Source organism: Paraburkholderia sp. ZP32-5 (genome assembly GCF_021390495.1).
Taxonomy (GTDB): Bacteria; Pseudomonadota; Gammaproteobacteria; order Burkholderiales; family Burkholderiaceae; genus Paraburkholderia.
Genome location: NZ_JAJEJP010000001.1, coordinates 2,479,173 through 3,401,918, shown reverse-complemented (window position 1 = coordinate 3,401,918; position 922,746 = coordinate 2,479,173). Strand labels below are relative to the sequence as shown.

Annotated in this window: 803 protein-coding genes, 24 tRNA genes, 1 other RNA gene, 6 pseudogenes and 2 riboswitches (2 of these 836 running past the window's edge); of the genes and pseudogenes, 493 read left to right on the top strand and 341 right to left on the bottom strand. The window is 63.6% G+C overall.

Annotated features, from left to right (window positions below; genetic code table 11):
- The 4 genes from L0U82_RS14670 to L0U82_RS14655 all read right to left on the bottom strand — a co-directional run.
- A protein-coding gene (locus tag L0U82_RS14670; RefSeq protein WP_233831894.1) for a DUF72 domain-containing protein crosses the window boundary here: on the bottom strand, positions 1-1,176 show its 5' portion. The gene continues 324 nt to the left of window position 1, outside the view; 1,176 of the gene's 1,500 nt are visible here — the first part of the coding sequence; it begins with the start codon at positions 1,174-1,176; its stop codon lies off the left edge, out of view.
- Positions 1,177-1,246: 70 nt separating this feature from the next.
- A complete protein-coding gene (locus L0U82_RS14665; RefSeq protein WP_233831892.1) occupies positions 1,247-2,461 on the bottom strand; it encodes an SAM-dependent methyltransferase in 1,215 nt (404 codons plus the stop codon).
- Between the two features lie 138 nt (positions 2,462-2,599).
- Positions 2,600-3,241 carry a pyridoxamine 5'-phosphate oxidase gene (pdxH, locus tag L0U82_RS14660; RefSeq protein ID WP_233831891.1) on the bottom strand — a complete coding sequence of 214 codons (642 nt, stop codon included), beginning with the start codon at positions 3,239-3,241 and terminating at the stop codon, positions 2,600-2,602.
- Positions 3,242-3,257: 16 nt separating this feature from the next.
- A complete protein-coding gene (locus L0U82_RS14655; RefSeq protein WP_233831890.1) occupies positions 3,258-3,575 on the bottom strand; it encodes a hypothetical protein in 318 nt (105 codons plus the stop codon).
- On the opposite strand from L0U82_RS14655, the gene tcdA reads away from it, so the two are divergent.
- On the top strand, positions 3,574-4,431 hold the full coding sequence (gene tcdA, locus L0U82_RS14650) for a tRNA cyclic N6-threonylcarbamoyladenosine(37) synthase TcdA (protein WP_233831889.1): 858 nt from the start codon (positions 3,574-3,576) through the stop codon (positions 4,429-4,431). The genes L0U82_RS14655 and tcdA overlap by 2 nt on opposite strands.
- 177 nt (positions 4,432-4,608) lie before the next feature.
- Here tcdA and trxA read toward each other — a convergent pair whose 3' ends face one another.
- A complete protein-coding gene (trxA, locus tag L0U82_RS14645; RefSeq protein WP_233831888.1) occupies positions 4,609-5,457 on the bottom strand; it encodes a thioredoxin in 849 nt (282 codons plus the stop codon).
- A gap of 200 nt (positions 5,458-5,657) precedes the next feature.
- Positions 5,658-6,533: a pirin family protein gene (locus L0U82_RS14640; RefSeq protein WP_233831887.1), complete on the bottom strand. Its 876-nt coding sequence runs from the start codon at positions 6,531-6,533 to the stop codon at positions 5,658-5,660.
- Positions 6,534-6,641: 108 nt separating this feature from the next.
- Between L0U82_RS14640 and L0U82_RS14635 the strand changes: the two genes are divergently transcribed.
- Positions 6,642-7,523: an EamA family transporter gene (locus tag L0U82_RS14635; RefSeq protein WP_233831886.1), complete on the top strand. Its 882-nt coding sequence runs from the start codon at positions 6,642-6,644 to the stop codon at positions 7,521-7,523.
- A 129-nt stretch (positions 7,524-7,652) separates the two neighbouring features.
- On the opposite strand, the gene L0U82_RS14630 is transcribed toward L0U82_RS14635, so the two are convergent.
- Positions 7,653-9,263 (bottom strand): N-acetylmuramoyl-L-alanine amidase, encoded by a 1,611-nt coding sequence (locus L0U82_RS14630; protein ID WP_233831885.1) that lies wholly within the window; start codon positions 9,261-9,263, stop codon positions 7,653-7,655.
- Positions 9,245-9,877: a tRNA (adenosine(37)-N6)-threonylcarbamoyltransferase complex ATPase subunit type 1 TsaE gene (tsaE, locus tag L0U82_RS14625; RefSeq protein ID WP_233831882.1), complete on the bottom strand. Its 633-nt coding sequence runs from the start codon at positions 9,875-9,877 to the stop codon at positions 9,245-9,247. Before tsaE ends, L0U82_RS14630 begins: the two co-directional genes overlap by 19 nt.
- Before the next feature lie 17 nt (positions 9,878-9,894).
- Between tsaE and queG the strand changes: the two genes are divergently transcribed.
- From queG to xerD, 3 genes are all read left to right on the top strand, one after another.
- Positions 9,895-11,208 (top strand): tRNA epoxyqueuosine(34) reductase QueG, encoded by a 1,314-nt coding sequence (queG, locus tag L0U82_RS14620; RefSeq protein WP_233831881.1) that lies wholly within the window; start codon positions 9,895-9,897, stop codon positions 11,206-11,208.
- Between the two features lie 149 nt (positions 11,209-11,357).
- Positions 11,358-11,828: a methylated-DNA--[protein]-cysteine S-methyltransferase gene (locus tag L0U82_RS14615; RefSeq protein WP_233831880.1), complete on the top strand. Its 471-nt coding sequence runs from the start codon at positions 11,358-11,360 to the stop codon at positions 11,826-11,828.
- Positions 11,825-12,796 carry a site-specific tyrosine recombinase XerD gene (gene xerD, locus L0U82_RS14610; protein WP_233831879.1) on the top strand — a complete coding sequence of 324 codons (972 nt, stop codon included), beginning with the start codon at positions 11,825-11,827 and terminating at the stop codon, positions 12,794-12,796. The genes L0U82_RS14615 and xerD overlap by 4 nt, the downstream gene beginning before the upstream one ends.
- A gap of 37 nt (positions 12,797-12,833) precedes the next feature.
- Here xerD and L0U82_RS14605 read toward each other — a convergent pair whose 3' ends face one another.
- Positions 12,834-14,435, bottom strand: coding sequence for a class I adenylate-forming enzyme family protein (locus L0U82_RS14605; protein WP_442793620.1), 1,602 nt, complete (start codon positions 14,433-14,435; stop codon positions 12,834-12,836).
- 116 nt (positions 14,436-14,551) lie between these two features.
- On the opposite strand from L0U82_RS14605, the gene ybaK reads away from it, so the two are divergent.
- Entirely contained in the window at positions 14,552-15,043 is a 492-nt protein-coding gene (gene ybaK, locus L0U82_RS14600) for a Cys-tRNA(Pro) deacylase (RefSeq protein ID WP_233831877.1), read from the top strand.
- 182 nt (positions 15,044-15,225) lie between these two features.
- Entirely contained in the window at positions 15,226-15,861 is a 636-nt protein-coding gene (gene plsY, locus L0U82_RS14595; protein ID WP_233831876.1) for a glycerol-3-phosphate 1-O-acyltransferase PlsY, read from the top strand.
- 81 nt (positions 15,862-15,942) lie between these two features.
- On the opposite strand, the gene L0U82_RS14590 is transcribed toward plsY, so the two are convergent.
- Entirely contained in the window at positions 15,943-16,428 is a 486-nt protein-coding gene (locus tag L0U82_RS14590; protein ID WP_169495568.1) for a YajQ family cyclic di-GMP-binding protein, read from the bottom strand.
- Positions 16,429-16,653: 225 nt separating this feature from the next.
- On the opposite strand from L0U82_RS14590, the gene murB reads away from it, so the two are divergent.
- Positions 16,654-17,784, top strand: coding sequence for a UDP-N-acetylmuramate dehydrogenase (gene murB, locus L0U82_RS14585; protein ID WP_233831875.1), 1,131 nt, complete (start codon positions 16,654-16,656; stop codon positions 17,782-17,784).
- A 186-nt stretch (positions 17,785-17,970) separates the two neighbouring features.
- Here murB and argF read toward each other — a convergent pair whose 3' ends face one another.
- Positions 17,971-18,900: an ornithine carbamoyltransferase gene (argF, locus tag L0U82_RS14580; RefSeq protein ID WP_233831874.1), complete on the bottom strand. Its 930-nt coding sequence runs from the start codon at positions 18,898-18,900 to the stop codon at positions 17,971-17,973.
- A 489-nt stretch (positions 18,901-19,389) separates the two neighbouring features.
- On the opposite strand from argF, the gene L0U82_RS14575 reads away from it, so the two are divergent.
- Positions 19,390-19,737 carry a DUF3579 domain-containing protein gene (locus tag L0U82_RS14575; protein ID WP_233831873.1) on the top strand — a complete coding sequence of 116 codons (348 nt, stop codon included), beginning with the start codon at positions 19,390-19,392 and terminating at the stop codon, positions 19,735-19,737.
- 168 nt (positions 19,738-19,905) lie between these two features.
- Here the strand turns inward: L0U82_RS14575 and rpsT are convergent, their stop codons facing one another.
- Entirely contained in the window at positions 19,906-20,184 is a 279-nt protein-coding gene (rpsT, locus tag L0U82_RS14570; protein WP_167041022.1) for a 30S ribosomal protein S20, read from the bottom strand.
- A 606-nt stretch (positions 20,185-20,790) separates the two neighbouring features.
- Between rpsT and murJ the strand changes: the two genes are divergently transcribed.
- Both murJ and L0U82_RS14560 read left to right on the top strand, forming a co-directional pair.
- Positions 20,791-22,341, top strand: a complete 1,551-nt coding sequence (gene murJ, locus L0U82_RS14565) for a murein biosynthesis integral membrane protein MurJ (protein WP_233831872.1) — start codon at positions 20,791-20,793, stop codon at positions 22,339-22,341.
- 5 nt (positions 22,342-22,346) lie between these two features.
- Positions 22,347-23,189 carry a SirB1 family protein gene (locus L0U82_RS14560; RefSeq protein ID WP_233833290.1) on the top strand — a complete coding sequence of 281 codons (843 nt, stop codon included), beginning with the start codon at positions 22,347-22,349 and terminating at the stop codon, positions 23,187-23,189.
- Between the two features lie 127 nt (positions 23,190-23,316).
- On the opposite strand, the gene L0U82_RS14555 is transcribed toward L0U82_RS14560, so the two are convergent.
- The 5 genes from L0U82_RS14555 to lpxK all read right to left on the bottom strand — a co-directional run bounded on the left by L0U82_RS14555 (position 23,317) and on the right by lpxK (position 27,388).
- Positions 23,317-24,075, bottom strand: a complete 759-nt coding sequence (locus tag L0U82_RS14555) for a 3-hydroxyacyl-CoA dehydrogenase (protein WP_233831871.1) — start codon at positions 24,073-24,075, stop codon at positions 23,317-23,319.
- Positions 24,076-24,341: 266 nt separating this feature from the next.
- Complete coding sequence (gene adk / locus L0U82_RS14550; RefSeq protein WP_233831870.1) at positions 24,342-25,007, bottom strand: adenylate kinase; 666 nt, start codon at positions 25,005-25,007, stop codon at positions 24,342-24,344.
- Between the two features lie 215 nt (positions 25,008-25,222).
- On the bottom strand, positions 25,223-26,017 hold the full coding sequence (gene kdsB / locus L0U82_RS14545; protein ID WP_233831869.1) for a 3-deoxy-manno-octulosonate cytidylyltransferase: 795 nt from the start codon (positions 26,015-26,017) through the stop codon (positions 25,223-25,225).
- 170 nt (positions 26,018-26,187) lie between these two features.
- Entirely contained in the window at positions 26,188-26,391 is a 204-nt protein-coding gene (locus L0U82_RS14540; protein WP_007180583.1) for a Trm112 family protein, read from the bottom strand.
- Positions 26,372-27,388, bottom strand: coding sequence for a tetraacyldisaccharide 4'-kinase (lpxK, locus tag L0U82_RS14535; RefSeq protein WP_233831868.1), 1,017 nt, complete (start codon positions 27,386-27,388; stop codon positions 26,372-26,374). Before lpxK ends, L0U82_RS14540 begins: the two co-directional genes overlap by 20 nt.
- A gap of 602 nt (positions 27,389-27,990) precedes the next feature.
- Here lpxK and xseA point away from each other — a divergent pair.
- Both xseA and sodB read left to right on the top strand, forming a co-directional pair.
- Positions 27,991-29,370: an exodeoxyribonuclease VII large subunit gene (xseA, locus tag L0U82_RS14530; RefSeq protein WP_233831867.1), complete on the top strand. Its 1,380-nt coding sequence runs from the start codon at positions 27,991-27,993 to the stop codon at positions 29,368-29,370.
- A 232-nt stretch (positions 29,371-29,602) separates the two neighbouring features.
- Positions 29,603-30,181 carry a superoxide dismutase gene (sodB, locus tag L0U82_RS14525; protein ID WP_233831865.1) on the top strand — a complete coding sequence of 193 codons (579 nt, stop codon included), beginning with the start codon at positions 29,603-29,605 and terminating at the stop codon, positions 30,179-30,181.
- 305 nt (positions 30,182-30,486) lie between these two features.
- Here sodB and L0U82_RS14520 read toward each other — a convergent pair whose 3' ends face one another.
- Entirely contained in the window at positions 30,487-30,945 is a 459-nt protein-coding gene (locus L0U82_RS14520) for a hypothetical protein (RefSeq protein ID WP_233831864.1), read from the bottom strand.
- Positions 30,946-31,062: 117 nt separating this feature from the next.
- Here L0U82_RS14520 and L0U82_RS14515 point away from each other — a divergent pair, with 117 nt between their 5' ends.
- Positions 31,063-31,614 carry a glycine zipper family protein gene (locus L0U82_RS14515; RefSeq protein ID WP_233831863.1) on the top strand — a complete coding sequence of 184 codons (552 nt, stop codon included), beginning with the start codon at positions 31,063-31,065 and terminating at the stop codon, positions 31,612-31,614.
- A gap of 176 nt (positions 31,615-31,790) precedes the next feature.
- Here the strand turns inward: L0U82_RS14515 and L0U82_RS14510 are convergent, their stop codons facing one another.
- Both L0U82_RS14510 and clpP read right to left on the bottom strand, forming a co-directional pair.
- Positions 31,791-33,305, bottom strand: coding sequence for an NYN domain-containing protein (locus L0U82_RS14510; RefSeq protein ID WP_233831862.1), 1,515 nt, complete (start codon positions 33,303-33,305; stop codon positions 31,791-31,793).
- Between the two features lie 164 nt (positions 33,306-33,469).
- Positions 33,470-34,123 (bottom strand): ATP-dependent Clp endopeptidase proteolytic subunit ClpP, encoded by a 654-nt coding sequence (gene clpP / locus L0U82_RS14505; protein ID WP_233831861.1) that lies wholly within the window; start codon positions 34,121-34,123, stop codon positions 33,470-33,472.
- On the opposite strand from clpP, the gene L0U82_RS14500 reads away from it, so the two are divergent.
- Complete coding sequence (locus L0U82_RS14500) at positions 34,113-34,397, top strand: hypothetical protein (RefSeq protein ID WP_233831860.1); 285 nt, start codon at positions 34,113-34,115, stop codon at positions 34,395-34,397. The genes clpP and L0U82_RS14500 overlap by 11 nt on opposite strands.
- Positions 34,394-35,464, top strand: coding sequence for a sigma-70 family RNA polymerase sigma factor (locus tag L0U82_RS14495; protein ID WP_233831859.1), 1,071 nt, complete (start codon positions 34,394-34,396; stop codon positions 35,462-35,464). The genes L0U82_RS14500 and L0U82_RS14495 overlap by 4 nt, the downstream gene beginning before the upstream one ends.
- Here L0U82_RS14495 and L0U82_RS14490 read toward each other — a convergent pair.
- From L0U82_RS14490 to L0U82_RS14480, 3 genes are all read right to left on the bottom strand, one after another.
- The gene (locus tag L0U82_RS14490; RefSeq protein ID WP_233833288.1) at positions 35,420-36,694 is read right to left on the bottom strand and encodes an EAL domain-containing protein; all 1,275 of its coding nucleotides are present in this window, start codon (positions 36,692-36,694) and stop codon (positions 35,420-35,422) included. The genes L0U82_RS14495 and L0U82_RS14490 overlap by 45 nt on opposite strands.
- Positions 36,695-37,007: 313 nt before the next feature.
- Positions 37,008-38,468 (bottom strand): multidrug transporter subunit MdtD, encoded by a 1,461-nt coding sequence (gene mdtD / locus L0U82_RS14485; protein WP_233831858.1) that lies wholly within the window; start codon positions 38,466-38,468, stop codon positions 37,008-37,010.
- Positions 38,469-38,597: 129 nt separating this feature from the next.
- Positions 38,598-40,016 (bottom strand): aminotransferase-like domain-containing protein, encoded by a 1,419-nt coding sequence (locus tag L0U82_RS14480; RefSeq protein ID WP_233831856.1) that lies wholly within the window; start codon positions 40,014-40,016, stop codon positions 38,598-38,600.
- 185 nt (positions 40,017-40,201) lie between these two features.
- Between L0U82_RS14480 and L0U82_RS14475 the strand changes: the two genes are divergently transcribed.
- Positions 40,202-40,507 (top strand): DUF2917 domain-containing protein, encoded by a 306-nt coding sequence (locus tag L0U82_RS14475; RefSeq protein ID WP_233831855.1) that lies wholly within the window; start codon positions 40,202-40,204, stop codon positions 40,505-40,507.
- Positions 40,508-40,517: 10 nt separating this feature from the next.
- Here the strand turns inward: L0U82_RS14475 and L0U82_RS14470 are convergent, their stop codons facing one another.
- Positions 40,518-41,765 carry a citrate synthase gene (locus L0U82_RS14470; RefSeq protein ID WP_233831853.1) on the bottom strand — a complete coding sequence of 416 codons (1,248 nt, stop codon included), beginning with the start codon at positions 41,763-41,765 and terminating at the stop codon, positions 40,518-40,520.
- Between the two features lie 126 nt (positions 41,766-41,891).
- Between L0U82_RS14470 and L0U82_RS14465 the strand changes: the two genes are divergently transcribed.
- Entirely contained in the window at positions 41,892-43,298 is a 1,407-nt protein-coding gene (locus tag L0U82_RS14465) for a CoA transferase (protein ID WP_233833286.1), read from the top strand.
- A gap of 49 nt (positions 43,299-43,347) precedes the next feature.
- Here the strand turns inward: L0U82_RS14465 and L0U82_RS14460 are convergent, their stop codons facing one another.
- Positions 43,348-44,094 (bottom strand): GntR family transcriptional regulator, encoded by a 747-nt coding sequence (locus L0U82_RS14460; RefSeq protein ID WP_233831851.1) that lies wholly within the window; start codon positions 44,092-44,094, stop codon positions 43,348-43,350.
- A gap of 208 nt (positions 44,095-44,302) precedes the next feature.
- Here L0U82_RS14460 and L0U82_RS14455 point away from each other — a divergent pair, with 208 nt between their 5' ends.
- Positions 44,303-45,148 carry an aldo/keto reductase gene (locus L0U82_RS14455; protein ID WP_233831850.1) on the top strand — a complete coding sequence of 282 codons (846 nt, stop codon included), beginning with the start codon at positions 44,303-44,305 and terminating at the stop codon, positions 45,146-45,148.
- Positions 45,149-45,424: 276 nt separating this feature from the next.
- Here L0U82_RS14455 and L0U82_RS14450 read toward each other — a convergent pair whose 3' ends face one another.
- The 11 genes from L0U82_RS14450 to L0U82_RS14400 form a co-directional block, all read right to left on the bottom strand.
- Complete coding sequence (locus L0U82_RS14450; protein ID WP_233831849.1) at positions 45,425-45,886, bottom strand: Rap1a/Tai family immunity protein; 462 nt, start codon at positions 45,884-45,886, stop codon at positions 45,425-45,427.
- A 328-nt stretch (positions 45,887-46,214) separates the two neighbouring features.
- The gene (locus L0U82_RS14445; RefSeq protein ID WP_233831848.1) at positions 46,215-47,111 is read right to left on the bottom strand and encodes a hypothetical protein; all 897 of its coding nucleotides are present in this window, start codon (positions 47,109-47,111) and stop codon (positions 46,215-46,217) included.
- 447 nt (positions 47,112-47,558) lie between these two features.
- Positions 47,559-49,820, bottom strand: a complete 2,262-nt coding sequence (locus L0U82_RS14440) for an ABC transporter ATP-binding protein (protein ID WP_233831847.1) — start codon at positions 49,818-49,820, stop codon at positions 47,559-47,561.
- The gene (locus tag L0U82_RS14435) at positions 49,817-50,713 is read right to left on the bottom strand and encodes an ABC transporter permease (RefSeq protein WP_233831846.1); all 897 of its coding nucleotides are present in this window, start codon (positions 50,711-50,713) and stop codon (positions 49,817-49,819) included. Before L0U82_RS14435 ends, L0U82_RS14440 begins: the two co-directional genes overlap by 4 nt.
- Positions 50,710-51,738: an ABC transporter permease gene (locus L0U82_RS14430; protein ID WP_233831845.1), complete on the bottom strand. Its 1,029-nt coding sequence runs from the start codon at positions 51,736-51,738 to the stop codon at positions 50,710-50,712. The genes L0U82_RS14435 and L0U82_RS14430 overlap by 4 nt, the downstream gene beginning before the upstream one ends.
- A gap of 68 nt (positions 51,739-51,806) precedes the next feature.
- Positions 51,807-53,492, bottom strand: coding sequence for an ABC transporter substrate-binding protein (locus L0U82_RS14425; RefSeq protein WP_233831844.1), 1,686 nt, complete (start codon positions 53,490-53,492; stop codon positions 51,807-51,809).
- A gap of 441 nt (positions 53,493-53,933) precedes the next feature.
- A complete protein-coding gene (locus L0U82_RS14420) occupies positions 53,934-54,461 on the bottom strand; it encodes a cupin domain-containing protein (RefSeq protein ID WP_233831842.1) in 528 nt (175 codons plus the stop codon).
- A gap of 254 nt (positions 54,462-54,715) precedes the next feature.
- Complete coding sequence (gene fusA / locus L0U82_RS14415) at positions 54,716-56,821, bottom strand: elongation factor G (RefSeq protein WP_233831840.1); 2,106 nt, start codon at positions 56,819-56,821, stop codon at positions 54,716-54,718.
- A 306-nt stretch (positions 56,822-57,127) separates the two neighbouring features.
- Positions 57,128-57,643, bottom strand: a complete 516-nt coding sequence (locus tag L0U82_RS14410; RefSeq protein ID WP_233831839.1) for a DUF192 domain-containing protein — start codon at positions 57,641-57,643, stop codon at positions 57,128-57,130.
- A gap of 144 nt (positions 57,644-57,787) precedes the next feature.
- Positions 57,788-57,979 (bottom strand): hypothetical protein, encoded by a 192-nt coding sequence (locus tag L0U82_RS14405; protein ID WP_233831838.1) that lies wholly within the window; start codon positions 57,977-57,979, stop codon positions 57,788-57,790.
- Positions 57,980-58,430: 451 nt separating this feature from the next.
- Positions 58,431-59,000: a pseudouridine synthase gene (locus L0U82_RS14400; RefSeq protein ID WP_233831837.1), complete on the bottom strand. Its 570-nt coding sequence runs from the start codon at positions 58,998-59,000 to the stop codon at positions 58,431-58,433.
- A 386-nt stretch (positions 59,001-59,386) separates the two neighbouring features.
- On the opposite strand from L0U82_RS14400, the gene icd reads away from it, so the two are divergent.
- Together icd and L0U82_RS14390 are read left to right on the top strand one after the other, a co-directional pair.
- Positions 59,387-60,643: an NADP-dependent isocitrate dehydrogenase gene (icd, locus tag L0U82_RS14395; protein ID WP_233831836.1), complete on the top strand. Its 1,257-nt coding sequence runs from the start codon at positions 59,387-59,389 to the stop codon at positions 60,641-60,643.
- Between the two features lie 85 nt (positions 60,644-60,728).
- Positions 60,729-61,457: an immunity 52 family protein gene (locus L0U82_RS14390; RefSeq protein ID WP_233833284.1), complete on the top strand. Its 729-nt coding sequence runs from the start codon at positions 60,729-60,731 to the stop codon at positions 61,455-61,457.
- A gap of 251 nt (positions 61,458-61,708) precedes the next feature.
- Here the strand turns inward: L0U82_RS14390 and L0U82_RS14385 are convergent, their stop codons facing one another.
- Entirely contained in the window at positions 61,709-61,915 is a 207-nt protein-coding gene (locus tag L0U82_RS14385) for a cold-shock protein (protein WP_007180614.1), read from the bottom strand.
- Between the two features lie 562 nt (positions 61,916-62,477).
- Here L0U82_RS14385 and clpS point away from each other — a divergent pair.
- Positions 62,478-62,792, top strand: a complete 315-nt coding sequence (clpS, locus tag L0U82_RS14380; protein ID WP_233831835.1) for an ATP-dependent Clp protease adapter ClpS — start codon at positions 62,478-62,480, stop codon at positions 62,790-62,792.
- The gene (gene clpA / locus L0U82_RS14375) at positions 62,789-65,086 is read left to right on the top strand and encodes an ATP-dependent Clp protease ATP-binding subunit ClpA (RefSeq protein ID WP_233831834.1); all 2,298 of its coding nucleotides are present in this window, start codon (positions 62,789-62,791) and stop codon (positions 65,084-65,086) included. Before clpS ends, clpA begins: the two co-directional genes overlap by 4 nt.
- A 166-nt stretch (positions 65,087-65,252) precedes the next feature.
- Here clpA and dut read toward each other — a convergent pair whose 3' ends face one another.
- The 6 genes from dut to L0U82_RS14345 form a co-directional block, all read right to left on the bottom strand.
- Positions 65,253-65,699, bottom strand: coding sequence for a dUTP diphosphatase (gene dut / locus L0U82_RS14370; RefSeq protein WP_233831833.1), 447 nt, complete (start codon positions 65,697-65,699; stop codon positions 65,253-65,255).
- 62 nt (positions 65,700-65,761) lie between these two features.
- The gene (locus tag L0U82_RS14365; protein ID WP_233831831.1) at positions 65,762-66,778 is read right to left on the bottom strand and encodes an LLM class flavin-dependent oxidoreductase; all 1,017 of its coding nucleotides are present in this window, start codon (positions 66,776-66,778) and stop codon (positions 65,762-65,764) included.
- A 66-nt stretch (positions 66,779-66,844) separates the two neighbouring features.
- Positions 66,845-68,059 carry a bifunctional phosphopantothenoylcysteine decarboxylase/phosphopantothenate--cysteine ligase CoaBC gene (gene coaBC, locus L0U82_RS14360; protein ID WP_233831829.1) on the bottom strand — a complete coding sequence of 405 codons (1,215 nt, stop codon included), beginning with the start codon at positions 68,057-68,059 and terminating at the stop codon, positions 66,845-66,847.
- Positions 68,060-68,177: 118 nt separating this feature from the next.
- A complete protein-coding gene (gene lspA / locus L0U82_RS14355; RefSeq protein ID WP_442793619.1) occupies positions 68,178-68,684 on the bottom strand; it encodes a signal peptidase II in 507 nt (168 codons plus the stop codon).
- Complete coding sequence (gene ileS, locus L0U82_RS14350; RefSeq protein ID WP_233831827.1) at positions 68,684-71,521, bottom strand: isoleucine--tRNA ligase; 2,838 nt, start codon at positions 71,519-71,521, stop codon at positions 68,684-68,686. Before ileS ends, lspA begins: the two co-directional genes overlap by 1 nt.
- A 169-nt stretch (positions 71,522-71,690) precedes the next feature.
- Positions 71,691-72,686, bottom strand: a complete 996-nt coding sequence (locus L0U82_RS14345) for a bifunctional riboflavin kinase/FAD synthetase (RefSeq protein ID WP_233831826.1) — start codon at positions 72,684-72,686, stop codon at positions 71,691-71,693.
- 150 nt (positions 72,687-72,836) lie between these two features.
- Between L0U82_RS14345 and purN the strand changes: the two genes are divergently transcribed.
- From purN to nadC, 6 genes are all read left to right on the top strand, one after another.
- Positions 72,837-73,490: a phosphoribosylglycinamide formyltransferase gene (gene purN / locus L0U82_RS14340; RefSeq protein WP_233831825.1), complete on the top strand. Its 654-nt coding sequence runs from the start codon at positions 72,837-72,839 to the stop codon at positions 73,488-73,490.
- The gene (locus L0U82_RS14335) at positions 73,487-74,746 is read left to right on the top strand and encodes an RsmB/NOP family class I SAM-dependent RNA methyltransferase (protein ID WP_233831824.1); all 1,260 of its coding nucleotides are present in this window, start codon (positions 73,487-73,489) and stop codon (positions 74,744-74,746) included. Before purN ends, L0U82_RS14335 begins: the two co-directional genes overlap by 4 nt.
- A 72-nt stretch (positions 74,747-74,818) precedes the next feature.
- Entirely contained in the window at positions 74,819-76,213 is a 1,395-nt protein-coding gene (locus L0U82_RS14330; RefSeq protein WP_267929422.1) for a mechanosensitive ion channel domain-containing protein, read from the top strand.
- 200 nt (positions 76,214-76,413) lie between these two features.
- Positions 76,414-77,610: a DesA family fatty acid desaturase gene (locus L0U82_RS14325; protein WP_233831822.1), complete on the top strand. Its 1,197-nt coding sequence runs from the start codon at positions 76,414-76,416 to the stop codon at positions 77,608-77,610.
- A gap of 112 nt (positions 77,611-77,722) precedes the next feature.
- Positions 77,723-78,862, top strand: coding sequence for a quinolinate synthase NadA (nadA, locus tag L0U82_RS14320; RefSeq protein ID WP_233833280.1), 1,140 nt, complete (start codon positions 77,723-77,725; stop codon positions 78,860-78,862).
- Entirely contained in the window at positions 78,862-79,785 is a 924-nt protein-coding gene (gene nadC, locus L0U82_RS14315) for a carboxylating nicotinate-nucleotide diphosphorylase (protein WP_233831820.1), read from the top strand. Before nadA ends, nadC begins: the two co-directional genes overlap by 1 nt.
- A 127-nt stretch (positions 79,786-79,912) precedes the next feature.
- Here nadC and nadB read toward each other — a convergent pair whose 3' ends face one another.
- From nadB to radC, 4 genes are all read right to left on the bottom strand, one after another.
- Positions 79,913-81,520 (bottom strand): L-aspartate oxidase, encoded by a 1,608-nt coding sequence (nadB, locus tag L0U82_RS14310; protein ID WP_233831819.1) that lies wholly within the window; start codon positions 81,518-81,520, stop codon positions 79,913-79,915.
- Positions 81,521-81,800: 280 nt separating this feature from the next.
- Positions 81,801-81,968 carry a 50S ribosomal protein L33 gene (gene rpmG, locus L0U82_RS14305; protein WP_008919555.1) on the bottom strand — a complete coding sequence of 56 codons (168 nt, stop codon included), beginning with the start codon at positions 81,966-81,968 and terminating at the stop codon, positions 81,801-81,803.
- A 10-nt stretch (positions 81,969-81,978) separates the two neighbouring features.
- Positions 81,979-82,212 carry a 50S ribosomal protein L28 gene (gene rpmB, locus L0U82_RS14300; RefSeq protein ID WP_007180631.1) on the bottom strand — a complete coding sequence of 78 codons (234 nt, stop codon included), beginning with the start codon at positions 82,210-82,212 and terminating at the stop codon, positions 81,979-81,981.
- Positions 82,213-82,407: 195 nt separating this feature from the next.
- On the bottom strand, positions 82,408-83,418 hold the full coding sequence (gene radC / locus L0U82_RS14295) for a RadC family protein (RefSeq protein ID WP_442793618.1): 1,011 nt from the start codon (positions 83,416-83,418) through the stop codon (positions 82,408-82,410).
- 191 nt (positions 83,419-83,609) lie between these two features.
- Between radC and L0U82_RS14290 the strand changes: the two genes are divergently transcribed.
- The 8 genes from L0U82_RS14290 (at position 83,610) to L0U82_RS14255 (ending at position 92,096) form a co-directional block, all read left to right on the top strand.
- Positions 83,610-84,065 (top strand): FKBP-type peptidyl-prolyl cis-trans isomerase, encoded by a 456-nt coding sequence (locus tag L0U82_RS14290; RefSeq protein ID WP_233831818.1) that lies wholly within the window; start codon positions 83,610-83,612, stop codon positions 84,063-84,065.
- A gap of 2 nt (positions 84,066-84,067) precedes the next feature.
- Complete coding sequence (gene ispH / locus L0U82_RS14285; RefSeq protein ID WP_233831817.1) at positions 84,068-85,027, top strand: 4-hydroxy-3-methylbut-2-enyl diphosphate reductase; 960 nt, start codon at positions 84,068-84,070, stop codon at positions 85,025-85,027.
- Positions 85,028-85,571: 544 nt separating this feature from the next.
- A complete protein-coding gene (locus tag L0U82_RS14280) occupies positions 85,572-86,774 on the top strand; it encodes a branched-chain amino acid ABC transporter substrate-binding protein (protein WP_233831816.1) in 1,203 nt (400 codons plus the stop codon).
- A 227-nt stretch (positions 86,775-87,001) separates the two neighbouring features.
- Complete coding sequence (locus L0U82_RS14275; RefSeq protein WP_233831815.1) at positions 87,002-87,952, top strand: branched-chain amino acid ABC transporter permease; 951 nt, start codon at positions 87,002-87,004, stop codon at positions 87,950-87,952.
- Between the two features lie 17 nt (positions 87,953-87,969).
- Positions 87,970-89,139, top strand: coding sequence for an ABC transporter permease subunit (locus L0U82_RS14270; protein ID WP_233831814.1), 1,170 nt, complete (start codon positions 87,970-87,972; stop codon positions 89,137-89,139).
- Between the two features lie 20 nt (positions 89,140-89,159).
- Positions 89,160-89,960: an ABC transporter ATP-binding protein gene (locus tag L0U82_RS14265; protein ID WP_233831812.1), complete on the top strand. Its 801-nt coding sequence runs from the start codon at positions 89,160-89,162 to the stop codon at positions 89,958-89,960.
- 17 nt (positions 89,961-89,977) lie between these two features.
- The gene (locus L0U82_RS14260) at positions 89,978-90,682 is read left to right on the top strand and encodes an ABC transporter ATP-binding protein (protein ID WP_442793640.1); all 705 of its coding nucleotides are present in this window, start codon (positions 89,978-89,980) and stop codon (positions 90,680-90,682) included.
- A 349-nt stretch (positions 90,683-91,031) separates the two neighbouring features.
- Complete coding sequence (locus tag L0U82_RS14255; protein ID WP_233831810.1) at positions 91,032-92,096, top strand: hypothetical protein; 1,065 nt, start codon at positions 91,032-91,034, stop codon at positions 92,094-92,096.
- Positions 92,097-92,245: 149 nt separating this feature from the next.
- Here L0U82_RS14255 and L0U82_RS14250 read toward each other — a convergent pair whose 3' ends face one another.
- The 3 genes from L0U82_RS14250 to L0U82_RS14240 form a co-directional block, all read right to left on the bottom strand.
- Complete coding sequence (locus tag L0U82_RS14250; protein ID WP_233831809.1) at positions 92,246-92,716, bottom strand: GNAT family acetyltransferase; 471 nt, start codon at positions 92,714-92,716, stop codon at positions 92,246-92,248.
- Between the two features lie 17 nt (positions 92,717-92,733).
- Positions 92,734-93,918 (bottom strand): acetylornithine transaminase, encoded by a 1,185-nt coding sequence (locus tag L0U82_RS14245; RefSeq protein ID WP_233831808.1) that lies wholly within the window; start codon positions 93,916-93,918, stop codon positions 92,734-92,736.
- 368 nt (positions 93,919-94,286) lie between these two features.
- Complete coding sequence (locus L0U82_RS14240) at positions 94,287-95,318, bottom strand: CDP-6-deoxy-delta-3,4-glucoseen reductase (RefSeq protein ID WP_233831807.1); 1,032 nt, start codon at positions 95,316-95,318, stop codon at positions 94,287-94,289.
- Positions 95,319-95,412: 94 nt separating this feature from the next.
- Between L0U82_RS14240 and L0U82_RS14235 the strand changes: the two genes are divergently transcribed.
- Positions 95,413-96,513, top strand: a complete 1,101-nt coding sequence (locus L0U82_RS14235) for a sugar nucleotide-binding protein (RefSeq protein ID WP_233831806.1) — start codon at positions 95,413-95,415, stop codon at positions 96,511-96,513.
- Positions 96,514-96,713: 200 nt separating this feature from the next.
- Here the strand turns inward: L0U82_RS14235 and L0U82_RS14230 are convergent, their stop codons facing one another.
- On the bottom strand, positions 96,714-96,902 hold the full coding sequence (locus L0U82_RS14230; RefSeq protein ID WP_233833362.1) for a hypothetical protein: 189 nt from the start codon (positions 96,900-96,902) through the stop codon (positions 96,714-96,716).
- A 169-nt stretch (positions 96,903-97,071) separates the two neighbouring features.
- A complete protein-coding gene (locus tag L0U82_RS14225; RefSeq protein WP_233831804.1) occupies positions 97,072-97,782 on the bottom strand; it encodes a pseudouridine synthase in 711 nt (236 codons plus the stop codon).
- 94 nt (positions 97,783-97,876) lie between these two features.
- On the opposite strand from L0U82_RS14225, the gene L0U82_RS14220 reads away from it, so the two are divergent.
- The 9 genes from L0U82_RS14220 (at position 97,877) to L0U82_RS14180 (ending at position 109,081) form a co-directional block, all read left to right on the top strand.
- Positions 97,877-99,160, top strand: coding sequence for an MFS transporter (locus L0U82_RS14220; RefSeq protein ID WP_233831803.1), 1,284 nt, complete (start codon positions 97,877-97,879; stop codon positions 99,158-99,160).
- A 204-nt stretch (positions 99,161-99,364) separates the two neighbouring features.
- A complete protein-coding gene (locus tag L0U82_RS14215) occupies positions 99,365-100,537 on the top strand; it encodes a MurR/RpiR family transcriptional regulator (RefSeq protein ID WP_326489726.1) in 1,173 nt (390 codons plus the stop codon).
- A complete protein-coding gene (locus tag L0U82_RS14210) occupies positions 100,534-101,529 on the top strand; it encodes an isoaspartyl peptidase/L-asparaginase family protein (RefSeq protein ID WP_233831802.1) in 996 nt (331 codons plus the stop codon). Before L0U82_RS14215 ends, L0U82_RS14210 begins: the two co-directional genes overlap by 4 nt.
- Positions 101,530-101,586: 57 nt before the next feature.
- Positions 101,587-103,509: a dipeptide ABC transporter ATP-binding protein gene (locus L0U82_RS14205; RefSeq protein WP_233831801.1), complete on the top strand. Its 1,923-nt coding sequence runs from the start codon at positions 101,587-101,589 to the stop codon at positions 103,507-103,509.
- A 103-nt stretch (positions 103,510-103,612) separates the two neighbouring features.
- Positions 103,613-105,175: a glutathione ABC transporter substrate-binding protein GsiB gene (gene gsiB / locus L0U82_RS14200; RefSeq protein WP_233831800.1), complete on the top strand. Its 1,563-nt coding sequence runs from the start codon at positions 103,613-103,615 to the stop codon at positions 105,173-105,175.
- 125 nt (positions 105,176-105,300) lie between these two features.
- A complete protein-coding gene (gene gsiC, locus L0U82_RS14195; RefSeq protein ID WP_233831799.1) occupies positions 105,301-106,221 on the top strand; it encodes a glutathione ABC transporter permease GsiC in 921 nt (306 codons plus the stop codon).
- 7 nt (positions 106,222-106,228) lie between these two features.
- A complete protein-coding gene (gsiD, locus tag L0U82_RS14190) occupies positions 106,229-107,134 on the top strand; it encodes a glutathione ABC transporter permease GsiD (protein WP_233831798.1) in 906 nt (301 codons plus the stop codon).
- On the top strand, positions 107,131-108,237 hold the full coding sequence (locus L0U82_RS14185; RefSeq protein ID WP_233831796.1) for a DmpA family aminopeptidase: 1,107 nt from the start codon (positions 107,131-107,133) through the stop codon (positions 108,235-108,237). Before gsiD ends, L0U82_RS14185 begins: the two co-directional genes overlap by 4 nt.
- A gap of 10 nt (positions 108,238-108,247) precedes the next feature.
- Complete coding sequence (locus tag L0U82_RS14180) at positions 108,248-109,081, top strand: M55 family metallopeptidase (RefSeq protein WP_233831794.1); 834 nt, start codon at positions 108,248-108,250, stop codon at positions 109,079-109,081.
- A gap of 168 nt (positions 109,082-109,249) precedes the next feature.
- On the opposite strand, the gene L0U82_RS14175 is transcribed toward L0U82_RS14180, so the two are convergent.
- Positions 109,250-110,095 carry an alpha/beta fold hydrolase gene (locus L0U82_RS14175; RefSeq protein WP_233831792.1) on the bottom strand — a complete coding sequence of 282 codons (846 nt, stop codon included), beginning with the start codon at positions 110,093-110,095 and terminating at the stop codon, positions 109,250-109,252.
- A 208-nt stretch (positions 110,096-110,303) separates the two neighbouring features.
- Between L0U82_RS14175 and L0U82_RS14170 the strand changes: the two genes are divergently transcribed.
- Positions 110,304-111,689 (top strand): amino acid permease, encoded by a 1,386-nt coding sequence (locus L0U82_RS14170; RefSeq protein WP_233831790.1) that lies wholly within the window; start codon positions 110,304-110,306, stop codon positions 111,687-111,689.
- Positions 111,690-111,782: 93 nt separating this feature from the next.
- Here the strand turns inward: L0U82_RS14170 and L0U82_RS14165 are convergent, their stop codons facing one another.
- Positions 111,783-112,709 carry a hypothetical protein gene (locus L0U82_RS14165; protein ID WP_233831788.1) on the bottom strand — a complete coding sequence of 309 codons (927 nt, stop codon included), beginning with the start codon at positions 112,707-112,709 and terminating at the stop codon, positions 111,783-111,785.
- A gap of 1,037 nt (positions 112,710-113,746) precedes the next feature.
- Between L0U82_RS14165 and L0U82_RS14160 the strand changes: the two genes are divergently transcribed.
- The 18 genes from L0U82_RS14160 to L0U82_RS14080 all read left to right on the top strand — a co-directional run bounded on the left by L0U82_RS14160 (position 113,747) and on the right by L0U82_RS14080 (position 124,851).
- Positions 113,747-114,364 carry a hypothetical protein gene (locus tag L0U82_RS14160; protein WP_233831786.1) on the top strand — a complete coding sequence of 206 codons (618 nt, stop codon included), beginning with the start codon at positions 113,747-113,749 and terminating at the stop codon, positions 114,362-114,364.
- A gap of 146 nt (positions 114,365-114,510) precedes the next feature.
- Complete coding sequence (locus L0U82_RS14155) at positions 114,511-114,720, top strand: helix-turn-helix transcriptional regulator (RefSeq protein WP_233831785.1); 210 nt, start codon at positions 114,511-114,513, stop codon at positions 114,718-114,720.
- The gene (locus tag L0U82_RS14150) at positions 114,717-114,893 is read left to right on the top strand and encodes a hypothetical protein (protein WP_233831784.1); all 177 of its coding nucleotides are present in this window, start codon (positions 114,717-114,719) and stop codon (positions 114,891-114,893) included. The genes L0U82_RS14155 and L0U82_RS14150 overlap by 4 nt, the downstream gene beginning before the upstream one ends.
- 284 nt (positions 114,894-115,177) lie before the next feature.
- A complete protein-coding gene (locus L0U82_RS14145; protein WP_233831783.1) occupies positions 115,178-115,354 on the top strand; it encodes a hypothetical protein in 177 nt (58 codons plus the stop codon).
- Positions 115,347-115,586 (top strand): hypothetical protein, encoded by a 240-nt coding sequence (locus L0U82_RS14140; protein ID WP_233831782.1) that lies wholly within the window; start codon positions 115,347-115,349, stop codon positions 115,584-115,586. The genes L0U82_RS14145 and L0U82_RS14140 overlap by 8 nt, the downstream gene beginning before the upstream one ends.
- Positions 115,579-116,097, top strand: a complete 519-nt coding sequence (locus L0U82_RS14135; RefSeq protein ID WP_233831781.1) for a hypothetical protein — start codon at positions 115,579-115,581, stop codon at positions 116,095-116,097. Before L0U82_RS14140 ends, L0U82_RS14135 begins: the two co-directional genes overlap by 8 nt.
- A complete protein-coding gene (locus tag L0U82_RS14130; protein ID WP_233831780.1) occupies positions 116,094-116,273 on the top strand; it encodes a hypothetical protein in 180 nt (59 codons plus the stop codon). The genes L0U82_RS14135 and L0U82_RS14130 overlap by 4 nt, the downstream gene beginning before the upstream one ends.
- A complete protein-coding gene (locus tag L0U82_RS14125) occupies positions 116,270-117,628 on the top strand; it encodes an AAA family ATPase (RefSeq protein ID WP_233831779.1) in 1,359 nt (452 codons plus the stop codon). Before L0U82_RS14130 ends, L0U82_RS14125 begins: the two co-directional genes overlap by 4 nt.
- A complete protein-coding gene (locus L0U82_RS14120) occupies positions 117,625-118,056 on the top strand; it encodes a hypothetical protein (RefSeq protein ID WP_233831777.1) in 432 nt (143 codons plus the stop codon). The genes L0U82_RS14125 and L0U82_RS14120 overlap by 4 nt, the downstream gene beginning before the upstream one ends.
- A 125-nt stretch (positions 118,057-118,181) precedes the next feature.
- Positions 118,182-118,799, top strand: a complete 618-nt coding sequence (locus tag L0U82_RS14115) for a recombinase family protein (RefSeq protein ID WP_233831776.1) — start codon at positions 118,182-118,184, stop codon at positions 118,797-118,799.
- Positions 118,796-119,254: a hypothetical protein gene (locus L0U82_RS14110; RefSeq protein WP_233831775.1), complete on the top strand. Its 459-nt coding sequence runs from the start codon at positions 118,796-118,798 to the stop codon at positions 119,252-119,254. The genes L0U82_RS14115 and L0U82_RS14110 overlap by 4 nt, the downstream gene beginning before the upstream one ends.
- 62 nt (positions 119,255-119,316) lie before the next feature.
- On the top strand, positions 119,317-119,538 hold the full coding sequence (locus L0U82_RS14105; protein ID WP_233831774.1) for a hypothetical protein: 222 nt from the start codon (positions 119,317-119,319) through the stop codon (positions 119,536-119,538).
- Complete coding sequence (locus L0U82_RS14100) at positions 119,538-120,425, top strand: hypothetical protein (protein ID WP_233831773.1); 888 nt, start codon at positions 119,538-119,540, stop codon at positions 120,423-120,425. Before L0U82_RS14105 ends, L0U82_RS14100 begins: the two co-directional genes overlap by 1 nt.
- The gene (locus tag L0U82_RS14095; RefSeq protein WP_233831772.1) at positions 120,422-120,595 is read left to right on the top strand and encodes a hypothetical protein; all 174 of its coding nucleotides are present in this window, start codon (positions 120,422-120,424) and stop codon (positions 120,593-120,595) included. The genes L0U82_RS14100 and L0U82_RS14095 overlap by 4 nt, the downstream gene beginning before the upstream one ends.
- Before the next feature lie 210 nt (positions 120,596-120,805).
- Complete coding sequence (locus tag L0U82_RS39715) at positions 120,806-120,940, top strand: hypothetical protein (protein WP_267929417.1); 135 nt, start codon at positions 120,806-120,808, stop codon at positions 120,938-120,940.
- Complete coding sequence (locus L0U82_RS14090) at positions 120,930-123,098, top strand: gp53-like domain-containing protein (protein ID WP_233831771.1); 2,169 nt, start codon at positions 120,930-120,932, stop codon at positions 123,096-123,098. Before L0U82_RS39715 ends, L0U82_RS14090 begins: the two co-directional genes overlap by 11 nt.
- 3 nt (positions 123,099-123,101) lie before the next feature.
- A complete protein-coding gene (locus tag L0U82_RS14085; protein ID WP_233831769.1) occupies positions 123,102-123,638 on the top strand; it encodes a hypothetical protein in 537 nt (178 codons plus the stop codon).
- A 70-nt stretch (positions 123,639-123,708) separates the two neighbouring features.
- Positions 123,709-124,851 (top strand): hypothetical protein, encoded by a 1,143-nt coding sequence (locus L0U82_RS14080; RefSeq protein WP_233831767.1) that lies wholly within the window; start codon positions 123,709-123,711, stop codon positions 124,849-124,851.
- Here L0U82_RS14080 and L0U82_RS39710 read toward each other — a convergent pair whose 3' ends face one another.
- From L0U82_RS39710 to L0U82_RS14070, 3 genes are all read right to left on the bottom strand, one after another.
- A complete protein-coding gene (locus L0U82_RS39710) occupies positions 124,852-124,983 on the bottom strand; it encodes a hypothetical protein (protein ID WP_267929416.1) in 132 nt (43 codons plus the stop codon).
- 652 nt (positions 124,984-125,635) lie between these two features.
- Positions 125,636-126,841, bottom strand: coding sequence for a tyrosine-type recombinase/integrase (locus L0U82_RS14075; RefSeq protein ID WP_233831765.1), 1,206 nt, complete (start codon positions 126,839-126,841; stop codon positions 125,636-125,638).
- Positions 126,842-127,015: 174 nt separating this feature from the next.
- Positions 127,016-127,100, bottom strand: a tRNA-Leu gene (locus L0U82_RS14070).
- Positions 127,101-127,145: 45 nt separating this feature from the next.
- Here L0U82_RS14070 and L0U82_RS39860 point away from each other — a divergent pair.
- A pseudogene (locus L0U82_RS39860) lies at positions 127,146-127,249 on the top strand (YkgJ family cysteine cluster protein); the annotation flags it as partial.
- Between the two features lie 110 nt (positions 127,250-127,359).
- Here the strand turns inward: L0U82_RS39860 and L0U82_RS14065 are convergent.
- Positions 127,360-128,016 carry a TolB family protein gene (locus tag L0U82_RS14065; protein WP_233831763.1) on the bottom strand — a complete coding sequence of 219 codons (657 nt, stop codon included), beginning with the start codon at positions 128,014-128,016 and terminating at the stop codon, positions 127,360-127,362.
- 63 nt (positions 128,017-128,079) lie between these two features.
- On the opposite strand from L0U82_RS14065, the gene L0U82_RS14060 reads away from it, so the two are divergent.
- From L0U82_RS14060 to L0U82_RS14050, 3 genes are all read left to right on the top strand, one after another.
- Positions 128,080-128,352: a YkgJ family cysteine cluster protein gene (locus tag L0U82_RS14060; protein WP_233831762.1), complete on the top strand. Its 273-nt coding sequence runs from the start codon at positions 128,080-128,082 to the stop codon at positions 128,350-128,352.
- 109 nt (positions 128,353-128,461) lie between these two features.
- The gene (locus L0U82_RS14055; RefSeq protein WP_233831761.1) at positions 128,462-129,055 is read left to right on the top strand and encodes a DUF1439 domain-containing protein; all 594 of its coding nucleotides are present in this window, start codon (positions 128,462-128,464) and stop codon (positions 129,053-129,055) included.
- An 85-nt stretch (positions 129,056-129,140) separates the two neighbouring features.
- Positions 129,141-129,977, top strand: a complete 837-nt coding sequence (locus L0U82_RS14050; protein ID WP_233831760.1) for an undecaprenyl-diphosphate phosphatase — start codon at positions 129,141-129,143, stop codon at positions 129,975-129,977.
- A gap of 88 nt (positions 129,978-130,065) precedes the next feature.
- On the opposite strand, the gene trmB is transcribed toward L0U82_RS14050, so the two are convergent.
- The 3 genes from trmB to L0U82_RS14035 form a co-directional block, all read right to left on the bottom strand.
- Complete coding sequence (trmB, locus tag L0U82_RS14045; RefSeq protein ID WP_233831759.1) at positions 130,066-130,842, bottom strand: tRNA (guanosine(46)-N7)-methyltransferase TrmB; 777 nt, start codon at positions 130,840-130,842, stop codon at positions 130,066-130,068.
- Positions 130,843-131,090: 248 nt separating this feature from the next.
- A tRNA-Gly gene (locus tag L0U82_RS14040) sits at positions 131,091-131,164 on the bottom strand.
- Between the two features lie 199 nt (positions 131,165-131,363).
- Positions 131,364-131,678 (bottom strand): hypothetical protein, encoded by a 315-nt coding sequence (locus tag L0U82_RS14035; RefSeq protein ID WP_233831758.1) that lies wholly within the window; start codon positions 131,676-131,678, stop codon positions 131,364-131,366.
- A gap of 79 nt (positions 131,679-131,757) precedes the next feature.
- Here L0U82_RS14035 and L0U82_RS14030 point away from each other — a divergent pair, with 79 nt between their 5' ends.
- The 3 genes from L0U82_RS14030 to L0U82_RS14020 are packed head-to-tail and all read left to right on the top strand — an operon-like array spanning position 131,758 to position 135,538.
- A complete protein-coding gene (locus L0U82_RS14030) occupies positions 131,758-132,618 on the top strand; it encodes a HamA C-terminal domain-containing protein (RefSeq protein WP_233831757.1) in 861 nt (286 codons plus the stop codon).
- Positions 132,615-135,215, top strand: coding sequence for a DEAD/DEAH box helicase (locus L0U82_RS14025; protein WP_233831755.1), 2,601 nt, complete (start codon positions 132,615-132,617; stop codon positions 135,213-135,215). The genes L0U82_RS14030 and L0U82_RS14025 overlap by 4 nt, the downstream gene beginning before the upstream one ends.
- A 26-nt stretch (positions 135,216-135,241) precedes the next feature.
- Positions 135,242-135,538, top strand: coding sequence for a DCL family protein (locus L0U82_RS14020; RefSeq protein WP_233831754.1), 297 nt, complete (start codon positions 135,242-135,244; stop codon positions 135,536-135,538).
- 194 nt (positions 135,539-135,732) lie between these two features.
- Here the strand turns inward: L0U82_RS14020 and L0U82_RS14015 are convergent, their stop codons facing one another.
- The 4 genes from L0U82_RS14015 to L0U82_RS14000 form a co-directional block, all read right to left on the bottom strand.
- Entirely contained in the window at positions 135,733-136,644 is a 912-nt protein-coding gene (locus L0U82_RS14015; RefSeq protein ID WP_233831753.1) for a hypothetical protein, read from the bottom strand.
- A 47-nt stretch (positions 136,645-136,691) separates the two neighbouring features.
- Entirely contained in the window at positions 136,692-137,210 is a 519-nt protein-coding gene (locus L0U82_RS14010) for a hypothetical protein (RefSeq protein ID WP_233831752.1), read from the bottom strand.
- 37 nt (positions 137,211-137,247) lie between these two features.
- On the bottom strand, positions 137,248-138,099 hold the full coding sequence (locus tag L0U82_RS14005; protein WP_233831751.1) for a hypothetical protein: 852 nt from the start codon (positions 138,097-138,099) through the stop codon (positions 137,248-137,250).
- A 186-nt stretch (positions 138,100-138,285) separates the two neighbouring features.
- On the bottom strand, positions 138,286-138,933 hold the full coding sequence (locus L0U82_RS14000; protein ID WP_233831750.1) for a hypothetical protein: 648 nt from the start codon (positions 138,931-138,933) through the stop codon (positions 138,286-138,288).
- Positions 138,934-139,011: 78 nt separating this feature from the next.
- On the opposite strand from L0U82_RS14000, the gene L0U82_RS13995 reads away from it, so the two are divergent.
- Positions 139,012-139,248: a hypothetical protein gene (locus L0U82_RS13995; protein WP_233831749.1), complete on the top strand. Its 237-nt coding sequence runs from the start codon at positions 139,012-139,014 to the stop codon at positions 139,246-139,248.
- On the opposite strand, the gene L0U82_RS13990 is transcribed toward L0U82_RS13995, so the two are convergent.
- Positions 139,242-139,598, bottom strand: coding sequence for a helix-turn-helix domain-containing protein (locus tag L0U82_RS13990; RefSeq protein ID WP_233831748.1), 357 nt, complete (start codon positions 139,596-139,598; stop codon positions 139,242-139,244). The genes L0U82_RS13995 and L0U82_RS13990 overlap by 7 nt on opposite strands.
- A gap of 206 nt (positions 139,599-139,804) precedes the next feature.
- Between L0U82_RS13990 and L0U82_RS13985 the strand changes: the two genes are divergently transcribed.
- The 3 genes from L0U82_RS13985 (at position 139,805) to L0U82_RS13975 (ending at position 142,363) form a co-directional block, all read left to right on the top strand.
- A complete protein-coding gene (locus tag L0U82_RS13985; protein ID WP_233831746.1) occupies positions 139,805-140,287 on the top strand; it encodes a hypothetical protein in 483 nt (160 codons plus the stop codon).
- Between the two features lie 1,038 nt (positions 140,288-141,325).
- Positions 141,326-141,904, top strand: coding sequence for a CatB-related O-acetyltransferase (locus L0U82_RS13980; RefSeq protein WP_233831745.1), 579 nt, complete (start codon positions 141,326-141,328; stop codon positions 141,902-141,904).
- 87 nt (positions 141,905-141,991) lie between these two features.
- Positions 141,992-142,363 carry a hypothetical protein gene (locus L0U82_RS13975; protein WP_233831744.1) on the top strand — a complete coding sequence of 124 codons (372 nt, stop codon included), beginning with the start codon at positions 141,992-141,994 and terminating at the stop codon, positions 142,361-142,363.
- A gap of 107 nt (positions 142,364-142,470) precedes the next feature.
- Here L0U82_RS13975 and L0U82_RS13970 read toward each other — a convergent pair whose 3' ends face one another.
- From L0U82_RS13970 to L0U82_RS13960, 3 genes are all read right to left on the bottom strand, one after another.
- On the bottom strand, positions 142,471-143,619 hold the full coding sequence (locus tag L0U82_RS13970) for a tyrosine-type recombinase/integrase (protein WP_233831743.1): 1,149 nt from the start codon (positions 143,617-143,619) through the stop codon (positions 142,471-142,473).
- Positions 143,620-143,765: 146 nt separating this feature from the next.
- Positions 143,766-146,030 carry a phage/plasmid primase, P4 family gene (locus tag L0U82_RS13965; RefSeq protein WP_233831742.1) on the bottom strand — a complete coding sequence of 755 codons (2,265 nt, stop codon included), beginning with the start codon at positions 146,028-146,030 and terminating at the stop codon, positions 143,766-143,768.
- A 133-nt stretch (positions 146,031-146,163) separates the two neighbouring features.
- Positions 146,164-146,523, bottom strand: coding sequence for a hypothetical protein (locus L0U82_RS13960; protein WP_233831741.1), 360 nt, complete (start codon positions 146,521-146,523; stop codon positions 146,164-146,166).
- A 1,049-nt stretch (positions 146,524-147,572) separates the two neighbouring features.
- Between L0U82_RS13960 and L0U82_RS13955 the strand changes: the two genes are divergently transcribed.
- The 4 genes from L0U82_RS13955 to L0U82_RS13940 all read left to right on the top strand — a co-directional run bounded on the left by L0U82_RS13955 (position 147,573) and on the right by L0U82_RS13940 (position 149,933).
- The gene (locus L0U82_RS13955) at positions 147,573-147,872 is read left to right on the top strand and encodes a hypothetical protein (protein WP_233833277.1); all 300 of its coding nucleotides are present in this window, start codon (positions 147,573-147,575) and stop codon (positions 147,870-147,872) included.
- A gap of 464 nt (positions 147,873-148,336) precedes the next feature.
- Positions 148,337-148,579: a hypothetical protein gene (locus L0U82_RS13950; protein WP_233831740.1), complete on the top strand. Its 243-nt coding sequence runs from the start codon at positions 148,337-148,339 to the stop codon at positions 148,577-148,579.
- A 33-nt stretch (positions 148,580-148,612) separates the two neighbouring features.
- Complete coding sequence (locus L0U82_RS13945) at positions 148,613-148,924, top strand: helix-turn-helix domain-containing protein (RefSeq protein ID WP_326489725.1); 312 nt, start codon at positions 148,613-148,615, stop codon at positions 148,922-148,924.
- On the top strand, positions 148,902-149,933 hold the full coding sequence (locus tag L0U82_RS13940; protein ID WP_233831739.1) for a reverse transcriptase family protein: 1,032 nt from the start codon (positions 148,902-148,904) through the stop codon (positions 149,931-149,933). Before L0U82_RS13945 ends, L0U82_RS13940 begins: the two co-directional genes overlap by 23 nt.
- A 106-nt stretch (positions 149,934-150,039) precedes the next feature.
- Here the strand turns inward: L0U82_RS13940 and L0U82_RS13935 are convergent, their stop codons facing one another.
- Positions 150,040-150,600: a hypothetical protein gene (locus L0U82_RS13935; protein WP_233831737.1), complete on the bottom strand. Its 561-nt coding sequence runs from the start codon at positions 150,598-150,600 to the stop codon at positions 150,040-150,042.
- Between the two features lie 860 nt (positions 150,601-151,460).
- On the opposite strand from L0U82_RS13935, the gene L0U82_RS13930 reads away from it, so the two are divergent.
- Positions 151,461-153,065 carry a methyl-accepting chemotaxis protein gene (locus L0U82_RS13930; RefSeq protein ID WP_233831736.1) on the top strand — a complete coding sequence of 535 codons (1,605 nt, stop codon included), beginning with the start codon at positions 151,461-151,463 and terminating at the stop codon, positions 153,063-153,065.
- Here L0U82_RS13930 and L0U82_RS13925 read toward each other — a convergent pair.
- From L0U82_RS13925 to L0U82_RS13915, 3 genes are all read right to left on the bottom strand, one after another.
- Positions 153,050-153,613 carry a YggT family protein gene (locus tag L0U82_RS13925; protein WP_233831735.1) on the bottom strand — a complete coding sequence of 188 codons (564 nt, stop codon included), beginning with the start codon at positions 153,611-153,613 and terminating at the stop codon, positions 153,050-153,052. The genes L0U82_RS13930 and L0U82_RS13925 overlap by 16 nt on opposite strands.
- A 173-nt stretch (positions 153,614-153,786) precedes the next feature.
- A complete protein-coding gene (locus tag L0U82_RS13920) occupies positions 153,787-154,107 on the bottom strand; it encodes an EthD family reductase (RefSeq protein WP_233831734.1) in 321 nt (106 codons plus the stop codon).
- A 96-nt stretch (positions 154,108-154,203) separates the two neighbouring features.
- Complete coding sequence (locus tag L0U82_RS13915; RefSeq protein ID WP_233831733.1) at positions 154,204-155,133, bottom strand: Rossmann-like and DUF2520 domain-containing protein; 930 nt, start codon at positions 155,131-155,133, stop codon at positions 154,204-154,206.
- A gap of 304 nt (positions 155,134-155,437) precedes the next feature.
- Between L0U82_RS13915 and L0U82_RS13910 the strand changes: the two genes are divergently transcribed.
- The 3 genes from L0U82_RS13910 (at position 155,438) to L0U82_RS13900 (ending at position 157,479) form a co-directional block, all read left to right on the top strand.
- Positions 155,438-155,599 (top strand): hypothetical protein, encoded by a 162-nt coding sequence (locus L0U82_RS13910; RefSeq protein WP_233831732.1) that lies wholly within the window; start codon positions 155,438-155,440, stop codon positions 155,597-155,599.
- Positions 155,600-156,006: 407 nt separating this feature from the next.
- Positions 156,007-156,300 carry a hypothetical protein gene (locus L0U82_RS13905; RefSeq protein ID WP_233831731.1) on the top strand — a complete coding sequence of 98 codons (294 nt, stop codon included), beginning with the start codon at positions 156,007-156,009 and terminating at the stop codon, positions 156,298-156,300.
- 213 nt (positions 156,301-156,513) lie between these two features.
- Positions 156,514-157,479, top strand: coding sequence for a threo-3-hydroxy-L-aspartate ammonia-lyase (locus L0U82_RS13900; RefSeq protein ID WP_233831729.1), 966 nt, complete (start codon positions 156,514-156,516; stop codon positions 157,477-157,479).
- Positions 157,480-157,555: 76 nt separating this feature from the next.
- Here the strand turns inward: L0U82_RS13900 and L0U82_RS13895 are convergent, their stop codons facing one another.
- Together L0U82_RS13895 and L0U82_RS13890 are read right to left on the bottom strand one after the other, a co-directional pair.
- Positions 157,556-158,236, bottom strand: coding sequence for a LysE family translocator (locus L0U82_RS13895; protein ID WP_233831728.1), 681 nt, complete (start codon positions 158,234-158,236; stop codon positions 157,556-157,558).
- Positions 158,237-158,287: 51 nt separating this feature from the next.
- On the bottom strand, positions 158,288-159,865 hold the full coding sequence (locus L0U82_RS13890; RefSeq protein WP_233831727.1) for a UbiD family decarboxylase: 1,578 nt from the start codon (positions 159,863-159,865) through the stop codon (positions 158,288-158,290).
- Positions 159,866-160,522: 657 nt separating this feature from the next.
- On the opposite strand from L0U82_RS13890, the gene L0U82_RS13885 reads away from it, so the two are divergent.
- Positions 160,523-161,734 carry a lytic transglycosylase domain-containing protein gene (locus L0U82_RS13885; protein WP_233831726.1) on the top strand — a complete coding sequence of 404 codons (1,212 nt, stop codon included), beginning with the start codon at positions 160,523-160,525 and terminating at the stop codon, positions 161,732-161,734.
- 192 nt (positions 161,735-161,926) lie between these two features.
- Here L0U82_RS13885 and L0U82_RS13880 read toward each other — a convergent pair whose 3' ends face one another.
- The 4 genes from L0U82_RS13880 to ribBA form a co-directional block, all read right to left on the bottom strand.
- Positions 161,927-163,123: a pyridoxal phosphate-dependent aminotransferase gene (locus tag L0U82_RS13880; RefSeq protein ID WP_233831725.1), complete on the bottom strand. Its 1,197-nt coding sequence runs from the start codon at positions 163,121-163,123 to the stop codon at positions 161,927-161,929.
- 193 nt (positions 163,124-163,316) lie between these two features.
- Positions 163,317-163,751, bottom strand: coding sequence for a transcription antitermination factor NusB (gene nusB, locus L0U82_RS13875; RefSeq protein WP_233831724.1), 435 nt, complete (start codon positions 163,749-163,751; stop codon positions 163,317-163,319).
- Positions 163,748-164,260: a 6,7-dimethyl-8-ribityllumazine synthase gene (ribH, locus tag L0U82_RS13870; protein WP_233831722.1), complete on the bottom strand. Its 513-nt coding sequence runs from the start codon at positions 164,258-164,260 to the stop codon at positions 163,748-163,750. The genes nusB and ribH overlap by 4 nt, the downstream gene beginning before the upstream one ends.
- A 77-nt stretch (positions 164,261-164,337) precedes the next feature.
- The gene (gene ribBA / locus L0U82_RS13865; RefSeq protein WP_233831721.1) at positions 164,338-165,471 is read right to left on the bottom strand and encodes a bifunctional 3,4-dihydroxy-2-butanone-4-phosphate synthase/GTP cyclohydrolase II; all 1,134 of its coding nucleotides are present in this window, start codon (positions 165,469-165,471) and stop codon (positions 164,338-164,340) included.
- Between the two features lie 341 nt (positions 165,472-165,812).
- Between ribBA and L0U82_RS13860 the strand changes: the two genes are divergently transcribed.
- The 8 genes from L0U82_RS13860 to L0U82_RS13825 all read left to right on the top strand — a co-directional run bounded on the left by L0U82_RS13860 (position 165,813) and on the right by L0U82_RS13825 (position 173,999).
- Positions 165,813-166,202, top strand: a complete 390-nt coding sequence (locus L0U82_RS13860; protein WP_233831720.1) for a VOC family protein — start codon at positions 165,813-165,815, stop codon at positions 166,200-166,202.
- A 200-nt stretch (positions 166,203-166,402) separates the two neighbouring features.
- A complete protein-coding gene (locus L0U82_RS13855) occupies positions 166,403-167,539 on the top strand; it encodes a muconate/chloromuconate family cycloisomerase (protein ID WP_233831719.1) in 1,137 nt (378 codons plus the stop codon).
- Between the two features lie 48 nt (positions 167,540-167,587).
- Positions 167,588-167,878, top strand: coding sequence for a muconolactone Delta-isomerase (gene catC / locus L0U82_RS13850; RefSeq protein WP_233831718.1), 291 nt, complete (start codon positions 167,588-167,590; stop codon positions 167,876-167,878).
- A gap of 74 nt (positions 167,879-167,952) precedes the next feature.
- Positions 167,953-168,888: a catechol 1,2-dioxygenase gene (gene catA, locus L0U82_RS13845; protein WP_233831717.1), complete on the top strand. Its 936-nt coding sequence runs from the start codon at positions 167,953-167,955 to the stop codon at positions 168,886-168,888.
- A gap of 206 nt (positions 168,889-169,094) precedes the next feature.
- Complete coding sequence (locus L0U82_RS13840; protein ID WP_233831716.1) at positions 169,095-170,357, top strand: GTPase; 1,263 nt, start codon at positions 169,095-169,097, stop codon at positions 170,355-170,357.
- A complete protein-coding gene (locus L0U82_RS13835; protein WP_233831714.1) occupies positions 170,354-171,892 on the top strand; it encodes a dynamin family protein in 1,539 nt (512 codons plus the stop codon). The genes L0U82_RS13840 and L0U82_RS13835 overlap by 4 nt, the downstream gene beginning before the upstream one ends.
- A 213-nt stretch (positions 171,893-172,105) precedes the next feature.
- Entirely contained in the window at positions 172,106-173,164 is a 1,059-nt protein-coding gene (locus tag L0U82_RS13830) for an alpha/beta fold hydrolase (protein ID WP_233831712.1), read from the top strand.
- Positions 173,165-173,189: 25 nt separating this feature from the next.
- Positions 173,190-173,999 (top strand): alpha/beta hydrolase, encoded by an 810-nt coding sequence (locus L0U82_RS13825; protein WP_233831710.1) that lies wholly within the window; start codon positions 173,190-173,192, stop codon positions 173,997-173,999.
- A gap of 90 nt (positions 174,000-174,089) precedes the next feature.
- On the opposite strand, the gene L0U82_RS13820 is transcribed toward L0U82_RS13825, so the two are convergent.
- Complete coding sequence (locus tag L0U82_RS13820; protein ID WP_233831708.1) at positions 174,090-175,616, bottom strand: methyl-accepting chemotaxis protein; 1,527 nt, start codon at positions 175,614-175,616, stop codon at positions 174,090-174,092.
- A gap of 327 nt (positions 175,617-175,943) precedes the next feature.
- Between L0U82_RS13820 and L0U82_RS13815 the strand changes: the two genes are divergently transcribed.
- From L0U82_RS13815 to L0U82_RS13805, 3 genes are all read left to right on the top strand, one after another.
- Positions 175,944-176,996: an NAD(P)-dependent oxidoreductase gene (locus L0U82_RS13815; RefSeq protein WP_233831707.1), complete on the top strand. Its 1,053-nt coding sequence runs from the start codon at positions 175,944-175,946 to the stop codon at positions 176,994-176,996.
- 93 nt (positions 176,997-177,089) lie between these two features.
- A complete protein-coding gene (locus L0U82_RS13810; protein WP_233831706.1) occupies positions 177,090-177,989 on the top strand; it encodes an amidohydrolase family protein in 900 nt (299 codons plus the stop codon).
- Between the two features lie 60 nt (positions 177,990-178,049).
- On the top strand, positions 178,050-179,351 hold the full coding sequence (locus L0U82_RS13805) for an MFS transporter (protein WP_233831705.1): 1,302 nt from the start codon (positions 178,050-178,052) through the stop codon (positions 179,349-179,351).
- An 8-nt stretch (positions 179,352-179,359) separates the two neighbouring features.
- Here the strand turns inward: L0U82_RS13805 and L0U82_RS13800 are convergent, their stop codons facing one another.
- The 5 genes from L0U82_RS13800 to L0U82_RS13780 all read right to left on the bottom strand — a co-directional run bounded on the left by L0U82_RS13800 (position 179,360) and on the right by L0U82_RS13780 (position 184,254).
- The gene (locus tag L0U82_RS13800; protein ID WP_233831704.1) at positions 179,360-180,688 is read right to left on the bottom strand and encodes an MFS transporter; all 1,329 of its coding nucleotides are present in this window, start codon (positions 180,686-180,688) and stop codon (positions 179,360-179,362) included.
- Positions 180,689-180,718: 30 nt separating this feature from the next.
- Complete coding sequence (locus tag L0U82_RS13795; protein WP_233831703.1) at positions 180,719-181,870, bottom strand: alpha-hydroxy acid oxidase; 1,152 nt, start codon at positions 181,868-181,870, stop codon at positions 180,719-180,721.
- Complete coding sequence (locus tag L0U82_RS13790) at positions 181,867-182,793, bottom strand: fumarylacetoacetate hydrolase family protein (RefSeq protein ID WP_233831701.1); 927 nt, start codon at positions 182,791-182,793, stop codon at positions 181,867-181,869. Before L0U82_RS13790 ends, L0U82_RS13795 begins: the two co-directional genes overlap by 4 nt.
- The gene (locus tag L0U82_RS13785; protein WP_233831699.1) at positions 182,790-183,665 is read right to left on the bottom strand and encodes a TauD/TfdA dioxygenase family protein; all 876 of its coding nucleotides are present in this window, start codon (positions 183,663-183,665) and stop codon (positions 182,790-182,792) included. The genes L0U82_RS13790 and L0U82_RS13785 overlap by 4 nt, the downstream gene beginning before the upstream one ends.
- A 67-nt stretch (positions 183,666-183,732) precedes the next feature.
- On the bottom strand, positions 183,733-184,254 hold the full coding sequence (locus L0U82_RS13780; protein ID WP_233831697.1) for a hypothetical protein: 522 nt from the start codon (positions 184,252-184,254) through the stop codon (positions 183,733-183,735).
- Positions 184,255-184,635: 381 nt separating this feature from the next.
- On the opposite strand from L0U82_RS13780, the gene L0U82_RS13775 reads away from it, so the two are divergent.
- The 3 genes from L0U82_RS13775 (at position 184,636) to L0U82_RS13765 (ending at position 187,844) form a co-directional block, all read left to right on the top strand.
- The gene (locus L0U82_RS13775; RefSeq protein WP_233831695.1) at positions 184,636-185,397 is read left to right on the top strand and encodes an SDR family NAD(P)-dependent oxidoreductase; all 762 of its coding nucleotides are present in this window, start codon (positions 184,636-184,638) and stop codon (positions 185,395-185,397) included.
- A gap of 63 nt (positions 185,398-185,460) precedes the next feature.
- Positions 185,461-186,747, top strand: a complete 1,287-nt coding sequence (locus L0U82_RS13770; RefSeq protein ID WP_233831693.1) for an MFS transporter — start codon at positions 185,461-185,463, stop codon at positions 186,745-186,747.
- Between the two features lie 41 nt (positions 186,748-186,788).
- Positions 186,789-187,844, top strand: coding sequence for a LysR family transcriptional regulator (locus L0U82_RS13765; protein WP_233831691.1), 1,056 nt, complete (start codon positions 186,789-186,791; stop codon positions 187,842-187,844).
- Between the two features lies 1 nt (position 187,845).
- Here L0U82_RS13765 and L0U82_RS13760 read toward each other — a convergent pair whose 3' ends face one another.
- The gene (locus L0U82_RS13760; RefSeq protein ID WP_233831689.1) at positions 187,846-188,832 is read right to left on the bottom strand and encodes a LysR family transcriptional regulator; all 987 of its coding nucleotides are present in this window, start codon (positions 188,830-188,832) and stop codon (positions 187,846-187,848) included.
- Between the two features lie 290 nt (positions 188,833-189,122).
- On the opposite strand from L0U82_RS13760, the gene L0U82_RS13755 reads away from it, so the two are divergent.
- From L0U82_RS13755 to L0U82_RS13725, 7 genes are all read left to right on the top strand, one after another.
- A complete protein-coding gene (locus L0U82_RS13755; protein WP_233831687.1) occupies positions 189,123-190,283 on the top strand; it encodes an alpha-hydroxy acid oxidase in 1,161 nt (386 codons plus the stop codon).
- 90 nt (positions 190,284-190,373) lie between these two features.
- On the top strand, positions 190,374-192,059 hold the full coding sequence (locus L0U82_RS13750; protein WP_442793639.1) for an MFS transporter: 1,686 nt from the start codon (positions 190,374-190,376) through the stop codon (positions 192,057-192,059).
- 5 nt (positions 192,060-192,064) lie between these two features.
- Positions 192,065-192,976 (top strand): SMP-30/gluconolactonase/LRE family protein, encoded by a 912-nt coding sequence (locus tag L0U82_RS13745; protein ID WP_233831685.1) that lies wholly within the window; start codon positions 192,065-192,067, stop codon positions 192,974-192,976.
- Positions 192,977-193,042: 66 nt separating this feature from the next.
- Positions 193,043-194,290, top strand: a complete 1,248-nt coding sequence (locus tag L0U82_RS13740) for a porin (protein ID WP_233831684.1) — start codon at positions 193,043-193,045, stop codon at positions 194,288-194,290.
- 55 nt (positions 194,291-194,345) lie between these two features.
- Complete coding sequence (locus L0U82_RS13735) at positions 194,346-195,122, top strand: class II aldolase/adducin family protein (RefSeq protein ID WP_233831683.1); 777 nt, start codon at positions 194,346-194,348, stop codon at positions 195,120-195,122.
- Positions 195,119-196,099 (top strand): 2-hydroxyacid dehydrogenase, encoded by a 981-nt coding sequence (locus L0U82_RS13730; RefSeq protein WP_233831682.1) that lies wholly within the window; start codon positions 195,119-195,121, stop codon positions 196,097-196,099. The genes L0U82_RS13735 and L0U82_RS13730 overlap by 4 nt, the downstream gene beginning before the upstream one ends.
- 264 nt (positions 196,100-196,363) lie before the next feature.
- Positions 196,364-197,491 (top strand): aminotransferase class V-fold PLP-dependent enzyme, encoded by a 1,128-nt coding sequence (locus tag L0U82_RS13725; RefSeq protein ID WP_233831681.1) that lies wholly within the window; start codon positions 196,364-196,366, stop codon positions 197,489-197,491.
- A 36-nt stretch (positions 197,492-197,527) separates the two neighbouring features.
- On the opposite strand, the gene L0U82_RS13720 is transcribed toward L0U82_RS13725, so the two are convergent.
- Complete coding sequence (locus L0U82_RS13720) at positions 197,528-198,472, bottom strand: LysR family transcriptional regulator (protein WP_233831679.1); 945 nt, start codon at positions 198,470-198,472, stop codon at positions 197,528-197,530.
- Between the two features lie 126 nt (positions 198,473-198,598).
- On the opposite strand from L0U82_RS13720, the gene L0U82_RS13715 reads away from it, so the two are divergent.
- The 7 genes from L0U82_RS13715 to L0U82_RS13685 all read left to right on the top strand — a co-directional run bounded on the left by L0U82_RS13715 (position 198,599) and on the right by L0U82_RS13685 (position 208,315).
- Positions 198,599-199,372: an SDR family NAD(P)-dependent oxidoreductase gene (locus L0U82_RS13715; protein WP_233831678.1), complete on the top strand. Its 774-nt coding sequence runs from the start codon at positions 198,599-198,601 to the stop codon at positions 199,370-199,372.
- A gap of 13 nt (positions 199,373-199,385) precedes the next feature.
- Complete coding sequence (locus L0U82_RS13710; RefSeq protein ID WP_233831677.1) at positions 199,386-200,372, top strand: aldo/keto reductase; 987 nt, start codon at positions 199,386-199,388, stop codon at positions 200,370-200,372.
- A 427-nt stretch (positions 200,373-200,799) separates the two neighbouring features.
- Positions 200,800-201,414, top strand: a complete 615-nt coding sequence (locus L0U82_RS13705; protein WP_233831676.1) for a methylamine utilization protein — start codon at positions 200,800-200,802, stop codon at positions 201,412-201,414.
- 28 nt (positions 201,415-201,442) lie between these two features.
- Entirely contained in the window at positions 201,443-203,809 is a 2,367-nt protein-coding gene (locus L0U82_RS13700) for a bifunctional diguanylate cyclase/phosphodiesterase (RefSeq protein ID WP_233831675.1), read from the top strand.
- 40 nt (positions 203,810-203,849) lie between these two features.
- Positions 203,850-205,415 carry a methyl-accepting chemotaxis protein gene (locus L0U82_RS13695; RefSeq protein WP_233831674.1) on the top strand — a complete coding sequence of 522 codons (1,566 nt, stop codon included), beginning with the start codon at positions 203,850-203,852 and terminating at the stop codon, positions 205,413-205,415.
- A 568-nt stretch (positions 205,416-205,983) separates the two neighbouring features.
- A complete protein-coding gene (locus tag L0U82_RS13690; RefSeq protein ID WP_233831673.1) occupies positions 205,984-207,942 on the top strand; it encodes a thiamine pyrophosphate-binding protein in 1,959 nt (652 codons plus the stop codon).
- A complete protein-coding gene (locus L0U82_RS13685; protein WP_233831672.1) occupies positions 207,920-208,315 on the top strand; it encodes a c-type cytochrome in 396 nt (131 codons plus the stop codon). Before L0U82_RS13690 ends, L0U82_RS13685 begins: the two co-directional genes overlap by 23 nt.
- 104 nt (positions 208,316-208,419) lie before the next feature.
- Here L0U82_RS13685 and L0U82_RS13680 read toward each other — a convergent pair whose 3' ends face one another.
- Together L0U82_RS13680 and L0U82_RS13675 are read right to left on the bottom strand one after the other, a co-directional pair.
- Complete coding sequence (locus L0U82_RS13680; RefSeq protein WP_233831670.1) at positions 208,420-210,069, bottom strand: serine hydrolase domain-containing protein; 1,650 nt, start codon at positions 210,067-210,069, stop codon at positions 208,420-208,422.
- Between the two features lie 322 nt (positions 210,070-210,391).
- Entirely contained in the window at positions 210,392-211,333 is a 942-nt protein-coding gene (locus L0U82_RS13675; protein ID WP_233831668.1) for a LysR family transcriptional regulator, read from the bottom strand.
- A 282-nt stretch (positions 211,334-211,615) separates the two neighbouring features.
- On the opposite strand from L0U82_RS13675, the gene L0U82_RS13670 reads away from it, so the two are divergent.
- Genes L0U82_RS13670 through L0U82_RS13645 form a run of 5 tightly spaced genes read left to right on the top strand, consistent with a single transcriptional unit; the run spans position 211,616 to position 217,580 of the window.
- Entirely contained in the window at positions 211,616-213,193 is a 1,578-nt protein-coding gene (locus L0U82_RS13670) for an ABC transporter substrate-binding protein (protein WP_233831667.1), read from the top strand.
- An 8-nt stretch (positions 213,194-213,201) separates the two neighbouring features.
- Complete coding sequence (locus L0U82_RS13665) at positions 213,202-214,143, top strand: ABC transporter permease (RefSeq protein ID WP_233831666.1); 942 nt, start codon at positions 213,202-213,204, stop codon at positions 214,141-214,143.
- A 6-nt stretch (positions 214,144-214,149) separates the two neighbouring features.
- Positions 214,150-214,980 (top strand): ABC transporter permease, encoded by an 831-nt coding sequence (locus L0U82_RS13660; protein ID WP_233831665.1) that lies wholly within the window; start codon positions 214,150-214,152, stop codon positions 214,978-214,980.
- The gene (locus tag L0U82_RS39855; RefSeq protein ID WP_326489724.1) at positions 214,980-216,671 is read left to right on the top strand and encodes an ABC transporter ATP-binding protein; all 1,692 of its coding nucleotides are present in this window, start codon (positions 214,980-214,982) and stop codon (positions 216,669-216,671) included. Before L0U82_RS13660 ends, L0U82_RS39855 begins: the two co-directional genes overlap by 1 nt.
- Positions 216,672-216,695: 24 nt before the next feature.
- Complete coding sequence (locus L0U82_RS13645) at positions 216,696-217,580, top strand: esterase family protein (RefSeq protein ID WP_233831664.1); 885 nt, start codon at positions 216,696-216,698, stop codon at positions 217,578-217,580.
- Positions 217,581-217,664: 84 nt separating this feature from the next.
- On the opposite strand, the gene L0U82_RS13640 is transcribed toward L0U82_RS13645, so the two are convergent.
- The 8 genes and pseudogenes from L0U82_RS13640 to L0U82_RS13605 all read right to left on the bottom strand — a co-directional run.
- A complete protein-coding gene (locus L0U82_RS13640) occupies positions 217,665-218,594 on the bottom strand; it encodes a LysR family transcriptional regulator (protein WP_233831663.1) in 930 nt (309 codons plus the stop codon).
- Positions 218,595-218,930: 336 nt separating this feature from the next.
- On the bottom strand, positions 218,931-220,088 hold the full coding sequence (locus L0U82_RS13635; RefSeq protein WP_233831662.1) for an SGNH/GDSL hydrolase family protein: 1,158 nt from the start codon (positions 220,086-220,088) through the stop codon (positions 218,931-218,933).
- 198 nt (positions 220,089-220,286) lie between these two features.
- Positions 220,287-220,817 carry a cytochrome b gene (locus L0U82_RS13630; protein WP_233831661.1) on the bottom strand — a complete coding sequence of 177 codons (531 nt, stop codon included), beginning with the start codon at positions 220,815-220,817 and terminating at the stop codon, positions 220,287-220,289.
- 58 nt (positions 220,818-220,875) lie between these two features.
- Complete coding sequence (locus tag L0U82_RS13625) at positions 220,876-223,074, bottom strand: TonB-dependent siderophore receptor (RefSeq protein WP_233831660.1); 2,199 nt, start codon at positions 223,072-223,074, stop codon at positions 220,876-220,878.
- Between the two features lie 1,845 nt (positions 223,075-224,919).
- Entirely contained in the window at positions 224,920-225,555 is a 636-nt protein-coding gene (locus tag L0U82_RS13620; RefSeq protein ID WP_233831658.1) for a riboflavin synthase, read from the bottom strand.
- Positions 225,556-225,570: 15 nt separating this feature from the next.
- A complete protein-coding gene (ribD, locus tag L0U82_RS13615) occupies positions 225,571-226,722 on the bottom strand; it encodes a bifunctional diaminohydroxyphosphoribosylaminopyrimidine deaminase/5-amino-6-(5-phosphoribosylamino)uracil reductase RibD (RefSeq protein ID WP_233831656.1) in 1,152 nt (383 codons plus the stop codon).
- Between the two features lie 63 nt (positions 226,723-226,785).
- Positions 226,786-228,069, bottom strand: coding sequence for a glutamate-1-semialdehyde 2,1-aminomutase (gene hemL, locus L0U82_RS13610; RefSeq protein WP_233831654.1), 1,284 nt, complete (start codon positions 228,067-228,069; stop codon positions 226,786-226,788).
- A gap of 315 nt (positions 228,070-228,384) precedes the next feature.
- Positions 228,385-228,960 (bottom strand): annotated as a pseudogene (locus L0U82_RS13605) (hypothetical protein); the annotation flags it as partial.
- Positions 228,961-229,371: 411 nt separating this feature from the next.
- Between L0U82_RS13605 and L0U82_RS13600 the strand changes: the two are divergent.
- The 3 genes from L0U82_RS13600 to L0U82_RS13590 all read left to right on the top strand — a co-directional run bounded on the left by L0U82_RS13600 (position 229,372) and on the right by L0U82_RS13590 (position 231,628).
- Complete coding sequence (locus L0U82_RS13600; RefSeq protein ID WP_233831651.1) at positions 229,372-230,592, top strand: Bcr/CflA family multidrug efflux MFS transporter; 1,221 nt, start codon at positions 229,372-229,374, stop codon at positions 230,590-230,592.
- A gap of 123 nt (positions 230,593-230,715) precedes the next feature.
- The gene (locus tag L0U82_RS13595; protein ID WP_233831650.1) at positions 230,716-230,946 is read left to right on the top strand and encodes a hypothetical protein; all 231 of its coding nucleotides are present in this window, start codon (positions 230,716-230,718) and stop codon (positions 230,944-230,946) included.
- Between the two features lie 277 nt (positions 230,947-231,223).
- Positions 231,224-231,628, top strand: a complete 405-nt coding sequence (locus tag L0U82_RS13590) for a RidA family protein (protein WP_233831649.1) — start codon at positions 231,224-231,226, stop codon at positions 231,626-231,628.
- Between the two features lie 51 nt (positions 231,629-231,679).
- On the opposite strand, the gene L0U82_RS13585 is transcribed toward L0U82_RS13590, so the two are convergent.
- The 5 genes from L0U82_RS13585 to L0U82_RS13565 form a co-directional block, all read right to left on the bottom strand.
- A complete protein-coding gene (locus L0U82_RS13585; protein WP_233831648.1) occupies positions 231,680-232,096 on the bottom strand; it encodes a DUF1493 family protein in 417 nt (138 codons plus the stop codon).
- Entirely contained in the window at positions 232,068-232,562 is a 495-nt protein-coding gene (locus L0U82_RS13580; protein ID WP_233831647.1) for an STM2901 family protein, read from the bottom strand. The genes L0U82_RS13585 and L0U82_RS13580 overlap by 29 nt, the downstream gene beginning before the upstream one ends.
- 16 nt (positions 232,563-232,578) lie before the next feature.
- Positions 232,579-233,052, bottom strand: a complete 474-nt coding sequence (locus L0U82_RS13575) for an Hcp family type VI secretion system effector (protein ID WP_233831646.1) — start codon at positions 233,050-233,052, stop codon at positions 232,579-232,581.
- Positions 233,053-233,408: 356 nt separating this feature from the next.
- Positions 233,409-233,675 (bottom strand): hypothetical protein, encoded by a 267-nt coding sequence (locus tag L0U82_RS13570; RefSeq protein ID WP_233831644.1) that lies wholly within the window; start codon positions 233,673-233,675, stop codon positions 233,409-233,411.
- Between the two features lie 395 nt (positions 233,676-234,070).
- A tRNA-Ser gene (locus L0U82_RS13565) sits at positions 234,071-234,160 on the bottom strand.
- 256 nt (positions 234,161-234,416) lie between these two features.
- Between L0U82_RS13565 and L0U82_RS13560 the strand changes: the two genes are divergently transcribed.
- Entirely contained in the window at positions 234,417-234,620 is a 204-nt protein-coding gene (locus L0U82_RS13560; protein WP_233831642.1) for a DUF2970 domain-containing protein, read from the top strand.
- A gap of 86 nt (positions 234,621-234,706) precedes the next feature.
- Here the strand turns inward: L0U82_RS13560 and L0U82_RS13555 are convergent, their stop codons facing one another.
- Entirely contained in the window at positions 234,707-236,125 is a 1,419-nt protein-coding gene (locus L0U82_RS13555) for an aminotransferase-like domain-containing protein (RefSeq protein ID WP_233831640.1), read from the bottom strand.
- Between the two features lie 130 nt (positions 236,126-236,255).
- Between L0U82_RS13555 and L0U82_RS13550 the strand changes: the two genes are divergently transcribed.
- Together L0U82_RS13550 and L0U82_RS13545 are read left to right on the top strand one after the other, a co-directional pair.
- Positions 236,256-238,037: a nitrite/sulfite reductase gene (locus L0U82_RS13550; RefSeq protein ID WP_233831639.1), complete on the top strand. Its 1,782-nt coding sequence runs from the start codon at positions 236,256-236,258 to the stop codon at positions 238,035-238,037.
- On the top strand, positions 238,034-238,429 hold the full coding sequence (locus tag L0U82_RS13545; RefSeq protein WP_233831638.1) for a DUF934 domain-containing protein: 396 nt from the start codon (positions 238,034-238,036) through the stop codon (positions 238,427-238,429). The genes L0U82_RS13550 and L0U82_RS13545 overlap by 4 nt, the downstream gene beginning before the upstream one ends.
- 41 nt (positions 238,430-238,470) lie before the next feature.
- Here the strand turns inward: L0U82_RS13545 and hemW are convergent, their stop codons facing one another.
- Genes hemW through rph form a run of 3 tightly spaced genes read right to left on the bottom strand, consistent with a single transcriptional unit; the run spans position 238,471 to position 241,060 of the window.
- Positions 238,471-239,700 (bottom strand): radical SAM family heme chaperone HemW, encoded by a 1,230-nt coding sequence (hemW, locus tag L0U82_RS13540; protein WP_233831637.1) that lies wholly within the window; start codon positions 239,698-239,700, stop codon positions 238,471-238,473.
- On the bottom strand, positions 239,697-240,302 hold the full coding sequence (gene rdgB / locus L0U82_RS13535) for an RdgB/HAM1 family non-canonical purine NTP pyrophosphatase (RefSeq protein ID WP_233833273.1): 606 nt from the start codon (positions 240,300-240,302) through the stop codon (positions 239,697-239,699). The genes hemW and rdgB overlap by 4 nt, the downstream gene beginning before the upstream one ends.
- 20 nt (positions 240,303-240,322) lie before the next feature.
- Positions 240,323-241,060, bottom strand: coding sequence for a ribonuclease PH (gene rph / locus L0U82_RS13530; RefSeq protein WP_233831636.1), 738 nt, complete (start codon positions 241,058-241,060; stop codon positions 240,323-240,325).
- A 407-nt stretch (positions 241,061-241,467) separates the two neighbouring features.
- On the opposite strand from rph, the gene L0U82_RS13525 reads away from it, so the two are divergent.
- The 5 genes from L0U82_RS13525 (at position 241,468) to L0U82_RS13505 (ending at position 246,514) form a co-directional block, all read left to right on the top strand.
- Positions 241,468-242,391, top strand: a complete 924-nt coding sequence (locus tag L0U82_RS13525) for a YicC/YloC family endoribonuclease (protein ID WP_233831635.1) — start codon at positions 241,468-241,470, stop codon at positions 242,389-242,391.
- A 17-nt stretch (positions 242,392-242,408) separates the two neighbouring features.
- Complete coding sequence (gene gmk / locus L0U82_RS13520) at positions 242,409-243,092, top strand: guanylate kinase (protein WP_233831634.1); 684 nt, start codon at positions 242,409-242,411, stop codon at positions 243,090-243,092.
- A 60-nt stretch (positions 243,093-243,152) separates the two neighbouring features.
- Complete coding sequence (rpoZ, locus tag L0U82_RS13515; protein WP_044848533.1) at positions 243,153-243,356, top strand: DNA-directed RNA polymerase subunit omega; 204 nt, start codon at positions 243,153-243,155, stop codon at positions 243,354-243,356.
- 98 nt (positions 243,357-243,454) lie between these two features.
- The gene (locus L0U82_RS13510; RefSeq protein ID WP_233831633.1) at positions 243,455-245,815 is read left to right on the top strand and encodes a RelA/SpoT family protein; all 2,361 of its coding nucleotides are present in this window, start codon (positions 243,455-243,457) and stop codon (positions 245,813-245,815) included.
- Between the two features lie 213 nt (positions 245,816-246,028).
- Positions 246,029-246,514, top strand: a complete 486-nt coding sequence (locus L0U82_RS13505) for a phage protein NinX family protein (protein WP_233831632.1) — start codon at positions 246,029-246,031, stop codon at positions 246,512-246,514.
- 136 nt (positions 246,515-246,650) lie between these two features.
- On the opposite strand, the gene L0U82_RS13500 is transcribed toward L0U82_RS13505, so the two are convergent.
- Positions 246,651-246,727: transfer RNA gene (locus L0U82_RS13500), tRNA-Arg, on the bottom strand.
- Between the two features lie 77 nt (positions 246,728-246,804).
- A tRNA-Arg gene (locus tag L0U82_RS13495) sits at positions 246,805-246,881 on the bottom strand.
- Positions 246,882-247,004: 123 nt separating this feature from the next.
- On the opposite strand from L0U82_RS13495, the gene greB reads away from it, so the two are divergent.
- Positions 247,005-247,574, top strand: a complete 570-nt coding sequence (gene greB / locus L0U82_RS13490; protein WP_233831631.1) for a transcription elongation factor GreB — start codon at positions 247,005-247,007, stop codon at positions 247,572-247,574.
- 108 nt (positions 247,575-247,682) lie between these two features.
- Here greB and L0U82_RS13485 read toward each other — a convergent pair whose 3' ends face one another.
- Both L0U82_RS13485 and L0U82_RS13480 read right to left on the bottom strand, forming a co-directional pair.
- Positions 247,683-248,831, bottom strand: a complete 1,149-nt coding sequence (locus tag L0U82_RS13485; RefSeq protein ID WP_233831630.1) for a porin — start codon at positions 248,829-248,831, stop codon at positions 247,683-247,685.
- A 530-nt stretch (positions 248,832-249,361) separates the two neighbouring features.
- Positions 249,362-249,610 carry a hypothetical protein gene (locus L0U82_RS13480; protein ID WP_233831629.1) on the bottom strand — a complete coding sequence of 83 codons (249 nt, stop codon included), beginning with the start codon at positions 249,608-249,610 and terminating at the stop codon, positions 249,362-249,364.
- Between the two features lie 400 nt (positions 249,611-250,010).
- Between L0U82_RS13480 and L0U82_RS13475 the strand changes: the two genes are divergently transcribed.
- Together L0U82_RS13475 and L0U82_RS13470 are read left to right on the top strand one after the other, a co-directional pair.
- Positions 250,011-250,214 carry a cold-shock protein gene (locus tag L0U82_RS13475; RefSeq protein WP_233831628.1) on the top strand — a complete coding sequence of 68 codons (204 nt, stop codon included), beginning with the start codon at positions 250,011-250,013 and terminating at the stop codon, positions 250,212-250,214.
- Between the two features lie 297 nt (positions 250,215-250,511).
- Positions 250,512-251,657 carry an exonuclease domain-containing protein gene (locus L0U82_RS13470; RefSeq protein ID WP_233831626.1) on the top strand — a complete coding sequence of 382 codons (1,146 nt, stop codon included), beginning with the start codon at positions 250,512-250,514 and terminating at the stop codon, positions 251,655-251,657.
- Between the two features lie 35 nt (positions 251,658-251,692).
- On the opposite strand, the gene L0U82_RS13465 is transcribed toward L0U82_RS13470, so the two are convergent.
- On the bottom strand, positions 251,693-252,292 hold the full coding sequence (locus L0U82_RS13465) for a chorismate mutase (RefSeq protein WP_233831624.1): 600 nt from the start codon (positions 252,290-252,292) through the stop codon (positions 251,693-251,695).
- 304 nt (positions 252,293-252,596) lie between these two features.
- Positions 252,597-252,746: a hypothetical protein gene (locus L0U82_RS13460; RefSeq protein ID WP_008921206.1), complete on the bottom strand. Its 150-nt coding sequence runs from the start codon at positions 252,744-252,746 to the stop codon at positions 252,597-252,599.
- Between the two features lie 662 nt (positions 252,747-253,408).
- On the opposite strand from L0U82_RS13460, the gene L0U82_RS13455 reads away from it, so the two are divergent.
- Positions 253,409-253,609, top strand: coding sequence for a hypothetical protein (locus tag L0U82_RS13455; protein ID WP_233831623.1), 201 nt, complete (start codon positions 253,409-253,411; stop codon positions 253,607-253,609).
- A gap of 165 nt (positions 253,610-253,774) precedes the next feature.
- Here L0U82_RS13455 and L0U82_RS13450 read toward each other — a convergent pair.
- From L0U82_RS13450 to pepN, 3 genes are all read right to left on the bottom strand, one after another.
- Positions 253,775-253,850 (bottom strand) — tRNA-Thr (locus L0U82_RS13450).
- 73 nt (positions 253,851-253,923) lie between these two features.
- A complete protein-coding gene (locus L0U82_RS13445; protein ID WP_233831622.1) occupies positions 253,924-254,940 on the bottom strand; it encodes a class 1 fructose-bisphosphatase in 1,017 nt (338 codons plus the stop codon).
- A 227-nt stretch (positions 254,941-255,167) separates the two neighbouring features.
- On the bottom strand, positions 255,168-257,876 hold the full coding sequence (gene pepN, locus L0U82_RS13440) for an aminopeptidase N (RefSeq protein ID WP_233831621.1): 2,709 nt from the start codon (positions 257,874-257,876) through the stop codon (positions 255,168-255,170).
- A 366-nt stretch (positions 257,877-258,242) separates the two neighbouring features.
- Between pepN and L0U82_RS13435 the strand changes: the two genes are divergently transcribed.
- Positions 258,243-258,956 (top strand): DUF4136 domain-containing protein, encoded by a 714-nt coding sequence (locus L0U82_RS13435; RefSeq protein WP_233831620.1) that lies wholly within the window; start codon positions 258,243-258,245, stop codon positions 258,954-258,956.
- Between the two features lie 24 nt (positions 258,957-258,980).
- On the opposite strand, the gene L0U82_RS13430 is transcribed toward L0U82_RS13435, so the two are convergent.
- The 8 genes and pseudogenes from L0U82_RS13430 to L0U82_RS13390 all read right to left on the bottom strand — a co-directional run.
- On the bottom strand, positions 258,981-259,571 hold the full coding sequence (locus L0U82_RS13430) for a TMEM165/GDT1 family protein (protein WP_233831619.1): 591 nt from the start codon (positions 259,569-259,571) through the stop codon (positions 258,981-258,983).
- A 20-nt stretch (positions 259,572-259,591) separates the two neighbouring features.
- Positions 259,592-259,766, bottom strand: a riboswitch (yybP-ykoY riboswitch).
- A gap of 50 nt (positions 259,767-259,816) precedes the next feature.
- Entirely contained in the window at positions 259,817-260,839 is a 1,023-nt protein-coding gene (locus L0U82_RS13425) for an alpha/beta fold hydrolase (protein WP_233831618.1), read from the bottom strand.
- Positions 260,840-260,852: 13 nt separating this feature from the next.
- A complete protein-coding gene (locus L0U82_RS39850; protein ID WP_326489723.1) occupies positions 260,853-262,598 on the bottom strand; it encodes an amino acid ABC transporter permease/ATP-binding protein in 1,746 nt (581 codons plus the stop codon).
- Between the two features lie 42 nt (positions 262,599-262,640).
- Positions 262,641-263,492, bottom strand: coding sequence for an ABC transporter substrate-binding protein (locus L0U82_RS13410; protein ID WP_233831617.1), 852 nt, complete (start codon positions 263,490-263,492; stop codon positions 262,641-262,643).
- A 76-nt stretch (positions 263,493-263,568) separates the two neighbouring features.
- Positions 263,569-264,471, bottom strand: a complete 903-nt coding sequence (locus L0U82_RS13405) for a polysaccharide deacetylase family protein (protein WP_233831615.1) — start codon at positions 264,469-264,471, stop codon at positions 263,569-263,571.
- A 151-nt stretch (positions 264,472-264,622) separates the two neighbouring features.
- Entirely contained in the window at positions 264,623-267,016 is a 2,394-nt protein-coding gene (locus tag L0U82_RS13400) for an acetamidase/formamidase family protein (protein WP_233831614.1), read from the bottom strand.
- Positions 267,017-267,154: 138 nt separating this feature from the next.
- Positions 267,155-268,186: an acetamidase/formamidase family protein gene (locus L0U82_RS13395; RefSeq protein WP_233831613.1), complete on the bottom strand. Its 1,032-nt coding sequence runs from the start codon at positions 268,184-268,186 to the stop codon at positions 267,155-267,157.
- A 192-nt stretch (positions 268,187-268,378) separates the two neighbouring features.
- A pseudogene (locus L0U82_RS13390) lies at positions 268,379-268,537 on the bottom strand (IS3 family transposase); the annotation flags it as partial.
- Positions 268,538-269,152: 615 nt separating this feature from the next.
- Here L0U82_RS13390 and L0U82_RS13385 point away from each other — a divergent pair.
- The 17 genes from L0U82_RS13385 (at position 269,153) to L0U82_RS13305 (ending at position 286,047) form a co-directional block, all read left to right on the top strand.
- Complete coding sequence (locus tag L0U82_RS13385; RefSeq protein ID WP_233831612.1) at positions 269,153-269,848, top strand: beta-ketoacyl synthase chain length factor; 696 nt, start codon at positions 269,153-269,155, stop codon at positions 269,846-269,848.
- On the top strand, positions 269,832-270,626 hold the full coding sequence (locus L0U82_RS13380) for a lysophospholipid acyltransferase family protein (protein ID WP_233831611.1): 795 nt from the start codon (positions 269,832-269,834) through the stop codon (positions 270,624-270,626). Before L0U82_RS13385 ends, L0U82_RS13380 begins: the two co-directional genes overlap by 17 nt.
- Positions 270,601-270,900 carry a phosphopantetheine-binding protein gene (locus L0U82_RS13375; protein ID WP_233831610.1) on the top strand — a complete coding sequence of 100 codons (300 nt, stop codon included), beginning with the start codon at positions 270,601-270,603 and terminating at the stop codon, positions 270,898-270,900. Before L0U82_RS13380 ends, L0U82_RS13375 begins: the two co-directional genes overlap by 26 nt.
- Before the next feature lie 3 nt (positions 270,901-270,903).
- The gene (locus L0U82_RS13370) at positions 270,904-271,155 is read left to right on the top strand and encodes an acyl carrier protein (protein WP_233831609.1); all 252 of its coding nucleotides are present in this window, start codon (positions 270,904-270,906) and stop codon (positions 271,153-271,155) included.
- Entirely contained in the window at positions 271,155-271,823 is a 669-nt protein-coding gene (locus L0U82_RS13365; protein WP_233831607.1) for a hypothetical protein, read from the top strand. The genes L0U82_RS13370 and L0U82_RS13365 overlap by 1 nt, the downstream gene beginning before the upstream one ends.
- The gene (locus L0U82_RS13360; protein WP_233831605.1) at positions 271,820-273,511 is read left to right on the top strand and encodes an AMP-binding protein; all 1,692 of its coding nucleotides are present in this window, start codon (positions 271,820-271,822) and stop codon (positions 273,509-273,511) included. The genes L0U82_RS13365 and L0U82_RS13360 overlap by 4 nt, the downstream gene beginning before the upstream one ends.
- The gene (locus L0U82_RS13355) at positions 273,511-275,253 is read left to right on the top strand and encodes a glycosyltransferase family 2 protein (RefSeq protein WP_233831603.1); all 1,743 of its coding nucleotides are present in this window, start codon (positions 273,511-273,513) and stop codon (positions 275,251-275,253) included. Before L0U82_RS13360 ends, L0U82_RS13355 begins: the two co-directional genes overlap by 1 nt.
- Positions 275,240-276,865: an HAL/PAL/TAL family ammonia-lyase gene (locus L0U82_RS13350; RefSeq protein ID WP_233831602.1), complete on the top strand. Its 1,626-nt coding sequence runs from the start codon at positions 275,240-275,242 to the stop codon at positions 276,863-276,865. Before L0U82_RS13355 ends, L0U82_RS13350 begins: the two co-directional genes overlap by 14 nt.
- Entirely contained in the window at positions 276,862-277,320 is a 459-nt protein-coding gene (locus tag L0U82_RS13345; RefSeq protein ID WP_233831601.1) for an acyl-CoA thioesterase, read from the top strand. The genes L0U82_RS13350 and L0U82_RS13345 overlap by 4 nt, the downstream gene beginning before the upstream one ends.
- Positions 277,308-278,081 (top strand): LolA family protein, encoded by a 774-nt coding sequence (locus tag L0U82_RS13340; protein ID WP_233831600.1) that lies wholly within the window; start codon positions 277,308-277,310, stop codon positions 278,079-278,081. The genes L0U82_RS13345 and L0U82_RS13340 overlap by 13 nt, the downstream gene beginning before the upstream one ends.
- Complete coding sequence (locus L0U82_RS13335; protein ID WP_233831599.1) at positions 278,081-280,582, top strand: MMPL family transporter; 2,502 nt, start codon at positions 278,081-278,083, stop codon at positions 280,580-280,582. The genes L0U82_RS13340 and L0U82_RS13335 overlap by 1 nt, the downstream gene beginning before the upstream one ends.
- Positions 280,579-281,763 carry a beta-ketoacyl-[acyl-carrier-protein] synthase family protein gene (locus tag L0U82_RS13330; RefSeq protein WP_233831598.1) on the top strand — a complete coding sequence of 395 codons (1,185 nt, stop codon included), beginning with the start codon at positions 280,579-280,581 and terminating at the stop codon, positions 281,761-281,763. The genes L0U82_RS13335 and L0U82_RS13330 overlap by 4 nt, the downstream gene beginning before the upstream one ends.
- A gap of 5 nt (positions 281,764-281,768) precedes the next feature.
- Positions 281,769-282,287, top strand: a complete 519-nt coding sequence (locus L0U82_RS13325) for a hotdog family protein (protein WP_233831596.1) — start codon at positions 281,769-281,771, stop codon at positions 282,285-282,287.
- Positions 282,284-283,009, top strand: a complete 726-nt coding sequence (locus tag L0U82_RS13320; RefSeq protein WP_233831594.1) for a 3-ketoacyl-ACP reductase FabG2 — start codon at positions 282,284-282,286, stop codon at positions 283,007-283,009. Before L0U82_RS13325 ends, L0U82_RS13320 begins: the two co-directional genes overlap by 4 nt.
- Positions 283,009-284,235 carry a beta-ketoacyl-ACP synthase gene (locus L0U82_RS13315; protein WP_233831593.1) on the top strand — a complete coding sequence of 409 codons (1,227 nt, stop codon included), beginning with the start codon at positions 283,009-283,011 and terminating at the stop codon, positions 284,233-284,235. Before L0U82_RS13320 ends, L0U82_RS13315 begins: the two co-directional genes overlap by 1 nt.
- Positions 284,232-285,470, top strand: a complete 1,239-nt coding sequence (locus L0U82_RS13310) for a beta-ketoacyl-[acyl-carrier-protein] synthase family protein (protein ID WP_233831592.1) — start codon at positions 284,232-284,234, stop codon at positions 285,468-285,470. The genes L0U82_RS13315 and L0U82_RS13310 overlap by 4 nt, the downstream gene beginning before the upstream one ends.
- A gap of 94 nt (positions 285,471-285,564) precedes the next feature.
- Complete coding sequence (locus tag L0U82_RS13305; RefSeq protein ID WP_233831591.1) at positions 285,565-286,047, top strand: signal peptidase; 483 nt, start codon at positions 285,565-285,567, stop codon at positions 286,045-286,047.
- A 125-nt stretch (positions 286,048-286,172) separates the two neighbouring features.
- Here the strand turns inward: L0U82_RS13305 and L0U82_RS13300 are convergent, their stop codons facing one another.
- Complete coding sequence (locus L0U82_RS13300) at positions 286,173-286,889, bottom strand: class I SAM-dependent methyltransferase (protein ID WP_233833269.1); 717 nt, start codon at positions 286,887-286,889, stop codon at positions 286,173-286,175.
- 150 nt (positions 286,890-287,039) lie between these two features.
- Between L0U82_RS13300 and L0U82_RS13295 the strand changes: the two genes are divergently transcribed.
- Entirely contained in the window at positions 287,040-288,284 is a 1,245-nt protein-coding gene (locus tag L0U82_RS13295) for an NAD(P)/FAD-dependent oxidoreductase (protein ID WP_233831590.1), read from the top strand.
- Between the two features lie 153 nt (positions 288,285-288,437).
- Here the strand turns inward: L0U82_RS13295 and guaD are convergent, their stop codons facing one another.
- The 10 genes from guaD to L0U82_RS13245 form a co-directional block, all read right to left on the bottom strand.
- Positions 288,438-289,820, bottom strand: a complete 1,383-nt coding sequence (guaD, locus tag L0U82_RS13290) for a guanine deaminase (protein WP_233831589.1) — start codon at positions 289,818-289,820, stop codon at positions 288,438-288,440.
- Between the two features lie 146 nt (positions 289,821-289,966).
- Positions 289,967-291,019, bottom strand: a complete 1,053-nt coding sequence (locus L0U82_RS13285) for an adenosine deaminase (RefSeq protein ID WP_233831588.1) — start codon at positions 291,017-291,019, stop codon at positions 289,967-289,969.
- A 69-nt stretch (positions 291,020-291,088) separates the two neighbouring features.
- Positions 291,089-292,105 (bottom strand): xanthine dehydrogenase accessory protein XdhC, encoded by a 1,017-nt coding sequence (xdhC, locus tag L0U82_RS13280; protein ID WP_233831587.1) that lies wholly within the window; start codon positions 292,103-292,105, stop codon positions 291,089-291,091.
- 50 nt (positions 292,106-292,155) lie between these two features.
- Complete coding sequence (gene xdhB / locus L0U82_RS13275) at positions 292,156-294,588, bottom strand: xanthine dehydrogenase molybdopterin binding subunit (protein WP_233831585.1); 2,433 nt, start codon at positions 294,586-294,588, stop codon at positions 292,156-292,158.
- A complete protein-coding gene (gene xdhA, locus L0U82_RS13270; protein WP_233831583.1) occupies positions 294,588-296,126 on the bottom strand; it encodes a xanthine dehydrogenase small subunit in 1,539 nt (512 codons plus the stop codon). Before xdhA ends, xdhB begins: the two co-directional genes overlap by 1 nt.
- Before the next feature lie 407 nt (positions 296,127-296,533).
- Entirely contained in the window at positions 296,534-297,043 is a 510-nt protein-coding gene (locus L0U82_RS13265; protein ID WP_233831581.1) for a disulfide bond formation protein B, read from the bottom strand.
- Positions 297,044-297,164: 121 nt separating this feature from the next.
- Positions 297,165-298,544, bottom strand: coding sequence for an amidase (locus L0U82_RS13260; RefSeq protein ID WP_233831579.1), 1,380 nt, complete (start codon positions 298,542-298,544; stop codon positions 297,165-297,167).
- Positions 298,545-298,636: 92 nt separating this feature from the next.
- Positions 298,637-299,317, bottom strand: a complete 681-nt coding sequence (locus L0U82_RS13255) for a GntR family transcriptional regulator (protein WP_233831578.1) — start codon at positions 299,315-299,317, stop codon at positions 298,637-298,639.
- A 91-nt stretch (positions 299,318-299,408) separates the two neighbouring features.
- Positions 299,409-300,740, bottom strand: a complete 1,332-nt coding sequence (locus L0U82_RS13250; protein ID WP_233831577.1) for an MFS transporter — start codon at positions 300,738-300,740, stop codon at positions 299,409-299,411.
- A gap of 44 nt (positions 300,741-300,784) precedes the next feature.
- The gene (locus tag L0U82_RS13245) at positions 300,785-301,471 is read right to left on the bottom strand and encodes a DUF2848 domain-containing protein (protein WP_233831576.1); all 687 of its coding nucleotides are present in this window, start codon (positions 301,469-301,471) and stop codon (positions 300,785-300,787) included.
- 201 nt (positions 301,472-301,672) lie between these two features.
- Between L0U82_RS13245 and L0U82_RS13240 the strand changes: the two genes are divergently transcribed.
- Both L0U82_RS13240 and L0U82_RS13235 read left to right on the top strand, forming a co-directional pair.
- Positions 301,673-303,430: a cation:proton antiporter gene (locus L0U82_RS13240; RefSeq protein WP_233831575.1), complete on the top strand. Its 1,758-nt coding sequence runs from the start codon at positions 301,673-301,675 to the stop codon at positions 303,428-303,430.
- Between the two features lie 150 nt (positions 303,431-303,580).
- The gene (locus tag L0U82_RS13235) at positions 303,581-305,110 is read left to right on the top strand and encodes a type 1 glutamine amidotransferase (RefSeq protein WP_233831574.1); all 1,530 of its coding nucleotides are present in this window, start codon (positions 303,581-303,583) and stop codon (positions 305,108-305,110) included.
- A 335-nt stretch (positions 305,111-305,445) separates the two neighbouring features.
- Here the strand turns inward: L0U82_RS13235 and L0U82_RS13230 are convergent, their stop codons facing one another.
- From L0U82_RS13230 to L0U82_RS13220, 3 genes are all read right to left on the bottom strand, one after another.
- Positions 305,446-306,471 carry an IS110 family transposase gene (locus tag L0U82_RS13230; protein WP_233831573.1) on the bottom strand — a complete coding sequence of 342 codons (1,026 nt, stop codon included), beginning with the start codon at positions 306,469-306,471 and terminating at the stop codon, positions 305,446-305,448.
- Between the two features lie 135 nt (positions 306,472-306,606).
- Positions 306,607-307,809 (bottom strand): hypothetical protein, encoded by a 1,203-nt coding sequence (locus L0U82_RS13225; protein ID WP_233831571.1) that lies wholly within the window; start codon positions 307,807-307,809, stop codon positions 306,607-306,609.
- Positions 307,810-308,040: 231 nt separating this feature from the next.
- On the bottom strand, positions 308,041-308,565 hold the full coding sequence (locus L0U82_RS13220) for a GNAT family N-acetyltransferase (RefSeq protein WP_233831570.1): 525 nt from the start codon (positions 308,563-308,565) through the stop codon (positions 308,041-308,043).
- Between the two features lie 323 nt (positions 308,566-308,888).
- Between L0U82_RS13220 and L0U82_RS13215 the strand changes: the two genes are divergently transcribed.
- Positions 308,889-310,190: an MFS transporter gene (locus L0U82_RS13215; protein ID WP_233831569.1), complete on the top strand. Its 1,302-nt coding sequence runs from the start codon at positions 308,889-308,891 to the stop codon at positions 310,188-310,190.
- Between the two features lie 139 nt (positions 310,191-310,329).
- Here L0U82_RS13215 and L0U82_RS13210 read toward each other — a convergent pair whose 3' ends face one another.
- Positions 310,330-312,183, bottom strand: coding sequence for a tetratricopeptide repeat protein (locus tag L0U82_RS13210; protein WP_233831568.1), 1,854 nt, complete (start codon positions 312,181-312,183; stop codon positions 310,330-310,332).
- Positions 312,184-312,481: 298 nt separating this feature from the next.
- On the opposite strand from L0U82_RS13210, the gene L0U82_RS13205 reads away from it, so the two are divergent.
- Positions 312,482-314,200 carry an FAD-dependent monooxygenase gene (locus L0U82_RS13205; protein ID WP_233831567.1) on the top strand — a complete coding sequence of 573 codons (1,719 nt, stop codon included), beginning with the start codon at positions 312,482-312,484 and terminating at the stop codon, positions 314,198-314,200.
- A 56-nt stretch (positions 314,201-314,256) separates the two neighbouring features.
- On the opposite strand, the gene L0U82_RS13200 is transcribed toward L0U82_RS13205, so the two are convergent.
- Genes L0U82_RS13200 through L0U82_RS13185 form a run of 4 tightly spaced genes read right to left on the bottom strand, consistent with a single transcriptional unit; the run spans position 314,257 to position 319,521 of the window.
- Positions 314,257-314,511, bottom strand: a complete 255-nt coding sequence (locus L0U82_RS13200; RefSeq protein ID WP_233831566.1) for a formate dehydrogenase subunit delta — start codon at positions 314,509-314,511, stop codon at positions 314,257-314,259.
- Between the two features lie 8 nt (positions 314,512-314,519).
- Positions 314,520-317,474: a formate dehydrogenase subunit alpha gene (gene fdhF, locus L0U82_RS13195; RefSeq protein WP_233831565.1), complete on the bottom strand. Its 2,955-nt coding sequence runs from the start codon at positions 317,472-317,474 to the stop codon at positions 314,520-314,522.
- 14 nt (positions 317,475-317,488) lie between these two features.
- Positions 317,489-319,057, bottom strand: coding sequence for a formate dehydrogenase beta subunit (locus L0U82_RS13190; protein WP_233831564.1), 1,569 nt, complete (start codon positions 319,055-319,057; stop codon positions 317,489-317,491).
- Complete coding sequence (locus L0U82_RS13185; protein ID WP_442793638.1) at positions 319,054-319,521, bottom strand: NAD(P)H-dependent oxidoreductase subunit E; 468 nt, start codon at positions 319,519-319,521, stop codon at positions 319,054-319,056. Before L0U82_RS13185 ends, L0U82_RS13190 begins: the two co-directional genes overlap by 4 nt.
- A gap of 152 nt (positions 319,522-319,673) precedes the next feature.
- On the opposite strand from L0U82_RS13185, the gene L0U82_RS13180 reads away from it, so the two are divergent.
- Both L0U82_RS13180 and L0U82_RS13175 read left to right on the top strand, forming a co-directional pair.
- Complete coding sequence (locus tag L0U82_RS13180; RefSeq protein WP_233831561.1) at positions 319,674-320,753, top strand: substrate-binding domain-containing protein; 1,080 nt, start codon at positions 319,674-319,676, stop codon at positions 320,751-320,753.
- 174 nt (positions 320,754-320,927) lie between these two features.
- Entirely contained in the window at positions 320,928-321,194 is a 267-nt protein-coding gene (locus L0U82_RS13175) for a hypothetical protein (RefSeq protein WP_233831559.1), read from the top strand.
- A 173-nt stretch (positions 321,195-321,367) separates the two neighbouring features.
- Here the strand turns inward: L0U82_RS13175 and L0U82_RS13170 are convergent, their stop codons facing one another.
- The 5 genes from L0U82_RS13170 to ompA form a co-directional block, all read right to left on the bottom strand.
- Entirely contained in the window at positions 321,368-321,736 is a 369-nt protein-coding gene (locus L0U82_RS13170; protein ID WP_233831558.1) for a COG4315 family predicted lipoprotein, read from the bottom strand.
- Positions 321,737-322,015: 279 nt separating this feature from the next.
- Positions 322,016-322,385, bottom strand: a transfer-messenger RNA (tmRNA) gene (ssrA, locus tag L0U82_RS13165).
- Between the two features lie 124 nt (positions 322,386-322,509).
- Positions 322,510-323,223 (bottom strand): phosphoglycolate phosphatase, encoded by a 714-nt coding sequence (gph, locus tag L0U82_RS13160; protein ID WP_233831557.1) that lies wholly within the window; start codon positions 323,221-323,223, stop codon positions 322,510-322,512.
- 40 nt (positions 323,224-323,263) lie between these two features.
- On the bottom strand, positions 323,264-323,962 hold the full coding sequence (gene ubiG, locus L0U82_RS13155) for a bifunctional 2-polyprenyl-6-hydroxyphenol methylase/3-demethylubiquinol 3-O-methyltransferase UbiG (RefSeq protein ID WP_233831556.1): 699 nt from the start codon (positions 323,960-323,962) through the stop codon (positions 323,264-323,266).
- Between the two features lie 244 nt (positions 323,963-324,206).
- Complete coding sequence (ompA, locus tag L0U82_RS13150) at positions 324,207-324,854, bottom strand: outer membrane protein OmpA (protein WP_233831555.1); 648 nt, start codon at positions 324,852-324,854, stop codon at positions 324,207-324,209.
- 476 nt (positions 324,855-325,330) lie between these two features.
- Between ompA and gyrA the strand changes: the two genes are divergently transcribed.
- The 17 genes from gyrA to cysM all read left to right on the top strand — a co-directional run bounded on the left by gyrA (position 325,331) and on the right by cysM (position 344,865).
- Positions 325,331-327,961, top strand: a complete 2,631-nt coding sequence (gyrA, locus tag L0U82_RS13145) for a DNA gyrase subunit A (RefSeq protein ID WP_233831554.1) — start codon at positions 325,331-325,333, stop codon at positions 327,959-327,961.
- A 125-nt stretch (positions 327,962-328,086) separates the two neighbouring features.
- The gene (locus tag L0U82_RS13140; RefSeq protein WP_233831553.1) at positions 328,087-328,695 is read left to right on the top strand and encodes a DUF2059 domain-containing protein; all 609 of its coding nucleotides are present in this window, start codon (positions 328,087-328,089) and stop codon (positions 328,693-328,695) included.
- 226 nt (positions 328,696-328,921) lie between these two features.
- A complete protein-coding gene (gene serC / locus L0U82_RS13135) occupies positions 328,922-330,004 on the top strand; it encodes a 3-phosphoserine/phosphohydroxythreonine transaminase (RefSeq protein ID WP_233831552.1) in 1,083 nt (360 codons plus the stop codon).
- 63 nt (positions 330,005-330,067) lie between these two features.
- Positions 330,068-331,147 carry a prephenate dehydratase gene (gene pheA / locus L0U82_RS13130; protein ID WP_233831551.1) on the top strand — a complete coding sequence of 360 codons (1,080 nt, stop codon included), beginning with the start codon at positions 330,068-330,070 and terminating at the stop codon, positions 331,145-331,147.
- A 95-nt stretch (positions 331,148-331,242) separates the two neighbouring features.
- The gene (gene hisC, locus L0U82_RS13125; protein WP_233831550.1) at positions 331,243-332,364 is read left to right on the top strand and encodes a histidinol-phosphate transaminase; all 1,122 of its coding nucleotides are present in this window, start codon (positions 331,243-331,245) and stop codon (positions 332,362-332,364) included.
- A 53-nt stretch (positions 332,365-332,417) separates the two neighbouring features.
- On the top strand, positions 332,418-333,359 hold the full coding sequence (locus tag L0U82_RS13120) for a prephenate dehydrogenase (RefSeq protein ID WP_233833267.1): 942 nt from the start codon (positions 332,418-332,420) through the stop codon (positions 333,357-333,359).
- Between the two features lie 18 nt (positions 333,360-333,377).
- Complete coding sequence (gene aroA / locus L0U82_RS13115) at positions 333,378-334,682, top strand: 3-phosphoshikimate 1-carboxyvinyltransferase (RefSeq protein ID WP_233831549.1); 1,305 nt, start codon at positions 333,378-333,380, stop codon at positions 334,680-334,682.
- A 35-nt stretch (positions 334,683-334,717) separates the two neighbouring features.
- Positions 334,718-335,404, top strand: a complete 687-nt coding sequence (cmk, locus tag L0U82_RS13110) for a (d)CMP kinase (RefSeq protein ID WP_233831548.1) — start codon at positions 334,718-334,720, stop codon at positions 335,402-335,404.
- A gap of 160 nt (positions 335,405-335,564) precedes the next feature.
- On the top strand, positions 335,565-337,298 hold the full coding sequence (gene rpsA / locus L0U82_RS13105; protein WP_075302026.1) for a 30S ribosomal protein S1: 1,734 nt from the start codon (positions 335,565-335,567) through the stop codon (positions 337,296-337,298).
- 21 nt (positions 337,299-337,319) lie between these two features.
- Positions 337,320-337,643, top strand: a complete 324-nt coding sequence (locus L0U82_RS13100) for an integration host factor subunit beta (protein WP_006050255.1) — start codon at positions 337,320-337,322, stop codon at positions 337,641-337,643.
- 384 nt (positions 337,644-338,027) lie between these two features.
- A complete protein-coding gene (locus L0U82_RS13095) occupies positions 338,028-338,321 on the top strand; it encodes a LapA family protein (RefSeq protein ID WP_233831547.1) in 294 nt (97 codons plus the stop codon).
- Positions 338,322-338,388: 67 nt separating this feature from the next.
- Entirely contained in the window at positions 338,389-339,564 is a 1,176-nt protein-coding gene (lapB, locus tag L0U82_RS13090; RefSeq protein ID WP_233831546.1) for a lipopolysaccharide assembly protein LapB, read from the top strand.
- A 147-nt stretch (positions 339,565-339,711) separates the two neighbouring features.
- Positions 339,712-341,115, top strand: a complete 1,404-nt coding sequence (locus L0U82_RS13085) for a UDP-glucose dehydrogenase family protein (protein ID WP_233831544.1) — start codon at positions 339,712-339,714, stop codon at positions 341,113-341,115.
- The gene (rfaE1, locus tag L0U82_RS13080) at positions 341,081-342,088 is read left to right on the top strand and encodes a D-glycero-beta-D-manno-heptose-7-phosphate kinase (protein WP_326489722.1); all 1,008 of its coding nucleotides are present in this window, start codon (positions 341,081-341,083) and stop codon (positions 342,086-342,088) included. The genes L0U82_RS13085 and rfaE1 overlap by 35 nt, the downstream gene beginning before the upstream one ends.
- A 134-nt stretch (positions 342,089-342,222) precedes the next feature.
- Positions 342,223-343,215 carry an ADP-glyceromanno-heptose 6-epimerase gene (gene rfaD / locus L0U82_RS13075; RefSeq protein WP_233831542.1) on the top strand — a complete coding sequence of 331 codons (993 nt, stop codon included), beginning with the start codon at positions 342,223-342,225 and terminating at the stop codon, positions 343,213-343,215.
- A 78-nt stretch (positions 343,216-343,293) separates the two neighbouring features.
- Positions 343,294-343,659, top strand: coding sequence for a ComEA family DNA-binding protein (locus L0U82_RS13070; RefSeq protein ID WP_233831540.1), 366 nt, complete (start codon positions 343,294-343,296; stop codon positions 343,657-343,659).
- A gap of 303 nt (positions 343,660-343,962) precedes the next feature.
- Positions 343,963-344,865, top strand: coding sequence for a cysteine synthase CysM (cysM, locus tag L0U82_RS13065; protein ID WP_233831538.1), 903 nt, complete (start codon positions 343,963-343,965; stop codon positions 344,863-344,865).
- 125 nt (positions 344,866-344,990) lie between these two features.
- Here the strand turns inward: cysM and mltB are convergent, their stop codons facing one another.
- Entirely contained in the window at positions 344,991-346,172 is a 1,182-nt protein-coding gene (mltB, locus tag L0U82_RS13060) for a lytic murein transglycosylase B (RefSeq protein ID WP_233831536.1), read from the bottom strand.
- 337 nt (positions 346,173-346,509) lie between these two features.
- Here mltB and L0U82_RS13055 point away from each other — a divergent pair, with 337 nt between their 5' ends.
- Both L0U82_RS13055 and L0U82_RS13050 read left to right on the top strand, forming a co-directional pair.
- On the top strand, positions 346,510-347,433 hold the full coding sequence (locus L0U82_RS13055) for a histone deacetylase family protein (RefSeq protein ID WP_233833263.1): 924 nt from the start codon (positions 346,510-346,512) through the stop codon (positions 347,431-347,433).
- A 129-nt stretch (positions 347,434-347,562) separates the two neighbouring features.
- Positions 347,563-348,372 (top strand): enoyl-CoA hydratase, encoded by an 810-nt coding sequence (locus L0U82_RS13050; protein ID WP_233831535.1) that lies wholly within the window; start codon positions 347,563-347,565, stop codon positions 348,370-348,372.
- 189 nt (positions 348,373-348,561) lie between these two features.
- Here L0U82_RS13050 and L0U82_RS13045 read toward each other — a convergent pair whose 3' ends face one another.
- Positions 348,562-349,470: an alpha/beta hydrolase gene (locus L0U82_RS13045; RefSeq protein ID WP_233831534.1), complete on the bottom strand. Its 909-nt coding sequence runs from the start codon at positions 349,468-349,470 to the stop codon at positions 348,562-348,564.
- A gap of 237 nt (positions 349,471-349,707) precedes the next feature.
- On the opposite strand from L0U82_RS13045, the gene L0U82_RS13040 reads away from it, so the two are divergent.
- The 6 genes from L0U82_RS13040 to L0U82_RS13015 all read left to right on the top strand — a co-directional run bounded on the left by L0U82_RS13040 (position 349,708) and on the right by L0U82_RS13015 (position 356,087).
- Positions 349,708-350,742, top strand: a complete 1,035-nt coding sequence (locus L0U82_RS13040; RefSeq protein WP_233831533.1) for a methionine ABC transporter ATP-binding protein — start codon at positions 349,708-349,710, stop codon at positions 350,740-350,742.
- Positions 350,732-351,385: a methionine ABC transporter permease gene (locus tag L0U82_RS13035; RefSeq protein ID WP_233831532.1), complete on the top strand. Its 654-nt coding sequence runs from the start codon at positions 350,732-350,734 to the stop codon at positions 351,383-351,385. The genes L0U82_RS13040 and L0U82_RS13035 overlap by 11 nt, the downstream gene beginning before the upstream one ends.
- Positions 351,386-351,434: 49 nt before the next feature.
- Positions 351,435-352,232, top strand: a complete 798-nt coding sequence (locus L0U82_RS13030; protein ID WP_233831531.1) for a MetQ/NlpA family ABC transporter substrate-binding protein — start codon at positions 351,435-351,437, stop codon at positions 352,230-352,232.
- A 242-nt stretch (positions 352,233-352,474) separates the two neighbouring features.
- The gene (locus L0U82_RS13025; protein ID WP_233831530.1) at positions 352,475-353,224 is read left to right on the top strand and encodes an electron transfer flavoprotein subunit beta/FixA family protein; all 750 of its coding nucleotides are present in this window, start codon (positions 352,475-352,477) and stop codon (positions 353,222-353,224) included.
- Positions 353,225-353,245: 21 nt separating this feature from the next.
- Entirely contained in the window at positions 353,246-354,181 is a 936-nt protein-coding gene (locus L0U82_RS13020; protein WP_233831528.1) for an electron transfer flavoprotein subunit alpha/FixB family protein, read from the top strand.
- A 115-nt stretch (positions 354,182-354,296) separates the two neighbouring features.
- Positions 354,297-356,087 (top strand): acyl-CoA dehydrogenase, encoded by a 1,791-nt coding sequence (locus L0U82_RS13015; RefSeq protein ID WP_233831526.1) that lies wholly within the window; start codon positions 354,297-354,299, stop codon positions 356,085-356,087.
- Between the two features lie 125 nt (positions 356,088-356,212).
- Here the strand turns inward: L0U82_RS13015 and L0U82_RS13010 are convergent, their stop codons facing one another.
- A complete protein-coding gene (locus tag L0U82_RS13010) occupies positions 356,213-357,499 on the bottom strand; it encodes a D-amino acid dehydrogenase (RefSeq protein WP_233831524.1) in 1,287 nt (428 codons plus the stop codon).
- A 192-nt stretch (positions 357,500-357,691) separates the two neighbouring features.
- Between L0U82_RS13010 and L0U82_RS13005 the strand changes: the two genes are divergently transcribed.
- Both L0U82_RS13005 and L0U82_RS13000 read left to right on the top strand, forming a co-directional pair.
- On the top strand, positions 357,692-358,180 hold the full coding sequence (locus L0U82_RS13005; protein WP_233831523.1) for an Lrp/AsnC ligand binding domain-containing protein: 489 nt from the start codon (positions 357,692-357,694) through the stop codon (positions 358,178-358,180).
- Between the two features lie 95 nt (positions 358,181-358,275).
- Positions 358,276-359,430: a PA0069 family radical SAM protein gene (locus tag L0U82_RS13000; RefSeq protein ID WP_233831522.1), complete on the top strand. Its 1,155-nt coding sequence runs from the start codon at positions 358,276-358,278 to the stop codon at positions 359,428-359,430.
- A gap of 33 nt (positions 359,431-359,463) precedes the next feature.
- On the opposite strand, the gene L0U82_RS12995 is transcribed toward L0U82_RS13000, so the two are convergent.
- A complete protein-coding gene (locus L0U82_RS12995) occupies positions 359,464-359,931 on the bottom strand; it encodes an NINE protein (protein WP_233831521.1) in 468 nt (155 codons plus the stop codon).
- 262 nt (positions 359,932-360,193) lie between these two features.
- A complete protein-coding gene (locus L0U82_RS12990) occupies positions 360,194-361,276 on the bottom strand; it encodes a PQQ-dependent sugar dehydrogenase (protein WP_267929389.1) in 1,083 nt (360 codons plus the stop codon).
- Positions 361,277-361,561: 285 nt separating this feature from the next.
- Between L0U82_RS12990 and rpsP the strand changes: the two genes are divergently transcribed.
- The 6 genes from rpsP to L0U82_RS12960 all read left to right on the top strand — a co-directional run bounded on the left by rpsP (position 361,562) and on the right by L0U82_RS12960 (position 365,950).
- Positions 361,562-361,816 (top strand): 30S ribosomal protein S16, encoded by a 255-nt coding sequence (rpsP, locus tag L0U82_RS12985; RefSeq protein ID WP_013090118.1) that lies wholly within the window; start codon positions 361,562-361,564, stop codon positions 361,814-361,816.
- A gap of 123 nt (positions 361,817-361,939) precedes the next feature.
- Positions 361,940-362,665: a ribosome maturation factor RimM gene (gene rimM, locus L0U82_RS12980; protein ID WP_233831519.1), complete on the top strand. Its 726-nt coding sequence runs from the start codon at positions 361,940-361,942 to the stop codon at positions 362,663-362,665.
- Between the two features lie 25 nt (positions 362,666-362,690).
- Positions 362,691-363,458 carry a tRNA (guanosine(37)-N1)-methyltransferase TrmD gene (trmD, locus tag L0U82_RS12975; RefSeq protein WP_233831518.1) on the top strand — a complete coding sequence of 256 codons (768 nt, stop codon included), beginning with the start codon at positions 362,691-362,693 and terminating at the stop codon, positions 363,456-363,458.
- Positions 363,459-363,625: 167 nt separating this feature from the next.
- Positions 363,626-364,012 carry a 50S ribosomal protein L19 gene (gene rplS / locus L0U82_RS12970; protein WP_008923493.1) on the top strand — a complete coding sequence of 129 codons (387 nt, stop codon included), beginning with the start codon at positions 363,626-363,628 and terminating at the stop codon, positions 364,010-364,012.
- 87 nt (positions 364,013-364,099) lie between these two features.
- The gene (locus L0U82_RS12965; protein WP_233831517.1) at positions 364,100-364,870 is read left to right on the top strand and encodes a CoA pyrophosphatase; all 771 of its coding nucleotides are present in this window, start codon (positions 364,100-364,102) and stop codon (positions 364,868-364,870) included.
- 141 nt (positions 364,871-365,011) lie between these two features.
- Positions 365,012-365,950 (top strand): CobD/CbiB family protein, encoded by a 939-nt coding sequence (locus L0U82_RS12960; RefSeq protein WP_233831516.1) that lies wholly within the window; start codon positions 365,012-365,014, stop codon positions 365,948-365,950.
- A gap of 183 nt (positions 365,951-366,133) precedes the next feature.
- Here L0U82_RS12960 and L0U82_RS12955 read toward each other — a convergent pair whose 3' ends face one another.
- Genes L0U82_RS12955 through L0U82_RS12945 form a run of 3 tightly spaced genes read right to left on the bottom strand, consistent with a single transcriptional unit; the run spans position 366,134 to position 368,698 of the window.
- Positions 366,134-366,454, bottom strand: a complete 321-nt coding sequence (locus L0U82_RS12955; RefSeq protein ID WP_233833261.1) for a putative signal transducing protein — start codon at positions 366,452-366,454, stop codon at positions 366,134-366,136.
- A 1-nt stretch (position 366,455) separates the two neighbouring features.
- Positions 366,456-367,442: a ribosome small subunit-dependent GTPase A gene (gene rsgA / locus L0U82_RS12950; protein ID WP_233831514.1), complete on the bottom strand. Its 987-nt coding sequence runs from the start codon at positions 367,440-367,442 to the stop codon at positions 366,456-366,458.
- A complete protein-coding gene (locus L0U82_RS12945) occupies positions 367,439-368,698 on the bottom strand; it encodes a M48 family metallopeptidase (RefSeq protein ID WP_233831513.1) in 1,260 nt (419 codons plus the stop codon). Before L0U82_RS12945 ends, rsgA begins: the two co-directional genes overlap by 4 nt.
- 252 nt (positions 368,699-368,950) lie before the next feature.
- On the opposite strand from L0U82_RS12945, the gene orn reads away from it, so the two are divergent.
- On the top strand, positions 368,951-369,568 hold the full coding sequence (gene orn / locus L0U82_RS12940) for an oligoribonuclease (protein WP_233831512.1): 618 nt from the start codon (positions 368,951-368,953) through the stop codon (positions 369,566-369,568).
- A gap of 43 nt (positions 369,569-369,611) precedes the next feature.
- On the opposite strand, the gene mog is transcribed toward orn, so the two are convergent.
- Together mog and yjgA are read right to left on the bottom strand one after the other, a co-directional pair.
- A complete protein-coding gene (gene mog, locus L0U82_RS12935) occupies positions 369,612-370,262 on the bottom strand; it encodes a molybdopterin adenylyltransferase (protein WP_233831511.1) in 651 nt (216 codons plus the stop codon).
- Positions 370,243-370,866, bottom strand: a complete 624-nt coding sequence (gene yjgA / locus L0U82_RS12930; protein ID WP_233831510.1) for a ribosome biogenesis factor YjgA — start codon at positions 370,864-370,866, stop codon at positions 370,243-370,245. Before yjgA ends, mog begins: the two co-directional genes overlap by 20 nt.
- A 318-nt stretch (positions 370,867-371,184) precedes the next feature.
- Here yjgA and pmbA point away from each other — a divergent pair, with 318 nt between their 5' ends.
- A complete protein-coding gene (gene pmbA / locus L0U82_RS12925) occupies positions 371,185-372,555 on the top strand; it encodes a metalloprotease PmbA (protein WP_233831509.1) in 1,371 nt (456 codons plus the stop codon).
- A gap of 161 nt (positions 372,556-372,716) precedes the next feature.
- Here the strand turns inward: pmbA and L0U82_RS12920 are convergent, their stop codons facing one another.
- The 9 genes from L0U82_RS12920 to L0U82_RS12880 form a co-directional block, all read right to left on the bottom strand.
- A complete protein-coding gene (locus tag L0U82_RS12920; protein ID WP_233831508.1) occupies positions 372,717-373,217 on the bottom strand; it encodes a dihydrofolate reductase in 501 nt (166 codons plus the stop codon).
- An 84-nt stretch (positions 373,218-373,301) separates the two neighbouring features.
- Positions 373,302-374,933, bottom strand: a complete 1,632-nt coding sequence (locus L0U82_RS12915) for a sigma 54-interacting transcriptional regulator (RefSeq protein ID WP_442793617.1) — start codon at positions 374,931-374,933, stop codon at positions 373,302-373,304.
- 25 nt (positions 374,934-374,958) lie between these two features.
- Positions 374,959-376,419 (bottom strand): hypothetical protein, encoded by a 1,461-nt coding sequence (locus tag L0U82_RS12910; RefSeq protein WP_233831507.1) that lies wholly within the window; start codon positions 376,417-376,419, stop codon positions 374,959-374,961.
- A 99-nt stretch (positions 376,420-376,518) separates the two neighbouring features.
- Complete coding sequence (locus L0U82_RS12905) at positions 376,519-377,355, bottom strand: peptidase C39 (protein WP_233831505.1); 837 nt, start codon at positions 377,353-377,355, stop codon at positions 376,519-376,521.
- Between the two features lie 7 nt (positions 377,356-377,362).
- Complete coding sequence (locus tag L0U82_RS12900) at positions 377,363-378,076, bottom strand: C39 family peptidase (protein WP_233831504.1); 714 nt, start codon at positions 378,074-378,076, stop codon at positions 377,363-377,365.
- Positions 378,077-378,181: 105 nt separating this feature from the next.
- Positions 378,182-379,573 (bottom strand): hypothetical protein, encoded by a 1,392-nt coding sequence (locus L0U82_RS12895; RefSeq protein WP_233831503.1) that lies wholly within the window; start codon positions 379,571-379,573, stop codon positions 378,182-378,184.
- A gap of 25 nt (positions 379,574-379,598) precedes the next feature.
- Positions 379,599-380,282 carry a hypothetical protein gene (locus L0U82_RS12890; RefSeq protein ID WP_233831502.1) on the bottom strand — a complete coding sequence of 228 codons (684 nt, stop codon included), beginning with the start codon at positions 380,280-380,282 and terminating at the stop codon, positions 379,599-379,601.
- On the bottom strand, positions 380,279-380,827 hold the full coding sequence (locus L0U82_RS12885) for a hypothetical protein (RefSeq protein ID WP_233831501.1): 549 nt from the start codon (positions 380,825-380,827) through the stop codon (positions 380,279-380,281). The genes L0U82_RS12890 and L0U82_RS12885 overlap by 4 nt, the downstream gene beginning before the upstream one ends.
- A 122-nt stretch (positions 380,828-380,949) precedes the next feature.
- Complete coding sequence (locus L0U82_RS12880; protein WP_233831500.1) at positions 380,950-381,423, bottom strand: hypothetical protein; 474 nt, start codon at positions 381,421-381,423, stop codon at positions 380,950-380,952.
- Between the two features lie 544 nt (positions 381,424-381,967).
- Between L0U82_RS12880 and L0U82_RS12875 the strand changes: the two genes are divergently transcribed.
- Positions 381,968-383,362: a sigma-54 dependent transcriptional regulator gene (locus tag L0U82_RS12875; protein WP_233831499.1), complete on the top strand. Its 1,395-nt coding sequence runs from the start codon at positions 381,968-381,970 to the stop codon at positions 383,360-383,362.
- A 379-nt stretch (positions 383,363-383,741) separates the two neighbouring features.
- Positions 383,742-384,713 carry a thymidylate synthase gene (locus L0U82_RS12870; RefSeq protein WP_233831498.1) on the top strand — a complete coding sequence of 324 codons (972 nt, stop codon included), beginning with the start codon at positions 383,742-383,744 and terminating at the stop codon, positions 384,711-384,713.
- A 145-nt stretch (positions 384,714-384,858) separates the two neighbouring features.
- On the opposite strand, the gene L0U82_RS12865 is transcribed toward L0U82_RS12870, so the two are convergent.
- Entirely contained in the window at positions 384,859-387,423 is a 2,565-nt protein-coding gene (locus L0U82_RS12865; protein WP_233831496.1) for a DUF6600 domain-containing protein, read from the bottom strand.
- Between the two features lie 286 nt (positions 387,424-387,709).
- Positions 387,710-388,423, bottom strand: coding sequence for an ArsR/SmtB family transcription factor (locus L0U82_RS12860; protein ID WP_233831495.1), 714 nt, complete (start codon positions 388,421-388,423; stop codon positions 387,710-387,712).
- Positions 388,424-388,665: 242 nt separating this feature from the next.
- Between L0U82_RS12860 and L0U82_RS12855 the strand changes: the two genes are divergently transcribed.
- Positions 388,666-388,806 carry a hypothetical protein gene (locus L0U82_RS12855; RefSeq protein WP_233831494.1) on the top strand — a complete coding sequence of 47 codons (141 nt, stop codon included), beginning with the start codon at positions 388,666-388,668 and terminating at the stop codon, positions 388,804-388,806.
- Positions 388,807-389,109: 303 nt separating this feature from the next.
- A complete protein-coding gene (locus L0U82_RS12850; RefSeq protein WP_233831493.1) occupies positions 389,110-389,616 on the top strand; it encodes an acyl-CoA thioesterase in 507 nt (168 codons plus the stop codon).
- A gap of 288 nt (positions 389,617-389,904) precedes the next feature.
- Here L0U82_RS12850 and fumC read toward each other — a convergent pair whose 3' ends face one another.
- The 6 genes from fumC to L0U82_RS12820 form a co-directional block, all read right to left on the bottom strand.
- Positions 389,905-391,305, bottom strand: a complete 1,401-nt coding sequence (fumC, locus tag L0U82_RS12845) for a class II fumarate hydratase (protein ID WP_233831492.1) — start codon at positions 391,303-391,305, stop codon at positions 389,905-389,907.
- 15 nt (positions 391,306-391,320) lie between these two features.
- Positions 391,321-392,967: a phospholipase D family protein gene (locus L0U82_RS12840; RefSeq protein WP_233831491.1), complete on the bottom strand. Its 1,647-nt coding sequence runs from the start codon at positions 392,965-392,967 to the stop codon at positions 391,321-391,323.
- 253 nt (positions 392,968-393,220) lie between these two features.
- Positions 393,221-394,183, bottom strand: a complete 963-nt coding sequence (panS, locus tag L0U82_RS12835; protein WP_233831490.1) for a ketopantoate/pantoate/pantothenate transporter PanS — start codon at positions 394,181-394,183, stop codon at positions 393,221-393,223.
- Positions 394,184-394,411: 228 nt separating this feature from the next.
- Positions 394,412-395,572 carry an IS30 family transposase gene (locus L0U82_RS12830; protein WP_233828879.1) on the bottom strand — a complete coding sequence of 387 codons (1,161 nt, stop codon included), beginning with the start codon at positions 395,570-395,572 and terminating at the stop codon, positions 394,412-394,414.
- Positions 395,573-395,657: 85 nt separating this feature from the next.
- The gene (locus L0U82_RS12825) at positions 395,658-397,070 is read right to left on the bottom strand and encodes an MATE family efflux transporter (RefSeq protein ID WP_233831489.1); all 1,413 of its coding nucleotides are present in this window, start codon (positions 397,068-397,070) and stop codon (positions 395,658-395,660) included.
- A 363-nt stretch (positions 397,071-397,433) separates the two neighbouring features.
- A complete protein-coding gene (locus L0U82_RS12820) occupies positions 397,434-397,652 on the bottom strand; it encodes an RNA-binding S4 domain-containing protein (protein WP_233831487.1) in 219 nt (72 codons plus the stop codon).
- 404 nt (positions 397,653-398,056) lie between these two features.
- On the opposite strand from L0U82_RS12820, the gene L0U82_RS12815 reads away from it, so the two are divergent.
- From L0U82_RS12815 to L0U82_RS12805, 3 genes are all read left to right on the top strand, one after another.
- Positions 398,057-398,563, top strand: a complete 507-nt coding sequence (locus L0U82_RS12815) for a hypothetical protein (protein WP_233831486.1) — start codon at positions 398,057-398,059, stop codon at positions 398,561-398,563.
- A gap of 199 nt (positions 398,564-398,762) precedes the next feature.
- Positions 398,763-399,026 carry a hypothetical protein gene (locus tag L0U82_RS12810; RefSeq protein ID WP_233831485.1) on the top strand — a complete coding sequence of 88 codons (264 nt, stop codon included), beginning with the start codon at positions 398,763-398,765 and terminating at the stop codon, positions 399,024-399,026.
- A gap of 199 nt (positions 399,027-399,225) precedes the next feature.
- Entirely contained in the window at positions 399,226-401,373 is a 2,148-nt protein-coding gene (locus tag L0U82_RS12805; protein WP_233831484.1) for an ATP-dependent helicase, read from the top strand.
- A 175-nt stretch (positions 401,374-401,548) separates the two neighbouring features.
- Here L0U82_RS12805 and L0U82_RS12800 read toward each other — a convergent pair whose 3' ends face one another.
- The 8 genes from L0U82_RS12800 to fdxA form a co-directional block, all read right to left on the bottom strand.
- Positions 401,549-402,316, bottom strand: coding sequence for a DUF4088 family protein (locus tag L0U82_RS12800; protein WP_233831483.1), 768 nt, complete (start codon positions 402,314-402,316; stop codon positions 401,549-401,551).
- A gap of 246 nt (positions 402,317-402,562) precedes the next feature.
- Positions 402,563-402,886 carry an AzlD domain-containing protein gene (locus L0U82_RS12795; protein ID WP_233831482.1) on the bottom strand — a complete coding sequence of 108 codons (324 nt, stop codon included), beginning with the start codon at positions 402,884-402,886 and terminating at the stop codon, positions 402,563-402,565.
- Complete coding sequence (locus L0U82_RS12790; RefSeq protein ID WP_233831481.1) at positions 402,883-403,644, bottom strand: AzlC family ABC transporter permease; 762 nt, start codon at positions 403,642-403,644, stop codon at positions 402,883-402,885. Before L0U82_RS12790 ends, L0U82_RS12795 begins: the two co-directional genes overlap by 4 nt.
- A 145-nt stretch (positions 403,645-403,789) precedes the next feature.
- Positions 403,790-404,626 (bottom strand): helix-turn-helix transcriptional regulator, encoded by an 837-nt coding sequence (locus L0U82_RS12785; protein ID WP_233831480.1) that lies wholly within the window; start codon positions 404,624-404,626, stop codon positions 403,790-403,792.
- 92 nt (positions 404,627-404,718) lie between these two features.
- Positions 404,719-405,195 (bottom strand): CreA family protein, encoded by a 477-nt coding sequence (locus L0U82_RS12780; protein ID WP_233831478.1) that lies wholly within the window; start codon positions 405,193-405,195, stop codon positions 404,719-404,721.
- A gap of 278 nt (positions 405,196-405,473) precedes the next feature.
- Positions 405,474-405,549 (bottom strand) — tRNA-Asn (locus L0U82_RS12775).
- Between the two features lie 62 nt (positions 405,550-405,611).
- Positions 405,612-405,687, bottom strand: a tRNA-Asn gene (locus L0U82_RS12770).
- 115 nt (positions 405,688-405,802) lie between these two features.
- Positions 405,803-406,126 carry a ferredoxin FdxA gene (fdxA, locus tag L0U82_RS12765; protein ID WP_090684436.1) on the bottom strand — a complete coding sequence of 108 codons (324 nt, stop codon included), beginning with the start codon at positions 406,124-406,126 and terminating at the stop codon, positions 405,803-405,805.
- A 274-nt stretch (positions 406,127-406,400) separates the two neighbouring features.
- Between fdxA and pncB the strand changes: the two genes are divergently transcribed.
- The 5 genes from pncB (at position 406,401) to rmuC (ending at position 412,490) form a co-directional block, all read left to right on the top strand.
- Positions 406,401-407,597 (top strand): nicotinate phosphoribosyltransferase, encoded by a 1,197-nt coding sequence (pncB, locus tag L0U82_RS12760; protein WP_233831476.1) that lies wholly within the window; start codon positions 406,401-406,403, stop codon positions 407,595-407,597.
- A gap of 198 nt (positions 407,598-407,795) precedes the next feature.
- On the top strand, positions 407,796-408,458 hold the full coding sequence (locus L0U82_RS12755; RefSeq protein WP_233831474.1) for a LutC/YkgG family protein: 663 nt from the start codon (positions 407,796-407,798) through the stop codon (positions 408,456-408,458).
- A gap of 160 nt (positions 408,459-408,618) precedes the next feature.
- The gene (locus tag L0U82_RS12750; protein ID WP_233831472.1) at positions 408,619-410,007 is read left to right on the top strand and encodes a sodium:proton antiporter; all 1,389 of its coding nucleotides are present in this window, start codon (positions 408,619-408,621) and stop codon (positions 410,005-410,007) included.
- A 48-nt stretch (positions 410,008-410,055) separates the two neighbouring features.
- Complete coding sequence (locus tag L0U82_RS12745; protein ID WP_233831470.1) at positions 410,056-411,045, top strand: 2-hydroxyacid dehydrogenase; 990 nt, start codon at positions 410,056-410,058, stop codon at positions 411,043-411,045.
- On the top strand, positions 411,042-412,490 hold the full coding sequence (rmuC, locus tag L0U82_RS12740; RefSeq protein WP_233831468.1) for a DNA recombination protein RmuC: 1,449 nt from the start codon (positions 411,042-411,044) through the stop codon (positions 412,488-412,490). Before L0U82_RS12745 ends, rmuC begins: the two co-directional genes overlap by 4 nt.
- 47 nt (positions 412,491-412,537) lie before the next feature.
- On the opposite strand, the gene L0U82_RS12735 is transcribed toward rmuC, so the two are convergent.
- The 5 genes from L0U82_RS12735 to L0U82_RS12715 all read right to left on the bottom strand — a co-directional run bounded on the left by L0U82_RS12735 (position 412,538) and on the right by L0U82_RS12715 (position 419,514).
- Positions 412,538-412,813 (bottom strand): hypothetical protein, encoded by a 276-nt coding sequence (locus L0U82_RS12735; protein WP_085480927.1) that lies wholly within the window; start codon positions 412,811-412,813, stop codon positions 412,538-412,540.
- A 94-nt stretch (positions 412,814-412,907) separates the two neighbouring features.
- The gene (moeA, locus tag L0U82_RS12730; protein ID WP_233831466.1) at positions 412,908-414,221 is read right to left on the bottom strand and encodes a molybdopterin molybdotransferase MoeA; all 1,314 of its coding nucleotides are present in this window, start codon (positions 414,219-414,221) and stop codon (positions 412,908-412,910) included.
- A 61-nt stretch (positions 414,222-414,282) separates the two neighbouring features.
- Positions 414,283-414,909, bottom strand: a complete 627-nt coding sequence (mobA, locus tag L0U82_RS12725) for a molybdenum cofactor guanylyltransferase MobA (RefSeq protein ID WP_233831465.1) — start codon at positions 414,907-414,909, stop codon at positions 414,283-414,285.
- Positions 414,910-414,920: 11 nt separating this feature from the next.
- Positions 414,921-416,030 (bottom strand): GTP 3',8-cyclase MoaA, encoded by a 1,110-nt coding sequence (gene moaA / locus L0U82_RS12720; RefSeq protein ID WP_233831464.1) that lies wholly within the window; start codon positions 416,028-416,030, stop codon positions 414,921-414,923.
- A 205-nt stretch (positions 416,031-416,235) separates the two neighbouring features.
- On the bottom strand, positions 416,236-419,514 hold the full coding sequence (locus L0U82_RS12715) for an Rne/Rng family ribonuclease (protein ID WP_233831463.1): 3,279 nt from the start codon (positions 419,512-419,514) through the stop codon (positions 416,236-416,238).
- Positions 419,515-420,256: 742 nt separating this feature from the next.
- Here L0U82_RS12715 and L0U82_RS12710 point away from each other — a divergent pair.
- The 4 genes from L0U82_RS12710 to L0U82_RS12695 are packed head-to-tail and all read left to right on the top strand — an operon-like array spanning position 420,257 to position 423,391.
- Positions 420,257-421,294: an RluA family pseudouridine synthase gene (locus L0U82_RS12710; protein ID WP_233831462.1), complete on the top strand. Its 1,038-nt coding sequence runs from the start codon at positions 420,257-420,259 to the stop codon at positions 421,292-421,294.
- Complete coding sequence (locus tag L0U82_RS12705; protein WP_233831461.1) at positions 421,287-421,946, top strand: HAD-IA family hydrolase; 660 nt, start codon at positions 421,287-421,289, stop codon at positions 421,944-421,946. The genes L0U82_RS12710 and L0U82_RS12705 overlap by 8 nt, the downstream gene beginning before the upstream one ends.
- Positions 421,943-422,359: a Rieske (2Fe-2S) protein gene (locus L0U82_RS12700; protein ID WP_233831460.1), complete on the top strand. Its 417-nt coding sequence runs from the start codon at positions 421,943-421,945 to the stop codon at positions 422,357-422,359. Before L0U82_RS12705 ends, L0U82_RS12700 begins: the two co-directional genes overlap by 4 nt.
- Positions 422,360-422,389: 30 nt before the next feature.
- Positions 422,390-423,391 (top strand): S49 family peptidase, encoded by a 1,002-nt coding sequence (locus L0U82_RS12695; protein ID WP_233831458.1) that lies wholly within the window; start codon positions 422,390-422,392, stop codon positions 423,389-423,391.
- A gap of 113 nt (positions 423,392-423,504) precedes the next feature.
- Here the strand turns inward: L0U82_RS12695 and L0U82_RS12690 are convergent, their stop codons facing one another.
- Positions 423,505-424,224 (bottom strand): SAM-dependent methyltransferase, encoded by a 720-nt coding sequence (locus L0U82_RS12690; protein WP_233831457.1) that lies wholly within the window; start codon positions 424,222-424,224, stop codon positions 423,505-423,507.
- A complete protein-coding gene (locus L0U82_RS12685; RefSeq protein WP_233831456.1) occupies positions 424,221-424,838 on the bottom strand; it encodes a Maf-like protein in 618 nt (205 codons plus the stop codon). Before L0U82_RS12685 ends, L0U82_RS12690 begins: the two co-directional genes overlap by 4 nt.
- 285 nt (positions 424,839-425,123) lie before the next feature.
- Here L0U82_RS12685 and L0U82_RS12680 point away from each other — a divergent pair, with 285 nt between their 5' ends.
- From L0U82_RS12680 to nagZ, 22 genes are all read left to right on the top strand, one after another.
- Positions 425,124-425,768 (top strand): DUF177 domain-containing protein, encoded by a 645-nt coding sequence (locus L0U82_RS12680; protein WP_233831455.1) that lies wholly within the window; start codon positions 425,124-425,126, stop codon positions 425,766-425,768.
- A gap of 101 nt (positions 425,769-425,869) precedes the next feature.
- Entirely contained in the window at positions 425,870-426,049 is a 180-nt protein-coding gene (gene rpmF, locus L0U82_RS12675; protein ID WP_006401275.1) for a 50S ribosomal protein L32, read from the top strand.
- Between the two features lie 123 nt (positions 426,050-426,172).
- Complete coding sequence (gene plsX, locus L0U82_RS12670; protein WP_233831454.1) at positions 426,173-427,279, top strand: phosphate acyltransferase PlsX; 1,107 nt, start codon at positions 426,173-426,175, stop codon at positions 427,277-427,279.
- Entirely contained in the window at positions 427,279-428,268 is a 990-nt protein-coding gene (locus L0U82_RS12665) for a beta-ketoacyl-ACP synthase III (protein ID WP_233831453.1), read from the top strand. The genes plsX and L0U82_RS12665 overlap by 1 nt, the downstream gene beginning before the upstream one ends.
- A gap of 107 nt (positions 428,269-428,375) precedes the next feature.
- On the top strand, positions 428,376-429,311 hold the full coding sequence (fabD, locus tag L0U82_RS12660; protein ID WP_233831452.1) for an ACP S-malonyltransferase: 936 nt from the start codon (positions 428,376-428,378) through the stop codon (positions 429,309-429,311).
- A 116-nt stretch (positions 429,312-429,427) separates the two neighbouring features.
- The gene (fabG, locus tag L0U82_RS12655; RefSeq protein WP_233831451.1) at positions 429,428-430,177 is read left to right on the top strand and encodes a 3-oxoacyl-ACP reductase FabG; all 750 of its coding nucleotides are present in this window, start codon (positions 429,428-429,430) and stop codon (positions 430,175-430,177) included.
- A 152-nt stretch (positions 430,178-430,329) separates the two neighbouring features.
- Positions 430,330-430,569 carry an acyl carrier protein gene (acpP, locus tag L0U82_RS12650; protein ID WP_004197638.1) on the top strand — a complete coding sequence of 80 codons (240 nt, stop codon included), beginning with the start codon at positions 430,330-430,332 and terminating at the stop codon, positions 430,567-430,569.
- Positions 430,570-430,801: 232 nt separating this feature from the next.
- Positions 430,802-432,040, top strand: a complete 1,239-nt coding sequence (fabF, locus tag L0U82_RS12645) for a beta-ketoacyl-ACP synthase II (protein ID WP_233831450.1) — start codon at positions 430,802-430,804, stop codon at positions 432,038-432,040.
- 41 nt (positions 432,041-432,081) lie between these two features.
- The gene (locus L0U82_RS12640) at positions 432,082-432,573 is read left to right on the top strand and encodes a hypothetical protein (protein ID WP_442793616.1); all 492 of its coding nucleotides are present in this window, start codon (positions 432,082-432,084) and stop codon (positions 432,571-432,573) included.
- Positions 432,574-432,674: 101 nt separating this feature from the next.
- Positions 432,675-433,274 (top strand): RNA polymerase sigma factor RpoE, encoded by a 600-nt coding sequence (gene rpoE / locus L0U82_RS12635; protein ID WP_006051939.1) that lies wholly within the window; start codon positions 432,675-432,677, stop codon positions 433,272-433,274.
- Between the two features lie 92 nt (positions 433,275-433,366).
- Positions 433,367-433,984 carry a sigma-E factor negative regulatory protein gene (locus L0U82_RS12630; RefSeq protein WP_233831449.1) on the top strand — a complete coding sequence of 206 codons (618 nt, stop codon included), beginning with the start codon at positions 433,367-433,369 and terminating at the stop codon, positions 433,982-433,984.
- A gap of 4 nt (positions 433,985-433,988) precedes the next feature.
- Entirely contained in the window at positions 433,989-435,032 is a 1,044-nt protein-coding gene (locus L0U82_RS12625) for a MucB/RseB C-terminal domain-containing protein (RefSeq protein WP_233831448.1), read from the top strand.
- A gap of 37 nt (positions 435,033-435,069) precedes the next feature.
- The gene (locus L0U82_RS12620) at positions 435,070-436,596 is read left to right on the top strand and encodes a DegQ family serine endoprotease (RefSeq protein ID WP_233831447.1); all 1,527 of its coding nucleotides are present in this window, start codon (positions 435,070-435,072) and stop codon (positions 436,594-436,596) included.
- The gene (locus tag L0U82_RS12615) at positions 436,593-436,865 is read left to right on the top strand and encodes a glutaredoxin family protein (RefSeq protein WP_233831446.1); all 273 of its coding nucleotides are present in this window, start codon (positions 436,593-436,595) and stop codon (positions 436,863-436,865) included. Before L0U82_RS12620 ends, L0U82_RS12615 begins: the two co-directional genes overlap by 4 nt.
- A gap of 174 nt (positions 436,866-437,039) precedes the next feature.
- The gene (gene lepA / locus L0U82_RS12610) at positions 437,040-438,833 is read left to right on the top strand and encodes a translation elongation factor 4 (protein ID WP_233831445.1); all 1,794 of its coding nucleotides are present in this window, start codon (positions 437,040-437,042) and stop codon (positions 438,831-438,833) included.
- A gap of 18 nt (positions 438,834-438,851) precedes the next feature.
- The gene (gene lepB / locus L0U82_RS12605) at positions 438,852-439,745 is read left to right on the top strand and encodes a signal peptidase I (RefSeq protein WP_233831444.1); all 894 of its coding nucleotides are present in this window, start codon (positions 438,852-438,854) and stop codon (positions 439,743-439,745) included.
- Between the two features lie 189 nt (positions 439,746-439,934).
- Entirely contained in the window at positions 439,935-441,236 is a 1,302-nt protein-coding gene (gene rnc / locus L0U82_RS12600) for a ribonuclease III (RefSeq protein ID WP_233831442.1), read from the top strand.
- Positions 441,237-441,289: 53 nt separating this feature from the next.
- Positions 441,290-442,189 (top strand): GTPase Era, encoded by a 900-nt coding sequence (gene era / locus L0U82_RS12595; RefSeq protein ID WP_233831440.1) that lies wholly within the window; start codon positions 441,290-441,292, stop codon positions 442,187-442,189.
- Positions 442,176-443,087, top strand: coding sequence for a DNA repair protein RecO (gene recO, locus L0U82_RS12590; protein WP_233831438.1), 912 nt, complete (start codon positions 442,176-442,178; stop codon positions 443,085-443,087). Before era ends, recO begins: the two co-directional genes overlap by 14 nt.
- The gene (gene pdxJ / locus L0U82_RS12585) at positions 443,084-443,848 is read left to right on the top strand and encodes a pyridoxine 5'-phosphate synthase (RefSeq protein ID WP_233831436.1); all 765 of its coding nucleotides are present in this window, start codon (positions 443,084-443,086) and stop codon (positions 443,846-443,848) included. The genes recO and pdxJ overlap by 4 nt, the downstream gene beginning before the upstream one ends.
- Positions 443,849-443,869: 21 nt before the next feature.
- Positions 443,870-444,364 carry a holo-ACP synthase gene (gene acpS, locus L0U82_RS12580; protein WP_233831434.1) on the top strand — a complete coding sequence of 165 codons (495 nt, stop codon included), beginning with the start codon at positions 443,870-443,872 and terminating at the stop codon, positions 444,362-444,364.
- Between the two features lie 67 nt (positions 444,365-444,431).
- Positions 444,432-445,460 carry a beta-N-acetylhexosaminidase gene (gene nagZ / locus L0U82_RS12575; RefSeq protein WP_233831432.1) on the top strand — a complete coding sequence of 343 codons (1,029 nt, stop codon included), beginning with the start codon at positions 444,432-444,434 and terminating at the stop codon, positions 445,458-445,460.
- A 133-nt stretch (positions 445,461-445,593) separates the two neighbouring features.
- Here nagZ and L0U82_RS12570 read toward each other — a convergent pair whose 3' ends face one another.
- From L0U82_RS12570 to earP, 4 genes are all read right to left on the bottom strand, one after another.
- A complete protein-coding gene (locus L0U82_RS12570; protein ID WP_233831430.1) occupies positions 445,594-446,976 on the bottom strand; it encodes a sigma-54-dependent transcriptional regulator in 1,383 nt (460 codons plus the stop codon).
- A gap of 189 nt (positions 446,977-447,165) precedes the next feature.
- Positions 447,166-447,372, bottom strand: coding sequence for a CsbD family protein (locus L0U82_RS12565; RefSeq protein WP_233831428.1), 207 nt, complete (start codon positions 447,370-447,372; stop codon positions 447,166-447,168).
- 274 nt (positions 447,373-447,646) lie between these two features.
- Positions 447,647-448,204, bottom strand: coding sequence for an elongation factor P (gene efp, locus L0U82_RS12560; RefSeq protein ID WP_233831427.1), 558 nt, complete (start codon positions 448,202-448,204; stop codon positions 447,647-447,649).
- Between the two features lie 410 nt (positions 448,205-448,614).
- Positions 448,615-449,799 (bottom strand): elongation factor P maturation arginine rhamnosyltransferase EarP, encoded by a 1,185-nt coding sequence (gene earP / locus L0U82_RS12555; RefSeq protein WP_233831426.1) that lies wholly within the window; start codon positions 449,797-449,799, stop codon positions 448,615-448,617.
- 293 nt (positions 449,800-450,092) lie between these two features.
- Here earP and uvrC point away from each other — a divergent pair, with 293 nt between their 5' ends.
- The 5 genes from uvrC (at position 450,093) to L0U82_RS12530 (ending at position 453,687) form a co-directional block, all read left to right on the top strand.
- Positions 450,093-452,336 carry an excinuclease ABC subunit UvrC gene (uvrC, locus tag L0U82_RS12550; RefSeq protein WP_233831425.1) on the top strand — a complete coding sequence of 748 codons (2,244 nt, stop codon included), beginning with the start codon at positions 450,093-450,095 and terminating at the stop codon, positions 452,334-452,336.
- Between the two features lie 141 nt (positions 452,337-452,477).
- On the top strand, positions 452,478-453,071 hold the full coding sequence (gene pgsA, locus L0U82_RS12545; protein WP_233831424.1) for a CDP-diacylglycerol--glycerol-3-phosphate 3-phosphatidyltransferase: 594 nt from the start codon (positions 452,478-452,480) through the stop codon (positions 453,069-453,071).
- Positions 453,072-453,269: 198 nt separating this feature from the next.
- A tRNA-Gly gene (locus L0U82_RS12540) sits at positions 453,270-453,345 on the top strand.
- A 63-nt stretch (positions 453,346-453,408) separates the two neighbouring features.
- A tRNA-Gly gene (locus L0U82_RS12535) sits at positions 453,409-453,484 on the top strand.
- Between the two features lie 129 nt (positions 453,485-453,613).
- A tRNA-Cys gene (locus L0U82_RS12530) sits at positions 453,614-453,687 on the top strand.
- 67 nt (positions 453,688-453,754) lie between these two features.
- Here the strand turns inward: L0U82_RS12530 and L0U82_RS12525 are convergent.
- Complete coding sequence (locus tag L0U82_RS12525) at positions 453,755-454,819, bottom strand: hypothetical protein (RefSeq protein WP_233831423.1); 1,065 nt, start codon at positions 454,817-454,819, stop codon at positions 453,755-453,757.
- Between the two features lie 185 nt (positions 454,820-455,004).
- On the opposite strand from L0U82_RS12525, the gene L0U82_RS12520 reads away from it, so the two are divergent.
- From L0U82_RS12520 to L0U82_RS12505, 4 genes are all read left to right on the top strand, one after another.
- Positions 455,005-455,739: a hypothetical protein gene (locus tag L0U82_RS12520; RefSeq protein WP_233831422.1), complete on the top strand. Its 735-nt coding sequence runs from the start codon at positions 455,005-455,007 to the stop codon at positions 455,737-455,739.
- Between the two features lie 216 nt (positions 455,740-455,955).
- Entirely contained in the window at positions 455,956-456,705 is a 750-nt protein-coding gene (locus L0U82_RS12515; protein ID WP_233831421.1) for a TraB/GumN family protein, read from the top strand.
- A 168-nt stretch (positions 456,706-456,873) separates the two neighbouring features.
- Positions 456,874-457,854, top strand: a complete 981-nt coding sequence (locus L0U82_RS12510) for a sensor domain-containing diguanylate cyclase (protein ID WP_233831420.1) — start codon at positions 456,874-456,876, stop codon at positions 457,852-457,854.
- Positions 457,855-458,015: 161 nt separating this feature from the next.
- Positions 458,016-458,516 (top strand): GNAT family N-acetyltransferase, encoded by a 501-nt coding sequence (locus L0U82_RS12505; RefSeq protein ID WP_233831418.1) that lies wholly within the window; start codon positions 458,016-458,018, stop codon positions 458,514-458,516.
- 66 nt (positions 458,517-458,582) lie between these two features.
- Here the strand turns inward: L0U82_RS12505 and L0U82_RS12500 are convergent, their stop codons facing one another.
- From L0U82_RS12500 to L0U82_RS12490, 3 genes are read right to left on the bottom strand one after another with little or no spacing between them, the layout of a single operon-like run.
- Positions 458,583-459,467: a cytochrome c oxidase assembly protein gene (locus L0U82_RS12500; protein WP_233831417.1), complete on the bottom strand. Its 885-nt coding sequence runs from the start codon at positions 459,465-459,467 to the stop codon at positions 458,583-458,585.
- 35 nt (positions 459,468-459,502) lie between these two features.
- Entirely contained in the window at positions 459,503-459,964 is a 462-nt protein-coding gene (locus L0U82_RS12495; RefSeq protein WP_233831416.1) for a copper chaperone PCu(A)C, read from the bottom strand.
- Between the two features lie 18 nt (positions 459,965-459,982).
- The gene (locus tag L0U82_RS12490; protein WP_442793637.1) at positions 459,983-460,717 is read right to left on the bottom strand and encodes an SCO family protein; all 735 of its coding nucleotides are present in this window, start codon (positions 460,715-460,717) and stop codon (positions 459,983-459,985) included.
- A gap of 374 nt (positions 460,718-461,091) precedes the next feature.
- On the opposite strand from L0U82_RS12490, the gene otsB reads away from it, so the two are divergent.
- Both otsB and otsA read left to right on the top strand, forming a co-directional pair.
- Positions 461,092-461,841: a trehalose-phosphatase gene (gene otsB / locus L0U82_RS12485; RefSeq protein ID WP_233833253.1), complete on the top strand. Its 750-nt coding sequence runs from the start codon at positions 461,092-461,094 to the stop codon at positions 461,839-461,841.
- A gap of 55 nt (positions 461,842-461,896) precedes the next feature.
- Positions 461,897-463,363, top strand: coding sequence for an alpha,alpha-trehalose-phosphate synthase (UDP-forming) (otsA, locus tag L0U82_RS12480; RefSeq protein ID WP_233831415.1), 1,467 nt, complete (start codon positions 461,897-461,899; stop codon positions 463,361-463,363).
- A gap of 74 nt (positions 463,364-463,437) precedes the next feature.
- Here the strand turns inward: otsA and L0U82_RS12475 are convergent, their stop codons facing one another.
- The gene (locus L0U82_RS12475; RefSeq protein WP_233831414.1) at positions 463,438-465,273 is read right to left on the bottom strand and encodes an ABC transporter ATP-binding protein; all 1,836 of its coding nucleotides are present in this window, start codon (positions 465,271-465,273) and stop codon (positions 463,438-463,440) included.
- Positions 465,274-465,967: 694 nt separating this feature from the next.
- Here L0U82_RS12475 and L0U82_RS12470 point away from each other — a divergent pair.
- The 3 genes from L0U82_RS12470 to L0U82_RS12460 all read left to right on the top strand — a co-directional run bounded on the left by L0U82_RS12470 (position 465,968) and on the right by L0U82_RS12460 (position 468,769).
- A complete protein-coding gene (locus tag L0U82_RS12470) occupies positions 465,968-467,032 on the top strand; it encodes a glycosyltransferase family 4 protein (protein WP_233831413.1) in 1,065 nt (354 codons plus the stop codon).
- 265 nt (positions 467,033-467,297) lie between these two features.
- Positions 467,298-468,152, top strand: a complete 855-nt coding sequence (locus L0U82_RS12465; protein ID WP_233831412.1) for a hypothetical protein — start codon at positions 467,298-467,300, stop codon at positions 468,150-468,152.
- A 152-nt stretch (positions 468,153-468,304) separates the two neighbouring features.
- A complete protein-coding gene (locus L0U82_RS12460) occupies positions 468,305-468,769 on the top strand; it encodes a DUF2214 family protein (protein ID WP_233831411.1) in 465 nt (154 codons plus the stop codon).
- Between the two features lie 103 nt (positions 468,770-468,872).
- Here the strand turns inward: L0U82_RS12460 and L0U82_RS12455 are convergent, their stop codons facing one another.
- The 5 genes from L0U82_RS12455 to L0U82_RS12435 form a co-directional block, all read right to left on the bottom strand.
- Positions 468,873-470,750, bottom strand: coding sequence for an ABC transporter ATP-binding protein (locus tag L0U82_RS12455; protein WP_233831409.1), 1,878 nt, complete (start codon positions 470,748-470,750; stop codon positions 468,873-468,875).
- A 511-nt stretch (positions 470,751-471,261) separates the two neighbouring features.
- Positions 471,262-471,336: transfer RNA gene (locus L0U82_RS12450), tRNA-Val, on the bottom strand.
- A 48-nt stretch (positions 471,337-471,384) separates the two neighbouring features.
- Complete coding sequence (gene dnaQ, locus L0U82_RS12445; protein WP_233831407.1) at positions 471,385-472,119, bottom strand: DNA polymerase III subunit epsilon; 735 nt, start codon at positions 472,117-472,119, stop codon at positions 471,385-471,387.
- 87 nt (positions 472,120-472,206) lie between these two features.
- Positions 472,207-472,653 carry a ribonuclease HI gene (gene rnhA, locus L0U82_RS12440; RefSeq protein ID WP_233831405.1) on the bottom strand — a complete coding sequence of 149 codons (447 nt, stop codon included), beginning with the start codon at positions 472,651-472,653 and terminating at the stop codon, positions 472,207-472,209.
- Entirely contained in the window at positions 472,650-473,489 is an 840-nt protein-coding gene (locus tag L0U82_RS12435; RefSeq protein WP_233831403.1) for a class I SAM-dependent methyltransferase, read from the bottom strand. The genes rnhA and L0U82_RS12435 overlap by 4 nt, the downstream gene beginning before the upstream one ends.
- A gap of 18 nt (positions 473,490-473,507) precedes the next feature.
- Here L0U82_RS12435 and gloB point away from each other — a divergent pair, with 18 nt between their 5' ends.
- From gloB to L0U82_RS12400, 7 genes are all read left to right on the top strand, one after another.
- Positions 473,508-474,299 (top strand): hydroxyacylglutathione hydrolase, encoded by a 792-nt coding sequence (gene gloB / locus L0U82_RS12430; protein ID WP_233831402.1) that lies wholly within the window; start codon positions 473,508-473,510, stop codon positions 474,297-474,299.
- 155 nt (positions 474,300-474,454) lie between these two features.
- Positions 474,455-476,149 carry a transglycosylase SLT domain-containing protein gene (locus L0U82_RS12425; protein WP_233831400.1) on the top strand — a complete coding sequence of 565 codons (1,695 nt, stop codon included), beginning with the start codon at positions 474,455-474,457 and terminating at the stop codon, positions 476,147-476,149.
- A gap of 237 nt (positions 476,150-476,386) precedes the next feature.
- A complete protein-coding gene (locus tag L0U82_RS12420) occupies positions 476,387-477,628 on the top strand; it encodes an MFS transporter (RefSeq protein WP_233831398.1) in 1,242 nt (413 codons plus the stop codon).
- 361 nt (positions 477,629-477,989) lie between these two features.
- A complete protein-coding gene (gene carA, locus L0U82_RS12415) occupies positions 477,990-479,144 on the top strand; it encodes a glutamine-hydrolyzing carbamoyl-phosphate synthase small subunit (protein ID WP_233831396.1) in 1,155 nt (384 codons plus the stop codon).
- 105 nt (positions 479,145-479,249) lie between these two features.
- Positions 479,250-482,504 carry a carbamoyl-phosphate synthase large subunit gene (carB, locus tag L0U82_RS12410; RefSeq protein ID WP_233831393.1) on the top strand — a complete coding sequence of 1,085 codons (3,255 nt, stop codon included), beginning with the start codon at positions 479,250-479,252 and terminating at the stop codon, positions 482,502-482,504.
- Positions 482,505-482,657: 153 nt separating this feature from the next.
- Complete coding sequence (gene greA, locus L0U82_RS12405) at positions 482,658-483,134, top strand: transcription elongation factor GreA (RefSeq protein ID WP_233831390.1); 477 nt, start codon at positions 482,658-482,660, stop codon at positions 483,132-483,134.
- Between the two features lie 20 nt (positions 483,135-483,154).
- Positions 483,155-483,661, top strand: a complete 507-nt coding sequence (locus tag L0U82_RS12400) for a DUF4149 domain-containing protein (protein ID WP_233831388.1) — start codon at positions 483,155-483,157, stop codon at positions 483,659-483,661.
- A 237-nt stretch (positions 483,662-483,898) separates the two neighbouring features.
- Here L0U82_RS12400 and L0U82_RS12395 read toward each other — a convergent pair whose 3' ends face one another.
- Positions 483,899-484,426 (bottom strand): YhbY family RNA-binding protein, encoded by a 528-nt coding sequence (locus tag L0U82_RS12395; protein WP_233831386.1) that lies wholly within the window; start codon positions 484,424-484,426, stop codon positions 483,899-483,901.
- Between the two features lie 200 nt (positions 484,427-484,626).
- On the opposite strand from L0U82_RS12395, the gene L0U82_RS12390 reads away from it, so the two are divergent.
- From L0U82_RS12390 to phoR, 11 genes are all read left to right on the top strand, one after another.
- Positions 484,627-485,289: an RlmE family RNA methyltransferase gene (locus L0U82_RS12390; RefSeq protein WP_233833251.1), complete on the top strand. Its 663-nt coding sequence runs from the start codon at positions 484,627-484,629 to the stop codon at positions 485,287-485,289.
- 185 nt (positions 485,290-485,474) lie between these two features.
- Positions 485,475-487,364, top strand: a complete 1,890-nt coding sequence (ftsH, locus tag L0U82_RS12385) for an ATP-dependent zinc metalloprotease FtsH (protein WP_008919304.1) — start codon at positions 485,475-485,477, stop codon at positions 487,362-487,364.
- Between the two features lie 83 nt (positions 487,365-487,447).
- A complete protein-coding gene (gene folP, locus L0U82_RS12380) occupies positions 487,448-488,347 on the top strand; it encodes a dihydropteroate synthase (RefSeq protein WP_442793615.1) in 900 nt (299 codons plus the stop codon).
- Between the two features lie 29 nt (positions 488,348-488,376).
- The gene (glmM, locus tag L0U82_RS12375; RefSeq protein WP_233831384.1) at positions 488,377-489,735 is read left to right on the top strand and encodes a phosphoglucosamine mutase; all 1,359 of its coding nucleotides are present in this window, start codon (positions 488,377-488,379) and stop codon (positions 489,733-489,735) included.
- A gap of 441 nt (positions 489,736-490,176) precedes the next feature.
- Complete coding sequence (gene pstS / locus L0U82_RS12370) at positions 490,177-491,208, top strand: phosphate ABC transporter substrate-binding protein PstS (RefSeq protein WP_233831382.1); 1,032 nt, start codon at positions 490,177-490,179, stop codon at positions 491,206-491,208.
- A 168-nt stretch (positions 491,209-491,376) separates the two neighbouring features.
- Complete coding sequence (pstC, locus tag L0U82_RS12365) at positions 491,377-492,378, top strand: phosphate ABC transporter permease PstC (RefSeq protein WP_233831379.1); 1,002 nt, start codon at positions 491,377-491,379, stop codon at positions 492,376-492,378.
- Positions 492,375-493,271 (top strand): phosphate ABC transporter permease PstA, encoded by an 897-nt coding sequence (gene pstA / locus L0U82_RS12360; RefSeq protein WP_233831377.1) that lies wholly within the window; start codon positions 492,375-492,377, stop codon positions 493,269-493,271. The genes pstC and pstA overlap by 4 nt, the downstream gene beginning before the upstream one ends.
- A gap of 56 nt (positions 493,272-493,327) precedes the next feature.
- Positions 493,328-494,137 (top strand): phosphate ABC transporter ATP-binding protein PstB, encoded by an 810-nt coding sequence (gene pstB, locus L0U82_RS12355; RefSeq protein WP_442793636.1) that lies wholly within the window; start codon positions 493,328-493,330, stop codon positions 494,135-494,137.
- 29 nt (positions 494,138-494,166) lie between these two features.
- A complete protein-coding gene (phoU, locus tag L0U82_RS12350; RefSeq protein WP_233831373.1) occupies positions 494,167-494,871 on the top strand; it encodes a phosphate signaling complex protein PhoU in 705 nt (234 codons plus the stop codon).
- A gap of 26 nt (positions 494,872-494,897) precedes the next feature.
- The gene (phoB, locus tag L0U82_RS12345; protein WP_008922879.1) at positions 494,898-495,599 is read left to right on the top strand and encodes a phosphate regulon transcriptional regulator PhoB; all 702 of its coding nucleotides are present in this window, start codon (positions 494,898-494,900) and stop codon (positions 495,597-495,599) included.
- Between the two features lie 69 nt (positions 495,600-495,668).
- Positions 495,669-496,982 carry a phosphate regulon sensor histidine kinase PhoR gene (gene phoR, locus L0U82_RS12340; protein WP_233831371.1) on the top strand — a complete coding sequence of 438 codons (1,314 nt, stop codon included), beginning with the start codon at positions 495,669-495,671 and terminating at the stop codon, positions 496,980-496,982.
- A gap of 172 nt (positions 496,983-497,154) precedes the next feature.
- Here phoR and ppk1 read toward each other — a convergent pair whose 3' ends face one another.
- On the bottom strand, positions 497,155-499,218 hold the full coding sequence (ppk1, locus tag L0U82_RS12335; protein ID WP_233831369.1) for a polyphosphate kinase 1: 2,064 nt from the start codon (positions 499,216-499,218) through the stop codon (positions 497,155-497,157).
- A 205-nt stretch (positions 499,219-499,423) separates the two neighbouring features.
- Here ppk1 and ppx point away from each other — a divergent pair, with 205 nt between their 5' ends.
- Entirely contained in the window at positions 499,424-501,115 is a 1,692-nt protein-coding gene (gene ppx / locus L0U82_RS12330) for an exopolyphosphatase (protein ID WP_233831367.1), read from the top strand.
- A gap of 155 nt (positions 501,116-501,270) precedes the next feature.
- Here the strand turns inward: ppx and L0U82_RS12325 are convergent, their stop codons facing one another.
- The 4 genes from L0U82_RS12325 to L0U82_RS12310 form a co-directional block, all read right to left on the bottom strand.
- Entirely contained in the window at positions 501,271-502,083 is an 813-nt protein-coding gene (locus tag L0U82_RS12325; RefSeq protein WP_233831365.1) for a GNAT family N-acetyltransferase, read from the bottom strand.
- A 154-nt stretch (positions 502,084-502,237) separates the two neighbouring features.
- Complete coding sequence (locus L0U82_RS12320; protein ID WP_233831362.1) at positions 502,238-502,696, bottom strand: SixA phosphatase family protein; 459 nt, start codon at positions 502,694-502,696, stop codon at positions 502,238-502,240.
- 176 nt (positions 502,697-502,872) lie between these two features.
- Positions 502,873-503,859 carry an Ldh family oxidoreductase gene (locus tag L0U82_RS12315; RefSeq protein ID WP_233831358.1) on the bottom strand — a complete coding sequence of 329 codons (987 nt, stop codon included), beginning with the start codon at positions 503,857-503,859 and terminating at the stop codon, positions 502,873-502,875.
- A 163-nt stretch (positions 503,860-504,022) separates the two neighbouring features.
- Complete coding sequence (locus L0U82_RS12310; protein ID WP_233831355.1) at positions 504,023-504,823, bottom strand: N-acyl homoserine lactonase family protein; 801 nt, start codon at positions 504,821-504,823, stop codon at positions 504,023-504,025.
- Between the two features lie 284 nt (positions 504,824-505,107).
- Between L0U82_RS12310 and L0U82_RS12305 the strand changes: the two genes are divergently transcribed.
- The 13 genes from L0U82_RS12305 (at position 505,108) to L0U82_RS12245 (ending at position 518,686) form a co-directional block, all read left to right on the top strand.
- Entirely contained in the window at positions 505,108-506,214 is a 1,107-nt protein-coding gene (locus tag L0U82_RS12305) for a LacI family DNA-binding transcriptional regulator (protein ID WP_233831352.1), read from the top strand.
- Positions 506,215-506,579: 365 nt separating this feature from the next.
- Positions 506,580-507,359, top strand: coding sequence for an SDR family NAD(P)-dependent oxidoreductase (locus L0U82_RS12300; protein WP_233831349.1), 780 nt, complete (start codon positions 506,580-506,582; stop codon positions 507,357-507,359).
- Positions 507,360-507,561: 202 nt separating this feature from the next.
- Complete coding sequence (locus tag L0U82_RS12295) at positions 507,562-508,977, top strand: MFS transporter (protein WP_233831347.1); 1,416 nt, start codon at positions 507,562-507,564, stop codon at positions 508,975-508,977.
- 67 nt (positions 508,978-509,044) lie between these two features.
- A complete protein-coding gene (locus L0U82_RS12290) occupies positions 509,045-510,451 on the top strand; it encodes an MmgE/PrpD family protein (protein WP_233831345.1) in 1,407 nt (468 codons plus the stop codon).
- 39 nt (positions 510,452-510,490) lie between these two features.
- A complete protein-coding gene (locus L0U82_RS12285) occupies positions 510,491-511,414 on the top strand; it encodes an NAD(P)-dependent oxidoreductase (RefSeq protein WP_233831343.1) in 924 nt (307 codons plus the stop codon).
- 116 nt (positions 511,415-511,530) lie between these two features.
- Positions 511,531-511,857 (top strand): NIPSNAP family protein, encoded by a 327-nt coding sequence (locus tag L0U82_RS12280; protein WP_233831341.1) that lies wholly within the window; start codon positions 511,531-511,533, stop codon positions 511,855-511,857.
- 111 nt (positions 511,858-511,968) lie between these two features.
- Positions 511,969-513,399 carry an aldehyde dehydrogenase family protein gene (locus L0U82_RS12275; RefSeq protein WP_233831339.1) on the top strand — a complete coding sequence of 477 codons (1,431 nt, stop codon included), beginning with the start codon at positions 511,969-511,971 and terminating at the stop codon, positions 513,397-513,399.
- Positions 513,400-513,615: 216 nt separating this feature from the next.
- Positions 513,616-514,011 carry a carboxymuconolactone decarboxylase family protein gene (locus tag L0U82_RS12270; protein ID WP_233831337.1) on the top strand — a complete coding sequence of 132 codons (396 nt, stop codon included), beginning with the start codon at positions 513,616-513,618 and terminating at the stop codon, positions 514,009-514,011.
- A gap of 145 nt (positions 514,012-514,156) precedes the next feature.
- The gene (locus tag L0U82_RS12265) at positions 514,157-515,506 is read left to right on the top strand and encodes an MFS transporter (protein ID WP_233831335.1); all 1,350 of its coding nucleotides are present in this window, start codon (positions 514,157-514,159) and stop codon (positions 515,504-515,506) included.
- A 24-nt stretch (positions 515,507-515,530) separates the two neighbouring features.
- On the top strand, positions 515,531-516,445 hold the full coding sequence (locus tag L0U82_RS12260) for an NAD(P)-dependent oxidoreductase (protein WP_233831332.1): 915 nt from the start codon (positions 515,531-515,533) through the stop codon (positions 516,443-516,445).
- Entirely contained in the window at positions 516,442-516,834 is a 393-nt protein-coding gene (locus L0U82_RS12255; RefSeq protein WP_233831329.1) for a cupin domain-containing protein, read from the top strand. Before L0U82_RS12260 ends, L0U82_RS12255 begins: the two co-directional genes overlap by 4 nt.
- 274 nt (positions 516,835-517,108) lie before the next feature.
- Entirely contained in the window at positions 517,109-517,897 is a 789-nt protein-coding gene (locus L0U82_RS12250) for a carboxymuconolactone decarboxylase family protein (protein WP_233831327.1), read from the top strand.
- A gap of 66 nt (positions 517,898-517,963) precedes the next feature.
- Positions 517,964-518,686, top strand: a complete 723-nt coding sequence (locus tag L0U82_RS12245) for a 2,3-bisphosphoglycerate-dependent phosphoglycerate mutase (RefSeq protein WP_233831325.1) — start codon at positions 517,964-517,966, stop codon at positions 518,684-518,686.
- A gap of 204 nt (positions 518,687-518,890) precedes the next feature.
- Here the strand turns inward: L0U82_RS12245 and L0U82_RS12240 are convergent, their stop codons facing one another.
- From L0U82_RS12240 to L0U82_RS12220, 5 genes are all read right to left on the bottom strand, one after another.
- On the bottom strand, positions 518,891-520,255 hold the full coding sequence (locus L0U82_RS12240) for an OmpA family protein (protein ID WP_233831323.1): 1,365 nt from the start codon (positions 520,253-520,255) through the stop codon (positions 518,891-518,893).
- A 182-nt stretch (positions 520,256-520,437) separates the two neighbouring features.
- On the bottom strand, positions 520,438-521,031 hold the full coding sequence (locus L0U82_RS12235; RefSeq protein WP_233831321.1) for a hypothetical protein: 594 nt from the start codon (positions 521,029-521,031) through the stop codon (positions 520,438-520,440).
- A 37-nt stretch (positions 521,032-521,068) separates the two neighbouring features.
- Positions 521,069-521,145 (bottom strand) — tRNA-Pro (locus L0U82_RS12230).
- Between the two features lie 50 nt (positions 521,146-521,195).
- Positions 521,196-521,354, bottom strand: a complete 159-nt coding sequence (locus L0U82_RS12225; RefSeq protein WP_233831319.1) for a DUF3309 family protein — start codon at positions 521,352-521,354, stop codon at positions 521,196-521,198.
- Positions 521,355-521,857: 503 nt separating this feature from the next.
- Entirely contained in the window at positions 521,858-522,037 is a 180-nt protein-coding gene (locus L0U82_RS12220) for a hypothetical protein (protein ID WP_233831317.1), read from the bottom strand.
- Between the two features lie 191 nt (positions 522,038-522,228).
- Between L0U82_RS12220 and L0U82_RS12215 the strand changes: the two genes are divergently transcribed.
- Positions 522,229-522,396: a hypothetical protein gene (locus tag L0U82_RS12215; RefSeq protein WP_233831315.1), complete on the top strand. Its 168-nt coding sequence runs from the start codon at positions 522,229-522,231 to the stop codon at positions 522,394-522,396.
- Positions 522,397-522,936: 540 nt separating this feature from the next.
- Here L0U82_RS12215 and L0U82_RS12210 read toward each other — a convergent pair.
- The 5 genes from L0U82_RS12210 to L0U82_RS12190 all read right to left on the bottom strand — a co-directional run bounded on the left by L0U82_RS12210 (position 522,937) and on the right by L0U82_RS12190 (position 528,054).
- The gene (locus tag L0U82_RS12210; RefSeq protein WP_233833247.1) at positions 522,937-524,250 is read right to left on the bottom strand and encodes an MATE family efflux transporter; all 1,314 of its coding nucleotides are present in this window, start codon (positions 524,248-524,250) and stop codon (positions 522,937-522,939) included.
- Positions 524,251-524,369: 119 nt separating this feature from the next.
- Entirely contained in the window at positions 524,370-524,678 is a 309-nt protein-coding gene (locus L0U82_RS12205) for a DUF2288 domain-containing protein (RefSeq protein WP_233831313.1), read from the bottom strand.
- Between the two features lie 998 nt (positions 524,679-525,676).
- Positions 525,677-526,003, bottom strand: a complete 327-nt coding sequence (locus L0U82_RS12200; RefSeq protein WP_233831311.1) for a hypothetical protein — start codon at positions 526,001-526,003, stop codon at positions 525,677-525,679.
- A 243-nt stretch (positions 526,004-526,246) separates the two neighbouring features.
- A complete protein-coding gene (locus tag L0U82_RS12195; protein ID WP_233831309.1) occupies positions 526,247-526,969 on the bottom strand; it encodes a peptidoglycan DD-metalloendopeptidase family protein in 723 nt (240 codons plus the stop codon).
- A gap of 176 nt (positions 526,970-527,145) precedes the next feature.
- Positions 527,146-528,054, bottom strand: a complete 909-nt coding sequence (locus L0U82_RS12190; protein WP_233831307.1) for an aldose epimerase family protein — start codon at positions 528,052-528,054, stop codon at positions 527,146-527,148.
- Positions 528,055-528,741: 687 nt separating this feature from the next.
- On the opposite strand from L0U82_RS12190, the gene L0U82_RS12185 reads away from it, so the two are divergent.
- The 5 genes from L0U82_RS12185 to L0U82_RS12165 all read left to right on the top strand — a co-directional run bounded on the left by L0U82_RS12185 (position 528,742) and on the right by L0U82_RS12165 (position 532,903).
- Positions 528,742-529,572 (top strand): undecaprenyl-diphosphate phosphatase, encoded by an 831-nt coding sequence (locus L0U82_RS12185; protein ID WP_233831306.1) that lies wholly within the window; start codon positions 528,742-528,744, stop codon positions 529,570-529,572.
- A 219-nt stretch (positions 529,573-529,791) separates the two neighbouring features.
- Positions 529,792-529,868: transfer RNA gene (locus L0U82_RS12180), tRNA-Arg, on the top strand.
- A 384-nt stretch (positions 529,869-530,252) separates the two neighbouring features.
- Positions 530,253-531,809: a methyl-accepting chemotaxis protein gene (locus tag L0U82_RS12175; protein ID WP_326489721.1), complete on the top strand. Its 1,557-nt coding sequence runs from the start codon at positions 530,253-530,255 to the stop codon at positions 531,807-531,809.
- Between the two features lie 172 nt (positions 531,810-531,981).
- Positions 531,982-532,368, top strand: a complete 387-nt coding sequence (locus tag L0U82_RS12170) for an RT0821/Lpp0805 family surface protein (protein WP_233831301.1) — start codon at positions 531,982-531,984, stop codon at positions 532,366-532,368.
- 85 nt (positions 532,369-532,453) lie between these two features.
- The gene (locus L0U82_RS12165; RefSeq protein WP_233831298.1) at positions 532,454-532,903 is read left to right on the top strand and encodes an NUDIX hydrolase; all 450 of its coding nucleotides are present in this window, start codon (positions 532,454-532,456) and stop codon (positions 532,901-532,903) included.
- Positions 532,904-532,991: 88 nt separating this feature from the next.
- On the opposite strand, the gene L0U82_RS12160 is transcribed toward L0U82_RS12165, so the two are convergent.
- Together L0U82_RS12160 and L0U82_RS12155 are read right to left on the bottom strand one after the other, a co-directional pair.
- On the bottom strand, positions 532,992-533,930 hold the full coding sequence (locus L0U82_RS12160; protein ID WP_233831295.1) for a transporter substrate-binding domain-containing protein: 939 nt from the start codon (positions 533,928-533,930) through the stop codon (positions 532,992-532,994).
- A gap of 191 nt (positions 533,931-534,121) precedes the next feature.
- Positions 534,122-535,831, bottom strand: a complete 1,710-nt coding sequence (locus L0U82_RS12155) for a glutamine--tRNA ligase/YqeY domain fusion protein (protein ID WP_233831293.1) — start codon at positions 535,829-535,831, stop codon at positions 534,122-534,124.
- Between the two features lie 589 nt (positions 535,832-536,420).
- Between L0U82_RS12155 and ggt the strand changes: the two genes are divergently transcribed.
- The gene (gene ggt, locus L0U82_RS12150) at positions 536,421-538,211 is read left to right on the top strand and encodes a gamma-glutamyltransferase (protein ID WP_233831291.1); all 1,791 of its coding nucleotides are present in this window, start codon (positions 536,421-536,423) and stop codon (positions 538,209-538,211) included.
- Between the two features lie 66 nt (positions 538,212-538,277).
- Entirely contained in the window at positions 538,278-538,838 is a 561-nt protein-coding gene (locus tag L0U82_RS12145) for an RBBP9/YdeN family alpha/beta hydrolase (protein ID WP_233831289.1), read from the top strand.
- An 81-nt stretch (positions 538,839-538,919) separates the two neighbouring features.
- Here the strand turns inward: L0U82_RS12145 and L0U82_RS12140 are convergent, their stop codons facing one another.
- Positions 538,920-540,140 (bottom strand): CaiB/BaiF CoA transferase family protein, encoded by a 1,221-nt coding sequence (locus L0U82_RS12140; RefSeq protein WP_233831287.1) that lies wholly within the window; start codon positions 540,138-540,140, stop codon positions 538,920-538,922.
- A gap of 334 nt (positions 540,141-540,474) precedes the next feature.
- Here L0U82_RS12140 and alaS point away from each other — a divergent pair, with 334 nt between their 5' ends.
- A complete protein-coding gene (gene alaS / locus L0U82_RS12135; protein WP_233831285.1) occupies positions 540,475-543,099 on the top strand; it encodes an alanine--tRNA ligase in 2,625 nt (874 codons plus the stop codon).
- A 290-nt stretch (positions 543,100-543,389) separates the two neighbouring features.
- Here alaS and L0U82_RS12130 read toward each other — a convergent pair whose 3' ends face one another.
- A complete protein-coding gene (locus L0U82_RS12130) occupies positions 543,390-544,334 on the bottom strand; it encodes a LysR family transcriptional regulator (RefSeq protein WP_233831283.1) in 945 nt (314 codons plus the stop codon).
- Positions 544,335-544,433: 99 nt separating this feature from the next.
- Here L0U82_RS12130 and L0U82_RS12125 point away from each other — a divergent pair, with 99 nt between their 5' ends.
- The 9 genes and pseudogenes from L0U82_RS12125 to L0U82_RS12085 all read left to right on the top strand — a co-directional run bounded on the left by L0U82_RS12125 (position 544,434) and on the right by L0U82_RS12085 (position 554,320).
- Positions 544,434-546,092 (top strand): YbfB/YjiJ family MFS transporter, encoded by a 1,659-nt coding sequence (locus L0U82_RS12125; protein WP_233831281.1) that lies wholly within the window; start codon positions 544,434-544,436, stop codon positions 546,090-546,092.
- A gap of 290 nt (positions 546,093-546,382) precedes the next feature.
- Positions 546,383-547,414, top strand: coding sequence for a threonine aldolase family protein (locus L0U82_RS12120; RefSeq protein ID WP_233831278.1), 1,032 nt, complete (start codon positions 546,383-546,385; stop codon positions 547,412-547,414).
- A 171-nt stretch (positions 547,415-547,585) separates the two neighbouring features.
- The gene (locus tag L0U82_RS12115; RefSeq protein ID WP_233831274.1) at positions 547,586-548,116 is read left to right on the top strand and encodes an NUDIX domain-containing protein; all 531 of its coding nucleotides are present in this window, start codon (positions 547,586-547,588) and stop codon (positions 548,114-548,116) included.
- Between the two features lie 358 nt (positions 548,117-548,474).
- Complete coding sequence (locus L0U82_RS12110) at positions 548,475-549,623, top strand: iron-containing alcohol dehydrogenase (RefSeq protein ID WP_233831271.1); 1,149 nt, start codon at positions 548,475-548,477, stop codon at positions 549,621-549,623.
- Between the two features lie 43 nt (positions 549,624-549,666).
- Positions 549,667-550,116 carry an acyl-CoA thioesterase gene (locus L0U82_RS12105; RefSeq protein WP_233831267.1) on the top strand — a complete coding sequence of 150 codons (450 nt, stop codon included), beginning with the start codon at positions 549,667-549,669 and terminating at the stop codon, positions 550,114-550,116.
- A gap of 57 nt (positions 550,117-550,173) precedes the next feature.
- Entirely contained in the window at positions 550,174-551,112 is a 939-nt protein-coding gene (locus L0U82_RS12100) for a branched-chain amino acid ABC transporter permease (RefSeq protein ID WP_233831264.1), read from the top strand.
- On the top strand, positions 551,105-552,436 hold the full coding sequence (locus L0U82_RS12095; RefSeq protein WP_233831261.1) for a branched-chain amino acid ABC transporter permease: 1,332 nt from the start codon (positions 551,105-551,107) through the stop codon (positions 552,434-552,436). Before L0U82_RS12100 ends, L0U82_RS12095 begins: the two co-directional genes overlap by 8 nt.
- A 121-nt stretch (positions 552,437-552,557) precedes the next feature.
- Positions 552,558-553,304 (top strand): annotated as a pseudogene (locus L0U82_RS12090) (ABC transporter ATP-binding protein); the annotation flags it as partial.
- A gap of 302 nt (positions 553,305-553,606) precedes the next feature.
- Complete coding sequence (locus L0U82_RS12085; protein ID WP_233831259.1) at positions 553,607-554,320, top strand: ABC transporter ATP-binding protein; 714 nt, start codon at positions 553,607-553,609, stop codon at positions 554,318-554,320.
- Between the two features lie 33 nt (positions 554,321-554,353).
- On the opposite strand, the gene iolB is transcribed toward L0U82_RS12085, so the two are convergent.
- The 7 genes from iolB to L0U82_RS12050 form a co-directional block, all read right to left on the bottom strand.
- Entirely contained in the window at positions 554,354-555,154 is an 801-nt protein-coding gene (iolB, locus tag L0U82_RS12080) for a 5-deoxy-glucuronate isomerase (RefSeq protein WP_233831258.1), read from the bottom strand.
- The gene (gene iolE / locus L0U82_RS12075) at positions 555,151-556,068 is read right to left on the bottom strand and encodes a myo-inosose-2 dehydratase (RefSeq protein ID WP_233831256.1); all 918 of its coding nucleotides are present in this window, start codon (positions 556,066-556,068) and stop codon (positions 555,151-555,153) included. The genes iolB and iolE overlap by 4 nt, the downstream gene beginning before the upstream one ends.
- A gap of 10 nt (positions 556,069-556,078) precedes the next feature.
- Complete coding sequence (gene iolD, locus L0U82_RS12070) at positions 556,079-558,061, bottom strand: 3D-(3,5/4)-trihydroxycyclohexane-1,2-dione acylhydrolase (decyclizing) (protein WP_233831254.1); 1,983 nt, start codon at positions 558,059-558,061, stop codon at positions 556,079-556,081.
- Complete coding sequence (locus L0U82_RS12065) at positions 558,058-560,127, bottom strand: bifunctional 5-dehydro-2-deoxygluconokinase/5-dehydro-2-deoxyphosphogluconate aldolase (protein ID WP_233831252.1); 2,070 nt, start codon at positions 560,125-560,127, stop codon at positions 558,058-558,060. The genes iolD and L0U82_RS12065 overlap by 4 nt, the downstream gene beginning before the upstream one ends.
- Before the next feature lie 66 nt (positions 560,128-560,193).
- Complete coding sequence (locus L0U82_RS12060; RefSeq protein WP_233831250.1) at positions 560,194-561,000, bottom strand: ATP-binding cassette domain-containing protein; 807 nt, start codon at positions 560,998-561,000, stop codon at positions 560,194-560,196.
- A 10-nt stretch (positions 561,001-561,010) separates the two neighbouring features.
- Positions 561,011-562,198 carry an ABC transporter permease gene (locus tag L0U82_RS12055; RefSeq protein WP_233831248.1) on the bottom strand — a complete coding sequence of 396 codons (1,188 nt, stop codon included), beginning with the start codon at positions 562,196-562,198 and terminating at the stop codon, positions 561,011-561,013.
- A gap of 248 nt (positions 562,199-562,446) precedes the next feature.
- A complete protein-coding gene (locus tag L0U82_RS12050) occupies positions 562,447-563,493 on the bottom strand; it encodes a sugar ABC transporter substrate-binding protein (protein ID WP_233831245.1) in 1,047 nt (348 codons plus the stop codon).
- A 269-nt stretch (positions 563,494-563,762) separates the two neighbouring features.
- Between L0U82_RS12050 and L0U82_RS12045 the strand changes: the two genes are divergently transcribed.
- The 4 genes from L0U82_RS12045 to L0U82_RS12030 all read left to right on the top strand — a co-directional run bounded on the left by L0U82_RS12045 (position 563,763) and on the right by L0U82_RS12030 (position 567,028).
- A complete protein-coding gene (locus tag L0U82_RS12045) occupies positions 563,763-564,647 on the top strand; it encodes a MurR/RpiR family transcriptional regulator (RefSeq protein ID WP_233831243.1) in 885 nt (294 codons plus the stop codon).
- The gene (gene iolG, locus L0U82_RS12040) at positions 564,640-565,656 is read left to right on the top strand and encodes an inositol 2-dehydrogenase (protein ID WP_233831241.1); all 1,017 of its coding nucleotides are present in this window, start codon (positions 564,640-564,642) and stop codon (positions 565,654-565,656) included. The genes L0U82_RS12045 and iolG overlap by 8 nt, the downstream gene beginning before the upstream one ends.
- On the top strand, positions 565,656-566,687 hold the full coding sequence (locus tag L0U82_RS12035) for a Gfo/Idh/MocA family oxidoreductase (RefSeq protein ID WP_233831239.1): 1,032 nt from the start codon (positions 565,656-565,658) through the stop codon (positions 566,685-566,687). The genes iolG and L0U82_RS12035 overlap by 1 nt, the downstream gene beginning before the upstream one ends.
- Before the next feature lie 113 nt (positions 566,688-566,800).
- Complete coding sequence (locus L0U82_RS12030) at positions 566,801-567,028, top strand: sulfurtransferase TusA family protein (RefSeq protein WP_075301700.1); 228 nt, start codon at positions 566,801-566,803, stop codon at positions 567,026-567,028.
- 157 nt (positions 567,029-567,185) lie between these two features.
- Here the strand turns inward: L0U82_RS12030 and galU are convergent, their stop codons facing one another.
- Complete coding sequence (gene galU / locus L0U82_RS12025; RefSeq protein ID WP_233831236.1) at positions 567,186-568,067, bottom strand: UTP--glucose-1-phosphate uridylyltransferase GalU; 882 nt, start codon at positions 568,065-568,067, stop codon at positions 567,186-567,188.
- A gap of 67 nt (positions 568,068-568,134) precedes the next feature.
- Positions 568,135-571,014, bottom strand: coding sequence for a valine--tRNA ligase (locus tag L0U82_RS12020; protein WP_233831234.1), 2,880 nt, complete (start codon positions 571,012-571,014; stop codon positions 568,135-568,137).
- 270 nt (positions 571,015-571,284) lie between these two features.
- On the opposite strand from L0U82_RS12020, the gene L0U82_RS12015 reads away from it, so the two are divergent.
- Entirely contained in the window at positions 571,285-572,298 is a 1,014-nt protein-coding gene (locus L0U82_RS12015; protein ID WP_233831231.1) for an alpha/beta hydrolase, read from the top strand.
- Between the two features lie 111 nt (positions 572,299-572,409).
- Here the strand turns inward: L0U82_RS12015 and L0U82_RS12010 are convergent, their stop codons facing one another.
- The gene (locus L0U82_RS12010; RefSeq protein WP_233831228.1) at positions 572,410-573,720 is read right to left on the bottom strand and encodes an MFS transporter; all 1,311 of its coding nucleotides are present in this window, start codon (positions 573,718-573,720) and stop codon (positions 572,410-572,412) included.
- Positions 573,721-574,084: 364 nt separating this feature from the next.
- The gene (locus L0U82_RS12005) at positions 574,085-575,146 is read right to left on the bottom strand and encodes a lactonase family protein (protein WP_233831225.1); all 1,062 of its coding nucleotides are present in this window, start codon (positions 575,144-575,146) and stop codon (positions 574,085-574,087) included.
- A 248-nt stretch (positions 575,147-575,394) separates the two neighbouring features.
- Here L0U82_RS12005 and L0U82_RS12000 point away from each other — a divergent pair, with 248 nt between their 5' ends.
- Together L0U82_RS12000 and L0U82_RS11995 are read left to right on the top strand one after the other, a co-directional pair.
- Entirely contained in the window at positions 575,395-576,303 is a 909-nt protein-coding gene (locus L0U82_RS12000; protein WP_233831222.1) for a GntR family transcriptional regulator, read from the top strand.
- Between the two features lie 272 nt (positions 576,304-576,575).
- The gene (locus L0U82_RS11995) at positions 576,576-577,631 is read left to right on the top strand and encodes an Ldh family oxidoreductase (RefSeq protein WP_233831219.1); all 1,056 of its coding nucleotides are present in this window, start codon (positions 576,576-576,578) and stop codon (positions 577,629-577,631) included.
- Positions 577,632-577,741: 110 nt separating this feature from the next.
- On the opposite strand, the gene L0U82_RS11990 is transcribed toward L0U82_RS11995, so the two are convergent.
- Both L0U82_RS11990 and L0U82_RS11985 read right to left on the bottom strand, forming a co-directional pair.
- The gene (locus tag L0U82_RS11990; protein ID WP_233831216.1) at positions 577,742-577,951 is read right to left on the bottom strand and encodes a helix-turn-helix domain-containing protein; all 210 of its coding nucleotides are present in this window, start codon (positions 577,949-577,951) and stop codon (positions 577,742-577,744) included.
- Positions 577,952-578,047: 96 nt separating this feature from the next.
- Entirely contained in the window at positions 578,048-579,310 is a 1,263-nt protein-coding gene (locus tag L0U82_RS11985) for a type II toxin-antitoxin system HipA family toxin (protein ID WP_233831212.1), read from the bottom strand.
- A gap of 299 nt (positions 579,311-579,609) precedes the next feature.
- Here L0U82_RS11985 and L0U82_RS11980 point away from each other — a divergent pair, with 299 nt between their 5' ends.
- Both L0U82_RS11980 and L0U82_RS11975 read left to right on the top strand, forming a co-directional pair.
- Positions 579,610-581,973: a UvrD-helicase domain-containing protein gene (locus L0U82_RS11980; RefSeq protein WP_233831210.1), complete on the top strand. Its 2,364-nt coding sequence runs from the start codon at positions 579,610-579,612 to the stop codon at positions 581,971-581,973.
- Positions 581,970-582,764, top strand: coding sequence for a 5'-methylthioadenosine/adenosylhomocysteine nucleosidase (locus L0U82_RS11975; protein WP_233831208.1), 795 nt, complete (start codon positions 581,970-581,972; stop codon positions 582,762-582,764). The genes L0U82_RS11980 and L0U82_RS11975 overlap by 4 nt, the downstream gene beginning before the upstream one ends.
- Before the next feature lie 43 nt (positions 582,765-582,807).
- Here L0U82_RS11975 and L0U82_RS11970 read toward each other — a convergent pair whose 3' ends face one another.
- On the bottom strand, positions 582,808-584,712 hold the full coding sequence (locus tag L0U82_RS11970) for a propionate--CoA ligase (protein WP_233831206.1): 1,905 nt from the start codon (positions 584,710-584,712) through the stop codon (positions 582,808-582,810).
- A gap of 802 nt (positions 584,713-585,514) precedes the next feature.
- The gene (locus tag L0U82_RS11965) at positions 585,515-586,783 is read right to left on the bottom strand and encodes an MFS transporter (RefSeq protein ID WP_233831204.1); all 1,269 of its coding nucleotides are present in this window, start codon (positions 586,781-586,783) and stop codon (positions 585,515-585,517) included.
- 453 nt (positions 586,784-587,236) lie between these two features.
- On the opposite strand from L0U82_RS11965, the gene L0U82_RS11960 reads away from it, so the two are divergent.
- A complete protein-coding gene (locus tag L0U82_RS11960; RefSeq protein WP_442793614.1) occupies positions 587,237-588,937 on the top strand; it encodes a methyl-accepting chemotaxis protein in 1,701 nt (566 codons plus the stop codon).
- Here L0U82_RS11960 and L0U82_RS11955 read toward each other — a convergent pair.
- The 4 genes and pseudogenes from L0U82_RS11955 to L0U82_RS11940 all read right to left on the bottom strand — a co-directional run bounded on the left by L0U82_RS11955 (position 588,921) and on the right by L0U82_RS11940 (position 594,069).
- Complete coding sequence (locus L0U82_RS11955; protein WP_233831199.1) at positions 588,921-589,799, bottom strand: efflux RND transporter periplasmic adaptor subunit; 879 nt, start codon at positions 589,797-589,799, stop codon at positions 588,921-588,923. The genes L0U82_RS11960 and L0U82_RS11955 overlap by 17 nt on opposite strands.
- Before the next feature lie 13 nt (positions 589,800-589,812).
- Positions 589,813-590,013, bottom strand: coding sequence for a DUF1656 domain-containing protein (locus L0U82_RS11950; protein WP_233831197.1), 201 nt, complete (start codon positions 590,011-590,013; stop codon positions 589,813-589,815).
- Positions 590,003-592,288, bottom strand: a pseudogene (locus L0U82_RS11945) (FUSC family protein); the annotation flags it as partial. The pseudogene L0U82_RS11945 and the gene L0U82_RS11950, both read right to left, overlap by 11 nt.
- 14 nt (positions 592,289-592,302) lie before the next feature.
- Positions 592,303-594,069 carry an efflux transporter outer membrane subunit gene (locus L0U82_RS11940; RefSeq protein ID WP_233831194.1) on the bottom strand — a complete coding sequence of 589 codons (1,767 nt, stop codon included), beginning with the start codon at positions 594,067-594,069 and terminating at the stop codon, positions 592,303-592,305.
- Between the two features lie 200 nt (positions 594,070-594,269).
- On the opposite strand from L0U82_RS11940, the gene L0U82_RS11935 reads away from it, so the two are divergent.
- Together L0U82_RS11935 and L0U82_RS11930 are read left to right on the top strand one after the other, a co-directional pair.
- Positions 594,270-595,208, top strand: coding sequence for a LysR family transcriptional regulator (locus tag L0U82_RS11935; protein ID WP_233831192.1), 939 nt, complete (start codon positions 594,270-594,272; stop codon positions 595,206-595,208).
- Positions 595,209-595,465: 257 nt separating this feature from the next.
- Entirely contained in the window at positions 595,466-595,615 is a 150-nt protein-coding gene (locus L0U82_RS11930; RefSeq protein WP_233831190.1) for a hypothetical protein, read from the top strand.
- A gap of 220 nt (positions 595,616-595,835) precedes the next feature.
- On the opposite strand, the gene L0U82_RS11925 is transcribed toward L0U82_RS11930, so the two are convergent.
- The 4 genes from L0U82_RS11925 to wrbA form a co-directional block, all read right to left on the bottom strand.
- Positions 595,836-596,642: a metallophosphoesterase gene (locus tag L0U82_RS11925; protein ID WP_233831188.1), complete on the bottom strand. Its 807-nt coding sequence runs from the start codon at positions 596,640-596,642 to the stop codon at positions 595,836-595,838.
- Positions 596,643-596,694: 52 nt separating this feature from the next.
- On the bottom strand, positions 596,695-598,113 hold the full coding sequence (locus tag L0U82_RS11920; protein ID WP_233831185.1) for an FAD-binding oxidoreductase: 1,419 nt from the start codon (positions 598,111-598,113) through the stop codon (positions 596,695-596,697).
- A gap of 76 nt (positions 598,114-598,189) precedes the next feature.
- A complete protein-coding gene (locus tag L0U82_RS11915; RefSeq protein ID WP_233831183.1) occupies positions 598,190-598,594 on the bottom strand; it encodes a DUF2069 domain-containing protein in 405 nt (134 codons plus the stop codon).
- Positions 598,595-598,824: 230 nt separating this feature from the next.
- Positions 598,825-599,427, bottom strand: coding sequence for an NAD(P)H:quinone oxidoreductase (gene wrbA / locus L0U82_RS11910; RefSeq protein WP_233831182.1), 603 nt, complete (start codon positions 599,425-599,427; stop codon positions 598,825-598,827).
- A 154-nt stretch (positions 599,428-599,581) separates the two neighbouring features.
- Here wrbA and L0U82_RS11905 point away from each other — a divergent pair, with 154 nt between their 5' ends.
- Positions 599,582-600,883, top strand: a complete 1,302-nt coding sequence (locus L0U82_RS11905) for a YihY family inner membrane protein (protein ID WP_233833245.1) — start codon at positions 599,582-599,584, stop codon at positions 600,881-600,883.
- A 29-nt stretch (positions 600,884-600,912) separates the two neighbouring features.
- Here the strand turns inward: L0U82_RS11905 and L0U82_RS11900 are convergent, their stop codons facing one another.
- From L0U82_RS11900 to L0U82_RS11890, 3 genes are all read right to left on the bottom strand, one after another.
- Positions 600,913-601,233, bottom strand: a complete 321-nt coding sequence (locus tag L0U82_RS11900) for an Mpo1-like protein (RefSeq protein WP_233831180.1) — start codon at positions 601,231-601,233, stop codon at positions 600,913-600,915.
- 351 nt (positions 601,234-601,584) lie between these two features.
- Positions 601,585-602,418: an alpha/beta fold hydrolase gene (locus tag L0U82_RS11895; RefSeq protein ID WP_233831178.1), complete on the bottom strand. Its 834-nt coding sequence runs from the start codon at positions 602,416-602,418 to the stop codon at positions 601,585-601,587.
- Positions 602,415-603,821 (bottom strand): O-acetylhomoserine aminocarboxypropyltransferase, encoded by a 1,407-nt coding sequence (locus tag L0U82_RS11890; protein ID WP_233831176.1) that lies wholly within the window; start codon positions 603,819-603,821, stop codon positions 602,415-602,417. The genes L0U82_RS11895 and L0U82_RS11890 overlap by 4 nt, the downstream gene beginning before the upstream one ends.
- Before the next feature lie 259 nt (positions 603,822-604,080).
- Between L0U82_RS11890 and L0U82_RS11885 the strand changes: the two genes are divergently transcribed.
- The 3 genes from L0U82_RS11885 (at position 604,081) to aroC (ending at position 608,006) form a co-directional block, all read left to right on the top strand.
- A complete protein-coding gene (locus L0U82_RS11885) occupies positions 604,081-604,545 on the top strand; it encodes a CBS domain-containing protein (RefSeq protein ID WP_233831174.1) in 465 nt (154 codons plus the stop codon).
- A 201-nt stretch (positions 604,546-604,746) separates the two neighbouring features.
- Positions 604,747-606,684, top strand: a complete 1,938-nt coding sequence (locus L0U82_RS11880; RefSeq protein WP_233831171.1) for an MFS transporter — start codon at positions 604,747-604,749, stop codon at positions 606,682-606,684.
- Between the two features lie 221 nt (positions 606,685-606,905).
- A complete protein-coding gene (aroC, locus tag L0U82_RS11875; RefSeq protein ID WP_233831168.1) occupies positions 606,906-608,006 on the top strand; it encodes a chorismate synthase in 1,101 nt (366 codons plus the stop codon).
- 314 nt (positions 608,007-608,320) lie between these two features.
- Here aroC and L0U82_RS11870 read toward each other — a convergent pair whose 3' ends face one another.
- On the bottom strand, positions 608,321-609,994 hold the full coding sequence (locus tag L0U82_RS11870; protein WP_233831165.1) for an electron transfer flavoprotein-ubiquinone oxidoreductase: 1,674 nt from the start codon (positions 609,992-609,994) through the stop codon (positions 608,321-608,323).
- Between the two features lie 188 nt (positions 609,995-610,182).
- Here L0U82_RS11870 and L0U82_RS11865 point away from each other — a divergent pair, with 188 nt between their 5' ends.
- The gene (locus L0U82_RS11865; protein ID WP_233831163.1) at positions 610,183-610,959 is read left to right on the top strand and encodes an SDR family oxidoreductase; all 777 of its coding nucleotides are present in this window, start codon (positions 610,183-610,185) and stop codon (positions 610,957-610,959) included.
- A gap of 32 nt (positions 610,960-610,991) precedes the next feature.
- Positions 610,992-611,423, top strand: coding sequence for an acyl-CoA thioesterase (locus L0U82_RS11860; RefSeq protein WP_233831161.1), 432 nt, complete (start codon positions 610,992-610,994; stop codon positions 611,421-611,423).
- A 54-nt stretch (positions 611,424-611,477) separates the two neighbouring features.
- On the opposite strand, the gene L0U82_RS11855 is transcribed toward L0U82_RS11860, so the two are convergent.
- Entirely contained in the window at positions 611,478-612,023 is a 546-nt protein-coding gene (locus L0U82_RS11855; protein ID WP_233831158.1) for a LuxR C-terminal-related transcriptional regulator, read from the bottom strand.
- A gap of 255 nt (positions 612,024-612,278) precedes the next feature.
- Between L0U82_RS11855 and L0U82_RS11850 the strand changes: the two genes are divergently transcribed.
- The 15 genes from L0U82_RS11850 to L0U82_RS11780 all read left to right on the top strand — a co-directional run bounded on the left by L0U82_RS11850 (position 612,279) and on the right by L0U82_RS11780 (position 626,281).
- A complete protein-coding gene (locus L0U82_RS11850; protein WP_233831156.1) occupies positions 612,279-612,983 on the top strand; it encodes a CoA transferase subunit A in 705 nt (234 codons plus the stop codon).
- A gap of 2 nt (positions 612,984-612,985) precedes the next feature.
- A complete protein-coding gene (locus tag L0U82_RS11845; RefSeq protein WP_233831155.1) occupies positions 612,986-613,627 on the top strand; it encodes a CoA transferase subunit B in 642 nt (213 codons plus the stop codon).
- 326 nt (positions 613,628-613,953) lie between these two features.
- Positions 613,954-614,868, top strand: coding sequence for an alpha/beta fold hydrolase (locus tag L0U82_RS11840; RefSeq protein WP_233831152.1), 915 nt, complete (start codon positions 613,954-613,956; stop codon positions 614,866-614,868).
- Positions 614,869-614,958: 90 nt separating this feature from the next.
- Positions 614,959-615,312, top strand: coding sequence for a RidA family protein (locus L0U82_RS11835; RefSeq protein ID WP_233831149.1), 354 nt, complete (start codon positions 614,959-614,961; stop codon positions 615,310-615,312).
- 76 nt (positions 615,313-615,388) lie between these two features.
- Complete coding sequence (locus tag L0U82_RS11830; protein WP_233831146.1) at positions 615,389-617,632, top strand: RelA/SpoT family protein; 2,244 nt, start codon at positions 615,389-615,391, stop codon at positions 617,630-617,632.
- A 142-nt stretch (positions 617,633-617,774) separates the two neighbouring features.
- Positions 617,775-617,851: transfer RNA gene (locus L0U82_RS11825), tRNA-Val, on the top strand.
- Positions 617,852-618,100: 249 nt separating this feature from the next.
- On the top strand, positions 618,101-620,008 hold the full coding sequence (gene thrS, locus L0U82_RS11820) for a threonine--tRNA ligase (RefSeq protein ID WP_233831143.1): 1,908 nt from the start codon (positions 618,101-618,103) through the stop codon (positions 620,006-620,008).
- A 50-nt stretch (positions 620,009-620,058) separates the two neighbouring features.
- On the top strand, positions 620,059-620,583 hold the full coding sequence (gene infC / locus L0U82_RS11815; RefSeq protein WP_075643713.1) for a translation initiation factor IF-3: 525 nt from the start codon (positions 620,059-620,061) through the stop codon (positions 620,581-620,583).
- Positions 620,584-620,840: 257 nt separating this feature from the next.
- The gene (gene rpmI / locus L0U82_RS11810; RefSeq protein WP_027198217.1) at positions 620,841-621,038 is read left to right on the top strand and encodes a 50S ribosomal protein L35; all 198 of its coding nucleotides are present in this window, start codon (positions 620,841-620,843) and stop codon (positions 621,036-621,038) included.
- A 29-nt stretch (positions 621,039-621,067) separates the two neighbouring features.
- Positions 621,068-621,427, top strand: a complete 360-nt coding sequence (gene rplT / locus L0U82_RS11805; protein WP_006052502.1) for a 50S ribosomal protein L20 — start codon at positions 621,068-621,070, stop codon at positions 621,425-621,427.
- 157 nt (positions 621,428-621,584) lie between these two features.
- Complete coding sequence (gene pheS / locus L0U82_RS11800; RefSeq protein ID WP_233831140.1) at positions 621,585-622,598, top strand: phenylalanine--tRNA ligase subunit alpha; 1,014 nt, start codon at positions 621,585-621,587, stop codon at positions 622,596-622,598.
- Between the two features lie 156 nt (positions 622,599-622,754).
- A complete protein-coding gene (gene pheT, locus L0U82_RS11795; RefSeq protein ID WP_233831137.1) occupies positions 622,755-625,190 on the top strand; it encodes a phenylalanine--tRNA ligase subunit beta in 2,436 nt (811 codons plus the stop codon).
- A gap of 69 nt (positions 625,191-625,259) precedes the next feature.
- A complete protein-coding gene (locus L0U82_RS11790) occupies positions 625,260-625,670 on the top strand; it encodes an integration host factor subunit alpha (protein WP_063496729.1) in 411 nt (136 codons plus the stop codon).
- Between the two features lie 43 nt (positions 625,671-625,713).
- Positions 625,714-626,139 carry a MerR family transcriptional regulator gene (locus L0U82_RS11785; protein ID WP_233831134.1) on the top strand — a complete coding sequence of 142 codons (426 nt, stop codon included), beginning with the start codon at positions 625,714-625,716 and terminating at the stop codon, positions 626,137-626,139.
- Positions 626,140-626,204: 65 nt separating this feature from the next.
- Positions 626,205-626,281, top strand: a tRNA-Pro gene (locus L0U82_RS11780).
- A 90-nt stretch (positions 626,282-626,371) separates the two neighbouring features.
- On the opposite strand, the gene L0U82_RS11775 is transcribed toward L0U82_RS11780, so the two are convergent.
- Positions 626,372-627,313: an AraC family transcriptional regulator gene (locus L0U82_RS11775; protein ID WP_233831131.1), complete on the bottom strand. Its 942-nt coding sequence runs from the start codon at positions 627,311-627,313 to the stop codon at positions 626,372-626,374.
- An 86-nt stretch (positions 627,314-627,399) separates the two neighbouring features.
- Here L0U82_RS11775 and L0U82_RS11770 point away from each other — a divergent pair, with 86 nt between their 5' ends.
- Complete coding sequence (locus tag L0U82_RS11770; protein WP_233831128.1) at positions 627,400-628,386, top strand: oxidoreductase; 987 nt, start codon at positions 627,400-627,402, stop codon at positions 628,384-628,386.
- 80 nt (positions 628,387-628,466) lie between these two features.
- Here the strand turns inward: L0U82_RS11770 and L0U82_RS11765 are convergent, their stop codons facing one another.
- Positions 628,467-629,354: a LysR family transcriptional regulator gene (locus L0U82_RS11765; protein WP_233831125.1), complete on the bottom strand. Its 888-nt coding sequence runs from the start codon at positions 629,352-629,354 to the stop codon at positions 628,467-628,469.
- Between the two features lie 175 nt (positions 629,355-629,529).
- On the opposite strand from L0U82_RS11765, the gene L0U82_RS11760 reads away from it, so the two are divergent.
- From L0U82_RS11760 to L0U82_RS11750, 3 genes are all read left to right on the top strand, one after another.
- The gene (locus L0U82_RS11760; RefSeq protein WP_233831122.1) at positions 629,530-630,240 is read left to right on the top strand and encodes an SDR family NAD(P)-dependent oxidoreductase; all 711 of its coding nucleotides are present in this window, start codon (positions 629,530-629,532) and stop codon (positions 630,238-630,240) included.
- A 32-nt stretch (positions 630,241-630,272) separates the two neighbouring features.
- On the top strand, positions 630,273-630,524 hold the full coding sequence (locus L0U82_RS11755; protein ID WP_233831119.1) for a tautomerase family protein: 252 nt from the start codon (positions 630,273-630,275) through the stop codon (positions 630,522-630,524).
- Positions 630,525-630,745: 221 nt separating this feature from the next.
- Positions 630,746-631,123 (top strand): DUF488 domain-containing protein, encoded by a 378-nt coding sequence (locus L0U82_RS11750; protein ID WP_233831116.1) that lies wholly within the window; start codon positions 630,746-630,748, stop codon positions 631,121-631,123.
- 89 nt (positions 631,124-631,212) lie between these two features.
- Here the strand turns inward: L0U82_RS11750 and L0U82_RS11745 are convergent, their stop codons facing one another.
- Together L0U82_RS11745 and L0U82_RS11740 are read right to left on the bottom strand one after the other, a co-directional pair.
- Positions 631,213-631,905, bottom strand: coding sequence for a type 1 glutamine amidotransferase domain-containing protein (locus tag L0U82_RS11745; protein WP_233831113.1), 693 nt, complete (start codon positions 631,903-631,905; stop codon positions 631,213-631,215).
- A 182-nt stretch (positions 631,906-632,087) separates the two neighbouring features.
- Positions 632,088-632,504: an ester cyclase gene (locus L0U82_RS11740; protein ID WP_233831110.1), complete on the bottom strand. Its 417-nt coding sequence runs from the start codon at positions 632,502-632,504 to the stop codon at positions 632,088-632,090.
- A gap of 132 nt (positions 632,505-632,636) precedes the next feature.
- On the opposite strand from L0U82_RS11740, the gene L0U82_RS11735 reads away from it, so the two are divergent.
- A complete protein-coding gene (locus tag L0U82_RS11735) occupies positions 632,637-633,539 on the top strand; it encodes a LysR family transcriptional regulator (RefSeq protein ID WP_233831107.1) in 903 nt (300 codons plus the stop codon).
- 14 nt (positions 633,540-633,553) lie between these two features.
- On the opposite strand, the gene L0U82_RS11730 is transcribed toward L0U82_RS11735, so the two are convergent.
- From L0U82_RS11730 to L0U82_RS11715, 4 genes are read right to left on the bottom strand one after another with little or no spacing between them, the layout of a single operon-like run.
- Positions 633,554-633,970 carry a lysozyme inhibitor LprI family protein gene (locus L0U82_RS11730; protein WP_233831105.1) on the bottom strand — a complete coding sequence of 139 codons (417 nt, stop codon included), beginning with the start codon at positions 633,968-633,970 and terminating at the stop codon, positions 633,554-633,556.
- Positions 633,967-635,118 (bottom strand): acyl-CoA dehydrogenase family protein, encoded by a 1,152-nt coding sequence (locus tag L0U82_RS11725; RefSeq protein WP_233831102.1) that lies wholly within the window; start codon positions 635,116-635,118, stop codon positions 633,967-633,969. The genes L0U82_RS11730 and L0U82_RS11725 overlap by 4 nt, the downstream gene beginning before the upstream one ends.
- Before the next feature lie 16 nt (positions 635,119-635,134).
- A complete protein-coding gene (locus L0U82_RS11720; RefSeq protein WP_233831099.1) occupies positions 635,135-636,343 on the bottom strand; it encodes an acyl-CoA dehydrogenase family protein in 1,209 nt (402 codons plus the stop codon).
- A 20-nt stretch (positions 636,344-636,363) separates the two neighbouring features.
- Positions 636,364-638,484, bottom strand: a complete 2,121-nt coding sequence (locus L0U82_RS11715; RefSeq protein ID WP_233831098.1) for a 3-hydroxyacyl-CoA dehydrogenase NAD-binding domain-containing protein — start codon at positions 638,482-638,484, stop codon at positions 636,364-636,366.
- A gap of 155 nt (positions 638,485-638,639) precedes the next feature.
- On the opposite strand from L0U82_RS11715, the gene L0U82_RS11710 reads away from it, so the two are divergent.
- A complete protein-coding gene (locus tag L0U82_RS11710; RefSeq protein ID WP_233831096.1) occupies positions 638,640-639,548 on the top strand; it encodes a LysR family transcriptional regulator in 909 nt (302 codons plus the stop codon).
- A gap of 62 nt (positions 639,549-639,610) precedes the next feature.
- Here L0U82_RS11710 and L0U82_RS11705 read toward each other — a convergent pair whose 3' ends face one another.
- Positions 639,611-640,477: a hypothetical protein gene (locus L0U82_RS11705; protein ID WP_233831094.1), complete on the bottom strand. Its 867-nt coding sequence runs from the start codon at positions 640,475-640,477 to the stop codon at positions 639,611-639,613.
- 262 nt (positions 640,478-640,739) lie between these two features.
- Here L0U82_RS11705 and L0U82_RS11700 point away from each other — a divergent pair, with 262 nt between their 5' ends.
- From L0U82_RS11700 to L0U82_RS11680, 5 genes are all read left to right on the top strand, one after another.
- On the top strand, positions 640,740-642,425 hold the full coding sequence (locus tag L0U82_RS11700; protein WP_233831092.1) for an acyl-CoA synthetase: 1,686 nt from the start codon (positions 640,740-640,742) through the stop codon (positions 642,423-642,425).
- A 204-nt stretch (positions 642,426-642,629) separates the two neighbouring features.
- A complete protein-coding gene (locus L0U82_RS11695; RefSeq protein ID WP_233831091.1) occupies positions 642,630-643,028 on the top strand; it encodes a VOC family protein in 399 nt (132 codons plus the stop codon).
- 56 nt (positions 643,029-643,084) lie between these two features.
- On the top strand, positions 643,085-643,771 hold the full coding sequence (locus L0U82_RS11690; protein WP_233831089.1) for a twin-arginine translocation signal domain-containing protein: 687 nt from the start codon (positions 643,085-643,087) through the stop codon (positions 643,769-643,771).
- A gap of 23 nt (positions 643,772-643,794) precedes the next feature.
- Positions 643,795-645,381 (top strand): GMC family oxidoreductase, encoded by a 1,587-nt coding sequence (locus L0U82_RS11685; protein WP_233831086.1) that lies wholly within the window; start codon positions 643,795-643,797, stop codon positions 645,379-645,381.
- A 48-nt stretch (positions 645,382-645,429) separates the two neighbouring features.
- Positions 645,430-645,819, top strand: coding sequence for a ribbon-helix-helix domain-containing protein (locus tag L0U82_RS11680; protein ID WP_233831083.1), 390 nt, complete (start codon positions 645,430-645,432; stop codon positions 645,817-645,819).
- 75 nt (positions 645,820-645,894) lie between these two features.
- Here L0U82_RS11680 and L0U82_RS11675 read toward each other — a convergent pair whose 3' ends face one another.
- From L0U82_RS11675 to L0U82_RS11650, 6 genes are all read right to left on the bottom strand, one after another.
- Positions 645,895-648,012 (bottom strand): phosphocholine-specific phospholipase C, encoded by a 2,118-nt coding sequence (locus L0U82_RS11675; RefSeq protein ID WP_233831080.1) that lies wholly within the window; start codon positions 648,010-648,012, stop codon positions 645,895-645,897.
- Positions 648,013-648,135: 123 nt separating this feature from the next.
- Complete coding sequence (locus tag L0U82_RS11670; RefSeq protein WP_233831078.1) at positions 648,136-648,498, bottom strand: hypothetical protein; 363 nt, start codon at positions 648,496-648,498, stop codon at positions 648,136-648,138.
- A gap of 157 nt (positions 648,499-648,655) precedes the next feature.
- On the bottom strand, positions 648,656-649,519 hold the full coding sequence (locus L0U82_RS11665) for an alpha/beta fold hydrolase (RefSeq protein WP_233831076.1): 864 nt from the start codon (positions 649,517-649,519) through the stop codon (positions 648,656-648,658).
- A gap of 9 nt (positions 649,520-649,528) precedes the next feature.
- Positions 649,529-651,145 (bottom strand): benzoate-CoA ligase family protein, encoded by a 1,617-nt coding sequence (locus L0U82_RS11660; protein ID WP_233831074.1) that lies wholly within the window; start codon positions 651,143-651,145, stop codon positions 649,529-649,531.
- An 84-nt stretch (positions 651,146-651,229) separates the two neighbouring features.
- A complete protein-coding gene (locus L0U82_RS11655) occupies positions 651,230-652,825 on the bottom strand; it encodes a 3,4-dehydroadipyl-CoA semialdehyde dehydrogenase (RefSeq protein WP_233831072.1) in 1,596 nt (531 codons plus the stop codon).
- Positions 652,826-652,894: 69 nt separating this feature from the next.
- Positions 652,895-653,362, bottom strand: coding sequence for a DUF4863 family protein (locus tag L0U82_RS11650; protein WP_233831070.1), 468 nt, complete (start codon positions 653,360-653,362; stop codon positions 652,895-652,897).
- Positions 653,363-653,591: 229 nt separating this feature from the next.
- On the opposite strand from L0U82_RS11650, the gene L0U82_RS11645 reads away from it, so the two are divergent.
- The 5 genes from L0U82_RS11645 (at position 653,592) to L0U82_RS11625 (ending at position 660,297) form a co-directional block, all read left to right on the top strand.
- The gene (locus L0U82_RS11645) at positions 653,592-654,590 is read left to right on the top strand and encodes a helix-turn-helix transcriptional regulator (RefSeq protein ID WP_233831068.1); all 999 of its coding nucleotides are present in this window, start codon (positions 653,592-653,594) and stop codon (positions 654,588-654,590) included.
- A gap of 117 nt (positions 654,591-654,707) precedes the next feature.
- Positions 654,708-656,387, top strand: coding sequence for a 2,3-epoxybenzoyl-CoA dihydrolase (boxC, locus tag L0U82_RS11640; protein ID WP_233831067.1), 1,680 nt, complete (start codon positions 654,708-654,710; stop codon positions 656,385-656,387).
- A gap of 122 nt (positions 656,388-656,509) precedes the next feature.
- Positions 656,510-657,937 carry a benzoyl-CoA 2,3-epoxidase subunit BoxB gene (gene boxB / locus L0U82_RS11635; protein ID WP_233831064.1) on the top strand — a complete coding sequence of 476 codons (1,428 nt, stop codon included), beginning with the start codon at positions 656,510-656,512 and terminating at the stop codon, positions 657,935-657,937.
- A 73-nt stretch (positions 657,938-658,010) separates the two neighbouring features.
- Positions 658,011-659,246: a benzoyl-CoA 2,3-epoxidase subunit BoxA gene (gene boxA, locus L0U82_RS11630; protein ID WP_233831062.1), complete on the top strand. Its 1,236-nt coding sequence runs from the start codon at positions 658,011-658,013 to the stop codon at positions 659,244-659,246.
- Positions 659,247-659,517: 271 nt separating this feature from the next.
- Positions 659,518-660,297, top strand: a complete 780-nt coding sequence (locus L0U82_RS11625) for an amino acid ABC transporter substrate-binding protein (RefSeq protein ID WP_233831060.1) — start codon at positions 659,518-659,520, stop codon at positions 660,295-660,297.
- A 175-nt stretch (positions 660,298-660,472) separates the two neighbouring features.
- Here L0U82_RS11625 and leuA read toward each other — a convergent pair whose 3' ends face one another.
- On the bottom strand, positions 660,473-662,179 hold the full coding sequence (gene leuA / locus L0U82_RS11620; RefSeq protein ID WP_233831058.1) for a 2-isopropylmalate synthase: 1,707 nt from the start codon (positions 662,177-662,179) through the stop codon (positions 660,473-660,475).
- Between the two features lie 324 nt (positions 662,180-662,503).
- Here leuA and L0U82_RS11615 point away from each other — a divergent pair, with 324 nt between their 5' ends.
- Positions 662,504-662,986: a hypothetical protein gene (locus tag L0U82_RS11615; RefSeq protein WP_233831056.1), complete on the top strand. Its 483-nt coding sequence runs from the start codon at positions 662,504-662,506 to the stop codon at positions 662,984-662,986.
- Positions 662,987-663,055: 69 nt separating this feature from the next.
- Here the strand turns inward: L0U82_RS11615 and L0U82_RS11610 are convergent, their stop codons facing one another.
- Positions 663,056-664,345, bottom strand: a complete 1,290-nt coding sequence (locus L0U82_RS11610; protein ID WP_233831054.1) for a DUF3443 domain-containing protein — start codon at positions 664,343-664,345, stop codon at positions 663,056-663,058.
- Positions 664,346-664,433: 88 nt separating this feature from the next.
- The gene (locus L0U82_RS11605) at positions 664,434-664,892 is read right to left on the bottom strand and encodes a DUF2844 domain-containing protein (protein ID WP_233831052.1); all 459 of its coding nucleotides are present in this window, start codon (positions 664,890-664,892) and stop codon (positions 664,434-664,436) included.
- Between the two features lie 468 nt (positions 664,893-665,360).
- Here L0U82_RS11605 and bamC (L0U82_RS11600) point away from each other — a divergent pair, with 468 nt between their 5' ends.
- Positions 665,361-666,590, top strand: coding sequence for an outer membrane protein assembly factor BamC (gene bamC, locus L0U82_RS11600; protein ID WP_233831050.1), 1,230 nt, complete (start codon positions 665,361-665,363; stop codon positions 666,588-666,590).
- Positions 666,591-666,845: 255 nt separating this feature from the next.
- Here the strand turns inward: bamC (L0U82_RS11600) and L0U82_RS11595 are convergent, their stop codons facing one another.
- The 6 genes from L0U82_RS11595 to L0U82_RS11570 form a co-directional block, all read right to left on the bottom strand.
- Positions 666,846-667,775 (bottom strand): DMT family transporter, encoded by a 930-nt coding sequence (locus L0U82_RS11595; protein WP_233831048.1) that lies wholly within the window; start codon positions 667,773-667,775, stop codon positions 666,846-666,848.
- A 364-nt stretch (positions 667,776-668,139) separates the two neighbouring features.
- Positions 668,140-669,738 carry an L-lactate permease gene (locus L0U82_RS11590; RefSeq protein ID WP_233831045.1) on the bottom strand — a complete coding sequence of 533 codons (1,599 nt, stop codon included), beginning with the start codon at positions 669,736-669,738 and terminating at the stop codon, positions 668,140-668,142.
- Between the two features lie 223 nt (positions 669,739-669,961).
- Positions 669,962-670,462: a hypothetical protein gene (locus tag L0U82_RS11585; RefSeq protein ID WP_233831043.1), complete on the bottom strand. Its 501-nt coding sequence runs from the start codon at positions 670,460-670,462 to the stop codon at positions 669,962-669,964.
- Between the two features lie 247 nt (positions 670,463-670,709).
- Positions 670,710-670,922 carry a glycine zipper 2TM domain-containing protein gene (locus tag L0U82_RS11580; RefSeq protein WP_233831042.1) on the bottom strand — a complete coding sequence of 71 codons (213 nt, stop codon included), beginning with the start codon at positions 670,920-670,922 and terminating at the stop codon, positions 670,710-670,712.
- Between the two features lie 291 nt (positions 670,923-671,213).
- A complete protein-coding gene (gene thiC, locus L0U82_RS11575) occupies positions 671,214-673,145 on the bottom strand; it encodes a phosphomethylpyrimidine synthase ThiC (protein ID WP_233831040.1) in 1,932 nt (643 codons plus the stop codon).
- A 161-nt stretch (positions 673,146-673,306) separates the two neighbouring features.
- Positions 673,307-673,424: riboswitch (TPP riboswitch) on the bottom strand.
- Positions 673,425-673,563: 139 nt separating this feature from the next.
- Positions 673,564-673,965, bottom strand: coding sequence for a GreA/GreB family elongation factor (locus tag L0U82_RS11570; protein ID WP_233831038.1), 402 nt, complete (start codon positions 673,963-673,965; stop codon positions 673,564-673,566).
- A 732-nt stretch (positions 673,966-674,697) separates the two neighbouring features.
- On the opposite strand from L0U82_RS11570, the gene L0U82_RS11565 reads away from it, so the two are divergent.
- From L0U82_RS11565 to L0U82_RS11540, 6 genes are all read left to right on the top strand, one after another.
- Entirely contained in the window at positions 674,698-675,162 is a 465-nt protein-coding gene (locus L0U82_RS11565; RefSeq protein WP_233831037.1) for a hypothetical protein, read from the top strand.
- A 169-nt stretch (positions 675,163-675,331) separates the two neighbouring features.
- The gene (locus L0U82_RS11560) at positions 675,332-676,264 is read left to right on the top strand and encodes a DUF1223 domain-containing protein (protein ID WP_442793613.1); all 933 of its coding nucleotides are present in this window, start codon (positions 675,332-675,334) and stop codon (positions 676,262-676,264) included.
- A gap of 60 nt (positions 676,265-676,324) precedes the next feature.
- The gene (locus L0U82_RS11555) at positions 676,325-676,963 is read left to right on the top strand and encodes a cytochrome b/b6 domain-containing protein (protein WP_233831035.1); all 639 of its coding nucleotides are present in this window, start codon (positions 676,325-676,327) and stop codon (positions 676,961-676,963) included.
- Positions 676,964-677,035: 72 nt separating this feature from the next.
- Positions 677,036-677,851: a molybdopterin-dependent oxidoreductase gene (locus L0U82_RS11550; RefSeq protein ID WP_233831032.1), complete on the top strand. Its 816-nt coding sequence runs from the start codon at positions 677,036-677,038 to the stop codon at positions 677,849-677,851.
- A 130-nt stretch (positions 677,852-677,981) separates the two neighbouring features.
- Positions 677,982-678,230, top strand: coding sequence for a pentapeptide MXKDX repeat protein (locus tag L0U82_RS11545; protein ID WP_233831029.1), 249 nt, complete (start codon positions 677,982-677,984; stop codon positions 678,228-678,230).
- A 367-nt stretch (positions 678,231-678,597) separates the two neighbouring features.
- Positions 678,598-679,527 (top strand): EamA family transporter, encoded by a 930-nt coding sequence (locus L0U82_RS11540; RefSeq protein ID WP_233831028.1) that lies wholly within the window; start codon positions 678,598-678,600, stop codon positions 679,525-679,527.
- Positions 679,528-679,567: 40 nt separating this feature from the next.
- On the opposite strand, the gene L0U82_RS11535 is transcribed toward L0U82_RS11540, so the two are convergent.
- Positions 679,568-681,616, bottom strand: a complete 2,049-nt coding sequence (locus L0U82_RS11535) for an NADPH-dependent 2,4-dienoyl-CoA reductase (RefSeq protein WP_233831027.1) — start codon at positions 681,614-681,616, stop codon at positions 679,568-679,570.
- A 311-nt stretch (positions 681,617-681,927) separates the two neighbouring features.
- On the opposite strand from L0U82_RS11535, the gene L0U82_RS11530 reads away from it, so the two are divergent.
- Positions 681,928-682,722, top strand: coding sequence for a DUF4397 domain-containing protein (locus tag L0U82_RS11530; RefSeq protein ID WP_233831025.1), 795 nt, complete (start codon positions 681,928-681,930; stop codon positions 682,720-682,722).
- A 275-nt stretch (positions 682,723-682,997) separates the two neighbouring features.
- Here the strand turns inward: L0U82_RS11530 and L0U82_RS11525 are convergent, their stop codons facing one another.
- Together L0U82_RS11525 and L0U82_RS11520 are read right to left on the bottom strand one after the other, a co-directional pair.
- Positions 682,998-683,135, bottom strand: a complete 138-nt coding sequence (locus tag L0U82_RS11525) for an entericidin A/B family lipoprotein (protein ID WP_233831023.1) — start codon at positions 683,133-683,135, stop codon at positions 682,998-683,000.
- A 225-nt stretch (positions 683,136-683,360) separates the two neighbouring features.
- The gene (locus tag L0U82_RS11520; protein WP_233833241.1) at positions 683,361-684,815 is read right to left on the bottom strand and encodes a sensor histidine kinase; all 1,455 of its coding nucleotides are present in this window, start codon (positions 684,813-684,815) and stop codon (positions 683,361-683,363) included.
- Positions 684,816-685,051: 236 nt separating this feature from the next.
- Here L0U82_RS11520 and L0U82_RS11515 point away from each other — a divergent pair, with 236 nt between their 5' ends.
- From L0U82_RS11515 to L0U82_RS11495, 5 genes are all read left to right on the top strand, one after another.
- Entirely contained in the window at positions 685,052-685,228 is a 177-nt protein-coding gene (locus L0U82_RS11515; RefSeq protein ID WP_233831021.1) for a DUF1328 family protein, read from the top strand.
- A gap of 108 nt (positions 685,229-685,336) precedes the next feature.
- The gene (locus L0U82_RS11510) at positions 685,337-685,498 is read left to right on the top strand and encodes a DUF1328 domain-containing protein (protein ID WP_006052455.1); all 162 of its coding nucleotides are present in this window, start codon (positions 685,337-685,339) and stop codon (positions 685,496-685,498) included.
- A 257-nt stretch (positions 685,499-685,755) separates the two neighbouring features.
- The gene (locus L0U82_RS11505) at positions 685,756-686,301 is read left to right on the top strand and encodes a ferritin-like domain-containing protein (protein ID WP_233831019.1); all 546 of its coding nucleotides are present in this window, start codon (positions 685,756-685,758) and stop codon (positions 686,299-686,301) included.
- A gap of 221 nt (positions 686,302-686,522) precedes the next feature.
- Positions 686,523-687,155: a response regulator gene (locus tag L0U82_RS11500; RefSeq protein WP_233831017.1), complete on the top strand. Its 633-nt coding sequence runs from the start codon at positions 686,523-686,525 to the stop codon at positions 687,153-687,155.
- A gap of 20 nt (positions 687,156-687,175) precedes the next feature.
- Entirely contained in the window at positions 687,176-687,607 is a 432-nt protein-coding gene (locus L0U82_RS11495) for a response regulator (protein WP_233831015.1), read from the top strand.
- A 41-nt stretch (positions 687,608-687,648) separates the two neighbouring features.
- Here the strand turns inward: L0U82_RS11495 and L0U82_RS11490 are convergent, their stop codons facing one another.
- From L0U82_RS11490 to L0U82_RS11460, 7 genes are all read right to left on the bottom strand, one after another.
- Complete coding sequence (locus L0U82_RS11490) at positions 687,649-688,848, bottom strand: MFS transporter (protein ID WP_233831012.1); 1,200 nt, start codon at positions 688,846-688,848, stop codon at positions 687,649-687,651.
- A gap of 147 nt (positions 688,849-688,995) precedes the next feature.
- Entirely contained in the window at positions 688,996-689,820 is an 825-nt protein-coding gene (locus L0U82_RS11485; RefSeq protein ID WP_233831009.1) for a phosphodiesterase, read from the bottom strand.
- Between the two features lie 53 nt (positions 689,821-689,873).
- Positions 689,874-690,953, bottom strand: coding sequence for an ABC transporter ATP-binding protein (locus L0U82_RS11480; protein ID WP_233831007.1), 1,080 nt, complete (start codon positions 690,951-690,953; stop codon positions 689,874-689,876).
- On the bottom strand, positions 690,950-691,876 hold the full coding sequence (locus tag L0U82_RS11475; protein WP_233831005.1) for an ABC transporter permease: 927 nt from the start codon (positions 691,874-691,876) through the stop codon (positions 690,950-690,952). Before L0U82_RS11475 ends, L0U82_RS11480 begins: the two co-directional genes overlap by 4 nt.
- Positions 691,877-691,926: 50 nt before the next feature.
- Positions 691,927-692,751: an ABC transporter permease gene (locus L0U82_RS11470; protein ID WP_233831003.1), complete on the bottom strand. Its 825-nt coding sequence runs from the start codon at positions 692,749-692,751 to the stop codon at positions 691,927-691,929.
- The gene (locus L0U82_RS11465; RefSeq protein ID WP_233831001.1) at positions 692,748-693,830 is read right to left on the bottom strand and encodes an ABC transporter substrate-binding protein; all 1,083 of its coding nucleotides are present in this window, start codon (positions 693,828-693,830) and stop codon (positions 692,748-692,750) included. The genes L0U82_RS11470 and L0U82_RS11465 overlap by 4 nt, the downstream gene beginning before the upstream one ends.
- Before the next feature lie 291 nt (positions 693,831-694,121).
- A complete protein-coding gene (locus tag L0U82_RS11460) occupies positions 694,122-695,195 on the bottom strand; it encodes a LacI family DNA-binding transcriptional regulator (protein ID WP_233830999.1) in 1,074 nt (357 codons plus the stop codon).
- Positions 695,196-695,389: 194 nt separating this feature from the next.
- Here L0U82_RS11460 and L0U82_RS11455 point away from each other — a divergent pair.
- The 3 genes from L0U82_RS11455 (at position 695,390) to L0U82_RS11445 (ending at position 697,529) form a co-directional block, all read left to right on the top strand.
- Positions 695,390-695,474: transfer RNA gene (locus tag L0U82_RS11455), tRNA-Leu, on the top strand.
- A 267-nt stretch (positions 695,475-695,741) separates the two neighbouring features.
- Positions 695,742-696,953: a transglycosylase SLT domain-containing protein gene (locus L0U82_RS11450; protein WP_442793612.1), complete on the top strand. Its 1,212-nt coding sequence runs from the start codon at positions 695,742-695,744 to the stop codon at positions 696,951-696,953.
- Positions 696,954-697,025: 72 nt separating this feature from the next.
- The gene (locus L0U82_RS11445; RefSeq protein WP_233830997.1) at positions 697,026-697,529 is read left to right on the top strand and encodes a M48 metallopeptidase family protein; all 504 of its coding nucleotides are present in this window, start codon (positions 697,026-697,028) and stop codon (positions 697,527-697,529) included.
- 70 nt (positions 697,530-697,599) lie between these two features.
- On the opposite strand, the gene L0U82_RS11440 is transcribed toward L0U82_RS11445, so the two are convergent.
- A complete protein-coding gene (locus tag L0U82_RS11440) occupies positions 697,600-699,936 on the bottom strand; it encodes an FdhF/YdeP family oxidoreductase (protein ID WP_233830995.1) in 2,337 nt (778 codons plus the stop codon).
- A gap of 154 nt (positions 699,937-700,090) precedes the next feature.
- Between L0U82_RS11440 and L0U82_RS11435 the strand changes: the two genes are divergently transcribed.
- Positions 700,091-701,533 (top strand): aminotransferase-like domain-containing protein, encoded by a 1,443-nt coding sequence (locus tag L0U82_RS11435; protein ID WP_233830993.1) that lies wholly within the window; start codon positions 700,091-700,093, stop codon positions 701,531-701,533.
- Between the two features lie 93 nt (positions 701,534-701,626).
- Positions 701,627-701,986, top strand: a complete 360-nt coding sequence (locus tag L0U82_RS11430) for an ArsR family transcriptional regulator (protein WP_233830991.1) — start codon at positions 701,627-701,629, stop codon at positions 701,984-701,986.
- Positions 701,987-701,998: 12 nt separating this feature from the next.
- Here the strand turns inward: L0U82_RS11430 and L0U82_RS11425 are convergent, their stop codons facing one another.
- Entirely contained in the window at positions 701,999-702,748 is a 750-nt protein-coding gene (locus L0U82_RS11425) for an SDR family oxidoreductase (protein ID WP_233830989.1), read from the bottom strand.
- A gap of 332 nt (positions 702,749-703,080) precedes the next feature.
- Here L0U82_RS11425 and L0U82_RS11420 point away from each other — a divergent pair, with 332 nt between their 5' ends.
- The 8 genes from L0U82_RS11420 (at position 703,081) to L0U82_RS11385 (ending at position 710,896) form a co-directional block, all read left to right on the top strand.
- Positions 703,081-703,902 carry an SH3 domain-containing protein gene (locus L0U82_RS11420; RefSeq protein WP_233830987.1) on the top strand — a complete coding sequence of 274 codons (822 nt, stop codon included), beginning with the start codon at positions 703,081-703,083 and terminating at the stop codon, positions 703,900-703,902.
- Between the two features lie 245 nt (positions 703,903-704,147).
- Entirely contained in the window at positions 704,148-706,463 is a 2,316-nt protein-coding gene (locus tag L0U82_RS11415) for a putative bifunctional diguanylate cyclase/phosphodiesterase (RefSeq protein ID WP_233830985.1), read from the top strand.
- Positions 706,464-706,648: 185 nt separating this feature from the next.
- Positions 706,649-706,837 (top strand): hypothetical protein, encoded by a 189-nt coding sequence (locus L0U82_RS11410; protein ID WP_233830983.1) that lies wholly within the window; start codon positions 706,649-706,651, stop codon positions 706,835-706,837.
- A gap of 149 nt (positions 706,838-706,986) precedes the next feature.
- On the top strand, positions 706,987-708,384 hold the full coding sequence (locus L0U82_RS11405) for an FAD-containing oxidoreductase (protein ID WP_233830980.1): 1,398 nt from the start codon (positions 706,987-706,989) through the stop codon (positions 708,382-708,384).
- 19 nt (positions 708,385-708,403) lie between these two features.
- Positions 708,404-708,781, top strand: a complete 378-nt coding sequence (locus L0U82_RS11400; protein ID WP_233830978.1) for a cupin domain-containing protein — start codon at positions 708,404-708,406, stop codon at positions 708,779-708,781.
- Positions 708,782-708,991: 210 nt separating this feature from the next.
- Entirely contained in the window at positions 708,992-709,567 is a 576-nt protein-coding gene (locus L0U82_RS11395) for a TMEM175 family protein (RefSeq protein ID WP_233830975.1), read from the top strand.
- A 2-nt stretch (positions 709,568-709,569) separates the two neighbouring features.
- Positions 709,570-710,376, top strand: coding sequence for a hypothetical protein (locus L0U82_RS11390; protein WP_233830972.1), 807 nt, complete (start codon positions 709,570-709,572; stop codon positions 710,374-710,376).
- Between the two features lie 31 nt (positions 710,377-710,407).
- Positions 710,408-710,896 (top strand): metallophosphoesterase family protein, encoded by a 489-nt coding sequence (locus L0U82_RS11385; RefSeq protein WP_233830969.1) that lies wholly within the window; start codon positions 710,408-710,410, stop codon positions 710,894-710,896.
- Between the two features lie 427 nt (positions 710,897-711,323).
- Here L0U82_RS11385 and proP read toward each other — a convergent pair whose 3' ends face one another.
- The 3 genes from proP to argA form a co-directional block, all read right to left on the bottom strand.
- Positions 711,324-712,793 carry a glycine betaine/L-proline transporter ProP gene (proP, locus tag L0U82_RS11380; RefSeq protein ID WP_233830966.1) on the bottom strand — a complete coding sequence of 490 codons (1,470 nt, stop codon included), beginning with the start codon at positions 712,791-712,793 and terminating at the stop codon, positions 711,324-711,326.
- 919 nt (positions 712,794-713,712) lie between these two features.
- Positions 713,713-713,985, bottom strand: a complete 273-nt coding sequence (locus tag L0U82_RS11375) for an oxidative damage protection protein (RefSeq protein WP_026225286.1) — start codon at positions 713,983-713,985, stop codon at positions 713,713-713,715.
- 69 nt (positions 713,986-714,054) lie between these two features.
- Positions 714,055-715,443 (bottom strand): amino-acid N-acetyltransferase, encoded by a 1,389-nt coding sequence (gene argA, locus L0U82_RS11370; protein ID WP_233830963.1) that lies wholly within the window; start codon positions 715,441-715,443, stop codon positions 714,055-714,057.
- Positions 715,444-715,466: 23 nt separating this feature from the next.
- On the opposite strand from argA, the gene hrpA reads away from it, so the two are divergent.
- On the top strand, positions 715,467-719,858 hold the full coding sequence (hrpA, locus tag L0U82_RS11365) for an ATP-dependent RNA helicase HrpA (protein WP_233830960.1): 4,392 nt from the start codon (positions 715,467-715,469) through the stop codon (positions 719,856-719,858).
- A 218-nt stretch (positions 719,859-720,076) separates the two neighbouring features.
- Here the strand turns inward: hrpA and L0U82_RS11360 are convergent, their stop codons facing one another.
- Positions 720,077-722,470, bottom strand: a complete 2,394-nt coding sequence (locus L0U82_RS11360) for a YadA family autotransporter adhesin (RefSeq protein ID WP_233830957.1) — start codon at positions 722,468-722,470, stop codon at positions 720,077-720,079.
- A 679-nt stretch (positions 722,471-723,149) separates the two neighbouring features.
- On the opposite strand from L0U82_RS11360, the gene L0U82_RS11355 reads away from it, so the two are divergent.
- From L0U82_RS11355 to L0U82_RS11340, 4 genes are all read left to right on the top strand, one after another.
- A complete protein-coding gene (locus tag L0U82_RS11355) occupies positions 723,150-724,169 on the top strand; it encodes a YVTN family beta-propeller repeat protein (RefSeq protein ID WP_233830954.1) in 1,020 nt (339 codons plus the stop codon).
- Positions 724,170-724,265: 96 nt separating this feature from the next.
- Complete coding sequence (locus tag L0U82_RS11350) at positions 724,266-725,264, top strand: sterol desaturase family protein (RefSeq protein WP_233830951.1); 999 nt, start codon at positions 724,266-724,268, stop codon at positions 725,262-725,264.
- A 153-nt stretch (positions 725,265-725,417) separates the two neighbouring features.
- Entirely contained in the window at positions 725,418-726,251 is an 834-nt protein-coding gene (locus L0U82_RS11345) for an EI24 domain-containing protein (protein WP_233830949.1), read from the top strand.
- A 19-nt stretch (positions 726,252-726,270) separates the two neighbouring features.
- Positions 726,271-727,110: a competence/damage-inducible protein A gene (locus L0U82_RS11340; protein ID WP_233830946.1), complete on the top strand. Its 840-nt coding sequence runs from the start codon at positions 726,271-726,273 to the stop codon at positions 727,108-727,110.
- Positions 727,111-727,471: 361 nt separating this feature from the next.
- Here L0U82_RS11340 and L0U82_RS11335 read toward each other — a convergent pair whose 3' ends face one another.
- Entirely contained in the window at positions 727,472-727,936 is a 465-nt protein-coding gene (locus L0U82_RS11335; protein ID WP_233830943.1) for a rhodanese-like domain-containing protein, read from the bottom strand.
- Positions 727,937-728,397: 461 nt separating this feature from the next.
- Here L0U82_RS11335 and glnA point away from each other — a divergent pair, with 461 nt between their 5' ends.
- The 4 genes from glnA (at position 728,398) to L0U82_RS11315 (ending at position 735,143) form a co-directional block, all read left to right on the top strand.
- Positions 728,398-729,813 carry a type I glutamate--ammonia ligase gene (gene glnA / locus L0U82_RS11330; RefSeq protein WP_233830940.1) on the top strand — a complete coding sequence of 472 codons (1,416 nt, stop codon included), beginning with the start codon at positions 728,398-728,400 and terminating at the stop codon, positions 729,811-729,813.
- A gap of 246 nt (positions 729,814-730,059) precedes the next feature.
- Entirely contained in the window at positions 730,060-731,202 is a 1,143-nt protein-coding gene (gene glnL / locus L0U82_RS11325; RefSeq protein ID WP_233830938.1) for a nitrogen regulation protein NR(II), read from the top strand.
- Between the two features lie 35 nt (positions 731,203-731,237).
- A complete protein-coding gene (ntrC, locus tag L0U82_RS11320) occupies positions 731,238-732,785 on the top strand; it encodes a nitrogen regulation protein NR(I) (protein WP_233830937.1) in 1,548 nt (515 codons plus the stop codon).
- Positions 732,786-732,974: 189 nt separating this feature from the next.
- Complete coding sequence (locus L0U82_RS11315) at positions 732,975-735,143, top strand: prolyl oligopeptidase family serine peptidase (protein WP_233830936.1); 2,169 nt, start codon at positions 732,975-732,977, stop codon at positions 735,141-735,143.
- A 77-nt stretch (positions 735,144-735,220) separates the two neighbouring features.
- Here L0U82_RS11315 and xth read toward each other — a convergent pair whose 3' ends face one another.
- Positions 735,221-735,997 carry an exodeoxyribonuclease III gene (xth, locus tag L0U82_RS11310; RefSeq protein ID WP_233830934.1) on the bottom strand — a complete coding sequence of 259 codons (777 nt, stop codon included), beginning with the start codon at positions 735,995-735,997 and terminating at the stop codon, positions 735,221-735,223.
- A gap of 307 nt (positions 735,998-736,304) precedes the next feature.
- Between xth and L0U82_RS11305 the strand changes: the two genes are divergently transcribed.
- Positions 736,305-736,381 (top strand) — tRNA-Met (locus L0U82_RS11305).
- Positions 736,382-736,535: 154 nt separating this feature from the next.
- Here L0U82_RS11305 and L0U82_RS11300 read toward each other — a convergent pair.
- A complete protein-coding gene (locus L0U82_RS11300) occupies positions 736,536-737,234 on the bottom strand; it encodes an aspartate/glutamate racemase family protein (RefSeq protein ID WP_233830932.1) in 699 nt (232 codons plus the stop codon).
- 222 nt (positions 737,235-737,456) lie between these two features.
- Here L0U82_RS11300 and L0U82_RS11295 point away from each other — a divergent pair, with 222 nt between their 5' ends.
- Positions 737,457-738,764 carry an amidohydrolase family protein gene (locus L0U82_RS11295; RefSeq protein WP_233830930.1) on the top strand — a complete coding sequence of 436 codons (1,308 nt, stop codon included), beginning with the start codon at positions 737,457-737,459 and terminating at the stop codon, positions 738,762-738,764.
- Positions 738,765-738,892: 128 nt separating this feature from the next.
- Here the strand turns inward: L0U82_RS11295 and L0U82_RS11290 are convergent, their stop codons facing one another.
- The 4 genes from L0U82_RS11290 to fixL form a co-directional block, all read right to left on the bottom strand.
- Positions 738,893-740,998 carry a M3 family metallopeptidase gene (locus tag L0U82_RS11290; RefSeq protein ID WP_233830928.1) on the bottom strand — a complete coding sequence of 702 codons (2,106 nt, stop codon included), beginning with the start codon at positions 740,996-740,998 and terminating at the stop codon, positions 738,893-738,895.
- A gap of 428 nt (positions 740,999-741,426) precedes the next feature.
- Positions 741,427-742,296 (bottom strand): bifunctional methylenetetrahydrofolate dehydrogenase/methenyltetrahydrofolate cyclohydrolase FolD, encoded by an 870-nt coding sequence (folD, locus tag L0U82_RS11285; RefSeq protein ID WP_233830924.1) that lies wholly within the window; start codon positions 742,294-742,296, stop codon positions 741,427-741,429.
- 498 nt (positions 742,297-742,794) lie between these two features.
- Entirely contained in the window at positions 742,795-743,439 is a 645-nt protein-coding gene (fixJ, locus tag L0U82_RS11280) for an oxygen response regulator transcription factor FixJ (protein WP_233830921.1), read from the bottom strand.
- The gene (gene fixL / locus L0U82_RS11275; RefSeq protein ID WP_233830919.1) at positions 743,436-745,952 is read right to left on the bottom strand and encodes an oxygen sensor histidine kinase FixL; all 2,517 of its coding nucleotides are present in this window, start codon (positions 745,950-745,952) and stop codon (positions 743,436-743,438) included. Before fixL ends, fixJ begins: the two co-directional genes overlap by 4 nt.
- Before the next feature lie 274 nt (positions 745,953-746,226).
- Between fixL and aceE the strand changes: the two genes are divergently transcribed.
- The 3 genes from aceE to lpdA all read left to right on the top strand — a co-directional run bounded on the left by aceE (position 746,227) and on the right by lpdA (position 752,691).
- Positions 746,227-748,932 carry a pyruvate dehydrogenase (acetyl-transferring), homodimeric type gene (aceE, locus tag L0U82_RS11270; protein WP_233830915.1) on the top strand — a complete coding sequence of 902 codons (2,706 nt, stop codon included), beginning with the start codon at positions 746,227-746,229 and terminating at the stop codon, positions 748,930-748,932.
- A gap of 81 nt (positions 748,933-749,013) precedes the next feature.
- A complete protein-coding gene (gene aceF, locus L0U82_RS11265; RefSeq protein WP_233830912.1) occupies positions 749,014-750,669 on the top strand; it encodes a dihydrolipoyllysine-residue acetyltransferase in 1,656 nt (551 codons plus the stop codon).
- Between the two features lie 258 nt (positions 750,670-750,927).
- Positions 750,928-752,691 (top strand): dihydrolipoyl dehydrogenase, encoded by a 1,764-nt coding sequence (gene lpdA, locus L0U82_RS11250; RefSeq protein WP_267929341.1) that lies wholly within the window; start codon positions 750,928-750,930, stop codon positions 752,689-752,691.
- Between the two features lie 448 nt (positions 752,692-753,139).
- Here lpdA and L0U82_RS11245 read toward each other — a convergent pair whose 3' ends face one another.
- Complete coding sequence (locus L0U82_RS11245) at positions 753,140-753,712, bottom strand: phasin family protein (protein ID WP_233830909.1); 573 nt, start codon at positions 753,710-753,712, stop codon at positions 753,140-753,142.
- Positions 753,713-754,498: 786 nt separating this feature from the next.
- On the opposite strand from L0U82_RS11245, the gene pbpG reads away from it, so the two are divergent.
- A complete protein-coding gene (pbpG, locus tag L0U82_RS11240) occupies positions 754,499-755,692 on the top strand; it encodes a D-alanyl-D-alanine endopeptidase (protein WP_233830906.1) in 1,194 nt (397 codons plus the stop codon).
- A gap of 129 nt (positions 755,693-755,821) precedes the next feature.
- Here pbpG and L0U82_RS11235 read toward each other — a convergent pair whose 3' ends face one another.
- Positions 755,822-756,634, bottom strand: coding sequence for an IclR family transcriptional regulator (locus L0U82_RS11235; RefSeq protein WP_233830903.1), 813 nt, complete (start codon positions 756,632-756,634; stop codon positions 755,822-755,824).
- A 178-nt stretch (positions 756,635-756,812) separates the two neighbouring features.
- On the opposite strand from L0U82_RS11235, the gene L0U82_RS11230 reads away from it, so the two are divergent.
- Positions 756,813-757,535: a (Fe-S)-binding protein gene (locus L0U82_RS11230; protein WP_233830901.1), complete on the top strand. Its 723-nt coding sequence runs from the start codon at positions 756,813-756,815 to the stop codon at positions 757,533-757,535.
- Between the two features lie 150 nt (positions 757,536-757,685).
- Positions 757,686-759,101: a lactate utilization protein B gene (locus L0U82_RS11225; protein WP_233830898.1), complete on the top strand. Its 1,416-nt coding sequence runs from the start codon at positions 757,686-757,688 to the stop codon at positions 759,099-759,101.
- Positions 759,102-759,231: 130 nt separating this feature from the next.
- On the opposite strand, the gene L0U82_RS11220 is transcribed toward L0U82_RS11225, so the two are convergent.
- Positions 759,232-759,741 (bottom strand): hypothetical protein, encoded by a 510-nt coding sequence (locus L0U82_RS11220; protein WP_233830895.1) that lies wholly within the window; start codon positions 759,739-759,741, stop codon positions 759,232-759,234.
- Positions 759,742-760,012: 271 nt separating this feature from the next.
- On the opposite strand from L0U82_RS11220, the gene L0U82_RS11215 reads away from it, so the two are divergent.
- The 10 genes from L0U82_RS11215 (at position 760,013) to iscX (ending at position 767,303) form a co-directional block, all read left to right on the top strand.
- Positions 760,013-760,252 carry a hypothetical protein gene (locus tag L0U82_RS11215; RefSeq protein ID WP_233830892.1) on the top strand — a complete coding sequence of 80 codons (240 nt, stop codon included), beginning with the start codon at positions 760,013-760,015 and terminating at the stop codon, positions 760,250-760,252.
- Positions 760,253-760,413: 161 nt separating this feature from the next.
- Complete coding sequence (locus tag L0U82_RS11210) at positions 760,414-760,911, top strand: low molecular weight protein-tyrosine-phosphatase (protein WP_233830890.1); 498 nt, start codon at positions 760,414-760,416, stop codon at positions 760,909-760,911.
- 158 nt (positions 760,912-761,069) lie between these two features.
- Positions 761,070-761,600 (top strand): Fe-S cluster assembly transcriptional regulator IscR, encoded by a 531-nt coding sequence (iscR, locus tag L0U82_RS11205; protein WP_233830888.1) that lies wholly within the window; start codon positions 761,070-761,072, stop codon positions 761,598-761,600.
- Positions 761,601-761,681: 81 nt separating this feature from the next.
- On the top strand, positions 761,682-762,905 hold the full coding sequence (locus tag L0U82_RS11200) for an IscS subfamily cysteine desulfurase (RefSeq protein WP_233830886.1): 1,224 nt from the start codon (positions 761,682-761,684) through the stop codon (positions 762,903-762,905).
- A gap of 73 nt (positions 762,906-762,978) precedes the next feature.
- Positions 762,979-763,392, top strand: a complete 414-nt coding sequence (gene iscU, locus L0U82_RS11195; protein WP_129959360.1) for a Fe-S cluster assembly scaffold IscU — start codon at positions 762,979-762,981, stop codon at positions 763,390-763,392.
- A gap of 85 nt (positions 763,393-763,477) precedes the next feature.
- A complete protein-coding gene (gene iscA / locus L0U82_RS11190; protein WP_062129612.1) occupies positions 763,478-763,801 on the top strand; it encodes an iron-sulfur cluster assembly protein IscA in 324 nt (107 codons plus the stop codon).
- A gap of 180 nt (positions 763,802-763,981) precedes the next feature.
- Entirely contained in the window at positions 763,982-764,509 is a 528-nt protein-coding gene (gene hscB, locus L0U82_RS11185; protein WP_233830883.1) for a Fe-S protein assembly co-chaperone HscB, read from the top strand.
- A 228-nt stretch (positions 764,510-764,737) separates the two neighbouring features.
- On the top strand, positions 764,738-766,609 hold the full coding sequence (gene hscA, locus L0U82_RS11180; protein WP_233830880.1) for a Fe-S protein assembly chaperone HscA: 1,872 nt from the start codon (positions 764,738-764,740) through the stop codon (positions 766,607-766,609).
- A 139-nt stretch (positions 766,610-766,748) separates the two neighbouring features.
- On the top strand, positions 766,749-767,090 hold the full coding sequence (gene fdx, locus L0U82_RS11175) for an ISC system 2Fe-2S type ferredoxin (protein ID WP_062129615.1): 342 nt from the start codon (positions 766,749-766,751) through the stop codon (positions 767,088-767,090).
- A gap of 15 nt (positions 767,091-767,105) precedes the next feature.
- Positions 767,106-767,303: a Fe-S cluster assembly protein IscX gene (gene iscX, locus L0U82_RS11170; protein WP_013588918.1), complete on the top strand. Its 198-nt coding sequence runs from the start codon at positions 767,106-767,108 to the stop codon at positions 767,301-767,303.
- A 125-nt stretch (positions 767,304-767,428) separates the two neighbouring features.
- Here the strand turns inward: iscX and L0U82_RS11165 are convergent, their stop codons facing one another.
- The 5 genes from L0U82_RS11165 to L0U82_RS11145 all read right to left on the bottom strand — a co-directional run bounded on the left by L0U82_RS11165 (position 767,429) and on the right by L0U82_RS11145 (position 774,364).
- Positions 767,429-768,178, bottom strand: coding sequence for a glycine zipper 2TM domain-containing protein (locus L0U82_RS11165; RefSeq protein ID WP_233830878.1), 750 nt, complete (start codon positions 768,176-768,178; stop codon positions 767,429-767,431).
- Between the two features lie 384 nt (positions 768,179-768,562).
- The gene (lysS, locus tag L0U82_RS11160) at positions 768,563-770,098 is read right to left on the bottom strand and encodes a lysine--tRNA ligase (RefSeq protein ID WP_233830876.1); all 1,536 of its coding nucleotides are present in this window, start codon (positions 770,096-770,098) and stop codon (positions 768,563-768,565) included.
- A gap of 166 nt (positions 770,099-770,264) precedes the next feature.
- A protein-coding gene (gene prfB / locus L0U82_RS11155; RefSeq protein ID WP_233830875.1) for a peptide chain release factor 2 occupies positions 770,265-771,369 on the bottom strand; the annotation gives its coding sequence in 2 pieces (ribosomal slippage) (positions 770,265-771,287 and positions 771,289-771,369; 1,104 coding nt in all).
- Between the two features lie 138 nt (positions 771,370-771,507).
- Positions 771,508-773,214, bottom strand: coding sequence for a single-stranded-DNA-specific exonuclease RecJ (gene recJ / locus L0U82_RS11150; protein WP_233830873.1), 1,707 nt, complete (start codon positions 773,212-773,214; stop codon positions 771,508-771,510).
- Between the two features lie 16 nt (positions 773,215-773,230).
- On the bottom strand, positions 773,231-774,364 hold the full coding sequence (locus tag L0U82_RS11145; protein WP_233830871.1) for a regulator: 1,134 nt from the start codon (positions 774,362-774,364) through the stop codon (positions 773,231-773,233).
- A gap of 366 nt (positions 774,365-774,730) precedes the next feature.
- Between L0U82_RS11145 and L0U82_RS11140 the strand changes: the two genes are divergently transcribed.
- The 9 genes from L0U82_RS11140 to ftsB all read left to right on the top strand — a co-directional run bounded on the left by L0U82_RS11140 (position 774,731) and on the right by ftsB (position 786,265).
- Entirely contained in the window at positions 774,731-775,984 is a 1,254-nt protein-coding gene (locus tag L0U82_RS11140; RefSeq protein ID WP_233830869.1) for a lipoprotein-releasing ABC transporter permease subunit, read from the top strand.
- Positions 775,977-776,732, top strand: coding sequence for a lipoprotein-releasing ABC transporter ATP-binding protein LolD (gene lolD / locus L0U82_RS11135; RefSeq protein ID WP_233830867.1), 756 nt, complete (start codon positions 775,977-775,979; stop codon positions 776,730-776,732). The genes L0U82_RS11140 and lolD overlap by 8 nt, the downstream gene beginning before the upstream one ends.
- Before the next feature lie 157 nt (positions 776,733-776,889).
- Positions 776,890-777,678 (top strand): TatD family hydrolase, encoded by a 789-nt coding sequence (locus tag L0U82_RS11130; protein ID WP_233830865.1) that lies wholly within the window; start codon positions 776,890-776,892, stop codon positions 777,676-777,678.
- Between the two features lie 110 nt (positions 777,679-777,788).
- Entirely contained in the window at positions 777,789-780,479 is a 2,691-nt protein-coding gene (locus tag L0U82_RS11125) for a ComEC/Rec2 family competence protein (protein ID WP_233830862.1), read from the top strand.
- 156 nt (positions 780,480-780,635) lie between these two features.
- Complete coding sequence (locus L0U82_RS11120; protein WP_233830860.1) at positions 780,636-781,439, top strand: alpha/beta fold hydrolase; 804 nt, start codon at positions 780,636-780,638, stop codon at positions 781,437-781,439.
- Between the two features lie 303 nt (positions 781,440-781,742).
- On the top strand, positions 781,743-783,404 hold the full coding sequence (locus L0U82_RS11115) for a CTP synthase (protein ID WP_233830859.1): 1,662 nt from the start codon (positions 781,743-781,745) through the stop codon (positions 783,402-783,404).
- A complete protein-coding gene (kdsA, locus tag L0U82_RS11110) occupies positions 783,401-784,255 on the top strand; it encodes a 3-deoxy-8-phosphooctulonate synthase (RefSeq protein ID WP_233830857.1) in 855 nt (284 codons plus the stop codon). The genes L0U82_RS11115 and kdsA overlap by 4 nt, the downstream gene beginning before the upstream one ends.
- 175 nt (positions 784,256-784,430) lie before the next feature.
- Positions 784,431-785,714: a phosphopyruvate hydratase gene (eno, locus tag L0U82_RS11105; protein ID WP_233830855.1), complete on the top strand. Its 1,284-nt coding sequence runs from the start codon at positions 784,431-784,433 to the stop codon at positions 785,712-785,714.
- A 110-nt stretch (positions 785,715-785,824) separates the two neighbouring features.
- Positions 785,825-786,265 (top strand): cell division protein FtsB, encoded by a 441-nt coding sequence (gene ftsB, locus L0U82_RS11100; protein WP_233830853.1) that lies wholly within the window; start codon positions 785,825-785,827, stop codon positions 786,263-786,265.
- Positions 786,266-786,424: 159 nt separating this feature from the next.
- Here the strand turns inward: ftsB and L0U82_RS11095 are convergent, their stop codons facing one another.
- The 3 genes from L0U82_RS11095 to L0U82_RS11085 form a co-directional block, all read right to left on the bottom strand.
- Positions 786,425-786,811 carry a hypothetical protein gene (locus L0U82_RS11095; protein ID WP_233830852.1) on the bottom strand — a complete coding sequence of 129 codons (387 nt, stop codon included), beginning with the start codon at positions 786,809-786,811 and terminating at the stop codon, positions 786,425-786,427.
- Positions 786,812-787,063: 252 nt separating this feature from the next.
- The gene (gene hslO / locus L0U82_RS11090; protein WP_233830850.1) at positions 787,064-788,014 is read right to left on the bottom strand and encodes an Hsp33 family molecular chaperone HslO; all 951 of its coding nucleotides are present in this window, start codon (positions 788,012-788,014) and stop codon (positions 787,064-787,066) included.
- Positions 788,015-788,078: 64 nt separating this feature from the next.
- Complete coding sequence (locus tag L0U82_RS11085; RefSeq protein ID WP_233830847.1) at positions 788,079-788,603, bottom strand: gamma carbonic anhydrase family protein; 525 nt, start codon at positions 788,601-788,603, stop codon at positions 788,079-788,081.
- A 431-nt stretch (positions 788,604-789,034) separates the two neighbouring features.
- Between L0U82_RS11085 and L0U82_RS11080 the strand changes: the two genes are divergently transcribed.
- From L0U82_RS11080 to L0U82_RS11035, 10 genes are all read left to right on the top strand, one after another.
- Positions 789,035-789,949 (top strand): ferritin-like domain-containing protein, encoded by a 915-nt coding sequence (locus tag L0U82_RS11080; protein ID WP_233830845.1) that lies wholly within the window; start codon positions 789,035-789,037, stop codon positions 789,947-789,949.
- Between the two features lie 69 nt (positions 789,950-790,018).
- A complete protein-coding gene (locus L0U82_RS11075; protein WP_233830842.1) occupies positions 790,019-790,903 on the top strand; it encodes an alpha/beta fold hydrolase in 885 nt (294 codons plus the stop codon).
- Between the two features lie 155 nt (positions 790,904-791,058).
- Positions 791,059-791,889: a 3',5'-nucleoside bisphosphate phosphatase gene (locus tag L0U82_RS11070; protein WP_233830839.1), complete on the top strand. Its 831-nt coding sequence runs from the start codon at positions 791,059-791,061 to the stop codon at positions 791,887-791,889.
- A gap of 233 nt (positions 791,890-792,122) precedes the next feature.
- Positions 792,123-792,758, top strand: coding sequence for an L-threonylcarbamoyladenylate synthase (locus tag L0U82_RS11065; RefSeq protein WP_233830837.1), 636 nt, complete (start codon positions 792,123-792,125; stop codon positions 792,756-792,758).
- A 56-nt stretch (positions 792,759-792,814) separates the two neighbouring features.
- Positions 792,815-793,477 carry a site-2 protease family protein gene (locus L0U82_RS11060; protein ID WP_233830835.1) on the top strand — a complete coding sequence of 221 codons (663 nt, stop codon included), beginning with the start codon at positions 792,815-792,817 and terminating at the stop codon, positions 793,475-793,477.
- Between the two features lie 7 nt (positions 793,478-793,484).
- Complete coding sequence (locus L0U82_RS11055) at positions 793,485-794,687, top strand: tryptophan--tRNA ligase (protein WP_233830833.1); 1,203 nt, start codon at positions 793,485-793,487, stop codon at positions 794,685-794,687.
- A gap of 72 nt (positions 794,688-794,759) precedes the next feature.
- Positions 794,760-795,356: a class I SAM-dependent methyltransferase gene (locus tag L0U82_RS11050; RefSeq protein ID WP_233830831.1), complete on the top strand. Its 597-nt coding sequence runs from the start codon at positions 794,760-794,762 to the stop codon at positions 795,354-795,356.
- A 43-nt stretch (positions 795,357-795,399) separates the two neighbouring features.
- Positions 795,400-796,305, top strand: coding sequence for a 4-hydroxy-tetrahydrodipicolinate synthase (gene dapA, locus L0U82_RS11045; protein WP_233830829.1), 906 nt, complete (start codon positions 795,400-795,402; stop codon positions 796,303-796,305).
- Positions 796,306-796,434: 129 nt separating this feature from the next.
- Positions 796,435-797,574 (top strand): outer membrane protein assembly factor BamC, encoded by a 1,140-nt coding sequence (bamC, locus tag L0U82_RS11040; protein WP_233830827.1) that lies wholly within the window; start codon positions 796,435-796,437, stop codon positions 797,572-797,574.
- Positions 797,575-797,583: 9 nt separating this feature from the next.
- Entirely contained in the window at positions 797,584-798,357 is a 774-nt protein-coding gene (locus L0U82_RS11035; RefSeq protein ID WP_233830824.1) for an MBL fold metallo-hydrolase, read from the top strand.
- Positions 798,358-798,486: 129 nt separating this feature from the next.
- Here L0U82_RS11035 and L0U82_RS11030 read toward each other — a convergent pair whose 3' ends face one another.
- Positions 798,487-799,185 carry a Bax inhibitor-1/YccA family protein gene (locus tag L0U82_RS11030; RefSeq protein ID WP_233830821.1) on the bottom strand — a complete coding sequence of 233 codons (699 nt, stop codon included), beginning with the start codon at positions 799,183-799,185 and terminating at the stop codon, positions 798,487-798,489.
- A 268-nt stretch (positions 799,186-799,453) separates the two neighbouring features.
- Here L0U82_RS11030 and ndk point away from each other — a divergent pair, with 268 nt between their 5' ends.
- The 17 genes from ndk to L0U82_RS10945 all read left to right on the top strand — a co-directional run bounded on the left by ndk (position 799,454) and on the right by L0U82_RS10945 (position 819,227).
- On the top strand, positions 799,454-799,879 hold the full coding sequence (gene ndk / locus L0U82_RS11025) for a nucleoside-diphosphate kinase (RefSeq protein ID WP_134455646.1): 426 nt from the start codon (positions 799,454-799,456) through the stop codon (positions 799,877-799,879).
- A 214-nt stretch (positions 799,880-800,093) separates the two neighbouring features.
- Positions 800,094-801,245, top strand: coding sequence for a 23S rRNA (adenine(2503)-C(2))-methyltransferase RlmN (gene rlmN, locus L0U82_RS11020; RefSeq protein WP_233830818.1), 1,152 nt, complete (start codon positions 800,094-800,096; stop codon positions 801,243-801,245).
- 213 nt (positions 801,246-801,458) lie between these two features.
- Positions 801,459-802,592, top strand: a complete 1,134-nt coding sequence (locus L0U82_RS11015) for a helix-turn-helix domain-containing protein (RefSeq protein ID WP_233830816.1) — start codon at positions 801,459-801,461, stop codon at positions 802,590-802,592.
- An 86-nt stretch (positions 802,593-802,678) separates the two neighbouring features.
- Positions 802,679-803,995, top strand: coding sequence for a flavodoxin-dependent (E)-4-hydroxy-3-methylbut-2-enyl-diphosphate synthase (gene ispG, locus L0U82_RS11010; RefSeq protein ID WP_233830814.1), 1,317 nt, complete (start codon positions 802,679-802,681; stop codon positions 803,993-803,995).
- A 21-nt stretch (positions 803,996-804,016) separates the two neighbouring features.
- Positions 804,017-805,357 carry a histidine--tRNA ligase gene (gene hisS, locus L0U82_RS11005; RefSeq protein WP_233830812.1) on the top strand — a complete coding sequence of 447 codons (1,341 nt, stop codon included), beginning with the start codon at positions 804,017-804,019 and terminating at the stop codon, positions 805,355-805,357.
- Positions 805,358-805,423: 66 nt separating this feature from the next.
- Positions 805,424-806,050, top strand: a complete 627-nt coding sequence (locus L0U82_RS11000; RefSeq protein WP_233830810.1) for a YfgM family protein — start codon at positions 805,424-805,426, stop codon at positions 806,048-806,050.
- A 78-nt stretch (positions 806,051-806,128) separates the two neighbouring features.
- Entirely contained in the window at positions 806,129-807,274 is a 1,146-nt protein-coding gene (gene bamB / locus L0U82_RS10995; protein WP_233830808.1) for an outer membrane protein assembly factor BamB, read from the top strand.
- Between the two features lie 479 nt (positions 807,275-807,753).
- Positions 807,754-809,091 (top strand): ribosome biogenesis GTPase Der, encoded by a 1,338-nt coding sequence (gene der, locus L0U82_RS10990; RefSeq protein ID WP_233830806.1) that lies wholly within the window; start codon positions 807,754-807,756, stop codon positions 809,089-809,091.
- Positions 809,092-809,256: 165 nt separating this feature from the next.
- Complete coding sequence (gene hfq / locus L0U82_RS10985) at positions 809,257-809,493, top strand: RNA chaperone Hfq (RefSeq protein ID WP_006051315.1); 237 nt, start codon at positions 809,257-809,259, stop codon at positions 809,491-809,493.
- A 57-nt stretch (positions 809,494-809,550) separates the two neighbouring features.
- Complete coding sequence (gene hflX / locus L0U82_RS10980) at positions 809,551-810,738, top strand: GTPase HflX (RefSeq protein ID WP_233830803.1); 1,188 nt, start codon at positions 809,551-809,553, stop codon at positions 810,736-810,738.
- Between the two features lie 49 nt (positions 810,739-810,787).
- A complete protein-coding gene (gene hflK / locus L0U82_RS10975) occupies positions 810,788-812,185 on the top strand; it encodes an FtsH protease activity modulator HflK (RefSeq protein WP_233830800.1) in 1,398 nt (465 codons plus the stop codon).
- Between the two features lie 13 nt (positions 812,186-812,198).
- Positions 812,199-813,104, top strand: a complete 906-nt coding sequence (hflC, locus tag L0U82_RS10970; RefSeq protein ID WP_233830796.1) for a protease modulator HflC — start codon at positions 812,199-812,201, stop codon at positions 813,102-813,104.
- Positions 813,105-813,147: 43 nt separating this feature from the next.
- Positions 813,148-813,339, top strand: coding sequence for a DUF2065 domain-containing protein (locus L0U82_RS10965; protein ID WP_169496144.1), 192 nt, complete (start codon positions 813,148-813,150; stop codon positions 813,337-813,339).
- Between the two features lie 302 nt (positions 813,340-813,641).
- Positions 813,642-814,793: an ATP phosphoribosyltransferase regulatory subunit gene (locus tag L0U82_RS10960; RefSeq protein WP_233830793.1), complete on the top strand. Its 1,152-nt coding sequence runs from the start codon at positions 813,642-813,644 to the stop codon at positions 814,791-814,793.
- A 221-nt stretch (positions 814,794-815,014) separates the two neighbouring features.
- Positions 815,015-816,361, top strand: coding sequence for an adenylosuccinate synthase (locus tag L0U82_RS10955; protein ID WP_233830790.1), 1,347 nt, complete (start codon positions 815,015-815,017; stop codon positions 816,359-816,361).
- 18 nt (positions 816,362-816,379) lie between these two features.
- The gene (locus L0U82_RS10950; protein WP_233830787.1) at positions 816,380-816,952 is read left to right on the top strand and encodes a phosphoribosyltransferase; all 573 of its coding nucleotides are present in this window, start codon (positions 816,380-816,382) and stop codon (positions 816,950-816,952) included.
- Between the two features lie 388 nt (positions 816,953-817,340).
- The gene (locus tag L0U82_RS10945) at positions 817,341-819,227 is read left to right on the top strand and encodes a potassium transporter Kup (protein ID WP_233830784.1); all 1,887 of its coding nucleotides are present in this window, start codon (positions 817,341-817,343) and stop codon (positions 819,225-819,227) included.
- 252 nt (positions 819,228-819,479) lie between these two features.
- On the opposite strand, the gene L0U82_RS10940 is transcribed toward L0U82_RS10945, so the two are convergent.
- Entirely contained in the window at positions 819,480-821,825 is a 2,346-nt protein-coding gene (locus L0U82_RS10940; RefSeq protein WP_233830781.1) for a Tex family protein, read from the bottom strand.
- A 280-nt stretch (positions 821,826-822,105) separates the two neighbouring features.
- Between L0U82_RS10940 and L0U82_RS10935 the strand changes: the two genes are divergently transcribed.
- The 3 genes from L0U82_RS10935 to L0U82_RS10925 all read left to right on the top strand — a co-directional run bounded on the left by L0U82_RS10935 (position 822,106) and on the right by L0U82_RS10925 (position 825,926).
- Positions 822,106-823,185: a hypothetical protein gene (locus L0U82_RS10935; protein WP_442793635.1), complete on the top strand. Its 1,080-nt coding sequence runs from the start codon at positions 822,106-822,108 to the stop codon at positions 823,183-823,185.
- A 161-nt stretch (positions 823,186-823,346) separates the two neighbouring features.
- The gene (locus L0U82_RS10930) at positions 823,347-823,565 is read left to right on the top strand and encodes a DUF465 domain-containing protein (protein WP_233830779.1); all 219 of its coding nucleotides are present in this window, start codon (positions 823,347-823,349) and stop codon (positions 823,563-823,565) included.
- A 63-nt stretch (positions 823,566-823,628) separates the two neighbouring features.
- A complete protein-coding gene (locus L0U82_RS10925) occupies positions 823,629-825,926 on the top strand; it encodes an ATP-dependent DNA helicase (RefSeq protein ID WP_233830776.1) in 2,298 nt (765 codons plus the stop codon).
- A gap of 227 nt (positions 825,927-826,153) precedes the next feature.
- Here the strand turns inward: L0U82_RS10925 and L0U82_RS10920 are convergent, their stop codons facing one another.
- Positions 826,154-826,429 (bottom strand): hypothetical protein, encoded by a 276-nt coding sequence (locus L0U82_RS10920; RefSeq protein WP_230412894.1) that lies wholly within the window; start codon positions 826,427-826,429, stop codon positions 826,154-826,156.
- 232 nt (positions 826,430-826,661) lie between these two features.
- The gene (locus tag L0U82_RS10915; RefSeq protein ID WP_233830773.1) at positions 826,662-827,915 is read right to left on the bottom strand and encodes a cupin domain-containing protein; all 1,254 of its coding nucleotides are present in this window, start codon (positions 827,913-827,915) and stop codon (positions 826,662-826,664) included.
- A gap of 32 nt (positions 827,916-827,947) precedes the next feature.
- Between L0U82_RS10915 and L0U82_RS10910 the strand changes: the two genes are divergently transcribed.
- Positions 827,948-828,490, top strand: a complete 543-nt coding sequence (locus L0U82_RS10910) for an FKBP-type peptidyl-prolyl cis-trans isomerase (RefSeq protein WP_233830770.1) — start codon at positions 827,948-827,950, stop codon at positions 828,488-828,490.
- On the opposite strand, the gene L0U82_RS10905 is transcribed toward L0U82_RS10910, so the two are convergent.
- The 4 genes from L0U82_RS10905 to L0U82_RS10890 all read right to left on the bottom strand — a co-directional run bounded on the left by L0U82_RS10905 (position 828,470) and on the right by L0U82_RS10890 (position 835,161).
- Positions 828,470-829,915 (bottom strand): hypothetical protein, encoded by a 1,446-nt coding sequence (locus L0U82_RS10905; protein WP_442793611.1) that lies wholly within the window; start codon positions 829,913-829,915, stop codon positions 828,470-828,472. The two genes, L0U82_RS10910 and L0U82_RS10905, sit on opposite strands and share 21 nt — an antisense overlap.
- The gene (gene mutS, locus L0U82_RS10900; RefSeq protein WP_233830765.1) at positions 829,881-832,571 is read right to left on the bottom strand and encodes a DNA mismatch repair protein MutS; all 2,691 of its coding nucleotides are present in this window, start codon (positions 832,569-832,571) and stop codon (positions 829,881-829,883) included. Before mutS ends, L0U82_RS10905 begins: the two co-directional genes overlap by 35 nt.
- Before the next feature lie 241 nt (positions 832,572-832,812).
- Positions 832,813-834,111, bottom strand: a complete 1,299-nt coding sequence (lplT, locus tag L0U82_RS10895) for a lysophospholipid transporter LplT (RefSeq protein WP_233830762.1) — start codon at positions 834,109-834,111, stop codon at positions 832,813-832,815.
- A gap of 246 nt (positions 834,112-834,357) precedes the next feature.
- Complete coding sequence (locus L0U82_RS10890; RefSeq protein WP_233830759.1) at positions 834,358-835,161, bottom strand: inositol monophosphatase family protein; 804 nt, start codon at positions 835,159-835,161, stop codon at positions 834,358-834,360.
- A 388-nt stretch (positions 835,162-835,549) separates the two neighbouring features.
- Between L0U82_RS10890 and L0U82_RS10885 the strand changes: the two genes are divergently transcribed.
- Together L0U82_RS10885 and cysE are read left to right on the top strand one after the other, a co-directional pair.
- The gene (locus tag L0U82_RS10885) at positions 835,550-836,383 is read left to right on the top strand and encodes an RNA methyltransferase (RefSeq protein WP_233830756.1); all 834 of its coding nucleotides are present in this window, start codon (positions 835,550-835,552) and stop codon (positions 836,381-836,383) included.
- Between the two features lie 294 nt (positions 836,384-836,677).
- Positions 836,678-837,508, top strand: a complete 831-nt coding sequence (cysE, locus tag L0U82_RS10880; RefSeq protein WP_233830753.1) for a serine O-acetyltransferase — start codon at positions 836,678-836,680, stop codon at positions 837,506-837,508.
- Positions 837,509-837,757: 249 nt separating this feature from the next.
- On the opposite strand, the gene L0U82_RS10875 is transcribed toward cysE, so the two are convergent.
- The 4 genes from L0U82_RS10875 to L0U82_RS10860 form a co-directional block, all read right to left on the bottom strand.
- Positions 837,758-838,555: a UDP-2,3-diacylglucosamine diphosphatase gene (locus L0U82_RS10875; protein ID WP_233830750.1), complete on the bottom strand. Its 798-nt coding sequence runs from the start codon at positions 838,553-838,555 to the stop codon at positions 837,758-837,760.
- Positions 838,556-838,603: 48 nt separating this feature from the next.
- Positions 838,604-839,095 (bottom strand): peptidylprolyl isomerase, encoded by a 492-nt coding sequence (locus L0U82_RS10870; protein WP_233830747.1) that lies wholly within the window; start codon positions 839,093-839,095, stop codon positions 838,604-838,606.
- A 153-nt stretch (positions 839,096-839,248) separates the two neighbouring features.
- A complete protein-coding gene (locus tag L0U82_RS10865) occupies positions 839,249-839,827 on the bottom strand; it encodes a peptidylprolyl isomerase (protein WP_233830744.1) in 579 nt (192 codons plus the stop codon).
- A 42-nt stretch (positions 839,828-839,869) separates the two neighbouring features.
- On the bottom strand, positions 839,870-840,667 hold the full coding sequence (locus tag L0U82_RS10860; RefSeq protein WP_233830741.1) for a tetratricopeptide repeat protein: 798 nt from the start codon (positions 840,665-840,667) through the stop codon (positions 839,870-839,872).
- A 250-nt stretch (positions 840,668-840,917) separates the two neighbouring features.
- On the opposite strand from L0U82_RS10860, the gene cysS reads away from it, so the two are divergent.
- From cysS to L0U82_RS10800, 12 genes are all read left to right on the top strand, one after another.
- On the top strand, positions 840,918-842,315 hold the full coding sequence (gene cysS, locus L0U82_RS10855) for a cysteine--tRNA ligase (protein ID WP_233830738.1): 1,398 nt from the start codon (positions 840,918-840,920) through the stop codon (positions 842,313-842,315).
- 47 nt (positions 842,316-842,362) lie between these two features.
- Complete coding sequence (locus tag L0U82_RS10850; RefSeq protein WP_233830735.1) at positions 842,363-843,502, top strand: DNA-3-methyladenine glycosylase family protein; 1,140 nt, start codon at positions 842,363-842,365, stop codon at positions 843,500-843,502.
- A gap of 129 nt (positions 843,503-843,631) precedes the next feature.
- Entirely contained in the window at positions 843,632-844,603 is a 972-nt protein-coding gene (locus L0U82_RS10845; protein WP_233830732.1) for an acetyl-CoA carboxylase carboxyltransferase subunit alpha, read from the top strand.
- 61 nt (positions 844,604-844,664) lie between these two features.
- Positions 844,665-846,146 carry a tRNA lysidine(34) synthetase TilS gene (gene tilS, locus L0U82_RS10840; protein ID WP_233830730.1) on the top strand — a complete coding sequence of 494 codons (1,482 nt, stop codon included), beginning with the start codon at positions 844,665-844,667 and terminating at the stop codon, positions 846,144-846,146.
- 414 nt (positions 846,147-846,560) lie between these two features.
- The gene (locus L0U82_RS10835) at positions 846,561-847,811 is read left to right on the top strand and encodes an aspartate kinase (RefSeq protein ID WP_233830727.1); all 1,251 of its coding nucleotides are present in this window, start codon (positions 846,561-846,563) and stop codon (positions 847,809-847,811) included.
- A 179-nt stretch (positions 847,812-847,990) separates the two neighbouring features.
- Positions 847,991-848,084, top strand: a tRNA-Ser gene (locus L0U82_RS10830).
- A gap of 391 nt (positions 848,085-848,475) precedes the next feature.
- Positions 848,476-848,808: a hypothetical protein gene (locus tag L0U82_RS10825; protein WP_233830724.1), complete on the top strand. Its 333-nt coding sequence runs from the start codon at positions 848,476-848,478 to the stop codon at positions 848,806-848,808.
- 161 nt (positions 848,809-848,969) lie between these two features.
- Positions 848,970-850,904 carry an extracellular solute-binding protein gene (locus tag L0U82_RS10820; RefSeq protein ID WP_233830721.1) on the top strand — a complete coding sequence of 645 codons (1,935 nt, stop codon included), beginning with the start codon at positions 848,970-848,972 and terminating at the stop codon, positions 850,902-850,904.
- A gap of 97 nt (positions 850,905-851,001) precedes the next feature.
- A complete protein-coding gene (locus L0U82_RS10815; protein WP_233830719.1) occupies positions 851,002-852,039 on the top strand; it encodes a microcin C ABC transporter permease YejB in 1,038 nt (345 codons plus the stop codon).
- Complete coding sequence (locus L0U82_RS10810) at positions 852,039-853,145, top strand: ABC transporter permease (protein WP_233830717.1); 1,107 nt, start codon at positions 852,039-852,041, stop codon at positions 853,143-853,145. The genes L0U82_RS10815 and L0U82_RS10810 overlap by 1 nt, the downstream gene beginning before the upstream one ends.
- Positions 853,142-854,773, top strand: a complete 1,632-nt coding sequence (locus tag L0U82_RS10805) for an ABC transporter ATP-binding protein (protein ID WP_233830715.1) — start codon at positions 853,142-853,144, stop codon at positions 854,771-854,773. The genes L0U82_RS10810 and L0U82_RS10805 overlap by 4 nt, the downstream gene beginning before the upstream one ends.
- 137 nt (positions 854,774-854,910) lie before the next feature.
- Positions 854,911-855,579 carry a C40 family peptidase gene (locus L0U82_RS10800; RefSeq protein ID WP_233830713.1) on the top strand — a complete coding sequence of 223 codons (669 nt, stop codon included), beginning with the start codon at positions 854,911-854,913 and terminating at the stop codon, positions 855,577-855,579.
- Between the two features lie 161 nt (positions 855,580-855,740).
- On the opposite strand, the gene L0U82_RS10795 is transcribed toward L0U82_RS10800, so the two are convergent.
- Positions 855,741-856,700, bottom strand: coding sequence for a patatin-like phospholipase family protein (locus L0U82_RS10795; protein ID WP_233830711.1), 960 nt, complete (start codon positions 856,698-856,700; stop codon positions 855,741-855,743).
- Between the two features lie 619 nt (positions 856,701-857,319).
- Between L0U82_RS10795 and gltX the strand changes: the two genes are divergently transcribed.
- The 7 genes from gltX (at position 857,320) to L0U82_RS10760 (ending at position 860,260) form a co-directional block, all read left to right on the top strand.
- Complete coding sequence (gltX, locus tag L0U82_RS10790; RefSeq protein WP_233830709.1) at positions 857,320-858,729, top strand: glutamate--tRNA ligase; 1,410 nt, start codon at positions 857,320-857,322, stop codon at positions 858,727-858,729.
- Positions 858,730-858,852: 123 nt separating this feature from the next.
- Positions 858,853-858,928 (top strand) — tRNA-Ala (locus L0U82_RS10785).
- Between the two features lie 167 nt (positions 858,929-859,095).
- Positions 859,096-859,171, top strand: a tRNA-Glu gene (locus tag L0U82_RS10780).
- A gap of 92 nt (positions 859,172-859,263) precedes the next feature.
- Positions 859,264-859,340, top strand: a tRNA-Asp gene (locus L0U82_RS10775).
- A gap of 60 nt (positions 859,341-859,400) precedes the next feature.
- A tRNA-Glu gene (locus L0U82_RS10770) sits at positions 859,401-859,476 on the top strand.
- 81 nt (positions 859,477-859,557) lie between these two features.
- Positions 859,558-859,634: transfer RNA gene (locus tag L0U82_RS10765), tRNA-Asp, on the top strand.
- 161 nt (positions 859,635-859,795) lie between these two features.
- Positions 859,796-860,260 carry a GNAT family N-acetyltransferase gene (locus L0U82_RS10760; RefSeq protein WP_233830707.1) on the top strand — a complete coding sequence of 155 codons (465 nt, stop codon included), beginning with the start codon at positions 859,796-859,798 and terminating at the stop codon, positions 860,258-860,260.
- 137 nt (positions 860,261-860,397) lie between these two features.
- Here the strand turns inward: L0U82_RS10760 and L0U82_RS10755 are convergent, their stop codons facing one another.
- Positions 860,398-861,297: an AraC family transcriptional regulator gene (locus L0U82_RS10755; protein WP_233830705.1), complete on the bottom strand. Its 900-nt coding sequence runs from the start codon at positions 861,295-861,297 to the stop codon at positions 860,398-860,400.
- A gap of 202 nt (positions 861,298-861,499) precedes the next feature.
- Between L0U82_RS10755 and rraA the strand changes: the two genes are divergently transcribed.
- Both rraA and L0U82_RS10745 read left to right on the top strand, forming a co-directional pair.
- Complete coding sequence (gene rraA, locus L0U82_RS10750; RefSeq protein ID WP_233830702.1) at positions 861,500-862,003, top strand: ribonuclease E activity regulator RraA; 504 nt, start codon at positions 861,500-861,502, stop codon at positions 862,001-862,003.
- 165 nt (positions 862,004-862,168) lie between these two features.
- Positions 862,169-862,570 carry a gamma-glutamylcyclotransferase family protein gene (locus tag L0U82_RS10745; protein WP_233830699.1) on the top strand — a complete coding sequence of 134 codons (402 nt, stop codon included), beginning with the start codon at positions 862,169-862,171 and terminating at the stop codon, positions 862,568-862,570.
- A 143-nt stretch (positions 862,571-862,713) separates the two neighbouring features.
- Here L0U82_RS10745 and aceB read toward each other — a convergent pair whose 3' ends face one another.
- On the bottom strand, positions 862,714-864,306 hold the full coding sequence (aceB, locus tag L0U82_RS10740; protein WP_233830696.1) for a malate synthase A: 1,593 nt from the start codon (positions 864,304-864,306) through the stop codon (positions 862,714-862,716).
- A gap of 82 nt (positions 864,307-864,388) precedes the next feature.
- Positions 864,389-865,195 (bottom strand): haloacid dehalogenase type II, encoded by an 807-nt coding sequence (locus L0U82_RS10735; protein WP_233830694.1) that lies wholly within the window; start codon positions 865,193-865,195, stop codon positions 864,389-864,391.
- Between the two features lie 150 nt (positions 865,196-865,345).
- On the opposite strand from L0U82_RS10735, the gene L0U82_RS10730 reads away from it, so the two are divergent.
- Together L0U82_RS10730 and L0U82_RS10725 are read left to right on the top strand one after the other, a co-directional pair.
- The gene (locus L0U82_RS10730) at positions 865,346-866,248 is read left to right on the top strand and encodes a LysR family transcriptional regulator (RefSeq protein WP_233830692.1); all 903 of its coding nucleotides are present in this window, start codon (positions 865,346-865,348) and stop codon (positions 866,246-866,248) included.
- Positions 866,249-866,429: 181 nt separating this feature from the next.
- Positions 866,430-866,864 (top strand): universal stress protein, encoded by a 435-nt coding sequence (locus tag L0U82_RS10725; RefSeq protein WP_233830690.1) that lies wholly within the window; start codon positions 866,430-866,432, stop codon positions 866,862-866,864.
- A 305-nt stretch (positions 866,865-867,169) separates the two neighbouring features.
- On the opposite strand, the gene aceA is transcribed toward L0U82_RS10725, so the two are convergent.
- The 3 genes from aceA to L0U82_RS10710 form a co-directional block, all read right to left on the bottom strand.
- On the bottom strand, positions 867,170-868,474 hold the full coding sequence (gene aceA, locus L0U82_RS10720; RefSeq protein WP_233833234.1) for an isocitrate lyase: 1,305 nt from the start codon (positions 868,472-868,474) through the stop codon (positions 867,170-867,172).
- A gap of 470 nt (positions 868,475-868,944) precedes the next feature.
- Complete coding sequence (locus L0U82_RS10715) at positions 868,945-870,573, bottom strand: DEAD/DEAH box helicase (RefSeq protein ID WP_233830688.1); 1,629 nt, start codon at positions 870,571-870,573, stop codon at positions 868,945-868,947.
- A gap of 514 nt (positions 870,574-871,087) precedes the next feature.
- Positions 871,088-871,357 (bottom strand): acyl-CoA-binding protein, encoded by a 270-nt coding sequence (locus L0U82_RS10710; protein WP_233830686.1) that lies wholly within the window; start codon positions 871,355-871,357, stop codon positions 871,088-871,090.
- A 178-nt stretch (positions 871,358-871,535) separates the two neighbouring features.
- Between L0U82_RS10710 and tsaB the strand changes: the two genes are divergently transcribed.
- The 4 genes from tsaB (at position 871,536) to L0U82_RS10690 (ending at position 875,026) form a co-directional block, all read left to right on the top strand.
- On the top strand, positions 871,536-872,351 hold the full coding sequence (tsaB, locus tag L0U82_RS10705; RefSeq protein WP_233830683.1) for a tRNA (adenosine(37)-N6)-threonylcarbamoyltransferase complex dimerization subunit type 1 TsaB: 816 nt from the start codon (positions 871,536-871,538) through the stop codon (positions 872,349-872,351).
- The gene (gene rimI / locus L0U82_RS10700; RefSeq protein WP_233830682.1) at positions 872,348-872,842 is read left to right on the top strand and encodes a ribosomal protein S18-alanine N-acetyltransferase; all 495 of its coding nucleotides are present in this window, start codon (positions 872,348-872,350) and stop codon (positions 872,840-872,842) included. Before tsaB ends, rimI begins: the two co-directional genes overlap by 4 nt.
- Entirely contained in the window at positions 872,829-873,902 is a 1,074-nt protein-coding gene (locus L0U82_RS10695; RefSeq protein WP_233830680.1) for a uracil-DNA glycosylase, read from the top strand. The genes rimI and L0U82_RS10695 overlap by 14 nt, the downstream gene beginning before the upstream one ends.
- A gap of 113 nt (positions 873,903-874,015) precedes the next feature.
- Positions 874,016-875,026 carry a DUF1853 family protein gene (locus L0U82_RS10690; protein ID WP_233833233.1) on the top strand — a complete coding sequence of 337 codons (1,011 nt, stop codon included), beginning with the start codon at positions 874,016-874,018 and terminating at the stop codon, positions 875,024-875,026.
- Between the two features lie 75 nt (positions 875,027-875,101).
- Here L0U82_RS10690 and thiD read toward each other — a convergent pair whose 3' ends face one another.
- The gene (gene thiD / locus L0U82_RS10685) at positions 875,102-875,908 is read right to left on the bottom strand and encodes a bifunctional hydroxymethylpyrimidine kinase/phosphomethylpyrimidine kinase (protein ID WP_233830678.1); all 807 of its coding nucleotides are present in this window, start codon (positions 875,906-875,908) and stop codon (positions 875,102-875,104) included.
- A gap of 82 nt (positions 875,909-875,990) precedes the next feature.
- Positions 875,991-877,298, bottom strand: coding sequence for a lysophospholipid transporter LplT (lplT, locus tag L0U82_RS10680; RefSeq protein WP_233830676.1), 1,308 nt, complete (start codon positions 877,296-877,298; stop codon positions 875,991-875,993).
- Between the two features lie 218 nt (positions 877,299-877,516).
- Between lplT (L0U82_RS10680) and alr the strand changes: the two genes are divergently transcribed.
- The 3 genes from alr (at position 877,517) to L0U82_RS10665 (ending at position 880,405) form a co-directional block, all read left to right on the top strand.
- Complete coding sequence (gene alr / locus L0U82_RS10675) at positions 877,517-878,587, top strand: alanine racemase (RefSeq protein WP_233830674.1); 1,071 nt, start codon at positions 877,517-877,519, stop codon at positions 878,585-878,587.
- A gap of 3 nt (positions 878,588-878,590) precedes the next feature.
- Positions 878,591-879,967, top strand: coding sequence for a DNA repair protein RadA (gene radA, locus L0U82_RS10670; protein WP_233830672.1), 1,377 nt, complete (start codon positions 878,591-878,593; stop codon positions 879,965-879,967).
- A 159-nt stretch (positions 879,968-880,126) separates the two neighbouring features.
- Positions 880,127-880,405 (top strand): DUF2866 domain-containing protein, encoded by a 279-nt coding sequence (locus tag L0U82_RS10665; RefSeq protein ID WP_233830670.1) that lies wholly within the window; start codon positions 880,127-880,129, stop codon positions 880,403-880,405.
- 319 nt (positions 880,406-880,724) lie between these two features.
- Here the strand turns inward: L0U82_RS10665 and L0U82_RS10660 are convergent, their stop codons facing one another.
- Both L0U82_RS10660 and L0U82_RS10655 read right to left on the bottom strand, forming a co-directional pair.
- Positions 880,725-881,732 carry a CaiB/BaiF CoA transferase family protein gene (locus L0U82_RS10660; RefSeq protein ID WP_233833231.1) on the bottom strand — a complete coding sequence of 336 codons (1,008 nt, stop codon included), beginning with the start codon at positions 881,730-881,732 and terminating at the stop codon, positions 880,725-880,727.
- A 128-nt stretch (positions 881,733-881,860) separates the two neighbouring features.
- Positions 881,861-883,810, bottom strand: a complete 1,950-nt coding sequence (locus L0U82_RS10655) for an ATP-binding cassette domain-containing protein (RefSeq protein ID WP_233830667.1) — start codon at positions 883,808-883,810, stop codon at positions 881,861-881,863.
- A 168-nt stretch (positions 883,811-883,978) separates the two neighbouring features.
- On the opposite strand from L0U82_RS10655, the gene L0U82_RS10650 reads away from it, so the two are divergent.
- Positions 883,979-884,458, top strand: coding sequence for a glutathione peroxidase (locus tag L0U82_RS10650; protein ID WP_233830664.1), 480 nt, complete (start codon positions 883,979-883,981; stop codon positions 884,456-884,458).
- A 128-nt stretch (positions 884,459-884,586) separates the two neighbouring features.
- On the opposite strand, the gene cls is transcribed toward L0U82_RS10650, so the two are convergent.
- From cls to dapC, 6 genes are all read right to left on the bottom strand, one after another.
- The gene (gene cls, locus L0U82_RS10645) at positions 884,587-886,104 is read right to left on the bottom strand and encodes a cardiolipin synthase (protein ID WP_233830661.1); all 1,518 of its coding nucleotides are present in this window, start codon (positions 886,102-886,104) and stop codon (positions 884,587-884,589) included.
- 175 nt (positions 886,105-886,279) lie between these two features.
- Positions 886,280-887,164, bottom strand: coding sequence for a 50S ribosomal protein L3 N(5)-glutamine methyltransferase (gene prmB / locus L0U82_RS10640; RefSeq protein ID WP_233830658.1), 885 nt, complete (start codon positions 887,162-887,164; stop codon positions 886,280-886,282).
- A 16-nt stretch (positions 887,165-887,180) separates the two neighbouring features.
- The gene (dapE, locus tag L0U82_RS10635) at positions 887,181-888,320 is read right to left on the bottom strand and encodes a succinyl-diaminopimelate desuccinylase (protein WP_233830656.1); all 1,140 of its coding nucleotides are present in this window, start codon (positions 888,318-888,320) and stop codon (positions 887,181-887,183) included.
- A gap of 107 nt (positions 888,321-888,427) precedes the next feature.
- Positions 888,428-888,793: an ArsC family reductase gene (locus tag L0U82_RS10630; protein ID WP_176124961.1), complete on the bottom strand. Its 366-nt coding sequence runs from the start codon at positions 888,791-888,793 to the stop codon at positions 888,428-888,430.
- On the bottom strand, positions 888,793-889,620 hold the full coding sequence (dapD, locus tag L0U82_RS10625) for a 2,3,4,5-tetrahydropyridine-2,6-dicarboxylate N-succinyltransferase (RefSeq protein ID WP_233830654.1): 828 nt from the start codon (positions 889,618-889,620) through the stop codon (positions 888,793-888,795). Before dapD ends, L0U82_RS10630 begins: the two co-directional genes overlap by 1 nt.
- 65 nt (positions 889,621-889,685) lie before the next feature.
- The gene (gene dapC, locus L0U82_RS10620) at positions 889,686-890,927 is read right to left on the bottom strand and encodes a succinyldiaminopimelate transaminase (RefSeq protein WP_233830652.1); all 1,242 of its coding nucleotides are present in this window, start codon (positions 890,925-890,927) and stop codon (positions 889,686-889,688) included.
- A 494-nt stretch (positions 890,928-891,421) separates the two neighbouring features.
- Here dapC and L0U82_RS10615 point away from each other — a divergent pair, with 494 nt between their 5' ends.
- The 5 genes from L0U82_RS10615 (at position 891,422) to def (ending at position 900,588) form a co-directional block, all read left to right on the top strand.
- A complete protein-coding gene (locus L0U82_RS10615) occupies positions 891,422-892,447 on the top strand; it encodes a DMT family transporter (RefSeq protein WP_233830650.1) in 1,026 nt (341 codons plus the stop codon).
- A gap of 237 nt (positions 892,448-892,684) precedes the next feature.
- Positions 892,685-896,206 carry a chromosome segregation protein SMC gene (gene smc / locus L0U82_RS10610; RefSeq protein WP_233830648.1) on the top strand — a complete coding sequence of 1,174 codons (3,522 nt, stop codon included), beginning with the start codon at positions 892,685-892,687 and terminating at the stop codon, positions 896,204-896,206.
- A gap of 113 nt (positions 896,207-896,319) precedes the next feature.
- Positions 896,320-897,666, top strand: coding sequence for a cell division protein ZipA C-terminal FtsZ-binding domain-containing protein (locus tag L0U82_RS10605; protein ID WP_233830646.1), 1,347 nt, complete (start codon positions 896,320-896,322; stop codon positions 897,664-897,666).
- Between the two features lie 325 nt (positions 897,667-897,991).
- The gene (gene ligA / locus L0U82_RS10600; protein ID WP_233830643.1) at positions 897,992-900,058 is read left to right on the top strand and encodes an NAD-dependent DNA ligase LigA; all 2,067 of its coding nucleotides are present in this window, start codon (positions 897,992-897,994) and stop codon (positions 900,056-900,058) included.
- Entirely contained in the window at positions 900,055-900,588 is a 534-nt protein-coding gene (gene def / locus L0U82_RS10595; RefSeq protein WP_233830641.1) for a peptide deformylase, read from the top strand. The genes ligA and def overlap by 4 nt, the downstream gene beginning before the upstream one ends.
- 128 nt (positions 900,589-900,716) lie before the next feature.
- Here the strand turns inward: def and L0U82_RS10590 are convergent.
- From L0U82_RS10590 to map, 3 genes and pseudogenes are all read right to left on the bottom strand, one after another.
- Positions 900,717-902,780 (bottom strand): annotated as a pseudogene (locus L0U82_RS10590) (pseudouridine synthase); the annotation flags it as partial.
- 222 nt (positions 902,781-903,002) lie between these two features.
- The gene (locus L0U82_RS10585) at positions 903,003-905,582 is read right to left on the bottom strand and encodes a [protein-PII] uridylyltransferase (protein WP_233830635.1); all 2,580 of its coding nucleotides are present in this window, start codon (positions 905,580-905,582) and stop codon (positions 903,003-903,005) included.
- Between the two features lie 32 nt (positions 905,583-905,614).
- On the bottom strand, positions 905,615-906,424 hold the full coding sequence (gene map, locus L0U82_RS10580; RefSeq protein WP_233830633.1) for a type I methionyl aminopeptidase: 810 nt from the start codon (positions 906,422-906,424) through the stop codon (positions 905,615-905,617).
- Positions 906,425-906,976: 552 nt separating this feature from the next.
- On the opposite strand from map, the gene rpsB reads away from it, so the two are divergent.
- The 16 genes from rpsB to L0U82_RS10500 all read left to right on the top strand — a co-directional run.
- Positions 906,977-907,729, top strand: a complete 753-nt coding sequence (gene rpsB / locus L0U82_RS10575; protein WP_018417646.1) for a 30S ribosomal protein S2 — start codon at positions 906,977-906,979, stop codon at positions 907,727-907,729.
- 217 nt (positions 907,730-907,946) lie between these two features.
- Positions 907,947-908,828 (top strand): translation elongation factor Ts, encoded by an 882-nt coding sequence (tsf, locus tag L0U82_RS10570; protein WP_233830630.1) that lies wholly within the window; start codon positions 907,947-907,949, stop codon positions 908,826-908,828.
- Positions 908,829-909,049: 221 nt separating this feature from the next.
- The gene (gene pyrH / locus L0U82_RS10565; RefSeq protein ID WP_233830628.1) at positions 909,050-909,763 is read left to right on the top strand and encodes a UMP kinase; all 714 of its coding nucleotides are present in this window, start codon (positions 909,050-909,052) and stop codon (positions 909,761-909,763) included.
- Between the two features lie 98 nt (positions 909,764-909,861).
- On the top strand, positions 909,862-910,422 hold the full coding sequence (gene frr, locus L0U82_RS10560; RefSeq protein ID WP_233830626.1) for a ribosome recycling factor: 561 nt from the start codon (positions 909,862-909,864) through the stop codon (positions 910,420-910,422).
- Between the two features lie 62 nt (positions 910,423-910,484).
- On the top strand, positions 910,485-911,267 hold the full coding sequence (gene uppS, locus L0U82_RS10555) for a polyprenyl diphosphate synthase (RefSeq protein ID WP_233830624.1): 783 nt from the start codon (positions 910,485-910,487) through the stop codon (positions 911,265-911,267).
- Complete coding sequence (locus L0U82_RS10550; RefSeq protein WP_233830622.1) at positions 911,261-912,082, top strand: phosphatidate cytidylyltransferase; 822 nt, start codon at positions 911,261-911,263, stop codon at positions 912,080-912,082. The genes uppS and L0U82_RS10550 overlap by 7 nt, the downstream gene beginning before the upstream one ends.
- A 10-nt stretch (positions 912,083-912,092) precedes the next feature.
- The gene (locus tag L0U82_RS10545; protein WP_233830620.1) at positions 912,093-913,298 is read left to right on the top strand and encodes a 1-deoxy-D-xylulose-5-phosphate reductoisomerase; all 1,206 of its coding nucleotides are present in this window, start codon (positions 912,093-912,095) and stop codon (positions 913,296-913,298) included.
- 7 nt (positions 913,299-913,305) lie between these two features.
- Positions 913,306-914,700 carry an RIP metalloprotease RseP gene (gene rseP / locus L0U82_RS10540; protein ID WP_233830618.1) on the top strand — a complete coding sequence of 465 codons (1,395 nt, stop codon included), beginning with the start codon at positions 913,306-913,308 and terminating at the stop codon, positions 914,698-914,700.
- 67 nt (positions 914,701-914,767) lie between these two features.
- Positions 914,768-917,089 (top strand): outer membrane protein assembly factor BamA, encoded by a 2,322-nt coding sequence (gene bamA / locus L0U82_RS10535; protein WP_233830615.1) that lies wholly within the window; start codon positions 914,768-914,770, stop codon positions 917,087-917,089.
- 76 nt (positions 917,090-917,165) lie between these two features.
- Entirely contained in the window at positions 917,166-917,687 is a 522-nt protein-coding gene (locus L0U82_RS10530; RefSeq protein WP_233833229.1) for an OmpH family outer membrane protein, read from the top strand.
- Positions 917,688-917,823: 136 nt separating this feature from the next.
- Positions 917,824-918,930: a UDP-3-O-(3-hydroxymyristoyl)glucosamine N-acyltransferase gene (lpxD, locus tag L0U82_RS10525; protein ID WP_233830612.1), complete on the top strand. Its 1,107-nt coding sequence runs from the start codon at positions 917,824-917,826 to the stop codon at positions 918,928-918,930.
- A 184-nt stretch (positions 918,931-919,114) separates the two neighbouring features.
- Entirely contained in the window at positions 919,115-919,579 is a 465-nt protein-coding gene (gene fabZ / locus L0U82_RS10520; RefSeq protein WP_011488858.1) for a 3-hydroxyacyl-ACP dehydratase FabZ, read from the top strand.
- Positions 919,580-919,675: 96 nt separating this feature from the next.
- Positions 919,676-920,464: an acyl-ACP--UDP-N-acetylglucosamine O-acyltransferase gene (gene lpxA / locus L0U82_RS10515; RefSeq protein ID WP_233830609.1), complete on the top strand. Its 789-nt coding sequence runs from the start codon at positions 919,676-919,678 to the stop codon at positions 920,462-920,464.
- Between the two features lie 3 nt (positions 920,465-920,467).
- Positions 920,468-921,637, top strand: coding sequence for a lipid-A-disaccharide synthase (gene lpxB / locus L0U82_RS10510; protein WP_233830608.1), 1,170 nt, complete (start codon positions 920,468-920,470; stop codon positions 921,635-921,637).
- Entirely contained in the window at positions 921,634-922,380 is a 747-nt protein-coding gene (gene rnhB / locus L0U82_RS10505; protein ID WP_233830606.1) for a ribonuclease HII, read from the top strand. The genes lpxB and rnhB overlap by 4 nt, the downstream gene beginning before the upstream one ends.
- A 150-nt stretch (positions 922,381-922,530) precedes the next feature.
- Positions 922,531-922,746: the 5' portion of a TrmH family RNA methyltransferase gene (locus tag L0U82_RS10500; RefSeq protein WP_233830604.1), read on the top strand. The gene runs 570 nt beyond the window's last position; 216 of the gene's 786 nt are visible here — the first part of the coding sequence; the start codon lies at positions 922,531-922,533; its stop codon lies beyond the right edge, outside the window.

Genomic DNA, 922,746 nt, shown 5'->3' with positions numbered 1-922,746 from the left:
CCCGGCCGGCTCGCCATCGAGCAGCGCAAGCGCCGCCGCCTGGCGCAGCGGATCTGGCATCCGCGCATGAATTCCGACGCAATAACGCACGCCCGCCGTTTTCAGCATACGGATGAAGCGCGGCGTGAGCAGACTCGCGTCGCGAATCTCCACCGCGTAGCAACTGCCGTCGGGCAGCGCCGGCAGCGCCGCGAAAAACTCTCCGAGACGTTCGATAAAAACCGCCGGCTGCGCGAGCATCTGGTCCGGCAGCGGCGAGAACTGGAACACCAGCGCGCCGGCTTTTGCACCGAGTCCTTCGATGCAGGGCGTGACGAAGTCGTCGATTGCCATCTGCGCGTTCAGGAAGCACGGGTTCAGCGACACCGGCTCGCCGCGTTCGGCGCGCACGGTGGCATCGGTGATCGTCATCGGTGCCTTGACGATAAAGCGGAAATGCTCGGGCACCTGTTGCGCGTAGCGCAGGTACTCGGTGACGGTGAGCGCCTGGTAGAACGAGCGGTCGATGCTGACCGTCTTCAACAGCGGATGCGCGCCGTAAGCGCTCAGGCCTTCGCGCGACAGCTTGCTGTTGCTGTAGTCGTCGCCGTAGACGATGCCGTTCCAGCCCGGGAATGACCACGTCGATGTGCCGAGGTGAATCTGCGGCGGCAACTGGGCCGCGAGCGCGAGCAGTTCGGGTGACGGCGGCGCGGCGAGCACGTTGCGGCCGCGGCGCTTTTTCGGAGTGTCGGGGGAGATGGGGGTGTCAGGGGTATCAGCGGCGGTAGCGGGGCTGCCGGGTGAGGCGGCTTGTTCAGGCTCTTCGTGCCCGGCTGACTCTTCTTCCTGCCACAACGATGCGGCGGCGGTTCCCTTTGCAGCTTTTGCCTGGCGCCGACGTTCTGGCCGGGCGGCCGCGACGCTTGCAGGCGAGGAACCAGCGTCGGACGACGCAGCGTCGGCTTCCATGCCGGCAGCCGATCCCGTTTCCGCTTCCGCCGTAACACGCGATGACGACGCACCATCCCGCGCGCCATCGCCTTTTGCCGGTGCCTTCAGCGTTGCTTCCGCCTGCGCTTGCACCGGCATACCGAACAGATCGAACTGGCCGGCGTGGTCCACCGCGTCATCGACGCTGCCGCTACCACCACCGTTCACCGGCTCTTCAACTTCATTCGTCCCGCTCTGATCCATCGATGTACGGCCTGCTGTTCAGATTGCGCCGTGGCGTTCGCTTGCTGCACGCCGCCGCGGCGCACATACGTCACAGCGGTTTTTCGTACATATAGCGGCGCGACCACGGCAGGGTTTTCGCGCTTCGGCCGGCTCTGCGGCACACCACCTGGAAGATCGATACGTCGTCGTTCTCGAACGCATACGCGCAGCCGGCGAGATACACGCGCCAGATGCGGAATTTTTCGTCGTCGACCAGCTTGCGCGCTTCGTCCGCGTGGGCTTCGAAATTTTCCGCCCAGATATCGAGCGTGTGCGCATAGTGACGGCGCAGGCTTTCGACGTCAACCGGTTCGAGACCGCCGCGCTGCATCGCTTCGAGCGCGAGGCTGATATGCGGCAGCTCGCCGTCCGGGAACACGAAGCGGTCGATGAACTCGCCGCCGCCGAGCGCGGTCTCGCCGCTCTCGGCGTCGCTCGACGTAATGCCGTGGTTCATCGCAATGCCGTCTTCGGCGAGCAGATCGTGCATCTTCTGGAAATAGCCGGGCAGGTTCTTGCGGCCGACGTGTTCGAACATGCCGACGCTCGTGATGCGATCGAACTGCCCGTCGAGGTCGCGATAATCCTGCAGCCGGATCTCGATCTGGTTTTCGAGCCCCGCCGCTTTTACGCGCGCGGTGGCGAGATCGAACTGGTTCTGCGACAGCGTGACGCCCACGCATTTCGCGCCGAACTTCTGCGCGGCGCGCAGCACCAGCGCGCCCCAGCCGCAACCGATGTCGAGCAGACGCTGGCCGGGCTGCAACTGGATTTTGGTGAGAATGTGATCGATCTTCTTCAGTTGCGCGGTCGCGAGATCTTCTGTGCCGGTCTCGAAGTACGCGCACGAGTAGACCATGTTCTCGTCGAGCCACAGCTTGTAGAACTCGTTCGATACGTCGTAGTGATACTGGATCGCTTTTTTGTCCGACGTTTTCGAATGATTGAAGTAGCGCCGCACGCGCGCGAGCTTGCCCGCGCTGGTCACGGTGTTGCGCGCCAGCGCGTAACCGATATTGATGATGTCCGACAGCTTGCCTTCGATGTCGATCTTGCCCTTCACGTACGCCTCGCCGAGATTGTCGAGGCTCGGTTCGAGCAGATAGGGCAGCGCGGTTGCGCTCTTTACGTGTAGCGTGACCTGAGGCGCGGCGAACTGCCCGAAGTCATGCTGTTGACCGTCCCACAGCACGAGGCGTGCGGGAATATTCGCTTTGGTTTTGACGTCTTCCACCCACTGCGCCAGCTTTTTCTCCCAGAACATGCGATCTCTCCGTGTTCGTTGATTTAAAGCAAAGCTTATGTGGATCGCGACAGCGCGCAGCGCATCTCGCGGGACGCACAACGCGATCCCGCCGGCCCGCGTCTGCTTTGATCGCGCGCGCCGGCAATATCTTTCGGGTCAGGGCGACAGGCGCGCGATCTGCCAGGGGCCGCTTTCGTCCGCGCGCGTGAACAGCAGACGATCGTGCAGACGCGACGGGCGCCCCTGCCAGAATTCGATCGCATCGGGCACGAGACGATACCCGCCCCAGTACGGCGGCCGCGGAGGATGGTCGCCGTATTGCAGGCTGATTTCGCGCTCTCGTACTTCGAGCTGCGAGCGGCTTTCAATTACCTGACTCTGATTCGATGCCCACGCGCCGATGCGCGAGCCGAGCGGACGCGACGCGAAATACGCATCGCTTTGTTCCGCATCGGTTTTGACGATGCGGCCTTCGATGCGCACCTGGCGTTCGAGTTCGATCCAGTGGAACAGCAGACTCGCGTGCGGGTTCGCGCTCAGTTCGCGGCCCTTGCGACTCTCGTAATTGGTATAGAACACGAAGCCGCTTTCGTCGATGCCCTTGATGAGCACGATGCGTGCCGACGGCCGGCCGCGCGAATCGACCGTGGCCAGCGTCATCGCATTGGGTTCGGGAAGTTTGGCGTCAATCGCCTGCTGGAACCACTTGTCGAACTGACGGAACGGATCGTGATCGACGTCGGCCACGTCGAGGGAGCCCAGTGAATAATTTTTTCGAAGCTCGGTGAGTGAGATCATTTTCTTATTCGAACTCTTATGCGAACGCTACAGTCAGCCAAGTATAGCTAAGCAGCCAATTTTTTGCCGGCGAGCAAACCGGCAGGTCGCGCGGGGCAGCAGGCGCATGTAGTGCTCGTGCAAGCAGCCACGCCTGGACCGCTACTTGTGGCTCGTCGCGCCCGGCACGCTTGCCGCAATCGATGCGTTCACTCGTGCCGTTACAGCGGCGATGCGGTTGCAGGCGCCGCCGCCTCGGCCAGGCAATCAGGCAAAATACCGGCTGCGCGCGGTTGCGTTCAGCCACGCGCGCCTGCTTTTCCGTTCCGCCTGTGTTTTCGAGCCCTGCCATCATGTCCAGTACCACTGTGCAATCCGATCTTACTACCAGCCTCGATGCGAATGAAACCGCCGACCGCGCGCGGCGCTTCGGCGGCATCGCGCGTCTGTATGGCGCCGGCGCGCTCGCCGCGTTCGAAGGCGCGCACGTCGCGGTGATCGGCATCGGCGGGGTGGGCTCGTGGGTCGCGGAGGCGCTGGCGCGCAGCGCGCTCGGCACACTGACGCTGATCGATCTGGACAACGTCGCCGAAAGCAATACGAACCGGCAGATTCATGCGCTCGACGGCAACTACGGAAAACCGAAGGTCGAGGCGATGGCCGAGCGCATCGCGGCGATCAATCCGTACTGCGACGTGCGGCTGATCGAAGACTTCGTCGAGCCGGACAATTTCGCCGCGACGCTCGGCGGCGGCTTCGACTATGTGATCGACGCGATCGACAGCGTGCGTACGAAGACCGCGCTGATCGCGTGGTGCGTCGAGCGCAAGCAGCCGCTGATCACGGTGGGCGGCGCGGGCGGTCAGCTCGATCCGACGCGCATCCGCATCGACGATCTCGCGCTGACGATCCAGGACCCGCTGCTGTCGAAGGTGCGCGGCCAGCTGCGCAAACAGCATGGGTTTCCGCGCGGGCCGAAGGCGAAGTTCAAGGTGAGCGCGGTGTATTCGGACGAGCCGCTGATCTATCCGGAAGCGGCCGTGTGCGATATCGATGAAGAGGCCGAGCACGTCAGCACGTCGCCGGGACATACCGGGCCGGTTGGATTGAATTGCGCGGGGTTCGGGTCGAGCGTGTGCGTGACCGCGAGCTTCGGTTTCGCCGCGGCCGCGCATGTGCTGCGCGATCTGGCGAAACGGGCGGTGGGGTGAAGGGCGGGGTCTTTACCCGACCCGCGGCGCTTTTGTCGCGATAAGGGCTGGCGCCACGTAGTGCGCCGATACCGCGTCCTTCGTCAGACGAGGCGCGGCGGGTTCAGACGCGGCGCGGACCCTCGTCGCTCAATCCGCGCTACACCACCCCCACCGCTTGCGCAGCAGCCGCAACGATCAATACAGCGACGCGCTCAGCTTGCGCCGCCACTGCGCGACCAGTTCCGGCTGATGCGCGGCCAGATCGAATACCGACAACATCGTCTTGCGGCCGATATCGTCACGGAACGCGCGGTCGCGTTGCACGATCGCCAGCAGATGCTCGAGCGCGCCCGCGTACTTGCGGTGCGCGATCAGCGCATTGGCCAGATCGAAGCGCGCTTCCAGATCGTCGGGGTTGTTGGCGACGCTTGCTTCGAGCGCATCGGTGGGCGGCAGGTCCGCGGCGGCATCCACCGCGTCGAGCCGCGTCTTGATCGCGTTGAAGCGGGCGTCGATGCCCTGCGTCGTTTTCGGCGACAGCAGATCGACTTCGTTGCGCGCTTCGTCGATACGGTTGTCTTCGAGCAGCAGTTCGATGCGGTCCATGCGCGCTTCGTCGAAACCCGGATCGTACGCAAGCGCTGCCTGCAGCAGGTCGTAGGCGTCGTCGCGGCGGCCCTCGGCGAGCGCGGTTTGCGCTTCGACGCGCGCGGCCGGCGCGCCTTGCGGTACCAGCCGTTCGATAAATTCGCGCAACTGTCCTTCCGGCAGCACGCCGACGAACTGATCGACCGCCTGCCCATCCGCGAAAGCGATCACATGCGGAATGCTGCGCACCTGGAAGTGCGCGGCCAGTTCGTGGTTCTCATCCACGTTGACCTTCACCAGCTTCCATTTGCCGGCGCCCTCGGCTTCGAGCTTTTCGAGCATCGGGCCGAGGCTCTTGCACGGGCCGCACCACGGCGCCCAGAAATCGACCAGCACGGGGGCCAGGGTCGACGCCGCGAGAACGTCCTGTTCGAAAGTGGCCAGAGTAGTGTCCATTGCGTCCTCGTCGATAAAAACGGTTTGTTGCGAGTTGGGGCCGAATCGGGTGAATTCAATGCACGGCAGCGCGGGGTGCGCGCGCCGCGCTGCCGGCTTGTTCGGTGATCGGCGGGCTGCTTCGTTGGCGTTTGCGTGGCCGCTCGCCGGTTTGCATCATCGGCTCACGCTAGCCACTCATGTCAGCCGGCCATCCGCATTTACTTGTGCACCGGCAGCGGAATCCATTCGGTTTCGCCGGGCACCTTGCCCATTTCCTGATTCGTCCATGCGAGCTTCGCGGCGTCGATCTTCTCGCGCGAGCTGGCGACGAAATTCCATTCGATAACGCGTTCGCCGTCGAGCTTCTCACCGCCGAGCAGCATCACGCGCGCGCCATGCGTGCTCGCGAGCGTAACCGTTTCGTCGAGCGCGAGCACTGCCATCTGGCCGACTTCGAGCGGCACGCCGTCGATTTCGAGATCGCCGTCCACCAGATACACGCCGCGTTCCTCATGCTCCGGCTCGAGCGCGAACGCGCTGCCCGGCGTGAAATCGGCGGCCACGTACAGCGTGCCGGAGAACGTCGCGACCGGCGAGACCGCGCCGAACGCGGTGCCCGCGATCACGCGCAGCGTCACGCCATTGCGCTCGACGACCGGCAACGTCGCGGCCGCATGATGCGCGAACGACGGCTCGGCTTCTTCGTCGGCGAGTGGCAGCGCGACCCACGTCTGGATGCCGTGAATCGTCTGGCCGCGCGCGCGGTCCTCGGGCGGTGTGCGCTCCGAATGGACGATGCCGCGCCCGGCCGTCATCCAGTTGACGTCGCCAGGGACGATTTTCTGCTCGGAGCCGAGGCTGTCGCGATGCATGATCGCGCCGTCGAACAGATAGGTGACGGTCGCGAGGCCGATATGCGGATGCGGACGCACGTCGAGGCCGCTGCCGGGTTCGAGGGTCGCGGGACCCATGTGGTCGAAGAAGATGAACGGGCCGACGAGGCGCGCCGCCATCGCAGGCAGTACCCGCCTGACGGTCAGATTGCCGATGTCGCGCAAATGCGGTTTGAGGACGGCTTTGATCGAGGAAGTCATGGGGAAGGCTCGACTCGAGAGTGGGAAGGGGTGTGCAATGGTCGATTCTACTGCGCGCCGACTGCTCCGCTACACTGGCGGATCGAACCTCATATCGGAGTACCCGGGATGTCGCCCAGGGATCTGCTGCTCGCGCTGATCGTCGTGATCGCGTGGGGCGTCAATTTTGTCGTGATCAAGGTCGGTTTGCATGGCGTGCCGCCGATGCTGCTCGGCGCGCTGCGCTTCACGCTCGCCGCGGTGCCGGCGGTGTTTTTCGTCAAGCGGCCGCAGATGCCGTGGCGCTGGCTGTTCGCGTACGGCGCGACGATCTCGTTCGGGCAGTTCGCGTTCCTGTTCTCGGCGATGTACGTCGGTATGCCGGCGGGCCTTGCGTCGCTGGTGCTGCAGGCGCAGGCGTTTTTCACGCTGATTTTCGCGGCGCTGTTCCTGCACGAGCGCTTCCGTTTGCCGAACGTCGCGGGTCTGCTGATCGCCGCGGCCGGGCTCGGCGTGATTGGCTTGCAAGGTGGTCACTCGATGTCGGCCGCGGGCTTCGTGCTGACGCTGTGCGCGGCGTGCATGTGGGCGCTCGGCAATATCGTCACGAAGAAAGTCGGCAAGGTGGATCTGGTCGGGCTCGTCGTGTGGGGCAGCCTGATTCCGCCGCTGCCGTTTTTCGCCGCGTCGTTCGTGTTCGAAGGGCCGCATCAGATTGCCGCCGCGTTGAGCGGCATCAGCGCGATGTCGATTTTCGCGGTCGTTTATCTCGCCTTTATCGCGACACTGGTCGGCTATGGCTTGTGGAGCGGCTTGCTGTCGCGCTATCCGGCGAGCCAGGTTGCGCCGTTTTCGCTGCTGGTGCCGATCGTCGGACTCGCGTCGGCGTCGCTGCTGCTCGGTGAAGAACTGTCGGTGGTGCAGGTTGTCGGCGCGTTGCTCGTGATGGCGGGGCTCGCAGTGAACGTATTCGGTGGCTGGCTTGTGCAGCGCCTGATGCCGGCGCGGTGAATCCCAGTGGCGACAAGACGCGGTCGCGCGCGGACATCGTGATGCGCGTGTGAATGAAAAAACGGCCGGAAGGCCGTTTTTTCATTGCACCGCTGCCGCATTACATCCGTTGCGTCACATCTCGCTGCATCACGTCATGCGGCTCTTCGCGAGCGGCGGATTCGCCGCGAAATAACGCTTGATGCCGGTCATGATCGCGCCCGCCATCCGGTCGCGATACGCGTCGTCGTTCAGACGCCGCTCCTCGTCCGGGTTGCTGATGAACGCGGTCTCGACGAGGATCGACGGAATGTCCGGCGCCTTCAGCACCGCGAAGCCGGCCTGCTCGACCGAGCCCTTGTGCAGCTTGTTGATGTCGCCGATTTCCTTCAGCACGAAGTTGCCGTAACGCATCGAGTCGCGAATCTGCGCGGTGGTCGACATGTCGAACAGCGCGCGGTTGACGGCCGCATCGGCGGATTTGACGTTGATGCCGCCAATCTCGTCCGACGAGTTTTCCTTGTTCGCCATCCAGCGCGCGGCCGCACTCGATGCGCCATGCTCGGACAGCGCGAACACCGACGAGCCCTTTGCCTCGGGCGTCGTGAACGCGTCCGCGTGGATCGACACGAACAGGTCGGCTCCGACGCGGCGCGCCTTCTGCACCCGTACGTTCAGCGGCACGAAGAAGTCGGCGTCGCGCGTCATCATCGCGCGCATGTTCGGCTGCGCATCGATTTTCGCGCGCAGCTTCTTCGCTACATCGAGGGCGATGTGCTTCTCGTAGGTGCCCGCGCTGCCGATCGCGCCGGGGTCTTCGCCGCCGTGACCCGGATCGATCGCGACGGTCAACAGGCGCACGGTGTTGCTGCGGCTCGACTTCGGCGTGGCGAATGCGTAGGTGTCGTCGTCGCCGCCAAGTGAATCGCCGCCCGTGCCGCGCGTGGTGTTGCCGCTGCCTTTGTTGCGCGCGATCGCGGTGGGCGGCGCGGCGGGCGTGGCCGGTGTGGCTGGTGTCGCCGGCTTGCTTGCGATGATCGGCGGCACGCCCGGCGCGGCCGTGCCATGCGCGGGCGGATGCGGCACGCCGGGTGTGGCGCCGCTGCCGGCATTGCCGGCGCCGTTCTGCGCATAACGCTCGAAGAACGCCTCGCTGTTGTCGGCGGGCGGCGTCGTGCCGGGGCCGGCGAGCGCGGCCGGCGGCGCACTGTTTTCCTCGTTCAGCGCCTCCTGCTTGCGCTCGCTCTGCGCGAGCAGTTCCATCAGCGGATCGGGCGCGACGGCCGGGTACAGGTCGAACACGAGCCGGTACTTGTACGAGCCGACCGGCGACAGCGTGAACACCTGCGGCTTCACCGAGCCCTTCAGATCGAACACCATGCGTACCACGTGCGGCTGATATTGCCCGACCCGTACCGACGAGATCTGCGGATCGTTCGGCTCGATTTTCGACACGAGGTCCTTGAGCGCCTGATCGAGATCGAGCCCGCTCAGATCGACGACGAGCCGGTCCGGTCCCTGCAATAGTTGCTGGGTGTTTTGCAGCGGCTGATCGGATTCGATCGTGACGCGCGTGTAATCGCGCGCGGGCCACACGCGCACGCCGAGCACCGAACTGGCGAACGCGAGACGCGGCGCGACGAGGCCGAGCACGAGCGTCGACGCGCCCGCGCGCAGGATCTGCCGGCGCCGCCAGTTATGCGTGGCGCCCGCCGCCGATTCGATCGAGTGGAACGGTTTGATCAACATCTTTCGAGACATGCCTTTCCTGATTCGCTATAAGCCCGTGCGACGAGCTTGCGTGCGTCCGCGTTTGCGTCGGCGTTTGCGTCGGCGTTTGCGTCCGTACCGCCGTCGAGCCCGAGCGAGAAAACGAGATCCGGTATGCCGAGCAGCGGGCCCGCGCGCTGCGGCCATTCGACGAGGCAGACCGCGCCGCTATCGAAATATTCGCGAAAGCCCGCGTCGGCCCATTCGGCCGGATCGGTGAATCTGTACAGATCGAAGTGATAGAGCGCGAGTTCCCCAGCGGGACGCGCGAGCACGTAAGGCTCGACGAGCGTATAGGTGGGACTGCGCACGCGGCCGGTGTGGCCGAGGCCGCGCAAGGTCGCGCGCACGAGTGTGGTTTTGCCCGCGCCGAGATCGCCGATGAGCTGAACCTGCAGGCCGTGGAAGGTGTGATCGCCGGCGAGGCCCGACGGTGCCGTGCGTGTTTGCGTGTCGCGCTGTCGCGACGCTTCGCGCACGCTTTCGATTGCCTGTGCGAAGCGCGCGCCGAACGCCTGGGTCGCGGCTTCGTCCGCGAGCGCGAAGCTGCGTTCGAGCAGGACGGGAGCGGCGGGCGGCTGCGCGTGATCGGGATTGACAGGCATTCTCGTAAAATGGCGTGATGAACCGAAGTCCGACGTCCCCTGTTTCCTGCACGCCAACATCGACTGATGCCGCGCATCGTTTCGACGAAGCGGCGCTGCATGCGCTCGCGCTCGACATCAAGACGTGGGGCCGTGAACTCGGTTTCGGGGCGATCGGCATTAGCGATACCGATCTCTCCGCCGCTGAAGCGCCGCTTGCAGCTTGGCTCGAAGCGGGTTGCCACGGCGAGATGGATTATATGGCCAAACACGGGATGAAACGCGCGAGGCCGGCCGAGCTTGTGGCCGGCACGCGACGCGTGATCACCGCGCGCATCGCTTATTTGCCCGCGCGGACGCTGGCCGGCGAGGTGTCTGGGCGTGCGTCGGAGAGTGCGTCTGGGCGTGCGTCGGAGAGTGCGTCTGCGAGCGCGTTTGCAAGCACGCCTGAAAGCGCACAGCAAGGCGCGAGCGAAGGCGCACCGCGCGAGCGCGACTGGCGCGCGGTCGCGCACGCGCGGCTTGCCGACCCGTCGACGGCGGTAGTGTCGATCTATGCGCGCGGCCGCGATTATCACAAGGTGATGCGCAATCGTCTGCAACATCTGGCCGACAGAATCGAAGCGGCGATCGGGCCGTTCGGCTATCGCGTATTTACCGATTCGGCGCCCGTGCTCGAAGTCGAACTCGCGCAGAAGGCGGGCATCGGCTGGCGCGGCAAGCACACGCTGCTGCTGCAGCGCGATGCCGGTTCGCTGTTTTTTCTCGGCGAAATCTATGTCGACATTCCGTTGCCGACCGACGCCGCCACGTCGCCCGACGCCGCGCCGGAAACGCCGGGCTCGCACTGCGGCAGTTGCAAGCGCTGTCTCGACGCGTGTCCGACCGGCGCGATCGTCGAGCCTTACAAAGTCGACGCGCGCCGCTGCATCTCGTATCTGACGATCGAATTGAAGGGCAGTATTCCCCAGGACATGCGGCCGCTGATCGGCAATCGTGTGTATGGCTGCGACGACTGCCAGCTCGTGTGTCCGTGGAACAAGTTCGCGCAGGCCGCGCCGGTCGACGATTTCGACGTGCGGCACGGGCTCGATCGCGCGTCGCTGGTCGAACTGTTCGGATGGAGCGCGGACGAATTCGATACGCGCATGCAGGGCAGCGCGATTCGCCGCATCGGCTACGAGAGCTGGCTGCGTAATCTCGCGGTCGGCATGGGCAATGCGTTGCGCGCCGCGCCGACGAGTCTCGCCGCCGACGCGCGCGCGGCGATCGTGCAGGCGCTCAGGCAACGCGCCGACGACCCTTCGGCGCTCGTGCGCGAGCATGTGGAGTGGGCGCTGGAAGCGGCGTAAAGTAGCGGCAATTCGCGCTGGGTGGGGCTGCTTGGACCATCGTCATAGCGCGCCTGCACCCCATGCAGGTACGCTACCCAACACAATGCGCCGTGTAGAACCACGTACAGCGTCAGTTTCTGGGCCGCGCGACTGAGGAGCACGCCAACATGTTCAACGCAGTGATCGATGCGCCTTTCGGCAAGGTCGGGATTCGTCTCGAAGGCGACGCCGTGCGCGAGATCGTCTATCTGCCCGAATCGAGCCGCAACGTCGAGCCCGATACGCCGCTCGCGCGGCAGGCGGTCGAGCAGATCGAGCAGTATTTCGCACGCGCGGCGACGAAATTCGAATTGCCGCTCGCCGATGTCGGCACCGTGTTTCAGCGGCGTGTCTGGCAGGCGATCAGCGAGATTCCGCCCGGCGTCGTGCTGACCTACGGGCAGCTGGCAAAGCAACTAGGCAGCGCGCCGCGCGCGGTCGGTCAGGCGTGCGGTTCGAATTTCTTTCCGATCGTGATTCCGTGCCATCGTGTGGTGAGTTCAAGCGGTATCGGCGGCTTCGCGCATCATGGCGGCGATGGCTTCTTTCGCAACGTGAAGCGCTGGCTGCTTGCGCATGAGGGTGTGCCGTACGCATGAGCACGACCGCTATTACCGATACCGCCGATATTCCCGCGCAGGCCAAGGCCGATGGCGCCGCCGTCGCGTCACCGCTGCTGCTGACCAGCTCGGCCTCGATCGACGCCTTCTGCGACGCGCTGTGGCTCGAACACGGACTGTCGCGCAACACGCTCGATGCCTATCGCCGCGACCTGCGGCTCTTCTGCGAATGGCTCGCGCACACGCGCAACGCATCGCTCGATACCGCGAGCGAAGCCGATCTCACGGCCTACAGCGCGGCCCGTCAAAAAGACAAGGCGACCTCGGCGAACCGGCGGCTGTCGGTGTTTCGCCGCTACTACGCGTGGGCGGTGCGCGAGCATCGCGCGGCGACCGATCCGACGTTGCGCATCCGCTCGGCAAAGCAGCCGCCGCGTTTTCCGTCGACGCTCAGCGAGGCGCAGGTCGAAGCGCTGCTGGGCGCGCCCGATATCGACACGCCGCTCGGCCTGCGCGATCGCACGATGCTCGAGCTGATGTACGCCAGCGGTCTGCGCGTGACCGAACTGGTCACGCTGAAATCCGTCGAGGTCGGACTCAACGAGGGGGTGGTGCGCGTCACCGGCAAGGGCTCGAAAGAGCGGCTGATTCCGTTCGGCGAGGAGGCGCACGCGTGGATCGAGCGCTATCTGCGCGACGCGCGCCCGGCGCTGCTCGGCGCGCGCGCGGCCGATGCGCTGTTCGTGACCTCGCGCGCGGAAGGTATGACGCGCCAGCAGTTCTGGAACATCATCAAGCGGCACGCGGCGGCGGCCGGCGTGCATGCGCCGTTGTCGCCGCATACGCTGCGGCACGCGTTTGCGACGCATCTGCTCAATCACGGCGCGGACCTGCGCGTCGTGCAACTGCTGCTCGGCCATACCGATATTTCGACCACGCAGATTTACACGCACGTTGCGCGCGAGCGGTTGAAGTCGCTGCATGCGCAGCATCATCCGCGCGGGTGAGGGCGGATGCGCGCGCGGATGACGCGCGCACCGCGTTCTACACCAGTTCGCGCAGACGATGCTTCAGAATCTTTCCGGTCGACGCCGCCGGCAACGCCTCCAGCACGTTCAATCCGGTCGGCCGCTTGTACGGCGCGAGCCGTTCGCCGCACCACGCGATCAGCTCGGCCGGCGTGACCGTCGCGCCCGAGATCAACTCGACGAACGCGACGACCTCCTCGTTGCCCTCGACCGCGTGCCCGATCACCGCCGACTGCACGACCTGCGGATGCGCATTCAGCACATGCTCGACTTCGGCCGGGTACACGTTGAAGCCCGAGCGGATGATCAGCTCCTTGCTGCGCCCGACGATATGCAGTGCGCCATTGGCGTCCTGTCGCGCGAGGTCGCCGGTCCTGAGCCAGCCGTCATCGGTCACGGCCGCGCGCGTCTGTTCGGGGCTGCGGTAGTAGCCGAGCATCACGTTCGGCCCGCGCACCCACAGTTCGCCGATCTCGCCACGCGCTACCTCGATGCCGTCGAGCCCGACGAATTTCGCCTCGACACCCGGAATGATTTCGCCCACCGAGCAGTCGCCGCGTGGCGCGTCGAGCATCGTATGCGACACGGTCGGGCTGCTTTCGGTCATCCCGTAGCCGTTGTGCAGCGGCACTCCGTAGATGGCTTCGACCTGTGCCTTGAGCGCGGCGTCGAGCGGCGAGCCGCCTGAATACGCGAAACGCAGCCGCGGCGCCGACCATGCGTGGCCGTGCGTGTGCAGATGTTCGAGCAGCTTCGCGTGCATCGCCGGCACGCCCTGGAAGATCGATACGCGTTCTTCCGCGAGCGCGCGCCGCACCGCTTCCGGCACGAAGCGCGGCGCGAGCCGCAGCGTCGCGCCCGCATGCAGGCTGCCGAGGCACACCGACGCGAAGCCGTAGACATGCGAGACCGGCAGCACTGCATACACGACGTCGTCAGGCCCGACTTTGCGCAGACTGCTCGACACGGCCGCGATGTACAGCAGATTGCGATGCGACAGCATCACGCCCTTCGGCGCGCCGGTGGTGCCCGTCGTGTAGATCAGCGCCGCGCATTGGCGCTCGCTCGCGGCTTCGAGCGGCTCGGCGCGGGCCGTCTCGTCGACGGTGTACGACCACGCACCGATGGCCGGCACGAACGCGGGAGCCTCGGTGGCTCGATGGCGTTGCGCATGCTGGTGCGCATCCGGCGAACTCTCCACCACGTACGCGACGACGCGCGGCTGCGCGTGCGCGCGAATCGAATCGAGCTCGGCCGCCGACAGCCGCGCGTTCGACACCAGCGCCCACGCGTCGAGCTTCGCGGCGGCGAACAGCAGCACGATCTGCGCGATGGTGTTTTCCGCGACGATCATCACGCGATCGCCGCCGCGCACGCCCCATTCGCACAGCAACGCGGCGGCGGCATCGACGGCTTGCAGCAGTTGCGCGTTGGTCAGGCTGCGCGTGTCCTCGATCAGCGCGACATGCCGTGGAGCGCGCGCGGCGGCGAGCGCTGGAATATCGCTGATGCGCGCGGGCAGCGCGGCCAGCAGCGCCGGAATGTCGATCGTGGAACGGATGGATGAAGCCGGGTTCAACGTGGTCTCCACTGCAAGATGATGGCTTAAGCGCGCCATGGTCCGACGCACGGCATGCCCGGGTATTTCCGAACGATCGTGTCACAATCTCCGGACCCGCACAATCGGCCGTTCGGCAAATAGCGGCCATGCGAACTCGCCATTACAATGCGCCGATGAGCAAATCCAGACACGTGTCCGAAACGCCCGCTACCCAGCTGTTACGCCGCCATGGCGTCGCGTTCGGCGAGCATCCTTACGACTACGTCGAGCATGGCGGTACCACGGAATCGGCGCGCCAGCTCGGCGTGGATGAGCATCATGTCGTGAAGACGCTGGTGATGGAAGATGAGCACGCGAAGCCGCTGATCGTGCTGATGCACGGCGACCGCACCGTCAGCACCAAGAACCTCGCGCGACAGATCGGCGCGAAGCGGGTCGAACCGTGCAAGCCCGAGGTCGCGAACCGGCATTCGGGCTATCTGATCGGCGGCACGTCGCCGTTCGGTACGCGCAAACAGATGCCGGTGTACGTCGAGTCCAGCATTCTGGAGATGGAGCGGATCTGGTTGAACGGCGGGCGACGCGGCTTTCTCGTCAGCATCGAGCCGAAGGTGTTGACCGAACTGCTTGCGGCGAAGCCGGTGCAGTGCGCGAGCGTTGATTGACGCCAGGTTCGACGCTTGTACCGAGCCTTGCGTCGAAGCGTGGTGCAGTACGCGTAGACGTTTGCCCCGGTGTTTTCCGCGCGCGGGCGTTCGGTAGAATGTGCGCCGCCCTGTTTCGAGTGGCATGCCCTGATGCGGTTGGGGTGTTGAATGTCAGACCGCGATTCTTATAAGAGTCCCAGATGCAAAACCTGATCGTCGCTATCGTTGCCTATCTGATCGGTTCGTTGTCGTTTGCCGTGATCGTGAGCGCCGCGATGGGGCTCGACGACCCGCGCTCATACGGCTCCGGTAACCCGGGCGCTACCAATGTGCTGCGCAGCGGGAGCAAGAAGGCGGCGATTCTCACGCTGATTGGCGATGCGTTCAAGGGCTGGCTGCCGGTGTGGCTGGTCGTGCATGTCGGCGCGCGCTACGGGCTCGACGACCGGTCGATTGCGATTGCGTCGATTGCCGTGTTTCTCGGCCACCTGTATCCGGTGTTCTTTCGCTTCAAGGGCGGCAAGGGCGTCGCGACCGCCGCGGGCGTGCTGCTCGCGATCAACCCGACGCTGGGTGTCGCGACGTTGCTGACCTGGCTGATCGTGGCGTTCTTCACGCGTTATTCGTCGCTCGCGGCGCTGTGCTCGGCGCTGTTCGCGCCGCTCTTCTATGTGTTCCTGTTCGGGCCGCGCATCATTGCGCTGTCGATTCTGGTGATGAGCCTGCTGCTCGTGTGGCGTCATCGCGGCAATATCGCGAAGCTGATGCGCGGGCAGGAAAGCCGTATCGGCGACAAGAAGAAGGCCGCGAGTCCGGCGGCGGGTGGCGATCTTTGACTGTGAAGGGGCTCTAGCCGTAGCCGCGGCTGGAGCTTTGGTGCGAGGCTGCGTCGATAACCTCGCACCCGCCGCGAGGGCTTAGTCGCGGAAGTTGTTGAAGTCGAGCGGTGTGTCGGTCACGTCCTTGCGCAGCATCGCGATCACGCTTTGCAGATCGTCGCGCTTGGCGCCGGTGATGCGCACCGCGTCGCCCTGGATGCTCGCCTGAACCTTGATCTTGCTGTCCTTCACGAGGCGCACGATCTTCTTCGACAGATCGCCGGACACGCCCTTCTTGATCTTGATCACCTGCTTGACCTTATCGCCGCCGATCTTCTCGATCTTGCCGTAGTCGAGGAAGCGCACGTCGACATTGCGCTTGGCCATTTTCGACAGCAGCACGTCCTTCACCTGACCGAGCTTGAACTCGTCGTCGGCGTAGGCAGTGATTTCGTTTTCCTTGTGCTCGACGCGCGCGTCCGACCCCTTGAAGTCGAAGCGCGTGGAAATCTCCTTGTTGGACTGTTCGATCGCGTTCTTGACTTCGATCATGTCTGCTTCGCAGACGACGTCAAACGATGGCATTGCATTCTCCCAATAGTGCGGCGGCGCGCGACGCAACCGGCCGGCTGCTTGCGGGGCACTCGCTATAATCACGGACCGGACGTCATTTTACCGACGCGGCTTCCTTTTGCCCAAGGCCGCCGCGCAGTGTCGCGATGGCGGGCGATTTGGCGCGGGGCGGCGCCGTGCTGTCGTCATTCGTCGCGCTCGTTGTTTTCCTGTTCCCTTCCGATATCCCAATCCGCGATGTCCCAACCTGATTTTCCGGCCGGCTCCGAGAACCACGCGTCCAGCTTCGCTGCGCCGCTGATTGCCGGCTATCCGCTGAAAACCCACAACACGTTTGGCTTCGACGTGCGCGCGCAGTTTGCGTGCCTGATCGAACATGAAGCGCAGTTGCTGGCGGCAGTGCGCGATCCGCGTGTCGCCGGCCTGCCGCGCCTCGTGCTCGGCGGCGGCAGCAATGTCGTGTTGAGCGGCGATTTCGCCGGACTGGTGCTGCTGGTGGCACTGCGGGGCCGTCGTGTCATACGCGAGGATCGGGACGCGTGGTACGTCGAGGCGGGCGGCGGTGAACCGTGGCATGACTTCGTCGCATGGACGTTGGCGCAAGGCCTGCCCGGTCTCGAAAATCTCGCGCTGATTCCGGGCACGGTCGGCGCCGCGCCGATTCAGAACATCGGCGCGTACGGGCTCGAGATGTGCGAGCGCTTCGCGTCGCTGCGGGCGATCGAGCTCGCGACTGGCGAAGTCGTCGAACTGGATGCGCAGGCATGCCGGTTCGGTTATCGCGATAGCTTTTTCAAGCGGGAAGGGCGCGAGCGTTTCGTGATCACGTCGGTGACGTTTCGTCTGCCGAAGGCGTGGCAAGCGCGTGCCGGCTATGCGGATCTCGCGCGCGAGCTGGCCGCGCGGGGTTATGCGGCGGGTACGGGGCAAACCGAGGGCGTCGATGGCGCTGGCGTCGTGAGCGGTGAGGCGAAGCAGCCGACTGCCCAGGCGATCTTCGACGCAGTCGTGGCCGTACGGCGCGCGAAGCTACCCGATCCGCTCAAGCTCGGCAATGCGGGGAGCTTCTTCAAGAATCCGGTGATCGATGCGGAACAGTTCGACGCGCTGAAGCACCGCGAGCCGGACGTCGTGTCGTATCCGCAGCCGGACGGGCGCGTGAAGCTTGCCGCGGGCTGGTTGATAGATCGATGCGGCTGGAAAGGCCGGGCAATCGGCGCGGCGGCTGTGCATGAGCGGCAGGCGCTGGTGCTGGTGAATCGCGGCGGCGCAAGCGGTGCGGAGGTGCTGGCGCTTGCGAAGGCGATTCAGTGTGACGTGCAGGAAAGATTTGGCGTAGAGCTGGAGGCGGAGCCGGTTTGCCTATGAGGGGCGGGCTTTTCCTGTGCCGCGGAATGAAAAAAGGCGCTGGGAGTTTTCTCCCAGCGCTTTTTTTGTAGCCGTGGTCTGGCTTCGAAAAACGCCACGTGATCTCACCACGAATGCCTTGCCCGGTATTCAGGGCCCAGCCGTGCTTCACGCTGATACTGTCGGGTTACTTGCCCGATGGCCCGCTCAGTGATTCAGCTTGCCGAGCAGCAAAAATTCCATCAATGCCTTCTGCACGTGCAGACGGTTTTCGGCTTCATCCCACACCACGCTTTGCGGCCCGTCGATCACTTCCGCGCTGACTTCTTCGCCGCGGTGCGCGGGCAGGCAATGCATGAAGAGCGCGTCTGGATTGGCGCGCGCCATCATTTCGGCATCGACGCACCAGTCGGCGAACGCCTTCTTGCGCGCTTCGTTCTCGGCCTCGAAGCCCATGCTGGTCCAGACGTCGGTCGTGACGAGGTCGGCGCCCGCGCAGGCCTCGTTCGGGTCATCGAATTCCTCGTAGAACGGCGCGCTTTCCGCTGAGACGAGCGCGCGGTCGAGCTTGTAGCCGGGCGGCGTCGACAGGCGCAGCTTGAAGCCGATGATCTGCGCGGCTTCGATCCACGTGTACAGCATGTTGTTGGCGTCGCCGACCCACGCGACCGTCTTGCCGCGAATCGGGCCGCGATGCTCGAAGTACGTGAAGATATCTGCGAGCACCTGGCACGGGTGGTATTCGTTGGTGAGCCCGTTGATCACCGGCACGCGCGAATTTTCGGCAAAGCGTTCGATGATGTCCTGGCCGAACGTGCGGATCATGATGATGTCGACCATCCGCGAGATCACCTGCGCGGCATCTTCGATCGGCTCGCCACGGCCGAGCTGCGTGTCGCGCGTGCTCATGAACACCGCGTGGCCGCCAAGCTGGAAGATGCCGGCTTCGAACGACAGACGCGTGCGCGTCGAATTCTTCTCGAAGATCATCGCCAGCGTGCGGTCGTGCAGCGGGTGATAGGTCTCGTAGTTCTTGAATTTGCGTTTCAGGATGCGCGCGCGTTCCAGCACGTACTCGTAGTCTTCCAGCGAGAAATCCTTGAACTGCAGGTAGTGGCGAATTTTCTTGGCGGTCATGAAACAAATACGGCGGTCTCACCCGGCAGGATTGCCGGACGGCGCCGCCGTCGTTTGTGGTAACTCAATGCAGCATAAAGGATTTCGCCCCGTTTGACGAGTCGACGAAGCCGCGCGGCAAGCTGGTTGAAAGCATCGTGAGGGCTCGCGGAGTGCTTGTGTGCGGTGCGGAAAAAGGCTCCGTGCTGCGCTATAATCTACGGGTTATCCCAAAGCCCAGCAGGCCTGCGTTTCGCATTCGAAAGCGCGGCTCGCGCGGTGCGGAAAGCCTCTGCGGCGTGGCCGTCGTGGCGGGCTCGACGGCGGTTCAGCCGGTATCTCGCAGCGGTTCCCGTGGTGTGGTTGGTCATTGTTGCGTCGGCGCCAGCGTTGCAGGCCGCCGGCGGGTCGCAAGCGCTTGCCCATGCCGTGCGCGGCGAGTTCCTGCGCCAGGTCGGTGCGTTGCCGGTTTGCCGTCATTCCGCTGGGCAGTCACACAGGTATTCCTACATGGCCGAAGCAGCTCCAATCGAATATTTCATTCAGGGCATCACGTCGACCGGAAAAAGATTTCGGCCGAGCGACTGGTCCGAGCGGCTCGCAGGTGTGATGTCGTGCTTTGGGCCCGGTGTGAGGAAGGGGCCGAACGCCTATATGCAGTACTCGGTGTATGTGCGGCCGACCATGATCGGTGATCTCAAATGCGTGATTCTCGATTCGCGTCTGCGTGACATCGAGCCGATGGCTTTCGATTTCGTGCTCAACTTCGCGAAAGACAACGACCTCGTCGTGACCGAGGCATGCGAGTTGGAACTCGAACATGCGCCGCCGCCGCAAGCCAAAAGGCACGTGATCTAACCTGGGCCGACCGACCGGCAAAAAACAGAAACCCGCGAGCAGCGGGTTTTTTTATGACTTGGGCGGTGACGCAAAGCATCGGCGAAGCACAAAACAAAAAAGCCCGCGAGAGCGGGCTTCTTGTGCAGCGGAAACAGGAGGTAGCCCACCGAAGCGGGCTGACCGGAATTACTGCGCTGCGGGCGCTTGCAGACCCTTGACGGCTGCAGCGAGGCGGCTCTTGTGGCGAGCTGCCTTGTTCTTGTGGATGATGTTCTTGTCGGCGATGATGTCGATGGTCTTCGACGATGCCTTGAAGATTTCTGCTGCCTTAGCCTGATCGCCTGCGTCGATTGCCTTGCGAACGGCCTTGATAGCCGTGCGGAACTTCGAGCGCAGTGCCGAGTTGTGCGAGTTTGCCTTCGCGGCCTGACGGGCGCGCTTGCGTGCTTGTGCGGAGTTAGCCATGACGGTTCCTTATCCTGTTCCTGTTTCCAGTACCCGACCTTCGAAATGACTTCGTGAGGCGAGGCGCTGCTTCTCGATCCGAACCCCTGGAAGCGATTGTCCAGGAGCGCAAAAGTGTCGAAAAAATCGATCGAACTACGCGAAGGCAGCCCAATATTCCTGGTTCTTCGAGCGGATTGCCAAGTGACCTTTGGCTTACCTGAGAATCCTGTTCGACAACCGTTCGAAAACTGAGCGAGCTTCGAAACCGGCGATTATAGCAACAAAATCAGGCACGTGGCAACGACAAAGCTGTGACTGCGCAGTGGCAGGTACGCGACGCCACATGGGCAACTGCGGGGCGACCGCGTGGGGTGACCGCACTCTGCTTCGCCTCCCGCGATGTCGGCAGTAGTGAAGGCGTGCCGCAATGAAGGCGCCAATAAGAAGAGGCCCCTTCGCAAAAATCCCGCCGCAAACTCCAGCCACCGTAGCCAAAAAACTACAGAAAAAAACATTAAAACCACGCTTTGGGGCCAATCGGAGCGAACGTCCGCGCGGCAAATCGGTCCGAATCGCTCTCCGGCTCGTCGCCCGCATTGGCGGGACCCGTATAATAAGCGCCCCATGAATCTATTCCGAGCCCTGCTGACGGTCAGCGGCTTCACGCTGCTGTCGCGCGTGACCGGACTGGCCCGTGAAACGCTGATCGCCCGTGCGTTCGGCGCCAGTCAATACACCGACGCTTTCTACGTCGCCTTCCGCATTCCCAATCTGCTGCGCCGCATTTCCGCCGAGGGAGCGTTCTCGCAAGCCTTCGTGCCGATCCTCGCCGAGTTCAAGAACCAGCAAGGTCATGACGCGACCAAGGCGCTCGTCGACGCGACCTCGACCGTGCTCGCGTGGGCGCTCGCCGTACTGTCGGTGATCGGCGTGGTCGGCGCATCGGGCGTCGTGTTCGTCGTCGCGTCGGGTCTCGCGCACGAGGGCCACGCGTATCAGCTCGCGGTCGCGATGACGCGCATCATGTTCCCGTACATCATTTTCATCTCGCTGACGTCGCTCGCGTCCGGCGTGCTGAATACGTACAAGAACTTCTCGCTGCCCGCGTTCGCGCCGGTGCTGCTGAACGTCGCGTTCATCGTCGCGGCGGTGTTCGTCGCTCCGCGCCTGCAAACTCCGGTCTACGCGCTCGCGTGGGCGGTGATCGTCGGCGGCGTGCTGCAGTTCATCGTGCAGTTGCCGGGTCTGAAGAAAATCGACATGGTGCCGCGCATCGGCCTGAATCCGCTGCGCGCGCTCGCGCATCGCGGTGTGAAGCGGGTGCTCGCGAAGATGGTGCCGGCGATGTTCGCGGTCTCGGTCGCGCAGATCAGTCTGATCATCAATACGAACATCGCGTCGCGCATCGGGCCCGGCGCGGTGTCGTGGATCAATTACGCGGATCGGCTGATGGAGTTCCCGACCGCGCTGCTCGGCGTCGCGCTTGGCACGATCCTGCTGCCGAGCCTGTCGAAAGCACACGTCGACGCCGATCCGCACGAGTATTCGTCGCTGCTCGACTGGGGCCTGCGCGTGACGTTCCTGCTCGCCGCGCCGAGCGCGGTCGCGCTGTTCTTCTTCGCGCAACCGCTGACCGCGGTGCTGTTCAACTACGGCAAGTTCGACGGCAACTCGGTCGTGATGGTGAGCCGCGCGCTTTCCGCTTACGGCGTCGGGCTGATCGGCCTGATCCTGATCAAGATTCTCGCGCCCGGCTTCTACGCGAAGCAGGACATCAAGACGCCGGTAAAAATCGGCGTCGGCGTGCTGATCGTCACGCAGCTGAGCAACTATGTGTTCGTGCCGGTGTTCTCGCATGCAGGCTTGACGCTGAGCGTCGGGCTCGGCGCTTGTGTGAACGCGCTGCTACTGTTCCTCGGTCTGCGCAAGCGCGGCATCTATATGCCGTCGCGCGGTTGGCTCAAATTCTTCGTGCAACTGCTCGGTGCCTGCCTCGTGCTCGCCGGGGCGATGCGCTGGCTCGCGATCAGCTTCGACTGGATCGGCATGCATAGTCAGCCGGTCGACCGTATGGTGCTGCTCGGCGCGTGTCTCGTGCTGTTCGCCGCGCTATATTTCGGTATGCTCTGGCTGATGGGCTTCAAGTACGCGTATTTCAAAAGGCGGGTGAAGTGATCACGATGACGCGGGTTCTCGACTATTTCAGCACGCTCGTTGCCGACGACGAAAGTTTGCCGTTGACGGAGACGGCGTTGTCGCTCGCGCAGGATGCTTATCCCGACCTCGATCTGCAAGGCGCGCTCGCCGAGATCGATGAACTGGTGCTGCGCTTGCGGCGCCGCATGCCGGAAGACGCCGACATCCGTCAGAAGGTCGGCATTCTGAATCGCTTTTTCTTCCGTGAGCTCGGCTTCGCGAGCAATCTGAACGATTACTACGACCCCGACAACAGTCATCTGAACGTCGTGCTGAAGCGCCGCCGTGGTATTCCGATTTCGCTCGCGGTGCTGTATCTGGAGATGGCCGAGCAAATCGGCATTCCGGTGCGCGGCGTGTCGTTTCCGGGCCACTTCCTGCTGCGCGTGACGACCCCCGACGGCGACGTGATGCTCGATCCGACCACCGGCCATTCGCTGTCTGAGTCGCAGATGGTCGAAATGCTGGAGCCGTATGTGGCATCGGCCGGCGATTCGATCGGCCGCGCGCTGCGCATGCTGCTGCAGCCGGCCACGCGCCGCGAGATCGTCGCGCGGATGCTGCGCAATCTGAAGGCGACCTATCTGCAGACCGAGCGCTGGCAGCGTCTGCTCGCGGTGCAGCAGCGACTCGTGATCCTGCTGCCGGAGAATATCGAGGAAGTGCGCGATCGCGGCTTTGCGTACGCGCGGCTCGACTACCTGCGTCCGGCGCTCGAAGATCTCGAAAGTTATCTGGGCGACCGCCCCGATGCGGAAGATGCGACGGTGGTCGAGTCGCAGTTGCATGAGCTGCGGCAGCGCACGCGGCAGGACGGTGGCGCATAGCGGCACGCCTGCTGGTCTGCACAAAGTACAAAACGACAACGCCTGCACATGAGTCACACATGTGCAGGCGTTTTTTCGTATACCAGCAGCCGCGCGTGGCGGTACGCGCGGAAGGTGTCGGACTTACTTACTTCGGCTGCATGCGGATCGCGCCGTCCAGACGGATCACTTCGCCGTTGAGCATCGGATTGTCGAAGATCTGCTTCGCGAGCATCGCGTATTCCGCCGGTTTGCCGAGGCGCGGCGGGAACGGCACCATCGCGCCAAGCGCGTCCTGCACTTCCTGCGGCATGCCGAGCAGCATCGGCGTTTCGAAGATGCCGGGGGCGATCGTCATCACGCGGATCGCGTTGCGCGACAGATCGCGTGCGATCGGCAGCGTCATGCCGACCACGCCGCCCTTCGACGCGGCGTACGCGGCCTGACCGATCTGGCCGTCGTACGCGGCTACCGATGCCGTGTTGATGATCACGCCGCGCTCGCCATAGGCGTTCGGCTCGTTCTTCGACATCTGCGCCGCGGCCAGCCGGATCATGTTGAACGTGCCGATCAGATTGATCGAGATCGTGCGCGCAAACAGTTCGAGCGGATGCGGGCCATCCTTGCCGACCGTTTTCGAAGCCGGCGCGACGCCCGCGCAATTGACCAGACCGCGCAGCGTACCAAGCTTCGTCGCGGCTTCGACGGCCTTGAGCGCATCCTCTTCTCGGCTCACATCGCATTTGACGAACACGCCGCCGAGTTCCTTCGCGAGCGCCTCGCCCGCGTCCAGATTCAGATCGGCGAGCACGACCTTGCCGCTGTTCTCGACGATGAGGCGCGCGGTGGCGGCGCCCAGTCCCGATGCACCGCCGGTGATCAGGAACACGTTGTCACGAATCTCCATGTCTTCTCCTTTGCTTCGGTTGTCCCGTCTCGATTGAATCCTTTTCGACGATCGATTGTAGCGGCTGTGTTGCAATGCGGAAAGTGAAGCGGCGGGGGAGTTCGCGTGCGGGAGACGGCGGTTTGTGATCGCTGATTCACCTGATAAATCGGCATCGGGCGTGCGCAAGTCAGGGGACTTGCATGACTCTCGATCGTCGTCGGTCAAATAAAAAACCCGCCGATATAGGCGGGTTTTTCAACAAACGCTAACAGCGGCGACAGCGCTTACTTCAGCGCATCGAACGCGCGTGTACGGATTTCATCGACACTGCCGAGGCCCGAAATACGGCGGTATTGCGGCGCCTTCAGCGAACTCGACGCATCGCCGTTCTTCGCCCAGTTGTTGTAGTACTCGATCAGCGGCTTGGTTTGCGATTCATAAACTTCCAGACGCTTCTTGACGGTCTCTTCCTTGTCGTCGTCGCGCTGGATCAGCGGCTCGCCGGTCACGTCGTCAACGCCTTCGACCTTCGGCGGATTGAACTTGACGTGATAGGTGCGGCCCGAAGCAGGGTGCGAGCGGCGGCCGCTCATGCGCACGATGATCTCGTCGAACGGCACGTCGATTTCGAGCACGTAGTCGATCGCGACGCCGGCCTGCTTCATCGCTTCGGCTTGCGGAATCGTGCGCGGGAAGCCGTCGAACAGATAGCCGTTCGCGCAGTCCGGCTGCTGCAGACGCTCCTTCACCAGATTGATGATCAGTTCGTCGGTAACCAGTTCGCCTGCGTCCATGAAGCGCTTCGCTTCGAGACCGAGCGGCGTGCCCGCCTTGACGGCCGCGCGCAGCATGTCGCCGGTCGAGATTTGCGGGATGCCGAACTTTTCCTTGATGAAGTTTGCTTGAGTGCCCTTGCCAGCGCCCGGTGCACCCAACAGGATCAAACGCATGTGATATCTCCAGATCTATGTGAATTCTTGCCGGGCGCGGTGGTTCTCCGGGACGGCACTCCAAGGGGCCCGCATCGGCCGTTGTGTCATGTTTCGCGCTGCACGTCGCAATGCGACGGCGCTGCAAAACATCAACGGTGTGACCGGGGCAACCCGAATGCCGCGTGTCATCGGAGACGCGCACAAGCGTCCGATTATGCCATGGCTTCCGGCGCTCAAGACCCGAATAAAGCCCGTACGCGCGCCAGATCGGCGGGGGTGTCGACGCCGGGCAGAGGCACGTCATGCGTGACGAGCACCGCGATGCGTTCGCCATGCCACATGGCGCGCAATTGTTCGAGCGCTTCGACCTGCTCGATCGGCGAGATCGCGAGGCTCGGGTACGTGCGCAGAAATTTCGCGCGATACGCGTACAGGCCGATGTGCCGATAGACGACCGCGGGCGCCGGCGGCGCGGGCATCGACGCGACGTTCGGCCAGTGCGGCTGCCACGCGTCGCGCGCCCACGGGATCGGCGCTCGCGAGAAATACAGTGCGACGCCGCGCGCGTCGGGCACGACCTTGACGACGTTCGGATTGAAAATTTCGGCGGGATCGGTGATCGGATGCGCGGCGGTGGCGATCGCGCAGCCGCCGGTTGCCGCGAGATGCGCGGCAACGCCGCGCACCAGCGCCGGGTCGATCAGCGGCTCGTCGCCTTGCACGTTGACGACGATCGTGTCGTCGCTCCAGCCGAAGCGCGTCGCGACTTCCGCGAGACGATCGGTGCCCGACGGATGGTCGGCGCGCGTCAGCACGGCGTCGAAGCCATGGTCGTGCGCGGCGTCGAGCACCGCCTGCTCGTCCGATGCGATCAGCACCTGTTGCGCGCCCGAGTCGCGTGCGCGCTCCGCGACCCGCACGACCATCGGCTTACCGCCGATATCGGCGAGCGGCTTGTTGGGCAGACGCGTCGACGCGAGGCGAGCCGGCACGACGGCGATAAACGGGTGGGGGGCAGTGTGGGTCATCGGATCAGCGGCGACGAGAGGATCGGGGCAGGCGCCGCGCACGTTGCGTGCGCGGGTTCGGACATGGACAGGCAAGCGAAGGCGCAGGCTCGATTATGCGGTGGCTTGCGCGGCGATCCGCATTTGCGCGAGGCCGCTTATGTCAGCGTATCTCGCATCTCGGACCGCAGTCAGGCAACCGAGCCGGGATTCAGATCGACCGGCGTGCCTTCGACGGTCTGCCGCGCTTCGTCGACCAGCATCACCGGGATGCCGTCGCGGATCGGGTACGCGAGCTTGTCCGCGTTGCAGATCAGTTCCTGCGCGGCGCGGTCGTAGCTGAGCGGGCCCTTGCAGATCGGGCAGACGAGAATTTCAAGCAGGCGAGCGTCCACGGACTTTCTCCACAACTAATGCAGTGAGGCGATGATCGAGCGCGGCTTCGACCGGGACTACCCAGATGCGCGCATCGTGCCAGGACCCTAATTTTACCGCATCCTTTTCGGTGATCAGGATCGCGTCGGCGTCGACATCGGTGAATGGATTGCGCTCGAACGCGTAGTGATCGGGCAGCGCGCGGGTCACGGGCGCGAGGCCGGCCGCGCGCAGCGTAGCGAAAAAACGCTCGGGCGCGCCGATGCCGGCGGCGGCCAGCACGCGCTGACCGGTGAATTGCGCGAGCGGGCGCCGCAGCGAGGGCGTGTCGAGATGCCACGCGTCGGCGGGCGCGAGTTGCAGCGCGAACGTATTCGGCCATGAGGGCAGCGTGCGCGCGTACGGATCGTTGATCAGCGTCGCGTCACGACGGCGCGACAGCGGCTCGCGCAGCGGCCCGGCCGGCAGCAGGAAACCATTGCCGCCGAGCCGGTGATCGAACACGACGAGTTCGACATCGCGCGCGAGGCGGTAGTGCTGCAGGCCGTCGTCGCTGACGATTACGTCGACGTCGCGATGCGCGGCGCACAGCGCCTGGGCAGCGGCGACGCGGTCCGGACAGACCCACACCGGCGCGCCGGTGCGGCGTGCGATCAGCAACGGTTCGTCGCCGCCGACGCGTGCCGCCGAAGCCGGCGTGACCGGCGTTGGCGTGGTCACGCGCGCGCCGTAGCCGCGCGACACGACACCGGGCGTGAAGCCGGCGCCGCGCAATGCCTCGACCAGTGCGATGACGGTCGGCGTTTTGCCGGTCCCGCCTACGGTAACGTTGCCGACCACGACCACCGGCACGCCGATATGCACCGCTTTCAGCCAGCCGAGCGAGAACGCGGCGCGGCGCGCGGCCGCGATCGCGCCGAATACGCAGGCGAACGGCGCGAGCGCCCAGGCGAGCGGTCCGCGCTGCTGCCATTCGCGCGCGAGGCGCGCTTCGAGACGGTCATTGAGCGTGCTCATGAGCAGGTGGCAAGTCCGTGTTGAACTGAGCTCGCCGGGTCGAAGCGGCGCGGCGACGTGAACGCGTCGTGCGCGATACGGGGGAGCAGCATCAACGCGATTCTCCGGGCAATCGAAACAGCAATTGAAAATGACGCGTAGGCGGTGGGTCGGGACGACTCGCGCCCGTCGGCCGGATGGTCGACCGGGCTTCGGCCGACACGCCGCGATGACGCGTTTCGCAGTGTGTTCGCCACGCCGTCGAACCCGCCACTCTAGCGCGCGATCGTCCCGCCCGGCAAGTCGTGCGGCGCGTGCCGCACGCTCGCGCGAGCACTTTCGCAATCCGCGCAGCCTGTGGATAACTTTGTGGAGAACCTGCAGTGTGATTGGTCGAAAGGGCCATCCCGTGCGCTTTCGATCGATACTCTGGGATCTTCGCGAGATGTAAAAACCATATAAATCAATGGCATGTTTGAAATTCATTGGCTTTGGCGGGCGTTCTGGCCGAATTCGTCAGGCGGTTCCCGCCATGTGGACACTTTTAACAATTCTGCGGTGACGCTGGACGCCGATGGCCGCTCGGTCTATCGTCTGTCCGGCCAGTTCCACTTACTCCTCGCATGAATCCCGAAAGTCCTTTTGCTACGCCGGCGATGCCCGGCGGTGAGACCGTCGTCCCCGTGTCCGCGCTCAACCGCGCGATCGGGAAGATGCTCGAACGTTCGTTTCCGCTCGTGTGGGTAGCGGGCGAAGTGTCGAATTTCACGCGCGCCGCGAGCGGCCACTGGTATTTCTCGATCAAGGACGCGCAGGCGCAGATGCGCTGCGTGATGTTCCGCGGACGCGCGCAGTACGCCGAATTCACGCCGCGCGAGGGCGACCGCATCGAAGTGCGCGCGCTGGTTACGATGTACGAGCCGCGCGGCGAGCTGCAACTGAACGTCGAAGCGGTGCGCCGTACCGGCCAGGGACGCCTCTACGAAGCGTTTCTTCGCCTGAAGGCGCAGCTCGAAGCCGAGGGCCTGTTTGCCGCCGAACGCAAACGCGCGCTGCCCGCGCATCCGCGGGCGATCGGCATCGTCACGTCGTTGCAGGCCGCTGCGTTGCGCGACGTGTTGACCACGCTGTCGCGCCGCGCGCCGCATGTGCCGGTGATCGTTTATCCGGCGCCGGTGCAGGGCGCGGGCGTCAGCGCGAAACTCGCGGCGATGGTCGAGACGGCCGGCGCGCGCGGCGAGGTCGACGTGCTGATCGTGTGTCGTGGCGGCGGTTCGATCGAAGACCTGTGGGCGTTCAACGAAGAAGTGCTCGCGCGCGCGATCGCCGCGAGCGTGATCCCGGTCGTGAGTGGCGTCGGTCACGAAACCGATTTCACGATTGCCGACTTCGCCGCCGATGTGCGCGCGCCGACGCCGACCGGCGCCGCCGAACTCGTGAGCCCGCAACGCGTGCTGCTGTTGCGCGAACTCGATCATCGGCACGCGACGCTCGCTCGCGCGTTCGGCCGCATGATGGAGCGGCGCGCGCAGCAGCTCGACTGGCTTGCGCGCCGGTTGGTGTCACCGGCCGAGCGGCTCGCGCGGCAGCGCACGCATCTGCAACAGTTGCGCGTGCGGCTCGCGTCGGCGGGCGCGCGCCCGGTGCGTGATGCGCGCTCGCGCTTTGCGCTGCTGCAGATGCGCTGGCAGCGCTGGCGCCCGGATCTCGCGGCCGAGCGCAAGAGCATCGACAATCTCGCGCAGCGTCTTAACTCGGCGTTACTGCGTCAGCACGAACGTCAGACCGCACGTATCGATACGCTTGCCGCGCGGCTCGAAGTGCTCAGTCCGCAGCGCACGCTCGAGCGCGGTTACGCGGCTGTGCTCGATGCGCAGAGCGGTCGCGCGGTGCGCGCGCCGTCGTCGCTGAAACCGGGGCGGCGTCTGACGATGCATCTCGCCGAAGGTTCGGCCGACGTCGCGCTTGCTGATGTGCAGGCGCGTCTGGCTGACGGACTCTGAGGTTTTTCCTGACGTTTCACCGACAGTGCATTGCGGGCTGGTCGCGTTTTGCAAACGAGCCAGGCATGCGCCGTGCGCAGCTGTTTCGATGGCTTTATCTGCCTCATGTTTGTCATACCCGGCATAAAGTCCGTTGGTTTGCGGGGTTATTCCAACTCGCCTACAATCGAGTGCTCGATAGCGTCATCCCTCGCAGACTCCCCACAACAGATACAGACAGAAGGAAAGCACCATGGAACATACGCTCCCGCCGCTGCCGTTCGCGAAAAACGCGCTCGCTCCGCACATGTCGGAAGAGACGCTCGAGTTTCACTACGGCAAGCACCACCAGACCTATGTGACCAACCTGAACAATCTGATCAAGGGCACGGAGTACGAAAACCTGTCGCTGGAAGAGATCGTCAAGAAGTCGTCGGGCGGCGTGTTCAACAACTCGGCTCAGATCTGGAACCACACGTTCTTCTGGAACAGCCTGTCGCCGCAAGGTGGCGGCGCACCGACCGGCGCGCTAGGCGACGCAATCAACGCGAAGTGGGGTTCGTTCGACAAGTTCAAGGAAGAATTCACGAAGACCGCAATCGGCACGTTCGGTTCGGGCTGGGCATGGCTCGTGAAGAAGGCTGACGGTTCGCTCGACCTCGTGTCGACGAGCAACGCCGCAACGCCGCTTACCACCGACGCCAAGCCGCTGCTGACGATCGACGTGTGGGAGCACGCGTATTACATCGACTACCGCAACGCGCGTCCGAAGTTCGTCGAAGCGTTCTGGAACATCGCCAATTGGGAATTCGCAGCGAAGAACTTCGCTTGAGTTTGCCGGTTGCTGTCTGCCGTTTGGTCTCTCGTTTGGTCTCGTTTATGACGTGAGATCTGGATAAGTCGAACTGACTCTCGCGGTTGGGATTGACTACGGTAGCGAAAGGAAAGATGAAAGCCCTCCTGTGCGAGGGCTTTTTTTTGCGGATTGTTTCGGTACGTGCGAGCCTGAGGGTCGCGGGCTTCTGTTTTCGAAACGTCCGTTGTCTGTTCTGTGCGGATCTTTGCTGGTGATTTCGGACAGAAGATTGTCACAGTTGGTAACTGTGGTGTCGTGTGTGTGAAGTGCGGTTGAGGCGCCTAAGAGGGCTGCTTGCCGGGCAGTTGGGTGCCGCGTGCTAGTCTCTCCTGAAGCGGAGTTTGTCGATATCCGCCGGTGCTGATGATCGTGTCCGCTGTCCGCTGTCCGTTGGCCTTGCTGAACTGACTGCGGTTGCCGGTGTTGGCGGCCGGTTGATCTAGGGGAAGCTCTGTGCGCTCGCCATGCCTGCTGGAAGCTTGTTGCCCGATGCTGGAGCGCGTCTTCCATGGCTGGGCAGGATTCGATTGGAAAACAGGTGCGGCGCAGTTAGAACAAGCCGCGCTCGTACCGAGAATGAGTGGATTCATCGAATCCGGATTTCGTGATTGGGACGGCTGTGCTGTGCGGGCGGCGCGCGCGGCGGGAAGGTTCGACGCGAGTTCGGTGTGGTTGCAGCGGAGCGCGATTGCCGGTTCACTTACAAGCGTTTCCCGATACAACGCAAACGATGCTTTCATGATCCGCTCGACCGGGGCACGGACGGGGCGGCGAAAAACTTTCTGTAACGATCAAGTAACCACGGAGTCCAACGATTAGCCTAACGTTTGGATTCCAATGTCAAGAAACGCACTGCCATGAGTTCTCGCAATAAGACGATCAGCCTGGCTATCCCCGCCGCTTTCATAGCCCTCGCGCTCGGCGGTTGCGCGGTAGCACCCCCGACCGGTCCGAGCATTGTCGCACTGCCGCATAGCGGCCAGCCGCTCGAACAGTTCCAGCAAGACGACTATGCGTGCCGCGACTACGCGAATCGTTCGACCAATCCGTCCGGCGCGGCGCAGGCGGCCACTACGAATAGCGTGAACAGTGCGGCGCTCGGCACGCTCGGCGGCGCGGCGATCGGCGCGCTGCTCGGCGCGGCGGCGGGCAATGCCGGCGCGGGCGCGGCCATCGGCGCAGGCAGCGGGCTGCTGATCGGAGGTGCGAACGGTGCAAATGGCGCCCAGTATTCAGCGGCCGGCATGCAGGCGCGCTACGACACCGCTTACGCTCAATGCATGACTTCGAAGGGCGATACGATTGCGCAACCGCAGTCTTACTATGCGCCGCAACCGGTGTATGTCCAGCCTCGTCCTTATTACGCGCCACCGCCGCCGGTCATGTACACGCCTTATCCGTACTATTGAGCGGACTGCCGAGCTGAGCCTCGATTAATCGGGAATTGGCTCTCGCGTCTTAATGTTCGTATGACGACTCGTTCCTTGGCGATGGCTTCAACGCTGAGCCGCCGCCAAGGTTCCGTCTAGCAGCGACGAACAGAATCGCGGTGTTTAAGCTGCGCTGGACAGTTGTCGCGGCGTGCTTACTCCGCGTTGTCCGCTGACGTTGCTGCTTTGCGCGTCCGGCGCCCACGCGACGCAGTTTTTCGCGCTGCGTTGCCGGTCGCCTTAGCAGCCTCGTCGTCGCTGCTGATTGCCGAAGCGGACGGCTCGGCCGGTGCGGCGATCTCGGGGACTTCATCGATCGTTCGCGGCGTGGCTTTCTTCACCTTCTTCGCGGCCGTTTTGCGCGATGCGCGCTTTTTGACGCTTTGAGGCTGCTCGGCTTGGGCGTGGCTGGCTTCTGGCGTGCTTTCGTTGCCCACAGCCGTGGGCTCAACCGCGACGTTTTGCGCCGTCGTTATCGAAGCAGCGTCGGACTGATCGAGCGCGAACTCGCTTGCGGGCGACGTTGCCTCGGGTGTTTCTTCCCGCGGATGTGGCTCGACATGTCGCGTGTACCCGGTCTGTTCGTCGGCAACCGTCTCGATGGCTGCCGGCTCGTCGCGAGAAGCTTCGTCACGAGAAAATTCGTCATGAACAGCTTCGTGCTGGCCACGGCTCGCTTTGCGATTAGCCCGTTCTTTGCGGCGTGATTTGTGCTTGCTACCTGACTCCGCCGTGGCCACTTGCGCGGCTTGCGCCTCGTAGGCGCGTTCGACGGTCTGTTCCGCCAACTCGGCTTCACCGGGTTCATTCACGGTTTCGCTCGCGACGTTCACTGCTCCACTTCGATACACATACGCGCCGGATTTTTCATCCCGGCCGAATTCGAGTAAGCCGCGCGCCTGTGCCTCTTCCAGCAGATTGCCGAAGGCGCGAAAACCGTAGTACGTCTCGTTGAAATCCGGCTTGCGCCGTTTGATTGCGTTCTTCAGTACGGACGCCCAGATCTTGCCGCTGTCGCCGCGTTCGGAAGCGAGCGCATCGAATGTTTGCACCGCGATTTCCACGGCTTTGCTACGGCGTTTTTCGAGATCTTCCTTGGGCCGGGCCTTCTCTTCATCTGACGAACGTTTGGCCGGCTGCTGCACGTTTTGTTGCTGACGCGACGACTCTCGCCTCGTGACCGAGCGCTGGCTTTCGCGCACGAGGTCGTCATAGAAAAAGAATTCGTCGCAATTTGCGATCAGCAGATCGGAAGTGGACTGTTGCACACCGACGCCGATGACCTGCTTCGCGTTCTCGCGCAGTTTGGACACCAGCGGCGAAAAATCCGAATCACCGCTGATAATCACGAACGTATTGACGTGCGATTTCGTGTAGCACAGATCGAGTGCATCGACGACGAGCCGGATGTCGGCGGAATTCTTGCCCGATTGACGCACGTGCGGGATTTCGATCAATTCGAAATTGGCCTCGTGCATCGCCCCTTTGAAGCTCTTGTAGCGATCCCAGTCGCAGTACGCTTTCTTGACGACGATGCTGCCCTTGAGCAGCAGGCGTTCGAGCACCAACTTGATGTCGAACTTGTCGTACTTCGCATCGCGCACGCCAAGCGCGACATTTTCGAAGTCGCAGAATAGCGCCATGCTGACGTTTTCGTTGGATGACGCCATATGTATCTCCATTGGAGCGGTCGTCGAACTCGACGAATCGCGACATGATAGCGATTCCAGCGAAGGTGAGCAGCATTTGTGGTCCAGTCGCACAGCCTTGATAAAAAGTTGCGTTGAGATGTCGCGGCGTGAAGCCGCGAAGAGGAGGCCGCGAGGCGCCCCCGCTACATGTTCTCGTGGCGATTCGGGCCTGTGCCGCCCAGTGCTGCGCGAGTTTCCAGCACTTCGTCGATCAATCCGTACTCACTAGCTTCCAGCGCCGACATGAAGTTGTCACGGTCGGTGTCGTGCTCTATTTCTTCGACGCTGCGACCAGTGCGCTCGGCCATGATCGCGTTCAGACGTGCACGTGAATACAGGACCTCTTTCGCCTGGATTTCGATGTCCGCCGCGGTGCCTTGACCGCCGCCGGACGGCTGGTGAATCATGATGCGCGCATTCGGTAGCGCATAGCGTTTGCCGCGCTGGCCGGCGGTGAGCAGGAATGTGCCCATGCTCGCCGCAAATCCGGTGCACAACGTCGAGACCTCCGGCTTGATGAACTGCATGGTGTCGTAAATCGCGAGGCCGTCGTACACGGAGCCTCCCGGCGAGTTGATGTAAAACGAAATATCCTTGTCCGGATTCTCCGATTCAAGAAACAGCAGTTGCGCGACAATCAGACTGGCCGACTGTTCATTGACCGGCCCGACCAGAAAGACGATGCGTTCGCGCAACAGGCGCGAGTAAATGTCATACGCGCGCTCGCCGCGGCCGGATTGCTCGATCACCGTGGGCACGAGGCCCAGACCGGACACGGAGGGAAGGGTGGAATTCATGGGCGCCTCGTTTAGGATGATTGCTGAAGCGCGGGGCTGGTTCGAAAAACGTCGCGCGCCGTGCAGCGGTTGTTACTCATTTGACGCGGCGGCAAGACGCCGTGTGACAGGAAAATTTTTTCGCTTCGCTGTCACATCGGCTGTAGCCCGAGCGTCAAGCAGAAAGAACACCGGCGACGGCACGCGCATCAACCATGGCACGCACTGCCGTGCGATGTTGCAGTCGCCCTGGTGCGTCTTTTTCGCCACGCAATATCTGGAGGTCTACGCATGACGGAACAGGGAATCGAGAAGGCATCCAGTTTCGAGGCCGCGCGCGCCCGGTTGGTCGCGCTTGCATACCGGATGCTCGGTAGCCGCGCGGAGGCGGAAGACGTGGTGCAGGACGTGTGGCTCAAATGGCATCTGGCCGACACCGGCACAGTGCAAACGCCGGCCGCGTGGCTCACCACGATCACCACGCGCACGGCGATCGATCGGCTGCGGCACGCGCAGCGCGAGCGCGCGTCGCAAGCCACCGGCTGGCTGCCCGAGCCGTGGCTCGACGAAGTTGCGCCATCGGCGGAGGAACTGGCGCTGCGCGCCGCGGACATGTCGTATGGCGTGATGTTGCTGCTCGAACATCTGAAACCCGACGAGCGCGCCGCATTTGTACTGCACGAAGCGTTCGATTGCGACTATGCGGAGATTGCGGCGATTCTCGAACGCACGCCTGCCACTTGCAGACAGATCGTCCATCGAGCCAAAACCCGTCTACAGCGTGCGGGCGCGCCGCTGAAGCGGCCCGATCCCGCAGTGCATGGGCGGCTCGTCGAACGCCTGCGCATGGCGCTGGAAGCGCAAGACCGCGCGGGTCTGCTGCGGCTCTTCAGCAACGCGCCCGAGCTGGTTTGTGACGCGCCGCTATGCGCATCCCCGAATGAGAAGCCAACTGCGCCGCACAGCGCGCCGTCGAGCATCCCCGTCAGTGCGCGGGTCGCGGCGTCCGCATCCGAACCGCTGCGCGCAGGCGAGCCGGCAGCGGTGGGTTGGATGGACACGATTACGTCGCTTGCGCTGCAGGCTAGCAATGCGGAGGTCGTGTCGATGGAAGGCGCGGTGTGTATCGCGTTGCTTTGCGAAGGCGAGGTCGTCGGCGTGATCGACGTGCTGACGGATGGCGCAACGGATGCTTCGGCGAAGATCACCGCGTTGCGCATCGTCACCGGGGCCGAACGTTTGCAGGCTGCCAACCGCTTGCTGGGCCGCGCGGCCGTCAGGCAGCTACTCGCGCGTATCCAGCAGCGTCCGGATTTTTCAACTGCGATGAGCTGCGACTTCCCAGTTGATGTCTACGCATAGCACCTGCGTGCCCTGCGGCGTATGCGCAGCAATCGAAGCAGTGACGCACAGGTGTGCCTCATTGATCGACAGATACGGCGGCGTCAGATGCACCTGATCGGGGTGGCGCATTGCCTGAATAAAGTACGGGCGGCGTTCCCAGCTTGCGCCCTCGGAATGCAGCAGCGGACGGAACCGCTTGGCGCGTTGCGACGTGCGGCCAGGCGGCAGCACGTTGTCGCCGATTTGCCGGCCCGAGCCATCCAGCACGAAGCAGCGCGCTGTCTCGCCCAGCGCCAGCAATGGTGCGGTGGCCTGAGCGATCGTCTCCCCGGCAATCAGCTGGGTGGCGGCTGTCTCGAGTGCCGCGACATAAGGGGCAAGCCGGGCGGATTGCGCCTTCTCGCGGGCGGCAACGCGTTCGCGCAGCGCCGCGGAGAGCGAGTCCATCAGGCCAGCGGCCACTTGCGGCTTGACCGGCTCGACGCTCGGGCCCGCGAAAAACGCGCCCTGGACGAAGTCCACGTTGCATTCGAGCGCGATCAGCGCGTCGCGTTCGGTGCTCAGGCCGCCCATCAGCACGAGCTGCCCGGACTCGTGCAGCAACGAGACGAGGCCCGGCAGCACGCGCTCGATGTGCGAATGCTCGCTTGCCTGCGCGAGGATGCAGCGGTCGAGTGTGACGATATCCGGCCGCAGATTCCACACGCGGTCGATATTCGAATGTTTTGCGCCGAAGCCGTCGAGCGCGATCAGAAAGCCGGACTTGCGCAGCGCGTCGATGATTTCGGCAAACCGTGTCGTCTCGCCGCCCGCTTGCTCCGACACTTCGAGCACGACACGTTGCGGTGGCAGGCCGAGCGCCTTCAGGCTGGCAAGCAGTGCGTCGCCGTAACTGGTGTCCATCAGCGCGGCGGGATGCAGGCTCAGGAAAAGCCATTCGTCGTGGCTGTCGAACGCGTTGAAATTGCCGAGGTGCAGCGATTCGGCCAGCCGTCCGAGTTCCAGCAGGTCACCGCGTCGCGCGGCCTGCGTGAAAACCTCGTGCGACGGGACCTGGCGCGCATGCTCGTCGTGCGCGCGCAACGATGCGTGATACCCGATCGCCCGCCGGTGAGACACCGAGAAAACTGGCTGGAATACGCTGAAGACGGTGTAGCCGCCATAGAGGACAGTGCGCCGCGCGCCCTCGTCGCCTGCCATTGGCCGGGGCGGCTGAAAACCGGGAGGATCGAGTTCGATCATGCTCATCATGTCAGTCGAGTGGAGGTGGCGCTTGCGCGGCTGGGCACGAGCTCGCGCGCGCTGATCAAGAGTTTACAGGATAGGCGAGCAAGAACTATGCGCGTGCGCAAACCTGGCCCACGTGTCCGGCAACCCGGCTATCAGGCGCCCATTTCGCGCGGGCTACGATGCGAAGGCGATCAGTCGTCGCACTTCGCTGGTGCGGCGCGCGCCCTGTTGCGGGTCGGCGATGCCTGTCGACGGCGCTCCGAGCCGCACGCGCAAGCCATGCAGGAAAGCGCAGAAATCCGCTATAGCGATCGATCCAGCGTTCAGGCGTTCAGGTCCGTTCGGAAGGATCGGTTTTCTTCGCGGGCCTGCGGATGTCCGGCGACAATTGCGCGAAGATCCACGCCGAGCACGCGGTGATAATGCCTACGCACAGGAACGTCGCATGAAATGCCGGCAGCGAATTGGCGGCGGTCACGCGCTGCATGATGCCGGTAAAGGTCGTCAGCAACGCGCCGGCCACGGTGACGCCGAGACTCATCGACAGCATCTGCACCAGCGAGAACAGGCTGTTGCCGCTGCTCGCGCCACCGGTGCCGAGGTCCTTGAGCGTCAGCGTGTTCATCGCGGTGAACTGCATCGAGTTCACTCCGCCGAAGATCGCCAGTTGCACGAGCCGCAGCCACAGCGGCTGATTTGCGCTGGTCAGCGCAAAGCTTGCCATCATCAGGCCGACCAGAATCGTGTTCGTCATCAGCACGCTTCGGTAGTTGTAGCGGAGGATCAGCTTCGTCACCAGGTGCTTGGTGACCATCCCCGCGGCCGCGACCGGCAGCATCATCAGGCCGGCTTCGAACGCGCTATAGCCCAGACTCACTTGCAACAGCAGCGGAATCAGATAGGGCATCGACCCGCTGCCGATCCGCGCGAACAGATTGCCGAGCAGACCGACGCTAAAGGTGTGGATCTTGAAAAGATCGAGCGGAAAGATCGGCGAGGGCTCGCGCACCGCGTGCAAACCATAGGCGACGAAGCAGGCGAGACTCAGAATCAGCAACACCAGCACGGTTGCATGCTGGATACCGAACTCGGTGCGGCCGTCGAGCGCAAACGAAATCGCCACCATGCCGACAACCAGAAACAGGTAGCCCTGCACGTCGAACTTGCCGGTGTCTTCGTTGCGGCTATCCGGCATGAAGATGAACGTCGCGATGCAGCCCACCACGCCAACCGGCACGTTGATCAGAAAGATCCAGTGCCACGACGCGATCTTGACGAGCCAGCCGCCGAGCGTCGGGCCGATCAGCGGCCCGATCAGGCCAGGAATCGCCACGAACGACAACGCCGGCAGGTAGCGTTCCGCCGGAAAGGTGCGCAGCACCGCGAGTCGACCCACCGGCAGCAACATGGCACCGCCCACGCCTTGCAGCACCCGGAAGAACACCAGTTGATTGAGCGTATGCGCGTTTGCACACAGCAGCGAGCCGATCGCGAATACGAGAATCGCGCTGAAGAACACGCGCCGCGTGCCAAGCTTGTCGGCCAGCCAGCCGGACACGGGAATCATCACCGCCATCGTCAGCGAATAGGCAATCACCACCGATTGCATGCGTAGCGGCAACTCGCCGAGGCTCGTCGCCATCGCGGGCAGCGCGGTGTTGACGATGGTGGAGTCCAGCGTCTGCATGAAGAAGCCGGTGGCAACGAGCCACAGCATCACGGTAAGCGAGCGGGGCGAGGGGCTGGAAGGAGTGCTGGTGGCGAGAGCGGGGGGAGTCGGCGTCGTGGGCATGGCAGGCGGCTGGGCGCGCGAGGGCGGGCTGGGAGCCGCTATTTTAGGGAAAAGCTCGGCTCGGCGCAGCGTCGGGTGGCCAATGGCGTGCCGCGCGGCGCCACGAGGCGGCGGAACTTTGCATTGCCCTTACGCGTCCGGCGTCAACTCGGCCGCCGCGTGAAAAAACGCCTGGGCCCGCGGTTCGTTGGCGAATGCCACATGAATTCTGATCCACGCACTCGCTTCCCGATTCGGTCTGAAGTGCTGGCCGGGCAACACCGTTACGCCCAGCGGCACACCGCATGTCACCAGCCGCTCGGCATCCGCGACATGCGGCACGCGCGCCCACACGAACTTGCCGCCCGCGGGCTCCTCGAAAATCTCCCATCCGGCATCTTCGAGTGTCTGGACAGTCGAACCGAGCGCGGCGCGCATCTGCCGGCGCAGGCGCTCCAGATATTTGCGATACGCGCCGCGCTCCAGCATCGACACCGCCACCGCTTCGGCAAAGCGCGAGCCGCCGATGCTCGTCAGCATCTTGATATCGACCAGATCCTTGATGATCGCGTGGTTTGCTACCACGCAACCGATCCTTAGCGATGACGACAGCGTCTTCGATAGACCGCCCACGTAGATCACCTGTTCGAGCTGATCGAGGGTTGCGAGGCGATCGGTGATCTCGGTCTGGAAATCGGCGTAGATATCGTCCTCGATAATCTGGAAGCCGTGCTCGCGCGCCAGTTGCAAGAGCCGGAACGCGACCTGCGGCGCGACTGTGGTGCCGGTCGGATTGTGGAACACGGTATTGATGAGCAGCAGCCGCGGCCGGTGCAGCTTGAGTTGCGCCTGCATCACATCGAGATCCAGACCGGTGCTGGTGCGCGGAATGCCGACCAGCCGCATGCCGTGCAGTCTGAGCAGGCCGTACAGGTTGTAGTAGCCCGGGTCTTCGACAAAGATCGTATCGCCGGGCTTGAGCATGTAGCGCAGCAGCAGATCGAAGGCCTGGCTCGCGCCATTGGTGATCAGAATTTGCGAAGCGTCGGCCTGGATGCCCAACTGGGCGATGCGGCTTCGCAGGTGCTCGCGCAGCAGCGGATTGCCGAGCGGCGTCGCGTAATCGACCATGCTCGACGGATCTGTGCGCGTCACATGGCGGATGGCTTGCGCGATGCTGTCCATGTCGCGCCAGCTTTCGGGAATGAAGCCGCTGCTGAGCTTCAGCGTTTCGCCTGGATAGTTGAACTGCTGGAGTAGATGATCTGACTCGACATCGGCGAGGCGAGGGTCCGAGCTACCTTGGCAGCGCATGTCGGCCGGCTGGCGATCGGCGACATAGAAGCCGGAGCCGTGGCGCGACGCGACATAGCCGAGCGACACGAGGCGATCGTACGCCTCGATAACCGGAAAGCGGCTCACGCCGAAGTCAGCCGAGAACTGGCGGATCGATGGCAGCTTCGAGCCGGGGTGCGCGTTGCGCGAGCGGATCCACGCGGTGAGTTCCGCCACGATCTGTTCGGTGAGCGGCACGCCGTTGTCCCGATCGAGCTGGATATCGAGCTTCATACGTCTGCTTTCCTCGCTGGGCCGGCAAGCTGAAGGTGGCCTGTTCGTGTCGAGCGTTGTCGCGCCAACTGTTCGGTTTTTCAACTGAACAGTTCCGATGAAAGTGTTCGGAACTGTGCATGGGTCTTCGATCATCGCACGTCAATAATCGATGCAACAGGAAATGTTCTTCAAGGAGAACGGCGATGCGCGAAGTCCGTATTTTCGAGTTGGAGCAGGGTGAGCCCGCGGCGGCCTGGCGTGTCGCGCGCCCAACGATTTTCAAAGTGATCTCGGGCGAAATCTGGTTGACCGTCGAGGGTCGGCACGACGATCACTGGCTTGCGACTGGCGAATCGATCGAGCTGGCGAAGGGATCGGTCGCGTGGATCAGTGCCGGGTCGTCCAGCGCGCGGTTTGCGCTGGCGAGCGGGTCGCAGCGCAAGTCGAGCAAGCCGTTGTCCGGATGGCCGATGCCGGGTTGGCTGGCGCGCCGGCCGGGCGTGGTTTGACACCACTCCGCTAGCTGGCTCCCTGCGGTTCATACTCGCCGATATAGCGTGCCCGCGGCCGGATCAACCGGCCGTCTTGTGTCTGCTCCATCGCGTGAGCGATCCAGCCGACGACCCGTCCCGCCGCGAACAGCGTGAATGCCGCCCCGGCAGGCAGGCTCAGCGTGCGCTCGATCGCCGCCAGCGCGAAATCGACAGTCGGTTCCGCGCCGGTCGTGTCGCGCACCGCGCGCGCGAGTTTCAGCACGTCGTTCAGCGGCGAGCGGGCCGGCGCACAATCGGCGAGCATCGTCAGCAGCAGCCGCGCGCGCGGATCGCCATCGGGATAAAGCGGATGGCCGAAGCCCGACAGCACCGGCCCTTGCATGCCGTGTTCGTGGCGCGCGAGACGGTTCGCCAGATAGCGGTCCAGATCGGGCGCGCGTGATGCCTCGTCGAGCAACGCCGCGATGCGCACGGTCTCGCCGCCGTGGCGCGGGCCGGCCAGCGCCGCGAGTCCGCCCGCGACCGCACCGAACAGATGTGTACCCGTCGACGTGATGCAACGCACCGTGAACGTCGATGCGTTCAGTTCGTGATCCGCGCAGGCGACCAGAGCCGCGCGCAGCAGTCCGCTTTGCTGCCGATTGCGCACGCGCCAGGCGGTGGCGATCTGCCGGTGCAGCGGTTCGTTCGATGCCGCCGCCGGCAGCATCGCGGCGGCGAGCAGCCGCATTACCGTGCAGGCAGTGTCGAGCTGCGCGTCGCGGCCGAGCGCCCACACGCGCGGCATCTGCGCGGCGGCGGCCGGCAGCAGCACCAGCGCGCGATCGAGCGGCGTGCTGTCGCTCCACAGCTTCAGCCACGCGGCCCACTGCGCCGGGGCGAGCGGGGCGGCGGGCGCATCGGCGATGCGTCGCGCGCCGCACTCCCACAACAGCGCGGCGACTTCTTCGAGCGACGCGCTGCGCGCGAGCTCGATCGCATCATGCCCGCGATACAGCAGCCGGCCATCCGCGACCAGCGTGATCGACGATTCCAGCACCGGCACGCCCCAATCGAGCACCTTTTGCGCGACCTTGCCCGCGCGCTTGCCGTCCGCCTTGCGGCGCGCGAGGCGGCGCACCTCGGCGGCATCGTAGAGGCGGTGCCGGCCGTGCGCATCGGGTGAGGAACCGAGCATGCCGCGACTCACGTACGCATACAGCGTGGGCAGGCTCACGCCGAGCGTCGCGGCTGCTTCGGCGGCGGTCAGAAAGGTCGGGGCTGGGCTTGGCATGGAAATGCGCGGAAACAGAAGAAATCAATATATATTGATTATCATAATCAAGATTGATTGCAGGGTGGCGGAATTCTAGACTCGGTGCACCTTCTTTGTGTCTCTGCCCGAACCGCGATGAATGCCATGACACCCGAACTCGCACTCAAACATCTGTGGACCGTCGCCGGATGCGACCCGGTCGCGCTGCACGCCGTGTCGCTGAGCGGCGCGGACCCCGCTCTGCCGTCGGTCCACCGGATCGGCGCGCTTGCTAGCGCGACCATCGCCGCAACCGGTCTCGCGGCCGCCGAACTCCGGCGTCTGCGCGGCGGCGCCCGGCAGCACGTATCGGTGCAGATGCGGCGCGCGCTCGCGGCGTTTCGCAGCGAGCGTTATCTGCGTATCGACGATGGGCCGCCGCCGCTGTTGCGCGATCCGATCATGGGTTTCTACGAGACCGGCGACGGACGCTGGATCCAGTTGCACACCAATTTCCCGCATCATCTGCAAGGCGTGCTGAGGGTGCTCGATTGCGCCAACGATCGCGCGGCAGTGGCCGCCGCGATTCGCGGCTGGGAAGGCGCGACGCTCGACAGCACGCTTGCTAACGAGGGGCTATGCGCCGCGCTGATTCGCTCGCCCGACGAGTGGGCCGCGCTCGACCAGGCCAAGGCGATTGCGCGTTTGCCGCTGTTCGAGATCGAGCGTATCGGCGATGCGCCTCCCGAGCGGCCCGGCCGGACCGACGTTGGCGTGGGCCCCGACAGCGACCGGCCGCTCGTGGGCGTGCGCGTGCTGGACCTGTCGCGGATCATCGCGGGACCGGTGGGTGGCCGCGCGCTCGCGCATCACGGCGCGGACGTGTTGATGATCAACGGGCCGCATCTGCCGAATATCGCGCCGCTCGTGATCGACAACGGCCGCGGCAAGCGGTCCGCGCTGATCGATCTGCGCGAGGCGGTCGGTGGCGACACGCTGCGCACACTCGCGCGCGACACGGACATATTTTTGCAGGCCTATCGTCCGGGCGCGCTCGCGGCGCACGGCTTCGGTCCGGACGAACTCGCGCGGCTGCGGCCGGGCATCGTGTATGTGTCGGTGTGCGCGTATGGGCACACGGGGCCGTGGGCGCAGCGGCGCGGCTTCGATAGCCTCGTGCAGTCCGCGAGCGGCATCGCGTGGGCCGAGCGCGCGGCGGCTGGTGGTTCGGAGCCGCGACATCTGCCGTGTCAGGCGCTCGATCATGCGACCGGCTATCTGGCCGCGTTCGGCGCGATGGTCGCGCTGGCGCGCCGCGCGACCGAAGGCGGCAGCTGGCATGTGAAGGTGTCGCTCGCGCAGACGGGGCGCTGGCTTCAGTCGTTCGGGCTGTTGCCTGAAGGGCAGCGAGCGCCCGATCTCAAGCTCGATGACGTGCGCGATTGCATGTCGACCGTGTCGTCGGAATTCGGCAATGTGCTCGCAGTGCAGCCGGCGGAGCAGATGGAACAGACGCCCGCGTTTTATGCGCTGCCGCCGTCGCGCATCGGCGCACATGAAGCGAAGTGGTGATCGTGGCGCGCCGATGAACACACCGTAGCGCGACGCAAGGGCAACGGCCTTACTTTCTTAGTTCCGCGACGAAATCGTAGTAATCGTTGCGACAGTAGGTATCGGTCAACTCGATCGCCCGCTGATCCGCCGTATAGCCGACACGCGTGATCAGCAACAGCGCTTCGTTGGGCGCAATGCTCATCTGTTGCGCGATCTCGTCGCTCGCGTTGACCGCGCGGAAATGCTGCAACGCGCGCACGATCGTCAGGCCGCGCGTTTCCAGATACGAATAAAGCGAATCGCCGATGGCTTGCGGATCCGGAATCACCGCGGCCGGGAATGTCGAATTCTCGACCGCCATCACGATGCCGTCGGCCAGACGCAAGCGGCGCAGCCGCGTCACCGCCGCGGCCGGCGACAGACCGAGCTGGATCACCTCGTCGCGATTGGCCGGCGAAATCTCGCGCGACAGCCATTTCGAACTCGGCGTGAAGCCGCGCCGCCGCAGCATTTCGCTGAAGCTCGACAGACGCGACAGCGGATCTTCATAGCGCGGCGTGATAAAGCTGCCCGCGCCCTGGGTGCGGCGGATCAAACCCTGCTCGACCAGCAGCGCGATCGCCTTGCGCGAAGTAATGCGCGATACGCCGAGCGCCTCCGACAGCACCCGCTCCGACGGCAACGCCTCGCCGGCGTTCCAGCGGTTTTCGTGGATCGCGCTGCCAAGCTTGCGGGCAAGTTGCAGATAGAGCGGCGTGTCGTTTTCCGGGTCCGGGCGCAGATCGCGCCAGCGGTCTTCCGAGGCAGAGGTCATGGGGCTCACGCAAGATAGGCAAGCGGCAATTCTAGAACATCGGCGCGCCGCGTTATAGCGGGCTTTTGCCTGGCATACCGTTGCGTGGCCGCCGAGCCGCTAAACTCGTCGCTATGTTTTTGTAGCGTGCGTTGCGTGCCGCAAGCTTCGGTGTCATTCGACAAGCGAGCGCGCCGCGCATTGGATCGAGCCACTTCGAGGAGTCAGCATGAGCAGCGATATCGCAAGCGTGAGCCTGCCTGGCGGCGAGCGCATTCCGGCATTGGGGCAGGGCACGTGGGAGATGGGCGAACAACCGTCGCGGCGCGCGGCGGAAATCGACGCGCTGCGCTGCGGCGTCGAACTCGGCATGACGCTGATCGATACCGCCGAAATGTACGGCGACGGCGCGACCGAATCGCTGCTCGCCGAAGCGCTCGCCGGGTTACGCGACAAGGTGTTCCTCGTCAGCAAGGTGTATCCGCATAACGCCAGCCGGCGCGGCGTGATCGCCGCGTGCGAGCAGAGCCTGAAGCGGCTGAAAACGGATCGGCTCGATCTGTATCTGCTGCACTGGCGCGGCTCGGTGCCGCTCGCGGAAACCGTCGATGCTTTCGACGCGCTGCGTCGCGCGGGCAAGATCCGTCACTGGGGTGTGAGCAACTTCGATACCGACGACATGGAAGAACTGGTCGCGGCAGCGGGCGGCGACGCGTGCGCGACCAATCAGATTCTGTACAACGTCGCGCGTCGCGGGCCGGAGTTCGATCTGCTGCCGTGGCTCGCTGAGCGCGGCATGCCGGCGATGGCCTACAGCCCGGTCGATCACGCGCGCCTGCCGAAGCGCTCGCCGCTCGACGATATCGCCGATGCGCGTGGCGTGTCGGTGTTTCAGGTGGCGCTGGCATGGGTGCTCGGCAAGCCCGGCGTGTGCGCGATTCCGAAGGCGGCGCGGGTCGAGCATGTGCGCGACAACCATCTCGCCGCGCAGTTGCGACTGGAAGCCGGCGAACTCGCGGCGCTCGATGGGTATTTCAAACCGCCGCGGGGCAAGCGTCCGCTGGAGATGCTGTGAGGGCAGGGGCGGGAATGAAGCGCTGGAAATGAGCTCGGGCAATGAAGCTCGGGCAATGAAGCGCCGAAAGCACACGTGCCGGACGCGAACGCGCCCGCAGTTAACGCAACCGAAGCTTAAGCGATGAAAGCTGAAGCGGCGGCGCCTAAGGCATCGAACGTCAACGCGCTGTAAGCGAAAGCGTCGAAAGTAGCCGCCGCGGATTGCGGCGCGGCGGCATGCGAAACCGGCTACGTGGATCGCGTCAACGATGCGCGATCGACGCGACCGATACCGTCAGGTGCACGGATGGTGCTGGTGCACGGAGCCGAGCACCGCGACTTCGGCGGGCGTGTGCTGGAGTGCATCGACCGGAACCTGGGCGGCGTCGTTGATGAAGTCGTCGACGATCGACGCCACCGTCACGTCACGCAGACACAGCGACACGCGTTGCGTTTCGTTGGCCGGCAACGTGCCGCGCTGACCGAGGAACAGCACGCCGTACTGGTAACCGTGGATGATGCCGCGTACCGCGCCGACGCATTGGCCTTGCGCGACGTTGTCGGTGCGCTGTTTGCACATCTGCAGCAGCGAGTAGGCGGAGAACGACGGGTCGACCGCCGGCGCGCCCTGCGACAGGGTTGGCGACATCGGCTGTGCCGGTGTCTGTGCATTGGCGAGCGATGCGAGGCCCAACGCGGCGGCCATCAGCACGGCGGCGGCCGCACGCGTCGCGGAGGGGGGGACATTTCGTTGCATGTTGTGGGCCCTCATATCGAACGTTGAATCTGCTATGAGGCGGTCGTCTCGGATTGGTTCCATAACACTCGCACGCAATGGGGATTGTGTTCCCGCCGCGCTGTGGCGCGCTTCGCGTGACGGCGCGGCGAACCTCTGATGCGTTTTCATCGCGTGTCCGTCAGCGCGCGCCGAAGGCGGGCGGGCCGCTCCGACCGGCCGCGGGCGGTGACGCTCGACCGGGGGATCGAGACGCCACCGCCGTTGCCAGCGGATAGCGGACAGTATGCCGGTACATGCCGTCGACGGGTAGGGCGCGGGGGCGCCCTACCGAAAGAACGGGCGACGCCTAGTGCCCGTTCCCACCGCCGTTGCCACCACCACCGCTGCCGCCACCCTTGCCTCCGTGGCCGCCGCCGAAGCCTCCGCCAAAGCCCCCGCCGAACCCACCACCGAAGCCGCCACCAAACCCGCCACCGAAGCCACCAGAGCCACCACTTTTTCCACTGCCGGAGCCACTGCTAGAGCCGCTGCCGGAGCCACTGCCAGAGCTGCCACCAGAGCCCCCGCCGAACCCGCCACCGGAACCACCGCCCGCGCCGCCGTTCGAGCCTCCGCAACCGCAGCCCCCGCTTGCACTGCCGCCGCTACCCCCACCTCCGCCGTTTCCGCCGCCGCTATTTCCACCACCGCCGCTTCCGCCCCCACCGCCACCGCCACCGCCACCGCTACCCCCACCGCCGTTACCCGCACCCCCACTACCGCCGCCATTGCCGCCGCCCCCACCACCGCTATTTCCTTTTCCGCTCGCGCCCGAACCCCCGCTACCGCCGCTGCCGCCCCCTGAACCTGCCGCCGCACCCCCGGCGCCGTTGCCGCTTGCCCCCGAGCCACCATTGCCCGAACCCGCCGCACCCCCATTTCCACTGCCGCCGCCGTATCGTCCGCAGCCGGCTATCCCACCGCCGCAGCCAGCCGGCGCGAATATCGAGGCGGCATCGTCGGCGGCGGTCGGCGTGCCACCGTCGGGTCCGATTGCCGCGCCGTCGTTCTGCGCGAGTTGCAGCGGCGCGCTCTGGGCCGTTCCCGCTCCTGCTTGCGATGTCGCATCGAGCACCATCCATCGCGGCACCACGTCGTCCGATGCTGCGCGCGCGACCCCGCTCGCCAGTCCCGCCACGCCCGCAACGATCACCGCGCAGCGCATCACCCCGTTGTAGTACCGCCTGATTGTTCCGGTCTTCATCGCGCTTCTCCCGAGCGAACGACGGTATCTCGCAGCCACCTGGTCGCATGCAGCTTCGGCAGCGGGACTGGTCTGAACGCGGGCCTTGTCGCTCCCCGAGTCTGTTGTATCGAAGCCGTCCGTCGTGCTGTGCCGAACGAGCCGGAACTTGCCCATCGTGCCGATCACGCGAACCATCAGGCAGGCCGCGCGCCTTCGTATGTGTCCAATGCGGCTTCGAATCTCTGCGCGCTGATTAGCGATATCCATGCCACGAGTCGCGGAAGCTTGAGGCGACACAGGCAGGATTGGGATGTGCGATGCGCACGAGGAAAAAGCGCGAGAAAACGTTTCGACGATGAAACGCGCGGCCTGAAAAACGCGTTGCGACGCGCGATTCGTTAAGGCCGGCGCTGTCGCGCGAGATGCGCTGAATGGGCAACCCGGCACGCGAAACGCGATGCGCCGCTATGGCGCGTGATGGGTCGAGTCGTCGGAGGTGCCGTCGTCGGTTGGCTGGTTCGCGGTGCTATCGCGTGAAGCCGCTTGCAGTTCGCGCAGCGTCTCGACAGGAATATGACAGCGGATTCGATGCGCACGCGGCTCGTCGACATTGCTGTCCGCATCGAGAAACGGCGGGTCCTGCTGCTCGCAGATCGCGCCGAGCTTGCGCGGACAGCGCGTATGAAATACGCAGCCCGACGGCATCGCGCTCGCGCCGGGCGGCTCGCCGTCGAGACGAATACGCGTACGCACTGCTGGCTGACGATCGCCTTGCTCGCCGCGCGAGTCCACGAGCATGTCATGGCCGTTCAACGTCGGCACCGCCGACAGCAACGCCTCGGTATAAGGATGCTGGGGTCCGTCGAACACTGCGGCGGCGGGTCCGATCTCCAGCAAGCGGCCGAGATAGAGCACCGCGATCCGATCGGACACATAGCGCACCACGTGCAGATCGTGCGAGATGAACACATAGCTGACATCACGCTCGCGTTGCAGATCGGCGAGCAGGTTCAGGATCGCGGCCTGCACCGATACGTCGAGCGATGACGTCGGTTCGTCGCAGACCACCACGCGCGGTTCGCCGGCAAACGCGCGGGCAATCGCGACGCGCTGCTTGAGGCCGCCCGACAACTGCCGCGACCGCGCGTCGAGATAGCGTTGCGGCAGCCGCACCGCGTCGCTCAGCGTGGCGACCCGCGCGTCGGCCGTTTCGCCGCGCAACGCGGTGAAACGCGTGAGCGCGCGGCCGATCAGCCGCTTGATCGAGTGCGCGCGGTTGAGCGCCGAGTCCGGGTTCTGGAACACGATCTGCATCGACTTCAACTGCTCGTCGCTGCGGCGCGTGACGCGCGCGGCGAGCGGCGCGCCATTGAGTTCGAGCACGCTGCCCGCATCGGGCGTGAGCAGGCCGAGCATCAGCCGCGCGAGCGTTGTCTTGCCGCTGCCCGATTCGCCGACGAGGCCAAGTGTCTCGCCGCTGGCGAGATCGAGCGATACGTCGTCGACCGCGCGCAGCGGTACGCCGGAAGCGTGGAACGTTTTCGACAGATTGCGCGCGCGCAGTACGGGTCTGGAATGCGGGGATTCGCGCGAGGCGTCCAGAGTCGTGGAAGCCGTCGAAGCCGAAGCCACCGAAGTTGCGGAACCCGCCGAAGCCGCCGGCGCGTGCATCACCACCGCACGCGGCAACTCCACCGCCCGTTCGTGGTAATGGCAACGCGCCATCTGATCCCCATGCGCGGCCGTCAGCCGATAAGGCGGCGGCGCATCGCGGCGGCAACGATCATCCGCGAGACGGCAGCGCTCCGCGTAAATGCAGCCCTGCGTGACCGAGCCCGGCGGCGGCAGGCTGCCCGCGATCGTATCGAGCCGCTCGGTGTCCTTGCTGCGTCCGGCCGTCGGCAGGCAGCGCAGCAGTCCGACCGTATAGGGATGGCGCGGCCGCGCGAACACGTCGCGCGTCGCGCCTTCCTCGACCAGCTTGCCCGCGTACAGCACGCCGATGCGCTCGCACATGCGGCCGATCACCGCGAGGTTATGGCTGATGAACAGCACCGCGGTGCCGAGTTCCTCGCGCAGTTGCGCGATCAGATCGAGCACTTCCGCTTCGACGGTCGCGTCGAGTCCGGTGGTCGGCTCATCGAGAATCAGCAGCGCGGGGTTCGACGCGAGCGCCATCGCGATCACGACGCGCTGCTGCATGCCGCCCGACAGTTGATGCGGATAGCTATCCATCACGCGCTCGGGCTCGCCGATGCGCACGCGCTTCAACATATCGAGCGTGCGTTGCAGCGCTTCGTCGCGCGCGACACCTGCTGCTTCAAATGCTTCGGAGACCTGTCGCGCGATCGTCAGTGACGGATTCAGTGCGCGCGCCGGATCCTGGTAGACCATCGAGATCGTCGTCGCGCGCATGCGGCGCAGCGCATCGGCGCCGAGCTTCTGCACATCCTCGCCGGCGATCACGATCTTGCCCGCCTTCACCTTGCCGTTGCGAGGCAGATAGCGCAGCGTCGCCATCGCGACCGTCGACTTGCCGCAGCCCGACTCGCCGACGAGTCCGTACGCTTCTCCACGCCGCACGCGAAACGACACGTCCTGCAGCACTTCGCGATCGCGTCCGCGGATCTGGTACGTGACAGTCAGACCGACGATGGTCAACGCATCGGCGCGGTCGCTCTTCGACACGTCGAACATTGCAAACGAGCCGGGCGGCGCTGCACTCATTGGTCGAGCACTCCCTGCACGCCGTCGGCGACGAGGTTCACGCCGACCACCAGCGATGCGATCGCGCCCGCCGCGAATACGACGGTCCACCACGCGCCGCCCGCCATCAACGTGTACGACTCGGACAGCGCGAGCCCCCAATCGGCCGATGGCGGCTGGATACCGAAGCCGAGAAACGACAGCGTCGCGACCGCGAAGATCGCATAGCCGAGCCGCACGGTCGCCTCGACGATGATCGGCGGCAACACGTTCGGCAGGATCTCCACGAACATGATGTAGGGCGCGCGTTCGCCGCGCAGCTGCGCGGCCGCGACGTAGTCGAGATGGCGTTCGGTGAACACGGCGGCGCGCACGGTGCGCGCGGTGATCGGCGTGAACGTGATGCCGATCACGAGAATTACCGTCAGGTTCGACGCGCCGACCGCGGCCAGCGCGAGCAGCGCGACGATCACGAGCGGCAGCGCGAGCACCGCGTCGATCATGCGGCCCACCACGTTGTCGACCCAGCCTTCGAAGTAGCCGACCAGCAGACCGAGCGCGGTGCCCGCGATCGTCCCGAGCAGCGTCGCGAGCGGCGCGATCGTCAGGATGTCGCGCGCGCCGACGATCACGCGCGAGAACACGTCGCGGCCGAGCTGATCGGTGCCGAACCAGTGCGTGCGGTCGGGTGGCGTCAGCGAGTTCAACGGATCGGAGGCGTAGGGATCGAGATGCACGAGCCACGGTCCGGCGATCGCGCAGCCGATCCACCACACGACGATCAGTGTGCCCACGATGAAGGTCGGCGAGCGCAGCAACAGACCGAGGCGAGGGAAGCGCGGCTCGGCGGGGGCGTCTCGCATCGAAGAAGAGGTCGGCGGTGGCGGCATGCTGGGCGGCGCGGTTGTGCTCATTCGGCGCTCCTGACCCGCAGCCGCGGATTGAGCAGCACGTGCAACGCATCGGCCACCAGATTCGCGAGCGTATAGACGACGCCGATCGTCAGCACGCCGGCTTCGAGCATCGGAAAGTCTTTCGCCTTGGCCGCGTTGTAGATCAGCGAGCCGATGCCCTGGTAGTGGAACAGAGTCTCGACCACCACCAGCCCGCCGATCATATAGCCGAGTTGTGTCGCGGCCACCGTGATGGTCGGCAGCAGCGCGTTGCGCAGCACGTGCCGCCAGATCACCAGATGGCGCGGCAGGCCCTTCAGGATCGCGGTGCGCGTGTAGTCGGCATCGAGCGCTTCGACGGTGCCGGCGCGCGCCATCCGCGCGATATAGCCGAAGAACACCAGCACCAGCGGCAGGACCGGCAGCACCAGATGCCGCAACTGTTCGAGCACGCCCGCATCGGGCGGATACGACGCCTCGATCGGCAGCCAGCGCAGCCACACGCCGAACACCAGAATCAGCACGATCGACGACACGAACTCCGGCACCACGGTCGCCGACAAACCGGCGATGCTGATCGTGCGATCGAGCCAGCGTCCCGCGTGCATCGCCGACCACACGCCGCCCGCGATACCGAGCGGCACGACCACGCAGAACGCGAGCAGACCGAGCTTCGCCGAATGCGCAAGCGCGTCGGCGATAAACGGTCCGACCGGTTCGCGGTACGCATACGACAGCCCCATGTTGCCGCGCACGAAATGCGTGATCCAGTCGACGTACTGCGTCAGAAGCGGCCGGTCCGCGCCGAGCTGATGATTGAGCGCGGCGACCGCGCGCGCGTCGGCGAGCGGTCCGAGCACCGCGCGGCCGATATCGCCGGGCAGCAACTGGCCGCCCGCGAACACGATCAGCGACAGCAGCCACAGCGTGATCAGCGACAGTCCGACGCGCGTCGCGACAAAACTCGCGACACGGCCGGCGTTGCCGTTTGCCGCGCGCGGTGTGCGGGATGTTGCGGATGCGGGGGAGGGCGCCGGGGCCGACATCGTTGATTCTCCTGGCGAGTCCTGTCGAAACTGGGCGAAGCGCGAACGCTGATGCAACGCGGCGCGCGTTACGCGCTCAGCGTCGCGCGATCGAAATACAACTGCGCGAGCGCGGTGAAGCGCACGCCGTTCACGCCCTTGCGCATCGCGATCAGCTGATCGTAGAAGAACGGAATGATCACCGGTGTTTCATCGAGCAGCAGCCGTTGAATGTCGCCGGCGATTTTGCGTTGCGACGTGAGGTCGATGGCCGCGACGAATTGCGCGACCAGTTGATCGTATTGCGGGTTCTTGAAGTGCGCGGCATTCCACGTGCCGTTGCTCGTCAGCGGCGCATTCAGGAACACGTTCGGCACGCCGCGATGACCGTAGTCGGTGATGCCGAGCGGCGAGTCGAGCCAGTCGGATTTGCCCGGTGTGCCCGAGCCGTAATAGAGCGACTGGCTTTCGATCTTCAGATTGATGCGCACGCCGATCGCCTTCGCGGCGTTCTGCACGACCACCGCGAGGTCGGGAATCTCCATGTACTTTTCGGTGGTCAGCGTGACGTCGAAGCCGTTCGGCACGCCGGCCTGCGCGAGCAACTGCTTCGCCTTCGCGATGTCGATCTTGCGTTGCGGCACGCCTGCATCCGAGGACGGAAACACCGGCGCGAACGGACTGTCGTTGCCCAACTGCGCGCGGCCCTTGAAGAGACCGCGCACGATCACGTCGCGATCGAGCGACAGCGCAAGCGCCTGACGCACCCGCTTGTCTTTAAACAACGGACTGTCGTTGCGCATGTGAATCTGCCGATGCGCGCTCGACTTCACGCCAACCGCCTTGTAGTCCGGATTGTTCAGGATGCCTATGCCGCCCTGCACGGTGAAGGTGCCCATCACGTCGGCCTGGTGGCCTTGCAGTGCGAGCAGTTGCGCCTGCTCGTCCGCATAGAAGGTGAACTGTACGCGTTGCGGTAACGCTTTCTCACCCCAGTAATCCGGGTTGCGCACGAACGACGCGCCGACCTTCGGCTGATACTTCTCGAAGCGGAACGGACCGGTGCCGATAAAGCTCTTTTCGTAATTGCCCGCGTAATTGGCGGGCAGGATCACCGCGTTGTAATTGTCCGAGGAAACGTAGTATGGAAAGTTGCCGTTCGGCGCGTCCAGATGAAATTCGACCGTGTGTTCGTCGACGAGCTTCGCGCCGCCTTTCGACAGCACGCCCTTCAGCACCGACAGCGCGGCCGAGCCGCTGGCCGGATCGGCGAGACGGTCGAAGGTGGCCACTACGTCTTTCGCGCCGAAGCTCTGGCCGTCGTGAAACTTGACGTTCTGGCGCAGCTTGAAGGTCCACACGTCGCCCTTGTCGTTCGGCTTCCACGACAGCGCGAGCGCCGGTTTCAACTGCAGCTTTTCGCCGTCGTCGTCGATCAGGAATTCGCCGGTCTGGTTCAGCAGCGCGAGGCTCGCGGCGTCGGTCACCGTGAGCGGGTCGACCGCGCCGGCCGGCGTCAGATGCGCGACGCGGATCGTCTGGTTCGATGCGGCCGAGGTCCCCGCGGCGCCTTGCGCCTGCGCTCGCGAGACGCCGAACAGCCCGCTGCCCGCGAACGACAGGCCGATTACGCTCGCATAGCGCAGCAGTTCGCGGCGCGTCAGGCGGCCGGCGGCGAATTCGTCGAGGGCGTGATTGCCATAGGCATCGGCGGTGAGGCGGGTTGCGTTGAGTGCGGCTTGGGAGGCGAGAAGTCGGTCCGCGGGTGTTTTCATCGATCGAGTGTCCAGTCCGTTCTGTTGCTTCTATTGCCGGTTCAGTGGTGTCGCGCAGCAGGGCACAAGCGGTGCAATCTGTGCGAGCCGCGGACGATGCAACGCGCAGTGCGCTATGCACGTAGCGCTAGCAGATCGCGGGCCACCGCGACGCAAATGCAATGCAAACGCAACGCCGCGCGAAAGCCGCCCCAGTGTAAGCGATTGCTCAAGGCTCTGGCGCGCTTGCGGCGCCGTGAGCTTGCCGATCGGCCGATAAAGGAGGCGGGTGTATCGCCATCACAACGGTTGCCGCCACGCGCTTCAGGCGGCCTCGACGCCGTGGTGGACGAATTGCCGGTATCGCGCTTGAATCCTTACCGGTCGGTGCGGCAGCGGGCCGCGAGATTCACCGCCAGCCCCGTGCCTGTGCCGTAGCCGTCGTCGTGACGCGCGAGCGCCTTAGTGATCGTGCGGATGCTTGTGAATCGGATCGACCCAGTAGACCGTTTCGGGCTGCTCGACCGCGTCGATGTTCAGATTGACCACGACCGCTTCATTGTCGCTGCGCACCAGCACGCATTCGAGCGGCTCGTCGGTGCTCGCGTTGATCTCCTGATGCGGCACATACGGCGGCACGAAGATGAAGTCGCCCGGCCCGGCTTCGGCGGTGAATTCGAGCTGCTCGCCCCAGCGCATGCGCGCCTGGCCGCGCACCACGTAGATCACGCTTTCGAGCGCGCCATGATGATGCGCGCCGGTCTTCGCATTCGGATGGATCGTCACGGTGCCGGCCCAGATCTTCTGCGCGCCGACCCGCGCCGCGTTGATCGCCGCCGCACGGTTCATGCCCGGCGTCTGCGCGGTGTTGGTGTCGAGCTGATCGCCGCGGATGACCTTCACGCCGTGCTCGCGCCAGTCGATGTGAGCGGTGCCGTCGGTGGCCTCGTGCTCGGCCCGGTAATGCGGGTGTTCGTGATCCTGGCTCATGGTGTCTCCTCCCTGGCCTCGCGGCCGTGCTTCGCGTGAGTACGTGAGCAATGCCGACTGTCCGGCATTCTTGCACGTTTAAAAAAGCCGCGGTGCGGACGTGCGATGCGGCGCATCGCGTCGCGGCGTTGCGATAGGCGTGGCGATAAAAAAAGCCCGTTCGCAAGGAACGGGCTTCGGGTTGCACGCGCGGACGAGGGGCTTCAGCTTGCCGCCCGCCGCCGTTGCTCAACGCGACGCGAGGTTCGCGACGCTTACTGCTTCTTCGCGTTGATCACGGCCTCGGCCACGTTGCTCGGCGTTTCGGCGTAGTGCTTGAACTCCATCGTGTAGGTCGCGCGGCCCTGGGTGGCCGAGCGCAGCGACGTCGAATAGCCGAACATCTCGGCGAGCGGCACTTCGGCGCGCACGAGCTTGCCACCGCCGCCGGCGATGTCTTCCATGCCCTGCACCATGCCGCGACGGCTCGACAGATCGCCCATCACGTTGCCCATGAAGTCTTCGGGTGTTTCCACTTCGACGGCCATCATCGGCTCGAGCAGCACCGGTTTCGCCTTGCGCATCGCTTCCTTGAACGCCATCGAGCCGGCCATCCGGAATGCGTTTTCGTTCGAGTCGACGTCGTGATACGAACCGAACGTCAGCGTCACCTTCACGTCGACGACCGGATAGCCCGCCAGCACGCCGGCCTTCAGCGTTTCCGTGATGCCCTTGTCGACCGCCGGGATGAATTCGCGCGGAATTACGCCGCCCTTGATCGCGTCGACGAATTCGTAGCCCTTGCCCTGTTCGGACGGCTCCAGCGTGATCACCGCGTGGCCGTACTGGCCGCGCCCGCCCGACTGCTTGACGAACTTGCCTTCCACATCTTCGACCTTGTTGCGCACCGTTTCGCGATACGCGACCTGCGGCTTGCCGACGGTGGCCTCGACGCCGAACTCACGCTTCATCCGGTCGACCAGAATTTCGAGGTGCAGCTCGCCCATGCCGGAGATGATCGTCTGGCCGGACTCTTCATCCGTTTGCACGCGGAACGACGGGTCTTCCTGCGCGAGACGGTTCAGCGCGATGCCCATCTTTTCCTGGTCGGCCTTGGTTTTCGGCTCGACTGCCTGCGAGATCACCGGCTCGGGGAAGATCATCTTTTCGAGGATGATCACGTGATTCGGATCGCACAGCGTGTCGCCGGTGGTCGCTTCCTTCAGGCCGACCGCCGCGGCGATGTCGCCCGCGTAGACCTCCTTGATTTCCTTGCGCTCGTTCGCGTGCATCTGCAGGATACGGCCGAGGCGTTCCTTCTTTTCCTTGATCGCGTTGTAGACCGTGTCGCCCGAATTGACGACGCCCGAATACACGCGGAAGAAGATCAACTGGCCGACGAACGGGTCGGTCATGATCTTGAACGCGAGCGCGGAGAACGGATCTTCGTCGTTCGGATGACGCTCGATCTCCTTGTCGTGTTCGTCGTGACCGGTGATCGCCGGAATGTCGACCGGCGACGGCAGATAGTCGATCACCGCGTCGAGCATCGCCTGCACGCCCTTGTTCTTGAACGCGCTGCCGCACAGCATCGGCACGATTTCGTTGGCGATCGTACGCGCGCGCAGCGCCTGCTTGATTTCGTCTTCGGTGAGCGTTTCACCGCCGAGGTATTTTTCAAGCAACTCTTCGTTCGCTTCGGCGGCGGACTCGATCATCTTGTCGTGCCATTCCTTCGCGGTGGCGGCCAGCTCCGCCGGAATGTCGCGGTATTCGAACTTGATGCCCTGGCTCGCGTCGTCCCAGAAGATCGCCTTCATCTTCACGAGGTCGACCACGCCCTGGAAGTTATCTTCCGCGCCGATCGGAATCTGGATCGGCACCGCGACGCCCTTCAGACGATCGCCGATCTGCCGCTGCACGCGGAAGAAATCGGCACCGACGCGGTCCATCTTGTTGACGAACGCGATACGCGGCACCTTGTACTTGTTCGCCTGGCGCCACACGGTTTCCGATTGCGGCTGCACGCCGCCGACCGAGTCGTACACCATGCACGCGCCGTCGAGCACGCGCATCGAGCGTTCGACTTCGATCGTGAAGTCGACGTGTCCCGGGGTGTCGATGATGTTGATCCGGTGCTCCGGATAGTTGCCGGCCATGCCTTTCCAGAACGCCGTGGTGGCCGCCGATGTGATCGTGATGCCGCGCTCCTGCTCCTGTTCCATCCAGTCCATCGTCGCCGCACCGTCGTGAACCTCGCCGATCTTGTGGGTCACGCCGGTGTAGAACAGGATGCGTTCAGTGGTGGTGGTTTTGCCGGCATCGATGTGAGCGCTGATGCCGATATTCCGGTAGCGCTCGATGGGAGTCTTGCGGGGCACGTGAATCTCCTTGGAATGGTGCGCCTGAAACGCATGCCGGGCGGTCATGCGGGCCGCCCGGTGAGCCTGCCCGGATGCTGCCGGACAGAGATTACAAGGATAGCGCGTCGGTCGGTCTTTTGCATGAATGCCGCCAGCCGGCGCGGAGCCTGCCCGCGCGGGCCTTTGCGGACGAAAAAAAACCGGCGCCTGGAGCGGCGCCGGCTTTTTATGGAAAAGCTGGAAAGCGGTGGTGGGAGCGGGTTTGACTTACTTGAGGCGGCCCGCATTCGGCAGCCTGCATGGCTGCGCGCGTCGCTGGGTGATTTACTGCGTCAGCCCCGGCACCGGCGGCAAGCCCTGGACCTGCATGCCCGGCTTGATGCCCTTCGACGAGAACCAGCCCTTGCTCATTTCGAGCGCGAAGACGCCGTTGTGCGTCGGGCAATGGTTATTGGTGGTCTCGGCCTGCATCTCGTCGATATCGGTGATCGTGCCGTCCGCGCGCATGAAGGCGATCGACAGCGGGATCAGCGTGTTCTTCATCCAGAAGCAGTGGCCGGCGTTTTCGTTGAACACGAACAGCATGCCTTCGTTCGGCGCGAGATTGGTGCGGTACATCAAACCCTGTTCGCGGTCCGCGTCGTTGGCGGCGACGGCCGCGTCGATCACGAACATGCCAGCGGTTAGCTTGACGCGCGGAAATTCGCTGGGCTGCTTCGCGCCCGGTGGCATCTGCTGCGCGTGAGCGGGGGCGGTGGTGGCCGCAAACGAAATCGCCGCGAGCGGCAGTGCAACGGTGAGAGCAAAGCGCGCCATCAACGAGCGCATGGGAAATCGCACGGCAAGACTCCTTGCTGAAATTAACTCGCGCATGTTACGCGAGCGCGTCAAAAACAAAAAGGCAGATCGCCTTGCGGTGATCTGCCTTTCAACGCCGTAAGAACGGCAATGAAGCGTGTTCTTGACTGCGTTTTTACAAGCAACTTATTCCGAAGCTGCCGAAGCTGCAGCAGCTGCTGCTGCCTTCTTGTGCGACTTCTTGGCGTGCGTCTTCTTCGTTGCCTTCTTTGCCGGTGCCGAAGCTGCTGCCGGTGCCGAAGCTGCCGGAGCCGAAGCTTGTGCGAATGCTGCCGTTGCGAAGAGGCCAGCGACCAGAGCGGCGATCAGTTTGTTCATTTTGTAAATCCTCAGCTTGAGTTGATTAACCAGATGACCCGGCTTTTATAGAGTCATGTCGGTAAACGTGCCATCCACCTTTCGGTTGACAGCCGCATCGAACAAATTGCTTCGACGCGTCTGTTAGCGTTCGGACTTCCGTGCTCGCCGCGAAAACGGCTTGCGCAAAGGTCTTTAAGGCTCAATGCCGGATAGCTTCAGCGGCATCTGGGTCGAATAACGCGTGGGGTTCAACGGCGGTTGACGCGAATTTCGTCGAAAATTTTTATCGAGATAAAACGCGATGAAAATGCCTTGCGAAGGCACGCGTCGGCGTATTTGTTTCACGCTTTCCGCGCCGCGTTTCACGCATCAGTTTGTTTGCCGATACAACGGGTTAGAAGCGATTATCACGACCGTGAAACATTATTCGAGTGGCACCTGTGAGTCGTTTCACGCGTTCGTCATGGATTCAGGTAATGCCGTCCCACGGCGCGTTCGATCGCAATTCGACGCTCTGTCCGGGCTCGAGTCCCAGCGAAAAAATGTCGAGCGCGCCGACACCGACCCGCACCAGACGCAGCGTCGGAAAGCCGACCGCGGCCGTCATGCGGCGCACCTGGCGGTTCTTGCCTTCGCTGATCGACAGCTCGACCCACGTGGTTGGTATCGCGGCGCGATAGCGGATCGGCGGCGTGCGGGCCCATAGCGCATCGCTCGGCTCGACGTAGCTCGCGCGGCACGGACGCGTGACGTAGTCGCCGAGATCGACGCCGCCGGCGAGTTTCTTCAACGCGGCGTCGTCGATCGCGCCTTCGACTTGCGCCCAATAGCGTTTGACAAGCTTGTGACGCGGCTCGGCGATGCGCGCCTGCAATGCGCCGTCGTCGGTCAGCAGCAGCAGGCCTTCGCTATCGGAATCGAGCCGTCCGGCCGGATAGACGCCAGGCACCTTGACCCAGTCGGCGAGCGACTCGCGTGTCTCATGCGGCGAAAACTGGCAGATGGTGCCGAATGGCTTGTTCAGGGCGAGAAGGCGCATAGGGGAAACGGCAGAGGGTTGCGAGGTCGCGCGGATCGAAGCGACGGCGCGGCTCACGAGATTGTCACAGAATACGTCGCGACACTCGCGCGCGGATCGTCGAGAGCCTGCCGCGCGCACGTCGGTCCGGTCATGAATCGCGCGATGATAATCGATAAACCGGGTTCGGAATTCCTCTGTCTTATAGACGAACGCGGAGATGAACGTCGGCTGCCGCGGGCGTCGTGGAGGTCGCGAAATCGGCCGTCGCGACGCGCCGCGACCCGCGTGGGGCGTGGGCTAGAATAGCGCCCAGGCCGCTCGCGGGTGTCCGGCATCGCGCGGCGAATGGCACCTCTTTCGCAGTCTCCCATCAGCTTTTGCACAGCTTTCACTGGAGTCCGATCATGCCGTATCAGCACATCAAGGTTCCGACCGGTGGCGACAGGATTACCGTCAACGCCGATTTCTCGCTCAATGTTTCCGACCAGCCGATCATCCCGTTTATCGAAGGCGACGGCACCGGTGTCGATATCACGCCGGTCATGATCAAGGTCGTGGATGCGGCAGTCGAGAAAGCGTACGCGGGCAACAGGAAAATCCACTGGATGGAAATCTACGCGGGCGAGAAGGCGACCAGGGTGTACGGCCAGGACGTATGGCTGCCGGAAGAAACGCTGCACGCGGTCAGAGAATACGGGGTGGCGATCAAGGGGCCGCTGTCGACGCCGATCAGCGGCGACATCCGCTCGGTCAGCGTCGCGCTGCGCCAGGAACTCGATCTGTATGTGTGCCTGCGTCCGGTGCAGTACTTCAAGGGCGTGCCGTCGCCGGTACGCGAGCCCGAGAAGACCAACATGGTGATCTTTCGCGAAAACTCCGAAGACATCTACGCGGGCATCGAATGGCCGGCCGAGTCGGAGCAGGCGAAGAAGCTGATCCACTTCCTGCGCGATGAAATGGGCGTGAAGACGATCCGCTTTCCGGAGTCGTCCGGCGTCGGTGTGAAGCCGGTGTCGCGCGAAGGCACCGAGCGTCTGGTACGCAAGGCGATCCAGTACGCGCTCGACAACGAGCGCCGCTCGGTCACGCTGGTGCACAAAGGCAACATCATGAAGTACACCGAAGGCGCGTTTCGCGACTACGGTTATGCGCTCGCGCAAAAGGAGTTCAACGCGGAACTGATCGACGGCGGTCCGTGGATGAAGGTGAAGAATCCGAAGACGGGCGGCGACGTCGTCGTGAAGGACGTGATCGCCGATGCGTTCCTGCAGCAGATCCTGCTGCGCCCGGCCGAATACGACGTGATCGCGACGCTGAATCTGAACGGTGATTACATCTCGGATGCACTGGCCGCGCAGGTCGGCGGCATGGGTATCGCGCCGGGTGCCAACATGTCGGATTCGGTCGCGATGTTCGAAGCGACGCACGGCACCGCACCGAAGTACGCGGGCAAGGACTACGTGAATCCGGGCTCGGAAATCCTTTCGGCGGAAATGATGCTGCGTCATCTCGGCTGGTTCGAGGCCGCGGATCTGATTATCAGCTCGATGGAAAAATCGATTCAGCAAAAGCGCGTGACTTTCGACTTTGCGCGTCTGATGGAAGGGGCGACTCAGGTGTCGTGCTCAGGATTTGGGCAGGTGATGATCGAGAATATGTAAGCGTTGGTTCGGGGACGTTCGGTAACGTCCCGCGAAGTGAGAAAAATCCAATTGAATCACGAGATTAGCGCGGGACATGTCCAGCATCGAAATCCATGTTCAATTCCGCGATGGAACACTCGCGGTGACCGACTTCGAAGTGGCATTGGCGCGTCTAGGCCGGCTCGCGGATGCCATCGGGCAACGCGGAGGGATCGCAAAAAACGAATGGCACTTGAAAGGAGATACGCTGGCAGAAGCGAAGCTGTACTCGGCTTTTGATGGCGATGCACCTGCCGCGGCGGCGCTTGCAGTCATCAGGGAAGAATTTCGACACGTCACTGATGTGACTTCCGTGGGCATCTGGGCGCACCCGGAAGGCACGCAAATCGGCGGCAGCATGGTCTGCCAATTACTGCCGCCCGGTGAGCCGAATTCCCTTGGATTGTCGCTGACGAATCGAACGGAGCCGGCAAACGGTGAGTTGGTTAACTACGATGATTTCGTGCGGTACGTCAGCCTGATCGCGACCGAATTCAACCCTAACGTCATCCAGGTGTGGCCGCTGGAATACTTCGAAAAGAGGGTGTTCGATGACAAGCCGGGCGTCGGCTGGATGCTGTACCTGCCGAAAGTAATCACCGTACAACAGGTGCCTGAAGCTCGCGCCTTGATTCCGATAAGGGACGCGGGCAAAAAGCAGATCGGGACGATTATCGCGAGCGTCGCCGATGGCGTTTTTTCAGTGGACAACCCGGAGCACGTAGAGACCGCCAATCGCATCGAAATTCGGCTAGTCGATCAGGATTTGTTGCCCGCTTACGCTGATATCTGAAAGCCTGACGGCAGCGCCGGCGCAATCTCGATGCTTATCTGTGATACACCGATTCTGATCGAAAATATGTAATTGATGCACCGCTATTATCTAGCGCGCATAAATGCCTCGATGCCGACAACGGTCCGGGGCATTTTTTTGCCCGGAATATCTGGCCGGTTTTCAGCCGGTAAATCGGCGGCGAGAAAATCGGCGCTGCAAAAAGAAACCCGGCACGAAGCCGGGTCTCAAAGGACGGGTATCGAATTGCTTCAGGCGGGTGCCTGAATGTTCGATGCCTGTTTGCCTTTCGGGCCTTGCACGACCTCGAAGGTGACCTTCTGACCTTCCTTGAGGGTCTTGAACCCATTCATCTGGATGGCCGAGAAGTGTGCAAACAGATCCTCACCACCCTCGTCAGGCGTGATGAATCCGAAACCTTTTGCGTCGTTAAACCATTTGACCGTACCAGTTGCCATTTCCAACTTCCCCTGTAACTCATGTCACTACCACGAGCCCTCGAAAAGCCACGACCACGCGAAGCAGCCGCTCCCTCCTCACAAGCTCACCATCGGCATTTTTTCGAAAATTATGGCGCAGTGAAAAAAGTGCCAGCTTGATTGTTGGGGCTCTTTATTCGAGTGTCAAGAAAATTTTGAGACGACGTTGTCGCGTTGCAAACACGCGGCTTTTCCAGGGTTTTTACCGCTTCCGTTATGTGCGGTCCCGCAAGCGGCGTGACTTGAAAAGTCGCATAATCGACTCACATGCTGACTGTGCCCGACGCGCCGAAGCCGGCCGCGCGAGCGCTCCCAGCCAGCTCCGGCAGGTTGTGCGATACTCGACCCGACCGCGGTGCAGCACACGCCGCGAAGCATGACAGGAGAGGGGCCGGCACCGCAATCGGCCCGTCGAAAACGCGCATGCCCGGGAGTTCATGACAGGTTTGTGACCGGCCGGGCGGCAGCGAACGGGCGCATCGGCCGGCTGGCCGGGTTTTGACAGGATTGCGGGCCTGTCCTAGTTGTTTAGAATGGGTGTATGGCGATTATCCCGGACAAGCAGGACGGCACCGTACTGGAGCGGCAGGAGCAGCAACTCAAGCCGCCGTCCATGTACAAGGTGGTGCTGCTGAATGACGACTTCACGCCGATGGAATTCGTCGTGATGGTCGTGCAGGAATATTTCAATAAAGATCGTGAAACCGCAACGCAGGTCATGTTGAAGGTGCATCGCGAGGGCAGGGGAGTTTGTGGGGTCTATACGCGGGACATCGCGTCGACCAAAGTCGAGCAAGTCGTTACCCACGCACGGCAGGCCGGGCATCCGCTGCAGTGTGTGATGGAGGAAGCATGATTGCCCAGGAACTGGAAGTCAGCCTGCATATGGCGTTCATGGAAGCGCGCCAGGCAAGGCACGAGTTCATAACGGTCGAACATCTTTTGCTCGCGCTGTTGGACAACCCGACAGCGGCGGAAGTGTTGCGTGCATGCGCGGCCAATATCGAGGATCTGCGCCAGAACCTGCGCAACTTCATTCATGACAACACGCCGACCGTGCCGGGCACGGACGACGTCGACACGCAGCCCACGCTCGGTTTCCAGCGTGTGATCCAGCGCGCGATCATGCATGTTCAGTCCACCTCGAATGGCAAGAAGGAAGTGACCGGCGCGAACGTGCTGGTCGCGATCTTCGGCGAGAAGGACTCGCATGCGGTGTACTACCTGCAGCAGCAGGGCGTCACGCGCCTTGATGTGGTCAATTTCATCTCGCACGGCATCGCCAAGACGAGCAGCACCGACGCCGCCAAGGCGAGCGACGCGAATGCCGAGTCCGACGAAGCCGCCGCGCAGAAGGAAACGCCGCTCGCCCAGTTCACGCAGAACCTGAACCAGATGGCGAAAGACGGCCGCATCGATCCGCTGATCGGACGCGAGTCGGAAGTCGAGCGCGTGGTGCAGGTATTGTGCCGCCGGCGCAAGAACAATCCGCTGCTGGTCGGTGAGGCCGGCGTCGGCAAGACCGCGATCGCCGAAGGGCTCGCATGGCGCATCACGCGCGGCGAAGTGCCCGACATCCTCGCGGATGCGCAGGTGTACTCGCTCGACATGGGCGCGCTGCTCGCGGGCACCAAGTATCGCGGCGACTTCGAACAGCGCCTGAAGACCGTGCTGAAGGAACTGAAAGAGCGTCCGCACGCGATTCTGTTCATCGACGAAATCCATACGCTGATCGGCGCGGGTGCTGCGTCGGGCGGCACGCTCGATGCGTCGAATCTGCTGAAGCCGGCGTTGTCGTCGGGCACGCTCAAGTGCATCGGCGCGACCACGTTCACCGAATATCGCGGCATCTTCGAAAAAGACGCGGCGCTGTCGCGTCGTTTCCAGAAGGTCGACGTGACGGAGCCGACCGTCGAGCAGACGGTTGCGATTCTGCGCGGCCTGAAGTCGCGTTTCGAAGAGCACCACGGCGTCAAGTATTCGTCGGGCGCGTTGTCGGCGGCGGCTGAACTGTCGGCGCGCTTCATCACTGATCGCCACCTGCCGGACAAGGCAATCGACGTGATCGACGAAGCGGGCGCGGCGCAGCGCATTCTGCCGAAGTCAAAGCAGAAGAAGACGATCGGCAAGAACGAGATCGAGGAAATCATCTCGAAGATCGCGCGCGTGCCGGCGCAAAGCGTGTCGCAGGACGACCGCAGCAAGCTGCAGACGCTCGACCGCGATCTGAAGAGCGTGGTGTTCGGGCAGGACCCGGCCATCGACGCACTGTCGGCCGCGATCAAGATGGCGCGCGCGGGCCTCGGCAAGCTCGACAAACCGATCGGCGCGTTCCTGTTCTCGGGCCCGACCGGCGTCGGCAAGACCGAAGTTGCGAAGCAGCTCGCGTTCACGCTCGGTATCGAGCTGATCCGCTTCGACATGTCCGAATACATGGAGCGTCACGCGGTGAGCCGGCTGATCGGCGCGCCGCCGGGCTACGTCGGTTTCGACCAGGGCGGCCTGCTGACCGAAGCGATCACGAAGAAGCCGCACTGCGTGCTGCTGCTCGACGAAATCGAGAAGGCGCATCCGGACATCTTCAACGTGCTGCTGCAGGTGATGGACCACGGCACGCTGACGGACAACAACGGCCGCAAGGCGGACTTCCGCAACGTCATCATCATCATGACGACGAATGCGGGTGCCGAGGCGATGGGCAAGTCGGTGATCGGCTTCACGAACCGCCGCGAGGCGGGCGACGAGATGGTCGACATCAAGCGCATGTTCACGCCGGAGTTCCGTAACCGTCTGGACGCGACGATCAGCTTCCGTGCGCTCGATGAGGAAATCATCATGCGCGTGGTCGACAAGTTCCTGATGCAGCTGGAAGATCAACTGCACGAGAAGAAGGTCGATGCGCTGTTCACCGACGCGCTGCGGCAGCATCTCGCGAAGCACGGTTTCGATCCGCTGATGGGCGCGCGGCCGATGCAGCGTCTGATCCAGGACACGATCCGTCGCGCGCTCGCCGACGAATTGCTGTTCGGCAAGCTGATGAGCGGCGGCCGCGTGACGGTGGACGTCGATGCGGAAGACAAGGTGCAGTTGACGTTCGACGAGCATCCGGCGCCGCGTAATCCGAATCCGGAAGCGGTCGAAGTCGAGTAAGGCATGCAACCGGCGCTACGCTAAGTCAGGTAGGCCGCTTAAGCTGAAAGCAGAACGGCGCGGGATAAAACCCGCGCCGTTTTTTTGTGCTTCAGTTTTTCTCTTCAAGCGCTGCGCTCGAAACGCAACAGCGCGCAACAGCGCGCAACAGCGCAGCAGCGGCCAATCAATGCTTGCCGGTACTGCCAAACCCGCCAGCGCCGCGATCGCTTTCCACGAAGTCATCGACGATATTGAACTCGGCCTGCACGACCGGCACGATCACCAGCTGTGCAAGGCGTTCCATCGGATTCAGCACGAACGTCGTTTGACCGCGATTCCACGTCGAAATCATCAGTTGGCCCTGGTAGTCGGAATCGATCAGACCGACCAGATTGCCGAGCACGATGCCGTGCTTATGGCCGAGGCCCGAGCGCGGCAGGATCAATGCCGCATAACCCGGATCGCCGACGTGAATCGCGAGACCGGTCGGCACCAGCGCGGTTTCGCCGGGTGCGAGCGTCAACGGTTCGTCGAGGCAGGCGCGCAGGTCGAGGCCGGCGCTGCCGGTCGTCGCGTACGCGGGGAGCTGTTCGCGCATGCGCTCATCGAGAATCTTCAGGTCGAGTTTCATTCAGGTTCGATCGTGGCTGTTGGGTGGAATGTTGGAAGGGGGCGCGGCCTGCAAACGCGTCGTCAAGCCGCGGGGTTCGAGCCGAGCTGAAACGCGTCGGCGAGAAGTTCGTACGAGCGCAATCGTGCGCGATAGCTGCCGGCGACGGTGAGTACCATCAGTTCGTCGGCCTGGAACTGTTCCTGCAACACAGTCAGCCGTTCGGTCACGGTCTCCGGTGTGCCGATGATGCTGCGCGGCTTCTCCCGGTCGATCACCAGTTGTTCACGCTCGCCGTATTCCTGCGCGATGCCCTGTTCGATATTCGGAATCGGCTCGTTCAGGCCATATGCCATCTGCACGCGGCGCAAATCGACGGCCTTTTCGAGGGCCGCGGCTTCCTGCTCGGTATCCGCGCAGATCACGAACACGGCGGCCGCGAGATACGGCTGCGACGCTTCGTCGCCCGGCTGAAAACGCTCGCGGTAGGCAAGCGCGACCTGTCGGCCGAAATGCGCGTTGATGAAGTGCGCGAACGAAAAGCGAATGCCCAGTTGCGCGGCAAGCAAACCGCCGAATTCGCTCGAGCCGAGCATCCATAGTTGCGGACGCGTATCGATTTGCGGCTGCAGCAGCACGCCTTGCGCGAGGTGATCAGCGGGGAGCGTGCCGTGCATCAGCCCGAGCAGCTCGGTGACCTGTTGCGGGAACACCTCGCCGCGGTTGTAGGTGCCGGCGGCGACCGCCTGCGCGGTACGCATGTCGCCGCCAGGTGCGCGCCCGACACCGAGATCGACGCGGTTCGGAAACAGCGCCTCCAGCATCATGAACTGCTCGGCGACCTTGAACGGACTGTAGTACGGCAGCATCACGCCGCCCGAGCCAATGCGAATGCGCCGGGTCACGCTGCCGAGGCGCGCCAACATTACCTCGGGGCACGGGTTCGATACGCCGCGCAGGCCGTGGTGTTCAGCGCACCAGTAGCGGGTGTAGCCGAGGTCGTCGGCGAGTTGCGCGAGTTCGATGGTGGCGGCGATCGCGTCGGCGACCGAGTGTCCGGAGATCACCGGCGTTTGGTCGAGCACGGAAAGTAGCGTCATGTCAGTAATGCTCCAGATGGCTCCGTTCGGGACAACAAGCGGCGGCGCGTACGAGCCGTCGCTTGCTCAGCGAACCGGACTGGTGTCAGGCAGGCGCTTGGCGATTTCCGTGATGAGCGCGCGCGCGAGCGTCTGCTTGTCGGCGCGCGGCAGCTTCGTGGCGCTGCCTGCTTCGAACAGGATCACTTCGTTGTCGTCGAGCCCGAACGTCTGCGGGCCCAGATTGCCGATCAGCAGCGGCACGTTCTTGCGAGCGCGCTTTTCCTCGCCGTGGATTTCAAGATTGTCGCTCTCGGCCGCGAAGCCGACCGCGAACGGCGGCTTCGGTAGCTTCGCGACCGCGGCCAGGATGTCGGGATTCTCGACGAACGTGAAGCTCGGCAGCGTGCGCTCCGCGGTCTTCTTGATCTTCTGTTCGCTGACGTGATCGATACGCCAGTCGGCCACCGCCGCCACGCCGATGAAGATGTCCGCGGCGCCGACCGCGCGCATCACCGCGTCGTGCATCTGCTGCGCGGTTTGTACGTCCTCGCGGATCACGCCCCACGGTGTGTCGAGCGCGACCGGGCCGGCTATCAGATGCACGTCCGCGCCGGCCTGCTGGGCGGCACGCGCGAGCGCGAAGCCCATTTTGCCGCTCGAACGATTCGTGATGCCGCGCACCGGGTCGAGCGGTTCGAAGGTCGGTCCGGCGGTCAGCAGCACGCGCCGGCCGGCCAGAATCTTCGGCGCGAAAAACGACGCGATCGCTTCGAACGTTGCCGCCGCTTCGAGCATTCGCCCGTCGCCGACTTCACCGCACGCCTGCGGGCCGGAATCGGGGCCGAGCACTTCGATACCATCCGCGCGCAGTTGCGCGACGTTGCGCTGCGTGGCCGGGTTCTGCCACATCTGCCGGTTCATCGCCGGCACGACGAGCAGCGGGCAGTCGCGCGCGATGCACAGCGTCGACAGCAGGTCGTCGGCCATGCCGTGCGCGAGTTTGGCGAGGAAGTCGGTGGAGGCCGGCGCGATCACGATCGCGTCGGCTTCGCGCGACAGATCGATATGCGCCATGTTGTTCGGCACGCGCGTGTCCCACTGGCTCGTGTAGACCGGCCGGCCGGACAGCGCCTGCATCGTCACGGGCGTGATGAACTGGGTGGCCGCTTCGGTCATGACGACCTGCACGGTCGCGCCAGCCTTGGTCAACAGACGCGTAAGTTCGGCGATCTTGTAGCAGGCGATACCGCCCGACATGCCGAGGACGAGGTGTTTGCCTGCGAGTTCTGCGGTTGCCAACGAAAGCCTCCGACAAAGCGTGATCGCGCGGTGGCGCAAGGGCGTTGCCCGCCGTTGCCGCCGCGCGTTTCAAACGGACGCGGGCGCTGCAAGCGCAGCAGCACCCGCGCTGGCGACGTTAGCGTGAACCGCGTACGCGCCGCAACTCGTCGAGCACCAGCAGGATCGCGCCGATCGTGATCGCGCTGTCGGCGAGATTGAACGCCGGCCAGTGCCAGCCGCCGACGTGAAAGTCGAGGAAGTCGACCACGTGGCCGTACATCAGGCGGTCGATCACATTGCCGAGCGCGCCGCCAAGAATCAGCGCGAGCGCCGTGCAGAACATCTTCTGGCCGCTATGGCGCTTGAGCAGATAGCAGATCACCAGCGCGGCGACCACGCCGAGCGCGGTGAACGCCCAGCGCTGCCAGCCGCCCGCCATCGCGAGGAAGCTGAACGCGGCGCCGCGGTTGTACACGAGGATCAGGTTGAAGAACGACGTGATCTCATGCGGCACACCGTACTCGAACACCTTGCGGACCGCGATTTTCGTCAGCTGGTCGAACAGGATCACGATCAGCGCGATCCCGAGCCAGGGTGCCAGCGAACTGCTTCGGGCCGATGTTTTCGACATGCTTCCCGCCATTATGCCGCGCTCCTCGTTTCGCCATTGCCGAACAGATTGCTGAAGCAGCGGCCGCACAGCGACGGATGTTCGGCGTGCGCGCCGACGTCCGCGCGATAGTGCCAGCAGCGCTCGCACTTCAGGTACTTCGACGCGATCACTTCGACGCCTTCGTCCGCTTCGCTATCGACCTTCACGACATTCGCCGCCGAGGTGATCAGCACGAACTTCAGGTCGTCGCCGAGGCTCGCGAGCGCGTCGTACCGCGCGCCGCTCGCGCGGATTTCGACTTCCGCCTGCAGCGACGAGCCGATCAGGTTCGCGACGCGGGCTTCTTCGAGCGCCTTGGTCACGTCGCCGCGCGCCGCGCGCAGCAGCGTCCATTTATCGAGCAGCGCGCCCGCTTCCGGCACCGCCGGGTACGCGTGATAAGTCTCGGTGAAGATCGTTTCGCTGTTCGGCTGGAATACCTTCCACGCTTCTTCCGCGGTGAACGACAGGAACGGCGCCATCACGCGCAGCAGGCCGTGCGCGATGTGATAGAGCGCGGTCTGCGCGGAGCGGCGCGCGACCGAATCGGCCGCGGTCGTGTACAGACGATCCTTCAGCACGTCGAGATAGAAGCCGCCGAGGTCTTCCGAGCAGAACGTCTGCAGCTTCGCGACGACCGGATGGAACTCGTACTTGTCGTAGTGCGACAGGATGTCGTTCTGCAGGTTCGCGGCGAGCGCCACCGCGTAGCGATCGATCTCGAGCCAGTCTTCGAGCGGACGTGCGTGCTGCGCGAAGTCGAAGTCCGACAGGTTCGCGAGCAGGAAGCGCAGCGTGTTGCGGATACGGCGATAGCTTTCCGTCACGCGCTTCAGGATTTCCTCGGAGATCGCCAGCTCGCCCGAGTAGTCGGTCGACGCGATCCACAGACGGATGATTTCCGCGCCGAGGCGGTTCGCCACTTCGTGCGGGTCGATACCGTTGCCGAGCGACTTGCTCATCTTGCGGCCTTCGCCGTCGACGGTGAAGCCGTGCGTGAGCAGCGCGTTGTAGGGCGGGCGGCCATCGAGCATCGACGCGGTCAGCAGCGACGAATGGAACCAGCCGCGGTGCTGGTCCGAGCCTTCCAGATACAGGTCGGCCGGGAATTGCAGCTCGTCCTTGTGCGAGCCGCGCAGCACGTGCCAGTGCGTGGTGCCCGAGTCGAACCACACGTCGAGTGTGTCGCGGTTCTTTTCGTACATATTGGCGTCGTCGCCGATCAGCTCGCGCGGATCGAGCGTTTGCCACGCCTCGATACCTTCCTTCTCGACGCGCTGCGCGACCTGTTCGAGCAGTTCGAGCGTGCGCGGATGCAGCTCGCCGGTTTCCTTGTGCACGAAGAACGCCATCGGCACACCCCACTGGCGCTGACGCGACAGCGTCCAGTCCGGGCGGTTGGCGATCATGCTGAACAGGCGCTGCTTGCCCCACGACGGATAGAACGCGGTGTTCTCGATGCCTTCCAGAGCGGTTTCGCGCAGCGTCTTGTCGTTGTCGTTCGGCTTGATGTCCATACCGGCGAACCACTGCGACGTGGCGCGGTAGATGATCGGCGTTTTGTGGCGCCAGCAGTGCATGTAGCTGTGCGTGTACTTCTCGGTGCGCATCAGCGAACCGGCGCCTTGCAACGCTTCGACGATCTGCGGATTGGCGGCCCAGATCGACAGGCCGCCGAACAGCGCGAGCGATTCGATATAGCGGCCGTCGCCCATCACCGGGTTGATGATGTCCGAGTCCGACATGCCGTGCGCCTTGCACGACACGAAGTCTTCGACGCCGTAGGCGGGCGACGAGTGCACGACACCAGTGCCGGTTTCGGTCGTCACGTACTCGCCGAGGTAGACCGGCGCGGTGCGCTTGTAGGCCGGATGCGCGGACGCGAGCGGATGGTTGAAGCGCAGGTTCACGAGCTTCGCGCCCGGCGTTGTCGCGATGATGTTGCCTTCGAGATCGTACTGCTTCAGGCACGCTTCGACGCGTTCCTCGGCGAGGATCAGCAGGCCGCGCGGCGTATCGACCAACGCGTAGACGATTTCCGGATGCAGGTTCAGCGCCTGGTTGGCGGGGATGGTCCACGGCGTGGTGGTCCAGATCACGATGCCGCCTTCGTTGCGCGGCAGCGCGGCGAGGCCGAACGCCTGCGCGGTTTTCTCCGGCTCGGCGAAGCTGAACAGCACGTCGATGGTCGGGTCGGTCTTGTCCTTGTACTCGACTTCCGCCTCAGCGAGCGCCGAGCCGCAGTCAAAACACCAGTTGACCGGCTTCAGGCCGCGGAACACGTAGCCCTTTTCCATGATCTTCGCGAGCGCGCGGATTTCGCCAGCTTCGTTCGCGAAGTTCATCGTCTTGTACGGGTTGTCCCATTCGCCGAGTACGCCCAGACGGCGGAAGCCGACCTTCTGCTTTTCGATCTGCTCGGTCGCGTACGCGCGCGCCTTCTGCATCACCTCGGCGGCCGGCAGCGATTTGCCGAACTGCTTTTCGATCTGGATTTCGATCGGCATGCCGTGGCAGTCCCAGCCCGGCACGTAGACCGCGTCGAAGCCCGCCAGATTGCGCGCCTTGACGATCATGTCCTTCAGGATCTTGTTCACCGCGTGGCCGAGGTGGATATCGCCGTTCGCATACGGCGGGCCGTCGTGCAGGATGAACTTCTTGCGGCCCCTGGAGGCGGCGCGGATCGTTTCGTAGATCTTGCGCTCCTGCCAGTCCTTGACCCATTGCGGCTCGCGCTTGGGCAGGTCGCCGCGCATCGGGAACGGCGTATCGAGCAGGTTGACCGGGTAGCGGGACTGCGGTTTCGAATCGGCTTTCTTGTTGCTCATGATGTGGTGGCGGGTGAATTCGTTTGTATGCGTAGCGGCGCGAGCGTTGCGTGTGCTCTCGCGAGGGCGTGGGACGCGCCCGGCAGGCGGCTTGCGTGAAGCCCTGACGCCCTTCGATGCGCGCGGCGGCGGTCCGTGCGGCGTGCTGCGCCAACCCGGACCGGGGCGGCTATCTAATTCGATCGGTGGCCGAGGTGGCGAAACCGGTGGAACGGCTGCCCGGCGTGCCGGCGCCGACGGCCGCGAACCACGCGCGGGCATTGGCGACGTCGCGCGCGATGGCGGCGGTCAGCGTTTCGAGGTCGGCGAACTTCTCCTCGTTGCGCAGCTTCTTCAGAAATTCGACGCGCACGAGTTTGCCATACGCATCGCCGTGCCAGTCGAGCAGATGCACTTCGAGCAGCACGCGGCCGGAATCGTCGACGGTGGGGCGCAGCCCGAGGCTCGCGACGCCGGGCAGCGGATGCTCGGCGATGCCGTGCACCTGCACGACGAAGATGCCGGCGAGCGCCGGGCGCTTGTGCGCGATCGGCAGATTGAGCGTAGGAAAGCCGAGGTCACGACCGAGCTTCATGCCGTGCGTGACGTGGCCGCTAATCAGGTAATCGCGGCCGAGCGCGGCACGCGCCGCGTCGAGGTCACCGGCGACCAGCGAAGCACGCACGCCCGAGCTGGAAATGCGCGCGCCCGATGGGTCGGCGACCGTCGCCATCTGCTCGACTTCGAAGCCGTATTGCTGGCCGGCGGTTTTCAGCGACGCGAAATCGCCGGCACGCTTCGCGCCGTAGCGGAAGTCGTCGCCAATCATGATCCAGCGCGCGTGCAATCCGTTGACGATGATCCGCTCGACGAACGCATCCGGCGACTGGCTCGCGAACGTGTGATTGAAATGCTCGACGACGACCCGGTCGACCCCGTTGGTGCGCAGCGCTTCGAGCTTGTCGCGCAGCATCGCGATGCGCGGCGGCGCGCCGGTCGGGTTGAAGAATTCGCGGGGATGCGGCTCGAAGGTCATCACGCAGACGGGCAGGCCGCGTGCATCGGCGGCCGCGCGCACATGGGCGAGCAGAGCCTGATGGCCGCGGTGGACACCGTCGAAATTGCCAATGGTCAGCGCGCAGGGCGCACGGCTCTCGGCATTGGGAAGACCGCGGAAGACTCTCACGATAGCGGGTTGCGGCGGTTGGGTTTGCGTTTGCAGCGGTTGGGTTGCAGATGCGGCCAAGGTGCCGCAAAACAATCGATTATAAACGCTTGGCGCGGCAGGCGGCTGCGCGGGCACGGTCCGGCGGTTGCCGAATGATAAAATCCGCGCATGAAAAAACTCGTCATCCTGATTTCCGGACGGGGCAGCAATATGGAAGCCATCGTGCGCGCCTGCGCGAGCGAGGGCTGGCCGGCGCGGATCGCCGCCGTGATTGCCAGCCGTCCCGATGCCGCGGGCCTCGCGTTCGCGGCGTCGCATGGTATCGCCACGGCGGTGGTCGATCACCGCCAGTTTGCCGATCGCGACAGCTTCGATGCGGCGCTCGCCGCGCGGATCGATGCGTTCGCACCGGACCTCGTGGTGCTCGCCGGCTTCATGCGGGTGCTCACCGCGGGCTTCGTCGACCATTACGCCGGGCGCATGCTGAACGTGCATCCGTCGCTGCTGCCCAGCTTTCCCGGCCTCAAGACCCATCAACAGGCACTCGACGCCGGCGTGCGGCTGCACGGCGCGTCGGTGCATTTCGTTACGTCGCAGCTCGATCATGGGCCGATCGTCGTACAGTCGGCCGTGCCGGTCGTCGCGGGTGACACCGCCGCCATGCTCGCCGAGCGCGTGCTGGCCACCGAACACATCATTTATCCACGCGCGGTGCGCTGGTTCGTCGAAGGGCGTCTCGCGCTCGACGGCCTACGTGTCACGCTTACGCCGCCGGAGCCGCAATGGCTCTTTGCCGGTCACACCGCCGGAGAGGGCGCATGAGATTGCATGGTTTCCTGATTGGACAAACTGAAACGCTGCTGGCCGAAGTGCTGCGGCTCAACGGCCCGGCCGACGCCACCACCAGCCGCTTTTTCCGCGCCCATCCGAAGCTCGGGCACGGCGAGCGCGGCGTGATCGCCGAAGCGGTGTTCGCGGTGCTGCGGCGCCGGATGGAGTTCGCCCACCTCGCCGAAAGCGGCTCCGGCAGCCCGGCGCGCCGCATGGCCCTGCTCGGTCTGATGCAGACGGCCGGGCGCAGCGCGCTGAAGCCGTTCGTCACCGAGGCGGAGGCGACGTGGCTCGAACACGTCGCGAAGATCGACCCGGAAAGCCTGCCGCTGCGAATTCGCCTGAATCTACCCGACTGGATCTGTCAGGCGCTGTCCACGCGCTTCGAGGCCGCCGAGCTTGCGCAACTGGCCGCCGCGCTGAACTACCCGGCGCCGCTCGATCTGCGCGCGAACCCTGTGAAGGCGAGTCGCGACGACGTGCTGGGCGCGCTGTCGAAGGCCGGCATCGAGGCCGGCGCGACGCCGTTCGCGCCGTTCGGCGTGCGCGTGGTCGGCAAGCCGCCGCTCACGAAGCTCGACGCATTCCAGCAGGGCTGGCTCGAAGTGCAGGACGAGGGCAGCCAGCTGTTGTGCTCGCTGGTCGCGCCACGGCGCGGCGAGATGATCGTCGATTTCTGCGCGGGCGCGGGCGGCAAGACGCTGGCGCTCGGCGCGGCGATGCGCTCGACCGGCCGTCTGTACGCATTCGATATCTCCGAGCGGCGGCTCGCCAAGCTCAAGCCGCGCCTCGCGCGCAGCGGGCTGTCGAACGTGAACCCGGTGCTGATCGACAGCGAGCACGACGCGAAGATCAAGCGGCTGGCCGGCAAGATCGACCGCGTGCTGGTCGATGCGCCGTGCAGCGGCCTCGGCACGCTGCGTCGTAATCCGGATCTGAAGTGGCGCCAGTCGCCGGGGTCGGTTGGTGAACTGGCGCCGAAGCAGGCGTCGATTCTCGCGAGCGCGGCGCGTCTGGTGAAGAAGGGCGGCCGTCTGGTCTATGCGACCTGCTCGATTCTCGAGGCGGAAAACGAGGCGGTCGTGCAGCAGTTTCTCGCCGATCATCCGGACTTCGCGCTCGTGCCCGTGCGCGAAGTGCTTGCCGAACAGCGCATCGAGCTCGAAATGGGCGACTACCTGTCGCTGTGGCCGCACCGTCACGCGACGGACGGCTTTTTCGCCGCCGTGCTCGAGCGCCAAAGCTAAGCGCGAGCGGGCATTCGGCCGGCGCGCGTGGCTTGGCTTGCAGGCCGCCGGGCCGGCCATTTCGGCGACATCATGCATACGACATTCCCCCATATGTTCGAGGACATCGCGCGCGACTTCGGTCGGCCCGTGATGTTGTGGCAGCTCGGCATCCTGGCCGCGACGCTGCTGCTCGCGTGGTTCGTCGCGCGCACGTTGCGGCGCCGGCTGACGGCGCCTCAGGCGCCCCGTTACCAGACCCTGCGCTTCGGCATGGAGAGCCTGAACCGCGCGGCCTTTCCGCTGATCGGCGCGGCGCTCGTGTGGCTCGCGCGGGCGATCGCCGGCCAGTTCATGCATACCGCGCTGCTCGATCTGGCGCTGGTGCCGCTGGTCGGCATCGGCCTGATCTACATCGTGTTCTTCTTCGCGCGGCGGGTGTTCAACCGCGACGGCGGCGTGCATCCGTGGCTGTTCCTCGTCGAGAAGACCGTGTCGGTCATCGTGTGGATCGGCATGGTGCTCACGCTGATGGGGATTCAGGACGACGTGATCGCGTGGATGGGCAGCGTGCACTTTCGCGTCGCCAATGCGCATATGACGCTGCTGTCACTCGTCACCGGCCTGTTGTGGGTCGGCGTCACGATGATCGTCGCGATGTGGCTGGGCTCGACATTCGAAGACCGTCTGATGCGCTCGAAAACGCTCGACGCGAATCTCAAGGTGGTGGTTGCGCGCGTCGGCCGAGCGGCCTTCGTGCTGGCAGCGGTGTTGGTCAGTCTGTCGATCGTCGGTATCGACATCACGGTGCTCGGCGTGTTCGGCGGCGCGCTTGGCGTCGGCCTCGGCTTCGGCATGCAGAAGATCGCGAGCAACTACGTGTCGGGCTTCATCATCCTGCTCGACAGGTCGTTGCGCATCGGCGACACGATCAACGTGAGCGGTCTGCAGGGCAAGGTGACGCAGATCCGCACGCGCTACACCGTCGTACGCGGACTCGACGGCATCGAGACGCTGATCCCGAACGAAAAACTGATCACCGACGTGGTGCAGAACCAGTCGTCGTATCTGACGCGCGGCTATGCGAAGGCGGCGGTGCAGATCGCCTATACGTCCGACGTCGAGGGGGCCATGGCACTGCTCGTCGAGGCCGCCGTCGATGTGCCTCGCGTGCTGCGCGAGCCCGCGCCGACGCCTTATCTGGTGGGCTTTGGCCCGGATGGCATCAATCTCGAACTGGGCTTCTGGATTGAGGACGCGGCGACCGGTACGTCGGGAGTGCGTTCGACGGTCAACCGCAATATCTGGCGGTTGTTCTCCGAGCACGGCGTGAGCATTCCGCTTGCGCAACGCGAAGTGCGGATCGTCGGCGCCGCGGGCGGCGCAATGTCGCACCCGGTATCCATGACTGGCACTGGCTCATTGGCCGAGTCCACCGCCAATGCCGCACCCGGGCCGCTGGACGGCGCCGCCAACGACGGCCGCTGAGGCCGTTTCATTGCGTCGCGAGCGCCGCGTCGCTACCGTGGCGGGGAGCTATCGCGTTGATAACGCACAAAAAATCCCTATTTGTTACAAACACTTGGAACGCTTCAAGTAGAATGTCGTCCTATCTCGCTGTATGCTTTCACTTTCATGACACACGCACTGCGTGTGCTCCGTATCTCTCGTTCTACAGGTAACTTACCTTGTTGAATTCCTTGCTCGATTTTCTTGCCCACGGTTTGCTGCAACTGTCGTGGTGGCAACTCATCGTCTACACGCTGATCGTGACGCACATCACGATCATCGGCGTGACCGTTTATCTGCATCGCTGCCAGGCGCATCGCGCGCTGGACCTGCATCCGATCGCAAGTCATTTTTTCCGTTTCTGGCTGTGGATGACCACCGGTATGTTGACCGGCCAGTGGGCCGCGATTCACCGTAAGCACCACGCGAAGTGCGAGACCGAGGAAGATCCGCACAGCCCGCAAACCCGCGGTATCTGGAAGGTGCTGCTGGAAGGCGCCGAACTCTATCGCGTTGAAGCGAAAAACGAAGAAACGATGCGCAAGTTCAGCCACGGCACGCCGAACGACTGGATGGAACGCAACGTCTACACGAAGTACCCGATTCTCGGCGTGAGCCTGATGATGGTGATCAACGTTGCGCTGTTCGGTATCGTCGGTCTGACGATCTGGGCCGTGCAGATGATCTGGATTCCGTTCTGGGCGGCTGGCGTGGTCAACGGTCTCGCGCACTTCTGGGGCTACCGCAATTTCAATTCGTCGGATGCGAGCACCAACATTTTCCCGTGGGGCATCATCATCGGCGGCGAAGAACTGCATAACAATCATCACACGTATGCGACTTCGGCCAAGCTGTCGAACAAGTGGTACGAGTTCGACATCGGCTGGATGTACATCCGCATCATGCAGGCGTTCCGTCTGGCCAAGGTGAAGAAGGTCGCGCCGACGCCGCGTCTGACCACCGGCAAGCTCGTGCTCGATCAGGACACGCTGCAGGCCGTGCTCGCGAACCGCTATGAAGTGATGGCGCGTTACGCGAAAGCGATCAAGCGCGCATACCGTCAGGAGCTTGCGCATCTGAAGGAAGTTGGTGCACGCGAGAAGTATCAGGTGATGCGCGGCGCGCGCAGCTGGTTCCACAAGGAAGAGGCGGGCCTGAACGAGCCGCAGAAGCTTCAGTTGCCGCAGATTTTCGCGAACAGTCAGAAGCTGAAAACCTACATCGATATGCGCAACGAACTCGCGTCGATCTGGGAGCGCTCCAACGCGTCGCGCGAGCAACTGCTGGCGCAATTGCAGGACTGGTGTCATCGAGCCGAGCAAAGCGGTATCAAGGCTCTGCAAGACTTCGCGATGCGGCTGCGTCGCTACGCCTGAAATCCATTAAAATTTCAGAACGTCACAAAACCCCGCGTTGGCGGGGTTTTGCATTTTTGGGCCACGAAAATCGTTGCGATTTCGCGGCAGCCGAGTGAGGGCAGAGGAGATGATGGAGCAGCAGGCGATCAGGACTGTCGAATACGACCGGCCTGAGCAGCAGGGCATGATCTGCGGAGTCGGGCAGGCGTGGGCGAAGGTGCCCGAGACACCGTCGGCGGAAGAAAAGCTGGCGCTGAAGGCGCGCATTCGTGCGTTACTGAAGCGCGAGAAGGCGGTGCTCGTCGCGCACTATTATGTCGACGCCGAATTGCAGGAGCTGGCCGACGAAACTGGCGGCTGCGTGGCTGATTCGCTGGAAATGGCGCGCTTCGGACGAGATCACGACGCGCAGACACTGGTGGTCGCCGGCGTCCGTTTCATGGGCGAGACCGCGAAAATCCTCAGTCCGGACAAGCGCATTCTGATGCCGGATCTGGATGCGACCTGTTCACTCGACCTCGGTTGTCCAGTCGACGAGTTTTCTGCATTCTGCGACGCGCATCCGGACCGCACGGTGGTCGTCTACGCGAACACGAGCGCCGCCGTGAAGGCCCGGGCGGACTGGATGGTGACGTCGTCGATCGGATTGAAGATCGTCGCCGATTTGCACGCGCGCGGCGAAAAGATTATCTGGGCGCCGGACCGCCATCTCGGCAGTTATATCCAGGGCAAGACCGGCGCGGACATGCTGATGTGGCAGGGCTCCTGTCTCGTGCACGACGAATTCAAAGGCATCGAACTCGATCTGCTGCGCGCGGAGTATCCGCATGCGAAGGTGCTCGTGCATCCGGAGTCGCCCCCTGGCGTGGTCGCGCTCGCCGACGTCGTCGGCTCGACCACGCAGTTGATCGACGCCGCGCAAAAGCTTGACGCGAGCCATTTCATCGTCGCGACCGACCTCGGCATCCTGCACAAGATGCAACTCGCCGCCCCTGGCAAGACGCTGATTGCCGCGCCCACGGCCGGCAATAGCGCGACCTGCAAGAGTTGCGCGCATTGTCCGTGGATGGCGATGAACGGACTCGCCAATCTGGCTGACGTACTCGAGCGTGGCCATAACGAAATTTTCGTCGATCGCGCGATCGGCGAGCGCGCGCGCGTGCCGATCGACCGCATGCTCGATTTCGCCGCGCGTCAAAAGAAGCGCGTGCAGGCAAGCGGCGATCTCGCGCGCGACGTGCAACTGTATTCGAACGTGGGGGCAGCGTAATGACGGTGGTTGAGAAGGCGCCTGTGCAGGCGGCGGGGTACCAGGGATCTGGCGCGGTGTCGCCGCTCTTCGCGGAGATTCATGCGGAATACGGCGCGGCGTTCGATGCGGCGCTCGCGCGCAACGTCGCCGACGCGCTCGCCGAAGATGTCGGCACGGGTGACGAGACCGGCCGGCTCGTGCCCGCCGACGACATCCGCAGCGCACGCATCACCGTACGCGAAGAGGCTGTGCTGTGCGGCGTGTTGTGGTTCGATGCGGTGATGCGCGCGATCGATCCGCGCATTGAGGTTCAGTGGTGTTATCGCGAAGGCGATCGCATGAGCGCGAATACGCCGGTTTGCGAGTTGCGTGGACCGGTGCGCGCTCTGCTGACCGGGGAGCGCAACGCGATGAATTTCCTGCAACTGCTATCGGGCGTGGCGAGCATAACGCGCCGCTACGCGGACGCGATCGCTCACACGAGTACGCGCGTTCTGGATACGCGCAAGACGTTGCCGGGTTTGCGGCTCGCGCAGAAGTACGCGGTGCGGGTCGGCGGTGGCGCGAATCAGCGTCTCGCGCTGTACGACGGCATTCTGATCAAGGAGAACCACATTGCCGCAGCGGGAGGCATCGGCGCGGCAATGGAGGCGGCGCTGGCATTGAATACGGGCGTGCCGATCCAGATCGAAGTCGAAACGCTCGATGAATTGCAAACCGCGCTCGCACATCGGGCACAGAGCATTCTGCTCGACAACTTTTCGCTCGATATGATGCGCGACGCGGTTCGTATCACGGCGGGGCGGGCGGTACTCGAAGTGTCCGGCGGCGTGAACTTCGAAACTGTGCGCACGATTGCTGAGACCGGCGTCGATCGCGTATCGATTGGTGCGCTGACCAAAGACGTGCGCGCGACTGACTACTCGATGCGGATCGTTTGATCCCCGCGGGCGGGCGCGAGGCGCTCGCGAGTGCTGAACAAGGCCATTGCCGGGGAATTCCGGCGATGGCCTTGTCGTTTTTGCGCTACCGTTTCGTTTCAGCCTGAGGTAGGCGAGCGCGTGTCGATCAGACCACTCGGGTATCAGGCCGGCGCACGTATTCGGGCGACAGTACGGTCGGCAGGGCTTTCGGCAAAGGCGCGGGCCAGTCGCGGCTGAAATGCAGGCCCCGGCTTTCGCGCCGCGAGCGTGCTCCCTCGACGATCAGCGATGCCACGTCGACCAGATTGCGCAGCTCCAGCAGATCGCGGCTCACCTTGAAGTTCGCGTAGTACTCGTGGATTTCGTCGCGTAGCAATGCAAGGCGATGCTTTGCGCGCTCGAGCCGCTTGTCCGTGCGCACGATGCCGACGTAATTCCACATCAGGCGGCGCAACTCGTCCCAGTTGTGCGCGACCACGACTTCCTCGTCAGGATCGGACACGCGGCTTTCGTCCCAGGCCGGCAGCGGTGCATGGATCGCGGAACTGAAGCCTTCTGACTCGATTGCCTGCGCGGCGGAGCGGCCGATCACCAGACACTCCAGCAGTGAGTTGCTGGCGAGACGGTTTGCGCCGTGCAAGCCGGTGCAAGACGTTTCGCCGACTGCGTAAAGGCCCGCGAGATCAGTGCGGCCCGCGAGATCGGTGACGACGCCGCCGCACGTATAGTGCGCGGCCGGCACGACCGGAATCGGCTCTTTGGTGATGTCGATGCCGAATTCGAGGCAGCGGGCCAGAATGGTCGGGAAATGCTCGTGCAGGAATTCGGGCGGTTGATGACTGATGTCGAGATACACGCAATCGATGCCGCGTTTCTTGATCTCGAAGTCGATCGCGCGCGCAACGATGTCACGTGGAGCAAGTTCGGCGCGTTCGTCGTGATTCGGCATGAAGCGCGTGCCGTCGGGCAGCTTGAGAATGCCGCCTTCACCGCGCACCGCTTCCGAAATCAGAAACGACTTCGCGTAGGGATGAAACAGGCAGGTCGGATGGAACTGGATGAATTCCATGTTCGACACGCGGCAGCCGGCGCGCCATGCCATCGCGATGCCGTCGCCGGTCGCCGTGTCGGGGTTGGTCGTGTACAGATAGACTTTTCCGGCGCCACCGGTCGCGAGTACTGTATGCGGTGCCTCGATCGTCACGGTGCGCCCGTTTTGCAGATCAAGTGCATACAGACCGTGGCAACGACGGTCTGGCAGACCAAGGCGTTCGGAGGTGATCAGGTCGATCGCGTGGTGATCTTCGAACAGAGTGATATTCGGATGGCGGCGCACCTGTTCGCTGAGCGTGGCGACAACCGCGTGGCCGGTTGCATCGGCCGCGTGAATGATCCGGCGATGGCTATGGCCGCCTTCGCGTGTCAGATGGAAACCGAGTTCTGCTGCGTCGTCCTTCGTAAACGGCACACCCTGCTCGATCAGCCATTCGATCGCGGCGCGCCCGTGTTCGACAATGAAGCGCGTCGCCGTCTCATCGCACAGACCGCCACCCGCGATCAGCGTGTCGCGCACGTGATTGTCGATGCTGTCCGCTGAGTCGAGTACCGCGGCGATGCCGCCTTGCGCCCAGTCGCTCGCGCCTTCGGTCAAGGACCGCTTGGCTATCACCGCAACTCGCCGGGTTTGAGCGAGGTTGAGCGCGACGCTCAAACCAGCAAGCCCGCTACCGACAATCGCTACATCGAATTCCATTGCCTACATCTCCGTCTTTCGTTTTGCGATGACGACGCACGCGTCGCGCGCCGCTAAAACGACAAAGGATACGCGTGGCAGCGAGCGAACGAAAGTCGGCCGGACGGAATAGGACGGTTTAGTTCTGCAAGAGTAAGCCGTGAACGGATTGCGGAGAGGGGGCGGCGACAAACGGGCGATGGGGCGATACGGTCAATGCGTGGCCAAAAACAAAAAAGCCTCGCATGAATGCGAGGCTTTTTGCTTGTCTTCTGTCTTCGTCAGGCTCAAGGATCCAAGATTACTTGATCTTGGTTTCCTTGTAGTCAACGTGCTTGCGGATGACCGGATCAAATTTCTTGATCAGCATCTTTTCCGGCATGTTGCGTTTGTTCTTCGTCGTCGTGTAGAAGTGACCCGTACCAGCGGTCGATTCCAGCTTGATCTTGTCGCGTGCGCCTTTCGCCATGATTTACTCCTTAGGCTTCACCGCGTGCGCGCAGGTCTGCGAGCACAGCGTCGATACCGTTCTTGTCGATCAGGCGCAGGCCGGCGTTCGAAACGCGCAGACGCACCCAACGGTTTTCGCTTTCCACCCAGATGCGGCGGTTTTGCAGGTTCGGCAGGAACCGGCGCTTGGTCTTGTTGTTCGCGTGGGAAACGTTGTTGCCGCTCATCGGCGCTTTCCCAGTTACTTGGCATACGCGTGCCATGAGAGCACTCCTAATACGCTAATTCTGAGTTCGAACGCCGTGAAAGTTTCCCGAAAAGAGCCGCGCTGAAGTGGAGTGACAAGACTCGCTACTGCAGCCGCCTGACCTTTGCGGAACGCCTTAATGGCTTCGGAACAGGGGGTTGGAAATAGGCAAACCGGAATTCTAGCAGAAAAAAAGCCGCAAAATCAAACCTTATTTGCTGCCACGGACCTGCCTATCATGCGGCGGGCGCTTTGTCTCCAGCAGCGCCTCCGGCTTGGGCGTCAGCCCCGGCCAGCCGGCACGGGCGAACGAGTATACGCTGTCCGCGCCGACGATCAGGTGATCGCTCAGTTGCACATCGACGAGCGCGAGCGCATCGCGCAACGTCTGTGTCAGGCGGCAGTCGCTCGCGCTCGGCTGCACCACGCCGGACGGGTGGTTGTGCGCGACGATGAGGCTGGCGGCATTCGCGGTGAGGGCACGGCGCACGATCTCGCGCGGATAGACCGCCATGCGCGTGAGCGAGCCGCGCGCGCTTTCCTCGCAACGGATCAGTCGATGCCGCGCGTCGAGAAACAGCGACACGAACACCTCCTGCGGCTGTCCGCCGATTTGCAGACGCAAATAGTTTTCGACGACTTCAGGCGAATTCATCAGCTCGCGCGTGCGCATCTTGTCGACGAGCGAGCGGCGCGCCATTTCCATGATCGCGAGCAGCTGGGTCTTTTTCGCCGGGCCGATGCCGCGGATGCCGTCGAAATCGGCGTAGGTCGCATCGAGCATCGCGCGCAGCGAGCCGAAGCGTTCGAGCAGCACGCGTGCGACGCTGAATACATCATGACCTTGCAGGCCGGAGCCGAGCACGAGTGCGATCATGTCGGTATCCGACAGCACATGGGCGCCCTGATTGATCAGCCGCTCGCGCGGCATGTCGCGCTTGAGCCACTTGCCGCGCAGGAGCCGCGGCCGGGCGCGTGCTTTAGGGGCGCGTGAAGTCGCGCTGGCGGCTCGGGTTGGCCCAGCGGGCTGCCCGGCTATTTCGGCGGGCACGGAGAGTTTTTCTTTTCCGATAGGGCCGGGCGGGCCGGCAATTGCCGCAGTCCCAGCACCTTCGGTAATCCCGGCTGCCATGGTCGCCGTATCTGCCAGAGGACGGGGCTTGCGCTTATTGCGCGGCGCAATCTCAGGTGCCGCGTCGATGGTGCTGGCGAAATCAGCCATATATCTAGAATCCTCCGCTGGGGGTTGGCGGCGCGGTGTAATGCGCGGCCGCCGCGCGCGACGGACTCGAACCGTCGCGCGCTAGGTGGCTTACAATAGACGCTTTGCGCACGGCATCCGACGGTTTGCCACACGCGTCGCCTGCGCCCGCGGCGCCCGCGTGCAGCGCGCTTCGACTGAGCGAGCATTGCATGAGCATCATCGATATTTCCGAGGTGAAACCCGGTTCACACGTCACGCTGCATTACCGGCTTTCCCTTGCCGATGGCGCTGAGGTGATCAACACCTTTAACGACAAGCCGGCCACGCTGCTGCTCGGCGCCGGTCAACTGGCGCCGTCGCTGGAAGATATTTTGCTGGGTTTGAAGGTGGGCCACCATTCGACCTTTCGGCTAACCCCCGAGCAGGCATTCGGTCCGCGCAATCCGGAGCTGATCCAGCGTGTGTCGCTTGCCACGCTGCGGGAAAACAGCATGATCGGCGAGGATTTTTCCCCGGGCGACCTGGTCGAATTCAACGCGCCGGGCGGCGGGCGCTATGCCGGCGTGTTGAAGGAAGTCGGCGAAACGTCGGCCCTGTTCGATTTCAATCACCCACTTGCCGGCCAGCCGCTGGCGTTTGAAGTGAAAATCATCGGGATTCTGTAAACATGAGCATCACGGATACGACTCTCGCCGAAGCGGAGATCCTGCTGGCTCAGCCACGCGGTTTCTGCGCCGGCGTCGACCGGGCGATCGAGATCGTCGAGCGGGCCATCATGCTGCACGGCTCGCCGATCTACGTGCGCCACGAAATCGTCCATAACGCCTATGTGGTCGAAGACCTGCGCAAGAAGGGCGCGATCTTTATCGAAAGCCTCGAGGAAGTGCCGGCCGGCAATACGGTGATCTTCAGCGCGCACGGCGTGCCGAAGGCCGTGCGGTCGGAAGCGGAGTCGCGCGGGCTGCGAGTGTATGACGCCACCTGCCCGCTTGTGACCAAGGTGCATATCGAAGTCGCGAAAATGCGCCAGGACGGCTTTGACATCGTGATGATCGGTCACAAGGGTCACCCCGAGGTCGAGGGCACGATGGGGCAAACGGCCGAAGGCATGTATCTCGTCGAAGACATCGAAGACGTGCAGGCGCTGCAGCTTGCCGATCCCGAGCGCATTGCGTTCGTCACGCAAACCACGCTGTCGGTCGACGACGCCGCGGAAATCATCCGCGCGCTGAAAGCCAAGTACCCGTCAATCCGTGAGCCGAAAAAGCAGGACATCTGCTACGCGACGCAGAATCGTCAAGACGCGGTGAAGTTCATGGCGCCGCAATGCGACGTCGTGATCGTCGTGGGCAGCCCCAACAGTTCGAACTCCAACCGCCTGCGCGAACTGGCCGAAAAGCTCGGCGTGCCGGCGTATATGGTCGATTCTCCGGACCAGATCGACCCGGTCTGGGTCGAAGGCAAGCGCCGCATCGGCGTGACGGCCGGCGCGTCGGCGCCGGAAGTGCTGGCCCAGGCGGTGATCGCGCGTTTGCGCGAGCTGGGCGTACGCAACGTGCGCGCGCTCGACGGCATCGAGGAAAACATCGCGTTTCCGCTGCCACGTGGCCTAGGCTTGCCCGCCTGACACCCGTTAGCCGCACTAAGAGAAAAGCGCACCCTTGGGTGCGCTTTTTTTATGCCGTCGCGTGCCGCGCCACATGTCAACAATAAGTACCCGATCAACAGAGATTAGTAATTTGAGTGGCCTTGCGCACAAATCAATTCGAATTGTGATCCGGTGTTTTATTGATTTTGCGCCGATGCATCCCCGTTTTAAGCTGTTCGAAACGGACGTCACCAATTAACCATGCACTGAATTAGTGCGCTTTATCTAATACGCGCTAAAAGCACAGATCGACGCAAAGCCCCGCGCGTCCAGCATTTAGCCGAAACCGCCCGCAACACTTGATGCTATCGGGCTGCACGACGGTGCAACTGGCGCGCGAAAAAGAGTCGCAACCGGGTTGCGCTTTTTGGCGGATTTCGCTTCCAAAATATGGTTGCAATGCAGGAAAACCCTGCCGGTTCAACAATATTGCCCACCGCATAATTGGAGTTACAATGCGCGCGTTCTCAAGGCCTTGAGGTCCTGAACAGTGGATTTTGCAAGGCGCAGGAGACCTTACTTGATGCGAGTCAAATTTGCTTACGCCGTGTCCATCGCGGCCGCGGTTGCGATGCTGACCGCGTGCGGCAAGAAACAGGATGGCGAAGCGGGAGCGGGCGCATCGGCGGCTTCGGCTGCCGCGGTGGCCTCCGCGAGCGAAGCGACTATCGTAAAGATCGGTCATGCGGCGCCGTTGACGGGCGGAATCGCCCATCTGGGCAAAGACAACGAAAATGGGGCGCGCCTCGCGGTCGAGGAAATCAATGCGCAGGGTCTGACGATCGACGGTCGCAAGATCCAACTGCAACTCGACGCGCAGGATGACGCGGCGGACCCGAAAACGGGTACCGCCGTCGCGCAGAAGCTGGTGGACGATCACGTGGTCGCGGTGATCGGGCATCTGAACTCCGGGGTATCGATTCCCGCGTCGAAGATCTATAGCGACGCGAGCATCGTGCAGATCTCGCCGTCGTCGACGAATCCGGCGTACACGCAGCAGGGGTTCAAGACGACCTATCGCGTGGTCGCCACCGACGCGCAGCAGGGTCCGGCGCTCGCCAATTACGCGACCAAGGCGCTGGGCGCCAAACGCATCGCGGTAGTGGACGATGCGACCGCCTACGGCAAGGGTCTCGCGGACGAATTCGCGAAGACCGCCGAGGCGAGCGGAGCGAAGATCGTCGCGCGGGAAGCGACGAACGACAAGGCCACGGATTTCCGGGCCATCCTCACGAAGATCAAGAGTGTTCAGCCGGACGCAATCATGTTCGGCGGTATGGACGCGACGGGCGGGCCGTTTACGAAGCAGGCGGCGGCGCTCGGTATCAGGGCAAAAATCCTTGGCGGCGACGGTGTGTGTACCGACAAGGTAGGGGAGCTGGCGGGAACCGCCGTGCAAAACCTGGTCTGTTCGGAGGCGGGTCTCGCGCTTTCGAAAATGGACCGCGGAGCGGACTTCGAAAAGAAGTACGAGGACCGCTTCCACACGCCGGTGCAGATTTACGCGCCGTTTACGTATGACGCTGTGTACGTGATCGTCGATGCAATGAAGCGCGCTAATTCGATCGACGCGCCCAAGGTGCTGGCTGCGATGCCTTCGACCGATTACAACGGTGTAATCGGCCACATCGCGTTCGACGACAAGGGTGATTTGAAAGAGGGCGCCATTACACTTTACGACTTCAAGGACGGCAAGAAAGCAGTACTCGACGTCGTCAAGATGTGATGACGGGAAGTTGAGCCTGACGGCACCGACACCATCCAACGGTGCCGTTTTTGCATCCGCCCATGGCGAGCCCGCGACCGCATCACGGTCGTTGGGGTAAACCGGCAGCGGATAACCCTTACCGGTCTTTTATATCAGTACCCGCAGTGCCGTTGAGATTCCGTGGTACATCCGCCTACCGGCCGATGAAAAGCGTGAATCCAGTCGCACGGGCTAAGGAGCATTAAATGGATATCTTCATCCAGCAGATCCTGAATGGATTGGTGCTTGGCAGTGTCTACGCCATCATCGCACTGGGCTATACGATGGTTTACGGCATTCTGGGCATCATCAACTTCGCTCACGGCGACGTGTTGATGGTGGGCGCGATGGTCGCGCTCTCCGCCATAGGTGTGCTGCAGAACCACTTCCCCGGGCTCGGCAACGTGCCGACGCTCATCATCGCGTTGATCATCGCGGCGGCGGTTTGCTCGGTGGTCGGCTACACGATCGAGCGGGTGGCCTACCGGCCGTTGCGCCGGGCGCCGCGTCTCGCGCCGCTGATCACCGCCATCGGTGTGTCGATCCTGCTGCAGACGCTCGCGATGATGATCTGGTCGCGCAACCCGCTGCCGTTCCCGCAGCTGCTGCCTACCGATCCGATCAACGTGATCAAGGCCACCGACACGACGCCGGGCGCCGTGATCTCGATGACTGAAATCGTCATCATCGTGGTCGCGTTCCTCGTGATGGGCGGTCTGCTGCTGCTCGTGCACAAAACCAAGCTCGGCCGCGCGATGCGCGCGATCGCCGAGAACCCGAACGTCGCGAGCCTGATGGGCGTGAGCCCGAACTTCGTGATTTCGGCGACCTTCATGATCGGCTCGGCGCTGGCCGCTCTCGCCGGCGTGATGATCGCGTCCGAATACGGCAACGCGCACTTCTACATGGGCTTCATCCCCGGCCTGAAGGCCTTTACCGCGGCGGTGCTCGGCGGTATCGGCAACCTCGGCGGCGCGATGGTGGGCGGGGTGCTGCTCGGCCTCATTGAACAGTTGGGCGCCGGCTATATCGGCAATCTCACTGGCGGTGTGTTCGGCAGTAACTATCAGGACGTGTTTGCGTTCATCGTGCTGATCGTCGTGCTGGTGTTCCGTCCGTCGGGCCTGCTCGGCGAACGTGTTGCGGATCGCGCCTGATCCCGGGAGAAAAAGACATGACCTCAATTCAACCGATCGAGCCGTCCACGACGCTCATCCCCGAAAAGAACCTGGCGAAGACGCTGACTGTCGGCATCATCACGGCCATCCTCGTGATCGCCGCGCCGATCATCATCGGCTCCGCGGGCGGTAACTACTGGGTCCGCGTGCTCGACTTCGCGATGCTGTACGTGATGCTCGCGCTGGGCCTGAACGTGGTGGTCGGCTTCGCCGGCCTGCTCGATTTGGGCTACATCGCGTTCTACGCAATCGGCGCGTACGTCGCCGCGCTGCTCAGCTCGCCGCACCTCACGACGCAGTTCGAGTGGATCGCGCATCTCGCGCCGAATGGACTGCACTTCCCGATCTGGATCATCGTGCCGATCGCGATGGCGCTCGCCGCGATCTTCGGGATTCTGCTCGGCGCGCCGACGTTGCGTCTGCGTGGCGACTATCTCGCGATCGTGACCCTCGGCTTCGGGGAAATCGTGCGGATCTTCATGAACAACCTCGACCGTCCGGTGAACATCACCAACGGCCCGAAGGGGATCACCGGTATCGACCCGGTGCAGGTGGGCGGCTTCAGCCTCGCGCAGTCGCACTCGCTGTTCGGCTTCCAGTTCCCGTCGGTGTACTCGTACTACTACCTGTTCGTGCTGTGCGCGCTGTTCGTGATCTGGGTCTGTACGCGTCTGCAGCATTCGCGTATCGGCCGCGCATGGGCGGCGATCCGCGAAGACGAAATCGCCGCGAAGGCGATGGGCATCAACACCCGTAACGTGAAGCTGCTCGCGTTCGCGATGGGCGCGTCGTTCGGCGGTCTGTCGGGCGCGATGTTCGGCGCGTTCCAGGGCTTCGTGTCGCCGGAATCGTTCACGTTCTGGGAATCGGTCGTGGTGCTCGCGTGCGTGGTGCTCGGCGGCATGGGCCACATCCCCGGCGTGATCCTCGGCGCGGTGCTGCTCGCGGTGTTCCCGGAATTCCTGCGTTCGACGATGGGTCCGTTGCAGAACATGATCTTCGGTCATGAAATCGTCGATACCGAAGTGATCCGTCAGCTGCTGTACGGTCTCGCGATGGTCGTGATCATGCTGTATCGCTCGGAAGGCCTGTGGCCCGCGCCGAAGCACGAGGACAAGATCGCGAAGCTGGCCAAACGCAACGGCAAGAAGCCGGTGCGCGCCTGACGCACGCAGGGAGATAAGACATGAGCGATAACGTAAACAACAACGCAGGCAACGGCCAGATCCGTCTGTCGGTGAAAGGCGTGAACAAGCGCTTCGGCGGCCTGCAGGCCCTGTCGGATGTCGGTCTGCAGATCGAGAAAGGCACGATCTACGGTCTGATCGGCCCGAACGGCGCCGGCAAGACGACCTTCTTCAACGTGATCACGGGGCTGTACACGCCGGATTCGGGCGAATTCAAGCTCGACGGCGAGAACTACACGCCGACCGCGGTGTATCAGGTCGCGAAGGCGGGCATCGCCCGCACGTTCCAGAACATCCGTCTGTTCGGCGGCATGACCGCGCTGGAAAACGTGATGGTCGGCCGTCACGTGCGCACCAAGCACGGCCTGATCGGCGCAGTGCTGCAGACACCGTCCGAACGCAAGGAAGAGCGTGAGATCAAGGAGCGCGCGATCGAACTGCTCGACTACGTCGGCATCGCGCAATACGCGGACTACACGTCGCGCAACCTGTCGTACGGTCACCAGCGCCGTCTGGAAATCGCCCGTGCGCTGGCGACCGATCCGAAGCTGCTCGCGCTCGACGAACCGGCGGCCGGCATGAACGCAACGGAAAAGGTCGAGCTGACCAAACTGCTCGACAAGATTCGCGCTGACGGCAAGACGATCCTGCTGATCGAGCACGACGTGAAGCTGGTGATGGGTCTGTGCAACCAGATGACGGTGCTCGACTACGGCAAGGTAATCGCACAGGGTCTGCCGCAGGACGTGCAGAAGGATGCGAAGGTGATCGAAGCTTATCTGGGTGCGGGAGTCCACTGATGTCCACAACGCAAGCAATGTTGAAAATCAAGGGCCTGCAGGTCAACTACGGTGGCATCCAGGCGGTCAAGGGCATCGACCTCGAAGTCGGGCAGGGCGAACTGGTCACGCTGATCGGCGCGAACGGCGCGGGCAAGACCACGACGATGAAGGCGATCACCGGCCTGAAGGCGTACGCGGCGGGCGACATCGAGTACATGGGCCAGTCGATCAAGGGGCTGCCCGCGCACGAGCTTCTGAAGCGCGGTCTCGCGATGGTGCCGGAAGGACGCGGCATCTTCGCGCGCATGTCGATCGTCGAGAACATGCAGATGGGCGCGTATCTGCGCAACGATAAGGACGAAATCGAGAAGGACGTCGACCGTATGTTCGGCTTCTTCCCGCGTCTGAAAGAGCGTGCGTCGCAGTACGCGGGCACGCTGTCGGGCGGCGAGCAGCAAATGCTGGCGATGGCGCGCGCGATCATCTCGCGGCCGAAGCTGTTGTTGCTCGATGAACCGTCGATGGGTCTGTCGCCGATCATGGTCGAGAAGATCTTCGAAGTGGTCCGGCTGATTTCGTCCGAAGGGATGACCGTGCTGCTGGTCGAGCAGAACGCGCGTCTCGCGCTGCAGGCAGCGAATCGCGGCTATGTGATGGACTCGGGTCTCGTCACGATGTCGGGTGACGCGAAGCAGATGCTCGATGATCCGAAGGTCCGGGCGGCTTATCTGGGTGAATAAGTGGGTGAATGAGTAAGTGAATAAGCCGGCCGAATAAATTCGCCAGACAGGCAGGTTGAGCAGGTCGGCCTGATTCAGCGGCTCGACGGCATTGATAGAAAAGGCTGCATGCGTATTCCGCATGCAGCCTTTTTTTTATTGGGTTTAACCGGCCAGCAGGTATTTTTACGGTTGATCGCCAGCCCTATCTGCAGCCGGTGTGCGCGCTCGCCACCCGGCGCGCCAGTACGGAAATCGCAAAACATCCTCAAGCCCGGCCGTGATCCGCCGATATCATCAGACAAGAAGCCGTGTTTCGCCCACTGTGGCGGCACCCGGTATCCCGCTACCAACCTCGCGGTCACCAGACATGTCGACTCCTATCAGCGGCAACAACGTCCTCGGGTTGCTGAGCGTACCCAATTCTCAAGACCCGTCCGTCAGCCAGGGACAGAGCCAGTCCAGTCAGGTGGGCGCGACGCCGGACGCCAGCCTGAGCCTGAGCTCGATGCAAGTCGTCGCGTCACGCGCCGAAGTCAATGTGGGCCTGCTTGCGCAGGAGTTCGCGCAGGCGGCCAATGGCGCAACGACGGTCGATCCGTCGACTGGGATGAGCGAAGTATCGGCAACCGCGCGCACGCAGTTGAGTTCGACGCTCAACACATTGCTGGTGCAAAGCGGCTTCAGTCAGTCGCAGGCCGACGCGGCCACCAAAAGCTTCGCCGATGAACTGTCTCAAGGCGGCGCTGTCGATCTGAACGCGAGTTTCGACGAATCCACGACGGTCGCGTCGTCGATGTCGACCAGCTACGGTACCGGCTATGGTTCGCGGACGATGTCCATATCGACGGTTGCGGTCAATGAGCGCTCCGGCTCGGTCGCGATCGACTTCGATCCATCGAGCGGAAAACTGTCGATTTCGCTTGCGCAAGGGCAGGTTCAAACTGTGACGTCGACGACGGAGATATTGCGCCCAGCCGCGGCTGTTCCATCAACGTCCGGGGGCGGTCTGCCGGCCAGCGGAGATCAGGCTGGCGACAGCAACGATGCGAAAAAGCAGCAAAACTCCGCCGGATCACTCGATGGGTCCAGCGGCGCAAACAGCCTGTTGAGCGAACTGATCGCGGGACTGGGGCAGCCGAAGCTGCACGGCTCGCAGGAAGCGCTCGAACTGCTGAAGGGCGTGACCAAGGGCGCGCAAGCGGGTAACGCGAACGCGACGACCGGCGCCGGTGACGCGACTTCCGCCGCTACGACAAACACAACAGGCACGACAAGCCCGTCTGCCGATGCGCCGGTCTCCGTGACGATTGGTTTCACGCAAGCGCTGTCGATCTCGCTGCTCGATCTGAACGGTCACGGCACGACCTTGTTCAAGCGGCCCGACGGCGATACCGCCGCGATGTCGTTCGAGCCTACGCATATCGAAGCGTGAGCGTGTGACAGCGGGCGCGAGATGACGGCGCCGCGCCTGCGTGATCTTCCGGATACGCATACGCGTCCAGACTCGAAAAGAAAAAGGCTGCATGCGTATCTGAACCGACCCCGCATGCAGCCTTTTTTTGCCTGAGCACGGCGGACGCTTCAACCAGCCGGTGCCGCCTCCGCGAATTCGCCGAGCCGCTTGCCGAGACTGATCACCGCATCGGCGCGATAACCGAGCGCCTCATAGAACGCCTGAAGATCGGCCTTCGCGGACAGCACCTGCAGATTCAGCTTCGGACAGCCCAGCACGGTCAGCGCGCTTTCGACGTGCGCAACGAGCCGCGTGCCAATGCCATGACGTCGCACCGCTTGATCGACCGCCAGCGAATACATCCAGCCGCGATGCCCATCGTAGCCGCCCATCACGGTGCCGACGATGCGTTCGTCGAGCACCGCGACGAAGAACAGCTCAGGCTGCGTCGCGAGCTTGTTGGCGATCGACAGATGCGGATTGCGCTGCGGCCTCGTCATGTCCCGGTACTCGGGAAAAGCCTGCTGCCACAGTGCGACCACGGCATCGGTGTCAGCCGCGTCGAAGCGGCGGATCGATAGCGTCGTGTTGGTCGTCATCGGCGCGCTCCGTGTGATTACAGCGAGTCGAGCACCGAACGCAGCATCGCCAGCATCTGGTCGATCTCTTCGGTGGTCACATTCAGCGCCGGCATGAAGCGCAGCAGGTTCGGGCGCGCCGCGTTCAGCAACAGACCGTCCGGTTGCATCTCGCGAGCCTTTTCGACGATCTGGTTGCCGATGTCCTTGCCGAGCAGCAACGCGCGCAGCAGACCTTCGCCGCGCTCGCCCTCGAAGCCGCGCTCTTCCGACAGTTCGAGCAGCTTCGTGCGCAGATATTCGCCGCGCGCCTGCACGCCTTCGAGGAAGCCCGGCGCGACCAGTTGCGAGATCACCGAATAGCCGACCGCGGTCATCAGCGGATTGCCGTTGTAGGTGCCGCCCTGGTCGCCGGCTTCGAACACTTCGACGGCTGCCTTGCACAGCAGCGCGCCGAGCGGCACGCCGCCGCCGATGCCCTTGGCGAGCGTCATGATGTCCGGCTCGACGCCCGACAGCTCATACGCGAACAACGTGCCCGCGCGGCCGCAACCGCTTTGCACTTCATCGACGATCAGCAGCAGGTTGTGCTTCTTCGTCAGCTCGCGCAGTTGCTGCATGAATTCGCGCGACGCCGGGATCACACCGCCTTCGCCCTGAATCGGTTCGAGCATCACCGCGACGGTCTTCGCGTTGATCAGCTTTTCGACCGACGCGATGTCGTTCAGGTCCGCCTTCGGGAAGCCCGGCACTTGCGGCGCGTAGATCGTGTCCCAGCCCGGCTTGCCGCTCGCCGACATCGTCGCGAGCGTGCGGCCGTGGAAGCTGTGATCGAACGTGATGATCTCGAACGCGCCGTCCTTGAATTTCTTGCCCCACTTGCGCGCGAGCTTGATCGCGCCTTCGTTCGCCTCGGCGCCGCTGTTCGTGAAGAACACCTTGTCGAAGCAGCTGTGCTGCGTGAGCAGGCCCGCGAGCCTTGCCATCGGCTCGTTGTAGAACGCCGGCGACGGGTTGAACAGCAGCTTTGCCTGCGTGTTCAGCGCCTCGATCATGCCGTCGTTGCAATGGCCGAGACTGTTGACCGCCCAGCCCTGAATGAAATCCAGATAGCGCTTGCCGTTATTGTCGTAAATCCACGAGCCCTTGCCGTGCGTGAAAACGACTTCGGGCCGGTTCGTGATGTACATCAGCGACTCGATCGGATATTCATTGAAATTCATGACGGCAGGCTCCAGGCAAAAGGTAAAGGCAGAGTGAAGGATCAATCACGTTGGCCCGTAAAAAGGCGGCCGGAAAAACAGAAAAGCCACGGCATGCCGTGGCTTTCATGATTCGAACAGCTTGCGCCTTGTATAGCGCGAATCCGTGACGAAGCCAGCGGCGCCCCTAGGGGAGCGGCAAGCGGCGACGTCGGAGTTCGGACTGGATGCGGTTCATGCGCGAAAGAATACGACAAGGAAAGCGCCGATGTAAACTATGAATTTGCATCGGCGCTGCATCGACGCGCATTTTTTCGCGCTGTCTCGATGCTGACACGTTCAGGCGGCACAGCCCGCGTGTTTTGCGCGGGCCGTTCGATCGGCGACGATCAGACCGCGTTCGCGAGGTCGGCGGCGCTCGTGAACGAGTCCGCGTAAAACTCGTCTTCGGGCAGACCGTGATGCTGCGTGAAATCGCGCACCGCCGACTCGACCATCACCGGCGCACCGCATGCATAGACCTGATAGCCCGACAGATCGGGCAGATCTTCGATCACCGCGCGATGCACGAAGCCCGTGCGGCCTGTCCATGCGTCGCTAGCATCCGGCTCGGAGAGCACCGGCACGAATTTGAAGTTCGGAATCTCGCGCGCCCACTGCTCGGCGAGTTCGAGCAGATACAGGTCTTTCTTGCGGCGCGCGCCCCAATAGAGCGTGATCGGCCGCGTGATGTTCTTGAACACCGTGTGCTCGACGATCGCCTTCAGCGGCGCGAAGCCGGTGCCCGACGCGAGCAGCACGATCGGCTTGTCCGAGTCTTCGCGCAGGAAGAACGTGCCGAGCGGCGCTTCGAAACGCAGGATGTCGCGCTCCTTCATCGTCGAAAACACGTGGTCGGTGAAGGCGCCGCCGGGCATATGGCGGATATGCAATTCGATCGGGCCTTCGACGTGCGGCGCGTTCGCCATCGAATAGCTGCGGCGCTTGCCGTCCTTCAGGATAAATTCGAGGTACTGGCCGGCCAGATATTGCAGACGTTCGTTGGCGGGCAGTTGCAGCTTGACGACGATCACGTCGTCGGCCTTGCGCTCGATCGCGTTGACGCGGCACGGCAGCTTCTTCACTTGCACGTCGCCGACACCGGCCACTTCGCGGATGTCCACTTCGAGATCGGAACAGGCGGTCGCGCAGCACAGCAGCGCCATGCCGCGGGTCTTTTCGTCGTTCGACAACGCCGACGACGAATGCGCGCGTTGCTCGACTTCGCCGCTCACGACGGTGCCCTTGCACGAACCGCACGCGCCGTTCTTGCAGCCGTACGGCAGGCCGATGCCTTGACGCAGGGCGGCGGAGAGCACCGGTTCGTCCTGTTCTACCTGAAACTGCCGGCCGCTTTGCCGGAGCGTGACGTTAAATGCCATAGAGTGTTCGGAATCGAAAAAACAGAATCGTTAGCGGATCCGCCGGGTCGACCGCGCGGTACCTGTTGCGTGTGACGGCTACAATGCGTCCACCATGAAAGCGACACGAAACTTCCGCCGGCCGCGCGTACTGATCGTTGGATGCGGCGACGTCGGCATGCGCTGTGTGCCTCTGTTGCGGCCGCGCGCACATGTCTTCGCATTGACGAGCCATGCCGCGCGTTGCGCGGAGCTGCGCGCCGCGGGCGTGACGCCGCTCGTCGGCGATCTCGACGACCGGCGCAGCCTCAAACGGCTCGCGGGTCTCGCGCCGACGGTGCTGCATCTCGCTCCGCCGCAGAAGTCCGGTGACGGCGACCAGCGCACGCGCGCGCTGCTTGCGACACTCGCGAGGCCGGGCTTCGCGCGGGCTTGCGCGGCGGGCCTCGCACCTCGTGCCGGCGCTCGCCTCGGCGCCTCTGCCGCACGCCGAACGGCCGGTTTCGCAGCGCTGCCGGCGGTGACGCCGATCGGGCGAATACGCCGCAAGTGTGCTTCATATCGGGACGCTGAAACACCCGGTATTGTACCCGACGGGGTGTGGCGGACCGCCGCCGCGCGCGTGCCCACGCGGATCGTCTACGCCAGTACGACGGGCGTCTACGGCGACTGCGGCGGCGCGTGGATCGACGAAACGCGCACGACGCGGCCGGCCAACGCGCGCGCGAAACGGCGCGTATCGGCGGAGTCGCAATTGCGGCGCGCGACCGCGCGCGGCAGCGTAAGCGCGAGCATCGCGCGGATTCCGGGCATCTATGCGCGCAGCCGTCTGCCGCTCGCGCGGCTCGAACGACGCACGCCCGCGCTCGTCGATGTCGATGACGTCTACACCAATCACATCCACGCCGACGACCTCGCCGCGATTCTCGTGCGCCTCGCGACACATGGACGACCCGCGCGCACGATCCACGCATCCGACGATTCGTCGCTGAAAATGGCCGCGTACTTCGATGCGGTCGCCGATACGTTCGGCCTTGCGCGCGCGCCGCGCATCACGCGCGCGCAAGCGGAAACCCAGATCGAGCCGATGCTGCTGTCGTTCATGCGCGAATCGCGACGGCTCGTGAACCGGCGTCTGAAACAGGAATTGCGCGTGCGTTTGCGCTATCCGGACGTCGAGGATTTTCTGAGCGAAGTGGCGAAGGCGAGCGGCTAGCGCTCGCTTGTAGACAAGGTAACAGACGAGGCAACGAAAGCCGCGAGCGCGGCAGCGGAGCAGTTACGCAAGAGCGCAGAACAAAGCGGCAAAAAAATCCGCCTCCCGAGACATCGCTGCCTCGCAAAAACGCGCATCCGCCGCGCTGCATCGTCGGACCGCGCGCTTGCCGCATCGCGCGATCCGCTCGTGCTGCCGTGTCAGGTCAGTGACGGCAGCATTTCCAGCAGCAGGAAGCACAGCATCCCGCCGATCAAAGCGCCGATCAGGTTCGGATGGTACTTGTGCCGCAGCCGCATGATCACCAGCGAGCCGCCGACCAGCAGCAGCGCAAAACAGATAAACGCAATCATCGCCTGCGGGATCGTAATCGTGCCGTCGATATGCATGGCGCCCCTCCTTGAAACCTTTGTAGTCGTTTGTTTAAACGAGTATAGGGCGACAGGTCGGGAACGGCATGCTGCGACGCAACGCACTCTGTGCGATGCCCCGCAATGCGCGCGGCCTTTTTGCCGGCGCATCAAAGGCTTATGGTGTGACTAATGGCGCGCTAGATGTTTACCCGCTGCGCAGCGCGTCGAGACCGGCGGCGTCGAGCCATTGCCATGCGCCGGGCGCGAGCGTCGCGGGCATGACGAGGCCGCCGATCCGCTCGCGATGCAGTGCCTCGCAGCGGTTGCCGGCCGCCGCGATCATCCGCTTGACCTGATGGTATTTGCCTTCGAGCACGCTCATCGCAAGCGTGTGGGTATCGCGCGCCTCGGCATCGAGCGCGGCGCTCGGTTTGCTCTCGCCATGCAATAGCACGCCGTCACGCAGCGCGATCAGTTGCGCGTCGTCGAGCGGATGGCGCGTGGTCGCGACGTACAGCTTGGGGACCTTGCGTTTGGGCGATGTGAACTGATGCACGAACTTGCCGTCGTCGGAGAGCAGCAGTAGGCCGGTGGTGTCCTGATCGAGGCGGCCGACGCACTGCACGCCACGCTCGGCGAATTGCGGCGGCAGCAGACTGAACACACTCAGATGATGCTGCGGATCGCGCGAGCATTCGTAGCCAACGGGCTTGTTCAATAGCAGATACGCGTGCTCGCGATACGGCCATTCGACGCCGTCGACAGTGAAGCGAAACGTGTCGCCGGTGATGGCGAAATCGGCGTCGGCATCGGCGCAGACGGCGCCGTCGATGGTGACGCGCGCGTCACCGATCAACGCGCGGCATTGCCGGCGCGAACCGAAACCCTGGGTAAAGAGGATGCTTTCGAGATTCATGGCGAGCGAAGAATAACACCGCAAGAAGCGGGGCGCCTCGCGACGCCCAGTCGACGACGATGAACACCTGACGTTCAATCCCGGGAGTTCATCGATGTCCGCCACGCCATCATCGTCTTCTTCATCTTCGGCTACCGCTGCGCCCCGGTTGTCCGGCGCATTCCGGCGCCTCGCCTGGTCGAACCTGTGCGCGCAATCGGCCGAGCAGATCAGCCTCGCCGCCGCGCCGCTGGTCGCGGTGTTCGCTCTCGGCGCGAGCGCGCGCGATACCGGTCTGCTGCAAACCGCGCAGACGCTGCCGTTTTTGCTGCTGTCGATTCCGCTCGGCGTGTGGGCCGACCGCCGCTCGCGACGCGTGTTGATGACGCTCGCCGAAAGCGTGCGCGTGTGCGCGATGCTCGGTGTGCTGCTGCTGGTGCTCACGCATACGCTGAATCTGCCGCTGCTGGCCGCGCTCGGCTTCGTCGCCGCGACCGGCACGGTGGCCTACAACGTTGCGGCGCCATCGCTGGTGCCGTCGATCGTGCCGCGCGAGGCCTACGCGATTGCCAACGGCCGGCTCGAACTCGCGCGCAGCGTCGCGTATTCGGCCGGACCGGCGCTTGGTGGTTTGCTGGTCGGTTGGATCGGCGCGGGCTGGGCGTATGGCGGCGCGGCGGCCTTGTCCGCGCTCGCCGTCGCCTTGCTCGCGGGCTTGCGCGAGCCGCCGCGCGCGGCCACGCCAGCGCGCCATTTCATGCTGGAGTTGCGCGACGGCACGCGCTTCGTGCTGCGCGATCCGTTGCTGCTGCCGATGCTCGCGACCGCCGTGTTCTTCAACCTCGGCTTCTTCATCCTGCAGGCGGTGTATGTGCCGTACGCGGTGCATCGCCTCGGGCTCGGCGCGTCGGCGGTCGGCGTGACGCTCGGCGCGTACGGCGTCGGCATGGTGTGCGGCGCGCTTGCCGCGCCCGCGATCGCGCGGCGTCTCGCCTTCGGCCGCATGCTGATCATCGGGCCATGCTGCGGTCTGCTCGCGTCGCTGGTGATGGTGGCGACGCTCGTCGCGCCGTCGTTCTGGCTCGCGTTGGCGAGTTTCTTTCTGCTCGGCGCCGGGCCGATCCTGTGGGTCGTCGGCTCGACGACGCTGCGTCAGGCGATCACCCCCGAACGGATGATGGGCCGCGTGTCCGCGCTGATCAGCACCGCCACCTATGGCGCGCGTCCGGTGGGCGCGCTGCTCGGCGCGGCGCTCAGCGCGCGATGGAACGTCGATGCGTGTCTGGTCGCGGCGGCGCTTGCGTTTGTCGTGCAGGCGCTGATCATCGTGATGTCGCCGGCCGCGCGGCTGATGCGGATCCCGGAGCCGGGTGTCGAAGCAAGTGCAGCGGCGTGCTGACCACGTCGCGACATGCGGGCGCGGTGCCATGATGAAAATCCATTTTCATCGTGCCAGCGGCGGCGCGCGAATGTAAAGCCCCTTGCCTGACGGGGTTTTATCGGTAGAAACCCTCGAAAATGAAAATGAATTTTTTCTCGGAGAAGTTCTATGTAAATATACTTTCATCCATTCCGAATAGAGCGATCGCGCCTGTCCGACTGCATGATTCATCACCCGTCCGCTGTTTCGAATCCCGCCGAGCAGGCGATTGCCGCGCGCATCGTCGCGGCGCTGCCGACGCTCACACCGATTCACCGGCGCATGGGCGACTACGTGCTCGCCAATCTGTTTCGCGCGGCGACGATGCGGATCGACGAACTGGCGAGCGCCGTCGGCGCGTCGGTCGCGAGCGCGAACCGCTTTGCGCGCGCGCTCGGCTTCGACGGCTACCCGCAGTTTCGTGAAGCGCTGGTGCGCGGCTTCGAGGCGACGCTCGCGCCGGTCGAGCGGCTGCGCAGCGCGCAGGAATCGCTCGCGGCCGGCGACGATCTGGTCGATGCATCGCTCGAGCAGGCCGCCAACAATCTGCACGCGACCCGCACGTCGATCGACCGCGCAACGGCCGACGCCGCCGTCGACGCGATCATCGCCGCGCGCCGCGTGTTCATCGTCGGTTTCGGCGCGAGCGCGTTTCTCGCGGGGCTGATGGAGCACGGCTTGCTGCCGTATCACGACTACGTGCGCTCGCTCGCGGTCAGCGGCGGCCCGTCGCATGCGGCGCGGCATCTGGTGCGCTCGAACGACGGCGATCTGCTGATCGGCATCGCGTTTCCCCGTTACGTCGAAGACACGATCGAACTCGCGCGCCGCGCGGCCGGCCGCGGTGCGCGCGTGCTCGCGCTGACCGACGGCCCACGCTCGCCGCTCGCGCAATTCGCCGACCTCGCGTTGTATGTCCGCGCCGACCGGCGGCTCGCATCGAATGCCGATTCGGCCGTGCTGGCCGTGATCGAAGCGCTGTGCGACGCGGTCGCGTATCGCGCGCAACGCTCGGTGAAGGCGGCCGCCGACGTCAGCGAATTCGTGCTGCCGTGGCTGTTCGATCCGCAAAGCGGGGTGGCCAGTAGCGCGGATGAGCCGGCGCGATCGCCGGGCAAAAGCGCACGGCCGAAGGACGGCAAGGCCGTGGGCAGCAAAGCGAAGAGCACGGAAACGAAAAGCACGGAAACAAAGCGGACGGAAACGAAAAGCCTCGAAGCGAAAGCTCAACGCGTCGAGCCCAAACGCACCGAGGCCCAACGCGCGAAACTCAGCCGCGCCGAACCCGAGGCCGCGACGGCCGCCGCACATTCCCGCAATCCCCGAACAACCCGCACTCCACACTCCAAACGATGAACTCCAACGCAGTCATTGCCATTCACGGCGGGGCAGGCACGATCCTGCGCGCATCGATGTCGGCCAGCGCCGAAGCCGACTATCACGCGGCGCTCAACGCGGTGCTCGCCGCCGGTCAGCGCGTGCTCGCCGATGGCGGCAGCGCGCTCGACGCGGTCAGCGAAGCGGTGCGTCTGCTGGAAGACTGCCCGCTCTTCAACGCGGGTCACGGCGCGGTCTATACGTCGGCCGGCACGCACGAGCTCGACGCCGCGATCATGGACGGCCGTACGCTCGACGCCGGCGCGATCTGCTGCGTGACGCACGTGCGCAATCCGATTCTGGCCGCGCGCCGCGTGCTGGAGCACAGCGACCATGTGCTCTTCACCGGCGAAGGCGCGGAGGCATTCGCGGCCGCGCAGGGTCTCGAGTTCGTCGATAACAGCTACTTCGACACCGATGCGCGCTATCGCCAGTGGCAGATCGCGCGCGAGCAGCAACGCCCGATGCTCGATCACGACGGCGCGACGCTCGCGGCCGCGGCCGCAACGTCGGGCAGCAGCGAGCCCACGCCGCACGAACCGATCGATCCGAACCGCAAGTTCGGCACCGTCGGCGCGGTCGCGCTCGACCGGCACGGTCACGTGGCCGCGGCGACCTCGACGGGCGGCGTCACCAACAAGCAGGTTGGGCGCGTCGGCGACACGCCGCTGATCGGCGCGGGCTGCTACGCGGACGACGCGACCTGCGCAGTGTCGACCACCGGCTCCGGCGAAATGTTCATGCGGATGGTCGCCGCCTATGACGTCGCCGCGCAGATGGCCTATCGCGAGATCTCGCTCGAAGAAGCCGCGCACGACGTCGTGATGAATCGCCTACCGAAGATCGACGGACGCGGCGGCCTGATCGCCGTCGACGTGCGCGGCAACGTGACGTTGCCGTTCAATACCGAGGGTATGTACCGCGGCTTCGCGCGGTTGGGCGTTGCGCCGGTGACGGCGATCTATCGCTAATTGCGCGCACGCCCTGCCTGACCCCTGTTAGCCGCGTTCGAATTCAAAGGAATCACCGTGCCGACTTCATCGCACACCGCCCGCCCGCTTATCGAAACCTTGCCGCCGCAGCGCGTGCTCGCGGTCGACGATCTGACGGTCGCGTTCCGCCGTAGCGGCTCGACGTTCAACGCGGTGCGCAACCTGTCGTTCACGGTCGAGCGCGGCGAGACGCTGGCGATCGTCGGCGAATCGGGCTCGGGCAAATCGGTCACGTCGCTCGCGTTGATGCGGCTGATCGAGCACGGCGGCGGACGCGTAGCAGGCGGCGCCATCGCGTTCCGGCGCCGCGACGGCAGCGTGCTCGATCTGGCGAAAGCGTCGTCCGGCACGACGCGCACGATTCGCGGCGCCGACATCGCGATGATCTTCCAGGAGCCGATGACGTCGCTGAATCCGGTCTTCACGGTCGGTGATCAGATCAGCGAGGCGATCGCATTGCATCAGGGCAAGAGCCACGATGCCGCGCGCGCTGAAACCGTGCGCCTGCTCGAACTCGTGCGGATTCCCGAGGCGAAACGGGTGGCCGCGCGCTTTCCGCATCAACTGTCGGGCGGCATGCGTCAGCGCGTGATGATCGCGATGGCGCTGTCGTGCAAACCCGCGCTGCTGATTGCCGACGAGCCGACCACCGCGCTCGACGTGACGATCCAGGCGCAGATCCTGCAACTGATCCGCGGCTTGCAGGATGAGATGAACATGGGCGTGATCTTCATCACGCACGACATGGGCGTGGTCGCCGAAGTGGCCGACCGCGTGCTCGTGATGTATCGCGGCGAGAAAGTGGAGGAGGGCGCCGCGGATGCGCTGTTCGCCGCGCCGTCGCATCCTTATACGAAGGCGCTGCTCGCCGCGGTGCCGCGTCTCGGTTCGATGCAGGGCACCGATCAGCCGGCGCGCTTTCCGATTCTGAGCGTCGAGCAGGCCGGCGCGAACGGGGCCGATGCCGCGGTGCAACCGGCTGCCGCGGTCGCCGCAGAAACGCAGCCGCTGGTGCGCGACGACACGCCGCCGATTCTGCGCGTGCGCGATCTGGTCACGCGCTTTCCGGTGCGAAGCGGACTGTTCGGCCGCATGACAGGTCGCGTGCATGCGGTCGAGAAAGTCAGCTTCGATTTGCGGCCCGGCGAAACGCTGGCGCTGGTCGGCGAATCCGGCTGCGGCAAGTCGACCACCGGCCGCTCGCTGCTGCGCCTTGTGGAAAGCCAGAGCGGCTCGATCGAGTTCGGCGGCAAGGACATCAGCTCGCTGACCGGCCCCGCATTGCAGGCGCTGCGACGCGACATCCAGTTTATTTTTCAGGACCCGTTCGCATCGCTGAATCCGCGCTTGACCGTGGGTTTTTCGATCATGGAGCCGTTGCTCGTGCATGGTGTCGCGCAAGGCGCCGAGGCGCAGGCGCGCGTCGCATGGCTGCTCGAAAAAGTCGGCTTGCCGGCCGATGCCGCGCGCCGCTATCCGCATGAATTTTCCGGCGGCCAGCGTCAGCGTATCGCGATTGCGCGCGCGCTCGCGTTGAATCCGAAGGTGGTGATCGCTGACGAATCGGTGTCCGCGCTCGATGTGTCGGTGCAGGCGCAGATCGTCAATCTGATGCTCGATTTGCAGCGCGAACTCGGCGTCGCGTATCTGTTCATTTCGCACGACATGGCGGTGGTCGAGCGCATCAGTCATCGCGTCGCGGTGATGTATCTCGGCCAGATCGTCGAAATCGGGCCGCGCCGCGCGGTGTTCGAGGCGCCGCAGCATCCGTACACGAAGAAGCTGATGAGCGCGGTGCCGGTCGCCGATCCCGCGCGCCGGCACGCGAAGCGCATGCTCGCCGCCGATGAGATTCCAAGCCCGATCCGCGCGCTCGACGACGAGCCGGCGGTCGCGCCGCTCGTCGCGGTCGGGCCGGACCATTTCGTCGCGCGGCATCGCGTGGGTGGCGCGTATTGAGCCGCACAGAGCAGAGACCAAAGTAGCCGCACCGAAGCAAAGCCAATCACAACGACGCTGTCACATCCTTAACCCGTTTCATCTCGCAGCCTGGAGCAACCTCATGAACCTGCTGGTCCCGTCTTCTCCGTTTCGTTTGCGCGCGCTGGTCAGCGGCGGCGCGGTGGTGTTCGCGATGCTCGCGGGCAATCTGGCGCATGCCGAGACCACGGCTGTGATGGCCGTCGCATCGACCTTCACGACGCTCGACCCGTACGACGCGAACGACACGCTGTCGCAAGCGGTTTCGAAGTCGTTCTACCAGGGGCTGTTCGGCTTCGACAAGGACATGAAGCTCGTCAACGTGCTCGCCGACAGCTATGAGGCGAGCGCCGACGCGCGCGTGTACACGATCAAGCTGCGCCACGGAGTGAAGTTCCAGGACGGCACCGATTTCAATGCGGCGGCGGTGAAGGCGAACTTCGACCGCGTGACCGATCCGGCCAACAAGCTGAAGCGCTACAACATGTTCAACCGCATCGACAAGACCGAGGTGGTCGATCCGTACACGGTGCGCATCACGTTGAAGGCGCCGTTCTCGGCCTTCATCAACGTGCTGGCACACCCGTCGGCGGTGATGATCTCGCCGGACGCGCTGAAGAAGTACGGCAAGGACATCGCGTTCCATCCGGTCGGTACCGGCCCGTTCGAACTCGTCAAGTGGGATCCGGCGGGCGACCTGACGGTGAAGAAGTTCGCCGGCTACTGGAAGAAGGGCTACCCGAAGATCGATTCGATCGACTGGAAGCCGGTGGTCGACAACAACACGCGTGCCGCGCTGATGCGCACCGGCGAAGCGGACTTCGCGTTCCAGGTGCCGTTCGAGCAGGCCGCGCAATTGCAGTCGAGCCCGAAGGTCGACCTGATCGCGGCGCCGTCGATCATCGAGCGCTATATCAGCCTGAACATGAACCAGAAGCCCTTCGATAACCCGAAGGTGCGCGAGGCGCTGAACTATGCGGTCAACAAGGACGCACTGACGAAGGTCGCGTTCGCCGGCTACGCGACGCCGGCCGAAGGTGTGGTGCCGCAGGGCGTCGATTACGCGGCGAAGCTCGGCCCCTGGCCGTACGATCCGGCGAAGGCGCGCGAACTGCTGAAGGAAGCCGGCTATCCGAACGGCTTCGAAACCACGCTGTGGTCCGCGTATAACTACTCGACCGCACAGAAGGTGATCCAGTTCGTGCAGCAGCAGCTCGCTCAGGTCGGCATCAAGGCCAGCGTCGAAGCGCTCGAAGCGGGTCAGCGCGTCGCCAAGGTCGAAAGCGCGCAGGACGCGGCGACCGCGCCGGTGCGGATGTACTACGCGGGCTGGTCGTCGTCGACCGGTGAAGCGGACTGGGCGATCAGCCCGCTGCTGGCCGGCAATTCGTTCCCGCCGAAGATGGTCAACACGTCGTACTACAAGAACGACACCGTCGACAGCGATCTGAAGCAGGCGCTCGAAACCACCGACCGCACGCAGAAGGCCGCGCTCTACACGGATGCGCAAAAGCGTATCTGGGCCGACGCGCCGTGGATCTTCCTCGTCAAGGAGAAGGTCGTGTACGCGCGCAGCAAGCGTCTGTCGGGTGCTTATGTCGCGCCGGACGGCTCGTTCAATTTCGACGAGATCGCGATCAAGTGATGAGCTGAAACGTGCGGCTCGCGTAAGCGCGGGCCGTACGAGCGAAGCCGGCAGTTGTGGCCCACATCGCTTCGTTGCCGCCGCATCCGATTCTCCGTTGCCCGCATCCTTGCCGGACTGGTTTCATGCTGAACTTTCTCGTCAAACGTCTGTTGGGCCTGCTGCCGACGCTCTTCATCGTCGCCGTGCTGGTGTTCCTGTTCGTGCATCTGTTGCCGGGCGATCCGGCGCGGCTTGCCGCCGGTCCGGAAGCGGACGAGGCGACCGTCGCGCTGGTGCGCTCCGACCTCGGTCTCGACAAACCGCTGCCGCAGCAGTTCGTCCGCTTCTTCTGGCGGATGGCGCATGGCGACTTCGGCACCTCGACGCGCAGCAAGCGGCCGGTCAGCGAGGAAATCGCCGAGCGCTTCATGCCGACGCTGTGGCTGACGATCGCGAGCATGGTGTGGGCGGTCGTGTTCGGCATGGCGCTCGGCATCGTGTCGGCGGTGTGGCGCAACCGCTGGCCCGACCGGTTGGGGATGACGCTCGCGGTATCGGGCATTTCGTTTCCGGCCTTCGCGCTCGGCATGCTGCTGATGGAAATCTTCTCGGTGCAGCTCGGCTGGCTGCCGATCGTCGGCGATGGCTCGTGGCGCAGCTATGTGCTGCCGTCGCTGACGCTTGGCGCGGCGGTCGCGGCGGTGATGGCGCGTTTCACGCGCGCGTCGTTCGTCGAAGTGATGCACGAGGACTTCGTGCGCACCGCGCGCGCGAAGGGCGTGCCCGAGCGGCTCGTGATCATCAAGCATTGCCTGCGCAATGCGTTGATTCCAGTCGTCACGATGATGGGCCTGCAGTTCGGCTTTCTGCTGGGCGGCTCGATCGTCGTCGAGGTGGTGTTCAACTGGCCGGGTCTCGGGCGCCTGCTCGTCGATGCGGTGTCGATGCGCGACTACCCGATCATTCAGGCCGAGGTGCTGTTGTTCTCGCTCGAATTCATCATCATCAATCTGATCGTCGACGTGCTGTACGCCGTGATCAACCCGACTATCCGTTTCAAGTGAGGCCCGCATGAGCACCACTGCCACCGAGCCGAATGCGGCCAATGCCGCGCCCGCCGAACGCGCGATCCGCACCCCGTGGAGCGAGTTCTGGCGCAAATTCCGCAAGCAGCACGTCGCGATGGCAGCCGGCGTGTTCGTGCTGCTGCTGATCGTGGTCGCGATCATCGCGCCGCATATCGTGCCGTACGACCCGGAGAACTTCTTCGACTACGACGCGCTGAACGCGGGGCCGTCGGCCGCGCACTGGTTCGGTGTCGATTCGCTGGGCCGCGATATTTTCAGCCGCATTCTGGTCGGTTCGCGCATCTCGCTCGAAGCCGGCTTTCTGTCGGTTGCGATCGGCGCGGTGATCGGCACGTTCTTTGGTCTCTTGGCCGGCTATTACGAAGGCTGGTGGGATCGCATCACGATGCGCATCGCCGACGTGCTGTTCGCGTTCCCCGGCATTCTGCTCGCGATCGGCGTGGTCGCGATTCTCGGCAACGGCATGATCAACGTGATCTGCGCGGTCGCGATCTTCAGCATTCCGGCGTTCGCGCGGCTGGTGCGCGGCAATACGCTGATGCTCAAGCAGCTCACCTATATCGAGGCGGCGCGCAGCATCGGCGCGTCGGACTGGACGATCATCATGCGGCACATTCTGCCGGGCACGATTTCGTCGGTCGTCGTGTATCTGACGATGCGCATCGGCACGTCGATCATCACCGCGGCGAGCCTGTCGTTTCTCGGACTCGGCGCACAGCCGCCGACCCCGGAGTGGGGCGCGATGCTCAACGAAGCGCGCGCCGATATGGTGACGGCGCCGCATATCGCGCTGTTTCCGAGTCTCGCGATCTTTCTGACGGTGCTCGCGTTTAACCTGCTCGGCGATGGTCTGCGCGACGCGCTCGATCCGAAGCTGGATCGTCCATGAGCATGTTTGATTCTGCTTCGTTGCGTGCGCCGCATATTGGGCTGTTGCCGGCCGGTGCGTTGGGGACTATTGCGGACGTGGCGGGTGTCAGCGTCGGCCATTGCATGCTCGCCGACGGTGCGTTGCAAACCGGCGTGACCGTGATTCGTCCGCATCGGGGCGACCCGTTCGTCGACAAGGTGCCCGCGGCGGCGTCGGTGATCAACGGCTTCGGCAAGAGCATCGGGCTCGTGCAGGTCGACGAACTCGGCACGCTGGAGACGCCGATTGCGCTGACCAACACGTTCGGTGTCGGCGCCGTCGCGCAGGCGCAGATCGGCGCGGCGATCCGCGCGAATCCGCGCATCGGACGCGAATGGTCGACGGTCAATCCGCTCGTGTTCGAATGCAACGACGGGTATCTGAACGATATCCAGGCGATGGCCGTCGGCGCGCAACATTTCGATCAGGCATTCGATGCCGCGAGCAGTGATGTCGCGAGCGGCGCGGTCGGTGCCGGGCGGGGGATGTCGTGCTTCGATCTGAAGGGTGGGATCGGCAGTGCGTCGCGTGTGGTCGGCGCGGCGGGGCGCGATTACACCGTGGGCGCGCTGGTGCTTGCGAACTTCGGCCGTCTGCCGATGCTGACGATCGACGGTACGCCGCTTGGGCGTGTGCTCGCCGAACGCGCGGTGGCCGCCAGGGCCGCTGCGAGCACTACGAACGCCACGGCCGCGAAGCCCGAGCAAGGCTCGATCATCATGATCGTCGCGACCGATGCGCCGCTCGACGCGCGCCAACTGAAGCGGCTGTCGCTGCGCGCGGCCGCCGGTCTCGCGCGTACCGGCTCCGTGTACGGTCACGGCAGCGGCGATATCGCGCTGGCGTTCTCGACTGCCTACACGGTGCCGCACGGCGTCGATCACGTGACGCTGCCGCCGCTCGTCGCCGATCACTGCATGGACCCGCTGTTTCGCGCGTGCGCGGACAGCGTCGAACAGGCGATCGTCGATGCGTTGTGGAGCGCCGAGTCCGTCACCGGCCGCGACGGTCACACGCGCCTGTCGTTGCGCGACAGCGTGCCGGATCTTGCCCAACTGCTTACTGCTACTTCTACCTGCTGATCGATACGCGATGAAAGTCCTCGTTTCCACCGACATCGAAGGCGTGGCCGGCGTCTTCCATCCCGAGCAGACCCGTGCGGGCAACGGCGAATACGAAGCCGCGCGCCGCTGGATGACGCTCGAAGCCAACGCGGCGATCGAAGGCGCGTTCGCGGGCGGCGCGACCAATGTGTGGGTCAACGATTCGCATGGCGGCTTTCGCAACCTGCTGCCCGATCTGCTCGATCCGCGCGCGCGGGTCGTGCTCGGCAAACCGCGCACGCTCGGCATGATGGCCGGGCTCGAATACGGCGCGGCGCTCGTCTTCATGATCGGCTATCACGCGAAGGCGCAAACGCACGGCATCCTCGCGCATACGATCAACAGCTTCGCGTTCGCGCGCGTGGCGTTCAATGGCGTCGAACTCGGTGAGGCGGGGTTGTACGGCGCGCTCGCTGAAGAATACGGCGCACGTGTCGCGCTTTTATCCGGCGATGACGTGTTCGCCGAAGAAACCGCGCCGCGTTTTCCGGGTGCACGCTTCGTCGTCACGAAGGATGCGGGCGGGCATGCGAGTGGCGTCACGCAATCGCTCGCGAATGTGCGCGTGGCGCTTCACGAGGCCGCGCGCGACGTCGTGCGCGAGCATCTCGACGCGGGCCATTCGGCTACGGCGACGCGCGCGCGGGCGCAAGCGGTCGAGTGTGAGTTGCGGGTGCAGACGAGCGGGCTCGCCGATCTGTTTTGCCAATGGCCGACGCTGACACGCGTGGATGGCGTGACGCTGCGTTTTAGCGCGGCGTCGGCCGAGCATGCGGTGCGGATGCTGAACTGTTTGTCGGCGATGTCGTTTATGTTGCGGTGAGTGGCGGGAGGCGCTTGCCTTGCTTCGTGGGCTGACTGTGCGGCGGTTGATGTTGGCAATTGCGGTCGGCGACTGCCGGTTGGTAACTGTGGCTGGCAACTGTGATTGGCCACTGCGGCTGCTGACTAGCAGTCGCAGCCGACAACCGCACCCGCCAACGTATCTCCGCTACTGCTGCCGGCTCAACTCACGCGCCGCGCGGTCGATCGCATCGGCGACCGCGCCCGCATGCGACACCGGCGCGAGATGGCTCGACGCAACCGGCACGACCTTCGCGCCGATCCTGTCGGCGATCGCTTTCTGCAGCGCGGGCGATACCGCGCGATCTTTCGTGGTCAGCACGTACCACGACGGTTTGTCTTTCCAGCCCACCTGATCGACCGGTTCGTTGAACGCCTTCGCCGCGATCGGCACCTGCGCGGCGGCCAGCACGCGCGTGACGTTTTCGGGCACATCGGCCGCGAGGTCCGCGTGGTAGCGCGCGCGGTCGAGCCACAGAAAGCCGTTTGCGTCCGCGATGACGCTTTGGGCAGACGGCATCGACTCCCCCTGCTTCATCACGTCGACCGCCGATTGATGCAGATCGGGCGCGAGCGCGGCAACGTACACGAGCCCGGCGACGTTCGGCGCATCCGCCGCCACTTCGGTAATGACCACGCCACCCCACGAATGCCCGACCAGCAGCACCGGTCCGCTCTCGCGCGCGAGCACGCGACGGGTCGCGGCGACATCGTCGGCGAGCGACGTGAGCGGGTTCTGCACCGAGCTCACGTGATAACCCTTCTGCTGCAGTTTCGCGACCACGCCATTCCAGCTCGACCCGTCGACGAACGCGCCATGCACCAGCACGATATTGCGCACGGGGCCCGATAGTGGCGCGGCGGGTGGGCTCGCCGATTCATTCATCGCCGGCTGGGCGGACGGCGCGGCACCGGAGCCGGTTTGTGCGAGTGCCGTCGCGCCCGCGAAACAGAGGCACAAAACGGCGCCGCAAAGCAGACGTTTACGCAGCATGTTGAGCCTCCGCGGGCTGACGGTTCGACTACGGCAACATACCGAAGCGCTATTCCCCTGACAATCACAATCCGCGCGCTTAAGTGCGGAGCAGAACCAAAGCGGGTCGCTCCGAATGTCTGACGAATATCGGCCCGGGTAAAATTATCGGTTTTGCCGGGCCTCCTAAGTGTGCGGACCGGCGGTCGATTTCATCCAGCAGGGCGCAATGAATAGTACACAGCAGCAAGAAGGCCTGAAGCGCGGGCTCAAGAATCGCCATATCCAGCTGATCGCGCTGGGCGGCGCGATCGGCACCGGTCTCTTTCTCGGCTCCGCGAGCGTGTTGCAGGCGGCCGGCCCGTCGATGATCCTCGGTTACGCGATCGGCGGCGTGGTCGCCTTCATGATCATGCGGCAACTCGGTGAAATGGTCGCTCAGGAACCGGTCGCCGGCTCGTTCAGCCACTTCGCGTACAAATACTGGGGCGACTTTGCGGGTTTCCTATCGGGCTGGAATTACTGGGTGCTGTACGTGCTCGTGAGCATGGCCGAGCTGACCGCGGTCGGCACCTATGTGCATTACTGGTGGCCGGGGGTGCCGACATGGATATCGGCGCTGGCGTGCTTCGCGCTCATCAACGCGATCAATCTCACCAACGTGAAGGCTTACGGCGAAACCGAGTTCTGGTTCGCGATCATCAAGGTGGTGGCGGTGATCGGCATGATTCTGTTCGGCGGCTATCTGCTGATTAGCGGGCACGGCGGCCCGCAGGCATCGATCGCGAACCTGTGGAGTCACGGCGGCTTTTTCCCGCACGGCTTTCATGGGCTCTTCATGATGCTCGCGGTGATCATGTTCTCGTTCGGCGGGCTCGAGCTGATCGGCATTACGGCCGCTGAAGCCGCCGAGCCGCAAAAGAGCATTCCGAAAGCGGTGAATCAGGTGATCCTGCGAATCCTGATTTTCTATATCTGCTCACTCGCGGTGTTGCTGTCGCTGTATCCGTGGAACGAGGTGGCCGCTGGCGGCAGTCCGTTCGTGATGATCTTTTCGCAGATCGGCTCGACGCTGACCGCGAACGTGCTGAACGTGGTGGTGCTGACCGCGGCGCTGTCGGTATACAACAGCGGCGTGTATGCGAATAGCCGCATGCTGTACGGTCTCGCGGAGCAGGGCAATGCGCCGCGCGCGCTGCTGAAGGTCGACCGGCGCGGCGTGCCGTATATGGCGATCGGTCTGTCCGCGCTCGCGACGTTCGCGTGCGTGATCATCAACTACGTGATTCCGGCAGAGGCGCTCGGCCTGTTGATGTCGCTCGTGGTCGCCGCGCTGGTGCTGAACTGGGCGTTGATCAGCCTCACGCATCTGAAGTCGCGCAAGGCGATGGTGGCCGCCGGCGAAACGCTGGTGTTCCGCTCGTTCTGGTTCCCGCTCAGCAACTGGATCTGCCTTGCGTTCATGGCGCTGATCCTCGTGATTCTCGCGATGACACCGGGGTTGTCGGTGTCGGTATGGCTGGTGCCCGTGTGGCTCGTGCTGATGTGGGCCGGGTATGTGATCAAGCGGCGGCGTGAAAGCGCGCGGCGTGGCGTGGAGATGGCGGGGCGTTAAAGCGTCGCGACCACAAATGACGAACCCGTCGGGCGATGCGCACCGACGGGTTCGAGCAGAGACGTGAATTCGTTTGCTGGCGGACGATGCGATTTAACGCGGAACGTCGATCGACCAGCCGGGCGGAACGGTCAGGTGATAGGACGTAGCGCTCGATTGAATTGACCACGGCTGCTGAATGTCCGCCGCGAATCGTTCACCGGATGCGAGCAGAATCAGGACAATCAGAATGCCCGCCAGTGGCCTGACCAGCGCGTTCCTCGCGTAGGAAATCGACAGCGTCAGCGCCCACAGCATGAAAATGCCCCACGGGTACAGATAACGCGCGCCATAGCCGTACCAGATGATCGGCATCACCGGTGCCGTTCGCGTGACACCGAGACCCCACAGCAGCACGCTGAAGCAGAACAGGCTCAGAAACACGAGCCGCGCGCGCGATAGAACACATACGACAATCACCAGCGCCGCGAACAGATAGCCGGCCGTGGTCGTGGTGATCGCTGTCGGCAGGAAGTCCGCGAACATCGCGCGAATCATCCAGTTGAGCCAGGGGAGATCGTGTACACCTTTGGGCGTCTGCGGATGGCGTAGCATGACGATCGTCTGCACGGCAACGGCAATGAAATACGTTGCCACGACCGGCCAGTTTATTTGCGCGGCTCTTGATCGCAATCGACGCAGCGCGATGGCTATTGCGACGGCCGGCACGAGCAGAACGCCGAACGGTCCGGTCAGCGCCAGCAATCCAACTGCAATCGCGCGCGGCAGCGAGCGACGATTCTCGCCTTCAAATACCGCTTCCCACAACAGCACGAACAGCGCCGGCAGCAGCACCCATTGCAGATTGGTAATCGACAGCAGCACTTCGCCGTTCTGAGGTGCGAGGACCGGTGCAAGACCCATGAAGATGGCTGTGAGCGGCGCGACCTGGCGCAGAGCGAAGGCAACGTACGCACATGCGGCCGACATCAGGGCCGCGCAGCACCACACGAAAAAGTAGGGCGTTGCGCCGAATGGCAAGACGGCGCGTTGTGTCTCGGCAATCAGCCGGGGTATTAAATGCAGATAACCCGCGTAGTTTGCGATGATGGCGCGAATGCCCAACTGATGCGCCTGTTGAATAAAGATCGGAGCGTCTTCGGCCCACAGGAATCCATGTTCAAGTCTGATAGCGGCACGGCACCAGATAACGAAAAAAGCGAGCAGAAAGACTAATGCGGCCCGTGCGCGAGGGTTGGTCGTATTCATGGCAGCGACGATAGCAAAGTGCCTTTGGGGCGTCTAGTGACGTTGCGTCGGTGGTTTGCTCGTGTTGCCGTGGGTGTGCGATGTCAGCCGGGATTGCCTTGGGGCGAGGTTACGGCGAGGTGAGGGAGTTGGTTTGAAGCTGATTTGTAGCCTCATTGCGGCCACGGGGATTGTTAAAGCGCGTAGCCCGTCAGCTTCATCTGGCAACTGTCGACGCCGATTTCAAAAGACCGTGGCAGAAATTGTTGCGCGCGAAAGGCTGCGCATTTTCAATGAACCGGCACTGCGTTGAGGAAATGAAAGCTATCGTCTTCGTTGATTGACCGATGCGCAAGGATGCCGATGTGCGCGCGTTCAACAAAAAGAGGAGAGGCTGAGCAAGCCGTTGTGGGACGCGACGATGGACTGCCGTAACCGCGAGCGCTTGTCGGCGCGTTTCGCAACGAGCGCGGCTTGAGGCATTAGCGGGGAATGCGACGACTGACTGCGGCGGGAATGTGCTGACAAGCTAACAAAGATTCTTTCGTGCGAGGCTTTGCTAGAGAAAACTTGGTGCCAGGGCCGGAATGAAATAATCCTTGCTATCTCAATACTGGTGGTGGTTCGCCTGTTTTTCGTTGAAAACATACCCCCAGAAATACCCCCGTGCGTGGGCTGCTACCCGTACTTGTTCAGGGCTATCGCATCCCTTCGATCTGTACAAAACCACCGTAAAATGATCCGCGGTCGCGCCCGATCGACGGATCGATAGCCGGGTTCCCTCACCCGGCCGGCGCGGCCTTCTGCTCGAGGGCTTTGCGTGAGGGCGCATGGACGAGTTCGAAAAACGATTCGCGAGTCGCGCTGACGACTTGCTTTGTGACCTTCTCGATTTGGCAGAAGGAGTCGATCTTGATCGCCTTTTCAGCATTGGAAAATTCGGTTGGTTGGAGATCGTATCCCGACACTATTACGATGACGGATTTTTAGACGAAGCCGACGTTCCTGTCCTCCATGAGATCGAGGGAGCGTACAAGGCGCTGGCGCAGCCGTCGCATCTGCTAGCTGAGACGTCACCCTTCGTTCGTGCATGGGTAAATGCAACTAGGATAGAGCGAGATCTCGCCACGGGAATTCATTGCTGTTTGAAGCTCATATCTGACTGCCGTAGCGACGACGAGGCTATGGTTTTGTTTAGAGTGGCTTGCGAGCGATACGCCTTTGCGATTGCTGCGTGTGGTACCAACAGGAATCCGGCCGCTGAAATGGCGAAGCTGCGACATGCCGAAAGCCGCGAACTAATCAAGGATGCGGTAGCGCACTGGAGGGCGAATATCGACCCGACGCTATCAGCGCAGAAAGCCGCAACAGAGCTCACCAAGGTTGTTCCCCTGTCGCACAAAAAACTCGCCGAGATAATTTCGGCTGCAAAGAAGTCAACGTCTTGACAGATCCCCTTCTGCGCAGAACGGAATGTCTGCGCTCGCCGAACTGCCAGCGTATGCGGGTAGCAACTTCCGACTTGATGTAAATAATAAGAAGCCATGTGTTCCCGGAAGGGCCGGGGACACTCACTATCCTCCAGTGAGAAAACATGGCCGAGCCAATCAAAACCGCACTTGCCATCCTGCGCCGCAAACAGGTGGAATCCGCAACGGGGCTCTCGCGCTCCACCATCTACCAACGCATCAAGAACAAGACGTTTCCGGCTGCTATCCAGCTCGGCCCCCGCTCGGTAGGCTGGCGCGCCGCCGACATCGAAGCGTTTCTCGCAAACCCCGCCGGTTACCGGGCGGTGGTATGACCGCCCTCTACGCCCACATCGAGCCCGCGGACGATCCGGCGTTCGTCTGGTTGCGCACGTCAGCCAATCCCGGCCCCGAACGCAAACCGGCGATGCTGGTGCAGCGTGACGAACTGAACGACGTGTTGCTGGTGCTGCTCGATGCCGCGCGGACCGGGGCCGGAACATGCTGAACGTTATTAGCACTTGTAAACCTTCCGGAATGTCGTATACTTTGGTTGTGGCTGAGACAACAGCTACCGGGTTTGGCGACCCGATCATGATGGCGGACGACCGCCGCAGTGCGGTTTTTTTACGTCCGTACGCCTTTGCGCGCCTTTTCAATGGGTGGGCCTGGGCGGGGAGACCTCCGGGTCTGCCGGTGCCATCGTGCCGGTTCGCCAACCCTGTTCAGTGCCCGCCCACCCCGTTTGGCGACGGGAAGCGGGCCTTCCTCAATCACGATGGAGTCCGCACCATGCTGCGCCATATCCCCGCTCGTCCCGAGCAAACACAATCCCTTATCGATCGGATCATTCGTGACGCATTGCGCAAAGCCGCACTCGCGCCGACCTACATGCAGGCACTCGACATCACCGGCGCCGCGCTGATCGCCGTTGCCATGCTTGTTCGGATGGAGGCGAATCATGGCTAATCACCTTCGCGACCCGATCCAATTTGCTTTGTCAAATCTCACTGATTCGTCGCATGTGCTGCTGAACGTGAGCACTCTGCTGCACTGTGCGTCAGACCTGCTGGATGACGTGGACAACGACGCCGCTTGCAAGGCGCAAGCACTCCTTCTCGTCGCCGCTGATCTCTCGGGCATAAAGTCCGAATGGATGTGTAAAGCTGTAACTATGTTGAGGGAGGTTGACCATGACTGACCTTCACTGCAAGGTCGGCGACCTCGTCGAATTCGATTGCCCGCACAATCCTGAGAGCCATGGTCGTTCGGCGCGCGTCGTAGGCCCTGCAGGTATCAATGGCCCTGACTGGTGGGAACTCGAACTCCGCGACGAGTTCTTCGTGATCCCTGATATCGACAATCCGGGCTGCTACGTCAAGACGAGCCAAAGCTTCGCGCCCGACCACATTCTCAAGCCCTACGAAGTCACGCAGATTGACCGTGCCCGGCTGCCGCGACGTTTGCCCATCGGTGATCTGTTTTATGTCGTCGGCTCGCACGGAATCATCTATGGACCGCCGATGCTCATGGACGCCGCCAAGCGCAAAGCCGCGGGCCTCAAGCGGGCCGAGATCGTCCCCGCATGGTTGTTAGCCGAGCAGGTTGGCAGCGCGCGCGAACTGTCCGGATCGACACAGGAGGCTCTTTCCGAAGCTAGGTATTCGCGTACAGACGCCGATCAGGAGTCCTATGTAGGAGTTGAACCATGAGCGCGGTTAAGACAGTTAAGGCGCGCGCGAACGAGATGATCGAGAAAGAATTGCAACGCTGCAGAAAACAAATGGGTGAACCTGCGTGGGAAAAGCACAAACAGTGGGTAACGGAAAACGTCGTAACGGCGGCAAAGATATGGCTCAAGCAGCAAGCGTCGGAGGGGAATCTGTGAACGACTATCTTGCCGACCTCGATGTCGATGGACTGAGCCAGGAAAACGCTGTCGCTGCCGCGAGGAAGGCGTTCTTTCGGCGCGAGAGCAAAGGGAGCGCCGCCGAGACCACGGCGCCGACGCGGCCCACCGTCGTGCTGCTACAGGCGTCCAATGTGGTCCCGGAGGCGATTCGCTGGCTTTGGCCAGGCTGGCTACCTGCGGCCAAGCTGACGATTCTGGCCGGCTCTCCGGGGACCGGCAAGACGACACTTGCGCTTGCGCTTGCTGCCGTCGTGACGCAAGGCTCCAACTGGCCGGACGGTCTACCGGGAGGCTCCGCGGCGAACGTCCTGATGTGGAGTAGCGAGGACAACCCCGCCGACACGTTGGTCCCACGCCTGATTGCTGCCGGCGCTGACCTGAACCGGGTTCATTTCGTCTGCAACGTTACGACCAGCGAGGGCGAGATTGTGCCGTTCGATCCGGCGCGTGATATCCCCCTTTTGGGCGAGCGCATCGAACGCATGGGGGGCGCCCGCCTGCTGATCGTCGACCCGATCGTTTCAGCCGTGTCAGGTGATGCGCACCGCGTCAACGATGTCCGGCGGGATCTTCAATCGCTCGTTGATATGGCCGGTCGCCACGGATGCGCCGTACTGGGAATCTCGCACTTCGCCAAGGGTACGCGGGGAAGTTCGCCGGCTGAGCGCGTGATCGGCTCACAGGCGTTCGTGGCACTCGCGCGCATGGTGCTGGTGGCCGCCAAGGACGAAGCCGCTGAGCGGCGGATTCTGGCCCGCGCAAAGTCGAATATCGCGCCGGACGACGGCGGCATCAGTTACACGCTGGAGCAGACTGAGGCAGTAACCGGGATTTCGGCCAGCCGGGTCGTGTGGGGCGAGCTTATCCATGGTTCCGCTCGTGACATTCTGGGCGATGTCGAGCGTATCGAAGAAGAGGATTCGGAGAGGTCAGAGAGGGACGAGGCGGCAGATTTCCTGCGCGACCTGCTTGCGGGTGGTCCGGTTCCGGTCAAGGCGATCAAGGCCGATGCCGGCGGTGCAGGTTACGCGTGGCGAACTATCGAGCGAGCCAAGCGAGATATCGGCGCTGAGGCTCAAAAAGGCGGAATGAAGGAAGGATGGGTTTGGCAACTGTCGGCCGAAGTCCGCCAAGACCGCCACGAAGAAACCGAAGTCCGTCACTCTCCTGGCGTTGGCGGTCTTCGTGTTGCGTGGCGGTCTTCGGTAGATACGGGGGTTTCAGGGGAGTCTACTAAGCCCGAAGACCGCCAATCTTCCGAAGACCGCCACTCAGGGGAGAGTGACGGACTTCGCGAAATTCCCCCGGGCGAGACGGAGGACGATGTATGAGCGCCGTCGAAATTGTCAGCAAGGCGAAAGCCATGGGCGTCCGGCTACTCCTGAACGGTGACGGCATCAAAATGCGCGGCCCGGCCGATGCCATTGCAACTATCAAGCCGGTGCTTGCCGCCCACAAGCCGGAAGTCATCGCGTACCTGCGCACCGTCGAGCACGAAGCAGCGCCCGCCGATTGCTCGGGGGCGTTGCTCGCTCCGGACGGCGGCCTATATCTGCCGTGGGGGCCGTACCTCTCGCCTGACGACGTGCGCCGGATGCGCGCCGAGCTGGCCGAACTGATTGAGGATCTGGCCGACAGCGAGGGCTGGCCGGCAGACCACCGGAACGATGTTCTGTCCCGGGCGATGCGCGGCCCGCTAGCCGATCTGCTGCCGAATCTGGCGTACTTCCGCGAACGGTCGAGGGGGCCAACTCCATAGGTGTACGGAATCGTTCTGTTTCGTTCAGCGTCTTCAGGCATGAACGAAACTAAGGGTTGACTGATTTCGTTCACCCACTACAATACGTACACTACTTTCGTACACATTCCGATGAGGGCCAAACAATGCCGCGCACGTTCATCTATGCCCGCGTCTCCACCGTCGATCAGGAGCCGGAGAATCAGATATGTGAGATCGAGGCGGCCGGATTCGCGATCGATCAGGACAAGCGTAAGCAGCGCGTCGTTAGGGAGCACATTAGCGGCAGCGTTGCGGCCCGTGAGCGACCGGGTTTCGCGAAGCTGCTGGATCGCCTCGAGGCTGGCGACGTGCTGGTAGTGACGAAACTGGATCGACTCGGGCGCAATGCGATGGATGTGCGGGCGACGGTCGAGTACCTGACGGAGATTGGAGTGCGCGTCCACTGCCTCGCGCTCGGGGGTGTCGATCTGACATCGGCGGCCGGCAAGATGACGATGGGCGTGCTTTGCGCGGTCGCCGAGCTTGAGCGCGACCTGCTCATCGAGCGGACGCAGGCAGGTATCGCTCGAGCGCGCGGCGAGGGCAAGGCCTTTGGTCGGCCATCTGCCCTTACGTCAGAACAGCAGGCCGAGGCGCACCAAAAGCTAACCGCAGGTGTATCGGTCAGCCAGATTGCCCGAGATTACCAAACGAGCCGCACGACAATCCTGCGGCTCCGAGAAAAGGTGCGCGCCGGACACATTTCGATCGACGCCGCATGAAGCACGACAGCACGTCCTACCGTGCCTTCTGGAAGAAACGTTCAGACATCTTTCTGAAGGCGTCACGAAATCCCGCAATCGTGAGTCGAGCGGTGCAGGCCGTAAGCCGCAGCACGGTCGATGCCCGACTTAACGGCGGCACACCGCTGGATTTCACGCAAGCATTGATCGAAGCGTATCTACGCGACTTCCATGAGAGGTTCGCTGGTGGTCGCTCGGCTGAAGCGGTGGGCCCGATCCGCAAGGCAATCCGCCGTATGTTGGCGCGCGTTCCAGGGCTGTCGACAGAGGCACTGTGGGACGTTCTCAAAGAGAACCCACCGCGGGGATGGAGATTCCTCGAAAACCGCGCTGGCAAATACATAGAAGGCCCGAAGCCCGGTCAGAACACGGACTACCGCTCCTTCGCCAATGCCTGTACCAAAGAACGAAAACGACTAAAAATCACAGGTTAGCGGCCATGTGATTGGCCTTTGCGAGACTCCAATCGTGCTGAAGACGAATGGAGTTTCACCAGATGGCCAATCCGAATATCCCCTCAGACCACTTTCTGCCGGGCCTGCGCGTCGATCCGTGCAGAGCCGAGTTGCACCAGATCATCGCCCCCGATGGCCGCGTGGTCGTTAATTTCCTGCCGCATAACGAGGTGTGGCACATCCTGCAGTACCTGAAACACCAACATCCGGCCGCACTGTTCACATTCCAGACGGTACCCGCAGACCAACTGGGAATCGCCTAATGGCCGCCCCTGGTGGAATCTCGAATGGCTGGCAGGTAGTCGACACGGACGGCTTGTCTGTGTCGAAAGGGCTAACACGGACGGGCGCGGATGCGTTGGTCAGTTCGTGGCTGGATATCGACGTCGAATTTGGTTGCCAGTTGCGTGTCGTGCCATGGGAACCGACCGAATCAGGGGAGCTGTCCATCACCCCTGCAAACTTCGACCTGCATCCAACGATCCCGATCAACCATGCGCTGAACCTGCCGAACATCGAGCGAGGCGTTGAGCGCGACTATTTGCGCAAGTGCATCGCGCATCACGACGAAGCCCAGGCGGCGTATGGATCGGCCAAGGAAGCCGCTGCGCGTGCCAAAAAGCATCGCGTGAAGTGTGACGGCGAGGTAGCGCGTTTGCAGGCAGCCGATGAGACAGAGATCGCCGCGGCGGGCGCGACGCTAGCTGATCGCATCAAGGCTGGCGAAGCTGCTCCGCTGGAGCCGAACCTGAAGACCGGCCGCGCCGCGCTGCTTGACGCCGAGGCCCGTCGGGACGCTGCACTCGAAGCGTGCGCCCTGCTCGACAGCGAACTCGCTGGCGCAAAACAGCACCTCGATACTGCGGCGTCAAACGTCCAGAAGGCTGCTGACGTCGTCATTCGCGCCGAGCTGATGCAGGCAGTAGAGAAACTTGAGGCGCTTTGGGTTCAGACCGTTCCTCTTCGGCAGCTTCTCGAAAGTGCGCGGTACTCCGGCTTTCCGCCCGATCAACGAACCCTCAAGGCCCTGCAACCGCCCGAGTTCCCGGGGCGTCCCTTGCTGCATGGGTGCATCGCCAACTACCGCAAAGCTCTGACGCGCGAAGCGGAAGCCAGCCTTGCCGACCAACCGCCGAAGGTGACCTCATGACGAAACAACTCGTGCGATGCCGGACGATCGACAAGGGCGCATTTATGGGATCACACAAGCGGGATCCCGCGCGGACGACATTCGATCACCTCACAGAAGTGAGGCCGATCAAGCCGGCCGAGGATATCAACGCACTCCACGAGGCGTTCTGGGCAAAGCTCAGGCGTTGACCGATTCCATGCTGGAGTGATTACCGGACGCCTGTACGGCGCGGATTGGTCGGTGAGTGCCGCGGCTCCAGAAAACCCCGACTGCCGGCGGTCTGTGGAAATTGAAACTCGCCCAGACGTGGCCGGCCGGTAAGGAAGGGGGCGAACAAACTGACGCCCCCTTCCGAATCGAGAAAAAGCAACTTTCATGATTATTTATAGGAGTGCTAAATGCAGCACACGGAACCCGAACAAAAAGAGCCGTCGCCGTTTTCTCTCGACGTGCCCGGAGCCGGTATAGACGAAGGTCAGTTCCGTCGCGAAGTCGACGACGCTCCGGCCGAAGGAGATGAACATGGCGACTGAAAACGACTTCCTGCCTTTTGCCGCCGGCGCGGGTGCGAATGTTCTTTCGCAAGCCGCATACGCCGCGCTGTCCGCTGTCTCGACGGGATATCAGTCCGGTGTTGCGCAGTCAGCAGCAGTCAACAAGACCTTGCGTCAGAGCAGCATCATGGCGGCCGTCCTCGCGCAGTTCATCGTCGCGGAGACGGGGCAGGCGGCGATCGACGACGGCACGACGGCGACACTTCTCGCCAACTTCACGAAAGCCGTTGCCAGCGCCGCAGGACAACTCGCCGTCCTGATCGATACCGGAGCCGCAAACGCATATGCGGCCGCCAACCCGGTCCCGCTCGCAGCTCTTCCGACTACCACGGGCCTCGTGCAGATGGTTCGCATCACGCACGCAAACACCGGTGCGTCGACCTATGCGCCTGACGGACTTGCGTCCAAGCCGATCTATGGCCTGGGTGGTCAGCCTCTCCAAGGCGGCGAGTTGCCGGCGAACGGCGTTGCAACGCTCGTCTCCTTTGTCGGTTCTCTGCTCAATGGCGGAAATCTTTGCTGGGTTCTGTACGAGTGCGTAGGTGGTGCACAGCAGGTCGGTGTAGCCACTGCATCGAATCACGCTGTGCCGCTGGGACAGATGCAGGACGGTCAAAGCGGATTCAGCAGCGTTGTCACGCCCGCGAATGGCGCGACGCTCGACGTGACGATGCTTGGCGAACTGATTCAGGTAGGCGGAGGCAATACCTATACGTTGGCCGCGCTTTCTACGTTCGCTACTGGCAACGGGCTTGCTTGTATTAACAGTTCGTCGGCACAGGTAGCGACGATAAATGTCACTGGTTCGGATGAATTTAATCTGGGTAGTGCGACTAACGTTACGACGTTCCTGGTTCAACCGGGTCAACTCGTTCAGTTCCTTAAGGTTAGTGGTGCGGCATGGCGTCCGGTCGGCGTTAGCGTCAATGCTGTCATTCCTTTGGTCATCGCCGCAGCCACGGGGGCAACGCATGCGGTACCGCTCGCTCAGATGCAGGCGGCGCAAGGTAGTTATGCAGGCGCGTTGACACAAACACCGGCTACGCCTATGGGGGTGAGCGACCTAGGGCAGTTTGTAAATCTAAGCGCAGGCAACACCTATACGCTTGATGCTATTTCGACATTTCAAACCGGGCAAGCGATCAATGTTGTATATGCCAGCTCAACCGGCGTTGCAACAATTTTGCCTAGTGGCTCGGACATCATTTCGTCTGCAGGTTTTAACGTCGCTTCGGTTGTGGTCGGCCCCGGCCAATCGCTGCGGTTCGTAAAGATCAGCTCCACCACGTGGCGCCCGGAGGGTACGGGCATTGCAGCGAATACGCCGGTCACACTGGCGGCTGCTACAGCGCCCGGTCAGGCAGCACAGCTTGCGCAGGTACAGGTCGCACAGGGCAGCTATGCAGGGGTGCAAACACCCGCTAACGGCGCCACGTTCACTTCGTCAAATTTGGGATTTCTTCAGCTTATTAGCGCGCTTGGCACATACAATCTCGACGCCGCAGCGAATTTCGCGGCGGGCAATTCGATATGGGTTGTCAACACGTCGCAAGTGAGTGTCATAACGATTGCTGCGAACGGAACTGACACTATCTTAGTTGGTAGCGCCGCCGCAAGTACGTACACGGTGCAACCCGGTCATTTCGCCAAATTCACGCGGGCCACGACCGGTGTATGGCGCGCCGATAGTTTGTCGAATGCCGCGGTACTGCCGCTTCCTGTTGCCGCAGCAACCGCAAGCAATCACGCGATGCAGTTGGGGCAAGTGACCAATACGACTTCACCGCTGGCGCTCGCGACCGCCGCAGCAGCCAGTGTGAATCAGGCAGTGAACCTCGGGCAGTTTGGATCGACGCTAAATGCCAATGGTTATCAGAAGCTTCCAAGCGGATTGATTATTCAGTGGGGAACGACAAGCGCAAATTCGAGCGGCATCGCTACACTCACGCTACCGATTACATTCCCGAACGGCCTCTATATGGCGTTGGCAAATTACATTCTATCCGGCACACCGGTAATTTCAGCGTCGGCAAGCATATCCAGCAATTCGACGACGTCTCAACTTGTCGCCGTAGCGCAAAACAATGGCGCGCCGATCAATGCTGGTGGAGTTTATTTCTTTGCAATCGGGCATTAAAACATGAGCCAGAAACTAGCAGCCTACAAGACCGACCCTGGTCCTATTGTTGCCTTCTACGACGACATCGACAGTCCCGTCCCCGAAGGCGTGACGGCCATCGAGATCACGAATGATCAGTGGCAGATATGCCTTGCAAATCCGGGCTGGACAATAGCCGATGGAGAACTCGTCGCGCCGACGCCGCCAACGGCGGAACAGCTTGCCTCTGCCGCGCTGATTCACTTGGCCTATGCTGCACTGAATGCGGGCCTCGCGGTTTCCAGCACCGGAACGCCAGCACTCAACGGCACCTATGCGGTCGACTCGCTGAGTCAGGCGGACGTCATTGCGATCGAGACCAGCCTGAATGCCGGGAAAGGCTTTCCGGGTGGAGCATCAACGTTCAGCTATCCCGATGCTAACGGCGCATTGCACAGCTTCAATGAAGCGAATTTCACCGATTTCGCGCAAACCGTGCGTGATTATGTGTACGGTTGCCGCGCGGTCATTGCTGGGCAATCAAGCGTATTGCCGCCGACTTCAGTAACCATCGCGTAGAGCAAAGAGGCTGGCCGACCTCATTGGAATTTCATGGACGGCGCCCTATGGGTTTGTTATCTTCGCCGCCATGAATATAACTAACCCTCGCGTCCGGGCCGCGACCGTTTTTCTGCTCGCCATCCTCATCATCTGGTTCCGTGCGCCTGATCGGCTAGCCCATGGATTCCTTTGGGCAGAAGACGCGAGCGTATTCATCGCACAGGCGCATCAACTAGGACGGCATTCCATCCTGTTCGACTATGCAGGCTACCTGCATCTGTTGCCGCGGCTGATCGCCTACGGTCAGTTCACGCTCACGCCGATCGGCTATGCGCCGTATGTGTTCGTGATAGCCAGCCTGTTGGTGACGGCTGCGGCATGCGCCTATATCGCGGCGGCTGTCCGAGCGCCGCTCGTCGCGATGCTCCTGGGACTTGCGTTAGTCCTTTCTCCGCAACAGGGCGAAGTGCTGTTGTCGATCACCAACCTGCAATGGATGATGTTCCCGGTCCTACTGGCGCTGCTGTGGGAATGTCTGTTTGATCCACCGACATCGTGGATCTGGCCGCGCGCACTTGTGACCGCAATGCTTGGTTTGACTGGACCTTTCGGAGTATTGGTCTCGCCAGCGGTCGCGATCGCAGCATTCTGGAAGCGCAAACTACTGAGTCGAAAGCAGATTGCATGGCTCGCCTGTTATGCGCTCGCCGTCCTCGGTCAAGCCTGGATCATGCACACCCATCCGGCCTATACACCGCCGCCCGGAAAGGTGGATTGGCTGCACCGCGCGCCGAAGGAGTTGTTTGTCGATCTGCTGCCTGGTCAAGCCCCGTTGTGGCTCGGCTGGGCGATGGCCGCCTGGCTGATGGTTACCATTGCTGGTAGTGATTCAGCACTGATTGGCGGTTTCATTTGCGCCGTTGGCATCGCGATCTGGGGCCTAGGCGCTTACCGGGTGAATGGGTATGCTCACGCGTTCGTCTGGTACGGAGCCGGAAGCCGCTATCTGTACATTCCCCTTCTGATGTTCGGATGGGCTTCGATATTGGCTGCCACGACTGCGCGTAGCCGCGCGATCTGCTGTGCAGCTGGCCTGTTCGCTGGAATAGTTCTGCTGGCAAGTGCAACGCGCTTTGAGGCCGGCGCATGGAAGACATGGACGATCGTCGATACGCCGACCGGTTATGAATTGACTGTTCCGCCGGATTGGACGGTAACAGTTCCGCGATGACTATCTTTTGCGGCGACCGTTGATGAGGCGTTCGGCCGTCGTGTACACAATCGCAGTGACGACGCCGATGCCTAAAATAACCAGCATCGGCAGCCCCGCCATGTCGTAAAACGCACTCCAATTGATGCCCATGGTCGTTTGGTGATAGTCAGCCTTGATAGGCGAAATATAACAGATGGGTTACCAGCGATAGCCGGCGTCGCCATATGCACGGCGCGGAAAGTGAAACTTCAAGTCCGACTTTGCCGAATCAGATTTCAAATCTGGTTTCGCGGACCAGCGTCTCAAACGCAATCGGGTACGGCCGACCGTTTAAATAAGGTACCTCCCGCTGCCAGGGCGGGCTAGTTTGAACCTCCGGTGGCCGCACGGAGATATTTTAACTCCGCAGTTTCGAAACGCGCCGATCGGCTGGAAACCATTGTTGGCCGCAGGTATGCCCTGAATCCGGGCACCCTTTTCCGAACGAATAAATCCGAACCGGAAAATCCGCGAACGTAGATTGTTGCGGAATCAACAACAGCGCCGCAGCATGGTTGCCAGCCAGGTTGCCACGGAAACAGCCTGTCTCGCATCGGTTACCAGTCGCATGGTTACCACGTTGGTTACCACGGTTTTGGTGGGTTTCTGGCCTCGGCAATACCCACGATCCGGGGATTTACCTTGATGGAGCATTGAAGGTTTTGTTTGACGTAGCCTGGACGGATTGGGGCAGCGGTAGCACTTGCAATCGTTGCTGGACGGGCGTCTCGGAGAAAATGCGGAGACTCACCGTCAAACTAAATCAATCGGTGGCATCAACCTCCGACCCGTCTTTCAGGCGGCCCAGATAGTCGGCCCATTCCTGCATCATGCTTCGCCGCGCGCGGATGAACTTCGTCCGGTTGTAAGCCGATCCGAGGTTATCGGGAACGGCGTGCGCGAGCTGGTGCTCGATCACTTCCGGTTTGTGCTCGAGTTCCTCGTGCAGGATGGTACGCGCCATCGCCCTGAAGCCGTGACCGGTAATCTCCGTGCGGGTGTCGTAGCCGAGGCGGCGCAGCGCGGCATTGATCGTCGCTTCGCTCATCGGGCGGTTGCGATCGCGCGCGCCCGGGAACACGTAGCGGCCGGCGCCGGTGAGCGCGTGCAACTCGCGCAGGATCGCCACGGCTTGGGCGGCGAGCGGCACCAGATGCTCTGTCTTTGTCTTGCTGACGTGATAACGCCACTCACCCTTGTCCAGATCGAATTCTGACCACTCCGCTTGCCGCAACTCACCTGGCCGGACGAACAGCATAGGGGCCAACTTGAGCGCGCACAGCACCGGAAATGTGCCGGCAAAGCCGTCGAAGGCGCGCAGCATCTCGCCGACCTTGGCCGGCTCGGTGATCGAGGCGAAGTGTTCGGTCTGAGCTGGCGGAATGGCGCCGACGAGATCGCGCGCCGGATCGGACTTGCAGAAGCCTTCCTTGATACCGTAGCGGAACACACGGCTGATTTCGCCGCGCAGCCGATGAGCAGTGAAGCGCGCGCCGCGGCCGTCCACGCGCTTTAGCACGTCGAGGATCTCCGGCGCCTCGATCTCCGAGATGGGACGTTTGCCGAGCCACGGAAAGGCGTCGTTCTGAAAGCGAGCCAGCGTCTTGTCGTACTGCGCCTGTTCGACGTACGGACGGCGCTCGTCCATCCATGCCAAAGCAACCGCTTCAAACGAGTTGGCCGCGGCGATTCGCACGGCACGTTTGTCGGCCTTCTTTGCTTCGCCTGGATCGACGCCGGCCGCCAGCTTCTCGCGCGCCTCGTCACGCTTCTTGCGCGCTGCCGCTAGTGACACGTCTGGATAGACGCCGAGCGCAAGTAGCTTCTCCTTTCCGGCTATCCGGTACTTGAGTCGCCAGTAACGGCGGCCGGCCGGTGTTACGAGCAGGAACAGGCCGCCGCCGTCGAATAGCTTCTGGGCCTTGTCCGTTGGCTTCGTGTTCCTGATGGCGGCATCGGTGAGCGGCATGGGGGTATCTGAGCGTTGAAGCAGCCTGAGCGAGACTACATACCCCGAAAAATACCCCCTCATACCCCCGGCTGTCTATGGGTCAATCTGGAACACTCAGGAAAGAAAAAACCCGCTAGAGCGGTTGCCGTAGCGGGTTTTGATGTTCCTTGGTGTTCCGTAGAAATCCAGCTTTGGTGCCCAGGGCCGGAATCGAACCGGCACGCCTTGCGGCGGGGGATTTTGAGTCCCCTGCGTCTACCAATTTCACCACCTGGGCAGATCTGCGTAAATTGCAGAAGGCGCAGATTATGGCTGAAAATCGATCGGCGGGCAAGCTGCTCGCTTTCACTCATCACCCAGATGCGGCGCTTGCTGTATCGCGCCGTCGATTTCGAGTCGATTCCCGGCATGCCGGATGGCAAGCCGTATGTCATGTAATTTCACTCGCGGCGAACACTCGACTCACACAGCCAGCGGAGTAGTAGCCACCTGATTCCTGGTAGGCGAGAAGTCAGGTCATGCCAGCCGCGCAAAAGCTACCTGGCAAACAGAGACTTGAAATTCTCAACGTTGCTGTCCTCCGGGCCAATTGGTCCTCTATCCTGGCCAGTGGGTGAAACGAGCCAGAACCAGTCGTACGACCCGCCCGCAAGCCAATACCGATGTTGGTTGACGATAAGGTTGCCTGCATACTGGCCTGTAGGAACGACCTCCAGGCTGTTCCCCGCTGTGACGAACCGCTCCTTGGCGTTCGCCAGGTTGACAGCGTGCACGGCACCGGAAGTGACCCAGGCTGAGCTCAAAAAGTAGACAATCTGTCCGTCGGGCGAAAAAGTGGGCGAATGCAGTGCGGCGAGAGCCTGCTTCGGGTCTTTATCGCTGTGCGCCTCGACGAGTAGACGTTGCGCTGTGCCATCGATACTCATCACCCAAATTTCGTTGGCGCTTTCCGAACCGAGCGCGGTGTCAACCTTTCGGTGCGGTGTTTGACGAACAAAGGCGATACGCTGATTGTCAGGGGAAACAACGGGCGCAAAGTCCAAACCGCTTTTGGTAAGTTGCCTTGTGACGCCAGCATCATCGACCGTGGTAATGTTCCCTTCATCGGAGCGGACGGTCGTGGCATGCGCTTCGATAGCCAAAATCGCCGTCAGCGACAGAGATGCCGCCAACAGCTTCACGATATTTTTCACCGGCACTCTCCATGTTCTCAGTGAAACTGCGTCGACCTTCTTGTGGAACCCTGAACGCCAATTATGCATTGCCGAGCTAATTGCGGCGCTTGCTGTATTGCGCCATCCATTTCGAGCCCGATTCCCGGCATGCCGCTCGGCAAGCCGGCGGGCGTGCGCTGCGTGCAACTCGGCGACGATCTGCGTTGCGCAATCTTCGGCCGGCCGGAGCGCCCGGCGTGTTGCTCGGGTCTGCAACCGCAACTCGACATGTGCGGCGCGAACCGCGGCGAGGCGCTTGCGTGGCTCACGCAACTCGAAGCGCAAACGCAGCCGCAATCACTATCTCGTCGCTAACCGTCTGTTGCGCATAGCGCGCTGTGATCAACGCGGCTGCGCAAGCAACAAGCCATATCAGGCAAACGTACGCAAAGATGCCCACAACGGCATCCACAGGAGATTTCGCATGACTCGATTCGCAGCGCCCGCCCGGCGCCGCTTTCTACGTATCGCGCTCGCCAGTTGCAGCGCGCTCGGCATCACCGTGTCGCTCGCGGCCTGCGCGAGTTCGACGTTTCCGTTCATTCCGTCGCACTACACGTTTTCGAAGCAGCAGGTGCAGGAAGCGGTGCAGCGCAAATTCCCGTATCAGCGCACGGTATCGCAGGTGTTCGATGTCGCGCTGGCCAACCCGGTGGTGGACCTGCTGCCCGACGCGAATCGCGTGTCGGTGAAGCTCGATGTGCGCTTCGCGAGCCCGTTTTTGCAGCAGCCGGTCGATGGCGTGTTCACGCTGTCGAGCGCACTCGCGTACGACGAAGCGAGCCGCTCGGTGATCCTCAAGTCGCCGAGTGTCGACAACGTCAGCGTCAGCGGTCAGGCGCAGGCCTATACGCAACAGATCAATGCCGCGGCGGCGCTGCTCGCCACGCAGTTGCTGACCAACTATCCGATTCACACGTTCAAACCTGAGCAGCTGCAATTTGCCGGCGTGAATTACGAACCCGGTACAATCACCATCCTTACAAACGGCATACGCGTGCAGATCGTCGAAAAATGACGCGCGCGGCCGGCAGGGCCGCGCATATCCGGATCGTTCCCGCGCGGGCCCTCGTTGCAACAACCTACCGCGATAAGAGGCACGGATGGACTGGCTACTGGCTTGCAAAGCGTTGATTCTTGGCGTCGTCGAGGGCTTGACGGAGTTCCTGCCGGTGTCGAGCACCGGGCATCTGATCGTCGTCGGCAGCCTGCTGGATTTCTCCGACGAGCATGCGAAAACCTTCGACGTCGTGATTCAGCTCGGCGCGATTTTCGCGGTGTGCTGGGAGTTTCGCCGCCGCATCGGCGACGTGGTGATGGGTTTGCCGAGCCGTCCCGACGCGCGCCGCTTCACGCTGAACGTGATCATCGCGACGATTCCGGCGATCGTGCTCGGCCTGCTGTTCGAGAAGTCGATCAAGGCGGCGCTGTTTTCGCCGGTGCCGGTCGCGTTCGCGCTGGTGGTGGGCGGCGTCGTGATCCTGTGGGCCGAGGCGCGCCAGCGCGCGCGCGGCGACGCGGCGATGCGGGTGCGCAGCGTCGACGATCTGACCGCGCTTGATGCGCTGAAGGTCGGCCTTGCCCAGTGCTTCGCGCTGATTCCGGGCACCTCGCGCTCGGGCGCGACGATTATCGGCGGCATGCTGTTCGGACTCGAGCGCCGCGTCGCCACGGAGTTTTCATTCTTTCTCGCGATTCCGATCATCTTCGGCGCGACCGCCTACGAGTTGTACAAGGACTGGCATCTGCTTACTGTCGATGCGCTCGGCAGCTTCGCGCTCGGTTTCGTGGCGGCGTTCGTCAGCGCGTTTATCTGCGTGCGCTGGTTGTTGCGCTACGTCGCATCGCATGACTTCACCGTGTTCGCGTGGTACCGGATCGGTTTCGGTTTGCTGATTCTATTGATCGGGTATAGCGGCGGGTTGAGTTGGGCGGATTAAGATTCACCACTGGTTGGTTCTTCGCACGATGAACAATGAAAAAAGGTCTGCAATTGCAGACCTTTTTCGTTGGTTCGGCGCGTTCGCGTCAGGCGCCGCCGCGCTTGCGAAATACCAGATCCCACACACCATGGCCGAGCCGCAGCCCGCGACGCTCGAACTTCGTCACCGGACGATAGTCGGGGCGAGGCGCGTAGTTGTCCGCGGTATTTTCGAGCAGCGGATCGGCGCTGAGTACTTCGAGCATCTGCTCCGCGTAGTTCTGCCAGTCGGTCGCGCAATGCAGATACGCGCCGGGCTTCAGACGCGCGACGAGCTGTGCAACGAACTTCGGCTGTATCAGCCGGCGCTTGTGATGGCGTGCCTTGTGCCACGGGTCCGGAAAGAAGATATGCACGCCGTCGAGGCCGTCCGGCGCGATCATCTGTTCGAGTACTTCGACGGCGTCGTGCTGGATGATGCGGATATTCGTCAGCGACTGTTCGCTGATCAGCTTCAGCAGCGCACCGACGCCGGGCTCGTGAACTTCGACGCCGAGGAAATCATCCCCGGGACGCTGTGCGGCGATTTCCGCGGTAGTCGCGCCCATGCCGAAACCGATCTCCAGCACGCGCGGCGCCTCGCGACCAAACACCGCGCTCCAGTCCGGCTGGTGCGGCGCGAACGGCAGCACGAAACGCGGTCCGAGTTCGTCGAGCGCGCGGCGCTGGCCGGTCGACACGCGTCCCGCGCGCGTGACGAAGCTGCGAATGCGGCGGTGGTGCAGCGTGTCATCGGCGGCGCCGTGCGTGTCGTCGGCGCTGTCGGAGTCGGAGTGAGTCGGGAGTTCGTCCGGCAGGCCGGAGTCGTTGGGATCGTGGATCATCGTCGATGCTGCTAAGGGTGAGGGCTTCGCGGCCGGCTTGCGTACCCGGGTACGGTTTGCCGTTGACGCGATGTATGTCTCGCGGTCCGGAGCCGCGTAATGACGTACGGTATGTCGCGTGACCTTTGGACCGCGCGCCGCGTGTACAGCGTGTTATTCGCGCGCTTTGTCAGGCCGTTGCTACTACAAAAAAGCCGCCTTCAGGGAGGCGGCTCTTGCTGGATTCCGCTGAACGCTCAGCCGGAAAGTGGAGCGGGCGATGGGAATCGAACCCACGGCTCTAGCTTGGGAAGCTAGGGTATTACCATTATACGACGCCCGCAGAACCCATGATTTTACAGGGGTTTGAGCGATTTGGGGAGCCCGGTTCGTGTGAAGTGGGGTGAAAAGTGTATCCACTTCGGAAATTCTTGCTGGCTTCACTATATGCGTTTGTTACTGCGCAACGCACCCCGGAGTAATCGGTCGAAATTTCAGGTTTTGGTTAGACGATTGTGCAATACTTGCCGTGCAGCTTTCGCTCAATAGGTGATCCAACCGGGATAAACCATGAAGAGTAAGGTTACGGGGCCAAAAGCGGCCCACAATGCGTCGCAGGTTCTGGCGAGCGGTTCGACCGGCAAAAATTCAAAGGCTGCCGCCGGGAGCGCACTATCGCAGGTCGCCGCGCCCAAAAGAGTTACTTCGTCAGGCGCAGCATCGAGCGCGTCGAAGGTGCTCCGCGATGGCCGGACAGGCGTCGCGTCAAAAAGTGCAGCTGGGTCCGCATTATCACAGCGGCAGACCAGCCGGAAAAAGTAAACCACGAAAGAGTTTGCGTCCAGTTTGTCGACCATTACCGCTACCGATCTTGAGTCTGCTCTAACCGGGGACCCAGAAGCGCTTGAGGTTCACCTTACGCTCGTAGAGCGAGACGTGATCATCGACGGACATTTAGTCAAGATTCACTGTCACTGTCTTTCGGTAGACGGAAATGGCCGTGTGCAACCACATCGGCTCGCGGAGTTTATGCGGAATGCCGTCGTTGACTATGCGATTCCGCGCTCGAAGCTCGCCGATGCGAAGGCGCGCGATAAAAGGTTCAACAGCACCGAGGCAGTCGCCGAACTCGTGGAGCGCGCCAAGCGCTCGTTTACCGATTTGGGGAACACCGGTGAGGGCGGCGAGATGTTGCTGTTTCTGCTGGCGGAGCGCTTCCTCAAGCTGCCACAGATTCTTTGCAAGATGGATCTCAAGACGGACACACGTATGCACTATCACGGCGCGGATGGGGTGTATGCAGGCGTGACACCGAAAGGCACATTAAAGCTCTACTGGGGGGAATCAAAAATCTACGGCGATGCGAGTGCTGCGATTCGCGCCTGTCTCAATTCCCTCGCCCCCTTTCTGATTGAACCCGAACACGAGGAGGCAGAGCGGGAGCGCGACCTGATGCTTCTGAGTGACAAAGCCGACCTTAGCAATCCGGCAATCACCGATGCGCTCAAAAAATATTTCGATAAGTCGTCTGTCATGTCTAAACGGGTCCAATACTGCGGCGCGGCCCTTGTAGGTTTCGACGCACCGTTCTATCCGAAAGACGATGCGAAGGCAGTCGCAGAGGAGATCGCCAAGGCGTCCCGCACGGCACTTACTGGGTGGTGCAAGAGTATCGGAGAGCGGCTCAAATTGGAGAAGCTCGATCAGATGGAAATTGAGATGTTCTGCGTACCTCTGCCGTCGGCAGAAGGTTTCCGTGCAGCATTCCTCAAGGCAATGGGGATTACGGAGCAATGAGCCTCGCCGATCTCCAATCGTGGCTTCTCCGCGAAGGCGTTCGGGACGATCTCGATGCGATCACACGACTTACAGTCCGCAACGAACTCGACAATCTTGGCCCTGAGCGTTCCGCGCCGCCCGCTGCGGCGATTGACTGGCCCAGACTGTTGCTCGCCGGCAGCATTCTGGCGCGATCCAATCAACGGGAAGATCAAGAAGCCGCGCTCCGAATCGCAACCGCCGCAATTTCGTTGACGGGCGATCAAGCGTTAAAAGACGCGGGTGCTGTACTCTTAGGTAAGCTTTCCAACTTTCGGGCCATAGAGTTAGCCATCGATCGAGGCTTGCTGGCAGCAGACCTCGACGGGCGGCTAGGCGTCGCGTTGCGCCTCGAAGCTCAGCGTCGCGAAATGGACCGCTCCATCTTGGTGCAATCGAGCGGGGCCTGGCTACAGGTGAACGATTTTCAGCAACGCTTCTGGACCAATGCGGCTGGGGAGCGTTGGCTCTCGGCATCCGCACCTACCGCCTCTGGCAAAACGTTTCTCGTACTTCAGTGGTTGATCGACCAAATGATCGCGGGCGAGACGCAGGTGGCAGTCTACCTCGCCCCGACTCGCGCGCTGGTCTCCGAGATAGAGACTAATCTTAAGGGGCTCCTAGGTAATGCCGAGCTGATTGAAGTGTCGTCCCTTCCGCTTCCCGATAAGTACAAAGCTGCTCGCGCTGGCGGCGCACGAGTGATTCTAGTATTCACTCAGGAGCGGTTGCATCTCCTCGCCAATGTGCTCGGTGCTGTGTTCTCGATCGATCTGCTCATTGTGGACGAGGCGCATAAGATCGGTGACAACCAGCGCGGCGTGATCTTGCAGGATGCAATAGAGCGGACCACCCGCGCTAACCCAAAGCTGAAGGTTGTGTTCATCAGTCCGGCGACTCAGAACCCAGAAGAGTTACTCACGGACGCGCCCGATGGGGTGCAGACCGTCGCTGTCGATAGCGACGCCACCACGGTTCTCCAAAATCTCATAACCGCGACCCAGGTGCCGAGAAGAGCGAAGCTCTGGAAGCTCACTCTTCGACAGCAGGGTTCGATATTTCCGTTAGGGATTCTTCAACTCGCCAGCACGCCGGATGGACTCAAGAAGCGCCTCGCGTTCATCGCCGCAGCTGTTGGCGAGAGAGGCGGAACGCTCGTTTACACAAACGGTGCTGGAGAGGCGGAGGAGGTTGCTGATCTGGTCAGTCAGCTATTGCCCAAGCTTGGGTCCATCGATTCAGAACTCTTACAGCTTGCCGAGCTTGCTCGAAAGGGCGTGCACCAGGACTTTCGACTTGCGCCGTTAGTAGAGCGAGGGGTGGCGTTCCACTACGGCAACATGCCATCGCTACTCAGGCTAGAGATAGAACGGCTGTTCCGGTCAGGGAAGATTCGCTTCCTGGTATGCACTTCAACGCTGATCGAAGGCGTGAATCTGTCGTGCCGAACAATCGTGGTTCGTGGGCCGCGCAAAGGGAAGGGCCACCCGATGGAGCCGCACGATTTCTGGAACTTGGCCGGCCGTGCAGGCCGATGGGGCGACGAGTTCCAAGGTAACATTATCTGTATTGACCCGGAGGACGCGCGGGCTTGGCCCAGTGGCGTTCCTAGCCGCGCCCGCTATCCCATTAAGCGTGAAAGCGACGCAGTTCTCGAGCTTGGTGACGGAATGGTGGACTATATCTACGAACGCGGGTTATCGGACCTTTCCAGCATCGAGGACACAGATCAATTCGAGCAGGTCGGTGCCTATCTCCTCACCACCTTTATGCGTCTCGGTTCTATATCAGCGGCCAGCCTCGCGAAGCGCCACGAGGCGGCGCTGATCGTAAAGCTCGATCAGGCGCTCGCCGCCCTAGTAGCGCAAATCGAAATCGACGTTGACCTGGCTGCTCGACACCCAGGGGTAAGTGCGATTGGCCTTCAGCGCCTTCTTGACGCTTTCCGTTCGTATGCTGGCGATGTCGAGAATCTGCTCCCGGCCGAGGTGGCAAGTAACGATAGCTACGACCGGTTCATTACGATCATGGGGAGGATCAACAAGCATTTGTTCCTCGCCTTCGCCCCCGAGAGCCGAGTCAGGCTATACGCGTTGATCGTCGTCAAATGGCTAAAGGGATACTCGCTGGCAAGGATCATCCGCGATAGCATCGATTGGCACCGAGACGCTGGTAGGTCTTTTAAGCTCCCGGAGCTCATCCGCGGCACGATGGAACTAGTGGAGCAGATTGCTCGTTTCAAAGCACCGAAGTACCTTTCGGCCTATATGGATGTACTGCACCTACATCTTCGCGAGATTGGCCGCGAAGACCTGATTGACGATGGTTTGGATATCGGCACCCAACTTGAATTCGGCGTTTCGTCGACGACACTTCTCTCGCTCATGGAACTTGGCCTGTCTCGCATGAGCGCAGTCGCTTTGTACGAGAAGATTGCTCGCGACGACCTCGACAGAGAGGAGTGCGTAGGGTGGATCGCCGAGCGCGTGGGCCAATTTCAATCAATGGATATTCCCGCCATTATTATTCGCGAGGTGCGCGAGCGTATCAGGCTGCCTGGCGACGTAGCCACGTAATGTCATTACTGAAGTGGAGCTTACACATGCCTGCGAAGCCCATCACCCTCGGCCCCTTACAGTTCGGCAAGAAGGGGGACGCCGTTACATATTTGAAGGCGATACTCAACCGGTACGACGTGGGCGATCGAGTCAACGCCGACGACGCAGTGATCCTAAAAGCCGCGTTGGAGCATCATCCAAAGGCCGCTGCAAAAATTGGTTGTGGTGTCACCGACTTCAGCGTTCGAACTGCGGACTTCGGTACCAAATGCTTCTGGGTGAATCGTCCTGACGGAACGACTGAAAAGTTCTCCATCACCGGTTCTATCTACGGCAGCTAGGCGAAATTGCGTTGCCGGTGTACGGCCGGCACACTTTGCTGGTCATTCGGATCGAAAGGCCAAACAGCCAAAACGGGTCGCTTCGAGGTAGTCAAACACCTCGTCGTGCGTGGACGAAGATTGTGGTCGCCATGTAAGTCGATTTGTCGAATGCCCGCGACTTTTGGCACGAAGTGCTGAGCCAACAACTATCTTCACGCCCAACCTATCTCACGATAGATTTTCCCAAGCAACGCCAGCGCGCATTCCGCATCGCTTTCTGAGGGAGCGTTGTTGCCCCGTTGCACTCGTTCCGCTGCTTTTCCTTGTGAATGCAAGCGTGCGATGATCCTCGCGGCATTGCCCAATACAAGTCGCCGCTCTTCGCGCGGTTTATGTGGTGGGTCAACGGCATCGGCGAGGACTGCGAGGTCTTTCCCGAGCGAACTGTTACCTGATTTCGTGTTGGCTAAGTGTGCAGTGATAGCGGCAGTTGCAGCTTCGCGGCAGCGGTCGATCACGCTCTCCGCGCTATCGCGAAAAGCGGAGCTCGCAGCCTTCTCGTACTGCTCCATTGCGAGCGCGACGTGTTGGTCCTTGGCGTGAATCGGTTCAATGTCGGGTAGGACTCCGAGACTGGCTCTTGTGCGCGCGGTAATAAGGTCCTCTCCCGTAGCCAGACGCTCTATGTCCAGTACAGTATAGGCGGCAACGCGCGACCCTGAGCCGAGGATCAGAACTGCTTCTCGGCGCTTGGCTAGTAGAAGTTCGGGTGCCGACCAGGGTTGGAACGAGTAAAGCTGTTTAACAAGAAATCCGCGAGCGTCCGTAGCGGCTGGTGCTGAAGCATACGCGGGATGTCGCTGCACGTGCCAAGTTGCGGGTTGCACGTCGGCCCAGCGTTTGTATAAGCGACCTCGGCGAATTCGTGCGACTGGATCAAACGAATCTTCGCGAAAGAGCATGGTCGCCGATGTCAACGTGTCGCTGTGCGGCGAATCGTTCCAGTCGATGTGTGGCCCGATGTACGACGCAATGGAAATGAACGGTGACGGCCATATCGCGTGTCCCCACAGCGAATATGATCCTTCGTAAATCAAGTGCGAATCGGATTCGATGCCCAGCATATGGAAGTCCTCGGTCGTGAGTCTAAGCGTCGTCAACGCGGGCAGAGCTACCGCCGTTGCAGCGCTTGAAGAGCCAGTCCTGTGATTTTGAGCACGACATCAACTAGCCACTGGAAGTTGCGTTTCCACCATGTTTGATCTTCACCAGGATCAAGGTCGATCGCATCCCCTGATGTGTGCATGACGTATTCCAAGCATTGGGAAAAATGGCCTGTTTCCAGTACTTTATATGGCTGTTCCCAGTACTTGTCGTACTCTCCTGCGATGGCTGGAGTATTGGACAGACCCGGGATCGCCCGCGATGGCTCAAACAACTGGACCTCAGGGCAAAGGCCTTGCGCGAAGAAGTTGTTCCGGCCGCCTGCGCTGCTTGGGCCTTCGCCGACAACATGAACTACTGGTTGTCGAAGGTCAGCGAGGCTAATCGAATCTCCGAACGGCCAATTGTTAGCGATTGCCAGCGTATGCGCGCGCCGTTCGCACCGATCGAAAATTGGACAGCGAGCGGGAAGACCCTGAGTTCGCGAGAATTCGAAGTAGTCTGATTTATTTGTTGGTTGGGGCATGACTGGATCGATGGTGCTAGGGTTACACTCGCAAATTTCAATCACCCGACACGCGTTGTACCACCTCGTTCATCGAGTAGTGCACGAACTGTTTGCCGAGCTCGGTCAGGACGTATTGCTTACTGCCGTCGAACGCTGATTCGACTGTGGCGTTGGCAGGCCCGGGCGGCCTCCGTGCTGTCTGCTTGCGCAGGAACTGACCATCGGCATTTGTATCACGTGCTTGACGGATGACGCCGCCGGTACTCAGGTCTCTAATCAATAACTTGTATAGGTCCGCTTCCGCCGAGTCCTCGCGAACGAGGCTGCCGTAAATCGCGGTCCAGATATCAAACCGCGTCGAGCCGGGATTGCTATAGATCTCGCGGATTACCGCGAGGTGGGACTCGTGATAGCTGTCTAACCAGTCGATGAAAAGACGAACAACATCATCCGAACACAGACGCGTCCCAGCAGCGTTCGTCACGAGGTTTGCGACGTAGCGGCGTTTTTCTTCGGTGTCAGCCTTGTCCCAGGCGCGAAAGGCTTTCCGCACGATGTCCAGGTATTCGTTGCTCGCGAGTCGCTCATCGATCTCATCGCCAATTGCCTCGAATCGCCGACCGATATCTTGCATGGTCGCACTCAGGGTTTCCATCTTGGCTTGATGTTCTTCGAGCCATTGCGTCTGGAGCGACGACGCATGCAGACCGGCCTCTTCGGTCTTCATGCTCGCGAGCGCGCTGATGAATCCTCCGACCCATGGGATGCTCCCGAGCGCCGCCAAAGCAAACTTTTCAAGGATGCGGCGTTTAGTGCTCGGGTTAAGTTTTTCGAGCTGAGTTCTAATCTGAGCGACGGCCGAATCCGTTGGAACGATCGGGCTAGTATGGCTGTCATCCGAATTCATCTGGCCTCCACGCGTTGCGCTTTAGGGCACGGACAATTCTACAGCACATGTTCTCGGACTTTTGCATGGGCGGCGATAAAGCGGGCGCCAATCGCCCGTTGTCGGCGTGTTGATGGGGCCCGACAGTGCGCAAAGCCTTCGCGCGGCAACAAAAGAAACACGTAACGCACGGCAGAAGTAGAGCGTTTATTCACCGCCTGCAATCGTCGCAAAGACTTCAGGGAATTCCTTTCCACATAGACCAAGAAGGGCGTTATAGATATCGCTATCTTGCTCTGGGCTGTCCGAATGAGTACACAGGGCAAGATAGACGTTCCTTTGCTCCTGCACTCCGAAGATTAACCATTCTCCCGTCAGTCTTTGCTTGGCGGCGCGCCGCTTGTAGCCTTCGACCACGAACTCGTGAGCCAGCCTTCCTTGCCAGCCAACGCCGGATGGATTTTCGTCTTCCTCAGCCGCGACGCGTGCACACAACTTGTCGAACTTGTCGCTCTTCGGGCTAAACAGACCCCACTCGTTATAGATGTTCCTCATAAGAAATCGCGGATCGAAGAAATGAACCTTCCATAGTCCGCGCAGCGAATCGCCTTTGAATGGGCGTGGCTTCGCCGTGCTGCCGCGATTCGGGCCACGACCTTCAAGTTGTTGGATTACATCGGTGATAGCAAACGTGTTTATGGTCCGATGCTTCCGTGCGCTGGCTAATTGTACGAGCAAGAATTTGCTCAATCGCGAGGTGTCGATTCCAGCGAGTCCAGCGTTCGATTCTGTGAACGACTGGACCTCGTGATCGGATATGTCGAAGCCTGACAAGATGGTCGGATCAAGACCCACGATGCGTTCTCACTGCTAGCAGGTATGACGGGCAACATCCTGTTGCCCAAAGCGGGGCGTCGCCCGGATAGTCTTCGCATGAAAGACATCAATTTCCAGAAAGATTTCCCGTCGCTGACCATTGACCAGATTCGCGATCTCGCCGCTGCGGCTCGCGAAATTTTCGGGAGCAACCTCTCTCGGGCGCAATTTGCCGACAGGCTGCTGATGTTTCTTGAGGATGTGCCGGGATGTGAGTCTGGTAAGGCGTCGTCATCGTTGATCGAGTCAGCATGGGTCAAGTATACCGACCTTTGCCGTGACGGCATTTATTGACTTCGACCGTGATGGGCAACATAACCGCGAACAAAATCTAGTACGAATTCGCGGTCACGACCAGAGAGGTCGGCAAGCAAATCGTCAAGGGTCTGTCCGTTTGCATTGGGCACGACTGATCCATCCGAAAACAACTGCCACGCCTTGACACTGAGCGCCGTGCATAGTTTTTCCAACTGCGGAAATGACGGTGCTACGGCTCCTCGCTCGTAGCGCGAGATGGTTTCAATTTCAACTCCCAAGGCTTGGGCCAATGCATTTTGGGTCAAACCCAGCTCGGCACGTCTTGCCTTGATATTGCTCCCGACAACTGCCGATAGGGGGGCAGTGATTTTCGCTTTCTTAGGCATCGCTCAGACCATAGTTGTGCCGCATGGTCTCTAGCGCCGGCCAATCCAAACAGGGCGTTAATAGTCAAATTTGACGTTTTACGTCTATCTGTGTCAAGATTTCCGCTGACAGTAGGGAAAATGCGGGCCGGCGATGCCCGCCACTGCTGTCGCCTTAGCACAGGCGGCTGCTGGGAGATGAGGTAAGAGCGAACGGGGAAAATCAGATGATCAAGCTGGAAATCAGTCTCTCACGGGCATGGCGAGTCATCGCCGCAGGCATTGTTGTAACCATGCTGAACGCGAGCTCGTGTTGGGCCGACGAGTTAGGCCCAAGCTGCAAGCAGTATCTGGAATTAAAAAAGCAGTGCCTCGCCGCAATGGCGAATCGGATTGAGTCGAACGGAAATACGCAGAGGGCTCGTGAAATCCGGCGCGAGATTCCATTCGAAATACATCAGGTGATCGGTATTCTGGCGAAAAGTAGAGAATTTTCGAGTGCCGATGTTGTAGAGCATAGCTGTGCGGAGGATGCCTGGTATATCCAGAATGCCGAAAGTTCGAAAAATTATCGGCCACAAAGAAGCGTGCAGTTATGCAGCTTAACGACAAGTTGGCCTGAAACTTACAAAATCACACCGGATAGTGATCCAAAAGTCGAGGCACGTATTCAGAAAATGGAAGCCGAGATTGGCTCCTCAAGACCATAAGCGAAATCCAGTTCTTCGGGGGTAGGGTGAATAAAAAGAGAAAGGCTTCTTGCAGGCTCGGCTTGGGAATTCTGGCGATGGCGATCTCTTGTGTAGCTGTGGCAAAGACTCCAGTTGATCAGACGCTTGATTTTCTGGTAGGGACAAGTATGGGCGGCTGGCGGAGCTTCAAGTGCCGGGAAGCGATCAATGAGAAGGTCTCAGACGAACATGCCTATTATGAATTTCACGATGATGGATCTTACTCCCGACTGAATTCATATTCAGATCCACGGACCCGGTTCCTAAAGCCGATGGATGTGAGGGGAATATTCAGAGTGAAGATTTCGGATCGGATGTTGAAGATTTCCTTTACAGACGAGTTCGTGGGGGAGGTACATCAGAACGATCCCAAACCTTATGACGCGATCCTGATCGGAACCGCCAACAACGAAAACGATGGCATTGATGATGAATCGCCCAGTTCCAGGCAGCCCCGACATCCGGGACCATCTGCGTCTTGTGTGCATTGGAGGCGAACCATCAGGTAAGGGGCCGCAGAGAAGCTATTAGGCAGTTGGATTGAGAGATGTGCGCAACGCACAGTGCAAGGAGGATGGGTATGGCCGAGAAGGTAAGTTGCGATTGTCCCTATTGTCTTGGGCCGATTACGGAGTGGACCGATGTATGTCCTCATTGTACGAGAGATATCCCAAATCCATCGGGTGTCGTTGTCGGTGATCCAATGGACGATTTCGCGGAAATATTGATTAAGCTTGGCATGTGGACTGTTGGATTCTCCATTGCTATATGCTTCGCTATCAGTAAGCTAGACTTGACGATGCCTACTGGGGATTGGGTTTTGGCGGTAATACTTCTTATAAGCTTCATAATTTCATGCCTTCTTTATAACAAGCTGCCGCCGAAGTACTGAAAATTTCTCGGATATCGGAAACAGCAGCCTTGGACTTCATTTAGCTCAGAGCGAGATGTTCAATTAATCGCAGTGATGGTGTCTCGGGATAGGGGCGAAATTCGAAAGCCTTCCACGACAAGGATATGTCACACACCGTTGAACGAGTCGGATCCGTCGGCAGGAGCCAAATCAGAGTCGGTCGATTCACCTACGGCTTTGAGAACATCTCTATCAAACAGTGGGGAGAGGGCGCAGCTCTAACGATTGGTTCATTCTGCTCGATTGCCTCATCAATCACTATTTTCCTCGGTGGGAATCATCGAGCGGACTGGATGACCACCTTCCCATTCGGGCATATCTTTCAGGAAGAACTTGATGGAGTGGGAATTCAGGGCCATCCGGCAACAAACGGTGATGTGACAATCGGACATGATGTGTGGATCGGGCATGGCGTGACTATCATGTCCGGAGTGTCGATTGGCAGTGGTGCCGTCATCGCTGCAAATTCAAATGTCGTGAAAGACGTGATGCCATATGAGGTTGTCGGCGGCAATCCCGCAAGGGTGATAAAGAGCCGATTTTGCAGCGAAATCGTCGACTTGCTCCTAGCACTGGGATGGTGGAATCTGCCGGTTGAAGTCATCAGGCAGATAAGCGCGGACCTGTCAGCGAAGCCCACTATCGATTCGCTCGTGAATCTCATCAGGCGCTGCAAAACCTAGGTGGGGTGCAAGCAGCGGCGGGCCGTACAAGGCTCGCACCTTGCAGATTGACGGCCCGAATTTACGATACGTCAAGGCGATCTGGATATGCAGTTCGAGCAGTGGTTTGAAGGAAAACTGTGGCCGGTTATGGCGGAGCGGGTCGGCGTCATGTCGGTCGATACACTTAATCGCCTTTGGCTACCCGTTCGTACAGAGGATGGGTATCTCGTCGCTATCGCGAAGGACGGCAAGGATGCCTTGGTCGGTCGCATGGGCAAGCGTGATGATGGGAAATTCTGCGTTGAACGTGTTGTGAAAGCGAGAATCGACAACGACACGATTTGTGATTTCGAATTCTGGTACGTTGATGTTGCCGACAGACAACGTCAAGCGCAGTGGCTTGATGGTGTGATCCGAAGTCATCTCGGGCAACACGGACCAGAGGGAGACACTCCCTCGATCCGGTGCGAAACCTGAATATCCATAGCACTGGTCGCGGTGCTCGATCCCGGTTTTGTACGCCTTTTATAAAAGCTGAAAGTGCCCTGAATTCAGGCGTACTTGGCTCGTGGAATTCCCCGACCTCATGCGGGGTTGAGCAGCAGCGAATCGATGACTTTTACAGCCTTGCGACTCGCGTCGTTCGGACTCAGGTGAGCATAGCGCTGAGTCATTTTCGGATCGCTGTGACCGAGCAATACCGACACCTCGTAGAGACTGACGCCCGCCCTGACGAGCTTGCTCGCGAAGGTGTGTCGAAACGTGTGCAGAGTGACCCGCCCTCCACGCTCCTTGACCACCGCCGCGTCATTGAGCCCCGCGCGCTCGATCGCCTTCTTGATTGCTTTCGTGCTGTAGCCCCGTTCACTACCAGTGCGGTCTTCGAATACGTATCGTTGTCCGGGGCGGCGTTCCTCCCACCGGCGACGAAGGACCGTTTCGAGTCGGGATGTCATGTGCAATACATCCTCGTTTCGCACCTTGCTCCGGTAGAGACTGATCGTGCATGCGTCAACATCGATCGCCGACCAAGGAATGTTTGCGACCTCGGAGTATCGACACCCCGTATCTAGCAGAAAAACCGTGATGTCGTAGTTGTCCTGGACATTCCGCGTCATCTCGGGTGTTCGCGTTTCTAACGGCTTTAAACCGTTTCTACGCCGTTCCGGATCGAGTTCGAGCAATAACGCCGACTCTTCGTTGGAATCGAGATATCGAAGCCTATAGGAAGTCTTAAGCGCGGGAAACACGATTTCGCGATTCACCTTGAAGCCGAGCTTCGTCATCTCGTTGATGGTTGCTCGCAGCAAACCGATCTCGTGTTTGATCGTCGCGGGCTTGTCGCCTTCGGCCTTGCGTTTTGCAACAAGAACTTCGAAATCGCGGGTTGTCAGTTCGTGCAGTAGCGTGTCGGGATGGAATCCATAACAGGGAAGTTTCGCCTTCGTCTTCGAATGAAGCTTGTACCCCATCGCTTTCCGGATGCCCGACCACATACCGCTGTAGTAGGCGGTGCCCTTACGGGACTCGACATACTGTTCCAGTGCATCTTTCACTGTGATCTCGGGCGAATCACCAAGATATCGCTCACTGTGTGCTCGGTTGCGCATTTCGCGTTCGACTTGCGCGGCCTTCGTCTTGTTTGGCGTTCCGGTCGAACCGAAGAACTTCTTGCCCTGAATCTGGAACTGGTAATACCAGTTCTTGCTGTTGTTTCGACGGATGAGTGTCATGCGTGTTGCTCCTTACGGAATGTAATTAATGAACAACACCATCCGGTCAGATACACGGGTAGGACAACAGCTTTCGCCCACGTCAGGAACAAAAAAACGGACCGTACGCGAATACGGTCCGTTCCGAAGGAGCCACTTACGAAGGCTTACACTGCGGGCGTGCCATCCCCATCGCCGTCCGCGTCGAAATCCTCGTCGGTCATATTGGAGAGCAACTTCTTCTGCCAGCTTTTCTTCCGCTGATAGACTTCCGTCTCATTGAATTCATGTCCGACGTAGGCTCCTGTGTTTTCGTTAAACTCAAGATCAACGAGCAATGTCAAGCCTTTGTAAACGCGGTGGGGCTTTGATGCGGGCTTGTATCCCTTTTCTTTCAGGATCATGCCGAACCGCTTCCCCGAGTATGCGAAGTTATATTGTGCCTCGCTCCAAGCCTTGAAGAACTTGTAGGTATTCCCGAAATGGATTTCGCCGTCCGGATCGTCACGAGTAAATTCCGAGAGCCAACTACTCACGATGTCCATTTCGCCGCGGTACTCTGCGACTTCGTTTGTGATGATCTCGGGTTCATTGAGCTTGTACCCGTTTTCACGCCAGTGCTGGCAGCCGAGTAAAGCCCAATTCAGAATGCCAGGAAGCTCTTCGCAGAGCTTGCGTTCAAGGTCAGGATCACGTTCCTCGGGCGGAATCGTGACGGTGAACGGGATCAGCTTCATACGACGCCAGATGCCGTGATCAGAACCCTTGACGGTAGGCTTGTAGTTGCCAGCGAGCCAGAGCTTGAACCGAGGCTTGAATTCGAATGCATTCTGATAGAGCATCCGCGCTGTGATGATCTCACCACCGGTATACCACTTCACCGTCTTTTCGCTGAAATGGCGTCCGTCCTCCACCTCACTCATGGCAACAAGACGTTTGCCCATCAGGCGTGCAACTTCGCTACTCGCGGCGTTTTGCGACATACCGAAAGCACCATTCTTTTCAAGCAACATGTCGCCGTTGGCCTGAGCACCGAGGTCGCCAAACAGGGTGCGCAATACATTGAGAAAAGTTGATTTGCCGTTAGCACCGCTGCCGAACAGGAAGAACAATACGTGTTCTGAGGTCTGACAAGTCAACGTGTATCCGACGGCACGGCGTACATATTCGACCAGTGCAACGTTACCGTTCATGATCCGCAACAAGAACCTTTCCCAGTTAGGACAGATCGCGTTCGGATCGTAGTCCACCCCGGCGGTATACGTAATGTGCAGATTCGGCCGCATGGGCGTGAACTCGTTGGTCCGCAAATCGATCAGCCCGTTCCTTACGGGCAGTGTCCACTCACCCTGATCGAGACTATTGGCAGACAGGGCGACTCCTGGTTCGGACCTGAACAGGTCAACGGCGTTTTTCAGGCCAGTATTGCTTTCCGTATATTGTGCGTGCTCGAACATGTCCTGACGACTACCGGGATTCAGGCTATACATTTCTTCGTAGATAAGCGAAAGGATACGACGCGCGAGAAAGAGCACGTACAGTTCGTCCACGCGTTTCCACACGCCCGATTCTTGCTTTTCGAGCCACTGCTTTGTCTCGGAGACGTACCGAAGCTTGCTACCGAACAGCTCGTACATCCGCTGCGCGTTGCCGAGGTCGGTTGTGTGCAACGAATTTCCAATGTTCTCTTGGTGAGATTTGATCACGTTTGCTGCGATTTGCGACACCTCCGATTCGGGAAGCGGCGGATTGCAGCAAGTATTGTTGTAATCGAGAAGTTGATCTTCCAGACGGTCGTAATCCAGTCCGTTGTTGAGCATAGAGAACGCGTACAGCATGACTGCATGGTTACGACCACCAAGTGAGACGATTTCGCTTTTGCGCGATTTACGTTTGCGGCGCGTCGTTCCTTGCTTGGCAAGTTCTTCAAGCAACCATTCAGGAGCGGGTGCGATAGGCACGGTCGGATCGACCCATTCATACTTGTTGCCATCGATCGTGGATGGGGGAGCGACGCAGTAGCCACCGTCGGCCCGAATGTCGATGCCGTCACGGAAGCCGACCTTGCACTGAATTTTCATACCTTCAGGGTGCGTATACAGGTAATGGGCACCCCCAGATTGCGTCAAGGCGGTAAGAGTTTCAGGGAAAGGGCCGTGCTTCTTCTCCAGTGCAACGAGGGACTTTGCACCTGAGTTCTTGTTTTTCACATCCATGTCGAGCACGATCAAACGGCCGGATGGAGTGCCAGTCGCGTAGGCGATGTTCGAGTTAGGGAATTGCTCCGCCCACGCCCGATGCTGTTCCGTGTCGAGGCTGGCGTCTTTGAATCCGTGCGGAGTAAGGGGACTTTTCTCGTTCTGGCGAATCGGGAAGCAGGAGAAACCTTTCGCAGCGAGATCGGCGTATTTTCTAATTGGATCGATATTCATAATTTAGGAATACAAAATAGATAGCCGGGAAATAGTGCGAGCACCATCTTCCGGCTACGAGTCAGCGGCGGTCGAGAATTATTTGCCCAAGACCGGGCAGGTCAAATCCGTCGTTGTTGGGAGGTCTCAGGCGTTAGGCATCCACCATTGCTTCTCCATCGACAGGCAAGTCATAAGGCATACCAAGGTCGGTTGTGGTGCAAATGGCGTCGCATTCGTTGCAGACGAAGCCATACGGTTTCCCGTTCATTCCGATGATAGGAATTGCGCTACGCGTAGTCGGGTACCTGGGGCAGTGGATGTAATCCCCGATCTTAAGGCTGGAGAGGGGGCGCCGCACATCGCGTGAGTTAATCGGCCAAACGGAGTACTCGGGAGACAAATCGCATACCCAATCCTCGGGGCCAGTCAATTTCAGGAGGCCTTCTTGCAAAAACAAGCTGATGATTTGCATAGGATCACTAAAATAAATATCGTTAAGCTCTTCGTTCATGAAATTTCCTTTTCAAGATGGTTGCCAAGCCGTTCATATTGAACGTTGCTGGATCGAATTCAGAATGCGAGGGAACGCCTCGTCGCACGTTGGTCCGTTGCCGGAGTGTCTGTGCGGAAATTCGATGGACTTGACTTTACGGAGACGAGGGGCGTTGCACAAGATGAGTAATCTTTGCCTGTTTCCACTCGGAGTATGGGGCGGGGAGGTCTGGAAAATCGAATGCGCGAGCTAGAAGGTAGCTACAAATCGGCAAGGTAGGGGGAGAGGGGGCGCAATATTTGTAACAGGCCTTGCCGGCTCGTTTGGCGCGTCGGGGATGCACGTTTTCGGTCAAGATACCCCTCTGAACTCGATCGAGATGTTCTCATTGCAGGATATAAGGGTAAACACCTACTTTAAGAGTTGGCATCGTTGTCTTTTTACGTCCATCTAGTAGAAACCCCTATTTTTTAGGACTTGGGTATTCTCGGATCGGCTGAAGCTGTCGCAGAAAGCTTTTTTCGACGGGGCTTGTCGTGCAGGTCATGTATGTGACACGCGGCGGCTCTACGGATTACCTCTCCGACTATGGCTTTCGTTAGCGATGGGTCCGTGTCCTCGACCGTTGCTCGTGCGTGCGAGCGCAACACATCTTAAACAATTCAACGATTTCATCGATTTTCAGAAAGTTCTCTCTATCTCCTCCTCTATATAAAAACTTTCTAAAAACAAGAAAAATTGTTTAATCGTTTAAAAAAGCCGTTCCATTCAGTTGGATGGAAGAAATTTCATCCCCACATGTTGGGGCGGTCGGCGACAGCCAGACTGCGGGCTGGGCGGGGATGATCCTGCGGCAGAATCCTAATAAGCTGATGATCTGACTCGAAAATTCCCGTTAGATCAAGGGTATAGAACGCCGGTGCGTAATGGTGACGTGAAAAGTGTCATTGTTGCTCGTCGGATTTTGCGCTGGTCGCCGTCGTGTCGGTCGTAGTCGCTCGCTTGCCGTTGCCTTGAAGGTCGATCTGCTGGACCCTGGACGCACTTTCAACGAATGGAGTGCGATCATGGTCGATCAGAAGCAAGGTGTGGCGAGCAAAGACGATAAAGCGGGCAAGCTTGTCGCCGATGTGAAGGCAAATGCCGGTACCGCAACGGCGAACGATACCGCAGCGAAGGTGGCACCAGCTACGCCGACGAAGATGGAACTGGCGACGGAAATCTACAAGCGGATGCGTTCCGTCAAGGACGTGACGCGGAAAGACATCATCGAGAAGTTCATCTCGGAAGTGAAGCTGACGAAGGCGGGAGCGAGCACTTACTACCAAATGATCAAGGACAAGCACGAGCCGATGGGTAAGAAGTGACGACCGGATTGCGGGAACAGAGGGCTCCTTCGGGAGCTTTTTTTTCGGTTCGACGAAAGGGGCGGTCCGTGACTTCGGCCAAATATTCACACATAGTGAATATTTGGCTTGCGCATGTCATTTTTTCGTGGTCCAATGCTTCTCGCAGGCTAGGCGTATCGCCTAGGTGAGCAATGGCATTTTCCTACCACGGCGAAGGATCAGTTGTGCATTAGTCCGTTTTGCGGAACGGGCAGCTCTAGCGTCCAGGGTTAGAGAGGTATCGGTGCGCGGGTCGGGTACGGCCGCGTCGAGGAAGCCAGCCGGTTACGTCGTTGGGCGGACCGAGGGACTTCCTCTCAGCCGAAGGGACTGGGTTGGGCTTGCGCATCGGGTTGGCTCCTTTCGATCATTTGCTAAGTGGGGACGTTTGGCATCGCCTTGTTGAGGGACTTCGGCGACGTGCCGCGTTCAAGGAGCTGCAAATGCAGAAAGATGCTTTAACAGTAGCAATCGCGACGCTGCAAAAGCTGCGCGAAACCTATCACAGCCAACTCGATGCTGGTGTACTGGCAGAACTCGATGATGTCATCGGATTGCTGAAACAGCAGTCCGACCGCCGGGAAGCTGTTCGGCGGGAAGAACTCGAAGGCCGAGTTCTCCGCATCATCGCAATGATCCTGCGACTTGTGACGAACATTACGAGTCTCATGGACCACTGGCGTTAGGCCAAGTCACAGCAAGCCCCACAGTTGATTTGGATGAGCGTTATGAATATGGGTCAGGCTATCAAGATGTGTCGGACTCGTAGGTCGTTATCACAGGCTGAACTAGCTGGACTTGCGGGTTGTTCGATTTCTTACCTTTCCATGCTGGAAAGCAATCAGAGGGATCCGTCGCTATCCACTTTGAAAAGTATTGCCGGAGCGTTACGCATCCCGACGGAGATTCTATTCTTTCTGGGATCAGACCGAGAGGAGCTTGCCGGTATGGACAAAGAGCTCTCCGGTCAGCTCGCCCGCGCGGCGTTGGAGATACTGAGTGATACACATGAACCGGTTAGAGGTTCCTAGGTACACGGCTGCTCCCATAGAAAGTATGGCGGCATTGTCGCGAGCGTTGGGTGTAACGGTCGAGCATCTCGCTGCAGTCGCCGCCAAAGCTTCCTCTCTCTACCGAGTCGCGGACAAGATCGAAAAAGCGGACGGTACGCTTCGCGAAACGTTTGATGCGAAGCCGGTGTTGAAGGATATTCATCGGCGGATCAAACTGGCCATTCTCGATCGAGTAAGTTTTCCAAACTATCTGACTGGCAGTGTGAAGGGGCAGGACTATCGTACGAACGCGCTGCTGCATCGCAATTCAAAGATCCTGATTAGCGAAGACATCCAAGGATTCTTTCCCTCGACCACGCAGCATCTCGTGCAGGAAGTCTGGTCGCAGTTCTTCCGTTTTTCGGCCGATGTGGCGCAGTGCCTAACGGCTCTTTGCACCAAAGATGGCGCTCTCCCGCAGGGAGCCATCACAAGTCCGCATATCGCGAATCTCGTTTTCTGGCGCGTGGAGCCGGCGATACATACGGAGATGGCGTCTCGTGGATTACGATACTCGCGATATGTCGATGATGTATGTGTTTCGTCCAGCACTGGTATTGCTCATGCCGATAAGCAGTCAGTGATCGCGGTCATATATGCAATGCTGGCGCGACACGGCTATTCTGCCAAACGATCGAAACACAAAATCCAGACGGGGAGCGGCCGCATCACGGCGACGAAGCTCGGTGTCAATGGTGATCCCAGCCTTTCAGGTCAGCAGCGAGGACAGATTCGCGCTGCCGTACACAAGCTCGAACTGACATTCGCGACTGGAGCTTTCTCGGAGGCGCGAGCGCTCTTACCCTCCGTCACAGGTCGGGTCAGTATGCTCGCACGTTTTCACTCTGCGGAAGGGCTGGCACTGAAGCAACGTATCGCGTCCGTACGTGAGCAATTGCAGCTCGTCCCAATGGTGGCGAAAAGAGATTCCTCGACTGACATGGGAGTGTCTGTCGGGTTTGAGGGCAATTCAACCGTTCCATGGTGATCTGTTCAGCCGCGACGCCCGGCCGATTGGATTTTATTGAACACGGAGCAGACGCTCGATGCTCAGAATGAATCTGTTCGGGCGAGACGCTATCGTCAGGTTACGCCTATAAGAGATCGGGTATGTCTTGAGCTGTGAGAGTCGTGACGAGCCCCTTGAGAATTTGCTGCATTAGCGCTTCCTTAATTTCCGTGAAGCAATTTTCCGGCTTCCCAATGTCCTCACGTCTGTATAGGAAAATTGCCCCCTCCCATGCTCCCGCCATCATCTTCGAACCCAGCAGGCGACCTGCCTCATTTCGCGAGTTCGGCATAGCCAACCGATGGGTATAAAAAGAGTCAACGCGGAACGGCTCGTTGTTCCCTACCGCGAAGTCTGGAAGCAAGAACGGAACGAGATCAGGGACGAGGCCTGACCGGTTAGCTGATAAGGTCGCTCGTACGTAATATTCGTCGAGTTCCAATGCTCCGCGGCCATATGGCGGACCTAGCTCGATTTCGACGGAGAACGCGCCTGCTGTCAAAGCATGCCTTCTGACTGTCTCAAGGACGAAATTCCGAAGCATCTCGCTCGGCGTTGTTCCCTCGGCAGCGCAAATGATTGTGAAGGCGTCAGCGGTAGGTGCGTCAACGCGGGTTTTGAGAATGTAGGGTTTGCTTTCTTTCATCACAATTTCCACAAGGGTCGGCAATATTGTGACACAAAGAGATGGTTGTGCCCTATACTTGTGTCCCAAGTGCGATTTTGTGCCCCACGGAAGGTAGGCAACAGGTGGGCAAAGAAGAGGTATCGGTTCGCACCGCAGTAGGACCGGTGGGATCTCGAAAAATAAAAGCCCCCGCGACGCGCCAACGTCGCGGGGGCTTCTGGCAAGGTGGTGAAGGCACCCCTCTGCCACCTACAGCTTCGTCTCGGAAGACGGCCTAGAGCTTATACGCTCAAGGGGTTGTGGGCAACTATTGCCTTCGATTCTCTGTGAGGATGGATATGCTACGTGCATCCAACCCTAAGAGCGTGTTGGTGCGACAGTACGTTCGGTTCAGATTTGGTCGCACTGAGCATGTGCGCATGCACTGGCGCTCGTATCCCAATTAGTTTTTCTCGCGCTGGTTAAAGGTCAGCAGCCGCACTGTGAAAACAGTGCGGCTTTTTTCCATGAGGCCATAGAGCAGCTTATCCGAAGCGTTGCTGGTGTGAGAACTGGCATCGCCGTGAAGCCCGCATGAACAGTGGGGCTACGTGGACTCGAGAGAAAACCCGACGTGAGAACGCGCGTGGATAGTGGTGTTACTTAACGCGCTGGGGCTTGGGAAGCTAGGGTATTACCATTATACGACGCCCGCAGAAGCCGCGATTTTACAGGGTTTTCGATGTTCACGGCAATCCCGGGGCATGGGCGCTTCCGTCAGTCTTCAGAACCCACCTGGCCTGCCGTTAACTCTGGCTTGCGCCAACCCCGCGATTTCTCGCCGGAGAAATCAACACACCCGCGGCGCGTCCTATTCCGATCGAGAGACTTTCCCCAAGATGCAGTGGTTTTCCAATCTCAAGCTCAGTCACAAGCTTGTTGGCTCGTTAATGCTGTGCGCGTTCGTTACGGCTATCGTTGGCACGGTGGGCGTGCTCAAGGTGCGCGAAGTCGCGACGATGCAAACCGAAATGTACGACCGCGAATTCGTGCCCGTGCGCAACGACGGCACGGCCGCGTGGCAAGCGGCATCGCACTTCCGGCGTCTCTATTCGTACATCCTGAATCCCGAGCCGGCCGGCCGCGCCGATACCGTGCGGCTCAACCACGGCGGCGAGGCGGTGATTCTGTCCGCGTTCGACTACGAGCGCAAACACGCGACCAACGACGCGCAGGCGCAACTGCTGAGCGACTTCGATGCGACCTGGCCTGCCTATATGAGCTCGGTCGCCAAGGTCATGGCGCTGGCCGACCAGGGAGATCAGACCGGCGCGCTCGCCGAACTGAAATCGACCACCGATCCGCTGCACGTCAAACTGCGCACACTGATGATCAAGCTGTCGGACGTGCGCGACGAACTGGCGAAACAGCGCGTCGAAAGCGGTATCGACGCGGTCCGTTCGGTGACGTGGTGGATCGCGAGTTGCGCGCTCGCCGGCGTTGCGATTGCGCTCGGCCTTGGCTTGCTCGTCACGCGCGCGGTCGTGCGGCAGATCGGCGGCGAACCGGCCGAGGTCGCGAAGGTCGTCGAGCAGATCGCCGGCGGCGATCTGAGCCAGCGCCTGCATACGGGCGAGGTCGACGAACGCAGCATTCTGTCTGCGATCGCGCATATGCAGCAGCGTCTCGCGACGGCGATCGGCTCGATCCGCGAAAGCGCCGAGTCGGTCAGCATCGCGTCGCAACAGATTGCGAGCGGCAACGTCGATCTGTCCGCGCGCACCGAAGGGCAGGCCGCGTCGCTCGAACAGACGGCGGCAAGCATGTCGGAGCTGACGCAGACCGTCAGCCGCAACAGCGACAATGCGCACAACGCGAGCGCGCTCGCGACTCAGGCCGCGCAGATCGCGAGTACCGGCAACACCGCTGTCGAGGGGATGGTGCGGACCATCGGCGACATCAGCGGCAGCTCGACGAAGATCTCGGACATCACCGGTGTGATCGAAGGCATCGCGTTCCAGACCAATATCCTCGCGCTTAACGCGGCGGTCGAGGCCGCGCGCGCCGGTGAGCAGGGACGTGGTTTCGCGGTGGTCGCGAGCGAAGTGCGCAATCTCGCGCAGCGCTCGGCAAGCGCGGCCAAGGAGATGATCACGACGTCGGCCGCGATCATTCAGGGCGGCACGCAGCAGGCTGCCGACGTCAGCGCGACGATGGCCGATATCAAGGACGCGATCCATCGCGTATCGGATATCGTCGGCGAGATCGCGACGGCCTCCGAGGAGCAGAACCGCAGCATCCATCAGGTCGGGCAGGCCGTCACGCAGATGGACGAGACGACCCAGCAGAATGCCGCGCTCGTCGAAGAGGCCGCGGCGGCCGCGCAATCGCTCGAAGCGCAGGCGCGCAAGATGAAGGAGACCGTGTCGGTGTTCCGCACCGGCGACAGCCGCAATGCGGCGGCGACGGCCCCGCTCAGATCACAAACTCAGATCACAAAATAAGTCAGCTGAACCGCCGCGCGCGTGACCACCATCTGCAGCACCTGCACGATCACGAACAGCAGGATCGGCGACAGATCGATGCCGCCGAACTGCGGCAGCACGCGCCGCAACGGATTCAGAAACGGCGCGGTCAGCTGATACAGAATCGGCATCGCCGGCGAGCGCGGATTGAGCCACGACAGCAGCGCCATCAGGATCGTCATCCAGATGATCAGATTCAGCGCCCACTTGATCGCGGTCAGCACCGCGACGATCAGCAGCGTCGGCACCAGCGTCAGCGGATCGGCGCCGGTGAGTACGACCATCAGCACCACGTAGATGATCGCCGCGATCAGCGTCGCGGCGATGCTGGCCCAGTCGATGTTGCGCGTGCTCGGCAGAATGCGCCGCAGCGGCAGCACGATCCAGTTGGTCGCCTGCATCACGGCATTCGACACCGGGTTGTACGGCGGCAGGCGCACGACCTGCAGCCATGCGCGCAGCAGCAGCGCCGCGCCGAACAGCGTGAAGATGGTATTGAGCAGAAAACGGGCGATATCGCCAAACATCTCGTGTCCTTATGCTTCTGATGGCGGCCGCTTGCGGCCGCGGGCTACCGGCTTCGCCCGATGGGTACGCGCCGGCGTTGGGTTGGGAATCGCGTTACGTCGCGGCGACCGGATCGTTCAACTGACGGCTCGACGTCATTGCGCGCCGCGGCTCGTCTGCTGTCTGTCCGGCATCACACGGAAACCCGGACCTCGCTGATCAGGATCGTGCCGTTGCCGCCGTCGGTATAGTTGGGGATGTCCGCCAACAGTTGTTCGGATGCCGGCTTGAATACTTTATAGAAGTCATCCGCGCTGTCGAACAGGAAGTGACCGGCGGCCACGTACGGCGGTGGCGTGCCGGGCGGCCCGGCATTGATGCCCGCATCGACAGACCAGCCCTTGAGCACCGCCCCGAACAGCTTTGCCGCGAGCGGCATGTGCGTGGCGCAGTAGTAGTCCATGTCGAAGCGGCCGTTTTCCCGGTACGGATAGAGGATGCTGACCTTGATCATTGTGCGTTCTCGTCTGTTGATCCCGAAGCGCGGAGCGGCGCAGCGGTGGAACCGTTCGCGATTCGCCTGCCGCGCCGGACGTCACATTATCACGGCTTACTTCACGCTTGCACCTGCCGACGCCTGATTCAGCGAGCGCTCCAGCGATTCTTCCACGGCTTCGGAAATGGCCTCGATCGTGGCGGGCGGGTTCGCGCGGCGTTGCGCCAGATTGACCGCGCGGCGCGTCATCAATCCGTACAGCGCGGCGTGGTCGCCGCCGAGTCCTTCGAGCAATGCCAACTGCTTCTGCACGACACCAGTGTCGCCGCGCGACACGGGGCCCGCGAGCGCATTCGGCAGACCCTTGTCGCGAGCGGTTTCGATCGTGCCGGCGAGCATCGGCAGCAGCGCGCGCAGCGCGTCGTCTTCGGCAAATCCGAGCGTGCGCCACAGCGCGACACATTCGGCGAGGCTGCACAGCGCGAAGCTCGCCGCATAGTGCGCGGCGCCGTGATACAGCATGCGGCCGCCCGGCGGAATCGACAGCGGATGGCAGCGCAGCGCGACGGCGAGCGCGGTCAGCGTGTCTTTCAGCGCGCCGTCGGCCTCGATCGTCACCGAGCAGCCGGCGATCCGTTCGAGATCGGCAAGTTCGCCGCCGAACAGATACAGCGGATGAAAGCCGCCGATCACCGCGCCCTGGTTGCGCGCCGGCGACAGCAACTCGACCGGCGACGCGCCGCTGCAATGCACGAGCGCCTTGCCGCTCGCGACCGGCGCGGCGAATCGGAGTGTGTGCGCTGTCGTACCGATACTGTCGTCGGGAACGGCTAAAAAAACGATATCGGCGGCATCGACGACCTGCTGCGAATCGTCGCCGGCCACACAGTTTTCGATCTGCGCGGCGAGCCGGCGCGCGGATTCGGCCGAGCGGCTCGCTATCGCCGTGACCGGATAGCCGGCGCGCGCAAAGCCCAGCGCGAGACAGCGCGCGAGCCGCCCCGCGCCGATGAAGCCGATGCGCGGCAAGGAAGACTGGGACATGTCGGCTGCTCCAGACGGTTCGTTCGAACGGAAAGCAGCAGTATCGCGCATCCGGGGAGCCGCATGCGTGATCCGGCCCCGATGGTTTCCGTGGCCGCCCAAACAACTGTCGTCGGATCAGTTTGCCGGCGATATGGCGAGAGCGGTCGGTCATCGGGCAGCGCGACGCCCGCGGGCCCGAAAACTGCTCACAATCGTCGGATAGCCACCGTCGATCCAGTTCGACGAGCCGGTTTTGCAGTTGCTGTTCCGTACATCTGCTGTTTCGTACTTCTTTCGCAGTCAGAGATTCGGGAGGGTCGAGATGAGTATTTTTTCTTACCGGAAGCACTTGCGGTTCCTCACGCCTGCACAGCGCCGTCGCTGGTGGGATCAGAAAAAGCGGCTGACGCCGCGCGTGCGGATCAGCGGCGCCTATGTGCCGCCGAACGTGTCCCGCGAGTTCACGTATGTGAAGGTCGGCTAGCTCGCGCCTTTCGCAGGTTATCCAGCAGGTGAGAAAATGCCCGGCGTCGCAAGTCGCTGGGCATTTTTTATGCGGTAACTCCTTCCCGCTGTCAGGATTGAAGCGAATTTGTAATCAAACATTACTGAAATGCGAACCGCCTAGCGCCCGCGCGATCTCACCTCTCAAGCGCGGCTGGTTGAACTCCGCCTCGTCCTCCCCAACTTGTTGATTGCAGGCTTGTTTTGCTTTTGTGGCGACGGCCTTCGCAATGGGGCTGGCGACACATGGGCGGAGCTGCCGCGCGGTCAATTGCAATTTGCAACAAATGTGAACAGCCTCGCCGGGGCTTTTTCGATACATTGATTTCACAGCATGCGAGGCATGCGCAGTCGGCGACCTTGGCAGGCCGCGCTAGGAGAATAGAAGTGAAAAAGATCGTTCCGTTTGTCGTTGCAGGCGCACTCGGCTTGGGGCTTGCCGGTGCCGCCGAGGCGCACGTTTCTGTCGGTATCGGCATTGGCGTCCCAGTCGCGCCGGCGTATCCGGTGTATGCGGCGCCGCCGCCCGTCTATTACGCACCGCCTCCGCCGCCGGTTTATGCGCCGGTCGTGGTGGCGCCGCCTCCGGTGGTTGTGGGTGGCTATTACGGATATGGGCGTCCTTACTATCGTCACGGGTACTACAGGGGCTACTACGGCCACGGGTACTACCGCCGCTAATCGTCAGCGCGCGTAAGGCAGGAATACAGCTTGAATGTCGACGGCGTAATGCCGGCCTGAGTGCCGGGTTACGCCGTTTTCTATTTGCGCGACTGCTTTGCTGCTGATTTTCACCGCGGCGCGGACGCGAGTTGCGCCGCCCAAGCGAGATTCCAAAGCATCGGCGAAGCTGGGAGAATGGCTGTTTCGCCACCGCTCCGGAGAGTTTCGCCAATGCAAGCGCTTGCCGCTCCCACTTTCGATGACGTCCTCGACGCCGCCGCGCGTCTCGAGGGCGTCGCGCACCGCACCCCCGTCCTGACGTCGAGTACGTTCAACGAGCGCACCGGCGCGTCCGTGTTCTTCAAGTGCGAAAACTTCCAGCGCATGGGCGCATTCAAGTTTCGCGGCGCGTACAACGCGATTTCGCACTTCGACGCGGAGCAGCGCAAAGCGGGCGTGCTGACCTATTCGTCGGGCAATCATGCGCAGGCGATCGCGTTGTCGGCACGCCTGGCCGGCATCCACGCGACGATCGTGATGCCGCACGACGCGCCCGAAGCCAAGGTCGCCGCGACGAAGGGCTACGGCGGCGAAGTGATCACCTATGACCGCTACAAGGAAAATCGCGAGGAGATCGGCCAGCGGCTCGCGCAGGAGCGTGGCATGACGCTGATTCCGCCGTACGATCATCCGCATGTGATCGCCGGGCAGGGTACCGCGGTGAAGGAACTGATCGACGAAACCGGGCCGCTCGACATGCTGTTCGTGTGCCTCGGCGGCGGCGGGCTGATCGGCGGCAGCGCGTTGTCGGCGGCGGCGCTGAGCCCGGACTGCACGGTGATCGGTATCGAGCCGGAGGCGGGCAACGATGGCCAGCAATCTCTCGCGCGCGGCGAGATCGTGCATATCGACGCGCCGCGTACGATCGCCGATGGCGCCGCCTCGACGCATCTCGGTGACTACACGTTCGCGATCATCCGCAAGCTGGTCGCGCGGATCGAAACGGTCAGCGATGCGCAGCTGATCGACACGATGCGCTTTTTCGCGCAGCGCATGAAGATCGTCGTCGAGCCGACCGGTTGCCTCGCGGCGGCGGCGGTGCTGAACGGCATCGTGCCGGTAGAGGGCAAGCGAGTCGGCGTGGTGGTGAGCGGCGGCAACGTCGATCTGGTGAAGCTCGCGCAGTATCTCGCGTAAGCGTAGCGCCCGAAATCACCCGCCTGAATGGAAAACGGCTCGCCGATGCGAGCCGTTTTGCTGTCCGCGTGCAGCTTCAACTGGCCAGCGGGGTCGCGCTTTGTACGATCAGATCGTGATACCCGTTGACGATCACGCTGTACGAGAAATACGCGAACAACAGCGCGGATAGTACGTGACAGACGCGCAGCATGCCGGCGCCGGCGCGCTTGCGGCCATGGCTGCCGAGTCCGCAGATAAAGAGCGTCCAACACAGGCCGCCGAGAAAGAAGCCGCCGAGGAAGATCAGCGCGGTCTTCGGGCTCGTCGCGCCGGCTTTCGCGATCAGTGCGCCGCCGACGGCCGCGAACCACAGAATCGCCGATGGCGACGACACCGCGAGCAGCACGCCGCGCAGAAACCCGCGCCACGCGGACAGATGCGGTGCGTTGGCGTCGCCGTCGCCGGCCACCGCGGGCGCGGTAGCCGGGAACATCGCTTCGCGCGCCATCTTCCATGTGAGAAACAGCAGGATCGCCGCACCGCCGATCCACACGACCCAGCGTACCGATTCGAACTGCAGCAGCGCAGCCATGCCCGCGAGCGCGAGCGCCGCGTAAATCAGGTCGCCGACGCAGGAGCCGAGGCCGAGCCAGAAGCCAGGCCGGAAGCCGTGTGACAGCGTCAGCGAAATCATCGCGACATTGACGAGACCGATGTCGAGGCACAGCGACAGCGACAGAAAAAATCCATCCGACATCATTGAAAACGCGTGCATCCGGGCAGCCGCTCCATCTATTCCGTGGTTCGTTGTTGTGACAGGCGCGGCTCAGCGCTTACCGAGGTCCAGTTCGTCCCACAAGCCGTCGATGCGCTTCTTCACCGCATCGTCCATCGCGATCGGGCGGCCCCACTCACGGTCGGTTTCGCCGGGCCACTTGTTGGTCGCGTCCAGCCCCATCTTCGAACCGAGCCCGGCCACCGGCGACGCGAAATCGAGATAGTCGATCGGCGTGCGATCGACGAGCACCGTGTCGCGCGTCGGGTCGACGCGGGTCGTGATCGCCCAGATCACTTCCTTCCAGTCGCGGATATTGACGTCCTCGTCGACGATCACGATGAACTTCGTATACATGAACTGACGCAGGAAGCTCCACACGCCGAACATCACGCGTTTCGCGTGGCCGGGGTAGCTCTTCTTCATCTGGACGATCGCCATGCGGTAGCTGCAGCCCTCGGGCGGCAGATAGAAGTCGGTGATCTCGGCGAACTGCTTCTGCAGCAACGGCACGAACACTTCGTTCAACGCGACGCCGAGCACGGCGGGTTCATCGGGCGGCTTGCCGGTGTACGTGGAGTGGTAGATGGCGTCGCGCCGCATCGTGATGCGCTCGACCGTGAAGACCGGAAACCATTCCTGTTCGTTGTAGTAGCCAGTGTGGTCGCCGTACGGGCCTTCGAGCGCGTGTTCGTAACCTGCCGTCGCACCCTTCGACGGGCGCGGCGGCGCGCCCGCGGGAGCCGGGTCCGGCTCGCCGTCCTCCGGGTAGATAAAGCCTTCGAGCACGATCTCGGCGCGCGCGGGCACCTGCAGCGCGTCGACACCCGGCGTCAGGCACTTCGCGAGTTCGGTGCGCCCGCCGCGCAGCAGTCCGGCAAACTGGTATTCAGACAGCGTGTCGGGCACCGGCGTAACCGCGCCGAGGACCGTGGCCGGGTCCGCGCCGAGCACCACGGCCACCGGATACGGTTGGCCCGGATTGCGCAGCGCGAACTCGCGAAAATCGAGCGCGCCGCCGCGATGCGCAAGCCAGCGCATGATCAGCTTGTTGCGGCCGATCAATTGCTGGCGGTAAATGCCGAGGTTTTGCCGGCTTTTGTTCGGGCCTTTCGTGACGGTCAGGCCCCAGGTGATCAGCGGGCCGGCGTCGCCGGGCCAGCAGGTCTGGATCGGCAGCCGCGTGAGATCGACGTCGGCCGGATCCCAGACGATTTCCTGGCAGGGCGGCGCGCTGACCGTCTTCGGAGCCATGTCCCACACCGCCTTGGCGAGCGAGAGCAGCTTGCCGGCGTCCTTGAGTCCCTTCGGCGGCTCGGGCTCCTTGAGCGCGGAGAGCAGACGGCCGACGTCGCGCAGCGACTCGAGTGCCGCGTGGTCGCCAGCGCCAGCCTCCGAGTCGATTCCCATGCCGAGCGCGACACGGCGCGGCGTGCCGAACAGGTTGCCGAGTACCGGAAACACGTAGTCCTCGGTGTTCTCGAACAGCAAGGCCGGGCCGCCCGCGCGCAACACGCGGTCGCATAGTTCGGTCATTTCGAGATTCGGCGACACCTTTTGCGGGATGCGGCGCAACTCACCGATCGTTTCGAGGCGGCCGACGAAATCGCGCAGGTCTTTGTATTTCATCTGTGATGGTTCGCAGCCGCATGGCGGCAGGTAAGGACTGAAAGTCGTCCGGGCATCGGGACGAACAACGGGCAGGGCAAAACAATCGGTTACAAAAAGAGCGGCCTGTGCCTGCCCGCGCAAAAAACGATTGTCGATTTTACCTGCGTTGGCTAGCGCACGTAGATTAGCCGGATGGTCTAGCCGAAACGTCGAGGGCCAGATTGCTCAAAACGCGCATCGCGCGCGGTTCTCGGGCGACTGAACAGTGTTCATAATTACAAATAGTTATAAATTGTGATTTCTATAGTGTTGACGATCTATAAAACCGTGCATAGAATCCGTCCACATTGGTTGAAGGGCGCTAACCTTTTTACCGCCGCCCCCGGTCCTAAGACGCACCGCGTCACCGTTTCCGCTCCCAAGCTGGGTACGGAACGGCCTATTGAAGTCCTCGCCAGCGTCCACAAACGCTGGTTTTTCGCGTGGGAGCCCGAGCCCCGCATGCCTGGAGCATGTACGGCTGGTTTCGAGATGGCTCCCCAACGGTATTTGCCGTTTTCCCGACGTCGCTGCTGCCCGACCAGACAGCACACGCGGCGTCTTGACTCTGCGAACACTCTGTACCGCCTGATCACTCGGGTGGGGTTCGCGGATCATGCAAGATGGGAGATCTGAATGAACGCCTGGTTATCGTGGCGTCCCGATGAGCGTATTGCGCAGGTTGTGCGCGGCGCGCTACGTCGCGGGACGCGACTGAGTCATCACCTGTTCAGCATCGTCGGCGGGATCGCCGTGGTGCTGGCGCTCGCACTGTGGATGATGCCGACATGGCGCGGCGCGCTCGCCGCGCGGCTGATGCCGGTCATTTCCGCCGCCGTGCAAGCGGGCCCGGCCCGTCTGCTGCAAGGTAATCCGCTGCCGGCCATCGGCCCGGCTGGCACCTCCGGCGCGTCGTCCGACGAGTCGCTTTCGGCCAATTCGCCGAACAGCGCCGACAGCGCGAACGACGGCAGCCCCGTCCTCACTGTAAGCAACACCAGCTTCGATGGCGCTTTCGACGGCAGCGGCTCCGCCGGCAACATGGGCGTCGCAACGCTGAACGGCCTCGATCCGCGCACGATGCAAAGCGTGAGCGCGCTCGCGCGCCTGATTCCTTCGCAGCGCGTGTCCGCCGATGCGCGCGATGATCGCGTCCTCGTGTCGAGCCGCGAGCAGGATCTGGTTGCCTCGTACCTGGCTCGCCGCTATCGGGTCGCTCAGGAACCTGTCAGCGAGCTCGTCAAGGCTGCGTTCGACACCGGCCGCGAAGTCGGTCTCGATCCGCTGCTGCTGCTTTCCGTGATGGCGATCGAGTCGGGCTTCAATCCGTACGCCGAGAGCGGCGTCGGCGCGCAGGGACTGATGCAGGTGATGTCGAAGGTCCATTCGGACAAGTTCCAGTACTTCGGCGGCCAGAGCGCGGCGCTCGAACCGCTCGCGAACATCAAGGTCGGCGCACTCGTGCTGAAGGATTGCATCGCGCGTGGTGGTTCGTTGCCGGGCGGCTTGCGCCTGTACGTCGGTTCGAGCACGTCGGACGACGGCGGCTACGGCGCCAAGGTGATGGCCGAGCGCGGCCGTCTGCGCGACGTCGCACGTGGCCGTAAGGTGCCGATCAACGCACCGCAGGCGCCGGTTCTGACCGCGTCGGCGAATCCGGCTGCGGCTGCCGCTGCCAGCAACGGCGGCAATGGCGGTAACGGCAAGCGCGTTCAGGTGACGCTGCAGACCGGCCATGCGGCGAGCCCGGCCGCGACGCCGGCGGCGCATACGCAGCCGTCGGAGCAGGATGATGCGAGCACCAGCGCGACGCGCCATGTGGCGTCGGCTTCGGAGTTGGGGGCCTGAATCACGCGGTTCTGAGTTCCGCAGTGATGTGCACGTAAAAAGGACACCCGAGGGTGTCCTTTTTTGCGTTTGGCCGGTCGGCGGCAGGAAGCGGAGCGTCGTGCGGCTTGCGTCGCTGACCGCAGAGGCGAAAACGCGTCAATGGCAATAAATCACCAGGCGCCTCGCCGCCTCACGTACCTCCGTCCTCGCTTAATGCCGTCCGAATAGCTTCGCCAGCCGCTCGACAGCTTCCTCGAGCTTCGGATACGCGGTTGCATACGACAGCCGGATGTAGTCCTTCGGCGCGTGCGTGCCAAAGTCCATCCCGGGCACAAGCACGACGCCGGCATCGTGCAGCATCGCCTTCGTGAGCGCGGCGCTGTCACCGGCCGCCGGATGCGCGACGCCGCGGCAGTCGGCATACACGTAGAACGCGCCGTCCGGCATCACGGGCACGCTGAAGCCCAGCGACTCGAGCGCTGGCGCAATGAAGTCGCGCCGGCGCTTGAATTCGAGGCGCCGCGCGTCGTAAATCGCGATCGTCTGCGGCTCGAAGCAGGCGAGCGCCGCGTGCTGCGCAAGCGCCGACGCGCAGATGAACAGATTCTGCGCGAGTTTTTCGAACGCGCCGACCATCGCGGGCGGCACGACGAGCCAGCCGAGCCGCCAGCCGGTCATGTTGAAGTACTTCGAGAAACTATTGACGGTGATCACATCGTCGCCGTACGACAGCGCCGACACGGGCTTCGCGTCGTAGCTCAGACCCTGATAGATCTCGTCGACGATCGTAAAGCCGCCGCGCGCCCTGACGGCCTTCACGATGCGCTCGAGTTCGGCCGGTTCGATCGACGTGCCGGTCGGATTCGACGGCGACGCGAGCAGCACGCCACGCGTGTGTTCGCCCCACAGGCGTTCGACGTCGGCGGCAGTCAGCTGGAAACGCTCGGCCGGGCCGCTCGGCACCATCACCGGCTTGCCTTCGGCGGCGATCACAAAGTGGCGGTTGCAGGGGTAGCACGGATCGGGCACCAGCACTTCGTCGTCGCGATCGACGAGCGCCGCGCACGCGAGCAGCAGCGCGGCGGACGCGCCGGCGGTGACGATGATCCGCGCCGGGTCGACGTTGATACCGTAGAACGACGCGTAATGCGCGGAAATCGCGTCGCGCAATGCGTGGATGCCGAGCGCATTCGTGTATTGCGTGACGCCGCGGCGCAACGCGTTCGCGGCGGCCTCGATGACCGGCTCGGGCGCCGTGAAATCGGGCTCGCCGATGCCCATATGGATGATGTCACGCCCTTCGCGCTCGAGGAGCGCGGCCTCCTTGGCCAGTTCCATCACGTAGAAAGGCTGGATGGCGTCGACGCGGGCGGCAAGCCGCGCGAGCGGTTCGGTCACGGAGTTCATACAGTCAGATCCAGTTCATCAGAAGCACAAGCGGTACGTCGTTCCGCGCGTCGGGCAAAGCGCCGATGTGCGTGCACGGTCACACGCTTTGCGCGGCGTCGTTGCGGGCCGGCCGATGCGATTCGGCCGATGCGGTTCGACGGTGCAGCGGCGCATCGCCGCCGCGCTGCCCGCGCGACGGTACGCGCCGCGCTCAGCCCTTGCGGGCCGCTTGCGTCTCGGCCGCGCGCAGCTGCGCCGAGAGCTTGTCGAGTACGCCGTTCACGTACTTGTAGCCGTCCGAGCCGCCGAACGTCTTCGTGAGTTCGACCGCTTCGTTGATAACCACGCGGTACGGGATATCGACGTGATTCTTCAGTTCGAACGCGGCGACCAGCAGCACCGCGCGCTCGACCGGCGACAACTGGTCGATCGGACGATCGAGACACGGCGCGATATCGGCGGACAGCGCCTCCGAATCGCGCATCACGCCGTGCAGGATTGCTTCCAGATGCTCGTGATCGGCCTTGTCGTAACCTTGCGCGCCGCGCAGTTGCGCGTCGATCTCACCCGCGGGCGAACCCGACAGCAGCCACTGGTAAAGCCCCTGCGTGGCCAGCTCGCGGGAGCGTCGGCGTGCGCTCTTCATGCCTCTTCCTCGTCTTCGTCTTCTTCCTCGTCGTCGTCATCGCCGCCGAGCTGTTCGAGCGCAACCGCGAGGTTCGCCATTTCGACAGCCACGCGCGCGGCGTCGCGACCCTTCTCGGTCATGCGCGCAACAGCCTGCTCGTCGTTCTCGGTGGTCAGCACCGCGTTCGCGACGGGGATGCCGAAGTCGAGGCCGATGCGCGTGATGCCCGCGCCGCTTTCGTTCGAGACCAGTTCGAAGTGATAGGTCTCGCCGCGAATCACCGCGCCGAGCGCGATCAGCGCGTCGAATTGCGCGCTTTCCGCGAGCTTTTGCAGTGCCAGCGGGATTTCCAGCGCGCCGGGGACCGTGACGAGCAGCACGTCTTCGCCGGTCACGCCGAGGCGTTCGAGTTCTTCGATGCAGGCGTCCGCGAGGCCGTTGCAGACCGGTTCGTTAAAGCGTGCCTGGACGATGCCGATGCGCAGACCGTCGCCGTCGAGGTTCGGTTGGTATTGTCCGATTTCCATGTCTGTCGATTCCGTAGTGTTTAAGTGGGCGCAATAAGTGAGCGCAAGTAGCGGGCGTGATGCGCGCGGTGACCGGATCAGCCTTGCGGGGCTTGGGCAGTGCCGCCGGGCATCGGCACAAAGCCCGTGACTTCGAGACCGTAACCCGACATGCTGCCGAGCTTGCGCGGGTTCGACAGCACCTGCATCTTGCCGACGCCGAGTTCGCGCAGAATCTGCGCGCCGATCCCGTAGGTCTTGAAGTCGACCGGCCGGCGCTTGAGTGCGTTAGCTTTTTCCTTCGAGTCGAACGCCTTGAAGACGTCGACCAGATGTTCCTTCGAGTCGCCGCAGTTCAGCAGCACGACCACGCCAAGGTCGCGTTCGGCGATCTCTTTCATCGCGGCGTCGAGTGTCCACGAGTGGGTGGATTCGCCGACTTCGAGCAGATCCAGTACCGACAGCGGCTCATGCACGCGCACCGGCGTGTCCTGATCCGGCGATGGCGTGCCGCGCACCAGCGCGAGATGCGGCTGCCCGCTCGGCTGGTCCAGATACATGACCGCGCGGAACGCGCCGTGCGCGGTCTGCATTGTGCGTTCGCAGATGCGCTCGACGATCGATTCGGTGCGGCTGCGATAGTGGATCAGATCGGCGATCGTGCCGATTTTGAGCCCGTGTTCCCGCGCAAATTCGATCAGGTCGGGCAGACGCGCCATCGTGCCGTCGTCCTTGATCACTTCGCAGATCACCGAAGCCGGCGTGAGGCCCGCGAGCGCGGTGAAGTCGCAGCCGGCCTCGGTGTGGCCGGCGCGCACCAGCACGCCGCCCGGCTGCGCCATGATCGGGAACACGTGGCCCGGCTGCACGATGTGCTCGGCGCGCGCGTCCGGTGCGACCGCGGCGGCGACCGTGCGGGCGCGGTCCGCCGCCGAAATGCCGGTGGTCACGCCTTCGGCCGCTTCGATGCTGATCGTAAACGCGGTGCCGTATTGCGTGCCGTTGCGGTAGGTCATCAGCGGCAGGTTCAGCTGCTTGCAGCGTTCCTGGGTGAGCGTCAGGCAGATCAGGCCGCGGCCGTAGCGAGCCATGAAATTGATCGCTTCCGGGGTGACAAACTCGGCGGCGATGACGAGGTCGCCCTCGTTTTCGCGGTCTTCTTCGTCGACGAGGATCACCATCCGCCCGGCTTTCAGTTCGGCGATGATCTCTTGGGTGGAGGCGAGCGTCATGTTGGCGTTGGCGACTTTTTCGGGAAAGCGCGTATTTTACGCCACGCGCGAGTCCAAGTCGCCTCCGCCGGACGACATAGGCCGTTCGGCTGACTGGCGCGCGCATCACGAAGCCGTCAGCATGGCTTGTCGCGGCGCCGGCACCGGTCGAAACGTCCGGCAACCCGCCGCGAGGCCGCACGGCCGACCGTATTGCCGCGCTGGTGGCGCGCGGCGAACTGTAGCCGTAGCGCCGGGGATTCACCCCACTCGCGCTTGCGTTGCGCGGCGACATTGCCTATATCGTTCGCTGAATGCCTGCGCGCGAATTCCCGCGCGCCTGACAGCAGGAGGATTTCTCGATGAAACGCATCTGGACGATCATCGGCGTAGCCGACGTGGCAACGAGCTTCGGCTGGTATCAGTCGCTGTTTGGCCAGCCGCGCACTGCGCCCGCACACGACGACTTCGGGCAGATCGTCGATGCCGACGGCACGGTGCTGCTGTGTCTTCACGAGTGGGGCGCGCACGAACATCCGCCATTGGCGAGCCCCGCTAACGGCCAGCCCGGCAACGGCCTGCTGCTGTTTTTCCGCGTCGACGATTTCGCTTCGTGTCTGGCCAGAGCGCGCACGCTCGCCGGTCGACTCGAAGAGGAGCCGCATCGGAACCCGAACACTGAAACGATGGAATTCTCGTTACGCGATCTGGACGGCTACTACGTGATGGTCAATGCGCTTCCCGAGGCCTGAAAGCTTGTCTAGGCTCAAGAACTTTCAATGCGCGACATGCATGGTGTGACGTGCAAGCCCCCGGTTATACGCTGAAAATCCGGGGGTTTCGGCTATACGATACCTTGAGGGTATGAAAGCGGATAGGAAAAGTATTGGACGCCCCGAACACGCGAAGGGTATAAAAACGTCCAATGAACTCTCCTTTCGCAGTATCCGCCATGACCCTAGCGACCATCGAACGCATCGAAACCTGCCTCGTCGATTTGCCGACGATCCGTCCTCACAAGCTGTCGGTTGCCACGATGTACGGGCAGACCTTGATGCTCGTCAAGGTGTACTGCAGCGACGGCGTCGTCGGCATCGGCGAGGGCACCACGATCGCCGGCATGGCCTACGGCCCGGAAAGCCCCGAAGCGATGAAACTCGCGATCGACGCGTATCTCGCGCCGGCGATGATCGGCAAGGACGCCACCCGCATCCAGGCGTTGATGGCGCACCTCGGCAAGCTGGTCAAGGTCAATCATTTCTCGAAGAGCGCGCTCGAAACCGCGCTGCTCGATGCGCAGGGCAAGCGCCTCGGCGTTCCGGTCAGCGAACTGCTCGGCGGCCGTCGCCGTGAGCGTCTGCCGGTTGCGTGGACGCTCGCATCGGGCGACACGACGAAAGACATCGCCGAAGCCGAACACATGCTCGAAGTGCGCCGTCACAAGGTCTTCAAGCTGAAGATCGGCGCGAAGGAACTGAAGACCGATATCCGCCACGTCGCCGAAATCAAGAAGGCAGTGGGCGACCGCGCCGCGGTGCGCGTCGACGTCAACATGGCATGGAGCGAGACCGAAGCGGCTTGGGCGATTCCGGCGCTGGCCGACGCCGGCTGCGATCTGGTCGAGCAGCCGGTCGCGTCCGCCGCGGCGCTCGCGCGCCTGATGCGCCGTTTCCCGGTCGCGTTGATGGCCGACGAAGTGCTGCAAGGCCCGGAAAGCGCATTCGAAATCGCCAGGAACGGCGGCGCCGATGTGTTCGCGATCAAGATCGAACAAAGCGGCGGTCTGTTTGCCGCGCAGCGCGTCGCGGCGATCGCCGATGCCGCCGGTATCGAACTGTACGGCGGCACGATGCTGGAGGGCGCGTTCAGCACGGTGGCCTCCGCGCATCTGTTCGCGAGCTTCGCGAACCTGCAATGGGGCACCGAGCTGTTCGGCCCGCTGCTGATCACCGAAGAAATTCTGACGAAGCCGCTCGACTACAGCGACTTCGAGCTGACCGTGCCGAACGGCCCCGGTCTCGGCATCGAACTGGACGAAGCGAAGGTCAAGCGCTTCACTCGAGATGGGCTGATGAAAGTCACCCAGTAAACGGACACAAACCCGACACGAACGGACACCGATCAAGAGGATTCAACGATGCTTTTCCATGTACGAATGGACGTGCACCTGCCGGTCGACATGCCGGCCGACGTGGCGAACGAAATCAAGACCCGCGAAAAGGCTTATTCGCAGGAACTCCAGCGTAGCGGCAAGTGGCGTCATATCTGGCGATTGGTTGGCGAGTACGCGAACTACAGCATCTTCGACGTCGAGAGCAATGCCGAACTGCACGACATTCTGTCCGGCCTGCCTCTGTTCCCCTACATGAAGATTTCGGTGACGCCTCTATGTCGTCACCCGTCGTCGATCCGGGACGACGACATCTGAGCCCAGGCCGCGTTCTTCGAAGGCGAGCGCGGTCAACGCCATTTTTCCCCCAATACCAACTGGAGACAGTCATCGTGAGCGCCAAAGTATTTGAATCCAAGGAAGTCCAGGACCTGCTGAAAGCAGCCTCCAACATCGACGCCGGCAACGGCGACGCCCGTTTCCAGCAGATCGTGTTCCGTCTGCTCGGCGACCTGTTCAAGGCGATCGACGACCTCGACATCACGCCGGACGAAGTGTGGGCCGGCATCAACTACCTGAACAAGCTCGGCCAGGACGGCGAAGCGGCGCTGCTCGCGGCAGGCCTCGGTCTCGAGAAGTACCTCGACATCCGCATGGACGCCGAAGACAAGGCGATCGGTCTGGAGGGCGGCACGCCGCGCACGATCGAAGGCCCGCTGTACGTGGCCGGCGCGAAGCTCAACGATGGCGTCGCGAAGATCGACATCAACGAGGACGCGGACGCGGGCCCGCTCGTGATCCACGGCACGGTCAAGGACATGGACGGCAAGCCGGTTGCCGGCGCAACGGTCGAATGCTGGCACGCGAACTCGAAGGGCTTCTACTCGCACTTCGACCCGACCGGCGCGCAAAGCGAATTCAACCTGCGCGGCGCGGTGAAGACGGGCGCTGACGGCAAGTACGAATTCCGCACGCTGATGCCGGTCGGTTACGGCTGCCCGCCGCACGGCTCGACGCAGAAGCTGCTGAACGTGCTGGGCCGTCACGGCAACCGTCCGGCGCACGTGCATTTCTTCGTCACCAGCGATTCGCACCGCAAGCTGACCACGCAGTTCAACATCGAAGGCGACCCGCTGATTTGGGACGACTTCGCGTATGCGACGCGCGAAGAGCTGATCCCGCCGGTCACGGAAAAGAACGGTGGCGCGGCGTTGGGTCTGAAGGCTGATGCGTACAAGGACATCGAATTCAACTTCACGGTGACGCCGATGGTGCAGGGTAAGGACAACCAGCTGGTCTATCGCCTGCGCGCTTCGGCCGAGGCGTAATAGCCGACGGCGGGTGACCGGCGACGGGCGGCAGCGTGGCGACACGGTCGCCGCCCGATTCACGGCAAACCACGGCAAACATCGATCGATACCGATACGAGTCCTCGTGCATGGCGTTGACCATGCATGAGGATTTCTTGCTTATCGGTAAGCGTTGCGATGGCCGGCAAAGATGCCGGCCGGATCTTTGAAGCGTTGAGGAGCGGATGGAGTCGAGCAAAACTCGCGAGCAGGCGGCACACGATATCGCGTCCGTGTTGCCGGGCCGGACCCACGATCTGGCGCGGCTGCGCATTCTGATCGATGACAGCGAACCCGTGGTGACCGTCGTCGGCAAATACAACCATGGCAAGAGCAGCCTGCTCAACGAACTGCTGGGCCGCGATGCGTTTGCCGTTTCCGACTGGCGCGAAACGGTGCGTCTGTCCGACAGCGTGCATCAGGGCGTGCGCTGGCTCGATGCGCCGGGGCTCGATGCGGACGTCGGCACCGCGGACGATCGCGAGGCACTGCGGGCCGCATGGCTGAAGTCCGACATCCGGCTCTTCGTGCACGCGGCGAAAGAAGGCGAACTCGACGCGAAAGAACTGAAGCTGTTGACCGAACTCGACGCGGATCGCGCGAGAACCGGGCGGCAAACGCTATTCGTGCTGTCGCAGGTGGATCAAGTGGCCGACGATGCCGCGCTGCGAAGCGTCGGCGACGCGATCGACCGACAGATGCCGGGGCTCACGCTGAATGCGGTGTCGTCGGTGCGTCATCGCAAGGGGCTCGAAGGCGGCAAGCCGCTACTGCTGGAAAAGAGCGGCATTCCGGCGCTGCATGCGGCGCTGCACGCTGAACTCGCGCGCGTGCCGCACGCGCGAGCGCATGAAACCGCGCTGCTGATCCGCGAAATCGACGCGGAACTGCAACTGCTTCGCGCCGCGCAGCAAACCTCGCTGGATCTTCTGCGCTGCACGCAGCGTCAGCAGCGGCTCGACTTCGATCGAGGGCTTGCAACCGTCATCGAAAAGGTCGCCGGCGATATCGACGCGATGTTGAACGCGCTCGCCACCGATCACGCAATCGTGCTGGACTCCGCGAAAGACGCGTACATGATCACCGCGGGCAAGCTGGAACGCGCGCATGTCCAGATCGCCTACTCGCGCGCATGCATCGAAATCGATGCGGTGCTGACCGCGCATGGCGTGATGGGCTTACCGACGCAACAGCAGGTCGCGGCATCGTCGAGCTTCAATTCGGTGATGATCGCGGTGATGGGCGTGTCGGTGAAATTCCGCAAGGATCTGCGCAGGATGTTCTGCGAAGCATCCGGACGCGAGCGCATGCAGCGCGAGTTCACGCACTATTACGAACTGTCCGCCGACCGCAAGGCACTGGCCGCGCAGATTGCCGACACGCAAGCCGCGATCGCCGCGTCGGAACAGGCAGCGGCTGCAATGCGGCTATTCGAGGCGCGCGCATGAAAGCCGATGTGAGCCATGAGCAACGCTTCATCGCCGAAGTCGACGCGCTCGATTTCGTCGCTGAAGATATCGACGCGCATCTGCGCGCGCTGAACGCGTGGCTCGCGAAGCTGAGCGCCGAACTGCGGGCCGGTGGTTTGTCGTCGGACGGCTTGCAGGCGCACAACGCACTGGCTCGTCAGGCCGATACGATCAACACGCTGCTGCGCGATAGCGCGCACGCGTGGACGCAGCAGTGGGCCGATCTGCAAGCCACGCGGGATCTGGCCGATCAATTCGACGATCAGGCGTTGCTGCTGGTGTTCGGCAAGTTCAACGCCGGCAAGAGTTCGTTCTGCAATTTCCTCGCCGAGCGCTTCGCCGCCCACCACAGGCCGGTGCGCTATTTCCACGTCGAAGCGGGGCGCGTCGTGGAAACTTCGGAGCCGTTCACGGAAGGCGCGACCGAAACGACGTCGCGGCTGCAAGGCGTGCGTCTCGGCGACAAGCTGGTGCTGCTCGATACACCCGGCTTGCATTCGGTCACGCCTGAAAATGCCGCGTTGACGCAGCGTTTCACCGATAGCGCGGATGGCGTGTTGTGGCTGACCAGTTCCACGTCGCCTGGGCAGGTGCAGGAACTCGACGAACTCGGCCGCGAGTTGCACCGGAACAAGCCGCTGCTGCCGGTCGTGACCCGCAGCGACGAGTACGACGAAGACGAAGTCGATGGCGAAATCGTCAAGCGTCTGTGCAACAAGGGCGCGCAGCGTCGCGCGTTGCAGGAGCACGACATCCGCGTGCGTGCGCAGGACAAGCTCGTTGCGATGAGCGTCGATGTCGCGCTGCTGAAGCCGCCCGTGTCGATTTCCGCGTATGTGGCGCGCGAGCAGGGACAGACGCCGGAGGCGATGACCGACGCGGGGTTCGAAAAGCTGTATGCGGCCTTGCTGGCGATCACCGAACCGGCGCTCGCGTACAAGCGGCGCAAGCGCGCGGAGATACTGCTGCATCATCTGGAAGAGAGCGTAGTGGGTTGCTTGCGCGGCGGCGTGTCGCCGTTGCTCGCCGAACTGCGGACATCGTCGCAAGCAGCGCTTGCGACGATGGAGATCACGCAGGAGCAGCTTGCCAATGCAGTGTGGCGCGCTATCGTGCCGACGTTGCCCGCGCTGGTGGATGCGTATGTGGCAACGCGTGATAGGAAGGCGCTGTGCGGTGCAGTGTCTGAATCGATCGTGGGGATGTTCGGTCGCGAAGCGGAGCGGTTGTTGGGCGATTACGTTGTTGCGTCCGACGTTTCGCTGGCGCGGATCGAACTCGACGATGACGACGGCGCCGTCGAGCATTCTGGTGTCGACTTTGCGCGAGTCCACGCGGCGCTAAGCAACGCGATTCGCGATTGCCTGTTGCGTCTTTGCGGCGATGTCGCGCGCCGCTGCCGTGCATCGATCAATCGATTACTCGAACTCACGCAAAGCCTCGAAGAATCGTTGAAGCTTCATGAAGAACAGTTGCTCGAACTGAGAGACAAGGTGCGCTCGGAATCCGTCTGACGTGCGTGTGAAATAGCGAATAAGGCCGGACATTACGCCATTAACGCGGCGGTGTCCGGCCTTCTGTTTTATGGTCGCGCGGTTGTGTAACGCACCCTGGCATGCGGTTATGATTGTGCGCAGCCGCTTTGCGACATCTGAAACAGCGCAGGCAATCCAGCCGCCCGGCGTGCGACATAACAAGACCTTCGCATAAAAACCAACGGGGTAAGCGTGAACAAAACACCAGCACATTACGGTGCCCTTGCACTGGCTGTCGCGCTACTGACGGGCTGCGCATCGACCGTCAGGAACTACGGAGCAGGCGACTATTTCTCCGGCTCGGAAGCCCTCTCGGGATCGACGTCGACGCCGCAGCAATGCGCCGGAACGATCAACGCCGTGTGGGTCGAGGGTCCGTCGTTTCATGAATGCATTCGCTATTTCCCATCCAGTGATTTCAGCACGGGGCACGTCGAGCGTGCCGTGGTGTTTATGGAAGGCGACGTCCTTTCAACCAGCGGAGCGTCCGCCGGCTACGAAAAATGGACACCGAGGCGCGAACTCGAAGCGTCGCAGCTCGAGCAGCAGCGCGGCGGTACGCCGTATCTGACGCTCGCCCGCCCGGGCGTCGATGGCAGCAGCGGTAATCAGAACCGTCGCCGCACGCAATACGAGACGCTCGTGATGAACGCGGCGCTCGATCAGATCAAGGCGCACTACGGCATCCGGGAATTCGGCCTCGTCGGACAGTCGGGCGGCGGAGGGCTGGTCGGCGCGTTGATCGCCGAGCGTCAGGATGTGGTGTGCGCGGTGTCGTCATCAGGTGTGACCTCGGTGGTCTACCGGGCTCGCGAGAAGGGCCGCCGCGACGATCTGACAGGCGTGCCGTTGTCCGACGTATGGGACCCGATTGCGCAATTGTCGCGTGTTCATCCGATGCCGGGCTTTCGTTTCTTCGTGACCAGCGACGCGACAGATACCGACGTCAGCTTCACCTCACAGAACGATTACGTGCAGGCGGCGAAAAGCGCGGGGCTGCCCGTCTATCAGATCATGGTTCACGGCGGCGGCAGCCGTCATCACCAGACCTATCGCATCGGCAACCGCGTGGTCGAGGACTGCATGCTGGCTTTGCCGACCGATACGATCATGCGCACCTACAACGACATGGACAACCGGTATAACCACATGACGGAACTCGCCGCGCGCGAGCGGGCGCTGGCCGCGGGCGCATCGCTGCCGGCAGGTCACGACGCGTCCGATGATCGCGATGCAACCGTCGGCCGCTAAGCCGTTTTCTTTCGGAGTGTCGTGTATGAAACTGAAACGTTTCTGCTGTGCATTGGCTGGTTCTCTGCTCGTAGCTCATAGCTACGCCAACCCGCTCGACCACGGCGATCTCGTCACATTCCCGACGCGCGACGGCGTCGCGCAAAGCGTTTTCATCGAATCGCCATCGGCGAATCCGCTGTGGGTGGTCGTGCTGTTCGGCGGCACGGTGGGCGCGTTGCATCTCGATGCGAGCGGCGCGACGACGCTAAGAGGCAATTTCCTGATCCGCTCCGCGAGTCACTGGATCGATGCGGGCGATGCGGTGGTGCTGGTCGATACGCCGTCGGATCGCAGCGGCGGCGTCGATGGCCTGTTTCGCCGCGGTAAGGAGTCGTTCGCGGACACCCAGGCCATCGTGGCGAAGGTGCGCGAGCGTTTTCCGGGGGCGAAGATCGCGCTGGTCGGCACGAGTGCGGGCACGATGTCGGTCGGTAACGCATTGCAGCGCGACCCCGGACTCGTCGATGCGTTCGTGCTGACGTCGCCCGTGACGGTCGCGCGTGGTGCGGGCGGCAGCGGCGCCATCTCCGATATCGATGTGGACGGCACCAAATATCGCGTGCTGGTCGTGTCGAACGAACACGACGCGTGTCTGGTGTCGCCGGCCTATGCGGGCAAACGTCTCGCCGAGCACAACCACTTCGATTTCATCTCGGTCGATTCGACCGCGGGCGGCGGCGACCGGGTGGCGGACTGCGGCGGGCATTCGCCGCATGGGTATCTTGGGATCGAGACGGATGTGTTGGCGCAGATCAATCGGTGGTTGAGGGGAGAGGGGGCGGCAGGCAAATAGGCTTTGCGAAATCGCCTGGATGGATGAGCATCGCGCGCGCATCCACCCAGATTGTCATTCGCGAGGACTTGAACTCAGCCCACTACCGCATCACGCCACCCGAAACACCGCAACAGTCTCACTCAACGAGCGTGCCTGCTCCGCCATCGACTGCGCGGCCGCCGACGCCTGCTCGACCAGCGCCGCGTTCTGCTGCGTCGCTTCATCCATTTGCGCGACGGCCACGCCGATCTGGTCGATACCCGTGCTCTGCTCGGACGACGCGGCCGAAATTTCCGCGACGACCGTCGTCATCTGCCGCACCGACTGCACGATCTCGGTGATGATGTCGCCCGCGCCCTGCACGAGTTGATGGCCGGCTTCGACGCGCCCCGCTGATTGCTCGATCAGCGTTTTGATCTCCTTCGCGGCCGCGCCGCTGCGCTGCGCGAGCGTGCGCACCTCGCTCGCAACGACGGCAAAGCCGCGGCCCTGTTCGCCCGCGCGGGCCGCCTCGACCGCGGCATTGAGCGCGAGGATATTGGTCTGGAACGCGATACCTTCGATCACGCCGATGATCTCGCCGACCTTCGACGAGCTTTCGGAAATCTCCGCCATCGTTTCGACCACGCGCGCCATCACGTCGCCGCCGCGCGCGGCCGTGTCGGACGCGGCCACGGCGAGCGTCGACGCATGCCGCGCGTTGTCCGCATTGCGGCGCACGGTGCCGGTCAGCTCTTCCATGCTGGCGGCCGTCTGTTCGAGCGATGCCGCCTGCTCTTCGGTGCGGGCCGACAGGCTCAGATTGCCGGCGGCGATCTGCGAGCTGCTGGCCGCTACACCTTCCGCATTGCGCCGCACGTTGCTGACGACACGCGACAGCTTCGTCTGCATGTTCTTCAGCGCGCCCAGCAGTTCGGCGACTTCGTCGCTGCCGGTGGCGTGCCATTCGCTCGTCAGATTGCCGTCGGCGACCGTGTGCGCGACGTCGATCGCCCGATTCAGCGGCCGGGTGATCGAGCGGCTGAACACGAACGCACCGCCGAGACCCGCGCCGAGCGTCACCAGCATCAGCGCGACACTGACGACGAGCGCGCGTCGCGCGCCGGCCGCCGCGCTGGCCGACACGGCTTCGCTGTGCGCGGCGATTTCCTGTTGCGATTCCGCGAGCAGCCGCGCCGGTTCGCGATCGACACCCGCTACCGCATGATCGCCGGCGGTCGGATCGAAGTTGGCGCTTTTGAAGGCTTCGAGACCTTGACGATAACCGCTGCCCATCGCCGTGTGCGCGGCGGCGAACTGCGCGACCAGCTCGCGGCTTTTGCCCTCAGGCAGCGTGTCGAGCAGCGCGCGAGCCTGCTCGTCGACCGCATGCTCCTGCTGTTCGAATGCCGCCCATCCGTGTTCGAGTTTCGACGGGTCCTTGCCGCGCAGCAGGATGTCCTTCCATTCCTGCACCTGCAGCTTGAACGTCGCGAGCATGATCAGCACCGCGCGTTCATTCGCGACCTGATTGCGCACGTCGGTGTTGTAGGTCTTGACGGATTGATTCAACGAAAAGAGCCCGTAGATGGCGGCCGAGAACATCAGCAGCAGGGCGGCGGCAAACGCGAGAGACAGCTTGGTGGTCAGTTTCATGAAAGGCGGAGGACAGCGTGCCGGAGGACGCGCGCGAGCGCACGGCTTGATGGCACCGCAGTCGTCAAAAGCCGCTTTTACGGCCTGCCGGAGGCGAAATGAATCCCTACCCAAATATTGAGATGCGAAATCTCGGGGGGGAGGGGGCTCCCTTCCGTGTGCGGATCGCTGGCCGGTCGCTGGAACGCCACGTACCGATCGAGAACAGGCAGTTTCCGGATTGGAAACGATAACGCTCCCGACGCGGTGCTAGAGTCGTTCGACGCAATTGGCCGAGCCGCCCCGCTTGCCGGGCGGTCGAGCGCAGCGACCACGGAGGATCACAGCATGACCCAACCGACGTTCCGGATCGCCTATCTGGACCGCCCGATGTACCCGAGCTTCGACGAAACGCTGGCTCGCGCACCGGGTGTGGAGTTGATCCGTATCGCGCCCACACAAGCGGATGAGGACATCCTCGCGACGCTCGCCACCTGTCACGGCTATTACGTGATGGCTTCGCGCGACGAATTGCCGAAACAGTGGCACGTGACGAGCAGCCTGCTCGCCACGCTGCCGTCGCTGGTGCTGGCGGTGAGCTATGGGGCAGGCTACGACACGATCGACGTCGACGCCTGCACGCACGCGGGCGTCGCCGTCGTCAATCAGGCCGGCGGCAACGCGCAGGGCGTGGCCGAGCACGCGATCGGCATGATGATGGTGCTGTTCAAGCGGATTCCGGAAGCGCAGTACGCGATCATCGCAGGCACCGCCGCGCAACGCGACGCGTTGATGGGCCGCGAACTGTCGGGCAAGACGGTCGGCGTGATCGGCCTCGGCAATACCGGCTCGCGTACCGCGGCGCTCGCACGCGCGTTGGGCTGCCCGGTGCTCACCTACGATCCGTATCTCGATGCATCGACGTGTGAGGCGCGCGGCGCGCGCAAGGTCGAACTCGACGCGTTGCTCGCCGACGCGGATGCGGTCAGCGTGCATTGCCCGCTCACCGCCGAAACGCGCGGCCTGCTCGGCGCGGCGCAATTCGCGGCGATGAAGCGCGGCGCGATCTTCGTCAACACCGCGCGCGGCAGTACTTACGACGAGGCGGCGCTGCATGCGGCGCTCGTGCGCGGCCAACTCGGCGGCGCGGGCATCGACGTGTGGGAGCAGGAGCCGCCCGCGCGCGATCATCCGTTGCTCGCGCATCCGGCCGTCATCGCCAGTTCTCATATGGGCGGCGTCACGCACGAGAGCCGCGACCGCGTCGCGCGCATGGCGGCCGAAGCATTTATCGACGCCGCCGCAGGCCGCGTGCCGCAACGTCTGGTCAACCCCGGCGTGACCGCGCAATTCCTCGTGCGGCTCGGAGCAACCCTCGGCGAGCCCGCGGCGGCGAGCTAACGGCCGGTTCGTCTGGCCTATATGCCGGCGCGGCCAGCGCGCCGAGCCTTGAAAGCGCCGGCCACGACCGGCGCGCAGCAGGAGACGCATCGTATGACCGACAACGCTCCGTACCCGGTGCGCGCGCCGACCATCGCCGCCGCGGCCACGCCGACTCACGCGCCGCGCACCGCGCTGCCGCCGCTTTCCTGCGACTGTCACGCGCACGTGTTCGGCCCGCAGTCGCGTTATCCGTATCTGCCGAACGCGTCGTACATCCCGCCCGACGCGACGCTCGACGACTACGTGCGAATGCTCACGGCCATCGGCTGCGAGCGCGCGGTGCTGGTGCAGCCGAGCGTCTATGGCACCGACAACCGCTGCATGCTCGATGCGCTGCGCTCGGGTGCATTCGCGCTACGCGGCGTTGCGGTGGTCGAGCCCGACGTGAGCGACGCCGAACTCGACGACATGCATCGCGCGGGCGTACGAGGGATTCGCATCAATGTCGCATCGGTCACCGCCGGTCTGCGCTTCGATGACGCGCCGCGGCTGGCCGCGCGAATTCGCGAGCTTGGCTGGCATCTGCAGTTTTTCGTCGATGTGGGCGCGACGCCCGATCTGGTCGAACGGCTCGCGGCTTTGCCGGTGCGTTGCGTGATCGACCATTTCGGGCATCTGAACGCCGAGGATGGCATCGGCTCGCCGGCCGCGCAAACGCTGCTGCGACTCGCGTCGCTCGATCATGTGTGGTTCAAGCTGAGCGGCGGCTATCGCGTATCGCGCGAGCGGCCGCCGTATCCGTCGGTGGCGCCGTTCGCGCGGGCGCTCGTCGAACGCGCGGCGGACCGCTGCGTGTGGGGCACGGACTGGCCGCATCCGGTGGTCGAGCAGATGGATAACGACGGCGACATCGCCGATGCGCTGGCCGCCTGGATCGACGACGAATCGATACGCGCCCGCGTGCTGGTGGACAATCCGGCGCGCCTCTACGACTTTCCCGCGTCGCGTTAGCACGGCCCTGCATCACGCACGGCCCCCGAGAGGCCGGCCGCCGCATTCAAAGGAGGAGACATGGCAGACAAACGACGCTGGATCATCATCTGGGTGCTGTTCGTCGCGAATGCGCTCAACTACGTGGATCGCGTGAACATCTCGGTCGCCGGACCGGCCATCGCCAAGGCGTTCAACCTCGGACCGGCCGCGATGGGCGTGGTGTTTTCGTGCTTCTTCTACAGCTACGTGCTGCTGATTCTGCCGATGGGCATGCTCGCGGACCGCTACGGTTCGCGCGCGGTATCGAGCCTCGGCATGGCGGTCTGGTCGGTCGGCGCGATGCTGACCGGCGCGGTCGACGGCTTCGGTGCACTGATTGCCGCGCGCCTGCTGCTCGGTGCCGGCGAGTCGTCCAGCTATCCGACCGGCAACCGGATCGTGCGCGAATGGAGTCTGCGTCACGAGCGCGGCGTCGCCACATCGATTTTCAACATGGGATCGACGCTCGGGCCGGCAATCGGCATCGTCGCGGCGTCCGCGCTGATCGCATCGGCGGGCTGGCGGATGTCCTTTTTCGTGCTGGGCGGACTGACGCTGGTCTGGACCGTCGCGTGGGCGACGATCTATCGGTCCCCCGAGCGTGCCGCGTGGCTGAGCGACACGGAGCGCGCGCGGATCGTCGCCGAACGCGAACCGGTCACCGCCGCGCCGGTGACGCCGATGTCCGTCAAAACGCTGCTGAAGAAAAAGACCATGTGGGGTTTGCTGCTCACGCACGGCTGTCAGACCTATTCGATCTACCTGTTTCTGACCTGGCTGCCGTCCTATCTCGTCAACGTGCGCGGCCTGAAAATGATCAGCGCCGGCTGGCTCGGCATGTTGCCGTACGTGGCGGGCAGCGTCGGCGCGGTGCTGGTCGGGCTGGCGAGCGACCGGATGTTGCGCGGCAAGGACCTGTCGAGCGGCGCGCGCCGCAAGCTGATGATCGTGCTGATGCTGCTCGCGCTGTGTGTCGCGGCGATTCCGTTTTCACGCAGTCTCGTCGCGCTGGAAGCGTTGCTGATTCTGTCGGTGCTGTTTATCTCCGGCGCCAACACGCTCAATTTCGCGTTGACCGGCGATATGATTTTCGACCGCCGTTCGGCGGGCGCAGTGTACGGACTGCTGGTGCTCGGCGGCAACTTCTTCGGCTTTCTCGCGCCGCTTCTGACCGGCTACATCATCGCCGCGACGCATGAGTACACGCTGAGCTTCGCGCTGGCCGGCGCGTTGCTGCTGGTCGGCGCGGGACTGTCGATGGTGTTGGTCACCGAGCCGCTGCAACCGCGCGAGACTCGCGATGCAGCGGCGGAGCTGGAAAGATCGGCGGCGGCGTCTTGAGTTCTCCGTCAACCCGCGCGCTCGTCGGCCGCGCCAACCGGTGACGCTGACGGCACCGCCGCCGTCGCGACAGCGCGCAACGGCATCGTCCACACGATCAGCGCGCCCACCGCGAGACAGGCCGCGAGGATCGCGAGGCCGGCCGAAAAACTGCCGGCCGCTTCACGCGCAAGCCCGATCACATACGGTCCCGCGAAGCCGCCGAGATTGCCGAGACTGTTGACGAGCGCAATCGCCGCGGCGGCCTGCGCGCCGCTCACGAGCGAGGCCGGAATCGAGAAGAACATCGAAATCGCACTGAGGATGCCGGAGGCAGCCACGGTGACGCCGATCAGCGCGACCGCGGTATTCGTCGCATAGGCACTGATCGCGAGCGCCGCCGCGCCGATCAACGCCGGCACCGCGACATGCAGATGGCGCTTGCCGCTACGCGCCGCGTAGCGCGCGTTGACGATCATCGACAGCGTGGTCACCGCATACGGCACCGCCGCGACGAGGCTCGCGCGCGCGGGATCGAAGCCGCCCGCCTGGCGCACGATCTGCGGCAGCCACAGACTCAGGCCGAGATTGCCCATCATCATCAGAAATAGTGCGAACGCGAGCCGCAGAATCCGCACGTCGGTGAGCACCAGCGCGATGCGCGGATGCAGGGTTTGCGCCGACGCTTCGGCGGCCAGTTGTGCGCGCAGTGCATCGCGTTGCGGTGCGCTAAGCCAGCTCACGTGATCCGGACCGTCCGGCAGGCGCCGGAACACATAGGCGGCCAGCACGATCGCGGGCACGCCTTCGACGATAAACATCCATTGCCAGCCATGCAGTCCGAGCACACCGTCCAGCGACAGCAGCGCGCTCGCGAGCACGCCGCCCGCCACCAGCGCAACCGGCAAGCCGGTGGTGAACCACACCATTGCACGGGCCCGTTCACGCTGCGGAAACCACAAGGTCAGATAGAACAGGATGCCGGGGTAGAAGCCGGCCTCGGCGGCGCCGAGCAGCATCCGCATCGTGTAGAACGACCACGGCCCGCTAACCGCCGCCATCAACAGCGCGACCACGCCCCAGCTCAGCATGATCCGCGCGATCCAGCGGCGCGCGCCGTAGCGATGCAGCAGCAGATTGCTCGGCACTTCGAGCGCCGTATAGACGATGAAGTACAAGCCCGCGCCGAGCCCGAACGCGGCCGGCGACAGATGCAGATCGTCGTTCATGCGCAACGCCGCGTAGCTGATATTGGCCTTGTCGATGCATGCGACCACGTACATCAGGATCAACAGCGGCATCAAGCGTCGGAAGGCAATGCGAGTCGAGCTATCGAGCAACGCGGCGTGATCTTCCATGCGAGTCTCCAGGTCGTGAGCTTCCAGATTTCAGGCGAGCAGGTCGGGACCGATGTCGGCGATGCGCGCGATGCCGCACAGTTGCAGCGTGCGGCGCAATTCGTCGGCGAGGATATCGAGCGCGCGCTGCGCGCCGGCCTCGCCACCCGCGCAGGCGCCGTATAGCGTGGCGCGTCCGACCAGCACCGCTTTCGCGCCCAGCGCCAGCGCGATCGCGATGTCGGAGCCGCGCCGGATGCCGCCGTCGACCAGCACCTCGACCTGCGCGCCAGCGGCCTTAACGACGCCGGGCAGCGCATCGAGCGTCGCCGGTCCCACGTCGAGCTGACGGCCGCCGTGATTCGACACGACGATTGCGTCGACGCCGAGATCGGCGGCGCGGCGCGCATCGTCCGGATGCACGATGCCTTTGACGATCAGCTTGCCGCGCCACAGATCGCGAATTCCGGCGAGACCCTGCCAGTCGAACGACGGATCGTAGCTGCGTCCCACCGACGACGCGAGCGACGCCGCGCCGCCTTGCTTCGCGGCGATGCCCGGCAGGTTGGGCATCGCCGGCACGCCGTGCGCGAGCATCGGCAGCGACCAGCCAGGCCGCGACGCAAAGTCGGCCAGATTGCGCGCGGTGTAGCGGAACGGGATCGAGAAGTGGTTGCGCAGATCGCGCTCGCGCTTGCCGCCGACCGGCAGATCGACCGTGATCATCAGCGCTTCGTAGCCGCTCGCGGCGGCGCGTTCGATCAGCGCGAGCGTCGCATCGCGGTCTTTCAGCACGTAGGCCTGGAACCAGCGGCGCTTCGCCGCTTGCGCGATCTCTTCGATCGACGCGGTCGCGGAGGTCGACAGCGCATACGGAATGTCGTGGCGCGCGGCCGCGCGCGCGATCGCGACGTCGCCGCCGCGCCAGCCGAAGCCGACCGCGCCGGTCGGCGCGATCGCAACCGGCAGCGCCGACGGCGCGCCGAGTATCGACGTCTCGAGCGACGGCTCGCTAACGTCGCGCAGCACGCGCGGCATCAGTGTGTGCTTGCCGAACGCGGCGCGGTTCGCGCGCAACGTGCGTTCGTCTTCGGCGCCGCCGTCGAAGAAGTCGAATACCGCGCGCGGCAGACGGCGCCGCGCCAGCGCGCGCAGTGCGTCGATCGACGGCGCGCGCGCGCAGCGCGAGGCGTGCCGCGTCATACGATCGTGTGTTCGAGCACGCCGACCTGAGCCACCTCCAGCCGCAGCGCGTCGCCGGGCTGCAGGAAACGCGGCGGCTGCCGGAATGCGCCGATGCCGGATGGCGTGCCGGTCGCGAGCACGTCGCCGGCTTCGAGTACGCAGTATTGCGATACGTATTCGATCAGCACGTCGACCGGGAACAGCAGGTCGCGGGTATTGCCGTGCTGCATCGGCTCGCCGTTCAGACGCAGCGTCACGTCGAGCGCGCGCGGATCGTCGATTTCATCGGGCGTGACGAGCCACGGGCCCATCGGCGCGAAGCCATCGCCGCTTTTCGCGTAGGTGGTCTGCGCCGGATTCACGTCGAATTGCAGCTCGCGCGCGCTCAGATCGTTGAGCACCGTATAGCCGGCGATGTGGCGCGCGGCCTGCTCGCGCGACACGCGATACGCGGGCTCGCCGATCACGACTGCGAGTTCCACTTCGAAGTCGAACTTGGTCACGCCGGGCGGCCGCTCGATCGCCGCGCGATGACCGCGCACCGAGGACGGAAACTTGCTGATGATGCGCGGCTTCTCGAACGGATCGACGCCGGTTTCCTTCGCATGGTCCGCATAGTTGCGGCCGACTGCGACGATCTTGCCGGGGTTCGGCACCGGCGCATACAGCATCGCGTCGTCGAGTGCGATGCCGGCACCGCGAGCGCTGGCCGACAGCGTGTCGAGACGGCGGGCGAGCGCGGCGCGCGCGTCGGTGCCTGCTTGCAGCCAGCGCAGCAGGCCGCCCTCGGCGAGCGGGCGGCCGGTGGCGAGGCTGCGCGCGCGGCTCGCTTCAGCGTGCGGCAGCGTCTCGATCCATGCAGCGATATCGACGATGCGGCCATCGAGCACGGCGCCGCAACTGATGCGCTGATCGCGCGTACGGTAGGTGACGAGCTTCATGCGGCGGCTCCGAATACGCGATCCGCCATCACCTGGCAACGCTTGATCAGGCGCGGCTCGTCCGCGCGGTAGTCGGCGACCGCGTTGTGGATCGTGCCGATGTTGTCCCACATCAGCACGTCGCCGGCTTGCCAGTCGTGCGCATAACGAAAACGCGGCTGCGTCTGGTGCTCGAACAGGAACGCGAGCGTGCGTTCGCTGTCGGCTTCGGACATTTCGTTGATCCGCATCGCGTAGCCGGGATTCGCGTACAGCACCTTGCGGCCGGTCAGAGGATGCGTGAGGAACACCGGATGACGCACCGGCGGCTTGGCCGCGCGCTGCGCGTCGGTGAGCGGCGGGCGCGTGCTGTTGCGCTCGCGGCGCATCATTTCCCAGAACTTGTTGAAGTCGTGGGTGATCGTCATCGACGCGAGGCGCGTCTTCAGTGCGTCGGGCAGTTCGTCGTAGGCGGCGTGCATGTTGCAGAACTCGGTGTTGCCGAGCGAACGGCCGTCGCGCCGCGGAATCTGGATGCCGTACAGGATGTTGGTGAAGGCGATCGTGCGGCTGTACGACATGTCGGTGTGCCAGCTCTGGCCGGCATCCGCGAGACCGATCGGCTTGCCGTCGCGCACGATGTTCGACAGCACCATCACTTCCGGAATGCCCGGTTCCTGATAACTGTTCGCGACGTTCACTTCGAGCGTGCCGAAGCGTTCGGCGAAGCGCTTCAGATCGATCGCCTGGAGTTGCTGATGCGGATAGCTAAGCACGCCGTGCTCGCCGAGCGCCTGCTGAAGTGTGGCGAAAGTCGTGTCGTCGAGTGGCTGCGACAGGTCGATGCCTTCGATGCGTGCGCCGAGCGTCTGGCCGCTGCGGGTAATTCTCATGTCGATGTCCTGGGTCGATGCGAAAGGGGAAGGTGCTGAACGGCGGGTACGGGCAACGCGTATCGCGTCACTGCGCGCCGAAGCTGAATAGCGGCGTGAGAATCTGCTCGGTGATGAGCCAGCCGGACGCGCAGCTGCAGGTATCGGTTGAGGCTTCGTTTGGGGTTTCGCTTTGCGCCTTGTTGTGCGCTTTGTTTTGCGCTTCGAAACGCGTGGTGACGCGCGACAGGCGCAACGGCCCGGCAATCGTTGCGGGGCCATCAGGCGGCGGTCCGTCGCCACTGCGATAGGCGGTCATGTACGCGCCGAGCGTGATGCTGGCGGGCGTAGCGTCTTCGACGACGGCATTCGTGATCACGTGGACCACGCGTTGCGTGCTGGGACGTTCGTTGAGCGCGGCCAACACGTCGGTGTGACCGTCGAGGATCTTGCCCTGCCGATGCCAGCGAAAGCGCGCGTGCGTGAGCGCGAGCAGCGCCGCGTAGCTGGAGCGGTCGAGATGCAGAAAGAACTGCGTCAGCGTGTGCTCGAGTTCACTTGCTGATGGCGCGACGGCCGCGACGTGCGGTGTTTCGAAAGTCTGCGACACCGGTCCTCCTTGCTGTCGATAACGATGGATGGCGATGGATTGCGATTGCGTGAGGCGGGCGCTGCCATGTTTCCAAACCACGAACAAGCGCGCCGCTCATTGCGTTACGGTTCGGGCGACGCCAATGGCTGCCACACTAAATCAATTCCACCGTGACGAGCGGGTCCTGACGTTTCCGATATGGAAACAACCTGTTTCCCCATTGATCCACCGTCAGCGTCGCGAGGCCTCCTAGAATGTTGCTCGATAAGCCGAGCTGCCCGAGACGCGCCGGCACGAGACAACGCCGCGATCGAGCGGCTCCCGGAGGACGACGACCATGCCTGACGTTCACACCGCGCGCCGCGATTCGTACGATTTGCGCGCTTCACGGGCACACGCATGAGCGGCGTTGCCATCGTCACCGGCGCGAACTCCGGCATCGGCTTCGAATGCTGCCGGCAACTGCTTGCACAAGGGTGGACCGTGCACGCGCTCGATCTGCGCACCGATGCGCTCGCCGCGGTACCCACCGATGCACTTCATCTCCATCTTTGCGACGTCGCGAACGCGGAGTCTATCGATCACGCGATGCGCGATATCGCGGGCATCTCATCGCACGTCGACGCGCTGATCTGTTCGGCCGGCGTGCTGCGCACCGCGCCGCTTGCCGACATGCGCGACGACGAGTTCGATCTGCTGTTTGCCGTCAATGCGCGCGGCCCGTGGCGCTGCGTGAAGGCCGCGCTGCCGCTGCTGCGCGCGCAGGCAAGTGCCGAGCGGCCCGCGCGGGTCGTGATGGTCGCGTCGATCGCCGCGTGGCGGCCGAAGGTCGGCGGCGGCGCTTATGCGGCGTCGAAGGCGGCGTTGAATCTGCTGATGCGCGTGCTGGCGGTCGAACTCGGAGCGGCGCATGTGCGCGTCAATGCGGTCGCGCCCGGCACCGTCGATACACCGATGATCCACGCCGCGCTCGCGGCGCAACAAGGCGGCGGTTATCGCGCGTCGGGGCAGTCGCCAGTCGGGCGCATTGCCGAGCCGCGCGATGTCGCCGATGTCGTGCTGTTTCTGCTCGGCGACGGCGCGCGCTATGTGAACGGCGCCATGATTCCCGTCGACGGCGGCACGTCCGCCGCGCTCGTCACCGGCGAGTTGCCACGCTGAACCGCCGCTCTGAATTAAATGAGTCGGAACGGCGATTTTCTTTCATCCCAGCAAGGAGTGCTCATGCCCGCGCTATCCGTCGCGCAGCCGCTGCCGAACGCCGTCGAACCGAGTGCCGTGCAGCGGCGCCGCGCGATCATCGCGACGACGATCGGCAACGGTCTCGAATGGTTCGATTTCACGGTCTACACGGCCTTCGCGGTGATCCTGTCGACGCAGTTCTTTCCGACCGGCAACCCGCTCAGTTCGCTGCTGCTGACGGTCGGCGTCTATGGCGCGGCGTTCATCATGCGTCCGCTCGGCGCGATCATGTTCGGCGTCTACGCGGACAAGGTGGGCCGCAAGCCGGCGCTGTCGATGTCGGTGCTGATGATGGCGTTCGGCACCGCGCTGATCGGACTCGCGCCGCCGTATCGCGTGGCCGGCTGGTTCGGTCCGCTGATGCTGATTTTCGCGCGGCTTTTGCAGGGCTTTTCGGCCGGCGGCGAGATGGGCAGCGCGAGCGCGTTTCTGGTCGAATATGCGCCGCCCGGCGAGCGCGCGTTCTATACGAGCTGGATCCAGTCGAGCATCGCGTTCAACATCGTGCTCGGCACGCTGATCGGCGCGATCCTGACGATTTTCCTGACGCACGATCAGCTCTATGCATGGGGCTGGCGCATCCCGTTCCTGTTCGGCGTGATCATCGGTCCGGTCGGCTTCTATATTCGCAGCCGTATCGACGAAAGCCCGCGCGCGCCGCAAGCCGATGCGCGCTCCGCTTCGCCGTTCATCGAGGTGTGGAAGGAATTCCCGCTGCAGACCTTCGCGAGCTTCGCGCTGGTCGCGCTGTGGACGACCTGCACGTACGTGTACATGCATTACATGCCGACCTATGTGGTGACCGAACTGCATCAGCCGCAGAAGCTCGCGTTTCTGTCGGTGACGGTCGGCGGCACCGTGTTCATGGTGCTGTCGCCGGTGGTGGGCCGATTGTCGGACCGCTGGGGACATCGGCGTTTTCTGATGTGGTCGGCCGCGGTTATTTTCGCGACCGCGTATCCGATGTTCTCGTACATCCTGCGTACCCCGACGCTCGGCGCGCTGACCGTGTTTTCGGTGCTGGCCGGCATCTTCAGCGCTTGCTATACGGGCCCGCTGCTGGCGGCGCTCGCCGAGCTGTTTCCGTCGCGCGTGCTGTCGACCGGTATTTCGGTGTCTTACAATCTGTCGGTCACGGTGTTCGGCGGATTTGCAGCGTTCTTCATCACGTTGATGATTTCGTTCACGCATTCTTCGTTGTCGCCGGCGTTCTACATGATGCTCGCGGCAGCGCTCAGTTTCGTCGGAAGTTTCGCTGTGAAGACCTGACTCGCGGGCGTCGCCGTCCAATTTGCGCGGGACCTTGACCCATGGATCGCTTGCGCTGTATCGAAGTCTTCATCGAGGTCGCGCACGCGGCGAGCTTTTCGTCCGCGGCGCAGCATCTCGGTATGTCGAAGGGCAACGTGACGAAGCACGTTGCGTGGCTCGAAGAGCGGCTCGGCGCGCAATTGCTGACCCGCACGACCAAGAGCGTGAGTCTGACCGAAGCCGGGCTCGCGCTGCTCGACAGCGGCCAGGGCATGCTCGAACAGATGTCGGAGATCGAAGCGCAAATGCGCAACACCGTGGGCGGCACGCGCGGCATCCTGCGCGTGGGTACGCCGCCGTCGTTCGGCGCGTATCACCTGGTGCCGGTGGTGGCGGCGTTCGCCGAGCGTTATCCGGACATGCAGGTGCTGCTCTATCTCGACGACGGCGGCGCCGATCTGGTCGCCGAGCGGCTCGATCTGACGATCCGCATCGCGCCCGCGCTGAAGGACACCAGCTACGTCGCGCTGAAACTCGCGCGCGTGCCGCAAGCGCTCGTTGCATCGCCCGCGTATCTCGCGCAGCGTGGCGAGCCGCGCAGTATCGAAGACCTGCAAGATCACGACTGCCTCGTCAACATCAACAAATCGCCGAACGGCGTGTGGATGTTCGGCGATGCGCATGGCAGCGGCTCGGTGCGCGCGCGTGGCCGTGTGCGCGCCAATTTCGGCGAGGCGCTGCTGCGCGCGGCGATTCTCGGCCACGGCATCTCGATGCATCCGCGCTACATGATTGACGACCATCTGAAAAGCGGGGCGCTGCGGATCGTGCTGCCCGATTCGTCGCCGACCGAACTCGATATTTACGCGATGTATCCGAGCCGCCGGCATCTGCCGTCGCGCGTGCGGACCTTGCTCGAATTCCTGCGCAACTGGTTTGCCGAGGGACAGGCATGGGCGTCGCCGCGCGCGCCGCGTATGCGGCGGGTGCCGGAGGCGCAAGGAGCGGGTGCGGCGGTTGTGCGGAATGCGCGCGGCGAGTCGGCGGATGTCGATGCACACGATGAAGCGCACGATGATGCGGATATCAACGCGGGTGTCGACGCGCGAGAATGAGTCAATCCGCGCGAACGTCTGCGTCTGCGTCCGTGTCGTCGCCCGGCTCTTCGCCGCTATCCGCACCCGACACTCCACCTTCCTGCCGCTCCCGCTCGACACCATTGAGCAGAATCAACCGCAACGCGTTGGCGCTGCGCGACAGCGTTTGCCGGTTCGACCAGACGAACCATACTTCGCGGCGGATTTCCGGATCGACGATCGGATAAGCAGCCAGTTCGGGGGCCTGCATCGTGCGGCCGATCGCTTCGGATAGCACGGCGATGCCGAGTCCTTCCTTCGCGAGCGAGATCGCGGTCGCGTCGTAGACAACTTCGTAATCGGCCCGCATGTCGAGACCGTGATCGCTGATCGCCTGATCGAGCAGCTTGCGCACGATGCCGTTGCGTCCCGACAGGATCAGCGGCTTGCTGGCGAGTTCGGCGAGCGTAATCGACGTGCGGGGCGGATCGCCGGCCGTCGCGACATGTTCGTAGCCGAACAGCCGGTCTTCGAGAAAATACTCCCAGTGCAGATCGGGGTCGCCGGCCACGCGGCTCGTGATGCCGAAATCTGCGTCGCCTTCCTTGACCAGTTCGATCACGCGTTCGGCCACTGCGTCGAGAATTTTCAGCTGGAAGCCGGGGAATTCGCGTTTCAGCGCACGCGCGGCGGGCGCGACGTAGCGCGATGCGATCGAAGGCAGCGTCGCGACGCGCACGATGCCGCGATCGAGACCCGCCAACTCGCTCGCGGCGGCTGCGAAGCCATCGACTTCATCGACGATGCGCGCGGCGAGCGCGAGCAGGTTGTCGCCCACGAAGGTCAGGCTGACCTGACGGCGGCTGCGATCGAATAGCTGCACGCCGAGCTGGTTTTCGAGCGCACCGATCTGCATCGTCAATGCCGACTGCGAGATGTGCAACGCGTTGGCGGCCTGCGTGAAGCTCTGCAGACGAGCCACTGTGCGAAAGGCATTCAACTGACGGAATGTGACGCTGGGCTTCATGTGTCGAGTCCGGATCGAAGAAGGGCCGCGCGCGGCATGCTCGCGCACGCGCGCAGTATAGGCCGTCGTTAATACCGCGCAAATCCGTGTTGTCAGCGGTCCTCGCGACTTATCAAAAAAGCTGAAGCGACGGTTTCGAATTATGAATTGGCCTCGGCAGAAAGCGAAACCTAGAATCCCCCCATCGAAAAACAACGCGCGGATCCCGGTTGCAACGAGTGTCCGATCCGCTGAACGAGACACACATCGCCCGAGCGCTGACGCACGGGCGCCGCATCGAAAACGACTCCATGGCCAACACGCATCGGCACGCCTACAACATCCACGATCTTCGCACTCTGGCACGACGCCGCTTGCCGCGCGGTGTTTTCGATTTCATCGATCGCGGCACGGAAGACGATGTCGCGCTTGCCAACAACCTCGATAGTTACCGGCGCATCAAGCTCAGGCCCTCGCAACTCGTCGACGTATCGAAGCGCGATCTGCGTCGCGCCGTGTTCGGCAACACGCAAAGCATGCCGCTGATCATCGGCCCGACCGGTATCGCGGACATCCTCTGGTATCAGGGCGAACTGGCGCTGGCGATGGCGGCGACGCGAGCCGGTGTTCCGTTCACGCTGTCGACCAGCGCGACCACGCCGATCGAAGCGATCTTCGACGCGACCCAGGGCGCGATGTGGATTCAGACCTATCTGTGGGAAGAGCGCCGGCACTCGTACGCGGTGATCGAGCGGGCACGGGCCGTCGGTGTGAAGACGTTGATGCTGACCGTCGATACGGCGGTGATGCCGAATCGCGAGTTCAATGCGCGCAACGGCTTTGTCAATCCGTTTCGTCTGACGCCGCGCATGACCTGCGACGTGCTGCGTCATCCGGGCTGGCTCGCGGGCGTGATGGGCCGTTATCTGTTCGATGGAGGCATCCCCCGTTACGCAAATTACCCGCAAGGGATGAACGCGAGGATTACCGGCGCGCCGGTGCGGCTCGCGAATGCGGCGTCGGTGACGTGGGCCGATGTCGACGCGTTGCGCGAGCGCTGGCCGCATACGCTGATCGTCAAGGGACTGATGAGCGCCGCGGATGCCGAGGCCGCCGAGCGTCATGGCGTCGACGGCATCGTGTTGTCGAACCATGGCGGGCGCAACCTCGATTCGGCGATGGCGCCGATCGATGTGCTGCCGGAAGTGCGCGCCGCGCTGTCGAAACGCGTCACGCTGCTCGTCGATAGCGGAATCCGGCGCGGCTCCGATGTGGTCAAGGCGATCGCGCTCGGCGCCGATGCGGTGATGGTCGGCAAGGCGGCGCTGTATGGGCTCGGCGCGGGCGGAGAAGCGGGCGTGAGCCGCGCGCTCGAGATGCTGCGCGACGAGATGGACCGCACGCTCGCGCTGGTGGGGCGGTGCTCGTTCAATGAAGTCGACGCCACGCTGATTGCGCGGCCGGGCCTCTGATATCGCGTCGGGAACATCGACATGCATCGACATGCATCGGCAACGCGTCGAAGCGCGCCGGCCCAAATTAAAAAACGATAGGAGACAGTGATTGTGACCCGAACCATTTCCGGAGCGGACCCGGTGAGCGCATCCTCGTCCGCCGCGGGCATCACGCGCGCGGACAAGAAACTGATTTTCGCGGCCAGCGTCGGCACCGCGTTCGAGTGGTACGACTTTTACCTGTACGGCGGACTGGCCAGTTCCATCGGCCGGCATTTCTTCTCGAACCTCGACGAAGGCTCGCAGATGATCTTCGCGCTGCTCGCGTTCTCCGCGGGCTTCGTGATGCGGCCGTTCGGCGCGCTGGTGTTCGGCCGGCTGGGCGATCTGGTCGGACGCAAGTACACGTTTCTGGTGACGATCCTGTGCATGGGGCTGTCGACGTTCGCGGTCGGTATTCTGCCGACCTATGCAAACATCGGAATTGCCGCGCCGGTGATCCTGATTTCGCTGCGTTTGTTGCAGGGGCTCGCGGTCGGCGGCGAATACGGCGGCGCGGCAACCTACCTCGCCGAACACGCGCCGCCAGGCAAGCGCGGCGCGTTCACGTCGTGGCTGCAAACCACCACGACGATCGGCCTGTCGATGTCGTTGATCGTGATTCTCGGCCTGCGCTACGTGCTCAGCAGCGAGGCGTTCGATGCCTATGGCTGGCGCATCCCGTTCCTGATCTCGGTCGTTCCGCTCGCACTGAGCGTATGGGTACGGCTCGCGATGCACGAATCGCCGACCTTCCAGAAGATGAAAGCCGAAGGACGCCTGTCGAAGGCGCCGATCAGCGAGGCGTTTCTCGTCTGGAAGAACCTGAAGATCGTGCTGATCGCGCTGTTCGGACTGGTGCTCGGCCAGGCATTGGTTGGCGTGACGGGGCAGGTCTATACGCTGTTCTTTCTGACGGGTGCGCTGAAGGTCGATCCGTTGACCGCCAACATTCTGATCGTGATTGCGCTGCTGCTCGGTACACCGTTTTTCGTCGTGTTTGGCGCGCTGTCGGACCGGATCGGCCGCAAGCCGGTGATCATGGGCGGCATCCTGATCGCGACGCTGACGATCTTTCCATTGTTCAAGGCGCTGACCGCCGCGACCAATCCGGCGATGGCGGCAGCGCAACAACGTGCGCACGTCACGGTGAGCGTCGATCCGTCGGAGTGCTCGTTCCAGTTCAACCCGACCGGGCTGAAGAAATTCACCAGCTCCTGCGATGTCGCCAAGCAGGCGCTCGCCGCCGAAGGCGTCAGCTACGACATCGTCGATGCGAGCGGCCCCGCGTCGATCAGCATCGGCGGTCAGACGCTGCCGTCGTACTCGGCGCAGGGCCTGTCGAGCGCCGACGCGCAGCAGCGCTTCGCCGCGTTTCGCAAGCAGCTCGGCGCGGTGCTCACGCACGCCGGCTATCCGTCACGCGCCGATCCGGCGCAGATGAACAAGCCGCTGATCGTCGCGATCCTGACGCTGCTGGTGATCTACGTGACGATGGTGTACGGCCCGATCGCGGCGATGCTGGTCGAAATATTCCCCACACGTATCCGCTATACGTCGATGAGCTTGCCGTACCACGTCGGCAACATTCTCGGCAGCGGCCTCGCGCCGGCCGCCGCGCTCGCCGTGGTCGCACAGACCGGCAACATGTACGACGGACTCTGGTATCCGGTGATCGGCTCGGCCATCGTATTCGTGATCGGCATGCTGCTGGTCCGTGAGACGAAGGATGTCGATCTCGCCGCACAGGACTGAACGCCATGGACATCATCGCCAACGAACTCGGTTTTCCCGAAGGACCGATCTGGTGCGACGACGGCAGCGTGCTGGTCGTCGAGTTGCGGCATCAGCGGCTCACGCGCATCGCCGCGGATGGCACGAAGCAGACGGTCGCCACCTTCGAAGGCTCGCCGAATGGCGCGGCGATCGGACCGGATGGCGCGTGCTACGTGTGCAACAACGGCGGCATGCGCTGGACACCGGTGCATGGCGTGCTGTTTCCGGTGGGCCAACCCGACGATTACGTCGGCGGGCGCATCGAGCGTGTCGATCCGACGAGCGGCGAAGTACGCGTGCTGTACAGCCATTGCGGCGAGCATGCGTTGCGCGGGCCGAACGATCTGGTCTTCGATTCGCACGGCGGCTTCTGGTTTACCGATCAGGGCAAACGCCGCGAGCGCGACGGCGATCGCGGCGGCATCTACTACGCGCGCGCGGACGGCTCGTTGATCGACGAGGTGATTTTCCCGATCGTTACGCCGAACGGTATCGGCCTGTCGCCGGACGAACGCACGCTCTATGTCGCCGAAACCGATACCTGCCGGCTCTGGGCCTTCGATATCGAAGCACCCGGCCGTCTGCGGCTGCAGAAAAGCCATACGCAGCCCTACGGCGGACGGATGTTGTACGCGCCGCCGTACTACGCGCGCTTCGATTCGCTGGCGGTCGAGGCGAACGGCAACGTCGTCGTCGCGACGCTTGCGCAGGGCGGGCTGTCGGTGATTTCGCCGCAAGGCGGGCTGGTCGAATTCGTGCCGATTCCCGATGAGCCGACAGTCACCAATCTGTGCTTCGGCGGTCCCGATGGCCGGCATGCGTATGTGACCGCCGCGTCGCGCGGTGAATTGCTGCGGCTCGACTGGCCGCGCGACGGACTCAAGCCGGCGTATTGACCGGCTCGGCCGTCGCGTCGAATCGACGTCGCATCACGAGTGATACCAACAATGATGGAGGAGAACATGGAGAAGACGGTTTGGAGATGGGCCGGTTTGCTGGCGTTGCCGTGTGCGTGCAACGCGTTCGCGCAGAGCAGCGTCACGCTGTATGGCGTGGTGTCCGGCAACGTGTCGTACATCACGAATGCGCAGACGAGCGGCACGAGTCCAGGTGGTGGCCCCGTCGGCCATCATCAGGTCGCGCAGTTCGATGGCGCGAATTCGGCGCTCGGCGCGAGCCGCTTTGGCTTGACGGGCGCGGAGGATCTCGGTGGTGGCCTGAAGGCGATCTTCACGCTCGAAAGCGGCTTCAGCATGAATAGCGGCGCGATCGGACAGGGCGGCTCGTTCTTCGGACGGCAGGCGTGGGTGGGCCTCGCGAGCGCATCGGCCGGACAGGTCACGCTGGGCCGCCAGGGCGACGCAATGACCGATTTCACCGACCCGCTCACGTATGCGTACAACTGGGGCTTCTTCAACGCGCATCCGGACGACTACGACAACGTCGACTACTCGCGCCGTATCAACAACTCGCTGAAGTACATGAGCCCTGTGTGGCACGGCTTTCGTGTCGGCGCCGTGTATGGCTTCGGCGGCGTGCCCGGCAGCATGGGCGCGAACCAGGTCTGGTCGATCGGCGGCAGCTATGCGATGGGCGCGCTCTCCACCGCGCTTGCCTATGTGAACGGCCGCAATCCGAATACGTCGATGTTCGGCAACAACCCGAATGCGTCGGCGACCGGCAACAACATGGGCTCGTTCGGCTCGGCCACGTCCCCGCAATCGAACCCGGTCATTGCCGGCTTCGCATCGGCGTCGACGCTCGATACGATTGCCGCCGCGGCGACCTACAAGTTCGGCAGCGTGCTGGTGGGCGGTGCGTACAACCACACACGCCTGTTGGGGCTCGGCAGCAATGCGAGCCTGAATCCGCTGCACTACAGCGGCGACGTCGCGTTCGACAACTTCGAAGGCAGTCTGCGCGTGTCGGTCACGCCGGCGTTCCGCGTTGGCGTGTCCTATGATTTCACGAGGCGCGGCGCGGTGAATGGCGCGATGAGCAGTTCCAGCAGCGCGCACTATCAGCAGCTCAATCTGGGCGCCGACTACAACCTGTCCAAGTCGACCGATATCTACATCCTCAGCGCGATGCAGAAGGCGTCGGGCACCGATTCGCTGGGGCAGGCCGCGGTGGCGTCGATTGCCGGCATCACGCCGTCGGCGACCGCTTATCAGATGATCGTCGCGGTGGGCATGCGGCATCTGTTCTGATTTTGTGACTGCTTGAATCAGGCGCGGCAGCGTGCCGCGCAGACCGGAGGTAACGATGCTGAAAACAGGCTTTACCGTCGCATCCATCAGAGACAAGGTCTCCGCCGACGAGTGGCACGCACGCGTCGAACTCGCCGCGTGTTACCGGCTGGTGTCGGTGTACGGCATGACCGATATGATCGCCAATCATATTTCCGTCGAAGTGCCTGGCGAGCCTGGGCATTTCCTGATCAACGCGTATGGTCTGCTGTATCCGGAGATCACCGCGTCGAATCTGATGAAGATCGATCTGGACGGCAATATTCTTTCGAAGCCTGATTTGCCGTACGGATTCAATCGGCCGGGCTTCGTGATTCACGGCGCGATTCATCGCGGACGCGCCGACGCGAAGTGCATCATCCATACGCATTCGCGCGCGGGCATGGCGCTGTCGGCGCTCAAATGCGGGTTGCTGCCGCTGACGCAAACCGCCACGCGTTTCGCGAAAGTCGCCTATCACGAGTTCCAGGGTATATCGATCGATCTCGACGAACAGCAAAGCCTGATCGACGATCTCGGCGACGCCGAAGTGATGGTGCTGCGCAATCATGGTCTGCTCGCGGTCGGCCCGACGATTGCCGAAGCATTCAACTCGATGTATCGGCTCGAACTGGCGTGCAAGACGCAGATCGATGCGATGGCGTGCAATACGGAACTGGTGATTCCATCGCCGGACATCGTTGCGAAGGCAAATGCGCAGTGGCAGCCGGACGTCACACGGCGTTACGGCGTGCTCGAATGGCCGGCGATGCTGCGTCAGCTCGACTGGCTCGATACGAGCTACAAGGAATGAGCGAGGCGACGCGCGCGGCGGCACCGGGGCGGGTATCGATCATCGTCGCGTGTGCGCTGCCGGCGCATGGTCTCACGCGTCTATCCGCGGCTTTCGACGTACATTACGCACCCGATGCCGCGCGGCGCGAGCATGCGATCGCCACGTGGGGAACCGTGGTGCGCGGCGTCGTCACCAATGTCGCCACCGGCTGGCGCGCGCAATGGATGGACCGGCTGCCGGCGCTCGAAATCATCTGTGCGATCGGCGTCGGCTATGAATCGATCGACGTCGCGGCGGCTCGCGCGCGCGGTATCGCGGTCACGCACGGCCGGGGCGCAAACACCGCGAGTGTTGCCGATCACGCGATCGCGTTGCTGTTTGCCGCGGTGCGCGGCATCGTCAGCAACGATCGCGCGATGCGCGCCGGCGAATGGAATGCGCTGCGGCATGCGTGGCCCGATCTGAGCGGACGGCGTGCGGGCATCCTCGGGCTCGGCGCGATCGGCATGGCGATCGCGACGCGGCTCGCGGCATTCGACATGCCGATCAGTTATCACAACCGCAATCCGCGCGGCGATGTGCCATTCGACTACGCACCGGATGCCGTCGTGCTCGCGGCGGCCGCGGATTTTCTGTTCGTGTGCGCGCCGGGCGGCGCGGCAACGCATGGCCTTGTCGACGCACGGGTGCTGCGGGCACTCGGCCCCGACGGCTATCTGGTCAATGTCGGGCGCGGCACCGTGGTCGATACGGCGGCGCTTGCAGAAGCGCTTCACGCACGCACGATCGCGGGTGCCGCGCTCGATGTGTATGCCGAAGAGCCGGCGGTGCCGCAACGCTTGCTCGACGCACCGAATCTCGTGCTGTCGCCTCACGTGGCCGGGCTTTCGCCGCGCGCGGAAGAGGCTTATGTGGACGGTATCGTCGCGAATCTCAGCGCGTGTTTCGACGGGCGAGCGTTGCCGACGCCTGTATCCGGCAGCGACGATCGCTGATGCAGCACCCGCGTGCGCGGAACAACACCCGCTGCAAACCGCAATCGCAAAACAATCGCAAACATAGGCACACGCTTGCTTCGCTCACGCTTCACGCACTTCGACGACGCGAGAATTGCTGCTGCGCACAACAGAACGGCAATATGCGACTGCTGTCGCCTTTCGTTAGAATCTGCTTTCGCGGAGGAAGGGCGGATTTGCATATTGGCACCGATATGAAATCGCGAAAGCCTCCCGCATTGTTCATCCTTACCGGAGGCGACTGTGCCAGGCTTACTTCCCGATGTCGATCGCGAGGGGCTCCTCGAATATTCAGTGGTCTACACCGACCGCTCGATCAATCATATGTCGCAGCTTTTTCAGGGCGTCATGCGCGATATTTCCGCAGCGCTGAAAAAGGTCTATAACGCGCAGTCGGCCATCGTGGTTCCGGGCAGCGGGACCTTCGGCATGGAAGCCGTTGCACGGCAGTTCGCGACGAACAGGAAGTGTCTGGTTATCCGCAATGGCTGGTTCAGTTTCCGCTGGTCGCAAATATTCGATATGGGCGGCATTCCGTCCGACTCGATCGTATTGAAGGCACGCCCGGTCGAAGCGGGCAGGCAGGCCGCCTTTGCACCGGCGCCGATCGAAGAAGTGGTCGCCGCGATCAAGCAGAACAAGCCCGATCTGGTATTTGCGCCGCACGTCGAAACCGCGTCAGGCATGATGCTGCCCGATAACTATCTGCGCGCGGTGGCCGACGCCGTGCATGCGGTCGGCGGCATGTTCGTACTGGATTGCATTGCGTCCGGCACGGTGTGGGTCGACATGCAGAAGACCGGCGTCGATATCCTGATCAGTGCGCCGCAAAAGGGGTGGAGTGCGTCACCGTGCTGCGCGCTCGTGATGCTCAACGGTCTCGCGCGCGAACGAATCGACGCAACGACCAGCACCAGCTTCTCGTGCGACCTTCGCAAATGGCTGCAGATCATGGAAGCCTACGAGAGCGGCGGCTTCGCATACCACGCGACGATGCCTACCGACAGCCTCGCGACGCTGCGCGATGTGATCAAGGAAACCGAGGCCTACGGCTTCGACAAGGTGCAAGCGGAGCAGCTCGAACTCGGCAAGCGCATTCGCGCGCTGCTGGTTGCCAAAGGCTTCAGAAGCGTGGCGGCCGAAGGTTTTCAGGCACCGGGCGTGGTGGTCAGCTACTCGGACGATGACGGCATACGGTCCGGCAAGAAGTTCGCCGAGGTGGGCTTGCAGGTCGCCGCTGGCGTGCCGTTGCAATGCGATGAGCCCGAAGATTTCAAGACCTTCCGCATCGGCTTGTTCGGGCTGGACAAACTGCATGACATCGATGGCGCGGTCGCCCGATTCTCGAACGCATTGGACCGCATTCTCTGAATTTGGTGTGGCGGTAGAACGGGCGGCGCCGCTCGACTACCGCCTGCGGTTCGCCTGCTTTTCGGCGGCGAGCGGTGGCAGGGACTGCTGCTCGCGAATGATGTTGATCAACGTGCGCAGAGCAGGATGGTTGTAACGGCGACTGCTGTAGTAGAGGTGAAACGGATCCTCGGCGTAAGCATTTTTCTTCAGCACGATCTGCAGTTCACCGCGCGCCAGTTCGTCGGCGATGCGGGCCTCCAGGATGTACGCGATACCCAGCCCCGCCTTGCATGCACCGATGGTGGTCGCCGTATCGTTGATCGTCAGCAGGCCGGGCACTCGCAGACGGCATGCCACTCCACCGTCGTTCAATTCCCATCGATAGCTCGAATTGTCGCCAAGCAGAAGCTGCAGGCAGGTGTGCTTCGCGAGATCGTCGAGACGTCGAGGCGCGCCGTGCTGCTCGATGTAGCCGGGCGAAGCCGCCATCACCCATCGCTGCGGGCCGCTGAGCGGCACGGCGATCATATCTTCCGGCACGTAGTGACCATATCGGATGCCTGCATCGTAGCCTTCGGCCACGATGTCGATAGGGCGATCTTCGACGACGACCGTCAGCCGTACGTCCGGGCACCGGCGCGCGAATTCCGGGAGCGCCGGCGTCACCAGCAGATGTGCCGCATCGGCAAACACGTTGAGCCGGATCTCGCCGAGCCCCGCGGCGCCAGGCGCTTCGAGTGTTTCGAGCGCCGCGCCGATCTGATTGAAGCCGTCTTCGAGGCGCGCGGCTAATTCGCGGCCGACAGCGGTGGCCGATACGGCCCGGCTCGTCCTGTTCAATAGTCTTGCGCCAAGACGCTCTTCCAGCCGGCGCATCGCATGGCTGACCGCCGATGGCGTCTGCCCCAGTTCGATCGCGGCGAGCCGGAAACTGCGGCACCGCACGATCGTCAGAAACGACTTCAGGTCCGCGAAGTCGACTCGTTCCGTTTTTGCCAAGATGAATGTGATTCAGCAAGTCAGTGAATTCATTTCATTGTACTCCGTGCCATCATTCCATCCGGCGGATGGTACGGTGGCGCGCGTCTCGCGAGCCTGCAAGCGGATCTTTGGCGGAGGAATGTGATGGCAACTTTCGAGCACATGCGAATCGGCGACCTGAACGGCACGAAGGTTCTGGTCACCGGCGGATCGACGGGAATCGGCGCGGCGGTCGTGCGCGCGTTTGCCGCCCAGGGCGCGCAGGTCGTCGCGCATTACAACCACAGCGAAGCGCAAGCTCAGGCACTGCGCGCCGAAGCGCCACAGCAGATCAGCCTCGTTCGTGGCGACATGAGCGAACCTGGCGGCGCATCGCGCGTCGTGCAGGAGGCCGCCGAATTGCTCGGTGGGCTCGATGGTCTGATCAACAACGCCGGCGGCATGTTGGGGCGGATCAAAACGACCGAGATGCCGGACGATCATTTCGATCAGGTCGTGAACCTCAACGCCCGTTCGGTATGGGACGCGACGTTGGCGGCCTATCCGTTTCTGAAAAAAGCCGGCGGCTACATCATCAATACGTCGTCGGTCGCGGCGCGCACGGGCGGCGGCGCCGGCGCGGTGCTCTACGCGGCCACGAAGAGCTTCGTCAGCAGCTTGACGCGCGGCCAGGCGAAGGAATTCGTCGGCGACGGCATTCGCGTCAACGCGGTGGCGCCCGGACTGATCCAGACGCCGTTTCACGACAAATACACTTCGCCCGCGATCTGGGCATCGCAAACCACGTCGATACCGATGGGGAGAGCGGGTTCGCCCGAGGAATGCGTCGGCGCATTCCTGTTTCTGGCGTCCCCGGCGATGTCCGGATACATCACCGGTCAGATCATCGAGGTGAACGGCGGACAACTGATGCCATAAGAGAGGAAAGAAAGTGAAGCAACGACCATTTGGACAGACAGGACAGACCGTTTCCGAGATCGGCTTCGGCGCATGGGCGATCGGCGGCTCGTGGGGCGACGTGTCGGAAAGCGACGCGAAGGCCGCGTTGCATGCGGCGCTGGACAACGGCACGACGTTTATCGATACCGCCGATGTCTACGGTGACGGGCGTTCCGAGCGCATCATCGCGGCGGTACTGAAGGAGCGCGGCGGCGCGCGGCCGTTCGTCGCCACCAAGGCGGGACGCCGGCTCGATCCGCATCTGGCGCAGGGTTATAACGCGGCGAATCTGAACGCGTTCGTCGATCGATCGCTGCAGAACCTCGACACCGATTGTCTCGATCTCGTGCAACTGCATTGCCCGCCCACCGAGGTGTTTTACCGGCCTGAAGTGTTCGAGGCGATGGACGCGATGGTTGCCTCGGGGAAGATCCGCCAATACGGCGTTTCGGTGGAGAAGGTCGAGGAAGGTCTGAAGGCGATCGAGTATCCCGGCGTAAAGTCCGTGCAGATCATCTACAACATTTTCCGGCAGCGGCCCGCGGATCTTTTCATGCGCGAGGCACAGGACAGAGGGATTGCGGTTATCGTCCGCGTGCCGCTCGCATCCGGCCTGCTGACCGGGAAGATGACGGCCAGCACCGGTTTCGCGGCCGACGATCATCGCCATTTCAATCGCGAAGGCCAGGCGTTCGACAAAGGCGAGACGTTTGCCGGTGTGCCTTATGACGTGGCGCTCGCGGCGGTCGAGCGAATTCGCCCACTGGTTCCGCAAGGCGTCACGATGGCGCAATTCGCGCTGCGTTGGATCCTGATGAATCGTGGCGTGACGACCGTGATTCCCGGCGCTAAAAACGCGGAACAGGCGAAGGCCAATTGCGCGGCGAGTGATGTGCCGGCGTTGACGGACGACGCGATGGCTACGTTGCGCGCGTTGTATCTGGAGACGATCGCGCCGTTTGTGCATCATCAGTGGTGATATTTGAAGGCTAGAGCGTCGCGCCTGTCTATGCAGGCGCGACCATTGATCAGGTGCAATAACACAGCACGTGTCACGATCGCCTCCGCACCAACTTCAAGAACATCGCTCGCCATCGAGCGAGCGATATCACCCGCACCGCACTGCACCTCGCCGCCCCGCCCCGCGCCTCGCAACCGGCCGCGCGCCTTTACCCGAATCCAAAAGAAAGGATTCGCACCATCCATCGTTTCCCCCCACCCCTGCATCGTCTTGACTCAATATCGCCGATTCCGTTTCCGGCGAATCCCCTATCGGCGCGTCTGCTCAATTCAATCGAAGAAAAATCTGAATATTCGATCGATTGAACCGTTAACACCGGCGAAGGCCGACTGCGGAAATTGCGCAGCCAGCTCGAGAAAACAGAGTCAATTAATGTTGCAGGAATATGTTTACATTTCCCCAAGGGCAGCGAGTTGCCCACTTCGCGGCAGCGCTCACCGTTGCACTAAGCTCGACCCACGTCCTCGCGTTCAAAGCCCAGGTACGTGACCAGAATGGTGCACCGATCGAGGATGCGGTCGTCTATGCGGTACCGATCGACGGCCGGCTACCGCATACGCGGCCCGCGCCGGCGATGATCATGCAGAAGAACAAGATGTTCATGCCGCTCGTCACGGTCGTGCAGAAAGGTGCGTCGGTTGATTTTCCCAACCACGACGACATCGGTCACGACGTGTATTCGTTTTCCGACCCGCAGCGCTTCGAATTGAAAATCTATCGCGGCGCTTCGCATCCGGTCGTGTTCGACAAGACCGGTGTGGAAGTGATCGGCTGCAATATTCACGACACGATGATTGCCTATCTGCTGGTGGTCGACACGCCGTACTTCGCGAAGACCGGTCATGACGGCACCGCGACACTGCCCGATCTGCCGCGCGGGAGTTATCGCGTTCTTGCGTGGAATTACCGCCAACACGATCTGGACGCACGCAGCGAGCAGACGATCCAGACACCCGCGGCAATGCCGGTGACCTTCTCTTTGCAATTGGACCCGCGCTAACGCGCCCCGTCATCAAAAGGAGCCGTTTGTGCGACTTCGCAGTCTGCGCTCGAAAATAGCGCTGGTGTTTGTATTGATGATTCTGATCGTCCAGGCGGCGGTAGAGATCGCCACGGTCCATGCGTTCAGTTCGGCCGCGCGCAACCAGGTCAACGAGCAGCTCGCCGTCGGCGATCGCGTTTTCCATAATGCGCTGCAATCGGAGGCGGACAGGCTCGCGCAGGCAGCCTCGATCGCCGCCGCGGATTTCGGCTTTCGTGAGGCGGTCGCGCTGCATGACGACACGACCGTGCACTCCGCGCTGCAGAACCAGCGCGAGCGCCTCGGCGCCGATATCTCGATGCTGGTCGGGCTCGACGGCCGCGTCGTCGCGAGCTCGCCATCGGTCGCGGCCGTCGGCCAGCCATTTCCTTACCCGTCGATCATCGGCGGGCAGCGGCACGGTGTGACGTCATTGATCGGCATACTCGACGGGCGGCCGTACGAACTGGTCAGCGTGCCCGTGAAGACACCGCTGACGGTCGCCTGGATGGTGATGGGTTTTGCCATCAACGACATGTTTGCGCGCGATATGCACGGCGTCGCCGGGCTCGACATCTCGTTCATGGTGCACGGCGCCGATGCCCGCTGGACGGTATTTGCAAGTTCACTCGCGCCCGCGGACCGCGCGGCGCTGGCAGCGGCGGCCGCTGACGTCACCCCTGGCCGCGCGGAGCTGGGTATCGACGGCTACGGCTCGCGCATCATCTGGCTCGCTAATGGGCAGGCGCCGGTGGCGGCCGTCCTGCAGAAGTCGCTGGCCGATGCCTCCGCGCCATTCCGTGAATTGCGCTCGACGTTGCTGCTGCTCACGCTGTGCGGCATCGCGATTTCGATCGTCGGCGCGACGCTGACCGCGCGAAGCGTCACGCGGCCTTTGGGCGAATTGACGCGTTTCGCCGAGCGGGTCGGGCGCGGTGATTATCGTGCGTCGATCGAGATTCATAGCAACGATGAGACGAGTGGGCTTGCGGCGGCGTTCCGAACTATGCGTGACGATATCGCGGAGCGCGAGGCCCGTATCACCGAGTTGGCCTATATGGACCAGCTAACGGGACTGCCGAACCGCGTGTCGTTCAACGAATGGCTGCAGCGCGAAATCGATCGAGCAGCGCGGAACAGCCAGCCTTTTGCGGTGCTGCTGATGGATCTCGACCGCTTCAAGGATGTGAACGAAACGCTCGGGCATCATGTTGGCGACAGCCTGTTGCACGGCGTCGGCAAACGGCTCGCCGATAGTCTCGCCGGCAGTCTGGCCGATAGTCTGGCCAATGCGCCCGGCACCGTGGCCCGGCTCGGCGGCGACGAATTCGCGATCCTGCTGCCGGGCAGCGGACTCGATGCGGCGCAGCGCTGCGCCGGCACACTGCTCAAGGCGCTCGAAGCGCCGATGCTGATCGAGGGTCAGCCCGTGGATGTCGGCGCCAGCGTCGGCATCGCGTGCTTTCCCGTCGATGGCACCGACATGCATACACTGCTGCGCCGCGCCGACGTCGCGATGTATTCGGCCAAGCAGGCCAATACCGGCATGGCGATCTACGACCACGGTTCGGAGCGCCGCGACCTCGAACGCCTGTCGCTGATGAGCGAACTGCGGCGTGCAATCGAGAACAACGAACTGCTGCTTTACTACCAGCCCAAAATTCATCTTGCTGACAACAGCATGGCGCATCTGGAGGCGCTGGTGCGCTGGCGGCATCCGGAACGGGGTCTCGTACCGCCTGGCGATTTCATTCCGTTCGCCGAGCAGACCGGCTTTATCCGCTCGATCTCGCGGTGGATCGCGAGGGAGGCCGTGGAGCAATGCGCCCGCTGGCGGGCACAAGGGCTCGATGTCAACGTATCGATCAACTTTTCCGCTCGCGATCTGACCGATCGCACCGCGCCCGACTGGATTGCGGCACTGCTGAAAGAGCACGGCGTCGAGCCGCGTCAACTGTGGATCGAGATCACGGAAAGCGCGCTGATGGACGACCAGGCCCATGCGCTGACGACCCTGGAGCGGTTACGGGCGCTCGGTATCCGTATGTCGATCGACGATTTCGGAACGGGCTATTCGTCGCTGTCGTACCTGAAGCGGATGCCCGTGACCGAACTGAAAATCGACCGCTCATTCGTCATCGGCATGGCGAGCGATGCGGATGACGAATTCATCGTGCGTTCGACCATTGCACTCGGTCACAACATGGGGCTGCTGGTGGCGGCCGAAGGCGTCGAGGACGAGGCGACGCTCGAAAAGCTGCGCGCGCTCGGTTGCGATACGGCTCAGGGCTACTACATCGGTCGCCCGGTCGCTGCTGATGAAATCACCGCATGGCTCGCGCGTTGGACCGAGAAGCTCGCTTCGATCGCGTGACGTGCAGTGGACACGCGGCATTAACGTAAAGAGGTTCGAGATGACTATCGTTCGCCGTCTTGTCGTGACCCTCGGGGTCACGCTATGGGCACTCGTCGTGGTAGGCGGCTATGGGCTGTATCAGTTGCATGCTTCCTACCAGCGCGTCGAAGATCTGGAAACACATACCATTCCCGGGCTTCGGGAAATCTCGCGTGCTCTCGATGAAACGGCCGCGATGCGCTTCGCCGTTTATCGTTACGTAGTCGATGGCGTCGACGATACGAGTCGCGCGGCCAGCGAACACGAAGTCAGCGAAGCCGATCGCGCATTCGATGCGGCCATGGCCGACTATGAGACGCACGATCTGATCAGCGAGCACGACCGCCAGATGCTCGACACAGACCGGGCGCTGATGACGGCATACCGCAACCAGCGCACGATTTTTTTCCAGCGTATTCACAGCGGCGACCGCGACGGCGCACTGACGATGCTTCACGATGGCGGCGCCGTCCACAATACCGCGCTCGATCTGAACAACGCGCTCCATGCGCACCTGGACGCAGTGATCGGCAGCGTGAACGCGGTGCGTAACGAGAACACCGCGGCCTATAAGCTTGCGCTGGTGCTGATGCTGGGGGCGGTCGGTGCCGCGCTGCTGGCCACCGGGTGGCTCGGTACGCGACTGTATCGGGTCGTGAGTCTGGGGCTGGGACGGCTGCGCGATACGCTCGAAACCGTGAGCCGCTCGCTCGACCTCGCGCTGCGAGTCCGGGTGGACAGCAAGGACGAGATCGGTCAGACCGCGGTCGCCATCAATCACCTGCTCGAGCGGATGATGACGGTGGTGTCCGACGTACGCGTATCGAGCGACACGGTGGGTGTGGCATCAAGGCAGATCGCGGCGGGCAATCTCGAACTGTCCTCGCGGACGGAACAGCAGGCCGCTTCGTTGCAGCAAACGACGAGCAGTATCACGGAGCTGACCGAAACCGTGCGCCGCAACGTGACCGACGCGCACACGGCGAAAACGCTGGCGGGCAGCACGACACAAATGTCCGACGAGGGCTCGATGGCGGTCGAGCGGCTGGTGGGCACGATGAACGATATCGCGGCCAATTCGGCGCGTATCGCCGAGATCACGTCGCTGATCGACGGCATCGCGTTTCAGACCAATCTGCTGTCGCTGAACGCGGCCGTGGAGGCCGCGCGCGCCGGCGAACAGGGGCGAGGTTTCAGCGTCGTCGCCGCGGAGGTGCGTAATCTCGCGCAACGCTCGGCGGGCGCGGCACGCGAAATCAAGCAATTGATCGACAGCTCGGTGACGACCATCCGCTCGGGTTCGCAACAGGCCGAAGAGGCCGGGCGCGCGACCGAAGCAGTGCGGCTCGCGATTCGCCGCGTCGCAACCATCGTGGACGACATTGCCACGGCATCCGATGCACAGGGCGTTGGCATCGACGAAGTCAACCTCGCGATTACCCAGATCGACGCCGTCACGCAGCAGAATGCCGCGCTGGTTGAACAGGCGGCGGCCGCGGCGCGCTCGCTCGACGAACAGGTCGAGAAACTGGGCGGCGCGGTTTCGGTGTTCAGGATCGACTACGCGGCTGAACGCGCATCCTGAGAAACATCGGTTGATGTTGCATCCGGCGAGTCTTGATGACTTCGACGGATGCGAGGTGCCAGGCTGGTTCGCTCGCGCGCCTCGTCCCTTCTTCTTTTTCTTCTTCGCTGCGCACGATGCCGTCCCATCGTGCGATCCATCCAGCGTGTCACTCCGCCGTCGCTGCCCAAATATCAGGATATTTGGCGTATTGCAATATAATTGTATTACGTCTTATACTCGCGGCGACAGTGCATCAGCGTATCGGCAGAGCCGATGAAAAGCAGGCTGATTGCAAGGAAAAAATAGAAAGCATGGAGACAGCAGCGTGTATGCATCGCAGGACATCTGCGCGGACATAACACGGCGAGACCGCCCGGTTTCCGTCCGTCGCGCTACCCGAGGCTCATGCCCATTTCGGCGTTCGTCGACTGGTGAGATCACCAACGTGACCCTGAACCCATCCACCGATCCTGGTCGGACGGGCATCTCTTTCGGCATCAATCAATTGTTCTGAACGTCGCGCCTGGCGCCGCATGTGCGCGGCGCGCGCGTGATCCTGATCGTTTTGCCTCAACGAGTGAAAACAATGGACAGAAAGAAAACGCAAGTGGGTGGTCCCAGCCGGCGAGGTTTTCTCAAAGGCGCATTGGCTGCGGGTGCCGCGGGCGTAGCGGGGGCTGCTAACGCCGCTACGATTGTCGGTACACCGGGCGAGGGGGAGGCGGCGGCTGCCGCGCCAATGGAGCCGTCGTCGCGAACGATTGCCTCCGAAACCATGGGTACGCATGCCGATGAGGTTCCGAAAGGGCACGTGCGCAATCCGGGTTCGGACTTCATGGTCGATGTGTTGCGCAGCGCGGGCATCGAGTACGTATCGATGATGACCTCGTCGGCACTGCGCGGCCTGCAGGAATCGATCATCAACTATGGCGGCAACAAGGCGCCGGAAATCATCGTCTGCTGCCACGAGGAAGGGGCGGTCGGGATGGCGCACGGCTACGCCAAGATGGCCGGCAAGCCGATGGCGAGCATGGTGCACGGCGTGGTCGGTCTGCAGCATGCGTCGATGGCGATCTACAACGCGTGGTGTGACCGCGTGCCGGTCGTCGTGCTGGCGGGCAATACGGCGGATGCGGCAAAGCGTTTGCCTGGGGTCGACTGGATCCACACCGCGGTCGATGAAGGCTCGATCGTGCGCGACTACGTCAAGTGGGACGATGCCCCCGCGTCGCTGCAGCAGTATGCGGAAAGCTTCATGCGCGCGCGGATGGTAGCGATGACCGCGCCGCGCGAGCCGGTGCTGATCGTCACCGATGGCGAACTGCAGGAGAACCCGATCGAAACCGCGCAGCCGCTGCGCATCCCCAAACGGGTCGATGTCGCGCCGCCGGTAGGCGATGCGGCAGCGCTGGCGCAAGCGGCGCAATGGCTGGTCGCCGCGCAGCATCCCGTGATCGTGGTCGACCGCGCGGTGCATTCACAGGACGGCGTCGTGCAACTGACGCAACTTGCCGAGTCGTTGAACGCACCGGTCATCGATCTGTATGGGCGCATGAATTTCCCGACCACGCATTACCTGAACCACACCGCGCGGCGCAGGGCATTGATCGGCGAGGCGGACGTGATACTCGCGATCGGCGTGGGCGACCTTTGGGGCCTGACGAATACGGTTTCCGATACGCCTGGGCGCCCGGCGAAACGGCTGATCCAGCAGGACACCAAGGTGATCAGCATCAGCGACGCCTACCTGTATTCGAAGTCGAGCTACGGCGACATACAGCGCTATCTCGCGGCTGACCTGCCGATTGGCGGTGACGCGCAGGCGACGGTGCCACCGCTGATCGAAGCGATTCGCCGCGTCGGACAACCGGCCGGTTTCGACGCGCGCAAAGAGGCCATGCAAACGGCGCACCTGAAGATGCGCGAGACAGCGCGCAACGCCGCCGCGGTGGGATGGGATGCCGCGCCGATCAGCACCGCACGGCTGTGCCAGGAAATCTGGGCACGCATCCGGCACGAGAAATGGGCGCTGGTTTCACAGCCGCAATTCGAAAGCTATTGGCCTCAACGGCTGTGGGATTTCACCGAGTACGAGCAGTTCATGGGCGGCTCGGGCGGGTACGGCATCGGCTATGGCTTTCCGGCCGCGGCGGGTGCGGCGCTCGCGTGCAAGGGCACCGGCCGCATCGCGGTCAACATTCAGCCGGACGGCGATCTGCTGATGGTGCCGTCGATCTTGTGGACGCTCGCGCATCACCAGATTCCGCTGCTGACGATCATGCACAACAACCGCGCGTGGCATCAGGAAACCATGCACATCCAGCGAATGGCGGCACGGCGCGATCGCAACCCGGAGACCTGGCGCATGGGCACGCTGATCGAGAAGCCCTATGTCGATTTCGCGACCGTCGCGAAGGGCATGGGCGTGTGGGCGGAAGGACCGGTCACCGATCCCGCCGCGCTAGGTCCGGCAATCGACCGTGCACTGGCGGTCGTCAAGAGCGGCCATCCGGCGCTGATCGATGTCGTCACGCAACCGCGTTAAGGGAGCCGCCATGAACGTTTTCAGACAGTCTGTTTCTCTCGCGCTTGCCGCGTCGTGGGCGTTGCTGACACCGGCGCTTGCGCAAACGTCCTCCGATGCCATTGCGCGCGGCCACGAACATTTTTTGAAAGATGGCTGCTACCTGTGCCATGGCACGGTCGGGCAGGGCGGCGTCGGGCCGGCCATTGCGGTCGGCCTTCTGCCCTACGTGGCGTTTGCCAATTATGTACGGGCGCCGTCCGGCGCGATGCCGCCGTTCTCGGAAAAAATCCTCAGTGACGCGGATTTAAGCGACATCCATGCGTATCTGGCTTCACTGCCGAAGCCGCCGGCGGCAGATAGCATCAAGCTGCTGCAGAAGGAGGGGAAGTAAAGTCCGAACGGGGTGTTGTGTGAGCGGTTGCGATGCGACGCTCATACGACGCCCGCCGCTTTTCTAGTACACGCTGCCGGCCGGAAGCATTCGCATCGGCTTTCTCAACGCAGAAGCGTTCCGTAAAGATCGTCGTGCCGCCTCGCGTCACCATTAATATTTACCTCACGAGACAACACCATCTTTGCACCGTCGAAAGACGCTGTTACCGTGTCGCGAAAAGCTGTCTCGGGGAAAATCCAGATCATCTTCAGAGCCGTCGGCTCAACCCGTTCTGCCCGAGCAACTACGGGGCTATCCTGCATTTCGTAGCCGTGATGCAAATCGCGTCCGGGCATACTAGTGCGGCCTTCGATCCAATGACCGACTCCTCCAGCGATGCTGTGCCGCCCCAGATCGTCTATCAGGGTGATTTCACAACGGTCCGACGCGAAGACCCACTCAACACCGACCACCCCGTGTCGATTCGGGGCGATCACGTAGGATCGCGTTTCCTCCAGTGCAACCGCGCCGTCCGCTTTAAGGAGCATTTTCCAGCTTGCGGGAGCCTGCTCCGATTGCCACCGGGTGAGTTTTTCAGCAAGCCGGTCATCCGCCTTTGTCGAGTCTGAGTGTGATCGAATCGGCTCGCAAGCAGGCCAGAGATGTTCCTCGATGAACGGGAATAGCAACTCGCTCTCCTCGATAGCAGCCATTACTGCTAAAACTATTCCTTGGGCTGGATGAACCGTGGTCATCTGAACGAATTTGCCGATTGCACTATAGGTGCCATTGGGGCGCGTCCACCAGTGGTAGCCATACTCGCCCGTCTCGACGTGTGACCGCGTCGCCAGGTCAATCCAGGATTGCTGCATCACGCGCTGTCCTTCCCACATACCTCCCTGCGCATGCAAAATGCCGAGCTTCAACAGGTCGACGAGCTTGACTGACAATCCGTTCCCGCCAGGATTCACGCCATCCGGGCTGATGTCCCAGGTTTCGCCGGAGATACCGAGCGGCTGAAACAGGCGCGGTTTCAGGTAATCATGGATGGTCTCGCCAGTCACACGGCTCAGGATCGCCGAGAGCGCGTAACTCGCGGCACTCGTGTACATAAAAACGGTGCCCGGTTCGCATACCAGCGGAATCTTGAAAAATTCAGCCGTCCAACTGGTGTCGAGCAAACGCCAGGCGGCTCCAGATGTCTCGCTTTCATGGCCGATACGCATGGTCAGGAGGTCCTCGACCGTCATGCGTGCCATCCAGTCCGACACTGGCTGCCCGTGTAATTCGGGGAAGAAGGATAAGACGCGGTCATCAAGTCGCAGACGCCCCTCATCAAGTGCCAATCCAATGGCACAGACGGCAAAGCTTTTCGTCGCCGAATGCATGATGCGCGGCCGGTCGGCACGGTAGGGCCAACGAAAGGCCTCGACAGCCACTTTCCCATTACGGGACAACATAAAGCCATGCACGTCGAGCCCGGCGTTTTCGACTGCGTCGAGAAAGGTAATGACGCGATCGGCGTCGATGCCGAGCGATGAGGGGGTGGCACGCGGCAACCCATCAGACGGCTTCCTCGTTGCTGAGGAGTAACGGGCGTTCGGATTTGGCATAAGATCGGAATTCTGTTTCGAATGGGGCCGATGACGGCTGCCAGTTTGCGGCTTGCCGAAGCCGCCAGGCAGGTCTTGGCTGTGTCGCCGGGCAAGTTGACCGTAGCGGGTTGTTGAGAGCTTTGCGGGCGTGGACGGTGCGCCTGAATGGCCGATCATCGGCGCTCAATACCTTTTCCTTCGCATAATTTCTCAAAGCTTTCGCGCAATCCAGCTGAGTCCGGCATTCTCGTTATGAATGTTTTTTTATGGAATCCGGCTGCAGTGCAGTTCGATCTGAATAAGCGATCACGAAGGAGAATAGCCGGGCTGCACACACCGATCGTCAACCGACCGATTCGGCTGGTTATCTGGAATACGGTGTGGCTTTGAGGCAGTTCAGGGCCGTCTGTGCAGTGGGCAGGCTAGGCGGCGCTTGCGCGTTGGGAGATTTGCTTGAGATGCGCCGAAGTGCCCCGATACAACCGCTTCAGAATCAGGTTCACGGAGAAGTGACCTTGTTAATACCGACTCCCGATTGCCGATATAGCCGCGAGTAGGACGTTAACATTTGCATAAGTTCCTGGGAGATCCCGGTTTGAACCGAACCGTTTCGGCTCACGAGGCAGATGTTTCTTATGTCGAATGTCTCCGCGATGGGAATCCGTACCAGAGAGCGGGAGAATAGTTTCAGGCCGACTAACACGCTGGGCGCAACCGCGAGACAATCGGATTCAGCCACAATGTGCAAGGTCTCGAGCAATGAACTGGTGGTCATGGCGATGCGAGGCTTACCGATACCCAGCGTCGCGAAGATGCTGTTGATCTGATTGGGTCCCCCTCCGACGATTTGGCCTGGCTGAGTTACCACCCACTCGCAATTGATCAGGTCTCGAATCGAGTCAGCCTTTTCGAGCGGATGGTTTCTGCGGGCAATAACAGTGACCGAAGACGGATACATCGTCTCGATCGACAAATCCAATTGACTGGCTTGAACGGGCAACGAGCAAATCGCGAAGTCCAGGCTGCCACCCCGTACTCGTTCAACAAGCATGTTTGTCTGACTGCTTGCGACACGAACCAGTACCTTGGGGTACCGTGACCGGAAAAGTTCAAAGACGGGCAAAACGAATTCCGCCAGAGGTTCGACGGTTACGCCGACGGCTACCTCGCCTTCCAGCTCGGCAGACTGATTTTTTACATCCTGAATCGCGCGTTCCCAGCCGTGCGTTAGGGCACGTGCATGCGTCAGAAAAATCTGGCCTGCCGGCGTCAGTGTCAAGCCGTGGTGGGATCGAATCAACAACACGGAGCCCAACTCCGATTCCAGATTTTGAATGGCACGTGTGAGTGTGCTCTGGCCTATCTTCAGCACCTGCGCAGCCGCGCGGATGCTGCCCTGATCTACTACAACACAGTAATCGCGGAGTTGGGTCAATGTCATATGGAATGCGTAGGCGCGCCGAAAGCAGGTGGAAATGAGTTACAACTTCAAAAAAATTCATTCAACTTAACGTTTTCCCTAGTGATCCGGAAAGCGGCTTTCGATCTATTTCACCTGACTTCCCGGCGCAATTTTTAAACTCTACGATCCGTGCTTGTTCTTCTCCCAACAACAACGGCATCTTTTCGTTCTCTTTGATAGGAAATACCTGATGTTAGCTTGCCGCGTGTCTGAACGCTTCTTGCACAGTTTCCCTGACTCGGCTCGCCGCGAGCAACTGCAGTGAAGAGAAAAGTTTGGGCTGGCTGCCTCCTCGGTGCGGCGTTGCTGGGCGGAATAATATGGACCGCGGCGCCCGCACCGCACACGCTATCGACCTCCGTTTCGTCGCCTGGCGAGATCCGCTTCGCCATTTCTACCGACACGCCCACATCGATGCCGGGCAACGTGCTACGCAATGGCTATACCGATGAAATTCTGGCGAATGTAGTCGAGTCATTGGTCGCTCTGAAGGGCGATCTATCAATCGGTCCGATGCTGGCTGATAGCTGGAGTATTTCTCCCGATGGCAAACGCTACACTTTTCACCTGAGGCACGGCGTTCTATTCCAGAACGGCACTCCAATGACATCGGCGGACGTCAAATGGAGTTACGACTATTTGATGAAATCGAAGTCTGGATTTGTATGCCGAGGCTACTACAACGGGCGCAGCGGACCCAAGGTCCTGTCGGTCACCACACCCGATGCCGAAACCGTGGTGTTCGATCTTAGCCGGCCATCCGCTCTGTTTCTCAACCGGATGGTCGAGCGACGCTGTCCGTTAGCCATATTGAGTCCCTCCAGCGTCGACAGTGCGGGCAACTGGCTCGCTCCCGTCGCCACCGGCCCTTTCATTTTTGGCGACTGGAAGAAGGGGCAATATGTGGTGCTTAAACCGTTTACCGGATATAAGCCGCGTTCTGAACCGTATAGCGGAATGGCCGGCGCAAAACGCGCCGAAGCGGATGTGCGCTTTGTGGTTATCCCGGATGAAGCGGCACAGCTTTCCGCACTGCTGTCGGGACAGATCGACATGGTCAAGGTGTCCATGAGCGATCTGCCGCCATCCAGTCCGGCGTGGCATCTGCTTACGGGGCCGGGAGCTGATCCTGCCGCGATTCTGATGCAGACACGCGATCCCATGCTGGCGGACGTGCGCATGCGCCGCGCAATTGCCCTGGCGGTTGATCTGCCTGGTGTGGTCAAAGCCGTGACGGATGGTCGCTCGCCTTACAACCCGTCACTGACGCCGGACGGCGACGCGCTTCATACGCCGGAGGATGCCGTCGGCTATACCCGGCGGATGGATGAGGTCAAGCGTCTGCTTGCTCAGGTCGGTTACAAGGGACAACCGCTGACGCTCGAAACCAGCCACAACACGCCGCATATTTTTACTGCGGCAATTTATATGCAATCCCTGCTTGCGCAAGCAGGCATCACGGTCAAGCTTCGGGTTGTGGAATGGGCCAAGCAGATCAACGATTACCGCTCCGGAAAATTTCAACTGATGTCGTTCGGTTATTCGGCCCGAATTGAACCGTCGCTGATGTATGGCGATGTACTCGGCAAGAAAGATGAGAATCCAATGGTTCAATGGGAGAACCCCAAGGCGCTTGCATTATTGGAAAGCCTCGAAAACGTAACGGACCAGAATCAGCGAAGCAAAGTATTTGCGCAGTTGCACGCAATGATGCTCGCGGATGTACCCATGATCGTTCTGAACGACACGCCGGATGTCACGCTCGTCAGCAGCCATGTGCACGGTATGGGTACCTGGCCATTGGGGATGAAGAGGTTCTTTAACGTGACTAAGGATTAGGCCGATTTATGCTGCGTTTCATTATCAAGCGCCTTGCTCTGGCAATTCCTACGGTGGTCGTGGTCACGGTGCTGGTGTTCGCGATGATCCGCGCGATTCCCGGTGACCCAGCGGTGATTATGCTCGGCGATGTCAACGATCCGGCGTTGTTGCAACAGATGCGGCATACATTCGGGCTGGACCAGGCAATGCCGGTGCAGTTTTTCATCTGGGTGCGGCATCTGCTTGAAGCGGACTTTGGTATGTCCATCGTGCGACATCAGCCCGTGTTGGATTTGATTCGCGAAACCTTTCCGGTAACCGCGAAAATCGTACTCGCGGCGACCTTCGTTGCCTGTCTGGTGGCCATTCCTGCAGGCATGTTGGCAGCCTGGGCGCAGAATCGTCGAAGCGACCTGACTATCGTCATGGCCAGCATTTTTCTGGTTTCCATCCCGAGCTTCTGGGTTGGAATCCTGCTGATCTGGATATTTGGCGTGCACTGGCATTTGCTGCCGACTTTCGGCTATCAATCGTTTTCTCAGGCCGGCTGGGGTTCCTTCAAATACCTGATTCTGCCGGTGATTGCCGTCACGTTGGGAGAGATCGCCGTCATCACTCGCATGATGCGGGCGAGCGGCATCGAGGTCCTGCGCCTCGAATATATCGCGCACGCGCGGGCAAAGGGTTTGACCGAGGCAGGCGTGCTGCTGCGCCACGCGTTACCCAACGCGTTCGGTTCGACGTTGACGGTGATCGGACTTGTACTGGGACATCTGCTGGCAGGCGGCGCGGTGATCGAAACGGTGTTTACGCTCCCCGGCATGGGCCGTCTACTGATCGAAAGCATCTATGCCCGGGATTATCCGGTGGTTCAGGGTTGTATGTTGCTGATTGCGCTGCTCTACGTTCTGGTCAATCTGATCGTCGATCTGCTGTACCCGATCTTCGATCCTCGTCTCAAGCTCTGACTCATCATGACCACATTCCGTAAGCCTGTAAGGGTCAACCTCATTATTGGCGGCGTACTTGTCGGCCTGCTGTTGCTGATTGCCTTGATCAGTCTGTTCTTCACACCTTATGGGCCACTCGACGTGAACTTGCAGGCACGGTATGCGGCACCGTCAGCGCAGCACTGGTTTGGTACCGATGAATTCGGCCGTGACGTGCTCTCGCGCATCATGGCGGGTGACGGCGCCAGCTTGACGGTCAGCACATGTTCTGTCCTGGCGGCGCTGATTGGAGGCGCCTTGATTGGCACCGTCTGCGGCTATGTTGGGGGTTGGTGTGACCGTCTGGCCTGTGTGTTGATCGATTCGCTCATGGCGTTTCCCGGGTTGCTTCTGGCGCTCGGCATCATGACAGTGCTCGGGCCGTCGAAATGGGGCGTGGTGGTTGCACTGGCCTTGGCTTACACGCCCTCGGTGAGTCGCATTGCTCGGGGCGCCACACTGTCATTAAGGCAAAAGGACTTCGTCACGGCCTCGATCACCATGGGCAATAGCGGCTGCTGGACGTTGATGCGCCATGTGCTGCCGCATTGCTTCGCCTCATTGCTGGTCTTTTCCACTTCGCTGTTCGGCTCTGCTTTGCTGGCCGAGAGCGCGCTTAGTTTTCTGGGCCTTGGCGTGCCGGCGCCTGAACCAACCTGGGGCGGCATGCTGGCCGATGGCCGCACCGCGATCGACCATGCGCTCTGGTTGGTCCTGTTCCCAGGAGCGATGATTTCGCTCGCTTTGTTCGGCATCAATCTACTGGGCGATGGGATTCGCGATTTGCTCGATCCCCGCATGAGAGGACCCCGTTAATGGTCTCTAGCAAACCACCGGCCGATGCACCGCTGCTGCATGTCGAAGACCTGACGATCGGCTTCAGCAATGGTCATGGACAAATCAGGCACGTCACCGAACAAATCGGCTTTAAGCTGAATGCCGGCCAATCTTTGGCAGTCGTGGGCGAATCCGGCAGCGGCAAGACCATGGTAGGTCGGGCTCTGCTGGGCTTGCTTCCCGAAAATGCCCGTATTGCAACTGGCAATGTGCGGTTCGATGGCCGCGATTTGCTGCAGCAGACTCGTGGGCAATGGCTACAAACACGGGGTACCGATATCGGGATGGTGTTTCAGGAGCCGATGGTCTCATTGAATCCCGCCATGCGCATCGGGGAACAATTGACCGAGGCATTGATCCGTCGCCGCAAGATGCCCAGGGAGCGTGCGATCGAGGCGGCGGTGGCTATGTTGGAGCGCGTTCGGGTACGTGACCCATTCGGATGTTTGAAACGGTATCCTCATGAATTCTCCGGTGGTACGCGTCAGCGGCTTCTGCTTGCCGCGGTAATGCTGTTACAGCCGCGCCTCCTGATCGCCGACGAGCCGACCACGGCGCTGGACTGCATCGTGCAAAAAGAAGTGCTCGATCTGATGCTCGAACTCACCCGCGAGCAGAATACCGCACTGATTTTCATCAGCCACAACCTCGCGCTGGTCGGTGCCTACACTGAGCAGGTTATGGTGATGAGACGTGGCCAGATAGTGGAAACAGGTCCAGTGGCCAAGGTGTTGACGCGGCCATCCCATGAGTACACGCTCAATTTGCTTGATGCGATGCCCCGGCGCGCGGACTTGCCGGCGGGCACGCGAGCTTCACATGCACCTGGCGTTCCCGTTATCAGCGTGCAGGACGTGGCCATCGACTACGACGTATCGGGCATGATGTTCCGCCGCGAAGCGATTCGAGCCGTGTATCCCACCTCGTTCGAAATACACAAAGGTGAGACGCTGGCAATTGTCGGCGAATCCGGTAGCGGCAAGACAAGCCTGGCCAAAGCTATTCTGGGGTTGATACCCATCGCCCAAGGCCAGATTCTGCTCAATGGAGAGCCCTATCTGAGTGGAAAATCGACCAGGCTCAGAATTGCGCGCCGTTCCATTCAGATGGTGTTTCAGGATCCCTATTCATCACTGGATCCGCGCATGCGGGTGGATGCATTGATAGCAGAGGGCCTGCGGCTCGATCGATCGCTGAGTCAGCGTGGACGGGCCGAACGGGTGGCCATAGCGCTTCACGACGTCGGGCTTGAGTCGCATGGCGCCCGCCTGGTGCATCAGCTTTCCGGAGGCCAGCGCCAGCGAGTGGCAATCGCGCGGTCCCTGGTGACGCGCCCCGAAGTGATCATAGCCGACGAGCCCGTATCAGCGCTCGATATAACAGTGCAGAAGCAAATTCTCGAAATGCTTGTTTCCCTGCAAAAAAAATACGGTTTCGCCTGCCTGCTGATTTCCCATGACCTTGGCGTTGTCGAGCAGATTGCCGACAACGTCTGCGTCATGTTCCGTGGTCAGGTGGTGGAGACGGGATCGCGAGATGAAGTCTTCGACAATCCCAGCCACGAATACACGCGACGTCTGTTGCAGGCGGTACCCGAACTACGCGGCAATCGCCACGATGGCTTCAGGATCGTCACGCGCACGTGGCCTGCGATCGCCCAATCAAGTTAGTACTAGCCCAGAATGATTCTGACCATGAACCAGAAAGCCACTTCGAAACCGATCATTTCCAGCGATGAGCCGTACAGTGCGGCCCGCACTAAAGCTGCCTACGAACTCGGCCTGACGCCGATTTTCAGTTGCCGCGCAGATCCACGCTTTTGCTACACCATGTACGTGCCGCCTGTCGCCGCGACCGGCGAGCCCTTAGATCTGCTGGTTGCTACGCATGGCTCGAGCCGCGACTCTTTCCTTGATTTTCGTAACGGCTTCGCGGAGTTTGGCCGCTGGAACCGTTGTGCAGTCCTGTGTCCGCTGTTTCCGATCGGGGTGCTAGGAGACGGCAACGGCAACGGATATAAGTATATGGTCGAGAACGATATTCGGTACGATCTGATCCTTCAGGCCATGGTCGACGAAGTTGCTGCGAAGTACCGGCAGAACTGGGACACTTACGCGTTGTTCGGCTACTCTGGTGGCGGTCACTTCGCTCATCGCTATGCGATTCTTCATCCCGGGAAGCTATGGGCCGTATCGATTGGTGCGCCCGGTTCGGTAACGCTGCTCGATCCGGACAAGGACTGGTGGGTTGGAGTTCGGGATCTGAAAGCGCGCTTTGGCATAGAGTTCGACGCCGCCGCGCTGGCACGCGTACCTGTGCATATGGTTGTTGGCAGCGCGGATCTGGAAACGTGGGAGATCACACATCGACCTGGCAGCCGTTACTATATGGAGGGTGCGAATGACGCAGGCAAAACGCGGCCAGAAAGACTGAAGGCATTGCAAGCTTCGTTCGAGGCGGCGGGCATTTCGGTACGCTTCGAATTGGCGCCCGGCGTGTCGCATGACCGGATGCGCGTATTGAAGCGAGTGCAGGACTTTCTGGCGGAGATTCTGGTCAAAAGACGCGCAGCAGAATGAGCGCCGCAGTGACATCACCGATGTCCGACCAGGATCGATTCTCGGATACGGGCGGAAGCAACGGTGGTGTCACATCCGTGTTTGTCATACTCGAAGCGGCCCGGACACGATCTGGCGCAGACGAGCAAAGGATGCAAGCATATTCGACAGAGCCTGAGCGGGTGCAGGTAAGGGTGAATTACTGTGGCGAACCAGGCAGACGTCACGCGCATTAAACGCTTCCCGAATGGGAATGCGAGTAAGTGCCCCTGAAAAGAGTTTGGCGTCAGTTAGAACACCGGGGTCCATTGTCAGGTAATCCGTTTCGGAGACCAGGTACAGCTTCTCCAGTGGGGTCTCGGCGATGAAAACCATCTTTGGTGCGCCGAGGCCTTGCTGTGCAAACATTTGAGTAAGTCGATTTGGTGCAAATCCTGCAATCCCCTCGGGCCTGAGGCCCACCCATTCGCATTCGGCGAGTTCGGTGATCGAGGTCGCACCGGCCTTCGGATGCCCGACGCGTGCGATGATAGCTGGCGACGAAGGGTAAAGGCGAGCGATGTCGAGCCCGGGATCGGCAATGTTTGGCACCAGCGGACATAATGCAAAGTGAAGCCGACCGCTGCGGATGTGTTCGGTCAGCAAGTGTGCTGAACTGTTGGTGATGTTGACACTGACGTGAGGATTGTCTTGTCGAAAGCGATTGAGTACCGGCATGAGCAATTGAATTAAAGGCTCTGACGTCACTCCAAGTGCTATCTGATTTGCTTCCGCCCCGTCGATTTCACGCATGTCCGGTTCGATCTGTTCACACTCACGAATGATGGCATGGGCTCGCGTTAAAAGTTTTTTCCCAAATGGCGTCAAGCTGATGCCGGCGTATGAGCGCGTTAGCAGAGGTACCGAAAGCTCCGTCTCCAGGGTTTGAATGGCCTGCGTTAGTGCGCTTTGAGCAATATCAAGCGATCGAGAAGCCGCCCGAAAACTGCCCTGGTCTACTACTGCACAAAAGGCTCTTAGCTGGCTTAAGGTCATACCATTGCCCTAATGGTTCAGTGGATGAGTCAGTTGACGGTTTATTGCTTTGCACGCCGCTATTATGTGTCGCGAGCTTGACCTGCTTCAACAAGTAACGGCAAGCTTGCTCGAGGAATGCGGAGTGCTTCCACGGATTCATGCCGGGACGCGCACATTAAGCTGCCGCAAGCCTGTAGCTGGAGCTGCAGCCATTGTGACAGTTAGAGTAATGGAAAAAAACCCGGTGCGAACGCCAGATATCGTGCATCTGCACGGATCTTCTTCGAGTTAGCAGAGGTAGTGCCAAGTCTGTTGCGAGTAAATGTCATCTCCCTGAGCTACCAGTAGCAGTCGCTAGCGCAGGTCGAGTAAGCTTTGGTAAAACGATGCAATCAGGTGACTACCTTCCTTTGACGGATGGATCAGCGAGTCGTTGAGTAAGGCGCACGTTCCGCCATAACGATACTTATCGACGTCGCCAAACACAGGTTGCAGATCGATATGGCACAACGCTAACTCGGCCGCAAGGGCGCGAGCCTGATCGCGATAAAGGCGCATCGGTCTTTGCGGGCGGGGCGGAGTTACATCACCGCTTTCCGGCGGAGTGGCGACGGCAATATCCACGCCGGGCATCACCATCCTTAGCGAGTTCACCATGTCCGCCAGAGATTGCCGGTGTTCTTCTGGTGAGCCACGTTTCTGGTCGTTCGTCCCAAACAGCAATAACGCCGTATGCAACCCCAACGTTTCAAGTGCGGAACGCCATCCCGGAGATGCTACGGCACACCAGTCTCGCGCAGTGCTGCCGCCCGATCCAAGGTTATGCAAGCGAATCCCAGACTGATTATTCCTGTGTTCAATGCCTGCCAGTTCGACCGGCCCTGATACTATCCGAATGTCCAGCGTCCATCCGTCTTGCTGGGGGAAACCGGTTAGTACGGCCGTTGTGACCTCGACGTGTTCGAAATGTTTCGATTGCACCGATGACCGGGAGAGCGCGAGCAAACGCCATGGTCCGTCATTCCATCTATATTCGATACTACCGCCAGGTATGAAGAAGAGGGTGACCTGACTGGTAGGCCCCCTCACATTATTGACTCGAATCGAGTCGCCGGGCGTTTCGCTGCGACTGGTACAGATATCCGGAACCGGACGGTTATTACGCTGGGTTGTCCAGGAGCCTGTCCCTTCCTGATAAAGCCGATCCGGGTTCGCGGAGCCACCACGCCGGGTGGTCGAGTTGGTGTCGCCAAACCCACACCAGCCGCCACCCGCGTCCCCGTAAATATCCTGCAGGGCCGCACTTAGTTCTGGCATGAAGTAACGCCGACGCTCCGGATCGCCGTGCGACGGCCAGCCAGCTCCTCGTACCCAACTGTCGCCGATAAAGGCGACCACCAACTGTGTGGAGTGCTTTTGCAGGAGCAGGTGGCCGCGAGTGCGAAAGTTGATGAGTCGCTCCGACGCATAAACAGGTTCGTTCGACGGGGCACAGATAGTCGGGGATTCCATAAATTTCGCTAAAACGGGGAACGATAGTGTTTGATCGAGACTCGGTCCGTTTTCGGAATGACGACACGCATAAAACGAGGCCGAGGCATTTTCTTTTTGGCAAACCTCTCGTAGCGAAGCGATACCCGCCTCACGCGAGCAGATGCAGTCGGGTGCGACGGAGATGTCAGTGAGCTGGCAGAGCTTGGTGGTTGCGTGCTATAGCATTCTGCGCAAGGTCCCGTCACGCCGTACGAAGTGATGCCACAACGCCGCAAGGGCATGCAGGCCGATAACAAAATAAAAAGTATCGGCCAGATATTTGTGAATCCAGAAGAGGGTGTTTGCCTGCTCCCTGTTTGGGCCCACAAAATTAAGCGACCATGGCAGGCCAGGCAATGCAAGCGGATGGCCTTGTAGATCGAGTGTCAATATCCCTAATACGGGTTGAACGAAAATGAAGACATACAGTACGAAATGTACTGCGTGACTAAGCAGCATCAAATATTTGGGCTGTGGGAGGAGGGGGGGCGCGCCCGCACGCGCACGCCACATTACGCGCAAAACGGTCAGTACGAGTACCAGAGTACCTGCCCAGAAGTGCACATCCGACCATAAGATACGATTAAGTGTTCCTTTGGGCCCGCGCACGTTCATGGAGACGTAAGCAAGCGCTATCAGCAACGCGATGGTCCAATGCAACAACACAGCAGGACGACCGTATCTCTGTTCTACACGGGTAGTGGACATGTTCGGTGATTTACTGGAATTGAATGTATTTTGAAAAAAAACCTATCTGACGATATGTTTAAAAATCTGCCCGCGCCGAGAAGCGGATGGAGCGTGCGGGGCCGACGATCAGGAGCCCGTTGCCAGCCGCCGAAAAATGCCTGTCGTTGGTGAGATTGTTCACGTTGAGCGCAAGCGTGGTCCGATGACCAGCGATTCGCGTAGTGTAGCCCGCACCGAGTGTGTATACCGTATAAGCCGGGATGAATGCCTGGTTGGCGTTGTTGACCGCTTGAGCGCCGGTGCGGAACATGCCCGCGCTCAGGCTGCTTCCCGGAATAACGCTTGGGCGATAGACGACGGTCATGCTAAGGGTGAAATCAGGTGTGTTCTCTGGCTGTGTTCCGTTAAGCGTAGGGTCCGACGCGCCCGAGGTGCGCGCATGCAGGTACTGGCCCGCCAGGTTGAACGACCATGCGCGGTTGATTTCGCCGCCGATCGACGCCTCCACGCCCCTGTAAGTCGAGCGGCCATCGATCAGGAAAACATTCTGGTTATTGAGCTGGGCTGTGCCGCGATTGATGTCGAAATACGCGAGGGTAGTTGAGAAGCCGTACAAGGCGCTTGATCGGATACCGACTTCCTTCTGCTTTGCCACTGACGGCGGAAGCGCTTGATATGCATTGACGGCTGTGACGGGCGCGAGGCCCGTTTCCTCGAGCCCAGTCATGTAGCTTGCATAGAGCGAGGTATCAGGGCGTAACAGGAAGGTGATACCAATGGCCGGCGAATAGTTGGTGGTCTGAAAGCGGGTGTTCGGACCGTTCGCCTGAGCTGCGGTCAGTGAGTAGTCAGTGCGGCGCATGCCGCCGATAACTGTGAAACGCTTGCCGACGGATACGGCATCGTAGACATAGACGCCAGTGTCCTTACTCTCCTGCGGCAGGTCCACGATTGGCGCGGTAAGCACAGGCGCCGGTAGAGTGATCGGATCAAACAGGTTCTGCGGTGTCTTGATCGATTGCACCGAGGGATTGTTCTGATCGCGAGAGTTGTACATTACGCCGACGGTCAGATGATGCTCCAGAAGCGACCCCGTATCGAACTTGCCGTTGGTTTCAACGCGGCCGTATTTGTTCACGTAATCCTGTCCACGAGCGAGCTTGGTGACGAGTGTGCCCTCGCCGGTAGTCAAGTTGTAGTTCGTTAGCGTGGAGGCGTCGCGGAAATCGCGCTCCGTCTCGGCACGTCCAGCCTCGGCTAATACTGTCCAGTTGTCGGTAATCTTGTAGTCTCCGCGCAGCAGGATGTTTTGCGCGTGAGCCTTGTAGGTCGCCCACGAGCCCGAGAGCAGCTTGTTCGGATCCGGCACTGCGGGGAGCGGGATCTTGCCGTTCACGGGCGACAGCAGTCCGATAGTGGAGTTTTCGGTGAAGCTGCGCTCGTAATCTTCGAAGTCGAGCTTGAACGATAGGCGGTCGCTGGCGCGCCAATCCGCCGCGACACTCACGAAGCGCCGTGAGCCTTCCGCGTCTTCCAACTGGTTCGACAGATGGCCGCCCGCCGCATTGACACGTATCCCGAACTGATTGTCCGTGCCGAAGCGTCGGCCCACGTCGACACTGCCGACGATCTCGCCATTGGTATTGCCTGCGATACCGATAGAGGCGTTAGGCTTGTCCCCTGCGCGTTTAGTGACGAGATTGACGATGCCCGACGGACTTGCAATGCCGAATAGTAAAGCGGCGGCGCCCTTCAACGCTTCTTCTCCCTGCTTGTCCTCAAGTGGCATTGCCAGGAAGTTGTTGATGGGCAATGCGCCGTTAAGCCGAAAGCTTGTGCGGCCCTCAAGCGCGATGCCGCGAATCGAAACGTTGTCTGCGACCGACGCGCCAGCCGAACTGGAGATGCCGGCCGCGCCGCGCAAAGCCTCGTAGGAATCATTGGGCTGCTGCTGATCGAGGGACGAGCGCGAAACCACGTTGACCGTCATTGGAATGCCATTAGTCGCGGAGCTTCCGCTGTCGGTTTTGTCCGCGGCCGATTCGCGTGGCGAAGCTGCCGTCGAGCTGGCTGTGGCCGCGGGTACGGCGCTGTCCGCAGCACCGCTGACGGGCGCTTTAGTTAGTGCATCCCTATTGACAAGGTCCGATTGCGGCTGTGGCGACGGAACCTGCGCGTTCGCTGTCCTTTGCAAAAGAGCCACTGATAGTCCCAAGCTTGCTACGGCGATTGCGATCCGTTTGCGTCTCAATGTTTTATCTGTTGTGCTGTCCATCTGTAACATCCCTTTCTAATTAAAGAACCTGTGCTGACGGCTGGATGAATTCAGCACGCGATTTCACAAGAAAAAGTATTGGGGGCTAAAGAACTAGCTTGTGGGCCTTGCTGGGCAAACGCTTAAGGATTGAAGTGACCGTCCGCTACTGACAGAACCTCTTCGAGGTCGAACTCTATTCAGGTTGAGGCAAGTCTAATGGGCCAAATTTCACCTAGGAAGATCGTATCTCGCGATCAATATGTGATATTTGCATCACTCGGCTTACGCGAGCGCAATGCGTTTCGCGCTTCATCTCGTTGTGCTCAGGGAAACCGTGATGCCACGCCGCGTGCTTGTGTAGACCGCGAACCGATGAAGACCGGAAGTGAAGTTCGAAGGCCGCTTCGACGATCAGAATTTGTTTTCGAAGAAGCGTTCTTTGACGCTTTGAGAAATCGAAGGAAGCAGGATGAAACTTTGCTCGACGATGAAGTGATGAGTTGTTGCAACCATTTTCCGTCGCCATCAACAATCCGGTTTTCACGCTTGAGCATCTCCCCGAATTGGGATCTTCCGAAGAGATGATGAAGGTGGTTTTGGACAAGGTATGAACAGATGTTCGTTGTGAACCCGATGACGTGGGTGCTTCACGAGACGGCTTATGAGGAGCATGGCTAACAGATTTTGAGGTCGCCAAAGATGAGCTATTGAATCCAGGCGCAGTACTTATCCATATTTGGGTTATCGTTTTCCGACGAGCACATCCCTACCTGGTCATGCGTTCCCTTTCTAGTCCCAGCGTGCAAGTATTCGTATGCTGCTGCGATAAGTCGGAACATGCCGTGATGGACGGTGAGTCAAAAGGTCGCCGCAGTGTCCAATGCGTGGTGCCCGATGAAGAGATAATGCGCGTCACCGCTTTCGTCGAGTAGGTGCGGACGTCGCCAGAGGTACTCGAACGAGAAGTACAAAGAGGTTTCTATACCCGAGTATCTTTCGATCCAGCGTGAGTTCTACGATATCATCCGTATTGTCGACGGTGAATTCGTGGACGAGAGCCGGATAGAAACCGCGACCGCACGACGTTTATGGGGAAGGTTGACGTCAAGCCAAACGCTTTCCTCGATCGCACCCGCTTCACTCAGAGCATTAAGTTTTTGCCAATGATCCAGAACTCTGCTTACCTGCTCGCGCTGAGCGTATCTGGTCCATCTTCGACTGAGGGGGCCGCGAGTTAAGATCCGCCGGCAATGTCAGCTGGTACCGTGAGCTTCGCTTGTGCATTGAGTCACAAAGCTATGGTCGCCAATCGACCCGACTTACTATTCATCTTATGGGCGCCCAATATTCAGTCCGACCGGTCGACGCGCGGAAGCGCGAAACATGCGTCGGACCATGGAATTCAAAGGATCTCGAATGCACTCGTCGGCGAGTTGGCGTTGTAGATGAGGTTGGTGATGAACTCGGGTGGTAGCGCGCGAGGAACGCTGGCGGGCACATTCGTCACAAGCGGCACGGGGATTTCGACGATGAATGAGTCGGGGTCGTTCTCCAGGCCATGTTCGTAACGGACTCGGTGGTCCCTAGGCTGGAGAAAACAGAAGGTTCTCGGTGTCGTGTTACCGCTCAGGTCCAGAAGAAGGCGACACACCATACGATCGTGCTTTGAAGTGGTCTCTGCCTGTCCCAATACCGACGCGGCAGGCAGTCTATCTGGCGATGTAGGGAGGCCGTTATCTGAAGGCGCGGCGGTATATAAATCCTGGAAAATGACGGTATGCCGTCAGAAATATTGCCACCAGATCGCGGGTCTGGCGAGATTCGGCGATACGACGGCAGAAGGTCGATTCGCCGAAAGTACAATTATTTCAATGCGTCATGGTCGTCCTGACCCGCCCCAAGCATCCGCTCCACATACCGCGCGATCAGATCAATCTCCAGATTCACTCGCGCCCCATCGCGCAGATGCTTGAGCGACGTAACCTGCACCGTATGCGGAATCAGATTGATCGAAAACTCGCAACCCTCGTCACGATCTTCGACCGAGTTGACCGTCAGACTCACACCATTGACCGTCACCGATCCCTTGTACGCGAGATAACGTCCGATCTCACGCGGCGCGAGAATCCGCAACTCGTGCGATTCACCAACCGGTGCAAAGCGCGTCACGGTACCGAGCCCATCCACGTGACCGGACACGATATGCCCGCCAAGCCGGTCATGCGCGCGCAGCGCTTTCTCGAGATTGACCTCACCCGGTTCGCCGAGCCCGACCGTGCGGTTCAGGCTCTCGCGCGACACGTCGACTTCGAACGATTGCGCGGTCTTCGCGACCACCGTCATGCAGGCGCCCTGGATCGTGATGCTGTCGCCGAGCCGCACGTCGGCGAGATCCAGGCCGCCGGCTTCGACATTCAGGCGCACGCCCGCGTCGCCACCCGCGCCGAGCGGCTTGACTGATTCGATGCGGCCCACTGCCGCGACGATTCCTGTAAACATCGTGCTAATCCTTGATCATTTCGAAACGGTGGGGGACACGGAGTCGGTCCCGGGCGCGGCCGGCGGCGCGAAGCGCGCGAGAATCCGCAGATCGTCGCCGATCCGCTCGACCGTATGGAAGTTCAGTTTGACGCGCTCGTCGAGCGTGCCGGGCGCGGTGACACTGAACATACTCATCGAGTCCATGCCGAGCAGGCTCGGTGCCAGATACACCAGCAGTTCATCGACGCAGCCTTCGCGCAGCAGCGAGCCGTTCAGCTTGTAGCCGGCCTCGACGTGCAGTTCGTTCACATTGCGTTGGCCGAGCACATTCAGCAGTTGAGGCAGATCGACCTTGCCGGCCGCGTTGGGCAGCGGCACGATCTCGGCGCCGCGCTCGCGCAGCGCGCTCGCGCGTTCTTCGAGACGGTGATCGAGATGGCCGCAGAAAATCAGCGTCGGCGCGCCGGCCAGAATCTGCGCGTCGAGCGGCACGTCGAGCTGACTGTCGATCAGCACGCGCAGCGGCTGGCGCGGCGTATCGACCGCGCGCACCGTCATGCGCGGGTTGTCCTCGCGCACGGTGCCGATGCCGGTCAGGATCGCCGATGCTCGCGCGCGCCACGCGTGGCCATCGGCACGCGCGGCCTCGCCGGTGATCCATTGACTCACGCCGGACGGCAAACCGGTTCGGCCATCGAGCGATGCCGCCACCTTCATGCGCACCCACGGACGGCCGCGCGTCATACGCGACACGAAGCCGATGTTCAGTTCCCGCGCTTCGTTCGCGAGCAGCCCGCAGCGCACCTCGATGCCGGCGTCGCGCAGCATCGCGAGACCGCGGCCGGAAACCTGCGGATTCGGATCTTCCATCGCCGCGATCACGCGGCCGATCTGCGCTTCGATCAGCGCGTTCGCGCACGGCGGCGTGCGGCCGAAGTGGCTGCACGGCTCGAGCGTGACGTAGGCGGTCGCGCCGCGCAGATCATGACCGCGCGAGCGCGCATCCTTCAGCGCGCGGATCTCCGCGTGGTCCTGGCCGGCCGGCTGCGTATAGCCTTCGCCGATCACCTCGCCGTTCCTCACGAGCACGCAACCGACGCGCGGATTCGGGTCGGTCGTGTACATGCCGCGCTTCGCGAGGGCGAGCGCGCGTTCCATATGGACGAAATCGGTTTGCGAAAACATCGGTGTCCGTTGTAGTGCAGTGTCTGGGTCGGGCCGGTCTCAGCCCTTCGTGCAGCCCTTCATTCAGTCCTTCAGCGACGCGAACGCGCCGCGCGCGGCGTCGATCGTCGCGTCGATTACCGCGTCGTCGTGAGCGATCGATACGAAGCCCGCTTCGTACGCGGACGGCGCGAAGTACACGCCCGCGTCGAGCATCTTGTGGAAGAACGCGTTGAAGCGCGGCACGTCGCTTTGCGTGACCTCGGCGAAGCTCGCCGGAATCGATTCGCGGAAATACAGGCCGAACATGCCGCCGAGCGCATCGGCCGCGAACGGCACGCCCGCTTCGCGCGCGGCCTGTTCGAGATCCTGCGTGAGACGCACAGTGCGCGCGGCAAGCGTGTCGTAGAAGCCCGGCGCCTGGATTAGCTGCAGCGTTTTCAGACCGGCCGCGACCGCGATCGGATTACCCGACAGCGTGCCTGCCTGATAGACGCCGCCCAGCGGCGCGAGGTGAGCCATGATGTCGCGCCGGCCGCCGAATGCCGCCGCCGGCATGCCGCCGCCGATCACCTTGCCGAGGCAGGTCAGGTCCGGCGTCACGCCGTACAGTTGCTGCGCGCCACCGAGTGCCACGCGAAAACCGCACATCACTTCGTCGAAGATCAGCACGGCGCCGTATTCGCTGCACAGGCGCCGCAGTGCCTGCAGGAATTCCGGCGTCGCGCGCACGAGATTCATATTGCCCGCGACCGGCTCGACGATCACCGATGCGATCTCGTTGCCGAACGCGCTGAACGCTTCTTCGAGCGCCGCGACGTTGTTGTATTCGAGGACCGTGGTGTGCTTGGCGATATCGACCGGCACGCCCGCCGAGGTCGGGTTGCCGAAGGTCAACAGGCCCGAGCCGGCCTTGACCAGCAGGCTGTCCGCGTGACCGTGGTAGCAGCCTTCGAACTTGACGATGCGGCTGCGGTTCGTGAAGCCGCGCGCGAGACGCAGCGCGCTCATCGTCGCTTCGGTGCCGCTCGACACCATGCGCACCTGTTCGATCGACGGCATCAGCTTGCAGATTTCTTCGGCGATTTCGACTTCCGATTCCGTCGGCGCGCCGAACGAGAAGCCGTCCGCGAGCACGCGCTGCACCGCTTCGAGCACTTCCGGATGCACGTGGCCGAGGATCATCGGGCCCCACGAGCCGATGTAGTCGGTGTAGCGCTGGCCGTCCGCATCCCAGAAGTACGCGCCTTGCGCGCGCTCGATAAAGCGCGGCGTGCCGCCGACGGAGCGGAAGGCGCGCACCGGCGAGTTCACGCCGCCGGGGATCGTGCGTTGCGCGCGTTCGAAGAGGGTTTCGTTTCTGGACATGGCGATGGCTGGGGATAGGAAATACGGGTTGCGCAGCGGCGCGAAGAGCCTCGGACGACTCCCGAGGGCGTTTCGCACAATGCTGAGGTAGATCGAGAAATTGTACCGGAGTCGGCGTGGAAGGGCTTTGGGGCGGGCGAAGCGCTGTCGCGCCGGGCGCCGTTGTCAGCGGCTTCGGCGGGTGCGTTTTGGCCCGCTTTCCGGTGTGCGGCTCGTTGTGGTTTTCTGCCGCGTAGCGGTGGTTGCGGTTGTTGTGGTGTTTATGGTGTCAGCCGATGCGTTGTTGGCCGAGCTGTCGCGCGTTGCGGCACGGGCTGGCTTCTTCGCGGACTGTTCGCTGGCTGCCGGCGGCTTTGCGTTGACGATGTTGGCCGCCTTTTGTGCCGCTGCGGTATGCGCCGTGACTTTTGTCGAGCGCGTCGGGCCGGCCGGTGCGGCCAGCTTCGGCGGCTTGCGCTTGCCGGTCAGCTCGGCCCAGCGCTTCTCCAGCGCGCCTTCTGCGATGGGCTTGATGATCGTGCCGGAACTTTGCGCATCCCATGTCTGTACCGAGAACGGATGCACGCGCAATTGCTCGCGTGCAATCACCGGCGCCTGATGCGCATCGACGAGCCAGTCGTAGACAAAGTCGATGCACAGCCGGTAGCCGCGTTTCGTCGATGCATCCGGCACTTCGTACGGCGCGCGCGTCACGTAGCCGGAGCCGAAAACGCCCTTCGGTTCCTGCGCGACGCGATGCAGGAACACACGATCGCCCGGCAGGATGCCGCGCGCGAAGCCGCAGCCCCAGACGTCGGTCACCGCGTCGCCAGCGGCCACGCGTTTCGCGATGTCGGGCAGCTCGGGCCATGGCCATTTCTTGGGGCTCCAGATCAGCAGGAAGGCGGTCATTGCGGGCTCGAAACGGGATCAGGTGGCGTTGCGCGGGGGCGGGCGCGGGTTCGATGAGCACGGTGCCGTGCGGCAACGATGCGCTCGCAGGATGCAGGCGGCAGCTTAACCGATCGGCGGCGCGGTTGTCGGGCAGTGTGGGTGGTGTCGATGGGCGGCCGCCAGCGTGCTGGCAGGTGGTGCGGTTATCGCGGTGGCCGTCTTTGCTATCACGGCCGCCGGACAGTTATCACGATCGCCGTCATCGCTGCGCCAAACTCGACAGCGGATCGGATTGCCCACACGGCCATGAGCCACGCGCAAGCACGGTTGACGATCGGGCGTCGCGTACAATCGATTCCGTCAGGCCGTCGCTGCTCCGCTTCATCCATGCCGCTGCCGATGCCGGCACGGCGCTCCTCCGGATTTCCCATGTCTGACGTCATCAAACGCCGGCCCGATGGCCGGCTGATCCTGTTGCTCGGTGCGCTCGCCGCCTGCGGGCCGATTTCCATCGACATGTACCTGCCGAGCCTGCCGACCATCGCGCAGGCCTTCGCGGTCAATACCGCCGCCGCGCAAACGACGCTCACGAGCTTCATGTTCGGCTTCTCGATCGGCATGCTGCTGTACGGCCCGTTGTCGGATACCTATGGACGCCGGCCGATTCTGCTCGGCGGCATCATCATGTATGCGCTCGCGAGCATCGCGTGCGCGCTGTCGTTCTCGATCGGCTCGCTGGTGTCGTTCCGCTTTCTGCAGGCGTTGGGCGCGGGCTCGGCGTCGGTGCTCGCGCGGGCAATTGCGCGCGACGCGCACGAGCCCGGCGACGCCGCCCGCGTGCTGTCGATGATCGCGATCGTCACGTCGATCGGCCCGCTGCTCGCGCCGCTGATCGGCGGGCAGTTGCTGCTGCTCGGCGGCTGGCGCGCGGTATTCGTTGCACTGACGCTGTTCGGTTCCGTGTGCGCGGTGACCGCGTTCCTCAAGGTGCCGGAGACATGGCCGCGCGAGAAGCGCGCGCAGTCGGCGTTGCTGAAATCGTTCGGTGCGTACGGCACGCTGCTGCGCGATCCGGTCGCGTGGGGGCACATGCTGTGCGGCGGTATGGCGTTCGCGTCGATGTTCGCGTACATCACCGCGACGCCGTTCGTGTATATCGAGTACTTCCATATCTCGGCGCAGCATTACGGCTTTCTGTTCGCGCTGAATATCGTCGGCATCATGTTCGGCAATTACCTGAATACGCGACTCGTCAGCCGGCTCGGTCCGCTGCCGATCATTTCATTTGCCGCGACCGTGAGTTTCGTCGCGTCGCTGTTCGTCAGCGTCGTATCGCTGACGGGGTGGGGCGGTTTGTGGTCGATCGTGTTCGGGCTGTTCTTCGTGGTCGGCGTGGTGGGCGTGCTGTCCGCCAATTGCACGACCGACCTGATGCATCGCTACCCGGCCAACGCCGGCGCCGCGGCGGCCGTGTTCGGCGCGGTGCAGCTCGCGCTCGGCGCGTTGTCGAGTCTTGCGGTCGGGTTGTGGCAGGACGGCTCGCCGCAGGGCATGGGCGTGGTGGTCGGCGTGGCGGGCACGCTGTGTTTCGTCGGCCGTTTTCTGGTGATGCGCTGGCATCGGACCAGCACGCCGGTGGCCGCCGCGTGAGCCATGTGCTCTGTATGACAGCTGTGCGTGCAGGTACGGAAAACACCAGGTGTTGCGCGCGCGCCACCGTGCGTTTTGAATTGCATTGCTATGATGAAGTCACTGTTCCTCGGAGCGGCAATCATGGCGATCAAAGACTTGATGAACGGCGAACGGCAACATGCCGCATTCGCCGAAGCGCAAAGGCTGGCAGACAGCGGCGCTTATTACGACTACACCGACATCGAATATGTCTTGCGCTTTGATTACGGTTTGACCGATGTATCGGCCTTGCTCGATGGCCGACTGATGCATCGCGATCTGAATCGTCGTTGCGCGGATGCGCGCGAGAGGCTCGAGATGGCCGCTGCGTGATGGTGGCTTTCGCGGCAACGCATGCGGCTTGATGCGGATGAGGCTGGCGGGGTGGGGCGGGGGCTGGTGGATTGCTCTTGTCTCTTCTCGTTTCGTTTTGTCTCGTGGGTCTCGAATCGCTCGGGTGTTCTGTTGCCCGGTTGTTCGGCCGTATTCAGCGCGCTCGCGTGTCGCGTGAGACTTTTCGCTGGTTGTGTGAAGATGGGCGCTCGTCGTGCGGGCGTTCCGCTTAGGCTGATGGTTGCCGCCCGGACGTTCTCGACTTCTGGAGTGGTTCATGACTGACAATTCACACGACTCGCATCTGCCGCAGACCAACAATCCCACCACGCTCGCTAAACCCGGTGGTCACTATAGTCACGTCGCGGTTGCGAATGGCTTCGTGTTCGTGTCGGGGCAATTGCCGATTAACCCGCAAGGCGACAAGCTCAACGACGCGCCATTCGACGTGCAGGCCGAACAGGTCTTGGCTAATGTGAAAGCGGCGCTTGAGAGTGTCGGCAGCAGTGTTGCGCAGCTGGTGCAGGTGCGGGTTTATGTCGTCGATGTGGAGAACTGGGCGAGCTTTAACCAGATCTACGCGCGCTGGGCTGGTGATGCGAAGCCGGCGCGCGCGGTTGTGCCGGTGCCGCAGTTGCATTATGGGTTTAAGGTGGAGGTTGAGGTGGTGGCGGTGGTGTAGGTTTTGTGTTCGGTGAAAGAGACGCCCGCACACGTGCGCGGGCGGTCTAGGTCATTCCTTCGACGGCGGGCCATCCGTTTCCGTTAAACGCTGACTATCCCAGACACCAAGCTCGATAGCGCGTTGAAGCATCTGAGGCGTCACTATTGACGCTTGCCGTTGCTGTCGAACTTCCTCGCGATAGTTTTTAAAGAACAATGCGAACAATAGAGTAAGCAACGCCGAAAAGGAACTGATTCCTTCGCCGTCGAAATATCGACTGTATAAAAAATCCCCTTCCCTTATCTGGAACGTTTCAAAAAAAGCAGGAATAAAGGCGACCGCGTCGTCGCCATCTATTCCCAATTTCCAACGAATGTCGATGTCTGGCCTCAGAACTTCACGTGGGGACAAATATTTTTTGTCTCGGAGGAAGTTCTCGAGTGCTCGCCATGCATGTTCAGCCGAGCGTTCCGACTGTTCCGTCACTGAGTCTGTCCTCCGGTTTGACAAGCCTGTTGTAATGCAAGGTCGTCATCAGGTTGATCACGATGACATCATAGACGAGGACCGCTACGCCGATTTGAGGTGTCCACCGTCCCACCGCCGCACCTAAGTTGCTTGTCATTGAAAAGCGAAGGGCTTTTATGGAGTTATTGGTCAGCGTGGGAACCCTGAAGGGGAGGTTGAAATTCAAAAGCTCTCTTGCGATAACGGACGCCAATGATGTTCCATGCGTCGCCCCGCCAAATTTCTGTCTCGTTGATAGGTGTGGCTGTCCAGTAATGAATGCAATAACTGCAGCAATGTCGACGATTCCCAGCCTCGTGCATGTTTCTTCCACCAGTACCGCGACGTACAACTCCTGGGCAGTAAAATCCTCTCGTCCCCCGTATGAATAGAGATTTTCAGACGTCGCTGCATCTGCGGCTATCAGGCGTTCATAGTCATTCATTAGTAGGTCCCTATGCCTAGGCGATGGGGTTTTGTTTCAAGTCTACGATTGCCGTTACAGTGCCTTGACTCCTACCCGTTGCGCGTTGCAACACGTACTCCTTTTTCATTCGGGCGAAAGATAGTGCGACGTGCTCCAATGCCAATCCGCCTCCTGCCGCCGATTCAACGTGCGAGATGATCACGTCATTCATTGTGATTCTGAGGTAATCGAAATTGGTGCCATTCGCCTTGCTCATGGTCAGTACAGCCTCAGGGATATGTTTTCCCTGAAAGCATTGACCCGCAAGTATTGGGCTTGCCCGGTCAATGCTATGCATGAAATGCAATGCCGAAGCAGAGGCTTTCGCCGCACCGCCACCGGAACCTGAGTGCAGACTGGATGGCTGCGTTATCGCCCAATTCCAGCTAAGGACTTCTATTTCGTCTGGATGCGCAGCATTCTGCGACTCGCCCGTAACACCGTTAATTTTGATAAAAATATTAGACATGCACGCTCTCCCGGAGTGATGCATTACTTCGAATGCATCGGTCCATTCTTGCTCGAAGACATTCACTCCCCCGCGCAGAACCGCGTTCGGCGGTTCGTGGGGCGAAGTACTGATTGATATCTCGCCAATCCGTCGTTGAGGATCAGAGCAGTCTTAAACGCATCGACAATCGACAGAAAAGCGACAGCTGCGCGTTTGTTGGTCCGCGTGCTTATTTGTTCTCCGCGCGTCTCGCACTCGGAGACACATCTGCCGCGCGTAATGCGTCCTGTGTATCGTGTCTTCGCCGTGCTTCGGCAACGATGCGCTGCCATTCAGGCGCGGCGACGCGCTCCCGGCAGACTTCTATTAGCAGATCACCAAGGTTGTGACGTTTCTTCGCTGCTCCAAGCCTGCCTCGGATAAGTCGCAGTTCGTTTTTGCAAACGGGTTACGCGAGACTTCGCATTGCCGTGTTCCAGCGAACCCGGCAGAAACGTACTGGCAGATTGCTCGGCGGCGGCAAGTGCAACGAGGAGTTCTGAACGGGATTGTTCTAGCGTTTCGCGTTCGCGCTTTGCAGCGACGTCGATATCAGTAAGAGGGAATTGCGTTTGCTCAGAGCGAGCGGGGACATGGTGCATGAGACACCTCCTTTGCCGGGTTCGATAACCCGGACCCCGACGCCAATCGGGGTGGCCGGGCGCAAGGCGAGGTTGGCGTACCGGTGACAAAGGAAACCGGCGAGCGCAAGCGCTCCCTTACCAAGGCCCGACCATAGGAGCGCTTGATACGGGCGTAAAAAATCCGCCGGTCGGCGGTTGCCCGCCTTTGTCATGTCCCGGACGCCAATCCAGGGTCACGCTGTGAACGTGACATTGTCAGTGTAGCGTACGATTGGACCGGCGTGGTGCACTCCGATATTGACATTGGCGGACTGTCAGTACGCGAGTTTGTATCCGATGGCGGGCTGCATAGTCGGACTGCAAAAAAGCAAAACCCCGCAAGCGTTTCCGCTGACGGGGTTTTCATTCAATCCTGGCGGAGGCGGTGAGATTCGAACTCACGGAAGGATTGCTCCTTCGCCGGTTTTCAAGACCGGTGCCTTAAACCGCTCGGCCACACCTCCAAGCCGGCGATTGTAACTGATTTGCCGACCGGTCCTCAACCGCGCGGCATACCGCGAGCCGCCCGGGCCGCCCCAGCCACCACAATCGGCCACGAACGAGTCCACTCTCGGAAACAACCTCCCCCTCCAGCCTCCCATCACCACAAACACCCGCCCCCACCCGCTGCTTACCTCGGATTAACCGAAACTGCTACGCCCGCGATACCACGTCCTGCGCGAATATCAACGCAAGCGATAAATTCTTGGGAGAGCAGTCATGGAACTGATCACAATGGTCCGCATCGTCTTGTCGAGCTTCTTCGGGGTGCGCAAGCGCGCGTCTCACGAGGCGGACTTTGCCAACGTCAACATGGTGCTTCTGCCGTTCGTTGCCGTGGCGCTTGCGCTGATGATCGGCCTGTTGATCTTCGGTGTCGTCCATCTGATTACCGGTGTCACGAGTTCGACGCAAGGCTTCTGAGCACCAGCACACCGGGTTCCGGCGAGCGCGAGGGCGTCGGCACAACCTCAGCATTGCCGTACGCCGCAGCGCCGCCGGGCAGTCCCTTAACCGTGGACAGCCGGGTTATCGAGAATCCCCGCAAGCGTACGAATCGCCTCCTCGAACCGTGGGTTCCACGGATGGCCGAAGTTCAGCCGGATGCAATCCTGGAACGCATGCGTTGCGGAGAAAATTGGCCCCGGCGCAATGCTGATACCGCGCTCGGTCGCGAGCGCATGCAGCGCCATCGCATTCACCGACGAAGGCAATTGCAGCCACAGCAGATAGCCGCCGTTCGGCCGCACCCATCTGACGGAGTCGGGCAACCACTTGCGCAGCGCCGTCTCCATCTGCTCCAGCTGCGACTGCAGCGACGCGCGCAGCGAGCGCAGATGTCGGTCGTAGCCGCCGTTCTGCAGATAATCGGCCACACCTGCCTGAGCCGGAATGCACGCGGATAGCGTGGTCATCAGCTTGAGCCGGCGCACGCGGTCGGCGAATCGGCCCGCGGACGCCCAGCCGATCCGATAACCCGGCGCGAGTGTCTTCGAGAACGAACTGCAGTGCATGACGAGACCTTGCGTATCGAACGCCTTGGCCGGCAGCGGGCGGTCGCGGCTGAAGTGCAGCTCCTGATAGACGTCGTCCTCGATCAGGGGCACGTCGCGAGCGCGCAGCATCTCGACCAACGCGCGTTTCTTTTCGACCGTCATCGACGTGCCGGTCGGATTCTGGAAGTTGGGCATGAACCAGCATGCTCGGATCGGATGCTGATCGAGCGCGCGTTGCAGCGCTTCCAGATCGAGGCCGGAAACCGGGTCGACCGGAATTTCCACCGCGCGCAGATCGAGCCGCTCGATGGCCTGCAGGGCCGCGTAAAAGCCAGGCGATTCAACCGCGACGAGATCGCCGGGACGGGTGACCGCCATCAGGCACAGGTTCAATGCCTCGAGCGCGCCGTTGGTGACGAGGATTTCATCGGGCGACACCGATAACCCCGCTCCGACATAACGAATGCTGATCTGCTGACGCAGGTGGTCGTTGCCGGGCGGCAGATCTTCCACGGTGCTCCACGGGCTCAGCGAACGCGTGCCCGAGACCAGCGACTTCAGAAGCCGCGCCGACGGAAACAGCTGCGGCGACGGAAACGCCGAGCCAAGCGGCACGATGTCCGGATGACGAGCCGATTCGAGAACGGAGAACACCAGATCGCTGATGTCGACTTTGGTCGGCGTGGTCGAGAGTCCGTTGGCGGCGGCCTTCTCTTTCACCGTGGCGCCTTGCGTGACGAAGTAGCCGGCGCGCTCCTCGGCGCGCACGAGGCCCCACTGTTCGAGCAGATAGTAAGCGCGGAAAACGGTCGACTGACTGACGCCGTATTGCGCAATCAGGTGACGCAGCGACGGCAGGCGCACCCCGACGGGAAGATGGCCTGCGCGGATCTGCTCCGCCAGATTCGTCGCGATAGTTTCGTAGCGCTTCATTGATTGCCCTTGCAACGTCCTTGTATCTGCTGCGCACGCTTCATCGGCATCTGCTTCTGTGCGCGCAGCGGTGAGGCGCCTATCGTAACCGCTTAAGTCAACGTCCCGCGACGGGAGAAGCATCCTATCCATGTATCAATACACCGAGTTCGACAAAGCATTCGTCTATAGCCGCGCCGCGCAGTTTCGCGATCAGCTCGAACGCTGGCAGGATGGCCGGCTGAGCGAAGACGCCTTTCGTCCGTTGCGTCTGCAGAACGGCTGGTATGTGCAGCGCCACGCGCCGATGTTGCGGGTGGCGGTCCCTTATGGCGAATTGTCGAGCGCGCAGTTGCGGGTGCTGGCGTGCATCGCGCGCGACTACGACAGCCCGGAACCGGAGGTGTACGCGCAGGCTTTCGACGCGCAACGCAAGCTCGGCACCACCCATCTGCCGACGCACTCGGCGCACTTCACGACCCGCACCAACGTGCAATTCAACTGGATTCCGCTTGCGCGCGCGGCCGACGTGATGGATCTGCTGGCATCGGTCGACATGCACGGCATTCAGACCAGCGGCAATTGCATTCGCAACATCTCGTGCGACGAGCGTGCCGGCGTCGCGCCCGATGAGATCGCCGATCCGCGTCCGTTCGCGGAACTGATGCGGCAATGGACGACGCTGCACCCCGAATTCGCGTACCTGCCGCGCAAGTTCAAGATCGCGGTCACCGGCGCCGCCGAGGATCGGGCCGCGACGGACTGGCACGATGTCGGCCTTCGGCTCGTGCACGACGAAGCCGGTGCGCTGGGATTCAGGGTGACGGCTGGTGGCGGCATGGGACGCACGCCGATGATCGGCATCGTGCTGCGCGAGTTCTTGCCGTGGCAGCAGATCATGAACTACATCGAAGCGGTCGTGCGCGTGTACAACCGCTATGGACGGCGCGACAACAAGTACAAGGCGCGCATCAAGATCCTCGTGAAGGCGGAAGGGCAGCGCTACATCGACGACGTCGAGGATGAATTCCGCCAGATCGTCGAGCATGACGGCGGTCCGCACACGATTGTTCAGTCGGAACTCGATCGCGTCACCGCGGCGTTTGTCGCGCCGACGCGCCGCGCGCAGCACGAGGTTGAGCATGCTGCGCGAACGCCGGCGCAGGCCGACGAGCCGCGCTTCACGCGATGGCTGCAACGCAATGTGGCACCGCATAAGGATCCTGCGCTGCGCATCGTCACGCTGTCGTTCAAGCGGCTCGGACAGGCGCCTGGCGACGCGAGCGCCACGCAGCTCGAACGTCTCGCCGAGCTGGCGGACCGATTCTCGGCAGGCGAGGCGCGGGTCACGCATACGCAGAACATCGTTTTGCCATGGGTCGCCGCGGACCAGCTCTTTGCATTGTGGGAAGCGGCCAATGCGCTCGGCTTTGCCAGCACCAACGTTGGCTTGTTGACGGACATCATCGCGTGTCCGGGCGGCGACTTTTGCGCGCTGGCGAATGCGCGCTCGATTCCGGTCGCGCAGGCGCTGGCCGAACGCTATCAGGACCTCGACGAACTCGACGATATCGGCGAAATCGATGTGCACGTCAGCGGCTGCATCAACTCGTGCGGCCATCACCACAGCGGACACATTGGCGTGCTGGGTGTCGATAAGGATGGCAAGGAGTGGTACCAGATCACGCTCGGCGGCTCCGACGGAGCGGCCGGTAGCGGCGCGGCGCAACCCGGCAAGGTGATTGGCCCGTCGTTCTCCGCGGCCGAAGTGCCGGATATCGTCGAGGCGATTCTGTCGACCTATCGCGATGCGCGTGAGCATCGAGGGGAGGGGCGATACGAACGGTTCATCGACACGGTGCGCCGCATCGGTCTCGAACCCTTCAAGACGGCGGCGAACGAAGCACGCACGAAAGGCGAGGTGATCGCATGACGAATCTGCCGCCGCTAAAAATATTCACACTGGAAACTGCCGCCGAAGCATCCGAGCAAGGCGTGCTCAAGCTGGCTAACGATGCCGACCCGATGGAACTGGCCGGCAAGCTCGGCGAAGTCGAGCGCATCGAGCTGCACTTCCCGCATTTCACCGACGGACGCGCGTACAGCCAGGCCTACCTGTTGCGGCGCCGCTTGAGCTTCTCCGGCGATTTGCGCGCGACGGGCGACGTGCAGATAGACCAGCTGTTGCAGATGGCGCGCACCGGCTTTTCGAGTGTCGTGCTCAACGAAGGTCTCGCGCCGGCGGATGCCGCGCGGCAACTCGAACGCTTCGCCGGTTTCTATCAACGCGACTATCGGGGATCGGACGCCGGCCGCCCGGAATAGACCCGGACGCCTTCCGGCGCCGTCAGTCGCGCTTCATCGCTTCACTGCGGATCTTTCAGAAACAGCGCCTGCAGATCGTTCAGGAACGCCTGGCCGAGCGGTGTCGGCGCGATCTTTTCGTGGTCGCGCGTGATCAGCTTGCGCCGCTCGGCTTCCTGCAACGCGGGTTCGATGGTGGTGATCGACAAACCCGTGCGTTCGATGAAGCGATGCACCGGAAATCCTTCCACCAGCCGCAGCGCGTTCAGCATGAATTCGAACGGCAGATCGCGCGGGCCGACCTCGTGTTCTTCCTGCACGGCGGTGCCGGCCTTGGCCTGCTCGATGAAGGTGGTCGGATGCTTGTAGCGCGCCTGCCGCAGCACGCGATTCGGAAACGACAGCTTCGTATGCGCGCCCGCGCCGATGCCGATGTAATCGCCGAAACGCCAGTAGTTCAGGTTGTGCTTGCTCTGCTTGTGCGGCTGCGCGTACGCGGACACCTCGTAGCGTTCGTAGCCGGCCTCGGCGGTGCGTTGATGGATCCAGTCCTGCATATCGGCGGACGCGTCGTCGTCGGGCAACGCGGGCGGGAATTTCGCGAATAGCGTGTTCGGTTCGAGCGTCAGGTGATACAGCGACAGATGCGGCGGCGCGAACGACAGCGCCGTTTCGACGTCGGCCTGGCATTCGGCGAGCGTCTGTTGCGGCAGCGCGAACATCAGATCGAGGTTGAAATTGTCGAACGTGGTGGCGGCGACTTCGACCGCATGGCGCGCCTGCGCGGCGTCGTGAATCCGCCCGAGCGCCTTCAGATGCGCTTCGTTGAAACTCTGGATGCCCACCGATAGCCGGTTCACGCCGCTCGCGCGAAACTGCGCGAACTTGTCCGCTTCGAACGTGCCGGGGTTCGCTTCGAGCGTGATTTCGGCGTCGGCGTCGAGCGGCAGCAGCGCGCGCACGTCCGACAGCAACCGGTCGAGCCCAGCCGCCGACAACAGGCTCGGCGTGCCGCCACCGATGAACACCGTATGCACCTGGCGCCCCCAGATCAACGGCAGCGCCATTTCCAGATCGGCACGCAGCGCGTCGAGATAGTCGTTCTCGGGGAACGCGTCGCCCTTCCACTCGTGCGAATTGAAATCGCAATACGGGCACTTGCGCACGCACCACGGAAAATGCACGTACAGCGCGAGCGGCGGCAGCGAAGTCAGACGAATGCCGCCCGGCGACGTGAACGCCTTGATGACACCATTGCCGACCTCGGCCGGCGTCGGTCGAATCGGAATCACGCTTCCTCCGACAGACGCGCGAGCAGTTGCCGCAGCGCGATCGCGCGATGGCTGCTGGCGTTCTTTACCGCCGGCTCGAGTTCGGCGGCGCTCGCGTTCAGCGACGGCAGATAGAAGTACGGGTCGTAGCCGAAACCATGCTCGCCGCGCGGCGCATCGAGAATTTCGCCATGCCAGCGGCCTTCGGCGATCAGCGGTTCGGGGTCGTCCGCGTGACGCACCAGTGCGAGTACGCAGAAGTAGTAGCCGCGCCGGTCGTTCACATCGCGCAACTCGGCAACGAGGCGCGCGTTGTTCGCCGCGTCGCTCTTCTCGCCGCCGGCGAGCTGCGCGTAACGCGCCGAATAGACGCCCGGCGCGCCGCGCAGCGCGCGCACGCACAGGCCGGAGTCGTCGGCGAGCGCGGGCAGGCCGGTGAGTTTCGCCGCATGACGCGCCTTGGTCAGCGCGTTTTCGACGAAGGTGGGATGCGGCTCTGGCGCTTCCGGCACGTTGAGCGCGCCTTGCGCGATCAGCTCGATGCCGGCCGCGCCGAGCAGCGCCGCGAATTCGCGCAGCTTGCCCGCGTTGTTCGACGCGAGCACGACTTTCTTCAGCGGCATGCCGTTCTGATCTGCTGCATTCACTGCTGCACTCCCAGCGCCTGCTTCTGCTTGGCGATCAGCGTGTTGATGCCGGCGCTCGCGAGATCGAGCAGCGTATTCATTTCGTCGCGCGAAAACGGCACGCCCTCGGCGGTGCCCTGAATTTCGACGAAGCCGCCCGAGCCCGTCATCACGACGTTCATGTCGGTGTCGCACTGCGAGTCTTCGTCGTAGTCGAGATCGAGCACTGCCACACCGTCGTACACGCCGACCGAAATCGCGGCGATGTAATCGGTGATCGGCGAGCTTTCGATACGGCCGGTGGCCAGCAGTTTCGCGACCGCATCGTGCGCGGCGACGAATGCGCCGGTGATGCTCGCGGTGCGCGTGCCGCCGTCGGCCTGGATCACGTCGCAGTCGAGATTGATCGTGCGCGCGCCGAGCTTTTCGAGGTCGAACACCGAGCGCAGCGCACGGCCGATCAGCCGCTGGATTTCCTGCGTGCGGCCGGTCTGCTTGCCGCGCGCGGCTTCGCGGTCGCTGCGGGTGTGCGTGGCGCGCGGCAGCATGCCGTATTCGGCGGTGAGCCAGCCCTGGCCGCGGTCGCGCAGAAACGGCGGCACGCTCTCGCTGACGCTCGCGGTGCAAATGACCTTGGTGTCGCCGAATTCGACCAGCACCGAACCTTCCGCATGCTTCGTGTAATGGCGCGTGATGCGCACGTCGCGCAACTGGTCGGGCTGGCGGCCGCTGGGGCGTTGGGTGTCGTTGCTCATGTCGGAATGGAGTGGAGTAGGTGGGAAAACGGGTGGGAAGAACGGCGCAGGGAAAAGCGCAATTTTACCGCCGATCGGTTAGCGCGGTGACGCGTGCACGGCGGGCGCGAAGTTGCGTGCGGAAGATACGGCGATGGCATGTGCGGAGTACGCCGGTGCGAACGCAATGCAGCGCGACGATCAGCGTTGAAGTGCCCGGCACGACGGTCCGCATCACGCATGGCATCGGGCGATGTCCAGCAAGCGCGCGCAAAGCCCCGTGCGAGCCCGCATGCGCGCTGGCGTGCGCCGGATGCCGCCGCCAAAAATGGGATAATGCCGGTTCCCCGCCCCGCGTCTCGTACACGCCGGGCGATCCGCTTCTCAGGCCAGACGTGTAACGCATGGCCGCAATCGCGAGAAATACGATGATCTACAGCATGACTGGCTATGCGAGCGCCACGCGCGAACTCGTAGCAGCTTCGGGCACGGGCGGCGTGAGCGTGTCGGTCGAACTGCGCACGGTGAACTCGCGCTTTCTCGATCTGAACTTCCGCATGCCGGAAGACGTGCGCGTCGTCGAACCGACGCTGCGCGAGATGCTGATGAACAAGCTGTCGCGCGGCAAGGTCGACATCCGCGTCAATCTGCAACGCAGCGAGCAGTCGGCGAACGCGGGCTCGGTGAACAGCGACGCGCTCGCGCAACTCGCGCAACTCGAACGCACGGTGCTGTCGACATTCCCCGACGCGGGCCGTCTGCGCACCGGCGAAATCCTGCGCTGGCCCGGCGTGCTCGCCGAAAGCAACATCGCGCCCGAGACGCTGCGCGACGCGGTACTCGGCTGCGGCAAGCAGGCGATCGGCGATCTGATCGACGTGCGCGCGCGCGAAGGCTCGCAGCTCGCGAACATGCTGCTGTCCAATGTGACCGAAATGGAAACGATCGTTGCGAAGATCACGCCGCTCGTGCCCGAGCTGATCACGCGGCATCAGCAGAAAATCGTCGAACGTCTGCAGGAAGCGCTCGGTATCGCCGCGCCGGATGCGGCCGCGACGATCGTGTCGCGTGAAGAGATCAACGAGCGGATTCGCCAGGAAGTGACGATGTACGGCATTCGCATCGACATCGCCGAAGAACTGTCGCGCCTGACCGCGCACCTGAGCGAAACCCGTCACGTGATCGAGAAGGGCGGCAAGGTCGGCAAGCGGCTCGACTTCATGATGCAGGAACTGAATCGCGAAGCGAACACGCTGGGCTCGAAGGCGGCGGCGAAGGAACTCGCGGATTCGTCGATGACGCTCAAGCTGCTGATCGAACAGATGCGCGAGCAGGTACAGAATCTCGAATAAGGCCGGAGCACCACACCATGACCGAGCATCACACACGCGAACCCGGCGCGCCGCGCCATCCCTATGCGGGCGCTTATCCCGGCAATCTGTTCATGGTCGTCGCGCCGTCGGGCGCGGGCAAGTCGACGCTGGTGAACGCGCTGCTCGCGGGCGACGACGCGATCCGTCTGTCGATCTCGTACACGACGCGCCCGCCGCGTCCGAAGGAGCAGGACGGCGAGCACTATCACTTCACGACCGTCGAAGACTTCATGCAGCGCCATGATGCTGGCGAGTTTCTCGAAAGCGCGGAAGTGCACGGTAACTACTACGGCACCTCACGCGTGTGGATCGAGGAACAGATGAAAAGCGGCCATGACGTGCTGCTCGAAATCGACTGGCAGGGCGCGCAGCAGGTGAAGAAGCAGTTTCACAATGCGGTCGAAATTTTCATTCTGCCGCCGTCGCTCGAAGCACTCGAAGAGCGTCTGAAAAAGCGCGGCCAGGACGAGCCGAACGTGATCACGCGGCGCCTGCTCGCGGCCGGTGGCGAGATCGCGCACGCGGCCGAGGCGGAGTACGTGGTGATCAACGAGAACTTCGAGCGCGCGCTGGCTGAGTTGCGTTGTCTGGTCGGCGCGACGCGTTCGCGTTTCGCGTCGCAGTACGCGCGTCACACGCAGCTTTTCATGCAGCTCGGGATCCACCTGCCGCACGCCTGAGCGCGGCGTTGTGCCGAGCACATAAGGTAGAATAAGCAACATACTGAGAAGGAAACCAACATGGCCCGCATTACCGTCGAAGACTGCCTCAAACAGATCCCGAACCGTTTCGAACTCGCGCTCGCCGCGACCTATCGTGCGCGTCAGCTCGCTCAAGGTCATACGCCGAAGATCGAAAGCCGCGACAAGCCCACCGTCGTTGCGCTGCGTGAAATCGCGTCCGGCCAGGTCGGCGTCGAAATGCTGAAGAAGGTACCTGTTTAAGACCCACGGTTTTTCGTTTTCGCTTTGCCCGGTTTTTGCCACACCGGATTGCTCGACTTGCAGACCTGCGTCCTATTCTGACTGCTCCGGAGGCGACCATGAGTGCCACCCCGCCCACCGCCACGGAAGTGGACCACGACGTAGATTCTCCTTCGTCTGCACGCAAGTACATCGACGCGGTCCTCGAACAGTCGTTTCGCCATCTGTTCGGGCCGACCGCCACGCCGGAGCAGCCGCGCCGGCATGACGTCGTTTCCATCGCCCGCCTGACGTCCGCGCTGTCCGGCTATCTGCAGCCGGAAGAGATCAAGGACGTCAAGGCGGCGTTTCATTTCAGCGACGAAGCTCACCTCGGCCAGTATCGCCAGAGCGGCGAGCCTTACATCACCCATCCGGTCGCCGTCGCGGAAATCTGCGCAGGCTGGAATCTCGACGCCCAGTCGATCATGGCGGCGCTGCTGCATGACGTGATGGAAGACCAGGGCGTGACCAAGGCGGAACTCGCGGAGCGCTTCGGCGCGAAGGTCGCGGAACTGGTCGACGGCCTGTCCAAGCTCGACAAGATGGAGTTTCGCAATCGCGAGGAAGCGCAGGCGGAAAACTTCCGCAAGATGCTGCTCGCGATGGCACGCGACGTGCGCGTGATTCTGGTGAAGCTCGCCGACCGGCTGCACAACATGCGCACGCTCGGCGCGGTGCCGCCGGAAAAGCGCCGTCGCGTCGCGCGCGAAACACTCGATATTTACGCGCCGATCGCTCACCGGCTCGGTCTGAACAATACCTATCGCGAGCTGCAGGACTTGAGCTTCGCGAACTTCAATCCGCACCGTTACGCGACGCTCGAAAAAGCCGTGAAGGCCGCGCGCGGCAATCGGCGCGAGGTGGTCGGCAAGATCCTTGAGTCGGTGCAGCGCGCGATCGCCGATGCGAAGATCGACGCGGAAGTCACCGGCCGCGAGAAAACCATCTTCAGCATCTACAAGAAGATGCGCGACAAGCAGTTGTCGTTCTCGCAGGTGCTCGACGTGTACGGTTTTCGCGTGGTCGTCGAGAGCGCGCTCGAGTGCTACACCTGCATCGGCGCACTGCATGCGCTCTTCAAGCCGGTGCCGGGCAAGTTCAAGGATTACATCGCGATCCCGAAGGTGAACGGCTACCAGTCGCTGCATACAACGCTGGTCGGCCCGTTCGGCGCGCCGATCGAGTTTCAGGTGCGCACGCGCAAGATGCACGAGATCGCCGAAGCGGGTGTGGCCGCGCACTGGCTGTACAAGAACGGCAGCGCGGATCTGAACGACGTGCAAAAGCGCGCGCATCAGTGGCTGAAGTCGCTGCTCGACATCCAGAGCGAAGCGGGCGATTCGAGCGAATTCCTCGAGCACGTGAAGATCGACCTGTTCCCGGACGCGGTCTACGTGTTTACGCCGAAGTCGAAAATCATGGCGCTGCCGCGCGGCGCCACCGCGCTCGATTTCGCCTATTCGATCCATAGCGACCTCGGCAACCAGTGTGTCGCGGTGAAGATCAACAACGAATTGCTGCCGCTGCGTACCGAGCTGAAGAGCGGCGATATCGTCGAGGTCATCACGGCGCCGTATTCGAAGCCGAATCCGGCATGGCTCGGTTTCGTGCGCAGCGGCAAGGCACGCTCGGCGATTCGCCATTATCTGAAGACGATGCGGCTGAACGAGTCGGTGCAGCTCGGCGAGCGTCTGGTCGATCAGGGGTTGAAGGGCTATGGGTTGGCGCTGTCGGATGTGACGCCCGAAGCGTGGGAAAAGCTCGTGCAATGGACGGGCAACAAGAACCGTCAGGAAATTTTCGCGGACATCGGTCTTGGCCGGCGCGTCGCGGCGGTCATGGCCAAGCGCATCGAGGTGCTGATGAACGGCCGCGACGGCGACGACGACGGCTCGCGCTCCGAGTCCGGCACGACGCCGCATGCGCCGCCGGTCGTCATCACCGGCACTGAAGGGATGTCGGTGCAGCTGTCCGCGTGCTGCCGTCCGATTCCCGGCGACGACATCATGGGCTATATCGGCATCGGCCTCGGTATGGCGATCCACACCACCGACTGCCGCGTCGCGCAGCGCATTCACCGGCGCGATCCGGGGCGCTGGATCGACGTCGCGTGGGCACCGCAGCCGGGCCGTCTGTTCGATGTCGCGGTGAAGGTGCTGGTCAAGAACACCAAGGGCGTGTTTGCGCGCGTGGCGGCGGATATCACGTCGGCTGACGCGAACATCGTCCATATCGCAATGGACGAAGATCTGTCGCAGGAATCCACGGTACTGCGCTTCGTGATCCAGGTCAGCGACCGGGTCCATCTGGCCAACGTGATGCGCCGCGTGCGCACGAACCCGGACGTGATGCGCATTGCGCGCGAACGGCCGAGCGAGGAAGGGCATCACCGGCATGAGGGCGGTATGCGCATCGATCGCGAGCGGGCGGACTACTGAGAGGCTGTGTGCTCTGTCGTCCCGGGCTTGAGCGGGCTTTGATCGTGCCGGTTGTTGTGCCTGCTTTCTGATCAGATCTCGCCCGCGTTTCCGCCGCTTTTGTTTCTCGCAATGTTTTCACATACGGTCAGCCGCGCGGGCATCTTTCGTGTGGCTGCTCGGAACGTACCGAGCTAAAAGCAGCACACACCCGGCTTCCGGGGGAGAGCGTTGATGAACGTATCCGACCTCACTGGCGTGGCACTCGACTATTGGGTGGCGCGCGGCCTGCACGACTTCGTGCGCGAGATCTATTTCACCGATAGCGGCGAGACCGTATCGATCCGCGGTAACGATCGCGGTCGTCCGTGGGATGGGCGCTTCAGGCCGTCGGCGTCATGGGAGGCGGCCGCCGTGGTGCTGGAGCGCGCGCGGCGGCTGGAAGTGAGCGAGCAGGGCGGCCGGGGCGCGCTATGCATCGCGGAATTCGCGGGCGGCCAGCGCGCGTCGGAAGGGCGGGGAGAGTCGATGCGTGTCGCGTTGCTGCGGGCGTTCGTCGCGAGCCATTTCGGCGATACGGTGGACGACCTGCTGCATGAGCGCCAAGCACTGACCGGCGCGCGGGCGCAGACGATCAGCGAGCAAACGGTGGGCGGGGTTGTCGAGGATTTGCCCAGGCCGGACGGGCAGATTGGCGATATTCAATCACCGCCGCGATGACGTGCTTGCCACGAAAGGCCGCTACAGGCTGCGAGGACGGAGGCGCACTTGTGGCGCGTTGAGAACAGCCAAAGGCCGGCTGACGAAAGCATCCCAAAAAAACAAAGGGCCTTCCGATCGGAAGGCCCTTCATAGGTGGCGCGGCTGGCAGGATTCGAACCCACGACCCCTTGGTTCGTAGCCAAGTACTCTATCCAACTGAGCTACAGCCGCACGCTAAAACGGTGATGCTTGACTACATGAAGCCGGTAAAACTAGAGGACTTCCCGGTAAGGAAGTCCTCGTAAAGGTGGCGCGGCTGGCAGGATTCGAACCCACGACCCCTTGGTTCGTAGCCAAGTACTCTATCCAACTGAGCTACAGCCGCACACAGAAACGAGATTATAGCCAACGGATCGCTAAAATGGAAGCCCATCACGGTGATTTGTGTCGCGCGTCCGATCGTGTAACCTTTTAGAAGGATGTTGCTAGCTGCTGTTACTGGATCACTATGAACAAGGCCTTTGTCAAAGAATCGAGCGAAGACGGCGATGACGATCTCGACGTCGCCCAGCCCGACGTGCCCGCGGGCACCAAAAACTATATTACGCCCGCCGGCCACCGGCGTATGCGTGATGAACTGCTGAATCTGATCGATGTCGAGCGGCCGGAGGTGGTCAAGCTCGTGTCGTGGGCGGCGTCGAACGGTGACCGCTCGGAGAATGGGGATTACATCTACGGCAAACGCCGTCTGCGCGAAATCGACCGGCGAATCCGCTTTCTGACCAAGCGCCTCGACCTTGCCGAGGTGGTCGATAGCAGCCGACAGGAGAATGTCGATCAGGTGTTCTTCGGCGCGACCGTCGACTATGCGAGCGAAGATGGCGAAGAGCACACCGTGACGATCGTCGGCATCGATGAGGTCGATCTGGATATCGGGCACGTAAGCTGGATTTCGCCGATTGCCCGTGCGCTGCTGAAGGCGAAAGTCGGCGATACAGTCACGTTATTCACACCGGTGGGCCCTCAACCGATCGATATTCTCGACGTCAAATATCCGCCGCCGGATAGCGGCGGTTAGCGTTCCGCTCGCGACACCTCGCGATGGCAATGCGGCGCATAAAACACAGCGCATAAAAAAGGCGCCGTAAAAACGGCGCCTTTCCAACTGCAGGTACTTCCGCAGTTCTTAGAAACGGTGACGCAGACCTGCCGTCACAGCGACTTGCTTGTTGTTGCTCGAAGCTGCGCCAAGGCCGTTGATGCTGGCGTCGACGATCGCACCTTCGTTGGCTTCCTGATAGACACCCTGCAGATACACGTCGGTACGCTTGGACAGCGCATAGGCAGTTTGCAGGTTGACCTGGTTCCAGTGCACGTGCGAGCTCGACAGGTTCGCGCGGGTGTACGTGTAGGCCGCGGCGAGGCTCACCGCCGGCGTCAGAGCATAACGGGCATTAGCTTCGAAGTTCTGGAACTGCGCGCTGTTGCTCGGGAAGCCCAGACCGCCCGTCACACCGGATGCGCTCTGGCTGATGCCCGCGAGACCTTGCAGGTTCGTCTGCGAGTACACGAGGCCGACCGTTGCCGGGCCGAACGCGTAGTTGGCACCGGCGCCCCACGTCTGCTGACGTTGCGCGAAGAACGTGTTGTCGCCCGACACCGCACCGCCCGAATTGAACGCCGCGGCCGCGCTCGTGGCGCCGTTGCTGTTCAGCTGCATATAAGCGGCAGCGACATTCAGGCCGCCCCAGTTGTACGACGCCCCTGCGCTGTAAGCGCGATTGTTCGAGAAGCCGTCAGCCTGGTTCGAGAAGCCGTACAACGCGCCGAACTTGAAGCCGCCGTAGTTGGCGCTCTGGAACTTGATCGAGTTGTTGATACGGAACGAGTTGTTCAGGTTGTCGTTGTCGAACGGGTGCGCGAACTGCGTGCCGCCGTATTGGGTGCCGGTCAGCGCCAACGGGCCGACGTAGTCGACCATGCTGTCGTACTGACGGCCGAGCGTGACGGCGCCGAACTGATCGCTGGACAGACCGACGAAAGCCTGGCGGCCGAACATGCGGCCATTCTGCTTGAGCGTGCCGTCATTGATGCCGAAGCCGTTTTCCAACGTGAAAATGGCCTTCAGACCGCCGCCGAGATCTTCGGCGCCACGCAGGCCGAAGCGGCTGCCGTTCACCGAGCCGCTCGTCATTTGCCAGTTGCTGTGGCCGTGCTGGTTGTTGGTATAAGTGATGCCGGCGTCGATCAGGCCGTACAGGGTGACGCTGCTTTGCGCATGCGCTGCGGTTGTAAAAACGCCCGTGAGGGCGGCGACCAAGAGTGTCTTTTTCATTTATATAGCTCCAATAGCAAGAGAGGTATAAAAACCCTGGCTTGGGAGACCTTCACGCGGCGCTGCGAGAGGCGGAATCCGCGTAACAAGCGCAATGATCTGTTTCGCGCCGGTTTCCAATTAGCCTGAGTGTAGAGAGACACTTCCAGAACAGGGTGTTCCGATTTGCGCAATAAAGTATTACTCGATGAGAAACGATGTTCGAGTACCGCTGAAGCCCTATGGATAAAGGCCTTGGACGTTATTCGCGGGATTCAGAAAATGACACTACGAGAATTGCGTTGCTCATCCGCGACACCAAACGGTGCGAAAAAGCCACGTAAAGAAATGCAGGAAAATGATTGTTGTTAATGCGGCAACAGAGGATTGTAAATAGTGTGAATAATCGAAATGGCGGCTGCCCGCTATACTTCAATCTCTGCTTTCCGAAGCAGACTTTTTCGTTGACGAAAAAGATCTCCAAACCTTTGTCAGCGCGACTTTCCGGTCGCGCTTTTTTTTGCCCGCGGTTTGCGTATTCGTGGGCTCGTCTAGTGCGCCGGCGCGGCGCCGTCCGCATCGTCCCACTCGGCCGCCGAAGGAATGCTCCAATCTTCGATCACGTAACGGCGCGCGTCCATCGGCGAAGACAGCAGATTCTGCCAATGATCACCGTGCCACATCGGATCGAAATCGAAAACCGATGACGTATCGCTGGTTCGGGCAGGTTGATCGGATATCGCCTTGGCATGCGGATGAGTGAACCAGGCGAACAGACGGCGGATTTCATTGAACAGCATGACAACCTCCTGAAGCACATCGCTACCACTGCGTTCCATCATGCGATTGCCAATGCGCCGCAACAACTCGGACAAACACTTACCGAAAGATGGATTTTGTTACATCTGTTCGGCATCACGCAGCAATTTTTTCCACTCCTTGATTTCGATTAAATGCGTGCGAGTAATATTGACGGATTTCCATTGGAGTAAGACTTGTCGTGCATATCTTTTAGCGCGCTAAGCGAAGATAAAAAGTTTACTTGACGAAAAATCTCCATTCCCCGTATAACGGCAAAGCCGTATTTCATTGGTCGATTCTGGTTTTCAGCGTTTGCTGTTATCTGATTGCTAATGAAGTCGGGATTTGATGGGCTCAAGGGCAGGGCCCGATTCTGATAAATCAAGAGGAAAACAGGAAATGGAAACCGGTATCGTCAAATGGTTCAACGATGCTAAAGGCTTTGGCTTCATCACGTCGGACTCGGGCGGCGAAGATCTGTTCGCGCACTTTTCGGAGATCCGCGCGGAGGGCTTCAAGTCGCTGAAGGAAAACCAGCGCGTCTCTTTCGACGTCAAGACGAGTCCCAAGGGCAAGCAGGCGGCCAATATTCAGCCGTTATAAAAAGCGGTGCGTTCCGCTTTTCGCTGTGTTTTAAGGGATAACCCTCGCCGGAGCGCGAGGGTTTTTTATTTCCAGGTGATTATTTTGAAATCGGGAACGGGCTTACATAGTGAGATGATTAAGGTGCGGCTTTTGTCGGGAGATAATATGTCGAATCCCGATTACGAGATCGCCGGCTCGCCCAGAATTAACGCGTGACATAACTGTTCGCGCGCATCGGCCAATGCAACATGGATGGACGAAGCCCAACTGGTGCATACTTGCCGCAAAGTCACGCGTCCGAAACCTTCCTTTTCCATGTCCGAACTGATTTCGCCGGAACCGGCCCTTGATGTACCCATCGTCTTCGTCGACCTTGAAACGACTGGCGGTTCCACGAACGAGCACCGTATCACCGAAGTCGGCGTCGTCGAGATAGGGCCGGCGGGCGTATCGCGCTGGAGCAGTCTGGTCGACCCGCGGCAGCCGATTCCTTCGTTCATCCAGCAGCTGACCGGCATCACCAACGAAATGGTGCGCGGCGCACCGACCTTCGAATCGATCGCGCCCGCGCTGCTCGAGCGTCTGAACGGCAAGCTGTTCGTTGCGCACAACGCGAGTTTCGATCGTGGATTTCTGCGCAGCGAGTTTCGCCGCGCCGGGCTTGCATTCGACCCCGACGTGCTGTGCACCGTGCGATTATCGCGCGCGCTGTTTCCGGCCGAAAAGCGCCACGGCCTCGATGCGCTCGTCGAACGTCATGCGCTCGTGCCGTCCGATCGCCACCGCGCGCTCGCCGATGCGGACCTGATCTGGCAGTTCTGGCAGCGTCTGCACGCGCTCATACCGCTCGATGCACTACGCGCGCAGATCGAGCGCGCGACGCGGCGCTACCGGCTGGCCGGCGATATCACCGAGGAGCTGCTCGAGACCGCGCCGGCGGGCTGTGGTGTCTATGCGTTCTACGGCGAAGGGGATGCGCCGCTTTACGTCGGGCGAAGCGTGCGTGTGCGGCAGCGGCTGCGCGCGCATCTGAGCGGCGAGCGGCGGTCATCGAAGGACATCCGGCTGGCGCAGCAGGTGCGACGCGTCGAGTGGCGCGCGACCGGCGGCGAGTTGGGTGCGATGCTCGCCGAGGCGCAATGGATCGCGACGCTGCGGCCGGGCCAGAACCGGCTGCCGCGTGTGACGAAAAGCGATCCCGCGGATGCCCCATGGCCGTTCGCGGGACCGATTGTTTTCGAGGAGCGCGAGGACGCGCAGCGCGTCTTTCACGTCGTCGATCGTTGGCGTTATCTGGGGCATGCGCCGTCGCTCGCGCAGGCGGCGCAACTGCATGCGTCGATGATGGCCGGGACCTTCGAGTTGTCGACGTATCGCATCCTGCAGACGCATCTGGCGCGCGGACTGCGCGTGATGCCGTTGAGCGTGTCGAGCGACGCGGCTGAGTCGAGCTTCGTCTAGCCGCGTGTCGGTGCGCGTTATCCGGTGCGAACGGATCAGCCCGTCGCGCCGACGCCGCCCGTTTCGCACACGTGACCGAGCGCGCGGGTGAGGGCGCTCGAACGCGTCGAGTCATAACGCGTCAGCGATTTCCAGTTAGTGAGTGCCTGTGCGACGCGCGTCGGACAATTGTCCGACGCTCGCAATGGTTGCACGCGTGCGAGACTGGCTATCAGCGATTGCGTGAGCTTGTCGAGCTGCGGTCGCGTGCTGGTCGCGAGATCGGGCGCCGGTTCCTGCGGCGGCTGGCCGCTGCGCCACGTGGCAAACAGCGCGCTCTGCACATCCTTGCTCGCGTCGATCTGATCCTGGAAGAATGCTCTCGCGAAAGCCGGGTCGACGTTCGCCGCCGCGGCGCGCTTTTCCACATCGGCGAGCAGCGCGTTTTCACGGGGGGTATCGGTGATGGACTGGTGGTGCGCCCATTTCCAGCGCGCAACCGGCTCCGCCAGCGCGAGACGCTGCGAGGCCAGCGCAATCAGATTGGTAAGCGCGGTGTCGTCGCCATCGGCGAAGGCGGGGGCAGGTGTGAAAACGAAGCTGGTGGTGGCAAGCGCGAGCGCGCATGACGCGGCGAAGCGAGACGGGCGATTCATCAAATGGACGTGGCCGGGCGGCCGCTGGAGGAAAAACAGAAGAATAAATGATGCGCGGCAAACGGCGCGTAGTTAGCCGATAAGAGCAGCCGATAAAAATGGCCGCCGGCGCGGAGAGTGTTATGTGCGCCGCATGTCTGATGGACGCGCGCATGCAAACGCTGGAGCTATGCGCTCCAGTGTCGTGGGGATCAGGCGAGCCGATCCACCGTGCCGGCATTAAAGCCGGACTGGTAATAAGGGCGCGTGCGATTACCGCCCGCCACTTGTTCGGGCGATGATGCTGCGTTGCGCCAATACCCGATTACTTCGGGTCGCACGACTTACGTTGTTCGTCGAAAAAAGCGCGAACATGCTCAGGCAGTTCGGCACCCAGAAACTCGACGGCCACGGGTTCCGGATCCGGGTAAAAAACTTTATCCGGGGTCGGAATCTTCGGTGGTTTGGCATCCATGATCTCTCTCCTTTACAAACCGATTATCTGCCTCGGTCCCCTTGCCGCACCAGCGTCTGGTGCAAGTCACATGTTCTTTGTTGCTTTAACGGCACAAGCCAACACTGGAACAGAGTGTTTGAATAAAATTTATCGTCTGACTATCGGATCGACCTTGATCCGCGCTTATCAGCCGATTTATTGCCGGCACCAACTCCCGGCGCTTGCAGCTCGTGTCGCTTCCTTCCTTGCCTTGTCCCGCCTGCCTCTCAGCCATCAATTCGGCAATCCCGCGCGTCTGCCTTAACGGTTTCATGTGAATAGATCATGACACTGTTGTGCAATGCCACATCAATCATGATTTTCCCGTATTAAGACTGAACGTTCGTATTGCCGATTGAACGATTGAGCGCGGTCTCTTTTGTAAACGGCGCGTTTCAAACTTCGTTGACGGCTGAACACTATTTAATGAATTTTCATCAGCAAATTAACGGCCGACAGTTAGCTAGCAAACCCATTACCGCGTTTTGCGACAAAACATCCTCGGTCGACGACAGGCCGGCCGCCGAGATCTCGTCCATCTATGATTGAAGTCGCCGTTCTCTGTCGGGCGTGCGGTGACCAACGGACGCACACGGAACGGTCGCGGATTATCAGGTCTTCGTCTCTTGGGGGAGGTTGCGATGGAAAACGCTGTCTATTGGAACGGACGTCAGGTCGGCATTGAGTGCGCGGGAAAAATCTCGTGGTTCGTGTCGGCGCCCGCGCAAGCGATCGCCGCTTACGGCACGCCGCGTAATGAGCCGACGGTGGTTGCGGATCAGGTCGTTGCCCGCAATCTGACGACGACGGGGCAGTATGATCCGCTAGATTTCCGCAGCTGAGCAGCGCGCTCGGCTAAGCGTCTGTCTGCCGTGCGTTATCTGCACGGTTATCGCATCGCAACCGCTATGACGTTTGGCATCAGGTGATGGTGACGCGTCGTCGAATGCGTCGCTGAAAAGCAAAAAGCCCAGTCGCGAGGACTGGGCTTTTTGCTTGAAACTTGATGGTGCCGGAAAGAGGAATCGAACCCCCGACCTTCGCATTACGAATGCGCTGCTCTACCGTCTGAGCTATTCCGGCATCAGGAGAAACGAGATTATAGGGACTAGTTCACTAACTTGGCAAGTCCCCCGGTGCACTTTTTATCGCGAGATCACTTTTTCGCTTCGAGGTGGTAGCGAGTCACACGATCGACTTCATTCTTCGAGCCGAGGAACACCGCGACGCGCTCGTGCAAGCTCTTCGGCTGGATGTCGAGAATGCGCTTCTCGCCATTGGTCGCCGCGCCGCCCGCCTGCTCGACGATGAACGCCATCGGATTGGCTTCGTACATCAGACGCAGCTTGCCCGGCTTGTCCGGCGTGCGCTTGTCGGCCGGATACATGAATACGCCGCCGCGATTCAGGATACGGTGCACATCGGCCACCATCGATGCGATCCAGCGCATGTTGAAGTCGGCCTGACGCGGACCTTCGTTGCCAGCCTTCAGCTCGCCGATGTATTGCTGCACCGGCGCATACCAGTGACGCTCGTTCGATGCATTGATCGCATACTCGCGCGTCTCGACAGGGATGCGCATATCGCTTTGCGTAAGCACCCACGAGCCGAGTTCGCGATCGAGCGTGAAGCAGTTCACGCCATTGCCGGTGGTCAGCACGAGCACCGTCTGCGGGCCGTACACCGCATAGCCCGCGGCGACCTGCTGCGTGCCCGGTTGCAGGAACGACTGCTCGGTCGCCTGATGGCCGTCCGGGCAGCGCAGCACCGAGAAGATCGTACCGATCGACACGTTGACGTCGATGTTCGACGAGCCGTCGAGCGGGTCGAACACCAGCAGATATTCGCCCTTCGGATAGTTAGCCGGGATCGGGAAGAATTTTTCCATCTCCTCGGAAGCCATGCCGGCGAGGTTGCCGCCCCATTCGTTCGCTTCGAGCAGGATTTCGTTCGACAGGATATCGAGCTTTTTCTGCACCTCGCCCTGCACATTCTCGCTGCCCGCCGAGCCGAGCGCATCGCCGAGCGCGCCTTTGCTGACGTGGTAGCTGATCGCCTTGCAGGCACGCGCGACGACTTCGATCAACAGGCGCAGGTCGGCGGGCAGGTTGTTCGTTTCGCGCTGCTGCTCGATCAGGTACTTCGAGAGAGTGGTACGACGTTGCAAGGACATTGCTGTACTCCGGGAAGGCTAAGAATAGTGAGATTTTAACCGCTCGACGTGTCGGTTCCGTGCTTTTGACCGCGCTCGACCTCCATCGGCGCCGTGGCGCGCGTGCGCCGATCGGCAAGGCATCGCGCATCCCGTTGATTGCGCGCGAAAAAAAGCCGGCAACGCGTGCCGGCTTTGCGGGTTTCGCAAGAGCAGAGCGGCTGCACCGCTCGCTACTCACATGAGCATCATGCCAATGCCTTTTCGATGATCTCGCGCACGTCGCGCGATTTCACCTGCGCGGCGACCTTTTCGAGCGCCGCGCGCATGTTCTCGCGCAGCGCCGGCGTAAAGCGGCGCCACAGTTCGAGCGAGCGCGCGAGACGGGCGGCCACCTGCGGATTGAGCGCGTCGAGCGCGATCACCTGTTCGGCCCAGAATGCGTAGCCCGAGCCGTCTTCGGCATGGAACTGCGCGGGATTCGCCGCGCAGAAGCTGAAGATCAGCGAGCGCGCACGGTTCGGGTTCTTCAGGTTGAAGGCCGGGTGCGTCATCAGCTGGCGCACCGTGTCGATCACCGGATGCCGCGGGTTGCCGCGCTGCGTGGCCTGCAGCGCAAACCACTTGTCGATGACAAGCGGCTCCTTCTCGAAGCGCTGGTAGAAGTCGTCGAGCGCGCGCTGCGCGTCGGCGCTGCCGCCTTGCGGCGCGGCCGCGTTGAGCAGCGCGGACAGCGCCGCCGCGCGGTCGGTCATGTTGTCGGCGGCATCGTATTGCGCGGCAGCGAGGCTCACGGCCTGGGTCGGATCGTCCAGCTCGGTCAGATACGACAGCGCCAGATTCTTCAACGCGCGATGACCGGCCGCTTCCGGCGTCGCTTCATACGCGCCCGGCGTGCGATGCTGCTCGTACACGCTCAGCCACTCGTCGCGCAACGCATTGGCGAGGCGCTTGCGCACGAACTGCCGCGCCGCATGAACGGCGGCCGGGTTCGACTCGGTCATCTGCTCGGCCAGATACGCTTCGGACGGTAGCATCAGCGCGAGCTCGCGGAATGCCGGCGACAGCGTCTCGTCGGTCAGCACGCGCGCGAATGCGGCGACCACCGAATCGTCGAGCTGCAGCGCCGCGCCCGCGGCCGCGCGGCTGGCCAGCGCGAGCAGCTCGCGCGTGGCGAGCCGCTGACCCGCTTCCCAGCGGTTGAACGGATCGCTGTCGTGCGCAAGCAGGAACGCCAGCTGATCCGCCGAATAGTCGTACTCGACGATCACCGGCGCCGAGAAATTGCGCAGCAGCGACGGCAGCGGTTCCTCGCCGACATTGACGAACGTGAAGGTCTGTTCGGTCTGCGTGAATTCGAGCACGCGCGTGGTCGATGCGGATGCCGCTGTCGACGCCTGAGCTTCGCCTTCGAGCTGCAATAGCAGATCGCGGCCGTCCCTGCCGATCAGGCCGATCGCGAACGGGATCAGCAGCGGCCCTTTCTGCGTTTCGCGCGCGGCCGGCGCGGCGTCGCCGTAACCCTGGCGCAGCGTCACGCTGTAGCGCTGCTGCGCGGCATCGTAGCGGGTGCGCACCGACACGCGCGGCGTGCCCGCCTGGCTGTACCAGCGCTCGAACTGCGCGAGGTCGCGGCCATTCGCATCGGCGAGCGCGTGGCGGAAGTCGTCGCAGGTCACGGCCTGGCCGTCGTGGCGCTTGAAGTACAGGTCCATGCCCTTGCGGAAACCGTCGCGGCCGAACAGCGTCTGATACATCCGCACGACTTCCGAGCCTTTCTCGTAGACCGTCATCGTGTAGAAGTTGTTGATCTCGACGTAGCTCTCCGGGCGCACCGGATGCGCCATCGGACCCGCGTCCTCGGCGAACTGCATCTGGCGCAGCACGCGCACGTCCTCGATGCGCTTGGTGGCGCGCGCGGCTTCGTCGGTGGCGCCGCCCGCCATATCGGCCGAGAACTCCTGGTCGCGGAACACCGTCAGGCCTTCCTTCAGGCTCAGCTGGAACCAGTCGCGGCAGGTCACGCGGTTGCCGGTCCAGTTGTGGAAGTACTCGTGGCCGACCACGGCCTCGATGTTCGCGAAGTCGGTGTCGGTCGCGGTTTCGGGGTTCGCCAGCACGTACTTCGTGTTGAAGATGTTGAGCCCCTTGTTCTCCATCGCGCCCATGTTGAAGTCGCTGACCGCGACAATCATGAAGCGGTCCAGATCGAGTTCAAGCCCGAAGCGTTCCTCGTCCCAGTGGATCGAGTGGATCAGCGAATCCATCGCGTGACGGGTCTTGTCGAGATCCTGCGGCTCGACCCACACCTGCAGCAGCTTTTCCTTGCCGGAGCCAGTCGTCACGCGTTCTTCGAGCGCGACGAGCTTGCCCGCGACCAGCGCGAACAGATAGCTCGGCTTTCTGAACGGATCTTCCCAACGCGCGAAATGGCGGCCGTCGGGCAGATCGCCTTCTTCGAGCAGATTGCCGTTGGACAGCAGCACCGGATAGTCGGCCCGGCTCGCGCGCAGCGTGACCGTGAAGCTTGCCATTACGTCGGGGCGGTCGAGGAAATAGGTGATGCGGCGAAAGCCCTCGGCTTCGCACTGCGTGAAGAAGTTGCCGCTCGACACATACAGACCCGACAGCGTGGTGTTTTCCGCCGGATTGCAGATACTGGTCAGCGTGAGCTCGAAGCTGTCGGGCACGTTGTCGAGCAGCAGGCCATGCTCGTGAGGATGCGCATTCGGAAACGGCTTGCCGTCGATTTCCGCGCTGACGAATTCGAGCTGTTCGCCCATCAGTTCGAGGTGCGCGGCGCGCGACGCATCCGGATTGCGGCGCACGCGCATCGTGTTTCTGACGACCGTGCGTTCGGGGACCAGATCGAACTCCAGCGCGACGGTGTCGATCAGGAAGGCGGGCGGCGCGTAATCGGCGCGGCGGATCACATTGGGCGTTGCGGTATCGGCCATGGCGTTCTGTGGTGAAGGACTCGATCGGCCGCGCGCAAATGGCGCGCGAACCGGACTTGATCGAGCCATTGTACAAAGCCTCGGGCGATCGTGCGGCGCGAAACCGGGACGGGGTTGGGACCGGTTTGAATCACGACGCATTGCGCGCAGTTGCCGCGCGGAATCCGGTGGCAGAACCTTTTACCGGTTGGCACGGTCAGCGTAATATCGGGCCCCCGCGCTCACCGGCGATGATCGTCCGGACACGAGTCCCGCAGCCGGTCGAAGGGCGAAATGAGTAGCGGAATGAATGGCGGAATAATCGCAGTCAGTCGACGTTTAACCGAAGCAATCCCGACGCAATCCCGACGCGTCACGAGGTAGACCATGAACATCAATCGATGGACCCGCCGCATCGCGCTGCTGTTCGCCGCGCTGACGGTGCTGCTGTCCGGCTGTACGACCTACGTGACGACTCAGGTCACCGCGTTCTCGGACTGGAACGGCAGCGACGCGACCCGTACCTATGCGTTCACGCGGCGCCCGGATCAGCAGAACAATCTCGAACTGAGCGCATATGAGCGGATCGTCGCGAACGAACTCGCCGTGCATTCGTTTCGCGAAGTCGCGCGCGATGACGCGCGTTATCTGGTCGAGCTCGCGTATGGAATCCGCTCGGACATCGTGACCGTCGCGGAGCCGATCTACTACAACCCGTGGCCGGGTCCTTACTGGGGCCGCCCGTACGATCCATGGGGACCGTGGGGGGCCTTCCCGGCGACTTACGTGAACCAGAGCTATCCGGTGTTCACGCATCTGCTCGGCGTCCGGATTACCGAGCGCGCGAGCGGCAAGGAGGTCTACAACGTGACGGCGCGTAATTTCGGCGGCGAGTCGTCGCTGGTCAGGGCGATGCCGTATCTGGCGCGCAGCGCGCTGGCCGACTTCCCGCTCGGCAACGGCGCCGTGCATACGGTGAGAATTCCGGTCGGCGGCGGCGGGATGCCGGTGAATGAAGTCTCGCTGCCGGCCGCGCCCGCCGCGGCATCGGCGCCGGCGGCCGGGTCCGCGGCCGGGCAAGGGGCGAAGGCCGGAGAATAGGGCTGGGGCTGTATGGCCGGCTCCTCAGAACATCGGGTGCGCGTCCGGGTATAGCGCGGTCCGCAATGCGAGACCGCCCATCACCACGAATATGATTGCCGCGACGATATGAACGGCCTTCGTCGGCAGACGGTCGGCGAAGCGATGACCGAGGTAGATAACCGGTACGTTCGCAAGCATCATGCCGAGCGTCGTGCCGGCAACCACCCCGAAAAACTCGTGGAAGCGCGCGGCCAGTGCAATGGCCACGATCTGCGTTTTGTCGCCCATTTCGGCGAGGAAAAACGTGACCACGGTCGTGCCGAATACGCCCATCGAATGCTTCGTGTTCATTGCCTCCGCTTCGTCGAGCTTGTCGGGTATCAGAATCCAGACGGCCATCAGCGCGAACGATGCCACCACGGCCCAGTTCATCACGTGCGGATGGATCACGCTTGCTAGCCAGTTTCCCAGCGCGCCCGAAGCCGAATGATTGACGAGCGTCGCCACCAGCACGCCGAACACGATAGGAACAGGCTTTCTGTAGCGTGCAGCGAGTACGAGTGAAAGTAGCTGTGTCTTGTCGCCGATTTCCGCGAGAGCGACGATGCTGGCCGAAACGAGGAACGATTCCATGTGGAGATTGTTGTACCCGGGCCGCACTGATGAACGACGATGACATACGCCCCCGCGACCCGGTCAGGTAGGGGCGTCGTCATCGGTCTTGCCAGGCGGTTGCTGCGCACGCCATGTCGCCTTGCGGCCGACAAGTATGTTGACGTGCGCCCCGGAACATTGCGTGCCGGGCGGCTACTCCCCGAAGAAGTGGGCCGGATTATACACGGCGCCGCATGAGCTCAGGAAGTCGTTCCGGTTCGGCGCTACGCGGCCAGAATCTCCCTCACCGCGCGATCGATGAATTCGACATCGACGGGATTGGCCGCCGGGCCACCCGCGAAATGCCCCCAAACCGACTCGATAGGCCGCAACTGCGCATTGGGCATCTTCGAGACCTCGTATTCGCTGTCTTCCGGCGGAAAGTACAGATCCGTACGTCCGGGCATCACGATAGCCTTCGCGGTGATACTGCCCAGCGCCCGATCGAAATCTCCGTCATACAGGGGATTCGCCGAAATATCGCCGTGCTGCCAGCTCCACATCATCGACAGAATATTATTCGCGTCCTTCTTCAGGAAGTCGCCCTCCCAGAACTGGGTCATAAAGTCTTCGAGAGAGCCATATCCCATCGCCTCCATATCGAGCCGCTGGCGCAAAAACGTCTGCGAAAATCCCCAGCCGGCGAACACGCGGGCGGCGGCGCGCATTCCACGCGTCGGCGGTGTGCCGTCGTCGTAGAAGCCGTCCTTGAATTCCGGGTCCAACAGCAAAGGCGCTTTGACGCCCTCGATAAACACGAAATTGTGCCGCGAGCACCGCGCCGCCCCACAGAACGGCAGAATGCGTTCGACCCTGTCCGGATACATCGCGGCCCAATGAAACGCCTGCATCGCACCCATCGACCAGCCGGTGACCAGCTTGAGCGACTCGATGCCGAACTTCTCTGTCACGAGGCGATACTGCATCGCAACGTTGTCGTAGAGCGTCACGTGTGGAAAGCGGCCACGATCATAAGGCGGCGGGTTGTTGGTTGGCGAACTCGACACGCCGTTACCGAACATGTTCGGCACGATGATGAAATACTCTCGCGGATCAAGCCCCATGTGCTCGCCGATTAGCCACTCGTTGTCGGCATGGCTGCCGCTGTAAAACGTCGGGTAGACAATCGCGTTGTCGCGCGCCGCGTTCAGCCGGCCGTACGTCTTGTAGGCGAGCTGCATGTCGGGTAGTGTCGCGCCGGACTGCAGCATGACGCGGCCAAGATGAAAGGTTTCGAAGTCGGTCATGCGAGCCTCATGGTCAACTGGTAACGACGTTAAGGAATTTTCGGGTGCGCTCGTGAGTCGGGTTGTCGATCACTTGCTGCGGTGTGCCTTGCTCGATCACTTCGCCGCCGTCCATGAAGACGACACGGTCGGCGACATCGCGCGCGAAACGGATTTCATGCGTGACCACGATCATCGTCATGCCCGCGTCCGCCAGCCCGCGCATCACGCCAAGCACTTCGCCGACGAGTTCCGGATCGAGCGCCGACGTCGGTTCGTCGAACAGCATCAACTTGGGCTTGATCGCGAGTGCGCGCGCGATCGCTACCCGCTGCTGCTGTCCGCCCGATAACCGGTGCGGCAGAAAATCCGCATGCGCGGCGAGGCCCACGCTTTTCAGCAGATCCCGGCCGAGCGCCTCTGCTTCGACGCGCGGCACGTCGTAGACCTGCCGCTGTGCCTCGACGATGTTCTCGAGCGCACTCAGATGGCTGAACAGATTGAAATGCTGGAACACCATGCCCACGCGTGCTTCGGCGCGTGCCCGCGCGAGGTTGTGCAACGGCCGTACCGTGCCGCCGCCGCCTGGCACTTCCCGGTAACCCACGTAGCGGGAATCGACCTTGATCGTGCCCCAGTCCAGCGGTTCGAGATGGTTGATGAGCTTGAGCAGCGTGCTTTTCCCGGAACCGCTCGGACCGAGGATGACGACCACTTCGCCGTGCGCGATCGACAGGTCGACGCCGCGCAGAATCTCGCGCTTGCCATACGATTTCCAGACGTTTCTGCATGCGACGAACGGTTCGCCGCGATGCTGGGGCGTGCGGCTTTCGGCCGGCAGCAACGTGCCGATCCACGCGTGATCGTTCGCGGCTGGCTCGCCGGCGGTGAGCGGCGCGACATCCGGCGCCGCGGTCGGCTTCGCGACGGACGTCGCGGCGCGCAGTCCGAACCACGAGAACCTGAGCTTGTGTTCGCGCTCGTGATCGAACAGGCGTTCGAGCCACACCTGGAGCAATGAAATCCCGCTCGTCAGCAGCAGGTAAATCACTGCCGCCGCGCCGAACACCGTAAAGAACTTGAAGTTCTGGCCGACGATCTGTTGCGAGCGAAACGTGAGTTCGTTGACGAAGATCACCGACGCGATCGACGTCAGCTTCAACATGCCGATGGTGTCGTTGGCGAGCCCCGGGATGACCGCGCGCATCGATTGCGGCAGGATAATGCGGCGCAACGTGAGCAGCGGCCCCATGCCGAGCGCCGCGGCGGCGGTCGATTGCGAGCGGTTCACCGACAGGATCCCGGCACGAAACTGTTCGGCGCTGAATGCCGCCTCGTTCAACGCAAAGCCGATCACCGCGGTCGTGAATTCATCGAAGCGCAACCCGACCAGCGGCAACGCATCGAAGATGAACACGAGCTGCAGCAGCTGCGGTGTGCCGCGCACGAACCAGATATAAGTCCATGCCGCCGAGCTCAACGCCTTGAATCGCGATAGCCGCATCAGCGCAAGACCGAGCCCGAGCGCAAGCCCGATCGACATCGCGATCAGCGTGATCCTCACCGCGACCCACGCACCGCCGAGCAGGAACGGCGAGCCGGCATAAGTGGCCAGTTCCCTGAAACCGTCGAGCACCTGAGCGCCGGTGAGGCCGGCCGCCATGGCCGGTTGCCATGCGAGCATCGCAACCATGCCGAGCGCGCTGCCGGCCTTGTATTTAGAACGCGATTTAAAACGCGATCTGAAGTGCGAGAACTTCATTTCCGACCCATGGTTCATGACGCCGGCGGCACGCGAAAGCAATGTGCCGCGCAGCCAGTCTTATTGAGTAAGCAGCGTGGTCGGGGTTTCCAGCGACGGATCCACGCCGTACTTCTGGAAAGTCTTCTTCTGCGTCTGATTGGCCTGCATGATCTTGAGCCCGTCGGAGACGGCGGCAATCATGTCGGCGTTGCCTTTCTTCACGCCCACGCCGATCTTCATGCCGCTCGTCACCATGAAGCCGCGCATGTAGAGCTGCGGGTTCTGTTTCGCCAGACCGTCGACGAGCGCCAGGTCGTACATCATCACGTCGGCGCGATGGCTGGCGACGAGGCGCGCCCCTGACGCGATATCGGCGGACGTCATGATCGTGACGTCAGGCTTGCCGTCGGCTTTGCACTTCGCCGCCTGGGTCTGCGCCATCGTCAGCTCGACCGTGCCGATACCCGCGGTGACCGTGGTGCCGCAGAGTTTGGACATGTCGTCGATCTTCTTCGGATTGCCCGCCGCCACCAGACCGCCGGTGCCGGCCTGCATATACGTGACGAAGCTGGTTTCCTTCGCGCGTTCCGGTGTGTAGTACAGCAAGTCCCACATCACATCGATCTGCCCGGCGCGCAGCGCGGGCAGCAGCCCCGGCCAGCCGGCGGTGAAGAATTCCGTCTTCACGCCGGCGCAGTCGAACACCGCGCGGGCCATGTCGGCATCGGCGCCGATGATTTTGTTGAAGTCCTTGCTGTCGCGAAACGCATACGGCGGCGATTCGGGGTCCACGCCGATCTTGATGGTCTTGCCGGCCAGCGACGGATATTTCTGCGCGACCTTCGACGGTTCGCACGATTGCGCCGACGCGCCTTGTGCGACGAGCAGACCCGTGAGGGCGCATAACAGCAGCTTGATTGCCTTTGACATGAACATGGCTAATCCTGTTTGAGGTTGAACGAAATGAAATGGAGGAAGCGGTACGGGGAAGCGGGAATGACGTGAACTAATGACCGAGCAGGTCCATATGGCTTGCAATCGAACCCGGCGTCGTGATGCAGATCCGGCCTTCGTCGCGCGCACGGGCAAGATGTTCGAGTGCCCGCCGCAGGTGATACAGACGATGTGGCTGTCCCATCAGGTACGCATGCAATGCGATGCCCATCACCAGCGGCTCGCGCTCGGATTGCCGCAGCATTTCCTCGAAGTGGTCGATCACCAGATCGGCGAACGACTTCGCGTCCATCTGGCGCGCGAGGATCATCGGGATATCGTTGACTTCTTCCGGATACGGAATCGCCCACAGCGGTTGGCCGCCGCGCGTCACGAGACGCGTGGGCTGATCGTCATGGCACCAGTTGAGCGTGTACTGGTAACCCGCTTCGGCGACCAGATCGCTGGTGACGCGGCTCTCCGACAGCCACGGCGACAACCAGCCCGCCGGCTGCTGCGCGCTTTGCGCGGCAATCCGCTCGCGACAGGCGACGATCAGCGCGCGTTCCTCGGCCTCGGTCAGCGTGCCTTGCCGGTCCGAATTCGTGTGACCGTGCGCGACGAGTTCGTCGCCGCGCTGGGCGAACGCGGCGACCAGTTCGGGGCAGTGATCGTAGAGCGCCGTATTGATGATGGCCGCGACCGGCAACGCGAGTTCGTCGAACAGATCGAGACAGCGCCATGCGCCGACCCGCAGGCCGTACTCGCGCCACGCGTGATTGAGCACGTCGGGTTCGGGCATCACGGGGCCGATAGTCGGCCCTAATCCTTCACCGAAAGCAAAGTGCTCGATGTTGAAGCCGATATAAACCGCCAGACGGGAACCGTTGGGCCAACGATAAAGAGGGCGGTTGCCGATCGGTGAATAGTGAAAGCGCCCGTGGCCGGGCAGTGCGCGATGTGCGGGAGAATCCATGGTCCAGTGAGTCCTGTCGAACGGCGCGTACGCCTGTGGTCACGTCGGAACCCATGGTAGGGAAGCCAAAATCTCCGCATCGAACTTGCCGCGAACAAACTCTTGTACGCACGCGCATCGGTGCTCACATCGGTGCTCACCGCCTGCCACTTCATGCGGTGAAAAGCGATTTGCGGATGATCGCGTGCACGCCCCAGTTGCCGTCCACCACCTGCGTCACGCCGAAGTCGACCGCGACCGAGATCAGCGAGATCGCCTCGTCTTCGGAAAGGCCCCGGGTCGTCATCAGGAAGCGACGTGTCTTGATGAACGCGTCGCGCATCGCGAGATCGAGCGTGGATTTTTCGTACACCGCGCTTTGCGCGCTCGTGCCGAACTCCGCCAGATAGTTCGGATAGCTGAAGCCGTGCAGAACCCATTCGTCGGCGGTTTCGACCAGCGGATAGGTGAGGTCCGAAAATGCCTGTCCAGCGAGCGTTTCCTTCTTGTGAAGGATCAACTGGAAGTCGCCGGTGAGCGAGCATTCGATCGCGGTGCCGCACAGCTCGGAGTCGCCTTGCGAGGCGTGCGGATCGCCGACGGAGAGCAGCGCGCCGGGCACGCCAACGGGCAGGAACACGCTCGCGCCGCGCGTGACGCGCCAGTTGTCGAGATTGCCGCCGAACGCGGACGGTGGAATCGAATCGATCAGACCATCCTGCTGTGGCGCAACGGTGATCACGCCGAAGTGCGGACGCACCGGGATGCGGACATTCTTGAGGATGTCGTGATTCTCGACGACCGTCGAATGATCGACCGGTACGCCCGGATAGTCGATGGTCGGATGCATCACGCCGAACGGATCGCGTTGGGGTGTCCAGCGGAAGTTATAGACGGCGCGCGCGCAGGCGGCTTCTCCCGCGGTGGCGTCGGCGTCGAGTTCATAGATGGTGACGACTTCGCGCGGTTTCGGCTCGGTCAGCAACTCGCGATAGTGGAAGCCCCACCAGGCAGCGGCATTGCTGCCGAACGCGCGGCCGGCGAATTTCGGATTGGCGCAACGGCGCGGATGAATGTCGACGATGCGCACTTCGAGTACATCGCCGGGCTCGGCGCCGCGCACGGCAATCGGGCCGGTGCAGATATGCACGCCGAAGCCTTCTCCCGCGCCGCGCCCATAGATGGACGCGTCCATCGGCCCCGCGCCCCGGCGGTTGACGTTCTTGCGTGTGGCGCTCCAGTGAAACACGCTTTCGGCGCCGGGGTCGCCTTGCACCATGCGCTCCCAGTCGTCCGCCGCGTGTTGCGTCAGCGTTTCGATCGTCACCGTGTCGCCGCTGTTCAGTTCCAGCACGGGCTTCAGATCGTGACTGAAGTAACCCCAGTGAATCGTGTTGGCCGTCGCGCGCAGCAGATGATGGCGCGGCTTGCCGGCATCGCGCGGCGGCGGCGCTGAATGCGCATGAGGCTCGGAAGGCTCGGAGGGCGGTTCCGCCCAACTGGCCTCGTCCGCGACTTCGTGAGCCGCGGCCTGCCCGGCGAGCTGTGCATGCACGAGCAGGCTGCCGGCATTGACCGGCAGGCCGCGCGAGATGCGCCGTACCAGATGGCGAGCCAGTTCGAGACCGGCTTCATGCCGGAATGTGCGCGGCGACGCGCCATATTGCTCGCGAAACGCGCGGCTGAAATACGCGGGATCGTTGAAACCCCAACGGAAGCAGATATCGGCTATCGACAGCTTTTCATACAGCGGATTGACCAGATCCGCGCGACAGCGCTCAAGTCTGCGCGAGCGCAGATAGGTCGAGAAATTCTGTCCGACCGCTTCAAACAGCTTCTGCAGATAGCGCGGCGACACGCGCTCTTCTTTCGCTATCGACGTCAGTCCAAGCTCGGGATCGGCGAGACTGCCTTCGATGGTTCGGCACACGCGAGAAAACAGCGCGGCCTGAGAGGGTGTGAGTCCGCTGAAGCTGCCTTCCTTGTCGTAACCGACGAGGCTCGCGACCAGAAACTCCGCCAGTGCAAGTTCGACGGGACGCAACTCGTCGAGCGACAACGTCTCGACGCTTTCGGCAATCGAGCGCAGAAAGCCGGAGAACACATGACCGATGCCGGCGTCTCCCGGCAAACGGCCGGCGCGCAGCGAGAACGGCGTCAGCAGGCGTGCGTTGATGGCGGCGCGCGGCACCCGGATCACGAACGCGCGGAAGTCGGAGTCGAACGACAGCAGTGTTTCGTCGCGCGACGACGCATACACGATATCGCCGGTGGCAACCCGTGTGCGTACCCCATCGGCGACGAGCGTGACGCCGCCGTCGAGATGCAGCGCGACCACGAGGCTGTCGGCGCCGTCGACCTTGAGTTCGATGGTTTGCGCGAACGCGGCTAGCGCGATCAGCTCGAAACCGTTGCTCGACTTGCGCGACCTGATGGTGCCGTGCAAATGGCGCGCGGTCGCGAGCGGCGCGCCGCAACGCAGTCCAAGCTGGCGGAGGGCGTCGTTCCATGCTCGCAGGCGATCGGCTTCGGCATACGACTCGGTGGTGAAACGCTGTAACTCCAACCCAGGCTCCCGGACGCTGACGAACGTCAGTCGGGTGACAAAAAGGCAATGTCCGTGCCATCGACAACGACGCCGTTCGCGCGGCCGCAGCGCGCTACGACGGTGCGCAAGCGCACTGTCATGGCGCGTGCGCACAGGTCATGCGCGGGGCTTTTTCATCGGAGGAAAAATGCTTCGGGGCATCTTGCAGTGAATGCCCTGACGGCCATCGACGACCTGTGTCACGGAGAAATCCGCGGCGACGCTCATCAGCGAATAGGCGTCATCGCGCGACAGTCCCTGCTGTTCGACGAGCAGCCGCAACATGTCGCGGGACGCGTTCTTCGTCGCGATGTCGAGGTCTTCGTCGAAGCCGTGCACGATCCAGTAGTCCGGTGTTTCCAGCAGCGGCGACGGAAAGCTGAAGTCGCGCCGCAACACGATCTGGAACATCACGTTGAGCGACGCTTCGATCGCGGTACCGCTGATTTCGCCATCGCCTTGCGATACGTGCGGATCGCCGATCGAGAACAGGCCGCCGTCCACGGCGACCGGGTAGTACATGGTCGCGCCCGCGCCGATGCGCCAGTTGTCGATATTGCCGCCATGCGCGCCCGGTGGCACGGTACTGACGCGACCAGCGACGTCCGGCGCGACGCCCGCGGTGCCCAGATGGGGGCGTACCGGCACGCGAACGCCCGCGAGCGCGGGTTCGCGGCAGCAGTCGCGAATCTCCGAGCGTTTGCCCGGCACCAGATATTTGCCGGGATAGTCGTACGCATACAGCGCGTGAGCCGTGTTCGATGCCCGGTCGAGTTCGTAAATCGTCACCCGTTCCTTGTCGAAGTCGCTGAACAGATGACCCCAGTGCGCCGCGAGATTCGAGCCGTAGTTGAAGCGCGGAATCATTTGCAGATAACGCACCTCGAGCAGGTCTCCAGGCTTCGCGTCTCTGACGAAGATCGGTCCTGTCATCAGGTGCACGCCGGGTTGGCGATCGGATTCGGGAATCGTGTCGTAGAGCGCGCGCACCTTGTCGTCCATCATCAGATCGGGTGCGTCGCCGGCGTGATGCGTGACCGCTTCGGCACGAACGAAGTCGCCGCTGTCGACGATCAGTGCGGGCGCGAGCGCCGCGTCGAAATATCCCCAGTGGACATTTTTCTGGATGGCTGGCAGTTCGTGAAGCATGCTTTCTGAAGCTCCGTAAGAGTGTGCGATCGGTAGAACACGACCGATGGCAGATCGTACGGGCGACAGAATTGGGACACTTGGGCGACTGCGTACAAAAGCTTGTGCGTGGGCGAATCCTGAGCTGCTGCGCTATTTGCGGTTTTTCTTTTTGCACGGCCTGATTCTTCGCCTGAGGCAGGGCATCGAGCTTTTTAGATAGGCTACCTCCGCGCGCAGGGACTCGTTTTCCTTGAGCAACTGCTCACGCGTGCGCTCATCGGGCGCGCTTGGTTCGGTCGGCTTTTCGTGATCGGGGTGGGACATTGTTTGGCGACGCTCTCGTGGGCGGGGCGCCAAAGCATCCATACCGCTGTCTGATCAGGCGTCCTCGCGAGCCACTCATGCGACGCACTAGTAAAAGACGGCGGACGGGCCGCGGGGCGGCCACTCCTCTATGAGGGGCGGAGCATAACTGGCCAGGCTCCCTCCGCGAGTGTTGGCCGGAAGTTGCAACGGCGGCTGGGCGCTAAATGAGGCGCATGGCGTAGCGCTCCGCAACAGGTGCGCAAGGAAAGCAGAATGAAAGGTCGGGGCGCCTCGGATTGCCGGGCAACGTCCATGGATGTCGGCCCCCGGAAGGCGCCGAAACTCGCTTGGGGCGGCCTTGGACACGTTGTGCGCTGCGATTTTGTGAAATCACCTAACAATCTGTTGTTTTAACGGTGCGAAAAAATAGAGACCTCTTTTCGGCTGATTTAATCCGTAATCTTCAGTATGATTTCGGCCACGAAAGAAACACGAGCCAACTTTGCGTAAATTGACGCTTAGGCCTAAATAATCAGGCGCCGCCTGCCGATAATTCGCCGAGTTCCCAAAAGAAGACCGATCGATTCCGGAACCCCGATCCGCGCCGCGCTGAACGCTGTGACGCTGTATCTGGTCAGGCGCTTTAGCCTCTTCTTCGTTTCTACGCGTGAACACTGTATGCCCGATCTGCATTGGACCATTCCGGTCGGTCGCTGGTCTAGCTGGCCGGCTACCGCATCCGCCACACCCGATATCGGCTTTATCGAGCCGATCGTGCGGCGGCGTCTCAGCACGCTGTCCAAAGTGGCGCTCAAGGTCGCGCACGACTGCGTCGCGCGGGAGCCGGCGCGCGTCGTGTTTGCGTCGCGGCACGGGGAATTGCGGCGCACCACGGACATCCTGCGCTCGATCAGCGCGGGCGAGCCGGTGTCGCCGACTGCATTCAGCCTGTCGGTACTGAACGCGATGACCGGCGTGTTCGGTATCGCGCGCGGCGACCGTTCGGCGGCGAACGCGGTATCGGCCGGCGCACAGACGCTTGGCTACGCAATGCTCGAAGCGTATGCGCAATACGAGACACAGCCCGCCTCACCGGTGCTGCTCGTGTACGCCGACGAACCGGCCGATCTCGCGTACGGCACGATCGAGGACGAAGTGCAGGGCGGTGCGATTGCACTTTTGCTGGATCGCAGCGAGTGCACAGGACACATCGTTTGCTCGTTGTCGCGAGCCGACGAGCTTCCCGCGGGCGACATCCGCAGCTTCCCGACTCAGAGCCAGGCGCTGCTGCACTGCCTGGAAACCGCGCAGCCCGCGTGCTGGCAACATGCCGGCGCGCTGTGGCATTGGAGCTGGCATGACCGCGCGGCTTGATTATCTGTGGCGTTTTTTCGCGACCGGCATAGCCTTCGTTGTATTCGGCGCATGCGGCTTGCTGTTTTCGGTGCTGGTGTTTCCGCTCGCGTGGCTGTGGCCGCATCGCGCGTCGCGGCTGCGCGCGGTGACGGCCGTCATCCACGTTTTTTTCCGCGCGCTCGTCGCGGCGCTGCGCGCGATCGGCGTGATGGAACTCGAGGTGTCGGGCGCGCAGGCACTACGCGCGGGCGGCCCGGCGATCGTCGTCGCGAATCACCCTACCTATCTCGATGTGATGGTGCTGCTGTCGCTTACGCCTCGCGCGTGCTGCATCGTCAAGAGCGCACATTGGCGCAACCCATGTTTCTGGGGCATCGTGCGCGCAGCGGAATACGTGAGCAACGCGGACGCCGTCGAACTCGTCGACGCGGGCGCGCGCCAGCTTGCAGCCGGCTATACGGTGATCGTTTTTCCCGAGGGCACCCGCAGCCCGGCACCGAACCGGCTGCATGCCTTTTCGCGCGGTTTCGCGCATATGGCGCTGAAGGCCGGCGCGCCGATCGTGCCGGTGCTGATGGATTGCGATCCACCCGTCTTTACGCGGCAGATGCGCTGGCACGACGTGCCGGCGCGCGCGTTCCGCATACGCGTGAACGTGCTCGCGCCGCTAGGCGTCGACGCACTGGCGGCCACCGATACGAGCCCGGCCATCGCGGCGCGCAGCGTGACGAAGGCCGTCGAAGCCCACATTACCCGGCATCTGTTCGACTATGGATTCTTTAAAACTCGAAATTAAAAAATTGCTGATCGAAGCACTCGATCTCGAAGATCTGAGCCCGGCCGACATCGACGACGATGCGCCGTTGTTCGGTTCCGACGGCATCGGTCTCGATTCGATCGACGCGCTCGAAATCGGCATCGTGCTGCGAAGACAATACCAACTGACCATCGCGGCGAACGATGAGCGCACGCGCGAGCACTTTCGTTCGATCAACACGCTTGCCGCGTTGGTCGAAAGTCAGCGCAAAGCGGCGCACGCTGCGAACGAAATCACAAAGAAGGGGGAGTGAACCATGTCGGAGACCGAGATTCTTGAGCGCATCCGCGCGATCTTTCACGACAATTTCGCGATCGAGCCCGAACGCGTGACGCCCGACGCGCACCTGTTCGAAGACCTCGATCTCGATAGCATCGACGCCGTTGATCTCGCGATCAAGCTCCAGGAAATGACCGGCCGCCGCATCAAGCCGGAGAACTTCAAATCCGTGCGCACCGTCGGCGATGTGATCGCGGCGGTCGAATCGCTGCTCGCGGCCCAAGGCTGATGCCAGCCGAGCGCTCGCGATTGCGGATGTCTGAGCCAGGCTGCTCCGGAATCAGGTCCGGCACCCGGCATCGTTCGAGCAGGGCCGTCGTGCAGGTCCTGCTGAAATTTGCTTACCCCGCGCTGATTTTATGCGCATGGCATTGGAATGCGCCGCGTCTCGTCGGCTTGATGTTGCTCGCGACGCTGTGGCTGCAGCGCTGGGCGGGCGGCGGCCCGGTTGCAATGTCGCTGCGACAGCTATCCGCGCTCGACTGGGCGGTGGCGGCGCTGTTGAGCGGCGCCTCCGCGGCGATCGTCGTCACCGGCAGCGAACTGCTGCTGCGTTTCTACCCGTCGCTCGTCAACCTCGGATTGCTGATCGCGTTCGGCGCCACGCTCGTGCACGGACCGTCGATGATCGAAAAGTTTGCGCGGCTCGGCCAGCCCGATCTGCCGCCTGGCGCAGTGCGTTATACGCGACGCGTCACTCAGATCTGGTGCGGATTCTTCGTGCTGAACGGCGCGTTTTCCGTCTATACGGCGCTGGCTTGGAGTCGCGCGAACTGGTCGCTGTACAACGGCGTGATCGCTTATGGGTTGATCGGCGTGCTGCTTGTCGGTGAATTCGGGTGGCGGCGCCTGTTCGTGCTGCCTCGCATCGCGCGCGCGGGTTCGGAGGCGTCATGATCGCATTGCACGATCTGTTGTCGGCCGAAGCCGCACTCGCCGCGCCCGATACGCCGGTATGCCGCGATGGCGCCACGCTGCTCGATCGCAACGCGTTCCGCGCGCGCGTCGCGGCGCTCGCCGCGCGTGTCGATACAAAGCGCGCATCACGTTGCGCGCTGTGTATCGACGATCCATTCGATTTCGCCTGCGCGTTGTTCGCGCTATTGGCGCGCGGCAAGGAGCCGGTGATTCCGGCCAACGCGACGCCGGGCTATCTCGCCGATCTGGCCGACGCGTACGACTTCATGTTGACGGACGCGGACTTGCCGCCGTTCGTTTCGCCCGCCGACGCGACCCACATCGATTACCCGATCGACCCTGACGCGCCGCTCACGCTGTACACGTCCGGCAGCACCGGCACACCGAAGCCGATCCGCAAGACGCTCGCGCAATTCGACGCCGAAGTGCGGACACTCGAAACGCACTGGGGCGCATTGATCGGTGATGCAACGATGTTGGCGAGCGTGCCGCATCACCACATCTACGGTCTGCTGTTTCGCGTGCTGTGGCCGCTCGCGGCGGGCCGCGCGTTCGATCGCGCGATCGGCATGGAGCCGCAGCAGTTGGCAGCCCGTATTGCCCAGTGCGGCACGACGGCGATCGTGTCGACGCCCGCGCAGCTATCGCGCTGGCCCGCGTTGCCGGGCTTCTCCGCGCTGAACCCCGCGCCGCGCGCGTTTTTTTCGTCGGGCGGCCCGCTTGCGGCCGACGCCGCGCAGCACTATGCGGCGACTTATGGTGCCGCGCCGCTCGAAATCTACGGCAGTACAGAAACCGGCGGCATCGCGTGGCGCCGTCAGGACGAGGGCGATGCATGGCAGCCGGTCACTGGCGCCGAAGTGCGGCACGATGAAGACGGCGCGTTATGCGTGCGCTCGCCGCACCTCGGTCACGCGGACTGGCATCGTACCGGCGACCGTATCGTATTCGATGCCGATGGCCGTTTTCGTCTGCAAGGCAGGCTCGATCGCGTGCTGAAGCTCGGTGGCAAACGCGTGTCGCTGCCGGAGCTCGAAGCGCGTGTTGCGCTGCATCCGTACGTCGCGCAGGCGGTGCTCGTGCCGCTCGAAGGCGCGTCGCGCGAACGTGTCGGTGCGCTCGTCGCGCTGACCGAAGCGGGTAGCGCGGCGCTGCGCGACGAAGGCCGCGTCGCGCTCGCGAAAACGTTGCGCCGTCATCTCGCCGATTACTTCGACGCAGTCGTGCTGCCGCGTCACTGGCGGTTTCGCGCGAGCTTGCCGTTCGATGCGCGTGGCAAGCTGCCGGCGAGCTCCGTTGCCGCCGCCTTCGCGCCGCGTGCCGAAGGCATGGAAGTGCTCGCGGAGGCGCGCTGCGGCGACACGCTCCACTACGACCTGCGCGTGCCACCGACGCTCGTGCACTTCGCCGGCCACTTTCCGGGCCTGCCGATTCTGCCTGGCGTCGTGCAGGTCGACTGGGCGGTGCGGCTCGCGGCCGGTCACTGGCCGCGGGTGCGTGAACTCGCGTCGGTCGATCGTCTGAAGTTCATGGCGCCGGTGTCGCCGGGGGCGGTGCTCAAGCTCACGCTCACTTGCGACGCCGCGCGTCGGCGTGTGCAGTTCATGTACCGGCTCGACACACGCGAATGCGCGTCGGGCGTGCTTGTGCATCGGGAGGGCGCGTGATGCACTTCGCACCTTGCATCGTAATTCCGATCTACAACCACAAGGACGCGATCGGCGCGACCGTCGCGCAGCTCGCGGTTCACGCGCTGCCGATCTTCGTCGTCGACGATGGCAGCGACGACGCGACGCAACAGGTGCTCGCCGCGCTCGCGCAGCAGTACGCTGGTCAGCTCACGCTGCTGCGCCTACCGCAAAACGGCGGCAAGGGCGCGGCGGTGATGGCCGGTCTGCGTGCCGCGCGCGCGGCACGCTACACACACGCATTGCAGATCGACGCCGACGGCCAGCATGACGCAGCCGACGTTCCGCGCTTCATCGACGCGGCGCGCGCCGAACCCGCCGCAGTGATCCTCGGCCGCCCGGTCTACGACGACAGCGTGCCGAAAGCGCGCCTCTATGGACGCTATCTGACGCACGTATGGGTGTGGGTCGAAACGCTGTCGCTGACCATCCGCGATTCGATGTGCGGTTTTCGTCTCTATCCGCTCGCGCTCGCGTGCGCGTTGATCGACCACACGCGCTTGCCGACGCGCATGGACTTCGACATCGAGATCCTCGTGCGCCTGTATTGGCGGCGCGCGGCGTTCCGTTCGATTCCGACGCGCGTGACCTACGCGGCCGATGGCGTGTCGCATTTCGACGTGCTGTGGGACAACGTGCGAATCAGCCGTAGTCATACGCGACTCGTGTTCGGCATGCTGTGGCGTCTGCCGGTGCTGCTCGCGCATAAGCTGATGCCGCGTCGTGGCGTGGTGACTGAGAGCACGGCAGAAGGCGAGCCCGCCGATGCCCCCCATCCCGAAGACTGGTGGCGCATCACCGAACGCGGTAGCCATCTCGGCATGAACTTGCTCGCGCTGAGCTGCAAGCTATTCGGCCGCCGTTTCACCGCGTTGTGGCTGCATCCGGTCGTCGCATATTTTCTGCTGACGGGCCGCGCCGCGCGGCAGGCGTCGGATAACTACTTCCGGCATCTCGGTTCGGTCGCGCAGCAGGCCGATACGCCGCGCCCGGGCTGGGTGTCCGCGTATCGGCACATGCTCGCATTCGCGCAGTCGGGCTTCGATAAGCTCGCCGCGTGGACCGGCCGCGTCAACGACACCGACGTCACGTTCGATGATCCATCGGCATTCGAAGCCTTGATCGCGAGCGGCAGGGGCGCGCTGGTGATCGGCGCACATCTGGGCAATCTCGAGATGACGCGCGCGCTCGCGGTGCGCGGTGCACACGCGAAGGTCACGGCGGTCGTCTATACGGAGCACGCGCGCCGTTTCAACCGCGTACTCGCGTCATCCAACCGCGACTTCGCGCGGCATCTGCTCGAAGTCGGCGACTTCGGCCCGCAGACTGCCGTGCTGATGCAACAACGCATCGACGCGGGCGAACTGCTGGTGATCGTCGGCGATCGCGTGCCCGCTTGCGAAGCAGGACGCACTACCGAAGCGCAGTTTCTCGGCGCCCGAGCGCCATTCGCGCAAGGCCCGTACGTTCTCGCGCATGCGCTCGGCTGTCCGGTCTATCTGTTCTTCTGTCTGAAGGAGCGCGGCGGCTACCGCATGTACTTCGAGCCATTCGCCGAGCGCATCGAACTGCCGCGTCGCGAACGCGCACAGCATCTGGCCTCATGGGCGCAGCGTTACGCGATGCGTCTCGAACACTACTGCCGCAAGGCCCCTTATCAATGGTTCAATTTCTTCGATTTCTGGGCCGGCCCGAAGCGAGGTGCGAATGGCCGAACATGATCTGAGCGGCGCGCCGGAAGTGCTGTCCATGGATACCCGTGCGAACGGCGACACGAATGCCAATGCCAACGCGGCAGTCGTGATCGGCGGGCGTCGGCTGACGATCGAAGAGGTCGTCGCGATTGCCCGGCGGCGCGCGCCAGTGGCGTTGAACGACGATCCGGCATGGTGCGCGCGCATCGAACGAGGCGCGGATTTCCTGCGGCGCCAGCTCGCCGCGGGCGCAACCGTGTACGGCGTTAACACCGGTTACGGGGACGCCTGTGTGGTCGACGTGCCGATGGAATTAGTCGAAGCGTTGCCGCTGCAACTGACGCGTTATCACGGCTGCGGCATGGGCGAATATCTCGACGACGCACAAACGCTCGCTGTGATCGCCGCACGTCTCAATTCGCTCGCGTATGGTTTCTCGGGCGTGCGTCCGGTGCTGCTCGCACGTCTCGCGGCGCTGATCAATCATCGGGTGCTGCCGCGCATTCCGTCCGAAGGTTCGGTCGGCGCCAGTGGCGATCTGACGCCGCTGTCGTATGTGGCGGCCGCGCTCGCGGGCGAGCGCGACGTGCTGCACGCCGGCCGTTTGCGCGCCGCGCACGACGTGTGGGCCGAACTCGGGCTCGCGCCGCTCGTGCTCGCGCCCAAAGAGGGCCTCGCGCTGATGAACGGTACCGCGGTGATGACCGGCCTGGCCTGTCTCGCGTTTACGCGCGCCGATCATCTGAGCCGGCTGACCGCGCGCCTGACCGCGCTGTCGACGATCGCGCTCGACGGCCGCGCCGCGCATTTCGACGCGACACTGTTCGACGTGAAGCCGCATGCCGGCCAGTCCGAAGCGGCCGCATGGATCCGCGACGATCTGAACGGCCGCCCCGACACGCCGGGGCATCGCTTGCAGGACCGCTATTCGATTCGCTGTGCGCCGCATGTGATCGGCGTCGCGCGAGACGCGCTGAGCTGGGTACGCCGTGACGTCGAAAACGAGCTGAACAGCGCGAACGACAATCCATTGATCGATCCCGACAACGAGCGCATTCTGCACGGCGGCAACTTCTACGGCGGTCATATCGCGTTCGCGATGGACGCGCTGAAAGTCGCGGTTGCCAATCTCGCCGATCTGATGGACCGGCAACTCGCGCTGCTCGTCGACGTCAATTTCAACAACGGTTTGCCGCGCAATCTGTCGGGTGCGGCGAGCGCGCGCGCCGCTATCAATCACGGCTTCAAGGCCGTGCAGATTTCGTCGTCCGCGTGGACCGCCGAGGCACTCAAGAACACGCTGCCCGCCAGCGTGTTCTCGCGTTCGACCGAAGCACACAACCAGGACAAGGTCAGCATGGGCACGATCGCCGCGCGCGACTGTCTGCGCGTGCTGGCGTTGACCGAGCAGGTCGCCGCTGCGCATACGCTCGCGACGGTGCAGGCCGTGCGTCTGCGCATCCGCATCGACGGCGCGACGCCGGTACCGGCGCCGCTGTGCGACTTTATCGACGACATTGGTGCGTACTCGCCGTTCGTCGACGAAGACCGGGCGCTCGAGGGTGAGTTGCGCGCGTTGACTGCGCGAATTGCGGCGTGCGAACTGTGGGACAACGATCGCAAAGGAGCCGGCGCATGAACGAGGCTACGAAAGTCGCTGACGTGCCGACCGTGCCGCGCGTGCTCAGCGCGAGCGCCACGGTCGAAGTGCCGTTTCACGACGTCGACGCGATGAACGTGTGCTGGCACGGCAACTATCTGAAGTACTTCGAGATGGGCCGCGCGGCGCTGTTGCGCGTGTTCGACTACGACTATCGCGAGATGCAGGCGTCGGGTTATCTGTGGCCGATCGTCGAGGCGCATCTGAAATATGTGCGGCCGGCTGTGTACGGACAGATAATCGAGGTGCGCGCGCAACTGCTCGAATACGAAAACCGCCTGAAAATAGGCTACGAAATCGTCGACTGCGAGTCGGGCACTCGGCTAACGAAGGGCTATACGATTCAGGTCGCTGTCGACGCCGCGACCGAGGAATTGCAGTTCGTATCGCCGCCGATCGTATTCGACAAGCTGGAACGCGTATGGGGGCGATGAATCGACCGGCGGCGAAGGCGGTCGCGTTGCAGGCGGCGTGCGCGCGCGGTGTCATGACGCGTGCCATCAGTGGTATCCGTGCCATCACCGTTATCGCTGTGATCGGCAGTGCGTGCGCCGCGCTAGCGTGGCCAGCGGCAGCGGTCCACGCTGCTTCCAGTAAGGCGGCCGGCGCGGCGTCCACGGCGGCGGCCATCGGCACCGAAAACCCGGCACTGGTGTCGCGGATCGCCGCGCATCTCGCGCAGGCCAAAGGCGTGCGCGCGCAATTCACGCAGACCCAGACACTTGCCGCGATGAAGCAGCCGCTCGTCAGCGACGGCACGTTGCTGTTCTTCCGCGAGCGCGGCGTGATCTGGCAAATCGACAGCCCCTACAAGGCCACCTACGTGATCACCGATGCCGGCGTCGCGCAGATCGACGCCGCCGGCCAGCGAGTGACGCACGGCACGCCGAGCCCGCGCGGCGTCGCGCAGGTCTCGAAGATGATGCGCGCGATGCTCGGCGGCGATCTGTCCGCGCTGTATTCGCAGTTCGACGTCAGCGCCGAGGGCGGCCCCGCGCAATGGCGCATGCGCCTCACGCCGAATCAGCCGCAACTCGCGCAATCCATCAAGGGCATCGAGATGCGAGGCGGCGACTATCTGCAAACCCTGCTCATCACGCTCGCGAACGGCGATGTGATGAAGCTCGAGTTCGCGAACAGCACGGCCGTCGCCGAGTTGACCGCCGCCGAGCGCAACCTGTTCGGAGCGCTGTAATGGAGGTGCTGCAACAGCGGTCCGCGAAACAGGCTTGGGGCGTGCGCGCCGCATGGCTCGTGCTCGCGCTGCTGGCGGCGCTGTATTGCGGTTGGCGCTTCGCAGAAGGCTCACCGCTCGAAACCAATTTGCTCGCGCTGCTGCCCGCGACCGAGGCCGATCCGGTTGCTGAAAAGGCGATCGGCAGACTCGCCAGCGCGCTCGGCGACCGCGCGGTGTTGCTGGTCACGAGCCGTGACGATGCGCATGCGAAGGCGGCGGCGAAGCAGTTGGGCACGGCGTTGCAACGGAGCGGCGCATTCGGTTCGGTGACGGCCGAGTTGCCGCCGTTCGATCTATCGCGGATCGCTGCCTTGTACATGCCGTATCGCTTCGGCCTGCTCGCGCCGGCCGATCGCGCGATGCTCGCCCATGCCGGCGCAACGACGTTGCACGACCTGCTGACTCAGCGTCTGTACAGTCTGCTGCAAGGCGGTCTGAGCACACCGCTTGCCGACGATCCATTCGGCTGGCTCGAACGCTGGCTCGCCGGCCTACCGCTCGCGACGTCGAATCTCGACATCGAGGACAACCTGCTGGTCTCGCATCGCGGCGACGCGCATGGCGATACGACCAGCGTGCTGATCGTCGCGACGCTGCCGGGCTCCGCGTATGAAACGAAGACGCAGCGCGCGGTGACGGTGGCGCTCGCCGACGCCGAACGCGCGTTGCACCGGACCTTCCCGGACGTGTCGGTGGCGCGCACCGGCGCGGTGTTCTACGCGCAAGCGGCGCGTAGCGCGTCCGAGCGCGATGTGCATCTGATCGGCGTCGCGTCGCTTGCCGGCATCGCGTTGCTGATGTTGTGGGTGTTCCGCTCGCCGCGTCTGTTGCTGCTCGGTTTCGTGTCGACCGCGCTCGGTATCGTCTGTGCGCTCGCGGCCACGATGCTGATTTTCGGCAAGCTGCATCTGCTGACACTCGTGTTCGGCGCGAGTCTGATCGGCGAGGCCGTCGATTACTCGATTCAGTACTTCGTCGTCTATCTCGGCGCGGGGCGCGGCTGGAACGCCCGGCGCGGCGCGCGCATGGTGCGTCCTGCGCTGACTGTGGCGTTGACGACAAGCCTGCTCGGCTACGCGATCCTGATGTGGGTGCCGTTTCCGGCGCTCAGGCAGATTGCGTGTTTCGCGATGGTCGGCATCACGACCGCGTTCGCGTCGGTGCTTTGGCTGCTGCCGGCATTGCTCACGTGCGCGCCGAAGCGCAGTCCGTGGCGCGTGTTCGCGGGCGCGGCGCGCCTGCTCGCTCACTGGCAGCGCGCGATCGGCGGCAAGCGCGCGTGGCCGATCGCGGCAGTGTTGCTGATCGCGTCGGCGCCGGGCTGGCTGCGCCTGACCAGCGACGACGACATCCATCTGCTGATCCAGCGCGATGCGTCGCTGGTCACGCAGGAAGATCAGGTGCGCGCGGCGGTCGGCGTCGACAACAGCGCGCAGTTTTTCGTCGTGCGCGGCGCGACGCCGGAGGCGGTGCTGCAACGCGCGGAAGCGCTCGGCGCGCAACTCGATGCGTTGAACGGCGGCGCGAATCGTCTCGCCGGCTATCAGTCGGTCGCGCAGTTCGTGCCGTCCGCGCAGCGCCAAAGCGACGACCACGCGCTGCTCGCGCGGCACGTGTTCAATGATCCCACCGCATTGCGAGCGACATTGCTGAAAACGGGCTTCAAGGACGAAGTCGCCGATGCGTGGCTTGCCGCCTATGCGCAATCGCAAGCGCCGTTGACTGTCGAGCGCTGGCTCTCGGCGCCGTGGTCGCAGCCGTACCGGCATTTATGGCTCGGCGCGGTGGAGTCGAATGAACGGGACGGAGCGGGCGAGTTACATGAGCGGCGTTACGCCGCCATCGTGATTCCGCAAGGGGTGACGCCGCGCAACGAGCCAGCGCTGATCGCGCTCGCGCACGGCAAGCCCGGCATCGTGTTCGTCGATAAGGCCGCGAGCGTGTCCAGGCTATTCGGCGCGTATCGCGTCGATAGCGGCTGGTGGTTGGGAGCGGCGCTCGTGTTGGTATTCGCGCTGCTGACGTTGCGCTATCGGCTGGCCGGCGGCATCGCGACCACGCTGCCCGTGCTGCTTGCGGCCGGCGTCGCCCTTGCGGTGTTCGGTTACGCGGGCGTGCCGCTCAATCTGTTCAACTGGCTTGCGCTGATGCTGGTGCTCGGCGTCGGCGCGAATTATGCGGTGTTTCTGCGCGAAGGCTGTCTGCGCGCGGAGGCGGATATCGGCGCGGTGTGGACGGGCGTGCTGCTGTCCGCGGCCACTACGTTATTGTCGTTCGGCATGCTCGGTATGAGCGGGATGCCCGCGCTGCGCAGCTTCGGCACGACGCTCGCACTCGGCATCGCGGTCGCGGTGCTGCTCGCACCGATCGGCATGCCGGCCGTGGGCAAGCCGGCGGAAAAGAAGTCAACGGCGCGCAGGTCGCAACAAGCGTCGTCGGAATCACGGAGGGCGGGATGAAAGCGCCATCAGTTTATTTGCACGCGCTCGGCATGATCAACGCGCTCGGCGGCCATCTCGACGAGATCGTGCCGGCGCTTGCGGCCGCGCGCGCTCCCGGCATGGGCAGCGTGCCGACCGGTATCGGCGAGGCGTTCGTCGGCAGCGTGCTGGCGCCGCTCGATCTTGCGCCGCGCGCGGACCTCGCGCGCTATGACTGCCGCAACAACCGTCTGCTGCTCGCGGCACTCGCGCAGATCGCGCCGGCGATCGAGGCCGCGCGCGAGCGCTACGGTTCAGCGCGCATCGGCGTGGTGCTCGGCACCAGCACGTCGGGCATCGAGGCGGCCGAGACCGCGTTCGTCTATTACGCGCAGGCGGGCGAGCTGCCGGACAACTTCAACTACCGGCAAATGGAAATCGGGACCGCCGCGCCGTTCGCGGCTGCCGCGCTCGGTGTGCAAGGACCGGCGTTCACGATCTCGACCGCGTGCACGTCGAGTGCGAAGGCATTCGCGTCGGCGCGCCGGCTCCTGCAATTGCAACTCGCCGACGCGATCGTCGTGGGTGGTGTCGATTCACTATGCGAATTGACAGTGCAGGGTTTCGCGTCGCTTGAATCGACCAGCAGCGTGCGCACCAATCCGATGAGCCGCAATCGTTGCGGCATCAACGTCGGCGAGGGCGCGGCGGTGTTCCTGATGAGCCGCGACGAAGCGCCGGTGCGGCTCGCGGGCCTCGGCGAATCGAGCGATGCGCATCATATTTCGGCACCGGATCCGCGGGGCGTCGGCGGCGAGCTTGCCCTGACCGGGGCGCTGGCGGATGCCGGCATCGCGGCGTCGGCGCTTGGCTATGTGAACCTGCATGCGACGGCCACGCAGAAGAACGACGAGATGGAGGCGAACCTGATGGCACGCGTGTTTCCCGAAGGCGTAGCCGCGAGCGGGACCAAGCCGCTGACCGGCCATCAGCTCGGCGCCGCCGGCGCGACCGAACTCGGCTTCGCGTGGCTGACACTGGCGCGCGACGACGTGAGCTTGCCGCCGCATCTGTGGGACGGCGAAGCCGATCCCGGGCTGCCCGCGCTCGACCTCGTGCAGCACGCGCGTTATCTGCCGCGCGGCGCCGGCACGCAGTACGCGATGAGCAATTCGTTTGCGTTCGGCGGCAGCAATGTCAGCCTGATTCTCGCCCGATGACGCCTATGACGACTTCGCAACCCGTTGCCGGACAAGCCGGCATCGAGCTGCTCAGCGACGAGCAACTCGTGCGACAGCCGATCGACGCGATCATCCCGCATCGCGGCAGCATGCGGCTGATCGACGGCGTCGATCGTTTCGCCGACACCACGCTGAGCGCATACGCGCGCGTCGACCCGCACGCGTGGTATGCCGATGCCGATGGCGCGATGCCCGCATGGATCGGCATCGAGCTGATGGCGCAGGCGATCGCCGCGCACGTTGCGCTGCTCGCGATGCGCGGCGGCGGCACCGCGCGCCCCGGCGTGCTGCTCGGCTCGCGCAGCTATCAGGCGCTGCGGCCGGCTTTCAGACGCGGTGCGCGTTTGCAGATTTACGTCAGCGAAGTGCTGCGCAGCGACGCAGGCCACGGTGCGTACGAATGCACGATCGACGACGGTGAGGTGCGCTGCGCCGAGGCCGTCATCAAGGTTTTCCAGCCGGCCGATTTTCGGTCATTCATCGCAGGGAGTGTCACATCATGAGCCGGCGTGTTCTCGTTACCGGTGCAAGCCGCGGCATTGGCCGGGCGATTGCGTATCAGTTGGCCGCCGACGGCTTCGCGGTGTCCGTGCATTGCCGCACGGGGCGTAGCGAGGCCGATGCGGTCGCCACGGGTATCGCCGCGCAGGGCGGCACGGCGCGCGTGCTGCAATTCGACGTGCGCGAACGCGCGGTGTGCCGCGAGGTGCTCGAAGCGGATGTCGCCGCGCACGGTCCGTATTACGGCATCGTGTGCAGCGCCGGCGTGACGCGCGACGCCGCGTTTCCCGCGCTGACCGACGAGGACTGGGACGTCGTGATCGAAACCGGGCTCGATGCGTTCTACAACGTCGTGCATCCGTTGACGATGCCGATGGTGCGCGCGCGCAACGGCGGGCGCATCGTCACGATCGCCTCAGTGTCCGGCGTGACCGGCAACCGTGGCCAGGTCAACTACAGCGCAGCGAAGGCCGGGCTGATCGGCGCGACCAAGGCGCTCGCGGTCGAGCTCGCGTCGCGCAACATTACGGTCAATTGCGTCGCGCCAGGGCTCGTCGAAACCGGCATGCTCGAACAGATGACGCTCGAGCATGCGCTGAAGACCGTGCCGATGAACCGCGTCGGCCAGCCGGCCGAGGTGGCGTCGGTGGTGAGCTTTCTGATGTCCGATAGCGCGTCCTATGTGACGCGCCAGGTGATCGGCGTGAACGGTGGGATGATCTGATGAAGCGCGTCGTGATTACCGGTATGGGCGGCGTGAGTGCCTTCGGCGATAGCTGGCAGGCCGTCGCCGAGCGTCTCGCCAGCGGTACCAACGCGGTGCGGCGGATCGCCGAGTGGGATTACTTCGAAGCGCTGCATACGCGGCTCGCATGCCCGATGCCCGAGTTTACGACGCCCACGCACTATCCGCGCAAGAAGACGCGCTCGATGGGGCCGGTATCGCTGTATTCGGTGCGTGCGAGCGAACTCGCGCTCGCCGATGCGGGCCTCGCAGATGACGCGAGCATTGCCGATGGCCGCATGGGGGTCGCGTATGGTTCATCGTCGGGTTCGGTGCAACCGATCCGCGCGTTCGGCACGATGCTCGACACCGGCTCGATGGCCGGTGTGACGTCGAACAGCTACGTGCAGATGATGCCGCACACCACGGCGGTCAACGTGAGCCTGTTCTGGGATCTGAAAGGCCGCATCATTCCGACCTCGTGCGCGTGCGCATCGGGCAGTCAGGCGATCGGCTATGCGTACGAGGCGATCCAGTCCGGCAGGCAGACGCTGATGCTCGCGGGCGGCGCGGAGGAATTGTCGGGACCGGCGGTCGCGGTATTCGACGCGCTCTATGCGACCAGTACCCGCAATGACGAAGCGCATCTGACGCCACGTCCGTTCGATGCCGCGCGCGACGGCCTGGTGGTCGGCGAGGGCGCGGCGACGCTCGTGCTCGAAGAGTACGAACACGCGCTCGCGCGCGGCGCGCGGATTCATGCGGAGGTAGCCGGCTTCGGCTGCAATTCCGACGGCGCGCACATGACGCAGCCGACGGCCGGCACGATGGCGCTCGCGATGCAGCTCGCGCTGCGCGATGCGCAACTACCGCCCGAAGCGATCGCGTACGTGAACGCGCACGGCACCTCGACCGAGCGCGGCGACATCGCCGAAAGCCATGCGACCGCGCAGACCTTCGGCGCGCGCATGCCGATCAGCTCGCTGAAAAGCTACGTCGGCCACACGCTCGGCGCGTGCGGCGCGATCGAGGCGTGGTGGACGATCGAGATGATGAAGCGCAACTGGTACGTACCGACGCTGAATCTCGACAACATCGATCCTGCCTGCGCGCCGCTCGATTACATCGTCGGCCAGCCGCGCGAGATCGACGCGGAATACGTGATGAGCAACAACTTCGCGTTCGGCGGCATCAACACGTCGCTGATTTTCAGGCGGCTTCGATGAGCGTCGCGCTGCAGCGCGTGGTCGTGACCGGCATGGGCATCGTGTCCTGCCTCGGCAATACGCTCGACGAAGTGTCGGCCGCGCTGCGCGCAGGCCGCTCGCGCATCGAGCGGATCGATGCGTGGCGTGAGCGCGGCTTCGGCTCGCAGGTCGCGGGCGTCGCGTCGGTTGCATGCGACGTGCCGTTCGAGCGCAAGCTCGAACGCTTCATGGGCGACACCGCGCGCTTTGCGTGCCACGCGGCGCGCAGCGCGATCGACGATGCCGGGCTCGGGCCCGATGCGCTGCACTCGCCGCAAGCCGGTGCGGTGATCGGCTCGGGCGTCGGCACGATGTCGAGCTACGACATGGCGATGGGCATTGCTCACGCGCGCGGCGTCGACAAGGTGCCGCCCTACACGGTGCCGCACGCGATGAGCAGCACCGCGTCGGCCAACGTCGCACAGGTGTTCGGCCTCGAAGGTGTCAGCTATTCGCCGTCGTCGGCCTGCACCACGTCCGCGCTCGCGATCGGCCAGGCGATGCAACTGATCCAGACCGGCCGGCAGCAGATCGTGCTCGCGGGCGGCAGCGAAGCGCTGCACGACAACATGACGCTGATGTTCGACGCGATGGGCGCGCTGTCACGCGGTTTCAACGGCACGCCGCAGCGTGCTTCCCGTCCCTACGACACGCGGCGCGACGGTTTCGTGATCGCGTCAGGCGGCGGCGTGCTGGTGCTCGAAGCGCTCGATCACGCGGTGGCACGCGGCGCACGTATCCATGCGGAGCTGAGCGGATTCAGCGCGTGCACGGATCGCGGTGGCATGGTCGCGCCGCGTGCGGCAGGCATCGCGCGGGCGATGCGTGGCGCGCTGACCGAAGCGGGCCGCCGCCCCGATTACGTGAATACGCACGCGCCGTCGACGCCGCTCGGCGACCTCGAGGAACTGCATGCGTTGCGCGACGTGTTCGGCGCGTCGGAGCATGGCGTGCCCGCGTTTTCGTCGACCAAGGGCATGACCGGGCATCCGCTCGGCGCATGTGGCGCGCATGAAGCGATCTACACACTGCTGATGATGCGCGATGGTTTCATCGCGGGGACGGCGCACGTCGATGCGCCCGAGCCGGAAGTGGCGGACATGCCGCTGGTGCGCGGCGTGCGCGCCGCGCGCATCGATACAGCAATGTCGGTTTCATTCGGGTTCGGCGGCAGCTGCGCGAGCCTGATGTTCGAAGCGTGGCGGGGCGTCTGAGCGGATGCGGATGCGGATGCGCGAACTCGCCGCAATCACTGGCCGCGACATTCAACAGCGGCCGCTAATTTGAAAAACAAAGAAGGGCATAAGAATGAAAAAGTTTTCTTTGCTGGGGACGATGCTGGTGGTCGCATTGACGCAGGCCGGCTGCGGCACGGAAGTGAAATCGGTGCCGTTCGCGGCGTCCGGCGGCGAGGCGCCGGTGTATTTCGGCAAGCAGGAACATCCGCCGGTGAAGGCCGGCCTGGGCGACGCGGCGCGGGGTGAGGTGCCGGTGTATTTCGGCAAACAGGAACATCGGCCTGTGAAGTCCCACCTGGGCGACGCGGCGTATTCGGTGCGGATCGCGCGCAAGACCTCGGACCCAACCGAAGCGTGCCACCTCGCGCTCGCCGAAGCGGTGGCGAAGCTGCGCGCGGCGGCACGCGAGCGTCATGCGAACGCGGTGATCGAAGTGTCCACGCGTTTTCATAGCACCGAATCGGATTCGTCGAACGACTTCACGTGCGGCATCAGTCCGAGCGCCGCCGCGATCTCCGTGCGCGGTCAACTGGTCGTGCTGGACGCGGGTTAAACGCAAGGCAGACGCTTGAAGCGGTGCGAAAAGTGCCGCGAGCATTGGCGGACCCGCGGAGCGGACGCCGCACGCCCCTATCGGCGAATCAGACAAGGCGTCGCGCGACGCCTTGTCAAACAGTGTCATTCGGCATCCACCGCGGCCTTGACTGCGGCAACATTCACGAGTGTTTCGCGACGCTTGCCAGGCTGCGGCCGATGCAGGCCGAGCCGTTCGAGCAGACCGAAGTCTTTCGCGCGGCTCCACCACAGATAGGGCAGTGAAACGTTGCCGGGACCGAATCGGAAGCCGCCGCATCGAATCATGTCGAGGTAGCCGTCGGCGCTCTTTTGCACATGCATCGGATGGCGGAACAGCAGCCGGATGACCCACGATTTGATGTACGCGTCGGTCGATTCGGCGAACAGCAACAGGCCGCCCGGTTTCAGCACGCGGTGGAACTCTGCGATGGCGCGTTCCTGTTCGACGAGGTGATGGAAGGTTTGATGACAGAACACGATGTCGGCGCTCGCATCGGGCAACGGCAACCGCGCGCAGTCACCATGCAGAAGTTCGATGTCCGCGACCGAGTTGCGGCAGGCATTGGCCGCCTGCGCGGCGAGCGTGAGCGACGGCGCGTGGTAATCGACACCGACGATGCGGCGCGGTTTGAACGCGGCGGCAAGCAGGCGAAACGAAATGCCTTGCCCGCAGCCAGCGTCGACAATGACTGGCGCATCGGGCAACGGGGTATCGATCAGGCGCCGCAAGTCGTCGATCGCTACCCGCAGTACGTGATGCTCCCATGTGTGGGTGCGTAGGAACCAGATTCCGAAGGCTGTCTCCGGCACATAGGGCACTTGGGATGACGACACGATGCACTCCCCGATGAAACATTGTTCTAGCTGGCGGAGGCCAGATTGTAGCGAGAAGTCCGTGTATTGCGCGATGCCGCGATGCATGAAACCCCGCATGCGTCCCAGCACGCATGCAAACCGTTGGAGCAAAGATTGAATAGCGATTCTTCAAGCCAGACCGTGGTCGATGTCGCGATCATCGGCGCGGGGCCGGCCGGCGCGGTCGCCGCCGCGCTGCTGCGCCGCGTGGGCCGTTCCGTGCTCGTGCTCGAGCGCCAGCATTTTCCGCGTTTCTCGATCGGCGAGAGCCTGCTGCCGCAAAGCATGGCGTATCTCGAAGAGGCCGGCATGTTGCGGGCCGTTGTCGAAGCCGGCTTCCAGCACAAGAACGGCGCGTATTTCGTGTATCGCGATCAAAGCTCGTCGTTCGATTTCCGCGACAAACATTCGTCCGGTTGGGGTACCACGTATCAGGTCGAGCGCGCGCTGTTCGATGACCTGCTGATTCGCTGCGCGGCGGAACAGGGGGCTGACGTGCGTTTCGGTCACACGGTGCGCGCGGTGCAGACCGGCGATACGCCGTCGCTCGACGTGGTCGACGAGGTCGGCCACGCGTATCGGGTCGATGCGCGTTTCGTTCTCGACGCGAGCGGTTTCGGCCGCGTGCTGCCGCGCCTGCTGAATCTGGAGACGCCGACGGGCATGCCGACGCGCGCCGCGATCTTCACGCATGTACGCGATGGTCTGACGCTCGATGCCGTCGATCGCAACAAGATTTGCATCGCCACGCATCCGGAGCGCCGCGATGTGTGGTTCTGGATGATTCCGCTCGCGGGCGGCCGTTCGTCGGTCGGCTGCGTGGCCGAGGCGAGCTTTCTCGACGTGTCGGAGCCGCAGCGCGAAGCGACGCTGCGCGCGCTGATCCGGCAGGAACCGACGCTTCGGAGGTTGATCGGTGACGCGCCGTTCCTGATGCCGGTGCGGCAGATCGGCGGCTACGCGGCCAACGTCGAGCGTTTGCATGGACCGGGCTACGCGCTGCTCGGCAATGCCGGTGAGTTCCTCGATCCGGTGTTTTCGTCGGGCGTGACGATCGCGCTACGCTCGGCGCATCTCGCCGCGCGCACGCTGAACCGGCAACTGGACGGCGCGAGCGTCGACTGGTCCGCTGACTATGACGTGCCGCTGCGCAAGGGCATCGATACGTTCCGCGCATTCGTCGAGCGCTGGTACACGGGCGAGTTCCAGGACATCATCTACTACCCGGACCAGGTGCCGTCGATTCGGCGCATGATCTGCGCGGTGCTCGCGGGCTATGCGTGGGACGAGTCGAATCCGTATGTCGCCGATGCAGCCCGGCGGCTCGATACGCTGCATGAGGTGTGCAAGCAGCGCTGAGGCGTCGCGCGGCATAGCGAGAAAAAACGGCGCTTCACGATCGAAGCGTCGTTCTGCCGTTCGGTGTGCACGCGGGATGCGCCGCATTCAGGCTGGACTCGGGGCCACATCGAAGCCAGCATCCGGGTCTGTATCCACGCCACCCGCTCGCCTTCAAGCCGCGACCTTCGCCCGCCCCGGCACCTGCCCGCGCACATCATCGCGCCGATGCACGCGCTTGCCCGCCGCATACGTCTCATACACCGCGCGATCATCGCCGAGCAGCGCGAACGCAAACAGCAGTTCCTCCAGCGATTCGCATCGCGCGGTACGGCGCGCGAGCAGCGGCGTCGCCCGCGGATCGAGCACGACGAAGTCCGCTTCCGAGCCGGCCTTCAGCGTGCCGACCTGGTCGGCGAGGTCGAGCGCCTCGGCCGCGCCCGCAGTGGCCAGCCAGAACATCCGCGTCGCGGTCAGATGATGGCCGCCGAGACGCGCGACCTTGTGCGCTTCGTTCATCGTCTGCAGCATCGAGAACGACGTGCCGCCGCCGACGTCGGTCGCCAGCGCGATCGGTATGCCGGCCGCGTCGGCCTTGTCGAAGTCGAACAGGCCGCTGCCGAGGAACAGGTTCGAAGTCGGGCAGTGCGACGCGAGCGCGCCGGTTTGCGCCATGCGTTTGCGGTCTTCGTCGTCGAGATAGATGCAATGGCCGTACACCGCGCGGCGGCGCAGCAGCCCGTAATGATCGTAGATGTCGAGATAGCTGCGATGGCCGGGGAACAGATCGGCGACCCACTTCACTTCGTCGGTGTTTTCCGCGACGTGGCTCTGGATGAACAGGTCCGGATGCTCGCGCGCGAGCACGCCGCACGCTTCGAGCTGCGCTTCGGTCGAGGTCGGCGCGAAACGCGGCGTCAGCGCGTACATCTGCCGGCCGCGGTTATGCCAGCGGCCGATCAGCTCGGCGCTGTCGTCGTAGCCCGATTGCGCGGTATCGCGCAGAAACTCCGGGCAGTGGCGATCCATCAGCACCTTGCCCGCGACCATGCGCAGATTGCGCGCTGCGCTCTCGGCAAACAGCGCGTCGGCGGATTCCTTGTGGACCGTGCAGTAGACCAGCGCGGTCGTCGTGCCGCAGGCAAGCAGTTCGTCGACGAAAAAGCTCGCGGTGTCGCGCGCATGATCCGCTTCGGCGAAGCGGCGCTCGGTCGGGAACGTGTAGGTGTCGAGCCACGGCAACAGACCCGGCGCCGGCGACGCGATCATGTCGGTCTGCGGATAGTGGATGTGCGTATCGATGAAGCCGGGCACGATCAGCTTGTCGCGGCGGTCCTCGACGCGCGTGCCGGATGCGAGCCGCGGCGCGAGCGTCGCATACGCATCCGCCGCGACCACGCGGCCGTCCTCGACGATCAGCAGGCCGTCCTCGTGGAACACGGCCGCATTGGGCGCGTGCGCGGGATCGCCGTTGAAGATCAGCAGTTGCGCGCGGAAGGCGGATTGAGCTTCGCGGGCCGCTTGCGCTGCCGGCGCGGTGTGAGCCTTGTCAGTCATGGAAAAACTGTCTCCGAATGTTTAAAAGCGGGTCGGCGGTGGCTTGCCGATCTAGGTCACGTCCAGAATCGAACGAAATCCCGACGAAAGGCCTCGCGAGATGCCCGCGCGAAGCGAAGCCCTCCGCCGCCGTCTGTTGAAGCCCGTCAGTGCGGGCCGTCCTGCCGCCAGTGCGCGTCGAGCTGTTCGATCAGCAGCCGGCGTTCGTCGGGCGTCACGAACGACGCTTCGAAGCCGTTGCGAATGATCGTGTAGACCTCGGCATCGTTGAGCTTCAGCGCATCGATCGTGGCCAGATAGTTCGCGTTCACGTAGCCGCCGAAGTAAGCCGGATCGTCGGAATTCACCGTGACGGCAACGCCGCGATCGAGCAGGTCCTTCAGTGTGTGCTTGGTCATATCGTCGAACACGCACAGCTTCAGGTTCGACAGCGGGCATACGGTCAGCGCGACGCGCGTATCCGCGAGCCGCGTGACGAGCGCCGGGTCTTCGATGCTGCGCACGCCGTGATCGACGCGGTCCACCTTCAGCACGTCGAGCGCTTCGTAGATATACGAGGGCGGCCCTTCCTCGCCCGCATGCGCGACCAGCTTCAGGCCGAGCGCGCGCGCCTTCGCGAACACGCGCTCGAACTTCGCCGGCGGATGCCCGCGCTCCGACGAATCGAGGCCGACGCCGATCAGCCGATGCCGGTACTGCTCGAAAAGCGGCAACGCTTCGTCGAAGGTGGCGAGCGCATCTTCTTCGGACAGGTGGCGCAGAAAGCACAGGATCAGCTTGCTCGACATGCCGCGTTTTTCCGCGTCCGCGAGCGCGCGTTCGATGCCGGCCACCACCGTCGCGATACGCACGCCGCGTTCGGTGTGCGTCTGCGGGTCGAAGAAGATTTCGCTATGAATCACGTTATCGGCGAGACACCGTTCGACATACGCCATCGTCATGTCGTAGAAATCCTGCTCGTGCAGCAGCACGCTCGCGCCCGCGTAGTAGATGTCGAGGAACGATTGCAGGTCGGTGAATGCATACGCGGTACGCAGCGCGTCGACCGACTCGTAGGCGAGCTTCACGCCGTTGCGCTGCGCGAGCGCGAAAATCAGTTCGGGCTCCAGCGAGCCTTCGATATGGATATGCAGTTCGGCCTTCGGCGCGCGCGCGGTCCGCTCGGCGAGTGATAGAGGCGTAGCGTTGATTGTTTTCATCGTGGTTTGGAGTTGTATGTTGGGGTAGATCCCGGCGTGAGCCGCGCCGCGCTTTACATCGACACGCCGTCACACCGTTTGCGTCGCATGGCGCGCGCCCGCGTTCGCTTCGAGGGCCTGCAGCACCTGCGCGGCCGCCGAGATCGCAATCACCTCGGGCGCCTTGTCGACGATGCCGTCGACGCCGAGCGGGCACTTCATCCGCGCGATCTGCGACGGGTCGATGCCGCGCGCCGCGAGCCGGTGCTCGAACTGCTTGCGCTTGGTATGCGAGCCAATCATGCCGAAGAACGCGAAGTCGCCGCGCCGCAGAATCCGCTCGGCCAGGTCGAGATCGAGCGCATGGTTGTGCGTCATCACGACGAAGTACGTGTTCGGCGCGGCCTGATCGATCGCTTCGTCGGGCGCGTCGTTCGGATCGATCGTCACGTTCGGCGCATGCAGCGTATCGAGCGGCGGAAACTGCGCGTCGCGTTCGTCGACCCAGCGCACCGTGCACGGCAGTGTCGCGAGCACCCGCACGAGCGCCGCGCCGACGTGACCGGCGCCGAACAGCACGAGCTGGAATTCGCCCGGCGCGATCGTTTCGGTCAGCAGCGCGCTGCTGTCGTCGAAGCCGGCGCCGTCCCACAGCAGGCAGTCGCCGGTATCGACGCCGGGTTCGGGCTCGGACAGCATCACCGCATCCGGCGAGGGGCCGAATGATACGCTACGCACCGTCGCCTGACCGGCCGCAAGGCGCTTGGCGAGCGACGTGATCCAGCCGAGGTCGCCGACGTCGAGCCGTTCGAACGCGAGAATCACCGCGCCGCCGCAGCACTGGCCGAGGCTCGGCCCCAGCGCGAACCGTTCGAGCCGCCGCATATGCGGCGCGCGCATGCCGTCGCGCAGCACCTGACGCGCGGTCTCGATCGCCTTCCATTCGAGATGGCCGCCGCCGATTGTGTGTTTCGCCGCCTCGCGGGTGACGATCATCTTCGTGCCGGCCTCGCGCGGCGCCGAGCCTTCGGCGCGCGCGACCGTCACCAGCACGGCGGCATCGCCATGCGCGAGCAGATGTTGCAGGTCAGTGAGCCAGGCTTGCATCCGGCGGTTCTCCGTACAGGGCCGCGCGAGGTGTCCGCGCGGCGGGTGGGTCAGTCTTGCGGCTCGGCGGCCAGCGGTTTTGCCGGCGCCGCCGGCGCCGTCGGTTCGGCCGCAAGCGCCTGTTGCAACGTGTCCAGCGCATCCAGGATGGCCTCGGGTGTGGCGGGCGCGCGCAACGGTGGAGCATGTTGCGCGCCCGGCACCGCCGCGGCGATCGCGTCGCGAATCGCAAGAAACACCGAGAACGGTAGCAGTAACGGCGGCTCGCCCACCGCTTTCGAGCGGAACACGGTCGGCTCCGCGTTGCTGTTTTCATACAGCCGCACATGAAACGCGGCGGGCGTATCGCTGACCGCCGGAATTTTGTACGTCGACGGTGCGTGCGTCATCAGACGGCCTTCGCGGTTCCACCAGAGTTCTTCGCTGGTCAGCCAGCCCATCCCCTGGATAAAGCCGCCTTCCACCTGGCCCAGATCGATCGCCGGATTGATCGACTGACCGGCATCGTGCAGCGCGTCGACGCGCACCAATTTCCATTCGCCGGTCAGCGTATCGACGACGACTTCCGACACCGCCGCGCCATACGCGAAGTAATAGAACGGATGACCGGTCAGCGTTTGCGCATCCCAATGCACTTTCGGCGTCGCATAGAAGCCGTCCGACCACAACTGCACGCGCGCGAGATACGCGGCGTTGACCAGTTGCTCGAACGGCATCGCGCCACCGTTCGACGCCACGGCGCCGTGCGCGAATTGCACCTCCGCCGCCTCGCCGCCAAGCAGCCGGGCCGCGAGTTCGGCGAGCCGCGCGCGGATCTTCCGCGCGGCATCTTCGGCGGCCATACCGTTCAGATCGCTGCCGGTCGACGCCGCGGTCGCCGATGTGTTGGCGACCTTCGACGTATCGGCGGCCGTCACGCGCACGCGCGCGAGCGGCAGGCCGAACTGGTTCGCGACCACCTGCGCGACCTTCGTGTTGAGCCCCTGGCCCATCTCGGTGCCGCCATGATTGACGAGCACCGAGCCGTCCTTGTACACGTGCACGAGCGCGCCGGCCTGATTCAGGAACGGCACGTTGAACGAGATGCCGAACTTGACCGGCGAGAATGCAATGCCGCGTTTGAGCACCGGACTGCGCGCGTTGAATTCGGCAAGCGCCGTGCGGCGTGCGCGATAGCCGCTCGACTCGAGCAGCGCGTCGGTCAGCGGCGCGATTACATTGTCTTCGACGCGCTGCCCATACGGCGTCGTATCGCGCTCGCCGACGCCGTAGTAGTTGGCGAGCCGCACATCGAGCGGATCGAGCCGCAGCTCGCGCGCGATGCTGTCGAGCAGCACCTCCATCACGAGCGCGCCCTGCGGGCCGCCGAAGCCGCGAAACGCAGTGTTCGACTGCGTGTTGGTCTTGCAGCACAGCGCGACGATATCGACATCGGCGAGGTAGTACGCATTGTCGAAGTGGCACACCGCGCGGGTTGCGACCGCGCCCGAGAGATCCGCCGAATAGCCGGCCCGCAACGCGATTTCGACACGCACGCCGGCAAGGCGTCCGCGCGCGTCGAAACCGGCCTCGTATTCGTAGACGGCGTCGTGGCGCTTGCCGGTGATCATGAAATCGTCGTCGCGATCGGCGCGCAGCTTGACCGGCCGGCGCAGCCGCTGCGCGGCGAGCGCGGCCACGCACGCGAACAGCGCCGACTGCGATTCCTTGCCGCCGAAGCCGCCGCCCATGCGCCGGCATTCGCACACGACGTTGTGCGCCGGCCAGCCGAGCATATGCGCGACGACCTGCTGCATTTCGCTCGGATGCTGCGTCGAGCTATAGACAAGCATGCCGTCCATTTCCTTGGGCAGCGCGTACGCGACCTGGCCTTCGAGATAGAACTGTTCCTGGCCGCCCACTTCGAACGTGCCTTTGATCCGATGCGGCGCGGCTGCGATCTTCGCGTCCGGGTCGCCGCGCCGCAGATGCAGCGGCGGCAGCACGAACTGCTTCGCGGCTTTCGCTTCGGCGGCGGTGAGGATCGCGTCGAGCGGCTCGTAGCGGATCACGTTGTCGCTTTTCGCGAGCGCGGCGGCGCGGCGCGCCAGTTCGTGCGTTTCGGCGATCACCGCGAACACCGGCTGGCCCAGATACAGCACTTCGCTCGCGGCGAGAATCGGGTCGTCGTGCAACACCGGGCCGCAATTGTTTTCGCCGGGGATATCGTCGGCGGTCAGTACCGCGATCACGCCCGGTGCGTTGCGCACCGCGTCGAGATCCATCGATACGATCCGTGCATGCGCGTGCCGCGACAGACCGAGCGCCGCGTGCAGCGTGCCGTGCAGTTCGGCGATGTCGTCGGTATAGGTCGCTTCGCCGCTGACGTGCAGCGCGGCCGATTCGTGCGGCAGCGGCACGCCGATCGACGCGTCGTCGAGCGCCGCCGCATGCAGGCCGGGGTGGGCGCCGGCACTCCCGACAAAGGCTTCAGTGCGGTTCATCACGGCGCCTCCCTGACGATGGCCGTGTCGGCTTCGAAGGCGAACGCGTTCACGTCGCGCAGCGCAAGCGGCGCATCGTCGCGCGTTTCGAGATAGAAGCGCCACAGCAGATTGCGCGCGACTTTCAGCCGGTAGGCGCTCGATGCGCGCATGTCGGTGAGCGGCTGGTAATCGGTGGCGAGCGCAGTCATCGCGCTGCGTGCGCTCGCTTCATCCCACGCCGCGCCGGTCAGTGCCGCTTCGGTCTGCGCGGCGCGCTTCGGCGTGGCCGCCATGCCGCCGAACGCGACGCGGGCCGCGCGGATCGTGCCGTCTTCCGCCACACGCAGCGCGAACGCCGCGCACACCGCCGAGATGTCCTGGTCGTAGCGCTTCGCGACCTTGTAGGTGCGAAAACGCAGATCGCCGGCCGGGCGGGGCACGCGTAGCGCGCTGACGAATTCGCCGGCCGCGAGCGCGGTCTTCTGATAGCCGGTGTAGAACGCGTCGAGCGGCAGCGCGCGGGTCGCGCGGTCATGGCGCAACACGACCTCGGCGCCGAGCGCGAGCAGCGCCGGCATCGAGTCGCCGATCGGCGAGCCGTTCGCGACGTTGCCGCCGAGCGTGCCGGCATTGCGGATCGGCAGCGACGCGAAGCGCGCCCACAGTTCGGCGAGTTCGGGGTAATCGGCGGCGAGCGCGGCGAACGCGTCTTCGAGCGTGGCGGCCGCGCCGATCGTCAGCGTCTGCGCGTCGCGTGCGATCGTTTTCAGCTCGGTGACGTTGCCGATATACAGCACGTCGCCGAGATCGCGGAACTGCTTGGTGACCCACAGGCCGACATCGGTGCTGCCGGCGACGATACGCGCGTCCGGATGCTGCGCGCGCAACGACGCGAACGCGTCGAGTGTGAGCGGGGCGTAGAACGTCGCGGAGCCGAACGACGCGCCGCGTGCGTCGGGTGCCGTGTATTCGAATGTGCCGGTGCGTTGCAGCGCGTGCAGCGTGCTCGCGACGGCTTCCCGGTCGAGCGCGCAGCGCGGATGCCGTGCATCGTCGAACATCTTTTGCGTCGCCTCGACGATCGGGCGGTAGCCGGTGCAGCGGCACAGATTGCCGGACAGCGCCGCGTTGATTTCGTCGCGGGACGGCAGACCGGCGCCGGCCGGCTGGTTTTCGTACAGCGCCCACATCGACATCACGAAGCCGGGCGTGCAGAAGCCGCATTGCGAACCGTGGCAGTCGACCAGCGCCTGCTGGACCGGATGCAGCGCGCCGTCGGCGGCGCGCAGGTCTTCGACGGTGAAGAGGGCGCGGCCATCGAGCGTCGGCAGGAACTGGATGCACGCGTTGACCGCTTTCAGCGCCAGCGCGCCGTGCGGGTCGAGTTCGCCGACGACGACCGTGCAGGCGCCGCAGTCGCCTTCCGCGCAGCCTTCCTTGGTGCCGGTGCAGCGCAGGTCCTCGCGCAGGTACTGGAGCACTGTGCGCGTCGCCGGGACGCCCGCGACCTCGCGGACGGTTCCCTGGTGATAGAAGCGGATGGTTGGCGTTGTCATGGCGAATCGAAGGACAGTGCGGACCGGGCGCGCGTTACGCATGGGGTCGCCGAAGCCGGCCTCGCGCACGTAGATCGCCATCCAGATTCGAAGATAGCACTACCCCGGCCCAAAAATATTTCCCGAACCGCATGAAGCGTATTCGGCGGCGGTCATGGTGTTTGTACGATTCGGGCCGCGGCGGGAAGTTGCGCGGGGTGGGGCGGCGGGCGGAAGGGCAGACGGCGGGGGAAGGTAACGGATTCCGTAGACGAAAAAACGCCGGCCTTCGGATTGCCGCCGACGAAAGGCAACACGAAGGCCGGCGCGTGTTCCGGCAGGTGGCGCGATGGAGCAGGGACGTTGAATTTGCCGGCGGGATCGCCGCCGGAATTCGCCTGCTCCAGATGCCCGGGACTTAACCCGCGTCAGGCAATCCGGCGGCGATTGCGGATCAGGCTCAGCACCAGCGCCAGAAACGCGACCGCGAAGCCGACCAGCGACCACATCGGCAGCGTCAGCCCGAGAATCGGCGGATAGGCGGTCTCGCACAGGCCGGCGACCTTGAACACGCCCGGCAGCCAGTGCGCGGGCGGCAGACTATCGACGATCGGCTGCAGCGCGTCGAAGCCGCAGCTGAAGCCGGGGTTCGCCTGGATATACACATGACGCACGGCGGTCACGAGACCGGCCAGCGCCGACAGCGTCGCGAGCACTTCGAGCACGCGCACGCCGCGCCAGCTGTTCAGACGCGAGCTGAGGAACGCGAAGATCGCGATCAGCAGGAAGAAGTAACGCTGCAGGATGCACAGCGGGCACGGGTCCTCGTGCATGAAGAACTGCAGGTACAACGCACCGCCCACGAGGGCGACGCAGATCAGGGCGAGCAGAACCAGCAGGGAGCGCTCACGGCGCAGCATCGCGGAATCGTTATTCATGGGTCGTCGAATGGTTTGAAATCGGAAAAAATGGCTGCTCGCGATTCTAGCGCGAACCCTTGACAGGCCGCTTATTGCCAGACGATTGCCGGGCCGCTGAACGCGATCCGCCGCGCGCTGCTCAGCGGATCGCGTTCAGCACCGCCTCGGCGGCCCGGCCGATCGCGAGCAGCGCATCGTCGGCATGCGGCGCCGCCGCGAGCATCAGCCCGACCGGCGCGTCGCCGCGCAGATGGCACGGCAGCGACAGCGCGCAGCTATCGAGGAAGTTGAACGCGCTCGGATTGCGCAGGATCAAGCCGTTGGTGCGGGTAAACGCGTCGTCGTCGTTGACCAGATCGGCCACGCGCGGTGGCACGACCGGCACAGTCGGCATCACGACCGCGTCGAAGCGCTGCCACAGCGTGCGGGCGGCTTCGTCGAGCATCGCCGCGCGCTCGGCGAGCAGATCCAGATAGTCGATCGCGGTGGCCGGCTGGCCTTTCAGGATACGCGCGAGCACGCGCGGATCGTACTGGTCGCGATGCTTGTCGAGCAGCGGACGATGCCACGCATACGCTTCGATCGGCGAAAAGCCGATGCGGTTGATTTCCGGCAGCCGGTCGAGCGGCGCGAAGCGCACTTCGCTGACGAGCGCGCCGGCCGCTTCCAGATGCTTGAGCGCGGTATCGACCGCGCGCGCGACTTCCGGCTCGACGCCGTCGGTCACGTAGTTGGTCAGCACGCCGAGGCGCACGCCGTCGAGCGGATGCGCGGCCGGCACGCGCGGTTCGAGCCCCGCGAGCATCCGGTCGACCAGCGCGCAGCACGCGACCGATACGCCGATCGGACCGAACGAATCGAGTGTCGTCGACAGCGGCACGCCACCCTGCTTTGGGATCCGCGCGGCGGTCGGCTTGAAGCCGGTCAGCCCGCACAGCGCGGCTGGAATGCGGATCGAGCCGCCGGTGTCGGTGCCGAGCGCGATGGCCGCCATGCCGTCGGCAACCGAGGCCGCCGCGCCCGACGACGAGCCTCCCGAAATCCGCTCGTCGCCTTTGACGCCGCGCCGGTACGGCGACAGCGGATGACCGTAGTGCGGGTTCAACCCGAGCCCGGAAAACGCGAACTCGCTCATGTTGGTGCGACCGACGATCACCGCGCCGGCCCGCTTCAGGCGCGCGACCGCCACCGCGTCGGCCTGCGCGGGCGGCGCGTCGGCGAGCACGGTCGAGCCCGCGCGGGTCGGCTGACCCTCGATATCGAACAGATCCTTGACCGACACCGGAATCCCGGCGAGCGGCGACAGCACGGTGCCGGCCGCGCGCAGCCGGTCGTGCGCGTCGGCGGTCGCGCGCGCGGCGTCGGCGTCGACGTGCATAAAGACCGTGGCGCCCTGGCCGGTTGGGTCTGCGATCCGTTCGAGCGCGGTTTCGACGAGCGCGCGGCTGGTGGTGCGGCCGGCGGCGAGATCGGCGGCAAGCTGGGCAAGCGGCGGGAAGGGGAGGAATTCAGTGGCCATGATGTTCGTTCAGATCCGGTTGAAGCGGTTGAATGAGTGAAGCCGGTTGATCGGTTGGCGGCAACGGCCGCAACGACGGGTGGGCGGCGCGCTCAGATGCGATTGAACAGCGTCGCGCGAAACGCCTCGATATGCTTTTGCACCGAACGCCGCGCGCCTTCGGCATCACGCGCGCGCAGCAGGTCGAACAATTCGACGTGTTCGTCGTGCACGTCTTCCAGATGATGCGGCTCGGACAGCGAAATGAACCAGAAGCGCAGCGAGCGCTCGTGCAGTCCGCGCAGAATTTCGGCGAGCACCGGGTTGCGCGAAGCAGCGGAAATCGCCAGATGAAACTCGCGGTCGATGTCCATCATGCCTTCGACGTCATGCGCGGCCACGCACGCGGACGAGCGTTCGAGCAGCGCCTGCATCGCGTCGTAGTCGTGCTGCTGCGCATGGCGCGCGGCCAGTTCGACGCAGTAGGTCTCGTTGACGAGACGCACGTCGATGATCGCGAGCACGTCGTCGAGCGACACCGGCCGCACCATGATGCCCTTGCGCGGCATGATCGTCAGCATGCCTTCGTGGACCAGCCGGTGCAGCGCCTGGTGCACCGGAGTTCTGCCGATGCCGGTCAGCGCCATCAGCTCCGCCTCGTTGAGCACCTCGCTGGGGCGCAGGCGCATCGTAATGATTTCGCGTTTGACGAACTCGTACGCCTGTTCGGCGAGGCTGCCCGCAGCGCTTGCGCGGGAAGACTGGGAGGGGCGGGCGGTCTGCGAAAGCGTCATGAAGAGGAGGAACGGGCAAGGTCGCCCGCATTGTAGAGCAAGGTTTTGCGCGGGCGGCTCAGATATCTCACCGGTATCTCACCCAGCCGTCTCACGCGCCGTGCGTTACATTGACGCGCGGCATCAGCAGCGTGACGAGCCCGCCGACGATCAGCGCGCCCGCGATCAGCACGAGCCCGAACGTCACGCTGTGCGTCGCGTCCTTGACGATGCCGAGCACGTACGGGCTCACGTAGCCGGCGAGGTTCGCAATCGAGTTGATCACGGCGATGCCGGCGACAGCGGCCGTGCCTTGCAGGAAAGTCGTCGACATCGACCAGAAGATGCCGAAGCCCGCGAGGATGCCGACATACGCGATCGACAGCCCCGTGACCGCAAGCGGAATCGAATGCGTGACCGAGGCGCTGCCGAGCAGCCCCGCCGCGCCGACAAAACAGCACACCGCGTAGTGCCAGCGCCGCTCGCCGGTGATATCCGACGATCGCCCGATCACGATCATGCCAATGCCCGCCGCGAGATACGGGATCGCGGTAACGAAGCCATTGGTCACGAGGTCCGTCACGCCGAGGTCCTTGACGATCTGCGGCAGCCAGAACGAAAAGCCCGCGTTGCCGGTGACGAGGCAGAAGTAGATCAGCGTCAGTATCCAGAAGCGGCCCGAGCGCAGCGCGGCCATGAGCCGGTGCTCAGCGCCCGCCGTCGCGGCCGCGCTGTTGTCCCGTTCGAGGCGGCTCAGGATCACGCGCTTTTCGTCGGCGGAGAGCCATGCGGCTTCGGCCGGCGTGTTGCGCAGCACCGCGAGCGCCCAGAAGCCCGCGAGGATCGACGGAATACCCTCGATCAGGAACATCCACTGCCAGCCGCGCAGGCCGTGAGTCTCGTGCAGCGCCGACATCAGGAAGCCCGACAGCGGCGCGCCGACGATGCCCGCGACCGGGATCGCCGCCATGAACACCGCGACCATGCGCGCGCGGCGGTCGGCCGGAAACCAGAAGGTCAGATACAGCACGACGCCCGGCACCAGCCCGGCCTCGGCCACGCCGAGGAAGAAGCGCAGCACGTAGAACATCGTTTCGCTGCGCACGAACATCATCAGACAGGACAGCAGGCCCCACAGCATCGTGATACGGGCGATCGTCGCGCGTGCGCCGAATTTCTTCAGCAGCAGATTGCTCGGCACCTCGAACACGAAGTAGCCGAAGAAGAAGATCCCCGCGCCGAGCCCATAGGCTGCATTCGACAGACCGAGGTCGCCGGTGAACTGCAGCTTCGCGTAGCCGATGTTCACGCGATCCAGATACGACAGCACGTAGACGAGAAACAGGAACGGCATGATTCGCCACGTGATCTTGCGCAGCGCGGCGGCTTCGAGCCACGCGTCGCTCGACGGCGCGGCGTTGACGGAGAGCGTAGGGGTACTCATGGGGGCCTCGTGGCGTCGGAAAGAGAGCGACGCGGTTGTGCGACTTATTCGACGATCGGCAACGCGCGCACGCAGTACGCGTGGCGCAGCGTGCGCTTCAGCACGGGGTCGTGCAGCTCCAGTTCGAGCGCGTCGCCATCGGCCATGCCGACGATGCCGCCCTGTACCGCGAGCGTGCCGCAGAACATCGCCGCGTGCTGCGCGAGCGGCGCGCGCGCGAGCAGTTCGGCGGCGGGCAGCAGCGCCGCGACGCTGCCTTGCTGATAGACGCGCCGCTCGCCGTGTGAGATTGCATAGGCGCGCAGTTCCAGTTGATCCCAATGGCCAGCGACATCGTCGAAGAGCCAGGCGTCGCGCGCGAGCGGCTTCGGACACACCTGTTTCGACACCGTCACGCCATAGGCCTCGACTTCGCGGTCGGTATGGTCGGAGCCGATCGTGACGAGCAAGCCCGCCCCGGTTTGCAGCAGCACGCACTCGGCTTCGCCGCTCGATCTCGCGCCGACCACGTCGATCTGTTCGGCCTGCGTCAGCAATTGGGCGCCGAGACGGTAGAAGCACGGCGTGGTCGACGGGCGCTTCACGCCCAGTTCGGCGAGTTCGGCGATGTGATGCTCGATCGCGGCCTGGTCGCGGCCCGCCCAGCCCGCGATCGTCAGACGATTGACTTCGATCTGCTCGATGCGGCGGCGGCCCGCATTGTCTTCGAGGTTGAACGGCAACTGCGGCATAGAGTGGCTCCATGAAAATATTGCGCAAATATTATTGTGATATTTCACAGGCGTCCAGCGTGTCAAAAATGGGAAGGAGGCGTGAGCGGTGCGCGTTGCTCGCACTGGGCCCCCCGGATTTTCTGGAATCGCGGGTCTTCCGCGAGCAATGCCTTTGTTACACTGGCCTTTCTGAGATTACGTTTCTGTAAGGAAATGCTCATGCACCATGGCATCGGCTTCATTCAGGATCTGGCCGTCGTGATGGCGTTCGCGGGCCTCGTCACCGTGCTGTTCCATCGGCTGAAGCAGCCGGTGGTGCTGGGCTATATCGCGGCCGGGGTGATCATCGGGCCGTACACGCCGCCGTTCCAGCTGATCCACGACGAACAGACGATCCAGACGCTCGGCGAACTCGGCGTCGTGTTCCTGATGTTTTCGCTAGGACTCGAATTCAGCCTGCGCAAGCTGTTCAAGGTCGGCGTGACGGCGATCGTCGCCGCGCTGTCCGAGATCGTGCTGATGCTGTGGATCGGCTATGAGATCGGCAGCGCGTTTGGCTGGAATTCGATGGATTCGCTGTTCCTCGGCGCGATTCTCGCGATTTCGTCGACGACGATTATCGTCAAGGCGCTGTCCGATCTGGGGCTCAAACGTGAGAGCTTCGCGCAGCTCGTATTCGGCATTCTGATCGTCGAGGACATTCTCGGCATCGCGATGCTGGTGCTGCTGACCGGCATCGCGCAGACCGGTCAGTTGAGCGCCGGGCTGGCCGCGATCACGCTCGGCAAGCTGCTGCTGTTCATGCTGGTGTCGCTGCTGGCCGGCGTGCTGATCGTGCCGCGTGCGCTGAACTACGTCGCGCGCACGCGCAGCGACGAGATGCTGCTGGTGTCGGTGCTCGGCTTCTGCTTCGGCTTCTGTCTGCTGGTCGTCAAGCTCGACTACAGCATCGCACTCGGCGCTTTTCTGATCGGCGCGATCATGGCCGAGTCGCGTCATCTGCATCGTATCGAGCATCTGATCGCGCCGCTGCGCGACGCCTTTTCCGCCATCTTCTTCGTGACGATCGGGCTGATGCTGAACCCGGCTGTGATGCTCGACTACGCATGGCCGATCGCGGTGATCACGTTCGCGGTGATCGTCGGCAAGATCGTGTCGTGCGGGCTCGGTACGTTTCTCGCCGGGCGCGACGCGCGCACGTCGATGCGGGTCGGCATGACCGTGTCGCAGATCGGCGAGTTCTCGTTCATCATCGCGTCGCTCGGGCTCACGCTGAAGGTGACGAGCGGCTTTCTGTATCCGATCGCGGTCGCGGTATCGGCGCTGACCACGCTGAGCACGCCGTATCTGATCCGCGTCGCCGATCCGCTGACGCAGCGCCTCGCACGGGCGATGCCCGCCACGCTGTCGAACGCGTTCGGCCTGTACGGACAATGGCTGCGCAGTCTCGGCACCGCGCGCGGCGAGCCGACGCTATTGAGCCTGACGCGGCGCATCGTGCTGCAGATCGCGGTGAATCTCGCGCTCGTCGCGGCGATTTTTCTGGCGGTGTCGTATACCGCGCCGCAAACCGGGAGGCTGCTCGCGAACTGGCTCACCGACGCGTCGTTGCAGCGCGTCGTGCAATGGAGCGTCGCACTCGTCGTGTCGCTGCCGTTTCTGGTGGCGGTGTATCGGAAGACCAAATCGCTGGCGCTGCTGCTCGCCGAAGTCAGCGTGCAGCCGACGATGGCGGGGCGTTTCACGAGCGCGCTGCGCTATGCGATCGCCGACGTCGTGCCGATCGTGTCGATGATCGGCGTGTTTTTGCTGGTCGCCGCGCTATCCGGCAGCATCCTGCCGCCGACCGGTCTGCTCGTCGCGGTGCTGGTCTGCGCGGCGCTGCTGCTTGCGCTGGTGTGGCGCTGGTGCGTGAAGATTCACGCGTCGATGCAGATCGCGCTGCGGGAGACGTTCAACGAGCGGCCGGACCCGTAAGCGCTTCGAAATAAACGCTTCGAAATAGAGGCTTTGTGTCGAGCTTCGAAACAATGTGAGTAATTGTGTGCGGGTTTGCCGGGCCTGCTGTGCTGGCGGATAATCAGGGCATATTCATTCGTTCGCGTGAAAGGCGCCCGTCCGACAGTCATGAGCGAAAACAAACCTGACAACGCCGACACGACCGGCACTCCGTCGCCAGCCTCACCTGCTTCGAGCGCTTCGAGCGGCACGCCGCCAGGCGGCACGGCACGGGCCGAACCGGCCGCGTCGCTGCCTCCGTTGCGTGGAGATACGACCCAGTCCGCTGCCCAGGATACGAATCCGGCCACCGAAGAAGCGGCTGTCAGGTCGTCGACCGATGATCCGATCAGCGCGTCGGCCGTCACGCCGGAAGATCCGCGTGAGGCTCGCCTGCGCGATGCGGCCGAGGCGCGCAGCGCCGCCGCGGAGTCCACCGCGCGGCAGGAAGCCGCGGTCCACGAACGCGAAGCACGGCGCGGTGGCTCGCATGCGGCAGGTGCCGCGAGCGCCACGGCCACGAAAGCCGAGCCGTTGAAGCCGGCGGGTTCGATGTCCGCGAGCGGCGAGCTGCATACCGGCGCGGCGAATGCGACCGCGAGCGGTGCACGCCCGGCCGCCACGCTCGCCGACGACGTCGTCACCGAAGCCGACATTGCCACCGAGGACTCCGCGCCCGCCACCGCGCGGCCGGCTGGCGCGCCGCCGCCGGGCTTCGGCGCGGCGCCCGATTTCAGCGCAACCAATCCGCCGCCGCCCAACGCGTTGCCGCCGTCGCCGCCGCGCTATCTGCATCAGAGCGATTCGGCGTGGAGCGTGTTCGGCCGCATCATCGCGGCGCGCGCGCGGCAACTGTTCGATCGCGCGGGGCAGCGGATCACCCAGCGCACGCTGCGCATCGGCGTGTCGGCGCGGATCTTCCATCCAGAGCCGGGTGCGAAGGGGCTGCGCGGCAAGACGCTGCAGTATCTGGAGGAGTCGATCGCACATTGGGTGATGTCGCGCGATGTGCTGGTGTTCATGATTCCGACCGTCGGCCATCAGGGCATGCTGCATCCGAGCAATATCCGCCTGCGCGATTACGCGAAAAATCTCGACGGCCTGTTGCTGCAAGGCGGCGCCGACGTGTCGCCGCAGACCTACGCGGAAGCGGCGTTGAGCCACGAATGGCCCGGCGACCGCGTGCGCGACATGTACGAGCTCGAACTGCTGCACGAGTTCGTCGAGTCGGGCAAGCCGGTGCTCGGTGTGTGCCGCGGCTGTCAGCTGATCAACGTCGCGTTTGGCGGCACGCTGTATCAGGACATCGCGACCGATGTGCCGACCGCGAACGTGCACGTCAACGAAAACTACGATCAGCACCGGCACGGCGTTCATTTCCCGGACGGCTCGACGCTGCTCAACATGTTCCCCGGGCGGCGCGACGCGATCGTCAACTCGATCCACCATCAGGCGGTGAAGACGCTCGGCCGCGATCTGAATATCGAGGCGGTGTCGGCGTCGGACGGCATCATCGAGGCCGTGCGTTACCGGCGCGCGCCGTTCGTGATGGGCGTGCAGTGGCATCCGGAGTTTCATCGCGCGGGCGGGGCGGAACTGCTCGATTGCACGCCGCTGCTCGATACGTTCCTGCGGGTCGCGCGGGAGACGCGGTTTTAGGGGCAGGTGCTGCGCCGCGTTGGCGTTTGTCTTTGCCTTTGGCGGAAATCAAAGGCTCGACGGAAAAAGAAAATCTATGGTCACCCCCGTTTTTGCAACACTGATCTTCGATGTTGTGGTTGGCTTGCCTAAATCTATCCGGCGTCGTTGTGGGGATCGCTCCCCGCGCCACGATGAGAATCGCGCCTGACGATCCTAAAAAAGCCCGCGGCTTCGAAGGCCAATTTCTTTGACAGGGTGTTCGCCAGGCCGGTGTGCCGTTCACGTCATCAAATTTCAGCGGTCGCAAAACCAGGAAGTCGGAACTTCACAAAGCGTGGATGAGAGTCGGGGGCTCAGACTTGTAAGGCACCCGCTCCCGCATCGAACGTGCTGTTGCGCGTTGCCAGCGCCCAGGCGGTTCGCGCCAGCTTGTTGGCAAGAGCGCAGGCCACCACGTTTGAGTGTCGGCGTGTGAGCATCGACCGAACCCATGCGGCCAACCGGCCTGTCTGCCGGTCCAGCCGCTGCATGTAGGCTCTGGCGCACTGCACAAGCAGGCGACGTATATTTTTGTCTCCGCGTTTGCTGATGCCCAGCAGGTTTGCCTTGCCGCCCGTACTGTACTGGCGCGGCACGAGACCGATGGACGCCGCGAAGTCCCGACTGCAGCCGTACTGTTTGCCATCGCCCATTTCGGAGGCGAGTACGCTCGCCGTGATCGGACCGACACCCGGGATGCCTAGCAGGCGCTGGCCAAGGTCATCATCGGCCAGTTGCCGGGTCAGCTCTGTCTCGATTTGGTCGATCTGTTCGCTGAGATACTTGAAGTGGGAATGCAAACGATCGAGGATCGCCACCAGTCGCGGTGGGAGCGAATGCTCGGAGAGAACTGCCGGCAGGCGCTTGATGACAGCCTTTCCAATCGGCAGACTGATGCCAAATTCGAGCAGGAAGCCGTGCATCTGGTTGCATGTCTTAACGCGATCCCGAACCATAGATTCGCGAAGTCGGTGCAAGGTCGAGAGCGTTTGCTGCGATTCTGTCTTGGGCGTCACGAAGCGCATGGCCGGACGTGACGCTGCTTCGCAGATTGCTTCCGCGTCTACGAAATCGTTCTTGTTACTCTTGACGAAGGGCCGCACAAACTGCGGCGAGATGAGTTTGACCTGATGCCCGAAGCCAGCAAGTTTCCGGGCCATGTGATGAGCGCCTGCGCAGGCTTCCATGACCACCGTGCAGCAGTGAAAGGTGGCGAAGAATTCAATCAGCTGCTTACGACTCACCTTCCGGCGGAACACGGCTTTGCCGTGCCGGTCCTGACCGTGAAGATGAAACGAATGCTTGCCCAGATCGACTCCAACCAGCGTCACGGTCTGCATGATGGCCTCTCCAGAAAAGAAAACACCCTGCAGCGTAACCCGCGTGCAGGGTGGGGGTGACCATCTCATTAAGCCCGGCTATGCAGAGTAGCCGGGCTTTTTTGTGCGTGTCGTTTAGAGCGGTTCAGTGCGAAGTCACCGTGCGAATTGCTCCGGAATTTCGGTGACGCGACGCTGGGTCATTTGATTCATCCACCCGGTGCCATTGCTTACCGGCCGATTGTTCGACGTGCCCGCGAGCGTATGCATGGTAGCGGATGTCGTGATCGCGGTGTATTCGCTGCTGTCGTCGGGCCATTCTTGCGCGAATGATTCGTCGGTTTGTGCGGGTGACTGCGCGGGGAAGGCACGCGATGTGTGCTGCGCTGTACGCGTCGCGCTGACATGCGGTATGTGGGCGGGCTGTGACGGCCGAGCGGGTTGGCCGCCCGAGAGCGTTTGGCTGTGCATTGCTGTGACCTGCATGTGCTGTGACGGTCGAGCGGGTTGGCCATCAGAGCGCGGTTGGTGATCCATTGTCGCGACCTGCATGCGTTGCGGCTGGTGCACGGGTGTGGCGCCACTCGGCGCGCGCCGGGACACTGCGTTATGAACCGAAGCCGAAGCCGAAGCCGAAGCCGAAGCCGAAGCCGAAGCCGAAGCCGAAGCCGAAGCCGAAGCCGAAGCCGAAGCGGACGCGACATCGGCATGCGCCGGCGCCACATCCACTGCCTTCGCGTGAGACTCATCGACCACAAATGCTGGCAGCCCCGGCACTTCGACATGGGGTGCATGCGGCCAGCGCTGTCCGTCGTGATTCCCTGTGGCGACGATCACCGGCCCTGGCAATCCACTGGCCAACTGACGCAACACGTGATGTCGATCGATCGCAAGCCACGCAAGTAGCGCAACTGCACCGACGATGCAGAGCCTGCCCGCGATTCCATGCCAATGGCGTGAAGCGCGGCGTCGTTTGGCTGTTCCGGGCCGACGCGGCTTCAGCGCTATCCGCATCGGCGCCGGAGGAGGCTTGTGCAGTGGTGTATCCCGCGCTATGTCGTCATGCATTGCACGACGCGCTGTGCCAGATCCGGTAGCGGCGGAAGGTGCAGCCGTAGCCAGCCGGTCAAAGCCGCCGCTGTCAAACACCTTCCAACGCCGACGCGACAACAGTTCCCGATTGCTCAGACAGATCGTATGCAGCAGCGCCGCATAAAGAGATCGGTGTTCGTCTAGCTCACTATCGTCGGGGGTAAAAGGTGTCCACTCATGAAGCAACGGCACGGGAAGATCGTCGAGCGGACGAGAGAGGGGCAGCGCGTAAGCGCCTTCGATCAGGGTAAGCGGAGTGCTGGACATCGCTTTCTTGTGGTGCCCGATGACAGGGCGGCCGGTGGCAGTCACGGAATCCGTGGGGATCCGACGGTGCGTCAGCGGGGACCTGATCCACCGTCAGACACCGCGCGAGGACGATGAAAGAACGACAGACCGTTATCCGCTGAGGCTATCGGCGACGGAAAATGTTGCCCCGAGGTAATCCGTTCAGACGATCAGACTGCTCTGAAAATAACAGCGGCGCACCTCACACGATCACGGCTCCAGCCGATACACATAGCGCAACGCGGTGATATCGACGCCGCCCATATGATCGGGCTCCGCGCCGACGAACTTCCAGCCGTGCCGCTCATAAAAGCCGATGGCGGGCGTGTTGCCTTCCAGCACGTACAGATACAACTGCGCTTCGCCTTGCGCGCGGGCCCAGTCTTCGGCGGCGCGCATCAGCGTCCGGCCGACGCCGATGCCCTGGTAGCCGGGCAGCGCATGCAGGTTGTCGAGCAGCACGCCCCACACGGATTGCGGCTGATGCTCGACGCACATGAAACCGGTCGGCTCGTCGCCGAGTTCGGCGATCAGCACGATGCGCCGTTCGCCGCCCGGCGCGCCGAGGCGGGCGGCCCAGTAAGCGGCGCGTTCGCGCGCGACTTCGCTATCGAGAAACGCATCGGGCAACAATCCGCGATAGGTGGCTTGCCAGCTGGCGCTATGAATCGACGCAATCAGCGGGGCGTCGTCGACGGTCGCGGGGCGCAGCGAAAGAGCAGGGGTGGTTCGCATCGGAATAAAAATCAACTGAATGACATTGCACGTAAAGTTTACCGCGCCGTCAGCGGCCCGCGCGAGCGCGCGCGTAAGCCAACTGTATGTGTTTTAGGGCAACATCGGCAGTAGCATTACGTGGCGGGGGCGCCGCGCGAATCACAATGTTTACCCTGATCGCGCGTGAACGCTGTGAGTATCGGCATGCCGCGCCTTCGCCACACGTTTTTTGGTCCGTCCGCGGTATCCGCTCGCGAAACGCGATGGATCGTTTCAACCACCTGGTCGTCGCTGTCCACATCTTTGCAGCGCGGCGACGGGCTTATCCGACCGAGAGTGTCATGTCTACTGCGACCCACGCAACTTCCGTGACGGAAGAATCCAAAGCCAAGACCGTGTTCCGCGTCGTCAGCGGCAACTTTCTTGAGATGTATGACTTCATGGTCTACGGCTACTACGCTTCGGCGATCGCCAAAACCTACTTTCCGAGCGGCAACGCGTTTGCGTCGCTGATGCTGTCGCTGTCGGTGTTCGGCGCCGGCTTCCTGATGCGCCCGGTCGGCGCGATCGTGCTCGGCGCATACATCGACCACCACGGCCGCCGCAAAGGCCTGATCCTCACGCTTGCGCTGATGGCGCTCGGCACGCTGACGGTCGCGGCGATTCCAGGCTACGCGACCATCGGCATCATCGCGCCGATACTCGTGCTTGGCGGGCGGCTGCTGCAAGGCTTCTCGGCCGGGGTCGAACTGGGCGGCGTGTCGGTGTATCTGTCGGAGATCGCCACCAAGGGCAACAAGGGCTTCTACTGCTCGTGGCAGTCGGGCAGCCAGCAGGTCGCGGTGGTGTTCGCCGCGTTGATCGGCGTGCTGCTGAACAAGCTGCTGCCCGCCGACCAGATGACCGCGTGGGGCTGGCGCGTGCCGTTCCTGATCGGCTGTCTGATCGTGCCGTTCCTGTTCATCATCCGCCGCTCGCTGAAGGAAACCGAGGAGTTCCAGGCGCGCAAGCATCGCCCGAGCATGGGCGAAATCATGAAGTCGATGGCCGCGAACTACCCGGTCGTGCTCGGCGGCATGGGCATGGTGATCATGACGACCGTGTCGTTCTACACGATCACCGCGTACACGCCGACCTTCGGCAAGGAAGTGCTGAAGCTGTCGTCGATCGACACGCTGATCGTCACCGTCTGCGTCGGTATCTCGAATCTGATCTGGCTGCCGCTGTCGGGCGCGTTGTCGGATCGCATCGGCCGCCGTCCGGTGCTGCTCGCGTTCACGGTGCTGACGATCCTCACCGCGTATCCGGCTCTGCAATGGCTGGTCGCCGAGCCGTCGTTCGTGCGTCTGCTCGCGGTGCAGTTGTGGCTGTCGTTCATTTACGGCTGCTATAACGGCGCGATGGTGGTGGCGCTGACCGAAGTGATGCCGGTCGAAGTGCGTACCGCCGGCTTCTCGCTCGCATACAGTCTGGCGACGACGATCGGCGGCTTCACGCCGGCGATCGCGACGGCGCTGATCCACGTGACCGACAACAAGGCGGCGCCGGGCCTGATCCTCGGCGTGGCGGCGATCTGCGGTCTGCTCGCGACGCTGTTCCTGTATCGCACGCCGGAGTCGCGCAATCAGTATCGGGCCGCGTGACGTTCAGGCCACGGTTGGGCCGCCACATTCGTTTCGCTGAAAAGAAACCCCCGCGTTCGTTGGAACGCGGGGGTTTTTGTTTGATGGTGGGCTGATGCGCGCAGTCGGTATTGCGAGCGACTTGCCTGCGGTCTAGCCGTTACCCGTTCCGCACTTCCTTCGCGACGATCTCGACGACTTCATCCCACGCGCCCGGCCGCGGCTGACGCACGAGCGTCGCGCCCGGGTACCACGGACTGCGCGCGTCGCCGTCGAACCAGCGCCAGTCGGCGGCGAACGGCAGCATCAGCCATAGCGGCTTGCGCAGCGCGCCCGCGAGGTGAGCGATCGACGTATCGATCGACACGACCGCATCGAGCCGGTCGACGATCGCCGCGGTATCCGCGAAGTCGCCGATGCGCCGGTCGAAGCGATGGATCGACGCGGCGCGCGGATGCGCGTCGAGCGCCGCGCGCTCGGCGTCGCTCAGATCGGGTTGCAGCACGATCCAGTCGATGCCGTCGAGCGCGAACAGCGGATCGAGCGCGGCCAGCGGCATCGTGCGCGTTTCGTTGCGCTGGATGCGCCCCGACCACGCGAGCCCGAGCTTGCGTTTCGCCTGACCGCCGAGCGAGCCGCGCCATTTGCGGCCATAGGTTGGCGGCACGTTCAGATACGGGGTGCGCGTCGGAATCGTGTCGTAGCGCGTGCCGAGCGCGAGCGGCAGGCTCAGCAGCGGAATCTGCAGGTCGGCGGCGGCGGTGGGGTGAGGCTGGCCCTGCGCGATCAGCGTCACGCGCCAGCTTTTCGCGACCGGATCGAGCAGCGGCAGCAACGCAGGCTGCACTTCGAGCACGACGCGCGCGGCGCGCTCGGCGGCGAGCGGCACGAAGCGCACGAACTGCAGCGTGTCGCCGAAGCCCTGTTCAGCGTGGATCAGCAGCGTGTGCTGGTCGATCGGCTCGCCGTGCCAGCGCGGCAGCTTCTGGATTACCGGTTGCGCGAGCGTTTGCAGCCGCCATTCGTATTCGGGCAGGCCGCGCTCGAAATCGCGCATCGCGAGCCACGCGAGCGAACGGTTCATATGCGCGGCCGCGAGATCGGGGCGCAGGCGCAGCGCCTGATCGAGCGCGCGTACCGCGGCGGCATGTGCGCCGAGCGCTTGGTGCGCGGTGCCGAGCGCGAGCCATGCGAGCGCGAATTGCGGATCGAGACCGACCGCGCGCTCCAGATACGGCAGCGCCTGTGCGGCCCGGCCGAGCGCCGCGAGCGCGTTGCCCATCCCGTAGATTGCCGGCGGCAGGTTCGGCTGCAGCCCCAGCACCTTCTCGAACGATGCGACGGCTTGTGCATGATGGCCGGTCGCATCGAGCGTATTGGCCAGATTGAAATGCGCGGCGACGAAGCGCGGTTCGGCGGCGAGCGCGGCCTCGAAACAGGGCCGCGCGTCGTTCGGTCGTTCGAGCGCGTTCAGCGACATGCCCATGTTGTTCAGCGTGCCCGCGTGACCGGGGCGCAGCTCGAGCGCGCGCCGGAACGACGCGATCGCGTCGGTGTGACGCCCGAGCGCGTGCAGTGCGTTACCGAGATTGTTGTGCGACGACGCATCGTCCGGTTGCAGGCGCACCGAGCGCGCGAACGCATCGGCGGCGTCCTCGTGACGGCCCAGCGACGCGTACGCGTTGCCGAGGTTGTAGTGCGCCATCGGGAAGCTCGGCGCGAGCGTCAGCGCGTTGCGGAACTGGTCGATCGCCGCGTCGATCTGGCCGAGCGCTTTCAGCGCGTTGCCGAGATTCAGTTGCAACGCGGCGTCTTCGGGGCGCAGGTCGACGGCGCGCCGTACGAGGTCGACGGCTTCCGCGTGCTGGCCCTGCTGATGGCGCAGCACGCCGAGCAGATGCAGCGCGTCGACGTGGCCGGGATTGTGTTCGAGCGTCGCGCGGTAGCCGCGTTCGGCATCGTCGAGGCGGCCGTCACGATGCGCGGCGAACGCGCGGTCAAAAGCTGGTTGCATGACGGGGGTGGGATTCGGATCAAACTGAGGCCGCATTTTCCCATACTTGGTGGAGGGGCCTGCATTTGCGGGCGGCGTGGGGTTGCGTCGGGTCGGTGCGCGGACGCGCGGCATGGTGGCATGCGGCGTCGCAGCTATCCACGCGCGCTCGTGTGCTTTGCCATTTATGCGCGATGCACGCATCGCCCGTGCACTGCTCGCACAGCGGCGCAAACGGCCGTCCTGATTGATGCGGCGCACCGCTTCCCCAATAAACGGCGGCGTACACTAGAGCGCATCGTTGCATCCGGAGTGCCGCATGGACGCTGCCGCCTACGATGCGTCGCCAGTGCTGATCGTCGGGGCCGGTCCCACCGGGCTTGCCGCGGCGATGAGTCTTGCGCGCGCCCATATCCCCGTGCGTCTGATCGACAAGGCGCCGCAGCCGAACCCCTATTCGCGCGCGGTCGGCATTCAGGCGCGCACGCTCGAACTGCTCGAACAGCATCGGTTGATCGAGCCGTTTCTCGAACTCGGCCATCGCGCGCGCGTCGCCAATCTGTTTTCGAACGGGATGCGGCTCGCGCAACTCGATTTCGATCCGCTGCACACGCGCTATCCGTATCTGCTGTTTCTCGATCAATCGGTGACCGAACGGCTGCTCACCGAACATCTGGCGACGCTCGGCGTGAAGGTCGAGCGCGGTGTCGAGCTGACGATGTGCGCGCAGGGTGCCGCGAGTATCGTGACGACGCTGCGCCGCGCGGACGGCCACACCGAAACGATGCGCCCGTCGTACCTGATCGCCGCCGACGGCGCGCACAGCGCGATCCGTCATCGGCTCGGGCTGAACTTCGAGGGCAAGACGTTCGCGCAGACCTTTCTGCTGGCCGACCTGCATGCGGAAACCGACTGGCCCGACGATGAGTTCCATATCTTCGCGTCCGGCGAAGGTCTCGTTGCGCTGTTTCCGATGGGCCGCGGCCGTCATCGTCTGATCGCCGATCACGCGCTCGAATCTGTCGGGGCGGCGGCTGCGCCGGCGGTGGCCGACGAGCCGCCTCTAAATCCAACACCGTCGCCGTCGCTCGATCAATGCAAGGCGCTGATCGCACGGCGCGTGCGCGAGCGCGTCGACGTGTCCGATCTCGCGTGGTCGTCGTATTTCCATGTGAACAGCCGGATGGTGGACCGGCTGCGGGTGGGTCGCATCTTCCTCGCCGGTGACGCCGCGCACGTACATAGCCCGGCCGGCGCGCAGGGGATGAACACCGGCATTCAGGAAGCGTTCAATCTCGGCTGGAAGATCGCGCGCGTGATTCGCGGCAACGCGCCGGACCGGCTGCTCGACACCTATCACCAGGAACGGCATCCGATCGAGCGCGAGGTGCTGCGGCAGACCGGCTTCATCACGCAGATGGCCGAGGCCGATCATGGTCCGCTGAAGCTGCTGCGCGAACGCGTGATGCCGGTACTGGCCGCGCTCGGTCCGCTGCGCGATGCCGCGCGCGCGACGATCAGCGAGCTGTCGATCCAGTATCGGCGCAGTCCGTTGACGCTCGAACGCGTGCTCGACGGCGGCCCGCGTGCCGGTGAGCGCGCGCCCGATGCGCTCGTGCATGTGGTCGACGGCCCGCTCGGGCGTGCGCCCGGCGTCGGCTGTATTTTCGATCTGCACGATCCGGCGTTCTTTTCGCTATTCCTGCTGGTGCCGCCGTTGCCTGTCGACGACACGCCGCTCGATCCCGCTGCGAAGCATGCGCCGCCGCCGGACCCCGAAGTAGAAAAGCTTGCCGCCGAAGTCGAGCGGCTGCTGCCGAACGTGGTGCGAATCTGGCGCGTCACCGATACGACCGGCGACGGCGGCCCGGCGCTGTCCGAATCGTATGGACGCACGCGGCCGTCGTTCTATCTGGTGCGCCCGGACGGCTATATCAGCGCGCGCGGGCGCACCGGCTCGGACCTGCACGGCCTCGTGCGGCACTGCGAGACGTGGTTCGCGGTAGGCGGAGAGATCCCGGAGCGGGTGGTGCAGTGACGGGCCGCGGTCGTTAAGTAGCGCGAGCGGGGCTAAAGCGCAGCCCGCGCCGCACCCTAAGTCGCCGCGGCCTCGGCCGGCGTCAATTCCGCGCGATGCCTGACGATCGCCTCGCGCGTGAACGCCGTCAGCGCGAGACCATGCGCATCCGGCGCTTCGTCGAGTGTCGCGAGCAGCGCGCGGCGCATGCGCGGCTCCCATGAGCGGCGGATGTGCTCGGAGACGCCGGTCAGTGCTTCTTCGTGGTCGGGCATCGACTCGAAGAAATCGCCGATCCGGTTCGCCATGTCGATCAGATTCCGTATATCCATCGCTTTGCTCACTTACCCGTGGTCACCGCGGTTTCGCCAGCCTGCTCGCGCTGCTTCAGCAGTTCGAGCTGCGTGGTATTGAAGCGCGAATAGTCCTTCTGCCATTGCGACGGCTGCTCGACCGGCATCACCTGCACCGCGGTCACCTTGTATTCCGGACAGTTGGTGGCCCAGTCTGAGCTGTCGGTCGTGATCACGTTCGCGCCCGATTCGGGGAAGTGGAACGTCGTATAGACGACGCCCGGCTGCATCCGCGAGGTCACCTTCGCGCGCAGCACGGTCTGCCCCGCGCGCGATTCGATGCCGACCCAGTCGCCGGTCCTGATGCCACGTTCCTCGGCGTCGTGCGGATGCAGTTCGAGCCGGTCTTCGTCGTGCCAGCGAGAGTTCTCGGTGCGGCGTGTCTGCGCGCCGACGTTGTACTGCGACAGGATGCGCCCGGTCGTCAGCAGCAACGGGAACTTGCGCGTGACCTTTTCCGGCGACGCGATGAACTTCGTGATCACGAACTTGCCCTTGCCGCGCACGAAGGCGTCGACGTGCATCGTCGGCGTGCCGTCGGGGGCCTGCTCGTTGCACGGCCACTGGATGCTGCCCATTTCGTCGAGCTTGCGATACGACACGCCGTGGAAGGTCGGCGTGAGTTGCGCGATCTCGTCCATGATCTCGGACGGATGCGCGTAGTCCATTTCATAACCGAGCGCGCGCGACAGCAGCAGCGTGACTTCCCAGTCCGCGTAGCCGGCAAGCGGCGGCATCACTTTGCGCACGCGCGAGATGCGGCGCTCGGCGTTCGTGAAGGTGCCGTCCTTTTCGAGGAATGACGAACCCGGTAGCAGCACGTGCGCGTACTTCGCGGTCTCATTCAGGAAGATGTCCTGCACGACGATGCATTCCATCGACGACAACGCCGCCGCCACATGATGCGTGTTCGGGTCCGACTGCACGATGTCCTCGCCCTGGCAGTAGAGGCCCTTGAAGCTGCCGTGCGTCGCGGCGTCGAACATGTTCGGAATGCGCAGGCCCGGTTCGGGTTGCAGCGTCACGTTCCATGCTTCTTCGAACTGCGCGCGCACCACCGGGTCGCCGATATGGCGATAGCCCGGCAGCTCGTGCGGGAACGAACCCATGTCGCACGAGCCCTGCACGTTGTTCTGGCCGCGCAGCGGATTCACGCCGACACCTTCGCGGCCGATGTTGCCGGTTGCCATCGCGAGGTTCGCGATGCCGATCACCATCGTCGAGCCCTGCGCGTGTTCGGTCACGCCGAGACCGTAGTAGATCGCCGCATTGCCGCCGGTCGCATACAGGCGGGCGGCTTCGCGCACCTGCTGCGCGGGCACGCCGGTCACTGCTTCGGTGGCTTCCGGCGCGTTCTCCGGCAGCGTGACGAAATCGCGCCATTGCTGGAACGCGCGGGTTTCGCAGCGCTCGGCGATAAACGCATCGGCGATGAGGCCTTCGGTAACGATCACATGCGCAAGCGCGTTGATGATCGCGACATTGGTGCCGGGGCGCAACTGCAGATGGTGCGAGGCCTTCACATGCGGCGTATCGACGATATCGATACGCCGCGGATCGACGACGATCAGCTTCGCGCCTTCGCGCACGCGCCGCTTCAGACGCGAGCCGAACACCGGGTGACCGTCGGTCGGATTCGCGCCGATCACCATGATCACGTCGGCTTTGTCGACCGACGCGAAGGTTTGCGTACCCGCCGATTCGCCGATCGTCGTCTTCAGCCCATAGCCGGTCGGCGAATGGCAAACGCGCGCGCAGGTGTCGACGTTGTTGTTGCCGAACGCGGCGCGCACGAGCTTCTGCACCAGATAGGTTTCCTCGTTGGTGCAGCGCGACGACGTGATGCCGCCGATCGAATCGCGGCCGTGCTTGTCCTGGATGCGGCGGAATTCGGACGCCGCGTAGCTGATCGCTTCGTCCCAGCTGACTTCACGCCACGGGTCGGTGATCTTTGCGCGGATCATCGGCTTCGTGATGCGGTCCTTGTGCGTGGCGTAGCCCCACGCGAAGCGGCCCTTCACGCAGGCGTGGCCTTCGTTCGCCTGGCCGTTTTTATGCGGCACCATCCGCACGACCTGGTTGCCCTTCATCTCGGCCTTGAACGAGCAGCCGACGCCGCAATACGCGCAGGTCGTGACGACCGAATGCTCGGGCTGGCCGAGCATCACAACGCTCTTTTCCTGCAACGTCGCGGTCGGGCACGCGGCGACGCAGGCGCCGCACGAGACGCACTCGGAGTCCATGAACGGCTGGCTTTCGCTGGCCGCGACGCGCGATTCGAAGCCGCGCGCGGCGATCGTCAGCGCGAACGTGCCCTGGGTTTCCTCGCACGCGCGCACGCAGCGATTGCAGACGATGCACTTCGACGGGTCGTACGTGAAGTACGGATTCGATTCGTCCTTCTGGTCCTTCAGGTGATTGGCGCCGTCGAAGCCGTAGCGCACTTCGCGCAGGCCCGTTACGCCGGCCATGTCCTGCAGTTCGCAGTCGCCGTTGGCGGGACAGGTCAGGCAGTCGAGCGGGTGATCGGAGATGTACAGCTCCATCACGTTGCGGCGCAGCGACTGCAGACGGTCGGTTTGCGTGCGCACCTTCATGCCGGCTTCGACAGGCGTCGTGCACGAGGCCGGATAGCCGCGCTTGCCTTCGATCTCGACGAGGCACAGACGGCACGAGCCGAACGGTTCGAGCGAATCGGTCGCGCACAGTTTCGGCACGTTGACGCCGGCTTCGATCGCCGCGCGCATCACCGACGTGCCGGCGGGCACCGTCACCGCCTGGCCGTCGATTTCGAGCGTGACGTCGACATCCGAGTGGCGCGCGGGGGTGCCGTAGTCGGTGTTGTCGAAGAACGCGTTCGCCGCGCGCGCTTGCGCCTGCGACTTGCATGCGCAATTACCTGAGCCGCAGCCGCCGGAGAGGGAGTTGATCGTGTCGGACATAGTGGGCTCCTGAGTCAGGCTGCGGCCGCTTTGGTCGCGTGGTGGTCGGCAGCAAGACCGAAGTCTTCGGGGAAGTGATCGAGAGCGGACATCACCGGGTACGGCGTCATGCCGCCCATCGCGCACAGCGAACCGGACACCATCGTGTCGCACAGATCGCGCAGCAATTGCACCTGGCGCGTCGACGTATCGCCGTTGCGGATCCGCGCGATCACCTCGACACCGCGCGTCGAGCCGATCCGGCACGGCGTGCATTTGCCGCACGATTCGAGCGCGCAGAAGTGCATCGCGTATTGCGCGAGTTCGGCGAGATTCGACGTGTCGTCGTGCACGACCAGGCCGCCGTGGCCGATCACCGCGCCGACGGCCGCATAGGCCTCGTAGTCCATCGGAATATCCCACTGGCTTGCCGGCAGATAGGTGCCGAGCGGGCCACCTACCTGCACCGCGCGCGCCGGCCGGCCGCTCGCGGTGCCGCCACCGTATTCGTCGAGCAACTCGCGCAGCGTTACGCCGAACGCGAGTTCCACCAGGCCGCCGCGTTTGACGTTGCCGGCGAGCTGGAACGGCAGCGTGCCGCGCGAGCGGCCCATGCCGAAGTCTTTGTAGAACGCCGCGCCGCGCGCGAAGATGATCGGCACGGTGGCGAGCGTGATCACGTTGTTGATCACGGTCGGCTGGCCGTGCAGGCCGGCGAGCGCCGGCACTGGCGGCTTCGCGCGGACGATGCCGCGCTTGCCTTCGAGCGATTCGAGCAGCGCGGTTTCCTCGCCACACACATACGAGCCGGCGCCTTTCGCGACGAACAGCTCGAAGCGGTGCGCGCTCGAACCGAGCACGCTGTCGCCAAGCCAGCCGGCGGCGCGCGCGCGGGCGATTGCGGTTTCGAGCGTCGCGATCGAATGCGGATACTCGCTGCGCACGTAGATATAGCCGACCGTTGCGCCGGTCGTGACGCCCGCGATCAGCATGCCTTCGATCAGCATGTACGGATCGCTTTCCATCACGAGCCGGTCGGAGAACGTGCCCGAGTCGCCTTCGTCGGCGTTGCAGACGATGTACTTTTGCGCCGCCTTTGCGCCGCGTACTGTGCGCCATTTGATGCCGGCCGGGAACGCCGCGCCGCCGCGGCCGCGCAGCCCCGATTCGATCAGCGCTTCGCAGGCGGCGTCGCCGTCGGTTTGCAGCGCGCGGCGCAGGCCTTCGAGGCCGCCGTGCGCGACGTAGTCGTCGATCGAAAGGGGATCGGTGATACCGATGCGCGCGAAGGTCAGACGCTGCTGCTTCTTCAGATACGGGATGTCATCGACCACGCCGACGCGGCTCGCATGCTCGCCGCCGCTGATGAAGCCGGCATCGAACAGCGCGGCGACATCGCCGGCTTCGACGTTCGCATAGCCGATGCGGCCTTCCGGCGTCGCGACTTCGACGAGCGGTTCGAGCCATAACAGGCCGCGCGTACCGTTGCGGACCAGTTCGATCTCGATGCCGCGGCGCGCGGCCTCGGCCTCGATCGCCTGCGCGAGTGCATCGGCGCCGAGCGCCAGTGCCGATGAATCGCGGGGGACATAGATGCGCGTCATGCCGTCACCTCCACGCACTTGCTGGCGGCCGCGAACAGCGCGTCGAATTTCCGTGGCGACACGCGCGCGTGCAGCGTGCCGTTGATCATCATCGCCGGCGACAGCGCGCATTGGCCGAGGCAATAGACCGACTCGAGTTCGACCGTCGCGCCGGCTTCATGCGCGGCATCGAAGCGACAACCGGTGTGCGCCTCGATATGCTGCGCGAGCGCTTCGGTGCCCATGCTGCGGCACGCTTCCGCACGGCACAGCTGCACGGTGACGGGCGCGGGCGGCTGCGTGCGGAAATGGTGGTAGTAGGTGATCACGCCGTGCACTTCGGCACGCGACAGGCTCAGTGCGCGGGCTAGCGGTTCGACCGCGCGTGGCGGCACGAAGCCGAGTTCGTCCTGGATCGCGTGCAGGATTGCTAGCAGCGAGCGGCCCGGCTGCGCGTGACGTTGCACGAGCTGATCCGGCGCCATGGCGAGAGATTCGTCCAATTGGGGGCTCCTCCAAAGCGATATATGCACTTGTTATTCATAATACGTGCACGTATGCTTCGCTTATTCGATATGGTATTGCCGAACAATAGGCGGGCTGATCGGTGTGTGCAATAGGAAAGAGTTAGACATATATGATCAGGATCGAGTGTCAGGTTGAACTGGTGGTGAAGGGTGCGGACGGCCGCGAGGCCAGCCTGTCGGACGTCATGCCGCTGCTCGCGCTCGTCGACGAATCGGGCAGCATTGCGCAGGCGGCGGCGCTTAAGGGTTTGTCCTACCGGCACGCGTGGGGTTTGCTGCGCGGTATCGAGGAGCGCCTGGGCGGTCCGTTGATCGCGAAAGAGCGCGGACGCGGCTCGGTGCTGTCGGAACTGGGTCACGCGATGCTGCGCGCGCAGAAGCTCTGCGGCGAGCGGCTCGACGGCAACCTGCAGGCGCTCGCGAGCGAGGTCGCGAGTGACCTGAACCGCTGGCTCGCGCCGCCCGTCGATGACGTGCGCATCCACGCATCGCATGGCTATGCGGTGGCCGCGCTGGTGACGGCGCTGGTCGCCAACAATCTGCCGGTCGATATCAAGTACCGCGACAGCGCGGATGCGGTGAGCGCGTTGGCGCGCGGCGAATGCGATCTGGCGGGCTTTCACCTGCCGCTCGGCGAATTTCGTGCGACCTGCGCGGATACCTACCGGCGCTGGCTCGATCCGCAACGTCATGTGCTCGTGCATCTGACGCGGCGCAAGCAGGGGCTCTTCATCGGCAAGGGCAATCCGAAGCGGATCGGCGGGCTGGGCGATCTCGCGCGCGACGATATTCGTTTCGTCAATCGCCAGCCGGGCTCGGGCACGCGGATGCTGCTCGATCTCGCGCTGCGCAAACTCGGGGTGGACCCGGATCGCGTCAATGGCTATGCGTCGGCGGAACTCACGCATTCGGCGATCGCGGCATTCGTCGCGAGCGGCATGGCGGATGTCGGTTTCGGCGTGGAGCCGGCCGCGCATCACTTCGGGCTCGACTTCATTCCAATCGTCGACGAGGACTATTACTTCGCGTGCGACCGCGCACACCTCAGCCGCGCGCCGCTCGCGACGGTGATCGAGCTGCTGCGCGGCAGCGCGTTTCATCAAAGCGTCGAGCATCTCGACGGCTACGATCCGAGCGATTGCGGCAAGCTGGTGGACGTCGCCGATGGGCTTGGGGATGCGCTCGCGTGAAAGCTGGCGCGGGCGGGCGACGTGCGAAAGCTGTCGCAGGAATGTTGGCGTAAGAGGTCGTAATCATAAAAGCAGTGACGCGGGCGGCCGGTAGCGCTGCGAAGCTCGGCCGTTTCGGCTACTCTCTTGGCTTCGCTTCCGCTTTAACCACGCGCGACGTCGCGCCGAACTCCTATGAAAGCTCTTCTTCACGCATGTGCCGCGGTTGCCGCGGCAGGTGTGCTCTGCGGTACCGTCTCCGTTGCGTTCGCGCAGAATTCGCCCGGCGTACCGGGCGGCATCCTGACGGACGAATTCCGTATCAACGAGCATCCGCAGATGCCGTTCGCGGCGTCCGCGCCGTCGGACAAGTATCAGCACGGCAAACGCTCGACGGCGCGCAAGCGCGGCGATATGGGCGATCCGAACGGCTGTAATCTGCAATGCCCGAAGGACGAGTGAGGTTTCTCCCGTTGTCGGACGGTTGATGTTCGACGGTTGATCGTTGGTGTTTGATGTTTGATGTTTGATGCAACGCCGGCCTTCGCGCCGGCGTTGTGCTTTGCGGCTGCTGCCCCACAGTCGCAGTCGCGGCTTATTGAATTGAAGGGGCGGTTCGCCGATCGGGCGTTTTCTTAAGGCTTCGCGACGTGCCACATGTCCTTGAAGCCGTCTCCCTTTGCATCTCCCGCCTGCTTGTCGGCCGCGTAGCGATACAGCGGATGGCCCTTGTACGCCCATTGCTGTCGGCCGTCGGCGGCGGGGATCAACGTCCAGTCGCCTGAGGGCTTGTCCATCGATGTCGCCGTGGCCGCCGGCCAGTTGCTCATGCAGCCGCCGGTGCACGCACTCACGCCGGGCTTGGTGTCTCTGTCGAAGGTGTACAGGGTCATGCCGTCCGCGTTGACGAAGCGGCCGTTGTCCACTTTGGGTGGATCGGCGAACGCGTTGTGTTGCAGCGCGGCTAGCGCGAGCGGGGCGAGCAAGAGAATCGATTTGCGCATGATGAGGCTCCTGTATTGACGACGCGTTCGACAATGGAAGGCGCGTTTCGAGTATAGGCAGCGTGGGCTCACTCGCGGCCCGATGTCGTGCGCGCTATCGAGTGAACGGAGCGCGGAGCGAGGATATTCCGCGCGGTGGTAATGAGGTGGCTTCTGTCCGCGGTTGGACTTTGGCGATCGACCGACCGGATGCGGCCGCGGCCGCAGCAAAGAAAAACCCCGTCAACCGATGGTTGGCGGGGTTTTCGGGAAATCCTGGGTTGAGCCAGGATTGTGTGTTGGTGGAGGCGGCGGGAATCGAACCCGCGTCCAGAAGTCCTCTACGACCAGTTCTACATGTTTAGTTCTGTCTTTTGATTTAACCGCAGCGACGCGGACGAACACGCTTCGCTACGGCGATTCACTAGATTTTCGACCCGGACGTCGTGACGCCGCCAAGGCTTAACTGACGTATATGACCTCTGTCGGTATTGCTACCGGTCTTGCGACACTAGCCCGTCAGTGAACTAGGCAGAGGACGGCGGCCCTTAGGCTGCCAGTGCGAACGTATCGTCGTTTGCAGTTACGTTTTTCCCATTGATTAACGAGGTGACGGGTCCTCGACATGCCCTAGCCGCTTCGCAACCCCTGTCGAAACCAGGTCGCCCCCGCGGTTCGTTGCTCACAAGATATGAGCCAAAGTGAAATTTTACAATAGATCGACGGTCGCGTCCCGTGTTGCCTGCGATCGCCGAGGCCCGCGACTTCACAAACAACCGTGCGAGGCGCGTGCGTCAGGCAATGTCGCGCAACAGCTTCTGCAGCTCGGCTGGCGATTGAACGACGTGCTGCGCGTGCCAATGCGTCGGCGGAATATCGTTGCCGCAATAGCCGTATGCCGCGGCGACGGTTTTCATGCCGGCGGCAAAACCGGCCTGCACGTCTCGCAGATCGTCGCCGACATAGACCACACGTTCCGGCGCAACGTCCAACTCACGTGCCGCGTGCAGCAAGGGCGCGGGATGCGGCTTCGAGTGCGGGGTCGTGTCGCCGCTCACCACGCAGCCGGCGCGCTCCTCGAACCCCAGTTGCGCGACGAGCGGTTCGGTGAGCCGCGTGACCTTGTTCGTGACGATGCCCCAGCGCACGCCGCGCGCATCGAGTTCGTCGAGCACCTCGGCGATGCCGGGGAACAGCGTGGTCTCGATGCACAGATCCGCTTCGTAGTTGGCGAGAAACTCGTCGCGCATCGATGCGTATTCGTGATGGTCCGGGCCGATGCCGAACGCGCAGCCGATCAGTCCGCGCGCGCCCGCCGAGGCCAGTGGGCGCAGCTTCTCCAGCGCGACCATCTCGAGCCCACGATCGTGGCGCATTTTGTTGACGGCAGCCGCGAGATCGGGCGCGGTGTCGGCTAGCGTCCCGTCGAGGTCGAAAAGCACCGCCTGGCACAGGCCGAGCGTGTCCTCGTTGTCTTCACGTTGGGGCAGGGGAGTCGGGTCGCTCATTGTTCGTGTGGTGCGGTGTGTCGAGACAGTGGGGCGACGCTCAGACGTCGCGGCGGCAGGCGAGCATGTAATTGACGCTCGTGTCGGACGACAGCATGAAGTGCTTGCTAAGCGGGTTGTAGACGATGCCCTTGATGTCGGCTGTGCGCAGGCTGGCGGCGCGCACGAAGCCCGCGAGTTCCGACGGGCGGATGAAGCGCGCGTAGTCGTGCGTGCCCTTCGGCAGCATGCGCGCGATATATTCGGCGCCGATCACCGCGAACAGATACGACTTCATATTGCGGTTCAGCGTAGAGAAGAACACCCAGCCGCCCGGCTTCACGAGGGTCTTGCAGGCTTCGACGATCGCGGCCGGCTCGGGCACGTGCTCGAGCATTTCCATGCAGGTCACCACGTCGTAAGTGCCCGGTTCGCGGGCCGCGAGCGCCTCGGCGGCAATTTCCTCGTAATCGACGGTTACACCGCTTTCCAGGCTGTGAAGATCCGCGACGCCGAGCGCTTGCGTCGACAGGTCGATGCCCTTCACGTGGGCACCGAGACTCGCCATCGATTCCGACAGAATGCCGCCGCCGCAGCCGATATCCAGCACCTTTTTGCCCGCGAGATGCGCGTGAGTATCGATCCAGTTCAGGCGGATCGGGTTGAGTTCGTGCAGCGGCTTGAATTCGGCGTTCGGGTCCCACCACCGATGCGCGAGGTCGCTGAATTTCTGTAGTTCGTGGGGATCGGCGTTGGTCATGGCGAATGCTGCCTCGATGAGGGCGGTGAGCGGACGCTCGAGGATAAACCCTGAGTATATAGGGCGAGAGACGGGGCGGCAAAAGTGCCGCGCTCGGATTGGCGGTAGCTGCGAAAGTTCACCGCCCGAGGGCATTGCCGACCAGGTGAGCGGCTCGCGTCAGGTATTACGCACCGCGCGCGGCGTCCGAGCATAAAAAAAGCCCCGCCAGAGCGGGGCTTTCGATACTGCGGTAATTTGCAGCTTACTGCTTCGGCGTACCGACAACTTCGACTTCCACGCGGCGGTCCGGTGCGAGGCAGGCGATGAGTTGCTTGTGGTTCTTCTGGTTGCAACCGGTGGTAACCGGGTTGCGTTTGCCCTTGCCTTCCGTGTAGATACGGTTGGCTTCGACGCCCTTGCTGACCAGGAACGCCTTAACAGCTTGAGCGCGGCGCAGCGACAGACGGTCGTTGTACGCGTCCGTACCGATGCGGTCGGTGTGGCCCGTTGCAACGACGACTTCGAGGTTGATGCCTTGAATCTTCGCTGCCAGTTCGCCCAGGCGTTCCTTACCAGCCGGCTTCAGGATTGCCTTGTCGAAGTCGAACAGCGCGTCAGCTTGATACGTAATCTTTTGGCTGGTGATAGCCGGTGCCGGAGCAACCGGAGCCGGCGGGGTCGGAGCCTGAGCAACCAGCGCGCCGTCGCACTTTGCGTTGGCGGTGGCCGGCGTCCAGAATGCATCGCGCCAGCACAGCTCGTTCGTGCCGTTCATCCACACGTATTCGCCGGTACCATTCACCCAGTTGTCGTTCGTAGCTTGTCGCGACGCCGGCACCGACTGTGCCATGGCGGATGCAGCCATAACTGCGGTAGCTGCAATGAACGCGAGCTTTGAAAGTTTATTCATATTTCTCCTCTCGAAATTGAGATTACCGCAGGTTTACTGCGAGCCTGTTGACGAAGACAAGTCATACATTGCTCGAAGTATAACATTGGTGCGGAACAAAAACCGTTTGTATAGACTTCGAGCAGTGTCTGACTCTTTGTGCGTTGGCATTTTGCCATATCGTTCCCTTCCGACGAAAAAAAAATCTGTCCCCCATCAAATCCCCCTCCAATTGTGGTGCTTGCGCAACAACCGAATTCGCCTGGCAGGTCCGCCAGCTCTGGCTGAGCGGCGAATCGCGGTATGCACGAATCGAGCCCGGTCGTCGGAAAAAATGGGGTGCCGAGACGGGGCTCGCGCGCGCCCCTCTAATATGTATACGTACCGTCGTCGGGGGCAAATGCCGCCCATGTTAGAATCGCGTGATGCGTTGCGTCTGCAATGCTTACACGAAGGCGACGGTCATCCGTCGCCTTGGCATGTAAAAGATACGGATAATGGATCAATTCGCCAAAGAGACTCTGCCAATCTCCCTAGAGGAGGAAATGCGCCGTTCGTATCTCGATTACGCGATGAGCGTGATCGTAGGGCGAGCGCTTCCCGATGTCCGCGATGGCCTGAAGCCGGTGCACCGGCGCGTGCTGTACGCGATGCACGAGTTGAACAACGACTGGAACCGCGCGTACAAGAAGTCGGCGCGTATCGTCGGCGACGTGATCGGTAAGTACCATCCGCACGGCGACACGGCTGTCTACGACACCATCGTCCGGATGGCGCAGGACTTCTCGCTGCGCTACATGCTGGTGGACGGCCAGGGCAACTTCGGTTCGGTCGACGGCGACAACGCCGCGGCGATGCGCTACACAGAAATCCGCATGGCGAAGATCGGCCACGAACTGCTGGCCGACATCGACAAGGAAACGGTCGATTTCGTACCGAACTACGACGGCAGCGAGAACGAACCGGCTATCCTGCCCGCGCGCATCCCGAATCTGCTGATCAATGGTTCGTCCGGCATCGCGGTCGGCATGGCGACCAACATCCCGCCGCACAATCTCAACGAAGTCGTCGACGCCTGCCAGCATCTGCTGAAGAACCCCGAGGCGACGATCGACGAGCTGATCGAAATCATTCCCGCGCCCGATTTCCCGACCGCCGGCATCATCTACGGCGTGGCGGGCGTGCGCGACGGCTACCGCACGGGCCGCGGCCGTGTCGTGATGCGCGCGCTCACGCACTTCGAGGAAATCGACCGCGGTCAGCGCATGGCGATCATCGTCGACGAACTGCCGTACCAGGTGAACAAGCGCTCGCTGCTCGAGCGCATCGCCGAGCTCGTCAACGAGAAGAAGCTCGAAGGCATTTCCGATATCCGCGACGAATCCGACAAGAGCGGCATGCGCGTCGTGATCGAGCTGAAGCGTGGCGAAGTGCCCGAAGTCGTGCTGAATAATCTGTACAAGGCCACCCAGCTCCAGGACACCTTCGGCATGAACATGGTTGCGCTCGTCGACGGCCAGCCGAAGCTGCTGAACCTGAAGGAAATGCTGACGTGCTTCCTGTCGCATCGGCGGGAAGTGCTGACGCGGCGCACCGTCTACGAGCTGCGCAAGGCGCGCGAACGCGGCCACGTGCTCGAAGGCCTCGCGGTGGCGTTGGCCAACATCGACGAATTCATCGCGATCATCAAGGCCGCGCCGACCCCGCCGATCGCCAAGCAGGAACTGATGGCGCGCGCGTGGGATTCGTCGCTCGTGCGCGAGATGCTGTCGCGCGCCGAGAGCGAGAACGCGGCGGCGGGCGGTCGCGAAGCCTATCGTCCGGAGGGTCTGAACCCGTCGTTCGGCATGCAGACCGACGGCCTGTACCGTCTGTCCGACACCCAGGCGCAGGAAATCCTGCAGATGCGTTTGCAGCGCCTGACTGGTCTCGAGCAGGACAAGATCATCGGCGAGTACCGCGACGTGATGGCGCAAATCGCCGACCTGCTCGACATCCTCGCTCGCCCGGAACGCATTTCGGCGATCATCGTCGAGGAACTCACGTCGATCAAAGCCGAATTCGGCGACGCGCGCCGTTCGAAGATCGAGCTGAACGCGACCGAGCTGAACACCGAAGACCTGATCACTCCGCAGGAAATGGTCGTGACGATGTCGCACGCGGGCTACGTGAAATCGCAGCCGTTGTCCGAATATCGCGCGCAAAAGCGTGGCGGGCGCGGCAAACAGGCGACTTCCATGAAGGAAGACGACTGGATCGACACGCTGTTCATCGCCAATACCCACGATCACATCCTGTGCTTCTCGAACCGCGGGCGCGTGTACTGGGTCAAGGTCTACGAGGTTCCGCAGGGCTCGCGTAACTCGCGTGGCCGGCCGATCGTCAATATGTTCCCGCTGCAGGAAGGCGAGAAGATCACGGTCGTGCTGCCAGTCAAGGAGTTCTCGGCCGACAAGTTCGTGTTCATGGCGACCGCGTTAGGAACGGTAAAAAAGACCCCGCTGGAAGCATTCAGCCGCCCGCTGCGCAAGGGTATTATTGCGGTCGGTCTCGATGAGGGCGACTACCTGATCGGCGCGGCCATCACCGATGGTCAGCACGACGTGATGCTGTTCTCGGATTCGGGCAAGGCGGTGCGCTTCGACGAGAACGACGTTCGTCCGATGGGCCGCGAGGCGCGCGGTGTACGCGGCATGCAGCTCGAAGACGGGCAGAGCGTGATCGCGTTGCTGGTGGCCGGCGACGAGCAGCAGTCGGTGCTCACCGCGACGGAAAACGGCTTCGGCAAGCGCACGCCGATCACCGAATACACGCGTCACGGCCGCGGCACGAAGGGCATGATCGCGATCCAGACGTCGGAGCGTAACGGCAAGGTGGTCGCCGCGACGCTGGTAGACCCGGAAGCGCAGATCATGCTGATCACCACGACAGGCGTGCTGATTCGCACGCGTGTGTCGGAAATCCGTGAAATGGGGCGCGCAACCCAGGGTGTTACACTCATCAGCCTTGACGAAGGAACCAAGCTGTCCGGTCTGCAACAGGTAGCTGAGGCCGAAGGCGAATCGGAAAGCGATTCGGATAGCTCCGCCGACGGAGATGACGGCGGCGAGAGCGGCGGCACGGTTTGATTCGTGTCGGCGGTGTTTCAGTCTCAGTTAATAAGTTGAAGCTACGCTGCGAAGCCTCGCGTATCGGGCCGATACGCCTTCCAGCGCGGCGCGCGGTTCAAGTTAATTTCTCTTAGGGAGTAATGATGCAAAAACGATTCAAACAACTGATGTTGCTGGCTGCCCTCGTGCCGACCTTCGCTATGGCTCAAGCGCTGCAAAACCAGGCGCCGGCTGCTCCGGCTGCCGCAGCAGCACCGGTTGACCCGGCCAAGCAGGCTGCGATCAAGGACCTGCTCGACGCCATCGACGCACAGAAGCTGGTCGGCGCGATCGGCAACAGCGCGCAGATGCAGGCCAAGCAGCTCGTGCCGGCGATCCTGTCGGACGCGCTGAGCGAAAACAAGACGATGTCGGACAAGCAAAAGCAGGCTGCCGTCCCGTCGTTGCAGCAAAACGCAGTGCCGAAGCTGGTTGACAGCGCAGGCCAGGTGTTTGCAACCGACGCATTCCGTCAGGACGCAATGCAGGCTCAGTACGACGCGTACGCGAAGTACTACAGCACGTCGGAAATCAAGGATCTGACGACGTTCTACAAGAGCCCGACCGGCCGCAAGTTCATCCAGGTGCAAGACCAGGTTGGCCGCGACGTCGTGAACGGTCTGATGCAGAAGTACATGCCGGAATCGATCAAGGCAACGCGTGCTCAGGCCGACAAGGAAGTCGCATCGGTCAAGCCGGCTGCCGCGAAGTAATTCCATTCGCAAGGCTGCGCCGGGTTTGGCGTCAGCCGCTTTCCTGGCCCGTCCCGGAAGGCGTACCTGCTGAGCCATACGGCGTGGCGGGTTGACGGCGACAATGCCATAATGGTCGTTTGCGCACACGCGCAGACGGCCATTTTGTTTTCGGCGAGCAGTTCCGCGGATCTTTTCACCGATTTTTGCGCGATCCCCTTTTTCGCGCCCGCTTCCAGGACCCCACATGCGCGTCTTTAATTTCTCCGCCGGCCCGGCGGCCATGCCCGAAGAAGTGCTGCGTCAGGCAGCCGACGAAATGCTGAACTGGCGCGGCAGCGGCATGAGCGTGATGGAAATGAGTCATCGCGGCAAGGAGTTCATGTCGATCCACGAGGAAGCGCTGACCGATCTGCGCGAACTGCTGCAGGTGCCCGCGAGCCACCGCATTCTGTTTCTGCAGGGCGGCGGGCTCGGCGAGAATGCAATCGTGCCGATGAATCTGCTTGGCGCAAAGCCGCGCGCGGATTTCGTCGTCACCGGTTCGTGGTCGCAAAAATCGTTCAAGGAAGCGCAGAAATACGGCAGCGTGCATCTGGCCGCGACCGGCCAGACCGCGGAAGGCTTCACGCGTGCGCCGGCGCGCGCGGAATGGCAATTGTCGGACGATCCCGCCTACGTACATCTGTGCACGAACGAAACCATCCACGGCGTCGAAACCTTCGAAATTCCCGATCTCGGCGATATTCCGCTCGTCGCGGACGCGTCGTCGCACATCCTGTCGCGCCCGATGGATATCGCCAAATACGGCGTGCTGTTCGGCGGTGCGCAGAAGAATATCGGCATGGCCGGCGTGACGGTCGTGATCGTGCGCGAAGACATGCTGGAGCGCGCGATGCCGATCTGTCCGTCGGCTTTCGAATGGAAGACCGTCGCTGAGAACAATTCGATGTACAACACGCCGCCCACCTACGCGATCTATATCGCCGGGCTCGTGTTCAAGTGGTTGAAGAAGCAGGGCGGCCTCGCGGCGATGGAAGCGCGCAACCTCGAAAAGTCGAAATTGCTGTACGACACGATCGACGCGAGCAGCTTCTATCTGAACAAGGTCGAGCGTGGCTCGCGTTCGCGGATGAACGTGCCGTTTTTCCTCGCCGACGAGTCGCGCAATGAAGATTTCCTGTCCGGCGCGAAAGCGCGGGGATTGGTGCAGCTAAAGGGCCACAAGTCCGTCGGCGGCATGCGGGCGTCGATTTACAACGCCGTCCCGCTCGAAGGCGTCAAAGCGCTTGTCGAATACATGAAGGAATTCGAGCAGCGCAGCGCCTGAGTCGGTCGACTCGCAGGCGCGCGCATCTTTTCCAGCAGCTACCCGGCAGGGCCGTTTTCACGCATGGACGACGAACTCAATACCCGACTCAAACCTCTGCGCGACCGCATCGACGCGCTCGACGCGCAACTGATCGCGCTCCTCAATCAGCGCGCGTCGGTCGCGCTCGAAGTGGGCGAGGTCAAGAAACATTTCAACGCGCCGGTGTTCCGGCCCGAGCGCGAGCAGCAGGTGATCGCGCGTTTGCAGGAAATGAGCGAAGGGCCGCTCGCGAGCGAACACATCGACGCGATCTGGCGCGAGATCATGGCCGCGAGCCGCGCGCTCGAGAAGACCATCAAGGCAGCCTATCTGGGGCCGATCGGCACCTATAGCGAACAGGCGATGCACGAATACTTCGGTCAGTCGATCGAAGGATTGCCGTGCCCGTCGATCGACGAGGTGTTCCGTTCGGTCGAGGCAGGCGCCGCCGATTACGGCGTCGTGCCGGTCGAGAATTCAGCGGAAGGCGCGGTGTCGCGCACGCTGGATCTGCTGCTGCAAACGCAGCTGATTATCGGCGGCGAGCTGGCTTTGCCGATTCATCACAACCTGCTCACGCAGAACGGCCTTGCCGGCGTCACCCGCGTGTGCGCGCATGCGCAGGCGCTCGCGCAGTGCCAGCGCTGGCTGTCGACGAACGCGCCGCATCTGCAGCGTCAGGCGGTGTCGAGCAATGCGGAAGCCGCGCGGATGGCTGCCGAAGATCCGACCGTCGCGGCGATCGCCGGCGATCGCGCGGCGATCCACTACGGCCTGCAGGTCACCAACGCGCTGATCCAGGACGATCCGCACAACCGCACGCGCTTCGTGATGATCGGCAAGCAGCCGACTGGCCCGAGCGGTTACGACCAGACTTCGCTGATCGTGTCGGTGGCGAACGAGCCGGGCGCGATGGTCAAGCTGCTGGAGCCGCTCGCGCGTCACGGTGTGTCGATGACGCGTTTCGAATCGCGTCCGGCGCGCGTCGGCACGTGGGAGTACTACTTCTATATCGACGTCGAAGGCCATCGCGATGACGCGGCCGTGGCTGCCGCGCTTGCCGGTCTTGGCGAAAAGGCCGCGTTCCTGAAGATACTCGGCTCGTACCCGCGCGCCCGCTAACAGCGTGTCAGCGGTGAAGTTCGGGCGGCGTCCAGTGCGCTGCCCGGCTGCATATTCCATGTATTTCCAATCTTGATCGTCGTTCGGAGATTTTCATGACAGCGTCTTTCGGCCCTTCCTATGTGCGAGCCATCGCCCCGTATGTCGCCGGCAAGCCGATTTCGGAAGTGGCTCGCGAGTTCGGCCTCGACGAGGCGAGCATCGTCAAGCTGGCATCGAACGAGAACCCGCTCGGCATGCCGGAATCGGCGCAGCGCGCGATGGCGCAGGCGCTTGCCGATCTCGGCCGCTATCCCGATGCGAACGGTTTCGAGCTGAAAGCCGCGTTGAGCGCGCGCTACGGCGTGCCGGCCGAGTGGATCACGCTAGGCAACGGCAGCAACGACATCCTCGAACTCGCCGCGCATGCCTTCGTCGAGAAGGGGCAGTCGGTGGTGTTCTCTCAATATTCGTTCGCGGTCTATCCGCTCGCGACGCAAGGCGTCGGTGCGCGCGCGATCGCCGTGCCGGCCGTGCGTTACGGGCACGACCTCGACGCGATGCTGGCCGCGATCGCGGACGATACGCGCCTCGTGTTCGTCGCGAATCCGAACAATCCGACCGGCACGTTTATCGACGGGCCGATGCTCGAGGCGTTTCTCGATAAAGTGCCGCGTCACGTGGCCGTCGTACTCGATGAGGCCTACACCGAGTATTTGTCGGCGGACAAGCGTTATGACTCGATCGCATGGGTGCGCCGCTATCCGAACCTGCTCGTATCGCGCACGTTCTCGAAGGCGTTCGGCCTTGCGGGGCTGCGCATCGGTTTTGCGATCGCCCAGCCTGAATTGACCGATCTGCTGAACCGTCTGCGTCAGCCGTTCAACGTGAATACGCTTGCGCAGGCCGCGGCGATCGCCGCGCTGAACGACAGCGCATTTCTCGAAAAGAGCGCGGCGCTGAACGCACAAGGCTATCGCCGTCTGACCGCTGCGTTCGATGAACTCGGCCTCGAATATGTGCCGTCCGAAGGCAACTTCGTGCTCGTGCGCGTGGGCGATGACAACGCAGCCGGCAACCGCGTGAATCTTGCGTTGCTGAAGCGCGCCGTGATCGTGCGCCCGGTCGGCAATTACGGTTTGCCGCAGTGGCTGCGTGTCACGATCGGCCTGTCCGAGGAAAACGAAGCGTTCCTCGCGGCGCTCGAACAGGCGCTTGCTGAGCCTGCCGCTGCGTAAATCTCGACCCTTGACCCGCGCGTCCAGCCGGCTGCGGCGGCGCGCTTATTTTGTTGACCGACGTGGCCGCGTTTTCTTTTGACAAGCTGGTAATTTTTGGGGTCGGCCTGATCGGCGGCTCGCTCGCGCGCGCGTTGCGCGAACGCGGCGAGGTTGGCGGCACGCGCACGGTAATCGGAGTGGGGCGCAGCTCGGCGTCGAGCGAGCGTGCATTGGCGCTCGGCGTAATCGATGGCGCGGCTGCGCTGAACGACGATGCCGCGTTGCGCGACGCGCTTGCGGGCGCTGATCTGGTGCTGCTCGCGGCGCCGGTCGCTCAGACGCAATCGCTGCTCGAACGCATCGCGCCTTATCTCGATGAGGACACGGTCGTCACCGATGCGGGGAGCACCAAGTCCGACGTGGTCGCCGCGGCGCGCGCGGCGCTCGGTGCGCGGATCGGCCAGTTCGTGCCGGGCCATCCTATTGCTGGCCGTGAGTCGAGCGGCGTCGATGCGGCGTTGCCCGACCTTTACGTGAACCGCAACGTGGTGCTGTGTCCGCTGCCGGAAAACAGGCCTGAAGCGGTTGAGCACGTCGCCGCGATGTGGCGCGCCACCGGCGCGCTTGTGCGTGAGATGGCGCCACAGCAGCATGACCGTGTGTTCGCGTCGGTCAGTCATCTTCCGCATGTATTGTCGTTCGCGCTCGTCGAACAGATTCTGAATTCTCCCGACGCCGAGCTGAAATTCTCGTTCGCAGCAGGCGGTTTTCGCGACTTTACGCGCATTGCCGCGTCGAGCCCGGAAATGTGGCGCGATGTGTGCGTCGCCAACCGCGCCGCGCTGCTCGACGAACTCGATGCATACACCGCGGTGCTCGCGCGCCTGCGCGCGGCGATAGAAGCCGCCGACGGCGCCGCGCTCGAAGCTGTGTTCGTCCGCTCGCGCACCGCGCGCAGCCAATGGCAGGAGCAGCGCGCTGCTGACGGTGCCAGCGGCGGCGCGCCGAAATAACCGGAAACTGGACTCATCATGGAATTCCTCGATCTCGGACCTTTTTCCCGTGCATCCGGCACGGTTCGTTTGCCCGGCTCGAAGAGCATTTCGAACCGCGTGTTGCTGCTCGCGGCGCTTGCCGAGGGCGAGACGACCATCACGAACCTGCTCGATTCCGACGACACCCGTGTGATGCTCGATGCGCTCGAAAAGCTCGGCGTGCGTCTGAAGCGCGACGGCGACACGTGCGTCGTAACCGGCACGCGTGGCGCGTTCACCGCGCGCACGGCCGATCTGTTTCTCGGTAATGCCGGCACGGCGGTGCGTCCGCTGACCGCGGCGCTGGCTGTCAACGGTGGCGACTACTGGATTCATGGGGTGCCGCGCATGCACGAACGGCCGATCGGCGACCTCGTCGACGGCTTGCGCCAGATCGGCGCGAAGATCGACTACGAGCAGAACGACGGCTATCCACCGCTGCGGATCCGCCCCGCTCAGATCACAGTCGATGCGCCGATCCGCGTGCGCGGCGACGTGTCGAGCCAGTTCCTGACCTCGCTGCTGATGACGTTGCCGCTGCTGCGCACGGCGAGCGGTGTGACCACCGTGCAGGTCGAAGGCGAGCTGATTTCCAAGCCTTATATCGAGATCACGATCAAGTTGATGGAGCGCTTCGGCATCAAGGTCGAGCGTCATGAGTGGCACCAGTTCGTCGTGCCGGCGGGGCAGCGCTATCAGTCGCCGGGAACGATCATGGTCGAGGGCGACGCGTCGTCGGCATCGTATTTCCTTGCGGCCGGCGCGCTCGGTGGTGGCCCGCTGAAGGTCGAGGGCGTCGGCCGCGCGAGCATTCAGGGCGATGTCGGCTTTGCCGATGCGCTGATCCGCATGGGCGCGAACCTGCAGATGGGCGAGGACTGGATCGAAGTGCGCGGCGTAGGTAACGACCACGGCAAGCTCGATCCGATCGACATGGACTTCAACCTGATTCCCGACGCTGCCATGACGATCGCCGTCGCCGCGTTGTTCGCGGACGGCACGACCACGCTGCGCAACATCGCGAGCTGGCGCGTGAAGGAAACCGACCGGATCGCCGCGATGGCGACCGAACTGCGCAAGGTCGGCGCGAAAGTGCAGGAAGGCGAGGACTTTCTCGTCGTCACGCCGCCTGAAAAACTGACCCCGAATGCGTCGATCGACACCTACGACGATCACCGCATGGCGATGTGCTTTTCGCTCGTGAGCCTGGGCGGCGTACCGATCCGGATCAACGACCCGAAGTGCGTCGGCAAGACGTTCCCCGATTATTTCGAGCGCTTCATTGCGCTCGCTCAACCCTGATTCGCATGCGAATCGTCTGACGTGCGACTTTTTCGATGAAACCGACCCGTCCCTTTCACCAGACGCCCGTCATTGCGATCGACGGCCCGAGTGCCTCCGGCAAAGGCACCGTGGCCGCGATGGTCGCCGCGAACCTCGGCTTTCACCTGCTAGACAGCGGTGCGCTGTACCGCCTCGCGGCGCTCGCGAGCTTGCGCTACGGCATTGCGGCGGACGACGTCGACGAACTCGTCGGGCTGATCGACGACCTCCACATCACGTTTCGCGAAGGTCTGGCGCAACTCGACGGCATTGATGTATCGACCGATATCCGCGCCGAGGAAGTGGGCAGCCGCGCGTCGGCGATTGCCGTGCACGCCCCGGTGCGAACCGCACTGGTGGCGCGTCAGCGGGCGTTCCGCAAGGAGCCGGGGCTCGTCGCCGATGGCCGTGACATGGGCACCGTGATCTTCCATGACGCGGTGCTGAAGGTGTTTATGACCGCGAGCGTCGAGGCTCGTGCGGCACGCCGGCATAAGCAATTGATCCAAAAAGGATTTTCTGCTAATATAGATGACTTGCTCCGGGATTTGCGTGAGCGCGATGAGCGTGACAGTCAGCGCGCAGCGGCGCCACTCAAGCCCGCGGCGGATGCAAAGCTGCTTGATACCTCGGCATTGTCGATCGACCAGGTGGTCGAACAGGTGGTGCAATGGTATGAAGCGCTGGTCCCACATGCGTGACGTCGCTGTAGATGGCGCATCGGTGGTACCTCGGTTAGTCCGTTGTTGGTAGGTGCTTCGCGATGGTCGCGAAGCGTTATGTTTAACCCTTTAACCCCGCGTGGCATCGCGTGTATGCCGAAGTTGCTGTCCTAACGGTCAGCCAGGCACTGCGAACACCATGCAAATTCTGATTTTTATGTCCGACCTGCAAACCTCTACCCCGAATACCGAATCTTTTGCGGCTCTGTTCGAAGAGTCGCTGACCAAGCAGGACATGCGCGCCGGCGAAGTGATTTCCGCCGAAGTCGTGCGTGTCGACCACAACTTCGTTGTTGTCAACGCTGGTCTCAAGTCCGAAGCCTACATCCCGCTCGAAGAGTTCCTGAATGACGCGGGCGAGGTAGAAGTGCAGGCGGGCGACTTCGTTTCCGTCGCGATCGACGCGCTGGAAAACGGCTATGGCGACACGATCCTGTCGCGTGACAAGGCGAAGCGTCTGGCTTCGTGGCTGTCGCTGGAAAAGGCGCTCGACAACAACGAACTCGTGACCGGCACGATCACGGGCAAGGTCAAGGGCGGCATGACCGTGATGGTCAACGGCATCCGCGCCTTCCTGCCGGGTTCGCTGGTCGATACGCGTCCGGTCAAGGACACGACCCCGTACGAAGGCAAGACCCTCGAATTCCGCGTCATCAAGCTCGACCGCAAGCGCAACAACGTCGTGCTGTCGCGCCGCGCAGTGATCGAAGCCACGCAAGGCGAAGAGCGCGCGAAGCTGCTCGAAACGCTGAAGGAAGGCGCGATCGTTGAAGGCGTGGTCAAGAACATCACCGACTACGGCGCGTTCGTCGACCTCGGCGGTATCGACGGCCTGCTGCACATCACCGACATTGCATGGCGTCGCGTGCGTCACCCGAGCGAAGTTCTGTCGGTTGGCCAGGAAGTCACCGCGAAGATCCTCAAGTTCGACCAGGAAAAGAACCGCGTTTCGCTCGGTATCAAGCAACTGGGCGACGATCCGTGGGAAGGCATCTCGCGCCGTTACCCGTCGGGCACGCGCCTGTTCGGTAAGGTCACTAACATCACCGACTACGGCGCATTCGTCGAAGTGGAATCGGGCATCGAAGGCCTCGTCCACGTGTCGGAAATGGACTGGACCAACAAGAACGTTGCTCCGTCGAAGGTTGTCCAGCTGGGCGACGAAGTCGAAGTCATGGTTCTCGAAATCGACGAAGACCGCCGTCGTATCAGCCTCGGCATGAAGCAGTGCAAGCCGAACCCGTGGGACGACTTCAGCCGTAACTTCAAGAAGGGCGACAAGATCAGCGGCGCCATCAAGTCGATTACCGACTTCGGCGTGTTCATCGGTCTGCCGGGCGGCATCGACGGTCTGGTTCACCTGTCGGACCTGTCGTGGAGCGAAACTGGCGAAGAAGCCGTTCGCAAGTACAAGAAGGGCGACGAAGTGGAAGCGATCGTTCTTGGCATCGACGTCGAGAAAGAGCGTATTTCGCTGGGTATCAAGCAGCTCGAAGGCGACCCGTTCAGCAACTACGTTGCAATGAACGACAAGGGTTCGATCGTCGACGGTACCGTCAAGTCGATCGACGCGAAGGGTGCTGTGGTCCAGCTGTCGGGTGAAGTCGAAGGCTATCTGCGCGCTTCGGAAATCGCTCAAGACCGCGTGGAAGACGCTCGCAACGTGCTGAAGGAAGGCGACAAGGTCAACGCGATGATCATCAACATCGATCGCAAGTCGCGCGGCATCAACCTGTCGATCAAGGCGAAGGATTCGGCTGAGCAGCAGGAAGCCATCCGTGGTCTCGCTGCTTCGGATTCGAGCGCTGCTGCTACCGGCACGACGAACCTCGGCGCGCTGCTGAAGGCCAAGCTCGACGGCCAGAACCAGTAAGCCTGAGAGGTCTGCTGCAGTATGACCAAATCGGAATTGGTCGCCCAGCTGGCTACGCGATTTCCGCAGCTTGTTCTCAAAGATGCGGATTTCGCGGTGAAGACGATGCTCGATGCGATGTCGGAGGCGCTTGCCAAAGGTCATCGCATTGAAATTCGCGGCTTCGGCAGCTTCGGCTTGAACCGCCGTCCATCCCGCGTCGGACGCAATCCGAAGTCGGGCGAGAAGGTGCTGGTACCCGAGAAGTACGTACCGCACTTCAAGCCGGGCAAGGAGTTGCGTGAGCGGGTGGATCGCCGCGCGGGCGAGCCGTTGAAGGCCGAAGAGCCGGATGACGACCTGTAAATGTCCCGCTATGCGTCTTGCAGCGTGGCAAAGCTAGCGTCAGCGGCCAAAGCCAATCGGCAAAAGACCAGAAAAAGCGCCTTCGGGCGCTTTTTTTTCGTCCAATCTTCGCCGATTGCGTGCCGGGGCGTGGAATGAGCTGAGAGCCGGGCCTCCATAATCCGGGCTAGCCGACCTGACGACCGTCCGCGTGCGCATTCGCGTGGGCAGCCGTATGGATAGCCGCATTCGCGATCACGTGCCCACCGGGAGGCCTCCAACGCCCACGTCCTGCCCAGTCGCGAGGGCTTCAATTACAATACGGGTCACTTCGGCGCGGGCAACACCGTGGCGCGACGCGTCATCAAGCCGGCGTCCCCGCAACTGCCGTCAAGAGATCTATTCATGAAATTTATCGTCTGGCTGATCCGTGTCTTGGTGTTTGTGCTGCTGCTGGTGCTGGCGCTCTCCAACACGCAACCCGCTACGCTGAATTTCCTCGCCGGCTACGCCTGGTCGGCGCCGTTGATTCTGATCGGTCTGGCGTTCTTCGTGATCGGTCTGCTGGCAGGGCTGGTGTCGGCGATGCCGGCTGTTGTCCGCCTGCGCATGGAGAATGGCCGCCTCAGGCGTGAGTTGCGCGTGGCGCGCGAGACCCCGGCCGTCGTCGAACAGCCGCCGATGCCGCCGCTGATCTGAACCATCCCGTGCCGCGCGCCCGAGCGCGGCTTTTCATTTCCGCTGTTCCGCACATTGCATTAATCGCATGGATCTAGACTTCTGGTGGCTGCTCGTCATACCCGTCGCGTTCGCGTTCGGCTGGATGGCCGCGCGTTACGACCTCAAGACGCTGCTCTCCGAAAGCGCCAACCTGCCGCGTTCCTATTTCCGCGGCCTGAATTTCCTGCTCAATGAGCAGCCTGACCAGGCAATCGACGCGTTCATCGAAGTCGTCAAGCTCGACCCCGAAACGGTCGAGCTGCATTTCGCGCTCGGCAATCTGTTCCGGCGCCGCGGCGAAACAGACCGCGCGATTCGCGTGCATCAGAATCTGCTGAGCCGCGCGGATCTGCCGGTCAGCGAGCGCGACCATGCGCTCTACGAACTCGGGCAGGACTTCCTGAAGGCTGGTTTGCTCGATCGCGCGGAGGAAACCTTCAAGTCGCTTCAGGCGGGCGACTATGCATTGGGCGCGCAGCGCGCGCTGCTCACGATTTACGAAATCGAGAAGGACTGGGTCAAGTCGATCGATACCGCGCGCCATCTCGAAACGATGGGCGCGCCATCGCTCGACAAGGAAATCGCGCAGTTCCACTGCGAACTCGCACAGGAAGCGCTGCAGCAGAAAAATCCGGACGACGCCCGCCGTCAACTCGGACTCGCGTTGAAGGCGAACCCGACCAACGTGCGCGCGACGATCCTGTTCGGCGACGTCGACGCGGCCGGCGGTGCCCCGGAAGCTGCGATCGCGCAATGGCGTCGCGTCGAGGAGCAGAACCCGGCGTATCTGCCGCTTGTCGCAGAAAAGATCATGAAGGCGTACGAGGCGCTCGGCCGCGCGCAGGAAGGTGCCGATCTGCTGACCAGCTGGGTCGATCGCCATCCGAGCAACGACTTGCTCGACGTCGCGTATCAGCACGTCGCGTCGCTGCGCGGTGCCGAGGCCGCTCATGCGCTCGCGCGCGCGCAGATGCAGAAGTCGCCGAATCTGGCCGGCATGACGCGTCTGCTCGAGGCGCAGCAAGCCGTTGCGGAAGAACCACGGCGTAGCGAACTCGAGTTGATGCGCGGGCTGATTCGTCAGCGCACCAAAAATCTGCCTCGATATACATGCCAGAATTGCGGCTTCAGGGCACGGCTTTTCTACTGGCAGTGCCCGGGTTGCAGCGGCTGGGAAACCTATGCGCCGCGTCGCGTCGAACCGATCGCAGCACCGAACTGATGCCGCGCCGGCTGGCGCCGTTGCGGCGATGAAGGTACCGCCGCGGTCTCGCGAGCAAGCCGGCAGCGCCTGCGCGAGCGATTCGAAAGGGAATCCGTCGCTAAGCGCGCGCAACGTCGATCACTAGAACCTTCCACCGGAAAGCGTATGAAAATCACCATTATCGGCACGGGTTATGTGGGCCTCGTCACCGGCGCATGTCTCGCCGAAATCGGCAACGACGTGTTCTGTCTGGACGTCGATCAGCGCAAGATCGACATTCTCAATAGCGGTGGCGTACCGATTCACGAGCCGGGTCTGAAAGAAATCATCGCGCGTACGCGGGCGGCCGGCCGCATCACGTTTTCGACCGATGTCGCGGCTAGCGTCGCGCACGGTGACGTGCAGTTCATCGCGGTCGGCACGCCGCCCGACGAGGACGGCTCGGCCGACCTGCAATACGTGCTCGAGGCGGCGCGCAATATTGGCCGCACGATGAGCGGCTTCAAGGTGATCGTCGATAAATCGACGGTGCCGGTCGGCACCGCGCAGCGAGTGCGCGCGGTGATCGACGAAGAACTCGCGAAGCGCGGACTCGCGAGCAGTGGGCAGCATCGCTTTTCGGTCGTGTCGAACCCCGAGTTCCTGAAAGAAGGCGCGGCCGTCGACGACTTCATGCGCCCCGACCGCATCGTGATCGGCATTGACGATGACGAACCGGGCCAGCGCGCGCGCGAACTGATGAAGCGTCTGTACGGGCCGTTCAACCGTAATCACGAACGCACGCTGTACATGGACGTGCGCTCGGCCGAATTCACGAAATACGCGGCCAACGCGATGCTCGCCACGCGCATCTCATTCATGAACGAGATGTCGAATCTGGCGGACAAGGTCGGCGCCGATATCGAAGCGGTGCGCCGCGGCATCGGCTCCGATCCGCGCATCGGCTATCACTTCCTGTACGCGGGTTGCGGCTACGGCGGCTCGTGCTTCCCGAAGGACGTGCAGGCGCTGATCCGCACCGCGAGCGAAAGCGGCCACAATCTGCGCATTCTCGAAGCGGTCGAGGAGGTGAATCACGAGCAGAAGGACGTGCTCGTGCGCAAAATTGCCGCGAAGCTCGGCGACGATCTGAGCGGCCGCACCTTCGCGGTGTGGGGCCTCGCGTTCAAGCCGAACACGGACGACATGCGCGAGGCGCCGAGCCGTCGCGTGATCGGTGAGCTGCTTGCGCGTGGTGCGACGGTGCGCGCGTACGACCCGGTCGCGGTCGACGAAGCGCGCCGCGTGTTTGCGCTCGATCTGCATGCGGCGCCGGAGCAGCTCGAGCGCCTCACGTTCGAGAGCACGCAGAACGAAACGCTGAGCGGCGCCGACGCGCTCGTGATCGTGACCGAATGGAAGGAATTCAAGAGTCCGGATTTCGCGCATCTGAAATCGGTGCTGAAGACGCCGCTGGTTTTCGATGGCCGCAATCTGTACGAACCGGATGCGATGACCGAACTCGGCATCGACTATCACGCCATTGGACGTCCCTATGCCCAACCCTCCGAACTTCCGGCCGATGCCTGAGACCATGCCCGCCGCTTCCGCAGCCACGTCGGCGCCCGCACTCACGAAGGTGCCGCGCGCGCAGCTCAATGCGGCACGCGTGCTGGTGGTCGGCGACGTGATGCTCGACCGTTACTGGTTCGGCGACGTGAACCGCATTTCGCCGGAAGCGCCGGTGCCGGTCGTGCATGTGCAGCGTCAGGAAGATCGCCTCGGCGGTGCGGCGAACGTCGCGCGCAACGCGGTTGCGCTCGGCGCGCAGGCGGGCCTGCTGTGTGTGGTCGGCCATGACGAACCCGGCGAGCGGATCGTGCAACTGCTGGACGAAAGCGGCGTGACGCCGCATCTCGAACGCGACCCAGCGCTGCTGACGACGATCAAGCTGCGCGTCCTGTCGCGCCAGCAGCAACTGCTGCGCGTCGACTTCGAAAACTCGCCGGCGCACGAAGTGCTGCTCGCGGGTCTCGCGCGTTTCGACGACCTGCTGCCGTCGCACGACGTGATTCTGATGTCCGATTACGCGAAGGGCGGCCTCACGCACGTCACGCAGATGATCGCGCGGGCGCATGCGGCGGGTAAGCCGGTGTTGGTCGATCCGAAGGGCGACGACTGGGAACGCTATCGCGGCGCGACGCTGATCACGCCGAATCGCGCGGAGCTTCGCGAGGTCGTCGGGCAGTGGAAGTCGGAGGAAGATCTGATCGCGCGTGTCGCGAAGCTGCGTGCCGAGCTCGACTTCGAGGCGCTGCTGCTGACGCGCTCGGAAGAGGGCATGACGCTGTTCTCCGATGCCGGCATGCTGCACGCATCGGCCGTTGCACGCGAAGTGTATGATGTATCGGGCGCGGGCGACACCGTGATCGCGACGCTCGCCGCGATGCTCGGCGCGGGCCTTTCTCTCGTCGATGCAGTCGGGCTCGCGAATCGCGCTGCCGGCATCGTGGTCGGCAAGCTCGGCACCGCCACTGTCGATTACGACGAACTCTTTTCCTGATACAGCCCGCCGGGCCCCGCCGTCCTGACGGATCAGCGGGCTCGCGCGAAGCCTCGACCGCACCTGTCGATCGAAGTGAGCTCCTTCACGCGCTGACTTCGATCTCATGCAACGCTCACTATCGCAGGATCATCATGACCGTCATCGTCACCGGCGCGGCCGGTTTTATCGGCAGCAATCTCGTGAAGGCGCTCAACGAACGCGGCGAACAACGCATCATCGCCGTCGACAACCTCACGCGCGCGGACAAGTTCAAGAATCTGGTCGACTGCGAAATCGACGATTATCTCGACAAGACCGAATTCGTCGAGCGCTTCAAGCGCGGCGACTTCGGCAAGGTGCGCGCGATCTTCCACGAAGGCGCCTGCTCGGACACGATGGAAACCGACGGCCGCTACATGATGGACAACAACTACCGCTATAGCCGCGACGTGCTCGACGTATGCCTCGCACAGAACATCCAGTTCCTGTACGCGTCGTCGGCGGCCACGTATGGCGGCTCGAGCCGCTTCGTCGAGGAGCGCGAGGTCGAGCAGCCGCTCAACGTGTACGGCTATTCGAAGTTCCTGTTCGATCAGGTGATCCGTCGCGTGTTGCCTACCGCGAAGAGCCAGATCGCGGGCTTTCGCTATTTCAACGTGTACGGTCCGCGCGAAACGCACAAGGCGCGCATGGCGTCGGTCGCGTTTCACAACTTCAACCAGTTCCGCGCCGAGGGCAAGGTCAAGCTGTTCGGCGAATACAACGGCTATGCGGCCGGCGAGCAGACGCGCGATTTCGTTTCGGTCGAAGACGTGGTGAAGGTCAACCTGTTCTTCTTCGACAACCCGGACAAGTCGGGCATCTTCAACCTGGGCAGCGGCCGCGCGCAACCGTTCAACGACATCGCGAGCACGGTGGTCAACACACTGCGCTCGCTGAACAACGAGCCGGCGCTGTCGCTCGCGGAGCTCGTGCAACGCGGGCTGATCGAATACATTCCGTTCCCCGACGCGCTGCGCGGCAAATATCAATGCTTTACGCAGGCCGATCAATCGAAGCTGCGCGCGGCCGGCTACGATGCGCCGTTTTTGAGCGTGCAGGAAGGTGTCGATCGCTACGTACATTGGCTATTCGGCCAGGTGTAAATATTTCGCAAGCCTCTTTAAACTGGAATCTCCTGGCCGGTGATGGTCGCCGGCCAGTGGCAACAGGGAGATTCCAATATGTTTCGAAAAGTACTGGTTACCGCGGCTATGCTGGCCGCTTTCGGCCACGCGTATGCGGCGGTCGACGTCAACACCGCTAACGAAGATGCGCTGCGCGGCATCCGGGGTATCGGTCCCGCCAAAGCGAAAGCCATTCTCGACGAGCGCGCCGCTCACGGTCCGTTCAAGGACGCGGCCGATCTCGGCAAGCGCGTCAAGGGCATGGGCGGGCATACCGTCGAGCGCCTGCAAGCGGAGGGTCTCGCTGTCGGTCCGGCTGGCGCGACTGCTGGCGCGCAGGTTGCGGCGGCGGCACCGGCCAGCGGCGCGGCCGTTCCGGCCGCCGCGCAGAAAAGCGGCGCCACGGTGGCGGTGAAGAAATAAGTCGATGCGGGCCGTGCGTGCGTAATGGCTCCGCGCTTCCCCGAGTTGGGCTTGCAGGCGCGTACGGTCCGCCCATTTTTCCGCTTCATTTTCTGTTTCGTTTTCTCCTTCGTGGTCGGAGTGTGCTCACACTCCTTCAGCTGTCATCCGTGACTGGCTCCCGCGGTCTTCGGCCGCGGGCTTTTTGCGAGCCCGATAGATGCATCCATGCGAGCAGCAGGGCTGCGCGGCAGCATCGGGGAGGGTGGTTTAGAATCGATGGATTAAATCCCATCCCGCATTGACAGCTTTTGAACCCGAGATATGGCATACAAAACGATTGAAGACACGATTGGCAATACGCCGCTCGTGCAACTCGTCCGCCTCGTCGATGACGAGATCCGCGGACGCAACAACGTAGTCCTCGCGAAGCTCGAGGGCAACAATCCCGCGGGATCGGTGAAGGACCGCCCGGCGTTGTCGATGATCAAGAAAGCGGAAGCGCGCGGGCGTATCAAGCCGGGCGACACGTTGATCGAATCGACCAGCGGTAACACCGGCATCGCATTGGCCATGGCTGCCGCGGTGCGCGGCTACAAGATGGTGCTGATCATGCCGGAGGATCTGTCGGTCGAGCGCCGTCAGAGCATGGCCGCTTACGGTGCGCAGATCGTGCTCACGCCGGTCAAGGGCGGAATGGAATATGCGCGCGATCTGGCCGAACAGATGCAGCGCGAAGGCAAGGGCATCATCCTCGATCAATTCGCGAACCCGGACAATCCGGCCGCGCATATCGAAGGCACGGGCCCGGAAATCTGGCGCGACACCGAAGGGCGCATCACGCATTTCGTGTCGTCGATGGGCACGACCGGCACGATCATGGGCGTGTCGACGTATCTGAAAACGCAGAACCAGCAGATCGAGATCATCGGCGCGCAGCCGGAAGAGGGCTCGCGGATCCCGGGTATCCGCAAATGGCCCGAAGCCTATCTGCCGAAGATTTTCGACCGCAGCCGCGTCGATCGCGTCGAGAACGTCAGTCAGGCCGCGGCCGAGGCGATGGCGCGTCGGATGGCGTCGGTTGAAGGGATATTCGCCGGCATCTCGTCGGGTGGCGCATGTGAAGTCGCACTGCGTATCGCTCGTCAGGTCGAGAACGCGACGATCGTGTTCATCGTGTGCGACCGTGGCGATCGTTATCTGTCCACCGGTGTGTTTCCTGCGTAAGAGCAACAGCGAGCGCACGGTCGCGATCGTACGCCGCCAATAAAAAGCGCCGGTCGAGCCGGCGCTTTTTATATCCTTCTACTTCGATTTCAACGCGAAGCGCACACGGCGCCGCGCGGCAAAACTCACTGCGAGTCGGAGTCCGACTGATCCGTTGGGCTCTGCGGCGACGTGGCGCCATTGTTGACCGCCTTCGCGGCATTGACTGCATCGAGCGCTTCCATCTGCGCTTTCACCTTCTCGCCGAGTTGATACACCGCGAGCGCATAGAAGAAGCTGCGGTTGTAACGCGTGAGCACATAGAAGTTCTTCAGTCCCAACACGAACTCGGTGCCACGTCCCGGCGACGGCAGATCGACCACCGTCACCGGCGTACTCGCTTCGGCGGCGACATCTACATTCGGCTCGTTCAGCACGAGTCCCGCGCGCAGCAATTGAGCGAGCGGCCAGCGCGGCTCCGGCTGACCGTCCGCGGCGGCCTGCGCAACGCCTAGGCTGCCGATGTCCGAGCCGATGCGCCACACCACCGGGCGACCGCTTTCCCAGCCGTTCTGCCGCAGATAATTCGCGACACTGCCGATCGCATCGGCCTCGCTCGTGCGCAGATCGATACCCTTGCCGCCGTCGTAGTTCACCGCGTATTGCGTGATGCTGCTCGGCAGGAACTGCGGAATGCCGATCGCGCCGGTGTACGAACCGAGCACCGTAGTGGGGTCGATCTGGGCGTCGCGCGTCCACACCAGATAGTCTTCGAGATTCTTGCGGAAAGTCGCCTGGCGATCCGCGCGATTGGCGGTGTTCGGATAGTCGAAGCTGAGCGTGGTCAATGCATCGAGCACGCGGAAGTTGCCCATGTAGCGACCGTAAATCGTTTCGACGCCGATAATGCCGACGATCACCTCCGGCGGCACGCCGAATTCCTGATACGCGCGCTGCAGCGTGGCCTGGTTCTCGCGCCAGAACTGCACACCGGCATTGATCCGCACCGGGTCCAGAAAGCGTGCCTGATACGCGCGCCAGTTCTTGACCGTCGGCGACGTCGACGGCGTGACGAGCTTCACCGCGGTCGTCGAGTAGCTGACGCGGGAAAAGAGCGCGTGCAGCGCGGCTTCATCGAAGTCGTAGCGCGCCACCATGTCGTTGATGAACGCATCGACATTGGCGTTGTTCGCATAGCGCTGCGGAATGATTTCTTCCTCGAAGGTCTGCCCTTGCGGCACGGCCTGCTGAGGCTGGCCCTGCGCGACCAGTACCGGCGGCCTCTTCGTGGCGCTTTGCGCGCTCACCGGAGCGCTTGCGATGAACATGCACGATGCGACGGACAGGGAGGCTGTGAGGGTGCCGAGGCGCAGCCGGTTACGTGGGGATCGTGCGGACAGAGCAAGCTTGACGGTCATGGTGAGCAGTAAGCGCGATGCGTAAGAGACGGGAAGAGCCAGGAGCGAACAGCGAGTAACGACACTGATAAACGGCAAACGGGTCGAGGCAGTATACCCGACGGCTTTTGCGAAACCGTGCCGAATGTGCGACAGCGGCGCGCTGTGGTAACTTGATAAATATTGACGCGCCACAGGGCGCGCCTCGATGGAGACACGCCGCGATGCATCGAATGCGCGCGACGTAAAACAGACGCACAACACAGCTATGGCAACAGGCTTCTATTCTCACGCTGACTGTCTGCTGCACGACATGGGGCAGTGGCATCCCGAGTGTCCGGCGCGGCTGCAGGCGATCGAAGATCAGCTGATCGCGAGCCGCATCGACGCGCTGATCGAGCGCGAATCGCCGCCGCTCGCCGACGAAGCCGCGCTGCTGCGTGTGCATACGCAGGCCCACGTCGACTACATTCGCAGCTGTTCGCCCGCCACCGGCACGGCGGAAATCGATCCCGACACGACGATGAACCCGCATACGCTGCAGGCCGCATTGCGCGCGGCCGGCGCGGCGGTCGCGGCGACCGACGCGGTGATCGAAGGGCGTTACGACAATGCATTCTGCAGCGTGCGTCCGCCGGGCCATCACGCGGAGCCGGCGCGCGCGATGGGCTTCTGCTTTTTCAACAACGTCGCGATTGCCGCGCGTCATGCGCTCGACGTGCATGGCCTCGCGCGCGTCGCGATCATCGACTTCGACGTGCATCACGGCAACGGCACCGAGGCCGCGTTCAGCGGCGACTCGCGCGTGCTGATGTGCAGCATCTTTCAGCATCCGTTCTATCCGTACAGCGGCGCCGACAACCAGGCGCCCAATATGTGCAACGTGCCGATGCCGGCGCGCTCGAACGGCATGGCCGTACGCGAGGCGGTCGACATGCTGTGGCTGCCGCGCCTGCATGATTTCAAGCCGGAGATGCTGTTCATCTCGGCGGGCTTCGACGCGCATCGCGAAGATGATCTTGGCAACATGGGACTCGTCGAGGACGATTACGCATGGATCACCGATCAGATGCGCGAAGTCGCGAAGCGCTATGCGCGCGGGCGCATCGTCAGTTGTCTCGAAGGCGGCTATAACCTGTCGGCGCTTGGGCGCAGCGTGGTGGCGCATGTGCGGGCGCTAGCGGGGATTTGAAGCAGCGATGTTGATCGCGCCGCGGGTTGATCGGTGGCAATGAGCAGCGAAAGCGAGCGGTGAAAAAGAGCGGCGACATAGCCCGGCATGCTGAGATCAACTTCAACGAAGCGCAACGAGGAGCAAGCGATGAATGCCAGTCCCGCCAGCACCGGCAACGTCTCGCTGGTCGAAATCGAGCACGATGCGTATCACGTGCCGGGTGTCGTGCGCGTGACGATGAACCGGCCGGATGCGTTCAACGCGCTGTCCGAGGCATTGCTCGATGAATTGCAGCAAGCGTTGAACGGCATCGCGCGAACCGATGCGCGCGTGGTCGTGATCGCCGGCGCGGGGCGGGCGTTCTGCGCCGGGCACGATCTGAAGGAGATGCGCGCAGCGCCGTCGCTCGCGTATTACCAGCAGCTCTTTGCACGCTGCACGAAGCTGATGATGACGATCCAGCGCATGCCGCAGCCGGTGATCGCGCGCGTGCAAGGCATCGCGACCGCGGCCGGTTGCCAGCTCGTCGCGATGTGCGATCTCGCGGTTGCCGCCGATACCGCGCGCTTCGCGGTATCGGGCGTGAATCTCGGGCTCTTCTGCGCGACACCGTCGGTGCCGCTGTCGCGCAATCTGTCGCGCAAGGCGGCGCTCGAAATGCTGCTGACCGGCGATTTCATCGATGCCGCGCAGGCGCAGCAGCAGGGTCTCGTGAACCGCGTGGCGCCGGCCGGTGCGCTCGACGAGGAAGTCGCGCGGCTCGCCGCGAGTATCTGCGCGAAACCGGCCGAGGCGGTGAGTGCGGGCAAGGGCCTTTTCTATCGTCAGCTCGAAATGGGCATCGAGGCCGCGTATCAGTTGGCGGGTCAGACGATGGCCTGCAACATGATGGATGACTCGGCACTCGAGGGCGTGCAGGCGTTCATCGACAAACGCGCGCCGGACTGGAAGCGCTAGGTGCCGGCAGGTAGGTGTCGGCGCGTTAGCGGCTTCACGGTGAGTCTTTCGTCGTCGAAGACCTGGCAGGCGAGTGGCCGGCAATGGCACGCAGCGTGTGCCTGGGTCTTCAGACAAATTCCCGAGCCGTCACGTCACAAACCACTACCCGAGCGCGGCTTGCATACCGCCTGAGCGCCACACCCCACCTCATCCACTGCGCCTCACAGCCCGCTGTTCAATCCACTCGACCAACGCATCGATCACCCGATCGCGATCGAGGTCGTTCATCGTCTCGTGATAGCTGCCCTCGTGCAGGGTCAGCGTCTTGTCCGGCGAGCCCGCATGCGCGCCGAACTCCCGGCTGCCTTCCGGCTCGGTGAGTTTGTCCTCGGTGCCGTGAAAGACGAGCAGCGGCATTCGCAGCCCCGCGCGACCGCGTTCGATCCGTGCCATCGCGAGCAGCAACTCGGCGCCGGTGCGCGCCGGAATCGCGCCGTGATGCACGAGCGGATCGTTGCGATTGGCCTTGACGATCGGCTCCAGCCGCGACAGCAGCGCGGCGTCGATCTTCATCGCCGGGAACGACGGGTAGAGCCGGCTGATCAGCTGGCTCAGGTTCAGCATCCATTTCGGCACGTCGCGGCCCGGCGCGAGCGCGGGGCTCGACAGGATCAGACCGGCGAGGCGCCGGCCGCTGGTATCGGCGCGTTCGATCGCATACAGCGCGGCCACCGCGCCGCCCATGCTGTGACCCATCAAAAAAAGTGGCGCGCAGCTTTGCGCGGCGGTGTCGAGCAGCGCCTGCGCATCGAGCAGGTACTCGTCGAAGCGCTTCACATAGGCACGCTTGCCGGGCGCGTGGCCGTGGCCGCGCAGATCGATCGCGACCAGTTCGATGCCCGTCGGATTGAGCCGCCCGGCCAGCGCCGCGTAGCGGCCCGCATGCTCAGCGAGACCGTGCAGCAACGCGATCGTCGCGCGCGTCGGTCCGTTCGACGGCCAGCGATACAACGGCAATTCGACGCCGTCGGCGGTCGTGACCGACGTATGCCGAGGCGCGTCGTTATTGAGACTGCCGGCGCTCGCGCGCACGGTATGGCTCGAAGAGGTCTGCATGGCGGCCGCATGGTTCGAAGGGATGTGGCCCGATCATAGTCGCAGCGGCGACGCGCACGCGAGCCTTTGCGCCGCGTGTGATCCTTTAATGCCTTCAGGTTATGAAAAGATCGGAATTGATTATTAAAGAGTATGTCGACGCTGCGGTAGAATGGCGGCCTTAAATCCCAATAAAAGCAACGGCGGCCGCCTGTCGGGAGCACTTGCTCGCCGGCAGCCTCCGCCGTTTCGTTTTTCATGATCGAAATACGCAATATCTGCCAGCGATTTGCCGGGCCACGGGGCTGGGTCGAGGCACTGCACAACGTCAATCTGTCGATTCCCGCGGGCGAGGTGTTCGGCATCATCGGCCGCAGCGGCGCGGGCAAGAGCACCCTCGTGCGCACGATCAATCTGCTGACCCGGCCGTCCGAAGGCAATATCGTCGTCAATGGCCGTGATCTGACGACGCCGCCCGCCGCGCAATTGCGCGACGCGCGCCGCGAGATCGGCATGATCTTCCAGCACTTCAATCTGCTGTCCTCGCGCACCGTGTACGGGAACGTCGCGCTGCCGCTCGAACTCGCCGGCATGAAGCGGGATGAAATCGAGGCGCACGTGCTGCCGCTGCTTGATCTGGTCGGGCTGTCCGCACAGAAGGACCGCTATCCGGCGCAGATCAGCGGCGGACAGAAACAGCGCGTGGGCATCGCGCGCGCACTCGCAAGCAAGCCGAAGGTGCTGCTGTCGGACGAGGCGACCTCCGCGCTCGATCCCGAAACCACCCGCGCGATTCTCGATCTGCTCAAGCGCATCAACCGCGAACTGAACCTGACGATCGTCCTGATTACGCACCAGATGGACGTGATCAAGCAGGTCTGCGATCGCGTCGCGGTGCTCGACGCGGGGCGCGTCGTCGAAGAAGGCAAGGTCATCGACGTGTTCCTGCAGCCGCGTCACGAAGTGACGCGCGCGCTGATCGGCGACGTGATCGCGCAGGACCTGCCGCCGGCGATGAAAGCGCGCGTCGCGCAGCGCCTGAAAACCGGCAGTGGTCATCTGTTGCGCCTTGCGTTCACGGGCTCCGGTGTCGATCAGCCGATCCTGTCGGAAACGATTCGCCGTTACGAACTCGACTTCAATATCCTGCATGGCCAGATCGACGAGATCCAGGGACAGGCGTTCGGCTCGCTCGCGGTGCTGGCGGGCGGTGAGCCGACGAAGGTCGCGCAGGCGCTGACGTTCCTGCGCGAACAGGGTGTGGTGGTGGAGGAGCTGTCGCATGTTGAGTGAAATGTTCGATATGTTCGTGCAGTCGTTCTGGGAAACGCTCGTGATGGTGGGCGTGTCCGGACTGATCGGCGCGGTGGCCGGTGTGCCACTCGGCGTGCTGCTGTATTTGACCGATCGTCAGGGCGTGCTCGAGAACGTCGCGGTGAATCGCGTGATGGGCGTGATCGTCAATGCGGTGCGCTCAACGCCGTTCATCATCCTGCTGGTCGCGGTGATTCCGTTCACGCGGCTCGTCGTCGGTTCGTCGATCGGCACCGCGGCGGCCATCGTGCCGCTGACGATCGCCGCCGCGCCGTTCATCGCGCGCCTCGTTGAAACCGCGTTGCGCGAGGTCGATCGCGGGCTGATCGAAGCGGCTCAGGCGATGGGCGCGACTACCAGCCAGATCGTCTTCAAGGTGCTGCTGCCGGAATCGCTGCCGGGTGTGATCGCGGGACTCACGATCACGTTCGTGTCGCTGGTCGGCTATTCGGCGATGGCCGGCGCGATCGGCGGCGGCGGTCTCGGCGACCTCGGTATCCGCTACGGCTATCAGCGCTTCCTGCCGGAAGTGATGCTGGCGGTCGTGCTGATCCTGATCGTGTTCGTGCAACTCGTGCAGTCGTTTGGAGATTGGCTCGTGCGTCGTCTGAGCCACAAATAAACAAGGGCTAACTCACAAAAGCCCGCTTATCGATTTGGAAAGGTCCACCATGCAACGTCGCTTCATTCTCAAGCTCGCCGCCGCGCTCGGCGCGGCAACGCTGTTCGCCACCACCGCGGCGCACGCGGAAGACACGATCAAGGTCGGCGTGACCGGCGGTCCGCACGCGCAGATCATGGACGTCGTGAAGACCGTCGCCGCGAAGAACGGCCTGAATATCAAGATCGTCGAATTCTCCGATTACGTGCAGCCGAATGCGGCGCTGGCCGGCGGCGATCTGGATGCGAACAGCTACCAGCACGACCCGTATCTCGAAGCGCAGGTGAAGGACCGCGGCTACAAGCTGATCCGTATCGCGGATACGGTCACGTACCCGATGGGTATCTATTCGAAGAAGGTGAAGTCGCTCGCCGAATTGCAGCCGGGCGCGAAGATCGCGGTGCCGAACGATCCGACCAACGGCGGCCGCGCGCTTCTGTTGCTGCAGAAGCAGGGGCTACTGAAGCTGCGCGCCGACGCGGGACTGAAGGCGACGCCGCTCGACATCGTCGAGAACCCCAAAAAGCTGAAGATTGTCGAACTCGACGCCGCGCAGATTCCGCGCTCGCTGGGTGACGTCGACGCCGCCGCGATCAACACCAATTTCGCGATGGAAGCCGGCCTGAAGCCGAAGCAGGATGCGATCGCGATCGAAGACCCGAAGGGGCCGTACGTGAACATCATCGCGATCCGAGAAGCCGACCGGAACAAGCCGTGGGTTGCGAAGCTGGTCGCGGCCTACCATTCGCCGGAAGTGAAGCAGTTCGTCGACAGCAAGTTCGGCGGCTCGGTGATCACCGCCTGGTAATCCCGGCGGCGCACCGTGGATCTCGCAAAAACAACATGGCGGCAAAGCGGACGAGGGTCTCAGTTGAAACCCGGGGTTGTCTCCCGGGTTTTTTGGAGACTAAAATAGAACGATCGTTCGATATTGCCGTCACGCCGCAAGGGAGCGATATCCTTGTACCCAAGCACCCGCGACAGGCTGCCGGGAGGGCAGTCGCTATAATGTTCGTCGGGTTGACGTATTCGTAACTTTGGAGCGTGTGCATGAAAATTCTGGTGCCAGTCAAAAGAGTGGTCGACTACAACGTGAAAGTCCGCGTGAAATCGGACGGCACGGGTGTCGACATTGCGAACGTGAAGATGTCGATGAATCCGTTCGACGAAATCGCGGTTGAAGAGGCCGTGCGTCTGAAGGAAGCGGGCGTCGCGACGGAAGTGATCGCGGTGTCGGCCGGTGTCACGCAGGCGCAGGAAACGCTGCGCACCGCGCTGGCAATCGGCGCCGATCGCGCGATCCTGATCGAATCGGGCGAAGAACTGCAGCCGCTGGCGGTCGCCAAGTTGCTGAAGGCGCTGGTCGACAAGGAGCAGCCGCAACTGGTGATCCTCGGCAAGCAGGCAATCGACGACGACTCGAATCAGACCGGCCAGATGCTCGCCGCGCTCGCGAATCTGCCGCAGGCGACGTTCGCATCGAAGGTGACTGTGGCCGATGGCAAGGCAACGGTCGCGCGTGAAGTGGACGGCGGCGCGGAAACGCTGTCGCTGACATTGCCGGCCGTGGTCACGACCGATCTGCGCCTCAATGAGCCGCGCTACGTGACGTTGCCGAACATCATGAAGGCCAAGAAAAAGCCGCTGGAAACGCTCAAGCCCGAAGACCTCGGCGTCGATGTCACGCCGCGTCTGAAGACGCTGAAAGTCGCCGAGCCGCCCAAGCGCTCCGCCGGTGTGAAGGTGCCGGACGTGAAGACGCTGGTCGAGAAGCTGAAGACCGAAGCGAAGGTGCTTTAAGCAGAACGGGAGACAGAGCAAATGACGAATCTGGTAATTGCAGAACACGACAATCAGTCGATCAAGGCCGCGACGCTGAACACGATCGCAGCGGCGCAGAAGGTCGGCGGTGATATTCACGTGCTGGTCGCGGGACACAACGCGCAAGCCGCGGCCGACGCGGCAGCGAAGATCGCCGGCGTCAGCAAGGTGCTGCTGGCCGACGCGCCGCAACTGGCCGCAGGCCTCGCGGAAAACGTCGAAGCGACGGTGCTGAACATCGCGAAGAACTACTCGCACATCCTCGCGCCGGCTACCGCCTACGGCAAGAACATCGCGCCGCGTATCGCGGCGAAGCTCGACGTCGCGCAGATCAGCGACATCACCGCAGTGGATTCCGCCGATACGTTCGAGCGTCCGATATACGCGGGCAATGCGATCGCGACCGTTCAATCGCAGGATCCGATCAAGGTGATCACCGTGCGCTCGACCGGCTTCGATGCCGTCGCGGCCGAAGGTGGCAGCGCGGCGGTCGAGAAGATCGAAGCCGCCGCCGATACGGGCATCTCGCAGTTCGTGAGCCGTGAAGTGACGAAGCTCGATCGCCCGGAACTGACGAGCGCGAAGATCATCGTGTCGGGCGGCCGGGGTCTGGGCAACGGCGAGAACTACACGAAGGTGCTCGAGCCGCTGGCCGACAAGCTCGGCGCGGCGCTTGGCGCATCGCGCGCCGCAGTCGATGCGGGCTTCGTGCCGAATGACTACCAGGTCGGTCAGACCGGCAAGATCGTCGCGCCGCAGCTGTATGTGGCGGTCGGCATCTCGGGTGCGATCCAGCATCTGGCCGGGATGAAGGACTCGAAGGTGATCGTCGCGATCAACAAGGATCCGGAAGCGCCGATTTTCAGCGTCGCTGATTACGGTCTGGTCGGTGATCTGTTTGCCGTCGTGCCGGAACTCGTGAACGAACTCGGCTAAGCGCGGCGGCGCCGGCAAACCCGGGCAATCTGGAGCCGGCCGCTGACAGCAAGCGAAGGGCGCAGGACCGACCAAGTCCAGCGCCCTTTTTTCATTTCAACGGAGGAGACCCAACATGAGCTACACGGCGCCCATCAAGGACATGCTGTTCGTGATGAAAGAACTGGCCGGACTCGAACAGATTGCGACGCTGCCCGGCTTCGAAGACGCGAATCTCGATACAGCGCAGGCCGTGCTCGAAGAGTCGGCCAAGTTGTGCGGCGAAGTGCTCGCACCGCTGAACGTCGAAGGTGATCGCAATCCGAGCAGCTGGAAGGATGGCGTCGTCACCGCGACGCCGGGTTTTCGCGACGCGTTTCGTCAGTTCGCCGACGGCGGCTGGCAAGGCGTGCAGCATCCGCTCGACTATGAAGGGCAGGGTCTGCCGAAGCTGATCGCGACGCCGTGCGTCGAAATGCTGAACGCGTCGAACCTGTCGTTTGCGCTGTGCCCGTTGTTGACCGATGGAGCGATCGAGGCGCTGCTGACCGCCGGCAGTGAGGCGCAAAAACAGACTTTCGTGCCGAAGCTGATTTCAGGCGAATGGACCGGCACGATGAACCTGACCGAGCCGCAGGCCGGTTCCGATCTCGCGCTCGTGCGCACGCGCGCCGAGCCGCAGCCCGATGGTTCGTTCAAACTGTTCGGCACGAAGATTTTCATCACGTGGGGCGAGCACGATATGGCGAAAAATATCGTGCATCTGGTGCTCGCGCGCACGCCCAATGCGCCCGACGGCGTGAAGGGCATTTCGCTCTTTCTCGTGCCGAAGTTTCTCGTCAACGAAGAAGGTTCGGTGGGCGAGCGTAACGACGTTCATTGCGTGTCGATCGAGCACAAGCTCGGCATCAAGGCGAGCCCGTCCGCGGTGCTGCAGTTCGGCGATCACGGCGGCGCGATCGGCCAGTTGATCGGCGAAGAAAATCGCGGTCTCGAATACATGTTCATCATGATGAACGCCGCGCGTTTCGCGGTGGGCATGCAGGGCGTCGCCGTGTCGGACCGTGCATACCAGAAGGCGGTCGCGTACGCGAAGGAGCGCGTGCAGAGCCGTCCCGTCGATGGCTCCGCGAAGCAGCCGGTCGCGATCATCCAGCACCCGGACGTGCGCCGCATGCTGTCGACGATGCGCTGCCTGACCGAAGCATCGCGCGCGCTCGCCTATGTCGCGGCTTCTCATTGCGACCTCGCGCATCGTCATCCGGATGACGCAGTGCGCGCCGCGCATCAGGCGATTTACGAATACCTGGTGCCGATCGTGAAAGGCTGGAGCACCGAGCTGTCGGTCGACGTCGCGAGCCTCGGCGTGCAGGTGCATGGCGGCATGGGATTCATCGAGGAAACCGGTGCCGCGCAGTACTACCGCGACGCACGCATCCTGCCGATCTATGAAGGCACGACCGCAATTCAGGCCAACGACCTGATCGGCCGCAAGACGCTGCGCGACGGCGGCAAGGTCGCGAAGGAACTGCTCGCCGATATCGCCTCAACGGTTGACGCGCTCGGTGCGGAGCAGGGCGCGGCGTACGCGTCGATGAAGACGCAGCTCGCGGACGGACATCGTGCGCTCGCCGCCGTGGTCGATTTCGTCGTCGCGAATGCGAAGGACGATCCGAACGCGGTGTTCGCCGGCAGCGTGCCGTATCTGAAGCTCGCGGGCATCGTGCTCGGCGGCTGGCAGATGGCGCGCGCGTTGCTCGCCGCCGCGGCGAAGCGCGACGAAGACCCTACGTTTTACGGTGCGAAGATCGCGACCGCGCGGTTCTACGCGGAGCACGTGCTGCCGCAAGCAGCGGCGCTCGAAGTGGCGATCGTCAGCGCGAAGGGAGGCGAGGGTGTGCTGGCGCTGTCGGAAGATCAGTTCTGACACGGTGCGTCGCTTGCGACGAATGTCTTTGAACCAGAAATGAAAACGGCGCCTCGCGAGGCGCCGTTTGTTTTTTACATGGCTCTGTTACCGCATGTGCGAGATTTGCCCGCTAGCGGCCTCATTCAGGCATAAGCCGGCCGATGCTCGGCGGCCGTCTCCCCGAGATAGCGATGCACCGACAGATCGTCCGCGCGAATGGCGGGCTGCTTGCCCGACATCACATCGGCGAGCAGTTGGCCCGAGCCGCACGACATCGTCCAGCCGAGCGTGCCGTGGCCGGTGTTCAGGAACAGATTCGGCACCCGCGTGCGGCCGACGATCGGCGTGCCGTCCGGCGTCATCGGACGCAGGCCGGTCCAGAACGTCGCCTTCGACGTGTCGCCGCCGCCAGGGAACAGGTCGTTCACACACAGTTCCAGCGTTTCGCGGCGCGCGCGACGCAATGATTTGTCGAAACCGACGATCTCGGCCATCCCGCCAACGCGGATCCGGTCGTCGAAGCGCGTGATCGCGATCTTGTAAGTCTCGTCGAGCACGGTCGATACCGGTGCGGCCGCAGCGTCGACGATCGGCGCGGTGATCGAATAGCCCTTCAGCGGGTAGACCGGAATCTTCACGATGCCGTCGAGGAAGCGCGTCGAGTATGAACCGAGCGCGACGACGAACGAATCCGCGCGCACCAGTTCACTGCCGCACTGCACGCCGGCGATGCGGTCGCCCGCCATCGCGAGCGCGTCGATCGACGTGTTGTAGCGGAACTTGACGCCGAGTTCTTCGGCGAGCGCGGCGAGCCGCGTCGTGAACATCTGGCAGTCGCCGGTTTCGTCGCCAGGCAGGCGCAGGCCGCCGGTCAGCTTGTGCGATACGGCGGCGAGCGCCGGTTCGGCTTTCGCGAGCTCGGCCGCGGACAGCAGTTCGTACGGCACGTTCGCGTCCTGCAGCACGGCGATGTCTTTCGCGGCGCCGTCGAACTGTTGCTGCGTGCGGAACACCTGCAGCGTGCCGCCCGTGCGGCCTTCATACTGGATGCCGGTTTCCGCGCGCAACGCTTGCAGGCAATCGCGGCTGTACTCGGCGAGCCGCACCATGCGGCCCTTGTTCACCGCGTAGCGCGACGCCGTGCAGTTCTGCAGCATCTGCCACATCCATTGCAGCTGGAAGGTCGTACCGTCGAGACGGATCGCGAGCGGCGCATGCTTCTGGAACATCCATTTGACGGCCTTCAGCGGCACGCCCGGCGCCGCCCACGGCGACGCGTAGCCCGGCGAAATCTGGCCCGCGTTGGCGAAGCTGGTTTCGAGCGCCGGGCCGGCCTCGCGATCGATGACGGTCACTTCGTGACCGGCGCGCGCGAGGTAATACGCACTCGTTACGCCAACGACGCCACTGCCCAGAACGACGACTCGCATAGCTGCTCCAGAGATTCGGAAAAGGTTGTTGGGGTAAGCCGTTCGCGGCGGGATCGGGTCGTGCTCGGTTCAACCAGGGTTCAACGAGCTGCGACCTGTTGCGATATGCGGATTACCCAGTGTTAACCGCTATACTATTAACAGTCATGTAGGTTTTGTTATTGTATTTTCATAATTTTCAGCAAAATCACTATGCGTACTCAGCGCCAGCCCGTGCGGGCCCTCGACAAACTGGATCACAAGATTCTGCGGCTACTGCAGCAGGACGGCCGGATGGCGATGAAAGACCTCGCGGAGCAGGTCGGGCTGTCGGTGACGCCTTGCATCGAGCGAGTCAAGCGGATGGAGCGCGATGGCGTGATCACCGGCTATTACGCACGCGTGAACCCGGCCGAGCTGGGCGCGGCGCTGCTGGTGTTCGTCGAGATCACGCTCGACCACAAGAGCGGCAACATGTTCGACCAGTTCCGGCGCGAGGTGCAGAAGATTCCGGAGGTGCTCGAATGCCATCTGGTGTCGGGCGATTTCGACTATCTGATCAAGGCGCGCATCGGCGAAATGGCGGACTACCGCAAGCTGCTCGGCGACATCCTGCTGCAACTGCCGGGGGCGGTGCAGTCGAAGAGCTATGTGGTGATGGAAGAGATCAAGGAGACCTTGACGATCCCGGTGGGGGATTAACAGGGAGTCCATTGTCTCGGCGTAGACGCAGGGCTCGACAAACGGCGTAAACACTGTATATTTATACAGGTATTTTGCGTCTTTTTGCCCTCGCCGTGGATGATCCCGACACCCCCGCTGTTCCGGAATTTACGATTGCGCCACCCGCGCCGCGCAAGGGGCGCGGCGCGGTCACGAATCTGCAAGGCCGCTACGAAGTCGACCAGCGCGAAGCCGTCGACGACGGCTGGCAAGCCGATGAGGAAGACGGCGAACCGAAGGCCTTGCGCACGCAGGTGTTCGAGGAGCGCGCGAAAACGATCCTCACGCGCAACGCATCGCCGGATATCCCGTTCAGCGTGTCGCTCAATCCGTATCGCGGCTGCGAGCATGGTTGCATCTATTGCTTCGCGCGGCCCACGCACAGCTACCTGGGGCTATCGCCGGGGCTCGACTTCGAAAGCCGCATCTACGCGAAGATCAACGCGCCGGAGTTGCTGGAGCGGGAACTGTCGAAGAAGTCATACGTGCCCGAACCCATTGCGCTGGGCGTCGCCACCGATGCATGGCAGCCGGCCGAACGCGATCTGCGCCTCACGCGCCGAGTGATCGAGGTGCTCAGCGAACGCAACCAGCCGTTCGCGGCCATCACCAAATCGTCGCTGATCGAGCGCGATATCGACCTGCTGGCGCCAATGGCCGCGCGCGGGCAGTTCATGGCGGCCATCACGATCACCACGCTCGATGCCGACATCGCACGCACGCTCGAACCGCGCGCGGCTACGCCGTCGCGCCGCCTGCGTGCGATCCGCACGCTCAGCGAGGCGGGCATTCCGGTCGGCGTCAGCATTGCGCCGGTAATCCCGTTCGTCACCGAACCCGATCTGGAGCGGGTGCTCGAAGCATGCGCGGAGGCAGGCGCGAGCAACGCGAGCTACATCGTGTTGCGGCTGCCGTGGGAAGTCGCGCCGCTGTTCAAAGATTGGCTCACCGCGCATTTCCCCGATCGGGCTGATCGTGTGATGAGCCGTGTGCGCGATATGCGCGGCGGCAAGGACTACGATTCGTCGTTCTCGACCCGCATGAAGGGCGAGGGCCTGTGGGCGGATCTGCTCAAGCAGCGCTTTCACAAGGCCGTGCGTCGTTTGGGCTTGAATGAGCGCGACCGCGGAATTCTCGATATGTCGCACTTTCGGCGGATCGAGCCATCGCGTGATGCGGAGCAGACTTCGGCGCCGTCGCGTGACAATCCGCAACTGCGGCTTTTTTAGCGTGCGTCACACTGATGGCGTCTCGCAGGCTTGCTACTGCGAGATCGCTTTCGCCGCTTCAACCTGCGTTTCGAAGTAGGTCTGAAAAGCGATCGCGAGGCCGGTCATCAGCAGGAAGGCGCCGAATAGCAGCGAAAAGATCACGACGAAGATGACGGCCCAGCCGGAGCGGCTTTTGCGTTGCGTGTGCGCGTTGAATTGCGCGTCCCATTTTTCGTCCGGACGCAGTCCGTAGACGAGCGCGGCGAGGAACGCGGCGAATAGCGACACAGCGCCGATGAAAGCGAGCACCCAGCCGAGTACCGATGCGCGTTCGGTGGCTACCAGCAGCATCACGCCAGGAATGCCTGTTAGCGTGCCGATCAGATGCGCCCAGCCGTAAATATCCCGCGTGCCGTACAGATAGAAGCGATGGGCGCCGAGACTGCCGAGGAGAAACGCCAGCGCGGCGGTAATCGTCTTGGATCTGAAGCGCGGGGAGGTCGAGGCAGCGATGGACATAAACGCGTGGGCAGAGTGACAGGCGGTCAAAAAATGGGCGCGCGGGGTAGCGCGGGCCGACGCGCATTCTACGCTCGCCGGTCGTGCGTGGGCATATAGCAGCGGGTTAGTGTGGGAGGTGAAGCGCGCGGGCTGGCCGCGTGTCGGTCGTTGCCGTCAACTACAGCCGGCTCGCGGCGACGCATTTTCCTTTGTGTGGCCGCGAGATCGCCGGTTTTCGTCGCTGAAATTGCTGCGCCGGCATTGTCGGCATCCCGATGCGCTAAGGCGCCGTATAGGTGACGCGATAGATCGCGCCGGCGTAATCGTCGCTGATCAGCAGCGATCCGTCGGGTAGCGGCATCACGTCGGCGGGGCGTCCCCAGACCGCCTCGCCGGGTTGCAGCCAGCCTTCGGCGAACACTTGCTGGCGTGCGTGGCTGCCGTCCGGATCGACGATCACGCGCACGACCCGATAGCCGACCTTCTTGCTGCGGTTCCACGAGCCGTGTTCCGCAATGAAGATGTTGTTCCGGTAGTCGGCGGGAAACATCGGCCCGTCGTAAAAGCGCATGCCGAGCGCCGCGACGTGCGCGCCGAGTTTGGCGACAGGCGGGGTGAACCCGCTGCACGGATGGTCCTTGCCGAATTCGGGGTCGGCTATGTCGCCGCCATGGCAGTAGGGGAAGCCGAAATCCATACCGACCCTTGGCGCGCGGTTGAGTTTGTCGCTTGGGATATCGTCGCCGAGCAGGTCGCGGCCGTTGTCGGTGAACCACAGTTCGTGCGTGACGGGATGCCACGCGAAGCCGACCGTATTGCGTATGCCGTGCGCGATGACCTCATAGTGGCTACCGTCCGGATCCATGCGGCCGAGCAGCGCAAACCGGTCCCGATCCCGCTCGCAGACGTTGCACGGTGCGCCTTGGGGCACATACAGCTTGCCGTCCGGTCCGAACGCGATGAACTTCCAGCCGTGGTGCGTTTCGGTAGGCAACTGATCAGTGACGACGACCGGCTTCGGCGGGTCGTTCAGATGGGAATCGATCGCATCGAAGCGCACGATTTTCGACACGGCGGACACATACAGCGTGCCGTCATGCCACGCCACGCCCGCCGGCATTTGCAGGCCGGAAGCGATCACGTGGCGGCTCGCGACGTGCCCGTCGCGCAACTCAAGCGCGTAGACATTCCCTTCGAGACTGCCTACATAAAGGATGCCTTGTGGCGAAAGGGTCATAGCGCGCGCGCCCGGGACCTCGTCGGACAGCACGTCGATATGAAAGCCCGGCGGAAGTCTGATTTTCCCGATGGGTAACGCGGCCGTTGCCGATAGCGCATGCGCGGCCAGCATGATTGCGGGCATCGCGCGCAAAATCTGGCTTCGCGCGGCGCGGAGAAATCTGGCGAGACGCACCGAAAAGGCAAAAAAAGCGGGTAGAAACTGCAGGGACGGCAGACGTTCCACAGGCACTCCTTCGGGTGATCCGGGTATTGGGAGGGCGTTTGAACGGGGTTCGCGAGCCCGTCGTCGCCGGCCGGCGCGGCAGCCTCGTTCAGTTTATCCCGGTAAGTGTTTGTTATGGCGTCAGTTTCCCGCTATAATCGCGTGTTTCAGTCGTTCCGAACCCCGGTTTTCAAGGATTCTAGTATGGTCATCATCCGCTTGGCTCGTGGCGGCTCCAAGAAGCGCCCGTTCTACAACATCGTCGCCACTGACTCGCGTAGCCGCCGTGACGGCCGTTTCATCGAGCGCGTCGGTTTCTACAACCCGGTCGCTACGAAGGGCGAGTCCCTGCGTATCGCTCAGGATCGTCTGACGTATTGGCAAGGCGTTGGCGCGCAACTGTCGCCGACCGTCGAGCGTCTCGTGAAGGAAGCGCAAAAGGCGCAGCCGGCTGCTTAAAAATGGCAGCATGCATGCGTATCGCCGGCAACTCGTGCAGCCTGCGCGGGCAGTTCGATACGCAAACTGTTTTACTGAAGCAGACGCCAGTATTGGCGGCGAAGTTGTCTTCGAGGTCATCCCATGTCTGAGCGTGATTCCGGCAGTTCTGATCGCGCCAGAGCAGGTTCCCGCGGGAAGGCGTCTGGTCAGGCATCGTTTGGTGCATTCGTCCGCAAGCCGGTCGAACGACCCGACGACAAGGCGAAAGCCTCTGTAGCGAACGCCGCTTCCGAAGCTGCAGAAATGCGCGCGGAAACGGCGGCAAGCTGGCCGGCTGATGCCATCGAGGTCGGCGCAATTGTCGATGCTTACGGTCTCAAAGGCTGGGTCAAGGTGGCTGCCCATGCGGATGCCGGGCAAGGCGGCGACGCCCTGCTGAGCGCAAAGCGCTGGTGGCTGCTGAAAGGCCAGGAGCGTCGATCGGCGCCGTCTTTGCATGCCAAAACGCACGGCGACAGCGTGGTTGCCAGTCTGGGTGGCATTACTGATCGTGATGCAGCGTTGGCGTGGCGTGGTTGTCGCGTGTACATCAGCCGCAGCGAATTCCCGGCTCTCGGGGCCGACGAATTCTACTGGGTCGATCTGATCGGTCTGGACGTCGTGAACCTCGCTGGACTTAATCTCGGCAAGGTCGCTGGCATGATCGACAACAGTGTGCAGTCGGTGCTGCGGGTCGAATATCCTGCAACGGACAAAAGCGGTAAGCCGGTAGCCGGCGAACGTTTGATTCCGTTTGTTGGGGTCTATGTCAAAACGGTTGACCAGGCGGCAAAGCAGATCGTCGTCGACTGGGAAGCTGATTATTAAAATCTTTCATTGAACGGAGAGAGCGATGCAGTTCGATGTCGTGACGCTCTTTCCGGAGATGTTCCGCGCGCTGACCGACTGGGGTATTACCAGCAGGGCAGCGAAGCAGGAGCGCTATGGGTTGCGGACGTGGAATCCACGTGATTTCACCACCGACAACTACCGCACGATCGACGATCGCCCGTACGGCGGTGGCCCTGGCATGGTGATGCTGGCCAAACCGCTCGAAGCGGCGATCGGCGCCGCGAAAGCGGCCCAGGCGGAGCAGGGCATTGCCGAGTCACGTGTCGTGATGATGTCGCCGCAAGGCGCTACGTTGAATCACGAGCGCGTCATGAAGTTCGCGGCCGAGCCCGGCTTGATCCTGTTGTGCGGGCGCTATGAAGCGATCGACCAGCGTCTGCTGGATCGCGTTGTTGATGAGGAAGTCAGTCTTGGCGACTTCGTACTGTCGGGTGGTGAACTGCCGGCGATGGCGTTGATGGACGCGGTCGTACGTCAGCTGCCTGGTGTGCTGAACGATTCGCAGTCGGCGGTGCAGGACAGTTTCGTCGACGTGTTGCTCGATTGTCCGCATTACACGCGTCCCGAAGAATATGAGGGCGTGCGGGTGCCCGATGTATTGCTCGGTGGCCATCATGCGGAAATCGAAGTGTGGCGCCGGCGCGAAGCGCTGCGTAACACGCTGAACAAACGGCCCGATCTGATCGTGAAGGCCAGAAAGAACAGGATGTTGAGCCGTGCCGATGAGGCATGGCTCGCAAGTCTCGCGAAGGAAGAGCCGAAGGCCTGAGGCCTTCGGTCTTTCGAGCGGACATGAGGCGGCGTCGTACATGCGTGTGCGGCGCCAGATGTGAACCCATCCTCTATCGGGGCCGTAGCCGAACGCAGCGGGGTAACTCGCAGGAAAGCAGCGTAAGGCAGGTACGAACGCCGACAAGATGGATCTAGGAGTCAGTGATGAATCTGATTGCAAAACTCGAGCAGGAAGAAATCGCGCGCGTTCTCGGCGAAAAGACCATTCCCGATTTTAATCCGGGTGATACGGTCATCGTTAGCGTGAACGTGGTTGAAGGCACGCGTAAGCGTGTGCAGGCTTACGAAGGCGTCGTGATCGCCAAGCGTAACCGTGGTCTGAATTCGTCGTTCATCGTCCGTAAGATTTCGTCGGGCGAAGGCGTCGAGCGTACGTTCCAGACGTATTCGCCGCTGCTGGCGAGCATCGTCGTCAAGCGTCGTGGCGATGTGCGTCGTGCGAAGCTGTACTACCTGCGCGAGCGTTCGGGCAAGTCGGCTCGAATCAAGGAAAAGCTGGTCTCGAAAGACCGCGCTGCTTCCCAAGCGTAAATGCTGTAAGAAAAAGCACCCCTCGCGGGTGCTTTTTTGTTTGCCAGGTCAAAATAGCGGCATGTCCCCGCTCATCAGAGAGACCCGTTGATCCGCCCCGTCTTTGAGCCCGAGTCCTTGCCTGTCGTCGCGACGGGCGCCGATCTGCCGCCGGTGGCCGGCGAGCGTCTTACGCCCGATGCGTTGCGAGCGCGTTTCGAACGCCGTTTTGCCTGGACACCGGAGAAAATCGCCGACGCGCCGTGGCGCAATACCAATGTCGACCCGCGGGTGGCCGCGGTACTGGTGCCGCTCGTGGTCCGCGAGCACGGTCTGACTGTACTTCTCACGCAGCGTGCGGACCATCTGAACGATCATGCCGGTCAGGTGAGTTTTCCCGGCGGCCGCCAGGAACCGTTCGATGCGGACGCGATCGCAACGGCGCTGCGAGAAGCACAGGAAGAAGTCGGTCTCGATGCGTCGCATGTGGAAATTCTCGGCGCGTTACCTGACTATCTGACCGGTACGGGCTTTTGCGTGTCGCCGGTGATCGGCCTCGTGCATCCGCCGTTTGCGCTGAAGATCGACACGTTCGAAGTGGCCGAGGTTTTCGAAGTGCCGCTGGCGTTCCTGATGAACCCGGCCAATCACGAAGAGCGGCTGTTTCGCTACGAAGGCGGCGAGCGACGCTTTTTCGCGATGCCATATCCGCGCGCCGAATCAGAGGAAGTCGCGGACCGCGCGCAGCAACGCGACACCGCCCAGGTGGTGCAGGCAAGCGCGGAGACAGACGCTCCCACAGCCGTTCAAGGCCATCATTTCATCTGGGGTGCGACGGCGGCGATGCTGCGCAACCTCTATCGTTTTCTCGCCGCATAAGCCGACTACGCGCGTTGCGCCTGCGAAGTTGCGCGGACGACGCAGTGGCCGCGGGTTTGTCCGCGTCCGCGCTCAGTCGCATCCGACCCTGTGCTATCGTTATAAAACAATCGTAAAAACTCAAAAAGCACGGCGCATCGCATGACTTTTTTCTCCGTATTGCTGGCTCTGATCATTGAACAGATACGCGCGCTGTCACCGACCAATCCGGTGTCCGCGTTGCTTCAATACCATGCGGAGTCGGCAGCGCACGGATTCGATGCCGGCAAGCAACGACATGGTCTGCTTGCGTGGCTGGTGGTCGTGGTGCCCTGGACGCTCGTGGTCGCGCTCGTCTACTACGTGCTGTATCACATTCACTTCCTGCTCGCGTTCGCGTGGAACGTCGTCGTGCTGTACTTGACGCTTGGTTTCAGGCAGTTCAGCCATTACTTCACCGATATCCATCTCGCGTTGAACAACGACGACGTGCCGCGCGCGCGCGAAATTCTCAACGAGTGGACCGGGCTCGATACCGTCGATATGCCGGTCAGCGAGATCGTGCGTCACACGCTGATTCATGCGGTGGTCGCATCGCACCGCCATGTGTTCGGCGTGTTCTTCTGGTTCCTGATTCCGTTCGGCCCCGCGGGCGCCGTGCTGTACCGGTGCGCCGAATATCTGGCGCGCGCATGGGCGCGGCCGGCCGATGATCGTACCGTGGCGTTTTCGAGCTTTGCGCAGCGCGCGTTCTTCGTGATCGACTGGGTGCCGGCGCGGCTGACATCGCTGGGTTTTGCGATCGTCGGCAATTTCGAGGATGCGATTTACGCGTGGCGCAACCACGCGAGGCAGTGGCCCAATGCGAACGACGGCGTGTTGCTCGCCGCCGGCAGTGGTGCGCTTGGCGCGCGCCTTGCCGGACCGCTCGCGGAGCCGTCGAGTCTCGACGCGCTGGCGACTGGCGACGGCGGCCCGATGCAGGTCGGCGACGACTGCACGCCACGCACGCTGCAATCGGCGGTGGGTCTCGTGTGGCGCGCGGTCATCCTGTGGATGATCCTGCTGCTGATGCTGACCATCGCGGTGTGGCTCGCTTGATGTGATCTAGCAATCCGAGCGCGGCAGCATCTGGAAAAAACAGGCTTTGTGACGATGTCGTTGGGTCAGGCAACTGACTCAACGGCATTTCTCTTTTCAGCCACGTCCTGAGTGTTGCGTTTCCGATAACCGTGACTGACACCTCACGCACCCCTCGCCACAAAGCCGCCGCGCCCCGCAACATCACCCCTTCAACGGATCTCTTTCCGTCCCGCATTGCCAGCACACGGTGAACTGCGCCTCCAGCATCTCGCCGCATTGCTGACACTGCCAGCCCGGCGCGTCCGCCGCGGGTCCTCGCGATGCCGCTTCGATCAAACGCCGTGCGATTGCTTCATCGCGCTCGTCGACGAGCCACAGTTCCGGCGCGCACTGATCGGCCGGAATCTCGCCCAGCGCGCCGTTCAAATAGCGGTTATGCAGTTCGCACGCGATGCCCGCGGTCGCGAGTACGTTGACCCAATGCTGCCCGGTAATCAGGTTCGGCGCGCACATCAGCTTCATATCAGCGGACGATCTGGCTTGCCTCATGCACGAGCTGCGCATACAGCGCATGCCGTTCGCGACGGATGCGGCCGTCGGCGACCGCTTCGAGAATCGCGCAGCCGGGTTCGTGCAGATGATGGCAGTTATAGAAGCGGCAGTTTGGCAGCAGCGGCCGGAACTCGGGGAACGCGCGCTCGAGCCGCCCTTCGGTCAGGTGATGCAAGCCGAACTCCTGGAAGCCCGGCGAATCGATCAGCGCTCCAGCCGAACCGATGACGGCCGCCGCGCCGTCATTGGCCGGCAGCGGATAGAGCCGCGTGAACGTCGTGGTATGACGCCCGCTGTTCAGCGCGGTCGAAATCTCGCGTGTCGCGACATCGGCATCCGGAATCAACAGGTTCACGAGCGTCGACTTGCCCATCCCCGACTGGCCGAGCAGCAGCGTCGCGTGACCGTGCAAATGCTCGGTCAGTGCCGCGCGTGCGGTGTCGGGCTGCATCCGGATCGACACTTCGAGCACCGGATAGCCGAGCGCGCGATACGGTTCGAGCCGCCTGCGCGCGCCGTCCAGAGCGTCGGTGACGTCGATCTTGTTCAGCACGATCAGCGGCTTCAACTCGTTCGCCTCGGCGGCGACGAGTGCGCGGCCGAGCAGATCCTCGCTGAAATGCGGCTCGGTCGCGAGCACGATCAGCAACTGATCGAGATTCGCGGCGAACAGCTTCGACTTGTACTGATCCGAGCGATACAGCAGGTTGCGCCGCTCGCCGATTTCGACGATCACGCCCTGGTCCGCGGAAGTCGGCTCGTAGATCACGCGATCACCGACCGCGACCTCGCTGCGCTTGCCGCGCGGAAAGCATTGCAGCAGCGCGCCGCCGTGCTCGGGCGCGACCAGATAGTGGCGGCCATGCGCGGCGACTACGAGCCCGCCGATGCGCGCGCCGTGCGCGCCGGCCGCGGCGGCTGAAGCGCGCGCCGTCTTCTTCGGGGCGCGGCCGCTCATGCGTGCCGCAACAGTCGATCGATCCGCTGCGAGGCCGGCGGATGCGAATAGTAGAACGCGGTATAGAGCGGATCGGGCGTCAGCGTCGACGCGTTGTCCTCATACAGCTTGACGAGCGCGTTGACGAGATCCTGCGCGTCGGTCTGCGTCGCGGCGAACGCATCGGCTTCGAACTCGTGCTTGCGCGAGCTGAGGCTGCCGAGCGGCGTGACGAAGAACATGAACACCGGCAGCGCGAGGAAAAACAGTATCAGTGCGAGCCCGCTATTGCCGCCGACGAGCGACGGCCGCACGCCGAGCCCCTCGTAGAACCATACGCAGCGCGACAGCCAGCCGAGCAGCGCGAGCATCGCGAGGCTGATCGCGAACGTGACGAGCATGCGTTTCATCACATGACGGCGCTTGAAGTGGCCGAGTTCGTGCGCGAGCACCGCTTCGATTTCGCGGCCAGACAGACGCGCGAGCAGCGTGTCGAAGAACACGATGCGCTTGCTCGCGCCGAAGCCGGTGAAGTACGCGTTGCCATGCGCCGAGCGGCGGCTGCCGTCCATCACGAACAGGCCCTTCGCGGCGAAGCCGCAGCGCTTCATCAATGCCTCGATGCGGTTGACGAGCGCTTCGTCCTTCAGCGGCTCGAACTTGTTGAACAGCGGCGCGATAAAGGTCGGGAAAATCAACAGGCCGAACATCTGGAACGCGACCCACACGACCCACGCCCACAGCCACCAGAGATCGCCCGCGCGGTTCATCAGCCACAGCACGACAAACAGCAGCGGCAGACCGAACGCGATGCCGAGCAGCGTGCCCTTCACGCGATCGAGCACGAACAGGCGCTTGCTCATGCGGTTAAAGCCGAAGCGTTGCTCGACCACGAATTGCCGGTAGTAATCGAATGGCAGATCGATCGCGCTGGTGATCGCGATCACGGCGGCGACGAGCGCGATCTGGTCGACGTAGTCGCGGCCGAGCCAGTCGGAGATCGCGAAATCGAGCATCTGCACGCCGCCGAGCAGCGTGAGCCAGATCAGCACGGCCGCGCCGACGACGATCTCGATCATCGCGAGCCGCGTGCGCTCGACGGTGTAATCGGCCGCGCGCTGATGCGCGGTGAGCGCGATGGTGGTCGCGAACTGGCTCGGCACCTGTTCGCGGTGGGCGGCAACGAAGCGGATCTGCCGCGACGCGAGCCAGAGTTTGGTGCCGACCATCGCTACGACGGCGACGACGAACAGGACGGTGAAGTACAGGGTAGGCATCCGGGGATTCCGTGGTATCTATGCGAGAATTATATGTTTCTTCCCGCTTCGCGGCGGGAGGATACGGCCTGATTAGCGGCTCGATCAGCGGTTCAGGCTCGAGCTTCGAGCGAAGACGCTTCGAACGCGGACGCTTCAAGTCGCCCGGCGCGGCCGGGCCGCCAGCAAACCGCGAATCCATTTCAAACCAACACGCGCCGCGGCGCGCGGACTTTTAGCGAAGCCCATCGCCCGGCCCTCAGGGTTGCCTTCATGACTGACATCCTCGCATTCACCGAACAGCCGCCGCTCGTGCGCAGCGACATGAATCTCGTCTGGCTGGACATGGAAATGACCGGGCTCGAGCCCGACACTGACCGCATCATCGAGATCGCGGTCGTGGTAACGAATTCGACGCTCGACAGGATGGTCGAAGGGCCGGTGCTCGCGATTCATCAGAGCGACGAGACGCTGGCGAAAATGGATGAGTGGAATCAGAACACGCATGGCCGCTCGGGACTGATCGGCCGCGTGAAGGCGTCGACGGTCAGCGAAGCCGACGCCACCGAGCAGATCCGCGAATTTCTCGGCCAGTACGTGCCGCCGGGCAAATCGCCGATGTGCGGCAACTCGATCTGCCAGGACCGCCGCTTCATGGCGCGCTGGATGCCGGATCTGGAGCGTTTCTTCCACTATCGCAACCTCGACGTGAGCACGCTGAAGGAATTGTGCCGCCGCTGGCAGCCGGCTATTTACAAGGGTTTCCAGAAGCGCGCGATGCATACGGCGCTGGCCGATATCCACGAGTCGATCGACGAACTGAAGTACTACCGCGAGCACTTCCTCGTGCCGTCGCAGCCGGCCCCGGACGCCGCCGCGAGCGACAAATAATCGTCAAATAGCCGGCAAATAAGCGCGAGGGTCCGCGCCGGCCCTAACCCTGCCGTGGAGCGCGCACCGCGCTCTTCGGCCGGAACGCCTTCACCACGTCGGCGTTGGTTTCCACATACGGGCCGCCGATCAGGTCGATGCAGTAGGGCACCGCGGTGAAAATCCCCGGCACCTTGACCGTGTTGGCATCATTGGCATCGCGCAGGCCTTCGAGCGTTTCCCTGATCGACTTCGGCTGCCCCGGCAGATTGATGATCAGCGCGGCATGCCCGGCCGTTTCGCGGATTACCGCAGCCTGGCGCGACAGGATCGCGGTCGGCACGAAATTCAGGCTGATCTGCCGCATCTGCTCGCCGAAGCCGGGCATTTCCTTCGTCCCGACCGCAAGCGTTGCCTCCGGCGTCACGTCGCGGCGCGCCGGGCCGGTGCCGCCCGTGGTCAGCACCAGATCGCAGCCGAGTTCGTCGACCAGTTCGATGAGTGTTGCCGAGATCGTCGGCGCGTCGTCCTGAATCAGCCGGGTGACCGCCTGCCATGGCGAGCTCAGTGCCGCGCCGAGCCAGTCCTGCAGCGCCGGGATGCCCTTGTCCTCATACTGGCCAGTCGACGCGCGATCGCTGATCGACACGAGGCCGATCACGATTTCATCGGGATGGTTGCGCTGCGTGCGTTGCTCAGGCTTCGCGGTCGTCATCGTCGTCTTCCGGAGGGAGGTCTGCGTGATGCGCGTCGCCGGCATCGGCCTCATCGTCCGCGCCGGCCGCGCTCTTGATCCACTGGAACAGTTCGCGGAAGTAGCGCGGCGGCTTGTTCTGCTGCGCTTCCTTGCGCGCGTTGCGGATCAGCGTGCGGCCCTCTTGCGGATCGGCGTTCGGATGCCGGCGGATGAATTCGGTCAGCGCGGCGTCGTCAGCGAGCAGTTTCTCGCGAGTGCGTTCGATCCAGTGCAGCTTCGCCGTTTCCGCCTTGTTGACGCCCTTGTAGGTGTCGAGCGCGGTGCGCAGCGCGGCGGTTTCCGTGTCCAGCAGCGAGCGCATCACGCGGCCGACGTACTGCACCTGGCGGCGCTTGCCCTCGTGATCGGTGATGCGGCGCGCCTCGCGCACCGCATCGTCGAGCTTTTCAGGCATCGGCATGCGCTTGAGCGCGTCCTTGGGCAGCGCGATCAGCTCCGAGCCCAGATCCTGCAGCGCCTGCATTTCGCGCTTGACCTGGGATTTGCTCGGACGGTCGTAACCGTTCTCGTCGACTTCCGTCACGACGGATTCGATCGGTTGAATGCGGGTTTTGCGTGTCATGGCGCGTATTGTAACGTGCCGCGCCCGTCCGGCCTGAACCGCTCCTCGTCGGTTTGCGCCGATTTGCGCCGCCTCGTGGCGGGCCATCGTGGTCCATCCTCGCGCCACGCAAGCGAGCCTTCGGCGGCCCCGAACAAAGTCCGCGCCGAGCCCACGTATCGTGCCGCGAATGCCAGGTGCGGCGCCGCGTACCTTGCTATGATCGCGGGATGCATTTCTTCCGCACTGATGCGTCGATGCGCACGCCTTCGCGTGGCATCGGGCGAACACGGTGCGCATACCCAGGGCCGCGCGGCCCCGAACAGGACGGCAACGACAATGGCAGCAGACATGGACGTCAAGCAGCGCTTTTTTCCGCATACCCAGGATGAACTGAAGGAAATCGCCTCGGACATCCTCCGTCACGCGAAGGCGCTCGGCGGCACCGACGCCGCAACCGAAATCTCCGAGGGCGACGGCCTGTCGGTCTCGGTGCGCCGCGGCGAAGTCGAGACGATCGAGCACAACCGCGACAAGATGGTCGGCGTGACGGTGTTCATCGGCAACAAGCGCGGCAACGCGAGCACGTCGGACTTCTCGCCGCAGGCATTGAAAGATACGGTCGCGGCGGCCTACAACATCGCGCGCTTCACCGCCGAAGACGATTGCGCGGGCCTCGCCGAAGCCGAACTGCTCGAAACCGCACCGCGCGATCTCGATCTGTATCACCCGTGGAATCTGTCCGCCGACGAAGCGGTCGAAATCGCGCGCCGCGCCGAAGACGCCGCGTTCGCGACCGATCCGCAAATCAAGAACTCGGAAGGCGCGAGCGTATCGGCGCAGCACTCGCAGTTCGTGCTGGCGACCTCGCGCGGCTTCCTCGCCGGCTATCCGTATTCGCGCCACTACATCGCGTGCGCGCCGATCGCCGGCAGCGGCCGCAACATGCAGCGCGACGACTGGTACACGTCGACGCGCAGCGCCGACGAACTCGCGAATCCCGAAGCGGTCGGCCGCTATGCCGCGCAGCGCGCGCTCGCGCGTATCGGCGCGCGCGGGCTCGATACGCGCAAGGTGCCGGTGCTGTTCGAGGCGCCGCTCGCGGCCGGTCTGCTCGGCGCATTCGTGCAGGCGACGAGCGGCGGTGCGCTGTATCGCAAGACTTCGTTCCTGGTCGACAGTCTCGGCAAGCCGGTGTTCGCGCCGCACGTGCAGGTAGTCGAGGATCCGCACGTCGCGCGCGCGATGGGCAGCGCGCCGTTCGACGAAGAAGGCGTGCGCACGCGCCAGCGCTCGGTCGTCAAGGATGGTGTGGTCGAGGGCTACTTCCTGTCCACGTACTCGGCGCGCAAGCTCGGCATGCAGACCACCGGCAACGCGGGCGGCTCGCACAATCTGTCGCTGCTCAGCAGCAACACGCGTCCTGAAGACGACTTCGAGGAAATGCTGAAAAAACTCGGCACCGGTCTGCTGCTGACCGAACTGATGGGGCAGGGCGTCAACTACGTGACCGGCGACTACTCGCGCGGTGCGTCGGGCTTCTGGGTCGAGAACGGCAAGATCCAGTATCCGGTCGAGGAAATCACGGTCGCGAGCACGCTGCAGGAGATGTTCCGCCATATCGTCGCGATCGGCTCGGACACGATCACGCGCGGCACGAAGCAGATCGGCTCGGTGCTGATCGAGAAGATGACGATCGCGGGGCAGTAAGCCGCGAGAACTGCGCGGGGTGCATGACTCCGCGAGACCGGCAGCTACCGGCAGTAATAAAAAAAACGCCACGCAACGAAACTTGCGTGGCGTTTTTCATTGGCACGTTGCGTGGCGCCGCGTCGTGTTGCGCCGCTCGATCAGACCCGCTGCCGCGACCCTCAGACGTCCCGGCGCTGATACGTGACGAACGCGTAGTCGAAATCGTTCGGCGCGTTCGAGTGATGCGCTTCGCGCGCGATCTCTTCCCACAGGTTTTTGTCGATCGCGGGGAAGGTCGCGTCGCCGTCGAAGTCGGCGGCAATCTCGGTGACGATCAGCTTGTCCGCGTGACGCAGCCCTTCCTCGTACAACTGCGCGCCGCCAATCAGAAACGCTTGCGGCGCCTGATCCTGCGCGGCGAGCCGCAGCGCGTCGTCGAGATTGGTGGCGGTGTCGCAACCCTGAAAGCGCCGTGAGGCATCGCGCGTCACGACGATATTGCGGCGTCCCGGAAGTGGCCGGCCGATCGACTCATGCGTCTTGCGCCCCATGATGATGGGCGCGCCCATCGTCGTGCGCTTGAAGAACCTGAGGTCTTCGGGCAGTCGCCAGGGCAACTCGTTGTCGCGGCCGATCACGCCGTTACTGGCGCGAGCGACGATCAGGGTGAGCGTCGTCATCGAATGGGAAAAGGGAGGGTAACCGGGCGATTCTACCCGACGCGCTCTTACCCACTCCGCTCACCCGCGCTCTCATCCGTGCTCTCACCCCCGCGCCGGCTCGTCCGCCGCCGGTGCTCCCTTGTCATCGGCGCCACCCGGCTCGCGCAAGCCATGCACGCCCATCAACCGATACAGCGTGACCCGCGAAATATTCAAGTCCGTCGCCGCCTCGTTCAGGCGGTGCCGATGGCGCAGCAATGCCGCCTCGATCGCGCGTTTCTCCGCGGCCTCGCGCACCTGCGTGAGCGTCATGCTTTCCTGCTCGGTGAAGCCGGCCAGATCGAGATCCTCGGCGGAAATCAGCTTGTTCTCGGCCATTACGATCGCGCGGCGCACGCGGTTGATCAACTCGCGCACATTGCCTGGCCAGTTGTAGTTGTAAAGCGCTTCGATTGCCGACGGCGTGAAGCCGCGAATCTTGCGCGCGTTGTCGGTCTTGAACTTGTGCAGGATGTGATGCGCGAGAATTTCGATGTCCTTGCCGCGCGCGCGCAGCGGCGGCTCGTCGACGCGCAGCACGCACAGCCGATGAAACAGGTCGGCGCGGAACTGGCCGTCGCGCATCGCGCAGTCGAGATCGACGTGAGTCGCCGAGATGATCCGCACGTCGACCGGAATCGACTCGCGCCCGCCCAGCCGCTCGATCTTGCCTTCCTGCAGGAAGCGCAGCAGGCTCGCCTGGCTCTCCAGCGGTAGATCGCCGATTTCGTCGAGAAACAGCGTGCCGCCATCGGCGGCTTCGACGCTGCCGATCTTGCGCTGATTCGCGCCGGTAAACGCGCCGCGCTCGTAGCCGAACAGCTCCGATTGCAGCAGATGATGCGGAATCGCGCCGCAGTTGATCGCCGTGAACATCGCCTTGCGGCGCGGCGAGCGCTCGTGGATCGCGAGCGCGGTCAGCTCCTTGCCGGTGCCCGATTCGCCGGAGATGAACACGCTCGCGTCGGTGTTCGCGACCTTGCGGATCGTCCGAAAGAGCTGCTGCATCGCCTCGCAGGTGCCGACCATTTCCTCGTCGCCGGATTCGCTGACGGGCGGCGCGACTTCCGGATCGCACAGCGTGACCATGCCGAACGCGTGGGCGGCGAGGTAATCGATCGTCGCGTGCGCGACCGGCAGCTTGACGAAGTCGAAGCAGTAGTGGCGCACCAGCCGCCGCACCAGCGGATCGTTGAGCCGCTCGGCGCTCGCGAGCGCGATCCAGCCGACCTGCTGCTGACGCAGGCTGGTCTCGAGCCCGCCGATGTCGCGCGGCGCGAAGCTCGCCAGATCGACGATGCCCGCGCAGGCCATATCGGGCTTCACGAGCCGGCCGAGTTCGTGCGCGGAGCGCGCGGCAACGACCCGCCAGCCGCGGCTTTTCAGATGCGCGACGAGGGTTTCGTCCGGCGTGCGCGCGACGTACAGCAACTGGCGCTCGAGTTGCGCATGTTCGGCGGGCGCGGCCGCGCAGGCGGCTACGCGGCGCACCGCCGCCATCGGCAGATCCGGCGCGCCGTCCGCCAGCGAATGAGCGGCCGAGTCGGCTGATGAATCGGTGGGTGAGCTGGTCGGCAAATAAGCAGATGCATCGGCGGGCAGCGCACCGCCGCGCTCCTTCGGCGACGCGAGCGACAGATGCGATCCCGCTGCCGCCACGGAGCCCACACTGGTCAGATGAGGTGATTCACGCACGTTCGACCTCGCATCGTTGGACAGCTTAGAAGGTGTAGGGAAACCGCAGCCCGACCACGAAGTTCGGCGCATCGGGCGTGAGCCCGATCGATACTGCGCCGTTGATGGTCAGGTGCTTGTTCACCACGTGGTTCAAGCCAAAATTCATTACCGCGGCCGTCGTTTCGCTGCCCGGCACGCCGGTGTAGGAGCCGCCCGGCGCACGGGTCTTCGATTCGGGTTCGAGCGCCATCGTGAACGAGATGCTGGCCGAATCCTTGTCGGAGAACGCCAGCGCGACGCCGCCGCCGAACTGCACGATGTCGCCGAGCTTGACCGTCGCCGGTTCGACCTGCCCCTCTACCGACGAGATGTCCGCGAACGAACGCGCGATGTTGTACGTATAGGAAACGCTACCGAACAGTACGACCGGGTCGTAGGTCTTCAGCACCGACACGCCCGCCGTGATGTTCCAGAAGCCGGTGCCGGTCGGCAGCTCGGTCGGCGCGACCAGATTGGTGTTGTTCGCGTCGATCTGCACGACCTTCTGGCCGAACGGCGAGCTGCCGGTCGGCGCCTTGAAGCGCAGGCTGCCGACCACGTCCGGCATGCTGTTGGTTTCCTTCAGGAACTGGTAGTAGATGCCGAAGTTCACGTCGCCGATGTCGTGGCTCGACACCGTCGCGTCCGACAGCGTGCTGGCCGCGCCGCCCGCGCCGCCGACGATGAAGTTGCTGCGCCGGTAGATGTACGGCACGTCGACGTCGACGCTGATCCGGTCGGTCAGGCCGTAGCGCGTGTCGAGGTCCGCCATCAACTGGTGCGACTTGGTCTGGCCGAGATTGATGTTGCCGAGAAAGATCGCATCGAGCGCGAGGAAGCCCGACAACTGCAGTTGGCGTCGATCGTAGTAGGTATCGCTGATACCGAAGTCCATCGTCAGCTTGTGGTCGAACAGCGGCGCGTGCTCGCGCTGCACGACCGCCTGCTCGGCCTGGGTGCGCACCGGCTCGGCCGCGCGCTGGGTCTGGCCGACCGCGCCGCTGCCGTCGGTGGCCGGCGGCAGGCCGCCCGGGCCGCTGCTCGCGGTGTTGCCGGCACTGCTGCCGTCGGGCGACGGCGGATTGACCGGCACGCCGGTCGCGGTGCCCGTGGCACCGCCCGGCGCGGGCGCGCCTGGCGTTGCCTGCGCGAGCGGCGGCAACGGCATCGGCAGACCGTCGGCGCCGGGCTGCTCGGCGACCGCCTCGCTGCCCGCGGGCGCGCCGGTGCCCGGCATGCCGCGGCCGCGCTGCGCCATCTCGAGCTGCGTGACCTGGCGCTCGAGTGAATGGATTTGCCGCTGCTGTTCGTCGACGACCCGCATCAGAGTATTCAGTCTGTCTTCCAGAGATTGACCGGCGAGCGCCTGCGCGCTCGCCGTCTGCGAAAGGGCGCATAGCATGACGGCGGCCGGAATGGCCGCCAGCGCCATGCGCGGCGCCCTGGTCGATAACACGTTTTTCATCTTCTTACTCCCCCGGTGGTCCGGCCGCGCGCTCCGACTGCCGAGTGCGCGGCCGTGTCTTCCCTGCATGTGCTGCCGGCGGCGGGTGGCGGCCCGCCTTCATCTCCTGTTTTGCAGTGCCTGTAGTACGCCGAGCTGGCGAAGCATCGCGGCCGACATCTGCTGGGTTTGCAGATGCAGTTGCAGGGCGTTGGCGACTTGCTGGTTATTGCCTGCAATCTGCAGCAGCTGGGCGATCTGTCCGCTGCCCGGCGCGATAGTCTGGGTGGCGAGCCCAGCGGGTGTCTGCAGCGCGACGCTGACGCCGCCGCTGCCGAACGAAATGCCGGCTTTTACCGAGCCGGTCGAATTGCTGGCCATCGCCGACGGTGCGGTGGCGGGGCCGGCGGGTGTCATCGCGCTGTTGCTGAAATCGATCAACGCTGAGTTGGTGCCGCTGTTGCGGTCGCCGGCCACCTGGGTGATCTGCGACACGCCGTTCACGCTGATGCTCTGGCCGCCGCTGACGGACGCATTGGGGTTGGCGCCCCAATCGCCGCCGTTGCCCGCATGGCCACCGTGGCCGCCGCGGCCGTACGAGCCGCCGGTTACGCTCGCCGACGTGCTGACGGAACTCGTCATCTGGCCGGCGCGGTTACGCGTGGCGCTGAGCGATCCCTCGGCGAGCGCGTTGACGCCGTTGGGCAAGTGCCATTGCGAAATGACGTTGAGCACGAAGCCGGAGATCATCGTCGCGCCGGCGTACTTGCCGGTCTGGGTCGCGAGCACGTCGTCGCCGACGAGCTGCACCTTGAGCGGCGCGGCCGCGGGATCGCGCGGCGCGGAAAGCTCGAGCGTCGGCGGCGAGGCGGCGCCGTCCGACGCATAGGCCACGCCGCTTGCGCCGCAGGCGGCGGCGCAGAGGACGAACCCGAGCGGATTGAGGAGTGACTTCATGATGGGTTCAGAACATGTCTGCCTTGTTCAAGCCGTACTCGAAAAAGGGCGTCGCGGCGGTGCCGGCTGCTAGCGCGTTGGCGCGCAGCTTCAACGCGAGCGACTCGTTGTCCTGCAACAGCGGTGAATCCTCCCTGAAGGGTTTGCCGAGGACCGCGAACACGAGACCGTTCCAGGTCTTCGCGAAGTCCTCTTCGAGCACGATGCGATTGCCGAGCGCCGGATCCGCGATGAACACGCGGCCGTCCTGCGCATGCTTGACGATCACGAAATGCTCGTACCCGTCGATGTTCATCAGGACCATCACGGGGATCTGAAGGTGGTGGAGCGCGTCGACGTTGACGCGAAAACCGCGGCCGCGCAGACCGATGGTCTCGACGAAGTGCTTCATGTCGAGCATCGAAAAGCCGTTCTTGACGACGACTTCCGGCGTGGAGAAAACCATCATCCGGCTGATCAGTTCGGTTTCCGGAATGTCGATCCCGTAGCCGTACTTGAGGAGGGTGGCGAGCGCCGCCGCGCCGCAGCTGTAGTCGAACTGCTGACTGACGACATGGCTGTAGCGCAGGTCTTTCATCGAACGGATCGGTTTTTTCAGCGGCACGCCCATCAACGTGGACGTGTCGATGCTCGACTGTGCGGCGGCGTAATCCGCGCACAGCGCGCAGCCTGCCAGCGCCACGACGAAACGTAGCGCCGGGAACACCTTCAACCCGGTCATGCTGGTCTCCTGCCCGATTCGCGCCGGCGGCTTCTGCGGCCGCCGGCGCGTCCTTCGACTGCTGTCCCGCTTCTGCCCGCCTGTCGACGGTGCTGCGCCGGCGCCTTACTTGCCGCTGTTCAGCGCCGCGATCGCCAGACCGTTGTGCTGCAGGTTGCCCGCGCCGCCGGCGATGTTCACGCCGATGTTGCCGGACGCGCCGTGCAGCGTGTCGTTGCCGAGCATCGCGGTGCCCTGGAATTGCCCGTGGACCGTCATGGCGGCGGTCTGCGAGTTGTCATCCGTGGCGTCCATCGCGGTCGTCATCGCCTTGCCCGGCGAGGTCGTCGTCACGGCGCCGGCAAGGCTGTTGTTCTGCACGTTGCCGATACCGGATGCGACGTTCACGCCGACGTTGCCCGTTACTCCCGCCAGCGAGCCGTTGCCGACCGACGCGTTGAGGTTGAAGTTGTTGATCCGGGCGCTGCCGCTGGTGGACTGGCTGTTGAAGACCTGCGCATTGCCGAACACGTTGCCGATGTCGACCGAGGCGAGCGACACGTCGTTGCTTTGCGCGTTGCTGATGCCTTCCGCGATGTTCACGCCGAGGTTGCCCGACACGTTGGTGGCCGCGTTGGTGCCGGTCGTCGCAGTCAGCGTGCCGGCTGCCTGGGTGTTGATGTGCTCGGTGACCGAGCCGCGAGTCGTCACGTCGGTGGTGGCCATCGTCGCGTCGACACCCCATGCGGCGCCGTATGCGTCGCTCGACGACGAACGGCTGCGCGTGTAGCCCGACGAGTGTTCGCCGACCGCCGCGAAGCCGGAGCCTTCGTTGGCGCTATAGCCCCAGGCGCGGCCCTGTCCGGATGCTTCGCTGGCTTCGAAGCCACCGGCTACACCCGACGCGTTCGAATAGCTCGATTCGTTGTAGCCGGCGTGCAGACCCGCGCCCGCGCTGAACGAACCATTGCCGTGCGACGGCGTGTTGTGGACGTTGTAGTTGTAGCCGCCACCGATCGAGCCGCCCGCCGCGATATGGGCGCCGGAATTCTGGCTCGTGTGCGAGAAGCCGCCCGCGATGCCCGCTGCCTGCTGGCTCGTTTCATAGCCGCCGCCCGTCACGCTGGCGCTCTGATTGCCGTACGCATAGCCGGCCGAGGCCTGGAAGCCCTGCGAGCCGGAGCTCGAACTCGAGTGGCTCTGGGTCGTGAACGCGAACGCCGCGCCGGCGCCTTTGACCGAACTCGAGTGGTTGTTGTAGCTCGTCGTGATGGAGCCGGTCCGATAGCTCTGCGCCTGCGGATCGAGCGTCGCGTTCACGTTGACCGACTGGTTGTTGTTGATCACCGCGCCGGCCGTGCTCGATACGTGCACGCAGCCATACAGTCCAACCATCCCTTCCACGCCGACCATCTCGCCCACGGCCGTGGTGTTGAACAGGAAGGCTTTGGGCGGCGCGGCCAACGCGCTGCCGGATGCGACGACGAGAACGGCTGCGGCAATAAGAGTGCGCTTCATGATTCGCTCCGATACTTAAGTGTGGTCAGTTAAAAAAAGTGCCCGCCGGGGGACGGAGCACAAAACTGTTTGCCGTGGCATTACCGGCGCCGGCTGCCTGGTTGATCTGCACGATTCCGGTCGCATTCCTGAAGGCATTGCTGGAAATGTTGGCCTCGCGGACGTCGCGAATCGAGCTGGACTGCCCCAGACTCCCGTTTCTCGGGGCCGTCGCGGATAGCTCACTATCCGGGACGGTCTCGACTCCGAGCGCCGCAGTGCCCACCTGGGTGCTGTTGCGCTGCAGATTTCCTGCTCCGGCCGACTGGTTCACCAGCACCGCGCCGGAAGTATTCAAAAAGGCGTTGGCTTCGATCGAGGCCTGTGCGCGCGTGACGTTCGCGGCCACCGACGCGCTTTGCACACTCGCGTTCGCGTTGCCGGCGACCGTGCCGTTGTTGCCATTAGTCACCGTGATCTGGTTGGCCTGCGCGTTGTCGAGCCCGGCCGTTTCATTGACCGTGAACGCGCCGGTGACGCCGGCGCCCGCGCCGGTGCCGATCGTCGCGGTCGCGCCGATCACCGGCACGTTCTGCGACTGTGCTTGAGGCTGTGCTTGCGCATGTGCCTGAGTTGCGGCGAAGGCTGCCCACGCGATGCATGCGCATAGCGAAGCGCGGCGCGGCGATTGCGTCAGTGCGCCGGACCACAGGGTGGCGAAGGGGCTCATTTCATCCCTCCGAGTGCGCCGCCGAGCACGTTCGACAACGGCGCGAGCGCGCCCGTCACCGACGAGCTGATCGTGCCGCCGATCCCCGGCGCCGGCGCGCCGATGCCGCCGGCGTTCAGCGCGACATTGCTGCCGGTCGCCTTGCCGCTGAGAATCTGCGCGACCGCCTGCATGCCGGTGCCGTTCAACACGCCGCCCTGGGCGACACCAGTGGAGCCGTGCGCGTTGGTCAGATCGGAGTCGCCGACGAGCGTGGCGATCGCCGGGTTGAACGAGTTGGCCGGGAACGTGGTGGCGCGCACACCGACCGGGTCCTGGTCGCGTGGTACGGGAACGAATGCGTCGCGCGGCGTGACGTTGCGCTCGACGATGATGTCGCCCGGATTGGCGACCTGTTCGGCGCATGCGGGACCGGCCAGGGTCGCGCTGAAGAGTGCGGCGAGAATCGTGGCGCCGGCCACCAGCGCACCCCGGTTGGCGCGCGCGCCGTCCAGCGACGCCGCCGGCGGCCAGAAGGCGCGCGGCGTCTGAAGGTTGGTAGTCATGTTCCGGTCCTTTCCCTGTTGTGCCCTGAGGTGCCCTGACTCCCGCCGGCCTGCCGTGTCTGATGCTTGCGTAGGCGGCGCGGCGCCGGTCCTGCACTGCTTGTGGTTCTGTCTGGTGCTGGCTACTTTCTCTGGTACGTCGCGACGTTGCCCTGGGCGGCGCGCGCGGCGTCGACCGGCACGGGCAGCGGCGAGGGCGGGGCGATCTCGTCCCACAACGTCACCTGGTTGCCGCCGCCTTGCATCAGCCGCGGCGTTGCGGCGACCATCAACATGCCGACCGCGCCGCCGCGTTGCCGCGACAGCACCTGGTCGTCGAGCGAAATATCGTTCACCGCTGCAGCATCGTCGGGTGTGCTGGTCGGATTCGCGGCGAGCTGGTTGTTGCTATCCGTGGTGGCGAGCGCGGCGGGTTGCTCATTGGCTGAAGAGGTGCCGGGCGCATCGCTGGATTCCGCCAGCGTGGCGGATCCGGCCGGCGCGGCTTGTGCGGTCTGGGCACTCGCGGCGGGCGCCAGCGCGCTTAACGCGAGCGCCGCGCAGATCGCGAAATATGAGGTCCGGCCAATCAGATCGATGCGGAAAACGAGGCGCATGATGTTGTCTCCCCTGGTGCACGCCATTTAGCGAAACATGTGCCATCGGTCGCAATCCTTTGATGCGTCTGGACATGACCGACATAACGGGGAGTAATGCGCGCGAAATCGGAAAAAAACGTTTCAGCGCTGAAACGGCGCAGCAGAAAATACCTATAATTCGTTAAACCGAAAGGTACGAACTACCTTGCGGCGAAACATCAGTAAAAGCGCTTCCAGTAATGTTTTATTTGTCGGCTGAATAAATCGTTGTGGTGTGGCTGAAACCCTGATGGATAAAGGATCCCCGATTAAATTCGCATAATTGTTTTCGAACTCGCGCACGTATAGTAAGCTCTCGAAAACGGCTTTGAATTTTTAAAAAAGGCCCATAACAGGTCGTCTCAAACACACACGCCGCTTTCTTGGGGATCAGCTGTCCGCACGGAATGGAATGGCCGTTCGGTTTTTGCGATTTGCGAATTCCGAATGAGTCAGCGTGTCTGAACCGCAGTTTCAGGTGCATGCGTCATCCTTAACGTTCGTTGACGAGAGGATCTGAATAATGGAACCCGCAACGCGGCAACTGATTTACGTTTCGCGCGATCCTAGCGCGGAGCTGAATACGCGTTTTCTGCAGCGTGGCTGGCATGTCGAAGTCGTAGGATCCGCGCGCGATGCGCGCCGGGCGGTTCGCGCCGGAATGGCCGCGGGCGGCCTGCTTGATCTTTCCAGCGATTTCCAGCCGCACGAAATCGCTGCTTTCGAATCCTGCCTGACCATGCCGAATGTCGGCTGGGTCGCGGCCACCACGCCGGGACAATTGCAGGACGCCGCGTTGCGCCGGCTCGTGCGCGACTACTGTTTCGATTACGTCACGGTGCCGTATTCGGGCGATCGCATCGTCGATTCGGTCGGCCACGCGTACGGGATGATCTCGCTGAGCGAAAGCGCGGCGCATGACGGCTCGCAGGGTGCCGAAGGCGAGATGGTCGGCTCGTGCGACGCGATGCTCGCGTTGTTCCGTTCGATTCGCAAAGTCGCGATGACCGACGCGCCGGTGTTCATCTCCGGCGAATCGGGCACCGGCAAGGAACTCACGGCGGTGGCGATTCACGAGCGCTCGGCGCGTCGAAACGCGCCGTTCGTGCCGATCAACTGCGGTGCGATTCCGCCGCATCTGCTGCAATCCGAGCTGTTTGGCTATGAGCGTGGTGCGTTCACCGGCGCGAATCAACGCAAGATCGGCCGCGTTGAAGCGGCCAATGGCGGCACGCTGTTTCTCGATGAAATCGGCGATCTGCCGCTGGAGAGCCAGGCGAGCCTGCTGCGCTTTTTGCAAGAGCGCAAGGTCGAACGGCTCGGCGGACACACGGCGATCGATGTCGATGTGCGGATCATCTCGGCCACCCATGTGGACATGACCGCGGCGATGATCGAAGGGCGTTTCCGCTCGGACCTCTATCACCGTCTGTGCGTGTTGCAGATCGACGAGCCGCCGCTGCGCGCGCGCGGCAAGGACATCGAACTGCTCGCGCGCCACATGCTCGAGCGTTTCAAGAAAGATGCGAGCCGCCGCTTGCGCGGCTTCGCGCCCGATGCGATCGCGGCACTGCATAACTACGGCTGGCCGGGCAACGTGCGTGAGCTGATCAACCGGGTACGGCGCGCGATCGTGATGTCGGAAGGACGCGCAATCACCGCGCGCGATCTCGAACTTGCCGAGTATGTGGAGATCGTGCCGGTGTCGCTCGCGCAGGCGCGCGAAGCGGCCGAACGGCAGGCGATCGAGCTTGCGTTGCTGCGTCATCGCGGGCGGCTTGGCGACGCGGCGCAGGAGCTTGGTATCTCGCGCGTCACGCTGTACCGGCTGCTGTGCTCGCATGGGATGCGGCATATGGAAAGCGAGCCGATGTCGGCGCCGCATGGCGATTTGCCGGCTTCGGTACAGCATCTTTGAGTGTGTGAAGGCGCGGTGCGGGGCCGCGCCGTGAGCATCCGTTGCCGCGCGGCTGAAGGGCATTGAGGCGCCGCGTGGTCGTTGCCGGATGGTTCCGCTATGTTGACGGGTTGAGCTTGGGTGCGGCGAGATGTTCGCCGCGCATCAGCACAGCATGTCATTGCCGCTTTTCACCTTATCGCGCCGTTGCGCGCGTCCATGTCGGTCGGTGTATGTCCCTTCGCAGAGCTTCTTCGCGTCGCGGACTTCTCCGCTTGAACGTCTCCCTTCGATTGACCGATGCCATACGCCATCGCGAGGCGTCGTCCGGTCGCGCTTGTTAGAATCGAGTTTTGCCCAATTTCGTGGCGCGTGGCCGTGCCTCGTCGAAGGAAACCGCATGAAACAATACCTGGAGCTCGTTCGCACGATTCTCGATACCGGCTCGTGGCAGGAGAACCGCACCGGCATCCGCACCATCAGCATGCCGGGTGCGATGCTGCGTTTCGATCTGCAGCAAGGCTTCCCCGCGGTCACCACGAAGAAGCTCGCGTTCAAGTCGGCGATCGGCGAACTGATCGGGTTTCTGCGCGCATCGCGCAGTGCCGCGGATTTCCGCGCGCTCGGCTGCAAGGTGTGGGACGGCAACGCGAACCAGAACGAGCAGTGGCTCGCTAATCCGTATCGCGAAGGCCCTGACGATCTCGGCGACGTGTATGGCGTGCAATGGCGCCAATGGCCCGCGTACAAGGTGCTCGACGCCGGCGCGAGCGCGCAGCTCGCCGATGCGCAGGCGCGCGGTTTTCGCGTGATCACGCAGTTCGACGAAGATGGCCGCTCGAAAGTGCTGCTGTACAAGGCGATCGATCAGTTGCGTCAGTGCCTCGATACGATCATGCGCAATCCCGCCGATCGACGCATTCTGTTTCACGCGTGGAATCCGGCGGCACTCGACCAGATCGCGCTGCCGGCCTGCCATCTGCTTTACCAGTTCCTGCCGAACGTCGCGCGCCGCGAAATTTCGCTGTGTCTGTACATCCGCAGCAACGACGTCGGGCTCGGCACGCCGTTCAATCTGACCGAGGGCGCGGCGCTGTTGCATCTGGTCGGACGCCTGACCGGTTATACGCCGCGCTGGTTCAGCTACTTCATCGGCGACGCGCACATCTACGAGAATCAGCTCGACATGCTGCAGCAGCAGCTGACGCGCGAACCGTACGAGAGTCCCCAGCTCGCGATTTCGGAGCGTGTGCCCGAGTATGCGAAAACCGGCGTGTACGAGCCGGAATGGCTCGAGAAGATCGAGCCGGCGGATTTCTCGCTGGTCGGCTATCGGCACCACGAGCCGCTGACGGCGCCGATGGCGATCTGATGCGGTGTGACGACGGGCTGTAGCGCCTGCGTCCCATGTTAAAAAACCCCGCGATCCGTTTGGATTGCGGGGTTTTTTTATTGCCGCTGCTTGTATCGCTTCACGCGTGCTGCTGTGCCGGCGACGGCGGCGCCACTCAGATCGCTCAGCCCTTGTGATGCTCGTCGTGATTGCCGCCGCCGTGCTGCTCGGCATGCTGCGGCTGCGGTTGCGCGCGCTGCTGCTGAACCTGCTGCGGACGCGGTTCAGCGCGGGGCTGCTGCATCTGCGGCCGTTGCTCGATATGCGGCTGCTGGACCTGCTGCTGCTGCGGTTCGGGGCGCGGCTGCTGCATCGGCTGAGGACGCGGCTGCTGCGCTTGCTGGAACTGCGGTTCGGGCCGTGCTGGTTGCTCGCGGGGCGGGTGCCGCATCGGCTGCGGACGCGCGTCGAAACGCGGCTGCTGGGCCTGCTGTTGCGGCTCGGCATGCGGCGGCGCCTGCATCGGTTGCATTGGCTGCGCACGGCCCTCCGGCTGACGCGCCTGCTGCTGCGCGGCTGCATTCTCAGGCGGATGCGCGACGCCAAGCTGCGGCTGATTACCCGGCTGATCCGCACGCGGCGTCTGCTGGGCCATCGGCGGATGCGGCCGCGTCCAGGCCGGCTCGGATCGTCCGACTGCGCCCCATTGCTGGGGGGCGCCGTGCTGCTGCGCGCCGGCTTGCGCCGCGGCAAGCGGATTCCCGCCGCCCGGCTGCGGTGGCCGCGGCACGCCGTTGGACGGATGTCCGTCGGCGGGTCCGGCTTGTGCCGCTTGTCCTGCCTGTCCCGTTCTTCCCCCCGGCTCCCTTTGTTCCACCTGACCCGGCTGCGGCGGACGCCCATTGCCGGCCATCGACGGCGGCATACCCGGCCGCGCTTGCGGCGCGTCGCCGTGCGAGCCCGGTGCCAGCCCGTCGGCGGGCCGCTGCCCAGCCTGCTCGATACCATGCGGCGCGCCAGGCGTACCCGGCGTCCCCGCGGCCATTCCCGGCGGCCGACCCGGCACATGAGACTGCACGACCCGCACTCTCGCGATCGGTGCCGCGCCGGGCGCCCCAGTCATATGCGCGGGCACCGAAGTCCGCACGACCGGCTGACCGCCCCCCGGCACGCGTCCGCCGCTTTGCGCGAAGCGCTGCGCGAGGTCGTCGCGGTACGCGGCCGGCATCGCCGGATTGCGCGTCGCGACGACCGGCCGCGCGGCAACGCTCACCGGCGGCCGATAGTTCGCGCGCCGCAAATCGGAGCCGAAGCTCTCGCGCACCGGCGCAATCCCCGGTGCGCCGGGGTTGATCCGCGCGTTGTGCCACTGCCGTGGATCGACCTTCTGCGCGAAGCGTCCGACCGGCTGGCCATGCACGAAGGCCGTCGCCGGCACCGCCGTCAGGCCGCCGCGCGCGTGATAGTTCACGTACGTGTTGTGAATATTCACGTCACGGTGATAGTCATTGACGATGGTCGCGCGGTTCACGCGGTTGTAGTAGCCGGGGCTCCAACGGTCGTGGCCGCCCCAATGCGGATGCCACGGTTCGCCCGGGCCGAGCGGGAACCAGGCGACGCCGGCCGCGATCGCCCCGCCGATCGCCAGATTCACACCCCAGTCGACGCCGCCATCATCGTCGCCGACGAACGCCACCAGCGCGGGCGCATAGACCGGCGGCGGTGCTTCGGCTTCGAGCGGGCCCGGCACCCATGCCCAACTGTCGTCGAACTGCACCCAGCGGCCGTAGTGGTAGGGCGCGAAGCCCCACGGCTGATCGTCGACCCAGGTCCAGCCCCACGGCGCCTGCCACACCCAGTGACCGTCGTGATACGGCGCCCAGCCGGCCGGCGTCGCGCGCGGCGTCCACACCTCGCCGTACTGCGGGGTGTCGCGCCACGTGCCGTTGGCATCGAGGTCTTCATAGCCGGGGATATCGCGCGATACGTAGCGCGCCGATACCGAGCGGTCTTCGGTGGCGTCGCGGCTGGCGGCCCACTGATCGAGTTCGTCGGGCGCCGGCGCGCGCGCGTCGGCGAGCTGTTGCAGGTTGGTGCCGGCGAAGCGGATCTGCTGGCCCGCCGCAAGCGGCACCTGGCCGCCGTCGCCGTATGCGATCGCGCTGCCGTCGCGCACGGTGACCGTGGTGCTGCTGCCGTCCGGCGCGACGTCGACGCGATAGTCGCCGGGGCCGTTCACGCCGAGCGCCAGGTTCGGCGTGTCGATTTCATACGACGAGCCGGGCGCGACTTCGCGCACGTGCGTCGACAGCGTGCCTTGCGCGACTTTCAGTTGAGCGCTGGTGTCGTCGAGATTGAGCACGTCGAGGTTGGTGTTCTGGCCGAGGCGGATCGCGGTCGAGCCGATGTGAAGCTCGGAACGCGCGTTCTGGTCGTTCCACAACTGGTCGCCGGTGGTGAGCGGGCGGTTGATCTGAGCGTACGACCAGTCGGTCGCGCCGGCGGGCTCGGTGGTCACGGCGCCGGCCGTGTAGTTCAGACGCGCGATGCGTCCCGGCGGATCGCCGTCCGGCGCGGTGGCGGCGGTGGCCGCCGTGGGCGGCGCGGATTCGATCTGCTGGGCGAATCCGGCTTGCGCGGCCAGCGCGAGGACAGCGGCCGCGATCAGCGTATAGCCGGCAATCCGGCGTTGGGGCGTGGGTTGCCGCGTGGGCTGGGTAGCGTGCGTAGGGTGCGTAGCGTGTGTCATGACTGGTCTCCGGCGGACGCGGCAATCGGCCGGATCCGTTCAGTCACTGTACCTGCCGCGCATGTTTCAAGACCTCCACATTTGTAAGGTGGATTCGCTGGCATGTAACAAAAGGTCTCGTGGGGCCAGCGAGGCGGGGCGTCGCTTCACCCGGGCGCGATCGGGACAAAATCAGCGTGCGGTCCGGGGATGCCGCATGCGCTTCGGGGGCCGCTGGCTGCGCCACGAGCGCATCGTTCGCCGGTATTTCTCCGATGAAACGGCCCCTTTAGTACGATCAAACGGTTCATTCGGCGAGGAACGCATCGAAGTAGCGATGGCCGGCCGGCGTGATCCGCAGCACGCGTGGGCGCTCGGTCCGTTCGACCCAGCCGTGCGCGGACCACGTATCGAGCAGCGCCGCGCCGAGCGCGCCGCCCAGGTGCGGGCGGCGCACGCTCCAGTCCGGGCAGGTGCACGCGAAGCGTCGGCGGCGGCTCTGTTGCGCGGACAGATCGATACCCCAGTCGGCGAAGCGGGCGGCGCCCTGCGCGGTCGCCTCCAGCGATGCGCCGTGCTGCGTCAGTAGACCGCGCTCGAGCATCCTTTCGAACATCCGCACCGACAGTTCGCCGGCCATATGGTCGTAGCAGGTGCGCGCATAGCGCATCTCGACCGGCACCGTGCGTGCGGGGCGCGGCGCGGCCCGCTGCGGCGCGCTGACCTGCGCGACGTTGGCGAGCGCTTCGATCGACGCGGCAATCTCCGGCGACGCGATCCGGAAATAGCGATGCCGCCCGCGCACCTCGGCCGCGAGCAGCCCGCCGTCGGTGAGGCGCGCCAGGTGGGCGCTGGCCGCCGACGGCGACAGCCCGGCGATCATCGTCAATTCGCCGGCGGGGCGGGCGCTGCCGTCCATCAGCGCCCATAGCATCGCGGCGCGGCCGGGATCGGCAAGCAGCGCGCCGATACGGCTCAAGCCGGGGAAATGGTTGTGGTCGTCGGTGATGGGGGACGTCATCGTGGGGCCTCCTGGTGCGGCGGCGAAGCGTGCCGTCATGGTCTCCACTGTATCGGGTCGTGGGATTCGATGTTTCAGGTTGGGGTGAACGATGGAATGCGGAGAGGGCGGGGCGGGTTGAGGTCGGCGCGAGTCCCCAATCCGCCGCGATTCCCCCACAAGCCGCCCCGCACTCCGCGTTCCCACGTCGTATCCTGCCGGCAGGCTAAAATTGAGATCTGTCTTCGCAGGAATAGCTCGTGATGAAAATTCTTTTGGCCGTTGCCGCGACGGTTCTGCTGTTCAGCGCGTGCGCTCAGGGTGGTGCCGGCCCCGGTTCGGCGGGCAGCGGCAGCATCACCATGTACGGAACAATCGACGAAGGCATCAGCGTCCGTAACTAGCGCGACGCACGGCCAGTTCACGTTCGGGCGCGCGCCTGAACATCGGACGTATGAACTTCGCGTCGCTGCTCGGCCTGGCACGGCGCGGCTCGGGGGCGTTTTGGTCATGCGCGAGCCGCGAACGCGCTCGGTCCGGCGCCATGAACTGACATCCGCAACTCGTCAAAGCATTTCAAAAAACCCCGGCGCCGCCGCTCTCCGCAGCCACCAATCGCGCTGCCCTTTCCCGCGACACTGCGCCGCACGCAATATTGCGCTCGTATAATCGCCCCCTTTCAATGCATCCGATTGACCGGAGTCAAGATGAGCACTCTTCCCGCAGCACCGATGGACCGTTCGGAAACCACTTTCCGCTTTCTCGCCGAGCCGACCTCCGTCAACTTCGGTGGCAAGGTGCACGGCGGCGCGCTGATGAAGTGGATCGACGAGACCGCCTACGCGTGCGCGGCGGTATGGTCGGGGCGCTATTGCGTGACGGTCAGCGTCGGCAACATCCGTTTTCGCCGGCCGATCCTCGTTGGCAATCTCGTCGAATTGCGCGCGCGTGTCGTCGCGACGGGCCGCACCAGCATGCATATCCACGTGTCGGTGCAGGCGGGCGATCCGAAGGGCGGAGAGCTGCTGCAGACCACCGACTGTCTCGTCGTGATGGTCGCGGTCAATGAGAACGGCAGTCCGGTGCCGGTGCCGTCATTCGTGCCGCAGACCGACGAGCACCATCGCCTTGCCAAGTACGCGATGGATGTAAAGGAAGCGCTCGACGCGATCGTCGAGCTGAAGCCGGAAGGCGTCGCGCAGGGGAAAATCTGACGGTAGTGCGGTAGTGCGGTAGTGCGGTAGTGCAGGCAGCGGCTGGCAGCTCGCCGTGTCGCGGCCCGCACGTGATTCGCAGCAGCCGCCGCTAGATAAGCAGCCGCGTAAGCGGCGGTCGCGAGGCGGGGAGCAATTGCCACCTAACTCGCGCGATGCGATATACCCAAGGCGCAAGCCCGCCATTCAGGCCGCGCAATCCGACGAGTGCCGCCGAGCCGACTGCTGCAAGCACGGCGGAACCTCCATCAGATCATCCGCGCGAGCTTCAGATACTCAACTCGCCACTCACCCCGCCGTACGCCCCACCATATCGTTCGGCCGCACCCACTCATCGAACTGCTGCTCGCTGACATAGCCGAGCGCCAGCGCCGACGCCTTCAGCGTCGTGCCTTCCTTGTGCGCCTTCTTCGCGATCTGCGCGGCCTTGTCGTAGCCGATGTGCGGATTGAGCGCTGTCACCAGCATCAGCGATTCGTTGAGCAACGTATCGATGCGCTCGCGATTCGGCTCGATGCCGACCGCGCAGTTGTCGTTGAAGCTCTGCGCGCCGTCGGCGAGCAGGCGCACCGACTGCAGCACGTTGTGCGCGATCATCGGGCGGAACACGTTCAGCTCGAAGTTGCCGCTCGCACCGCCGATATTCACCGCGACGTCGTTGCCGAACACCTGCGCGCACAGCATCGTCAGCGCTTCGGACTGGGTCGGGTTGACCTTGCCCGGCATGATCGAGCTGCCCGGCTCGTTTTCCGGAATCGACAGCTCGCCGAGACCGCAGCGCGGGCCGCTGGCGAGCCAGCGGATGTCGTTGGCGATCTTGTTCAGGCTCGCCGCGACTGTCTTCAGCGCGCCGTGCGCGAACACCAGCGCATCGGCGCCGGCCATCACCTCGAACTTGTTCGGCGCCGACACGAACGGCAGGCCGGTCAGCTTGCCGATCGCCGCGGCGACGTTGTCCGCGAACTTCGGATGCGCGTTCAGCCCGGTGCCGACCGCGGTGCCGCCCTGCGCCAGTTCGTACAGATGCGGCAGCGCCGACTCGACGTGACGGATGCCGTGGTCGAGCTGCGCGACATAGCCCGAAAACTCCTGGCCGAGCGTCAGCGGCGTCGCGTCCTGCAGGTGCGTGCGGCCGATCTTGACGATGCCGTCGAACGCCTTCGCCTTGCCGTCGAGCGTATTGCGCAGCGTCTTCAGCGCCGGCTGTAGATGCTTGACGATCGCGTACGCGGCGGCCACGTGCATCGCGGTCGGAAACACGTCGTTCGACGATTGACCGCGATTGACGTCGTCGTTCGGATGCACCTTGCGCGCTTCGCCGCGCTCGCCGCCGAGCAGCTCGCTCGCGCGATTCGCGATCACTTCGTTCAGGTTCATGTTGGTCTGCGTACCGGAACCCGTCTGCCACACGGCCAGCGGAAATTCGCCCGCATGCTTGCCGTCGATGATCTCGTCGGCCGCCTGCATGATCGCGCGGGCCTTCTGTTCGTCGAGCACGCCGAGACCGAGATTGACCTCGGCCGCCGAGCGCTTGATCACGGCCAGCGCGGTGATCAGTTCGGGCGATTGCTTCTCGGTCGAAATCTTGAAGTTCTGCAGCGAGCGCTGCGTTTGCGCGCCCCACAGGCGAGCGTTCGGCACGGCGATTTCGCCGAACGTGTCGCGTTCCATGCGTACGTCTTCAGTCATGTTTCACTCCGGTGTTCAAAGTTCAGAGTTGACGGGCAATAACGAGAATAGACCCGTTAGCGCGTTGCGGTAAAAACCTGCTTGCGGATCGAAAATGTAGGTGCGCTTCTCGCCGTTTTCGACGTCGGTCCACACGAGCGGCGACAGCGGCGCGCCGATCGAGCGCAGATACGCGAGCTGCGCCTGATCGGCGAGCGTCACGTGATAGCTTTCGCTCGGCTGGATCGCGCGCGCGAAGATTTGCGCGACCTGATTCGCGAGCTCCGGGCTATGGATCACGAGCGCGAGTTCGGTGTTCAGATTCGCCGAACGCGGGTCGAGATTCATCGAGCCGATCACGAGAATCTGGTGGTCGATCACGTAGGTCTTCGCGTGCAGACTCGCGCGCGAGCGCGAGCCCGCGAAGCTCATCGGCGCCTGCGCATCCGGCTTGAATTCATACAGATCGACGCCGGCCTTCAGCAGCGGCACGCGATACGGGCTGTAGCCGGCCTGCACGGCGACCGCATCGGTCGCGGCAAGCGAATTGGTCAGCACCGCGATGTGGATGCCGCGCTGGGTCAGTTCGCTGGCCGCCTTCACGCCCGCGTCGTGCGGCACGAAGTACGGCGACACGACGAGGAAGTCGTGCCGCGCGTCGCTCATCAGTTCGCGCAGCCGCTGCATCGGCGGGCTCACGTAATCCGGTGACGGGTGCTCGATCTTCTCCGGCAGATCCGCCTTGAATTCGGCCGGCGCCCAGGTCAGGCCCAACTGCTCGCTCGTGATCTGCGCGGCGAGCGGCGTCGCGTTCAGCGGCTTGGCGTTGTACGGATCGGCATTGGTGCGCCAGTGCTGGCGCAGGTCGTCGCGCGTCTGGTCGAGTTCCTTCGCATCGAACTTCTGCTTGTTCAGCACGCGCAGCGGATAGGCGAGGCTGCTGTTCCAGTAGTCGTCGAAACTCGCCGACACATCCGCGACGATCGGGCCCGCCGCGAGCACGTCGAGGTCGCGGAACTGCAGCGTGTCGCTCGCGCTGAAGTATTCGTCGCCGAGATTGCGCCCGCCGACGATCGCCAACTGGTTGTCCGCGATCATCGCCTTGTTGTGCATGCGGCGCGTGAAGTGACCGATCTGCGTGAACAGATTGGTGGTGCGCTCGAACATGCCTTCCTGCGCGCTGCCGAACGGATTGAACACGCGAATCTCGATGTTCTCGTGCGTGTTCAGCCCCGCCATCACGCGGTCGATGTCCTTGAAGTTCAGATCGTCGACGAGCATGCGCACGCGCACGCCGTGATCGGCCGCATACAGCGCGGCGCCGAGCAGCAGCTTGCCGGTGGTGTCCTCGTTGGCGATGTAGTACTGCATGTCGAGGGTCTTCGTCGCCGCGCGCGCAAGCGCGATGCGCATCTGCAGCGCGTCGGTGCCGCTCGACAGCACGCGAAAGCCCGATTGCTGTGGATGTTTCGCTTCGAGCGGCGCGAGCGCGTGACGCAATGGGGTGTCGGCGCTTGCGGGCAGCGCGTGCGTGAGTTCGCGATCGAATGCGGTGGCGGGTGGGCGGGTCGCGCAGGCGGTCAGAAATGCCGCCGTACAGCACAGCAGGAAAAAAAGTCTCGTGGTGCCGAATGCCCGCTGGCGGCTCAGTGTGTTCTGGTTCTGTTCGAGATGCCCCTGCACGTGGTGTTCTCCCTTTTGATCGCAAGCGTCTCGTGACGGCTAGCGCGTGCGCCTGGCGCGCGCTGTCGAGAAATGCATTCTAAGGGGGAATCGGCTGGTGGTTCCGGTTCGCCGGCATGGGCAGGATGGTCAGGCTTTGGCGGGCTGGCGACGAGTGGCCGCGCGGCGGCCGGCGTGTCGTGTCATGCCGCCGCGATCGTGGAAACCACCATCGCGGCGCATGAAGCGCGCAGTGCACAGTGCCGTGCTGTGATTAGCCGCGCTGCGCGACGCCCTGCGCGCGCTCACCATCGGCATGCGTCGAGCCCTTGGCCGGGCGCCCCGCCCAGACGCCCGCGAGCAACGAGCCCGACAGGTTGTGCCACACCGAGAACAGCGCGCCCGGCAACGCCGCGAGCGGCGTGAAGTACAGCTTGCCGAGCGTCGCGGCGAGGCCGGAGTTCTGCATGCCGACTTCGATCGCGAGCGTACGGCAGATCGCTTCGTCGAAGCCGAGCAGGCGCCCGCCCCAGTAACCGCCGAGCAGGCCGATGCCGTTGTGCAGCACCACGCCGAGCATCACGACGAGGCCGACCGACGCAATGCTCTTCTGCGTGCCGCCGACCACCGCGCCGATGATCAGCACGATCGCGACCATCGATATCAGCGGCAGGATCGGTTCGATCGCGCGCACGAGCTTGCGGAACAGATGGTTGACGACGAGACCGACGACGATCGGTAGCGCGACGATCTGCAGGATGCTCATCAGCATGCCGTGCACGTCGACGACGATCGACGCGTCGACGTAAAGCCGCGTGAGCAGCGGCGTCGCGAATACGCCGACAAGCGTCGACAGCGCGCTGATCGTCACCGACAACGCGACATCGCCGCGCGCCAGATAGATCATCACGTTCGACGCGGTGCCGCTCGCGACGCTGCCGACCAGCACCATGCCGGCGGTCAGGTCGGGCGGCATGCGCAGCGCCTTGGCGATGCCCCACGCGGCGAGCGGCATCACGAGGTAGTGCAGCACGATGCCGGCGATCACCGGCGCGGGACGCGTGAACACGCGCAGGAAGTCGGAAGCGGACAGCGTGACGCCCATCGCCAGCATGATGATCGTCAGCAGCGTCGTGACGTGCGGCGCGACGCCGGAGAACGACGCGGGCGAGAAGTAGGCGGCGATCGAGACGAGCACGGCCCAGAGCGGGAACAGGCGGGTGACGCGGGCAAGCATGGCGCGGAGGTCCTTGGTTATGTTTTATCGCGAGAAAGCGGGGCCGCGGCGCGCGCTTGCGCCGTGGCCGGCCGGTGCGTGGCACCAGGTGGGCGAACGCCGGCGTGCCGCGGCCGGCATTTTACCGTTTGCAGGAAGTGCTTCAGGAAGGGCGCGCGCGTCGCCGGGGCGTGCGGCTGTGGAGCTTCGAGGTCTGGTCGATGCGAGCGGCCGTTATCGGGGGCGGATTCAACCGGTCGATGCAACGATTTGGTTAAATCGCTCAGCCGGCGTATCGAAGTCTAGTGTTTTTCGGGGACGTTCGTTGAGCCGCCTGGCGACGGCATCCAGTCCGGCCTGTGAGTAAGCAGACAGATCAGTACCCTTGGGGAAGTATTGCCTCAGAAGCCCATTCGTATTTTCGTTCGAACCGCGTTGCCAGGGATGATGTGGGTCGCAGAAATAGACCTCAATGTCGGTTGCAACGCTAAAGCGGTGGTGCTCCGCCATTTCCGATCCCCTGTCCCACGTCAGCGATCTATAGAGTTCTCTCGGGAGTTTGCTGGCGTGTCGTATCAGCGCGTCGACCACAGCCGCAGAATCCTTGCTGGGCACTTTTACCAGCATCACGAATCGACTTTGACGTTCGACGAGAGTTGCAATCTGGCTCGTCGCGTTGCCATACAGCAAGTCACCTTCCCAGTGCCCAGGTATTGCGCGATCCTCCGCCGTCGCGGGGCGTTCACTGATCGACACGGCGTCGCGAATGTTCGTGCGACCCTCAGTTTTCAGTGTGTGATGACGGGATCGGCGCATGGTTCGAAAGCGTCGCAAGTGCTCAAGCAGTTCTTTTTTCAGGGCACCACGAGCTTGAATATAGAGGCTCCGGTAGATTGTCTCGTGCGACACCAGATAGTCCTTGTTGACCGCATAAGCATGCCTGAGCCAACCGGCAATCTGCTCAGGGGACCACTGCAACTTCAGCTTTGCAGCGACAACTCGCGCCAGCGTCTGGTTTCGCATAAGTTTGCAAACCTTCGGCCGTCGTGCCCGCTGCCACGCGATCGCATCCGCCTGGCTTGCCCGATAGCCCTGGCTGCCCCCGTTGCGCTGCAACTCACGACTTATAGTGGAAGGGGCGCGTCCCAGCCTGGCTGCTATTGACCGGATCGACAATCCGGACACCAGTGAACGGGAAATCTCCTCGCGCTCCGCGAGCGTCAATGCCTGTGGCGCACGGTGCCTTTGCGGCGGCTGGATGCCACCGTTCTCCGATAGTATTCGCTGAATCGAAGAATGGCCCCGATCAAACAGTTTGGCAATCTGATGAATCGTATCGCCCTTGCGCCATCGGTCCCACATCAGCGCTTTCTGGGTCTCGGAGTAATAAATTCTCGGTCGCTGTTTCATTTGCAACTCCTCCGCTGCTCACGCAGATTCTAGGTGTTGCATCGACCGGTTGAATCCGTCGGCGTTATCGGCCGCTATCGTGCGTTCAAACCGACGTGGCCGGCGGCGTAACCGGAGCGGCCGGCACCTGCCGCAAGCTCAGCTTGTGGAATCGCAAGGTCATCAGCACCGCGACGCTCGCGAGCCCGGCCGCGAGACCCCACCACAGACCGCGCGCGCCGAGCCCGAAGTGAAACGCGAGCGTATAGCCGGTCGGAAAGCCGACCACCCAGTAGCCGAACGACGCGGCGATCATCGGCACGCGCGTGTCCTTCAGGCCGCGCAGGCACCCTGAACCGACCGTCTGCATGCCGTCGACGATCTGGAAAATCGCGGCCACGCCGAGCAGCGAGCTGGCGAGCGCGACGGTCGGCGCGTTGGCCGGGTCGTCGAGGTGCAGATACAGACCCACGATCCAGTGCGGCGCGGTGATCAGCACGATCCCCGACATCGTCATGAAGCCGACGCCGAGCGCAAGCGCGACGAAGCCCGCATGGCGCGCGGCGAGCGGCTGGCCGGCGCCGGCCCAATAGCCGACCCGCACGTTGGCCGCCTGGCCGATCGCGAGCGGCACCATGAACGCGACCGATGCGACATTCAGCGCGATCTGGTGCGCGGCCAGTTGCGATTCGCCGAGCAGGCCGACCATCAGGCCGGTCGCGAGAAACAGCGTCGACTCGACCCCGTAGGTAATCGCGACCGGCCAGCCGATGCCGAACAGTTCGCCCATCAGCGGCAGCTTCGGCCGTGTCGCGACGACGAAATGTTTGAAACGCGGCCGCAGATGCAGCAGCGCCATCAGCACGAGCGCGGTTAGCCACACGGTAATCGTGGTCGCCGCCGCCGAGCCGAGAAAACCGAGCCGCGGCAAGCCGTACGCGCCGTGGATCAGCCCGTAATTCAGAAAGCCGTTCACGCCGACGCTGATGATCGAGACCCACAGCAGCCGGCGCGCGGCGCCGATCGCCGGCAGAAACGAGCGCATCAGGCCGACGCCGATCAGGCTCGCGGGCGCGCCCCAGCGCAGCACCGCCGCGTATTTGCCGACGTTGTGCGCGAGCAGGCCGGGCTCGCCGAACGCGAGCAGGATCTGCGACGCGAACGACAGCAGGATGAACGCCGGCACCGCCAGCAACACCGACAACAGGAAACCGGTCCAGTAGATATGCGGCACGCGGCCGTCTTCCTGCGCGCCGCGCGCGTGCGCGACGCTGACGCTGACCGAGGTCAGCACGCCTTGCAGCAGCGTGACGACAACGAAAAAGAGGTTGGCGCCGAGGCCGCCGGCGGCGAGCGCGTCGGGGCCGAGCGAGCCGAGCAGGATCGTGTCGGTGACGCTCATCGCCATCTGCGACAGCTGCGCGATCGCGAGCGGCGCGGCGAGCCGCGCGGTATCGGCCGCGTGGCGGGAGAAGGTCGGCGGCCGGCTGGCCGCCCGGACAAAGCCGGATTGGGTCATGAAAAACGCTTTGGCGGCGGAAGGTGGTGACAGCGAAGCGCAGATGGCGAAAGCGGCGGTGCGCAGTTGAACCTTTGCGCGCTCGTTGGTTTCACGCGTCTGGCGGGCAGTGAGCGCCGGGGAAGCCGTCGCGCGTCGACGGGCCGCGTGCGGCCGACTCTGCTGGCCGATGGCGTAATCCGTCGTTTAGCTGTCGAAACCGACAGCTTATTGCCTGGCCTGACCGATGTCGATGGCGAACGCACGATGATGGTGCGCGGCGATGTCGCCAATCGTTGGGTTGCGCCGGGATGCCCGGCGCGGCGGATGACTTCGCGATGCCGTCAGCGTTGACGAACGGAATTCAGCCGCTTTCACCGCGCGTTAGCCCTCATGTACCGCGATTCGCGTATCGCCGAGCAGCACCACCTGGCCCGCGCGGATCTTGCACGTTTTACGCGTTTCGACACGGCCATCGACCATGACCGCGCCGTCGGCGACCATCATTTTCGCGGAGCCGCCGCTGTCGGCGAGGCCCGTTATCTTCAGAAGGTTGTGCAGTTCGACGTAGTCGCCGGTGAGTGTGAAATTCAGGTTGGGCATGGTGTTTGCACCTTCAGGCAAGGGCGCGGTCGAGATTCTCGGCCGGGTTGCAGCCGGGTTTGCGGCAGGGGTTCGGCATCATAAGCCAAGCCGCGAGCAAGTCCAGCCTGGAAGCGGCGCTGCGGTGCCGCGTCGCCTGTCAGCGACGCGGACACCGGCGCCCGCAAGCAATTGAAAGCAGATGTTATGCACATGTCGGAAAGTGAAACGCTCCGTAACAGCGATCGTCGAGAACGAATTTCACTCCTAAAGTGCAGTCTGCAAGCAAAGCTCGCTGGATATCCGGGATCGATCCCCGGCCGAACCGCCAGCGATGCGTAGACCGGGCGAGGCGCGCGGGACATCCCGTTATCGCGATGCCGGACTGTTCGCCCGCGTCACCACAACCTTTAGAGAGGATAGCCATGACCCAGATCCGTTCGCTCCTGATCGGTACCGCTCTCAGTGCTTTTGCCGCGACGGCCGCCGTTGCCCAGACCGCACAGCCGCCCGCGGGTCCCGGCGCGCAGGCGCAACTCCAGGCGCAAGGCGCTGCCGGCGTCGCGCCTGCCACGCAGGGTCTGCAGGTCCCGCCGCCGTCCGCGCCGACGATGCAGCCGGATGTGGCGCCCGCCGCCCAAGGGGTGCAGCCGCCCCCGCCGCCGAGCCGTCTGACGGCGTCGGGCTCGCCCGATCCGCTGGTACAGAAGCGCGATGCCGATGCGAAGGCCAATGCCGAGTATCGCGCGTCGAAGCAGGCGTCGAAGGCCGAAATGAAGGCACAGCAAAAGGCTGCGAAGGATCAGTACAAGGCGCAGGTGCGCGGCGCGAAACTGAACCAGAAGGCCGACAAGCAGACCGCCAATAACTCAATGAAGATGGAGATGGAAGGGCAGGCGGCTCAGGCCGATGGCGCTGACGTCAAGCATTAAGCCTTGCTGGTTCGGCGCCGGGGGTCTCGATGAGGCTCCGGCGCCGTGGCTGGAGGGCCACTCGGGCTACTCGACTATCAGGGCGCAGTAAAAGCAGCCCCGACGGGGCGCTGGAGGCTTGCGTGTCTGGCGATTGTCGGGCGCCGCGTCGCGCATTACGCACGTGCAACGTGCGTGTTTCACATCAGGGAGGAATCGGATGAACACTAATAACATTACGAAAAAGCGGCTTTACGCGGCGCTGATCACGGCGTGTCTGTCGTCGGCCGTCTTCGCGCAGACGAGCGAACCGGCCGCGACGCCCGCCACGCATGCGGACAAGAAGGCCGCCAAGGCGCAGGCCAAGGCCGATAAAAAGGCGGCGGTCGCGCAAGCCAAGGCCGACAAGTCGAAGACCGATGCGCAGGCTGACGCCGACAAGGCTAATGCCGATGCCAATCTGAAGGACGCGAAGAAGCAGTAGCGTGTGCGGGACCGGCGACCGGCGCGCTGCCGCTCGCCATCCGGATGTCCGTCGGCGCGTGTCACGGCGCATCTGGTAGCCCTTCTTTCCCGAATCATCCACGCATCACCCCGCCGCAAAAAAGGGCGCTTGTCGCCGTGAGTTGTATGGATATACAGTATGCGTCGCATCCTGAATCCATCCACGCGCAAACCGATCCGTGTCCACCGTCGCCGAATCCGCTCCGCCGTTCGATACCGCCGCCTGGCTCGCGAAGCTCAACGACGCGCAACGCGAAGCCGTCGAATATGGCACCGAAACGCCTGACGCGCCGCCCGGCGCGTTGCTGGTGATCGCGGGCGCCGGCTCCGGCAAGACCAATACGCTCGCGCATCGCGTCGCCAATCTGGTGGTGAAGGGTGTCGACCCGCATCGCATCCTGCTGCTGACCTTCTCCCGTCGCGCCGCGCTCGAAATGATCCGCCGCGTCACGCGCATCACGGCCGCGGCAACCGCCACGGCAGGCGCGCCCGGCGTGGGTGCCGCACTCGCGCAAGGGCTCATGTGGTCGGGCACCTTCCATAGCGTCGGTGCGCGGCTGCTGCGCGAATACGCCGATCTGATCGGTCTCGCACCGGCGTTCACGATCAACGACCGCGAAGATTCCGCCGATCTGATGAATCTCGTGCGCCACGAGCTGGGGCTGTCGGCGAAAGAGCGACGCTTCCCAGCCAAGGGCACCTGCTTTGCGATCTACTCGCGTGTCGTCAATACGGGCGCGTCGCTCGGCCAGGTACTCGATACCGCGTTTCCGTGGTGCCGCGAGTGGGAGGACGATCTGCGCCGGCTGTTCGCCGCGTATGTCGACGCGAAGCAGAAACAGAGCGTGCTCGACTACGACGACCTGCTGCTCTACTGGTCGCATATGGCCGCGGAGCCGACGATTGCCGCCGATATGTCGGCGCGTTTCGATCACGTGCTCGTCGACGAATACCAGGATACGAACCGTCTGCAGGCGTCGATCCTGCTCGCGCTGAAACCCGATGGCCGCGGCCTGACCGTGGTCGGTGACGACGCGCAGTCCATCTATTCGTTTCGCGGCGCGACCGTGCGCAATATCCTCGATTTCCCCGCGCAGTTCGATCCGCCTGCGCGCCAGGTCACGCTCGAACGCAACTATCGGTCAAGTGCGCCGATTCTCGCCGCATCGAACGCGGTGATCGAGCTCGCGAGCGAGCGCTATACGAAGAATCTGTGGACCGATAAAGCGTCGGCGCAGCGCCCGCGTCTGGTGACGGTCGCCGATGAAGCCGCGCAGGCCCGCTACGTGGTCGAACAGGTGCTCGAAGCGCGCGAACAGGGGATGAAGCTGAAGTCGCAGGCGGTGCTGTTTCGCGCCGCGCATCACAGCGCCGCGCTCGAGATCGAGCTGACCCGCCGCAACATCCCGTTCGTCAAATTCGGCGGCCTCAAGTTTCTCGATTCGGTGCACGTGAAGGACGTGCTCGCGGTGCTGCGCTGGGCCGAGAATCCGCGCGACCGCGTCGCCGGCTTTCGCGTCGTGCAGTTGCTGCCGGGCGTCGGGCCGGCCACCGCCGCGAAGCTGCTCGACGAAATCGTCGCGCGCGCGGGGAGCGGTGATCCGGTCGCGACCGCCGGCGGCGCGCTGGCCGCGTTTGCCGCGCCCGCGCGGGCGCAGGAAGACTGGCATCCGTTCGTCAAGCTGATGTCGAGCGTGTACGGGCGCCAGACGCCGTGGCCCGCCGAGTTCGAAATGGTGCGGCGCTGGTACGAGCCGCATCTGGAGCGCAATCACGAGGATGCCGCGATCCGTCACGCGGACGTGCTGCAGATGGAGAGCATCGCGGGTACCTATCCGTCGCGCGAGCGTTTTCTGACCGAGCTGACGCTCGATCCGCCCGATGCAACCAGCGACGAATCCGGCGTGCCGCTGATCGACGAGGACTATCTGATTCTGTCGACGATCCATTCGGCGAAGGGGCAGGAGTGGCGCAACGTGTTCGTGCTGAATGGCGTCGACGGCTGCATCCCATCCGATCTCGGCACCGGCAGCGACGAGGAAATCGACGAGGAGCGGCGCCTGCTCTATGTGGCGATGACGCGCGCGAAGGAAGACCTGCACATCGTCGTGCCGCAGCGCTTTTACGTGCACAACCAGACCCATCTGGGCGACCGTCACGTGTGGGCGTCGCGTACGCGCTTCATCACGACGCCGATGCTGCCGTTATTCGATGCCTATGCGTGGCCGCGAGTGCCGGTGGCGAGCGCGCCGAGCGCGGCGGGGCTCGCCGCCGCCGCGCAGGCGAAGATCGAGATCGCGGCGAAGCTCAGGAAGATGTGGGATTGAGTGCGCGGGGGTGGCGCGGGTCGAAGGTTGGGGCGCGCCCTTGATGCATTGGTTGGTCGGGTAGATTCAGCAGCGGTTCGCTGTTCTGTGTTCAGACGCGGCGGCAGACGAAGCCGCCCGACCGTCGGGTTGCCGGCCTCCGGCCTGGCGGCGCGCACCGCCAGGCGCTGCGCGACTATCGCTGTTGCTGCTGTTGTTGCTGCGCGACCGGACTCGGGGGTACGAAGAAATTGCGCAGCCACGACGCGAGCCGCGAGAACACGTCGTTCGGTTCCTCGACGAAAATCTCCGGCTTCAGCAACCGCAGATACTCCATGATCTGCTGCGCTTCCTGCTTCTGGAACGTGCCGTGCGAAATGCCGAGACGCAGCAGGCCGCGCAGCTCGCCGAGCTTTTCGCGCGCGGTACTGCCTACGCTCGTCTCGCACGCGACCTTCGCCTCATAGACGCGCTGACGCAGCGATTCGACGAGCCGCCATGCCGGCGTCTGCATCGCTTCCTCGAGCGCCTGGATGTCCTGCACCGCGCTCTTGATCTGCGCCGAGAGCGGATCGACCAGTGTCGTATCGCCTTCGGCTTCCTTGACGATCGCCGCGGCCCAGTCGCGGCATTGCTTGGCCAGCTCCTCCGGGGTCCATTCCGAACGCGCGGCGAAGCCGAAGCCGAACTCGGTCGCCTGCCGCATCAGGATCGCGACGACGTCCGGAAACTCCTTGTCGAGCGTGCGCTTGGCCCACGCGTACTGGCCGCCCTGCAGCATTCGCTGAACCGCGTGCTCGGTCAGCGGCACCATGTTGTCGAGCAGTTTCGCACGCAAAAAATCCTCAAACGACGGCGTCGCGAACTGCGGATCGAGCTTCAGCGATACGCGCAGAAAAGCCTCGAAATCCTTGCGCAGCGACGCGACGGTCTCGTCCTTGAGCTTGAGGGTGATTTGACCCATGTGTTATCCCATTTGATCCAGCCGTGCGGCGCGAGCCGTCGCGTTACTGCCCCGTCGCACACGGACCGGGGCGACGCGGCGCCCGCTACCGGCGCGGTTGATGCCAGCCTGTTGCCGCCTGAGCTGCGGGACGAATCCCGATGGGCGGACCTCGACTGCATATCGGCGGAATAGGGGGAAACTTGAGGGTGTGCCACGCGGTGGACGGGTGCTTTGGAGGGAACGCTCGGGTCGCGGCGCGCTCGCTTACTTCAGCACCACGCATTGCCAGACGAAGAACACGCTCAGTCCGACCGCGATCGTCAGCAGCGGCCGGCGCGTCAGCGCACTAACGGCGACGGCGGCGAGCGCGCCGACCAGCTGCGGATTGCGCCAGTTCAGTTCGGCATTGGCGCCGTGCGGCGAAACCGCCATCGGCACGATGATCGCGGTCAGCACGGTGACCGGCACGAAGCCGAGCGCAGTGCGTACGAGCGGCGGAAATACCAGCCGGTCGCCGAGCACGAATACGGCCGCGCGTATCAGCCAGGTAATGGCCGCCATCCCGACGATCAGAACGACATAGCTCATCGCGTGGCCTCCGCGGTACGGCGTGCGCCGCGCAGGTTCAGACGCGAACTCGACAGCAGCACGCCGACGGCGACGCCCGCGAACACCGCGCCGAGCAGGCCGAGCTTGTACGGCCACGCCTGCCAGAAAAACGCCAGCGTGCCCGCGGTCGCGGCCGCCGCGATATAGCGCAGCGCGACCAGCTGCGGCACGACGATCGCGATAAAGGTTGCGACCATCGCGAAGTCGAGACCGAGCGACCGCAAGCCCGGGAACGCCGCGCCGAACAGCAGGCCGGCGACAGTCCACAACTGCCAGTTCAGATACATCGCGAGCCCGGCGCCGAAGAAGTAGTACGGACCGACGGTGCCCGGCTCGCGGTGCCGGTAGTGCTCCCATGCGACCGCGAAAACCTCGTCGGTGAGCAGCGCGCCGAGTGCCCAGCGCCAGCGTGCCGGCAGATGCGCGACGTGCGGCGCGAGCGTCGCGCTGTACAGCACGTGACGCAGATTGACGACGAGCGTGGTCGCCCAGATCACCGCGAAACTCGCGTGTCCGGCGATCAGGCCGAGAGCGATGAACTGCGCGGAGCCGGCGAAGACGATCAGCGACATCAACTGGCCGTGCCACAGATGCAGCGGCCCGGACGCGACGAGCGTGCCGAAAATGACGCCGAACGGCGCGGCGCCAACCATCATTGGGATGATGTCGCGCGCGCCGGCGGTGAATTCTTTGAGATGGCCTGAGCGGGTTGGCCGGCCGTGGGTGGAATCGATCAAACTAGCCTCCTTGATTGTGGAAGCATAGCGGCGCGGGGGTGGGGCGGGCTTGTACGTTCTTGCGGTGCGGGAGGTTGGGGTGTGTTTGAGGGCGGCGGCTGGCGGTTGGGTTCGTGGGGTTGTGCGGGGTGGTGCAAGCTAGTCTTTAGCGATGGGTTCCTTGCCATTGCCCGGGCGGCACGCCGAACATACGCCGGAAATGCCGCGTGAAATGACTCTGATCGGTAAAGCCGCTCGCGGCGGCGACATCGGTGACGGAGATGCCGGCGCGCAGCGGCGCGAGAGCGCGCTGCAAGCGCACCTGGTTGCGCCACGCGTGCGGCGGAAGACCGGTCGATTGCGTGAACAGACGCGCCGCGTGAAACGGCGACAGACCCGCCGCCTGCGCGACTTCCGCGAGCGTGACGGGCTCGATGAGATCCCCGGTCAGGCGTTCCTGCATCAACGCGACACGCGTGTCGTCGGTGGCGAGGCGCTTGGACGCGGGAGACGTCTGCGAATAGCGCACCAGCAGCGTGGACAGTGCATCGAGCATCGCGGCTTCGGCGGCGAGGGCGTCGTTGCCCGCTTCGAGCAGACGGTGCGCGTGAGCGAGACGTGCCGCGAGATCGGGGTCGCGGATCACCCCGGGCTCGAACCACGGCAAGGCTTGCGGCTTGCCGGCGATTTCGTCGGCAAGCTCGCGTAGGAAGTCGACCGGCGCATACATCACGCGATACTGCCAGCCGTCGTCGACCGCCTTCGATCCTGTATGCAACTCGCCAGGATTGATGATCGGCACGCTGCCCGCTTCCGCGACGTAGTGCTCGCCGCGATACCGATAGCACTCCGCGCCCGCGACGATCACCGGAATCGTGTACGCGTCGTGCCAATGCGGCGCGAACTCGTGGTCGCGGTATTCAGCGGTGAGCAGATCCGCGCCGGGCAGAAGCGGCGTGCGCCAGTAGCGGGCGGAATCGCGGAAACGACGGGTGGCGGTCATGACAAAAATCCGGCTGGACCGGTCAGTGTAGCGCGTCGTGGACGCGCGCGGCGACGGTGCGGTCGACCGTCGCCGCGCGACGCGCCCTTTTCTCATTTGACGGGGATCGTCGTGCCCGGCGGCATCGGCACGGCGCTGACGCTGTTTTTCGCACTGCCGCTGACGACGCGATCGCTGTAGGTCAGATAGACGAGCGCGTTGCGCTTCGTGTCGACCACGCGCACGACGTGCAGCGACTTGAAGATCAGCGACATGCTCACCGAAAACACGTCGTCCTTCTGTTTGACGGGCCCGGTGAAATGCAGCGGCGCGATCTGACGGCACGCGATCGACGCCTCGGTCGGATCCTCGGCGATGCCGAGCGTACCTTTGACGCCACCGGTTCGCGCCCGCGACACATAGCAGGTGACGCCCTGCACGACGGGGTCGTCATAAGCCTCGACGACCACGCGATCGGAACCGGTGACGTGGAAATTCGTATTGACGCTGGCGACTTCTTCGCCTTGCGCCGAAGACAGCAGCAGCGCGCCGGACGCGGCGAGCGCGATGCGTAGCGAGGTGGATTTCATGAGCTTGCCCGGTTGAGTGCGTGGAATCAGGTGGGGGAGCACGGAATGCGCGAGGTGTGTTTGCAACGACGTTGCCATCGTATACCGGCGCGGACAACGTCACGCAAACCTGCATACCCAGTGTGACGAACGGGAACCGGAGTCGACGATTTACCGCATGCGTGCAACGTGTATCGAATGCGCCGCATGCGGCAAGCGCGGGTCGCGCAAAGGCCGGATATGCAAAAGCCGAGCGCGAAAACAAAAAGGCCCGCACGGATGCGGGCCTTTCAAAATCTTGGCTCCTCGACCTGGGCTCGAACCAGGGACCTACGGATTAACAGTCCGGCGCTCTACCGACTGAGCTATCGAGGAACAGCAGTACAACTTGATCTACATAAAAAAACCCGTCTTGGTTAACGGGCTTTTGAAATTCTTGGCTCCTCGACCTGGGCTCGAACCAGGGACCTACGGATTAACAGTCCGGCGCTCTACCGACTGAGCTATCGAGGAACAGAACAACAACAGCAGAGAAGCGGAATTGTAGGAGCAAATTCAGCACCTGTCAATACCCCGCGCTGAGCCTGATTTGATTCGACATCAGGCAGGGTACATGGCAGCCTGGCGCTTAGCGCGCGAGCAGTGCGAGCTTTTCCTTCACGTCCTTGAATTCGTCGGCTTCCGGCAGCGGCGCCTTGGTCTTCGTGATGCTCGGCCAGTTCTTCGCCAGATCGGCGTTCAGCGCGATGAAGTCCTGCTGATCGCCCGGCACGTCTTCTTCGGCGTAAATGGCGTTCACCGGGCATTCGGCCACGCACACGGCGCAGTCGATACATTCATCGGGGTCGATCGCGAGGAAGTTGGGACCTTCGCGAAAGCAGTCCACCGGGCACACATCGACGCAGTCGGTATAGCGGCACTTGATGCAGCTTTCGGTCACAACGTGAGTCATTCAGGCAGCTCCTGCATGCGGAATCAGGGAAGGCGCGAACGCCAAAAACGCTATTGTAACGTAACGTCAAGAGGTGTATGAAGCGCCGCGCAGTGCGTCTTATATACGTTTTAGTGATTAGTTTATGGGGCGTCGCGCAAGCGCGCCGACGGCACGCTGGATGCGGGCACATTCGGGTAACATGCGTCAGATTGGCGCGTACGGCTGCCGTACGCGCATCCGTTGAAGGGGCCCGCGAGCCCTCCCGTTTTCCGGCGGTCCAGTTCGTACCATCATGATTATTACTTCGCTGCTCGATACCGATCTGTACAAGTTCACGATGATGCAGGTGGTGTTGCATCACTTCCCCGCCGCGAACGTGGAGTACCGCTTCCGTTGCCGCACGCCGAATGTCGATCTGGTGCCGTACATCGGCGAGATTCGCGATGAAGTGCGCAAGCTGTGCGAATTGCGTTTTAGTGACGGCGAGCTCGACTACCTGCGGCGCATGCGCTTCATCAAGGGCGACTTCATCGAGTTCCTCGCGCTCTTCCACCTGAACGAGAAGTACATTTCGATTACGCCTTCGCCGAAGGGCAACGGCGAGATCGACATCGACATCAAGGGGCCGTGGCTGCATACGATCCTCTTCGAGATTCCGGTGCTCGCGATCGTCAACGAAGTCTATTTCCGCAACACGCAGCAAACGCCGGATTACAGCGAAGGGCGCGGCCGTCTGGTCGAGAAGATCCAACTGCTCGGCGCGCGGCCGGAATTCGCCGATTGCAAGATCGCCGATTACGGCACGCGCCGGCGCTTCTCGAAGCAATGGCACGAGGAAGTGATCCTCACGCTGAAGGACGGCCTCGGCGAACAGTTTGCCGGCACGAGCAACGTCTTTTATGCGATGAAACACAGCCTCACGCCGCTCGGCACGATGGCGCATGAGTACCTGCAGGCTTGCCAGGCGCTCGGCCCGCGGCTGCGGGACTCGCAGATATTCGGCTTCGAGATGTGGGCGAAGGAGTATCGCGGCGACCTCGGGATCGCGCTCTCCGATGTCTACGGAATGCAGGCGTTTCTGCGCGATTTCGACATGTACTTCTGCAAGCTGTTCGACGGCGCGCGCCACGATTCCGGCGATCCGTTCGATTGGGGCGAGCGCCTGCTCAAGCACTACGAGGACAACCGCTGCGACCCGCGTACGAAGATTCTCGTTTTTTCCGACGCGCTTGACATTCCCAAGGTGCTGCAACTTTACGAACGCTTTCGTGGCCGCTGCAAGCTCGCGTTCGGCGTGGGCACCAATCTGACCAACGACCTCGGCTACAACCCGCTGCAGATCGTCATCAAGATGGTTCGCTGCAATGGTCAGCCGGTTGCGAAGCTGTCGGACTCGCCGGGCAAGAACATGTGCGAGGACAAGGCCTATCTCGCGTATCTGCGCCAGGTGTTCGGCATCGCGCAGCCTGATGAAGAGGCAGTGAAGTAGCGCGCTTGTCGGGTCATGGTTCGTGCATCGGTTGTTCACCTCGCGGTTGATGTGGGTTTGGCGCGGTAACTAGTGTCGCCGCGCTCGGGACGCGCGGCAATATGCCATTCGGCCAGGGTGTGGACGGCGGGGGCGGCCGGTATAATCCTCGCCATCTCGTCGCCATTTGGCACGGCTGTCGACACGAGGATTTCGCACATGGACACATCGATTGCCCGCCGCAACATCCTGGCGCGTATCCGCGCCGCGCAAGGGCGTGAACCCGAGCCATCCGCGTCCGAACGCGAAGCCGCGGCGGACTACCTCGCGCGTCATCCCGCCGGTCCGCGTCCGGACATGCCTACCGATCTCTGCACGCGCTTCATCGAAGAAGCGCGGAAAATGGCGACCACCGTCGACACCGTTCAATCTCTCGCCGACGTACCCGCCGCCGCGCATCGCTATCTGACCGAGCAAGGCTTGCCGCTGCAGGCCATCGCATGGCAAACGCTGCGCGAGCTGCGCTGGGCCGACGCGGGCCTCGCCGTCGAATTTCGAAAACCTCAAGACAACGACGCGGTAGGTCTCACCGGCTGCTTCTGCGCGACGGCGGAGACCGGCACGCTGGTGCTGCTGTCCGGACCGGAAACATATGCGTCGGCCGGGCTGCTGCCGGAGACGCATATCGCGATCGTGCCGGCGTCGCGCATCGTCGCGGGTCACGAAGAGGCGTTCTGCCTGATTCGCAAGGAACGCGGCGAGTTGCCGCGCGCGGTCAATTTCGTCTCCGGCCCGTCGCGCACCGGCGATATCGAACAGACCATCGTACTGGGCGCGCACGGCCCTTACCGAGTGCATGCAATCGTCGTTCAGGGTGCCTGAGGCGCGCGCGCGGCGGCGACGCAACGCACTTACGGCTCATGCGCTAGAGGCGGTAGATGCGGGACAGGAAGCGCAGGCGGCGCCCCGCTATCGCACTTGCCAAGGCGGAACGAAAAGGCGCAGCGGCGGACGCGCGAGCCTGTGGCTGACCGTTGCATCGATGCTCGCGTTCTGGGCGCCGCCGACATGGGCTGCGATGCCCAACGGTGCCACGCTTTCGGCGCTATGGGGCATGCCGTTCGCGGGCATGCTGCTGTCGATCGCACTGTTTCCGCTGATTGCGCCCGCTCTCTGGCATCACCATTTCGGCAAGATCGCGGCGGGATGGGCGCTCGCGTTCCTCGTCCCATTCGCATTTCAGTTCGAGGCCGCCGGGGCGCTCAGCGCGCTCGCGCATGCGCTGTTCGACGAGTACATCCCGTTCATCATTCTGCTGACCGCGCTCTACACCGTCGCGGGTGGCATCTGCGTGCGCGGTAATCTGCACGGTACTCCGCGCCTGAACACCGCGCTGCTCGCGCTCGGCACGCTGCTCGCGAGCGTGATGGGCACCACCGGCGCGGCCATGCTGCTGATCCGCCCATTGCTGCGCGCGAACGACAATCGCCGCCACGTGACGCACGTCGCCGTGTTCTTCATCTTTCTCGTCGCGAACGTCGGCGGCGCGCTGTCGCCGCTCGGCGACCCGCCGCTGTTCCTCGGCTTCCTCGAGGGCGTGAGTTTTTTCTGGACCACCGTGCATCTGGCCGCGCCGATGCTGTTCGTCAGCGGCGTGCTGCTCGCGATCTTCTACGCGCTCGATTCGTTTTACTTCCATCGGCGTGAGGAAGCGCACTCGTCATTTCTCGATCCAACGCCGGACAGCGGGCCGCTCGGCATCGATGGCAAGATCAATTTCGTGCTTCTCGCCGCGGTGATCGGGCTCGTGCTGATGAGCGGGCTGTGGCGGCCGCAGGTAGCGTTCGACGTATTGGGCACGCACGTCGCGTTGCAGAACATCGTGCGCGATGTCGCGCTGATTGGTGTCACGTTGCTGTCGCTTGCGTTGACGCCGCGCGCCGCCCGCGCGGGCAACGATTTCGATTGGGCGCCGATCGAGGAAGTCGCCAAACTGTTCGCCGGTATCTTCGTGACGATCGTGCCGGTCATCATGATGCTGCGTGCGAGCGAGGCTGGCGCATTCGCGGGCGTGGTCCATCTGGTCAACGCGCCGTCAGGCGAGCCGCGCGACATCATGTACTTCTGGGCGACCGGCCTGCTATCTTCGTTTCTCGACAACGCGCCGACTTATCTCGTGTTCTTCAACCTGGCCGGCGGCGATGCGCAGACCTTGATGACGACCGGCGCGACCACGCTCGCGGCGATTTCGGCCGGCGCGGTGTTCATGGGCGCGAACACGTATATCGGCAATGCGCCGAACTTCATGGTGAAGGCGATCGCGCAGTCGCGCGGCGTGCGCATGCCGAGTTTTTTTGCGTATATGGGCTGGTCCGGCGCGGTGCTGTTGCCGCTTTTCGCGCTGACCGGCTGGCTCTTTTTTCGACATTGATTGCGACGCCGACGCGGCCCCGCTCGACGCGCCATACGGAGAATTGCGATGCAGAAGATCCTCGTTGCCCGTTCGATCTTTCCGGATGTGATCGACCGGCTCAAACAGTATTTCGACGTCGACTGGAACCCCGGCGACGTGTTGTCCGCCGACGAACTGAAGCGCCGTCTCGCTGACAAAGATGGCGCGCTGACCGCCGGCGAGATGATCGACGCGGGCGTGCTTGCCGCGGCGCCCCGCCTGCGCGTCGTGTCGAACATGGCGGTCGGCTACAACAACTTCGACATGGCCGCGTTGAACGCGGCCAACGTGCTCGGCACCAATACGCCGGACGTCCTGAACGAATCGACCGCCGATTTCGGTTGGGCGCTGATGATGGCCACCGCGCGCCGCATCGCCGAATCGGAGCACTGGTTGCGCGCCGGGCATTGGCAGAAGTGGAGCTACGACAGCTTTCTCGGTAGCGATCTGTATGGCTCGACTCTCGGCGTGATCGGCATGGGCCGCATCGGCCAGGCGCTCGCGCGGCGCGCACAAGGCTTCAATATGCGGGTCATCTATCACAACCGTTCGCGCGTCGCGCCGCAGATCGAGGCCGAACTGAACGCCGAGTATGCGTCGAAAGAGGACCTGTTGCGGCACGCCGATCACGTCGTGCTGGTGCTGCCGTACTCGCGGGAAAGTCATCACACGATCGGCGCGGCCGAACTCGCGCTGATGAAGCCGACCGCGACGCTCACCAATATCGCGCGCGGCGGTATCGTCGACGATGCGGCGCTCGCCGAGGCATTGCGTGACAAGCGCATCGCGGCGGCCGGTCTCGACGTGTTCGAGGGCGAGCCCCAGCTGAATCCGGCACTGCTCACCGTGCCGAATATCGTGCTGACGCCGCATATCGCGAGTGCAACCGAAACTACTCGTCGCGCGATGGCGAATCTCGCCGCGGACAACCTGATCGCGGCGCTCGGCGAAGGGCCGCGCGCCGGTCAGCCGCCGAACCCGATCAATCCCGACGTGCTCGGCAAGGCGCGTTCATGACGATGATTCTGGTGGCGGCCGTCGCGGTACTGGCGGTTGCATTGGTGATTGCACTCGCGCTGCTGATGCGCGGCAACCATCGCGCGGAACAGGACGAGCAGTTCGAGTCGCTCAACGAACGTCTCGATGTCGCGACGGACGCGCAGGCGCATGCGTACGAACGGCTCGAGCGCCAGTTGCGCAACGACATCGGTGAGACGGCGCGGGTGTCGCGCACCGAGCAAAGCAGCGGCTTCGCGCATTTTCAGCAGACGCTCGCCGCGCAACTCGGCAGCATGACGACGGTTCAGAGCGGCAAGATCGACGGCTTCGCGCAGCAACTCGACGCGGTGCGTCAGAGCCTGCAAGTGCAGGCCCAGCAGGCGCGAGACGAGCAGGGTCGCTCGCTGAAACAGTTCGGCGACACGCTGAGCCTGCAACTCGGGCAGCTCACCGAGGCGAACGATCGGCGCTTTGCCGAGGTACGCGCGACGATCGAACAGCGTCTGAAGGACATCGAGGCGAACAACGCGGCGCGGCTCGAGGAAATGCGCCGTACCGTCGATGAAAAGCTGCACGCGACGCTCGAACAGCGTCTCGGTGAGTCGTTCAAGCTCGTCTCCGATCGCCTCGAGCAGGTGCATCGTGGGCTGGGCGAAATGCAGACGCTGGCGGCCGGCGTCGGCGATCTGAAGCGCGTGCTCACCAATGTGAAGACCCGTGGCACGTGGGGCGAAGTGCAGCTCGAAGCCTTGCTCGAACAGCTGCTGACCGCCGACCAATATGCGAAGAACGTCGCGACCGTGCCGAAGAGTGCCGATCGCGTCGAGTTCGCAATTCGTCTGCCGGGACGCCCGGAACCGGGCGGAGCGAGCACGCCCGTATGGCTGCCGATCGACGCCAAATTTCCGCGCGAGGACTACGAGCGGCTGATCGAAGCGCAGGAGCGGGCCGATCCTGCCGCGGTCGAAGAAGCGTCGCGCGCGCTCGAAGCGCGGATTCGTGCGGAGGCGCGCACGATCGCGGAAAAGTACGTGGCGCCGCCGCACACGACCGACTTCGCGCTGCTATTCCTGCCGACCGAAGGTTTGTACGCGGAGGTGCTGCGTCGGCCGGGACTCACGGATCTGCTACAGCGCGACTATCGCGTGACGATCGCCGGGCCCACCACGCTGACCGCGCTGCTCAACAGTCTGCAGATGGGTTTCCGCACTCTCGCGATCGAGCGGCGTTCGAGCGAGGTGTGGCAGGTGCTTGGCGCGGTGAAAACGGAGTTCGGCAAATTCGGCGACGTGCTCGCGAAGACGAAAGCGCAACTCGAAACCGTCACGCGCTCGATCGAAGCCGCGGAAACACGCACGCGCATGATGAATCGCAAGTTGCGCGACGTCGAAGCGTTGCCGGGCGACGAGGCGAGCGGCTTGCTCGGCGACGCGCTTTCGGGCGTGGAGCCCGACGAGAAGTGAGCAATGGCGCGTTGGCAGCGGCGCGGCCGAGCCGGTTGCCGCGCGTATTACGCTTCTTCCGGCGCGTCGGTCAGATGGATTTCGATGCCGCCGAAGCGCGACGCAACCCAGTTGTACGCATGGCAGGCAATCCACAGCAGCACGAAACCGAGAATCGCGTTGAGCAGCAGTGCGCTGAACACGGTGCTCAGTTCCACCGAGCCGTAACGCACGAATGCGACCACCACGCCGAGCAGCACGATCGGCACCGAGAACGTCAGGTAGACGAGGATCAGTGCTTTGGCCGTCTGTCCGGGTGCGATGAACGAGATCTGTTTTTTCATGTAAGTCAAACCCGTGTGTCGTAATGGTTGTGGGTGAATACCGGTGATGGGCGAGTGGTGAGCGCGTGATGGCTGGCGATGCGTCGCGCGTGCGTCAGATCAGACCGTCGAACAGCATGATCGAAACTGACTCTCCAGCCGCAATGTCGCCTTCGTCGTGGCCGAGCGCGATAAAGCAGTTCGCTTCGCTCATCGAACTCAGCACGCCCGAGCTTTGCGAGCCGGTCGGCGTGACGTGCCAGTGTCCACGTGCATCCTGTTCGGCGACGCCGCGCAGGAATTCGGTGCGGCCCGCGCGTTTGCGCAGCGCCTCGCGGCTCGTCGCATGAATCACCGGTAGGGGGCGCGGCGTCGCGCCGGCCATCAGCAGCAGCGCGTCGCGCACGATCTGGTAGAACGTCACCATCACGGCGACCGGGTTGCCCGGCAAGCCGAAGAATAGCGCGGGTTGGCCTACGCCGGGCTGCGCGCCGGACCACACGCGGCCGAACGCGAGCGGCCGGCCGGGGCGCATCGCGAGGCTCCAGAACGCGACATCGCCGAATGTCTGCAGCAGCTGTTTCGTGAAATCGGCCTCGCCGACCGATACGCCGCCCGACGTCAGCACCACGTCGGCGCTCGAAGCGGCACTGCGCAGCGCCGCTTCGAGCGCGGCTGGTTCGTCGCGCACGACGCCGAGATCGAGCGCATCGACGTTCAGTCGGCGCAGCATCGCGAATAACGTGTAGCGGTTGCTGTCGTACACCGAGCCGGCGTCGAGAGGCTCGCCGAGCGAGCGCAACTCGTCGCCGGTCGAAAAAAACGCGACCCGCAAGCGCCGGCGCACGCTGACTTCGCCGATGCCGAGCGATGCAAGTAGACCGAGGTCCGACGCGCGCACGATGCGCCCGGCGCGTAGCGCGATCTGGCCTTGGGCGAGGTCTTCGCCGGCGCGGCGGCGGTTCGCGCCCGCGACCGCCGCGTTGGCGGCAAAGCGGATCGAGGCGGTGCCGGCGTTTCGTTCCACCCGCTCCTGCGGCACCACGGTGTCGCAATCATTGGGCATACAGGCACCCGTCATCACGCGTACGCACTGGTTCGCCGCGACGCGGCCCGCGAACGGATGACCGGCAAGCGCCTTGCCGGCGACCGCCAGCTCGATGTTTCTCATGCCATTTTGCGCGTTGCCGGCGAGCGCCGCGCGATTGAACGCGTAGCCGTCCATCGCGGAGTTGTCGTGCGCGGGGACGTCGATCGGCGACACGATGTCGACGGCAAGCACCCGGTCGAGCGCATCGCGCAACGCCACGCGCTCAACGGCCGCGACCGGCGTCGCCCACTGCCGGACAATCGCCTGAGCGGCCGAAACGGGAAGCGCGTGAGGATCGTACTGCGCGACGCAGCGGGAAAAGTCGTTGAGCGTGGTCATGAAGGGCTGGGCGTCGCGACCGGAGACGGGCGCGGCTATCGCCGCGCGGCCAAGGCGGATGTCAGCCGGGGCCTCGATTACGTTCGAGGTCGGCGAGTTCTTGTAACGAGTTGGCATTGTAGAACGGGCGCTCATCGGTAAAGACGACTTCGACCGTCTTGTGGCGCGCGTACCACGCGCGGACCTTGCGTTCGCCGGCGGCCAGAAACGCCGCGAGGTCGTCTGCCAGCGTGGTGCGCATCAGCGCGAACACCGGGTGCAGCGACGTGTCGCCGTGGGCGTCGATGGTGGTCACCGTCGCGAGGTCGGCCTGGTTCGCGTCCAGCGCCTGCGCGAGTCGCGTGGCGAGGTCGGCGGGCAGCCATGGCGAGTCGCAAGGCGCGCTGAGCAGACAGGCGGTGCTCGCCGAGCGCAGGCCGGCGAGTATGCCCGCGAGCGGCCCGGGAAAGTCGGGCAGCGTGTCGGCGAGGACCTTCGCGTGGTACGGCGCGCCGAGCGTGGCGTAGATATCGGGATGGCGGTTCGCGCTGATCAGCAGCGCGCCGGTTTGCGGCGCGAGGCGCTTCATCACGTGGGCGGCGAGCGGCTCGCCGTGCAGCGGTTGCAGGCCCTTGTCGACGCCGCCCATGCGTCTGCCGCGGCCGCCCGCGAGCACGAGGCCGGTGATCTGTTCGCGAGTGGTTTGCATGGGCCGGCCGCTCAACCGCCGATGTAGGACATTTCGACACGACGTCCGGCCGGTTCGCCTGGATCGGCCGGCTGGCTGCCGCGCAACTGCGAATAGCGGTCGCTGCGGCCTTGCCAGATTTCGGCGATGGCCGTGGCGATTTCGGCCTCGCTGGCGCCGCCGCGCAGCAACGCGCGCAGATCGTGGCCAGTCGATGCGAACAGGCACAGATACAGCTTGCCTTCCGTCGACAGACGCGCGCGCGTGCAATCACCGCAAAACGCGCGCGTGACGCTCGAAATCACGCCGATTTCGCCGCCGCCATCGACGTAGCCCCAGCGCTGCGCGGTCTCGGCGGCGCTGTGCGCTTCGAGCGGGGCCAGCGGGAAGTGCGCGGCGATGCGCGTGACGACATCGGCGGACGGCAGCACTTCGGTCATGTTCCAGCCGTTCGACGTGCCGACGTCCATGTATTCGATGAAGCGCAGCACCGCACCCGAGCCTTTGAAATGACGCGCCATCGGCACGATTTCGCTGTCGTTGGTGCCGCGTTTGACGACCATGTTCACCTTGACCGGCGCGAGGCCGACTGCATGCGCGGCGGCGATGCCGTCGAGCACGTCGGCGACCGCGAAGTCTGCGTCGTTCATGCGGCGAAAGAGGGCGTCGTCGAGCGCGTCGAGGCTGACGGTTACGCGGGTGAGCCCGGCGTCCTTGAGGCTTTGCGCCTTGCGCGCGAGCAGCGAACCGTTGGTGGTCAGTGTGAGATCGAGCGGGCGGCCCGCCGGCGTGGTCAGACGGGACAGACGTTCGATCAGGAATTCGAGATTCTTGCGCAGCAGCGGTTCGCCGCCGGTCAGACGGATTTTCTCGACGCCATGCGCGACGAAGTGCTGCGCGAGCCGTTCGATCTCCTCGAAGCTCAGCAGCGCGCTGTGCGGCAGGAACGCATAGTCTTTGTCGAACACCGCACGCGGCATGCAGTAGACGCAGCGGAAATTGCAGCGATCCGTCACCGAGATGCGCAGATCGCGCAGTGGCCGCGCGAGCGTATCGTGCAGCACGCCGCTAGGCGTCTGCGTCGGGCCGGTGATAACCGGCGCCGCACTGAGGTCGGCAACAGGGATGATGCGTCGGGACATGAAATGCTTCGTCGGATGCGTAAAACAGACAGCGGAATATCCATTTTATCGGAAATGGCCGCGACGGCAGGCACGCCGCGGGCGCTGTCGGGGTATACGGGGGGGCCGCATGACGCCGCCGCTGCCGGAGACTGCTTCGGCCGGCACGCGCGGAAATGAAAAAGCCCGCCGGGGAGGGCGGGCTTTTTACTGGCAACGACGCGCGTTACTGCGGATGCTTGATCGTTTCGATCTGCTGCATCGGCGCGTTGTCGGCCGGCGGCAGCGACTTGCGTTCACGGATGACGCGCGGCGGCTTGACCGTTTGCGCCGCCGCTTCCTGCGCGGCGCGAAGCTTGTCGGCGTCGGTGTTCACCCAGATCAGGCCGGCCTGTTCGAGGATCGGCTGCAGTGCTTCGGCCGATGCCGTGCCGCGCGCGGGAGCTTGCGGTGCCTGCTGCGGGGCTTGCGGGGCCGGCTCGACCTGGACCGCGACCGGAGCCGCGACTGTGATCGAAGCAGGCTCGACCGTCACCGGTTCCGCCGTGACGGCCGGGTGCGGCTCGGCGATCTCGGCTTGCGGCGCGGGCTCGACTGCCGGTGCCGCGACGACCGTGGCCGGAGCCGCGGTTTCGAGCGGAGCCGGCGCGGCTTGCGCTTCAGCGTGGATTGCCGGCGGCGCTTCGATGGCCGGTGTAACCACCGGAGCTTCGGCGCCTGCGACTGGTTCGACCAGCGAAACCGTCTCGCTGGCGGCCGGCGCGGCCTCGGCCGCGACAGGTGCCTCAGCCGGCGCTTGCGCGGCCGGCTCTACAGCGGGCGGTTCCACGGCAGCGGGGGCTGCCGGAGCCTGTTCGACAGGCACGACCTTTTCGGTCTTCGCAGCGCTTTCCGCGGCTAGTGCCGGGGTTTCGGCTGCCGCATGCAGCTCGGTCACGACCACGGTTTCCGTTGCAACGGCGGCGACCACCACTTCGACCGGTGTCACGTCCGTCGCTTCGCTTCGCTCGACCTGGCGTTCGACCGGCTGCGCGGCGCGCAGCGGGGCGTCGTCGTTCGCACCGGCGTGATCGCCTTCGGCTTCCGCGACATCCGCCGCGAGGTTGCCGTTGACGTCCTCTTCACGCTCGCGACGGCCGCCGCGACGACCGCGCCGGCGACGACGACGCTCTTCGCCGTCACGCGCGACCGCTTCCTGATCGATCGGTGCGCCGTTTTCGCCAATGGCTGCCTGGTTGCGTGCCAGTTCGTCCGCGGCTTGCGCGTCGGTTTGCGTCAACGCTGCGGCGGTTTCCACCTGCGGCTTGCGACGCTCACCGCGCTCGCCACGTTCTGCGCGCTCACCACGTTCACGGCGTTCGCCACGTTCCTGACGCTCGGCGCGTGCCGCGCCTTCGACGGCTTCCGTACGCTCGGCGCCACGGCCGTCGCGTTCGCGGCCTTCGCGTGCCTCACGCGGCTCGCGAGCTTCGCGCGGTTCACGGCCTTCACGGGCCTCACGCGGTTCACGATTGCCGCGCGGCTCGCGGCCTTCACGCGCCTCCCGGCCTTCGCGCTCCTCGCGACGCTGCGACGGCTGCTGGCCTTGTGCCTGACGGCCACCCGCGACGCCTTCGCCGCGTGCTGCCGTGTCACGGCTGCCCGCGGTGCCACGGCGGTTGCGGTTGCGATCGCCGCCACGCTCGCCGGTGCGCTCACCCCGCTCCGTGCGCTCACCGCGCGCCGGACGGGCAGGCTTCTCGGTCGCGGCCGGCGCGGCGGGTGCCGGCGCGGCCGGCTGCATGCCGAACAGATTCTTCAGCCAGCCGATGAAGCCGCCGCTTGCCGGCGTGACCGCGACCGGAGCCGGTGTGGCCGCCGGGCGAACCGGCGCGCTCGGCGCCGGCTTCTCGGGCGTGATGCCCTTGACCGCCGCTTCCTGCTTCGGCTTCACTTCCTCGCTGCGCTTGCTGTAGCCGGTTTCCGATTCGAGCTCGCGGGCTGCTTCCTCGGCCATCTTCCACGACGCGCGCGGGTCGTCGAGACGCGCGTCGTCGTGACGCAGGCGCTCGAGCTTGTAATGCGGCGTATCGAGGTGCTTGTTCGGGATCAGTACGACATTGACCTTGAAACGCGATTCGATCTTGTTGATTTCGGCGCGCTTCTCGTTCAACAGGAAGGCGGTCACTTCGACCGGCACCTGGCAATGGATCGCCGCGGTGTTTTCCTTCATCGCTTCTTCCTGAATGATCCGCAGCACTTGCAGCGCGGACGATTCGGTATCGCGGATGTGGCCCGTGCCGTTGCAGCGCGGGCAGGTCACGTGGCTGCCTTCCGACAGCGCCGGGCGCAGACGCTGGCGCGACAGCTCCATCAGGCCGAAGCGCGAGATCTTGCCCATCTGGACGCGCGCGCGGTCGTGCTTGAGCGCGTCTTTCAGACGCTGCTCGACTTCGCGCTGGCTCTTGGCCGATTCCATGTCGATGAAGTCGATCACGATCAGGCCGCCCAGGTCGCGCAGACGCAACTGGCGGGCGACTTCGTCGGCGGCTTCGAGGTTCGTGCGCGCGGCCGTTTCCTCGATGTCCGCGCCCTTGGTCGCGCGTGCCGAGTTCACGTCGATCGCGACGAGCGCCTCGGTGTGGTCGATCACGATCGCGCCGCCCGACGGCAGCGGTACCGTGCGCGAGTATGCGGTTTCGATCTGGTGCTCGATCTGGAAGCGCGAGAACAGCGGCACGTCGTCGTGATACCGCTTCACCTTGCTGACATTGTCCGGCATCACGATATCCATGAAGGCGCGTGCCTGGTCATGGATTTCGGTGGTGTCGATCAGGATTTCGCCGATGTCGGGCTGGAAGTAGTCGCGAATCGCGCGAATCACGAGGCTCGATTCGAGATAAATCAGCATCGGCTGACCGCTCGTTCCGCTTTGCGACGCGGCTTCGATCGCGCGCCACAGCTGCATCAGGTAGTTCAGGTCCCACTGCAGTTCTTCGGCGCTACGACCGATGCCGGCCGTGCGCGCGATGATGCTCATGCCTTCCGGAAGTTGCAGCTGCGCCATGGTTTCGCGCAGTTCCTGACGGTCGTCGCCTTCGATCCGGCGCGACACGCCGCCGCCGCGCGGGTTGTTCGGCATCAGCACCAGATAGCGGCCGGCGAGCGAGATGAAGGTGGTCAGGGCCGCACCCTTGTTGCCACGTTCTTCTTTTTCGACCTGGACGATCAGTTCCTGACCTTCCTTGAGCGCGTCCTGAATGCGTGCGGAACGCATATCGACGCCATCGCGGAAGTATTGGCGGGCGACTTCCTTGAACGGCAGGAAGCCGTGGCGGTCTTCGCCGTAGTTGACGAAGCAGGCTTCGAGCGAAGGCTCGATGCGGGTGATGATGCCCTTGTAAATATTGCCTTTGCGCTGTTCGCGCCCGGCGGTTTCGATGTCGATATCGATGAGTTTTTGCCCATCGACGATGGCGACGCGCAGTTCTTCCTGCTGCGTCGCGTTGAACAACATTCGTTTCATTGAACGGCTCCAGAGCGGCCTCGCCGGCCCGGGCTCGCGCGGTTGTCAGTCGCGAAAGCTGGGACGGGCGGCGGCGTGCCGCGTCTTATTGTGATTTCACAAGCACGCTGGAGCGGGAAAGATGGCGGGAGAATTGCCTGAGAGGGCCCGGGCCCGTCAAAAACGGACACGGTGCCGCAGGGCACAGCGAACACGGCTTCAAATCATGACCTGACACGCCCCGGTTTGCCGGCAGACCTTCACAAGCGTTCGTCCTGTCGTGCCGGCGCGCCAACTGGGCGCACGAGCGAACGACGAAAGCCGGGTCATGCCGCAACGGGAAGTTCGCGCAGGCGGCGCGTCTTTTCCTGCTGAGGGGTGTCTCGTTTCATTTTTTGACGTCGCCATGTCTTGCACTTTCTACAAGACGCCTCGGGCGCACGCCGTATTTTCGCAACTTGCAGCTTCGTCCGGCAGGGCGTCATACCACCCGGACCGCAAAGCTGAAAGCTAAATTCTTTTTTACCAAAATTCCGCTACCGCGAAGCCGACCTTGACCGAACGCGCCTGTGGGCGCCGTCCCTGCCGGGCACTGACTTCGTGCGTGCAACTCGTTGCATCTCATTTTGAGGGTGAGCAACCAGACCCCGGCGCAAGTAAAATAACGGTTTAATCGCTTGCGCCTTCGCAATCCATCCGCATTCCGGACGCTGTGCGGACACTGCACCGGCCGCCGCGGACTGCTGGGCAAATTATATTCAGAATGAAAGAGTTAGGCAAAACATCCCAGAGATCGGTTGCAAGCGTGGTCGCGAGCGACCAGGTCTCGCTGATTGAAATCGACGACAGCTCGGCCGGACAGCGCATCGACAATTTCTTGCTGCGCGTGTGCAAGGGCGTGCCGAAAAGCCATATTTATCGCATTTTGCGCAGCGGCGAAGTGCGCGTGAACAAGGGCCGGATCGATGCGCAGTACCGCCTCGAAGTCGGCGATCTGGTGCGCGTGCCGCCGATCCGCGTCGCACAACCTAATGAAACCGTCGCGCCACCGCCCGTTCCCGCCGGCGGTTTTCCGATTCTTTTCGAAGACGAACATCTGCTCGTGATCGACAAGCCGGCCGGCGTCGCGGTCCACGGCGGCAGCGGCGTCGCATTCGGGGTGATCGAACAGTTGCGCGGCGCGCGCCCGCAGGCGAAATTCCTCGAACTCGTGCATCGGCTCGATCGTGAAACCTCCGGCGTGTTGATGCTCGCGAAAAAGCGGGCCGCGCTCGTCAATCTGCACGAACAGATCCGCGATAACCGGATCGACAAGCGTTACTACGCGTGCGTGCACGGCGAATGGGCGGCCGACTGGGGGCGCCGTCGCGCCGTGAAAGAGCCGCTGCACAAATACCTGACCGCGGATGGCGAGCGCCGTGTGCGCGTGCAGGCGGACGGACTCGCATCGCATACGGTCTTCAATCTGGTCGATCGCTGGCCGGGCTACGCGTTGCTGGAGGCCGAACTGAAGACGGGGCGCACGCACCAGATCCGCGTTCACCTGCAACATCTGGAGCTGCCGATCGTCGGCGACGCTAAGTACGGCGATTTCGCACTGAACAAGGCGCTTGCACGCGCCAACGCGATGCCGGGCATCAAGCGCATGTTTCTGCACGCTTACCGGTTGAAGCTCACGCATCCGGCCACGGGCGCGCCGCTGCAGCTGGAAGCGCCGCTGCCGGCCGACTGCCGCGGCTTCATCGAACAACTCAACGAACTACGGACTGGGTCTAACCCGGAGACCACACTGCATGGCTAGAGAGCAATTTGACCTGATCGTGTTTGACTGGGACGGCACGCTGATGGACTCGACCGCGCACATCACGCGCAGCATCCAGGCGGCATGCCGCGACCTCGGCTTGCCGGTTCCCGCCGACGAAGCCGCAAGCTACGTGATCGGCCTCGGCCTGCGCGACGCGCTGCAGCTGGCTGCGCCGACGCTCGATCCGGCCGACTATCCGCGGCTTTCGGAGCGCTACCGCTTCCATTATCTGGTGAAGGATCAGACCACTGAGCTGTTCCCCGGCGTGCGGGAGATGCTGCAGGAATTGCGCGATCTCGGCTATCTGCTGGCTGTCGCGACCGGCAAGAGCCGCGTCGGCTTGAACCGCGCGCTCGACCAGGCGCGCTTGACGAGCCTGTTCGACGGTACGCGCTGCGCGGACGAAACATTCTCGAAACCCCATCCCGCTATGCTGCATGAACTTACCCGCGAATTGGGGCAGGATACGGCGCGCACAGTGATGATCGGCGACACGACACATGACCTGCAGATGGCGATCAACGCCGGCGTGGCGGGGATTGGCGTCACTTATGGCGCGCATCCAGCCAATTCGCTGAGCGCGATGGAGCCGAAATTCGTCGCATCGAGCATCAGCGACCTGTCCGGGTGGCTGCGGGAGAACGCATGAGCGCCGACGCTGGGAGTCCCGTAGCCTCGGCCGCCGCGGACGCCGTGCGCATCTGTGCGGCTGGCGAACTGGCGGACGGGGGTATCGGCATCCGCCGCGACGCGCGGATCGGCGAGCAGGACGTCGTCGTGTTCTTTATCCGCTACGATGGCCGCGTCTACGGCTACCTGAACCGTTGCGCCCACGTGCCAATGGAACTCGACTGGTCGGAGGGACAGTTCTTCGAATCGTCCGGCTTATACTTGATGTGCGCGACACATGGCGCGATTTACGCGCCAGATACCGGCAAATGCGTGGGCGGCCCGTGCCGCGGCGGCCGATTGCGCCCCGTGCAGGTCGAGGAGCGCGAGACGCCCGAAGGCCGGGCGGTTTTCTGGCTGCCTGACGGCGAGTTGCTGCCGATCATCCCCTGATTTTTCTCTTTCCATCTATCCACTGCCCGCATGTCCGACAATCTGACCCCCGAGAAGGATCCTGCACCGGGCGGCCGTTCCCGCCTGCCCAATACCGAGCCGGGCTGGGAGCGGGCCGCGCTCGAGCGCATCGCGCTGGCGGCAATCACTGAGCAGCGCGCGGCGCGGCGCTGGCGGATTTTCTTCCGTTTTGTGTTCCTCGCGGTTCTCGCGGTGATCGTATGGGGCGCGCTAAATGTTTCAGGCGAGCGCGTCGCGACCACCGGGCGGCACACGGCGATGGTGACGCTAGACGGTGAAATCGCGGCGGATACGAATGCAAACGCCGAAGATATCAACACCGCGCTCGATACCGCGTTCGAGGATTCCGGCACTGCCGGCGTCATCCTGTATTGCAACAGCCCGGGTGGCAGCCCGGTGCAGGCCGGCATCATCAATAGCGAAATTCGCCGGTTGCGCGGCAAATATCCGTCGATTCCGCTGTATGCGGTGGTTGGCGACATGTGTGCGTCAGGCGGCTATTACGCGGCGGCAGCGGCGGACAAGATCTATGTCGACAAGGCGAGTATCGTCGGCTCGATCGGCGTGCTGATGGATGGCTTTGGGTTTACTGGCCTGATGGATAAGCTCGGAATCCAGCGCCGGCTGCACACGTCGGGCGAGAACAAGGGATTTTTCGATCCGTTCTCGCCGGAAACGCCGAAGATGGACGAACATGCGCAGGCCATGCTCGATCAGATCCACGCGCAGTTCATCGACGCGGTTCGCCAGGGCCGGGGCAAACGCCTGCACGAGACGCCGGATATGTTCTCGGGCCTGTTCTGGACCGGTCAGAAGAGCGTCGAACTCGGTCTCGCCGACGGCTTCGGCGACCAGGACTACGTTGCGCGCGAAATCTTCAAGGCGCCGGATATCGTCGATTACACAGTCAAAGAAAGCATTACGGACCGCGTTGCACGCAAGTTCGGCGCCGCGGTTGGTGCTGGCGCGATGCGGGCGATGGCGCTTGGTGCGAAACTCAGCCTGCATTGATCTGGCTAATATAAAAAGCCCGCGCAATCGTCCTTCTCGATTTGCGCGGGCTTCGTCATATAGTTGCACGGTTTTCGCGTAACCGGTCTGCGTGTGCCGATAGCGGATGTCGCTCAGGCCGCCAGAATCAGAAAGATGGCCGGCCGTTTGTGCAGGTCCATCTCCGGCTTTTTCTTCCAGTCGGCTACGGTTCGGCTCGCGATGGTTTCCGTCGGCAGCGTGAGGTCGACAGCCACGCATACCAGTGTCGATGGTGCGCAAGTCGCAAGCAGCGTATCGAGCAGCGCGCGGTTGCGGTAAGGCGTTTCAATAAAAATCTGCGTCTGCTTGCCTTTGCGTGACTGTTGTTCCAGATCGCGCAGGCGTTTGGCGCGCTCGGCGGCGTCGACGGGCAGGTAGCCGTGGAATGCAAAGCTCTGGCCGTTCAGCCCCGACGCCATCAGCGCGAGCAGGATCGAACTCGGGCCGACCAGCGGCACGACTTTCACGCCACGCTCGTGAGCGCGGCGTACCAGCAACGCGCCGGGGTCCGCGACCGCCGGGCAGCCAGCCTCGGAGACGAGCCCCGCGTCGGTGCCTGCAAGCAGCGGCGCGAGCAGCCTGTCGATTTCGCCAGCCGGTGTATTGACGTTCAGTTCGCGAATCTCGATTTCCTGGATTGGCCGCTCGGTGCCGACTTTCTTCAGGAATGCGCGCGTGGTTTTCGCGTTTTCGCCGATGTAATAGTGCAGCGACGCCGCGCGGGCGCGGACCGGCGCGGGCAGCACGAACTCGAGCGCGCTCGCGCCGCCTTCTCCGAGCGTGTTCGGAATCAGGTACAGCGTACCGTTCATAGCGCCTCCAGTAGTGGGTAACCGGCCGCGAGCAACATGCGCGACAGCGCGATCAGCGGCAGACCGACCAGCGCGGTCGGGTCGTCGGAATGGATGGCCTCCAGCAGCGCGATGCCGAGTCCTTCGGATTTGGCGCTGCCAGCCACGTCATACGGCGTTTCGGCGCGCAGATAGGCGTCGAGCGCTGCGTCCGGCAGATTGCGAAAACGCACGCGGGTGATCACGTCGACGGTTTGCGCGGTGTCCGTCGCGCTGTCGAACAGGCACAGCGCGCTATGGAACAGCACTTCGCGGCCGCGCATCGCCTGCAGTTGCGCGAGTGCCTTATCGTGCGTGCCGGGCTTGCCGATCTGCAGGCCGTCATAGGTGGCGACCTGGTCGGAGCCGATCACGAGCGCGGCTTCGTCCGCCCCAAGCCCTTTGGCCACCGTGCGGGCCTTGGCTTCGGATAGCCGCAGCGCGGTGACCTCGGGCATTTCGCCGGCGAGCGGTGTTTCGTCGATTGCAGGTACGACGACGTCGAATGGCACGCGCAGGCGTTCGAGAAGTTCACGGCGATACCGTGAACTCGACGCCAGAATCAGGCGTGGCGGGCGTTTGAGGGAATCAGGCATGGTTAGGCGAAAGCTAGGGAGGCGGGTCGTACGGGGTCGTGCGCGTACGGGCTTAAGTGTTTGACTCGAAAAGACAAAACGGATATGATTTTGGGCTTTTCACGGTATGCTTGCGCTTCAGGATTCAGGCGCGTTCAGCGGCTTGCGGTGGCCTGAAAGGCCGAACAGGATTGAAGAACGCAGTGGCCGCGAATCCCGCCGGCTGTCTCGCAAACCGGTTTATCTCCGCGCTGGCTTGCCGTCGCGGACCACCCCGGCAACATGCTTGCCGACGCAGGAGCGCGCATGACTCAACATCCTGGCAAACCTGCAGGTCTGTCCGACCCGCATGAACTCGATCTGTTCGAATTTGCGCGGAGCGGGCGTCAGGCCGCGGGTGTCGTGCGCGTCTCGCAACTGCCGCGCATGTTAAACGAAGTCCCTGCGGAAGCGCCAGATCGCGATACCACGTTCACGTGGCAAGCCGAAGGAGCGACGCAGCCGGAATTGCAGGACGACGGCACCGAAGGTCCGCAGCCTTATCTGAGGCTGGCGATTCACGGTGCAGCGTGGCTTGAATGTCAGCGGTGCCTGACGCCGTATTCGCAGGCGTTCAACGTCGATGCAACTTACCGGGTCGTCAACACGGAGGCGGAAGCCGAAGAGTTTCCGCTCGACGAGGATGAAGTCGAGGTGATCGTGGGCTCGCGCCAGTTCGATCTCATCGACTTGATCGAAGAAGAGTTGCTGCTTTCTTTGCCGCTTGTGCCCAAGCACGAAGTCTGTCCCGAAGTGCACGAGAGCCTTGTTTCGGGCGCGGACGGCAACGAAGGCGAGAGCGATGAAGCAGTGCAGGGCGAGGCTGCTGAAGGCGGCGAGTCCGAGAAGCGTAATCCGTTCGCGGCGCTCGAAAGTCTCAAGCGCGAGGAGCCCGGCGGCAAGAAGCACTAAACAGTTGCAGAGGAGCGCGATGCGGGCGCATTGGCCAATCGGCCAGTGGCGGAGACCATATCGGGCTGTGTTAGAATTCGGAAAATTTTTAGGAGTTAGTCATGGCAGTTCAACAAAACAAGAAGTCGCCGTCGAAGCGAGGCATGCACCGTTCGCACGATTTCCTGACGGCAGCGCCGCTGGCCGTTGAGCCGAGCACCGGCGAAGTGCATCTGCGTCACCACATCAGCCCGAACGGCTACTATCGCGGCAAGAAAGTCGTCAAGACGAAGAACGACTAATCGTTCACTGCGATGCGCCCTGTGGCGTTTCGCGTAGCGATCGGCTCGCTTGACATTTTCCCGGTTCGGCAAAAAGGCGGCATTCAACTGCCGCTTTTTTGTGCCTGAAATTCGTCGCACTCCATGACAGTAAAGCTCACGATAGATTGCATGGGAGGCGACCACGGCCCGTCCGTGACCGTTCCCGCTGCCGTCAACTTCGTTCGTTCGCATCCCGACGCGCATCTGTTGCTCGTCGGCATTGAAACTGCGATTCGTGCGCAGCTGAAGAAGTTGAAGGCTCAGGATCTGCCGGCGCTGACCGTCGTGCCCGCTTCCGAGGTCGTCGCGATGGACGACCCGGTCGAGGTCGCGCTGCGCAAGAAAAAAGATTCGTCGATGCGCGTGGCGCTGAATCGCGTCAAGGAAGGCGAGGCGCAAGCCTGCATTTCCGCCGGCAACACCGGCGCATTGATGGCGGTCTCCCGCTATGTGCTCAAAACACTGTCGGGCATCGAACGCCCGGCTATCGCGTTTGCACTCCCCAATCCCCACGGCTACACGATGATGCTCGACCTGGGCGCCAACGTCGACTGCGAGCCGCAGCACTTGCTGCAGTTCGCCGAGATGGGGCACGCGCTCGTGTCCGCGCTCGAGGGCAAGGAGCGGCCCACCATCGGGCTGCTCAACATCGGCGAAGAAGTCATCAAGGGTAACGACATCATCAAACGTGCCGGCGAACTGCTGCGCGCGAGTACACTGAACTTTCACGGCAACGTCGAAGGTGACGACATCTACAAGGGCACCGTCGACGTAATCGTCTGCGACGGCTTTGTCGGCAACGTCGCGCTGAAGACTTCGGAAGGTCTCGCGCAGATGCTCTCCAATATCATCAAGGAAGAGTTCGGCCGCTCGTGGCTCACCAAGGTGATGGCGGTGCTCGCGCTGCCGGTATTGATGCGTTTCAAGAAACGCGTCGATCATCGGCAATACAACGGTGCCGCGCTGCTCGGCTTGCGCGGTCTGGTGATAAAAAGCCACGGTTCCGCCGATGCCTACGCGTTTGAGTGGGCCATCAAACGCGGGTATGATGCCGTCAAAAACGGCGTGCTGGAGCGCCTTGCGCGAGCAATGGAAGAGAACGCGGGTTCTCTCGAACAGGCGGCGCGCGACGCAAGCGGTGCGGGTCACGCAAGCCCGATCGCAGGCCAGCCGGCCGAGCCCTACGCTGCGCAATCCTCGAAGGCATAATGGCTCAATCCACTATCTATTCCCGTGTGCTGGGTACCGGCAGCTATCTGCCGCCGCAGCGCGTCACCAATCAGGATCTGGCCGAGCGTCTCGCAAAGCAGGGTGTCGAGACGAGCGACGAATGGATCGTCGCGCGCACGGGCATCCATGCGCGTCACTTCGCCGATCCGGACGTCACGACCAGCGACCTCGCGCTGATCGCGTCGCAGCGCGCGATCGAAGCGGCGGACATCGATCCGCAGTCCATCGACCTGATCGTCGTCGCTACGTCTACGCCTGACTTCGTCTTTCCGAGCACGGCCTGCCTGCTGCAGAACAAGCTCGGCATCAAGAACAACGGCGCCGCGTTCGACATACAGGCCGTGTGCTCCGGCTTCGCATATGCGGTAGCGACGGTGGACAGCCTGATCCGCAGCGGCCAGCATCGCACGGCGCTCGTGATCGGCGCGGAGACCTTCTCGCGGATTCTCGACTTCAACGACCGTACCACCTGCGTGCTGTTCGGCGATGGCGCGGGCGCAGTGATCCTGCAGGCGTCGGACGAGGCGGGCGTGCTGTCGAGCGCACTGCACGCGGACGGCAGCTATTCGAATATTCTCTGCACGCCGGGTAACGTGAATGGCGGCGTGGTCGCCGGCAGCGCGTTCCTGCACATGGACGGCCAGGCGGTGTTCAAGCTCGCGGTCAACGTGCTCGAGAAAGTCGCGATCGAAGCGCTCGAGAAAGCCGATCTGAAACCTGAGCAGATCGACTGGTTGATTCCGCATCAGGCCAATATTCGCATCATGCAAAGTACCTGCCGCAAGCTTGGTTTGCCGCAGGAGCGCATGGTGGTCACCGTGGGCGAGCACGGCAATACGTCGGCGGCGTCCATTCCGCTCGCATTCGACGTCGCGGTGCGCGACGGTCGCATCAAGCGCGGCCAGAACGTGCTGATCGAAGGCGTCGGCGGCGGCTTCACATGGGGTGCGTCGGTCATTCGCTACTGAGCGCGACGACACATCGCGGGGCGCTGCGGGTCGAGCAGGCGCAAAGCTCGCGTTCATGGCCGCCGCGCACGGCGGCCGCATCCGATTAAACCGATTTTGGGGACGATATGAAATTCGCGTTCGTTTTTCCTGGGCAGGGCTCGCAGGCGGTCGGCATGCTCAATGCATTTGCCGATCACGCACTCGTGCGCGAGACGGTTCAGGAAGCCTCCGACGCACTCAATCAGGACCTCGGCAAACTGATCGCCGAAGGTCCTGCCGAAGATCTCAATCTCACCACCAACACCCAGCCGGTCATGCTGACCGCGGCCTACGCGGTCTACCGCGCGTGGCGGCAGGCGGGCGGCCCGGCGCCGGCGATCGTCGCCGGTCATAGCCTTGGCGAATACACTGCGCTCGTCGCGGCGGGCGCGCTCGCGTTTCGCGACGCGGTGCCGCTCGTGCGGTTCCGTGCGCAGGCGATGCAAACGGCGGTGCCGGTGGGCGTTGGCGGCATGGCCGCGATTCTCGGTCTCGACGACGACACGGTGCGCGCGGTCTGCGCGGAAGCGTCGGCGGCTGGGGTCGTCGAGGCCGTCAATTTCAACGCGCCGGCGCAGGTCGTGATCGCGGGCCACAAGGCCGCGGTCGAGAAGGCTTGCGAAGTTGCGAAGACGAAGGGTGCGAAGCGCGCGCTGCCGTTGCCGGTCTCGGCGCCGTTCCACTCGTCGCTGCTCAAGCCCGCGTCGGATCAGTTGCGCGAATATCTCGCGAGCGTCGAAATACAGGTGCCGTCGATTCCCGTCATCAACAACGTCGACGTCGCGGTGGTCAACGAACCCGCCGCGATCAAGGACGCGCTGGTACGCCAGGCGGCCGGTCCGGTACGGTGGGTCGAATGCGTTCAGGCGATGGCTGCGCAGGGTGTCACGCACGTGATCGAGTGCGGCCCGGGCAAGGTCCTTGCCGGTCTGACCAAGCGTATCGACGGCAATCTCGTCGGCGCATCGTTGTTCGATGCAGCGTCGCTCGAAGAAACACTGAAACTCGTGACGGCAGGCTGAACTCGCCATTCGCCGACAAAGCGCACCGACGAAGTGGTGTCGCGAGCGCGGTGGCATTTCGTCACCAGAATCAGCAAGAATCAATCAGCCCGCTTGGCGGGCATCCGGACTGACAGATGGAAAAGACTCTCGACAAGCAGATCGCAATCGTGACAGGCGCGTCGCGCGGCATTGGCCGTGCGATCGCAATGGAACTGGCGCGCCAGGGCGCGACGGTCATCGGCACCGCGACCAGCGAAAGCGGCGCGGCCGCGATCACCGAAGCGTTCAATGCGGCCGGCGTTAACGGCCGCGGTGCAGTGCTCAACGTCAATGACGCGGCCGCGGCGGAAGCGCTGATCGACGGCACGGTCAAGGAATTCGGCGCGCTGCACGTGCTCGTGAACAACGCCGGCATCACGCAGGATCAACTGGCGATGCGTATGAAGGACGACGACTGGGACGCGGTGATCGACACTAATCTGAAGTCGGTGTTCCGGCTGTCGCGCGCGGTGCTGCGTCCGATGATGAAGGCCAAGGGTGGCCGCATCATCAACATCACGTCGGTGGTCGGCTCGGCCGGCAACCCGGGACAAATCAACTACGCGGCCGCGAAGGCCGGCGTCGCCGGCATGACCCGTGCGCTCGCGCGCGAGATAGGGAGCCGCGGCATCACCGTCAACTGCGTCGCCCCGGGTTTCATCGATACCGATATGACGAAGGCGCTGCCCGAAGAACAGCACACCGTGCTGAAAACGCAGATTCCGCTCGGCCGTCTCGGCAGCCCGGAAGACATCGCGCATGCGGTCGCATTTCTCGCGTCGCCGCAGGCGGGCTACATCACCGGTACGACGCTGCACGTGAACGGCGGCATGTACATGCAATAGCCGATTCCGGTTACTATCCGCGCCTTGATGCGTTTGCAGAAGCATGGGGGCGCATGCCTTGACAGGAACCCGATGCGCCGCTTTTTTGCCGGGTCAAACCTGATAAAATGCGCGCACCTGTATTTTTGAACTTCTTTTCCCTTGGAGGGGTAATGGACAATATCGAACAGCGCGTCAAGAAGATCGTCGCGGAACAACTGGGCGTTGCGGAAGCGGAAATCAAGAACGAAGCGTCGTTCGTGAACGATCTCGGCGCCGACTCGCTCGACACCGTCGAGCTCGTGATGGCCCTCGAAGACGAATTCGGCATGGAAATTCCGGATGAAGAAGCCGAGAAGATCACTACCGTTCAGCAAGCGATCGACTACGCTCGCGCGAACGTCAAGGCCTAAGGTCATTCGCGCCTGCGTTTCTGCATTGGCGGCGCATGACGCCCTGCCGCGCCATGTGCTGGCGCCAGCGGGGCGGGTGCTTTGCACCGCGCTGCTTGCCATGCGGGAGCCTGCGATGCTGACTGCGCATTTTTCCGCGCGATTGCCGACTTAAACAGCCACAGGGCACACAGGGCAGACTCCTGTGGCCGCTGTGGCTTTTGCTTTTGTCATCTATGAAAAAGGGGTTACCGTGAGCCGCCGTCGTGTTGTCGTTACAGGCCTGGGGCTGATTTCGCCTGTTGGCAATAATGTTGCCGATGGCTGGGCCAATCTGGTCGCCGGCAAGTCTGGTATTGCCAATATCACGAAGTTCGATGCGTCGAACTTTTCGACTCGTTTCGCCGGCGAGGTGAAGGGTTTCAATATCGAGGACTACATCCCCGGTAAGGAAGCACGCCATATGGATACGTTCATCCATTACGGCGTGGCTGCGGGCATCCAGGCGATGCAGGACAGCGGCCTCGAAGTCACCGACGAGAATTCAGAGCGTATCGGCGTGGTAGTCGGTTCGGGCATCGGCGGTCTGCCGATGATCGAGGTCACGCAGACCGAACTGCTCAATCGTGGCCCGCGCCGTATTTCGCCGTTCTTCGTGCCGGCTTCGATCATCAACATGATCTCCGGCCATCTGTCGATCAAGTTCGGCATCAAGGGTCCGAATCTGTCGATCGTCACCGCGTGTACGACCGGTCTGCACTGCATCGGCGAGGCTTCCCGTCTGATCGAATACGGCGATGCCGACGTGATGATCGCGGGTGGCGCGGAATCGACCGTGTCGCCGCTCGGTATCGGCGGCTTTGCGGCGGCGCGTGCGCTGTCGCAACGCAACGACGATCCGGCAACCGCGAGCCGTCCGTGGGACAAGGACCGCGACGGCTTCGTGCTGGGCGAGGGTGCTGGCGTGATGGTGCTCGAAGAGTACGAGCACGCGAAGGCGCGCGGCGCGAAGATCTACGCGGAAATCGGCGGCTACGGCATGAGCGGCGACGCGTATCACATGACCGCTCCGCTCGAAGACGGTGACGGCGCCCGCCGCTGCATGCTGGCCGCGCTGAAAAACGCCGGCATCAATACCGACGAAGTGACTTACCTGAACGCGCACGGCACCTCCACGCAGCTCGGCGACCTCGCCGAAACGACCGGCATCAAGCGCGCGTTCGGCGACCACGCCAAAAACATGGTCGTGAACTCGACCAAGTCGATGACGGGTCACCTGCTGGGCGGCGCTGGCGGTCTGGAGTCGGTATTCACGGTGCTCGCCGTGCATCACCAGATCTCGCCTCCGACCATCAATATCTTCGACCAGGACCCGGCCTGCGATCTCGACTACTGTGCGAACACCGCGCGGGAGATGAAGATCGACATCGCGCTGAAGAACTCATTCGGGTTCGGCGGCACGAACGGCACGCTGGTGTTCAAGCGCGCCTGATCGACTGATAACGGGTGACGCGCCAGTCGACGACGCCGGCCTTGCCGGCGCTTTCCCCCGAAACGGCAACGTTGGACAGGGCGACGCAGCGGATTGCGCTGCGTCGCTCGGTTGCGTTGCGCGCCGTGTTGGGGGCTTTCGTACTGATTGCGACATTTGCCGTCCATAGCCGTCTCGCGTCGCATCTGGACGCGGGGCGGGCTGCTCTGTTGACACTTGCCGTAGCGGCGCTGCTTGCGCTGTGCGCGGCAAGATATGACGCGGCGCAGCCGCGCGTGCTGCAAATCGGACGGGACGGACTTTCCGTCTGGAACGAGGCGGGAGTGCTACTCGCGCAGGGGAGTATCGTCGGCTGTGCGCAGTGGTCCGGCCTTTTACTTTCTCTCGCACTTCAACCAGAGGGTCGCCGAACGGGCACGCGGTTGACTGGCTTTCGCGCTCGCGTGCACACCGTGCTACTGCCCGCCGATGCGCTGCCGGCCCCTGTTTTTCGTGAGCTTTCCGTGCTTGGCCGGCGTGCCGCCGGCGCCTGACTGTAACGACTGTAACCGCTGTTACCGTAGTAACGTCCCCTTATGAGGGGGACGCTACAATGGTCCCCCGCCATGCGCCCTATAGTTAACGGATTTATCAGGTGAGCGAAAAAGAAATTGATCAGGTGCTGGTCGAGCGCGTCCAGAAGGGCGACAAGGCCGCGTTCGAGCTTCTGGTCTCCAAATACCACCGTAAGATTCTCCGGCTGATTTCGCGCCTCGTGCGGGATCCCGCCGAAGTCGAAGACGTCGCGCAGGACGCCTTCATCAAGGCGTATCGTGCGTTGCCGCAGTTTCGCGGGGAATCGGCGTTCTATACGTGGTTGTACCGGATTGCGGTCAACACCGCGAAGAACTACCTTGCCACCCAGGGCCGTCGGGCGCCCACTTCGACCGAAGCGGATGCTGAAGAAGCTGAAACTTTCTCGGACGCCGACCAACTAAGGGATATCAACACGCCTGAGTCGATGTTGATGAGCAAACAGATCGCCGAGACGGTCAATGCTGCGATGGCGGTTTTACCGGAAGAATTGCGCACCGCCATTACTCTTCGAGAAATTGAGGGTTTGAGCTACGAGGAAATCGCTGAGATGATGGGTTGCCCAATCGGCACGGTCAGATCACGAATTTTCCGCGCTCGCGAGGCCATTGCGGCAAAATTGCGTCCATTGCTTGACACACCTGAAGGCAAGCGCTGGTAAGCTCCAAAGCGTCCAGCCGGCCGAGCGGGGCATAGGTGCAATATCTGGATTAGTGGTGTCACTACGGGGTATTTGTAAAGATGGGGAGCATCATGGGGTCGGTCTCGATGCAATCGCAAGCGGGTTCGCGCGGCGAGCGTCTGTCCGCTGTCGTCGACGGTGAACTGTTCGATGAAGAGCACTTGAACCTGGACAAGTTTCTTTCCGGACTCGACGGCGAGGATCATGCCGCCTGGTCGAGCTACCATCTGATCGGCGACGCGTTGCGTTCCGACGAGCTGGCGATCAGCCCGGCAAGGAGCAGCGCATTTCTGAGCGGTTTCGCCGCCCGTCTCGACAGCGAGCCGCATGTGCTGGCGCCGGCAGCGGTCCGTTCCACGACTGTTACGCGCCATCTGCTTGGGCTACGCCGCCGTGTCGTACCGGCTTTTGCGGTTGCCGCCGCCGCAGCCACGCTGACGTGGATCGTCGTGCCGCAATTGCAGGGTGTGCCGGGCGGTTCGGGCGCGCAACTGGCGTCGCGCGGCGACGCGGTGCAGCGCGTCGCGATGGCGTCGGTGCCGGGGCAACCGTCGCAAGACGCCAACATCATTCGCGACGCCAGTCTCGATCAATACCTCGAAGCTCACCAGCAGTTCGCGCAACAGCCGGCCATGGCGGGCTCGATGCCGGTGATTCGCGCTGCTTCAGTCTCCACGCAGGGCCAATAGTTTGATGCAGACTTCGCGGTTGAATAAAACGACTATCTGGGGGCGGTTGCCGGCATTTCTGTTCTGCGCAGCCGTGATGTTGTCCGCTACACCGCGGGTCTTTGCACAAGCCGAGGATCCAGCCGCCGCCCATCGTAGCGCGGCGGAACTGCTCGATCGCATTCATCAGGCCGCCCAGCAGCAGAACTACGAGGGCGCGTTTGTCTATCAGCGCGGCGATTTCGTACAGACGTCGCGTATCGCCCATTATTCGACTCACACGGACGGCCAGTTCGAGCAACTCGAGAGTCTCGACGGCAAGCCGCGCAAGATGCTGCGGCACAACGACGATATGTTCACGTTCGTGCCGGAGCGACATCTCGTCGTCGTCGAAAAGCGCCAGAACAAGGACTCTTTCCCCGCGCTGCTGGCGGTGGACGGCGAGCAGGTGTTGTCCGTCTACGAGCCGAAGATGCTCGGCGATGACCGTGTCGCGGGTGTCGATAGCGTCGTGATGGAGCTCGATCCGAAGGACGCATATCGTTTCGCGTACAAGCTGTGGGCCGACAAAAAGACTGGCCTGCTGCTGCGCGCGCAAACCCTCGACCCGAGCGGTCAGGTCCTCGAACAACTGTCTTTTTCACAAGTCCGCATCGGCGTGCCGGTCGACAAGGCTGGCATCGTCAACGGCATTCGCAATCTGGCGGGGTGGACGGTCGTGCACCCGCCGGTTGAGCCGGTGGACATGGCCGCGCAGGGCTGGCAGATCACGCCGTCGGTGCCGGGCTTCCGGATGATCCGCCAGTTGCGCCGCCCGATGGCGTCGCGCGAGGCGGGGCAGCCGCCCATTCCGGTCGATCAGGCGGTATTTTCCGACGGCCTCGCAGCCATTTCGGTATTCGTCGAGCCGGTGGAAAACAATTCGCGCAAGGAAGGCACGGGCAATAGTGGCGCGACGCACGTACTGGTCAAGCGCCAGGGCAACTTCTGGATTACCCTGCTTGGCGAAGTGCCCCAAACCACATTGCAGCAATTTGCGTCTGCCATAGAATACAAAGCTCCGAAGTAACCCTTCCGAATCCTGAAATCCCTCGGCTTGCTACGATATGACGACTTTTTCGGTGCGCAAATTCCTCGCGGCCGTAGTGGTAGCGGCATGTTTGCCGCTTGTGCCGCATATGGCCTCGGCGGCGCCCGCTGCCAATCTGCCCGACTTCACTGATCTCGTCGACAAGGTCGGCCCGGCGGTCGTCAACATTCGCACGACGACGCGCGTGTCGAACGGCGGTGCCCGGGGCGGCTTGCCGCCGGGCATGGACGACGGTGACATGTCGGAGTTTTTCCGCCGCTTCTTCGGCATTCCAATGCCGCAGTCGCCGCAATCCCCGGGGGTGCCGCGTGGCGGCGATAACGGTGGCAGCGGCGGCAGCGGTGGCGGCAGCGGCGGTAGTCAGGACACACCGGACAACAACGATCCCGAGCAGAACAGTGGGGTCGGCTCGGGCTTCATCCTGTCCGCGGACGGCTACGTGATGACCAATGCGCACGTCGTCGACGATGCAGACACCATTTACGTGACGCTGACCGACAAGCGCGAATTCAAGGCGAAGCTGATCGGCGTCGACGACCGCACCGACGTCGCGGTCGTCAAGATCAATGCGTCGAACCTGCCGACCATCACGATCGGCGATTCGAACAAGGTGCGCGTCGGCGAATGGGTCGTGGCGATTGGCTCGCCGTTCGGCCTCGAGAACACGGTGACAGCCGGCATCGTCAGCGCGAAGGGGCGCGACACCGGCGATTATCTGCCGTTCATCCAGACCGACGTGGCCGTCAATCCGGGCAACTCGGGCGGTCCGTTGATCAACATGCAGGGCGAGGTGATCGGCATCAACTCGCAGATCTATAGCCGCACCGGCGGTTTCATGGGCATTTCGTTTGCGATTCCGATCGACGAAGCAATGCGCGTGGCCGATCAGTTGAAGAGTTCGGGCAAGGTGGTGCGCGGTCGGATCGCGGTTGCGATCGGCGAAGTGACAAAAGATGTCGCCGATTCGCTCGGCTTGCCGAAGGCGCAAGGCGCGCTCGTCAGCAGTGTCGAGCCGGGCGGCCCGGCGGATAAGGCTGGCGTGCAGCCTGGCGACATCATCCTGAAGTTCAACGGCCATTCGGTCGACACCGCGACCGACCTGCCACGCATGGTCGGCGATACGAAGCCGGGTACGAAGACGACGCTCACGGTATGGCGCAAGGGCCAGACGCACGAGTTGCCGGTCACGATCGCCGAAATGCAGCCGGACAAGGTGGCGAAGGCCGATCAGAAGAAGCCGCAGGCGCCGAAGCAGCGCGCGACGAATGCGCTCGGCATAGCCGTCAGCGATATTCCGGCCGATCAGCAGAAGGACCTGAAGATCCACAACGGCGTGCAGATCGATGCGGTCGATGGCCCGGCCGTGCGCGTCGGATTGCAGAAGGGTGACATCATTCTGCGGGTCGGCGACACCGATATCACGAGCGCGAAGCAGTTCGACGACGTGACCTCGCATCTCGATCCGCAGAAGATGGTCGCGTTGCTGGTCCGCCGTGGTGACAACACGCAGTTCGTGCCGGTCCGTCCGCGCGCGCCGAAATGACGAAGACGGCATCGCTCACGCTCTACGGGCGCGCGTGGTGCCACCTGTGCGACGACATGCACGCCGCGCTCGAGTCATTGCTGGTCGAGTTCGGCGCGCAACTGACCGTGATCGACGTCGACACCGATCCGCTACTGGAAGCACGTTATAACGAGCTGGTGCCGGTTCTCGTGTGCGACGGCATCGAGTTGTGCCACTACCATCTCGACGAGACGGCGGTGCGTGCGGCACTGGCTGCATACGCATCGCGAGCGGCCACGGCGTCCTGATGTCGTCCGCATCGAATTTCTCGCATCTGCCGCGTTCTCTTTGCGCCCTGCGCCCCGGCTTTGCAAGATGCGCCGGCCGATAGCCTTTTCGGCTAAAATAGATAGGTTTTTCACCTACTTACAAGGCGTGCTCCGCTATTGTCCGGGCGCGCCTTTTCGCTTGATCGGCACTGAATGGATCATATTCGTAACTTCTCGATCATTGCGCACATCGACCATGGCAAGTCGACGCTCGCCGATCGCATCATCCAGATTTGCGGCGGCCTGTCCGACCGCGAAATGGAAGCTCAAGTGCTCGACTCGATGGATCTCGAGCGCGAACGCGGCATCACTATCAAGGCACAAACCGCCGCACTGACGTATCGCGCTCGCGACGGGCGCGTCTATAACCTGAACATGATCGACACGCCGGGCCACGTCGACTTCTCGTACGAAGTCAGTCGCTCGCTGTCGGCGTGCGAAGGCGCGCTGCTCGTCGTCGATGCGAGCCAGGGCGTTGAAGCGCAAACCGTTGCCAACTGCTACACGGCGATCGAACTTGGCGTCGAAGTGGTTCCGGTGCTCAACAAGATCGACCTGCCGGCGGCTAATCCCGAAAACGCGATCGCCGAAATCGAGGACGTGATCGGCATCGACGCGACCGATGCGACCCATTGCAGCGCGAAGACCGGCCTGGGCGTCGAGGACGTGCTGGAAGCGCTGATTGCGAAAGTACCGCCGCCGGAGGGCAATCCGGAAGCGCCGCTGCAAGCACTGATCATCGACTCCTGGTTCGACAACTACGTCGGCGTCGTGATGCTCGTGCGTATCGTCAACGGCACGCTGCGTCCAAAGGACAGGATCCGTCTGATGGCGACCGGCGCGCAATATCCGGTCGAGCACATTGGCGTGTTCACGCCGAAATCGAAGAATCTCGAGGTTTTGTCGGCAGGGCAGGTGGGCTTCATCATCGCCGGCATCAAGGAACTCGCGGCGGCGAAGGTCGGCGACACGGTCACGCTCGTGAACCAGCCGGCCGCCGAGCCGCTGCCGGGCTTCAAGGAAGTGAAACCGCAGGTGTTCGCGGGCCTCTATCCGGTCGAAGCGAACCAGTATGACGCGCTGCGCGACTCGCTCGAAAAGCTGAAGCTGAACGACGCATCGCTGCAATACGAGCCGGAAGTATCACAGGCGCTCGGTTTCGGTTTCCGTTGTGGTTTCCTCGGTCTGTTGCACATGGAAATCGTGCAGGAACGTCTCGAACGCGAATTCGACATGGACCTGATCACCACGGCGCCGACGGTGGTCTACGAAGTCCTGCAGCGCGACGGCACGACGCTGATGGTCGAGAATCCGGCCAAGATGCCGGAGCCGCCGAAGATCGAAGAGGTGCGCGAGCCGATCGTCACCGTGAACCTGTACATGCCGCAGGACTATGTCGGTGCGGTGATCACGCTCTGCACGCAGAAACGCGGCAACCAGATCAACATGCAGTACCACGGCCGTCAGGTTCAGCTCACGTATGAAATCCCGATGGGCGAGGTCGTGCTCGATTTCTTCGATCGTCTGAAGTCGATCTCGCGCGGCTATGCGTCGATGGATTACGAGTTCAAGGAATATCGCGCGTCCGACGTCGTCAAGGTCGACATGCTGATCAACGGCGACAAGGTCGACGCGCTGTCGGTGATCGTGCACCGTTCGCAGAGCCAGTACCGCGGCCGCGAAGTGGCGGCGAAGATGCGCGAACTGATTCCGCGCCAGATGTACGACGTGGCCGTGCAAGCGACGATCGGCTCGAACATCATTGCGCGCGAAAACATTAAAGCGTTGCGTAAGAACGTGCTGGCAAAATGCTACGGCGGTGACATTACGCGTAAGAAGAAGCTGCTCGAAAAGCAGAAGGCAGGCAAGAAGCGAATGAAGCAGGTGGGCTCGGTCGAGATTCCGCAAGAGGCTTTCCTCGCGATTCTGCGTGTCGAAGACAAATAAGCTGAATAACGGAACCCTATGAATTTTGCGCTGATTCTTTTTGTGCTCGTCGTTTTGACGGGCGTCGCATGGGTCGCGGACAAACTGGTTTTCCTGCCGAAACGGCGCCGCGCTGCGGAAGCCGCGGTCGCCGAATTCGACCGTCAACAGGAGCGCGTCGGCGAACGTTTCGCCGATGAGAACGCAGCGCAAACGCGCGCACGTCTGCGCGACGACAAGCTGCGTCAACCGTGGTGGCTCGAATACACGGCGAGCTTTTTCCCGGTGATTCTGGTGGTGTTCGTGGTGCGCTCGTTCGTGGTCGAACCGTTCAAGATTCCTTCGGGCTCGATGGTGCCGACGCTGCTGGTGGGCGATTTCATCCTCGTCAATAAATTCGAATACGGCCTGCGTTTGCCGATCACCAACACCAAGGTCACCGAGGGCCGTCCGGTCCAGCGTGGCGATGTGGTGGTGTTCCGCTATCCGAAGGACGAGTCGGTCGATTACATCAAGCGCGTAATCGGTCTGCCGGGCGACGTGATCGAGTATCAGGACAAGAAACTCACGATCAACGGCAAACCGGTGCCCGAAACACCGCTGCCCGATTACCTCGATGAGGAACGCCTCGGTTACGCGAAGCAGTTTGAGGAAGATATCGACGGTCGCAAGAACGCGATTCTGAATAATCCGGCGGTGCCGCCGTTTATCGTCGGCGCCGAAGATTATCCGTATCGCGACAACTGCACGTACAACGCGCGCGGCGTGATCTGCAAGGTGCCTCCGGGCAACTACTTCATGATGGGCGACAACCGCGATAACAGCGCGGACAGTCGTTACTGGGGTTTTGCGCCGGATCGCAATATCGTTGGCCGCGCATTTTTCGTCTGGATGAACTTCAGCGATTTGGGACGCATTGGCTCATTTCATTGAGTCAGGCGATTGATCGCTTCGTGATTGCTGTACGCACGCCGCGCGCGTCACCGGTATCCGGTCAGATCGCTCGCGGCGTGTTTGTTGGCACGCTACTTTAAGAATTCGCGGTAACGTCGCTTCACCACGCTTTTTCCGCACGCGCCCCGCGTTTCCGCCCGGTCCGGCGCCCGCGTTATACTCTGCCCCATGCCCCTATCTCCGTTGGAAAGCCGTTTGCGCTACGAATTTCGCAATGCGGAATTGTTGCGCCAGGCTTTAACGCACCGCAGTCATAGCTCCACGCATAACGAACGGCTCGAATTTCTCGGCGACTCCGTTCTGAACTGCGCGGTGGCTGCGCTTTTGTTCCAACGTTTCGGCAAACTGGACGAAGGCGACCTGTCCCGCGTGCGCGCCAATCTGGTCAAACAGCAGTCGCTCTACGAAATCGCTCAGGCACTCAATATCTCCGAAGGGCTGCGGCTTGGCGAGGGCGAGCTGCGCAGCGGCGGCTTCCGTCGCCCGTCGATCCTCGCGGATACGCTCGAAGCCGTGCTGGGCGCGATATTCCTCGATGGCGGATTCGAGGCCGCACAGACGGTCATCAAGCGGCTTTACGTCCCGATTCTCGACCACATCGATCCGCGCACGCTCGGTAAGGATGCGAAGACGTTGCTGCAGGAGTATCTGCAAGGTCACAAGATTGCGTTGCCGACTTACACCGTGGTCGCTACCCATGGTGCGGCGCACAATCAGCAGTTCGAAGTCGAATGCACGGTGCCGAAGCTCGACGTGAAGGTATCCGGTTCTGGCGCGAGCCGGCGCGCTGCGGAGCAGGCGGCGGCGAAAAAGGCGCTCGACGAAGTGATGGCCGCTGCGCCAGCGCTGGTCGCAAAGCCGAAGCGTTCGAAGGGCGCGCGCGCCGCGAAAAACGCCGAGCTGGAGTTCGTCCCTGGCGTGACCGGTGTCCAGACCGCGCTCGATTTGCGCACGCCGGAACGGAAGAGCGAGCGCGGCGCGGCGCGCACGGCGGCCACGTCGACCACGGCTGAAGTGCATGTCGACAAGCCGGCTACCGAAAAGCCCGCCGTTGAGAAATCCGTAACCGAGCGCGCCGCGCCGGTTGCAGCGGGCGCGCCGCTGGCGGTGATCCGCGCCGCGCACGTCGAATACAGTGCGCAGGACAAGGCGGAGCGCGCCGACAAGATCGAGCGTGCTGACCGCGCAGTCATCCACGGAAGCGACAAAGCCGCCGAAAAGCCGGCCGACAAGCCCGCGGACCATCCCGCCCCGGACAAAACTCCCGACCTGAAAGCCCAGGCCCAGGCCCAGGCCCCGGCCCCGGCCCCGGCACGCGGCGCGGACCGTCAGCGCAGCCGCGACGCCGCCCCGAACGCCACCGCCGCGCCGGTGACGGCCGCACAGGTCGTGCCGGCGTCGGGGCGCGCCGAACACGAACCCGGCGTTGCCGACGCGGTGCAAACGCGCGTCGCCGATGCGGGCCATTGATTGCCATCGGCGCGCGCATCCCGCGAGCCGAACAAACCTGCTGTAGTCCGAATATGAACGCTCCCACCCCCACTGGTTTTCGCTGCGGCATGGTCGCGATCGTCGGCCGCCCGAACGTCGGCAAATCCACGCTGATGAACGCGCTGGTCGGCCAGAAAGTCAGTATCACGTCGCGCAAGGCGCAGACCACGCGCCATCGCATCACGGGCATCAACACGATCGACGACGCGCAGTACATCTTTGTCGATACGCCCGGTTTCCAGACCAAGCACAGCGGCGCGCTGAATCGTTCGCTCAATCGCGCGGTCACCTCGACGCTGACCTCGGTCGACGCGATTCTGTTCGTGATCGAGGCCGGCCGTTTCGGTCCGGACGATCAGAGAGTGCTCGACCTGATCCCCGCGAAGGTGCCGACGCTGCTGATCGCGAACAAACTCGATCGCGTGTCGGATAAGGACTCGCTGTTCCCGTTCATGCAGCAGATGAGCGCGCTGCGTGAGTTCAACGAGATCGTGCCGCTGTCGGCGAAGAATATCGACGACATCAAGCGCTTGATGGCGACCGTCAAGCCGTTCCTGCCCGAAGGCGAGCCGATCTATGGCGAGGACGATCTGACCGATCGCAGCGAGCGCTTCCTTGCCGCCGAAATCCTGCGCGAAAAAGTGTTCCGCTGGACCGGTGACGAACTGCCGTACACGAGTACCGTGCTGATCGAAAAATTCGAGACCGAGGGGCGTCTGCGCCGCATTTTCGCGACGATTCTCGTCGATCGCGACACCCACAAGGCGATGATCATCGGCCAGAAGGGCGCCAAGCTGAAGCAGATCAGCACCGAGGCACGTCTGGACATGGCGAAGCTGTTCGACGGTCCGGTGTACCTGGAGACCTTCGTCAAGGTGAAGAGCGGCTGGGCCGACAACGAAGCCGGGCTTCGTGCGTATGGGTACGAATGACGCGTGGATGACGCTGAATTCCGACGCTGCGCCGGACGAACCGGAGCAGGAACCGTTGCGGCCCGCGCGTAGCGCGCGGAAATCCACCGCGAAAAATTCATCGGCGGGTACGGCCGCCGTTGCCGCCTCCGACAGCGCGCCACGCAAAACGGCCGCGCGCCGCGCGCCGCGCACTCCGTCATCCGAATACCGGATCAGCGAGCAGCCCGCGTTCGTGCTACATAGCTACCCGTATCGCGAGACCAGTCTGATCATCGACGTGCTGTCGCGCGATCACGGCCGTCTCGCGCTGGTCGCGAAGGGCGCGAAGCGCCCGCACTCCGCGCTGCGCGGCGTGTTGCAGACCTTCCAGCCGCTGTCGCTCGCGTGGTCGGGCAGATCCGAGGTACGCACGCTGACCGGCGCCGAATGGGTCGGCGGCATGCTGCCGCTGGCCGGCGACGCACTGCTGTGCGGCTTTTACGTCAACGAACTGCTGGTCAAATTCTGCGCGCGCGAAGATCCGCATCCGCAACTATTCCATCACTATGTCGTCACGCTGACTCGGCTCGCGCACGACGAACCGCCGGTGCAGGTGCTGCGCTCATTCGAGCGCGTGCTGCTGCGCGAGACCGGTTATGCGATGGCGCTCGATCGCACCGTCGCGCGCAAAGCGGTATCGGCGGAAGGGCGCTATGTGTTCGATCCCGAGCGCGGCGTGCGTGAAGCATCGGACGAATGGCCCGCGCAATGGCCGGTGATATCGGGCCAAACCTTGCTCGATATGGAAAAGGACGATTACCATCGAGCGCAGACCGTCTCGCAAAGCAAAACGCTGATGCGCTTTCTGCTCAACACCTATCTCGGCGGCGCGCCGCTTGCGACCCGTCAGATCCTGATCGACCTGCAGAACCTATGAGCTTCTTTCTTACCTCGCCGACCGTGATCGATCTCGGCGTGAACATCGACCACGTCGCCACGCTGCGCAACGCGCGCGGCACGTCCTATCCCGATCCGATCCGCGCCGCGCTGATGGCCGAGGAGGCCGGCGCCGACGTGATCACGCTGCATCTGCGCGAGGACCGCCGCCATATCGTCGATGCCGACGTGCGCAAACTGCGCCCGTTGTTGAAAACACGCATGAATCTCGAGTGCGCGGTCACGCAGGAAATGCTCGACATCGCGTGCGACGTGCAGCCGCACGATGTCTGCCTCGTGCCGGAAAAGCGTCAGGAACTGACGACCGAAGGCGGTCTCGACGTCGCCGGCCAGTTCGACGCGGTGCGCGCGGCGTGCCGGCAGCTTGCGGACGCCAACTCGCGCGTGTCGCTGTTTATCGACCCCGACGAGGCGCAGATTCGCGCCGCGCATGAGGCCGGCGCGCCGGTGATCGAGTTGCACACCGGCCGCTACGCGGAAGCGCACGATCCCGCCGAACAGCAGCGCGAATATGAGCGCGTCGTGCGCGCAGTCGAATTCGGCGCGACGCTGGGTCTGAAGGTGAACGCGGGTCACGGTCTGCATTACACGAACGTGCAGCAGATCGCCGCGATCGACGGGATCGTCGAACTCAATATCGGTCACGCGATCGTCGCGCACGCGATCTTCGCGGGCTGGGACAACGCGGTGCGCGAGATGAAGGCGATCATGGTCGCCGCCCGTCTCGGCGCGCGTGGCTGAACTGACGATAGGGACGCGCGCATGGCGATCTACGGTATCGGTACCGACGTCGTTCAGGTGAGCCGCGTGGCCGCGGTGATGACGCGCACCAACGGCCGGTTCGCGCAGAAGGTGCTCGGCCCCGACGAACTGCGCGTCTATCACGCGCGGCAGGCCCGCTCGGCGGCGCGCGGCCTCGCGTTTCTGGCGACGCGCTTCTCGGCGAAAGAAGCGTTTTCGAAGGCGATCGGCCTCGGCATGCACTGGCCGATGACCTGGCGTGCGCTGCAAACGCTCAACAAGCCGAGCGGCGAGCCGATGGTGGTCGCCTCCGGCGAACTGGCCGACTGGCTCGCCGCGCGCGGCATCACCGCGCGGGTGACGATCAGCGACGAGCGGGATTACGCGGTGTCGTTCGTGATCGCGGAGACCGCAGAGACCTCTAAGACCGTGCAGCCTGGCGAGGCAGCGGCTTCGTCCGCTGAGTCCGCAGAATCCACGCCCAAGCCGCCGTCCGCACAATCAGCCACCGAATAAAACATTGAACGCGGCGTTGGCTGCCGCGTTTGTCCTCGCCTTAGCGACTTCTTTCCTGCGGAATCCGATGAAAACCACACCCGGACCGGTGATGCTCGACGTGGTCGGCAAAACGCTGAACCGCGATGACCGGCGTCGCCTCGCTCATCCGATGACTGGCGGCGTGATCCTGTTTGCGCGCCACTACGAGAACCGCGCGCAACTGGTCGCGCTGACCGATGCAATCCGCGCGATCCGTCCGGATCTGCTGATCGCCGTCGATCATGAAGGCGGTCGCGTGCAGCGCTTTCGCACCGACGGCTTCACGGTGCTGCCGTCGATGGGCAAGCTCGGCACGTTGTGGGATCACGACGTACTGCAGGCAACCAAGGTCGCGACCGCGGTCGGCTATGTTCTCGCCGCGGAGTTGCGCGCCTGCGGCATCGACATGAGCTTCACGCCGGTGCTCGACCTCGACTACGGACATTCGCAGGTGATCGGCGATCGGGCGTTTCACCGCGACCCGCGCGTGGTTGCGATGCTCGCGAAGAGCCTGAACCACGGCCTCGCGCTCGCGGGCATGAGCAACTGCGGCAAGCACTTTCCGGGGCATGGCTTCGCGCAGGCGGACTCGCATGTCGCGATGCCGGTCGACGAGCGTTCGCTCGACGCGATCCTGCGCGAGGACGTCGCGCCGTACGATTGGCTTGGCTTGTCACTCGGCGCGGTATTGCCCGCGCATGTCGTCTATCCGAAGGTCGATGCGAAACCTGCGGGTTTTTCGCGCGTCTGGCTGCAGGATATTTTGCGCGGCAAGCTCGGTTTCGAAGGCGCGATTTTCAGCGACGATCTGTCGATGGAGGCCGCGCGCCAGGGCGGCACGCTGACCGAAGCCGCGAGCGCCGCGCTTGAAGCCGGCTGCGACATGGTGTTGATCTGCAATCAGCCGCACGAAGCGGAGAAGGTGCTCGATGGGCTGCGCTTCGAGCCGTCGAAGGAATCGCGCCGGCGCCTGAAGCGCATGCGACCGCGCGGCGAAGCGCTCAAATGGGACAAGCTGATGGACGAGGCGAGATATCGGCAAGCGCGGGAACTGATGCGCGGTGCGTTTGCCTAGACGGCTCGCCTGCACCGTTCGCACGAAAAAATGGCGCCTTGAAGCAATTCAGATTCAAGGCGCCATTTTTATTGGCTTCGCTCTTCGATGGTCTTCGAGCTTCGGCGGGCAGCCCACGCTAAGCCCGCAAGGCTCAGTTCAACCGCATGCGCTGCAACTTGTTGTACAGCGTTTTCGGACTGATGCCCAGCAACGATGCCGCGCGATGCCGCGTGCCGCCGACCGCGTCGAGCGTCGCGCGAATCAGCATTTCCTCGACGTCCGCGAGCGGCGTGCCGACCGTTACCTGCACGCGGCTGCCATTCAGATCGCGGCCGTTCGCGGTGCCGGTCTCATCAGCGCGCAACGACTCGAGCACGTCGCCGGACGCCTGATACGCGCGCCGCACGCGCTCCTGCAATTCGCGCACGTTGCCGGGCCAGTCGTAGGTCGCGCATTCGTGCAGGAAATTCGGCGCTGCCTGCTTCGCGGCGTCCGCCGTGCCACGCGCGGCGGCTTCCTGATTCATTTCGTCGACGACTGCCTGCGCGATCAGCACCGCATCGTCCGCGCGTTCGCGCAACGGTGGGAGCGTTATCGCGGCGGCTTCGAGGCGCAGCGCGAGGTCCTGATGCAGGCTGCCTTCCGCGACTGCCGCGCGCGGCGCCTTGCGTGTCGACGCGACGAGCCGGAAGTCGGTCACGACCTGGTTGGTGCCGCCGACCCGCATGAACGTCTGCGAATCGAGCGCGCGCAACAGCGCTTCCTGCTGCGCGCGCGGCAGCTCGGTAATTTCGTTGATGAACAACGTGCCGCCGCTCGCCTGTTCGAAAAGACCCGCCTCGCGCTGCTCGGCGCCGCCGAATGCGCCGCGCTCGTGACCGAACAGCACGCTCTCGAGCGAACGATCGAGCGCACCGGCGCCCGCGTCGCGGCAATCGAACGTGATGAACGGTCCTTTGCGGCGCCGGCTCATGTCGTGCAGCGTGCGCGCGGCAACCTGCTTGCCGGTGCCGGCTTCGCCGGAGATCAGCACGGCGGCTTCGGTCGGCGCCAGATGTTCGATCGTGTCGTACACATGCTGGATGGCGCCGCTGCGGCCGAGCATCGAACCAAAGCGGCCGAGTTGTCGCAGCGATGCGCGCAGTGTCTGCACTTCCTCCGTCAGTTCGTACGGACGTGGAATGCGTGCGAGCAGACTGCGCAGGCGCGGAATATTGACCGGCTTCAGCAGATAGTCCCAGATGCCGTGCCGCAGGCCCTCGATCGCGCTCTCGACCGTCGCGTTGCCGGTCATGACGATCACGGGCAACGCGCCGCCCGGTGGATGCGCGGGCAGATGCTGCAGCAGATCAAGACCGCTGCCGTCCGGCAGATTCAGGTCGACCAGCACGACGTCGGGAATGAAGCGCGTCAGCGCTCCGCGGGCTTCGGCGAGCGTGGTCGCGGTGTCGACGGAGAAGCCGTCGGCCGCGAGAATCGCGGACAGCCCGGAGAGGCTATTAGGATCGTCTTCAACAATCAGTGCGTGTGGCATGGCGAGCGCAATTTTTAGATGGATGAAATGTCCGTGGCGCCGGCAAGCTGGATGATGGCGCGCAGCGCGGACTCTGAGGGGCTCGATAACGGCTCGTTACGGCTGATTCGCCGGCTATTAAGCACGGCGGCCGGCCTGGGCCGCTTCGCGTTGTGCGGGTGGACGCCCGTAGTGCCTCCACGGGTTCGGTCAGAAATCCCGGTTGCTATCGAAAAACCGGCGCACTTCGAGTTCAGCTTCTTCACGGGTTCTGCCATAGCGTTCCTGAATCAGGCCGGCGAGTTTGTCGGCGCGGCCTTCGGCCTTCGTCAGTTCGTCATCTGTCAGTTCACCCCACGCGGCCTTGGCTTTGCCGACGATCTGTTTCCACTTGCCTTCAGCGATGTCGTTGTTCATGGTGCCTCCCGGTTGAGTAATACGCGGTTCTTAGCGTTTCTCATGAGAAGCATGGACTGTGCCAAAAATATTTTCTTAGCCAGATCAATGATTTGCGTTACGCGAGATGCGAAATCGGCGTGTCGCAATGGTAATTTTTTCGAGAAGCGGTCCGGTAAAGTTTTCCTAAACCATACACAAAGGGACAAAAAAGAAAAAGCGCCCAATTTTGGGCGCTTTTTTTTGCGCGCCGGCGGAAAGGCCGACGCTGGGGGCTGATGACGCTAGCTGGCGCTTATGCGCGGCTGCGGTACTCGTGCGTACGCGTATCGATTTCGATCTTGTCGCCGATGTTGCAGAAGAGCGGCACTTGCAGTTCGAAGCCGGTGTTCAGCTTGGCGTTCTTCAGCACCTTGCCCGACGACGTGTCGCCCTTGACGGCCGGTTCCGTGTAGATGATTTCGCGGACCAGCGTGGTCGGCAGTTCGACCGAGATTGCCTTCTCGTTGTAGAACACGACTTCGCAAGCCATGCCGTCTTCGAGATAGTGCAGCGCGTCGCCCATCATTTCGGCTTCGACTTCGTACTGGTTGTAGTCGGCGTCCATGAACACGTACATCGGGTCGGCAAAGTACGAGTAGGTCACTTCCTTGCGCTCGAGCACGACGACGTCGAACTTGTCGTCTGCCTTGTACACGGTTTCCATGCCTGCGCCGGTCAGCAGGTTCTTGAACTTCATCTTGACGACGGCGGAGTTGCGGCCCGACTTGTTGTATTCGGCCTTCTGCACGACCATGGCGTCAGAGCCGATCATCACGACGTTGCCGGTGCGGAGTTCCTGTGCGGTCTTCATAAAACTGTCCTGTACGAGATAAATTGCTTGACTGTTGCTCAACGGCATACGGCGCAAGCGGCTTCGGCGTTTCCCACACCGCTTGCTGCGCACCGCATGAGGCGGTGCTGCCCGGATGCGTGAAACGGAACCGGTTTGCGGAGAAGATCAGGAAGGGCTGCCTACGCAGCCTGACGATGCCCGATCATTCCACCTGCTACCTGCTTCTTACCCTGTGCGGGCGTGTACACGAGTGGCGCCGATTCGCAAACAGACTGCAACATACGTCCCTTTTTTGACATTCGCGTGCCCGACACCAAAGTGTCGTGACTCGCGATGTGTGTTTCCACCTAGGAAGTGATCAGCCGGGCTGACCACATGGCGTTGCCGGAATCGGGCCGCGCTTGCGTCGTCGGCCGTTGGATAACCGCTTATTTTAACTGACTTTTTGCGAATGAGGTCAGATTTCCAGCGAGATCGCCGACTTGCGCAAGCTCGGTCGCCCACTCGGCGGCGCGTTGCTTCAGGGCCGGATAGTGGCGCTGAAATTGCGCCCAGTCCGGCTGGCCCGCGCCGTTCCAGGCGTGCCAGAAACTCTTCAGCGCAGCGCGCGCATCGGCGGGCAGTGTGCGCGTGTAGTGCGCGAGCGCGGCATCAAGCTTCGGCAGATGCGCGTCGTCCGCTTGCGGATAGATGTGCCAGACGAACGGTCTGGCAGCCCATTGGGCGCGCACGAAGGAATCTTCGCCGCGCACGAAATTGACGTCGCTCGCCCACAGCAGCGCGTCGTAGCCGGGCTGCTCGGTAAAAGCCAGAGCATGGGCGCTGAGATTGCCGCGCGTCGCCTGCGTGCCCGCGGCAAACGACGGCAGCCCGAAAAAGCGTGCAAGTGCGCCGGAGATACGTCCTTCCGGCACAAGCAGTACGACGGGGTTTGCGCCGTCGCGCCATTGTTCGAGCAGGCTGTCGACGGCGGGATTTTCGTACGCGAACAGCGACACCACGGTCGCATCGGCGGGAGGGGGCGCACGGCCCGTGGTCTCCAGCCACCAGGCGGCGCGCGCCGTCGCAGAATCTTCGAATGCGGTGCGCGCCGTGTCGAGATTCCGTTCCTTCAGGACGCCACCGGTGCCGGGCCCGAGCCCAGGAAAAAAGAACGTCTTGCTGAGCGGATAACGCGGATGAGGCGACGGCCGCAAGTGGAAATCCGCGACCCAATCTTCGGCGCTCAGATATTCGAGGTTGACCCAGAGTGGCGCGCGCGCTCGCTCGGCCATCGCCGCGATATACACGGGCGGCAGTTCGCAGGCGAATGCCTCGATCACGACGTCGGCGACTTCGAGCGTATCGCCTGCATGAGCCGGTTCGTGCCAGTGTTCGATGACGATGCCGTCGAGCATCTGCCGCGCCCGATCGAGCGCGAGCGATGGGCATAGCTTGCGAAACGCGTGCAGATCGTCGACGAACACGCGCACCTGCCAGCCATGCTCGTTCGTGAGCTGGCGCGCGAGGCGCCAGCAGACGCCGATATCGCCGAAATTATCGATCACCGCGCAAAAGATATCGCAGGCAATCGGAGGCGCGGACGCGGAATTGGCAGAGGCGAGGGTGGACATGACGGTTCGGGCATCCTGGCGGGCTCCGGCGACACGGAGCGGGGTTCGAACCAGCGCGGAATGTTCTAAACTGGCGATTCTAAAGCCTTGCTCGCGATCGCGCGTGCCTGCTTTGCATGAAACGGTAGGAGGCGACGCGAGGCGACACGAACCGATTCAGGCGGCGGCGCGTATGACGCGATGAGCACCCTACGTGTCGTGCCGGCGAACAGGCAAAATACCGCGCAACCTGCGATGCAACAAGCGATCCGGCAGCGACCTGGCGCGACACCGTCCCACCCAATCGACCCCGCATGACCGAACCCGAAGCAACCGACGCCCCCGACGCTTTCGAGCCCAAAAAGGTGCTCGCCCAACTGCCGCACAGGCCGGGCGTCTACCGCTATTACGACACCCATGGCACGGTGCTCTACGTGGGCAAGGCGCGCGATCTGAAGAAGCGCGTATCGAGCTACTTCACGAAGACGCAACTGTCGCCGCGCATCGCGATGATGGTCACGCGCATCGCGCGGATCGAGACGACGGTCACGCGCTCCGAGGCCGAAGCGCTGCTGCTCGAAAACAATCTGATCAAGGCGCTGACGCCGCGTTACAACATCCTGTTTCGCGACGACAAGTCGTATCCGTATCTGAAGCTGACCGGCCACAAGTTTCCGCGCATGGCCTATTACCGCGGTTCGGTCGATCGTAAGAACCAGTATTTCGGGCCGTTTCCGAGCGCGTGGGCGGTGCGCGAAAGCATCCAGATCCTGCAGCGCGTGTTCCAGTTGCGTACCTGCGAAGACTCGGTGTTCAACAACCGTACGCGGCCGTGTCTGTTGCATCAGATCGGCCGCTGCACCGCGCCGTGCGTCGGCAACATCGACGAGGAAGATTACGCGCGCGACGTCGCCAACGCCTCGCGCTTTCTGCTCGGCCGGCAGGGCGAGGTGATGAAGGAACTCGAGCAGAAGATGCATGCGTTCGCGAGCGAGCTGAAGTTCGAGCAGGCCGCGGCGGTGCGCAACCAGATGAGTTCGCTGTCGACGGTGCTGCATCAGCAGGCGATCGAAGTCGGCAGCGACAGCGACGTCGACATTCTCGCGGTGGTCGCGCTGGGCGGACGCGTCTGCGTGAATCTCGCGATGGTGCGCGGCGGGCGACATCTTGGCGACAAGGCGTATTTCCCCGCGCACGTCGAGAGCGCGTTGACCGCTGAGGAAGGCGGGCTCGAAGACGAGGGCGACGAACGGGCACCGGTTGATACGAGCGCAGCCAGCGGTGATGTCGAAGAGGACACCGCGGATGTGGCGTACGCATCGGCCACCATTGTCGACGCGCTTGCGCTCGCCGCGGACATGCCTTCCGAGGACGAGCAAGCGGGCGACGTGGAAGAGGAAGCTGATGCTGACGAGGAAGCCGAAGCTGCCGAAGCAGATAACGCCGACGCTGCTACCGAAGTTGCCGGCACGGATGCTGCGCGTTCAAAGCGCAGCAAAGGCCGCGCATCGGGCGGCATCGAATCCGAAGTGCTCGAAGCGTTCATCGCTCAGCATTACCTTGGCAATCGCGTGCCGCCGGTTCTGGTGGTCAGCCATGCGCCCGCGCGCGAACTCGTCGACGTGCTGATCGAGCAGGCGGGCCACAAGGTGACGGTGTTGCGTCAGCCGCAAGGACAGCGGCGCGCGTGGCTCGCGATGGCCGAGCAGAACGCCCGGCTCGCGCTCGCCCGGCTGCTGTCGGAACAGGGTTCGCAACAGGCCCGCACGCGCGCGTTGACCGACACGCTCAGCATGGAGTGCGAAGACCTCGCGCATCTGCGCATCGAATGCTTCGACATCAGTCACACGATGGGCGAGGCGACCCAGGCGTCGTGCGTCGTGTTTCACCATCACAAGATGCAGTCGGCCGAGTACCGGCGCTACAACATCACCGGCATTACGCCGGGCGACGATTACGCGGCGATGCGTCAGGTGCTCACGCGCCGCTACGAGAAGATGGTCGCGCAAGCCGCCGCGAATGCCGCCGATGAAGCCGCCGAAGCGCAAAGCGACGCGGCCGCGGATCCATCGCTCGCCGCCGATGCCGCCGCGCCTGCCGCGGCGGGTGGTGTGCTGCCGACCATCGTGCTGATCGACGGCGGCAAGGGCCAGGTTGAAATCGCGCGTCAGGTGTTTACGGAGCTCGGACTCGATACCGGCATGCTGGTCGGCGTCGCGAAGGGCGAGGGCCGCAAGGTCGGTCTCGAGACGCTGATTTTCGCCGACGGCCGCGCGCCGCTCGAACTTGGCAAGGAAAGCGCCGCGCTGATGCTGGTCGCGCAGATCCGCGACGAAGCGCACCGCTTCGCGATTACCGGCATGCGCGCGAAGCGCGCCAAAACGCGCCAGACTTCGCGGCTCGAAGAGCTCGAAGGCGTCGGGGCGAAGCGGCGTCAGCGCCTGCTTGCGCGGTTTGGCGGGCTGCGCGGCGTGGTGGCCGCGAGCGTCGAGGATCTGGCGAGCGTCGAAGGCATTTCGCAGGCGCTCGCCGAGCAGATTTACCGGCAATTGCATTGAGCGTGGCGCGGTGCGCGGAGTCGTCTCGCGCGGCCCGGCGCAGTGTCGCGAGCCCACCGCTACGCCCGAGCCGCGTTGCTTGTGACAGGCCTTGTGACACGGCACAATTGCAACTCACTCGTCAGACGCTGCGCCTACCCCATGCCGTTTAATTTCCCGATATTCCTGACCTGGCTGCGGATCGTGCTGATTCCGCTCGTCGTCGGTGTGTTCTATCTGCCCGACATGATGATGAGCCCCGCGCACCGCAACCTCGCAGCCGCGACGATTTTCATTCTGGCTGCGCTCACCGACTGGTTCGACGGCTATCTGGCCCGCAAATGGAATCAGACCTCGGCGTTCGGCGCGTTTCTCGACCCGGTTGCCGACAAGCTGATGGTAACGGCGGCGCTGCTCGTGCTGGTGCAACTCACGCGCATCGATTCGGCGATCGCACTCGTAATCGTGGGGCGCGAAATCGCGATCTCGGCGTTGCGCGAATGGATGGCGCAGATCGGCGCGTCGAAGAGCGTCGCGGTGAATTCGCTCGGCAAGTTCAAAACCGCGTGCCAGATGATTGCGATTCCGATGTTGCTGTTCTACGGTCCGTTGCCGCTTGGCGGCGCTCTAACGGTCGATACGCGCGTGTGGGGCTTATGGCTCATCTACCTGGCCGCGTTCCTGACGATCTGGTCGATGCTCTATTACATGAAGCTCGCGTGGCCGCAGATTCGTGAGCGCGGCGGCATCGCGTGAAGGTGTGAAGAGCGAGTATCCAGAGCGGGGAAGTGCGCTCGGACCCCATCGAAATTGGAGAGAAATATTTCTATAAAAAGAGAGGGGCAAAGGGGCTTGACACGTTTCAGCCGCTTCTCCATAATCTCGTTTCTCCGATGCACGCAACGCGAAACACCGGAAGCAGTAATAAGGCAGTAGCAGTAAATGCAGTTCAATGCGGGAGTAGCTCAGTTGGTAGAGCGCAACCTTGCCAAGGTTGAGGTCGCGAGTTCGAGCCTCGTCTCCCGCTCCAGTTTTTAAAGCATTGCGTTGTTTGGCGAAGTAGAAAATGCAGCGCAGTGTGAAGCAGTTCAATGCGGGAGTAGCTCAGTTGGTAGAGCGCAACCTTGCCAAGGTTGAGGTCGCGAGTTCGAGCCTCGTCTCCCGCTCCATACATCAGGGGAAGCAACGCTTCCCTTTTTGTTTGGAAGGCCGGTCGTTCTGATCTTTACAGAGCTTCGGTTCTTCTGGTTTCCACCAGATAAATCTGTGAATCGGTGTTTAGATTCCAGTCCGCTTGCGGCGCGATAGCAAAGCGGTTATGCAGCGGCCTGCAAAGCCGTTTAGGCCGGTTCGACTCCGGCTCGCGCCTCCAGTCGTTGATGTAAAGAAAAGCCCCGACTTGTCGGGGCTTTTCTTTTTTCTTTCTGATTTCATCCCAATCAGAAGTTGATCGCGGATTTGATCGATTGAACAGCGGCGTTGTTCAGCACGTAGTAATTGTCTTGAGGCGTGCCGCCGCCGAGCGGTGCGATCTGCAGCGTCGTGCCGTCCTTGATGACATAGCCCGCATAGATGCCCCCGTTGTACTGGAAGTAGACGCGATAGTCGGTGGTGGGCCCATTGAGCGGGGTGTTGGACACCCATGCGCGCACACCGGCCAGCGTCACGATCTGTCCATCGGTGAGCTGATACGTCTTGTTGTCCGTCGTGCTTGCGTACGGGAAGAGGCTCTCAAGCGTCGAGATCGTTGCCGAACAGGGCGTCGGATTGTTACTCGTCGTGGCGGGTGCGGTGCAGTCGTAGGTGAACAACTCGTCTCCAACCACGTGCCTGACGACCTTCACGTAGGCCGATCCCGATTCCCAATTCGCCTGTTTGTTATACAGCGGCTGGCCGTTGAGCGTATTCGTCAGCGCTCCTATCGCGCTATTCGTAAAGAGTTCGGACGGAGAGGCTGAAATCAGGCCGCTGAGTTGCACAACGCTGTAACTGGTGCCGAGTACCGTGCGGACCACGGTCTTGCCATCGGTAGCCAGATAGTCGATTTGTACGTTGGGTCCCGTGTAACTAACCTGAGCTTGTCCCGGTATACCGCCGCCATAGATCGCGCCGTTGATGACGAAGCGATCCTGCACGCTCGCCGGCGCTTTTAGTGTCGATGACAGGGATGTGAGCGTCTCGGTCAAAGTTTGTGTGCCATTTGCCGGGCTCTGAGGGATGCTCGAATCCTCGCTGAAAAAACGGCTGTCAGTGCCGATGCTCACGGTGTTCGTCGACAATGTCGTGAACGTGAAGCTGGATTCGAGAAAGTGCAGTCCACCGTTTGACGCTAGTGCAAAGCTCTCGTAGTTCTTCTGCGCATCGCTCAGATTTGCGGTGGCAGCCGCAGATCCCGAGCCACTCGACGAACCTCCTCCGCCACATGCCGACAATAAAAATGCGCTCGCCGCAAACAGAGCGGCATGTCTATTTACCATTTGCCTTTTATATTCTTTCATTTGCATTTTATTTTCTTTCGGATTTATTTGATGATTATTAAATGCCACTGAATTCCGCGTGGGGTGGCGCTATTCTAGCGTTGCTCGTGTAAAGTGCCGGTCAACCGAGTATCTTTTTAAAGACTCATCATCGAGTATTCTGCCTAATTGCCGTTATTATTTATTCGCTACGCATCAGCGCTGCATTCACTATGAAAACAATCAGAACAGCCGCCACTCTGTTGAGTCTCGGTTTGCCTTTCGCGGCCATCGCGCAATCGGCACCGGCTCCCGACGTCAAGACCGGAGATTCCTGGACGTACACGATGACGACCGAGAAAGGACCGTCGGGATGGACTCAGACGCACGATCAGCTGACGGTGCTGCGCACGACGTCGTCGCACATTTACTACGAATCGAAGACGGCGGGTTCGACGCAGGCGCCGAAGGAACTCATCGCCGGCGCGGACTGGAGCCGCGAGCGCAGCGTGAACGGCACGGAAACGGTCGTGAATCGGCCGTTGGCGTTTCCGTTGTCGCCGGGCAAGACGTGGAATATCGATTACACCGAGCAGCATCCGAACCCGATGTTCGCCTCGCAGAAATGGAACTCGCAGTATCGGGTGACAGGAACGGAAGCCGTCGAGGTGCCGGCGGGAAAATTCCAGGCAATCAAGATCGAGGCCGAGGGCGACTGGCTCGCGCAGGCCGAGCCGCGGCAGACGGTCACGCAGGCCGCACAGGTCGAGCAGGGCGACACCACGATAATCACGCATGCACAGAAAACCGGTCCTGTTCCGACGACCGGGCGCACGTATAAGGCGTTCTGGTATGTGCCGGAAGTTGGCCGATGGGTTAAATCGGTGGAAGAATATTACGGCAGTAATGGAGTGCGAAATGCACGCTATACGACGGAACTCGAATCGTTCAAGAAGGGCGGTCAATAAACCGGTTATCGGCATTTGATACGTCGACGGATTTTCAGGCGTATCGCTATTTGCGAATCGTCCTATTGTTTTAATCTGTTTGCCGCGCTTTCGAGCGGGTTCGTGACAAAGAAAACGATTGCGGATCGAGCGGCGCGACTTGATGCATTCGCGCGCCGCACTCGAACCGGGCGATAAAATCACTGCATCCTCATCGCCCGTTTTCACCGAAACCGCATGTACCTGCAACTCACCGGCACACAGATTCGCCTGCTCGGCTCGATGCATCTCTTTCCCGCGACGAGCCGCCGCACGCCGCCGTGGGTCGCCGAAGCCTATGACTGGGCCGACGCGCTGATCTTCGAATCCGATCCGGCGACTATCCTGCCGTTTCTGAAAGCCGACGCGCCACCTCGCGCCGCGCAATTGCAGCCGTTGATGAGCGCGGATGCATGGACGCAACTACGCACGCTCTGGCCCGCCGAAGGCCCGCTCGCGCCGCTCGATGATCTGCGCCCGTGGGCCGCGCTGATCTGCGCGCCGACGCTGCTACAGCAGGTCGTCGAAGGCGTCGAGCCGCGTATGCTGCGCTCCGCGAACGCCGAGGCCAAGCCCTATCGATATCTGGAGACCGCGCCGGCGGTGGCTGCCGCGCTGGCGTCAATTCCGCTCGACGCATTGGCTGCCGCACTCGCACTGCTGATGACCGATCACAGCGAGCCGCAGCGCACGCTCGAACTGATGCACGCGGCGTGGCTGGAAGGCGACCTGCACGCGGTGCAGCGCATCGCCGCCGAATCGCCGATGTTCAATCTGCCCGGCATCCGTCAAGCGGTACTGGATGTGCGCAATCGCGCGCGGGCAGCGCGGCTCGAAAGCCTGCTCGACACGGCCGAGCGCACGCTCGTGGTCGTCGGCGCGTTGCATCTGTGCGGCCCCGGCAATCTGATCGAATGTCTCGCGCGACCTGTCGAACCGGTGTACTGAGCACGCGCGCAAAACAACCCGCCGGCTTACGTTTTTAAAACATCGACGCCTCGCTACAGCCGCGCGCTCCAGCCGCACGCTAGCCATTTCACCGATTCCGCATCCCGCTATGTGGCTATAAACTAAGCGCTCACCACTCCAATCACTGACGCCATCGCGGAACATCCCATGCTCGTGCCACCGATGCCCTGCAACGAAAGCGCCCGTCTCGATGCACTCCACGCGCTGCATATTCTCGACACGTCGCCGGAGGAGCGCTTCGATCGTCTGACCCGCCTCGCGCGGCGGATCTTCAGCGTGCCGATTGCGGTCGTGAGCCTCGTCGATGCGAACCGGCAGTGGTTCAAATCATGCATTGGACTCGAGACGAGCGAAACACCGCGCGACGTGTCGTTTTGCGCGCACGCGATTCTCGGCGACGAAATTCTGATGGTGCCCGATACGTTCGCCGACGAGCGGTTCCGTGACAATCCATTGGTGACTGGCGAACCGAACATCCGTTTCTATGCGGGCTGTCCGCTGACGATTACGAACGGCGGCAAGGCAGGCACGCTGTGTCTGATCGACGTGAAGCCGCGCGTGCTCGATGCCGAGGAGCGCGCATTGCTGCACGATCTCGCGCGCATGGCCGAACAGGAACTGACCGCGGTCCAGCTTGCCACGCTCGATGACCTCACGCTGCTGTCGAACCGGCGTGGTTTCGAAGCGCTCGCGCAGCACGCGCTGAGCGTCTGCAAGCGGATGGGCAAGCCGGCGTCGCTGCTGTTCTTCGATCTGAACGACTTCAAACAGATCAACGACAACCTGGGTCATGCGGAGGGCGACCGTGCATTGCAGAGCTTCGCCGAGGTTTTGCGTACCGCGCTGCGCGAAAGCGATGTGATCGGCCGCCTCGGTGGCGACGAATTCGTCGCGTTGCTGAGCGGCGCGAGCAACACGGAAACGCAGGAAGTGACGCAGCGTCTCGCGCAATTGCTCGATGAGCGCAATGACGAGACAGCGCGCGGCTATCAGATCCGCTTCAGCGTAGGGCAGGTGTCGTACGAGCCGGCGCGGCATGGCTCGGTCGCCGAGCTGCTCGCGGCCGCCGACGCGGCGATGTACAGCCATAAACAGGCGTCGAAGGCGCGTTCGGCGCGGCATAGCTGACGCGTAGCTGGGTGGCGGCTCAGTAGCGGCTGAGTGGCGGCTGTTCGCGCGATGTCCGCGCGGCCCGCTGGCTCATCCGCGCAATAGCCCGCCGCTGGTGGGCGCGGCATAATTGCAGATCGTTGCCACGCGCCGTCGCGCATTTTTTCTGAAAGCCCTTGATGACTGATTCGCAGCAAACCGCCGCCGAGCGGCTCGCCCAACTCGAATGGCGCTGGAAGCCCTTCACGGAACTCACGAGCATCGAAGTCTATGACATGCTCGCCGCGCGCAGCGCGGTGTTCGTCGTCGAACAGAACTGTGTGTATGGCGATATCGACGGGCTCGACATGCAAGCCTGGCATCTGCTCGCTTACGGTACCGGCGTCGATCCGGCCTTGCCGCCGCTCGCCGCGTATCTGCGGGTGTTGTTGCCGGATGCGTCGGATGCGGACGTACGTATCGGCCGTGTGCTGACCACCGTGCCGTTTCGTGGCATCGGTCTCGGCAATGCGATGCTCGAACGCTCGATTGCGCGGATTCGCGCGCAATGGCCCGATACGCCAATCCGTCTGCACGCGCAGGCGCATCTGCAAGGCTTCTACGGTGCGTTCGGTTTCACGCCGGTGTCGGAGATTCATGACGAGGACGGCATCCCGCATGTGTGGATGCGCTCGGCCTGAGTTCGGCGCTGAGCGCGAGCATCCGGCCGATTCGCGGCCGCGCTCGGCAGCATTCAGCAGCGCGTATCAGCGCTGCCCATTCGCCGCGGTCGACGCTCCGTGCGCGATGCCACGCACCGCTTGAGTCCGCCGTTCGCCGCGCAACCGTCCTCGCGCCGATAGACGCATCCAGTGACGCAGCGCGATCAGCGCGCCGATCACGCTCATCATCGAACCCGGAATCCACAGCAATAGCCCGCCGATCTGCTGGTCGCGCAGCGGGCTCAGCCACGTGAACGCGCGGCCGCAAATCGAATAGATCGGATACAGCTCGTGCGGCGTGAAGAAGATAAACGCGCCAAGGATGATCTGCGGCGGAATCGCGGCGATCACGACGAGCACGCGCTTGCCGGGCGACAGACGCGCCGGCGGCGCCGGACGCGGATCGAGCACGAGCCACCAGAACAGCAGGCCGTCGATCACCATGCTCCAGTTCATCACGCGATAGGTGCGCCAGTCGAGCATCGCGATGAAATGAATCGGCGACATCAGCCAGAAATAAATCAGCCCGACAAACAGCGTGACCGCGACGACCGGATGCATGACGACGTCGACTGCCTTGCGCACGAGCGGCATCTGTAGCGTGGGGCGTAGAAAGTGCTGCCGCCAGCGCGACGGAATACCCGCGCGTAATGCGGCGCCCGGATACGACAGCGCGATGAAGAACGGCCCGAGGTGATGCAGCACCAGATGCTGCAGGCGATGCATGAAGAACTCGTGCTCGAAGAAATAATCGAGCCGGGTGTGCAGCACGACATAGAGCGCCACCAGCCCGAACCAGAACGACAACTTGCGCGACAGCGAGATCCGCGCCTTGCGCGCGCCACGCACGAACAGGATCGCGGGCACCAGCAACGCGATCACGACGGTCGGTGAAAACTCCCAGGGATCGAGCCAGTAGAGCAGGTTCATGGCGATGGCGATCGCGCGTTGGACGGATGCCCCGGTTACTTGGTCTGGGCCGGCGACTTCACGGCGAACGGCGCCGTCAACGTTTCGCCGTCGGAGAACTTCAGCGTCAGATGGACGGTGTCACCGGGCGCGACCTTGTGCTTCGCGCCTTCGAGCATCACGTGATAGCCGCCTGGCGCGATCGCGGCCTGGCCATGCGCGGGCACTGTCAGCTTGTCGACCATCACCATTTTTTGCGACGAGCCGTTCGATACCGTCTGATGCAGCATCGCGTCGCCATAGTCGTCGCTCGAAATATCGACGAGGTCGACCGGCTTGTCGCTCGCGTTAACCAGCGTCACATAGCCCGCGGCGGGCAGGTTGTTCGGCAGCCAGCGCACCCAGGCGTCCTTGACGCTGATCGCATGGGCGTCCGCCGCGTGCGCGGCCGACGCGATGTAAAACGGCAGCGCGAGCGCGCCGACGAGGGAAGCGAACGTTTTGAGCTTGGTCGTCATGACGGGGTAAAAGAAGGATCAGGATTGGTCATCGATGATGCGGCGCAGGTCCTGCGCGATCGCATCGGGCGTGTCGTGATCAGTGGCCAGCAGGCGCGCATGGCCCTGGCTATCGAACACGTAGACGGCGGAACTGTGGGTGACTTCGTAATTGCCCTTCGGGTCGCGCTTTTCCATCTGATAGGCAACGCGGTAGCGCTTCGCCAGCGACTCGATCTGCCAGTCGGTGCCGGTCAGGCCTTCCGCGTGCTGCGCGTCGAAGGCGCCGACGTAGTCGTGCAACGCTTGCGGCGTATCGCGCGCGGGATCGACGGTGATGAACAGAATGCGAACTTTCTGGGCATCGGGGCCGAGTTTGTCGAGTACCTGCATCAACCGGCCCATCGTTTCCGGGCACACGTCGGGGCAGTGCGTATAGCCGAAATAGACCAGCGACGCGCGGCCCTTGAATGAGTCGCCGGTGACGGGGCGACCGTCGTCGCCAGTCAGCTCGAACGACAGATCGGGCAGGTGACCGGTCACATCGGTCAGGTGCCACGGTTCGGTGTGCCGCGTACAGCCTGTCAGTGCGGTCACTGCAACCAGCGTGCCCAAGGTCGCGCAGACGGTGAATCGGCGAAGGGGCAAACGTGCAAACCACCGCGTAAATCGCTGAGACAAGGCTCGGGGCAGGTTAGGGCGCGGCTGGCAGGTCGGAAGGATTGGGAACAAAACAGGGCTCAATGACTCGATTGAGGAACAGGTAACGCGAATCAACGAAACAGGGATGCAGCGCTGCGATTCGATTTGATCGTACTGCGGCGGATTCGCGCGTAGCGCGATAAGTGACAGCGCGCAACGATGCGCATGAGGGGCCGCAACGCTTCGCGTGGCAGCGACTGTAGCGCAAAATCGCGGACAGCGTGACGCGGCGCGCCGGGCGCGGGCCTTGCGGGGGCAATTTGACGCAGGCGGCTGAAAGCTCGCTGTAGCGGGATCGTTTCGCATTTGAACGTGATCGGCGCGAGCGGGAGCGCGCATTGCCCGCCGCGCTTGAGCTCCAGCTTACTTTCTCGAAAAATTGACGGATGCGCGGTAAGATGCGCACACTTTTCCGGCCGCAGAAGGCTGAAAGGCGAACCCAGGTGATACAGGCACTTCCGGCTGTTCTGTCTCCAAGCGAGACGGCATTCTTCTTCGATTTCGACGGCACGCTCGCCGAACTTGCCCCCACGCCGGACGGCGTGCTGGTGCAACCGCGCGTGATCGAGTTGCTGCGCGAATTGCGCAGTCTGACGAATGGCGCGGTCGCGGTGGTCTCGGGACGCGGCATCGACAGCATCGACAATTTTCTCGGCATGCCCGATCTGCCGGTGGCCGGATTGCACGGCGCCGAGCGGCGCGACGCGAACGGCGACACGCAGCGTATCGGCTTTCACGACGAACGGCTGCTGCGCATGGAGCAGGTGCTTGCGCAGGTCGTCAACGAACATCCGGGCATGCTGCTCGAGATCAAAGGTGCGGCGCTCGCGCTGCACTACCGGAATGCGCCGGATCGCGAGCCCATCGCGCGTGAGGCGACCGAGCGGCTGGTCGCGGATTATCCCGGTTCTTACGTGCTGCAGCCGGGCAAGATGGTCTACGAAATCAAGCCGAAGGATGTCGACAAAGGCCGCGCCACGCGCGCGTTTCTCGACGAGTTGCCGTTCGCCGGGCGCACGCCGGTGTTCGCCGGCGACGATCTGACGGACGAGAAGGGTTTCGCGGTCGTCAATGAACGTGGCGGCCTGTCGATCAAGGTCGGCGCCGGCGAGACGATGGCGCGCACGCGCATCGATTCGGTGAGCGCGCTGCTCGACTGGCTCGCAACGATTGTCGCGGCGGCGCGCTCAGCATGATGCCGGCGCCGCATCGCCGAACGAAAACAACAACTAGCCTCGGGAATCGCGCTTCATGAGCCGACTGATCATTGTTTCGAACCGGGTAGCGCCTATCTCGGAGGGCGGCCCGGCGGCGGGCGGTCTGGCGGTTGGCGTCTATGACGCGCTGAAGGAAACCGGCGGCATGTGGTTCGGCTGGAGCGGCGACGTGCTGGGTTCAGGCCAGCCGCAGATCAAGGTCGAAGAGCGCGGCCCGGTGACCTTCGCGACCGTCGCGCTGATGCGCCGCGACTATGACCAGTACTACCGCGGCTTTTCGAATGCGACGCTGTGGCCCGCGTTTCACTATCGCGCCGATCTGCTGCATTACGACCGGCACGACTTCGGCGGCTACTGCCGCGTCAATGCATGGCTCGCGCAGCAATTGGTGCCGCTGCTGCGCGACGACGATGTGATCTGGGTCCACGACTATCATCTGATCCCGTTTGCACAGGCGCTGCGCGCATCCGGCGTCAAGAATCGCATCGGCTTTTTCCTGCACATTCCGTTTCCCGCGTCGCAAGTGCTGCTGGCGGTGCCGCCGCATCGCGAACTCGTCGAGGCGTTGTGTTCGTTCGATCTGCTCGGTTTCCAGACCGGTCCCGATCTGCGCGCGTTCTGCGACTACATCGTCAACGAGGCGGGCGGCTCGATCGATGCGTCGGGCAAGGGCCCGCTCACGGTCAATGCGTTCGGCCGCACGTTGCGCGCGTCGGCGTATCCGATCGGCGTTTATCCGGACGAAATCGCCGAACTCGCGAAGGCGGGCGAGCGCGGCAAGCCGGTGCGCACGATGAAGGCGACGCTGCATTCGCGCAAGCTGATCATGAGCGTCGACCGGCTCGATTATTCGAAGGGGCTGGTCGAGCGCTTTCGCGCGTTCGAGCGGCTGCTCGAACATACGGCCGCACAGCGCAACAAGGTGTCGTTCCTGCAGATCGCGCCGCCGACGCGCGCCGACTTGCACGCGTATCAGGACATCCGGCTACAGCTCGAAGGCGAATCGGGGCGTATCAACGGACGCTTCGCCGAGCTCGACTGGACGCCGATTCTCTATATTCACAAGCAGTACGAGCGCTCGGTGTTGGCGGCGCTGTTTCGCACCGCGCACGTCGGCTATGTGACGCCGTTGCGCGACGGTATGAATCTCGTCGCGAAGGAGTATGTGTCGGCGCAGGATCCGGACGACCCAGGCGTGCTGGTGCTGTCACGCTTTGCCGGCGCGGCGCAGGAACTGGGGGGCGCGCTGATCGTCAACCCGGTCGATATCGACGGCATGGCCGAGGCGCTCGCGACGGCGCTCGGTATGCCGCTCGCCGAGCGCCAGGCGCGCTACCACGACATGATGGCGCAGCTGCGCGAGAACAACGTGTCGGTGTGGCGCGACAACTTCATGCGCGATCTGCAGGCCGTCGATGGTGCGAAGCCCAAGCGAGCCGGCAAGGCCGCCGTGGCGGGCGCGGCGCGCAAGAAGGCGGCGCGTGAGCGCGTGACCGGTTAAGCGAACGAGCCAAGTAAAAAGCCGCTCCTGGGAGCGGCTTTTTTTGTGTCGACAGCACAAGCGATTCGAACGCGTCAGGCCACGTGCTGTTCGTCGACCTTCTTGCCGCCGATATGCAGCGTCTGGCCCTTGCCATACTGCTTCGCGAGCAGGTCCCGATAGAGGCCCGGACGTTGGCGCAATTCTTCCGGCGAGCCGTCGTCGATAACCTTGCCCGCGCTCATCACGATGATCCGGTCGAAGTTGTTCAACGTCGACAGGCGGTGGGCGATCGCGATCACCGTGCGGCCGACCATCAGCCGGTCGAGCGCCTTCTGGATCGCTTCTTCCGAGGCGCTGTCGAGCGCCGACGTGGCTTCGTCGAGCAACAGGATCGGTGCGTTCTTGAGGATCGCGCGCGCAATCGCGATGCGCTGGCGCTGGCCACCGGAAAGCTTCACGCCGCGGTCGCCGACGATCGTGTCATAGCCTTCCGGCATCGCTTCGATAAAGTCCGCGCAGCGTGCTTCGCGCGCGGCCGCCAGCACTTCCTCGCGGCTCGCCTCGGGGCGTCCATAGGCGATGTTCTCGTACACCGAACGATGGAACAGCGAGATGTCCTGCGGCACCAGCGCGATCGCGTGGCGCAGGCTGTCCTGCGTAATCGACGCGATATCCTGGCCGTCGATCTTGATCGCGCCGCCCTGGGTTTCGTAAAAGCGCTGCAGCAGCGCGAGCACCGTCGATTTGCCGGCCCCCGACTTGCCGATCAGGCCGACGCGCTGGCCGGGTTCGATATTCAGGTCGAAGTGATCGAGAATCGCGCGGCGGCGCGGATAGGCGAACGTGACGTTGTCGAACGTGACCCGGCCGCCTTGCGGTACGAGTTCGGTCGCGTCGTCGCGGTCGGGCATACCGTGCGGTTCGAGCAGGGTGCGCACGGCTTCCGCGAGCCGCGCGATGTGCTGCGTAACGTCGACGAGCGCGACCGCCAGATCGCGCGTGCCATGCAGAATCGTAAAGCCGAGCGAGCTGACGAGCACGATGTCGCCTGACGTGGCGCGACCCTGGTCCCACAGCCACAGCGCCCAGCCGAGCAGCCCGGCCGACAGCAGCGCGGTGATCACCGCGTGCAGCAAACGCAGCTTTTCCAGATAGAGCAGGCTTTGCTGGCGCGCGTCCATTTCGGACTTGACCGTCGCCGCGAAGCGCCGCTGTTCGCGAAACGTCATGCCGAACGCGCGCACGAGGCCCATGTTGCTGATCACGTCGACGAGTTCGCCATCGACCGAGGCCGCCTTGGTCGCGAAAGTGTGATGACGTGCCGACCCGCGCCCCGCGAGCTTGTACAACACGACCGACAGGATCGCCGAGCACAGCATCAGGCCGGCCGCCATCAATGGATTGACCGAAATGATCATCACGATCGCGCCGAGCACCGCGATGCAGGGCGGCAACACGTTCCACGCGGTGGTGTTCTCGGCGGTGTAGACGGCGTTCGAAGTCGCGGTGATCCGGCTGGCGAGCATGCCGGGCTGCTTCTCGGCGTAATAGGTGGGCGAATGGCCGCTCAGGTACTGAAACAGGTCGCGCCTCAGGTCGCCCGTCACGGCGACGAAGGTATGCGCGGCGACCCAGCCGCCGACCCGCCATAGCAGGTTATCGGCGGCGATCAGGCCGACGAGGATTGCGAACGCACCCCACAGCGGGCCGGGATGATGCCGGCCGCCACCGAGCACGTCGATCAGGTGTTTAATCGCGTATTGCGAAGCGAGCGCGCAGCCCACGGCCGCGAACACGCTGCACAGCACGATCGCGTGGGCGAGCGGGTGACGGCGGATAAAGCGGAAGAGAAACGCAAGCGGCCGGTGCGCATAGCTCGCGAGCTTTGCGTCCTGGGCGTTACGCTCGGCGATAGTCAAGTGTTCCAAAATTGAGCTGGGGTCGATGTGTTGCTGGTTGCACGCAAAGCGTGGGCCATCCGGAAAACATGGCTGTCCGCGAAGCCGATGCTTCGCATTGTAAACATGCAAAGACGATTGCGCCCTGTGAATCCGGGCATTGGCGCGACTCATTTCGCGATGGAGCTCCGCGATCCGTCATGTTTGAACGCCCGGCTGGCCGGTGTTCCCACGCAGAGAGCGGAAAATTTCGGGATATAATTACAGTTTGCATTCAACCGGGCCGTGACATTTCTTCAATCCATGCCGGCAAAGTTGATGTACAGAGCTTACAGATGCCGCTAGCAGGTCCGCGGACAGAACCAGTTGCCACTGTAGAACTGTCTTATAAAACAAGGGTTTGCAAAGTGTTGCGTCTTTGTAACAACGTAAAGACTTTGAAATGTCGTGGCGCGGCAAGAATCCGGGCACTGATAATGCGTGCTCGTTAGCCCGGCAAATTTTCTGACAGTTTGTCAACGTAGGTGGCGCGTGCACGTTTACTCGCACATGCGCAGACGGTGACCTACTGGTCTGGGCTCAAAACCCAAGCGATCAATCGCAGGATTTCTCGAAAGAATCAGGCCCGCGCCGGCATCTCCGGCCAGACTGCCCTGGCGAGCAAGCGAGTCGCTTTTTCCAAACGCAGTACCTTTGCCTGATTTTTTACTAGGAGTTCGTCATTATGCGAATCGCTCAAATCGCTCCGTTGCACGAGGCGGTTCCTCCCAAGCTGTACGGTGGTACGGAACGCGTGGTGTCCTATCTGACTGAAGCGCTGGTCGCGCAGGGCCACGACGTCACGCTGTTCGCCAGCGGCGATTCGCAAACTTCGGCGAAGCTCGAAGCATTCTGGCCGCAGGCACTGCGCCTCGACCCGACGATCCGCGACGTGATGGCGCCGCACATGCTGCTGCTCGAAGAAGTGCGCCGCCGCGCGGACGAATTCGACGTGCTGCACTTCCATATCGACTACTACCCGTTCTCGCTGTTCGCGCGTCAGCCGGTGCCGTTCGTGACCACGATGCACGGCCGTCTCGATCTGCCGGAACTGCAGCCCATCTTCAATACGTTCAAGGACGTGCCGGTCGTGTCGATTTCCGACAACCAGCGCATCCCGCTGCCGCAAGCGAACTGGCTGCAAACCGTCTATCACGGTCTGCCGGAAGACGTGCTCACGCCGATCCCCGGCGTCGAACCGGGCTACCTCGCGTTCCTGGGCCGTGTCTCGCCGGAGAAGGGTCTCGACCGCGCGATCCGCATCGCCGGCCAGGCAGGCATGAAGCTCAAGGTTGCCGCCAAGATCGACAAGGCCGACCGCGCCTATTACGAAGAAGTGATCAAGCCGTTGATGGCGCTCCCGCACGTCGAGTACATCGGCGAAATCGGCGAAGCCGAAAAGCGTGAGTTCCTCGGCAACGCGCATGCGCTGGTGTTCCCGATCGACTGGCCGGAGCCCTTCGGTCTGGTGATGATCGAAGCAATGGCCTGCGGCACGCCGGTGATCGCGTTCAATCGCGGCTCGGTGCCGGAAGTGATCGAAAACGGCGTGTCGGGTTTCGTCGTCGAGGACGAAATCAGCGCGGTCGCGGCGCTCAAGCGTCTGCACACGCTGCCGCGCGCCGGCGTGCGCAGCGCGTTCGAAGCACGTTTCTCGTCCAAGGTGATGGCGAAGAACTACGTCGCGACGTACGAAGAGCTGCTGCGCCGCAAGCACCGCACGGTGCTGCGCGAAGTCAATGCGGGCTAAGTGGCGGATGACTCGCCGCGGTTCGCACTGGATTCGAAGTAGATAAAACTGGCGGCGGGAATCGGTTGCATTGTTCCTTTGCCGCTTTCAACGCCCCGTCGGTACCTGGCCGGCGGGGCGTTGTTGCATGCGCGCCGCGTTTTTCGTCGGTGCAGACTGGAAAATGCGGGATTCCGCGCGGCGCGAACGAGCTAGTCTCGGTAATATCCCTATAATTGCCGTGCCGCAAATTGGGCTGCGACGCCCCCGACGACAGGAGGATGCCTTGGCGAGAACGAAAGAGACGCGTGCGAACGCCGCGCCCGGCGCCGGAACGATTTTTACGTTGCGCGCCATCGGTCTCGTGCTCGGCGCCCGCTGGCTTTTCTCGATGTCGCAGATGAACCTGACGGCCGCCGTGACTTCGATGGCGTCCTCGCCGTGGGCGTGCATCAATCTCGTCTTCCTGTTTCTGCTGATTTTCCTGCCGGGCGCGCGCGCGATTGCCGAGCGTCCGTTCCACCCGCTGCCGCAATGGCTGCGTCAGGCGCTGCGCCTGTTCGCCTTTCTCGGATTCCTGTTTGCGGTGTGGTCGGTTGGCGCGTTCGTCGCGAGCGCCGGCTGGCGACGCGCGATGCAAGCGGTCGCCGCCACCAATGGTTGGCTGCTCGCCGCGCCAGTGCTTTACGCGATCGTGGTCTGGATCTGCCGGCCGTTGCCGTTGTGGCGCACCAATGTCGCTGCGCGGCGTTTCGCGATTGGCCGCTATGCGGTGTCGCTCGATCCGGTCACGCGCACTGTCGTCGTGTGGGCAGAGCGGCGCAAGGTCGGGCAATACGATGCACGTGAATTGTCGGTGCGCTGGGCGAGCGAGGGGCACACGCGCTCGATGCCAGCGCCCACTCCCGCGGTTGTGTTCGGCGCGGCGGGAGAGGCGAGTGCATCGGCGGCGCCGAGGGGTTCGGTGGCGGCACCGTCGCTTGCGCGCAGCGCCTTTGGCGTGCGTCCGAAAGTCGAATTGCTATGGGATTCCCCCGCCGCCGCGGGTCATAACCGGCAAACCGTCTTCCGTGCGGCGCTGACGACCGAAGGCGACCGGGTGGCCGCGCGCGCGCTCGATACGACGCTGCGGCAAGTTTGACGCCGCGCGCTTTGTGCTGTCGACCACATCGCGTGGCCGCTGGAGGCATCCCGAAGCGAAGCTTCGCCGATAATGCAGTCATAACGCCCGGTGCGTGAGCGCGGGCGAGCCGGACACACATCGATCGTGTCGCGTCTTTCGCAGGAGTCGCTATGCTGGTTCGCTGGTTGCTTGCCGCTCTACATCTGCTCGCTTATGGTTTCGCGCTCGCGTCGATTCTCCGGCGCACGTGGTCGCTGCGTCGCGCGTCGGTGCCCGCCGCGTTGCGTTCCGTGTTTCGCGCGGATACGCGTTGGGGACTCTCCGCGCTGGTGCTGATCGTCACCGGCCTGATGCGTGCGTTCGGCGGTTACGAGAAGGGCGCCGACTACTATCTGCATGAACCGCTCTTTCACGTGAAGATGACGCTGCTCGTGCTTATTCTGATTCTCGAGGTGCCGACGATGCTCGGCCTGATGCGCTGGCGAGCGTCGGTTCGGGGCGGGGCCGTGCCGGATCTGAAGAAGGCGCGTTCGTACGCGCATTTCAGTGTGATCCAGACGGTGCTATTGGTCCTGATGGTGTTCGCCGCAACGGGGATGGCGCGCGGCATCGGCTTGCCGGCCGGCGTGGTGTAGCGCGGCGGCCTCAATTCGTGTTGGGGAGCGGCGCTGACCGCGGCGCCTCTCCCTCCGGTTACCTCGTCGCTCAGCATGCCAACCGGCGCATGCCTTTGTAGCGCTAGCCGACCAGCAAACCCGAATCGTCGACCTGATCCGGCTTGATGCTCGCGGTCTCGCGCACGAGGTCCTGCTCGCCGAGACCCTTGATCAACTCCAGAGCCTGGCGCTCGAAGAGTCGCCGGTACAGACCGTTGTCGCGGCGGATCAGCGCGTCGTGGCTGCCTTCCTCGATCACCTTACCCTTGTCCAGCACCAGCAGCCGGTCCAGCGCGCGCACCGTCGACAGCCGATGCGCGACGACCAGCGTCGTGCGGCCTTGCATCAGCCGCTCCATCGCGCGCTGGATCAGCACTTCGCTTTCGCTGTCGAGGCTCGAGGTGGCTTCGTCGAGAATCAGGATCGGCGCGTCGGCGAGAAACGCCCGCGCGATCGCGACGCGCTGACGCTCGCCGCCCGATAGCTTGATCCCGCGTTCGCCGACCAGCGTGTCGTAGCCGTTGGGCAACGCGACGATGAAGTCGTGCGCGCTTGCGAGCCGCGCGGCTCGCTCGATGTCGGCGCGGCTCGCGCCGGGCCGGCTGTACGCGATGTTCTCGGCGAGCGAGCGGTGAAACAGCACCGGTTCCTGCTGGACGATCGCGATCTGGCTGCGCAGCGACGCTTGCCGTACCTGCGCGATGTCCTGACCATCGATCGTGATCCGGCCGCCTGAAATATCGTGCAGACGCTGAATCAGCTTGATGAAGGTCGTCTTGCCCGAGCCCGAATGCCCGACCAGTCCCACGCGCTCGCCCGGCGCGATGCGCACGGAGAAGTCGTCGTAGAGCGGCCGGCTGTGCGCGCCATAGTGAAACGACACGTGCTCGAAGCGGATCTCGCCGTTGCTGATCGCAATGGGTCGGGCGCCGGCGCGGTCCTCGATGCCGAGCGACTGACTTTCGAGCGACACGAGTTCCTCCATGTCGTTGACCGAGCGCTGCAGATTGCGGATGTGCATGCCGATGTCGCGCAGATAGCCTTGCAGCATGAAGAACATCGTCAACGCGAACGTGATGTCGCCGACGCTCGCTTCACCGCGCTTCCACAGCAGCAGCGCCACACCGAGAATGGCCGCCTGGATCGCGGCCATCATGCCGCCCTGCAAGCCGCCATTGAGCGTGCCGCGCGCCCACATGCGGCGGGTGCGGCGCCGCCATTTGCCGATCACGTGCGCAAGCCGTGCTTCTTCGCGCACTTCGGCACCGAAGGCCTTGACGACGCCATTGCAGCTGACCGCGTCGGCCAGCGCGCCGCCCATGCGCGTGTCCCACGCGTTCGCGAGGCGCGCGGCCGGCGCGACGAAGCCGAGCGACACGGCGACCGTCACGACGATATACAGCATCGAGCCCGTGCCAACGACGACGCCCATCATCGGCCAACGCCAGCCCAGCAGCGCAGTCGCGCCGACGAGCATCACGAGCGACGGCAGCAGTGCGATCAGCAGCGTGTCGTTGAGCAGGTCGAGCGCCCACATGCCGCGCGTGATTTTGCGCACCGTGGAACCGGCGAAGCTGTTGGCGTGCCAGTCGGTCGAAAAGCGCTGTACGCGATGAAACGCGCTCGCGGCGATCTCGCTCATCATCTTCAGCGTGAAGCGGATGATGTTGAAGTAGACGCCCTGGCGCAGCAACGTCGCGGTCACACCGAGCGCGGCGAGCGTGCCGAAAGCTTCGAGCGCGTGGTGCCACGTGCGCCCGGACGATGCCGGTCCGGACGCGATCGCGTCGACGAGGCGCCCGGCGAACATCGGTGTCAGGATGTCCGCGAACGCGGCGCACAGCGCGAGCGCCACGATCGCGACGATGCACCACGGTTGCCGCGCCCAGTGACGGAAGGTGAAGCCGAGGACGTCCTTGAAGGCTTGTCCGCGAAAGTCGAGTTTTTTCTTGATGGCCATTTGCTACAACCCGGTGACGCGCAAGCGCACCGAGGTTCCAGTCAGAAGCGAAAGAGAGACAGTCGGCGTATCGATGCCGGATTGCGTGGCGCCAGGCGCACGACAAGGTGCAGCGATAACTGCAAGACAGACTGTCGGAAATGGATGCAGCGCGCTCTCTCGAGGCAGACCCGCATCGGCGACGACACTGCGACGTTAAGGCCGCATCTGCCGTGTCGGGCAGGCCGACGGTCGCGGGACCCTGCAAGGAAGCGCGCGATGCACTGCGAACATGTGACGCCTCCCTGTGATGGTTTGAGGTGGAGAAACCGGACCAAGCCGGGTGGGACGAATGCCCAGAAGCCGAATATATCAGCAGTGCAGGGCGCTCGCAAACCTACGAGTTCGCGGTGTCGGAGAGCGTCGCGGGTCGGAAAGACAGCTTCACTGCCGCGCGCTGCGGAAATAGAAAAAGGGCCTACGCACTGCTGCGTAAGCCCTTTAGTCTTCGGTGATCGACACACCAAGAATCTGGTGGGTAGTACTGGGATCGAACCAGTGACCCCTGCCGTGTGAAGGCAGTGCTCTACCGCTGAGCTAACCACCCGAAGAGATTGAGATTATGTCAGGCTTTTACAGGTTCGTCCAGGACTTTTTAAGTAGTTTGCTCATCGGTTGCCGGAGCCGGTTCGAAGCGCCACACGCTTGCACCTTTGTTCGCTTTGTCGAGGTCGTCGAGCACTGCTTCGTGCGCGGCGATTTCATCAACATTCGCGGCGATCACGAGCAGTTCCAGCGACTCCAACGCGACGCGCGGCGCATGAGTATCGGTGCTGGTCTGCGCGTCGCCAAGCATATCGATGACGAGGCTTTCCTGGCCGCGCGTCATCGCCAGATAGACTTCCGCGAGCAGTTCCGAGTCGAGCAGCGCGCCGTGCAGCGTGCGGTGTGCGTTGCTGATGCCGAAGCGGTCGCACAACGCATCGAGTGAATTGCGTTTGCCGGGGAACATCTGCTTCGCTTGCGCGAGCGTGTCGATGATCTCGCCGCAGTGCTTGCTCACCGGCGGCAGTCCAAGCATCGCAAACTCGACGTCGAGAAAGCCGATGTCGAACGGCGCGTTGTGAATGATCAGATCCGCGCCCTGGATGAAGTCGCGAAACTGGTCGATGATCTCGCCGAACTTCGGTTTGTCGCTCAAAAACTCGGTGGTCAGTCCGTGCACGGCAAGCGCGCCCGGATCGCTGTCGCGTTCGGGATTGATATAGAAGTGCAGGTTATTGCCGGTGAGCCGGCGGTTCACCAGCTCGACGCAACCGAGTTCGAGAATCCGGTCGCCGCCGCGGGCGTTAAGGCCGGTCGTTTCGGTATCGAGGATGAGTTGACGCATGTCGGATTAGCCTGCTTCGAGAAAATTGCAGCAAAAAAGAGAAGGCGCCGATTGCGACGTACGTTGTCGCCGCAATCCGCCAGCTGGCTACATCTGCGCGAGCGACGCGACACCGCGATTGGCGAGCTGATCGGCGCGCTCGTTTTCCGGATGCCCATTATGGCCGCGCACCCAGCGCCATTCGACTTCATGTTGCGCGACGAGCGCATCGAGCCGCTTCCACAAATCAGAGTTCTTCACCGGCTGCTTCGCCGCGGTGATCCAGCCTTTCTTCTTCCAGCCGTGGATCCACTCGCTGATGCCTTTCTGCACGTACTGCGAATCGGTATGGACGATCACGTTGCATGGCCGCTTCAGCGCCTCGAGCGCGGCGATGACGCCCATCAGTTCCATCCGGTTGTTGGTCGTGTTGGCTTCGCCGCCGAACAGTTCTTTTTCCTGGCCGCCGAAGCGCAGCAGCGCGCCCCAGCCGCCCGGGCCGGGATTGCCCTTGCAGGCGCCGTCGGTATAAATGTCGATGTGATCGGGAGTCATTCGATGTGATTGCGTGTATTCGGTGTGGCAGCTGGCGCGAGGCCCGTGGCGAGCACGGGTTTTTTTACCTTGAGCGGCCCGACGAGGCGCATGCCGCGCACGCGCTTGATCGCCTTGATCATGTAGGTTGCGCCGAAAATCGGCCACCAGCGGTCGCCGGCGGCTTCCATGAAGCCGTAGCGCGAGAGCCACTGATCGCTCGCGAGCGGCGGACGATAGCAGCCAAAGCGTCCGCGTTCAAGGTCGAAGCCTAACAGTTTGATCCAGTCCTTCAGGCGCGTGAACGCGATCAGGTCGACGGCGGCGGGCACGAACGGGCGGCCTGCCATTTTGCCCATCGATTGCCGCACGCCCCACAGCGACAACGAATTGAAGCCGAGGATGATCAGTTGCCCTTCTGGCATCAGCACGCGCTCGGCTTCGCGTAGCAGCCGATGCGGGTCGCTGGTGAATTCCAGCGTGTGCGGCATCACGATCAGATCGACGCTCTGCGCTTCGAACGGCAGGTCGAGCAGATCGCACCAGACCGCGCTGCGTCCGCCCGGCGCGTGCAAGCCGGCGGCGCCTTGTGGGTCGCCGCCAACGCCGGCCGGGCGCGCGGCGCGAGGATACGTGTACGGCGCGCTGGTTCCGCTCGCGGCATCGAGCACGAGGCCGCGACACGGCATACGGTTTTCGCGCAGTGCGTCGAGTTGCGGCAGCCCGAGTTGCAACGCGTGATAGCCGAACACGTCCGACACCACGCGATCGAGCTGGGTCTGCTCCCAGTCGAGCACGTAGCGGCCGGGCGGTGAGTCCGTCCAGGCGGGCCAGTCTATAATCGCTCGGTCAGTCATATCAAGAATGCGTCGCCTATGAATGCGCTCGAGTACGTACCGGTCCCGGCGTTTGAAGACAATTACATCTGGGTCATTGCCGACGGACACCACGCGGTCGTCGTCGATCCGGGCGATGCCGCCCCTGTGCGCGCCTATCTGGCTCAACGAGGATTGCGGTTGAGCGCTATTTTACTCACGCACCATCATCAAGACCACGTCGGTGGATTGGCCGATCTGCTGAATGGCCAGCCCGTACCGGTCTACGGGCCCGCCGGAGAAGCGATCGAGCGTGTCACGCATCGTCTGGAAAACGGCGATCGCGTGACGATCGCGGCGCCCGCGCTCGAATTCAGCGTGCTCGACGTGCCCGGTCACACGAGCGGGCACATCGCCTATTTCCAGGCGGCGGACCCGCGTGGCACGCCGCACGTGTTTTGCGGCGACACGCTGTTCGCCTGCGGCTGCGGCCGGCTGTTCGAGGGCACGCCGGAGCAGATGCTCACGTCGCTCGATGCGCTCGCCGCGCTGCCCGGCGCGACCGAAGTGCATTGCGCGCACGAGTACACGCTGTCGAACATCCGTTTCGCGCTTGCCTGCGAGCCGCACAACGCCGAGCTGCAAGCCTGGCGTGACACGGCGACCGATCTGCGCGCGCGCCACGTGCCGACGCTGCCGACCACGATCGCCCACGAGCGCGCGGTGAATCCGTTCCTGCGCGCCGGCGAACCGGAGGTACAGGCGAGCTTGCGCGAGCAGTTGCACGAAACGGTGCCTGATCGTCTGACGGCCTTTACGCTGATGCGCGAATGGAAAAATCGCTTCCGTTGAAGTGACGCATTCGGCCGTTCCTCACGCGATGAATCGGAAAAATTCGCCAAGCCCAAGATTTGGTTGATTTTTTTCTCGATTTTCCAATTGACGGAAACGATGCCGTTTCGTACTATCGGCTGCAAATTCCAGCCCTTGTGGAAGCCGAGACGTTCATGCGATTTATCTTAAGTGCGTTGTTGGTCCTGACACTCGCCGCCTGCGCGAGTCAAGGACCGACGACGAATGCCAACAGCCCCGCCAGCCAGCAAGCCGTAGCCGACGCCCTCCGCAAAAGCGCCACCGCTAAAGAAACCATCAATGTCGATCAGGGCTCCGTCGATCAGTTGACGAGCCCGGACGCCGATCTATGGAGCCGCATCCGGCGCGGCTTCCAGATGCCGGACCTGCAAACCGACCTCGTCGACATGCAGCTCAACTGGTATCTGCAGCGTCCCGACTACGTGCAGCGCATGACCGAGCGCTCGCAGAAATACCTGTATCACATCGTCGAGGAGCTCGAAGCGCGCCATATGCCGACCGAGCTCGCGTTGCTGCCGTTCATCGAATCCGCGTATAGCCCGCAGGCACTATCGGTCGCGAAGGCCGCCGGCATGTGGCAGTTCATGCCCGGCACCGGCCGCACCTACAACCTCAAGCAGAACATGTGGCAGGACGAGCGCCGCGACGTGCTCGCGTCGACCAGCGCCGCGCTCGACTATCTGTCGAACCTGCACGACATGTTCGGCGACTGGCAGCTCGCGCTCGCCGCGTACAACTGGGGTGAGGGCAACGTTCAGCGGGCGATCGCGCGTAACGAGGCGGCGGGTCTGCCCACCGACTACCTGAGCCTGCGCATGCCGAACGAGACGCGCAACTACGTGCCGAAGCTGCAGGCGGTCAAGAACATCGTGATGAATCCGCAGATGTACGGGCTCACGCTGCCGGCGATTCCGAACCACCCGTACTTCGTGACGGTGACCACGTCGCACGACATCGACGTCGACGTCGCCGCGCGGCTCGCCAATATGTCGACTGACGAATTCCGTTCGCTGAACCCGTCGTTCAGGAAGCCGGTGATTCTCGGCGCGACCCAGCCGCAGATTCTGCTGCCGTTCGATAACGCCTCCGCGTTCGAGCGCAATCTGAAGGCGTATTCCGGATCGCTGTCGTCGTGGACCACCTATACGGTCGACCAGCGCGCAACGCCGGCGGCGATCGCGCAGAAGATCGGCGTCGACGCCGACACGCTGATGGAAGTGAACAAGATTCCGGTCGGCATGCGTCTGAAGCCGGGCTCGACGATCGTCGTGCCGCGCGGCTCGGACGATGACGAAGACATCAGCGCCGACGTCGCGGAAAGCGCGGTGCTCGCGATGGAGCCCGACGTTCCCGACACGCGCAAGATGCTGATTCGCGTGCGCCGCAACCAGCCGATGGCTGCGATCGCGGTGCGCTATGGTGTATCGGTCGGTCAGTTGAAGGCGTGGAACAAGACGCATCGCGATCAGGTGTCGCGCGGTCAGGTGATCGTGCTGCACGTGCCGGTCGGCAAAGCAGTGCCGAGCGAGCCGGGGCCGGAAAAGATCGCCACCGACGTACAGGGCGGCGGCGTCCAGAAGATCGGTACCCATGTCGCAGACACGTCCAGCGAATCGCGCTACGATAAAAAGAAAGGGCACAGCCGTTCAGCGATCGTCAAGGTGTCCGAGCCGGCTGGCAAGGCTGCCAGCGCGAGCAAGCCGGCGGCGCCCGCCGCCAGCAAGGGCAAGGTGACGAAAGTGTCGGCGTCTACGTCCGGCAAGGCGTCGAAGGCCGCGGCAGAGAGCCGCCCGAAGACCGCGGCCAACGCGAAGAAGAAGGGCAAGTAGACCAATAGCGGCTCCCACGGTAGTGACCACATGCGTTGCGGGGGCAGCGCATGGATTGCGCTCCGATCACGCACCGTGTTCTTCCAACGCCGTCACCCGAGGTGACGGCGTTTTTCATTGTGCAGACGTTTCAGGCGTGTTTGCCGCATTTCCTTTATTGTTCGTGCTTTGGCCGCGCCGGTAGCATCCGCTGCCGACCGTGCCGATACCTCCGGGCTTCACGCTATTTCCTCGCTCATGTCGTCAACCCAACTGCGCGTCTTTCTGCTTTTCTCCGCCGGCTATTTCGTTTCCTACGTGTTTCGCGGCGTCAATCTTGGCTTCGCGCCGTTCATCACGCACGATCTCGGCCTGTCGGCCGCCGATCTGGGCGTGTTGACCAGCCTCTATTTCCTCGGTTTCGCCGGCGCGCAGATTCCAGCGGGGGTGCTGCTCGATCACTTCGGCACACGGCGCGTGACGGCCGCCACGCTGCTTTTCGCGGCGCTCGGCATCTGGGTGTTCGGCGCCGCGCAGAGCCTCGGCATGATGATGATCGGGCGCTTGCTGATCGGCGTTGGCGTGTCGGTGTGCCTCGGTGCCGCGTTCAAGGCGCTTGCGCAGCATTTTCCCGCCGCTCGCCTGCCGCTGATGAACGGGCTCGTGATGGCGATAGGCGGCTTCGGCGGCGTGATGGTGGGCTCGCCGCTCACGTGGGTCCTTGGCTTCGCAAGCTGGCGCGCGGTCTGCATCGGGCTAGGTGTGCTGACGGTGACGGTGGCGCTTGCACAGTGGACGCTCGCGCCGGACGCGCGAGAAACCCATCGTCAGACGAGTATCGGCGCGCAGTTCAAAGGCACGTGGGATATTTTGCGCAGCGCGGCGTTCTGGAAAATCGCGTCGTTTTCGGTCGTCACGCAAGGCGTTTTTTACGCGATGCAGTCGCTGTGGGTGGGTGCGTGGCTGCGCGACGTGCAAGGCTTCGAGCCGCATGAAGCCGCCGCGCTCGTGTCGATTCTCGGCGTCGCGATGATGGCTGGTTGTGTCGGTTTCGGCGCGGCCGCGCGGAGCCTGGAGCGACTCGGCGTGTCGCTGTATGCGTTCTGCGGCATCGGCATGGCGCTTTACGTGCTCACGCAACTGCTGATCATGTTCAACGCACCGCTGCCCGCCAGCTTGCTGTGGGCGGCATACGGCATTTTCGGCGGGACCGGCATTCTGAGCTACGCGGTGATGGCGCGACACTTCCCGGCGCAGATGATCGGCCGCGTCAACACGACGCTGACGCTGATTCTTTTTCTGCTGATTTTTGGCTTTCAGATCGGCGTTGGCGCGGTGCTGTCACACTGGCCGGCGAGCGACGGGCATTATCCGCCGGTCGCGCATCTGACCGCCTGGGAAATTCTGGTCGCGTTGCAGGTGCTGAGCGCGATCTGGTATGTGCTGCCGGGCCGCCAGCTTGCCGGCCCGGCCGAAATGCGCGCCGAGCAGGAGGCCTGAGCGCGGTCTGACAAGGCTTCGATCCCCGGTCGAAGCCTTATCGCGAGAGTCGCGTCCCACTTGGGATTTGGAGGGAGGGGCGGTTTCAGGCTATAATTCCAAGGTTTGAGCTTATCAACCCGCACCCTAGCGCCTACCTCTCCCACACCGTTCATCCGCCGCGCTCCAATGGCGTAGCAAGAAGGGCCCACACACAGTCGAGCCGTCCACACAATGGACTTATCGCGCCCCTTGCAGCGTTACCGGCAGCACGCGAGCGAGTCTGCGCGCACGTCCCGGATGTGATCCAACGATGTGATTCGCTGCGGCTCGCAACCGGATAGACAGGTCGGCAACAGGGTGTTCCCCCAAGGAGTCTCCCGTGTTGCCGTCATTTTCTCCCGCTCTTCTCGCGCTCGCCGACGGCACGGTCTTTCGTGGTTATTCGATCGGCGCCCCCGGGCATACCATTGGCGAAGTCGTGTTCAACACGGCCATCACGGGCTATCAGGAAATCCTGACTGACCCGAGCTACGCGCGCCAGATCGTCACCCTCACGTATCCGCATATCGGCAACGTCGGCGTGAACGCCGAAGACGTCGAAGCGACGAAAGTCCATGCCGCCGGCCTGATCATTCGTGATCTGCCAGTTCTCGCGTCGAACTTCCGCATGGAGCGCACGCTCCCGCAATACCTGCTGGACGAAGGCGTGGTTGCCATCGCCGGCATCGACACCCGCAAGCTGACCCGTATTCTGCGCGACAAGGGCGCGCAGAACGGCGCGATCCTCGCCGGTTCGGACGACCAAGCCAAAGCCATCGAACTCGCGCGCTCGTTCCCGGGCCTCGCCGGCATGGACCTGGCGAAGGTCGTGTCGACGAAGGACACCTACGAGTGGACCACGACCGAATGGCGTCTGGGCGAGGGCTACGGCCAGCAGAAGGCGCCGAAGTACCGCGTCGTCGCGTTCGACTACGGCGTCAAGCAAAACATCCTGCGCATGCTTGCCGAGCGCGGCTGCCACGTCACCGTGCTGCCGGCGCAGGCTAGCGCCGCTGATGCGCTGGCGCTCAACCCGGACGGCGTGTTCCTGTCGAACGGCCCCGGCGATCCGGAGCCGTGCGACTACGCGATCGCGGCAACGAAGGAGTTCATCGAGCGCGGTATTCCGACCTTCGGGATTTGCCTTGGCCATCAGATCATGGGCCTCGCGGTCGGCGGCAAGACGATGAAGATGAAGACGGGCCATCACGGCGCGAACCATCCGGTCAAGGACCTCGACGACGGCCGCGTGATCATCACGTCGCAGAACCACGGTTTCGCGGTCGACGCCGACACGCTGCCGGCCAACGCCCGCGTGACCCACGTGTCGCTGTTCGACGGCACGCTGCAAGGCTTCGCGCTGACCGACAAGCCGGCATTCTGCTTCCAGGGTCACCCGGAAGCGTCGCCCGGTCCGCACGACATCGCGTATCTGTTCGACCGCTTCACCGCGTTGATGGACGCGCACAAGAGCGGTACGAACGCGGCGGCGTAAAGCGCCTTGCGGCAATGCGCGGCGCACTCGCCGCGCAACAGCGCGCGCAACGTGAACACGGCGCGCGCCGACGGAAAGAATTCAGGAATATTTAGCGAGAGCGTTATGCCCAAGCGGACAGACATCAAGAGCATCCTCATCATCGGCGCGGGTCCGATCATCATCGGCCAGGCGTGCGAGTTCGATTACTCGGGCGCGCAGGCATGCAAGGCGCTGCGTGAGGAAGGCTACAAGGTCATTCTCGTCAACAGCAATCCGGCGACGATCATGACCGACCCGAACACGGCCGACGTGACCTACATCGAGCCGATCACGTGGGAAGTGGTCGAGCGCATCATCGCCAAGGAGCGCCCGGACGCGATCCTGCCGACGATGGGCGGCCAGACCGCGCTGAACTGCGCGCTCGATCTGCATGCCCACGGCGTGCTGGCGAAGTACGACGTCGAACTGATCGGCGCATCGCCGGAAGCGATCGACAAGGCGGAAGATCGCCAGAAGTTCAAGGACGCGATGACCAAGATCGGCCTCGGTTCGGCCAAGTCGGGCACCGCGCATTCGATGGAAGAAGCGCTGCAGGTGCAGGCGAAAATCGCCGCGGAAACCGGCAGCGGCGGCTACCCGGTCGTGATCCGCCCGTCGTTCACGCTGGGCGGTTCGGGCGGTGGCATCGCCTACAACCGCGACGAATTCGAAGAGATTTGCAAGCGCGGTCTGGATCTGTCGCCGACCCGTGAACTGCTAATCGAAGAATCGCTGCTCGGCTGGAAAGAGTACGAGATGGAAGTGGTCCGCGACACCAAGGACAACTGCATCATCGTCTGCTCGATCGAAAACCTCGACCCGATGGGCATCCACACCGGCGACTCGATCACCGTCGCACCGGCGCAAACGCTGACCGACAAGGAATACCAGATCCTGCGTAACGCGTCGCTCGCGGTGCTGCGCGAGATCGGCGTCGACACGGGCGGCTCGAACGTGCAGTTCTCGATCAATCCGCAAGACGGCCGGATGATCGTGATCGAAATGAACCCGCGTGTGTCGCGCTCGTCGGCACTGGCGTCGAAGGCAACCGGCTTCCCGATCGCCAAGGTCGCCGCGAAGCTCGCAGTCGGCTACACGCTCGACGAACTGAAGAACGAAATCACCGGCGGCCAGACGCCGGCATCGTTCGAACCGACGATCGACTACGTCGTCACGAAGATCCCGCGCTTCGCGTTCGAGAAATTCCGCGAAGCCGATTCGCGTCTGACCACGCAGATGAAGTCGGTCGGCGAAGTGATGGCGATCGGCCGCACGTTCCAGGAGTCGTTTCAGAAGGCGCTGCGCGGCCTCGAAGTCGGCGTCGACGGTCTGGACGAAAAGACCGCCAGCCGCGACGAGATCATCCGCGAGATCGGCGAAGCCGGGCCGGATCGAATCTGGTACGTCGGCGACGCGTTCCGTGTCGGCATGACGGTGCAGGAAATTTTCGAAGAAACCGCGATCGATCCGTGGTTCCTCGCGCAGATCGAACAGATCGTCCTGAAGGAAAAGGCACTCGCGGGCCGTACGCTCGCGAGCCTCACGAAGGAAGAACTCAAGTATCTGAAGCAGAGCGGTTTCTCGGATCGGCGTCTCGCGAAACTGGTCGGCGCGAAGCCCGCGGAAGTGCGCGCGCGCCGTATCGAGCTGAACGTGCGTCCGGTGTACAAGCGCGTCGACACCTGCGCGGCCGAATTCGCGACGAAGACCGCGTACATGTACTCGACCTACGAGGAAGAGTGCGAAGCGAACCCGACCAGCAACAAGAAGATCATGGTGCTCGGCGGCGGCCCGAACCGGATCGGCCAGGGTATCGAGTTTGACTACTGCTGCGTGCATGCCGCGCTCGCGATGCGAGAGGACGGCTATGAAACGATCATGGTCAACTGCAACCCGGAAACCGTATCGACCGACTACGACACGTCGGACCGCCTGTACTTCGAATCGCTGACGCTCGAAGACGTGCTCGAAATCGTCGACAAGGAAAAGCCGGTTGGTGTGATCGTGCAGTACGGCGGCCAGACGCCGCTGAAGCTCGCGCTCGACCTCGAAGCGAACGGTGTGCCGATCATCGGCACGTCGCCGGACATGATCGACGCGGCCGAAGACCGCGAGCGCTTCCAGAAGCTGCTGCAGGATCTCGGCCTGCGCCAGCCGCCGAACCGCACCGCGCGCGCCGAAGACGAAGCGCTGAAGCTCGCCAGCGAAATCGGCTATCCGCTTGTCGTGCGTCCGTCGTATGTGCTGGGCGGCCGCGCGATGGAAATCGTTCACGAGCCGCGCGACCTCGAACGCTATATGCGCGAGGCCGTGAAGGTGTCGAATGACTCGCCGGTGCTGCTCGACCGCTTCCTGAACGACGCGATCGAGTGCGATGTGGATTGCATTTCGGATGGCGAGGCCGTGTTTATCGGCGGCGTGATGGAACACATCGAGCAGGCCGGTGTGCACTCGGGCGACTCGGCGTGCTCGCTGCCGCCGTATTCGCTGTCGGCACAGACCGTCGCCGAACTGAAGCGTCAGACCGCGGCGATGGCCAAGGCGCTGAACGTGATCGGCCTGATGAACGTGCAGTTCGCGATCCAGCAGGTGCCGCAGGCGGATGGCTCGAAAGAAGACGTCATCTACGTGCTCGAAGTGAACCCGCGCGCGTCGCGTACGGTGCCGTACGTGTCGAAGGCGACCAGCCTGCCGCTCGCGAAGATCGCGGCGCGCGCGATGGTCGGCCAGAAGCTCGCCGCACAAGGCGTGACGAAGGAGGTCGAGCCGCCGTATTTCAGCGTGAAGGAAGCGGTGTTCCCGTTCGTCAAGTTCCCGGCGGTCGATCCGGTGCTCGGACCGGAAATGCGTTCGACCGGCGAAGTGATGGGCGTCGGCAAGACTTTCGGCGAGGCGCTTTTCAAGTCGCAACTCGCGGCGGGTTCGCGTCTGCCGGAGTCGGGCACGGTGCTGCTGACCGTGATGGACGCGGATAAGCCGAAGGCGGTCGAAGTCGCGCGCATGTTGCATGAGCTCGGCTATCCGATCGTCGCGACCAAGGGTACGGCTGCCGCGATCGAAGCGGCGGGAGTGCCGGTCAAGGTCGTCAACAAGGTGAAGGACGGCCGTCCACACATCGTCGACATGATCAAGAACGGCGAAATTGCGCTCGTCTTCACAACGGTCGACGAGACCCGCGCCGCCATCGCCGACTCGCGTTCGATCCGCATGAGCGCACAGGCGAACAAGGTCACTTACTACACGACGATGTCCGGCGCACGGGCGGCGGTCGAAGGTCTTCGCTATCTGAAGAACCTGGAAGTCTATGATTTACAAGGACTCCACGCTCGCCTAAACTAAGGCTTCGAGTATTAATCCAAGATGTACGTGCCGCGGTTAAGCGGCGTTCCGCAGGTGCTGCGGCCCGGGTTTCTCCCGGGGCAGCAGCTTTCGCGGAATGCACTTAACCGCGGTGATTTTTTTTATGGCCGTTTTTTGCCTCCAGAGTTGTTTATGAGCACTATTCCATTGACTAAGCGCGGCGCAGACATGCTGCGCGACGAATTGCAGCGTCTGAAGTCGGTTGAACGTCCGGCCGTCATCAACTCGATCGCGGAAGCACGTGCTCAGGGCGATCTGTCGGAAAATGCGGAATACGACGCGGCGAAGGAAAAGCAGGGCTTCATCGAGGGCCGCATTGCCGAAATCGAATCGAAGCTCGCGGGCGCGCAGGTAATCGATCCGTCGCAAGTCGACGCGGACGGCCGTGTGGTGTTCGGCGCGACGCTGGAACTCGAAGACCTCGAGTCGGGTGCGTCGGTCAAGTATCAGATCGTCGGCGACGACGAAGCGGATATCGATCACGGTCTGATCTCGATCAGCTCGCCAATCGCACGCGCGTTGATCGGCAAGTCGGAAGGCGACGTCGCATCGGTGCAAGCGCCCGGCGGCGTGCGCGAATACGAGATTATCGCGGTGAGCTACGTCTGAGGATGGCACCGGTGTCCGTGATGCCGCATCGATTTTTCCGCCTGCTGACCGTGGTATGGGTCGGTAGTCTGCTGACTATCGGCTATGCCGTGGCGCCGGTGCTGTTCACCACACTCGACCGCGTCACTGCCGGCGAGATTGCCGCGCATCTGTTTCGCATTCAGGGTGTAATCGGTGTGGTCTGCGGCATTTTGCTGTTGGGTCTCGCCAACTTGCTGGTTCGACGCGGCAGCGATGCTTATCGTCGCTTGCGCTGGCTGATCGTTGGTATGCTCGTATGCGTGCTGGTTGGCTACTTCGCGTTGCAGCCATTCATGAACGCGATGCGTGTGGCCGCGTTAGAGGCGGGTAGCGACGTTGGCCATTCCGTTTATGCGACGCGCTTCGGCATCCTGCATGGCGTATCGAGCCTGTTCTATCTGATCGAGAGCTTGCTGGGTCTCGCGCTCGTATGGTTGTTGCCGGGGAATGTCGACGTGACGGCTGAGGAAGGCAGCGCGCGGAAGATCGAGCGTCGATTGGTATGAGCGGCTGTTTGCCTGTGCTTTGAAGCGTCTCGCCCGAATTGGTTTTGCGTAGCGCGCTGGGCGGCGGGCATCATCTGCTACTGACGGACTTGGCGCGTGGCGAATCGCCGCGGGTCCTGCTCTCAGCTTCGTCTCTTTCGCGTCAGTATCAGCCTCGGGCGACGCATCGAGCCTGTCATTTGAGCCATGCCTTTCATGCGACGTGCGGACGGCCGTCCGCACCTGCCACGTTCCCGCTTATTTCGACGACTGATGCGAACGCTTCGCGCTGGTTTGACGCTTCTTCGCGCGCTTGATGTTGCCGCCCTGCGTGACGCGTTCATTGCCGCGCACCAGCACCGCTTTCGCTCGCGGCTTGCGCATCGGCACGTCGGTTGGCTTCACGACCTTGACGACGCGCGGGGCGCGGCCCTTGGCCGACTGCGTTTCGCTTGCCGCTTCGCGAGCGCTCGGCAGCGCACCGCGCTTTGCCTTCACGGCCGGTTGTGCCGCTTCGGGCTTCCAGATCACGAGCAGCTTGCCGATATGCTGAATCGGTGCGGCGTTTAGCGTGTCGCAAATTTCTTCGTAGATTGCGATGCGTTCCTCGCGCTCATCGCCGAACACGCGGATTTTAATGAGCTGGTGCGCGGCAAGGTGAACCTTGATTTCGGCGAGCACAGCTTCGGTCAAGCCTTCGGCGCCGACGAGCACGACCGGTTTGAGCGCATGTGCCAGGGAGCGCAACTCGGCGCGTTGGTCGGAAGAGACTTTGAGGGCTGGCATGGAAAGTGGGAGACTCGACTAAAATGGCGGCTCCTGCGTTTTCGTCCGGTGAGGATCGAGCGACTCGGACAGCTTGATTCGGCAGGGCGCGCGTCAGAACAACAGAATCGCGGATGGCCGCCTGTCTGGCGGTGGCCGCGCGAATTAACCGCGTATTATCCCCTAAAGCGCGACACGACGCAGCAACAGTTCAATCTTTAATGGCAAAAAACAAGTTCAATACTGCGTGGCTGCATGACCACATCAACGACCCGTACGTGAAAATGGCGCAGCGGGAGGGTTATCGCGCCCGCGCGGCATACAAACTCAAGGAAATCGACGAACAGGACAAACTGATTCGGCCTGGGCAGGTCATCGTCGATCTCGGCTCCACGCCGGGCAGTTGGAGCCAGTACGCGCGCAACAAGCTGGCGCGGGGCACGCAACGCAACGCCGAGCGGGAAGGCGGTATCGACGGCACGATTATTGCGCTTGATATTTTGCCGATGGAGCCGGTGGCCGACGTCCACTTCATTCAGGGCGATTTCCGCGAAGACTCGGTGTTGGTCCAGCTCGAAGAATTGGTCGGCGAGCGGCAGGTGGACCTTGTAATTTCGGATATGGCACCCAACCTGTCCGGAGTGGCGATTGCGGACGCTGCGCGGATCGAGCACCTATGTGATCTTGCGCTCGAATTCGCGCAGAATCACCTCAAACCGGATGGCGCCCTTTTAGTCAAATGCTTTCACGGCAGTGGCTATAGTCAGATTGTCGAAAAGTTCAAGCGCCAGTTTAAGGTGGTGGCGGCCCGCAAGCCGAAAGCGTCGCGGGATAAATCGTCAGAAACATTTATTTTGGGTAAGCATTTGAAGCGTCCCGCGTAAGGCTTGTTGAACGGCCGGCGTCTGTCAGTAAGGGGCCGGATGCTCCGCAAAGCGGCGTAAAGCGGCCCGCTACGCTATTTCCGCGGTAGCGAAACGTTATGGCAGGGGTCTGCGGACTGGATTAGAATGCTTTCGTGGTGCCGCAAGGCAAATGTAGGCGCCCGTCTAAGTGAAGGAGTGGTGCTTTGAACAACAATATGTTTTCGAAGGCAGCAGTGTGGTTGGTGATCGCACTGGTGCTATTTACGGTGTTCAAGCAGTTCGACAAGCCCCGTGTCCAGGAAGGCGTTTCCTATTCGCAGTTCATGGACGACGCGAAGAACGGCAAAGTCAAGAACGTCATTGTCCAGGGGCGAAATCTCACGGTCACTCCGGCTGACGGCCAGAAGTACCAGATTGTGTCGCCCGGCGACATCTGGATGGTCGGCGATCTGATGAAGTATGGCGTCCAGGTGAGCGGCAAAGCTGACGACGAACCCAACGCACTGATGTCCGTGCTGTATTACCTCGGGCCGACGATTCTGATCATCGGATTCTGGTTCTACATGATGCGACAGATGCAGGGGGGCGGGAAGGGCGGTGCATTCTCGTTCGGCAAATCCCGCGCGCGTCTGATCGACGAGAACAATAACGCAATCAATTTCACCGACGTCGCCGGTTGCGACGAAGCCAAGGAAGAAGTCTCGGAACTCGTCGATTTTCTGCGCGATCCGCAGAAATTCCAGAAGCTCGGCGGTCGGATTCCGCGCGGCGTGCTGCTGGTCGGCCCGCCGGGAACTGGTAAGACGCTGCTCGCGCGCGCAATCGCCGGCGAGGCGAAGGTGCCGTTTTTCAGCATTTCGGGTTCGGACTTCGTTGAAATGTTCGTCGGCGTTGGCGCGGCTCGTGTGCGCGACATGTTCGAACAGGCCAAGAAGCACGCACCTTGCATCGTGTTCATCGACGAAATCGACGCGGTCGGCCGCCATCGTGGCGCCGGCATGGGTGGTGGTAACGACGAGCGCGAGCAGACGCTGAATCAGATGCTGGTTGAAATGGACGGCTTCGAGGCAAATTCGGGCGTTATCGTGATTGCCGCGACGAACCGTTCCGATGTGCTCGACAAGGCGCTGTTGCGTCCGGGCCGCTTCGACCGCCAGGTCTACGTTGGATTGCCGGATATCCGCGGTCGCGAACACATCATGAAGGTCCACCTGCGCAAGGTGCCGATTTCGAACGACGTCGACGCGGCAGTGATCGCGCGCGGTACGCCTGGTTTCTCGGGCGCCGATCTTGCGAACCTCGTCAACGAAGCGGCGCTGTTCGCGGCGCGCCGCGGCAAGCGTATCGTCGAAATGACGGACTTCGAGGACGCGAAAGACAAGATCTTCATGGGCCCGGAGCGCAAGTCGGCCGTGATCCGTGAAGAATCGAAGCGTGCTACCGCGTATCACGAGTCGGGCCACGCGGTGATCGCGAAGCTGTTGCCGAAGGCCGATCCGGTGCACAAGGTCACGATCATTCCGCGCGGTCGCGCGCTGGGTGTCACGTGGCAACTGCCGGAGCACGACAACGAAACGTATTCGAAGGACTACCTGCTTGACCGTCTCGCGATCCTGTTCGGCGGCCGTGTCGCCGAAGAGCTGTTCCTGAACCTGATCAGTACCGGTGCGTCGGACGACTTCAACAAGGCGACGCAGACGGCTCGCGCAATGGTCGCGCGCTTCGGCATGACCGATGCGCTCGGACCGATGGTCTACGTCGACGACGAAAACGACGCTTCGCCGTTTGGCCGCGGTTTCACGCGGACCATTTCGGAAGCGACGCAACAGAAGGTCGATGCGGAAATCCGCCGGGTGCTCGACGAGCAGTACACGCTTGCGCGGCGTCTGCTGGAAGAGAACCGTGACAAGGTCGAAGCGATGACTGCCGCACTGATGGAATGGGAAACGATCGACGCCGATCAGATCAACGACATCATGGCAGGCCGTCCGCCGCGTTCGCCGAAGAGCTCGCCGCCGTCGGCAAGCGACGCCTCGTCGGGTGGCAGCCCGGGTACCGAGGTCAAGCCGGGCAGCGCGACTGCGCCGGCCTGATCGGCAATCAGTAGAAAGTGCGGGCCGGTGTGTAGCACACCGGCCCGTTTTGCATTTATCCGTTCTGAGTGAAGCACTGCTACGTGTCGAAAGTCGATTTTTCTTCCGCTCCCCTTCCAGAGCCGCTTCAATGCGGTCGCTTCAAGCTGACCTTCGAACGCCCGTTGATCATGGGCATCCTGAATGTCACGCCCGATTCTTTTTCCGATGGCGGTCAATACGCGATGCGCGACGATGCATTGCGCCAGGCCGAGCGCATGTTGCTCGACGGTGCGGACATCATCGATATCGGCGGTGAATCGACGCGCCCCGGCGCGCCGCCGGTCCCGCTGGACGAAGAGCTCGAGCGCGTGATTCCGCTCGTCGAACGGCTGCACGGCGCCAATGTGCCGTTGTCGGTCGATACGTATAAGCCGGAGGTGATGCGGCACGCATTGAGCGCGGGCGCCGATATGATCAACGACATCTGGGGCTTCCGGATGGTCGGCGCGATCGACGCGGTACGCGACAGCGACTGTGGCCTTTGTGTGATGCATATGCTCGGCGAGCCGCAGACCATGCAGCTCGGCGAACCTCAGTACGACGACGTCGTCAGTGACGTGCGCCGCTTTCTCGAAGAACGCGTTACCGCGTTGCAGCAGGCCGGAATTGCGCGCGCGCGCATCAGCGTCGATCCGGGGTTCGGTTTCGGCAAGGCCGTGGTCGAGCACAACTACGTGCTGCTCGCGCATCTGCGGGACACGGCTCCGCGCGCGGCGTCGCCGTATCCGATTCTCGCGGGCGTTTCGCGCAAATCGATGATCGGCGCGGTGATCGGGCGCCCGGCGCCGGAGCGCGTGGCCGGCAGCGTCGCCGCGGCGGTGTGCGCGGCTGAGCGAGGTGCCGCGATTCTGCGCGTACACGATGTCGCGCAAACAGTCGATGCATTGAAAGTTTGGGCAACCCTGCGCGACGCGGCGAACAGCAGCCGCGCGCACGGTTGAACCCGCAGCCATATAGAAGGAGTTAAAACATGGCACGTCGTTACTTCGGAACGGACGGGATTCGGGGCAAGGTCGGTGAAGGGCCCATTACGCCGGAGTTCGTGTTGCGCCTCGGCTATGCGGCCGGCAAGGTGCTGGCAGGCGCGGACCACTGGGCCAAAACCGGCACCCGGCCGACCGTGCTGATCGGCAAGGACACCCGGGTGTCCGGCTATATGCTCGAAGCCGCGCTCGAATCAGGCTTCTCGGCGGCTGGTGTCGACGTGATGCTGGCCGGCCCGATGCCGACGCCCGGAATCGCGTACCTGACGCGCGCGCTGCGGCTCGCCGCGGGCGTCGTGATCAGCGCATCGCATAACCCGTACTACGACAACGGCATCAAATTCTTCTCGGCCGACGGCAATAAGCTGCCGGACGACGTCGAGGCCCAGATCGAGGAGCAGCTCGAACAGCCGCTCGCGTGCGCGTCCTCCGAGCGGCTGGGTAAGGCGCGGCGACTGGACGACGCGGCCGGCCGCTATATCGAGTTCTGCAAGAGCACATTCCCGGCCGCGTACGATCTGCGCGGCATGAAGCTGGTCGTCGATTGCGCGCATGGCGCCGCGTACGACGTCGCGCCGCACGTGTTCCACGAACTCGGCGCCGAGGTGATTCCGATCGGCGTCGCGCCGAACGGCTTCAATATCAACGATGGCGTCGGCGCAACCGCGCCGGACGCGCTGGTTCGCGCGGTACGTGCGAATCACGCGGACCTCGGCATCGCGCTGGATGGCGACGCCGACCGTCTGCAGATCGTCGATGCGGATGGCCGTCTCTATAACGGTGATGAACTGCTGTACGTGCTGGTCAAGGATCGCATCGCGACCGCGGGACATGTCGAAGGCGCGGTCGGCACGCTGATGACCAACATGGCCGTGGAAGTCGCGCTGCACAACGCCGGCGTGAAGTTCGTGCGTGCCGCGGTCGGCGACCGCTACGTGCTCGAGCAGTTGCGCGAGCATGGCTGGCAACTCGGCGCGGAAGGCTCCGGCCATATTCTGTCGCTGGATCGTCATTCGACCGGCGATGGCATCGTGTCCGCGCTGCTCGTGCTCGCGGCGATGCAGCGCAGCGGCAAGTCGCTCGCGGACCTGCTCGACGGCGTCACGCTGTTCCCGCAGAAGCTGATCAATGTGCGCATGAAGCCCGACGCGGACTGGAAGGAAAGCGAAGCGATCCAGCGTGCGATCGACGCCGCCGAAAGCGCGCTGGACGGCCATGGGCGCGTACTGATCCGCGCGTCGGGCACCGAGCCGGTGCTGCGCGTCATGGTCGAGGCGCAGAACGTTGCCGACGCGGTACGGCATTCGGAAGCGATTGCCGAGGCGGTGCGGGTAGCGACGGCCTGATTGATCATCGGCTCGTTCGCGGATACCCAAAGCCAGAAAGCGGCGGATCGTGGGTCGAGCCGCCCGGCGGATACCGGGCGGCGCGCGTAACAGCGCCCGTCCGGAACTAGCCGACGAACGAGCGAGCGCCCGATTGCTCCAGATTCAATTTCTTGGCAACGGATCCGTATCGCAGCATTCCCAAATGCTGATCGCGGTTTCATTCACCACGCAAACGTTTTACCTTTCTATTTTACCCACCTGACGCGCAAACCGATGCCCAATGCATCACACAGCGCATCACACGGAACGCCAATTCCGTCTTTCCAGTACCTTTCGCACAGTAATATCACTGTCACATCCGTTTCACGTTAAGTCACGGTTTTGTCATAAAGAGACCCTAAGCTTCGCGGTGTTCGTGTTACACGCTCACACCACACGCTTACACCCCTTGGAGGTCTCATGAAATTGATGCACACCGTGTTCGCTGGCGTCGCTGGCGCGCTTTTCGCAATCGCAGCGCAAGCAGCAGACATCACCGGCGCGGGCAGCACGTTCGCAGCACCGATCTACACGAAGTGGGCCGACGCCTACCAGAAGTCGGGCGGCGGTAAAGTGAACTATCAGGGCATCGGCTCGGCAGGCGGCATCAAGCAGATCGAGGCAAAGACCGTCGATTTCGCTGGCTCGGACGCTCCGCTGACTGACGACGACCTCGCGAAGAACGGCCTGTTCCAGTTCCCGACGGTAGTCGGCGGCGTGGTGCCGGCAGTCAACATTCCTGGCGTGAAGCCGTCGGAACTGGTCCTGTCGGGCCCGGTGCTCGGCGATATCTACCTGGGCAAGATCAAGAAGTGGAACGATCCGGCGATCGTTGCACTGAACCCGAAGCTGAAGCTGCCGGATCTGGACATCGCCGTGGTTCGCCGCGCTGACGGTTCGGGCACCAGCTTCATCTGGACGAACTACCTGTCGAAGGTCAACCCCGAGTGGAAGACCAAGGTCGGCGAAGGCACCACGGTCAACTGGCCGACGGGTACGGGCGGTAAGGGTAACGACGGCGTCGCGGCATTCGTGCAGCGTCTGCCGGGTTCGATCGGCTACGTCGAATGGGCGTACGCAAAGCAGAACCACATGACCTATGCTGCGATGAAGAACGAGTCGGGCGTAGTGGTCGAGCCGAAGACGGAGACGTTCAAGGCAGCGGCTGCTGGCGCGGACTGGTCGAAGTCGTTCTATCAGATCCTGACGAACGAGCCGGGCAAGGACGCATGGCCGGTCGTCGGCGCGACGTTCGTGCTGCTGCACACGACGCAGGACAAGGCTGCTGAAGGTACCGAGACGCTGAAGTTCTTCGACTGGTCGTTCAAGAACGGTGGCCAGGCTGCCAACGATCTGGACTACATCTCGCTGCCGGCATCGGTCGTGTCGGAAATCAAGACGCAGTGGAAGCAGAAGGTGAAGGACTCGGCTGGCAAGTCGATCGCCGAGTAAGGCGCGTGTAACGCGGCACGCTTCGAGCTGATCGCGCGCCGCGTTTCGTAGCAGATTGGCCGTCCTCCGGTGAGGACGGCCAATGACATTAGCCCGGCATTCGCCGCAGCGTCACCTGCCGCCCGACCCAGGTCGTCCGGCAACTGGAAACAGGTCTCTCAGGCTCTCATGTCCGATATTCAGCTAGCGTCCGGCTCGAGCCGGGCCACTCCGCCTGGCAGCGCCTCTCAGCAGAAAGCGCCTGGCCGCTCCGGCGATGTGATCTTCGGCGGCCTCGCACGCCTTTCCGCCATCATTACGCTGCTGCTGCTCGGCGGCATCATCGTCTCGCTGATCATCTCCTCGATGCCGTCGATTCGCGAGTTCGGCCTGTCATTCCTGTGGACCGCCGTCTGGGATCCACCCAGCAAGCAGTTCGGCGCGCTGGTGCCGATCTACGGCACGATTGCCACATCGATCATTGCTCTTGTCATCGCGGTGCCTGTCAGCTTCGGCATCGCGCTTTTCCTGACCGAACTTTCGCCCGCGTGGCTGCGCCGGCCGCTCGGTATCGCGATTGAGCTGCTCGCCGCGATTCCGTCGATCGTGTACGGCATGTGGGGTCTGCTCGTGTTCGCGCCGATCTTCGCGACGTGGTTCCAGAAGCCGCTCGGCGCGGTGCTCGGCGGCATTCCGTTCGTCGGCGCGCTGTTCTCGGGCCCGCCGATCGGCATCGGCATTCTGTGCGCGGGCGTTATTCTCGCGATCATGATCATTCCGTACATCGCGTCGGTGATGCGCGACGTGTTCGAAGTCACGCCGGTGCTGCTGAAGGAATCGGCGTACGGCATCGGCTGCACGACGTGGGAAGTGATGTGGAAGATCGTGCTGCCGTTCACCAAGACCGGCGTGATCGGCGGCGTGATGCTCGGCCTCGGCCGCGCGCTGGGTGAGACGATGGCGGTCACGTTCGTGATCGGCAACACCAACCTGCTCGACAACATTTCGCTGTTCTCACCGGGCAACAGCATCACGTCGGCGCTCGCCAACGAGTTCGCGGAAGCGGACCCGGGCCTGCATACGTCGGCGCTGATGGAACTCGGCCTGATCCTGTTCGTGATTACTTTCATCGTGCTATCGATTTCGAAATTCATGCTGCTTCGTCTCGAGAAAGGGGAGGGCGCGAAATGAGCGGGCCGTCCCTGAATATGCCGGGTCTGAAGGACGGCGCGGCGCTCGAAGCGACGCGCACGCGCCTGCAAGGACGCCGCCGCTTCACCAACGCGATCGCGCTGACGATGTCGCTCGCCGCGATGGCCTTCGGTCTGCTGTGGCTCGTGTGGATTCTCTATACGACGCTGCGGCTGGGTATCGGCGGTCTGTCCGTCGAGCTGTTCACGCAGTCGACGCCGCCGCCGAACACCGATGGTGGCGGTCTCGCCAACGCGATCGTCGGCAGCCTGATGCTGGTCGCGCTCGCGACTTTCGTCGGCACGCCGATCGGCATCATGGCCGGTGTCTATCTCGCCGAATACGGCCAGAAGGGCTGGCTCGCGAGCCTTACGCGCTTCATCAACGACATCCTGTTGTCGGCGCCGTCGATCGTGATCGGTCTGTTCGTCTACGCGCTCGTCGTCGCGACGATGGGCCACTTCAGCGGCTGGGCCGGTGTGCTCGCGCTGGCGCTGCTGCAGATCCCGATCGTGATCCGCACCACCGAAAACATGCTGAAGCTGGTGCCGAACGCGATGCGTGAAGCGGCCTTCGCGCTCGGCACGCCGAAGTGGAAGATGGTGCTGTCGATCACGCTGAAGGCGTCGATCGCGGGCATCGTGACCGGCGTGCTGCTCGGCGTCGCGCGGATTGCCGGCGAAACCGCGCCGCTGCTGTTCACCGCGCTGTCGAACCAGTTCTTCTCGGTCGATATGAGCCAGCCGGTCGCGAACCTGCCGGTCACGATCTACAAGTTTGCGATGAGCCCGTTCGCGCAGTGGCAATCGCTCGCGTGGGCCGGTGTCTTCCTGATCACGCTCGCGGTACTGGGACTGAACGTCCTCGCGCGCACGGTCTTCTCGAACAAGTAAGGGCGGAGTGTAATCCGATGAATATGGCAGAAACCCAACTCAATCCGATCGGGCACATGAGCGCGCCCGCGGGCTCCGACCCCGAGCAAAGCGGCCAGGCGCATGCGCCGGCTCGTCCGAAGATCGAGGTCAACGACCTGAACTTCTTCTACGGCAAGTATCACGCGCTGAAGAACATCAATCTGCAGATTCCGGAAGGCAAGGTGACCGCGTTCATCGGCCCGTCGGGCTGCGGCAAGTCCACGCTGCTGCGTACCTTCAACAAGATGTACGCGCTTTATCCGGAGCAGCGCGCCGAAGGCGAAATCCTGATGGACGGCGAAAACCTGCTGACGACGCGACGCGATATCTCGCTGTTGCGCGCGCGTATCGGCATGGTGTTCCAGAAGCCGACGCCGTTTCCGATGTCGATTTACGACAACATCGCATTCGGCGTGAAGATGTTCGAAACGCTGTCGCGCTCGGAAATGGACGACCGCGTCGAATGGGCGCTGACGAAGGCGGCGCTGTGGAACGAAGTGAAGGACAAGCTCGGCCAGAGCGGCTACGGCCTGTCCGGCGGTCAGCAGCAGCGTCTGTGTATCGCGCGCGGCATTGCGATCCGTCCCGAAGTGCTGCTGCTCGACGAACCGTGCTCGGCGCTCGACCCGATTTCGACGGGCCGCATCGAAGAGCTGATCGCCGAGCTGAAGAGCGACTACACGGTCGTGATCGTCACGCACAACATGCAACAGGCGGCCCGCTGTTCGGACTACACTGCCTATATGTACCTCGGCGAACTGATCGAATTCGGCGACACCGAAAAGATCTTCATCAAGCCGGTCCGCAAGGAAACCGAGGACTACATTACTGGACGCTTCGGCTGATCGGCCGGGCAATATAAACGGAGTACGACATGTCCGATAAACATCTGTCCAGCCAGTTCGACGCCGACCTGAACCTCGTTTCGTCGAAAGTACTGGAAATGGGTGGCCTCGTCGAATCGCAGATCGTCAACGCGATGCAGGCGCTCAACGAGTTCGACCTCAGCATTGCCGAGCAGGTGATCGCGGCCGAAGACCGTCTGAACAAGATGGAAGTCGAGATCGACGAAGAGTGCAGCAACATCATCGCGCGCCGTCAGCCGGCCGCGCGTGACCTGCGCCTGCTGATCGCGATCTCGAAGACCATCACGAACCTCGAGCGCGCCGGCGACGAAGCCGAAAAGATCGCCAAGCGCACCAAGCGTCTGATGGAAGACGGCGCATCGCGCACGATCAACATCGCCGAGATCAAGCTGTCGGGCGAAATGGCGGTGTCGATTCTGCGCCGCGCGCTCGACGCGTTCGCGCGTCTCGACACGGTCGCCGCCGCGCAGATCGTGCGCGACGACAAGGCGATCGACGAGGAATTCCGCGCGTTCGTGCGCAAGCTGATTTCGTATATGACCGAAGATCCGCGTTCGATCTCGGTGGGCCTCGACTTCCTGTTCATCGCCAAGGCGATCGAGCGGATCGGCGACCACGCGAAGAACATCGCCGAATTCATCATCTACATCGTCAAGGGCACCGACGTGCGGCACCAGTCGCGCGACGCGCTCGAACGCGAAGCACTCAGCTAATCCAGAGATAAGGAACAGAGGTGCCGATGCCCAGCAGCATTCTCGTCATTGAAGATGAGCCCGCTATTTCCGAACTGATCTCGGTCAATCTTCAACACGCCGGACATTGCCCGATTCGAGCGTACAACGCGGAGCAGGCGCACAACCTGATCAGCGACGTGCTGCCCGATCTCGTGCTGCTCGACTGGATGTTGCCGGGTAAATCGGGTATTTCGTTCGCGCGCGATCTGCGCAACAACGAGCGCACGAAGCACATTCCGATCATCATGCTGACCGCGCGTGGCGATGAGCAGGACAAGGTGCTCGGCCTTGAGATCGGCGCGGACGATTACGTGACCAAGCCGTTCTCGCCGAAGGAATTGATGGCGCGTATCAAGGCGGTGCTACGCCGCCGCGCGCCGCAATTGACCGAGGACGTCGTCGCGATCAACGGCCTGAAGCTCGATCCGGCCACGCATCGCGTCGCCGCGCACGCGGAAGGCAGCGAGATCAAGCTCGATCTCGGTCCGACCGAATTCCGCCTGCTGCACTTCTTCATGACCCATCCGGAGCGTGTGCATAGCCGTACGCAACTGCTCGATCAGGTGTGGGGCGATCACGTGTTCGTCGAGGAGCGTACCGTCGACGTGCATATCAAGCGCCTGCGCGCGGCACTCAAGCCGGCAGGGTGCGATGCTATGATTGAAACGGTTCGCGGTAGCGGCTACCGGTTGGCGAAGAGCGCCTGATAGCCGCGGGCGGCGCAGCGCGCGCCGCCGCCTCCCTCCTGCGTTGCATTTCTCTTCGATCGCTAGACCATGAACGTCATCTGGGCGCGCTCCATCGTGTCGATCGTGCTGCTTGCTGTTCTGTGCGTGGTGGTCGGCGCACTGGTGAACGTCAAGGCAGGACTGATCCTCGCGATCATCATGCTGCTCGCGCAGAGCTTCTTCGGCACGTTCCACAAGCAGCGGCTGTGGCGTCTGCTCGATGCGCCGGTATACGGCGAAGTGCCGAGTGCCCCCGGCATCTGGGGCGAAATCTATTACCGTCTGCACAAGCTCGCGAAGCGCTGGCACGCCCAGGTGCGCCAGGTCGAGCAGCAGCATTCGCGTTTCATCCAGGCGATCCAGGCCTCGCCGAACGGCGTCGCGATGCTCGACGACCACGATCAGATCGAGTGGTGCAACGCGATTTCCGAAAGCCATTTCGGGCTCGACGCGAAGCGCGACCTGCGTCAGCACATCACGCATCTGGTGCGCCATCCCGACTTCGTGCGTTATCTGAATTCGCATCGTTACGAGGAAATGCTGATCATGCGCGGGATGGGCGAGAAGCGCCAGAACGTGCTGTCGGTGCAGGTGTTTCCTTATGGCGATAATCGCAAGCTGGTGCTGTCGCAGGACATCACCGAGCTCGAACGCACCGACGCGATGCGGCGCGACTTCGTCGCCAACGTGTCGCATGAGCTGAAAACCCCGCTGACCGTGCTGTCCGGTTTTCTCGAGACGATGCGTGAGTTGCCGCTCGGCGAGACCGAGCGCGCGCGCTATCTGGAGCTGATGGAGCAGCAGGCGTCGCGCATGCGCCATATCGTCAGCGATCTGCTGGTGCTCGCGAAGCTCGAAGGCGACAACAAGCCGCCGAGCGATCAGATGATCGACATGCGCGCGGTGCTGCGGCATCTGCGCGACGACGCGGAGAGTCTGTCGAGCGATCATCACCGGATCGTCTTCGATGCCGACGAGGAACTCACCGTCACCGGCGTCGAAACGGAAATTCTGAGCGCCTTCGGCAATCTCGTGACGAATGCGATCCGCTATACGCCGGATGGCGGTTCGATCAAGGTGGGCTGGCATGGTCAGGGTAACCATGCGGTGTTCACGGTCACGGACAGCGGCCTTGGTATTCCGGCCGCCGATATTCCGCGGCTCACCGAGCGCTTCTATCGTGTCGATCGCAGCCGTTCGCGTGATACCGGCGGTACCGGTCTCGGTCTCGCGATCGTCAAGCATGTGCTGCAACGGCACGATGCGCAGCTCGACGTCAAGAGCGAGGAGGGGCGCGGCAGCACGTTCACCGTGCGCTTTCCGGTGTACCGCAGCGCGCGCGTCCAGACGACCCAGGTTTGAACGCGAGTGTCCGCGGGCGTTGATTGTCGATTTCCAGCGGGTCAAGCGCGGCAATCCGATCACGTGATCCGTGCGCGTAGTAAAAAAGCCGCCTGAAACAGGCGGCTTTTTTTATGGATGCTCGGCTTGCGCACGCGCTGCGTGCCATCGTGGCAAGCATCGCCGCCGCTCGCTATGAACAGAACTTCGCGAGCAGGCTCATCTGTCCGTTGCGCGACGATTTACCGGGCCGGCGGCGACGGTAATGCCCATCGCTTTGCATCAGCCACGCGGACTGGTTGTCGCCGAGAAACGCCGACAGACCTTCCGCGATCACGCGCCGCTTCAGACGCCGGTTGTTGACCGGGAACGCGACTTCGACGCGGCGGAACAGGTTGCGATCCATCCAGTCGGCACTCGACAGATAGACCTGCTCCTTGCCGCCGTCATAGAAGTAGTAAATGCGGTGGTGTTCGAGAAAGCGCCCGACGATCGAGCGCACCGTGATGTTCTCGGAGAGCCCCTGCACGCCCGGCTGCAGCGAGCACACGCCACGCACGATCAGATCGATCTTCACGCCGGCCTGCGACGCCTCGTACAGCTCGGTGATCACGCTCGGTTCGAGCAGCGCGTTCATCTTCGCGACAATGCGCGCCTTCTTGCCGGCGCGCGCATTGTCGGCTTCCTTGCGGATCGCATCGATCAGCTTCGGATGCAGCGTGAACGGCGACTGCCACAGCTCGTGCAGCTTCAACTCGCCGCCGATGCCGGTCAGTTGCTGGAACACGTGATGCACGTCCTCGCAGATTTTCTGATCGGCGGTCATCAGACCGAAGTCCGTATAGAGGCGCGCGGTACGCGGATGATAGTTGCCGGTGCCCAGGTGCACGTAGCGCTTGAGCGTCGTCTTGCCGCCCTGCGACACGCGCCGCACGATCAGCATCATCTTCGCGTGGCACTTGTGGCCGACCACGCCGTACACCACGTGCGCGCCGACCGCTTCGAGCTGCGACGCCCAGTTGATGTTGGTTTCCTCGTCGAAGCGCGCGAGCAGCTCGACCACCACCGTGACTTCCTTGCCGTTGCGCGCGGCCTGCATCAGCGCGTCCATCAGCGGCGAGTCGGTGCCGGTGCGGTAGATGGTCTGCTTGATCGCGACCACGTTCGGGTCCTTGGCGGCCTGCAGCAGCAGTTCCAGCACCGGCTGGAAGCTCTCGTACGGATGATGCAGCAGCACGTCGCCCTGATCGATCACGTCGAACATGCTTGCCGCATTGGTGATCTGCGGCGGCGTCGACGGAATATGCGGGACGAATTTCAGATCGGGCCGGTCGACCATCTCCGGCAACTGCATCAGCCGGACCAGATTGACGGGGCCGTTCACGTAATAGCAGTCCTTGTCGGACAGGCCGCTTTCGTCGAGCAGACGCCGCACCACGTGCGCGGGCGTTTCGGCCGACACTTCGAGCCGCACCGCGTTGCCCAGATGCCGTGCCGGCAGTTCGCCCTGCAGCGCGACGCGCAGATTGGTGATTTCGTCTTCGTCGACGAACAGTTCGCTATTACGCGTGATGCGAAACTGGTTGCAGCTGCGTACGACCAGATTCGGAAACAGTTCGCCGACAAAGTGCTGCATCAGCGAACTCAGCAGCACGAAGCCATGCGGATAGCCCGACAGCTCCTGCGGCATGCGCACGAGCCGCGGCAGCGCGCGCGGCGCCTGCACGATGCCCATCATCGCCTGGCGCCCGAACGCGTCCTTGCCTTCGAGTTCGACGACGAAGTTCAGGCTCTTGTTAAGCACGCGCGGAAACGGATGCGCGGGGTCGAGGCCGATCGGCGTGAGCACCGGCAGCAGTTCGTCGAAGAAGTAGCCGCGCGCCCATTCGGTCTGCGCTTCGCTCCACGCTTCGGTGCCGTGAAAATAGATGCCTTCCTGTTCGAGCGCGGTCAGCACCGTGTCGTGCAGCATCGTGTACTGCCGGTGCACGAGCTTCTGCGCGCGCTCGACCACGAGGTCATAGACGTGTTGCAGCGACATGCCGTCGGGCGACAGTGCGCCGGGGTTATCGCGCATCTGCTCCTGAAGGCCCGCCATGCGGACTTCGAAGAATTCGTCGAGGTTGCTGCTGGTGATGCAGATGAAGCGGAGGCGTTCGAGCAGGGGGACGGCTGGATCGGCGGCTTGCGCCAATACACGCTCGTTGAAACCCAGAATGCCCAGCTCGCGATTCAGGAGGGGATAGCGGACGGACATCGGCAGCGAAATTGGAGTGTCTGGAATGGAGACGGAAAGACCTTCGGAAATTCGCACAGTTTGATGACGTCGTGATGACATTCGGAGTATTTTTAAGATTTTATGCCGCAACCGCCGCCTGTCGTCAATATGACGCGCGGCCTATGCGACCATAGCGAGGCTCCCACCGCCGCGAGGTGACACTGTGAGGCCCGCTACGCTTAGAATGGCGTCTTTGAACAGTGCGACCGGCCGTGACGCGCAGCGCGCGCCGAAGGCGCCGGGCCGGCGAGCATCGCTCCCCGCGTCCGCCGCCGCTGCCGCCGCGCTAGCGCGCATGGAGTCTGCTTACCCGATGGTCAATACCCCCCAACTCCTCGCCGCCGTCGATATGGGCTCGAACAGCTTCCGGCTGATCGTGGGCCGGGTCGAGGAAACCGATGCGGGCAGCCAGATCTATCAGGTCGATGCGTTGCGCGAGCCGGTGCGGCTCGCCGCCGGGCTGTCGCGCGACAAGATGCTCGATCGGGCGTCGCAGGTGCGCGGCTGGGATGCATTGAAGCGTTTCGGTGAGCGTCTGCGCGATTTTCATCCCGACCACGTGCGCGCGGTCGCGACCAATACATTGCGCATCGCGAAGAACGCGAGCGAATTTCTCGGCGAGGCCCAGGCCGCGCTCGGTTTTCCGATCGAGGTGATCGCCGGGCGCGAGGAAGCCCGTCTGATTTATGCGGGCGCCGCGCACTCGGTACCGGCGAGCGCGGGCAAGCGGCTCGTCGTCGATATCGGCGGCGGTTCGACGGAATTCATCATCGGCTCGCATTACACGCCGATCCAGATGGAAAGCCTGTATATCGGCTGCGTCAGCCATAGCCGCTCGTTCTTCCCGGCCGGTAACGTCGACGAATACACGATGCGCCAGGCCGAACTGGCGGCGCGCCGCGAAATCCAGATCATTTCCGCTGAATACAAGAAGACCGGCTGGGAGCAGGCGATCGGCTCGTCGGGCACCGCGCGCGCGCTCGCCGAACTGGTCGAGGCGAACGGCTTCAACGACGCGGGCGTCACGCACGGCATCTCGCGCGGCGGGCTCGAACGTCTGAAGCGCGCGCTGATCAAGGCCGAGAACGTGAACCGGCTGAAGCTGGTGGCGCTCAAGAGCGACCGCATACCGGTGCTCGCGGGCGGCCTGTCGATCATGATCGCGGTGTTCGACGAACTCGGCGTCGATTACGTCGACACCACCGATGGCGCGCTGCGCCTCGGCGTGATGTACGACCTGCTCGGCCGTTCGCAGCATGAGGACATGCGCACGGTGACGGTCGAGGGCTTCATGCGCCGCTATGGCGTCGATCGCGCGCAGGCGGGACGCATCAGTGATCTGTCGACGGGTTTTTACGACCAGTTCACCGACGCGAGCAACAAGGCGAATCAAGCGAACCAGGCGCACCAGGCGGATAACGAAGCCGAGCAGGACCGTCGCGCGGAAAACCGCATGTTCATCGGCTGGGCGGCGGCGCTGCATGAGATCGGCCTGTCGATCTCGCACAGCGCGTATCACAAGCATTCCGCGTATATCGCGAGCAACGCCGACATGCCGGGCTTTTCGCGCACCGATCAGGCGCGTCTCGCGGCGCTGGTGCTGGGCCATGCGGGTAAGCTCGGCAAGCTCGCGCAAACGCGCGACGTCGAATGGCCGCTGCTGTTCTGTCTGCGGCTCGCATCGCTGTTGTGCCGCCGACGCTCGGATGTCGGTTTGCCGTGGATTTCGGTCGCGCAGGTCAATGGCGGCTACGAGGTGCGGTTGCCGAACGGCTGGGTCGTCAACAATCCGCTGACCGACTACAGCCTGATCCAGGAAGCGGCGGAATGGGAGAAGGTCGGGATTCCGTATCGCGTCGTGTACACCGATGATTGATCAGCGGCTTGGGTACGCGTTTCGGCGCGTATCGGCGTGCTGAATAAAAAAGCCCGGCAAATGCCGGGCTTTTTCGTTGTGTCTCACTCGCGTCTCGTTGGTGTCTTGCTAGCCGGCGCGGCGGTAATAACGGCCGGCCACTTCATTCGGTACGCTCAACGCGGCAGCGCATCACCGAGGAAGTGACGCGCATAGCGCGCATTGATATCGGACAGACGGAACAGCGTCAGAAAATCGGCGGTGTTGAAATCGGGATCCCATGCCGGCGCGCCGCAAATCTTCGCGCCAAGACGCAGATAGCCCTTCACCAGCGGCGGCGGCGCGACCTCGGCGCCCGTCTGCAGATCGTCGACCGGCAGCGGCGTGTGCGGAAATGCGCGATATTCCGGTGCCGTCAGCGCGCTGTCGCGCAGCGAGCAATACAGGTTCGCCGCATAGTGACCGCCGTCGACCATCGCGACGCTCGCGCAACCGAGCATCGTTTCGTAACCGTTGTGCTTCATGTACGCGGCGAGCCCCGCCCACAGCGACATGATGACCGCGCCGCTGCGATAGTCGGCATGCACGCACGAGCGGCCGACCTCGACCATCTCCGCGCGCAGGTGCGTCAGACGCGATACGTCGAATTCGCTTTCCGCGTACAGGCGGCCGATGCGCGCGGCCTGATGCGGCGGCAGCACGCGATAGGTGCCGACCACTTGCAGCGTGTCGAGATCGCGAACCAGCAGGTGATCGCAGTACGAATCGAATGCATCGACGTCGAGACCTTGGGGGCCGGTCAGGCGCGCGCCCATTTCATCGGCGAACACGCGGTAACGCAGACGCTGCGCTTCACGGAGTTCCTCGTCGGTACGCGCCCACGACACTTGCAGTCGATGCTGCGCGGTAACCGTTTCCTCGGCGCGCGGCAGACGGCGCGACTCGAGGAGCGAGGCGAAGGGCAGGGTGGGCGTCGGCAATTCTCGCATTGGCGGTCCTGAACAAAAAAAGAGGAATTTCTTTTTTCGCCAATGTAGTAACGCGTGGTGACGCTTGCATGGCAAACCCGTGACGATTGGATGACTGCCCGTAAGCCATACGCGTGAGTCTTGTAATGTCGGGCGCGGCGCCCGAGGCCGGTGTTCAGATCAGATCGGGAGTGATGGCTGCACGCAACACCGCGTGGCTTCCGTTGTCGCGCTCGCGGCTCGCGATCCACCAGATACCGGCTTTTTTCACCGGCCAGCTCGCGTCGCTGTCGCCGAGCAGACGGGCGGCCACGTGACCGAGCGTCGGCTGGTGCCCGACGATCACCACGGTCTGCGCGATGCCGCCGGGCCAGCCGGCTGCTTCGAGCACGTCGTTGGCGCTTGCGTTCGGGGCGATTTCGCGCACCACGCGATACTGGTCGGTCAGCGTTTCCGCGGTCTGGATCGTGCGCACCGCCGGGCTTGCGAGCACGATCGCGTCTTCGGGCAGACGGGCGCGCAGCCATTTGGCGGTGCATTGCGCCTGCTTGCGTCCGCGCGTGGTGAGCGCGCGGGAGAGATCGCTGGAGGCGACATCTTCGGCTTCGGCGTGACGCCAGAGGATCAGGTCCATGCGGGTCTCCTTGTCAGGCGGCGGATGAGGGCGGCGCGGGTGGGCGCTGTTGGCTGGCCGGCGCGGGTTCGGCGCGGGCCAGGAAGCGGGTACTGTGCGCGAATACTGTGGCATGTGTATGCGGGGGTGCGCAAGCGGGGTGCCTGGATTGGGGACTCGCTCCCCGCCCAGCCGATCTAACGCCCACCCAGCGCGCGCAGCGCACTCACCACTTCGTCCGCTATCTCGAGCCGGTCGGCCGCGATGCGTGCGGCCCGCTCCGCGATCGAGCGCTCGAACGGCATGCGTACCGGCGCGCCGTTTTCCACCGGACGGGTCGCGTGGATCACATCCGCATAGCCGTCGACGGCGGCTTTGTAGTCGTCCAGCGACGTCAGCAGGTCGGGTCGCACCGCGATCGCCAGAAAGCCGAAGTCGCGCAGTTCGCCGGGCATCATCGGCGAGCCGGCCAGCATGCCCAGCAGATGCACGACGACCGCGAGGCCGCTGCCCTTGTGACCGCCCCACGACGCCAGCGCGCCGGCCAGCGCGGCGCTGGGATCGCGCGTTTCGTGGCCCGCCGCGTCGAACGCGACGCCAGCCGGCAACGCGTCGCCGATGCGCTCGGCGAGCTTGACCTGTGCATGGATGATCGACGACGTGCCGATATCCCAGATCACCGGCTGACCGTTCGACGGAAAGCCGAAGCAGATCGGATTGGTGCCGAAGCGGCCCTCGGTGCCGCCATGCGGCGCGACCCACGGCGACGCGTTCGACGCGAGCATCACGACGAGATCCCGCGCGACGGCCATTTCCGCGTAGTAGGACAGCATGCCGGTGTACCAGGTGTCGCTCGCGCCGACGATCGCGATGCCCGCGCTGGATGCCTTGTCGATCGCGAGCAGCGTCGAGCGCTGGGCGACCAGATAGCCGAGCTGATCGCCGCCGTCGAGCCGCGCGGACACCGCCGATTCCTTGACGACGGTGATCGGGCGCGCCGGGCGAGGTGTGGCCGCAAGCCGTTCCGCGATGCTCAGGATGCGCGCGAGCCCGCTATAGCCGAGTCCGCGCAACTCGCAGTCCATCAGATGCGCGACGATGATTTGCGTGTCGGCGTCGCTATAGCCGAGTTGCGCGAGCGATGCCCGCGCGAGTTCGCGCGCGGCAGCAACCGTCAGGTTCATGGGCGATCTCCATGCCGCGCGTTTATCGCGCGTGCGTCATCGGCGTCCGGTGCGTCGCGGGCAGCCGCGCGATGCGGCGGCGGACGTTCAGTGCTTCTTCAGTGCTTCAACTCAGTGCGTCAATCGAGGCGGTGCTTCATCCGCCGTCAGGCAACGCAGCGGCTCAACGCGGCGCGGCATCGAGCCGCACGATCCAGCCTTCGGTCTCGCTGCTCGCGGCCGGATAGCGCGTCAGCACGGCGGGGTCGTGCCCGGGCACCACGTGTTGCGCGGAGTCCGCCAGTTCATGCACGCGGCGATAGCCTTCGATCATGTCGCCGACGTTGTAGACCGCCGGAAACGGACGGTTTTGCTCCATGTTCGCGTACAGATGCGACGCATCGGACGCAAGCACGACCCAGCCGCGCTCCGTATGCACGCGCACCACCTGCAGCCCGTCGGTGTGGCCGCCGACGCGGTGCACGCTGAGCCCCGGCGTAATGTGCGACGCGCCGTCGTGAAATACGACGCGGCCATCGAACACGCGGCCCACCATCGACTTCACGTCCTCCGGGTTGAACGGATGATTGAGCGCGCCGTGACACATGCAGCGGCCCGTGCAGTAAGCCATCTCTCGGTCCTGCACGTGATAGCGCGCGTGCGGAAACAGCGCGCGGTTGCCGGCATGGTCGTAGTGCATGTGCGTGACGATCACGTCTTCCACCGCGTCGGGGCGAATACCGATCGTGGCAAGGCCTGCTTCAATCGGCTGCGTGATGATGCGGCGGCGCTTGGCGGCTTCATCGGCATCGAAACCCGTATCAACGAGAAAGCTGCGGCTTTCGCCGACGACGGCCCACACGAAATAGTCGAGCGGCATGTTCACGTCGTGCGGATCGCCGCCGAGGAAGTTGTCCCGCGCGGGGCGGTCGTGATGCGCGTATTTGATCGCGTAGATCTTGTAGTTCTCGGGTACGGCTGTCATGGCGACTGTCTCCTGTTCCCTGCGAATGAGAGCGCTATCATAACTCTGTCGCCGCGCGTTGTGTTGGCTCGTGCCAGCGGATGCGATGATGGGAAGTCGTGCAGTGCCGCCAGCCGCTGTCGTTACATACCGCGCCCGCGCAAGGCCGTCTGAAGCCGCTCACACGCATGCACAAAACGCTGCCGAAGAGGTTCACAAGCGCTCCGAAAGCCGCGCGCGACAAGGCGGAGCGCGTGGCGGCATGCGCTACAATCCGCCATCGAACTGAAGAGCCGGATGGACGAGTGAAAAAGCGTGTGGCGGCCGTCGACGACGGAAACATCGAGCTGAAAGTCGGACTGAAACCCGCGCGGAAAACAGCCGGCGGTACGGGCAAGACCCGCGCCGGCGGACAGGCGGTGCGCATGATCGATGTCGCGAAAGCGGCGAACGTGTCGCTGATGACGGTATCGCGCGCGCTCAACGAACCCGAACGTCTGTCCGAGGAAACCCGCAAGCTGGTGCTCGATACGGTGCGCCAGATCGGCTACGTGCCGAATCACATCGCGTCGAATCTCGCGTCGGCGCGCTCGAACGTCATCGGCCAGATCGTGCCGAGCATCCAGAACTCGCTGTATTCGCTCAGTATCAAGGGCTGCGCGGACGTGCTGCGTCCTGCCGGCATGCAATTGCTGCTGGCCGACAGCGGCCATTCGCTCGAAGAAGAAGAGGCGCTGATCGATGCGTTCATCGCGCAACGCGTGAGCGGGCTCGTGCTGCACAACACGGCTCATACGCCGCGCGCCGCGCAGGTGATTCGCGCGGCCGGCATTCCGGTCGTCGAAACGGGCGACCTCGCGCGCACGCCGATCGACATGGCGATCAGTTATTCGAACTACCACGCCGCGAAAGAAATGACGCTGTATCTGGCGGGCCGCGGCTACAAGTCGATCGGCTTCGTGTGCCTGACCACCCGCAACAACATGCGTGCGCGCGAGCGTCTGAAGGGCTATCACGCGGCGCTCGATGCGCTCGGCCGCGAACGTCATCCCGCGCTGGTGCGTGAAGTAGAGGGCGGCTTCGCGTCGGGCGCGCACGCGCTCGTCGAGATGATGCAGCGCGTGCCGGAAGTCGATGCGATCTTTTTTGCCGGCGACGTGCTGGCGATCGGCGCGTTGTTCGAAGCGCAACGCCGCAACTGGAAGGTGCCGGAGCGTATCGCGATTGCCGGCTTCGACGATCTCGACATCCTGCGCCACACGGTGCCGCGTCTGACCTGCCTGAACCTGCCGCGCCTCGAAATCGGCCGCCGCAGCGCCGACGCATTACTGCAACGGCTGCGCAGCAACGAACCGGCCGTGCCGATGCGGCTCGACCTCGGCTTCGAAATCATCCAGCGCGAAAGCACCTGAGCTGGCGATGGGTTCGCGCGGTAATCCGCGCGTCGGTGCACGCGTGCTGATGTCGTTGGGTGGCGTTCGTCTCTTCCCTATAGATCATTGAATGTCGAGGCGCGCAATGCGCCCGTCGCTTCCGCATCTTCCCCACACATAGCGTGATTGCGTGGCTGGCATGTCCTGTATCAGCCGCCCGCGCGGCTATTGCGGCTATCCCTGCGTTCCTCTCCGTTTCATCCATCGTGGCGAGTCATCCGGGCAATTCCCTACATTGCCATGCTTTGCCTTTTCCGTTTGGTTAGCGCTATCATATTTCGCACGGCAAGCGACGCCTGTTCGTGGCCGCCCCGCAACGCGCAGCTCAGACAAGGGAAAGCAGAATGAAGGGGAGAACCGCACTCGTCACGGGGTCGTCGCATGGTCTGGGTCTGGCAATGGCCGACGCGCTCGCCGCGGCCGGCTGTCGGGTCGTGCTGCATGGCGTCGAGCCGCCCGCGCAGGTCGAGGCGGCGCGCGCCGCGTTCGAAGACCGACACGGCCGCCACACCGCTTATCTGCAGATGGATCTCGGCGATGCGCGCGCGGTGGAACGGATGATGTTCGAAGCACGCGAGCGGCTAGGCTCGATCGACGTGCTGGTCAACAACGCGGTGGTGCGCCATTTCGCGCCGCTCGACGCGTTCCCCGTCGACAAATGGGACGAAGCACTGGCGGTCAATCTGAGCGCCGCGTTTCACACCGTTCGTCTGGCGCTGCCGGGCATGCGCGAACGTGGTTGGGGCCGCATTTTCAACATGACGTCGGTGTACGGGATGCGCGGCACGGTGAACCGCGTCGATTACGTGACGACCAAGTCCGCGCTGCTCGGACTGACGCGCGCGGTCGCCGCCGAGACGATGGGGCAGGGCATCACGTGCAACGCGATCTGTCCGGGCGCCGTGCATACGCCGACCAGCGAGAACCGCATTCAGGCGTTGATGGACGACGCCGGACTCGATCGCGAAACGGCGGTGGAGCGCTTCCTGACGGGCAAGCAGCCGACTGGCCGCTTCGTCGAGGCGTCGCAGGTGTCCGATCTGGTGGTGTTTCTGTGCGGCGATGCCGCCGCGCAGATCACGGGCGCGATGCTGCCCGTGGAAGGCGGCTGGCTCGCGACCTGAGCGGCTACGCGGTGTTATGGCGTGCAGTAGAACGCCGGCCCTCCCCGATCGATAAAAAGACCCTGACAGCAGAAATGTCGGCTTGACTGATCGTATGACGGCAATATAATCTGCTTCAGTGATAGCGCTCACATAAGATGGGCGAGTTGGTGCGGACCAGGAATGCCACGACAAGAAAGTGACATTGACGGAGACAGTGCCCATGCAGAACGAAGCGACTATCGGATACCGGTTGGACAGCGTGCCGCTGTCCGGCTATCACTGGCGGCTGCTCGGCCTGATCGCCGCCGGCATGTACTTCGACTCGTTCGATATCTACATCGCCGGCAGCGTGCTGGCCGCGATGATCCACAGCGGCGAATCCACGCTGAAGCTCAACGCGATGTTCGTGTCCGTCACGTTCCTCGGCATGATGTCGGGCGCGTGGCTGTCCGGTCTGCTCGGCGACCGTTTCGGGCGGCGCTTCTGCTATCAGTTCAATCTCGGCATCTACGGCTTTGCATCGATCGCCGCGGCACTCGCGCCGTCGATGGCCTGGCTGATCTTCTTTCGCCTCGTGATGGGCATCGGAATGGGCGCGGAGATCGTCGTCGGTTACGGCACGCTCAGTGAATTCATTCCGGCCGCGTGGCGCGGCCGCTTCGGCACGATCCTCAATCTGATCATCAATACGTCGCTGTTCCTGTCGACCTTCCTCGGCTGGCTGATCGTGCCGCAATACGGCTGGCGCTGGATGTTCGCGATCGCGGGCTGCGGCGCGCTGATCGTGTGGTTCCTGCGCAAATCGATGCCGGAGTCGCCGCGCTGGCTCGCGTCGCGCAATCGCGCGGACGAGGCGAACCGGATCGTGTCGGACATCGAGGCGGCGTGCGGCGTCGATTCCGCTGCCGCGATCACGGCGGCCGCACAGCAGCCGCGCCGCGTCGACACGCCAGACAACGGCCGTCTCGGCGATCTGTTCACGCGCCGGTTGCTCACGCGCACGATCACGGCCATCACGGTGCTGGTCGCGCTGTTCGTCGTGAACTACGCATTCGTCAGCTGGATTCCGACTTTCCTCGTCAAGCAGGGCCATAGCGTGTCGAACTCGCTGGGCCTGACCGCGGTGATGTTCGCGGGCGGCCCGGTGGGCTCGCTGATCGCGTTTGCGCTGGCCGAACGCGTCGGCCGCAAGTGGGGCATCGTGCTGTTTTCGTTGATCTGCGCGGCGTTCGGCGCTGCCTATCCGTTTGCGCAGTCCGAGGTGGCGATCGCCGCGCTCGGCTTCGCGATTACCTGCTGCATCTACGTGCTGTCGTCGTTCAGCGTCGCCACCTATGTGCCGGAACTGTTTCCGACCGAACTGCGTTTGCGCGGCTCGGGCGTCGCGAACACAGTGGGCCGCGCAGTCAGCATCGCGGTGCCGTACGTGGTCGCGTCGGCTTTCACCGGCTTCGGCATTGCCGGCGTGCTGACGCTGATCGTCGGTACGTTGCTGGTGCAGGCGGTGATCGTCGGCGTGCTCGGCACCGAGACGCGCCGGCGCTCGCTCGAATCGATCGCGGCGCAAGTGAGCAGAACGGCCGACGCGAGCACTCAGGTGGTCGACGGTCGCGCGGCGCCGGTGACGAGATCGTAAGCCGCGTAGTACGCGAAACAGCAAAGCATTGTCGTCAGGCGCAAAACGGTAGAGGACGAGTCCGCACATGGCAGCGCAGTCAGACAGCAGTTCCAGCGAAGCCGGCAGTTACCAGGGCAGCACCAACCGCGACGCCGGCCACGCGACCCGGCGCATCGCGCAATGGGTCGCGGCGACGACGTGGCGCGACGTGCCCATGGTGGTGCGGCACGAAGCGAAGCGAGCGCTCATCAACTACGTGGCCGTCGCGCTGGCCGGCTGCACGGACCCGACAGTCGACAAGGCAGTGCGCACTTATCAGCGCTTCAGCGCCGGCCTAAGCGCAGGCGTGATCGGCCGGCGCGAGCGCGTCGACATGCTGAACGCGGCGGCGCTCAACGCGATCAGCGCGAACGTGTTCGACTTCGACGACACCCATATCCCGACCATCATTCATCCGAGCGCGCCGGTGGCCGCCGCGCTGTTCGCGCTCGCGCAGACCCAGCCGATCAGTGGTGAAGCGTTGCTGCTCGCCTTCGTGCTCGGCGTCGAAGTGGAATGCCGGATCGGCAAGGCGGTATCCCCCGAGCACTATCAGCGTGGCTGGCACATCACGTCGACCTGCGGCGTGTTCGGCGCGGCTGCGGCGGTGGCCAAGGCACTGGGTTTGAGCGCGCAGCAGCTCGTGTGGGCGCTCGGCAATGCGTCCGCACAGGCGGGTGGTCTGGTCGAGACGCTGGGCACGATGTCGAAAAGCCTCAGCGTGGGCAACGCGGCGCGTAACGGTCTGCTGTCGGCGCTGCTCGCCGCCGACGATTTCTCCGGTCCCGATGCGCCGCTCGAAGGCACGCGCGGTTTTGTGCGCGTCGCCGCCACGGCGCCGAAGCTCGATGCGCTGACCGATGGACTCGGCCACGAATGGGCGCTGCTGTCGAATACCTACAAGCCGTATCCGTGCGGCGTGGTGCTGAACCCGGTGATCGACGCGTGCCTGGATTTGCGCCGCGATGCGCGCTGGCGTCTCGACGATATCGAGCGGGTCGAACTGACCGGGCATCCGTTGCTACGCGAACGCACCGACCGGCCCAACGCGCGCACCGGCCGCGAAGCGCAGGTCAGCGCCCAGCATGCGGTGGCCGTCACGCTCGCAACAGGTCTCGCGGGCCTCGCGCAATTCAGCGACGACGCGGTCGCCGAGCCGTCGTTGCGCGCATTCGGCGCGCGTCTGCGCTTTATCGACGCCGCGGCGTTTCCGCTCGAAGCGGCCGAGGTCGCGCTGGTGCTGCGCTCGGGCGATAGGGTCTCGCGACGTATCGATGCGGCGCGCGGCAGCCTTGCCGCGCCGCTCGCCGACGTCGAACTCGCGGCGAAGCTGCGTGAGCTTGCCGCCTATGGCGGCTGGGGCGTCGCGCCGCAACCGCTGATCGATACGCTTTGGCGCTTCGATAGCGAGACCGATGCGGCAACACTGATGCAACTCGCGTGTGTGAACTGAGCCGCGCGATCAACGAATTTCCAATCGATGGGGACAGCCATGTCGGGCAACGAACAAAGCAGCGAACAACGCAGCAAGCGGATCGGTTTTGTCGGTGTAGGCGTGATGGGACGGCCGATGGCGCGCCGGCTGATCGAGGCGGGCCATACGCTCGTCGTGTTCGATCGCGATGAACAGGCGCTCGCGGAACTCGAGGCGATCGGAGCGCACGCCGCGGACTCGGTGCGCGAAGTCGCCGACAGCGCGCGGATCGTTTTCACCAGCCTGCCGACGCCGGCGATTTTCAAACAGGTGGCGCTCGGTGAAGACGGTCTGATCGAAGGCAGCGCGCTGAGGATACTCGTCGATCTGTCGACGGTCGGTTCGCGTATGGAAAAGGAAGTGGCCGACGGGCTGCTCGCGAAAGACATCGACACGGTCGACGCGCCGGTGAGCGGCGGCGCCGCGGGCGCAAGGAAGGGCACGCTCGCGATCATGGCCGCGGGCAAGCCGGCCGCGCTCAACGAAGTCCGCGCGCTCTTCGACGTGCTCGGCAAGGTGTTCGTCGTCGGCACTCAGCCGGGCCAGGGGCAGTTGCTGAAGCTGCTGAACAACATGCTGTCGTCGACCGCGTTCGCGATCACGTCGGAAGCATTCGTGGCCGGCGTGCGCGGCGGGCTCGACCCCGAGGTGATGATGTCGGTGATCAATTCGGGCAGCGGCAAAAACGGCGCGACGCTCGACAAGTTTCCGAAACACGTGCTGACGCACAGCTTCGATTTCGGCTTTCCAGTCGGCAGCGTTTGCAAGGACATCGGCCTTGCGGTCGACGAATGCCAGGCGCTCGGCGTACCGATGTGGGTCGGCAGCGTCGCGCGCCAGGTGTGGAACTACTCGGCGATGCAGGACGGCGCGAAGCGCGACATGACCGAACTCGTCAAGTACGTCGAGCGCTGGTCGTCGCCGCAAGGGCTTGCCGAGTGAGCGGATGCACTAAGCGCACGCACCGAGCGGCGGAATTGAACGAACCATCACACAGACGAACAAACGGTGGCCGGCGCGTCGCGCCGGCCTACACCTGACCACACAAGGAGTAACACATGATCGTTGAAATGCGCATCTATCACTGCGCGCCGACACGTTTGCCGGCACTGCTCGACCGCTTCACGTCGACCACGCTCGGCTTCTTCGAAAAGCACGGCATCCAGCAGATCGGTTTCTGGACCACGCTGATCGGCCCGAGCAATCACGCGCTGACCTACATGCTCAAGTGGGAAAGCCTCGCCGAGCGCGAGCAGAAGTGGAATGCGTTCCAGGCCGACGCCGACTGGATCGCCAAACGCGCGGCGAGCGAAGCGGTGACGCCGATCGTCGAGCGCATCGAAAACCACTTCCTGACGCCGACCGCGTTCTCGGCGCTGCGCTAAGCAGGGTCTTTTGATGGCGCGCCCAAAACGAGTTGGCTTTATCGGCCTCAACGTGATGGGCGCGCCGATGGGACCGTGTCCGCGTGACCGGGATTGATTCTGGAGCCTCCGATGACCTATGCAGCGCAGTTTTATATCGATGGACAGTGGGTCGATCCCGCGTCCGCTGCCTGGTTCGACATGATCGATCCAGCGACGGAAAAAGTATTCGACAAGCTCGCGCTCGGCAATGCAACGGATGTCGATCGCGCGGTCGCCGCCGCGCGCTGCGCGTTGCCGGCGTGGTCCGCAACCAGCGCGGCCGAGCGGGTCGCGCTGCTCAGGCGCGTGGTCGCTATCTACGAGCGGCGCTACGACGATTTCGCCGAACTGATGCGCCGCGAAATGGGCGCGCCGATCACGTTCGCGCGCAATGCTCAGGCCGTGCGCGGGCCGGCGCACCTGAACGCGCTGATCGAAGTGCTCGAACGCTTCGACTTCGAGGAGCAGCGTGGCAGCACGCGCATCGTGCTCGAACCGATCGGCGTGTGCGGTTTGATTACGCCGTGGAACTGGCCGATCAACCAGATCGTCGTGAAGATCGCGCCCGCGCTCGCGGCAGGCTGCACGATGGTGCTGAAGCCGAGCGAGTATTCGCCGCTCAGCGCGCTCGCGTTCGCGCAAGTGCTGCACGAAGCGGGCGTGCCCGCCGGTGTGTTCAATCTCGTCAATGGCGATGGGCCCGGCGTCGGCGCTGCGATCGCGAGCCATCCGGATATCGACATGGTGTCGTTCACCGGTTCGACGCGCGCGGGTGTACTGGTTGCGCAGTCGGCGGCCGAAACCGTCAAGCGCGTCGCGCAGGAACTCGGCGGCAAGTCGGCCAACATCCTGCTCGACGATGTCGATCTCGATCAGGCAGTCACGCGTGGCGTGGCGGCCTGTTTTACGAACTCCGGCCAGTCGTGCTCGATTCCGACCCGCATGCTGGTGCCGCGTCATCTGATGAACGACGCCGCGCAGATCGCCAAACGCGCGGCGCAAGCGTACCGCGTCGGTCCGACCGACGATCCGGCCACGCAGATCGGACCGCTCGTCAACGCAAACCAGTTCAGGCGCGTGCAGGCGCTGATCCAGACCGGTATCGACGAAGGTGCGCGGCTCGTGGTCGGCGGTATCGGCCGGCCGGACGGTATCGAAGTGGGCTACTACGCGCGCCCGACGGTGTTCGCCGACGTCACGCCGCGGATGACGATCGCGCGCGAGGAAATCTTCGGGCCGGTGCTGTCGATGATCCCGTACGACTCGGAAGACGAAGCGATCGCGATCGCCAACGGTACCGACTACGGTCTCGCCGCTTACGTGCAATCGGCCGATGTCGCGCGCGCGCGCAAAGTGGGCCGCGCATTGCGCGCGGGCGGCGTGCATCTGAATTACCCGCCCACGGATTTCCACGCGCCGTTCGGTGGTTACAAGCGCTCGGGCAACGGCCGCGAATGGGGCGAAGCCGGCTTGCGCGAGTACCTGGAAACCAAGGCGATGGTCGGTTACGGCGTCGAGTGAAAGACGGCGTGGCACGCGCGGCGTACTGCGATGCAATGCGATACCGCCAGCCGCGCGCGCCGTGCCACGCCAAAAAAATTTTGCCCCAACGGGCTGTCTGACAATCATCCGCTCATGCAATCGACGGCGAGCTTAACCGGCCGTGTGTGAAGACCGTTGCTGGAGCGCCGCACGACAAACACGCTCAGTGAAAGGCAGAACCACAGAGGAATCACGATGGACACCAACGACCGCTTCAACAAGGGCTTCGAGAATCGCAAGGACGTGCTCGGTGCCGCGCACGTCGAAAAATCGTGGGCGAATGCCGACGATTTCAACCGGCCGATGCAGAAGTTCGTCACCGAAAGCTGCTGGGGCGATATCTGGGGCGACCCGACGCTGTCGTTCCGGACACGCAGCATGCTGAACCTCGGGATGCTCACCGCGATGAGCCAGCACCACGAGTTGTCGGTGCATGTGAAGGGCGCGCTGCGCAACGGCGTGACGAAGGACGAGATCCGCGCGGTGCTGATGCAGGCGGGCGTGTACTGCGGCGCGCCGCTCGCGCTGGCCGCGTTTCGCGTCGCCAGCGAAGCGATCAAGGCCTACGAAACCGAAATGGCGGTGGCCTGACGAGGCAACGTCGCGGTAACGGCCACGCACACATAAAACACGAGCCAGACAGAGACCCGGCGCGAGACCGGGCAACGATCAGAGCACGGGGCCACGCAAGAAGAACCCGCACCGTCCGCTGTGCGGATAACGAATGGAGACACGCATGAAAGCATTGACTGCGAATGAGGTCGTACAGTCGGAGGGCGAACAATCGATCGAGACGAAGAGACGCAACGCGATCAAGGGCGCGTTCTTCTCCGAGTTCATCGACATGTTCGATATCTATCTGCCGGTCGTGGTGCTGTCGCCGGTGCTCGCTTTTTTTCAGCCGCCGCATCTGTCGGCGGGCATGGAGACGATTCTCGCGTCGCTGGTGTTCATCACGACGCTGCTGGGCCGGCCGGTCGGCGCGCTGGTGTTCGGCATGATCGCGGACCGGGTCGGGCGCCGCAAGGCATCGATCTGGTCGGTCTCGGGCTTCGGCGTGGTGACGCTGCTGATCGCGTTGCTGCCGGGTTATCAGAGTATCGGCATTGCGTCGTACTGGGCGTTGGTGCTGCTGCGTTTCGTCGACGGGATCTTTCTCGGCGGCGGCTATACCGGCGCAATGCCGCTCGCGATCGAATACGCGAAGAAGGAGCAGCGCGGCTTCGTCGGCGGCTTCATCATCGCGGGCTTTCCGGCCGCTTACGTGACGATCAATCTCGTCGCGATGCTGATGTTCGTGTTGTTTCCGCTGAACGGCATGAATTCGCCGTACGCGCAGTGGGGCTGGCGCATTCCATTCGTGATCGGCGCGGCGCTCGCCGGGCTGCTGGCGATGTACTACGTGCGCAAGGTCGCCGAATCGGAGATCTGGAAAAGCGAAGCCGAAGACAAGGGCGCGGTCGCCGAAAAGCTGCCGCTGTCCGATCTGCTGCGCGGCAAGAGCGGCCGCAGCCTGCTGCAGGTGCTGGTAATGATGACGGGCTTCTGGCTCACGCAGAACATCATCACGATTTTTCTGCCGACGGGCCTGCTCGTGAAGACGCTGCATCTGAGCGGCTTCCAGATGACCGCGACACTGATGCTCACGTACTTCGTGCTGTTTTTCAGCTATATCGGCGCGGGGCTGATCGCGCAGCGCATCGGCCGGCGCCGCTTTTTCGTGATCATCGGGCCGCTGATCGCGACCGTCGGCGCGGTGCTGCTGTACGTGCTCGCGAACGTGGACGGACTGTCGCTCGGCGCCATCATGGCGCTGACCTGCGTGCTCGCGGTGCTGGTCACGTCGCCGTGGGGCGTGATCGTCACGTATATCAATGAACGCTTCGTGACCGACGTGCGCGCGACCGGCTTCGGCGTCGGCTTCAGTCTGTCGGTGATCATCCCGTCGTTCTACGCGTTCTATATGAACTGGCTCGGCGCGCTCATGCCGCTGCGTCTGACGTCGGTCGTGCTGCTGTGCATGGGCGGGCTGCTCGGCATGGTCGGCGCGTTGATGGGCCCGGAAACGAAGGATGTCGATTTCTAATTTCGTCGCAGAGGAAGCGGAGTCATGAACAAGGAAAGGATTGGTTTTATCGGTCTCGGCAATATGGGCGGACGCATGACGCGGCGGCTCGTCGATGCGGGCATCGCGGTGCTCGGTTACGACAGCGCACGCGAGCGCGCCGAGGCGGCTGGAGCGAAGGCGGCGGGGTCGTTGCGCGAAGTGGTCGACTACGCGGATGTCGTGATGATGTCGCTGCCGGACAGCAAGGTGGTCGAGACGGTAGTCGAAGGTGAAGGCGGCGTGCTCGCGCACTGCCGCGCCGGACAGATCGTCGTCGATCTGAGCACGGCCGCCGCGAGTTCGACGATTCGCGTTGCGAAGCGTTTCGCGGAGCGCGGCGTGCAATACGTCGATGCGGGCATTTCGGGCGGCGCGGCCGCGGCCGAAAAAGGCACGCTGACTCTGATGGTGGGCGGCGCGGCCGACGCGGTCGCGGCGTTGCAATGGGCGTTCGCGCCGATCAGCGCGAAGGTCGCGTACATGGGCGACAGCGGCTCCGGTCACACGACCAAGCTGCTGAACAACTTCCTGAACGCGGTGAGTCTCGCGGCCAGCGCCGAGGTGATGGTCGCGGGCAAGAAGGCCGGGCTCGATCTGCATCTGCTGCTCGATGTGCTGAACAGCAGCAGCGGTGTCAACTTCGCGACGCTCAACCGCTTTCCGAAGATCGTCGGCGGCGATTATCTGGAAGGAGGCCTGACCGGCAAGCTGATGACGAAGGATGTCGTGCTGTACGTCGATCGCGCGCGCGAACTCGGTGTGATGTCGCTGAACGCCGCGGGCCCGCTCGCGAGCTTCGGTCTGGGCACCGCGCTCGGCTATGGCGATGTGATCAGCAACCGGGTCGTCGATGCGATCGGCGATGTGTCGGGCGGCGTGCGCCTCTTCGATCACGCAGACAGGGAGAACAACGCATGAAGGTCTTTCAAGGCAGGGCAGAGGGCGCGATGTCCGAGCGTCGCAGCGATACGTTTACCGGCACCGTGTGGGCCGATCCGGTGATGCCGGCGACCAACGGTGTGACGATCAACACGGTGTTCTTCGCGCCGGGCGGGCGCACGTACTGGCACACGCACGAGCATGGCCAGGTGCTGCAGGTGACGGCTGGTCAGGGATGGGTCTGTCTCGACGGCGAAGAGCCGCAGCCGATCCGCCAGGGCGACATCGTGTTCATCGGCCCGAACGAGCGGCACTGGCACGGCGCGAGCGAGGGTAGCTACATGGTTCATATCGCGACGTCGATCGGTAAGGGGACGTGGCAGGAGGAGGTCGCGCAAGGCGATTATCCGGGGGCGGCGGTGGGTTGAGGGGTGGCGCGGCTGCGGTGCGTATTGGCAGCGTGTTACTGTGCGTGTTGCTTGTTGCGATGGCGCGAGTGGCAGGTACTTTTTGCACCGCGCCGCGCTGTATCGTTCGCGCGTACGTGCGCCAGAGCTTGCGATGACAGCTCGTACGGCCGGGCCGCGTGCATCTCGCGTTTGCGTGTTTGTATTCGCACTTGCGCAGATATCGCATCCGGCGGCGCAGCCCCCACCGCCTCACCGATGTTGATGTTGTTCAGCCTACGATGGAACCGACGTCATGAACCAGACTCCACCGCATCCCGATCCGTCGCGTCTGCGCGACGAACTCGTCAGCCTGCACGGTAAAGCGAGCCCCGAATGGGACAGCCTCGTGCGGCTCGACCCGGTGTTCGTCGATGCGTACCTGAAGTTTGCCGGCGTGCCGCGCCGCCGCCATCACCTCGACGACAAGACCCGCGCATTCATCGCGCTGGCCGCCGACGCCTGCGCGACGCAACTGTATGCGCCGGGTGTCGCGCGTCATATCGAGCGTGCGCTGTCGTTCGGTGCGACGCGCGACGAACTCGTCGAAGTGCTCGAACTGATCAGCACGATCGGCATCCACACGAGCAATGTCGGCGTGCCGGTGCTGCTCGAAGTGCTCGAAGAAGAAGGTCTGCGCCACGGCGCGCCGCCGCTCGACGCACGGCGTGAGGCGCTGAAGGCTGCGTTCGAAAAGAACCGCGGTTACTGGCATCCGAGCTGGGAAGGGTTGCTCGAACTCGATCCGGATCTGTTCGAGGCGTATGTCGAATTTTCGTCGGTGCCGTGGCGTACCGGCGTGCTGAGCCCGAAGGTCAAGGAGTTCATCTACTGCGCGTTCGATGCGTCCGCCACGCATCTGTACGTGCCAGGTTTGAAGCTGCATATCCGCAACGCGCTGCGTTACGGCGCGACGGCCGAAGAACTGATGGAGTTGCTGGAAGTTGTCAGCGTGACGGGCATTCATGGCGCGGAACTCGGTGCGCCGATGCTCGAAGCCGCGCTCGCGAGCGCGGCTGCCGCGAAGGGAAGTCCGCATGCGTGATATGGCGAGATACGAAGTGATGCCGCCGTTGCGATCCTCGGCTACGACCGATGCGGAGCGACCGGCATGAGCACTCAACCTGCCACTCTGGTCGTGCTGCGCCATGGTCAGTCGATCTGGAATCGCGCGAACCGCTTCACCGGCTGGAGTGATGTCGGACTGTCCGCGCAAGGTGTCGCGGACGCACGTCGGGTCGGCGAACAGTTGCGCGAAGCCGGCCTGCGATTCGATCTCGCGGTCACGTCGGCGCTGTTGCGCGCCACCGATACGCTCGCGCACGCGATGCAGACATTCGATCGACCAGTGCCGCAAACCGTGCGGTCGTGGCGGCTGAACGATCGGCACTACGGCGCGCTGACCGGCATGGAAAAGAACGCGGCGGCGCTTGCCTATGGCGTCGAACGCGTGCGCGAATGGCGGCGCGGATTCGAATTGGCGCCGCCGCCGCTCGATGCCCAAACGCACGCGCAACTGGTGAGCGCGCTGCATGACGACTCGATGCCGTGCCCCGACGCGCTGCCGCGCACCGAGAGCCTGCGCGATACGCTGCATCGCGTGTTGCCGCTGTGGGACGACTGCGTCGCGCCGGCGCTCGCGCGCGGGCAATCGGTGCTGATGGTCGGCCACGGCAATTCGCTGCGCGCGCTGTTCAAGCAGCTCGATCGCATCGCCGACGACGCGATCGCATCGGTCGAGGTCGCGCATGCCGAGCCGCTCGTGATGCGCTTCGATGCGACGCTCGAGGTCTGTTCGCGCATGCCGCTCGGCGCGTTGTTGGCGGTGCGCTGAAAGATGCGCTGTACTGCGCTCCCCGATGGGCAACCGGGCTCTTGCGTGCGGCGTAGCCGCCGGGTTTGTCCATCGGCAAGGGCCGTGGAAAGGCAGAGTCTGCAGGTAACTACCGATAATCGGCCAGCTTCCTGCAGACGCATCAACAACTTTCCGCTTCAGGGCCTTTGCACAAGGCTCTTCGAATTTCTGTGGATCGACTACCTACGCGGGCCGGAAGTAGCGGATGGCGTCCCGATTACGAGGGCTCGGAACGATCTTCCATGCGGTAGGAGGGAGATAATCCCAGGTCATTTCGGCGAGGCAAGACCAGACCGTCAGATAATGCGCCGGCATGACTTCCATACCGCTATGCATGATGCTCGATGTCGCCACCATGGTTGAATCGATCACTTCCGTCTGCGTAAGAAAGGTCGGTGACCTGACGTCGGTGTTATAGCGCAGCATTTCCGCCATACCCGCTTGCTGATTGCGAATCCGCTTATGGCTATCCTGCCATTTCTCCGGATCGCCCTGCATGATGGCGCGCTGGAATGTTTTGGAAATCATGTTGTCCGCATTGGCACGCTCGGTCAGCAACGGATGAAGAGCGCCCATGTATTCATCCGGCAGGCCCAGCATATGGCCAAATTCATGGCAAACAACGATGTAATTCATTTCGGCTGCGTGGCTTACGGCCTTCGGAACACGCACGGAAATGCACACGCCCTGAATGGATGTCGACGTAACGGCGCGCTTATGGAAGTCGGTGAGCGTCTTTAGAATGCTGCTTTTGAGCCCGGCCTTGGAACTATCGGAATCGGTGACGAAAACGCTTACGTTATTACCCAAGGCCGTGTCCAGCGCCGATGCGACGGCTTGTGCGCGCCGTTTGCCAAGGCCGATCTTCATGAAACTGTCGTTTCCCGCGGTATGCCCGTAAACCACAAGCTGTATGCCGCGAATATCGTTGGTTGAAATTTGATTAATGTATCTCGCAAATCTCAGCAACTTCATTTTCATATCGGAATTCAGATCCGCGCTGTCTTTAGCGAACGGGATAAATCCGAGCTGGTGATCGCGAATGGCCTCCCCCATCTGCACCATTCGCAGATTGAAAATGGCCTCACGCTGTTTCAGCTGGTCTTTGGGATAGATAGCCTTATTGTCGATCGACAACAACGGGGGAGTAGCGCTCCAACCGACGCCGCCACCGCTGGTAGGCTCGTCCGGCATGTTCTTTCTGACCTGAATGTCAACGTGGGCATCCGTTTTTGGTACCAGCTCCAGATTGACCTTAACCTGCACAGCAAACTCACTCCAGCCCTCGCGAGTACACTGCAGCAGATATCGGTCAGTCCAGAATTTCGAAACGATTTCAAAAAGATCCTTCTGCCACTCGACCTTTTCTATATCGTTCCACTTTTGATTGAAATCCGAGAACGTGATGCAGACCTTGATCGTAATGTTCATCTCGCCGGCGGCAACGTTGTAGTCCGCATTAAAAAGACCGATGCCGGTGAGAGGAGACCAGTTGGTCACCGAGAATTTCCCGGAGCGTCCGGCAGTCGTGAATGATTCCTTTGACACGAGATATTCCTTTATCTAATTTGTTGGCAGTTCAGACAAATTTTTATTCGCGATGAAGCGGAATTTGTCATCGTCGCGGCGTATTCGCAAAGCGTACGCTCGTGCCAAATCCACACACGACCGTGTTGCCGGGCTATCGGCATCAGGAGTGCATTTCTTTAGCGTCTCGTGAGAAGTCCGATCTACCGTGATGGTTTTTTCTGAATGACATCCGGCGATTCGCCGATATCAACGGAGAGCATACGGATGTGCCGTATGTGCGACAGTTCCTCGGCGACAACGGGAAAGACAAGCCGCATATGCAACGCGTGATGCGTGCGTTCCTGTCCGGCTTCTTCGACTGGTGTATCAACCGGCGCCATGTGGCGCCGAACCCGTGTAGCGATGTCAGGCTGAAGCAGCCGAGGCTGCGGCGTTCGCGGATATCCGACCAGCGCTTCGCTGGCGATTATCTTGGCTGCGAGACCACGCTCACGACGAGCTGCGTGCGAGAGGGAAAAGAGGTAACTGCTGAGGTTTCGACCGGGCCGATGAGGCAGTGCTTTGTCGATCGGTGCTACCCGACTGCACAGCTCTCGGGAAATCCGTAATTCGCGCTGGGCGGCCGACCCAAAGAACGACGAGTGATCATCGGTGGATCGTGCTGCCGGTGTGATCCGCTTCCGCTCGTCGAAGACTGAAGGTTCGAGTGGGGTCGCGGTGGAAGAGACGAGGTGGAGAGAATCCGGAAGCGATGGATTCACCGTTTTCAAGCCCTTAAAGGAAAAACCCCGCATAGCCTTACGCCATGCGGGTTTTATCGATCGTCAACTGTGGTCGGAGCGATAGGATTCGAACCTACGACCCTCTGATCCCAAATCAGATGCGCTACCAGGCTGCGCTACGCTCCGACGAATCCAAGATTCTACGGGGTCACGGGCCGAGGCGTCAATCCCTCTGTCTATATCCGTCCCATCAACAGCAGAACGATCACGATGATCAGCACGACACCGACGAGGCCAGTTGGCCGGTAGCCCCAGCCGCTGCTATACGGCCAGCTTGGCAATGCGCCGATCAGTAGCAGGATGAGCACGATAAGCAGGATGGTTCCGAGGGTCATCGCCGTTCTCCTTGTTTGGGCCCGTGGGTGTCACTGGGCCGTATCGTGTTGCCGGTTCGGCGCAGGTGCGCCACGAGGGGCGATGCGCACTGCGCGCGCGTCGCTAGTTATGCGGCAGCAAGGTGTGTGCCCATCGGAAATGGCAGATGATGCTGGGGATTGTCAGGAGCGGGCAGGGCCAAGGGAGCCGGCGAGGCCAGGGTAGTGCGGCATCGTCGATGAATGAACGGCGAGGCGTGGCGTACGTGGATTGCCGATAAGTGGTGCGAATGCGTGCTGAGCGCTTCCAGGAGCGTGGGGTAGCACGATGTAGCCAGCCGCGCCGAGGCGATTCGCGCACGGCGCGCCACCAGCCAACTTGCGCTTATCGACATGCCGGTCACCGCATCGCGTTCGTCGGAAACGAAACTCGCGCGCTATAACGCGGCCGCGCCGCAACAGCGCCGAAAATCAAATCGCCGCCATGTTTCCGGCACAAACGCGCCGCTCGATCTGCACCGCTTTCAATGCCGCGGACGTCTCCAGTGCGGCATATGCAGATGCTGATGCGTCAGCCAGTGATGCACCATGCCCTCGCCATTGTGTTCGCGCTTGTAGGTTCGTGATTCGAAAACCGACAACGCAATCAGCACGAGCAGACCTATTGCGAGCCCGATCAGTCCCGCGATCGATTCAGCGTCCATGGCAGTCTCCTGAAACATGCGACGATGACCTAATAGTAGATCAGCCGTCGCGAAATCTCACCTGGCGGGAACACGGTGCTGCACGCCGCGGCATCGGGGCGCGCACTTTGCGGGTAGACTCTCGGCGCTCCGGCGGACGTCCGTCCGCCCATCTTTTTCGCCCCGCTTTTTTGTGCTGGAGATAACTGCTGATGATCCGCGTTCTGACCATTGCCTTGCTGCTGTCCGCCGGCGTCGCCGGTTGCGCCGACCATCCGTCAGGCCACCGCGGCCCCCCGCCGCAAGACCCCGCCGATTACCACGGCGTGCCCACCGACGATCGGCCGCCCTCGATGCTGCCAGCGCCGGCCGCGGAATAAGCTGCCACCGCGCACGGTCTCGTATTGGTAAGTAGCGCGCGAAGATGGCCGTGCCGCGAGAACGGTGATGTGACTCAAACGCAGCGGGAGGCGGTGCAAAGGCGCGATGCGTGCGAAAAGTCGCTGAGCTGCGAGCAAAAGCTCAGATAGAAGCGCAAGTAAAAGCGCTCGGAGAAGCGCACGAAGAAGCGAAGGGGAGCGAGGCGAAGGGAATAGAAGCCGACACAAAGCCGAAGCAAAGCCGAACCGAAGGCGAAGCACCGGCGCGGGCACGCCGGCACTTCTGACCCGCGCCGACTGTTCGCGCGGAGAGCGCGGGCTGAAAGCATTCTAGGGTGCGCGCGACAGGCGATATGTATGCGCTTGTTTCAAGCCGTAACCGGCTGTCGTGATGCGTCGGGCCGGCAAAACACGGCAAGCTGCTCGCCGCGTCAGCGGCGCGAGCGCGCGACGCCGTGATAAAGAGATATTCGACACAAACGGATACGCGACGATAGTCAACTGCGAAAACCGCGAAAACGCAGACGACAGCCGCGCCCGCTAAGCCGCCACGATCCCCCGCGCAACCCTTGGCAGATACCGCGCCAACGTAACGCCGCGCGCGGCCATGAAGATCAGCAGCGCGACCCACAGCCCATGGTTGCCATGCTGCGCGAGCAGCGGCGACGACGCCGCGACGAATACCACGAGCGACATCACCATCGACATCATCAGCTCGCGCGTACGCGTCGCGCCGATAAACACGCCATCGAGCAGAAAGCCCCACACCGAGATCACCGGCGACAACGCCGCCCACGGCAGATAGGTTTCGGCGGCGGTGCGCACGGCGGCCTGATCGGTCAGCTTCTCGATGATCCACGCGCCCGCGCCCCAGTACACGAACGCGAAGCCGAGCGCGCCAAGCGCCGACCACAGCGCGGTCACCTTGACCGCCTGCGCGAACGCATGGCGGTCGCGCGCGCCGATTGCCGCGCCGACCAGCGCTTCGGCCGCGTGCGCGAAGCCGTCGAGTCCGTACGCCATGAAGGTCTGGAAGTTCAGCAGCAGCGCGTTGGCGGCCAGGGTCGCGTCGCCTTGCCGCGCGCCGAGGTGCGCGAACCAGCCGAACGACCCCAGCAGGCACAGCGTGCGCACGAAGATGTCGCGATTGAGCGCGACCAGCCGTTTCAGCGCGGCGCCATCGAACAACGCGGCGCGGTTCAGCGCGGGCAGATCGCGTGGGCGGCCATGCCATAGCAGCGCGAGGCCGAGCACGAAGCCGAGCGCGTCGGCGGTGGCGGTGGCCGCGCCGATGCCGGCTACGCCCCAATTGAACGCATACACGTACAGCAGCACCGCGACGATGTTCACGCTGTTGATGAACACTTGCGACAGCAGCGCGAGCCGCACCCGCTGCGTGCCGAGCAGCCAGCCGAGTACGACATAGTTGGCGAGCGCGAGCGGCGCGGCCCAGATGCGCGCGTGGCAATAGATCCGCGCGTGGTGCTGCACCGCGTCGCTGCCGCCGATCAGACGCAGCGCGTAGCCGATCAACGGCTGTTGCACGAGCAGCACGAACGCGCCGATCGCGGCCGCCATCAACAGCGCGCGTACGACCGTGTAGCGCAACTCGTCGTGGTTGCCCGCGCCATGTGCCTGCGCGACGAGGCCGGTCGTGCCCATGCGCAGGAAGCCGAAGCCCCAGAACACGAAATTGAAGAAGAGCCCGCCGAGCGCGACGCCACCGAGATACGACGCATCGGTCAGATGGCCGGCGACGGCGGTATCGACCGCGCCGAGGATCGGCTGCGTCAGATTGGCGAGAACGATCGGAAACGCGAGCGTCAGCACCCGGCGGTGCCAGCGCACCGGCAGAGCGGGCGCGTCGGTGGGGCTGGCCGAGAGACTGTGGTCGGATGCAGACGTCCGAGCTTCTAGCGTCCCGGCTTCAGGTGTCCCGGTCTCCGGCGTCCGGGCCTCCGGCGCGGCGTCGCTCAAGAGCGCTCCTGCACGCAGACCCACGGCGACACGACCACCGCCCACAGGTCGGGGTCGCGCGCGGCGAAATCGGCGGCGGTCTCCGACTGCACGCGTTCGACGAGGCCGGCGGACAGCCATTGCGTGACCTGGGTGGTGTCGTCGCTGGCAATCGCTTCGGCGACACTGACGAGATCGAGATCACGCGCGACACGCAGCAGCATGCCGCGGGCAAAGAACCGTTCGAGCTCGCTCCAGCCGATCTTGGCGGTTTCGCCGAGCAGTTTTGCGTACAGCGGGCTGTGTGGGGTGTCGTTGGCAGTCATCGTAAGCGGGGGACGGGCGGGGCCGTCACTATAAACCATCGGTACGGGCGATCGGGCGGCGCATGCGGGTATCGGAACGCTTTGCGCGAACTGCCGGCCGCCGCCGGGCTGAGTCCGATTTTGAACCTTCGGATCGGTGGATTCAACGCGGCAGACGGCTGAACGTGGCACCCGAGTGGCCCCCGAGGCAGGCGCTTGAATTTTCGTCGGATTAGTCGGTTTGTTTTGCGATTTGAATTAGTGATTGATTATTTGTCGGTTGATTCGAAAATTATTATTTTCGCTATTCGCGAATTTTCCCGAGGTAAAATAAAAGTACTTATTTTGAGTTGCTGGAAGTTAATTTATCTGTTACGTGCGCTGCCGCACCAAGCTTAAATCGATGAGAAGAATCCGCCTTAAGGCTTAATGCTTTAGTAAAAATCGGCCAAATCGGTTTCTTCAGGCGTTTTGCGGCGAGTTTTCCGCAGACATGGCCATGCTATTGGCTGGCGCGCCATTCGCGCAATCCGGTTCACGTTTTTGACAAAATCGGCAGTCGGCGGTGCGGCGCATTTAGCCGGGCGCATTCCGACATTTCCAATTCACAGTTTGCGTAATCAGTACGCCGTGTAACATTGACTGCGAAATTAATGGATTGCGCTGGTAAATGGGGGTTGATAGATTTCGTTCTGGCGCATGGTGAACCGGTCCTTTGCCGATATGCGCCGAACCCCCGTTAGCCCGGCCCCGTGCCGGGCTTTTTTTCGGGCATTTGACGAGGACTTTTTCAGCGGCTTACGAAAGGTTCACCGCGGATTCATACGTGCGACGGATCATGGCGGATTATGTTCCGTCGCGCGGCTCATGAACTGGTTGATCATCTTTCTGGGTGTCTGGCCGATTGCGCTCGTGGTGCTGCTGCGCTTCGCCGCGCGCATCGACCCGAGTTCCGGGCACTGGCTTGGCCGTCAGGCGGCCACGCTGGCCTGGCGCGACGCGTGGCGGCGCTACGGCCGCTACTGCTTGCAGCGGATCACCATCGAGCGGTTCTTCACGTTCGCGCCGAAAATGCCGCCGATCGAGCCGCCCGAAGTCGCGCCGTTGTCGACGTCTTTCGATACCACGTCATACCCGTAATTGCCGCAGACTTCGCCCGCGCGCTTGTAGCATTCGCCCCAGCTCGTGCTCGCGTCGCTGCCGCTGCAGTTGATCGCGAAGCCGGTCTCGCCGCTCGGCAGATAGGTCATCGTGGTCGTGCTCGAACAGCCGCCGAGGCCGCCGAGCGTCAACACACCCACACCGATCGCCGCAGCCGTCGCGACGCTCGCCAATGCGCTCTTCATTTCAGATTCCTTGCAAATAACGGAAGGGGCGTGGCCTGACGCCACGCCGCCTCGAATTGAGCGTTTATAGCACGCGGGGTTCCCGCGGCCGGTTTGCGGCGGGTGCTCGTGAAGTCCGGTTGCGCATCTCGCCGCAGCAGCGCGCGTGGGTCTCGCGCGCTGCAATGCGCAAGCCCGACACGCGGCGCTAGTGCTGGGCGCCGCGCCTTGCCTCGCTTCGTCGGCGAGCGCCAGCGTCAGCGCCTACCGCGGCGGCAACGCCTTCGACGGATCGATCGAGCGGCCCTGATAGCGCAACTCGAAATGCAGCATCACGCGATCGGTATCGGTGTCGCCCATTTCGGCGATTTTCTGACCGCGCTTGACCGACTCGCCTTCTTTGACGAGCAGCACGCGGTTGTGCGCATACGCGGTCAGATAGTCGGCATTGTGCTTGAGGATCAGCAGATTGCCGTAACCGCGCAAGCCGTTACCGGCATACACGACGGTACCCGGCGCCGCCGCGATGATCGGCGTGCCGGCCGCCGCGGCAATGTCGATACCCTTCGAGTTGCCGCCGTCGAAGCGCCGGATCACCGTGCCGTCGGCCGGCCACACGAGCGAGATCGACGCGGGCGCGGTGGCGGGTGCGTTGTCCGCGGGCGCCGGCGCGGGCCGCGGCGTCGCGGACGCGCTCGCGCCGCTGCCGCCGCCCCCGCCGCTGCGCAGTGCGCCGCTCGTCGACGCCGCGCCGGCGGGCGGCGCGACGCGCAGCACCTGGCCGACCTCGATGCTGTCGGGATTGCTGAGGCTGTTCCAGCGCGCGATGCTCTGCACCGATTGCCGGTTCTCGCGCGCAATCTTCGATAGCGTATCGCCCCGTTCGACCCGGTAGTACCCCGGCGCCACCGGCGCCGACCCGCACGCGGCGAGCAGCGCGAGCAACGCGGCGCAGCCGAGTCGCTTGATTCTTGTTGTTTCCAGCATTGGACCTCGCAAAGCGCTGCCGCGCGCCGATCCCGATCACGCGACAGAGGAGACAAAGCTTGCGATTCTAACGGTTTTGCGTTGCGTTACGCGAAACGCGCAGTCGCATGTCGAGGCTGCGCATCGACGGCGCGCCTGCGGGCCGCTTGCCGGCGCCGCGCGCGTCGTGCTCCGCTTCAGCGGGTCTTTTCGACCGTAATCCGCAGGGCCGCCGTCTCGGTCTTGCCCGGTTCGAGCCAGCGCAAACCCCGACCGTTATGGATCGCGTCCGGCAAGCCGAGCCACGGCTCCACGCAGTAAAAGTCCGATTCGGGTTTCTCGGTCCACGTCGTTACCGAGTACCACGGCACCGAACCCGGGCGCAGCAGATCGATCGTGATCACGCGCCCGATGCCCGGCGCGACGAGCCTTACGGGCCGCTCGGGCGTGCCGGTCAGGCAGTGGAAGCGATCGTGGATGCGCGCCTCGTCGAGCGTATAGCTCGGTTCGCCTGGCTCCATCGCGCTGATCGAGCCGTCGTCCTGCTGATGGCAGCGCTCGGTGCGCGGCAGTTCGAGCGTGGTCTCGGCGCGCTGCGTATGCGGCAGCGTGAAGTAGAAGTGATGCCCGGCGTAATACGGCAGAGGCGCGTCGCCGGTATTCGTGGTGGTCAGCGTGACGTCGAGCGTGCGCGCATCTGCGAGGCTGTAGGCGGCCTCGAAACGGAAGCCGAACGGATAGCCCGCGCGCGTCGCCGCGGTGTCGGTCAGCACCATCCTGAGGCCTGCGCCGTGCACGTCGGCGTGCGCGTCGAACGGCAGATCGCGCGCGAAGCCGTGCATCGGCAGCTCGCGCACCGTGCCCTGCGCATCGCGCCAATAGCCGATCTTGCCGTCGACGCGATGGCGGCCGAGAAACGGAAAGAGCAGCGGATTGCCGCCGCGAATGCGCGCGGGCACGCTCCAGTCGGCGTGTTCGGGCCAATGGATCACTTCCTCGCCGTCGATCGTCCACGACAGCAGACGTCCACCGGCTTGCGGCGAAAAGCGCAGCACGGAGTTGTCCAGGTCGATCTCGAGAATGTCCTGTTCCGGGGAGAGAGGCATGGTGGCTGGGTAGCTGGGTAAAAGTTGAAGGGCACGCCGGCATGCCGCGCAACGGCCATTGCCGGCTTGGCGGCGGGTCTCGCGACGCTGGCATCGCGCGCCGCCGCGCGTCGTGAAGCAGCGATTTTGCGCCGCTTTATGCTACGGGGAAACCCTTCTGGGGAAATTGCGGGTGTCCGAAAAACGCTAACTTTACCGATAATCTGCAGACCGTCCGGTAAATCCAGCTTCCGGGTGCGACCGTTTCAGGAGGGTGTTATGGATCTCGCAATGGCAATGGGCGTGGCGTTGTTCGGAATGTTTACGGCCAGCACGTATTACTTTTTTCACTCGCTCAAACGCTGAGCTTCGCAAGCTCTCGCTGTTTTTTGCCGCGATCCGCGCCGTTCCCGTCAGCCGGGGCGATCCGTTTCGATCCGCCCGCCTGGGTCTCGCGTCTCACCGCTCCCTTGCTCGTGCTCTTGCCGTTGATCGATGAGCGTCGTCGCCCGTCGCAACGCAATGCATTTCTTATCCCGGCGTAACAACGGTTTCGAGTTGTGACGCGGCGCGTCATTATTTAGGCAAATATAGCCGTGGCGCTTGGCGCTGACATCGCAGCCAGGCATAATCGGTGCGCCTTTTTGACGTGCCGCCCTGTCGTTTGTGCGGCGCAGTTCCTGACACTTTCTTTACAAGGACCGCCGCGTGAACCTGTCGTTTCTGATTTTCCTGAGCGTGCTACAGGGCGTCACCGAACTGTTCCCGGTGAGCAGTCTCGGTCACACGCTGCTCGTGCCGGCGCTGTTCGGCATGCATATCGACAAGCACGCGCCGCAACTGCTGCCATTTCTCGTCGCGCTTCATCTGGGCACGGCATTCGCGCTGCTGTGGTACTTCCGCAAGCGCTGGTGCTCGCTCGTGCGCGGTTTCTTCGCGTCGCTGAGCGGCCGCGGCAACGACGATGGCCACATGATGTGGGCGCTCATTATCGGCACGATTCCGGCGGGCCTCGTCGGTCTGCTGCTCGAAAAGCGGCTGGAGCGGATTTTTCATGACCTGCGCATTGTCGCGATCGCGCTGATCGTCAACGGTGTGTTGCTGTGGTTCGGCGATCGTCTGCAACGCGCGCGCGCGCATCAGGCGCCGGAGAAGATGACGTTCCGCCAGGCATTCTTCGTCGGCCTCGCGCAGGTTGGCGCGTTGATTCCCGGCTTCTCGCGCAGCGGTCTGACGATGATCGCCGGCAACGCCGCCGGCCTCACCGCCGAAAAGGCCGCCGAGTTCTCGTTCCTGCTCGGTACGCCGATCATCTTCGCGGCCGGCGTGCTCGAATTGCCGAAGCTGCTGCATGCGCCTGGGCAGCTCGCCGATGCGCTGCTCGGCGGCGTGCTGACCGCGATCGCCGCGTATTTGAGCGTGCGTTTCCTGATGCGCTATTTCGAAGGCCGCGGCCGTCTCGCGTCGTTCGGCGTGTATTGCGCGGTCGCGGGGATTCTGTTCCTCGGCTGGTTCATGCTGCATCCGCAGCCGGTCTGATTGCGCGCGGCGCGCGCAGTCGCGCGCTGAAATCGATCGGTTATAATCCGGGCCCGGCGTTTGCCGGGCTTGTCGTTTGAGGAGGTTTGAGCGGACCGCGCGACAAGCGGCGAACTCCGGCGGATTCGCGGTCTTCTGCCCGCTCAGTTAGAATTTCAGTCTGTAGGGAATTTCGCCGCTTCGATTGGAGCGCGGTTCCATGCGGATATATCGATCAATACGGCAGTAGCTCAGCTGGATAGAGCATCGGCCTTCTAAGCCGAGGGTCGGGGGTTCGAGCCCCTCCTGCCGTACCATCATCATCGAGAAAGGGTTACAGGTATTGCGCCTGTAGCCCTTTTTCTTTTCCACACCCGCATCCATCACGGCGAATTTGCCGGAGCGCGGCATCTCCTTCGGGTGTTTCCCGACTCAGGAAAGCGCGCGCCGCGCCGTTACTTCACGAGAGCTCGCTGATGCGTCGCGCATTCGTGCGTGCCGTATCAGCGGTCGATGAGCGGACCTGGCCGTCGGGCACTACGCGAGTCATCGAACCGGGACGCGTCCCGCTCGTGACTCGCGGCAAGATCCAGGGACCAGGGACCCAACACCACAATCGAGGCTGCCAGGCCCGCCCACGAGGCGTGGCCATGACGCCACGCCATTTAGCCGGACCTACGAACCGGCGACGGAGAAACCGCGTGAACCGATTCAGCCTCAACACCAAACTCTGGCTCGCCTTACTGATTACGTGGCTCGGCCTGCTCGGGCTCGGCGGCTGGGCCGCCAGGCAGTCGCGCGAGACGATGCTCAGCGAGCGCAAGTCAGCGGTGCAAAACGTCGTCGAGACCGCGTATGGGATCGTGGCCGACTACGCGAAGCGCGCCGACGACCACGAACTGACGACGGAGCAGGCGCAACAGCAGGCGAAGGACCGGCTCGCGGCAATGCGCTTCCCCGGCAGCGGCTACATGATCGTCACGACCGCGACGCCGGTGGTCATCATGCATCCGACGCAGCCGGATCTGCGCAACAAGGACGTGTCGCACTACGCGGACACCGACGGCAAGCTGCTGTTCGTCGAGATGGTCAAGGTCGCGCAGGCGCAGGGCCAGGGTTTCGTCGATTACATGGGACGCCTGCCCGGTCGCGACGACCGCGTGCCGAAGATCAGCTTCGTCAAGCGCTTCGCCGGCTGGGACTGGTACCTGATTTCAGGCGTCTACGTGAACGACATCAACGCGGCGTTCCGCGCGGACTTGCTGAGCTATCTGCTGACGATCCTCGTGATCGGCAGCATCAGCACGATCGCGCTCGTGCTGATCATCCGTAACGTGAAGCGCAGTCTCGGCGGCGAGCCCGCGTACGCGGCGACTGTGGCCGAAACGATCGCCGATGGCGATCTGTCGCATGCGGTCGCGCTGGCCCGCGACGATCAGCAGAGCATGCTGTTCGCGATGCAGCGCATGCAGGGGCGTCTTGCCGACGCGATCCGGCGCATTCGCGGCGGCACCGAAACGATCACGGTCGCGGCCGAGCAAATCGCCGCGGGCAATCTCGATCTGTCCGCGCGCACCGAGCAGCAGGCGTCGTCGCTGGGTCAGACGGCCGCGAGCATGGAAGAGCTCACCGCGACGGTCAAGCAGAACGCCGACAATGCGTTGCAGGCAAACCGGATGGCGCGGTCGGCTTCGCAGCTCGCGGGCGAGGGCGGCGAGGCCGTGCAGCACGTGGTCGAGAACATGCAGAGCATCGCGGCGAGTTCCGCGCGCGTTGTCGACATCATCGGCGTGATCGAAAGCATCGCGTTCCAGACCAATATCCTTGCATTGAACGCAGCGGTCGAAGCTGCGCGCGCCGGCGAGGAAGGGCGCGGTTTCGCGGTGGTCGCGGGCGAGGTGCGCAATCTCGCGCGCCGCAGCGCCGACGCAGCCAAGGAGATCAAGAGCCTGATCGAGGACTCGGTCCAGCGCGTGGGCAGCGGCAAGGCGCTGGTCGAAAAAGCGGGTGGCACGATGGACTCGCTGGTCGACGCGGTGAAGCGCGTGACCGATATCATCAGCGAGATTTCGGCGGCCTCCGAGGAGCAGAGCCGCGGCATCGAGCAGGTCAATGTCGCGATCGCGCAGATGGACGAGACCACTCAACAGAATGCGGCGATGGTCGAGCAGGCCGCTGCCGCCGCGCAATCGATGCAGGAACAGGCGCAGATGCTGCGCGGCGTCGTCAGTATGTTCAGGCTGGAGGGGATGGCTTGAGGAGCTAGGTTGGTTTCGGCTAGGTCGCTGGTTGAGGTGTTGTTTGACGTGCTGTTCGGGCGGCTGTATTGGCCGCCACTCTCGCGCTGACTCCCGAATCGTGCATGCTATGCTTTTGAGGTCTGGATCAAAAGCCATCACGCGCGCCACGCGCCTTCGAGGAGAACCTTTTATGTCGATGCGAACTTCCGTGCTATTCCGCCTGAGTGCAGCGAGCCTGCTGCTGGGCGCTACGCTCTGCGCACAAGCCGCCAATCTCGACTTTCTGCACGATACGCCGATCGCCTATATGAAGCCGCGCGACACGGACTCGATCAAGCATGCGGTCTTCGCTGCGCTCAACGATAAAAAGGACGGCGAGAGCGTGACCTGGGTCAACGAGGGCACCGGCAATAGCGTGAAGATCGACGCGAACATCACGATGGTCAACACTACCACCGACGGCAACCGCACCTGCCGGGACGTCGCCGTCGCGCTCAATGCGAAGGGGCAATCGCTGAACCTGAAACCGACCTTCTGCAAGGCAGGCGCCGGCACCTGGAAAATGCAGAAGAAATGACGATGAGGAAGATGGAGGCGGCCTGCGCCGCCGCGGCGCCGGCACGTCTTCGCGGTGTCGCGCACCATCGCGGCAGGGTTCGCTGATGAGCCCGCGAACCGTGTCATGCGGGATCGTGCTGCTCGATCCGAATGGGCGTGTGCTGCTTGCGCACGCCACCGAAACCACGCATTGGGACATCCCGAAAGGACAGGGCGAAGAGGGCGAGTCACCGGACGTCACCGCGCTGCGCGAGATGATCGAGGAGACCGGTATCGCGCTCGATCCCGCACGCCTGAAGGATCTGGGTCTGTTCGTCTACCGGCGCGACAAGGACCTGCATCTGTTCGCCGCGCGCGCGAGTGCCGACGAACTCGATCTGTCCGGTTGCACCTGCACGTCGCTGTTTCCGCGCCGCTCGGACGGCACGCTGATCCCCGAAATGGACGACTACCGCTGGGCGTCGATCGACGAAGTCCCGCGCTACGCGAGCCGCAGTCTCACGCGGCTGTTCGAGACGACACTGTCGCTCGCGGAGTTGCACCGGTTGCTATGACGCGGTGCTTGCGACTCTGCTCTGCATGTCCCTGATCGACGTTCCGCCTCCGCGGCACGGCACGCCATCCGGTTGCGCTTGATTGTGCTTAATCCAGCGCGCGATCGTTCGGATGCTCGAACAACGCACGGTTCGCATCCGACAGCGGGAAATTGAGGTTGATGCCGAGCGGCGGAATCGGCTTGGTGAACCATTGGCTGTATAGACGCTCGGCATCGCCGGAGGTCTGCAAGCGCGCGATCACGCGATTCACGAGGTTGCGAAACGGCTCGTCGCCCTTGCGGAACATGCACGCATAAACCTCGTAGCCGAGCGGCGTGCCTGTCACGACGAAATCGTCCGGATGCGGGTCGGTCGCCTTGAAGCCGTAGACAATCGGCTCGTCCATCACGAAGGCCACCGCGCGGCCTTCCTTCAGCGTGGTGAACGCCTCCTGATGATCGCGCACGCTCGTGATGCGCATGTTCAACTGCTTGTCGGTGTTCAGCCGGCGCAGCAGCCGCTCGTCGGACGTCGCCGCGGTCGTCACGACCGGTTTGCCGGCCAGATCGGCGAAATCGGTGATGCCGCTGTTCTTGCGCGTGATCATCCGCACCGCGTACTGGAAGAAGCTGTTCGAGAACGCCGCGACGTTTTCGCGCTCGAGCGTATGCGTGGTCGAGCCGCATTCCAGATCGATCTGGTTGTTCATCAGCATCGGTGTGCGGTTCGACGACGTCACCGTGATTTCATGCACGCGCAGTTGCGGCATATCGAGCGTCTTGCGGATTTCGTCGACGATTTGCAGCGCGATGGCTTGCGAGTAGCCGACCGTGTGCTTGCCGTCGAAATACGAGAACGGAATCGATGCTTCGCGCACGCCGAGCACGACCACGCCGTCGTCATGGATTTTTTTCAGCGTGCCGCTCAATTCGTCCGCATGAGCGAGGCCGGCGAGCCCGGCGCACGTGGCGAGCGCCGCGAGCAGGCCGCGCGCGATTCGGACTGTGCCCCTGGTAGGTGCGCCGCTGCGGGCCGGAACTTTCATCGGACCTCCCGGACCGGCGCGCCCGGGCGAGCGCGCAGTGAGTGTCGATCGAGCATCGTGCAACCATCATGTAACGACACGGCGTGCATCTCGTGAACGAGACGCACGCCGTATTGAACCCCGGCGCGTTCAGGCCGCGTGTCTACGGTGAATCTGCCCGCAACGCGATGGACGTCATTATTACCACCAGCTTACGCCGGCTTCCCCCAACTGTCGCGCAGACTGACGATCCGATTGAATACGGGCTTACCCGGCTTCGAATCAATGCGATCGGCGACGAAGTAGCCATGGCGCTCGAACTGGTAGCGCTGCTCCGGCAGCGCATGGTGCGCGCCGGTTTCGAGGTAGGCCTGGACCACGCGCTTCGAATCCGGATTCAGTGCTTCGAGGAAGTCGCGGCCGCCCGCGTCCGGTTGCGGCTCCTTGAACAGCCGGTCGTAGATGCGCACTTCGGCCGGGCAGGCGGCCTCGGCGCTGACCCAGTGGATATTGCCCTTGACCTTGTAGTTGTTCGCGCCTTCGGTGCCCGAGCGGCTGTCCGGGAAGTAGTTGCAATGCACCGCGACGATGTTGCCGTTTTCGTCCTTATCGGCGTGCGTGCATTCGATCACGTAGCCGTAACGCAGCCGCACCTTGTTGCCGGGGAACAGGCGGAAGTAGCCCTTCGGCGGCGTTTCGGTGAAGTCGTCGCGCTCGATCCACAGTTCGCGCGAAATCGGGAACTCGCGCATGCCCTGTTCCGGATGATGCGGATGCACCGGTGCGTGGCACGATTCGGTGAGGCCCGCGGGGAAGTTGTCGATGATCAGCTTGACCGGATCGAGCACGGCGGCAATACGCGGCGCTTTCTCGTCGAGATCGTCGCGCAGCGCGCCTTCGAACACGCTCATGTCGATCCACGAATCGACCTTGGTCACGCCGATGCGCTCGCAGAACAGCTGGATCGACTCGGGCGTGAAGCCGCGCCGCCGTACGCCGACGATGGTCGGCATGCGCGGATCGTCCCAGCCCTCGACGTGGCCTTCGTTGACCAGTTGCAGCAGCTTGCGCTTGCTGGTGATCGCGTAGGTCAGGTTCAGACGCGAGAATTCGATTTGCTGCGGCAGCGGGCGAGTGAACACGCCGGCTTCGGCAAGCTCGTTCAGGATCCAGTCATACAGCGGACGATGATCTTCGAACTCGAGCGTGCACAGCGAATGCGTGATGTTTTCGAGTGCGTCCGAGATGCAGTGTGTGTAGTCGTACATCGGATACACGCACCACGCGTCGCCGGTGCGGTAGTGATGCGCGAAGCGGATGCGATAGATCACCGGGTCGCGCATGTTGAAGTTCGGCGACGACATGTCGATCTTCGCGCGCAGCACGTGCTCGCCTTCCTTGAACTCGCCCGCCTTCATGCGGCGGAACAGGTCGAGGTTTTCCTCGACCGAGCGCTCGCGGAAACGCGACGGCGTGCCGACCTCGGTGGCCGAGCCGCGGTTCGCGCGGATTTCCTCGGCCGACTGGCTATCCACGTAGGCCTTGCCGCGCTCGATCAGCAGCTCGGCGAATGCGTAGAGCTTGTCGTAGTAGTCGCTCGCGTAATACAGATGCTCGTGGTTGTCCTTCTTCCACTCGAAGCCGAGCCAGCTCACCGCGTCGATGATCGAGTCGACGTATTCGACGCTTTCCTTTTCCGGATTGGTGTCGTCGAAGCGCAGATGGCACACGCCGCCGTAGTTGCGCGCAACGCCGAAATTCAGGCAGATGCTCTTCGCGTGACCGATATGCAGATAGCCGTTCGGCTCGGGCGGGAAGCGCGTTTCGACGCGCTGGCTCCATTTGCCGGTGCGGTTGTCGTCGTCGATGATGTTGCGGATGAAATTGGATGCCGCTGGCGCGTCGTTGCGTTCGGTATTCATGCGAGAAGGTCAGAAGTCCGTGGGGGCGCGCAGCGCGCCCGCTAAGCGTTCAATTCTACCTGACGAGTCCGCTCGCGGCAGGGGGGTGCGGCGCGCTGCCGACGCTCGCGCGGGGTTCAGGCGGCGCGGCGGCGATGCGGCGCCTGCAAAGTGAGCGCCGTAAGGCCGACACGAAAACTGCTGGCGGGGCGACAGACGGGGACGCGCCGATGCCGCCGGCGGGTGCTGTAACAGGAGGTAAAACGGGTTGGCGTGCCTTGTGGCGGCGGCTTAGGATGCCTGCGGCGCCGGTTGGGTATTCTGGACCGCGTGCGCTGCTCGCGCGTGGTGGAACATTGGCTCGAAGGCATTGGCATCGGCATTTTCATCGCGGCCAGCCTGTCAGCCTGTCTGTCTGGAATGCGGTGCTCGCCCGGCGTGGCGCTTGCGTTTGTTTCGTCGATATCCGTTGTGCCCGACGGCGCCTAGCCAGCCTGGCCGCACGGCCATGCGAGCGCCAGCGCAATACCATCCCGGCCCTCGCCGCCTTGCATGAACCGCCGCCGTTCATGCACCATGCTCCTCTCGTTGCCTGCCGGAGTTTTCTCGGATGTCTGTCCTCCCGCACGGCGCGCTCCGCGCGCCTTTTGCCCGTGCTCGCACGAGCGCCCGTTTTTCCTTCCGTACCCGCGTTGCGCTCGCGTCGGCGTGTGTCGTCGCGCTGGCCGCCAGCCTCGCCGCGCCCGTTCGCGCGATCGCCAAAACACCGCCGCCGAAGCCGGCGCTCGAAGCGTCCGCGGTCGCGGTGCCCGATAGCTACAGTGCCGAAACCGCGCAGCAGATCTTCGCCGCGGGCGGCAACGCGGTGGATGCCGCCGTCGCGATTGCCTTCACGCTCGCGGTCACGCGGCCGGACGCGGGCAACCTCGGCGGAGGCGGCTTCATGACGCTCTTTGTCGACGGCAAGCCGTATTTTCTCGACTACCGTGAGCGTGCGCCGCAGCAGGCGAGTCGCGATATGTACATCGACGACAAGGGCAACGCGGTGCCGGGCATGAGCACGGTCGGGTATCGCGCGGTTGCGGTGCCGGGGACGGTCGACGGCATGTGGCAAGCGCAGCGGCGGTTCGGCAAGCTCAAATGGAAACAGGTGCTCGCCCCGGCGATCCATTACGCGACCGATGGCTTTCAGGTCGATGCGCGGCTGCAGCAGCGCATCGACGCGGCCGCGAAGAATTTCGCCGGCCACACCAGTTTCGATGCGTATTTCTCGAATCTGAAGTTGGGCGCGACGATGCGCCAGCCGGAACTCGCGCAGACGTTGTCGCGGATCGCCAGCGACGGCGGCCGAGAATTCTACGAAGGCCGCACCGCCGAGCTGATCACCGCGCAGATGTACGGGCACGGCCTGATCACGAAGCAGGATCTGGGCGACTACAAGGCGGTCTGGCGCGAACCGCTCGCGGCAGACTGGAAGGGCTACCGCGTGATTACCGCGCCGCCGCCGAGTTCGGGCGGCATCGGGCTGATCCAGATGCTGAAGATGCGCGCCGATCTGCAGCCCGCATTCGATGGCCTCGCACTGAATTCGGCGCAGTACATCCACCTGATCGCGCAGATCGAGGACCGCGTGTTCGCGGACCGGCAGCGCTATAGCGGCGATCCGGACGCAAGCCCGGTGCCGGTCGCGAAGCTGATCGACGATGCGTACCTCGCGCAACGCGCGGGCGAAATCAAGACCGCCGAAGCACCGCGCGCGGCGCCGGTCGAGCCGGCTTCCGGCGATGCGGCCGTGGAGAAGGCGCAGACCACCCATTTCTCGGTGGTCGACAAATGGGGCAATGCGGTGTCGAACACCTACACGCTGAACGGCGACTTTGGTTCGGGCGTGGTGGTCGACGGCGGCGGCTTTCTGCTCAACGATGCAATGGACGATTTCGTCGTGAAGCCCGCCGGCGGCGCGGCTGGCGCGAGCACGACGACTGCCGCGGATGGTGCCGAGCCCAACACGATAGCGCCGGGGCGCCGACCCATTTCATCGATGACGCCGACGCTGCTGTTGAAGGACGGCAAGGTCGCGCTCGCAATCGGTACGCCGGGCGGCTCACGCATCCTGACGACGATTTTCCAGCTGATGACGAACCTGTACGACTTCGGCATGACGCCGACGGACGCGCTCGCCGCGATGCGTTTTCATCACCAACTGCTGCCGGGTAAGACGATCTACTTCGAGCCGTATCATCCCGTTCCGGACGACTTGGCCGCGCAGTTGAAGGCGCTCGGCTATACGGTCGAGCAGCAGTCGTTCAATGGCGACGTGCAGATGATTCGCGTCGACGGCACGACGCCCGAGCCGGCCAGCGATCCGCGTGGCGGCGGAGTGGCGCGGGTGATACGGTAGTCGGCGACAATGGGCGGCTGATCGCCTCACCAGCTGACGATAGACCAATAACGACGGGGAATTGCGATGACCGAACAGAAACTGAACGCGCTCGTGCTGCCGGGATACCAGAACTCCGGTGCAGGCCATTGGCAAACGCGCTGGGAAGCGCTCGATCCGGGCTTCGTTCGCGTGCAGATGCCGGACTGGGACCATCCTTCACGCGACGCATGGTGCCGCACGCTCGACGCCGCGGTCGCCGTCGCCGAGGCGCCGGTCGTGTTCGCCGCGCATAGTCTCGGCTGCCTGACGACGGCGTTCTGGGTGTCGCAATACGCGAGCGACGCGCAGCTCGCGAAAGTAGCCGGCGCGCTGCTCGTCGCGGTGCCCGATCCCACCGGGGCGCATTTCCCGTCCGACGCGACCGGCTTTGCGCCGGTGCCGCTCACACGGCTGCCGTTTCCGACCATCGTCGTGTCGAGCAGCGACGATCCGTATGGCGGCGTGGCGTTTTCACAGACTTGCGCGAATTCGTGGGGCAGCCGTTGGGTTGGCCTGTGCTCGCGTGGCCATATCAATGCGGACAGCGGGCTTGGCGACTGGGACGAAGGGCGGAGCTGGCTCGCTTCGCTGCTGGCTTCGCGCTGAGCCCGCCGTGAGGCGACGGCCTGCTCGTCGCCCCGCTTGGCGCCTTGAAGCGCCGCCTTGCAGCCGCCGCCGCATCCCACGTCAAATCACCGACTTCGCTCTCAACTCCGCAATTTTCCCCGCGTCGTATCCCAACACGTCGGCGAGCACGCGCTCGGTATGCTCGCCGAGCAGCGGTGGATGGCTCGACGCCCGCGGCGGCGTGCCGCTCATGTTGATCGGGTTGCGCACCAGCTTGACCGTGCCGCCCGACGGATGCGGCAGATCCACCTGCAGCCCGCGCGCGACCACCTGTTCGTTCTCGAACACTTCATTGAGATCGTTGATCGGCCCGCAAGGCACGCCCGCCGCTTCGAGCGCGGCGATCCATTGCTGCTTGCCCTGCAGGCGAACCATGTCGGCAAGAATCGGCACGAGGATATCGCGGTTGCGCACGCGAGCCGGGTTGGTCGCGAAGCGGTCGTCGTCGGCGAGTTCCGGACGGCCACCCGCTTCGACGAACTTGCGGAACTGGCCGTCGTTGCCGACCGCGACGATGATCCAGCCGTCGCTCGTCTGGAAGGTCTGATAGGGCACGATGTTCGGATGCGCATTGCCCCAGCGCGCCGGCGGCTTGCCGCTCGCGAGGTAGTTCGAGTTCATGTTGGCGAGCATCGCGACCTGCACGTCGAGCAGCGCCATATCGATGTATTGGCCTTCGCCGGTGCGGTCGCGATGCGTGAGCGCGGTGAGCACGGCGACGGTCGAATACATGCCGGTCATCAGGTCGGCGATCGCGACGCCGGCCTTTTGCGGGCCGCCGCCCGGCTGGCCGTCGCGCTCGCCGGTGATGCTCATGAAGCCGCCGATGCCCTGCACGATAAAGTCGTAGCCGGCGCGCTGCGCATACGGTCCGGTCTGCCCGAAGCCCGTGACCGAGCAGTAGATCAGATCGGGCTTCACCTGCTTTAGTGATTCGTAGTCGAGGCCGTATTTCTTCAACTGGCCGACCTTGTAGTTCTCGAGCACCACGTCGCTTTGCGCGGCCAGTTCGCGGATGATCCGCTGTCCTTCGGGCGACGCGATATCGACCGTGACCGAACGCTTGTTGCGGTTCGCCGCGAGGTAGTACGCGGCTTCGCGCGTATCGGTGCCTTCCGGTGTTTTCAGATACGGAGGTCCCCAGTGGCGGGTGTCGTCGCCGGCTTCGGGGCGTTCGATCTTGATGACGTCGGCGCCGAAATCGGCAAGCGTCTGCGCGCACCATGGGCCGGCGAGCACGCGGGTGAGATCCAGCACGCGGATGTGACTGAGAGCGCCCATATTCCTGAATGTCTCCTTGTATGCGCACGGCGCGCGAGGCGCCGTGCAATGGTTCGCGCAACGTTTCGTGGAAGCCATCTTAAGCGATTCCCGCGCGCGGGCGCAGTCGGCCAAACGTCATAGGACGGTTCGGTCGGGAGGACATCGCGCGGCATTGTCTCGTCGGGCGCAGCGAGCCCTGGCCGGATGGCCAGACGGGCGCGACGCCGCCCGGCTCAGTGCCGCGCGCGCGTGCCGATCCCGTATAATCAGTCGTTTAAAGAATCGAACAGTTGGCGCCTCCCACAGACCGCCAGTCTCAGTCAGGAACCGTCAGGACCGTCCCCCGCCCGCTATGAAAGCCGCTGAAATCCGCGAGAAATTCCTCAAGTTCTTCGAATCGAAGGGCCATACGATCGTCCGTTCGTCGAGCCTCGTGCCCGGCAACGACCCGACACTGCTCTTCACCAATTCGGGGATGGTGCAGTTCAAAGATGTGTTCCTCGGCGCGGAGTCGCGTCCGTATTCGCGTGCCACCACCGCGCAGCGCAGCGTGCGCGCGGGCGGCAAGCACAACGACCTCGAGAACGTCGGCTACACCGCGCGTCACCACACGTTCTTCGAAATGCTCGGCAATTTCTCGTTCGGCGACTACTTCAAGCGCGACGCGATTCACTACGCGTGGGAGCTGCTGACCGAGGTCTACAAGCTGCCGAAAGACAAGCTCTGGGTCACCGTCTATCAGGAAGACGACGAAGCGCACGACATCTGGGCGAAGGAAGTAGGCGTGCCGGTCGAGCGCATCATCCGCATCGGCGACAACAAGGGCGCGCGCTACGCGTCGGATAACTTCTGGCAGATGGCCGACGTCGGCCCGTGCGGCCCGTGCTCGGAAATCTTCTACGACCACGGTCCGGACGTGTGGGGTGGCCCGCCGGGATCGCCCGAGGAAGACGGCGACCGCTACATCGAGATCTGGAATCTCGTGTTCATGCAGTTCAGCCGTGACGCGCAGGGCAACATGACGCCGCTGCCCAAGCAATGCGTGGACACCGGCATGGGTCTGGAGCGTATCGCTGCGGTGCTGCAGCATGTGCACAGCAACTACGAGATCGACCTGTTCCAGGCGCTGATCCAGGCGGCTGGCCGCGAAACCGGCGTAGCCGATCTGACCAACAATTCGCTGAAGGTGATCGCCGATCACATCCGCGCGTGCTCGTTTCTGATCGTCGACGGCGTGATTCCGGGTAACGAAGGCCGCGGCTACGTGCTGCGCCGGATCGTGCGCCGCGCAATCCGTCACGGCTACAAGCTCGGCAAGAAGGGTTCGTTCTTCCATCGTATGGTTGCGGATCTCGTCGCGCAGATGGGCGATGCGTATCCGGAACTGAAGGATGCACAGCAACGCGTGACCGACGTGCTGCGTCAGGAAGAAGAGCGCTTCTTCGAGACCATCGAGCACGGCATGTCGATTCTGGACGCGGCACTGGCCGACCTCGAAGCAAAGGGTGGCAAGACGCTCGACGGCGAACTCGCGTTCAAGTTGCACGACACCTACGGTTTCCCGCTCGATCTGACCGCTGACGTCTGCCGCGAGCGCGGCGTGACCGTCGACGAACCCGCATTCGACGAAGCAATGGCACGCCAGCGCGAACAGGCGCGCGCGGCGGGCAAGTTCAAGATGGCGCAGGGCCTCGAGTACTCGGGCGCGAAGACCACGTTCCACGGCTACGAAGAAATCGTCTTCGACGACGCGAAGGTCGTCGCGCTGTACGTGGATGGCGCGTCGGTTCAGCAGGCGGATGCCGGCCAGCAGGCCGTCGTCGTGCTCGATCACACGCCGTTCTACGCGGAGTCGGGTGGCCAGGTCGGCGACCAGGGCGTGCTGGCGAATGCAAGCACGCGGTTTGCCGTCGCCGATACGCTGAAGGTGCAGGCCGACGTGGTCGGCCATCACGGCACCATCGAGCAGGGAACATTGAAGGTCGGCGATGTCGTGAAGGCGGAAATCGACGCGGTGCGCCGCGCTCGCACGGCCCGCAACCACTCGGCCACGCACCTGATGCACAAGGCGTTGCGCGAAGTGCTCGGCTCGCACGTGCAGCAGAAAGGCTCGCTCGTCGACGCCGACAAGACCCGTTTCGACTTCGCGCACAACGCGCCGATGACGGACGAGCAGATTCGCCGCGTCGAGGAAATCGTCAACGCCGAAGTGCTGGCGAACGCGCCCGGCATTGTGCGCGTGATGTCGTACGACGAAGCAGTGAAGGGCGGCGCGATGGCGCTGTTCGGCGAGAAGTACGGCGACGAAGTGCGCGTGCTCGATCTCGGCTTCTCGCGTGAGCTGTGCGGCGGTACGCACGTGAACCGCTCGGGCGACATCGGCTTCTTCAAGATTGTGATGGAAGGCGGCGTCGCGGCGGGCATCCGTCGCGTGGAAGCGATCACCGGCGACAACGCGGTGCGCTACGTACAGGATCTTGAAGGGCGCGTCAATGCGGCGGCGGCGGTGCTGAAGGCGCAACCGTCGGAGCTGACGCAGCGGATCAGCCAGGTGCAGGACCAGGTGAAGGCGCTCGAAAAGGAACTGGGCGCGCTGAAGTCGAAGATGGCATCGAGCCAGGGCGACGAACTCGCGGGCCAGGCGATCGAAGTCGGCGGCGTGCACGTGCTGGCGGCAACGCTTGATGGCGCCGACGTCAAGACGCTGCGCGAAACGGTCGACAAGCTCAAGGACAAGCTGAAGAGCGCGGCCATCGTGCTGGCGTCGGTCGAGGGCGGCAAGGTGAGCCTGATCGCCGGTGTAACGGCTGACGCGAGCAAGAAGGTCAAGGCGGGTGAGCTGGTCAATTTCGTCGCGCAACAGGTCGGCGGCAAGGGCGGTGGCCGTCCGGACATGGCCCAGGCCGGCGGTACTGAACCGGCCAACCTGCCGGCGGCGCTCGCGGGCGTGAAGGCATGGGTCGAAGGGCAGCTTTGATCTGAAGTTCAGCCCGCGGGTTTGAAGTGAATCCGTGGGCGAAAAAAAGGGCCACGCGATACGCCAACTCTGTTGGCGCGCCGCGTGGCCCCTTCGTTTTTGCTGTCGCTGCTCCGTTTGGCCAGAGAGAGCGCGCCTGCGTCGCCGCGTCAGATTCAGCTATTCCGGATGCGCCTTCAGGCTCGAGTTTGAGCGCCGATTCTGCGCTCGTCCTGAGGTCGTACCGCAAGCCCGCTTTCAGCCCGGCCTTCCGGCTATTCCCACGCGCATATCCAACACCGCACAACCCCTCAGACAACCCCCGCATCCACTTCCGGCGCTGTTTCCGCTCGCGCCAAAGCCTCCGGCGCTACGTCCACGGCCTCCTGCTGCGCCTCCACCAGCGTGCGCCGCAACGCATTGAGCGCCGACGAAAAATGGCCGCGCCGCCACACCAGCAGAGTGTCGATCATGCCGATATCGGGCAGCGGATGCACGGCGATATTGCTGGCATCGGTCTGCAGATCGAGCACCGAACGCGGCGCGACCGCGACGCCGGCACCCGCCGCCACGCACGCGACGATCGCGTGATAGGAACCCAGTTCCAGCACCCGAGCGGGCCGCACGCCGTGTTCCAGATACCACTTTTCGATATACGCCCGGTACGCGCAGCCGCGCTCGAAGGCGATCAGCGTCGATAGCGCGACGTCGCTGACTTCGTGAATCGCGCGATGGCCGCGCGGCGTCAGCATCACCAGTTCCTCGCGGAACACCGGCACGCTCTCGAACAGGTCGTCGAGCGAGGCCGGGTCGAGCGGCGTCGCGACCAGTGCAGCATCCACTTCGAATTCGCGCACCCGCTCGATCAGCTTGCCGGTCGTGCCGGTCTCCAGCTCCAGCGCGACCGCCGGCCACTGCTGGTGATACTGCGCGAGCAGCCCCGGCAGACGCGTCGCCGCGACGCTTTCCATCGTGCCGAGCCGCAGCCGCCCGCTCGGGCGATCTTCGCGCACCGCGTGGCGCGCCTCGTCGGCGAGCGCGAGCAGGCGCTCGGCGTAGGGCAGCAGCGTTTCGCCGGCCGGCGTGAGCACGAGCCGGCGGCCGTCGCGGATGAACAGGTCGGTGCCAAGCTGCTCCTCGAGCTGCTTGATGCGCGTCGTCACGTTCGATTGCACGCGATTGAGCTTCGCGGCGGCGCGCGTCACGCCGTTTTCCCGTACGACGGCGCGAAAAATGTTCAGAGCGGCCAGATCCATCATTCTCTCCTGACGATGGTTGATATCCGAATTATTCATTTTTCGAGATCACTTGGTCAAGCTAGCATTGATTCAACTCACTGTTGCTGGATGCCGATCATGACCGACCTTGCTTCCCACGCGTACGAGCGCTTCCACGAACCTCACGCTGCGCGGCGCGCGGCGCTTGCCTGCATGGTGACGCTCGCGGTGGCGATCGGCATCGGGCGCTTCGCGTTCACGCCGCTGCTGCCGCTGATGCTGCACGGCATCGCGGGAGGCCAGCCGCAGCTCGACATCCAGCACGGCGGCTGGCTCGCCTCTTTTAACTACGCGGGCTATTTCATCGGCGCAATCACGTGCGCGGCTTTGCGGATCGAACCGGCGCGCATGGTACGAGTCGGGCTCGTCGCGACCGTGTTGCTGACGCTGGTGATGGGCGTCGCCGACCAGTTCTGGGTGTGGGCGCTCGCGCGCTTCATCGCCGGGGCGGTCAGCGCGTGGACTTTCGTGTTTGCGTCGCAGTGGGGCTTGCGGCGGCTCGCCGAACTCGGCGCCAATGCGTGGAGCGGCGTGATCTATACCGGGCCGGGCGTGGGCATCGTCGGCACGGGCTTGCTGGTCAGCGCGGCGGGCGGCTATGGCGCGGCGCTCGGCTGGATCGGCTTTGCGGTGATCGGCGCGGTGCTGTCGGTGCTGGTCTGGTCGGTGTTTGGCGCTGCGCCGGGTGAGCAGGGGAGCGCAAGGGCAGGGGCCAGCACGAGGGCGAGGGACGGGGCTAGGACGGACGCAGGGGCGGTGCGCGATGGCGGCGCTGACGCCGTGGCGCGAGGAGCGCGGCGTGCGGCGGACAGCTCTGCGCCAAACCAGAGCGCGGTGGATGCTAGTGCCGCAACCCGCGGCGCACCGAGCTATGTCGCCAGCCAACACGCCACCAGCCAGCAGCAGGCCACCGCCCAGCAAGCCGTCATCCAGCAAGCCACCGGCCAGCACACCGCCACAGAGGGGGCCGCCACCCAGTACGCCACTACCCAACACGCCGCCAGCCAGCAGCAGGCTACCACCCAGCAGGCCGTCATCCAGCAAGCCACCGGCAAGCACACCGCCACCGAGGAGGCTGCCACCCAACACGCCACTACCCAGCGCGCCGCCAGCCTGCGCGCCCCCACCCACCACACCCAAACGCCCCCCACCGCACATCGCGCCGACGCCTTCTGGCTGATCCTGCTCTACGGCATCCCCGGCTTCGGCTACATCATCACGGCGACGTTCCTGCCCGTCATCGCGCGTCATGCGTTGCCGGGTTCGTCGTGGCCGGATCTGTTCTGGCCGATGTTCGGCGCTGCGCTGATCGTCGGCGCGTTGCTGGCCGCGCGTTTGCCGGTGCATTGGGACAACCGCGCGCTGCTTGCCGGCAGCTATGTGCTGCAGGCGATCGGGATTGCGCTTGGCATCGTCTGGCCGACGGCGGGCGGGTTTTCGCTCGGCAGCATCCTGATCGGCCTGCCGTTCACCGCGATCACGCTGTTTGCGATGCGCGAGGCGCGGCGTCTGCGCGGCGACGACGCGGCCGGATTGATGGGATACGCGACGGCGGCCTACGGCATCGGTCAGATCGCCGGTCCGCTGGTGGCCGCGCCGATTGCCGCGCACACGGGATCGTTCTCGCTGGCGTTGTGGCTGGCGGCCGGCGCGCTGATCGCGGGGGCGGTGGGGCTCGTCGTGGTGGCGCGCGTGCCGCGCGGCTATAGCCGCATGCCCGATTGCGGCTGCAACTAACCGGCCGGCTCGATGAATACCGGTGACTCATTCAATCCCGGGGGGCAATACCTGAGTTCGGTTCAATACCTCAGTTCAATACCCCCGCTCCAGCACCTGCAGCGCCTCACGGGCAAGTCCGCAATACGCTGGAGCTGGAGATTCGCAAGTTGCCGCGCGCCGAGCCAATCCAGCTTCCTACCCACCCACTTCCAAAAGCCCGCCACCCATAAACCAAATATCGCACGCTCGCACTAAAATGACCGCTTTCGGTCATCCCATGCGCCTGTCGCCGGGCGCTTCGCGCCACCATGCAACATTTCGCGTCCGATAACTACGCCGGCATCTGTCCCGAAGCGCTCGACGCGCTGATCGCCGCCAACAACAGCGGCCACGAGCCGGCTTACGGCGACGACTCCTGGACCAACCAGGTTTGCGACCGTCTGCGCGACCTGTTCCAGACCGATTGCGAAGTGTTCTTCGTGTTCAACGGCACCGCGGCCAATTCGCTGGCGCTCGCGTCGCTGTGCCAGTCGTACCACTCGGTGATCTGCCACGAACTCGCGCACATCGAAACCGACGAATGCGGCGGCCCCGAATTCTTCTCCGGCGGATCGAAGTTGCTGACGGCGCCGGGCATCGGCGGCAAGCTCACGCCCGATGCGATCGAGGCGGTCGTCACGCGCCGCGCCGATATCCACTATCCGAAGCCGAAGGTCGTCACGCTGACGCAATCGACTGAAGTCGGCACCGTCTACAGCGTCGAGGAAGTGCGCGCGATCGCCGCGATCGCGAAGCGCCGCCATCTGAAGCTGCATATGGACGGCGCGCGTTTCGCGAACGCGGTCGCCGCGCTCGACGTGCATCCGTCCGAGATTACCTGGCGCGCCGGTGTCGACGTGCTGTGCTTCGGCGGCACGAAGAACGGCTTGCCGGTCGGCGAGGCGGTGGTGTTCTTCGATCGCGCGCTGGCCGATGATTTCGCCTATCGCCTGAAGCAGGCGGGGCAACTCGCGTCGAAGATGCGCTTCATTTCCGCGCCGTGGCTCGGCCTGCTCGACAACGACGTGTGGCTGCGCAACGCGCGTCATGCGAACGCGATGGCGCGTCTGCTGCAGATGCGGTTGCAGGAAATTCCGGGCGTGAGCATCATGTTTCCGAGCGAATCGAACGCGGTTTTCGCGCAATTGCCGCCGCTCGTTGCCAAGGCGATGCGTGCGCGCGGCTGGAAGTTCTACGAGTTCATCGGCGCCGGCGGCTGCCGGTTGATGTGCGCGTGGGACACGCAGCCGGACACAGTCGAGCGCTTTGCCGCCGAGGTGCGCGAACTGTGTAACGCGTAATGTGAAGCGCCTGATGTGAAGCGCGTAATGTAAGGCGACGCGCGCGGCGGAATGTTGACAGCGGTTGCCACGCAATCATCGAACCGCACCCAGCCGCTGCCGGCCGTTGTCAGCCACAATCAGCAATCACCAATCAGCCACACACACGAAAAGAAAGAGACGCCTCCCGCCATGACCGAGTATCGATTCTGTCCCCGCTGCGCCAAACCTCTGACCGAACGCACCGACCCCGAACACGAGGGCGGGCGCGTGCGCCAGAGCTGCCCTGATGCCGAGTGCGGCTACGTCCACTGGAACAATCCGCTGCCGGTCGTTGCCGCGATCGTCGAGTACGAAGGCAAGATCCTGCTCGCGCGCAATGCCGCATGGCCGGAGGGAATGTTCGCGCTGATCACCGGCTTCCTCGAAAACGGCGAAACGCCGGAGCAGGGCATCGCGCGCGAAGTGCTCGAAGAGACGTCGCTGCATACGGAGACGGTCGAATTGATCGGCGTCTACGAATTCATCCGCAAGAACGAACTGATCATCGCGTATCACGTGAGGGCGCACGGGACGATCTCGCTGTCGCCGGAGTTGCTCGAATACCGGCTCGTCGAGCCGGCGAAGCTGCGGCCGTGGCGCGCGGGCACCGGCCAGGCACTCGGCGAGTGGATGCGGCGGCGCGGTTTGCCGTTCGAGTTCGTCGAGCGGCCGGGGCAGTAGGACGCGCGAGCGGATGCGGGAAGAGGCGCGTCGGCGGCGGGAACGTCGACGCAGTCGAACTGCAACTCTGGGCGGGGCTGGAGCAATCGGGAGAGCGCGACGCGCGACAGCCGGTTGTGCCGTGCGATGCGCAAGCCGGGGGCATTGCCAGCCATGGCGACCAACGCGTTACATGACGACAACGACGGCGACCGAGACGACAGCTACAGAGACAACGACTACAACAACAGCAACGACAGAGACAACCACACACCCCAAACTCAGCACAACCCACCCCAAACACCACAGCAACCCAATCAACGAACAGTTCATCCACGTCAATCAGCGGTCAATGAGCTCACGCTCAGGGAGAAGCGGCATGGCCTACATCTACTACCTGACCCACATTCATCTGGGCTACGACGCTCTGGCGGAACTGCCGTCCGAATGCGCGCGCATCGGCATCAAGCGTCCGCTCGTGATCAGCGACAAGGGCGTCGTCGCGGCCGGCATCGCGCGGCGCGCGCTCGACGCGTTGCAGCTCGGCAATGTGCCGCTCTTTGACGATACCCCATCGAACCCGACCGAAGCCATGGTACTGGCCGCCGCCGACGTCTATCGCGACGAGGGCTGCGACGGGCTGATCGCGGTCGGCGGCGGTTCGTCGATCGATCTCGCGAAGGGCGTCGCGATTTCGGCCACGCATCCGGGGCCGCTCACGCAGTACGCGACGATCGAGGGCGGCAGCGCGAAGATCACCGCCGCCGCCGCGCCGCTGATCGCGATTCCGACCACCGCCGGCACCGGCAGCGAGGTCGCGCGCGGCGCGATCGTGATCCTCGACGACGGCCGCAAGCTCGGCTTTCACTCGTGGCATCTGCTGCCGAAAGCGGCGCTGTGCGATCCGGGGCTGACGCTCGGTTTGCCGCCGGGCCTGACGGCCGCGACCGGTATGGACGCGATCGCCCATTGCATCGAGACCTTCCTCGCGCCGGCCTTCAATCCGCCCGCCGACGGCATCGCGCTCGACGGCCTCGAACGCGCGTGGGCCAGCATCGAGCGCGCGTGCGCGGACGGCGGCGATCGCGAAGCGCGGCTGAACATGATGAGCGCGTCGATGCAGGGCGCGATGGCGTTCCAGAAGGGTCTCGGCTGCGTACATTCGCTGTCGCATCCGTTGGGCGGGCTGAAGGTGAACGGCCGCACGTCGCTGCATCACGGCACGCTGAACGCGGTCGTGCTGCCCGCGGTGCTGCGTTTCAACGAGCGCGCGCCGAGCGTGGTCGCCGAGCGCCGTTTCGCGCGGATGCGTCGTGTGATGGGCTTGCCTGAGCATGCCGATCTCGCGCAGGCGCTGTTCGACATGACCTCGCGGCTCGGTCTGCCGACCGGCCTCAAACAGATGGGCGTCGACGAAAGCATGTTCGACAAGGTCGTGCAGGGCGCGCTGCTCGACCATTGCCATCGCACGAATCCGCGCGAAGCGAGCGCCGACGACTATCGCCGCATGCTGACCGAATCGCTTTGAGCCGCCTTGCCTTGACCCACGTATCGACAAACCGCTACTGCCAATGAACAGACCCGCCCCGGCCTCGCGCGCCGCCTATCCGCATTTCCTGCCGATCCCGACCCGCTGGATGGATAACGACGTGTACGGTCACGTGAACAACGTCGTCTATTACAGCTATTTCGATACGGTCGTGAACGAGTATCTGATCCGCGCGCGCGTGCTCGATTTCGAGCATGGCGCGACGATCGGCCTCGTCGTCGAAACGCAGTGCAACTACTTCGCGCCGCTGGTGTTTCCGGATCGTGTCGATGCGGGCTTGCGGGTCGCGCGGCTCGGCGTGTCCAGCGTGCGCTACGAAGTGGGCCTCTTCAGGGAGGGCGACGATGCGCCCGCCGCGCAAGGGCATTTCGTGCACGTGTACGTCGATCGCGTAACGCGCCGTCCGGTGAGCCTGCCGCCCGAACTGCGCGCGGCCCTTGAACCGTTGTGTGATCCAACACAGGGGGACTGAACGGCAATGCCGGCGAAACACGATCAACCCCAGACGAATCACAGGTAGACCACGCGCGTGCAGTCGTTCGTCATCAATCTGCTCAACGGCCTTAGCTACGGGCTGTTGCTGTTCATGCTGTCGGCCGGGCTGACACTGATTTTCAGCATGCTCGGCGTACTCAATTTCGCGCATGCGAGCTTCTACATGCTCGGCGCGTATGTCGGCTTTTCGGTGGCCGCGCGCGCCGGGTTCTGGAGCGCGCTGGTGCTCGCGCCGCTCGTCGTCGGCCTGCTGGGCGCGGCGCTCGAACGCTGGCTGCTGCGGCGCGTGCGCCGCCACGGTCACCTGCCCGAGCTGCTGCTGACGTTCGGCGCCGCGTATCTGCTCGGCGAACTGGTCAAGCTCGGCTGGGGGCTCGGCCCGCTGTCCGCGTCGATTCCGGCCGTGCTCGACGGTCCGCTTTTTGCGCTGTACGGAGCGATTTTCACGCGTTATCGCGCGTTCATGATGGCGGTGTCGCTGGCGATGCTCGTGGTGCTCGTCGCCGTGCTGCGCGTGTCGAAGACGGGGCTGATCGTGCGCGCGGCGCTCAACCATCCGCAGGCCGTTGAAGCGCTCGGCCATAACGTGCCGCGCGTATTCACCGGCGTGTTCGCGGCCGGCACCGCGTTGGCAGCGCTCGCCGGTGTGATCGGCGCGCCGCTGTTCGTGATCGAACCGGCGATGGCGGAATCGCTCGGCTCGATCGTGTTCGTCGTCGTCGTGATCGGCGGGCTTGGCTCGTTGAGCGGGGCGCTGCTTGCATCGCTGTTGGTCGGTTGCGTGCAGACGCTGGCGGTCGCGAGCGATGTGTCGCTGGGCGATGTGGCGTCGTTCGCCGGTGCGGCGCTGCCGCCCGAGTGGGACGTGCTGACGCTCGCGCAACTCGCGCCGCTGCTGCCTTATCTGCTGCTGGTCGCGGTGCTGGCATTCAGACCGCGCGGGCTCGCCGGACGGCGGGACGATCATGCCTAAGCGCGGGGGATCGCCGGACGCGGTGCAAAACCCGCGGCCGCTTCGCGGTGGTGGCCGCGTGCTCACGCCGTGGCTGGCGCTCGTTATCTTTCTGGCCGTACCGCCTTTCATCTGGCCGCATAGCTGGCTGCTCGCGTACCTCGCACAGACCGCGACGATGATCGTGTTCGCGCTGTCGTACAACCTGCTGCTCGGCGAAACCGGGCTGCTGTCGTTCGGCCATGCCGCATATGCGGGACTCGGCGCGCTGATCGCCGCGCGCGTGTTCAACGCGGGCGACGTGCCACTGGTGCTGTTGCCGCTCGTCGGCGGCATCGGCGGCGCGCTGTGCGGCGTGCTGCTCGGCTTTATCGCGACGCGGCGTTCGGGCACCGCGTTCGCGATGATCACGCTCGGCCTCGGCGAACTCGTCGCCGCGGCCGCGTGGACCTTGCCGGGCTGGTTCGGCGGCGAGGCGGGCGTTGCGATCGATCGCGCGAGCGGCCCGCGCCTCGTTGGTTCTATCGGCGGCTGGAGCTTCGGTCCGGCGCGCGAAGCCTATGCGCTGATCGCGCTGTGGTGTGTCGCCGCGGTCGTGGCGATGTTCGCGCTGCCGCGCACGCCGTTCATGCGCATGGCGAACGCGGTGCGCGACAACCCGGTGCGGGCGGCGGCGATCGGCTGCTATCCATCGCGGGTGCGCTACGGCGTCGTGGTGCTGTCAGCGTTTTTCGCGGGCATTGCGGGCACGCTCGCGCTGATCGATATCGAACTCGTGTCGACCGAAAGCGTTGGCATGATGCGCTCGGGAGCGGTGCTGATCGCGACGGTGATCGGCGGGACGTCGGCGTTTTTCGGGCCGGTCGCGGGGGCTATCGTGTTGACGTTTCTCAGCGTGATCGTCGCGAGCGTCACGCGGGCGTGGCTGTTTTATCTCGGGCTGTTTTTTGTGGTTGTCGTCAGCGTGGCGCCCGATGGGCTCGCCGGTTTCGGTGCACGGCACGCGGCGCGTATTGCGGTGCACGGCTGGCGGCGTTGCCGGGCGGCTTATCTGTGGAGCGCGGCAGGTGTGCTGCTGTGGCTCGCGGTTGTCGTGCTCGCGGTGCAATGGGCTTACGCGGTGCAGTTCGGTGTGGACGAGGGTGTGGGGTTGGGCGCGATCTTTGGGGTGAGCGGTGCTGGGATGGATGTTGGTGGTGTGCCTGGACTGTCGACGCTGAAGCTCGTGCTGCTGCTCGGCGTACTTGCTGCATTGGCCGTGCTGGCGACGCGCCGCGCGATCCGCGCGCATGCGGGCCTCGCTGGTTGCGCGCGCGTCGCGCAGCGCCTGGGAGGCCCGCAATGATGCACGCGCTTCTGCTTCGCGCATTCGCCGCATTGATCCTGCTGGCGACGCGCCAAACGACCCGCGCTCACGCGGCCTTTGCCAGTCACGCGCACGCCGTGCAGCACGCAGGAGCATCACAATGATCCCCGCGCTCGCGCTCTACGGCATCGAAAAGCGTTTCGGCTCGACGCGCATTCTGCGCGGCGTCGATCTCGCGATCGAGCCCGGCGAGCGGCACGCGCTGATCGGTCCGAACGGCGCTGGCAAATCGACGCTATTCAATCTGATCGCCGGCGGCGCGCGGCCGAGCGCGGGACGCATCCATCTGTTCGGCGCGGATATCACGCGGCTCGCACCGGCCGCGATCGCGCGGCGCGGGCTCGCGCGCAGCTTTCAGAGCACGAGCGTATTCGCTCGGCTCAGTGTGTTCGACAACTTGCGCTGCGCGGCGCAGTTCGCCGAGCGCGACCGTACGCGCTGGTGGCAGCGGCTGACCGGATCGTCCGCAGTCGATGCGCGCGCCGCGGAGGTGCTCGATGCGGTCGGCCTCGGCGCGCGCCGCGACGCGGTGGCCGGCACGCTCAGCTATGCGGAACAGCGCGCGCTCGATCTCGGCATCGCGCTCGCGGGCGGCGCGCATACGCTGCTGCTCGATGAACCGACCGCGGGCATGAACCGCGCGGAAGCCGCGCGCGCGATCGAACTGATTCGCGCGACCACCGCGGGGCGCACGCTGCTGATGGTCGAGCACGATATGGACGCCGTGTTCGCCATTGCCGATCGCATTTCGGTGCTGGTGCAGGGGCGCATCATCGCGAGCGGTTCGCCGGCGGCGATTCGCGCGGATGCGGCGGTGCGCGCGGCGTATCTGGGTGAGCAGGTCGGGGCACGGGAGGATGCGTGGGCCGGCGCACGCGAGGGCGAAAGCAAGGGTGGACGCATGGGCGGGGCGGGTGGAAGGCGAGGCACGGAGAGCGCCAGAGAAGCGGGCAAGGAAGCACACAAGCAAGTGGACAACGAATCAGGCAACGACGCACCCAACAAGGCAGGCAACGAAGCAAACACCGAAGCAAACACCGAAACCCGCAAGCAGGTGGACAACGAAACGGGCAACGACCAGCAGAACAAAGAGCAGCAGAACAAAGAGCCAAGACACCCAGCGCGCGACACCCACAAAGGCTCACCCCAATGACCCCGCTGCTCGACATCCGCAACCTGAACGCATGGTACGGCGCAAGTCAGGCTCTACACGGCGTCACACTAAGCATCGAGCGCGGCGAAGCAATCGCGCTGGTCGGCCGCAACGGCTCGGGCCGCTCGACGCTCGCGCGCGCGATCATGGGCCTCGTGCGCAGCGATGGCGAATTGCGTTTCGCGGGCCGTTCGCTCGCTGGTCTGCGCACCTTCGAAATCGCGCGTCTCGGCCTTGGGTACGTAGCTGAACATCGCGACGTATTCGCGGCGCTGAGCGTCCACGAAAACCTGCTACTCGGTATCGCGCCGCGCGCTCGCAGCCGCACACCACGCTTCACCCTCGACGACGCGTACACGCTCTTCCCCGTGCTAGCCGAACGTCGACGCACACGCGCGGGGGCGTTATCGGGTGGCGAGCAGCAGATGCTCGCGCTCGCGCGGGCGCTGCTCGGTGACCCCGATTTGCTGCTGATCGATGAGCCGGGCGAAGGTCTGGCGAGTCTCGTGATCGCACAAGTCGCCGATTGTCTGCGGACATTGCGCGATCGCGGCGTCGCGATGCTGCTGATCGAGCAGCGTCTCGCGATTGCGCGGGAAGTCGCGAGCCGCGTCGCCGTGATGGGGCACGGCGAGATCGTGTTCGACGGCACGCTCGCGTCGTTTCTCGCACGCGAGGACGTGATGCGCGAGTGGCTGGGCGTCGGCTAATGCACGTGATCCATGTGGATCACGCGGAGCCCCTCAAGCATCCTTATTAATAATCCACTCATGCGCCGGATCATTATGAAAATGCCAGACCCGCTGATTGCCCGCCATCACGTTCAGATAGTACGAATCGTAGCCATACGGCACGACGACCGGATGATAGCCACGCGGCACCATCACGACGTCGCGATCCTCGACGGCCATCGATTCGTCGATATCGCGTGAATCGGTGTACACGCGCTGGAACGCAAAGCCTTGCGGCGGATCGAGCCGGTGATAGTAGGTTTCCTCCAGCGAGCTTTCTTGCGGGATGTTGTCGGTATCGTGCTTGTGCGGCGGATAGCTCGACGCATGACCGCCAGGCGTTCTGACCTCGACGACCAGCAACGCTTCGGCCGGCTCGGTCTGCGGAAGAATATCGCAGACGTAGCGCGTATTCAGCGCTTTGCCGCGTGTCGAGCGCTTCATCGACGCGGGCTCGATCAGCCGTGCCGGGTACTCGCCTTTGGCCGGCGCGCTGCCGACTCCGATCTCCGCATCGCGGCATGCGCGCACCATCGCGCGTACGTTCGGCGGCAGATACACCGCGTACGGCGCCGCATCCTCGAACGCGCTGTCGCGCGAACCGAGCGAACTCCATGTCGCGTCCGGCGTTTCGATATCGACCGCGCCGCTGAGCACGACGATGCAGCTCTCGCGCGCGGTCTCGAACACGTGCACGACTTCGTTCGTGCCGAGCCGATACGCGGCGAATCCCACATGACGCCAGCAGGCCGACTGCGGCGTGACGCGCGCGATCGTCTGGCCTTCGCGCTCGGCCTTCACCAATAAGCTCATGCTGCCTCCCTGTTGGCGCCGTCGAGCGGTGCATCGACGAGCGCGCGCAATGTCCTGAAGCCTTTCTGTGCGTACTCGAACGACGGTGCGACCACCGGGTCCTGTTCCGCTTCGACCACCAGCCAGCCGCAATAACCGTGCCGCTTCAGCCTGTCGATGATGCCCGCAAAGTTCACCGCGCCATCGCCCGGCACCGTAAATGCACCGGCAATCACCGCGTCGAGAAAGCTCCAGTTGCGATTGCGCGCGAGCTTCATCACAGCCGGGCGCACGTCCTTGCAATGCACGTGACACACGCGCGCGATGTGCCGGTCGAGCACCGCGAGCGCATCGCCGCCCGCGAACGTGATGTGCCCGGCGTCGAACAGCAGGCCGACGGCATCGCTCGTGCGCGCCATCAACTGATCGACATCGGCCGGCGTCTCGACATACGCGCCCATATGATGGTGGTACGCAAGCCGCACGCCGCGCGACAGCGTATAACGCGCGAATTCGTCGACACGGGCCGCGTACGCGTCCCATTGCGCGTCGCTGAAAAAGCGCGGCCGTTGATACAGCGGCCGCGGCGCGCCCTGAATCGAATCGGCGACTTCGCCATACACCATCACCGTCGCGCCGTTGTACGCGAGCAGTTCGAGATGCGGACCCACCGCCGCGATTTCTTCCGCGACGCTGCGTTTGGCCAACTGTCCCGAGTACCAGCCGGACACGAGCGCGAGGTCGTACTGCGCAAGCAGTGCCTGTAACGCGCGCGGCTCGCGCGGAAACTTGTTGCCGAGTTCGAAGCCCTGGTAGCCGATCTGGCGCCCCTCGGTCAGCGCGAGTTCGAGCGGCGTTTCGCCGCCGAGCGACGGCAGGTCGTCGTTCATCCACGACAGCGGGTTGATGCCGATGCGTACGTCGAAGGCAGTCATGCGCAGGTCCTCATTCGTGGTCGCCGTGGTCGTGGTGCCGCGGCGGTGCAGGCGGCGCGGTGCGCGCCGCGATCTGCGCGTCGTATTTGGCGCGCGCGTCGCGCACCGCATCGCGTGACGAGACTTCCGGCACCGCGACTTCCCACCACCAGCCGCCGTCTTCGGTGGTGCGGGCGGGGTCGGTATCGATACTGATCACATACGTGCGATCCGCCGCGCGTGCGCGTTGCAACGCTGCTTCGAGTTCCGCGATATTGCCCGCATGCTCGGCATTGGCGCCGAGCGCGTGCGCATGCGCGGCGAAGTCGATGTGCGGCACACCGGCCGGTCCGTGCACGCAGTTATCGAGCAGATTGTTGAACGGCGCACCACCGCACGCCTGTTGCAATCGATTGATGCAGCCAAAGCCGCGATTGTCGAGCACGACGATGATCAGCTTCGCGCCGAGCATCACCGAGCTTGCGATCTCGCTGTTCATCATCAGATAGCTGCCGTCGCCGAGGATCACGATCACTTCGCGATCGGGCCGCGCGAGTTTCACACCCAGGCCGCCGGCGATTTCGTAGCCCATGCACGAATAGCCGTATTCGACGTGGTATGCGCCCGGCCGGCCCGCGCGCCACAGCTTGTGCAGATCGGCGGGCAGCGTGCCGGCCGCGCACACGACGATGTCGTCGGTGGCCGAATGCGGGTTCGAGCGTTGTACCGCGCCGATCACGTCGCCTTCGTACGGCAGCACCGCGTCGCGTTGCGGCGCGTGCGTGAGCGAGCCGACCGTGTCGCGCCAGCCGGACGCGAGCTTGTGCGCACGCGCGGTCCATGTGCGCTCCGCGTGCCAGCCTTGCAGCGGTTCGGCGAGCGCATCGAGTGCGAGTCTCGCATCGGCCTCGACGACGAAGCCGCGATGCTTGAGGCCATCGAACGCATTCGCGTTGATCGCGATCACGTCGGCCTGCGTGAACAGCGTGTTCGAACCCGTCGTGAAGTCCTGCAGACGTGTGCCGATCGCGAGCACGCAGTCGGCATCGTGCGCGAGCGCATTCGCCGCCGGCGAGCCGGTCACGCCGAGCGCGCCGGTGTTCAGCGGATCGTTCCATGCGAGCGAGCTCTTGCCGGCCTGCGTTTCCGCGACCGGCACGCCATGCGCGCTGGCAAAGCGCTGCAGTGCATCGGCCGCGCGGCTGTACAGCACGCCGCCGCCCGCGACGATCAACGGACGCTTCGCGTGCCGCAGACGCGCACAGGCGGCGTCGATATCGTCGACGCGTGGCGCGGGCGCATGAAAGCGCACGACACGCGGCGTGAAAAAGTCTTCCGGAAAATCCCACGCCTGCGCCTGCACGTCTTGCGGCAACGCGAGCGTCACGGGCCCGCACAGCGCGGCATCGGTCAGCACGCGCAACGCGCGCGGCAGCGCGCTCAGCAATTGCGCCGGATGCACGATGCGGTCGAAGTAGCGCGACAGCGGCTTGAACGCATCGTTGGCGGACACGCCGCCGTCGCCGAAATCTTCGAGCTGCTGCAACACCGGATCGGGCGCGCGCGACACGAAGATATCGCCGGGCAGCAGCAGCACCGGCAAGCGGTTCACGTGCGCGAGCGCGGCGGCAGTTAGCAGATTGGTCGCGCCGGGCCCGATCGATGTCGTCACCGCCATCATCCGGCGCCGGAAATGCGCTTTCGCGAAGGCGATCGCGCTGTGCGCCATCGCCTGTTCGTTATGCGCGCGCAGCGTCGGCAGTTCGCTGCGATGCTGATATAGCGCTTCGCCTATTCCCGCGACATTGCCGTGACCGAAGATCGCGAACACGCCGCCGAATAGCGGCTCGACGCCGTTGCCGTCTTCAGTGACGACGCGTTGCGCGGCGAGATAGCGCACCAGCGCCTGCGCCATCGTCAGGCGAATCGTGCCGCCCGTTTTCACATGCGTTGGCGCATGCGGGTCGACGGCGCTCGCGGCTAACGCGTCGTCATGGAGGATGCGCTCGTTCATGCGGCCTGCTCCTGATGAACATGATGCGATGTGCCCACGGTGCCGGGTGCGGCCGGCGTACCGCGCGCGCCTCGCCATGCAGCGATCAGCGTTTCGAACGTGCGGCGCACGCGCGCCACCAGTTCGTCGTCGCCGATTTCGCCGGCCAGCCATGCATGGCTCGGCTCGTGAAAGATCGTGCGGCCGACCGTGAAGCCGCGGCAGGTCGCCGATTGCGCGGCCGCGCGAAAGCCTTCGGTCAACTGTTCGACGGCCGCCGACAAACCGAGCAGCACGACACCACGGCAATACGGATCGCGCTCGGCGATCAACGCGTCGACGGCCTGCCATTGCGCGGCATCCATCGGTTCGAGCTTCCACCACTCGGGATAGAGGCCGAGGTTGTACAGACGCTTGAGCGCGCGATACACGATGTCCGACCCTTGCGGCAGCGATGCATGTTTCGGCGGAATCACTTCGAGCAATAGCTCGTGACCGCTTGCCTGAGTCGCGTCGTACAGCGCGCGCAATTGCGCTTCCTGTTCGAGCCGCTGTTCGATCGGCTCATCCGGGTGAAACTGCACGAGGCACTTCACCACGTGTTCCTGTGGCCATGCGATCAGCGCCGTGCCGACCGAGCGGCCGTGATCGAACACGAGCGGCACGGAGCCCGGCAATTCGACCGGCCGGCCGATCCACCAGCCGCGTCCGGTCGCGGCGTTCAACGCGTCCTGTCCATAACGGTCGTCGATCAGCACGCCGATGCGGCCTTGCAGATTCAACTCGCGTTCGGTCTGCGCGACCGCTTCGACGAACAGGTTCTTCAACTGCGCGATACGCGCTTCGTCGGCGCCGGTTTGCTGCGCGAGTTCGAAGAACGGATTGCGATGATCGAACGCGAAGCCGAGCACTTCGTCCCACTGCTTGCGAGCCGGCGACACGCGATGCAGACGCGCGAGCTTCGCGTCGCGATCCGGACGGCGCATCCGTTGCGGATCGGCTTGTGCTTCGCGCAGGAAGTAGTCGAGTTCGGCCGGTGTCGGCATCGCCGGCGCGCAGCCGTGCCGTGACACGACCAGCGCGCCGCTCGCATTCGCGGCGCGCGCGCACGCATCGAGCGGCTGATCGCGCAGCCAGCCGGACAGAAAACCCGACGCGAACGCATCGCCCGCGCCGAGCACGTTCAGCACTTCGACCTCGACGCCGCCGTGAATCGGCGCATCGTCGAGTGAAGCGGGCACGTCGCCGTCGATGATCTGACAGCCGAGCGGCCCGCGCTTCAACACCAACGTCGCCGGGGTCACCGCGCGCACCATCGTGAGCGCATCGCGCAGGTCGGTCTTGCCGCCGGCGATGCGGAATTCTTCCTCGGTGCCGATCACCAGATCGAACAGCGGCAGGATGCGCTGCAAATGCGCGCTCACGCCTTCGCTGGCGACAAAACGTGTTTCGCCGTCCGCCTTGCCCGTGAGGCCCCACAGCACTGGCCGATAGTCGATGTCGAGCACGGTGCGCACGTCGTTACGGCGCGCGTAGTCGAGCGCGCGGCGGCTCGTGCGATCGACCTGTTCGGTCGAGAAGTGCGTACCGGTAATCAGCAACGCTTTCGATGACGCGATAAACGCCTCGTCGAAGTCCGCTTCGTCGACGGCCATATCCGCGCAGTTCTCGCGGTAGAAAATCAGCGGGAACGTATCGCGATCTTTCAGACCGAGCAGCACGAGCGCGGTCAGCCGCTGACGGTCGATGCGCACATGGCTCACGTCGCAGCCTTCCTTCGCGAGCGTCTCGGTCAGGAAGCGGCCCATATGATCGTCGCCGACGCGCGCGAGCATCGCCGCGTCGAGCCCGAGCCGCGCGCAGCCGAACGCGATATTCGCCGACGAGCCGCCGAGATATTTCGCGAAGCTCGCGACGTCTTCGAGCCGCGCGCCGACCTGCTGCGCGTACAGATCGACCGCGAGCCGGCCGAGACAAACGATGTCGCGGCTGCGTCCCGGCGCAAAGCGGCTGCCGCCCGCGGGGTTGCTTGCGATGTTCCCTCGCGTGCCGCTTTCGCTGCTGCTGGAAGTGCTGGAGTGAGCCATGAATAGTCCTGGTAGCTTGAGCGCGGCGGCCGGCATGACAAGCACCGGTCGAGCCGCGCGAGTCGGTCAGATCGTCGCGCCTTCGAGTTCACCGATCATCTTCTGCATCTCGGCGCCGCCGGCCATCATGTCGAGCACTTCGTCCTTGCTGATCGTCTGTTTGGTGAACGTGCCGAGCGAGCGGCCGCGGTTGAGCAGCGTGAATGAATCGCCGATCGGATACGCGTGATGCACGTTGTGCGTGATGAAGATCACCGAGATGCCTTTCGCGCGCGCCTTGTGGATCAGCTTCAGCACGTTGAAGCTCTGCTTGACGCCGAGCGCGGCGGTCGGCTCGTCGAGAATCAGCACGCGCGCGCCGAAATGAATCGCGCGCGCAATCGCCAGACACTGCCGCTCGCCGCCCGACATCGTGCCGATCGGTTGATGCGGATCGCGCACGTTGATGCCCATTTCGGCGAGCTTGTCGCGCGCGGTGCTCGCACAGGTGTCGAGGTCCATCACGTTCAGAAAGCCGAACAGTTTTTTCTGCGGCTCGCGTCCCATGAAGAAATTGCGTGCGACCGACAGCAGCGGCACCAATGCCAGATCCTGATAGACGGTCGCGATGCCGAGATCGAGTGCGTCTTTCGGCGACGTGAAGCGCACGGCTTTGCCGTCGACCTTGTAGATCCCCTGGCTCGGTTGATAGACGCCCGCCAGCGTTTTGATCAGCGTCGACTTGCCGGCGCCGTTGTCGCCGAGCAGGCAGTGCACTTCGCCGCGTTTGAGGCGCAGCGTGATGTCGTTCAACGCGATGATGTTGCCGAAAAAACGGCTGACGTTTTCGAGCGCGAGGATGATGTCGTCTTCGCTCGGTTCGACGGGGCTCATCGTGAACCTCCTAGCGCGACGCCGCGACGCGGCCGCGCACGTAATGGTTGAACAGCACCGCGAACAGCAGCATCACGCCGAGGAACACGCGGAACCAGTCCGAATCGACATTGGTGTAGGTGATGCCGATCTGCACGACGCCGAAGATCAGCGCGCCGAAACAGGCGCCGATTACCGAGCCGTAGCCGCCGGTGAGCAGCGTGCCGCCGATCACCGCCGCGATAATCGCTTCGAATTCCGCCTGCAAACCGCGATCGGCGGCGGCCGAACCGATATCGCACACTTGCAGCACCGCGTACAGGCACGAGCAGAACGCGGTCAGCACGAACAGCGAAATTTTCACGCGCCGCACCGGTACGCCGACATTCTTGGCCGCGTTAGCGTCGCCGCCGACCGCGAAGATCCAGTTGCCGAAGCGGGTTTTCGCCAGCGTGAACGCGCAGACCACCGCGAGCACCAGCCACCACAGCAGCACCTTCGGAATGCCCGGCACGAGCGGCATGCCGTTGTCGAGCATCTTGACGACGCCGAGATGGCCGAGCCACACGAACAGGCCCTTGAACGCGACGCCCTGGAAGAGCGTGTGCGCGAGCCAGTCCTGGCGCGCGACGTCGCCGACGCCGGAGATGATCGTGCGGTCGGCGAACTTCACCGATAGCGCGAGCGTGAGGCCGCGCAGGATAAACAGGAATGCGAGCGTGACGATGAACGACGGCAGCCGCGTGCGCATCACCAGATAGCCGTTGAGCGCGCCGAGCAGCATCGAGCCGACGAACGCGAAGAGGATCGCGAGCCAGACCGGCCAGTGGAAATACATGCTCGGCAGCGCGACCATCATGCCGGCAAAGCCGATCATCGAGCCGATCGACAGATCGAATTCGCCGGCGATCATCAGCAGGCACGCGCCGACCGAGATCAGCCCCAGATAGGCCGCGACCTGCGACCAGTTCATGATGCCGTCGAGATTGAACATCCCCGAGTTGCCGGCCGCCACGCCGAACACGATGAACACCATCACGGTGCCGGCGAGTGCGGCGAATTCCGGGCGGCCGAGCAGGTGGCGGAACCACGATTCGCGGCGCACGCGCTCGTCCGCCGACGATGACGTCGCGGCTTGCCGCGACGGGTCGCGCGGGTCCTGCGGATCGGACGGGGGCGGCTTGCGATGATGGGGGTGGAAAAGATCGGCGACACCCATTGAAGCTCTCCTTGATACGCCGGTGGCCGGCGGGTCGACGCCGCGGCGTGGGGCGGTTGATGCAGGTGCAAACAGGATCGTTCGACGCGGCCCATCGATCGCGCGGCGGATGGGCGGACGCGGGCAACACGCGAAGCATGTCGCCGCGTATCGCTGGGGTTCGCGCCCGTGTTCGCGCTTGTTTTTGCGTCTGCGTTCGCGCGTGCCGCTATCGCAATGGCGCCGTCATCCGGCGCCGTGTCACGTGCCTACCGATACTGACCCGCGTACTTCAGCACCTTGTCGACATTGTCCTTGGTGATGAAGCCCGGACCCGAACCGATATTGCGCGGCCCGTAAGACGGGGCGAGCCCATACGTCGCGAGCCGTTCCTTGAACTTCGGATTGGCCTGCAGGATCTCGCGGATCTTCGCCGGGTCGGTGGTGTGGTTCTTCTTCACGATCGCCAGCACGGCGACCGGAATATAGCCCTGCAGATACGGCTGCTGGTCGATCGCAAACTGGATCGTGCCGTCCTGGATGCCTTTCGCGATGTCGCTATCGAAGTCGAACGTCGCGAACCATATCTTGCCGGCGAGGCCCATCTGTTGCAGCGCCTTCAACGTCGGATCGGCGGACAGCGGTCCGAGCGTCAGCACCGCCTGGGTCTTTGGATGATTGCGCAGGAACGCGCTGACCTTGGACTGCACGCCGGTCGGGTCCTGGCCCGCGTCGAGTGTCGAGGTTTTGAAATCGACGCCGATCGCATCGGCAAAACCACGGCAACGTTCGAACGAAGCCGGGTTGGTCGCATAGTGGTTCACGCACAGAAACGACTTGATGCCGGCGGCCTTGGCCTTTTCGCCCGCTGCCTTGCCCGCCGCGTATTCAGGCTGGCCGACGTGCATGATCGCGCCGAGCTTCGCGCTTTGTTCTTCGGTACCCGAATTGATCGTGACGAGCGGAATGTGCTTCTCGGTGACCTTCGCGATCGAACTCTTCAGCACGTCGAAATCGGCGATCGACACGATCACGCCGTCGTAATTGCGCGCGGCCGCCTGTTCGACCAGGCGCGCCATGTCGGCGATATCGCCGTTCGGCGGATTGCGATAGTCGGTCTCGACGTTGAAATCTTCGTCGGCCTGCTTGATCGCGTTCTTGATCGTGTTCCACCACGAGTCCGAATCCGGCGCGTGGCTGATCAGCACGAAATGGGCGTCGGCCGCGCGGGCCGCCGAGGCCGCGCCGAATCCCGTCGCCAACGTCAACGCCGTCACCAGAATCCTGAGCGTCGCCTTGCCTGTGCAAAGTCTCATTGTCTCCACCTTTCTCGGTCTGTCGTTCGTTATTGAGGGAGCGGCTGGCGGGCGCATTCCGCGCGACGCGAATCCACCGCGGCACCATCGCTCACGACCAAGAGTAGGTCATCTTCGGAAGGCTTGCAAAGAAAATTTCATTGAGAAATAAAAATGGAAAATACATTCCATTCATTGGGATGGCTGCCTATAATCGGCAGCGTCGGAAGCGCTGTCGCGGCCGTTCGCGCGCGCATCTGCCGCATTGCAGGAGCACCCGAGGGGCTGTCATGGTGGAACCAAGCACAGAAGAAGCGTTGCCGGGCGTCGACGAATTGATGCAGCGCATCGCGGACAACTACGAGTCGCTGCCGCGGCAGTTGAAGAGCGTCGCGACCTATATCGAGCAGCATCGCTCGAGCGTGATGATGGATCGCACCAGCGATATCGCCGCAAGCTGCGGCGTGCATCCATCGGCGGTGGTGCGCTTTGCGCAGCGCTTCGGCTTTTCCGGTTTTTCCGATCTGCAGGCGGTATTCCGCCAGGCGTATACGGGCCAGGGCGTGTCGTCGACGAGCTATCAGCAGCGCATTCGCAAGCTGATCGACGAGAAGCCCGGTACGCTGTCCGGCGGCGCGGTCGCGCGCGAGTTCATCGCGGCATCGCGCGGCGGGCTCGAAGAACTCGAAGCGGGACTCGACGACCGCCAGTTCGATGCCGCCGTGAAGATGCTGCAACAGGCCGACAACATCTACGTGATCGGCGTGCGGCGTTCGTTTCCGGTCGCAAGCTATATCGTCTACGCACTGCAGCACACGCATAAGCGCGTGCATCTGGTGTCCGGCTTCGGCGGCATGTATCGCGAGCAGATTCGCAGCGTCAGGAAGGGCGACGTCGTGATCGCGATCAGCTTCGCGCCGTACGGCAAGGAGACGCAGTACTGCCTGCGCGTCGCACATCATCATCAGGCGAAGACGCTCGTTATTACGGACAGCCAGCTATCGCCGCTCGCGCGCTACGCGAGCGCGCAACTGTATGTGAAAGAGGGCAGCGCATTCGCGTTCCGCTCGCTGACCAGCACGATCTGTCTGTGCCAGGCGCTGTTTATCGCGCTTGCGTACAAGCTCGAATTGAACGTTGAAGAATCCAACGACACCGGAGGCTACGATGACTGACGCGGCAAACACGATCGACGTCGCGGTATTCGGCGCGGGGCGCATCGGCAAGATCCATGCGGCAAATCTCGCGCGGCAGCCGGGCGTGCGGCTCAAGTACGTGGTCGACGTCAATCAGGAAGCCGCCGCCGCGCTCGCCGCGCAGCACGGCGCGAAGGTCGCGGATGTCGACGGCGCGATCGGCGATGCGTCGATCGGTGCGACCGTCATCTGTTCGAGCACTGACACGCATTCGGAGCTGATCGTGAAATCGGCCGCGCAGAACAAGCACGTGTTCTGCGAAAAGCCGGTCGATCTGACCTTGGAGCGCGCGCGGATGTGCGCCGACGCAGTGGAGCGCGCGGGTGTGGTCTGCATGATCGGCTTTCAGCGCCGCTTCGATCCGACCTTTTCGTCGCTGAAAGCGCGCATCGACGCGGGCGAGATCGGCACGCCGGAAATGCTGGTCGTGACGAGCCGCGATCCGGGTGCGCCGCCGGTCGACTACATCCGGCATTCGGGCGGCATCTTCAAGGACATGCTGATCCACGACTTCGATATCTTCCGCTGGATTCTCGACGACGAAGCCGACACGCTGCACGCCACCGGCAGTTGCCTGACCGATCCGGCGATCGCGGAAGCAGGCGATATCGATTCGACCGCGGTGACGATCCGCACGAAGCGCGGGCGGCTGTGCCAGATCAACACCGCGCGCCGTGCCGCCTATGGCTATGACCAGCGCTTCGAAGTGCTCGGCAGCACCGGCATGCTGCAGGCGGGCAACATGCGGCCGACCGAAGTCACCGCGTACTCGAAGACCGAGGTGTCGACCGATGTGCCGGAGGCGTTTTTTCTCGAACGTTATCGCGCGGCCTACGCGCTCGAAATCGCGCATTTCTTCGATGCGGTCACGCATGGCAAGCCGGTGCGCACGACGGTCGCCGATGGTCTGAAAGCGCTCGAACTCGCGGAAGCCGCCACGCGCTCATGGCGCGAGGGCCGCGCAATCAAGCTCGGCGAGGCATCGTGATGAAGCCGGCCACTGAGCGCTTGCGAATCGGCGTGGTCGGCCTGGGGCGGCTCGGCAAGCGGCACGCCGACAACCTCGCGTATCGCGTGCCGGGCGCGGCGCTCGTGGCCGCGTGCAGTCCGCTGGCCGATGAGCTTGCGTGGGCGCGCGAAGCGCTGCCCGAGCCGCGTCTTTACGACGATTACGCCAGGCTGCTCGCCGATCCCGACGTCGATGCGGTGTGGCTCGTGACGCCGTCGTCGTTGCACGCGCAGCAGATCGTCGATGCATTGCGAGCCGGCAAGCATGTGTTCTGCGAAAAGCCGTTGTCGCTCGATGTCGCCGAATGCGAGCGTGTGCTGGCCGAGGCCGCGCGCTATCCGCATCTGCAGGCGACGATCGGCTTCATGCGCCGCTTCGATCCGAGCTATCGCGATGCGTTCGACACGATCACGGCCGGGCAGATCGGCCGGCCGTTTCTGGTGCGCTCGCAGACCACCGATAAAAACGACGACGACGGCTTTTTCGTGCGTTTCGCGGCGACCTCCGGCGGCATCTTTCTCGACTGCACGGTGCACGATATCGATGTCGCCCGCTGGCTGCTCGGCAAGCCGCGCGCGACGCGCGTGTTCGCGGCCGGCGCGGTCGCGCTGCACGATGGATTGCGCGAATTCGGCGATGTCGATAACGGCGTGGCGATCTGCGAGTTCGAAGGCGGCAAGCTCGCGATGTTCTATGCGTCGCGCACCCAGGCGCACGGCAACGATACGCACAGCGAGGTAATCGGTACGGCCGGCGCGCTCGCGATCGGCCGCAATCCGCGCGCGAATCGTGTCGAGATTTACGACGCGACCGGTATTCGCAACGAATGCACGCCGAGCTTTTTCGACCGTTTCGAGGATGCGTTTCTGCACGAGGCGCGCGCGTTCGTCGCGGCGGTGCGGGAAGGCACGCAGCAGGAGGGCGCGAGTCTCGCCGATGCGCTCGAAGCGACCCGCATCGGCGTCGCGCTGCGCCAGTCGCTGCAGAGCGGGCAGGCGGTGACGCTGTAGCGGAGTGCGTGATTGCCGCCATGCCCGGCGGCACTGCGGCGCCTACTGTAGAATTTGACCTTCAGTCCGGCGTCGTGCGCGACGCCTCGTCCCGAAGGTCATCGTCGATGCAAATTCAGATTCACAAGGAAGTCGATGCGCGCGGGCTTATGTGCCCACTGCCCATCCTGCGCGCCAAGAAGGCGCTCGCCGATATGGAAAGCGGCCAGATTCTCAAGGTGCTCGCCACCGATCCCGGCTCGCAGCGCGATTTCGCCGCGTTCGCGAAACAGACCGGCAACGAGATCGTCGAAAGCTCCGCGCAAGACAAGGTGTTCACGTTTCTGATGCGGCGCCGCTAGGCGGTATCGAAGCGGTATCAGTCGCAATTGCGGCATCGCTGGCCGGCAACGCGGCCGGTACGCGAAAAAACTGCACACCGATGTAAAAAAGAAGGCGCTGGACCCAGCATCTGGGTCCAGCGCCTTGTTCGTTTCAGCCTTCGGTATTCGAGACTGATCAGCCTTCGAGAACCGGCGAACGGGTGCGCAGATACTGATCGAAATCGGCGGCCACTTCCGGGTGGCGCAGCGCGAATTCGACTGTCGCCTTCAGATAACCGAGCTTGCTGCCGCAGTCGAAACGCGTGCCGTGATACTTGTACGCGAGCACCTGTTCGTCGGCGAGCAGCGACTGGATCGCGTCCGTCAGCTGCAATTCGCCGCCCGCGCCCGGCTTGATCGAGCGCAGGTGCTCGAAAACTCGCGGCTTCAGCACATAGCGGCCCACCACGCCGAGGTTCGACGGCGCCACGCTCGGCTCCGGCTTTTCGACGATGCCCGACATCTTGATGATCGAGTCTTCCCACTCCTTGCCGTCGACGATGCCGTACGACTTGGTGTCTTCCGGCGGGATTTCTTCGACGCCGATCACCGAGCTGTGATAGTGATCGAACACCTCGATCATCTGCGTCATCACGGGCGGCGTGCCGTACAGCAAGTCGTCCGCGAGGATCACGGCGAACGGGTTGTCGCCGACCAGCTTTTCCGCGCACAGCACTGCGTGACCGAGGCCCAGCGCTTCAGCCTGACGCACGTAGAAGCAGTCGACGTGGCTCGGCTTGATGCTGCGTACGAGTTCGAGCAGCTTGGCCTTGCCGCGCGCCTCGAGTTCGGCCTCGATCTCATAGGACTTGTCGAAATGGTCCTCGATCGCGCGCTTGCTGCGCCCGGTGACGAAGATCATTTCGGTGATACCCGCCGCCATCGCCTCTTCGACCGCGTATTGAATCAGCGGCTTGTCGACGATCGGCAGCATTTCTTTCGGGCTCGCCTTCGTGGCGGGGAGGAACCGGGTGCCAAGACCTGCTACCGGAAATACCGCCTTCGTAACTTTAAGCATGTGAATACCCTGAGTCCTCTGGTTTAAGGCCCTGCCCGCCACTGTTGCGGCGGGCAGGGCGCATCGATCAGACCGGCAAGCGAGCCAGTTGTGCCTTCAGCTTGCCCACGGTGGTTTCGAATTCGGCAAGCCGCTTTTGTTCCTGTTCAACGACCGCGGGCGGCGCCTTGGCAACGAAGCTTTCATTTTTCAGCTTGCCGTTGCATTTGGCGATCTCGCCGGTGAGTCGCGCGATCTCTTTCGACAGGCGTTCGCGTTCGACCGCCACATCGATTTCGACCTTCAATACGAGCTTGTCGCTCCCTACGATAGCAATTGGCGCGCCATCTGCCTGCGCGTCGAGCGTGGCTTCGTCGGCGATGATCTGCACGTCGGACAAACGCGCCAATGCCTGCGCGTAAGGCGCGAAAGTGCGAAGGCGCTCGGCGTTGCCGGTCGCGAGCAGCGGTACCTTGACCGCCGGCGACAGATTCATTTCGCCGCGCAGATTCCGGCACGCATCGATGACTGCCTTGAGATCGGCCGCCCAGCGTTCGGCGTCTTCGTCGATCTTCGACGGTTCCGCGATGGGGTACGGCTGCACCATGATGGACGCTTCGCCTTCGGCCTTGCCTGCGGGATAGCGGCCGGCGAGCGGCGCCACTTTTTGCCACAACGCTTCGGTGATGAACGGAATCACCGGATGCGCGAGGCGCAGCACCGTCTCCAGCACGCGCAGCAGCGTGCGCCGCGTGGCGCGTTGCTGGTTCGGTTGACCCGTCTGGATCTGCACCTTCGCGAGTTCGAGGTACCAGTCACAGTATTCGTCCCAGACGAACTTGTATAGGGCGTTGGCCACATTGTCGAAGCGATAGTCGGCGAAGCCCTTCGCGACTTCGGCTTCGACGCGCTGCAGTTGCGACACGATCCAGAAATCGGCCGGCGAGAAATGCAGATGGCCGTCCGGCCCGCAGGTGCCGCAGCCCGACGCCTGGCCGAAGCCGCAGTCTTCGCCTTCGCAGTTCATCAGCACGAAGCGCGTGGCGTTCCACAGCTTGTTGCAGAAGTTGCGATAGCCCTCGCAGCGCGCGAGGTCGAAATTGACGTTGCGCCCGAGCGTTGCCATCGACGCCATCGTGAAGCGCAGCGCATCGGTGCCGAAGGCGGGGATGCCGTCCGGGAATTCCTTGCGCGTTTTCTTTTCGATCGACGCGGCCTGCTTCGGATTCATCAGCCCGGTGGTGCGCTTGGCGACCAGCGCATCGAGATCGATGCCGTCGACGATATCGATCGGGTCGAGCGTATTGCCCTTGCTCTTCGACATCTTCTGGCCTTCGGCGTCACGCACCAGACCGTGCACGTACACCGTGTCGAACGGCACCTTGCCGGTGAAGTGCGTGGTCATCATGACCATGCGCGCGACCCAGAAGAAGATGATGTCGAAGCCGGTCACCAGCACCGACGAAGGCATGAAGTGCTTCAGTTCTTCCGTTTCGTTCGGCCAGCCGAGCGACGAGAACGGCACCAGCGCCGACGAGAACCACGTGTCGAGCACGTCTTCGTCACGCTTCAGCGCACCGGTGTAGCCGGCCGCGGCGGCTTTCGCGCGCGCGTCTTCCTCGGTCTTCGCGACGAAGATTTCGCCGTTTTCGCCGTACCACGCCGGAATCTGATGACCCCACCACAACTGACGCGAGATGCACCAGTCCTGGATGTTTTCGAGCCACTGGTAGTACGTGGTGGTCCAGTTCTCCGGCACGAATTTGATCTGGCCGTTGCGGACCACGTCGAGCGCGGTTTCGGCGATCGACTTGCCCGGATTGAACGTGCCTTCCGGTGCCGGCTTGCTCATCGCGACGAACCACTGGTCGGTCAGCATCGGCTCGATCACGACGCCGGTGCGGTCACCGCGCGGCACCATCAGCTTGTGCGGCTTCACCGATTCGAGCGCGCCGAGCGCTTCGAGATCGGCGACGACCTGCTTGCGGGCTTCGAAACGGTCGAGGCCGCGATATTTTTCCGGCGCGTTGTCGTTGATCTTCGCGTCGAGCGTCAGGATTTCGATTTGCGCCAGCTTGTGGCGCAGGCCGACCTGGTAGTCGTTGAAATCGTGCGCGGGCGTGACCTTCACGACGCCGGTGCCGAACTCGCGATCGACGTAATCATCCGCGATGATCGGAACTTCGCGATTCGACAGCGGCAGCGTGACGGTCTTGCCGATCAGATGCGCGTAGCGCTCGTCTTCCGGATGCACCATCACGGCGGTGTCGCCGAGCATGGTTTCCGGACGGGTGGTGGCGACGGTCAGATGGCCGGAGCCATCGGTCAGCGGGTACTGGATGTGCCACAGGTGGCCGTTTTCTTCCTCGCTGACCACTTCGAGATCGGACACCGCGGTGAGCAGCACCGGGTCCCAGTTGACGAGGCGCTTGCCGCGATAGATCAGCCCCTGTTCGTACAGACGCACGAACACGTCGCGCACGGCAGCCGACATCTTGTCGTCCATCGTGAAGTATTCGCGCGACCAGTCGATCGACGCACCGAGACGGCGCACCTGATTCGTGATCGTCGAGCCGGACTGCTGCTTCCACTCCCACACGCGCTCGACGAACTTCTCGCGGCCAAGGTCATGGCGCGACACGCCTTGCGCATCCAGTTGCCGTTCGACGACGATCTGCGTGGCGATACCCGCGTGGTCGGTGCCCGGCACCCACAGCGTGTTTTCACCGAGCATGCGGTGATAGCGGGTGAGGCCATCCATGATGGTCTGGTTGAACGCGTGGCCCATGTGCAGCGTGCCGGTGACGTTCGGCGGCGGCAGCTGGATCGAGAAATCCTTGCGGTTCGCGTCGAAGGAGGGCGCGGCGTACGCGCGCTTTTCCCATTCCGGGCCCCAGTGGGCTTCGATGGTGTGAGGTTCGAAGCTCTTCGCGAGCGTCGACGGGGTGGAGCTCTGGGTGTCGCTCATTTCTGATTAAAAGCAGGCTTTGAGAGGCGGAGAATGAATGATTATAAGGGGCCGCCGGGGCAGAGGCATTTTTTGCCGGCCGGCGCCCGCGCGGGCCGGCCCGGGGCCGATTCATAAAGTCGCTTCATGCCGGCATCGGTGCAATTCGTTTGTCCCAGGGAATATAGCGCCATAGAGTTCAACGACCGCGACGACATCGGCCGGATCGATGCGTATCCAACGAACTTCCGCCGCGCGGCCGACTTATACCAATCCCTTGGAGACCCCCGCATGAAGGAATCATCCAGCGAGTTGCCCGACGCGGACGCAAGCCGCCGCCGATTGATGCTCGCGGGCCTCGGCTGTGCACTGACGCCGCTAGCCGCGTGCGTCGCCGATAAACAACCCGTGGCCGCCGGTACCGCCGGCGGTCCCATCGTCTGGTCCGGCATGACGCAGGCCGAACTCGACAAAGCCTATAACCAGACGGCTTACGCACCGAACGAAAGCCAGCTGATCGCGCGCTATCGCGAACGCAGCGACGATGCGCTGAAACGGCTCGGACAGCCGCAACGCGCGTCTTACGGCGCCACGCCGATCGAAGGCATGAACATCTTCCGGACCCGCGCGAAGAACGCGCCGGTTCACGTGTTCATTCACGGCGGCGCGTGGCGGGTCACCGATGCGCGCGACTACGCGTTTCTCGCCGAGATGTTCGTCGGCGCGGGCGTCAATTTCGTGTTGCTCGATTTCGCGTGGGTGCAGAACCTGAACGGCGACCTCGCCGCGATGGCGCAGCAGGTGCAGACCGGTATCGCGTGGGTCGCCAGGAACGCCGGGTCGTTCGGTGCGAATGGCCGCGAGATTTATCTGTCCGGGCATTCGTCCGGCTCGCATCTGCTGGCTGTCGCGTTGACGCAGGACTGGCAGGCGAAGTACGGCGTCGATCCGCGCGTCTTCAAACACGCGCTTCTGTTGAGCGGCATCTACGACCTGCAGCCGGTGCGGCTGTCGTCCCGGGGCAAGTACGTCCATCTGACCGACGCAACCGAAGCGCAGTTGAGTCCGGCTCGCCATATCGGCAGTCTCGTTTGTCCGCTGACGATCGGCTATGCGTCGCTCGACACGCCGGAATTCCAGCGTCAGTCGCGCGATTTTGCCGCGGCGGTCAATGCGGCCGGCAAGCCGACGCCTGTCGTTCAGGCGTCGCTGTACAACCACTATGAAGAGCTTGAAACGCTCGGCAACCCGTATGGGATCTTCGGACGTACGGCGCTGATGGAAATTGCCACGCGCAAGGGGTGAGGCAGCGCATTGCCACCGGGTGCGACGAGCGCGTCCGGTGGCATATGCCTGTCGTGACTGGATCACTGGATGACTGGAGACTCACCGTTACCGCCGCGGCTTTGCGGCAGCTTACGAGGTCGCGGCCTGAATGCCGGATGAACCCGGTTCGGCCGAAATCGGCTTGCGCGTCATCGTCAACGCGACGATCGCGCCGACTACGCACAGCGCACCAGCGATAACGAATGCCCAGTTATAGCTGCCCGTGGCATCGATAACGTAGCCGGTGGCGATCGGCGCGATCATGCCGAAGATGTTGCCGCCGACGACCACGAACGCCATGGCCTTCGCGACGTCTTTGGAACCCGGCAGCAGATCGTTCAGAAGCGCAAAGTTCAGAGACGTCGTCGACGCGATGCCGGTCAGCGTCACCGAGAACACCAGCAGAAGCGCCGCGAGATTGGTGGTGAAGGGCACGGCCAGGATCGCCGCGCCGGTCAGCATCGCCAGCGCGACCGCATTGCGGCGGCGGCCGGTTCCGATATCGCTCTTCTTCAGGAAGTGATCGCTCAGACGCCCGGCCAGGATGCACAGCACCACCGCCGCGGCATAGGGCACCGCGGCGAACGCGCCGGTTTTTGAAATGCTCAGATGGCGGCTCGCTTGCAGATAGCTGGGAAGCCAGGTCAGGAACAGGTACTGGGTGTACACGTTGCAGCCCTGCGTGAGCGCGAGCCCCCACAAGGTCGGCGAACGCAGCAGCGCGAGCAGGCCGGACGAAGCCGCGCCGGTGTCCGTTGCCTGTGCCGGAGCCTGGACGGCGGGTACGGACTCGCGTTCCCGCAGAATCTTGTCGCGTTCCGCGGCCGACAGCCACTTCGCCTTGTCCGGCGAGTTGAAGAACAGCAGCCACGCGGCCAGCCAGACGAAGCCGATGCAGCCCGCCACGACGAACGACGAACGCCATCCATACACGGCGACGAGCGCGCCCAGGAAGGCGGAACAGATGGCCGGCCCGGCATACGAGCCGCTATTGAACATCGACGTGACCATGCCGCGTTCCGTCGCCGGAATCCACTGGCGGATCACCTTCGCGCCGACCGGATTGCTGACCGCCTCACCGCCGCCCATCACGAGACGGGCGACGAGCAGGCTCGTGAAGTTCGATGCCGCGCCGGTCAGCACCGTTGCCGCCGACCAGATGAAGATCCCGGCGCCCGCCATCCGCTTCACACCGAAGCGGTCGACGAGGATGCCCATCGGGATCAGAAAAAGCGCGTAGCTCCAGATGAACGACGAGAACAGATAACCCATGCCGACGGCGGACAGCTTGAACTCCGTTGCGATCGGCCTGGCCGCAATCGACAACGCGATGCGGTCCATATAGTTGATCGTTGCCAGGGTGAACAGGAAGACTGCAATCCAGCCTCGTCGATACGACATGGTTGTCTCTCCGAATATTCAGCGTGCCGGTCCGGGCGCTCGTGTTGTCCGCAAAGTTCGTCCGCAACGGGGCGCTGACTGGGCAAGCGGTCGTGCCGCGGCGTCGGTCGTCCCGTTATTTGAGCGTTTTGTAGACAAAAAACGCACATTAAATTTCAACCTGGCCTGCGTTGCCGTGCAGCGCTACCGTGCCGAATCACTTATTTGCCTGCTCAACCTACGAGCTAGCGTCTCCGCACTTCGACCTTATCAGACTCGATAGTGCTTTTTATAATCATAGAACGCATAATCTGGCGCGTGCAACAGCGCGCCGTGCCGGTTGGTGAAAACACCTACGGAAGCAGCGTGCTCGCGCGCGGCGGTGCTATCCCCCGCTGAAGATGATGCAGACCGGGCTGCCGGTTTCAATGACCTGACCGGTCGGTTCGAGTCCGGCGGGCGTCACGTCGAACTCGACGATGGTGTCGGAGCGCTCGTTTGCCACGAACAGGTGCCGGCTCTCGGGGTCGAGGCCAATGAAGCGCGGGAAGTCGCCGAGGCACGCCGTCCAGCCAATGTGGCCCGGCATTCCGGATTCATCCAGTGCAATCGTCGCTACCGTATTGCTGCCGCGATTCGACACGAAAAGCTGCTTCGCGTCGGCGGTGATCACGATTCCCGCGGCGCTCGAATCGCCTGCGAAATCCGGCGGCAAAACCGAAACCGTATGGATCGGCGTGAGCTTTCCTGTGCCTGCGTCGAAGCTCCAGACGGTCATCGTGGAGTTCAATTCGTTCGCGACGTAGATCAGCGGCAGAGTGGGGTGGCAGGCCGCGTGGCGCGGGCCGGAGCCGGCTTCCCACGCGTGGCTGACGACTTCGCAGCTACCGTCCGGCAACCACCGGATCGCGGCGACGGAATCGATGCCCTTGTCCGGCACGATATGCCAGTCGGTGTCGGCGAACGACGTCCGGTAGCGCGAGATGTGATGCGGATGGGAGCCTTTCTGCTCGCTCGATCGGGGGCCGGGGACGCCGGTGAAGGTCACTACGTCGTTCGATGTGCCGAGGCTGCCGTCCGCGTTGACGGGAATTCTCGTCGCGTTGCCCGTCGCATAGTTGGCGACGTTGAGCCAGCGCTCGTCCGCGGAAAACGCCAGATGCACGGGGTTTCTGCCGTTGCACGAGACGGTGTTCACGTGAGTCAGCCGGCCCGATTCACGGTCGACCCGGAAGCTGCTCGCTTGCCCGCCGTCGCCGTGCACCGTGTACAGGAAGGTCCGAGCCTCGTTCATCGTCAGGAACGACGGATTGTCGAACGTCGGAAACACGTCGACGAAGGTCCACGCGCCAGTGCGCGGACAGATCCGGTACAGCGCGATGCCCTTGCCGCGCGCGTCGCGCTCGCGGGTCGTTCGGCATCCAACATAGGCGAATTTCTGAGACATGTTTGCTCAACCTCATCGAGACATCGACTGCGAATGTTGCCGCACAGAAGTGCATTCTATGATTATAAAAAGCGAATAAACAAGTCTAGGCGCGTAGTTTCCTTATTGGCATTGACCCATAGCACCCGGAATCGGAAAGGGATACGGCTGTGGATATGGCAGAATCGTTAGCGGACCCCACGGGGCACAAAAGTGCACTCGCCGCCCCTGTTGAGGCAATTTCAGCCGCCGCCTGCCCGTCTCGAACGATGTCATTGACCCCTTTGCAAACCCGCGTGACGCGGGAAATCATCTCCCTCGCCCGTCGCGACGACATGGCCGAAGGCGAACGCCTGGCCGAGTCGGTGCTTGCCGAGCGTATCGGCACGTCGCGCACGCCGGTGAATGTCGCGCTGAAGTACCTGGCCGATATGGGCGTGCTGGTGCACGACCATAATCGCGGCTACTTCCTTGCGAAGCCGGCGCGGGAACTGAACGACGTCGCCCAACAGTTTTCCGACGAGCCGGATGAGCCGCTCTACTTGCAGATTGCCGAAGACCGGCTCGCGCGCCGGCTGCCCGATGTCATTTCGGAGGCGGATCTGATGCGGCAGTACGGGGTCGCGCGCAGTGTGCTGCGCAAGGTGCTGTCGTTGATGCAGCAGGAAGGCTGGCTGGAGCGGCAGGTGGGCCACGGCTGGCAGTTCCTGCCGATGATCGATTCGGTCGAGGCTTATGAGGAAAGCTATTTCTTCCGCGCGGCGATCGAGCCGGTCGGCGTGCTGTCGCCGTCGTTCAAATGCAACCCCGCCGAGCTGGCGCAGCTGCGCCGGCGCCAGCAGTACATCGTCGACGGTGGTTATCTGACGATGACGTCGATCGAGCTGTTCGAGGCGAACAGCGAACTGCATGAAACGATCGCGAAGTGGTCGGGTAACCGCTTCATCTTGCAGTCGGTGCGGCGCACGGACCGGCTCAGACGGCTCGTCGAGTATCGGCAGGCCAAGGCTCGAAAGCCGCGGCAACAGCAGGCGATCGAGCATCTGGCGATTCTCGACGCGATCGCTGCTCAGGACCTGCTCAAGGCAGCCGGCCTCTTGCGAGAACATCTCGAAGGCGCGCGGCGCGCCAAGACCCGCTCGGCCGAGATGTTCATGAGCGATGTCGAGCAGGAGTAGAAGCGGGGCGCGGATCCGGTTTTCTGGTGATGGGTTGTCTTTTCTGGACACTAAATGCTTAAAACGGAAGAGGCGACCCGGCGCTCTCTATTGCCGTAACGCCTGCTTGCAGCAGCATGGCGCGGTGAAATCCGTAAAGCCGTTTGGTGCGGGTCGCGTTGCTTCGGAATACGGCGCGGCCTGTATTGCATTCTATGGTCACTAAAAGCTATACTCCGTTCGAACAGCATCAGCTGGCTTTAACTCAGGCATCTGTTTGACCGGGAGATTTCATGCCGTATCTCGTTGAGGCGGAAGGGTTGAGCCGATTCGGCGAAGCCGTTCTCGAATCCTTGGGCGTTCCTGCCGCCGATGCCCATCTGCTGGCCGACAGCCTGGTCGTCGCGGAACTATGGGGACATTCGTCGCATGGCATGCTCCGTCTGCCCTGGTACGTCGATCGTCTGCGTAGCGGCGTGATGGCCGCGCAAACGAAGCCGGAACTCGTCGTCGACAACGGTGCGATTGCCGTAATGGACGGCCACCACGGCATCGGTCAGGTGCTGACGGCGCAGGCGGTCGAACTTGGCGTCGCGCGTGCCCGTCAGTTCGGCGTGAGCGCGATCGGCGTGCGCAATTCGAATCACTTCGGCACCGCCGCCTACTTCACGCGCAAAGCCGCGGAGCAAGGCTGCGTCGCGATTCTCGCCACCAATGCGAGCCCCGCAATGGCGCCTTGGGGTGGTCGTGAGAAAGCCGTCGGCACGAACCCGTGGTCGATCGCCGCGCCATGCGGTGAGCGCGGCGTTGCCGTGCTCGATATCGCCAATACGGCGGTTGCGCGGGGCAAGATCTATCTGGCGGCCGAGCGCGGTCAGCCGATTCCCGAAGGCTGGGCAGCCGATGAAAACGGCGTGCCGACCACTGATTCCGCCAAGGCTATCCACGGCATCATTCTGCCGATGGCCGGCCACAAGGGTTACATCATCTCCTTCATGATGGACGTGCTCGCCGGCGTGCTGACCGGCAGCCACTTTGGTTCGAAGGTGGTCGGTCCGTACGAAGCCGACAAGATTTCGGGCGCGGGACACATGCTCATCACGATCGACGTGAAGTCGATGATGCCCGCCGATGAATTCGAAGAGCGCATGAAAGCGCTGATCGACGACGTCAAGTCGGTGCCTACCGCTCACGGCGTCGACGAGATTTTCTTTCCCGGGGAAATCGAGGATCGCAATAGTGCGCGTCTGCGCGAGTCTGGGATCACGCTCGCGAATAACACGTGGCAGAGCATGCTGAAGCTGGGTGCTGAATCGGGGGTTGTGCTGCCTGAAAACAGGGTGGTCTGACGAGCGCTTGCAGGCGGGGGCTTGAAGACGGGTTGCGTTGCTTTGTTGCTTGTTGCGCGGCAAGTGCGTGAAGGTGAAGTCGACAGGTTCGTTGCCGCGATCAACGCGGATCAAACCGGGTCTTTGCGTCTCATCGGTACGAAGCCCACTTGCAGACCAAAGAGCTTTGCGACGTTGTTCAGCGATTCGACGGTCGGATTGCCCGTGCCGCGCTCGATGTCCTGTATGACCCGGCGGCTCACACCTCGGTGCGTCGCAAATTCCTGCTGGGTCAGCCCGGTCATCTTGCGCATCGCCTTCATGGCTTCGGCGATACTCATGTCGCCACGCTCGATTGCTTCATAGAAGGCACGGCGCAGTGCGTTCTGCTCATCGCGGGTGGGTGGGTTCCGACGGGGCATCAGATGTCTCTGGCGTTAAAGGGCTTGCAGCTGTCGGACCTGCATATCGATGGACTGTGTCAGGAACTCGATCACGTCATGATCGACACCTTGCGCATCCATGACATCGGGCAGGTGTTCGATCTGGGCGGCGAAGCGACTCAATCCTGCGGCGAGCATCGGGCGCTCGTTATCCGCTACCGGTAGCGCCGCCAGCACATCGGCCCATTCAGTCAGCTCAACCTGCGTATCGGGTCGATACCACCTGAGCGTTCGCGCGATTCCTTCGGGGTCGAGGTACATCGGAGCGAAGTCGAACAGAGGCGTGAGCCGCACGTGACCATCGACCACCTGTACCGCGGTATTGCGCGCGTGATTGTCGGTATTGCGCATGGCGAGATTGAGCACGTCGCGTTTGATGAATTCGAGCGTTTCCGTTGCGGGATCGGTCACGACGCCGCGGATCCCGCTCACGACTTCGAAAAGGCTCGGGCGCCGATCGAAGCCCGGGAGCCGCAGAATCGACGCCATGCTTTCCTGATGGAGGCGCACGACTTTTCCGTCGCGCGCGATGCGGTCAAAGCGCGGAATCAGCAAAACATTGCCGTGAAGAGTCGGCAAATCCGCCGATGTGCGGATACCGAGCGCGGCAGCCACGCGCATATACGCCGCTTCATTGCGCAAAACCTTGCTATCCGCGTCGCTCTTTCCGCGCGGCAGTTTCGCGATGAAATGCTGGGTCGCGTCCGCATCGGGCAGAACTGCATCGCCGTGCAGCAACCCCTCCCGGTCTCTCGTCAGCAGATACTTCGGCGCAGCGCCCTGGACACCCGTGGTACCTGTGCCGAGCATTCCGTGTAAGCGCATTCGCTCGCTGAATTCCGCGCTGCGCCCGACCACATCGTCGATCGTCAGACCGGGCATCCCGCGGGCATCCGGATGCCGGGCTACGTGCTTGTCGAAATAATCGACCGCCTCGGCGACACGGATGCGGCCAACCGGATTGAAGGCGCCCGCGCAGATCAGCGGAAAGTCAGCGTCGGGACCATCCGCTAGCTGCATTTCGCCCAATAGAAAACGGCGACCGGCCCCTTGGGGAACGAGATCGTAGAGGAAGGCTGGCATGGTCCGGGCCGTACGGATGTTCATATCCACGGGCTCGGCAAGCGATAGCGGCGCGTGCGTGTGCTCGACGGCGTACATCACCAGGTAATTCCACTGGCAAAGTTTATTGTCGAAGTCGACCTGCGCGCAGTCGATCCAGCTATCGTCGAGGAATATCTGCAGCGTGCAATCCATCAGGCAGCTCCTTGTGCTTCATAAATGTAGCACAATACGGCGATGGCCTGCTTATACGCTTCTTATAAGTGCTTTATAGGCTCTATCGAGAATCCCGGTACCCGCGGTGTTTCTAGCTGCGGTCCCGCACGGAGAACGCGTTAGTCGCGCGATAAGAACACAGGAAAACGCCGTCACCGCGGCAATCATGACGACCCCCAAACTCCGTTTCCCGCCATTCCAGATCAACCGAACAACCAGAAAAGCCCTCTCACCGCCCCGGCATATAATGCCGTCTGACCTGCCGTTCCCACGAGAAAATGCCTGAGCTCCTCGCCAATCTGAACCCCGAACAACACGCCGCCGTTACGCTTCCGAATGAGCCCGCGCTGATTCTCGCGGGCGCCGGCAGCGGCAAAACCCGCGTTCTCATCACCCGCATCGCGTGGCTCATCCAGCACGGTCTCGCGTCGCCGGCGACCGTCCTCGCGGTCACCTTTACCAATAAAGCCGCGCGCGAAATGATGGCGCGTCTGTCGGCGCTGCTGCCGATCGACACGCGCGGCATGTGGATCGGCACCTTCCACGGTCTGTGCAACCGCATGCTGCGCGCGCATCACCGCGACGCCGGTCTGCCCGCCACGTTCCAGATTCTCGATACCGCGGATCAGCTGTCGGCGATCAAGCGCCTGATGAAGGGCCTCAATATCGACGACGAGAAGTACCCGGCGAAAAATCTCCAGTACTTCATCAACAACGCGAAAGAGCAGGGCCTGCGCCCGAAAGACGTCGACGCGACCGACAACTTCAACCGCAAGTTCGTCGAACTGTACGAAGCCTACGATCAGCAATGCCAGCGCGAAGGCGTGGTCGATTTCCCCGAGCTGCTGCTGCGCTGTCACGAACTGCTCGCGCACAACCCGCCGCTGCGCGCGCACTATCAGGCGCGCTTCAAGCACATCCTCGTCGACGAGTTCCAGGACACCAACAAGCTGCAATACGCGTGGCTCAAGCTGCTGGCGGGCGAGCACAATGCGATCTTCGCGGTCGGCGACGACGACCAGTCGATCTACGCCTTCCGCGGCGCGAACGTCGGCAACATGCGCGACTTCGAGCACGAGTTCAACGTGCGTCATCTGATCAAGCTCGAGCAGAACTATCGCTCGCACGGCCATATTCTCGACGCCGCGAACCAGCTGATCGCGAACAACTCGCGGCGCCTCGGCAAGAATCTACGCACCGACGCCGGCCACGGCGAACCGGTGCGCGTGTATGAATCGGCGACCGATTCGCAGGAAGCCGGCTGGATCGTCGAAGAGATTCGCGCGCTGATCAACACCGGCCTGTCGCGCAGCGAAATCGCGGTGCTCTATCGCAGCAACGCGCAGTCGCGCACGATCGAGCACACGCTCGTGAACGCGGGTATCGCGTATCGCGTGTATGGCGGTCTGCGCTTTTTCGAGCGCCAGGAAGTCAAGCACGCGCTCGCGTATCTGCGCCTGATCGACAACCCGAACGACGACACGGCGTTCGTGCGTGTGGTCAATCTCCCGACGCGCGGCATCGGCGCGCGTTCGCTCGAACAACTGGCCGACGCGGCACGTCTGTATAACTGCTCGATGGCCGCCGCCGTGCCGTATGTGGCCGGCAAGGCCGGTTCGAGCCTCGCGTCGTTCGCGAACCTGGTCGGCAAGATGCGTGCGGAAACGCAGCAGATGAGCCTGCCGGAAACCGTCGAGTACGTGATTCGCGCGAGCGGTCTCGCCGAGTTCTATCAGAACGAGCGCGAAGGCCAGGACCGGCTCGAGAACTTGCAGGAACTCGTCAACGCGGCCGCCGCATTCGTCAGCGAAGAAGGCTACGGGCTCGATACGCCCGCGCGCTCGATCCCGCTGCGGCCGGGCGCCAGCGCGGCGCCCGAACTCGCTGTCGCGACCGACGACCCGAACACGGTCGTGCTCGACGCCCCGGGCATTGCCGATCCGGCGCAGAACCCCGACACGATGACGCCGCTCGCGGGCTTCCTGTCGCACGCGTCGCTCGAAGCCGGCGACAACCAGGCGCAGGCCGGCCAGGAAGCCGTGCAACTGATGACGGTCCACGCGGCGAAGGGGCTCGAATTTACCGCGGTGTTCATCACCGGTCTCGAAGAGGGTCTGTTCCCGCATGAGAACAGCGCGATGGAGTCAGACGGTCTGGAGGAAGAGCGGCGCCTGATGTACGTGGCGATCACGCGCGCGAAAGAACGGCTTTATCTGTCGTTTGCGCAGAGCCGGATGCTGCACGGTCAGACCCGCTACAACATCCGCTCGCGCTTCTTCGACGAACTGCCGCAGGAAACGCTCAAGTGGCTGACGCCGAAGGTCGAGGCGGGCTCGCGCTGGGGCGGCCGCTCGGACAACGCCGGTTATGGGCGCGACTGGTTCGCGCGGCCGGGTTATGGCGGCGGTTCGGCGACGACGGCATCGGTGGCGTCCGCGCCGGCGCCGGCCTTCGCGAACGAGCAGCGCGCGGCGGACACCGGCTTCCGGGTCGGCCAGCAGGTGTTCCACACGAAATTCGGCGAAGGCACGATCATCGCGCTCGAAGGTAACGGCACCGACGCGAAGGCGCAGGTCCGCTTCAAGCGGCACGGCGAGAAGTGGCTCGCGCTGGCGGTCGCGAAACTGCAGGCGGTCGAATGAGCACACCCATGAATATCACTCACAGCGCGCCGCGCCCGCTCGGCATTCTGGCCGCGTTGCCGCAGGAACTCGGCGATCTGATCGAAGCGATGCGCGCGGAGTCCGGCGTGCAGACCGTCACGCACGGTCAGCGTGACTATCACGTCGGTACCGTGCACGGCACGCCGTGCGTCGTCACGCTCGCGCGCGTCGGCAAGGTCGCGGCGGCCGCGACGGTCAGCGCGCTGATCCATGCGTTCGATGTCGAAGCGGTCGTGTTTACGGGCGTAGCCGGTGGCGTGGGCAGCGAAGTGCGGGTCGGCGACGTGGTCGTCGCGAGCACGCTGATGCAGCACGATATCGACGCGTCGCCGCTGTTTCCGCGCTTCGAGGTGCCGCTGCTCGGCATGTCGCGTTTTGCCGCCGATACGACGCTCGCCGACCGGCTCGCGGCCGCGTGTGAGCGTTTCGTCGCCGAAGAGGGCGCGGCCTGCGCGGCGCATTTCGGCACGCACGCGCCGCGCGTGCATCGCGGGTTGATCGTCAGCGGCGATCAGTTCGTCGCGAGCGCGGCGGCCGTCAACGCGTTGCGCGACGCGTTGCCTGACGCACTCGCGGTCGAGATGGAAGGCGCGGCGATCGCGCAGGTCTGCTATGAGTACGGCGTGCCGTGCGCGGTCGTGCGCACGATCTCCGATACCGCCGACGATCACGCGCCCGCGTCGTTCGTGTCGTTTCTGACGGAGATCGCGGGCACGTATTCGAATGCGATTCTGGCGCGGTTTCTTAAGGGGCCGGGCGCGGCGGGTTGATCCTGCTTGGCGCCGCGGTATCCAGTTATCGCCTTATTTCGTTTCATTCGTTCCCGCCGCCGCCCAGTGCGTCGCGCACCAGTTGCAACGCCGCCGGATCTTCGATCGTCGGCAGATCGCCCGGATCGCGGCCCTCGGCGAGTGCCGCGATCGCGCGGCGCAACAGCTTGCCGGAGCGTGTCTTCGGCAACATCGACACCACCACCACGCGCGCGGGCCGCGCAATCGAGCCCAACTGACGGTCGACCGTCGCCGCCAGTTCGGCGCCCAGCCGGGCGCGCTCGCTCGGGTCCGCATCGGCCTGCGCGCCGCGCAGCACGACGAACGCCATCGCCACCTGACCCTTGACCGGATCGGTCACGCCGACCACCGCCACTTCCGCGACGGCCGCGTGGCTCGACAGTGCTTCCTCGATCTCGCGCGTGCCGAGTCGATGGCCGGCGACGTTGATCACGTCGTCGGTGCGGCCGAGGATCGTCACGTAGCCGTCCTCGTCCTGCACGCCCCAGTCGAACGTCGAATAGACCTGCTGGTTCGGCACGCTCGACCAGTAGGTGTTGACGAAGCGTTTGTCGTCGCCCCACACGGTCGACATGCAACCTGGCGGCAGCGGATAGTCGAGCGTCAGCACGCCTTTTTCGCCGACCGCGCACGGCTCGCCGGTCAGCTCGTTGCGCAGCGTCAGGCTGTAGCCGACCGACGGCACGCCCGGCGAGCCGAGCTTGGTCGGCAGTGCCTCGATGCCGCGCGGAATCGCGAGCATCGGCCAGCCGGTTTCGGTCTGCCAGTAGTTGTCGACGACAGGTTTGTTCAGCGCGCCGGCGATCCACGCGGCGGTCGGTTCGTCGAGCGGTTCGCCGGCCAGAAAGAGCGTGCGCAGACTCGATAGATCGGCCGCTTTCAGCAGCGCCGGATCCTGCTTTTTCAGCACCCGCAGCGCGGTCGGCGCGGTGAACATCAGGTTGATCCGGTGCTGCTCGACGAGCCGCCACCAGATGCCGCCATCCGGGCGAATCGGCGTGCCTTCGTACATCACGGTGGTGAGCCCCGCGATCAGCGGCGCGTAGACGATGTAGCTGTGGCCGACCACCCAGCCCACGTCCGAGGCCGTGAACATCGTATCGCCGGCCTTGCCCTCGAAGATGTACTCCATCGATGCCGCGAGCGCGACCGCGTAGCCGCCGACGTCGCGCTGCACGCCCTTCGGCTTGCCGGTCGTGCCGGACGTGTACAGCACATACGACGGGTCATTCGATTCGAGCCATTCGCACGGCACGTGCACATCGAAGAACTGCTCGCGCAGCGGCTCGTAGGCGACGAGGTAGGGCGCGTTCAGGCGCGCGGGCGCGAGTTGCCGGTCGATCAGCAGCACGTGCGGCGTTTTGTGCGCGGCGCGCGAGAGCGCTTCGTCGACGAGCGGTGTGTAGTCGATTACCTTGCCGGCGCGCGCGCCGGCGTCGGCGGTCACGATCAGCACCGGCTTCGCGTCGTCGATACGGGCCGCGAGATTGGGCGCCGCGAAACCGCCGAACACGACCGAATGAATCGCGCCGAGACGCGCGCACGCGAGCATCGCGAACATCGCTTCGGGGATCATCGGCAGATAGAGCAGCACGACGTCGCCGCGCTTCACGCCGAGCGAGCGCATCACCGCGGCCATCCGGTTGATTTCGGCATACAGCTCGGCGTACGTGTAGCGCCGCTCGATGCCGGTTTCGGTCGACACGTAGATCAGCGCATTCTGCTGCGCGCGCTCGGCGAGATGGCGGTCGACCGCGTTATGACAGAGATTCGTGCGCCCACCGACGAACCAGCGCGCGAACGGCGGCTTCGAACGGTCGAGCACGGTGCCGAACGGGGTATGCCAGTGAATCCGCCGCGCTTCGTCGCCCCAGAAGGCTTCGGGATTGTCGATCGAACGGCGGTGGAAATCGCGATAGCGGGTCATCGGCGGCGATCCTTGTACGACGTGAAGGGGTGGGTTCAGGTCAAACAGGCGTGCAAATTTTGCGCCCGGTGCGGCGCGGGTGATCGCACAAGCATAGTCATGCGGGGTGGTGGGGACAACGCGGGTTGACCATAGGCGGTGCTGGCGCGCTTTTTTTGATGGATGTGGTTTTGGTTGTTGTTTTTGTTGTTTTGGCCTTTTCCTGATTTGCTTTTGGTCTATTAGCGTTGCCCCTGTGCGGGGCGGCACCTACTTTCTTTGCGGCTGTGCAAAGAAAGCAGCTTTACACCGCCAATTCTTAAGTGGGTCCCCTGGCTTGGAGGGGGTAGTGGTACATCTGGAGTCTGTGCTCCCGCACACTCCGCGTCTTTGACAAAGCCGTCATCCGCACCCACTCCGCACTACGTGCGTCGCGGACGGGTATGCCTGGGAAACCAGTGGGGGTGGCCGCGCAGCGGGCGCCATCGGCTGCGCCTCGGCGACAGGCTTGAACAACCGATGGTTTTTGAACGGGGTTACGGCGCGCGCAGCGCCGCCGGAAGAATGACGGCCTTGTCACTGCCGTCGAATGTGCGGGGGCACGGATTCCAGATGCACCACTACCGGTGATGTACCGAGGTGCCCACTTATGAGCTGGCGGTGTAAAGCTGCTTTCTTTGCCTACTTTCTTTGCAGCCGCAAAGAAAGTAGGTGCCGCCCCGCACAGGGGCAGCGCTAATAAACCAGAAGCAAATCAAGAAAAGACCAACAGCAAATCAAGAAAAGGCAAAAAACCAAAAAGCAAAAGGCAAGAAACCAACCATCAAGCCTTAGCGCGATGCCCCTCCACATCCGGCAGCAACACCGTCAGCACCCCGATCAACGGCAGGAACGAACAAACCTTATAAACAAACGCAATACTCGTCGCGTCAGCAAGCTGCCCGAGCACAGCGGCACCCACCCCCCCCAGCCCGAACGCAAAACCAAAAAACAGCCCGGCAACCATCCCGACCTTGCCCGGAATCAACTCCTGCGCATACACGAGAATCGCCGAGAACGCCGAGGCGAGCACGACGCCGATCACGACCGTCAGCACGCCGGTCCAGAACAGGTTCGCGTACGGCAGCAGCAGCGTGAACGGCGCCACACCGAGGATCGATACCCAGATCACGTACTTGCGGCCAACCTTGTCGCCGATCGGCCCGCCGATCACCGTGCCGGCCGCGACCGCCGCGAGGAACACGAACAGATGGATCTGCGCGGCCTGCACCGACAGATGGAACTTGTCGATCAGATAGAACGTGAAGTAGCTGTTCAGGCTCGCAAGGTAGAAGTACTTCGAGAACACCAGCAGCACGAGCACGCTCATCGCCATGATGACCTTGTTGCGCGGCAGCGTCGCGTGTGTACCCTGGCCGCGTGCCTTCTTCACCGACGGATGACGCTTGTACCAGCGGCCGATCTGCGTAAGCACGACCATCGCGACGAGCGCCGCGGCCGAGAACCACGCGATGCTGCGCTGGCCATGCGGAATCACGATCAACGCGGCGAGCAGCGGCCCGAGCGACGAACCGGCGTTGCCGCCGACCTGGAACAGCGACTGCGCGAGCCCGTGACGGCCGCCCGACGCCATCCGCGCAACCCGCGACGATTCCGGATGGAACACCGACGAGCCGCAGCCCACCAGCGCGGCGGCAATCAGCAGCACGCCGAAGCTCGGCGCGACCGACATCAGCAGCAGGCCGGCGAGCGTGAAGCCCATGCCGACCGGCAGCGAGTATGGCTTTGGATGCTTGTCGGTATAGGTACCGACGAGCGGCTGCAGCAGCGACGCGGTGATCTGGTAAGTCAGCGTGATGAGGCCGATCTGCCCGAACGACAACGAGAAGTTGTCCTTGAACATCGGGTAGATCGCGAGAATCAACGACTGGATCATGTCGTTGAGCAGGTGCGAGAAACTGATCGCACCGAGCACGGAGTAGACCGTGCGTTGAACCTTGGCGGCCACCGGCGCGGCGGCGGACGCTGCCGCCGTACCAGTGCCCGTGGCGGATGCGCCGGCGAGGGCGCCTTTATCGAGGCTGGTTTCCATACGCGAGAAGAAGGGTCAGGGCAAACAGTGACGATTAAGAAGCGGCGAAAAATCGGCGGAGATCGGTGTCCGCGGGCGCCTCGTAAGCGTCTGCAGGCCGATCTGACAACGCGCCGCGGCATTTAGTCGCGGCGCGTTGTAAGTAATGAGTCGAAGTTTAATGTGGCTTGAGAAAACTGTGCAGACAAGTTTTGTCGCGAATCGGACATGGGGACCGATGCGTGTGCGTCCACGCCTGACAGCGAGTCGTCCTGTCAATCCGGTCATGCCTTTTTTGGCCATATTTTTGGCCGGGATATAAAGCGTGCGCGGTCGAGCGGCAGCCAGGCCGGGCATTGCCGCCATCGGGCAGGCGGCATTCAAGAACGCGGACATTTCTGCCGTAGACCGAATAGATAGCCGGTCATGCCGGAACCGACCTTTCCGGCGGGTTTATATGTGGGGACGGGGACTATGAAAGCAGTGGCGCGAAGCGGCGGGGACGGCGCGAATGTGCTGGGCAACGGGTCCATCAATGGAGCAACGCGGGCGGCGCCGGGTGGCACGGCGGCCGGCAACACCCGGCATCGCACCGCGGCGACGCTCAAAGGTCTATCGGTCAAGGCGACGCTGCGCGTTGCGTTCACGGTGTTGCTGCTCGGCACGCTGCTGATCGGTGTGTTTTCTTTGCTGCAGATCGGCCGGCTGAACGCGTCCGCGCAGTCGATCTACGATCAGGGCCACGTCGCGAGCCGCGCCGCCGAAGAAGCGCGTGGCGACCTGCTGCGCGCAAGCCGCGCGCAAAAGATGCTGCTCACCGCGACCACTGCGAAGGAGCGCGACGAACTCGGCGCCGACATCGAGCACGGCATCGCCGATCTCGGCGAGCAACTGCGCACGCTGCAGCAATACATCGACAAGTCGGACCCGAAGGCGCTCGGCGAGCAGAAAGCATTTGCCGCGGGGGTGGCGACATGGAGCACCCATCTGCGCGACTTCGTCACGCTGATCAAAGCGCAGCCGCTTGATCTGTCGCAGATGAACTGGCAGGTCGGCACCCAGGACGTGTCGCTGCTGGTCGAAACCGGCAAGCTCGAAAAGCTCGTCGACGAACTCGTCGCGCAGCGCGGCACCGCCGCGAAGGCGACAATCGCGGCGTCCGGCTTTATCTACCATTCGTCGTTCGTGATGATCGCGGTGATGACGCTCGCGCTGATCGTGCTCGCATTCGCGATCGCCGCGTGGGTCGAGCGGCGGCTCACCAGGCAGCTGGGTGGCGAGCCCGCCTACGCGAAGGAAATCGCGAGCCGCATCGCGGCGGGGGATCTGTCGAACCGCATCGCACTCGGCGGCAAGGACCGTTCGAGCATGCTGTTCGCGCTGTCCGACATGCAAAGCGGACTCGCGACCACGGTGGCCGACATTGCATCGACCGCGGATGCGATCGCGACCGCGTCGGGGCAGATTTCGATGGGCAATCTGGACCTGTCGCAGCGTACCGAGCAGCAGGCCTTCGCGCTCGAACGCACCGCGCACAGCATGGAGCAGTTAACCTCGACGGTGCGTCAGAACGCCGACAACGCAAAGCAGGCGAGCACGCTCGCGAACAATGCGTCGGAGATCGCCGAGCAGGGCGGCGCGGTCGTGAACCGCGTGGTTGCGACGATGAACGAGATCAACGACAGCGCGCGCAGCATCGGCGACATCATCGGCGTGATCGAGGGGATCGCGTTTCAGACCAATATCCTCGCGCTGAACGCGGCCGTCGAGGCGGCGCGCGCGGGCGAGGAAGGGCGCGGCTTTTCGGTGGTCGCGGCGGAAGTGCGCAACCTCGCGCAGCGCAGCGCGGCGGCCGCGAAGGAAATCAAGGCGTTGATCCAGACCTCGGTCGAGCGTGTGGGTAACGGCTCGGCGCTGGCCGCGGACGCCGGTCAGACGATGGACGAAATCGTCAAGGCGGTGAAGCGCGTGACCGACATCATGGGCGAGATCTCGGCGGCGTCGTCGGAGCAGAGCGCGGGCATCGAGGCGATCAATCTCGCGGTCACGCAGATGGATGCCGGCACGCAGCAGAACGCCGCGCTGGTCGAAGAGGCGACCGCCGCGGCCCGCTCACTCGACGATCAGGCGCGCGGGTTGAAGGCGATGGTGGGGAAGTTCAGGCTCTCGGCTTGACCGCCTCCGGCCGCACGACCACCGTGCACGTTGTGCCCGCCGCGAGCATCACGTCGCTCGGCACCGAATCGATCTTCACGCGCACCGGCACGCGCTGCGCGAGCCGCACCCAGTTGAAAGTCGGGTTCACGTCGGCGAGCAGTTCATGGCTTTGCGGATTGTCGCGGTCGTAAATGCCGCGCGAGATGCTTTCCACGTGGCCTTGCAGCGTGCCGCCGCTCATCAGCTTCACCTCGGCCTTGTCGCCGATACGCACGTGCGGCAGCTTGGTTTCCTCGAAGTAGCCGTAGACCCAGAACGAATGGCTATCGACGATCGCGAGCTTCGCCGCGCCCGCGCTCGCGTAGTCGCCGCGGAACACCGACAGGTTCGTCACGTAGCCGTCGACCGGCGACACGACGCGCGTGCGTTCGAGGTTCAGCTTCGCGGCGTCGAGCGCGGCAAGTGCCTGCTGATATGAGGCTTCGGCGGCGGACGCGGTGTGCGTCGCGTTTTCGCGGCTTTCCTTCGATACCACCAGCGAATCCATATCGGCGCGGCGCTGCGCGTCGTCGCGCTTCATCTGCAATTCGGCTTTGCGCGCGGCGACCGCCGCCTGCGCCTGCTCGACCGCGATCTGATAGTGCGACGGATCGATCTGCATCAACAGATCGCCCTTCTTCACGAGCTGGTTGTCCTTGACCGGCAGATCGACGATCGCGCCGGATACATCGGGCGCGACGTTGACGATTTCGGCGCGCACGCGACCGTCGCGGGTCCACGGTTCATCCATGTAATGGACCCACAGCACGCGGCCAATCAGTATCGCGACGATGAAAATGATGGCTGTCGCGATGAAGCCCACAAGATTTCGGATGGTCATGATTCGACTCTGATCAACGGTAAACGGCGAGGCCGAGAAGGCCGCACACGGACACGAGCAAGCTGGCCCGGAACAGGGATGGATGCCACACCACGCGATACAGGCCCGTATAGGCGATCACGCGATCGAGCGCCCAGGTGAGCGCGGCGCCCGCGATGAACAGCAGCACGATGGCCGGCACGTACGCATCGAGCACGGCGATATCACGTGGCATGGGCAACTCCTTCTTTTTCTGTTGACGTACCGCTGCGTCCGTCGGGTTCGGTGTGTTTGTCGTGTTCACCCCTCGCCGACGCGAGCGGCGACTGCGGATCGAGCAGCGCGGTACGGATGAAATGCAATTGACTGAGGATGCGCAGCAACTGGTGCCGCTCTTCGCGCGCGGGCGAGAAGTCGGCCATCAGCTGCTGCACTTCGGCGATCGCAGCGGCGGTCGCCGCGAGCGCGCTCGCGAAACGGTCTTCGCGCGGCCGCTCGAACTGCGCGGCGAGCGCATCGAGCAGCGCGCGCAATGCGATCCGCCACGGCGTCGTTTTGCCGTAGCGCGCGTGCGACGGCAGCGCCGCCACTTCGCGGCGCAGGTCGATCACCGCATTGCCGACTTCGAGCACCGAGAACAGCCAGCGCAGCGTATCGCGCTTGATATCGGGTTCATTCGGCGACAGCGCATTGATCTGGAACATCAGATCGCGCGCGCCGCTCTCGAAGCGCGAGCGCACGCGGGCGAGGCTCGCGCGGCCGGCGAGCACGACCTGGCGACGCAGATCGAAGAGCAGGCGGTTGCGCAGCCACGGCGTCGACGGCGGCAGCAGCACCGCGAACGCGACCGACGCCACCAGCATCGACAGCACCAGTGCGAGCGCGTCGTTCATGAACGAGCTCGGGTCGTAGTGCATCACGTTGTCGGGACCCGCGAGGAAGCAGAAGAAGATGCAGTAGCCGACGCCGTAACCGGCGAGCAGCGGACGTGTGGTCATGAATACGCCGAGCAGCAGGAACGGCGTCAGCGCGACGCACAGCATCACGAAGCCGTCGACGTGCGGAAACACGCCGAATACCGCGATCAGGCCCATCAGCGTCGCGAGGATGGTGCCGCCGGCCATCTGGAATACGGTGCGCTTCGGATCCGGCGCCGACGATGCGAGCGCGCATACGGCCGCCGCGTTCAGCGTTAGCGTCGCGCCGCTCGGCCACGCGGTCGCGATCCAGAATGCGCCGAGCACCATCATCACGATGGCCGCGCGCACGCCGGCGACGCCCGCCGCGATGCCATTGGTTTTCGGCTCGTAGCGTTCGATCCAGCGCTCGCGCGCATGCGTGTCGACCGCGAGCGACGCGTAGGTGGCCGCGTAGGCGTGCAGGTCGTCGATGAAGCGGTACAGCAGCTCGGCGGCCGTGTCGAAATCGAGCAGCGGCGCGTCGGCATGCGTTTCCAGTTCGGCGCGGGTCGCGCGCACGCGCTTCGGCAGCTCGGCCTTGTACGTGTCGAGCTGGGCGGCAGCGTGCGCGGCGTCGGTCGCGGAGAGCACCGGTTCGCCGGATTTCGCGAGCAGCGGCGCGATCTCGCGGAAGTACGGTTCGAGCGCGGCGATCGCGATGGCTGAGCCGTGGGTGTTTTGAGTACCGCCGGTGTCGCTCTCGTCGCTCCTGGCGCTCTCGCTGTTTGCGCGCAGGCGGTTCATCAACTGATGCAGCGCGTGAAAGCGCGTCGACGCGGTCATGAACTCGCTGTTCAGCCGCGCGAGACGCCCGCCGCGCATACGCGAATCGGGGCCTTCGAACACGGCGATGCTGCGCGCCGCCTCGAAGCCGACGATATCGGCGACGAAGCGCGCGTTGGTCGCCTCGATCCGAGCGCGGTCGTTACGACCGGCGAGCGACGCCGACACGTATTCGACGAACGCAGAGAAGCGCGCGCGCACGGTGCCGCGCATCTGCATGCCGGCGAACTGCGGAAACACGAGCCCGCTCACCGCGCCCGCGCAGATGATGCCGATCACCACCTCGGCGACCCGCGTGAGCGCGCTCAGAAACGCGCCGTCCGGATGCTGCGACGCGGGGATGCCGATCAGCGCGGCGGTATAGCCGGCCAGCACGAAGCCGTACGAGCGGAAGTTGCGGTTCCGCGCGGCACCGGCAGTGCAGATGCCGACCCACAGCGCGGTCGAGATGATGAACAGCTCCGGTTGCTGCGCGAACAGGCCGAGCAGCGCGAGCATCACGACGAGGCCGACCAGCGTGCCGCAGATCCGGTAGAAGCTCTTCGCGAACACCGCGCCGCTTTGCGGCTGCATCACGATGAAGACGGTCGTCATCGCGGTGCGCGGCTGCGGCAGGTCGAGCTTCATCGCGATGCCGAGCGCGAGAAAGCACGCGGCGAGCGCCTTGAACAGGTAGATCCACGTGAGGCCGTCGGTGCGCGCCCATTCGGTGGCGGCTTCGTAGAGGGCTGCGAAGGAAGCCGGGCGTGGGGTAGTGGAGGGCGTAGACATGACTGGCTGCCTCACTCGGTCGCGGGCGCTTGGGTGCTCGTGGTGGCGTGGGCGGCGGCGTTGGTAGTTGCACCGACATCCTCAACGGCACCAGCGCCAGTGGTCGTAGCTGTACCCACACCGGCACGCGCTGTGGACGTTAAGTGGCTCGGGCGATTTGCCGAGCCCGCCTGTACTGCGCTCTTCGGAGCCATAGCTGCTTTCGCAATTGCGCTGCCGCTCTTGCTCGCGTTCTCCGCCGCGCCCCTTGCATCCGCCTCTGCATTCACCGCGCCTCTCTTGCCCTTGCCATGCGCCGGCAGCGTGTCGCTGTCTTGCGGACCGTTGGCCGGATCATCGAGCCCGCCACCAAGCGCCGTCATCAGCGACGCATGCACGCCGAGCCGTTCGGCCTGCACCTTCGCGACACCTTCCTGCGCGCGCAGCAACTGGCTTTGCGCGACCAGCACGTTCAGATAGTCGGTCAGGCCGCGCCGATAACCTTCGCGCGCCAGATCGTAGTTTTTGCGAGCCGCGGCGACCGAGCGGTCGGCGTCGCCGGCCTGGGTCGCGAGCGAGCGGGTGCGGATCACCTGGTCGGAGATGTCCTTCAGCGCATCGACGATCGACTGGTTGTAGTGCTCGACTGCCTCGTCGTAACCCGCCGACGCCGCGCCGAGCTGCGAGCGCAGCCGGCCGCCGTCGAAGATCGGCAGCGACAGCGCGGGACCCGCGCTCCAGCTATGCGACGGATTCTTCAGGAACTGGAACAGCGGCCCCATCGCCGCATAGCCGCCGATCGACGCGAGCAGGTTGATGTCCGGATAGAAGTCGGCCTTCGCGACGTCGATGCCGCGCGCCTGCGCGGCGACGCTCCAGCGCGCCGCGACGACGTCTGGCCGATGGCCGATCAAATTGGCGGGCAGCGTGGCCGGCAGGCTCGCGAGCGCGGCGGACGTGCCCAGCGACAGCGCCGGGCGCTGGATCGCGTCGCCCGCGCCCGGGCCCTTGCCCGCGAGCGCGGCAAGCTGGTTGCGGCCGAGCGCGATCTTTTCGTCGATTGCGTCGATCTGGCGTTCGTATTCGGGCAGCGGCGTTTCGGCCTGGCTCACTTCGAGTTGCGTGCCGATGCCGCCTTTCAGGCGCCGGTTCGCGAGATCGACGATCTGCTGCTGTTGCTGCAGCGTCGCCTTCGCGACGTCGAGCAGCGCATAGTTCAGCGACATATCGATATAGGTGCGCACCACGTTGCCCTGCAATTCGAGCTGGGCGGCGCGCGCGTCGGCGGCGCTCGCGTGAGCGAGGTCGAGCGCGCGCTCGGCGGCGTTTTTGTCTTTGCCCCACAGGTCGAGGTGATACGACAGGCCGAGCGTGCCGGTGTTGTTCCAGGACTGCTCGCCCGCGAGCGGTCCGGGACCGTAGTACACGTTGTCGGCCCACTTCTGACGCTGGATCGACAGCTCACCGTTGACTTGCGGCGAGAGCGCCGCGTGCGCGACGCCGGCCATCGACGCCGCCTCGCGCACACGCGCCTGCGCCGCCGCGAGACTCGGATTGCCGGCGAGCGCGGCGTCGATCCACTGATTCAGTTGCGGATCGTGATAGGCGCGCCACCAGTCGGTGGCGGGCCACTGCGCATCGGCGTTGGCCGCGCGAATCGCGTTGCCCGCGTCGAGCGAAGCAGGCGCGGTCGTACGCGTTTGCGGCGCGACGCCTCCGGTACTTGCGCATCCGGCGATTGTTAATAAGATCGTAAGAACCGCTGCCGCGGCGACCGCTTTCGGTACCGGAGACTGCACGATTTCCCCCAGAAATGACTATAGAAGCATGCGTGCAATTATATTTTTCGATCGATTGGGGAATAACCGGTAAAGATGCAAGGCATTCTTACAGAACATGAGATAATTGCCTTTGCGAATCGTGTAACAATCGCAGCCATTCAATTGCAATGAGGTTGCCTCGCCGACCGCAATGGGTTGCATGGGACCGGAGTAAGGGTATGGACACGCTTCAAAACATGCGCGTTTTCGTCCGCGTCGTCGAAGCAGGCAGCTTCACGGGTGCCGCGCAGTATCTGAATACGACCACGGCTTACGCGTCGCGCGCGGTCTCCGATCTGGAGGCGCATCTGCGCACGCGGCTGTTGAACCGCACCACGCGCCGCATCGCGCTGACCGAGGCCGGCGAGCGTTATCTGCAGCGCTGCGAGCAGATCCTCGCGTATGTGGATCAGGCGGAGGCCGAGGCGAGCGACGCGCACGCGCGCCCGTCCGGCAAACTCAAGGTTCACGCGATGACGAGCTTCGGCCAGCACTATGTGGTGCCGGCGGTCGGCCGCTACCAGCAGCGCTATCCGGAGGTGCAGGTCGAATTGACGCTCGCGCAGCGCATGCCCGATCTGCTCGACGAAGGCTTCGACGTTTCGCTGGCGCTCGCGACGGACCTGCCGGATTCGGGACTCGTGTCGCAGCGCCTCGGTAGCGCATTCAGCGTGGCATGCGCGTCGCCGGCGTATCTGGAGCAGCGCGGCGTGCCGCAAACGCCCGCCGACCTCGCGCAGCACACGTGCATGCAACTCGTGACGCCGATTTTTCCGGCGGACAAATGGACCTTCGACGGCCCGAACGGCGATGAAACCGTCGCGCTCGGTCCCACCACGTTTCAGGTGAACGTGGCCGAGGCGATGGCCGCCGCAGCGTGCGCGGGCATGGGCGTCGGCCTGATTCCGCTCTATTCGGCGATTCGTTGGCTGCGCAGCGGCGAACTCGTATGGCTGCTGCCCGAATACACGGCGCAGCCGATGAACCTGTATGCGTTGTATCCGTCGAGGCAGTATCTGGACGCGAAGATCCGCACGTGGGTTGAGTTTCTGCGCGACGAGCTGCCCGCGACGCTTGCCGCGGATCACGCGGAGTTGCGGCAATTCGCGAGGTCGTAACCGCGCGCTTTTCAACGCAATGCGCGTACTGCCGGATACGCGTCATGCGCACGTTCTTGTAGAGCTTGACGTCTGGGCAACGCGCGATGTGACAGCCCGCAACGCCCGCCTGTTACATAAGCGCGGCGCCGCAACATTTCTTTACTTCTGCTGGGTGCCCGATTTGCTAACGTGTCGTTCACGCGCTGCCGTTCTCAGCGGAGGCGCCGAATTCGCCGCCATCTGGCGCATCGCAACCACTGAAGGACGACAAATTCATGGATACGCACCTGGTGATCGGCGTGGCCGTCATGTTTGGACTGATCGGCGTTGCCGCATCGCGCGATCTGCTGCGCCGCCTGCGCGAACAACAGCCGCAACTCGTGCCGGTGAAGATCGAACAGCCGAACGCGCGGCGCGAGCGCTGAGATCGACGAACATGGAGTGGCGGCGGAGCGTTTGAAATCCGCCGCCAGCTTCCTTGAAGGGCTTGATAAGCGGACGGGTCCAACAGGTTTTTTCTTCTTCTACGAGCGCCTCGTCGTCCCCTTCCTCAGGGGGTGCGAGTGCGGTGCTCCGGTCATCTGACGTGGTTCACATGTGCGCGCGATGCACGAGTTCGCGTCGAGTCGAAATCGAACCGTACCGCTAGATATCGACCACCTTATCCCACGCAAACAGCGGATTTTCCCACTGACCCGTACGCCGGTCGAAATAGCCGCGCGGATTGCACACGACGCGCGTGCCGTCCACCACGTAGTCGAACGATGTATGCGTATGCCCGTGAATCCACAACGCGACAGGCGAGCGCACGAGTTCCGGCAAATGATTGACGAAGCCCGCCGACGCGCGATCTTCCGCATAACGCTCGGCAAGGCTCAAGCGATGCGGCGCGTGATGCGTGACCACGATCGTCTGGCCGACAAACGGCTTCGCGAGCTCGCCTTCGAGCCATGCACGCGCGCGCCGGTGCAGCGCGAGCGAATCGGCGGGCGTGAAATCGCGCTCGGCATCATGCGTGTCGTGCGGCCAGTTCATCTGGATCAGCCCGCGATAATCGAGCATCACGCGGCTCGCGGCGTCGATCGACTCGTCGATCTCGGACGGCGCCGCGCCGTATAGCGCGAAGTCGGTCCACAACGTCGTGCCCAGCACGCGCCAGCGGCCTTGCGGGTCGACGAGCGAGGCATTGTTCAGCACGTGCACGTTGTCGACCTGCGCGGCCGCGTCGAGCAACGCGCTTTCGAGCGCGCCGAACTCACCGTCGTAGTACTCGTGATTGCCCGGCACGTAGACAATAGGCACCGCGTCGTCGAACGCCTGCGCGGCCCAGCGCGGACCCGCGGCATGGTTGTGGATGTCGCCGGCCAGCACGATCAGATCCGCCTGCGCATGGGCAATCAGCTCGGGCTCGTCGTTTTCCAGATGCAGGTCGGACAGCACGCGAATCTTCACGGACGCAACTCCTGAAACACGCCGCCGCGCCGGACCGCGGAGGCTTCTGTCATTAGCGTAGCACCTTGCCGGGATTCATCAGGTTCAGCGGATCGAGCGCCTGCTTGATCGCACGCATCATTCGCACTTCGACGTCCTGCTTGTAGTGTGCAGCCTCGTCGATTTTCAGTTGGCCGAGCCCATGTTCCGCGCTGATGCTGCCGCGATGCGCGTGCACGCTGTCGTAGACGATCCGGTTGATCGGGCTCTGGTACTGCTCCAGAAACGCCTTCGCGTCGATGCCCTCGGGCGCCTGCACGTTGTAGTGCAGATTGCCGTCGCCGAGATGGCCGAACGTCACCATGCGCGCGCCCGGCGCGGCTTGGGCAATGGCGGCGTCGGTCGCCTCGATGAAATGGCCGATACGCGAGATCGGCACCGCGATGTCGTGCTTGATATTGAGCCCTTCCTCGGCCTGCGCGAGCGGAATGTGTTCGCGCAGATTCCAGAACGCGCGCGATTGCGCGAGGTTTTCCGCGACCACCGCGTCTTCCACGAGACCCTGTTCGAGCGCCGTTTCCATCAGCCCTTCGAACAGCGCGCGCGCGTGCGCTTCGCTTTCGCTGTCCGACAGTTCGAGCAGCACGACCTGAGCATGCGGCTCGGCGAACGGATAGCGCATCTGCGCGAAATGTCGGCCGACGAGGCGCAGGCAGAAATCCGACATCAGTTCGAAGCCGGTCAGAAGCGGCCCGGCGACACGCTGCGTGAGCGCGAGGAAATCGAGTGCCGCGTGCGGCGACGCCAGCGCGGCGAGCGCGGTGACGCGCGCGGCCGGTTGCGGGTGCAGCTTCAGCACCGCCGCGGTGATCAGGCCGAGCGTGCCTTCCGCGCCGATGAACAGATCGCGCAGATCGTAGCCGGTGTTGTCCTTGCGCAAGCCGCGCAGTCCGTCCCAAAGCTCGCCTTGCGGCGTCACGACTTCGAGACCGAGGCACAGCTCGCGCGTGTTGCCGTAGCGCAGTACGCCGGTGCCGCCCGCGTTGGTCGACAGATTGCCGCCGATCGTGCAGCTGCCCTCGGCGGCGAGGCTCAGCGGAAACAGACGCCCGGCCGCCTCCGCGTGCTTCTGCACGTCGGCGAGGATCACGCCGGCTTCGACCGTGATCGTATTGTTGTGCGGATCGATATCGCGCACGCGATTGAGCCGCCGCAGACTGATGACCGCCTGCGCGCCGCTCGCGTCGGGCGTCGCACCACCCGCGAGACCGGTGTTGCCGCCCTGCGGCACCAGCGCGACACGATGCTCGACCGCGAGGTTCACGAGCGCCGCGGCCTCCGCGGCCGTGGCCGGGCACAGCACCGCGCAGGCCGTGCCGGTGTAGCGGCGGCGCCAGTCGGTCAGGTACGGGGCGGTGTCGTGTGGGTCGGTCAGCACGTGGGCCGCGCCGATGGCATCGCGGCAGGCGGCGAGAAAGGCGGTATAGGTCATGGGGTTGGTCGGCGGTGTGGGAGTCGGGGCGGGTCGAGTGTTGCGGTTTGCGGTTAGGGACGGGTGGGCGTTTGCGTCACGCGGGTGGGGCGGGTCCATCGGCGGCGGCTGCCGTGGCCTCTTTTGCGGCCAGCTTCGCCGCGCGCTTGAACGGTCCGACATAAGCGAGCGTACTGACGAAGAAGATCACCGCCAGCGCCGCCTGCAGCCAACCGAGCTGTGCGCTCAGCCCATGGTCGCTCCAGCCGCGCACGACACCCTCGGCGAAATACAGCAGGATCAGCATCGACGCCCATTGCAGCGTGTAGAGCTGCCGCCGCCATACGCCCGGCAGCGCCGACAGCAGCGGCAACGCCTTGAGCACCAGCAGCGAGCCGCCGGGCCGCAGCGGCGCGAGCCACCATTCCCATGCGACGGCGAGCGCGATCATCGCGACCAGCGTGAAAGCGGCGACGAGCGCGGCGGCGGGTTTCGGTGCCACGGGCGTTGTGGATGCGTGCTGTGATGCGCTTGCGGGGAGATTTTCGGCGAGATTCGTGCTGGGACTGTCGGCCACATTCGCACCGAAATTCGCGCTCCGATCCGCAGGTGCGGTATCTGGGTCCTTCACCGATTGCGCGGCGTTCGCGAGATGGTCCGTGACCGTGACTTCAGAGCGCTGCTCTTCCCGGCGCGCGGTGCCATTTTCTGCCGGCTGTGTATCCGGTCCGCTCACGGTCTTTCGCTCATCGACGCCGCCGTGCGCGCGACGCGCGCGCCAAGCGCGATGGCGAGCGTGCGTTCATCGGCCGAGATGCCTTGCCCGGCCGTGCCCGCGCGCGCGAAATGCGACGCGCCGTACGGCGTGCCGCCCGTCTGCGTGGTGGACAGTGTGCTTTCGGTGTACGGGATGCCGACGATCAGCATGCCGTGATGGAGCAGCGGCAGCATCATCGACAGCAGTGTGGATTCCTGGCCGCCGTGCAGACTGCCGGTCGATGTGAACACGCAGGCCGGCTTGCCGGACAACGCGCCTGACAGCCACTGCGGCGTGGTGCCGTCGAGAAAGTATTTGAGCGCGGCGGCCATGTTGCCGAAACGGGTCGGCGAGCCGAGCGCGAGGCCCGCGCATTCCTCGAGATCGCGCAGTTCGACGTAAGGCGGCCCTTCGGCGGGGATGTCCGGTTCGGCCGCCTCGCAGACCGTGGAAACCGCCGGCACGGTGCGCACTCGCGCCTGCATGCCGGGGACGCTGTCGACGCCGTGCGCGATCGCCAGCGCGAGCTCGCGCGTGGCTCCGTGACGGCTGTAATAAAGCACGAGTATGTCTTTCATAGGCCTCATCGGTGAACGGGTATTATAGGGGCTCGGTCCACGGTACAGGCCGCTCATAGCCGTTCGGCCAGGTGGTTCGATCAGACGCCGCGAGCGGTTCCCGCAGTCCCGGTTCGGCGGGTCAGGAAGCAAGGAGGCAGGTTTGTTGTCCAGGATGCGTTTCGATCTCGACACGCTCAAACGGCTCGCGCAGTTCGCCGCGCAACGCATCGGTGAGGACCGGATTCCCCAGGTGGCGGGCAGTCTGACGTTTACGACGATGCTGTCGCTCGTGCCGCTCGCCACCGTCGCGTTCGCGCTATTTACCGCGTTTCCGATCTTCAGCTCGTTCCAGGCGTCGCTGCAGTTTTTTCTCGCCGATCACCTGATGCCCGCGCAACTGAACGATCAGATCTTCAAGTATCTGAACCAGTTCGCGTCGAAGGCCAAGGGGCTTACCACGATCGGCATGATCATCCTGTTCGTCACCGCGGTGATGACGATGATGACCGTCGAATCCGCGTTCAACGTGATCTGGCGCGTGCGCAAGGCGCGGCCCGTCGCGCAGCGCATTCTGGTCTACTGGGCGATCATCACGCTCGGCCCGATTCTGATCGGCGTGAGCCTGTCGATCTCGTCGTATCTGTTCACACAATCGATGACGTTCTCGGCGGCGCAGCGCATCACTCCGCTGATCGAATGGGCGCTCGCGGGCGCGACGCTGCCGCTTACCGTGCTCGCGTTTACGATTCTCTACGTTTATCTGCCGAACCGCCGCGTCGAATGGCGCGACGCGGTGGTCGGCGGTGTGATCGCCGCGGTCGCGTTCGAACTCGCGAAGCGCGGCTTCGGTTACTACGTGCGCCGCATTCCGACTTACACCGCCGTGTACGGCGCGTTCGCCGCGGTGCCGCTGTTCCTGGTGTGGATGTATCTGTGCTGGTTCATCACGCTCACCGGTGCGATGATCGCCTCCGCGTTGCCGGCGATCCGTATCGGCCAGTTTCACCGGCCCGTATTCAACGGCAGCCATCTGTTCGATGCGCTCGAACTGCTCGCGCGCCTGTCCGAAGCGCGTGATGCCGGCAAGCGCGGTTATACGATGCCCGAACTCGCGCGTATGCTTCGCCGCGATATGGACACCACGCAGATGCTGTTGCAGCGGCTCGAGGAGATCGAGTGGATCGCGCGTCTGCAGGAAGACCATACCGGCCCGCATTTCGTGCTGCTCGCGAATCCGGCGCAGGTCACGGTGCAGCGGCTTTACGACCTGTTCGTGATTGACCGGGCGGAGCTGACGTATCAGCTTGAACTCGATTCGACCCGTACCGACGGGACCTTGCTGCTGGCCGCGCTCGACAACGACAAGCTGAAGGTGACGCTTGCCGCGCTACTGGCGGCGCGGGCGGCCGCTCGTGCCGCGCGCGCTGGGGACAGCGAGCGCGCGGCGGCTTCGATGCCGCATCAGGCGGCGTGACGTCGCGAGTTGTTCCATTGCCGGCGCAGCTACAGCGAAATTTTCCCCACGCAGATGTCCTTGAACATCACCCAGTCGCCCATCAGGCTGTAAAACGGGTGGCGAAACGTGGCCGGTTTGTTTTTCTCGAAGAAGAAATGGCCGACCCACGCGAAGCCATAGCCGCAGATTACGGCGGCCGGCAGCCATAGCCAGTTGCCCGTGGCGAGCGCCATCGCGAGGCAGCCGATCACGCCGAGCGAACCGACGAAATGCAGCCGCCGCGAGACCAGGTTGCGATGCTCGCTCAGGTAGTACGGATAGAACTCCGCGAAGCTCGCGAAGTGATCGGTATGCGCTGTATGAGCCATGATGGTCTCCTGTGTCGACCGGAGTTAGCGCTTTAGCGCTCACTTGGGTCCCATGAAAGATGGGTGCTTATAGCGGTGCACGGCTCGATCGATACCGCCTGATTGCCGCGTGCGCGTCACGCTTCGTCGCCATGCGGCAGCAGAGCAGGCGCGAGCTGGAAAGCATGCTGAAAAAGACAGCTTTCAATCATTGTCCGGCGATCGCCAGCCGAGTGCAACCTGGCCATTCGGCCGATGGCGCGGCGGTTTTCGCACAGGTATGTTGACCATTCTTTGCAACGCTTTCCGGCGACCTCTCACCGCTGCCGTGAGCCGCGAAAACCCCAGCCCGGGTTGTCACGCCACGCCCTTTTACCGCCCGTCGCGCGGCGCTTTCGACGCGAAACTGAACAGCGCATCGAGCGTTGCATCCGGTTGCTCGGTCATCAGCGCGTGGCCTGCTTCGAGCGTGACCGTGTCGACCGGCGCACCGGCCTGCGCGAGCGCATCGGCAATCGCCCGGGCCGCGCGCGGCGGCGTCATCGCATCGCGCCGGCCGACGATCAGGCGCGTTGCGCAGCGCACCTGAGCGGCGCGGTCGAGGCCATCCGCGTAGGTATGGCAGGCGGTGAAGTCGGTGTGGAACAGATGCGGCTCGCCACGCACGGCGACACGTTCCATCAGCCGCTGGTTCACGCCGTGCAGCCAGAAGCCGGGGCCAGGGGACGATGGCTTTGCCGCGAGTGTCGAATGCGACCACTGGTTGACCATGCCGATCGCTTCGGGCTCGCGGTTGAGCGCGGCGTCGAGCAACGCGTCGGAGACGGTCATCGGCATCGCGGTCGCGAGCAGCGCGAGGTGCGTCGCGCGTTGCGGATAGCGGCCGGCGAAGTCGAGTGCGATCAGCGAGCCCATGCTGTGGCCGGCCACAAACGCGCGCGTGACGCCCACCGTGTCGACCAGCGCGGCGAGCCAGTCCGCCATCGCGGGGACCGTCGTGAGCGCGGGGCCGGCGCTGCGGCAGTGCCCCGGCAGATCCACTGCGAGCACGCCGAAGCCGTGGTGCGCGAAGTACCGGCTCTGCAGTCCCCACACACTGTGGTCGTGCTCGGCGCCGTGGATGAACACGGCCGTCGGCAGGTGCGCATCGAAGGGTTTGCCGCCGGTGTAGGCATAGGCCGATTTGCCTTGAACGGTGACGATCATGTGGACTCCGGGCGGGACGGCGAAGGGATGGCCGACGAGGCGGCCGTCGGCATGGCGGCGCTGCCCTGCGAGGCGGCCTGGCCGCTCGGCGTCGCGGTGCCGCCGCCCGCCGTTTGCATGGCTTTCTGCGCGGCTTTCAGCGCACGCTTGAGATCGTCGATCAGATCGTCCGGATCTTCCAGGCCGATCGACAGCCGGATCGTGCCTTCTGTGATGCCGGCCGCGGCGAGCGCAGCAGCGTCCATGCGGAAGTGCGTCGTCGACGCGGGATGGATCACGAGCGAACGCGCATCCCCGACGTTCGCGAGATGCGAGAACAGCGTGAGCGCCTCGATAAAGCTGCGCCCGGCCGCGCGATCGCCACGCAGATTGAAGCTGAACACCGCGCCGGCGCCGCGCGGCAGCAGCCGCTGCGCGAGCGCATGATCCGGATGGTCCGGCAGCTCGGGATAGGCAACCGTTTCGACCGCCGCATGGCCGGCGAGAAATTCGACCACGCGCCGCGTATTGGCGACGTGCCGCTCCATACGCAACGGCAGAGTTTCGATGCCTTGCAGCAGTTGCCATGCGGCCTGCGGATGCAGACACGCGCCGAAGTCGCGCAAGCCCTCGCGGCGCGCGCGCAGCAGGAACGGCGCGACCGTGCTTTCCTCGGCGAACACCATGCCGTGAAAGCCGTCGTAAGGCTTGGTGAATTCGGGAAAGAGACCCGACGCATCGAAGTCGAACGTGCCGCCGTCCACCAGCACGCCGCCTATCGTCGTGCCGTGGCCGCCGAGAAACTTGGTTGCCGAGTGATAGACGAAGTCGGCGCCATGCTCGAAGGGCTTCAGCAGGTAGGGCGTCGTGAACGTCGAGTCGACCAGTAGCGGCACGCGGTGTTCGTGCGCGATCTGCGCGATCGCGGCGATGTCGAGTACGTCGAGCCCCGGGTTGCCGAGCGTTTCGCCAAACAGCAGCCGCGTATTGGGGCGCAGCGCCGCACGCCATGCGTCGAGGTCGCCCGGCTTGACGAAGGTCGTCTCGATGCCGAAGCGCTTGAGTGTGTAGTGCAGCAGGTTGTGCGAGCCGCCGTACAGCGCGTTCGATGCGACGATATGCGCGCCGGCGCCCATCAGCGTCGCGATGGCCAGATGCAGTGCCGCCTGGCCGCTCGCGGTGCCGATCGCGCCGGCACCGTTTTCGAGCGCGGCGACGCGCTCCTCGAATACGGCGACGGTCGGATTCGAGATGCGCGAATACACATGGCCGGCGCGCTCCATGTTGAAGAGCGCCGCGGCGTGATCCGAGTCCCGAAAGGAGAACGACGTAGTCTGATAGATCGGCGTGGCGCGCGCGCCGGTGGCGGGGTCGGGCGCGGCGCCGGCGTGCAGCGCAAGCGTATCGAAACGGTTGGCGGACATCGTGGGCGGCGGGCCGCGAGCGGCCTCGCGAAGGTGGGTGTGGCGGCCATCCTATCACTGGCGTGCACCGCTTCAAGCAGGGCTTTGCCGGCGTGGCGCGGCAAACGCGCCGGCACCGGCGCGCGAAACCGTATGAATTGAATGTGACGAATGCGCTCGGCGCCTTGCTGGGCGGGCCGCTTTCCTTTTATGGGCCTTTCCGCTAGGATCGAAAAAACCATTCATGCATTGCAGAATTAGCGGTATCGGGAGATAGATCATGCGAGTCAGCGACATTCTTAAAGTCAAGGGCAACACCCTTTTTACGGTCACGCCGGATACCACGCTGCATGACGCTGTCAATACGATGGCCGAGCACGATATCGGCTCGCTCGTCGTGATGGAGTACGGCGACCTCGCCGGCATGCTGACCTTTCGCGAAATCATTCAGACGCTGCGCGAGAACGGCGGCAGCGTCGGCACTTCGACGATCCGCAAGGTGATGGACGACCATCCGCTTACCTGCACGCCCGAAACCGACGTCAACGAAGTGCGCCGCATGATGCTCGAGCATCACGTGCGTTATCTTCCGGTCATGGAGAGCCGCACGTTGATGGGTGTTATCTCGTTTTACGACGTCGCGAAGGCAGTGGTCGAGGAGCAGGGCTTCGAAAACCGCATGCTGAAAGCGTATATCCGCGACTGGCCGGAAGAACCGGAAGGGCAGGGCCAGCAGACGGGCTGATGCGCGTAGTCTGGAAGTCGCGCCCGGGCTGTGGTCCGGGGCGTGAATCCACTGCGAAGGCGTGCGCGAAAGCGTGCGCTTTTTTTGTGTCCGGCCTTTTCGGTTTCATGTTCGACCGCCAGGCGCGCTAGCCGCGCCGGTTTGCCCATCCACCGCGCCGTCCGCCGCGCTGCAATTGCTTCACGCCGCCTCCCGAACTTCATGAGCGATCGTCCCTTGTCTGCCGCCCGCCGCGCCGCTCGCGCGAACGAAGCGCACGAATCCCAGTTTCGCCTGCTCGGCGAGCGCCGTTTCGCACCGTTTTTCTGGACTCAGTTCCTCGGCGCGATGAACGACAACGTGTTCAAGATCGGCTTCACGTCGCTCGTCACGTATCAGGCGGCGCGTTTTTCCGGCGTCGATCCGAAGACCGCGGCGTTCCTGATCTCGGCGATTTTCATTCTGCCGTTCGTGCTGCTGTCCGCCACCTCGGGCCAGATCGCCGACAAATACGACAAGGCGGTCTTGACGCGCCTCGTCAAGACTTTCGAGATCGGCGTGATGCTGGTCGGCGGCGCCGGTTTCTGGCTGCATAGCGCGCCACTGCTGTATCTGTGCACGTTCCTGATGGGCGTCCATTCGACCGTGTTCGGCCCGGTCAAGTATTCGTATCTGCCGCAGCATCTGGCGAAGACGGAACTGGTCGGCGGCAACGGCATGGTCGAGATGGGCACCTTCGTCGCGATTCTGGTAGGCACGATCATCGGCGGTGCGGGCGCGGGGTTCGCCGAGCATGGCGCGGTGGTGCTGGCTTGCGCGTGTATAGCGATCGCACTGATCGGGCGCGTCGTGTCAGGCTTCGTGCCGGCCACGCCCGCGCCGCAGCCGGAACTGCGCATCAACTGGAATCCGTTTAGCGAGACGTGGCGCAATCTGAAACTCGCGCGCGAAAACCGCACCGTGTTCCTGAGTCTGCTCGGTATTTCGTGGCTGTGGTTCGTCGGCGCGACGTTCCTCGCGTCGTTCTTCAATTTCGCGAAAGACGTGCTGTCCGCCGACCCCGATGTCGTCACCGTGCTGCTCGCGACGTTCTCGATCGGTATCGGCATCGGCTCGTTGTTGTGCGAGCGGCTGTCGAAGCGGCGCATCGAAATTGGTCTCGTGCCGCTCGGCTCGATCGGCATGAGCGTGTTCGCCATCGACCTTTTTTTCGCGAGCCACGCGCTGCCGCCGGCCGGCCATCTGCTGGGCGTCGGCGAATTCCTCGGCCGCTTCGCGCATTGGCGCGTGCTCGCCGACCTGTTCCTGCTGGCGATGTTCGGCGGTTTCTACAGCGTGCCGCTGTATGCGCTGATCCAGAGCCGCAGCCAGCCGAGCCATCGCGCGCGCATCATCGCCGCGAACAATATCCTGAATTCGCTGTTCATGATCGTGTCCGCGCTGATGGCGATGGCCCTGACCTCGGCGGGCTTCAGCATTCCGGCGATCTTCCTCGTGACCGCGCTGCTGAACGTGGTCGTCGCGGCCTATATCTATTCGCTCGTGCCCGAGTTTCTGTTGCGCTTTATCGCGTGGCTGCTCGTGCATACGTTCTACCGGATCCGGCTCGTGCATGCGGAGCGGATTCCGAAGGAGGGCGGGGCGGTGCTCGTGTGTAACCACGTGAGCTTCGTCGACGCGATCGTCATCATGGCCGAGAGCCCGCGGCCGATCCGCTTCGTGATGGACCATCAGATTTTCCGGACGCCATTGGTCGGATGGTTGTTCCGCCATGCGAAGGCGATTCCGATTGCGCCCGCGCATCAGGACGCGGCGCTGCTCGCGCGCGCGTACGACCAGTGTGCGCAGGCGCTCGCCGACGGTGAACTCGTGTGTATCTTCCCGGAAGGCAAGCTGACGCGCACCGGCGACATGAATCCGTTCCGGCATGGCGTGAGCGAGATCGTCGGGCGCACGCCGGCGCCCGTTATTCCGATGGCGCTGCGCGGGCTGTGGGGCAGCGTGTTTTCGCGCGACGTCGACGCGCACTGGCCGCGGCCGGTGCACAAGGGCGTGATGAGCCGGCTGAGCCTCGTGGTCGGCGAGCCGATCGAGCCGGCGCTCGCGACGCCGGAGAAGCTGCAGGCGATCGTGACCGAGCTGCGCGGCGCGCGCAAATAGCGGTGGGTGCTGGCCGAGCTTGGCAAGCGAGCCGCTCGAGTCGGTGCCTGTGACGTCGGACCAGGCAGCGGCGGCAGATCCTGACTGGGCGCGCTTGACGCGCGAAGACAGCGCAGGCCGGTGCCGCCCTGGCCGATCGGCCAGAAACGCCGGACCGGCCGGCTCCGACGCTGGAGGGCTGGCATAATAGCGTTCCCCCCGCATTTCTTTGGACGACGCTCATGTCCGGCAACACGCTCGGTACGCTCTTCACTGTCACGACCTTCGGCGAATCGCACGGCCCCGCTATCGGCTGCGTGATCGACGGCTGCCCGCCGGGCATGGCGCTCAACGAAGCCGATATCCAGTTCGAACTCGACCGCCGCAAACCCGGCACGTCGCGGCACGTCACGCAGCGCCAGGAGGAAGACAAGGTCGAGATCCTGTCGGGCGTGTTCGAAGGCCAGACCACCGGCGCGCCGATCGCACTGCTGATCCGCAACACCGACCAGCGCAGCAAGGACTACGGCAACATCGCCGAGACATTCCGGCCGGGCCACGCCGACTACACCTATTGGCAGAAATACGGCATTCGCGACTATCGCGGCGGCGGCCGTTCGTCGGCGCGGCTGACGGCGCCCACGGTCGCTGCGGGCGCGGTCGCGAAGAAGTGGCTGCGCGAGAAATCCGGCATCGAGGTTCGCGGCTACATGGCCGCGCTCGGCGAGATCGACGTGCCGTTCGTCGACTGGGCGCTGGTACGCGAGAATCCGTTCTTCGCGGCGAATGCCGATATCGTGCCGCAGCTCGAAGCGTATATGGACGCGCTGCGTAAGGACGGCGACTCGATCGGCGCGCGCATCAACGTGGTCGCCTCCGGTGTGCCGGTCGGCCTCGGCGAGCCGCTGTTCGACCGTCTCGATGCCGATATCGCGCACGCGATGATGGGCATCAACGCGGTGAAGGGCGTCGAAATCGGCGCCGGCTTCGCGAGCGTCGCGCAACGCGGCTCGGTGCATGGCGACGAACTGACGCCGGAAGGCTTCGTCGGCAACAACGCGGGCGGGGTGCTCGGCGGTATTTCGACGGGGCAGGACATCACCGTGTCGATCGCAATCAAGCCGACGTCGAGCATCCGCACGCCACGCCGCTCGATCGACAAGGCCGGCCAGCCGGCAGTCGTCGAAACCTTCGGTCGACATGACCCGTGCGTCGGCATTCGCGCGACGCCGGTCGCCGAGGCAATGCTTGCACTCGTGCTGATCGATCATGCGCTGCGTCATCGCGCGCAATGTGGCGACGTGTCGGTGAGCACGCCGAAGATCGCGGCAAGCGCGCCGTAACGCTGCCGCTATGGCGCCGCTCCCGGCGGCGCTTCCCGAAGACTCCCATCTGTTCTTTGCACGATAGCCGCGCGCTGACGCACTACAGCCAGCGCGCGGCGCCGTGCCTCGGGCGTGTGCCGTGACGGCAGCGCCTCATCTACGATTTCAGCGTTGAAATGGCTTGCTAGCCGACCGTGTGCGCACTCACGTGCTGGCCGTCTTGAGAACGCAAAGCCGGAAGGGAAGTTGAAGACGACGCGAACGCGTCATCGAAACCTGCCTTCGTGGCGCGCATATTTCGTCACGCGCCACGAAGGCAGACAGAACACCGCTTACATGTTCGGATAGTTCGGACCGCCGCCGCCTTCCGGCGTGACCCACACGATATTCTGCGTCGGGTCCTTGATATCACAGGTCTTGCAATGCACGCAGTTCTGCGCATTGATCACGAGCCGCTCGTTGCCGTCGTCGTTCTTGACGAATTCGTAGACCGCCGCCGGGCAGTAGCGTGACTCGGGGCCGGCATAGGTCTGCCAGTTCACGTTGACCGGCACCGACGGGTCTTTCAGCGTCAGGTGCGCCGGCTGATTTTCCTCGTGGTTGGTGTTCGAGATAAACACCGACGACAGGCGATCGAACGTGAGCTTGCCGTCCGGCTTCGGATAGGTAATCGGCTTGGACTGCGACGCCGGCTTCAGCATCTCGTGATCGGAATGCTGGTGATGCAGCGTCCACGGCACATTGCCACCCAGCACCTTCTGCTCGATGCCGACCATCAGCGTGCCGAGGTACAGGCCCTTGCTCATCCACTGTTTGAAATTGCGCGCGCGATACAGCTCGGTGTGAAGCCACGACGTCTTGAAGGCTTCCGGGTACGCGCTCAGTTCGTCCGCCTGGCGGCCGGCCTGCACGGCGTCGAACGCGGCATCGGCCGCGAGCATGCCGGTCTTGATCGCCGCATGCGAGCCTTTGATGCGCGACACGTTGAGGAAGCCCGCGTCGTCGCCGACCAGTGCGCCACCCGGGAACACCAGCTTCGGCAGCGACATCAACCCGCCCGCGGTGATCGCGCGCGCACCATAGGACACGCGCTTGCCGCCTTCGAGAATCGCACGGATCGCCGGATGGGTCTTGTAGCGCTGGAATTCCTCGAACGGCGACAGATACGGATTCGAATAGCCAAGGCCGACCACGAAGCCCACCACCACCTGGTTGTTGTCCATGTGATAGAGGAACGAGCCGCCATACGTATCGTTTTCGAGCGGCCAGCCGGCCGTGTGCATCACGAGCCCCGGCTTGTGCTTCGCAGGATCGATCTCCCACAGCTCCTTGATGCCGATGCCGTACACCTGCGGATCGACGCCGTCGCGCAGCTTGAACTTGTCGTTCAGTTGCCGGCCGAGATGGCCGCGCGCGCCTTCGCAGAACAGCGTGTACTTCGCATGCAGCTCCATGCCAAGCTGGAAGTTCTCGGTCGGCTCGCCGTCCTTGCCGATGCCGAGATTGCCAGTCGCGACACCCTTGACCGAGCCGTCGTCGTTGTACAGCACTTCGGCCGCCGGGAAACCCGGGAAGATTTCCACGCCGAGCGCCTCGGCCTGCTGACCCAGCCAGCGCGTCACGTTCGCGAGGCTGATCACGTAGTTGCCGTGATTCTTGAAATTGTCCGGCAGCGCCCAGTTCGGTACGCTCTTCGCGCCGGTTTCCGACAGGAACAGGAAGCGGTCTTCGGTCACGTCGACGGTGAGCGGCGCGCCTTTTTCCTTCCAGTCCGGGATCAGTTCGGTGATCGCGCGCGGATCCATCACGGCGCCCGACAGAATGTGCGCCCCGATCTCAGAGCCTTTTTCCAGCACGCAGACGCCAAGTTCGACGCCCTTTTCAGCAGCGCGCTGCTTCAGGCGGATCGCCGCCGACAGGCCCGCGGGGCCGCCGCCAACGATCACGACGTCGTACTCCATCGACTCGCGTGGACCGTATTGCTCAATGAGACTTGCGGGGGTCATTGATGCTCCTCTTACCGTTAGAATGCTTTTTTCGGGTTCGTATTGTGGGCGAACGATTCCGGCACTGCAACCCGACGCGCACAGATTAGCACGGACGTTCTATTTACCGATGCGGTGGCGACCCGTGGCGCCGGTCCTGCCGCACTTCGTCAACCGCAGTTGTCTCTACCACCGAACAAGGAACGACAATGGGCCGTTCGATCAATCTGGAAGGCAAGGTCGCGCTGATCACCGGCGCCTCGAGCGGGTTGGGCAAGCGTTTCGCGCAGGTGCTGTCGCAGGCGGGCGCGAAGGTCGTGCTGGCGAGCCGACGCACGGAGCGCCTGAAGGAACTGCGCGCGGAGATCGAGGCGTCCGGCGGCGCGGCGCATGTCGTGTCGCTCGACGTGACCGACTACCAAAGCATCAAGTCGGCGGTCGCGCACGCTGAAACCGAGGCCGGCACGATCGATATTCTGGTCAATAACTCGGGCGTGTCGACCACGCAGAAGCTGTCTGAAGTCACCCCGGCCGACTTCGAATATGTGTTCGACACGAACACGCGCGGCGCGTTTTTCGTCGCCCAGGAAGTCGCCAAGCGCATGATCATGCGCGGCAACAATGCGCAGAAGCCGTCGTACCGGATCATCAACATCGCGTCGATGGCCGGCTTGCGGGTGCTGCCGCAGATCGGCCTGTATTCGATGAGCAAGGCCGCGGTCGTTCATATGACGAAGGCGATGGCGCTCGAATGGGGCCGTCACGGCATCAACGTGAACGCAATCTGCCCCGGCTATATCGATACGGAAATCAACCATCATCACTGGTCGACCGAGCAGGGGCAAAAGCTCGTGTCGATGCTGCCGCGTCATCGCGTCGGCAAGCCGGAAGATCTGGACGGGCTGCTGCTGTTGCTGGCCGCGGACGAATCGCAGTTCATCAACGGCTCGGTGATCGTCGCCGACGACGGCTTCGGGCTCGCCTGAGCCGGGCGATCGGTTAACAACGGAAGTAAGGAATGAGCGATTTTCACGCAGTTTTCGAGATGACGATGCCGATCCGCTGGGGCGACATGGACGCCTTCGGCCATGTGAACAACACCGTCTATTTCCGCTATATGGAGCAGGTGCGAATTTCGTGGTTCGAGCAGCTGGGATTTCTCGGCGGCAGCACCGGCGGGCAGGGGCCGGTGATCGTCAATGCGTCGATGGAGTTTCTGAAGCAGCTCCACTATCCGGGCGACGTGATTGGCCGGATGTCGGTGGCGACGCCGGGGCGCAGCAGCTTCGATACCGCGTTCGAACTGCTGCGCGCGGACGATCCGGATACGCTCTATGCGCGCGGCGCCGCGCGCTGCGTGTGGATCGATTACGCGGCCGGAAAGTCGGTGCCGGTGCCCGATTCGCTGCGCGCGACGATCGAGCGCGCGGCGCTCGTCAAGGCAGCCTGACAACAAACACCGACAAGCACTGACACGCCGGGCCGCCACGGCAGTCCGGGTTCATCAACTGCCGAGCAGCCTCTGTAGCAGCTCGGTCGCGTTCCCCGTATCGTATTTACGCATCAGCCGCGCGCGGTACACGTCGACCGTGCGCGGGCTGATATCGAGCACGCGGCCAATCTGTTTGCTGGTCTTGCCGGTCACCAGTTGCGCGGCGATTTCGCGCTCGCGCGGCGTGAGCTCCACCGCGACGCGCCGCGTCGCACTCAGATCCTCGAAGGTCCAGACGCCCGCTGCGTGCGGGTCGGCGCGCTGCTGCGCGCGGCCCGTGACGTGACACCAGAACAGTTCGCCGTTCGCGCGCTTCATGATGCGATCGTCCGCGTAGCTGCCGTGCGCGGTCATGATCGGCGGAATGCGCGCGCCGATCCGCTCGAATTCATCTTCCGACGGGTACAGCACCTGGAACGACTGGCCGATCAGCGCTTCGCGCGGGCAGCCGAAAATCGACGCGAGCTGGTCATTGCAGTCTTCGATAATCCGTTCTCGCGATAGTGCGAGCCCGATCGGAGCGAGGTGGAACGCGGTGCGGTAATCCAGAGCGGGCATGGGCTGGCGGCAATTACTTATGTATTTTTGCGTATTGTGCCGCATGGCGCGCCCAGCGTACTCTTTCGGCCAGATGACAACGCGGCGCGGCCTACCTTGGCGCGCGCAACGCGCGGGCTTGCATCGTTCGACGTGCGCCCAGCCGCGGATGGCTAGAATGACACGGTGGCATCACACAGGGCAGCGAAGCTCGCCGTATGCGATGTCAGCCGCAATAATCCGGTTTCGGGTTTCCATAGAGGAAGGGACATACTGATGAACAAAGTCTATCCAGGCGCCGCCGAGGCGCTGAAGGACATCGTCAAGGACGGGCAGACGTTCGCCGTCGGCGGTTTCGGGCTGTGTGGCATTCCCGAGGCGCTGATCGCGGCACTGCGCGATTCGAAGGTACGGGACATCACCTGCATCAGCAACAATGCGGGCGTCGACGGTTTCGGCCTCGGCCTGCTGCTGGAGACGCGCCAGATCAAGAAGATGATCTCGTCGTACGTCGGCGAGAACAAGGAGTTCGAGCGCCAGTACCTGGCCGGCGAACTCGAACTCGAATTCACGCCGCAAGGCACGCTCGCCGAGAAGCTGCGCGCGGGCGGCGCCGGCATCCCGGCGTTCTTCACCAACACCGGCTACGGCACGGTGATCGCCGAGGGCAAGGAAACCCGTCAGTTCGGCGAGAACCACTACGTGCTCGAGCACTCGCTGACCGCCGACGTCGCGCTCGTCAAGGCATGGAAGGCCGACAAGTCGGGCAACCTGATCTATCGCCGCACCGCGCGCAACTTCAATCCGATGTGCGCGATGGCTGGCCGCATCACCGTCGCGGAAGTCGAAGAAATCGTCGAAGTGGGCGAGCTCGATCCGGACGCGATCCATACGCCGGGCATCTTCGTGCAGCGTCTGGTGCTGAATGCGCATCCGGAAAAACGCATCGAACAACGCATCGTCCGCGCGAAAGGAGACTGATCATGGCATGGACTCGTGACGAAATGGCCGCGCGCGCGGCGAAGGAACTGCAGGACGGTTTTTACGTGAACCTCGGCATCGGGCTGCCGACGCTGGTCGCGAATCACGTGCCGGCGGGCGTCGAAGTGTGGCTGCAGTCGGAGAATGGCCTGCTCGGTATCGGCCCGTCGCCGACCGAGGAGGAAGTGGATGCCGACCTGATCAACGCCGGCAAGCAGACGGTGACGACGCTGCCGGGCTCGTCGATTTTCTCGTCGGCGGACTCGTTCGCGATGATTCGCGGCGGCCACATCAATCTCGCGATCCTCGGCGCGATGCAGATCAGCAAGAAGGGCGATCTCGCCAACTGGATGATCCCGGGCAAGATGATCAAGGGCATGGGCGGCGCGATGGATCTGGTCGCGGGCGTCAAGCGCGTGGTCGTGCTGATGGAGCACGTCGCGAAGGGCGACCAGCACAAGATCCTTGAGGAATGCACGCTGCCGCTGACGGGTGTCGGCGTGGTCGACGAGATCATCACCGACCTCGGCGTGATCGAGGTGACTGAAAACGGCCTGAAGGTGACCGAGCTCGCGCCGGGCGTGAGCGTCGATGAAATCAAGGCGAAGACGGGCGCGCCGCTCGATGTGAGCGCGGTGAGCTGAAAGCAGTGGTAGCGTGACCGCCGCGGCTGATATGACGGGGGCGGTGGCAAGCTGGTTTGTGAGCGGGCGAGGCGAGAGTCTCGCCCGCTCTGTTTTTGTGCGGCGGGTTTTGCGTGGCGGGTGACTGTTCGTAACAGTCCGACAAGGGCGTCCTATGCCTTCCGGCCGATCCTTGTCGCGCGGCGAAGCGGTTTACAATCGTTCGCAGCTTGAACGCGTGACGATTTGCGTCTGTTTTCGCGCCGGTTGCAGAGCGTTCGCTCGATGACCTCTGCTACGGCCTACCCAACCGAGCCCGCTCCGCTGCGCTTTTGCGAGGAACCCAGATGACCGCAACGATCTCAGCTTCCACTGCCGGCCTGTCCGCGCCGCGTCAACGTTCCGTGCAGTGCGCGAGCGCTGGCGGCCTGCATCGCGTTGCCTACACCGAATGGGGCGACCCGGACAATCCACGCGTGCTGCTGTGCGTGCACGGCCTGACGCGCTCGGGACGCGATTTCGATCGCCTCGCCGCGGCGTTCGCCGATACCTATCGTGTGGTCTGTCCGGACGTGGTCGGGCGGGGCCTGTCGTCGTGGCTTGCGAACCCCAACCTGTATGCCGTGCCGCAATACGTCGCCGACATGGTCACGCTGATCGCGCGGCTCGACGTCGATACGGTCGACTGGTTCGGTACCTCGATGGGTGGCCTGATCGGCATGGCGCTCGCGGGTCTGCCCGACACGCCGATTCGCAAGCTGCTGCTGAACGACGTCGGGCCGCACCTCGAGCCCGTTGCCGTGAAGCGCATCGGCGACTATCTCGGCAAGCCCGTGCGTTTCGATACGCTGCAGCAGGGCATCGACTATGCAGCGCAGCTCGCGCAAAGCTTCGGTCCGCTGACGCCGCAGGAATGGCGCGAAATCAACACGCCGCTGCTCCGCGAACAGGACGGCGGGTGGGTGCTGCGTTACGACCCGCGCATTGCGCAGCCGTTTGCGGCCATCACCGAGGAAGCCGCGAAGCTCGGCGAGGCGGCGCTATGGCATTCGCTTGCTTCGTTTCAGGGACCCGTGCTCGTGGTGCGTGGCGAGCACTCGGATCTGCTGTCGCGCGAAACGGTCGACAAAATGGTCGCGACCGGGCGCCTCGTCTCACGCATCGAGATTCCCGGTGTCGGACATGCCCCGGCGTTTCTGGCGGAAGACCAGATCGCGGCCGCGCGCCAGTTCTTCATCGGGCCGTCGGCGAACGCGTCATAATATTGGGTTTTCGTCTGACGACCCGCGCGACTTTCGCGGTTGGCGTCATGCGGAGTGAATTTCGATCAACCAACCCGTTCAGGATCTTTCATGGCAGTCATTCGTCATCACGTGGGCAAGCGTCTTTCGGAAATGGCCGTGCACAACGGCACCGTCTATCTCGCGGGGCAGATCGCCGAAGACACGGAGCAAAACATCGCCGGTCAGACGCGCGAAGTGCTCGGTCACATCGATCGTCTGCTGGGCGAAGCGAACAGCGATAAGTCGCTTCTGCTGTCGGTGCAGATCTACATTTCGGACATGGTGCATTTCGCCGGCATGAACGCGGTGTGGGACGAGTGGGTCGCCCAGGGCGACACGCCGCCGCGCGCGACGGTCGAAGCGAAGCTCGCGAATCCGAAATGCCTCGTCGAAATCGTCGTGGTCGCGGCGCAGCGCGGCTAAGCCCGCGTCTTTGGCTGTTACGTACTACCGTCGTTGAAGTCCCGTTGATTCGCCTGGCCCGGCGAGCCGTCGCACCATGAATACCGAAACCGTCACGAACGCGCCTCATCCTCTTCCTTCCTTCGACGAAGCGATGGCGTTCGTGCGCGAGCATGCGGGCGAGGTGCGGCTGTCGTCGGGCGAACTGCTGGCGGATCACGCGGCGGGCACCGCGTCGATCATGCGCAAGCTCAACGTCGATCCGCCCGCGGTGCTGGCGGCGGCGCTATTTACGCTGACGCCGCATCTGCGCGATCCGGAGCGGGTGATCGCCGACAACTTTGGCGAAGAAGTGGCGCAACTCGTCGGCGACGTGCGCAAGCTGTTGCGTCTCGGTACGATCAGCCTGCGCGCGACTCAAAATGCAATGCCCGAAACCGGACGCGATGCGCAGGCCGCGCGCCGCGTCCAGGTGGAAGCGCTGCGCAAGATGCTGCTCGCGTTTGCACAGGACATCCGCGTGGTGTTGATCCGTCTTGCGTCGCGGCTGCAGTCGCTGCGCTACTACGCGGCGGCGAAAGTGACGCCGTCGCCCGACGTGGCGCGCGAGACGCTCGATATTTACGCGCCGCTTGCTAACCGTCTGGGTATCTGGCAACTGAAGTGGGAGCTCGAAGACCTCGCGTTCCGCTTCGAGGAGCCGCTCACTTACAAGCGCATCGCGAAGTTGCTCGACGAAAAGCGCGTCGAGCGCGAGAGCTACGTCGCGCAGGCGATCGAGCGGCTGCAGCAGGAGTTGGCCGCCGCGCATATTCGCGCGGAGGTGAGCGGACGGCCCAAGCATATCTACAGTATCTGGCGCAAGATGCGCGGCAAGGAGCTCGATTTCGCCGAGCTCTACGACGTGCGCGCGTTCCGTGTGATCGTGCCGGACATCAAGGATTGCTACACCGTGCTCGGCATCGTGCACAACCTGTGGCAGCCGGTGCCGAAAGAGTTCGACGACTATATTTCCCGGCCGAAGCCGAATGGCTATAAGTCGCTGCACACGGTCGTGATCGGCGACGACGGTCGCGCGTTCGAAGTGCAGATCCGCACGCACGAAATGCATCGCTTCGCCGAATACGGCGTGGCCGCGCACTGGCGCTACAAGGAAGCGGGCGCGCGCGGTTACGGCGGCACCTTCAGCGCGAACGAAAAGTACGACGAGAAGATCGCGTGGCTGCGTCAGTTGCTCGCGTGGAAAGACGAGGTGTCCGAAGGCGAACACAGCGACGAGCGCGCGACGCAGCCGTGGGAGCAATTGCGGCAGGCCACGCTCGACGACGACCACATCTACGTGCTGACGCCGCAGGCGCGCGTCATTCCATTGCCGCACGGCGCGACGCCGATCGATTTCGCATATCACCTGCACAGCGAGCTTGGCCATCGCTGCCGCGGCGCGCGTGTCGATGGCGCGATGGTGCCGCTGAACACAGCGCTGCAGAACGGCCAGACCGTGGAGATCGTCGCGGTGAAGGAGGGCGGCCCGTCGCGTGACTGGCTCAACCCGCAACTCGGCTATCTGCAGAGCTCGCGTGCGCGTCAGAAGGTGCGCGCGTGGTTCAACGCGGTCGAACTGCAGGAGCACATCGCGAACGGCCGGGCGATGGTCGAAAAGACCTTGCAGCGCGAGGGCAAAACTTCGGTCAACCTCGACCAGCTGGCTACCCGGCTTGGCTTCAAGACAACCGACGATCTCTTCTCCGTGGTCGGCAAGGAGGAGTTCAGCCTGCGGCTCGTCGAGCAGGCGCTGCATGATGCGCCGCCGCCAGAGCCGGAAATCGAGGCGCCGGAGAAGTTCGAGAAGCGCAGCAGTGGCGCGAGTGTGGCGCGCGGCGCTTCGACCGGCGTGCTGGTGGTGGGCGTCGATGCGTTGCTCACGCAACTCGCGCGTTGCTGCCGCCCCGCGCCGCCCGATGATATTTGCGGCTTCGTTACACGCGGCAAGGGCATGTCGATTCACCGCAGCGACTGCGCGACGTTCCGCCGGATGGCAGAGCGTGCGCCCGAGCGCGTGCTGCAAACGGCGTGGTCGGCGGATGTGATGAGCGGTCGCGGCCAGTCGGTCTATCCGGTCGACCTCAGCATCGAGGCAACCGACCGGCAGGGGCTGCTGCGCGATATCTCCGAAGTATTCGCGCGCGAAAAGATGAACGTGATCGGTGTGAAAACGCAAAGTCGGCGAAACGCGGCGTTCATGCAATTCACCGTCGAAGTGTCGAGCTCCGCGCAGATTCAGCGTGCTTGCACACTGCTTGGCGAAATCACTGGAGTGATGCGCGCGGCGCGCAAGAATTGAGCTGCGCGTTTTATCGGGTGATGTCCCTGTGATGCGCTTCGTGCTTTTGTCACGCAATGAGTGAATCTGTCACGAGAAATTAAAGTCTCTGCATAAAAATACTTGCCAAGCTACGTGGGGCACCATATAATCTCGTTTCTTCAGGCTCGTAGCTCAGCTGGTTAGAGCACCACCTTGACATGGTGGGGGTCGTTGGTTCGAGTCCAATCGAGCCTACCAACGAAACGAGATTCCGGCTTGCCGGGATTTCGCAAACTGCAGTAAGCGCCTTGGGCGCAAAAGGTGAATACGGTTATGACACCGCGAACGTTGACCGAAACTGTTTCGGAGCGACGCTAGTCGAGGACCACTTTTGCCGATGAAGTTTGCATGAAATGTGAGTGCGGCCCCTCGAAAGCGGGGCCGCATTTTTTTTGTCTTTTGACCTGGTTGTATGTGCCGCCGCCGGCCGGCACCACGGAGAACGCAATGGTTTCGATACGTCTGCCCGACGGTTCTGTTCGACAGTACGAACATCCGGTGACCGTCGCTGAAGTGGCCGCTTCGATTGGCCCCGGTCTTGCGAAAGCCGCGCTGGGCGGCAAGATCGACGGTGAGCTGGTCGATACGTCGGCGTTGATCGATCACGACGTGGCACTTGCTATCGTCACCGAAAAAGACGCAGACGGCCTCGATATCATCCGCCACTCCGCGGCGCACCTGCTCGCGTACGCTGTGAAGGATCTGTATCCGGAAGCACAGGTCACGATTGGACCGGTCATCGACAACGGCTTCTACTACGACTTCTCATACAACCGCCCCTTCACGCCGGAAGATCTCGAAAAGATCGAAAAGCGCATGCAGGAACTCGCGAAGAAAGACGAGCCGGTGTCGCGCCGCGTGGTGTCGCGCGACGAAGCGGTCGACTACTTCAAGAGCATCGGCGAAAAGTACAAGGCCGAGATCATCGAGTCGATTCCGTCCACCGACGAAATCAAGCTGTATTCGCACGGCGGCTTCACGGATTTGTGTCGCGGCCCGCACGTGCCGTCGACCGGCAAGTTGAAGGTCTTCAAGCTGATGAAGGTCGCGGGCGCCTACTGGCGCGGCGATTCGAAGAACGAACAGCTGCAGCGCATTTACGGTACGGCCTGGACGAAGAAGGAAGATCAGGATGCGTACCTGCACATGCTCGAAGAGGCGGAAAAGCGCGATCACCGCAAGCTCGGCAAGCAACTCGACCTGTTCCACATGCAGGACGAGTCGCCGGGCATGGTGTTCTGGCACCCACGCGGCTGGACGCTGTGGCAGCAGGTCGAGCAATACATGCGCCGCCGCGTGAACGACGCAGGCTACCTCGAAATCAAGACGCCGATGATCATGGACCGTTCGCTGTGGGAAGCGTCCGGTCACTGGCAGAACTATCGTGAAAACATGTTCACGACGGAATCGGAAAAGCGCGACTACGCGATCAAGCCGATGAACTGTCCGGGTCACGTGCAGGTGTTCAACCACGGTCTGCGCTCGTATCGAGATCTGCCGCTGCGCTACGCGGAGTTTGGTTCGTGTCACCGCAACGAGTCGTCGGGCGCGCTGCATGGCCTGATGCGCGTGCGTGGCTTCGTGCAGGACGACGCGCATATTTTCTGTACCGAAGATCAGTTCATCAGCGAATCGATCGCGTTCAATACGCTTGCGATGAGCGTCTACCGCGATTTTGGCTTCGACAATGTCGAGATCAAGCTGTCGCTGCGCCCCGACGCGCGCGCCGGCACGGACGAGACCTGGGATCGCGCGGAACAGGGTCTGCGCGAAGCGCTGACGGCCTGCGGCGTGACGTGGGAAGAACTGCCCGGGGAGGGCGCGTTCTACGGTCCGAAGGTCGAGTACCATATCAAGGACGCGCTCGGCCGTTCGTGGCAGTGCGGCACGCTGCAGCTCGATATGGTGCTGCCGGAGCGTCTTGGCGCCGAATATGTCGCCGAAGACAACAGCCGTCGCCGCCCGATCATGCTGCACCGGGCAATCGTTGGATCGATGGAACGCTTCCTCGGTATTCTGATCGAGCACCATGCTGGTGCAATGCCGGCGTGGCTCGCGCCGATGCAGGTCGTGGTAATGAATATCGCGGAAAGTCAGGCCGAATATGCGCAGACTTTGGCTCAATCGTTGCAAAAACAAGGGGTTAGAGTCGAGGCCGATTTGCGCAACGAGAAGATTAGCTATAAAATACGCGAGCACACGCTGGAAAAGGTCCCATACCTGCTGGTAGTCGGCGACAAAGAGCGTGAAGCCCAAACGGTAGCCGTGCGTGCCCGTGGTGGTGTCGATCTGGGCGTTATGCCTGTTGATGCCTTCATTGAGCGTCTGCGCCAGGACGTGCAGTCGTTCAAGTGAGCCACTTGGCAGCCCGGCTCGTTTTTTTTAATTTTTAGAGGAAACGTAACATCGCTACTGATAAGTCTGCGCACCGCATCAACGGTGAAATTACAGCACCCGAGGTGCGACTGGTCGGCGTCGAGAACGAACCGCTCGGCATCGTGAAACTCGCTGATGCGTTCCGTATGTCGGAACAGCAGGACGTGGATCTTGTCGAAATCGCCCCGCAGGCGGTTCCGCCGGTTTGCCGTTTGATGGACTACGGCAAGTTCAAGTACCAGGAAGCGAAGAAGCAGCACGAGGCCAAGCTCAAGCAGAAGGTCATCCAGGTCAAGGAAGTCAAATTCCGCCCGGGTACTGACGACGGTGATTACAACGTCAAGTTGCGCAACCTCGTCCGCTTCCTCGAAGACGGCGACAAGACGAAAATCACGTTGCGTTTCCGTGGTCGTGAAATGGCTCACCAGGAAATCGGTATGCGCATGCTCGAGCGCTTGCGCACGGACCTCGACGAAGTCGGTCAGGTCGAGCAGATGCCGAAAATGGAAGGGCGCCAGATGATCATGGTGCTCGCTCCGAAGAAAAAGAAGTAAGCGTGAAAATTGAGCCGGAGCGGTAGCGCGCCATGTGGCGTGTGCTCCGGTTGAGAAAGTTTAATGATGCTGTGCTGGTTCTCCGGCGTGGTGTCGGAAGGTTTCGGAGCGGCGTGCATGTTCATGCGCGGCGAATCCCGAAAAGCGGCCGCTGGTGGTATCGGCGGTCTGCATACCAAGTGGAATGGGTTTCGAAGGGCGGGAAATGGGCCAACTGGCCGACCGCACACCCATCTCCATCTAATAATGGAGTTGTCATGCCGAAGATGAAGACCAAGAAGAGCGCTGCGAAGCGCTTCGTGGTGCGTCCGGGCGGTACCGTCAAGCGCGGTCAGGCCTTCAAGCGTCACATTCTTACCAAGAAATCCACCAAGAACAAACGCCATCTGCGTGGCTCCACGGCAGTTCATGATTCCGATCTGAACTCCGTGCGCGCAATGCTGCCGTTCGCTTAACCCTTAACCGACACTCATAGGAGCGAAACATGCCTCGAGTAAAACGTGGGGTTACCGCACGGGCCCGTCACAAGAAAATCATCAAGCTGGCCAAGGGTTACCGCGGCCGTCGCAATAACGTCTATCGCATCGCCAAGCAGGCGGTCATGCGCGCAGGCCAATATGCCTACCGCGATCGCCGCAACAAGAAGCGTGTGTTCCGTGCACTGTGGATCACGCGTATCAACGCGGCGGTGCGTCAGCACGACATGACGTACAGCGTGTTCATCAATGGCCTGAAGAAGGCTTCGATCGAACTGGACCGCAAGGTGCTGGCCGACATGGCTGTGTTCGACAAGGCTGCTTTTGCTGCGATCGTTCAGCAGGTGAAAGCCGCCGTTGCAGCCTGATTGCGTTTCTGGCAATTAAAACTGCGTGGTTCGTTGCAGCGAACATCCGGTAGTCTCGGTGACGCTGCAACAAAAACGGGGCTCCTCACCGAGCCCCGTTTTTGTTGGTAGAACCGGTTTGTTTCGATAGAACACTGACGTTGAAATGATGGGATCAATGGATCTGGACCAGATTGTCGCCGACGCGCAAAAAGCCTTCGCAGAAGCCTCCGACGTCACTACCCTCGAAAACGAGAAAGCGCGCTTTCTCGGTAAGGCGGGTGCGCTGACCGAACTGTTGAAGGGGCTTGGCAAACTCGATCCTGAAACGCGCAAGACGGAAGGCGCTCGGATCAACCTCGTCAAGCAGCAGGTTGAAGCCGCGTTGACCGCACGGCGTCAGGCACTCGCCGACGCGTTGCTGAACCAGCGCCTCGCGGCCGAAGCAATCGACGTCACTCTGCCGGGCCGCGGCGCCAGCGCGGGCAGCCTGCACCCGGTGATGCGCACGTGGGAGCGCGTCGAGCAGATTTTCCGTACGATCGGATTCGACGTGGCCGACGGCCCCGAGATTGAAACCGACTGGTACAACTTCACCTCGCTGAACAGCCCCGAAAATCATCCGGCGCGTTCGATGCAGGACACCTTCTATGTCGACGGCAAAGATGCCGACGGTCGTCCGCTGCTGCTGCGTACACATACGAGCCCGATGCAGGTGCGTTACGCGCGCACTAACACGCCGCCGATCAAGGTGATCGTGCCCGGCCGCACGTATCGCGTGGACAGCGACGCGACACATTCGCCGATGTTCAACCAGGTCGAGGGCTTGTGGATCGACGAGAACATCAGCTTCGCGGATCTGAAGGGCGTCTACACCGATTTCCTGAAAAAATTCTTCGAACGCGACGACATTCTCGTGCGCTTCCGTCCGTCGTATTTCCCGTTCACCGAGCCGTCGGCCGAGATCGACATGCAGTTCGAAACGGGCAAAAACGCGGGCAAGTGGCTCGAAATTTCGGGCTCGGGCCAGGTTCACCCGACCGTGATCCGCAACATGGGTCTCGACCCGGAGCGCTACATCGGTTTTGCCTTCGGTAGCGGCCTCGAGCGCCTGACGATGTTGCGTTACGGCGTGCAGGATCTGCGCCTGTTCTTCGAAAACGACTTGCGTTTCCTGCGCCAATTCGCGTGAACCGGCGCGCGCGAGCGCGACAAGCATAGAACGCGGTACCGCACACAATGCGTGCCGCGAGCGTCCCCGGCAGAATCGAGTCGTCCGGTCCGAGACCGGAATACGCGAAGCATCTGTCGGACGTGGACCTAACCTGATCAGAACGTACACAGAACCATGCAATTTCCGGAATCCTGGCTAAGAACTTTTGTCGATCCGCAACTGACCACCGATGAGTTGGCGCACGCGTTGACGATGTCCGGCCTCGAAGTCGAAGACCTGCGGCCGGCCGCGCCGCCGACCTCGAAGATCGTCGTCGGCCAGGTGCTGGAAGTCGTCAAGCACCCGGATGCGGACAAACTCAACGTGTGTCAGGTCAACGCCGGCACCGGCGCGACGCTGAACATCGTGTGCGGCGCGCCGAATGTCGCGCCGGGCATCAAGGTGCCGGTCGCGCTGGTGGGCGCGCAGCTGCCGCCGGCCGAAGAGGGCGGCGCGCCGTTCGCGATCAAGCTGTCGAAGCTGCGCGGCGTGGAAAGCCAGGGCATGTTGTGCTCGGCGCGTGAGCTCAAGCTGTCGGAAGATCATAGCGGCCTGCTGATCCTGCCGGAAGATACGCCGATCGGCCAGGATATCCGCGACACACTCAATCTCGACGACACCGTTTTCGAAATCAAGCTGACGCCGAACAAGGCGGACTGTCTGTCGGTGTTCGGTGTTGCACGCGAAACGTCGGCGATCACCGGCGCGCCGCTGCGCCCGCTGGAGATCAAACCCGCGGAAGTGAAGCTCAGCGAAACGCTACCCGTGAAGATCTCGGCGCCCGATCTGTGCGGCCGTTTCTCGGGCCGTGTGATCCGTGGTGTCAACGCGCGCGCGAAGTCGCCGGCGTGGATGGTCGAGCGCCTCGAACGCTCGGGTCAGCGCAGCATCTCGGCACTCGTCGACATCTCGAACTACGTGATGCTCGAGCTGGGCCGTCCGTCGCATGTGTTCGATCTCGACAAGATCCACGGCGGCATGGACGTGCGCTGGGGCCGTCAAGGCGAAACGCTGAAGCTGCTCAACGGCAACACGGTCGAACTCGACGAAACGGTCGGCGTGATCGCCGACGAGCGGCATATCGAAAGTCTCGCCGGCATCATGGGCGGCGATAGCACCGCGGTTACGCTCGACACCACCAACATCTATCTCGAAGCCGCGTTCTGGTGGCCCGATAGCATTCGCGGTCGCTCGCGCAAGTACAACTTCTCGACCGATGCAGGGCATCGCTTCGAGCGTGGAGTCGACTATGCGACGACCGTCGACCATATCGAACGCATCACGCAACTGATTCTCGACATCTGCGGCGGTGAGGCCGGTCCGGTCGACGACCAGATCGTCAACGTGCCGAAGCGCGAGCCGGTGAAGATGCGCGTCGCGCGCGCGAACCGCATCATCGGTGTCGAGATCAGCGCCGATGAGATCGCGCAGATCTTCACGCGTCTTGGTCTGACGTTTGAGCGCGATGGCGACACGTTCTCGGTGATGCCGCCGTCGTACCGCTTCGATATCGAGATCGAGGAAGATCTGATCGAAGAAGTCGCGCGCATTTACGGCTTCGAAAACATCCCGGCGCACCCGCCGGTCGCGACCAGCGAAATGCGCGCGACCAACGAGACGCAGCGCTCGATCCACGCGATCCGTCACGCGCTCGCCGCGCGCGATTACGCGGAAACGGTGAACTTCAGCTTCGTTGACGCGGAGTGGGAGCAGGACTTCGCGGGCAACAGCAACCCGGTGCGCCTCATCAATCCGATTGCAAGCCAGCTGTCGGTGATGCGTACGACGCTGTTCGGCAGCCTGATCCATGTGCTGCGCACGAACCTGAACCGGCGCGCCGCGGACCGCGTGCGCGTGTTCGAAGCGGGCCGCGTGTTCCTGCACGATCCGTCGATCAAGGCTGGTGAGCTGGCCGTCGAGGGCTTTGCGCAACCGAAGATGATCGGTGCGCTTGCGTACGGCGCTTCGCTCGACGAGCAATGGGGCGCGTCGACACGCGCTGTCGACTTCTTCGATGTGAAGGGCGATCTCGAAGCGTTGGCCGCGCCGGCGGTTGCGCGTTTTGTGAAGGCCGAGCATCCGGCGTTGCATCCGGGACGCAGCGCGCGTATCGAACTCAATGGCCGGGCAGTGGGCTGGATTGGTGAATTGCATCCACGCTGGATGCAAAAATATGATTTACCGCATGCGCCGATTCTGTTTGAAATCGAAGCGGAAGCATTAATGCAGCGAGTATTGCCGGTTCCATCGGAAGTATCGAAATTCCCGCCGGTGCGACGCGATATCGCAGTGGTCGTCGATCAGAAAATCGAGGTTCAAACGCTGCTCGACGAGCTTCAGAAGGCCCAGTCCGAACCGGCCTGCAAGAGTGTCCAGAAGGTTGTACTTTTCGACGAATTCCGTCCAAAATCAAACACTTCCGGTGGTCTGGCCGCGCACGAGAAAAGCCTTGCGTTCCGTGTGACCTTGCAAGATACTGGCGGAACCCTTCAGGATGAAACGGTCGATCTGGCCATTCAAACTCTTGTGGACCGTCTGGCTCGAGTATATGGCGCACGGTTGCGCGGATAACCCGCATTTAACAATTGCACGGCTGTTTCCGCATCCATTGTTTTATGCTTGGCGCGCCATTTGATAGATATGAATGAAATGAACTCGAGTGATTTCGAAGCCCTTCTTACGGCGCAACGCAGCGCCATGATTCGCGAAATTCCGACATCACCCGCCGCCGTTTCCACCGAGACGCCGACGCTCACCAAAGCGGAACTTGCCGAGTTGCTGTTCGACAATGTCGGGCTCAACAAGCGGGAAGCGAAGGACATGGTCGAGGCCTTCTTCGAGGTGATTCGCGATGCGCTGGAGAGTGGCGACAGCGTGAAGCTCTCGGGCTTCGGCAACTTCCAGTTACGCGACAAGCCACAGCGTCCCGGCAGAAACCCGAAAACCGGCGAGGCGATTCCTATCGCCGCGCGTCGCGTGGTGACGTTTCATGCAAGTCAAAAGCTGAAGGCGCTGGTGGAGAACGGTGCCGAGGCGAGCTTCGCGCGCTGATCGACTGGCGCGCTTTCGGGCAACCCATCACGGCTAACTGACGATGACAGCGACGATCGAAAAAGTCGTCTTGCCTCCGATTCCTGCGAAGCGCTACTTCACGATCGGTGAGGTCAGCGAACTATGCGGCGTGAAGCCTCATGTGTTGCGCTACTGGGAGCAGGAATTCACCCAGTTGAGGCCGGTGAAACGGCGCGGCAATCGCAGGTATTACCAGCATCATGAGGTGCTGCTGATCCGGCGGATTCGCGAGTTGCTGTATGAGCAGGGCTTTACGATCAACGGCGCGCGCAATCGGCTTGATTCGCCGGGCGGTGGCGGACCGGACGTGTCGGCGACGGTAACCGGGGAAGGTGAGAGCGTTGGTGTGCAAGCGGTGCAGACACGAGTATCGACTGCAACGGCCGCGGTTGACGTCGAGCAGTTACGCAAGGAATTGCAGAACGTCATCGATCTGCTGGGTCACTAGTTCGCGCTTTGTTGGTCCCCGGCGGTTCTAATCGAATGAAGTGTCTGTTATAATTTCTTGCTGTTCGGGGCGTAGCGCAGCCTGGTAGCGTACCTGCATGGGGTGCAGGTGGTCGGAGGTTCAAATCCTCTCGCCCCGACCAAAGAAATCAAAAAGGGTTACAGATTCCGGTCTGTAGCCCTTTTTCGTTTTCCAACGCATTCCAGTGCATCGGCGACAAAAACAAAAAAAATCAGACCATCCTCTCACTATGCCGATACGCGCGATACGCCCGAGGCGCGCTTCCTGCCACCCGCTTGAACGCAGTACTGAACGCGCTTTCCGACGCATAACCAAGCTGTTCGGCAAGCGCCGCCATCGGCGTGTCCTGCTCGACCAGCATTCGCATCGCGATGCGCATTCGCCATTGCGTGAGCCAGGCCATCGGCGCCATCCCAGCCACTTCCTTGAATCGCACCGCGAATGCGGTACGCGACATCGCGCATGCCGCGGCCAGTTCATCGAGCCGCCAGGTCTTGCCTAAATCCTCATGCATCAGACGCAAGGCCGGCGCGAGCCGCGCGTCGCCGATCGCGCGCAACCAGTTGCTGGTGATTGCGTCTGCTGTCGCCAGATGAATGCGCAGTATCTCGACGAACATCAGCAACGTGATGTTGTTGGCCGCGATGCCGCTGCCCGGCAGATGGGTCGTCAGTTCGCCGACGAGTCTCGCGAGCAGCCACTGCAGCGTGACGGCGTGTTCCGTGCTGGCCCGGATATGAATCAGCGGCGGCAGCACGTCGACCAGCAGCGCGCCGTTCGGCGGCGCGAGCTGGATGTGTCCGCCGATCTGCTCGCAGTCCTGGCCATTGCCGAGCAATGCGGTCTTCCGGGTGGTCCCCTGAAACAGTCCGATGGCATCGACGGGTGCAACGTCGGGATCACTCGCGAGTACGAACGCGTGTTGTCCGGTCGTCAGCAGGATGTCGCCCTGTTCGACGCGGATCGGTGCCGGCGCCGTCTCGATAATCAACCAGCAGTCGCCCTTGACCACCGCGAAGAACTTGATTTTTTCCGGCCGCGGGAAGCGCACGGCCCAGCGGCCTCCAGCCGAGAAGCCACCCGCGACGATCGGTTGTGCGCCGATGAGCCGGAGAATGCCCGATAGCGGGTCGTCGATGATTTCTGAACGCATGCGAAAGTATTCTGAACGTTTTGATATTCATCGAACAGAATATCGCACCTACACTGCGAAGCATCGTTATCCCGAAAAGGTTTTCCATGCTCAGCGAACAACATTCGATCGACTCCGGCTTCGGCGCGGCCACCACCGCCGATGAGGTCATCGCCGGTATCGACCTGTCCGGCAAGACCGCGATCGTGACCGGTGGCTATTCCGGTCTTGGCCTCGAGACGGTGCGCGTCCTGCGTGGCGCCGGCGCACGCGTCGTGGTGCCCGCCCGCGACGTATCTCGTGCCGAGGCCGCGTTGCACGGTAGCGGCGCCGAGGTCGTATCAATGGATCTGCTCGACGCCGCGTCGATCGATGCATTTGCATCGACGTGGCTTGCGTCCGGCGAGCCGCTGCATCTGCTGATCAATAGCGCGGGCATCATGGCCGTGCCTCGGCTGACGTGCGACGCTCGCGGCTACGAGGTGCAGTTCGCCACCAATCATCTCGGTCATTTCCAGTTGACGTGCGCACTGCTGCCGGCATTGCGCGCAGCGCGGGGCGCGCGCGTGGTGTCGGTATCGTCGCTGGGTCATCGCTATTCGCCGATGCGTTTCGACGATCCGCATTTCGCCGTAGGTGCCTATGACCCGTGGATAGCCTATGGTCAGTCGAAGACCGCGAATGTGCTGTTCGCCGTCACGCTGGATGCGCGTGAGCGCGACAACGGAGTTCGCGCGTTTTCACTGCACCCAGGGGCGATCGTCGAGACGGGCCTCGGCAAGCATCTGTCCCGCGAGCAACTGGTCGCAGCCGGCGTGCTCGATGCGGATGGCCGGCCGATCCGCGATCCGTCGAAACAGTTGAAGACGGTTGGGCAGGGCGCGGCAACGCAGGTCTGGTGCGCGACGAGCCCGCGGCTCGACGGCATTGGCGGTGTGTATTGCGAAAACGTCGACGTGGCCGCGCCGATGACGGTGCCCGCGGGCACGCTGAATACGGCCGACACGCGGCGGCTGACAGGCGTGATGCCCTACGCGGTCGACGAGGATGCGGCAGCGCGCTTGTGGACGCTCAGCGAGCAACTGCTAGCGTAATGCGCAGCGCAGGGTGGGCAGCCTGAAGACCCACCCGCACGCCGCCATGCAACAACAACCCGCAGCACCCCGCAACCCCATCACCCGACGAACAGATCCTGCTCGTCGGCAAACACCCTGATCAGATACTCGACCACGGCTCGGACCGGCGCATCGTTTCGATCCTGCCGCCGTATCAGTAACCAGATCTCCCGCACCGGCGGCAGCGGCGCCAGCCGGCACAGCCGCAGGTCCGGTTCCTTGCGCCCGATGTAGTGCGGCAGCAGCACGAGGCCGATACCGGATCGCGCGGCGGTTGCCTGTGCAACCTGGCTATTGGTCCTGAACGCGACACGCGCCTGCGGATATTCGCGCCTGAGCCACGCCGCATCCGGAAGGTCCGCGTTCGCTTCGTCGAAGCCCACGAACACCGGCGGCTCGCCGTCTTCCACGCGCTGGCAGACGGATGGCACGCCGTAAAAGCCATAGGCCATCGATCCCAGACGTTTCGCGATCAGATCCGCGACCGGCGGCGGATCGAGACGAATCGCGATATCCGCTTCATGGCGCTCGAGACTGATCGAACGCAGATCGGTGCCCAGATCGATATCGATGCCGGGATGGAGCAGCGGCAATTCCGCGAGCCGGCTGATCAGGAAACCCTGTGACATCGCCGGTGAAGCATTGATGCGCACGAGGCCTTTCGGCGCGCCATCGGCCTCGCCGCGGCCGAGCGTCTGCACGGCCTTCTCCATGTCGCTGGCGACGCTCAATGCGCGCGTGCCGGCCGGCGTCAGCACGTAGCCCTCCGGGCGCCGTTCGACGAGCTTGTCGCCGAGCGAGTCTTCGAGCGCGCGGATCCGGCGAGCGATCGTCGCGTGATTGACCGCCAGTGCGCGCGCCGCGGCCGACAGGCTGCCGTGTCGCGCCAGTGCGAGAAAGACCCGAATGTCCTGCCAGTCTGCCTCTGTGCGTTTTTTCTCAGTCATTGAGCGCGAATAGCGAATTTTCTGAAAAGGGGAGCCGGCGTACGCTGGTTCCGTTCCTGCCGCATAAGGGTAGCCGAAACATCCGACGCAAGCTCGTCACAGAGGGTTTCGGCGGTCCCGGCGGCGCAGAGCAAACTCAACTTCGCCCAACTTCGCATCCATGGAGAGAATCATCATGTCCAATGAACAGAAAGTCGCCATCGTCACGGGCGCATCGCAGGGCATCGGCGCCGGCATCGTCAAAGGCTATCGGGACAACGGCTACGTCGTCGTCGCGAATTCGCGCAACATCGAATCCGGCGCCGATAGCGGCGTCGTCGCGGTGCCCGGCAACATCGGCGATCGCGATGTGGCTCGGCGCGTCGTCGAGACCGCGATCGAGCGCTTCGGCCGCGTCGATACGCTCGTCAACAACGCGGGCATTTTTATCGGCAAGCCGTTTGTCGACTACACCGTCGAAGACTTCAACAACGTGATCGACGTGAATCTCGCGGGCTTTTTTCACGTGACGCAGTTCGCGTTGCGGCAGATGCTCGCGCAGCGCCACGGCCATATCGTGCAGATCACCACCACGCTGGTCGATCAGCCGATCGGCGGCGCGCCGTCGGGTCTCGCCGGCCTGACCAAGGGCGGGCTCGATGCGGTGACCCGCGAGCTCGCGATCGAATATGCGCAAAACGGCATTCGGGCCAACGCGGTGGCGCCCGGTATCATCAAGACGCCGATGCATGCACCGCAGACGCATGAGTTTCTCGGTGGTTTGCATCCGATGGGCCGGATGGGCGAGATTCAGGAGATCGTCGATGCCGTGCTCTATCTCGAGCGCGCGGGCTTCGTGACCGGCGAGACGCTTCACGTCGACGGTGGACAGCACGCGGGCCGCTGACCGATCCGCACTCTCTGTCGAGGAGAAAGACCATGCCGTACGTGAACATCAAGGTAACGCGCGAAGGTACCGCGCCGGGCGCAACCGCCACCACGCCCGAGCAGAAGAAGGCGTTGATCAAGGGCGTCAGCGATCTGCTGTTCGAGGTGATGGGCAAGCCGCCGCAATCGACATTCGTCGTGATCGACGAGGTCGATATGGAGAACTGGGGTGTCGGCGGCTTGACGGTGCCCGAATATCGCCAGCAACAAGGCGATGCGGCAGCGGGTAAATCGCAGCGGTAAGAAATCGCGTGCTGGTCATATCTGGGCGACGACCGACCGCGCTCATCGCTTCGACGGCGGTGAGCGCGGACGGCGTGGATTGCTGAGGTCAAACGCAGTGCCGCGTTTCGATGTACCCGCTTTGCTGTTCGCCGGCGTAACGCTTGCCATCGAACCCCGGAGCCACTACGCTGAGCCTCACCTCAACTGCACGGCTGGCGCGCCCGCCCGCTGGATCACCGATGATCAACATGCGCTCGCACCACGACGTGAGGACCAAGCGGGTCTATGAGCCGGCGTCGGCGCAAGACGGCGCGCGCGTCCTCGTCGATCGAGTCTGGCCACGAGGTATCACCAAGGAGCAAGCCAGCTTGACGCTGTGGATGAAAGAGATCGCGCCGAGCACGCGGCTGCGTCAGTGGTTCAATCACGATCCGCAGCGTTGGGAGCAGTTCCAGCACGAGTACGCGAGCGAACTCGACGGAAACGATCAAGCGGTGTCGCAATTGTTGACGCTGTGCGCGGAAGGTCCGGTGACACTGCTGTACGGCGCGCGCGACGAGGAACACAACAACGCGCTCGCGCTTCAGCAGTATCTCGCGCGGCACCGCGCCAAATAGTCCAACGAAGTATTGCCGCGGTGCCGGAACAGTCAGTGTCCCGGCACCGTGACAACGATGCGTGCTTCGGGCATCGTCTCAACCCGCAGTCACGCGCTGCCACCGCCGCCGAGGCGATCGAGCAGGGCCTTCGCGGCGGGTCCCGAAGATGCGGGATTCTGACCGGTAATCAATTGCCCGTCGGTCAGCACATACACCTGCCAGTCGCCGGCTTTCGAAAAGACACCGCCTTTCGCCTTCAGTTCGTCTTCGACGAGAAACGGCACCACCTTTGTCAGCCCGACCGCTTCTTCCTCAGTGTTGGTGAAGCCGGTGACTTTCCTGCCTTGAACCAGCGGCTTGCCGTCCGCGGTCCTGACGTGCCGCAGCACGCCGGGCGCATGGCAGACCAGCGCGATGGTCTTGCCGGCCGCAATAAACGATTCGATCAGTCTGATCGAATGCGGATCCTCGGCAAGGTCCCACATTGGGCCGTGGCCGCCCGGATAAAACACCGTGTCGAAGTCGTCCTGTTTGACGCTGTCGAGTTTCACGGTCGACGCGAGCTGAGCTTTCGCCGCTTCGTCCGACTCGAAGCGGCGGGTCAGATCGGTCTGGAAATCGGGTTCGTTGCTTTTCGGATCGAGCGGCGGCTGGCCGCCCTTGGGCGAGGCCAGCGTGATGTCGGCGCCCGCGTCCTTGAACACGTAGTAGGGCGCGGCCAGCTCTTCGAGCCAGAAGCCGGTCTTGCGGCCGGTGTTGCCGAGTTGGTCGTGAGAAGTCAACACCATCAGGATTTTCATAGGAGCTCCAGAATCGGTATTCACTGCGACGGGCCTCGCGCACGAGGCGGCACGGGGGCGTTTCCTGATGTCGCGCGCTTGTCACGGGACGAAGCGACTGCGCGCGACCGTCAGCTATTTTGCGCCCGAGCCACGCGTTCGATATGGAGACTTTTTTCACCACCGGTTTATCTGCAGCACGACTACCGCGCTTGCCGCAAACTCCGATGCACCTCCAGCGCGCTACGTTCGACCCAGTTGTGCTGCAGCAAACCATCCTCGCGTACATGCAACACCGCGGTTCCGGTCATATCGATCGGCGACTGGCACGGTTCCGAGCCCATGAAACCCTTGTTCCGCCCGGTCACGCGCCAGCGGCTCACGACCCGGTCGCCGGTTTCGTTCTGAAATGTCTCGACGACCTCGAAGCGGAAATCGTCGATGCTCGCGAGAAATGCGGCGACCCACTTCTTGAAATCCGCGCGCGAACGGATCACGACGCCGCCGGACGTAATCGCGAAGTCCTCCGCGACTAGCGTGTCCACCGCATCGGGGTTTTGCTGCTGCCATACCTTGTTCCAGAAGTTTTCCGCAATCTCGACGGAATTCAGTCTGTTCATCTGCTTGCTCCTTAACGATCACATTGATGCAGACCGGGGATCCGGTCGACCGATGGATTGTGGGAGAGCGTGAATCAGAAAACAAACGACTAATATTGCTAGAATCAAGTCGTTTGTCTAATGGATCGTGCGATGAACCTGGATCTGGATTTACTGCGCGCGTTCGTCGCGGTCGTCGAATCGGGCAGCTTTACGGCCGCCGCCGACGTCGTAGGGCGCTCGCAGTCGGCGGTCAGCCAGAAGATACTGAGGCTCGAAGACGCACTGGGTCTGCGGGTGTTCGAGCGCACCAGCCGTTCGTTGATGCTCACGCGCGACGGCGAGCGAGTGCTGTTGGCCAGCCGCCGTCTGCTCGCGCAATACGATGCGTTCATGCATGAGATTCGCGAACCGTTGCCGCCCGCGCGCTTGCGGCTCGGCGTATCGGAGAACCTGGTGCAGTCGCGCCTGCCGTTGATCCTGTCGCGGTTTTCGCAGCGATTTCCGTCGATCCAGCTCGATCTGACGACCGGGCCCAGCGAGGACCTGAACCGCAGTCATGAGGCCGGCCTGCTCGATGTGGTGTTCGCCAAGCGCAAGCGCGAAGGCTCCGCGCATCGCGGGCGCGTGATCTGGCGCGAGCCGCTGGTCTGGCTGGCCGCCGCGAATTTCCGCAACGATTCGGCGCGGCCCGCGCGTCTCGTGATGATGCCGCCACCGTGCGCCTATCGCGAAGTGATGACGCAGACGCTGGATGCTTCGCGCCGCGAATGGATCGTCGCCTGTACGGCCAGCAATCTGATCGGCGTGCAGGCCGCGGTGACCGGCGGACTCGGCGTGACGGTGCTGGGCAAGTCGTTCCTGCAGAACGGTATGAAGATACTGTCGACGTCCGCGCAATGGCCGGCATTGCCCGCGGCGGAGGTCGCGGTCATCGGTGAAGATCCCGCGACGCAACACGTCGTGGAACCGCTCGTTTCGATGTTCGTCGACGTATTGAGCGAAAGTCCGGCGGCTGCGGCGGGTGTCGATCGAGTCGGTGATGCAGTGCGATAGGCACCCACAGACGCTTATCGGCACTTGTTGTGTTTAATTGCTTTGCTCATGCGTTCCGTTGCAGCGGTTCTGCACATTGCGACCGCGGTGGGCAGCATCGAACCGCCGCCCCATTCCCGTGATGCCGATTTCAGGCAACGGGCGTCGCGCTGCTTTTTCCACGCGATGACCTTGTTTTGCAGCGCCGTTTTGCAAGCCGTCGACGAACCGGCCGTTGCATCGACGACATCATCCAGTTTCTGTTCGGCGACGATCTGGTCGCGCCACGCGCAGAAGTTCATGTTGGTCTGAGTGGCGTCGCAATCCGCTAGCGCGGCGGAAACTTCGCTGGCGGGCAGTCCGCTGCGATGCGCGATTTCGTCGACCGGATCGGCAGTGGCGGCCAGCACGCAAGTGCTGACGAGTGCCAGGGCCAGCAACAGCGATTTCATGATTGCGCTTGCGCCCCCAACGCCACGAATCGCTCCAGATGATGATCTTCGTCACCCAGCTGATGATCGATCAACACCAGGCGTTTCGCGTAGTGCGCGAGCGGCAGCTCCCACGTCATGCCGATTCCGCCATGCAACTGGATGCATTCCTCCGCGACCCGCGTGCCGATCCGGCCGATGCTGTACTTCGCCGCCGACACCGCGCGCTCGCGCGCGGTGCGTTCGCCGTCGAGCGCCGCCGCCGCGTTGATCACCGCCGAGCGCGCCTGCTCGATGTCGAGCAGCAGGTCGGCCATCCGATGCTGCAACGCCTGGAAGCTGCCGATCGGCACGCCGAACTGCTTGCGCGTGCGCAGATAGTCGAGCGTGTAGTCCTTCGCGACATCCATCGCGCCGACTGCTTCCGCACACAGCGCGAGCACGCCGCAGCTGAGCGCATATTCGAGCGTCGCGAAGCCGGCGTCCGCCGAACCGAGTATCGCATCGTCGCCGAGCGTAACGTTGTCGAACGTCACTTCGGCGGCGCGTCCGCCATCGATGTTGCGATAGCCGCGCACGCCGACACCCGCCGCATCGCGTGGCACGGCAAATAGCGTGATGCCCGCTTCGGCATCGTCGGCGCCGCTCGTGCGTGCGGACACCAGCAACAACGCTGCCTGCTCGCCATGCTGAACCACGGCTTTCGCGCCGTTCAACGTCCACGTGTCGTGATCGCCGCTCACGCCGCGCTGAGCGCGCGTCGTGACGCGCGCAAGCTCGTAATGGCTATCCGGCTCGCCATGTGCGAGCGCAACGATCCGCGAGCCGTCGATCAACTCGCCGAGCACGGCCTTCTGCGCATCGCTGCCGCTGTGCGCGATCGCGCGGCCCACGATCAGCGTATCGAGAAACGGCTCGACGACGAGCCCGCGACCCAGGCTCTCGAATACGACCGAGATATCGAATCCGCCGCCGCCGAATCCGCCGTTCGCTTCATCGAACAACGCGCCGATGATGCCAAGCTCCGCGAAGCGTGCCCACAACTCAGGGCTGAAGCCGTGCTCCGAGCGCGCGATCCGGTTGCGCGTAGCGAACCCGTACTGCTCGCTGATAAAGCGGTTCAGCGTATCCGCCAGCATGCGGCGGTCTTCGGTGTGCTGGAAGTTCATGACGTGCGCCCGCCTGTCAGAGCCCGAGGATCATCTTGGAGATGATGTTCTTCTGGATTTCATTCGAACCGCCGAAGATCGACAGCTTGCGATTGTTGAAGTACTGCGCGGCCGCGCTCGCGGCCTCGTCGGGGCCGACCGGCACGCCGTCGAAACCTTCCTGCAGCGCTTCCTCGACGAACGGCTGCGCGTACGCGCCCATCGCGCGCCGTGTCAGCGACGAGATCTCCTGGCGAATCTCGGTGCCGCGAATCTTCAGCATCGAGCTTTCGGCGCCGGGCACGCCACCACCGGCGACCGACGCGATTACGCGCAGGTTGGTCGTCTTCATGTTCTCGAGATCGATTTCGACACGTGCCATGCGCGCGGCGAACGCCGGGTCTTCGGCGAGCGGGCGGCCATTGCGGCGTTGCTTCGCGGCGATGTTGCGCAAGCGGTTGAAGGCCGCGACCGAAAAGCCGACGCCCGCGATATTGGTGCGCTCGTACGTGAGCAGATATTTCGCGTAGGTCCAGCCTTTGTTCTCTTCGCCGACGAGGTTTTCCGCCGGCACGCGCACGTCGGTGAAAAACACTTCGTTGACTTCGTGCTCGCCGTCGAGCGTGATGATCGGCCGTACTTCGACACCGGGCGTGCTCATGTCGATCAGCAGAAAGCTGATGCCTTCCTGCTTGCGCACGTCGGTTGCGGTGCGCACGAGGCAGAAGATCATGTTCGCGTAGTGACCGAGCGTGGTCCACGTTTTCTGGCCGTTGACGACGTAATGCTCGCCTTGAGCATCTTTGCCGCGCACCGCGGCGGTCTTCACCGACGCGAGATCGGAGCCCGCGCCCGGTTCCGAATAGCCCTGGCACCACCAGTCGGAGCCGTCGAGAATGCGCGGCAGCCAGTGGCGTTTCTGCGCATCGCTGCCGTACTTGATCAGCACGGGCCCCAGCATATTGACGCCGAACGGCACGACGCGCGGCGCACCGACGAGCGCGCATTCGTTTTCGAAGATGAATTTCTGCACCGGGTTCCAGCCGGGGCCGCCATATTCCTTCGGCCAGTGATGCGCGAGCCAGCCTTGCGCGTTCAGGATCGCGTGCCATTCGGCCATGTCATCGCGCGTCAGGCGGCGGCCGCCGTTCACCTTGTCGGCCAGACGTTGCGGCAGCTTGTCGCGCAGAAAGGCCAGCACGGTGGCGCGAAACGCTTCCTCTTCGGGGGTGAAGTTCAGATCCATCGCGATTGTCCCGTCAGTGCTCAGATCGTTTTATTCAGGCTCGCAAAATCCTCTCCGCGCTCGACGAGTTCGACCAGCAGCGGCGACGGCGTCCAGAACAGCGGGTCTTCCTTTGCGAACTCGCGAATGTCCGCGAGAATCTTCGGCAAGCCGATCATGTCCGCGTATTTCATCGGACCGCCGCGATAACGCGGAAAACCGTAGCCATACAGCAACGTCACATCGACGTCGAGCGGGCGCAGCGCGATACGTTCGTGCACGACGTTCGCGCCTTCGTTGATCATCGCGGCCATATAGCGGCGGATGATTTCGTCATCGCTGAACGTGCGCGGCGTGATGCCCGCGCGTTCGCGTTCGGCGTCGATGATCGCTTCGACTTCCGGATCAGGCGTGCCGCTGCGCGATCCTTCGGGATACAGATAGAAGCCTCGGCCGGTTTTTTGACCGAACCAGCCGCGCTCGCACAGGCGGTCGGCGATCTGCACATAGCGTGCGTGCGGATTGCGCGTGGCCGCGCGGCGCTTGCGCGCGGCCCAGCCGATGTCGCCGCCCGCGAGGTCGACCACCTGGAACGGCCCCATCGGAAAGCCGAACGCGCGCACGGCCGCGTCGATCTGATAGGGCGATGCGCCGTCTTCCATCAGTGCGTCGGCCGACGCGCGATAAACCGCCAGCAGGCGATTGCCGATAAAGCCGTCGCACACACCCGCGCGCACCGGCGTCTTGCGCAGCTTCTTCGCGAGTTCGAACGCGGTCGCGACGCCATCCGCGCTGACCTGTTTCGGCACCACCACTTCGAGCAGCTTCATGATGTTGGCCGGCGAGAAGAAGTGCAGGCCGATCACATCGGCGGGACGCGAGATGCTGGCCGCGACTGCGTCGATGTCGAGATACGACGTGTTGGTCGCGAGCAGCGCACCTGGCTTGCACACGCGATCGAGTTCGGCGAACACGGCCTTTTTCACGTCGAGGTCTTCGAACACGGCTTCGATCACGAGATCGGCTTGCGCGAGCGCATCGTACGATGTGCTGCCGCTGAAGCGCGTCATGATCGCGGCTTTCTTTTCTGCGGTCAGCCGGCCTTTCGCGATCAGGCCGTCGTAGACCTTTTCGATGTGCGCGCGGCCGCGTGCGAGCGACGCGTCGTCGCGTTCGATCATCGTGACCGGCAGGCCCGCGTCGAGCACCGCGACCGCGATGCCCGCGCCCATCGTGCCGCCGCCGATCACGCCGATCGCATCGAGCGCACGCGGTTTCGCGTCGCGCGTTTCGGGTGCTTTCAGCACTTCGCGCTCGGCAAAGAACGCGTGAATCAGACCGGCGCGCTGCGGACTGTCGAGGCATTCGACAAACAGCTTGCGCTCGATACGCAGGCCTTCGTCGAAAGGCTGTTCGATCGCGGCCTCGACCGCTTCGATGATCTTCAGCGGCGAGAACAGGCCGCGCGATTTCTTCGCGGTTTCCTCACGCGCCGTGGCGACGGCGGCCAGACTCGCGGCGCGATCGCTCAGCGCGCCGGCATCGCGCGTGCGACGCACCGGCGCATGCGCGGCCAGCAGTTCGTGCACGTAGGCGAGCCCTTCGGCGAGGATGTCGCCGCTATCGCCGAGACGGTCGATCAGACCGAGCGCAAGCGCTTCCTTCGCGCTCGCGTGGCGGCCGCTCAGGATCAGTTCGAGCGCGGGTTGCGCGCCGATCAGACGCGGCGTGCGCTGCGTGCCGCCGGCGCCCGGCAACAGGCCGAGCTGCACTTCGGGCAGGCCGAGCTTCGCGCCGTCGACGGCAATCCGGTAATGCGCGGCGAGCGCCACTTCGAGCCCGCCGCCGAGCGCGGCGCCGTGAATCGCGGCGATAACCGGCTTCGCGCACGCCTCGATGCGGTTGCACACGTCCGGCAGCGACGGCGGCAGCGGCGGTTTGCCGAACTCGCGAATATCCGCGCCGGCGATGAAATTGCGCCCCGCGCCGACGATCAGCACCGCTTCGACGGACGTGTCGGCATCGGCGGCTTCGACCGCGGCGAGCAGGCCGCGCCGCACGTCGGTGGACAGCGCGTTGACCGGCGCGTGGTCGATCGTGACGAGCAGCACTTTGCCGCGCAATTCGCGCGTGACAACGTCGGTGGAAGGGGTGAGGGTCATCGTGGGTGTCTCCAGATTTTGGGCGAGGGCGCGCGCGGTGAATGTACGGCAAAGGGAAGCGCGCCCGATCGTCTCATTCTGGAGAGGTCAAGGTTCGTTGACAATGACATGGATGATTGACAGACTGTCAAAGTTATTTTGACAGTGGCGCGGTAATGGACGTCAATTCCCTGACCCTGCTGGTCGATATCCTCGATGCCGGCAATCTGAGCGAAGCCGCGCGCCGGCTGAAAATGAGCCGCGCGAACGTCAGCTATCACCTGAACCAGCTGGAGCGCTCGGTCGGGCTGCAACTGGTGCGGCGCACCACCCGCCGCGTCGAGCCGACCGAGATCGGCCTGCGGCTCTACGAACACGGCCGCACGATCCGCAACGCGCTGCTCGCCGCGCACGAATCGGTCGCGACACTCGGACAGAGCCTGCAGGGGCGCGTGAGACTGAGCGTGCCGAGCGGCTATGGCCAGATCGTGATGTCCGACTGGCTGATCGCGTTCAAGCGGCTTTATCCCGGCATCGTGCTCGATGTGATGTTCGAGAACCGCGTCGAGGATCTGCTGCGCGACGAGGTCGATATCGCGGTGCGCGTGATGTCCGAGCCGCCGCAAAATCTGGTCGCGCGCGATATGGGTTCGGTCCGCTATGTCGCGTGCGCATCGCGTGAATTCGCGCACACGCATGGCATGCCCGCGACGCTCGACGATCTCGCCGCCGCGCCGCTGATCACCGCGGCGGTGATCGGCCGGCAGTTGCGTCTGGCCGCTTATCTGCGCGACGAGCGGCACGAAGTGCTGCTCGAACCGACGATCATCTCCGAGAATTTTCTGTTCCTGCGCGACGCGGTGCTGGCCGGGCTCGGCGTCGGACTCGTGCCCGACTACGTGGTGCAGGACGATGTGCGGCGCGGCGATGTGCTGACCGCGCTCGACGAATGGCGGCTCAGCATCTTCGGCACGCACATGTACCTGCTGTATATGCCGAACCGGCATCACACACGGGCGGCCGCGACCTTTATCGAGTTCATCCTGGAACAGGCGAACGAAGCGGGCAGGGGCGCGCACAGGTGATGAGATGAAGCGAAGAAGTGACCCGAAGCGAAGCGACGCACGCGAATCCCGCCGCCGTTTCCCTAGACCCCCAGCCTGCGCGTGATCGCGCTTCTGACCATCGGCACGCCGACGCGCAGCAGCTTGCGCATGCCCTCGTCGCTGCCCACTTTGTCGACCACGTTGTCGATCATCGTCTGCATCACGTTCGCCGGATAGAACTCGCGGAACAGGCCGTTCGCGCCGGTTTGCGCGAACACCTGATGCAGGAACGAACCCTCGGGCGGACCGATCCGCTTGAAGAGGCCCATCTTGACCACGCGGTTGTTCCACAGATGCAGCGTGTACGCGTTCAGGCACAGCGCCGCGCATTCGTCGAAATAGCGCGGCAGGAACACCTTGTAGTAATCGTCGAAATGCACCGGGTAGAACAGGCTCTCGGCGAGGCCCGCCTTCACGCCATACACGGCGGTCAACAGACGCGGCCCGGTCGCGCCCCAGCTGAGCGCGGTCCCTTTCATTACCTCGACCCGCTTGATCAGCTCATGGAGTTGCGGCTTGTCGGGGTCGAGCCGCAACAGCGCGGTGCAGATGCTGGTCGAGCTTTCCTTGCCGATCAGGTCGCCTTTCGCGCTCAGATCGAGATCGCGCAACAGCAGCATGTCGGTATCGACCCAGATCTCATCGGTCTTCGTAAACATCACGAAGCGGAAATAGTCGGTGAAGTGCGCCATCGACGGCACACCGTTAATCGGAAAATCGTTCAGCGAATCGCGCGGCAGGATCGCGCTCGCGTCTTTCGCGGTGACACCGGCCGGCAGATTGGCGATCGGCTCGTAGCTATAGAGCGCGACCTCGCTGCCGTAGACGGTGAACGAGTTCAGACATGCAATTTCATACGGAGAGAGTTCCGGGCCGTGCCAGAACGATGCAAATCGTGCCTTGCTCATAAGCCATCCGGGGAAGGATCATTCAGGCGCCGCGCGGGGCGGCTTGATCGATGGCCGCACAACGCGACCGTCATCGATGCTAGACGCGCGGCGGCCTGGTCTGATGTAAAGGGCTTGAATCGCACAGGAGTTGTCGCAAAACGCGGAGGCGCATGCGGACGGATTTGTCGTATGTGTCGAATTCAGCGGCGCCGCAGCGGCACTGCGCGGCGGTACGATAAGGGCGATACCAACGAGATACCGACGAGATACGGAGACGACGATGAACCTGGACGGCCAGACTTACGATTCGCTCACGGCAAACTTCGCATGGCGCATTCCCGCGCGCTACAACATCGGCGTCGACGTCTGCGACAAATGGGCCGACGGCAGCGGCCGCCTCGCGTTGATCTATGAAGACGCCGACGGTCGCGTAACCCGCTACACGTTCGACGAACTCAAAACGCTGTCCGATCGTTTCGCGAACGCGTTGCTGGCCTCGGGCGCGCAAGCGGGCGACCGGGTCGGCATCTTCCTCACGCAATCGATCGAAACGGCCATCGCGCATGTCGCCGTGTACAAGGCCGGCATGATCGCGGTGCCGCTGTTTGCGTTGTTCGGTGTCGACGCGATCGAGCACCGGCTCGGCGACAGCGGCGCGGTCGCGTTGATCACCGATGAAGCGGGCGTACGCAAGGTCGATGAGATTCGCGCGGCGTTGCCGGCATTGCGCGACGTGTTCAGCGTCGATATCGATCGCGATAGCAATAGAGACGAGCGCTCATCGCCCGCGCCCGCGCGTTCGTTCTGGCAGGCGCTGAACAGCGCGTCCGCGGACTTCATACCGGCGGACACCAGCGCCGACGATCCCGCGATCATCATCTACACGTCGGGCACGACCGGCAAACCGAAAGGCGCGTTGCTCGGGCATCGCGTGTTGCCCGGTCATCTGCCCGGTGTCGAGATGTCGCAGCAAGGCTTTCCCACGCACGCGACGCTGATGTGGACCCCCGCCGACTGGGCGTGGATCGGTGGGCTGTTCGACGTGCTGCTGCCGTCGTGGCATCACGGTGTGGCGGTGCTCGCGCGCCGCTTTGCGAAATTCGACGGCCCCGCGGCGTTCGATCTGATGGCGCGTCACGCGGTGTCGCATGCGTTCCTGCCGCCGACCGCGCTAAAGATGATGCGCGGCGTCGAGCGTCCCGCGCACGTGCGTCTCGCGCTGCGTTCGGTCGCGAGCGGCGGCGAATCGCTCGGCGAGGAACTGATCGGCTGGGGCCGCGCGGCGCTTGGCGTGACGATCAACGAGTTCTACGGGCAGACCGAATGCAACGTCGTCGTGTCGTCGTGCGCGGCGCTGTTCGAGCCGCGCTTCGGCGCAATCGGCCGCGCGGCGCCGGGGCATCACGTCGCGATCGTCGATGCGCAGGGTAACGAACTGCCGCCGGGTGCGATCGGCGATATCGCGGTGGCCGCGCCGGACCCGGTGATGTTTCTCGGCTACTGGCACAACGAAGCCGCGACGCGCGACAAATTCCGCGGCCGCTTTCTGCTGACCGGCGATCTCGGTACTCGCGATGCGGACGGTTTTATCCGCTTCGTCGGCCGCGGCGACGACGTGATCACCAGCGCTGGCTATCGGATCGGGCCGGCGTCGATCGAGGATTCGTTGTTGCGTCATCCGGCGGTCGCGATGGCCGCGGTGATCGGCGCGCCGGATCGCGAGCGCACCGAAATCGTGATGGCGTTCGTCGTGCTGAAGGAGGGCTTCGTTGGCGATGAAGCGCTCGTGCGCGAGATCCAGCAGCATGTGAAGACGCGGCTTGCCGCGCACGAATATCCGCGCGAAATCCGCTTCGTCGACAGCTTGCCGCTGACGGCCACCGGCAAGGTGATTCGTAAAGCACTGCGCGAGTCGCTGACGCACGACCCGCTGACGCACGACCCGGCGCCCGCCGCAAAAAACTGAATACCGGCGCGAGCCGCGTGCTGCATTGCAACCCGGCTCGGCAACGCGTCCATTGCCGCTCGCGGCGCCGCCGCGCGCGTGCACGCGATGCCGTCGACGCGCTTGCAACATAGGGCAAGTCCCTGGCACGATGATTTAACCGTGCATTACCACGCGCGCGCGAGGCCTCCTACACTGAAGTCAATCAGAACGAAGGAGACGCCGATGGCCAAGCTCATCCACACGATGATCCGCGTGCGCGATCTGGACCGCGCTCTGCAGTTCTATCAGACGGCTTTCAATTTCGACGTGGCGCACCGGCTCGATTTTCCGGAGTTCACGCTCGTCTATTTGCGCAATGACGAAGCCGACGCGGAAATCGAACTGACGTGGAACAAGGGCCGCGCCGAGCCCTATTCGCACGGTGACGGTTACGGTCACGTCGCGGTCTGCGTCGACGATGCGAAAGGCGAACGCCAGCGCCTGATCGATCTCGGCATGACGCCCAACGATCTGCGCGAATTCCGCCGCGACGACGGCGAGATGCTCGCGCGCTACTTCTTTATTCAGGACCCTGACGGTTACAAGATCGAAGTGCTGGAACGCCACGGCCACTATCAATAGCACAAGCATCCGGGCGGCCGCCGCGCGCAGTTGCAGTACCCCACAAGGAGACAAACATGAAGACAACGGTCATCCCGATCGTCGCATCGGATCACGCGCACGCCGCCCATCGCCATCGACATGAACACGAGCACGAGCACGAACATGAGCACGAACATGAGCCGCGCGCTCACGTCGACGCGACGGCGTTGCGCATCCCGCTCACGCGGCGCGAATTGCTGAAAGGCACCGGTGTGCTGATGGGCACGCTGGCGTTCTCGTCGGTCCTGTCGACGCTGGCGCCGAGCCGCGCGTGGGCGCTCGAACTGCAGGGGCTCGACACGCACCAGGGCCAGGTGATTCTCGCGTTCACGCGTCAGCTTTATCCGCACGCGACGCTCGACGACGCGGTTTATGCGCTGGTGGTCAAGGACCTCGACGCGAAGGCCAAGGCCGATCCGGCGGTGCGTCAGCAACTCGCGGACGGCGTGCGGCAGCTCGACGCGAAAGCGGGCTCGAACTGGCTCACGCGCGCGACCGCCGCTCAGGCGGAGGACGTCGCCGCGCTCGCCGGCTCGCCGTTCTTCGACACGGTGCGCAGCACCGCGGTGGTCTCGCTGTACAGCAACACGATGGCGTATGCGCATTTCGGCTACGGCGCGTCGGCGGGCGACGGAGGTTATCTGACTCACGGGTTCAACAGCCTCTCGTGGCTGCCGGATCCGCCGCCGGCCGACAGTGGCCCGATTCCGACCGACAGCTAGAGCGCAAACAGCGGAGACAGACCATGACTCAGGACAACAACAAGGTGCGTTTTTCGCACAACGACGACAAGGTCGTCGTGATCATCGGTTCGGGGGCGGGCGGCGGCACGCTGGCCAACGAACTGGCGCAGAAGGGTATCGATGTGGTCGTGCTCGAAGCGGGCCAACTGCATACGCAGGCCGACTTCACGACCGACGAATGGGGTTCGTTCAAGTTGCTGTCGTGGCTCGACAAGCGCACCACGTCGGGCAGCTGGCGCGTCGCGAAGGACTTTCCGAATCTGCCCGCGTGGATCTGCAAGACGGTCGGCGGCACGACCACCCACTGGGCCGGCGCGAGCCTGCGCATCCAGCCGCACGAATTCAAGGCAAAGACCACCTACAGCGACGTCAAGGACGCCAATCTGCTCGACTGGCCGCTCACGCGCGAGGAACTCGATCCGTTCTACGACCGCGCGGAACGGAAGATGGGCGTGACGCGCACCAACGGTCTGCCGGGCTTGCCGGGTAACAACAACTTCAAGGTGATGTCGGCCGGCGCGATGAAGGTCGGCTACAAGGAGTGCAATACCGGGCACATGGCGATCAATAGCGTGGTGCGCGACGATCGCGCTCATTGTTTCCAGCGCGGCTTCTGTTTTCAGGGCTGCCGCACCGGCGCGAAGTGGTCGACGCTCTATACCGAGTTGCCGCGCGCGCAGGCCACCGGGCACATGGAATTGCGCACTCAGGCGCATGTCGTCAGAATCGGCACCGATGCTCGCGGCAGGGCCAACGAGGTGCTTTACTATGACGGCAACGGTAAATTGCAGCGGCAAAAGGCGCGCGTCGTCGCGGTGGCCGGCAATGCAATCGAAACGCCGCGCCTGCTTCTGAACTCGCATTCGGGCCGCTTCGCGCAGGGTCTCGCGAACGGCTCGGGACAGGTGGGCCGCAACTACATGCGCCATACCACGGGCTCGGTCTACGCGGTGTTCAACGACAAGGTGGATATGTTCAAGGGCACCACGATGGCCGGCATCATCGAGGACGAGGCGGTGTTCGATCCGAAGCGCGGTTTCGCGGGCGGCTATCACATGGAGACCATTTCGCTGGGTCTGCCGTTCTACGCGGCGTTTCTGGACCCGGGCGCATGGGGGCCGAAGTTCGCGCAGGCGATGGATCAGTATGCGTACACGGCGGGTATGTGGATCGTCGGCGAGGACATGCCGCGTGCGAGCAATCGCATCACGCTGAACACCGATGTGAAAGACCAGTACGGCCAGCCGGTCGCCAACGTGCATTTCGACGATCACCCGAACGACGAAGCGATGCGCGAGCACGCGTTCAAGCAGGGCACGGCGGTGTACGAGGCCGCGGGCGCCAAGACCGTGTATCGCGTGCCGCCGTATCCGTCCACGCATAACCTCGGCACCGCGCGCATGAGCGCGCGAGCCGAAGATGGCGTATGCAACAGTTTCGGCCAGACGCATGAAGTAGCGAACCTGTTCATCTCCGACGGCAGCCAGTTCACCACCGGCGCGGCGGAAAACCCCACGCTGACGATCGTGACGCTGGCGATTCGCCAGGCCGATTACATCGCGGCGCAGATGAACAAACGTACGGTATAGGGCACAGGGCGCGCGCGGCATCCGCGCGTCGAAACCGGGAGATCACGTATGTGTGGGATTTATAGCAACGCCGATCCGATCCTCTATGAGTCGCGCACCCGTTCGCTGCGGATTCACGGTGTGATCACAACGGTGCGTCTCGAGAATCTGTTCTGGGACGTACTGTGCGAAATCGCCGCGTGCGAAAGCATGACGACCAGTCAGTTTGCGGTGAAGCTGTACGACGAACTGATTGCGTTGCGCGGCGAACCACCGAGCAATTTCGCGTCGTTTCTGCGCGTGTGCTGTTTGCGCTATCTGTCGATGCGCGCGGACAAGGGTGCAGACAGGGAGGCGGACAGGGGTACGCAGAGCGGCGCGGGCGTCGCCGATGCGATGCCGGCGCTGGTGCTCGCGACGGGCGAAGCAACAAGGCCGCGGGTTCTGAAAACGGTCTGAGGCTGTAAAAACGGCCGCTGCGTTTTCCGTGCAGCGGCCGTTGCTTTACAGCAGCGTTTCGTCGATCGCGAAGGCTTAGCTGCCCAGCGCCGGATCGCTCATGCTGCTCTTGCCGGTTTCGACGTGACCCGCGAAGCGCCGCGCGAACGATGCATCCGTATCGACGGTGATCGCGAGGTCGTACCAGCCGTGCGCGTTACGCAGATCGAGGTACAGCGTATCGTTGTCGCCGCCGCGCACCGCATGGTGGATCACGTTCTTCGGGTCGTACGCATTGACGATCGTGAACTGCGAACGCTTGTTGCCCACGTTCTCGAGGCGCAGCTGCAGGTTACCGTTCGCGACGTCGTAACCTTCGACGACCTCCGCCTGCATGGCGTCCTGGCCATGCGACGATTTGCGCGCGGTCACCGTGCCCGCGAAGCGGCGCAGAAAGCCGTTCGGACCATGCACGGTGAAGTCGTAGCCGCCGTTTGCATCGACCGGCAACTGGTCCTGCAAGCGCTTGCCGGCTTCGACCGTATAGCTGCGCGGCGCGTCGGCGCCATCCGTCGTGTAGACGAGGAACACCGCACCTGCGTTGCCGGTGTTGACGAAGCGCATCGTCAGCTTGCCGTTCGAGCCTTCGTCGATGCGCACGAACAGTTCATACGGCACCGCGCGCGCCGGGCGTACGCCCGGTTCCTGCTGCGGTACCGCCTGCATCGCGGGCGGCTGCGGCTGGTAGTCCGGATGACGGTTCTGATCGGGCGGCACATAGCCGCTCGTGCTCGGCAGCGGCGGGATCGCTTCGTTCGGGTTGGCGAAGTTGAACGCCGAGGTCAGATCGCCGCACACCGCGCGGCGCCACGGCGTGATGTTCGATTCGCCGAGGTTGTGATGCTGGCCGAAGCGCGCTTCGATAAAGCGGATCACCGACGTATGGTCGAACACTTCTGAGCACACGTAGCCGCCTTTCGACCACGGCGACACTACCAGCATCGGCACGCGTGGTCCGAGCCCGTAGGGGCCCGCCTGGTTTTGCGCATTGCCCGCATAGATTTCGTGCGTGATGTCGACCGTCGAAAGCCCATTCGCGCTCGACGCGGCCGCGAACGGCGGGGCCATGTGATCGAAGAAGCCGTCGTTCTCGTCATAGTTGATGAGCAGCACGGTCTTGCTCCACACCTCGGGGTTCGACGTCAGGATCTGCAGCACCTGGTCGATGTACCACGCGCCGTAGTTCGTCGGCCAGTTCGGATGCTCGGAATACGCTTCCGGCGCGACGATCCACGATACCTGCGGCAGCGTGTTGTTCTGCACGTCGTGCTTCAGGATGTCGAAATAGCCGTCGCCGTTCGCCGCATTGGTGCCGACGCGCGCGTTGTCATACAGCGGATTGCCCGGCTGCGCATTGCGGTACTGGTTGAAGTACAACAGCGAGTTGTCGCCGTAGTTGCCGATATACGGGTTTTGCGTCCAGCCCCACGAGCCGTTCGCATCGAGCCCGGTGCCCATGTCCTGATAGATCTTCCACGAGATGCCGGCGTTTTGCAGCACTTCCGGATAGGTCGACCAGCCGTAGCCGAGTTCCGAATTGTCGATCACCGGGCCGCCGCCGCTGCCGTCGTTGCCGACCCAGCCGCTCCACATGTAGTAGCGGTTCGGATCGGTCGGGCCCAGCAGCGAGCAGTGGTACGCGTCGCAGATCGTGAACGCGTCGGCCAGCTGATAGTGGAACGGGATGTCGTCGCGCGTCATGTACGCCATCGTCGTCGTGCCTTTCGCCGGCACCCATTGATCGTAGCGGCCGTTGTTCCAGGCCGCGTGCGTGGTGCCCCAGTCGTGCGCGAGATCCTGCAGGAATTGCAGGCCGAGGTTCGGCGCGGTCGGACGGAACGGCAGCACGTAGCTCGCGCCAGCGGTGTCGGTCGTCAGCGGCTGATACCAGACCGGCTTGCCGTTCGCGAGATTGATCGCGCGCGTGTCGCCGAAACCGCGCACGCCTTTCAGCGTGCCGAAGTAATGGTCGAACGAGCGGTTTTCCTGCATCAGCACGACGATATGCTCGACGTCGCGGATCGTGCCGGTCCGGTTATGGGCCGGAATTGCGAGCGCGTTGCGAATGCCGGGCGGCAGCATGCTCAACGCGGTGAAGGAACCGGCGGCTTGCGCGGCCGAGCGTAGAAAATCACGGCGATTTTTCGAGGTCATGGTTCGGGCTCAGATCTTCGAGGGTGGAAGAAATTACGGCGGCGATGGACTACGGAGATGAACGGCAAAGCAGTGCCGCGGCGATGCGCGTGCGAACGCGCCCGGCATCGCGCGGCGCGAAACTCAATCGACGCTATGGATCACGGGGCGGGCGAGCGGCGCCGCGGCGGACAGCGCGGTGCTGGGGTCGCTGGAGGCGCCGGACGCGGAGGGTGCGGGAGTCTGGATCGTCAGCGTCGTGGTGGCGGAATTCGCCGCGGCATTCACCGGTGCGTTGAACGACGAACTGCCGTTGCTAGCGGCGGAAGGCTGGGCGGAAAACCCGGTGAGACTGGACGTTTGCGTGCCGGCTTGCTGAGCGTCGTCGCTGCATGCGGCCGTCAGCGTGCACAGCGCGATGATCGCCAGCGCGGCCGCCAAACTGTCAGCCAAACGTTTGCGTTGCGACGCACTGCACAGATGAATCGGCTTCGACGCGAAAGGCATGGCACTGTCTCCGGCACGGGGAAGGGATGCCTGGGCATCGATGTGCCGAGGTCAGCGATGCAGCAGCATAGTCGCCGATCCGTGTAATTTTTATGAAGTATGTGTAAGGGGCTCGCGGTCGCTTTATCGTTGCGTTGTCGCCGCTTTGTCACCGTTCTTATGCTTGTGAGCGGACGAAGGCCGCGATCGCGTCGTTCAGTTTGTCGGGTGCGTCGCGATGCGGCGAGTGTCCGCATGCGTCGAGCTTTACGCGTTGCGCGTGTGGCACGTGCGCGGAGATCGTGTCGATCTGCGCCATCGTGCCGTAGTTGTCGTCGTGACCTTGTATCGCAAGCAGGGGCTGGCGGATCGGCGCGAGCGCATCGACGATCGACCACTGCCTGAAGGCCGGATTCAGCCAGATATCGTTCCAGCCGTAGAACGCGGAATCGACGTCCGCGTGATAGCGCGCGAGCTTGCTACGCAGGTCGGTGGTTTCGTACAACTGCTTCGTTTGCGCGATGCTCTGCACCGAGATGTCTTCGACGAATACATGCGGCGCGATCGCGACCGCGCCCGCGAGCGCATCCGGATAGAGCGCCGCGTAAAGCAGCGCGATCGAGCCGCCGTCGCTATGGCCGATTACCCACATGCGTTTGCGTTGTTGCATATCGATGCCGAGCGCGTCGAGCAGCGCGGGCAGAATGTCGCGCGCCTGCGCGGTCATGAAATCGACCGGCCATTTCACCTGCGGTTCGCGCGGCGTCGACAGTCCATAGCCAGGCCGCGAATAGACGAGCCCGCGCATGCCGAGCCGTTCGCACAACGCTTGCGGCCAGTCGCGCCACATCGCGACGGAGCCGAGCCCTTCGTGCAGGAATAGCGCGAACGGGGCGTCGTCCGTGGTTGCGCCTTCGCCTTCACCTTTATTGACCCAGCGATACTCGAGCCGCAACGGCCCGTGCGACGCGCTCGCCGGCAGTTCGGCAAAGCGGCTCGCAGCAGTGGGTTGAAGAGCAGAGGCGGTGACCGGGTTCGACATCGGAGGACCTTATGACAGTTCGCGCAGCTTGAAGCGTTGAATCTTACCGGTTGCGGTCTTCGGCAGATCGTCGGTGAACACGATATCGCGCGGATACTTGTGTGGCGCGAGCCGTCCCTTCACGAATGTTTTCAGTTCGTCGGCAAGCGTATCGGACGGTACGAATTCGCGCTTCAGCACGACGAATGCGCGGGTCTTCACGAGGCCGCCGTGATCGACGCCGACCACCGCCGCTTCCAGCACCGCCGGATGCTCGACCAGCACCATTTCCACTTCGACCGGCGACACGTACTGGCCGCTTACTTTCAGCATGTCGTCGCTGCGGCCCGCGTACACGTAGCAGCCATTCACGAGACGCCGGTATTTGTCGCCGCTGCGAATCCATTCGCCGAGAAAAGTCGCGCGCGATTTCTCGCGATTGCACCAGTACATCAGCGCCGCGCTCGGCCCCTTGATATACAGATCGCCGACTTCGCCATCGGGCACCGAGCGGCCGGCTTCGTCGCGCAGTTCCACTTCATAGCCCGGCACCGGCCGGCCCGTAGTCCCATATTCGACCTCGCCCGCGCGATTCGATAGAAAGATATGCAGCATTTCCGTCGAGCCGATGCCATCGAGAATTTCGGCGCCGAAGTGCGCGGTAAAGCGCTCGCCGATTTCGCGCGGCAATGCTTCGCCCGCCGATGCGCATACCCGTATCGCGACGTCGGCGCGCGCGGGCAGATTCGGCGACACCAGCATGCTTGCGTACAACGTCGGCACGCCATAGAACACGGTCGGCCGATGCTGGACGAGCCGCGCGAAGATCGCATCGGCGGTCGGGCGCTCGGCCATCAGGATCGCGGTCGCGCCGACCGACAGCGGAAAGGTCAGTGCATTGCCGAGCCCGTACGCGAAGAACAGCTTGGCCGCCGAAAACACCACGTCGGTCTCGACGATGCCGAGTATCGGCTTCGCGTACAACTCGGCGGTCCAGTACAGATTCGCGTGCGTATGGACCGTGCCTTTCGGCTTGCCGGTCGAGCCCGATGAATACAGCCAGAACGCGATATCGTCGCCGCTGCTCGACGAGCCTTTCGCGGCGGGCGTCGCTGCATCGACCAGCGATTCGAAGCGCGGCGCGGTTAGTGCGGTGCCGGTGTTTGCGTTTGCATCTGCGTTTGCGTGTGCATCCGCGCGCGGTTGCGAGACGATCAACTGACAGTCGTCATCGATGCCCTTCAGCGCTTCGGTCACTTGCGCCAGCAACGGTTCCGACACGATCACCGCGCGCGCATGGCTATGCGTGAGCATGTACGTGTAGTCGGCGGCGGTCAGCAACGTGTTTGCGACGACCGGCACGACGCCCGCATACAGCGCGCCGAGAAACGCGATCGGCAGCGAAATCGTGTCGAGCATCACCAGCAGCACGCGTTCCTCGGCATGCACGCCAAGCGCGCGCAATGCGCTCGCGCAACGCCGCGCGCGTTCTTCGAGTTCACCGTAGCTCGTCGTGCCGTGATCGTCGATATAGGCGGGCTTGTTCGCGCGCGCCGCGTTCAACGCGAACAGATGCGTCGCGAAGTTGAATAGCGGGGGCGGCGGCGCGACCGGCTCGCGCGCGGTCTGTTCCAGCAGGGCTTCCATATGTCTCCTCCATCCGTGGGCGCGGTCCGGCTGTTGTGTGCTCGTGATCCGCTCGATGCTTGCTGTTCGCGTGACGCTGCGCGGCTAGGTCGTCGGTAAATGGGTGAGGTGCGTCAACGCGTCGAGCGCGGCGCCCGAGGCCTGCACTGCCGCGCGCCGGTGGTAGAAACCGAGCGCGCGCAGGCCACCCAGTTCTTCGCCGCCGCCCGCGCGTCCGGGCCCACCATGCAGCGACATCGGCATCACGTTGCCGTGGCCGGTCTGACTCTGCTGCACCGATGGCGAGATCGCATGCACGCGTCCGTGCGTATCGGCGAGTTCGAGCGCGAGGCGGCCCAGATGCGCGTCGTCGTTCGAATAGATCGACGCGACCAGCGACCCCTGGCCGCGTCGCGCGAGCGCGACCGCGTGCGCTTCGGGCAAGCCTTCGCCATCCGCCGCGACGCGATAGGGCGCGACGCTCGCGACCGGGCCGAATACTTCGATGTCATGCAGCAGTGTCGCGTTATCCGGATCGTTGACGACGAACAGATGCGGCGCGACGCACGCGGCCGCTGCCGGGTCTGCATCGATCAGCGGCGCGGCGGAACCGTCGTAGGCCAGCACCGCTTCCTCGCGCAGCATCGCGATGCCGGCGAGCACGTTGTCGTATTGCGCGCGGCTGACGAGTGAGCCCATCCGCACGCCTTCGTTGCGCGGATTGCCGACGGTGATTTTCGCGAGCTTCGTTTTCAGCGTGTCGAGCACCGCTTCGAGCGCAGCCTCGGGCACGAACGCGCGGCGGATCGCCGTGCATTTCTGCCCGGACTTCACCGTCATTTCGCGTACCACTTCCTTGATGAACAGCTCGAACGCGGGCGTATCGGGCGTCGCGTCCGCGCACAGGATCGCGCTGTTCAGGCTATCGGCCTCGACGTTCAGACGCGCGCCGTGTTCGACGAACGCGGGATGCGCACGCAATGTCGCGGCGGTGTCGGCAGAGCCGGTGAACGACACGACGTCGAATGACTGGATCTGATCGAGCAGCCCGGCCGAGGTGCCGCAGATCACCGACAATGCGCCGGCCGGCAGAATGCCCGCATCGACGACATCGGCGACCATCCGCTGCGTCAGCCATGCGGTCGCGGTTGCGGGCTTGACGATCACGGGCACGCCGGACAGCAACGCGGGCGCCGCTTTCTCCCACAGCCCCCACGACGGAAAGTTGAACGCGTTGATAAAGAGTGCGACGCCGCGCGTCGGCGTCAGCACATGCTGGACGCTGAACGATTGATCCTTGCTTAGCGCACTCGTCGTGCCGTCGCGCAGCGCATGCACGTCGCCGAGCGACGCGCCGAGTTTCGCGTACCACGACAGCGTAAAGATGCCGCCGTCGATATCGACCGCCGAATCGTTGCGCGTCGTGCCGGCGTTCGCGGTGGCGATCGCGTAGTAGTCGTCGCGCTTCGATTGCAGCAGCTTGACGATATCGGCGAGGCGCGCGGCACGCTGCGCATAGGTCAGCGCGCGCAATGCGGCGCCGCCCTCGTCGCGCGCGAAGCCGAACGCCCGCGCGAGGTCGAGACCTTCGCTCGATACGCGCACGAGCGCCTCACCGGTGACCGGATCGCTAAGCGTGGTGCCCGCGCCCTGGCCGGCGATCCACTCGCCGGCCACGTAGTTTTTCAGAAGCTCGCTCATGATCGTGCTCGATGTCGTTGACGATAGTCGGATGGTTCGAAGGGGGTTCCGTGCTGGTTCCAGGCTGGTTCAGGCGCGCGTGAATTCGATCGCGCCTTGCGGCAGCAGATACAGCACCAGCGCCTGGCCGTTCGCGACCGTCGGACGATGCGCGGAGCCGGGGCCGTACACGCACCAGCCGGCCGGATGGCCGTCGAACGTCGCGCCTTCGGTGAGCGGCATGATCAGATCGATCTCGCCGTGCGGATGAACGTGATGCGGACCGGCGATGTCCTGCATGTCGACGACGTCGACCGAAAAACCGTGCGTGTCGGGCACCGCCTTGAAGATGCGGCCGTAGCGGATGCCGCCGGCCTCGCGGTTGCACAGCCATCCTTCGGCGACGCCGCTGCGGCACGCGCTCGCCAGTTCGTGGAAGGTGGGGCTGTCGGCGGGCCAGCTGTCGTTGAGCCACGCCGCGAGCGAATCGTCGAGCGGCCGCCCGGCGAGTTGCGCAGTGACGCCTGCGATCAGGCGCTGGAAATCCTGTGGGGACATGCGAGCCTCCAGAAGCGGGTCCACGCAGCCGGATGGCCGGCCGCCGCACTGTGGGGCTGCCGGCACTTTGGTGCATGCGTGTTGCCGCGCTGTCTCGTGGCGCCGTCGGCAAAAGTTCGGCGGCGCATAACGGTTTGTGGTTGGATCAGCTTTTGGCGAAAATTAAACCGTTCACCTTGTGCGTGTCAAGCACTATAGTACATGTATCGATGTCGTGAGGTCGCAAAACATGAATCAAAATTACTCTCCTGCACCATTGGACGAAGCCGCCGCCCCCGACGATGAGGCGAGCCGCGCGGAGCGCACCGAGCGCGGTGGTGAGCGAGGCGGGGAGCGAGAAGAGCGCGACCCGTTTCTCACCGCGATGGGTGAGCGCGTGCGGCTGCTGCGCGCGCGCCGCGGCATGACGCGCAAGACGCTGGCGGCCGAAACCGGCCTGTCGGAGCGGCATCTGGCGAATCTGGAATCGGGCGTCGGCAATGCGTCGGTGCTGGTGCTGCGGCAGATCGCGGCGACGCTGAACTGCTCGCTCGCCGAGGTGATCGGCGACGAAACCACGTCGTCGGCCGAATGGCTGCTGATCCGCGAGCTGCTGCAGGGGCGCGATCAGGCGGCGCTGCAGCGCGCCCGGATCGCGCTCGGCGAGATCTTCGCGCAGGCGCCGCGCGACCCGCACCGCAAGGACCGTATCGCATTGATCGGCCTGCGCGGCGCGGGTAAATCGACGTTTGGGCGGATGCTCGCGCAGGAGCGCAAGGTGCCGTTCATCGAACTGACGCGTGTGATCGAACAACTGGCCGGCTGTCCGCCGTCGGAGATCCATTCGCTGTACGGCGCGAGCGCGTACCGGCGCTATGAGCATCGCGCGCTGGAGGCGGTGATCCATGAGCATCAGCACGCGGTGATCGCGTCGCCGGGCGGGCTCGTGTCCGAGTCGAGCACCTTCAACGCGCTGCTGTCGCACTGTTTCACCGTGTGGCTGCAGGCGACACCCGAGGAACATATGCGCCGCGTCGTCGCGCAAGGCGATCTGCGGCCGATGTCGGGCAACAAGGAGGCGATGGACGACCTGAAGCGCATCCTCGCCGGGCGCGCCGAGCTATATGGACGCGCCGACATGACTTTCGACACCAGTGAGAAAACGCTTGCCGACGCCTATCTGCAACTGCGTGACCGGCTCGCCGCGCGGCTGGCGGCGGAGTCGCCGGACGATGCGCGGGTCAGCTGACCTGCATCGGGGCGTCCAGGGTTTTTACCTAAACATGCATTAAAGTGCTTTACACTGGTATGTCGATGCACTATTGTTCAAAAAACAGATTCGCATCGTCCAGTGAGGAGACGCCCCATGTCCACAGTACCCACCACCGTTGCCGAAATCGCGCGGGTCGACTACCGCACCGAGCCGTCGCAGTACAAGCACTGGAAGCTGAGCTTCAATGGCCCGGTCGCGACGCTCGGTATCGATATCGCCGAAGACGGCGGCATTCGCGATGGCTACAAGCTGAAGCTCAATTCGTATGACCTGGGCGTCGATATCGAGCTGCACGATGCGATCCAGCGCATCCGCTTCGAGCATCCGGAAGTCAGGACGGTGGTGGTGACGAGCCTGAAGGACCGCGTGTTCTGCTCGGGCGCGAATATCTTCATGCTGGGTCTATCCACGCATGCTTGGAAGGTCAACTTCTGCAAGTTCACCAACGAAACGCGCAACGGGCTCGAAGATTCGTCGCGTCATTCGGGTCTGAAATTTCTCGCCGCGGTGAACGGCGCGTGCGCGGGCGGCGGCTACGAGCTTGCGCTTGCGTGCGACGAAATCTATCTGATCGACGATCGCTCGTCGTCGGTGTCGCTGCCGGAAGTGCCGCTGCTCGGCGTGCTGCCGGGCACCGGCGGCCTCACACGCGTGACCGACAAGCGCCGCGTGCGCCACGACCGCGCGGACATCTTCTGCACGGTGGTCGAAGGCGTGCGCGGCGAACGCGCGAAAGCATGGCGCCTCGTCGACGAAGTCGTGAAGCCGAACCAGTTCGATCAGGCGATTCAGGCACGCGCGCTTGAACTCGCCGAACAAAGCGATCGTCCGGCCGATGCGAAGGGCGTTGCGCTGACCCGTATCGAGCGCACCGATCGCGAAGATGGTATCGGCTATCAAACGGTCGACGTGACGATCGATCGCGCCAAACGGGTGGCGACCTTCACCGCGCGCGCACCGCAAAGCGCGCAGCCTACTGACATCGATGCGATCGTCGCGGCCGGCACGAGCTGGTGGCCGCTGCAATTCGCACGCGAACTCGATGACGCGATCCTGTCGATGCGCACCAACGAACTCGAAATCGGCACGTGGGTGTTCAAGACCGAAGGCGACGCACGCAATCTGCTCGCGGTCGATGCGACGCTGATGCAGCACAAGGACCACTGGTTCGTGCGCGAAACGATCGGTTTGCTGCGTCGCACGCTTGCACGTATCGACGTGTCGTCGCGTTCGCTCTTTACGCTGATCGAGCCGGGCTCGTGCTTCGCCGGTACGTTCGCCGAACTCGCGTTCGCCGCTGACCGCACCTATATGGCCGCGCTGCCGGCCAACGAAGACGAGGAGCCGGCGATCACGCTGTCGGAAGTCAACTTCGGTCTTTATCCGATGGTCACGCATCAGTCGCGGCTCGCGCGGCGCTTCTACGAGGAAGCCGAGCCGCTCGACGCGGTGCGCGCGCTGATCGGTCAGCCGATCAAGGCGGTCGATGCCGAGCGCCTGGGTCTCGTCACCGCGTCGCCCGACGATATCGACTGGGCCGACGAAATCCGCATCGCGCTCGAAGAACGCGCGGCGATGTCGCCGGATGCACTGACTGGCCTCGAAGCGAATCTGCGTTTCAATGGCCCGGAAACGATGGAGACGCGCATCTTCGGCCGTCTCACCGCCTGGCAGAACTGGATCTTCAACCGGCCGAACGCAGTGGGCGAGAAGGGCGCGCTCAAGGTGTACGGCAAAGGCAGCAAGGCGCAATTCGACGTGTCGCGCGTTTGATCGACTTCTGATCGACCTCCGATCGACGCATCACACGCCGAGCCTCGCTCGTCTCTGAGCGACAACCCGCGCCGCCTGCCGATACGCGCCTCTCGATACCGCTTTCGAACTGGGAACCGACCATGTCCACGATCAACTACAGCGAAAAGATTCCGAACAACGTCAACCTCGCCGACGACCGCGCGTTGCAGCGCGCGCTCGAACAGTGGCAGCCGAATTTTCTATCGTGGTGGGGCGATATGGGCCCGGAGGGCTCGCACGGCTACGACGTGTATCTGCGCACAGCGGTGAGCGTCGACGCGGGTGGGTGGGCGCACTTCGACTACGTGAAGATGCCAGAGTATCGCTGGGGTATTTTTCTGACACCGGGCGATCAGGACCGCAAGATCCATTTCGGCGAACACAAGGGTGAAGCCGCGTGGCAGGACGTGCCCGGCGAGCATCGCGCGAACCTGCGCCGCATCATCGTCACGCAGGGCGATACCGAGCCGGCCTCGGTCGAGCAGCAACGTCACCTCGGTTTGACCGCGCCGTCGATGTACGATCTGCGCAACCTGTTCCAGGTGAATGTCGAGGAAGGCCGTCACCTGTGGGCGATGGTGTATCTGCTGCATCGCTACTTCGGCCGCGATGGTCGCGAGGAAGCCGAAGCATTGCTCGGCCGCCGTTCGGGCGACGAAGACAACCCGCGCATTCTCGGCGCATTCAACGAGAAAACGCCGGACTGGCTCGCGTTCTACATGTTCACGTACTTCACCGATCGCGACGGCAAGTTCCAGTTGTCGGCGCTCGCCGAGTCGGGCTTCGATCCGCTCGCGCGTACGACGAAGTTCATGCTGACCGAAGAAGCGCACCATATGTTCGTCGGCGAATCGGGCGTGTCGCGCGTGATCCAGCGCACCGCGCAGGTGATGAACGAACTCGGTACCGACGATGTGACGAAGCTGCGCGCGGCCGGCGTGATCGATCTGCCGACCATTCAGCGCTATCTGAACTTCCACTACTCGGTGACGATCGATCTGTTCGGCGCCGATCATTCGTCGAATGCGGCGACCTTCTATAGCTCGGGTCTGAAGGGCCGCTACGAGGAAGGCAAGCGCGATGACGATCATCGTCTGAGCGACCATAGCTACAAGCTGCTCGACGTGCAGGACGGCAAGCTGGTCGAACGCGAGGTGCCGATGCTCAACGCGATGAACGAAGTGCTGCGCGACGATTACATCAAGGATTCGGTCGCAGGTGTCGGCCGCTGGAACAAGGTGCTGGAAAAAGCCGGCATCGATTTTCGCATGACGGTGCCGCACAAGGCGTTCAACCGGCAGATCGGCACGTTCGCCGGCACGCGTGTGTCGCCGGATGGCCGTGTGGTCAGCGAGACCGAATGGGCCGCGAACGAAGCGAAGTGGCTCGCTACGCCGGAAGATCGCGCGTTCGTCGCATCGCTGATGGGCCGCGTCGCCGAGCCGGGCAAGTTCGCGAACTGGATCGCGCCGCCGGCGATGGGCGTGAACCGTCAGCCGGTCGATTTCGAATACGTGCGTTTCAACTGAAGCACGAAGGCATATCACGCGCGCGTCGTTGCGTGTATTGCCGCATGTGTTGCATTACCAGGTGGAGGAAGTCATGAACGGCCCAGTATCGATCGAAGTTCTCCGGCAGCATCTGATCGATCCGGAAATCTGCATTCGCTGCAATACTTGCGAAGAGACCTGTCCGATCGATGCGATCACGCACGACGACAACAACTACGTGGTCAAGGCGGATGTCTGCAACGGCTGCATGGCCTGCGTGCCGCCGTGTCCGACCGGCGCGATCGACAACTGGCGCACGGTGCTGAAAGCCGACGCGTATTCGATCGACGAGCAGTTCACGTGGGACGTATTGCCGGAGCAGAACACGATGGCCGTGCCGGCGGCGGACGAAGCGACAGCCGCGGCGGATGATGCCGCCGAAGGCGCGCACGGTATCGAAGTCGATACCGTGCGCGGCGCGGTCGTGCCGCCGTGGTCGGCCGCGAAGCCGTATGTGAACCTTTACACGCACAAGAGCCCGACCACCGCGACCGTGGTCGGCAACTACCGGCTCACCGACGCGGCGACGTCAAGCGATATCCACCATATCGTGCTCGATTTCGGCTCGATGCCGTTTCCGGTGCTCGAAGGGCAGTCGATCGGTATTCTGCCGCCGGGCAGCAGCGCCGACGGCCGCGTGCATCATGCGCGGCAGTATTCGATCGCGAGTCCGCGCGACGGCGAGCGCCCCGGCTATAACAACGTGTCGCTGACGGTCAAGCGCGTGTCGCAGCAGCATGGCGATGCGATCGACGGCGTGTGCTCGAACTATCTGTGCGATCTGAAAAAGGGCGACGTGGTCAACGTGATCGGCCCGTTCGGCAGCACGTTCCTGATGCCGAATCATCCGAACTCGCATCTGCTGATGATCTGCACCGGCACCGGTTCCGCGCCGATGCGCGCGATGACCGAGTACCGCCGGCGCAAACGTCTGAAAGGCGCGACCGGCAAGCTGATGCTGTTTTTCGGCGCGCGCACCAAAGAGGAGCTGCCGTATTTCGGGCCGCTGACGAATCTGCCGAAGGATTTCATCGACACAACGCTGGCGTTTTCGCGCACGCCGGGGCAGGCGAAGCGCTATGTGCAGGACGCGATGCGCGAGCGCGCCGCGGACGTCGCCAATCTGCTGAAGGATGACAACACCTATATCTACGTGTGCGGACTGAAGGGCATGGAAGACGGCGTGCTGCAGGCGCTCAGGGACATCGTCGAACAGCAGCGGCTCGATTGGGATGTGTTGTGGGCGAAGCTGAAGCGGGAAGGGCGGCTGCATCTGGAGACGTACTGAGCGGGATGTGCTGAAGCGGACGTATCGACGCCGGCGCGGATGTAGCGTGGATGCCGCAGTGTGAGCAGACTGAAGGCCCCGCCAGGGCTCATGAAAGTATGAGCGCTGGCGGGGCCTTTTTTTGCGTCCGGCACAGTACCGCCGGCGCATCCGCGCTTTAAAAAACACGGGCGGTTTGCTACAGTCGGCCCACACCGCTATGCGTTCCGGATGCGCGCCGGCCGCGCATCCCTTTCAACGCCCCACCCAGTCACTCCGACGGAGCCGTTTGATGAAGCCGATTCGTTCCCTGGCGATGGTCGCACTGTTGCACGCGATAGTCGCTCATCCGGCAAGCGCCGACGATCTCGCGCAGATCAGAGCATCCGGTATCTTGCGAATCGGCACCGAAGGCACGTACGCGCCGTTCACGTACCACGACGACGCCGGCCGGCTGACCGGCTTCGACATCGAGATCGGCACTGCGATCGCGCAGCGGATCGGCGTCAAGCCGCTCTTTATCGAAAGCAAGTGGGACGGCCTGATCGCCGGTCTCGACATCAACCGCTACGACGCGGTCATCAACGACGTCGCCATCACCGACGAGCGCAAGCACAAATACGACTACTCGGATGCGTACATCACGTCGCACGCGGTGCTGATCGTCGCGTCGGACAACACGACGGTCAAAAGCTTCGATGATCTGAAGGGCAGGAAGGCTGCCAATACGCCGACCAGCCACGTCGGCCGGCTCGCGGCCGCGCACGGCGCGGAGGTGATTCCGACGCAAGGTTTCGAGGAATCGATCGATCTGGTCGAGGCAGGGCGCGTCGATGCGACCGTCAACGACACGCTGTCGTTTCTCGACTACAAGAAGCGCAATCCCGGCGCGAAGATCAAGATCGTCGCGGTCGATACATCGGCGGACGACCGCGGTCAGGCGGGCGTGCTGATCCGCAAAGGCAGCCCGAAGCTGCGCGCGGCGCTCAACGAGGCACTCGCTGAGATGCGTAAAGACGGCACGTATCAGCGGATTTCGCAGAAGTATTTCGGGCGGGATGTGTTTCGCTGAGCGTTGCTTGAGCGAATGCAGCCGATGCGAACGCTACCGGTGCGGACGCGGATGACGAGGCGATAAAAAAGAGGGGGCGTCGTAAAACGCCCCCTCTCTGTTTTTGGCCTGCGGTTCGACCCGCTGTCAGCGCCGCTTGGTGCGGCTGACCTTCAGCGCGAATGACTCACCTAGCTCACACCGTTTCGTCGTCCAACGCGGCGTCGAAGAAACGTTCCTGCGCCTGTGCGTTCACGCGCGCATAAGCGCGGTTGACGCCGCTGATCACCGCGCGGATCGACGCGGTAATCAGGTTCGCGTCGACGCCGACGCCAAACGCGCTGCCGGCCACATCGGCGCCGGCCATTTCGGCGATCGCGATCGCACGCGCATCGGCGCCTTGCGTCAGCGCGCGTTCTTCATAGTGCTGGAGTCGCACCGGCACGTCGATCGCCTGCATCAATGCGTCGAGCGGGCCGTTGCCGGTGCCGCTCAGCACGCGCGGCATGCCGTTGATTTCGACGCTGAGCGTGATGTGCTCGCGGCCGTTCTGCTCGGACAGGCTGTGGCCGACATAGCGGATCGGCTCGGCGGTGCGCACGTATTCCTGTTGGAACAGTTCCCAGATCTGCGCGGGCGTAACTTCCTGGCCGCTGTCGTCGGTGTAGCGCTGCACGGCCGAGCTGAAGTCGACCTGCAGGCGGCGCGGCAACACGACGCCGTAGCTCTGTTCGAGCAGATACGCGATGCCGCCCTTGCCCGACTGACTGTTCACGCGAATCACCGAATCGTAGGTGCGGCCAAGGTCGCTCGGATCGATCGGCATATACGGCACTTCCCAGATCGCGTCCGGTTTCTGCGCGGCGAAGCCCTTCTTGATCGCGTCCTGATGCGAGCCGGAGAACGCGGTGAACACCAGATCGCCGACATACGGATGACGCGGATGTACCGGCAACTGCGTGCATTCCTCGGCGGTGCGCGCGACTTCGTTGATGTTCGAGAAATCGAGTTCGGGATCGATACCCTGCGTATAGAGATTCAACGCGAGCGTGACGAGGTCGACGTTGCCGGTGCGCTCGCCGTTGCCGAACAGGCAGCCTTCGATGCGGTCGGCGCCCGCCATCACCGCGAGTTCGGCGGCGGCGACCGCGGTGCCGCGATCGTTATGCGGGTGGACGGAAACGATCAGCGAATCACGGCGCGCGAGATTGCGGTGCATCCATTCGATCTGGTCGGCGTAGACGTTCGGCGTGGCCATTTCGACGGTGGCCGGCAGATTGACGATCGCCTTGTGCTCGGGCGTCGGTTGCCAGATGTCGAACACCGCGTCGCAGACTTCCTTCGCGAATTCGAGTTCGGTGCCGCTGAACACTTCCGGGCTGTATTGCAGCGTGAAGTGGGTTTCCGGCTGCGCGTCGGCGAGGCGCTTCATCGTGCGCGCGGCCTTTTGCGACAGTTCGATCACGCCGCTCTTGTCGAGGCCGAACACGATCTTGCGGAATTCCGGCGCGGTTGCGTTATACAGATGGACGATCGCGCGCGGCGCGCCGCGCAACGATTCGAAGGTGCGCTCGATCAGATCGTCGCGAGCCTGCGTGAGCACTTCGATCGTCACGTCGTCGGGGATATGGCCGCCTTCGATCAGTTCGCGCACGAAGTTGAAGTCGGTTTGCGATGCCGACGGGAATGCGACTTCGATTTCCTTGAAGCCGATCTGCACGAGCGTCTTGAACATGCGCATCTTGCGCTCGGCGTTCATCGGCTCGAACAGCGCCTGGTTGCCGTCGCGCAGGTCGGTGCTCATCCAGATCGGCGCGCGCGTGATGGTACGCGACGGCCACTGGCGATCGGTCAAATTGATGGGCTTGAACGAGCGGTACTTGGTAGCGGGGTTTTTCAACATTTTCATCATCCGTGGGTGAGACCGTGGAGCGGGTGTCGACCGGACGACGAAAACGCGATACTGGGCCGCCGGTCGAAAACCGGGGCTGGGTCAGTTACTGGGGATTCAAGCGATGCTTCGGTGTATCAGAGACAAGCGGAAGCGCGCTGCAGCAGACCTAGCCCGGTAGAGCGGGCTAGTAGTAGGGATAGGGTGGTCTGGGCGCGGTACATAGAGCGCAATAGGACCATATCCGCGGCACGGCGTCAAGGGGCGCGTGCTTGCGGCGGCGCCCGGCCAGGGCCGTAAGCTACAATGGCCGACGCCTCGAACCACGGAATATCAATGAAGATGCGGATTCTCTCCCTTGCCTGCGTCGCGACCGCCGCCGCTCTGCTGACGGCCTGCACCGCCGCGACCCGCAACTCGGGCGCGTGCGAGCAGTTGATGCGAAGCAAGCTCGCCGAAACGTCGTCGGATACGCTGCGCGTCTCGCATCGAGGCGCCGCGATTCACGGTTCGCGCGTGGTGGTGGAGGGTACGATCGAGCATCTGGTGACGGCGTCAGAGGTGGCCGCGTCGGCTGCGCAAGCGGCTTCGGCTGCTGTGGCCGCGTCGGGTGCGGTGGCTTCGGCTGCTATGGTCGCTTCCGCGCCGCGCGCGGTGTCCGACGTCAAGGTGGCGTCGAAGCCCGCCGCGCCGAAGAAGCTCAGCACGCCGGCAGCCGCCGAGTGCACGTTCCACGGCGAAACACTGGACGTATTCCGCTGGCTCGCGCCGGAGAAACTGGCAACACCGGTCGCGCAAGCCGCCAGCAGCGCGGGCTAAGTTCAGCCCGCCGGCTCGTGCGTACCCGTGACGCGCGGCCATGCAAATCTCAAGCAGCCGGAACTCCCCCTAGAACGCGTAAAACGGGCCCTGTCCCGCCGACGTATTGCGCTCCGCAATCGCCGTAAAAACGCGTTTGCCGTAAAAGAACGGCAAGCCCCAACCGAAGCCCTGACTCGCGTTGCCAGCGAGGTTGTCGAACGCGTTGTTCGATGTCGCGAACAGCGTGCTCGAATTGGCGACATCGAACGACACGCTGCTCGATACGCCGTCGGTGCCGGTGATCGACGCGCTCGCGGTTTGCGTCGAGGTCGGGCAATACCAGACGCCGCAGAGCGGGAACTGCGACGAGTGGAAGAACAGCCCGTTCGAGCCGCTGTCGAGATAGCTCACCGTGTACGTCTGTCCGGCGGACGCGGTCGTCACGTAGCCGGTCGACGGACTTGCCCTGAGCACGCTCGCGCCTGCGAGCGTGTTGTCCGCCTGGGTGCCGATGCCGAAGATCAGCGAGCCCGACACGCTGGCCGCGCCGGTATCGGCGACGGTCGGCAGGTCGATCACGACGCCGTTATTGTCGAGCGCGAAGCTGCTGACCGGATTGGTCAACTGGTGCGCGAGCGGTTGCGTGCTCGCCGTGCAGCTACTCGCGGTGCAGCTGTAATACCAGCGCGGCAACGCGGCGTTGGCACAGCCCGTGCCGCAATCGACCGGGAACAGTCCGACGCCGAGAATGCCGTTCGCGTGCAGGCTTGCGACACTCAGCATCGCCGGACCAGAGTTCGCGCACTCGGTGGGCGCGGCCGGCAACGCCGGATCGGCGATTACCTGCACCGGAATCGATGACGCGAGCTGGCCGGCCATGCGCACGTCCGCGGTACGCACCGAGCCCCACGCGTAGCCGCTGCCGAACACCGCGCATTCGCCCGACACGCCGCTGCCGGAAGCCACCGACGGCAGCGCGAGACTCGACGGCAGCGCGGACGCAAGAATACGCAAGCCATTCGAACCGGTGTCGACCTGGATGTCGTCGATGGTTGCGCAGTTGCTCGTGCCGGCCACGCAGACGATGACGCTCGTCGTCAGCATGTTGCGGGTCATGCCGGGCGACACGCCGACCGTGACCGGCTGCACGTTCGGCACGTTAGACTGCGGCACGTTGAGACTCTGCGTCGTGTCGGGCGCGGGCGAGCCGCTCGTGGCCGGCGTCGGCGTGCTGGTGGATGGCGTGCTGGTCGATGGCGTCGACGGCGTCGAGCCGGGTCCGGACGCGTTCGATGAACTGCCGCCTCCGCCGCCGCAGCCGGCAAGGACCGCGCAGACGAAAAGGAGCAGAGTGGGGAGACGGAAGGCGAATGTCATGGCGGGCGGTCGTCGGCGAGAGCTTGAAGGGCGACAGAGGCGACTGAATGGCAAATGAAGGGCGACTGAGCGGCGACTGAGCGACGCGTTACTGCAGATCGTCGGACGTGACGCCGGGCGGCAACGCCGCGGGCAGCCACGCGCGCCCGACATAGCCGCGCATCGGGCCGCCGGATTCGACGATCACATCGGAGCGCGCGATCCGCGACGAATGCAGGTCGCCGTTGGCCGCGGCGGCGGCGCCGGCTTTGTACGAATCAGCGTATTTGCCGAGCAGTGCGTGCAGGTCGGGCATCGTCGGGCCTTGCCACGTGTAGGCGATGATCTGGCCGGTGCTCGTCGCGTACTCGTTGATGGTCGTGTTGCCGGCGTCGATCCACGTGCGCATGCGCAATGCGCCGTTGAGCACCGTGCGCGGCGCGCTCGCGCCGGAGCCGGTCTGGGGCATCACGCCGCCCAGTTCGGCATGCACGCCGACACTGGCGCAGCACATGGCAACAGCGATCGCGGATGCGATCACCGACCGGCAAAAACGGAATCTGGACATAGGTGGTCTGCCTCGCTGGGCATCCGGGTTTTTATTGAGATAAGTGGATTAACGTAACCCCGGTTTTTCTATCGCATCCGATTCATGTCGCGCGTGGCTCTCGAGCAATCGTGAAACACGGCCGTATGCGCGCCGAAAGTCCTTTGAAAACAGGCCTCTTCCGCAGGTATCGGCACGATCCCGGGGTCCGCCGGAAAACGCTATCGACTGTGAAATTTACCTTATAAAGAGATAGGGCGGGAGCAGGATCAGGGTACTTTTTTCCCTACCATTGTCGGGCGCAAACGGTGCAATTGACGGTAGCCGGCGGCCATGCACATATCGCGTCCGTCGATGGGTATGGATGGACATAGCGCGCCGCCGATGCGCGGGCAAACCCCAGTTTTTGCACAGGCTTCGCCGGGACCGGTAAAATGTTGGGTTGATCCACGGAAACTTGCCGTGGCGTAGCGGAAGGATTCTCCGAACATGACTGATCTTCGTCTTACCAAGCGGTTTGCAGTAATGCTGATGGCGGGCGGGCTGGTCGCCGGCTGCGGCACCTCGTCGCCGACCAAAATCGACTACAAGAGCGACTCCCGTTCGAAGCAGGTCTCGCTTGCTGTACCGCCGAACATGATCGACGAGACGGCCGATCAGCGTTCGCTGCCGCCGCAGGGCGGCGAAACCTCGCTGTCCACGTTGAAGCAGGTGCAGGCGCAGGCGCCTACGGGTAATTCGGTGGTGGTCGTGCCGCCGGTTCAGGACATGCATATCCAGCGCGACGGCACCGAAAGCTGGCTCGTGATCGACAACAAAACCCCCGATCAGGCCTGGGCGCAAATCCGCCGCTTCTGGCAGGAGCAGGGCTTCCTGCTCGTCGTCGACCAGCGCGACAAGGGCGTGATGGAAACCGACTGGAACGAAACCCACGCGCAGATCAACGACGGCTTTATCCGCAGCACGCTGTCGAAGGCAATGGGCAACAGCTACGTGGCCTCGGAGCGCAACAAGTTCCGCACCCGTCTGGAGGCGGCGCCGAACGGCGGCACCTACGTGTTCGTCAGCCAGAAGGGCATGCGCGAGGCGATCACCGGCACGAACAACGATTCGAGCCAGTGGGAGCCGAAGCCGAACGATCCGGCGCTCGAGCAGGAATATCTGAAGCGTCTGATGGCCTCGCTCGCGCTGGCCGATTCGCGCACCGCGGGTGGCACGCAGAACGCCGAACTGTCGCCGGCTGGCGCGCAGGTCGCGCCGAACGCGGCGACGGCCGGTGCGAAGTCGGCGGCGGCAGCCACGGCCGCGCAAAACGTTGCGCTCGCGGCCCAGCCGCAGATGCCGGATTCGGATACGTCGGGCACGCCGGCGCAGTTCTCGTCGACGGAACTCACGCTCGGCGAACCGTATGACCGTGCCTGGCTGCGCGTGGGCCTCGCGCTCGACCGCAGCAACTTCACCGTCAACGACCGTGACGCGAGCCGTGGCCTGTACTTCGTGCGCTACGTCGATCCGAAGGATATGTCGTCGGCTGAGCAGGGCTTCTGGAGCCAGGTCTTCCACGGCAAGAAGGAAAAGATCGCCAAGGAATATCGCGTGAACGTGCGCGCGGTGACGCCTAACCAGACGCGCGTGGCCGTCGTCGACGACAAGGGGCAAATCGATGAGAGCCCGCAGGCCAAGCAGATCATGAGTCTGGTGGTCGACCAGTTGCATTGAAGCGAGGCGTTGCCTTGCAACGCCGCTGTCGCTGAACGAGAAACGCCCGGGTGAACCCCGGGCGTTTTTTTGTGTGCCGTTGCAGCGTCGAGTCGTGCTGCGGATCCGGCGCATGATCTGCGCTTAGACCGGGTATGGATTGCGTCGGCAGCGTGAAGACCAACAACGACGGACGCGTGACGGCGCGTGCGAACCTCAGTCTGGCGACTTACGCTGTACAGCGATCCCGCTCGATCGCCTTGTCGCCGCTCAGGCTCAGGTATCCGCCCGCCGCCGCGTGCCCACCCACGGCAAACGCTTGATGACCCCGGTCGCGAGCGCCGTCCCCACCAGAATCACCGCGCAACCTTCGAGCATCCCCGGCGAGACCGATTCGCCGAGAAACAGCGCGCCCCACAGAATGCCGAAAATCGGAATCACGAACGTGACGGCAATCGCGCGCGCCGGCCCGGCAACCGCGATCAGGTGGAAGAACAGCATGTACGCGACGCCGGTACAGAACACGCCCAGCGCGATCACCGCGCCCCACGCGCGCGCCGAGATCGGCGCGGCGGGCCAGTAGATCACCGCGAGCGGCAGCAGCACGATCGTCGCGCCGATCATCGTGCCGGCCGCGACGGTCAGCGCATCGACGCCGGTCAGATAGCGCTTCGTGTAGTTGGCCGCGATCCCGTACAGCAGCGTCGCGCCGAGCGCGGCCGCCGCCGCGAGCCCGATGGTCAGCGGTGCCGCGGACGAACCGTCCGGCGTCACGATCTGATCCCACACGAGCATCAGCACACCGAGAAAACCGACCGCCAGCCCGAGCGTGCGCAGCGCGCTCAGCCGGTCGCGCAGCCACAGGAAGCCGACCAGCGCGCCCCACAGCGGCGCGCTCGCATTGATCACAGAGGTCACGCCCGCCGGCAGCGTCAACTCCGCATACGCGAACAGACAGAACGGCGCCGCCGAATTCAGGATGCCGACCATCAGCAGCGGCAATGCGCGCGTGCGCAGCACGCTGGCCGATTGCCGCAGCGGCCGTCGCGCGACCAGCACGATCGCGAGGAAAATCGCGCCGATGCCGACGCGCAGCGCCATCAACGGCGCGACGCCGAAGTCGGTCACGCCGACGCGGATAAACAGGAACGACGCACCCCATAGGGCGGCGAGAATCAGCAGTTGCAGCAGGTTTTTGGCATTCATCGGAGGGAGCGTCGCGCGCGGTTGAGTCGAGACGCCATCTCATCGTAGCAGCGCGGTCGCGCGAAACGTTTCACTGTGGAATGAAACGGCAAGAACCGGGAGACGGAGAGGACGGCGGCGTCCGGTGGTGTCGATCGTAAGCGCTGCCGGGGGACGCGCAAAACGAACAATTCTCACGTTTATGTGAGAAAAATTGCGATAAGGCGAGGTGGGGTTTTAAACCGCGCGCCTGCTATGAGCGGGCGGGCGCGTGAAACACGCGAGACACGCGAAGCAAGCGAAACACGTCAAACGCGTTCGCTGTTTTGCGCAGATATCGAATTGCGGGCAACGCTGGGGGCCGCGGCCCCCAACCACCCTCGCATCAATGCGGAATCATCCACTGCAGGAAATTCTGCTGCGCCCACACGAGCAGGCCGAGCAGCACCGTCAGCAGGATCGAGTGCTTGAAGGTTTTCGCGAACACCACGCCTTCCTTGCCCTTCAACTCGGTGGTCGCGACGCCGGTCGAAATGTTCTGCGGCGAGATCATCTTGCCCATCACGCCGCCCGACGAGTTCGTCGCCGCCATCAGCACCGGGTTCAGATTCAGCTGATTGGCCGCCACCACCTGCAGGTTGCCGAACAGCGCGTTGCCCGACGTATCGCTGCCGGACAGGAACACCGCGACCCAGCCGAGGAACGCCGACACCAGCGGGAAGACCGGCCCGACCGACGCGACGCCGAGACCGAGCGTATAGGTGAGCCCCGAGTAGTTCATCAGATAGGCGAGGCCGACGATCGTCGCGACGGTCAGAATCGCGATACGCGTCTGCACCCACGTGTCGGAGATTGCCTTGCCGAAATCGGCGAACGACAGCCGCACGATCAACGCGGTGATGATCGCGGCGACCAGAATCGCGGTGCCGGTCGCGAGCGGCTGGAAGTCCCAGATCGCGCCATACGGCGTGTTGTACAGCGTGATGAACACGGCCTTGTCGAGACCCGGCCAGAGGATCTTCACGTCGCCGATCGTGAAAATTTTCGCGACCGTCCAGATGATCACGACGACCGACACGATGATCCACGGGTACCAGCCCTGCGCACCGCCAATCTTGCCGCGTACTTCGCCGATGCGATCGACGTTGACCGCGAACTTCGGATCGACGGCAGGCTTCCACACTTTCAGGAACGCGACGGTGAGGATCAGCGAAACCAGCGAAGACAGCACGTCGGTCAGGCTGTAGTTCACGTAGTTCGACACGACGAACTGCGTCAGCGCGAAGCTCACGCCCGACACCAGCAGCACCGGCCAGACCCGCAGCATGTTGCGAAAGCCCGCGTACACGCCGATCACGTAGAAGGGCAGCAGCACCGCGAAGAACGGCAATTGCCGACCGACCATTTTCGCGAGGGTGTCGGAGGGCAGGTGCGTGACCGCGCCGAGCACGGTGATCGGCACGCCGAGCGCGCCGAATGCGACTGGCGCGGTGTTGAAGATCAGCGTGAAGGTCAGCGCCTCGAGCGTCGGGAAGCCGAGCATGATCAGCAGCGAACTGGTGATCGCGACCGGCGTGCCGAAGCCCGAAATCCCTTCGAGCAGTGCACCGAAAGAAAAGCCGACCACGACCAGCACGATGCGCCGGTCGTTCGGCAGGTTATCGATCATCCACAGACGAAAGGCCGCGAAACGCCCCGAGCGTTGCGCGATGTTGTACAGCAGGATCGCGGTGAACACGATCCACATGACCGGCCAGCACGCGAACACCGCGCCGGCCGCGACCGAGTTGAACGCGAGCCCGACCGGAAACTGCCAGACGGCAATCGCGATGATCAGACCGACGACGAGCCCTGCGAGCGATGCCTGCCAGGCCGGCCGGCGAGCCCAGCCGAGCAGCGCGAGCACCGTGAGAATCGGCAGTGCCGCGACCAGAAATGAGGGGAATAGGGAGTTGCCGACCGGAGTGAGTAGTTGATGGAACATCACGTCTCCTTCGTTGTTGTTCGGATCGACGCGGAGGGACTGCGCATGACGGGCGCGTCGCTGTGGCAGGGCGGAGACGCGCCGGGACCTCAACGGAGCGGACGCCGCCTGTTAAGCGGGTGCTGCATGTGGCTCCCAAAAGGATAGAGCGGAATGCGGGCGCGTCAAGCCGGGAAACTACGGGCCGCCGTAGAAGGGTGACGCGCGTGTGATGCGGTGCGATTCAATGCCAGTGGTGATGTCCCCAGCCGCCGCCCCAATAGCCGCCGAAGCCGATGCCGACCGACACCGACGGACCGTAGTAGGCCGGATAGCCGTAGTACGCCGGATACGGATAGACAGGCGGCGGATAGTAGGCAGGATAGGGCGCGACATACGCGGGCGGGGGCGCCGCAACCGCATAGGTGGGTGGCGCGTTCGACGGTGCGCCTTGCGCTTGTGTCAGTTGCTGCTGCTGTGCCGATGGGTCGGAGGGATCGCCCGGCGCGGTTTGCACGGCGGTGGTCGCGGGCGCCGTCGTGTAATACGGTGAGTAGTAGGCGGACGGATAGTAGCCGGCCGGGTAATAGCAGCCGGACAGCGCGAGCGCACCTGCAACGCCGCCGAGCATTGCGATGACGCGCGTTGCATGACGCGAGATGAAAATGCGCGAGTTCGAGCGCGGAAAAACAGGCGGCAGCCACAGGCTTGCCGCGCGAAGGGTATTGACGACGCGGGGCTTCATGGCGCGCTCCTCGGTAGGCCGACGCTGCCCACGGCAGCGCTGATTCCATGAGCTTACGCTGTTGGCGCGCGAAGATTATCGCAAAACCGTAACGACGTATTTCAGCGCATTGCAAAGCGTCGGGCGAGGGCGCGCGCCGGGTTCTTCATGCCGTCGCGCGCTGTCAATATCGGGCTGCCAGTAGCGATATCGCCAAGGTGTCTGCGCCAATTCGCGGTCGCGCCGCGCGTCGCCGTCGCCGTCGACCTTATTTGCCGACCTGATTGCCGATCACGCCGCCCACCGCAGCGCCGCCTAGCGTCGACAGTGCGGAGCCGCCGAGCGCCGCGCCCGCGGCGCCGCCGACGCCCGCGCCGATCGCGGTATCGCGTCCGCGTGTCGACATGCCGCCGCAGGCCGCAAGCGTTGCGACGAGCGTGGCGACGGCCGTGAGTCTGCTGATTTGACGGATCGTTTTCATGATGCTGACTCCATGTGTAGTTGGACGTAGTCATGGAAGCGGAACATCTGCCCTTCCCTGCATTCGATGCTAGCCGCGCGTCGCGTATCGAGTTGTATGGGCTTGTTAGCGAATCGGCGGCTTCGTAATCAAATGTTTATCTGCTGTGTTTTTTTGCTCAGCACATCGCGTGCCTGCATTACGCGGAGGATAAAAAAAGCCCGCCATTGAGGCGGGCTTCACTACTGTCCTACTGTCGCGGCGGATCATGCGAGGCGCGCCGATCAATACCACGCACCACACACAAACCATTTATTGCCGCTGATAAATTTCGGCACCTTGCTTCATGAACTCGATCGACTTCACTTCCATGCCTTTCCGCAGCGCTTCGTTATCGCTGACGCCCTGTTGCGCGGCGAACTCGCGCACGTCCTGGGTGATCTTCATCGAGCAGAAGTGCGGGCCGCACATCGAGCAGAAGTGCGCGACCTTGGCCGAATCCTTCGGCAGCGTTTCGTCGTGGAATTCGCGCGCCTTGTCCGGGTCGAGACCGAGATTGAACTGATCTTCCCAGCGGAATTCGAAACGCGCCTTGCTCAATGCGTTATCGCGCACCTGCGCGCCCGGATGACCCTTCGCCAGGTCGGCCGCGTGCGCGGCGAGCTTGTACGTGATGATGCCGGTCTTCACGTCGTCCTTGTTCGGCAGGCCGAGGTGTTCCTTCGGCGTCACGTAGCACAGCATCGCGGTGCCGAACCAGCCGATCATCGCGGCGCCAATACCCGACGTGATGTGGTCGTAGCCCGGCGCGATATCGGTCGTGAGCGGCCCGAGCGTGTAGAACGGCGCTTCTTCGCACCAGTCGAGCTGCAGGTCCATGTTCTCCTTGATCAACTGCATCGGCACATGGCCCGGACCTTCGATCATCACCTGCACGTCGTGCTTCCACGCGATCTGCGTGAGTTCGCCGAGCGTCTTCAGTTCGCCGAGCTGCGCTTCGTCGTTCGCGTCGTAGATCGAGCCGGGGCGCAGACCGTCGCCGAGCGAGAAGGCCACGTCATACGCCTTCATGATTTCGCAGATGTCTTCGAAGTGCTCGTACAGGAAGCTTTCCTTGTGATGTGCGAGACACCACTTCGCCATGATCGAGCCGCCGCGCGACACGATGCCGGTCATCCGGTTCGCGGTCAGCGGCACGTATTGCAGACGCACGCCCGCATGGATCGTGAAATAGTCGACGCCTTGCTCGGCCTGTTCGATCAGCGTGTCGCGGAAGATTTCCCACGTCAGATCTTCAGCCTTGCCGTTGACCTTTTCGAGCGCCTGATAGATCGGCACCGTGCCGATCGGCACCGGGCTGTTGCGGATGATCCATTCGCGCGTTTCATGAATGTGCTTGCCGGTCGACAGATCCATCACCGTGTCGCCGCCCCAGCGGATCGCCCACGTCATCTTGTCGACTTCCTCGCCGATGGAGGACGTGACCGCCGAATTGCCGATATTCGCGTTGATCTTCACGAGGAAGTTGCGGCCGATGATCATCGGCTCGCTTTCAGGGTGATTGATGTTGTTCGGGATGATCGCGCGGCCGCGCGCGACTTCGTCACGCACGAATTCCGGCGTGATCGCCGCGAGGCCATTCGGGCCGAATGCGCTTGCACCGAATGCCTGGCCCGGATGCTGGCGGCCCATCATCGCGGCGAGTTTCGTGCCGTTCGGGCCGCTCGCCTTCAGGCTCTCCAGATACTCGGCGCGGCGCTGGTTCTCGCGAATCGCGATGTATTCCATTTCCGGTGTGACGATGCCTTGCTTCGCATAGTGCATCTGTGTGACGTTCTTGCCCGCGATCGCGCGGCGCGGCGTGCGGTGCAGGCCCGGGAAGCGCAGTTGCGTGGTGGCCGGGTCGGCGGCGCGCTCGCGGCTGAAGCTGCTCGACAGACCGGTCAGCGGCTCGGTGTCGCCGCGCTCTTCGATCCACGCTTCGCGCAGCGCCGGCAGACCGGCGCGGATGTCGATCTTCGCGTCCGGGTCGGAGTAGGGGCCCGACGTGTCGTACACGTAGATCGGCGGATTCTTTTCGCCACCGAAGCTGTCAGGCGTATCGGCCTGGGAGATTTCGCGCATCGGCACGCGGATGTCGGGGCGCGAGCCGCTGACGTAGATCTTGCGCGAATTCGGCAGCGGCGCGACGGCCGCTTCGTCCACGTGGGCTTCGGCGGAAAGGAACTTCGGATTGGCGTTCATGCGGTATCTCCATGCAACTCGTTGCGCTCGACCAGCGTGTGCAATGCACCGATGCCGGTCCAATGCAAAGCACTTCGCTGGTCCCTTGTGGGGGACCGCTAAGCAGGAGACGAGACGGAAGTAGTCGGAAATCGCAAGAGGGATGAGGCGGTAAGGCTGGAGTGCGAGATCCGTACGCTTCCCTGCGCTGGCATTATCCAGATCAGGTTCAAAGGGTATTTCTCACCCACGCAGCACGGACCTCCAGCTCCGTGCAACGCAGGACCCCCGCGTTAGCAGCGCACACGATACACCGGCGGCCGGCCGTTTGGCAACCTGTCAGATTGCCATTCGCGATCCGTCGGCGATGTCCTATTTTTTTCCTATGCCGAATCGGATCGTGATGTATGAAGCCGGGCGATGAGGCCCGGCGCGCGGCTTACCGCGAAAAATCGTCGGCGGCTTCCGGTTGATACAGGATGCGCGCGAGCTTCAGTTCCTTTTGCGTGCCGCTCGGCGGCGTGAAGCGGATGCGCTCGCCGCGCTTCGCGCCGAGCAGCGCGAGGCCGGCCGGCGAGAACACATTCAGCCGGCCGTGCGCGAAGTCGGCGTCGGGAGGATAGACGACGGTCCACGTCATCTGCTCGCCGCTTGCTTCGTCGACCAGCGTCGCCTGCGAATTCATCGTGACGACGTCGGCGGGGATTTCGCGCGAATCGACGATGACGGCGCGTTCGAGCACGTCATCGAGCATGTCCTGCAGTTTCGCGTCCGTGGCCGCGTGCTTTTCGAGACGAGCGACGTCGAGTTCGGTCAGGTAACAGGTGCGGGTCTTTTTCATGGAGAGTGCTCCGTATCGGTGTGCATTGGATGCGACGCGCGGCGGCGCGCGCAGTGGCATGCAAATAAGGGATAAGCCGGTCACGCATCAGATGAGCCCGGAGCCCGCTCGCGCGGCCCGGGTCATCGGAGGGCTGCGTCAGAACGGGCGCCGGGCGGCGGGAAGCGGGGGCGTGGGGGTCGTTTCGCCGGTAGTGCGTGGGGCGACGCTCGCACGTGCGCAGCCGCTCGCGCGGCAGCGGCGCAGGCGGGTGAGAGCGTGGCAAGTCGGTCGGCGCATCGGAGTCACGGGAAAGCGGCCAGGTGATTGAAGAAGTGTTGAAAAAACGTTGAAAAAACGCGGACAACTTGGTGCGCGGAAGCGGGCAGGCGCGCGGTGCGCAATGAAGCAAAGCGAAGCCGCGCGCGGTGCGAAAGGGCCAGAGAGCCAGCACCCGCTAGCGCTGCAAAGCAACAGATGAAAGCTGGATGTTAGCACGCTGTCAGACGCGCTTTCCCGTGGCGACGCCACGCGGCTCGGCGAGCCTCTTTCGTGCGCCGCAATCCGGAGGGAGCGGCGAATAGGCGAACCGCCAAAGTAGTCGTGCGCAAGGCGTTCAAGCCACTCGAAAGAAGTGCCGTTATTGAGCATGCAACGAAGGCCACTGCCTGGCGCGACGCATCGCGCGGGACAGTGGGTGAATGGTGCGAGGCAATTCAAGGCGATTCGAGCCGATTGACAGGAGAGGTGCGCATGAAAGCGGAAACGAGGCAATGGCGGACGTTGAGCACGGGCGCGATGGCGGTGGCAGCCGCGGCGTTACTGGCTGCGCCGCTGGCGGTATCGGCGGCGAATGGCGGGGTGATCCGGTTTGTCGGCATGATCGTCGCGCCGCAACTGCGGATCAGCGCGGATGCGATGCCCGCCGGTGCGCAGGCAGGAGTCAGCGGCGCGAGCGTGGCCGGCCAGGGGCTGATGCGATCGGTGACGTTCAGCGCGCCGCCTGGCGTCGGCAGTGGCGCGGATGTCGCGTTCGAAGTCAACGGTAATGCGGCGGCGCACGATCTCGTCGCGGCGCGTTTCGTCGACGGCAGCGGACGCGTGACGACCGCCCGCGATGGTCACTACGAAGTGAGCCGCACCGGCGGCGTGCTGACGCTTAAAGCGAAGGGCGCGAGCGCCGACACGCGCGTGGCGGTTGTCGTCAGCTACGAGTGAGGGGCGGGCTGGCCGGCCGGCTTGTAGCTGGCGGCTGGTCGTCAATGAATCGGCGCGCGGCCGACGGGGAAATTCACGCGGCTCGTCTGCCCGAAAAAAAATTTAAAGCGAGCGTGTCATAACTCGCCGCGCGGTTCGACAAACGTGCAATTCCTGATTGGAGCACGTCATGTCAACCGCGCTTAGTCGCCCGGCACTTCAACGTTTCAAACTGCCGGTCGCGGTGAAAGCCGCATCCAGAGCGGCTTTCAAAGCTGCATCCGCAGCCGCGTCCTGTTTCGCATGCGGTCTCGCGCTGATGCTGCTCAGCTTCAGCAGCGTCGCCGCCAACGCCGCCGAGCACCTTTGCACCGCCCGCAGCCCCGCGCATCGCGTGGCGCTCGTCGAGCTTTACAGCAGCGAAGGCTGCGATAGCTGCCCGCCCGCGGACCGCTGGCTCGGTCAATGGAAAAGCGCGGGCGCCGCGCCCGGCGTCGTGCCGCTCGCGTTGCATGTCGACTACTGGGATGGCCTCGGCTGGACCGATCGCTTTGCGCAGCATCGCTTCACCGAGCGTCAGCAGACGCTGACCCATCTCGCGGGCGCGCACACGATCTACACCCCGGAAGTATTCGTCGCCGGCCGCGAGTTGCGCGACTGGTCGCAACGCGACAGCTTCGCGCGCCGTATCGACGAACTCGTCGCCGAGCCGGCGCAGGCGAATATCGCGCTCGCGCTGACGCCGCCCACGGCGGGGCTGGCGGGCATACCGGGAACGCCGGGCGTGTTCGGCGTCGATGCCCAGTTCGACGGCAAGGCCACATCCACTGCGGCGCCGTTGAGCGCCTATCTGGCGGTCTACGAGAACTCGCTGATGTCGCAAGTGGGTGCCGGAGAAAACCGTGGCGCGACGCTGCATCACGAGCGCGTCGTGCGGCAATGGATCGGCCCGGTGCCGCTGGTCGAGGGCCGTGCGCGGATTCGTCAGAACGTCCATATCGACGACGTCCCCACCGACGCGAACGCACACGCGCCCGCCAAGCGCTTCGGCGTGGTGGCCTTCGTCGAGAACGACGCGACCGGCGACGTGCTGCAAGCCGCCGACCTGCCCGCCTGCAACTGACCGGAATGCCATCGATATCCGGCCTGCCGCATTCCTGATCCCCATTACAGCGAGAGTCTCATGGCAACCCCTCATGCACTGCACAACAGCGTGCCGGCCGCACCGAACCAGCGTGGCGTCATTCATCCGCGGTGGGTGCGCATCACGCATTGGCTCAACGCGCTCGCGGCGATCGTGATGATGCTGTCGGGCTGGCGCATCTACGACGCGTCGCCGATCTTCCCGGCGTTCAGCTTTCCGCCTGGGATCACGCTCGGCGGCTGGCTCGGCGGCGCGCTGCAATGGCATTTCGCGGCGATGTGGCTACTCGTGTTCAACGGCCTCGTGTACGTCGCGCTCAATCTCGCGAGCGGGCGTTTCGTGCGCAAGTTCTGGCCGCTCACGCCGGCCGCGGTGCTGCGCGATTTCGTCGCCGCGCTGCGCGGCAAGCTCGCGCACGACGATCTGCGCATCTACAACGCGGTGCAGAAATTCGCCTACCTCTTCGCGATCGCAGACCTGATCGTGCTGGTGCTGTCGGGGCTCGCGATCTGGAAATCGGTGCAGTTTCCGCTGCTGCGCGAACTGATGGGCGGCTACGACAACGCCCGCGTCGTCCACTTCTGCGCGATGTCGCTGCTTGCCGCGTTTCTCGCCGTGCATCTGGTGATGGTCGCGCTGGTGCCGCGCTCGCTGCTCGCGATGCTGCGCGGACGATGAGCGCGCAGCCGAGCCCATACCGATTCACGACCTTCAAGCGAAGCAACACGCTAACGTAACGGACCTCGAATCATGACCAAGCCGCTCGCTCAACCCCCGGCCGACCCGGCGGCCCCACCCGCGCAAAACGCGCTTCAGAAGCTCGACCGCGAGTCGATCCTGATCGATGCGCGGCGCGAACTCGCGATGCCGTCACGCCGCCTGTTCGGCAAGCAGTTGCTGACGCTCGGCGGACTGTCGATGCTGACCGGTTGCTCGCTGACCGACGACACGTCGGTCAATCACTTCCTGACCGCCGTATCGCGGCTGAACGACCGCGCGCAGGCCGCGCTGTTCGACCCTCGGCAGCTTGCGCCGACCTATACCGAGGCGCAGATCACGCGGCCGTTCCCGTTCAACGCGTTCTACGGCGTCGACGAGGTGCCGCAGGTCGACGGTGACGGCTACCGTCTGAAGGTAAGCGGTCTCGTGACCGGCCAGCGCGTGTGGACGCTGCCCGAGCTTTACGCGCTGCCGCACGCGGAGCAGATCACGCGGCATATCTGCGTGGAGGGATGGAGCGCGATCGGCCGCTGGGGCGGCACGCCGTTCAGCGATTTTCTGCGACGCGTCGGCGCGGACACGACAGCGAAATACGTCGGCTTCAAATGCGCGGACGACTACTACGAAAGCATCGATATGCCGACCGCGCTGCATCCGCAAACACTGTTGACGTTTTCGTACGACGGCAAGCTTCTGCCGGCGCAATACGGCTACCCGATGAAGCTGCGCATGCCGACCAAGCTCGGCTACAAGAATCCGAAGCACATCGTCGAGATATTCGTCACCAACACCTACCCTGGCGGCTATTGGGTCGACCAGGGCTACAACTGGTTCGGAGGCTCCTGACGCGCGCGGTAGCGGCGCGCGTGCAGGTTGTGCGATGCACGCGGCGCCCGCGAACGCTCGCGGCAGCGGCTTCGGAAATACGCCGGCGCTGGCCGGTTTTTGATCGATCTACCTACTACGGAGTCATCCCATGAAAAAGATTGCAATCGCCACTATCACGACTGTTGCGCTGCTGACGGGCGCCGGCACCGCTTTCGCGCAGGCGAGCGGCGCGATGTCCAACGACGCGATGTCGAAGAACAGCATGGCGAAAGATTCGATGTCCAAAGACAGCATGTCGAAGGACGGCATGAAAAAGGACGCGATGAAGCACGATTCGATGAAGAAGGGCGGCGCGATGGGCATGAAGCACGAGGCGTCGGGCGCGATGGCGAACTGAGGTCCTGAGCGCAGGTCCTGAGCGCGGGTCCTGAACGATTCGCGCGGATTTCACCGGGGCAAGGCGACGCCGTGCCCCGGCCGAATTAGTCGCGTAGTTCGAAGTAAGCGAAAAGCCGGGGCTTCCCCGGCTTTTCTGTTGCAGGCACGCCAAAAGTTACGATTCTCCCGAGCGATGCGCGGGGCGCTTACTGCATAATGCGGTGCTCCTGCGTTGGCCTTTCCCGGCCGTCTATCGTCTTTCCGCTTCCCCCACATGCCCGTCAGTTCCGCCAATCGAACCGCATCGCCGCCGTGGCGTGCGCCGGTTCGTTCGACCGTCTTCAGCGCAGTCGCGGCACGCTGCCCGGCACGGCCACGCTGAACCCATGTCGCTGCAACGCCCAGGCTTTTCTTCGCGCGCGTGGCCGATCCGTTTGCCGCAGTCGCGCAACGGGCAGATTGCGCTCGCGCTCGCCGTCGTTTATCTGGTGTGGGGCTCGACCTATCTGACGATCCATGTCGCGCTCGGCTCGTTTCCGCCGTTGCTGCTGTCCGGTCTGCGCAATCTGTTCGCGGGTATCGGTCTGTTCGTGTTCGCGGTGCGCCGCAAGCCGATCCCGCCGAGCTTCGCCGAAATCCGTAACGCGGGACTGGTCGGCACGATGCTCGTCGGTCTGTCGAGCGGCATGCTCGCGTACGGGATGCGCACGGTCGGCACCGGTACAGCAGCGGTGATGGTCGCGACCGTACCGCTGTTCGCGACCGTGATCGCGGCTGTCGCCGGTCGCAAGATCGGCCGCGGCGAATGGTTCGCGGTGGGCCTCGGGCTCGTCGGTATCGTGATTCTGAGTCACGGCGACAGCGCGCCCGGTTCGGCGGGCGGCAGTCTCGCGATTCTGTGCGGCGCGCTGTTCTGGGCCGGCGGCGCGCATCTGGCCGGACAACTGAAGCTGCCGTCGGACCTGTTTCTGTCCACCGCGCTACAGATCGGCCTCGGCGGCGCGATCTCGACGCTGGTCGCGTGGGTGTCGGGCGAACGGATGCTCACGCTGCATTTCCTGCCGATCGTCGCATTCGTCTATCTGATGCTGATCGGCACGGTGGCCGCGTATGTCGCATACGGCTACCTGATTCGCCACACCAGTCCGATCATCGCGAGCAGTTGCATGTATGTGAATCCGGTGGTCGCGGTCGTGCTCGGCGCGTTGCTGCTCGGCGAGGCGGTCACGCGTTACACGGTGGTCGCGACGATCGTGATTCTGACCAGCGTGGGGCTGTCTTTCTGGTTCGATTACCGGAAAAAGCACGGCGCGTGACGTGTGGTGACGCGTGGCCCCGGAGCCTTGGGGTAGCGCTTCAAAGCGCCGCCGCCAGCTCCGCGCCCTCGCGAATCGCACGCTTCGCATCGAGTTCAGTCGCGAGCTTCGCGCCGCCGATCACATGAAAACGCGGACCATCGTTGCGTTGACCATGGGCTCCATCGGCCGCGGAGGGCAGCAGCTCACGTAGCGATTCCTGCCCTGCGCAGATGACGATCGTATCGACGTCGAGCCATTCGTCGGCACCGTCGCGCGCGATCCGCAAACCCCGCGCGCTGATCTCCCGGTACTCGACGCCGGCCAGCATCTGAACACCGTTTCTCACGAGCGTCGCGCGATGCACCCAGCCCGAGGTCTTGCCGAGCCCGGCGCCGAGCTTGCCGGCTTTGCGCTGCAATAGCCAGATCTGCCGCGCGGGCCTTGCCGCGGCAGCCGGCTTCAGACCGCCGCGCTCGCGCACCGCGAGATCGACACCCCATTCATCGAGCCACGTATCGCGCGGCACCGGCAGCGGGTCGCCCGCGCGATGCAGCAAGAACTCGCTGACGTCGAAGCCGATGCCGCCCGCGCCGATCACCGCGACCCTCTCGCCGACCGGGGCGCCGCGCAGCACGTCCACGTACGACAGCACGTTGGCCCCGTCGATGCCGGCGATCGCCGGCCGTCGCGGCACGATGCCGGTCGCGACGATCACGTCGTCGTAGCCGCCCGCGGCGAGCAGCGCCGCATCGACCCGCGTGCCGAGCCGCACGTCGACATGATGGCGCTGCAACTGGCTCGCGAAATAGCGGATCGTTTCGCTGAACTCTTCCTTGCCCGGCACGCGCATCGCGAGATTGAACTGGCCGCCGAGCCGGTCGCTCGCTTCGAACAGCGTCACGCGATGCCCGCGCGAGGCGGCCACCGCCGCCGCCGATAATCCGGCCGGCCCGGCACCGACCACCGCGATCGAACGCACGGCCTCGGAAGTCGCGAGTGGTCGGTAGATCAATTCGGTTTCGCGGCCCGCGCGCGGATTCACGAGGCAACTCGCGCGCTGATTGCGGAACGTGTGATCGAGGCACGCCTGGTTGCACGCGATACAGGTGTTGATCTCGTGCGCGCGGCCTTCGGCGGTCTTCAGCACGAACTCGGGATCGGCGAGCAGCGGCCTCGCCATCGAGACGAGGTCCGCCGCGCCGTCGGCGATCAAGGCTTCGCCGATCTCCGGCGTGTTGATCCGGTTCGACGCGATCACCGGCACGCTGACCGCGGCCTTCAGACGCGCGGTCAGTGACGCGAACGCCGCGCGCGGCACCGAGGTCACGATGGTCGGCACACGTGCCTCGTGCCAGCCGATGCCGGTATTGAACATCGTCACGCCGGCCGCTTCGAGCGCTCTCGCGACCTGCACGGTTTCGTCCCACGTATTGCCGCCTTCGACCAGATCGATCAGCGACAGCCGGTACACGACGATGAAGCGTTCGCCGCACATCGCGCGCACCCGTTCGACGATCTCGCGCGCGAGCCGCATGCGGTTCTCGAGACTGCCGCCGTAGCGGTCGGTGCGTTGATTCGTGCGCGGACACAGGAACTGGTTCAGCAGATAGCCTTCGCTGCCCATGATCTCGATGCCGTCATAGCCGGCGCGTTGCGCGAGTCGCGCGCAGCGCGCGTAATCGCGCACGGTCCTGTCGATGCCGGCAACGCTCAACGCGCGCGGCTTGAACTTCGAGATCGGCGACTTCAGCGCGGAAGCGGAGACGACGAATGGCTGATAACCATAGCGGCCCGCATGCAGGATCTGCAGCGCGATCTTGCCGCCCTCGGCATGTACGGCCTCGGTCAGCAGCCGGTGATTGCGCAGGTCGAACACCGAGTTCAGCGTGCCGCCGAACGGCAGCAGCCAGCCCTGACGATTCGGCGAAATGCCGCCGGTGATGATCAGCCCGACACCGCCTTTGGCGCGCTCGCGAAAGTACGCGGCGAGTTGCGGGTAATGCCAGAAGCGGTCTTCCATGCCGGTATGCATCGAACCCATCACGACGCGGTTGGAGAGCTTCGTGAAGCCCAGGTCGAGTTCGGCGAGTAAGTGTTGGTAAGACATTCAGCAGACCGTGTAAGGAAGGGAGCCGCCCGAACGATACACCGCGCGGTGTGCGGCAGCGCCGAGGAAAAATTCTAAATCCGCGCGAAGCGTTGTCGTTCGGCGTGCCTGTCGGCGCGCATATGTCGCTCCGACCCTCGCGGCACACGCATTGCTCATTGCGAGCGTCCACATCGGTTCGGCTTGCGCCACTCGAATCATCGGCGTGCCGTATCGGGCGGATGGGAGGGGGTGTCCGCGCGGGTCGCGGCGGAAGCCCGCATATCAATGGGCGATGGGTTGAGAGCCCAACATAGAGACAGGTGAACACAATGAAAATGATCCGAACCATGACGGCGGTCGTTGCCGTTGCATCGATTCTGAGCGCATGCGGCGGTGGCTCCGACGACGCCGGCAAAGAGCTTGGGCTGACCAATCCCGAGATCCATTTCATTCACGCCATTCCGAGCGGACCCGCGGTGGATTTCCTCGTCAACGGGACCGCGCCTTCCGGGCAGACCAACATCTCCTATAAGGGCGTCACGAATCTGACCAACATCAACACCGGCTCGACGAGCGTCGCGTATGCGGCAACCGGCACCAAGACTGCGCTCGCGAGCGGCACGTTCCCCGATGCCGCGAAAGGTCACGAGTACACGGTGCTCGCGCTGCCTGGACTGGCCGCGCCCGATATCGGCCTGATCGACGATCCGTTCGACAAGGGACTGCTGACCAATAGCGCGCGGCTGCGTGGCTTCAATGCATCGGCGAACGCGACCAATCTCGACCTGTATCTGGTGCAGGCGAACTCGACCAGCATCGCCTCCGTGTCGCCGACGATCGCCGGCGTGTCGTTCAAGAATGCGGTGCCGCCGAGCGGCCAGGATTCGATCTACGTATCGGGCGGCCAGTACGTGCTGATCGCGACCGCGGCCGGCAGCAAGACGCCGATCTTCCAGTCGGCGGCATTCTCGCTGTCGAACAACGCCGACTGGTTGATCACGTCGGTGCCGATCGGCGGTGCGATCACCCAGCTTCTGCCGGGGCAGATTCATCTGCTGATCGCGCAGAACGGCAACACGAGCACGCCGAGCGTCGAACTGTCGAATACGCTGACCGGTCAATGACGCGGCGCGAATAGCAGGCTGTGGCTGCGCGTGCGTGTATCAGCGCACGCGCTCGTGATTGCGATTGGGATTGAGATAACAAACTGCGGGCTACGCACTGCAGCGGAGGGCGACGCGGCGATCCACGCGAGTGGATCGCCGTTTCGTTTTTATGGGCGCGGATAACGCGCGCTAGCACTGCTGGCAATCAGAAGCGAACGACAAAAAAAGACGACAAAAAGCCCGTCGCGGAGATCCCGCGACGGGCCTTCAAGATGCCATGTGCGTGTCAGCTTTTATTTGTTCTTTTCAGCCGAGTTCGTGATGGCGTTGCCGCCCTTCGAGATGTCTTCGCCGGCTCCCGCCATCGTGTTGCAACCGGCGGCCAGCATTACCGTTCCCGCAAGCACCAGTAAAGCGATCAGTCGAGTCATGAAAGTTCTCCTTGTCGAGAATGCATCAGTTGATGTCGTCCGACCGGGGCGTGCCAGTCGTTCAGGTCTCGATCCGGTATCGAGGTTTCGAACCGGCCTGATTGCATGGTAAAAAAAGGGCGGGGGCCGCGCTGTCGGCCGCATAGCGATTTTGTTGTAGGCGTGCTCCGGTGTTTGCGTCGGCGCAGTCCTACAAGGTATTTCGACGGATGCCGTGGGGCCTTGCTACACGGGGCTTTGCGATGACACCGACGGTGCCGCGGCGGGCGGTGTGGCCGGTGATGTTGCCGGCGCCAACGGCGACGCCGGCAAGTCGACCGACGGCGTCGCGGTGCTGACGCTCGGCATCACGACGTCGATGTCGGTGCCGTTGTGCGTGCCGCGGCGGATGTCGAAGCGCCCGCCATGCGCGGCGACGCGCTGGCGCATGCCGAGCAGGCCATGCGTATGCGTGCGCTTCAGATCGGCGGGCATGATGCCGACGCCGTTATCGGCGATATGCAGCGCGACCTCGCCATCGTCGACCCGCAATGCAATCGATACTTTCGACGCGCGCGCATACTTCGCCGCGTTCGTCAGCGATTCCTGGGCGACGCGAAAGAGCGCGATTTCGGTCTGCTCGTCGAGCTGGATATCGTCGGCGGGCAGATGCAATTCGAGCGCCCAGTTGTTGCGCTGCGCGGCTTCGTCGGCGAGCGTGCGCAGCGCGGTCACGAGACCGAAATTGGCCAGCACGGTCGGCCGCATGTCCTCGATGATGCGGCGCTTCAGCGCGATGCCCTGATCGAGATTCGCGAGCACGCGCTTGAGCTTGTCGGCGAGATCAGGGTCGCTGTCCTTCAGTTTGCGGCGCGCCCACGCAACGTCCATCCGGCACGCGGTCAGAATCGCGCCGAGTTCGTCGTGCAGTTCGCGTGCGAGCTGGGTCTTCTCGTTTTCGCTGACCGCCTGCAGATGCCAGCCGAGCGCTTCGAGCTGACGGGTGCGTTCGTTGACGAGCTGGTCGAGTTCTTCCTGCTGCGTAATCAGTTGACGTTGCGCGCGCGCCTGCCGGTCGATCTGGATGCCGAGATTGCGAAACAGCAGAATGAACAACACGATGTTCAACGCCGACAATCCCGCCGCGCACAACGTGGAGAGCCGCTGATCGGCGCGGCTCGCGGCGAGCGCATGCTGCGCGCGGCGCTCTTCGTTGTCGCGCAGCAGCGTGAGCGTGCTGTCGATCAGCGACGCATCGGCCGCATCGAGATGGGCGGCGTTGCCGCATGCGCTGAGATCGAGCGGATGGGGTGCCGCGTGCTGCAATGCGGCGACGCCCGCGCCGATACGCGCGTCGATCAGCGCGAGAATCTGCGTGAAGCTCGCAAGCTCCGCGCTGTCGGCGCGGCCGCCGCGATAAAACTGCTCCAGTTGCCGGGTGCTTTCGCGGATGCGCGCGGCGCTCGCGCAGAACGCATGGGCGCGCGCATCGTCCTTCGTCAGAAGAAACGCGTTTTGCTGCGCGCCAAGGCGCGATAGTTCGCTCGCGAGCGTGCTCAGCTGCACGGTCACGCCGCGCGCTTCGAGCGCGGTTTCGTATTCGGCGGTGATGCGTTGGCGCGCGGTCTCGAGAATCACGAGGCCGCCCACGGTGATGACGATCGCCACCGTCATCGCGATCGCCCAGCTGCGGTTGCGCATCCACTCGGCGAGCCGCGTCGCGGCGTGCGGATGGTCGGCTTGCTGCAGGTTCTGCGGTTTCGACACGTTCGACTCCCTCGGTCTCGATCATCGGTATCACGTGCGCCGCGTAACGCGGTCGTAATCCAATGTAAGCGGATTCTCACACGAAAAACGGCGAGCGTCGGAATGCGCGCGCCGACCCTCATCGATAGCATGGACCTGATCGTTCATTCAATGTTTCGGAGGTCGCCATCATGTTGAAGTGGGCACTGTTGTTCGCCGTCGTCGCAGTGATCGCCGGTCTGCTCGGCTTTACCGGCATCGCGGCCGGCGCGGCGGCGATCGCGAAGTTCCTGTTCTTCGTGTTCGTCGTGCTGTGCGTGGTGTTCCTCGTGCTGGGCTTCATCGTCACCAAGAAAATGATCGATTAGCGTTTGATCGATTAGCGTTCGTTGGCGTGGGGCAGGCCGCGCGTGCGTCGTCTCGATGGCGGGCGAGCGGTTTGCCGATAGCCGATACCAACAAAAGGGAGAATCGCCATGCTTCACTATGCCATCGTCTTCTTCGTGATTGCGATCATCGCCGCCGTGTTCGGCTTTACCGGCATTGCGGCGGGCGCGGCTGAAATCGCGAAGATCCTGTTCTATATCTTTCTGGTCGTGTTCGTGGTCACGTTGCTGCTCGGCGTGTTCCGAACCTAGCCGCGCGAATGCGTACGCCTGGAATACATACGGCGTACGCAAATCGGTGTAGCCGATAAACAAAGAAAGGCGCGCGAACCCGGGCGCTCTGTTGCGGTTGACGCGCTGAGGCGCCTGGCCCGCGAGTTCGCTCAGTTCTCAATGAGTTCTTTGCGAGCTCGCCTGGTTCGCAATAAGCGCTGTATTGCGTTGCCGGTGCATCAGGCGCGATTCATGCGGATGCCCAATTCCCCCATACCGGATAAAGGAGAAGTTCGATGACGAAGCAATCTGGCGACACATTCGTGATGGACATCAAAAAGATCCGCGAGGACGCGAGAAAGCATATGTCTGACGGTCCGGTCACGCCGACCTACGGCGCGAATCGCGACACGGTGCTCAAGCTGCTCAACGACGCGCTGGCGACCGAAATCGTCTGCACGCTGCGCTACAAACGCCATTTCTTCATGGCGAAGGGCATCAATTCGGAGGCGGTCGCCACCGAGTTTGCCGAGCATGCGACCGAGGAACAGGAACACGCGGACCGCATCGCCGAGCGTATCGTGCAGCTCGGCGGTGAGCCCGATTTCGCGCCAGACGGCATCAAGACGCGCGCGCATTCGGAATACAAGGAAGGCCGCGATCTGACCGACATGATCCGCGAGAACCTGGTTGCCGAGCGCATCGCGATCGATACGTATCGCGAGATCGTTCGCTATCTCGGCGACAAGGACGTGACCACGCGGCGGCTGTTCGAAGAGATCCTCGCGGTCGAGGAGGAGCATGCGGACGATATGGCCGATCTGCTCGAAGGACGCGAATGACCCGCGCGCGGCGCGCATGAGGCGATGAAGTGAGGCGATGAAGTCAGCGGGGCGCACCGGCGACGGGCGCGGTTCGAATGAGCATGGCTGCGCGCCGGGGGTGCTCAGGTGCGCGGTTATGCGAGCACCCATTGCGGCATTCCCGCCGGACCCGCGCCCGCGCCACTACAATGTGTGCTTCGGCGCCATGCCGCGCTGCCTTTGCACGGACAACCCAACCGATGATTCGAGTGCTGATAGCTGACGATCACGCGATCGTCCGAGGCGGTTTCAGACAGTTCGTCGCCGACGAGCCCGACATGTGCGTGGCCGCCGAGGCCGCGACCGGCGAGGAAGCGATCGGGCTCGTGCGCGAACAGGCGTTCGACGTCGTGCTGCTGGATATCGCGATGCCGGACAAGAACGGCATCGACACATTGCGTGTGATCAAACAGCTGCGCCCCGAGCAGGGCGTGCTGATTCTGTCTGGCTATCCGGAAAGCCAGTACGCGATCAACCTGCTGCGCGCGGGCGCGAACGGTTATCTGAACAAGGACTGCGAGCCGGAGGAGATCGTGCGAGCAATCCGCTCGGTTGCGCGCGGGCATCGCTATCTGTCGGAGGCGGTCGCCGATGCGCTCGCCGACAATCTCGACAAGCCTGCGGCGGGGCGCCCGCACGAAGCGTTATCGGAGCGCGAATTCCAGATCTTTTGCAAACTCGCGGCCGGCCAGTTGCCGACCGAGATCGCCGAGGAATTGCATCTGTCGGTGAAGACCGTGAGCACATACCGCGCGCGCGTGCTGGAGAAAATGCGCGTCGCGAACAACGCGGACCTCACCTATTACGCGATCAAGAACGGCCTGATCGAATGACGGATGACCGAGACATTCCGATGAAGAGCGTTCCGAACCCCGTTGCCGAATCAGCCCGCCGCGCGCCGTTGCGCGTGCTGCTGATCGAGGATTCGCCGCTGATCCGCCGCAGCCTGATGGAAGAAATCGATTCGTCCGGCCTGCTACGCGTAGCCGCCTACGCCGACTCAGCGGACCAGGCGATCGCCCTGCTGGGCGACGAACCCTTCGACGCGGTAATCGTCGACCTGCAACTAAAACAGGGCTCAGGCGTCCCGGTGCTCGCGTACCTGCAACGCGAGGGATTGATCGAATCGATGTTCGCGGCGGTGTTAACGAATCACGCACTGCCTGCCTACCGCGAGCGCTGCGAGCAATATGGCATCCGCCACTTCTACGACAAATCATTCGAATTCGACCGCGTCCTCGACGCTCTGCACGAGTATGCGCAAGGGCGTCGCGACGGCGCGTGAACGCGCTACCCGAATGCTGAAGCCGCGCTCGACAAGCGGGTTTATTGCGCCGCCCGCGCCGCCCTCTGCAAATGAATCCACGCGCCGAGCCCGGCAAACACGACGCCGGCAACACTAACCCCAGCCCACCCAAACAGCGGCCAAACCACAGCCCCAACCCCCGACCCTAGCGCCCCGCCAATAAAATACGTAACCATATAAACAGTATTCACGCGACTCCGAGCATCAGGCTTCAGCGCATAAATCCGCGACTGATTAGAAATCTGCGCAGCCTGCACCCCGACATCGAGAATAATCACCCCGATCACCAACCCGACAATACTCTTCCCCGACAGCCCAAAAATCACAAACGAAATCGCAACGAGCGCGAGCGACAAGGTAATGATTGAGCGCGGCCCGCGCCGATCCGCAAACTTCCCGGCAAGCGGCGCAGCCATCGCCCCAGCCGCGCCGACGATGCCGAACAACCCAGCCGCCTGCGGCCCCAAATGAAACGGCGCACCCGCAAGCAACAACGCAAGCACCGACCAGAAAATGCTAAACGCGGCAAACATCGCCGCGCCCACCAGCGATGCCTCACGCAGCACACGATGCTCGACGACCAGATGCCACATCGACACGAGCAGCTTGCCGTACGGCAACGACGAGGTCGGCTTGCTTTTCGGCAAGCGCAAGATGATGACGACCGCCAGCACGAGCAGCGCGACAACCGACACGCCGAACACCGCGCGCCAGCCGAAGTATTGAGCGACGATGCCCGCCGCGGTCCGCGCGAGCAGAATGCCGAGCAGCAACCCGCTCATCACGGTGCCGACCGCGTGACCGCGCTCGGCGGGTGGCGCGAGTTCGGCCGAGAACGGCACGGCCTGTTGCGCGATCGTCGACAGCACACCGATCGCAAGACTCGCAACGATCAGCACGGAGATCGTCGGTGCCGCTGCCGCGACAATCAGCGCGACGCACAGGCCGGCGATCTGCAGCAGGATCAGCAGACGCCGGTCGAAGCGGTCGCCGAGCGGCGCGAGCAGCAGCATGCCGGCCGCGTAGCCGAGCTGCGTGACGGTCGGTACCGCGCCGACCCACGACGCGCCGGCCGGAAACGACTGACGGAAGCTATCGAGCAGCGGCTGGTTGTAATAGATGTTCGCGACCGTCACGCCGGCGATCGTCGCGAGCAGCAGTAGCAGGCCGCGCAACGACCGGTTGGAGGTCGCGGAAGAGGAAGCGTCGGAAGTGGACATGACAGATGGGATCGTCGGACCGGCCCATGCGCGGTCCTCAAGCGTGCCGATCATACCGGAGCAAGGCGGTTCTTGCAGGTTCGCGCGCTGCGGCGCAACCCTGCCATTCTCCTTTCACGGCGAGGCCCGACAGCCGGGCCATTCCCGTCAGTCGATCAACCCATCATCGTCATAAAAAGGATACGGACCGTCTGCCGCGTCAACATAGGCCAGATGCGTGACGATGCCCGTCGCCGGATCGTAGCGATGCAACGCGTATGCGGGCGGCTCCATCACGAATTCCGACGGCGCATCGTCGCGCAGGTCGAGCGCGACCTGATGCGCGGGCGCCGGAATCGCGCTTGCGATCGTGCCGCCGAAGCGCATGAACATCGAGCGGTGCACATGTCCGCAGATCACCCGTTCGACGTTCGGATGCGCGCTGATCAGCGCCGCAAGTTTGTCCGACGCCGCTGGGTCGAGACGTATCTCATCCATATGGCCGACGCCACTGACGAACGGCGGATGATGCAGCGCGACCACGACCGGCTTGCCGCGCGCCGCGTCGAGCTGCTGCGCGAGCCACGCGAGGCGCGTATCGCACAGCGTGCCGCCGCTTGCGCCGGGGATCAGCGAATCGAGCGCGATTACGCGCAGCGGACCTACGTCGAACGCGTATTGCACGAACTCGCTGTCGCCCTGCAATTCCGTGCGTTCGGCAAAGGTCGCGCGCAATGCGTCGCGTGCGTCGTGATTGCCGACCATCGGGAAGTAGGGGATATCGAGCGGCGCGAGCAGTGCTTTCAGATGTTCGTACTGTTGCGGGTCGCCCTGATCGACGAGGTCGCCGGTCATGATCACCGCGTCCGGGCGCGGCACCAGCGCATTGAGCGCGGCGACGCAGCGCGCGAGATAGGCGGCGGTATCGACGCGGCGATAGGCGAGCACGCCGGGCCGCTTGATATGCAGGTCGCTAATTTGAGCCAGCAGCATGGGAAGTCCTTTGGGGGAGGCATAAGCGCCGGGAGCCGGCGCTGCTGTTCTTACTAAGATAGTGCAATGAGCGCGTCTTGCTCGATCGAGATGCCGACCGCCGTACCACGTGCCAGTTCGATCCGGCCCGCGACGTCGACGACGAGCGGCTCCGGCGCCGCGCCGCCGATCGTCAGACGGGTGCGTTCGCCGAGAAACGCGGTGCTTTCGATCTGACCGCGCAACTGCGCGCTCGCGGGGTCGGTGAGCCGTGCGTCTTCGGGGCGGAAGAAGATCTCGTGCGGGCCGTCGGCCGCGGTGCTTGCCGCGGTGTTTGCCGCTGCATGCATAGCGCCATGTGCGGGCAACGGCACCGCGCCGCCGGTCGTCGTCAGCATGCCGTCGCGCCGCTCGCCCGCGAGCCGGTTGATCGTGCCGACGAACTGCGCGACCGTGCGATTCGCTGGCCGATAGTAGATGTCGCGCGGCGAGCCGATCTGCTCGATGCGCCCCGCGCTCATCACGACGATGCGGTCGCCCAGTTCCATCGCCTCGGCCTGATCGTGCGTCACGTAGACAGTCGTGATGCCAAGCTCGCGCAACAGCGCATTCATTTCGCCGCGCAGCGTATCGCGCAGACGCGCATCGAGCGCGGTCAGCGGTTCGTCGAGCAGCAGCACCCGCGGCTGCACCGCGAGCGCGCGCGCCAGCGCCACGCGTTGCCGCTGGCCGCCCGACAGTTGATCGATCGGTTTGTCCGCGTGCGCGGTGAGCCGCATCATGCCGAGCAGTTCGTCGACGCGCTGGCGCGCGAGCGCGGCCGGCGTGCGGCGGATTTTAAGTCCGTAACCGATGTTGCCGCGCACCGTCAGATTCGGAAACAGTGCATAGCTCTGGAACACCATGCCGACCGCGCGCTTTTCGATCGGCAGCGCGGTCACGTCGTCGTCGCCGAATGCGATGCGGCCACCCGCGTCCGGTGTTTCGAGGCCGGCGATCAGCCGCAGCGTCGTCGTCTTGCCGCAGCCGGATGGCCCGAGCAGCACCAGCGTTTCGCCCGCGCCGATCGCGAGGTCGAGCGGTTCGAGTACGCGCGTGCCGCGAAACGTCTTCGCGCACTGCGTGAGCGTGATGGGCACCGAAGTCAGTTTCATCGCGTGTCGTCGGAGGTCGTGGAAGGGGCGGCCTTTTTCGACGCGCTGCGCTGGCCGGTCGCGTCGACGCCGAGCCATTGCATCGCGACGAGCAGCGGCATCGTCATGATGAAAAACAGGATCGTGTACGCGCTGCCGATCTCGATGCGCATCGACGCATAGGTGTCGGCGAGACCGACCGGCAGCGTCTTCGTATCGGGCGTGTGCAGCATCCACGTCAGGTTGAATTCGCCGATCGACAGCGTCAGCACCGCGAGCGCCCCCGCGACGATGCCGGGCCGTGCGTTCGGCAGCACGATCGTGATGAAGCGCGTGAAGAAGCTCGCGCCGAGGCTCGCTGCGCCTTCTTCGAGCGTGCGCAGATCGCTGCTCGCGCAGACTGCCGCGACCGCGCGCACCATGAACGGCAGCGTGAACACCACATGGCCGACCACGATAAACATCGAGCTCATCCGGAACGCGGTGAAGCCGCCGTAGATCACCAGCAGCGCGAGCGCCGATGCGAGGCCGGGCAGCGCGATCGGCAGCACGAGAAACTCCTCGACGAGGCGCGCGAAACGCGTCTTGCTGCGCGCGAGTACGTAGCCGGCGGGCACGCCGGTCAGCAGCGTGATGACGAGCGTAATCGCCGCGACTTCGAGCGACAGCCACACCGAGTCGTGATACTGCGTCCACACGTCGATCAGCCAGCGCAGCGTGAGGCCGCTCGATACGCCCTTGAAGTAGTTGACCGTCAGCCCCGCCACGATCGACATCACGACCGGCACGATCAGGAACGCGCACAACAGCAGCGTGACGAGCCATTGACCGGCCGCGAGCCACGCGCGCGTTGACGGCCATGCGCGCCGCGCGCGCGGGCCTGCCGCCGGTTGTGAAGGTGAAGAGGGCGAGGAGGGCGATGAAGAGCCAGTGATCGAGTTCATGGAGCGAGTGTCGTTCTGCTTGCCGGTGTCCGAACCGCGCGACGCGGCACTCATGCGCTGGCCGCCACGGCGGAGCCGCTCGCGCTGCGCGCCAGCGCGAGCACCGCCCACGTGACGATGCCGAGCACGATCGACAGACCCGCGGCCGTCACCATGTTCGCGTTCAGCGTGAACTCGGTGTAGATGGTCATCGGCAGCACGTCGATGTCGGTGGCGAGCGTGAACGCGGTGCCGAATGCGCCCATCGCGGTCGCGAAGCACACCGCGCCCGCTGCGATCAGCCCTGGCGATAGCGCGGGCAGCACGATGTCGCGCATGATCCGCCACGGCGATGCGCCGAGCGAACGCGCGGCTTCTTCGAGCGAAGCATCGAGCTTGGTCGCCGACGCCATCACGGTGACGATCACACGCGGAATCGAGAAATACAGGTAGCCGAGAAAGAGTCCGCTCATCGAATACGCGAACACCCAGCGATCGCCGGTGAGTTTCAGCGACAGCGCGCCGATCAACCCCTGCCGTCCGGCGAGCATGATCACCATGAAGCCGACCACCACGCCCGGAAATGCGAGCGGAAACGTCAGCAGCGCGAGCAGCGTGCGCTTTAACGCGAACTCGCGGCGCGCGAGCAGCAGCCCCGCGATCACCGACAACACCAGCGTGGCCGCGGTGACCGCCGCCGACAGCACGACGGTCGCGCCGAGGCTCGACATATAGCGCGGATTGGTCAGCATCGCGCGATAGGTCGACAACGCGTGACCGTCGGCCGACAGCTGCGCGAGCGCACCCATCGGCAGCAGCCAGAACGCGATGAACACCGCCAGCGCCGGCGCGAGTAATGCGATACGCCAGCGCAGCGGGAACGTGACGTCGTTCAATGCATCACCTGAAGATAGCGCTCGCCGAAGGCCGATTGCTTGTCCGCCATCTTCGCGAAGTCGACTGCCTTGGCGCGCGCATAGTCGCTCGCGGGCAGGAATTTCGCGGCGATGTCCGGGCTCATCGCGCTCGCGCGCACCGGCCGCAGATACGCTTCCGCCCACAGCTTCTGGCCTTCGTCGGACAGCACGAAATCGAGCACCTTCTTGCCGTTCGCTTCGTGCGGCGCGCCCTTCACGAGGCTCATCACGTACGGCACCGAGATCGTGCCTTCCTGCGGAATCACGAATTCGACGTTTGCATGATCCTTGTATTTCGCGCGATAGGCGTCGAAATCGTAGTCGAGCAGGATCGGAATTTCACCGGACAGCACGCGCGCGTACGCGGTCTGCTTCGGCACGATCGGCGCGTTGGCCTTCAGCTTCCTGAACCAGTCGAGGCCCGGTTCGAAGTTATCGAGCGTGCCGCCGAGTGCCTGATTCACCGCGACCGCGCCCGCATAACCGACGAACGCGCTCGACGGATCGAGGTAGCCGATCATCCCTTTGTATTCGGGCTTCAGCAGATCAGCCCATGAACGCGGCACCGGCTTGCCTTCGAGCGCATCCTTGTTGACGAAGAAGCCGAGCGTGCCCGAATGGATCGTGAACCAGTAGCCCTGCGGGTCCTTCAGATCAGCGGGGATGTCGTTCCAGTGCGCGGGCTTGTACGGCTGGATCACACCCTTGTCCTTCGCCTGGAACGCCGACGACACGCCGAGATAGACGACGTCCGCGACCGGGCTCTTCTGCTCGGCCATCATCTGCGCGATCGCCTGGCCCGAGTTCTTGTTGTCGAACGGCACGCGAATACCGGTCTTCTGCTGGATCGCCTTGATCTGGCTCGCCCAGTCGGCCCATTCGGGCGGGCAGTTGTAGCAGATCGCGGTTTCGTCGGCGTGCGCGGCTTGCGGCGCGAGCGTCGCGAACGCGGCGCCCGCGACGATCAGGCCGGCCGGCAGCACGGTTGCCGCGGCGAGCGTGAGTTTTTGCCAGAGTGGTTTTAGCGAAGATGCCAGGCGTGGGGTTGAGCGGATCACTGCGGGTCTCCAGGTAAGGAAAAGGGCGGGTGGTGGTTTGGAGTTGACTGGGTTGTCGGCGTGATTCGGGTAGCGCGTGCGATTGGGGTTACGTTTCAGATGCCCGTTGAGTTTCGTGTGCTTTGTGTATTTCGCGTGCGTCGTACTTGCGTACCTGATTTATGTGTAGCGTCGGTATCGCGCCGCATGACGTTCGTGCGGCTCATATGTTTCATGTAGAACGTGTCGCCGCTCGCGCCGCGCATGCGCTGATGCATCCGTGCATGCATACATGCGTGCGGCCGCATGGCTTCATGCGCAAGGTTTTTCCGCAGCCGGCGCGATGCCGTTAGCCGATGACATGTCGAGGCGATCCGCAAGTGCCGCGATCGTCTCGCCTTCGCGCACGCTGTGCGGCAACGTCAACGCAAGCGAGGTCTCGCCGCACGCGTCGTAATCGCCGCCGATGCGCGCGCGCAGCCGCTGCCAGGCCGCGCAGCCGATGTCGCGATTCGGCGCGCAGATGGTGGCGAGCGGCGGCGACAGCAGTTCGCTCATCGCGAGGCCATCGAAGCCGAGAATCGACATGTCCTGCGGAATCTTCAGACGCGCGCGACGCAGCCCGCGCATCACGACCATCGCGAGCAGATCGTTGCTGCAAAAGAGCGCGGTTGGGCGGTTCGCGCCGTGGGTCAGATGCGCGAGCACGGACGGCGCCAGTTCTTCCGCATTGAAATCGACTTCGAGCGCGGGCGCGGGCGTGAGCCCGGCCTGCTGCATCGCCTGCGTATAGCCGAGATGCCGCTGACGCGCGCGGTCCGACGCGGCGAACGAGCCGGCCAGCATCAGGATGCGGCGATGGCCGTGCGCGATCAGACGGCGCACGCCGTCGTATGCGGCGAGGCGATTGTCGACCGATACCGACGGACGCCGCACCGTGTCGTTATGCATCAGCACGTAGAGCAGGCCCGCGCGGTCGAGTTCGTCGAGCAGCGGATGCGTGTCGGCATCGGCGACGGTCAGGATCAGACCTTCGACGCGATGCTCGCGCAGCGTTTCGATCGCGTGACGTTCGCGCTCGACGTCGTACTGCGTGGTCATCAGCATCAGCCGGTAGCCTTGCGCGGACGCGAGATCGTCGATGCCTTGCAGGCATTCGGCGAACACCGGATTGGCGAGCGTCGGCAGGATCACGCCAATGAGGCGCGAGCGTTCGCCGCGCAACTGCCGGCCGAGCGGGCTCGGACGGAAGTTCAGCGCGTCGATCGATTGCCGCACCTTGTCGAGCGTGACGGGGTTCACGGTGTGCGGCGCATTAAGCGCGCGCGAGACCGTGGCGATGGAAAAGCCCGCGTGGGCGGCGACATCCTTGATGGTCGGCGTCATCGTTGCCGTTCCGTTGTAAACGTTTTCGGTGAGCGGATTATCGTGAACGTTTGTGACTTGGGGATGACTGTTGCGAGAGGTTGAAAGCGAGCGGGGAGGGCAGCGACGATCCGCCTGTCTGGCGGCGAATGCGCGGTTTTTGGGGTGCTTGCGACGCAGTGGTAGAATTCGCGACCACGCGCGATGACGCCCCTGCCGGGGTGATGAAATTGGTAAACATAGCGGACTTAAAATCCGCCGCTTCACGGCTTGCCGGTTCGAGTCCGGTCCCCGGCACCAGCAGTATTCCGCCAGTTCGGAGAAAATCGACAAACCCGCCACGAACAGATATCTGGCGGGTTTTTTGTTGGCTGGATGTTCCAGTGTGTTCGTGCGAATGAGCGGTCCGTGGGGTCCAGCGTCTGTCCGGGCGTTACACTGCCGGTTGCGCGAGAAGCAGGAAACTCCGCGCGCGGGGAAGCCGGCGGTAGATGTTGATCTCGGAGAAGCGAAGCATGTCGGGAAACGCGACGCGAATACTCACGACGCGCACGGGCCAATAAAATCATGCAGCGTCAAAAATCTGCCTTACTGATCCGTTGTTTGCGCTGGCGTCTGATACAGATCGCGGTGACGAGTGCCATCCCCGCGATGGCCTGGGCCGACTGCATCGACGATGCGGCATCGTTTCAGCACGTGAACGTCGGTCTGATGCGTGCGATTGCCCAGGTCGAATCGGGTACGCAAACCGACGTCATCAACCGCAACAGCGATGGAACGGTTGATATCGGTCTCATGCAGATCAACAGCTCGTGGCTGCCGCGGCTCGCTCGCGAAGGCATTTCGGAGCAGAGCCTGTTCGATCCATGTACGAATGCCTATGTGGGCGCATGGATACTGTCGGAGAATATCCGCCAGTACGGCCCGACGTGGAGCGCGATCGGCGCCTATAACGCAGCGTCGCCCGAGAAGCGGCTCGCCTATGCCCGCAAGGTGTACGCTACCGCGCAAGCCATCGCTAACTCGCCGGATTCGCCGATGCCCATTCTTCCGCCGTCATTTGTCCCGCCGCAGACCTATAGCCCGTTCGCGACCCTGCAGGTGAACCAGGTCAAAGTGGGCGCTCCGCATGGGGCACCAACCGCGCCCGCTTCGGCAAATGCGGCTTCCGCGATTTCGTCGGCGACGCCGGGCGCCTATAACTTCGGTTGGACCATCGCAGGTGCGGACGCCGCTAAACCCGTGCAGGTATTCGACGATGGGACCAAAGTCTATGTCCAGTTCGGCGACCTGAAGCGCGTGCCGGCCATCTTCGCGGATACGCCACACGGACGCGTCGTACTGCGCTGGGAAGCACAACCGCCGTATGCAATCATTTCGTCGCCGGAGCGCAAGCTGATCTTCCAGATCGGCTCGGCTGAAGCTGTTGCGCAAAAGACCGCCGTGAGCGGATCAGCCGGAGCGGCGACTGTGAAGGTGCCGGGCACGGCGGCATCGGCGGCCGAGGCGCTTGCTGCGCTGAAGCCTGATTCGAAGCCCGATGCCGCGCGTGGGGCATCCGTGCCATCGACGGACGCGCTTTGGTATGTCGGGGCTTCCTCGTCGGCCAAAGTACCTGCAGCGACATTGCCTGCGCCGCAGGTGACCGCGGGGACGACTCAGGCTTCGCCGCCGGGCGCGCCACCAGCGGCACCGCAAACAGACCCCGGCCAGACTCCGGCAGCCAAGTCACAGGCAGCTTCGCCCGGAACAAGCGCGCTGTGGTACGTCACACAGTGACCCCACGCGGCGCCCAAACGTAGATGCACTGCTGTAGCAACGCATCCCTTAAGTCAGCCGTCCCCGTCTTCCATGTCCTCGCTGAAATACCTGACCGGCTATCCCGCACCATTGCAGGAAAAAGTGCAAACGCTGATCGCCACCGATCAGCTCGCCGCGTACATCGCCAAAAAATACCCGCACACGCACGACGTGCAAACCGATCGCGCGCTCTACGAGTACTGCGCGGAATTGAAGCGCGAACATCTGCGCAACGCGGAGCAGATCGACAAGGTGACTTACGACAGCAAGCTCGACGTCATGCGTCACGCGCTCGGTCTGCACACCAGCATTTCGCGCGTGCAGGGCGGCAAGCTGAAAGCGAAAAAGGAAATCCGTGTCGCGTCGCTATTCAAGTCCGCGGCACCGGAGTTTCTGAAGATGATCGTCGTGCATGAACTCGCGCATCTGAAAGAGAGCGATCACAACAAGGCGTTTTATCGTTTGTGCGAGTTCATGCAGCCGGGCTACCACCAGATCGAGTTCGATCTGCGCCTCTATCTGACGCACCGTGATCTGACGAAGAAAACCGCCTGAAACACGCGGGAAGCGCGTCGGCAGGCGGTCATTGTCAAACGCTAATCCTAACCTTCTTAACCGGCAGGTTTCAGGCGGCCACTGCTTCCACAGCCTCCACTACCGATGCCGTCAACAGCACCGGAATCGACTTCGACGTCGGCGTACCCGCGCCGTCCGCCACCGACGAAAGCGGCACTAGCGGATTCGTCTCCGGATAGTACGCACCGAGGCAGCCGCGCGGAATGTCGTATTCGACCAGCAGAAAGCCATCCACGCGACGCTGGATGCCATCGGCCCACACGCTCGTGATATCGACGCGCTGACCGGCCGCGAAACCGAGCATCGCGAGGTCGTCCGGATTGGCGAACAGCACACGCCGCTGCCCATATACGCCGCGATAGCGATCGTCGAGCCCGTAAATCGTCGTGTTGTACTGGTCGTGCGAGCGCGTGGTCATCAGCGTCATCAGCCGTTCGCCGTATTGCTTCTTCGCCTGATGAATCGGCGTATCGAGCGCGATCGCGTGCGCGATGAACTGTGCCTTGCCGCTCGGCGTTTTCCACACGCGATCGCGCGACGCGACGCCAAGGTGAAAGCCGCCCGGCTTCTTCAACCGTTCGTTGTAGTCCGCGAAACCGTCGATCACCTTCGCGATGCCGTCGCGAATCAGCGCATAGTCGGCCGCGTGCGCGAGCCAGTCGACCTTGCCGCTGCCGAGCGTTGCGTGCGCCATGCGCGCGACGATCGCGATTTCCGACAGCAGATTGGTCGACGCCGGTGTGTTCATCCCGTACGAGATGTGCACCATGCTCATCGAGTCCTCGACGCTGACGCCTTGCGCGACGCCGTTCTGCAGATCGATCTCGGTGCGGCCGAGCGTCGGCAGGATCAGCGCGTCGCGGCCGTGCACGAGGTGGCTGCGATTGAGCTTCGTCGTCACGTGCACGGTCAGGTCGCACGCGCGCATCGCGTCCCACGTGCGCGGTGTGTCCGGCGTCGCGATCGAGAAGTTGCCGCCGAGGCCGATGAACACCTTGACCTTGCCGTCGAGCATCGCCTGAATCGTGTTGACGACATCGAGCCCGTGTTCGCGCGGCGGTTCGAAATCGTAGGCCGCGCCGAGCTTGTCGAGAAACGCCTGAGTCGGCCTTTCCTCGATGCCGACCGTGCGGTCGCCCTGCACGTTCGAGTGGCCGCGCACCGGGCACAGCCCCGCGCCGCGCCGGCCGATATTGCCGCGCATCATCATCAGGTTCGACAGCAGCTGCACGGTTGCCACCGAGTTTTTGTGCTGCGTCAGACCCATGCCCCACGTCGAGATCACCGCGCGGCCACGCACGTAGATGTCGGCGAGTTGCAGCACGTCGTCGAAGGTCACGCCCGCTTCGGCGACGATCGTGTCCCAGCGCTCGGCGCGCAGATCGTCGGCAAACGCGTCGAAGCCGACCGTATGCTCGGCGATGAACTCGACGTCGAGCACACGTTCGAGACCCGATGCAAGCGCTTCGTCGTCGAGTTCGAGCACGCGCTTGGCGACGCCCTTGATCAGCGCGAAATCGCCGCCGACTTTCGGGCGAATGAACACCGAACTGATTTTTGTGCTGCCCATCGTCAGCATTTCGACCGGGTGCTGCGGGCTCGCGAAGCGCTCGAGCCCGCGTTCTTTCAGCGGATTGATCGAGACGATCGTCGCGCCGCGCTTCGCGCATTCGCGCAACTCGCCGAGCATGCGCGGATGGTTGGTGGCCGGGTTCTGGCCGAAGATCAGCAGCGTGTCCGCGTGTTCGAAGTCGTCGAGCGTGACCGTGCCCTTGCCGATGCCGACCGTATGCGGCAGACCGCGGCTGGTCGCCTCGTGGCACATGTTCGAACAGTCAGGGAAATTGTTGGTGCCGTACATGCGCACGAACAACTGGTACAGGAACGCGGCTTCGTTGCTCGCGCGGCCCGACGTGTAGAACGCGGCGCGATCCGGATCGTCGAGACGTTTCAGATGCTCCGCGATCAGCTCGAACGCGTCGTCCCAGCCGATCGGCACGTAGCGGTCGCGCGCGGCGTCGTAGACGAGCGGATCGGTCAGGCGGCCGTGCTGCTCGAGTTCGAAGTCGGATTGCGTCATCAATTCGGCGACGCTGTGCTGCTCGAAGAACGCGGGCGTCACGCGCTTGCTGGTCGCCTCGGCGGCCACCGCCTTGACGCCGTTTTCGCAGAATTCGAACGTCGACGCGTGCTCGCGATCCGGCCACGCGCAGCCGGGGCAGTCGAAGCCGTCGGGCTGGTTCTGTTTGAGCAGCGTGCGGTAGTTGCCGCCCGCGACCTTTTCCTTCAGCAGGTTGACGGCGACGTATTTGAGCGCGCCCCAGCCGGCGGCCGGGTGCTTGTACGGTTCGATGCGCGGTTCGGCGCGGACTTCGTTCTTCTTCATGGCGTGGCGATGGGCAAAACTGGAGAGGCCTGATTAGCCGATGCCAGTCAGGGTACTGTGTTCCCAAATGCGCGCTGGATACAGAAAAATGGAAAGAAGAGGAGTACAGTTGCACACCACTTCCGCCTGAACCAGCCCGATATCACCGACACCCGTGAAGCTCTACGAAAAGCTCGCCGACGAAATCACCGAAGCCGTGCGCCGCGGCGTGTTCGCGGCCGGCGAGCGGATCGCGTCGGTGCGTCAGGCGAGCCAGCAGCACGGCGTCAGCATCAAGACGGTGCTGCACGCGTACGCGCTGCTGGAGAGCCGCGGCATCGTCGAGACGCGGCCGCAGTCGGGCTACTTCGTGCGCGACGCGGCCGCGAAGGCGCTTGCGCCCGCCGCGCCGCAGTCCGCACACAAGTCAGCGCGCAAGTCCGCGCCACCGCCACCGGTGCCCGCGACGGTCGACGTGAGCCGGCTCGTGCTGTCGACGCTGCGTAGCATCCGCGCGCACGACGCGGTGCCGTTCGGCTCACCGTATCCCGATCCGTCGCTGTTCCCGTGGCGGCGCATCAACCAGTACGCGAACGCGATCGCGCGCCGTCACGCGAGCTGGAACCTGATCGACGATCTGCCGCCGGGCAACCCCGAACTGATCCGCCAGATCGCGCGGCGCTACGCGGAAAACGGACTGCCGGTCGATCCGGGCGAGATCGTCATCACGCTCGGCGCGACCGAGGCGATCAATCTGAGCCTGCAGGCGGTCGCGAAGCCGGGCGATACGGTCGCCGTCGAATCGCCGACCTACTACGCGATGCTGCACGCGATCGAGCGGCTCGGCATGCGCGCGATCGAAGTCGCGACCCATCCGGTCGACGGCATCGACATCGATGCACTCGCGAAGGTGATCGAGCGGCAGAAGATCGCCGCGTGCATGGTGATGCCGAATTTCCAGAATCCGCTCGGCTTCCAGATGTCCGACGAGCGCAAGCGGCAACTGGTCGAACTGCTCGCCGCGCACGACATTCCGGCGATCGAAAACGACGTGTACCAGGAGCTGTATTTCGGCGACACACGCCCGTCGACGCTGAAGACCTTCGATACGAAAGGGCTCGTGCTGCATTGCGCGTCGTTTTCGAAGAGCCTGACTGCGTCGTACCGGATCGGCTGGGCGCTGCCAGGGCGTTATCGCGCGCAGCTCGAAAAGCTGAAGTTCCTGAATACGCTGACGACGCCCTCGGTGCCGCAGGTCGCGCTCGCCGATTATCTGCGCCAGGACGGCTACGACCGTCATCTGCGGCATGTGCGCAAGGTGTACCGGCAGCAGGCGCGCATCATGAGCGCGCTGGTGCTGCGCTTTTTTCCGGTCGGCACGCGCGTGTCGACGCCGCAAGGCGGCTACGTGCTGTGGGTCGAACTGCCGGCGCGGATCGATTCGATGCGGCTCTATCAGGCCGCACTGGCGCGCGGCATCACCGTGGGGCCGGGCACGATGTTTTCGGCACGCGATGCGTTTCGCCACTTCATCCGGCTCAACTACAGCTATCCGTGGACCGCGCAAGCGGAGGCGGCGCTGAAAACGCTAGGCGAGTTGGCGACGGAGATGGCGTGAGGTTAGAGGCGAGAGCGCTACCGGCGAGACGAAACAACCGCCGCCAAACCGCGCCGGCAGCCGCGAATGACACACTCGAACAAGGAGACAGCAATGGATGACGACGATATCGACCCGCAGCTCGCCGCGATACTTGCGCAACTGTGGCGCGCGCATCGCGAAACGCCGCAGCGCACGTGGTCGCTGGCGAAGCTGTCGAAGCAGTCGGCCGTGCCGATGAGCAGCTTGCGGCGGCAACTGGCGGCGCTGACGGGCGCCGGTCTCGTGAGCACCGCGCTCAACGAAGACGGCACCGGCAGCGCCAGCCTGACCGAACTGGGCACAGGACTCTGCGCGGAACTGTTCGGTGACGAAGAGGGCGGTGAGGCGGGTAGTGAAGCGGGCAACGACGAAGCCAACGACGAAGCCAACGACAGCAACGCTGACACCACACCCCCGCCGCGCCTGCACTGAAACGAAACCGCCTTACAGCTGGCTCATTCCGCCGTCGGCGATGATCTCCGTGCCGACGATAAACGCCGATTCCGGCGCGGCCAGATGCAGCACGGTCGCGGCGATTTCCTCCGGCTTGCCGAAGCGGCCGAGCGGCACCTGGCTCATGATCTGCGCGGCGGTCGCGTCGAGCGTGGCGCTGTCGAATCCGAGCTTGCCGTAAAGCGGCGTATGCACCGGGCCGGGGCTCACGACATTGACCCGCACGCCTTGCGGCAGCAATTCCGCCGACAGCGTCTTCGCGAACGAAATCAGCGCCGCCTTGCTCGCCGCATACACCGACGACGCCGGCATGCCGATGTGCGCATTGATCGAGCCGTTCAGGATGATCGACGCACCGCGGTTCAACAGTGGCAGCAACGCCTGAATCTGGAAGTACGGGCCTTTGACGTTGGTGTCGAAGGTTGCGTCCCATAGTGCTTCGTCGATGTCGGTGAACGGCGCGAGCTTCGCGATGCCCGCGTTGATGAACACCGCATCGAGCCGCACGCCTTGCGCGCCCAGCGCGGCAGCCAGGTCGCGTGCCGCGGCGAGCGAGCCCGCTTCGTTGCGGATCGCGATCGCGTTGGCGCCGAGCGCGGCCTTGGCAGTCTCGAGCGCATCGGCGTCGCGGCCGGTGATGATCACGCGCGCGCCTTCGCGTGCAAAAGCTTGCGCCGCGGCGAAGCCGATGCCGCTGCTGCCGCCGGTGACGAGAACCGAAGTGTTTTGGAAGCGGGTCATTGCATTTCTCCGTCAGAGTTGAGGGTTGATGTAAAGGATGATGCGCGCCGATGACCGCGTTGTCGTACCATTTTTCCGACGAACTCGTTCGAAGTTCTCGAATGTGTTGCGAACGGCGACGTTGCGCCAATGCGTGCGCCGCGCCGACATACGCGGCAGATGGATGACTTGCCGCCGCGCTTTCCAGTACAGTGGGTTCCAGGACGCCGCCGGGCGTCCGCTGACGTAGGACCGGGCCGTGCGGCGCTCGCACGACCGTCATGTAACTGTCGCAGCATGTGGAAAACAAGTGGGGCGGTGGATCGGACGTGGCCGCCGAAACTGGAGAAAGAATGAAACAACAAAGCATGGTGGGTCTTTGGCTGGCCGCCGGATTGTTGGTGCTGCCCGCTGTGGCTAGCGCCCAGTCGCAGGCCTATACGACGAGCGGCGTCAACGTGCGCGCGGGTCCCGCATCCGACTATCCGGTCGTCGCGCAATTGCCGGCCGGCGTCCCGCTGACGGTGATGGGCTGCCTCGGCGACTTCCAGTGGTGCGATGTCGCCGCGCCGAATCTGCGCGGCTGGGTGTATGCATCTCGGCTGAGTTCGCCGTATCAGGGCGGCTACGTGCCGCTGAACTACGGCGCGACGATCGGTCTGCCGATTCTCGCGTTTTCGATCGGCGATTACTGGGGCAACTACTATCGCGGCCGCCCCTGGTACAGCCAGCAGTCACGCTGGTCGCACCATCGGCCGCCTCCGCCGCCGCGCCCGGGGGCCGGACATCCGCCGCCGGGCTGGCGGCCGTCACCCGGTCGTCCGGGCGGACCGCCGCCGGGGCACGGCGGTGGCCGGCCGCCGGGTGGCTCGCAGCCGGGGCATGGGGGAGGCCGCCCGCCGGGTGGGTCACAGCCGGGGCATGGAGGAGGCCGTCCGCCGGGCGGACAGCCGCCGGGTAATGCGGGAGGCCGGCCGCCAGGCGGGCAGCCACCGGGTAATGCGGGCGGTCGTCCTCCCGGCGGTTCGCAAGGCGGTGGAGGCGGTCGTCCTCCGGGCGGCGGCGGTGGTGGCGGCTCCCAGCACGGCGGAGGCGGTAACCGTCCTTCCGGCGGTTCGCACGGCGGCGGCCAGGGTGGCGGTGGCGGACGCCCCCCCGGTGGCGGCGGCAACTGAGTCTCCACGCAGCTTGACGCCGGGACGTCCACGCACGCATTCGCCCGTCCCGGCGCCGCTTGGTCGCGGCGCTCGCCAGGCCTGGCGAGCGGTCATCCCGTGTCGTACCGAGTCCACCGATACCGCGCGTGCCACTCCTGTTGTGGCCGCGATCGGTCATTTTTAAGATATTTGGCGCCGGGTCGGCGTAAACCCCGGTGCGCCGCGTACACTAACTTGCCGATGTTGCGGCAGGGGGCGCATATATGAGTTGCGAAGCGACATCAGATGGCACAACAGGGGCCGGGCCTGAGAGCGCCCGCTACCGGCCGGAACGGGCCGAGGAAGTACTCGCGTCGGAGCGCAGCGTGTTGCGGCTGATCACTCGCAATACGCCGCTGCCGGAACTGCTGGCCGAGGTATGCCGCCGCGCCGAGGCGCTGCTCGGCGAAGGCGCGTCCTGTTCGATCCTGCTGCTCGATCCCGATGGCCGGCACGTGCGGATCGGCAGCGCGCCGTCGCTGCCGCCCGCGTTCAGCGCGGCGATCAGCGGCCAGGAGATCGGTCCGCGCAGCGGCTCGTGCGGCACCGCGATGTACGAGCGGCGTCTCGTGATCGTCGATGACATCGACACCGATCCTCTGTGGGACGACTTCCGGCATCTGGCGTTGCCGTATGGCCTGCGCGCGTGCTGGTCGGTGCCGTTCGAAAACGACGCCGGCATCGTGCTCGGCGCGTTCGCCGTCTATTACCGCACGGTGCGCCGTCCCAACCCCGAAGAAGAAGCGATGCTGCGCGATATCGGCAGCAGCGTCGGTCTCGCCGTGCATCAGGACGCGATGGCGCAGCGTCTCGCGCGCAGCGAGGAGCGCCATCGGCTGGTGGTCGATCATCTGAGCGAGGGCATCGTCGTGCAGTCGCGCACCGGCGTGGTGCTCGCCTGCAATCCGAGCGCGCAGCGCATGCTGCGCACCACCTCGAAGATCATCGGCCGCAGCATCGAAACGGTGATCACGCGCGCGTTCAACGAAGACGGCTCGCTGGTCGACGACGCTCGCCTGCCGATCGTGCAGGTGTTCACGAGCGGCAAGCCGGTGCTCGGCGTGACGATCGGCATCGAGCTGGTCGGCGGGGATATCGTGTGGATCACCGAGAACGTCGTGCCGATCATGCGGCCCGGCGAGGCCAAACCCGACTCGGTGCTAATTTCGTTTTCCGATATCGGCCCGGTACGCGAGGCGCAGCGCCAGCTCAAATATCTGGCGACGCGCGATTCGCTGACCGGTCTGTACAACCGCGCCTATCTGACCGAACGGATGCGCGACCTGTTCCAGCCGCGCGACGTGGATGACGGCACGAGCGGCCTCGCGAGCGTCGCCGTGCTGTTCGTCGATCTCGACGGCTTCAAGAAGGTCAACGATACGGCCGGGCACGAAGCCGGCGATGCGTTGCTGTGCAGCGTCGCCGAGCGTCTGTCGGCCTGCGTCGGGCGCAACGACACGCTCGCGCGCGTCGGCGGCGACGAGTTCGTGATCGTCGTCAACGCGTACCAGCACACCGGCGAGCTGATCGGCCTCGCGCACCGCATCCTCGACATGATGGCGGTGCCGTTCGCGGTGGCCGGCAACGAGTACTACCTGGGCGCGTCGATCGGCATTAGCCTGTTCCCCGAAGACGGCCAGGACGTCGCGACGCTGATGCGCAACGCCGATTCGGCGATGTATCACGCGAAGCAGCGCGGCCGTAACAACTTCCAGTTTTTCACCGCCGAGCTGAACCAGCATCTGCAGCGCCGCTTCACGATCGAACAGTCGCTGCGGCGCGCGCTCGCCAGCGACGAGTTGAGCCTCGTGTACCAGCCGATCGTCGATAGCCAGAACGGCCGCACGATCGGCGCCGAGGCGCTTTTGCGCTGGTACAACGGCGAACTCGGCAACGTGTCGCCGGGCGAATTCATTCCGGTCGCGGAGGACGCGGGGCTGATCGTCGAAATCGGCGATTGGGTGCTCGAACACGCGTGCGAGCAGGTCGCGCAATGGCGGCGCACGCTCGCGCCGCATCTGATCGTCGCGGTGAACCTGTCGCCGCGGCAGTTCAACGACAAGCTGCTCGAGCGCATCGAGCGCTGTCTCGCGCAGTCGGGGCTCGAGCCGGCCGCGCTCGAACTCGAAATCACCGAGCGGCTGCTGATGAGCGACAGCGACACCGTGCTGCCGATCCTGAGCGCGCTGAGCGCGATGGGCGTGCGCATTTCCGTCGACGATTTCGGCACCGGCTATTCGTCGCTGTCGTATCTGAAGCGCTTTCCGCTGCACAACCTGAAGATCGACCGTTCGTTCGTCGCAGGCCTGCCCGATCATCGCGATTCGATCGCGATCACGCAGGCGGTCGTCGCGATGGCGCACTCACTCGGCATGAACGTGACCGCCGAAGGCGTCGAGACCGCCGAGCAGGCGGCGTTTCTGCGCGCGATCGATTGCGACAAGCAGCAGGGTTATCTGTACAGCCGGCCGGTCGGCGCGAGCGCGTATGCACGCAGCCTGTACGACGCGCAGATGATCGGCATGGCGAAGGCGTCCTGAGCGCCGGCGGCGTGGCGGAACGGGACCTGCGCCACGCGCCGCCACGCCGAATTCGATTGTTCGGATTGGTGGACAAGTGACTTCGCGTTACCGCTATTTATCCGTGGCGGCGCGCTCCCTAGAATGCTCCCATCGAAACGTAACAGGCGACGGTGCCGAAGCGGTGCCGCGCGATGGGAGTGGTCATGTCGGACTTGATCAGGAATCAGCTTTACCGGCCGTCGGTCGTGCTGCCGATGGTCGCGTTGATGCAGGTAATGGTGTCGCAGGACTTCAATCTCGGCCAGGTCGGCTGGGTGTTCGCAACGCGTGGTGCACAGGCCGCGCTGCAACGTTCGCGCGAATTGATCTGCGCGGTGCATTGCCACGAATAACGGGCAGCAAGTCGAAAGGCTAATCATTTTGTGGGCCGGTGCGTGCCACAGCAGTCCCCGCAACACCTCTCGCAACACCCGGCGGCCATCGCGGCGCGTGGCACTAAGCGTAAGATGCTACGACCTGCATCCAGCCCGGGAGAGTTGCCATGCCACAGCACTTCGACGCAGTCGTGATCGGTACCGGACAAGGCGGTTCGCCGCTTGCGGTGCGCCTCGCCGAGAGCGGCCGCAAAACGGCGGTGATCGAACGCAGAGACTTCGGCGGGACCTGCGTGAACGTCGGCTGTACACCGACCAAATCGTATGTGGCGAGTGCCCGCGCGGCGCACGTCGCGCGTCATGCGGCCGAGTTCGGCGTGCAGGTCGGCTCGGTCAGCGTCGATCTCGCGGCGGTCAAGGCACGCAAGGACCGGATCATCGGACAGTCGCGCAGCGGCGTCGAAAAATGGCTGCGCGGTACGCAGAACATCACGGTCTTCAATGGCCACGCGCGTTTCATCGGCCCGCATACGCTCGCCGTGAGCAGCGTCGACGGGCAGTTGCTGAACGAAATCAGCGCCGACGAAATCTTCATCAACACCGGCACGCGCGCGGTCGTGCCGCCGCTCGACGGACTTCAGCGGATTGCTTACTACACGAACTCCACGCTGCTCGAACTGACGCAATTGCCGGGTCATCTGGTGATCGTCGGCGGCAGTTATATCGCGCTCGAATTCGCGCAGATATTCCGCCGCTTCGGCAGCCGCGTGAGCGTGCTGGTACGCGGCGATCGTGTGCTCAATCGCGAGGATGCCGATTTCTCGGAGTCGGTGCGCAAGGTGCTCGCGCGCGAAGGCATCGAGTTCCACTTCGGCGTGCAACCGACGCGGGTCGAGCCGCATCCACATCGCGCGAACGACGTGTGCATCGGCTTCGAACAGAACATCCCGGCGATGGAAGCATCGCATCTGCTGTTCGCGACCGGCCGCAGGCCGAATACCGACGATCTCGGTCTCGACGCCGCCGGCATCGAGGTCGACCGGAACGGCATGATCCCCGTCGACGGCCAGTTGCGCACCAGCGTGCCGGGCGTGTGGGCGATCGGCGACGTCAACGGGCGCGGTGCATTCACGCATACGTCCTATGACGACTACCAGATCGTCGCGGCCAATCTGCTCGATGGCGCGAGCCGCAGCGTCGACACGCGGATCATGACGTACGCGGTGTTCGTCGATCCACCACTTGCGCGCGTCGGCATGTCGGAGGAGGAGGTGCGCGCGAGCGGGCGCGACGCGCTGATCGCGACGATGCCGATGTCGCGCGTGGGCCGCGCGCGCGAGCGCGGCGAAACCGACGGCTTTATGAAGGCGCTGGTCGACGCGCACAGCAAGCAGATTCTCGGCGCGGCGATTCACGGCGTCGAAGGTGATGAAGCGATCCATACGTTTGTCGACATCATGACGGCCGGCGCGCCGTATCCGACTTTGCAATACGCGATGCACGTGCATCCGACGATCAGCGAACTCGTGCCGACGCTGCTCGATGGGCTCAAGCCGATGGAATGAGCGGCGCAGTGGCCTCCCTATGACACGATCGATGAAATCCGGCTATACGAGCGGCAATCTGTTTGCGCCCGTGGCGGCGTTGGACGCGCAGTCGCCATCGGCGGCCGGCGAGCACGTCGACACGTTCGTCGAGCAGGGCGGCGTGACGATCGAGCGGATCGTTTCGACCGGGCAGGCGAGTCCGCCTGGCTTCTGGTACGACAGTCCGCGCGCCGAGTGGGTCGTGCTGCTGAGCGGCGCGGCGGCGCTCGAATTCGAGGGCGAGGCCGAACTGCATCCGATGAAGCCAGGTGACCACGTGCTGATCGATGCGCATCGTCGGCATCGCGTTGCGTGGACGAGCGAGACGGAGCCGAGTGTGTGGCTCGCTGTGTATTACCCTGGTGGTGAGGTTTAGAGAGATCGGAAGGTTCGGAAGGGCGGACGGCTCAAAGCACATGGGGGCGCGTATCTGATGAGTGATCGAGGAAGCCAGGCCAGCCGCACTGGCCCACTCACGCGCATCGACAAAGCGACACCGCATCGCCGATAATCGGCAGCGGCGCGGCCCCTGCGCAACGCGCGGGCGGGCTGTGCGCCCAACCGCATTCATCGGGGACATCGCAGCATGGGCAAGGGACGCGTCGAGGCCTTCAGCGATGGCGTGATCGCCATCATCATCACGATCATGGTGCTCGAGCTGAAGGTGCCCGAAGGCCACGATCTCGCGTCGTTGCGTCCGGTGGCGCCGGTGTTCTGCGCGTACGTGCTGAGCTTTATCTACGTCGGCATCTACTGGAACAATCACCATCACACGTTCCATGCGGTGCAGAAAGTCAACGGCCGGGTGCTGTGGGCGAACCTGCATCTGCTGTTCTGGCTGTCGCTGCTGCCGGCCGTCACGCACTGGGCCGGCGAAAATCATCTGGCCGCGTGGCCGACCGCGATGTACGGCGTCGTGCTGTTGATGTCGGCGGTCGCGTATTTCATCCTGATCCACGCGCTGATTCGCGAGCACGGCAGGGAGTCGACGATCGCCAAAGCAGTCGGTAACGACTTCAAGGGCAAGGTGTCCGTCGTCATCTATCTGGCCGGTATCGGCATTGCGTTCGTTGCGCCGTGGGTGTCGGCCGCGCTCTACGCGCTCGCCGCCGTGTGGTGGTTCGTGCCAGATCGGCGCATCGAACATGTGATGGAAGGCTGAGCATGCTACTCGTGCTCAAGCTCGTGCTGGTGCCGGCGTTTCTCGCCGCGTTGACGCTGGCCGCTCGTCTGTGGGGGCCTTCCGTTGCCGGGTGGCTGTCGGCGTTGCCGGTCGTTGCCGGGCCGATCGTGTTGTTGCTTGCGCTCGAGCGCGGGCCGGGGTTCGCGGCGCAGGCAGCGGTCGCATCGATTGCGGCGATCGCCGCGTCGGAGGCATTCAATCTCGCGTACGGCTGGAGCTGCCGGCGTTTTGCGTGGCCGCTCGCGTTGCTCGCGGGCATGGCGGGCTGGCTCGGCACCGCGTTGCTGCTGGTGCGGCTGCCGGGCTCGTTCGGTTGGGCGCTGGCGGCCGCTTGCGTGGCCGTCGCGGCATCGCAGAACGGCTTGCCGCGTGTCAGCGGCAAGGTGCCGGCCGCGCGCATCGGTCTCGCCGATCTGGCGGTGCGCATGCTGGCCGGCGCGCTGCTGACGCTCGTGGTCACGACCGCGTCCGCGTCGATGGGCGCGGCGTGGAGCGGCGTGCTGTCGGTATTCCCGTTGCTTGCGAGCGTGCTCGCGGTGTCGGCGCAGCGCGCGCACGGTGCCGATTTCGTCGCGCTGCTGATGCGGGGCATGGTGGTGGGGCGCGTTTCATTCGCGACGTTCTTCGCGATGATCGCGCTGCTGCTGCCGCAATTCGGCGTGGCGGCGAGCTTTGCGTGCGCGGCGGTCGTGTCGATCGTCGCGCACGGGCTCACGCGCCGCATGCTGAGCTCGCACGGGCGCCCTCAGGCTGTGTCGCGAGATCTGGCCGGGCCGCAGGCGGAATGAGTTTGGCCGAACGATATCGATGCCGGATGACATGACTTCACGCCCTTCACCGTTAGCCGCGACCCGCATCGGCCTTATCTCCGATACGCACAACCTCGTGCGGCCCGAAGCGCTGCGATATCTCGACGGCTGCGACGCGATCATTCATGCGGGCGATATCTGCAATCCCGACGTACTGGATGCGCTCGCGCGGATCGCACCGGTCACCGCCGTGCGCGGTAATAACGACACCGGCGATTGGGCTGCGTCGCTGCCGACGCACGCGACGCTTACCGTTGGGCAGGTGACGATCCTTGTCGTGCACGATATCGCCGAGTTGGGCTGCGAGCCGAGCGACGAAGGTATCGGCGTCGTGGTGAGCGGTCATTCGCATAAGCCATCGATTAGCGAACGTGACGGCGTGCTGTTCGTTAATCCGGGGAGCGCCGGGCCGCGGCGGTTCAAGCTGCCGGTTTGCGCGGGGCTGCTGGTGGTGGAAGGGGGGCGGGTGAACGCGAGTTTTGATTCGCTGTTGGCGTGAAAAAGCGGGGCGGCGTGGGGTGCGCTGGCCGTTTTTTTGCGGGCAGTGAAGAGGGGGCTGACGGTTAGGTCGAGAGGTGGGCTCGTCGTGCTTCGTTCAGCGGGCGACGCGCAGCTTTGCTAGCGCGACCGGTTCGAATCTAATCTTTGCCGTGCCGTGCCGTGCCGTGCCGTGCTTGCGATCGGAGTGCCGCGTGGCCGACAGCCTTCAGGCCCGGTCATGCCGGCTGACTGGCAGAACGGCAGAACGGCAGAACGGCAGAACGGCAGAACGGCAGAACGGCAGAACGGCAGAACGGCAGAACGGCAGAACGGCTGCAGGCCGCTCGCGCGCCAATCCGGATGTCTACAACAAACCGCTTGTTTCGCGCGAGCAGTCCCAAAGTCGTTACCACCGATTGCCGGGCGCGTCGCCGCGCAAACAGCCCTTAGGCCCGCGCGGTTGCCGCCGCGCTGTAGCGCTCATCCCTTTGCCCGTCCTCACGCTCGCCGCGCAGCACCGCATGCGCTTCGGCGCGCGTCGCGACGCACGGACCCGAACCCAGCAGCGGCTTGCGCGCGGTTTCGCGCAGCGCGAGCACCGACGCGACACCGATCAGCGATGCGCCCATCAGGTAGTACGCGGGCATCATCAGATTGCCGGTGCGGTCGACCAGCCACGCGGTCACGAGCGGCGTCGTGCCACCGAACAGCGACACCGACACGTTGAAGCCGATCGCGAGCGCGCCGTAGCGGATCCGGGTCGGGAACAGCGCCGGCAGTGCCGACGGCATCACGCCGGTGAAACACGACAGCAGCACGCCGAGAATCATCAGGCCGCCGAACACCGGCAGCACCGTGCCCATGCGGATCAGCAGCAGCGCCGGAATCGACAGCACGAACAGACCCACGCAGCCGAGCAGCATCACCGGCTTGCGGCCGACCGTGTCGGATAGACGGCCGGCGGCGAGCGTCATCGGCATCATCAGGATCATCACGAGCAGCACGAGGAACAGGCCGTGCGTTTCGTTGAAGTGCAGCGTCGCCGACAGATAGCTCGGCAGATACGACAGCGCCATATAGTCGGTCACGTTGAAGATCAACACGAGGCCGACGCACAGCAGAAGCGGCTTCCACTGCTGCGCGAGCAGCTGGCGAAACGACTGTTTTGGCGCCGCGCGATCTTCCGCTTCACGCTCTTCGGCCTGCTTTTTGAACGCGGGCGTTTCTTCGAGCTTCATGCGGATATAGAGACCCACCAGCCCGAGCGGCCCGGCGATCAGGAACGGCACGCGCCAACCCCAGGAGAGCAGCGCGTCGCTCGACAGCGTCGCGGTCAGCAGCGCGACCGTGCCCGCGCCGAGCACGTAGCCGATCAGCGTGCCGAATTCGAGGAAGCTGCCCATGAAACCGCGGCGCTTGTCGGTCGAGAATTCGGCGATGAAGGTCGCGGCACCACCGTATTCGCCACCCGTCGAGAAGCCTTGCACGAGACGCGCGACCAGCAGCAGCACCGGCGCGAAAATGCCGATCGTCGCGTAGTCGGGGATCAGGCCGATGGCGAAGGTGCCGAGCGCCATCATGATCATCGTCATCGCGAGCACGCGCTGACGGCCGATGCGGTCGCCGAGCGGCCCGAACACCATGCCGCCGACCGGCCGCACGAGAAATGCGGCGGCAAACGTGCCGAACGTCGCGATCAGTTGCGCGGACGGACTCGACGACGGGAAGAACACCTTGCCGAGCGTGACCGCGATATAGCTGTACACGCCGAAATCGAACCATTCCATCGCGTTGCCGAGCGCCATCGCGCCGACGGCCCGCTTGAGGAGAGAGTTGTCGACGACCGTGATGTCGTCGAGGGACAGGCGTTGTTGTTCTTTGTCGTGTCGCCAGAAGCCGTTACTGGAAGCGGTCAAGATTCAAAACTCCAATGACTGCGGCGAAACCGGTGATGCGTTTCGCCACGGTTGCTGGAAGTGTGATTTCGCGAGCAAGGGCAACGCGCGGGCATTCGCGGCACCGGCAGCCGGCGGCGAAAGAAGGGGCGTAAAGATCAAACGGAAAACGCCCGTGCCTCGCGACCCTGTCGCGAAAAAACACTTGTCTAGATTGTGCTGACTGTTGCACCTGCGTGGCCGTGGAAGGGGGGCAGATGCATGAAGGACGCTGAGGTAACTGGAGCTTGACTCGCAGTTGACTCTGGCGCCGCTGAAAGGCTTGAAACGAAAAAGGCCGGTCTTGAATTTCCGCTTATGCGGGGAAACGACCGACGAGCCTTCTTGTTTGAAAACAGTTCGATTCGGAACGGCGCACGTATGGCGGGGCCGCTTGAGGCGAACGCGAATGAAGGTAAATGGCTGTTGAAACGATGAACATGTTAGCACGATGGGCGATGATCGTGCAAACCGGGGGTTCGGGTGGATGCTGTCGACGGGCTCAATCCGCTGCTGGGCGGGGGATTTGGCGGGGTCGAATCCGTTGGGAAAACGGACTGCTTAGAACAATTTTTGTTGGGGTGGGTGGGGGAAAGATGGTTGAGGGGGAGGGCGGGAAGTTGGGGAGTCGGGCAAGTAGAAGGCAGAAGGCAGAAGGCAGAAAATTAGGTGCCTGCGAAACCGAGCGGACAGCAAAAATCGGGAGGCTGAGGGGCTGAGGGGCTGAAGGACTGGGGCCTCGAGACAACGGGGCATCGGGACGCCGGGCAAACGGGGAGTGAGAGTGCGACGCGGCTAGGCCGAATTCGGACGAAAAAAATCCGCGCTCATGGCGCGGATTTTTTGTGCTGCCTTGGCTGACGCGGTGCGCGTCGTCAAGCGAAAAAGCAATCCGCCTGACTCAGGCCGACGGCGGCACGTAGCCCGACGCGGTATCCGCGCCTTCGCCGAAGAAGAATTTTTCGGTCTGCTTCATCAGATACTGGCGCGCACGCGGATCAGCCATATTCAAGCGATTTTCGTTGATCAGCATGGTCTGCTGTTTCAACCAGCTCTGCCAGGCTTCCTTCGAAATGCTTTCGTAGATCCGCTTGCCGAGTTCGCCCGGCAGCGGCGGGAAATCGAGGCCTTCGGCTTCCTTGCCGAGCTTCGCGCATTGAACCATACGAGTCATGCTGTGCTTCTCCTGTAATCGATGTTGGGCGCGCAGACGCCTGTGCCTGTGCGGATCAGATGGGGCCGCTCAGAGCTGTTTCATCAGCACGAGCGATTTGCGCTGCCAGTTGTAGAGCCGGCGACGGTCTTCGGGCAGGTCGTCGACCGTGGCCTTGACGAAGCCGCGCTTGAGGAACCAGTGCTCGGTGCGCGTGGTGAGCACGAAGATGCGCGTGAGGCCGCGCGCCCGCGCGCGCTGCTCGATGCGCTTGAGCAGGCGCTCGCCGTCGCCGGTGCCTTGCGCTTCGGGCGCAACCGTCAGGCACGCCATTTCGCCGATGCGCTCCTGCGAATACGGATACAGCGCCGCGCAGCCGAACAGCACGCCATCGTGCTCGATCACCGAGAAATGGTCGATGTCGCGCTCGATCTGGTGACGACCGCGCCGCACGAGCGTGCCGTCCGCCTCCAGAGGCTCGATCAGCGCGAGAATGCCGCCGACGTCGTCCGGCGTCGCTTCGCGCAGGCTCTCCAGATTCTCGTACGAGATCATCGTGCCGACGCCATCGTGCAGGAACAGTTCCAGCAGCAGGCTGCCGTCGAGCGCATACGGGATGATGTGCGCGCGCGGCACGCCGCCACGGCAGGCGCGGATCGAATGCTTCAGGTAAAACGCCGTGTCGCCGGTGACTTCGCCGCTTTCGTGCAGCTTGTACGCATCGTCGAGCGACAGTTCGCGGATCAGCTCGAGGCCGTCTTCGCCCGGCTCCATCAGGCCCGGTGTTTCGGTCAGGAACACGATCTTGTCGGCGCGCAGCGCGATCGCGGCGGCCGATGCGACGTCTTCCATCGACAGATTGAATGCCTCGCCAGTCGGCGAAAAGCCGAGTGGCGACAGCAGCACGAGCTTGCGGCTCGCGAGGGAATGACGGATCGAATCCGCGTCGATCTTGCGCACGAGGCCCGTGTGCTGGAAATCGACACCGTCCAGAATGCCGACCGGGCGCGCGGTTACGAAGTTGCCCGACACGACGCTGATGTGCGCGTGCGCCATCGGGGTATTCGGCAGGCCCTGGCTGATCGCGGCTTCGATGTCGAGACGCACTTCGCCGGCCGCTTCTTTCGCGGATTCCAGCGCGCGCGCATCGGTAATGCGCATGCCGTGCGAGAACTCCGATTCGACGCCGTGCAGGCTCATCTGCTCCTCGACCTGCGGGCGCGAACCGTGCACAAGCACGATCTGGATGCCCATCGCCTGCAGTAGCGCGATGTCCGAAACCAGTGCATTCAGCAGCCGCTCATGCACCACTTCGCCGCCGAAACCAACGACGAACGTCTTATTGCGAAACGCGTGGATATAAGGAGCGACTGAACGCATCCAGTCGACGAATTGCGCATGCTGGGCGAGGGTTTCCGTCGAGCCGGCGGGGGCCGGAACGCTCGCGGGCGCGGGGACGAGGTCGGTTTGGGAATTCATGCCGGGGATTATAATGCGCCCCCATGTCGAATGTACCCAAAAGTCCCGCTGCGGCGAACGAGAAAACGGCGCCGGTCGCCGATCCGGCGAACCCCGGCGACGAGCATCGCCGTCTCGCGCGGGATGTAAAATCTGAAGCAGCGCGCGAGGCGCGTCATGCGGCGGGCGCTGCTGCGCGGAAAGTGCAGGCTGAAGGCCATGGTGAAGGCAGCAATGAGCGTCGCGAGCAGCGGGGCGATGCGCAGGGTCGCTCGCGTGATGAGCGCCGCGGTGGCGGGGTGCGAAGCGAGTCGCATGGCGAATCCCGCAAGGCGTCTGATAATGCTGCTGGTGGCGAACACAAACGTGTGCCTCGCAACGAGCCACATGCCACGCCTCGCGGCGAGCAGCGTCGTGAAGCCCGCGACGCGCAACCCGGCAAAGCTCGCAAGGAACCGCGCGAACCGCGTGCTGCGCGCGTCATCGAGCCGAATCCGATTCCGCCGATCACCTTTCCCGAAGCTTTGCCCGTTTCCGGCCGCCGCGAAGAGATTGCGCGAGCGATTGCCGAAAACCAGGTTGTGATCGTTTCGGGCGAAACCGGTTCGGGCAAGACCACGCAGTTGCCGAAAATTTGTCTCACGCTCGGCCGTGGGCTCGGCGCCGGCGGCAGCGGTTTGATCGGGCACACACAGCCGCGGCGGATCGCGGCGTCGGCGACCGGTCGCCGTATCGCCGAGGAACTCGGCACGCCGTTCGGCGAAGTGGTCGGCTACAAGGTGCGTTTTAGCGACAACCTTGCCCCGGGCGCATCGGTCAAACTGATGACCGACGGCATCCTGCTCGCCGAAACGCAGACCGATCCGCTGCTCAAGGCCTATGACACGCTGATCATCGATGAGGCGCACGAACGCAGCCTGAACATCGATTTCCTGCTCGGCTATCTGAAGGAGATTCTCGTCAAGCGTCCCGATCTGAAGCTGATCGTGACGTCGGCGACGATCGACGCCGACCGCTTTGCGCGCCATTTCGGCAGCGATGACAAGCCCGCGCCGGTGATCGAGGTGAGCGGGCGGCTGTATCCGGTCGAGCTGCGCTACCGGCCGGTGGTCGAGGACAGTCCGGCCGTCAAGGCCGCGCAGGGCACCTCGGCCACTTCGTCGGGCCGCGAGCGGCCGAAAACCCAGCGCGAGACCGATCGCGATCTGATGGAGGCGATCGTCGACGCCGTCGACGAACTGTGCCGCGAAGGCCCCGGCGACGTGCTGGTGTTCCTGCCCGGCGAGCGCGAGATTCGCGACGCGGCCGAAGCACTGCGCAAGCATCATCCGCCGCATACGGAGATTCTGCCGCTGTTCGCGCGCCTGTCGGCCGCCGAGCAGGAGCGCGTGTTCCGCGCGTCGAACGCGCGCCGCATCGTGCTTGCAACCAATGTTGCCGAGACTTCGCTGACGGTGCCCGGCATCCGCTATGTGGTCGATACCGGGCTCGCGCGCGTAAAGCGCTACTCGTATCGCAACAAGGTCGAACAGTTGCAGGTCGAGTCGATCTCGCAGGCCGCCGCGAACCAGCGGGCGGGGCGTTGCGGTCGTGTCGCCGACGGCGTGTGCATCCGTCTGTACGAGGAAGGCGACTTCCAGGGACGCGTGCGTTTTACCGATCCGGAGATTCTGCGCTCGTCGCTCGCGTCGGTGATTCTGCGCATGAAGTCGTTGCATCTGACGGCGATCGAAACCTTCCCGTTTATCGAGCCGCCACCCAGCCGCGCGATTTCCGACGGCTATCAGCTGCTCAACGAACTCGGCGCTGTCGACGACGACAACCGTCTGACCCCGCTCGGCCGCGAACTCGCGCGGCTGCCGCTTGATCCGCGCATCGGCCGGATGATTCTGGCCGCGCGCGACCAGCAGGCGCTGAAGGAAGTGCTGATCATCGCGAGCGCGCTGTCCGTGCAGGACCCGCGCGACCGTCCGATCGAAGCGCAGGAGCAGGCCGATCAGGCACATCGCCGCTTCGCCGATGAACGCTCCGAATTCCTGCAGTGGCTGAAAATCTGGAACTGGTTCGACGAAGCCATCGCGCACAAGAAGTCGAACCGCCAGTTGCAGGACGAGTGCCGCAAGAACTTCCTGTCGCAACTGCGGCTGCGCGAATGGCGCGATGTTCATTCGCAACTGCTGACGGTCGTGCGCGAGCATGGCTGGCGTCTGAACGAAGCCGAAGCGACGTTCGAGCAGATCCATCTTGCGTTGCTGACCGGTCTGCTCGGCAATATCGGCCTGAAAGCCGATGACGAGCCGTACTACCTCGGCGCACGCGGCATCAAGTTTTATCTGTGGCCCGGCTCGGCGCTGGTGAAAAAGGCCGGCAAATGGGTGATGGCCGCGGAGCTCGTCGAAACGAGCCGCCTGTACGCGCGCTGTATCGCGAAGATCGAGCCGGAGTGGATCGAGAAGGTCGGTGCGCATCTGCTGAAAAAGTCGCTGTCGGAGCCGCATTGGGAAAAGCGCGCGGCGCAGGTGTCCGCGTTCGAGCGCGCGATGCTGTACGGCCTGCCGATCTATCATCGGCGGCGTATTGCGTTCGGCAAGCAGGATCCGGCGCGGGCGCGCGAGCTGTTCATTCGCGGCGCGCTCGTTGAAGGCGAATTCGATATGAAGCTCGCGTTTTTCGCGCACAACCGCAAACTGCTTGCCGATATCGAACAGCTCGAACACAAGTCGCGCCGTCAGGACGTACTCGTTGACGACGAGCTGATTTTCGCGTTTTACGATCAGGCGGTGCCCAACGGCATCTACACGGGTGCATCGTTCGAGCGTTGGTATCGCGATGAGGTGAAAAAGAGCGGCCAGGCGGAAGACAAGCTGCGGCTGCTGTATCTGTCGCGCGACGATCTGATGCGGCACGAAGCGGCCGGCGTCACGACCGATCTGTTCCCGAAGCGTCTGACGATGGCGGGCATCGAGATGACGCTCACCTATCACTTCGAGCCGGGCACGCCGCGCGACGGCGTAACGCTTGCGGTGCCGCTGTATGCACTGAACCAGGTCGACGCGCGCCGCTGCGAATGGCTTGTACCCGGCATGCTGAAGGAAAAGACGCAACTGCTGCTGAAGTCGTTGCCGCAGAAGCTGCGTCGTCATTGCGTGCCGCTGCCCGACTACGCAGCGGGTTTCGCCGAGCGGCACGGCGCGCAGCGTTTCGGCGCGGGCGGCCTGCTCGAAGCGCTGATCGCCGATGTGCGCGAACAGACCCAGATCGCGATGAAGCAGTCCGACTTCAAACTCGAGACGCTGCCCGCGCATCTGTTCATGAACTTCAAGGTCATCGACGAGCATGGGCGGCAGCTCGCGATGGGACGCAATCTGTCGCAACTGCGCGCCGAACTCGGCGGCCAGGCACAACAGCATTTCCAGAAGATCGTGTCCGGCGCGGCCGGCGCGGCGTTGGCCGATGCCGGCGGCAGCGGTGTCGCGACGCCCCTGCAAAGCGCGGAGCCGGCCGCAGGCGGCGCAGCTCGCGGCAAGGGTGCGGTTGCATCCGGCCCGCAGACCACGCCGCAAGCTCAGGCAGCGGGCACCGCACTCTATGAAAAACTGACCACGTGGAATTTCGGCAAGTTGCCGGAACTGCTCGAAATTCGCCGCGGCGGTCAGACGCTGTTCGGTTACCCGGCGTTGGTGGATCGTGGAACGCATTGCGACGTGGAGGTGTTCGATTCGCCGGAGGAAGCCGCGCGAATTCATCGCGCGGGCTTGCGCCGGCTCTTCGCGCTGCAGTTGAAGGAGCCGATCAGATATCTGGAAAAGAATCTGCCGGGCCTGCGCGAAATGGCGATGCAGTTCATGCCGCGCGGCACCCAGGAAGAATTGCGCGATCAACTGATCGACACTGCGCTCGACCGCGCGTGTCTGCAGGACCCGCTGCCCGACGATGACGCAAGCTTTCACACGCGACGCGACGAAGGACGCAGTCGCCTGACGCTCCTCGCGCAGGAAATCTCGCGATTGGTTGGGCAGATTCTCAGCGAGTACGCGAGCCTGACGAAGAAGCTCGTGCAGGCGAAGCCGTTCGCGGCCGCGCACGCCGACCTGCAAAATCAGCTCGATACGCTGGTCGGCAAGCGCTTCGTGGTCGACACGCCTTATACGCAGCTCGCGCACTTCCCGCGCTATCTGAAGGGGATGGCGCTGCGGATCGACAAGTTGCGGGCGGACGCGACGCGCGATACGCGGCAAGCTGCCGAATTCCAGCCGCTGTTCCAGCACTACCAGCGCGCAGTGTCGCAGCGCGGTGGCGTGGTGGATCCACGGCTCGCGGAATTCCGCTGGCTGCTGGAGGAACTGCGAATCTCGCTGTTCGCCCAGGAGCTGCGCACGCCGATGCCGGTTTCCGTAAAGCGCCTCCACAAGGTGTGGGAGTCGATGCAACGTTAAGCGAGGCGACGGCGGTTGCGCGGCCTGGGCGCTGCGCAATGCCCGGACCGCCGCGGCGCTTTTTGCCGACGTGCGGGGCACGATGCCGGTCAGAGCGATGACGCGCACACATTGTGCCGGCTTTAGCCGCCGTAGCGCGCCGGGCTGCAGTTGCCGTGGCAGGCCATCGCAGCGCTCGACCGCGATCAGCCTTGGTCTGGCCAGTCCCATCGATTCGGCTACCAATGCATCCCCGCGCCGACGGATGCACCGAACTGACCACGTGAATCGGTGCTGCCCTGAACCTTGTAGACCCACGCGCCTGTATTCGACAACTGCGACACGCCGAGGGCCAGCGCTGACTGGCCAGCGTACATGCCACCGGCCATTGCAATCATGCCGCGTCCCGGCAATACCGCTTGCGGCAGGGCCGCCATCGCGAGCGCGGTTGCGGTGCCGCCGTATCCGTCGCGGCGTGCCGAGCGAATCTGGTCGTCCGTATAGTGGTTTGCCTGGTCGACCGCAGTGCCCACGCTTTGCCGCAGTTGATTGACGTTGACTGCGTCTGTACCTTGCACACCCGCTGTGACGTGAGTGATCTGGCGTTCGTTGCCCGCGCTGCCTATCGACACGGTATTCACCCGGTCAGCCAGCGAGCCTTGACCCAACGCAACCGAATTGTCGGCACTCGCGTTCGCGGTGGCGCCGAGCGCAGTGGCGTTGTTGCCGCCCGCTACCGCGTTCGTGCCGACGGCCGTTGCGTTTGCGCCCGTAGCCCGGGCATTTGCTCCGGCCGCGACTGCGTGCGTACCCGATGACACCGCACCTTCAGTTCTACGGTCGCTGTCTGCGCTGAAGGCGGGGCTCGTCGAGTTGACCACGACGTCACTGATCGCGCCATCGAGGGCTGCAGTGAGCTGACCGAGGTTGACTGCGTCAGTCGCTTCCACGGCGTTCGCGACGTTATGGATGGCGGTGCCGGTGGTCGGGTCGCCGCCGAGCGTAACGCTGTTGCGGTTGACGCTGCCATCGGCGTTGGTGTCGTACATGATCGCCGCGTCGAGCTTCGAGGCCGTTGCCGCGCTCTGGTCGCTCACTACCCGCAGTTGTGCGACGTTGACCGCGTCCGTCGCTTCCACGCCATTCGCGACGTTATGGATCGCGGTGCCGGTGGTCGGGTCGCCGCCGAGCGTGACGCTGTTGCGGTTGACGCTGCCATTGGCGTTCGTGTCGTACATGACCGCCGTGTCGAGCCTTGCGGCCGTCGCCGCACCTAGGTCGCCGACAGCCTTCAGTTGCGCAACGTTGACCGCGTCGGTATCCGCTGATCCCGCCGCGACGTTAGTGATCTGACGTTCGTTGCCGATGGAGCCGACCGAAACCGTGCCAACGCGATCGGCAATGGAGCCGTGGCCGAGCGCAACGGAGTCGATGGCCAGCGCACTCGCGTTATAGCCGAGTGACATCGCGTTGCTCGCGGCAGCGTTCGCGCCGTAGCCGAGCGCAATTGCGCCGTTTCCGTTTGCGTTGGCGCTCGTGCCGAATGCCGTTGCATTGGTGCCGGTGGCGTTCGCATGACTGCCCGCCGCCAGCGTGTGCGTGCCATTCGCGACGGCCTCGTTGGAATCGTCGATCGGGCCGCCGGCTTTGAAATAGTGTTGGGCGCTGCTTTGGGCAATCGCATCGATCTTGCCGTCGACCGCGCTCAACTGGCTTACGTTGACGGCGTCGGTGAGCGCCGCGCCCGCCGCGACGTGAGTCAGCCGACGCTCGCTAGCTGCCGAACCGAGCGACACCTCGCCGACCGGAATGGCTGCGGCAATTGAAGTCGCGCCCGTTCCCACCGGCGCGAAGGCTGGTTGAGACAGATCGGCGGTCGTGCTGGAATTCGCGCCTAGCGCGACGCCGTTATCCGCCGCGGCGTTTGCGCCGGCGCCGAAGGCAATAGCGTTGGCACCGGTTGCCGTCGCGCCGAACCCGATCGCGCTGGCGCGAGTGCCGGCTGCCTCGGCGGTGACGCCGAGCGCGATCCCGCCAATGCCGCTGACGGTTGCTTCGCTGCCGAGTGCAACGCCCCAGTCCGCGCTGGCTCTCGCCCATGCACCGGTTGCAAGCGAGCGGGCACCAGCGGCTTGCGCGTTGTAGCCGAGTGCGGTTGCTCCGACGGTGGTTGCGCTGGACAGGGAGCCGAATGCCGCAGCGCTGTTGTCTGCCGCCATGGAACCCGAGCCTGCCGCAACGGAGTCGACTCCAAGCGCCGTTGCGTTCAGTCCCAAAGCGCTTGAGCGTTCTCCCTGTGCGTTCGCACCGGCACCCACGGCACTTGCGCCGCTGCTGAGCGCGCTCGCGTCCCGGCCGAGCGCAAGCGCGGCTTCGCCTTGGGCATTGGCAGCCGCCCCCAACGCCGTTGCGCCGTCGCTTTGTGCATTGGCCTGCCAGCCGACGGCGAGCGAGGCGTCACCGGCCGCGGTGGCCTGCTCGCCGAGCGTAGTCGCGCCAATGCCCGGCACGCCGGCTGCGACTGGATCGGCTGAATCGACGGCGGCCCGTACATTCGCGACGTGCAACGCCGTTGCCGCCAGCGCAACGCCCAAGGTGTTCCGAACCGCTTGCGCAACGGCTTTTCTGCGCATTGCCGTACCACTGATCATTACAATATTTTTATTCGTCAATTCGAAACCTCCATATTATTGATTAATGTGCTTTTGACTCAAATTAACTCATGGCGTACGATAAAACGGTAATTCCTCAGGACTTATTGCCCGAGGTAAATCGCAAAAACATGAGAATAGCGAGCTGACATGCTTTCTCGGCGCTCGTCCGTTTTGGCGTGAGAGCGTGCCCGAGCGATCCTGTCGCTCGCCTGAGCCGCAGGAGCGAGCGTCAGCGAGTACTGGCGGAAGCGCCTGTGCTTGAAAGGACAGTGTCCGGTCTGGACGTATGACTCGAATATCAGCAAATTCCTAAATCGAGCAAGCAAGACCTATCTAAATAAAAGACATTTTATTGATAAGAAACAGGAATATTCCTATTGCTTCCAATGATGAATTGCGTGATTCTAAAAGTAAGCCGATTTATCTTAAAAGTAAGTTGGGCTATCGTTAATGAACGCCGGAGGCAATTTGGCATCGTCGACAGTCAGCACCCTGATTTCACCCCGAAAGCATGCGCCACAGGTACTGAAAGCTTCGGCGGGCAGGCCGCTACAACTCATCCCGCCCTCCATTTTCCGGGCTCCGCGAGACGACTTCCGTCAACCGCTGGGCGCGGCAAACGTTCTACAATGACGGTTGTTCTCCGAAGCGAGTTTTCATGCGTAATTTTTTTCTTTCCGGCTTGACGGCCACGTTCGCCACGAGCGCCGCGCTGGTCGTTGCCGCAGGCTTTTTCTCCCCGGCGGCTCATGCCAATAACGTGATCGTGCTCAACTCCGGTGAAGCCACGCTGAGCCTGATCGACGAGAACAGCCGCCAGGTCGTGGGTACTATTCCCACCGGAAAAGAGCCGCACCATCTGATGGTCACGCCGGACAATTCATCGCTGATCGTCGCCAATTCTGTGTCGAACAATCTGATGTTCGTCGATCCGAAGACGGGCCAGGTGCAGCGCTGGGTGGAGAACATCGAGGATCCGTATCAGATCGGTTTTTCGCCGGACCGCAAATGGCTCGTCACGACCGGGCTGCGTCTCGACCGCCTCGACATCTATCACTACGACAGCCAGAAGAACCAGATGGCGCTCGCGTCACGCCTGCCGCTCGCGGTTATGCCGAGCCATATGGCGTTTTCGAGCGACAGCAAAACAGTATTCGTCACGCTGCAGATCTCGGGTGAACTCGCCGCGATCGACCTGCCCACGCAAACCGTGAAGTGGAAGATGAAAGTCGGCAAGGTGCCGGCTGGTTTGTGGATGACGCCGGGCGAAAAATATCTGCTCGTCGGCATGACCGGCGAAGACTACGTCGCGGTGGTCGACTGGCGCAACCAGAAGATCGTCAAGACGATCCACACGGGCAAGGGCGCGCACAACTTCCGCTCGCTCGCGGATGGCCGTCACGTTGCGGTGTCGAATCGGGTGGCGGGCACGATCAGTATTCTCGATGAAGATACGCTCACCAACGTCGGCGACATCACCGGCCTGTTGCCGGGGCCGGACGACATGGAACTTTCCGCCGACAAACGCTATCTGTGGGTTACGTTCCGCTTCGCAAAGCACGTCGGCATCATCGACCTGAATACGCACAAGCTGATCCAGACCATTGCGGTGGGCCGCTCGCCGCACGGTATCTATTTCTTCGACCGCGCGCCAGTTACGGCGCCCAATGGGGCCTGAAGGCATTCAAGGGCCACGGAGAGCGTACACAGCAGGGCACCGCGCTCGAGCCATGGATGAAACAAACAGCACGGACGAAGTAACCAGGCCAGCACTATGTTCCATCTGATTTTTTCTTCGCTCGACAATATCGTTTCAGTCATGCAGACATGGCTGTACGTCGACGTGGTGCAACCGCTGCTGTATCGCTTCAACCTGATGGACTACGACGAAGACACGTACGACAGCCTGTATTGGGTCATCGTCGGCGTGTTCGAGGTGCTCGCGATGTATGCGCTGCTGCGCCCGCTCGAGGCGTTGCGTCCGGTCGAGCGGTGGGAGGACAGGAAAGCGGTGCGCGTCGACGTGCTGTACACCTGGATCGCCAAACTCGGCATTCTCAATCTGTTCTTTTTCTTCGCGCTGCAACCGTTCTTCGACAACGTGCAGGGCTGGTTGCGGCTGCACGGCATCGCGAACATCAACTTCGACAATCTGTGGCCCGGTGTGACTACCCAGCCGCTCGTCACGTTCGTGATGTATCTGCTCGTGCTCGACTTCGCCGGCTACTGGTATCACCGCTGGGAACATCGGATCGGCGTGTGGTGGGAACTGCATGCGGTGCATCACAGTCAGCGGCAGATGTCGCTATGGTCGGACGATCGCAATCATCTGCTCGACGATTTGCTGCAGGCATCGTTCTTCGCGACGATCGCGCTCGTGATCGGCGTGCCGCCGTCGCAGTTCGTCGTGCTGGTCGCGATCACGAACCTCGCGCAGAGCGTTCAGCACGCGAACATCCGTTTGTACTATGGCTGGTTCGGCGAGCGGCTGCTGGTCAGTCCGACATTCCATCGCCGTCACCATGCAATGGGTTACGGTCACGAGGGGCTCAACTACGGTTGCAACTTCGGCGTACTGTTTCCGTGGTGGGACATGCTGTTCGGCAGCGTCTCGTGGAGCCGCGACATGGAGCCGACCGGCATCAGCGACCAGCTCGAAGGGCGTCGCTATGGCGATGGCTTCTGGGCCCAGCACTGGCTCGCGTTCGTACGCATCGCGCGACGTTTGACGCCGAAGCGCCGCGCGCCGGGTAACGACGCCGCCGCCATTTGAGCACGTCGACCGCCGCGCCATTACTCGCCCCGGCGGCGCGTCCCGTGGTTTATCCTGTGCACGTTCGTGCGCACGCTGCTGTGTCCCCGCGTGGCTGGCCGGCGCACGGCACGGTTATCCTTCCCACCGTTCCGTTCGCAGGCACTGGCTCGCATGAATGATCTGTTGCGTTCGCTCGGTCGCGCGCTCGCAAGCGCGTTCCATCCGCGCATGCTCTGGCTGACCTTCAAGCCGTTTATCGTCGCAACGCTCGGCTGGGGCGTGATGCTGTGGTTTTTCTGGCAGACGCTGACGGGCACAACCCGTTCGTGGCTCGAGGCCTGGTCCTTTACCGGCACGCTTTACCACCTGTTCGACTGGCTCGGTTTTTCGTCGCTGCATGCAGTGATCGCACCGTTCATCGTGATCGCGGTGGCGATTCCGCTGATCGTCGTCACGGTGCTGCTGCTGATCGCGACGCTGTCGATGCCGTCCGTGATCCGTTTTCTCGGCACCCGGCAGTTTGCCGGCCTTGAAATGCGCAAAGGCGGAACGTGGTACGGTAGCCTCGCTCAGGTGCTGTGGAGCACACTGCTTTGTCTGGTGCTGCTGATCGTCACGTTGCCGCTGTGGCTCGTGCCGCCGTTTTTCGCGCTGATTCCGCCGCTGCTGTGGGGCTGGCTCACCTATCGCGTGATGAGCTACGACGCGCTGGCGCTGCACGCGACGGCCGACGAGCGGCGCGAGCTGGTGCGGCGCCATCGGCTACCGCTGCTGCTGATCGGCATCGCGAGCGGTTTGCTGGGCTCGCTGCCGACGCTGTTGTGGGCGTCGTCGGTGTGGCTGATCGTGCTGTTCCCGGTGATCACGGCGGTGACGATCTGGATTTACGCATTCATCCTCGTGTTCTCGGCGCTGTGGTTCGGCTATTACTGCCTGCGTGCGCTGCAGCGCATGCGGGCCCAGGGGCATGGCGGCGCGTCTCACGGCGCGCCGGTTCCTTACTGATCAAACGAAAGAGGCGGCAATGGCATTTGGCGTCATCATCATCGGCGACGAAATCCTGTCGGGCAGACGCGTCGACAAGCATCTGCCGAAGGTCATCGAATTGCTCCGCGCGCGCGGGCTGTCGCTCGGCTGGGCCGAGTATATCGGCGACGATCCGGAGCGCATCACGACGACACTGCGGCGCACGTTTGCGTCGGGCGACATCGTGTTTTCGACGGGCGGCATCGGCGCGACGCCGGACGACCACACGCGCCAGTGCGCGGCGGCCGCGCTAGGCGTGCCGCTCGAATTGCACCCGGAGGCTGCGAAGCTGATCCAGGAGCGTATTCGCGATATGTATCCGGCGAATTCGCCGGCTCCGCTCGACCTCGACTCACCCGAAAACCGGCATCGCCTGAACATGGGCACGTATCCGCAGGGTGCATCGATCATTCCGAACGGCTACAACAAGATCCCCGGCTTTTCGATTCAGCAGCACCATTTCGTGCCCGGTTTCCCGGTGATGGCGTGGCCGATGATCGAGTGGGTGCTCGACACACAATACGCGCATCTGCACCACACCACGCCGCACGCGGAAAAATCCCTGCTCGTGTTCGAGCTGCCGGAATCGCGCCTGACGCCGCTGATGGAAAAGATCGAGCGCGATTTTGCCGGAGTGCGGGTATTCAGCCTGCCGAGCGTGGGCGACGCCGAGCGCGGTGGCATCTATGCGCGGCATCACATCGATCTGGGCGTCAAGGGCGAGCCGGAGGCCGTTGCGGCGGCGTTCGTGAAGCTGCGCGAGGGGGTGCATCTGCTTGGCGGGGATATTGTCGAGCCGGAGGCCGCATCGGCAGCCGCCGCCAAGCCTGGCAACTAACCGACATTGGCATCGACGAGCGGCTCGCTAGATAGCTCGGAGCCGCGCGGGCCGGTCTGGCTGGCATTGGCTCCAGCCTCTGCAGGCCAGGACAGGCCGCGATAACGCCGCAAGCCCCGGCGGAAGAGGGCACAAGCGACCACAAATTCCCCGGCCCGCTCCCATCATCGCCGTGTCACATTCACCGCCGACCATGATCCAGCCGAACGCGCCTGCTGTTGCCGTGCACGAGCAAACGGAGCAGACAACAGCAGGCAACGAAAGCGGGTCGGCCAGCCCAACGGACGCAATCGCGATGCAATCACCCGGCAGCCGCCGTGCACTTGCACCGCAAGCCGATCGCCCCGTCAATCGTCAACCGTCAAGCGCCGATCCACGGCAAGCCGCGAAAACACCATCCCGACACCGTCTTCCGATGCCCCTGGCCGTCCTTGTCGCCTTCGAAGCCTTCCAGCAGGTCGTACGCTTTCGTGAAGCCGGCCTGGGTTGCGGCGATCGCGGCGAGCTTCGAGCGCGCGGCGCTGCGGCACAGGAACAGCACCGGCGTATCGGGCGACGCCACCTGCGCGAGTTGCTGCAGAAATTCCTGATTCGGCACCGCGCCCGGATAGCGCGTCCATTCGATATGCGCGTATTGGCCGTCGCCGATGACCGGCCGGCCGACCCAGTCGAGTTCAGCGCGGGTGCGTACGTCGACGAGACGCGTACGGGGATCGAGTTGCAGCAGTTCGAACGCCTCGGCGGGCGATACCGCGCCCGCGTAGGGCAACTGGTTCCCGGTGCGGCGTGCGTCCGCCTGTGCGTACAGCTGTTCGAGCGTGCTCATGAGCGTCAGTCTCCTTCGGACCAAATGAACATTCTAGCGCGCGCCGTGCGCCGCGCATGGACGGGTGATGCAAGCGTCGCTCTCAGGTTGCCGGGTTTTTCGTCGCGAGCATCACGCGCAAATTTGGTGCAATTTTTCGCGAATGCACCAAAATGGAACGAGACATTGCTTTTATACGGACGAATGCACGTCGTTGGTGCATCGAGGAATAAGAGGATTACACGGCACGCTTGTAGGCTCGCCACCTCGTGCCCGCAAACCCGTGCTAGGTAACGTTGTTATCCGCATCGGCCAAGCTTGAGGCCGATGGTGGCACGGAAGGTGCTTTATTGGTGCCGATCGATTTGCCCCGGCAGAAATTTCCCGCTTTGCGGTGCCGTTTTTGGTGGACGCGCAGGGGCGGGTCAGCTAGATTGGGCGGCGGCTGAAATCCGCCGAATTCGTTAATCAGGAGATAGGTTATGAGTAAATCCGTGGCCGACGTCATGCAACTCGTCAAGGACGAGGACGTCAAGTTTGTCGACTTCCGTTTCACCGACACGCGCGGTAAGGAGCAACACGTTTCGGTGCCGGTGTCGGCATTCGAGGATGACAAATTCGAAAGCGGCCATGCGTTTGACGGTTCGTCGATTGCCGGCTGGAAGGGCATCGAAGCATCGGACATGTTGCTGATCCCCGATGCGAACACCGCCTTCATCGACCCGTTCTATGAAGAGTCGACGCTCGTGCTGACCTGCGACGTGGTCGAACCGGCTGACGGTAAGGGCTACGAGCGCGACCCGCGTTCGCTCGCGAAGCGCGCTGAGGCGTATCTGAAGAACTCGGGTCTGGGCGACACCGCGTTCTTCGGTCCGGAACCGGAATTCTTCATTTTCGACTCGGTCCAGTGGAACACGGACCAGTCGGGCTGCTTCGTCAAGATCGGCTCGGAAGAAGCACCGTGGTCGTCGGCGAAGGAATTCGAAGGCGGCAACACCGGCCACCGTCCGGGCACGAAGGGCGGCTACTTCCCGGTCGCGCCGGTCGACACGTTCCAGGACATGCGCTCGGAAATGTGTCTGCTGCTCGAACAGATCGGCATTCCGGTCGAAGTGCATCACCACGAAGTCGCGGGTCAGGGCCAGAACGAAATCGGCACCAAGTTCTCGACGCTCGTGCAGCGCGCTGACTGGCTGCAGCAGATGAAGTACATCATCCAGAACGTCGCGCACACGTACGGCAAGACGGCGACGTTCATGCCGAAGCCGATCGTCGGCGATAACGGTTCGGGCATGCACGTTCACCAGTCGATCTGGAAAGACGGCCAGAACCTGTTCGCGGGCAACGGCTACGCCGGCCTGTCGGAATTCGCGCTGTTCTACATCGGCGGCATCATCAAGCACGCTCGCGCGCTGAACGCGATCACGAACCCGTCGACGAACTCGTACAAGCGCCTCGTGCCGCACTTCGAAGCGCCGGTCAAGCTTGCCTACTCGGCACGCAACCGCTCGGCATCGATCCGTATTCCGCACGTGTCGAACCCGAAGGGCCGCCGTATCGAAACGCGCTTCCCGGATCCGATGGCGAACCCGTACCTGTGCTTCTCCGCGCTGATGATGGCGGGTCTGGACGGTGTGCAGAACAAGATTCACCCGGGCGAAGCCGCCGACAAGAACCTGTACGACCTGCCGCCGGAAGAGGATGCAAAGATCCCGACCGTGTGCGCCGGCCTCGACCAGGCTCTGGATTCGCTCGACGCGGATCGCGAATTCCTGACGCGCGGTGGCGTGTTCACGGATTCGATGCTCGACGCGTACATCGAACTGAAGACGGTGGAACTGCAGCGTTATCGCCAGTCGGTGCACCCGATCGAATTCGAAATGTACTACTCGCTGTAAGCGGCGATGGCGCTTCGCCCGTCACCCGGCGAAGCGCTTTGCCCGACGCTCGCGATCGGTCACGAAGGGACGGCGGCGCCGTCCCTTTTTCGTTAGAGCGATTGCTTTGCGTTTGCCTGACCCGCCGCGCCGCGGATAGCACGCAAGACGCGCTCTGACGCGCACCCGGGCGTAGGCGACGCATCAAACGCGGTACCCCGCGCAGTACCCTGATTTATCACCATCTCCTATCGGCTCGACTGCAAGATGGTTCTGAAGAATCTGATCAAGGCAAGAAAAGGACACGAACAGTCGCTGTCGGACGACGTGCAACTCGTGGGCTCCGGTTTGTTGCCGGGCTTCGAGGCGCTGCCGACAGTCGTGCTGGTGCTCGAGAAGCGCACGCTGCGCGTCGCGTATGCGAATCCGTCGGCGGAGTCGATGCTCGAGATGTCGCGCCGGCAACTCACGCAGATGGCGTGGCCGGAGATTTTCTCGAACGCCGACGAGCTGGTCGCGACGATCACCGCGATTGCCGCGCACCGCTTTCACGCGACGCATCTCGACGCGGTGCTCGAACGTCCGGCCCACGAGCCGCTGCATGTGCATGCGATCGTCGGCTTTCTGGAAAGCGCGCAGGATTATGTGCTGCTCGAACTGTTCGAAAACGAGCGGCATCTGCGCAGCGACCGCGAGGAACGCATCAACGACCTCACGGCCGTCAACAAGCAACTGATCCGCAATCTCGCGCACGAAATCAAGAATCCGCTCGGCGGCATTCGCGGTGCCGCGCAACTGCTCGAGTTCGAACTCGGCGAGCGCCAGCGCGACGAATTGCGCGAGTACACGCAGGTCATCATCAAGGAGTCGGATCGGCTGCAAACGCTGGTCGACCGCCTGCTCGAACCGCACCGTCATCCGCATATCGTCGGCGATGTGAACATTCACGAGGTGTGCGAGCGCGTGCGCCAGGTGATTCTCGCGGAGTTTCCACGCGGGCTCACGATCGTGCGCGACTACGACGTCAGCGTGCCGGATCTGCGTGGCGACAAGGAGCAACTGATTCAGGCTCTGTTGAATATCGTGCGCAACGCGGCCGAAGCATTGCGCGAGCGTATCTCGCAAGGCGATGCGCGCATCGAGTTGCGCACGCGCATCGCGCGCAAGGTCACCATTTCAAAACGCTTGTGCAAGCTGGCATTGGACTTGCATATCGTCGATAACGGCCCAGGCATTCCCGAAGAGATTCGCGACCGCATTTTCTATCCGCTCGTGTCGGGGCGCGAGGACGGCAGCGGTCTTGGTCTCACGCTCGCGCAGACTTTCGTGCAGCAGCACGAAGGTCTGATCGAAGTGGACAGCCGGCCGGGCCATACCGAGTTTCAGATTCTGCTGCCGCTCGACTGCTAACACCACAAGCATTTCAAGACTTCTGACCGAACTATATGAAGCCGATCTGGATAGTAGACGACGATCAATCGATTCGCTGGGTGCTCGAAAAAGCGCTCGCCCGCGAAAATTTCGCGACCCGCAGCTTCGCGAACGTGCGCGAGGCGTCGGCCGCGCTCGATCACGACAGCCCGCAAGTGCTGGTCTCCGACATCCGCATGCCGGGCGGCTCCGGGCTCGAACTGCTGCAAACCGTGCGCGACAAGGTGCCGGGTCTGCCCGTCATCATCATGACCGCGTTCTCCGATCTCGATAGCGCGGTCGCCGCATTCCAGGGCGGCGCGTTCGAGTATCTGGCCAAGCCGTTCGACATCGACAAGGCGGTCGAGTTGATCCGCCGCGCGGTCGACGAAAGCATGCGTGGCGAGCAGACGTGGGACGATCGCGTCGCCGAGGCGCCCGAGATGCTCGGCCAGGCGCCGGCGATGCAGGACATGTTTCGCGCGATCGGCCGCCTGTCGCATTCGGCGGCGACCGTGCTCATCACCGGCGAATCAGGCACCGGAAAGGAACTGGTCGCGCGTGCGTTGCACCGACATAGCCCACGCGCGAACGGTCCGTTCATCGCGCTGAACACCGCGGCGATTCCGAAGGACCTGCTCGAATCCGAACTGTTCGGCCACGAGCGCGGCGCGTTCACCGGCGCGCAGGCGATGCGCCAGGGGCGCTTCGAGCAGGCCGAGAACGGCACGCTGTTTCTCGATGAAATCGGCGATATGCCATTCGATCTGCAGACGCGTCTGTTGCGCGTGCTGTCGGACGGCCAGTTCTATCGCGTGGGCGGCCACAATCCGCTGCGCTCGAATGTGCGCGTGATCGCGGCGACGCACCAGAATCTCGAATCGCGCGTGCGTCAGGGGCTGTTTCGCGAGGACCTGTATCACCGTTTGAACGTGATCCGTCTGCGTCTGCCGGCGTTGCGCGAGCGCAGCGAGGACATCCCGCTGCTCACGCGGCACTTCCTGCAAAAGAGCGCGCGCGATCTCGGCGTCGAACCTAAGCGCGTGTCCGACGAGGCGCTCGCTTATCTCGCGTCGCTGCCGTTTCCCGGCAACGTGCGGCAGCTCGAGAACCTGGCCAACTGGCTGACGGTGATGGCGCCCGCGCAGACGATCGAGATCAAGGATCTGCCGCCCGATCTCGAGCCGGCGCGAGTGGAGGCGGGCGATGCCGCCATCGGCGCGGCGGCTGTCGCCGCGGTGGACGGGGTGGTGGCTCCGGGCGCCGGTTTCGCGGGCGGTGTGCCGCTCGGTGGCACCCACGCTGGCGCGGCCTATGCGGCCGCCAGCGGGGCTGCAAACGCGGCGGGCGCATCGATTGCCGCGGTGAGCGCGTGGGAAGGCGGTTTGCGTACTGAAGTCGCACGGATGCTGCGCGAAAACGCGGCGGACGTGATGGACGAACTCGCGCGCCGTTTCGAAGCGGCGGTGATTCGCGAGGCGTTGGACTTCACGCGTGGACGCAAGGTCGAAGCAGCCGAGCGGCTTGGTATCGGGCGCAATACGATTACGCGCAAGATTCAGGAGCTGAACCTCGAGCCTTGATAAGGCACGGGCACGAGCTGGCAGTACGGGCGAGGGCGGCGAGAGCCGCCTTCGTCGTTTCTGGCGCCGAAGTTTAAGTATCCAGGCTGGCGCATCACACTGTGCCTAACCGGCCAACCGGCCAACCGGCCAACCGGCCAACTCACCGCACAAGGCATAATCGACGCTGTTTCCCTCCGACAGCCGACGATGCCCGCTTCTCAAGCTTCTCCCGCCCCCTTCCAGTGGCCGCTTTCCCCCGATCCGTTCCTGCCGCTCGAAGCGCTTCACGACCCCGAGGTACTCGAATGGGTCGAAGCTCAGAACGCGCGAACACGCGCCGCGTGGTGCCGCGGCGCATCGTTCGAGACGCTCAAGCGCCGGCTTGCCGACGCGTATCTGCCGCGCGAGCGCCCGGTGATTCCGGATCGCTGGAAGGAGTGGGCCTACGATCTGTGGCAGGACGAACGTAATCCGCGCGGCATCTGGCGGCGCACGCTATGGGCCGCGTGGCGTAGCGGGGCACCGGTGTGGCAGAACCTGCTCGACTTCGACGCGCTCGGCGCAACCGAAGGCACACCGTGGGTCTGCGTCGATCTCGACATTCTTTATCCGGATGGCGACCGCGCGCTGATCACGATGTCGCCGGGCGGCTCCGATGCGCTGGTCGTGCGTGAGTTCGATATCGACGCGCAGTGTTTCGTCGACGGCGGTTTCGCGATTGCGAAGGCGGGCAAGCACACGGCGTCGTGGATCGATCGCGATACGCTGTACGTCGGCTGGGACAACGGCCGTAAGACGCTGACGCGCTCCGGCTACCCGCGCGAGGTGCGGCGCTGGACGCGCGGCACCTCGCTGGCCGATGCGCCGGTCGTGTATCGCGGCGAGTTCCGCGATATCGGCGTGGAAGCGCACTACGATCCGCTCGACCGGCGTCATACGGTGACGAGCAGCATCGATTTCTTCGATTCGCACACGTACACGCTCGATGACGCGAGCGGCGCGTGGCATCGCTACGACGTGCCCGCGCATGTCGCGGTGGGCGGCTGGCAAGGCTGGCTGCTGCTCGAGCCACGGCTCGATTGGGACTGCAACGGCGCGCGCTATCCGGGTGGCGCGCTGCTCGCGATTCGCGAGGACGCGTTCATGCGCGGCGCGCGCGATGTCACACCGCTGTTCGTGCCGACGCCGCTGACGTCCGCTTGCGAGTGGTCGCATACGCGCCATCATCTGATCGTGTCGTATCTCGATGACGTGCGCAGCAAGACGCTGATCTGGACGCCGTCGCAGCGCGACGACGGTGCATGGCAATGGCGCGAGCGCGTGTTCGGGACGCGGCGCGGCGCGCTGGAAGGATCGCGGGACGAAGCGAGCGAAGGCGCGCAGATCGATGTATCGCCGGTCGAATCGACGCTCAACGATGAAGTGTTCGTCGATACCGATGACTATCTGCAACCGCCGGCCTACTGGCTCGCCGACCTCACGCGCGATGGCTCGGCGGACGCGGCGGCCGATGCGACGACCGACTGGGAACTGCTCGACCGCTGGCCGACGCAGTTCGACGCGACGCGCTTCACGGTGACGCGCGGCCATGCGGTGTCGGCCGACGGCACGCAAGTGCCGTACACGGTGATCGGACCGAAAGACGCTTCCGCTGTCGATGAGCACAACCCGCACCCATGCCTGCTCAGCGGCTACGGCGGCTTTGCGATTCCGTTGCTGCCGGGTTATCTGACCGGGCAGGGCATCGGCTGGCTGGAGCGCGGCGGCGTGTACGTGGTCGCGCATATTCGCGGCGGAGGAGAGTTCGGCACGCGCTGGCATACGGCGGCGCAGGGCGAGCATCGGCAGCGCGCATTCGACGACTTCATCGCGGTCGCCGAAGCGTTGATCGCGACCGGCGTAACGAGTGCCGCGCGGCTCGGCATTCAGGGCGGCAGCAACGGCGGGCTGTTGGTGGCCGCGTGCATGGTGCAGCGGCCCGAACTGTTCGGCGCGGTGGTCTGCGAGGTGCCGCTGCTCGATATGAGCCGCTATCACCTGCTGCACGCGGGCGCGTCATGGATCGACGAGTACGGCGACCCCGACGAACCCGATGAAGCGCGCGTGCTCGCCGCGTATTCGCCGTATCACAACCTCAAGGCGGGCGTCGCTTATCCGCCCGTGCTGTTCACGACGTCGACCGCCGACGATCGCGTGCATCCCGGTCACGCACGCAAGATGGCCGCGCGGATGCAGGCGCTCGGCGCGCCGGACGTGTGGTATCGGGAGAACACCGAAGGCGGCCATGGCGGTTCCGATGAACTGGAGCAGGCCGAGCACGATGCGATGGTGTTCGGGTTTTTGTGGGGCGTGTTAGGCGGAGAAGCATCCGCTTAAGCACGTGCCTGAGCTGCCGGCGATGTAATAAACGGGCGACGCATCATCGATGCGTCGCCCGTTTTATTTGCAAGCCTTCAACCCAGTTGCGCGAATACCGGTGCGTGATCCGAAGGCTGTTCCCATTTGCGCGGCACCTTGTCGATGTCGCACGATGTGCAGATATCCGCGAGCGCTTTCGACAGCAGGATGTGATCGATGCGCAGCCCCGCATTGCGGCGGAACGCCATCATCCGATAGTCCCACCACGAATAGATCTTCTCCTGCTGCTCGAACTGACGGAACGCATCGAGCAGGCCGAGGCCGATCAGCCGCACGAACGCCGCGCGCTCCTCCGGCGACACCAGATTCTGACCTTCCCACGCTTTCGGGTCGTGCACGTCGCGATCTTCGGGTGCGATGTTGTAGTCGCCGAGCAAGGCGAGCTTCGGATGCTGCGTCATCTCGGTCGTGAGCCACGCGTGCAGCGCGTCGAGCCAGCGCAGCTTGTACGCGAACTTCTCGGTGCCCGGCGCCTGGCCGTTCGGAAAATACGCGGAGATGATGCGCACACCTTCGACGGTCGCCGCGATCACGCGCTGCTGCGGATCCTCGAAGCCGGGGATGTTGCGCACGATGGTGCTCTCGTCGACGCTCAGACCGTCGCGCACCAGAATGCCGACGCCGTTATAGGTCTTCTGGCCGATATAAAAACTGCGGTAGCCGATGGCTTCGAGTTCGGCGCGCGGAAATTTTTCATCGGGGAGTTTCAGTTCCTGCAGGCACAGCACGTCGGTGCCGCTGCTCGCGAGCCAGTCGATCACGTGCTGCTGACGGACTTTGAGGGAGTTGACGTTCCACGTCGCTATTTTCATGTCGTTCTCGCATGCTTGCGGGCAAGGCTCGGTGAAGCCTTGATCCGTTGTTCTGATCGATCGCCACCGTGCGCCATCGTGCGATAGCGTGTGTTCATCGCAGCGGGCGATTCCGGCTTCCCTTTCAGTAGTCCCGCATCTTATCGTGCGCGAGCATGGGCTGTGCAGAGGGGCGCCGCGGTGTTTTCTTCGCGCGCGTTATCGTGCAGGCGTCGACTAATTGCGCGATCACATCACGCGCGCTACTCAAATCGCGTATCGTCATTTGACGTTCACAAAACGAGTCGCTATAATCTCTTTTCTCTGACGCGGGGTGGAGCAGTCTGGCAGCTCGTCGGGCTCATAACCCGAAGGTCGTAGGTTCAAATCCTACCCCCGCAACCAAGCATTGTTGAAAGCCCGCATGGCGCAAGTCATGCGGGCTTTTTGACTTCTTGCCACTGCTTCATCGCGCAGCATTCGCCGTGGGGTTCACGCGCGTTCTCACGCATGAACCCCACGCGTATCACCTGTCATCGAAACCGGCATCACGTCGATATCAAGCCGATTCAATCGCCCATTCCACCGCCGCCTGCGCATGCAACGCCGTGGTATCGAACACCGGCAGTGACGAATCTTCCGGTTTGATCAGCAACGTGATTTCCGTGCAGCCGAGTATCACCGCCTGCGCGCCGCGCGCGGCGAGATTGTCGATCACGCGCTGATAGATCTTGCGCGATGCGCTGTCCACGTTGCCATGACATAGCTCGTCGTAGATGATGCGATGCACGTCCGCGCGTTCGGCTTCATCGGGCACCAGCGTATCGAGCCCATGACGCTCGCGCAGGCGCCCCGTGTAGAACGTCTGCTCCATCGTGTAGCGTGTGCCGAGCAGGCCGACCCGTTCGACACCCGCCGCGCGCAGCGCCGCGCCGGTCGGATCGGCGATATGCAGGAACGGCACCTTGATCGCCTGCTCGATCGATTCGCACACCCGATGCATCGTGTTCGTCGCGAGTATCACGATGTCAGCGCCGCCGCGTTCGAGCTGGAGCGCGGCCCCGGCCATCTGTTCGCCGAGCGCGTGCCAGTCGCCGGCGCGCTGGTTCGCCTCCACCTGCGCAAAATCGACGGTCAGCAGCAGGCTGCGCGCATTGTGATGGCCGCCGAGGCGTGCCTTCGCATGGCGGTTCAGCAGCCGGTAATACTCGGTGGACGACTCCCAGCTCATGCCGCCGATCACGCCGATCGTTTTCATCTGTCTCGCTCCGTGAATGCTTGCCTGAAACGGCGAGTATAGGCGCGCGCTGTAGCGCACCGCCGGTACGGATTGGGCAGCGCGCGCCGGTACGGCATGCATGGGCGCATGCACGCCCCGTTCGTGACCGCATTGGCGAGGGCATCTGCACGGAGCGCGCCTACGCTTTTCTGGCACCGATAGAATCGTAGAGAATCCGAACGCGTTCAACGGGAGCGATACATGGAGCTGATCATCCGCCGCGCGACGCTGCCACGCAGCGCCAAGCAACATCCGCAGCCGCACGGTCAAGCACCGCTCGTCGATATCGGCATCGACGCGGGCCGCATCGTAGCGGTCGAACCGAACCTGGCCGCGAACGCGCGCGAGGAAATCGACGCGGCGGGCTCGCTCGTCACGCCGTCGTTCGTCGATCCGCATTTCCATATGGATGCGACTCTGTCGTACGGCCTGCCGCGCGTGAATACGTCGGGCACGCTGCTCGAAGGCATCGCGTTATGGGGCGAACTGAAACCGGCGCTCACGCAGCAGGCGTTGATCGAGCGCGCGATGCAGTACTGCGACTGGGCCGTCGCGCGCGGCCTGCTGGCGATTCGCAGTCACGTCGACGTGTGCGACTCGCGTCTGCTGGCGGTCGAGGCGCTGCTCGAAGTGAAGCGCCGTGTCGCGCCGTATCTCGATCTGCAACTGGTCGCCTTTCCGCAGGATGGCGTGCTGCGCAGCGCCGGCGCATTCGACAATCTGAAGCGCGCGATCGGTATGGGTGTCGACGTAGTCGGCGGGATTCCGCATTTCGAGCGCACGATGGCCGATGGTGCGCAGTCGGTGCGTCTGTTGTGCGAGTACGCGGCAGAGCAGGGCTTGCGCGTCGATATGCATTGCGACGAATCGGACGATCCGCTGTCGCGTCACATCGAAACGCTCGCGGCCGAAACGCATCGGCTGGGTTTGCAAGGGCGCGTGACCGGTTCGCATCTGACGTCGATGCATTCGATGGACAACTACTACGTGAGCAAGCTGTTGCCGCTGATGCGCGAGTCGGGCGTCGCCGCGATCGCGAATCCGCTGATCAACATCACGCTGCAAGGCCGCAGCGATAGCTATCCGAAACGGCGCGGCATGACCCGCGTGCCGGAGATGATGGCCGCCGGCATCACCGTCGCGTTCGGCCACGACTGCGTGATGGACCCGTGGTACAGCCTCGGTTCGGGCGATATGCTCGAAGTCGCGCACATGGGCTTACATGTCGCGCAGATGACGGGCGTCGACGGCATGCACGCGTGTTTCGATGCGGTGACGGTGAACGCGGCGCGAATTCTCGGGCTGGAAGGCTATGGTATCGCGCCCGGATGCGCGGCCAATCTCGTGCTGCTCGATGCGCGCGACGAAGTCGAGGCGATCCGTTTGCGCGCGGCCCGGCTCGCGGTGATCAGTCGCGGCAAGGTGGTGAGCCGCGCGCCGGCGGCGCGAGCGTCGTTATCGCTCGACGGGCGGCCTGAACAGGTAGATTTCAAACTGCATCGTAGCTAGCAATCGTGGTGTATTTCGTCCGCTAACGAAAACGGCGGCCTGTTTGCACAGGCCGCCGTTCTTTTGGTAGTTTCGCTCCGCGTTGTCCGGCTTTCGCCGAACCAACGACAACGCATCAAACCATCAAATCAATGCGCGGCGCCCGGCGCCATGCCGTTATGCCGCAGCAGCGCGTCGATATTCGGCTCGCGGCCGCGGAACGCCTTGAACGATTCCATCGCCGGACGGCTGCCGCCGACCTCCAGAATCTCGCGGCGATAACGCAGGCCGGTGGTCTGATCGAGCACGCTGCCCGCCGACTGCGCGGCCTCCTCGAACGCCGCGTACGCGTCGGCCGACAATACTTCGGCCCACTTGTAGCTGTAATAGCCGGCCGCGTAACCGCCCGCGAAGATATGGCTGAACGTATTCGGCCAGCGCGAGAACGGCGCCTGCGGCACTACATGGAAGCGCTCGTTGATCTCGCGCGCGAGGTCGTTCGCGCTCTTGCCGCCGTTCGCGTCGAAGCCGGTATGCAGTTGCATGTCGAACATCGAGAACACGATCTGCCGCAGCGTGCCGAGACCGCTCTGGAAGTTCTTCGCGGCGAGCATCTTGTCGAACAGATCGCGCGGCAGCGGTTTCGCCGTATCGACGTGCGACGTCATGTCGGACAGCACGTCCCACTCCCAGCAGAAGTTCTCCATGAATTGCGACGGCAGTTCGACCGCATCCCATTCGACGCCGTTGATGCCCGACACGCCCAGCTCATCGACGCGCGTGAGCATGTGATGCAGACCGTGACCGAATTCGTGGAACAGCGTGATCACTTCATCGTGCGTGAAGCAGGCGGGCTTGCCGCCGACCGGCGCCGAGAAGTTGCAGGTCAGATATGCGACCGGCGTTTGCACCGCGCCGTGCGCGAGCTTGTGACGGCCGCGCGCGTCGTCCATCCATGCGCCGCCGCGCTTGCCTTCGCGCGCGTACAGGTCGAGATAGAACTGCGCGACGAGCCCGCCATCCTGATTCTCCACGCGGAAAAAGCGCACGTCCGGATGCCAGACGGTGGCTTCGTCGCGGCGGATGCGCACGCCGAACAGCGTCTCGGTGACCTTGAACAGGCCCTTGAATACCGCGTCCTCGGGGAAGTACTGCTTCACTTCGTTTTCCGAGAACGAATAACGCGTCTGACGCAGACGTTCGGCGGCAAACGTCATGTCCCACGGTTGCAGATCGCTCATGCCGAGTTCGCCCGCCGCGAATTTGCGCAGTTCCTTCCAGTCCTGCTCGGCATGCGGGCGCGCGCGCGTGGCGAGGTCTTCGAGGAAGGCCATCACCTGGGCCGGCGACTCGGCCATCTTCGGCGCGAGCGACACTTCCGCGAAGTTGCCGTAGCCGAGCATGTTGGCTTCTTCGGCGCGCAGTTTCAATTCGTCGGCGAGCACCTGGGTGTTGTCCCACTCGGGCTTGCCGTTACCGTATTGCGCGCCGAGTTCGGACGCGCGCGTCACATACGCGCGATACATCGCTTCGCGCATCGCGCGGTTTTCCGAGTACTGCATCACCGGGAAATACGACGGGAAGTGAAGTGTGAATTTGTAGCCGCTTTTGCCTTCGCGTTCGGCCGCTTCCTTGGCGGCTTCGATCACGTCTTCGGGCAGGCCGGCCAGTTGCGCTTCGTTGCCGGCGTCGACGAAATACGCGTACGCATTGGTCGCGTCGAGCACGTGATCGGAGAAGGCCTTCGACAGCGCCGCCTGGCGCTCCTGCAGTTCGGCGAAACGCGGCTTCTGGTCTTCGGGCAGCTCGGCGCCGGACAGACGGAAGTCGCGCAGCGCGTTGCCGAGGATCTTCTTGCGCTCGCCGGTCAGCGACGCGAAATCGTCGCTCGCGTTCAGTGCCTTGTATTTCTCGTAGAGCGCCAGATTCTGGCCGACGCTCGACCAGAACTCGGTCACACGCGGCAGGTTTTCGCCGTACACGGCGCGCAGTTCCGGCGTATCGGCAACAGCATTCAGATGGCCGATCGCGCCCCACGCGCGCGACAGCGGCTCGGTGGCGCGCTCGACCGGGTCGACTACGTCGGCCCACGACGCGGGCGTGATCGGCAGCGCGGCGCGCTCGACCGCGGCGCTTGCGTTGGCGAGCAGCACGTCGAGCGCGGGCGTCACGTGTTCGGGGCGGATGTCGCCAAAGCGCGGCAGGTCGGAAAAATCGAGGAGCGGATTGTCTTGAGGTGTGGCGGTAGTGGACATAGGGCTTCCTGTCTGACGCGGGTGAATGGGGCGGTGAATCGGGCGGTGTGGCGGGCGCGCATTCCGGGCGGACGGTGGTCCGCTCGACGCGCGGCACGTCATGCGCAGCGGCACCGGATACCGAACATTATTGGGGCACGGCGCGGCAATTCCAATCCATCGGCTGACAAATTATCAGATGTCGTGGCGGGCTGGGCGGTGCTGCGCGCATCGGAACTTGGCCGTGGCGCGGGGAAGGGGCGAGAAGACGGCGCGGTGGGCGCCAACGGGGATGAGTGGGGAGGGGCGGTGGATAGGTGGCGCAACTGGCGGGAGTTCGACGCGTTGCGCGTCGTGCCCCCGCATCGAGCCTGCGTGGCGGCGAGGCCGCCTGCACACTGTGCTTTGGCGCCTGCCACCTGCCGCTTGTTGCGCTCCGCTGTGCCTTTTTACGCCTGCGCCGCCTGCGCGTTCGCTTTGCGCTCGGCTGCTTCGATCGTGTTGACGAGCAACATCGTGATCGTCATCGGGCCGACGCCGCCCGGCACCGGCGTGATATGGCCGGCCACTTCCTTGACGCCCGCGAAGTCGACGTCGCCGCACAGCTTGCCGGCGTCGTCGCGATTCATGCCGACGTCGATCACGGTCGCGCCGGGCTTCACCATCTCCGCGGTCAGGATGTTGCGCAGGCCGGTCGCTGCGACCACGACGTCGGCATTGCGCGTGTGCGCGGCGAGATCGCGCGTCTTGCTATGGCAGATCGTGACGGTCGCGCCCGCTTCGAGCAGCAGCAGCGCCATCGGCTTGCCGACGATGTTCGAGCGGCCGATCACCACCGCGTTCGCGCCCTTCAGATCGATGCCGTAAGCCTCGAACATCTTCATCACGCCATACGGCGTGCACGGACGGAACAGCGGCTGGCCGGTCATCAGCGCACCGGCATTGGCGACGTGAAAGCCGTCGACGTCCTTCTCCGGCGCGATCGCCTCGATCACCTTGTGGGTGTCGATGTGCTTCGGCAGCGGCAGTTGCACCAGGATGCCGTGGATGTGCGGATCGTGGTTCAGTTCGTCGATGCGCGCGAGCAGTTCGGCTTCGGGCAGATCGGACGGATAGCGATCGAACGACGAGCCCAGACCGTTGTCATGGCAGGCCTTGATCTTGTTGCGCACGTAGACTTCGCTGGCCGGGTTGTCGCCGACCAGAATCACGGCGAGGCCCGGCTGATGGCCGCGGGTGGTGAGGGCGGCGGCGCGCGTGGCGACGTCGGCGCGCAGGGTCTTGGAGAGGGCGAGGCCGTCGATCAGTTTGGCAGTCATGGTCGGTCGAGGGTTGGGTCCGGGGTTAGGCCGGGCATTGAGTCGGGGAAAGGCGTGGGCTAGCGGGCGATGTGTTTGCGCGGGTATGCGCGAACATGGGCGCTTTTGACGGGAACCTCGCGGTCCATGAAAAGCGCGCGGGGCCGCTTCTGGCGAGGCGCCGCTGCGAAGTGCGACATTATACCGGCGCAACATGACACCAGTGCGGACACGAGGGCAGTGCGAGCGGGCTGCAGCAGCGCATTCGAACCGCGTGGGAATGCTGGCCGCGGGCCTGATGCGATAGTCGCGCGCGGTGCCGCGCGGCGCGAGGGCGATGTATTACAAGAGAAAAGACCGCGAAGCTGCGGATGCGAAGCCTGCGAGCGCCAGTCGGCGAACGCTATACAGTCCACCGCGAAGCGCCGCCAGTGGACCCAGCCTGCCTCGGCGCGCCTCACGGCAAAGCATGACGACAAGCCGGCGGCCCTTCACTCGAAGGGCCGCGCATCGCATGTGTTACTGCGCCGGCTGCGGCTTGTTCGACAACGCGAGTCGCAGCAGATCCGCGACCGTGTTGACGTTGAGTTTTTCCATGATGTTCGCGCGATGCGCTTCGACCGTCTTGATGCTGATGCCGAGGTCGTCGGCGATCTGCTTGTTCAGGCGGCCGGCGATGATCCGCTCGAGCACCTGATGCTCGCGCGCGGTCAGCTTGCCGAGGCGTTCGGCTGCGGCGCGCTGCTGCTGCACGCTGCTGCTTTCGCTGCGTGCCTTGTCGAGCATGCGCTCGACCAGCTTGCGCAGTTCCGCTTCGTCGAACGGCTTCTCGATGAAGTCCATCGCGCCTTTTTTCATCGTCGATACCGCCATCGGCACGTCGCCGTGGCCCGTCACGAAGATGATCGGCAGCGACGCGTTGTCGGCGATCAGGCGTTCCTGCAGTTCGAGCCCGCTCATGCCGGACATCCGCACGTCGAGAATCAGGCACGCGATCTGGCCAGGATGCTGATGCGGCTGCCATGCGTCGATGAACTGCTCGGCGCTCGAGAAGCACTGCACGCGGTAGCCGTTCGCCTCCAGCAGCCAGCGCAGCGAATCTCGCACGGCCTCGTCGTCGTCGACGACAAAGACGGTTTCCTGTGTGGTGACTGGGCTGTTCATAGCTCTCCCGTAACGGTTTGTGGTGTCGGTGCCTCGGACCCGCCGTTGCTCGGGCCGTCGGACTGTCCAATAGGCAGACTGCAATGAAACGTGGCGCCCGTGATGTGGCCGTCGGACTCGACGTTGTTGACCACCCACAGACGGCCGCGGTGCGATTCGATAATCGAACGGCAAATGTTCAGCCCCATGCCCATGCCGTCGGACTTGGTGCTGTAAAACGGTTCGAACAGACGCTCGGCGGTCGCCTCGTCGACGCCGGGCCCCTGATCGACGACGCTGATGCAGACGAAGCCGCTATCGAGCCGCACAACCACGCGAATCACTGGATCGACCGCGTTCGGCCGCGCTTCGGCCATCGCCTCGACGCCGTTCTTCAGCAGGTTGACCAGCACCTGCTCGATCAGCACCGGGTCGACGTAGATCACCGGCAGACGCGCGCGCAGATCGGTGACGATGCGAATCCGCCGCTTTCTTGCCTCGATTTCGGCGAGCCCCACCGCGTCCGCGACGATATCGGCGACGCGCGTGGCTTGCCGCTTCGGCTCGCTGCGCTTCACGAACTCGCGGATGCGCTTGATGATCATGCCGGCCCGCACCGCCTGCTGAGCGGTTTTTTCCAGCACCGGCAGCAAGTTGTCAGGCGTCGTTCGACCGGATTTAACCAGTGCGACGGTTCCGGAGCAATAGTTATTGATCGCGGCGAGCGGCTGATTGAGTTCGTGCGCGAGCGACGAGGCCATTTCGCCCATCGTCATCAGGCGGCTGGTGAACTGCAGCTTTTCGTCCTGCTGACGCGACAGTTCCTGCGCCTGCTTGCGGGTCGTGATGTCGGTCGCGATCTGCATTTGCGCGAGATGGCCGTCGACCCACTGGATGTACTGGCGGCGCACCTCGAACCACTTCTGGATGCCCGGAATATAGATTTCCTGCGCGTCGGCGGTGCTTTCGGTCAGCGCGGCGGCGGGCAGGCCGGCGAAGGCGTCGACCATGTCGATCGAATCGGACGACGCCTGCGAGCTGTCGAAGCCGCCGCCCGCCAGCTCCAGGTGGCCGTCCGGGCGGATGCCGAACAGATGCCGGTAGTAGCGGTTCGCGAACAGCAGCTCGGCTTCGTCGGCGGCCAGCACGGACACCGCCGCGTCGAGGCTTTCGAGCACGGTCGTGAAGCGTTCGTGAGCGGCCGCGAGTTCTTCGCGCGCGCGCTTCGGCTCGGTGATATCGGTCATCGACGACATCCAGCCGGTCTGACGGCCCGAGCTGTCGATCAGCGGCGAAACATAGAGCCGTGCGTGGAACAGCGAGCCGTCCTTGCGGCGCACGCGCAATTCGAAGCCGGACGACGGCGCCTTGCCGCGCAGCGTCATATCGAGCTGGCGCTGCATTTCCGGGTACGCGTCGCGCGGCCAGTAAGCAAACGGCGCGCTCTTGCCGACGAGGTCGCTTTCGTCCCAGCCGGTCATGCGGCAAAACGCCGGATTCACGTGCGTGATGCGCCCGTGCATGTCGAGCACGCGCATACCGATCAGCACCGAGTTTTCCATCGCGCGACGGAAGAATGCTTCCGCGTACAGCGCCTGCTGGGCCTCGAAGCGTTGCCGCGTGTGCTTCCACAAGCTCCACAGGCTCCACAGCACGAAGCAGGAGAGGCCGGCCACCAGCCAGACCAGCGTGTTGTTCGTGAAATTTGTGATCTGCGGGAACGCATACACGCGCACCGAGATGCCCTGGCCCGGCGGGTCGAGCGGCAGGTCGTAGAACATGTCGCGCGGCAGGCGCGGGCGGGTCGACGTGGTCGTCAACTCGCGGTTGTTCACGTCGATGATCGAGATCTTGTACTTGGCCGACAGCTCGGGCGGGATATCGCGCTTCAGGATCCCTTCGACCGAGAACACCGCGGCGATCGTGCCGAGAAATTCGCGATCACGGAAGATCGGCGTCTGCAGCGTGATGAAGCCGTTGCCGAGGTCGTCGTAAATCAGCGGCGAGTAGATCTGGCGGCGGCTGTTGCGCGCGTCGGCGAAACCGGACTTGACCGCTTCGTCCATCTGCGCGTCGTTCAGGCGCGCGAGACGCTGGCCGAGCACCGGCGGCGCCGCGTTGGGCCAGCGCGGCTGCTGCTGGCTCGTGTACCAGTTCATGTACAGGATTTCGGGGTGTCCCTGCATGATGTCCGTGCTGGACACGAGGAACGAATGCTGGTCGGCATGGCCGGCGGCGAGATCGCGTGCGAGCGCCTGGATCTGCTCCTGCGCGCCGGTCATCGATAAACGGATCTGCTGCTGCGCCCATGCGACGTTGCGGTACAGCGTGTCTTCCTGCTGTTGCTGCTCGCGCCGGTTCAGACTCCACAGAATCAGGCTCATGACGACCAGGAATACCAGGATCGACAGGAGCGGCGTCAGCAAATAGGAATTGGACCACCACGGCCCATGGTGCCAGCGAGTGGACGGCGACGAATCCGCTGGCGAACCGGCGGTGCGCGCCGAGCGAGAGAAAAGCCGTTCGGTCAACATGCGTGGCATTGTAGCGCAGCACGTCCCTGACAAATGACGCAAAAAAGCACGGATAGTCCAGTTAATCGGCGCAAACTAGCCGACGGATTCATCGGTTGGCAGTCAAACCAGGTTGCGCCGCAGCAATTTTCCGCATTGTGAGAATTAATCTCGTAATTTGAAAATTTGGTTGCACGGACGTCGGGACCCTTATTACAATCGGCCGGAACCTGCCGCGGCCGTGTTCGTCCGCGTCGTCTGTTCAAAGTGCGTTCCCCATACCCAGGAGACGAGCATGTCCGCTGTACCCGACGAAGTCATGAAATATGTCGCCGCCGAAAAAGACGACGATCCCCAGGAAACCGGCGAATGGCTGGAAGCGCTGGATGGCGTGATTTCTGCTGTGGGCCCCGACCGCGCCCACTACCTGATTGAAAAGCAGATCGAGTTTGCCCGCGTGCATGGCGAACATCTGCCGTTCTCCGCGAATACCCCCTACATCAATACGATTCCGGTCGCGCGCCAGGCGAAGATCCCCGGCGACCAGGACCTCGAACACCGCATCCGCTCGTACACCCGCTGGAACGCGATGGCAATGGTGCTGCGCGCCGGCAAGGACACTAACGTCGGCGGCCACATTGCATCGTTCGCGTCGGCGGCCACGCTGTACGACGTCGGCTTCAACCACTTCTGGCATGCGCCGTCGCCCGAGCATGGCGGCGACCTCGTGTTCGTGCAGGGTCACTCGTCGCCGGGCGTCTACTCGCGCGCGTTCCTGCTCGGTCGTCTGAGCGACAAGCAGCTTGACAACTTCCGTCAGGAAGTCGGCGGCGAGGGCATCTCGTCGTATCCGCACCCGTGGCTGATGCCGGACTTCTGGCAGTTCCCGACCGTGTCGATGGGTCTCGGCCCGATCATGGCGATCTACCAGGCGCGCTTCATGAAGTACCTGCAGGCGCGCGGCATCGCGAAGACCGACGGCCGCAAGGTCTGGGCCTTCCTCGGCGACGGCGAGACCGATGAGCCGGAATCGCTCGGCGCGATCGGCATGGCCGGCCGCGAACGCCTCGACAACCTCGTGTTCGTAATCAACTGCAATCTGCAGCGCTTGGACGGTCCGGTGCGCGGTAACGGCAAGATCATCCAGGAACTCGAAAGCGAATTCCGCGGCGCCGGCTGGAACGTGATCAAGGTCGTGTGGGGCAGCCGCTGGGATGCGCTGTTCGCGCGCGACAAGTCCGGCGTGCTGATGCGCCGGATGATGGAAGTGGTCGACGGCGAGTACCAGACGTACAAGTCGGAATCCGGCGCGTTCGTGCGCGAGCACTTCTTCAATACGCCGGAACTGAAGGCGCTGGTCGCCGACTGGTCCGACGAAGACGTGTGGAGCCTGAACCGCGGCGGCCACGATCCGCACAAGATCTACGCGGCGTTCACCGAAGCGACGAATTCGAAGGGCCAGCCGACCGTCATCCTCGCGAAGACGATCAAGGGCTATGGCATGGGCGAAGCCGGCCAGGCGATGAACATCACCCACCAGCAGAAGAAGATGCAGGTGGAGCAGCTGAAGAAATTCCGCGACCAGTTCCGTCTGCCGATCACCGACGAACAGATTGTCGACGTGCCGTACCTGACCTTCGACGAAGGCTCGAAGGAACTCGAGTACATGCGCGCCCGCCGCCAGGAACTCGGCGGCTATCTGCCGGCGCGCCGTCAGAAGGCCGAATCGCTGCCGGTGCCGGATCTGGCTGCGTTCGAGCCGCTGCTGAAGGGCACGGGCGAAGGCCGCGAGATCTCCACGACGATGGCGTTCGTGCGGATCCTGAACATCCTGCTGAAGGACAAGGCGCTCGGTAAGCGCGTCGTGCCGATCGTGCCGGACGAGTCGCGTACCTTCGGTATGGAAGGTCTGTTCCGCCAGATCGGTATCTGGAATCAGGACGGCCAGAAGTACGTGCCGGAAGATTCCGACCAGCTGATGTTCTACCGCGAATCGGAAACCGGTCAGATCCTGCAGGAAGGCATCAACGAAGCCGGCGGCATGGCCGACTGGATCGCAGCCGCGACGTCGTATTCGACGCACGGCGAGATCATGATCCCGTTCTACATCTTCTACTCGATGTTCGGCTTCCAGCGCATCGGCGACCTCGCATGGGCAGCCGGTGACATGCGCTCGCGCGGCTTCCTGCTGGGCGGTACCGCGGGTCGTACGACGCTGAACGGCGAAGGTCTGCAGCACGAAGACGGCCACTCGCTGCTGTGGGCCGCTTCGGTGCCGAACTGCATCAGCTACGACCCGACGTTCGGTTACGAACTCGCTGTCATCATGCAGGACGGTTTGCGCCGCATGGTCGCTGAGCAGGAAGACGTGTACTACTACATCACGGTGATGAACGAGAACTACGAGCATCCGGCGATTCCGCAGGGCGCGGGCCTGGAGAGCGTAGCGGCGGACATCATCAAGGGCATGTACTCGTTCAGCAAGACCGAGGCCGACAAGAAGACGCCGCACGTGCAGCTGATGGGCGCGGGCACGATCTTCAACGAAGTGATCGCCGCGGCCGACCTGCTGAAGAAGGACTGGGGCGTCAACGCCGATCTGTGGAGCGTGCCGAGCTTCACCGAACTCGCGCGCGAAGGTCACGAAGTGCAGCGCTTCAACCTGCTGCACCCGACCGAAGAGAAGAAGGTCTCGCATGTCGAGAAGCTGCTCAAGGATGCGCCGGGTCCGGTCATTGCATCGACCGACTACGTGCGCGCGCTGACCGAGCAGATCCGCGCGTTCGTGCCGCAGAAGTTCGTCGTGCTGGGTACCGACGGTTATGGCCGTTCGGACACGCGCGAAAAGCTGCGTCACTTCTTCGAAGTCGATCGCTACTGGGTCACGGTCGCCGCGCTCAACGCGCTGGCGGACGAAGGCACGATCGAACGTAAGGTGGTCGCCGAGGCGCTCAAGAAGTACAACCTTGATCCCGCCAAACCCAACCCGATGACCGTCTAAGGCATCACCCGTGTGCCATGACGCGCGCCGCCCGCTCCCCACGAGGGGCGGGCGGCGCGCGTGGCCCAGGAGACACTAACAATGAGTCAAGCGATCGAAGTCAAGGTGCCGGACATCGGCGATTACAAGGACATTCCTGTGATCGAGGTGCTGGTGAAGGCGGGTGATACCGTCGAGAAAGAGCAGTCGCTCGTGACGCTGGAATCGGACAAGGCAACGATGGACGTGCCGAGTTCGGCGGCCGGCGTCGTCAAGGAAGTGAAGGTCAAGGTCGGCGACAACGTGTCGGAAGGCACGCTGATCGTGATCGTCGAGAGCGCTGAAGGTGGCGCTGCCGCACCGGCTCCGGCCGCTGCGCCGGCTCCCGCCGCGGCACCTGCGCCCACACCTGCTCCTGCTGCCGCACCGGCCGCGAGCGGCGGTGGCGTGCAGGAAATCAAGGTGCCGGATATCGGCGACTACAAAGACATTCCCGTGATCGAAGTCGCGGTGAAGGTCGGCGATCGCGTCGAGAAAGAGCAGTCGCTCGTGACGCTGGAATCGGACAAGGCGACGATGGACGTGCCGAGTTCGGCGGCCGGCGTCGTCAAGGAAGTGAAGGTCAAGGTCGGCGATACCGTGTCGGAAGGCTCGGTCATCGTCGTGCTCGAAGCGGACGCTGGTGCCGCGGCACCGGCTGCCGCGCCCGCGCAGAAGCCGGCGGCCGAGAAGCCGGCCGATGCGCCGGCTCCCGCAGCGGCCGCGCCGGCACCGGCTGCGGCGCCGTCCGCGCTCGCGCAGGCGCCGTCGATTCCGGCAGGCGAGGGCGGCTCGCGCCATCCGAGCCATGCGTCGCCGTCGGTGCGCAAGTTCGCGCGCGAACTCGGCGCCGATATCGGCCAGGTGAAGGGCACGGGTCCGAAGGGCCGCATTACCCAGGCGGACGTGACCGCGTTCGTGAAGGGCGTGATGACCGGCCAGCGCGCAGCACCTGCGGCTGCCGCGGCACCGGCGGGCGGCGGCGAGCTGAACCTGCTGCCGTGGCCGAAGGTCGACTTCACGAAGTTCGGTCCGGTCGATCCGAAGCCGCTGTCGCGCATCAAGAAGATCTCGGGCGCGAACCTGCATCGCAACTGGGTGATGATCCCGCACGTCACGAACAACGACGAAGCGGACATCACCGAACTCGAAGCGCTGCGCGTGAAGCTGAACAAGGAGCACGAAAAGGCCGGCGTGAAGTTCACGATGCTGGCGTTCGTGATCAAGGCCGTGGTGTCGGCGCTGAAGAAATTCCCGACCTTCAACGCGAGTCTCGACGGCGATAACCTGGTGTTCAAGCAGTACTACCACGTCGGTTTTGCCGCCGACACGCCGAACGGTCTCGTGGTGCCGGTGATCCGCGACGCGGACAAGAAGGGCCTCGTCGATATCGCGAAGGAAATGGCCGATCTGTCGAAGGCAGCCCGCGAGGGCAAGCTGAAGCCGGACCAGATGCAGGGCGGCTGCTTCTCGATCTCGTCGCTGGGCGGCATTGGCGGCACGCATTTCACGCCGATCATCAACGCGCCTGAAGTCGCGATTCTCGGTCTGTCGCGTAGCGCGATGAAGCCGGTGTGGGACGGCAAGCAGTTCGAGCCGCGTCTGACGATGCCGCTGTCGCTGTCTTACGACCATCGTGTGATCGACGGTGCAGAAGCTGCGCGCTTCAATGCGTATCTGGGTGCGATTCTTGCCGATTTCCGGCGTGTGATTCTTTGATAGGTGGTGATTGCGCGGGGCGCGGGTTTTTGTCTGTGATCCGCGTCTCTCTGTAGAACCTGCTTTCTTGTCGGTCTATTAGTGTCGCCCCTGTGCGGGGCGGCACCTACTTTTCTTTGTCTTCCAAAGAAAAGTAGGCAAAAGAAAGGCGCGTCCTTGGGCGGACGGCAAAGGATGTTTCTGTCCATGCCTGTGGCGCCGGTCTGGCCGAATGTTGCGGTTCTTCGCTCATCACGATCAACAGGAGAAGGGGACACCATGAGTCTCGTCGAAGTAAAAGTGCCGGACATCGGTGACTTCAAGGACGTCGACGTCATCGAAGTCAACGTCAAACCGGGTGACGTCATCGAGAAAGAGCAGTCGCTGCTGACGCTCGAATCCGACAAGGCGTCGATGGAAGTGCCGAGCGATACCGCCGGCACCGTCAAGGAAGTACGCATCAAGCCGGGCGACAAGGTTTCGCAGGGCACGGTGATCGCGCTCGTCGAAGCCTCGGCGGATGCGAAGCCGGCGGCGGCGCCAGCCGCGGCACCTGCTCCTGCTGCTGCGCCCGCGCCTGCGCCGAAGGCCGCCGCGCCGGCACCGCAGGCCGGCAGCTATTCCGGTGGTGCCGATATCGAGTGCGACATGCTCGTGCTCGGCTCGGGCCCCGGTGGTTATTCGGCTGCGTTCCGCGCCGCCGATCTCGGTATGAAGACCGTGCTGGTCGAGCGTTATTCGACGCTCGGCGGCGTGTGTCTGAACGTCGGCTGCATCCCGTCGAAGGCGCTGCTGCACACCGCGCTCGTCATCGACGAGGCGGCGGATCTGGCCTCGCACGGCATCACGTTCGGCAAGCCGCAGATCGATCTCGACAAGCTGCGCGACTTCAAGTCGGGCGTCGTCAAGAAGCTGACCGGCGGTCTCGCCGGCATGGCGAAGATGCGCAAGGTCGAGGTGGTCACGGGCACCGGCGCGTTCGTCGATCCGAACCACATGGAAGTGCAGACCGAAGGCGGCAAGAAGGTCGTCAAGTTCAAGCAGGCGATCATCGCCGCGGGTTCGGAAGCGGTGAAGCTGCCGTTCATTCCGGAAGATCCGCGTGTGGTCGATTCGACCGGCGCGCTCGAGCTGCGACAGATTCCGCAGCGCATGCTCGTGATCGGCGGCGGCATCATCGGTCTGGAAATGGCGACGGTGTACTCGACGCTCGGCGCGCAGATCGACGTGGTCGAAATGCTCGACGGCCTGATGGCCGGCGCTGACCGCGATCTGGTCAAGGTCTGGGAGAAGTACAACAGCAAGCGTTTCGCGAACGTGATGCTGAAGACCAAGACCACCGCGGCGGAAGCGAAGGACGATGGCATCTATGTGTCGTTCGAGGGCGAGAAGGCCCCGGCTGAGCCGCAGCGCTACGACCTCGTGCTGGTGGCGGTGGGCCGCACGCCGAACGGCAAGCGGATCGGCGCGGAAAAGGCCGGCGTCGCGGTGACGGATCGTGGCTTCATCGACGTCGACAAGCAGCAACGTACGAACGTGCCGCATATTTTCGCGATCGGCGATATCGTCGGCCAGCCGATGCTCGCGCACAAGGCGGTGCACGAAGGCCACGTGGCGGCGGAAGCCGCGCATGGCGAGAAGGCCTACTTCGACGCGATGCAGATTCCGTCGGTGGCTTATACCGATCCGGAAGTGGCGTGGGCCGGCAAGACCGAGGACCAGCTGAAGGCCGCGGGCGTCAAGTTCGGCAAGGCGGTGTTCCCGTGGGCCGCGTCGGGTCGCGCGATCGCCAACGGCCGCGACGAGGGCTTCACCAAGCTGCTGTTCGATGAAGAGACGCATCGCGTGATCGGCGGCGGCATCGTCGGTCTGAATGCGGGCGATCTGATCAGCGAAGTGTGCCTCGCGATCGAAATGGGCGCGGACGCGACGGATATCGGCAAGACGATCCATCCGCATCCGACGCTCGGCGAATCGGTTGGCATGGCCGCGGAACTGTACGAAGGTGTGTGTACCGATCTGCCGCCGGTCAAGAAGAAGTAATGCTCATCGCTCCGCGCGCATCGCGATATGCGCGCGGAGCGGGGTGGCCAATAAGATTGGTCGATAAAAAAACGGCGCGCTCCTTGCGGGGCGCGCCGTTTCTTTTTTGCGGCGGGATTTGATGCGCCAGACCTGTGTTGTGCGATTCCGTTCCGATGGCAAAGCGGGCGTGTCCTGCGCCTACGCCGCCCAACGGTGCCTAGCAACAGGCGGCAGGCCGGGAGATGACCGAGGAGGCTGGCAAAGAAGCAAGCAAAAAAATCCCGGCCTGACGACCGGGCAAACGATACGCCAGTTCAACGTATCGGAGCGTTCGGCCAATCAAACCGTGTAAGCGGCAACGGCACGACGCTGTTGCTTGCGAAAACGCCGGCGCAGCAGAAATGCGGGGCCGGCGTGAAGACGACGACGCCGGGTCGAAGCCCGGCGTGTGCAAAAGACGCGAAACTTAGACCGTCTTCTTGGCGGCGCGCGATGCTTGCGCGGCGGCTTGCGAAGCTGCCTTCGATGCAGCGGTTGCAGCTGCGTTGAAGTTGCTTTCAGCGATTTCGACAGCCTGACGGGTTGCCTTGTGAACCGTTTCGTACGTCGTGTTAGCGGCGGTGATAGCCGACTTCATCACGGCGACAGCGGTTTCCGAGCCAGCCGGCGCATTCTTCGCGACGTTTTCGACGAGTGCCTGAACCTTGCGGTTCTGTTCTTCGAACTGGGCTTCAGCGACACGGGTGAATTCACCTTGCGTTGCCGAAACGATTTCGTACACGTGCCGGCCATACGACAGCGCCTTTTCAGCCACCGGCTGCGCGAGGCTCGCTTGCAGTGCCAGCAGTTCCTGCGCGTCCTTCACGGACAGCGCGCGTTGAGCGTTTTCCTGGCTTTCGGCGAGCGTTGACTTCACGACTTGCAGGTTCAGCTCGACCAGCTTTTCGACGCCTTCAAATGCTTTGGTCGTCAGGCCGAACAGGGTTTCGAAGTTGGCTTTCTGGGCTGCGGCGAATTGCTCAGGGGTCAGCAGAGTCATGGTTTACGCTCCTGGATTGCGGCCTGTCTGGGCGGACCGCATTGGGTTAGTGGCGAGACGCAGGGTTGATCGTCTGCCTGGACCGCGACGGTTTGTGCATCGCAGCAATGGTTCCCATTTTAGGATGACCAAAGAGAATGTCAAGCGCTTTTTGTGCGTCGCACAATATTAAGAAAATATTGATAAAACAATAGGTTATGCAGTAGGCATGTCATTAAGATGACGCACGGCGCTTTAGTCGCTGCACCGCATTCAGTGTACGCAAAAAATGCTGATCGTACCCCTGAAATAAGGTTATTTTTACCGAAAAAAACGGCTCATGCGGACGGTATCGCGAGCCGGGTACAATCGATCGGTCCCTGGAAGCCGGTAAATCGTCAATTCATGTAAACCGGTGAGTGCCACGGAACGTTAAGAATCGAAGACAGTCGAACGCGCGTCAGCGATTTTCGGCGGGCGCTTAACAGCGTCGCCGCGAATGCGCAACGCCCTCATTGCACGGCGGCGGAAGCGCCGCCGAGGTTCTGGCCGTATTTCCCCGAATCAAGCCTGTCTCGAAATTGCCGTTATGCTGCAAGAATCTGTCCGGTTCTTGCGGGCGGCGGCTAGGGCGAGGCATGGCGGGCGACGATCGTTTTTTTCGATCGAGGCGCGGCACTTATTTGTGTTTTCGCGATCGGAGCTTACAAGCCGGTTTAAGGAGCGCGTATAAGTGCTTCAAATTGCTAATTTTTCGTTGCTTTACTACACTTGCGGAAACCTCTCGCCGCTCCCTATCGAACACCCATGAAAACCGACATGTTTTCGTCGCTAAAAGTGATCCACGGCGCGGCGCGCGCCACCGCTCTGTCGGTGGCCGTCTCGATGGCCGTCGCGGCGGCGCTTGCTACGCCTGTCAGCACTTTCGCAGCCACTTCTGCTGCACCCGCAAAAACTTCCAAACACACCAAAACCGCCAAAAAGCCGGCGCCGGAGGCGACCCCCGCGAAGGTGTCGAGCCGGGCGGCGAAATCCGGCAAGGGCGCGGCCGTGAAGACCGCCGCCGCGGAGGAGGAAGCGCCCCGCGCAGGCGTCAAACGCAAGCGCGTGACGTTCGCGGCCAACGGCCGCCACCACTCGGTCGTGCGCCGGGTGGCGTATGAACCTCGCCCGCCGTCAGTCGGCCAGGCATTCGGTCTGCATGAAACGCCGGATGCGCTGATGCTGCGCTCGAGCGTTGCCTATGTGATCGACCAGAACAACGGCGAGCCGCTGTTCGACAAAAATTCGCGCGCGGTGGTGCCGATCGCATCGATCACGAAGCTGATGACCGCGATGGTGGTGCTCGATTCGAAAGCACCGATGACCGAGCAGATCGAAGTCACCGACGAAGACCGCGACTACGAGAAGAACACGGGTTCGCGTCTGTCGGTAGGTTCGGTGCTTTCGCGCGAGGACATGCTGCACATTGCGCTGATGGCGTCGGAAAACCGCGCGGCGGCGGCGTTGTCGCGTTACTACCCGGGCGGCCGTCCGGGGTTCCTCGCGGCGATGAACGCGAAGGCGAAGCAGCTCGGCATGAACGACACGCACTTCGAAAACCCGACCGGTCTGACGAGCCAGAACGTCTCCAGTGCGCGCGATCTGGTGAAGATGGTCAACGCTGCATATCAGTATCCGATGATCCGCAGGTTCTCGACCGATCACAGCTATGAGGTGTATACCGGCAAGCGCACGCTGGCCTACAACAGCACCAACGCGCTGGTGCGCAATCCGACGTGGGACATCGGTCTGCAAAAGACCGGCTTCATCAACGAAGCGGGCGAGTGCCTGGTGATGCAGGCGACCATCCATGGCCGTCCGATGATCATGGTGCTGCTCGACTCGTCGGGTAAATACTCGCGCTTTGCGGATGCGTCGCGTCTTCGCACGTGGCTCGACAACGGCGGCGATCAGCAGCCGCGTATCACGAGCGCCGACGCTGGCGGCGCGGGTACCTGAAGCTCACGTGAATTCGCGGCCGTCTTGTTCAGGCCGGCCGCGATTGCCGCATAAAAAAGCCTCGCATTTGCGAGGCTTTTTTCTTTGTGTAGCGCAGACAAGCATGTGATGAGCCGTGCGGTACCCGCGTTACGTATGTTGTCCGTGGTGATGCGAGTGATCCTGCTGGACCTGTGGCCGATAGCCGAGCGATTCCGAAATCATCAGTGCCGTCTGGCTCAGTTGCCCAAGCCACGAATCCTGCAAACGATCCGCCGGCGCGGAGAGCGACAGGCCCGCGACCAGCTTGCCGGTATCGTCGTAAATGCCGGCGGCGATGCAACGTACGCCAAGCTCCAGCTCTTCGTTGTCGCGCGCGCAGGCTTGCTGGCGCACGTGCGACAACTCGCGCTCGAGTTTCGCCAGATCGGTGATGCTGTTTTGCGTGTGGCCCGACAGGCCGGTACGCGTGGCGTAGGCGCGCACGCGGGTCGCTTCGTCGGCGGCGAGAAACAGTTTGCCGACCGAAGTCAGATGAAGCGGCGCGCGTCCGCCGATCGCCCGCACCACCTGCATGCCCGAGCGCTCCGAATACGCGCGCTCGATATAGACGATTTCGTCGCCCTGACGCACCGACAGATTCACGGTCTGCCCGGTTTGACGGTGCAACTCGCGCATCGGCGTGAGCGCCGCGTCGCGTACCGACAGGCGTGCCTTCACGAGATTGCCGAGTTCGAGCAGGCGCATGCCAAGACGATAGGTGCCGGGGTCCGAGCGGTCGACGAGCCGACACATCACCATGTCGTTCAGAATGCGGTGCGCGGTGGATGGGTGCAACTCCGTGCGCAGCGCCAGTTCCTTCAGGCTGACCGGGTCGCTATGCGCTGCCAGTGCGTCGAGCAGGCGCATCATGCGTTCGATCACCTGGATCGAAGTTTTGGGATCCGGATTGGTATCGCTCATATGAGAATCGTTGGATGCGTCAAACAGCGAAAACTGATTGTATCTCGTATGGTGAAAAAAGCGAACGCGCTGCGAGGCGCTCTTGCAATCGGCGCGCCGCATGTCCTATGCCTTTCGGCCCGTTGGTATTGCCTGACAAACAGCGGATAATCAGGGACGTTTCCCCGAAGGAGGGCTCATGCGAGTCGGATTGTTCGTCACCTGTCTGATCGACCTGATGCGTCCCGAAATCGGCTTTTCGGTCATCAAGCTGATCGAAGGCGCCGGTTTCGAGGTCGTGGTGCCTCCCGCGCAAACCTGCTGCGGGCAACCCGCGTACAACTCGGGGGACCGCCGTCTTGCGCGCGATCTCGCCGAGAAAACCTTGCGCGAATTCGAGCAGTTCGACTACGTGGTGGTGCCGTCGGGCTCGTGCGGCGGCATGATTCGCGCGCACTACGGCGACCTGTTCGCCGATGATCCCGACCTGATGAATCGCTTCGGCCGCCTGCGCGCCAGGGTATTCGAGTTGACCGATTTCCTCGTCAACGTGGCGAAGGTGCAGTTGCAACCACGAGAGAGCGTGGAGCAGGTGACTTATCACGATTCGTGCTCGGGCTTGCGCGAACTCGGCGTCAAGACGCAGCCGCGCGAGTTGCTCGCGCAGGTGGGCGTCGCCGTGACGGAGATGAAGGGCTGCGAGCACTGCTGCGGCTTTGGTGGCACGTTCGCGGTCAAGTACGGTGACATCTCCACCGCGATCGTCGACGAAAAATGCGCGAATATCGCCGCGAGCGGCGCGGGCACGGTGGTGCTCGGCGACCTCGGGTGCATGCTCAATATCGAAGGCCGGTTGCGGCGCAACGGCGATTCGACCACGCGCGTGCTGCATATCGCGCAGGTGCTGGCCGGCGACGCATAGCCTCGCGCACGAGGCGCGGCGATATCGAGTCGCTCCGGGGCGCTCGTCGCTGGTGGCTGGTTCGCCTGCCCCCGTTTCCCAGCCGTTTTATGCATTGCGCCGCGCCTGAGTTCGCGCCGCGCGTTTCGATCCGATTCCACCAAGGCTGCCATGCAAGTTCAATCGATGCAGTTCAAGGCTCGCGCCGGTCAGAAACTCGCCGACCAGCGTCTGCAGCAGAACCTGACCAAGCTGTCCACCAAGTTCGTGTCGGCGCGCGCGAGCGCGATGACCGCCATCGACTTTCCGGCGACCCGTGCCGCGCTGAAGGAACGCCGCAATCGCGCGCTGGAGAATCTCGACGTTTGGCTGGAAACCTTCGAACGCGAGGCAACCCGGCGCGGCGTGACCGTGCTGTTCGCCGAGACGACGCAGGAGGCCGCGCGGCTAATCGGCGATATTGCGCGCAAGCACGACGTGAAGAAGGTGATCAAGACCAAGTCGATGGTCACCGAGGAAATGCGTCTGAACGAAGTGCTCGGGCAGATGGGCGTGCAGTCGATCGAAACCGATCTCGGCGAATATATTCTTCAGATCAACGACAACGAGCCGCCGAGTCACATCATCGCGCCGGTCGTTCACAAGGATAAGGACGAAATCGCCGACCTGTTCGCGAAGACGCATGGCCGGCCTCGCCTGACCGAAATCCCCGATATGACGCGCGAAGCGCGCGAGATGTTGCGTCCGCATTTTCTGAGCGCGGACATGGGCGTGACGGGCGGCAACTTCATCGTCGCGGAAACAGGCTCGGTCGTCGTCGTGACCAACGAGGGCAACGAAGGCATGTGCACGGTCATGCCGCGAGTGCATGTCGCCGTCACCGGTATCGAAAAGGTGCTGCCGACGCTGGAAGATCTCGCAACGGCGATGCGTCTGCTGCCGCGTTCGGCGACCGGGCAGGCGACGTCGAACTATTTTTCGATGCTGACGGGTCCGCGTGGCGCGGGCGATCAGGACGGTCCCGAGCACATGTACGTGGTGCTCGTCGATGGCGGGCGCACGGGACTGATCGGCGGCGACTTTCAGGAGATGCTGCGCTGTATTCGCTGCGGCGCATGCATGAATCATTGCCCGGTTTATCAGAAGGTCGGTGGCCACGCGTATGGCTGGGTCTATCCGGGCCCGATGGGATCGGTATTGACGCCGAGTTATGTGGGGATTGACAAGGCGCTCGACTTGCCGCAGGCCGCGACGCTGTGTGGCGAGTGCAATAGCGTCTGCCCGGTCGGCATTCCTCTATCCGACCTGCTGCGCAAGCTGCGCGAAAAGCAGATGGAGCGGCGTCTGCGGCCATGGAAGGAGCGCGCAGGGCTGGCGCTGTGGGGCTGGCTGGCGTTGCATCCCGATGCGTACGCACTCGTCACCAAACTGGCCGTGCGTGTGATGGAGCGGATGGGCGGACGTAATCGCTCGATCGCGAAGCTGCCCCTTGGCGGCGCCGGCTGGACCGATACGCGCGATATGCCGGCACCGGTGGGGCGCACCTTCAGGGAGTTGTATGCCGCGCAGCGCAGCCATATCGGCTAGGCGGGCGGCGCGTCAGAAGGAGATTGCCGGTCGGACGGCGAGTATCGAGCCGGCCGCAGCGGGAGAATCTGCCGCGGCCTCGGCTTTCATCCTGCGCAGGTGGTTCTGAACGGCTCAACCTTCAATGTGTTCAGTGATCCGTCGGCTGGCCAGGCTGACGCGCTGGCGTATTTCTCACCCATGCGCTGCCTCGACCGCCGCCGTTGCCCGCCTGTGGCTGTGCCGGCGGCGGGCCGCCTGCGCCGGGATGCGGGCCGCCATTCGAGCCGCTTGGCCCGCGCGGGCCGGCCGCGGCGCCTTGTGGCGGCGGACCGCCGTGCGGTTGTCCCGATCTACCATCGCCGCCGCCGTGGTTGCCGTGATCGCCGTGATGCCAGTCGTTATCGTTCGGCCGGCCGTGATCGGGGTAGCCCCGATAGCCTGGTCCCGGTCCGTAATAACGCCCAGGTTCGGCGTAGTTGCCATACCCGAGATAGACGTTGGTTTGTGGCACGACTGCGGCGCCGGGAGCGTAGCCGTCATAGCCTTCGTAGCCGCTATAGCCGTTGTTTCCGTACATCGGTGTGCCGTCCGGATAGACCGCGCAGCCGCCGAGCAGGGCGGCGGCCACGAGGCCAGCGAGAGGTGCGAGACGTTTCATTTTGGGAGCACTGCAAGTGCGAAGAAATGTTGATGTAAGCATGAGACCACTATTATCGCCGTCCGTCGCGGCAGCTTTGTGTGTGTTTGTAAGGATTTCTTTTTCGTGCCTGCTTGAAGAACACTGCCGGGAAAGAGCCGTCGCTTGACTGTTCCGTTTCAAGCAACGATCTATCTCGTATTAGTGGGTTTTCCCTGATTGTCAATTCCTATAGCATTTCGACTTGGCATAGTGGGCTACAAGCTCATGAGCCTCTATTGGAAACGACATCATGAAAAAGACAATATCGGTGTACTGGCCTCTCGCCATCGTTGTACCGCTCGTCGCACTCGCATATCTGAACATCGGCAGCCGGGCCAACTCCCGCGTGCCGCAGACGCCGCTCGATGCTAATCATCTGACCGCCGAACTCGCGCGCGCGGTGTCGTACGGCATGATCGATACGTCGGCGGCATTGCCGGCCAAGCCCATGCGCGGTACTACGGCAGTGCCGGCCGCCGAGGCATCGTAACTAACGAAATAGCGGCGAGCGTGGTCGGTTCGCGGCGGCGCCCACCAGGCTTACATGGCGTGTGACGCCCGGTGGGATTCGATCGCGGTTTGTAAAATCCCGGCGCAGTCCGCGTTGCGTCTGTTGATCTATACGTGCGCTTCGAGCGCCGGAAATTCCTGATGAAAACCGTGTCCGTATGTTTCATCTGCCTCGGGAATATCTGCCGTTCGCCAACGGCGGAGGGTGTGATGCGCCATTTCGTCGAGGAAGCGCAACTGACGGACCGCATCCTGATCGATTCCGCGGGCACTGGCGACTGGCATATTGACGAGGCACCGGACGAGCGCGCACAGCACGCGGCGCGCCAGCGCGGTTATGAACTGGGCATGTTGCGCGGCCGCCAGTTGAAGAGTGCGGATTTCGAGCGTTTCGATCTGCTGGTCGCGATGGACGAGCGCAACATCACCGCGCTGCGGCAGGTTTGTCCGCCCGCGCAGCGCGACAAAATCCATCTGCTGATGGAATTCGTGCCGGAAACGGACGATCGCTGGCATGGCGCACGCGAAGTCGTTGATCCGTATTTCGGCGGCAAGGAAGGCTTCGAGCAGGTGCTCGATCAATGCGAGGCCGCCTGCCGCGGGCTGATCGCCGAACTGCGGGCGCGGTTGCTCGCCTGACGTCGCGGTGAATCCGGGCAGCCGTGATGCGCCCGGATGCAGCGCCGGTTCGACGATCAATTAAGCAAATGACTCAAATTTTGCCGGTCATACTTGACTAAATCGCTCATGTATTTATACTTGACCAAACTTGTCGAGAATTGCGGTTCCCACACTATATGAGACTCACCACGAAAGGCCGTTTCGCCGTCACGGCGATGATCGACCTGGCACTGCGCCAGGAGCAGGGCCCGGTGACGCTTGCGGGTATCAGCCAGCGCCAACATATCTCCCTGTCCTATCTCGAGCAGCTATTTGGCAAGCTGCGCCGCCATGAAATCGTCGAATCCGTGCGCGGACCCGGCGGCGGCTACAATCTGGCGCGCCGTGCGGAAGACGTCACGGTGGCCGACATCATCATCGCGGTCGACGAACCGCTCGACGCGACCCAGTGCGGCGGTAAGGGCACGTGCGAAGGCACGAAGCAGCACGACGGCCACTGCATGACGCACGAACTGTGGTCGACGCTGAACCAGAAAATGGTCGAATACCTCGATTCGGTTTCCCTCAAGGATCTGGTCGACCAGCAGCGCTCGCGCGAAGGCGCGCCGGCGGTGTTGCGCGACAGGCGCAGCGAAGCGCCGGCGGTCGAACCCGTCCGCACGGCGCCGAAAGGGCCCAATTCCGTTTTCAACATGGCCGGTTCCTGAGGCGCGGTACGAATTAGAGAACACCACCGCGCCCGACAGAGAATCCAGAAGCCAGAGCACATGACGTCCCCGGAGCAATTGATGAATAACGACTCTCTCCATCTGCCCATTTACATGGACTACAGCGCCACGACGCCGATCGATCCGCGTGTAGTGGACAAGATGATTCCGTTTCTGCGCGAGCAGTTCGGCAACCCTGCTTCGCGCAGCCACGCATACGGCTGGGACGCGGAGCGCGCAGTCGAGGAAGCGCGCGAGCAGGTCGCCGCGCTCGTGAACGCGGACCCGCGCGAAATCATCTGGACGTCGGGTGCGACGGAGTCGGACAACCTCGCTCTGAAGGGTGCCGCGCACTTCTACAAGAGCAAGGGCAAGCACATCATTACGGTGAAAACCGAGCACAAGGCCGTGCTCGACACCTGCCGCGAACTCGAACGCGAAGGCTTCGAAGTCACGTATCTGGACGTCAAGGACGACGGTCTGATCGATCTCGACGTATTCAAGGCGGCGCTGCGCCCGGACACGATTCTGGTGTCGGTGATGTCGGTGAACAACGAAATCGGCGTGATCCAGGACATCGAGGCGATCGGTGAAATCACGCGTGAGAAGGGCATCATTTTCCACGTCGACGCGGCGCAGGCCACCGGCAAGATCGAGATCGATCTGCAAAAGCTGAAGGTCGATCTGATGTCGTTCTCGGCGCACAAGACGTATGGCCCGAAGGGTATCGGCGCGTTGTACGTGCGTCGCAAGCCGCGTATCCGTATCGAAGCGCAGATGCACGGCGGCGGTCACGAGCGCGGCATGCGTTCGGGCACGCTGGCGCCGCATCAGATCGTCGGCATGGGTGAGGCGTTCCGTCTCGCGCGCGAGGAGATGGCGACCGAAAACGAGCGCATCCGCATGCTGCGCGACCGGCTGCTGAACGGTCTGTCGGAGATCGAAGAAGTGTATGTGAACGGCGACATGGAAAAGCGTGTGCCGCACAATCTGAACATCAGCTTCAATTTCGTCGAAGGCGAATCGCTGATCATGGCGGTGAAGGATGTCGCGGTGTCGTCGGGTTCGGCCTGTACGTCCGCGTCGCTGGAGCCGTCGTACGTGCTGCGCGCGCTTGGCCGCAACGACGAACTCGCGCACAGCTCGATCCGCTTCACGGTGGGCCGCTTTACAACCGAGCAGGATGTCGACTACGTGATCAACCTGCTGAAGAACAAGATTTCCAAGCTGCGCGATCTGTCGCCGCTGTGGGAAATGCACAAGGACGGGATCGATATTTCGACGATCCAGTGGGCCGCGCACTGACGCGCCGGCTGGGCGGTATCGAACCTTGCAGGTTCATCGGATTGCAGGTTGAAACGAATCAAGGAGTGTAATCATGGCTTATAGCGACAAGGTCCTCGACCACTACGAAAACCCGCGCAACGTCGGTTCTTTCTCGAAAGACGACGACGCGGTCGGCACCGGCATGGTTGGTGCGCCGGCTTGCGGCGACGTGATGAAGCTGCAGATCCGCGTCGGCGCGGACGGCATCATCGAAGACGCGAAGTTCAAGACGTACGGCTGCGGTTCGGCGATCGCGTCGAGCTCGCTCGTCACCGAATGGGTGAAGGGCAAGACGCTCGATCAGGCAATGTCGATCAAGAACACGCAGATCGCCGAAGAGCTGGCACTGCCGCCGGTGAAGATCCACTGCTCGATCCTCGCGGAAGACGCGATCAAGGCCGCGGTCGCCGACTACAAGCAGCGCCACGGCGAAGCAGCGGTTGCCGAAGACGGCAAGGCCGCCTGAGCAGCCGGGTAAGAAAGAACGAAGTAACCGGTGAGCGCGGCGTGACATGTGCGCCGCGCACGCACTCTCGCAACTGAGAAACGTTATGGCAATTACGTTGACCGAAAAGGCAGTACAGCACGTCCAGAAGTATCTGACCCGCCGCGGTAAGGGCATCGGGTTGCGCGTCGGCGTGCGCACCACCGGTTGCTCGGGCCTTGCTTACAAGCTCGAGTACGTGGACGAACTCGCACCCGAAGATCAGGTGTTCGAGACGAGCGGCGTGAAGGTCGTCGTCGATCCGAAGAGCCTCGCGTATATCGACGGCACGGAACTCGACTTCGCGCGCGAAGGGTTGAACGAAGGCTTCAAGTTCAACAACCCGAACGTGAAGGACGAATGCGGCTGCGGCGAGTCGTTCCGCGTATAGCTTCGGCACTTTCCGCGTGCGGCGGACCAAAGGCGGCGCGTGCCGCCTTTTTAGTTTGATCCGCGGCGGTTGATCGTAGCGCCGGTGATGGCTGGATCAGTCCAACACAAGTCCAACGCTTGCCGACCCCGTTCCCAGACTCGCACTCCGGTGCGCTTTACTCGACGGACTTTTAATCCGATGGCCTCGCTCAACGATAGCCACTTCGACCTGTTTGGTTTGCCGGCGCAATTCGCGCTCGACGCCAGCGCGCTCGATCACGCGTACCGCACCGTGCAGGCGCAGGTGCATCCCGACCGCTTCGCGGCGGCTGGGGACGCGCAAAAGCGCATCGCGATGCAATGGGCGACGCGCACGAACGAGGCGTATCAGACGCTGCGCGATCCGCTCAGACGCGCGACTTATCTGTTGTCGCTGCGCGGCATCAACGTCGGCGCGGAGAACAACACGGCGATGGAGCCGGCGTTTCTGATGCAGCAGATGGAGTGGCGCGAAAACATCGAGGACGCGGCGGCGGCGAAGAATGTCGATGCGCTCGACGCGTTGCTGGCCGAACTGCGCGACGAGGAACGCCAGCGTTTCGACAAGCTCGGCGCGTCGCTCGACAGCGGCGCGAATCAGGCGGCGGGTGAAGCAGTGCGCCAGTTGATGTTCATTGAGCGCGTCGCCTCCGAAATCGATGCGCAGATCGAGCGGCTCGAAGGCTAGCGCGGTTTGGGCGGCACGTAGCGCGCGACAGCCTGGATTGGTCAGCGCACGGCGCGATGCCAGTTAGCGCCAGTAAACGGCAGCAAGCGATAGCACAGTGGCAACCCAGCGGTAGCAGCAACAAGCGGCAGAGAAAAACAGAAACGGCATGGCGGCCCAGAGCCGCGGCATCACACCCCAGCAACGCGAACATTCAGGACGGGGCACAACGTCCCCGAGAAGATCCAGATGGCCTTACTGCAAATCTCCGAACCCGGCATGGCGCCGGCGCCTCATCAGCGGCGCCTGGCGGTCGGTATCGATCTCGGCACCACCAACTCCCTCGTTGCCGCCGTGCGCAGCGGGTCACCCGACGTGCTGCCCGACGAAGACGGGCACGTACTGCTGCCGTCGGTGGTGCGCTACCTGGAACAGGGCGGCCGCCGTATCGGCCGCAAGGCGAAGGCCGAAGCCGCCAGCGATCCGCGTAACACGATCGTGTCGGTCAAGCGCTTCATGGGCCGCGGCAAGGCTGAAGTGGAGGGCGCCGAAAACGCGCCGTACGATTTCGTCGACGCGCCCGGCATGGTGCAGATCCGTACGGTCGACGGCGTGAAGAGCCCGGTCGAAGTATCGGCCGAAATTCTCGCGACGCTGCGCCAGCGCGCCGAAGACACGCTCGGCGACGAGCTGGTCGGCGCGGTCATCACGGTGCCTGCGTATTTCGACGAAGCCCAGCGCCAGGCGACCAAGGATGCCGCGCATCTTGCCGGCCTGAACGTGCTGCGGCTGTTGAATGAACCGACCGCGGCGGCGATCGCCTACGGTCTCGACAACGGCGCGGAAGGGCTGTACGCGGTCTACGACCTCGGCGGCGGCACCTTCGACCTGTCGATCCTGAAGCTCACGAAGGGCGTGTTCGAAGTGCTCGCGGCGGGCGGCGATTCCGCGCTCGGCGGCGACGATTTCGATCATGCGCTGTATCGCCACGTGCTCGAACAGGCAGGGATCGAGCGGCAGACGCTCGCGCCGCAGGACGTGCGTCTGCTGCTCGATAGCGTGCGTGACGTCAAGGAGGCGCTGTCGAGTGCGCCGACTGCTGCTCTCAAGGCAACGCTGTCGAACGGCGCCACGCTCGATCTGACGATCGACGAAGCTACTTTCGACACCCTGACGCAGGAGCTGGTGCAGCGCACGCTGGGGCCGACGAAAAAAGCGCTGCGCGACGCGAAAGTGACGACGAAGGAGATCAAGGGCGTCGTGCTGGTCGGCGGCGCGACGCGCATGCCGGTGATCCGCCGCGCGGTCGAGGCGTTCTTCGGCCAGCCGCCGCTCGTCAATCTCGATCCCGATCAGGTCGTCGCGCTGGGCGCGGCGATCCAGGCCGATCTGCTCGCCGGCAATCGGGGCGCGGACGGCGACGAGTGGCTGCTGCTCGACGTGATTCCGCTGTCGCTCGGCGTCGAGACGATGGGCGGCCTCACCGAGAAGATCATCCCGCGCAACTCGACGATTCCGGTCGCGCGCGCGCAGGACTTCACGACCTTCAAGGACGGCCAGACGGCGATGGCAATCCATGTCGTGCAAGGCGAGCGCGAGCTGGTCAGCGATTGCCGTTCGCTCGCGCGCTTCGAGCTGCGCGGCATTCCGCCGATGGCCGCCGGCGCGGCGCGCATTCGCGTGACCTACCAGGTCGACGCGGACGGTCTGCTGTCGGTGTTCGCGCGCGAACTGGGCTCGGGCGTCGAGGCGTCGGTGGTGGTCAAGCCGTCCTACGGCCTCGCCGATGACGACATCGCGCGCATGCTCGAAGACAGCTTTTCGACCGCCGAAATCGACATGCGCGCGCGGGCGTTGCGCGAAGCGCAGGTCGAGGCGCGCCGTCTGGTCGAAGCAACCGACGCGGCGCTCGCCGCCGACGCCGAATTGCTCGACGACAGCGAACGCGCCGCGCTCGATGCGCTGCTCATCGCGCTGCGCGACGTGGCGCAAAGCGACGACGCGGATGCGATCGAAGCGGCCACCAAGGCGCTCGCCGAAGGCACCGACGAATTCGCCGCGCGCCGTATGAACAAGGGCATTCGCCGGGCACTGTCGGGCCGCAAGCTCGACGAGATCTGAGCGACGCGCGGCACGTTCACGAACAACCGAAGCGCGCCGGCGCGGACTTAAAAAGTCCGTATGGCGCCACTAGAATGGTACGGAGCCTGCAGGTGGCATTGCTGGCAGTCGCCGTGCCTCAGACCCAAACGGAAACTGTATGCCTCAAATCGTTGTGCTGCCTCACGTCGAACTGTGCCCGGAAGGCGCGGTGATCGATGCCGTTCCCGGCAAGAGCATCTGCGACAACCTGCTCGATAACGGTATCGAAATCGAGCACGCGTGCGAGAAGTCCTGCGCGTGCACGACCTGTCACGTGATCGTGCGTGAGGGTTTCGCCGCCTTGACGCCATCCGAGGAAGACGAGGACGATCTGCTGGACAAGGCGTGGGGGCTCGAACCGGCTTCGCGTCTGTCGTGTCAGGCGATCGTGCCGGATGAACAGGATCTGGTCGTCGAAATTCCGCGTTACTCGATCAATCACGCGAAGGAAAACCACTAACAGGAGCGCGCAGCCATGAAATGGACCGATACGCAAGACATCGCGATGGCTCTGACGGACAAGCATCAGGACGTCGATCCGCAGCAGGTGCGTTTCACCGACCTGCACCGCTGGGTGACCGAACTGGAAGGATTCGACGACGATCCGAACCGCTCGAACGAAAAGATTCTCGAAGCGATTCAGGCAGCGTGGATCGAAGACGCGGATTACTGAACGCCGCCTGGCGGTGTCGCGAGATCTGACAAAAAAAGGCGATTCCAATGGAATCGCCTTTTTTATTGCCGTGGGTATTGCTGCGAGTATTGCTGAGTAGGCAAGCCGCCGGTTCCGGCGCTACGTCAGTCCGCCACCAGCCCGCCGTTCTGAACGCGCACGCGCTCACCGTCGCGGAACGGCGGCGCCTCGTGATAGGTGAAGTAGCGCGTCTTGCCGTTTTCCATTCGCACGCGCACCGAGTAAGACGTCGAGCTGCGCAGATGCTTTTCGACCGAATTGCCGGCGAGCCCGCCGCCGAGCGCGCCGAGCAGCGTCATCGCGGTGCGGCCGCCGCCGGCGCCGAACTGGTTGCCGACCACCCCACCTGCTACCGCGCCGCCGATTGCGCCGATCCCGGTGCCATGCCCCTCTTGACGTACCGCCGAAATGGCGACGACCGTGCCGCAGGTTGAGCAGTAAGCAGGTTGTGGCGCCGGCTGTTGTGCATATTGCGGCGGCGCCTGCGGTACTGGTTGCTGCGTCGGTTGCTGCGCATACTGCGGTGCGGCCTGCGCCTGCTGCGCATATTGCTGCTGCGCTGGAGTGGGAACCGCCTGCGCCGGCTGCTGAACTTCTGCTGGCGGTTGCGCGGCCTGCTGTTGCGCGGACGGAGACGGGCTAACCGGCGCAGCCGAATCGACGACACCTGGCGGCTGCGTCGCGACCTGCGCGGCCTGGGTCTGATCGTTCTGCTCGCTCGTGCTCGATGCTTTCGGGAACACGCCTGTGATCGCCGCGGTCGCGACGAGGCTCGCGATCAGCACCGCGCCGGCGGCGACCGCGATCAGAGGATGAAGACGACGGGGTTGTGACGATTGAGTAGGGTTGTCCATTTTTGGCCTCCGTTTCTGGCAGAGCCGACTCTTGTGAGATCGAGTGTCGGGCAATTCGATCGGGGCGGCGTTTCAATTTGTAACTGTCGCCGCATCGACTGGCAGTCCGCGTTACGCCAACGCGCGCGGCGCGCCTCGCTCTCCGCGAGATTCGACCCCAACAGCCGCAACGGCTGTTCGCGCGCGACTGCGCGGCTTTTACCACTGGTTACAAGCCGCTGCGGAGCAAAAAGCAATCCCGGCTTGGTGCCCAGTGTTCAGACGGAGCTCGCGCACAAGCGGCGTGGAAATAGAAACGCCCGGCATGGGCCGGGCGTTTGCCTAGATGAAGACGTCGCCGCGCATAGGGCGCAACGGTGGGCCGCCGCAATCAGCGGCTGACGCTCAATCCTCGCGACGCAGATGCGGGAACAGGATCACGTCGCGGATGCTCGGGCTGTCGGTCAGCATCATCACCAGCCGGTCGATGCCGATACCGCAGCCGCCCGCCGGCGGCATGCCATATTCGAGCGCGCGGATATAGTCGGCGTCGTAGTACATCGCTTCCTCGTCGCCGGCATCCTTCTGGTCGACCTGCTTCTTGAAGCGCGCGGCCTGGTCTTCCGGATCGTTCAGTTCCGAGAAGCCATTGGCGATTTCGCGACCGGTGATGAACAGCTCGAAACGCTCGGTGATGCCATCCACCTTGTCCGACGCGCGCGCGAGCGGCGACACTTCGATCGGGTAGTCGATGATGTAAGTCGGCTCCCACAGTTGCGACTCGGCGGTCTCTTCGAACAGCGCCAGTTGCAATGCGCCGACGCCCGCGTTCAGGAATTGCGGCTGCGACGCGTCGACACCGAACTTCTTCAGCTCGGTGCGTAGGAATTCGCTGTCGGCGAGCTGTTCGTTCGTATATTGCGGCGCGTACTTCTGGATCGCCTGGGTGATCGTCAGACGATGGAACGGCTTCGACAGATCGAGCTCACGGCCCTGATAGGTGATGGTGGCCGTACCGAGCGCATCGATCGCAGCCTGGCGGATCAGTTGCTCGGTGAAGTCCATGACCCACGCGTAGTCGGTGTAGGCCGCGTAGAACTCGATCATCGTGAATTCCGGATTGTGGCGCACGGACACGCCCTCGTTACGGAAATTACGGTTGATCTCGAACACACGCTCGAAGCCGCCGACCACCAGACGCTTCAGGTACAGCTCCGGCGCGATGCGCAGAAACATCTGCATATCGAGCGCGTTGTGGTGCGTGGAGAACGGCTTGGCCGCCGCGCCGCCCGGAATCGGGTGCAGCATCGGCGTTTCGACTTCCATGAAGTCGGCTTTGGCCATGAAGTTGCGCACCGACGCGATCGCCTTGGTGCGCGCGATGAACGTGCGGCGCGTTTCCGGCGTGACAATCAGGTCGACATAGCGCTGGCGGTACTTCATTTCCTGGTCGGCGAGACCGTGGAACTTGTCCGGCAGCGGGCGCAGCGACTTCGACAGCAGACGCAGTTCGGTGCAGCGCACCGACAGCTCGCCCTTGTTGGTGCGGAACAGCACGCCGCGCGCGGCGACGATGTCGCCCATGTCCCACTTCTTGAACGCGTCGTAGGTTTCCTGACCGACGTCGGCCGGCGTGATGAAGAACTGGATCTGACCCGAACCGTCGCGCACGGTCGCGAAGCTCGCCTTGCCCATCACGCGCTTGAGCATCATGCGGCCGGCGATCGCTACCTCAAGCGGGTTCGCTTCGAGCGCTTCCTTGTCGGCGTGCTCGTACTGCGCCTGCAGATCGTCGGCGTGATGCGTGGGACGGAAATCGTTCGGATAGGCGACGCCTTGCTCACGCAACTCGCGCAGTTTTTCGCGGCGCTCGGCGATGATCTTGTTGTCGTCCGCTTCGGGCGCGACGGGCGCCGCATTCTGCTGGGTCGGTTCGGTCATGATGAGTTGGTATTCGGTGGCCCGCGGCGGGGTGCCTCGCGTGCGCGGGGCCGGTCAGTGTAAAAACCTCAGGCGGCAAATTGAGGCAAGAGGCAAATGAGGCAAGAGCAAATCGAGCAAAAGGGCGCAAAGCCGGCGCAGCCGGTGCCGGCCGCGCCGCTGGCGCTTAGACGCCCTGTTTCAGGCTCGCGCTGATAAACGGATCGAGATCGCCGTCGAGCACGCTCTTCGTGTTGCTGATTTCGACGTTGGTGCGCAGATCCTTGATGCGGCTGTTGTCCAGCACGTACGAGCGGATCTGGTGACCCCAGCCCACATCGGTCTTGCCGGCTTCGAGCTTGTCCTGCTCGGCCTGCCGCTTGCGGATTTCCGCTTCGTACAGGCGCGATTTCAGCATGGCCATCGCTTCGGCGCGGTTGCGGTGCTGCGAGCGGTCGTTCTGGCACTGCACGACGATACCCGACGGCATGTGCGTAATCCGCACCGCGGAGTCGGTCTTGTTGATGTGCTGACCGCCCGCGCCCGACGCGCGGTACGTATCGATACGCAGATCGGCCGGGTTGATGTCGACTTCGATCGAATCGTCGATTTCCGGATACACGAACACCGACGAGAACGACGTGTGACGCCCGCCCGACGAATCGAACGGCGACTTGCGCACGAGCCGATGCACGCCGGTTTCGGTACGCAGGAAGCCGTATGCGTATTCGCCTTCGATCTTGATCGTCGCGTTCTTGATGCCGGCGACGTCGCCGTCGGTCTGTTCGAGCACTTCGGTCTTGAAGCCCTTGCGCTCGCAGTAGCGCAGATACTGGCGCAGCAGCATCGACGCCCAGTCGCATGCCTCGGTGCCGCCGGCGCCGGCCTGAATGTCGAGAAACGCGTTGTTGGGGTCGGCCGGGTTCGCGAACATCCGGCGGAATTCCATGTCGGCGACGCGCGCTTCGATCGCTTGCGCGTCGGCTTCGCAGGCGGCGAGCGTTTCGTCGTCGCCTTCTTCGCGGGCCATGTCGAACAGGTCCTGTGCGTCGCGCACGTCGTTACCGATCGACGTGAGCTTGCCGACCGTGTCGTCGAGCAGTTTCTTTTCTTTGCCCAGTGCCTGGGCGTGTTTCGAGTCGTTCCAGACGTCCGGGTCTTCGAGTTCCCGGTTGACTTCGATTAGACGCAGTGCTTTGTCGTCGTAGTCAAAGATACCCCCGTAGGTCGGCCGCGCGCGTGCGCAGGTCCGCCAGAGAGGCTTCGATCGCGTTGAGACGTTCCGCTTCCATGTCGATCTTCTATTCTGCGTAAAAAGCAGAAATTATAGCCGATCGACATGCGGCGCCGGGGTCTCGCGGACGATCCGGCGCGCGTTTGGGGTTGATTTTGCGGGGATTTTCGAGGTCTTGGCGGCGCGGGGCCGTCCCTCAGCTCACTGCATGCTCGACGATCAGCTGCACCCGCGACACCCCGTTCCACGTATCGCTCGCGAGCCGGTATGCAACGGTCGTGCGCGCGGGCAGCGTGTCGGTGTGGTTGAACCAGATCGCGCTGAACCGCTGACGGCCGCGCAGCAGTTGCAGTTTCAGGTGCTTGTCCTTCACCAGTGCCTGCGACGCGACCTCGAATTCGCCCGAAAACACCGGCGCCGGAAAGCCCTGGCCCCACACCGCCGCATCGAGCATCTCGACGAATTGCGGCGTGAAGTACGCATCCTCGAGTTCGCCGTCGGTCTCGACCGTGCGCGCGAGCGCCTCTTCAGACAGCCATTCGCGGCCGACCGCCTCGAATGCGGCCGTGAAACGAGCGACGTCGGCGGCGGCGATCGTCAGACCCGCGGCCATCGCGTGGCCGCCGAACTTGATGAGCAGATCCGGCTCGCGTTTCGAGATCAGATCGAGCGCGTCGCGCAGATGAAAGCCCGCAATCGAGCGGCCCGAGCCCTTGACGAGCACGCCGCTGTCGTCGGCCGGCGCGAACGTGAACGACGGCCGGTGAAATTTCTCTTTGAGCCGCCCCGCGACGATGCCGATCACGCCCTGATGCCAGCCCGGATTGAACAGCGTGATCGTGGTCGAACCGTCAGGGTCGATCGCCGACAGGTCATCGAGTGCCTGCTGCTGCATGCCGGCTTCGATTTCGCGCCGCTCGCGGTTCATCGTGTCGAGCTGCTGCGCGAGGTCCCACGCGCGGCCGACGTCGTCGGTCGTCAGGCACTCGATGCCAAGCGACATGTCCGACAGCCGTCCCGCCGCGTTCAGCCGCGGCCCCAGCGCGAAGCCGAGGTCGAAGCCGGACGCGTTGCGCGCATCGCGCGCGGCGGCGCGAAAGAGGGCTGCGATGCCGGGCTGCATGCGGCCTTTGCGGATGCGTTGCAGGCCTTGCGCGACCAGCACGCGATTGTTGCCGTCGAGCTTGACGACGTCGGCGACGGTACCCAGCGCGACCAGGTCGAGCAGGCCGTCGAGGCGCGGCTCGGGCAGCGCGTCGCCAAACGCTTCGCGGCGGCGCAATTCGGCGCGCAGCGCGAGCAGCACGTAGAACATCACGCCGACGCCGGCGATGCACTTGCTCGGGAACGTACAGCCCGGCTGGTTCGGATTGACGATCGCGCGCGCGGGCGGCAGTTCATCGCCGGGCAGATGGTGATCGGTCACGAGCACGTCGATGCCGAGCGCGTTGGCCGCTTCGACACCGTCGACGCTCGCGATGCCGTTGTCGACCGTGATCAGCAGATCGGGCTTGCCCGACGCGCTGGCCGCCGCGAGCGCGACGATGTCCGGCGTGAGCCCGTAGCCATGCTCCATCCGGTTCGGCACCAGATAATCGATGCGCCCGCCGAACATGCGCAGCCCGCGCACCGCGACCGCGCAGGCAGTCGCGCCATCGCAGTCGTAGTCGGCGACGACCAGCATGCGCCGCTGCTGCTGGATCGCGTCGGCCAGCAGGATCGCGGCGGCGTCGCAGCCCTTCAGTTCGGCCGGCGGCGTGAGCCGCGCGAGGCCGGTTTCGATTTCATCGGGCATGCACACGCCACGTGACGCGTACAGGCGCGCGAGCACCGGGTGCAGGCCGTGACGGGTGAGCACTTCGGCATCGACGGGAGAGCAGGGGCGCGTAACGATTCGGGTCATGCAGGAAGGCCGTGGATCATTCGATGAAAAGCGAGGCCAGCACGCGCCGCCGCCAGAATTTGCGCAGATCGCCGCGCGTGACGTTAAGCGTCACCGAGCCGGTGTCGCCGCACAGCGTCAGGCCCAGCTCCGCGAGTTCGCCGGATTGCAACGCCGCGAGCGCGGGTTCGAACCAGTCGGTTTGCAACGCCGCGAACGCGCTGTTCCAGCGCGCCCAGTCCTGCTCGATATAGGGCGCGGAGAACGGATCAAGTTCGACGAGCGTGACGCCGTCGCTGCCGTTGCCGCTCATCGTCCCGCGTTGCGCCGCCAGTTCGGCGAACGAAGCGGGCGGCGCACCGGTCGTCGCGCCCGCGCTGATCGCAAGACCACGGGTCGCGGCGGCCTCGGACAGCACGCGCGCAAATGGACTGCGCACCGTCTGCGCGACACCCTGCGCGTGCAACCAGATCGAGTTGACGGCCGGCAGCCCGCGCGCCTCGCGCGCTTCGTTCACCGGATGCTCGAACCACGCCATCTGTACTTCGTTCTGCAGCTTCATCCACGCGCGCGAACGCTCGCCCGAATGCGCTTCGTGCGGCAGCCAGATTTCGATATTGCGGCCGCTCGCGCGCAGCGGCGACGCGCCCGCGAGCGTGCCGAAGTCATCGCTCGACAGATACCAGCGGATCGGCTTCGGCGCCTCGATGCGCACGCCGAGTTCCTCGATCAGCGGCCGCGCGGCAGCCAGCAACCTGCCGGCTTCCTCGTCGGACAGTTCGAGCGACGCCGGGTCGATCAGCACCAGATGGTCATGCGCGATACGCACGTGGACCGGTTGCACGCAGGCCCATGTCGCGTTGCCGGGCTCGCCGCCGTCGGCGCGCAGCATGTACGGCGCGAGCGGGGCTTCGTCGGTGGCGGCCGCACTATCGGCTTGCGGATTACGCGCACTGGACAGCGCGCCGAACTGCCGCGCGACCCAGCGTTCATGCGGCAGCGTGCGCTGGAAATCCTCGCCGATCACGCGTTCGACCAGCGTCGCGCGCGCGATCAGCCGATCGAGGGCGGGACTGCGGATATCGTGAAGGGCGGTGGAAGCGTCGGCCGCGGCGGGCAGCGCGAAGGGCAGCAGAAGATGGAGGCGGGCGACAGGCATGATGCTGCGCATTGTAGGGCAAAGAGTGCGTGGACTCGACCGGTAACGTCACGGGTAGCGAGGCTAGCGCCAGGGCGCGGCGGTCTCCTTGCGATAACCTGACCGGGCGCGGCCGTTGCGCGAAGCGGCGGAATTGTGTGGCAAACTTCGCGCTTGATCGGCGCGGCAGGCGGTAGCTTGAAGTGCGCGCATTGCAGCCATGCGCGGTGCCGGCGTGGCCGGCGGCGTGCGGCACCGCAGCGGCATCCGATCCGCGCGCGGAACGATCCGCGCCGCCGCGAGCCCAACGATCACGATGCGCGGGCCGCCTGGCGGACGCAAGACGCGAGGCGCCCGCCGCGCGCAACACATCGCCGAAGAACGCAGACAAGGATTCGCTTGAAATTTCCCTACGAATGGCAGATTGGCTGGCGCTACACGCGCGCCGGCAAACGCACGACCGGTAACGGCTTCATTTCGTTCATCGCGCTGGTGTCGATGTCGGGCATCGCGCTGGGCGTGGCGGCGCTGATCGTCGTGCTGTCGGTGATGAACGGTTTCCAGAAAGAGGTGCGCGACCGCATGCTGTCGGTGCTAGCGCACGTCGAAATCTTCTCGCCGACCGGCTCGATGCCCGACTGGCAACTGACCGCCAAGGAGGCGCGCCAGAACAAGGAAGTGATCGGGGCGGCGCCGTACGTCGAAGCGCAGGCGCTGCTCACGCGCCAGGACGCGGTGAGCGGTGTCGCACTGCGCGGTATCGAGCCGTCGCTCGAACCGGAAGTTTCCGACATCGGTAAGGAAATGAAAGGCGGCAAGCTGGATAACCTGACGCCCGGCGACTTCGGCATCGTGCTCGGCGCGGACCTCGCGGCCAGTCTCGGCGTGCAGCTGAACGACAAGATCACGCTGGTCGCGCCCGAAGGCACGATCACGCCGGCCGGCATGCTGCCGCGCCTGAAGCAGTTCACGGTGGTCGGCATCTTCGAATCGGGGCACTACGAATACGACAGCACGCTCGCGCTGATCAACATCAAGGACGCGCAGGCGCTGTTCCGGCTGCCCGCGCCGACCGGCGTGCGGCTGCGCCTGACCGACATGCAGCGCGCGCCCGAGGTCGCGCGCCAGCTCTCGCACACGCTGTCGGGCGATCTCTACATTCGCGACTGGACCCAGCAGAACAAGACCTGGTTCTCGGCGGTGCAGATCGAAAAGCGCATGATGTTCATCATCCTCACGCTGATCATCGCGGTCGCGGCGTTCAATCTGGTGTCGTCGCTGGTGATGACCGTCACCAACAAGCAGGCCGACATCGCGATCCTGCGCACGCTCGGCGCGCAGCCCGGCTCGATCATGAAGATCTTCGTCGTGCAGGGCGTGACGATCGGCTTTATCGGCACCGCGATCGGCGTTGCGCTCGGTTGCCTGATCGCATGGAGCATTCCATGGCTCGTGCCGATGATCGAGCATCTGTTCGGCGTACAGTTTCTGCCGCCGTCGGTGTACTTCATCAGCGAGCTGCCGTCCGAGCTGGTGACGTCCGACGTCGTGCGCATCGGCGTGATCGCTTTCGCGCTGTCGGCGCTCGCGACGCTCTACCCGAGCTGGCGCGGCGCGAAAGTCCGCCCCGCGGAGGCGCTGCGCTATGAATGACCGCCTCGCCAATCTCTCCACTGATTCATCCATGACCGCTCAGGACCCCGCGTCGTATCCCTACGTGCTGGAAGCAACCGGCATTTCCAAATCGTTCGTGCAGGGCGGGCTGAATGTGCAGGTGCTCAACGACGCGCAACTAAATGTGCGGCGCGGCGAGAAGCTCGCGATCGTCGGCGCGTCGGGTTCGGGCAAGAGCACGCTGCTGCACGTGCTCGGCGGTCTCGACGATCCGAGCGCGGGCCAGGTGTCGGTGCTCGGCAAGCCGTTCACGCAACTGTCCGAGCGCGAGCGCAACGATCTGCGCAATCGCGCGCTCGGTTTCGTCTATCAGTTCCATCATCTGCTGCCAGAGTTTTCCGCGCTCGACAACGTCGCGATGCCGCTGCGGATTCGCCGCGAGACGCCCGAAGTCGCGCGCCGCGAAGCGCTCGCGGTATTGGAGCGCGTCGGCATGGGGCATCGCGCGAAGCATCGGCCGGGCGAACTGTCGGGCGGCGAGCGTCAGCGTGTCGCGATCGCGCGCGCGCTGGTCACGAAACCGGCCTGCGTGCTCGCCGACGAGCCGACCGGCAACCTCGACGGCGGCACCGCCGACACCGTGTTCAACCTGATGCTCGAACTGTCGCGCACGCTCGAAACGAGCTTCGTGATCGTCACGCACGATCCCGAACTGGCTGGACGGTGCGACCGCATCATGCGGCTGCGCGACGGCGTGCTGCACGAAGAGCCGCCGGTTCCGGTCTGACGCGGTGGCCTAAGGGACTGACGGAGAGCGCCCAGTTCCCGCGGGCATGGCCGTTGCGGCCCGGCATTGACTACGGTGGTTCGCCATGGACCACGGCGAACCATGGCACTGCGGTATGGCGAGTCCTGGCCTGCCGCCGCCGCTAGCGAGACAGCCCATGTGGATCGATACGCATTGCCACCTCGACGCTTCGGAGTTCGATGCCGACCGCGACACGGTTGCGACAGCCGCGCGCCGTGCCGGTGTGTCGCGCATTGTGATTCCGGCGATCGGTCGGCAGAACTTCGCGGCGGTACGTGAGCTTGCGCATCGTGTCGACGGCGGTGCGTATGCGCTCGGCATTCATCCGCTGTTCACGCCCGGCGCCGACGACGGCGATCTCGAACTGCTGCGCATGGAGATCGAGGCCAGTCTCGACGATCCGCGTTTCGTCGGCATCGGCGAGATCGGGCTCGACTATTTCGTCGAGGGTCTCGACGACGCGCGCCAGCAATTCTTCTACAACGGCCAGTTGCAGCTCGCGCGCGAATTCGATCTGCCGGTGATCTGCCACGTGCGCAAATCGCAGGACCAGGTGATCAAGGGACTGCGGCGGCATCAGATTCATCGCGGCATCGCGCATGCGTTCAACGGCAGCTTCCAGCAGGCCCAGGCATATCTCGATCAGGGCTTGCATCTCGGCTTCGGCGGCAATCTGACGTTCGAGCGCGCGCGGCAGATCCGGCGGCTGGCCGAGCAGCTTCCATTCGATGCGCTGGTCGTCGAAACCGACGCACCGGACATCGCGCCATCATGGATGTACAAGCAGCGCAATTCTCCCGAGCAGATCCCCGCGATCGGCGCGAGCCTCGCGCAACTGCGCGGTGTCACTTCCGACGCAGCCGCCCTAGGCACAACGGCTAATGCGCTCGCCGCGCTGCCGCGACTCGCGCTTTTGTCTGCATAATCGATCCAGTTGGTTTTGGTGTGCGCCGGGCGACACCCACGCCCGGCGGGCCCGCTGCTGCCTGTTCGCCGGCGTGTGACAGCATTGGGCGCGCGCTCTTCGGAGGGCGAATGCGGGCAACGTGGTGTGGTTTTGCGCTGGGTGTGATCTGGCTGCAGCGGCAGGCGGCTCTGCCACAAGCGGGCGGCTGGTGGGCGCTCGCGGTGATCGTGGGCGTGGCTCTGGGCGCCGCGGTGTGGGGACTGTACAGCGCTGCCGCGCCGCGCGCGAGCGAGGGCAGGCAAAGGGAGCCCACCGGTCTGCTTGCGCGCTATCTCGGTCGGATCGGATGCGGTGTGCGTGCGCGTCGTATTGCCGGCTGGGGCGCGCTATGGTGCGCGGCGATCTGCATCGGCTTCGGCTATGCGGCCCTGCGCGCGCAGACGCGACTCGCGGTGAGCCTGCCGCACGCGTGGGAAGGGCGCGATATCGAGGTCGTCGGCAGCATCAGGGGCTTGCCGTCGCTAAACGAGCAGGGCGCGCGCTTTCTGTTCGACGTCGACGCGAATGAGGCTCGACTTGCCACGTTTCCGCGCGTGATCCAGTTGTCGTGGATCGCCCGTGACGACACCCCTGTGCCGACTCTCGAACCCGGCGAGCGCTGGCGTTTGGGCGTGCGGCTCAGGCGGCCGCACGGCAATGCGAACTTCGGCGTGCGCGATGCCGAGGCGAGTCTGCTCGCGCGCAATGTCCGCGCGACCGGCTATGTGAGCGCGCCGGAGCACGCTGTGCGGCTCGGTGGTCATGCGCGCGGCGTGTCGGTGCTGATCGATCGCTGGCGCGCCGCGTTGCGCGCGCGGATCGACGCGGCGCTCGCTGATTCTCCGCATCGCGGGATCATCGTTGCGCTCGCGATCGGCGCGCAGGACGGAGTGAGCCCCGCCGACTGGCAACTGATGCGTCGCACCGGCACGAGTCATCTGGTGGCGATTTCCGGATTGCATATCGGCTTCGTCGCCGGGCTCGCCGGCTGGCTGGCGGCGGCTGTGTGGCGGCGCTCGGGTTGGCTCGGCCGCGACTGGCCGCTACGGCTGCCCGCGCAACTCGTCGGCGTGGCGGCCGGCGCGCTGTTCGCCGCACTCCATGCGGCACTCGCCGGCTTCAACGTGCCGGCGCAGCGCGCGCTGTGGATGGCGCTCGTTGTTGCGCTCGCGTTCGTCAGCGGCCGCCAGCTCGCGCGCTCGACGATCCTCGCATGGGCGCTCGGGCTCGTGCTGCTGATCGATCCGTGGGCGGTGGTCTCGGCGGGATTCTGGCTGTCGTTCAGCGCGGTCGGCGCGATTCTGTTCGCGATGTCGGGGCGGCCAAGGCTGCGCGAGCGCCAGCCGTATCACGCCGACGAGGACGAGCACGGCGATCAGCGTGATGACGCACGAACCCGCTTTCAGGCGTTGCGCGCGCGGGTGGGCCGGCGTGCGGTCCAGCGTCTTCATGCGTTCGCCGAACGGTTGCGCGGCGCCGCGCATGTGCAGTTCGCGGTGACGGTTGCGCTCGCGCCGCTGACCGTCTACTGGTTCGCGCAGATACCGCTGATCGGCCCGCTCGCGAACGCGTTCGCGATTCCATGGGTCAGCGTGCTGGTCACGCCGGCGGTGCTCGCGGGCGTGATATTGCCCGCGCCGCTCGACGCGCCCGCGTGGTGGGCTTCGCACGCGCTCGTCGAGCTGCTCGCGTCCGGCTTGCAACGGCTGACCGAACTGTGTGGACCGCACTGGACGCTCTGGTGGCTGCCGCAGCCGAACGCGTGGACGCTGGCCACGGCGGCGGTCGGCGCGCTCTGGTGTCTCGCGCCGCGCGGCTGGCCGCTGCGCTGGGCCGCGCCGCTGACGTGGCTGCCGTTGCTGATACCGGGCGCTGACGGGGCACTGTCGGCGCCAGCGGGTGCGTTCCGGCTGACGGCGCTCGACGTCGGGCAGGGCACGTCGGTACTCGTGCAAACCGCGCATCACGCGTTGCTGTTCGACGCGGGCCCGGGGCCGGAGTCTACCCACGCGGGCGAGCGCGTGGTTGTACCGTTCCTGCAGTCCCAGGGTGTGACGGCGCTCGATACGCTGATCATTAGCCACGCCGATTCCGACCATTCCGGCGGCGCGCCCGCCGTACTCGATGCGATCGATGTGCACCAGCTCGTCGCCGCGCTGGCGCCCGACCACGCGCTGTGGACGCAGGCGCGGCAGCAAGGTGTCGATACGTTGCCTTGCGCGGCGGGGCAGCATTGGCAATGGGACGGTGTCGAGTTCACGATGCTGTGGCCGGATGCGGGGCCGCTGCAGGGCAAGCCGAACGAGCATTGCTGCGTGCTTCGTCTCGCAACGGTGGCTGGCGCGGTGGGCGGGCAGGTGGCGCGCGTCGATGGCGATGGCGAAGTCGAGGCGGATGCAGTCGCTGGCGTGCCGCGCATCGCGGCGTTGCTGAGCGCCGATATCGAGGCGCCGGTCGAGCGGGTGCTGCTTGGGCGCGATCGCCGTGCATTGCGCGCGCAGGTGCTGGTGGTGCCTCACCATGGCAGCAGGACTTCGTCGACCGAGCCGTTCCTCGACTCTATCGATCCGTCCGTCGCGTTATTTCAGGTAGGCTACCAAAATCGCTTTCATCATCCGAATGCCGGTGTGTTCGAACGCTACGTCGCACGCCATATCGAGCTTGCGCGCAGCGACCGGGACGGCGCGGTGCGTGTGGACATCGACCCCGGTGCGCCGGGTGCGGCACTCATGCTCGAACGCTATCGGGATACGCAGCGCCGCTACTGGATGGATCGCTGATCGAGCGACGGTTCGATGTGCGTGAAAGAACGGGCGAGCATGGCCGCGAACGCGGGCAAACACACATGCCGCGACAGCCGCGAGACGCAAGCGCAAAGGCATGCCAACTCACGCGTTAGCAGTGCCCGCAAAAAAACAGAACGGAGATAGCCGCACTTGAAAAACATCATTCATTTCTCGCATGCGAACGGCTTTCCGGCGTCGACGTACCGGACCATCTTCGCCGAACTCTCCGACGATTACGACATGCGCTATATCGAACGGATCGGCCACGACACACGCTTTCCGGTTACGCAGGACTGGCCGCACCTCGTCGAACAACTGCTCGATGATATCGGCCGCACGTACGAGCAGCCGGTGTGGCTCGTCGGCCATTCGCTAGGCGGCTATCTGTCGTTGATGGCGGCGCTGAAAAGGCCGCAGTGGGTCAGAGGCGTCGTGATGCTCGACTCGCCAGTGATCGCCGGCTGGCGCAGCAGCATGCTGCGCGTGTCGCAATGGACCGGGCTCGACGAGCGGCTGTCGCCGGCGGCCGCGACCCGCACCCGGCGCACCCACTGGGCAAGCCGCGACGAAGCGTGGCGGCACTTTCACGCGAAGCCCGCGTTCGCGCGCTGGGACGAACGCATGCTGTCCGACTACATCGACTTCGGCATCCCGCAGACCTCGCCCGACGGTGCCCGCGCGCTCGCGTTCGACCGCCGCACCGAATACCAGATCTACCGGACGCTGCCGCACACGCTCGGCGCGCGGCTCGCGCACGGTGCGCCGGTACCGGTCGGTTTTATCGCCGGCACGCACTCGAAGGAAATCCGCCAGGCGGGTCTCTCCGCGACGCGCCGCGCGACCGGCGGTCATGTCGAGTGGATCGAAGGCAGTCATCTTTATCCGATGGAAAAACCGCTCGAAACCGCTCGCGCGGTGCAACGGATGCTGCGGGAACTGGAGCGGGGTAGCTGACGGTTTCCATGCTGTTGTGTTCACTGCCGTTGTTGTCTTCGTGGCCTTGCCGCTCGTGCCCGATCCATGTCTGATCTGTGTCCAGTTTGTAGCCGGTTTGCACCTGGTTTGTAGCTGGTCATTCGCGCGGTCTTATCGTTTCCGGATCGCCGCGCCTGCCCCCCCGACGGTTGCTCAGATTTGGCTTTCTCGCATCGCAACGCCGGGCCGGGTTCCGCGAAAAGGCGCGCCGGGCCGGTCGTTTTTTGCTGGGTCGGGACCATCCTTTACGGTATAATCCGTTTTTCCCGCGAGCATCCAGCGATGACCAAATATGTTTTCGTCACCGGCGGCGTAGTATCTTCCCTCGGCAAGGGTATTGCCGCCGCTTCCCTCGCCGCGATCCTCGAATCGCGCGGTCTCAAAGTCACCCTCCTCAAGCTCGATCCCTACATCAACGTCGACCCCGGCACGATGAGCCCGTTTCAGCACGGCGAAGTGTTCGTAACGGAAGACGGAGCGGAAACCGACCTCGATCTCGGCCACTACGAGCGCTTCATCAGCACGAAGATGCGCAAGGCCAACAACTTCACCACAGGCCAGATTTACGAATCGGTGATCCGCAAGGAACGCCGCGGCGATTATCTCGGCAAGACGGTGCAGGTCATCCCGCACATCACGAACGAAATCCAGGCATTCGTCGAACGCGGCGCCGCATCGGCGACCTGTGGCGAGCCGGATGTCGCGATCGTCGAAGTGGGTGGCACGGTGGGCGACATCGAATCGCTGCCGTTCCTCGAAGCCGCGCGTCAGATGAGCCTGCGCCTCGGCCGCAACAGCGCATGCTTCGTGCACCTTACGCTCGTGCCGTGGGTTGCCACGGCCGGCGAACTGAAGACCAAGCCGACCCAGCACAGCGTGCAGAAACTGCGCGAAATCGGGATCTTGCCGCACGTGCTGCTGTGCCGCGCCGATCGCCGCATTCCGGACGACGAGCGCGCGAAGATCTCGCTGTTCTCGAACGTGCCCGAAGACGCGGTGATTTCCGTGTGGGACGCGGACAGCATCTACAAGATTCCGCAGATGCTGCACGACCAGGGGCTCGACGCGATCATCTGCGAAGAACTGAAGCTCACGCCGAAGCCGGCGGACCTGTCGATGTGGGCCGAACTCGTCGAGAAGCTGCAGAATCCGAAGCACGAAGTGACGATCGGCATGGTCGGCAAGTATGTCGATCTGACCGAGTCGTACAAGTCGCTGATCGAAGCGCTGCGCCATGCGTCGATGCATACGTCGACGCGCGTGAACATCGAATACATCGACTCCGAAGAAATCGAAACGCAAGGCGTCGACAGCCTCCGGCATCTCGATGCGGTGCTGGTGCCGGGTGGCTTCGGCCGTCGCGGCACCGAGGGCAAGATCGCCGCGATCCGCTATGCGCGCGAAGCGAAGGTGCCGTACCTCGGCATCTGCCTCGGCATGCAGCTCGCGGTCATCGAATTCGCCCGCGATGTCGTCGGCCTGAAGGATGCGAACAGCACCGAGTTCGATCCGGAAACCAAAAATCGCGTGGTCGCGCTGATCACCGAGTGGTACGACCGCGAAGGTCGCGTCGAGAAGCGCACCGAAGAGTCCGACCTAGGCGGCACGATGCGCCTCGGCTCGCAGCGCTGCCCGATCAAGCCCGGCACGATGGCCGAAGAGATCTACGGCAAGGACGTCAACGAGCGCCATCGTCACCGTTATGAGGTGAATAACCGTTTCGTGCCCCAACTCGAAGGCGGTGGCCTCATCATTAGCGCCCGTACCCCGAGCGAAGATCTGCCGGAAATGATGGAACTGCCGCGCAGCATGCACCCGTGGTTCGTCGGCGTGCAGTTCCACCCGGAATTCACGTCCACGCCGCGTGATGGTCATCCGTTGTTCAAGTCGTTCGTCGAAGCGGCACTCGCGCGTCAGCAGTCGAGGGTCGAGGAGAAAGCATGAAACTGGGCGATTTCGAAATCGGTCTGGACAAGCCGCTTTTCCTGATCGCCGGTACCTGTGTCGTCGAATCCGAACAGATGACGATCGACACGGCCGGCCGTCTGAAGGAAATTTGCGCGAAGCTGAACATTCCGTTCATCTACAAATCGTCGTACGACAAGGCCAATCGCAGCAGCGGCAAGTCGTTCCGCGGTCTGGGTATGGACGAAGGTCTGCGCATCCTGTCGGAAGTGAAGCGCCAGCTCGGTCTGCCGGTGCTGACCGACGTTCACGCCGAACACGAGATCGAACAGGTGGCGTCGGTGGTCGACGTGTTGCAAACGCCCGCGTTCCTGTGCCGTCAGACCGACTTCATCCACGCGTGCGCGCGCTCGGGTAAGCCGGTCAATATCAAGAAAGGTCAGTTCCTCGCGCCGCACGACATGAAGAACGTGATCGACAAGGCGCGCGACGCCGCGCGTGAAGCGGGTTTGTCGGAAGACCGCTTCATGGCGTGCGAGCGCGGCGTGTCGTTCGGCTATAACAACCTCGTGTCGGACATGCGTTCGCTCGCGATCATGCGCGAGACCAACGCGCCGGTCGTGTTCGACGCGACGCATTCGGTGCAGTTGCCGGGCGGTCAGGGCACGAGCTCGGGCGGTCAGCGCGAATTCGTGCCGGTGCTCGCGCGCGCCGCGGTGGCGGTGGGCGTCGCCGGTGTGTTCATGGAAACGCATCCGAATCCGGCGCAAGCCAAGTCGGATGGTCCCAACGCGGTGCCGCTCGATCGCATGGCCGATCTGCTCGAGACGTTGGTGACGCTCGATCAGGCCGTCAAGCGCGGGCCGTTTCTCGAAAGTAACTTCAACTGATTCAGGCGTTCGCCGCGCGCCGCGATTTTCACGAGCTATCTCGAAAATCGGAGCGCGGCGAATGCGCTCGATGGTTATCGAACGTATCGGTGCGTGGGTTGTCTACCGGGGAAACCGGAAAGAGCGCGATACAGTGTCGTAGTAAAGAATTCAACGTCATTTCTTTGAGGAAACCATGAGTGCTATCGTAGACATCATCGGTCGAGAGATTCTCGATTCGCGCGGCAACCCCACCGTCGAATGCGACGTGTTGCTGGAATCGGGCACGATGGGCCGCGCGGCGGTGCCGTCGGGCGCATCGACCGGCTCGCGCGAAGCGATCGAACTGCGCGACGGCGAAGCCGGCCGTTACGGCGGCAAGGGCGTGCTGAAGGCCGTCGAGCACATCAACACTGAAATCTCCGAAGCGATCATGGGCCTCGACGCTTCCGAGCAGGCCTTCCTCGACAAGACGCTGCTCGAACTCGACGGCACCGACAACAAGTCGCGCCTCGGCGCGAACGCGATGCTGGCCGTGTCGATGGCCGTCGCGAAGGCCGCCGCTGAAGAAGCCGGCCTGCCGCTGTACCGCTACTTCGGCGGCTCGGGCGCGATGCAACTGCCGGTGCCGATGATGAACATCGTCAACGGCGGCGCGCACGCGAACAACAGCCTGGACATCCAGGAATTCATGATCGTGCCGGTCAGCCAGCCGACCTTCCGCGAAGCACTGCGCTGCGGCGCCGAAGTGTTCCACGCGCTGAAGAAGATCCTGTCGGATCGCGGCATGAGCACGGCGGTCGGTGACGAAGGCGGCTTCGCGCCGAACTTCGGCAGCAACGACGAATGCCTGTCGACGATCCTGCAGGCGATCGAAAAAGCAGGCTATCGCGCCGGCGAAGACGTGCTGCTCGCGCTCGACTGCGCGGCGAGCGAGTTCTACCACGACGGCAAGTACCAACTGGCGGGCGAAGGCCTGCAACTGTCGTCGACGGAATTCGCGGACTACCTCGCGAACCTGGCCGACAAGTTCCCGATCGTGTCGATCGAAGACGGCATGCATGAAGGCGACTGGGAAGGCTGGAAGATCCTGACCGAAAAGCTCGGCAAGAAGGTTCAGCTGGTTGGCGACGATCTGTTCGTGACCAACACGCGCATCCTGAAGGAAGGCATCGAGAAGGGCATCGCGAACTCGATCCTGATCAAGATCAACCAGATCGGCACGCTGACGGAAACCTTCGCGGCGATCGAAATGGCCAAGCGCGCCGGCTACACGGCAGTGATCTCGCACCGTTCGGGCGAAACCGAAGACTCGACGATCGCCGATATCGCGGTTGGCCTGAACGCCGGGCAGATCAAGACCGGCTCGCTGTCGCGTTCGGATCGCATCTCGAAATACAACCAGCTGCTGCGCATCGAGGAAGATCTCGGCGACATCGCCAGCTACCCGGGTAAGTCGGCGTTCTACAATCTGCGCTGAACCGAAGCCAGTTGTTCACGCCAATCGATGAGCCGGTTATCTTCCGTTTCTGATTGACCCCGCCGCCCTGCGTATAGCGCAGGGCGGCGCGTATTTATTGTGCTTACTTCATGCGGCTTGTCACTGCTGTCCTGATCGTTCTGCTGGCGCTGATCCAGTACCCGCTCTGGTGGGGGCATGGCGGCTGGCTGCGCGTGCATGAGTTGCAGCAGCAACTCGCGCAGCAACTGCAAAAGAATGCCGACGCCAAGTTGCGCAACGAGCGCATTCAGGGCGAAGTGCAGGATTTGCAGAACGGCACCGCGGCGGTCGAGGAACGGGCACGCTACGAGATGGGTATGGTCAAGGACGGCGAGGTGTTCGTGCAGTTCGTGTCGCCGAATCAACCGCTGCCCACACCGAGCGCGCCGTCGGCGAATACGTCGACGCGCGGTGAGGTATCGGCCGCACCGCTGCATGTGGTGCCGAATCCGGAATCGCGCGCGAAGCCGGATCGCAAGCATGGCGGCAAGGTGGTTGCCAAAGACAAAGAGAAGAAGGCGGCGCACTGAGCGGATGGTGTTGGCTGTATGCACCGGCCCGAACGAAGCACGCAAAAAAAGCGCGATTCAGATGAATCGCGCTTTTTCTTTATTGAGATCTGAAGGTCTTTGCGGCGTCGCCGATAGCCGGCTTGACTCACCAGCGTCTTGACCAACCGTCCCGTCAAGTCACCAGCCCCAATACGGCCCAAAGCCGATACCCACGCCGGTTCCCCAGCCGCGGCCCCAGCCACCGGTGGAAAAACCGCCTGAAAACCTTACCGGCGGCGACGGTGAGTAGTAACGCGACCACGCCTGGGCGGCGGCTTCCGCGGCCATCGACTGATCCTGCTCGAACATCACCTGACGATCGATTGCGTCGTAGTGCGCGCGTTCCTCAGGGGTGAGCGGTTGGCCGGTGCCAACGGCCTCAGTTTCATCGGCCGGCAGACGGCTCAGGATAGGCGACGGGCCGGGTGGATCGATCGAACAGCCTATAAGTGCGCAACCGCCCGCGACGATCGCTAGCACGGCCAGCATGCGCACATCGCGTAGCAACGAAAGGGGATGCTTCATGTCCGACTCTCCCGTGGTCCGATGCTTCACAGTCTGAATCAACCCGTGCCGCGCGTATTTCCGATGGCCCTTTGCAACAGTAATCCGGTCACGATCAACGCGCGCTGCTCGCTCAAAACGCACCGCGCCGCCCGAGCCGTGACGAGGCAAAGGGCGGCGCGGTGGAGACTGCCAGCCTGAACAGCGATCAGGCGTCGCGAAGAGGGCGGGCGAGCCTGCTTTGCACGAGTTGCCCGAGCGAGGGGCGCATCGTCAATGCCGTTGATCGGCCGCTGGCGTCACGCCTTGTGAGAGTCCGCCCAGTACGAAAAGTTGCGCGACGTCGACCGGATCGAACTCGTAGCGCTGATTGCAGAACTCGCAATGAATCTCGACGTGGCCGCGTTCCTCGATCACGCTATCCACTTCGTCGCGGCCCAGCATTTTCAGCATCGCACCGACTTTTTCGCGCGAGCACGTGCATTCGAAGCGTGTTGCGACCGGCTCGAAATGCAGCACGTTTTCCTGCCAGAACAGCCGGCGGAAAACCGTCTCCGGTTCTTCCTTCAGCAGTTCTTCCTGCGACAGCGTGCTGCCGAGCGTGCACACGCGCTCCCATGTATCCGCGTCGAGCTGGCCCGGATGCGGGACGATGCCGCCGTCGCCCGGTAGCTTTTGCAGCAGCATGCCGACCGCGCGCTCGGTGTTCGCCGCGAGCCACATCCGCGTGTCGAGCTGCTCCGAGTGATGCATGTAGTGCTCGAGCACTTCGGCGATCGAGTTCAGCGGCCCATCGATGCCCGAGAGCGGCACGATGCTCTGATACGGCTGCTGGCCGGGCTGCTTGTTGGCCGGATCGAGCGTGATCACGCAACGGCCATGGCCGCTCGCGTTGACCAGATCGACTAGCGGCGTTGCGCTGTCGAGCATATGACTGCCGTCGCCGGAGAGCTTGGCGGTCGCGCGCATCGTCAGATTCGAGCTGCACTGCACGATCAGCATCTTGACGGGGCCATCGCCGAAAATCTGCATGACGAGCGTGCCGTCGAACTTCAGGTTCGCCGACAGCAGCGCGCAGGCGGCCATCATTTCGCCCAGAATCGTCCGCACGGGCGCCGGATAATCGCGGCGCGTCAACACCTCCTGCCACGTATTGCGCAGGGAAACGATCTCGCCGCGCACCGGCGCCGCGCTGAACATGAATTTTTGTAACTGGTCGCTCACAACTTTTCCTCGGTGGAATGACACGGCGCGATGCCGTGCCGTTACGCGCCCGCGCGACGGCTGCCTAGCCGATGCGTACGAGCTGCGCCTTGAAATACTCGCGACGCCCGGCATAGCTTGCCGCGCCGCGCTGCATGTTGGCGATATCGGCTTGCGTCAGCTCGCGTACGGCTTTCGCGGGGGCGCCGAGAATCAACGTGTTATCGGGAAATACCTTGCCTTCGGTGACGACGGCGCCCGCTCCGACCAGACAGTTGCGGCCGATCACCGCGCCATTCAAGACCACGGCCTGAATTCCGATCAGCGCGCCTTCCTTGATCGTGCAGCCGTGCAGCATCGCCTGATGACCGATCGTGACGTTCGACTCGACCGTCAGCGGAAAGCCGGGGTCGGTGTGCAGTACCGCGCTTTCCTGCACGTTGCTGCCGGCGCCGATCGTGATCGGTTCGTTGTCGCCCCGAAGCGTCGCGCCGAACCATACGCTCGCGTTTTCCGCGAGCGTCACGTTGCCGATGATGTTCGCCGAATCCGCGACGAACACGCTTTCATGGATGATCGGGGCGGCTTCGCCCAGCTTGTAAATCGTCACAATGTCTCCTGTTGATCGGTCGCCATGGGCGCGGCGTGGTGGCGTTGGTGAACTCACGCGGTGTGGGGCCGGTGCGCGCTGTCCTGCTGGCGTGATGGATACGTCCGAAGGCGCGCCGGATGGTCGAATCGGGTATTGTAAACGGTTGTATGTTTCGGTCACCGGCGCGGCCGCGTAAGGACGCTCGGCGATTTCGTTTTGATTCCGTTCGATTTCCTGTGATGAGGCCGATGTCCGCATGGGGCCGCGCGCCGCTGATGGGCAGTACGCTGCTGCCGAGCCGAGCCGAGCCGAGCCGAGCCGAGCCGAGCCGAGCCGAGCCGAGCCGAGCCGAGCCGAGCCGAGCCGAGCCGCCCGGCAGCGCCCGCCGCAGCGCTTCCCGCCGTCACTTCATCGTTGCTTCCGCCGCCCCCGTTGCCAATCCGCTTGTCATGACGTCTGCCGCATCGCCCGTGTCCTCCGCTTCCTCCGCATCGATTCCCCGCGACGAACCCTATTGCGCGCGCCGCGCCGCGCTCGCGGCATTGCGCGAACGCAATCCGGCCACGAAGGCGGCTTCGGCCCGCGCGCTGTATCAGCATGTGCTCGAAGGCCGCGCGGTCTGGTCGACAGACATCGAACTCGCTGAGCCCGCCGACCTGCCGGGCCGTCCCGAGCGGCCCGAACTGGTCGAGCCGCGCCTGCTCGGGCGACGCAGCATGCAGTCGCCGCAAGGCCGCGCAGTGCTGCTGCATGCGCTCGCCCATATCGAGTTCAACGCGATCAATCTCGCGCTCGACGCCGTCTGGCGCTTCGCCGGCATGCCCGCCGCGTTCTATACCGACTGGCTGAAGGTCGCCGCCGAAGAGGCCTACCATTACACGCTGCTCGCCGCGCGTCTTGCCGAATACGGCCATGGATACGGCGATTTCCCGGCGCATGGCGGCCTGTGGGACATGTGCGAGCGCACCCGCGGCGATGTGCTCGCGCGCATGGCGCTGGTGCCGCGCACGCTCGAAGCTCGCGGTCTCGACGCCTCGCCGCCGATTCGCGCGCGCTTGTTGCAGGCGGGCGATCAGGCCTCGGCGGCGATTCTCGACGTGATCCTGCGCGATGAAATCGGCCATGTGCTGATCGGTAACCGCTGGTTCCGTCATCTGTGCGAAGCGGGCGGCTTCGATCCTCACGAGACCTATCTGCGTCTCGCCGACGAGTACCACGCGCCGAAGCTGCGCGGTCCGTTCAATTTCGAAGCGCGTCGCGAAGCCGGCTTCGATGACGCCGAACTCGCCGCGCTCGTCAGCCTCGACGCACAGGCACAGCCAGCAACCCCGCCTGAAGCCGACGATCGAGCGTCGGCTCGATGATCCGTTACCACCAGTCGTCTCGCTATCTCTATAATCGAACGATCATTCTTTTTATCGGTGTGCCGTTTCATGAATATTTCCCGCTCTGAGTTCATCGCCGCGCATGGCGTCCGTCTGCATGTGCGGCGTTGGGGGCGTGCCGACGCACCGATGCTGTTCATGCTGCACGGCTGGATGGATGTCGGGGCGTCGTTCCAGTTCGTCGTCGATGCGCTCGGCGACGGCTGGCAGGTCATCGCGCCGGATATGCGCGGTTTCGGTCTGTCCGACTGGCCGGTCGCCGGGCGCGGCGGCGGCAGTTACTGGATCCATGACTATCTCGGCGACCTCGACGCGCTGCTCGATCACTATGCGCCGACCGGCGAAGTCAACCTCGTCGGCCACAGCATGGGCGCGAACGTCGTGTGCCTGTATGCGGGCGTGCGGCCGCAGCGCGTGCGGCGCGTCGTCGATCTCGAGGGTTTCGGGCTCGCGCCGTCGCATCCGGCGCAGTCGCCGAAACGGCTGCTCAACTGGCTCGACGAGTTGCGCGATCCGCCGCAGCTCAAACGCTACGGTTCGCTCGACGACGTCGCCGCGCGCCTGATCAAGACCAACCCGCGGCTCGATCCACAGCGAGCGCAATTCCTTGCGCAGCACTGGTCGAAGCCGGACGGGGAGGGGCGCTTGATGCTGCTCGCCGATCCCGCGCACAAGGTGCGCGGCCCGATGCTGTACCGGCTCGACGAAGTGATGGCCGCATGGCGTAAGGTGACTGCGAAGGTGCTGCACGTCGAGGCGGCCGGTTCTCCGACGCTCGCGCAGATTGCAGGCGACATCCCGCTCGACGAATTCAAGGCGCGTTTTCAGGCGTTTGCGGACTGGCGCGAGGAGATCATCGATGGCGCGGGGCACATGGTGCATCACGACCAGCCGGAGCGGATCGCCGCGCTGATCGACGGCTTCTGCGCCTGACGCGGGTCCGAAACGGTAGTGGGGCGGCAGCCGTCCGTCCCTGAATTCGCGTGGCGCGGAGCGGCCAGCCGGCACTGCGAGATAGCTCTGCGGGCACTTACTGCGTTGCAGTAAAATGGTTGAAGAACCTTTTCAGGCCCACGATGAAAGCCGCGATGAACGCCGATCTCCACTGTCACTCCACCGTTTCCGACGGCCAGTTCGCGCCGGCCGACGTTGCGCGCCGCGCGCACGCGAACGGCGTGACGTTGTGGGCGCTCACCGATCACGACGAAGTAGGCGGCCAGCACGAGGCGCGCACGACCGCCGAGGCGCTCGGCATGAGATATCTGAGCGGCGTCGAGATTTCAGTCACGTGGGCGGCACGCACCGTGCACATCGTCGGGCTTGGCATCGATCCGACCAGCCAGATTCTCATCGACGGTCTCGCACGCACCCGCGACGGCCGCGCCGCACGCGCCGAGGCGATCGGCGAGCAACTGGACTCGCTCGGCATTCCGGACGCGTATGAAGGCGCGCTCAAGTACGTATCGAATCCCGACATGATGTCGCGTACGCATTTCGCGCGTTTCATGGTCGAGTGCGGTCACTGCGGTACCACCCAGGAAGTCTTCGACCGCTATCTCGGCGATGGCAAGCCGGCCTATATCGCACACCGCTGGGCCAAACTCGCCGACGCACTTGGCTGGATCCAGGCGGCGGGCGGCGAGGCGATCGTCGCGCATCCGGGCCGCTATGCCTATTCGCCGCTCGAATTCGACGCGTTTTTCGGCGAATTCATCGATCTCGGCGGCAAGGCGATCGAAGTCGTGACAGGCAGCCATACGCCCGACCAGTACCGCGAATACGCCGACGTGGCGCGCCGTTTCGGCTTCGAAGCCTCGCGCGGCTCCGATTTCCACGCTCCCGGCGAAGGCCGCATCGAACTCGGCGCGCTGCCGCCGCTGCCTGCCGATCTCAAGCCTGTCTGGGAACGCTGGCTGTGACCGCGCGCCGTGCCATGACGGCACGTCGAGCGCGCGGGTCGGCCGGATGCGATGCGCGCGTGAGCGCGTCCGCCGCCGCACTGCACCTCGCTCCCGGCGATGCTTGCGGCGCCGACTGGCCATTGCGCCCGGTCCATGCGGCGCGGCTCGTCCGCTGTGCCAGCCCGCTTCACACGCGCTTCAGTTGCCGCGGCCTATCCGCCGTGGGTCACCCGCGGTTACCGTGAGTCACCATGTCCCAATACTTCCGGATTCATCCCGACAATCCGCAGCCGCGTCTGGTCAAGCAGGCCGTGCAGATCATCAACGACGGCGGCGTGGTCGCGTTGCCGACCGACTCGACCTATGCGGTTGCCTGCCATCTCGACGACAAGGACGCGGTCGAGCGTCTGCGGCGCATTCGCGGGCTCGACGAGAAGCAGCTGTTGTCGCTGCTGGTGCGCGATCTGTCGGAGCTCTCCAATTTCGCGATGGTGGACAACCGGCAGTACCGGCTGATTAAATCGGTGACCCCGGGCCCGTACGTGTTCGTGCTACAGGCAACCAAAGAGGTACCGCGGCGTGTGTCGCATCCATCGCGCAAGACGATCGGCCTGCGCGTACCGGATCATGCGATCACGCTGGCGATTCTCGAGGAACTTGGGCAGCCGCTGCTCGGCTCGACGCTGATCATGCCCGGCGAAACCGAGCCGTTGAACGACCCCGAAGAGATCCGCGCGCGGCTCGAAAAGCAGCTCGATCTGGTGATCGACGGCGGCGCGTGTGTGTGCGAGCCGTCCACCGTGATCGATCTGAGCGGCGCCGAGCCGGTGCTGGTGCGGGCAGGGCGCGGCTCGCTCGCACCATTCGGCCTCACCGAGGCGGCCTGAGCGGCGCGAGCAAAACCGGACAGAGGCGTGCAACCGCGTTGTTACAATAGCGAGTTATGGATTCTTCCCTGATACAGACCATTGCGGTGTACGCACTGCCGGTGATCTTCGCGATCACGCTGCACGAGGCCGCGCACGGTTACGTCGCGCGCTGGCTCGGCGACAACACCGCCTACGTGCTCGGCCGCGTGTCGATCAATCCGATGCGGCATATCGATCCGCTCGGCACGATCGCGATTCCACTGCTGCTCTATTTCGCGACGAGCGGTGCCTTCATGTTCGGCTATGCGAAGCCGGTGCCGGTCGCGTTCGGTAATCTGCGCAACCCGCGTTGGGGCAGCCTGTGGGTCGCGGCGGCCGGTCCGTTGTGCAATTTCATCCAGGCGCTGATCTGGGGCGTGTTCGGCATCGCGCTCGCGGTACTCAATGTCGATGAACCGTTTTTCACGCGCATGGCGGGCGCCGGCATCGGCGTGAACCTCGTGCTCGGCGTGCTGAACCTTTTCCCGCTGCCGCCGCTCGACGGCGGTCGCGTGCTGATGGCGCTGCTGCCGCCACGGCAGGCGATGACGCTGGCGCGGCTCGAACCGTACGGCTTTTTCATCGTGATGGCGCTGGTCATGACGGGCACGCTCACGCGGTACTGGCTCAATCCGCTCGTCACGTTCGGCTATAGCGCGCTCACCGCAGTTCTGACTCCACTTGTTTCGCTTTTCTAATACAACTATGTTCCCAGACCGTATCTTCTCCGGCATGCGGCCCACCGGGTCGCTGCACCTCGGCCACTATCACGGCGTGCTGAAAAACTGGGTGCGGCTGCAGTCCGAGTACCCGTGTTTCTTCTGCGTGGTCGACTGGCACGCGCTGACCACGCACTACGAAACGCCCGAAGTGATCGAAAAGAACGTGTGGGACGTGCTGATCGACTGGCTCGCTTCCGGCATCGATCCGGCCCAGGCAACGCTGTTCATCCAGAGCAAGGTGCCCGAGCATGCGGAACTCGCGCTGCTGCTCGGCATGAGCACGCCGCTGGGTTGGCTCGAACGTGTGCCGACCTACAAGGAGCAGATGGAAAAGCTCAAGGACAAGGACCTGTCCACCTACGGCTTCCTCGGCTACCCGGTGCTGATGGCGGCGGACATTCTGCTTTATCGCGGCTCGCTCGTGCCGGTCGGCGAAGATCAGGTGCCGCACGTCGAAATGACGCGTGAAATCGCGCGCCGCTTCAACTATCTGTATGGCCGCGAGCCGGGCTTCGAGGAGAAGGCCAACGAAGCCGCGAAGAAGCTCGGCGGCAAGCGCTCGAAGCTTTATCACGAGCTGCGCAACGCGTATCAGCAGGAAGGCGACGACGAAGCGCTCGAACAGGCGCGGGCGATGCTGCAGGAGTCGCAGAGCCTGTCGATGAGCGATCGCGAGCGCCTGTTCGGCTACCTCGAAGGCTCGCGCAAGATCATTCTCGTCGAGCCGCAGGCGATGCTGACCGAAGCGTCGCGCATGCCGGGCCTCGACGGTCAGAAGATGTCGAAGTCGTATGGCAACACGATCGGCCTGCGTGAAGACGCGGAAACGATCACGAAGAAGGTTCGCACGATGCCGACCGATCCGGCCCGCGTGCGCCGCACCGATCCGGGTGATCCGGACAAGTGCCCGGTGTGGCAGTTGCATCAGGTCTATACCGACGAAGCCACGCACGAGTGGGTGCAGAAGGGCTGCCGCTCGGCTGGTATTGGCTGTCTCGAGTGCAAGCAGCCGGTGATCGAAGGCATTCTGCGCGAGCAGCAGCCGATGCTCGAGCGCGCGCAGAAGTACATGGACGATCCGTCGCTGTTGCGCGCGATCGTCGCCGACGGCTGCGACAAGGCACGCCGTTTCGCGACCGAGACGATGCGCGATGTTCGCGAGGCGATGGGCCTGTCGTACAACTGAGCCGGCGTATCGCATGGCTGAGCGTAATCGAGTGAGCGCGAGTGAGCGCGACCAGATGAACGGATTCCTTCGATGAACGCACCCGCTGCTGTGCATGGTCTCGGTGAGCCGTCGCGCTGGGTGCGCGATTGGGCGCATCTGGTCACGCCGGGCGGCGCGGTGCTCGATGTCGCGTCGGGAGCGGGGCGGCACGCGCGATTTTTCGCGTCGCGCGGGCATCCGGTGACCGCGCTCGATCGCGACGCGGCCGCGCTCGACATGCTGCGCGATGCGCCGCTTGTTACGCCGGTCGTCGCCGACCTCGAAGGCGCGCCGTGGCCACTGCCCGCGGGTGCGGCGTTCGCCGCTGTTGTCGTGACGAACTATCTGCATCGGCCGCTTTTTCCGCATCTGTTGCGTATGCTCGCGCCCGGCGGCGTACTGATTTACGAGACCTTCGCGCAAGGCAATGAAAGCGTCGGCAAGCCTTCCAATCCGGCGTTTTTGCTCGCCCCCGGGGAGCTTATTGAGGCGGTCCGAGGCCAGCTCCGGGTGGTCGCATTTCAGGATGGATTTCTCGCGCAGCCGCGTCCGGCATACGTTCAGCGGATCTGCGCGGTCCGGCAGGCAGCGCACACGAACGACCCCGCAAAGGCGGCACCTCCGCCTTGTTACGAGTTGGCCGGCTAATCCGCTACAATCGCGGTTTACCTGATCAAATTCATGGCGTTTCATGACTAACGGCAACCAGAACGGCGTTCAGATTCGCGGCAGTATTCCTGCCATCATCACTCCGATGCTCGAAGACGGCAGCCTCGATCTGCCGGCGTTTCGCAAACTGATCGATTGGCACGTCGAGGAAGGGACGGACGCACTCGTCGTCGTCGGCACGAGCGGCGAGTCGGCCACGCTGTCGGTCGAAGAGCACGTGCTGATGGTCAAGACCGCGGTCGAGCATACCGCTGGCCGGATTCCGGTGATCGCGGGCGCGGGCGCCAATTCCACCTCCGAAGCCATCGAACTCACGCAGCATGCGAAAGACGTCGGCGCCGATGCCACGCTGCAGGTCGTGCCGTACTACAACAAGCCGACCCAGGAAGGTATCTACCGCCATTTCGCGAAGATCGCCGAAGCCGTCGATCTGCCGGTCATCCTGTATAACGTGCCGGGCCGAACCGTTGCGGACATGAGCAACGAGACCATCCTGCGCTGCGCGCAGGTACCGGGCATCGTCGGCGTGAAGGAAGCGACCGGCAACATCGACCGCGCCGCGCATCTGATCAAGTCCGCGCCGTCGAATTTCGCCGTGTATAGCGGCGACGATCCTACTGCGATCGCGTTGATGCTGCTGGGCGGTCACGGCAATATTTCGGTCACCGCGAACGTTGCGCCGCGCGCGATGAGCGAACTGTGCAAGGCCGCACTCGCGGCGGACGCCAAGTCCGCGCGTGAAATTCACCTGAAACTCCTGTCGCTGCACAAATACCTGTTCGCCGAAGCGAATCCGATTCCGGCGAAATGGGCATTGCAGCAACTGGGGCGTGTGCAGGGCGGCATCCGCCTGCCGCTCACGCCGCTCGACGCGCAATACCACGAAGTGGTGCGCGGCGCGCTGCGCGAAGCTGGCCTGCTCGGCTGAACGGCGCGACCGCCCGGCCGCCAGCGCCCGTACAAGACCGCCTCCGGCATTTCCTTAACCGACGTCGCTTCAGCCCACGTTCCCGGTAGAAAGAACCAGGCATCGCGTTCCAGCATCACGAAGGCCCTCATGAAACGTTCCGCACTTTCCCTCCACGCAACCCGCATGGCGGCGTTGGCGCTTGCCATGACGACGCTCGCCGGCTGTGACACGCTGAACGACTGGTTCGCTTCCGACCGCGTCGACTACAAAACCACGGCGAGCGCACCGCCGCTTGCCGTGCCGAGCGATCTGAGTACCACGCCGACCGACCAGCGCTACGTAGCACCGCCCGCCAATCTGGCGCTTGGCGGCGCGACGACGCGTACCGTCACCGCGGCTGGCAATGCGATCGAAGGTCAGCCGACCGGGCAGGACCCGCTCGGCATGCATATCGAGCGCGACGGCGACCGGCGTTGGCTGGTGGTCGACGGCCGCTCGCCGGAGCAACTGTGGCCGCAGTTGCAGGAGTTCTGGCAGGAAAACGGCTTCGTGCTGAAGACCGATGCGCCGGCCACCGGCATCATGACGACCGACTGGGCTGAAAACCGCGCGAACATTCCGGACGACTGGTTCCGCCGCTCGGTGGGCAAGCTGATCGACTTTGCCTATTCGTCGGGCACGCGCGACAGCTTCCGCACGCTCGTGTCGCGCGGGGCGGGCGGCACCACAGACATCTCGATCACGCATAGCGCGATGGAAGAAGTAATGACGGGCCAGGACAAGACGTCGTCGCGCTGGGAAGAGCGGCCGCGCGATCCCGCGCTCGAAGCGATGTTCCTGGCGAAGCTGATGGAGAAGTTCGGCTTGACCGAAGCGCAGTCGAAGCAGCTGCTGACCGACGCACACCCGGCCGCCGTGCCTGCCACGATCGAGCAGAACGCAGGCGCGTCGACGCTTGATCTGCAGGAATCGTTCGATCGCGCGTGGTTGCGCGTGGGCCTCGCGCTCGACCGCACCAACTTCACCGTCGACAATCGTGATCGCGAGAAAGGCATCTACTACGTGCGCTACGCGGATTCGATGCAGGAGCTGAAGAAAGAGGGGCTGTTCGGCAAGCTGTTCTATAGCGGTAATTCGGCACGCAAACCGGGTCAGGAATTCCTTGTCAATGTGCGCGCAAAGGGTGATTCCACCACGCAGGTCGCGGTGCTGGACGCGAATGGACAGATCGATACGTCGTCGGACGCGCAGCGCATCGTGTCGCTGCTGCATGCTCAACTGAATTAAGACAAGGCCGTGCGCTTCGCGAGCCTTGGCAGCGGTAGTGAAGGTAACGCGCTGCTGGTGGAGGCGAACAGCGGTGCGACCACGACGCGGGTGCTGCTCGATTGCGGTTTTTCCGCGCGCGAAGTCGAGCGGCGTCTGGCGCGGCTGGGCGCGAGTGTCGAGGGCCTCGACGCGATTCTGATCACGCATGAACATGGCGACCACATCGGCAGCGCACTGACGCTGGCGCGCAAGTGGTCGATTCCGTTGTATATGAGCTGGGGCACCGCGCGCGCGGTGGGCGCTGACGAAGCCGATGTCGACCTGCAGGTGTTGTGGGGCGATGAGGCGGTGGCGATCGGCGACCTCAGCGTTCTCCCTTACACCGTTCCGCACGACGCCCGTGAGCCGTTGCAATACGTGTTCTCGAACGGAGCGAGCCGGCTCGGCGTGTTGACCGACGTGGGCACGTCCACGCCGCATATCAGCGCGGTGCTGAGCGGTTGCGACGCCCTCGTGCTCGAATGCAACCACGACGCGCAGATGCTTGCGGGTAGCCGCTACCCGCCGTCGCTGAAGGCGCGGATCGGCGGCAATCACGGCCATCTGAACAACGCCGCCGCCGCCGATATTCTGGCTTCACTCGACCGATCACGTCTTCAGCATCTGATCGCCGCGCATCTGAGCCAGCAAAACAATCTGCCGGAACTCGCGCAGGCGGCGCTGGCGGGTGTGTTGGGCGCGGCGCCAACAGAAGTGGTCGTGGCATCGCAAAGTGAAGGTTTCGCGTGGCTGACGATCTGACGACTGCCTGACTCCCGGTTGCGCCGCCATGCACGCGAATGGCGTGTCGCGATAAAAAAAGCCCATAACGATTGCTCGCTATGGGCTTTTTTGTGCGCGGCGCTTTCGCGCGCCGCGCGACAGTCAGACTTAATTGCGGTTGCCGCCGAAAATGCCGAGCAGCGCGAGCAGGTTCACGAACACGTTGTACAGATCAAGGTAGATCGCGAGCGTCGCGGTGATGTAGTTCGTTTCGCCGCCATTTACGACGCGCTGCACGTCGAACATGATGTACACGGAGAAGATCACGATTGCCATGACCGAGACCGTGAGCATCAGCGCGGGCAGTTGCAGGAATACGTTCGCAACCGACGCGAGCAGCAGCACGATCACGCCCATGAACAGCCACTTGCCGAGCCCGGAAAAGTCGCGCTTGCTGACCGTGGCGATGGTCGCCATCGATGCGAAGATCACACCAGTGCCACCGAACGCGAGCATGATCAGCGACGGGCCGTTCGAGAAGCCGAGCACGAACGCAAGGATGCGCGACAGCATCAGCCCCATGAAGAATGTGAAGCCGAGCAGCACGAAGACGCCCACGGCGCTGTCTTTGGTGCGTTGGATCGCGAACATGAAGCCAAAGGCGATTGCGAAGAACGCCAGCATGCTCATCGCCGGGCTGGTGGCCGCGAACAGCGAGAATCCGGTGGCGAGGCCGACCCAAGCACCGAGCACCGTCGGAATCATGGACAGCGCGAGTAGCCAGTAGGTGTTCCGTAACACGCGGTTGCGCGTTTCGGCCGTGCTCACCGCGCCATTGCGGCCAAACATATACGGATGATCGTTCATGGTCTCTCCTTACCTCGGAAGCGTGTTTCGTGATGACGATTCGGCAATTCGTGAAGCGCCGGCAGGCGCCGCATTCATTCCTAAGATTAGCGCGGCGACCGGGAGTTTCAATAGCTCACATCGCCCACAGCGCTTACGCTACCAGCATTTTGAGTCTTTTGCGCGAAACCTTTCGGTATTGTAAGGGTTGAATCGCAATCGTACACGGGAACATGCTACAATTGCGGATTCATTTGAATCTGTAACCTCTTAATTTTTTGGAGTTTTTATGGCGATCGAACGCACCCTGTCGATTATCAAGCCGGACGCAGTGGCAAAGAACGTGATCGGTCAGATCTACAGCCGCTTCGAAAACGCTGGTCTGAAGATCGTGGCATCGCGCATGGTCCACCTCTCGCGTGCTGACGCCGAAAAGTTCTACGCAGTGCACGCAGCGCGTCCGTTCTTCAAGGATCTCGTCGAATTCATGATCTCGGGTCCCGTGGTCGTGCAAGCGCTGGAAGGCGAAAACGCGATTCTGAAGCACCGCGATCTGATGGGTGCGACGGATCCGAAGAAGGCAGAAAAGGGCACGATCCGCGCTGACTTCGCGGACAGCATCGACGCCAACGCGGTTCACGGTTCGGACGCGGCGGAAACGGCTGCTGTCGAAATCGCGTTCTTCTTCCCGCAAGTCAACGTTTACTCGCGTTAAGCGCTGACCGCCTGCGCCGGGTATGGCGTCAGGCGTGTGGCCATAGCCGTCCACGCGCGGCGTGATTCGTGCCGCCAAACTGTTTTATCGCACGAATCGCACGCGTGTCCGGCAAAGTAGTAAGGTTAAAGCAGCAGGAATGGGCGCGAACGGCATTGCGTTCATGCAGCTTGTTGCATGAACGTAGTCTCGCACTGAAATGGCAGGATTCGATATGACGAGCAGTTCCACCGTCAACCTTCTCGACCTCGACGCCCAAGGGCTCGTCGCCTACTGCGACAGCCTGGGCGAGAAGCCGTTTCGCGCCAAGCAACTGCAGCGCTGGATCCATCAGTACAACGCCGCCGATTTCGACGGCATGACCGATCTCGCGAAGTCCTTGCGCGAAAAGCTCAAGGGGCGCGCTTCGATCACGATGCCCGGCATCGTCAGCGATCATATTTCGTCCGACGGCACGCGCAAGTGGCTGATCGACGTCGGCAACGGCAATGCCGTTGAAACCGTGTACATCCCCGAAGAGACGCGTGGCACGCTGTGCGTGTCATCGCAGGCCGGGTGCGCGGTCAACTGCCGGTTCTGCTCAACCGGCAAGCAGGGGTTCTCCCGCAATCTCACCACAGGCGAAATTATCGGTCAGCTGCGCATGGCCGAATTTGCGCTGCGCGCGACGCGTGGCGATGCGGCCGGCCGCGCGATGGGCGGCGAGGGCAAGGGCGAGCGCGTTGTCACGAACGTCGTAATGATGGGCATGGGTGAGCCGCTGCTCAATTACGACGCGGTTGTACCGGCTATGCGTCTGATGCTCGACGACAATGCATACGGTCTGTCGCGCCGGCGCGTCACGCTGTCCACGTCGGGCGTCGTGCCGATGATGGACCGGCTCGGCGCGGATCTGCCGGTTGCGCTCGCGGTGTCGCTGCATGCGTCGAACGATGCGCTGCGCGACATACTGGTGCCGTTGAACAAAAAGTATCCGTTGCGCGAGCTGATGGCGGCGTGCGAACGCTATCTGAAAGTCGCGCCGCGCGATTTCATTACGTTTGAATATTGCATGCTCGATGGCGTGAACGACAGCGAGGCGCATGCGCGCGAACTGCTCGCCGTCACCCGCAACGTGCCATGCAAGTTCAATCTGATTCCGTTCAATCCGTTCCCCGAATCGGGCCTCATCCGCTCGAAGCCGGAGCAGATCAAGCGGTTTGCACAGGTGTTGATGGACGCGGGCGTCGTCACCACGGTACGCAAGACGCGCGGTGACGATATCGATGCTGCCTGCGGTCAGCTGGCCGGCGCGGTGAAAGACCGCACGCGTCTTGCTGAGCGCACCGGGAAGGCAGCAAAGGTGATCGAGGTTCGTGCCGTGTAATCGTATGGGGCGGCAGGGCGCGGGCGGTCAGTGAAAAGCTTCGCGGGCGTGTGAAATTCCCTGATGCCGGTGGTTGAAAAGAAAGTTTGCAGAATCGATCGGAAGCGGCACACAAAGCCGCACATTTTGTTATAAACGGTCTGCGATTCGGACGCATGGCTCGAGCCCGTCCGGTCGCACGAGTAAAAAAGAATCGACGCGAAAGGATTTGGGATGAGTGAGCCGCAGCACCCGCAGCCGCACGAGACAGACACGAACGAAGGTCATCCGGCACCCGTCGCGCGGGCGGTGGTCCAGCCCGCGGTGCAGCCGGCTCTCGATTCGCTGGCGGCTGTTGGCGCGCGCTTGCACCAATTGCGTGAATCGAAGGGCTGGACGATCGAGGACGTGTCGGCGCGGCTGAAAGTGTCGGTTGCGAAGTTGAGCGCGCTCGAAGCGGGCGACATCAGTCATCTGCCGGATACGACTTTCGCGCTTGGCGTCGTACGCAGCTATGCGAAGATGCTCGACGCCGATCCCGCGCCGTTTACGGCTGCGCTGCGTCGCGAGAAAGGGGTGCCGGCGCCGAATCTGTCGATGCCGGCGTCGTCAGGCAAGGATCTGCCTCGCGGTAAGGTATCGCTGACGCTTGGCGATAGCGGACATAAGAGTCGATCGTGGCTGTGGGGCATCGCGGCGATTGTCGTCGCAGTCATCGCGCTCGGAATGTGGCGGACCAATGGCGGCGATTCGTCCGCGTGGCTTGCGCGTCTGAAGGCGAGCGCGAGCGGCACGGCGAGCAGCGACACGGGCGCATCGGGTACGGTCGCGCAAGGTTCGACGATACCGGCGCAGGACGGCGCTTCGACGCCCGAGGCGGCTGAAGCGGCTGCGACGGTGGACAATTCAGCGAGTGCTGACGATGCGGCGTCCGCGGCGGCAACGCCGATGCCGACGCCGCTGACTACCGGCACGGCGCCGGGTTCGGCATCCGCGGTGAACGCAACGCCGACAGCGGCAGCGCCGAAAGCCGGTTCGCAGGCTCAAGCAGCGGCGGTCGGCGCGAGCGCGCCGGTAGTCGTTGCGGGTGCGTCGACACCGGCTGTCACCGCGGCGCCGGGTCAGTCGATGATCGCGCTGAGCGTGACGCAGGACAGCTGGTTCAGCGTGCGTGGCAAGGACGGTAAGGAACTGTTCTCCGGCCTCGTGCACGCGGGCGACGCAAAGGAAGTGAGCGGAGACGCGCCGTTCAAGATTACGGTTGGTAATAAAGCGGGTCTCGAATCGCTGACGCTCAACGGTCAGCCGGTCGATCCGGCGAAATATTCGGCGGCCAAGGGTAACGTGGCGCGTTTCTCGCTGCCTTGACAGATACGGTACGCGCCGCGGCCATCCGGTCCGCGGCGCTTTTTCAATTCAGGCGCTGCGTTTTTTGCGTAGCGCGCGTGGCGTAAATGGGTCTTTCGATGCAATCCGAAGCTCAATCCCAATCCTGCAGCAAAGTCGTGTCAGACGAACCGGTGTTCGGCGGCTCCGCGATGCGGCGCAAGTCACATGCGGTCAACGTCCGCTGGGGCGGCCAACTCGTGACCATTGGCGGCGACGCGCCGGTGCGCATCCAGTCGATGACCAACACCGACACCGCGGATGCGATCGGCACCGCGATCCAGATCAAGGAGCTGGCGCAGGCTGGTTCGGAACTGGTGCGCATTACCGTGAACACGCCGGAAGCGGCAGCGGCCGTGCCGGCCATCCGCGAGCAACTCGACCGGATGGGCGTCATGGTGCCGCTCGTCGGCGATTTCCACTACAACGGCCATCTGTTGCTGCGCGATCATCCGGGCTGCGCGGAGGCACTGTCCAAGTACCGGATCAATCCCGGCAACGTCGGGCATGGTGCGAAGCGCGACACGCAGTTCGCGCAGATGATCGAAGCGGCGGTGAAGTACGACAAGCCCGTGCGCATCGGCGTCAATTGGGGCAGCCTTGATCAGGACCTGCTCGCGAAGATGATGGATGAAAACGGCTCGCGCGCCGCGCCGTGGGAAGCGCAAAGCGTGATGTACGAAGCGCTGATCCAGTCGGCGATCGGCTCGGCGGAACGCGCGGTCGAACTCGGCCTCGGGCGCAACAAGATCATCCTGTCGTGCAAGGTAAGTGGCGTGCAGGATCTGATCGCCGTGTATCGTGAGTTGGCGCGCCGTTGCGATTTCGCATTGCACCTGGGTCTGACCGAAGCGGGCATGGGCTCGAAGGGCATCGTCGCATCGACCGCGGCGCTGTCGGTTCTGCTGCAACAGGGCATCGGCGACACGATCCGGATTTCGCTGACGCCGGAGCCGGGCGCGTCGCGTACTGGCGAAGTGATCGTCGGCCAGGAAATCCTGCAGACGATGGGCTTGCGTTCGTTCACGCCGATGGTGATCGCGTGCCCGGGATGCGGCCGTACTACCAGCACGCTGTTCCAGGAACTCGCATCGCAGATCCAGACCTATCTGCGCCAGCAGATGCCGGTGTGGCGCGATCAGTATCCTGGCGTCGAGCAGATGCACGTCGCGGTGATGGGCTGCATCGTCAACGGACCGGGCGAATCGAAGCAGGCCAATATCGGCATCAGCTTGCCGGGCTCGGGTGAGAATCCGGCCGCGCCAGTGTTTATCGATGGCGAGAAGGTCAAGACGCTGCGCGGCGAGCACATCGCGCAAGAATTCCAGCAAATCGTGAGCGACTATGTCGAGCGCCGCTATGGCCGCGCCGACGCGCTCAATTAATCATCGGCTATCGAACCACAGATGACTGAACAGAAGAAAAAGCTCGAAAAGCTTGCCGGCGTGAAGGGCATGAATGACATCCTTCCGCAGGAAGCCGGGCTTTGGGAATTTTTTGAGACGACCGTCAAGTCGATGCTGCGTGCGTATGGCTACCAGAACATCCGCACGCCGATCGTCGAGCATACGCAACTGTTCACGCGCGGTATCGGCGAAGTGACCGACATCGTCGAAAAAGAGATGTACAGCTTCACCGATGCACTGAACGGTGAAAACCTGACCATGCGCCCCGAGAACACGGCAGCGGTGGTCCGCGCGTCGATCGAGCACAACATGCTGTACGACGGCCCGAAGCGCCTGTGGTACATCGGCCCGATGTTCCGTCACGAGCGCCCGCAGCGCGGCCGTTATCGCCAGTTCCATCAGGTGGGCGTCGAAGCACTCGGCTTTGCCGGTCCGGATGCGGACGCTGAAATCATCATGATGTGTCAGCGTCTGTGGGACGACCTGGGCCTCATGGGCATCAAGCTCGAAATCAATTCGCTGGGTCTCGCCGAAGAACGCGCCGCGCATCGTGTCGAGCTGATCGCGTACCTCGAAAAGTTCGTGGACGTGCTCGATGAAGACGCGAAGCGCCGTCTCTATACGAACCCGCTGCGCGTGCTCGATACCAAGAACCCGGCTTTGCAGGACATCGCTCAGAACGCGCCGAAGCTGATCGATTTTCTCGGCGACGAATCGCGCGCGCACTTCGAAGGTTTGCAGCGCATCCTGAAGGCGAACAACATCCCGTTCACGATCAATCCGCGTCTCGTGCGCGGTCTCGATTACTACAATCTGACCGTGTTCGAGTGGGTGACCGACAAGCTCGGCGCGCAGGGCACGGTTGCCGCGGGCGGTCGTTACGACCCGCTGATCGAACAGCTCGGCGGCAAGCCGACGGCGGCATGCGGCTGGGCGATGGGCATCGAGCGGATTCTCGAGCTGTTGAAGGAAGAGAATCTCGTGCCCGAAGAGGAAGGCTGCGACGTGTACGTGGTCCATCAAGGCGACGCCGCGCGCGAGCAGGCGTTCATCATCGCCGAGCGTCTGCGCGACACCGGCCTCGACGTGATCCTGCATTGCAGCGCCGATGGCCAGTCGGCGAGCTTCAAGTCGCAGATGAAGCGTGCCGATGCGAGCGGTGCGGCGTTCGCGGTGGTGCTCGGCGAAGACGAGATCGCCAACGGCACGGTCGGCGTGAAACCGCTGCGCGATACGCAGGCCAACGGCGGTAAGAGCGAGCAACAGAACGTGCCTGCCGAAGACTTGACCGAATTTCTAATCAATGCGATGGTTGCAACCGCCGAAGACGGCGACGACTGATCGCGATGTCATCGGGCCGGCTGGCTCGACACGCACATATAGCAAGAAAGAGGAAATCGCCGGGCAATGAGTTACCACGACGAACAAGAATCGATTGAAGGTCTGAAGGCATGGTGGGCGCAGTGGGGCAATGCGACCACGTGGATCGTGCTGGTGGTGTTGCTGGCGGGCGCGGGCTGGAACGGCTGGAATTTCTGGCAGCGCCGCCAGGCAGCGGAAGCCGCGGTGCTCTATGACCAGGTGCAGCAGGCGGTGGCATCCGGCGACAAGGCGCAGGTCACGCGCGTCGCCACCGACATGGAAGACAAGTTCGGCCGCACCGCTTACGCGCAGATGACCGCGCTGGGCGCCGCCAAGGCGCTGTACATTGCCGGCGACGAAGCCGGCGCGAAGGCGCAACTGCAGTGGGCAATCGATCACGCGAAAGACGACGAGTTCAAGCAGATCGCGAAGCTGCGCATGGCGTCGCTGCTGCTCGACGACAAGGCGTACGACCAGGGGCTCGCGCTGCTGGCCGAGCCATCCGATGCATTCAAGGGCGTCGTGGCGGACCGTCGCGGAGACCTGCTCGCGGCCCAGGGCAAGCGTGACGATGCGCGCACGGCCTACAAGCTCGCGCTCGACTCGCTCTCGAAGAGCGATACTTCGGCGCGCCAGTTGATCCAGTTCAAGCTGGATGCACTCGGCGGCTGAGCGTCCCACGCGGCGCGCCGCGAGCCACGACCGGAACGCGGTCTCCTTTAATTAATTTCCTGAATGCTTCGTCCACCGATGAATCTGCTGAAACGTTACGCCGTGCCCGTTATCTGTGCGATGACCGTGCTCACGATGGCGGCTTGCTCATCCACGAAAGACGAGCGCCGTGTGCCGACGCCGCTCACCGAGTTCAAACCCGTACTCGATGTGCAGCAGTCCTGGTCGGCGAGCGTAGGCAAGGCGGGCCGTTACCTGTTCTCGCCGGTTGCGCTCGGCAATGCTGTGTACGCGGCTGGCGCGAACGGCACGGTCGCCAAGATCGACGCGCAAACCGGCAAGGATATCTGGCGCACCAAGCTGCATGACGACCTGTCCGCGGGCGTCGGTAGCGACGGCACGCTCACGGCGGTCGGCGGTCTGAAGGGCGACGTGTACGTGCTCGGCGCGGACGGCAAGCAACTGTGGACGGCCAAGGCGCCGGGCGAAATCATCTCGCCGCCGCTCGTCGGCAACGGTCTCGTGGTGGTGCGCACGATCGACGGTCAGATCGTCGCGTTCAATGCGCAAACGGGCGAGCAGAAGTGGAACTTCCGCAACCGTGCGGTGCCGCTGAACCTGCGCGTGTCATCGGGTATGACCTTCGCGGGCGATGCCGCGGTGCTGGCTGGTTTCCCGGGCGGCTCATTCGCCGCAATCAACCTGCAAACGGGCGACGCATACTGGCAGACGCCGGTGTCCTATCCGAAGGGCGTGACCGAAGTCGAGCGTATCAACGACGTAACCGGTCCGCCGACGCTCATCGGTTCGCAAACCTGCGCGGTGACGTTCCAGGGGCAAATTGGTTGCTTCGACGCGAATTCGGGCCGCTCATTGTGGAGCAAGGCATTTTCGAGCACGACCGGCCTTGCGCAGGATGAGCGCAGCGTGGTCGCCGCGGACGACTGGTCGGTCGTGTCCGCGTTCGATGTGAACAACGGCTCGGTGCTGTGGAAGAACGAGTCGCTGAAGAACCGCGATCTGAGTGTGCCGATGTTGCTGGGCCGCGCGGCCGTGTTCGGCGACTACAAGGGCTTCCTGCACTTCCTGTCGACGTCGGATGGCGTGCTCGTCGCGCGCGTGAAGACCGACGGCAGCGCGATCACCGCGGCACCTGTGCTGGCTGGCGACACGCTGGTCGTACAGACGCGCGACGGCGGCCTGTTCGGTTATCGCCCGCGCTGATCGAGCGAGGCGTGCAGTTCTGGCGCGCAGGCCGGCTTTGCCGGCCGCGCGCTTTTTAATTAAGGTTTGAGTCGGTTTCCGAGCCGGCTTAGTTAGCAAGTTGTCTGTCGCGCGTTGCGCGCGGATCCAATAGAAAAAGGCATTGGAAGGGCTGGTCCGGCAAGCCGGACTGATTGTGCTGAGCCCACCGCCGCAACGACGCGGCACACGCGCTTTTCAGCGGTAGCAGGGCGGGGCCGCGAGACAGAAATGGCGAGTGCCGTCGAACGAAAAGTCCGAAGCTGGCGACTCTCCTCGCGACTCTTCGGTGCGCCGCCCGCGCAACCCACCCCTGTCAGCACGGATGCGCATCTCGAACGTGCATCCGAAGCTGGCCGAATTCGTGATAATTTCGTCGGAACTCCGCCGTGTGGCGGCCGCCTGGCGTCGCTACGCGAGCGATCGGTTCCGATCCCGCGTTTCACCGTGAACAACATCAGATGAAACCCGTTATTGCCCTCGTTGGGCGCCCCAATGTGGGGAAATCCACGCTGTTCAACCGCCTCACGCGCTCGCGTGACGCGCTGGTTGCCGACCTGCCCGGTCTTACGCGCGATCGCCATTATGGCGAAGGACGCACCGGCGAGCGGCCGTATCTGGTCGTCGACACCGGCGGATTCGAACCGGTCGCGAAGGATGGCATCCTGCACGAGATGGCGCGCCAAACTCGTCAGGCGGTCGAGGAATCGGACATCGTCGTATTCATCGTCGATGGCCGCAATGGTCTCGCGCCGCAGGACAAGTCGATCGCCGATTACCTGCGCAAGGTCGGTCGGCCGATCTTCCTCGTCGTCAACAAGGCCGAGGGCATGAAGTACGCGAACGTCGCGGCCGACTTCTACGAACTCGGGCTGGGTGACCCGCGGGCGATTTCGGCCGCGCACGGCGACGGCGTGACCGAAATGATCAACGAGGCACTCGAAGTCGCCTACGCCGGCCAGCCGGAAGAGAGTGACGAAGACAAGCAGACGCGTGGCGTGAAGATCGCGATCGTCGGGCGGCCGAACGTCGGCAAGTCGACGCTGATCAACGCTTTGGTCGGCGAGGAGCGGGTGATCGCGTTCGACATGCCGGGCACCACACGCGACTCGATCTACGTCGATTTCGAACGCCAGGGCAAGCCGTACACGCTGATCGACACGGCCGGTCTGCGCCGCCGCGGCAAGGTGTTCGAAGCGATCGAGAAGTTCTCGGTGGTGAAGACGCTGCAGTCGATCTCCGACGCGAATGTCGTGATCCTGCTGCTCGATGCGCGCCAGGACATTTCCGATCAGGACGCGCACATCGCCGGCTTCGTTGTCGAGCAAGGCCGCGCGCTGGTGGTGGGCGTGAACAAGTGGGACGGTCTCGATCCACATGTGCGCGAGCGCACCAAGGCCGACCTCGAGCGCAAACTAAAATTTCTGGACTTCGCCAAATTCCACTTCATTTCCGCCGCGGAAAAAACCGGAATCGGGCCATTGATGCGCTCGGTCGACGATGCCTACACGGCCGCGATGTCGAAGCTGCCGACGCCGAAGCTGACGCGCGCATTGATCGAAGCGGTGGAGTTCCAGCAGCCTCGCCGTCGCGGGCCGGTGCGGCCGAAGCTGCGCTATGCGCACCAGGGCGGGCAGAATCCGCCGATTATCGTGATTCACGGCAATGCGCTCGATGCGATCACCGATACGTATAAGCGTTATCTGGAAAATCGCTTCCGGGAAACTTTCAAGCTAACAGGGACTCCATTGCGAATAGAGTTCAGATCGTCGACGAACCCTTACGCGGACAAAGGCTGAAACCAGGTTGGATCTCAGGCTGAAACCCGCGTGCGTGTTGGGTTTGGGCGCATCGCCCCGGTCCGCGCGCAGAAATGAAAATCAGCTATAGTGTAGCGATTGGCGGCGGATCTCTTTTTCTTCGGCGCCAATTAAGTCAACCTGCAAAAAAATACGGAGTTTGCTATGAGCAACAAAGGGCAATTGTTACAAGACCCGTTTTTGAACGCACTGCGTAAAGAGCATGTGCCGGTGTCGATCTACCTTGTCAACGGCATCAAGCTTCAAGGGAACATCGAATCGTTCGACCAGTACGTCGTGTTGCTCCGGAATACGGTCACCCAGATGGTCTACAAGCACGCCATTTCGACGGTCGTGCCGGCCCGCCCGGTGAATTTCCACCCGGATTCCGAACAGTCCTAACCCTCGTCGCGGCCGGCACAGCGTCGCCCGTTGGCGATCATTCCCGGCCGCGTCATTTTGATACCCTCCAATTTGATCAATGCAGCGCTCGTCGGCATCGACTTCGGCAAGATCGATTTCGAAGCCAGTCTCGAAGAACTCAGCCTGCTCGCGCAAAGCGCGGGGGCGAATCCCGTAGTCACCCTCACCGGGCGCCGTTCCAGCCCCGACGCGAAGATGTTCGTTGGTAGCGGCAAGGCCGAAGAATTGCGCCTTGCATGCGAAGCGAACGACATCGAACTCGTGATCTTCAATCACGCTCTCGCTCCGGCGCAGCAGCGTAATCTGGAGCGGGCGCTTAATCGTCGCGTGGTCGATCGCACCAGCCTGATCCTCGATATTTTTGCGCAACGCGCCCGCAGCCACGAAGGCAAGCTGCAGGTCGAGCTCGCGCAACTGCAATATCTGTCGACGCGGCTGATTCGCGCATGGACCCACCTCGAACGCCAGAAGGGCGGTATCGGTTTGCGCGGTCCCGGTGAAACACAGCTCGAAACCGACCGCCGGCTGATCGGCGAACGCATCAAGGCGCTCAAGATCCGGCTCGATAAACTGCGTCGCCAGCACGGCACGCAGCGTCGCGCGCGCAGTCGGAATCAAACCATGTCGGTGTCGCTCGTCGGCTATACGAACGCGGGCAAGTCGACGCTGTTCAATGCGCTCACCAAGGCGCAGGCCTACGCGGCGGACCAACTCTTCGCCACCCTCGACACCACGTCGCGGCGCGTCTATCTCGGCGACGAGGCAGGGCAGGTGGTGGTGTCCGATACGGTCGGGTTTATCCGCGAGCTGCCGCACCAGCTCGTCGCGGCGTTTCGCGCAACGCTCGAGGAAACCATTCACGCGGATCTGCTGCTGCATGTCGTCGATGCATCGAGCGCGGTGCGGCTCGATCAGATCGACCAGGTCAACGAGGTGTTGCACGCGATCGGCGCGGACACGATCCGGCAGGTTCTGGTGTTCAACAAGATCGACGCGGTACCTGAACTGGCGGCCCGTGGGGACGCGGTTGAGCGTGATGAGTATGGTAATATTTCGCGCGTCTTTTTGAGCGCTCGCACGGGCCAGGGGCTTGATGCGCTGCGCGCTGCCATCGCTGAAATCGCTACCGCTGAACCGCTTGTCGATACGCCGCTCGACCCGTCGCAACACGACCGTCTGGCAGAACCGCGCGATAACCACAAGGTTCCAGAACTCGGGCACTGACCCGTTCCAATTGCACTGACCCGCTGTCTACTCTGGTGAACGAACACAGGTGAACGATTACAACGAGCGGAGTATCTGGCTGCGTATGCGCGCCCTGCTTTCTCTGAACGATCCGCGCTGGGGCCGGGGTGACGGCAATGGCGACCGGCAACGGCCGAACGATCCGAAGCGGCCGGGCCGCGACGGTGAAGGTCCGCCCGATCTCGATGAAATGTGGCGCGATTTCAACCGGCGTCTGAGCCGGATCTTCGGGCGCAAAGGCGGCGGTGTCGGTGGCGGCCGTCCGGACAATGGGCGCGGTGCGCGCATCGGCGTCGGCATTGTGATCGGCGTGCTGGTCGCGATCTATCTCGGCAGCGGCGTGTTCGTCGTGCAGGACGGTCAGGCCGCCGTCGTGATGCAATTCGGCAAGTATCGCTACACGGCGGAGCAGGGCGTGCACTGGCGCCTGCCGTATCCGTTCGAATCGCACGAGTTCGTCAACGTCGCGCAGATCCATCAGGTCGAAATCGGCCGCACCAACGTCGTGCGTCTCGCCAACGTGAAGGATTCGTCGATGCTCACGCATGACGGCGATATCGTCGACGTGCGCTTCGCGGTTCAATACCAGATCCGCAAACCCACCGATTATCTTTTCCGCGGCGTCGATCCCGATCAGAGCGTGATGTATGCCGCGCAAGCGGCGGTGCGCAGCATCGTCGGCGCGCAGAGTACCAGCGAGGTGCTCGGCCAGGATCATGAAACGCTGCGTCAACAATTGATCGCGTCGATCCAGCAATCGCTCGATCAGTATCAATCCGGTCTCGCGGTGACGAACGTGACGATCCAGGGTGTGCAGGTACCCGAACAGGTGCAACCCGCATTCGACGACGCCGCCCGGGTACACGACGAAAACGAGCGCGTGAAGCGCGATGCGCAAGCCTATGCGGCTGATCTGCTGCCGCGCGCGAAGGCCGATGTCGCACGCCAGATCGAGGACGCGACGACCTACAGCCAGAACACGGTTGGCGAGGCACAAGCCGAGGCCGAGCGCTTCAAGCAGGTCTATGCGCAATATTCGAAGGCGCCGGCGCTCGTGCGCTTCCGCCTGTACATGGAAACCATGCAGCAGATCTATTCGAACGCGACCAAGGTGTTCGTCGATGCGAAGAACGGCAACAACGTGCTGTATCTGCCGCTAGACCGGCTGGTCGAACAGAATCGCGAGCGGCGGGCGGCCGCGGCTGCGTCGGGCACTGCCGCCGCGAGCGCGCCGCAGGCAGCGGCGGCGCCCGCGCCGTCGGCCGCATCGGCTGCCGACACGGGCGCCGCCGCTGGCGCATCCGCCGACGCCGCCTCCGGCCCTGCGGCGGCTTCCGCGCCTGCGCCGGCAAGCCGGCCGAGCGCCGCATCGCTGCGTTCGCGCGAGGCGTTCCGCAATCGCCTGCGCGAAGACGACGTTCAATAAGGAGCGCACGAATATGAACAGAATCATTGCGCTCGTCGTTGCCGTCGTCATCGTGGTGTTCGCCGCATCGTCGATGGTGTTCGTCGTCGATCAACGGCATATGGCCGTGCTGTCCGGGCGCGGCGACTCGGCGCCCACCTTGCTCGGTCCCGGCGTGCACGTGAAGCTGCCGCCGCCGCTGCAAACGGTCACGCTGGTCGACAACCGTATCCAGTCCGTCGATGCGCCTGACGAAGATCATTTCGTCACATCGGACAAGACCGATCTGCTCGTCAATCCGGTCATCAAGTTCCGCGTGACCGATCCGCTGAAGCTGCTCGCCGAAACGAAGGGCGACGTGCAGAGCCTGCCGGACCGGCTCGCGTTGCTGTCGCGTACCGCGCTCAGCGATGCCTTCGGCAAGTTCACGCTGTCCGATGCGCTCGCCAAACAGCAGGCCGTCGCCGAAGATGCGCGCGGCGCGATGGACAAGGGCGCGGCTTCGCTCGGCGTATCGGTGGTGGACGTGCAGCTCACGCGTGTCGATTTCCCGGCGGCGATGGCGGATTCGGTATTCAAGCGCATGATCGCTGCGCGCGAACAGATCGCCGCCGACGAGCGCGCGAAGGGCACCGAGCAAGCCAATCAGATCCGTGCCGACGCGTTGAAGGAGCAGCAATCGGTGCTCGCCGACGGTCTCGCCAAGGCGCAGGGCATTCGCGGCGAAGGCGATGCACAGGCCGCGGAAATCGCCGCCGAGGCATTCGGCAAGGACCCGCAGTTTTATCAGTTCTATCAGAGCATGCAGGCGTACCGGAAGACCTTCAAACCGGGCGATCTGATCGTGGTCGACTCGAACAGCGAGTTCTTCCGCTTCATGCGTAGCCCGACCGGTGGCACGCCCCCGGACGCTTCCGCGCCGACTCCGCGCAAACGCTGATTACCGAAGGCCGCGGCATCCGCATCGCGGCCGCTTCAATTGCATGGACATAGCCGGCTCGTTACTGCTCGCGATCGCACTGATGCTGATTATCGAAGGGATGTTTCCGTTCGTTTTTCCGAGTGCCTGGCGCGATACGTTCCGTAAAATAGCGGAGCGGCCGCCGCATCATATTCGCGTCGGCGGGCTCATCGTGATGTTGCTCGGGCTCGTGCTGCTGTTTATCGCGACCTGACGGGCGGGCTGGCGCCAGCGTGAAGCCGGCAGTGAAGGGTTGGACGAGCCGACAACACCGCACATTGCGAGCAGGTTGGGGCGCGCGCCGCGTTGTGCGGCTGTTCGCGGAAAACGTAGGATCGACGCGCTGATCCGCCGCCATTGCGCGTGGAATCGGCGCGAGTCGGCATGACGCGGCGCGCGTCGCCAAAGCACCGCCGGCGGTACCCGTACCACCCGCCAGAATCAAGCCGCTTCACGCCATTACACTCATTCATCGGCGCTTCAAGACGCCGTGTTCAACGCCGTAGGACTGTATCGATGTCGACCTGGTTGCTTCCCGAGAATATTGCCGACGTGCTGCCGTCGGAGGCCCGCAAGATCGAAGAATTGCGACGTCATTTGCTGGACCGTTTCCGCTCGTACGGCTACGAAATGGTGATGCCGCCGCTGCTCGAATACCTCGAGTCGCTGCTGACGGGCGGCGGCCACGATCTGAATCTGCGCACCTTCAAGCTCGTCGATCAGTTGTCGGGCCGCACGCTCGGCCTGCGCGCCGACATCACGCCGCAAGTCGCGCGGATCGACGCGCATCTGCTGAACCGCCAGGGCGTCACGCGTCTTTGCTACGCGGGCAACGTCGCGCATACGCGGCCGCGCGGCCTGCACGCGACGCGCGAGCAGATCCAGATCGGCGCTGAAATATACGGCCACGCGGGCCTCGAAGCAGACCTCGAAATCCAGCAACTGATGCTCGATGCGCTGCGTCTTGCCGGTCTCGCGAAGGTGCGCCTCGATCTGTGCCACGCGGGCGTACTTGCGGCATTGATCGAAGCCGAGCCGGCCGCTAAAGCACTCGGCCAGACGCTCTATGACGCGCTCGCCGGCAAGGACGTGCCGCGCCTCGTCGAAATGACTGCACAACTCTCGCCGGTGATCCGCGATTCGCTGCGCGCGCTGCCGACGCTCTATGGCGACGCGTCGGTGCTCGACGAAGCCCGCGCGCGTCTGCCGAATTCGCCGGCCATCGCTCGCGCGCTTGACGATCTCGCGTTTCTCGCGAGCCAGGTCGACGGCGCCGAAGTGATGATCGATCTCGCGGATATGCGCGGTTATGCGTACCACAGCGGCGTGATGTTCTCCGCGTACGTGGATGGTGTGCCTAACGCGGTCGCGCGCGGCGGCCGTTACGACCACGTTGGCCAGGCATACGGCCGTGCGCGCGCGGCAACCGGTTTTTCGCTCGATCTGCGCGAGGTCGCGCGCATCTCGCCGATCGAAGCGCGCAGCAGCGCGATTCTCGCGCCGTGGCGGCATGACGAAGCGTTGCGTGTCGCGGTCGCCGCGCTGCGCGATGCGGGCGAAGTGGTGATTCAGGCGTTGCCTGGCCACGAGCACGATCTCGATGAATTCGCGTTCGACCGCGTGCTGGTCGAGCGCAACGGCGCATGGGTCGTCGAACCGCGCGCCTGAGCACGCCTGAGCAAGCGTCACTTCACAGATTTGCCGGGGACGTGTCCCCGGCATTCACCACCCGGCAACCATCAGAAGCGGACGCACGCGGGCCGATGAATGCGGCCGCGCGTCTCTCACGATACTCAACATAACGTGCATACCGTTGAGCGGAAACGGAAAAATTCGGAAGCTTCCGCGAACCTAGGTAGAATACGTTTTTAACCAGCTTACGAAACAACATGTCTGCCAGCGCAGTGAATGTGAACCCCGGGCGCAACGTCGTCGTCGTGGGAACCCAATGGGGTGATGAGGGCAAGGGCAAGATCGTCGACTGGCTGACGGACCACGCTCAAGGCGTCGTTCGCTTCCAGGGCGGTCACAATGCCGGTCACACACTTATCATCGGCGGCAAGAAAACCATCTTGCGTCTGATTCCGTCGGGCATCATGCATCCCGGCGTCGCGTGCTACATCGGCAATGGCGTCGTGTTGTCGCCGGAAGCGCTGTTCAAGGAAATCGGCGAACTCGAAGCCGCCGGCATCGACGTCCAGAAACGTCTGTTCATTTCCGAAGCCACCACACTGATCCTGCCGTACCATATCGCGATCGATCAGGGCCGCGAAGCCCGCCGCGGCGCAAGCAAGATCGGCACCACGGGCCGCGGTATCGGCCCGGCCTACGAAGACAAGGTTGCGCGCCGCGGCCTGCGCGTGCAGGACCTGTTCGACGCACCGGCTTTCGCCGAACGTCTGCGCGAAAACCTCGACTATCACAACTTCGTGCTCACGCAATACCTCGGCGTTGCCGCGGTCGATTTCCAGCAAACGCTCGACACGATGCTGAGCTACGCCGACCGCCTGAAGCCGATGGTCACCGACGTGTCGCGCCGTCTGTACGACGTGAACGCCAACGGCGGAAATCTGCTGTTCGAAGGCGCGCAGGGCACGCTGCTCGATATCGATCACGGCACCTATCCGTTCGTCACGTCGAGCAACTGCGTCGCGGGTGCCGCGACGGCCGGCGCGGGCGTCGGTCCGCAGAAGCTCAACTACATTCTCGGTATCACGAAGGCGTACTGCACGCGCGTCGGTTCGGGCCCGTTCCCGAGCGAGCTGTACGACGCCGATAACGCGTCGCGTCAGGAGCCGATCGGCCTCGAACTCGCGACCGTCGGCAAGGAATTCGGCTCGGTCACCGGCCGTCCGCGCCGCACCGGCTGGCTCGACGTCGCCGCGCTGCGCCGCTCGATCCAGATCAACGGCGTGTCGGGCCTGTGCATGACGAAGCTCGACGTGCTCGACGGCCTCGACGAAGTCAAGCTGTGCGTCGGCTACACGGTCGACGGCAACACGGTCGATCTGCTGCCGCGTGGTGCATCCGAAGTCTCGCATTGCGTGCCGGTGTACGAAACCTTCGCGGGCTGGAAGGAGAGCACGGTCGGCATCAAGGAATGGGACAAGCTGCCCGCTAACGCGCGTGCGTATCTGACGCGCGTGCAGGAAGTCGCGGGTATTCCGATCGACATGGTATCCACCGGTCCGGATCGCGACGAAACGATTCTGCTGCGCCATCCGTTCAAGGTCTAACCGATGCAAGGTGTACCGATGATCGCGATGAAAGATCCACGCAACGACGACAAGAACCTGTGGGTCGGCTGGGACGAATATCACCGGCTGATCGAATTGCTTGCGTTGACGGTGCATGAATCGGGCTGGAAGTTCGACAAGATTTTGTGCCTTGCGCGCGGTGGTTTGCGCGTTGGCGACCAGCTATCGCGTATCTACGATCTGCCGCTGGCGATTCTCGCTACGAGTTCATATCGCGAGGCGGCCGGCACACAGCAGGGCGAACTCGACATCGCGCAGTACATCACGATGACTCGCGGCGAGCTGCACGGCAACGTGCTGCTCGTCGATGACCTCGTCGATTCGGGTGTCACACTTGCACGGGTACAGCAGCATCTGAAGGAGCGGTATCCGGCCATCACCGCGGTGCGCTCGGCGGTGCTGTGGTACAAGGGCTGCTCGAAGGTGAAGCCCGACTATCACGTGCAGTATCTGCCCACCAATCCATGGATTCATCAGCCGTTCGAGGAGTGGGACACGGTGCGTCCGCATAACCTCGGCGCGTGGATCAAGCGCGGCATCGCGCAGGCCGAGGAAGCGTCGGGCAAGTAATGCAAACGCGAGCGGTTGATCGCCGCGCCGCTTTGGCGGATGACGTTTCGCCTTCGCCTTTGCTCTCGCCGCTTACGTTCACGCGCCTTACATTCTTACGGCGAACTGCTTTCAACGTAGTTTTACCTCGCCATCTCCGCAAAAACGGAACCCATCGGGTTCCGTTTTTTTATGCGCGCGCCACATATGGAACGGAGCACGGCTGGCCAAAAGCGCCGCTCGCCGCCTATCACCAACATGACTGCGCATGCGGCAGACGCTGCCATATCACGGTGCTAAACTGCGCGGACTATCCACGTGGTGTATCCACAACAAGCCGGGCGGTGTCAGGTGAGCGGTTTAGAATAGCGGTCGTTTTTTCCGCCTGGGAACGGATTCTCTCGCGTCTATGACAGATAACAACCACGTACACAAACAGCCGCTACCCTCCCTGGCGATTGCCGCGATCGGAGTGGTGTTCGGCGACATTGGCACGAGCCCATTGTATTCGCTTAAAGAGGCTTTCAGCCCGTCGCACGGCATCCCGCTAACCGACCAGTCGATCCTCGGCGTGATCTCGCTGCTGTTCTGGGCGATCGTGATCGTGGTCGGCGTCAAGTACGTGCTGTTCGTGATGCGCGCCGACAACAACGGCGAGGGCGGCGTGCTCGCGCTGATGGCGCTGGCGCTGCGCTCGGTCGATCAGAAATCGAAACTGGCCGGGCTGCTGATGATGCTCGGCATCTTCGGCGCCTGCATGTTCTATGGCGATGCGGTGATCACGCCCGCGATCTCTGTGATCTCGGCGGTCGAAGGTCTCGAAATCGCCGCTCCCCATCTGGCGCATCTGGTGATCCCGCTCACCATCGTGATCCTGATCGTGCTGTTCTGGATCCAGCGGCACGGCACGGCGATGGTCGGCCGGCTGTTCGGTCCGATCATGACCGTGTGGTTCCTCGTACTCGCCGCGCTCGGCCTGTGGCACATCCTGCAGTCGCCGAACGTGATTCGCGCGCTGAATCCTTACTACGCATACACGTTCATGGCCGCGCACGTGCTGCAGGCTTACGTGGTGCTCGGCTCGGTCGTGCTGGTGCTGACCGGCGCCGAGGCGCTGTACGCGGACATGGGGCACTTCGGCGCGCAGCCGATCCGCATGGCCTGGTATGTGCTCGTGATGCCGTCGCTGGTATTGAACTATTTCGGCCAGGGCGCGCTGCTGATGCACGACGCGAAGGCCATCGAAAATCCGTTCTTTCTGCTCGCGCCGGACTGGGCGCTGCTGCCGCTCGTGGTGCTGTCGACGGTGGCGACGGTGATTGCATCGCAGGCAGTGATCTCGGGCGCGTATTCGCTGACGAGCCAGGCGATCCAGCTCGGTTATGTCCCGCGTATGAAGATCCTGCACACGTCGGAACTGGCGATCGGACAGATCTATGTGCCGGTGGTGAACTGGATGCTGCTGTTCATCATCCTGTGCATCGTGATCGCCTTCAAGAGCTCGGACAACCTGGCTGCCGCCTACGGTATCGCGGTGACCGCGACGATGGTGATCACGACGATCCTCGCGTGCGTCGTGATGGTGAAGGTGTGGAACTGGAACAAGATCCTCGTCGCGCTGATCATCACCGTGTTCATGGTGGTCGACGTAGGGTTCTTCGGCGCGAACCTGCTGAAGGTCGAAGAGGGCGGCTGGTTGCCGCTGGGTATCGGCGGTTTGCTGTTCTTCCTGTTGATGACGTGGTTCAAGGGCAGGATGATCGTCAAGGAGCGCACGGCCGCCGACGGTATTCCGTTGATGCCGTTCCTACAGGGACTGCTTGCGCATCCGCCGCATCGCGTATCCGGCACGGCGATCTATCTGACCGGCAGCGACACGCTGGTGCCGGTGAGCCTGCTGCACAACCTGAAGCACAACAAGGTGCTGCATGAGCGCACGATCTTCCTGACCTTCGTTACGCGCGACATTCCGTATGTGAACGACGCGGAGCGCGTGACGGTCAAGGAGATGGACGGTGGTCTGTTCCTGGTGAAGGCGGCCTACGGCTTCAACGAAACGCCGGATGTGAAGGCGGTGCTGCTCGAAGTCGGCCGCACGCACGACATGACTTTCGAAATAATGGACACGTCGTTCTTCCTCGCGCGCGAAACAGTGGTGCCGACGCAATTGCCGGGGATGTCGGTGTGGCGCGAACGCGTGTTCGCGTGGATGCATCAGAACGCAGCCAAGCCAACCGACTTCTTCAGCATTCCGGCGAACCGCGTCGTGGAGCTAGGGACCAAGATCGAGATCTGACGGCGCGTTGTTTTGCGCCCGCTCGCTGAACTGCTCCCGGATGCGCCGCGGAGTGGAAGAAGAAAAAAGCCCACGCATTTGCGTGGGCTTTTTGTTGCCAGGCGCAAACAAACGCAATGAAGGGCATTCGACGTTCGCGCGCCGCGTGAAGGAAGGCCGCGGGACCGCGCGCGTGATACGAGAACTCACCGCGCTCGCGGCGAAGCACATCAGTCCGATGCGCTCACGCCGCACTCACCGCATGCTTGCTTCTTACTTCTGCTTGAGCTTCGCAAAGGCGGCAGCCATCGCGCCACCCGGCTCCGGTTCGCGCGAGCGCTGCGGCGCGCCGCGCCCCGCACCGCCGCGATTGAAGTTGCCGCGATCCTGCTGCGCGCCACCACCACCGCTGCGCGCAGCGGCCGCGCCGGGTTCGTCGTCGAGACGCATCGTCAACGCGATTCGCTGGCGCTTCACGTCGACTTCGAGCACCTTGACCTTGACGATCTGCCCGGCCTTCACGACCTCATGCGGATCCTTGATGAACTTCGTCGACATCGCCGACACGTGCACCAGACCATCCTGATGCACGCCGACGTCGATGAACGCACCGAACGCGGCGACGTTCGTTACCACACCTTCGAGCATCATGCCCGGGATCAGATCGCTGACCTTCTCGACGCCTTCGCGGAACGTCGCCGTCTTGAACTCGGGACGCGGATCGCGGCCCGGCTTTTCCAGTTCGCCGAGAATGTCGCGCACGGTCGGCAAGCCGAAGCGTTCGTCGACGAATTCATTCGGCGACAGTCCGCGCAGCGCGTCGCGATTGCCGAGCACTTCGCCGACCTGCTTGCTGATCTTCGCGAGAATCCGTTCGACGACCGGATATGCTTCAGGGTGCACCGACGACCGGTCGAGCGGATTCTCGCCGTTGTTGATGCGCAAGAAGCCGGCTGCCTGCTCGAAGGTTTTGTCGCCCAGACGCGGCACCTTGCGCAAATGCTCGCGCGACGGGAACGGTCCGTTCGCATCGCGGTAGTCGACGATATTGCGCGCGAGTGTCGCATTCAGTCCCGACACGCGCGCGAGCAACGCGACCGACGCGGTGTTCGCATCGACGCCGACCGCGTTCACGCAGTCCTCGACGACCGCATCGAGCGAACGCGCGAGTTCGCGCTGGTTCACGTCGTGCTGATACTGGCCGACGCCGATCGCCTTCGGCTCGATCTTCACGAGTTCGGCGAGCGGGTCCTGCAGACGGCGCGCGATCGATACCGCGCCGCGCAGCGACACGTCCATGTCGGGGAATTCCTTCGCGGCGAGTTCGGAGGCCGAGTACACCGATGCGCCCGCTTCGGACACGACGATCTTCTGCAGCTTCAACTCCGGATGACGCGAGATCAGCTCGCTCGCGAGCTTGTCCGTCTCGCGCGACGCGGTGCCGTTGCCGATACTGATCAGCTCGGCCTGGGTTTGCGCGGCGATACGCGCGAGCTTCGCGAGCGAGCCGTCCCAGTCGCGGCGCGGCTCGTGCGGGTAGATCGTGTCGGTCGCGAGCACCTTGCCGGTGCGATCGACCACCGCGACCTTGACGCCGGTACGCAGACCCGGGTCGAGTCCGATCACCGCCTTCGGGCCGGCCGGCGCCGCGAGCAGCAGGTCCTTCAGATTGCGCGCGAACACGCGGATCGCTTCATGCTCGGCTTCGTCGCGCAGATGGGTCAGCAATTCGTTTTCGAGATGCGGTTGCACCTTCACGCGCCAGCACCAGCGGCACACATCGGAGAGCCACTTGTCGGCGGGGCGGTTCTGATTGGCGATGCCGAAGTGGCGCGCGATCAGTGCCTCGCCCGGATGCGGCACCTGCGCGTCGAGCTCTTCGCCGAGGCCCAGCTTGATCATCAGCACGCCGGCATTACGGCCGCGGAACAACGCGAGCGCGCGATGCGACGGCACCGTGCGAATCGTTTCCGCGTAGTCGTAGTAGTCGCGAAATTTCTCTTCCTCGGCCGTTTCCTTGCCTTCGACCACCTTCGACGACACCACGCCCTGGCTGTGCAGATAGTCGCGCAGCTTGCCCAGCAGTTCGGCGGTTTCGCCAAACTGTTCAGACAGAATGTCGCGCGCGCCGTCGAGCGCGCCCTTCACATCGGCGACGCCCTTGTCGGTGTCCACGTACGCGGCAGCCTCGGTTTGCGGATCGAGCAGCGGATTGCCGAGCAGTGCGTCGGCGAGCGGCTGCAGACCGGCCTCGCGGGCGATCTGCGCGCGCGTGCGGCGCTTCGGCTTGTACGGCAGATACAGATCTTCCAGCACCTGTTTGCTGTCGGCACCTTCGATCGCGCCGCGCAGTTCGTCGGTCAGCTTGCCCTGTTCGTCGATGCTCGCGATGATCGCGGCGCGGCGCTCTTCCAGTTCGCGCAGATACAGCAGGCGCTCCTCGAGATTGCGCAGTTGCGTGTCGTCGAGGTTCTCTGTCACTTCCTTGCGGTAACGGGCGATGAACGGAACGGTCGCGCCTTCGTCGAGAAGCCCCACGGCGGCCGCGACCTGGCGCGGCTGGACGGACAGTTCGGTGGCGATGCGCTGGACGATCTTGAGTGCTACGGTTTCCGTCATAAGGCTTGGTTTTCCTGCGGACTCAGTGAGGGGCCGCGCGCGGGCGGCAGGTCGGACAGGCCGGGCGTGCGCCGCGACCAGGAGCGGGGCATTTTGCCATAAATGCCAGAGGGCTCAACCGCGGGATGTTAGAATTTCCGCCATCTTCCGTTGACCCGCTACGACGTTGCTAATCTCCTTGTCCCTCAACCGTCTGGTCTCTTTTCTGTCGTCAGATTCGCGGCCGGTTTCGCCTCAGTTTTCGCTCTCTTCGTTGCGTTCGCCGCTCGCCTCGCGCATGTTGGCCGCGTCGGCGGTACGGGCCGTACGCGGCGACGTGGGGCTCGGGTCCGAACGATTGTCGGCCCGGCGTGGATTTGCCAATGTGATGGCGGCATGCGCGGTCATCGTATTGGCCGCCGTGCCGGCACTCGCCAGCGCGCAAACGGTGGCACAGGCTGCAACGTCCGCGCAGGACGCGACGTCTGTTGCTGCGCCTGGCAATACAGCCGCGCCGGCAACCGGTACCACGGCAGCGGCACCGGCAGCCGACGCCACCACCGCCGACGGTGCTGAGGGCGCAAGCGATGCAGCCGCGCTCGACAAATCGTTCGAGGCGCGTCAGCAGGCACTCGATCAGCGCACCGACGACAACAACTACCAATACGCGCTCGCGCAGCACAACTGCTATAGCCGCTTTTTCGTCAACCACTGCCTGAATCGCGCGCGCGATTCGATGCGCTCCGCACAGGCGGAAATCCGCAAGGAACAGCTCGCGCTCGACGCCGAACAGCGCGCGCAACGCGCACGCGAGCGCGACGAGCGCACGGCGCTGCGGCGTGCGCAAGCGCAGGCTGAAGCGCCGCAGCGTGCCGCCGAAGACGCGCGCAACGAGCAGGCCTACCAGGAAAAGCAGCGCCAGCACACACTCGATCAGGCGCAGCGCAACGCCGAGGCGCCGCAGCGCCAGGCCAACGCGCAGGCCTACGAGGACAAACAGCGCCAGCACGCACTCGATCAGGCGCAGCGTAACGCCGGGGCGCTGCAGCGCGCGGCCAACGCGCAGACCTACGACGAAAAGCAGCGCCAGCATGCGCTGGACCAGGCGCAACGCGGTGCTACGCCCGCGCCGGCGGCGGCCAACCAGCAGGGCGACTTCCAGCACCAGCTCGATGAGGCGCGTCAGCAGGGCGCGCAGAAGGCGCTCGAACGTCAGCAGAAGCAGGAAAATTTCGACAGGAAGCAGGCAGACGCGGCGCAGCACAAGCTCGACGTCGAAACGCGTCAGAAGCAAGCCGCCGAGAAAGCCGAGCAGAAGCGTCAGGACCAGTTGAAACAGCAGCAACTCGAAGAGCAGCAAAGACAGCAGCAGCAAGAGTAAATGTGCTGTAGTCGGCGACTGTGCTGTAATGATCCTGGCGGCCGTGGCCAGGACGGCAGCAGTCGCTGGCCGTAGTCGCCGTAACGCGTTTTGAGCCGGACAGCAACCTCAGGCATCGGCCGCGAGCACGCGGCGCATGCCGCAGACGAGAGGAGGCGAGCATGCGCGATCGTCGTCACGTCATCGACGCGAACACTCTTCGCGACCGCATTCTGCAACTGGAATCGGAGCACAGTGGGCTCGACCGGTTGATCGACCGGATATCGGATGAGCCCGGCATCGACGACTTCGAGTTGCAGCGCCTGAAAAAGCGCAAACTCAAAGTCAAGGACACCATCATCTTGCTGCAATTGCAGCTCGAACCGGACTTACGCGCCTGAGTTCGCGGCCTGGCAGGCGCCGGGCGCGCAGCGCGCGAGCCGGACTTAGCAGGAACGCTTGCCTTGAATTCACCGCACGACACTTCATCCCGGGGCGCGCCGGGCGACGCATCCACCAGCGTTACGGCGGCGCCGCGCGCGGCCGCAGCCGTCGCGAGCGAGTCGCTGAGCCGTGCTCGCGTGACGGAGCTCAACGAGATCTTTGCCGACAGCGGGCTGCTCGCGCGTCAGATCGATGGCTATCGGCCGCGTGCGTCGCAGATCGAGATGGCGCGCGCCGTCGCCGCGGCGATGGAAGCGTCGGGCCGCGCGATGCCCGAGCCGGCGATGTTCGAGGCGCAGAAGCGTCCGGCGCGGCGTCTGCAGGGCACGGCAGCCGATAGCGCGGGCTCGGCCGATAGCGTTGAGGGCATCGAAGCGGAGCGCGCCGACAGCGGCGAGAACACCCTGATCGTCGAGGCGGGCACGGGCACAGGCAAGACCTATGCGTACCTCGTGCCCGCCATGCTATGGGGCGGTAAGGTCATCGTGTCGACCGGCACCAAGCATCTGCAGGATCAGCTCTTTCAGCGCGATATTCCGACCGTGCGCGACGCGCTCGCGGTGCCGGTATCGGTCGCGATGCTGAAGGGGCGCGCGAACTATCTGTGCCACTATTACCTGCAACGCACGGCGGACAACGGGCGCTTGCCGTCGCGTCAGGAAACCTCGTATCTGCAGGACATCGTGCGCTTCGCGAAGATCACGCGCACCGGCGACAAGGCCGAGCTCGCGAGCGTGCCGGAGACGGCCGCGGTGTGGTCGATGGTCACCTCGACGCGCGATAACTGTCTCGGCCAGGAGTGCCCGCATTACAAGGACTGTTTCGTGATGCAGGCGCGCCGCGAAGCGCAGCAGGCTGACATTGTGGTGGTCAACCACCATCTCTTTTTCGCCGACATCATGTTGCGCGATACCGGCATGGCCGAGTTACTGCCCACCGCTAACACGGTCATCTTCGACGAAGCACATCAACTGCCCGAAACCGCGACGCTGTTTTTCGGCGAGACGCTGTCGACCGCGCAATTTCTCGAACTCGCGCGTGATTCGGTGGCCGAGGGTCTCGGTCATGCGCGCGATGCGCTCGACTGGGTCAAGCTTGGCGCGACGCTCGAGCGTGCGGCGCGCGACGTGCGCCTTGCGTTCAAGGAAGATTCGGTGCGTTTATCGATCGGCCAGTTGCCCGACGATCACCCTTTGTTCGCTGCGCTCGAGACACTCGAAACCGAGCTCGATGCACTGGCCAGCGCGCTGGCTGGTCAGGCTGAGCGCGCCGAGTCGATCGGCGCATGTCTGCGCCGCGCTCGCGAATTGCAGGATGTGCTGAGCGGCTGGACCACGCCGCCCACGAGCGCCGAGCGCGACGCAGCCGGGTCGCGCGATAGCGCTGTTGCTGTCGGCAACGGCAATGCCAACGCCGCTGCCGAGCGCGCCGATCCGAATGAAAAGGTGCGTTGGATCGAAGTGTTCTCGCATACCGTGCAGTTGCACGAAACGCCGCTGTCGGTCGCGCCGATTTTCGCCAAGCAACGCGCCGGCGTGCCGCGCGCGTGGATTTTTACGTCGGCCACGCTGTCGGTGCGCGGCGACTTCACGCACTACGCGGCGCAGATGGGCCTGAACGCGAAGCGTTCGATGACCTTGCCCAGCCCGTTCGACTATCCGTCGCAGGGGCTGCTGTACGTGCCGCGCAATCTGCCGCAACCGTCATCGCCGATGTTTACCGACGCGGTGTTCGATGCCGCGTTGCCGGCGATCGAAGCATCGGGCGGCGGCGTCTTCATGCTATGCACGACGCTGCGCGCGGTGGACCGTATCTCCGCAAAGTTGCGCGATGCAATCGAGGCACGCGGCTGGGACTATCCGCTGCTGGTGCAGGGCGATGCGAGCCGCACCGAACTGCTCGACCGCTTCCGTGCGTATGGCAACGCGATTCTGGTGGGTAGCCAGAGTTTCTGGGAAGGCGTGGATGTGCGCGGCGATGCGTTGTCGCTGGTCGTGATCGACAAGCTGCCGTTTGCGCCGCCCGACGATCCCGTGTTGTCCGCGCGGCTCGACGCGCTGACGAAGAAGGGCTTGAGTCCGTTCGCCGTGCATCAGTTGCCGCAGGCCGTGATTACGCTGAAGCAGGGCGCCGGCCGTTTGATTCGCGCGGAGACCGATCGCGGCGTGTTGATGATCTGCGATACGCGCCTCGTTGATAAACCCTACGGACGTCGTATCTGGCAAAGCCTGCCGCCGTTCAAGCGCACCCGCGAGATCGACGTGGTGCGCGAATTCTTTGAAGAAAGCGCGGTGCCGGGTGCCGCGACCGAACAATAGCCGCATGCTGGTTTGATACTTAAAAAAACGCCGCAATAAAATGTGGCGTTTTTTTTTGCAATTCTTTTCAAATGACCCGCCAGGCAAAACCGGCGCAGGTCAAAAAATTCAAAGCCCAAAAGCAAAACGCCACGGAAATGAATCCGTGGCGTTTTGCCTGACTGCCCGGGAAACCGAAACGATTTCCCGAAGCAGTTCTCGCCCAGAGGCGAACCCTACGCGACAGCTTACTGGCTTGCGCCCGAAGCCGGAGCAGCAGCCGAAGCAGCAGCGTCCGAAGCGGCAGCGCCAGCGTCCGAAGCAGCAGCCGTAGCCGAAGCAGCAGCGTCGCTCGCAGCAGCAGCAGCACCCGAAGCAGCCGTTGCTGCGTCCGAAGCAGCAGCAGCCGGTGCCGAAGCAGCAGCTGCGTCGCTAGCCGGTGCAGCGGCTTGATCGTTGCTCTTGTTGCATGCAGCCAGTGCCACAGCTGCCAACAGGGATGCTACGAGGAGGGATTTCTTCATGATCACGTCCTTTTATGGTTTAAAGGTAAGCAACAGCGCAAAATAAAACCGGTAATGTGCTCCAACACCGACCTGGGCCGCTGGTGGAGATACTCTCTCGACGAGCTGAAATCTTCCCTACGGCTTGGGCGGAAATTATATGCACTTTCGTACTGACAGTCGATAAATCCGGGGTCAATACGTTGTCTTTCTCATACAAAATTTCGCTGTACGGTATAACAGGCGGGCAGAGTTACGCAAGCTCGCCCACCTGTATCCAGCCCGCACAATACCACTCGTGTAGCAGTGCTGTCACCGGTGAATCGTGCGAGAGTGTTACAAAGCGTTTCGCACTCATAGAGCGGTGATTAGCGAGATCAAACAGCCATTTTTTTGCGCCGCCCCACGCAATTTCTTCTCCATTTACGAAGAAAAAACGACGTTCATACAACAGGTTAGTCTTGCGATCGAGCCGCAGACCCTGTTTCGATGCGGCAGCGATAAAACGCGCTTCGTTGAGCGGCCGTTGCGGCGGATCGAAGACGACACTCGGCTTGGGTTCGCTGAGATACGTGCCAAGGAACGACGCAATATCCTGCTCATTCCACCTGACCCGAGCAAGGATTGCGCCAACCCGTTCGACGAGCGCCGCCGGCAGTTCGGCCGGACGCTCGACAGCGGATTGCCGCGGATCGCGATAAAGCGCGCCGGTCTTGCCCGCAGCCTCGCCGCGCTCGGCCAGATGGTAGAGGAATTGGGCGGTCAGCTCGCTTTCCGATGGCGCGCGAAAGCCGATCGAGCAGGTCATGCACTCGCCCTCGGCGATACCGTCGTGCGCGATGTGCGGCGGCAGATACAGCATGTCGCCCGGCTCCAGCACCCACTCCTGTTCAGGCTCGAAGTTCTGTAAAACTTTCAATGGCAAGCCCGCCTGCAACGTCAGGTCCTTCTGCGCGCTGATGCGCCAGCGGCGCTTGCCTTTTACTTGCAAAAGAAACACATCGTAGGAATCGAAATGCGCGCCGACACCACCTGTGTCACTCGCGTACGAGATCATCAGATCGTCCAGACGTGCGTCGGGCACGAAGCGGAAGCGATCGAGCAATGCCCGCGCGCGGTCGTCGTGCAGATCGACACCCTGGACGAGCAGCGTCCAGCCGCGTTGCTTCGCCGATGGCAGTTCGTCGGGCGCGAACGGGCCGTGTTCCAGCTGCCATTTGTTGCGGAAGTGGGTGATCAGACGCGCTTCGACTTCTTCCTGGTCCGCAAGCTCGAAGAGTTCGTCGCGCGACAGCGGCGGCACGATGTTCGGGATCGCCTGACGGATCAGCAAAGGCTTTTTCTGCCAGTACCGGCGCATGAATTGCGATGGGCTCAGATTGCCGAGCAATGCGGTGGGAACGTCGGGCGCGGGCGGAAGAATGGGCTGGGTAGCTGGCTCTGAAGCAGGCGACGAATTAGGTGTCGAAGCTGCCTCGGCCGAGTGGTGGTTGGGCCGCCTGGGCATCGTATAATGTGAGTTGTATTCTGGAGAATCGAATGAAAATCGCAAAGAACACCGTCGTGTCGGTCGCTTACAAGCTGTCGGATGCGCAGGGCAATCTGATTGAGGAAAGCGACGAGCCGATGGTCTATCTGCACGGCGGCTATGATGGCACGTTCCCCAAGATCGAGGAAGAGCTCGACGGCCATGAGACGGGCTTCGAGACCCAGATCCAGCTTGAGCCGCAGGACGCGTTCGGCGAGTACGATCCCGAACTCGTGAAGATCGAGCCGCGCGATCGTTTTCCGGAACCGCTTGAAGTCGGCATGCAGTTCGAAGGTACGCCCGAAGATGGCGACGAGGAAATCGACGCGCTGGTTTATGTGGTGACCGACGTCGCGGAAGACAAAGTCGTGCTCGACGGCAATCATCCGCTCGCCGGCATGGCGCTGCGTTTTGCGTTGACGGTGAAAGACGTGCGTCCGGCTACTGAAGACGAAATCGAACACGAGCACGCGCACGGCGCGGATGGCCTTGAGGTCCTCGACGACGACGAGGACGAAGACGAAGAAGACAACTCAAAACCCACCCTGCACTGAACTTGCCTGCTTGCCGGGCGCGCCCGGCGTGCGCGGCGCCGTCGTGGGGACTGGCGGTGCCGACGCAGGCAATGCCGGCGAGGCCGGCAGTATCGAGCCTGGCGGCATCGAAATCGCCGGCCCGTAGCCGCCACCGCCCTGGTCGGACGGGATGCGTGGCAACTGGTCCTGCGGCGATTCTCCAGGTGTTTGCAACAGCGGCGGCAATTCCGATGCCGGCCCGAACCCTTCCACATTCGGCATATCCGGCGCGGCCGGCATCGACGCAGCGGACTCGTCGCGCGGCGATCCGGATGGCAGGACCGGCGGCGTAGTCGGCAACGGCATCTGTTTCGGCACGTCGTGCACGCTTACGCGGAATGGCGGCTTCCTGGCGAAATCCGCTTCAATCTCAATCCACTGGTTAAGACGATCGCGCGGCGCGAGCCCGATGCGCGTGAAATTCGTCACGACCATGCCTTTGTCATTGCGTAGCGGCTGATCGATGATGAAGCCGCCGGCGGGGCGCTCGTCGTCGGAATGAACCACGACGATCGGCCCGTGGAAAATCTGCGCGAGCTTGACGAGGCTGCGCTTGAATTCCAGAAAGCCATCGCGTCGCGGGCTGTGCGCGAAACGCAGCCAGGCGAACCGGTCAGGCCGTTCATAACGCTCCGGATCGAAGTCGCCCTGGATGAGGATGACGATTGCGCGGGCGTCGCGGCGTTTCGCGTATTCACCTGCATGCTCGAGCCAGAACGCGTTGGCGATGACGCGATCCTCGAATTCGCCATTGCGTCCGCCCGCGGTCAGATAGTGATTGTTCGGGCTCGGCGCGTTCAAGCCGACGAACACGATGTCACCGGCCTTGTCGCTCACTACCCAGCGCATGTTCTCGCGGTACGGGCGAAAGCGAGACACCTCGCTTTCGCGCGTCAACGCGATCGGGTTTTGACCCATCGACGTCGGGTCTGAGAACAGCGTTTGCCTCAACAGATCGAGCCGCTCGATCGGATCGAAGCCGCCGGCGTCAGACGTGCCGCAATCGACCCAATCATGCTGACCGGGAATGAAGAAGAGGGCGGGCCGCGCGCTTTCGAGCAGCGCCTGGCGACGCTCGTAGAGCGCGTCGCGACAGGCTTCCTTCGGTCCTTTCAGATTGCCGTCGTAGACGATAAAGCGCACATCGCGCTCGCGGCCGATCGCGTCGAGCAGCCGTTGTGTGGACGCTTCGTCACCGGGGCCGCGCATCGTGTCGGAGATGACCGCGAACGCGAAGCGCGAGGCTTCGGCGTGCGCCGGCACCGTCCCTATGCACAGCACCGTGACTGACACGATACTGCCTGTCAGAGAGAGCGCGCGCCACAGCGCCGCGCGAAACCCGCGCGGGCGCCGCGGGTACGTCGCTGTGTCAGTGGTCCGCATCCGGCGCGACGGCCAGTTCATGCAATTCGTACAGCAGGTCGAGCGCTTCGCGCGGACGCAGATCGTTCGGATCGATACCGCGCAAACGCTCGACGAGCATCTGCATTGCGGGCGACGCGGGCGTGACTTCGCCGGCGTCGTAGTCGTGCTCGTCCGAGGCATCTTCGACGAGCATCGCTGGCGGTGCGGCAAACAGATCCAGTTGCGGTGCGGGCTGAGCGGCTGACTGCTGCTCCAGATGCGCGAGATGCTTGCGCGCCGCGCGGATCACCGCATTCGGCACGCCGGCGAGTTGCGCGACCTGCAATCCATAGCTCTGATTGGCCGGCCCGTCGTTGACCGCGTGCAGGAACACGATGCCATGGCCATGTTCGACCGCCGACAGATGCACGTTGGCTGCATGCGGAAATTCCGCGGGCAGTTGCGTCAGCTCGAAGTAGTGCGTTGCAAACAGCGTGTAACAGCCATTGTGCGCGAGCAGATGGCGCGCAATCGCCCATGCGAGTGCGAGGCCGTCGAACGTTGACGTACCGCGGCCGATCTCGTCCATTAGCACAAGGCTTTGCGGCGTCGCGTCGTTGAGGATCGCGGCGGCTTCGGTCATCTCGACCATGAAGGTCGAGCGGCCGCCGGCAAGATCGTCGGCCGCGCCGATGCGGGTAAAGATGCGGTCGACCGGTCCAAAGGCCGCGCGCCGCGCGGGCACGTAGCTGCCCACGTACGCGAGCAGCGCGATCAGCGCGGTCTGACGCATGAAGGTCGACTTACCGCCCATGTTCGGACCGGTGATCAGCAGCAGCTTGCGCTCAGTGTCCAGCAGGCAGTCGTTGGCGATGAATTGCTCGACCTGCGCCTCGACAACCGGATGGCGGCCCTGTTCGATGTTGATCCCGGCGTCTGGCGAGAACGTTGGCGCAACCCAGTCGAGCGCGCGGGCGCGTTCGCCGAAAGCGGCCAGCAGATCGAGCTCGGCGAGCGCCGACGCGACGCGCTGACAATCCGGAATGAACGGCAGCAGCGATTGCAGCAACGCGTCATAGAGCGCGCGTTCGCGTGCGAGTGCCCGCTCCTGCGCGGACAGCGCCTTGTCTTCGAATGTTTTCAGCTCGGGCGTGATGTAGCGCTCGGCGTTCTTCAACGTTTGACGGCGGCGATAGTCGTCCGGAACCTTGTCGGTCTGGCCGCGCGTGACTTCGATATAGAAGCCATGCACCTTGTTGTACTCGACGCGCAGATTACCGATGCCGGTACGCGCGCGTTCGCGCGTTTCGAGATCGATCAGGAACTGGCCGCAGTTTTCCGAAATGTCGCGCAGCTCGTCGAGCTCCGCGTCATAGCCGCGCGCGATCACGCCGCCGTCGCGCACCATCGCCGCGGGTTCCTGCGCGACCGCGTGGCGCAGCAGTTCGACACACGCGTGCGGCGGTTCGAGCGCCGCGTCGATGCGCGCGATCGAATCGGCGTTCGGCGCAATGGCCGCAAGCTGCGCGCGCAACGCGGGCAGCGCGATGAACGTATCGCGCAGGCTCGACAGATCGCGCGGCCGCGCCGACAGCAGCGCGAGCCGGCCGGTGATCCGTTCGATGTCGGAAATTTGCCGCAGCGCGCTGCGCAACGTGTCGAGGTCGGTGCCGGGCGGCGCGTCGAGCAGCGCGCCGATGGCTTGCTGGCGCGCCTGCGCAATCGCCGAATCGCGCGGTGGATGATGCAGCCAGTGACGCAGCAGGCGGCTGCCCATCGTCGTGCAGCAGGTGTCGAGTAGCGAGCACAGCGTCGGCGCTTCGGTGCCGCGCAGCGTTTCTGTCAGTTCGAGATTGCGGCGCGTGGCCGGATCGAGGCCGATATATTCGGATTCGTATTCGACCTTCAGGCTGCGCACGTGACGCAGCTGCTGGCCTTGCGTGGACGCCGCATAGAGCAGCAATGCGCCGGCAGCGCCGCACGCGCAACCGAGCGAATGCGCGCCGAAGCCATCGAGGCTTGCCACTTCGAGTTGATCGCACAGACGCTTCATGCCTGATGTGATATCGAAATGCCAGGCCGGCACGCGCGTAAGCGCACCCGCGATGGCGGGCGGGGTCCAGCTTGTTGAATCGGCGGTGGTGTCGGCGACGAGAATTTCGGCGGGACGGATGCGCTCGAGCGCGGCAGCGACCTGATCGGGCGCGACTTCGGCGAGCCGCAGCGCGCCGCTTGCGAGATTGAGCCACGCGAGGCCGACGCTCGTGGCGACGCCGCGACGGTTGTGCGCGACGCACATCGACAGCAGGTAGACGTCGCTCTTGTCGGATAGCAGGGCGGCGTCCGTCAGTGTGCCCGGCGTGACCACGCGCACGACCTTGCGCTCGACCGGACCTTTCGAGGTGGCCGGGTCGCCAATCTGTTCACAGATCGCAACCGATTCGCCGAGCTTCACGAGCTTGGCCAGGTATTGCTCGACCGCGTGATGCGGCACGCCCGCCATCTTGATCGGATTGCCCGCCGAGGCACCGCGCTGCGTCAGCGTCAGATCGAGCAGACGCGCGGCTTTTTCCGCGTCATCGAAAAAGAGTTCGTAGAAGTCGCCCATCCGGTAGAACACCAGCGTGCCCGGATGCTCCGCTTTGATGCGAAGGTACTGCTGCATCATTGGAGTGTGTTGTGCGACGTCGTTGGCCGCTGCGGTTTGAATGCCCATCCTTGGTGTCTTCTTGCGGTAGATGCTCAGGGCGTGAGTTTAACCCGCCGGCGCGGCAAGCGGACCCTGGCCGAATGGCCGATGCCCGAAGCGGATTTTCCATGCCAGCATGACGACATGCATCATCGAACCAGTGGCAACAGAGCGCATAGCGCCGCCGCGCTCGTGACGCCCACGTCGATCCGCTCGACTGACTCAATCGGCTCATTGATGGAACCATTGCCGCAGGACTGCTATGCCTTCATTCCCCAACCATCGCACGCATGTCCACCGCGCGCTCGTTCGCGGCACTACGCCGTTTCGCGAGCCACATCAGCAGCGTGATGAAACTGCCGAACACGACGATGATCCATTGCGCCGGCATTTTCGCGGTGAGCAGCAGCGCGTACACGCCGAGCATCAGCAGCACGGCGAGATTCTGATTGAAGTTCTGCACGGCAATCGAATGACCGGCCGACAGCAGCGTTGCACCGCGATGCTGGAGAACCGCGTTCATCGGCACGATGAAAAAGCCCGACAGCGCGCCGAGCAGGATCATCAGCGGATAGGCGAGCAGGATATAGAAGGGCGCGACGTGCGAGCCGACGCGCAGGCCCGCGCCCACAGGGAACAGGTCCTTGTTGTAGAACGCCATCGCGATCGCCACCGCGCCGGTCAGCACACCGATCGGCAGCACCCGCAGCGATTTGCGCAGTGGGATCAGCGCGGCCGCGGCGGCTGCGCCGATCGCGATGCCGACGCCGGTTACGCCCTGCATCACCGCCGCCTTCGACAACGACAGCCCGAGGTTCACGTTCGCCCATTTGAGCACCAGCAACTGCATCGTCACCGCGGCGCCCCACATCAGCGTCGTCACCCACAGCGCGATCTGCGCGAGCTTGTCGGCCCATAGCACATGGAAGCAGTGATGGAAATCGCCGATCAGCTTCTTCGGCTCCGTCAGACGGTTCGGGTAGCGCGCGCCGGTATCGGGAATGAAGATGTTGACCGCGGCGGCGATCGCGTAGGTCAGCATCACCGCGAACATCGCGAGATCGGCGGCGGAGCGCAGCAGCGGCAGATGCGCGTGCGCGACGAAGCGCTCTGCGACCGCGCTGATCAGCGCGCCGCCGAGCATCGTGCCGACGATCGTCGAGAGCACCGTCGCCGATTCGAGCCACGCGTTCGCTTTCACGAGTTTTTCGGCGGGCAGCAGCTCGGTGAGAATGCCGTACTTGGCAGGCGAATACGCGGCCGCGCCAAAGCCGACCACGCCATATGCAATCATCGGATGAACGCCCGCGATCATCATCAGGCAGCCGCTCGCTTTCAGCGCGTTGGAGATGAACATCACGTGACGCTTTTGCATCGCATCGGCGAACGCACCGACGAACGGGGCGAGCAGCACGTACGAAATCGTGAAGAAGATCTGCAGCAGCGGCGTGACCCAGGCGGCCGAACGAAGCACGGAGAGCAGCGCGATGGCGGCGATCAACAGCGCATTGTCCGCGAGCGACGAAATGAACTGCGCGGCGATGATCGTGTAGAAGCCTTTTTTCATGAAGCGGATGAGAGACTGGGCGCGGCTCGGAAGCGAGGTGGAGTCAGCGATGCATGGCGCAGGGAACGGTCCTGGCGGTGGCACGAGGCGCAGCTTTGGTTCACGGCGTCCATCAGCCCGCCTCGCGGTTTTCCGCTTTGTAGCACGATCATCCATGCGTTGCAGCGTCGGCAACAAAAAAGCGGCCGAAGCCGCTTTTTTTCACAACGATTCGCGTCTCCCGCGGTCCGGCCGCGGCGGCGCGCGTCAGGCCGACTGCTGACGCGTACGGCTGTAGCGCGACAGGACCGGGATCATCTGCGCGTAGACCTTCGGGTTACCCGCGACGATTTCGCCGACGTGCAGGAAATCCGAATCGCCAGTGTAGTTGCCGACGAGGCCGCCCGCTTCGGTGATCAGCAGGCTGCCCGCCGCCACATCCCATGCATTGAGGCCTTGCTCGAAGAAGCCGTCCATGCGGCCGGCGGCGACGTTCGCCAGATCGAGCGCGGCGGCGCCCGGACGTCGCAGACCAGCGCAAGCCGTGGTCATTTCGGCGAACTGGCGGCCGTACGATTCGAGGCTATCCTGCTCGCGGAACGGAAAACCGGTGCCGATCAGACAGTCGGCAAGGCGGTCGCGCTTGGCGACGCGGATGCGGCGATCATTGACGAACGCGCCGCGGCCGCGCGAAGCGGTAAACAGATCGTTGCGATTCGGATCGTAGACGACGGCTTGCGTAACGATGCCCTTGTGTGCGAGCGCGATCGACACGCAGTAATACGGAAAGCCGTGGATGAAGTTGGTGGTGCCGTCGAGCGGATCGATGATCCACTGGTATTCGGAGTCGTTATCCGACTTGCCCGACTCTTCGGCGAGGATTGCATGATCGGGGTAGGCGGTCTTCAGCGTTTCGATGATCGCCGCTTCAGACGCTTTGTCGACTTCCGTAACGAAATCGTTGTGCTGTTTCTTGCTGATCTGGACGAGATCCAGATCGAGCGATGCGCGGTTGATGATCTGGGCTGCGCGGCGCGCGGCCTTCACAGCGATATTGAGCATGGGATGCATAAACTGATCCTTGTGCCGGGGCAGCACGGCTGCTTGCCGGTAAATGAGCGCGAAACCCGCGCTGACGGGCGCCGCAAAGGCGCGGAAACAGCACGGAACGCGTGGCCGGGCAAACCGGTGCGCATGTCGCGCATTGCATTCCGTCTACGGAGTCGAATTGAACAAGAACGTTGCGGCCGGTTCGGCGGGAGCGAAGGGCAAGTGCCACAAACGCCGGTACCGGACGCGAAAGGCGATATTTTACCTGAGTTTTGGTCGGGTTTTACCCGATTCCCGGCCTGCTCGCGCGTGCGGGTGATTCCGCGTCGCCGGCGGTTGGCGCTACCATACGCGTCTTCAGTTTGTATTCATTCAGCTTTCATTCCATCCTGGCCAGCCGAGTTTCATCGTGGATCATCCCCACCATTCCTCCGATCCCGCCGTGGCCGATGTGCGCGGCGGCTTTACGTCGACGCGCTTCGTGCTCGTCGAACCCAGTCATCCGGGCAACGTCGGTGCCGCGGCGCGCGCGCTGAAAACCATGGGTTTCTCGCGGCTTGTGCTGGTGTCGCCGCGTGTGCCGAACGTGCAGAACGATCCGGAAGCGATCGCGATGGCGAGCGGCGCCGACGACGTGCTCGCCTCCGTGCACGTGGTGCCGACGCTTGCCGACGCGCTCGCCGGTGTGCACTGGTCGATCGCGCTGACCGCGCGGCTGCGCGAATACGGTCCGCCGCAACGCACGCCGCGCGCGGCGGCCGCGATCGCGCACGAGCAGGCGGTACACGGCGAGATTGCCCTGGTGTTCGGCAACGAGCGCACCGGGCTATCGAACGAAGACGTCGAGCGATGCAGCGCGCTCGCGCATATCCCGGCCAATCCCGCGTACAGCTCGCTCAACCTCGCGCAGGCGGTGCAGGTGCTCGCATACGAATTGCGCACCGCGTATCTCGCCGTCGATGAACCGGCCGGCGGCACACCCGCCGCCATTGGCACAGGCGCGGAGCAGACCGATGCATCCGGCGTACGCGCGCGGATGGCGGCGAGCGACGAGATCGAAAGCATGTTCACGCATCTGGAAAGCGCGCTCGTCGCGCTCGAATTTCTCGACCCGGCCAATCCGAAAAAGCTGATGTCACGGCTGCGGCGGCTCTTCGCGCGCTCTGGGCTCGAGCGTGAGGAGGTCAACATCGTGCGCGGCATTGCCAAGCACATTCTGTTGAAGACGAAACGCACCGACTGACGACGCCGCCCGCACGGCACGCCGGAGTGGACCGTGCCGACGGGCCTTGCCACGGCAAGCGCAGGCCTGATTCTGACGACGACCTTGCGGTCAGCGTGGGCTTCCGGCAGGTTTCTCGCAATCGCCCTACAATCCACCAGACGTTCGAAGCAAAGCTGCCACCGTGATAAGCGTCGGGTTTGCCGTCATGCGTGGCGCGACATGCATTTGGTGTGCACGATCGCACGCGAAAGCGCGACGCCACGCAACATAAAAGCGCGCGGACGTCTTTCCTCCCACAACACAGTCCCTGCCATGTTCACGAGACTTCGCGAAGATATCGCCACGATCCGCGAGCGCGATCCCGCCGCCCGCAGCGCATGGGAAGTGCTCACGTGCTACCCGGGCCTGCACGCGCTCGTGCTACACCGGTTCGCGCATGCCTGCTGGCGGGCCAGACGCCGCTGGCTGGCGCGTTTCGTGTCGCAGTTCGCGCGCTTCATGACCGGTATCGAGATCCATCCGGGGGCGACGGTCGGGCGACGTGTGTTTATCGATCATGGCATGGGCGTCGTGATCGGCGAGACCGCACAGATCGGCGACGACTGCACGATTTACCAGGGCGTGACGCTCGGCGGCACGTCGCTCACGCGCGGCGCGAAACGGCATCCGACGCTCGAGCGCGGCGTGATCGTCGGCGCGGGCGCGAAGGTGCTCGGCGGCTTCACGGTCGGCGCCGACGCGAAGATCGGTTCGAACGCCGTCGTGACCAAGCCGGTGCCCGCGCGCGGCACGGCGGTCGGCAATCCGGCGCGGATAATCGTGCCGGCGGCGGCTTCGGCGGCCACGGCCAGCGTCAGTGCGGATTCGAGTCGCACCGTGCGCGAGTCGAAACGCGGCACGGAAACCAGCGCGTTCTGCGCGTACGGCATCACGCCTAACGCGGACGATCCGGTGTCGCTCGCGATCCATGGCCTGATCGATCACGCGGCCACGCAATCGCGGCGCATCGACGAAATCGTCGATGCGCTCGAGCGGCTCGGTACGAGCCTCGAAGGGCTGCAGGGCGCGGATGCCGCGTTGCTCGATCTGCGGCGTTTGTCCGCGGCGATCGCGGGCAAGGTAGAGGGGGCGGCGGAGCGCTAGGTGCGTCGTGCGGTCCGTGCTGTCAACCGGCATCGTGTGATTGTACTGATCGCGAAAGCGCCATAGCCCACGTTGGGCGAACCGCTGGCATGCAGGCAGCAACGCCCGGCGCGCATGCGGCGTTCAACGCGCTCTTAAGCGCGGATAACCAGTACGCAAATCAGCACAGAATCAAAGAAGTACCGAAGCAGCGGCGTTCACGGGCGCTACGACTGCGACGGCGACTGAGCACCACGCAATCCCGCCACCTCAATCCAACGGCAACGCCCGAATCCCTTCCGCATCGAGTCGCAGATATCCGCCGCGACGTGTGCCGTGGTCGAGATCCCAATCCGGTAGCACCCAACGCGTGCCACCCGGCTCGCGATGCCGCGCGGGCAGATGCGTATGCCCGTGAATGATCGTTGCCGCTTTTGATGTCTTGAACAGCGCGGCGACCCCGTTCGGCGTTACGTCGTATTTCATCGACATCGGCCGCATCCGGCCATGCTCGCTTTTCGAGCGCATGTTCTCGGCGAGCTTGCGGCGCCAGCGGAACGGCCAGGCGAGAAACAGCATCTGCGCGAAATGGTTGCGCGCGACATGCCTGAACAGTTGATAGCCGCGATCGGCGGTACACAGCGCATCGCCGTGCGCGAGCGCAATGCGCGTGCCGAACGCGGTGATCGCGAATGGGTCGGGCAGCCAGATCGCGCCGGCCGCTTTCATGAAACGCTTGCCGAGCAGAAAGTCGCGATTGCCGTGCATGATGTAGAGCGCGATGCCGCGCTCGGACAGTGTATGCAGCAATGCCGCGATGCGCGCCACGAACGGCTCGGCGAGCATGTCGTCGCCGACCCAGTACTCGAACAGATCGCCGAGGATGAACACCGAGTCCGCCGCTTCGGCGGTGACGCGGACGAAATGCTCGAACGCGGCGACCGTACGCGGAATCGCCTCGCTCAAGTGCAGATCGGAGAGAAAGAAAAACGGGCGTGCGGCGTGCGGGCGTTGGCCCTCGCCTGGCACGCCCGCGGCGACGCTTCGCAGCGGCGTTTCTTGCAGCATTGAAGGTGCCTGATTTCGGTTCGAACGGGTCGGTGCGAGTGCGATCGCTTAGACGACGACGGCCTTTTCGATCACGACGTCGTCGACCGGCACGTCCTGGTGAAAGCCCTTCGAGCCGGTCTTCACCTTCTTGATCTTCTCGACCACATCCATGCCTTCGACGACCTTGCCGAACACCGCGTAGCCCCAGCCTTGCGGCGTCGGCGACGAGTGGTTCAGGAAGTCGTTGTCGTTCACGTTGATGAAGAATTGCGCAGTCGCCGAATGCGGGTCGTTCGTGCGTGCCATCGCGATCGAGCCGTTTTCGTTCTTCAGACCGTTGTTCGCCTCGTTGGTGATCGCCTCGGCCGTCGGCTTCTGCTTCATGCCGGGTTCGAAGCCGCCGCCCTGGATCATGAAGCCGTCGATTACGCGGTGAAACACCGTGTTGTCGTAGTGGCCGGCCTTCACGTAGTTGAGGAAGTTCTCGACCGACTTCGGCGCCTTGTCGGCGTCCAGTTCGAGTTTGATGATGCCGTGGTTCGTATGCAGTTCAACCATGATGAATTCCTTTGATGAACAGGGTGGATAAAAGGCGCGGCACGCCGCTATGAATTAACGGCAGGCCACGCCGGGGCGTGGGTTGCGCGCTCGCGCCGCTGCGCTCGTCGCGCGGGCGGGGCGCATGTGCGCGCTTGCTCGCGAGTCTCGTTATTACTTGCCGACCACGGTCGCCGACTGGATCACGATCGGCTTTTGCGGCACGTCGCTCATCGGGCCGCGGCTGGTGGTCGGGGTCGCCTCGATGCGCTTGACGACATCCATACCGCTCGTGACCTTGCCGAACACCGCATAGCCGTTGCCGTCCGGATTCGGGTAATCGAGGTTGGCGTTGTCGACCGTGTTGATGAAGAACTGCGCGGTGGCCGAATTCGGATCGCTGGTGCGCGCCATCGCGATCGTACCCGCGGTGTTCTTCAGACCGTTACGGCTTTCAAGCGGAATCGGCGCGCGCGTCGGCTTCTCGGCGAAGCTTTGCGTATAGCCGCCGCCCTGAATCATGAAGCCCGGAATCACGCGATGAAAAATCGTGCCGCTGTACTGGCCGGCCTTCACGTAGTCGAGGAAATTCGCGACCGTCTTCGGTGCCTTCTCGGGATACAGCTCGACGCGGATGTCACCTTCCGACGTCTTGAGCAGCACGGACGGATGAGCCTCGGAGCCGGCCTGCGCAAAGGCAGGGGCGGTTGCGATCAGGGCGGCGCTGCCGAGCGCCAACATCAACCATTTCATGAAGATCCTCGGGTTTGAAAAAAGCGAGCAGTGAAGCAGGTACTAGCGCGACGGCGCGACATATGGCGGCATCGCGAGCGAACCGTTCGCGCCGCCGAACTGGAAGCTCGGCGTCTGCATCATGTTCGTGGCGTGCGCGGCAAAGTCGTCCGGTTGCGTCGCGGCCGGCTGCGCGGGGGCGGGCGACGGTGCGTGACCAGGCGCGGGCGAGACGATTTTCTGGATGTCCGCGAGACGCTGCGAGGTCGTCGCGCTCGCCTTGCCGAGCGCCTGCGCGCGGCGATAGGAAGCATCGGCCATGCGCAGATAGAGGTCGCCCAGGTTCTCGTACGCGAGACCGTAGTTCGGATTGACCTGGGTGGCGGTTTCCAGCGCGGCGCGTGCGTCGCTCAGGCGGCCATGCTTCGCGTACAGCGACGCGAGATTGTTGTACGGTTCCGGCAGTTCGGGATAGAGCTGCGTGAGTTCGATGAAGGCGGCGATCGCTTCGTCGTCGCGGCCGAGGTGCGCAAGCACCGTGCCGCGTTTGAATTTCGCCTGCGCGTCGTGCGGATTCGACGCGATGCGCGCGTCGAGCTGAGTCAGCGCGGTTTGCCAGTTTTTCTGCTCGATCGACGCGTCGATTTCCGGCGTGTTGTCGCGCACCGCGGGGCCTTGCGGCATGACCGCGGCCTTCTGCGCATACGCGCTGGCGACCGGCACGACGGCCAGCGCGGCAACCACGGTAACGCGCCACGCGAGGGTGCGCGCCGCTTTGAATGCAGCGCCACTGGCAATGCCGCCAAACGCAGTCGCGGCGAGGGTCGCAGCGCTGCGCGCGCGGCCGCTGGAGTGTTTCATAGGCTCAGGTCTGGGTGTTATACTCCGAGCCATTCTAACAAAAGGTCTGCGCGTTCCGTCGAACCGCCGACTGTCTTTTCGCCACTCGTGGCCGTCTCCGCCCGGTTCGCAGTATCGCCTGCAGTCTGATCGTCGCACGAGGTGCACCGGTTTCAGCTGTATGCGGCGCACCCGCAGTGCTGTTCGTCTCGCGGGCCGCGGCGCGCATGAAGCACAAAGCGGATTTCTTTCGGCCCACGCACCGTTCTCTATGGATTCTCTGCGCATCTACAACACGCTCGCGCGTGACAAGCAAACTTTCGTGCCGCTTCGGGAAGGCGTCGTGCGGATGTATGTCTGCGGGATGACCGTGTACGACTATTGTCACGTCGGTCATGCGCGGGTCATGGTGGTGTTCGACATCGTGCAGCGCTGGCTGCGCACGCTCGGCTACGACGTGACCTACGTGCGCAACATCACCGACATCGACGACAAGATCATTCGCCGCGCGGTCGAGAACGGGGAAACCATCAAGTCGCTGACCGATCGCTTCATCGCCGCGCTGCATGAAGACGCGGACGCGCTCGGCATCGAGCGTCCCGACATCGAACCGCGCGCGACCGACTTCATTCCGCAGATGCTCGGCATGATCGAGGCACTCGAGAAAAACGGCTACGCGTATCAGGCGAGCGACGGCGACGTCAACTACGCGGTACGCAAATTCGCGGGCTACGGCAAGCTGTCGGGCAAGTCGCTCGAAGATCTGCGCGCGGGCGAACGCGTCGCGGCCAATGACGCGAAGCAGGACCCGCTCGACTTCGTGCTGTGGAAACAGTCGAAACCCGACGAGCCCGCCGACACCGGCTGGGATTCGAAGTATGGATGCGGTCGTCCCGGCTGGCACATCGAGTGCTCGGCGATGGGCTGCACGCTGCTCGGCGAACAGTTCGACATTCACGGCGGCGGCCAGGATCTGCAGTTTCCGCATCACGAAAACGAGATCGCGCAAAGCGAGGCCGCGACCGGACAAACTTTCGTCAATTACTGGATGCACAACGGCTACGTACAGATCGACAATGAGAAGATGTCGAAGTCGTTGAACAATTTTTTTACGATTCGCGAAGTGCTTGCGCAGTACGATGCAGAGGTCGTGCGTTTTTTCATTGCACGTGCGCACTACCGCTCGCCGTTGAACTACAGCGATGTGCATATCGACGATGCGCGCAATGCGTTGGGCCGGCTGTACACCGCGTTGAAAGACGTGACGCCCGATAACGCCGCGCTCGACTGGAACGAAGCGCATGCGCAGCGTTTCCGGGCGGCGATGAACGACGACTTCAACACGCCGGTGGCGGTGTCGGTGCTGTTCGAACTGGCCACTGAAGTGAATCGCACGCGCGAGCCCGCGCTCGCCCGGCAGTTGCGCGCGTTGGGCGCGGTGCTCGGGCTGCTCGGACGCGAACCGCGTGCCTACCTGCAGCAGGCAGCGGGTGCAGCGGCTGAAGGCGCGCTCGAGCCCGCGGAGATCGAAGCAAAGATCGCCGCGCGCGTCGCCGCCAAGCAGGCAAAGGACTATGCGGCAGCAGACCGGATCAGGGCCGAATTGCTCGATGCCGGTGTTGCCCTTGAAGACAAACCCGGCGGGTTGACCGAGTGGCGGCGCGTGTGAGCGCACCTCGTACTTCCCTCTGATCGACTCGCCAGGCAGGAGGCAGGATGGCAACGGCCACGAAGACGCCGGCTAAACGCGCGGCGTCTCAAACCAGGGCGGCAGCCGCGGCGTCGGCAGCCGCCAAGTCGACGCGCGCGTCGACTCGCGCGGGCGGCGGCGCGGTAGAAAAAACGTCGTCGAAAACGGGTGGGGCGGCGGCGAAAGCCGGTGCCGCAACCGCCGCACCAAACAAGAACCCGGTCAAACGTTTGCTCAACGGTTCGGGCGGCGCGGGTGTCGAAGGCGCGCATGCGCCGGCCGCGAAACGCGCGAAGAGCAACGGTGCAACGCGGGTGAAAGGCAATGGCGCCGCGCCGGTCAAAAGTGCGGCCAAGCTCGCGGCCGAACTCGCCGGCGACGTGCAGGAACTCGCGCGCGACACCCACGCGGGTGAGGTCGTGCGCAAGACCCGGGTATCGGCTGCATCGGCGAGCGCGGCCAGTGCGAACGGCGAAGCAGCCGGCGCGAGTGCGCTCGCGAGCGAAGTCGCAGTGCCGGTGCAGATCGGCGGCCTCGCACCTGAAGTCACGCGCCCCGCGTATTGGGACAAGGCCTGCGCGGATCTCGTCAAACGTGACCGCATTCTCAAAAAGCTGATTCCGAAATTCGGCCCCGTGCATCTGCTGAGCCGCGGCGATCCGTTCGTCACGCTCGCGCGCTCGGTGGTCGGGCAGCAGATTTCGGTCGCCGCCGCGCAGGCGGTGTGGGGGCGCGTCGAAGCCGCGTGTCCGAAGCTCGTGCCGCAACAGTTCATCAAGCTCGGTCTCGAGAAGCTGACTGCCTGCGGTCTGTCCAAACGCAAGGCCGAGTATGTGCTCGATCTCGCGCGGCATTTCGTGTCGGGCGCACTGCACGTCGGCAAATGGACGTCGATGGACGATGAGGCGGTGATCGCCGAACTCACGCAGATTCGCGGCATCGGCCGTTGGACCGCGGAGATGTTCCTGATCTTCAATCTGTCGCGTCCCGACGTGCTGCCGCTCGACGATCTCGGTCTGATCCGCGCGATCAGCGTCAACTATTTCAGCGGCGAGCCCGTTACGCGCAGCGAAGCGCGCGAGGTCGCGGCGAACTGGGAACCGTGGCGCACCGTGGCGACCTGGTACATGTGGCGTAGTCTCGATCCACTGCCGGCCGACAGTTAAAGAACAACAGGAAACGCAGCCGTTTCGGAAACTATCGTGTATATGATGTCGATAGTTGAGAAAAGGTTTTGACATCGGCGCGCGCGGTTAGAATACGCGCTGCCCGGTAAGTCCAAGGATTACAACCAAATGAAGACCACCTTTCTGGATTTCGAACAGCCGATCGCTGAACTCGAAGCGAAGATCGAAGAATTGCGCTTCGTGCAGGACGATTCGGCCGTCGATATTTCGGAAGAGATCGAGCGGCTGTCCAAAAAGAGCCAGCAGCTCACCAAAGATCTATACGCGAACCTCACACCGTGGCAGGTTTCGCAGATCGCCCGTCATCCGCAGCGTCCGTACACGTTCGACTACGTGAGCGAGCTGTTCACCGACTTCCATGAACTGCACGGCGACCGCAACTTCGCGGACGATCAGTCGATCGTCGGCGGTCTCGCGCGTTTCAATGGCCAGGCTTGCATGGTGATCGGTCATCAGAAGGGCCGCGACACCAAGGAACGCGCGATGCGCAACTTCGGCATGCCGCGTCCGGAAGGCTATCGCAAGGCCGAGCGTCTGATGCGCCTCGCCGAAAAATTCGGCTTGCCGATCTTTACGTTCATCGACACGCCGGGTGCCTACCCGGGCATCGGCGCGGAAGAGCGCGGGCAGTCGGAAGCGATCGGCCGCAATCTGTATGTGATGGCCGAGCTGAAGACGCCGCTGATCGCGACGATCATCGGCGAGGGCGGTTCGGGCGGCGCGCTCGCGATCGCAGTCGCCGACACCGTGCTGATGCTGCAATTCTCGACCTACTCGGTGATCTCGCCGGAAGGCTGCGCGTCGATTCTGTGGAAGAGCGCCGCGAAAGCGCCGGAAGCCGCGGAAGCGCTCGGCCTGACCGCGCATCGCCTGAAGGCGCTCGGTTTGATCGACAAGATCGTCAACGAGCCGCTCGGCGGCGCGCATCGCGATCCGAAGGGCATGGCCGCGCTGCTGCGCCGCGCGCTCGCCGATTCGCTGCGTCAGTTCCAGGGCATGAGCACCAACGACCTGCGCGAGCGCCGTTTCGAACGGCTGATGGCGTACGGCAAATTCAAGGAAACGACGCCGGGCGCGTAAGCCTGCGCGCGCGTTCGTCCTCGTCTCTCTTTCGTCTACCAGCGCCGCCCGCGCTAACGACGTGACTTCCACCGCTGCTTCATCCGCCGAGCGCCTCGTGATCGAGGCGGTCGGCGCGGCGTTGTCCGCGCTCGATGCGCTCGATCCGAACGCGCGCATCGCGGTCGCATTCAGCGGTGGCGTCGATTCGAGCGTGCTGCTCGATGCGGCAGTGCGCGTCGCGGGCGCATCGCGTGCGGTAGCGCTACATGTTCACCACGGTTTGAGCCCTCACGCTGATGCGTGGCTCGCGCATTGCGAGACGTTCGCTCGCGAGCGCGGTGTCGAATTCGACGCACAGCGCGTGGAGGTGTCGCGCGCGAGCGGTGTGAGCGTCGAGGCGGCTGCGCGCGACGCGCGTTATCGTGCGCTCGATGCGATGTGCGCGATGCACGGCATTCGCACGTTATGGCTCGCGCAGCATGCGGATGATCAGGCCGAGACCGTGCTGCTGCAACTGCTGCGCGGCGCGGGTCTCGCGGGCCTCGCGGCGATGGCGCCGGAGTTCCTGCCGGCGAATGCGACGGCGACGCGCGTGCGGCCGCTGTTGCATCTGCTGCGTGCGCAGCTCGATCACTACGCGAGCGCGCACAAGCTGCGCTGGATCGATGACGAATCGAACGCGGACACACGCTACGCGCGCAATGCGCTTCGCCATCAGGTGACGCCGGCGTTGGCCGTGCATTTCCCCGGTTTTCGCGACGCACTGTCACGCACGGCCGTGCATGCGGCATCGGCGCAGCGTCTGCTCGACGCGCTTGCACGCATCGATATGGAAGCCGCGTCGCGCGACGAAGGACGCGCGCTCGATCACGATACGCTGCTCGCTCTCGACGACGATCGCGCGCTGAATCTGTTGCGCTACTGGATGCGCACGCTTGGCTTCGTCGCTGCGTCGAGTGCGCGTCTTGCCGACGCATTGCGGCAGTTGCGCGAGGCTGGCGCCGGGACCGACGGGCATCGTCTGCGTATCGATCATGCGGGGCAGGCGCTGCGCAGCTATCGTGGTCTGGTCTATTGGGAGGCGGGCGATAGCCGCGAACCGGCCGACGAGACTGCGCTCGTCGAGCGCGAGATCAGCGAGCTGGTGTGGCAGGGCGAAGAGGTGTGGCACGTGCCGCAGTGGCGCGGCACGTTCGTGTTTGCGACGGTGGATTCTGCTGCCACGGCTGCCAATGTTTCGCCTCACAACACGTCGAACATCGAAGCTGCCGATACGATTCCGCTCAGCGTTCTCCAACGCGCATCGCTCAGCGCGCGAGCACGTCGCGGCGGCGAGCGCATACGCATTGGTGCGCCGAATGCGCCGAGTCGCACGTTGAAGAATCTGTTCCAGGAACGCGGCATCCCGGCGTGGAAACGCGACGTGCCGCTGCTGTACGTCGGTGACGAACTGCTGTTCGTGCCGCTGATCGGCGTGAATCGGGCGGTGTTGCGCGACGTGCCACTGACTGACGAAGCGTCGGTGAAAATCATCTGGCGTGAGGATCTGTTGCTCGCCTGACCGACCGGTCGGATTGCCGCGAGGCTTCGACGCGCGCCAACAGCAATCGCGAAATAGGGCGCAAATCAGCGGAAAACCGCGCTTTGCAGGCCAGAATTAACGCATTTGAACGCTCGTCGCGGCTTGTCTTTTTACGTCTAATCGGGTACTTTAGCTCGCTTGCCCGACCCGATTTCGCCGTCGCTTTTGTCGCTATCGTTCGTTATTGCCGGTTTGCGAGCGTGATCCGTCGTTGCCGTTATTTCCGATCAGCCATTAGCGATCCTGTTTCCGGGCAAATCCGCGCCTGCTTCACGCGCGCTGCATTTCGCCGCCACACACTTCGCCGCCGTTCACGAGACGTTGCGCCCCTGTGCTTTGAGTGCGGTTGTCTCCAGCGCGCCCGCGCGTTTTCTCTCTTAGTTCAGAACGACAATGGCACTCATCGTACATAAATACGGCGGCACCTCGATGGGCTCGGTCGAGCGCATCAAGAACGTCGCCAGGCGCGTCGCGAAATGGCACAAGGCTGGCCACAAGATGGTCGTCGTGCCGTCGGCAATGTCCGGCGAAACCAATCGCCTGCTTGGCCTCGCGAAAGAAATCACGACCCAACCCAGCCCCCGCGAACTCGACATGATCGCCGCCACCGGCGAGCAGGTCAGCTCGGGTCTGCTCGCGATCGCGCTGCAGGAAGCGGGCGTCGACGCGGTCAGCTACGCAGGCTGGCAGGTGCCGGTCAAAACCGATAGCGCGTTCACGAAAGCGCGCATCAGCGACATCGATGGCGAGCGTGTGTTGCGCGACCTCGACGCGGGCAAGGTGGTCGTGATCACCGGCTTCCAGGGTATCGATCCGGACGGCAACATCACGACACTCGGCCGCGGCGGCTCGGATACGTCGGCGGTTGCAGTGGCGGCGGCGTTGAAGGCCGACGAGTGCCTGATCTATACGGACGTCGACGGTGTGTACACGACCGACCCGCGCGTTGTCGAAGAAGCGCGCCGGCTCGATCGCATAACGTTTGAAGAAATGCTGGAAATGGCCAGCCTGGGTTCGAAGGTGTTGCAGATCCGCTCGGTGGAATTCGCCGGCAAATATCAGGTGAAGACACGCGTTCTGTCGAGTCTGACTGATCCGCTGATGTCGCTCGACGAAGAAATGAAGTCGGGCACCCTGATTACTTTTGAAGAAGACGAGACCATGGAAAAAGCTGTCATCTCGGGCATCGCGTTTCAGCGCGATGAAGCGCGTATCGCCGTGATGGGTGTACCCGACAAGCCGGGCATCGCGTATCAGATTCTCGGCCCGGTGGCGGACGCGAATATCGATGTCGACATGATCATCCAGAACCAGAGCGTCGAAGGTAAAACGGCGTTCACGTTCACGGTTGGTCGCGGCGACTATGGGCGCGCAATGGAAATCCTGACCGGCACCGTGAAGGCACATGTGCAGGCCGAGCAGGTGCTGGGTGATCCGAAGGTGTCGAAGGTGTCGGTGGTTGGCGTTGGCATGCGCTCGCACGTCGGCATCGCGAGCAAGATGTTCCGCACGCTGTCGGAAGAGGGCATCAACATCCAGATGATCTCCACGTCCGAAATCAAGATTTCGGTGCTGATCGACGAGAAGTACATGGAGCTCGCAGTGCGCGCGCTGCATAAGGCATTCGAACTGGATCAGGCGTAAATTGCTGAAACAACGGGGCGCATGAGAGCGCCCCGTTTGTTTGTGGCGTCCATATGAACGAATTGCGTCGCCAATCGCAAAGTTGGCACAAAAAATGTTCTGCGGACATTGACCTTATTGGCCCGGCCCGCTATTATCTTGGCTTCGTCGCACTGACTCCCTGTGCGATAGAAAGTTTGGGAGACGTGGCCGAGAGGTCGAAGGCACTCCCCTGCTAAGGGAGCATCTGGGCCAAAACCTGGATCGAGGGTTCGAATCCCTCCGTCTCCGCCAGCAATGGTGGCGAAACCCCGCAGAGTCTAGGCTCTGCGGGGTTTTTGTTTTTTGGTCCATCGGCATGCGAACGTTGCCGGTTCGTGGTCGATAATTACGCGTGCAGACGTACGCATTATTTGCTGCGCGCAGCGCTTCGTAATTCGTACCGAGTAGCGCCCCGGAGGAGAAGTTCGTCGCGGCTCCACGTGACGGTTGCAGTGCGTATGCCACTGGCTGCCTTGACAACACCTTTGCGACATTTTTCACCACTGTCTGTCCGATGTAACCAGACGTTACCCGTCGCTAGAAGCCGCGATGTTCAGCATCAGTTATTACAAAGTTGAAATACGCGCGATGCTACGTTGCGCTATATTTCCGCCAACAAAACACGTTCCTACAAAGGTGATCAATGAAGTCCGCTCGTGTTGTTCCGCTTCTGCTCGGGGTGTTGACGCTGGGTGCATCGGGTGTCGCGATGGCCGGGGGTCTTAACGTCGGTGTCAATATCGGCATTCCCGCACCGGTCTACGTTGCACCGGCTCCAGTCTACGCACCGCCGCCGCCGCCCGTCATTTATCAGCCGGCGCCGGTGTACGCCGCGCCGGCCATCGTGATCGGCTGGCATGGCGACCGTTATTGGGACGGCCGTCGCTACTGGGCACGCGATGACTGGTACCGCCACCATCCGCCGGGCCGCGGCTATGGCCGCGATTACCACGATCATGGCCGCAACTGGCATTGAGCCGTTCCGCAGTGATGAAAAGAACCGCCCGCAAGGGCGGTTTTTATTTGGCGAGAGCATTTGACCGCGGCGTGCTTTATCGCATCGAGCTGGCGGACCGGGCGGACTAATTGGGTAGAATCCTTCACACCGCCATTGCCCAACTCACCAGCAAGACCTCTATGACAACTGGCTCGCGACGGGTTCAAACGCCTGCTGTACGTCGACACAGCGTGATCCACGGACCCTTGCGCATCGCATTTGCCTTCGCGCTGGCCTTTATCAGTCTGTTCGCCACGTCGCCGGCGCAAGCAGTCCATGCGATCGCGCAATACGGCGAGCCGAAATATCCGGCGGACTTCAGGCACTTCGACTACGTGAACCCCGATGCGCCGAAAGGCGGCACGCTGGTGCTCGCGAACCCAAGCCGTCTGACGAGCTTCGACAAGTTCAATCCGTTCACGCTGCGCGGCAACGCGGCGCCGGGCCTCGAATTGATGTTCGAGAGTCTGACGACCGGCAGCGCCGACGAAGTCGCATCCGCGTACGGGCTGCTCGCCGACGACATCATCGTCGCGCCCGATGGTCTGTCGGTCACGTTCCATATCAATCCGCGCGCGCGCTTTTCGAACGGCGATCCTGTCACCGCCGACGACGTCAAGTTCTCGCTCGATACGCTGAAAAGCCCGCAGGCCGCGCCGCAATACGCATCGATCTTCGGCGAGATCCAGCGCGCGGTGGTGGTCGACCCGCACACGGTGCGCTTCGAATTCCACGATCGCAATCGCGAGTTGCCGCTGCTCGCCGGCAGCATGCCGGTGTTCTCGCGCAAGTGGGGAATGAAGCCGGACGGCAGCCGTATCCCGTTCGACCAGCTCGCGTTCGAAAAGCCGATCGGCAGCGGTCCGTATCTGATCGACAGCTACGACAACGGCCGCACGATCACCTTTAAACGCGATCCGAACTACTGGGGCGCCGATTTGCCGGTGCGCGTCGGCATGAACAACTTCGATCGCATCGTCTACAAGCTGTACGCCGACGCGACCGCGCGGCTCGAAGCGTTCAAGGCCGGCGAGTACGACGCGCTCGTCGAATACATCGCGCGCAACTGGGTGCGGCGCGACGTCGGCAAGCGCTTCGACAGCGGTGAGCTGATCAAGCGCGTATTCCCGCAGCACAACGGCACCGGCATGCAGGGCTTCATCCTGAATACGCGCCGGCCGCTGTTTCAGGACGTGCGCGTGCGCAAAGCGCTCGATCTCGCACTCGATTTTCAATGGCTGAACCGGCAGCTGTTCTTCAATCAGTACACGCGCATCGACAGTTTTTTCGCCAACACCGAATGGCAGGCGAAAGGGCTGCCGTCGCCGGGTGAACTCGCGCTGCTCGAACCGTGGCGCGACAAGCTGAACCCCGCCGTATTCGGACCGATGCCGACGCAGCCCGACACCGATCCGCCCGGCTCGCTGCGTGTCAATCTGCTGCAGGCGCGCGATCTGTTGCAGCAGGCCGGCTGGGTGTATCGCGACGGTGCGTTGCGTAACGCGAAGGGCGAGCCGTTCCAGTTCGAGATCCTCGACGATTCGGGTTCGGCCGCGTCGATGGAGCCGATCGTTGCGACCTTCACGCGCAATTTGCAGAAGCTCGGCATTACCGCGACGTTTCGCGTGGCCGATTACGCGGTCTATCAGAAGCGTCTTGACGCATTCGATTTCGATGTGACGACGATCCGCATGCCGGATGTGCAGGTGCCGGGCTCGGAGCAGATCAACCGCTTCGGCAGCAAGGCCGCCGATACGACCGGCTCGGACAATGTGATCGGCGTGAAGTCGCTGGCGATCGACGCCGTGCTCGACGCGCTCGTGCACGCGCAAACACGCGAGCAACTGACCGACGCGGCGCACGCGCTCGACCGTCTGCTGATGCATGGCTACTATGTGGTGCCGCACTGGTACAGTGCCACGCACCGGGTCGCGTTCAAGCGCGGTCTCGCATGGCCGAAGACGCTGCCGCTGTACTATGGCGCGGAAGGCTGGATCACGTCGATGTGGTGGTACGAGAACCCGCAAGCGCATGCGCAAACGCCGCCTGCGGCCGCCACGCCGTCGAAGCCGTAGCCGCGCGCCGAAGCAGCGTTCATGCGTCGACGCTGGCCGGCCGATCGATCGCTTGCTCTAACGCGCCTAGTCCAACGTCTTCACCGGAATACCGTCTATGTGGAGCTACATCCTCAAACGCCTGTTGCTGATGATCCCGACCTTGCTCGGCGTGCTGACGTTGACCTTCGTCGTGATCCAGTTCGTGCCGGGCGGACCCGTCGAGCAGATGCAGCACGAATTGCGCAAGGGCGCGGAGAGCGCATCGCCGTTCGGGCTGCGCGCGCATAGCGGCGTCGACGCGCAACAGCTCGCGCAACTGAAGCAGCTATACGGTTTCGATAAACCGCCGCTCGAACGTTATGTGCTGATGCTCAAGCGCTTTGCGACCTTCGATCTCGGGCAGAGCTATTTCCGCCATCAAAGCGTGTGGTCGCTGATCGTATCGAAGCTGCCGGTGTCGATCAGCATTGGGTTGTGGACGTTCTTTCTGACCTATCTGATATCGGTGCCGCTCGGTATCGCGAAGGCGGTGCGCAACGGTTCGCACTTCGATATCGCGACGAGCCTCATCGTGCTGATCGGCTATGCGATTCCGGGCTTCGTGCTCGGCGTGCTGCTGCTCGTGCTGTTCGGCGGCGGCACGTTCCTGCAGCTCTTTCCGCTGCGCAATCTCACTTCGGACAACTGGGACCAGTTGAGCATGGTCGGCAAGGTGCTCGACTATCTGTGGCACATCACGTTGCCGGTCACCGCGTCGGTGGTCGGCAGCTTCGCGGTCGTTACGATGCTGACCAAGAACGCGTTTCTCGACGAGATCCGCAAGCAATACGTGCTGACCGCGCGCGCGAAGGGTTTATCGGAAAAGCGCGTGTTGTGGAAGCACGTATTTCGCAATGCGTTGCTGCCGCTGATCGTCGGCTTTCCGGCCGCGTTCATCGGTGCATTCTTCACCGGCAGCCTGCTGATCGAAACGTTGTTTTCGCTCGACGGGCTCGGGCTGCTGTCGTATGAGTCGGTGATGCGGCGCGACTACCCGGTCGTGCTCGGCACGTTGTACGTGTTCACGCTGATCGGTCTCGTGACCAAGCTGATCTCCGATCTCTGCTACGTGTGGGTCGATCCCCGCATCCAATTCGAACAACTGGAGCGCTGATGAATCGAGCCCGTCTTTCCACCGATGCGGCGGCGCGCACCGAACCCGCGCGCGCACTGGTGTCGCCGACGCCCGCGCGGCGCGTGTGGCAGCGTTTTCGCCAGCAGCGTCTGGGTTACTGGAGTCTGATCATTTTCGTCGTCGCGTTCGCGGCGAGCCTCGCCGCGCCGTTGTGGTCGAACGACAAGCCGCTGGTGGTGCGCTACGACGGCCACCTGTATTTTCCGATGTTCAAGACCTATGCGGAGACCACGTTCGGCGGTGACTTCCCGACGCCGGCCGATTATCTCGATCCGTATATCAAGCATCGTTTCGACGCGCCGGGTAACTTCGCGCTGTATCCGCCGAACCGCTACTACTACGACACGCTCAATTACTTTTCGAAAGTGCCGAACCCGGCACCGCCGTCCCGCGATAACTGGCTCGGCACCGACGACCGCGGCCGCGATCTGTTCGCGCGTCTGCTCTACGGCTTTCGGGTATCGGTGGAGTTCGGGCTGGTGCTGACGTTGATCGGCACAGTACTCGGCATCGCCGCCGGAGCGGTGCAAGGTTATTTCGGCGGACGCACCGACATCATCGGGCAGCGCCTGATCGAAATCTGGGCCGCGATGCCCGAGCTGTATCTGCTGATCATCTTCTCCGCGATCTTCGAGCCGGGCTTCATCCTGCTGATCGTGCTGCTGTCGCTGTTCGGCTGGATCGGGCTGTCCGATTACGTGCGCGCGGAGTTTCTGCGCAACCGCCAGCAGGACTACGTGCGCGCGGCGCGCGCGATGGGGCTGTCGAACTGGCAGATCATGTGGCGCCACGTGCTGCCGAACAGCCTGACACCGGTCATCACGTTTCTGCCGTTCCGGATGAGCGGCTCGATTCTCGCACTGACGAGCCTCGACTTCCTGGGCCTCGGCGTACCGCCGCCGACGCCGAGCCTCGGTGAACTGCTCGCGCAGGGCAAGGCGAATCTCGACGCATGGTGGATTTCGATGTCGACCTTCGGCGTGCTGGTGGCGATGCTGCTGTTGCTCACGTTCATGGGCGACGCGCTGCGCAATGCGCTCGACACGCGTATCTCCGATGCGATGCGCGCGGGAGGCAATCAATGAGCGCGGCACCGCAAAACAATCCGGTATCGACGGATACGCCGCTGCTTGAACTCGACCATCTGCGCGTCGCGTTCGGCGACACGGTCGCGGTGAACGACGTGTCGCTCGCGATCGCGCGCGGCGAGCGAGTCGCGCTGGTCGGTGAATCGGGATCGGGCAAGAGCGTGACCGCACTGTCGGTATTGCGTCTGTTGACCGATGCGCAGGTGAGTGGGGCGATCCGCTTCGACGGCGAAGATCTGCTCGCGAAAAGCGAGCGCGCGATGCGCGGCCTGCGCGGCTCCGACATCGCGATGATCTTCCAGGAGCCGATGACCGCGCTCAATCCGCTCTATACGATCGGCGACCAGATCGCGGAGACGATCGTCACGCACGATGGCGTGAGCGCGAACGAGGCCGCGAAGCGCGCGGTCGAGCTGCTCGCGCGTACCGGTATCGCCGAGCCGGGCAAGCGCGTGAACAGCTACCCGCATCAACTGTCGGGCGGCCAGCGGCAACGCGCGATGATCGCGATGGCGCTCGCGTGCCGGCCGCGTCTGCTGGTCGCCGACGAGCCCACCACCGCGCTCGACGTGACGATCCGCGCGCAGATCGTCGAGTTGCTGCTCGAACTGCAGCGCGACGAGGCGCAAAAGCGTGGCATGGCCGTGCTGCTGATTACGCACGACCTGAATCTGGTGCGCCATTTCGCGCAGCGCGTCGCGGTGATGGAGCAGGGCGTGCTGGTCGAAACCGGGCCGGTCGAGCAGGTGTTCGACGCACCTCGGCATCCGTACACGCAGCGGCTGCTTGCGAGCCGGCCGCAGCGCGCGGTGCTGCCGGTGTTGCCGATTGCACCGGTGCTACTCGAAGCGCGCGACGTGTCGGTCGATTTCAGGACCAAACTGCCGGGTCTGCAAGGCTGGTTTAAATCCGGGCATTTCCGTGCGGTCGAGCAGGCGAACGTGTCGGTGCGTCAGGGCGAGACGCTCGGGATCGTCGGCGAGTCGGGATCGGGCAAGTCGACGCTCGCGATGGCGCTGCTCGGCTTGCAACGCACCGCGCACGGCGCGATCGAGTTTCAGGGCAGGGCGCTCGGCAGCTATCGGGGCGCCGAAAAAACTGCCTTACGGTCGAATATGCAGGTTGTCTTTCAGGATCCGTTCAGTTCGCTTTCGCCGCGTCAGACGATCGAGCGGATCGTCGGTGAGGGACTCGCGCTGCATCGTCCGCAAATGACGCCGCAGGCGCGCCGCGACAAGGTGGTCTCGGTGCTGCGTGAGGTCGGCATTGACCGCACGGCGCTGTATCGCTATCCGCACGAATTTTCGGGCGGTCAGCGGCAGCGTATCGCGATCGCACGCGCGCTGGTGCTCGAGCCGCGCGTGCTGATCCTCGATGAGCCGACCAGCGCGCTCGATGTGTCGATCCAGCAGCAGGTGCTGAAACTACTCGCCGGTTTGCAGCAGAAATACAATCTCGGCTTCGTGTTTATCAGCCACGATCTGGAGGTCATCGGAGCGATGGCGCACCGTGTTGTGGTGATGCAAAACGGAGCTATCGTCGAAGCCGGGAATGTCGAGAAAATTTTTGCGACGCCGTCCCATCCTTACACGCAAAAGCTACTGAAAGCAGCGCTTGACCGTTGAATTTTCAACTAATCGTCAATTAGGTGGGTATCTCGATTGATTTTTTCTATTTGTTTTGACACGCAAATACTTACTGGCTAGTATCGACCAAACTTTTTTTCGCAGTCCACTGATTTTCAGGCAAAAACTACCGACCAATGCAGCACAGAAACCTAACCCAGGCTTGTACGCGCGTCGTCGCCGGGATGTTCATTGGCGTCTTGATGGCAGCAACTCCCGGCGCATTCGCCGACGAAGTAAGCAGTTTCAATCAGACCGTCTCCTATTCGACCAACTCCGGGTCGGATGCTCTCTCCCTCTCCACTCCTCAAGCACCCGTTGCCGATAGCGGCAGCGCCAGGTCGTTTCTTTCCGGCATGGCCGGCAAGGCGGGCGATGTGGTGGTCGGCGCGCTGAACATGATCGGCGTTCGCTACCGTTGGGGCGGCAATACGCCCGATTCGGGACTCGATTGCAGCGGATTCGTGCGCTATGTGTTCCAGGACACGCTCGGCCTCGCGCTGCCGCGCCGCGCCGAGGAAATGAGCCGAATGGGCGAGAAGGTGCGCGTAAGCGACCTGAAGCCGGGCGATCTGGTGTTCTTCAATACGATGCGCCGTACGTTCTCGCATGTCGGCATCTATATCGGCGACAACAAGTTCGTGCATTCGCCGTCCACCGGCAGCACGATCCGCGTCGACGACATGGATGACGGCTACTGGGAAAAACGCTTCACCGGCGCACGCCGGCTCGAGACTTCGTACCAGGGCGATCAGGGTGACGATCTGCGCAAGCGCGTGAACGCGTCGATCGGCGGAAATAACTGATTCCGGTCTGACTCTGAATTAGCGATAAAAAAGCCTGCTTCATCGAAGCAGGCTTTTTTGCGTTTGGGTTTGGATTTGGGCTCGGATCTTTCTGGACGGCGATCCTCACCATCCGTGCCGCCTGTGCCTCACCTATGGCCCGCCTGTGTCCGTCAGGTAGGTCAGGCCGCCAGCCGACGCGCCGCGAGCTTGCGCTGCAGCTCCGGCATCATCTTCGCGACCGCTTCCTCGCCCGCGAGAATCGCCGCGTTACGCTGCGAGAAATCGCTGCCGCTCATCGCCGCGAGGTTCGGGCGGATCACGATATCCGCATATTTATCGAGTTCGTAGGCCTTGATCGTCTGGCCCATGATCGTGAAGGTCTGCATCAGTACGTCGAACGAACTGCTGGTCAGGCCGGTTTCCGGGCGCTGCGAAATATCGACGGCGATCACGAAGTCGGCGCCCATGCGGCGCGCGGACGATGCCGGCACCGGACTCACCAGCCCGCCATCCACATACTCGTGGCCGCCGATTTTCACCGGCTCGAAAATCGACGGTACGCTGCACGACGCGCGCACCGCGATGCCGGTGTTGCCGCGCTGGAACAGAATCGGCTGGCCCGTCTGGAGATCGGTTGCGACGACGCCGAGCGGCTTGACCATCTTTTCGATCGGACGATTGTTCAGCGTCGTGTTCAGATAGTTTTGCAGCGCGACGCCTTGCAGCAGGCCGCGTGTGCGAAACGGCATGGCCCAGTCGCTGATCGACGCTTCGTCCATGCTGAGCGCGAGCTTGTTCAACGCGAAGCCATTCATGCCCGACGCGTACAGTGCGCCGACCACCGAGCCGGCGCTCGTGCCGGCCACCAGGTCGATCTGGATATTGCGCGCCTCGAGCGCCTTGATCACGCCGATGTGCGCGAAGCCGCGCGCGGCACCGCCGCCGAGTGCGAGTGCGACACGCATGGGCTTCTGAGCTTTTTCAGGCGCGGTGGGCGGGACGGTGGGCGTGGAGGTGATCGGTGCGCTATCGAGTTTGCCGCCGGTCGTGGTACAGGCGGCGAGCACCGCCGATGCGGCTGCCAGCGAAAAATGGCGGCGCCCCAAACGGGCGGTATCGCGCGGGGATGAGGGTTTCAACGAGTTCTCCAGCAACGGCGCGGACGAGAGCCGCGGCGTCATGCGTGCCGCGATCAGGCAGCGGATCAAACGATGCGAAGCGCCGATGGCGGCTCCACTCGCCGGGGCGGGTCCAGCCGGGATTCATCCGGCTCCTGCTCGCAGCGCGCGCACATCATAAAGCAAAGGATCGGCTCGCGCGGTGGGCTGTAATGAAACGTTGCAGAGGAAGTATTCGGGAACTGCTGAGCGCTTTCAGCATGGGTTCGACGAGCGATGCCGCACAGCCTGCACGAGTGATGCAGTGAGACGAAATGCAGCGATCAAGTCAAGTATTGACGATGTGCGAACCGGCCCTCCGTGATGGGATCGATATCGACGGCAATTCGGTGTGACTCCGCTCCGTGCGGAGACCGCCAACGCGGATTCGCCAAGCCGCGCCGACGCTTCGGGATGCCTTGCTCGCACACGCCCATCGTCCATCTGAACGACGGCGGCAATAGGGGTGCGGAAGGTATAATTCGACGCTTGCACTTCTTTCCTTCGTGTCCGTGCGCGGCATCGCGCAGCATGGGCACGCTCCGCTGCCGCGCTTCGCGGGCCTGAGCGCCCCGGGCGCCTGTTTTTCCGAGTACCGCTAATGACCACCTCCGTTCGTACCCGTTTCGCACCGAGTCCCACCGGCTTCATCCACCTCGGCAATATTCGCTCCGCGCTGTATCCGTGGGCGTTCGCGCGCAAGATGAAGGGGACTTTCGTGCTGCGGGTCGAGGACACCGACGTCGAGCGCTCAACGAGCGAATCCGTTGACGCGATTCTCGAAGGCATGGCATGGCTCGACCTCGATTTCGACGAAGGTCCGTTCTACCAGATGCAGCGCATGGACCGTTACCGCGAAGTGCTGAAGGAGATGCAGGAGGCCGGGCTCGTCTATCCGTGCTACATGTCGACGGAGGAGCTCGATGCACTGCGCGAGCGTCAGCGTGAAGCGGGCGAAAAGCCGCGCTACGACGGCACGTGGCGCCCGGAGCCGGGCAAGGTGCTGCCGGAGCCGCCAGCGGGCGTAAAGCCGGTGCTGCGCTTTCGTAACCCGCTGAGCGGCATCGTTGCGTGGGACGACGCGGTGAAAGGGCGCATCGAAATCTCGAACGAAGAGCTCGACGATCTGGTGATCGCGCGCCCGGACGGTACGCCGACGTATAACTTCTGCGTCGTCGTCGACGACCTCGACATGCGCATCACTCATGTGATCCGCGGCGATGATCACGTGAACAACACGCCACGCCAGATCAACATCCTGCGAGCGCTCGGCGGCGAACCGCCCGTCTACGCTCACCTGCCGACCGTGCTGAACGAGCAGGGCGAAAAGATGAGTAAGCGTCACGGCGCGATGAGCGTGGTGGGCTATCGCGATGCCGGCTACCTGCCGGAAGCGGTGGTCAACTACCTGGCACGCCTTGGCTGGTCTCATGGCGACGCGGAGATTTTCACGCGCGAACAGTTCATCGAATGGTTCGATCTCGAACACCTCGGCAAGTCGCCGGCGCAGTATGACCACGACAAGCTGAACTGGCTCAACGCGCACTACATCAAGGAAGCCGATAACGCGCGCCTCGCCGACCTGGCGAAGCCGTTCTTCGCGGAACTTGGTATCGATGCGGCCACGCTTGCGCAAGGGCCGGATCTGACGGCCGTAGTGGGTCTGATGAAAGATCGCGCGTCTACGGTAAAGGAGATCGCACAGAACGCCGCGATGTTTTATCTCACGCCGGCGCCCGATGCCGATTCGCTCGCACAGCATGTGACCGATGCCGTCCGCCCCGCACTCGCCGACCTGGCCGCCGCGCTGAAGAGCGTCGAATGGACGAAGGAGGCTATCGCCGCTACGCTGAAGGCCACGCTCGGTGCCCACAAGCTGAAGATGCCGCAACTCGCGATGCCTGTTCGTCTGCTGGTTGCGGGTACCACGCATACGCCGTCGATCGATAGCGTGCTGATGTTGTTTGGGCGTGATGTCGTCGTCGATCGTATTGAACGAGCGCTGGGCTAATGAGTGGTTTTAGGTGTGCGTGAGAGGGTTTTGCATACGACCTGAAAAAATTCGCATGTAATTGCTCAAAGGGTATTTACAAAGCGCAGATCGGCCTCTAAAATCTCGTTTCTCTGATGTGCAGGGGGTATAGCTCAGCTGGGAGAGCGCTTGCATGGCATGCAAGAGGTCAGCGGTTCGATCCCGCTTACCTCCACCAACAAAGCAGAGTAAAAGTGGTTTATGAAGCATTGAAGTTGTAGTAAAAAAGACTTCACAAATCACCGAGATGTAGATATAGTATCGGTCTTCGCGATTAACGAAACGAAATAACTGCAAAGTTAGCGTGAGTTAGCAGCGAATTAAAGACAGATCTGAAAAGATTATGTCCCCTTCGTCTAGAGGCCTAGGACATCACCCTTTCACGGTGAGTACAGGGGTTCGAATCCCCTAGGGGACGCCAAAACATCAGCGTCGCTTTAGTGTTCGAGTAGCAGTAAAGCAGCGCAGCTTGCGAAGAATTAACCGACGCTCGCAAGCTAGGGTGTAAAGACTGGAGTGGTAGTTCAGTCGGTTAGAATACCGGCCTGTCACGCCGGGGGTCGCGGGTTCGAGTCCCGTCCACTCCGCCAGACAAAGCCCGTTCAAACAAACCTGAACGGGCTTTTTCATTAAAGGTGTAAGCAGTCGTTGTCCCCTTCGTCTAGAGGCCTAGGACATCACCCTTTCACGGTGAGTACAGGGGTTCGAATCCCCTAGGGGACGCCAGAACATCGGCGTCGTTCGGTTGGAAATTGAACGGTGCAGCCAGTGAGCGGACACGACACCGCAAGCTGTGGTTCAAAATCTGGAGCGGTAGTTCAGTTGGTTAGAATACCGGCCTGTCACGCCGGGGGTCGCGGGTTCGAGTCCCGTCCGCTCCGCCAGATTTGAGAAAGCCCACTTCGAAAGAAGTGGGCTTTTTTATTTCTACAGTGTTCCTTAACTACCGTTCGTCGCGCACTTCATGACGGCTCGGGACAAACAGCCATTGCCAGCCTGCGTGGCCTGTTTTACCGTTGAGCCGATTCATCCTCGCGGTCTTGCCATGTTCGATCCCACCGAAGCCCCGTCACCGTTTCATCTGCGCACGGCCAGCATGGATGATTTCGAGTTTGCCGAGGCACTGACGCGCAACAACATGGGCGGCTACTATCGTCGGCATCATCTGGTCTGGCGCGGTGATCTGTTTCTCGGCAGCTGGCGCGAGTCGGAGAATTTCATTCTCGAAATCGACGGTGTGCCGATGGGCGTGCTGCGTATCACCGAAGAGGGTGACTCGCTGCATATCCGCGATGTGCAGATTGCCGAGGGTTATCGACGGCTCGGCGCCGGTACATTTCTGCTCGACATCTCGCATCAATGGGCACGCGAGCGTGGGCTGAGCGAGTTGCAGTTGCGCGTGTTTGTCGATAATCCCGCGGCGCGGTTGTATCAGCGCAAGGGATACAAGCTGGCCGGGCCAAGGCTCGCGCAGCTAGGCGCGATTCGTCATCTTGCGCGGCGGGTTTGAGGCGCGACTTACACTGATCATCGGCGTTCGGCGTTCGGCGTTCGGCGTTCGGCGTTCGGCGTTCGGCGTTCGGCGTTCGGCGTTCGGCGTTCACACATGCCAGGTATCCCGACTGACGCACATGGTGCGCCAGCGATTTAGCGCTCAACAACGCCCGTCGTGTCCGCGCGATCCTGTGCCGTTTCCTCATCGTCCTGCGAATCGTGCTGTTCGCCATTGGCGGCGCGATGTTCCGCGCCTCGCTCGATAAACGCGCGCGGGCTCTCGCCGAACGCGCGCCGGAACATCGCCGAAAACGCGCTCTGGCTCTGATAGCCCAACTCCTGTGCCACATGCGACAGCGGCCGTCCCTGGCTGAGCAGCGGAATGGCGCGCGCGAGAATCGCCTGCTGCCGCCACTGCGAAAAACTCACGCCCAGTTCCTGGCGGAACAGACGCGCAATCGTGCGCGTGCTCGCGCCGATTGTCGATGCCCATTGCTCCAACGATTCGCCATGCGTCGGGTCCGCGATCACGGCCTCGCAGAGCGCGCGCAGTCGCTTCTCGCGAGGCATCGGCACGGACAGCGGCAGCGGCTCCGAGCGCGTCAGTTCATCGAGCGCGAGTGCGCCGAGCAACTGCTCGCGCGCGGCGGACAGCCCGGGCGTGTCGAGCGCGGCAATCACTTCACGCAGCAGGTTCGACACTTCCACGACGCGCGGCGTATCGAGCCCGGCCGGCACGGTACTTTCGGTGATGTAGAGCGTGCGCAGGAACGCATCCTCGACGGCGGCCACCTCGTGCGTCACGTGCGGTGGCACCCAGATCGCTCGCGACGGTGGCACCATCCACGTGGTGCCCGTTGTCGTGACGCGCAGCACGCCGCGTGACGCATACGCCACCTGCGCCCATGCATGCGTGTGACGCGCGATATGCCAGCCGGCCGGCATCGGCCGCGAGCGCACGCGAATCGGGTGCGTATCGGTCGGTGCAAACTCAGGCGGAATGTCGGCGAAGCGAACGCGGCTCAACCGCTCGGAATCGGTGGACGAAGTCATGGCCAGTTCGGTTCAAATAACAGTGTGTGCGTGACGGACGAAACGTCCAGCCATCGCAACGTACCGCAGATCCGCACCATTGTAGAGGCTGCCCGGCTGATGTTCTTCCCGAGTTCCTCGTGAGGCGCTTTGCCCGCGCAATATGGCACCGGCGATGGCCGTTGCATAATGTGCCGGTTGCCCGCAGCCCTCAGGAGACTTTATGAGCTTTGCTACCGCGGATTTGTGCGATGCGCACGAAGACCAGCTGACGCTCGGTACGCTGCGCGTGCTCGAGCCCGTATTCCGATTGTTCAGCCGCGCCGCGTATTTCAGCGGTCCGGCCGTGACGCTCAGCGTCTTCGAGGACAACGCGCTCGTGCGAGCGACGCTCGAAGAGCCAGGCGTGAACCGCGTGCTGGTCGTCGATGGTGGCGGCAGCCTGCGCTGTGCGATCGTCGGCGGCAATCTCGCGCAGATCGCGCAGCAGAACGGCTGGGCGGGCATCGTCGTGTACGGTTGCGTGCGCGATACGCTTGAGCTCGACGAGATCGACATCGGTATTGCGGCGCTCAACACCTGTCCGCGACGCTGTCAGCGACGCGGTGCCGGCGAGCGCGATGTGCCGGTGCGCCTGCCCGGTGCGCTCGTGCGGCCGGGTGAATGGATCTACGCGGATGTCGATGGCGTGCTCGTCGCGAATGAGGCGCTGGACGAAACCGCTTGATGCGTGCTGTAAAGCCGCAACTGCAACCATCCGCGATCGATCCGCAATCGGCTTGCCACCGGTTTAGCCACCAGGCTACTACCGCCGAACCACCCCTGAAACGGCCCGCAAGCGGCAGCCCCCAACCCACCAGCCCCAACCCATACCCCAGGAGATCCGACGACGATGCAAACCGTTTTTATCTACGGCACGCTGCGTGCCGGCGAAGCAAACGACATCACCGAAGCCGCGGCGCGCAACGACATTGCCGCGCCGACGCTGCTCGGCAGCACGACAGTGCGCGGCCATCTGTTCGACTTCGGCAACTATCCGGGGCTCGTCGTCGACGAAGCGGGCATCGACGTGCGTGGCGACGTCTATGAAATCGACGACGCGCTCGTCGCCGTGCTCGACGAAATCGAAGCGGTGTACCCCGGTGTCGAGGATCGCTTTCTGGCGCGCGACGTGATGGTGAAAGTGGACGGCAACGTCGTGAATTGCCGCTTCTATCCGGTCACGCCGAGCGCAGTGAAGGGGCTGACTGAGATTCGATCGGGCGACTGGGTCGAACATCGGCGCACGCGCTAACCAGAGGCGCGCAAACGCGACGGCGCGCCGACTCGATAGCCGGCGCGCCGTCGTTCATCGCGATGCAATCACGCGGCCCGATCGATCATGGCTTAGCTTCAATCTTCTGGACCTGATCCGCGCGAGCCGCCGCATCGCAATCGTCAGATTTCTTCATAAAGCGGCAGCGTCAGAAAATCGGTGAACTGCTGCGCGGTCGACATCTGTTCGAAGATCTGCGCGGCCCGCTCATACGGCGCGGTATCGCCACCGACCGTCTGCTTCACCTTGTCGAGTTCCTGCGCCGCCAGTTCGCGCACGAGTTCCACCGTCACCTTGCGGCCATCGTCGAGCTTGCCCTTCGGCGAGCGGATCCACTGCCACACTTGCGAACGCGAAATCTCCGCGGTCGCCGCATCTTCCATCAGGTTGTGAATCGGCACGCAGCCATTACCCGCGAGCCACGAGCCGAGGTAGTGAATGCCGACATTGATGTTGTTGCGCAAGCCTGCTTCGGTGATCGGCGCTTCCGGGCGGAAGTCGAGCAGATCGGTGGCCGTCACGAGCACGTCGACGCGTTGCTTGCCGATCTGGTTCGGTTTGTCGCCGAGCACTTTGACGAATTCTTCCATCGCCACCGGCACGAGGCCAGGATGCGCGACCCAGCCGCCGTCGTAGCCGTCGCCTGCGTCGCGCGCCTTGTCCGAGCGCACGCCGGCCATCGCCTTGTCGTTGGCGGCCGCATCGTTCCTGATCGGAATCAGCGCACTCATGCCGCCGATCGCCGGCGCATTGCGGCGATGGCAGGTCTTCAGCAGCAGCAGCGCGTACGCGCGCATGAACGGCGACGTCATCGTGATCTGCGAGCGATCGGCGAGGCAGAAGTCGCGGTCGGCCTTGAACTTCTTGATCGCCGAGAAGATGTAGTCCCAGCGGCCGGCATTCAGACCCGAGCTATGTTCACGCAGCTCGTAAAGGATCTCGTCCATTTCGAAGGCGGCGACGATCGTTTCGATCAGCACCGTCGCGCGGATCGAGCCGCGCGGCACGCCGACCGCTTCCTGCGCGGCGACGAAGAGGTCGTTCCACAGACGTGCTTCGAGATGGCTCTCCAGCTTCGGCAGATAGAAGTACGGGCCCGAGCCGCGCGTGAGCAGTTCCTTCGCGTTGTGCACCATGTACAGCGCGAAATCGAAGATGCCGCCAGATACGCGCTTACCGTCGACCTTTACGTGCTTCTCGTCGAGGTGCCAGCCGCGCGGACGCACGATCAGCGTCGCGGTCTTGTCGTCGAGCCGATACGACTTGCCGTTCTGTTCGAGCGAAATCGTGCGGCGCACGGCGTCCTTCAGATTGATATGACCGGTGATCTGGTTATGCCAGCTCGGCGCATTCGAATCCTCGAAGTCGGTCATGTAGGAATCCGCGCCCGAGTTCAGCGCGTTGATGATCATCTTGCGTTCGACGGGGCCCGTGATTTCGACACGCCGGCATTGCAGATCGTGCGGTAGCGGCGCGATCGTCCAGTCGCCTTCGCGCACGCTTTTCGTGCTGGCGAGGAAGTCGGGCCGCTCGCCGGCATCGAGCCGCTGTGCGCGTTCGACGCGCGCCTGCAGCAACTGCTGGCGGCGCGGCTCGAAGGTGCGATGCAGCGCGGCGACGAGTTCCAGCGCGTCGCGCGTCAGAATCGCCTCGAAACCGGGCGCGATGTCGCCGGTGATTTCCATGCCCTGCGGCAGCGACAGCGAGTTCGTCATGTTTTCTCCTTGGTCGGTCAGGTTGCAGAAATTGCAGAAATGCGAAGGTTGAAAAGCAGTGGGTGAGTGGGAGGCGCAGTCGTCATACGCGCGGGCTGGCGCGCTTGCGGCTGCCGCCGCTGTGCTTCGTGTTTCGATGGTTCACGTGTGGCGGCGCCGGCGCCGCGAACCCCTGCAGAAAGCCCAGCAGATCGTTCATGCCGCTGCCCGTGCCATGCGGCGTGACGCCCAGTTCCTCGAGCGGCGCGTTGTGCCGGTTGAGCCAGAACGTCGTGAAGCCGAACCATGCGGCGCCGGCCACGTCCCAGCCGTTCGACGACACGAAGACGATCTCGCGCGCGGGCACGCCGAACGCGGTGGGACCGAGCGCATAGGCAGCGGGCGACGGCTTGTACGCGCGCACGGCATCGACGGACAGCACGTGGTCGAACAGCGCGCTCATGCCGGCGCTCCTCAGCGCGACGTCGAGCATGCGCGGATCGCCGTTCGACAGGATCGCGAGACCGAGGCGCGGCGCGTCGACCGCGTCACGCAATGCGCGCAACGCCGGCACCGTATCGGGAAAGGCGGACAGGCACGCGTATTCGTCCATCAGCCGCTTTTCGGCCACGCGGCCCAACGTGAGCTGGCGTTTTTTCGCGGCGAAGCGCAACGCGTCGAGCGTGATGTCCCAGAACGGACGGTAGTGTTCGTCCGGCGCGTCGACCCGCGCGGCGAGCGTGCGCAACTGCGTGTATTCGATCTGCTTGTGGCGCCACAGCCGCGACAGCGCATCGCCATGGCCGGGGAACAGTTGTTCCGCGACGGCGATCACCGAATGCACGTCGAAAAGCGTGCCGTAGGCGTCGAAGATCACTGCTCGCGGGAAAGGTGTCGTTGTGGCCGACATTGCCGTGCGCTCCATTCAGAGGTCGGGATCGATTTTATTGGTAGCATCAGACGCACAGAAATAGGCTAAAGATCACTTGATCTTTTACTTTTCTATACCTAATCTCACGCGCACACTCACTTTCGGCGTCAAGCGCGGCGCGCATCGTTCATGGACCGTTTCAAGCAGATCGAGACTTTCGTCATCGTCGCGGCCAAGGGCAGTCTGTCCGCGGCGGCGCTCGCCGAGGGCGTCGCGCCGGCGATCATCGGCCGCCGTATCGATGCGCTCGAGGAGCGCCTGGGCGTCAAGCTCCTGGTGCGCACGACCCGCAAGATCACGCTGACCTTCGAGGGCTCGGCGTTTCTCGAGGACTGCCAGCGCATCATTCACGACATGCACAACGCGGAGGCGAGCGTGTCGGCGGGCGGCGTGAAGGCGAGCGGCCATCTGCGGCTGTCGGCGCCGGCCGGTTTCGGGCGGCGGCATGTCGCGCCGCTGGTGCCCGCGTTCACGGTCGCGCATCCGGATGTGTCGATTACGCTCGATCTGTCGGACCGTCTCGTTGATCTGGTCAACGAAGGTTTCGACTGCGCGGTGCGCCTCGGTGAGCTGCCGGATTCGTCGCTCGTGTCGCTGAAGCTCGCCGAAAATCGCCGCGTGTGCGTCGCGGCGCCCGCGTATCTGAGCCGGCGCGGCGCGCCCCATAGCCTCGCCGATCTCGCGCGCCACAACTGCCTTGCGCTCGGCGCGAGCGCGAACCAGCAGCGCGGCTGGATGTTCCAGCAGGACGGCAAGGTCGTGTCGATCAAGGTATCCGGCACGATGGAATGCTCGGACGGCGCGGTGCTGCACGAATGGTGTCTTGCCGGGCACGGGCTCGCATGGCGCTCGTGGTGGGAGGTCGGCGCGGAACTCACGGCCGGCCGGCTCGTGACCGTGCTCGACGAATTCGCCGCGCCGCCAATCGGCATTCACGCGGTGTTTCCGCAGCGCCGCCATTTGCCGCTGCGGGTACGGCTGTTCCTCGATTTTCTCAAGCACACCTACGGCGAGCCGGGCTACTGGAACTGAGCGCGCGGCTTGCGCGGCACGACACGGCCGCGTGATGCGTACCGGACTTCCGGCATCCGGACAGACCCTCGACTGATCCTCACCCACATCCGCACGCACTACAATCGATGCGAGCGGCCCGCGGGCCGGGCTTCGTTGAACGCTGACGCCGCGCTGCGCGCAGCCGGTGACGGAGGACATCATGTTCACGCACATCCTGGTTCCGACCGATGGTTCAGACCTGTCGCGCAAGGCGATGGCGGGCGCGATCGATCTCGCGCAGGCTGTCGGCGCGCGAGTTACCGCGTACGCGTGTCTGCCGCAATATCCGTACTCGCCGTTCTCCGACGTCGCGGTCGAGCCGCCCGGCGAATTCCTGCAGCGCAGCGAGCGCGAGGCACGCCTGCATCTGCGCGAGGTGGAACAGGCCGCGCGTCGGGTCGGCGTGAGTGTGCAGAGCCGCACGAGCGTGCATCCGGCGCCGTATCTCGGCATCATCGAAGCGGCCGAGCAGGGCGGCTGCGACGTGATCTTCATGGCCTCGCACGGGCGGCGCGGACTCGGCAGCCTGCTGATCGGCAGCGAAACGCAGCGGGTGCTGACGCATACGAAGATCCCGGTGATCGTGTATCGCTGAAACGGCGCGCGGTTGGCATCCATTGCGATCTGGACGGTTTCGAAAAAAACGCGCCGGCGGTATGACGTCGGCGCCGGCGCGTTCAGGTTTGCCGCACGCTGTTGGCGCGTGCTGGCTTCTCTCAGACTCCGGCCTCACCTCACGAAGCTCGCCGCAACGCTCACTGCAGGGCGTGCTGCGAGTCCGGGGCGGCATGGCCCCTCCCTGTGCCGGCGACGCTCTGACGGCGTCGCTCGACGTTTTGCCGATCGTTCCCGGGATCGGGGCACGGGAGCGGCCAACGGCCGGCCCGCGTGCTCTCGGCGTCAGGCAACTTTCTTGTCGAAGAACTGTTCGTCTTCGGTCGAACCGTGCAGCGCGGTCGTCGATGCTTCGCGCTCGACCGTTTGCGTGACCGCGTCGAAGTAGCCGGTGCCGACTTCGCGCTGGTGCTTCACCGCGGTGAAGCCCTTTTCGGCCGCCGCGAATTCCGCCTGCTGCATTTCGACGAAAGCGGTCATCTGGTTGCGGGCATAGCCGTGCGCGAGGTTGAACATCGAGTAGTTCAGCGCATGGAAGCCGGCCAGCGTGATGAACTGGAACTTGTAGCCCATCGCGCCGAGTTCGCGCTGGAACTTCGCGATCGTCGCGTCGTCGAGGTTCTTCTTCCAGTTGAACGACGGCGAGCAGTTGTACGACAGCAGCTGGTCCGGGTACTCCTTATGAATCGCGTCGGCGAATTTCTTCGCGAACGCGAGGTCCGGCTTGCCGGTTTCGCACCAGATCATGTCCGCATACGGCGCGTACGCGAGACCGCGCGAGATCGCCTGTTCGATGCCTGGCTTGGTGCGGAAGAAGCCTTCGACGGTGCGCTCGCCGGTCAGGAACGGGCGGTCGTTGTCGTCGATGTCCGAGGTGACGAGGTCGGCGGCTTCCGCATCGGTACGGGCGAGCAGCACGGTCGGCGTGCCCGACACGTCGGCGGCCAGACGCGCGGCGGTCAGCTTCGCGACCGCTTCGCGGGTCGGCACCAGCACCTTGCCGCCCATGTGGCCGCACTTCTTGACCGAGGCGAGTTGGTCTTCGAAGTGCACGCCCGATGCGCCTGCTTCGATCATCGCCTTCATCAGCTCGAACGCGTTCAGCACGCCGCCGAAGCCAGCTTCCGCATCGGCCACGATCGGCGCGAAGTAGTCGACATAGCCTTCGTCGCCCGGATTCTTGCCTTCGGACCACTGGATCTGATCAGCGCGCGTGAGCGTGTTGTTGATGCGTTTGACGACGAGCGGCACCGAGTTGGCCGGATACAGCGACTGGTCCGGGTACATTTCACCGGCGACGTTCGCATCGCCCGCGACTTGCCAACCCGACAGATAGATCGCCTTGAGGCCGGCCTTGACCTGTTGCATCGCCTGGTTGCCGGTCAGCGCGCCGAGCGAGTTCACGAATGGCTCGTTGTTCACGGCGGCCCACAGCTTCTCGGCGCCGCGTTTGGCGAGCGTGTGCTCGACCTGCACCGAGCCGCGCAGACGGATCACGTCGTCGGCTGAATAGGTGCGCTTGACACCTTTCCAGCGCGGATCGGTTTCCCATTGTTGTTGGAGTTGCTTCGCTTGCTGCTCGCGGGTCATCGTCATGACGTGCTCCTTATTTGCCGGTTATCGAGGATGGGTGACTCTGTCTTCGTCGAAGCGTCCGGCCTGCTGGGGCGTTCTGTTTCGTGAAGTCTTATATAAGAGTCTAGGCAAATCGCCGATCCCTCAATAGACGCAGCAAAGCGTTTTTCCAATATTTATTCCTTATTAAAATCAATCGGTTGTGATTTTAGTTTCATATTGAGAAACGTTATTTTCCCTATCGCAATTGCGCACTTGTGCCTTGCAACATGATTTTTTACGACGCAAAAAAATTTGTCACATCGTGAAATTTAGGGTGGGCGAGCGCCGGGCGAAAAAAAACCGGTGCCTGAGCACCGGTTTTTTGTTTGATGGACGAAGGAAATCGTCCGGGCTGTCAGATGCGCATCGTTGCGCGGCAAGCGTAGCGGCCTCGTCTGGCCGCTTGCCTGCGTGCTACCGCGATCAGTAGCGGTGAACAGCGATTAGCTGCCGCGACGCGCCGTGCGCGGGCCGTCGTTGCGGCGTGCGCTATAACCGTCGCGCGAACCGCCGTAGCCTTCACGCGAACCATAACCGTCACGCGAGCCGCCCTGGCCGTCGCGCGAGCCATAGCCGCCTTCGCGCGAACCGCCAGCCGACTTGTTGCCCCAGCTGTTGCCATTGCCATTGCTATTGCCGCTGCGCGAGCCGCCGTAGCCGCCCGGCTTGCCCGAGCCGCTGCCGAAGCGGCGGCCGCCGTTGCCACCCGGACGACCGCGGCCGCCGAAACCAGGACGGCCATTGCCCGAAGGCGGCGCCTTGCGCGGCTCGAAACCTTCGACGACGTTGACCGGCAGCGGCGTGCGCACGAAACGCTCGATCCGCTTCAGCGCGCCCTGTTCCGCGTGATGCACGAGGCTCACCGCGACACCGGAGCGGCCCGCGCGGCCGGTACGGCCGATACGGTGCACGTAGTCTTCGGCGAACTTCGGCAGGTCATAGTTGAACACGTGCGTGATGCCGGGGATGTCGATACCGCGCGCGGCGACGTCGGTTGCCACCAGCACGCGCACACGGCGCTCGCGCAGTGCGCGGATCGTGCGGTTGCGGGCGCCTTGCGGCAGATCGCCGTGCAGCGCGGCCGATTCGAAGCCGGCGTCGGCCAGACGGCCCGCGAGCTGGTCGGCGTCCATCTTGGTAGCCGTGAAGACGATGGCCTGGTCGAGGCCTTCGTCACGCAGCAGATGGTCGAGCAGACGGTCCTTGTGATCGCGGTCGTCGACGTAGTGGACGGTTTGCGCGATGTTGGTGCGCTGCTCCATGCGCTGGACGATCTCGATACGCTCCGGATCCTTCAGCAGACGGCCGGTCAGCGAACCGATCTTGCCGTCGAGCGTGGCCGAGAACAGCATGGTCTGACGCGTGGCCGGCGTCTCGGCGACGATCGTATCGATGTCGTCGATGAAGCCCATGTCGAGCATGCGGTCGGCTTCGTCGAGCACGAGAATCTGCAGTTGCGACAGATCGATGCGGCCGCGTTCGAGATGGTCGATCAGACGGCCCGGCGTGGCCACGAGGATTTCCGGGTTCTTCGCGAGCAGCATCAGCTGCTGGCCGTAGGCGACGCCGCCGAGAATGCTGACGGTGCGCAGCCGCTTCAGGTGCTTGCCGTACGTTGCCGCGGCGGTCGTGACCTGCATCGCGAGTTCGCGCGTGGGGGTCAGCACCAGCATGGTCGGACGTGCGACCGGCTGCGGACGGCGGCCGCGGCCACCGTCGGCCGGGCGCGGCTCGCGCGGCTGGCTTGCCTGGGCTTTTTGCAGCTGGGAGAAACGCTCGATAGCCGGCAGCATGAAGGCGGCGGTCTTGCCCGAGCCCGTCGGGCTCGAAACCAGCAGGTCGCGCCCGGCGATCCCGGCGGGCACCGCGCGCTGTTGAACCGGCGTCGGGTGCTCGTAGCCGGCGGCGGTCAACGCCGAGACGACGTCCGCGGACAGCCCGAGCGACGCGAAGGTCGGCTTGCCGGCGTCAGCCGGCGCATCGGCCGGCGTGGTGTTCGCTGCGGGGGCAAGACCGAGCGCCTCATCGGCGATCGCGTTCAACGGGCTGCTAGGAGTGTTGCTCAAAGTCATGTGAATCCTTAAAACGATCCTGGGGGTTCATCAAATGAAACGTCAACGCCAATCGGCATACCCAAGTCGTCGGATTCAGCGAGCAAAGAAGCAGCGAGCAAATCAAAAAACGGGGGCAACTCGCGACAATGAAGGCGAGCTTTTTGTTAGAAGCTGTATCGAATGCGACATGCCACTATGGCGTGCCGCCAGCCTGGGACTTGAGCCCGTAGAGGGCTAGGCAGAAGGGGACAGGTTCTAAACTGGATTGGAGCAAACGCTATGGGACGCTGCTTTGCGCGGACTACTCGAAAGCGGAGCCACACAGTGAAGCGCAGGCGGCATTATATAGAAGTTTGCTGCACTGCGCCACTGTTCATAGCGTGCCCTGGAGAAAAGATCGCTGCAATGAGGTAGGGCAGCGGCTTTTGCGGCGTCGGACGAGCGGCGCAACGTTGCGTCTGGCCAGCGCCGGGGACAGCGACGGCGTTGGCCTCTCACGCGCTTCGCGGCGAGCGCGCGAAGCGCGATCGATTCAGGCCGCGGTACCGCTCTTCAGCGATTCGACGAGCTCCACATATTGCTGCTTCGCAGCGTCCGGTGCGGTGCCTTTGAGCGCGGCCCACGCGTCGTACTTGTATTTGCCGACGATGTCGGTAAAGCCCGGTTTGTCGCCCTGCACGTCGCCTTCGCTGCCTTGCTTGAAGAGCGCGTAGAGGCGCAGCAGGGTGAGATTGCCCGGACGCTCCGGCAATTGCTGGACGTCTTGCTGGGCTTGTGCGAACTGGGTGTTGATGTCGGTCATGGTCGTTTGTCTCGTTGAGCGAGCGATGAGGTCGGCCGGGAATCATAGCAACGCAGCGCCGCTACGGAGCCGAGGGCTTATTCCAAACGGCGGGCCCTTGCAGACGTGCGCTCCAGCTTCCGCGCAAGCTGGCCGCAAACCACCATCCGCGCGCACGGTGCCGATTACAATACGGTCCATGACTCAAACAGTGCTCCTTGCCCTCGATACCTCGACCGAATTCTGTTCGGCGGCGCTGCTGTCAGCGAGCGTCGATGCGATCGGTCAGCCCACCGCCGAACCCCGCATCTGGCTGCGCCACGAACAGACCGGCGCGGTTTCCAGCACGCGCCTGCTGCCCGCGATTCGCGAGCTGTTCGACGAAGCCGGTCTCGCGCTCGCGGACTGCGATGCGATCGCGTTCGGCTCCGGTCCTGGCTCGTTCACGGGTCTGCGCACCGCGACCGGCGTCGCGCAGGGCCTCGCGTTCGGCCTCAATCTGCCGGTCGTGCCGGTGGGTACGCTGCTCGCGTGTGCCGAGAGCGCCCGTCTGCGCGATCCGTCGGCAACCCGTGTGCTCGCCGCGCTCGACGCGCGCATGGACGAAATCTATTGGGCCGATTACGCGTGGGACGACGCGCAACACGAATGGCGCACCGTGCAAACCGCGTCGCTCGATGCGCCAGATCGGCTCGCGTTGCCCGACGTACCGTTCACGCTCGCCGGCAATGCGGCAGCCGCGTTCGGCGAGCGACTGCCGGCGGCGGCCGCCGCGCGGCGCATTGATGGCGACGCGCTGCCGCATGCGGTGCCGCTCGCTTACGCTGCACTGCGCGCGTTTCATGCCGGACGCACGGTGCGCGCCGACCAGGCCGCGCCCGACTACGTGCGCGACAAGGTCGCGCAGACCACGGCCGAGCGCATTGCCGAAAAAGCGGCGAGGGCGGAGCAGGCGGCGAGCAGTGCGCGCGATGGCGCGCGCGGGCACACGTCCGGCGATAAGGCGAGTCCATGAGCGGCGTGCTACTCACGGACCGCTACATGTCGCCGATGACCGAAAGCGACCTGGACGAAGTCGCCGCCATCGAGAAGCTCGCGTATGAGTTTCCGTGGAGCCGCGGCAATTTCGGCGACTCGCTGCGCAACGGCTATTTCGGCGTCTGTCTGCGGCACGTGACAGGCGCGCTGATCGGCTATTGCGTGCTGATGCCGGTAGTCGACGAAATGCATCTGCTCAATCTGTGCGTGACGCCGCAGGCGCAAGGCGCGGGCGCCGGTCTCGCGTTGCTGCGCGAGGCGGTGCGCATCACGCGCGCCGAAAAGCTCGAAGGGCTGCTGCTCGAAGTGCGGCCGTCGAATCATCGGGCGATCCGGCTATACGAGCGCTTCGGCTTCGCATCGATCGGCCGGCGCAAAAATTATTATCCGGCGCGACATCGCAGCCGGGAGGACGCGATCGTGATGCGTTATTCGTTTGCCATGGAGGGCGCAGATGGCGCTGCATGAATCGGTGCTGGAAGAATTCGGACTCTCGCCGCTGTGGGTGCGTCGCGGGATCGCGGCGCGCGAGGTAGCGGGGGATGCGCAGACTGCGGACCATGCCGAGGCGGCGCCGGCTAGCGACATTGCGCATGGTGCGCACGATGCGCCTGCCGAAGCGGCGGAAGCCGTTGCGCACATCCAGCGTGCGGAGACCGCGACCCCACCCGTGCGTGAATCGATGCGCGAATCGATGCGCTCACCCGCCGACACACGCGAGCCGCCGACGCAACGCGAACCGGCACCGTCCCACTCGCGATACGAAGACGACGCGCCGCGGCAACCCTCGTCGCAACAGCCCCAGCCGTCCCCCGAACCGTCGAACCTCGATATCCCGCCCGATGACGACTTCGCGTGGTTCGACGACCCGTCCGCGAGCGCACCGGCATCCGCATTCACCTCCGCCGAAGCACGCCACGACGCACCGATGCTGCCCGCCATCCACACGCTCGACTGGGACGCGCTCGGCGAGCGCGTCGCCGCGTGTCAGGCGTGCCGGCTGTGCGAGAAGCGCACGAACACGGTATTCGGCGTCGGCGATCGCGACGCCGACTGGATGCTGATCGGCGAGGCACCTGGCGAGAACGAGGACCGCCAGGGCGAGCCGTTCGTCGGTCAGGCCGGCAAGCTGCTCGACAACATGCTGCATTCGCTCGCGCTTGCACGCGGCACGAATGTCTATATCGCGAACGTGATCAAGTGCCGTCCGCCCGGTAACCGCAATCCGCAGCCGGATGAAGTCGCGCGCTGCGAGCCGTATCTGCAACGTCAGGTGTCGCTCGTGAAGCCGAAGCTGATCGTCGCGCTCGGGCGATTCGCCGCGCAAAGTCTGTTGAAGACCGAGGCGAGCATTTCGTCGCTGCGCGGTCGCGTGCATACGTACGAGGGCGTGCCGGTGATCGTCACGTATCACCCCGCGTATCTGCTGCGCAGTCTGCCGGACAAGGCGAAGGCCTGGGCGGATCTGTGCCTCGCGCGCGATACGTGGCTCAAGGGCGGCGGCGCGCCGTCGAGCGAAGCGGAGTGATCACGTCGAATGACGGAGCGGCGGGCGATGCCATCGAGCCTGCCAGCCGCGCCGCGCTTTTCACTGCATTGCTCGGGGCGCGCGGCGAGACGCGGATCGCCGCGTCGTCAGACCTGCCTTCCAGCATTCAATTCAGTACGCCGTTCAATCTCCCGCGCGAACCATTGCGCGATGCCGCCGTCCGCGATCTCGCGTGGCTGCTGCTGAGTCCCGATCTATTGCGTCCGCAACCTCCGCTGGGTGTGCTGGCGAATCCGTTCGAAACAGCACAGGAATGGCAGGCCACGATCGACTGGCTCTACGCGCTCGATACCAATCCCGACCCGCTGCACCGCGATCTCGCGGCGACTCGTATCACTCGTCTTGGCCGCTACGCTGAACGGCTGCTCGGCTGGTTCCTGCAGCACGGTCCGGCGGCCCGGCTGGTCGCGGCCGGTGTCGCGCTACGGCATGCGGGCGTCACGCTCGGCGAATGCGATTTTCTGGTGGAGAGCCACGAGGGCGCGCGGCTGCATTGGGAGCTTGCGGTGAAGTGCTATCTGCACGCGGGCAATGTGTGCAGCACAAGCAACACGAGCAACGCGGATGATTCGACGCCAGCACGTCTCGCCGATTACGTCGGCCCCAATCTGAAAGACCGTTTCGATCTCAAGCTCGCGCATCTGCTCAATCATCAGTTGCCGTTGAGCGCGCGCGACGAGTTTGCATCGACCGGCTATGCGGGCGCGTGGACGCCGCAAATGTTCGTCAAAGGCTGGCTGTTCTATCGGCATGGCGAGACGCCGGCGGATGCGCCCGAACTCGATCCGGCGCATGGTCGCGGCTGGTGGGTGACGCGCGGCGACTGGCCAGCTTTTGCGCTTGCGCATGCGCGGATGTGGCGCGCGTTGCCGCGGCTCGAATGGCTTGCGCCGCGACTGACGATGCAACGCGAACAGCCCGGCGCGGCGGATGCGTCGTACGTCGATGCACTCACGCTCGCCGCATCGACGTCGAACCAGCCCGGCCCGGTGATGGTTGCCGCGTTCGTCGAAGACCACGCCGGTAATCTGATCGAGCGCTCGCGCGGCTTTATCGTGCCCGACGAGTGGCCTGAGCAGGCACGGCGCTACGCGCGGCAATAAAGCGCGGCGCTGGAGCGTCGGCGCTGTCGGCCGCGGTCTCAGCAGTAAAGCAGAACGGAAGCGGCGCTCTCGCCGTCACCACCAGCGATGAAAATGATGCACGGGTCCAACCCCGCTGCCGACGTCGAGCCGCTCGCTTGCCTGCAGCGCGCCGGTCAGATAGACCTTCGCATCCGCGACCGCGCTCGCCAGATCGGCACGCTGCGGAATCAGCGCCGCGATCGCCGACGACAGCGTGCAGCCCGTGCCGTGCGTATTCTTCACCGGCACGCGCGGACCGCCCAGACGCAGCGTGCCGCTGTCCTGCACCAGCCAGTCGGGGCTGTCGGCCGCGCTCAGATGGCCGCCTTTCATCAGCACCGCGCGGGCGCCTAGCGCGCGCAGCGCCTCGCCTTGTTCAACCATGCCGGCTTCGTCGGCGGCGCACTGCGTGCCGAGCAGCGCCGCCGCTTCCGGCAGATTCGGCGTCAGCAGATCGGCGAGCGGCAGCAGTTCGTCGCGCACCGCCGCAACCGCATCGGGCAGCAGCAGCGCGTGATTGCTCTTCGAGATCATCACCGTGTCGAGCACGATGTGCTTCGGCTTATGACGGCGCAGCGCATCGGCGACCGCGCGCGCGATCGGCGCATTGGCCAGCATGCCGATCTTCACTGCATCGATGCGGATATCGTCGAACACCGCATCGAGCTGTGCGGTGATGAAGCCCGCATCCGGCGCGTGAATGGCCGTGACGCCGCGCGTGTTCTGCGCGGTCAGCGCGGTAATCACGCTCGCGCCATACGCGCTGAGCGCGGAAAAAGCCTTCAGATCGGCCTGAATGCCGGCGCCGCCGCCGGAATCCGAACCAGCGATCGTCAGCACATTGGGAATCGGTTGGGTCATGGTCAAGCGAGGAAGAAGGAGGGCGCGCGAATTTGCCGTGACGGGCTCGCGAGTGAAGCGGTTTGCCGGTTCGATACCGCTCTTAGTGCCTGACTTCGCCGATCAGCGCGACGGAGTCGAACGCGCGCTGGTTCGCCTGGTGACGGCGCATCACGAGCCACATCATCAGGCACACGAAGGTGCCGAACAGCACGATGACCGCGGCGACCGGCACGTCGAGCCATACGAGCACCGCGTACAGGCACAGCATCACCAGCACCGACAGATTTTCGTTGAAGTTCTGCACCGCGATCGAGTGCCCGGCGGACAACAACACGTGCCCGCGATGCTGCAGCAGTGCGTTCATCGGCACGACGAAAAAGCCTGACAGTCCACCGACGACCATCAGGAACACATACGCGAATACCAGATAGCCGGGCACATGCATGCGGCCGAAATAGAGGCCCCAATGCGCGGGAAACAGATCGCGGGTGTAGAACGCCATCAGCATCACGGCGATACCCATCATGATGCCGACGGGCAGCACCGACAACGACTTTTTCAGCGGCACGCGCGAGGCCGCGAAGATCGCGCCGCCCGCGACGCCGACGGCCACCACCGCCTGCAGAATCGCGGCCTCGGACAGCGACATGCCGAGCGATACCTCGGCCCATTTCAGCACGATGAATTGCAGCGTCGCGCCCGCGCCCCAGAACAGTGTGGTCACCGCGAGCGAAATCTGGCCGAGCTTGTCGCGCCACAGCACCAGAAAGCAGTCGGCGAAATCGGTGATCAGGCGGATCGGCCCATGCTCCTGCTTCGGATAGCGCGCGCCGGTGTCGGGAATACGCAGATTGAAAAGCGCGGCAACCACATAAATGCCCATGATGATGAGCATCGCAGCTTCGGCCGGTGTATTGACGGTGGGGATGTGCTGCCTGAGGATCGGCGCGGCGATATGCGGGCTGATCAACGCGCCGCCGAGTACCGTGCCGAGAATGATCGAGCCGACCGTGGTGCCTTCGATCCAGCCGTTCGCGGCGACCAGTCGGTCAGGCGGCAGCAGCTCGGTGAGAATGCCGTACTTGGCGGGCGAATAGGCCGCCGCGCCAAAGCCGACGATGCCGTACGCAATCAGCGGATGCGCGCCGACCAGCATCGTCAGACAGCCAACGACCTTGATGGTATTGGTGATGAACATCACGCGTCCTTTCGGACGGGAGTCGGCGAAGGCACCGACGAAGGCGGCAAGAACGACGTACGACAGCACAAAGAACAGCTTGAGCAGCGGCGTCATCCAGTTCGGAGCGTGAAGATCTTTCAGCAGTGCGATAGCAGCGATCAGAAGCGCATTGTCGGCCAGCGACGAAAAAAACTGCGCGGCCATGATGGTGTAAAAACCTTTTTTCATCTGATGCGATGCTGTCCTCGCTGCGGTCTGTCCGCCCCGGCCGTTTATCATGCGTCCGGGCTTATGCCGATCGAAATGGGTTGTGCGCACGGCTTTATATCATGAAAATAGCTGAATTCGGACTAGCAGAATCCTTGATCGCACCGTCCAGCGGGCCGCCCAGCGTTGAAAACGCCGTGTAAGCCGCTGATTCGCAAGTGTCTTTACGTAAAAATCCCATGCCGCGCCCCCTCTCAGCCACGATTCATACCGCCGCTCTCGCCAATAATCTTGCCGTTGCCCGGCGTTATGCGCCGAAATCGAAAATCTGGGCCGTCGTGAAGGCCAATGCATATGGGCATGGGCTTGCGCGGGTATTTCCGGGTTTGCGCGCAACCGACGGCTTTGGGTTGCTGGACCTCGAAGAAGCGGTGAAGTTGCGTGAATTGGGCTGGGCGGGCCCGATTCTTCTGCTGGAAGGCTTTTTCCGGCCGACCGATATCGACGTGATCGACCGCTATAGCCTCACCACCGCGCTGCATTCGGACGAGCAACTGCGCATGCTCGAAATGGCGCGCCTGTCCAAACCGGTCAATATCCAGTTGAAGATGAACACCGGCATGAACCGGCTCGGCTACACGGTCGAGAAATTCCGCGCCGCGTGGGAACGCGCGCGCGCGTGTCAGGGCGTCGGCCAGATCACCTTGATGACCCATTTTTCCGATGCCGACGGCGAACGCGGCATCGCCTATCAGATGGAAGCATTCGAGCGCGGCGCGCAGGGCATTGCCGGCGCGCGCAGCCTCTCGAATTCCGCGGCGACGCTGTGGCATCCGGAAGCGCATTTCGACTGGGTGCGCCCCGGCATCATCCTGTATGGCGCGTCGCCATCGGGCGTGACGGCCGCGATCGACGGCACCGGCCTGCAACCGGCGATGACGCTCGCATCGGAACTGATCGCGGTGCAAACGTTGAGCGAAGGCAGCACGGTCGGCTACGGTTCGGCGTTTACCGCGCGCGGATCGATGCGCATCGGCGTGGTCGCGTGCGGTTACGCGGACGGCTATCCGCGTGTCGCGCCGGAAGGCACGCCGGTGATCGTCGACGGTGTGCGCACGCGCATCGTCGGACGCGTATCGATGGACATGCTGACCGTCGATCTGACGCCGGTGCCCACCGCCAACGTCGGCTCGCGCGTTGAACTGTGGGGCAACGCGCTGCCCATCGACGACGTCGCGCAGGCCTGCGGCACGATCGGCTATGAGCTGATGTGCGCGGTCGCGCCGCGTGTGCCGGTTCGCGCGGAGTAACGCGTGGCGAAAGCGAAGACGTTGTACGTTTGCAGCGAATGCGGCGGCCAGTCGCCGAAGTGGTCCGGTCAATGCCCGTCGTGCCAGGCGTGGAATACGCTGGTCGAATCGGTGGCCGAGGGGCCGTCCACGCATCGTTTCCAGTCACTCGCGAAGAGCACGCCGGTGCGGCGCCTCGCCGACATCGAAGCCTCGGATGTGCCGCGCTTTTCCACCGGCGTCAGCGAATTCGATCGCGTGCTCGGCGGCGGTCTCGTGCCGGGCGGCGTGGTGCTGATCGGCGGCGATCCGGGTATCGGCAAATCGACACTGCTGCTGCAGTCGCTCGCCGAAATCGCGGCGGATAAACGCGCGCTCTATATCAGCGGTGAGGAGTCGGGTGCGCAGATCGCGTTGCGCGCGCAACGATTGGCGTTGCTCGAACCCGGGTCGAAGGCGAGCGAACTGCAATTGCTCGCGGAAATCCAGCTCGAAAAAATCCAGGCGACCGTCGCCGAGCAGCGCCCCGACGTCGCGGTGATCGACTCGATCCAGACCGTCTATTCCGATGCACTGACGTCGGCGCCGGGCTCGGTCGCGCAGGTGCGCGAGTGCGCGGCGCAGTTGACGCGCATCGCCAAGCAGTCGGGCACGACGATCATCATGGTCGGCCACGTGACGAAAGAGGGCGCGCTTGCCGGTCCGCGCGTGCTCGAACACATCGTCGACACGGTGCTGTATTTCGAGGGCGACACGCATTCGTCGTACCGCCTCGTGCGCGCGATCAAGAACCGCTTCGGCGCGGTCAACGAACTCGGCGTATTCGCGATGACCGAGCGCGGCTTGCGCGGCGTCGCGAATCCGTCGGCGTTGTTTTTGTCGCAGCACGAGCAGTCGGTGCCGGGTTCCTGTGTGCTGGTCACGCAGGAGGGCACGCGCCCGCTGCTGGTCGAGGTGCAGGCGCTCGTCGACTCGGCTAATGCGCCGAATCCGCGGCGTCTCGCGGTCGGCCTCGAACAGAACCGTCTCGCGATGCTGCTCGCGGTACTGCACCGGCACGCGGGCATCGCCTGTTTCGATCAGGATGTGTTCCTGAACGCGGTGGGCGGGGTCAAAATCTCCGAGCCCGCCGCCGATCTGGCGGTATTGCTCGCGATCCATTCGTCGATGCGCAACAAGCCGCTGCCGAAGGGGCTCGTCGTGTTCGGCGAAGTTGGGCTTGCCGGCGAAATCCGGCCGTCGCCGCGTGGTCAGGAACGTCTGAAGGAAGCGGCCAAGCTCGGCTTTTCGGTCGCGGTGATTCCGAAGGCCAATGCGCCTAAGCAGCCGATCGAAGGCTTACAGGTGATTGCGGTCGAACGGATCGAACAGGCGATCGACCGGGTGCGCACGCTTGATTAAGCGGGCTTGCGGCGAAAGTGCGCGCCGTATCCGTGGCGTGCACCTTGCACGCCGTAATGCGCGGTAAATAACTCCATATTGTCTGTAACCTGGCCGCCATACCTTTTTTCTAAGCTGCGAGGGATTGCATCCCTTCTGATGCCGAAAAAGGATCGCGCTTTGAAACAACTCGATGAAACCGTAGCCGAGCGCCCCATCCATGTGCGCGGCTGCCGGGTCTCCGCACCGATTCGCCAGCCTTGGGGCGGGGCCTGCCGGATCGTCGAATGGATCGATACGGCCGGGCAAATATCGCGCCGGGTCGTCGCGGAAGATGTTACCGCCGCCGAGGTGCGCGCCACGATCAGCCGCCATGTGGAAGGCCGCAAGCATCTGCTGTACGACGACGAAAAATCGCCGCGCCAGACTCTGCCCAGACAGACGGTGGTGCGGCGTTAAGTACTGACAACAGGCGGCGCGGTTTGCTCTGTATCCGCGTCCGCCGTGATTCGTGTTTATCCGCTGGCAGCCGGTGTTTGTCTTTCGTTTTACGCACGGGCTTTGCTTGTCTCGCAACGGCGGCCCGATGTCGCCGCTTTTCTCCCCTAGTTTCTTACCAATCCTGCCCGAACCGCGGCGAGCCTTCTTCGCGGTTCGCGCCTGACTTTCTGTGGCTCCGCATCGCGTGGCGGCTTCACGATCCGCGTTAATCCGCCCGGCGGCTGATGCCGCCATTCACGCGCCCGACCGCTCCTTCCACGCTTTCACTCTCCGCCGCCTACGCGTTCGGATCGAACAGCGGATGCCGTGCGGCCTCGGCCGGCGTCAGCACGGGCGACACGCAGCAGTCGAGCGATTCGAGCGCCTGCAGCCATTCGTCGAGCGTATGGGTGCCGATCACATTGGCCAGTTCCTGAATCAGCGCCACCGCGTCCGGGCCGCCGATCGCCTGACCGAGGCTCCAATGACGCGTCGCCCACTCGGGCCGATCGAGCGCCATGCACAGCGTTTCCCAGAATTTGAGTTCGAGCGCGCCGACCGCAAGCCAGCGTCTGTCGCTGGTGCGATACAGGTTGTAGCAGGGCACGCCGCCATTGAGCAGACCGGCGCCGGCGGCCGGCGCGGCGCCGTCGTTGGCGAGCGCGACCTGCGCGACGACGTTGTGCGCGTGGCTGACGTGCGTCATCGATATGTCGACGAAGCGGCCTTCGCCGCCGCGCGCGACATGCCACAGCGCGGCGAGAATCTGCGTGACCGCGGCGAGCGCGCCGCCGAGCAGATCGGCAATCTGGAAGTTGGGCAGAATCGGCGCGCCGTCGCGGCCCGCCAGTTGATCGAGCACGCCCGCGTAGCCGATGTAGTTCAGATCGTGGCCGGCACGGTCCGCGAACGGGCCGCTCGCCCCATAGCCGCTAATCGCGCAATAGACGAGCCGAGGATTGGCCTCGCGCAGCGCGTCGTAGCCGAGGCCGAGCCGCGCCATGACGCCGGGCCGGAAGCTCTCGATCAGCACGTCCGCTTCGGCCGCGAGCGCGCGCAGCACGTTGCGTCCGGCGTGCGATTTGAGATCGAGACGGGTCTCGCGCTTGCCGCGATTGACCATCCGGTAGAACGCGCCGGGGCGGCCCGCGACGCGGTCGCTCGACGACTGCATCATCGTGCGGGTCGGGTCGCCCGCGCCGGGCGCTTCGATTTTCAGCACATCGGCGCCGAGTTCGGCGAGGCGCAGCGCGGCGACCGGACCCGGCAGCAGACGCGTGAGATCGAGCACGCGCAGCCCCTGCAACGGTGGCGGGATGGCCGGGGAGGCGGGCGCCTGCTCCTCCGATGGCCCGGACGACGAGTTCGCAAATGACAAAGCCAAGCTCCCGTGGATGCCGGCGCGGCCCGGCCCTGGCGTGTCGCCAGTTGCCGCTAGCCGATCTGTTCGAGTTCCTCGTGCGTTTCGAGCCATTCGGCTTCGAGCGTATCGAGGCGCGCGTTCACGTCTGCCTGACGGCGGATCGCCTCCGTCAGCTTGTTCTTCTGTTCGGGCTCATAGCTGGCCGGATCGGCGACCAATGCATCGAGCGTCGCTTTCTCCGCGTTGAGCCCATCCATTTCCTTTTCGATTTTCGCGATACGGCTTTGCAGCGGCTTTTTCAGATGCGCGAGCTTCTGACGCGTTTCCGCTTCGAGGCGACGCTGCTCCTTGCGGTTCACGCCGTTGTCGCTGCCCGCGCCGTTGCCCGTGCCTGCCGTGGCCGCCGCGCCGGCCTTCAGCGCCGCACGCTGCTCGGCCGCGTGCTGCAACAGCCAGTCGCGATAGTCGTCGAGATCGCCGTCGAATTCCTGCAGCCGATGCTTCGCGACGAGCATGAACTGATCGGTCGTCGCGCGCAGCAGATGGCGGTCGTGCGACACCAGGATCAGCGTGCCTTCGAATTGCGCGAGCGCCATCGTCAGCGCGTGGCGCGTTTCGAGGTCGAGGTGGTTGGTCGGCTCGTCGAGCAGCAGCAGATTCGGCTTCTGCCAGATGATCAGCGCGAGCGCGAGACGGGCTTTTTCGCCGCCGGAGAAGGGCGCGATTTTCGCGGTCGCCATATCGCCGGAGAAGTTGAAGCTGCCGAGGAAGTCGCGCAATTCCTGCTCGCGCGTGTCGGGAGCGAGGCGCGCGAGATGCTGCAACGGCGTGTCGTCCGCGCGCAGCGTTTCGAGCTGGTGCTGCGCGAAGTAGCCGATGCGCAGACCCTTGCCCTCGCGCACGTGGCCGGCGAGCGCTTCGAGCGTGCCCGCCAGCGTCTTGATCAGCGTCGACTTGCCCTGGCCGTTCGCGCCGAGCAGGCCGATGCGCTGGCCGTTCTGGATCGACAGCATCACGCGCTCGACGATCGGAATCTCGCTGCCGTCTTCCGCGTGGTAGCCGCAGCGCACGTCTTCCATGACCATCATCGGATTCGGCGCCGAATCGGGCGTGCGGAACTCGAACGTGAACGGCGACGCCGCATGCGCGGGCGCGATCAGTTCCATTTTTTCGAGCGCCTTGACGCGGCTTTGCGCCTGGCGCGCCTTGGTGGCCTGAGCCTTGAAGCGGTTGATATAGCTTTGCAGATGCGCAACCGTGCGCTGCTGCTTGTCGTACGCGCTCTGCTGCAGCGCGATCTGCTGCGCGCGCAGCACTTCGAATTGCGAGTAGTTGCCGCCGTAGCGTTTGATCTGCTGCTGCTCCAGATGCAGCGTGACATTGCAGACCGAATCGAGAAACTCGCGGTCGTGCGAAATCACGATCAGCGTGCCCGCGTAACGATGCAGCCAGTCTTCGAGCCAGACGATCGCGTCGAGGTCGAGGTGGTTGGTCGGTTCGTCGAGCAGCAGCAGGTCGGAGCGGCACATCAGCGCCTGCGCGAGATTCAGGCGCATGCGCCAGCCGCCGGAGAAGCTGCTGACCGGCTCGCGGGTCTGTTCGAGCGTAAAGCCGAGGCCGAGCAGCAGCGCTTCGGCGCGGGCCGGCGCGGTGTAGCCGTCGGCGTCCGCGAACGCGGCGTGTGCTTCGGCTTCGGCCGCGCCGTCGTGTGCGGCGGAGGCGGTGGCGATGCGCGCTTCGATGTCGCGCAGCGCGGCGTCGCCGTCGAGCGTATAGGCGAGGGCGGTTTTATCGGCGGCGGGAGTTTCCTGCGCGACGTGGGCGATGCGCCAGGTCGGCGGGATCGAGAAATCGCCGCCGTCCGCGTGCAGCTCGCCGAGCAGCACGGCGAACAGTGTCGACTTGCCCGCGCCGTTGGCTCCGACAAGGCCGGCTTTTTCACCGGGGTTCAAGGTGAACGTGGTGTTGTCGAAAAGCGGCTTGGTGCCGCGCGCGAGGCTGAACTGATTGAAGCGGATCACGACGGGGCCGGCTGAAGAAAACCGCTATTTTAGACTGCCGGGACCGCCGTCGCGCGTAACGCGCAGATTACCGCGGATGTCGCGGCGCGCCAGGCTGTCATCGGCCATTCGGCCGACTGTATCGGCGAGGCTTTTGGCATAGACTGACGGCTTTCACGGGGAGGGCACATGACATCGATTTATTCGTTTTCGGCGCGCACGCTCGGCGGCGAGGATGCGAGTCTCGCGCAATATCAGGGCAAGGTTCTGCTGATCGTCAACACCGCGAGCGAATGCGGATTCACGCCGCAGTACGCGGGCCTGCAGAAGCTCTACGATGCGTACGCGGCACGCGGGCTCGCGGTGCTCGGGTTTCCGTGCAACCAGTTTGGCAAGCAGGAGCCGGGCGACGCCGGGCAGATCGGCGCATTCTGCGAAAAGAACTACGGCGTGAGCTTCCCGATGTTCGACAAGGTCGACGTGAACGGCGCGAACGCGCATCCGCTGTTTCGCTATCTGACCGGCGAGGCGCCGGGGCTGCTCGGTCTCGAAGCGATCAAGTGGAATTTCACCAAGTTCCTGATCGGCCGCGACGGCAACGTCGTCAAGCGCTATGCGCCGCTGACCAAGCCCGAGGCGATCACCGCGGATATCGAAGCGCTGCTTTGAGGCGTTGTTGCGAAGCGCCGTTGTGAAGCGCGGCGGTGAGTTGCTGACGTGAAGCGGTGCATGAGAGCCGGCCCATGCCTTGGCGCTACGCGCAAGCCGGCCGGCCATGCGCGACGTTCGCGGCGCGCTTACAGGATCGGCGAAAAAAGCCGCGCCACATGCATCAGCATGCGTCGCCACGCGCGCGCATTGCGGTATTCGCGGCGGTCGATCTCGCGCGCCTCGGCGAAATCGTCGAGCAGCATCGTTTCGACTTCGAGCGCAAAGCCGCGGTCCACGGTCAGCACCATGATCTCGAAGTTGAGCCGGAACGAGCGGTTGTCGAGATTGGCGCTGCCGACCGCGGCCGCCACGCTGTCGATCAGCACCACCTTCTGATGCAGAAAGCCCGGCTGGTAGCGGAAGACGCGGATACCCGCGCGCAGCGAATCGTACGCATACAGCTTCGACGCGGCGAACACCACCAGGTGATCGCGCCGGCTAGGAATCAGGATACGGACGTCGACGCCACGCAGCACCGCGAGCCGTAGCGCGGCGAACACCGCTTCATCGGGCACGAGGTACGGCGTCGTGATCCAGACGCGCTCGCGCGCCGCGTTGATCGCTTCGACGAAAAACAGCGAGCAGGTTTCCTGCTTGTCGGCGGGACCGCTCGGCATGACGATGCAGTGCATGTTGTGCGCGGCATCGGGCTCTTCAGCCGGCGCGGTTGCGTCTGCCGGGGCTGCGGGCTCGGCCGGGTTTGTCTGTTCTGCCTGTTCTGCCGCCGGGTCCGGCGGCACGTCGAAGTCCGGCAACTGCTGCGTGGCCCAGTACCAGTCCTCGATGAATACGAACTGGATACTTTCGACCGCCGGGCCGCGCACCTCGATATGGGTATCGCGCCATGGCGACAGCGGCGGCTTCGCACCGAGATATTCGACGCCGACGTTATGGCCGCCGACAAACGCGCGCTCGCCGTCGACGGACACGATCTTGCGGTGATTGCGGAAATTCAGCTGCAGACGGTTGACGAAACGGCGATTGGTCGCGAACGGATGCATGTCGACGCCGGCCGCGCGCAGCGCCGCGACGTAGCGGTGCGGCAGGTCGAAGCTACCGATGCTGTCGTACAGAAAGTAGACCCGCACGCCCTGTTTCGCCTTCGCGATCAGCAGGTCCTTCAGCATGTCGCCGAGCGCGTCGTCGCGCACGATGAAGAACTGCACGATCACGTAGTGCCGCGCGTTTTCGATCGCGTCGAAAATCGCCGTGAAGGTCGCGGTGCCGTTCACCAGCGTGCGCACGGTGTTGCCCGGCAGGAACGGCATGCCACCCAGCCGCGTGAGCGACTGCACGAGCCGTGCGCCGAGCTGCTGCGTCGGCACGCCCGCCGACGACGCTTTGGTGTCCCAGATTCGCGGATGCGCGCGCGTGCGCAGCAATTCGTTTTCGACGCGGCGCGCGTCCGCGTAGCCGGCGAACTTGCTGCGGCCGAGGAACAGGTAAGGGATCAGCGTCAGATAGGGCATCGCGACCAGCGACACCGCCCACGCGATCGCGCCTTGCGACGTGCGGGTATGAAGAATCGCGTGGGCGGCCGCGATGATGCCCAGGATATGCGCAAGGGCAACCAGCGTGCCTACATGAAGCAGGTCGAATTGCATAAGTTCGCGAACAGTTGGCGAAGCCGTTGCGCGTCAGTCGAGCCGATGGCGGCGGGCGCGGCGGCGGTTTCGTGATCCGAGGCGCGCGTCAGCTATCGAACCCGATGCGCTCCCGGCTCGGCCGGGCTCTCCGTCATCGCGCACGCTGCGCGATCGTACGAACCGCATGCCGCGCTTAGACGGGCAAGTCCCGCGCCTGGATCAGAAACACATTGTCGTCGCCGGCACTGGTCGGCAGCCACACCAGATCGAGGCCGCCGAAGGCCGCTTCCACGTGCTCGCGCTCATTGCCGATTTCGACGACGAGTACGCCTTCGTCGGTCAGCCAGTTGCGCGCGTCGGCGATGATCCGGCGCACGATGTCCATGCCGTCCGCGCCGCCCGCGAGCGCCATCTCCGGCTCGTGTTGGTACTCGGCCGGCAGCTGCTGCATCGACATCGCGTTCACATACGGCGGATTGCTGATGATCACGTCGTAGCGGCGCTCGGCGAGCGGCGCATACAGATCGCCCTCGAACAGCGCGACACGGTCGTCGAGATGGTAATCAGCCACGTTGCGCGTCGCGACTTCCAGCGCGGGCCCGGACAGATCGACCGCGTCGATGTCCGCGTTCGGGAATGCGTGCGCGGCGAGAATCGCGAGGCAGCCGGAGCCGGTGCACAACTCCAGCACCGCGCCGACCTGTTCCGGATCGTCGACATACGGTTGCAGGCCGTCCTGCAGCAGCTCGCCGATGAACGAGCGCGGCACGATCACGCGTTCGTCGACGTGGAAGCGAAAGCCGTGCATCCACGCTTCCTGGGTGATGTAGGCGGCCGGCACGCGTTCGGCGGCGCGCCGTTCGATTACCCGCAACACGGCGTCGATTTCGGCTGAGGTCAGGCGCGCGTCGAGGAACGGCTCGAGCAGATCGAGCGGCAGATGCAGCGTGTGCAGCACCAGGTAGGCAGCTTCGTCGTACGCATTGGCCGAGCCGTGACCGAACGACAGCTTGGCTTCGTTGAAGCGCGACACCGCGAAACGCAGCAGGTCGCGGACGGTGGAAAACGGAAGCGTCATTGCAAATAGTCCCCGCTCAGGCGATCAGTTGTTCGAGCACACGGCGATACACGTTTTTCAACGGCTCGATGTGCGCGACTTCGATATGTTCGTCGATCTTGTGAATGCTGGCGTTCAGCGGGCCGAACTCGATCACCTGCTCGCAGATGCGCGCGATGAAGCGGCCGTCGGACGTGCCGCCAGTGGTAGACAGCTCGGTGTCTACATCGGTTTCGTCCTTGATCGCCCTCGCGAGCGCGTTCGACAGCTCGCCGCGCGGCGTCAGGAACGGCAGGCCGCTCACCGTCCATTGCAGATCGTATTCGAGACCGTGTTTGTCGAGGATCGCATGCACGCGCTGTTGCAGACCTTCGACGGTGCTGGCCGTCGAGAAGCGGAAGTTGAACATCACGTCCGCATGACCGGGGATCACGTTGGTCGCACCGGCGCCGCTATGAAGGTTCGACACCTGCCAGGTGGTCGGCGGGAAATATTCGTTGCCGTCGTCCCAGCGCTCGGCCACCAGTTCGGCCAGCGCCGGCGCGAGCAGATGCACCGGATTCTTCGCCAGATGCGGATAGGCGATATGCCCCTGCACGCCCTTGACGATCAGCTTGCCCGACATCGAACCGCGCCGGCCGTTCTTGACCATGTCGCCGAAACGCTGGCTGGAGGTCGGCTCGCCGACGATGCAGTAGTCGAGCCGTTCGCGGCGCGCCTGCAGCGCTTCGACCACCTTGACGGTGCCATCGGTCGCTGGGCCTTCCTCGTCGCTCGTAATCAGAAACGCGATCGAACCGCGGTGTGCCGGATGCGCGGCGACGAATTCCTCGCTCGCCACGACGAAGCCCGCGATCGATGCCTTCATATCGGCCGCGCCGCGACCGTACAGCTTGCCGTCGCGATGGGTCGGCTCGAACGGCGCCGATTGCCATTGTTCGAGCGGACCGGTCGGCACCACATCGGTGTGGCCGGCGAACGCGAGCAGCTTGCCGCGCGTACCGTCGACGCCGCGCTTGACGGCCCACAGGTTGGTCACGCCGTTGGATTCGATCGTCTCGTGCTCGAAGCCGAGCGCGGCCAGGCGCTCGATCAGAAGACGCTGGCAATGCTGGTCGTCGGGCGTGACGGAAGCGCGCGCGATCAGTTGTTCGGTAAGGGCGAGGGTGCCGGACATGGATTCAGTACAAGCCACTTTGAAATGAAAAAATGCCGGCTGGCGGTGAAGTACCGCAGCCGGCAACAGCGTTTGATGCACGCGGCGAGGCCGCGTTGACTAAAAAATCATGCAAACAGCGCCGCGTAGTCATCCGCGGAAAAACCGAGCGACTTCACGCGACCGTTGACCACCAGCACCGGCCGCTTGATCACCGAAGGCTTGTGGATCATCAGCGCGATCGCGCCAGGCTGCGTTTCGGCGGCCGCCTTCATGTCGTCGGACAGCGCGCGCCACGTGGTGCCGCGGCGGTTCAGCAGCGCGTCGAGCTTCACGTCCTTCAGCCAGTCCTGCACGAGCGGCTCGGTCACGCCGGCCTTCTTGAAGTCGTGAAATTCGAACTCGACGCCGTGTTCTTCCAGCCACACACGCGCTTTCTTCACGGTGTCGCAATTCGGAATGCCGTAGACGACGGTTTTGGTGCCGCGCGCCATCAGTCGCCTCGCAGCAGCTCGTTCAGGCCGACCTTCGCGCGCGTCTTCGCGTCGACCTTCTTGACGATCACCGCGCAGTACAGGCTGTGCGTGCCGTCCTTCGACGGCAGATTGCCCGCCACCACCACCGAGCCAGCCGGAATGCGGCCATAGCTGACTTCGCCGGTTTCGCGGTCGTAAATCTTGGTGCTCTGGCCCAGGTACACGCCCATCGAGATCACCGAGTTTTCCTCGACGATCACACCTTCCACCACTTCCGAGCGCGCGCCGATAAAGCAGTTGTCTTCGATGATGACCGGGTTCGCCTGCAGCGGCTCCAGCACGCCGCCGATGCCCACGCCACCCGACAGGTGCACGTTCTTGCCGATCTGCGCGCACGAGCCGACGGTGGCCCACGTGTCGACCATCGTGCCTTCGTCGACGTATGCGCCGATGTTGGTGTACGACGGCATCAGCACGACGTTCTTTGCGATGAACGAACCGCGACGCGCGATCGCGGGCGGCACGACGCGGAAGCCGCCGGCGGCGAAGTCTTCAGCGGTGTAGTTCGCGAACTTCGACGGCACCTTGTCGTAGAACTGGCTGTAGCCGCCTGCCGGCATCGGAGCGTTGTCTTCGAGACGGAACGACAGCAGCACGGCCTTCTTCAGCCACTGGTTGACGACCCAGTCGCCGTCCTTCTTTTCGGCGACGCGCAAAACGCCTTTATCGAGTTGCTCGATCGCGTGGGCGACGGCCTCGCGCACTTCGGCCGGCGCGGCCTTCGGCGACAGGTCGGCGCGGTTGTCCCAGGCGGTGTCGATGATGCTCTGAAGTTGTTGCGACATATGCGTGATTTTCTGAAGAGTTGAAGTCTGAAGAAGGGGAGGCGGTGCTCAGGCGGCCCGACGGCCTAGCGCTGCAGCGAGCGGCAAAAATCGACGATTCGCTGCGCGCCTTGCGTGCATTCGTCGACATCGGCGACGAGCGCGAGACGCACGAAATCGCGGCCGGGGTTCACGCCGTGCGCGGTGCGCGCGAGGAACGAGCCCGGCAGAACCGTCACATTATAGTCGGCGTACAGACGCTGGGCGAACTCGGTATCGGAGAGGCCGGTGCGCGCGACGTTCGCCCACAGATAGAACGCGGCGTCCGGCAGACGCACGTCGAGCACGTCGGCGAGCATCGGCGTCACGGTCGTGAATTTTTGCAGGTATTTCGCGCGGTTTTCGCGCACGTGCGTTTCGTCGTTCCACGCGGCGATGCTCGCGCTCTGGAACACCGTCGACAGCGCGGTGCCGTGGTACGTGCGGTACAGCAAAAAGGCCTTGAGGATCGCGGCGTCGCCGGCGACGAAACCCGAGCGCATACCGGGCACGTTCGAGCGCTTCGACAGGCTGGAGAGCATCACGAGCCGCTCGAAACCGCGGCCGAGCTTGTGCGCCGCTTCGAGGCCGCCGAGCGGCGGATTGGCTTCGTCGAAATAGATTTCCGAGTAGCACTCGTCCGACGCGATCACGAAGCCGTAGCGATCCGACAGCGCGAACAGTTCGCGCCAGTCGTCGAGCGTCAGCACCGCGCCGGTCGGGTTGCCCGGCGAGCACACGTAGAGCAGCTGGGTGCGGGCCCATACGTCGGCGGGCACCGCCGAATAGTCGCACGCGAAGTTGCGCGCCGGGTCGCTGTTGACGAAGTACGGCTGCGCGCCGCCGAGCAGCGCCGCGCCTTCGTAGATTTGGTAGAACGGGTTCGGACAGAGTACGATCGCAGGCTGATTGTTAGCCTTATCGTCAGCTTTATCGCTGGCATCGCGGCGCGGGTTCAGCACCGTCTGCGCGAGCGCGAACAGCGCCTCGCGCGAACCCGCCACCGGCAGCACCTGAGTGAGCGGATCGAGCGGCGGCAGGTTGTAGCGCTGCGCGACCCATTTCGCGATCGACTCGCGCAGCGGCGCCGAACCGAGCGTGGCCGGATACGCGGCGAGGCCGCCGAGCGAATCGATGACGGCGTCGCGGATCAGTTGCGGAGTTGGATGTTTCGGCTCGCCGATGCCGAAGCTGATATGCGTGAGGCCGGCCGGCGGCGTGACGTCCTTGAAAAGCACGCGCAGCTTTTCGAACGGATAGGGCTGAAGGGTGTCGAGTAGCGGATTCACGGACGAAGTAGCCTGATCGGATGAACGCGGACGGATACGGGAAAACCGGGTGCGCGCGTCAGCGGGCGCGCGGCGCATGAAACGGCATCTCAGGCGCGCGGCGGGCCAGCCGGCAGCGGCGGCGAACGGACGATTATAGCGTGGCGCGTCTGACGCGCGGCGACCCGCTGGCAACGCGAGCGCGCGGCGTAAAAGGCTTGCGGGCCTCGCTCAAAACAGGCGGTGCGTTGGCATAGGCCGCGGCAGAAACGAAGCGAACCGCGCGCGGTTCGCGCAAAGAGACATGCAGGAGCAGGAATGTACGCAGCAATTCCGCACGGACGCGGACGAAACTGGCCCGACCACGCGGCGCTCGCTGGCGCCCATGCGACGCGAGCGAGCACGCCGGGCGCAAGCATGACCCGCGCACCCGGCGACGCGCCGTATGGAGCGCTCCCCGCAAAGGCCGGCCGAGCCGGTCAGGCGCCGAAGCCTACCCGCCGGAGCCGCTTCCCATGAGCACATGGCTTCGCAACGGCTGGCCGACGCTCGCGATCATGCTGGGCGCGTCGGTATGGGGGATGGTCTGGTATCCGCTGCGTATGCTGGCTGCGCTCGGCGTGACCGGCACGGCGGCCAGCGCGCTGACGAGCGGCGCCGGCTGCCTGTTCGTGCTGCTGGTGCGGCGCCACGCGCTGAAGACCGTGCGCTGGCACTGGCTGCTGCCGGCACTCGCGCTCGCCGCGGGCATCACGAATCTCGGCTTCGTGTGGGGGGCCATCCACGGCCAGGTGATGCGCGTGCTGCTGCTGTTCTATCTGACGCCCGCATGGACCGCGCTGTTTGCGCATTTCATCCTGCACGAGCGGCTCACGTGGTCGGGCGCGGCGCTCGCCGCGCTGTCGCTTGCCGGCGCGGTGACGATGTTGTGGTCGCCGCAACTCGGCATTCCGATGCCCGGCAGTCTGGCCGAATGGGCGGGTCTCGCGGGCGGCATGGGCTTTGCGATGAGCAACGTGCTGATCCTGAAAACGAGCCGGGTTCTGCCGGACATGAAACCCGAAATGCGCACCGCGACGATCTTCGGCGGCGCGGCGTTGTTCAGCGCGCTCGCGGCGCTGCTCGAACCGATGCCCGCGCCGCCCACCGGCGCGCATCTCGGCACCGCGGCGTTGCTGGTGCTCGGCCTCGGGCTGCTGCTCGCATCGAACAACATGCTGGTGCAGTACGGTCTTTCGCGCGTGCCGGCCAATCGCGCGTCGATCATCATGCTGTTCGAACTCGTCGTGACTGCGCTTTCCGCGTGGCTGTTCGCGGGCGAGATGCCGGGGCCGCGCGAATGGGCCGGCGGCGCGTGCATCGTGCTCGCCTCGGCGTTATCGAGCTGGGTCCATCGCACGAAGACGGCCCCGCCCGATCCGGCGATCGACGGCACTAACGCATGCGACGAGCCCTCCGCGGACGATGACGGGCACCCCCGCCACGACGATCGCGACGACCACCGTAAGGGCGGTAAGAATCGCTCACGCGCGATGGTATGATTCCCCCTCATTAGCCGGCGCGTGCGTGTAAGTGCCTGTTCGAGCGATGCCTGAATGGCCACTGAACGGTCACTGAGCGGTAGCTTGAACGGTAAGCGGGCAGGACCCGGGCGCGTGCAGCCGGTGCCCGAATTGCGAAGGTTCGCGAGGTTGCGTGGGACCGTCCCGCTACGGCGGTGAACGACTGGCGCCACCTCGCGAGCCACCTATCATTCTTTCTCAAACAGCGAAATCGCCGTGCGTCTGACCTCGATCAAACTCGCTGGCTTCAAATCCTTCGTCGATCCCACGCATTTCCAGGTCCCCGGCCAACTGGTCGGTGTCGTCGGACCGAACGGGTGCGGCAAATCCAACATTATCGATGCGGTGCGCTGGGTGCTCGGCGAATCGCGCGCGTCGGAATTGCGCGGCGAGTCGATGCAGGACGTGATCTTCAACGGCTCGACCGCCCGCAAACCCGGCAGCCGTGCGAGCGTCGAACTCGTTTTCGACAACGCCGACGGCCGCGCCGCGGGCCAGTGGGGCCAGTATGCGGAGATCGCCGTCAAGCGCGTGCTGACGCGCGACGGCACGTCGAGCTACTACATCAACAATCTGCCGGCGCGTCGCCGCGACATCCAGGACATCTTCCTCGGCACCGGCCTCGGGCCGCGTGCCTACGCGATCATCGGTCAGGGCATGATCGCGCGCCTGATCGAGGCGAAGCCGGAAGAGCTGCGCGTGTTTCTCGAGGAAGCCGCCGGCGTGTCGAAGTACAAGGAACGCCGCCGCGAGACCGAGAACCGTCTGCACGACACGCGCGAGAACCTGACGCGGGTTGAGGACATCGTCCGCGAACTGGGTGCGAATCTCGAAAAGCTCGAAGCGCAGGCGATCGTCGCGACGCGCTATCGCGAGCTGCAGAGCGACGGCGAGGAAAAGCAGCGTCTGCTGTGGCTGCTGCGCAAGAACGAAGCGGGCGGCGAGCAGCAGCGCCAGCAGCGCGCGATCGAACAGGCGCAGATCGACCTCGAGGCGCAGACTGCGAAGCTGCGCGAAGTCGAACTGGAACTCGAAACGCTGCGGGTCGCCCATTACTCGGCGAGCGACGCGATGCAAGGCGCGCAAGGCGCGCTGTATGAAGCGAATGCGGAAGTAAGCCGGCTCGAAGCGGAGATCCGCTTCATCGTCGAATCGCGCAACCGGGTGCAAGCGCAGATCGCCGCGTTGACCGCGCAGCGCGAGCAATGGCAGTCGCAGGCCGCGAAGGCGCAGGACGATATCGCCGACGCCGAGGAACAACTGGCCGTCGCCGAAGAAAAGGCCGCGCTCGCCGAAGAAGACGCGGCCGCGAAGCACGACGCGCTGCCCGCGCTCGAGGCGCGCTGGCGCGACGCGCAGGCCGAGCTGAACACCGAGCGTGGCGGCATCGCGCAGACCGAGCAGGCGCTCAAGCTCGAAGCCGCGCATCAGCGCAATGCCGATCAGCAGTTGCAGCAATTGCAGCAGCGTCAGGAGCGGCTGAAGTCGGAAGAGGGCGGGCTGGATGCGCCCGATGAAGCGCAGCTCGAAGAGTTGCGCATGCAACTGGCCGAGCATGAGGAAATCCTGCACGACGCGCAGGCGCGGCTTGCCGATGCGCAGGAAACGCTGCCGCGTCTGGACGCCGAGCGCCGCGCCGCGCAGGAGCGCGTGCAGGCCGAAAGCGCGCAGATTCATCAGCTCGACGCGCGTCTTGCCGCATTGAAGCAGTTGCAGGAAAACGTGCAGACCGAGGGCAAGATCCAGCCGTGGCTCGACAAGCACGAACTGGGCAGCCTGCCGCGTCTGTGGAAGAAGCTGCATGTCGAGGCTGGCTGGGAAACCGCGCTCGAAGCAGTGCTGCGCGAGCGTCTTGCCGCGCTCGAAATATCGAATCTCGACTGGGTCAAGGCGTTCGCGACCGACGCGCCGCCGGCCAAGCTGGCGTTTTACGCGCCGCCGTCGGCGGGTCAGCCGGCGGCAGCCGCGCCGGGCACGCTCCGCTCGCTGCTGTCGCTCGTGCGCATCGAGGACGCAGGCATTCGCGCGGTGCTGAGCGACTGGCTCGGCCTGTCGTTCGTCGCCGACGATCTGCAGCAGGCGCTCGCGATGCGTTCGCAATTGCCGGAGGGCGGCGCGTTCGTCGTCAAGGCAGGCCATGTGGTGACGCGCGTCGGCGTGCAGTTGTACGCGGCCGATTCCGAACAGGCCGGCATGCTCGGGCGTCAGCAGGAAATCGAGAATCTCGGCCGCCAGGTGCGCGCGCAGGCGCTGCTCGCCGACGAGGCGAAGGCCACCGCGATCCGCGCCGAAGCCGCGCATACGCAAGCCGCACAAGCGCTCGCCGACGTGCGGCAGCAGGCCGAACGCGCAACCCAGCGCGTGCACGCATTGCAGATGGACGTGCTGAAGCTCACCCAGGCGCACGAACGTTATACGCAGCGCAGCACGCAGATTCGCGAAGAGCTTGAAGAAATCACCGCGCAGATCGACGAGCAGCGCGCGCTGCGAGCCGAATCGGAAGCGAACTTCGAGCGCCACGACGGTGAGCTGGCCGAGTTGCAGGCACGTTTCGAAGATCATCAGCTGGCATTCGAAGCGCTCGACGAGCAACTGACCAGTGCGCGCGGCGAAGCGCGCGATCTCGATCGCGCCGCCACCGACGCGCGCTTTGCCGCGCGCAACATGGCGAACCGTATCGACGAGCTGAAGCGCAGCATTCAGGTCGCGCACGAGCAGAGCGAACGCGTCGCCGGGTCTCTCGAAGACGCGCGCGCCGAACTCGAAACGATCAACGAGCAGACCGCGCACACCGGCTTGCAGGACGCGCTCGATATCCGCGCGGTCAAGGAAGAGGCACTGCGCGCGGCGCGCGTCGAACTCGACGATCTGACCGCGAAGCTGCGCGCGGCCGACGAAACCCGTCTCACCGCCGAGCGTGCGTTGCAGCCGCTGCGCGACCGTATCAACGAATTGCAACTGAAGGAGCAGGCCGCGCGTCTGAACGGCGAGCAGTTCATCGAGCAGCTCGCGGCGGCGGGCGTCGACGAGGCCGAACTGCAGGCCAAGCTCACGCCGGATATGAAGCCGTCGTATCTGCAAGGCGAAGTCACGCGTATCAACAACGCGATCATCGCGCTCGGCCCGGTCAACATGGCCGCGCTCGATGAGCTGAAGGCCGCGAGCGAGCGCAAGACTTTCCTCGACGCGCAATCGGCCGACCTGACCAGCGCGATCGAAACGCTCGAAGACGCGATCCGCAAGATCGACGCGGAAACGCGCACGCTGTTGCAAAGCACCTTCGACGAAGTGAACCGTCATTTCGGCGAGCTGTTCCCGCGTCTGTTCGGCGGCGGTCAGGCGAAGCTGATCATGACCGGCGACGAAATTCTCGACGCCGGCGTACAGGTGATGGCGCAGCCGCCGGGCAAGAAGAATTCGACGATTCACCTGCTGTCGGGCGGCGAAAAAGCGCTCACTGCAACCGCGCTGGTGTTCGCGATGTTCCAGCTGAATCCCGCGCCGTTCTGTCTGCTCGACGAAGTGGACGCGCCGCTCGACGACGCCAACACCGAGCGTTTCGCGAATCTGGTGCGGGCGATGTCGGACAAAACCCAGTTCCTGTTTATCTCGCACAACAAGATCGCGATGGAAATGGCGCAGCAACTGATCGGCGTGACGATGCAGGAGCAGGGCGTGTCGCGGATCGTCGCGGTCGACATGGAAACGGCCGCCGGTTTCGCCCAGAATATTGTTTAAGTTGAAGCCTTCGTAGGCGGGTGCGTTCAGCGCAGCGGCTTCGCATGAAGACCGCGCGATACCTGAACCGAACGCCGCGCCGCGCGAATAGAAGAATTGCTGATGGAGCATGCATGGACGAGTTGACACTCGGTTTGATCGGCGCTGGCGCCGTGGTGGTCGGCGGCGTGGTCGTGTACAACGCGTGGCAGGGCGCGAAGGTGCGCCGCAAGATGCCGCGGCCAATGCCGGCCGAGACCGCCGAGAGCTTTGCACGGGACGAGCATGAGGAGCAGAGCCCGTTCATCGAACCGGCCCGGCCCACGACGCGGCGCGAGCCGGCGGCGAGCGCGTCGGGCGCTGACGTGAGCGCGGATCCGACCGCTGCGCGTGTCGAGCCGACGTTCGGCGCGAGTGCGGCGCCGCTCGATACGCCGGCCGATATCCAGGCCGAAATGACCTCGCCGAACGGTTATCCGGCCGCCGATGCCACGGCCGAGGCCGAAGGTGGACATGACCACGCCGCGATGCAAGCCGGCGAGACGGAGCGGTCTGCCGAGGCGAGCGCGGCTAAACAGACACCAGCGCAGGCGCAGGCACAGGCGGCGCAGGATCGCGTCGAGCCGATTCTTCCCGCCGCCACGACGATTTCGTCGGCGCCGCCGGCGATCGTCGATCGTCGTATCGACTGCATCGTGCCGATCCGGTTGAATGGCGCGGTAGCCGGCGACAAGGTGATTCCGCTGGCGCAGCGTCTGCGCCGCGCGGGCAGCAAGCCGGTGCATATCGAAGGCAAGCCCGAAGGCGGCGGTGCGTGGGAACTGCTGCAGAACGGTGCGCGTTACGAGGAACTGCGCGCGGCCGCGCAACTGGCCAATCGCAGCGGCGCGCTGAACGAGCTCGAGTTTTCCGAGTTCGTCACCGGCGTTCAGCAGTTCGCCGACGCGCTCGACGCGGCGCCGGAATTTCCCGACATGCTGGAAACGGTCGCGATGGCGCGCGAGCTCGACGGCTTCGCCGCGCAGTGCGACGCGCAACTGTCGATCAACGTGCTGTCCGACGGCGCGCCGTGGTCGGCCAACTACGTGCAGGCGGTCGCGTCGCAAGACGGCCTGCTGCTGTCGCGCGACGGCACGCGCTTCGTCAAGCTCGACTCGCGCCAAAGTCCTGTGTTCATGCTGCAATTCGGCGACACCAATTTCCTGCGCGACGACCTTACGTATAAAGGCGGCGAGATGATCACGCTGGTGCTCGACGTACCGGTCGCCGACGAAGACATCCTGCCGTTCCGGCTGATGTGCGACTACGCGAAGTCGCTCGCGGAGCGTATCGGCGGGCGCGTGGTCGACGATGGCCGCCGGCCGTTGCCGGAAAGCGCGCTGCTGGCGATCGAAAAGCAGCTGATGACGCTGTACGCGAAGCTCGAACAGGCGGGGATTCCGGCGGGTTCGCCGGCTACGCGGCGCCTGTTCAGTCAATAAGGCTGCAGCAACGTTTTGGTGTTTGAGGACGGCCGCGCATCGTGCGGCCGTTTTCGTTTCTGGCGGCATCATTGATGCGTTGCGGTAGTCGAGTGCTCTTATCGGCGCGCGGCGATACGCAGCCGTTTCCCGCTGTGCAGCGCAGGGTTTTCGCGGCGCAGCGAAGCGTGGGTCAACGACGCGAACAGCGCAACGGGCAGGCCTTGCAAACTCGACCAAAAGCGCTCCGCAATAGCCCCAGGTCGCCCATTCGGCCGATGTAAAGGGGCACGCTTCCTGCGATAATCCGATGTCCGAATTTGACCTTTGAGAAGCTTCCGACAGCATGGCCCGAACTCCCGTCCCTTCTTCCGAAACCAGCGCTCCGGGTGAGCGGGCCGCGTGGCTGCGCGCGGAGCTCGAACGCGCGAACTACGCGTATTACGTGCTCGATCAACCGGACCTGCCGGACGCGGAATACGACAAGCTGTTCAAGGAACTCGAGCGTATCGAGACCGAGCATCCGGATCTGATCGTGCCGGATTCACCGACCCAGCGCGTCGGCGGCGAGGCCGCGAGCGGCTTCGAGCCGGTCGTGCACGACCAGCCGATGCTGTCGCTGAACAATGGTTTCGCCGATGAAGACATCGTCGCGTTCGACAAGCGTGTCGGCGACGCGCTCGGCAAGAATGCGAGCGAGCCGCCGGTGCCGGTCGACTACGCCGCGGAGCTGAAATTCGACGGCCTCGCGATCTCGCTGCGCTATGTCGACGGCGTGTTCGTGCAGGCGTCCACGCGCGGCGACGGCACGACCGGCGAAAACGTCACCGAAAACGTCCGCACAATCCGTTCGATTCCGCTGACGCTCAAGGGTAAGCGCGTGCCGCACGTGCTCGACGTGCGCGGCGAAGTGCTGATGTTCAAGCGCGATTTCGAGCGCCTGAACGAACGCCAGCGCGCCGCCGAACAACGCGAATTCGCGAATCCGCGCAACGCGGCGGCGGGCAGTCTGCGTCAACTCGATTCGAAGATCACCGCGCAGCGGCCGCTATCGTTTTTCGCGTATGGGATCGGCGTGCTCGAAGGCATCGCGATGCCGGCCACGCATAGCGAACTGCTCGACTGGTACAAGGAAATGGGCTTGCCGGTCAACGGCGAGCGCGCGGTCGTGCAGGGCGCCGATGGTCTGCTCGGTTTTTTCCGGGCTGTTGGCGAGAAGCGCGACAAGCTGCCGTACGACATCGACGGCGTGGTGTACAAGGTGAATCGCCGCGATGAGCAGGATGCGCTCGGCTTCGTGTCGCGCGCGCCGCGTTTCGCGCTCGCGCACAAATTCCCCGCGCAGGAAGCACTGACGAAGCTCGTCGCGATCGACGTGCAGGTCGGCCGCACCGGCGCGATTACGCCGGTCGCGCGGCTGGAGCCGGTGTTCGTCGGCGGCGCGACGGTCACCAATGCGACGCTGCACAACGAGGACGAAGTGCGCCGCAAGGACATCCGCATCGGCGATACCGTGATCGTGCGGCGCGCCGGCGACGTGATCCCAGAGGTGGTCAGCGCGTTGCTCGACCGCCGTCCGGCCGACGCGCGCGAGTTCGTGATGCCGACGCAGTGCCCGGTGTGCGGCTCGGCGATCGAGCGGCTGCCCGACGAGGCGATCGCGCGCTGCACGGGCGGGCTGATCTGCCCGGCGCAACGCAAGCAGGCGCTGTGGCATTTCGCGCAGCGGCGCGCGCTCGATATCGACGGCCTCGGCGAAAAGATCATCGATCAACTGGTCGAACAGAACCTCGTACGCACGCCGGCCGATCTGTTCAATCTCGGCTTCGCGACACTCGCGGAGCTCGATCGCTTTGCCGACAAATCGGCGCAGAACCTGCTCGACTCGCTCGAAAAAGCCAAGCACACGACGCTCGCGCGGTTCATCTACGCGCTGGGGATTCGTCACGTCGGCGAATCGACTGCGAAAGATCTGGCGAAGCACTTCGGCTCGCTGACGCCGATCATGGACGCGTCGCTCGAAGAACTGCTCGAAGTCAACGACGTGGGGCCGGTGGTAGCCGAATCGCTGCACCAGTTTTTCGCCGAAGAGCACAACCGCACCGTGATCGAGCAGCTGCGCGCGCCGGGCCGGGTCACATGGCAGGAGGGGCCGCCCGCGCCGAAGGCGCCGCAGGGCGTGCTGGCCGGCCAGACGGTGGTGTTGACCGGCACGCTGCCGAACCTGTCGCGCGAGGACGCGAAGGAAATGCTCGAAGCGGCCGGCGCGAAGGTGGCCGGGTCGGTGTCGAAGAAAACCAGCTATGTGGTGGCGGGCGCCGACGCGGGCAGCAAGCTCGCGAAAGCCGAGGAACTCGGTGTCCCGGTGCTCGACGAAGATGGTATGCGCAAGCTCCTGGAGGGGCATTCATGATTCACGACATTCTCAAGATGGGCGATGCGCGCCTGCTGCGTATCGCCGAGCCGGTCGATCATTTCGATACGCCCGAGTTGCACAAGCTCGTGGAAGACATGTTCGAGACCATGCACGACGCGAACGGCGCCGGTCTGGCCGCGCCGCAGATCGGCGTCAATCTGCAGGTGGTGATCTTCGGCTTCGGCAAGAACGAGCGCTATCCGGACGCGCCGCCCGTGCCGGAGACGGTGTTGATCAACCCGACCATCACGCCGGTGTCGCAGGACATGGAAGAGAGCTGGGAGGGTTGTCTGTCGGTGCCGGGTCTGCGCGGCGTGGTGAGCCGTTTTTCGATGATCCGGTATCACGGCTTCGATCAGTTCGGCAATCCGATCGACCGGGTGGCCGAGGGCTTTCATGCGCGGGTCGTGCAGCACGAGTGCGATCACCTGATCGGCAAGCTATACCCGATGCGGATCCACGATTTCTCGAAGTTCGGCTTTACCGAGGTGCTGTTTCCGGACCTCGATCCGAATAGCGACGATTGATCGGCAAGTGCATGATTGCAGGTTGCGGCGACCTGGCTGCCATGCCGCTAATAAAAAACCCACGCCTGTGCGTGGGTTTTTTGTTTTGCGGGGCGCGCCCGGCTCACAACGAGCGACCACGCCCGGCATCAGAACGTTTCGTCTTCCGACAGATAGCGCCATTGGCCCGGAGGCAGTGCGCCGAGCACCACGCGGCCCATGCGTACGCGCTTCAGGCCGACCACTTCGAGGCCGACCAGCTCGCACATCCGGCGAATCTGGCGTTTCTTGCCCTCGCGCAGCACGAAGCGCAACTGCTCGCCGTTCTGCCAACTGACTTCGGCGGGGCGGAGCGGTACGTCGTCGAGTGACAGCCCGTGGCGCAACAACGCGAGGCTTTCAGCCGGGAAGTGGCTCTCGACATCGACGGTGTGCTCGCCATAGGCGACGCGCACCAGATATTCCTTGTCGACTTCCGAATGCCCGCCGATCAGCTGTTTGGCGATGCGGCCATCCTGCGTGAGCACGAGCAGGCCGGTCGAATCGATGTCCAGTCGTCCGGCCGGCGCCAGTTGACGCAGATGCGACACCGCGAACGGGATGCCCGACTGGTCGCCTTCCCAGCGGTTCTCCGGCGTGACGAGCGTGATGGCCGGCTGATAGCCGTCCTCGGCTTGACCCGAGACCAGACCGACCGGCTTGTGAATCAGCACCGTTACCTGGCTTGACTGCGCGGCTTCGGCGGCGGGATCGATGTCGATGCGCTGGTCCGGATAGACCTTGGTGCCGAGCGTATCGACGCGTTCGCCGTCGACCATGACCCAGCCCTTTTCGATCCACTCATCGGCCTCGCGGCGTGAGCAGATGCCGAGTTTGGACATCAGCTTGGACAGGCGCAACATGCCGGGCGCGTCTTCCCGGTCGCGGCGCGGCGGGTGCTGAGCGTCTTGCGATGAGTCATGTTCTGTGTCGTGCGCTGTGTCGTGATGGGCATCATCACGCGGCGTGCCGATGTCCGCGCCGCGGCGCGGCGTCGTCGATGCGGCGGAGTGCGGTTTGCCGGCGCGAGCGGGACGTTCGTCGGGCGTGCGGCGCGCGGTGGCCGACGACGCTTTGTCGAAGCCGCGGGCAGGGCGCTCGGCCGCATCGGCGCGGCGTGCCGGGCGCTCGCCGAATTCGCGTTTGGCGGGTGTCCAGTCGGCGCGTTCGCTACGCTCGCCGCGCTGCCTGTTACGGTCGTCGCGATCGTCACGCGGCGCGCGCGATGGCCGCTCCGAGCGATCTGAACGCTCGCCGGAGCTGCCTCTTACGGGTTTCGCGAAGCTGCGCTCACCACGCTCGCCTTCAAAGCGGCGCGGTGCGCCGGCGCTGCCCTCGGGGCGCCCGGCGCCGCGACGGTCCTGCGGCGCGCCGCGATCATTGCCGAAGCGCGGACGATCGGCGGCATCGCGCTCGCCGCGCACCGGCCGGTCACCGCGTGTGCTGCCTTCCGACGGACGACCTGCGCCTGCGCGCGGACCGCTGAACGAGCGACGTTCACCGTCATCGCGACGGGGCGGGCGGTCGCCAAAACTGCGCGGGGCGCGTTCGCCGCGTTCACTTGCGCCTTCAAATCGGCGTGGTGCGCGTTCGCTGCGTTCACTCGAGCCATCAAACCGACGCGGTGCGCGTTCGCTGCGTTCACCTGTACCTTCAAACCGGCGCGGCGCTCGCTCGCTACGTTCACTCGAGCCTTCAAACCGACGCGGAGCGCGTTCGCTGCGTTCGCCTGTACCTTCAAACCGACGCGGTGCACGCTCGCTACGTTCACCCGCACCTTCAAACCGGTGTGGTGCGCGTTCGCTACGTTCACCCGAGCCTTCAAACCGACGCGGTGCGCGTTCGCTACGTTCACCCGTACCTTCGAACCGGCGCGGCGCACGTTCGCCACGTTCCCCCGCACCTTCAAACCTCCGCGGTGCGCGTTCGCTACGTTCCCCCGTTCCTTCGAACCGACGAGGTGCACGCTCGCCGCGTTCACTCGCACCTTCAAACCGACGCGGCGCACGTTCGCCACGCTCACCCGCACCTTCAAATCGACGCGGTGCACGTTCGCTACGTTCCCCCGCACCTTCAAATCGACGCGGCGCGCGTTCGCCACGCGCCGTGGTATCACCCGTGCGTCGCGGCGCCGCCGCGGCACCCGTATCACGCTTGCGGGCGAACGATCCTTCCGCCCGTTCCGGGCGCGCACCGCTGCCAGCCGGCCTGCCGCCCGCTGCTCGTTTCGCGGCATCCGCCGCCGCGTCCCGGGGCGCGCCGGACTTCGCCGACGGCGACTCCGGCCGGGCAGGGCGCGTCGGCTTACGCGCGGATGCGCTGCCGGAGCGGACAGGGGCGCGTTCGGTCGATGCCGGCCGCGGATGCTTGGCTGTTAATTTGACTCGCATGAAATCTCACACTGCGATCGCGCGCAGCAATTCGGTTTCGACCTGTATTTGCAGGCGACTGTCCGACAGGCTGTGTCCTTCGAGCAGGAATACGTCCTCGACGCGTTCGCCGAGCGTATTGATCCGCGCCGACGCAACGCCGACCCGGTGTTCGGCGAGCACGCGCGCGATCGAATAAAGAAGGCCCGGCCGGTCGTTCGCCGACACGGACAGGATGTAGTACTGACCGCGCTCGTCGGCCCGCAGGTCGACGCGCGGCGTAATCGGAAAGGTGCGCGACAGGCGCGACAACCGGCCCTTCGACGGTCCCGGCAGCAGCGTGCCGTGGCCGGCGAGGCGCGCGGTCAACTCCTGTTCGACCAGATTGGCGATGTCGCGGTAATGCACGTCCTGCTCGGTGTGCGCGACGATGAAGTTATCGAGCGCGTAGCCGTGGCGGGTCGTGCTCACGCGCGCATCGAGCACGGAAAGCCCGTTGCGGTCGAAGTACGCGCAGATGCCGGCAAACAGATCCGGCTGGTCCTTCACGTACACCAGCACCTGCAGCGCTTCGCCGATCGGCGACGGACGGGCGCGCACGAAAGGTGTCGGCGTTTCGACGTGGCGGTACAGCACGCGCGTCTGCCACGCGATATCGGCCGCGTCGTGGCGCAGGAAATAACCGACGTCGAGCTTGCTCCACAGCGCCCGTTGCGCGCCTTCGGGCACGGTCTCCAGTCGCAGCAGCGCCAGCGCTTCTTCCTGGCGCGACTTGAGTTCCGAATGCGCGTCGGGCCGCGCGCCGCCCAGCACGGCGAGCGTGCTGCGGTACAGATCCTCGAGTAGCTTGCCTTTCCACGTGTTCCAGACCTTCGGGCTGGTGCCGCGGATATCGGCCACGGTCAGCAGGTAAAGCGCGGTCAGTCGCCGCTCGGTGCCGACCTGTTCGGCAAAGCGCTTGATCACTTCGGGGTCGCTCGTATCCTGCTTCTGCGCGACCTGGCTCATCGTCAGGTGCTGCTGCACCAGCCACACGATCAGATCGCCGTCCTCGCCTTCGATGCCGTGCTGGCGGCAGAAGCGCTGCGCGTCGGCCATGCCGAGCGTCGAGTGGTCGCCGCCGCGGCCTTTCGCGATGTCGTGAAACAGCGCCGCGACGTACAGCACCCATTCGCGGTCGAAGCTGACCATCAACTGGCTGCAGAACGGATATTCGTGCGTATGTTCGGCCACCGCGAAGCGGCGCAGATTGCGCAGCACCATCAGGATGTGCTGATCGACCGTGTAGACGTGATACAGGTCATGCTGCATCTGGCCGACGATGCGCCGGAAATTCAGCAGATAGCGACCGAGCACGCTGGTCTGGTTCATCAGCCGGAACGCATGCGTGATGCCGGCCGGCTGCTTCAGGATCTCCATGAACAGACGGCGGTTTTCCGGATCGCGCCGCCAGTGCTGGTTCATCACGTCGCGCGCGTTGTAGATCGCGCGCAGCGTGCGCGCCGACAGGCCTTTCACGCCGGGTATGCGTTCGTACAGCAAAAACGCTTCGAGGATCGCGTTCGGCTCGCGCTGGAACACGTCGTCGTCGGCGATCTCCAGCATGCCCTGCTTTTCGACGAAGCGGTCCGACAGCACCCGCGTGATGCCGCTCGTGTTCGGGAAAAGCTGCGCCTCGATGTTCTGGATCAGGATCGTCGCCAGCTGCGTGACGGCTTTCGCGGCCCAGTAGTAACGCCGCATCAGCTGTTCGCTCGCGCGTTTGGTCGCGGTCGGCTTATAGCCGAGGCTTTCGGCGACCGGTGTCTGCAGGTCGAACACCAGAATGTCCTGGCGGCGGCCCGCGATCACGTGCAGCCGCGCTCGCAGCGATTTCAAAAAGCCTTCGTTGCGGCGCAGCTCACGCGCTTCGCGCTCGGTGATGAGGCCGCGCGCGTCGAGTTCGCGCCAGCTGCTGCCGAAGCCCGCCGCCTGCGTGACCCACAGGATCAGCTGCAGATCGCGCAGGCCGCCCGGGCTTTCCTTGATGTTCGGTTCGAGCGCGTACGGCGTGTCCTGAAACTTCGCGTGGCGCTGGCGCATTTCGAGCACCTTCGCCTGGAAGAACGCTTTCGGATCGAGCGCGGCGCGATAACGCCGCGCGAAATCGTCGAACAGCTCCGCGCTGCCGGTGATGCGCCGCGCCTCCAGCAGCGAGGTGCGCACCGTGATGTCGTTGGCCGCTTCCACCAGGCATTCCGACACGCTGCGCACGCTGCTGCCGAGCTCGAGGCCAAGATCCCAGGCGAGGCTGATGAAGTGTTCGATGCGCGCGTCGAGATGCGGGCACGGCGCATCGGGCAGCAGCACCAGAATGTCGATGTCGGAGTGGGGCGCGAGTTCGCCGCGCCCGTAGCCGCCGACGGCGACGAGCGCCAGCTCGCCCGGTAGCTCGCAGGTGTCCCAGGCGGCACGCAGCGAGTTGTCGGTGGCGCGCGCGAGCGCACCCATCAGGGCGTCGACGTTAGTGGCGCTGCCAAAGCGTTCCAGCAACTGGGCTTTGGCCACCTTGTAGTCCGCCTTGAGCGACGTGGTTTGGGTGGGGGCGACGGCTGAAACGCTACTCATTGGCGGGCGGTAATGATGGTGTCGGCGTCCGCTCAGGCGGTCGCCGCGACGACGGGCGGCCGCGCGGGTGTGCCGGCCGACACGGTCAGCACGTCGTAGCCTGTCTCCGTGACGAGCACCGTGTGCTCCCATTGCGCGGACAGGCTGCGGTCCTTGGTCTTGACGGTCCACTGATCCGGCATCGTGCGGATGTCGCGGCGTCCGGCGTTGATCATCGGTTCGATCGTGAAGATCATGCCTGTCTGCAACTCGAGCCCGGTGCCGGGACGGCCGTAGTGCAGGATCTGCGGATCTTCGTGAAACACGGTGCCGATGCCGTGGCCGCAGTATTCGCGCACCACGCTATAGCCGAGGCCTTCGGCATGCTTCTGGATCGCATAGCCGATATCGCCGAGATGCGCGCCGGGCCGCACCTGGTCGATGCCGAGCCACATGCACTCGAAGGTGGCCTGCACGAGCCGCTTCGCCATGATCGAGCCTTCGCCGACGATAAACATCCGGCTCGTGTCGCCGAAATAGCCTTCCTTGATGACCGTGATGTCGATATTCAGCGCGTCGCCGTTCTTCAGCGCCTTGTCGCCGGGGATGCCGTGGCAGATCACGTCGTTGACGGAAATGCAGGTGGCTTTCGGATAGGGCGGGTAGCCGGGCGGCTGGTAATTGAGCGGTGCTGGAATCGTGCCCTGTTCCTTGAGCATGTATTCGTGGCACAGACGGTCGAGTTCGCCGGTCGTGACGCCGGCCTTGACGAACGGCGTGATGTAGTCGAGCACTTCGCTGGCGAGTCGGCAGGCGACGCGCATCTGCGCGATATCGTGATCGTTTTTGAGGGTAATAGCCATGAGTCGGGCCTGAAATGCGATATATCGCGAGATTATCTCACCATATTTCGGCCTCCGCAGGCTTTTGCAAGCGGGTTCAGGCGTTTTGGCGAAGGTGTCGCCGGTGCGATGGGGCTGATGCTTTCCGAGGACCTCGTTCGAACGGACTTTTGCCGGCGAGCTATGGGTTATCCGGGGGTTATCCGTATAAAGGGCTCGATTTCGGGGCTGCTTAGGGTCTGTCTGGAGCGGATCGCGTGGGCGGCGCGCCAGCCCATCCGCAGCGGGCGGGCACTACCCGCGCAGGTTGAGTGAGCCAGTAGTCGCGTGCTATAATCTTTGGCTAAGTCGATCCAAGTCCGGTTTGTATTGCATTTGATTACATTGCAAGACGGCAGGTCGGGAAAGGCTTTTCGTGGCGCTGCGGTTTTCCTGCGTCGCGAGTTGTGAAGCAGTACAGGCAGTCCACTCGCAAGCCGGCGCACCCAGGGTGTCGCCCGTGCCAGCCGAAACGAAAGGCGGGCGCGGTCGATACGGCAGCCGGCTTAAGACCCAACCCTCGCGGAGATTTTCATGGCAGTTACGATGCGTCAAATGCTGGAAGCCGGTGTCCACTTCGGTCACCAAACGCGCTTCTGGAACCCCAAGATGGCCCCGTTCATTTTCGGTCATCGCAACAAGATTCACATCATCAACCTCGAAAAGACGCTGCCGATGTACAACGACGCGCTGAAGTACGCGCGTCAGCTGGCATCGAACCGCGGCACGATCCTGTTCGTCGGCACGAAGCGTCAGTCGCGCGACACGATCGCCCAGGAAGCGCAGCGCGCCGGTATGCCGTTCGTCAATGCACGCTGGCTCGGCGGCATGCTGACCAACTTCAAGACGCTGAAGGTTTCGATCAAGCGCCTGAAAGACATGGAAGCGGCGCTGGAAGCGGGTGAAACCGAACGCATGAGCAAGAAGGAAGCGCTGCTGTTCGAACGCGAAATGGCCAAGCTGCAGAAGTCGATCGGCGGCGTGAAGGACATGGGCGGCATTCCGGATGCGATTTTCGTCGTCGACGTCGGCTACCACAAGATTGCCGTGACCGAAGCGAACAAGCTCGGTATTCCGGTCATCGCCGTGGTCGATACGAACCACTCGCCGGAAGGTGTGGACTACGTGATCCCGGGTAACGACGACGCCAGCAAGGCGGTTGCTCTGTACGCGGCTGGCGTGGCCGACGCGATCCTCGAAGGCCGTGCGAATGCGGTCAACGAAGTGGTCCAGGCTGCCCGTGGCGGCGACGGCGACGAGTTCGTCGAGGTCAACTCGGAAGCGTAAGGCTGCCCAGTGTCCGGCATAAAAGGGGGCTTTCAAGAGGCCCCCTTTTTTTAAGCCGCGACGTTTGTAACAGGTGTTGTAACGAGCATCTGGCAGGATGCTTCCGGCGGCGTCCCGCGCGCCGCTCGCAAAAATACGCGAAAACGCTGAAACGAATTCCTGCCGCCGGCATCGAAATGCGGGCGGCGTGTGACAGACAGAACCCAAGGAGCAAATGATGGCGGCAATTACCGCAAGCATGGTTGCAGAACTGCGCGCAAAGACCGACGCGCCGATGATGGAGTGCAAGAAGGCGTTGACGGAAGCCGACGGCGATATGGCGCGCGCTGAAGAGCTGCTGCGCGTGAAGCTTGGCAACAAGGCGAGCAAGGCTGCATCGCGCGTCACGGCGGAAGGCGTGGTGGCATCGTCCATCGGTGGCAATGCCGGTTCGCTGGTCGAACTGAACTGCGAAACCGACTTCGTCTCGAAGAACGACGACTTCCTCGCATTCTCGAAGACGGTCGCCGAGCTGGTCGCGACGCAAAACCCGGCTGACGTCGCCGCGCTGTCGGCACTGCCGCTCGACGGCTCGACGGTCGACGCAGTGCGTCTCGCGCTGGTCGGCAAGATCGGTGAAAACATCTCGATCCGCCGTTTCGAGCGCTTCGAAACCGCGAACAAGCTGGCAGCGTACCTGCATGGCACGCGCATCGGCGTGCTGGTCGAGTACACCGGTGCGGACGAGCAGGTCGGCAAGGACGTGGCGATGCACATCGCCGCGATGAAGCCGGTCTCGCTGTCGTCGAACGACGTGCCGGCCGACCTGATCGCCAAGGAACGCAGCATCGCTGAACAGAAGGCCGCCGAATCGGGCAAGCCGGCTGAAATCGTCGCGAAGATGGTCGACGGCAGCGTTCAGAAGTACCTGAAGGAAGTGTCGCTGCTGAACCAGACGTTCGTGAAGAACGACAAGCAGACGATCGAACAGATGCTGAAGGCAGCGAACTCGAGCGTGCAGAAGTTCGCGCTGTTCGTGGTCGGCGAAGGCATCGAGAAGAAGCAGGACGACTTCGCCGCGGAAGTGGCCGCCCAGGTCGCTGCTGCAAAGCAACAATAAGCCTTACCTAAGCTTTACTGCCGTACCGTTGCACCCGCGGCGAAGCATGACTTCGCCGCGCTCGGCAGCGCCGCAAGGCCGCGCACGGGTTACCCCCGCCGCGCGGGCGCAGCGGACGAGCCAGATGTTTCGTCAAATTTGGCGGCGCTTGCCCGAATCAGCATTTCACCCCTACATTAGTCCCTTGTTGTTGCCCTGTTCTGCGCGATCTGGATACCCCTATGCCCACTGCCTATAAACGCGTCCTGCTTAAACTCTCCGGTGAAGCTCTGATGGGCGACGATGCCTTCGGCATCAATCGCGCGACCATCGAACGAATGGTGGCGGACGTGGCCGAAGTGGTCCGTCTCGGAACGCAACTGGCCGTGGTGATCGGCGGCGGCAATATCTTCCGTGGCGTGGCGGGCGGCGCGGCCGGCATGGACCGCGCGACGGCCGACTACATGGGCATGCTGGCCACGATGATGAATGCGCTGGCGCTGCAGGACGCGATGCGTCACGCCGGCATCGAGGCGCGCGTGCAGTCGGCGCTGCGCATGGACCAGGTGGTCGAGCCGTACATCCGGCCCCGCGCGATCCGCCAGCTCGAAGAGGGCCGGGTCGTGATCTTCGCGGCCGGCACCGGCAACCCGTTCTTCACGACCGATACGGCAGCCGCGTTGCGCGGCTCGGAAGTCGGTGCGGAAGTGGTGCTGAAGGCAACCAAGGTGGACGGCGTCTACTCGGCGGATCCGAAGAAGGATCCCAGCGCGACCCGTTACACGACGATCAGCTTCGACGAGGCGATCGGCCGCAATCTGCAGGTGATGGACGCGACGGCTTTTGCGCTGTGCCGTGACCAGAAGCTGCCGATCCGCGTGTTTTCGATCGTCAAGCCCGGTGCCCTCAAGCGCATCGTGTTGGGTGAGGACGAAGGCACCCTCGTCCACGTGTAAACTCTCGTTTACATTACCGTGGGCTTTGACGCGAGCCCGGGCCGCCGCATCGCGCGTGCCGGGCGGCTCGCACCGTTTTGAAGGTTCGGAGGTTAAAAATGTCTGTGGCTGATATCAAAAAGGGCGTTGAACAGAAGATGCAGCGTTCGATCGACGCGTTCAAGAACGACCTGTCGAAGATCCGCACGGGCCGTGCGCATACGGGCCTGCTCGACCATATCCAGTGCGACTACTACGGTTCGCCGGTGCCGATTTCGCAGGTCGCGAACCTCACGCTGATCGACGCGCGCACGATCGGCGTGCAGCCGTGGGAAAAGAAGATGGTCCAGGTCGTCGAAAAGGCGATCCGCGAATCGGACCTCGGTCTGAACCCGGCCACGCACGGCGATGTGATCCGCGTGCCGATGCCCGCGCTCACCGAAGAGCGCCGCCGCGAGCTGACCAAGGTCGTGCGTAGCGAAGCTGAAACGGCCAAGGTGGCGGTGCGCAATCTGCGCCGCGACGCCAACGAGCAGTTGAAGAAGCTCGTCAAGGACAAGGAAATCTCGGAAGACGACGAGCGTCGCGCCGGTGACGATGTCCAGAAGCTGACGGACAAGTTCGTCGCTGAAATCGACAAGCTCGTCGTGACGAAAGAAGCCGAGATCATGACGGTCTGACGCCGTTCGGCTCAGCACCCGCAGATTCTCACTTCTTTACTGGCATTACTGTCCCGACGGCCATGACCTATACCAGCTCAACCGTGCGCGTGCCTGAAGTCGCCGCGGTGCCGCGACATATCGCGATCATCATGGATGGCAACGGCCGTTGGGCCACCCAGCGGCGTCTGCCGCGCGTGGCGGGCCATACGCGCGGCGTCGACGCGGTGCGGGCGGCCGTCGAGGCATGCGCGCGGCGGGGTGTCGAGTATCTGACGCTGTTTGCGTTCAGCTCGGAAAACTGGCGCCGTCCGAACGAAGAGGTGTCGTTCCTGATGCGCCTGTTCGTTACCGCGCTCGAACGCGAGATCGGCAAGCTGCACGCGAACGGCATCCGTCTTCGCGTGGTCGGCGATCTTGAGCGTTTCGACGTGAAGATCCGCGATCTGATCAAACGCGCGGAAACCAAGACCGCGCGTAACACCCGTCTGACGCTGACCATCGCCGCGAATTACGGCGGGCGCTGGGACATCATGCAGGCCACCCGCAAGCTCGCCGAGCAGTCGGCGCTCGCCGGCAAGGCAGTCGAAATCAACGAGGATTCGTTCGCCCAGTACCTGTCGATGGCCTATGCGCCGGAGCCCGACCTGTTCATCCGCACCGGCGGTGAGCACCGCGTCAGCAACTTCCTGCTGTGGCAGCTCGCTTACACCGAGTTCTATTTCACCGACACGTTCTGGCCGGACTTCGATGCGGACGCGCTCGGTCACGCCATCGCTTCGTACGCCGAGCGTGAGCGCCGTTTCGGCCGCACCAGTGCTCAACTCGAGCCGCAATCGCAGAACGTCGATTCGCTTCCATGCTAAAAACCCGTGTCATCACGGCGATCGTCCTGCTGGCAGTGTTCCTGCCGGTCACACTGTTCGCGCCGGTTGGCGCGTTCGGTGCGCTGATCGCCTTCGTCGTCGTGTTCGCCGCGTGGGAGTGGGCGCGCCTGCTCAAGGTCGGCGGTGCGGGGCCGGTGCTGTATGCGCTCGTCGCGGCACTCGCGCTCGTCACCAGCACGCGGCTTGGCGTTGGCGCCGAGCACGCGCGGCCGTTCTTCCAGGCGGCCGCGATCTTCTGGGTCGTCGCCGGTCCATTCGTGCTGCTGCGCAAGCCTGTGTTGGCGCAGGGCGCGTGGCGCGCGTTCCTGTTTCTTGCCGGTATCGTCGGTTTCATCGCCTGCTGGCATGCTCTCGTTGCCGCGCGCATGCAGGGCGTGCCGTTCGTGCTGTCGCTGCTGTTATTGGTATGGCTCGCCGATATCGGCGCATACTTCTCCGGAAAAGCGTTCGGAAAACACAAATTGGCGCCCGCCATCAGTCCGGGTAAAACCTGGGAGGGCGCAATCGGCGGCTGGCTGCTGGTGATGATCGTCGCGGCTGTGGCCGTTTTTTTACACGCGTTCGAGCCGACCTTGTATTCGGCGCTGCTCGCGCAACTGGGCGCACTGCGCACCGTGCTCGCGCTGACCTTGCTGGTGGCCTTCAGCATCGTCGGTGACCTGTTCGAATCGATGTTGAAACGCCAGGCTGGCGTCAAGGACTCGAGCGGCCTGTTGCCGGGGCACGGTGGCGTGCTCGATCGCATCGACGCATTGCTGCCGGTGCTACCGCTCGCGATGCTGCTGCTCGGCTAGAGAAAGAGATATGCAAAAACGTCTGACATTGCTCGGTTCCACGGGCTCGATTGGAGACAGCACGCTCGACGTCGTCGCGCGTCATCCGGAGCGTTTCTCGATTTACGCGCTGTCCGCGCATCGCAACGGCGACAAGCTCGTCGAGCAATGCCTGCGCTTTGCGCCGGAAGTCGCGGTGGTCGGCGACGCCGACACGGCCGCGCGGGTCGCCGCGAAGCTGCGCGAAGCGGGCAGCAAGACCGAGGTGACGTACGGGCCGCAAGCGCTTGTCGAGGTCGCGAAGAGCGACGGCTGCGATACCGTGGTCGCGGCGATCGTCGGCGCGGCCGGCCTTGCGCCGAGTCTCGCCGCGGCGCGCGCGGGCAAACGCATCCTGCTCGCCAACAAGGAAGCGCTGGTGATGTCCGGCGCCATCTTCATGGACGCGGTGCGCGACAACGGCGCGGTACTGCTGCCCGTCGACAGCGAACACAATGCGATTTTCCAATGTCTGCCGCGCGAAGCCTCGCTGCACGGCGGCGTCTCCAAGATCATCCTGACCGCGTCGGGCGGCCCGTTCCGCACGCGCGAGCCGGCCACGCTCGTCGATGTGACACCGGACGAAGCCTGCAAGCATCCGAACTGGGTCATGGGTCGCAAGATTTCGGTCGATTCGGCCACGATGATGAACAAGGGTCTCGAGGTGATCGAGGCGCACTGGCTGTTCAACCTGCCGGGCGATCGCATCGACGTGCTGATCCATCCGCAGAGCGTGATCCATTCGCTCGTGTCGTACGCAGACGGCTCGGTGCTCGCGCAGCTCGGCAACCCCGACATGCGCACGCCGATCGCGCACGCGCTGGCCTTCCCAGATCGCGTCGATTCGGGCGTCGCCCAGCTCGATCTCGCCGGCATTGCGTCGCTGTCGTTCGAGAAGCCCGACTACGCGCGCTTCCCGTGTCTCGCGCTGGCGATGAAGGCGCTCGCCGAAGGCGGTATTGCGAGCGCGGCGCTGAATGCGGCGAACGAAGTGGCGGTCGAAGCATTCCTCACGCGCCGCATCGGCTTCATGGCGATTGCCGAGGTGGTCGACTCGGTCCTCAACGGCTTGCCGAACCGCAGCGCGCACGCGCTCGATGACGTGATCGAAGCGGACGCCGCCGCGCGCCGTGCCGCAACCGACTTCATCGCGCGTCTGCCCGAGGGCGCCCGTCGCACGGAACGCGCCGTCCAGTGAGGCGTTTATGAACCTGCTGATCGAACTGCTCGCCTTCGCGGTGGCGATTGGTGTGCTCGTGGTCGTCCACGAGTACGGGCACTACAGCGTCGCACGTTTGTGCGGCGTGAAGGTGCTGCGCTTTTCGATCGGCTTCGGCAAGCCGCTCGTGCAGTGGGTGAGTCCGAAGACGGGCACTGAATGGACGATCGCCGCGCTGCCGCTCGGCGGCTACGTGAAGATGCTCGACGAGCGCGAAACCGGCACCGCGGCGATTCCGGCGGCGGATCTGCCGCATGCTTTCAATCGCCAGTCAGTGTGGCGGCGCTTCGCGATCGTCGCGGCCGGTCCGATCGCGAACTTCCTGCTGGCGATCGCGCTGTTCGCGCTGGTATTCGCGACCGGCGTGACCGAACCGGCGGCCGTGATCGCGACGCCCGCGTCGAACACGCCGGCCGCGCAGGCCGGCTTCGAAGGCGGCGAGACGATCGTCGGCGTACGCGCCGGTAGCAACGACGAAACCGCGTCGGTGCGCTCGTGGTCGGATCTGCGCTGGAAACTGCTCGGCGCCGCGTTCGATCATCAACACATCGTGTTGATCGCGAAGGACGGTCACGGCACGTCCGATTTCCCGATGGATCTGCGTGGGCTCGGCGAGAAAGACGTCGACGACGATTTCATGTCGCGTCTGGGCTTCGAGCCGGGCGGCGGCAAGCTGACGGTGGCGGGCGTACAGCCGGGCAGCGCCGCGCAGAAGGCGGGTCTCGTCACCGGCGACAGACTGCGTGCGATCAACGGTACGCCGACCGATAATGCCGCGGCCTTCATCGCTTATGTAAAATCGCACGCCGGCGTGCCGGTCACGCTGCAAGTGGAGCGCGGCGGGCGCGGTGGCCACGCGGCGGGCGCACTCGACGAACTCAGCATCGTGCCGCAACTGCAGCGCGATGCGGCGAGCGGGCAGCAGGTCGGGCGCATCGGTGCTGAACTGGCGACCCAGGTGCCGTCGATCGACGTGCGCTATGGGCCGGTTGAAAGCGTGCAGCTCGGCGCGCGCCGCACGTGGGACCTCGCGGTGTACTCGGTGCGCATGTTCGGGCGGATGATCGTCGGCGAGGCGTCGCTGAAGAACCTGTCCGGTCCGGTGACGATCGCCGACTATGCGGGCAAGAGCGCGCGCCTTGGTCCGTCGGCGTTTTTGTCGTTCCTGGCCCTTGTCAGCATTAGCCTCGGCGTGCTGAACCTCCTCCCAATTCCGGTATTGGACGGGGGTCATCTGTTATATTATTTGGTTGAAGCTGTGACCGGTAAAGTTGTCGCCGATCGCTGGCAACTCGTTTTTCAGAGGGCGGGTCTTGCCTGCATCGTCGCGTTGTCGGCGATTGCGCTGTTCAACGATCTGGCTCGTTTAATCCATTTTTAAAGTGTCCGGCGGCGTTCTCGAGGGCGGCCGCCCGGCCTGATGCAGCTATACACACTGGGGAAGCACGTTGTTCAAACCTCATCGCTTTGGTCCAAAGACGGTTATAGCCGCGGCACTCGCCGCGCATGGGCTGGTTGCTCACGCAACGACGCCCTTCGTGGTGCAAGACATTCGCATTGAGGGATTGCAACGCGTCGAACCCGGTACGGTGTTCGCGTATCTGCCCATCAAGCAGGGCGATACGTTCTCCGACGACAAGGCATCGGAAGCGATTCGCGCGCTGTATGCGACCGGCTTCTTCAACGACGTCAAGATCGCAACCGAAGGCAACGTCGTCATCGTGCAGGTGCAGGAGCGCCCCGCGATCGGCACGATCGACTTCGCCGGCATCCACGAATTCGACAAGGACAACCTGACCAAGGCGCTGCGCGCGGTCGGGCTGTCGCAAGGCCGCTACTACGACAAGGCGCTGGTCGACAAGGCCGAGCAGGAACTGAAGCGTCAATATTTGACGCGCGGTTACTATGCCGCCGAAGTGACCACCACGATCACGCCGATCGACCGCAATCGCGTTGCGCTGCTGTTCTCGGTCGCCGAAGGTCCGAGCGCGAAGATCCGTCAGATCAACTTCATCGGCAACAAGGCGTTCAGCACCGGCACGCTGCGCGATGAAATGCAGCTGTCCACGCCGAACTGGTTCTCGTGGTACACGAAGAACGACCTGTACGCGAAAGACAAGCTCACCGGCGACCTCGAGAACATCCGCTCGTACTACCTGAACCGCGGCTACCTCGAGTTCAGCATCGAGTCGACCCAGGTGTCGATCACGCCGGACAAGAAGGACATGTATCTGACGGTCACGCTGCACGAAGGCGAGCCGTACACGATCTCGAATATCCGCCTTGCCGGCAATCTGCTCGACCGCGAAGCCGAGCTGAAGAAGCTGATCAAGATCAAACCGGGCGACCGTTTCTCCGCTGAAAAGCTGCAGGCTACGACCAAGGCGATCGTCGACAAGCTCGGCGAATACGGCTACGCGTTCGCAACCGTCAATGCGCAGCCGCAGATCGACCAGAAAAATCACACGGTCGACCTGACGCTGCAGGTCGACCCGAGCCGCCGCGTCTACGTGCGCCGCATCAACGTGGTCGGCAACACCCGTACGCGCGACGAAGTGGTGCGCCGGGAAATGCGCCAGCTCGAAAGCTCGTGGTTCGATTCGAATCGGCTGTCGCTGTCGAAGGACCGTATCAACCGTCTCGGCTACTTTACCGACGTCGACGTGACCACGGTGCCGGTGGAAGGCACGCCCGACCAGGTCGACATCGACGTGAAGGTCGCCGAAAAGCCGACCGGCGCGATCACGCTCGGCGCAGGCTTTTCGTCGACGGACAAGGTGGTGCTGTCCGCGGGTATTTCGCAGGACAACGTGTTCGGTTCGGGCACGAGCCTGTCGGTGAACGTCAACACCGCGAAGACGTACCGTACGCTGACGGTCACGCAGGTCGATCCGTACTTCACGGTGGACGGCATCAAGCGGATTACCGATGTCTACTACCGCACGTACCAGCCGCTGTACTACTCGACGGATTCGAGCTTCAAGATCGTGACGGCGGGTGCCGACCTGAAGTTCGGCATTCCGTTCTCCGAAGTCGACACGGTCTACTTTGGCGTCGGCTTCGAGCAGAACCAGCTCGACATCGATTCGAACACGCCGCAAAGCTATATCGACTACGTGAACGAGTTCGGCCGCGTGTCGAACAACGTGCCGCTGACGGTGGGCTGGTCGCGTGATGCGCGTGACAGCGCGCTGGTTCCGAGCCGCGGTTACTTCACCCAGGCGAATGCCGAATACGGCACGCCGGTCGGCGGCACCCAGTACTACAAGGCCGACATCAACGCGCAGTACTATTACTCGTTCGCGCGCGGCTTCGTGCTGGGCTTCAACTTCCAGGGCGGCTACGGTAACGGCCTCGGCGGCAAGCCGTATCCGATTTTCAAGAACTACTACGCGGGCGGTATCGGTTCGGTGCGTGGCTATGAGCCGAGTTCGCTGGGTCCGCGCGACGGCAAGACGAACGACCCGATTGGCGGTTCGAAGATGCTCGTGGGCAATATCGAACTGACGTTCCCGTTGCCCGGCACAGGCTATGACCGCACGCTGCGTGTGTTTACGTTCCTGGATGGCGGTAACGTCTGGGGACAAGCAAGTTGTACGACGACCGGGTGTGCGGGCACCGGCGCGAACGGCCTGCGTTACGGCTACGGTGTGGGTCTCGCGTGGATCTCGCCGATCGGCCCGCTCAAGTTGAGCCTTGGTTTCCCGCTCGTCAAGCACACTGGCGACCAGTATCAGAAGTTCCAGTTCCAGATCGGGACGGCGTTCTGATCGCGCGGCAGGCGGTCCGGCCGCGAGCGACTCCCGGCGGCGGGTCTGGCCAAACTACGGTATCGAGAGGATGACTTTGCTAACCGGTATGTTTTCGAAACGTGTAGCGTGTGCATTGGCGCTGGCCATGACCTTGTGGGTCGGGGTCGCGCATGCGCAGGAGGCGAGGATCGCCGCGGTGAACTCCGACCGTATCCTGCGCGAATCGGCTGCGGCGAAGGCTGCGCAGTTGAAGCTGGAGGCCGAGTTCGCGAAGCGCGACAAGGATCTCGCCGATATGGCGCAGAAGCTCAAGTCGATGTCCGATGCGCTCGACAAGAATGGCGCGTCGATGTCGGCCGCCGATCGCGCGCAGAAGCAGCGTGACTTGTCGCAGCTCGACTCGGACTTTCAGCGCAAGCAGCGCGAATTCCGCGAAGACCTCAATCAGCGCCGCAACGAGGAACTGGCCGCGGTGCTCGATCGCGCGAACAAGGTCATCAAGCAGATTGCCGAGACGCAGCACTACGATCTGATCGTGCAGGAAGCGGTGTACGTGAGCCCGCGCATCGATATTACCGACCAGGTACTGAAGGCGCTGGCGGCGTCGGGAAACTGATTGCGGCGCGTTGTTTCCGGGCGGGCGTCGATGCTCGTCTGGTATGACGGGAGCGGTTGAACGGCGGTGGTGTTTTGCAGGGACCGGAGTAAGCGCTAAAGCGCTAACTCTGGTCGACAAAGGAGACAGGATAGGCATGGCATTTACGCTCGAGGACATCGTCCAGCGGTTCGGTGGTGAGGTAGTCGGAGACGGTTCGCAGCGTGTAGGCAGCCTCGCGCCACTCGACCAGGCAGGCCCGGACCAGTTGGCGTTCCTCGCCAATCCGAAGTATCTGTCGCAGGTCGAGACGACCCGTGCGGGCGCGGTGCTGATCAATGCCGGCGACCTGGCGAAGCTCGCGTCGCGCGATGCCCGTAACTTCATCGTCACGCCGAATCCGTACGCTTACTTTGCGCGCGTCGCGCAAACCTTCATCGATCTCGCCGCGCCGAAAGCCGCGCCCGGCGTGCATCCAAGCGCAACCATCGACCCTTCCGCGCAGATCGCCGCGAGCGCGGTGATCGGCCCGCGCGTCACGGTCGAAGCCGGCGGGGTGATCGGCGAGCACGCGCGGCTCGACGCCAATGTGGTGATCGGCCGCGGCACGCGCGTCGGCGCGAACTCGCATCTTTATCCGAACGTCACCGTGTATCACGGCTGCAAGCTCGGCGAGCGCGTGATCGTGCATGCGGGCGCGGTGATCGGCTCGGACGGTTTCGGTTTCGCGCCGGACTTCGTCGGCGAGGGCGAAGCGCGCACCGGTAGCTGGGTGAAGATTCCGCAGGTTGGTGGCGTGTCGATCGCGAACGACGTCGAAATCGGCGCGAACACGACGATCGACCGCGGCGCGATGGCCGACACGATCATCGAAGAGTGCGTGAAGATCGACAATCTCGTGCAGATCGGCCACAACTGCAAGATCGGCGCTTATACGGTGATCGCCGGTTGCGCGGGCGTTGCGGGCAGCACCACCATTGGCCGTCATTGCATGATCGGCGGCGCGGTCGGCATCGCCGGACACGTGACGCTCGCCGATTACGTGATCGTCACCGCGAAATCAGGCGTGTCGAAGTCGCTGCTGAAGCCCGGCATGTACACGAGCGCGTTCCCGGCCGTGAACCATGCGGACTGGAACAAAAGCGCGGCGCTGCTGCGCAATATCGACAAGCTTCGCGATCGCATCAAGGCACTCGAAGCCGCCGCGGCGGACAACGCCGCCAACGTGGCGGGCGGCCCGGCGGCCGCGAGCGACAATATCTGACAGATATCAGGGCGATCAGTCAGCGCCGCGTAAAATAGCGGGCGTGCATCACGAAGCAAAGCCGGATGCCGTGGCCGGGTGGCACGGCAACCGGGTACCGAGGGCGCCGGCCGCCCACGTTTCAATCCACCTGCACCAGCATCCGCATTCATCACCGCGCAGTCAATGCGTGAGCAGAAACACCATGAGCACCGAAAAAATCAATCTCGACATTCATAAGATTCTCACGCTTCTGCCGCATCGTTATCCGATCCTGCTGGTCGATCGCGTGCTCGAACTCGAGCCGCACAAGAACATCAAAGCGTTGAAGAACGTGTCGATCAATGAGCCGTATTTTCAGGGGCATTTCCCGACCCGGCCGGTGATGCCAGGCGTGCTGATTCTCGAAGCGCTCGCGCAGACGGCGGCGTTGCTGACGTTCTCGGAAGAGCCGAGCGATCCGTCGAACACGCTTTACCTGTTCGTCGGCATCGACAACGCGCGTTTCAAGCGCGTGGTGGAGCCGGGCGATCAACTGATCCTGAACTGCACGTTCGAGCGTCACATGCGCGGCATCTGGAAGTTCAAGGCGCGCGCGGAAGTGGATGGGGTTGTCGCGGCGGAAGCCGATCTGATGTGCGCGGTGCGCCACACGGACAAAGACGCTTGACGACCCTACGCGGGCAGCAGGTGGCGCGATAGATACGCGCGGCCGGTCCGCGGCGGGTTCATCCAGACAACGCAACAGAATCAGAAGCGAGGACGCATGAGCAGGATCCATCCCACTGCGATCATCGAACCGGGCGCGCAGCTCGACGAATCCGTCGAAGTCGGACCCTATGCGGTAATCGGCGCACACGTGACGATCGGCGCGCGCAGCACGGTCGGTTCGCACAGCGTGATCGAAGGCCATACCACGATCGGCGAAGACAACCGGATCGGCCACTACGCATCGGTGGGCGGCCGTCCGCAGGACATGAAGTACAAGGACGAGCCGACCCGGCTCGTGATCGGCAATCGCAATACGATCCGCGAGTTCACAACGATCCACACCGGTACGGTGCAGGACGCTGGCGTCACATCGCTCGGTGACGACAACTGGATCATGGCGTACGTGCACATTGGCCACGATTGCCACGTCGGCAGCAACGTGATCCTGTCGAGCAACGCGCAGATGGCCGGCCACGTGACGATCGGCGACTACGCGATCATCGGCGGCATGTCGGGCGTGCATCAGTTCGTGCGCATCGGCGCGCATTCGATGCTCGGCGGCGCGTCGGCGCTCGTGCAGGACGTGCCGCCGTACGTGATCGCGGCGGGCAACAAGGCCGAGCCGCACGGCATCAACGTTGAAGGTCTGCGTCGCCGCGGCTTCTCGGCTGATGCGATCTCGGTGCTGCGCACCGCGTATCGCGTGCTGTACAAGAACGGCCTGTCGCTCGAAGAGGCGAAGGTGCAGCTGCGGGAACTGGGCACGGCCGGCGGCGATGGCGATGCTCCGGTGCAGACGCTGCTCGCGTTCGTCGAAGCGTCGCAACGCGGCATCATCCGCTAAGCGATGGCGCTGCAACCCAGTCCGCTGCGCGTCGCGATGGTGGCCGGCGAGCCGTCCGGCGACCTGCTCGCCGCGTCGCTGCTCGACGGTCTCGCGAGCCGTCTGCCGGCCGTCACGCAGTACTACGGCATCGGCGGTCCGCGCATGATCGCCACCGGCTTCGACGCGCACTGGCCGATGGAAAAGCTCTCGGTGCGCGGCTATGTCGAAGCGCTGCGGCATATCCCCGGAATCCTCGGCATTCGCAACGAACTGAAGCGCCAGTTGCTTGCCGAGCCGCCGTCGGTCTTTGTCGGCGTCGATGCGCCCGATTTCAACTTCGGGCTCGAGCACGCGCTGCGCGACGCGGGCATTCCCACGGTTCACTTCGTCTGTCCGTCCATCTGGGCGTGGCGCGGCGGGCGCATCAAGAAGATCGCCAAGGCGGTCGACCACATGCTGTGCGTGTTTCCGTTCGAAACCGCGCTGCTGCAGAAGGCGGGCGTCACGGCATCGTACGTGGGCCACCCGCTCGCCGATCAGATTCCGCTCGAACCCGACACGCTAGGCGCGCGCCGCACGCTGGGCCTCGCGGAAAGCGGGCCGGTGATCGCGGTACTGCCGGGTAGCCGGCGCTCGGAAATCGATCTGATCGGCCCGACCTTTTTTGCCGCGATGGAGATGATGCAGCACCAGGAGCCCAGCGTGCGCTTCGTGATGCCGGCGGCCACGCCGGCGTTGCGCGCGCTGCTGCAACCGCTCGTCGATTCGCATCCGGGGCTTGCGCTGACCATCACCGATGGCCAGTCGCAGCTCGCGATGACCGCCGCCGACGCGATTCTGGTCAAGAGCGGCACCGTGACGCTCGAAGCGGCGTTGCTGAAAAAGCCGATGGTGATCTCGTACAAGGTGCCCTGGCTGACAGGTCAGATCATGCGCCGCCAGGGCTATCTGCCGTACGTCGGCCTGCCGAACATCTTGGCGGGGCGCTTCGTGGTCCCCGAAATCCTGCAGCATTTCGCGACGCCGCAGGCGCTCGCCGAGGCGACGCTGAAACAGTTGCGCGACGAATCGAACCGGCGCACGCTGACGGAAATCTTCACGGAGATGCATCACGTGCTGAAGCAGAACACCGCGCAGCGTGCGGCCGAAGTCGTGGCCAGCGTGGTCGAAAAGCGGGCGGGGCGGGCATGACCGCCGCGCGCGCGCCTCGCCGCGGGAGCGCTGCCGTCGCCCGGCTGGCCGCGCAAGCCGGCCTGAACTTCGACAGTGCGGATGAGATCGTTTGCGGTGTCGACGAAGCGGGGCGCGGCCCTCTCGCTGGCCCTGTCGTTGCGGCGGCGGTGATTTTCGATCCGGCGAAGCCGATGATTCGCGGTCTCGACGATTCGAAGGCGCTCACTGCGAAAAAGCGCGAGGAGCTGTACGACAAGATCGTCGATCGCGCGCTCGCGTACTGCATCGCATCGGCGACAGTCGAAGAGATCGATTCGCTGAATATCCTGCACGCGACGATGCTCGCGATGAAGCGCGCGGTGGAAGGGTTGTCGGTCGTGCCGACGCTCGTGAAGGTGGACGGCAACCGCTGCCCGACGCTCAGCATTCGCAGCGAAGCGGTGATCGGCGGCGACGCGCTGGTCAAGAGCATCTCGGCGGCGTCGATTCTCGCCAAGGTCACACGCGACCGCATGCTGCTCGAACTTCACCAGACCTTTCCGGCGTACGGCTTCGACGCGCATGCCGGTTATGGCACGCCGCAGCATCTCGCGGCGCTGCGCGAGCATGGGCCGTGCGAGCATCATCGGCGTTCGTTTGCACCGGTGCGTGAAGCGCATCTGCGGTTCGGCACGAGCGTGCCACGGCCGGCGGCTGGCGTGATCGTCGTGTCCGAGGTGGTGTTCGACGATGATGCGTTCGGCGAGGCCGGCATCGCGTAAAACCGCTGCGTAAAAAGTCGCGCGAAGACCCGTATGAACGATGTATGAGCGCGGCTTAAGCACCCGTACAAGGCACCGTATAAGCACCGCCCGCGCTGCCGATCCACGGCATCGCCCGTTCCTTTTCCATTCTCACTGCCTTCGCTGCCTGTGAAAGCCATCACCTCGCGGGACAATCCGCTCTACAAGCGCCTGAAGGCACTGGCCGGTTCGACGCATCAACAGCGCCGCGGCGGCCACGCGCTGCTCGAGGGTTTCCACCTCGCGAGTGCTTATCTCGACGTCGCCGGGCAGCCGGAATTATGTGTCGTCACCGACGGCGCGCTGCGTCACGATGAAGCGCAGGCGATTGTGTCGCGCATCGAC

Excerpts from the sequence above, each read along its gene's own strand:
- L0U82_RS14665 (WP_233831892.1), bottom strand. The coding sequence starts at position 2,461 with ATGTTCTGGGAGAAAAAGCTGGCGCAGTGGGTGGAAGACGTCAAAACC.
- pdxH (WP_233831891.1), bottom strand. The coding sequence starts at position 3,241 with ATGATCTCACTCACCGAGCTTCGAAAAAATTATTCACTGGGCTCCCTC.
- tcdA (WP_233831889.1), top strand. The coding sequence starts at position 3,574 with ATGTCCAGTACCACTGTGCAATCCGATCTTACTACCAGCCTCGATGCG.
- L0U82_RS14655 (WP_233831890.1), bottom strand. The coding sequence starts at position 3,575 with ATGATGGCAGGGCTCGAAAACACAGGCGGAACGGAAAAGCAGGCGCGC.
- trxA (WP_233831888.1), bottom strand. The coding sequence starts at position 5,457 with ATGGACACTACTCTGGCCACTTTCGAACAGGACGTTCTCGCGGCGTCG.
- L0U82_RS14640 (WP_233831887.1), bottom strand. The coding sequence starts at position 6,533 with ATGACTTCCTCGATCAAAGCCGTCCTCAAACCGCATTTGCGCGACATC.
- L0U82_RS14635 (WP_233831886.1), top strand. The coding sequence starts at position 6,642 with ATGTCGCCCAGGGATCTGCTGCTCGCGCTGATCGTCGTGATCGCGTGG.
- L0U82_RS14630 (WP_233831885.1), bottom strand. The coding sequence starts at position 9,263 with ATGTCTCGAAAGATGTTGATCAAACCGTTCCACTCGATCGAATCGGCG.
- tsaE (WP_233831882.1), bottom strand. The coding sequence starts at position 9,877 with ATGCCTGTCAATCCCGATCACGCGCAGCCGCCCGCCGCTCCCGTCCTG.
- queG (WP_233831881.1), top strand. The coding sequence starts at position 9,895 with ATGAACCGAAGTCCGACGTCCCCTGTTTCCTGCACGCCAACATCGACT.
- L0U82_RS14615 (WP_233831880.1), top strand. The coding sequence starts at position 11,358 with ATGTTCAACGCAGTGATCGATGCGCCTTTCGGCAAGGTCGGGATTCGT.
- xerD (WP_233831879.1), top strand. The coding sequence starts at position 11,825 with ATGAGCACGACCGCTATTACCGATACCGCCGATATTCCCGCGCAGGCC.
- L0U82_RS14605 (WP_442793620.1), bottom strand. The coding sequence starts at position 14,435 with ATGGCGCGCTTAAGCCATCATCTTGCAGTGGAGACCACGTTGAACCCG.
- ybaK (WP_233831877.1), top strand. The coding sequence starts at position 14,552 with ATGAGCAAATCCAGACACGTGTCCGAAACGCCCGCTACCCAGCTGTTA.
- plsY (WP_233831876.1), top strand. The coding sequence starts at position 15,226 with ATGCAAAACCTGATCGTCGCTATCGTTGCCTATCTGATCGGTTCGTTG.
- L0U82_RS14590 (WP_169495568.1), bottom strand. The coding sequence starts at position 16,428 with ATGCCATCGTTTGACGTCGTCTGCGAAGCAGACATGATCGAAGTCAAG.
- murB (WP_233831875.1), top strand. The coding sequence starts at position 16,654 with ATGTCCCAACCTGATTTTCCGGCCGGCTCCGAGAACCACGCGTCCAGC.
- argF (WP_233831874.1), bottom strand. The coding sequence starts at position 18,900 with ATGACCGCCAAGAAAATTCGCCACTACCTGCAGTTCAAGGATTTCTCG.
- L0U82_RS14575 (WP_233831873.1), top strand. The coding sequence starts at position 19,390 with ATGGCCGAAGCAGCTCCAATCGAATATTTCATTCAGGGCATCACGTCG.
- rpsT (WP_167041022.1), bottom strand. The coding sequence starts at position 20,184 with ATGGCTAACTCCGCACAAGCACGCAAGCGCGCCCGTCAGGCCGCGAAG.
- murJ (WP_233831872.1), top strand. The coding sequence starts at position 20,791 with ATGAATCTATTCCGAGCCCTGCTGACGGTCAGCGGCTTCACGCTGCTG.
- L0U82_RS14560 (WP_233833290.1), top strand. The coding sequence starts at position 22,347 with ATGACGCGGGTTCTCGACTATTTCAGCACGCTCGTTGCCGACGACGAA.
- L0U82_RS14555 (WP_233831871.1), bottom strand. The coding sequence starts at position 24,075 with ATGGAGATTCGTGACAACGTGTTCCTGATCACCGGCGGTGCATCGGGA.
- adk (WP_233831870.1), bottom strand. The coding sequence starts at position 25,007 with ATGCGTTTGATCCTGTTGGGTGCACCGGGCGCTGGCAAGGGCACTCAA.
- kdsB (WP_233831869.1), bottom strand. The coding sequence starts at position 26,017 with ATGACCCACACTGCCCCCCACCCGTTTATCGCCGTCGTGCCGGCTCGC.
- lpxK (WP_233831868.1), bottom strand. The coding sequence starts at position 27,388 with ATGAGCACGCTCAATGACCGTCTCGAAGCGCGCCTCGCGCGCGAATGG.
- xseA (WP_233831867.1), top strand. The coding sequence starts at position 27,991 with ATGAATCCCGAAAGTCCTTTTGCTACGCCGGCGATGCCCGGCGGTGAG.
- sodB (WP_233831865.1), top strand. The coding sequence starts at position 29,603 with ATGGAACATACGCTCCCGCCGCTGCCGTTCGCGAAAAACGCGCTCGCT.
- L0U82_RS14520 (WP_233831864.1), bottom strand. The coding sequence starts at position 30,945 with ATGAAAGCATCGTTTGCGTTGTATCGGGAAACGCTTGTAAGTGAACCG.
- L0U82_RS14515 (WP_233831863.1), top strand. The coding sequence starts at position 31,063 with ATGAGTTCTCGCAATAAGACGATCAGCCTGGCTATCCCCGCCGCTTTC.
- L0U82_RS14510 (WP_233831862.1), bottom strand. The coding sequence starts at position 33,305 with ATGGCGTCATCCAACGAAAACGTCAGCATGGCGCTATTCTGCGACTTC.
- clpP (WP_233831861.1), bottom strand. The coding sequence starts at position 34,123 with ATGAATTCCACCCTTCCCTCCGTGTCCGGTCTGGGCCTCGTGCCCACG.
- L0U82_RS14495 (WP_233831859.1), top strand. The coding sequence starts at position 34,394 with ATGACGGAACAGGGAATCGAGAAGGCATCCAGTTTCGAGGCCGCGCGC.
- L0U82_RS14490 (WP_233833288.1), bottom strand. The coding sequence starts at position 36,694 with ATGAGCATGATCGAACTCGATCCTCCCGGTTTTCAGCCGCCCCGGCCA.
- mdtD (WP_233831858.1), bottom strand. The coding sequence starts at position 38,468 with ATGCCCACGACGCCGACTCCCCCCGCTCTCGCCACCAGCACTCCTTCC.
- L0U82_RS14480 (WP_233831856.1), bottom strand. The coding sequence starts at position 40,016 with ATGAAGCTCGATATCCAGCTCGATCGGGACAACGGCGTGCCGCTCACC.
- L0U82_RS14475 (WP_233831855.1), top strand. The coding sequence starts at position 40,202 with ATGCGCGAAGTCCGTATTTTCGAGTTGGAGCAGGGTGAGCCCGCGGCG.
- L0U82_RS14470 (WP_233831853.1), bottom strand. The coding sequence starts at position 41,765 with ATGCCAAGCCCAGCCCCGACCTTTCTGACCGCCGCCGAAGCAGCCGCG.
- L0U82_RS14465 (WP_233833286.1), top strand. The coding sequence starts at position 41,892 with ATGACACCCGAACTCGCACTCAAACATCTGTGGACCGTCGCCGGATGC.
- L0U82_RS14460 (WP_233831851.1), bottom strand. The coding sequence starts at position 44,094 with ATGACCTCTGCCTCGGAAGACCGCTGGCGCGATCTGCGCCCGGACCCG.
- L0U82_RS14455 (WP_233831850.1), top strand. The coding sequence starts at position 44,303 with ATGAGCAGCGATATCGCAAGCGTGAGCCTGCCTGGCGGCGAGCGCATT.
- L0U82_RS14450 (WP_233831849.1), bottom strand. The coding sequence starts at position 45,886 with ATGCAACGAAATGTCCCCCCCTCCGCGACGCGTGCGGCCGCCGCCGTG.
- L0U82_RS14445 (WP_233831848.1), bottom strand. The coding sequence starts at position 47,111 with ATGAAGACCGGAACAATCAGGCGGTACTACAACGGGGTGATGCGCTGC.
- L0U82_RS14440 (WP_233831847.1), bottom strand. The coding sequence starts at position 49,820 with ATGAGTGCAGCGCCGCCCGGCTCGTTTGCAATGTTCGACGTGTCGAAG.
- L0U82_RS14435 (WP_233831846.1), bottom strand. The coding sequence starts at position 50,713 with ATGAGCACAACCGCGCCGCCCAGCATGCCGCCACCGCCGACCTCTTCT.
- L0U82_RS14430 (WP_233831845.1), bottom strand. The coding sequence starts at position 51,738 with ATGTCGGCCCCGGCGCCCTCCCCCGCATCCGCAACATCCCGCACACCG.
- L0U82_RS14425 (WP_233831844.1), bottom strand. The coding sequence starts at position 53,492 with ATGAAAACACCCGCGGACCGACTTCTCGCCTCCCAAGCCGCACTCAAC.
- L0U82_RS14420 (WP_233831842.1), bottom strand. The coding sequence starts at position 54,461 with ATGAGCCAGGATCACGAACACCCGCATTACCGGGCCGAGCACGAGGCC.
- L0U82_RS14405 (WP_233831838.1), bottom strand. The coding sequence starts at position 57,979 with ATGAACAAACTGATCGCCGCTCTGGTCGCTGGCCTCTTCGCAACGGCA.
- L0U82_RS14400 (WP_233831837.1), bottom strand. The coding sequence starts at position 59,000 with ATGCGCCTTCTCGCCCTGAACAAGCCATTCGGCACCATCTGCCAGTTT.
- icd (WP_233831836.1), top strand. The coding sequence starts at position 59,387 with ATGCCGTATCAGCACATCAAGGTTCCGACCGGTGGCGACAGGATTACC.
- L0U82_RS14385 (WP_007180614.1), bottom strand. The coding sequence starts at position 61,915 with ATGGCAACTGGTACGGTCAAATGGTTTAACGACGCAAAAGGTTTCGGA.
- clpS (WP_233831835.1), top strand. The coding sequence starts at position 62,478 with ATGGCGATTATCCCGGACAAGCAGGACGGCACCGTACTGGAGCGGCAG.
- clpA (WP_233831834.1), top strand. The coding sequence starts at position 62,789 with ATGATTGCCCAGGAACTGGAAGTCAGCCTGCATATGGCGTTCATGGAA.
- dut (WP_233831833.1), bottom strand. The coding sequence starts at position 65,699 with ATGAAACTCGACCTGAAGATTCTCGATGAGCGCATGCGCGAACAGCTC.
- L0U82_RS14365 (WP_233831831.1), bottom strand. The coding sequence starts at position 66,778 with ATGACGCTACTTTCCGTGCTCGACCAAACGCCGGTGATCTCCGGACAC.
- lspA (WP_442793619.1), bottom strand. The coding sequence starts at position 68,684 with ATGGCGGGAAGCATGTCGAAAACATCGGCCCGAAGCAGTTCGCTGGCA.
- ileS (WP_233831827.1), bottom strand. The coding sequence starts at position 71,521 with ATGAGCAACAAGAAAGCCGATTCGAAACCGCAGTCCCGCTACCCGGTC.
- purN (WP_233831825.1), top strand. The coding sequence starts at position 72,837 with ATGAAAAAACTCGTCATCCTGATTTCCGGACGGGGCAGCAATATGGAA.
- L0U82_RS14335 (WP_233831824.1), top strand. The coding sequence starts at position 73,487 with ATGAGATTGCATGGTTTCCTGATTGGACAAACTGAAACGCTGCTGGCC.
- L0U82_RS14330 (WP_267929422.1), top strand. The coding sequence starts at position 74,819 with ATGCATACGACATTCCCCCATATGTTCGAGGACATCGCGCGCGACTTC.
- nadA (WP_233833280.1), top strand. The coding sequence starts at position 77,723 with ATGGAGCAGCAGGCGATCAGGACTGTCGAATACGACCGGCCTGAGCAG.
- nadC (WP_233831820.1), top strand. The coding sequence starts at position 78,862 with ATGACGGTGGTTGAGAAGGCGCCTGTGCAGGCGGCGGGGTACCAGGGA.
- nadB (WP_233831819.1), bottom strand. The coding sequence starts at position 81,520 with ATGGAATTCGATGTAGCGATTGTCGGTAGCGGGCTTGCTGGTTTGAGC.
- rpmG (WP_008919555.1), bottom strand. The coding sequence starts at position 81,968 with ATGGCGAAAGGCGCACGCGACAAGATCAAGCTGGAATCGACCGCTGGT.
- rpmB (WP_007180631.1), bottom strand. The coding sequence starts at position 82,212 with ATGGCACGCGTATGCCAAGTAACTGGGAAAGCGCCGATGAGCGGCAAC.
- radC (WP_442793618.1), bottom strand. The coding sequence starts at position 83,418 with ATGGCTGATTTCGCCAGCACCATCGACGCGGCACCTGAGATTGCGCCG.
- L0U82_RS14290 (WP_233831818.1), top strand. The coding sequence starts at position 83,610 with ATGAGCATCATCGATATTTCCGAGGTGAAACCCGGTTCACACGTCACG.
- ispH (WP_233831817.1), top strand. The coding sequence starts at position 84,068 with ATGAGCATCACGGATACGACTCTCGCCGAAGCGGAGATCCTGCTGGCT.
- L0U82_RS14280 (WP_233831816.1), top strand. The coding sequence starts at position 85,572 with ATGCGAGTCAAATTTGCTTACGCCGTGTCCATCGCGGCCGCGGTTGCG.
- L0U82_RS14275 (WP_233831815.1), top strand. The coding sequence starts at position 87,002 with ATGGATATCTTCATCCAGCAGATCCTGAATGGATTGGTGCTTGGCAGT.
- L0U82_RS14270 (WP_233831814.1), top strand. The coding sequence starts at position 87,970 with ATGACCTCAATTCAACCGATCGAGCCGTCCACGACGCTCATCCCCGAA.
- L0U82_RS14265 (WP_233831812.1), top strand. The coding sequence starts at position 89,160 with ATGAGCGATAACGTAAACAACAACGCAGGCAACGGCCAGATCCGTCTG.
- L0U82_RS14260 (WP_442793640.1), top strand. The coding sequence starts at position 89,978 with ATGTTGAAAATCAAGGGCCTGCAGGTCAACTACGGTGGCATCCAGGCG.
- L0U82_RS14255 (WP_233831810.1), top strand. The coding sequence starts at position 91,032 with ATGTCGACTCCTATCAGCGGCAACAACGTCCTCGGGTTGCTGAGCGTA.
- L0U82_RS14250 (WP_233831809.1), bottom strand. The coding sequence starts at position 92,716 with ATGACGACCAACACGACGCTATCGATCCGCCGCTTCGACGCGGCTGAC.
- L0U82_RS14245 (WP_233831808.1), bottom strand. The coding sequence starts at position 93,918 with ATGAATTTCAATGAATATCCGATCGAGTCGCTGATGTACATCACGAAC.
- L0U82_RS14240 (WP_233831807.1), bottom strand. The coding sequence starts at position 95,318 with ATGGCATTTAACGTCACGCTCCGGCAAAGCGGCCGGCAGTTTCAGGTA.
- L0U82_RS14235 (WP_233831806.1), top strand. The coding sequence starts at position 95,413 with ATGAAAGCGACACGAAACTTCCGCCGGCCGCGCGTACTGATCGTTGGA.
- L0U82_RS14230 (WP_233833362.1), bottom strand. The coding sequence starts at position 96,902 with ATGCATATCGACGGCACGATTACGATCCCGCAGGCGATGATTGCGTTT.
- L0U82_RS14225 (WP_233831804.1), bottom strand. The coding sequence starts at position 97,782 with ATGAATCTCGAAAGCATCCTCTTTACCCAGGGTTTCGGTTCGCGCCGG.
- L0U82_RS14220 (WP_233831803.1), top strand. The coding sequence starts at position 97,877 with ATGTCCGCCACGCCATCATCGTCTTCTTCATCTTCGGCTACCGCTGCG.
- L0U82_RS14215 (WP_326489726.1), top strand. The coding sequence starts at position 99,365 with ATGATTCATCACCCGTCCGCTGTTTCGAATCCCGCCGAGCAGGCGATT.
- L0U82_RS14210 (WP_233831802.1), top strand. The coding sequence starts at position 100,534 with ATGAACTCCAACGCAGTCATTGCCATTCACGGCGGGGCAGGCACGATC.
- gsiB (WP_233831800.1), top strand. The coding sequence starts at position 103,613 with ATGAACCTGCTGGTCCCGTCTTCTCCGTTTCGTTTGCGCGCGCTGGTC.
- gsiC (WP_233831799.1), top strand. The coding sequence starts at position 105,301 with ATGCTGAACTTTCTCGTCAAACGTCTGTTGGGCCTGCTGCCGACGCTC.
- gsiD (WP_233831798.1), top strand. The coding sequence starts at position 106,229 with ATGAGCACCACTGCCACCGAGCCGAATGCGGCCAATGCCGCGCCCGCC.
- L0U82_RS14185 (WP_233831796.1), top strand. The coding sequence starts at position 107,131 with ATGAGCATGTTTGATTCTGCTTCGTTGCGTGCGCCGCATATTGGGCTG.
- L0U82_RS14180 (WP_233831794.1), top strand. The coding sequence starts at position 108,248 with ATGAAAGTCCTCGTTTCCACCGACATCGAAGGCGTGGCCGGCGTCTTC.
- L0U82_RS14175 (WP_233831792.1), bottom strand. The coding sequence starts at position 110,095 with ATGCTGCGTAAACGTCTGCTTTGCGGCGCCGTTTTGTGCCTCTGTTTC.
- L0U82_RS14170 (WP_233831790.1), top strand. The coding sequence starts at position 110,304 with ATGAATAGTACACAGCAGCAAGAAGGCCTGAAGCGCGGGCTCAAGAAT.
- L0U82_RS14160 (WP_233831786.1), top strand. The coding sequence starts at position 113,747 with ATGGACGAGTTCGAAAAACGATTCGCGAGTCGCGCTGACGACTTGCTT.
- L0U82_RS14155 (WP_233831785.1), top strand. The coding sequence starts at position 114,511 with ATGGCCGAGCCAATCAAAACCGCACTTGCCATCCTGCGCCGCAAACAG.
- L0U82_RS14150 (WP_233831784.1), top strand. The coding sequence starts at position 114,717 with ATGACCGCCCTCTACGCCCACATCGAGCCCGCGGACGATCCGGCGTTC.
- L0U82_RS14145 (WP_233831783.1), top strand. The coding sequence starts at position 115,178 with ATGCTGCGCCATATCCCCGCTCGTCCCGAGCAAACACAATCCCTTATC.
- L0U82_RS14140 (WP_233831782.1), top strand. The coding sequence starts at position 115,347 with ATGGCTAATCACCTTCGCGACCCGATCCAATTTGCTTTGTCAAATCTC.
- L0U82_RS14135 (WP_233831781.1), top strand. The coding sequence starts at position 115,579 with ATGACTGACCTTCACTGCAAGGTCGGCGACCTCGTCGAATTCGATTGC.
- L0U82_RS14130 (WP_233831780.1), top strand. The coding sequence starts at position 116,094 with ATGAGCGCGGTTAAGACAGTTAAGGCGCGCGCGAACGAGATGATCGAG.
- L0U82_RS14120 (WP_233831777.1), top strand. The coding sequence starts at position 117,625 with ATGAGCGCCGTCGAAATTGTCAGCAAGGCGAAAGCCATGGGCGTCCGG.
- L0U82_RS14115 (WP_233831776.1), top strand. The coding sequence starts at position 118,182 with ATGCCGCGCACGTTCATCTATGCCCGCGTCTCCACCGTCGATCAGGAG.
- L0U82_RS14110 (WP_233831775.1), top strand. The coding sequence starts at position 118,796 with ATGAAGCACGACAGCACGTCCTACCGTGCCTTCTGGAAGAAACGTTCA.
- L0U82_RS14105 (WP_233831774.1), top strand. The coding sequence starts at position 119,317 with ATGGCCAATCCGAATATCCCCTCAGACCACTTTCTGCCGGGCCTGCGC.
- L0U82_RS14100 (WP_233831773.1), top strand. The coding sequence starts at position 119,538 with ATGGCCGCCCCTGGTGGAATCTCGAATGGCTGGCAGGTAGTCGACACG.
- L0U82_RS14095 (WP_233831772.1), top strand. The coding sequence starts at position 120,422 with ATGACGAAACAACTCGTGCGATGCCGGACGATCGACAAGGGCGCATTT.
- L0U82_RS39715 (WP_267929417.1), top strand. The coding sequence starts at position 120,806 with ATGCAGCACACGGAACCCGAACAAAAAGAGCCGTCGCCGTTTTCTCTC.
- L0U82_RS14090 (WP_233831771.1), top strand. The coding sequence starts at position 120,930 with ATGGCGACTGAAAACGACTTCCTGCCTTTTGCCGCCGGCGCGGGTGCG.
- L0U82_RS14085 (WP_233831769.1), top strand. The coding sequence starts at position 123,102 with ATGAGCCAGAAACTAGCAGCCTACAAGACCGACCCTGGTCCTATTGTT.
- L0U82_RS14080 (WP_233831767.1), top strand. The coding sequence starts at position 123,709 with ATGAATATAACTAACCCTCGCGTCCGGGCCGCGACCGTTTTTCTGCTC.
- L0U82_RS39710 (WP_267929416.1), bottom strand. The coding sequence starts at position 124,983 with ATGGGCATCAATTGGAGTGCGTTTTACGACATGGCGGGGCTGCCGATG.
- L0U82_RS14075 (WP_233831765.1), bottom strand. The coding sequence starts at position 126,841 with ATGCCGCTCACCGATGCCGCCATCAGGAACACGAAGCCAACGGACAAG.
- L0U82_RS14060 (WP_233831762.1), top strand. The coding sequence starts at position 128,080 with ATGCATTGCCGAGCTAATTGCGGCGCTTGCTGTATTGCGCCATCCATT.
- L0U82_RS14055 (WP_233831761.1), top strand. The coding sequence starts at position 128,462 with ATGACTCGATTCGCAGCGCCCGCCCGGCGCCGCTTTCTACGTATCGCG.
- L0U82_RS14050 (WP_233831760.1), top strand. The coding sequence starts at position 129,141 with ATGGACTGGCTACTGGCTTGCAAAGCGTTGATTCTTGGCGTCGTCGAG.
- trmB (WP_233831759.1), bottom strand. The coding sequence starts at position 130,842 with ATGATCCACGATCCCAACGACTCCGGCCTGCCGGACGAACTCCCGACT.
- L0U82_RS14035 (WP_233831758.1), bottom strand. The coding sequence starts at position 131,678 with ATGGTCGACAAACTGGACGCAAACTCTTTCGTGGTTTACTTTTTCCGG.
- L0U82_RS14025 (WP_233831755.1), top strand. The coding sequence starts at position 132,615 with ATGAGCCTCGCCGATCTCCAATCGTGGCTTCTCCGCGAAGGCGTTCGG.
- L0U82_RS14020 (WP_233831754.1), top strand. The coding sequence starts at position 135,242 with ATGCCTGCGAAGCCCATCACCCTCGGCCCCTTACAGTTCGGCAAGAAG.
- L0U82_RS14015 (WP_233831753.1), bottom strand. The coding sequence starts at position 136,644 with ATGCTGGGCATCGAATCCGATTCGCACTTGATTTACGAAGGATCATAT.
- L0U82_RS14010 (WP_233831752.1), bottom strand. The coding sequence starts at position 137,210 with ATGCCCCAACCAACAAATAAATCAGACTACTTCGAATTCTCGCGAACT.
- L0U82_RS14005 (WP_233831751.1), bottom strand. The coding sequence starts at position 138,099 with ATGAATTCGGATGACAGCCATACTAGCCCGATCGTTCCAACGGATTCG.
- L0U82_RS13995 (WP_233831749.1), top strand. The coding sequence starts at position 139,012 with ATGAAAGACATCAATTTCCAGAAAGATTTCCCGTCGCTGACCATTGAC.
- L0U82_RS13990 (WP_233831748.1), bottom strand. The coding sequence starts at position 139,598 with ATGCCTAAGAAAGCGAAAATCACTGCCCCCCTATCGGCAGTTGTCGGG.
- L0U82_RS13985 (WP_233831746.1), top strand. The coding sequence starts at position 139,805 with ATGATCAAGCTGGAAATCAGTCTCTCACGGGCATGGCGAGTCATCGCC.
- L0U82_RS13980 (WP_233831745.1), top strand. The coding sequence starts at position 141,326 with ATGTCACACACCGTTGAACGAGTCGGATCCGTCGGCAGGAGCCAAATC.
- L0U82_RS13975 (WP_233831744.1), top strand. The coding sequence starts at position 141,992 with ATGCAGTTCGAGCAGTGGTTTGAAGGAAAACTGTGGCCGGTTATGGCG.
- L0U82_RS13970 (WP_233831743.1), bottom strand. The coding sequence starts at position 143,619 with ATGACACTCATCCGTCGAAACAACAGCAAGAACTGGTATTACCAGTTC.
- L0U82_RS13965 (WP_233831742.1), bottom strand. The coding sequence starts at position 146,030 with ATGAATATCGATCCAATTAGAAAATACGCCGATCTCGCTGCGAAAGGT.
- L0U82_RS13960 (WP_233831741.1), bottom strand. The coding sequence starts at position 146,523 with ATGAACGAAGAGCTTAACGATATTTATTTTAGTGATCCTATGCAAATC.
- L0U82_RS13955 (WP_233833277.1), top strand. The coding sequence starts at position 147,573 with ATGGTCGATCAGAAGCAAGGTGTGGCGAGCAAAGACGATAAAGCGGGC.
- L0U82_RS13950 (WP_233831740.1), top strand. The coding sequence starts at position 148,337 with ATGCAGAAAGATGCTTTAACAGTAGCAATCGCGACGCTGCAAAAGCTG.
- L0U82_RS13945 (WP_326489725.1), top strand. The coding sequence starts at position 148,613 with ATGAGCGTTATGAATATGGGTCAGGCTATCAAGATGTGTCGGACTCGT.
- L0U82_RS13940 (WP_233831739.1), top strand. The coding sequence starts at position 148,902 with ATGAACCGGTTAGAGGTTCCTAGGTACACGGCTGCTCCCATAGAAAGT.
- L0U82_RS13935 (WP_233831737.1), bottom strand. The coding sequence starts at position 150,600 with ATGAAAGAAAGCAAACCCTACATTCTCAAAACCCGCGTTGACGCACCT.
- L0U82_RS13930 (WP_233831736.1), top strand. The coding sequence starts at position 151,461 with ATGCAGTGGTTTTCCAATCTCAAGCTCAGTCACAAGCTTGTTGGCTCG.
- L0U82_RS13925 (WP_233831735.1), bottom strand. The coding sequence starts at position 153,613 with ATGTTTGGCGATATCGCCCGTTTTCTGCTCAATACCATCTTCACGCTG.
- L0U82_RS13920 (WP_233831734.1), bottom strand. The coding sequence starts at position 154,107 with ATGATCAAGGTCAGCATCCTCTATCCGTACCGGGAAAACGGCCGCTTC.
- L0U82_RS13915 (WP_233831733.1), bottom strand. The coding sequence starts at position 155,133 with ATGTCCCAGTCTTCCTTGCCGCGCATCGGCTTCATCGGCGCGGGGCGG.
- L0U82_RS13910 (WP_233831732.1), top strand. The coding sequence starts at position 155,438 with ATGAGTATTTTTTCTTACCGGAAGCACTTGCGGTTCCTCACGCCTGCA.
- L0U82_RS13900 (WP_233831729.1), top strand. The coding sequence starts at position 156,514 with ATGCAAGCGCTTGCCGCTCCCACTTTCGATGACGTCCTCGACGCCGCC.
- L0U82_RS13895 (WP_233831728.1), bottom strand. The coding sequence starts at position 158,236 with ATGCACGCGTTTTCAATGATGTCGGATGGATTTTTTCTGTCGCTGTCG.
- L0U82_RS13890 (WP_233831727.1), bottom strand. The coding sequence starts at position 159,865 with ATGAAATACAAAGACCTGCGCGATTTCGTCGGCCGCCTCGAAACGATC.
- L0U82_RS13885 (WP_233831726.1), top strand. The coding sequence starts at position 160,523 with ATGAACGCCTGGTTATCGTGGCGTCCCGATGAGCGTATTGCGCAGGTT.
- L0U82_RS13880 (WP_233831725.1), bottom strand. The coding sequence starts at position 163,123 with ATGAACTCCGTGACCGAACCGCTCGCGCGGCTTGCCGCCCGCGTCGAC.
- nusB (WP_233831724.1), bottom strand. The coding sequence starts at position 163,751 with ATGAAGAGCGCACGCCGACGCTCCCGCGAGCTGGCCACGCAGGGGCTT.
- ribH (WP_233831722.1), bottom strand. The coding sequence starts at position 164,260 with ATGGAAATCGGACAATACCAACCGAACCTCGACGGCGACGGTCTGCGC.
- ribBA (WP_233831721.1), bottom strand. The coding sequence starts at position 165,471 with ATGACGCTCGCCTCCACCCAAGAGATCATCGCCGAACTGAAAGCCGGG.
- L0U82_RS13860 (WP_233831720.1), top strand. The coding sequence starts at position 165,813 with ATGAAACGCATCTGGACGATCATCGGCGTAGCCGACGTGGCAACGAGC.
- L0U82_RS13855 (WP_233831719.1), top strand. The coding sequence starts at position 166,403 with ATGACCCTAGCGACCATCGAACGCATCGAAACCTGCCTCGTCGATTTG.
- catC (WP_233831718.1), top strand. The coding sequence starts at position 167,588 with ATGCTTTTCCATGTACGAATGGACGTGCACCTGCCGGTCGACATGCCG.
- L0U82_RS13840 (WP_233831716.1), top strand. The coding sequence starts at position 169,095 with ATGGAGTCGAGCAAAACTCGCGAGCAGGCGGCACACGATATCGCGTCC.
- L0U82_RS13835 (WP_233831714.1), top strand. The coding sequence starts at position 170,354 with ATGAAAGCCGATGTGAGCCATGAGCAACGCTTCATCGCCGAAGTCGAC.
- L0U82_RS13825 (WP_233831710.1), top strand. The coding sequence starts at position 173,190 with ATGAAACTGAAACGTTTCTGCTGTGCATTGGCTGGTTCTCTGCTCGTA.
- L0U82_RS13820 (WP_233831708.1), bottom strand. The coding sequence starts at position 175,616 with ATGAAACTGACCACCAAGCTGTCTCTCGCGTTTGCCGCCGCCCTGCTG.
- L0U82_RS13815 (WP_233831707.1), top strand. The coding sequence starts at position 175,944 with ATGACCCAACCGACGTTCCGGATCGCCTATCTGGACCGCCCGATGTAC.
- L0U82_RS13810 (WP_233831706.1), top strand. The coding sequence starts at position 177,090 with ATGACCGACAACGCTCCGTACCCGGTGCGCGCGCCGACCATCGCCGCC.
- L0U82_RS13805 (WP_233831705.1), top strand. The coding sequence starts at position 178,050 with ATGGCAGACAAACGACGCTGGATCATCATCTGGGTGCTGTTCGTCGCG.
- L0U82_RS13800 (WP_233831704.1), bottom strand. The coding sequence starts at position 180,688 with ATGGAAGATCACGCCGCGTTGCTCGATAGCTCGACTCGCATTGCCTTC.
- L0U82_RS13795 (WP_233831703.1), bottom strand. The coding sequence starts at position 181,870 with ATGACGCGGCACGCCTCGCGCTGCGCGCGCGCGCCGTCGATCGACGCA.
- L0U82_RS13790 (WP_233831701.1), bottom strand. The coding sequence starts at position 182,793 with ATGAAGCTCGTCACCTACCGTACGCGCGATCAGCGCATCAGTTGCGGC.
- L0U82_RS13785 (WP_233831699.1), bottom strand. The coding sequence starts at position 183,665 with ATGAGAATTACCCGCAGCGGCCAGACGCTCGGCGCACGCATCGAAGGC.
- L0U82_RS13775 (WP_233831695.1), top strand. The coding sequence starts at position 184,636 with ATGAGCGGCGTTGCCATCGTCACCGGCGCGAACTCCGGCATCGGCTTC.
- L0U82_RS13770 (WP_233831693.1), top strand. The coding sequence starts at position 185,461 with ATGCCCGCGCTATCCGTCGCGCAGCCGCTGCCGAACGCCGTCGAACCG.
- L0U82_RS13765 (WP_233831691.1), top strand. The coding sequence starts at position 186,789 with ATGGATCGCTTGCGCTGTATCGAAGTCTTCATCGAGGTCGCGCACGCG.
- L0U82_RS13760 (WP_233831689.1), bottom strand. The coding sequence starts at position 188,832 with ATGAAGCCCAGCGTCACATTCCGTCAGTTGAATGCCTTTCGCACAGTG.
- L0U82_RS13755 (WP_233831687.1), top strand. The coding sequence starts at position 189,123 with ATGGCCAACACGCATCGGCACGCCTACAACATCCACGATCTTCGCACT.
- L0U82_RS13745 (WP_233831685.1), top strand. The coding sequence starts at position 192,065 with ATGGACATCATCGCCAACGAACTCGGTTTTCCCGAAGGACCGATCTGG.
- L0U82_RS13740 (WP_233831684.1), top strand. The coding sequence starts at position 193,043 with ATGGAGAAGACGGTTTGGAGATGGGCCGGTTTGCTGGCGTTGCCGTGT.
- L0U82_RS13735 (WP_233831683.1), top strand. The coding sequence starts at position 194,346 with ATGCTGAAAACAGGCTTTACCGTCGCATCCATCAGAGACAAGGTCTCC.
- L0U82_RS13730 (WP_233831682.1), top strand. The coding sequence starts at position 195,119 with ATGAGCGAGGCGACGCGCGCGGCGGCACCGGGGCGGGTATCGATCATC.
- L0U82_RS13715 (WP_233831678.1), top strand. The coding sequence starts at position 198,599 with ATGGCAACTTTCGAGCACATGCGAATCGGCGACCTGAACGGCACGAAG.
- L0U82_RS13705 (WP_233831676.1), top strand. The coding sequence starts at position 200,800 with ATGTTTACATTTCCCCAAGGGCAGCGAGTTGCCCACTTCGCGGCAGCG.
- L0U82_RS13695 (WP_233831674.1), top strand. The coding sequence starts at position 203,850 with ATGACTATCGTTCGCCGTCTTGTCGTGACCCTCGGGGTCACGCTATGG.
- L0U82_RS13690 (WP_233831673.1), top strand. The coding sequence starts at position 205,984 with ATGGACAGAAAGAAAACGCAAGTGGGTGGTCCCAGCCGGCGAGGTTTT.
- L0U82_RS13685 (WP_233831672.1), top strand. The coding sequence starts at position 207,920 with ATGTCGTCACGCAACCGCGTTAAGGGAGCCGCCATGAACGTTTTCAGA.
- L0U82_RS13680 (WP_233831670.1), bottom strand. The coding sequence starts at position 210,069 with ATGATCGGCCATTCAGGCGCACCGTCCACGCCCGCAAAGCTCTCAACA.
- L0U82_RS13675 (WP_233831668.1), bottom strand. The coding sequence starts at position 211,333 with ATGACATTGACCCAACTCCGCGATTACTGTGTTGTAGTAGATCAGGGC.
- L0U82_RS13665 (WP_233831666.1), top strand. The coding sequence starts at position 213,202 with ATGCTGCGTTTCATTATCAAGCGCCTTGCTCTGGCAATTCCTACGGTG.
- L0U82_RS13660 (WP_233831665.1), top strand. The coding sequence starts at position 214,150 with ATGACCACATTCCGTAAGCCTGTAAGGGTCAACCTCATTATTGGCGGC.
- L0U82_RS39855 (WP_326489724.1), top strand. The coding sequence starts at position 214,980 with ATGGTCTCTAGCAAACCACCGGCCGATGCACCGCTGCTGCATGTCGAA.
- L0U82_RS13645 (WP_233831664.1), top strand. The coding sequence starts at position 216,696 with ATGAACCAGAAAGCCACTTCGAAACCGATCATTTCCAGCGATGAGCCG.
- L0U82_RS13640 (WP_233831663.1), bottom strand. The coding sequence starts at position 218,594 with ATGACCTTAAGCCAGCTAAGAGCCTTTTGTGCAGTAGTAGACCAGGGC.
- L0U82_RS13635 (WP_233831662.1), bottom strand. The coding sequence starts at position 220,088 with ATGGAATCCCCGACTATCTGTGCCCCGTCGAACGAACCTGTTTATGCG.
- L0U82_RS13630 (WP_233831661.1), bottom strand. The coding sequence starts at position 220,817 with ATGTCCACTACCCGTGTAGAACAGAGATACGGTCGTCCTGCTGTGTTG.
- L0U82_RS13625 (WP_233831660.1), bottom strand. The coding sequence starts at position 223,074 with ATGGACAGCACAACAGATAAAACATTGAGACGCAAACGGATCGCAATC.
- L0U82_RS13620 (WP_233831658.1), bottom strand. The coding sequence starts at position 225,555 with ATGTTTACAGGAATCGTCGCGGCAGTGGGCCGCATCGAATCAGTCAAG.
- ribD (WP_233831656.1), bottom strand. The coding sequence starts at position 226,722 with ATGTTTTCGCAAACCGATTTCGTCCATATGGAACGCGCGCTCGCCCTC.
- hemL (WP_233831654.1), bottom strand. The coding sequence starts at position 228,069 with ATGTCCAGAAACGAAACCCTCTTCGAACGCGCGCAACGCACGATCCCC.
- L0U82_RS13600 (WP_233831651.1), top strand. The coding sequence starts at position 229,372 with ATGTCTGACGTCATCAAACGCCGGCCCGATGGCCGGCTGATCCTGTTG.
- L0U82_RS13595 (WP_233831650.1), top strand. The coding sequence starts at position 230,716 with ATGGCGATCAAAGACTTGATGAACGGCGAACGGCAACATGCCGCATTC.
- L0U82_RS13590 (WP_233831649.1), top strand. The coding sequence starts at position 231,224 with ATGACTGACAATTCACACGACTCGCATCTGCCGCAGACCAACAATCCC.
- L0U82_RS13580 (WP_233831647.1), bottom strand. The coding sequence starts at position 232,562 with ATGAATGACTATGAACGCCTGATAGCCGCAGATGCAGCGACGTCTGAA.
- L0U82_RS13575 (WP_233831646.1), bottom strand. The coding sequence starts at position 233,052 with ATGTCTAATATTTTTATCAAAATTAACGGTGTTACGGGCGAGTCGCAG.
- L0U82_RS13570 (WP_233831644.1), bottom strand. The coding sequence starts at position 233,675 with ATGCACCATGTCCCCGCTCGCTCTGAGCAAACGCAATTCCCTCTTACT.
- L0U82_RS13560 (WP_233831642.1), top strand. The coding sequence starts at position 234,417 with ATGGAACTGATCACAATGGTCCGCATCGTCTTGTCGAGCTTCTTCGGG.
- L0U82_RS13555 (WP_233831640.1), bottom strand. The coding sequence starts at position 236,125 with ATGAAGCGCTACGAAACTATCGCGACGAATCTGGCGGAGCAGATCCGC.
- L0U82_RS13550 (WP_233831639.1), top strand. The coding sequence starts at position 236,256 with ATGTATCAATACACCGAGTTCGACAAAGCATTCGTCTATAGCCGCGCC.
- L0U82_RS13545 (WP_233831638.1), top strand. The coding sequence starts at position 238,034 with ATGACGAATCTGCCGCCGCTAAAAATATTCACACTGGAAACTGCCGCC.
- rdgB (WP_233833273.1), bottom strand. The coding sequence starts at position 240,302 with ATGCCGCTGAAGAAAGTCGTGCTCGCGTCGAACAACGCGGGCAAGCTG.
- rph (WP_233831636.1), bottom strand. The coding sequence starts at position 241,060 with ATGAGCAACGACACCCAACGCCCCAGCGGCCGCCAGCCCGACCAGTTG.
- L0U82_RS13525 (WP_233831635.1), top strand. The coding sequence starts at position 241,468 with ATGATCTACAGCATGACTGGCTATGCGAGCGCCACGCGCGAACTCGTA.
- gmk (WP_233831634.1), top strand. The coding sequence starts at position 242,409 with ATGACCGAGCATCACACACGCGAACCCGGCGCGCCGCGCCATCCCTAT.
- rpoZ (WP_044848533.1), top strand. The coding sequence starts at position 243,153 with ATGGCCCGCATTACCGTCGAAGACTGCCTCAAACAGATCCCGAACCGT.
- L0U82_RS13510 (WP_233831633.1), top strand. The coding sequence starts at position 243,455 with ATGAGTGCCACCCCGCCCACCGCCACGGAAGTGGACCACGACGTAGAT.
- L0U82_RS13505 (WP_233831632.1), top strand. The coding sequence starts at position 246,029 with ATGAACGTATCCGACCTCACTGGCGTGGCACTCGACTATTGGGTGGCG.
- greB (WP_233831631.1), top strand. The coding sequence starts at position 247,005 with ATGAACAAGGCCTTTGTCAAAGAATCGAGCGAAGACGGCGATGACGAT.
- L0U82_RS13485 (WP_233831630.1), bottom strand. The coding sequence starts at position 248,831 with ATGAAAAAGACACTCTTGGTCGCCGCCCTCACGGGCGTTTTTACAACC.
- L0U82_RS13480 (WP_233831629.1), bottom strand. The coding sequence starts at position 249,610 with ATGCTGTTCAATGAAATCCGCCGTCTGTTCGCCTGGTTCACTCATCCG.
- L0U82_RS13475 (WP_233831628.1), top strand. The coding sequence starts at position 250,011 with ATGGAAACCGGTATCGTCAAATGGTTCAACGATGCTAAAGGCTTTGGC.
- L0U82_RS13470 (WP_233831626.1), top strand. The coding sequence starts at position 250,512 with ATGTCCGAACTGATTTCGCCGGAACCGGCCCTTGATGTACCCATCGTC.
- L0U82_RS13465 (WP_233831624.1), bottom strand. The coding sequence starts at position 252,292 with ATGAATCGCCCGTCTCGCTTCGCCGCGTCATGCGCGCTCGCGCTTGCC.
- L0U82_RS13460 (WP_008921206.1), bottom strand. The coding sequence starts at position 252,746 with ATGGATGCCAAACCACCGAAGATTCCGACCCCGGATAAAGTTTTTTAC.
- L0U82_RS13455 (WP_233831623.1), top strand. The coding sequence starts at position 253,409 with ATGGAAAACGCTGTCTATTGGAACGGACGTCAGGTCGGCATTGAGTGC.
- L0U82_RS13445 (WP_233831622.1), bottom strand. The coding sequence starts at position 254,940 with ATGTCCTTGCAACGTCGTACCACTCTCTCGAAGTACCTGATCGAGCAG.
- pepN (WP_233831621.1), bottom strand. The coding sequence starts at position 257,876 with ATGGCCGATACCGCAACGCCCAATGTGATCCGCCGCGCCGATTACGCG.
- L0U82_RS13435 (WP_233831620.1), top strand. The coding sequence starts at position 258,243 with ATGAACATCAATCGATGGACCCGCCGCATCGCGCTGCTGTTCGCCGCG.
- L0U82_RS13430 (WP_233831619.1), bottom strand. The coding sequence starts at position 259,571 with ATGGAATCGTTCCTCGTTTCGGCCAGCATCGTCGCTCTCGCGGAAATC.
- L0U82_RS13425 (WP_233831618.1), bottom strand. The coding sequence starts at position 260,839 with ATGACCGACTTCGAAACCTTTCATCTTGGCCGCGTCATGCTGCAGTCC.
- L0U82_RS39850 (WP_326489723.1), bottom strand. The coding sequence starts at position 262,598 with ATGAACCATGGGTCGGAAATGAAGTTCTCGCACTTCAGATCGCGTTTT.
- L0U82_RS13410 (WP_233831617.1), bottom strand. The coding sequence starts at position 263,492 with ATGTCAAAGGCAATCAAGCTGCTGTTATGCGCCCTCACGGGTCTGCTC.
- L0U82_RS13405 (WP_233831615.1), bottom strand. The coding sequence starts at position 264,471 with ATGGATTCTCCCGCACATCGCGCACTGCCCGGCCACGGGCGCTTTCAC.
- L0U82_RS13395 (WP_233831613.1), bottom strand. The coding sequence starts at position 268,186 with ATGCTTCACGAACTGCCAGCCATCCAGAAAAATGTCCACTGGGGATAT.
- L0U82_RS13385 (WP_233831612.1), top strand. The coding sequence starts at position 269,153 with ATGCCCGATCTGCATTGGACCATTCCGGTCGGTCGCTGGTCTAGCTGG.
- L0U82_RS13380 (WP_233831611.1), top strand. The coding sequence starts at position 269,832 with ATGACCGCGCGGCTTGATTATCTGTGGCGTTTTTTCGCGACCGGCATA.
- L0U82_RS13375 (WP_233831610.1), top strand. The coding sequence starts at position 270,601 with ATGGATTCTTTAAAACTCGAAATTAAAAAATTGCTGATCGAAGCACTC.
- L0U82_RS13370 (WP_233831609.1), top strand. The coding sequence starts at position 270,904 with ATGTCGGAGACCGAGATTCTTGAGCGCATCCGCGCGATCTTTCACGAC.
- L0U82_RS13365 (WP_233831607.1), top strand. The coding sequence starts at position 271,155 with ATGCCAGCCGAGCGCTCGCGATTGCGGATGTCTGAGCCAGGCTGCTCC.
- L0U82_RS13360 (WP_233831605.1), top strand. The coding sequence starts at position 271,820 with ATGATCGCATTGCACGATCTGTTGTCGGCCGAAGCCGCACTCGCCGCG.
- L0U82_RS13355 (WP_233831603.1), top strand. The coding sequence starts at position 273,511 with ATGCACTTCGCACCTTGCATCGTAATTCCGATCTACAACCACAAGGAC.
- L0U82_RS13350 (WP_233831602.1), top strand. The coding sequence starts at position 275,240 with ATGGCCGAACATGATCTGAGCGGCGCGCCGGAAGTGCTGTCCATGGAT.
- L0U82_RS13345 (WP_233831601.1), top strand. The coding sequence starts at position 276,862 with ATGAACGAGGCTACGAAAGTCGCTGACGTGCCGACCGTGCCGCGCGTG.
- L0U82_RS13340 (WP_233831600.1), top strand. The coding sequence starts at position 277,308 with ATGGGGGCGATGAATCGACCGGCGGCGAAGGCGGTCGCGTTGCAGGCG.
- L0U82_RS13335 (WP_233831599.1), top strand. The coding sequence starts at position 278,081 with ATGGAGGTGCTGCAACAGCGGTCCGCGAAACAGGCTTGGGGCGTGCGC.
- L0U82_RS13330 (WP_233831598.1), top strand. The coding sequence starts at position 280,579 with ATGAAAGCGCCATCAGTTTATTTGCACGCGCTCGGCATGATCAACGCG.
- L0U82_RS13325 (WP_233831596.1), top strand. The coding sequence starts at position 281,769 with ATGACGACTTCGCAACCCGTTGCCGGACAAGCCGGCATCGAGCTGCTC.
- L0U82_RS13320 (WP_233831594.1), top strand. The coding sequence starts at position 282,284 with ATGAGCCGGCGTGTTCTCGTTACCGGTGCAAGCCGCGGCATTGGCCGG.
- L0U82_RS13315 (WP_233831593.1), top strand. The coding sequence starts at position 283,009 with ATGAAGCGCGTCGTGATTACCGGTATGGGCGGCGTGAGTGCCTTCGGC.
- L0U82_RS13310 (WP_233831592.1), top strand. The coding sequence starts at position 284,232 with ATGAGCGTCGCGCTGCAGCGCGTGGTCGTGACCGGCATGGGCATCGTG.
- L0U82_RS13305 (WP_233831591.1), top strand. The coding sequence starts at position 285,565 with ATGAAAAAGTTTTCTTTGCTGGGGACGATGCTGGTGGTCGCATTGACG.
- guaD (WP_233831589.1), bottom strand. The coding sequence starts at position 289,820 with ATGACTGACAAGGCTCACACCGCGCCGGCAGCGCAAGCGGCCCGCGAA.
- L0U82_RS13285 (WP_233831588.1), bottom strand. The coding sequence starts at position 291,019 with ATGAAAACAATCAACGCTACGCCTCTATCACTCGCCGAGCGGACCGCG.
- xdhC (WP_233831587.1), bottom strand. The coding sequence starts at position 292,105 with ATGCAAGCCTGGCTCACTGACCTGCAACATCTGCTCGCGCATGGCGAT.
- xdhB (WP_233831585.1), bottom strand. The coding sequence starts at position 294,588 with ATGAACCGCACTGAAGCCTTTGTCGGGAGTGCCGGCGCCCACCCCGGC.
- xdhA (WP_233831583.1), bottom strand. The coding sequence starts at position 296,126 with ATGACAACGCCAACCATCCGCTTCTATCACCAGGGAACCGTCCGCGAG.
- L0U82_RS13265 (WP_233831581.1), bottom strand. The coding sequence starts at position 297,043 with ATGAATAACGATTCCGCGATGCTGCGCCGTGAGCGCTCCCTGCTGGTT.
- L0U82_RS13260 (WP_233831579.1), bottom strand. The coding sequence starts at position 298,544 with ATGGCCACTGAATTCCTCCCCTTCCCGCCGCTTGCCCAGCTTGCCGCC.
- L0U82_RS13255 (WP_233831578.1), bottom strand. The coding sequence starts at position 299,317 with ATGACGCTTTCGCAGACCGCCCGCCCCTCCCAGTCTTCCCGCGCAAGC.
- L0U82_RS13250 (WP_233831577.1), bottom strand. The coding sequence starts at position 300,740 with ATGAGTACCCCTACGCTCTCCGTCAACGCCGCGCCGTCGAGCGACGCG.
- L0U82_RS13245 (WP_233831576.1), bottom strand. The coding sequence starts at position 301,471 with ATGCCGCAGTTGCCGTTCAACCTCGAAGACAATGCGGGCCGCCGCCGC.
- L0U82_RS13240 (WP_233831575.1), top strand. The coding sequence starts at position 301,673 with ATGCACCATGGCATCGGCTTCATTCAGGATCTGGCCGTCGTGATGGCG.
- L0U82_RS13235 (WP_233831574.1), top strand. The coding sequence starts at position 303,581 with ATGAGCGAAAACAAACCTGACAACGCCGACACGACCGGCACTCCGTCG.
- L0U82_RS13230 (WP_233831573.1), bottom strand. The coding sequence starts at position 306,471 with ATGCAGACCGTGACGCTGGTTGGAGTCGATCTGGGCAAGCATTCGTTT.
- L0U82_RS13225 (WP_233831571.1), bottom strand. The coding sequence starts at position 307,809 with ATGTCCAGCACTCCGCTTACCCTGATCGAAGGCGCTTACGCGCTGCCC.
- L0U82_RS13220 (WP_233831570.1), bottom strand. The coding sequence starts at position 308,565 with ATGCGAACCACCCCTGCTCTTTCGCTGCGCCCCGCGACCGTCGACGAC.
- L0U82_RS13215 (WP_233831569.1), top strand. The coding sequence starts at position 308,889 with ATGTCTACTGCGACCCACGCAACTTCCGTGACGGAAGAATCCAAAGCC.
- L0U82_RS13210 (WP_233831568.1), bottom strand. The coding sequence starts at position 312,183 with ATGCAACCAGCTTTTGACCGCGCGTTCGCCGCGCATCGTGACGGCCGC.
- L0U82_RS13205 (WP_233831567.1), top strand. The coding sequence starts at position 312,482 with ATGGACGCTGCCGCCTACGATGCGTCGCCAGTGCTGATCGTCGGGGCC.
- L0U82_RS13200 (WP_233831566.1), bottom strand. The coding sequence starts at position 314,511 with ATGGATATACGGAATCTGATCGACATGGCGAACCGGATCGGCGATTTC.
- fdhF (WP_233831565.1), bottom strand. The coding sequence starts at position 317,474 with ATGTCCGACACGATCAACTCCCTCTCCGGCGGCTGCGGCTCAGGTAAT.
- L0U82_RS13190 (WP_233831564.1), bottom strand. The coding sequence starts at position 319,057 with ATGACGCGCATCTATGTCCCCCGCGATTCATCGGCACTGGCGCTCGGC.
- L0U82_RS13185 (WP_442793638.1), bottom strand. The coding sequence starts at position 319,521 with ATGGCGCCGGATCAGCTCGTGCAACGTCACGCGCAGCCGGGCCGCTCG.
- L0U82_RS13180 (WP_233831561.1), top strand. The coding sequence starts at position 319,674 with ATGATCAGGATCGAGTGTCAGGTTGAACTGGTGGTGAAGGGTGCGGAC.
- L0U82_RS13175 (WP_233831559.1), top strand. The coding sequence starts at position 320,928 with ATGAAAGCTCTTCTTCACGCATGTGCCGCGGTTGCCGCGGCAGGTGTG.
- L0U82_RS13170 (WP_233831558.1), bottom strand. The coding sequence starts at position 321,736 with ATGCGCAAATCGATTCTCTTGCTCGCCCCGCTCGCGCTAGCCGCGCTG.
- gph (WP_233831557.1), bottom strand. The coding sequence starts at position 323,223 with ATGAGCGACCCGACTCCCCTGCCCCAACGTGAAGACAACGAGGACACG.
- ubiG (WP_233831556.1), bottom strand. The coding sequence starts at position 323,962 with ATGACCAACGCCGATCCCCACGAACTACAGAAATTCAGCGACCTCGCG.
- ompA (WP_233831555.1), bottom strand. The coding sequence starts at position 324,854 with ATGAATAAACTTTCAAAGCTCGCGTTCATTGCAGCTACCGCAGTTATG.
- gyrA (WP_233831554.1), top strand. The coding sequence starts at position 325,331 with ATGGATCAATTCGCCAAAGAGACTCTGCCAATCTCCCTAGAGGAGGAA.
- L0U82_RS13140 (WP_233831553.1), top strand. The coding sequence starts at position 328,087 with ATGCAAAAACGATTCAAACAACTGATGTTGCTGGCTGCCCTCGTGCCG.
- serC (WP_233831552.1), top strand. The coding sequence starts at position 328,922 with ATGCGCGTCTTTAATTTCTCCGCCGGCCCGGCGGCCATGCCCGAAGAA.
- pheA (WP_233831551.1), top strand. The coding sequence starts at position 330,068 with ATGGACGACGAACTCAATACCCGACTCAAACCTCTGCGCGACCGCATC.
- hisC (WP_233831550.1), top strand. The coding sequence starts at position 331,243 with ATGACAGCGTCTTTCGGCCCTTCCTATGTGCGAGCCATCGCCCCGTAT.
- aroA (WP_233831549.1), top strand. The coding sequence starts at position 333,378 with ATGGAATTCCTCGATCTCGGACCTTTTTCCCGTGCATCCGGCACGGTT.
- cmk (WP_233831548.1), top strand. The coding sequence starts at position 334,718 with ATGAAACCGACCCGTCCCTTTCACCAGACGCCCGTCATTGCGATCGAC.
- rpsA (WP_075302026.1), top strand. The coding sequence starts at position 335,565 with ATGCAAATTCTGATTTTTATGTCCGACCTGCAAACCTCTACCCCGAAT.
- L0U82_RS13100 (WP_006050255.1), top strand. The coding sequence starts at position 337,320 with ATGACCAAATCGGAATTGGTCGCCCAGCTGGCTACGCGATTTCCGCAG.
- L0U82_RS13095 (WP_233831547.1), top strand. The coding sequence starts at position 338,028 with ATGAAATTTATCGTCTGGCTGATCCGTGTCTTGGTGTTTGTGCTGCTG.
- lapB (WP_233831546.1), top strand. The coding sequence starts at position 338,389 with ATGGATCTAGACTTCTGGTGGCTGCTCGTCATACCCGTCGCGTTCGCG.
- L0U82_RS13085 (WP_233831544.1), top strand. The coding sequence starts at position 339,712 with ATGAAAATCACCATTATCGGCACGGGTTATGTGGGCCTCGTCACCGGC.
- rfaE1 (WP_326489722.1), top strand. The coding sequence starts at position 341,081 with ATGCCCAACCCTCCGAACTTCCGGCCGATGCCTGAGACCATGCCCGCC.
- rfaD (WP_233831542.1), top strand. The coding sequence starts at position 342,223 with ATGACCGTCATCGTCACCGGCGCGGCCGGTTTTATCGGCAGCAATCTC.
- L0U82_RS13070 (WP_233831540.1), top strand. The coding sequence starts at position 343,294 with ATGTTTCGAAAAGTACTGGTTACCGCGGCTATGCTGGCCGCTTTCGGC.
- cysM (WP_233831538.1), top strand. The coding sequence starts at position 343,963 with ATGGCATACAAAACGATTGAAGACACGATTGGCAATACGCCGCTCGTG.
- mltB (WP_233831536.1), bottom strand. The coding sequence starts at position 346,172 with ATGTTCATCGCAAGCGCTCCGGTGAGCGCGCAAAGCGCCACGAAGAGG.
- L0U82_RS13055 (WP_233833263.1), top strand. The coding sequence starts at position 346,510 with ATGGCAACAGGCTTCTATTCTCACGCTGACTGTCTGCTGCACGACATG.
- L0U82_RS13050 (WP_233831535.1), top strand. The coding sequence starts at position 347,563 with ATGAATGCCAGTCCCGCCAGCACCGGCAACGTCTCGCTGGTCGAAATC.
- L0U82_RS13045 (WP_233831534.1), bottom strand. The coding sequence starts at position 349,470 with ATGCAGACCTCTTCGAGCCATACCGTGCGCGCGAGCGCCGGCAGTCTC.
- L0U82_RS13040 (WP_233831533.1), top strand. The coding sequence starts at position 349,708 with ATGATCGAAATACGCAATATCTGCCAGCGATTTGCCGGGCCACGGGGC.
- L0U82_RS13035 (WP_233831532.1), top strand. The coding sequence starts at position 350,732 with ATGTTGAGTGAAATGTTCGATATGTTCGTGCAGTCGTTCTGGGAAACG.
- L0U82_RS13030 (WP_233831531.1), top strand. The coding sequence starts at position 351,435 with ATGCAACGTCGCTTCATTCTCAAGCTCGCCGCCGCGCTCGGCGCGGCA.
- L0U82_RS13025 (WP_233831530.1), top strand. The coding sequence starts at position 352,475 with ATGAAAATTCTGGTGCCAGTCAAAAGAGTGGTCGACTACAACGTGAAA.
- L0U82_RS13020 (WP_233831528.1), top strand. The coding sequence starts at position 353,246 with ATGACGAATCTGGTAATTGCAGAACACGACAATCAGTCGATCAAGGCC.
- L0U82_RS13015 (WP_233831526.1), top strand. The coding sequence starts at position 354,297 with ATGAGCTACACGGCGCCCATCAAGGACATGCTGTTCGTGATGAAAGAA.
- L0U82_RS13010 (WP_233831524.1), bottom strand. The coding sequence starts at position 357,499 with ATGCGAGTCGTCGTTCTGGGCAGTGGCGTCGTTGGCGTAACGAGTGCG.
- L0U82_RS13005 (WP_233831523.1), top strand. The coding sequence starts at position 357,692 with ATGCGTACTCAGCGCCAGCCCGTGCGGGCCCTCGACAAACTGGATCAC.
- L0U82_RS12995 (WP_233831521.1), bottom strand. The coding sequence starts at position 359,931 with ATGTCCATCGCTGCCTCGACCTCCCCGCGCTTCAGATCCAAGACGATT.
- L0U82_RS12990 (WP_267929389.1), bottom strand. The coding sequence starts at position 361,276 with ATGCCCGCAATCATGCTGGCCGCGCATGCGCTATCGGCAACGGCCGCG.
- rpsP (WP_013090118.1), top strand. The coding sequence starts at position 361,562 with ATGGTCATCATCCGCTTGGCTCGTGGCGGCTCCAAGAAGCGCCCGTTC.
- rimM (WP_233831519.1), top strand. The coding sequence starts at position 361,940 with ATGTCTGAGCGTGATTCCGGCAGTTCTGATCGCGCCAGAGCAGGTTCC.
- trmD (WP_233831518.1), top strand. The coding sequence starts at position 362,691 with ATGCAGTTCGATGTCGTGACGCTCTTTCCGGAGATGTTCCGCGCGCTG.
- rplS (WP_008923493.1), top strand. The coding sequence starts at position 363,626 with ATGAATCTGATTGCAAAACTCGAGCAGGAAGAAATCGCGCGCGTTCTC.
- L0U82_RS12960 (WP_233831516.1), top strand. The coding sequence starts at position 365,012 with ATGACTTTTTTCTCCGTATTGCTGGCTCTGATCATTGAACAGATACGC.
- L0U82_RS12955 (WP_233833261.1), bottom strand. The coding sequence starts at position 366,454 with ATGAAGCTGATGTGCGCGCCGAACCTGATTACCGGGCAGCATTGGGTC.
- rsgA (WP_233831514.1), bottom strand. The coding sequence starts at position 367,442 with ATGAGCGGCCGCGCCCCGAAGAAGACGGCGCGCGCTTCAGCCGCCGCG.
- L0U82_RS12945 (WP_233831513.1), bottom strand. The coding sequence starts at position 368,698 with ATGCCTACCCTGTACTTCACCGTCCTGTTCGTCGTCGCCGTCGTAGCG.
- orn (WP_233831512.1), top strand. The coding sequence starts at position 368,951 with ATGACTGACATCCTCGCATTCACCGAACAGCCGCCGCTCGTGCGCAGC.
- mog (WP_233831511.1), bottom strand. The coding sequence starts at position 370,262 with ATGACGACCGCGAAGCCTGAGCAACGCACGCAGCGCAACCATCCCGAT.
- yjgA (WP_233831510.1), bottom strand. The coding sequence starts at position 370,866 with ATGACACGCAAAACCCGCATTCAACCGATCGAATCCGTCGTGACGGAA.
- pmbA (WP_233831509.1), top strand. The coding sequence starts at position 371,185 with ATGGCAGCAGACATGGACGTCAAGCAGCGCTTTTTTCCGCATACCCAG.
- L0U82_RS12920 (WP_233831508.1), bottom strand. The coding sequence starts at position 373,217 with ATGACGACGCTCACCCTGATCGTCGCTCGCGCCAGTAACGGCGTGATC.
- L0U82_RS12910 (WP_233831507.1), bottom strand. The coding sequence starts at position 376,419 with ATGAAAAACGTGTTATCGACCAGGGCGCCGCGCATGGCGCTGGCGGCC.
- L0U82_RS12905 (WP_233831505.1), bottom strand. The coding sequence starts at position 377,355 with ATGAAGTCACTCCTCAATCCGCTCGGGTTCGTCCTCTGCGCCGCCGCC.
- L0U82_RS12900 (WP_233831504.1), bottom strand. The coding sequence starts at position 378,076 with ATGACCGGGTTGAAGGTGTTCCCGGCGCTACGTTTCGTCGTGGCGCTG.
- L0U82_RS12895 (WP_233831503.1), bottom strand. The coding sequence starts at position 379,573 with ATGAAGCGCACTCTTATTGCCGCAGCCGTTCTCGTCGTCGCATCCGGC.
- L0U82_RS12890 (WP_233831502.1), bottom strand. The coding sequence starts at position 380,282 with ATGAGCCCCTTCGCCACCCTGTGGTCCGGCGCACTGACGCAATCGCCG.
- L0U82_RS12885 (WP_233831501.1), bottom strand. The coding sequence starts at position 380,827 with ATGACTACCAACCTTCAGACGCCGCGCGCCTTCTGGCCGCCGGCGGCG.
- L0U82_RS12880 (WP_233831500.1), bottom strand. The coding sequence starts at position 381,423 with ATGCGCCTCGTTTTCCGCATCGATCTGATTGGCCGGACCTCATATTTC.
- L0U82_RS12875 (WP_233831499.1), top strand. The coding sequence starts at position 381,968 with ATGGAACCCGCAACGCGGCAACTGATTTACGTTTCGCGCGATCCTAGC.
- L0U82_RS12870 (WP_233831498.1), top strand. The coding sequence starts at position 383,742 with ATGAAACAATACCTGGAGCTCGTTCGCACGATTCTCGATACCGGCTCG.
- L0U82_RS12865 (WP_233831496.1), bottom strand. The coding sequence starts at position 387,423 with ATGACACACGCTACGCACCCTACGCACGCTACCCAGCCCACGCGGCAA.
- L0U82_RS12860 (WP_233831495.1), bottom strand. The coding sequence starts at position 388,423 with ATGACGTCCCCCATCACCGACGACCACAACCATTTCCCCGGCTTGAGC.
- L0U82_RS12855 (WP_233831494.1), top strand. The coding sequence starts at position 388,666 with ATGAAAATTCTTTTGGCCGTTGCCGCGACGGTTCTGCTGTTCAGCGCG.
- L0U82_RS12850 (WP_233831493.1), top strand. The coding sequence starts at position 389,110 with ATGAGCACTCTTCCCGCAGCACCGATGGACCGTTCGGAAACCACTTTC.
- fumC (WP_233831492.1), bottom strand. The coding sequence starts at position 391,305 with ATGACTGAAGACGTACGCATGGAACGCGACACGTTCGGCGAAATCGCC.
- panS (WP_233831490.1), bottom strand. The coding sequence starts at position 394,183 with ATGCTTGCCCGCGTCACCCGCCTGTTCCCGCTCTGGGCCGTGCTCGTC.
- L0U82_RS12830 (WP_233828879.1), bottom strand. The coding sequence starts at position 395,572 with ATGAAACAGCGACCGAGAATTTATTACTCCGAGACCCAGAAAGCGCTG.
- L0U82_RS12825 (WP_233831489.1), bottom strand. The coding sequence starts at position 397,070 with ATGACCCAATCCGGCTTTGTCCGGGCGGCCAGCCGGCCGCCGACCTTC.
- L0U82_RS12820 (WP_233831487.1), bottom strand. The coding sequence starts at position 397,652 with ATGCCCAACCTGAATTTCACACTCACCGGCGACTACGTCGAACTGCAC.
- L0U82_RS12815 (WP_233831486.1), top strand. The coding sequence starts at position 398,057 with ATGACCCAGATCCGTTCGCTCCTGATCGGTACCGCTCTCAGTGCTTTT.
- L0U82_RS12810 (WP_233831485.1), top strand. The coding sequence starts at position 398,763 with ATGAACACTAATAACATTACGAAAAAGCGGCTTTACGCGGCGCTGATC.
- L0U82_RS12800 (WP_233831483.1), bottom strand. The coding sequence starts at position 402,316 with ATGGGTCAAATCACCCTCAAGCTCAAGGACGAGACCGTCGCGTCGCTG.
- L0U82_RS12795 (WP_233831482.1), bottom strand. The coding sequence starts at position 402,886 with ATGAGCTATGTCGTTCTGATCGTCGGGATGGCGGCCATTACCTGGCTG.
- L0U82_RS12785 (WP_233831480.1), bottom strand. The coding sequence starts at position 404,626 with ATGACCGCCACCCGTCGTTTCCGCGATTCCGCCCGCTACTGGCGCACG.
- L0U82_RS12780 (WP_233831478.1), bottom strand. The coding sequence starts at position 405,195 with ATGAAATCCACCTCGCTACGCATCGCGCTCGCCGCGTCCGGCGCGCTG.
- fdxA (WP_090684436.1), bottom strand. The coding sequence starts at position 406,126 with ATGACTCACGTTGTGACCGAAAGCTGCATCAAGTGCCGCTATACCGAC.
- pncB (WP_233831476.1), top strand. The coding sequence starts at position 406,401 with ATGATTATTACTTCGCTGCTCGATACCGATCTGTACAAGTTCACGATG.
- L0U82_RS12755 (WP_233831474.1), top strand. The coding sequence starts at position 407,796 with ATGGACACATCGATTGCCCGCCGCAACATCCTGGCGCGTATCCGCGCC.
- L0U82_RS12750 (WP_233831472.1), top strand. The coding sequence starts at position 408,619 with ATGCTCGCGTTCTGGGCGCCGCCGACATGGGCTGCGATGCCCAACGGT.
- L0U82_RS12745 (WP_233831470.1), top strand. The coding sequence starts at position 410,056 with ATGCAGAAGATCCTCGTTGCCCGTTCGATCTTTCCGGATGTGATCGAC.
- rmuC (WP_233831468.1), top strand. The coding sequence starts at position 411,042 with ATGACGATGATTCTGGTGGCGGCCGTCGCGGTACTGGCGGTTGCATTG.
- L0U82_RS12735 (WP_085480927.1), bottom strand. The coding sequence starts at position 412,813 with ATGAAAAAACAGATCTCGTTCATCGCACCCGGACAGACGGCCAAAGCA.
- moeA (WP_233831466.1), bottom strand. The coding sequence starts at position 414,221 with ATGACCACGCTCAACGACTTTTCCCGCTGCGTCGCGCAGTACGATCCT.
- mobA (WP_233831465.1), bottom strand. The coding sequence starts at position 414,909 with ATGCAAACCACTCGCGAACAGATCACCGGCCTCGTGCTCGCGGGCGGC.
- moaA (WP_233831464.1), bottom strand. The coding sequence starts at position 416,030 with ATGTCCCGACGCATCATCCCTGTTGCCGACCTCAGTGCGGCGCCGGTT.
- L0U82_RS12715 (WP_233831463.1), bottom strand. The coding sequence starts at position 419,514 with ATGAAACGAATGTTGTTCAACGCGACGCAGCAGGAAGAACTGCGCGTC.
- L0U82_RS12710 (WP_233831462.1), top strand. The coding sequence starts at position 420,257 with ATGAAAGAGTTAGGCAAAACATCCCAGAGATCGGTTGCAAGCGTGGTC.
- L0U82_RS12705 (WP_233831461.1), top strand. The coding sequence starts at position 421,287 with ATGGCTAGAGAGCAATTTGACCTGATCGTGTTTGACTGGGACGGCACG.
- L0U82_RS12700 (WP_233831460.1), top strand. The coding sequence starts at position 421,943 with ATGAGCGCCGACGCTGGGAGTCCCGTAGCCTCGGCCGCCGCGGACGCC.
- L0U82_RS12695 (WP_233831458.1), top strand. The coding sequence starts at position 422,390 with ATGTCCGACAATCTGACCCCCGAGAAGGATCCTGCACCGGGCGGCCGT.
- L0U82_RS12690 (WP_233831457.1), bottom strand. The coding sequence starts at position 424,224 with ATGAACGGTACGCTGTACCTGATTCCGAACACGCTCGGAGAAGGCGGC.
- L0U82_RS12685 (WP_233831456.1), bottom strand. The coding sequence starts at position 424,838 with ATGCCTGATTCCCTCAAACGCCCGCCACGCCTGATTCTGGCGTCGAGT.
- L0U82_RS12680 (WP_233831455.1), top strand. The coding sequence starts at position 425,124 with ATGACTCAACATCCTGGCAAACCTGCAGGTCTGTCCGACCCGCATGAA.
- rpmF (WP_006401275.1), top strand. The coding sequence starts at position 425,870 with ATGGCAGTTCAACAAAACAAGAAGTCGCCGTCGAAGCGAGGCATGCAC.
- plsX (WP_233831454.1), top strand. The coding sequence starts at position 426,173 with ATGACAGTAAAGCTCACGATAGATTGCATGGGAGGCGACCACGGCCCG.
- L0U82_RS12665 (WP_233831453.1), top strand. The coding sequence starts at position 427,279 with ATGGCTCAATCCACTATCTATTCCCGTGTGCTGGGTACCGGCAGCTAT.
- fabD (WP_233831452.1), top strand. The coding sequence starts at position 428,376 with ATGAAATTCGCGTTCGTTTTTCCTGGGCAGGGCTCGCAGGCGGTCGGC.
- fabG (WP_233831451.1), top strand. The coding sequence starts at position 429,428 with ATGGAAAAGACTCTCGACAAGCAGATCGCAATCGTGACAGGCGCGTCG.
- acpP (WP_004197638.1), top strand. The coding sequence starts at position 430,330 with ATGGACAATATCGAACAGCGCGTCAAGAAGATCGTCGCGGAACAACTG.
- L0U82_RS12630 (WP_233831449.1), top strand. The coding sequence starts at position 433,367 with ATGGGGTCGGTCTCGATGCAATCGCAAGCGGGTTCGCGCGGCGAGCGT.
- L0U82_RS12625 (WP_233831448.1), top strand. The coding sequence starts at position 433,989 with ATGCAGACTTCGCGGTTGAATAAAACGACTATCTGGGGGCGGTTGCCG.
- L0U82_RS12620 (WP_233831447.1), top strand. The coding sequence starts at position 435,070 with ATGACGACTTTTTCGGTGCGCAAATTCCTCGCGGCCGTAGTGGTAGCG.
- L0U82_RS12615 (WP_233831446.1), top strand. The coding sequence starts at position 436,593 with ATGACGAAGACGGCATCGCTCACGCTCTACGGGCGCGCGTGGTGCCAC.
- lepA (WP_233831445.1), top strand. The coding sequence starts at position 437,040 with ATGGATCATATTCGTAACTTCTCGATCATTGCGCACATCGACCATGGC.
- lepB (WP_233831444.1), top strand. The coding sequence starts at position 438,852 with ATGAATTTTGCGCTGATTCTTTTTGTGCTCGTCGTTTTGACGGGCGTC.
- rnc (WP_233831442.1), top strand. The coding sequence starts at position 439,935 with ATGCCCCTATCTCCGTTGGAAAGCCGTTTGCGCTACGAATTTCGCAAT.
- era (WP_233831440.1), top strand. The coding sequence starts at position 441,290 with ATGAACGCTCCCACCCCCACTGGTTTTCGCTGCGGCATGGTCGCGATC.
- recO (WP_233831438.1), top strand. The coding sequence starts at position 442,176 with ATGGGTACGAATGACGCGTGGATGACGCTGAATTCCGACGCTGCGCCG.
- pdxJ (WP_233831436.1), top strand. The coding sequence starts at position 443,084 with ATGAGCTTCTTTCTTACCTCGCCGACCGTGATCGATCTCGGCGTGAAC.
- acpS (WP_233831434.1), top strand. The coding sequence starts at position 443,870 with ATGGCGATCTACGGTATCGGTACCGACGTCGTTCAGGTGAGCCGCGTG.
- nagZ (WP_233831432.1), top strand. The coding sequence starts at position 444,432 with ATGAAAACCACACCCGGACCGGTGATGCTCGACGTGGTCGGCAAAACG.
- L0U82_RS12570 (WP_233831430.1), bottom strand. The coding sequence starts at position 446,976 with ATGCCACACGCACTGATTGTTGAAGACGATCCTAATAGCCTCTCCGGG.
- L0U82_RS12565 (WP_233831428.1), bottom strand. The coding sequence starts at position 447,372 with ATGAACAACGACATCGCTGAAGGCAAGTGGAAACAGATCGTCGGCAAA.
- efp (WP_233831427.1), bottom strand. The coding sequence starts at position 448,204 with ATGAAGACCGCACAGGAACTCCGCACCGGCAACGTCGTGATGATCGGC.
- earP (WP_233831426.1), bottom strand. The coding sequence starts at position 449,799 with ATGTCCACCCTCGCCTCTGCCAATTCCGCGTCCGCGCCTCCGATTGCC.
- uvrC (WP_233831425.1), top strand. The coding sequence starts at position 450,093 with ATGACCGAACCCGAAGCAACCGACGCCCCCGACGCTTTCGAGCCCAAA.
- pgsA (WP_233831424.1), top strand. The coding sequence starts at position 452,478 with ATGCCGTTTAATTTCCCGATATTCCTGACCTGGCTGCGGATCGTGCTG.
- L0U82_RS12525 (WP_233831423.1), bottom strand. The coding sequence starts at position 454,819 with ATGCAAATGAAAGAATATAAAAGGCAAATGGTAAATAGACATGCCGCT.
- L0U82_RS12520 (WP_233831422.1), top strand. The coding sequence starts at position 455,005 with ATGAAAACAATCAGAACAGCCGCCACTCTGTTGAGTCTCGGTTTGCCT.
- L0U82_RS12515 (WP_233831421.1), top strand. The coding sequence starts at position 455,956 with ATGTACCTGCAACTCACCGGCACACAGATTCGCCTGCTCGGCTCGATG.
- L0U82_RS12510 (WP_233831420.1), top strand. The coding sequence starts at position 456,874 with ATGCTCGTGCCACCGATGCCCTGCAACGAAAGCGCCCGTCTCGATGCA.
- L0U82_RS12505 (WP_233831418.1), top strand. The coding sequence starts at position 458,016 with ATGACTGATTCGCAGCAAACCGCCGCCGAGCGGCTCGCCCAACTCGAA.
- L0U82_RS12500 (WP_233831417.1), bottom strand. The coding sequence starts at position 459,467 with ATGAACCTGCTCTACTGGCTCGATCCCTGGGAGTTTTCACCGACCGTC.
- L0U82_RS12495 (WP_233831416.1), bottom strand. The coding sequence starts at position 459,964 with ATGACGACCAAGCTCAAAACGTTCGCTTCCCTCGTCGGCGCGCTCGCG.
- otsA (WP_233831415.1), top strand. The coding sequence starts at position 461,897 with ATGAGCCGACTGATCATTGTTTCGAACCGGGTAGCGCCTATCTCGGAG.
- L0U82_RS12470 (WP_233831413.1), top strand. The coding sequence starts at position 465,968 with ATGCGAATCGCTCAAATCGCTCCGTTGCACGAGGCGGTTCCTCCCAAG.
- L0U82_RS12460 (WP_233831411.1), top strand. The coding sequence starts at position 468,305 with ATGCTGGTTCGCTGGTTGCTTGCCGCTCTACATCTGCTCGCTTATGGT.
- L0U82_RS12455 (WP_233831409.1), bottom strand. The coding sequence starts at position 470,750 with ATGGCCATCAAGAAAAAACTCGACTTTCGCGGACAAGCCTTCAAGGAC.
- dnaQ (WP_233831407.1), bottom strand. The coding sequence starts at position 472,119 with ATGCGTCAACTCATCCTCGATACCGAAACGACCGGCCTTAACGCCCGC.
- rnhA (WP_233831405.1), bottom strand. The coding sequence starts at position 472,653 with ATGACTCCCGATCACATCGACATTTATACCGACGGCGCCTGCAAGGGC.
- L0U82_RS12435 (WP_233831403.1), bottom strand. The coding sequence starts at position 473,489 with ATGACTGACCGAGCGATTATAGACTGGCCCGCCTGGACGGACTCACCG.
- gloB (WP_233831402.1), top strand. The coding sequence starts at position 473,508 with ATGAATGCGCTCGAGTACGTACCGGTCCCGGCGTTTGAAGACAATTAC.
- L0U82_RS12425 (WP_233831400.1), top strand. The coding sequence starts at position 474,455 with ATGCGATTTATCTTAAGTGCGTTGTTGGTCCTGACACTCGCCGCCTGC.
- L0U82_RS12420 (WP_233831398.1), top strand. The coding sequence starts at position 476,387 with ATGTCGTCAACCCAACTGCGCGTCTTTCTGCTTTTCTCCGCCGGCTAT.
- carB (WP_233831393.1), top strand. The coding sequence starts at position 479,250 with ATGCCCAAGCGGACAGACATCAAGAGCATCCTCATCATCGGCGCGGGT.
- greA (WP_233831390.1), top strand. The coding sequence starts at position 482,658 with ATGAGCACTATTCCATTGACTAAGCGCGGCGCAGACATGCTGCGCGAC.
- L0U82_RS12400 (WP_233831388.1), top strand. The coding sequence starts at position 483,155 with ATGCCGCATCGATTTTTCCGCCTGCTGACCGTGGTATGGGTCGGTAGT.
- L0U82_RS12395 (WP_233831386.1), bottom strand. The coding sequence starts at position 484,426 with ATGCCAGCCCTCAAAGTCTCTTCCGACCAACGCGCCGAGTTGCGCTCC.
- L0U82_RS12390 (WP_233833251.1), top strand. The coding sequence starts at position 484,627 with ATGGCAAAAAACAAGTTCAATACTGCGTGGCTGCATGACCACATCAAC.
- glmM (WP_233831384.1), top strand. The coding sequence starts at position 488,377 with ATGGCACGTCGTTACTTCGGAACGGACGGGATTCGGGGCAAGGTCGGT.
- pstS (WP_233831382.1), top strand. The coding sequence starts at position 490,177 with ATGAAATTGATGCACACCGTGTTCGCTGGCGTCGCTGGCGCGCTTTTC.
- pstC (WP_233831379.1), top strand. The coding sequence starts at position 491,377 with ATGTCCGATATTCAGCTAGCGTCCGGCTCGAGCCGGGCCACTCCGCCT.
- pstA (WP_233831377.1), top strand. The coding sequence starts at position 492,375 with ATGAGCGGGCCGTCCCTGAATATGCCGGGTCTGAAGGACGGCGCGGCG.
- pstB (WP_442793636.1), top strand. The coding sequence starts at position 493,328 with ATGAGCGCGCCCGCGGGCTCCGACCCCGAGCAAAGCGGCCAGGCGCAT.
- phoU (WP_233831373.1), top strand. The coding sequence starts at position 494,167 with ATGTCCGATAAACATCTGTCCAGCCAGTTCGACGCCGACCTGAACCTC.
- phoB (WP_008922879.1), top strand. The coding sequence starts at position 494,898 with ATGCCCAGCAGCATTCTCGTCATTGAAGATGAGCCCGCTATTTCCGAA.
- phoR (WP_233831371.1), top strand. The coding sequence starts at position 495,669 with ATGAACGTCATCTGGGCGCGCTCCATCGTGTCGATCGTGCTGCTTGCT.
- ppk1 (WP_233831369.1), bottom strand. The coding sequence starts at position 499,218 with ATGTCCGTCCGCTATCCCCTCCTGAATCGCGAGCTGGGCATTCTGGGT.
- ppx (WP_233831367.1), top strand. The coding sequence starts at position 499,424 with ATGGCGTCTTTGAACAGTGCGACCGGCCGTGACGCGCAGCGCGCGCCG.
- L0U82_RS12325 (WP_233831365.1), bottom strand. The coding sequence starts at position 502,083 with ATGCGAGAATTGCCGACGCCCACCCTGCCCTTCGCCTCGCTCCTCGAG.
- L0U82_RS12320 (WP_233831362.1), bottom strand. The coding sequence starts at position 502,696 with ATGGACCTGATCCTCTGGCGTCACGCCGAAGCCGAAGATGTCGCCTCC.
- L0U82_RS12315 (WP_233831358.1), bottom strand. The coding sequence starts at position 503,859 with ATGAACCTGACGGTTGCTGCCGCGCGCGAACTCGCGCGGGCATCGCTC.
- L0U82_RS12310 (WP_233831355.1), bottom strand. The coding sequence starts at position 504,823 with ATGACAGCCGTACCCGAGAACTACAAGATCTACGCGATCAAATACGCG.
- L0U82_RS12300 (WP_233831349.1), top strand. The coding sequence starts at position 506,580 with ATGAAGGGGAGAACCGCACTCGTCACGGGGTCGTCGCATGGTCTGGGT.
- L0U82_RS12295 (WP_233831347.1), top strand. The coding sequence starts at position 507,562 with ATGCAGAACGAAGCGACTATCGGATACCGGTTGGACAGCGTGCCGCTG.
- L0U82_RS12290 (WP_233831345.1), top strand. The coding sequence starts at position 509,045 with ATGGCAGCGCAGTCAGACAGCAGTTCCAGCGAAGCCGGCAGTTACCAG.
- L0U82_RS12285 (WP_233831343.1), top strand. The coding sequence starts at position 510,491 with ATGTCGGGCAACGAACAAAGCAGCGAACAACGCAGCAAGCGGATCGGT.
- L0U82_RS12280 (WP_233831341.1), top strand. The coding sequence starts at position 511,531 with ATGATCGTTGAAATGCGCATCTATCACTGCGCGCCGACACGTTTGCCG.
- L0U82_RS12275 (WP_233831339.1), top strand. The coding sequence starts at position 511,969 with ATGACCTATGCAGCGCAGTTTTATATCGATGGACAGTGGGTCGATCCC.
- L0U82_RS12270 (WP_233831337.1), top strand. The coding sequence starts at position 513,616 with ATGGACACCAACGACCGCTTCAACAAGGGCTTCGAGAATCGCAAGGAC.
- L0U82_RS12265 (WP_233831335.1), top strand. The coding sequence starts at position 514,157 with ATGAAAGCATTGACTGCGAATGAGGTCGTACAGTCGGAGGGCGAACAA.
- L0U82_RS12260 (WP_233831332.1), top strand. The coding sequence starts at position 515,531 with ATGAACAAGGAAAGGATTGGTTTTATCGGTCTCGGCAATATGGGCGGA.
- L0U82_RS12255 (WP_233831329.1), top strand. The coding sequence starts at position 516,442 with ATGAAGGTCTTTCAAGGCAGGGCAGAGGGCGCGATGTCCGAGCGTCGC.
- L0U82_RS12250 (WP_233831327.1), top strand. The coding sequence starts at position 517,109 with ATGAACCAGACTCCACCGCATCCCGATCCGTCGCGTCTGCGCGACGAA.
- L0U82_RS12245 (WP_233831325.1), top strand. The coding sequence starts at position 517,964 with ATGAGCACTCAACCTGCCACTCTGGTCGTGCTGCGCCATGGTCAGTCG.
- L0U82_RS12235 (WP_233831321.1), bottom strand. The coding sequence starts at position 521,031 with ATGCGGGGTTTTTCCTTTAAGGGCTTGAAAACGGTGAATCCATCGCTT.
- L0U82_RS12225 (WP_233831319.1), bottom strand. The coding sequence starts at position 521,354 with ATGACCCTCGGAACCATCCTGCTTATCGTGCTCATCCTGCTACTGATC.
- L0U82_RS12220 (WP_233831317.1), bottom strand. The coding sequence starts at position 522,037 with ATGGACGCTGAATCGATCGCGGGACTGATCGGGCTCGCAATAGGTCTG.
- L0U82_RS12215 (WP_233831315.1), top strand. The coding sequence starts at position 522,229 with ATGATCCGCGTTCTGACCATTGCCTTGCTGCTGTCCGCCGGCGTCGCC.
- L0U82_RS12205 (WP_233831313.1), bottom strand. The coding sequence starts at position 524,678 with ATGACTGCCAACGACACCCCACACAGCCCGCTGTACGCAAAACTGCTC.
- L0U82_RS12200 (WP_233831311.1), bottom strand. The coding sequence starts at position 526,003 with ATGAAGAGCGCATTGGCGAGCGTCGCGACGGCTGCGGCGATCGGTGTG.
- L0U82_RS12195 (WP_233831309.1), bottom strand. The coding sequence starts at position 526,969 with ATGCTGGAAACAACAAGAATCAAGCGACTCGGCTGCGCCGCGTTGCTC.
- L0U82_RS12190 (WP_233831307.1), bottom strand. The coding sequence starts at position 528,054 with ATGCCTCTCTCCCCGGAACAGGACATTCTCGAGATCGACCTGGACAAC.
- L0U82_RS12170 (WP_233831301.1), top strand. The coding sequence starts at position 531,982 with ATGTCGATGCGAACTTCCGTGCTATTCCGCCTGAGTGCAGCGAGCCTG.
- L0U82_RS12165 (WP_233831298.1), top strand. The coding sequence starts at position 532,454 with ATGAGCCCGCGAACCGTGTCATGCGGGATCGTGCTGCTCGATCCGAAT.
- L0U82_RS12160 (WP_233831295.1), bottom strand. The coding sequence starts at position 533,930 with ATGAAAGTTCCGGCCCGCAGCGGCGCACCTACCAGGGGCACAGTCCGA.
- L0U82_RS12155 (WP_233831293.1), bottom strand. The coding sequence starts at position 535,831 with ATGAATACCGAACGCAACGACGCGCCAGCGGCATCCAATTTCATCCGC.
- ggt (WP_233831291.1), top strand. The coding sequence starts at position 536,421 with ATGTCTGTCCTCCCGCACGGCGCGCTCCGCGCGCCTTTTGCCCGTGCT.
- L0U82_RS12145 (WP_233831289.1), top strand. The coding sequence starts at position 538,278 with ATGACCGAACAGAAACTGAACGCGCTCGTGCTGCCGGGATACCAGAAC.
- L0U82_RS12140 (WP_233831287.1), bottom strand. The coding sequence starts at position 540,140 with ATGGGCGCTCTCAGTCACATCCGCGTGCTGGATCTCACCCGCGTGCTC.
- alaS (WP_233831285.1), top strand. The coding sequence starts at position 540,475 with ATGAAAGCCGCTGAAATCCGCGAGAAATTCCTCAAGTTCTTCGAATCG.
- L0U82_RS12130 (WP_233831283.1), bottom strand. The coding sequence starts at position 544,334 with ATGGATCTGGCCGCTCTGAACATTTTTCGCGCCGTCGTACGGGAAAAC.
- L0U82_RS12125 (WP_233831281.1), top strand. The coding sequence starts at position 544,434 with ATGACCGACCTTGCTTCCCACGCGTACGAGCGCTTCCACGAACCTCAC.
- L0U82_RS12120 (WP_233831278.1), top strand. The coding sequence starts at position 546,383 with ATGCAACATTTCGCGTCCGATAACTACGCCGGCATCTGTCCCGAAGCG.
- L0U82_RS12115 (WP_233831274.1), top strand. The coding sequence starts at position 547,586 with ATGACCGAGTATCGATTCTGTCCCCGCTGCGCCAAACCTCTGACCGAA.
- L0U82_RS12110 (WP_233831271.1), top strand. The coding sequence starts at position 548,475 with ATGGCCTACATCTACTACCTGACCCACATTCATCTGGGCTACGACGCT.
- L0U82_RS12105 (WP_233831267.1), top strand. The coding sequence starts at position 549,667 with ATGAACAGACCCGCCCCGGCCTCGCGCGCCGCCTATCCGCATTTCCTG.
- L0U82_RS12095 (WP_233831261.1), top strand. The coding sequence starts at position 551,105 with ATGCCTAAGCGCGGGGGATCGCCGGACGCGGTGCAAAACCCGCGGCCG.
- L0U82_RS12085 (WP_233831259.1), top strand. The coding sequence starts at position 553,607 with ATGACCCCGCTGCTCGACATCCGCAACCTGAACGCATGGTACGGCGCA.
- iolB (WP_233831258.1), bottom strand. The coding sequence starts at position 555,154 with ATGAGCTTATTGGTGAAGGCCGAGCGCGAAGGCCAGACGATCGCGCGC.
- iolE (WP_233831256.1), bottom strand. The coding sequence starts at position 556,068 with ATGACTGCCTTCGACGTACGCATCGGCATCAACCCGCTGTCGTGGATG.
- iolD (WP_233831254.1), bottom strand. The coding sequence starts at position 558,061 with ATGAACGAGCGCATCCTCCATGACGACGCGTTAGCCGCGAGCGCCGTC.
- L0U82_RS12065 (WP_233831252.1), bottom strand. The coding sequence starts at position 560,127 with ATGGCTCACTCCAGCACTTCCAGCAGCAGCGAAAGCGGCACGCGAGGG.
- L0U82_RS12060 (WP_233831250.1), bottom strand. The coding sequence starts at position 561,000 with ATGAGCCCCGTCGAACCGAGCGAAGACGACATCATCCTCGCGCTCGAA.
- L0U82_RS12055 (WP_233831248.1), bottom strand. The coding sequence starts at position 562,198 with ATGGGTGTCGCCGATCTTTTCCACCCCCATCATCGCAAGCCGCCCCCG.
- L0U82_RS12050 (WP_233831245.1), bottom strand. The coding sequence starts at position 563,493 with ATGAGACTTTGCACAGGCAAGGCGACGCTCAGGATTCTGGTGACGGCG.
- L0U82_RS12045 (WP_233831243.1), top strand. The coding sequence starts at position 563,763 with ATGGTGGAACCAAGCACAGAAGAAGCGTTGCCGGGCGTCGACGAATTG.
- iolG (WP_233831241.1), top strand. The coding sequence starts at position 564,640 with ATGACTGACGCGGCAAACACGATCGACGTCGCGGTATTCGGCGCGGGG.
- L0U82_RS12035 (WP_233831239.1), top strand. The coding sequence starts at position 565,656 with ATGAAGCCGGCCACTGAGCGCTTGCGAATCGGCGTGGTCGGCCTGGGG.
- galU (WP_233831236.1), bottom strand. The coding sequence starts at position 568,067 with ATGCTTAAAGTTACGAAGGCGGTATTTCCGGTAGCAGGTCTTGGCACC.
- L0U82_RS12020 (WP_233831234.1), bottom strand. The coding sequence starts at position 571,014 with ATGAGCGACACCCAGAGCTCCACCCCGTCGACGCTCGCGAAGAGCTTC.
- L0U82_RS12015 (WP_233831231.1), top strand. The coding sequence starts at position 571,285 with ATGAAGGAATCATCCAGCGAGTTGCCCGACGCGGACGCAAGCCGCCGC.
- L0U82_RS12010 (WP_233831228.1), bottom strand. The coding sequence starts at position 573,720 with ATGTCGTATCGACGAGGCTGGATTGCAGTCTTCCTGTTCACCCTGGCA.
- L0U82_RS12005 (WP_233831225.1), bottom strand. The coding sequence starts at position 575,146 with ATGTCTCAGAAATTCGCCTATGTTGGATGCCGAACGACCCGCGAGCGC.
- L0U82_RS12000 (WP_233831222.1), top strand. The coding sequence starts at position 575,395 with ATGTCATTGACCCCTTTGCAAACCCGCGTGACGCGGGAAATCATCTCC.
- L0U82_RS11995 (WP_233831219.1), top strand. The coding sequence starts at position 576,576 with ATGCCGTATCTCGTTGAGGCGGAAGGGTTGAGCCGATTCGGCGAAGCC.
- L0U82_RS11990 (WP_233831216.1), bottom strand. The coding sequence starts at position 577,951 with ATGAGTATCGCCGAAGCCATGAAGGCGATGCGCAAGATGACCGGGCTG.
- L0U82_RS11985 (WP_233831212.1), bottom strand. The coding sequence starts at position 579,310 with ATGGATTGCACGCTGCAGATATTCCTCGACGATAGCTGGATCGACTGC.
- L0U82_RS11980 (WP_233831210.1), top strand. The coding sequence starts at position 579,610 with ATGCCTGAGCTCCTCGCCAATCTGAACCCCGAACAACACGCCGCCGTT.
- L0U82_RS11975 (WP_233831208.1), top strand. The coding sequence starts at position 581,970 with ATGAGCACACCCATGAATATCACTCACAGCGCGCCGCGCCCGCTCGGC.
- L0U82_RS11970 (WP_233831206.1), bottom strand. The coding sequence starts at position 584,712 with ATGACCCGCTATCGCGATTTCCACCGCCGTTCGATCGACAATCCCGAA.
- L0U82_RS11965 (WP_233831204.1), bottom strand. The coding sequence starts at position 586,783 with ATGGAAACCAGCCTCGATAAAGGCGCCCTCGCCGGCGCATCCGCCACG.
- L0U82_RS11960 (WP_442793614.1), top strand. The coding sequence starts at position 587,237 with ATGAAAGCAGTGGCGCGAAGCGGCGGGGACGGCGCGAATGTGCTGGGC.
- L0U82_RS11955 (WP_233831199.1), bottom strand. The coding sequence starts at position 589,799 with ATGACCATCCGAAATCTTGTGGGCTTCATCGCGACAGCCATCATTTTC.
- L0U82_RS11950 (WP_233831197.1), bottom strand. The coding sequence starts at position 590,013 with ATGCCACGTGATATCGCCGTGCTCGATGCGTACGTGCCGGCCATCGTG.
- L0U82_RS11935 (WP_233831192.1), top strand. The coding sequence starts at position 594,270 with ATGGACACGCTTCAAAACATGCGCGTTTTCGTCCGCGTCGTCGAAGCA.
- L0U82_RS11930 (WP_233831190.1), top strand. The coding sequence starts at position 595,466 with ATGGATACGCACCTGGTGATCGGCGTGGCCGTCATGTTTGGACTGATC.
- L0U82_RS11920 (WP_233831185.1), bottom strand. The coding sequence starts at position 598,113 with ATGACCTATACCGCCTTTCTCGCCGCCTGCCGCGATGCCATCGGCGCG.
- wrbA (WP_233831182.1), bottom strand. The coding sequence starts at position 599,427 with ATGAAAGACATACTCGTGCTTTATTACAGCCGTCACGGAGCCACGCGC.
- L0U82_RS11905 (WP_233833245.1), top strand. The coding sequence starts at position 599,582 with ATGCGTTTCGATCTCGACACGCTCAAACGGCTCGCGCAGTTCGCCGCG.
- L0U82_RS11900 (WP_233831180.1), bottom strand. The coding sequence starts at position 601,233 with ATGGCTCATACAGCGCATACCGATCACTTCGCGAGCTTCGCGGAGTTC.
- L0U82_RS11895 (WP_233831178.1), bottom strand. The coding sequence starts at position 602,418 with ATGATCGTCACCGTTCAAGGCAAATCGGCCTATGCCTACACCGGCGGC.
- L0U82_RS11890 (WP_233831176.1), bottom strand. The coding sequence starts at position 603,821 with ATGTCCGCCAACCGTTTCGATACGCTTGCGCTGCACGCCGGCGCCGCG.
- L0U82_RS11885 (WP_233831174.1), top strand. The coding sequence starts at position 604,081 with ATGCGAGTCAGCGACATTCTTAAAGTCAAGGGCAACACCCTTTTTACG.
- L0U82_RS11880 (WP_233831171.1), top strand. The coding sequence starts at position 604,747 with ATGAGCGATCGTCCCTTGTCTGCCGCCCGCCGCGCCGCTCGCGCGAAC.
- aroC (WP_233831168.1), top strand. The coding sequence starts at position 606,906 with ATGTCCGGCAACACGCTCGGTACGCTCTTCACTGTCACGACCTTCGGC.
- L0U82_RS11870 (WP_233831165.1), bottom strand. The coding sequence starts at position 609,994 with ATGACCCCCGCAAGTCTCATTGAGCAATACGGTCCACGCGAGTCGATG.
- L0U82_RS11865 (WP_233831163.1), top strand. The coding sequence starts at position 610,183 with ATGGGCCGTTCGATCAATCTGGAAGGCAAGGTCGCGCTGATCACCGGC.
- L0U82_RS11860 (WP_233831161.1), top strand. The coding sequence starts at position 610,992 with ATGAGCGATTTTCACGCAGTTTTCGAGATGACGATGCCGATCCGCTGG.
- L0U82_RS11855 (WP_233831158.1), bottom strand. The coding sequence starts at position 612,023 with ATGCCCGCTCTGGATTACCGCACCGCGTTCCACCTCGCTCCGATCGGG.
- L0U82_RS11850 (WP_233831156.1), top strand. The coding sequence starts at position 612,279 with ATGAACAAAGTCTATCCAGGCGCCGCCGAGGCGCTGAAGGACATCGTC.
- L0U82_RS11845 (WP_233831155.1), top strand. The coding sequence starts at position 612,986 with ATGGCATGGACTCGTGACGAAATGGCCGCGCGCGCGGCGAAGGAACTG.
- L0U82_RS11840 (WP_233831152.1), top strand. The coding sequence starts at position 613,954 with ATGACCGCAACGATCTCAGCTTCCACTGCCGGCCTGTCCGCGCCGCGT.
- L0U82_RS11835 (WP_233831149.1), top strand. The coding sequence starts at position 614,959 with ATGGCAGTCATTCGTCATCACGTGGGCAAGCGTCTTTCGGAAATGGCC.
- L0U82_RS11830 (WP_233831146.1), top strand. The coding sequence starts at position 615,389 with ATGAATACCGAAACCGTCACGAACGCGCCTCATCCTCTTCCTTCCTTC.
- thrS (WP_233831143.1), top strand. The coding sequence starts at position 618,101 with ATGGTTTCGATACGTCTGCCCGACGGTTCTGTTCGACAGTACGAACAT.
- rpmI (WP_027198217.1), top strand. The coding sequence starts at position 620,841 with ATGCCGAAGATGAAGACCAAGAAGAGCGCTGCGAAGCGCTTCGTGGTG.
- rplT (WP_006052502.1), top strand. The coding sequence starts at position 621,068 with ATGCCTCGAGTAAAACGTGGGGTTACCGCACGGGCCCGTCACAAGAAA.
- pheS (WP_233831140.1), top strand. The coding sequence starts at position 621,585 with ATGGATCTGGACCAGATTGTCGCCGACGCGCAAAAAGCCTTCGCAGAA.
- pheT (WP_233831137.1), top strand. The coding sequence starts at position 622,755 with ATGCAATTTCCGGAATCCTGGCTAAGAACTTTTGTCGATCCGCAACTG.
- L0U82_RS11790 (WP_063496729.1), top strand. The coding sequence starts at position 625,260 with ATGAATGAAATGAACTCGAGTGATTTCGAAGCCCTTCTTACGGCGCAA.
- L0U82_RS11785 (WP_233831134.1), top strand. The coding sequence starts at position 625,714 with ATGACAGCGACGATCGAAAAAGTCGTCTTGCCTCCGATTCCTGCGAAG.
- L0U82_RS11775 (WP_233831131.1), bottom strand. The coding sequence starts at position 627,313 with ATGCGTTCAGAAATCATCGACGACCCGCTATCGGGCATTCTCCGGCTC.
- L0U82_RS11770 (WP_233831128.1), top strand. The coding sequence starts at position 627,400 with ATGCTCAGCGAACAACATTCGATCGACTCCGGCTTCGGCGCGGCCACC.
- L0U82_RS11765 (WP_233831125.1), bottom strand. The coding sequence starts at position 629,354 with ATGACTGAGAAAAAACGCACAGAGGCAGACTGGCAGGACATTCGGGTC.
- L0U82_RS11760 (WP_233831122.1), top strand. The coding sequence starts at position 629,530 with ATGTCCAATGAACAGAAAGTCGCCATCGTCACGGGCGCATCGCAGGGC.
- L0U82_RS11755 (WP_233831119.1), top strand. The coding sequence starts at position 630,273 with ATGCCGTACGTGAACATCAAGGTAACGCGCGAAGGTACCGCGCCGGGC.
- L0U82_RS11750 (WP_233831116.1), top strand. The coding sequence starts at position 630,746 with ATGATCAACATGCGCTCGCACCACGACGTGAGGACCAAGCGGGTCTAT.
- L0U82_RS11745 (WP_233831113.1), bottom strand. The coding sequence starts at position 631,905 with ATGAAAATCCTGATGGTGTTGACTTCTCACGACCAACTCGGCAACACC.
- L0U82_RS11740 (WP_233831110.1), bottom strand. The coding sequence starts at position 632,504 with ATGAACAGACTGAATTCCGTCGAGATTGCGGAAAACTTCTGGAACAAG.
- L0U82_RS11735 (WP_233831107.1), top strand. The coding sequence starts at position 632,637 with ATGAACCTGGATCTGGATTTACTGCGCGCGTTCGTCGCGGTCGTCGAA.
- L0U82_RS11730 (WP_233831105.1), bottom strand. The coding sequence starts at position 633,970 with ATGAAATCGCTGTTGCTGGCCCTGGCACTCGTCAGCACTTGCGTGCTG.
- L0U82_RS11725 (WP_233831102.1), bottom strand. The coding sequence starts at position 635,118 with ATGAACTTCCAGCACACCGAAGACCGCCGCATGCTGGCGGATACGCTG.
- L0U82_RS11720 (WP_233831099.1), bottom strand. The coding sequence starts at position 636,343 with ATGGATCTGAACTTCACCCCCGAAGAGGAAGCGTTTCGCGCCACCGTG.
- L0U82_RS11715 (WP_233831098.1), bottom strand. The coding sequence starts at position 638,484 with ATGACCCTCACCCCTTCCACCGACGTTGTCACGCGCGAATTGCGCGGC.
- L0U82_RS11710 (WP_233831096.1), top strand. The coding sequence starts at position 638,640 with ATGGACGTCAATTCCCTGACCCTGCTGGTCGATATCCTCGATGCCGGC.
- L0U82_RS11705 (WP_233831094.1), bottom strand. The coding sequence starts at position 640,477 with ATGAGCAAGGCACGATTTGCATCGTTCTGGCACGGCCCGGAACTCTCT.
- L0U82_RS11700 (WP_233831092.1), top strand. The coding sequence starts at position 640,740 with ATGAACCTGGACGGCCAGACTTACGATTCGCTCACGGCAAACTTCGCA.
- L0U82_RS11695 (WP_233831091.1), top strand. The coding sequence starts at position 642,630 with ATGGCCAAGCTCATCCACACGATGATCCGCGTGCGCGATCTGGACCGC.
- L0U82_RS11690 (WP_233831089.1), top strand. The coding sequence starts at position 643,085 with ATGAAGACAACGGTCATCCCGATCGTCGCATCGGATCACGCGCACGCC.
- L0U82_RS11685 (WP_233831086.1), top strand. The coding sequence starts at position 643,795 with ATGACTCAGGACAACAACAAGGTGCGTTTTTCGCACAACGACGACAAG.
- L0U82_RS11680 (WP_233831083.1), top strand. The coding sequence starts at position 645,430 with ATGTGTGGGATTTATAGCAACGCCGATCCGATCCTCTATGAGTCGCGC.
- L0U82_RS11675 (WP_233831080.1), bottom strand. The coding sequence starts at position 648,012 with ATGACCTCGAAAAATCGCCGTGATTTTCTACGCTCGGCCGCGCAAGCC.
- L0U82_RS11670 (WP_233831078.1), bottom strand. The coding sequence starts at position 648,498 with ATGCCTTTCGCGTCGAAGCCGATTCATCTGTGCAGTGCGTCGCAACGC.
- L0U82_RS11665 (WP_233831076.1), bottom strand. The coding sequence starts at position 649,519 with ATGTCGAACCCGGTCACCGCCTCTGCTCTTCAACCCACTGCTGCGAGC.
- L0U82_RS11660 (WP_233831074.1), bottom strand. The coding sequence starts at position 651,145 with ATGGAAGCCCTGCTGGAACAGACCGCGCGCGAGCCGGTCGCGCCGCCG.
- L0U82_RS11655 (WP_233831072.1), bottom strand. The coding sequence starts at position 652,825 with ATGAGCGAGCTTCTGAAAAACTACGTGGCCGGCGAGTGGATCGCCGGC.
- L0U82_RS11650 (WP_233831070.1), bottom strand. The coding sequence starts at position 653,362 with ATGTCCCCACAGGATTTCCAGCGCCTGATCGCAGGCGTCACTGCGCAA.
- L0U82_RS11645 (WP_233831068.1), top strand. The coding sequence starts at position 653,592 with ATGAATCAAAATTACTCTCCTGCACCATTGGACGAAGCCGCCGCCCCC.
- boxC (WP_233831067.1), top strand. The coding sequence starts at position 654,708 with ATGTCCACAGTACCCACCACCGTTGCCGAAATCGCGCGGGTCGACTAC.
- boxB (WP_233831064.1), top strand. The coding sequence starts at position 656,510 with ATGTCCACGATCAACTACAGCGAAAAGATTCCGAACAACGTCAACCTC.
- boxA (WP_233831062.1), top strand. The coding sequence starts at position 658,011 with ATGAACGGCCCAGTATCGATCGAAGTTCTCCGGCAGCATCTGATCGAT.
- L0U82_RS11625 (WP_233831060.1), top strand. The coding sequence starts at position 659,518 with ATGAAGCCGATTCGTTCCCTGGCGATGGTCGCACTGTTGCACGCGATA.
- leuA (WP_233831058.1), bottom strand. The coding sequence starts at position 662,179 with ATGTTGAAAAACCCCGCTACCAAGTACCGCTCGTTCAAGCCCATCAAT.
- L0U82_RS11615 (WP_233831056.1), top strand. The coding sequence starts at position 662,504 with ATGAAGATGCGGATTCTCTCCCTTGCCTGCGTCGCGACCGCCGCCGCT.
- L0U82_RS11610 (WP_233831054.1), bottom strand. The coding sequence starts at position 664,345 with ATGACATTCGCCTTCCGTCTCCCCACTCTGCTCCTTTTCGTCTGCGCG.
- L0U82_RS11605 (WP_233831052.1), bottom strand. The coding sequence starts at position 664,892 with ATGTCCAGATTCCGTTTTTGCCGGTCGGTGATCGCATCCGCGATCGCT.
- bamC (WP_233831050.1), top strand. The coding sequence starts at position 665,361 with ATGACTGATCTTCGTCTTACCAAGCGGTTTGCAGTAATGCTGATGGCG.
- L0U82_RS11595 (WP_233831048.1), bottom strand. The coding sequence starts at position 667,775 with ATGAATGCCAAAAACCTGCTGCAACTGCTGATTCTCGCCGCCCTATGG.
- L0U82_RS11590 (WP_233831045.1), bottom strand. The coding sequence starts at position 669,738 with ATGTTCCATCAACTACTCACTCCGGTCGGCAACTCCCTATTCCCCTCA.
- L0U82_RS11585 (WP_233831043.1), bottom strand. The coding sequence starts at position 670,462 with ATGAAGCCCCGCGTCGTCAATACCCTTCGCGCGGCAAGCCTGTGGCTG.
- L0U82_RS11580 (WP_233831042.1), bottom strand. The coding sequence starts at position 670,922 with ATGAAAACGATCCGTCAAATCAGCAGACTCACGGCCGTCGCCACGCTC.
- thiC (WP_233831040.1), bottom strand. The coding sequence starts at position 673,145 with ATGAACGCCAATCCGAAGTTCCTTTCCGCCGAAGCCCACGTGGACGAA.
- L0U82_RS11570 (WP_233831038.1), bottom strand. The coding sequence starts at position 673,965 with ATGAAAAAGACCCGCACCTGTTACCTGACCGAACTCGACGTCGCTCGT.
- L0U82_RS11565 (WP_233831037.1), top strand. The coding sequence starts at position 674,698 with ATGAAAGCGGAAACGAGGCAATGGCGGACGTTGAGCACGGGCGCGATG.
- L0U82_RS11560 (WP_442793613.1), top strand. The coding sequence starts at position 675,332 with ATGTCAACCGCGCTTAGTCGCCCGGCACTTCAACGTTTCAAACTGCCG.
- L0U82_RS11555 (WP_233831035.1), top strand. The coding sequence starts at position 676,325 with ATGGCAACCCCTCATGCACTGCACAACAGCGTGCCGGCCGCACCGAAC.
- L0U82_RS11550 (WP_233831032.1), top strand. The coding sequence starts at position 677,036 with ATGACCAAGCCGCTCGCTCAACCCCCGGCCGACCCGGCGGCCCCACCC.
- L0U82_RS11545 (WP_233831029.1), top strand. The coding sequence starts at position 677,982 with ATGAAAAAGATTGCAATCGCCACTATCACGACTGTTGCGCTGCTGACG.
- L0U82_RS11540 (WP_233831028.1), top strand. The coding sequence starts at position 678,598 with ATGTCGCTGCAACGCCCAGGCTTTTCTTCGCGCGCGTGGCCGATCCGT.
- L0U82_RS11535 (WP_233831027.1), bottom strand. The coding sequence starts at position 681,616 with ATGTCTTACCAACACTTACTCGCCGAACTCGACCTGGGCTTCACGAAG.
- L0U82_RS11530 (WP_233831025.1), top strand. The coding sequence starts at position 681,928 with ATGAAAATGATCCGAACCATGACGGCGGTCGTTGCCGTTGCATCGATT.
- L0U82_RS11525 (WP_233831023.1), bottom strand. The coding sequence starts at position 683,135 with ATGACTCGACTGATCGCTTTACTGGTGCTTGCGGGAACGGTAATGCTG.
- L0U82_RS11520 (WP_233833241.1), bottom strand. The coding sequence starts at position 684,815 with ATGCGCAACCGCAGCTGGGCGATCGCGATGACGGTGGCGATCGTCATC.
- L0U82_RS11515 (WP_233831021.1), top strand. The coding sequence starts at position 685,052 with ATGTTGAAGTGGGCACTGTTGTTCGCCGTCGTCGCAGTGATCGCCGGT.
- L0U82_RS11510 (WP_006052455.1), top strand. The coding sequence starts at position 685,337 with ATGCTTCACTATGCCATCGTCTTCTTCGTGATTGCGATCATCGCCGCC.
- L0U82_RS11505 (WP_233831019.1), top strand. The coding sequence starts at position 685,756 with ATGACGAAGCAATCTGGCGACACATTCGTGATGGACATCAAAAAGATC.
- L0U82_RS11500 (WP_233831017.1), top strand. The coding sequence starts at position 686,523 with ATGATTCGAGTGCTGATAGCTGACGATCACGCGATCGTCCGAGGCGGT.
- L0U82_RS11495 (WP_233831015.1), top strand. The coding sequence starts at position 687,176 with ATGAAGAGCGTTCCGAACCCCGTTGCCGAATCAGCCCGCCGCGCGCCG.
- L0U82_RS11490 (WP_233831012.1), bottom strand. The coding sequence starts at position 688,848 with ATGTCCACTTCCGACGCTTCCTCTTCCGCGACCTCCAACCGGTCGTTG.
- L0U82_RS11485 (WP_233831009.1), bottom strand. The coding sequence starts at position 689,820 with ATGCTGCTGGCTCAAATTAGCGACCTGCATATCAAGCGGCCCGGCGTG.
- L0U82_RS11480 (WP_233831007.1), bottom strand. The coding sequence starts at position 690,953 with ATGAAACTGACTTCGGTGCCCATCACGCTCACGCAGTGCGCGAAGACG.
- L0U82_RS11475 (WP_233831005.1), bottom strand. The coding sequence starts at position 691,876 with ATGAACTCGATCACTGGCTCTTCATCGCCCTCCTCGCCCTCTTCACCT.
- L0U82_RS11460 (WP_233830999.1), bottom strand. The coding sequence starts at position 695,195 with ATGACGCCGACCATCAAGGATGTCGCCGCCCACGCGGGCTTTTCCATC.
- L0U82_RS11450 (WP_442793612.1), top strand. The coding sequence starts at position 695,742 with ATGCAGCGTCAAAAATCTGCCTTACTGATCCGTTGTTTGCGCTGGCGT.
- L0U82_RS11445 (WP_233830997.1), top strand. The coding sequence starts at position 697,026 with ATGTCCTCGCTGAAATACCTGACCGGCTATCCCGCACCATTGCAGGAA.
- L0U82_RS11440 (WP_233830995.1), bottom strand. The coding sequence starts at position 699,936 with ATGAAGAAGAACGAAGTCCGCGCCGAACCGCGCATCGAACCGTACAAG.
- L0U82_RS11430 (WP_233830991.1), top strand. The coding sequence starts at position 701,627 with ATGGATGACGACGATATCGACCCGCAGCTCGCCGCGATACTTGCGCAA.
- L0U82_RS11425 (WP_233830989.1), bottom strand. The coding sequence starts at position 702,748 with ATGACCCGCTTCCAAAACACTTCGGTTCTCGTCACCGGCGGCAGCAGC.
- L0U82_RS11420 (WP_233830987.1), top strand. The coding sequence starts at position 703,081 with ATGAAACAACAAAGCATGGTGGGTCTTTGGCTGGCCGCCGGATTGTTG.
- L0U82_RS11415 (WP_233830985.1), top strand. The coding sequence starts at position 704,148 with ATGAGTTGCGAAGCGACATCAGATGGCACAACAGGGGCCGGGCCTGAG.
- L0U82_RS11410 (WP_233830983.1), top strand. The coding sequence starts at position 706,649 with ATGTCGGACTTGATCAGGAATCAGCTTTACCGGCCGTCGGTCGTGCTG.
- L0U82_RS11405 (WP_233830980.1), top strand. The coding sequence starts at position 706,987 with ATGCCACAGCACTTCGACGCAGTCGTGATCGGTACCGGACAAGGCGGT.
- L0U82_RS11400 (WP_233830978.1), top strand. The coding sequence starts at position 708,404 with ATGACACGATCGATGAAATCCGGCTATACGAGCGGCAATCTGTTTGCG.
- L0U82_RS11395 (WP_233830975.1), top strand. The coding sequence starts at position 708,992 with ATGGGCAAGGGACGCGTCGAGGCCTTCAGCGATGGCGTGATCGCCATC.
- L0U82_RS11390 (WP_233830972.1), top strand. The coding sequence starts at position 709,570 with ATGCTACTCGTGCTCAAGCTCGTGCTGGTGCCGGCGTTTCTCGCCGCG.
- L0U82_RS11385 (WP_233830969.1), top strand. The coding sequence starts at position 710,408 with ATGACTTCACGCCCTTCACCGTTAGCCGCGACCCGCATCGGCCTTATC.
- L0U82_RS11375 (WP_026225286.1), bottom strand. The coding sequence starts at position 713,985 with ATGACTCGTATGGTTCAATGCGCGAAGCTCGGCAAGGAAGCCGAAGGC.
- argA (WP_233830963.1), bottom strand. The coding sequence starts at position 715,443 with ATGAATTCCCAAACCGACCTCGTCCCCGCGCCCGCGAGCGTTCCGGCC.
- hrpA (WP_233830960.1), top strand. The coding sequence starts at position 715,467 with ATGTCGAATGTACCCAAAAGTCCCGCTGCGGCGAACGAGAAAACGGCG.
- L0U82_RS11360 (WP_233830957.1), bottom strand. The coding sequence starts at position 722,470 with ATGCGCAGAAAAGCCGTTGCGCAAGCGGTTCGGAACACCTTGGGCGTT.
- L0U82_RS11355 (WP_233830954.1), top strand. The coding sequence starts at position 723,150 with ATGCGTAATTTTTTTCTTTCCGGCTTGACGGCCACGTTCGCCACGAGC.
- L0U82_RS11350 (WP_233830951.1), top strand. The coding sequence starts at position 724,266 with ATGTTCCATCTGATTTTTTCTTCGCTCGACAATATCGTTTCAGTCATG.
- L0U82_RS11345 (WP_233830949.1), top strand. The coding sequence starts at position 725,418 with ATGAATGATCTGTTGCGTTCGCTCGGTCGCGCGCTCGCAAGCGCGTTC.
- L0U82_RS11340 (WP_233830946.1), top strand. The coding sequence starts at position 726,271 with ATGGCATTTGGCGTCATCATCATCGGCGACGAAATCCTGTCGGGCAGA.
- L0U82_RS11335 (WP_233830943.1), bottom strand. The coding sequence starts at position 727,936 with ATGAGCACGCTCGAACAGCTGTACGCACAGGCGGACGCACGCCGCACC.
- glnA (WP_233830940.1), top strand. The coding sequence starts at position 728,398 with ATGAGTAAATCCGTGGCCGACGTCATGCAACTCGTCAAGGACGAGGAC.
- glnL (WP_233830938.1), top strand. The coding sequence starts at position 730,060 with ATGGTTCTGAAGAATCTGATCAAGGCAAGAAAAGGACACGAACAGTCG.
- ntrC (WP_233830937.1), top strand. The coding sequence starts at position 731,238 with ATGAAGCCGATCTGGATAGTAGACGACGATCAATCGATTCGCTGGGTG.
- L0U82_RS11315 (WP_233830936.1), top strand. The coding sequence starts at position 732,975 with ATGCCCGCTTCTCAAGCTTCTCCCGCCCCCTTCCAGTGGCCGCTTTCC.
- xth (WP_233830934.1), bottom strand. The coding sequence starts at position 735,997 with ATGAAAATAGCGACGTGGAACGTCAACTCCCTCAAAGTCCGTCAGCAG.
- L0U82_RS11300 (WP_233830932.1), bottom strand. The coding sequence starts at position 737,234 with ATGAAAACGATCGGCGTGATCGGCGGCATGAGCTGGGAGTCGTCCACC.
- L0U82_RS11295 (WP_233830930.1), top strand. The coding sequence starts at position 737,457 with ATGGAGCTGATCATCCGCCGCGCGACGCTGCCACGCAGCGCCAAGCAA.
- L0U82_RS11290 (WP_233830928.1), bottom strand. The coding sequence starts at position 740,998 with ATGTCCACTACCGCCACACCTCAAGACAATCCGCTCCTCGATTTTTCC.
- folD (WP_233830924.1), bottom strand. The coding sequence starts at position 742,296 with ATGACTGCCAAACTGATCGACGGCCTCGCCCTCTCCAAGACCCTGCGC.
- fixJ (WP_233830921.1), bottom strand. The coding sequence starts at position 743,439 with ATGAACAGCCCAGTCACCACACAGGAAACCGTCTTTGTCGTCGACGAC.
- fixL (WP_233830919.1), bottom strand. The coding sequence starts at position 745,952 with ATGTTGACCGAACGGCTTTTCTCTCGCTCGGCGCGCACCGCCGGTTCG.
- aceE (WP_233830915.1), top strand. The coding sequence starts at position 746,227 with ATGTCCGCTGTACCCGACGAAGTCATGAAATATGTCGCCGCCGAAAAA.
- aceF (WP_233830912.1), top strand. The coding sequence starts at position 749,014 with ATGAGTCAAGCGATCGAAGTCAAGGTGCCGGACATCGGCGATTACAAG.
- lpdA (WP_267929341.1), top strand. The coding sequence starts at position 750,928 with ATGAGTCTCGTCGAAGTAAAAGTGCCGGACATCGGTGACTTCAAGGAC.
- L0U82_RS11245 (WP_233830909.1), bottom strand. The coding sequence starts at position 753,712 with ATGACTCTGCTGACCCCTGAGCAATTCGCCGCAGCCCAGAAAGCCAAC.
- pbpG (WP_233830906.1), top strand. The coding sequence starts at position 754,499 with ATGAAAACCGACATGTTTTCGTCGCTAAAAGTGATCCACGGCGCGGCG.
- L0U82_RS11235 (WP_233830903.1), bottom strand. The coding sequence starts at position 756,634 with ATGAGCGATACCAATCCGGATCCCAAAACTTCGATCCAGGTGATCGAA.
- L0U82_RS11230 (WP_233830901.1), top strand. The coding sequence starts at position 756,813 with ATGCGAGTCGGATTGTTCGTCACCTGTCTGATCGACCTGATGCGTCCC.
- L0U82_RS11225 (WP_233830898.1), top strand. The coding sequence starts at position 757,686 with ATGCAAGTTCAATCGATGCAGTTCAAGGCTCGCGCCGGTCAGAAACTC.
- L0U82_RS11220 (WP_233830895.1), bottom strand. The coding sequence starts at position 759,741 with ATGAAACGTCTCGCACCTCTCGCTGGCCTCGTGGCCGCCGCCCTGCTC.
- L0U82_RS11215 (WP_233830892.1), top strand. The coding sequence starts at position 760,013 with ATGAAAAAGACAATATCGGTGTACTGGCCTCTCGCCATCGTTGTACCG.
- L0U82_RS11210 (WP_233830890.1), top strand. The coding sequence starts at position 760,414 with ATGAAAACCGTGTCCGTATGTTTCATCTGCCTCGGGAATATCTGCCGT.
- iscR (WP_233830888.1), top strand. The coding sequence starts at position 761,070 with ATGAGACTCACCACGAAAGGCCGTTTCGCCGTCACGGCGATGATCGAC.
- L0U82_RS11200 (WP_233830886.1), top strand. The coding sequence starts at position 761,682 with ATGAATAACGACTCTCTCCATCTGCCCATTTACATGGACTACAGCGCC.
- iscU (WP_129959360.1), top strand. The coding sequence starts at position 762,979 with ATGGCTTATAGCGACAAGGTCCTCGACCACTACGAAAACCCGCGCAAC.
- iscA (WP_062129612.1), top strand. The coding sequence starts at position 763,478 with ATGGCAATTACGTTGACCGAAAAGGCAGTACAGCACGTCCAGAAGTAT.
- hscB (WP_233830883.1), top strand. The coding sequence starts at position 763,982 with ATGGCCTCGCTCAACGATAGCCACTTCGACCTGTTTGGTTTGCCGGCG.
- hscA (WP_233830880.1), top strand. The coding sequence starts at position 764,738 with ATGGCCTTACTGCAAATCTCCGAACCCGGCATGGCGCCGGCGCCTCAT.
- fdx (WP_062129615.1), top strand. The coding sequence starts at position 766,749 with ATGCCTCAAATCGTTGTGCTGCCTCACGTCGAACTGTGCCCGGAAGGC.
- iscX (WP_013588918.1), top strand. The coding sequence starts at position 767,106 with ATGAAATGGACCGATACGCAAGACATCGCGATGGCTCTGACGGACAAG.
- L0U82_RS11165 (WP_233830878.1), bottom strand. The coding sequence starts at position 768,178 with ATGGACAACCCTACTCAATCGTCACAACCCCGTCGTCTTCATCCTCTG.
- lysS (WP_233830876.1), bottom strand. The coding sequence starts at position 770,098 with ATGACCGAACCGACCCAGCAGAATGCGGCGCCCGTCGCGCCCGAAGCG.
- recJ (WP_233830873.1), bottom strand. The coding sequence starts at position 773,214 with ATGACCCGAATCGTTACGCGCCCCTGCTCTCCCGTCGATGCCGAAGTG.
- L0U82_RS11145 (WP_233830871.1), bottom strand. The coding sequence starts at position 774,364 with ATGCGCAGCATCATGCCTGTCGCCCGCCTCCATCTTCTGCTGCCCTTC.
- lolD (WP_233830867.1), top strand. The coding sequence starts at position 775,977 with ATGAATGACCGCCTCGCCAATCTCTCCACTGATTCATCCATGACCGCT.
- L0U82_RS11130 (WP_233830865.1), top strand. The coding sequence starts at position 776,890 with ATGTGGATCGATACGCATTGCCACCTCGACGCTTCGGAGTTCGATGCC.
- L0U82_RS11125 (WP_233830862.1), top strand. The coding sequence starts at position 777,789 with ATGCGGGCAACGTGGTGTGGTTTTGCGCTGGGTGTGATCTGGCTGCAG.
- L0U82_RS11115 (WP_233830859.1), top strand. The coding sequence starts at position 781,743 with ATGACCAAATATGTTTTCGTCACCGGCGGCGTAGTATCTTCCCTCGGC.
- kdsA (WP_233830857.1), top strand. The coding sequence starts at position 783,401 with ATGAAACTGGGCGATTTCGAAATCGGTCTGGACAAGCCGCTTTTCCTG.
- eno (WP_233830855.1), top strand. The coding sequence starts at position 784,431 with ATGAGTGCTATCGTAGACATCATCGGTCGAGAGATTCTCGATTCGCGC.
- ftsB (WP_233830853.1), top strand. The coding sequence starts at position 785,825 with ATGCGGCTTGTCACTGCTGTCCTGATCGTTCTGCTGGCGCTGATCCAG.
- L0U82_RS11095 (WP_233830852.1), bottom strand. The coding sequence starts at position 786,811 with ATGAAGCATCCCCTTTCGTTGCTACGCGATGTGCGCATGCTGGCCGTG.
- L0U82_RS11080 (WP_233830845.1), top strand. The coding sequence starts at position 789,035 with ATGACGTCTGCCGCATCGCCCGTGTCCTCCGCTTCCTCCGCATCGATT.
- L0U82_RS11075 (WP_233830842.1), top strand. The coding sequence starts at position 790,019 with ATGAATATTTCCCGCTCTGAGTTCATCGCCGCGCATGGCGTCCGTCTG.
- L0U82_RS11070 (WP_233830839.1), top strand. The coding sequence starts at position 791,059 with ATGAACGCCGATCTCCACTGTCACTCCACCGTTTCCGACGGCCAGTTC.
- L0U82_RS11065 (WP_233830837.1), top strand. The coding sequence starts at position 792,123 with ATGTCCCAATACTTCCGGATTCATCCCGACAATCCGCAGCCGCGTCTG.
- L0U82_RS11060 (WP_233830835.1), top strand. The coding sequence starts at position 792,815 with ATGGATTCTTCCCTGATACAGACCATTGCGGTGTACGCACTGCCGGTG.
- L0U82_RS11055 (WP_233830833.1), top strand. The coding sequence starts at position 793,485 with ATGTTCCCAGACCGTATCTTCTCCGGCATGCGGCCCACCGGGTCGCTG.
- L0U82_RS11050 (WP_233830831.1), top strand. The coding sequence starts at position 794,760 with ATGAACGCACCCGCTGCTGTGCATGGTCTCGGTGAGCCGTCGCGCTGG.
- dapA (WP_233830829.1), top strand. The coding sequence starts at position 795,400 with ATGACTAACGGCAACCAGAACGGCGTTCAGATTCGCGGCAGTATTCCT.
- bamC (WP_233830827.1), top strand. The coding sequence starts at position 796,435 with ATGAAACGTTCCGCACTTTCCCTCCACGCAACCCGCATGGCGGCGTTG.
- L0U82_RS11030 (WP_233830821.1), bottom strand. The coding sequence starts at position 799,185 with ATGAACGATCATCCGTATATGTTTGGCCGCAATGGCGCGGTGAGCACG.
- ndk (WP_134455646.1), top strand. The coding sequence starts at position 799,454 with ATGGCGATCGAACGCACCCTGTCGATTATCAAGCCGGACGCAGTGGCA.
- rlmN (WP_233830818.1), top strand. The coding sequence starts at position 800,094 with ATGACGAGCAGTTCCACCGTCAACCTTCTCGACCTCGACGCCCAAGGG.
- L0U82_RS11015 (WP_233830816.1), top strand. The coding sequence starts at position 801,459 with ATGAGTGAGCCGCAGCACCCGCAGCCGCACGAGACAGACACGAACGAA.
- ispG (WP_233830814.1), top strand. The coding sequence starts at position 802,679 with ATGGGTCTTTCGATGCAATCCGAAGCTCAATCCCAATCCTGCAGCAAA.
- hisS (WP_233830812.1), top strand. The coding sequence starts at position 804,017 with ATGACTGAACAGAAGAAAAAGCTCGAAAAGCTTGCCGGCGTGAAGGGC.
- L0U82_RS11000 (WP_233830810.1), top strand. The coding sequence starts at position 805,424 with ATGAGTTACCACGACGAACAAGAATCGATTGAAGGTCTGAAGGCATGG.
- bamB (WP_233830808.1), top strand. The coding sequence starts at position 806,129 with ATGAATCTGCTGAAACGTTACGCCGTGCCCGTTATCTGTGCGATGACC.
- der (WP_233830806.1), top strand. The coding sequence starts at position 807,754 with ATGAAACCCGTTATTGCCCTCGTTGGGCGCCCCAATGTGGGGAAATCC.
- hfq (WP_006051315.1), top strand. The coding sequence starts at position 809,257 with ATGAGCAACAAAGGGCAATTGTTACAAGACCCGTTTTTGAACGCACTG.
- hflC (WP_233830796.1), top strand. The coding sequence starts at position 812,199 with ATGAACAGAATCATTGCGCTCGTCGTTGCCGTCGTCATCGTGGTGTTC.
- L0U82_RS10965 (WP_169496144.1), top strand. The coding sequence starts at position 813,148 with ATGGACATAGCCGGCTCGTTACTGCTCGCGATCGCACTGATGCTGATT.
- L0U82_RS10960 (WP_233830793.1), top strand. The coding sequence starts at position 813,642 with ATGTCGACCTGGTTGCTTCCCGAGAATATTGCCGACGTGCTGCCGTCG.
- L0U82_RS10955 (WP_233830790.1), top strand. The coding sequence starts at position 815,015 with ATGTCTGCCAGCGCAGTGAATGTGAACCCCGGGCGCAACGTCGTCGTC.
- L0U82_RS10950 (WP_233830787.1), top strand. The coding sequence starts at position 816,380 with ATGATCGCGATGAAAGATCCACGCAACGACGACAAGAACCTGTGGGTC.
- L0U82_RS10945 (WP_233830784.1), top strand. The coding sequence starts at position 817,341 with ATGACAGATAACAACCACGTACACAAACAGCCGCTACCCTCCCTGGCG.
- L0U82_RS10940 (WP_233830781.1), bottom strand. The coding sequence starts at position 821,825 with ATGACGGAAACCGTAGCACTCAAGATCGTCCAGCGCATCGCCACCGAA.
- L0U82_RS10930 (WP_233830779.1), top strand. The coding sequence starts at position 823,347 with ATGCGCGATCGTCGTCACGTCATCGACGCGAACACTCTTCGCGACCGC.
- L0U82_RS10920 (WP_230412894.1), bottom strand. The coding sequence starts at position 826,429 with ATGAAGAAATCCCTCCTCGTAGCATCCCTGTTGGCAGCTGTGGCACTG.
- L0U82_RS10915 (WP_233830773.1), bottom strand. The coding sequence starts at position 827,915 with ATGCCCAGGCGGCCCAACCACCACTCGGCCGAGGCAGCTTCGACACCT.
- L0U82_RS10910 (WP_233830770.1), top strand. The coding sequence starts at position 827,948 with ATGAAAATCGCAAAGAACACCGTCGTGTCGGTCGCTTACAAGCTGTCG.
- L0U82_RS10905 (WP_442793611.1), bottom strand. The coding sequence starts at position 829,915 with ATGAACTGGCCGTCGCGCCGGATGCGGACCACTGACACAGCGACGTAC.
- mutS (WP_233830765.1), bottom strand. The coding sequence starts at position 832,571 with ATGGGCATTCAAACCGCAGCGGCCAACGACGTCGCACAACACACTCCA.
- lplT (WP_233830762.1), bottom strand. The coding sequence starts at position 834,111 with ATGAAAAAAGGCTTCTACACGATCATCGCCGCGCAGTTCATTTCGTCG.
- L0U82_RS10890 (WP_233830759.1), bottom strand. The coding sequence starts at position 835,161 with ATGCATCCCATGCTCAATATCGCTGTGAAGGCCGCGCGCCGCGCAGCC.
- cysE (WP_233830753.1), top strand. The coding sequence starts at position 836,678 with ATGTTCACGAGACTTCGCGAAGATATCGCCACGATCCGCGAGCGCGAT.
- L0U82_RS10875 (WP_233830750.1), bottom strand. The coding sequence starts at position 838,555 with ATGCTGCAAGAAACGCCGCTGCGAAGCGTCGCCGCGGGCGTGCCAGGC.
- L0U82_RS10870 (WP_233830747.1), bottom strand. The coding sequence starts at position 839,095 with ATGGTTGAACTGCATACGAACCACGGCATCATCAAACTCGAACTGGAC.
- L0U82_RS10865 (WP_233830744.1), bottom strand. The coding sequence starts at position 839,827 with ATGAAATGGTTGATGTTGGCGCTCGGCAGCGCCGCCCTGATCGCAACC.
- L0U82_RS10860 (WP_233830741.1), bottom strand. The coding sequence starts at position 840,667 with ATGAAACACTCCAGCGGCCGCGCGCGCAGCGCTGCGACCCTCGCCGCG.
- cysS (WP_233830738.1), top strand. The coding sequence starts at position 840,918 with ATGGATTCTCTGCGCATCTACAACACGCTCGCGCGTGACAAGCAAACT.
- L0U82_RS10850 (WP_233830735.1), top strand. The coding sequence starts at position 842,363 with ATGGCAACGGCCACGAAGACGCCGGCTAAACGCGCGGCGTCTCAAACC.
- L0U82_RS10845 (WP_233830732.1), top strand. The coding sequence starts at position 843,632 with ATGAAGACCACCTTTCTGGATTTCGAACAGCCGATCGCTGAACTCGAA.
- L0U82_RS10835 (WP_233830727.1), top strand. The coding sequence starts at position 846,561 with ATGGCACTCATCGTACATAAATACGGCGGCACCTCGATGGGCTCGGTC.
- L0U82_RS10825 (WP_233830724.1), top strand. The coding sequence starts at position 848,476 with ATGAAGTCCGCTCGTGTTGTTCCGCTTCTGCTCGGGGTGTTGACGCTG.
- L0U82_RS10820 (WP_233830721.1), top strand. The coding sequence starts at position 848,970 with ATGACAACTGGCTCGCGACGGGTTCAAACGCCTGCTGTACGTCGACAC.
- L0U82_RS10815 (WP_233830719.1), top strand. The coding sequence starts at position 851,002 with ATGTGGAGCTACATCCTCAAACGCCTGTTGCTGATGATCCCGACCTTG.
- L0U82_RS10810 (WP_233830717.1), top strand. The coding sequence starts at position 852,039 with ATGAATCGAGCCCGTCTTTCCACCGATGCGGCGGCGCGCACCGAACCC.
- L0U82_RS10805 (WP_233830715.1), top strand. The coding sequence starts at position 853,142 with ATGAGCGCGGCACCGCAAAACAATCCGGTATCGACGGATACGCCGCTG.
- L0U82_RS10800 (WP_233830713.1), top strand. The coding sequence starts at position 854,911 with ATGCAGCACAGAAACCTAACCCAGGCTTGTACGCGCGTCGTCGCCGGG.
- gltX (WP_233830709.1), top strand. The coding sequence starts at position 857,320 with ATGACCACCTCCGTTCGTACCCGTTTCGCACCGAGTCCCACCGGCTTC.
- L0U82_RS10760 (WP_233830707.1), top strand. The coding sequence starts at position 859,796 with ATGTTCGATCCCACCGAAGCCCCGTCACCGTTTCATCTGCGCACGGCC.
- L0U82_RS10755 (WP_233830705.1), bottom strand. The coding sequence starts at position 861,297 with ATGACTTCGTCCACCGATTCCGAGCGGTTGAGCCGCGTTCGCTTCGCC.
- rraA (WP_233830702.1), top strand. The coding sequence starts at position 861,500 with ATGAGCTTTGCTACCGCGGATTTGTGCGATGCGCACGAAGACCAGCTG.
- L0U82_RS10745 (WP_233830699.1), top strand. The coding sequence starts at position 862,169 with ATGCAAACCGTTTTTATCTACGGCACGCTGCGTGCCGGCGAAGCAAAC.
- aceB (WP_233830696.1), bottom strand. The coding sequence starts at position 864,306 with ATGACGAACTCGCTGTCGCTGCCGCAGGGCATGGAAATCACCGGCGAC.
- L0U82_RS10735 (WP_233830694.1), bottom strand. The coding sequence starts at position 865,195 with ATGTCGGCCACAACGACACCTTTCCCGCGAGCAGTGATCTTCGACGCC.
- L0U82_RS10730 (WP_233830692.1), top strand. The coding sequence starts at position 865,346 with ATGGACCGTTTCAAGCAGATCGAGACTTTCGTCATCGTCGCGGCCAAG.
- L0U82_RS10725 (WP_233830690.1), top strand. The coding sequence starts at position 866,430 with ATGTTCACGCACATCCTGGTTCCGACCGATGGTTCAGACCTGTCGCGC.
- aceA (WP_233833234.1), bottom strand. The coding sequence starts at position 868,474 with ATGACCCGCGAGCAGCAAGCGAAGCAACTCCAACAACAATGGGAAACC.
- L0U82_RS10715 (WP_233830688.1), bottom strand. The coding sequence starts at position 870,573 with ATGACTTTGAGCAACACTCCTAGCAGCCCGTTGAACGCGATCGCCGAT.
- L0U82_RS10710 (WP_233830686.1), bottom strand. The coding sequence starts at position 871,357 with ATGACCGACATCAACACCCAGTTCGCACAAGCCCAGCAAGACGTCCAG.
- tsaB (WP_233830683.1), top strand. The coding sequence starts at position 871,536 with ATGACTCAAACAGTGCTCCTTGCCCTCGATACCTCGACCGAATTCTGT.
- rimI (WP_233830682.1), top strand. The coding sequence starts at position 872,348 with ATGAGCGGCGTGCTACTCACGGACCGCTACATGTCGCCGATGACCGAA.
- L0U82_RS10695 (WP_233830680.1), top strand. The coding sequence starts at position 872,829 with ATGGCGCTGCATGAATCGGTGCTGGAAGAATTCGGACTCTCGCCGCTG.
- thiD (WP_233830678.1), bottom strand. The coding sequence starts at position 875,908 with ATGACCCAACCGATTCCCAATGTGCTGACGATCGCTGGTTCGGATTCC.
- lplT (WP_233830676.1), bottom strand. The coding sequence starts at position 877,298 with ATGAAAAAAGGTTTTTACACCATCATGGCCGCGCAGTTTTTTTCGTCG.
- alr (WP_233830674.1), top strand. The coding sequence starts at position 877,517 with ATGCCGCGCCCCCTCTCAGCCACGATTCATACCGCCGCTCTCGCCAAT.
- L0U82_RS10650 (WP_233830664.1), top strand. The coding sequence starts at position 883,979 with ATGACATCGATTTATTCGTTTTCGGCGCGCACGCTCGGCGGCGAGGAT.
- cls (WP_233830661.1), bottom strand. The coding sequence starts at position 886,104 with ATGCAATTCGACCTGCTTCATGTAGGCACGCTGGTTGCCCTTGCGCAT.
- prmB (WP_233830658.1), bottom strand. The coding sequence starts at position 887,164 with ATGACGCTTCCGTTTTCCACCGTCCGCGACCTGCTGCGTTTCGCGGTG.
- dapE (WP_233830656.1), bottom strand. The coding sequence starts at position 888,320 with ATGTCCGGCACCCTCGCCCTTACCGAACAACTGATCGCGCGCGCTTCC.
- L0U82_RS10630 (WP_176124961.1), bottom strand. The coding sequence starts at position 888,793 with ATGGCGCGCGGCACCAAAACCGTCGTCTACGGCATTCCGAATTGCGAC.
- dapD (WP_233830654.1), bottom strand. The coding sequence starts at position 889,620 with ATGTCGCAACAACTTCAGAGCATCATCGACACCGCCTGGGACAACCGC.
- L0U82_RS10615 (WP_233830650.1), top strand. The coding sequence starts at position 891,422 with ATGAGCACATGGCTTCGCAACGGCTGGCCGACGCTCGCGATCATGCTG.
- L0U82_RS10605 (WP_233830646.1), top strand. The coding sequence starts at position 896,320 with ATGGACGAGTTGACACTCGGTTTGATCGGCGCTGGCGCCGTGGTGGTC.
- ligA (WP_233830643.1), top strand. The coding sequence starts at position 897,992 with ATGGCCCGAACTCCCGTCCCTTCTTCCGAAACCAGCGCTCCGGGTGAG.
- def (WP_233830641.1), top strand. The coding sequence starts at position 900,055 with ATGATTCACGACATTCTCAAGATGGGCGATGCGCGCCTGCTGCGTATC.
- L0U82_RS10585 (WP_233830635.1), bottom strand. The coding sequence starts at position 905,582 with ATGAGTAGCGTTTCAGCCGTCGCCCCCACCCAAACCACGTCGCTCAAG.
- map (WP_233830633.1), bottom strand. The coding sequence starts at position 906,424 with ATGGCTATTACCCTCAAAAACGATCACGATATCGCGCAGATGCGCGTC.
- rpsB (WP_018417646.1), top strand. The coding sequence starts at position 906,977 with ATGGCAGTTACGATGCGTCAAATGCTGGAAGCCGGTGTCCACTTCGGT.
- tsf (WP_233830630.1), top strand. The coding sequence starts at position 907,947 with ATGGCGGCAATTACCGCAAGCATGGTTGCAGAACTGCGCGCAAAGACC.
- pyrH (WP_233830628.1), top strand. The coding sequence starts at position 909,050 with ATGCCCACTGCCTATAAACGCGTCCTGCTTAAACTCTCCGGTGAAGCT.
- frr (WP_233830626.1), top strand. The coding sequence starts at position 909,862 with ATGTCTGTGGCTGATATCAAAAAGGGCGTTGAACAGAAGATGCAGCGT.
- uppS (WP_233830624.1), top strand. The coding sequence starts at position 910,485 with ATGACCTATACCAGCTCAACCGTGCGCGTGCCTGAAGTCGCCGCGGTG.
- L0U82_RS10550 (WP_233830622.1), top strand. The coding sequence starts at position 911,261 with ATGCTAAAAACCCGTGTCATCACGGCGATCGTCCTGCTGGCAGTGTTC.
- L0U82_RS10545 (WP_233830620.1), top strand. The coding sequence starts at position 912,093 with ATGCAAAAACGTCTGACATTGCTCGGTTCCACGGGCTCGATTGGAGAC.
- rseP (WP_233830618.1), top strand. The coding sequence starts at position 913,306 with ATGAACCTGCTGATCGAACTGCTCGCCTTCGCGGTGGCGATTGGTGTG.
- lpxD (WP_233830612.1), top strand. The coding sequence starts at position 917,824 with ATGGCATTTACGCTCGAGGACATCGTCCAGCGGTTCGGTGGTGAGGTA.
- fabZ (WP_011488858.1), top strand. The coding sequence starts at position 919,115 with ATGAGCACCGAAAAAATCAATCTCGACATTCATAAGATTCTCACGCTT.
- lpxA (WP_233830609.1), top strand. The coding sequence starts at position 919,676 with ATGAGCAGGATCCATCCCACTGCGATCATCGAACCGGGCGCGCAGCTC.
- lpxB (WP_233830608.1), top strand. The coding sequence starts at position 920,468 with ATGGCGCTGCAACCCAGTCCGCTGCGCGTCGCGATGGTGGCCGGCGAG.
- rnhB (WP_233830606.1), top strand. The coding sequence starts at position 921,634 with ATGACCGCCGCGCGCGCGCCTCGCCGCGGGAGCGCTGCCGTCGCCCGG.